Here is a 918,535-nt window from a genome sequence, read left to right as displayed (position 1 = left end):
CGTGGGCGAGCAGGCGCTGCCAGTCCCCGCCGAGCTCGGCCGACTCCTTCAGGGCCCGGTCCGACCAGGCCTCGCCGGGGTTGACGGCGGGAGTGGTGAGCCGGTCGGCGAGCGGGCCCAGCCTGCCGGCGCCGTTCCACAGCACCAGCCGCGAGCGGCGGATCACAGCGACGAAGTCGCCCGGGAGCTCGTGTCCGTCGGCGAGTTCGAGTTCCGCCAGCCGGACCAGTTGCTCGGTGTTGTGCTGCACGTCCTGCTCGGCGGCCAGGAGGATCAGCTCGGACCGGGTGTCGCGCGGCTGCCCTTCGGCCAACTCCTCGCCCCGGAACCAGCCGAGCAACCGCACGATGCGACGCCGGGTGGCCGTGCCCGGCTCCAACTCGTGGTACCGGGCACTGAGGTGGTGCACGACGGCTGCCCGGAACGGGGCGTCCGCGTCACGCAGCGCGTCGACGACGCGGCGGCCCTCCCAGTCCCAGTGGTCGTCGACCATCTCGGCGAACGCGAGGAGCTTGGGGACGAGTTCGTCGGCGACAAGTTCTTGGGCATCGTCGGCGGCGATCAGAGCGAGGAGGTCACGCACCAGCTGTGCGTACTCGGAAGGTGACGTGATCATCAGCCACCCACCAGCGCGACAAGCTTCAGAAACGTGACCTCGGTCCCCAGCACCAGCTCGATCTCCTCATCGAGCTCGGTCACTTGCCGATCCCCGACAAGCACAAGGAACCCATTACCGGCAAAAGCTTTGAGCGCCAGCTCGGTCTGGACCTCCGGATCTATCCGCCGCGGCGTCCGCAACGCGTACCCGTTCAGCACGCGCTCGGCGTCCCTGGGCTGCACGAGTCCCTGGAACACCCCCGGCGTACGCGCGTTGTACTCGGCGACCTCCTGGAAGACCCGCCGCCGGATCAACTCGCGCAACGCGAGCCGCTCCTCGGCGATCTCGATCCCCCAGCCCGCGCCCCGGTCCCCACTGGTCGTCTCGTCGACGAACGTCACCATTCCCATGCCGACGACAGTACGAGCCGCCACTGACAATCAGTCACCGCGCCCGGATCCGCCCTCCCGCCTTATCGTTCGGGCATGAGCAACTCCCGTGCGGCGGCGATCCTCACCACCCCCGACCTCACCGAAGCGCTGCGCGCCGTGGGCACCCTGCTGGACATCGCCGACCTCCATCACGCGGAGGTCGACTTCGAGGCCGTGATCCACTCGCCGGAGGTCCTGACGCGGGTACGTCACGTACTCCCCGACCTCGAATGGTGGGCGTCGGCCGGAAAGGAACACGGCTCGTCGGAGGCGGGCGACGACCCGGCGGACTGTCTGCCCATCAAGGTCTACGACTGGTGCAACCCCCTGGACGTGGCCGAACCCTTCATCGCGGCGTTGGGCCCGAGCCCCGCAGCCGTCCGCTGGGACCTGAACGCCTGGCCCGAAGTCCCCGAAGCCGGCCTGGAGTACATCTCCCAGAAGTACGCCTACCTGACCCTCGCGCTGAACTCCCGGGACATCTACCAGGGCGAGCCGTCCAGCGACCACACGGTCTACGTCCACGTACCGAGCGAGGACCACACGGCTCGCATCGAGTGGCTCGCGGCGCAGGTGGGCGGCCGCTTCACGGGCAGGATCGAGATCTCCTCTCTCTGACCCCGCTCACCCGCACGGCGCCCGCCACTCCGCCCACACCTCCTTCCCGCCGCTCATGCGACGTCCGTTGAGCATCCGGTAGTGGCCCCAGTCATCGGCATACTCCCGCAGCAGCCAGAGCCCACGTCCGCTCTCGGCGTCCAGGTCCGCCACCACCCCCGGGCTCTCCCGCGGCGGAAACGGATTGCTGTCCCACACGCTGAGCCGTAACCGTCCGCCCGCACGCCCGAGCCGCACTCCCACCGGATCCCACGTACAGGCAAGAGAGTTGGTGACCAGCTCGGATGCGACGAGTTCGACGTTGTCCAGGACGACCTCGGGTACGCGGTACCGGCCGAGTACGGCACGCACGTGGGCACGGACGATGCCGGGCCCGAGGGGCGAGTGGGGAATCCGGAGGGCGTACTCCCAGGCGACATCGGGAGGGTCGAGCGGGAAGTCGGCGAGAGTCCTCGGGGCGATTTCGGGCATGACCGTAACTCCTCGTTGAGGTACGGGGGTTGGATGGGTGAGTTGGGTGACACGGGCGGTGGCTCTGTCGCACTGTGGCCGGCCGCCCCCGCGACGGCTCCTAGGCCGGCTCCGAACCGCCTCGCCGCCGATTGATGGCCGTCAGGTCGATCTCGATCTCGAAGGGGGCGGTGACCTTGAGCCGGTCGTGGAAGATGCCCGTGAGGCCGTACGACTTGGTTGCGGGGTCGAGTTCGTAGACCTAGACGACGGGCAGGCCCTTGTCGTCGTCCTTCTCGACCCGCCAGAAGTGGGGGACCCCGGCCTGGGCGTACTTGCGGGGCTTCACCTCGCGGTCACGCTCGCGGGAGTCGGGGGAGACGACTTCGACCGCGAAAGGTACGTCATCCGGCTTGAGCCAGGTCTGGTCGGGGCCCAGGTCCGCCTCCACCGGAATCACCAGGATGTCGGGCTCGGGCCGGTTCTTCCGGTCCAGCTTGATGGTGAATTCCCTGTCGACATCCAAGTGCTCCGGCACCTGTTCCAGAAGGCTGCGCTCAAGCAGGCGCATACAGCGCATGTGGAACCGGGACTGCCGACTCCTGAAGACGAGACCCCCGTCGATCAACTCCGTGTGCGGCGGGAGGCCCGGAATCCGGTCGAGGTCGTCCGCGGTCCAGCCCTCAGGGGGGCGGGATCGGCCAGCGGTACGCCGGCTCGTCGTCGAGGCCGTTCCCGGATGCGGCGCTCGTGGTTGCTCCCATGCGGCGGAGTCTCGCCTGTCGATTCGGCGTACCCAGGAGGAATGCGAGGCGCTTCACCTCAACGGGTGATCACATGTTCGGCCCGCGGTCAGTCCCTCCTCATCTCCTTCCGGTCCGCAGCTAACCTGACGACATGTCAGATGACGTGTCATACGAGCTGCTCGGGTTCGACAACGTGCTCCTGCCCGTCGGGGATCTCAACGAGGGCGTGGCTTTCTACGAGCGGGCCGGCTTCCCCGTGGCGTTCCGGCTCGACGAGGCCGGGATCGCCCTGTTGAAGGTGGGCAAGGAGACGCCCGGCGTGCTGCTGCGGCTGGACGATGAGTTGAGTCACCGGCCGCCGCCGTGGGCCTCGCCGCGGGTGTGGCTGGAGGTGCGGGACGCGCGGGCCGCGGCGGACGCCCTCGCCGCGGTGGGCGTTCAGCCTCTCGACGCACCCTTCCCCGTCGCCACCGGGTGGACGGTCGAGATCGCCGACCCCTGGGGCAACGTCATCGGCCTCACCGACTACAGCAAGCGGCCCGAACTGGCCCGCGCCGCAAGGGCGTAGGCGTGACCCACGGCGTGGCCCAAGACATAACCCAAGGCATAACCCAAGACTCGCCCACGGCGTGATCCAGGACACCCACCCCCGACTTGAACGTGTTCAAACACAGGTCTACATTCCTTCCTGACAGCGTTTTGAACGCGTTCAAGAAGGGGTGGGGACATGGACCTCACAGTCGTCGCGTACGTCATCTATCTGCTGGTCAGCATCGCGCTGACCATCTGGGTGGCGCGCACGCTGAGCCACAACGGGCGGATCTTCCTGGCCGATGTGCTGCACGGCAACGAGAAGCTCGCCGACGCCGTCAACCACCTGCTGGTGGTGGGCTTCTACCTCGTCAACCTGGGCTTCGTCGCGCTCTATCTGCACCAGGACGACGAGATCGGCAACGCCCGCGAGATCTTCGAGGCCCTGTCGACCAAGCTCGGGGTGGTGCTGCTCGTCCTCGGGGTCATGCACCTGGGGAACGTGTACGTCCTCAACAAGATCCGGCGGCGGGGAGTGATGGAGCGGGAGCAGCAGCCGCCCGTCGCGCCGACCGACTGGATCGCACCCGCGGCCGGGGCGTGAGTCCGATGGCCGGCGCCTCAGCCACCCGGGACCGGGACGCCGCGCGCGTCCCGGTCCTCGGGCTCACCGTGCTCTACGACGCCCAGTGCTCACTGTGCACCTTCCTGCGGGGCTGGCTCGCCAAGCAGCCGCAACTGGTGCCGCTCCGGCTGGTACCCGCCGGGTCCAGCGAGGCGCGGGCGCTCTTTCCCTCGCTCGATCATGGGGCCACCCTTGAGGACATCACCGTCGTGGGGGACGGAGGCCAGGTCTACCGCGGGGCCGCCGCCTGGGTCGTCACCCTCTGGGCGTTGCGCGAACACCGGCCTCTCGCCCATCGGCTGAGCACCCCGGCCGGCGCACGTCTCGCGAAGGGTGCGATGCTCACCGCCGCCAAGTGGCGCGAGACCCAGTCCCGCGAGGGGTGGGGCGGGGGCGTCTATCAGCGGGGCGACGGCTGGGTGTACGACCCGAGCTCGGGATGGACGTACCAACCTCCTGCCTGCGACAGCGGCACCTGCGCCACTCGTTAGGCTCGTCCCCGTGCCAGCACCGAAAGACAGTCCCGCTCACCACAGCCGCGCTCAGGACGGTCCCGCCCCGGACGGTCCCGGCCAGGACACCCCAGGCCAGGCCAGTTCCGCCTCGGCCCCCGCCAAGAGCCCGGCCAAGAGCGAGCAGACCCGTGCCCTGATCCTGGAGACGGCTCTGCGGCTGTTCCAGGAGCGGGGATACGACAAGACGACCATGCGGGCCATCGCCCAGGAGGCCGGGGTCTCCGTCGGCAACGCGTACTACTACTTCGCCGGCAAGGAGCACCTGATCCAGGGCTTCTACGACCGGCTCGCCACCGAGCACCAGGTGGCGATCCGGGAGGTACTGGACCGCGAGACGGACCTGGAGGCCCGGCTGGGCGGGGTGCTGAAGGTGTGGCTGGACATCGCCACGCCGTACCACGAGTTCGCGGTGCAGTTCTTCAAGAATGCCGCCGACCCGGACAGCCCGCTCAGCCCCTTCTCCGCCGAGTCGGAGCACGCGCGCGTGGAGGCCATCAGCGTCCACCGGGAGGTGCTGGCCGGGGCGAAGACCAAGGTGCCCGAGGAACTCCGGGACACGCTGCCCGAGTTGATGTGGCTCTCGCAGATGGGCCTCGTCCTGTACTGGATCTTCGACCGGACCGAGGGGCGCGAGCGCAGCTACCGGCTCGCCGAGCGCGGCGCACGCCTCACCGCGCGCGGCGTATCCCTCGCCCGCTTCCGTGTCCTGCGGCCCCTGGTCCACGAGGTGCACGAGCTGTTCACGGACTTCCTGCCGGGGATGACGAACGCTCTGCCCGACCCTGCGAAGAAGGCCAAGACGGCCAAGACCGCGAAGACGGCCAAGGCAGCCAGAGCGGCCAAGCCGGCCAAGCCTGCCAAGAAGGAGGCTTAGGGCGCCCGCCCGGCGGACGCCCCTCACCTGCCCGGCCCCAGTTGACCTGCCCGGCCTCAGTCGCCCTGGCCGGCCTCAGTCGACCTGGCGGGCCTCAATTGCCCGGTCCCCGGCCTCAGTTGACCGCGTCCACCTCCCCCTCCGCCAACTCCACGTCGTACACCAGTGGTTCATCGGTCACCACCACATGCCGGGCCCGGGCCCCAAACGTGTCAGCCGTCGCCGCCAGCAAATACGTCCCCGGCCCCGGCACCGAGACGATGTACGAGCCGTCGGCCAGCGACGTCACCCGGTCCAGCTGGCGGCCGCCGCCGGAGAGCAGGGTGAGGACCGCGCCGTCGACCGGCGCGCCCTCCGGGTCGCGGACGAAGCCGTGCACCACCGTCGCGCCGCCCGCGGGGGCAGCCTCCTCGGACACCGATTCGCGCGCCTCCACCGCCAGATGCGGCAACCGCTTCTCCAGCCCGGCCGGCAGCCACCAGTTGGACTTGCCGAGAAGATGCATCGCGGCCGGCACCAGGGCCGTACGGAGAATGAACGCGTCCAGGGCGACCGCGGCCGCCAGGCCGACGCCCGCCATCGCGGCGCCCGAGTCGCCGCTCAGGACGAAGGCCAGGAAGACACAGACCATGATCAGGGCGGCGGAGTTGATGACGCGGCTGGTCTCCGCGAGGCCGACGCGGACGGCGCGCGCGTTGTCCTTGGTGTGCACCCACTCCTCGTGCATCCGGCTCACCAGGAACACCTGGTAGTCCATCGAGAGGCCGAAGAGGAGGGACAGCATGATGACGGGCAGGAAGGAGTTGATCGGCCCCTCCTTGCCGAGGCCGAGCAGGTCCAGGCCCCAGCCCCACTGGAAGATCGCGACGAGTACGCCGAACGACGCGGCTGCCGCGATCAGGTTCATCAGCGCGGCCGTCAGCGGCACCACGAGGGAGCGGAAGGCGACCATCAGGAGCAGGAAGCCCAGGCCGATGATCGTGCCGACGAAGTAGGGCAGCCGGTCACCGGTGATGGACGAGAAGTCCTTGGAGACGGCCGTCACGCCACCGACGTGGGCCTGCGCCCCCGCGTCCGGGATCACCCGGTCCCGCAGCCTGTCGATGAGCTGGTCGGTCTTCTCCGACTGCGGCGAGGTCGTCGGCACCACCTGGATCACCGTCACGCCCCGCGCGGGCGGCAGCGCGGCGACCCGGGCCACTCCGGCCGTGTCGCCGATGCCCTTCACCAGCGCGTCGGTGTCGCCGCCGGACGTGACCACCTGCAGGGGGCCGTTGAAACCGGGCCCGAAGCCCTCGGCGAGCAGGTCGTACGCCTTTCTGGTCGTCGTCGAGGCGTCGTCGTTGCCCTGGTCGGTGGCGCCCAGCCGCAGCCCGAGGACGGGCAGCGCGAGGACCGCCATGACGGCCAGGGCGAGGATCGCGATCGTCCGCGGACGCCGCTGGACGCTCGCCGACCACCGTGCCGCGGCGCCGCTCGTCCGCTCCTTCTCCGGCCCGTTGGCGGCCAGTCTGCGCCGCTGGCGGCGGCTGAGCACCCGGGTGCCGAGGAGTCCGAGGAGCGCCGGCAGCAGGGTGATCGCCGCGAGCACGCTGAAGATGACGGTGAGCGAGGTGCCGATGACCACGCCGTCCAGGAAGCGCAGGTTCGTCACGAGCATCCCGGCGAGCGCGATGCACACCGTGCCGCCCGCGAACAGCACGGCCCGCCCAGAGGTGTCGAGGGCGACGACCGCCGACTCCTCCGGCGCCATGCCGCGCAGGATGCCGCGCCGGTGCCGGGTGACGATGAACAGCGCGTAGTCGATGCCGACGCCGAGGCCGATCAGCGTGGCCAGCAGCGGCGCCAGGTCGGGCACGGACGTGACATGGCTGATCAGCTGCGTGGAGAACAGACCGGTGCCGACGCCGAAGATGGCGATGCCGATCGGGAGCAGCATCGCGAAGAGGGATCCGAAGGCGAGGAACAGGACGACCGCCGCGGCCAGGATGCCGATCATCTCGGCGAGGCCGGTGGGCGGTTCCTGCACCTTCTGGATCGCCTGGCCGCCCAACTCGACCTGGAGGCCGGTGCGTTCGGCGTTCTGCGCGGTGTCGACGACGTTCTGCACCAGGTCCTTGGGAACGGTGTTGGCCTGGTCGGCGAAGGTGATCTGGGCGTACGCGATCTTCCCGTCGGAGCTGATCTGCGCCGCGCCCTGCTCACCCGAGTACGGGCTGGTGACGCCGCCGACGCCCGTCATCTTCCCGATCTCATCGAGCGCGGGCTGGATCCGGGACCGTACGGACTGGTCGCGGACCGTTCCCCCGTCGACCTTCCACACCACCGTGTCGGTGTCCCCCGCTCTCTCCGGGAACGCCTTCTCCATCAGGTCGTACGCGCGCTTGGAGTCCGTGTTCGGCAGAGAGAAGTCGGTCGCGTAGTCCGTGCCCGCGGTGGATGCCGCGAAGCCCAGTCCGAACAGCGCCCCCACCCACAGCAACAGGACCACCAGCCGGTGCCGATAGCACCACCGTGCCAATGTCGCCACGCTCAACGCTCCTTCAGTCGATCGGTTGGTCCCCCAGGTCCTGGAGCAACCATCGACCGAGCACCGTGCGCGGTGACACGGCCCGCCCATGACTCTCAAGGAACTCCCAAGCGAGAGCGCCCCATGTCGGGGCAGGTGTACGGATACTGGGGACATGACCGCTCACGAGGGGGCCACCGTCCTCGTCGTCGAGGACGAGCCGAGCATCGCGGACGTCCTCGCCATCGCCCTGCGCTACCACCGTTTCGAGGTGATGACCGCGGGCACCGTCCGCCAGGCGCTCACGCTCGCCGAGCGCACCCGCCCCGACGCGGCGCTGCTCGACGTGATGCTGCCGGACGGCGACGGCCGGGCGCTCGGCCATGAACTGCGGCAGCGCCAGCCGGACTTGGCGATCGTCTTCCTCACCGCGCGGGACGCGCCCGCCGAGATCGTGGGCGCGCTCGGCTTCGGCGACGACTACATCACCAAGCCGTTCAACATCGACGAGGTCGTCGCCCGGATCACGGCCGTCCTGCGCCGCACCCGCCCCGACGACGTCCTGCCGCAGCGCCCGCCCCTGCGCTACGGCGACCTGGAGCTGGACGAGACGACGTACTGCGTCCACCGCGCGGGCCGCACGGTCGAGCTCACCCCCACCGAGTACGCCCTGCTGCGCTTCCTGGTCCGCAACGGCGGACGGATCGTGCCCAAGGAGCAACTCCTGCGCCATGTATGGCAGTACGAGCACCCGGCCGAGTCGACCGTCGTGGAGACGTACATCAGCTATCTGAGGCGCAAGCTCGAACCGCTGGGACCGCCGGTGATACAGACCCGGCGGGGCGTCGGATACGGGCTCACATGAGGATTTCGGTGGTGCGCACGGACAGCGCGGCCCGCGACGCCTTCCCGGCGGCGGCGGGTACGAAGACCGGGGCCCGCCGGAGGCCGCGGCTCCGGCTCCCTCGCTTCCGGCACGGCATCCACTCGCTGCGCGGCGGCCTGACGCTCGCGAACGTGGGGCTGCTGGCCCTGGGCATCGTCATGGCGACCGCGGTGAGCCTGATGGGCATGCGGCACTATCTGGTCGACCAAGTCGACACGGAACTGATCAAGACGCGGGACTCGCTGGGCAGTTCACGGCTCACCATGCGGGAGATCGACTCGCTGAGCGCGGTGGCGTTCGTACGCGACCGGCTCATTGCCTCCGCGGACGAGTCACCGAGGCCGGACTCGATCTTCGCGGCGGTCGACCGGAACGGGAAGGCCCTCACCATCGGCGGCTTCAGCGGCTTCAAGCCGACCGGCAGCCAGCTCGCCCTGGCGGAGGCGGTGCACGATCCGCACGCGCTCGTCGCCGACCGCGACCCGCACGACGTGACGGTGCACGGCGCCTCCTACCGGGCGACCGGAGCACGCTTCGCCGACGGAACGTACGTCCTGCTCGCCACCTCGACCGACGGGCTGCACAAGGGCATCGCGAAGGCGCTCAAGCTCGATCTGGCCTTCGGCACCCTACTGTTGGCGCTGCTGGCCTGCCTGACAATGTTCAGTGTGCGCCGCCGGATGCGGCCGCTGGAGGCCATGGTGGAGACCTCGTCGGCGATCGCCGAGGGCGATCTGACCCGGCGCGTGCCCTCCAGCCACCATCCGACCCAGGAGGTCGAACAGCTGCGGCTCGCCCTCAACTCCATGCTCCACCAGGTCGAGTCGGCGTACCGGACGCGCGAGCGCAGCGCGGCCCAGCTGCGCCGGTTCGTCGGCGACGCCTCGCACGAGCTGCGCACACCGCTGTCGGCGATACGCGGCTATCTCCAGTTGTACGAGAAGGGCATGCTGACCGATCCCGCCGAGCGCACGCGGGCCTGGGACCGGATGAACGCGGAGGCCGACCGCATGGGCCGGCTCGTGGACGAGCTGCTCACCCTGGCCCGGCTCGACCAGCGCCCCGAACTCCGCTTCAGGAACGTCGACTTGAGCCGACTGGTACGGGACGCGGCCGCGGACCTGCGGGCCCAGCAGCCGGGGCGCCCGGTGACCGTGGGCGCCGAAGGCACGCTGTTGCTGCACGCCGACGAGTCGGGGCTGCGGCAGGTGCTCGGCAACCTCGTGGGCAACGTACGCACCCACACGCCCGCCGAAGTGCCGGTGCGGCTCGGTCTGGAGCGCGAGGACGGCGTCGTACGGCTGTGTGTCGCGGACGAGGGTCCCGGGCTCGCGGAGGACGACGCGGCGCGCATCTTCGACCGGTTCTTCCGGGCGGGCGGCGGCGCGGGCAGCGGGCTCGGCATGGCGATCGTGCAGGGCGTGGTGACGGCGCACGGGGGCAAGGTGGCGGTGCGGACTGCGCCGGGCGAGGGGCTGGCGGTCACGGTGACGCTCCCGGCGCGCTGACGCCCCCTTTCCGGCGCCGTGACCTGCTAGAACGGACTTGGGACGGACTTGGGCATAAGCAGACCCGGAGGATTGAACACGGGCCGCCACGGCGCCGTACAGCACAAGTGAAGGCGGCCCCGACCTCCCCAGCCTGGTCCGCCGTGCCACCACCGGGCTTCGCACGGAAGGACCGCCGGGTTGTCGTTCAACACGAGCTCTCGACAGCTGCCGAACACGGACGAGAAGCCTCCGGAGGAGGGTCCCGGGCCGGAGCCCTCGCCGGAGCCACTGCCGGAGGCCACCGCGGAGAGGCCCACCTCGGGCGCCAGCACGGCGGCCCCGACCGAACCCCTCCCAGGTGACGACGGGACCCCGGCCGAGGCCGCCTCGGCTGACGGCGAGACCCCGGCCGAGACTGCCTCGGGTGACAGTGAGACCCCGGTCGAGGCCACCGCCACCGCCGCCGAAGCTGAAGCCCCAGCCGAAGCCACCACCGCCGAAGCCGAAGCCCCCGCCGCACCCGCCTCCGCCTCCGCCTCCGCCGAAACCGAAGCCCCGGCCGCCGCCTCGGATGACAGCGAAGCCCCCGCCGAAGTCACCGAAGCCCCGGCCGCAGTCACCCCGGCCCCCACGTCGGCCCCCGCCCCCACCCGAGGTCGACGGCGCTGGCGTGGCTGGCGCGAAAGGTACCCGGTCGCGGCCCGCACCCTGGCGTGGACCACCACCGTGCTGGCCGCCGCGCTCGTGCTGTTCGCGCTGCTCATGCCGAGCAAGATCGACACCTTCCGTCCCGCCGAGTTCTTCCGTGTCCCGGTGGAGGCGATCTTCGGCGCGGCCGTGATGATCGTCCTGCCGCGCAAGCCGCGGATCGCCGTGGCGGCGCTCGCCGGGCTGTGTCTCGGCGCGCTGACGGTCCTGAACTTCCTCGACATCGGCTTCAACGAATACCTCGGGCGCGGATTCAACGTCGTCCTCGACTGGACGCTGTTCAGCGACGCGCAGGCGTACCTCCAGGACACGATGGGCAAGAAGGGCGCGCTCGGCATCGTGGTGCTGGTCGTGGTCCTCGTGATCGCGGTGCTCGTCCTCATGACGCTGTCGGTCGTCCGGCTGGGCAACCTGGTGGCCCGGAACACCGACCTGGCGACGCGTACGACGCTGGTGATGGCCATCGTCTGGGTCACCTGCGCGGCGCTCGGCGTGCAGTTCTCCGGCGTACCGATCGCCTCCGAGCACACGACGCTGGTCGTCCAGGACCGTGCTGTGCGGGTGCGGAACACCCTTCGCGACGAGGCGGCGTTCGCGAAGGTCGCCAAGAAGGACGCGTTCGCCAACACCCCGCCGGACCAGCTGCTGACGGGGCTGCGCGGCAAGGACATGATGATCACGTTCATCGAGAGCTACGGCCGCAGCGCGATCGAGGACGCGGTCATGGCGCCGGGCGTCGACGCGACCCTCACCTCCGAGAACGAGAAGCTGACCAAGGCCGGGTTCGCGGCGAAGAGCGGATGGCTGACCTCGGCGACGTACGGCGGAAGCAGCTGGCTCGGTCACTCCACGTTCCTGTCGGGCCTGTGGGTCAACAACCAGCAGCGCTACCGCACCGTGACCGCGGGCGACCACCTGACCCTCCCCGGCGCCTTCAAGAAGACGGGCGCCTGGGACACGGTCGGCATCATGCCGGGTGTGCAGAAGGCCTGGCCGGAGTCGAAGTTCTACGGCATCGACAAGGTCTACGACTCCCGCGATCTCGGCTACAAGGGACCGAAGTTCAGCTGGTCGACCATGCCCGACCAGTACGCGCTGACCGCGTTCGAGCGTCTGGAGCACAGCAAGAAGCACGACAAGCCGCTGATGTCGACGATCATCCTGACCTCCAGCCACCAGCCCTGGGCACCGATCCCCAAGACGGTCCCCCAGGACCAGGTCGGCGACGGCTCGGTCTACGACGCCATCGAGAAGGCCGGCAAGAAGCCCGCGGACATCGTCACCGACTCCACCAAGTCCAAGGAGGAGTACGGCAAGTCCATCCAGTACTCGGTGACCAGCCTCATCGACTACCTGGTGAAGTACGGCAACAAGAACACCGTGCTGATCTTCCTCGGCGACCACCAGCCGATGGCCCGGGTCAGCGGCAACAACGCCAGCCGTGACGTGCCGGTGTCGATCGTCGCCAAGGACCCGAAGGTCCTCGACAAGATCGCCGACTGGAACTGGACGGACGGCCTGCAGCCCGAGCACAACGCCCCGGTCTGGAAGATGAGCGCGTTCCGCGACCGCTTCCTGACGGCGTACGGCTCCACACCGCACCCGTAACAGCCGCTTAGGAGGACCCGGTGGCGGCCACCAGCGCCCACACCGTCTTCCCGTACCGCCCCCGGCCCCACACCCCCCACGCCACGGCGATGTTCTCCACGAGATGGAGCCCGCGGCCGGTCTCCTCCCAGTCGGCGACCGGCCGCACCCGGGGCTCGGCCACACCCCCGTCGGAGACCTCGATGAAGCATGAGCCGTCGGCGAGGGCGGTCACCGCGACCTCGAACTCCCGCTCAAAAAGGGGTCCGTGGCGCACGGCATTGGTCGCCAGCTCGGAGACGAGAAGCACGACATCCGCAAGGGCCGGATCGTCGGCGCTGTGACCCCAGTCGGCCAGATGGTCCCGTACCCGGCGCCGGGCGAGACCGACGGACGCCGGATGCCTGGGCAGCCGGAATGAGTTGCGTCTCACCACGTCTGCTCCTCACCCCGCACACACCTCCGACACATGGTGCTGCGTTGGGCGAGAGCGCGATGTCACTGGGGTGGATGTCCGCCCCGCGGGATCACGTCAGTTGTCATATCCAGCTCAGCCGCCAGAGGCGGAAGACACCGGTCCCGTCCGACAGGTACTGACCGCCCCCGACGTCCTCACTGCTGAGTACATACTCCTTGCGCTGCCACAGGGGAATCAGCGGAACATCCTGAGCCACGACTTCCTGCAACTGCCGGAAGGAGTCGGTCGCGAGGCTGCGGTCCTCATCCTGCTGAGTGTCCAGAATCAGCCGGTCGACGGCCTTGCTGCTGTAGCCGTTCTTCATGCTGTTGCCGGTGCCGACGAGCGGGGCGCTGAAGGTGTCCGGGTCGGGATAGTCGGCGACCCAGCCGACGGCCCACGCGTCCAGCCTGCCCTCGGCGTACTGCTTCTGGAAGGCGGTCCACTCGTAGCCCTTGGTCGCCACCTTGAACAGCCCGCTCGCCTCCAACTGCCGCTTGAGCTCGGCGGCCTCCTGCGCCGCGGCGCCCCGACCTTCCGCGTACCCGTAGGTGAACCGCACCGGAAGCGACACCCCGGCCTCGGTCAGCAGCGCCCGCGCCTTCTTGGCGTCCGGCTTGGGGTAGTCGTCGAAGAACGACGTCGCGTGCCCCGTGATGCCCGCCGGAATCAGCCCGTACAACGGATCGGTCGTCCCCTTGTACGTCTGGCTGACCAGTTCCTCGCGGTTGATGAGCGCGGCGATGGCCTGCCGCACCCGCCGGTCGTGCAGCGGCGCGTTCGCCCGCACGTTGAGGACGAGGTTGCGGGTCTCGGCGCTGTCGACCTCCGTGACCCGCTGATTCGGGTCGCTCGGCGAGAGTCCGGCGAGCAGCGCGGGAGGCAGCTGACGGGCGGCGACATCGAACTTCTTCGCCTTCCAGCCGGCTTCCAGCGCCTGCGAGTCGGCGTAGTAGCGCAGCACGATGGGCCGGCCGGTCTCCTTGACGGCGCCTACGTAGTGCGGGTTGGGCGCGAGGACGGCCCGCTTGTTCTTCGTATACGTCTTCAGTACGTACAGTCCGGTGCCGTCGGCGCCGGTGTCGGTGCGCACGGCGCGCTTGGGGTAACGGGTGTGGTCGACGATCGAACCGGCGCCGGTGGCCACCTTGAACGGGAAGGTGGCGTCGGGCGAGGACAGATGGAAGGTGACCGTGAGGCCCTTAGCGTCGACCGAGCCGAGCGTGGCGAGGAGGGGCGCGGGTCCCACCTCGTCGTTGATGCGCTTCACCCGCTCGAAGGAGAACTTCACGTCCTCGGCGGTCATCTTGCGCCCACTCGGAAACGTGAGGTCGTCCCGCAACGTACAGCGATAAGTGCGCAGCCCGGTGCCCACGAAGCCGCAGCTCTTCGCCGCGTCCGGCACGGGGACCGCGCCGCCCGGCTCGAACGTCAGCAGCGACTGGAACACATTGCTGAACAGCGCCCATGATCCGGCGTCGTACGCGCCTGCCGGGTCGAGCGACGTGACGGCGTCCGTCGTACCGACCGTGATCGTCTTGCCGCTGTTCTCCTGCGTGGGCAGCAACTGCCAGCCGCCCACACCCACGCCCGCCAGCACAAGCAGCGTCGCGAGAATCCGTATGCGAACCGATCGCATCGGTGCCCCTCCCCAGGCCCACCGCACGTCACTCCCCTAGTGACGCGGATCACCTAACCACAGGAGTTTCAGGTGAGGGAAGAGCTTCCGGAAGAGTGGTCCGAGGTGATCGAAACGATCATTTCCAGCCTGTTTCACAGCTACCTCTCAGGCTTCTCCGGAGGCCGTCTCCCCAACCCTCACCAGCCGTCGGGCCTCTGTCGCAACCATCAGGCAGGATGGGCGTCATGACCGAGATCCACACCCCCCGTCTCCTCCTCCGCCGCTGGTACGACGACGACCTCGCCCCCATGGCGGACATCAACGCGGACCCCCAGGTCATGCGCTGGATCGACGACGGCTCGCTCCGCGACCTGGACCAGACGGCGGAGGACATCGAGCGCTGGGAAGAGGAATGGGACGAGGAGGGCTTCGGCCTCTTCGCCGTGGAACTGCTGGCCTCCGGCGAGCTGGCCGGCGTCGTGGGCCTGTCCGTGCCCGAGTTCCTGCCGGAGGTACTGCCCGCCGTGGCGATCAGCTGGCGGCTCGGCTCACCGTTCTGGGGCCAGGGCTACGCGTCCGAAGCCGCCCAGGCCACGCTGGAGTTCGCGCTCCAGGACCGTGGCCTCGACCGCGTCATCAGCATCAGCCGGATGGGCGACGACGCCTCCGAGAACATCATCCGCAAACTCGGCATGAAACCGGAACGCGAGACGGCACACCCGGTGTACGGCTTTCCGCTGCACGTCCACTCCATCGATCTCACCGAGTACGAGGCGTGACCCCGGCCCAGTCCCCCACGCTCAAGCTTCCCTGGAGGCCAGCTCCACGACGGTGATGTCCGAGGGGGCACCCACCCGCGTCGGCGGCCCCCAGGCCCCCGCACCCCGGGAGACGTACAACTGGGTGTCCCCGTACCGCTCCAGCCCCGCGAGCGTCGGATTGGCGGCCTCGGCGATGAAATTCCCCGGCCACAGCTGCCCACCATGGGTGTGCCCCGACAGCTGAAGATCGACCCCGTACCTCACGGCCTCATGAATCTGCACCGGCTGATGCGCGAGAAGCACGCACGCGCGTGAGGCATCGCGATCCCCCAGGGCTTTCCCGAAGTCGGGCCCCTGCCCCTCACTCTCTCCTTGTACGTCATTCACGCCGGCGAGATCGAATCCGGCCACCTCGGTACGCGCGTTCTCCAGAGGATGGATCCCCAGCTCCCGCACTTCCCGGACCCATTGCTCGGCCCCGGAGAAATACTCGTGATTACCGGTCACGAAGAACGCCCCGTGCCGCGCCCGAAGACGGGCAAGAGGCGCGGCCGCCGGCCCCAGATCCTTCACGCTGCCGTCGACCAGATCCCCGACCACGGCAATGAGATCGGGCTGCGTCGAGTTAATGGTGTCGACGACCTTCTGCGCGAAGCCACGCCCGAGCACAGGCCCCAGATGAATGTCACTGACCACAGCGATCCGGTACCCATGCGCAGAGCGCGGCAACTTGGCCAGCGGCACGGTGACCCGCTTCACCCGAGGCCCCCGCAGCACCCCGTACGTCCCGTACCCCACAGTCCCCACAGCGGCAGCCGCAGCGGCCCCACCCACCACCCGGGAGACGAAGAGCCGCCGGGAGGACCCCTCCGCCGATGAGAGAGGCCGGGCGGACCCCTCCGCCGATGGGAGAGGCCGGGCGGACTGCTCCACCGATGGGAGACGGCCCGCACCCGCCGATTCAACAGAAGGGGCCGTGCCGGGGTGTCCGCCCGCAGCGGATGGCGCGTCAACGCCGGCTCCTTGAATGCCGACCGATTCCGCGCCGGACCGAGGACGGATACCCCGGCGCGGCCCCGCCCCCACGACAACGGCGGGCGCGGAACCCCCACTCACCGCACGCCGCCCGGCAACCCGCCGCACCACCGGCCGTACGAGCTCCCCCACCACCAGCGCCAGCACCAGATAGATCGCCAGCGCCATCCACAGAAACCCGGGCCAGGCCAGCACCCGCTGAACCCAGAAAGGCGCCCCACCGCGCTCACTCGCGACAGCGCCGAACATCAACAGCGGCCCGGCGACAAAAACCACCGTACCCACGCGCCGGACCACCCCCGGCCCGGCCGTCGTGTCCCGCACCAGCCGCCGCCAGGCATACCAGTGCAGCCCCCCGAGCACGGCCAGCGCGGCCACGCCCACCAGCACGAAAACGATGACCATGGCGCCGTATCCCCCGTTATGACGTCTGGCGCAAAGCGCGCACCCCGCGCAACCCGATCCACCCGACGACCGTCCCCAAGACAAAGGAGACGACGGCGAGTGTCAGATGCACCCAGAGGTACGCCGTCGGATCGCCCGCGTCGTCGAACGCGAGCCCGCTGCCGTCCTTGAACAAATTCTTGATGAAAGTGACCCAAATGACCCAGCTCCACACCCCGAAGGCGAGCAGGAACCAGGACACGGGGCGGCTGAGCTTCATGGGTTCAGTATCGCCGTCGCCGGCCGGGACCCGGCGCGGGGGTGTGGAGGGCGAGGAGACTCCCCTCAAGGCTGATGGGACTTCCCGACCCGATGCCTGTACTTTCTCGACCGTGCCCGCCACCAAAAAGACCGTCAAGCGATCCTTGCTGGTCACTTCCGCCACCCTGTTGGCCCTTTCGCTCACCGCGCCCGTACCCGCGTTCGCGGACGCGAGCCCCACAGCGACAGCGACCCCGACCCCGTCGGCCACACCCCCGGCGAACATGTCGACCGTCGGCGGCGAACGGCTGGGCGAGGCCGGAACCCAGGTGAGCCTCGGCGCCGGCGCCCCCGTACTGCCCAAGGACCTCACCGCACGCTCCTGGATCGTCTCGGACGCGGAGTCCGGCGACATCCTGGCCGCCCACAACGCGCACTGGCGGCTGCCCCCGGCGAGCACCCTGAAGATGCTGTTCGCCGACACCCTGCTGCCGAAGTTCCCGGCGAGCACCGAGCACAAGGTGGCCTCCTCCGACCTGGCGGGCATCGGCGCGGGCTCCAGCATGGTGGGGATAAAGGAGGACGAGACCTACACGGTCCACGACCTGTGGCTCGGCGTCTTCCTGCGCTCCGGCAACGACGCCGTGCACGTGCTGTCCGCGATGAACGAGGGCGTCGACCAGACGGTCAAGGACATGCAGGCGCACGCCGAGGAGCTCCAGGCCCTCGACACGCACGTGGTCAGCCCGGACGGCTACGACGCGAAGGGCCAGGTGTCGTCGGCGTACGACCTGACGCTGTTCGCCCGCTCCGGGCTGCAGAAGAAGGACTTCCGGGAGTACTGCTCGACGGTGCGGGCGAAGTTCCCGGGCGAGACCACGAAGAACAAGAAGGGCAAGAAGACCCGGGAGTCCTTCGAGATCCAGAACACCAACCGCCTGCTGACGGGCGACAGCGACGTCTCCACCTACCAGGGCATCGCGGGCGTCAAGAACGGCAACACCACCAACGCGGGCGCCACCTTCACCGGCGTCGCCGAACGCGACGGCAAGGTGCTGCTCGTCACGGTGATGAACCCGGAGAAGAACGAGCACAACGAGGTCTACAAGGAGACCGCGCGGCTCTTCGACTGGGGCTTCAAGGCCGCGGGCAAGGTCGAGCCGGTGGGTGAGCTGGTGCCGCCGAAGGGCGTGGAGACGAGCGCGCAGCCGGGCACGAAGCCGTCGGGCGGTTCGGGCAAGGACAACGCGTCCACGAAGCCGGTGGCCGCCGCCTCCGACGCGCAGGGCGGTTCGAGCGGCATCGGCATCGCGCTGGCCATCACCGGCGGCATCCTCGTGCTGCTGGCGGCCGGCGCCTTCCTGATCAACCGCCGGTGGCCGCTGCCGGACCTGATGCGCCGCCGCCGCTGACAGCAGAGCCCTTCGACTCCTCCGGCCCTTCCGGCTCCTTCGACTGCTCCGACTCCTCCGACTCTTCCAAGTGCTCCAAGTCCTCCGGATCCCCCGGTGTCTCCGGTGTCTCCGAGGGATCCGCGGATTCATCGCCCCCCGTCGCCGTCCAGGCGGCGCAGTAGAGCAGCAGCTTCGCGGTGAAGTTGATCCACAGCAGCAGTGCGATCGGCACCCCGAAGGCGCCGTACATGCTCTTCGACGCGACGCCCCTCATATAGCCGCTGAGCAGCAGCTTGAGCAGCTCGAACCCGGCGGCGCCGATCAGCGCGGCGACGATCAGCCGACGCCGCGTCGGCTGGACGCCGGGCAGCAGGGTGAGGACGTACAGCAGGAGCAGGAAGTCGGCGAGTACGGCGACGGTGAACGCGGCGGCCTGGAGCAGCACACTTCCCCAGCCGTTCTCGTCGATGCCGAGATGCCGGGCCGTCCAGCCGACCGTCGTGGACGCGAGGGTGGAGACCGCGATGGTGAGGAGCACGGCGCCGCCGAGTCCGACGAGTACGCCGGCGTCCTTGACCTTGCGCAGGAGGGCGTTCTCCTCGCTGTCGGGCAGCTCCCAGACCGCGCGCAGACACTCCCGCATCGAGCCGACCCAGCCGATGCCGGTGACCAGCAGGACGGCACCCGCGATGACACCGATCGTGCCGGCGTTCTGGACGAGGCCGTTGATGTCCAGCTGGTCGGAGATGCCCGGCACCTGTTCGGCGAGCTTGTCCTGGAGGTCCTGCTGCTGGCTGGTGCTCAGCGTGGCGGCCGCGATCGCGGCGGCGACGGTCAGAAGCGGGAAGAGCGCCACGAAGCTGATGAAGGTCATCGCCGCCGCGAGCCGGGTCCACTTCACCCGGTCCAGACGCTCGTACGACTGCCACGCGTGCGTGGCCATCAGGCGGGTGACCAGGGGGCCCACGCCGGGAAGCCTTTTCAGCCAGTCCATGACCCGACTCTGCCCTCGCCCCGACCACCTCGAACGCCTCGGAACACCAATGTCCGGGTACCCCAAAAACGCAGGACAGTGGCGAGCGCCATTCCGATTCCGGCGCCCGAGACCGTGTCCGCGCGCTGCGAGGTGAACCCGAGGCCGTAGTGGCTGAGGACGATGCACAGCAGCTGGACGAGGGCGCCCGCGATGTTCACCGCGAAGAAGATCACGTACTGGCGCGGGCCGCGTGTGGTCGTGTGCCGGTAGGTGCCGAGCGCGTTGCCCGCGTATGCCACCGAACACCCCGCCACGAAGCTCAGCGCCTTCGCGGTGAGCGGGTCGAGGCCCACTGGGCCGCGCAGCCACACGAAGAGGCCGAGGTCGGCGGCGTAGGCGAGGATTCCGGCGGTGGCGAAGCCGAGGAGTTCCTGGGCAAGCGGACTCCGGGCGAACCGGCTGTGGGCGAGCGGGCTCCGGGCGAACGGGCTGCGAGCGAGCGGGATTCGGGCGAACCGGCTGCGCGAAACCGGTTGCCGGGCAACCGGTTCCTGGGCAACCGCCCCTGGGGCAACCGGTTCCTGGGCGACGCTCACCAGTTCGCCACCGCGAGGCCGTACATCGCCAGCCACACCAGCCCGATGAGCGCGAGCGCGCGGTCGCGCAGGACCACGTCCTCGGGCTCGCCCGCGGTGCCGCGGTCGGCGAAGACGGCGTACCGCAGGATGGCCAGGATGAAGGCGATCATCGACAACTGCCGCCAGGGCAGCACGCCGGTGCTGGGCACGCCGCCCTCCTCCAGGGCCCACAGGCAGTAGCCGAGGACGGAGACCCCGGCGGCGAGCTGCCAGACGAAACGCAGATAGCCGGTGGTGTATTCGGTGAGCAACGCGCGCGTGGCGCCCGCCTTCCCGGCCATCTGCACGGCCTCGGAGTAACGCTTCGCCGAGACCATGAACAGCGCCCCGAAGCCAGTGGTGATCAGGAACCAGCGCGAGAGCGGGATGCCGAGGGCGAGACCGCCGATCATCGCGCGCATCAGGAACCCGGTCGTGACGACGACGAGGTCGACGACCAGGACGTGCTTCAGGCTGACGCAGTACGCCAGTTGCATGCCGACGTACGCGGTGAGCAGCGCGGCGACGGCCGGCGAGCAGAACCAGGCGGCGGCGGTGGGCGCGAGGAGCGCGAGGGCGCCCCCGACGGCGTACGCGACCGGGACGGGCACCTGGCCGGCGGCGACCGGGCGGTGGCGCTTGACCGGATGGGCGCGGTCGGCGGCGGCGTCCCGGGCGTCGTTGATCAGGTACACGGCGGAGGCGCAGGCCGTGAACAGCGCGAAGACGAGTGCCAGTTGGGTGAGCGCGTTCCGGGCGAAGAGCTGGCCCGCGGCGGCGGGAGCGGCCACGACCAGCACGTTCTTCACCCACTGGCGGGGGCGCGCGGTCCTGACCAGGCCACGGACCAGGCCGGTGAGGCTCACCGCGGGCGCGGGAGCGGCCGGTGTGCGCTCCAGGAGCGCCGTGCGCTCAGTCATGTCCGACCCCCATCCAGCGGGCGCCCAGACGGGCCGTGAGGGCGCCCAGGGCGGCACCCGCGGCGACGTCCGAGGGGTAGTGGACGCCGACGACCATCCGCGAGACGCACATCGCGACGGCGAGCGGGGGGACGACGCGCACGCCGAGCGCGCCGTACGCGACCGCGGCAGCCGCCGCCGAGGTGGCGTGCGAGCTCGGGAAGGAGTGCCGTCCGGCCGTGCGCACCAGCGGCACGACGTGCGCGGGGCGCGGACGGCGCACGATCCGTTTCACCGCCATGCTCGTGAGGTGCGCGGTGGTGGTGAGCGCCGTCGCGCGCACCCACGCGCCGCGCCGCTCACGGTCGACGGCCGCCCCGGCGAGCCCCGCCGCGAGCCACAGCGCGCCGTGCTCCCCGCTCCAGGACAGGGCGCGCGCGACAGCCGCGACGCGCGGATCCGTGCCCCACTCGTGGAGGGCCGACAGCAGTCGGCGATCCATGTCGTCAAGTTGGCGGTCCATGCCATCAAGTCGGTGGCCGACGTCGTCAAGCCGTCGGTCCATGCGGTCATGGTCGTCAATGTCGTCCATGTGATCTCACTCTTCTAGGGAGTGGTCGCAGAATTACGGCAATCTATGACGACATCCCATTAATCACCCATTTCGGTGAGGACCCGTGAGGGCTGGGTAGATTGCGACGTTATGCACCCTTACCGGCGCTACGGTCACGGTCATGCCTGCCGACGCCGTCTCCGTCACCGGTTGGGGCCGCACCGCCCCGACCACCGCCCGTCTGGTCCGCCCGCGCACCTACGAGGAGGCGGTGGCCGCCGTCCGGGAGTGCGGGACGCGTGGAGGCATCCCCCGGGGGCTCGGGCGGGCCTACGGGGACGCCGCGCAGAACGCGGGCGGGGCCGTGCTCGACATGACGGGCCTCGACCGGATCCACGCGATCGACGCGGACGGCGGAACCGTGCTGTGCGACGCGGGCGTCTCACTGCACCGGCTGATGGAAGTGCTGCTGCCGCTGGGCTGGTTCGTGCCGGTCACCCCCGGGACCCGCTATGTGACTGTCGGCGGCGCGATCGGCGCGGACATCCACGGCAAGAACCACCATGTGTCGGGCTCGTTCGCCCGGCACGTCCTCTCCTTCGAGCTGCTGACGGCGGACGGCGGGATCCGCACGGTGGGCCGCGGCACGCCCCTGTTCGACGCCACGGCGGGCGGCATGGGCCTGACCGGCGTGATCCTCACGGCGACCGTCCGGCTCCAGCCCGTCGAGACCTCCCTGATGTCCGTCGACACCGAACGCGCGGCGGACCTGGACGACTTGATGGCCCGCCTCACCGCCACGGACCACCACTACCGGTACTCGGTCGCCTGGATCGACCTGCTCGCGCGCGGAGCGTCGATGGGGCGCTCGGTGCTGACCCGCGGGGAGCACGCCTCTTTGGACGCGCTGCCGCCACGCGCGCGTAGACACCCCTTGGCGTTCCGCCCCGCGCAGTTCCCGTCCGCGCCCGCCTTCGTGCCGGAGGGGCTCCTGGGGCGTACGACCGTGGGCCTCTTCAATGAGCTCTGGTACCGAAAGGCACCACGCGCGCGTGCCGGTGAACTGCAGAAGATCTCCACCTTCTTCCACCCCCTCGACGGGGTGCCGCACTGGAACCGGATCTACGGGCGGGGCGGCTTCGTCCAATACCAGTTCGTCGTCGGCTACGGGCAGGAAGAGGCGCTCAGGCGGATCGTCGGGAAGATCTCGCAGCACCGCTGCCCGTCCTTCCTCGCCGTCCTGAAGCGCTTCGGAGAGGGCGATCCGGGCTGGCTGTCCTTCCCGATGCCCGGCTGGACCCTCGCCCTGGACATCCCCGCGAACCTGCCGGGCCTCGGCGCCTTCCTCGACGAGCTGGACGCGGAGGTGGCGGGGGCCGACGGCCGGGTGTACCTCGCCAAGGACGCGCGGCTGCGGCCCGAGCTGCTGGCCGAGATGTATCCGCGGCTCGGTGAATTCCGTTCCCTGCGGCAGGAGTTGGACCCCCGGGGAGTCTTCACCTCGGACCTGTCCCGCCGCCTCGGTCTCTAGTCGGCTCCATGAGCTGTCGTGAAGTCGGCTCCAGGAGCCCTTATGAAGGAGGAGCTGTCATGAAGGACGCCTTCGGTATGCCCCAGTCCCTGCTGATCCTCGGCGGCACGTCCGAGATCGCGCTGGCCACGGCGCGCCGCCTGATCGTCCGGCGCACCCGCACGGTGTGGCTCGCGGGACGCCCGTCGCCCGCCCTGGAGCGTGCCGCCGAGCAGTTGCGCGAGATGGGCGCGGACGCCCGTACCGTCCCCTTCGACGCCCTCGACTCCGAGTCCCACGAGACCGTGCTCGGCAAGGTCTTCGCCGAGGGCGACATCGACATGGTGCTGCTGGCGTTCGGGGTGCTCGGCAACCAGGCGCAGGACGAGAAGGAGCCCCTGAAGGCCGTACGGGTCGCGCAGACCAACTACACGGGCGCGGTGTCGGCCGGCCTGGTGTGCGCGCGGGCGCTCCAGACGCAGGGCCACGGCTCCCTGGTGGTGCTCTCGTCGGTCGCCGGCGAGCGCGCCCGCCGCTCCAACTTCATCTACGGCTCCAGCAAGGCGGGCCTGGACGCCTTCGCACAGGGCCTCGGCGACGCGCTGCACGGCACGGGCGTGCACGTGATGGTCGTACGCCCCGGATTCGTCCGTACGAAGATGACCGCGGGCCTGCCGCAGGCACCGCTGGCCACCACCCCGGAGGCGGTCGCGACGGCCGTGGAGACGGGGCTGCGGCGCCGGTCGGAAACGGTGTGGGCGCCGGGTTCACTGCGGCTGGTGATGTCGGCGCTGCGGCACGTACCGCGACCGGTGTTCCGCCGGCTGCCGATCTGACGTACCGCGGACGGGGTCGTGCGGAAGGGTCGAGTCGGCGGTCGTACGAACAGCCGCGTAGACGGTCGTACGCAGAGGCCGCGCGGACGGTCGTACTAGCGAGCCGGCAGTGTGGTGTCCCGCTCGGGCGCGCCCGCCTGTGGGGGCACCACCGCGCCACCGAAGGCGAACTCGAGAAGCTTGCGCCAGACCCCGTCCGCGCCCTGCTCGTAGAGCGCGAATCCGGTGCAGGGCCACTCGGCCTCGTACGCGGACAGCTCCTCGTAGGCGCGGTCCATCGCCTCGTCGTCGATGCCGTGCGCCACCGTGACGTGCGGGTGGTACGGGAAGTGCAGGTCGCGCGCGACGGGCCCGGACGCGTCCCGGACCTGCTTCTGCAGCCAGGTGCAGGCCTCGGCGCCCTCGACGACCTGGACGAACACGACGGGCGACAGCGGGCGGAAGGTGCCCGTGCCGGACAGCCGCATCGGGAAGGGGCGCCCGGTGGCCGCGACCTCGACGAGATGCGCCTCGATCGCGGGCAGCGCCGAGTCGTCGACCTCCGTCGGCGGCAGCAGCGTGACGTGCGTGGGGATGCCGGAAGCCGCGGGGTCGCCGAAGCCCGCGCGCCGCTCCTGGAGCAGGCTGCCGTGAGGCTCCGGGACCGCGATCGACACGCCGATCGTTACGGTCCCCACGTCGTCTCCTGTCGTTGTTCGATGGTCCGGTGGCTCGGTCTTCCGCGCGGGCAGGGGTGGCTGCCCGGTCTGTTCGGCTTTCGACTGTACGGCGATGCGGCCCGTTGTCGGCTGCCGTACGAGTGTCGCGCTCGTCTCGTACTGAATGCCGAACAGGCTGTGGTAAAAGCTGCCGTACCGCTGCCGTACGACAGCGTGTCGGCTGTCAGCACGGCAGTGGTCTCGGCGGTCAGTGCTTGGCGGGCAGGAAGCCGACCCTGTCGTACGTCTGGGAGAGCGTCTCCGCCGCGACGGCACGCGCCTTCTCGGCGCCCTTGGCCAGGATCGAGTCGAGCGTCTCCGGGTCGTCCAGATACTGCTGGGTGCGCTCCCGGAACGGCGTCACGAAGTCGACCATGACCTCGGCGAGGTCCGTCTTGAGCGCACCGTAGCCCTTGCCGGTGTACTTCTGCTCCAGTTCCGCGATACCGGTTCCGGTGAGGGTCGAGTAGATGGTCAACAGGTTGCTGATACCCGGTTTCTCCGCCGTGTCATACCTGATGACGGTGTCCGTGTCGGTGACCGCGCTCTTGACCTTCTTGGCGGTCGTCTTCGGATCGTCGAGCAGGTTGATGAGGCCCTTCGGAGTCGACGCCGACTTGCTCATCTTGATCGACGGGTCCTGGAGATCGAAGATCTTCGCCGTCTCCTTGAGGATGTACGGCTTCGGGACCGTGAACGTCTGGCCGAAGCGGCCGTTGAAGCGCTCGGCGAGATCGCGAGTCAGCTCGACGTGCTGACGCTGGTCCTCGCCGACCGGGACCTCGTTGGCCTGGTACAGCAGGATGTCCGCGACCTGCAGGATCGGGTACGTGAAGAGGCCGACGGAGGCGCGGTCGGAGCCGTGCCTGGCGGACTTGTCCTTGAACTGGGTCATGCGGCTCGCCTCGCCGAAGCCGGTGAGGCAGTTCATGACCCAGGCGAGCTGCGCGTGCTCGGGAACGTGGCTCTGCACGAACAGCGTGCAGCGCTCCGGGTCGAGACCGGCGGCGAGCAGCTGCGCGGTGGCGAGCCGGGTGTTGGCACGCAGGTCCGCGGGGTCCTGCGGAATGGTGATCGCGTGCAGGTCGACGACCATGTAAAACGCGTCGTGGGACTCCTGCAACGCCACCCACTGACGGACGGCACCGAGGTAGTTGCCGAGGTGGAACGAGCCTGCTGTGGGCTGGATTCCGGAGAGCACGCGAGGACTGTCAGAGGCCATGTTCACCATTCTCTCAGGTGCCGGGGCCCGGTCCGGAACTGGTCGGAACAGATGTGACACAGGTGGGAACCGATCGGCCGCGGGCGGTGTAGCAAGAGTGTGAGGACGCGGGAGGGGGGCCGCATCGTCGTCGACGAGGCCGTGGTGATCGCACGCGTACGCGCCGGTGAGCCGGAGGCGTACGCGGAGCTGGTCCGTGCTCACACGGGCATCGCGATCAGGGCGGCCAGGGCGCTCGGGGCAGGTGCGGACGCGGAGGACGTGGTGCAGCAGGCCTTCATCAAGGCGTACTGCTCGCTGGGGCGCTTTCGGGACGGCGCGGCGTTCAAGCCGTGGCTGCTGTCGATCGTCGCCAATGAGACGAGGAACACAGTGCGGACGGCGGTGCGCCAGCGGACGCTGGCCGGCCGGGAGGCCGCCTTCGCCGAGGCGGAGCCGCTGATACCGGAATCGGCGGACCCGGCGGTCGCGGCGCTGGAGATAGAGCGCCGCGCAGCACTGCTGGCCGCCCTGGAGCAGCTGAGCGAGGAGCACCGCCTCGTCGTCACGTACCGCTATCTCCTGGAGATGGACGAACCGGAGACGGCCCAGGCCCTGGGCTGGCCACGCGGCACGGTGAAATCCCGCCTCAACCGCGCCCTGCGCAAGCTGGGCCGCCTGCTGCCGGGCTTCGAGCCCGGTGATCATCAGGAATCCCGGGAAGGAGGTGATGAGCATGAGTGAGTCGTACGAGGGCGGGGGCACCGGAAACGCGGAGGGCACGGAGGGCACGGAGCCTTCCGGTGACCGGGGCCGGCGTGCCCGTGAGGGCGTCTCGCGGCTGCCGGAGGAGTTGCGGGCGCTCGGGCGGTCGCTGCACCAGCCCGGGGCGCTCGGGAGCGAGTCGATGGTCGAGCGGGTGCTGGAGCAGATACTCGCCGAGCGGCTCCCTGCCCCGGTGCCCGAGCCGCCGGGACCCGGCGAGCGGTTCCGGTCGGTGCGCCGCTGGGCGCGGCTGCGCTGGCGCGCGCTGGCCGCGGGCCTGTGCGGTGTGCTGACGGTCCTCGTGCTCACGCCTCCGGTGCGCGCCGCGGTCGTCGACTGGTTCGGCTTCGGCGGGGTCGAGGTGCGGTACGACCCGTCGGCGGTGCCCTCGTCCGGAGCCCGGGTGCCGGGGTGCGGCCCTTCGCTGACACTCGCGCAGGCCGGGCGGCGGGCCGGGTTCGCGCCTCTCGTGCCCGACGCCCTCGGGGTGCCGGACGCGGTGACGGTGACGCGCGAGCCGAAGGGGCGGCTCCTGATGAGCCTGTGCTGGCGCGGGGATGGGCATGGGCACGGGCACGGGCACGGGCACGGGCACACGGTCCGGCTGGACGAGTATCCGGCGAGCCTCGACGTCGGCTTCTCCAAGACGGTGCGGGAACCGCCGGAATGGGTGCCGCTGGGGGAAGCCGAGGACTACGGCAAGCAAGCGCTCTGGTTTCCGAAGCCGCATCTGCTGAGCTTCTGGCTCATCGACGCGAACGGCGACCGCTTCACCCGCTCCGAGCGGACCGCGGGGCCCACGCTGCTGTGGATGCATGGGGGTGACGTGACCCTGCGCCTTGAGGGGGTGGCGTCGAAGGCGCGGGCGGCGGAGATAGCGAAGTCGCTGAACCAAGGGAACCAACTGAACCAACAGAACCAGCGGAAATAGCAGTTGAAGAAGCAGCGGTCGCAGAAGCAGCAGAAGTCGCGGAGGTGAAGTCGCTGAACCGGCCGGAAATTTGGTCGGCAGTGAGTGGGAACCCCGGCGGGTCGAGCGGTGTACCAGAAGTGACACACGGCGTGCGGGCGGACCGCGCGTGGATCGACCGGCGGGCTGGGGGTTCGGATGCACAGGCTTCGTGAGCTGGTGGCGGTGATGGGGGCGTTGACGGTGGCCTTCGCGGCGGTGTTGCTGGGTGCACCGTCCGCGATGGCGGGCGGCCCGACGAGTGTGCTGGTGGTCTCGCCGGAGAGCGCGGAGAGCACGGCGTTGTACTACTCGGACGAGGAGTACGGGAAGTTGATGCGCCTGCTGGGCGATCCGGGCTCGGGTATACGCGAGGAGCCGCCGGGGCTGGGCGTGGGCAGCGGCCGGCAGATCAATGTCACGTGGCTGATCCACGACGTGTCGCCCTGGCGCGTCGACCGCGTCTACCCGGACACACCGGGAAGCAAGGAGGTCTGGATACACACGGCGACCCAGGTGCCGCAGTCGATGAACGGCTACTGGCACAGGGCCGGGCAACCGGCCCAGGTGCGGGCCCTGTTCAAGAAGCTCGGCGTGATGGGCAAGTCGTCGGGTGAGGGTGCAGGGGCCATTTATCCGGCGCCCTGGCAGACCACGGAGGACACCTACACCGCTCCTGCGCCCACGCCCACACCGGCCGAGCGGCTCCGCACCACGGCCGCGGCGGCGACCGATGACGGCACCGACTGGTGGTGGGCGATACCGGGGGCGGCCGCCGGAGCGGTGCTGGCCCTGCTGCTGCGGCCCCTGGTTGCCGGGGCGGCGGGGGCTCAGTTTCTGGGCCGGCGCGAGCGCGAGGCGGAGCCTCGGCAGGAGTTGCGGGACGAATGACGGGACACAGAAGGACAGAGGGCCGGGGGGCGCGGGGATGCAGCGACACGGGGATGCAGGGACACGGACGCGGGAGGGGGACGGATGGGGATCCGGGTCAGACAGGTGAAGGTTCGGCCGGCAGTGCTTACCGTGGTGGTGCTCGCCGTGCTGGTGCTGACCGCGCTCGGGGCGTCTCGCGCGCAGGCGTCGGAGCAGGACGCTCGGCGTGACATGCCGGATCTGGCCCTGGTCGTGGCCGGTAACTCGGGGCGGACGGTCGCCCTGCACTCGGGTGGCGGGGACTTCGTGCGGCTCTGGCGATTGCTGGCACCCATGTACACGGGGACGGAGAGAGTGCCCACGGCCTGGGAGGCGGGCCGCTTCCCGAAGGTTCGGGCCACGGTGGTCTGGGGGCTGACCGGTGTCGGAGGCTGGCCGCAGACGAGCAGACCGCCCGGCGGCGATGTCGCCATCGAGCGCCAGGACCAGGTTTTCCTCGCGGCGGACGGCACGCCCTGGGTGCGGTCGGATCCCTCGCCCGGCGTGGAGGACGACGACATCCGCTGGCATCGCGCGCCGCGCTCGGTGTTCGACGAGTTGGCGCAGCGCGGGGAACTGTTCGGCTCCGCGAGCGGCTCGGGGACGGCCGGGGAGCAGGGTCTGACGGACGGAGCGGGGTGGGCGTTGTCCGGGCTCGCCATGGGCCTGGTGATCGGTGCCGGCGGCACTCTTCTGATACGCCGCGCGGCGGCCCGGCATGAGACTGCCGGACCGCCGCGGGAACCACGACAGGAACTGATCGACCTGTAGGGAGCTGAGGACCCGAGCGCCTGGGAGCCCGAGGATCCAAGAAACCTCAGGACGCCCCAAGGCACCTCAGGACCCGAGGGCCTGGCGAGCGGACCCCGGTGGGGTGCGTCAGCCGAGGTCGATCTCCGGGTAGAGCGGGAAGCCGGTGAGCAGGTCGGTGGCGCGGTGGGCGATCTCGTCCGAGATCTTCGGGTCCAGGACGTGCTGGGCCTTGGACGGGCTGCCCTTGGCGGTCCTGCCGGGCTCGGCGGCGGTGAGGACGCGGTCGATCAGGCCGGCGATTTCGTCCATCTCGGTCGTGCCCAGACCACGAGTGGTCAGCGCGGGCGTGCCGATGCGGATGCCGGAGGTGTACCAGGCGCCGTTGGGGTCGGCGGGGATGGCGTTGCGGTTGGTGACGATGCCCGAGTCGAGCAGTGCGGACTCGGCCTGGCGGCCGGTGAGGCCGTAGGAGGAGGCGACGTCGATCAGGTTGAGGTGGTTGTCGGTGCCGCCGGTGACCAGGGTTGCGCCGCGGCGCATCAGGCCCTCGGCGAGGGCGCGGGAGTTGTCGACGACGGCCTGGGCGTAGTCGCGGAACTCGGGGCGGCGGGCCTCGGCGAGCGCGACGGCCTTGGCGGCCATGACATGCGGGAGGGGGCCACCGAGGACCATCGGGCAGCCGCGGTCGACCTGCTCGGCGAGGGTCTCGTCGCACAGCACCATGCCGCCGCGCGGGCCGCGGAGCGACTTGTGCGTGGTGGTGGTGACGATCTGGGCGTGCGGGACCGGGTCGAAGTCGCCGGTGAGAACCTTGCCGGCGACGAGACCGGCGAAGTGGGCCATGTCGACCATGAGGGTCGCGCCGACCTCGTCGGCGATCTCCCGCATGATGCGGAAGTTCACCAGGCGGGGGTAGGCGGAGTAGCCGGCGACGATGATCAGCGGCTTGAAATCACGGGCGGAGGTGCGCAGGGCCTCGTAGTCGATGAGGCCGGTGGTGGGGTCGGTGCCGTAGGAGCGCTGGTCGAACATCTTGCCGGAGATGTTCGGGCGGAATCCGTGGGTGAGGTGGCCGCCGGCGTCCAGGGACATGCCGAGCATGCGCTGGTTGCCGAGGTCGCTGCGGAGCTGGGCCCAGTCGGCCTCGGTGAGGTCGTTGACGTTGCGGACGCCGGCTCGCTCCAGGGCGGGGGCCTCGACGCGCTGGGCGAGGACGGCCCAGAAGGCGACCAGGTTGGCGTCGATGCCGGAGTGCGGCTGGGCGTAGGCGTGCTCGGCGCCGAAGAGTTCGCGGGCGTGCTCGGCGGCGAGGGCCTCGACGGTGTCGACGTTGCGACAGCCGGCGTAGAAGCGGCGGCCGACGGTGCCCTCGGCGTACTTGTCGCTGAACCAGTTGCCCATGGCCAGGAGGGTCGCCGGGGAGGCGTAGTTCTCGGACGCGATCAGCTTGAGCATGTCGCGCTGGTCGGCGAGTTCCTGGCCGATGGCGTCGGCGACGCGGGGCTCCACGGCCCGGATCACGTCGAGGGCGCTGCGGAAGGCGGTGGACTCGGTGGAGAGGGGCTCTGGCATGACGGCCTCCGGACGTGGCGTTCAGCGTTCACGGGTCGGCCCAGGCGCACGGCACACAGTTGCTGGGGCCGCTCCCCGATGGTCGGTCCCATCCCAGCGCGCCAGTCACGGCCCCGCCGTCAGCCTACCGGGCGCGCCGGATCGCCGGGTTCCCCAGTCCACCATGCGAGCGACGATAGGAAATAGGCCACAAACTCACCCACCACTCCCCTGGTGCCGCTCGTCAAGGAACGGAGATCCCGTGACCGCTACGGAGACGACGGAGGCGTTCATCGCCTCGGCCGAGGCGCACAGCGCGCACAACTACCACCCGCTGCCGGTCGTCGTGGCGACGGCGGACGGGGCCTGGATGACCGATGTCGAGGGGCGCCGTTTCCTCGACCTGCTGGCCGGATACTCGGCGCTTAATTTCGGACACGGCAACCGGCGGCTGATCGACGCGGCGAAAGCGCAGCTGGAGCGGGTGACGCTGACGTCGCGGGCGTTCCATCACGACCGGTTCGCGGACTTCTGCCGGGAGCTGGCGTCGCTGTGCGGCAAGGACATGGTGCTGCCGATGAACACGGGCGCGGAGGCGGTGGAGACCGCGGTGAAGACGGCCCGGAAGTGGGGGTACCGGGTCAAGGGCGTCCCGGACGGGAGGGCGAGGATCGTCGTGGCGAGCGACAACTTCCACGGCCGTACGACGACGATCATCAGCTTCTCCACGGACCCGGAGGCGCGGGCGGACTTCGGGCCGTACACACCGGGCTTCGACATCGTGCCGTACGGGGATCTGGCGGCGGTGCGGGAGGCCGTCACCGAGGAGACGGTCGCCGTGCTGTTGGAGCCGATCCAGGGCGAGGCGGGGGTGCTGGTGCCGCCGCCCGGATATCTGGCGGGGGTGCGGGAGCTGACCCGCGAGCGGAACGTCCTGTTCATCGCCGACGAGATCCAGTCGGGGCTCGGCAGGACGGGGAAGACCTTCGCGTGTGAGCACGAGGGGGTCGTGCCGGATGTGTATGTGCTGGGCAAGGCGCTGGGAGGAGGGGTCGTACCCGTGTCGGCGGTGGTGGCCGACCGCGACGTGCTCGGGGTGTTCCGGCCCGGGGAGCACGGGTCGACGTTCGGGGGGAATCCGCTGGCCTGTGCGGTGGCGCTGGAGGTGATCGCGATGCTGCGGTCGGGCGCGTACCAGCGGCGGGCCGCGGAGCTCGGCGAGCATCTGCACCACGAGCTGGGTCTGTTGGCAGCCACGGGCCATGTCACGGAGGTGCGCGGGCGCGGGCTGTGGGCGGGCGTCGACATCGCTCCGGCGTACGGCTCGGGCAGGGAGATCTCCGAGAAGCTGATGGACCGGGGCGTCCTCGTCAAGGACACCCACGGTGTCACGGTCCGGATCGCCCCGCCCCTGGTCATCAGCAAGGAGGACCTGGACTGGGGGCTGGCCCAACTCCGCGGCGTACTGGGGGCGTAGGGAATGCCGAACCCGGTGGCTAGAGGATCACGTGGGGCAGGAAGCGGGCGTACTCGTCGGTGATCAGGCCGGAGGACTCGCGGATGCCGAGGCCCGCCGACTCGTCCTCGACGACCCAGGCGCCGAGGACGACACGGTTGCCGTCGAAGGAGGGAAGGGGCGCCAGTTCCTGGTAGCAGCAGGGCTCTTCGACGGGTGCGGCAGAGGCTGCGCCCGGCTCGTGGACCGTCACCCCGGCGCCCTCGCGGCCGAGGAGTGGCTTGGAGACGTATCCCTTGGTGGAGGCCAGTTCGCGTGGGCCGTCGAGGTAGGCCGGGAGGAGGTTCGGGTGGTCCGGGTAGAGCTCCCAGAGGATGGCGAGGAGGGCCTTGTTGGAGAGGAGCATCTTCCAGGCGGGCTCGATCCACAGGGTCGTACCCGTGCCGCCGCCGTTGTCGAGGGTGTCCAGGACGTGGTCGGCGAAGCGGTCGGTGGTGAGCCACTCCCAGGGGTAGAGCTTGAAGCAGCTGCGGATGAAGCGGAGTTGGTTGTCGACGAAGCGGCCGGAGAGCGGGTCCCAGCCGATCTCCTCCATCGAGATCCAGTCGGTGTCGAGGCCGGCCTGTTCGGCGGTCTCCTTGAGATAGGCGACCGTCATCAGGTCCTCGCCGAGTTCGTCGGCGGCGGAGTGCGCGAAGTAGAGGGGGCTGCCGGGTGGCAGGAGGGCTGCCTGCTTCTTCCAGGTGGCGACGAGGCGTTCGTGGAGGGAGTTCCACTGGTCGGCGCCCGGGAAGCGGTCCTCCATCCAGAACCACTGGGGCGACGCGGCCTCGACCAGCGATGTGGGAGTGTCGGCGTTGTACTCAAGGAGTTTCGCGGGGCCCGTACCGTCGTAGCGGAGATCGAAACGGCCGTAGACGGAGGGGAGTTCGGCACGGCGGTGCCAGGCCTCGGCGACGAGTTCCGCGACGCGCGGGTCGGTGATGCCGAGGTCGGCGAAGCGGTGCGCGGTGACGATGTGCCCGGCCGCCGCCAGGCACATGCGGTGCAGTTCCTCGACGACCTCCTCCAGCGCCTCGACCTCGGGGAGCGAGAAGACGTAGTACGCGCTCTCGTCCCAGTAGGGGCGCAGGGAGTCGTCGGGGATGGGGGTCCCCCCGGTCGAGCGAAGCCGAGACTGGGGGAGGGTGAGCGGGTAGATGAGGCCCTGTTCCTCGACGGTCTGCTGCCAGCCGGGGCGGGGGGTGATGGTGCGGCGTTCCATGGCGTACGGGTCCGATCGCGTCCTGGGCCTACGGGTCCGGGGACGTCCTGGGGCTACAGATCCGGGGCGTCGTGGGGTCAGCCGCCCGAGCTGCCCTTGCCGCTGCCGAAGCCGCCGCGGTCGACGCTCTTGTGGCTGCCGCCGGAGCTGCCGGATCCCTTGCTGGGCTTGGTGAAGGAGCCGCCGTCGACCCAGCCGCTCTTCTTCTTGCCGCCGTAGTACCAGGCGCCGTTGACCGACGTCTTGGTGGACTTGCAGTTCTTGTCGGCGACGGTCCTGTAGCCCTTGGTGAGGTTGTAGCTGTCGCGGTCGACGCAGCGTTTGTCGGCGTCCGAGGAGCAGGCGGTGAGCGCCGCCGCGAGGAGTCCCATGCCGCCGAGGACGACCGTGCCCGAGCGCAGTTGCCGTCGAGTGTCCGCCATGTCCGTTCCCCCGCTGATCAGTTCAGTTCAGTTGAGATCGGTGTTGAGACCGGTGTTGAGATCGATTCAGTGCGGTTCAGCTCATGTCAGTTCATTCGCTTACCGCAGGCGATCACATTAGAGATCGCTTTCGGCAGGTGCGCAGTGACCCCCCGCGATACACCGTCCCCTACAGTCACTTCGTGCTCTTTGGAATGATGTGCGCCCTTGGTGCGTCGGTCTGTTTCGGTACGGCGACGGTGTTGCAGGCGATGGCCGCGCGCGCGGCGGCCGACAGCGGGACGGGCGGCGACGCGGCGCTGCTGCTGCGGGCACTGCGGCAGTGGCGGTATCTGGCGGGGCTCGCACTCGACGGGGTCGGGTTTCTGCTGCAGATCGCCGCGCTGCGATCCATTCCGATCTACGCGGTCGGGGCGGCGCTCGCCGCGAGTCTCGCGGTGACCGCGGTGGTTGCCTCGCGGCTGCTGAAGGTGCGGCTGAGCCGGGTCGAGTGGGGTGCGGTGGGGGTGGTGTGCGCGGGGCTCGCGATGCTGGGGCTGGCGTCCGGCACGGAAGGGGAACAGGTCGGGTCCGCTGAGTTGAAGTACGCGATGTTGGCGACCGCCGTCGCCGTGCTGCTGCTGGGTCTCGTGGGTGGGCGGTTGCCCGAGCGGGGGCGGCCGCTTGCGCTGGGGCTGGGGGCCGGGTTCGGGTTCGGGGTGGTCGAGGTGTCGGTGCGGCTCATTGACGACCTTGATCCGGGGGCGTTGCTGGGCAATCCGGCGACGTATGCGCTGCTGATCGGTGGAGGGGCGGCGTTCTTGCTGCTTACCTCGGCGTTGCAGCGGGGGTCGGTGACGACGGCTACCGCCGGGTTGGTCATCGGGGAGACCATTGGGCCTGCGGTGGTGGGGGTGGTGTGGCTGGGGGACCGTACGCGGGAGGGGCTGGAGTGGCTGGCGGTTCTTGGGTTTGTGGTGGCTGTGGTGGGGGCGTTGGCGTTGGCACGGTTCGGGGAGGCACCGGGCGAGGGGACGTGAGGTTTCTTCGCCCCCGCCGCCCCTACCCGTCCCATCCCTGGGGGCTGCTGCGCCCCAGACCCCCGCTAAAAGATTGCGCAGTTTCCCCCCGCCCCTTTCAGGGGCGCGGGGAACTGCGCGACCAGCCCCCACCCACCCGCAGCCGACGAACCCACCCACGGGGTCTGGGGCGGAGCCCCAGAAGGATGGGACGGGTAGGGGCGGCGGGGGCGAGAAACGCTCGCGGGGTCAAGGGAGTGCTCGGCACAAGGCGTCCAGGGCTCCCGACCAGGCGTGGTCCGGTGGTGTGCCGTAGCCCACGACCAGGGCGTCGAGGGAGTCGGGGACGGCGTCGGGGTGTCGGTAGCGGGACAGGCCTTGGAGGGACAGGCCCTGCCAGGCCGCCGCACGCACCACCGACTGTTCGGTGCCCGCCGGGAGTTGGAGGACCGCGTGGAGTCCGGCCGCGATACCCGTGGCGTGAACGGCGGGCGCACGCGCGGCGAGGGCGGCCACGAGGGCGTCCCGGCGACGGCGATAGCGGAGCCGGGCGGCACGGACATGGCGGTCGTATGCGCCGGACGTGATGAATTCGGCGAGGGTCAGCTGATCCATGGCCCCGGTGGACCACCCTCCCCCGCCCTTCAGCGACGTGACCTCGGCCGCGAACGACGTCGGCAGCACCAGCCAGCCCAGACGCAGCCCGGGGGCCAGGGACTTACTGGCGGTGCCCAGGTAGACCACACGGTCGGGGTCCAGGCCCTGCAGCGCTCCGACCGGCTGACGGTCGTAGCGGAACTCACCGTCGTAGTCGTCCTCCAGGATCAGCCCACCGGTACGCCGGGCCCAGTCCACGACGGCGGCCCGGCGGTCCGGATGGAGCGGCACCCCCATGGGGAACTGGTGCGCGGGGGTCAGCAGGACCGCTCGCAGGCCCGCCAAGTCGCCCGTACGCGTGCCGAGTTCATCGAAAGGGAGCGGCGTCGTACGCAACCCCGAGCGATGCAGCAGGTTCCAGTGGACGTCCAGCCCGTACGACTCCACCGCGAGGGACCGCAGCCCCCGCGCCCGCAGCACCGCGCCGAGCAGCGTCAGTCCGTCCGAGATACCGGAGCAGATCACGATGCGGTCCGGGTCGGCCCGTACGCCCCGGGCCCGGGCGAGGTAGCCCGCGAGGGCGGCGCGCAGTTCGGGGCGGCCGCGCGGATCGCCGTAGCCGAGGGCGTCGTACGGCGCGGCGGTCAGCGCGCGGCGGGCCGACTTGAGCCACGCGATGCGCGGGAAGGAGGCGAGGTCCGGGCTGCCGGGGACGAGGCTGTACGCGGGGAGCCCCTGCTCGCGTCTGCCGCGCGGCGCCGCCTCCGGGACCGGCCGCACGACCGTCCGCTCGGCCACCCTCGTGCCCGAGCCCTGGCGCGCGGTGAGCCAGCCCTCGGCGACGAGATCGGCGTACGCGTCGGCGACCGTGTTGCGGGCGATGCCCAGGTCGGCGGCGAGCGAGCGGGAGGACGGGAGGCGGGTTCCGGGGGCCAGCCGCCCGCTGCGCACCGCCTCACGGAGCGCGTCCGTCAGCCCTTTGCGGACGCCGGACCCGGTCAGCTCAAGATGGAAGTCGACCCCGTCGGCCCCCAAAGTGGCCCAAGTATCTGCCATGGAAATGGACCATACCCCTGGGCTACCCGGCTCCTAGAGTCGATCACATGACCACCCACACCGACGAGCGCACGAAGACCGACATGACCGACGAGACCACGAAGTACGCCCCCGAGCACAGCCCCCGTCTGCAATGGGCCAAGCTCGCCCCCGACGTCTACAAGGCGATGATCAAGCTCGACGCGGCGGCCCGGCGGGGCGTGGACCCCGTACTCCTGGAGCTGGTGAGGATCCGCGCCTCGCAGCTCAACCACTGCGCGTTCTGCCTCGACATGCACACCAAGGACGCGCTCGCGGCGGGCGAGAGCGTCGAGCGGATCGTGCAGCTCAGTGCGTGGGAGGAGTCGAAGCACTTCTACACGGAGAAGGAGCTCGCGGCGCTCGCGCTGACCGAGGCGGTCACGGTCCTGACGGACGGTTTCGTGCCGGACGAGGTGTACGAGCACGCCGCCGAGCACTTCGAAGAGGCCGAGCTGGCCCAGCTGATCGCCGCGATCACGGTGATCAACGCGTGGAACCGGTTCGGCGTGACCTGCCGTCTGGTGCCCGGGCACTACCGGGCCGGGCAGTACAAGTGACGGCCACCCAGGGCACGGAGCACACGAAGCGCACGACTCACCTGGACGCCGGGGTGCGGACCGCGATGCAAGGGCTCAGTGCCGCCGCGAAGAGAGGGCTCGGGGACCCGGCTCTCGCCGAGCTGGTCATGATCCGCGCCTCGCAGGTCAACCACTGCGCGTTCTGCCTCGACATGCATCTGGAGCTCGCCCGCAAGCACGGGGTCGACGAGGACCGGATCCAGCTCCTCGACGCCTGGGAGGAGGCCGAGGGCATCTACAGCGAGCGTGAGCGGGCGGCGTTCGCGCTGACCGAGGCCGTCACCGTGCTCACGGACGGCTTCGTGCCGGACGAGGTGTACGAGCACGCGGCCCAGCATTTCGACGACACCCAACTCGCCCATCTCATCGGGCTGATCACCGTCATCAACGGATGGAATCGGCTGATGGTCACCCGACGGATCGCCCCGGGAAGCACGGAATGGTGAGCACGGAATGGTGAACACGGAAGAACGCGGAATGGTGCACACGGATCGTGCCGGGACGCACGCCGCGGTAAACAAGGCCGAGACCTTCCGCGCGCTGCACCGGGGCCGCCTCCCGGGCGACCCGCTGGTCCTGCCCGGACCCTGGGACGCCGCGAGCGCACAGGTGTTCGCGGACGCCGGGTTCCCGGCGCTCGCCACGCCCAGCGCGGGGGTCGCCGCCTCGCTCGGGTACGAGGACGGGGCCACGCCCGCCGACGAGATGTTCGCGGCGGTCGCGCGGATCGTCCGGGCCGTCGACGTGCCCGTGTCCGCGGACGTTGAGGGTGGGTACGGGCTCGCCCCCAAGGAGCTGGTGGAGCGGCTCCTTGAGACCGGGGCGGTGGGCTGCAACCTTGAGGACTCCAACGGGGGTGTCCTCAAGGTTGCGGCCCAGCACGCCGACTGGCTGGCCGAGGTACGGTCCGCCGCCGGTGACCAGCTCTTCGTCAACGCCCGCATCGACGTCTTCGAGTACGGGGACTCCAACCCGGAACGGGTGATCGAGCGGGCCGCGTTGTACGTCGCCGCCGGCGCCGACTGCGTCTATCCGATCGGCGCCCCGGTCGGTGTACTCCCCCTCCTGCGGTCGGGGATCCAGGGGCCGATCAACGTGTTCGCCCGGCCCCACAGCCCCTCACCCGCCGAACAGCTCAGCGGGCAGCTCGCCGGACATCTCTCCGAGCTCGGTGAGCGAGGTGCCACGCGCATCACGTTCGGGCCGGGGTTGCAGCGCCGGGCCACGCATGCGCTGCGGGAGATCGCAGGACACCTCATGGACGCTTCCCAGTCCTTTGACTAAAGTCAAAGGAATATGGAGCCAGTGTCAGCGAACCATGTGAAGGCCCTTCGCCGGTTCAATCGCTACTTCACCCGGCGCATCGGAGTCCTCGACGACCACTACCTCGGCCAGGACCGGCCCCTCGGCGAGGCACGGCTTCTGTTCGAGATCGGGGACGACGGCGCCTCGCTGCGGGAGCTGCGGAGCCGACTCGGCCTGGACGCCGGGTACTTGAGCCGGATGATCCGGGCGCTGGAGACGCAGGGGCTCGTACGGGTGCGTGTGCATCCCACCGACAGCCGGCTGCGGATCGCGGAGCTCACACCGGCCGGGCTTGCCGAGGTCAAGGAGCAGAACCGGCGGGCCAACGCGCTGGCCGAAGGACTGCTGAGCGGTCTCGACGCGGGCCGGCGCGAGGAACTCACCGCCGCAGTGGCCGTCGCCGAGCGGCTGCTGCGGCTGGCCTCGATCACCGTCGAGCTCGTCGACGGCGCCTCCCGCCACGCGCGGGACTGCCTCGCCGCGTACGCCGCGGACATCGATGAACGGTTCCCGGAAGGCTTCGACCCCGCCGCCCTCGTACGGCCCCATGAGGTGTCGGGGGACGCGGGTGCCTTCCTGGTCGCGTACGAGGAAGGGCGCCCCGTGGGCTGCGGGGCACTGCGCCGCCTCGAACCCGGGGTGGGCGAGATCCGGCATGTGTGGGTGCACCCCGCGGCCCGGCGGCTGGGCCTCGCGCGGCGGATCCTCGACGGCCTTGAGCGACAGGCCGTCGAGCGCGGGTGCGAGGTCGTACGGCTCGACACACACGCCGCACTCACGGAGGCGCAGGCCATGTACCGGGCGGCGGGATACACCGAGATCCCGCGCTACGACGACAACGTCTACGCCGCCCACTGGTTCGAGAAGCGGCTCTTCGACGTGACGTGCTGATGCCCGGGCGGTGCAAGCCACCCGGGCATCAGGAACACGATGAGTTGGCTCAGATGAGGCCGAGGCTGCGGACCGCCTCGCGCTCCTCCTCGAGCTCCTTCACCGACGCGTCGATGCGGGCGCGGGAGAACTCGTTGATGTCCAGGCCCTGGACGATCTCGTAGACGCCGTCCTTCGTGGTGACCGGGAAGGAGGAGATCAGGCCCTCCGGGACGCCGTACGAGCCGTCCGACGGGATACCCATGGAGGTCCAGTCACCCTCGGCGGTGCCGTTGACCCAGGTGTAGACGTGGTCGATGGCGGCGTTGGCGGCCGACGCGGCGGAGGACGCGCCACGGGCCTCGATGATCGCGGCGCCGCGCTTGGCGACGGTCGGGATGAAGTCCTCGGCCAGCCACTTCTCGTCGTTCACGGTCTCGGCGGCGTTCTTGCCGGCGACCGTGGCGTGGAAGATGTCCGGGTACTGGGTGGCCGAGTGGTTGCCCCAGATCGTCAGGCGCTGGATGTCGGCGACCGTGGTGCCCGTCTTCTTCGCGAGCTGGGTCAGCGCGCGGTTGTGGTCGAGGCGGGTCATGGCGGTGAAGCGCTCGGCCGGTACGTCCGGGGCGGCGGCCTGGGCGATCAGCGCGTTGGTGTTCGCCGGGTTGCCGACGACGAGGATCTTGACGTCGTCCGCGGCGTTGTCGTTGATGGCCTTGCCCTGCGGCTTGAAGATGCCGCCGTTGGCGGACAGCAGGTCGCCGCGCTCCATGCCCTTGGTACGGGGGCGGGCGCCGACGAGGAGGCCGACGTTCGTGCCGTCGAAGGCGACGTTCGGGTCGTCGGTGATGTCGATGCCCGCGAGGAGCGGGAAGGCGCAGTCGTCGAGCTCCATCGCGGTGCCCTCGGCGGCCTTCAGCGCCGGCGTGATCTCCAGGAGGCGCAGCTTGACCGGCACGTCCGCGCCGAGCAGCTGGCCGGAGGCGATGCGGAAGAGCAGGGCGTAACCGATCTGGCCGGCCGCGCCGGTGACGGTGACGTTCACGGGAGTGCGGGTCATGGCGTTCTCCGTATGACAGCTGGCGGTGGGGCGTCCCTGCCCCGGGTGCAGGATCTTCCCCTGCGGCCGCCGCAATGATCGATCAAAGGTACCGATGATCGATCTCTCGGCGTCAAGAGAGATCCGCCGTCAGGCTATCGCGCATCCGGGACCCCAGGTGTCCGGGTCCGTGTGGCCCACCCCACAGAACCCTCCGGGAGGACCTTTTTCGCCCCCGCCGCCCCTACCCGACCCATCCCTTCCTGGGGGCTGCGCCCCCAGACCCCGCTGAAAGATTGCGCCGTTCCCCGCGCCCCTCAACTGTCGGCTGCGGGTGGGTGGGGGCTGGGCGCGCAGTTCCCCGCGCCCCTAAAAGCCCGGGGCACAACCCCATGCTTTTAGGGGCGCGGGGAACTGCGCGGGCAACCCCCACCCAGCCGCAGTCAAACGAACCAGGGCGGGCGGGGGATCGCGGGGCGAAGCCCCGCGCCGTCAGGGGCGCGGGGAACTGCGCAATCCTTGAACGCCTGCCCCCACCAACCGCTACTTCGTGCAGCCCTTCTGGCCCGACTTCAGCGTCGCGCACGCCGTTGCGTCGCCGGCGTCCTTGACCGCGACCATCGGGGTGTACGCGTCGGTGTCCGTGTCGACCGCCCCGGTCTGCTTGGCGGCGGTACCGGAGGACACTTCGACCCGGTCGCCGGGCGCGGCCTGGGTGATGCGGGCCCAGGCGGCACCGCAGGTCTTGCTGTAGCGCACTTCCACGAGGGTCGTACCGACGGTGACGCTGGTGGTGGTCTTGGCCAACTCCCCGCCGCAGCCCATGTTCTCCGGGTCCTTGCCCGTGCAGTCCGCGCCGCTGCACTTCACCCCGGCCGGCAGGTCGGGGTTGGTGCTGGCGGAGGTCGTGGGCGTTGTGGGCGTGTCGCTCGCGTTCTTCTTGTCCCCGCCGCTGGTGAGGTAGACGGCCACGGCTATCACCACGAGCGCCCCGACGATCCCCGCGAGGAACATCGTGAGCCGCCGTCCGCGCCGTGCCCCGCCCCCGGCCCCCGCACCAGCCGGCCGGGCGTCCTGCGGGGGACCCCCCGCCGGCCGGACCGGCCCGACCAGCGCCGCAGGACCGAACTGCCCGGCCCCGTCGGACGGCGGGGCGGCAGCTCCCCAACTGCCGCCCCGCCCGGCCCCACCGGACGAAGACTCGCCGGACGAAGACCCGCCGGACGAGGACCCGCCGTAACCGGAGCCGGCACCGGCACCGGCACCGCCGCGCGAGCCACCCCCGAACGGCGAAGCCCCGTATGACGACGACTCCCCCGCGTCGGGCCCGGACGGCTGCGCCGGCACGGACGGCGCCGACGGCGGGAACGTCGGGGCCACTCCGGCGGGCCCGGCGACCCCGGGCATCGCGGTCGCACTGCTGCCCTTGCGGGCGGCCTGTTGCCCGTTGCTCCCCTTCGCCGGAGTCGGCCCGAACTCCCCGAGCGCGGCGCGCGCCTGGGAGATCCGGATCGCTTCCATGGTCATGTCGTGGCGCATCTCCGAGCGGCTCCAGGCGCGCTCGGCGAGCTCCCACATCGTGGTGAGGTGGATGGGATTGGTCCCGGTCACCTCGGCCAGGGCGACGATCGCACCCTTGGGCGCGAGCAGCCGGCCGTTGAGGTAACGCTCCCAGGACGTCTTGCTGTAGCCCGTGCGGTCGGCCACGGCGGCGATGCTCAGCCCGCTCCGGTCGACGAGTCGGCGCAGCTGACTGGCGAACTCCCTGACCTGCGGATCGAGTTCATCCGGCAAGGCCCTCCAACGAGGCATTGCTTCTCCCCCCTCATTGCATTCCCCCCGTACGTGCCTGACTGTTCTCCCCGCGCGTGGCGCGCCCCTCCGCCGAGTCCCCGTTCTGGCTACCCACAGGGATGCACTCGGCCAGGATCTCAGTTCCCGGGATGGGGGCGCACGGGAGCATTCGGGCCGGGGCATGCACCGTTGCACGCCCGTTGGGCTGCGGTCCAGTGTCCCACCGGCATCGTGTACGACCGGTCGAACCTCTGACCTCGCACGGGACGTACCGGACCGTCCCGATTGCCCACGTTATCCCGGCTGTTGTGATGGATCAGTGCAAATCCTTGAACTTGTCAAGACATCGACACAACGGGAACACACGAACGACCTCAGGAACCACGAGAGTGATCAGCTCACCCGAGGGTGACGGCCCCGGCCAGGGCGACCAGGAGAAGAGCGAGCAGGAACAGAGCGGCGTAGAGGAGCAGACGCCCCGTGGCGGGCTTGGGCTCCGGCACCTCGGGCACGTCCCACCAAGGAAGCGTGGGGTCGTCCTCGTACATATCAGGGATGGGCTCGCCGAAGGAAGGACGGACGTAAGGACGGGCGGAAGGACCGGCCGACGGGTCGGCAGACGGGTCGACCGACGCGTCGGCGGACGAGCCTGCGGACGGGTCGCCCGACGGGTCACCGGACGGGCCCACGCTCACCGGCACCCGCGGCCACACCCGCACCGCCAACTCCCAGCGCACGCTGAACCGTTCGGTGTCCGCGCCCCCGAGACCCGCGACCCGGCAGAGCGCGACGACCGCCTGCCGGGGCGGCGGCTGGGTCGCGTTGAGGTAGCGCTGCCAGGAGGACTTGCTGTACGCGGTGCGCGCACCCAGGGCGACCAGGCTGAGGCCGGTGCTGTCCTTGAGCCGCCGCAACTGCTCGACGAAGTGGCTTACCTCCGTCGGAAGTTGCTCCGGCAGCGGCTGCCACGCACTCATCGATGACCTCCCTCGGCGCTCTCTCAGCGGAGGGACGACACCGAGGCGCGGACGGTTCCCCAGGGGCGATGGACTGCGTCAGGGGCGGCACGCGCCCGGTTCCCGTCGCACGGCGCGGACTCCGTAGCGGAATGGTCACTTCCGTGCCACAGCGAACTGCCAGCTGTTGAACAGCCTGTTCCTGTGCACAAGTGTTGGCCCCGGGCGGAACACCCGCCCTGTCGCGGCCCGTCCTTACTCGGGGGAGGGGACGGGCCGCATCCATGTCCGACGCAACGCGCGGCCCGCAGCGCGCGCCGCTCCGAGTTCCGGGCTGAGCGCTCAAGCGCTCAGCTCTCAAGCGCTCAGCGCACCGTGAAGTGCAGCGTGTCGTCCAGGAACGGGATCACCAGCAACGGATTGGGCTGCGCCATCAACGCGAGCAGCACGATGGCCACGCCGAGCACCCCGTACGTGAGCATGTCGGTGAAGCGGGAGCGGACCGCCAGCATGCCCACGTCGGGCAGTATCCAGCGCATCACGGCGCCGGCCAGCAGCGCGGCGCCGATCAGGATCGTGCCGTACCGGAACACGTCGAGCGCGGTCAGCAGCAGACCGAGCCCGACGGCCGACAGCACGGTGAGGATGGGCCACTGGCGCGCGGGCGCCGGGGCGTCCCCGGGCGCCGCCCGGCCGCCGCCCTCGGGCCGCGCCGTGTCCCTGGTGAACAGCGGGAAGCGTCGCGTGGTGCGCCGCGGCTTCCCCTCGGCGTCGGGCGCGCTGACCGCGTCCCGCGCGGTGGGCTCGCCGCCGGAGGCGCTCACAGCGTCCCGTACGGCCGACTCGGCATCCCGAAGGGCCGACTCGGCGTCCCGCGTCTCACCATTCTTGGAGCCGCCTTCAGCCGACACTGCGCTCCGCCGCTTCCACCACGTTGACGAGCAGCTGGGCGCGGGTCATCGGGCCGACGCCGCCGGGGTTCGGGGAGATCCACGCGGCGACCTCGGCGACGTCCGGGTGGACGTCGCCGACGATCTTGCCCTCGGCGCTGCGCGAGACACCTACGTCGAGGACGGCGGCGCCCGGCTTCACGTCCTCGGCGCGGATGAGGTGCGCGGAGCCCGCCGCGGCCACGATGATGTCGGCGCGCTTGAGGTGGGAGGAGAGGTCACGGGTGCCGGTGTGGCACTGGGTCACCGTGGCGTTCTCGCTGCGCCGGGTGAGCAGCAGCGGCATCGGGCGCCCGATGGTCACTCCACGGCCGACGACCACGACCTCGGCGCCCTTGATCTCCACGCCGTAGCGGCGCAGGAGGGTGAGGACACCGTTGGGCGTGCAGGGCAGCGGGGCCGGCTCGTTCAGCACGAGACGGCCGAGGTTCATCGGGTGCAGTCCGTCCGCGTCCTTGTCCGGGTCCATCAGCTCCAGGATGCGGTTCTCGTCGATGCCCTTGGGGAGCGGCAGCTGGACGATGTAGCCGGTGCAGGCGGGGTCCTCGTTCAGCTCACGGACCACCGCCTCGATCTCCTCCTGCGTGGCGGTCGCGGGCAGTTCACGCTGGATGGAGGCGATGCCGACCTGGGCGCAGTCGCGGTGCTTGCCGGCGACGTACTTCTGGCTGCCGGGGTCGTCACCGACCAGGACGGTCCCCAGGCCGGGCGTGACGCCCTTCTCCTTCAGGGCCGCCACGCGGGCGGTCAGATCGGACTTGATCGCGGCTGCGGTGGCCTTGCCATCGAGAATCTGGGCGGTCATGGCCCCATCCTCCCGGATGACCCGGCCCTGGTTCCAATCCGGCCCCCCTGCCACTCCCCGGCCGCCCCCCAGCCGCCGTCCGGCACCGGTTCGACGTCCTCGCCGACGACGGTTCGATGTCCTCGCGGGCACCGGTCCACCCGTATCCGGCCATGATCAGTGATGTTGCACTTGCACAACACATAAGGAATGCGGCTGGACAAGTAAGAGTCGGCTAAAGAACGATGAGTAGACAGTGCCGCGGGCAGTACCGGGGGGACGGACCGCTCTGTAGAAATTCCTCCGAACCGTGCCGCGTCGTCCCCGCACCAGGCAACGGAGGAAAACCCGCCATGAGTTTCGGCGACCCGAACAACCCTTACGGGCAGCCGCCCCAGCAGCCCCCCGCCGCTCCGCCGGCCGCTCCCGGTTACGGCTACCCCGCCGCTCCGCCCGGCGTACCCCCGCAGGGCTACGGCTACCCGCAGCAGCCGGCGTACCCCGGCTACCCCGGCGGCAACCAGATGCTTCCGCAGACGATGCCAGGACTTCTGGTCACGGCCCGCGTCTTCCTGTTCCTCATCTCCGCGGTGCAGATCCTGGCGGCTCTGGGCTGGTTCTACTTCGCCGCCATTGCCAACGACGTCTCCAACGCGGCGGACAGCTACAGCTCGTCGTCCGACGATCCGTTCGGCGCGTTCGGTGACGGTGCCGGCATCGCGTCGGGCGTCCTGGTGGTCATCGGCCTGATCGCCGCTGCCCTGGCGACCCTCTCGATCACCCTCGGCGTGAAGTTCGGCAAGGGCGGCCAGGGCGTCCGGATCACCACGGTCGTCTACGGCGCCCTCGGCGGCGTCATCGGCCTGATCTCGCTGTTCGTCGGCCTGGACTCCGGCCTCGCCACCGCGGTCATCTTCCCGCTGATCTGGGTGACGTTCGCGGCCATCATCACGGCGGCTCCGGTCGTGCCGAGCGGCACCGCCTGGTTCGCGCGCCCGCGTTACTGATCAGCCTCGCACCACCGAACAGTCCGGCGTTACTGAGCAGTTCACGCCATGCGCTCCAAGGGCCGTGTCTCACCTGTAAAGGGGGGCACGGCCCTGGTGCGTCTGCCTACGCTGAATTCCGTAGCCGCGCGTGCGCGGGGAGACCGGCCTTGTGCAGCATCGTCGTGGGCCCCCACGTACTGGATCAATGCGATCGCGAACGACGGAAGCGGCGGCCCGCCAAGCCGCCGTGGCCTCTGGCCCTCCCCCGGGGGAGGGCCAGAGGCCACGGCGATGACGCGATCGGGTGCGACCGGGTGCGATCAGTGGAAGAAGTGGCGGGTGCCCGTGAAGTACATCGTGACGCCCGCCTTCTTCGCGGCCTCCACGACCAGCTCGTCACGGACCGAACCGCCGGGCTGAACCACGGCCTTGACGCCCGCCTCGGCGAGAATCTCGAATCCGTCGGGGAACGGGAAGAACGCGTCCGAGGCGGCGTACGAGTCACGGGCGCGCTCGGCGCCCGCCCGCTCGACCGCGAGCTTCGCGGAGTCGACGCGGTTGACCTGGCCCATGCCGACGCCGACCGAGGCGCCGTCCTTGGCGAGGAGAATCGCGTTGGACTTGACGGCGCGGCAGGCCCGCCAGGCGAAGGCCAGCTCGTCGAGCTCGCCCTCGTTCAGGGCATCGCCGGTCGCGAGGGTCCAGCTGTGCGGGTTGTCGCCGTCGGCCTGGAGGCGGTCGGTGACCTGGAGCAGCGCGCCGCCGTCGATCTGCTTGACCTCGACCGGGTTCGCGGGCGCCCTGTGGGCGCGCAGCACACGGATGTTCTTCTTCTTGGTGAGGGCTTCGAGGGCGCCGTCCTCGTACTCGGGCGCGACGATGACCTCGGTGAAGATCTCGGAGACCTGCTCCGCCATCTCCCTCGTCACCGGCCGGTTGACGGCGATGACACCCCCGAACGCGGACAGCGGGTCACAGGCGTGCGCCTTGCGGTGCGCCTCGGCGACGTTCGACGCGACCGCGATCCCGCACGGGTTGGCGTGCTTGATGATCGCGACGCAGGGGTCCTCGTGGTCGTACGCGGCACGGCGCGCGGCATCCGTGTCCGTGTAGTTGTTGTACGACATCTCCTTGCCGTGCAACTGCTCGGCCTCGGCCAGGCCGCCCGTGCCGTCGACGTAGAGCGCGGCGCCCTGGTGCGGGTTCTCGCCGTAGCGCAGGGTGTTCTTGCGCTCGTAGGTGTGGCCGAGGAAGTCGGGGAAGCCGCTCTCGTCGGCGGCCGCGTAGTCGTCCGCGAACCAGGAGGCGACGGCCACGTCGTACGCGGCGGTGTGCTGGAAGGCCTCGGCGGCCAGCCGCTTGCGGGTGCGCAGGTCGAAGCCACCGGTCCTGACGGCGGCGAGGACGTCGCCGTACCGCGCCGGGCTGGTGACGACGGCCACGGACGGGTGGTTCTTGGCGGCGGCACGGACCATCGAAGGACCGCCGATGTCGATCTGCTCGACGCACTCGTCGGGCGACGCGCCCGAGGCGACGGTCTCGCGGAACGGGTAGAGGTTCACGACGACGAGGTCGAACGGCTCGACGCCGAGCTCGACGAGCTGCTGACGGTGGCTGTCGAGCCGCAGGTCGGCGAGGATGCCCGCGTGGACCTTCGGGTGCAGGGTCTTGACGCGGCCGTCCAGGCACTCGGGGAAGCCGGTCAGCTCCTCGACCTTGGTGACGGGGACCCCGGTCGCGGCGATCTTCGCGGCGGTGGACCCGGTGGAGACGAGCTCGACACCGGCGTCGTGCAGCCCGCGAGCCAGGTCCTCCAGCCCGGTCTTGTCGTAGACGCTGACGAGCGCGCGACGAATGGCCCGCTGGTTGCTCTCGGCCGTGACAGTGATGTCGGCGGTCACTGGATAACTACCTTTCGTCCCTCAATGCGATAGCCGTTGCGGGCGAGCCGCCCCACGACATCGACGAGCAGCCTTCGCTCGACTTCCTTGATGCGCTCGTGCAGAGCGCTCTCGTCGTCCTCGTCCCGGATCTCCACCACGCCCTGAGCGATGATCGGTCCGGTGTCGACGCCGTCGTCGACGAAGTGGACGGTGCATCCGGTGACCCGCGCGCCGTACGCGAGCGCGTCGCGTACGCCGTGGGCCCCCGGGAAACTGGGCAACAGGGCGGGATGTGTGTTGACGAACCGCCCCCCGAACCTGGCGAGGAATTCCTTCCCCACGATCTTCATGAACCCCGCGGAGACGACGAGGTCGGGCTCGTGGGCGGCGACGGCCTCGGTGAGCGCGCGGTCCCACTCGTCCCGGCTGTCGTAGTCCTTGACGCGTCGGACGAAGGTGGCGATCCCGGCCCGCTCGGCACGCGCGAGCCCTTCGATGCCGTCGCGATCGGCGCCCACGGCCACGATCTCGGCCCCGTAGCCCTCGGGTCCGTCCTGCGCGATGGCATCGAGCAATGCCTGCAGATTCGTACCTGATCCGGAGACCAGCACGACGAGGCGCTTGGTCTTGGCCACGGCGGGGCCCTTTCTCGGGGGAGCGTTTGTACGGTCGTACGAATGCTTCGCGCCCCGGGATACGGGGAAGTCTACGAACCGGCCGACCGTCAGCAACGATACCGGCACACCGGGCGGCCCCCACGGGACGGGGGCGTGGCCGGAAGGTAGCGTCTGGGGAGGATCCACCCGGGAACACCGTCCAGCACGGGGAACGCCCTGCGTGCGCAGGACGTTGACCAGGGACGGGTACGCACGCTTGGGGCGCGAGCCCTGGGCAGGAATCCCTGGGACGCGAGTCCGGAGCGGGGTGCTCGGGGTGCGAGCCCTGGGTACGACGCTCGGGGCGCAAGTCTCGGGGCACGTTGCTCGGGGTGCGAGCCCGGAGTATGACGCTCAGGGTGTGAGCCCGGAGTGCAGAAGCTCGGGGCGCGCGTCGCGAGCACGATGCTGTGTGGACAACGCCGCCCGCCAGAACCACCAAGGGGAAGACGCACACCTGATGCCGGACCGCAGTCTCCGACTCCCTCCGCTCCTGCTGCGCGAGCAGCGCCCTTCGCCTACCCCGCCGCGGTCGAGCGGGGACGTGCCGACGGGCGGGAACGGCTCCGCAGGCGGACGTGGCCCCGTGGGCGGACACGGCTCGGCGGGTGGAAACGGTTCATCGGGCGGGACGGGTCCCGACGCTCCCGACTCGGACGACAATCCGTTCGCGCCGCCGCCCGAGGGAACTCCCGACCGGCCGTGGCAGCCGAGGCGGCCCGCGAGCGGGCAGGGTGCGGACGAGAACGGCGGGGCCGGCCAGAACGGGCAGTCCCCATGGGGCAGCCAGTGGAGCGACCGGCAGCCCGGGCCTTCGACCGGCGGCCGTTTCGGTGACCGGCCGGGGGCTCCGCAGGGTCCGGGTGGTCCGGAAGGGTCCGGCGGTGGTCCGGGAGGGCCGGGGACCGGGATGCGCTGGGACCCGACGGACCCGGCGCAGCGGCGTGCGCGCTATGCCCTGCTCTCCGGCATGTGGGCGTTCTTCTTCGCCCTCTTCAACTGGCCGTATGTGGCGTTGCTGCTCGGTGCACTCGCTCTGTACTGGGGTGGCAGTGCGCTCCGGGCCAAGCCCCGGACTCCGGACCCGGATGCGCCGGCGCCCGATCCGAATGTGCGTCCCCAGACGACCGCCGCGGTGAGCGGGCTTGTCACCGCGTCGCTCGCCATCGTCATGGTCGCGGCGACCTTTACGGCACACCTCGTCTACAGCGACTACTACTCCTGTACGAATGACGCCCTCACGAACGCGGCGAAGCAGTCCTGCAACGACCTCCTGCCGAAGGAGCTGCGCGGCTTGCTGGGGACGCAGGGCTGATCCCGTTCCTGGGGCTCCGCCCCAGACCCCGTAGGTGCGTTCCTTGGCTGCGGGTGGGTGGGGGCTGGTCGCGCAGTTCCCCGCACCCCTGACGGCGCGGGGCTGCGCCCCGCGATCCCCCACCCACCCGCGGCCGCCCTTAAGGGGCGCGGGGAACTGCGCAATCTTTTAGCGGGGGTCTGGGGGCGCAGCCCCCAGGGACGGGACGGGCAGGGGCGGCGGGGGCGAGGAACTCACCCAGGACCGTCCTCAGGTCGGATCCGTTGGCTCCGGAGGAGTGGAGGCCTCCTTCAGGGCCGCCCAGCGGGCCTCTCGGGAGGCGTCCTCGCGCCAGGGGGAAACCGTGGGGTCGACGGGGAGGAACTCGTACGGTTCAAAGGGTTCAAGCAGGGGGTCCGGCACCTCGGCAAGCGGCTGAGGCTGAGCCTGAGGCTGCGCGGCAACCGGCGGCGGCGTTGACGGCAGACCAGCCCCGGCCCCCCGCGACCGCGACCGCGACAACCACGAGAGCCGCGACAAGGGACCCCGCGCTCCTCCACCCCGAGCTTCCCGAAGCCTCCACCCCCGCACCCCCACCGCCACAGGAATCCCCACCACCCCGGTCCACACCACCGTCGCAGCCCCCACCTGCCACCACACCGGCCCGAAATGAGCCAGCGCAGCCACCCCCAACGGCCCCCCGGCCAACGCGGCGAGCAGCGCGAGCCCGACGCCGCACAACCCGGCGGCCAGCGCGACGGCGGCAACCGTCCGCCGCCGGGACCAGGCCGCGTCCCGCCCCGCGGCCCCACCCCCGGGCACGGCCGCAGCCACCGCGAACCACGCCACCGTCACCCCCGCGGCCACCGGCACCACCCCGCTCGCCCAACTCAACGGCACCCCCACCCCCGGCACCGCCGCCAGCAGCGGAAACGCGGGCAGCAGCGGCCCCGGCGCGGACGCCGACAGTGGCCCCGCGACATGCCCCGCCCCGAGCACGACCCCGGGCCCGAGCCCGTACGCCGCTCCCCACACCGCCGCGTTCGGCACCAGGGCCAGGCAGAGCAGCAGGACGGCGAATCGCCCCGACCACACGTCGGTGAGCTGGAGGAACGAGTCGCGAGCCGTCCCCCCGTGCCACACCAGCGACACCGCCACCAGCAAAGCCCCTCCCCCGACCAGCGCCGCCGCCCCGGCCCCGGCGGCCCGCACCGCACCCCCGAGAAGCCGGGCGTCTTCGCCGGCGACGAAACGACGTACGCCGGAGAGCAGACGCAGCGGCGGGGCCTCGGCGAACCGCCGTCCCCACGCCGGCATCGGCCCCCGCGGACGCCCGTACGCCGTCCACACCCCCACCCCGGCCGCGCCCCCGGCAAGCAGCGGCAGGCATACGGCGGTCCACGCCCAGGAGGGGCGCAACCCGCCGCCCGAGGCGTACAGCGCGGCGGCCGCTCCGACGGACAGATAGCCCGCGACGACCCCGGCCCACGCGGTACGCGGCGGCGCCTCGGATTCGGCGTCGGCCGCGTCGCGCGCCGCCCGGTGCAGCAGCCACACCGGCAGCACGAGCAGGAGCAGCGGTGTCACGCCCACCGGCATGGGCAGGCCCGACAACGTATCGGTGCGGATCAGCTCCACCCCGTGGGCGAGGAGCCAGAGGGCCGCGGCCATGTGCAGCGCCCCGCCCGGTCCGCTGTCCGGGTACGGCGAGCTGATCCACAGCACCATGACGAGGACGGCGAACGAGCCGAGTCCGAGCCCCGCCGCGAGGGCGCCGCCCAGGAGACTGGCGGCCAGTCCGGGGGACCGGTCGCGCATCCGGGTGAGCAGGGGCAACAACGACAGCCTGCGGTCGGTCATTTGGGTCACGACCGTCATGTTCCCAACGACACGCACTTTCTCGTCGTAACAGGCGAACTATGGATGTGTCGCTCAATATGCAGCTATGCACTTTTTCGTACGAGGGGGCGCCCTGTGGGGTGCGACATGACGCAGGGCCCCGCCACCCCGATGCCGGCCCCCCATGAGCTCCGTCGTCTGCGCAAGGCCAAGTCGCTGACCCGGGCCGACGTCGCCGCCCGGGTGGGCGTCACCCGCGAGACGGTGCGCTCCTGGGAGACCGGCCGTACGACACCGCGCGGCAGCACACGGGAAGCGTACGCACAGCTGCTGACCGAGCCGGCCCACACCGGGGCCGAGGTGACCGATCGTCACGAGCAGGCCGTTCCCGCACTGGTGGGCGCCGACGCGACACCTCACGCCGATCACCCCGATCACCCCGAACGCACCGCGGAGCAGCCGCCCGAGGGCCTGGAACCCGCGCTCCCGGTTCCTTCATTGACGCCCACTCAGGCCTTCGACGCCCTGTACGCGTTCTGCGCCCCCGCCCTCGTACGGCAGACGTATCTGCTCACCGGGCGGCGTGAGCTGGCGCGGGAGTCCGTGGAGAAGGCGTTTGAACTGGCCTGGCACCGCTGGCCCGAGGTGGCCGTGGACCGGGATCCGGCCGGGTGGGTGCGGGCGACGGCGTACGAGTACGCGCTCTCCCCCTGGCACCGGATGCGCCTGCGGCACCGGCACCCGGAGGCGCCGCCCGCGGGCGCCGCCGACCGCGCGCTGCTCGACGTACTCCTGAAACTGCCGCCCGTGTACCGGCGCACGCTGCTGCTGTACGACGGGGTCGGGCTCGATCTGCCGGAGACCGCGGCCGAGACGGAGGCGAGCACGCCCGCGGCGGCGGGCCGGCTGCTGCACGCGCGTGAGGCCGTCGCGGCGCGTCTGCCGGAGCTGGCGGCGCCTCAGGAGCTGCACCGGCGGCTCGCCGAACTCGCGAGCATCGAGCGGCTGCGGGCGGCGAAGCCCCGCACGGTCCGCTGGGACGGCGAACGTCGCGCCCGGCACTGGACCCGCGCGGCCATCGCCTTCACGGTCCTCCTCATCGGCGCCACGACGCTGACGCTCCGAACGGCCCCGGACCACTACGAGGCGCCGCTGGCCCCGGGCGAAACGGTACAGGGCGTACCCCCTCGGGCCGCCCCGGGCACCCTGTCCCAGGCAGAGCTGAAACTCCACGCCAAGCTGAAGTCGGAGACGGTCAACGGCCCGGAAAGGCTGGTCCCGGAGATCCGCTGAGGCCGCCGAGGGCGCCGAGGCCCGTACCGATGCTTCTGTGTGCCAACGCCGGTGGGCCCGCACCCCAACAAGGGGTGCGGGCCCACCGGCGTTCAGCTAAAGCGCGCTAGGGCACTCAGCCCGCGAGAAGCTCGCGCGCCAGCTTCGCCGTCTCGGTCGGCGTCTTGCCGACCTTGACGCCGGCGGCCTCGAGGGCCTCCTTCTTCGCGGCAGCCGTGCCGGAGGAGCCGGAGACGATGGCGCCGGCGTGGCCCATGGTCTTGCCCTCGGGCGCGGTGAAGCCGGCGACGTAGCCGACGACCGGCTTCGTCACGTTCTTCGCGATGAAGTCCGCCGCACGCTCCTCGGCGTCGCCGCCGATCTCACCGATCATGACGATCAGATCGGTGTCGGGGTCGGCCTCGAACGCGGCGAGCGCGTCGATGTGCGTCGTACCGATGACCGGGTCGCCACCGATGCCGACGGCCGACGAGAAGCCGATGTCACGGAGCTCGTACATCATCTGGTACGTCAGCGTGCCGGACTTCGAGACCAGGCCGATGCGGCCCGGCTTCGTGATGTCGCCCGGGATGATGCCGGCGTTGGACTGGCCCGGGGTGATGAGACCGGGGCAGTTCGGGCCGATGATGCGGGTCTTGTTGCCCTTCGACTTCGCGTACGCCCAGAAGGCGGCGGAGTCGTGGACGGCGATGCCCTCGGTGATGACGACCGCGAGGGGGATCTCCGCGTCGATCGCCTCGACGACGGCGGCCTTCGCGAAGGCCGGCGGCACGAAGAGGACGGACACGTTGGCGCCGGTCTGCTCCATCGCCTCGGCGACCGTGCCGAAGACGGGGATCTCGGTGCCGTCGATGTCGACGGACGTGCCCGCCTTGCGCGGGTTGACACCGCCGACGATGTTCGTGCCGTCGGCCAGCATGAGCTTGGTGTGCTTCATGCCCGTGGCACCGGTCATGCCCTGGACGATGACCTTGCTGTCCTTGTTGAGGAAGATAGCCATGGCTTGGTTTTCCCTCGTCCCTTACTTGGCCGCGGCCAGCTCGGCGGCCTTGTCGGCCGCGCCGTCCATGGTGTCCACGCGCTGCACGAGCGGGTGGTTGGCGTCCGACAGGATCTTGCGACCCAGCTCGGCGTTGTTGCCGTCCAGACGCACGACCAGCGGCTTGGTGACTTCCTCGCCCTTGTCCTTGAGCAGCTGGAGCGCCTGGACGATGCCGTTGGCGACCTCGTCACAGGCGGTGATGCCACCGAAGACGTTGACGAAGACGGACTTGACGTCCGGGTCGCCGAGGATGATCTCCAGGCCGTTCGCCATGACCGCGGCGGAGGCGCCGCCGCCGATGTCGAGGAAGTTGGCCGGCTTCACGCCGCCGTGGTTCTCACCGGCGTACGCGACGACGTCGAGGGTGCTCATGACGAGACCCGCGCCGTTGCCGATGATGCCGACCTCGCCGTCGAGCTTGACGTAGTTGAGGTTCTTGGCCTTGGCCGCCGCCTCGAGCGGGTTGGCGGCGGCGTGGTCGACCAGCGCCTCGTGCTCCGGCTGACGGAACTCGGCGTTCTCGTCCAGGGACACCTTGCCGTCAAGGGCGATGACCTTGCCGGAGGCGACCTTGGCCAGCGGGTTGACCTCGACGAGGAGGGCGTCCTCCTTGATGAAGGTGTCCCACAGCGTCACCAGGATCTCGGCGACCTGCTCGGCCACCTCGGCCGGGAACTTCGCCTGGGCGACGATCTCGCGGGCCTTCTCGATCGAGACACCTTCGTTGGCGTCGACCGGGACCTTCGCGAGGGCCTCGGGGTTCTCCTCCGCTACGACCTCGATCTCCACGCCGCCCTGGACGGACGCCATGGCGAGGAAGGTGCGGTTGGTGCGGTCGAGGAGGTACGAGACGTAGTACTCCTCGACGATCTCGGGCGCGGTCTCGGCGATCATCACCTTGTGGACCGTGTGGCCCTTGATGTCCATACCGAGGATGTCCGTCGCGCGGGCGACGGCCTCGTCCGGGGTGGCGGCGAGCTTCACGCCACCGGCCTTGCCGCGGCCTCCGACCTTCACCTGGGCCTTGACGACGGACTTGCCGCCAAGACGCTCGGTCGCCTCGCGGGCTGCCTCAGGCGTGTCAATGACTTCACCGGCCAGCACCGGTACACCGTGCTTGGCGAAGAGGTCCCTCGCCTGGTACTCGAACAGGTCCACGCGCGTCCGTCCCTATCAGTGATCTCGCGGTTCGTTGGATGCGTGGGCGTGCCGCGAAGGGCAACGTGACGTCCGCTGTCACAAGGGTGGCGCACACGGTGTCCGAGCGCGCGGCATGTCCGTCTCGCAGGTTATCGCCGCTGGCCGCGCGTCCCTAAATCGCAGCTCACAGATGAGCGGTGATACCTGTCACAGAGCGGGCCTCACCAGGCTGGGGTTTGCCTGGTGAGGCCCGTCGAACGGCCCCGAAGGGGCCCAGGGCGGGCGGTCCCCACCCCAATGGGGACCACCCGGCCCTTCCGCGAGGTTTCGACCGGACGGACCGATGGGTTTCGGCCGTCCGGGTGCGTCGCCCCCCGCGGGGTCGGTCGGATGCCGTACGTCGGCTTCGCCGGTCGTCGTCGTACGTCGTCCGTCGTCGTACGGCCAGGGGGTGGGCGTCAGACGCTGTACGTGCCGTACTGGGCGCCGTGCAGGTAGCTCGGCGCGACCGAGCCGGCCACGCCCTGGACGCCGCCGACGGCGTTGCCCGCGAGGGGGCCGCCGGTCGCCTCGACGGTTCCGGTCAGGTCCTGCGTGAACGGGGAGACCTGGCCGACGACACCGTGAGCGAACGGGTCGACCTCGCCCACGACTCCGCCCGCGAACGGCTGGACGTCGCCGGCCACGCCGTACGCCAGGTTGTTGGCGCTGTGGCCGACGCCGTAGGTGACGGGCTGGACCTGGTCGACCACGGTCTGCACCACCGGCTGCACCGCGCCGGCCACGCCACCGGCGAAGGGCTGCACCTGGTCGGTCACGCCATGTGCGAAGGGGCCGACCTGGCCCGTGACTCCGTACGCGAGCGTTCCCGCGTCGCCCCCGACACCGCCCGCGAAGGGCTGGACGTCACCCGCCACGCCGTACGCCAGCGCGCCCGCGTCCCCGACGGCCTGCCCGGCGACCGGAACGACACCGTGCACGGCGGTGGCGGCGACGGGCGGCAGGACGGCGGCGGCGGTGTCGTCGGCGACCTGCCCGACGAGGCCTCCGGCGTACGGCCGCACGTCACCGACGGCGCCGTACGCCAGTGCCGTCACGTTTCCGACGGTGTGGTCCACGACCGGGGTGACGCCGTGGACGGCGGTGGCGGCGACGGGCGGCAGGACGGCGGCGGCGGTCTCGTCGACGACCGGGATCGCGAGGCCGGTGGCGGTGCCGACGGCGCCCTGGACCTGGGCGGGGGCGCCGGTGGCGGTCCCGCGGGCGCCGGTCACCGTGTCGCCCGCCGCGTTTCCTGCCGTCTTTCCTGCCGTGGCGACGGTCTGCTGGACCTTGGTCTGCGCCGCGGACGGCACGGCGGCGGCGGTGCGCTGGGCGGCCGCGAGCTTGCTCTGCGCTCCGGCGAGGGCCTCCTCCAGCTCCGGCGCGAAGGCCGCGAGGGGGCCGAACAGGTAGTCGATCTCGTCCTGCGGGGCGCTGACGTCGGCGACTGTCTCCCGGGCCTTGCCGGTGCTGTGCTCCGCGGTGGCGGCGACGGCGGCCTTGGCCTGCGAGAGAGGGGTCACGGAGGAGACCTCGGCGTCGACGTAGCGGCGGGCGTGGTCGGCGGTCTTCGTGGGAGCCGTGGCCGTCTTCTTGGCCTGGGCTCCGGCGGCGTCGGCGGTGGACTGCGCCTGCGCCTGGGCCTTGGCGGCGGTGCCGGTCACGGTCGAGGTCGCGCCGTCGACGGCCGAGCCGTCGGTGACGCCGTCAGTGACGCCATCGGTGACGCCGGAGACCGTGCTCTGCACGTCGCTCGTCGCGTTCCCGACGACGCCGTCGACGGTGCCGGTGACCGAGCCGACCGTGTCCGTGACGTCGGCGGTCACGTCGGACACGGAGAGGGAGGACGCGGGCAGCTCGTCCGCGCTGGCGACAGCCGAGCCGAGCGCCCACGCGCCGGTGACACCGGCGGCTATGACGATGGAACGGCGGATGTTCTTGTTCATGGGTACGTCAGATCCTTCGGGATTCCGAGAGTTCGGGACATTCCGGGAATTCGCGATGCTTTCCAGCGAATTCCGGGGCATCCGTCCAGGGACCGGAGAGGTGTCCGGACGGCGGGCAGACCTGTTCCGCCCCCGCGCGGCAGGTCGTTCAGCGGGGGAAGGGCTGCCCTAGCCGGGGAAAACGGGAATGTCCCGGTACCTGTCCCGGGTCTCGTCCGCGGTCATCACCGCGGAGGCACCGGGCGCGAGCCGCAGCGGCGCCCGGTGGTCAGAAGTGACGGCATGCGGATCGCCGTGCCGTGGCGCTCCGCTGTCGACCGCGGCCTGGTTGACCAGTGCGCCGGTCGGGTCGCCAGGGGGCGCCTGGCGGGCGGGGGCCTGTCCAGCCCGTACGCCGTCGTGACCGCGGCGCACGTCGACACCGGCACCGGTGTCCGTGCGGACGCCGCTCGGCCCGTACGCGGGGGCGGCCTCCATGGACGCGCGCCGCAGCGCACCGCGTTCGGCCGCCGCCGCGTGCGACTGCTCCGTCGCCCCGGCAGGCCCCTGCGGCACCGAACCGCCGACGGCGGGCGGAGCCTGCCCACCCGCGGCCGGAAGCGCGGGCAGGCCCGGCAGGCCTGACGGATCCGGGAACTCGGGCAGGGACGGAAGCATCTCGGGCGGGGTTTCCGGCAGCTCGTCGGTGACCGTCTCCACCAGATCACCGACAGGCCGTACGACATGCCGGACGGTGTCGGTGACGCGCCTGGCGGTGTCGGTGGCAGGCTCGGCGGTGTCGGTGAGTTGCTTTGAGGTGTCGGTGACGGGCGCGGCGGCGCTCAGCGCGGCAGAACCGTCCTCAGGGGCTGAAGTCCCCTTCTCGACGGAACTCGTCACCGAGCTCTGCGCCGACTGAACCACCTGCGTCGGAGTCGGCACCGCCCCGTCCGCCGCGTGCGCCTGCTCACCGCAGAGGAACCCGAGCGCGAACAACCCACCCACCAGCAGCACCACCTGCAGCGCACGCCGTCCCGCCGCCGTACGCATCACGCGCAGAGCGGCACCGGGCAGTGCGGCTGACAGGGTCAAGGGGGAGGGTCCTCCAGGGCGAAGGCGGGTGAGGGCGGGGGATGGTGCGCAACGGTGGGTGAGGGTGGCGGGTGAGGGTTGGTGGGTGAAGGCTCTGAGGCCGCGTCGATCCTCGCACGGGGCTCCCGAGGTTGCGCAAGTCCCCTGTTACCGATGGGTATTCATGTCCGGGTTTGCCATTCCCCTCACCTGGTGTCCGGTATCGGCAGCGGACGCTTCTCGATCGCCGCCGCCATCACCTCGGGAAACAGATCGGGCGTACAGGCGAACGCCGGTGCGTCCAGGGCCGCGAGCGCCGCCGCGTGCTCACGGTCGTACGCGGGCGCCCCCTCGTCGGACAGCGCGAGCAGCGTCACGAACTGCACCCCGGACGCCTTCATCGCCGCGACCCGCTTCAGCATCTCGTTCCGTATGCCCCCTTCGTAGAGATCGCTGATGAGCACGACCACCGTGTCGGCGGGCCGGGTGATCTGCGACTGGCAGTACGCCAGCGCCCTGTTGATGTCCGTGCCGCCGCCGAGCTGGGTGCCGAAGAGGACGTCGACCGGGTCGTCGAGCTGGTCGGTGAGGTCGACGACCGCCGTGTCGAAGACCACGAGCCGGGTGGAGATGGACCGCATCGACGCGAGGACGGCGCCGAACACGGAGGCGTAGACGACGGACGCCGCCATCGACCCCGACTGGTCAATGCAGAGGATGACCTCCTTCTTCACGGACTGCGAGGCGCGCCCGTACCCGATCAGCCGCTCGGGCACGATCGTGCGGTACTCGGGCAGGTAGTGCTTCAGGTTCGCCGCGATCGTGCGGTTCCAGTCGATGTCGTGGTGGCGCGGTCTGCTGATCCGGGCGCTGCGGTCCAGGGCGCCGGTGAGCGTGGCCCGGGTGCGGGTGGCGAGCCGCTTCTCCAGATCCTCGACGACCTTGCGCACGACGGCCCGCGCGGTCTCCTTCGTCGTCTCCGGCATGGCCTTGTTGAGGGAGAGGAGCGTGCCCACCAGGTGGACGTCGGCCTCCACCGCCTCCAGCATCTCGGGCTCCAGAAGGAGGGTGGACAGCCCGAGCCGGTCGATGGCGTCGCGCTGCATGACCTGGACGACGGACGACGGGAAGTACGTCCGGATGTCCCCGAGCCAGCGCGCGACCGAGGGCGCCGACGCCCCGAGCCCCGCCGAACGGTCCCGCCCCGGCTGCCCCTTGCCCCCCTTCCCGTACAGCGCGCTGAGCGCCCCGTCCATCGCGGCGTCCTGCCCGGCGAGCACGCATCCGGTGCCGTCCGCCTCGTCACCGCCGAGCACGAGCCGCCAGCGCCGGAGCCGCTCGTCGCTCACATCGGCCGCACGGGCCGTGCCCGGCGTGTCCACCGGCGCTGCGGTCATCGGGCCACCTCCACAAGGTTGTTGTCGCCGGCGTTGTTGTCGTCAGCGTTGTCCTCGTCAGCGGCGCTGTCCTCGGAGGTGCCGTCGTCGGACTCGTCCAGCCCCAGCAGCAGGCTCAGCACCGGCAGTACGGCGTCCGCGCGCTCGCGGTCGAGGTCGGGGGCGAACCCGGGTATCCCGGAGGTGGCGGCCGCGGTGCGCCCCGGCGCTCCCGGCCCACGCCGGACGAGCTCGCCCAGCGTCCTGCGCACGCCCGCCTCGTACGCCGAGAACGTCCGCCGCAGCAGCGGCAGCACATCGGTGAACGCCACCGCCGGCACCCCGGTCAGCCACGCGTCCACCAGGCCGAGCAACCGCTCGTCGTGCACCAGCAGCATCCCGCCGCCGGAGCCGCCCCCGACGAAGCCCTCGATCCACGCGGCCGCGTCCCCGGGTTCCGTCCCCGGCGACAGCACAAGCCCCATGAGCCGCGCTGCCTCGTCCTGCGCCAACTCGCCCTCGTCCAGCAGCAGTCGTACGGCCCGCCCGCGAATCACCCCCGGCACGGTGTCGCGCCCGGCCAGCACCCGGAGCACGGAGTGCCAGCGGCCGCGTATACCGCGGGACGCCGGTCCGTCGCCGGACGGCTGTACGCCACCGGGTGACGTCGTGGACGTCTCCCCCAGCAGTCCCACGGCCCCCTGCACCGCGTCCACATGGCTGCGCATGTCCTCGGCGGCCTCGGAGTCGAGGGCCGCGCAGGCCGGGGGGAGGCCGACGAAGATCCGCTCGGCGAGGCCCACCGCGACGCCGGTCAGGGCATGGGTGTCCGTGCCGCGCACATCGCCGTACCGCAGGGAGCGGACCAGGGCGGGCAGAGCCTGGGCGAGGTGGCCGACGTCCGCGTCGAGGGCGGCCCGGTCGGCGAGGACCCGCATCACGACCGGCAACGCGTCCGGGAGTTCGGCGAGCAGACAGCGCTCGGCCAGTGCCGTGACATCGGCCAGCGAGGGTGCGGCGACGGCGTCCGTCTCGGCCTTGGCCGTCGCGGCGGCGAGTACCGTCGTGCCCCACACGCCCGCCTCGGCGACCCGCACCGACAGCTCCGGCTCCCAGCGCAGCCGCCAGGTCTCCCGGAAGGTGCCGGTGCTGCTCCGCGACACGGAGGGCTCGCCCCACCCGACGCCGAGGAGCCGCAGCCGGTGCAGCAGCCTGCTGCGCTCGGCGTCGGTCTCCTTGCGCAGGTCGAGCTCCAACTCCCGCTCCAGCGCCTCCGGTTTCAGCCGCAGCCGGCGCTGAAGCCGAGCCAGGTCGCGCTGCAACGGCACCGCGGGGGCGGACTCCGGCACCTCCCCCAGCACATCGCCCACCACGAGCCGGTCCCGCACGAGCGCCAGCGGCACGTCCGAGCCCTCGCACATCACGGCCCGTACGGCATCGGTGGTCTCGGTCAGTCCCGGCAACGGGCGGCCGCGCATCGCGGCGAGCGTGTCGGCCAGCCGCACCGCCTCGATGACATGCGCGGACGACACCATCCGGTCCTCGTCGCGCAGCAGCCGGGCCACCTTGGTCATCCAGCGCTCGACGGGGCGGTCGGGGGCGGCGAACAGATGCCCGTACCAACCCGGCGAGTCGATGCCCGCGCCGTACCCGCTGATCCGGGCCAGCCGCCGGTGCGTCCAGGGCACCCACGTCATGTCGGTCTTCGCCTTGGGCAGCCCCTTGAGCAGCGCCCGGTCGGCGCCGGCCGTGGTCTTCTGCCGCAGCGCGGGCACGTGCCAGGCCCCGCACACCACGGCCACCTCGTCACCGAACTCCCGCTGCGCCGCCCGCAGCTGGAGCCGCATGTGCGCCTCCCGGACCAGGTCCCGGTCGTGTCCCCCGACCCCGTACGCCTCCCGCAGCGCCCCCATCGCCTCTTCGAGCACGGCGAACGGCGCGAACGGATCGCTCCCCGCCCCGCTTCGGTGCTCGACCACGTCCTCCCACCAGCGCTCGGGATCGTCGTAACCGGCCGTCTCGGCGAGTACACCGAGGGGGTCGATCCGCACTGCCTCGTCCGCGGACAGGTCGGGCTCGTCAGCGGACAGGTTGGGCTCGTCAGCGGGCAGGTCGGGTTCGCCAGGGGGCCGGTCGGGTTCGGGCGGCGGCTCCTCCTTGCCCCACGCCAGTGTGTGGGTCGCCGGAAGGTCGATGAAGCGAGCCGGCAGGCCGTGGTCCAGGGCCCACCGGATCGCCACCCACTCCGGTGAGAACTCGGCCAGCGGCCAGAAGGCGGAGCGGCCGGGCTCGTCCACGACATGGGCGAGGAGGGCGACCGGGGGCCGCATCTCCTTGTCGGCGGCGAGCGGGATCAGTGCGTCCGCCTCCGGGGGTCCCTCGATCAGCACGACCCGGGGAGCCGCCGCCTCCAACGCGGCCCGCACCGCCCGCGCCGACCCGGGGCCGTGATGCCGCACCCCCAGCAGCAACGGCCCTGCGGTGAAGACCGTCATGCGCTCACCTCCCGGCAGGCCCGGTAGAAGTCCTTCCAGCCGTCCCGCTCGCGGACGACCGCCTCCAGGTACTCCTGCCAGATGACGCGGTCGGCCGCCGGATCGCGGACGACGGCGCCGAGGATGCCGGCCGCGACGTCGCTCGCCCGCAGGACGCCGTCGCCGAAGTGGGCGGCCAGGGCAAGGCCGTTGGTGACGACGGAGATGGCCTCGGCGGTGGACAGGGTGCCGCTGGGCGACTTCAGCTTCGTACGCCCGTCGGCCGTGATCCCGTCCCGCAGCTCGCGGAAGACGGTGACGACGCGGCGGATCTCGTCGATGCCGTCGGGCGCGGCGGGCAGGTCGAGGGAGCGGCCGATCTGGTCGACGCGGCGCGAGACGATGTCGACCTCGGCGTCGGCGCTCTCCGGTGGCGGCAGCACCACCGTGTTGAAGCGGCGGCGCAGCGCGCTCGACAGTTCGTTGACCCCGCGGTCGCGGTCGTTGGCCGTGGCGATGAGGTTGAAGCCGCGGACGGCCTGCACTTCCGAGCCCAACTCCGGTATCGGCAGCGTCTTTTCCGACAGGATCGTGATCAGCGTGTCCTGTACGTCGGCCGGGATGCGCGTCAGCTCCTCGACGCGGGCCGTCATGCCCTCGGCCATGGCGCGCATGACGGGGCTGGGCACGAGGGCGTCCCGGCTGGGTCCGTGCGCGAGCAGCTGCGCGTAGTTCCAGCCGTACCGGATCGCCTCCTCCGGCGTGCCGGCCGTGCCCTGCACGAGCAGCGTCGAGTCGCCGCTGACCGCGGCGGCCAGGTGCTCGGACACCCAGGTCTTGGCGGTGCCTGGCACACCGAGCAGAAGCAGCGCCCGGTCGGTGGCGAGCGTGGTGACGGCGACCTCGACGATGCGGCGCGGTCCCACGTACTTGGGTGTGATCACCGTGCCGTCCGGCAAGGTGCCGCCCAGCAGATAGGTCGCGACCGCCCACGGCGACAGCCGCCAGCGGGCCGGGCGGGTCCGGTCGTCCTGCGCTGCCAGCGCGGCGAGTTCGGCGGCGAAGGCATGCTCGGCGTGCGGTCGCAGCGCCTCGCCCGGCTCGTCCGCGGTCGCTCCCGCGCGCTCTCCCGCAGGCATATCGACGGACGTCGGTTCAACGGACACGGACATGGCTCGGTCCCCCTCCAGCTCGGCCGGTTCGGATCTGGTACCACCGTGCACCACGCCACTGACAATGTGCTCTGACCTGCGCAAATGTGCTCGCGAGGGCCGATTGTCAGTGGCGGGATCTACCTTCGATGACATGACTCAGCAGGCGGTGCGCTGGACGGCGGATCAGGTGCTGGCACTGGCGCCTGACGCCGCGTCACGCAAGGCGGGGAGCAAACTCGGCGCGGCCGGACCGTGGTCCGAGGCAGGCAGTTCTGACGAGGGGACGGTGTGGGGACTGTGCAGGGGAAGTGGCAGCAAGCCGTATCAGACGGTCATCGACATCGCGGACTCCACCGGGCCCGCTTACAAGTGCAGTTGCCCCAGCCGCAAGTTCCCGTGCAAGCACGCGCTGGGGCTGCTGCTGCTCTGGGCGGGCGCGGACGGCTCGGTGCCGCCGGGGCCGGCGCCGGACTGGGCGGAGCAGTGGATAGAGGGGAGAAGGAAGCGCGCACAGGCGAGGACGACGGCGGGCGGGGCATCTGGAGCCGCGCCGTCGGGTGACCCGGAGGCGGCCCGGCGCAGGGCGGAGCGGCGGGCCGAGCGGATCACCGCGGGGGCGGCGGAGCTGGAGCAGCGGCTGGCGGATCTGCTGCGCGGCGGCCTCGCCTCGGCCGAGCGAGAGGGATACGGGCTGTGGGAGGAGACGGCGGCCCGAATGGTCGACGCGCAGGCACCCGGTCTGGCCGCGCGGGTAAGGGAGTTGGGGGCGATCCCGTCGTCCGGTCCGGGCTGGCCGGTGCGACTGCTGGAGGAGTGCGCGCTGCTCCACCTCCTCGACCAGGGCTGGCTGCGGCGCGAGCGGCTGTCGGACGACCTTGCCGCGACGGTCCGTTCACGGGTCGGGCTGTCCGGCTCGGCGGACGGCCCGCCGCTGCGGGACAGCTGGCTGGTCCTCGCCCAGTACGACACGGCGGACGCCCGTCTCACGACGCGCAGAATCTGGCTGTACGGCACACAGTCCGGCCGTACGGTCCTGCTCCTCTCCTACGGCGCGGCCGGCCGCGCACCGGAGCTGGCACTGCCCGTGGGGCTGGCCTTCGAGGCGGAGGTGTCCTCGTACCCGGGCGCCGGACAGCTGCGGGCCGCGCTGGGCAAGCAGTTCACGCCTCCCTCGCCCGTGGCGATACGGCCACCGGGTCTGACCACACCCCAGGCGGCCGCCCGCTACGGAGAGGCCCTGCGGGCCGACCCCTGGCTGGACTCCTGCCCGGTCACCCTGGACCGGGTCGTCCCCACCCCGGACGGCGACACCTGGCAACTTGCGGATGCCGAGGGCGGCTTGGCCCTCCCGCTCACGCACTCCGCGCGATCCCGCCCCGACCTGTGGCGGCTCGTCGCCCTCTCCGGCGGCGCCCCCGTCACGGTCTTCGGCGAGTGCGGCCACCGCGGCTTCACTCCACTGACGGCCTGGCCGGAGGGCGCGGGGGAAGCGGTGCCGCTGTGCTGACCACGCCGGCCGCCCCGACCACCCACACCATGTTCGTGACCACCACCTTTACGACGACTACCTCCGTGACTACTACCTCCATGACCACCATCTCCGTACGGAAAGGACGCTCATGAACACGACCTCGGCCTCCGCGGGCGCGCCCGCCGGCGGCTCCTGGGAGGAGCTCGTCACCGTGGCGTTGCTCGGGACCGAGCGGCGTACGCCTCCGGGGTGGGGGCCGGGACGGGAGGCTCCGGTGGCGTTGCTGGACGCGGCCGCAGTGGAGACGCTGCGGCGGCGGGCCGGAGTACGGCCCGCCCGGGCGGCGGCCCGTCCGGAGCCCGCGGCGCGGGATCCCCGGCCGGCCCTGCCGCCCGCGGCGGCCCGCAGGCTGGCGATGCTGCTGGCGGACCGGCCCGGCACGGGAGGCGGTGGCCGCCGGGGGACGGCGCCGGACCTCATGGAGCTGCTCCCCCAGTGGCTCACGCTCGCGAACGCGCGCGGATTCGCGCCACCCCCGCAGGCCCTGCCCGCGCTGCTCGACGCGGCCCGGGGACGTACGGATCTACGGCCGGCGGCCCTGGCCTTCGCGGGGCCACGGGCGTTCTGGCTGGCGCGGCTGAACCAGGAGTGGCGGTTCGCGCTGCGCTCCGCACCGGGCGGCGGGGCCGCGCTCCCGGGACCGGAGGAGGCCGAGCGCGTACAACAGCTTTGGCAGGAGGGGCTGTTCGCCGAGCGGGTCGCGCTGCTTTCGGCGATACGGGCCAAGGAGCCCGACGCCGCACGTGAGTTGCTCACCACGACCTGGGCGACGGAGCGGGCCGAGGACCGGCTGATGTTCCTCGACTCGCTGCGGTCGGGGCTGTGCGCGGCGGACGAGCCGTTCCTGGAACGGGCGCTGAGCGACCGGAGCCGCAATGTACGGGCGACGGCGGCGGAGTTGTTGTCCGCGCTGCCGGGTTCCGCGCTCGCCGCGCGGATGGCGGCCCGGGCCGGTTCGTGCGTGGCCGTCGACCGTATGCGGGGCACGCCCACGATCGTCGTAGAGGCACCGCACGAGTGCGACGCGGGCATGGAGCGGGACGGTGTGGCGCCGAAGCCTCCAGCGGGGCGGGGCGAACGGTCCTGGTGGCTGGGCCAGTTGGTCGAAGCGGCGCCGCTCGGGACGTGGCCGGGGCGGCTCGGGGGCCGTACGCCGGAGGAGATCGTGGCATTGCCCGTGGCGGACGACTGGCAGGGCGAGTTGCATGCCGCGTGGTGCCGGGCGGCGGTGCGGCAGCGTGATCCCGGGTGGTCCAGGGTGCTCCTCGGGGCACCCTCCGCGCCGGAGGCCGGCGGGCCGGGGGCGGTGTCCCTTGCGGAACGGTCGAAGCTGCTGTCCACGTTGAGGGCCGGGGAGCGGGCCGAGTGGGTGGCGGGGTTCATCGGGACGCATGGGTTGTCCGAGTCGTTTCAGTTGCTCGGGGTGTGCGCGGTTCCCTGGGCGGGGCCTTTGGGGCGGGCCGTGGTCGACGCGCTCGATATCGCGCGGGATGCCGGGAGTTATCCGTGGAGCTTCAGTGGGGTGATGGGGTTGGCCGAGCGGTGTCTCGATCCGGGGGAGGCTGTGCGGCTCGATGGGCTGACCTCTGTGCCCGACGAGTCGGAGAACACCGCGCCAGGAGCCGGCAGCTACTGGGCCGAGGCATTCCAACGCCTCGTCACCACACTGCGGTTGCGCGCGACCATGGCATCAGAGCTTGCGGCGCCATGAGGCGGTTTTCGCCCCCGCCGCCCCTACCCGTCCCATCCCCAGGCGCTCCGCCCCTTCGACCCCGTGGGTGGGGGTGGGTGGCGGTTGTTCGTTTGGCTGCGGGCCGGTGGGGGTTGCTCGCGCAGTTCCCCGCGCCCCTGAAGGCTCGGGGCTGCGCCCCGTCGCCCCCGTCGCCCCACCCCCGGCTCGCCCCCGGTCTTTTGTCTTTTAGGGGCGCGGGGAACTGCGCAATCTTTTAGCGGGGGTCTGGGGGCGCAGCCCCCAGGGATGGGACGGGTAGGGGCGGCGGGGGCGAAAGAATCACCCGCGCCCCCGCCGGAGGCGCTACGCGCCTGCCGGCTGCCTGACATTCGCCCGTACCCAGTCCACGATCGACACAGTCGTCGCCCCGGGCGTGAAGATCTCCGCGACGCCCTTCTCCTTGAGGGGCGCGATGTCCGCCTCAGGGATGATGCCGCCGCCGAAGACCTTGATGTCCTCCGCGTCGCGCTCCTTGAGGAGCTCGATGACGGCCGCGAAGAGCGTGTTGTGGGCGCCGGAGAGAATCGAGAGACCGATCGCGTCGGCGTCCTCCTGGATCGCGGTGTCGACGATCTGCTCGGGGGTCTGATGGAGGCCGGTGTAGATGACCTCCATGCCGGCGTCGCGCAGCGCCCGCGCGATCACCTTGGCCCCCCGATCGTGGCCGTCGAGCCCCGGCTTGGCCACCACCACGCGGATCGGACCGGCTGCCACACCCATCACTGCCTCCATGAACCGACTACATCAACCTGTACCGACTACCGACACATGGCCACTGACAACTGACTACCGACTACTTGACTACTGACCGCCAGCAACCGACTACGGTCCGCTAACCGGCGACCACGAACCGCTAACTACCGACTACTGATGGCCAACTACCAACTACCGACACATATCGCATATTCCGCTGCCCACCACACCGGATACACCAGTCAGCACAGGCATCCCGCACCCAACCCGCCGGGGAAGTGAACGAACGTTATCGCCAGCATCCCGCAACCGGCAGTTTCGCGGTGGAGACCGAGGGGGAAATCACACACTGGGACAAGTTAACCGCGCACGCTCCACATCCTGCGGCACACGTGCCGCATGGATCTGTGGCACAGGGGCCACAGTCGGAGCCTGCGCAAGGAGAGCCGCGACCAGGTGGCCGCACCACCGCACCGTCAGCGGGACACCGTGGTGGTAAGGCACATCGGCAACGGCACGACAGCGGGGAGCCACGCCGGCACGAGGACGATGGAACTTGGAACTACGGAACGACGGGAATCCGCGACGGTCGCGCCCCTCGTGCCGTCGCGCCACCCATCGCACCCCTCACACCCCCCGGCAGGGCAACCCCGTAGCGTAACCGGCACCTCACACGCCGCACACGCACCGTCGGCCACCGCCGTCACCGCCACCGTGGCTTTCCACGAGGGCACACGGGGGACAGAGCGGTCCTCCGCGTGCCGACTGGAGGTCGGCCATGAAGGTCACCAGGGCAGCGTCGCCCTTTCTCCCCCTCTGTCAGCGGCTGTTTCCGAGCAGACTGGCCGGACTGGCCGGACTCTCGGTGACCCTCCTGAAGGCGACGGCGCTGGAGCTCGCGATCCTCGCCGGGCACCTCCTCCTCTACCCCTCGGGCATCACCCCGGAGCGCCGCACCGCCCCCGCCCTCCCCTCGCCCGACGCCGCCCGGCTGCCCACCGAGGCCAAGCCCCCGGTCGTCCTGCTGCACGGCTTCATCGACAACCGCTCGGTCTTCGTCCTGCTGCGCCGCAACCTCGCCCAGCACGGCAGGCAGCACGTCGAGTCGCTCAACTACTCGCCGCTGACCTGCGACATCCGTACCGCCGCGGAACTGCTCGGCCGCCACATAGAGGAGATATGTGAGCGCACCGGTCACGACCGGGTGGACATCGTCGGACACAGCCTCGGCGGACTGATCGCGCGCTACTACGTGCAGTGCCTCGGCGGAGACCTCCATGTACGCACCCTCGTCACGCTCGGCACCCCGCACTCGGGCACCCGCGTCGCCCCGTTGATGAACGCGCACCCGATCGTCCGCCAGATGCGCCCGGGTTCCGAGGTCATCGAGGAACTGCGCCAGCCCGCGCCGGGCTGCCGTACGCACTTCGTCAGCTTCTGGAGCGATCTCGACCATCTGATGGACCCGCTGGAGACGGCCTGCGTCGACCACCCGGACCTGCTCGCACAGAACGTACGTGTGAGTGGCGTCGGCCATCTCGCCCTGCCCGTGCATCCCGCCGTAGCGGCAGGGATACGGCAGGCGCTCGACATGGAGGAGCCAGGAGTCGACTCCGGCACCCAGACCGACGGTCTGACAGTGGCGTAACAGCCGCCGTACAGCCGCCCGACACCCTCCCAGCTTCGAACACTCTTCGAACGCCAGGCCAAAGCCGTGCCTGCCCTCCCCCGAAACACGGCCGAATGCCCGTTTCCTGCGGGAGGGAAACCTGCCGAAGATTGTCCCGCCCGCGTACCGCCGGGTACAGTCACCGCACTGCTCTGCCAGCCGCACTGCTCTACCAGCCCCTGTTGTCGAGGCGAAAGAGAAGTTGGTGAACGACCGTCACCCGTCGGGGACCGCAACTCCCCCGGCTCCGGCTTCCGATGCCGCCTCAGCGCTCTACGCGTCGTACGGCGGGCAGGAAGTCCAGTACGGCGACTTCACCACGTACGACGGCTACACCACCACCGGTTTTGACACCGGCGCGGGCGCCACGGGCAGTTACGCGACCACGAGCTTCGCGACCGACCCCCTCTTCGGTGACATGACGGGCCAGGACGGCGGCACGGGTTCGTACGACGCCACGCAGTGGAGCACCGGCAGTCACCAGACGTTGAACTACGACCCGTACGCCGCGCAGCACCAGGCCGCGTACGACACCGGCAGCTACGAAACGACCACGTGGGCGCCCGGTTACCAGCAGCTCGCCCACATCCCCGCGCAGCATCCGGGCCCTGACGCCTCAGGCCAGTGGGACGCGACCGCCTGGCTCCAGCCCGATCAGCCGCTCGACCACACCCAGCAGTGGAGTGCGCCGCCCCAGGAGACGGGCGCGTACGACGCGACGCAGTGGAACACCGTCGGCGGCCACGGCACTTACGAGCCGTACGACCACCCGCAGCCCGACGCGTACGAGCACCAGCATCCGCAGGACGCGTACGAACAGCAGCATCCGCAGGCCGAGTCGTATGAGCACCAGGCCGAGCCGCTCGCGCCCGAGTCCTTCGACCAGCAGGCGACCGCCACGTTCGAGCAGCTCCCGTACGAGCAACCCGCCGCCGCGGACGACGAGTTCGAGACCTCCGCCGACGCGGACGACACCGGCGACGAGCACGAGACGCCGCTGCTCGACGACATGGAAGAGGTCATCCCGGCCCCGCGCGCCGCTTCGCGGTCCGCGTCGTCCCGCTCCCGTCGCCGTACTCCCGCGAAACGTTCCGCTCTGCTGACCGTCGCCGTGCCCTCGGTCTGCGTGATGGGCGTCGCGGGGATCGCCGCGGCCTCCGTCGGCAGCATCGGCGGGAGTGACAGCAAGGACACCTCGGCCAGCGCGGCCGACGCGACCTCGGTGAAACCGTCCGCCGCCAACAACAAGTTGGACACCCAGCTGCAGAGTCTCTCCGCGGGCGCCGACGACTTCGCCGACCGGGCCAGCCGGACGCAGGAACGTATCGACCTCAAGGCCCAGCAGGCGGCCGAGAAGCAGAAGGCGGCGGCGGAAGCCGCCCGCAAGGAGCGGCTGCGGCCGAAGTTCGCGCTGCCGGTCACGCAGAAGGGGCTCAGCGCCTACTTCGGCCAGGCGGGCATCAACTGGATGTCCGTGCACACGGGCATCGACTTCCCGGTCTCGTACGGTACGACGGTGATGGCCGCGACCGACGGGACCGTCCGCACGCAGTGGAACAGTGCGTACGGGAACATGGCGATCGTCACCGCCAAGGACGGCACGGAGACCTGGTACTGCCACCTCTCCAGCTACAAGGTCGCGTCGGGCACGACCGTCAAGGCCGGTGACCCCATCGCCTTCTCCGGGAACTCCGGCAACTCCACCGGCCCGCACCTGCACTTCGAGGTCCGCCCGGCCGGCGGCTCGGCGATCGACCCGCTGCCGTGGCTGCGCAGCCACGGCCTGGACCCGACGTAACCACCCTCGCCGTAACAACCCTCGAAGTAACAACCACCGGCATGACAACCGGGGTCATCGCCTGCGCCTGGGACCCGACGTAACAACTGCCGGGCCCCGCCCACGCCTACCGCTCTACAGCTTCTCCACCGGCGCATACCGCAGCAGCAGCCGCTTCGGCTTCGGCTCCCCGAAGTCGACCGTCGCCTCCGCGTTCGCGCCCGTCCCCTTCACGCCGACGACGGTTCCGAGGCCGAACTGGTCGTGTGTGACACGGTCCCCGACCGCCAGCGAGACCACCGGCTTCTCGGAGGCACCGCGGCGCGTCGCGAACCCGGAGGCCCCCGAGGCGGCGGACCGCGAGCGCGAGGACGACAGGGACGCCGCGATGCCCGAGGCCGGACCCGACGACACGGGAGCCATGGCACCCGTGCGCTTCCAGTCCAGGTGGGCCTCCGGGATCTCCTCCAGGAAGCGCGACGGCGGGTTGTACGAGGGCTGCCCCCACGCGCTGCGCATGGACGACCGGGTGAGATACAGCCGTTCCCGCGCGCGGGTGATGCCGACGTACGCCAGGCGCCGCTCCTCCTCCAGTTCCTTGACCTGTCCCAGCGCACGCATGTGCGGGAAGACGCCGTCCTCCATGCCGGTCAGGAAGACCACGGGGAATTCGAGGCCCTTGGCGGTGTGCAGGGTCATCAGGGTGATGACGCCGTTGCCGTCCTCCTCGTCCGGGATCTGGTCGGAGTCGGCGACGAGCGCGACCCGCTCCAGGAACGCGGAGAGCCCGCCGGACGCCGCGGCCTCGCCCGCTGCCTCGCCCTCGCCGGACTCCTGCTCGAACTCCAGGGCCACGGCGGCGAGTTCCTGGAGGTTCTCGATGCGGGTCTCGTCCTGCGGGTCGGTCGAGGCCTGCAACTCGGCGAGATAGCCGGTGCGTTCGAGGACAGCCTCCAGCACGGTGGCCGGGCCGGCGCCCGATTCCACGATCGTACGGAGGTCCTCCATGAGCGTGTTGAACCGCTTGACCGCGTTCGTCGAGCGCGCCGCCATCCCGTACGCCTCGTCGACGCGGCGCAGGGCCTGCGCGAAGCTGATCTTCTCGCGCTGCGACAGCGCGTCGATCATCGCTTCGGCGCGCTCGCCGATGCCGCGCTTGGGGACATTGAGGATGCGGCGCAGCGGGACTGAGTCCTCCGGGTTCGACAGCACGCGCAGATACGCGAGGACGTCCCGGACCTCCTTGCGCTCGTAGAAGCGGACGCCGCCGACGACCTTGTAGGGCAGGCCGACGCGGATGAAGATCTCTTCGAAGACACGGGACTGCGCGTTCGTACGGTAGAAGACGGCGACGTCGCCCGCCTTGGCCTCGCCCGCGTCGGTGAGACGGTCTATCTCGTCCGCGACGAACTGGGCCTCGTCGTGCTCGGTGTCGGCGACATAGCCCGTGATGTTCGAACCGGCGCCCGCGTTGGTCCACAGGTTCTTGGGGCGGCGGGACTCGTTGCGCTCGATGACCGCGTTGGCCGCGGACAGGATCGTCTGCGTGGAGCGGTAGTTCTGCTCCAGCAGGATCGTCGTCGCGTCCGAGTAGTCCTCCTCGAACTGGAGGATGTTGCGGATGGTCGCGCCGCGGAAGGCGTAGATCGACTGGTCGGCGTCACCCACCACGCACAGCTCGCCGGGGTCGCTGTCGGCGGGCCCCACCAGCTCCCTGACCAGGGCGTACTGCGCGTGGTTGGTGTCCTGGTACTCGTCGACCATGACGTGGCGGAAGCGGCGGCGGTAGTGCTCGGCGACGTCCGGGAAGGCGCGCAGCAGATTGACCGTCGTCATGATCAGGTCGTCGAAGTCGAGCGCGTTGGCCTCGCGCAGCCGCGACTGGTACATCGCGTAGGCCTGGGCGAGGGTCTTCTCGAAGCCGTCGGCGGCCTGGCCCGCGAAGTCCTCCTCGTCGATCAGCTCGTTCTTCAGGTTCGAGATCTTGGCGCTGAACGACTTCGGCGGGAAGCGCTTGGGGTCGAGGTCCAGGTCGCGGCAGACCAGGGCCATCAGGCGCTTGCTGTCGGCGGCGTCGTAGATCGAGAAGGAGGAGGTGAAGCCGAGCTTCTTGCTCTCGCGGCGCAGGATCCGCACACACGCGCTGTGGAAGGTCATCACCCACATCGCACCCGCGCGCGGGCCGACGAGGTGCTCGACGCGCTCCTTCATCTCGCCCGCGGCCTTGTTGGTGAAGGTGATCGCGAGGATCTGGCCGGGGTGGACATTGCGCTCGGCCAGCAGATACGCGATCCGGTGCGTGAGCACACGGGTCTTGCCGGAGCCCGCGCCGGCCACGATGAGCAGCGGGGCGCCGGAGTGCACCACGGCCGCCCGCTGGTTCTCGTTCAGCCCGTCCAGCAGCGCCGCCGCGTCCACGGCGGGCCGGGGCGCGCCGTCGCGGTAGTACGCGTCCCGGTCCGGCGGCACGTCGAACTTCCCGCCGAACAGATCGTCCGGAACGGGCTCCGGTACGTGATCGTCCTCGGGCGGCGGCGGGGGCTCTTCCTCGTGGGCCCGTGAGGGCTTGAGGTCCGCCAGGAAGCTGTCATCAAAGAGGCTGCTCATCGCTCTCCGAGTCTAGGCCGCCCCACTGACAGCCCGCCGCCACCCTGAAAACTCGACCGGAAGTGGTGACGCGGCTCAGAAGCCCAGGATCTTCCAGAGCTGTCCGCCCGGCGTCTTCTTGCCCTCCAGCACCGTTCCGTTACGGTCGGCGATCGACCAGGCCGAGACATAGACCTTGCCGTCGTACGGGTCCACGGCCACGCCCGCCGGGAACGGCACCCGCACATTCGTACGTTTCCCGTGTGCGACCTTGGTCACCAGGCTCGCGAACAGTTGGCTGACGTACAGATCGCCGCTCCGGTTGAAGGCGATGCCGGTGATCGATCCGAAGCCGCTCTTCCAGCCGAGGATCTTTCCGGTGGCCGGGTCGACCTTCCAGACGCGGGCGGTGGGCTTGGTGGCCTCGCCGTTCAGCTCGCCTGCATAGAGGCTGCCGTCGGGGCCGAGGGCCAGCGAGGTCGGGACCGACTCGTGCTTGTCGTGGTCCGGGAAGACGGTGAACGGGCGGGCCTTGCCGTCGGGCGAGACGGCCACCAGGTCGTTCCCGGCCGCGTCGGCGACGATCTTGCGGCCGTCCGCGAGCGCGAGAACGGCGTACGGGTTGGAGTCGACGGCCGTCTTGTGCGGGTTGTACCTGAGCTCGACGGCGGAGATGTCGGCGGCGATCGTCGCCTTGCCGGGGGCGACGCAGAGCAGCTTGCCGAGCTTGTTCCAGGGCGGGCCCGTGGGCACCCCGGCCTCGGGCGGGGCCCAGGTCTCGACGCCCCAGACGCTGCCGTTCAGTGCGGAGACGCCGTCCAGGCCGGTCGCGAAGCCACCGTCCTTGGCGGCGCCCGAGGGCAGCCCGTCCACCACCCGGTAGTGCTTCCAGGCGCCGCCGTCCCAGAAGACCTTGGTTACGGCGGCCGTGGTGCCGATGCAGGTCTCGTCGCTCTCAGGCCCGCCGCCGAGGCACTTCTTGCCGCCCCGGCCGGCCTCGGCGACGTACAGCTGCCCGTTGTCGTACGAGAGCTGGCGCGGATTGTCGAGGCCCGTCGCGATGACGCGGACGACGGGCTTGCCCGCGGCGTGCCCGCCGGTGGCGCTCGCGGGCGCGACGGCTCCCGTGACTGCGAGAGCGACTCCCGTGGCGACGACGAATGCCTTGCGCTTCCTCATGGCCATACCCCCCTTTACCCACCCCCACGGCATCCGACCGTGACTGGCTGGAAGGTAGCGCCCGGAACGGGGCGGACGACGCCACTCCTGACAAGTCACCACAGATCACTCCGGATTGACCGCGCGGGGTGACGCCCAGGGCAAAGGTCACGAAAATGTATCGGGCATATCGCACATCAAACTTCACACGGGCCACACGAGTTGGCTAGCGTGCCGGGCAGGCCGTTCGACCCGCACCGGCGAACATCGCCGGGCCGTGCGGCCTCCGCCGAGTTCGGCGCGCCCTCGCGGCAGCCGGAGCCGGGGACCCAACCGACCTTGGGGTGAATCGGTCCACCTGCCTTGTGGGGCAAGGACCGTAGGGCAAACCTTCCGGAACCACCCGCCCGAACCCGACAGCTAACTCGGTAGGCGGATGACGGAAGGAGTCGCCTCTCTTGGCGTCGCATCGCACACCGCGTCCTACGGGTACGCGCGTAGCAGGCATACGGACCCCCGCCGCCCTGGCGACGGCGGCGCTCACCTCGGTGGCCCTGCTCTCCCAGACGGCGAACGCCGCGCCCTCGGCCGAGCCCAGGCCGAGCCTCGAAGAAGTCGAGAAGAAGGTCAACGACCTTTACCACCAGGCCGAGTCGGCCACCGAGAAGTACAACGCGGCGAAGGAGAAGACCTCCAAGCAGCGCAAGAAGGTCGACAGGCTCCTCGACGACGTCGCCAAGCGCACCGAGAAGCTCAACACCTCGCGCGAGGAGCTGGGTTCGTTCGCGGCGGCGCAGTACCGCACCGGGGCCTCCGCCCCCGACACCGCGACCCTCCTGCTCGCCGACGACCCGCAGGACTACTTCGACCAGACCCAGCTGATGAGCCGTCTGACCACCCGCCAGAAGGCGGCCGTCGACGACTACATCACGGAGCAGGCCGCCACCACGAAGAAGCGCGCGGAGGCCTCCAAGAGCCTGCAGACGCTGACCACCTCGCAGAGCGCGCTCAAGACGTCCAAGGCAGACGTTCAGAAGAAGCTCTCCGCGGCCCGCGAACTGCTCTCGGATCTGACCGCCCAGGAGAAGGCGCGGCTCGCGGCGATCGAGAAGAAGAAGCAGGAGGAGGCCGACCGCAAAGCGGCCGAGCTGGCACAGCAGCAGGCGGCCGCGGCGAAGGCGGCGGCCGAGAAGGCGGCCCAGCAGGAGTCGTCGTCGAGCACCTCGACCGGTTCGTCGAGCTCGACCACCACCGACTCCTCGTACGCCACCAAGGCCGCCAAGGCCATCGCCTTCGCCCGCGCCCAGATCGGCAAGCCGTACGTCTGGGGCGCGACGGGCCCCGGCTCGTACGACTGCTCCGGACTCACCCAGGCCGCCTGGAAGGCCGCCGGCGTCACACTGCCGCGCGTCACAACCGACCAGGTGAACGCAGGCACGACGGTCTCCCTCTCCGACGCCCAGCCCGGCGACCTGGTCTTCTTCTACGACGACGTCAGCCATGTGGGTCTCTACATCGGCAACGGCATGATGATCCACGCGCCGAAGCCGGGTGCGTACGTCCGCGAGGAGTCGATCTACTACGGCGGGACCTCGATCATCCACAGCGTGGTGCGTCCTGCGTAACGCGTTCTTGCGGGCCACGCGCGCGTGAGGCTTGTCATCGGCCACGCGCGCGCGTGCCCCGCGGGCAACCGGCCCGAAGATCCCTAGCATCGGCCCCATGCCAGCAGCCGTCTCCCCGCTCCGCACCTGGTGGGCCCAGCGGCCGCCCGCCGCCGGTGCCGCCGTCATGGCCACCGGCATCATCTCGGTCGGGCTGCATCTGACCGGCTACGAGACCCTGTCCCGCATCGCGCTGGCCCTGACGTCCGCCGGCTGGCTCGCGCTCGCCGCGGACTTCGTCGTCCGGCTGGTGCGGGAGCGGGAGCGGTGGGTGGAGGAGGCGGGCACACCGGCCGGGCTCACCGCCGTCGCGGCGACCACCGTGCTCGGTACGGGGCTGTCAGCACTGGGGTGGCAGGGGCCGGCCGAGGCCCTGCTCGCGCTGTCGGCCGTCCTCTGGCCGGTGCTGCTCCTCAACGTCATACGGCACTGGAAGCGCCGTATGACGGGAGTCGTGTTCCTCGTGTGTGTGGCCACGCAGGGGCTCGCGGTGCTGGGCGCCACGCTCGCCGCGGCCGTGGGCCCGGAGTGGCTCGCGCATACGGCGCTGGTGCTGTTCTGGCTCGGGATCGCCCTCTACGGGGTGGCGCTCGCGCACTTCGACCTCAGGGAGGTGGCCCGGGGCGCCGGGGACCACTGGGTCGCGGGCGGCGCGCTCGCCATCTCGGCGCTGACCGGGGCCAAGCTCATCGCCGCGCGCCACGTGAACCCGTACCTGTGGAACAACGACGACCAGGGCGTCCTGCGCGCCGTGACCGTCGCGCTGCTGGTGCTCGACCTCGCCTGGTACTGCGTCCTCGCCGTCGCGGAGCTGGTGTGGCGTAGACCCCAGCACGACGTACGGCGCTGGGCGTCCGTCTTCCCGATGGGGATGACGGCGGTGGCGACCCTGTCGGTCGCGACCGCCCTCGACGTCCCCTGGCTCAAGGGGCCGGGGCAGGTGCTGCTGTGGATCGCGGTGGCGGCGTGGCTGGCCGTCGCGGCGGGAGCCGTGCGGTCGTCCGCCGTGGCCATCAGGTCCAGAGCACCGCGATGAAGATGTTCGCGGTGGTCAGCAGCCCGACGAGCCCGAAGAGGCCCTTGTCCACCTTCTCGTCGTCCCGCTTCACATAGACGAGCCCGAGGATCACGATCAGCAGGGCCAGCTTCACGCCGATCTTGATGGTGTTGACCGTGTTGTCGTCGGCCTGGTTGAGGCCGACCAGTACGACGCCCGTGACCAGCATGGTCAGCGCGCCATGCAGCATCGCGGGGACGAAGCGGGCGGTGCCCTGGCCCATCGCCTTCATCTGGGTGAGGAAGCCGCCGAGAAGCGAGGCGATGCCGATGATGTGCAGGCCGACGAAGAGATGGATGAGTACGTCCATGACGCCGGAGCCTAATCGGACGCCCGAGTCCCCCTTGTCACCGGCCCACCCCTTGTAACCCCTAGCACCCGGGCAACCCCGGTTTCCCCGGATTCGCGGCATCGGTCATCGCACTGCGTGAAGTCGGCGACGCCAGGCGGGGATCACGGTCACATACGGTCACTGGCCGATCCAGTGGCGACAGTTCCGCACATGGCGTTACCAACGCCTCACTCCCAGGTTTAGCGTCCTCCACCAGGTGACCGGCTCCCCACCGCCGCCCGGGCCAGGGGCGGCAGCCGGCCACCACCGCCGAGAAGGTCCGGCGGCGGCTCGCTCCCCCTGTGTGGGCCGCCGCCGGACGCGTCACCTAAACCGCGCTCCCCTCGCGGTCGTACCGAAGGATGTGGGCCCTCGTGGCAGCGCACCGCAAGCCCAAACCGCGCTCGCTCGGCGGAAACACGGCCCGCACAGCCGCCACGATCGCCCTCGCGGGCGCGGCGACGGCGACCGGCTTCGACGGGACCGGGCACGCCGAACCGCAGCTGTCTCCGGCACAGGTGAAGGCCAAGGTCGACAAGTTGTACGAGGAGGCGGAGGTCGCCACCGAGAAGTACAACGGCGCCAAGGAGAAGGCCGACAAGGCGGAGGAGCGGCTGAACACGCTGCGCGACGAGGCCGCACGCAAGGAGGACCGGCTCAACTCGGCGCGGGACGCACTGGGTTCGATAGCGGCGGCGCAGTACCGCAGCGGCGGCCTCGACCCCGCGCTGCAGCTCGCGCTCTCCGACGATCCCGACCAGTACCTGGACGGGGCCGCGTTCGCCGAGCGGGCGGGCAGCCGGCAGGCGGCAGCCGTGGGCCGCGTACGCAAACAGCTGCGGGAGATCGAGCAGTTGCGCGGCGCCGCGCACGTGGAACTCGCCTCGCTCAAGTCGCGGCAGGCCGAGCTGAAGCGGCACAAGAAGACGATCAACGGAAAACTCGACGCGGCACGGCTGCTGTTGTCCCAGCTCAGCCCCGACCAGCGCGCGCGGCTCGGGGAGACCGGCGGGGCCGGTGGCGGTGGGCAGCGCGCCTCGCGCTCGTCGGCCCGGGACCTGGACCCGGTGTCGTCGTCCGGTACCGTCGCGGCCCCCAACTCCCGTGCGGCAGCGGCCGTTTCCTACGCCTACGCGAAACTCGGCAGCCCCTATGTCTGGGGCGCCACGGGCCCCGACGCCTTCGACTGCTCGGGCCTCACGCAGGCCGCGTACCGCTCGGCGGGCATGTCGCTGCCCCGGACGACCTACGCCCAGATCGATGCCGGACGCCGCGTCTCGCGCTCCGAACTCCTCCCGGGCGACCTGGTGTTCTTCTACTCCGGCATCAGCCACGTCGGCATCTACGTGGGCAACGGCATGATGATCCACGCCCCGAACCCGACGGCGCCGGTGCGCGTGGCGCCGATCGACGAGATGCCGTTCGCGGGGGCCACTCGGGTGGCGTGAGCGGCTAGACGAGCCGTCGTGCCGTGGCCCAGCGGGTCAGCTCGTGCCGGTTCGAGAGCTGGAGCTTCCTGAGGACCGCCGAGACATGGGACTCCACCGTCTTGACGGAGATGAACAGCTGCTTGGCGATCTCCTTGTACGCGTACCCGCGGGCGATGAGGCGCAGGACCTCGCGCTCGCGCTGGGTGAGGCGGTCGAGGTCTTCATCGACGGGCGGGGCGTCGGTCGAGGCGAACGCGTCCAGGACGAACCCGGCGAGGCGGGGCGAGAAGACCGCGTCGCCGTCCTGGACTCGGAAGACGGAGTCCACGAGGTCCGTGCCGGTGATCGTCTTGGTGACGTACCCCCGGGCGCCGCCGCGGATCACCCCGATGACGTCCTCCGCCGCGTCCGACACGGACAGCGCGAGGAAGCGGACCGGCTGCTCGGCGTCGGCCATCAACGGGGCACAGCGGCGCAGCACTTCGACGCCGCCGCCGCCCGGCAGATGGACGTCGAGCAGGACGACCTCGGGCCGGGTGGCCGTGATGACCGTGACCGCCTGGTCGACGTCGGCTGCCTCGCCGACCACCTCGACGCCGGTCCGCTCGGTCTGCCCGATCTCGGCCCGCACGCCCGTACGGAACATTCGGTGGTCGTCGACGAGCACGACGCGCACCCGACGCCCGCCTCCGGCGCCGGCCGAATCGGCCGCGCCCGCGGCCTCTCCGGATGCGGCGGCCGAAGGGGTCTCCTCAGCAGAACTGCCGGACTCCACAGGCCCGTTCGCGTCGCTCATGACGTCTTCTCCGCCCTCTCCATCTCCAGCTCGACCTCCGTGCCGCCGTCCGGCACCGCGCGCAGTCGCGCCGTGCCGCCGTTGCGCTCCATGCGGCCGATGATCGATTCTCTAACGCCCATGCGGTCGGCGGGTATCGCGTCGAAATCGAAGCCGGGGCCGCGGTCGCGGACGGACACGAAGACCGTCCTGCCCTCGACTTCGGCGTAGACCTGTACGGCGCCGCCCTCGCCACCGTACTTGGCCGCGTTCACCATCGCTTCCCGCGCGGCCTGCATCTGTGCGGTCAGGCCCTCGTCGAGCGGGCAGTCGCCGACGATGACGACCTCCAGGGGGACACCGTGCTTGTCCTCGACCTCAGCGGCATACCGCCGGACCGCCTCGGCGAGGGTGTCGGGCTCGTCGGCCTCGTCCTTGCCCGTACCCTCCGGCTTGTAGAGCCAGGCGCGCAGGTCGCGCTCCTGGGCTCGGGCCAGCCGCCGTACCTCGTTGCCATTGTCCGCGTTGCGCTGGATCAGGGTCAGGGTGTGCAGCACGGAGTCGTGGACGTGGGCGGCGACCTCGGCCCGCTCCTGGGCGCGGATACGCATGAGGCGCTCCTCGGAGAGGTCCTGGGTCATGCGGACGAGGTAGGGGCCGGCGAGGAGCGCTATACCGACGAGCACGGCGAGCGCCGCTTGCAGGACGGAGCCGAGGTGGGCGGCGGAGCCCTGGAGGACGAATATCCCGGAGACGCCCGCGGTGACCAGCAGCACGCCCGCGGCGGAACGCAGCAGCGTGATCGTACGGCGGCGGCGGCCGACCTCCACCCAGCGGGCCCGCCGCGCGTTGTCCGCCTGGCGCCAGACCAGGGCGACGCCCGCGCCGACGAGGACCGTCGGCCACAGATACGCCTTGGCTCCCCCGCCGAGGTTCACATTGCCGACGAAGACCATGGCCACGACGACCATGAGCAGCAGCGCGACGATCTGGCCCTTGTCCGGCTTGCGGGCCACGAGTCTGCGGCGGCCGTCCGGAGCGGTCTCCGTGGTGAAGGCCGGCGTACGCCCGGAGCCGACGCCGCCGACGCCGAGCGGCACGAAGAACCAGAACGCGGCATACAGCAGCGCCCCCAGCCCGTCCGCCATGAACAGTCCGACGAACACGAGCCGCACCCAGATCACCGGCAGCCCGAGATGCCCGGCGAGCCCTCGCGCCACGCCCCCGAGCCAGCGTCCGTCGCTGCTGCGGTAGAGCTTGCGCGGGGGCCGCGGGTCGTCGAGGGGCATGACTGCGGCTTCCGGCATGCCATCGATGTTCACACGCCTGGCGGGCCCGGGCATCAGGGTCGACCCCCGAGACGCCCCTGATCTTCGAAATTCCGGCGAGGGATCCGCGGGAAGCCGACGATCGACAGTTCCCCTCCCCGTCTCCATCCCCCCTCCACCCCCATCAGGGCCGATATCAGGGTTCGGCCAGGGTCATCCCGACTGCCGTCACGCCTTCCCGCCCGTCACCATGGACGCATGACAGATCAGCAGCACGCGGCAGCGGAGCCGGACCCCGGCCCCGGCCCGGGCGCCCCACCACCGGGCACCGGGCCGCGGGACGCCGTGCCGCCCGCACCGGGCCCTGCCGAGGGTGCCAAAGGTGAGGAGCCGCGCGCGCACGAGGACCCGGCCGAGCCCACCGCCCCGCTCCAGCCCGACGTCCCGCGCAAGTTCCGGCGCGACCCTCGGCAGAAGATCCTGGGCGGGGTGTGCGCCGGTCTCGGCCGGCAGTGCGACATGGACCCGGTGATCTTCCGGATCGTCCTCGCGGTGCTCGCCGCGACCGGCGGCATCGGCCTCATCTTCTACGGCTTCGTGTGGCTGTTCGTCCCGTACGACGACGAGGAGGAGAACCAGGTACGCAAGCTGCTCACCGGCCGCGTGGACGGCCAGGCACTGACGGCCGTTCTCTTCGCGCTCGTCGGCTGCGGAGTGTTCCTCTCCATGCTCAAGAACGGAGGGGTGCTGACCTTCGCCGTCGTCCTCTCCCTCCTCCTGGCGGGCGCGGGGTACTGGTCGCAGCAGCGCGGCACCCCCGACCCCGACCCCCTCGCCGCCCAGGCCGTCGCCGACGCCCCGCCCGAGGCGCAGGCGCCGCCCGTGCCCGCCTCCTACCCCTCCTGGTGGCGCGACCCGATCGTCAAGGACGGATCGCATGTGGGCGGCACCGGCTATCTGTGGGGCCCGCAGGACGCGCGGGACCGGGATGTCGCGGCAGCGGTCAACATCGCCCGCGGCACGTCCCGCCCGGACATACGCACCACGCGCGAGCCGAAGCCGCGCGGCCCCCGCTGGATCGGCGGCCGGGTCTTCCTGTTCGCGCTCCTCGCGGGCGGCCTCGGCACCGGTCTCACCTGGAACGACCACGCGCTCGGCACCAGCCTGCAGACCGGCCTGGCCTGCGCGCTGATCGTGTTCGGCCTGGGCATAGCGATCAGCTCGTTCCTGGGACGCACGGGCGCGGGCTTGATCTTCCTCGCCGTACTCACGGCGGCCCTGCTCGCCGCCTCCGCGGCCCTCCCGAAGGACATCAGCACCCACTGGATACGGACGGATTGGACGCCCACGGCCACGGCCGACGTACAGAAGAGCTACGACCTCGGCACGGGCGTCGGCACTCTGGACCTCACCCACCTGAACCTCACCAAGGGCCAGACGGTGAAGACGAACGCGGAGGTGGGTGCGGGCCAGCTGAAGGTGATCATCCCCAACGACGCGACCGTGAAGCTGAACATCGAGGTGGGCGTCGGAGACATCCAGCTGCCGGGCGACGGCAAGAAGGACGTGGACGTGGAACCGGGCAAGCACAAGCAGGTGACCCTGTCGCCCACGACAGGCGACAAGAACGGCGGCACCCTCGAGCTCGACCTCCAGGTCGGCGTGGGACAGGCGGAGGTGACCCGTGCTACGTCATGAGTTCCAGCCGGGAAAGCTGGTCGCGGGCTTCTTCCTCACCCTCACGGGCGTCATCTACGCCGGTGACGCGGGGGACGCCTGGGACACCCCGTGGTTCGTGGTGATCCCCGTCGTCACGGGCGGCCTCTGTCTGGCAGGCGCGGTGGCACTCGTCACCCACGCCGTCCGCAGACGCCGCGCCGAACCCAGCCGACCCGACGTCAGCGTCTAGGGCCTGTCCGGCGGATCAGGTCGCAGGAGAGCAGCGGCGCCTCATAAGCCCAGGCGTCTGCGGCATGATCCGCCGGACAGGCCCTAGCGATAGCCCCCGGCGCGCTGGCCGCGCCGGGCGCGCAGGGCCGCGTCCAGGGAGAAGACCGAGGCACCCGCGAGGACGAGAGGAAGCCATGCCATCAGATAGGCGAGGTCATTGCCGTAGTAGTACGGGTCGGAGGCCCAACTCACCGTCAGCCACAGGCTGAGGGAGATGAGTGCTCCGCCCAGTGCGGCGAGGCGGGCCAGCAGGCCGAGCAGGGTGCCGATGCCGACGGCCAGTTCGCCGAGGGCGATGGCGTAGCCGAAGCCGACGGGGTTCTTCAGGGCCAGGTCGACCAGTGCCGGGATCGCCGAGGAGTTGCGCACGCTGCGCATCAGGTCCCCGATCGAGCCCGATCCTGAGTCGTGCATGAAGGCGCTGTTGGTGAGTTTGTCCAGGCCGGCGTAGATGAAGGTGACGCCGAGGAAGACGCGGAGGGGTAGCAGGGCGTAGCGGGTGGCGGTGTCCCGCCAGTCGCCCCCCTCGTCGAGGTAGGGGGAGTGAGTGTCCGTCCGCATACCGTGAGTCATCGCTCTCCGCCGCCTCTCACCCGCGTGCCGTTGACCCCTCAAACAGACCATACGTACGACAGCCGACCTCCGCTCAATCCTCGGAGCCCGTTTTTTCCTGGCTTCGGCCCAACCACCCCAAAGACGTTCTTCGCCCCCGCCGCCCCTACCCGTCCCATCCCTTCCCGGGGGCTCCGCCCCCAGACCCCCAAAAGATTGCGCAGTTCCCCGCGCCCCTGAAAAGACCGGGGTTGTTCGTCGTCTGCGGGGCAGTGGGGGCTGGTCGCGCAGTTCCCCGCGCCCCTAAAAGCAAAAGCAGGCGGCACCGCCCAGCCACCAAGCGAGCCCGAAGGATCACGGGCAACTTCGCGAGCCACCCCCTGCCGACACGGCAACGCACGGGGCCCCACCCACCCCCAACCGAGACGGCGGCGCACCCGGCAACGCACGACGCCCCCTCACCCGGGACGGCGGCGCAGCCGACGCACAGCCCCCACCCACCCCCAACCGACAGGCACTCGCAGTCGGCGACTCACCGAAGGGGCCGTGCCGGTACGTCCAGCCCGTCGCTTACGGGGTTATGGACAAGTTCATGCCATGGCAGCAGGCAGTAATGCCCACCGGCGACGGGCTGGACGTACCGGTACGGCCCCGCCCCACAACGCACCCGCACCCGCCCCCACACCCACACCCGGCACGTCAGTCCGTCACATCGATCACGCACCGGTTCGTCTCGACCCCGGCCGCCGTGACCACCTGCACCTCCACCCGCCCCGGCTCCACATCCACCGGCACAGGCACCGTCAGCACCGCATCCGTAGGGTTGCTGAACCCCCCGGCCACCGGCACCAACGGCACATGCACGTGCACCGCCCCGATCCGGACGACCATCCGTGACAACCGGTCGGCCGTCGTCGCGCCGGGCGGCACGAACCCGGCGCCCCGGATCTCGATGTCGTCGCCGGTGCGGATCGGCGCGTCCAGGTCCCCCGCCTCGCGGGAGCGGACGACGGAGAGGATCACAGGACGCCCGCCCTCGGCGTACTTCCCGGCGAGGTACGTCGCGGCCGACACCAGTACCAGCAGCGCCAGCCCCCACGGCAGATCCGGCAGCTGCGAGGGCCGCCGAGCCAGCCGTACCGCCGCGAAGACAAGGGCGACGGCGCAGATCACGACGTACTGGATGTCGGCGAAGCTGCCCCGCCCGGAGTCGTCGGTCAGCAGATCGGCGGCGCGCGGCCGGTCCGCGCGTACCTTCTGCAGGCGCTGCCCCAGCACCCGCAGCCCCACCACCCTCCGCACCAGCACCGCAATCCCGCACACCACGGCGACGACGGTCACCACACCGGCACCCCGGGCAAGTTCGAGCCCCGCGATCAGCTCGTCGCGCGAGCGATGCGCGGAGGCCGCCGCGAGCTGCCCGACCAGCACGAGCACCGCGTACACCACGAACAGGACCCAGCCGGCGGCCACCGCACGGGAGGTGGAGAGCCGGTTGTCCTCGCCGATGACCGGGGCGAGGGCCCCACCACGGGCCCGGTGCAGCCAGGCCGCCCCGGTCAGCAGTCCGGCCAGGACCAGCGCGGCGAGCAGCCCGGCCGTCCGCGCGGCCGTCCACCCCGCCCCGATCGCGGTGAGCGCCTGCACCAGCAGCAGGGTCACAGCGCCGCCCCAGACGGCGCACGCGGTGTACCGCCAGAGCCGCCCCAGCCACGCCTCGCCGTCGACCCGCCCGCGCTCGGCGACAAGGTCCGCGGACTGTGTCAGCTCGTCGGAGACCCACTGCCGGGACGCGGACGCCGAGTGTGCGACGCCGGCGGGCAGCCCCTGTCCGGACGCCAACTCGTCGCGTTTCGCGAGGAATTCGGCGACCGCACGCCGGTGCCCCGCACGTGCCCCGTGCGGGCAGTCCCCGCACGTGCAGCCACCCTCGTGCGCACCCTGGCCCCTACCCGGCCCCGCGCCCTGCCCGGCACCGCGCCCCTCGCCGTGTCTCGCCTCCTGCACCGCCACGCCCGCTGCCGCCTTCCCCGCGCCAGAAAACACCGTGCGGCCAGACGTTCCGTACGCCTGACTGCCGTACAACTGCCTTACAACTGCCTCGCGATGACAGCGAATTGTGCCGTACGAATCACCGCCCGCATCCGCCAGGTCTGGTCAGGCGGGTGAAGTGCGCTTACCCCGTGTTGACCCGGCTGCGAGAATTTCCCTATGGCCGAGATCATCCAGCGCGACGGGACCTGGGCCTTCGACGGCAGCACGGTCAGGATCACGCCGGGACTCCACCGCTCCGTGCCGCTGTTCCGGCAGACGTACGGAGAGATCGCCATCCCCCTGGAGGCGGTTTCAGGCATCGTCTACGAACCCGAACGCAAGCGCGGCCGTCTGCGCCTCAGGCTCCGCGAGGGCGCCGACCCGCTGTTGCAGGCGACCGGCGGCCGGCTGCCCGAGTCGGCGGACCCCTACAAACTCCACGTCGACATCGACCGTTCCGGGGTCGCGGAGTACGTCGCCGAGGAGATCCGCCGCGCGCTGCTCCTGGACCAGATTCCCAAGGAACCCGCGAAGACCTACCTCCTCGCCGGGCCGCCCGTCCCCGTGTCGGTCCGTTCCAGCGACGGCACGGTCTCGTTCGACGGTACACAGGTGCGGATCGACTGGGCGGACACCTCCGACCGGGTCAAGCGGGCGACGGGGCCGCGGATCATCGCCGTGGGCGACCTCGTACAGGTCGAGTGGCTGCCCAACTCCGGTTACGAGGACGGCTTTCTGCGCTTTGTGACGCGCGAGACGGTGTTCTCCAAACTGCCGCCCGAGAAGGACCCGTACGCCCTCGACCTGTGGGGCAGCGCCCGCCGCGATCTCCTCACGGCGCTGGTCGCCGCCGCGGTGACCGCGCGCCTGCCGCATCCGTCCATCCGCACCGGCGAGTACGTGGACCGCCCCCAGCTCGCGTCCGCCGTGCCACCGCAGTCCGACCATCACGACGTACTCCTGCGCCGTCTGCGGGAGTTGGGCGAACTGCACCGCGACGGCGTACTGACGGACGAGGAGTTCGCGGCGACGAAGGCGGCGGTACTGCGCGGCTTCTAGCCCTCAGGACAGCCCCTCAGGACAGCAGATCCGGTTCGCTGCGGCTGATGTCCTGCCACAGCGGCTGGTAGTTGATCCACGCCACCAGGTCGCCGCCGAGCTGTTCGCGGGTCGCGACCGCCTGCTTGTGGTCGATGAGGATCGGTCGCCCGGCGGCCTTCGCGGTGAGCTGGACCTGGCTCGACCGCTCCATGGACAGGAACCACCAGGCGGCGGCGTCCACGGAGTCGCCGACCGTCAGCAGCCCATGGTTGCGCAGCACCAGCGCCTTGCGGGTGTCGAGCGCGGTGGCGATCCGGCGGCCCTCCTCGGCGTCGACGGCGACGCCGCTGTACACGTCGTACAGCGCGTGGTCCTCGTAGAAGGCGCAGCTCTCCTGGGTGATCGGGTCGAGCAGGTCGCCGAGCGCGGACAGGGCGCGGCCGTGCACGGAGTGGCAGTGGACGACGGCGACGACATCGGGGCGGGCGGCGTGCACCTGGGCGTGCACGGTGAACGCCGCCTGGTTCACGTGGTAGCGGCCCTCGATCACCTGCCCGTCCTCGTTGGCCATGACCAGGTCGCTCACGGTGACGTGCTTGAACGGCATCCCGAAGGGGTTCACCCAGAAGCAGTCGCTGTATTCGGGGTCGCGCGCCGTGATGTGCCCGGAGACCCCGTCCTCGAATCCGAGCCGCCCGAAGAGCCGCAGCGCTCCGGCCAGCCGTTCCTTGCGATGCCGCCGCTCGTCCTCCGGCGACTCGTGCATCGGCGGCATGGCGAACCGCAGCTGGTCGGTGGGCAGGGGCAGCGGCGGGGTGGGCCCGTGCATGTGTCCTCCAGCACTGGCGGATTCGGTACGGAGCGGAAGTTACCCCCGGTCAGCGCAGGAGAACAGAGCAGTTCGGTGAAGAGATGAGCACAACCGTGGCCAGGGGTCACTTGTCTGCCTGGATGAGTCGATGCCTGCGACGACCCGGTGAAACCCAGGAGGCACGCATGAACCGCGCAGAGCGGCGGATCCTCGCCCTGCTCCGGCAGCTCGCGGAGCGGGACTTCGTCGTCCTCAGCGATGTCGGCGGCTCCCCGCGCCGGCTCGCCGTGCTCGCGTACGTCGCCGAGCAGCACGGATTCCGGTACGCGGAGGCGCACGGGGTGGGCCGGGCGCTACAGATCCACCTCGTACGCACCGAGCACGCCGACACGCGACCGCCCGACTCCGCCTCGGTCCCCGGACTGCGCCCCGGCACCCTCAGACCGCTGCCGGAGGCGGCACCGGCGGTCCGGTTGCTCAGGGATCGGATCGAGCTCGACGCCCTCGCCGAGGATCTGAGCGTGCGAGCCCGGTTGGTGATCATGACTGCCTGCGCCCTCTTCGCGGGTCTGTTCCTTCTCGTCTCCAGTTGGCGGGCGGCGCTCGCCGGCTTCGCCGCCTTGGAAGCCATGTTCGTGGGCTTCCTGTATCTGGAGGTCGTCCGCCGCCGGAGACTCGCCCGCCGTGTCCACGCGGCAGTCTGAACCGAGGTGACCGCGGCCCAGGAAACCAGACAGTAGGTGTCGGGTATCCACGCCACACTTCCCGTATGACGTCGAACTGGGCAGCCTTCACCACCGCCGAACCGGACCTCGCCAAGAAGGTCGAGGACCGCTTCGGAACCTTCACCCACCATGTCCTCGCGACCCTCCGCAAGGACGGTTCACCGCGGACCACCGGCCTCGAAGTCCGTTTCCTGCACGGCGAGCTCTGGCTCGGCATGATGCCGAACTCTCTCAAGGCGCTCGACCTGCGCCGCGACCCGCGCTTCGCGCTCCAGGCCAACCCAGGGCCGGGCACGGAGATGGCGGGAGGCGATGTCCGGATCAGCGGGCGGGCCATCGAGGTCGAGGACTCAGCCACGAAGGCCGCGTACGTGAAAGAGGTGGAACCGCCGGAGCCGTTCCACCTCTTCCGCACCGAGCTGACGGAGGTCGTACGGACCTACGTCGAGGACGACACGTATCTGGTCGTCGAGATCTGGCAGCCCGGAGAGCCGGTGCGGACTCTCAGGCGGACCTGAAGCGTGGGGACTACTCCCACTCGATGGTGCCCGGCGGCTTCGACGTCACGTCGAGGACAACCCGGTTGACGTCCGCGACCTCGTTCGTGATGCGGGTCGAGATCTTGGCGAGCACCTCGTACGGCAGCCGCGACCAGTCGGCCGTCATGGCGTCCTCGCTCGACACCGGACGGAGCACGATCGGGTGGCCGTACGTCCGGCCGTCGCCCTGGACGCCCACGCTGCGGACGTCCGCGAGCAGGACCACCGGGCACTGCCAGATGTCACGGTCGAGACCGGCGGCCGTCAGCTCCTCGCGGGCGATGGCGTCGGCGTCGCGGAGCAGGTCGAGCCGCTCCTTGGTCACTTCACCGACGATGCGGATGCCGAGGCCGGGGCCCGGGAAAGGCTGGCGCTGGACGATCTCGTCCGGCAGGCCGAGCTCCTGGCCGACCATCCGGACCTCGTCCTTGAACAGCTTGCGCAGCGGCTCGACGAGCTCGAACTCGAGGTCCTCGGGGAGGCCGCCCACGTTGTGGTGGGACTTGATGTTGGCGGTGCCGGTGCCGCCACCGGACTCGACCACGTCCGGGTAGAGGGTGCCCTGGACGAGGAAGGCGACGTCCTCGCCCTCCGCGGCCTCGGCGATGATCTCCGCCTGCGCCTGCTCGAAGACCCGGATGAACTCCCGGCCGATGATCTTCCGCTTCTCCTCGGGGTCGGAGACCCCGGCCAGCGCGGTGAGGAAGCGCTCCTCCGCGTCCACGACCTTCAGCTGTACGCCGGTCGCGGCCACGAAGTCCTTCTCGACCTGCTCGCTCTCGCCCTTGCGCATCAGACCGTGGTCGACGTACACGCAGGTGAGCTGGGAGCCGATGGCCTTGGCGACAAGGGCGGCGGCGACAGCGGAGTCCACGCCGCCGGAGAGGCCGCAGATGGCGCGCTTGGTGCCGACCTGCTCGCGGATGAGGGCGACCTGCTCGTCGATGACGTTGCCGGTGGTCCAGTTGGGCTTGAGGCCCGCGCCCCGGTACAGGAAGTGCTCCAGCACCTGCTGGCCGTGCGTGGAGTGCATGACCTCGGGGTGGTACTGGACCCCGTACAGCTTCTTCTCGTCGTTCTCGAAGGCCGCGACCGGGACGACGTCCGTGGAGGCCGTGACGGTGAAGCCCTCGGGGGCGGCGGAGCAGGCGTCGCCGTGGGACATCCACACCGACTGCTCGTCCGGGGTGCCCTCGAAGAGGGTGGAGGACGACCTGGAGACATGCAGCGGCGTACGGCCGTACTCGCGGGCGCCCGTGTTGTCGACGGTGCCGCCGAGGGTCGTCGCCATCAGCTGGAAGCCGTAGCACATGCCGAAGACGGGGACGCCGGACTCGAAGAGCTCGCGGTCGAGGCGGGGGGCGCTCTCCGCGTACACCGACGAGGGGCCGCCGGAGAGGATGATCGCCGCCGGGTTCTTGGCGAGCATCTCCGCGACCGGCATGGTGCTCGGCACGATCTCGCTGTACACCCGGGCCTCGCGGACTCGGCGGGCGATGAGCTGGGCGTACTGCGCACCGAAGTCGACGACCAGGACGGTGTCGGGGGTGGCGGCAGCGGGGGTCGCTGATGACACGGGTTGCCTTCCGGCGGTGAGCGAGGGGTCTGTGTTGCCGATTCTACCGGGGGCTGGCACGGACGTGCCTACGCCGAGGTTTTTCGCCCCCGCCGCCCCTACCCGTCCCATCCCGTACCTGGGGGCTGCGCCCCCAGGCCCCCCTGCGTAGTTCGTCGGCTGCGGGCCGGTGGGGGTTGCTCGCGCAGTTCCCCGCGCCCCTGAGGCGCGGGGCTTCGCCCCGCGATCCCCCGCCCGCCCCCGCCTTTAAGGGGCGCGGGGAACTGCGCAATCTTTTGGACCAGCCCCCACCCACCCGCACCCGACCCACAACCCATCCCGGGGTCGAAGGGGCGGAGAAACGCATGGCTGGGCACCCGAGTCTCACCATCCGAACCAACCTGGTCCCGGCACGCCCACCCGGGCATACTGCCCCCATGCTCACGCACACGACCTTCCTGTTTACCTATGGCAACCGGCCCACCGGCTGCCATGGTCGTGCTGCTTGAGCAACTGACAAGCGACTTCCCAGGCGCCCCGGGCCGACAAGGCCCGGGGCGTCTGCCGTTTCCGGGCCCTGCCGCTCCGGGGCACCCCTTCCGAGAAACCAGAGGAGCCCCACCATGGCCGACGTACTCGACAAGACCGGCGCCCGCACCGACGAGGCCGCCGACGTGATCACCGGCGCCCGCGAACGCATCGACGCCCTCGACGACCGCATCATCGGCCTCGTACAGGAACGGATGGCCGTCTCGGCGGTGATCCAGAAGGCCCGGATCGAGTCCGGTGGCCGTCGCGTGAACCTGTCCCGCGAGATGGAGGTCCTCGGCCACTTCAGCGACGCGCTGGGCAAGCCGGGCACCGCGCTGGCCATGACGCTGCTGGAGCTGTGCCGCGGCCGCATCTGAACCCCGTGCGGAACGTGCATGGCGTACGCACGTACGCATCCCGTCTCACCCGTACGGCGCGTGACCGGGCCCCCGCGGGCTTCGTTGGTCCCGGTGTCCGTGTCAGCCAGGGGCGGGCCCGAAAGAACCACGCGTGGCTGGCTCCGCTGGAGCGATGAGACGTACAGATCGTGCTGTGCGTCGTGGGACCTCGCTCCAGGGTGTGACCGGACGGCAGGGGACAGCAGCCCGGTCACTCAAGAGAACGGCCGGCTCCGGGGACGCCCGGGGCCGACCGGCGGAATCTGTTCAGAGGTGGTCGCGACGGTTGCGGAGGCCGTCGCCCATCCAGCACGATGCGAGAACAGCCCAAGTTCACTGCCAATGGTCGACACCACGTGCGCGCCCCTGTGCGCCGGGGCGCACGACCGGAGGCCACCCGAACCAGCGGCGCAACCCCCCGGCGCCGCCCCCAGGCACCGGCGCTGCCCTGACGTCGGTGCTGACGAAAGAAGGGCCCCGCAGATCCGTCCTGCGGGGCCCTTCGTCATGCCCTCGCTCGCTCTCGCTCCTCGCCGAACGATTCAGGTGCGGGACACCGTGCCGCAGGTCCCGGAATGCTGGATGTCGCGGCTCCGGTCGTACGGGTCGGTGGTCGGACCGGTCGGGGCCGCTCCGGTGGGGGCGGCCGAGGGGAACTGCGGGTGCAGGAAGCCGTCGTAGACGGCGCAGGCCGAGTTGGCGAGATCCTCGTCGTACCGGACGACCGACAACTTGCCGGGGGTGACCCGGTACTTCGTCGGGTCGGAGACCTCCAGGTCGAGGACGCGGCGCACGATGGTGCGGGTCACCTCGGTCGAACCGCCGTCAGAGCCCTGGTCCGAGCTCTGGTCCGAGCCCTGGTCGGCGGGGGCCACCGGATAGACGAAGGTGTAGTCGACGTGGATGGCGACGGACGCGTGCTCGCCCGCCTTGAACGTCATACGGCCGCGGGTCTTGACCACATCGCCGACCAGCCGCGTCTCCTCGGGATCGAACCGGCTGAACAGCGACAGCGGATCATGCCCCTTGCCGGGCTCGCGCAGCCAGCTCCGCGCATCGTCGAGCATCTTGGGCTGCTTCGGGTCGAGCGTGCCGAGTGCGGCCTCGGGGCGTTCGCCGCGCAGGGTCGTGGGGTTGAGGTTCGCGTCGACGAGAAGGGTCTTCGTCTGCCGCAGGGCGGTGGCCACCTGGGCCCGCGTGAGTGAACCGACCGGCGTGACCTCGGGTACGACGATGCCGGCCGCGCCGTCGGCCCAGCGCTCGGCGGGCGATCCGGCGAACGGCCTGTCCAGGGTGGGTGTGTCGGGCGCCACGGAGGAGGGCGCAGCGGTCGGGGGTGCGGTTTCGGCGGGCAGCGTGGCGGCGGCCGTGGGCCCGTCGGACGACGTGCCGAAGGGATCGCCGGGCAGCAGCGACGGCTTCATCGCCACCACCGCGACGGCTGCCGCGAGCGGTACGCCGATGATCGCCCACAGGCGGCGGCGCCGAGCCGCGCGACCGTTCATTTCGCGCCATGCGGGGGCCGCCCGCCAGCTCTCCGGCTGAGCGCCCCGCGCTTCCTCCTGCCGCAGCCGCTCGGTCACCATGCGCGCCCGCGCGGACGGCTCCTTCGGCGCCGACGTACGGATGTCGCGTTCGGTGTCGCGCGCGAAGCGCTCCCACACGTCGTCAGGGACAGAGGGCGGCTCGGGTTCCCCCGGCCCTTCGGACTGCTCGGGCTGCTCGGGCTGCTTGTCAGACACGAGGGACATTTCTAAGTGGATCGAAAGCCCTTGCACAAGCAGCACCTGGGTGTGACTCAGCCCACATAAAAATTCTGTGAGAGGACGGACAACCATTCACAGCATCCATGGGTCACACCTGCTGAACCACCGGCCACACCCGCGCCCCACACGCGGAGGCCTCACAACACACTCGAGCGCCGCGATGCCGCGGCGCACCTGGACTTCCGAGGTCTTCATGAAGCTTCGCCGTGCCATGGCCGTCGCGGCCGCGACGGCTGCCATAGCCCCGCTGGCGCTGCTGTCGGCGCCGGCCGCGTTCGCCGACGAGACGGCCACCCCGGTCGCGAGTGCGTCCGCGCCCGAATCCGAGTCTCCGAGCGAGTCGGCGACGCCGACCGCGCCCGAGACCACCCCCGAGGCGACCGCCTCCGCGTCCGTGTCCGAGTCCGCGAGCGAGACCGCTCCGGCCCCGAGCGACTCCGCGAGCGCGTCCGCCTCCGCCTCCACCCCGGCGCCGAGCACCTCCGCGCCCGAGGAGTCCGAGTCTCCGGACCCGGAGCCCTCCGCGTGCGAGGACACCAAGGTCGACGTGTCCATCACGGGTCTGCCCGGCAAGATCGCGGCGGGCAGCGGCTGGCACAAGTTCTCCCTGAACGTGCTCAACAACTCCGACTCCAACCTGAGCGACCTCGGCTTCTTCGCCGGCGCGTCCTCCGACCAGGCGGGTGAGGACCTCTTCCAGAGCAAGAAGGTCCAGCTCCAGGCCTACAACCCGGACGACAAGGTCTGGGAGGACGTCGACTCCGAGGGTTACGCGGTCGGCTTCGTCGGCTACACCGACGAGCTCAAGCCCGACTACGAGGTCGACATCCCGCTCCGTATCAACGTGAAGTCCAGCGCCCCGGTCGGCGCCGGCTTCTCCCTCGGCGCCAGCATCTACGGCGACGCCGACGCGGAGTGCACGGGCATCGGCGAGGTCGCGTACAAGTTCCAGATCGTCGCCGCCGGCACGGACACCGACGGCACCAAGCCGCAGGAAGGCGGCGAGGCTCCGGTCTCGGACAAGCCCGCCGACAAGGGCAACACGCCGGAGGTCGACGGCAGCCTCGCCGAGACCGGCTCCAGCTCCGCCCTGCCGCTGATCGGCCTCACCGGCGGTCTCGCCGTCGTCGCCGGTGCCGGTGCGGTGTTCGTCGTTCGTCGCCGCAAGTCGGGTGACGCGACCGCGTAAGGCGGCCGGAGACAGTCCACGTAGGCATCACGCCTCGTAAGAGAAGAAGGACCTGCGCTCGGAGGGGGGCGCAGGTCCTTCTTTCTCTGTCTGTACGGGGGGTTACTTTCTTTGTCCGTACGGGGATTAACAGGTGCCGCGGGGTGACGACTTCGGCGGCCGGGTTACGACTACGACTTCGGCGGCACCGTCGGCATCCCCAGGAACGGCAGCTTCAGCGCACCGAAGGCGTCCGCGGGGACGGCCGGGTGCTGCGGCTCGACCGGCGCGAGGCGCTCGTACGCCGCGCCCGGCGCCGGGCGCGGGTCGGCCTCGCCCTTGTTGGGCCAGTACGACATCGCGCGCTCCGCCTGGGCGGTGATGGTGAGCGACGGGTTGACGCCGAGGTTGGCGGAGACCGCGGCGCCGTCGACGACGGAGATGCCCGGGTGGCCGTACAGCCGGTGGTACGGGTCGATGACCCCGTCCTCGGCACTGGCGCCGATGGGGCAGCCGCCCAGGAAGTGCGCGGTCAGCGGCGTACCCATCAGCTCACCGACGTTGCTCCCAGCGAAGCCGTTGATCTCGGCGGCGATCGCGGAGGCGGCCTCCGAAGCGGCCCTGATCTGCTTGGGGTTGGGGGAACCGTGACCCTGACGTGCCGTCAGCAGCCCTTTCCCCGCGCCCTTCGGCTTCAGATGGGTCGTCAGTGAGTTGTCGAGGGACTGCATCACCAATCCGATGATGGTCCGCTCGGACCACTTGCGGTTGGAGAGTGAGCGGAGCACCAGCAGCGGATGCCTCGCGGCGTTGGCCAGCCAGCCCACCACCCTCGACGAGCCCTCCGCGTACGGGACTTGGAGGATGGACAGGCCGCCCATCGAGTTGGATCCCTTGCCGTAGCGGACCGGCTCGATGTGGGTGTTCTCGTCGGGGTGGATCGAGGACGTGATGGCGACTCCGCGCGTGAAGTCGACCTTCGGCTCACCGGTGGCCCTGCGGTAGCGGCGGTTGTCGGTCTGCGCGCCCACGAGGGCCTCGGAGTTGGTGCGGGTGAGCTCGCCCAACTTGGGTGAGATGTACGGGAGTTGACCGCCTGCCTTCATGCGGTGCAGGAGCGTCTGGGTGCCGTACGTTCCGGCGGCGATGACGACCCTCCGAGCCTTGAACGTCCGCCCGGCGGCCTTGCGCTTCTCGTCCGTGGGGAGGGTCTGGACCGCGTACCCGCCCTGCGAGTCGTCGGTGACGGACACGACGGTCGTCATGGGGTGGACGACGGCGCCCGCCTTCTCGGCGAGGTGGAGATAGTTCTCGTTGAGGGTGTTCTTCGCGCCGTGGCGGCAGCCGGTCATGCACTCGCCGCACTCGGTGCAGGCCTTGCGGGCGGGACCGGCGCCACCGAAGTACGGGTCGGCGACCTCCTCGCCGGCCTTGGCCTTCGCGCTTCCGTCGGCGTCCTCCCCGTCCCCGAAGAAGACGCCCACCGGCGCCATGTGGAAGGTGTCGCCGACGCCCATCCGCTCGGCGGCCGCCTTGAGATGGACGTCCGACGGCGTCATGGTCGGGTTGAGCCGCACGCCCAGCATGCGCCGGGCCTGGTCGTAGTACGGCTTCAACTCCCCTTCCCAGTCGGTGATGTCCTTCCACTGCGGGTCCTCGAAGAAGGGCTTCGGCGGTACGTAGAGGGTGTTGGCGTAGTTCAGGGAACCGCCGCCGACGCCGGCGCCCGCCAGCACCATCACATTGCCCAGCAGATGGATGCGCTGGATGCCGTACATGCCGAGCTTCGGGGCCCAGAGGTAGTTCTTGATGTCCCAGGAGTTCTTGGGCAGCGCGTCACGGGTGAAGCGGCGGCCCGCTTCGAGGACGCCGACGCGGTAGCCCTTCTCCGTCAGCCGCAGGGCGGTGACGGAGCCGCCGAAGCCGGAGCCGACGACGATGACGTCATAGTCGTAGGCCGCTTCGGGAGCTGCTTCAGGGGCTGCTTCAGGGGCTGCTTCAGGGGCTGCCTCGTGCGCCGCTTCGCGCGGCCCTTCGTCCGGCTGGTTCTGGACGGAGTTCTCCTGTGACACGTGCTGCTCTCCTCGTTGAGAACGGGGTTGAGACCTAGCGGAGGCGCAACGCCTTCATGACCTTGAGGCTCCGGCTCATGAAGGCCGCGTACCCCTCGTCGTCCATGCCGAGCGACGGCGCCATCGGCAGCAGCCGCTGCTGGGCGACGGTCTGCGCCTCGGTGTACTTGAGGATGCCCTCGGAGCCGTGCCGGCGGCCGAGGCCGGAGTCCTTCATGCCGCCCATGGGCGACTGGACGCTGCCGTACGCGGGCGCGTACCCCTCGTTGACGTTCACCGTCCCGGTGCGCAGCCGGGCCGCGACGGCGCGCCCCCTCCGCCCGTCCTTGGTCCAGACGGACGAATTGAGGCCGTACGGCGTGGAGTTGGCGAGTTCGACCACCTCGTCCTCGGTCTTGAACCGGTAGAGGGAGACGACGGGCCCGAAGGTCTCCTCGGCGCAGACGGCCATGGGGGCTTCGACGCCGTCGAGGATGGTGGGCTCGAAGAAGTAGGGCCCGATGTCCGGGCGAGCCACACCACCCGCGACCACCTTGGCCCCCTTCGCCACGGCCTCCTCCACATGCCGCGTCACGGTCTCCAGCTGCCGCTCCCCGACGAGCGAGCCCATGTCGGCGCCGTACGCGAGCGACGTGCCGAGCCGCATGGCCTTGGTACGGGCGGCGAACCGCTCCGCGAACGCGTCGGCGATCGACTCGTGGACGTACAACCGCTCGATGGAGATGCAGAGTTGACCGGCGGAGGAGAAACACGCGCGGACGGCGCCCGCGGCGGCCTTGTCGATGTCGGCGTCCTCAAGGACCACCATGGCGTTCTTGCCGCCGAGTTCGAGGGAGACACCGACGAGCCGGGCGGCGGCGCCCTGCGCGACCTCACGCCCGGTCCGGGTGGAGCCGGTGAAGGAGACGTAGTCGGCGTGCTTGACGACCTCGGGGCCGACAACAGGCCCGTCCCCGATGACGACTTGGAACACCTCGGCGGGCAGCCCGGCCTCGACGAGCAGGTCACGCGCCCAGAGGGCGGTGAGGCAGGTCTCGGTGTCGGGCTTCATGACGACGGCGTTGCCGGCGACGAAGGCGGGCAGCGCGTCGCCGACGGACAGTTCGAGGGGGTAGTTCCAGGGCGCGATCTGGCCGACGACCCCGCGCGGGTGGCGCAGCTCGGTGACCTTGGTGAGGGTCGGGACGGCGCCGGTGTGCCGCTTGGGACGGAGGTACGAGGGTGCCTTGCGCCCGTAGTGCCGCGCGGCGACGACCACGGCCTGCACTTCCTCGTGCGCGTGCAGCCGGGCCTTGCCGGTCTCCAGCTGGATGAGGTCGAGCACCTCGGCCTGGCGGGCGAGCACGAGGTCGTGGAAGCGGAGGAGTACGGCGGCGCGCTGCCGCACCGGGGTGGCACCCCAGGCGACCTGGGCGGCGCGGGCCCGCTCGAAGGCCTTGGCCACGTCCTCGGGGGTGGACTCGGGCAGATCGGCCAGCTTCTCGCCGGTGAACGGCGTGTGATTGGCGGTCCGCCCGGAACCGACCACACCCTTGGTGAGCTGCGCGACCAGCTCGGGGGTGACCACGTCGACGGCGGTCCGGGCCCCTGCGGGGGCGGGGGCCAGGGGGTTGGTACCGACCTTGGCGGCAGCGCCGGTGGTGTCGCCCGTGGCGTCCGTGACATCCGTGACATCCGTGGCGTCCGTGCCGGGGGCGTCCGTACCGGCGTCTTCCTTGGCCTGCTCCGCGGCCTGCGAGTCCGTCATGAGCCGCAGGGTATGCCCGACCGGCGGCTTTGGGTACCCGTCGGTAATCGGCTTTCACCGACCGCACACACGGCGCCAGTGATCGCTGGCAACGAATGCGCTGATCAGGGCGTTGTTCGCCCGACGATCACGGGTTGATCACTCCTGGACATCCTTCTCGGCGTTCTTCTTGGCGTCCTGCTGGGCCTCACCGTCCGGGCGGGCGGCGAACCCGGAGGTGTCGAGCTCGAAGTCGAAGGGTGCGGGTACGTGGAGGGGCTTCCCGAAGGGGACGGTGGTCCGCGACCGGTATCCCTTCCCCGACGGGTCCCAGAACGCGGTGATCTCCTCCACCTGCATGTCGAGCATGAGGTAGACGGGCACGACGCGCCCATAGGTGTCCACCTTGTCGAGCCAGTCGGCGTCCTTGGTGGACGCGGAGGTCAACTCAGCGACCAGGGAGAGTGCCGCTCCGTCGGCGTGCCGACCTTCGGCGTCGAAAGCGGCTTCGTCCGCTACGTGGAGGTCGGGGCCGAATCCCCGCTCCGCCCCCGGAAAGGTGAAGAGAAAAGGCGCCACGTCAACGTCGTGCCCCACCGGCGCGTGAGGCTCAAGCTGCAGGCGCAGCGACTTCATCACCCTCTTGTAGCGCAGCTTCGACCACGGCGACACGACGATCTTCCCCCGGATGAGTTCGGCCTTGTAGCCGTCAGGTGTGTCCAGCTCCTCGACAATCCGGAGCATGTCCTCAAAGGCTCCGGTTGGAGGAGCGTCTATGGCCGCCGGGCGCTCGCTCATGATGGTCACCGCGGTCCTCCACCGATTACAGGGCGTGTCGCTGCCTCCACGGTAGCGCCATGAAGATTCCGCCGCCCGCTGCTCGGCGGCCCTCACTCCGCAGCCATACGGTCGGCAGCCGGCGCCTCGACCTCGCACCACAACAGCTTCCCGCCCCGCCCGAAGAGGTCGTCGCCAAGCGGGTAGCCGCCCCATGCGTCCGCGTAGTGACATACGAGGAACAGTCCACGTCCGCCGTCCGCCTCGGCCGGGACGGGGTGGAGCGGGCCCGGGCGCTTGTCGAAAGGGGGCGGGATGTGCGGGTTGGCATCCCAGACGCTCAGCCTCAGGCGGACGCCGCCGAGGGCGCGGAGGCGGAGGGTCGCGGGGCCGGTGGAGTGCCGGTAGGCGTTCGTGACGAGTTCGGAGGTCAACAGTTCGGCGGTGTCGGTGAGTTGGGTCAGGCCATGTCCGGCGAGGACGGCTCGGAGGGTGACTCGGGCGATGCGCGGGGCGAGTCGGTCGTGCGGCAACTGGAGGGCGTACGCCCACGATGCGGACGCATCGGACTTCGGCGGGGATACGGTGACCATGAACGCCTCCTGCGGTGGGGGGATTTGGGTTCGCCCTACAGGGCCCGACTGGGCGGTGGCATGCCGCGAGCTTGCTTGTTGGCGGGCAGCGCGGTGCGCTTCCGGCTTACCGGTGGGGCCAGTTGGGCGGCTTGGGACTCACCGTAGACTGCGGATGCTGAAGGTTTTGCATAGAAGGGCAAAACCTTCAGGCATTTACCTCGTGTGAGTGACCACCACGCCAGGTGTACGGAACGGAGCTAGGACATGGCACCGAGGAGCGCACCGTCAGCGCGCCGCCTCCGCATCGGCGTCGAGCTGCGCCGGCTGCGCGAACGTGCGGGCATGACTGCGGCAGAGGCGGCTCGCGCCCTGGGCACGACTCAAGGCCAGATGAGCAACATCGAGGCCAACCGATTCGGCGTGAGCGCCGACCGCGTGCGCACCCTCGCCCACATCTACGACTGCACCGACCAGCCACTGGTCGACGCCCTCGCGGACATGGCCGCCGACCGCACGCGCGGCTGGTGGGAGGAGTACCGCGACACCCTGCCCTCGCCCCACCTGGACGTGGCCGAGATGGAACACCACGCCACCGCGCTGCGCGTCGCCCAGGTCATCAACATTCCCGGCCTGCTCCAGACACCCGACCACGCCCGTGCCCTCTTCGGCGAAGCCGTCCCGGCGCTACGCCCTCACGAGATCGAACACCGCGTCTCGCACCGCATCAAACGCCAGGTCATCCTCTTCCGAGACCATCCGGTGCAGTACACCGCGATCATCCACGTGGCCGCCCTGCGCATGCAGTTCGGTGGCCGCGAGGTGACCCGGGGCCAGCTCCGCCACCTCATCGAGATCAGCGAACAACCGCACGTCACCCTTCGCGTCATCCCCTTCGACGGAACCTCGTTCCCGACCGCAGGTCACGGGCTCGACTACGCGCACGGCCCGGTAACCGCCCTTGACACCGCGCAGTTGGATACGAGCCACGGCAGCGAACTCATCGACGCCGCCGGGAAGTTGGAGACGTACCGACTGGTCTTGGACCGCATGGAGCGGGCGACCCTCAAACCCACAGCATCCCGAGACCTCATCCACCGCATCGCCAAGGACACCTGAGGACCGACACTCCATGACCAAACTCAACTGGCAGAAGTCCACCTACAGCGAGTCGGGGGCCTCCTGCGTCTACCTCGCCACCACCCCCGCCGGAACGATCCTCCTCCGCGAAAGCGACGAACCGGAGGTCGTCCTCACCACCGGCCGACGCCAGATCGACGCCCTGATAACCACCTTGCGGGATTCGGATCAGGGCCTTTCCTGACGTCACATGCGATGGCCTTGAGCGACACAGGACTCTTCATAGTCCCAGAGTTCGCTATTCAGTCCCGCCTCAACGATGGTCATCACCGAACGGTATTCGTCGAAGAAGATGATGCGCAATGTCGAATGACCCCGGACAGACAGGAGTTCTTCGAACTCGAACTCGCCGGCGCCTCCCGCGGAGTAGGAGACCAGGTCCCCTTTACTCACCCCCTCGACAAAGAACGGAATGCTGACGAGCTCACACACCGAATCCGACATCCGCTTCGCTCAAAGCCTGACCCCACTTTCCTGAACTACTCGCTCAACCGCGGCGCAGAAGCAGACCCCACTGACCGATGGAAAAGCACCCGCACCGACCGCCCCCTTTCGCACCCACCCCCCGCCCCCTACCATCGACGCTCGCGCGTCAGTGTTCTCCCCAGGGGGCAGGAGAGGCATGGACAACGAACCTCAGCGGCGGGTGCTTCGGAACACGGCGCTTTTCAAGGTTCCGGTCATCCTTCTCGGTCTGGCCGCGTTGGTGCTCGTGTGGAGCGTCGTGCGGGTCAACGTACCGGCTTCGGCCCGGGACTCCTGGCCCTGGAAGCTCGAACTGCTCGATGTCCAGTCCGCCACCACCGCCACCACCGTCACCGCCGGGCTCATCTTCGCGCGGGCCCAATACGCCTCTGCCGTAAGGCCGATGATCGGCTGGGTGGGATACGTCGTTGCGGTGTCCGAGCTCACCGAACCGCTCGCCTGGATGGTCCGGCTGGTCAACGGGACGGGGGCGGCGGCGCAGTTTCACGATCCGAAGTACCGGGTCGTCCTCCGGGGCGACCCGCAGCCCGGTGCCCGGGTGGCCGCGTCGGCCTGGATGTCCCGGGACGACGCCGTCTCCGTACTGGGCGAGGCGGGGCTGGTGCACGGGGAGGACTACTCGCTGCGTGCGCTCGGGCCGTCCTTTCCGCTGTCCAACTCCAGTCAGAAGGCAGGGATACTCGCCCTCTTCACCCGTCGGGCCATGGCCGAGATCGAGGAGCTCCTGATCCAGGTGGATGCCACGGACCAGGTCGGGGACACACATCGGCGGGTCGTTCACTGCCTTCAGGCCGCCGTCCGGGTTCCCGCGTCCCCGACTCTGGATTGATCAGCCAGACGGAATCGGCGCGACCGTCACCTGGCCGTCCATCAGGCACTCGATGAGGACCGGGCCGCCCAGCGGGTAGATCCAGAAGTGGGGCTCCATGCTCAGGAGTTTCCGTGCGTGGCGTACCGCAGTCTCGGCCGGAATGGTCACCGTCGGGACTCTGAGGTCTCCCCAGAAGACGGCGACGCGCCTGCCTTCCGACACGTAGGGAGTGAGCAGATCCGCCGCGATCTTCGCCCAGTCGTCCTCGTCGCCCCAGCTTCGCCGCTCGTCGTACACGGCCGAGTCCCAGTCGAGGCCGGCGCTCACGGTGGGCGGAAACCTGTTCAGGCTCAGGGCCTCCAGCTCACGGCTCTCGGCGTGGTCCAGTTTCACGACCTGGCTGCCGTCATCGTCGTTCGGGTCGTTCATGAAGCCCGGGAGGTTGCCCGGGCGGCTTCCGTAGGTCATACGACGCCATCCCTCCTACTGGTGGCCTACTGGGCCACTGACACCGTCACGTACGTACCGGACGACTCGACATCCACGTCCGGCCGCACGAGCCGGGAGGCGAACTCCCCCGGCGGGACATCGCGGCACACGAAGACGAAGTGCTGGGCGATCGCCGGTCTGTCGTCCCGGGAGTCGCCGTCGGCGTCCACAGAGGAGTTGGCGCGGGCGGCGGCCTGGCAGAGCACGGAGACGAAGAGCGGCAGGTGGTCGACGTCGAGCAGGAGGTCGGCATCGTCGACGACGACCGCGAGGTCACGGTTCCCGTGCCAGGAGCCGTGCAGGTCGTCCAGGCAGTCGACCAGGGCGTCCCAGTTGTGGCCGAAGTAGCCGGGGAACTCGAGCGAGCGGGCGAAGGCCAGGAACAGGCTCTCGGGGGTGGTCAGTTCCTCTGCCGGCAGGTGAACGACCAGACCTCCCCGCCGCTGCTCCAGTACAGCCAACTGCCGCGCAAGCACCGCGTCACCCTCCGGGGCGAAGACGACCCACGGCTCCTCACGACGAGTGAGCTCGAACGGACTCCGGCCAGGATCGTCCAGGCGCGCCACAGGGCCCTCCTCTATGCCGAGTTGGCGAGAGCTGGACCTTAACAACCGCTGCCAGCTCGGCCGTTCGTCGCCCGTGAGCTCACAGCTCATCCACAGGCCATGTGCCGCGGATCCGGTCAAGCCGGGCGTCAGGATTTTAAGAACTTGACGTTCCCTTGACCTGAGCCTCATAGTCCCTTCACCTCACGAGCATCGAAGGAACCTCCTTAAAAATGAAGAGATTCGCGCTGTCGCGCACCGGCATCGCAGTGGCCGCCTCGGCCCTCTCGCTCGCCCTGGCCACCGGCTGCTCCGACAGCGGATCCGACTCGGGCGACAGCGACAAGGCCGCCGGCTCCGACAAGTCGACGGCCGCCGCGAAGGCCCTGAGCGCCACCGAGTTGAAGAGCCGGATCATCGCGACGGGTGACGTCGACGGGTACAAGGTCGGAGCGGCGGACCAGACCGCCGGGTTCGCGTCCTCCAAGGACGACGTCACGGTCGTTGACGAGAAGTGCGAGCCGCTCGCGTACGTCCTCACCGGGTTCGCGCCCGGCGACTCGGCCGCGTTCGTCAACCGTATGGTCTCGGAGCAGGCCGCCTCGCCCAGCGCGTCCTCCACCAAGAGCTTGGAGGACATGACGGACAAGGAGTTCGAGGAGGCGATGAAGAACATCACCGGCGCCCTCGGGCAGACGGTGACGATCGTCTCGCTCTCGTCGTACGAGGGTGAGGGCGCCCAGAAGACCATGTCCTCGGTCTCCGACGCGATCAAGGGGTGCGCGAGCGGGTTCACGGCCACGCCGAAGGGCGGGGCGAAGGACGACACCGAGAAGTTCACCAAGGTCGAGGCCGAGAAGGCGTCCGGGACCGGCGACGAGTCACTGGCGTTCGCGGTGACCGGTGACGCGGACGGTGACGACGTCGTCGTGCACTGCGAAGTCGTACGCCATGGCAGCACGGTCGCCACGTACTACGCCTTCAGCCTGGCAGCCTTCTCGGGCGAGGGCGGCGCCGGCGACTACGAAATCCCCGCCGACATCATCAAGGCCCAGGCCGCCAAGCTCGCCTGAGGCCGAACCTGAGCCCGGACTTGAGCCCGTACCTGAGCCCGGACCTGAGCCCGGACCTGACCTGGACCTGAGCCCGGAGGCTCGCCTCACAGCTTGTCGATGTCCAGGTTCGCGATCGCCGTCCTGGCGACTTCACGGCCCCGTGCCGTGAAGTCGCCCTGGCCCGGGTAGCTGATCGTGAGCTTGTACATGTCGCCCGCCTTGGACTCGTAGTAGAAGATCTTCAGCTCGCGGAGGCGGGGGTTCTGGCTGTCGGTGGTCGTGTAGGTCACTGTGTTCTCGGCGGACTTGTTGCCCTTGTACGTCGTGTTGTCGTCCGGCGTCGTCTTCGGATTCTCGGGCATGCCGAGGTCGTACTCGCCGTCAGCCTTGAACTTGTCGTTGTCGGCGTACATTTCGGCCGCCGCGGAGTCCTTGATGGTCTTGCTGGTGTCCTCGGACTTCTTGGCGCGGGTCAGGCCGATCCAGATGCTGCCGCTCGGGTCGGTGTATGTGACCCAGTGACCCTTGTCCGTCGACCGGTCCGGCGTGGAGGGCTTGTAGGACGCGGGCGCCGCCAGCGTCGCGGCGACATCCTGCACGTGGTGCTTCTTCCAGCCGTCCGGCAGCGGGCCCGCGAACGGGTCCGCGATCACCAGGTACGCCGCCACCGCCGCCGCGACAACCGCTGCGCCGAGCCCGAACAGGGCCTTACGACCGACACGGAGGCCCTTGCCGCCCGGCCCCTCGATCCGCACGACCTGCGTAGGCGCCGGGGCGGGCGGCTTCGCGGCGTCCTCCAGGAGGCTGCGGACCTGGCCCGCGCCGGGGCGGCGGGAGGGGTCCTTGTCCAGGAGGCCGTTGATGGCCTCGGCGAGCGGGCCGCCGGCCGAACCGGGCGGCGCGGGCGTGGAGTTGAGGACCGACTGGAGGGTGGCGGGCGTGTTGCTGCGGCGGAAGGGGGAGACGCCTTCGGTGGCCGTGTAGAGCACCACGCCGAGCGACCAGAGGTCGGACGCCGGGCCGGGGCGCTGGCCCAACACTCTCTCGGGAGCGATGTATTCGGGTGAGCCGACGAAGCCGCCGGTGTCCGTCAGGTTCGTCTCGCCCTCGATCTGGGCGATGCCGAAGTCGGTGAGGACGACGCGGTCGTAGCGGCCGAGCAGGACGTTGTCGGGCTTGACGTCACGGTGCAGGATGCCCGCCGCGTGCGCGGCCTCCAGGGCGCCGAGCACCTCCAGACCGACACGCGCGGCCTCGCGTACGCCGAGCGTGCCCTCCTGGAGGGCGTCGCCGAGCGAGCGGCCCTGCACCAGCTCCATGACGATCCAGGGCTGTCCGTCCACGACGGCGACATCGTGGACGTTCACGACCGCCGGGTGGTCGAGCCGCGCCGCCGCCCGTGCCTCGCGACGCATTCGCTCGAAGGCGTTGGCGCGTTCGCGATCGGGAAGATGGTCCGGAACGCGCGGCTCCTTGACGGCGACCTCGCGGTCCACCGTCTCATCCTTGGCCCGCCAGACCGTGCCCATGCCGCCGTGGCCGAGCTTGGAGAGAAGCCGGTAGCGCCCGGCGATCAACCGCCCGGCGCCCGGCTCCTGAGCGTCCACCTGGGCATCCGTCAGCGCCTGCTGCTGCGGTACGACCTGAGTGGGCGCGGCGTACGGATTCCCCGGGTACGGGACCGCGGGAGGCTGTCCGGGACCACCCGGCTGCTGCCCCGGCACCGCCGGACGCGGCGGTTGCAGACCAAAACTCGTTGGCTCGTCGGATCCGTAAGGGACTCCCCCGTTGTTGCTCATAAGTCCATCTCTATCGCGGCAGGCGCTCCGTCATCCAGCCCCATTCCTTCGTGGTCACACACCCGTGACGCACCTCGCCGCTTATGGGGGTTTTATATACGTACGAATTTTATGTGCGTACGAAGGTATCCACCGCCACGTCGAAGTACTCCTTCGCCTCCGTCACCTTCCCGACGGGCGCCGACACCCACACGTCGTACATCCGGCCGCCCTCCTCCCAGCAGAGGTCGTACGTGTGCCGCGCGCCCTCCGCCTTGGTGAAGCCGTTCCAGGTGAACTCCCAGAGCGCGGCGGTCTGTCCGTTGTGCGCGGTCTGCGTGACCGTGCCGTCGCGGTAACCCGGGTTCGTGGACGGGCCCTTGGCGTCCGCCCGCTGCATCACCCCGAGCGGGCCGCCCGTCTCGGGATCGGTCACCTTGATGCCGAGGCGGAAGGTCTCCCCCGGTGACATGTAGAAGACCCGCTCGCCTTGCGGATCCCGCGTGAAGTCGCGGGGCACGGCGAGCGAGAACCCGTACGGGTCGTCGGCGACGCGGTAACCGGAGGGCGCCGTACGCGCGGTGGCGGTCGGAGTCTGCTGCCGGGTCACGGTGACGGTGGGCCCGGGGCTCGCGGACGTCGAGGAGGACCCCGACGCACCTCCCGCCGTAGCCCTGGATGTCGACGTAGACGTAGACCTGGACGAAGACGTGCTCGACGAGGACGGCGTACCGCCCCCGCCCCCACCGTCGTTCATCAGCAGCGCCGCGGCCGACACGCCCGCCCCGGCCATCGCGGCGACCAGCGCGGCGGTGACGAGGATGCCGCGCGTGGAGTGCTTCGCGGATCGTTCCTCCACCGTGGAGGGCGCGGACGAGGTCGAGGCCGAGGACGACGGCGGAGGCGGTGCGGGCTTCCGCTTCGGTACGTCCCGCTGCGTGGGCGTGTACGGGGTCAGCAGCCGTGGCGTACGGCCCGTGTCCCGGAAGGCGCGCAGCATGCGCTCCGCCTCCGCCGCGTCGAGCCGCCGTTCGGGGTCGCGCTCCAACAGCCCCCGTACGACGGGCAGCAGCGGCGTGGCCTGGGCGGGTGGACGAATCTCGTCGACGACGACGGCGTGCAGGATGCCGCCCAACGAGTCGCGGCGGAACGGTGATTCACCGCTCAGCACGGTGCACAGCAGCGCGCCGAGCGACCACAGGTCGGACTCGGGGCCCGTCCTGACCCCGGACATCCGCTCGGGTGCGGTGTACTCGGGCGAGCCGACGAACGCCCCGCTCTCGGTGAGCGTCGTCGCGCCCGCGACCTGGGCGATGCCGAAGTCGGTGAGGACCACGCGGTCGGTGCCCGCCTCCATCAGGACGTTGGCGGGTTTGAGGTCCCGGTGCAGGACGCCCGCGTCGTGCGCGCGGCGCAGCGCGCCGAGGAGGCCGATGCCGATACGGGCGGCCTCACGCGCGTCGACCGGGCCGTCGGCGGAGATCCGCTCGGCGAGCGAGCCGCCGTCGATCAACTCCATCACGATGTACGGGCGGTCGTCGTCCACGACCACGTCGTGCACGACGATGATGTGCGGATGCCGCAGCTGCGCGACGGCGCGGGCCTCCCGCAGGGTGCGGTCCCGTTGCAGCCGGGCCTCGTCCTCCGAGAGCGAGTCGTCGACCGCGAGTTCCTTCACCGCGACCCGGCGGCCGAGCAGTTGGTCGGCGGCGCGCCATACGACGCCCATGCCGCCCCGCCCGATCCTGGCCTCCAGCCGGTACCGGCCCGCGATCACACGGACGTTCTCCCCCTCGGTCCCCATGGGCCCCATCATGCCGCACCGGACGAGGACCCTCCGGGCGGCAACCGGCCTAGTTGGGGGCTTCGGGCGACAGGGCTGCCAGGAGGCCGGGCTGCTAGGAGGCCGGGGGGCGCCAGCCGCGCAGTATCGCGTCGAACTGCTGACGCGCGGTGTCCCAGTCCGCCGCCGGCGCCGACATGTAGATCGCGTACTCGACGCCGTCCCGCGCGAGATACGTCTGCTCGATGGCCCGGCGCGGCCCCGGGAACGGCGTCTGCTTCGGCAGCGCTGTCCAGGTGAAGTCCCACAGCGAACCGTGGCAGTCCCGGAAGGTGTTGGCCTGGAGGCTCACCCGCTGGTACTCGCTCAGCTTCGTCAACTGCTGCTCCAGGTCCAGCTGGTGCATGTACGGGTTGTCGAAGTCGGGCGAGTCGTCCACGGCGATGCGGACGAAGTGCTCGCCGCCGTCGGGTGTGTAGTCGACCTGGGTGCCGTTGGCCTGCCGCTCCCAGCCCTTGGGCAGAGCGAGGCTGAAGCCCTCGACGTCGTCGACCCGGTGCCAGTTGTCGGGGACGGCACCGGCGGGCGTCTGCGTCGCGCTCTTCCCACCCGTCCCGCTCGTCCCACCCGAGCTGCCCTTTCCGCCCACGGTGCCGGTCGACGCGGTGGTGTCCTTGCGCCAGCCGTCCGCGTACCGCATGGCCGCGGCGCTGCCACCGCCGACGAGCGCAGCCATGACAATCACGAGGACGGCCCTGCGGCCCCGACCCCGCTTCCTGGGCGCGGCGGAGGCGGGCGCGGGCAGCGGCTGGTGCAGGGTCACGACCGGGGTCTGGGGCGGGCGTACGGAGGTGGTCGCCGCGTCGCCTCCACCGCCCTCCATGTGCTCCGTCGGCACATACGCCTGCGCGGCCTTCGGGCGTCGCCCCTCCGCCGCCTCGGCGAGCATCTGCTCGGCCTCCGACGCGCTGGGGCGCTGGGCGGGATCCTTGCGCAGCAGCGCGGTGATGACGGGCTCCAGCGGGCCGGCCTGTCGCGGCGGCGCGGGCTCCTCGTCGACCACGGCCTGCATGGTGGTCAGCGGCGAGGTGCGCCGGAACGGCGACCGCCCCTCCACCGCCGTGTACAGCGTGGCGCCGAGGGCCCACAGGTCGGAGGCGGGCCCGGGGTCGTGGCCGCGCACCCGCTCGGGCGCCAGATAGTCGACCGAGCCGACGATCTCGCCGGTGCGCGTGATCGTCGTATCGCCCTCGACCTGCGCGATCCCGAAGTCGGTGAGCAGCACGCGCCGGTCGGCGGAGAGAAGTACGTTCCCGGGCTTCACGTCCCGGTGCAGGACCCCGGCGGCGTGCGCGGCCCGCAGCGCGCGCAGCACCCACAGCCCGATCCGCGCCGCCTCGACCGGTTCAAGACGCTCCCGCTCCTTGACCTCGTCGGCCAGCGAGTTGCCCTCGACCAGCTCCATGACGATCCACGGCCGGTTGTCGTGCTCCAGGACATCGTGCACGGTGACGACGGCCGAGTGGTTGATCCGGGCGGCGGCCCGCGCCTCGGCGTGGGTACGCGCGAGCAGCCGGGCCAGGTCGCTCTCGGCGACGTACAGCGCGGCGGTCAGCTCCTTGACCGCGACCGCGCGGTGCAGCACCTCGTCGTGCGCGCGCCACACCCGGCCCATGCCACCACTGCCGATGATGTCGACAAGCCGGTAGCGGCCCGCGAGGAGCAGGCCCTGCATCTGATTCACGTTTCCCCGCAATGTTCTTGACAGGGGTCAGACTAAGGAGCGGCCCCCCGCACAGGGAACCGGCGCGGTCGTACGGAGACCGCACTGTGACGGTTATCCCTTCCGGGTACGGAAGGGAACCGTTCGGCGTTCAGGGCCACATGGGCCGGGTGAGGGGCTGAGGCCCGGTCAGCCGGTGACCTGATACGTCGCCGACGCCTGCTCGTACAGCCGTGTCACCTCGTCCCGTTCGGCCTCCGGGCCGCGCACCTGCACCACGTGGTAGCGCCCGCCGACGACGATCGCGAGGTTGCGCACATAGAGCGAGCGTCCCGCGGAGTCCTGCCAGGTGAACTGCCCCTCGGCCATGGTCCGTCCGCCCACCTCGATCCGCCGCATCCCACTGGACGTGGCCCAGGTCGAGTCCCGGAACGGCTGCAGTTCCTTCTCGCTCTCCCGTTGGTACGTCATCGGATCGCTGCCGTACGTCGACGTGCTGTCCCGGCCGGGTACGACGATGAGCTCGAAGTCCCCGTGGGAGTACACGACCTGGCCTCTGCCGTTCTTCGGCGTACGGTCCCAGCCGTCGGCCACCGCGACGCTGAAGCCCTCGGCGTCCTTGCGGAGCTTGAACCCCTGGGCGACATCGGGGTCGCCGGTCTGCGACTTCGTCGAACTGGACGAACCCGAGGGGCTCTTGTCCGCGCCGGGCGAGGTCTGGTCCGGCCGCGGCTCACTGCTCGCCTTGCCGTCCCCGCTGGTGTCGGGGGCGGGGCTGACACCTCCGGCGGCGCCCGTCCGCTCGCCGTCCGTACCGCTGCCATTGCCGCTGCTCGACTCGGCCTTCGGCATGAAGACCATGGCGTACGTGATCGCCGCGGCCAGCAGGAGCAGGACCAGCAGGAGCAGATTCCGGCCCAGGCGGCGGGGCTTGGCCGATCTCGCCGGCCTTGCCTGCCTGGCCGGCTTGTCCTGCTTGGCACGCTTGTGGCGGGCGTGCGGGCTGGTCGCGGGCAGCCCGGCGCGGCGCCTGCGGACGAGCTCGCCCCGGCGCCGTACGATCGGCAGCCGGCTCGGGTCGACGGGGGGCGCGGCGACGACATGCGCGCCCGCCTCGGGCTCCGGCGCGGACCGCACGAGGGAACGCAGCCAGCCGCGCAACTCCTCGAAGTCGAGCCGCTCGGTGGGGTCCTGGCGCAGCAGCGACTCCACGACGGGCCGCAGCGGCCCGCACTCCTCGGCGAACGCGGGCGGCTCCGCGCACACCAACTGCACCAGCTCGGCGGTGTTCTCCTCCGGATAGGGCGCGTGCCCCTGCACGGCCCGGAAGAGCAGCGCCCCCAATGCCCACAGGTCGGTCTGGGGCCCGATCGGCGCCGCCAGCTGCCAGTTCTCGTGCACCGGCCCGGCCTGCTCCGGCGCCCACCGCTCGGTCACCGGCCCCACCACAGCCATCCGCGCCTGCCGGGCCCGCTCCGCGGCGAGCGCCGTGCTGGGCCCCCGGCGCGGCGGCGCACCGGCGACGAGCTCGTCCCAACGACCGCCCTGGCCCTGGGCATTGGTGGCGGTATGAGGGGTTTGATGGGTTTGATGGGTTTGATGAGTCTGGTCGTGGCCAGGAGCTCGGATGTGGTCAGGCGTGCGGGCAGAAACCTGGGAGCCGGGTCCGCCACCACGCCCGGCAGGGAAGAACTGCTGCCCGGGCGCGAGCGCGGGAGTGCCGTACCCCGCGGCCGCCGCGCCGTTCGCGCCCCCGGGAAGCGCCGCGCGCCCCTGGCCGGTGCCACCGCCGACGGTGCCGGTACGCGGCTGGGCGCCGTGCCAGGTCGCGCCGCCCCCCACTCCGTACGGGTCGGCTATCTGGCCGGGGGGTGCCGGGGTGGCGGACTGTCCGGCCGTCCCGGCCTGTTCGGACGGTGTCGAGGGCCGGGGCGCGGGCAGCGCGACCTGGTTGCCCCGTTGTTCTTCCTGTACGCGGGCAGCGGCACGCGCCCCGGCGCGATACGCGGCGATGGCGCCGGCGCGCGCCGCGCGAATGTCGGCCTCCGCACCCCCCGCGCCCCCTGCCCCGCCCGCTTCGAGCGCACGCGGTCCTGCGCCGGGCGCACCGCCGGCGGGCGTCCCCGATACGGGCGTCCCCTGCTCCGCCCGAGCCTCGATCGCGGCCCGCCGCGCGGCTTCGGGGTCGGCTCCGGGCGCGGTGGCCGCCACGGCCACGCCGGGCGAACCGCCGCCGAACCCGACCCCACCCGGACCACGCACACCGGAACCGCTGGACCCGCCGGGCGTACCAGGCACAGCCCCACCGGTGACGGCGCCGGCGCCGCGCGGGGCACCGCCCCCACCGGTGACGGCGCCGGCGCCGCGCGGGGCACCGCCCGCACCGGGTGAACCGCCGTGCCCCGCCCGCCCGGTGTGTCCACCGGAACCGGAACCGGCCCCGGCTCCGGCCCCGGGCTCAGCCTCCATGTCCTCCCGGACCGGCACCGGGTCGTACCCGCACAGCGCCTCTTCCGCGGCCCCCGCCGCCAGGCCGGTCAGCATGACGCGGCCGTCGTCGCAGACGAGCACGGTGCGCGCGGTGATGTTCCGGTGCACCCAGCCGTGTGCGTGCAGCACGCGCAGCGCGGTGAGGACGTCGGAGGCGACCTCGGCGGCCCGATAGGGGCTCAGCGGCTTCTCGGCGAGCAGCGCGGCCAGCGGCCTCGCGGGCACCAACTCGCTCACTATCCACAGCGACCCGCCCTCGGCGAACACGTCGAAGACCTGGTCGAGCCGGGGATGGTCGGGGATCTGCGCGGCGGCCTGAGCGGCCTCGATCGCCCGCCGCACGGCCGGCTCGGTGGGCCGTCGCGTGGTCCGCGCGGACGCCCGCCGCACCCCGCCGTCCCGTGCCACGAACCCTTCGGGCAGCCCGTCCGCGTCGAGCACCTCGGCCTCGACGACCTCCGGCAACGGCACCTGCCGTACCAGGACTTCCTGCCCGCTGTAGGTGTCGAAGGCCCGGGTCTCGGCGAGTTCGTACTCGTCGGACGGCGGCAGCGGCAGGCGGTAGCGGTCGGCGAGTACTCGTCCCGCATAGTCGTCCACGATGCCTCCCCCGGCCGACGGGTTGGTCAATTCCGTTCGCCTTGCGTCCCGTTACGGCTTCGTACGGTCCGCAACCACTCACGATACGTGCCGGAGGCAATCCACAAAGTGGGGATGCGAGATCTCAGGGCCCCCATGCGTGGCGGAACGTCACATCGGCGAGCGGTACGTCACGACTTCGGCTGGAACGTCGTGGTCAGTGTCTTCCATGTGTCCTTGCGCAGCTCACTGTCCCACTTGGCCGCTTTCGCGGTGTACATCAGCGCGTATCCCTGGTGGGAGTTGACGACGAACCCGCGGTCGATCGACCGGTACTTCGTGCCGCTCTCCGTGTAGGTGAACTCCCAGTCGGCCGTGTTCCAGCCGCGATAGTCCACCTTCTCTATGCGCACCCGCTTGTACTGCGAGCGCGTCATGTACCGCTCCTGGTTCTCCCAGTCCGCGACGGGGTCGTCCTTGGGCGTCGTCGTCCAGCCGACCAGAAGCCTCTGCCCGTCGGGGCCGGTGAACCGGGCTCCCGCGCTGTCCGTGGACTGGTACTCCCACCCCTTCGGCAGCCCGATCGAGAATCCCTGACCGCCCTTGTACGTCGACACCGCGGTGGAGCCCGACGAGCCCGACTCCTTGCCGCCGCTGTCCGTCCCGCTCGACGCGCTCGCACTGGCGCTCGCGCCCGACGTGGCGTTCGCTGTCTCCCCCAGGTCGGAACCCGCGGTGGAGCCCGTCTTGGCACCGCTGTCCGTGTGGTCGCCGTCGCTGCCGCTGTCCTTGCCGCCGCTTCCCGTGGTAGCCCCACTGGAGGCGGCCGCCTTGGTGCCGCCGCTCTTGCTGCCCTTCGACCCGTTGTCGTCGTCCCCGCCACCGAGCGTGAGCGCCAGCACGGTCCCGAGCACGGCCAGCACCACGACCAGCGCGATGATCACCAGCGTCCGCTTCGGCACCACATCCGTCAACGGCGCCCGGGGCGCCGGCCGCGGCGGCCGCTCCGGAGCCACCGGCCACCCGGATCCCGCGGCTCGCCCGCCCGCCCCACCAGCACCCACGGAACCCGCGGCACCAGAAGCTCCAGAAGCAGCACCCGCCGAACTGGAGTTCACCGACGTACTGTCACGAACCTCCGCCTTCCCGGAGGAAGCCGCACCCGCGCCGGCACCCGTCCCGGCGGCAGCCACACCAGCACCGGCAGCCTTCCGCAACCCGGGCGACACAGGCGGCGCGGACGGCGAGGGAGGCACCGGCGCCGAAGGCGACGCAGCTTTGGGCACACCGGCCACACCGGAACCCGCACCCGCACCCGCACCCGCGGAAGCCGCCCCGTCGCCCGCCGCCGACCCGGAACCCTCCGTGCCGACAGCTTTCGCGCGCGCCGTGGCCGCCGCGGTGGCCGCCGCCGTGGCAGCCCCAGCCACCGAGGCGGCCTTCCGCACGGAACGCAGCGCCCCGCGAAGACGATCCGCCGCCTCCTCGCCCCGCTTGGCCCCGGAGCCGCCCGAACTCCCCTTGCCCGGGCCCTCGTCGGGCACCGGCGGCAACGCCACGACCTTGGTCGCGTCCGCCGGCTCCGGCACCGTCTCCCGGGGCTCGGGTGTGTGCAGCACCTTGTTGAGCATCGCCCGGGCGCCCGCGTCGTCGAGCCGCTGCTCGGGGTCCTTGGCGAGCAGCCCGTAAATCACGTTCTCCAGCGGCCCCGCGTTCTTCGGCTGCTCCACCGGCTCGGTCATCACCGCGGTGAGCGTCGCGATCGCGGAACCCTTGTCGTACGGAGGCACGCCCTCCACCGACGCGTACAGCAGCCCGCCCAGCGACCACAGGTCGGCCGCGGGACCGGGCTTGTGCCCGCGCGCCCGCTCCGGCGAGATGTACGAGGGCGCGCCGACGAGCATGCCGGTCGACGTGATGGACGGGTCGCCCTCGACCTGCGCGATACCGAAGTCGGTCAGCACCACCCGGCCGTCGTCGGACATCAGCACGTTGGACGGCTTCACGTCCCGGTGCAGGATGCCCTCACGGTGCGCCGAACGCAGCACGTCGAGTATCGCCAGGCCGACCTCGGCGGCGCGCTTCGGCGTGAGCAGGCCGTCCTCGCGGATGACCTCGGCGAGCGACTTGCCCTCGACGAGCTCCATCACGATCCACGGCCGGTTGTCCTCGTCGACCACGTCGAAGACCGTCACCGCGCCGTTGTTGCGGACCCGCGCGATCGCCTTGGCCTCCCGCAGCGTGCGCGTGATCAGCCGCCGCTTCTCGTCCTCGTCGATGCTCGACGGGAACCGCAGCTCCTTCACGGCGACCGTGCGGCCAAGGGTTTCGTCCTTGGCCCGCCACACCGTGCCCATGCCGCCGCGGCCGAGAACATCCCCCAGCCGGTATCGCCCGGCGAGGAGACGTTCGCTCTTGTCCTGACGGGATGCTCCCGCCCGCTCCGCCTCCGACATGCGTCCCCTCATGCAACCCGCCCTGACAGAGCCTCCATTGTCCCTCACCCGACAAGTACTCCACGCCCAGGGGGCCCTTCCGGCCGGTACTGGCCGCTGCCCGCACAGCTCCGTCCCCCATGATGGGCCGCGACAAGGAAGGACCCGCCATGCCTCCGCCCAGGACACCTCGGACACTTCTGGCCATACCAGTGTCTCTGGCGCTGCTCGGCCTGGCCCCGAGCGGCTTGTTGGCCCCGGCCCCGTCCTCCGTCCCCTCTCCCGTCTCCGCGACCCCAACGGCCTCACAGGCCCTCACATCGCCGTCCACGGACGCCGCCCTCACCCGCCTCGTCACCCGCGGCAAGGCTCCGGCCGCGGCCATGCTGGCGCGTGACGACTCCGGCTCACGCTTCGCCCGCGCCGGATCCGGAATCGCCCGCTCCGACCACTTCCGCGCGGGCAGCATCACCAAGACGTTCATCGCGACGGTGGTCCTGCAACTCGCCGCCGAACACTGGCTGTCCCTCTCCGACTCCGTGGACGATCACCTCCCCGGCCTGGTGCGCGGCGCGGGCAACGACGGCCGCCGGCTGACGCTGCGCGCCCTGCTCAGCCACACCAGCGGCCTGTACGACTTCACCGCGGACACCAAGGGCCTGGTCCCCGTCACCCCGCTTCAGGCCATACGCATCGCACTCACCCACCCCCCGGCCGACCGCGGCCGCTTCGCCTACTCCAACACCAACTACGTATTGCTCGGCATGGTCGTCGAGCAGGTCACCGGCCACTCGTACGCCACCGAGGCCGAGCGCCGGATCATCGCTCCTCTCCGTCTGACCGGCACCTCCTTCCCGGGCGCCCGCACCTCGCTGCCCTCGCCGCACGGCCGCTCGTACACCGCCGACGGCTCGGACGTCACCGAACTCGACCCGCGCGTGGCCGGCGCGGCGGGTGAGCTGGTCAGCACGCTCGCCGACCTCAACCGCTTCTACTCCGCCCTGCTGGGCGGCGACCTGCTGCCCTCGCACTGGCTGCGCGAGATGCTCAACACCCGTACCGCACAGGGCGAGTACGGCATGGGGCTGTTCCCTGTGAAGCTGCCGTGCGGCACCACGGTGTGGGGGCACAACGGCCGGATCTCCGGCAGCTACGTGCGCACCGCGGCCACCGTCGACGGTCGTCGTGTCCTCACCTTCCGGGTGAACACGGATGCGATGGCAGACCCCGACCTCGAACCCGCGCTGCTCGCTGCCGAGTTCTGCCCCCGCACCACGTAGAACGTGCGGGTTCCGAACGAAGATCCCGGAACGCGACACTCGTTCGGGTGACATCCCGCCGGGCGGCCCGGCGGGATGTGCCGAGCGGGTCCTGTCGGCGCACCCGTCGACAGGAGCCATCGACAGGATCTGTCGACAGGGCCCATGACAGGGCCCGTGGAGCACCTCGCCGGCGCACGCCGTCCAGCCCGTGGCACCTGGCACCGCACCCCACGGATCTACAGCGGCACGATGTCCGGCGCTCCCAGCCGCGCCGCGTCCGCAGTCAGGTCGTCCGGCTGGCGCTGGGACTCCCGCTCGGCCTCGACCCGCTTCTCGTAGTGCTCCACCTCGCGCTCGATCTGGTCCTTGTCCCAGCCGAGGACCGGTGCCATCAGCTCGGCGGCGTCGCGGGCGCTGCGCGTGCCCCGGTCGAAGGTCTCGATCGAGATGCGGGTGCGCCGGGTCAGTACGTCGTCCAGGTGGCGGGCGCCCTCGTGCGAGGCGGCGTAGACGATCTCGGCCTTGAGATAGTCATCGGCGGCCGGCAGGGGCTCGCCCAGTGACGCGTTCTCGGTGATGAGGTCGAAGAGCTCCTCGGCCAGCGCCCCGTACCGGTTCAACAGGTGCTCCACGCGCACCACATGGATCCCGGTGCGCTGCGCGATCCGCGCTCGCGCGTTCCACAGCGCCCGGTATCCCTCGGCACCCAGGAGCGGTATGTCCTCGGTGACGCACTCGGCGACCCGCTGGTCGAGGCCGTGCACCGCCTCGTCCACCGCGTCCTTGGCCATCACCCGGTACGTCGTGTACTTGCCGCCCGCCACGACCACGAGCCCCGGCACCGGATGGGCCACGGTGTGCTCGCGCGACAGCTTGCTGGTGGCGTCCGACTCGCCGGCGAGCAGCGGGCGCAGCCCCGCGTACACGCCCTGGACGTCGTCGCGGGTGAGCGGCACCGAGAGCACCGAGTTCACATGCTCCAGCAGATAGTCGATGTCCGCGCTGGACGCCGCAGGGTGGGCCTTGTCGAGGTCCCAGTCGGTGTCGGTGGTGCCGATGATCCAGTGGCGCCCCCACGGGATCACGAACAGCACGGACTTCTCGGTGCGCAGGATCAGACCTGTGGAGGAGTGGATCCGGTCCTTCGGTACGACCAGGTGGATGCCCTTGGACGCCCGTACGTGGAACTGCCCGCGCTCCCCCACCATCCCTTGGGTGTCGTCGGTCCACACGCCGGTGGCGTTGACGACCTGCTTGGCGCGGATCTCGTACTCCCCGCCGCCTTCGACATCCTGCACCCTGGCACCGACAACGCGTTCGCCCTCGCGCAGGAATCCGGTCACGCGCGCGCGGTTGGCGACCTTCGCGCCGTACGCGGCCGCCGTACGCACCAAGGTCGCCACATAACGGGCGTCGTCCATCTGCGCGTCGTAGTACTGCAAGGCGCCGACCAGCGCGTCCTTCTTCAACGCGGGGGCGACGCGCAGGGCGTGGCCGCGGGTCAGGTGACGGTGTGTGGGCAGTCCGCGGCCGTGGCCGCTCGAAATCGACATGGCGTCGTAGAGGGCGACGCCCGAGCCCGCGTACAGCCGCTCCCAGCCCTTGTGCTGGAGCGGGTAGAGGAAGGGGACGGGCTTCACCAGGTGCGGTGCGAGCCGTTCGAGGAGCAGACCGCGTTCCTTCAGGGCCTCGCGCACCAGCGCGAAGTCGAGCATCTCCAGATAGCGCAGTCCTCCGTGGATCAGCTTGCTGGACCTGCTCGAAGTGCCCGACGCCCAGTCACGCGCCTCGACCAGACCCGTGGACAGACCGCGTGTCACGGCGTCGAGTGCGGTACCCGCGCCGACCACGCCCGCGCCGACGACCAGCACATCCAGCTCGTGCTCGGCCATTCCCGCCAGTGACTCGGCGCGCTCCGCCGGCCCCAGTGTCGCTGTCCTCACCGCTGCCTCCCGCTATATGTCGCGCTGGCCGCACCTGTCGGGCGACGCCCGGCTCACATCCCCCATGCCCAAAGTCTGACCTCCTAGCCCGACATCGGCCACCGCCCGCCCGCAGCCTGTGGACAACTCTCGGCGACGCGCAAGGAATCACGGCCGAACAATCCCGCAAATCGGTCATATTTACTCCTAGTCTGACATTGCGCTCGCCCATCCTGTCCACAGGGCTTGCGCACCTGTCCCGCTTCGGTTATTGGGAAGGACGGCCCACGCCATGCCCGCAGATCTCGCCGTCATCGGACTCGGTCATCTCGGCCTGCCGCTGGCCCAGGCCGCCGTCGCCGCAGGCATCCCCACGCTCGGCTACAAAACAGGGCCGGAAGGCGGCTCCCTCACCCCCGCCGAACTGCGCCGGATGCTCTCGGGGGGCTTCCGGCCCGCCGGCAACCCGGCCGAGCTCGGCCGCGTACGCACCGCGGTCATCTGCGCACCGACCCCACGGGGCGCCGACGGCGGCCTCGACCTCAGCCAAGTGGAGGCCGCCGCCCGCACCCTGGCCGCGCAGCTGCGTCCGCACACCACGGTGATCCTGGAATCACCCGTGCACCCCGGCACCACGGAGGAGTTCCTCCGCCCGCTCCTCGAAGAGGGCTCCGGGCTGCGAGCGGGGCGCGATTTCCACCTCGCGTACTCACCCAGTCGGGTAGATCCCGGCAACCGCGACTTCGGTCCCGCCAACACTCCGAAGGTCATCGGCGGTCTGACCCCCGCGTGCACCGAGTCGGCCGCCGCCTTCTACGGGCGCCTCACCGACAAGGTGGTACGCGCGCGTGGACCACGCGAAGCGGAAACAGTGCAGCTCCTGGAGACCAACTACCGGCACGTCAACATCGCCCTCGTCAACGAGATGGCAGTGCTCTGCCACGACCTGGGCGTCGACCTGTGGGACGTCATCCGCTGCGCCGAGACCAAGCCGTTCGGCTTCCAGACGTTCCGGCCGGGCCCCGGTGTGGGCGGCCACGGCATCCCCCAGGACCTGACCGGCCACACGACCCGCTCACTCCGGATGGTCGAACTGGCCCAGCAGGTCAACAGCCACATGCCGCGGTACGTCATCCAGCGCGCCGCCACGCTCCTCAACGAGCACGGGAAATCGGCCCGCGCCGCGCGCGTGCTCCTCCTCGGCGTCACCTACAAGCCCGATCTCGCCGACCAACAGGGCACCCCCGCCCACGAGATCGCGCTGCGCCTGATGGAACTCGGCGCGTCCGTCAGCTATCACGACCCGCACATCCCGGCCTGGAGCGTCCTCGGGCGCCCCGTCCCGCGCGCGGATTCCCTCTACGAGGCCGCGGCCGACGCCGACCTCACGATCCTGCTCCAGCAGCACCGCACGTACGACCTGCAAGGACTGTCCGTGAAGGCCCAGCTGCTGCTGGACACCCGGGGGGCGACCCCGACCGGGGCGGCGCACCGGCTCTGACCTCCCCGAAATCTCCTCACGGGCTGTCACTCCGGCCTGCTAATGTGCGGCAGCTCTCGCACACAAGTGCGCCCGCGTCCCGGGCGCCCTCAGATGTGCGCTCACGTCCCTGGCGCACATCACAAGTGCGCACACATTCCCTGGGGGGAACCACATGAGTCAGTCGACTCCGCCGCCGTCCGGTCCACCGGTCGACAACCCGTACGCGGGCCAGAACCCGTACGCCGGCCAGCCCGGCCAGCCGCCCGCCCCGGGGCAGGGTGCCGACCAGGCCGGCTTCCCGCAGCAGGGCGCCCCGCTGGGCGCGCCCCAGCCCGGCTTCCCGATGGCCCCCGTCGCCCCGGCCGCTCCGGTGCGCAACAACCTCGGGCTCGGCCTCGCCGCCGCCGTCGGTGCCGCCCTGGTCGCGGCGGGCGTCTACGGCGCCATCATCGGCCTCACCAAGCACGAGATCGGCTGGGCCGCCGTCGGCGTCGGCTTCCTGATCGGCCTCGCCGCGGGCCGCTTCGGCGGCCGCAACCCGATCCTGCCGATCGTCAGCGTGGTGCTGTCCGCCGGCTCGGTCTACCTCGGCCAGCTGATCGGCGAGGCCATGATCGGCTCCAAGGAGGTCGGCATCGGCTTCAACGAGCTGTTCTTCGACCACTTCGACGTGGTCCAGGAAGCCTGGAAGGCCGAGGCCGACCCGCTGACGTTCGTCTTCTTCGCGATCGCCGCGTACGTGGCGTTCTCGAGCGCCCGGAAGGCCGGTCAGTAGCCGGAAACGGCATGAGAAAGGGCCCGCCCACCCATGTGGTGGACGGGCCCTTCGTGCGCTACGAACTTTCGCGCCTACGAACTGCCGTACGAGCTAGCGCTTGTGCTGGGAGTCCGCGACCGTCACCTCGACGCGCTGGAACTCCTTGAGCTCGCTGTAGCCGGTCGTGGCCATGGCGCGGCGGAGGGCGCCGAAGATGTTCATCGAGCCGTCCGGGATGTGCGACGGGCCGGTGAGGATCTCCTCGATGGTGCCGACGGTGCCGAGGTCGACCTTCTTGCCGCGCGGCAGCTCCTCGTTGACCGCCTCCATGCCCCAGTGGTGGCCCTTGCCGGGCGCGTCCGTGGCACGGGCCAGCGGGGAGCCCATCATCACGGAGTCGGCGCCGCAGGCGATGGCCTTGGGGAGGTCGCCGGACCAGCCGACGCCGCCGTCGGCGATCACGTGCACGTACCGGCCGCCGGACTCGTCCATGTAGTCGCGGCGGGCCGCGGCCACGTCCGCGACGGCGGTGGCCATCGGGACCTGGATCCCCAGCACGTTGCGCGTGGTGTGCGCGGCGCCGCCGCCGAAGCCGACGAGGACACCGGCCGCGCCGGTGCGCATCAGGTGCAGGGCCGCGGTGTACGTGGCGCAGCCGCCGACGATCACCGGGACGTCCAGCTCGTAGATGAACTGCTTCAGGTTCAGCGGCTCGGAGGCGCCCGAGACATGCTCCGCGGACACCGTCGTACCGCGGATGACGAAGATGTCCACGCCCGCGTCCACGACGGCCTTGGAGAACTGCGCCGTGCGCTGCGGGGACAGGGCCGCGGCGGTGACGACGCCGGAGTCGCGCACCTCCTTGATGCGCTGCCCGATCAGCTCCTCCTTGATGGGAGCCGCGTAGATCTCCTGGAGGCGGCGGGTCGCGGCGTCCACATCCAGCTCGGCGATCTCGTCGAGCAGCGGCTGCGGGTCCTCGTACCTCGTCCACAGGCCTTCGAGGTTGAGGACGCCCAGGCCGCCCAGCTCGCCGATGCGGATCGCGGTGGCCGGTGAGACGACCGAGTCCATCGGGGCGGCCAGGAACGGCAGCTCGAAGCGGTAGGCGTCGATCTGCCAGGCGATCGAGACCTCCTTCGGGTCTCGCGTACGGCGGCTCGGAACGACGGCGATGTCGTCGAAGGCATACGCCCGGCGGCCGCGCTTGCCGCGCCCGATCTCGATCTCAGTCACGTGTGTGGCCTTTCCCTCTTCGCTTCTGCGCCTCCCAGTATCCCCGACGCCTACGACAAGGGCGGCCCCGGAGCCTCCGGGACCGCCCTTGGACGTGCTCCACGCACGCGTGGAGCACGATGACGACTACTTGTTGCGGCTGTAGTTCGGCGCCTCGACCGTCATCTGGATGTCGTGCGGGTGGCTCTCCTTGAGGCCCGCCGAGGTGATCCGGACGAACCGGCCGTTCTCCTGGAGCTCGGGAACGGTGCGGCCGCCGACGTAGAACATCGACTGGCGCAGACCGCCGACCAGCTGGTGGACGACCGCGGAGAGCGGACCGCGGTAGGGGACCTGGCCCTCGATGCCCTCGGGGACGAGCTTCTCGTCGGACGCGACGCCCTCCTGGAAGTAGCGGTCCTTGGAGAAGGAGCGCTGCTCGCCACGGGACTGCATGGCGCCCAGGGAGCCCATGCCGCGGTACGACTTGAACTGCTTGCCGTTGATGAACATCAGCTCGCCCGGGGACTCCTCGCAGCCCGCGAGCAGCGAACCGAGCATCACCGTGTCGGCGCCCGCGACGAGCGCCTTGGCGATGTCGCCGGAGTACTGGAGGCCACCGTCGCCGATGACCGGGACACCGGCCGCCTTGGCGGCGAGCGACGCTTCGTAGATGGCCGTTACCTGCGGTACGCCGATGCCGGCGACCACGCGGGTCGTACAGATGGAGCCGGGGCCGACGCCGACCTTGATGCCGTCGACGCCCGCGTCGATGAGCGCCTGGGCGCCGTCACGGGTGGCGATGTTGCCGCCGATGACGTCGACGCCGGAGGAGTTCGACTTGATCTTGGCGACCATGTCGCCGACCAGGCGGGAGTGGCCGTGCGCGGTGTCGACGACGATGAAGTCGACGCCCGCCTCGATGAGGGCCTGGGCGCGCTCGAAGGCGTCACCGGCGACACCGACCGCCGCGCCGACGAGGAGGCGGCCCTCGGCGTCCTTGGCGGCGTTCGGGTACTTCTCGGCCTTCACGAAGTCCTTGACCGTGATGAGGCCCTTGAGGACACCCGCGTCGTCGACCAGCGGAAGCTTCTCGATCTTGTGGCGGCGCAGCAGCTGCATGGCGTCCGTGCCGGAGATGCCGACCTTGCCGGTGACCAGCGGCATCGGCGTCATGACCTCGCGGACCTGGCGCGAGCGGTCGGTCTCGAAGGCCATGTCACGGTTGGTGACGATGCCGAGCAGCTTGTGGTTGCCGTCCGTCACCGGGACACCGGAGATGCGGAACTTGGCGCAGATCGCGTCGGCCTCGGCGAGCGTGGCGTCCGGGTGCACGGTGATCGGGTCCGTCACCATGCCGGACTCGGAGCGCTTCACCAGGTCGACCTGGTTGGCCTGGTCCTCGATGGACAGGTTGCGGTGCAGTACGCCGACGCCGCCCTGGCGGGCCATCGCGATCGCCATGCGGGACTCGGTGACCTTGTCCATGGCGGCGGACAGCAGCGGGATGTTCACCCGTACGTGCTTCGAGATGTACGAGGCGGTGTCGATCTGGTCGGGCGCCATGTCCGACGCGCCCGGCAGCAGCAGCACGTCGTCGTAGGTCAGCCCGAGTGTCGCGAATTTGGCGGGCACTCCGTCGACGTTGGCAGTCATGACACCTTCCCCAAATGGCCTTGATCGGTGCGGATGTCCATGCTAACGGGAAGCATGGCTCTCTCATTCCACGGTTGAGGGTGCGGTTGGGCTTCGTATGTTCGTACGGGGCTGGATTCGCCCCTGTTCAGCGCTCGCCGTTGAGGCTTCCAGATTGCCGGGAAACCCAGTCCCTGGCGGGGCGACGGGGCTCGCAGCGCGGCCCTGCGGCCGCCCGGCTTTACCTCTGCCGCGACGGAGAAGAGCGGAGAAGCAGGGAGAAGCACGGGGAAGAAAAGCCGTCCCGGCCGAGCTGAGCTCGGCACCGCCGCAATGCGCCGTCTCGCCTCCCGCCGTCACGGCGGGAAGGAAACTCGCCTCGCGGCGACGGGCGAGAATCCCGCGCCGCGGGGGGAGAAACCCGGCCTCGGAAGGTGGAGAGAAGCCCGCCTCGCGGCGTAGGGAAACCCGGCCCCTGGTGGAGGGAAAACCCGCCTTGCGACGGCGACGGAGCCGGCCACAACGGACCGGAAACCCAGCTTGCGGCCAAGACGGACCCGCCCACGACGGACGGGAACCCAGCCGACGGCCGAAACAGAGCCACCCACAGCGGACGGGAACCCAGCCGGCGGCGGAAGAGACGCCCCGCCCCCGCGAAAGAGGCAGCCGCCCCCGGAGAGGCGCAAACATCCGACCGAGCGACACCGCCGCCCCTGGCGGGAGAGAAAGCCACCCCACCGAGCGACACCGTGGCCCCGGTTGAGCGACACAGTCACCCCCGGCGGGGCGAACCCCTACTGCTCCGCCAGTGCCCGCAAGCGGCTCAGTGCCCTGTGTTGTGCCACCCGTACGGCCCCTGGTGACATTCCCAACATCTGGCCCGTCTCCTCGGCCGTGAGGCCCACCGCGATGCGTAGCAACAGCAGCTCGCGCTGGTTGTCGGGGAGGTTGGCCAGGAGCTTCTTGGCCCATTCGGCGTCGCTGCTGAGGAGGGCACGCTCCTCGGGGCCGAGTGAGTCGTCCGGGCGCTCGGGCATCTCGTCCGAGGGGACGGCCGTCGAGCCCGGGTGGCGCATCGCGGCGCGCTGCAGGTCGGCGACCTTGTGCGCGGCGATGGCGAAGACGAACGCCTCGAAGGGACGCCCGGTGTCCTTGTAGCGCGGCAGCGCCAGGAGCACCGCGACGCAGACCTCCTGCGCCAGGTCCTCCACGAAGTGCCGCGCGTCACCCGGAAGTCGGGACAGACGGGTGCGGCAGTAGCGCAAAGCCAGCGGATGTACATGGGCGAGCAGGTCGTGTGTGGCCTGCTCGTCGCCGTCGACCGCGCGATGGACGAGCGCACCGATCACCGTCGTCCCGTCGTCGCGCATCGGTCCATGGTGCCTTGGCGTCGTCCGATCCGTGGCACCGCGTCCGTAGTTGTGCACCGAAGCGTTATGAGCAGGTGCGCCGGAACTCATCTCCTGCGCCCTCCCCTTCCGCTCGACCGACTCGTCCCCGAGAGACTCCACACCTCAAGGATGCGGCATCCGCCGGGAAACGGGGATCGGGCACCGAAGAGGATCGCCCTGAGGGCCCGGCCCCACCCGCCATGAGGCGGGCAGGGGCTACTTCCGTCATACCCTCGAGGCGGCTCACCTAGCGAACCAGACCCCACCGGAAACCGAGCGCCACGGCGTGCGCGCGGTCCGAGGCGCCGAGCTTCTTGAACAGCCGCCGGGCGTGGGTCTTGACGGTGTCCTCGGAGAGGAACAGCTCACGGCCGATCTCCGCGTTGGAGCGGCCGTGACTCATGCCTTCCAGCACCTGGATCTCACGCGCTGTGAGCGTGGGCGCGGCGCCCATCTCGGCCGAGCGCAGTCTGCGCGGCGCGAGCCGCCAGGTGGGGTCGGCGAGCGCCTGTGTGACGGTCGCCCGCAGCTCCGCGCGGGAGGCGTCCTTGTGCAGATAGCCGCGGGCACCGGCGGCGACGGCAAGCGCCACGCCGTCCAGGTCCTCGGCGACGGTGAGCATGATGATGCGCGCACCGGGGTCGGCGGACAGCAGCCGCCTGACTGTCTCCACGCCGCCCAGTCCGGGCATGCGTACGTCCATCAGAATCAGGTCCGAACGGTCGGCACCCCAGCGGCGGAGGACTTCCTCGCCGTTGGCCGCCGTCGTCACACGCTCGACGCCGGGCACGGTCGCGACCGCGCGGCGGAGCGCCTCTCGGGCAAGCGGGGAGTCGTCGCAGACGAGGACGGATGTCATGGCCGCCCTCCGCAGCTGATGCGCGTCACCTTGAGCCTCCAGGCTGGGTACGAATCGTCACCTGTGCGGTTGACACTCGCCGACGGATACTGCCGCCTGCCCGAGCGCTTGTTCCTTCAACCGCCTCCGCACTCTCAACGATGGTCACTCGAAAGAGTTACGGGGCAGTCGGTCATCTTCGGCACTCTACGTGAGGGTGCGGACACGGTGCAGACATGCACAACGGACCCTCAACGTTTCATCACAACCTATGCCCCATTTAGCCCGATTTCTTCCCCTTTGCTGGTGTCTGCGGCTAGATTCGCAATGAGTCATATTTTCATCTCCTTAGATCGTAGATGTACGGTCGGTGGGCACAGAGCATCCCAGAACGGTAACAAGGGGACACGCAATGGCAGATTTCTCCCGCCTTCCCGGTCCGAACGCGGACCTCTGGGACTGGCAGCTCCTCGCGGCCTGCCGCGGGGTCGACAGCTCGCTCTTCTTCCACCCGGAGGGCGAGCGCGGTGCGGCACGGAGCGCTCGTGAGAACTCGGCCAAAGAGGTCTGCATGAGATGCCCGGTACGCGCGGAGTGCGCGGCGCACGCACTGGCGGTGCGTGAGCCGTACGGCGTGTGGGGCGGGCTGACCGAGGACGAGCGCGAAGAACTCATGGGCCGGGCGCGCAACCGGCTGGTCTCGGCGGCGGCCACCGGAAGCGGTCACGCTTCGAACAACTGAAGGAACGTTTCTGCACGATGGGCACGCGCGCGCGTGCCGCTACTTTCCCCGCTGCCGCCTTTCCCGCCTTCCCCGCTGCCGCCTTTTCCCGGCTACCGCGCCGCGGCCCGGGCCAGCCGGTCCAGCGTTGCCGCCACTGCCGGCACCTGGGCCAGATCAGGCAGCGTGAGCGCGACGATCTCCCGTCGCACCGAGGGCTCCACCGTCACCGTGCGTGCCCCCTTGGGACGTACGGACTCGATGGCGAGCTCCGGCAGGACGGCCACCCCCAGCCCCGCGCCGACGAGGCCGACCACGGCCGGGTAGTCGTCGGTGGCGAAGTCGATACGAGGCTCGAAGCCCGCGCTCCGGCAGACCTCGATCAGCTGTCCGCGGCAGCGCGGGCACCCGGCGATCCACGGCTCTCCGGCGAACTCGCCGATCGCGACCGACCCCGCCCGGGCGAGACGGTGCCCCTCGGGCACGAGCCCGACGAGCCGGTCCGTCAGCAGCGGCCGTACGACCAGGTCGTCCCACTCCTCGGCGCCCGCCGCTCCCTCGTACCGGAAGGCGAGCGCGATGTCGCAGTCGCCGGCCCGGAGCTTCTCGACGGACTCGGGCGGTTCGGCCTCCTCCAGGGAGACACGGGTGCCGGGGTGCGCGGCGCGCAGCGCGGCGAGGGCTGTCGGGACGAGCGTGGAGCTGCCGCTGGGGAAGGAGACGAGCCGGACCCGGCCCGCGCGCAGGCCCGCGATCGCGGCGACCTCCTCCTCGGCGGCCGTGAGCCCGGAGAGGATGCCCGCCGCATGCCGGACCAGTGCCTCACCCGCCTGGGTCAGGCGCATCTCGCGCCCTGTGCGGATCAGCAGCGGGGTGCCGACGGACGACTCCAGTGCCTTCATCTGCTGGCTGACGGCGGGCTGGGTGCAGCCCAGCTCGCGCCCCGCCGCCGAGAAGGAGCCGGTGGCGGCGACGGCGCGCAGAACGCGGAGATGACGGGCCTCGATCATATGCCGAGCATAAGCGAGTCTTGGGGGTGGCGCCGGATATTGCGTCGACGCTTTGACCGCCGTCGCCTAGCGTTGTTGTCATGAAGCTTCTGTCGCTGAATCTGGGCCATGCGCGGGCCGTCGAGTACACGGACCAGCCGGAGGGCGTGACCGGCATCGACAAGCAGCCGGTGGACGGCCCCGTCCGGGTGACCGCGCCCGGGCCCAAGGGGGTCGGCGCGAGCGGCCTCGCCGGGGACGCGGTGTGCGACATGCGGCATCACGGCGGGGACCACCAGGCCGTGTACGCGGTGGCGCGCGAGGACCTCGACGACTGGGAGCGCGAGCTCGGCCGCACGCTGCCGAACGGCGTGTTCGGCGAGAACCTCACGACGCAGGGGCTCGATGTGTCCGGCGCGCGGATCGGCGAGCGCTGGCGCGTCGGCTCCGAGGTTGTCCTGGAGGTCACCTGCGGGCGCATCCCCTGTCAGACCTTCCAGGGGCACGTCGGGGAGAAGGGCTGGGTGAAGCGCTTCACCCAGAAGGGCGCGCCCGGCGCGTATCTGCGGGTGATCGAGCCCGGCGAGATCCGCTCCGGCGACCCGATCGAGATCGTGCACCGGCCCGGCCACGACGTCACGGTCGCCCTCCAGTTCCGCGCCGTCACGACCGAACGGGAGCTGCTGCCAAGGCTGTTGGCGGCGGGCGAGGCGCTGCATCCGGAGTCGCTGGCCACGGCGGAGAAGTACGTGGCGAAGTACGCCGGCTAGGCCCCTGAAAACCACGGTGCGCGGAACTCGTGGAGCTTGGCCGGGCGTTGGATGGCGGGGGGCGCCGGACGCCTGGCCAGGTCACTAACCTTGCGCCATGACAACGGCTCTGATTACGGGATCGACCGCGGGCATCGGCGCGGCCTTCGCGCGGCGTCTGGCGGCTGATGGGCACAACCTCGTTCTGGTGGCGCGCGATACGAAGCGGCTGCGCGAGCAGGCCACCGAACTGCACGACCGGCACGGCATCGAGGCGGAGGTGCTGACGGCGGATCTGGCGACCGACGACGGCATCGAAGCGGTGGCCGGGCGACTGGGCGACCGCAAGAACCCCGTCGACCTGCTGGTCAACAACGCGGGCTTCGGCAACAAGGGCCGCTACCTCGACGTATCGATGGCCGACGAGCTGAAGATGCTCAAGGTGCACTGCGAGGCGGTGCTCCGGCTGACGTCGGCGGCGACCGAATCGATGCGGGAGCGCGGCCGGGGCGGGGTCGTCAATGTCGCGTCGGTGGCCGCGTTCGTGCCGCGGGGTACGTACGGGGCGTCCAAGGCGTGGGTCGTGCAGTTCACGCAGGGCGCGGCCAGGGATCTGGCGGGCAGCGGCGTACGGCTGATGGCGCTGGCCCCCGGTTTCGTGCGCACCGAGTTCCACCAGCGGGCCGGAATGGGCACGGACAACATCCCGAACTGGATGTGGCTCGACGCGGACAAGCTGGTCGCGGCGGCGCTCGCGGATCTGGCCCGCGGCAAGTCGCTGTCGATCCCCGACCCGCGCTACAAGGCGCTGATGGGTGTGGTGAAGCTGGCCCCGCGGTCGCTGCTGGGCGGGATCACGTCGAAGACGGGGCGGAAGTACGGCCCTCAGTGACGGTGGACGTACGGCTCTCGACAAGGGCCGCCGTTCAATAGGTGGTGTCGTCCCTCCGGTGGGAAAATGAGGGTGTTCAACCGGACCCAGGGGGCCGGAGGCGGCGCCATGACATTCGTACAGCTCATCGACTGCAAGACCAGCCGGTTCGACGAGATGAACCAGCTGATGGACACATGGGTCGAACAGACCAAGGGCAAGCGGACCGCGACGCACAATGTGATCGGCAAGGACCGGTCCGACGCGACCCACTACATAGAGATCGTGGAGTTCCCGTCGTACGAAGACGCGATGCTGAACTCGAACCTTCCCGAGACGGACAGGATCTTCCAGGATTTGGTGGCTCTCTGCGACGAGATCCCGACGTTCACGGACCTGGACGTGGTCCGGGACGAGCAGTTGTACTCGGCCAACATCCGCAAGTTCTTCGAGACGATAGCCGCCAAGGGTGAGCTGTCACCGCTCAACAACCTGATCGCGGAGAACTACCACGACCACGATCCCGCCAACGAGCAGGACACCATCGGGCTCGACGCGATACGGCGCGAGATCGGGATGTGGCGTGGCGCGTTCGACTTCGCCTTCACCGTCGACGACCAGCTCACCGAGGCCGATCGCGTCTGCACGCGCTGGACCTGGAACGCCACCCACACGGGCGACTTCCGCGGGATCGCGGCGACCGGCAAGCAGGTCACCATGACCGGCACGACCGTCTTCCGGTGCCAGGACGACGGCAAGATCGCCGAGGGCTGGTGGCAGTACGACCAGCTGGGGCTGATGAGCCAGCTCGGCGTTCTGGACCAGCTTGAACTCTGACGGACTCCGGCAACTCCGCAGCACGAAGGCCCGGCTCCCCCACCAGGGGGACCGGGCCTTCGGTGTCAGCTACGAACTTCAGTGGGAGTGGCCGTGACCGTGGCCGTGACCGGCCTCGGCCTCTTCCTCGGCCGGCTTCTCGACGACCAGGGTCTCGGTCGTGAGGAGCAGGGAGGCGATGGAGGCGGCGTTCTCCAGGGCGGAGCGGGTGACCTTGACCGGGTCGATGACGCCGGCCTTCACCAGGTCGCCGTACTCGCCGGTGGCGGCGTTGAAGCCCTGGCCCTTGTCGAGCTCGGCGACCTTGGAGGTGATGACGTAACCCTCCAGGCCGGCGTTCTCGGCGATCCAGCGCAGCGGCTCGACGGCGGCCTTGCGGACGACCGCGACACCCGTGGCCTCGTCGCCGGTCTTGCCGAGGTTGCCCTCGAGGACCTTGACGGCGTGGACGAGCGCGGAGCCACCACCGGAGACGATGCCCTCCTCGACCGCGGCGCGGGTCGCGGAGATGGCGTCCTCCAGACGGTGCTTCTTCTCCTTGAGCTCCACCTCGGTGGCGGCGCCGACCTTGATCACGCACACGCCGCCGGCCAGCTTCGCGAGGCGCTCCTGGAGCTTCTCGCGGTCCCAGTCGGAGTCGGTGTTCTCGATCTCGGCCTTGATCTGGTTCACGCGGCCCAGCACGGCCTCGTGGTCGCCGCCACCGTCGACGACCGTGGTGTCGTCCTTGGTGACGGTCACGCGGCGGGCGGTGCCCAGCACGTCCAGGCCGACCTGGTCGAGCTTGAGGCCGACCTCCTCGGCGATGACCTGACCGCCGGTGAGGGTGGCGAGGTCGCCCAGCATCGCCTTGCGGCGGTCACCGAAGCCGGGGGCCTTCACGGCGACGGCGTTGAACGTGCCGCGGATCTTGTTCACGACCAGGGTCGACAGGGCCTCGCCCTCGACGTCCTCGGCGATGATCAGCAGCGGCTTGGAGGCGTTGGACTGGATGACCTTCTCCAGCAGCGGCAGCAGGTCCTGGATGGAGCTGATCTTGCCCTGGTGGATGAGGATGTACGGGTCGTCGAGGACGGCCTCCATACGCTCCTGGTCGGAGACCATGTACGGCGACAGGTAGCCCTTGTCGAAGGCCATGCCCTCGGTGAAGTCCAGCTCCAGACCGAAGGTGTTGGACTCCTCGACGGTGATGACACCGTCCTTGCCGACCTTGTCCATCGCCTCGGCGATGAGCTCGCCGACCTGCGGGTCCTGGGCGGACAGACCGGCGACGGCCGCGATGTCGGACTTCTCGTCGATCGGGCGCGCGGTGGCGAGGAGCTCGTCCGACACGGCCTTGACGGCGGCGTCGATGCCCTTCTTCAGGGCGGCCGGGGAGGCACCCGCGGCAACGTTCCGCAGGCCCTCGCGCACCAGCGCCTGGGCGAGCACGGTGGCGGTGGTCGTACCGTCACCCGCGATGTCGTTGGTCTTGGTCGCCACCTCCTTCACCAGCTGGGCGCCGAGGTTCTCGTACGGGTCGTCGAGCTCGACCTCGCGGGCGATGGTGACGCCGTCGTTGGTGATGGTGGGGGCGCCGAACTTCTTGTCGATGACGACGTTGCGGCCCTTGGGGCCGATCGTCACCTTGACCGTGTCGGCAAGCTTGTTGACGCCGCGCTCAAGGGCGCGACGGGCGTCCTCGTCGAACTTCAGGATCTTCGCCATGGGAGCGATTCAGCCCTCTCGGAAATCTTTGGGAGAACGAACTGCGCCCCCAGCACCCGGCTTGTTGAAGGTCGCGGGGGCCAGGGGCGCAGCTCACTGCAAAACTGAGGAGAATTACTTCTCGATGATCGCGAGCACGTCGCGAGCCGAGAGGACGAGGTACTCCTCGCCGTTGTACTTCACCTCGGTGCCGCCGTACTTGCTGTACAGCACGATGTCGCCGACGGTGACGTCGAGCGGAAGACGGTTACCGTCCTCGAAACGGCCCGGACCCACGGCAAGGACGACGCCCTCCTGGGGCTTCTCCTTCGCGGTGTCCGGAATGACCAGGCCAGAGGCCGTGGTCTGCTCGGCGTCGAGCGGCTGGACCACAATGCGGTCCTCGAGCGGCTTGATGGCAACCTTGGAGCTGGCGGTCGTCACGATCCGACCTCCCCCTTCGGAGATCTCACGGGGTTAACTGTCTGAGGTGGCGACCAGGTCGATCCGTCGTCGCGGGTGCCGGACCTGCCCGTCGCTATTGGCACTCTCCAGGGGGGAGTGCCAGACCTGAGACTATGACTGCGATTAGCACTCGGTCAAGCGGAGTGCCAAAGGCCTGCGGCGTGGCGTGGGATTCCGGGAGCCGTGCGTGGGTGTGGGCGTGCCCTGGGGGCTGCGCCCCCCGACCCCCCTTATCGGCCTGAACGGCCTTGCCCTCAAACACCGGACGGGCTGATTGATGCCGGCCCGCACCGAGTACCTGTCGAGTGGCTACAGGTAGCTCTCCAGGCGCGCCGGCGTGAAGCCCTCCGCCTGGATGCGCTTGAGGAGTCTGAGTGTCGCGTCCGTGAGGTTGGGTTCCCTGAACCCGGAGAGGATGTCGCCGGGCCGCAGCGGGTGGGCGTCGGCCGGGCGGCCGAGGACGACCGCCGCGACCCCGCAGTCGGCGGCGGCGCGCAGGGTGGTGGAGTCGTAGGCGCCGTACGGGGGGCGCAGCAGCCGGGGCCGGATGCCGAAGCGCTGTTTGAGCTTGTCCCGCTGGCCGCAGATCTCGGCGCGCTGGCCGGCGTAGGGCAGGCCGCGCAGGGAGGCGTGGTCGAGGGTGTGATTCTGGACGCTGGCGCCGACCTCGCCCAGCTGCGCGAAGTGCCCGTACCCCGGCCCGACGACACTGTTCGTGAGAAACATGCTGACCGGCAGCCGCAGTTCACGGACCATGTCGACGAACCGGGGATCGCGTTCGGCACCGTCGTCGTACGTCAGGAAGACCACCTTGTCGCGGGTGCGGACATGGTCCACGACGGGCGGCAGCCCCGGGCCCGCGGTGCGCGCGGTGGTCCTGGCGGGTGGTCTCGGCGGCCGCGCGAGCGGGGCGGCGAGCCCCCAGCGGCGGTACGCCGACTCGTGCGGCCGTACCTTCTGCGCCGCCTTCTTGCCCAGCCGTTCGATCGGGTCGACGGACTGGGCACAGCCGGTGAGCAGCGCGGCCGCGAGCAGCCCGGCGGCCAGGGCGCGCACCCGGTGCCTCACAGGTAGTCCTCCAGGCGGGCCACCGCGTACCCCTCGGCCGTCACTTTCTTCATGAAGCGGCGGACCATGTCGGGCATGGTGCCCTTCCAGTCGTTCCGGCCCCGGAAGTGGCTGAGGACGATGTCGCCGGGGTGCAGGTCGCGGTCCCACTCGCGGTACTCCCAGTGGTCGACGAAGACTTCCTCGTCCCAGATTGGCGCGTACTTGATGCCGCAGGCCTTCGCGGCGCGCAGGGTGTCCTTGTTGTAGTTGCCGTACGGGGGCCGGAAGACCGTCGGACGCCTGCCGAACTGCTTCCTCATCACACGCTGCATGCCACAGATCTCGTCCTTCTGCTCCGCGTAGGAGAGTCCGGGCAGGTAGGGGTGGGTCAGCGTGTGGTTGTTGAGGGTGATGCCCCGGTCGCGCATCTTGCGGAAGTACCGGTAGTTGTCCTTGACCAGGTAGTTGCTGAGGAACGCGGTGTACGGGATCTTCAGTTCGCTCATCATCCGCAGGAACCGCGGGTCCTTCTCCGCGCCGTCGTCGATGGTGAGGAAGACGACCCTGTTCTTGGTGGGGATGGTCGTGAAGACCGGGGGCAGCCCCAGTTCCTCCTGACCGTCGACCTCGAACCCCTTGCGTGCCTTGATCACCGGCTTCCTGGCGGGTGCGGGCGGGGCCGTCAGCGGCGTCTCGGCCAGCCCCCAGCGCTTGGCCGCGGCGACCCGCTGGGCCTGCGCGAGGCGGAGCTTGGAGGCGTACGCGTCGAGGGCACGGGCGGGGGGCGCCTTCAGCGGCTGCTGACCATGGGCCGGCCACACACCGCCGGAGCCGTCGTCCGCACAGCCGGAGACGACGGCGGTGAGGGCGAGCAGGGCGATTCCGCCGCGAAGACCCATCCCCTTCGCCCCATTTTTGTAATTTTGTCGTACTTGTCGCATGGTGTCGGATCCTCCCAGGCCCTGGCCCCTGTGGGGCCCCGACACCGCGGCCGGAAGCGCACGGTCCACCGACTGGCCCACAATGGCCCGGTGAACGACGTCTCCTTCGCCTCCCTCCTCACGCCCGAGGGCCACGCCCTGCTCGACGAGGTGCGCGGCACCGAACCGGCACAGGAGCTGGCCGTCGCCACCCGGCTGCGCCGCGAGCACCCGGCCGAGCTGGTCTCGGCGGCGCTCGGACAGGCGCGGCTGCGGCAGCGGGCGGTGGCGAAGTTCGGGGCCGAGGACGCGGAGCGGATGTTCTTCACCCCGAACGGGGTCGAGCAGTCGACCCGTACGACCGTCGCGACGCACCGCGCGCAGCGGCTCCAGGAGAGGGGCGTCCGCTCGGTCGCCGACCTCTGCTGCGGCATCGGCGGCGACGCGATCGCGCTGGCCCGCGCCGGGATCCGCGTCCTCGCCGTCGACCGCGACCCGCTGACCGTGGCGGTCGCCCGCGCGAACGCCGACGCCCTCGGTCTCGCCGACCTCATCGAGGTGCGCGAGGCGGATGTCACCGAGGTGGACACGGCGACGTACGACGCGGTCTTCGTGGACCCCGCGCGGCGCGGCGGACGTGGCCGGATCTTCGACCCCGAGGCGTACTCGCCGCCACTGTCCTGGGCGATCGGAACAGCGCTCGCGGCACCCCTGGCCGCCCTGAAGATCGCCCCCGGCATCCCCCACGAGGCGATCCCCGCCGAGGCGGAGGCCGAGTGGATCTCCGACGGCGGCGACGTGAAGGAAGCCGTGCTGTGGTTCGGCACGGAGCCCGGCCTGGTGCGGGCCACACTGCTGCCGGGCCCGCGGGTGCTGCGCGGGCGGGGGCTGCCGGATCCCGCCGTGCGACCGGTCGGGCGTTATCTGTACGAGCCCGACGGCGCCGTCATTCGCGCGCATCTGGTCGCGGAGGTGGCCGAGGAGCTGGGGGGCGGGCTGGTCGACGAGACCATCGCGTACATCACCGCGGACGAACTGCGGCCGACGCCGTATGCCACCGCGTACGAGATCACCGACCAACTTCCCTTCGGCGTGAAGAAGTTGAAGGCGCTGCTGCGGGAGCGAGGGGTCGGCGTGCTGACGGTGAAGAAGCGGGGGTCGGCCGTCGAGCCGGAGGAGCTGCGGCGGAAGGTGAAGCCCCAGGGGCCGCATGCGGCGACCGTGTTCCTGACGCGGGTGGCGGGTGCCCCGACCATGCTGGTGGGGCACCCGCGACCGGTCTGACCGTGGGCTACCGCCTGGCCTCGGTGCCCAGCTGGGCGAGGTTCGGCTCGACGGTGGGCCGGAGTGCGGCGCCCGTGCGGGCCGGCTGCGAGACCGCGCACGGACCGGTCGAGGAGAACGAACTCGTGGCCGCCGGGACTCCGTTGTAGTCCGGCCAGTACGTCCACTCGGCGCTGCTCGCGCTGACCGCCGCGCCCGCGGAGTTCAGCGCCGTCGTCGACACCGAGCCGGTGCCGCCGAAGACCGCCACGCCGTTGATGCTCGCGGCGCCCCTGACCAGGTAGGACTTGGTCTCGGTGGAGAGCGTGCCGAGGTCGGTCCACAACAGCGGGCCGAACACGTTCATCGCGGAGGCGGCGCTGGTGCCACCGCGCCAGCTGTCCGTGTAGGCGAGCGCCACGCTGCTCGGCGAGTACCACCACATCTTGGCGAGCGCCGCCGCGGTGCCCTCATTGGTGGAGGCCGTCACCGGGTAATAGGTGTACGTCGAGGGCCAGTTGGAGAACGCCGTGTGCGTCAGCGCGTACTTCGCCGAGGCGCCGACCGGGATCATGTAGGTGGTGTCCGGGTCGAGGCCGTTCAGGTACGACTTCACCGACGAGGTCAGCGAGTTCCCGTCGTTCAGGACGACGACGGCCTTGCCGCCGGTCCCGAGGGAGCCCGCGGCGGACGCGGACGCGAGCGCCGAGTGGTAGTCCGTGCCGGTGGCGAGGAACACGTACTGCGGCGCGCTGGTGATGGACTTGGCGACGGCGACCGAGGTCGAGTAGCGCGAGGTGCCGGCCAGCCGCTTCGGGGTGAAGCCGAGCGAGGTGACCTTGGAGGCGACGGCGCTGCTGAGGATCGACGTGCCGCCGACGAGGTAGACCGTCGCGCCGGGCTTGAGGACGCGCTTCAGCTCCGCCTGCACGGCCGAGGAGACCGAGGTCGCCGGCGTCAGCAGGACCGGACCGTGCTTCTTGCCCGCGAGCGCGGGGGCCGTCAGCGCGTACGCCTGGCTGTCCTTGGAGACCAGCACGGCGGACGAGGCGTTCATCAGGCCGCCCTCGCTCTGGCCGACCGTGTTCCAGGTCCAGCGGGACGCGGCGATGTTGGACCCGTAGACGTCGGCGCCCCAGACCCGGACGACGGTGTTCTTGCGCAGCGGCTGCCAGGCGGGCGAGCGGCCGCCCCACGGGAAGGGCTCGCCCTCCGTCACCGCGTCCGCGGTGATCGTCATGACGACGTTGCTCTCCTGACGGCCGCCGCTGGTGGGCCGATTGAAGTGCACGACGAGCCGGTTGCTCGCGGGCGCCCAGGAGGGGGTGTCGTAGTCGCCGGTGTCGTTGGTCAGGCGGCGCTCCCCTGTGCCGTCGGTGTTGACCGAGAACAGTTGGCCGTGCCCGTCGACGGAGCGGATGAACGCGACCTTGGTGCCGTCGGGCGAGAGGGCGGGCGAGCCGCCGCCCGCGGCGAGCGTGGTCTGCGTCTTGGTGGTGGCGTTGTAGAGCACGGCCGACGGCGTGGCCGTGGTGCACCCGGCGCCGTTGCGCTGGAAGACCAAGAGCTTGCCGGTCGCGTCGCCGCTCGGCAGGGAGTCGCAGCCGCCGCTGGACAACAGCCGGACCGGGGTGCCGCCATCGGCCGGGACGGAGTAGAGCTTCTTGGCCGCGGAGTAGACGATCTCGCGGCCGTAGGTCCAGTACGTCGGGTGCGAGGGCGAGGCGCCGCTGTAGGTCCCGTCGTACACCGTCGTCCTGGTGGTGCCGTTGACACTGATGGTCTGCACTGCTCCGGCCGACTCGAAGACCACGCGGCTGCCGTCGGGCGACCACGCGGGTGACTCGTCGTCGGAGCCGCCCGAGACACGCTTCTCGTCGTTGCCCGTGACGTCCATCGACATGATGCCGTCATTGACCACGGCGATCCTGCCGTCGGTCGCCGGCCACCCGACGACATCGGCCGCCGCGCCCGGCGCCAGCGCCGTCGCGGTACCGGCGGCGAGGGCCGTGACGGCGGTGAGCGCGACGAGTCTGCGGCGCGCGGACGAACCCCTGAAAACACGCATGGATGTACCCCCCACAGGTAGCGATGAGCTGTCGGACCGTGTCCCCCGGCGGTCTTCGGTGCGAACGGAAGGCGTCGCACCCGTTACGGCAGCTGCGCCACTGTAAACCCCGCCCGCTCAGCAAGGGAACAGAGTTGTTGGCGTGACCACGGATCCCGGATGCCGCGTGCGGTCAGGACGCGTCCAGGTCACGGACCCGCGCCCGCAGCAGCTCCTTCTCCGGCTCGTTGCGGGTCAGCGCGGCCGCCCGCTCGAACTCCGCGCGCGCCTCCGCCGTACGCCCCAGCCGGGCCAGCAGGTCCCCGCGGACGCTGGGCAGCAAGTGATAGTCGCGCAGGGCGGGTTCGGTGGCGAGGGTGTCGACGAGGGCGAGGGCGGGTTCCGGGCCCTCGGCCATCGAGACGGCGACGGCGCGGTTCAGCTCGACGACCGGGGAAGGGGAGCGGGCCGCCAGCAGCCCGTACAGGGTGGCGATCTGCGCCCAGTCCGTGTCCTCGTACGCGTAGGCCTGCGCGTGGCACGCGGCGATGGCGGCCTGGAGGGCGTACGGGCCGGGGCCCGCCGTGGCGACGGCGTTGGAGCGGCCCAGCGCGGCGAAGCCCCGGCGGATGAGCAGGCGGTTCCAGCGGCGGCGGTTCTGGTCCTTGAGCAGCACCGGTTCGCCGGAGGGGCCGGTGCGGGCTGCCGCGCGGGACTCCTGGAGCTCCAACAGGGCGGCCAGCCCGTGTACTTCGGGCTCCTTGGGCATCAACTCGGCGAGCACCCGGGCCAGTCGGAGCGCGTCCTCGCACAGGGCGGGGCGCAGCAGGTCGTCGCCCGCGGTGGCGGCGTAACCCTCGTTGAAGATCAGGTAGATGACTTCGAGGACCGACCCGAGCCGGGCTTCACGCTCCGGGCCGGACGGGACCTCGAAGGCGACCCCCTTCGTCGCCAGCGTCCGCTTGGCGCGCACGATGCGCTGGGCGATCGTCGCCTCGGGGGCGAGGAAGGTGCGGGCGATCTCGGGGGTGGTCAGGCCGCCCAGCAGCCGCAGGGTGAGCGCGATGCGGGCCTCGGCGGACAGGACGGGGTGGCAGGCGGTGAAGACGAGCCGCAGCAGGTCGTCGTCGATGTCGTCCGGGTCGGCGGGCTCCTCGAGCGGGGTGGTCGTGTCGAGGTCCCGCCCGATCTCCTCCAGCTTGCGCGCGTACCGCTCCCGGCGGCGTACGAGATCGATCGCGCGATGCTTGGCCGTGGCCGTCAGCCAGGCGCCCGGATTGTCCGGCACACCATCACGCGGCCACTGCTCAAGGGCCGCGACCAGGGCGTCCTGCGCGAGCTCCTCGGCGATACCGACGTCACGGACGATCCGGGCCACGCCGGCGATGATGCGGGGCGACTCGATGCGGAAGATCGTCTCGACGACGTCGCCGGAGGCGGTGGCATCGGCCGCGGTGGCATCGGCTGGGGTGACGGTGGGCTGTGGTTCCACAACCCACCATCAGACACCCACGGCGGCCCTAGGCCAAGGAACCGCTCAGCCCTCCGCGATCTCCCGCACCTCGCAGGTCACCGTCCAGTGCTCCTCGTGCACCTTCAGGAACCGCTTGGTCCACTCGATGGCCTCGGCCATGTCCTTGCACTGCATGAGGGCGTAGCCGCCGACGACCTCCTTGGACTCGGTGAAGGGCCCGTCGGTGACGGACAGCTGCCCGCCCTCCCAGTGCACCCGCTTGCCCTGGGCGGACGGCGTCAGCCCGTCGGTGGCGAGCATGACGCCCGCCTTGGTGATCTCCTCCAGCAGCTCGCCCATCCGCTGCATCAGCTCGGGGCTGGGGCCCTCGGCGGGGGCGGTGGCCTCGTCGATCTGGATCAGCGACAGGTAGCGCGGCATGGTGACTCCTCGTGTTTCGTGTGTCTCGTGTGTCCCGGAGGCGGGGCTTCTCCCTGCCTCTCACCCATGCGTCGATCGGGAGACGCCTGAATCGACACCGTCTCCGGATTTCTTGGAATTTTCTTCCGCGAGGTTCGTTTCCGCAGGTCGCAGTGGCAACCCAGACGACCTCTACCGCCTCCACGGCCGCCCCCGGAACGAGAACGGCCGCCCCTCCGACCCCCCGTTCTCGTCATCGGCGCCGGGCAGCACCGCCCAGCTGACCGACGTGACCGCGGAGTCGAGGGACAGGGTGCTGACGGCCTCTTCGAGGAGGCCGTCGTTGCGCCGTTCCGCTGTCAGGAGGGCGGAGACCGTCACCTTGGGGCCCTCCTCCGCGTCCTGGCTGTGCACGGAGTGGTCGGCGGCGGTGGCGGCCGCCGCACCGTCGGCCGTGCCCAACGAGATCCCGTTACGGCGACATGATCACCGCACGAGACCCCCCGGCTCAGGGTTTGGCTGTACGGTCGCCCACTTCACGCACGCTCACTTCAGCGAGGCCCACAACTCGCTCGCCTCCGGCTCGTTCGCCACCACCCGGTTGGGGTCCGAGGGAGCCGTCACCACCGGCATCATGACCGTCTTGACCTCGTCGGACGACAGCCCCTTCAGGCTCTGCCCCAACTTCATCAGCTCACCGAGCGAGTCGAGACCCGTGTCCGTCGTCAGACTGCCGGTCACGGCGTCCGCGACGCCGTACAGCTTGGTGGGACTGGTCAGCAGGTCGGTCGACGAGATCTGCTTCAACAGCGCTTTGACCAGCTTCTGTTGGAGACCTATGCGCCCCAGGTCACTGCCGTCGCCTATGCCGTGGCGGGTGCGGGCCAGCGCCAGCGCCTTGGTGCCGCCCAGGTGGTGTTTCCCGGCCTTCAGGTGCAGATGGCTCTTGTCGTCGTCGATGTCCTCGTCCGTGGTGACGGTGACGCCGCCGAGCGCGTCCACGAGCTTCGCGAAACCGGAGAAGTCGATCTCGATGTAGTGGTCCATGCGCACGTTGGTCATCGACTCGACCGTCTTCACCGCGCAGACCGGACCGCCCACCGAATAGGCGCTGTTGAACATCGCGTTGTACGCCACCGATGTCGTGCCGCCCGACGACGTGGGGCACGACGGGCGGGTCACCAGGGTGTCCCGGGGAATGCTCACCACGGTCGCCTTGGTGCGGCCCTCGTCGATGTGGACGACCATCGCCGTGTCCGAACGGGCGCCGGAGCTGTTGCCGCCGCCGAGCTTGGCGTTCGCCTTGCCGCTGCGGGAGTCGGAGCCGAGGACGAGGATGTTCACGGCGCCGCTCGGCAGCGGAGCGACGGAGGCCGAGGCGGACGCGGACGCGGTCGGCGTCGTCACCGCCTTCGCCGGACGGTCGTCGCCGAGCGCGCTGTTGATGTCGACGCTCTTGATGTTGTGGTTCAGATGCCAGTACGCCCAGCCCGCCCCCGCGGCGGAGAGCACGAGGGCGCCGGCGAGCACGACGCCGGCGGCCTTCAGCAGGCTGTGCCGGCGGCCGCCGCGTCTCGCGGCGCCCTCTTCGTCATCCCTGTGCTCGTCTTCAGAAGTCACGCGGAGGAACGTAAGTCCGAATTATTACGAGCAGGAACCACTTCTCGGGTTTCCTTCGGAAAATCTCACACTTCTCAGGCGGGCCTCAGCCCAGCGTCACTGTCGGCACCGGATTGCTGCCGCTCCATGACGCGTTGAACCCGAACGTCACCGAGCCGCCGTCCGCGACCGTCCCGTTGTAGGAGGCGTTGACGCAGCTCACGGCCGCACCCGATTGTGTACAGGTCGCGTTCCAGGCCTGCGTGATCTGCTGGCCCGCGCCGTAGGTCCAGCTCGCCTTCCACGACGACAGCGCGGCCCCGGAACAGGCGATCTTCACCTGACCCGTGAACCCTGTGTTCCACTGGTTCGTGACGCTGTACGTCGCCGTGCACGCGCCCGTCGTCGGAGGTGTGGTCGTCCCGCCGAGCGAGGTCGCGATCGCGTAGTACGCCGGTTTCGGCGCGTAGTTCTCGTCGTACGGTGTCGCCGCGCCGTATCCCGAGAAGACGTCCGGGATCCAGGAGTCGGAGTCCGTGAAGCCCCAGACGGTGACGCCGTAGCAGCGGGACACGGCCACGCACGCGTCGAACACGGCCTTGTAGTCGGCGGCCTGCTGCGCCAGCTTGGTGCTGTCGGACGGGAGTTGCATCCGGATGTCCAGCTCGGTGATCGCGACGTCGACGCCGAGGTCGGCGAAGCGCTGGATGTTCTGCTGGAGCGTGGACGGCACCTGGCCGAGGATGAGGTGGGCCTGGAGGCCGACCCCGTCGATGGGGACGCCGCGGTCCTTCAGCGACTTGACCAGGTTGTAGAGGGCGGTGCTCTTCGCGTTGACGCCCTCGACGTTGTAGTCGTTGATGTAGAGCTTGGCGCTCGGGTCGGCCGCGTGGGCCCAGGTCAGGGCGTTGGCGATGTAGTCGGCGCCGAGGCCGTTGTACCAGAGGGTCGAGCGGTAGGTGCCGTCCTCGTTGAAGGGCTCGTTGACCACGTCCCAGGCGGCCAGCTTGCCTTTGTAGCGGGTGACTTCGGTGGTGATGTGGTCCTGGAGCAGGGTGCTCAGCTCGGCAGACGTCCAGGTGCCGTTCGTCAGCCAGCTCGGGTTCTGGCTGTGCCAGACCAGGGTGTGGCCGCGCACCTGCTGGTTGTGGGCCTGCGCGAAGGCGACGATCTGGTCGGCCTCGGTCCAGTTGTAGGTGCCCCTGGTGGGCTCGACGGAGCCCCACTTCATGGCGTTGCCCGGGGTCAGCGAGTTGAACTGGGCCCCGGCGATGTCGCCGTACGTCCCGGTGAGTTTGGAGCCGGTGACGGCGGTGCCGATGACCTTGCCCTTGGCGGCGGCGAGGTCGCGGAGCGGGGTGTCCGCGGCGTGCGCCGTCGTACCGGCCGCGAGCAGGGCGCCCACGGCCGCGGCGCCCGTGAGCAGGGCGGTGAGGCGCGAGCGTAACGAGGCTCTGGGGGTTCGCGGGCGTAACGAGGTTCTGGAGGTTCTCATTGCGGGTGCCTCCGAAAGTTTCGGTCGTGCAACCGATTGACTTCGGAGCAGTGTGGGACCGCTCCCACCCCTCGTCAAGACATCCGTCACGGCCGTATCGCCGTGCCCCTACGCCGGGGGCGCGCCGGTGCTGCTGCGCACCACGAGGCTTGTGGCCAGTTCCACTCTTGTCGCCGCCGACGCCCCCTGCTCACGCCCCAGTTCGAGCACCAGCCGCGCCGCCGCCTCCGCCATCTCCGTCAGCGGCTGCCGTACGGTCGTCAGCGGCGGCCCGACCCAGCGCGCCACCGGCAGATCGTCGAACCCGACGACGCTCAGGTCCTCGGGAACGCGCAGCCCCAGCTCTCGCGCGGCCTCGTACAGGCCGAGCGCCTGGAGGTCGTTGCCCGCGAAGACGGCGGTGGGCCGGTCCGGCGAGCGCAGCAGTTCGAGCCCCGCCCGGTACCCGCTCTCGTGGTGGAAGTTGCCCGGCCGGATCAGCGCCGGGTCGACCGGCAGCCCCGCCGTCTCCAGCGCGGCGCGATAGCCGTCGACCCGGGCGCGGCTGCACATCATCCGCGAAGGCCCGCTGATCGCGCCGATCCGGGTGTGCCCCAGCTCGACGAGATGGCGGGTCGCGGCCAGCCCTCCGTGCCAGTTGGTGGCGCCGATCGACGGCACGTCGTCGCCCGGGTCGCCTGCCGGGTCCATCACCACGAACGGGATGGACCTGCTGGTCAGCAGCGCCCGTCCGGACTCGTCGAGCCCGGACAGCACGAGGATCACCCCGTACGGGCGGCGCGCGGCGACCTGGTCGGCCCAGGTGCGGCCGGGGGTCAGCCGCCCCGCGCTCTCGGAGAGGACCACGCTCAGCCCCTCGTCCCGGGCGACGTTCTCGACGCCCCGGATCACCTCCATCGCCCAGGCGCTCTCCAGCTCGTGGAAGACCAGGTCGATGAGGGGTGACCGGGTCGCCTCGGCCCTGCGCCGCCGGTAGCCGTACGAGCGCAGCAGCTCCTCGACGCGAGTGCGGGTCGCCGGGGCCACGTCGGCGCGGCCGTTGAGTACCTTCGAAACAGTCGGAGCCGACACGCCGGCCTCGCGGGCGATCTCGGCGAGCGTCGCGGTCTGCGTCGACCGCGCGCTCAGCGGCTTCACGGGGTTCATGGGCGCGATCGTAGCCTCGCGCAGCGGCACGCCGAACCCCCAATTGACGCCATACACCTCCCGGAAAATTCGGCATGCGCCGCGAAAGATTCGCACATCACTTGACCCGCACCTCGCATCGCATCCGCCGGCCCGGCCCCGTCACCCGCTCGGGCCCGGTCAGCGTCACCGGCACCGCGTAGCGCACATCGCCCTCGGCACTGGACACCCCCAACCGCAGCTCCAGCGCCCCCGGTTCGACGATCCGGTCGCCGTCGGGTCCGGTGTACGCCGCCAGGTCCGCCGGGACCGTGAAGTGCACCTCCGCCGACGCCCCCGCCTCCAGCGGCACCCGCGCGTAGCCGATCAGCCGGGCCACCGGTCGCGCCACCTTGCCGACCGGGTCGTGCAGATAGAGCTGGACGACCTCCGTACCGGCCCGCTCCCCCGTGTTGCGGACGGTCAGCCGCAGCGTCGTCTCGCCGTCCGTCGCGAACGCGGCGTCGTCGACCGTCGGCGCCTGCCAGGCGTACGACGTGTAGGACAGCCCGTGCCCGAACGGGAACAGCGGCGTCGGGTCGAGGTTGCTCGCCCCGCTGATCTGCCCGAGCGGCGGGGCGAGATAGGTGTACGGCTGTCCGGCCGGGTCGCGCGGCACGCTCACCGGGAGCCGCCCCGACGGGTTGACCCGCCCGGACAGGATGCCCGCGACCGCGGCGGCGCCGTCCTGGCCGGGGAAGAAGGCCTGCACCACCGCGGCGGCCCGGTCGGCCCAGCGCCCCAGCGCGTACGGCCGCCCGGAGAACACCACGAGCACGACGGGCGTCCCGGCGGCCAGCGCCTTGTCCACCAACTCGCCCTGCCCCTCGGGCAGTTCGAGGTCGGCCGCGTCGCACCCCTCCCCCGAGGTGCCGCGCCCGAACAACCCGGACCGGTCGCCGACCGCGACCACACACACGTCGGCCGCCGCCGGGTCCTCTCCGAACTCGGCGTCCGGCAGCTCGGCGCGCAGTGCGTCGAGCAGCGTCGGTACGGCGACGCCCATCGGGACGTCGGGGTGGTCGAGGAGGACATGGCGGGGGAAGGTGTAGCAGCCGAGCATGGCCGCCGGGTCGTCGGCGAGCGGGCCGAGGACGGCGATCCGCCGCACCTCGGGCGCGAGGGGCAGCGCGCCGTCACCGTTGGCCAGCAGGACCACCGACTCCTCCGCCAACTGCCGTGCGATCTCCCGCATATGAGGCGGATCGAAGTCGACTGTCCCCTCGGCGGCCGGGGACTCCCAGTCGGGGTCCAGCAGTCCCAGTTCGCACTTCTGCGTCAGGACGCGCAGCGCGGCCCGGTCCACCAGATCCTCGTCGAGCGGCCCGGACCCGTAGCACCGTACGGCCGGCAGCTCCACGTCCACGCCTGCCGCGAGCGCGAGCGCCGCCGCTCCCGCCGGGGAGTCGGCGAGCCCGTGCGCCGACTCCAGGAGGGACACGGCGAAGTAGTCGGCGACGACCGTGCCGGTGAACTTCCACTGCCCACGCAGGAGTTGGCTGAGCAGTCCGCGATGCGCGTGCGCGGGCAGTCCGTCGACGTCGTTGTACGCCGCCATCACCGACCGCGCACCGCCCTCCCGCAGGGCCATCTCGAACGGAGGCAGGATGACGTCCGCCAGTTCGCGCGGGCCGATCGACACGGGCGCGTGGTTGCGGGCGCCGCGCGAGGCCGAGTACGCGGCGAAGTGCTTGAGCGTGGCGACGACGCCCGCGGACTCCAGCCCCTGGACGTAGGCGGTGCCGATGGTCGCCACGAGGTAGGGGTCCTCGCCGATCGACTCCTCCGTACGACCCCAGCGTGCGTCCCGTACGACGTCCAGGACGGGGGCCAGGCCCTGGTGGATGCCGACGGACCGCATGGTGACGCCGATCGACGACGCCATCTCCTTCACCAGGGCGGGATCGAAACTCGCGCCCCAGGCGAGCGGGGTCGGGAAGATCGTCGCCTGCCAGGCGGTGAGGCCGGTGAGGCACTCCTCGTGGGCGACGGCGGGCAGCCGGAAGCGGTTCGCGGCGCGGATGTGCTCCTGGAACTTCGCCAGCCGGGCGGCGCCCTCGGCGGGCTCGACGGGCGCGGTGCCGAACGGCCGGGTGAGCTGGCCGAGGCCGTGCGGAAGCAGTTCGGCGAGGTCCAGGTCCTCCGACAGGGCGTGCTGGTGCGGGGCCATGTCCCCGCCCGGGGTCTCGTTCGAGCCGGGCCAGACGCTGTAGAGCTGGGCGATCTTCTCCTGTGGGGTCATACGGGCGAGCAGGTCGGCGGCGCGGACGGCTGCGGGCAGAGCGGGGTCCTGCCAGGGGTCGGTCATGTAACTCCTCACGTGGATAGGGGGATTGGGCCCCTGAGACGGGTCAGCCCTTGGTCGCGCCGAGCGTGATGCCGCCGATCAGCTGCCGCTCGGCGACCGCGTAGAAGGCGAGGGCGGGCACCATGGCGAGCACCAGGTAGGCGAAGATGCGGGCCACATCGGCGGCGTACTGGCCCTGGAACTGCTGGATGCCGACCGGGATCGTCCACCAGGTGGGCTCACTGAAGACCAGCAGCGGCAGCAGGAACTGGTTCCAGCTGCTCACGATGGCGAGGACGGAGACCGTGCCGAGCGCGGGCCGGGCCAGCGGCAGCAGGATGCGCCAGAAGAAGTCGAAGCGGGTGCAGCCGTCGAGCGTCGCCGCCTCCTCCAACTCCCCCGGGATCTCGCGGAAGAAGCCGCGCAGGATGATGATCGTCACCGGCAGTCCGAAGGCCGCCTCGGGCAGGATCACGCCCCATGGGTTGTCGAGCAGCCCGAAGGTGCGCAGCAGGATGAACAGCGGCAGGATCGCCACCGCGAACGGGAACATCAGCCCCATCGTGAACAGGGTGAACATGAACTCCCGCCCACGGAAGGCGAATCGGGCCAGCGCGAAGGCGGCCAGGGCCGCCACCGACACCGTGAGCAGGGCGGCGCCCACCGCGATCACCGTGCTGCTGCCGATGGACTTCCAGAACGAGCCCGAGCCGAGCAGCGAGGTGTAGTTCGAGGTCACCCACGGCGAGGGCAGCCCGAACGGGTTGGAGGAGAGCTGGTCGGTGGACTTGAAGCCGGAGATCAGGGCGTAGAGGAGAGGGGTGACCATGAAGACGCCGACCACCCAGAGGATCACGTACATGGGAAGGGTGCGCAGCCGCCGGCGCCGCAGCACCTCCTTCGGTGTCCCCGTCGTGGCGCTCACCGGCGTCCCCGTCGCAGCGCTCATCGGTTTCCTCGCATGGTGGTGATGGCTCCTTCGGTGTCCCGGCGCAGTACGAAGCGCTGGTAGGCGAGGGCGAAGACCAGGCTGATCAGGAACATCACGACGCTGATGGCGCTGGCGTAGCCCATCTGATAGCGCTTGAAGCCGTACTGGACCATGCTGATCGCCATGGTCTCGGAGGCGTGGTCGGGGCCGCCGGTGGTGATGACCCAGACCAGGTCGAAGAGCTGGATGGAGTAGACGACGGAGAGGAACGCGCTGATCCGGAGGGTCGGCGCGAGCAGCGGCAGCGTGATGTGCCGGAAGCGCTGCCAGGTGCCGGCGCCGTCGATGCGCGCCGCCTCGTGCAACTCGGCCGGAATGCCCTGGAGTCCGGCCAGGTAGAGCATCATGTGGAAGCCGAAGTACTTCCACGTCATGACGAGGAAGAGGGTCGGCAGAACGGAGCTCTGCCCGGCGAACCAGTCCCCGCCCAGGCCCTCCAGGCCCACCTTGTCGAGGACCTTGTCGGCGAGCCCCTCCCCCGGCGCGAAGATCATGCTGAACAGCACGCCGGTGATGACCTCGGACAGGATGTACGGGGCGAAGAACAGCATCCGGTACACGGCCCGGCCGCGCAGCTTCTGGTTCAGCAGCACGGCCATGGCGAGCGCGAACGGCAGCTGCACGAGGATGGAGAATCCGATGAGCAGCGCGCCGCGCCCCAAGTCCCCTATGAACACGGGGTCCTTGAAGAGCCGGGTGTAGTTGTCGAAGCCGATGCTGTCCGAAGGCGAGCCGAATCCGCCCCAGTTGAAGAAGCTGACGTAGATCGCGTAGCCCATCGGCACCAGTACGAGCATGCCGAACAGGGCAAGGGCGGGGACCGTGAACACGACGGCCGACAGCCAGTCACGCACCCGGCGCAGCGGCGACCTGCGCCGCCGTGGACCAAAAGCGGCCGGGTCCTGGTCGTCGTACTTGCCGACGTCGCTCACGTACGGCGCCGAACCCGCAGAGTGGGTCGCGGAGGTCGAAGTCGAGTGGGTCATCGGCGGCGCTAGCTCTTCTCGCTCTTGGCGACCTGGGTGACCGAACGCGTCACCTGCTCGGGCGACTTGGAGCCCGCGATGAGCGCGGCGACGCTGTCGTTGATCTCCTGGCCGACGGCGGGGGCGTACGCCTGGTCGAGGTAGAGCTGGAAGCCGGTGGCCTTGGTCAGCATCTGGGAGACGGCGGTGAGGTTGGGGTCGGTGAGCGCACCGGTCAGGTCCTTGGAGACCGGTATCAGGCCGGTCTCCTTGATGAGCTTCTCGGCGAACTCCTTCTCCGCAAAGAACTTCAGGAAGTCCAGCGCCTCCTGCGGCGCGCCCTTGCGCAGCGCGTGACCGCCGCCTCCGCCGAACACCTCGGTGAGTGCGCCCTTTCCGCCCTCGACCGCGGGGAAGGAGAAGAAGCCGAGGTCCTTGCCGATGCCCTTGCCGGAGTCGGCCTCGACGATCGGCGCCCACTGGCCCATCAGCTCCATGGCCGCCTTGCCGTTGCCCATCAGGGCCGCCTCGCCATTGGGGTCGGAGTAGGCCCCGCCGAGGAACCCCTTCTGGAAGGGCTGGAGCGCGACGAGGTCCTTGAGGTGCTGGCCGGCCTTGACGAAGTCGTCGCCGGTGAAGTCGGCGTCGTCGGAGGCCTTCTGCATCGCCTCTAGACCGGCGACGCGCATCGAGAGGTACGCCCAGTAGTACATGCCGGGCCACTTCTCCTTGCCGGCCAGGGCGATGGGCGTGATGCCCTTGGCCTTCAGGGCGCGGATGGCGTCGAGGTAGCCCGACCAGGTGGTGGGCGGGGTGGTGATACCGGCCTTCTTGAAGAGCGCCTTGTTGTACCAGAAGCCGACGGCGCCGATGTCGAAGGGGACGGCGTACAGCTTGTCGTCGAACTTGTAGGCCGCCATCGAGGCGGGTACGTAGTTGCCGGTCCACGAGGCGACCTTGTCCGTCAGGTCCTCGACCAGTCCCGCGTCGAGCTGCTGCTTGAGGACGCCGCCGCCCCAGGTGTGGAAGATGTCCGGCAGCTTGCCCGAGGCGATCTGCGCGGTCATCTTCGACTTGTACGCCTCGTTCTCCAGCGTCACGACCTTGATCTTGACGTCCGGGTGCGCGGCCTCGAACTCCTTGGCGCGCTGGGCCCACAGCTTCTTCGCGGGCTGGGTCGTGGTGATGTTCCACCACTCGATCGTCTTCTTACCCGAACCGCCGTCGCTGTCCGAGGAGCCGCACGCGCTCAGGGCGGCCGCGCCCAGGCCGGCCGCCGCGGACGCCGCCAGGAACCTCCGGCGGTTGAGGGGGGTGTAGGTGTTGCCCAACGCTCGCATCGCGCACCTTCCGGAAGAGGGCCGAAAATTATCGGTGGAGTGCGCTCGGAAATTACGGGTGTGCGTCAGGTATGTCAACGCTCCTGACAAATATCGGGTGGTTCGTTGGCTGCGGGACGGTGGGGGCTGGTCGCGCAGTTCCCCGCGCCCCTAAATAAAAGCCAAAAGACGGGGGCTGGCCGGGGGCGACGGGGCGCAGCCCCGAGCCTTCAGGGGCGCGGGGAACTGCGCGAGCAACCCCCACCGGCCCGCAGCCAAACGAACAAGCCGCCACCGCCCCGTCTTTCAGGGGCGCGGGGCTGTGACATTTGCGGCTCCGCCGCGGGGCGCGACCAGCCCCCACCGGCCCGCAGCCGAAGAACAAGCCTCAGCCGCCCCGACTCAACCCCGGGGTGCCGTACTCGCCCGCACAACCAACTCGGTCGCCAGCTCAACCCGAGGAGACGCCGGCTCCTCCCCCAACGCCAGCCGCAGAACCGTTCGCGTCGCCAGCTTCCCCATGTCCGCCAGCGGCTGCCGCACGGTCGTGAGCGGCGGTGCCGACCACCGGACCTCGGGGAGGTCGTCGAACCCCACCACGCTCATGTCCTCCGGCACACGCAACCCCCGCCGCCGCAACGCCTCGATCGCCCCCAACGCCATCTGGTCACTCGAGGCGAACACCGCGGTGGGCGGCTCCCCCAGGTCGAGCAGGGTGTTGCAGCCGTCGAACCCCGCCTGGTGATAGAAGTCGCCCGGCACGATCAGCGCGTCGTCGACGTCGACACCGGCCCCCTCCAGCGCCGCCCGGTACCCATCGAGCCGCGCCCGCGAGCACAGCAACCGCACCGGCCCGGCGATGAAGCCGATCCGGCGGTGGCCGAGGCCGAGCAGATGCTCCGTCGCGGCCATGCCGCCGGCCCAGTTGGTGGCGCCGACGGTGGGCGCGTCCAGGGACGGCGACCCCGCCGGGTCGATGACGACGAGCGGTACTCCGAGGCGCCGCAGCTCCTCGTGCAGCCGGGGTTCGAGGACGGAGGTCACCAGGATCACGCCGTCCGAGGCGCGGGCGCGCAGATTGGTCATCCACTGCCGGGCCGAGCCCGAGGCGCCGTGGATCGCGGAGACCACCGTGCCCACACCCGACGCGTGCGCGACCTCCTCGACGCCCCGGATGATCTCCACGGCCCAGGGGCTGTCCAGATCGTTGAAAACAAGGTCGATGAGGGCGGCCCGGTCCCCAGGCGCGGACGATTTGCGCTGGTAGCCGTGGTACCGCAGCAGGTCCTCGACCCGGGCCCGGGTCTCCGGCGACACATCGGAGCGGCCATTGACGACACGCGACACGGTGGGCACCGAGACCCCGGCCTGCCGGGCGATCTCGGTGATCGTCACCTTGTTCTTGATGCTCTCCCGGGCCACTGCGCCCACCTCCGTCGACATGTCCAAGACTCCCCCTACCGTGCCGGCCGCACCAGCGAAACTTTGCAGGAGTCTTCCGGAAAAGCGAGCTCGGCGTGAAGCCCGGCCGGGAACGACGGCGTCAGGAGACCGACTCGAACCGCCACCGATGGACCGCACGGGTCACCAACTCCGCGGCCGGCTCGGGAAGTTCGGGCAGCTCGGCGTCGTACGCCGCGTCCCACCAGGTGATGACGAGCACGCGGTCCTGAGGAGCCCTGAAGAGCTCCCGGCGCAGCGGCGGGACCGCGAGCTCCTGCTCCTGCGCCCGCGCCCAGGCGAGCAGTTCCTCGCCCCGCCCGGGAACGGCCCGCGCCTCCCACATGAGGGCGACGGTCATTGCCTCAACCTCTTTCGTGATTCTGCGACGCGAGCATCCCTGGCGCGCTAGGTTCTAGCCAACCGGGCTGGTCTCAACCCGGCTGGTGCTGATCGCAGAAGACCTGACGGGCCGCTGTGCTCGTGAGGCGGCGTGAGCCAGGAATCCCCTGTCTTCGGATAGGGGAGGGGTCAAGAGTACAGGTTCTCCTTGCTGACCTCGTGTACGTGGTCGTGGCTATGCCCGTGACCGGGGACGTGAGTCTCCGTCACGGGCAGCGACGAGTCCGCCGACAGATCCCAGTCGGAGGCGGCCCGGTTCCGCGCCACCATCTCCGCGCCGAGGGCCGCGACCATCGCACCGTTGTCCGTGCACAGCTTCGGCCGCGGCACCCGCAGCCGGATCCCGGCGGCCTCGCAGCGCTCCTGGGCGAGCACGCGCAGCCTGGAGTTGGCGGCCACGCCGCCGCCGATCATGAGGTGGTCGACGCCCTGGTCCTTGCAGGCCCGTACGGCCTTGCGGGTGAGCACGTCCACCACGGCCTCCTGGAAGGACGCGGCCACATCGCGCACCGGCACCTCCTCCCCCGCCGCCCGCTTGGCCTCGATCCAGCGGGCCACGGCGGTCTTCAGACCGGAGAAGGAGAAGTCGTACGCCGCGTCGCGCGGCCCGGTGAGCCCGCGCGGGAACGCGATCGCCTTCGGGTCGCCCTCCTTCGCGTACCGGTCGATGACCGGGCCGCCCGGGAAGCCCAGGTTCAGCACGCGGGCGATCTTGTCGAAGGCCTCGCCCGCCGCGTCGTCGATGGTCGCGCCCATCGGCCGTACGTCGGAGGTGATGTCCGTGGACAGGAGCAGCGAGGAGTGCCCGCCCGACACGAGGAGGGCCATCGTCGGCTCCGGCAGCGCCCCGTGTTCCAGCTGGTCCACGCAGATGTGGGAGGCGAGGTGGTTGACCCCGTACAGCGGCTTGCCCAGCGCGTACGCGTACGCCTTCGCCGCGGAGACCCCGACGAGCAGCGCACCGGCGAGCCCGGGCCCGGCGGTGACCGCGACCCCGTCCAGGTCCTTCGCGCTCACCCCCGCCTCCTTCAGCGCCCGGTCGATGGTCGGCACCATCGCTTCCAGGTGGGCGCGGGAGGCGACCTCGGGCACGACCCCGCCGAAACGCGCGTGCTCGTCGACGCTGGAGGCGATCGCGTCCGCGAGCAGGGTGTGGCCGCGGACGATGCCGACGCCGGTCTCGTCGCAGGAGGTCTCGATGCCGAGGACGAGCGGTTCGTCAGCCATTGCTCTCTGTGCTCTCTGTTCCTTGTACTGAACTCGATGGGTCGGTCAGGCGCATCACCAGGGCATCGATGTTCCCCGGCTGGTAGTAGCCGCGCCGGAAGCCGATGGGCTCGAAGCCGAAGCGCTCGTACAGCTTCTGCGCGCGGACGTTGTCCACCCGGCATTCGAGCATCACCTCGGCGCACTCGAACGCGGTCGCCGCCCGCAGCAGCTCGGTGAGCAGCCGGGCGCCGAGCCCCGTGCCCCACTGCTCGCGGCGCACGGCGATGGTCTGTACGTCGCCCAGGTCCCCGGCGGCGGCGAGTCCGGCGTACCCGACGAGCCGCTCCCCCTCCATGGCCACGACATAGCGCCGTGTCGCCTCCGGCCCGCGCGCGTGGGCCAGCTCGGACCAGAACATCCCCCGCGACCAGGCGTCCTCGGGAAAGAGGTCCTTCTCCAGCACCAGTACGGGATCGATGTCCCACCAGCGCATCTCGCGCAGTTCGACGGTCACTTGGGGGTGACCACCTTGTAGTTCTTGGGCACCTGGGCGTCCGGGCGGCGCAGATAGAGCGGCCGGGGGGCCTCCAGCTCCTCGCCCGCGGCGAGCTTCTCCGCGGCGAGGCAGGCGAGCGCGGCCGCCGCGACGTGCTCGGGCGCGCGGGCGTCCGGGAAGGTGTCGGGGTAGAGCAGCGCGCCCGCGCCGACGGCCGGCAGTCCCGCCACGGCGTCGGCGATCTCGGCGGGCCGGTCCACGGCGGCCTCCGACACGCGCGTACGGCAGTCGGCGTACCGCGCCCAGTAGACCTCCTTGCGCCGTGCGTCCGTGGCGACGACGAAGGGGCCCTCGACCTCGGCGGCGTAGGCGAGCCCGTCGAGGGTGCACAGGCCGTGCACGGGCACCCCGAGCACGAGCCCGAAGGTGTCGGCGGTCATGAGGCCGACACGCAGCCCCGTGTACGGGCCGGGGCCGACGCCCACGACGATGCCGGTGACGGCGTCCAGCTTGAGGCCTGCCTCGGCGAGCACCCGGTCCACGGCCGGCAGCAGCAGCTCTCCGTGCCGGCGCGCGTCCACCTGGATCGACGAGGCGATGACGGACGTGCCGTCGTGCAGGGCGACGGTCACTGCGGGGGTGGCGGTATCCAGAGCGAGCAAGAGCACGCAAACAGCCTACGGCGCCCGAGCCGGACGTACGGCCGCCCGGGAGTGCTGCTCCCCGGCTGCTACCGTCAACAGCAAAGACGTACGCAGTACGAGAGGTGGGCACACAAGGTGGCTAGGAGCAGCTCGGGATTCGTGGCCGGGCTCACCGTGGCGGCGATCGCCGCAGTCAGCTTCCTCGCCTACCAGGCGTCCGCGAGCGTGCCGGACACCCTGGGCAAGCCGCACGCGAGCGCCTCGCCCAAGGCATCCGTCTCGAAGGCCCCCCGTGACAAGAAGAACCCGGCGGCACTGCCCAGCCAGTCCGGCACGGGCGAGCGGGTCGTCTACTCCACCGACGACGACCGCGTATGGCTGGTCGGCGCGGACAACAAGGTCCAGCACACCTTCAAGGTCACCCCGGGCACGATCGACCCTGCCGTCGGCACCTACGCCGTCACCACCCGCTCCAGCGCGGTCACCGGATCGGATGGCATGCAGATCGAGCACGTCGTACGGTTCACGCTGGTCGACGGCGTAGCGATCGGCTTCAGCGCGGCGATGAACGGCTCCACGGCCTCCCCCGACTCCACCAAGAAACTCGGCGGCATCCGCGAGTCCCGCAAGGACGGCACCGCGATGTGGGAGTTCGCAACAATCGGCGTAAAGGTCGAGGTCATCCAGTAGCGGGACTTGGAAGCGGGCCTTCAGGACCGTGCCCCTTTAGGGGCGCGGGGAACGGCGCAATCTTTATAGGCGCGCGATGCTGTGTCGATATGCGGCTCCGCCGAGTGGGCGCGCCCAGCCCCCACCGAACCCGCAGACGAAAACGAACCCCCCAGCGGAGCGCTCACGCAGCCTTGCGGGGCTCCTCGACTACCGCCACCTCCGCCGGAGGCACCCGCGGCGGCAAAGACACCGCGTCGGCGGCCGCACACGCCGCCAGCAGCTCCCGCATCGACACCCCGGCCACCCCACCCGGAACCGGCGGCGCCACCGGCACGTCACGACGTTCTGAAGCCGACATGGACGCCTCCTGGGTCTTCGGGGGCAAGCGTGGTTAGGTAGACCTAACTACGGACTGGTGTCCATGTGAACACGGCCGGGACGCCGAACGCAATATCTTGCCGACGTCTTGTCGGAACGTTAAGCAAATCTACGAACGACGGGCGCGCCGACACGATCAAAACGGTGCCGGTCAGGCCGAGAGCACGCTCAGGTCCACCGTCACCCAGCGCTCCCCCAGGCCGGTGACCGTCACATGCCGTACCTCGTCCGTGGTGTCCCCGACGGCCCGGTGGATGACCACGTGCAGTCGGTCGTCGGTCAGCTCCTCGACCTTGCCCTCGCCCCACTCCACGACGATCACCGAGTCGGAGAGCGAGACGTCGAGGTCGAGGTCCTCCATTTCGTCGAGCCCCCCGCCGAGGCGGTACGCGTCCACGTGGACGAGCGGCGGACCGTCCCCGAGGGAGGGGTGCACGCGGGCGATGACGAAGGTCGGGGAGGTGACCGCGCCGCGCACGCCGAGCCCCTCGCCGAGCCCGCGGGTCAGCGTGGTCTTGCCCGCGCCGAGCTCTCCGTTCAGCATCACGAGGTCGCCCGCGCGCAGCAGCTTGGCGAGCCGGCGGCCCAACTCCCGCATCTGTTCGGGGGAGTTGACGGTGATCTGCGCGCTGACCCCGTTCTGCGCGGGCTCAGCCTGGTTGTGCGGTGCTGCTGGTGCTTCCATAGCCACCCACGGTAGCTCCTGCCGGGACGGCTCCCGCGCGCATGAGGAGGTCGGCGAGACGGTCTATGACGACCTCGGGGTGCTCCAGCATGACGAGGTGCCCGGCGTCGGCGACGAGCACCAGCTCGGCGTCCGGCAGCAGGTCGGCGATGGCCTCGCTGTGCTCGCTCGGGGTCACCAGGTCCTTGACCCCGGCGAGGACGAGGACGGGCAGGTCGGTGAAGTGGGTGAGCGCCGCGGTCTTGTCGTGCTCGGTGAACGCCGGGTAGAACTCGGCGACGACATCGATCGGGGTGCCCTCGATCATCCGCTCGGCGAACCGCTCGACCGCCGGGTCGACGTCCCGGGTGGCGAACGAGTACCGCTTGATGACCCCGGCGAACAGGTCGGCGGTGGCCCGCCGCCCCCGCTCCACCAGGGCGGCCTGCTGCCCGAGCGCCCGCAGTACGCCGGGGAGCACGCGCCGCACCGCGTTGACGCCCGCGACGGGCAGCCCGAAGTTGACCTCGCCGAGCCGCCCCGACGACGTACCGACGAGGGCGATGGCGACGACCCGGTCGCGGATCAGCTCGGGGTACTGGTCGGCGAGGGCCATGACGGTCATCCCGCCCATCGAATGGCCCACCAGCACGATGGGGCCCTCGGGCACGGCCGCGTCGATGACGGCCTTCAGGTCGCGGCCGAGCTCGTCGATGGCGACCGGCGTCCCGTCCTTGAGCTGGGCGACGCCCCGCCCGGACCGCCCGTGGCTGCGCTGGTCCCAGTGGACGGTGCGCACGACACCGCGCAGCGCGGCGCGCTGGAAGTGCCAGGAGTCCTGGTTGAGGCAGTAGCCGTGGCTGAAGACGACGGTGACGGGGGCCGGCGCCTTGCGGCCGAAGAGCCGGCGACGGCGCGGGGCGAGGGGGGCCTCCGGCTCGGCGTCGTCGACCTCGTAGTACAGCTCGGTGCCGTCGTCGGCGTACGCCTTGCCGGGGGTGCCGCGCAGCGAGCCGTAGGGGCCCGTGGAGTCGAGCGCGAGGCGGGCCTTCCTGCGCATGCCGCGGCCGACCGTGAGGCGCTCTATGGCGACTCCGGCGGCGGCGCCCGCTGCCACGACGCCTATCGCGGCGCCGGCGACACCGGCCCTGCGCCAGTTCCCGGCGGAGGCGGCGGCCGCCGAGGCCGCACTCGCGACGGCCTCCGCGCTGCTCTCGCTCACGTCCCGCTCCTCTTCGCTTCGCTGTCAGCTCTTCGCCGGGTCCTGCTCGGTTATTCGGTACTACCCGTCTTGTTCCTCGTTCACATTCACGTAGACGCGGGGAACGCGGGTTCCGATCCGGGTGACGATTTCGTACGCGATCGTGCCCGCCGCCCGGCCCCAGTCCTCGGCGGTCGGCTCGCCGCGGTCGCCCGGTCCGAACAGGACCGCCTCCGTCCCGGCCGGGGGCTCGTCCCCGCCCAGATCGACGACGAACTGGTCCATCGCGACCCGGCCCGCGACCGTACGCCACTTGCCGCCGACCAGGACGGGTCCGGTGCCGGAGGCGTGGCGCGGGATGCCGTCCGCGTAGCCGACGGGCACGAGGCCGAGGGTGGTGGCGCCGGGCGTGGTGTAGTGATGCCCGTAGCTGACGCCGTGGCCGCCCGGGACGTGCTTCACCAGCGCGAGCGACGCGGTCAGCGTCATCACCGGGCGCAGTCCGAAGTCGGCCGGGGTGCCGAGCTCGGGGCTGGGCGAGATGCCGTAGACCGCGATGCCGGTGCGTACGAGGTCGAAGTGGCTCTCGGGGAGGGTCAGCGTGGCGGGCGAGTTGGCGATGTGCCGCACCTCGGGGCGGACGCCCTGCTCCTCGGCGTACGCCACCATCTCGCGGAAGCGGGTGAGTTGGGCCTGGATCGAGGGGTGACCGGGCTCGTCGGCGCAGGCGAAGTGCGACCAGAGGCCGGTGACGGTGATGAGCCCGCGGGCCTCGGCGCTCAGGGCCTCCCCGACGAGCTCCGGCCAGTCGTCGGGCCGGCAGCCGTTGCGCCCGAGGCCCGTGTCGGCCTTGAGCTGGACGCGGGCGGGCGCGCCGACCGCCTGAGCGGCTGCCACGACCTCCCGCAGTGCCCACATCCCGCTGACCGAGACGTCGAGGTCGGCCTCGATGGCCTGTGCCCACGGCCCGCCCGGTGTCCAGAGCCAGCACATGATCCGCCCCGGCAGTCCGGCCGCCCGCAGCGCGAGGGCCTCCTCGGGGGTGGCGGTGCCGAGCCAGGTGGCGCCGGCCTCGCGCGCCGCTCGGGCACACGGCACCGCCCCGTGGCCGTACGCGTCGGACTTGACCACGGCCATCAGGGCCGCGGACGGCGCGTGGGCGCGCAGGGTCCGCACGTTGGCCCGCAGGGCTGCCAGGTCGATCTCGGCGCGGGCGCGCAGGGGTGCTGTCTCGTTCATCGCGCCCCCAGTGTCTCAGAGGGGCCTGACAGCACCCCGGCGCCGGTACCGCTAGGACCCCGCAGGACCCCGCAGGACCTCATCCGACCGTCCGGCATCAGGTGCCGGCTCTACGGCCCCACACGTAGACGTGGTCGCCCGTCTTGAGGACGCTCCACAGCGTGCGGGCGTCGGCGAGCCGCAGATTGACGCAGCCCCACGAGCCGTTGGGGTTGTAGATGCTGCCGTAGATGGCATGGAAGGCCTGTCCGCCGCTGAAGAACTGGCTGTACGGCATGGGGCTGTTGTAGAGGGTCGACCAGTGGTTCTTGTGCTTCCAGTAGATCTTGAACCAGCCGGTACGGGTCCGGTACCCGGCCCGCCCGCTGCGCATGGGCACCGGCCCCCACACCACCTTCTTCCCCTTCTGCACCCAGGTGAGCTGTCGTTTCAGGTCCACGCAGGCGATCCGGTACGACCGGACGGGACACTTCCCGGCGGCGTTCGGGTTCTTCATCGCGGAGAGCAGCTGCATGCGGGCCCAGGTGACGGGTCCGGCGAAGCCGATGTTCGGCTTGATCTTGTACCGCGTCTGGAACGTACGGATGGCAAGACAATCGGCAGCGGACTGTTTCCCGTCCACCTTCAGCTTCAGCCACTGCTCGACCTGCCGCTGATACGGTCCCGTCCGCTTGCTGCATGTCACCGCCGTGCCTGCGGCGGCGTCGCTGAGCGGTACGTACTCGATGAGCGCGTCCGTGCCGGCGGGGGCGCTGGGCGGCTCGACGGCATCCTCTTCAGCGGTGGGTGTGTACACCCTGGGCGCGAGCATCTGGTCCGGGGTATCGATCTGCCACGGCTGATGCGGACCCGGCGCCACGCCCGGCACCAGTTCGCTCCCCGGTCCGGGGGCGGGCGGCCCACCCACGGCCAAGGCGCTCTCCCCGGGCAACACCGCCAGCAGCGCGAGCACCACCGCCGCACTCCGGCCCCACCACACCATTCGTCTGATCATCATGCGACCAGCCAACGCAACCCGCCCCCGCCCCCGAGTGAGCCGCGCGGAAGGGGTCCCCCATTCGCCCGGACCGTTCTCTCGCCCCCGCCGCCCCTACCCGTCCCATCCTTCTGGGGCTCCGCCCCAGACCCCGTGGGTTGTTTGTCGGCTGCGGGCCGGTGGGGGCCGTTCGCGCAGTTCCCCGCGCCCCTTAAGGGGCGCGGGGAACTGCGCAATCTTTTGGGGGTCTGGGGCGGAGCCCCAGGGATGGGACGGGTAGGGGCGGCGGGGGCGAGAAACGCTGGTGGGCCTCAGTCGCGGATGTCCCGCCACGCGTCCGGGATCGCCGAAGCCACGTCATGGGCCCCCGCAGGCGCCCCGTCGGCCGCGAACCGCCCGGCAAGACCGTGAACGTACGCAGCAACACTCCCCGCATCCACCGCGGACAACCCGGCCGCCAACAACGACCCGGCAAGCCCCGACAGCACGTCCCCACTCCCCGCGGTCGCCAGCCAAGCCGTCCCCGTCGAATTCACCCGCACCACCCCACCCCCCGCATCAGCCACCAGCGTCGTCGCCCCCTTGAGCAACACCGTCGCCCCGTACAGCCCCGCAAGCTCCCGCACAGAGGCAAGCCGAGCCCCCTCCACCACCGCTCGCGAAACCCCGAGCAACGCCGCCGCCTCCCCGGCATGCGGAGTCATCAGCGTGGGCGCACTCCGCGCCCGCACGGCCCCCCGCTCCGCGAGCCGCAACCCGTCCGCGTCCACCAGCACCGGCACCTCCGCGGCCAGCACCTCGTCGACCGCCGACGCGTCGTCCCCGGCCCCGGGCCCGACGACCCACGCCTGGACCCGCCCCGCCTTCCCAGGCCCCTTGTCGGACACCAACGTCTCGGGGAAGGCGGCGATCACCGCGTCCCCGGCGGGCCCCACGTACCGCACGGCCCCCGCCCCACCCCGCAGCGCACCGGACACGGCGAGCACCGCCGCCCCGGGATAGCGCGCGGACCCGGCGGCGATCCCGACGACACCGCGCCGGTACTTGTCGCTCGCCGCCCCCGGCACCGGCAGCCGCGCCGCGACATCCGCGTGCTGGAGCGCCTCCAGTTCGGCCTGGTCCGGCAGTTCGAGACCGATGTCGACGAGGCGTACGGAACCGGCGTACTCACGCGCCGGATCGATGAGCAGTCCCGGCTTGTGCGTGCCGAAGGTGACGGTCAGGTCGGCGCGGACCGCCGCGCCGAGGACCTCCCCGGTGTCCGCCTCAATGCCACTCGGCAGGTCGACGGCGACGACGGCCGCACGCGACTGCTCGGCCCAGGCGGCCAGCGCCGCGGCGTCCGGCCGCAGCCCGCCCTTGCCGCCGATCCCGACGATGCCGTCGACGACGAGGTCGGCACGGCGGACGATCTGCTCGGCGGCACTAGGGGTGACCAGGCTGCCGCCCGCCCGCCGCAGCGCGGCCAGCCCCCCGGCATGCGTCCGTTCGGGGGCGAGCAGTACGGCGGTGACACCGGCCCCGCGCCGGGCCAGCCGGGCCCCCGCGTACAGCGCGTCGCCCCCGTTGTCGCCGCTGCCGATCAGCAGCACGATCCGGCTGCCGTACACCCGCCCCAGCACATCGGCGCAGGCCGCGGCCAGTCCGGCGGCGGCGCGCTGCATCAACGCCCCTTCGGGGAGCCGCGCCATCAGCTCCCGCTCGGCCGCCCTTACCGTCTCCACGCTGTAGGCAGTACGCATAGGCCCGAGTCTCGCATCAGCGCCCCGCAAGCGGCGCGGGGAACTGCGCGAGCAACCACAGACATCCCGCGGCCGACGAACCACCCGCGACGAGCGATTCCCCCGACGCGGCGGCTACCCCTCCGCCACCACCACGGCCGAAGCCACCCCCGCGTCATGGCTCAGCGACACATGCCACGACCGCACGCCCAGTTCGGCCGCCCGGGCCGCCACCGTGCCCTTCACCCGCAGCCGCGGCTGCCCGCTGTCCTCGACATAGACCTCGGCGTCGGTCCAGTGCAGACCGGCCGGGGCGCCGAGCGCCTTGGCGAGCGCCTCCTTCGCGGCGAACCGGGCGGCCAGCGACGCGATGCCTCTGCGCTCCCCGCTCGGCAGATGCAACTCCTGCTCCACAAAGACCCGTTCGGCCAGTCCGGGTGTGCGCTCCAGCGACGCCCGGAACCGGTCGATCTCGGCCACGTCGATACCGACCCCGATGATGCTCATGCCTCGCAGCCTATGGGGCGCGGCACGGGCCCCGGTCCAGCCACCGGGAATGTCTCACCCCCCTGTTAGCCTGCGGCGACTTCACATCGAGCGCACAGGCACGGGGGGCCTGCCGGTGCGCGACACTTCCAAGTACGCCATGGGGGCGGAGGCATGACCAGCACAACCGGCGGCGTGAGCGGAGCACCAGGCATATCCGCGCCGCCTCGTTTCGACCCGTTCGACACCCTGCCCGAACTCGTCCCGCTACGCACCGCGGCGGCGCACGGCGACTGGCCCGCCACGGCGGCGTTCTTCGCGGGCCTCGGCACGGAGGCGCAGCGTTCCTTCGCGTCGGGCCTGCTGGCCGGCATCGACGGAGTGGAGCGGTATCTGGAGCAGGCCGTGGCCGCCCTGCCCGGCGACCCGCTGCCCCGTACGCTGCTCGCCGACCGGTATCTCCACATCGGCTGGGACATCCGCAGCGGCGCCCGAGCCCAGCATGTCTCGCGGGACCAGTTCGACCGCTTCCACGAATGGCTGCGGCGGGCCGAGCAGCTGCTGATCGAGGTGTGCGCGGAGCACCCCTCGTACGCGCACGCCTGGACGGTGCGTGTGACCACCGCGCGCGGTCTGGAGCTCGGGCAGGCCGAGGCCCGGCGCCGCTACGACCGGCTGGCCGCCCACCACCCGCACCACTACCCGGCGCAGATGCAGCTGCTGCAGAACCTGTGCCCCAAGTGGAGCGGCTCCTGGGAGGCGGCGCACGGCTTCGCCCGCGAGTGTGCGGCAGCGGCCCCGGACGGCTCGCACTCCGGTGCCCTGGTGGCCATCGCGCATCTGGAGCACTGGCTGGAGCTCCTGGGTGACGGAGGCATGGAGGCCACCGCGTACATGCGGGGTGTGCCCGTCCGTGACGATCTGCGGTTCGCGGCCCAGGTGTCCGTGCTGCACAAAGACTACCGGCCCGGCTTCCACGGCATCGGCGCGCACAGCGCGTTCGCCCTCGCCTTCTCGCTCGGCGGCCACCACCAGGACGCGATCCCGCACTTCCTCGAACTCGAGGACCGGGCCGCCGAGTTCCCGTGGCAGTACACGCCCGACCCGGCGGCCGCCTTCGTCAAGTACCGCAAGGCCGCACTGTCGGCAGCCTGGGGGGAGTCGCGATGACCACCGAAATCACCAACCCCGTAGCCAAGTTGGCGGGGCTCGTCGGCCACACCACCACCCAGGGCATCCCCACCCTTTACACACCCAAGCAGGGCGAGATCACCGCCGGGCTCTTCTTCCGCGTGGGCCGCGCCGACGAGACCCTGGCCACCGCCGGCATCACCCACCTCGTCGAGCACCTCGCGCTGCACCGGCTGGGCCTGTCCGACCTGCACTACAACGGCGCGACGGCGAACGCGTACACCCTCTTCCACGTCACGGGCAGCGAGGACGAGGTGGTCGCCTACCTCAACAGCGTCTGCGCGGCCCTGCGCGACCTGCCGCTGGACCGGCTGGAGACCGAGAAGGAGATCCTGCGGACGGAGGCGGCCGGCCGCAGTGGCGGGCCCAACCACCAGATGCCGCTGTGGCGTTACGGCGCCCAGGGCTACGGCCTGTCCAGCTACAGCGAGCTGGGCACCTGGCGGCTGACCCCGGACGAGGTGCGGCACTGGGCCCAGACGCGCTTCACCCGGGACAACGCGGTGCTGTGGATCACCAGCGACTCCGTGCCTGAGGGACTCGATCTGACGCTGCCGGCCGGTACACGCATCCCGGCGCCCGCCGCCTCGAACGCGCTGCCGGTCACCCCCGCCTACATCCACGGCGACGACGGCCACGTCGTCTTCAACGCGGTGCTGCGCCGCTCCACCGCGGGCGCCGTCTTCGCCGACGTCCTGGGCCGCGCCCTCTTCCAGGACCTGCGCCAGGAGGGCGGCTACTCGTACTCGGCCGAGGCCGACTACACCCCGCGCGACGCCGACTTCGCCACCCTCACGGCGTACGCCGACGCGCTGCCCAAGAAGCAGGACGCGGTGGTCGGCGGTTTCGTCGACGTCCTCGCCCGGCTGCGCGCGGGCCGCATCGAGCAGGCCGAGCTCGATTCGGCGCGCACCAAGGCCCTGAAGATGTACGACACCCCGGAACTCGCCGCCGTGTCACTGCCCTCGTACGCCCTCAGCCTGCTCCTGGGCCATCCCATCCTCAGCCCGGACGAGCACCGGGCCGAGCTGCGCGCGCTGACCGTCGAGGATCTGCGCGAGGTCGCCCGCGAGATGTGGTCGACCGGGCTGCTCCAGGTACCGGGCCGGGGCGCCGACTGGGCGGGTTTCTTCCTCGCCCCGCAGTACTCGACGCACGCGCTGACGGGGACCCGGCACCGTTCGCTGGAGGACGAGCGCGTCACACTGACGATCGGGGCGGAGGGGGTGTCCCTGACGACGCCGCGCGGCCCGGTCACCGTCCGGTACGACGCCTGCGCGGCGATGACCGCCCGCCCGGACGGAGCCCGCACGCTGACCGGGTACGACGGCTTCTCGGTCACCATCGAGCCGACCCTCTACAAGAGCGTGACGCCCGAGCGGATCGCGGCGGTGGACGCTGCCGTGCCGCCCGCGGCGGTGGTGCGGATGCCGCAGCGGGACCCGTCCCGCATCCCGCGGCCGGAGGCACCCACGTCCGCTCCGCGCTCCCAGGGCAAGGCGCACTGGGGCTGGACCCTCGCGCTCTGGCTCGTCGGCTCGGTGGCCGCGGTATGGGGCCTGCTCAGCGTGCTCGTCACCCTCGACGAGGCCGGTGCGGCACACCCTGACTCCGCGGCCGTCATCGGCCTGTGGGTGATGGAGCTGCCGTGCCTCTTCCTGACGTGGCGGCTGTACCGCCGCCGCAGGCGCGGCTGATTCCGCCCTGGCTACTGGACGTCGACAAAGTCACCGGTCGCCTTCACAGAGCCTGTGGTGGTGGTGCCGGCGAAGCTGAAGCGGTAGTAGCCGTCGACGCCGGCCGTGGTGGTGGTCTTCAGGGTGCCGGTGCTGCTGGACGTGACCGTCTTGAGGGTGGTGTACGTGTCGCTTCCCTTCTTGCGGAACTGCAGCAGCACCGGCTGGGTCGCGTAGCCCGCGTACCGGCCCGTGGTCCAGTTGGCGCGGCTCAGCTTGCCGGTGACCGTGATGGTCTTGCCCTTCTTCACCGGCTCCGGGGAGGCGTCGACGGTCAGCGTGGCGGCGCGCTTGAGCTTGGTGGTGGTGACGTCGTCGTTGTAGCTGGCGTTCGCGTAGAGGTCCCAGGCGCCGAGGAACAGTTTCCAGGTGCCCGCGACGCCGTTGCCGTCCGCGAAGTCGTGCGCGGGGTCGATGTTGAAGACGGCCTTGCAGCTGTAGACGCCCTGCTGGGTCGTCGATTCCGTGCAGGTGGCGTCGTCGTCCGTCCCCAGGGAGCCGGTGATGTCGTCCACGTTCGAGCTGTCGGTGCCCTGCCACAGGAAGGCCTCGGTGAGGGCGATGCCGCTGTCGTTGGAGGCGGTGTACGTGACGGTGACGGACTTCTTGGCGGTCACGCCGAGGACGATGTCCTTGCCGCCGTTGATGACCGCGTCCGAGAACTTGGTGGCACCCAGCGAGTCCTTCGGCGACACGGTCTTCGAGGCGAAGGATCTGAGCTTCGTCGCCCCGTCCGCACGCTCCGACGCCTGGGCGACGGCCGGAAGGGCGAGCGCGGAAAGCACGACGGCGCTGGAAAGAACGACGGCAGCGGCGCGTATACGCATGGAATCCCCCACAGTGAAAAGGTCGAGAGGCCCGGCCGAACTCTCCCCCCGGCCAGGCCTGTTGAGGCCTCGCATCGTACAGACACAGCGCCGCCCCGCACCCGCACTCGGCCTGTGACCCGAATCATGGAGGCAGCGGGGATTGGCAGATGTGTGCCATGCATGACCTCGGAAAGGCCTGGTCGCGACTGCCGGGGCCGGCACGGAACCGCCAATCACTCACCCTCTACGCCGCGGGCGGCTCGCAGCCCTGAAAACTCACTCCACCGTCACCGACTTCGCCAGGTTCCGAGGCTGATCCACCTCGTTCCCCCGAGCCGTAGCCAGTTCACAAGCGAACACCTGCAACGGAACGGTCGCCACCAGCGGCTGGAGCAGCGTCGGCGTGGCCGGGATCCGGATCAGATGGTCGGCGTAGGGAACGACCGCCTCGTCGCCCTCCTCCGCGATGACGATCGTGCGCGCACCCCGCGCCCGGATCTCCTGGATGTTGGACACGATCTTGTCGTGGAGGACGGACCGCCCCCGAGGCGAAGGAACGACGACGACCACCGGCAGGTCGTCCTCGATCAGCGCGATCGGCCCGTGCTTCAGCTCGCCCGCCGCGAAGCCCTCGGCGTGCATGTACGCCAGCTCCTTGAGCTTCAGGGCGCCTTCGAGCGCGACGGGATAGCCGACGTGCCGGCCCAGGAACAGCACGGTCTTTTTGTCGGCGAGGGAGCGCGCCAGCTCCCGTACCGGCTCCATGGTCTCCAGGACCCGCTCAACCTCGCCGGAGATGTGGGACAGGTCCCGGATCACGGCCAGGATCTCGTCGCCCCACTTGGTGCCGCGCACCTGGCCCAGGTACAGGGCGACCAGATAGCAGGCGACCAGCTGCGTCAGGAACGCCTTCGTCGAGGCGACGGCGACCTCGGGGCCCGCGTGGGTGTACAGCACCGCGTCCGACTCGCGAGGGATGGTCGAGCCGTTCGTGTTGCAGATCGCCAGCACCTTGGAGCCCTGCTCGCGGGCGTGCCGCAGCGCCATCAGCGTGTCCATGGTCTCGCCGGACTGCGAGATGGCGATCACCAGCGACCGGGTGTCGAGAATCGGGTCCCGGTAGCGGAACTCGCTCGCCAGCTCCACCTCGCACGGGATCCGCGTCCAGTGCTCGATGGCGTACTTGGCGATCAGCCCGGCGTGGAAGGCGGTCCCGCAGGCCACGATGACGACCTTGTCGATCTCGCGCAGCTCATGGACCGGGATCCGTACCTCGTCCAGCGTCAGCAGGCCGGACGCGTCGATGCGCCCCAGCAGCGTATCGGCGACCGCCTTGGGCTGCTCGGCGATCTCCTTGAGCATGAAGTAGTCATAGCCGGCCTTTTCGGCCGCCGAGACGTCCCAGTCCACGTGGTACGAGCGCACGTCGGCGGGCCGGCCGTCGAAGCCGGTGACCGTCACGCCGTCCCGGCGCAGCTCCACCACCTGGTCCTGGCCCAGCTCGATCGCGGAGCGCGTGTGGGCGATGAACGCGGCGACGTCCGAGGCGAGAAAGGCCTCGCCGTCTCCGACGCCGACCACGAGCGGCGAGTTCCGGCGCGCCCCGACCACCACGTCCGGATCGTCGGCATGCACCGCGACCAGCGTGAACGCGCCCTCCAGCCGCCGGCACACCAGCCGCATCGCCTCCGCCAGGTCCGCGCACGAGGAGAACTCCTCGGCGAGCAGATGCGCGACCACCTCGGTGTCCGTCTCGGAGGCCAGCTCGTGCCCGCGCTCGGCCAACTCGGCGCGCAGCAGGGCGAAGTTCTCGATGATGCCGTTGTGGACGACGGCGACCCGGCCCGCGTTGTCCAGATGCGGATGCGCGTTCGCATCGGTGGGGCCCCCGTGGGTGGCCCAGCGGGTGTGTCCGATGCCCGTCGTCCCGGTCGGCAGCGGCCGGTCGACGAGCTCCTTCTCCAGGTTGACGAGCTTGCCGGCCTTCTTCGCGGCGGCGAGCCCCCCGTCCGCCGGCACGGCGACGCCCGCCGAGTCGTATCCCCGGTACTCCAGCCGCTTCAGTCCGGCCATCACCACGTCAAGCGCCGACTGCGACCCCACGTATCCCACGATTCCGCACATGGGCCGCAGCCTACGGTCCGAGGCCCGCCCGAACCCGGCACCGCGTGCCCGATATCGGAAATTCCAGCCACCCTCGGCGGAGGTCACCGAGTACCCCGCGTGACGGACCCCACGCCCCATCCCGTCCATACTCCCGTAACAATGGACTGTGATCTCTCCGGTCTCCCCGTTGCAGCGGAGCGCCCACCGGCCCAAGCCGGAGGCGACTCCCTACGTCGACCTCACCCGTGCCGAGTGGAGCGCGCTGCGCGAAAAGACGCCGCTCCCGCTGAACGCCGAGGAGGTCGAGAAGCTGCGCGGTCTGGGCGATGTCATCGACCTCGACGAGGTGCGGGACATCTATCTGCCGCTGTCCAGACTGCTCAATCTGTACGTCGGTGCCACCGACGGACTCAGAGGCGCCCTCAACACCTTTCTCGGCGAGAAGGGCTCCCAGGCCGGCACCCCGTTCGTCATAGGGGTCGCCGGGTCCGTGGCCGTCGGCAAGTCCACCGTCGCCCGCCTCCTCCAGGCCCTGCTCTCGCGCTGGCCCGAGCACCCGCGCGTCGAGCGGGTCACCACGGACGGTTTCCTGCTCCCCACCAAGGAGCTGGAGGCGCGCGGCCTGATGTCGCGCAAGGGTTTCCCCGAGTCGTACGACCGCCGCGCCCTGACCCGGTTCGTCGCCGACATCAAGGCGGGCAAGGACGAGGTGACGGCCCCCGTCTACTCGCACCTCATCTACGACATCGTGCCTGACCAGAAGCTCACGGTCCGTCGCCCCGACATCCTCATCGTCGAGGGCCTGAACGTGCTGCAGCCCGCCCTGCCCGGCAAGGACGGCCGCACCCGCGTCGGCCTCGCGGACTACTTCGACTTCAGCGTGTACGTCGACGCCCGCGCCGAGGACATCGAGGCCTGGTACCTCAACCGTTTCCGCAAGCTGCGCGCGACGGCCTTCCAGAAGCCCGACTCGTACTTCCGCAGGTACACCCAGGTCTCCGAGGAGGAGGCGCTCGACTACGCCCGCACGACCTGGCGGACCATCAACAAGCCGAACCTGCTGGAGAACGTGGCCCCGACCCGCGGCCGGGCGACCCTCGTCGTGCGCAAGGGCCCGGACCACAAGGTGCAGCGGCTGAGCCTGCGCAAGCTGTAATCCCGTACGACTATTCTGCGCCCATGCTGCACCTGCGCCTGATCACGCCCGCCGACCGCACCGATGACGTCGTACGCCTCATCGAGAAGACGGTCGGCACCACCCACCTCGTGGTCCTGCCGGGCGCCGCCCGCAACCCCGCGGGGGACGTCGTGATGTGCGACGTCGCGCGCGAGGCGGGCGACGAACTCATCGGCGGTCTCAGGGAGTTGGAGCTCGACAAGACCGGTTCGATCGCCGTCGAGGACATCGACCTGTCGCTGTCGAAGCGCGCCGACAAGGCGGAGGCCGAGGCGCCGGGCGAGGGCGCGGACGCGGTGCTGTGGGAGCACCTGGCGGACGCCTCGCACGAGGAGTCGACGCTCAGTGTCACCTATGTGGCACTGCTGGCGGTCGCGACGATGCTCGCGGCCTGCGGTGTGATGCTCGACAACGCGATCCTGATCGTCGGCGCGATGGCCGTGGGCCCGGAGTTCGGCCCGCTCGCGGGGATCTCCACGGCGCTGGTGCGGCGGGCCCCGCACCTGGTGTGGCGCTCACTGTGGGCGCTGCTCGCCGGTTTCGCGGTGGCGATGGTGCTGACGGCGGGCTTCAGTTGGCTGCTGGACCAGTTCGGGCTGTTCGAGCAGTCGATGGTGGAGGCGGCCCGGCCGAACACGGCCTTCATCTGGAACCCCGACTGGATGTCGTTCGTCGTGGCCTTCCTGGCGGGCATCGCCGGCACCCTGTCCCTCACGTCCGCGAAGTCGGGCGCGCTGATCGGCGTGGCGATCTCGGTGACAACCGTCCCGGCCGCCGCGAACGCCGCCGTGGCCTTCAGCTACAAGGACTACTCCCAGATGTGGGGCTCCACTTGGCAGCTCCTGGCCAACCTGGGCGGCATCATCCTGGCGGGCACCCTCACCCTGCTGCTCCAGAAGTGGTTCTGGGCCAGACAACGGACAAGCGTGCCCGTTTAGGGGCGCGGGGAACGGCGCAGTCTTTAGGGGCGCGGGGAACGCCGCAATCTTTTAGGGGCGCGGGGAACGCCGCAATCTTTTAGGGGCGCGGGGAACGGCGCAATCTTTTAGGGGCGCGGGGAACTGCGCGACAAGCCACGACGCTCCCGCAGCCCGCAACACACAGAACCCCCACCCCTACCCGGCGGCCCCGGCACTACCCCAGCGCAGACTTCACCGCATCAGCCAACCGCCCCGCCACCGACCGCGCATGGTCAATATCCGCAGCCTCGACCATGACCCGAACCAGCGGCTCCGTCCCGGAAGACCGCAGCAACACCCGCCCCGTAGACCCAAGTTCCCGCTCGGCGTCAGCCACCGCCGCAGCCAGCTCCGCAGACGTCCCCACCCGCGACTTGTCGACGTCGGGCACATTGATCAGCACCTGCGGCAGCCGCTCCATGACGGACGCGAGGTCCTGGAGCGTACGCCCGGTCTGGGCGACCCGGGCCGCCAGCAGCAGGCCCGTCAGCGTGCCGTCGCCGGTGGTGGCGTGGTCGAGAATGATCACGTGCCCGGACTGCTCGCCGCCGAGCGCGTAGCCGTGCTCCTTCATCTCCTCCAGGACGTAACGGTCACCGACCGCGGTCTGGATGACGGAGACTCCCTCGCGCTCCATGGCCAGCTTGAAGCCCAGATTGGACATGACAGTCGCGACAACGGTGTCGGAGCGCAGTGCGGAACGCTCCCGCATCGCCAGCGCGAGTACGGCCATGATCTGGTCGCCGTCGATCTCGGCGCCCGTGTGGTCCACGGCGAGGCAGCGGTCGGCGTCGCCGTCGTGCGCGATGCCGAGGTCGGCGCCGTGTTCGAGGACGGCGGCCCTCAGGAGGCCGAGGTGGGTGGAGCCGCAGCCGTCGTTGATGTTCAGGCCGTCGGGCTCCGCGCCGATCGTGATGATCTCGGCACCGGCGCGCGAGAAGGCCTCGGGCGACACCCGGGCGGCGGCGCCGTGCGCCTCGTCGAGGACGATCTTCAGACCGTCTAGACGGTTCGGGAGCACGCCGATGAGGTGGGCGACGTACTGGTCGAACCCTTCGGTGTAGGAGCGCACGCGCCCGACTCCCGAGCCGGTGGGGCGGTCCCAGGGAGCGCCGGTGCGGTGCTCGTCGTAGACGGCCTCGATCCGCTCCTCCAGCTCGTCGTCGAGCTTGTGCCCGCCGCGTGCGAGGAACTTGACGCCGTTGTCCGGCATGGCGTTGTGGCTGGCCGAGAGCATCACGCCGAGGTCGGCGCCGAGCACGCCGGTGAGATACGCCACCGCCGGGGTGGGCAGCACACCGACCCGCAGGACGTCCACGCCCGCGCTGGCCAGGCCCGCGACCACGGCGGCCTCCAGGAACTCCCCGGACGCGCGCGGGTCCCGTCCGACCACCGCGACCGGCCGGTGGCCCTCGAACGAGCCCGCCTCGGCCAGTACGTGCGCCGCCGCCACGGAGAGCCCGAGCGCGAGCTCGGCCGTCAGATCCGCGTTGGCGACACCGCGCACGCCGTCCGTGCCGAAGAGTCGTCCCACTTGTCCTCCTGAGGAAGCTTCAGAGTTCGGAAGTCATCCGATCACACGAGCCTTTGAGCACCTTGTGCCGTTATACGCCCATGTCTGTGATAAACGAACGCCCCGGCGGCACTGTGGCGTGCCGCCGGGGCGATCGGACGTACTACGCGTACTGCGACGCGTACGAGCAGGCAGCGAAGATTAACGCTTGCTGTACTGCGGGGCCTTGCGGGCCTTCTTGAGACCGGCCTTCTTGCGCTCGACCGCACGGTCGTCGCGCTTGAGGAAGCCGGCCTTCTTGAGGGCGCCGCGGTTGTTGTCCACGTCGGCCTCGTTCAGGGCGCGGGCCACGCCGAGGCGCAGGGCACCGGCCTGACCGGAGACGCCGCCACCCGAGATGCGGGCGATGACGTCGTAGCGGCCGTCGAGCTCGAGCACCTTGAAGGGCTCGTTGACTTCCTGCTGGTGCACCTTGTTGGGGAAGTAGTCCTCAAGGGTGCGACCGTTGATCTTCCACTTGCCGGTGCCCGGGACGATCCGGACGCGGGCGATGGCGTTCTTGCGACGGCCCAGGCCGGCGGCCGGCTGCGGGTCACCGAAGCGGCCCGCGAGCGACTCAGAGGTGTACTCGCCCTCGACGGGCACCTCGGACTCGCTGGTGTAGCTCTCGATGTCGACAAGCTCGGTCTCAGTCTCTTCGACCGGCTGCTCAACGGTGGTCTCGGCCACGATTCTCCTCAGATTCTTTTTCGTCTTAGGGGGTGGCCGGAACTACTGCGCGACCTGGGTGATCTCGAACGGCACCGGCTGCTGGGCAGCGTGGGGGTGCTGGTCGCCCGAGTAGACCTTCAGCTTCGAGAGCACCTGACGGCCCAGGGTGTTCTTGGGGATCATGCCCTTGATGGCCTTCTCGACGGCCTTCTCGGGGTTCTTGGCCAGCAGCTCGTCGTAACGGACGGAGCGCAGACCACCCGGGTAGCCGGAGTGGCGGTAAGCCATCTTCTGGGTCTTCTTGTTGCCGGACAGGTGCACCTTGTCCGCGTTGATGATGATGACGAAGTCACCAGCGTCGACGTGGGGGGCAAAAATCGGCTTGTGCTTGCCCCGCAGGATGTTCGCGGCAGTGGTCGCGAGACGACCCAGGACGACATCCTGGGCGTCGATGACGTACCACTGGCGAGTGATGTCGCCGGGCTTGGGGCTGAACGTACGCACGGTCGTAGCCTTCGCTTCTTCAGTGAGTGGGTCCTGACATGGCCACCACGGACGATCACGACAGCCCTGACCGCATGGCGGTGACGCATACCGCACGCTGGTCGCTGGTCATCGGCCCCGGTGGACCGGTGTAAGGGCCCCTCACGTGAGAATGAGCAAGCCAATACACATAACGAACTGCGAGCTTACCCGCGCTTCCCCGTACGGGTCAAAACGCGGGCCTCGCGGTCCGTGACTGGCTGGGGTGCCGGTGCGGGTCCGTCCGGCGCCGGGCGCCGGGCTGTCGCCACCGCGGCGGCCAGTACACAAAGAGTAAGGCAGTCCCGGAAGGCCCGGCGCGTCACCGGCTCCAGCCAGGGCCAGCTGAAACCCGGCACCTGCGGCAGCAGGGCGAGCCAGAACCAGGGGCCGCGGGCCACGGAACCCGGGTGCGGCACACCCGCGAGCAGCAGGGGCAGGACGACGAGCAGATAGTGGTCGTACGAGGGCCGGGACACCAGGAACGCCGAGAGCATCAGCGTCGCGGCGGTCTCGGCGAGCCGCAGCGGCCCGGGATCGGTACGGCTCCAGCGCCGGTACGCGCACCAGACCCCCGCGCCGGCGGCCGCGAAGGCGATCGAGGCCGCCGCCCCCTGCGGCACCCCGAGCCGGGCCAGCACCGCCCCCGGCGATGCCTCGTACATCCGTACGAAATTGTCGTGCCCCCGCAGCAGGAACGGCAGCGTCCGTGTGACGAATCCCGCAGGGTCGGGCATCAGCAGGGCCGCCCCGCCGGAGGCCACCGCGGGGACCAGCACCAGGGCGGCCAGCCCCCGCCACCGCCGGGCGAGGACGAAGAGCAGCGCCACCGGCGCGAGCAGCGGCTTCAGGACGATCGCTGCACCGATCACCGCCCCCGCCAGGACCCAGCGCCCGCGCACCGCGCACAGCAGCCCCAGCGGCAGCGCGGCCGCCGCCGTCACCGTCCAGTTGCCGAGCGTCACCAGGTGGCCGAAGGGTGCGAAGCCCAGCGCGAGCCCGGTCAGGCCGAGCACGGCGAAGCGGCTGCGGCAGGAGATCTCATGGACCCGGAGCGCACAGGCCCAGCCCGCCGCCAGCAGCCCGGTCACCGTCAGCGGGACCAGCACCCGCAGTACGGACAGCGGCAGCAGCGCCTGCGGGACGGCCGCGAGCACCGCGCCCGGCAGATAGAGGAAGTGCGGGTCGGCGTAGGGCGAGCCCCCGTCCAGCCAGGTCCGGGCCGCCCGGACGACGATCGCGTTGTCCATCCCGCCGTCCGAGCCGGCGCGCGCGACGTTCACCACCGGCACGTACAGCACCACGGCCAGCACCGCCCACGCATGCCAGGACGCCTGCCGCACGAACCACCCACAGATGTCACTTTTGCCCTCGTTCATGCAGGTCACGCTAGGGGCTCAAGTGCACGGTGAAGCGGAACGGCACCCCCCGACGCCCGTCTAAGATGCGGCGCATGAGTTATGGGCAGGGTGGGCAGGGGCAGCCCCCGTGGGATCCCTGGAAGCCGGGTTCTCAGCAGCCTCAGTGGGGCAGCCAGAACACCGATCGGACTCCCGACTGGGCGGCACTCGCCGAGGCGTCCGAGTCACGCAACAAGCGCCGCAGAGTGCTGTTCATAGGCGGCGGAGCGCTGGCCACGGTCGCGGTCGGCGCGGCCGTCGCCGTGGCCGTCGTGTCCGCGAACGGGGACAGCCAGGCCTCGAACCAGCCCTCCAACCTGCCGGCGACCGCGAACATCCCGAGCGAGACCACCGCTCCGGCCCCGTCGTTCGCGCCGACCTCGGCCCCTCCGCCGCTGGACCCCAAGGACTTCATATCCAGCGCGGAGAAGGACACGGCGGCGCTCAGCCCGGACATCCTCTTCCCCGGTACGCAGCTCACGATGGGTGACCGCGTCTACCGCAAGGGTCCGACGGCCGACACGAAGAGCTGCACCTCGGCCGCGAAGGGCACCCTGCCCCGGGTCCTCACCAAGAACGACTGCACGCGCGTCCTGCGTGTCACCTACACCAGGGACGGCGTCGCGGTGACGGTCGGCGTGGCCGTCTTCGACACCGAGGCCCAGGCGACCAGGGCCAAGGGCGACGCGGACAAGAAGAGCATCATCAGCTCGCTGTCCGGCAACAACGTCAAGTCCTTCTGCGACGCGGCGGTCTGCCGCTCGACCACCAACTCCTACGGCCGTTACGCCTACTTCACGCTCGCCGGTTTCACCAACGGCAAGGACGTGACGACCAAGGACACCAAGGTCTTCACGACCGGCGACGACCTCGCCGAGTTCGCCTTCCGGCAGATCCGCCGGCGGGGCGAGGCCCAGGCGTCGGCGGCGGCCAACGAGTAGCCGGGCCACCGCCGACGCGGGAGCCCGCTACTTGTGCTTCAGCCGCAGCCGGATCGGCACGACCGCCGACTCCAGCTGCGTACGCAGTGTCATCTTGGAGACCCCCTCGGTCCGCTCCTCGAAGCGGATCGGGATCTCCACCGCGCTGTGTCCGGCGCGTACGGCCTTGTACTTGAGTTCGACCTGGAAGCTGTAGCCCGCGCTGTCCAGCGTGGCCAGGTCGACATCGCGCAGGGTCGAAGCCGACCACAGGTTGAACCCGGCGGTGATGTCCCGGATCTTGGTGCCGAGCACGGCGCGCGCGTACCCGTTCGCGAAGCGCGAGAGCAGCACCCGGTGCGCGCCCCAGTCCTCGTCGAGCGAGCCGCCCTCGACGTACCGGCTGCCGATGACGAGCCCCACGCCGGTGGCCACGGCCGTGCCGAGCATCCGGGGGACGGCGTCCACGGGGTGGCTGCCGTCGGCGTCCATCTGCACGACGTACTCGGCGCCCTCGTCGAGCGCGGCGCTCATCCCGGCCGTGTACGCCCGCCCCAGACCGTCCTTCTCGGTCCGGTGCAGCACGCTCATCCGGCGCTGTCCGTCGGCGTTGTACTTCTCGGCGAGCTCCTCGGCGATCCGCCCGGTGCCGTCCGGACTGGAGTCGTCCACGATCTTCAAGTGGAGCCCGGCGAGCGGCAGTTGAAGGACCGCCTCAGCCATCCGGGGCAGATTCGCGGCCTCGTTGTACGTCGGCATCACCACGGTGACCGGCACCCCGGCGTAGCTCTCGTCCGTCATCTCTGTGTTCCCTCCCCAAAAGAGCCCTCCCCAAAGGGCCCCTCCCCTGCGGGCGCGGGCTTTCCCAGCGCCCGGAACTGCCAGCCCGCCGCGGTCCAGCGGTCCGCGTCGAGCACGCCTCTGCCGTCCACGATCCGCGGACGGGAGACCAACGAGGCGAGCCGCCCGGGGTCCAGCGCACGGAACTGCGGCCACTCGGTCAGATGCAGCACGAGGTCGGCCCCGCGCAGCGCCTCCTCGGCCGAGACCGCGTACCCGAGGAGCGGAAACGCCTTGCGGGCGTTATCCATCGCCTCGGGGTCGTAGACCGTGACGTCGGCACCGTCGAGTTTCAGCCGTGCGGCCACGTTCAGCGCGGGCGAGTCGCGGATGTCGTCCGAGTCCGGCTTGAACGCGGCGCCCAGGACGGCGATCCGCGCGCCCAGCACCCCGCCTCCGCACAGCTCGCGCGCCAGGGCGACCACCTTGTCCCGGCGCCGCATGTTGATCGCGTCGACCTCGCGCAGGAAGCCGAGCGAGACGCCCAGTTCGCCGGCGCGGTGGGCGAAGGCGCGGATGTCCTTGGGCAGACAGCCGCCGCCGAAGCCGACACCGGCACGCAGGAACTTGCCGCCGATCCGCTCGTCGTGCCCCAGGGCCTCCGCCAGTACGGAGACATCACCGCCCGCCGCCTCGCACACCTCCGCCATCGCGTTGATGAACGAGATCTTCGTGGCGAGGAAGGCGTTGGCCGCCGTCTTGACCAGTTCGGCGGTCGGGAAGTCGGCGGTGACGAGCGGGGTCCCGGCGGCGAGGACGGGGGCGTACACCTCTCGGAGGATCGCTTCCGCCCGCTCCGACTCGACCCCGAACACCAGCCGGTCCGGCCGCAGCGTGTCCTGGACGGCGAAGCCCTCGCGCAGGAACTCCGGGTTCCAGGCGACCTCCACGGCGTGCGCGTCCGCGAGCCGCCGGGCGGTCCCCACGGGCACGGTGGACTTCCCGACGAGCAGTGCGCCCTGAGACGCGTGCTCGGCGATCGCCGCGAACGCCGCGTCCACGTACGTGAGGTCGGCACCCTCGGAGTCCTTGCGCTGCGGGGTCCCGACACACACGAAGTGCACCTGGCCGAAAGCCGCCGCCTCCTCACAGGAGGTGGTGAAGCGCAGCCGCCCCGAGGCGAGATGCTTCCGCACGAGCTCGCCGAGCCCGGGCTCGTGGAACGGCACCCGCCCGGCGGCCAGCGCGGCCACCTTGTCGGGGTCGACGTCGACGCCGAGCACGTTGTGGCCGAGCTCCGCCATACAGGCGGCGTGGGTGGCACCGAGATAGCCGGTGCCTATGACTGTGAGCCGCATGAGCACGGCCTTTCCTACGGGAATCAGCAACGAAAAGGTGAGAGGTGAGCGGCGCTCAGGACGTCTTCGTCCAGATCTTGTACGTGCCCTTGCCGCCCGAGCTGAGCTTGAACGGGATCTCGCCGACCAGGCGGTAGTGCCCGCTCGCGCGCACCTGTCGCTCCAGGTACTTGTCGAACTCCGGGGTGGCGATGCCGTCCAGGACGACGAGGTCGAAGTAGCCGTCCTTCAGCGCGAGTCGGTAACCCTCGTTGCCGTGGTGGACGACGCCCTTCTTGTCCGCGTACCCGATGCCGTACGTCGAGGTCCACTGCGAGTGCTCCGTCTTGTCCCGCAGGTAGTAGACGGGAACCTCGTACGTGGCGCCCAGATACTTGCCCTTGGGCTTCATGTACGGCTCGATCGCCTTGACGAGCGGCGCCGAGTCCGGCCACAGGCCGAAGCGCCACTCCGACTGCGAGACGCCGAGGCACAGCGCGCTGACCCAGATCAGGATGCCCAGCTGGGGGTAGCGGAAGTGTTTGCCGACCAGGCGGATGACGCCGATCCCCGCCATCGGAGCGGCGAAGAGCAGACCGAAGTCCAGGTGCTTGTAGAGCGAGACGGAGGTCTGCAGATGGACCTGGTACACCGGGGCCAGCAACGCCGTACCGGTCAGCAGCAGCCCGAGCAGCGTGCGCCAGCGCCATCCCGGCCCGTGCAGCCCGTACGAGCGCGGGGACTCGTTCATCCGGCCCCGCCGCGCGTAGAAGTACGCTCCCGCGCAGGCCGTGGCGAACATCAGCCCGCCCCACTCCCCCGACTTCTCCAGGAGATCCCTGGCGGCCTCGGTGCCGTGCGCGCGGTTGGTGGTGGTCTGCTTCACGCCCGCCAGGACGTTGGTGTACATCAGACCGACGCCGGCGAGCACACCGGTGCCCACGGTCAGCAGGGCCGCCCGCAGCAGGGAGCGCCAGCCGCGGTGGTGCCAGGCCGTCAGCGCGGCGAGCACGATCAGCGTGGGCACGTACAGCGCGGACGCGTACTTCACCGCGACGGCGAGGACCATCACGGGTGCCGCGAGCAGCACGGCGACCGCGGGCGCCCGGTTGGTGCGTACGACGATCCAGGCGGCCAGCGCGAGAAGGAAGATCGCGGGCGCGTCGTAGGTGGCGAACCAGCCCAGCACGATCGTCGGCTGGGTGACCGCGAACAGGGCGGCGGCCACCAGCGCGACGCGCTCGTTGAACATGCGCCGGGTGAAGGAGTACAGCAGGCTGGTGGCGCCCAGCATGCACAGCAGGCTGAGCAGCCGCGCCCCGGACAGCCCGAAGTATCCGTCGACGCCCGCGGCCGCCACCGGGTACAGCATCGGCGAGCCAGAGAAGTACGACGCGTAATCGCTGTGCAGCGGTGCGCCGTTCATCAGGTGGTCGATGATGTTGTGCCCGGCCGCCAGGTACAGGGCCTCGTCCTGGAAGGCGGAGTTGGACAGCCGCAGCGACAGCACGGCCTGGATCGCCAGGACGAACAGCAGCACCCCGCGGCTCACCCAGGAGCGCCGCCGGCTGGGAGTGTCGTCCCACCCGGCGTCCGGCGTCTCGGGAATCGTGTAGGCGGGTTCGACGGGCACCTGCTCGACGGTGCGCAGCGCGTACGTGGGCTGGTCACTGTGCCGCTGCTCGGGGATGCCCGGGGTGTACTGCTGCTGTCCCTGGTACTGCTGCTGTTCCTGATACTGCCCTTGGTGCTGCCCCTGGTACTGCTGCTGGTACGCGGCCGGCTGCCCCTCGGAGTTGAACCACGAGCCGTCCTCGTCGTCCGCGCCGTACGGGTCGTAGGGCTGCGGCGTGTAGTGGTTCTGTCCGGCGTTCATCGCGACTTCCGTACGTCGAAACCGAAGAGGTCGTTCGCGGCGAGGCGCTTGAACTCCTCAAGGGCCAGCGGGCTCGCCTCCAGCCGCCAGTCGGCACGCTTGCGGTGGTTGAACCAGATGAAACCGATCATGTTGTCGTCGGCCTCCACACCCGCGAAGAGGTTGCGGATGTCGGCGCGGCGCCGCTCGCCGGGCATGGACCCGGTCTCCAGGAGCAGCATGGGCTTCTTGGTGAAGGTGCGGATCTGGTCCCGGGACGGACCGAAGACACTCTCGAAGGCGTTGTCCTCGCCGATCGTGAAGTAGCCGACGAGGCCGACCCAGTCGACATAGCTGTCGCCCGGGTAGTACGGCTTCAGCTTGACGCTCTTGACCGGGTTGATGATGTTGGGCGCCCAGGCCCAGATCACATTCGAGGCCCCGGCGTCGAGGAACACGTCGTGGATGTGCCGCCAGGCGGCCACGTACTGCTGGGGCGTGACGTTCTGGGTGCCCCACTTCTCCCAGTGGCCGTTCATCTCGTCGGCGAAGTCGATCACGACGGGCAGGTTCAGCTTCCGGACCGCCGTCGCGTACTTCTTGATGTACGCGTCCGACTTGCCGGCCGCGATGTCGGTGAACGAGACGTCGAAGGGCTCCCAGGACATCAGCGTCAGGGCGCCCTCGCCCCAGGCCTTGCGGACCCCGCTGGCGTCGAAGCCGTCGCCCCACCCGGCGTAGTACTCGATCAGGTTCGGCTGCTTGCCGGTCATCTTCTTGTACGCGTCGACGTTCTTCATCGAGGTGGGGGCGCCCGCGACGGCCGCCCCGTAGTACTTCTTCGCCGGCTTGAGCAGCGGGACGACGTCGTAGGGAACGTCCGACTCGGCGCTCGCCGAGGGCTTCGACTTCGCGCCCCCGGAAGAGGCCGACGCGTCGGCGTCGTCGCCGAGCAGCGAGCAGCCGCTGAGCATGAGCAGCGCGGAGAGCGCGAGCACGGCGGACCGTGCACGGGTGAACAGCATCAGGCGGCCGCCTCGGCTCGGGGCTGGACCAGAACCCGGCCCACGACGAGGGCGTAGAAGAGTCCGGAGGACAGGATCAGGGCGAAGTCGGGGGCGTTCATGGTGAACATCCGCCACGCCCCGGCGCCCACCCAGATCAGGGCGGTGCCGCCACTCCACACCCACATGCCGATCCAGAAGCGCCGGGTCTTGTTCTTCTTGGCGCCGGAGGAGCCGGTCGGCTGCCAGCCCATGCGGTTCTTGCGGAGGATGTCCCAGATCGCGAAGACATGGGCCCAGCCGTACATCATGCGGGCCGCCCAGGCCTCCAGCCGGTAGGGGGCCCGGTGCCACATCGGGAAGATGATCGTGGTGTAGACGATGCTGGGTATCACCAGGAGCAGATGCTCGACCTTGAGCTTCTCCGGCATCATCAGCAGCAGCACGATCGGGATCACCGGCGCCGCGAAGGTGAACAGCGCCGTGTGGATGTAGTAGAAGAAGCCCGACATGTAGCAGAGGCGGCTGGACAGCTTGATCTTCCGCTGCCAGAACTTCTTGCTGCCGAGCAGGCTCATCGAGCCCGAGCACCAGCGGTACTGCTGGTTGAAGAAGGCGCCCGCGCTGTCCGGGCACACCCCGGTGGACACGGCGACCGGCACATACCGCAGGTCCCAGCCCAGGCCGCGCAGATCGAAGCCCGTGTGGACATCCTCGGAGTGCTCGATCAGCGTCGTACCGCCGTTGGTGTCCAGGGCGGCCCGCCGGTAGATGGCACAGGAGCCGACGCATATCGCGCCGTCGCTGCCCTGCCGGGACACCTGGACGGAACGGTAGAACAGCTCCTGCACGGCGCCCGCACCGCGCTCGATCCAGTTCTGCGAGTCCAGGACGCGGAAGTACTGCGGCGACTGGACGATCCCGACGCGCGGGTCCTCGGCCATGTACGGCAGCAGCTCTTCGAGCAGGTCGGCGCGCGGCGTGAAGTCGGCGTCGAGGATGAGGCAGAACTCCCCGTCCGACTGGCCGAAGCCGAAGTGCAGATTGCCCGCCTTCTTGAACCAGCCGCGGTTCTCCCGGGTGCCGTAACGGAACCCGAAGTCATGGGCCATCGCCTCCAGCTCGGAGCTGGCCCCGTCGTCGAGCACGAACGGCACACAGACACCCGGATACCGGTCGGCCATCGCCCGCACATGCGTCCAGGTGTTGTGCAGCACCTCGATGGGCTCACCGCACACCGGCAGGAAGACGTCGACCGAGGGATAGACCTCGGGCCGCCAGTTCGCCACCAGACGCCGGTGGTGCTTGATGTCGAAGTCCCGCGTGAAGCCGTTCACCCGCAGCGAGATCAGGTAATAGATCACCGTGAAGACGAGCAGCGGCGTGTAGATCCACAGCACCGGCGTCGACTGGGCCAGCTTGAACTGACTCACGATCAGACACAGGAAGCTGACCAGCGAACTGATCGTCAGAATCCACAGATGCCGCTTGGCGTACGAGTACTTCTCAGCCTCGCTGGGCGGCAGCGGCAGCAATCCCAGGGAAACCTGTCCGCCGCGCCCAGCTCTTCGCCTGCCGCTCTGCCGCGTAGTGCGGCGCCCACCCGTGCGGACAGGCCCAACTGAACTCATGCAAAACCTACCCCCGGGCCGGAAGTGACCCGATGACCCCCACCTGACCCAGCCACCCCATATCGAACTATTGGCCGGGAGACGAAATGCTATCCGAGGGGTAAGAATGATGTAAGAGTCAACTAGCGACTTACGCCCGGTAAGTCCCGACATGTGACTCATCTGCGTGGAAATTACAGGTAACTAATAGGTTTCACACTTGGTACACCGGTTGCGCACGGGTCAGCGACTGCGGCTCTCCAGGAGCTCGACCGTCAGATGGTGCAGCCGCTCGGTGCGCACGACCCTGAACTGCTGGGCCAGCGCCGCGGCCGTGCGCGCTCTCATCACGGAGTGCGCACCGCCCGTCGGGGTCGACACCCGCCAGAGGCGCCGATAGCCGGCCAGGCAGTCCGCGGGCACATCGCACTCGGCCGCCGAGTACCAGCCGATCTCCTGAGGCGTCAGCCTCATCAGGACATCCTTGGGACGGGCACCCCCGCGCAGCTCGTACGCCATGGCCTTGCGCTCGCTGAACTCGCCGTCGTAGACAATTCCGTCACCGGGGCGCTCTCCAGCCCTCACGATGCGTCCCGCGCCCGCGTAGTCGGGCTCTCCCGGGAGGTCCTGACGGGCCGTCGCGACCGCGGGGAACACCTGGAACGCGAATCCGGCCACGGCTCCGGTCACCAGCACCCAGCCCGCCGCCCGCCCCCGGCGCCCCGTCCACCCCAGGCGGATCAGCCCCTCCGCACATCGGTCGGCACCGGCCGCCGCGAGCAGCAGCCAGGCCGGGATGGTGAACAGCAGATACCTGGGCAGGAAAAGATGGAGCCGGTCGGACGTGAGGAAGGTCAAAGCCGGCGGCAGCGCCGCCCAGACCGCCGGCATCAGCGCCTTGTGACCGGCCATCAGCAGCCCGACGACGCCGAGCGCCATCACCACCACGCCGGCGAACCAGGACCCGAACAAATCCCTCGGGTACGTGGCCACGTCCAGAAGGCTCGCTTCGTTCCATGCGATCTGGCCGGCCTGCCCCGAGCCCTTGGCGACCATCGGGAGGAGCATCGACGTGCCCATCACCACCGCGCAGCCGAACGCCCAGTGCGCGAAGTGGTGACCACCGCGTCTGGCCCTCAGGACCGCCACGCCATGGGCCGCCACCACGCTGAGAGCCACCAGGTGGCTGAGCCCGGTCAGGGCGACCGCCAGCGTGTAGAGCGTCCAGATCCTGAGCGTCGGCCGCTCCAGAGCACGCAGCAGCAGAAGCGTCGCGAGCAGGGAGAAGAACACCGCGAAGGCGTAGGGGCGCGCCTCCTGCCCGTACCGCGTGACCGTCGGGACCAGGGCGAACAGCAGGCCCGCCAGCAGCCCCGCGCGGCGCGTGAACAGCTGCCGCCCGATGAGTCCCAGCAGCCCCGCCGACGCCGCCATGGCGAGCCCCTCGGGCAGTCGCAGGGCGGTCGGCGAGGTGCCGACGAGTGCGATCCAGACGTGCATGGAGGCGTAGAAGGGCGTGAAGACCACGTCGATGTGCTCGATCAGAAAGCCCAGGTCCGGGTACCCGATCGAGGACGCCCACCAGGTGCAGTGTTCGTCGCGCCACAGCTGGCGATGGCCGATGCTGGGCAGGACCCAGGCCATCGCGACGGCCATGGGCAGCAGGAAGACGAGGAGCGCGGCCCACCGTTCCCGTGCCGGCCGGTCGGCGGCTGCTGTCCCGGCGGCACACGGCGGGCGGACGGCGAGATCCGCGGTGGAGGAGGTCATCGCTTCACCCACACCCGGAAGCTGTCATCGTTGTCGCCGTACGGCACGGCCGCCAGCAGGCGGTACTTGCCACTGCTTCGCACGGCCTCGGTGATGACGGGGTTCATCCGCCGCATGGCGACCCCATCGAGCACGACCAGATCGAACCAGCCGTCGGCGAGCGCCTTGCGATAGCCGTCCACGCCTTGGTGCATGGTTCCATGGGCGTCCTTGTAGTCGATGTAGTAGAGCGACGACCACCGGGTCGCGTCGGTGATGTCGTGCATGTAGTACACGGGCACCTCCGGCGTCTCGGCGAGGTAGTGACCCGCGCCCGGGGTGACGTGTTCCCTGAGCACCGCGTTGAGCCGGCTCATATCGGGCCTTGAGCCGAACCACTCGGTCGACTTGGTCAGCCCCACACAGAGCGTGGCGACCCACAGGACACAGGCGAGTTGGGGAAACCGGAAGTGCGCGCCCACGAGCCGGGTCAGTCCGACACCGGCCATGGGCGCGGCGAACAGCAGGCCGAATCCCACGTGCTTGTTGAGCGAGATGGTGGCGGCCAGGTGGATCTGGTAGGCCGGGGCCAGCAGCGCTGTGCCACAGAGCAGCAGACCCAGCAGGACACGCCAGCGTCTGCCCGGGTCGCCGAGTCGCTCTGCCTGCGGCGATTCGTTCATCCGGCCCCGGCGGGCGTACGCGACGGCGCCGAAGCACGCGGTCAGGAACATCAGACCGCCCCAGACAGCGCTCAGCCACAGCAGGGCCCCCGGCCCGTCGGTGCCGTGCACCCGTGCGGTGGTGGTCTTGCGCACACCTTCGAGTACGTCGCTGTAGTAGAGCCCGGCGACGACCGGAACGGCCACACCGATCACGAGCAGCACGGCACGTACGAGGCTCGACCTGCCGCGGTGCGGCCAGGCGACGACTGCGGCGAGCACGACCAGCGTCGGCAGAAAGAGCCCGGCGGCGTACTTGGTGGCGACCGCGAGGACCGCGACCGGTGCGGCCGGGAGCACGGCCGCGAGAGGTGCCCGGTCGGTCCGTACGATGATCCAGGCCGCCAGGGCGAGCAGGAAGATCGCCGCCGCGTCGTAGGTGGCGAAATAGCCGAGCATGATCGTGGACGGGATCACCGCGTAGAGCGCGGACGCGGCGAGCGCCGGCCGCTCGCTGAACAGCCGCCGGGTCATGGCATATACGAACGTGTTGGCGCCGAGCATGAAGAACAGGCTCAGCAGGCGGGCGCCTTCCAGTCCGAACTTGGCGTCGACCACCGCGGCCACCACCGGATACAGCAGTGGAGAGCCCGAGAAGAACTGCCCGTAGTTCATCGGCATCGGTGTGCCGTGCAGCAGATGGGCGATCTGCGCATGACCGGAGCTGAGGTACAGCGCCTCGTCCTGGAACGCGGTGTTGTGCAGCCGCAGCGACAGCGTCGCCTGAAAAGCCAGGATGCACAGCAGGATCGCCCGGCTGATCCAGGTGCGCCGGCTGCAGCCCGCCATGCTCCAGGCCGCCTCGGGGACCACCGGGACGCGATACGGGACCGTCCGTTCACCGGATTGCGGTCCTGCCGGGTGGACCACATGGGCCCGCTCGGTGGACGTCATCGAACCCCCCGCACGTCGAAGCCGTAGAGACGGTCCGCGGCGAGGCGCCTGAACTCGGCGAGGCCGTCCGGATTCACCGACAGCCGCCAGTCGGAGCGCTTGTTGTAGTCGAACCAGGCGAATCCGATGATGTCGGGGGCGGCCGAGACGCCGTCGAACAGGGCACGCACATGGCTGGCCCTGCGCTGGCCGGGCATGGCGCCCGTCTCCAGGACGATCATCGGCTTCTTGCTGTACCTGCGCACCTCTGTGGTGGTCGGCCCGAACAGGCCATCGAACGTGTGCGGGTCCCAGTCGGTGAAGTATCCGATCAGGCCGACCCAGTCGACGTAGTTGTCGCCCGGGTAGAAGGGGCTCAGGTCCGTGTGGCTGCCCGGTTCGATGATGTTCGGCGACCAGGCCCAGATCACGTTGGTCGCGCCGACGTCCTCGAAGATGTCGTGGATGTGCCGCCACGCCCTGACGTACTCCCGTGGCGTGGTCTCGGTGATCCCCCACTTCTCCCAGTCGCCGTTCATCTCGTCCGCGAAGCTGATCACGGTCGGAAGGTTCAGGCGGCGCGTCGCCTTCGCGTACTTCTCGATGTAGTCGTCGGACTTGCCGTCGGCGATTTTGGTGAGGGAAAGACTCTGCGGCTCCCAGGACACGACGGACAGCGCGCCGGAGTTCCAGGCGTTGCGCACGCCCGTGGCGTCGAATCCGTCGCCCCAGGCGGCGTAGTACGCGATGAGGTTCGGCCTTTTGCCGACCATCTTGGCGTAGTCGTCCACCGGCTTCATGGAGTGCGGGGCTTCGGCCCGGGAGACCCCGAAGTACTTCTTCGCCGGCTTGAGCAACGGGCGTACGTCGTACGTCAGCTCCTGGGGCGCGGCCGCCGCCGAGGCGTCGGCCCTGTGGGCGGTGGAGCCCGGGGCGCAGGCCGTCACCGCGAGCGTGGCGGCGGTGAGGGGCACGAGCATGGCGGCGGTGGCACGGGCGAGGCGCATCAGTTGGCTCCGATCGAACGAGGCTGCAGCAGGACCCGCCCGACGATCAGGGCGTAGAAGAGTCCCGAGGACAGAAGGAGGCCGAAATCGGGAGCGGAGAGCGTGAGCATGCGCCAGGCCGCGGCGCCCACCCACAGCAGTGAAGTTCCGCCGCCCCACAGCCACAGGCCGATCCAGCGCCTTCGGGCCCGGCTCTTCTTGGTGGCCGAGGCGCCGGTGGCCTGCCAGCTCATGCGCTGGCCGCGCAGGATGTCCCAGATCGCGAAGACGTGCGCCCAGCCGTACATCATGCGGGCCGCCCACGCCTCCAGGCGGTAGGGAACCCGGTGCCACAACGGGAACACGATCGTGGTGTAGAGGACGCTGGGCAGCACCAGCCAGAGGGTCTCGACACTGGGCTTGTCCGGGAACGCCAGCAGCAGCACGATCGGGACCACCGGCGCCGCGAAGGTGAACAGCGCCGTGTGGATGTAGTAGAAGAAGCCCGACAGATAGCAGAGCCTGCTGGACAACCTGAGCCTGGTCTGCCAGAACTTCGCGCTGCCCAGCAGGCTCATCGAGCCGGCGCACCAGCGGTACTGCTGGTTGAAGAAGGCATCGGCGTTGTCCGGGCACACCCCGGCCGACAGCGCGACCGGCACATAGCGCAGGTCCCAGCCGAGGCGGCGCAGGTCGAAGCCGGTGTGCACATCCTCCGAGTGCTCGATCAGAGTGGTGCCGCCGTTCTCCTCCAGCGCCGCACGCCGGTAGACGGCACAGCTGCCGACGCAGATCGCCCCGTCGCGGTCCTGCCGGGAGACCTGAACGGCCCGGTAGAACAGCTCCTGGACCGCACCCGCCCCGCGCTCGATCCAGTTCTGCGCGTCGAGTACCCGGAAGTACTGCGGGGACTGGACGATCGCGAGCCGCTCGTCCGCCTCCATGTACGGGAGCAGTTCCTCCAGCAGATCCGCGCGGGGCGCGAAGTCGGCGTCGAGGATGAGGATGTACGCGCCGTCCGTGCAGCTGAATCCGAAGTGCAGATTCCCGGCCTTCTTGAACCAGCCGCGGTTGGTACGGGTGTCATAGCGGAAGCCGAAGTCGGCGGCCATGGCGCGCAGTTCGGGGCTGGCCGAATCGTCCAGGACGAACGGCTTGCAGACGCCCGGATAGCGGTCCGCGAGCGCCCGCACATGCGTCCAGGTGTTGTGCAGCACCTCGATCGGCTCACCGCACACCGGCAGGAAGACATCGACCGCGGGATAGGCCGCCGGGCGCCAGCCGCGGACGAGCCGCCCATGCTGCGCGAGGTCGAAATCGCGAGTGAACAGGTTCACCCGGAGCGAGATCACGTAGTAGAGCAGCGTGAACGTCAGCAACGGGGTGAACATCCACAACAGGGGGGTGGAGGAGGCCAGTCTGAACTGACTCAGCATCAGACAGCCGATGCTGACCAGCGAACTGACGGCCAGCACCGGCAAGCGGCGCTTGGCGTAGGCGTATTTTTCGACGTCCGACGGGGGCGCGGGCAGCAGACCCGGCGACGTCGGCGCGCTCGCCGTGGGCCGCAGGGTTGGCTGCCGTCTTGTCCCGGGGCCCACCACACGGGCGGCCTCGACTGAACTCATACGGATCTCCACAGACCGCCCGCCTCGCACCGGACGAGGCGACGCTCGGGGAAATCTAGGTCGGGCTTCCACGGCCGCCGCGGTGACGCGGCCGTAAAGATCCACACTTAACCCGAACTACTGGAACGCTTACCCGAAGTGCCGTATAAGTACGGAAATACCCTAAATCATCCCGCACTCAGCAGCAGCCCGCCCCCGGCAGCGTCCGCTTGTTCCGCGCTTCCTTGTTCCGCGCGGCCAGCAACTCGTCGGCCGGGTAGCCGACTTCCTCCAGCGTCAGCCCGTGCGGCCGTACGACATGAACAGCCGAATCCCGTATGCCGGCGCCCAGCACCTTCCCGGGCCAGTCCGGCCCGCGGTGCCCGTCCCCCACGAACAACAGCGCCCCGATCAGCGACCGCACCATGTTGTGGCAGAAGGCATCGGCGCGAACGGTCGCGGTGATGATCCCGTCCTCATCCCGCACCAGGCTCAGCTCCTGGAGCGTACGAATGGTCGTGGCGCCCTCGCGCCTCTTGCAGTAGGCGGCGAAGTCGTGGTGTCCGACGAGCCGTTGGGCGGCCTCGTTCATGGCGTCGACGTCAAGTGGCCAGTCGTGCCAGAGGATGTGATTGCGCAGCAGCGGATCCACTCCCCCGGCGTTGTCCGTCACCCGGTACGCATACCGCCGCCAGACCGCGGAGAACCGCGCGTTGAACCCGCTGGGGGCTTCCCTCAGCGACCAGATCCGCACGTCCTTCGGCAGCCGTCCGGCCATCCGCTTGAGCAGCTTCTCCTCGTGCTCGGCCCACAGCTCCTCGGGCAGATCGACATGCGCCACCTGCCCGCGCGCGTGCACACCGGCGTCGGTGCGCCCGGCGACGGTCAGCTCGTACGTGGTGTCCTTCGACCGGGTGACCGTCCGCAGCGCGTCCTCGATCTCCCCCTGTACGGTCCTGCGCCCGCTGGCCTGCTTGGCCCACCCGGAGAACGCGGTCCCGTCGTACGACAGATCCATCCGCACCCGCACGAAACCGGGCTGTGCTTCGTCACTCACACCTAGATCCTCTCAGCACCGCAACCACTTCGAATACGCGAAAGCGGGCCCGCCCCCGAAGGGACGGACCCGCTCACAGCAAGGCAGTGCCTCAGGCGTCCTTCGACTCCTCGGCGGGAGCCTCAGCGGCGTCCTCGACCTTGGCGTCCTCGACGACCTCGGCCGGAGCCTCAGCCTTGACCTCGGCGTCCTTGGCGGCACGCTTGGTGGCCGCCTCGGCCTCACCGGTGGCCTGCTGGGCCACGGTCAGGGCCTCCACCAGCTCGATGACAGCCATGGGCGCGTTGTCGCCACGACGGTTACCGATCTTGGTGATACGGGTGTAGCCACCCGGGCGGTTCTCGTAGCGGGGGCCGATCTCGGTGAAGAGCGTGTGCACGATGCTCTTGTCCGTGATCACCGCGAGCACCTGACGGCGGTTGTGAAGGTCACCCTTCTTCGCCTTGGTGACCAGACGCTCCGCGTACGGGCGCAGGCGACGGGCCTTCGCCTCGGTGGTGGTGATGCGGCCGTGCTCGAAGAGCGACTTCGCGAGGTTCGCGAGGAGCAGCTTCTCGTGCGCGGCGCTGCCGCCCATACGGGCACCCTTGGTGGGCTTCGGCATGGTGTTTCTCCTAGGTGTCTGCCCCGGCCGTATCAGGTACCGAGGTCAGTGTCCGAGCGGGCGATCACCCGTCGGAGACCCGCGCCCCGTAAGGGGCGCGGGGCGGTGTCGATATGCGACTCCGTCGCGTGGGCGCGACCAGCCACAACGGTCCCGCAGCCAAAAACCGGCAGTCGGTCCCGAGCTCTTAGTACTGCTCGGTCTCGACGAACCCGGCGTCCGCGTCGTCGTCGGCACCAAAGGCGTCGGCGGCAGCGGTCGGGTCGAATCCGGGCGGGGAGTCCTTGAGCGCAAGGCCCATCCCGGCGAGCTTGGCCTTGACCTCGTCGATCGACTTCGCACCGAAGTTGCGGATGTCGAGCAGGTCAGCCTCGGAGCGGGCAACGAGCTCACCCACGGAGTGGATGCCCTCACGCTTGAGGCAGTTGTACGACCGAACGGTGAGCTCGAGCTCCTCGATCGGCAGGGCGAGATCAGCGGCGAGGGCGGCGTCCGTGGGGGACGGGCCCATGTCGATGCCCTCGGCGTCGATGTTGAGCTCGCGGGCGAGTCCGAAGAGCTCGACCAGCGTCTTGCCCGCGGAAGCCATGGCGTCACGCGGACGCATGGCCTGCTTGGTCTCGACGTCGACGATCAGCTTGTCGAAGTCGGTGCGCTGCTCGACACGGGTCGCCTCGACCTTGTACGTGACCTTCAGAACGGGCGAGTAGATGGAGTCGACCGGGATACGGCCGATCTCCTGGCCCACCTGCTTGTTCTGAACGGCGGAGACGTAACCGCGACCGCGCTCGACGGTCAGCTCCATCTCCAGCTTGCCCTTGCCGTTGAGCGTGGCGAGGACGAGGTCGGGGTTGTGCACCTCGACACCGGCCGGGGGCGCGATGTCGGCGGCGGTGACCAGACCCGGACCCTGCTTGCGCAGGTACATCACGACCGGCTCGTCGTGCTCCGAGGAGACGACGAGCTGCTTGATGTTGAGGATCAGGTCGGTGACGTCCTCCTTGACGCCCGGCACGGTGGTGAACTCGTGCAGAACGCCGTCGATCCGGATGCTGGTGACAGCCGCACCGGGGATCGAGGAGAGGAGCGTGCGACGCAGGGAGTTGCCGAGGGTGTAGCCGAAGCCCGGCTCCAGCGGCTCGATCACGAACCGGGAGCGGAATTCGTCGACGACCTCTTCGGTCAACGAGGGACGCTGAGCGATCAGCATGAAGTGAATCCTTCAGTCATGGACACCCACTATTTGATGTCCTTGAGTACTGCAAGGGTACGGGCGATACGGCCCTTTTGCGGAGCCGTACCGCCCGAAAACCTCAAACCACCAGCCCGTGGCCGTGCGTCAGACGCGACGGCGCTTGGGCGGACGGCAGCCGTTGTGCGGCGTGGGGGTGACGTCCTGGATCGAACCGACCTCGAGGCCCGTGGCCTGGAGGGAACGGATCGCGGTCTCACGGCCGGAGCCGGGACCCTTGACGAAGACGTCAACCTTGCGCATGCCGTGCTCCTGCGCGCGGCGGGCGGCCGACTCGGCGGCCATCTGCGCGGCGAAGGGGGTGGACTTGCGCGAGCCCTTGAAGCCGACGTGGCCGGCGGAGGCCCAGGAGATCACGTTGCCCGAGGGGTCCGTGATCGAGACGATCGTGTTGTTGAACGTGCTCTTGATGTGAGCGTGCCCGTGAGCGACGTTCTTCTTTTCCTTGCGGCGCACCTTCTTGGCGGCGCCCTGACGACCCTTGGGGGGCATCTATTACTCCTACGGGGAGGTGGTCGGTCCTACAGCGAAGACCGCTGGTGAAGCGTTGTCCGCTGAGGACTACTTCTTGCCCGGCTTCTTCTTGCCGGCGATGGCGCGACGCGGGCCCTTGCGGGTACGAGCGTTCGTGCTGGTGCGCTGACCGTGGACGGGCAGGCCACGACGGTGGCGCAGACCCTGGTAGCAGCCGATCTCAACCTTGCGGCGGATGTCGGCCTGAATCTCGCGACGGAGGTCACCCTCGGTCTTCAGGTTGGCGTCCACGTACTCGCGGATCTTGACCAGCTCCTCCTCGGAGAGGTCGCGAACGCGGGTGTTCGGGTTCACACCGGTCTCGGCCAGCGTCTGCTGGGAAAGGGTCCGGCCGATGCCGAACACGTAGGTGAGGGCGACCTCCACACGCTTTTCACGCGGGATGTCAACACCGGAAACGCGTGCCATTCAATGGCTCCAGTTGTCGTTCGGAGGTCTTCCGCAGAACCGAATCCCGCCCGCCGTCGTCTCCTCTTCGGAAGATTCGGTACGAACCGGGTCCCCGGCCTCCGACCGGGGGTGTCAGGGCTAATGAGATTCAGCCCTGGATTCTGCGTATGAACATGTACTGCTTGCGTCGCGCGAAGTATCTGCGGGTGCAGAAGGTGCGGTCGTGCGTCAGCCCTGGCGCTGCTTGTGGCGCGGGTTTTCGCAAATGACCATGACCCGGCCGTGACGGCGGATCACCCTGCACTTGTCGCAGATCTTCTTGACGCTCGGCTTGACCTTCATTAGGTGAGGTTCTCCGGGTCAGTGCCACCCCCCGCGTCCCGGAACCGGGAACACGGAGTAAAGGCAAGATCTACTTGTACCGGTAGACGATCCGGCCACGCGTCAGGTCGTACGGAGACAGCTCCACCACGACCCGGTCGTCAGGGAGGATGCGGATGTAGTGCATACGCATCTTGCCGCTGATGTGTGCCAGGACCTGGTGGCCGTTCTGGAGCTCAACCTTGAACATGGCGTTCGGCAGAGACTCGACGACAGTGCCCTCGATCTCGATGGCACCTTGCTTCTTGGCCACGCTTCGCCCTTCGAATCGACTACCTTGATCGACTTCGCACGCTTGCATGCAGACATGCGGGTGCACGAGAGCCGACGAGTCAGTCTACGTCAGGGCCCTCGGAAAGACGAATCGAGAAAGAATGCCCTGCAATGGAGATCCTTAAGCCAGAGGGTCCGGCGCCGCGGTGATTGCGTACTCCGCCGGCTTGGCCTTGCCGCCATCAGGCGCCGTCAGAACCAGCGGGCCCTCCGCCGTCAGGGCGACCGAGTGCTCCCAGTGCGAGGACCAGGTGCCGTCGGTCGTGATGACTGTCCAGTCGACCGATTCCCCACGCCCCTCTCTCCGACCGGCGGTCGCGGCGAGGGCTGTCTTCACGCGAGCGGATCGGGGGCGGCAGTGATTCCGTACTCCGCCAGCTTGGCCTTGCCACCATCAGGCGCCGTCAGAACCAGCGGGCCCTCCGCCGTCAGGGCGACCGAGTGCTCCCAGTGCGAGGACCAGGTGCCGTCGGTCGTGATGACTGTCCAGTCGTCCTCAAGCACATCGGTCTTCGGGGTGCCCAGGGACACCATCGGCTCGATGGCGAGGCAGAAGCCGGGGACCAGCTTCGGGCCCTTGCCGCGCTTGCGCTCGACGTAGTTCAGGAGGTGCGGGTCCATGTGCATCTCGGTGCCGATGCCGTGGCCGCCGTAGTCCTCGATGATCCCGTACTTGCCGCCGCCGGGCTTCGGCTGCCGACGGATGTACGTCTCGATGGCGCGGGAGACGTCGACCAGGCGGTTGCCGAGCTTCATGGCCGCGATGCCGGCCCACATCGATTCCTCGGTCACCCGGGAGAGCTCGATCAGCTCCGGAGCGTGACCGGAGCCGACGAACGCGGTGTAAGCGGCATCACCGTGCCAGCCGTCCACGATCGCGCCGGCGTCGATGGAGATGATGTCGCCGTCCTTCAGAACGGTCTTCTCGTCCGGGATGCCATGGACGACGACCTCATTGGCCGACGTGCAGATGGTGGCGGGAAACCCGCCGTACCCCAGGAAGTTCGACTTCGCCCCGTGCTCGGCGAGCACCTTCCGGGCGACATCGTCCAGGTCCTTCGTCGTCGCCCCCGGCACGGCCGCCTCACGCGTGGCCGCATGGATGGCCGCGACGACCAGCCCCGCCTCACGCATCTTGGCGATCTGCTCGGGGGTCTTGATCTGCACCATCAGCTCTGCCTTCTCACGGGTGCGAGTCCGGTTTTGTACACCACAACAGTACGGCCCCGGCGGAGTGCAGCACGAGGTCACCCCGGACGCGGCCGCACCCCGGTCAGCGCCGGGTGAGTACCGGGGAACCAGCGACCCTCGTCGGTCAGCTTCGCCGTCCGGAAGCCGGACAGCCGAGTGGTCCTGCCGTCCAGGCCGACCAGGAGCAGCTGCTTGCGGAACTCACCCTTGCCGGGGGCGCAGCGCTCAGGATCGCACCGCCAAGCGATGAGGTGACTGTTGTCGGCCCACGCGAGCAACTGCTGTCCGGGGACTACCGCGGCCCGCTTGCCGGTCTTCACATTGCGTATTTCGGAGACGATCTTATCGCCCTCCCCCACGAAGGCGCCGGCCACCAGGTTTCCGTCGGGGGACCGGATCGCCTCCGGGTAGGACGGACTCGCCTCCTGATCCGGCGCCGGCATCTTCTTGCCGGTCACGTCGTAGAAGATCCTGCCCGCCTTGGTGTTCGCGGCTCCCCACACCAGCTCCCCGTCACGGCTCCAATAGAAGTCCTGACGCCCGTCGGCGGGGGCCTGCTGCCCGCCCTTCTCAGCCGGCAACTTGGCGAAGTCCACCTTGCCGGAGGCGACATCGATCACGTAGAAGCCGGTGCGGCTAGTCGGTCTTCTCGCATCGCTCGGTGGCCGTGTTGAGCAACCGCCACTCGTAGGTGCCGATCGCGTTCCCGTTCGGCTGCTTCACGAGCTTCATCGCGTAATACGCCGAGACGGCAACCTTCCCCGCCGCGATCAGCTCGCGAGGCGGCGACTGATCCGGATGCGCCGCCACGCCCGTGGCATCTGCCACCAGACCTCCATCTGGTAGCTGGAGAGTTGGCCGATGTTCTCGCCCTTCTTGTCACAGCCGGAGTCGCCACCGTCGTCGATGGTCCACAGCCGCGACGTAATGCCGGCGCTGTTGCTGCCCCACAGAGAACCGGACACCCCGTACCCGTCGGCCGACGTGTCACACACCGAGAACACGTCGCCGTCGTCGTGGAAGAGGCGGCTGGAGTCATTCCGTGGTCGCGCGCATGGCGGCGACGACCGGCACCGACGTCTCCGTCGGCCGGTCCCCTGCACAGTTGGTTACGTACAAAACACTTCGGCCGCGGTGCCCGTGAGGGGCACCGCGGCCGAACCGTCATGACGACTACTTGCTACTTGCCGTCGTCCTCGCGCTTGAGCGCCTCCATCGCACGCCCCGTGACCTCGTCCACCTTGCCGAGGGCCGAGATCGTGACCACCAGGCCCTGGGCCTTGTAGTAGTCGATGATCGGCTCGGTCTGCGTGTGGTAGACCTCAAGGCGCGTGCGGACGGTTTCCTCGGAGTCGTCGTCCCGCTGGTACAGCTCGCCGCCGCAGACGTCGCAGACGCCTTCGGTCTTGGCCGGCTTGTACGTCACGTGGAAGACGTGCGCCGAGTCGTTGCGGCAGATGCGGCGGCCGGCGATACGCCTGACCACCTCGTCCTCGGGGACCTCCAGGTCCAGAACCCCGTCCAGCTTCATGGCCTCGGCACTGAGCATCTCGTCCAGCGCCTCGGCCTGCGAGACGTTGCGCGGAAAGCCGTCGAGCAGGAAGCCGTGCTCCGCGTCGGGCTGCTCCATGCGGTCCTTGGCCATCGCGATGGTGACCTCGTCCGGGACCAGCTCGCCCTTGTCCATGTAGGACTTCGCCAGTTTGCCGAGTTCCGTCTGCTGGCTGATGTTGGCGCGGAACAGGTCGCCCGTGGAGATGTGCGGGATCGACAGGTTCTTGGCGAGGAACGCGGCCTGCGTTCCCTTGCCGGCACCGGGCGGCCCGACGAGGACGATTCGCATCAGCGGAGGAACCCTTCGTAATTGCGCTGCTGAAGCTGGCTCTCGATCTGCTTCACCGTCTCCAGACCGACACCCACGATGATCAGGATGCTGGTACCACCGAACGGGAAGTTCTGGCTTGCCCCGAAGCCAACCAACGCCATCGTCGGTACGAGAGCGATCAGACCCAGATACAGCGACCCCGGCCAGGTGATCCTGTTGAGTACGTAGCTGAGGTACTCAGCGGTCGGTCGGCCAGCCCGGATGCCCGGGATGAAGCCACCATACTTCTTCATGTTGTCGGCGACTTCCTCGGGGTTGAAGGAGATCGCCACATAGAAGAACGCGAAGAACACGATCAGCAAAAAGTACAAGCTGAGGTAAATCGGGTGGTTGCTCTTGGTCAGATTCTGCTCAACCCAGGTTTTCCAACCGGAAGTGTCCTTGGAGAACTGGGCGATCAGCGCCGGAATGTAGAGCAGCGATGACGCGAAGATGACGGGAATCACACCCGCCTGATTCACCTTCAACGGGATGTAGGTGGACGTACCGCCGTAAGACCGGCGGCCGATCATGCGCTTCGCGTACTGGACGGGGATGCGGCGCTGAGCCTGCTCGACGAAGACCACCAGGCCGACCATGACGAAACCGACGGCGATGGTCGCGCCGAACTCGATCCAGCCGCCGGCCAGCGAACCCTGCTCCTTGATGGCCCACAGCGCGGACGGGAACGTCGCGGCGATCGAGATGAACATCAGGATCGACATGCCGTTGCCGATGCCGCGGTCGGTGATGAGCTCGCCGAGCCACATGACGACACACGTACCGGCGGTCATGGTGACGACCATGGTGACGGTCTGGAAGATCGACTGGTCGGGGACGATCTGGTTGCCCACGGGGCAGCTGCTGAAGAGCGCGCCGCTGCGCGCGGTCGCGACCAGGCCCGTGCCCTGGAGGATGGCCAGCGCCACCGTCAGATAACGCGTGTACTGCGTGATCTTCGCGGTGCCGGCCTGGCCCTCCTTCTTGAGGGCTTCGAGGCGTGGGATCACCACGGTCAGCAGCTGCAGAATGATGCTCGCCGTGATGTACGGCATGATGCCGAGCGCGAAGATCGTGATCTGCAGCAGCGCGCCACCACTGAACATGTTGACCAGACCGAACAGACCCTGGTTGCCCTTCGACGCCGCGTCGATACAGGTCTGGACGTTCTTGTAGTCGACGCCAGGGATCGGAATGTGGGTACCGACCCGGTACACCACGATGATGGCGAGCGTGAAGAGCAGCTTCTTGCGCAGGTCGGGCGTCCTGAACGCCCGGGCGAACGCGGTGAGCACGGTGCCTCCTGCGACCCCCGCGCTACTGCGTCAGAGGTGACGGTCTTGAGGTTCGACGGATAAGGGACAGCTAACCAACAGTCAAAGGCCGCCCGGAGTTCCCTTGGGCCACCCTGGACGAAAATTTGCAGTGCAGGCCACCTTACCGGCGACACTGCCCCCCTTGGAACGACCAACCGGGGATGCCCCTTTTGTGGGGCATCCCCGGTCGGGATCGCTCATGTCATCGAGACGTCTGAATTCAGACGAGCTCGGTGACGGTACCGCCGGCGGCGGTGATCTTCTCCTTGGCGGAGCCGGAGACGGCGTCGACCGTCACCTGCAGCGCCACGGAGATCTCGCCCTGGCCGAGGACCTTGACGAGGCTGTTCTTGCGAACGGCACCCTTGGCGACCAGGCCCTCAACGGTGACCTCGCCACCCTCGGGGTACAGCGAGGCGAGCTTGTCCAGGTTCACGACCTGGAACTCGACCTTGAAGGGGTTCTTGAAGCCCTTGAGCTTCGGGAGACGCATGTGGAGGGGCATCTGGCCACCCTCGAAGCGCTCCGGAACCTGGTAACGAGCCTTCGTGCCCTTGGTACCACGACCGGCCGTCTTACCCTTCGACGCCTCACCGCGACCCACACGGGTCTTCGCGGTCTTGGCGCCCGGGGCGGGACGGAGGTTGTGGATCTTGAGCGGGTTGTTCTCCGCCATGATCAGTCGACCTCCTCAACCGTCACGAGGTGGCGGACGGTGTGCACCATTCCGCGGAACTCGGGGCGGTCCTCCTTGACGACCACGTCGTTCAGGCGCTTGAGCCCGAGCGAACGCAGGGTGTCGCGGTGGTTCTGCTTGCTGCCGATGTACGACTTCGTCTGCGTGATCTTGAGCTGAGCCATGATTACGCACCCGCTCCCGCACGCGCACGCAGCAGAGCCGCGGGGGCGACGTCCTCGAGGGGCAGACCACGGCGAGCCGCGATCTCCTCGGGACGCTGCAGGCCCTTGAGGGCCGCCACGGTCGCGTGCACGATGTTGATCGCGTTGGACGAGCCGAGCGACTTCGACAGGATGTCGTGAACGCCGGCGCACTCGAGCACCGCACGCACCGGGCCACCGGCGATAACGCCGGTACCGGGGGAAGCAGGCTTGAGCAGGACGACGCCCGCGGCCTTCTCGCCCGTGATCGGGTGCGGGATGGTGCCCTGGATACGGGGGACCTTGAAGAAGTGCTTCTTGGCCTCCTCAACACCCTTGGCGATGGCGGCCGGCACCTCCTTGGCCTTGCCGTAACCGACACCCACGGTGCCGTCACCGTCGCCCACCACGACCAGCGCGGTGAAGCTGAAGCGACGACCACCCTTTACAACCTTGGCGACGCGGTTGATCGCGACAACGCGCTCAACGTACGCGGTCTTCTCGGCGGCAGCAGCGCCGCCGTCACGGCCCTTCCGGTCCCGCCGCTCGCCGCCACCGGCACCGCTTCCACGGCGCTGGGGTCCAGCCATTGGATTACCTCTCTCTGTTTCCGCTAGCTACGGAAGCGGCTCAGAACTTGAGTCCGGCTTCGCGGGCGGCGTCCGCCAGGGCGGCGATGCGCCCGGCGTACTGGTTGCCACCACGGTCGAATACGACAGCCTCGACACCGGCGGCCTTGGCGCGCTCGGCGACCAGGGCGCCGACCGACTTGGCCTGCGCGGACTTGTCGCCCTCGCTACCGCGGACCGTCGTGTCCAGGGTCGACGCCGACGCCAGGGTGTGACCCTTAACGTCGTCGATGACCTGGGCCACGATGTGGCGGTTCGAGCGCGTCACGACCAGGCGCGGACGCTCAGCCGTACCCGAGATGTGCTTACGGATCCGGATGTGACGACGCTTGATGGCAGCACGCTTGTAAGCGTCGCCCTTAGCAATCTTGACACCGTATGCCATGGCTTACTTACCCGCCTTTCCGACCTTGCGGCGGATGACTTCGCCTTCGTACTTGACGCCCTTGGCCTTGTACGGGTCGGGCTTGCGCAGCTTGCGGATGTTGGCCGCAACCTCTCCGACCTTCTGCTTGTCGATGCCCTCGACCGAGAACCGCGTCGGGTTCTCGACCTTGAAGGAGATCCCCTCGGGGGCCTCGACAGTGATCGAGTGGCTGTAGCCGAGCGAGAACTCCAGGTTGGAGCCCTTCGCCAGGACGCGGTAACCGACACCGCTGATCTCGAGCTTCTTCACGTAACCCTGGGTCACGCCGGTGATCATGTTCGCCACCAGCGTGCGGGACAGGCCGTGCAGGGCCTTGTTCTGACGCTCGTCGTTCGGGCGGGTGACGTTCAGAACGCCGTCCTCACCCTTGGCGACCTCGATCGGCGCCGCGACGGTGTGGGAGAGGGTGCCCTTGGGGCCCTTCACCGAGACCGTACGGCCGTCGATGGTGACGTCCACGCCGGCGGGAACCGTGATGGGGAGCTTGCCAATACGCGACATAGCTGTTTCCTCCGTTCCCTTCCGCTACCAGACGTAGGCGAGAACTTCTCCGCCTACGCCCTTCTTGCCGGCCTGCTTGTCGGTGAGGAGACCGTGCGACGTGGAGATGATCGCCACGCCGAGGCCGCCCAGCACCTTGGGCAGGGAGGTGGACTTCGCGTAAACCCGGAGACCGGGCTTGGAGATCCGCTTGATGCCCGCGATGGAGCGCTCACGGTTCGGGCCGAACTTCAGCTCGAGGACGAGGTTCTTGCCGACCTCGGCGTCCTCGACCTTCCAGCCCGTGATGAAGCCCTCCTGCTGGAGGATCTCCGCGATGTGCGACTTGATCTTGCTGTGCGGCATTCCCACGGTGTCGTGGTACGCCGAGTTCGCGTTACGCAGACGCGTAAGCATGTCTGCGATCGGATCAGTCATGGTCATGAATTGGCCTTCGGCCTCTCTCGCCGGGGTTTCCTGTATGCGCCATCCCTCTCCCCACTCAGTGGCGGGACGGGTGCGGTGCGGGGACCTACGGCGTAGTAAGTCGATTGGGGCGGCAGGCGCCCAACCCTCCTAGCCTAAGCCATGGAGAGCAGGGCACCTGACCGAACCCTTTGCTTACCGAGAGCCCTGGAATCCCTGAAAGCGGGGACTACCAGGAGCTCTTGGTCACGCCCGGCAGCTCGCCACGGTGAGCCATCTCACGAAGGCAGACGCGGCACAGGCCGAACTTGCGGTACACGGAGTGCGGACGACCGCAGCGCTGGCAGCGCGTGTAGCCACGAACGCCGAACTTGGGCTTACGAGCAGCCTTGGCAATCAGAGCCTTCTTCGCCATCTCGCTTACGCCTCCTTGAAGGGGAAGCCGAGGTGACGGAGAAGGGCGCGGCCCTCAGCGTCGTTGGTCGCCGTGGTCACCACGGTGATGTCCATGCCCCGGGTACGGTCGATCTTGTCCTGGTCGATCTCGTGGAACATGACCTGCTCCGTGAGACCGAAGGTGTAGTTGCCACGGCCGTCGAACTGCTTGGGGGACAGACCACGGAAGTCGCGGATGCGCGGAAGCGCGAGCGACAGGGTGCGGTCCAGGAACTCCCACATGCGGTCGCCACGGAGCGTGACGTGGGCACCGATCGGCTGACCCTCACGCAGCTTGAACTGCGCGATGGACTTGCGGGCCTTGGTGACGGCCGGCTTCTGACCGGTGATCGTGGTCAGGTCACGGACGGCACCGTCCATGAGCTTCGAGTCACGGGCGGCGTCGCCGACACCCATGTTGACCACGATCTTGACGAGACCGGGAACCTGCATGACGTTCTCGTACGAGAACTCCTCAAGCAGCTTGCCCGCGATCTCCTCGCGGTACTTCGTCTTGAGACGCGGAGTGGTGGTGGTAGCCATCAGATGTCCTCACCCGTCCGCTTGGCAACGCGGATCTTGTTGCCCTCGTCGTCGAAGCGGTAACCGACACGCGTGACGACCTTGTTGCCGTCCTTCTCCACGACGAGCTGAACGTTGCTCACGTGAATCGGGGCCTCGGTCGTGACGATGCCACCGGCCTGCGAACCCTTGGCGGTCGGGCCGGCCTTGGTGTGCTTCTTGACCCGGTTGACACCCTCGACCAGGACGCGCTCGTCGCGCGGGTAAGCGGCAATGACCTTGCCCTGCTTGCCCTTGTCCTTGCCGGTGATGACCTGAACCGTGTCACCCTTCTTGATCTTCATGCTTACAGCACCTCCGGCGCGAGCGAGATGATCTTCATGAACTTCTTCTCGCGCAGCTCACGGCCGACAGGGCCGAAGATACGGGTGCCACGAGGGTCGCCGTCGTTCTTGAGAATGACAGCGGCGTTCTCGTCGAAGCGGATGTACGAGCCGTCCGGACGGCGGCGCTCCTTGACGGTGCGAACGATGACCGCCTTGATGACGTCACCCTTCTTCACGTTGCCGCCGGGGATCGCGTCCTTGACGGTGGCGACGATGACGTCACCGATGCCCGCGTAGCGGCGACCGGAGCCACCGAGCACACGGATGCAAAGGATTTCCTTCGCACCAGTGTTGTCGGCGACACGCAGTCGCGACTCCTGCTGGATCACGTCTATCTCCTGATTGTCTGCCGGTTCCCGGGGCGGGGTGCCTTACGGCGCCCCGCCCCGAGCCTGGCGGAACGAACCTGAGGGATACCCCTCAGGTAATTACTTGGCCTTCTCGAGGATCTCGACGATGCGCCAGCGCTTCGTCGAGGACAGCGGACGCGTCTCCATGAGGAGGACGCGGTCGCCGACGCCGGCGGCGTTCTGCTCGTCGTGGGCCTTGAGCTTGCTGGTACGGCGGATGACCTTGCCGTACAGCGCGTGCTTCACGCGGTCCTCGACGGCGACGACGACGGTCTTGTCCATCTTGTCGCTGACGACGAGACCCTCACGGGTCTTGCGGAAGCCACGGGCCTCAGCGGTCTCAGTCACGTTGCTCTCACTCATCAGGCGCTCTCCACCGTTTCGATGCCCAGCTCGCGCTCACGCATCAGGGTGTAGATCCGCGCGATGTCCTTGCGGACGGCCTTGAGCCGACCGTGGTTCTCGAGCTGACCGGTCGCCGCCTGGAAGCGGAGGTTGAACAGCTCTTCCTTGGCTTCGCGGAGCTTCGCAAGAAGCTCCTCGTCACCCAGTTCGCGCAGCTCGGACGCCTTGGTACCGGCCGACATCACGCTTCACCTGCCTCGCGCTTGACGATCCGGCACTTCATCGGCAGCTTGTGGGCTGCGCGAGTGAGGGCCTCACGGGCGATCTTCTCGTTGGGGTAGGACAGTTCGAACATGACCCGGCCCGGGTGCACGTTCGCGATCCACCACTCGGGAGAACCCTTACCGGAACCCATGCGGGTCTCGGCAGGCTTCTTCGTGAGCGGGCGGTCCGGATAGATGTTGATCCAGACCTTGCCGCCACGCTTGATGTGGCGGGTCATCGCGATACGGGCGGCCTCGATCTGACGGTTCGTCACGTACGCCGGCGTGAGGGCCTGAATGCCGTACTCGCCGAACGAAACCTGCGTACCGCCCTTGGCCTGACCACGGCGCTTGGGGTGGTGCTGCTTGCGGTGCTTGACCCTACGGGGGATCAGCATGTCGGTCAGGCCTCCGTTCCGGTGCTCTCAGCCGGAGCGGCAGCCGCCGGAGCCTCGGCCTTGGGGGCCTCGGCAGCGGGAGCCTGCTGCGGCTTACGACCGCGACCGCCACGCTCGCCACCACGGCCACCACGGCCGGCCGGGCGGTCAGCGCCGCCACGGGCCGGGCGGTTGCCGGCGCGGGCAGCAGCGTTCTCGGCGCGGACCTCGGCGATGTTCTTGACGTCGCCCTTGTAGATCCAGACCTTCACACCGATACGGCCGAAGGTCGTCTTGGCCTCGAAGAAGCCGTAGTCGACGTTCGCGCGGAGCGTGTGCAGGGGCACACGGCCCTCGCGGTAGAACTCCGAGCGGGACATCTCGGCGCCGCCGAGACGGCCACCACACTGGATCTTGATGCCCTTGGCGCCCGCCTTCATCGCCGACTGCATGCTCTTGCGCATGGCACGGCGGAAGGAGACGCGGGAGGACAGCTGCTCGGCAACGGCCTGAGCAACCAGCTGAGCGTCGGTCTCGGGGTTCTTGACCTCGAGGATGTTCAGCTGGACCTGCTTGCCCGTGAGCTTCTCGAGGTCACCGCGGATGCGGTCGGCCTCGGCGCCACGGCGGCCGATGACGATGCCGGGACGCGCGGTGTGGATGTCCACACGCACACGGTCACGGGTGCGCTCGATCTCAACCTTCGAGATGCCGGCGCGCTCCATGCCGGACGTCATCATCCGACGGATGGCGACGTCTTCCTTGACGTAGTCCTTGTACAGCTTGTCGGCGTACCAACGCGACTTGAAGTCGGTCGTGACACCGAGCCGGAACCCATGCGGGTTAACCTTCTGGCCCATTACCGGGTTCCTTCCTTGCTGCTGACGACCACGGTGATGTGGCTGGTCCGCTTGCGGATCCGGTAGGCACGGCCCTGGGCGCGCGGCCGGAACCGCTTCAGGGTCGGACCCTCGTCGACGTACGCCTCGGAGATGAAGAGGCTGTCGGCGTCGGTGTGGTCGTAGTTGTGCGCGGCGTTGGCAATGGCGCTGTCAAGCACCTTGCCGACCGGCACGCTCGCGGCCTGCGGGGCGAAACGCAGGACCGCCTGAGCCTCCGTGGCATCCATGCCACGGATAAGGTCCACCACGCGGCGGGCCTTCATGGGCGTAACGCGGATGTACCGCGCCTGGGCCCTGGCTTCCATGGTTGTCCTTCCAGTGTCTGTCATGGTCATTCCACCCCGCGTTAGCGGCGCTTCGACTTCCGGTCGTCCTTGACGTGACCCCGGAAGGTGCGCGTCGGCGAGAACTCGCCGAGCTTGTGGCCGACCATCGACTCGGTGACAAACACCGGAATGTGGGTCTTGCCGTTGTGCACCGCGATCGTGTGGCCGAGCATGGCCGGGATGATCATCGAGCGACGGGACCAGGTCTTGATGACGTTCTTGGTGCCGGCTTCGTTCTGTACGTCCACCTTCTTGATGAGGTGGTCGTCGACGAAGGGCCCCTTCTTGAGACTGCGCGGCATCTAAACCCGCTCCTAGCGCTTCTTGTTCGTCTTGCGGCGGCGGACGATGTACTTGTTCGAAGCCTTCTTCGGCGAACGAGTACGACCTTCCTTCTGACCCCACGGGGAGACCGGGTGGCGACCACCGGAGGTCTTGCCCTCACCACCACCGTGCGGGTGGTCAACCGGGTTCATCGCCACACCGCGGACGGTCGGGCGAACGCCCAGCCAGCGCTTGCGGCCGGCCTTACCCCAGTTGATGTTGCTCTGCTCGGCGTTGCCGACCTCGCCGACCGTGGCGCGGCAGCGCTGGTCGACCAGGCGGATCTCACCGGAAGGCATGCGGAGGTGGGCCATGGTGCCCTCCTTCGCGAGCAGCTGCACCGAGGCACCGGCGGAGCGGGCGAACTTGGCGCCGCCACCGGGACGGATCTCGATCGCGTGGATCGTGGTACCGACCGGGATGTTGCGGAGCGCCAGGTTGTTGCCCGGCTTGATGTCGGCCCCAGGACCGTTCTCGACGCGGTCACCCTGCGACAGGTTGCGGGGGGCGAGGATGTAGCGCTTCTCGCCGTCCGCGTAGTGCAGCAGCGCGATGCGCGCGGTGCGGTTGGGGTCGTACTCGATGTGCGCGACCTTCGCCGGCACGCCGTCCTTGTCGTGACGACGGAAGTCGATCACTCGGTAGGCGCGCTTGTGTCCGCCACCCTGGTGGCGAACGGTCACACGACCGGCGTTGTTACGGCCGCCCTTGCTGTGCAGCGGGCGGACCAGCGACTTCTCCGGCGTGGACCGCGTGACCTCGACGAAGTCGGCGACGCTGGAGCCACGACGGCCCGGCGTAGTCGGCTTGTACTTGCGGATTCCCATTTCTCAGTCCTCGTCCGATATTCGGACCAGGGCGCTCCGTTAGGAGGCCTGGCCGAAGATGTCGATACGGTCGCCCTCAGCGAGGGTCACGATCGCGCGCTTGCTGTCAGCACGCTTGCCGAAGCCCGTCTTGGTCCGCTTGCGCTTGCCCTGACGGTTGATCGTGTTCACTCCGGTGACCTTGACCGAGAAGACCGCCTGGACGGCCTGCTTGATCTGGGTCTTGTTGGCCCGCGGGTCCACGACGAAGGTGTACTTGCCCTCGTCGAGAAGCGCGTAGCTCTTCTCGGAGACGACCGGCTTGAGGAGGACGTCACGGGGATCCGTGAAGCTCTTGCTCAGCGGCGTCTCTACGGTGTTCTTGCCTTCGGCCTCGTGGCGCTTCGCCTTGGCGACGCGCGCGACCTTCTTGGCCTTGGCGGCCTTCGAGGCGATGCTCGGGTGACGCGTAGCCATCAGGCTTCGCTCCCTTCGGTGTCAGCGGCCTTGGGGCCAGACACGAAGGACTCGAAAGCGGCCTGGGTGAAGACCACGTCGTCCGAGACGAGAACGTCGTACGTGTTCAGCTGGCCCGGCTCCAGGATGTGGACCTGGGGCAGGTTGCGCGCGGAAAGCAGCGCGGCCTCGTCGGAGCGCTCGATGACCAGGAGCACGTTCTTGCGCTCGCTGACCTTGCCGAGGAAGCTCTTCGCGGCCTTGGTGGAGGGGGTCTCGCCCTCGATCACGCCGGTGATGACGTGGATGCGAGCGTTGCGGGCCCGGTCGGTGAGGGCGTGGCGCAGGGCCGCGGCCTTCATCTTCTTCGGGGTCCGCTGCGAGTAGTCACGCGGCGTGGGGCCGTGGACGACGCCACCGCCGGCGAACTGCGGCGCACGGGTCGAACCCTGGCGCGCGCGGCCGGTGCCCTTCTGGCGGTAAGGCTTCTTACCGCCACCGCGGACCTCGCCACGACGCTTGACCTTGTGCGTGCCCTGACGGGCAGCGGCCAGCTGCGCAACGACGACCTGGTGAAGCAGCGGGATGCTGATCTTCTCTACATCGAAGATCTCGGCCGGGAGCTCAACGGTCCCAGCGGTGTCGCCGGAGGGCGACAGAATGTCAATGGTGCTCATAGTCCTTAGGCCCCCTTGACCGCGGTGCGGACCAGGACGAGGCCGCCGTTCGGACCAGGAACCGCGCCCTTGATAAGGAGCAGGCCCTTCTCCGCGTCAACGGCGTGAACGGTCAGGTTCTGGGTGGTGACCCGCTCGTTGCCCATGCGACCCGCCATGCGGAGGCCCTTGAACACGCGGCCCGGGGTGGCGCAGCCACCGATGGAGCCGGGAGAGCGGTGCTTGCGCTGGGTGCCGTGACCGGCGCCGAGGCCCTTGAAGTTGTGACGCTTCATGACACCGGCGAAGCCCTTGCCCTTGCTCTTGCCGGTCACGTCCACCTTGACGCCGGCCTCGAAGGTCTCGGCGGTGATCTCCTGGCCGAGGGTGTACTCGCTGGCGTCAGCGGTACGGATCTCGACGAGGTGACGACGGGGGGTGACATCGGCCTTGGCGAAGTGGCCCTTGAGGGGCTTGTTCACCTTGCGAGGGTCGATCTCGCCGAAGGCGATCTGGACCGACTCGTAGCCGTCGGTGTCGTTCGTACGGACCTGGGTGACGACGTTGGGTCCGGCCTTGACGACGGTGACGGGAACAACACGGTTGTTCTCGTCCCACACCTGCGTCATGCCGAGCTTCTCGCCCAGGATGCCCTTGATCTGCTTAGCCATTCTCAGATCACCGATCCCTAGAGCTTGATCTCGATGTCGACACCGGCCGGGAGGTCGAGTCGCATCAAAGAGTCAACGGTCTTGGGCGTCGGGTCGAGAATGTCGATCAGGCGCTTGTGCGTGCGCATCTCGAAGTGCTCGCGCGAGTCCTTGTACTTGTGCGGCGACTTGATGACGCAGTACACGTTCTTCTCAGTGGGCAGCGGCACCGGGCCTGCGACCGACGCACCAGTGCGGGTCACCGTCTCGACGATCTTCTTCGCCGAGGAGTCGATGACCTCGTGGTCGTAGGCCTTGAGCCGGATGCGGATCTTCTGTCCCGCCATGGCTACTCAGTAGTCCTTTGTCTCGTGAAAACGCTCTGGAACCCGGGGGTTCGCGTCCTGGTCTCCGACCCACGCGGTCGGGTGTGTCGCGCTCCTGCCGCACAGATATCCGTAACGGATTTCCCTACGAGGGACGCGGCTCGCCCGAAAGCAACCGCTGGACCGGGGGCTGGAACACCCACCGGGCGCCTGGCCTGCACCCCGCTGACACTTCCCGGAAGATTCCCGTACGTCCGCCCCAGCGCTGCCTTACGGCAGTTGAGGCGACGAGTACTGTGGGACTCGCTTCCGGTCCCCCCGACGGGAGGCGCGCAGCATCGGCACTCGACCGAGCAACTCCGACAGTCTGCCATATGCGACAGGGGCCTGGCCAATCGAGCCGAGGATCGTACCCCGAAGGTGACGCACGTCAAACCCTGTCCGCCGCGCGTCGGCACGGGGTGCTCAGCGCAGCGAGGGGTGCAGCTCCTCGCGCACGGCCCATACGTCCGGCCCGCCGTCCGTGCCGCTGCCCGACAGGATCGCGGCGCCGAAGAAGGTCAGGAAGCCCGACAGCGCGGCCGGCCCCGCCGCGGCGAGCACCGGCACCAGGCCGAGCAGGTGCGGAACGGTGGCGAGCAGCGCGGCCAGGAGGACCAGCAGGAACCCACGGTACGCGGCCGTGACCCGGGAGGGCCGCGGCGCGGGCACGGCCGCGCGGCCCGGCTCGGTGGTGTGTACGGCGGCGAGACCCGGCTCGGTGTCGCCCGCGCCAGCGGCTTCGCCGCGCAGCCAGGGCCGCCAGTCCTCCTCGTACATGCACCCCCACACCACATGCCCGCTGTCGGTGACGAACGCGGCGGGGACGATCACCCGCCGGTCGGTGGCCGCGATCTCCTTCCACCGGGTGGGCCAGCACAGCCAGCCCTCGTGCCCGGCCAGCTGGGAGGCGGCCTGGGAGAGATGCCTCTCCCCCGTGGCGATCTTGAAGTTGACGCCCTCCATCGCCCTCAGCCGCACCGGCCGGACAGCGCCCGCGCCGTCCGCCTCCAGTTCCAGCCAGCGCGAGACGGAGATGTCGGTCTTGCCGACGCCGGTGCGGGCGGGGCTGCGGTAGTTCTCCTGGACGGCGCAGGCGTTCCGTACCCGTACGACGTGGACGCGCCCCGCGGCGGCGTCCTCCCGCAACAGTCGCTGGGCAGCGCCGAGTTGCCTGCCGAGCAGGCCGATGCCGTACAGGGAGCCGACGACGGCGTAGAGCAGGGTGAGGGCACACAGGGCGCTCGCGGCAAGCGAACCGCTCTTGCCGTAGTCGGTGCCGTACGCGACCCGCGCGGCGGCGTACGGCGCCCACATCAGGAGATAGGCCCCGGCGACGTATCCCCAGTCACGCCGGATGGGCCCGAGAGCGGCGGGCACCCCGGCCAGCGCCCCCGCCGCCACCAGCACCTCCATCGGCGGAGCCACGCGCACGGCGAGCACCCAGCCACCGGCGAGGACAGCGGCCAGGGCGAGCGGGATCAGGGCGTCCAGCCGCGGCGTCCCGGCCCCGTACCGCGCGATCCCGAGCACCATCCCGACCGCGGCACACAGCAGCGCGGCGCCCCCGAGGGCCTGGGCGAACGGAGTGGATCTACGCATACGGGCTCCCCCTGGCCGTGGCGTGAACATGCCGTGGGGCATTCAGAGGGTGAGGGTACGACCGGAGGCTGTGCTTCCGCGGGGGTGATGATCACGGCATGGCAACGGTGCGGGGGCGGTGACGGCGGGTGGTCACGGCGGGTGGCAGTCCGGCCTGGCGTCAAAGGGGCCGGCGCGGGCGACCGGCTCGGGAGCGGCGGCGCAGGGCCTGCCAGGCGTCACTGACCGCGTACGAGGACTCCAGCCGCCAGGTCTCCAGCTTGTCCTGCACCTTCGACACGACCTTCCAGCACTTGAGCCACAGCGGCAGCTGCCGGAACGGCACGTAGTCGAGGGTGTCGTCGATGGCGTTCACGGCGATGCTCATGCGACCGGGGCCCTCCGCCCGCAGCGCGGCGTACAGCTCCGGCGTCAGCTCACCGTTGAGCCGCGCCGCGATGCCCGCCGCGGTGAACGCGAAGCCACGCTGAGCGACGTCCGGCAATTGCATCGCCCGGACAATCCGCGGCGAGGCCTCGGCCAGAGGGCAGTTGAAGGCCAGCCCGATCGCGGCGGAGCCCAGTGGGCCCTCGCCGCGTTCGTACGCCGCGTCCCACTCGACGGGGTCGTCGAAGCGCAGCAAGCTCTCGTCGCCGTCCCAGTTCCACCCGGACACCATGTTCGCCTCTCCCGATGTCAGCTACGTCGGCGCAGGGCCCGCCAGGCGTCTTCGACCGTTTCCCCAGACCGCAGCCACCAGCTCTCCAGCTTGTTGCGCACAGTCACAAGCACCCACCGCCGCTTGAACCACGGCGGCAGCTTCCGAAACGGTACGAACCCCAGCGTGTCTCTGATGGGGTGCTCGGCGACACCGCCGGGCCCCTCGGCTCGCAGGGCCGCGAACAGTTCCGGGGTCAACTCCCCATTGAGCCGGGCCGCGTGCCCTGCTGCGGTGAACGCGAACCCCCGCTGACCGGCGTCCGGCAGATGCATCGCCCTGACAATCCGGGGCGAAGCGTCCTCCAGCGAACAGTTGAAGGCCAACCCGATCACCGCCGTACCGAGACGCTGCTCGCCACGCTCGAACGCGGCGTCCCAATCGGCGGGGTCGTCGATGCCCAGCAGACCCTCGCCGCTTTCCCAGTTGTATGCGGACGTCATAGCGGACTCCCACTTTGCAGATCAGCGGCCATACGGCACACCGGCCCTCACCGCTCAGTCCCAGGGCTCGCGCACCGGCTTGCGCTTCCACCACTCCCCGAGCTCGGCCTCGGGCTTGTCCTTCGTCGGACGTACCCAGGGGCGCAGCGAGCGTTCCGGGTCAGGGGTGCTCGCTGCGCGAAAGCGCGCGTCCAGCCGTGCCAGCAGTCGTCCCAGGGCACCTTCGCGCAGCGCCGCGGGGAGAGCCCGCATCAACTCCTCCAGCGTGTCCCGGGAGTCGAGGTCGTTGTCGTAGGCGCTGATGGGATAGAAGTCCTCGCTCGACCAGCCCGGTTCCATCCGGCACACCACGCGTTCCCAGGAGGCGAAGCGGTCCGCCACCGAGTACACGGGAGCCGTCATCGTCGCCCGTAGCTGCGGCGCGACCCGCGACCGCTCCAACTCCAGCCGCTCCGCGTCCCGTTCGGCGATCGCCTCAAGGGCCCGCTCGGGCAACTCGGCCCACACGGCCCTGGTTTCCGGCGCTGCCCAGAAGACGTCGTACGGTGCACGCTTCCTGCCGCGCCGTGCCCGGCCGCGCTCCGCTTCGCCCGCCAACCCATTCACTCCTTCAGCTGTTTCAGGAAGTACTCGTAGCCGTCATCGGGCTGCATGAAGGTTCCATTGTCCCCTTCGCGGATCAGCATCGTCCCGGTCGCGTCGTCCCACCAGGCGAAACGGGCGTTGCCCGACGTGGTACTCCGCATACGGATTCCCGGCGTGTTGGTCATCAGGTCCTCCAAGTGCTCCGGGACGTCCAGGTCGTCGACGCCAGGAATCCCTCGATTCTTGATGTCACCGTGCGCGGCGATCTTGTCGGCGAGCATCGGCAGATTGCCCGCCTGGCTCGCGGCGTCCGGTTTCCCGATCTCATAGAGGCCAAGCAGGTCGGCCGCAAGCAGCGGGTCGAGGACGTAGAGGAAGGGGTTGGGGGAAGGGCCCAGTCCCAGCGGGTCGGGAGTGGCGTAGCGAGCCGTCTCGGGGTCGTAGTAGCGGTGAACGTTGTAGTGCAGACCCGTCTCCGGGTCGTAGTACTGCCCCGGGAAACGCAGTGGCGTATAGGCGCTGCTCCCGCTGTTCCAGGCGGTCACACCCCACAGGGTGCTGCGCGCCTGCCAGGCGATACTGCCGTCCTCGCCGACCAGTTCGGTTGGAGCACCCGCAAGATCGGTGGCGATGGCGAAGAACCGCGCGTTGATCTCCTCACGCGAGGCGGTGAGGAGCCTTTCGGTCTGGGCTATGGGCCGGTGCCCGTCGTGGTCCCAGGACAGCGCCACGGCGTGCGGGTGTGCGGAGTCGGTGGTGAGCTGCTCGCAGAGGGTGGTGCCGTCCCAGGTGAAATCAGTCTGCTCCACCACGGTGGTGCCGTCCGCGCCGATCCGCTGTTTGGCGATGCGGCGCCCCATCGGGTCGTACCGGTAGCGCCACAGTGTGCCGTCGGGGGTGCGGACGGAAACGAGCCGGTCCTCCGCGTCCCAGGTGTACGTCCAGGTCTCGGGCTTACGCGAGAGGCGGGTGCGGTGGCGGCGTACCGCCCGCCCCTGGTCGTCGTAGGAGTAGCGGGTGTCGCCGGCCCGGAGCAGCCGGGCACCCTCGGTGTGGCGTTGGCCCACAGCGGCCTGGCCGGGGTGTCGGCCCGGCCAGGCGGCGGTCGTCTGACCACCGTCTTCGTCGTAGGCGTAGGACTCTGTCCATCCCTCTGCCCGGACGGCCGTGGTACGACCGGCCGCGTCCAGGTCGAAGCTCCGGCTCTCACCGTTCGGGCCGACGATGCCGATGAGGTGTCCGTCCGCGCGGTAGCGGTAGGAGCGGTCGCGGAGCGTGCGGCCCTCGCCGGTGGTGACCGCCTGCGCGACGACTCTCCCGAGGCCGTCGTACGCACGCGTCAGCGACAGAGCGTCGTCCACGTCGAGTGACAGGAGACGCCCCGCCGCGTCATAACCGAAGTCGAGGGTGCGGCCCGCGGTGTGCAGCCGGGCAAGGTCACCACGACCGTCGTAGCCCCATGTGCTCGTCGCACCGGTGGGGGTGGTGCGGCTCAGCGGCCGCCCTGCGGCATCGTGAGTGAAGCTGATGGTCCGGCCGTTGACGGTCTCGGAGACCAGACGCCCGTGCAGATCCCGCCGCAGCGTCACGGTCGCGTCCGGTCCCTCGGCCGCGCAGAGCCGGTCATCCAGGTCATAGGTGTACGTGCTGACCGCGCCGTCGGCGTCCTTGCCGATCATGCGCCCGAACACGTCCCTCGTGATGCGGACCGTCTGACCAAGGGCGTTGACGCGCAGGACGACCTGGCTCTTGGCGTCATGGCCGTAGGTCTGCGTGCGGCCGTCGAAATCGGTCTCCGATACGAGCCGCCCCGCGTCGTCGTACCGATAGCTCCAGCGCTTCCCGTCCGGGCGGCTCACGCCGAGCAGACGCAGCGAGGGGTCGTACTCGAAGGAGTGGCGGACATCGTCGGGTCCGGTCCGCGCCGCGAGCAGGTTGAAATGGGTGTACTCGAACCGCGTCACGGCCCCCATGGCATCGGTGTGGCTGGTCCGGTTGCCCTCGGCGTCATACGTCCAGACCTCCGCCTCCCCGTCCGGGCCGGTGCGCCGCAGCAATTCGCCGTCCGCGCCCCATTCCATACGGGTCGTGTTGCCCAGGGGATCGGTGACCCCTGCCACCCTGCCGAAGGCGTCGAGGGTGTAGCGCGTGACACCGCCCAGGGGGTCCGTGACGTACTCGGCCAGACCGGCCGGGTCGCATCGCACGCGGGTGACGTATCCCGTGGGGTCGGTGACCGAGGACAGATGACCGGCGTCGTCGTAGGTGTAACGAGTCGTGGCGCCACCGGGCTTGACGATCGTGACGCAGTTGCCGCGAGCGTCGTACTCCCGGCGTTGGACGTGCCCGTCCGGGCGGGTGATGGCGACCGGGCTGCCCTGGGCGTCATACGTGAGACGGACCGTCGCGCCGTCCGGACGTGTGACCTCCAGCAGACGGCCGAAGGCATCGTAGGACTTGCCCGTGGTGTGGCCCAGTTGGTCCGTCCAGGACGTCAGATGGTGGTGTTCGTCCCAGGTGGTGCGGGTAGTGCCACCGAGCGGGTCGATTTCCGCGACGACCTGGCAGCTGTCGTTGACGACGAACTTGCTGACGGCGCCCTCGGCAGTGGTGACGGTGGTGATCCGGGCACCGGGCCAGGCCGGGTCGGTGCCGTCGTAGTCCAGGGTGAGGCTGATGTGCCCGGCCTCGCCACCCTCCGCCACGCAGCGGTCCGCCGTGTCGTACGCGTAGGAGTAGCTGCGGCCGTTGCGGTCGGTCCAGGACGTGATGCGGTATCGCTCGTCGTAGGTGAACCGCATGGCATGACCTGTGGTGTTGAAGACCGTGGTGAGACAGTCGTCGGAGTACTCGTACCGGCGCAGTGCCAGGTCCGATCCCTCCACTCCCGCCCCAGCCAGGTGGAGGGCCGTGACACGGCCGTCGGCAACAGTCAGCTTGAGCTGGTAACCGCCGGAATGCCGGATGGTGAGCGGGGTCCCGTCAGAGGCGTAGGCGAAGTCGATCGTGTCGCCGTTGCGGTCGGATATCCGCTCCAGCAGGGCGAGGCCGTCGACGGGGGCCCCGAAGCGTCGGGTGACCCCGGTGAAGGGATCGTCGACGAGGTAGCCGCCGTTGTCGAGTCGGATCAGCCCGTGGCGGGGGCCGGCCTCCGGAAGAACCCGGTGCTGCGTGTCGGTGGGGTGGGCGTAAGCGAGGAGCAGCCCGTCCTCGGTGACGAACACGACGCCGTCCTCGTCGATTTCGAGGCGCTGGTCGACGGTGGAGGCCCAGGTGGGGCCGAACCACCAGCCGGTGCGGTAGTCGGAGGCTGCCCGTCGAGTGAAGGCCAGCGGCAGGCTTGCGGGCAGCGAGACATCGGTCTCCGGCAGGAACATCGCGCCGGTGGCCATGTCCACCGGGTCACTGCCCTTGGAACGGACCACGTTCTTGGCCCGGTTGTAGGCGCCCTTCAGCCCGTCGGCAATCGAGCCCTTGCCGTTCTTCGCAAGTCCGCGAAGCGCCAGGCCCAAGCCCTTCAGGCCGCCCTTGAGGCCCTTCATCGCGGCCAAGCCGCCCTTAAGGCCCTTGGCCAGGCCGCCCAGGGTGGTCAGGCCCTTCATACCGGGTATGCAGTCGAGCGCGGCGAAGCCGACATCCCATAGGGAGGCTTGGCCCTTGGAGTATTTGTATAGCGTGTCGGCGAGGACGACGAGCGCGGCGACCAGCACGATCGCGCCGAGGATCGGCCCTCCGATGATCATCGCGATGATCCCGACGACCGCGACGACGACCTTGCACACGGCGACGATGGTGTCCCAGTTGTCGGAGAACCAGTCCCCGACCTCCTCCCACCACTTCCGATTGTGGATCCCGGCATCGGACGCTTCATCGATCTTCGTCTTCGCGGTGCCGGCCGCCTCCTCCCGCATCTTGCGGGCGTCCTCGGCCATCTTCTTCGCCGCGTCCAGCGCGCTGTTCGCGGACGTCACATCCGACTGGGCGGACGTCTGGGCCGACTTGGCGTGCTGCGCATCCCGCGTGGCGGCACGCACCTTCGCCTCGTCCGGCTTCTCCGTGTCCTTGCTGCCGGTCGGATCGTCCTTGTACTTGTCCGCTTCCTTGTTGGCCTTCGTCACCCACGAATCGGCCGACGACAGACGGGACTTGGCGGAGGAGAGATCCGACTGCGCCTCCCGCCCCTTCGCGAGCGCCTTGTCCGCCAGGGCCTGGGCACGCTCCAGCTTCGGCCAGTAGTCGGCGAGCGCGTCCCCCGCCATCTCATACGACTTCTTCAGCTTCTTCAGCTGCTTGGGCACACCGGAGAACTCGTCCTGGAACGCCTTCGCCGACTTCCCCGCCCACTTCAGGACCGTGTCCTCGTCCGCCATCCCCTTGATCAGGCGAAGGGCATCCGAGACATCGTCGGCGAAGTCATGCAGGTTCTTGGCCAGATGCCGCACCCGGTCCGGGTCGCCTGGGGTGGGGTCCTTGTCCAGATCCAGGACATGCCAGTCCCCCGGCCGATTCCCCGCCATGCCGCAACCCCCGTCACGCCTGCATCACCAACTGTCGTACGCATCAGCGAATTTACAGGAGGGGCAGGGGACCGCAGTTAGTTCGTGGAGGCGTACGGCAGGAAGGCCGCCCATGTGGTGGGGGTGACTGTGAGGCAGGGGCCTTGGGGGTTCTTGGAGTCGCGGAGGTGGATGGTGGTGGGGGTGGGGGCTATCTCGACGCAGTCGCCGGCTTCGCTGCTGTCGCTGTAGCTGCTCCTGAGCCACCCCAGCGCCACTTCGACACAGTCGCTGGGGTTGCTGCTGTCGCTATAGCTGCTCTTGAACCACACCAGCTCGGAAGCCTCCCCGACAGGGGTCTCGCGGGTCATGCGTCTCCCAGCTTTCGCTCAATGAAGGCCAGAGACTCCCCTGGCGAGAGAGCCTGGACCCGGATGATGCCATACCGCAGTTCGAGGATCCGGAGCTGCCTCGGGTCGGAAACCGGGCGACCGCCAAACTCGTCGTCGGTCCGTCCCACGCCCGTCCCGTCTCCGAACTTCAGCACCTGGATCCGCCCTCCTGTTCCCGGGTGATCCGCACGCGCCGTCGGCATCACCTGGAATTCGACGTTCGGCAACTGAGCCACTTCCAGCAGGCGTTCAAGCTGTCGGCGCAGGATCATTGTCCCTCCGACGGGGCGTTCGAGCGTCACCTCTTCCTGAACGAAGCTGAGTTCAGGGGCGGGCTCACGCTCGAAGATGGACCGGCGCGCCGTACGAGCAGCCACCGCGCGCTCCAGCTCGTCCAGCGACAGCTTGGGCCGCCACGTCCCGAGCAGAGCCCGCGCGTACTCGGGCGTCTGGAGCAGACCGTGCAGGTTGTGGTTGCTGTACAGCTGAAGCTCAACCGCCCGCTCCTCCAACATCTTCAGCTCGCGCACCTTCTTCGGATACCGAGCCTTCTCCATGTCCTCCTTGAAGGCCTTGAGATGCCCGCCCGCGTTCAGCACCTCATCCGCCCGCTCCAGAAAGTCCGCCCGAGGAATCCGCGCCCCTCGCTCCACCTTCCGGACCTGATCCTCCCCGTACCCGATGGCCCGCCCGAAGTCGGCGACCCGCATCCCCGCCGCCTCCCGCCAGAGCCTCACCTGGCGCCCGGTCGACTCCACCACCGGAGCGATTTCGTCCTCCGGACTGACATCCCACCCTGGCTCGTCCGCGCCCTCGCTGCTCATCACCACCCACCTCCAACGCGCACCCGTACCCGTACGACCCCCAGGACAGCCAAGACAGAACCGGACAACGGCAGGACAGTCACCGTACGCACAGGCATCATCACTGCTCAGCGTAGGCAGCTTCGGCCACGCTGAGTCACATGAACGCCGAAACCACCGTCGCCGCACGTGAGTTCACCGTCCAACTCTCCGCCACTGCGCGCGGGGCCCGGCTGGCTCGGCTGTTGGCGACCGAGCAACTCCGGGCATGGAGGCTGCCGTTCGAGGACGCGGCGCACGTCGTCGCGGAGCTGGCGGCCAATGCGGCGACGCATGGGCGCGTATCGGGAAGGGACTTCCACCTCAGCCTTACGGCGACGGAGAGCACCCTCCGCGTCGAGGTGACCGACACGCGGGGTGACCAACTCCCCGAGGTTCAACGGGCTTTCCCCGAGGGCGAGTCCGGGCGCGGGCTTGTGCTGGTCGAGGCGCTGGCGGATCACTGGGGCGTGACGTCCGGCCCGGCGCCCCGCAAGACGGTCTGGGCGGAGCTGCTCCTCGTACCGGAAGTTCCGGAAGCACCGGAAGGGGCTCTCACCGGAACGCGGTCCACCACGTCCCGGTGAGCCGCGAAGCGGCCGGTCGCGACATCCCTCTGACGGTTCTGTCAGCGGTCTTGCACCACAGCGACCTGAAGGAACGCGACGAGAACAGCGCGGACATCTTCATCGAACTCATCGCACAGGGCCTGGGAAAAGCTCCGGGCGCAGATCTGTGGAGGCATCTCATGGCCGTCGACCTCTCCTTCTTCCAGTCCCCTCTGGCCGAGGAAATCCGGGATGAAGGCAGAGCCGAAGGAAGGGCCGAAGGAAAGGCCGGAGCCATACTGCGAGTCCTGGACCGCCGTGGGATCGACGTCTCGGACGAGGACCGTGAGCGCATCGCGTCCTGCGACGACCTCGACATGCTGGACCTCTGGCTGGATCGGGCCATCACCGCCGCATCCGCGTCCGAGGTCTTCGTGGAGGACTGAGCCCCGACCTCGGTCTGGAGCGCTCGCTCACCGCGGGGCGCGGGCCCGGGACTCTTGCCGCTTTCTGCGAGCCGGCTCCGCGAGCCCGGACGCTTCGACGATCGCTCTGAGTACCGAGACGGCTACGGAGATCTCGAAGAAATCGCCGACCATGTAGTGGAAGTCGCGGAACTCCACCGCGCAGACCGCACCGAGCGCACCGCAGTAGAGCGCGGCCCAGAATCCTCGCCATCTGCGCATCGGGTAGATGACCAACGGTACGAACGGCCATACGTACGAAGTGGCCATGAGTGCCACTGCCAGTGCGACGACTATGACAGTCACGCGTCTTCGGCCTTTCGCATCACAGGGCTCCGGTCCCCACGAGGATCCAGCCCGTGACCAGCACGGCGGGGAGGAATATCAGGCCGCTCGCGAATACGAGTCCCATTTTCCACGAGTTCCTGTCGGCGATTTTCACGCACAGCAGGGTCATGGGGGTCAGGTACAGGAACAGCGGGACGAATATGAACAGGAATCCCGCTCCCACGACGCACCTTTCTGTCTCACCGAGGCATTGCCCGGAACGGACACAGGGGGCCGGGCCTGTGGCCCGGCCCCCTGTCATTCAATCATCCTTGGTCACTGCGTCAGGTTGGTCGTGAACTTGACGCTCGAATCGTCACAGTGGACGACGCTCGACGGCCGGTTTCCGGGACCGTCGCCGAAGACCGGGACAGGTGCGTCCACGCTCCACGGGTTACCGCCGCTTCCTCTGTGGAAGGCATCGCAGCTGGCGAACCCGTTGCCGTTGGGAGCGCTGGCGGGGAAGTTGGAGAAGTTCTTCCAGTCCCCCACGTGCACCCGGCCGCTGGCCGGACGGCCGAGGTCGTCCGTCATCTTTCCGTCGATGTAGACGTAGAGATCGGGCATGTAGCTCTGCCACACGAGGCCATTGCTCGGATCCGCGTCATTGTTCGCCTGCAGGTGCGTCGGCTTCACGGAGCCGTCCGCGCAGAACGCGGCGGCGATGTCGTGCCAGATCGGCGGCGCGTTGCCGATCATGCTGCCCCACATGTTGTTGTTCCACTCGCCGGAGTTCTTGAAGAACATCGAGTAGATGTCCCCCGCCGCCCGGCGCACCGAGAAGTTGGTGTCAGGGCTGGCGTTGACCTTGTCGAGCCAGGCCTTGACGTTGTCGTTGATGGACTTGTGGCCGACCATGGCGCGGTATCCGTGGACGCCTCCACCCACGGCACGGAAGTCCACGCAGGTGTTGTCCGAGTTCAGACGCGCGCCCCTGAAGTGCGGGAAGTACGCCTGCCCCGGCGTGTCCCCGTCCACGAGCGGATCCGCGGTGTAGGTACGCCCGTACTCCAGGGCGTCGGGGGTCGTGTAGGTCAGGTCGGGGGCAGGGATGTTGTAGTCCGCCGAGATCCCCTTGATGAGCTGGGTGACGAAGACGGGCAGGTGGGCGTTGCCGACCCGGGCGTCGTAGCTCGCGCTCTCGCTGCCCGGGATGATGTGTCCCGTGTCGTCCTTCACGAACGTCACGTCGACATCGCTCTTGATCTTGTAGCTGTTCGCGTCCTGGTACGCCTGGTCAGGAGAGGCCGACGGGTTCGGACGGGTGTTGGACATGCCCATCCACATCGGAATGGACATCGACGGCACCGATCCGTCGGCGTTCGGCGTGTACCCGCCGGCCTTGACGTCCTGGTACCACTGTTTGCCCGCGTCATAGGTCTTGGGACCCACGCACTCGTCCTTGTTCACTTCGTCTGTGCACCGGGGCCACCCCGTCAGCCCCTCCGACGACACGGAGTTGCTGGCGGCGCCATCCCACAGCGGGCCGCCGTCCGTCCCGTGGGAGAGCTCGGTCGCCCAGTCGTAGAGCGACTTCTCCGACCGGATGGGCGTGTTGAGTTCGGTGACCGGCCAGTTGGAGTTGAGCTCCTGGTTGGGGTCGAAGACCGAGGCCGCCGTCAGGGTGCGGTGGACGAACGTGCCCTTCACCGGCTGGAAGGCGATGGCGCCGTAGGCGACGTCCTTGTCCGCGGTCCCGGTGGGCGAGTAGTTGGACAGGGACACGCTCGGGGTGCTGTTGAACTTGAAGGCGCCCAGCGAGACCCACTTGTTGTTGTTGCCGTCCTGGTTGACATACCGGTCGTAGGGACCGCCGACGGCACCGCTGATCTCGTAGTGGGCGCGCTTCTCCTGCGCTCCGGTGTCGGGGACGTGCACCCAGACCTGGGCGAGGTCGAAGCTGCCGTTCGGGATCCACGTGCCGCGGACCGTCAGCGGGCCGGAGGTGGTGCCGCCCAGATGGTCGGTGTCGCGGCTGTGCGTGTACCAGAAGTGACCGCCGTAGCCGCCGCCTATCTGGTGCAGGTCGGCCTTGGCCTCGTACTGTCCCTGGACGTCCGCGTAGAACGTGAAGCGGAAGGTGCCGTCGGATTTGACCGCGCCGCAGTCGCTCCAGGTCGGGGTGCCGTTCGGTACGGAGGCGACGACCGTGGCGCCCGACGGGGCCCCGCTGCACACCGGGGTGCCGTTCTTCAGCCGGTAGCCGCGGCCCGGCTCTGCCACGAGTGACTGGTACTTGATGTTCTCGTTGCCGCAGGTACTGGAGCAGTCGTCCTTCCACGTCGCGTTCGACTGGTTCCACCAGTACTTCTTGTAGCAGTCGGCGTCCGGGCAGTCCGGGGGACTGCTCGGGTCACAGTTGTTGTTGCTGTTGCAGAAGGTGCTCTTCGGCGGGGAGACCCAGGAACGCTGGATGTTGTTGATCCACCAGGCGGGGCGGAAGCCCACCGAGGAGAACCCGGACTCGCCCGCCCAGTCCTGGCGCCCGGAGGTGGCGTAGGAGAATCCGGTGTCCGTGGACCAGGCGGCCCAGCCCATCACCTTCTCCTCGTACGGCCAGTCCTGCGGGTGTGCCGCGTCGTGGTTGGCGTTGGAATCGACGGTGGTGTCCATGAACGGGTTGTCGTTCTTGTACACGGGGTTGGCCGGGTTGTTGTACCAGCCCAGGCCCCACGAGGCGCCGTTGGCACCGGGGGGGTTGAAACCGAGGTTGTAGTTCCAGACGGCGGTGAACCAGTTCTCCACCTTCGACGGGTCGTCGTTGTTGACGGTGATCGTCTGCCCGGCCTTGTGCACCTCGTTCCACTTGTCGGCGAGGATCTTCATCGACGCGGCGATGTTGCTCGCGTAGTCGACAGCGACGATCTTCTGCTTCGCCGGGGAGAGCGCCGTCTCGTGGTCCTTCTCGTGGCCTGCCATGCGCATGCCGTCGGTGACCTGGCCCACGCCGTAGCCGCAGTCGGACTTGTCCCAGTGGATGTTCCAGAAGTCGGCGACCGTGCCGCCGGTCTTGTGGCCGTAGTAGCCGTCCACCGCGGCGAGCGGGCTGCCCATCTGGCCCGGGACCGCGCCGGACTCGGCCTGCCACAGGTTCGATTCCTGGGACAGGATGCCGAGCAGCACGTTGACCGGGATCTGGGCGCCGGTTTTGCCGTCCAGCGTCGGCCGGGGGAAGAAGCCCTGCGGGTCGACGGTTCCGAGACCGGCCTGGTCCCGGTAGCCGCCCTGTCGGATCCACCCGGAGGTGAGGTTGCCGCGTACGGCCATGTCGGCGGCCCACTCGACCTGGTTCGAGGTCGGCTGGAGCGCCTGCGCGCCGACGTCGTTGCGGGAGATCGAGCACCAGCGGTCCGGGTCGGTCGGCTCGTGCGCCGGGTCCGAGGCCGTGGCGGTGGTGAGGGCTGTGCGTTCCATCTGGGTGTCCAGCCCACCCGGCGCGGTCTCCGTGACCGGCTTGGTGCTGCCGCCCAGGGCGGGCGAGGACTCCTCGGTACCCGCCGCCGCCTGCGGCGCCACCTGCTGGGTCACCTCGGTGCCCGTGGTGGTGGCGGTGGAGGTGATGGTGGTCGGCGCCGTCTTCGCCAACGTCTTGGGCGGCACGGCGGACTCGGCCGCCGCCTTGCCGTGCTTGGTCTGCGAGGCCTTGGTGAAGCCGCGGCCGGCGTTTGCGATGCGCTCCAGGCCTGCCCTCATCCCGGGCATGAGCACAGGGTCGACGGCGAGCCGGCCCTGCGTGGAGACATCGGAGTCGGCGGGCGCGTCGAGCGGGGTGATGCCCGTGCCCTTCGTGTGCACGACACCGGTCGTCTTCCCGATCAGATACGCCTTGCCGGGAGCGCCGGGGGCGAGGTCGAGCGCGCCGGGAGCGCCGGAGGCGACCGTGGCCGGCCTGCCGTGACCGCGCCAGATCTTCGCCGTGTGCTTCTTGTTGCCGCGCTCGACGAAGGCGATTTCCTTGCCACGGGCGTCGAGCGGCCGGATGTCGAAAGCGACCGCGTCGACGGACGTCACCTTGCTGGTCTTCCCGGTCCTGCTCTTGCCGGTGTCGCCGAGTCGCACCAGATCGCGGCCGATCGCGCCGACGGCACCGCCGGTGACCGGCGCGGCCGAGGTGACCTCGCCGTGCACCGATGCCTGGGTCAGCTGTTTGCCCGCCGTGTTCACGGTGACCACACGGGTCTTCACCGCGGCCGGGTCGTTCATGTCCCGGTACGCGGTGAAGGCGGCCGTGTGGGCGGAGGTGTTACAGGTCGGGTCGAAGTACGCCAGCGAGGCGGTGAACCCGAGCTTGGTGACCGCTCCCGTGCTGGTGTTGACGATCGCCGTGAATGCCCCGCCCTGGAACAGGTCGGGCTTGTTCGTGAACGTACGCGGCGCGTAGACGACGGCCGCGTGATCCCGGTCCATCAGGCACTGGTTGCCGATCCAGGAATCGGCCGGCATCCCGGGCTCGGCAAGGATCGCGGCGGTCTTCCACGCGTACGCTTCCTTCGAGTCCGCCACGAGAATGTGCAGGCCGTCGGCGTCGGCGGCGGCCGTGACGGCCCGGTCGGGTGAGGACTTCCACCCGGTGCCGAGCTTCTTGCCCGGATCCTTGACCCGGCCGGATCCTGACGGACCCGGTGCTGCGGCGGCCGAGCCGGGTTGCGTGTTGTGGCCGGACGTGGGTTTCGAGTCGGTTCCGGCGTCCGGCGCACCGAACGCCGGAACGGCACTCAGCAGGCCACCGCTCAACGCGGTGCACGCCGCTATGACGACCAAAGGTCTGTGAAGTTTTCGCCTGGGTCTCAAGGCTGAAGTTCCCCGATTTACTTGAGAGTTCGGATCCGCGATACCGAGCGCCGGGTCAGCTGGTCAGGTGACTCGGCGCAGGGGGGCAGCTGGTCAGGCGCAGTCGGACGAGCTGTTGTCGACGGCGAAGACGTAGCCGCCCTTCCAGTTGACGAGGTTGGAGGTGCCCGCCTCGTTCTTCATCAGCGCGGAGATGCCGACGCAGCGGCCTCCGGTCGCGAGGGTGCTGCTGTACACCGGGCCCGCGTACTCCGAGAAGTTGCCGTGGTCGCGGTCACCGGCCGCCTTGTTGTCACCCGGCCACATCTGCAGGTCCATGTAGTTGGCGGAGCCCCCCGTGTTGTTGTCGAGGATCGCGCAGGCGCTGTTGCCCTTCATGTAGAAGAAGAGCGTCGCGTAGCGCGTGGTGGCGTTGGGCAGCGCCTTGGCGTCGGTGAACTCGTACCCCGTGCCGCAGACCGTCGCGGAAGCGGCGGCTGCCGGGGTGCTCGGCACGGCAACTCCCATCGCGGCAACGGCTGAGGCGGCTACGGCGAGGCGAGTCAGGTTCCTGCCGAATGCAGACATAATTCCCCCTGGAATTGGTCGTGTTACGCAGCGTCTCCACGGCGGGACGAGGACTGGCCTCCCCGTTCAAAACCCCGTTCGAATGAAGACGTCGGGACTGTAGCCACCCAGGCTCTTCACAGGCAACGCATAAAATCCTGCGCGCCGGACAGGGGCAACGCCTGAAAGTAGCCAACTCGTTGTGGCCATCGTCGAATTTCACTCAAAACTTCGACATGCGCCCCGTTTGGGTGGCCACTCTCCGCGACCTTTACATGTGCAGTGACGTGCGCCACAACAACGATTCCAACTCCGCACCGAACAAAGAGAGACCCCGCCCATGGCATCAACCACAGGCGAGGCAAGTTCAGTTGACGAGGAGTCAGGCCTCGAAGGCGTACGTGACGAAGGCGAGGCGGGGGCCCTGGGGGTTCTTGGAGTCGCGGAGGTGGATGGAGGTGGGGGGGCTATTTCGACGCAGTCGTTGCCGTTGCTGCTGTCGCTGTAGCTGCTCTTGAACCACACCAGCTCGGAAGCCTCCCCGACAGGGGTCTTGCGGGTCGCAGTTCGAGGATCCGGAGCTGCCTCGGGTCGGAAACCGGGCGACCGCCAAACTCGTCGTCGGTCCGTCCCATGCCCGTCTCGTCTCCGAACTTCAGCACCTGGATCCGCCCTCCTGTTCCCGGTTGATCCGCACGCGCCGTCGGCATCACGTGGAATTCGACGTTCGGCAACTGAGCCACTTCCAGAAGGCGTTCAAGCTGTCGGCGCAGAATCCAGTCGCTGCCCGCCGAGGCCCGCGTGGACATCAAGACGCTCGCCGCCCGTTTCCCCGAGGGCGAGACGAGGATCGCGGTGGCCCTGCGGGAGCTGGAGGCGCACGGCTATCTGTCCCGCACGCGGGAGCGGCTGCCGATCCGATCTCCTGGAGGCCGCCTGACATGAGCGTTCACCACCGGCACCGGGCTGTGCCGCCATGGCCCGATACCCTGATCGGGGCCCCTTGAGGACACCATGCGCACACGGTCCGACCATGGCCACGAGCTGATTCCCCGCCCCGAGCAGACGCCCGACGCCCTGCGCGCGGCCCTCGCCGTGGTCGCCCCCAGTCGCTTGGACGAGATGCAAACCGAGAAGGACGAAGCCTTCGCCAAGGCGGTCGATCGGCAGTCCCTGAGTCCTGTGCAGAGCTGGGTCCTGATCTGGGCCAGGGAGATCGGGATCGCCCGCCGCCCTGATCTGTCCGCCCGCTACACCAGCGCGAAGGGCAACCTGGAGCACGAAGACCCGGCTGTTGCACGCGAAGCCCTGCGAGAGTTGAGCGCCGTCCTGGACGAATCCATGCGGGCGGTCCGCACGTGAGCCGAAAGTGGGAGTACGCCTTCGGCGCGGAAGAAACCGGCCCGCACGGCTCCTGCTGACTTCCTCGCCAAGGTGGAACGAAAAGCCGACGAGCTGGTCAGAGCCGCCGAGGCTGTCCACGTCCACGGCCGGGCCCACGAGGGCTTCGACCCGAAAGGCGGCAACATCATCGTCCCTGGCGGCATGTTCGCGTATCAGGTCGTCGTACGCAGCGAACGTGTCTACGTCGTCCAGATCACCTGTCTGGGGTTCTGAACTCCCACTGCGTCACCCTGATGTGATGGTCATCGCGTGGGCCGACTTGAACGTCGAGGGCTCCATCGATCCCCGTACGCTCATCGCCGCCATCGAAGTGGTCTCCCGGTCCAACCCCGAGAACGACTGGGTGGGCAAGATGCGCGACTATCCGCTGCTCGGTGTCCCGACCTACGCCATCTGCGACCCACGCACCGCCACGGGTGCCGTCCTCACCGACATCCTTTCCACTCCTGACGGCCCTCGCTACGCCACCCGCAAGGACTTCGTGTACGGCGAAGACGTCACCATCGCCGACTGGACGATCTCGACCTCAGACCTGCCGCACTACCCCGAGGGCTGAGCCCCGACCTCCGTCTGGAGCACTCCCCCGCGACAGCTCACGCCCCGCGCCCGATGGTGGACCCATGGCAGAAGAGACCACCACCCTGGCCGAGCCGCCCCTTCCGCCCGTTCATGACTGGCCCGCCGGGCAGCTGCGCGGGACCGAGTTCGAACCGGTGCTCGCGGAGCTGATGAAGGAAGGGCCGCTGACCCGGATCCGGCTTCCGCACGGGGACGAGAGCTGGGCGTGGCTGGCGACGCGGTACGACGACGTGAAGATGATCACGAACGATCCGCGGTTCAGCCGGAAGGAGGCGTCCGTCCGGCAGTTCACCCGGCTGGCGCCGCACTTCGCGCCGCGGCCCGGGGCGCTGGCGTGGGCCGACCAGCCCGACCACAACCGGCTGCGCCGTGCCGCCTCGACCGCGTACACCGTGGGCGCGGTGAAGCGGCTGCGCTCCCGCGCCCAGGAGATCCTCGACGAGCTGGTCGACGCAATGGTGCAGGACGGGCCGCCCGCCGATCTGGTGGAGCGGGTCCTCGAACCGTTCCCGATCTCCGTCGTCTGCGAGGTCATGGGCGTACCCGCCGACGAGCGGCAGAAGGTGCACACCTGGACGCGGGAGATCATCTCCACCGCGGGCGGCGCCGAGGCCTCCGAGCGCGCAAAGAAGAACCTGTTCGGGTGGATCGGACAGGCCATCCGCGACCGGCAGGACGGCGACGGGGACGACGTCCTGTCGTTGCTCGGCGGCGCGGTGAAGAGCGGTGAGCTCAAGGAGGAGGAGGCGGTCAGCGTCGCCGGCCCGCTCCAGATCGGCGGCGAGGCGCTCACCAACAACAGCGGCCAGATGTTCTACCTCCTGCTGACCCGTCCCGACCTGATGGAACGCATGCGCAACGACCCCGCAGCGCGCCCCGCCGCCATCGACGAACTCCTTCGCTACATCCCCCACCGCGCCGCCGTCGGCCTGCCCCGCGTCGCCCTGGAGGACGTCGTGATCCAGGGCATCCGCATCCGCGCGGGCGACCCGGTCTACGTCTCCTACCTGGCCGCCAATCGCGATCCGGACGTCTTCCCCGACCCCGACCTCATCGACTTCGACCGGGACGCCGGCGCCCATGTGGCGTTCGGCAACGGGCCGCACTACTGCACGGGCGCCGTCCTGTGCCGTATGCAGATCGAGATGCTGTTCGACACCCTGTTGGCGCGCTGCCCGGACCTCCGCCTCGCCGTACCCGCCGACGAGGTCCCCTTCCGGCAGCGCACGATGATCCGCGGCCCCCTCTCCCTGCCGATCGCCTGGTGACCGGTCACCGTCCGGACGCCAGGCCCTCCCGCACCGCCGCGTACGCCGGCTTCGTCACGAAGTCCTCGTCCATCAGGGTCGCCGCGCCCTGCCCCGTGAAGACGCCCGGCACCCACGAGTACTTGTCGGTGTAGCCCCAGACGGTGAAGGACGTGCAGCTGCGCGAGCCGAGGCAGGCGTCCAGGAGACCGCGGAAGTACGTCGCCTGGGTCGCCAGCTTCTCGGCGTCCACGGGCAGGACCATCCGCACGTCCACCTCCGTGAAGGCCGTCTGCACGCCCAGGCCGGCGAAGCGGGCGAGGTTGTCGGAGACATCGCCCGGGAAGCCGTACTGAATGCCCAAGTGGCCCTGGATGCCGAACCCTTGCACCGGTACGCCCTCGGCGCGCAGCCGGCTCGCCAGGTCGTAGTACGCCGTCGACTTCGCGTTGATCCCCTCGACGTTGTAGTCGTTCAGGAAGAGCTTCGCCTTCGGGTCGGCCGCGTGGGCCCAGCGGAAGGCGTCGGCTATGTATGACGGGCCGAGCTGCTGGAGCCAGATCGAGTTCCGCAGGGTGCCGTCGTCGTTGAAGACCTCGTTCACCACGTCCCACTGGTAGATCTTGCCTTTGAAGTGCTTCACCTCGGTGGTGATGTGGTCGTGCAGAATCCCTTTCAGTTCCGCCGCGTCGATCGACCCGTCCGCGACGCCCGCCGTCAGCCAGCCCGGCAGCTGGTTGTGCCAGAGCAGGGTGTGCCCGCGTACGGCCTGACCGTGGTCCCGCGCGAAGCGCACCAGCGCGTCCGCCTCCGACCAGTCGTACGTCCCGCGCTGGGGTTCGACCGACTCCCATTTCATGACGTTCTCGGCCGTCACCGAGCTGAACTCGCGGGCGGTCGTACGGCGGTACGTGGTGTCGTCGGCCAGCGCCGTCATGTTCACGGCGGTGCCGATCCGGACGTCCGCCCGGTCGGCGAGTGCCCGGAGCGGGGCGGGCTGCGACGCGTGCGCCGACGCCGGCTGCGCGACGCCCGTGACCAGCAGAGCGGCGCCCATCAGGGCGACTGCGGGCAGGCGGAGGTTCTTCATGTGCGGTCCTCTCGTAGAAGTGCGCGAAGGGCGTGGGGGTCTCAGCTGACGCGGTGGCTCTCCGGCGGGCCCAGGTACGTCGGTGTCAGTCCGCCGGTGTCGATCACCAGGCGCTGGAGCACCACGGTCGGGTCGACCGTCCAGAACGTCAGGCGGTGCACGCCGGGCGCCGCGATCGTGTGCCTCGTCGACGTCACGTTCACGTTGTCCGAGGTGTGGCGCGCCCACTGCTTGTTCATCAGGCCGTCGTCCGCGCCGGTGGCCGCGTGGATGTCGACCGTCTGCGGCTCGGCGTCGTCGAAGGAGAGCGCGTAGCGCAGGCCACCGGTCGCGAGCGCCGGGTTGCGCGGGGACACGTACGCCCAGACGGTCACCGCACCCGGCGTCAGCACGCTCACCTCGTACTCCAGGCGGGGCGAGGCCGCACGCCCCGGCGTCTGACGGGCCGCCGTGACCGGGAACGGTGTCATCCCCGCCCCCGTACGGCCGATCCGTTCGATCCGCTGCCAGGTGCCCACGGCCCGCTCGTAATGGTCCGCGTCCACCGCGACGTACCCGCCCGCCTCCACGAATCCCCGCAGGCCACGCGGCGACGGATGCTCGGCGATCACCGGTACGGCCACGGCGGCACCGGCGCCGCGCACGGTGATCTCCGCCTCCGTACGGCCCAGGGGCGCCCGCGACCAGTCCGCTTTCACCACGGCGCGTACCTGGTCCGAGACCCTCCCCCGCGGGCGGTCCACGGTGATCCACGGCACCGACACCTCGATCCGGTAGTCGAAGGCGTCGCGGCCCCGGTTGAACACCTCGATGTACGGCGCCGATCCCGTCCGGTAGGGGTTCAGCACGACCGTCTCGTCCAGGGAGCCGTCGACGGCCACCCCCAGCCCGGCCGCGTCCGGAAGCGAGATGCGCCGCACGGCGGGGAACAGCACATCGGGCAGTGCCACGTTGTTCAGCTCCGGCTGCTGCCACCCCGCGTTCGCCCCGTACCGCTCCACATCCCCGTAGTCGATGTGCGGCTGCGTCTGGAAGCCGCGCCATTTCCCGCCCGCCACCTGGGAGTTGAAGCGCTCGGCAAGGGCCAGGTCCTTCTCCAGGCCGGCCTCCGCCGCTGCCGCCAGGTCGTTCGTCGCCGCCCGGCCCTGCTCGGCGTACCGCAGGTTCGTGAACTCCGCCTCCCGCAGCTCGTACAGATTCGCCGTCGCCAGCACCTCGTACCCGACGAGCTCGAACCACGCGTCCTGCGCCGACTCCGGCAACCGCCGCGCGATCCGCCCGGCCCGCGCCGCGAGCTCCCGCCACTCGTCCGTCACCCGCTCCAGCTCGCGGCCGTAGAAGGGGGTGGCCTGGTCGTCGTACACGATGTCCGAACCGCTCCCCGTGATACGGCGGTTGAGCAGCTCGGGCTTCCGTCGCGACTGGAGTTGCCCGTATGTCGCCAGTACGTCCGCGATCTCCGAGGCCTGCGCCGGGCCGAAGTTCTGCCGGGCGTACCGGCGTTCCCACTCGCCGAGCGACGACAGGCCCCAACGGTCCGGATTCCAGGCGTAGTCGAGAAAGAACTCGGTGGGCAGCTCATTGCCCTTGAGGTCTCCCACATTCGTGACCCACAGCCCGTGGTTCCCGTATGCGACGGCCTGGTGGAGCTGGTCCCACAGGTTCGGGAGGGAGGTCGTGTCCACCCACTTGTAGTTGCGGCCGGCCCCGACGTAGTCGAAGTGGTAGTACAGGCCGTAGCCGCCGGTCCGCGCGGGCTCGGCAGGGTCGGGATGCTTGCGGATGTTGCCCCAGTTGTCGTCGGTGAGGACGACCGTGACGTCCTCCGGCGCCCGAAGCCCCCGGTCCCAGTACCGCTGGACCTCCTTGTAGAGCGTCCACACCTGCGGGACCGAGGCCGGATCACGGCCGGTGACCTCGGCGATGATCTCCCGCTGCGCGTCGATGATCTCCCGCATCAGCTCGACGCCGTCGCCGTCCGGCAGGCTCGTGTCGCCGTTGCCGCGCATCCCCAGCGTGACGACGCCCTCGAAGTCCTGGTCGGCCATCCGCCTGATGCCCTCGCGCCAGTACGCCTTGATCGCGTCGGCGTTGCGGCGGAACGACCACTCCCCCGTACCGCCGTACGGGTCGTGTCCCGGCGTCACGACGGCTCCCCCGCTGTCGCGCACGGCGGGTACCGCGTGCCGGTTCCACTCCTCGATGCCCCGCATCATGGGCGCCTCGTGAGACGTGCCCATGACAATTCCATACTCCTTGGCACGAACGTGGTTCTCGGGGTCGTCCTCGGCGAAGGCACGGCCCCACACCGCCGGCCACAGATAGTTCGCCTTCAGACGCAGCAGCACCTCGAAGACCTTGGCGTAGAAGTCCGCGGTGAAACCGCCGTCGTGGCCGGGGGCCTTGCCGGGGCCGAAGTACGCGGGCGCCCAGGTGCCCAGCGCCGGGTTCTCGTCGTTGATGAAGATCCCGCGGTACTTCACCGCCGGCGTGCCCTGGGTGTGCCGCCCCGGCAGCACGTAGAGCGCGTCGCGGTGGACCGGGCGCACGTCGTCCCACCAGTACCAGGGCGAGACCCCGATGCCGTACGAGACGTCGTACGCCCCGAAGATCGTGCCGCGCGGGTCGCTGCCCGCGACGACGAAGGCCCGCTCGACCCCGGGGATCGGCCGCTCCACGACGGTCTGCAGCGAGGTCTCCCACTTCCCGCGCACCCCTGCGACGTCCAGCTTCCCGGAGGCGACGAGCCCGTCGATCAGCGCGCTGCGCCCGATCGTCCCGACCAGGACGACCTCCCGCGCCATCGCGTCACCGGGCCGCACGCCCGTCACCCGCTCGATGTCGTCCCGGAGATCCCCTGCCACCCGTACGACTCCGGGGTGATCCTCCGGGGAGACCACCACCGGGGCGCCCACGAGCGAGAAGGCCCCACCGGTGAAGGAGATGTACGCGCCGGGGTCGGTGGCACGCGGCCCCGAATCCGCCGCCCACGCCACCCCCGACAACACCGGCAGCGCCGCGATCCCGGCACCGAGAACGGTTCTGCGGCTGACGTCTCCAGACATGCCTCACCCCTCGCCCCGACGGCGTACGAATTTGCTCAGCGGCATGACAAATAGTGGAGGGAGGGACACGTGGGGGGAATGGGTCGTCGGCGTCGAATAGTTTCGGAGGTACCGCCGGGCGGGGGCCTCGCGGCTCCGGGCATGGCAAAGGGGCCCGTACGACCGAAGTCGTACGGGCCCCTTCAGGAGCTCTATGGAGCTACCAGGCTGTCAAGCCAACAAGAACTACTTGTTGATCTTGGTGACCTGGCCGGCGCCCACGGTCCGGCCACCCTCACGGATGGCGAACTTCAGGCCCTCTTCCATGGCGACGGGCTGGATGAGCGAAACGGTCATCTCAGTGTTGTCGCCCGGCATGACCATCTCCGTGCCCTCGGGGAGGGTCACAACACCGGTCACGTCAGTCGTACGGAAGTAGAACTGCGGACGGTAGTTGTTGAAGAACGGCGTGTGGCGGCCACCCTCGTCCTTGGACAGGATGTAGGCCTGGGCCTCGAACTCGGTGTGCGGCGTGACCGAACCGGGCTTGATGATGACCTGGCCGCGCTCGACGTCCTCGCGCTTGATGCCACGGAGGAGCAGACCGACGTTCTCACCGGCCTGGCCCTCGTCGAGCAGCTTGCGGAACATCTCGATGCCGGTGACCGTGGTGGTGGTCTTCTCCTGCTTGATGCCGATGATGTCAACGGTCTCGTTGACCTTCAGGACACCACGCTCGATACGGCCGGTGACGACCGTACCGCGACCGGTGATCGTGAAGACGTCCTCGACGGGCATGAGGAACGGCTTGTCGACGTCACGCGCCGGGGTGGGGATCGCCTCGTCGACGGCGGCCATCAGGTCCAGGACCGACTGGCCCCACTCCTTGTCGCCCTCGAGCGCCTTGAGCGCCGAGACCTTGACGACCGGCAGGTCGTCGCCCGGGAACTCGTACTCGGAGAGGAGCTCACGGACCTCGAGCTCGACGAGCTCCAGGATCTCCTCGTCGTCCACCATGTCGGCCTTGTTCAGGGCGACAACGATGTAGGGAACGCCGACCTGGCGGGCCAGGAGCACGTGCTCCTTGGTCTGCGGCATCGGGCCGTCGGTGGCGGCAACCACGAGGATGGCGCCGTCCATCTGCGCCGCACCCGTGATCATGTTCTTGATGTAGTCCGCGTGACCGGGGCAGTCGACGTGGGCGTAGTGACGCGTCTCGGTCTGGTACTCGACGTGCGCGATCGAGATCGTGATACCGCGCTGGCGCTCCTCAGGAGCCTTGTCGATCTGGTCGAAGGCCGAGGCCTCGTTCAGGTCCGGGTACGCGTCGTGCAGCACCTTGGTAATGGCGGCCGTGAGGGTCGTCTTACCGTGGTCGATGTGACCGATGGTGCCGATGTTGACGTGCGGCTTAGTCCGCTCGAACTTCGCCTTCGCCACTGGGTCCTCCTGTGGAGTGGTTCTGGTACGCCTTACTCATCGGCGCCAGGTGATCTTTGCTGGGATGCCGCCCGCCGGGGTTTTCCCTCCCGGGTCATCCCCGGCGGTCGGTGTCAAGCCTAAAGCGTGTAAACGGGGTGTGTTACTCGCCCTTGGCCTTCGCGATGATCTCCTCGGCGACGTTCCGGGGAACCTCGGCGTAGGAGTCGAACTGCATCGAGTAGCTTGCGCGACCCGAGGTCTTGCTGCGGAGGTCGCCGACGTAGCCGAACATCTCCGAGAGCGGCACCAGACCCTTGACGATCCGGGCACCCATCCGCTCCTCCATGGCCTGGATCTGGCCACGGCGGGAGTTGATGTCGCCGATGACCTCACCCATGTAGTCCTCGGGCGTGGTGACCTCGACGGCCATCATCGGCTCAAGAAGCACGGGAGAAGCCTTGCGCGCGGCCTCCTTGAAGGCCTGCGAACCGGCGATCTTGAACGCGAGCTCGGAGGAGTCGACCTCGTGGTAGCCACCGTCGAGAAGAATGACGCGAACGCCCGTCATCTCGTAGCCCGCCAGGATGCCGAACTGCATGGCCTCCTGCGCACCCGCGTCGACCGAAGGGATGTACTCCCTCGGGATACGGCCACCGGTGACCTTGTTCACGAACTCGTACGCCGGACCGTCGGTCTCGGTGATCGGCTCGATCGCGATCTGCACCTTGGCGAACTGACCGGTACCACCGGTCTGCTTCTTGTGCGTGTAGTCGTGACGCTCGACGGCCTTGCGGATCGTCTCGCGGTACGCGACCTGCGGCTTGCCGACGTTGGCCTCGACCTTGAACTCACGGCGCATACGGTCGACCAGCACCTCAAGGTGCAGTTCGCCCATACCACCGATGATGGTCTGGCCGGTCTCCTCGTCCGAGTGAACCTGGAAGGAGGGGTCCTCCTCCGCGAGACGCTGGATGGCTACACCCAGCTTCTCCTGGTCACCCTTGGACTTGGGCTCGATGGCGACCTGAATGACCGGCGCCGGGAAGTCCATGGACTCCAGGATGACCGGGTTCTTGTCGTCCGAAAGCGTCTCACCGGTGGTGGTCTGCTTCAGGCCCATCACGGCGACGATGTCGCCGGCGCCCACCGCCTCGATCTCCTCACGCTTGTTCGCGTGCATGCGGTAGATCTTGCCGATGCGCTCCTTCTTGCCCTTGACGGAGTTCAGCACGGCAGTGCCGGACTCCAGGCGGCCCGAGTAGACCCGGACGAAGGTGAGCTTGCCCAGGTGCGGGTCGCTCATGATCTTGAACGCGAGCGCGGACAGCGGCTCGTCCACGGACGGCTTGCGCTTGACCACGACCTCGGGGTCCTTCACGTCGTGGCCCTCGATGGCCTCGACGTCAAGCGGGGTCGGGAGGTAGCGCACGACCGCGTCGAGCAGGGGCTGAACGCCCTTGTTCTTGAACGCGGTGCCACAGAACACCGGGGTGACCGTGGTGTCGGTGGACTTGCCGGACGCGATGGTGATGCGACGGATCGCGGCGTACAGCTGCTCCTCGGTGGGCTCCTGGCCCTCCAGGTACAGCTCCATGATCTCTTCGTCGTTCTCGGCGACGCCCTCGATCAGCTTGCCGCGGTACTCCTCGGCAGCCTCCGTGTGCGTGGCCGGGATGTCGACGACGTCGTACATCTCGCCCTTGGCGGCCTCGGCGGACCACACGAGCGCCTTCATGCGGACCAGGTCCACAACGCCCTTGAAGTCCATCTCGGCGCCGATCGGCAGCTGCATGACGAGCGGCTGCGCACCGAGGCGGTCCTTGATCATGTCGACGCAGCGGTGGAACTCCGCGCCGGTACGGTCAAGCTTGTTCACGAAGCAGATGCGCGGCACGCCGTAACGGTCGGCCTGACGCCACACCGTCTCGGACTGCGGCTCGACACCGGCGACACCGTCGAACACCGTGACGGCACCGTCGAGGACGCGGAGCGAACGCTCCACCTCGACCGTGAAGTCGACGTGCCCGGGGGTGTCGATGATGTTGATCGTGTAGTCGTTGTCCTCAAGCGGCCAGTGACAGGTGGTGGCAGCAGAGGTGATCGTGATGCCACGCTCCTGCTCCTGCTCCATCCAGTCCATGGTGGCGGCGCCGTCGTGGACCTCACCGATCTTGTAGCTGACGCCGGTGTAGAAGAGGATCCGCTCGGTGGTGGTCGTCTTGCCCGCGTCGATGTGGGCCATGATCCCGATGTTGCGGACCTTGGCCAGGTCAAGTGAAGTGGTAGCCATAAGGCTTCGGTCTTCTCTCGGTCTCGATGGGGGTAGCGACTACCAGCGGTAGTGCGCGAAGGCCTTGTTGGACTCGGCCATCTTGTGGGTGTCCTCGCGCTTCTTCACAGCGGCACCGAGGCCGTTGGAGGCGTCGAGAAGCTCGTTGAGCAGACGCTCGGTCATGGTCTTCTCGCGACGGGCGCGGGAGTAACCGACGAGCCAGCGCAGCGCGAGCGTGTTGGCGCGACCGGGCTTGACCTCGATCGGAACCTGGTACGTCGCACCGCCGACGCGGCGGGACTTGACCTCGAGGGTCGGCTTGATGTTCTCCAGAGCGCGCTTGAGCGTGATGACCGGGTCGTTGCCGGTCTTCTCGCGCAGGCCCTCCATGGCGCCGTAGACGATGCGCTCGGCGGTGGAGCGCTTGCCGTTCAGCAGCACCTTGTTGATCAGGGAGGTCACCAGAGGGGAACCGTAGACCGGGTCGATGATGACCGGGCGCTTCGGGGCGGGGCCCTTACGAGGCATTTCTACTTCTCCTTCTTGGCGCCGTAGCGGCTGCGGGCCTGCTTGCGGTTCTTGACACCCTGCGTGTCAAGCGAACCTCGGATGATCTTGTAGCGAACACCCGGCAGGTCCTTCACACGGCCACCACGCACGAGCACGATGGAGTGCTCCTGCAGGTTGTGTCCCTCACCCGGAATGTAAGCGGTGACTTCGATCCCGCTGGTCAGACGCACACGCGCGACCTTACGCAGGGCCGAGTTCGGCTTCTTCGGGGTGGTCGTGAACACACGCGTGCAGACGCCGCGACGCTGAGGGGAACCCTCGAGTGCGGGCGTCTTGTTCTTCTCGACCTTGTCCTGCCGGCCCTTCCGGACCAGCTGCTGGATCGTAGGCACTACTTCTCCGGTTTCTGTGTGCCGATGGTGAAGCTAACCTGGAACGTCGCCGACCCACGCGGTCGGGTGTGTCGAAGCTGCAGACTCCCGCCGCGAGGCGGAAAGAGCGCAGAATACGGTGGCCGCCTACGGCTCCCCCTGTGCGGTTGAAGGCACGCACGGGAGCCAGGGCACACCCCAGGCACAAGGTCTGAGCGTACCTACCTCAACGACTTCGGTCAAAACAAATGCCGTGGGGCCCGACACGCCGGACTTGTCACGCTTCTCTTCGGCCGCTCCAGCCGGTCACTCTGTGAATATGTGCGGTTTCGCGGCGCTGGCCATGATCCGTTCAGTACGTTGTTCGGTCGCGGTGCCGATCGGAGGGCCTCGGGCCCGTCGGGAGGGTCGCCGAATCATCGGGCTACGGGCGATGAGCGACTAGCCCCGGGGCACGGGGTACGGGGGACGGGGGACTTCATGACGGCCGCACACTTACCTGGGGACGAGGGCCTGGACGACCGGGTGCCGTTCCTGGCCCGCCTGGAGAGCGAGGACCGCTCCGCGCTCCTCTCCCTCGGCCACGAGCTCTCCTTCGCCCCCCGGATGGTGCTCCTGCACCAGAGCGAGCCGTCCTCGCACGTGCTGATCGTCACGCACGGCTGGACGAAGGTGACCGCGGCGGCCGCCAACGGTTACGAGGCGCTGCTCGCGCTGCGCGGACCGGGCGACATCATCGGCGAGTCGGCGGCACTGACGGGCCGCCCCCGCTCGGCCACGGTCACCGCGCTGGAACCCGTCCGCACTGTCGCAGTCGTCCGCGAACACTTCACGGCCTTCCTCGCCCGCTCCCCCGGCGTCTCCTTCGCCCTCCTCGGCCTCACCTCCGACCGGACGCGCGCCGCCGACCGCCGCCGCCTGGAATTCGCCTCCATGAGCGTCCGCGAACGCTTCGCCGCCCTCCTCCTCGACCTCGCCCGCACCAACGGCCGCCGCACCGCCGAGGGCATCGAACTCTCCGTCCCCCTGAGCAAGCAGGAGCTGGCGGGGTCGGTGGGGGCGTCGCGGGAGATGGTCCAACGGTTGCTGAAGGAGCTGCGGGAGCGGGGGGCGGTCGTGACGGGGCGGCGGGCGATGGTGATCGTACGGATGGATGTACTACGCCAGATCGCCCGAGGCTGAGCTCCGCCTCTTCGACCCCGTTCGGTTGTGTGTCGGGTGCGGGTGGGTGGGGGTGCCCCTAAAAGATTGCGCAGTTCCCCGCGCCCCTTAAGGGGCGCGGGGAACTGCGCAAACGGCCCCCACCGGCCCGCAGCCGACGAACCACCCCGGGGGTCTGGGGGCGGAGCCCCTGGGGATGGGACGGGTAGGGGCGGCGGGGGCGAAACCCGTGGCCCAAGTGACCCCCGCAGAGTTCTGTGCACCCCGTCACACTTCAAGTGGGACATCCGCCCTCACACATCGCCCCCCGTGGCCGCCACCCTGCTTGCCAGGCGCAAGGCCCCCACCGAAAGGCGACCATGACCGACCCCGTGAGCCGGACCATCCTTCTGCTCGACATCGAGAAGTACAGCGACCGGGACGACGTCGAACAGGCCTATCTGCGGCGGATGTTGTACGACATCACCGACCGCACCCTGGAAAGCGCCGGCATCGACGAACGCCTGAGGCTCCGCGCCGACCGCGGCGACTCCGTCATGGAACTGATCGACGCCAACGCCTCGGTCACCGCCCTCCTCCGCGCCCTCCTCACCGAGGTCCCCGTCCAGCTGCGCGCGGTCAACCGCATGGCATCCAGCTCCGCCCAGATCCGCCTGCGCGGCGTCGTCGCCACGGGCTACGTCGCCATCGACGACCACGACGGCTGGGTCGGCTCCGACCTGAACCACGCCTGCCGCCTCCTCGACGCCCAGCTGCTGCGCGCGGCCCTGCGCGAGCGGGCGAACGACTTCGCCCTGTGCGTCTCGGAGGGCGTGCACACGGGGATCGTGCGCCACGGCCACCCCGGCATCCCGGCGGAGGACTTCCACCCGGTGACGGTGGACAGCAAGAACGGAGCGCTGCGGGCCTGGCTGCACGGCCCGGTACCGCACGGCACCGACGACCACAGTGAAAAGGGGGGAGCCCCGGCGCCGGGTGACTCGGGGGAGAGCCCGGCGCCGGGCGCGGAACCGCCCGCTTCCCCCGGACCTGCCGGCCCTGCCAGTGCCGCCAGTCCCGCCGCCCCTCCCGGCGGCGTCGTCTTCCAGTTCAACGGCGGCTCCCCCACCTTCGGCGGCAGCCTCGTCGGCGGCGACCAGCACGGCGTCTCCGGCGGCCAGGTCACCGGAGACGTCCACCTGGGCGGGTCCGGGGGTGAGTCGGCGTGACGGTGCCCCCGCCCGCGGCGCCGGCCCCCGACGACGTACCACCGGCAGAGCCGAGGGAGCCGCACCGGACCGCCGAACCGCGCCACGCCGACGGCGGCGAGCACGGCAACGACCACGGCGACGAACCCGTGGAGCGGACCCAGGAGGCCCGGGCCGCGCAGCGCGAACTCGTCGCGCACACCCCGGGATTCATTCTCGGCGAGGCCGCGTCCTTCGGCGGCAGCCTGGTCGGAGGCGCCCAGCACGGCGTCTCCGGCGGTGTCGCCCGTGATGTGTTCATGGGCGGCAAGACGGAGATCCACCACCACGGCCCGGCGGCCTCGGCGGCCTACGCCTCCGGAGAGATCCCCGGGCAGCAGCTCGACACGCTGGCCGCGGTCTTCGTCGAGACCCCGGTGTTCACGGCCGCCCTGGCCCGGCTGCGCGAGGAACGCGTCCTCGTCCTCGCGGGCCCCCACTCCAGCGGCCGGTACGCGGCCGCCCGCATGCTGCTGCGCCGCCTGGGCGTCCCCGCCGTGCACGCCCTCTCCTCGGAGACGAGCCCCGCGGCCCTGGGCGCGCAGCTCACCGCCCCGGGCGGTCACGTCCTGCGCGACCTGTCGCTGAGCCGCAACCGGCCGCTGCGGGACACCCATCTGAACGTGGCCCGCGACCAGCTCAAGAAGGTCGACGGGTATCTGGTGGTGACCGTCGAGAACACCCCGTTCCTGCTGGGAGTCACTCCGTCCCGCTGGGAGGCACCGGAGGCGGCGGCCGTGCTGCGCGCACACCTGACCGGCCGCCGGGACATCGACGGTCTCCTCGCCCTCTCCCCCGTACGCGACTTCCTCTCCCGTGGCGCCCACCGTCCCGTCGAGGCCGCCAAGTTCGCGGCGGAGGTGGCCGGTTACGACGGCAGCGAGGAAGCGGCGGCACGGCTCGCGGACTTCGGGCAGGCCGCGGTCGAGCAGCAGTGCCAGGAGTGGCTGAGCGACCCCGAAGCCACCCTGCGGGACAAGGCGTTCCTCATCTCGCTCGCCGTCTTCGACCAGGCGCCCTACGTCCTCGCCGCCGAGCTCGCGGACCAGCTGTTCGTGCACTTCCAGCGACTCCAGCACCCCGAACAGCCGCCGGAGATCCCGGTGTTCGGGCTCGCCGCCGAGACCCGCCTGGAGCGGGCGCGGGCCGTGGGGGAAGTGCGGGACGAGGCGACCGAATGGGGCTCGGTGCCGCAGTTCACGGCGTACTTCCGCAAGGAGACCACCCCGCGCGTCCTGCTCACCGAGGTGTGGACGGGCCATCCGTCGGCCCGGCCCGCGCTGGTCGCCTGGCTGAAGGAGCTGGCCCGCGACGGCCGCCCGGTCGTCCGGACCCGGGCCGCCGCGGCCACCGCGCTGCTCGCCACCGCCGACCTGCCCTCGGCGGTGGCGCTGCTGATCGACGGCTGGGCCGTCTCGAAGGCCTTCGGCCCCCGCGTCACCGCGGCGAACACCCTCACACTCGCCCAGCTCCTCGACGCGCCCGTCGTGCTGCGCCTGCTCACCCAGTGGTGCACGGACTCCCACTGGGCCCGCCGCTGGACCGCGATCCGCGCCTTCGGACTGCTCACACCGCTCCGCCCCGACCTCGCGGGGCCCGCGCTGAGCGCGCTCGCCGCCCGGGCCCGCGCCGGGGGCAGCAGCCAGGCCGAGGCGGACAACCTGATCGATTCGACGGCCCTGCTGCTCTCCGTGGGCGTCCGGCGCGGCGAGATGCTCTCCGAGCTGGTGCGGCTGCTCCAGCACGACACGGCCTCGGTCCACGCGCTCGCACTCGCCGCGTTCGTCCGTGCCTGCGACAACGACGAGGAGGACGCGCTCGTCGAGTGGTACGCCACCACGGGCATGTACGAGGCGGACTCGGCCCGCGACCTCGCCACCCTCTGGCGCACCGCGCTCGGCGACCGCACGCACACCCGCGGGGCCCTGTTCGCCCTGCACACCTGGGTGTACGTCGCCGAGCGCCGGGCGGACGCGGCCTACGCCCTGGAGTTCCTGCTGCCCGCGCTGGTCGTGACGGCGGACGACCACAAGCGCCTCAGCCACGAACTGCTCAATCTGCGCGCCCCGGACGGCGGCCCGCGCCCACCGATCGCCGACCGGCTGCTCGGCGTACTGATCCCCTCCACCACAGATCCAGATCCATCGAGGAGTTGAACCATGGCGGAGTTCCGCCGTCAGCCGGAGTGGCAGCAGGACGCCAACCGGCACAGCACGCTGAGAGACCCCGTGCTGACCGTGAAGCCCATCTCGCGCTTCGACTACACCGCCCGGCGTCAGATGACCGCGATCGACCACGCGCTCGTCTTCGTCACCGCCAAGGGCTCGTACGACGTCTACATCCCGCCGCACCGGCCGAGCCGTTCGGACGCGGCGACCCGCCGCTACACCTCGGTGTACGAGGTGGACATGGGCAGCCACCCGGTGCAGCTGGACCTGGAACTGCCCAGCGACGACGACGCGTTCTCGTTCGGCGCCACGGCTGATCTGACCTGGCGGGTGGCGGATCCGATCGCGTACGTGGCGAGCGGTGAGCGCGATGTGCCCACGCGGCTGACCCGTGAACTCCACCAGTTCGCACGGCCGGTCAGCCGCCGCTTCCCCATCGAGGACAGCCCGTCCGCCGAGCGCGCGGTCCAACAGGCCGTCGAGACAGGCGGTTTCGCGGCAGGCATCGGCCTTGCCGTGACGTGCGTCGTACGCCTTCGCCTGGACGACGAGGCGATCGCGCACCGCAAGCGGCAGCGGAGTCTGCGCTACGAGTCCGAAATGCTCGACCCCGAGCACGAGTTCCGGCTGCGTCAGGCCCGGCAGCAGCACGAGCTGGAGTTCCTGCGCCAGCAGCAGAACCATCAGCTGATCACCGAGAAGATCAACTTCTACCAGTACCACCTCCAGCACGGCGGCGTCGGCGCCTGGGCCCTGCACCTCGCCCAGCACCCCGAGGACACCCAGCTGGTCGTCGGCTCCATCCAGAGGGACCAACTGTCCATCATCAAGACCCAGTTGGAACTGATCGCCGGGGACACCCTGGAGGACTTCCAGAAAGCCGAGTCCGCCCGCTCGACCCTGCGCGCCGTCAACGACCTGATCCAGCAGCAGTCATCGCCCGCGCCGGACGGCGGCCAGGCGGCGCTGCCCCCGGGGGCGACGCCCGGACAGCCGTACGTACCGCCGCAGCCGCCGTATCCGGGCCAGCCGTCCCAGCCCGGCCAGTCGCCACAGCCCGGCGCACAGCCGTACGCGCCTCAGCCTCCGTACGCCGGTCAGGCCCCGTACGCCGAGCAGCCCCCGTACTCCGGTCAGGCCCCGTACGCCGGTCAGGCCGCGCCGCCTCCCGCCCCTCCGCAGCAGCCGTACAGCCCGGCACCGCAGGACCGGCCACCGGCGCCGCCGTACGCCCAGCAGCAGCCGCCAGGCGCCCCGTACGGCCCGCCGCAGCCGCCCAGCACCCCCTACGCACCGCCACCGCCGTACGCCGCCGCGGGCCCCGCCCCCGTCGTGCCCCCGGCTCCCGGCACGGGCGAGCCCGCCGCCTCCGACGTACCGCCGCAGGGCTCCCCCAAAACGGGGTCCGCGTGACCACCCCCGGCACCCTGCCCGCGACCGGTGGCGCCCGCACCGCCGAGCGGCTGCTCACCGAGTTGCGCGGCGAGATCGCCCGGGCCGACAGCAAGGCGTCCGTGCTGGTGGCGGCGCTCGGGATGACGGCGGGAGTGTTCAGCGGGCTGCTGGCCGGGCGGAACTGGACGCCGAGGGAGCTGACCTGGGCCGGGACCGCCCTGTGGTGGGCCGGGGCCGCCGCCCTGGCGCTCTCGCTGTTCGCGCTGCTCCTCGCCGTACTCCCCCGCTACCGCCGCGGCTCCTGGGCGCCCGGCCAGCCGCTGTGCTACTTCGGCGACATCCAACAGGCCGTACAAGAAGGCCAGTTGGCCGCCGCGCTCGCCGACACCGACCGCGACCCCGCCGCCGGACTCACGGCGGCGCTCACCGAGACCAGCCGTATCGCCGCCCGCAAGCACCAGTGGATCCGCACCGGCCTGATCGCCTTCTGCGCCGGCACGGCCCTGCTGCCCACCGCCCTGCTCATCGGCTGACGTCCCCAGACAGGAAGACCCGAAGGAGTCCCATGCCCCAGCCACCAGAACCGGCGTCCCCGGAGCCTCAGTACCCAGGCACGGCCACCCCGCCGCCCGAGTACCCGGGCGCCTCCGCTCCCCCGCCCCCATACCCGGGGGCGGACACTCCCCCACCCCAGTACCCCGGCGCCTCCGCTTCCCCGCCCCAGTACCCCGGCGCCTCCGCTTCCCCGCCCCAGTACCCGGGAGCCGGCACTCCCCCGCCCTCATACCCGGGAGCCGCGACCCCGCCGCAATATCCCGGCGCCGCGACCCCGCCCCCGTACCCAGGTGCCCCGGCCGCTCCCCCGCCCTACCCGCAGGCCACCCCCGCGCCGCCGCAGTACCCAGCGGCCTCACCCGCGTACCCCGGCGCGCCCCCGCAGCACCCGCAGCACCCGGGAGCCGCGGCTCCGTACCCCGGCCCCGGCCCGCAGTACCCCGCCCAGCAGTACCCCGCCCAGCCCCCGCAGCCGGCCCCCTTCGTGCCGCGGCCGGCCGTCGCGCCCGACGACCTCGACTACCGCCACGAGGGCTCCCGCGTCCACGTGGCGGCTCATCAGCGGGGTGCCGACGCCACGGCGATAGGGCAGCTGGCGACGCAGATCCCGGGTTTCCTGGTGAGCTTCGCCGTGGTCGCGGCGGTCGCGGTGCCGCTGTTCGGCTCGGTGGTGGGATGGCTGGTCGTGCTGGCCTGGCTGGCTTCCGGGGCCCTCGTCTTCCACCGGCCCACCGAGCTGCTGTTCGCCCGGCGCGTGGTCAAGCTGCGGGCGCCGCTGGCGGAGGAGCGGGCGCGCCTGGAGCCGATCTGGCGCGAGGTCACCGCCCGCGCGGGCATCGAGGCGGACACCTACGAACTGATGGTGGAGAACAGCGACGACCTCAACGCGTCCGCGGTCGCCGGCCATGTCGTCAGCGTCACCACCTACTCGCTGAACCGGATCCCGAGCAGCAACCTCGCCGCCGTGCTCGCCCATGAACTCGGTCACCACACCGGCGGTCACGCCTGGGCCGGGCTGCTCGGCTACTGGTACTCGCTGCCCGGCCGGATCGCCTGGGCCCTGACCCGGGGGCTCGCCCGGATCGCGCTCGCCGTCGCCAGTGTCTTCTCGCTGGCCGCGACCGGGATCCTGGTCCTCTTCATGGGGATGTTCGTGGTCGCGGGGTTCATCGTCGCCTGGTACATCACCATCCCCCTCGTCATCGCGCCCTACCTGCTCGCCTACGCCGGCCGCCTCGGCGAGCTGCGCGCCGACCAGCAGGCCGCGGCGCTCGGTTTCGCGACCGAGATGGCCCAGGTCCTGCACCACTTCCAGGCCGAGGAGGACGCGGCGAAGGCGTACGCCGCCGCGCAGGGCAAGAAGCTCAAGGAGCCGGGCGGACTGGCCAAGCTCCTGACCAGCCACCCGGACAACTACACCCGGCTGCGCGCCCTGGAGCCGTACCTGCAACTGCCGCGCTGAGGCCCGCGAACGCCGAAGGGCGGCCACCCCGGCTGGGGTGACCGCCCTTCGTACTACCTACTGCCTACCGCTCACTGGTTGTACGGACCGTAGTCGTAGTCCTCCAGCGGGACGGCCTGGCCGGAGCCCGTGCCGAACGGCGAGTAGTCGATGTCGTCGTAGCCGACGGCCGAGTACATCGCGGCCTTGGCTTCCTCGGTCGGCTCGACCCGGATGTTGCGGTAGCGGGACAGACCCGTACCGGCCGGGATGAGCTTACCGATGATGACGTTCTCCTTGAGGCCGATCAGGGAGTCGGACTTGGCGTTGATCGCCGCGTCCGTCAGAACCCTGGTCGTCTCCTGGAAGGACGCCGCCGACAGCCACGACTCGGTCGCCAGCGAGGCCTTGGTGATACCCATCAGCTGCGGACGGCCGGAGGCCGGGTGGCCGCCTTCCTGGACCACACGACGGTTCTCGGTCTCGAACTTCGAACGCTCGACCAGCTCGCCGGGCAGCAGCTCCGCGTCGCCCGACTCGATGATCGTCACACGGCGCAGCATCTGCCGGATGATGATCTCGATGTGCTTGTCGTGGATCGACACACCCTGCGAGTTGTAGACCTTCTGGACTTCGCCGACCAGGTGGACCTGGACCGCGCGCTGACCGAGGATCCGCAGCACGTCGTGCGGGTTGGTCGCACCGAAGGTGAGCTTCTGGCCCACCTCGACGTGGTCGCCCTCGTGCACCATGACCTTGGCACGCTTCGAGATCGGGAACGCCGTCTCGTCGCTGCCGTCGTCCGGGGTGACGACGATCTTCTTGGTCTTCTCGGTCTCCTCGATACGGACGCGGCCGGCCGCCTCCGAGATCGGGGCGACACCCTTGGGCGTACGAGCCTCGAAGAGCTCGACGACACGGGGCAGACCCTGGGTGATGTCGTCACCGGCCACACCACCGGTGTGGAAGGTACGCATCGTCAGCTGCGTGCCGGGCTCACCGATGGACTGGGCGGCGATGATGCCGACCGCCTCACCGATGTCGACCAGCTTGCCGGTGGCCAGCGAACGGCCGTAGCACATGGCGCAGGTGCCGACGGCGGACTCGCAGGTCAGGACCGAGCGGGTCTTGACCTCCTCGATGCCGTGCTTGACGAGCTCGTCGATGAGGACGTCGCCGAGGTCGGTGTTGGCCGGGGCCAGCACCTTGCCGTCGACGGTGATGTCCTCGGCCAGCGCACGTGCGTACACGCTGGTCTCGACGTTCTCCGCCTTGCGCAGGACACCGTCCGCGCCGCGCTCCGCGATGTGCAGCTTGAGGCCACGGTCGGTGCCGCAGTCCTCCTCGCGGATGATGACGTCCTGGGAGACGTCGACCAGACGACGGGTGAGGTAACCCGAGTCGGCGGTACGGAGGGCCGTGTCCGCCAGACCCTTACGAGCACCGTGCGTCGAGATGAAGTACTCCAGCACCGACAGGCCCTCACGGAAGGAGGCCTTGATCGGACGCGGGATCGTCTCGTTCTTGGCGTTCGACACCAGACCACGCATACCGGCGATCTGACGCATCTGCATCATGTTTCCTCGGGCACCCGAGTCAACCATCATGAAGATGGGGTTCGTCTTCGGGAAGTTCGCGTTCATCGCCTCGGCAACCTCGTTGGTCGCCTTGGTCCAGATCGCGATGAGCTCCTGCGTGCGCTCGTCCTTGGTGATCAGACCGCGCTCGTACTGCTTCTGGACCTTCTCGTCCTGCGCCTCGTAGCCCTTGACGATCTCCTTCTTCGCGTCGGGGACGACGATGTCGGAGATGGCCACGGTGACGCCGGAGCGGGTGCCCCAGTAGAAGCCCGCCGCCTTCAGGTTGTCGAGCGTCGCCGCCACGATGACCTTGGGGTAGCGCTCGGCCAGGTCGTTGACGATCTCGCCGAGCTGCTTCTTGCCCACCGAGTAGTCGACGAACGGGTAGTCCTCGGGCAGCAGCTCGTTGAAGAGCGCACGGCCCAGCGTCGTACGGAGGCGGAAGGTGTCACCCTGCTGCCACTCCGGCTCGCCCTCTTCGCGGGCCGGCGGGGTCCAGCCGCGCGGCGGGATGGTACCCACCGGGAAGCGGATGTCGACGGCCGACTGGAGCGCGAGCTCCCCGGCGTCGAACGCCATCGTCGCCTCGGCGGTGGAGCCGAACGCACGGCCCTCGCCCTTGACGTCGCGGAGTTCGCCGTCGGTGGTGAGGAAGAACAGACCAAGAACCATGTCCTGGGTCGGCATGGTGACGGGGCGACCGTCAGCCGGCTTCAGGATGTTGTTCGAGGACAGCATCAGGATGCGGGCCTCGGCCTGCGCCTCCGCGGAGAGCGGCAGGTGCACGGCCATCTGGTCACCGTCGAAGTCCGCGTTGAACGCGGTGCAGACGAGCGGGTGGATCTGGATGGCCTTGCCCTCGACCAGCTGCGGCTCGAAGGCCTGGATGCCGAGGCGGTGCAGCGTGGGCGCACGGTTCAGCAGAACCGGGTGCTCGGCGATGACCTCTTCGAGGACGTCGTAGACGACCGTGCGGCCGCGCTCGACCATCCGCTTGGCGCTCTTGATGTTCTGCGCGTGGTTCAGGTCGACCAGGCGCTTCATCACGAACGGCTTGAAGAGCTCCAGCGCCATGGCCTTGGGCAGACCACACTGGTGCAGCTTCAGCTGCGGACCGACGACGATCACGGAACGCGCGGAGTAGTCCACACGCTTGCCGAGCAGGTTCTGACGGAATCGACCCTGCTTGCCCTTGAGCATGTCGGACAGCGACTTCAGCGGACGGTTGCCGGGGCCCGTGACCGGGCGACCACGACGGCCGTTGTCGAAGAGCGCGTCGACGGCCTCCTGAAGCATGCGCTTCTCGTTGTTCACGATGATCTCGGGGGCACCGAGGTCAAGGAGTCGCTTGAGGCGGTTGTTGCGGTTGATCACACGGCGGTACAGGTCGTTCAGGTCGGAGGTCGCGAAGCGGCCACCGTCCAGCTGCACCATCGGGCGAAGGTCCGGCGGGATGACCGGGACGCAGTCGAGGACCATGCCCTTGGGGCTGTTGGAGGTCTGCAGGAAGGCAGACACGACCTTCAGCCGCTTCAGCGCACGGGTCTTCTTCTGGCCCTTGCCGGTACGGATGATCTCGCGGAGGCGCTCGGCCTCCTCGTCCAGGTCGAAGGACTCCAGGCGCTTCTGCAGCGCCGCGGCACCCATCGAACCGTCGAAGTACGTGCCGAAGCGGTCACGCAGCTCGCGGTAGAGGAGCTCGTCGCCCTCCAGGTCCTGGACCTTGAGGTTCTTGAAGCGGGTCCACACCTCGTCGAGACGGTCGATCTCGCGCTGCGCACGGTCACGCAGCTGCTTCATCTCACGCTCGGCACCTTCGCGCACCTTGCGGCGTACGTCGGCCTTGGCGCCCTCGGCCTCAAGCTCGGCCAGGTCGGTCTCGAGCTTCTTGGCGCGGGCTTCGAGGTCGGAGTCGCGACGGTTCTCGATCTGCTGACGCTCGACGGAGACGTGCGCCTCCAGCGAGGGCAGGTCACGGGTGCGGCGCTCGTCGTCGACGTACGTGATCATGTACGCCGCGAAGTAGATGACCTTCTCGAGGTCCTTCGGGGCGAGGTCGAGCAGGTAGCCCAGCCGCGACGGAACGCCCTTGAAGTACCAGATGTGGGTGACAGGAGCGGCCAGCTCAATGTGGCCCATCCGCTCACGACGCACCTTGGCGCGAGTGACCTCGACGCCACAGCGCTCACAGATGATGCCCTTGAAGCGGACGCGCTTGTACTTGCCGCAGTAGCACTCCCAGTCCCGGGTCGGACCGAAGATCTTCTCGCAGAAGAGTCCGTCCTTCTCGGGCTTGAGGGTGCGGTAGTTGATGGTCTCGGGCTTCTTGACCTCGCCGTGGCTCCACTGACGGATGTCGTCAGCGGTGGCCAGACCGATCCGGAGCTCATCGAAGAAGTTGACGTCGAGCACTATGCGTCAATCCCTCTCAGGGTTGTAAGTCTTAGGGGTCTGATACGGGGGTCCTGGGGCCGCCGGGCCTTCGTCACCTTTTCCACAGGTGTTCGAAGGCCCGTCGGACTCCCGTCAGACCTCTTCGACGCTGCTCGGCTCGCGCCGGGACAGGTCGATGCCGAGCTCCTCCGCCGCGCGGAAGACGTCCTCGTCGGTGTCACGCATTTCGATGGACATACCGTCGCTGGACAGCACCTCCACGTTGAGGCAGAGAGACTGCATCTCCTTGATGAGCACCTTGAAGGACTCGGGGATGCCGGGCTCGGGGATGTTCTCGCCCTTGACGATGGCCTCGTAGACCTTCACGCGGCCGGTGACGTCGTCGGACTTGATGGTCAGCAGCTCCTGGAGGGCGTACGCGGCGCCATAAGCCTCCAGCGCCCACACCTCCATCTCACCGAAGCGCTGGCCACCGAACTGGGCCTTACCACCCAGCGGCTGCTGGGTGATCATCGAGTACGGACCGGTCGACCGGGCGTGCAGCTTGTCGTCGACCAGGTGGTGGAGCTTGAGGATGTACATGTAGCCGACCGAGACCGGCTCCGGGAACGGCTCGCCGGAGCGGCCGTCGAACAGCGGCGCCTTGCCGGTCGGGAGGACCATGCGCGAGCCGTCGCGGTTCGGGATGGTGTGCTGCAGCAGACCCGCGAGCTCGTCCTCACGCGCACCGTCGAAGACGGGGGTGGCGACGTTGGTGCCCGGGGCGACCTGGTCGGCCTCGATGGCCTGCAGGCGCTGCGCCCAGTCGTCGGCGAGACCGGAGACGTCCCAGCCGCGGCTGGCGAGCCAGCCGAGGTGGATCTCCAGAACCTGTCCCGGGTTCATTCGGGACGGGACACCGAGCGGGTTGAGGATGATGTCGACCGGAGTTCCGTCCTCGAGGAACGGCATGTCCTCGATAGGAAGGATCTTCGAAATAACACCCTTGTTGCCGTGGCGGCCGGCGAGCTTGTCACCGTCCGTGATCTTGCGCTTCTGCGCCACGTAGACACGAACCAGCTGGTTCACGCCCGGCGGCAGCTCGTCGCCCTCTTCACGGTCGAAGACGCGGACGCCGATGACCTTGCCGATCTCGCCGTGCGGCACCTTCAGCGAGGTGTCACGGACCTCACGGGCCTTCTCACCGAAGATCGCACGGAGCAGGCGCTCCTCCGGGGTCAGCTCGGTCTCACCCTTGGGCGTGACCTTGCCGACCAGGATGTCGCCGGCGACGACCTCGGCACCGATGCGGATGATGCCGCGCTCGTCGAGGTCGGCGAGGACCTCCTCGGAGACGTTCGGGATGTCCCGGGTGATCTCCTCGGGGCCGAGCTTGGTGTCACGGGCGTCGACCTCGTGCTCCTCGATGTGGATCGAGGAGAGGACGTCGTCCTGCACGAGGCGCTGCGACAGGATGATCGCGTCCTCGTAGTTGTGACCCTCCCACGGCATGAACGCCACGAGCAGGTTCTTGCCGAGCGCCATCTCGCCGTTCTCGGTCGCCGGACCGTCGGCCAGAACCTGGCCGGCGACGATCCGGGCGCCCTCGTCCACGACAACCTTCTGGTTGACGGAGGTGCCCTGGTTCGAGCGGGAGAACTTGTGCAGGCGGTACGTGGTGTACGTGCCGTCGTCGTTGGCGGTGGTGACGTAGTCCGCGGAGACCTCCTGGACCACACCGTCCTTCTCCGACTTGAGTACGTCGCCGGCGTCGACGGCGCAGCGGTACTCCATGCCGGTGCCGACGAGCGGCGCCTCGGACTTAATCAGCGGCACGGCCTGACGCATCATGTTCGCGCCCATGAGGGCACGGTTGGCGTCGTCGTGCTCGAGGAACGGGATCATGGCGGTCGCGACCGACACCATCTGGCGCGGGGAGACGTCCATGTAGTCGACGTCGTCACCGGGGACGTAGTCGACCTCTCCGCCACGACGGCGGACCAGGACGCGGGACTCCTCGAAGCGGAGCTCGTCCGTCAGCGGCGCGTTGGCCTGCGCGATGACGAATCGGTCCTCTTCGTCGGCCGTCAGGTAGTCGACCTCGTCGGTGACGACACCACCGGTGACCTTGCGGTACGGGGTCTCGACGAAACCGAACGCGTTGACCCGGCCGTAGGAGGCGAGCGAGCCGATCAGACCGATGTTCGGGCCTTCAGGGGTCTCGATCGGGCACATGCGGCCGTAGTGCGACGGGTGCACGTCACGGACCTCGAAGCCGGCCCGCTCACGGGAGAGACCACCCGGGCCAAGAGCCGACAGACGGCGCTTGTGGGTGAGACCCGACAGCGGGTTGTTCTGGTCCATGAACTGCGACAGCTGGCTGGTGCCGAAGAACTCCTTGATGGAGGCGACGACCGGCCGGATGTTGATCAGGGTCTGCGGCGTGATCGCCTCGACGTCCTGAGTCGTCATGCGCTCACGGACGACGCGCTCCATACGAGCCAGACCCGTGCGGACCTGGTTCTGGATGAGCTCGCCGACGTTGCGCAGACGACGGTTGCCGAAGTGGTCGATGTCGTCGGTCTCGACGACGATCGAGGCGCCGTTGTCACCAACGGTCTCGGTCTCACCGGCGTGCAGCTTCACCAGGTACTTGATCGACGAGATGATGTCCTCGACGGTCAGGATCCCGGCGTCCAGCGGCGCTTCGCTGCCGAGCTTCTTGTTCACCTTGTAGCGGCCGACCTTCGCGAGGTCGTAGCGCTTGGGGTTGAAGTAGAGGTTCTCGAGCAGCGTCTGCGCGGCCTCACGCGTCGGGGGCTCGCCCGGACGCAGCTTGCGGTAGATGTCGAGCAGCGCGTCGTCCTGGCCCTGGGTGTGGTCCTTCTCCAGGGTGGCGCGCATGGACTCGTACTCGCCGAACTCCTCGAGGATCTGCTCGGTCGTCCAGCCGAGAGCCTTGAGCAGGACGGTGACGGACTGCTTGCGCTTGCGGTCGATGCGGACACCGACCATGTCGCGCTTGTCGATCTCCATCTCCAGCCAGGCACCCCGGGACGGGATGACCTTCGTGGAGAAGATGTCCTTGTCGGACGTCTTGTCGATGGAGGAGTCGAAGTAGACGCCCGGCGAGCGGACGAGCTGCGACACCACGACACGCTCGGTGCCGTTGATGACGAAGGTGCCCTTGTTGGTCATGAGCGGGAAGTCGCCCATGAAGACCGTCTGGGACTTGATCTCGCCGGTCTCGTTGTTGGTGAACTCAGCCGTGACGAAGAGCGGGGCCGCGTACGTGAAGTCGCGGTCCTTGCACTCGTCGATGGAGTTCTTGGGAGGCTCGAAGCGGTGGTCGCGGAAAGTGAGCGACATCGACCCGGAGAAGTCCTCGATCGGAGAGATCTCCTCGAAGATCTCCTCCAGACCGGACTTCGTGGGGACGTCCTGTCCACTGTCCAGAGCCGCCTCGACACGAGCCTTCCACGCGTCGTTGCCGAGCAGCCAGTCGAAGCTCTCGGTTTGCAGCGCAAGAAGGTTCGGAACCTCGAGGGGCTCCTTGATCTTTGCAAAGGAGATGCGCAGCGGGGCGGTGCTGGCGCCGTTGTTCGTATTCGCGGTCGAGGCAGTGCGCGAGGCGGCCAAGAGGGGGTCCTTCCGAGGGCTCGGACTCACTACGCGCGTACCGGCCCCCCACTGGGACACAGAGACAGGCCGTTCCTGATTCAGCCGGATAAGGCCAGGTCAGGGATGATCAAGTCATCGGTGCTCAAGCGAGGGCATGCCCCTGGTGACGGGCAGGAGGCAGCTAACAGGCAGCGCAAAGGGTCAGTGTAGCCACAAGGCCCACTGATGTCCAGTCCCGGTTTTTTGAGACCCTCGTTGTTCTCAACACCTGCGGCAAGCCACGCCCTCAATGCACATCGATACTGCCCTCTTCGCCGTCGATCCATGCCTCGGATCCGGATCGTTGTGACGACGCGTCCTGAGAATTGCGCGCTGCGTGCGGTTCGTCAAGGCCCCCCATGCCCTGAGCAAGTGCTGCGATCGTCACGTGCCGCCCGTCTTGCAACCCGTCCTGTAGCCCGTCACGGGGTGGCTGGAGGCACAACGAAGATCACCATACTCGTCGCGACCGACAGCGCAAGGCAGCCGCTACGGGGACCCCTGGAACGCCGAAGAGCGACCACCCAGATGGGTGATCGCTCTTCAGTGCGTCAGCGTTACAGCGCTACTTGAGCGGCTGCGTCAGCTCGTCGCAGGAGTCCTGGCGGACTCGTCGGGTCACTTGACCTCGACGGAGGCGCCGGCGCCCTTGAGGGACTCGGCAGCCTTCTCAGCGGCCTCCTTGGCGACCTTCTCGAGGACCGGCTTCGGAGCGCCGTCGACGAGGTCCTTGGCCTCCTTCAGACCCAGCGAGGTCAGCTCACGCACGACCTTGATGACCTGGATCTTCTTCTCGCCGGCACCCGTGAGGATGACGTCGAACTCGTCCTGCTCCTCAGCGGCCTCGGCGGGCGCACCGGCGACGGCGGGACCGGCAACGGCGACCGCGGCGGCGGCGGTGACGTCGAACTTCTCCTCGAAGGCCTTCACGAACTCGGCGAGCTCGATGAGGGTGAGGTTCTCGAACTGCTCGAGCAGCTCTTCCTGGGACAGCTTCGCCATGATGGCGTCCTTCCACTAATTCGGCAGGTGCCGGATGTACTGGTGAGGCGGGCGTACGTTCGGCCCGCTACGACCGTCGCCTCAGGCGGCGGCGGTCAATGCGCGAGCCGAATTACTCGGCACCGCCCTGCTCGGCCTGCTTGGCACGAAGCGCCTCCGCGGTGCGGACGAACTTCGAGGGGAGCGCCTGGAAGAGCGAGGCAGCCTGGGACTGCTTGCCCTTGAACGCACCAGCCAGCTTGCTGAGCAGAACCTCGCGGGACTCAAGGTCCGCAAGCTTCTTGATCTCGTCGGCGGACAGCGCCTTGCCGTCAAGGACACCGCCCTTGATGACGAGGTTCGGGTTGTCCTTGGCGAAGTCACGAAGACCCTTCGCCGACGTCACCGGGTCACCGGTGATGAAGGCGACCGCCGTCGGACCGTTGAACAGGTCGTCGAGCGTAGAGATCCCGGCCTCGTTGGCCGCAATCTTGGTCAGCGTGTTCTTCACCACGGCGTACTGGGCGTCTTCACCGAGCGAACGACGCAGCGTCTTGAGCTGCGCCACGGTGAGACCCCGGTACTCGGTCAGCACGGCGGCGTTCGAGCTGCGGAACGCATCCGCGAGCTCGGCTACCGCGGCAGCCTTGTCGGGCCTTGCCATAGAGCGTCGGCCTCCTTCCGGGTGATGAGGACCGCTCAGAAGGGGCTGACAAAACGAAACGCCCCGGCGCAGGCGCACGGGGCGTAGCTCGACCGGTACGTCCGCAAGCTGGGCTTACGAACTCCGGGAGCACATCCACAGTCACCTACGCGGGTCGTCCGCAGTTTCAGCGGATCCTTCGGTCACCCCGCCCTCTTACGAGCGCAAGGCAACGACCAGCGGTCTTTGGCTTCGGGAGGAGAGTACGTGAAGGCGTCGACGTCAGGCAAATCCGGTCGTACGAGGCCATGGTTCCGGTCGCACGACGTCGTGGTTCCGGTCTTACGTCGTCGTGGTTCCGGGCGTACGACGTTGTGGTTCCGGTCGGCTCAGCCCTTCTGGGCGTCCTTCATGGCCTTGGCGAGGTCGACCGTGTCCTTGGCGGCCGGGGCCTTGATGGTCACCGGCTTGTTGTAGTCGAGGAAGGTCATGGTGACGTCGAACGGGCCCTTGTCGGCGGCGGCGCGCACCCGGAATTGCTTGGTGTGGTCGTCCGGACCGATCCACAGGTCCATCGTGAGCTTGTCGGCGCCCATCTCTTCGTACTGCTTGAGGTTCTTCTCGCGCCGCTCCCGCACCGCCTTGTCCTTGGTCTTCAGGTCCGCGCGGATGGCGTCGAGGGTCACGGTCCCCTTGTAGTGGGTGGTCCGGACGCCGTCGACCTTCTCGGTGCCGACCTTCTTCACGTCCTTGGAGCCGGCCAGGAAGCCGGCCTCCTGGGCCGGATTCTTGCCGGTCTCGTCCCGCCACTTGGTGGTGTCGAACGTCATCCCGCCGGACGTGCGGCTGTGCCCGGACAGGTCGAACTTCATCCAGTGCTTGCCGTCCGTCCCCCCGACGGGTTCGGCGCCTCCGCCCATGTACAGCACCCCGTCGACCAGCCGCATCTCGACGCTCTTCCCCTTGTCGGGCCCGTCCAGCGCGGCCGTCCTCAGGCTCATGACCGGCGGTTTCAGGCTCAGCGCCCCCTCGCCCCCGACCCGGCCCTCCTCCGGGACGCGGCCCGACATGCGGTAGTGGAGGGAGGTGATGTCATCCGCGTTCTTCGCCGCCCTGGCGACGGCCGCCGCGGGCGACATCTTGGGCGACTCCCCCGCGCCGCTCTTCGTACAAGCGACGCCGCCCCCGCCGAGGACCAGGACGGCGAGCGTCGCGCCCGCCGCTCGGCGCCGCACGGCCGCATCCACGGAAAACCCCATGATTCCCCCCAGGAAACAAATGGTCGATTCACAGACAGTCGGCCGTGAGCGTAACCCAGGGGGTTCAGGCGGTCTTCTGAGTTTTGTGGGGTTCAGGAGGTTTGATCCGGAGGTGCGATCAGGAGGTGGTGCCGCCCGTGCTCTGCGCCTTCAGCAGGTCCTTGAAGTCGGCGGTGTCGCTCGCCGGGGGTTCCGTGGCGGAGACCTTCACGCCGTAGTCGCTGTAGTACGCCGTGGAGGACATCGTGCCGCTGGACAGCTCGCCCTTCTCGACCTTCTTGACCAGCAGGTCGTCGCCGTTGACCCAGATGTCGACCTTCTCGGTGCTGACGCCGGCCGCCGTGAGCTGCTTCTTCAGGTCGGCCAGCTGGCTCGCGCTGAGGTTGGAGCTCTTGGTCGCCAGGTCCGCGACGTTCACCGTGCCCGAGTAGTGCGTGGTCTGCTCGCCGCGCACCCTGTCCTCGCCGACCTTCTTGACGTCGCCGGAGGCCAGCAGGAGCTTCACCGACTGGTTCGGCGTGGTGTTCTGCATCTGGTCCTTGAGGTACGCACCCGAGCTGCCGCCGAGCTTGGCCAGATCGTCGTACCCGTACCTGATCCAGTGCTTGCCGCCGGTCTGCTCGGCGAACTTGTCGCTCATCTTCGCGAAGTAGGCGTCCGGCAGATAGCGGGCCTGCATGGACGTGCTGCCCGTCTGACGCATCGTGTCGGCCATCGTGCCGCCGGTGTACGTGATCGTCATGGTTCCGGTCAGACCGTCGGCCCAGCCCATGGTGCCGTTCGCCGTCATGGACATCATCGTGCCCATGGTGGTCGAGGACTCGACCTTGGCGGAGTCGGCGCCGTCAGTGGACTTCTCGGCGGAGCGCAGGGCGGCTATGGGGCTGACGTGCGTCGTGCCCTTGTGCACCGCCTTGTCGTCCTTGCCGGAGCTCCCCGAGCCGCCGGAGGAACCACAGGCGGCCACCCCCGCCAGAGCGGTCGTCAGCGCGATCGAAAGGGTCACGCGGCGCACGGTCGTGCTCTTCATTGGTCCCCACCCCTATGCGAATCCTGTGCTCTGCACGCTAGCGCAGCGCACTGACACCCGTATCCGGAATATCGTCCCGGGGTTCGCCCCGGGAACGTCTCCGGAAAAGGAGACGGGCCCCGCACCTCGAAAGGTTGCGGGGCCCGTGTCAAGAACGCGTACGCGACGCGGTCACCGGGGTGAGCGGGAGGCTCAGACGGCGGCCGGGTCCTCCTCGACGAGGAGGTTGCGGGTGCGGTTCGAGTCGAGCTGAATGCCGGGGCCGATCGTGGTGCTGATCGTGGCCTTCTTGATGTAGCGACCCTTGGCGGCCGACGGCTTCAGACGAAGGATCTCGTCCAGCGCGGCGCCGTAGTTCTCCACCAGCTTGGTCTCGTCGAACGAGGTCTTGCCGATGATGAAGTGCAGGTTCGAGTGCTTGTCGACGCGGAACTCGATCTTGCCGCCCTTGATCTCGGTCACAGCCTTGGCGGTGTCCGGGGTCACGGTGCCGGTCTTCGGGTTCGGCATCAGGCCACGGGGACCGAGCACGCGGCCCAGGCGGCCGACCTTGCCCATGAGGTCCGGGGTGGCGACGACGGCGTCGAAGTCCAGACGGCCCTTCGCGACCTCGTCGATGAGCTCGTCGGAGCCGACGATGTCGGCACCCGCGGCGAGTGCGGCCTCGGCACGGTCACCGGTCGCGAAGACCAGGACCCGGGCGGTCTTACCGGTGCCGTGCGGGAGGTTCACGGTGCCACGGACCATCTGGTCGGCCTTGCGCGGGTCGACACCCAGGCGGAAGGCGACCTCGACGGTGCCGTCGAACTTCGAGGTGGAGGTCTCCTTGGCGAGACGGACGGCCTCGAGCGGGGCGTAAAGCTTCTCCCGGTCGATCTTGGCGTCCGCAGCGCGGAGAGACTTGCTGCGCTTGCTCACTGCTGCTCCTGATGTGTTCTGAGGAGTCGTGGTGCGGACCGAGCAGGCCCTGCCACGTGCGGCCGAGGCCGCATGGTTCCTACGAAGGTGGGTGTCAGCCCTCGACCGTGATGCCCATGGAACGGGCGGTGCCGGCGATGATCTTCGACGCGGCGTCCAGGTCGTTGGCGTTGAGGTCGGGCATCTTGGTGGTGGCGATCTCGCGGACCTGCGCCTCGGTGATCTTGGCGACCTTGGTCTTGTGCGGCTCGCCGGAGCCCTTCTCGACACCCGCGGCCTTGAGGATCATCTTGGCGGCCGGCGGAGTCTTGGTGACGAAGGTGAAGGAGCGGTCTTCGTAGACCGTGATCTCCACCGGGATCACCCAGCCACGCTGCGACTCGGTCGCGGCGTTGTAGGCCTTGCAGAACTCCATGATGTTGACGCCGTGCTGGCCGAGCGCGGGGCCGACCGGCGGGGCCGGGTTCGCCGCACCGGCGTTGATCTGGAGCTTGATAAGCCCCGTGACCTTCTTCTTCTTGGGAGGCATTCCGGGTCCTCTTTCGTTTTCGCCTTCCTACGTCCGAGTCGCCCCGGACGGCTGCCTTCAACCGAGGTGATGATCCGGATGGAGGCATACCGCACAACGATAACGGGTATCTGTGCGCGGCTAAAAACCGAGCAGGTCAGACCGGCTGTGACAGCCCGTCTGACCTGTTCGGAAGACGTACGTCCAGAAGGAGCTAGTTCTTCTGGATCTGGTCGAAGGAGAGCTCGACCGGGGTCTCGCGGCCGAAGATCTCGACGAGGCCCTTGACCTTCTTCGAGTCGGCGTTGATCTCGTTGATCGTGGCCTGCAGCGTGGCGAACGGGCCGTCCGTGACGGTGACCGAGTCGCCGACCTCGAAGTCCAGCACCTGGACCTCGAGCTTGCGCTGCGGGACGGGCTTGCCCTCGGCCTCGGCGGCCTCGCGGGCGGCCTTCTCCTCGGCCTCCGGGGCGAGCATCTTGACGATCTCGTCCAGGGTCAGCGGGTACGGGTCGTAGGCGTTGCCCACGAAGCCGGTGACGCCGGGGGTGTTGCGGACGACGCCCCAGGACTCGTTCGTCAGGTCCATGCGGACCAGGACGTAGCCCGGGAGCTTGTTCTGCTTGATCGTCTTGCGCTCGCCGTTCTTGATCTGCGCGACTTCTTCCTGCGGCACCTCGGCCTGGAAGATGAAGTCCTCGACGTTCAGCGAGACGGCGCGCTGCTCGAGGTTGGTCTTCACGCGGTTCTCGTAACCGGCGTACGTGTGGATGACGTACCACTCGCCGGGGAGCGTGCGCAGCTCCTCGCGCAGGGCGGTGACGGGGTCGACGGGCTCGGCCTCTTCTTCGGCCTCTTCCTCGTCGGCGTCCTCGGCGTCGACGGCGAGGTCCTCCTCGGAGACGTCCTCGTCCTCGACGTCCTCACCGGACTCGTCCTCGACGTGCAGGGCCGCTTCCTCGGCGGGCTCGCCGGCGGCAGCGTCGGCAGCCTCGACCTCGTCGTCCTCGACGTCCGCGCCCTCGACGATGTCGAGTTCGTCGTCTACGGACTCGACCGACTCGATGGCGTCGTTCAGGTTCGGGTCAGACACGGTGGCTGCTTCTTCCTGGATACATGGGGGTGGAACACGCGAAAGGGGCGCCGGTGACGGCGCCCTTCGCTCTCGGCTCAGCCGAAGACGTACTTGGCGGCGTGGTTGAGCCCATAGTCAATCACGGTCACCAGGCCGATCATGATGACGACGAACACAATCACCACTGTGGTGTACGTCGTCAGCTGATTGCGAGTCGGCCAGACGACCTTGCGGAGTTCCGCGACGATCTGGCGGTAGAAGGTGGCGAGGCGCTTCAGCGGGCCCTTCTTGGCACGCTTGCCGCCCTTGCGAGCCTTCTTCTGGGACTCGGGCGCCTCGGCATCAGGCATGTCGATGGAGCCCACGGCGTCCGTCACTCGTCCTCACCTGATTCCGGGTCGTGGCCGTGCCGCGCCCGGTTGAGCCGCACGGCGGTGCATTGCAGTACGTACATGCGCACACATCCTGGCGAAGGAGTGTGTAGCAGGGCCGGAGGGACTTGAACCCCCAACCGCTGGTTTTGGAGACCAGTGCTCTACCAATTGAGCTACGACCCTTTGATTTCCCCCAACGTACCGCATCCGCCCGAGTGCTCGGTGTGCACCAGGTGAGTGCGGCCCGTGAAGGCCAACGAGGTGAGAGTGTACGTGGTCCGGAGCCGGTCGTCGAACAGAAAGTGTCCGTACGGGCATTGTCCGCCGAAGATCGACTGGTGAGCCGTCCGGATCCGGATGAATGTTCTGCCGATGTTCAGTCTGTGAAACCCGCGTGCCGGGGGCGTTTCCGGTCTGAAACGATGGGGCCCATGAGCGCTGCAACCCCTCCCACCGAGCGCCGGGTCTCCGCCCGAGTCGGCGCGATCTCCGAGTCCGCCACTCTCGCCGTGGACGCCAAGGCCAAGGCCCTGAAGGCCGCCGGGCGTCCGGTGATCGGCTTCGGCGCGGGTGAACCGGACTTCCCGACCCCGGACTACATCGTCCAGGCCGCCATCGAGGCCTGCTCGAACCCGAAGTACCACCGCTACACGCCGGCCGGCGGCCTGCCCGAGCTGAAGGCCGCGATCGCCGCGAAGACCCTGCGCGACTCCGGCTACGAGGTGGAGGCCGCCGAGGTCCTCGTCACCAACGGCGGCAAGCAGGCGATCTACGAGGCCTTCGCCGCGATCCTCGACCCGGGCGACGAGGTCATCGTCCCGGCGCCGTACTGGACGACGTACCCGGAGTCGATCCGTCTCGCCGGCGGTGTCCCCGTGGACGTGGTCGCCGACGAGACCACCGGCTACCGCGTCTCGGTCGAGCAGTTGGAGGCCGCCCGCACCGAGAACACCAAGGTGCTGCTCTTCGTCTCCCCGTCCAACCCGACGGGCGCGGTCTACACCCGTGAGCAGATCGAGGAGATCGGCCGCTGGGCCGCCGAGAAGGGCCTGTGGGTCCTGACCGACGAGATCTACGAGCACCTGGTCTACGGGGACGCCGAGTTCCACTCGCTGCCCGTGGTGGTGCCCGAGCTGCGCGACAAGTGCATCGTCGTCAACGGCGTCGCGAAGACCTATGCGATGACCGGCTGGCGTGTGGGCTGGGTCATCGGCCCGAAGGACGTCATCAAGGCCGCGACCAACCTCCAGTCGCACGCCACCTCGAACGTGTCGAACGTGGCCCAGGTCGCCGCTCTCGCCGCCGTCTCGGGCGACCTCGAGGCCGTGGCCATGATGCGCGAGGCCTTCGACCGCCGCCGCAAGACCATCGTGCGCATGCTGAACGAGATCGACGGCGTGCTCTGCCCGGAGCCCGAGGGCGCCTTCTACGCCTACCCCTCGGTGAAGGCCCTCCTCGGCAAGGAGATCCGCGGCAAGCGCCCCCAGGACACGGTCGAGCTGGCCGCGCTCATCCTGGAGGAGTCCGAGGTCGCGGTCGTCCCGGGCGAGGCCTTCGGCACGCCGGGCTACCTGCGTCTGTCGTACGCCCTGGGTGACGAGGACCTCGTCGAGGGCGTCTCCCGGATCCAGAAGCTGCTGGCCGAGGCGCGGGACTGACGTTTTCGCGCTCCACGCGTGCGTGTGCGGGCCGTTTCCCTTCGGGGAGGCGGCCCGCTTCTTCGTTCGGGCAAGCCCCCGATCAGGGAAAGCGCTACCGGCACGCCATCGACGTACGGCAAGATCCGGGGATGGAGCGTGTACGTGATGTCTCTGAACTGCCGAAAGCCCATCTGCACCTGCACTTCACCGGTTCGATGCGGCACACCACCCTGCTGGAACTGGCCGACAAGCACGGGATCCATCTGCCCGACGCGCTGACCAGCGGGGAGCCGCCCAAGCTGCGGGCGACGGACGAGCGCGGCTGGTTCCGGTTCCAGCGGCTGTACGACGCCGCGCGGTCGTGCCTGAGGGACCCCGAGGACATTCGGCGCCTGGTGCGCGAGGCCGCCGAGGAGGACCTCAAGGACGGCTCGGGGTGGCTGGAGATCCAGGTCGATCCGACGTCGTACGCACCTCGCCTGGGCGGTCTGATCCCGGCCCTGGAGATCATCCTGGACGCGGTGGACACGACGGTGCGCGAGACCGGGCTCGGGATGCGCGTCCTGGTGGCCGCGAACCGGATGAAGCACCCGCTGGACGCCCGTACGCTGGCCCGCCTGGCCGTACGGTACGCGGACCAGGGCATCGTCGGTTTCGGGCTCTCCAACGACGAACGGCGGGGCATGGCGCGGGACTTCGACCGGGCCTTCGCGATCGCGCGGGAGGGCGGACTGTTGTCCGCTCCGCACGGCGGCGAGCTGACCGGGCCGGCCTCCGTCCGCGACTGCCTGGACGACCTGGGCGCCTCGCGGATCGGCCACGGGGTGCGGGCGGCCGAGGACCCGCGGCTGCTGAAGCGGCTCGCGGACCGCGGGGTGACCTGCGAGGTCTGTCCGGCCTCGAACGTCGCTCTGGGGGTCTACGAGAAGCCGGAGGACGTCCCCCTGCGCACGCTCTTCGAGGCAGGCGTCCCGATGGCTCTCGGCGCCGACGACCCGCTGCTCTTCGGCTCCCGGCTGGCCGCGCAGTACGAGATCGCCCGCCGCCACCACGGCTTCACGGACGCGGAACTGGCCGAGCTGGCCCGGCAGTCCATCCGCGCCTCGGCCGCCCCGGCGGATGTACGGGCGAAGCTGCTGGCCGGGGTGGACGACTGGCTGAGCGGCCCGGCCGCGCCTCGCGGACGCCGATGAGGTGGTGGGGCGGGGCCGACTGCGGGTGCGTCGCCGCACCTACCGGGTGAGGGTGGGTGGGGCCGTCGTGCGTCGCCGGGTGCGGGTGCGGGTCCGTGTGGCGAACGGTTCCTGGGGGATCGCGGGGCGCAGCCCCGCGCCTTTGCCTTCAGGGGCGCGGGGAACTGCGCGACCAGCCCCCACCGTCCCGCAGCCGACGAACAAGCCACGGGGTCACACAGCGAGGTGTGGCGCGGCTCAGTAGGGGCCCTCGGCAACGGAGATACCCCGCAGCAGCGTGCGCGCCAGGGCTGGGGCGAAGGTGTCCAGGGGCGGCGGCTCGCCCTCTTCCGTCGAGTCGTACGCGAAGGCCCGCTGGGCGCAGGCGCCGAGGAGCAGTGATGCGGCCGCGTAGGTGTCGGCGTAGGGGTGGATGCGCCCGGCCCGCTGTTCCGCGCGCAGATACGCGTCGACGCCCCTGATGGGCATGTGCGGGCCCGCGCCCATGGCCCGCATGGCCGCGTCGTGGCGGCGCTTGAGCTGCGTTTCCGCGTACAAGGAGGCGGCGATCGGAAAGCTCTGCTCATAGAAGAGGGCCGCTTGGCGGGCGACCTCCGTGAGGTTCTCCTCGACGGTGTGCTCCCCCGGCTCCGCCGTGAGCCTGCCCAGGAGGGGGCCCAGTGTGGGCAGTCGCTCCTCAAGGACGCGGATGAACAGCTCTTCCTTGCTCGCGAAGTACTTGTAGAGCGCCGCTTCGGAGCAGCCCGCCGCCTTGGCGATCTCCTTGGTGGTCGCGCGGGCGAGTCCGACGGTGAGCATGAGCTGGTGCGCCGCGTCGAGGATGCGGATCCTGGCCGGCTTCTGCGGCGCGGGCTCCGCGGCGGATTTCTGCTGCATGGGGCCCAAGGATTCCATGGCGCAACCAATCAAGCTTGACGGGTGGGTGAGTACTTACTCACTCTAGGAGGATGAGTGGTGAGTGAATACTCACCCACCACTCATCCATCCACGGGGAGCGGAAGGGGAGCAGGCCATGAAACTCACCGTTTTCGGTGCCACAGGCGGCATCGGCCAGGAGATCGTCCGGCAGGCCCTGGAAACGGGGCACCAGGTCACGGCCGTCGTACGGGACCCCGCGCGGCTGACGGTCACGGGCGCGGGCCTGGAGGTGTTCCGCGCCGACCTCACGGACCCGGAGGCGCTGCGCCCCGCAGTGGCGGGAAGGGACGCGGTCCTCTCCGGACTCGGCGCCCGTAGCCGCAAGGACGCCGGGGTCGCGGCCCGGCTGACCCGTACGGTGCTGGGCGCCATGGAGGCGGAGGGCGCGCGACGGCTGCTGGTGGTGAGCGCGAGTCCGGTCGGCCCCGACCCGGAGGGCTCCGCACTCGTCGACCGCGCCATGCGGGGCGTGATCTCCGGGATCCTGAAGGACGTCTACGCCGACCTGAAGGAGATGGAGGACGAGCTGGCCCACAGCGCGACCGACTGGACGGTCGTCCGCCCGCCACGCCTCCAGAACAAGCCGGTGACCGGCACATACCGCACGGTTGTCGGAAGCTTCCCCCTCAAGGGCAGGTTCATCGGCCGCGCCGATGTGGCCCACGCGATGCTGGCGATGATCGGCGACGCGGGGACGGTGAAGCAGGGGGTGGGCGTGGCCTACTAGAGCTCGGCTCCGACGGTCACCGGCTCGTTGACCAGCGTGATCCCGAAGGCGTCGCGGACGCCGACGACGACCTCGCGGGCCAGCGCCAGAAGGTCCTCGGTGGTGGCCTCGCCCCGGTTGGTGAGGGCGAGCGTGTGCTTGGTGGAGATCCGGGCGGGCCCGCTGCCGTAGCCCTTGGTGAAGCCCGACTTGTCGATCAGCCAGGCCGCGGAGGTCTTGGTGTGGCCGTCGCCCGCCGGGTACGCGGGCGGCACGGCGTCCGCGCCGAGCCGGTCCTTCACGCGCGCGTGGAACGCGGCGAACTCCTCGTCGGTGAGGATCGGGTTGGTGAAGAACGACCCGGCGGACCAGGTGTCGTGGTCCTCGGGGTCGAGCACCATGCCCTTGCCGGCGCGCAGCTTCAGGACGGTCTCTCGGGCGGCGGCGAGCGGCACCCGGTCCCCGGCCTCCACGCCCAGCGCGCGAGCCGTCTCCGCGTACTTGATCGGCGCCGACAGGCCCTCCGCGTCCTCCAGCTCGAAGCGGACGCGCAACACGACATGGCGCTCGGGGTCGGCCTTGAAGCGGCTGTGACGGTACGAGAACGCACAGTCGGCGTTCGTCAGCGTGACCGACTGGCGCGTCTTCCTGTCGTACGCGATCACCTCGGTGATGGTCGACGACACTTCCTGACCGTACGCGCCCACGTTCTGGATCGGCGTCGCGCCCGCGGAGCCGGGGATGCCGGCGAGGCACTCGATGCCCGCGAGCCCGGCCTCGACGGTGCGGGCGACCGCGTCGGTCCACACCTCGCCCGCCGCCAGCTCCAGCCTCGTACCGTCGAGGGCGAAGCCGCTCGTCGCGATGCACAGGGCGGTCCCGGCGAAGCCCTTGTCACCGATGACCAGGTTCGATCCACCGCCGATGACCAGCAGCGGCGTACCGGAGTCGTCGGCCTCGCGCACGGCGGCGATCACCTCGGCGTCGGTCGTGGCGGTGATCAGCCGGGTCGCGGGACCCCCCAGCCGGAAGGTGGTCAGCGGGGCGAGCGGGGCATCGTGGAGTTCCTGCACGGGCCCAAGAGTACGAGAAGGCGGGGGATCACCTGGCCACCCGGGGGCGCGAGGCAGGGGATCGCACCACCCGCGCACCAGGCGTGCACTCGCGCCCCTCATCCGAGGCCCGCGCTCACGCCCCTCTCGCGAGACACGCGGTTCACGTCCGGCACGCGCACCCCAGGGGCTCACGTCCGGCGCGCGCAACCGGGGGCTCACGCTCATGGCGTGCGGCATGGGGTCGCACCCCTCGCGCATGGCCACACGCTCACGCCCCGCGTGCAAGGCATGCGCTCAAGCCCCGCGCGCAAGACACAAGCCCACACCCCCTCCCCCGCGCGCGAACCCAGGCTCCACACCCCCGGCGCGCGGTGCGCGGTGCGCGGTGCGCGAGTTCACGCCCCCGGCGCGCACCGCACGCGAACGGCCCCGCCCGTCAGGGCAGGGCCGTTCGCGCTCATCCGCGGCTCAGTCGAAGCGCCGCAGCACCTGCGCCCAGTCAAGGGGCAGTTCGTCGGCGGACGCTGTCCACGTGAGGAAGGTCGCGTCCTTCATCTGGGTCCGGAGGCCGCCCGCGGACGGGGCGTGCGCGCCGGAGCGTGCGAACTGCTTGAGCGCCGCGGGCGACTCCCAGGCGGACAGGGTCCAGAAGGTCCGCCGCAGGGGCGCCGCCTTCAGGGAGGCGCCGTACGCGCCGGGCGCCTTGCCGACCTGGCGCCACACGCCCGGCGTCCGTACGAGGAACCGGAGCGCTCCCCAGAAGGTGCGGGTCTCGAACCGGGAGGCCATGACGTGCACCTCGGCGTGGAGCGGCGGCGTGTTCGGCACTGTCCAGGGCAGAGTAGGCATCGCGAGGCTCCTTCCGGGGTTTCAGTGGGAGACGGTTTCGAGAGCGGGCGCCGAGGCCGAGGCCGAGGCAGCCGCGGGCGCCTCGGTCACCGGCTGCCGCCGGGGCAGCAGCGCCGCGGCCACCGCTCCCACGCCGACCAGCGCCGCACCCACCCACAGTGCCGGCGAGAGCCCGTCCACGAAGCGCTGTGCGGACTCGTAGCCGCCCTGGGCCGAGAAGACCGAGGCCAGGATCGCGATGCCGAGGGCGCCGCCGACCTCGCGGAGGGCGTTGTTGGCGCCTGAGGCGATGCCCTGCTCGGACGGGCGGACGCTGGACATCACGAGGTTCGCGGCCGGGGCGAAGTACAGCGCCATGCCGATCCCGCTGATGATCAGGGCGGGGAGCTGGGCGGCGTACGACACGTCGGGCGACACGATCATGGCGAACCAGCCGAGCCCGACGGCCTGCAGGGCGAGGCCGACGGTGACGACCGGGCGTCCGCCGATCCGGTCCGAGAGGTATCCGGCGATGGGGGCGACGATCATCGGCATCCCGGTCCAGGGAAGCATCCGCAGACCCGCCTCGGTGGGCGAGTAGCCGACGACGCCCTGGAGGAACTGGCTGAGCAGGAAGATCGATCCGAACATCCCGACGAACATCAGCAGGCTCGCGGCGTTGATCGCGGAAAAGGCGCGGCTGCGGAAGAGACGCATCGGCAGCATCGGGTTCTTGCTGTGGATGCCGTGGTAGACGAAGCCGGCGAGGAGCGCACCGCCCGCGATCAGGCCGGTGAGCACGGGGCCGCTGGTCCAGCCGTCGATGTTGCCGCGGATCAGGGCGTAGACGATGCCGAAGAGACCGCCGCTGGCGAGCAGGGTGCCGGGGATGTCCAGCGGTGCGCCGGTGCCGTGCGACTCGGCGAGCCGCAGCCGGGCGAGCGGCAGCACGGCCAGGCCCAGCGGGACGTTCAGCCAGAAGATCCACTGCCAGGACACATGCTCGGTGAGGCTGCCGCCGATGAGGGGTCCGGAGGCGACCGCGAGTCCGTTCACGGCGCCCCATATCCCGTATGCCATCCCGCGCTTGGCGACCGGGACCGCGGCTGTCAGCAGGGTCAGGGTGAGCGGCATCATGATGGCCGCGCCGACGCCCTGGACCGCACGGGCCGCGATCAGGGAGTTGATGCCCGGCGCCAGGGCCGCGGCGGCGGACGCGCCGGTGAAGATGGTGAGTCCGGTCATGAAGAGCCGACGGCGGCCGAACCGGTCGCCGAGGGCCGCGCCGAACATCAGCAGCACGGCGAAGGTGAGCGTGTAGGCGCTCACGGTCCATTCCAGGTCGCCCAGTGCTCCCCCGAGGTCCTTGCGGATGGAGGGCAGTGCGGTGGTGACGACGAGGTTGTCGAGAGCCGCCATGAATCCGGCGACGCTGGTGATGACGAGGGCCCAGACGGCTCCCCCGCGACGTGCGGTCTGTGCGGTTTGCTGTGACATCGCTCCCCCAGAGCGTGATTACTGCCAACGGTTAGTTATTGATGACTAACTTTTACGCCCATGAACGTGCCCACGAAAGGCGCCGATCTCCGCCACGCCTTCCCTGCCCTGCTTCCGCTCTACTTCCGCCCTACTTCTCCAGCCGGCCCGTGACGCGCGCCGACGGGTAGAGCCCTTCCCAGACCCGGTGCTCGGGCGGAAACCCCATGGACACCAGGCAATTGATGAGCATTCCGTACGCCATGAACGTCGCGGTTTCGTCCACATCGGCCCCGAGCGGCACATGAACGGCGTCCCACAGCCGCATCCAGCCGGCCCGCACCGCCTCGCCGAGTTCGTGGTCGCCGGCCTCCTCGGCCGCCGACACCGCCACGTACATCTGCATCTGCATGAGCAGCCGCTCGGGCTGCTCCGCGATGACCTTCACGTACGCGTTCGCCATGGCGTGCAGGGCCTCCTCGCCCTCCAACCCCTTGGAGGCCTCCTCGAAGGTGCGCTGCGTGAGCTCCATACAGCGCTCCGCCGCCGCGAGGAAGATCGCCTTCTTGCCCGGGAAGAGCCGGAAGAGATACGGCTGCGAGACACCCACACGCTTGGCGATCGCCTCCGTGGACGTGCCGTAGTAGCCGCCTCGGGCGAACTCGCTCATCGCCGCGCGAATGACGCTCTCGCGCCTCTCTTCTGCGCTCATCCTGACCATGCGACTAAGTTAGTACTCAATCACTAACTAAGTCAAGGGGGGTTCCGGGACGTCGGCCGGCTGGGCCGAGGGGGCGCCCGGCAGAGACGCCCGGCAGAGAGTCCTTCGCCGGCATCCCCGACGACTGATTCTCTGCCGACGGACTCTCTGCCGGTGCTGGCCGGGCGAGCCGGGCTGGCCGATCCGGTGATCCGCGGATCGGCGTCCAGGATCCCCAAGTCGCCTACTTGGTACGTTGCTTGGCGTGATGTTCACTGCCGTGCCGGCCGGCTGCCGATGAGTGTGCATGGACTGCCCCTCACCCAGGGACTGCCCGTCGCGATCGTGGACGCCTGTCTGCGCAACGGCGGCGGCGGGAGCCCTACGGCGGTGCTGGACGAGACGCCGCTCAGCGATGAGCAGCGTCGTCGCGTGCCAGTACTGGCCGGGACATCGCATGCGGTCTTCGTCTCCCCGTCCGGCGCCCAGCACAGCGGTGCGGCGGCTTCCCTGCGCTTCTTCACCTCCGAGGGAGAGCTGCCGGCCTGCGGCCATGGAACGGTCGCCGCCCTGGCTTTCCTCGCCGCACGAGCGGGAGGCGAGGAGTACCGGACCCTTCTGCACGCCTCGGGACGCGCCTTCGAGGGCTGGTCCCTGCGCGACGGGACACGCGGCGAGACGCCCGAGGGGACGTCTGCGGGGACATCGGTGAACGCGGCCTTCGAACCGGGCCCCGTGGATCTGCGGGAGCCCACGGAGACCGAGTGCGGGGCCGTCCTCGCCGCTCTCGGTATCACCCGGGACACTCTGGCGCCCGGTGCCGCCGTCGCCTCGGTGGGGCGGCCGCGTCTGCTGGTGCCCCTGACCACCCGGTCCGCCCTCGCCGCGCTCACCCCGGACTCCGGTGCTCTCCGCGCCGCCTGTGACCGGCTCGGCCTCCTCGGCTGCTACGTCTACTCCGTGCCGGAGCCCACGGGCCGCGCGGCCGCCCGTATGTTCGCCCCGTCGATCGGCGTCCCCGAGGACATCGCCAACGCCAACAGCACCGCCTGCCTCGCCGCCCACCTGGCCGGCCGGGGCATCACCCGTATCGCCGTGGACATGGGCGACTCCCTGGGCAGCCCGGCCACGATCACCGCCACGGCACAGCCCGGCCCAGCGGGGCCGGTGATCCACCTGGGCGGCGCCGCAAGACTCACCCGCATGGTCCGGCTGAATGATCAGTAAGGGGCGCCCGCAATGGCGAGCGCCCCTTACTTCACGTACTTCACGCACGACCACGGCCGACGCCATGCGTTACCTCGCACGACTACCGCCGGGGCTGTGCGCCACTTCACACACGGCAACAGCCCGCGCTACGCATTACTTCACGCACAGCTACTGCCCGCGCTACGCGTTCACGCCAGTCGCACGACCGCGCGCGACATGCCCAGGACCTTCTGACCCGCGCTGGTCGCGGTGAGGTCGACGCGAACGGTGTTGTCGTCGAGCTTGGCACCGACCTTGGCGCTGACCTCGACGGTCGCGCCCTTGTCGTCGTTCGGGACGACGACGGGCTTGGTGAAGCGGACGCCGTACTCGACAACCGCGCCCGGGTCGCCGACCCAGTCGGTGACGACGCGGATCGCCTCGGCCATGGTGAACATGCCGTGCGCGATGACGTCGGGCAGACCGACCTCGACCGCGAACTTCTCGTTCCAGTGGATCGGGTTGAAGTCCCCGGAGGCACCGGCGTACTGCACGAGCGTGGCACGAGTCACGGAAAACGTCTGGGCCGGCAGCTCGGTGCCGACCTCGACGTCCGCGTAAGAGATCTTCGCGGTCATGTCAGCCCACCTCCGCCGCGCGCGCAACGAGCTTGGTGACGGCCGTCACGACATGCTCGCCCGCCTCGTCGTGAACCTCGCCACGGATGTCCAGGATGTCGTTGCCCGCCAGCGACTTGATCGACTCGATGGTCGAGGTGACCGTGAGCCGGTCGCCCGCGCGCACCGGGCGGGTGTAGGCGAACTTCTGGTCGCCGTGCACCACGCGGTTGTAGTCGAGGCCCAGTTGCGGGTCCTGGACGACCTGGCCCGCGGCCTTGAACGTGATCGCGAACACAAAAGTCGGCGGGGCGATCACATCGGGGTGGCCGAGCGCCTTGGCGGCCTCAGGGTCCGTGTACGCAGGGTTACTGTCCCCGACGGCCTCCGCGAACTCGCGGATCTTCTCCCGGCCGACCTCATAGGGGTCGGTGGGCGGGTAGGACCGCCCCACGAAGGACTGGTCGAGCGCCATGGGCTCGGCACCTCCTGGTTGTCTTCGCTGAACTGGTGGTCGTCGCTGAGCTGGAGGTCACAGCTGGACTGGATGCCACAGCTGGACCGGATGCCACGACTGGACTGGCCGTTTGGGCCGGACGGACCGTCTTGGCTCCATACGGAGGCTCCACACGGACTGTCTTAGCTCTATAACGACGCGAGGCCGCCCCCCGTGAAGGGGACGGCCTCGTGTACGAGCCTGATTTATCGCGTTTCGCGGTGCGCGGTGTGCGCATTGCAACGCGGGCAGTGCTTCTTCATCTCCAGTCGGTCCGGGTCGTTACGCCGGTTCTTCTTGGTGATGTAGTTCCGCTCCTTGCACTCCACGCAGGCCAGCGTGATCTTCGGGCGGACGTCGGTGGCAGCCACAGGAGTGCTCCTTGACGAACGGATGGGACGATTAACGCATAGAAGAGTAGCCGATCGAAGGACCGACCCCACAATCGGCTACTGTCAGTAGCGGTGACCGGACTTGAACCGGTGACACAGCGATTATGAGCCGCTTGCTCTACCGACTGAGCTACACCGCTGAGATGCGATCGGACCCCGCCTTGCGGCGGGAACCTCTCACACCAGAGCCCCAATACGGAATCGAACCGTAGACCTTCTCCTTACCATGGAGACGCTCTGCCGACTGAGCTATTGGGGCGAGCGATGAAGACATTACACGGTCGGCCGCCGATCGCCCAAATCCGTTTCGCGGCACCCGCCCCGGCCTGTTCCCGGCCGTTTCCCCAGGCGTTCCCGCAGCCGCTCACTAGCCCCTCACGCACCACGGATCACCGTCGATCACAGGTGCGTTCCCGCCCATGCCGGAGGCCCGCCCTCGCCCGGGCGGCCACACGGGTACGAGCCGCAGGACCACGCGGATACGAGCCGGGGAACACCACGGGTACGAGCCGGGGAACACCACGGATACGGGCCGCGGGACCACGCCGATACGGCTACGGACCACACCGGTACGACTATTGCGCTCCTCCCCGACGCGGACGGATCGCCGCCCTAGGCTCGACTCACGCTGCGTGATCTTGTGTCCTCACGCTCCGCAGTCGCCCCTCCCGCAGCCGCCCCCGAGCCCCAGGAGCGCGATGCCCGACAGTCAGCCGCAGCCACCTCACTCCCGGTCGGGACAGACCGACACGGCCACGCTCCTGTTGTGCGGGGCGCGGCTCACCGACGGCCGGACCGTGGACGTGCGGCTGGACGGCAGACGGATCGAGGCGGTCGGCACCGCCGGGAGCCTGACGAGAGGCGCCCCCGGGGTCCTCGCGGCGAAGATGGACCTCGACGGCTACCTCCTCCTGCCGGCCCCTGCCGAGCCGCACGCCCACAGCGACACGGCCCTGACGGCCGAGGACGACGGCCCCCTCACGTACGACGCCCAGGAAGTCCAGCGCCGGGCCACCGAGGCCGCGCTGCTGCAACTCGGGCACGGCGCGACGGCGCTGCGCTCTCACGTGCACGTCGGCGACGTACAGGGGCTCGACGCGCTGGCGGCGGTGCTCCAGGCGCGCCGTTCGCTGCGCGGGTTCGCCGAGTTGACGGCGGTGGCGATGCCGCGGGTGCTGACCGGGGCGGCCGGGGCCGACGGACTGGCCATGCTGCGGGACGCCGTGAAGATGGGCGCCTCCGTGGTGGGCGGCTGCCCGGACGCCGACCCCGATCCCACGGGGTACGTGGAGGCGATCCTGGAGCTCGCCTCCGAGCACGGCTGCCCGGTCGACCTGCACACGGACGGCGCGGACCCCGCCCGGCTCGCCCGGCTCGCGGCGATGGCCGGCGGGCTGCGCCCCGGGGTGACGCTCGGCCCGTGCGGCGGGCTCGGCCGCCTGCCCTCCGAGACGGCCTCCCGGGCAGCCGACCAGCTCGCTGCGGCGGGCGTGACCGTGGTGTGCCTGCCGCAGGGCGGCTGCGGGGCCGTGGAACGGCGCGGGACCGCTCCCGTACGGCTGTTGCGGGCGGCCGGGGTACGGGTCGCGGCGGGCAGCGGCGCCCTGCGCGACGCATCGAACCCGGTGGGGCGCGGCGACCCGCTGGAGGCCGCGTATCTGCTGGCCTCGCGGTACGGGCTACGGCCCGAGGACGCCTACGACACGGTGAGTTGTGCCGCCCGGGCCGCGCTCGGACTGCCCGAGGTGCGCGTGGAGGCTGGATTTCCGGCCGAGTTGCTCGCCGTGCGCGGGGACCGGCTCGCGGGGGCGCTGTCGTTGGTGTACAGCCGGATCGTGGTGCATCGGGGGCGTGTGGTGGCGCGGACCAGCGCGGTGCGGGAGTACTGCAACTCGGCGGCCGCGGCGGGGATGGAGTTGCCTCGGCAGGGGCGGGGAGAGCCGTCGTAGGAGAGCGGTTACGGGAAGCGGCTTTAACGGCCCTCCACGCGCGCGTGGAGGGCCGTTAAGGCGTCACGCGCGCATGGGTGGCGCGTTGGCGCCTTGAAGGCCGTCACGCGGGCGTGGGTGTCTTTGAAGGCCGTCACGCGCGCGTGCTCGGTGACGGCCCGCCGGTGCCACCGGCGGGCCGGGGCCTCAGAGTTCGCTGCCGCCCAACAGCCCACCGCCGAGGGGGCTGCCCCCGGGCATCTTGTCCGCGGGAATCTCCGTGGCCCCCGACGGCGCGCTGATGTCGCCCGCCTTGGAGAACTTCAGGACCAGCGGCAGCTTGGTGGCCTTCGGGTCGTCGGCGAGGACGCCGAGGTCGACCTTGACCTGGGTGAGGTCGCCGTTCTTCAGCGTGAAGTCGACGGCGACCTTCTTGTTCGGGGCGTCCTTGAGGTCCTTGTCCGAGGGGAGGTCCGCGCCCACCGGAAGGTCGCCCTGCAGGGGCCGGAGCTTGTCGAAGACGCCCTTGATCAGGGTACGGAAGTTGCCGCTGGCGATGACGTGTTCGGTGCCGTCACTGCCGTCCTTGGCGCGGAAGGTGACGTCGTGGGCGATGACACCGCGTACGGCCTTGACGATCTTCCGCTGAGTCTTGGCGTCGATGTCGGCGGCGCTGTCCGCTCCCTTCGCGGAGCTCTGCGAGGACTTCTGGGCCTTCTCCAGGTCGTGGGTGTTCATCTTCACCCAGTCGCCTTCGAGGACGTGCTTGAACTCCTTCTCGCTGTCCGGGAGTTCGTCGGCCGTCGGCATGGGAATGCCCATCGCCTTGCCGACGGCCTTCATGTTGATGCGGTAGTAAGTGAAGTCGCCGACGATCCGGTACTCGACCAGGACGCCGTCGGCCCCCGTGATCTTCATGCTCGTACCGATGAGGTCCTTCTGGCCCGAATCGGCCAGCGCCTTCTTCGACTTGACGGCGACGTCGACGCGCAGCCCGCTGAGGAACTTCGCGGCCTCCGGCGGGATGGCATCGTCCGAGCCGGAGTCGCCCGCCAGCGCGGTGAGCGCGTCGGAGTCCGCGTCGAGATCCAACTGGAAGGCGAGCGACTTCTGTTCGCCGAGCCGGTCGACGGCGTGGTCAACCTTCTGCCCGGCGGTGAGGTTCTGGACCGTGCCGCAGGCGGCCGCCGTGGCGAGCAGGACGGCGGCGCAGCCGGCCGCGGTGACGGTCTTGCGTATGGCGGTGATGATGGTCTCCTCTGCGATGCCGCGCGGGTTCGCACGACATCCCCTCGTTCGCTCATTCGATTGATCACACATGTGACACACGAGTTGTCCACAGGGTTGTGCGGCGAACGCGCCCGTCCGGGCGTACGGTCGGAAACATGCGCATTGTCATCGCTGGAGGTCATGGTCAGATCGCGCTGCGGCTGGAGCGGCTGCTCGCCGCGCGCGGCGACGAGGTCGCGGGGATCATCCGCCGCGCCGAACAGGGCGACGATCTGCGGGCGGCCGGTGCCGAGCCGGTCCTGTGCGATCTGGAGTCGGCCTCGGTGGAGGAGGTCGCCGCGCATCTGCAGGGCGCGGACGCGGCCGTCTTCGCGGCGGGCGCGGGCCCGGGCAGCGGCGTGGCCCGCAAGAGCACGGTGGACCGGGGCGCCGCCGTCCTGTTCGCGGAAGCGGCGGAACGCGCGGGCGTACGCCGTCACGTGGTCGTCTCCTCGATGGGCGCGGACCCGGCGCACCCGGGCGACGACGTCTTCGACGCGTATCTGCGTGCCAAGGGCGAGGCCGACGAATACGTTCGCGGTCGTACGGGCCTGGACTGGACGATCCTGCGCCCCGGCAGCCTGATCGACGACGCCGGCACCGGCCTCGTACGCCTGGAGGCCTCCACGGGCCGCGGCTCCATCCCCCGCGACGACGTCGCCGCGGCCCTCGCCGAACTGGTGGACACCCCGGCGACAGCCGGCCTGACCCTGGAACTGATCAGCGGCTCGACACCGATCTCGGTGGCGGTCAAGGCGGTGGCGGGGAACTAGGCGGCGAGGAGCCAGGGGGAAGCCAAGGGGCGAGGAGCGGGCGCGGATTTCGGCATGCCGTACCAGGGGGGTGCCTGGCCGGGTGCCCGGTCGGCTGCCCGGTCGGCTGCCTGGTCGGTCAGAACAGCGGAAGCTGCCCGGGGAACTCCGCAACGGCGTACCCGTCCAGCGTCGGCTGAGCCGCCCCGAGCTGCGCCTGCCGACGCGACCCCGGGCACGAGACCAGCTCCCCGCTCCCCCGCGCACCCGGCGGATCATGCCGAGCGAACCGCCCCGCGACGACGGCGATCTCCCGACGGCACTCGGGGCAGTTCCTGCGACGCGATGGCATGGGATCAGTGTGCCCCGTGGGCGGCGGGTCGTATCGGCGCTGCCCCTGGGCACGAAAGTCGCGTGCCCCGACACCCCCAAGTAATACGGAAGTTGTCCTATTTTGAGGCGCCCTGCACGCGCGGGGTGTCCCTGCCCACTCCGCAACACGAGGAGACCCCTCCGACCTGCGTTCTCGCAGATCAGAGAGGGTCTCCCTCGGACGGTCAGGGCGGAGATCAGGAGGCCCCGCACTTACTACGGCGTGAAGACCTGCTCCAGGCGGTGGATGGCGCCGTCCTCGCCGGTCTCGTACTTGAACACCAGGCCGGAGTCGGGGTGCGCATTGATCCAGTCGATCAGCTCTTGCACGCCGATCCGCTGGTTCTCGCTGCTGTCAGTGATGGGGTTCGTGGCCGTGACGTACGCGGCCTGGTCGAGAGCCCAGCGACTGTCCTCGCCCGTGACGACGAAGGGCGCGCCGTCGGTGTCCTTCCCGGGGCATCCCCAGGCCCCGTGCTGGATGACGAGGTTCACCTTGCCGGTACTGCCGTCGAGTTCCTCAATGCGGTAGACGGCAATCTCGTCGGGATCGACGTCGTCCGGGCTCGGCGGCTCGCTGGCACAGTCGGCGGCGGGGGTGGCGGCCGCAGCTGATGCGGTGGGCTTGGCTTCGTACTTCCCGGCAGGCGTGGCACCACCGGCCGCGCCGGGCGACGAGGTGGCCGTGGCCCCCACGCTCGGCGTCGCAGTGGGCTTCCCGGCGGACGTGCCCGACGATGAGGTAGCCGTGGCGCCCGCACTCGGCGTCGCGTCGGCCCCGGCGGCTGAGCTGCCCTTCTGGCACCCGGTGAGCACGGCGCTCAGCGCGACGGCCGCGAGCGCGAGCACTGCGGGTCTGAGGCGGTTGGCATTCATCTAGGACGTCCCCCTGTTAACAGGCGGCCCAACCGGCCACCCCCCGGACCGGGACGGTAGCAACGGCACCGTCGCACGGCAGCGCGGGAACCCCCTGTGTCACAGAGCCGGGACAAGGCCGTCACGGGGCACGGACGGTGTGACTCGATCACTCCAGACGCGACGAAACAGCGACCCCGAGACCACGCTCGCCCTCAGTCCAAAATGCCGCGCACTCAGGACGCGAGGCAGCACCAGGCACGAGCTGCCGGGAAGCCTGTCGGCCACGGCTCGCGCCCGCCACCTCGCCTTCACACGGGGCGGCTGACTTCCGTTTCCGTCAAAGGTTCTGCAGAGCGGGGATCGGTCTGCTCACCCCGATCCAGCCCCAAACCGATGTCCGTATAAGTCGTCAGCGCCCGGACGGCCACGTCCGCCTTGACCCCGTGGAGCAGAGCGCCTTCCCTCTCGCGCAGCCCACGCAGGTGGAACCGGGGGATTCCCCCGCAGAGCGGCGTGCGGCCGGCGGGGCCCGCGGAACTGTCCCCACGCTCGGCTCTCGGCTCAGCGTCTCCTGGATGGCCATGACGCTGTCTCCGCCGGCTGCGCGCACGGCCCACGCCACGTCCCTCTGAACGCCGACCGGCCCGCTGGCCGCCGCCCACATGCAGCACACGGCGACCCTGTTGAACGACGCCCGGTCTTGGCCCGGCTAGGACTGCGTGGCTGACGCGGCAAGGATCCCGTCCACGCATCCCGAGATACGGCGTTCGAACACGAGACAGTGTGAGACAGCGCGCTAATTGTCAGTGGGCATGACGAAGGGCCCGTGACCTGCTTAAACAGCAGGTCACGGGCCCTTCGTTCCCGTGTGGCGGCGCCAGGATTCGAACCTGGGAAGGCTGAGCCGGCAGATTTACAGTCTGCTCCCTTTGGCCGCTCGGGCACACCGCCGGGGTTGCTGCCGTGAGACCCGCTTTTCGGCGGTGCTCCGTGGCAACGACGTAAACGATACCTGATGCTCGGGGGTGCTTCGCCACCCAATTGATCGACGCTTGGAGGGAGGGGGGTGGCTAGGCTTATGCGGATGCGGCCGGGGGCCTACGCCGGGCTCGACGGCCGCCCCTACGCACCCCGATACAAGGAGCCACAGGACATGGCCGACTCCAGTTTCGACATCGTCTCGAAGGTCGAGCGGCAGGAGGTCGACAACGCCCTCAACCAGGCCGCCAAGGAGATCTCGCAGCGCTACGACTTCAAGAACGTCGGCGCCTCCATCTCCTGGTCAGGCGAGAAGATCCTGATGGAAGCGAACTCCGAGGAGCGGGTGAAGGCCATCCTCGATGTGTTCGAGACCAAGCTGATCAAGCGCGGCATCTCGCTGAAGGCGCTGGACGCCGGTGAGCCCCAGCTCTCCGGCAAGGAGTACAAGATCTTCGCGTCGATCGAGGAGGGCATCTCCCAGGAGAACGCGAAGAAGGTGGCGAAGATCATTCGCGACGAGGGCCCGAAGGGCGTGAAGGCACAGGTGCAGGGCGACGAGCTGCGCGTCAGCTCGAAGAGCCGTGACGACCTGCAGGCCGTGCAGGCCCTGCTCAAGGGCAAGGACTTCGACTTCGCGCTGCAGTTCGTGAACTACCGGTAGAACGACCGCCGGCGGTGATTCGTCAACCGGCCCCCGCGGTCGGTTCGTTGCGCGTACGAGGAAGGGTGGGCACCGGAGTGCCCACCCTTCTCGCCTGCTGGCTGCGGCCTCAGGGGTATGCGCTCAGCGGCGCGAGTCGCCGAACAGGATGCGGTAGATGACCAGCAGGACGAGCGAACCGCCGACCGCGGCGGCCCAGGTGGCTCCGTCATAGAACTGCTTGGTGATGGGGTGGTCCAGCCAGCGGGCTGATATCCAGCCGCCTATGAACGCGCCGGCGACGCCGATGAGGGTCGTTCCGATGAAGCCGCCCGGGTCGCGTCCCGGCAGCAGGAATTTGGCGATGGCGCCGGCCAGCAGCCCCAGAATGATCCAGCTGATGATGCCCATGCCCTCAACCTGCCCTTCCGCGCTGTGCCCATGCTGTCCCGGCGCTGTGACGTCGGTCCGGCCGGGCTGTGAATCCGCGTGCGCCTGCGCGGGTGTTGCCTGCCGCGGGTCGCACGTGTGTTGGTGCCGTGTCGAAGAGCAGGACGCCTCCTCGTCGCCTGTCGGTTGCACTGATCAGTAGGGTGCGGCCCATGACACAGTCCGAGTCCGAGTTGCGTCGCACCCTGGGCGTCGGGGACGCCGTGGTCATCGGGCTCGGTTCGATGATCGGTGCCGGGATCTTCGCGGCGCTGGGCCCCGCGGCGCGGGCGGCCGGATCCGGGCTGCTGCTCGGCCTCGCGGTCGCCGCCGTGGTCGCCTACTGCAACGCGATGGCCTCGGCGCGGCTGGCGGCCCTGTATCCCGCCTCCGGTGGCACGTATGTGTACGGGCGGGAGCGACTCGGGGCCTTCTGGGGGTATCTGGCGGGCTGGTCGTTCGTCGTCGGCAAGACAGCCTCCTGTGCGGCGATGGCGCTCACCGTGGGCGCGTACGTCTGGCCGGGGCAGGCGCACGCGGTGGCGGTCGCGGCCGTGGTGGCCCTGACCGCCGTGAACTACGGCGGCGTGCAGAAGTCGGCCTGGCTGACGCGGGCGATCGTGGCGGTGGTCCTGGCGGTCCTCGCTTCCGTGGTGGTCGTGTGCCTCGGCTCGGACGCCTCCGACGCCGGGCGGCTGGACATCGGGCTCTCCGCCGGCGCGGGCGGGGTGCTTCAGGCTGCGGGGCTGCTGTTCTTCGCGTTCGCCGGGTACGCGCGGATCGCGACGCTCGGTGAGGAGGTACGGGATCCGGCGCGCACCATCCCGCGCGCGATCCCCTTGGCTCTGGGCCTCGCGCTCGTGGTGTACGCGGCGGTCGCGGTGGCTGTCCTTTCCGTGCTCGGGTCGGGTGGGCTCGGGCAGGCCTCGGCGCCGCTGGCCGACGCGGTGCGGGCGGCCGGTGCGCCGGGGCTCGTGCCGGTGGTGCGGGTGGGGGCCGCCGTGGCCGCGCTCGGCTCACTGCTCGCCCTGATCCTGGGCGTCTCGCGGACGACGCTGGCCATGGCCCGTGACCATCATCTGCCGGGCGCCCTGGCCGCCGTACATCTGCGCTTCCAAGTGCCGCACCGGGCAGAACTGGCCGTGGGCGCGGTGGTCGCCGCGCTGGCCGCGACGGTGGATGTGCGGGGCGCGATCGGGTTCTCCTCCTTCGGTGTGCTGGCTTACTACGCGGTGGCCAACGCGTCCGCCTGGACGCTGAGTTCGGCTCCGGCTGCGCGGGTGGTGCCGGTGGTCGGACTCGTCGGGTGTGTGACGCTGGCGTTCGCGCTGCCGGTGGATTCCGTGGTCGTGGGCACGGCGGTGCTGGCGGTCGGGGCTGCGGCGTACGGCGTACGACGGTGGGCGGCTTCGCGGTAGCCACAACGGGTCGCGGGCACGCCACCGCCGGTCTCGACGAGGGAGTCGCGGGCGCGTCACCCTCTGCGCCCACGACGGGTCGCGGTACGCCACCGTCGGCGCCGACGGTGTGGCCCGCTTCCGCGCCCCCGCGTCGCCCCTAGGCAGGACGGTGGGCTAGGAGGCCTGTGCCGCCGCCGTGCGTATGCGGAAGTCGGGCCAAGGGTCCATGTCCATACCGTCGTTGGACTCCTCGTACCAGCCCGTGCCGTCGAGCCAGGTGTGCAGCCAGGTCGACAGATCGGGTGCGTCCACGTACCAGGCGTCGTCGGCCTCGTCGGCGTTCGGCTCGAAGAGCAGGACCCGACCCTCGGGGCTCTGACAGTCCACGCACGCGTACATTCCGCAGCCCCAGTGGGATATCGGCAGGACGCCCTCGGGCCACGGCCAGTCGGGGTCCTTGCGGCCGCTCTCGCGGTTGGCGAGGTACTGCGGAACGACCGCCGGCTCGCCCGACGGAGGGCTGTCCAGCAGGGGCAAAAGGCCGTATTCCGGACCGAATCCGCCGTCCCCTATACGCAGGTAGAGCGCGGCGAGCAGGGGAGGCAGGGCGAAGCCGAGGGCGGCCTCGGCGCGGGAGAGCGCGGCCTCGTCCACGGGCTCGGGGAGCGAAGGCCAGCCCCACGGGCGGGTGTTACGGGCCTCCGAAGCGACCCGTGCCAGCAACTGCTCGACTTCGGTCATGGGTTCATGATGCAGCGCGCCACTGACAATCGGGCAGCCTGTGGATAACCCTCAATCGAGACGGACGTCGACGCGCTTTTCGGCGAGGAAGACGAGCAGTTCTTCGAAGGTCAGCGGGCGGTAGCCGGTGTGCGGGGTGACGCCGAGGCAGCTGCGGGCGACGTCCGCGTCATGCCAGACGAGCGTGAACGGCGGCTCGGCACCCCAGCGGCCGCCCAGGCAGTCCTTGAGGGCATCGAGGCCCCAGCCGAAGTACCCGCCGGGGCCGTTCACCGCTTCGCCGAGTGCGCAGAAGAAGCCGCGCTCGTCGATGATGTGGCGGCCATCGAGGTGGTAGGTGACGCCGGGGGGATCGTCCGGCTCTCCGCGTACGCGGTTGTCCCGGGCAGTGCCGAGCCAGAAGTCGCGGCCCTCGGGGCTGCATCGGGCCCAGAGGCTGGGCTCGGACGGGCGGCCCTGCCACCACAGGTCCCAGACCTCGGAGGCCGCGTTCGGCGGGCGCTCCGACCACGGTTCGAGGGTGAGGTCGATCAGGCCGCGGCCGCGCGCTGACGGCATCCACGCGGTGAGTTCGCCCTCTACGGCCGGCTGGACGGTGCGGCCGTGCGCGTCGAGGCGGAGCACCTTCGCGTGCCCCAGGTCCTCCTCGCCAGCGTTCAGTGCCGTCTGGAGGGCTCCGCGAGGGGAGCAGCCGAGCAGCCGCAGCGGCGGTTCTGTCAGTTCGGCTTCGTATCGGACGTGTGCCAGATCCTTGCAGGTGCCCCACGGGGCTTCCTCGGCGCTGAGGATCCGGTAGCCCGGGGAGAGCGGCGGGCACTGCGGATAGTCGGACGCGTTGTCCTCGGACTCGGACGCCTCGACCGTGATGTCGCGCAGCGACAGGTCACGCGCGCACGGGCGGTCGCCGAGGAGGCGTACGTCGTCCAGCTGCCACAGCCACACGCCCACGCGCTCGCCCTTCTTGTCGAGGGCTTCCAGGGCGAGGGTGCCGAGCGGCGCGGAACCCTCGGCACGCGCGCGTGCGAGGGCGGTGCTCAACTCGCCCTCGGGTGAGCATCCGAGCAGTTCGTACGTTCCGCGCGCGGGAGGGGGCGGATCGCCGAAGAGGCCCTCGGCGTCGGCGCACATGGCCCACGTCTCCTCGTACCCGTCCTCGCCGTTGAACTCGGCTTCGGCGTCGTACGAAAGCAGCACGTACCTGGGCGGCTCCACCCCCGCACTCAACCGCTAGCGCGTCGCGAACGGCTGGTCCGTGCGCACGATTTCGCGCCCCAGGGGGAGCAGCGAGACCGGGATGAGCTTGAAGTTGGCGATGCCGAACGGGATGCCGATGATCGTGATGCACAGGGCGATGCCCGTGACGATGTGGGCGAGGGCGAGCCACCATCCCGCGAGGACCAACCACAGGACGTTGCCGATGCAGGACGGCGCGCCCGCGTCACGGCGCTCCACCGTCGTATAGCCGAACGGCCACAGGGCGTAGACACCGATACGGAACGCGGCGATGCCGAAGGGAATGCCGATGATGGTGATGCACAGCAGCACACCGGCGGCCAAGTACCCGAGGAACAGCCAGAAGCCGCTCAGGACGAGCCAAATGACGTTCAGAATTGTCTTCACTTGTGACGACCTGCCATCTGCTCGAGCCGGGCGATGCGCTCCGCCATCGGCGGATGCGTAGAGAACATCTTCGACATTCCCTGTCCCGGGCGGAAGGGGTTCGCGATCATCATGTGACTTGCGGTCTCGATGCGCGGCTCCGGGGGCAGCGGCAGCTGCTTGGTGCCCGCGTCGAGCTTGCGCAGCGCGCTCGCGAGGGCGAGGGGGTCACCGGTGAGCTGGGCGCCGGACGCGTCCGCCTCGTACTCCCTGGAACGGCTGATGGCGAGCTGGATGACGGATGCGGCGAGCGGGCCCAGGATCATGATCAGCAGCATGCCGAGGATGCCGGGACCCTCGTCGTCGTTCGACCGGCCGACCGGGATCAGCCAGGCGAAGTTGACCAGGAACATGATCACGGAGGCCAGGGCTCCCGCGACCGAGGAGATCAGAATGTCGCGGTTGTAGACGTGGCTGAGCTCGTGGCCGATGACACCGCGCAGCTCACGCTCGTCCAGCAGGCGCAGGATGCCGTCGGTGCAGCACACGGCCGCGTTGCGCGGGTTGCGGCCTGTCGCGAAGGCGTTCGGCGCTTCCGTCGGCGAGATGTACAGACGTGGCATGGGCTGACGGGCCTGGGTGGAGAGCTCGCGGACCATGCGGTACAGGGCCGGGGCCTCGAATTCGCTCACCGGGCGCGCGCGCATCGCGCGTAGAGCCAGCTTGTCGCTGTTCCAGTACGCGTACGCGTTCGTCCCGATGGCGATGAACAGCGCGATGATGAGGCCGGTACGCCCGAAGAAACTGCCGATGACGATGATGAGTGCGGACAGTCCCCCGAGGAGTACGGCGGTCCTGAGCCCGTTGTGCCGGCGGTGCACGGTACGCCCTCCAAGTGGTGCGGCAGGGGAACCCTTTGCTTGCTGATGCTCTGCTTCCACTCTCCAGTGGACCCTCCCGTACTGGTCAACGCCAGACGGGGAGCACTAGTTCCCTTGTGCGCGCACCGGCGCGCGTAGGCCGTCCGGGTGGCAGCGGACGACGGCCACGCGCGCGTGCGGGGTGTTTTGCGAGGTGTTCCTTCGGGGCCGGTCCTGCGGAACGATCAGAAGAGGCTGGTCGCCGAGAAGCGCAGGACCAGCTGGGGTGCCCCGGAGAGGACGACCCCCAGGACGGCTGTCAGGGCGATCGCGGCCGTCAGCGGGGCCGGGACGCGGTGCTCCGCGGGTTCGCCCTCGGGGGCGCGGAAGAGGAGTGTCGTCCACTGGAGGTAGTAGAAGAGCGCGATCACGACGTTGACGGCCATGACCACGGCCAGCCAGCCGAGACCCGCGTCGACGGCCGCCGAGAACACGGTGACCTTGGCGAAGAGGCCGATGATGCCCGGCGGCAGGCCCGCGAGGCAGAGCAGGAAGAAGCCGAGGACCAGCGCCGAGAGGGGGCTCGCGGCGTAGAGGCCCCGGTAGTCGCTGATGCGGTTCAGGGGCCTCGTACGGCCGACGAGGGCCGCCACGGCGAAGGCGCCCAGGTTCACAACGGCGTACATCAGGGCGTACGCCACGGTGGAGCCGATGGCCTTCTCGGCGTCCTTGGAGTAGGCGGCGGCCGCGATCGGCACCAGGAGATAGCCGGCCTGGCCGATGGAGGACCAGGCGAGCAGGCGTACCGCGCTGTACGCGCGGGTGGCCTGCTGTCGCAGGGCACCCACGTTGCCCACCGTCATGGTGAGGGCGGCCAGCGCGGCGAGCGCCGGACCCCAGACGTCCGCGTACGACGGGAAGGCGACGACGGTCACGAGGATCAGCCCGGAGAAGCCGACCGCCTTGCCGATGACGGACAAGTAGGCGGCGATCGGCAAAGGCGCCCCTACGTAGGTGTCGGGCACCCAGAAGTGGAAGGGCACGGCGGCCGTCTTGAAGGCGAAGCCGATGAGGGTGAGGACGACGCCCGCCTGGGCGAGCGTGTGGAACTGTCCGTCGACGTGCTGGATCTTGTCCGCGATCTGGGTGAGGTACAGGGTGCCGGTGGTCGCGTAGACGAAGCTGACGCCCATCAGGCTCACGGCGGTCGCGGTGACGGAGGACAGGAAGAACTTCAGGGCCGCTTCGGAGGACTTCTTGTCGCCGCGCTTGATGCCGACGAGCGCGAAGGCGGGCAGGGAGGCGACTTCCAGGGCGACGATGAGGGTCGCGAGGTCGCGGGAGGCGGGCAGCAGGGCGGCGCCCGCGGCCGAGGAGAGCAGCAGGAACCAGAACTCCCCTTCGGGGAGTTCCCTGTTGGCGTCCTTCAGGGCGGTGACCGACAGCAGGGCCGTCAGGAGGGCGCCGCCGAGAACCAGGAACTGGATGACGAGCGTGAACCGGTCCGCCGTATAGCTGCAGGCGCTCGTGTCGCCCGTCAGACAGAAGGTGGCGCGGTCGCCGTCCAGGATGGGCAGCAGCATCAGCGCGGACACGGCGAGTCCGGCCACCGACACCCAGCCCAGCACCGCCTTCTTCGTGTCGCCGATGAAGAGGTCGGCGACGAGCACGACGAGTCCGACGACCGCGGTGATGGTGGGCGGCGCGATGGCGAGCCAGTCGACGGACTGGACCAGGGAGCTCATCGGGTGCCTCCTGCGAGGAGCTGCTGAACGGCCGGATCGGTCAGGCCGAGGAGGGCCTTCGGCCAGAGGCCGGCGACGACGGTGAGGGCGACGAGCGGCGTCCAGGCCGCGAACTCGTAGCTCTGGACGTCGGCGAGCTGCGGACTCCCCTGCTGCGGGGTGGCGCCCATGCAGACACGGCGTACGACGGCGAGCATGTACGCGGCGGTGAGCAGTGTGCCGAAGGCGGCGATCGCCATGAAGGTGAGGAACGCGGGGCGGCTGAGGTCGTCGGCGGGCTCGAACGCGCCGAACAGCGCCAGCATTTCGCCCCAGAACCCGGCGAGACCCGGCAGCCCGAGCGAAGCGACGGCGCCGAAGGCGAGCAGGCCGCCGAGGCGCGGGGTCCTGGCGTACAGCGCGGCGCCGGTCTCCTCGGCGAGGGTGTCGAGGTCGGTCGTGCCCGTGCGGTCCTTGAGCGCGCCGACGAGGAAGAAGAGGAGGCCGGTGATGAGGCCGTGGGCGATGTTGGCGAACAGCGCGCCGTTCACGCCGGTCGGGGTCATGGTCGCGATGCCGAGCAGCACGAAGCCCATGTGACCGACGGACGAGTAGGCGATGAGCCGCTTGAGATCACCCTTCGCGCCTTGCTTGGCGAGGGCCAGGCAGGCCAGGGATCCGTAGATGATCCCGACCACGGCGAAGGCGGCGAGGTACGGCGCGAAGGTCCGCATCCCGTCGGGCGCGATCGGCAGCAGAATCCGGACGAACCCGTACGTCCCCATCTTCAGCAGCACGCCGGCCAGCAGGACCGAGCCGACGGTGGGCGCGGCCGTGTGGGCGTCCGGCAGCCAGCTGTGCAGCGGCCACATCGGCGTCTTGACCGCCAGCCCGATCCCGATCGCCAAAACGGCGATGACCTGCACGGATGTGGTCAGCGACCGGCCGTTGTCAGTGGCGAGTGCCACCATGTCGAATGTGCCCGCGTTGATTCCGATCAGGAGCAGGCCCAGCAGCATGACGACCGAACCGAGCAGGGTGAAGAGGATGAACTTCCAGGCCGCGGCCTGCCGTTGCGCACCGCCCCAGCGGGCGATGAGGAAGTACATCGGGATGAGCACCATCTCGAACGCGAGGAAGAACAGCAGCAGATCGAGGACGGCGAAGGTCGCGAGGGTGCCGGACTCGAGCACGAGGACGAGCGCGACGAACGCCTTCGGGGTCGGGCCCGCGGGCATCTTGAAGTAGGAGTACAGCGCGCAGAGGAAGGTCAGCAGCGCGGTCAGGACCAGAAGGGGGAGGGAAATGCCGTCGACGCCGAGGTGGATCCGCACGTCGAGTGCGGGGATCCAGCTGATGTCCGTCGTGGCCTGCATCTTCGACGGATGGTCGTGGTCGAAGCCGAGCGCGAGGACGATCGCCGCGATGAGCACGGCGCCGGTCACGGTCACACCGTGCCGCAGCACGGCCTGCTCGGGCGACTTCCCCTTCAGCCCGGGCGGGGCCGGCAGTAGAGCCGCGGCGGCGCCGATGAGCGGGCCGACGACGATGAATGCCAGAAGGATCTGCATCACGGATTCACTGATATCGATCACGCCTGCTCACGCTCCCGTGGCGACGAGGAGGGCGGCGACCACCAGGACGACGGTGCCGGCGAGCAGCGCGCTCACATAGGTCTGCACATTGCCGGTCTGGGCACGCCGTACGGCGGCGCCCAGCCAGCGGGGTAGGGCGCCCGCACCGCGTACGTAGGTGTCGACGACCTCGCGGTCGAGGAACCGGACGAGTACGGCTCCGGCCTGGACCGGGCGGACGAACAGTGCCGTGTACACGGCGTCGAGGTGGAAGCCGACAGCCGCGTGGCGGTGCAGCGGGCCGAGCAGCAGCCGGCCCGGGTCCGCGGGGTCGGCGGCGTAGGCCACGTCTCCGAACGCCTGCTCGTGGAGCGCGATGGCCTCGGCCTCGACCGCTCCGGCGTCGGCGTCGGGGTGGGCCACGATCGCACCCATCGGCACGCGGGCTGCCATCGCGCTGGTGTGCCGCCAGGCGCCGTATGTGACGAGTCCGCCGACCAGGGCGAGCCCCGTGCCGAGGACGGAGGTGGTGAGGACCGGTGTCAGGTCGCGGCCGTCGAACCATTCGGGCAGCGGGCCGTACGCCAGACCGAAGGCGAGCGACGGGACGGCGAGGACCCACAGCACGACTGTCATGGTGAGCGGCTGCCTGCCATGGTCAGGGGCCTCGGCGCCCCGGCCGCGGAAGGCGAGCAGCCACAGGCGAGTGGCGTACGCGGCGGTGAGCACGGCGGTGATCAGGCCGGCGACGAGGACGATCCAGCCCGCGGCGCCGGGGGCGTACTCGGTGTGGCCGGTGGCGACGTGCTCGGCGGCGCCGAGGACGGCCTCCTTGGAGAAGAAGCCGCTGAACGGCGGGATCGCGGCGAGCGCGAGCAGCGCCACGGTCATCGTCCAGTAGGCGTCGGGGACGCGGGCGCGCAGGTCCTTCATACGGGACATGACGGCCAGCGAGTTGGTGCCGGAGGCGTGGATGATCACGCCCGCGGCGAGGAACAGCAGCGCCTTGAAGGCGCCGTGGGCGAGGAGGTGGAAGACGGCGGCACCACGGTCGCCGACGGCGAGGGCGCCTGCCATGTAGCCGAGCTGGCCGATCGTCGAGTACGCGAGGACGCGCTTGATGTCGTCCTGGGCGAGCGCGGCGAGCCCCGAACCCGCCATCGTGACGGCGGCCATGACGGCGAGGACGACCATCGCGGCCGAGGATGCCTGGAAGACGGGGAGGAGCCGGGCGACGAAGTAGATACCGGCGGCGACCATCGTCGCGGCGTGGATCAGCGCGGAGACGGGTGTGGGGCCCGCCATCGCGTCGGGCAGCCAGGTGTGCAGCGGGAACAGTGCCGACTTGCCCGCCACACCGGCCAGGAGCAGCAGGGCGATCAGCGTCGGGTGGTGCAGTCCGCCGCTCGCGACGGTGCCGAGAACCGTGGTGATCTGGAAGGACCCGGCGTCCGTGGCAAGAGCGAACAGACCGATGAGGAAGGGGACATCGCCGAGCTTGGTGACCAGGAAGGCCTTGATCGAGGCGGCGCGGGCCTCGGGGGTCTCCCAGTAGTGGCCGACCAGGAAGTACGAGCAGATGCCCATGACTTCCCAGCCGACCAGCAGCACGATCAGGTCGCCGGAGTAGACGACGAGCAGCATCGCGGAGGTGAAGAGGGAGACGAGAGCGGCGTACGAGGGGTAGCGCGGGTCGTCGCGCAGATAGCCCGTCGAGTAGATCTGCACGCAGGTGGCCACGACGCCGACGAGTACGGCGACGAGGGCGGCGAAGCCGTCGATGTGCAGGGCGAGTTCGATGGGGATCGAGCCGGTCGGGGTCAGCTCGGTGGAGGCGTCGATGGCCTGGCCGCCGCCCTGGCGTACCGCGACCAGCACGGCGAGGACGAGCGAGGTGAGGGGCGGCAGAACGGCGAGGGGGCGTACGAAGCCGGGGGCCGTGCGGCCGAGGAGGAGTCCGGCCGCGGCGCCCAGGAACGGAAGGAGGGGGACGAGTACGGCGAGGGTGGTCGTGGTCACGCGGTGGCCTCAGCCTTCTCGTCTGCCGTGGCGGTGGCTCCTTCGGGGCCGTGCGGCTCGGCGCTGTCGCGGAGCTTGTCGATGTCCGAGGTGCCGCGGCCCCGGTACACGGAGAGCACGATCGCCAGGCCGATGCCGATCTCGGCGGCGGCGATGGCGATGGTGAACAGGGTCAGTGCCTGGCCGGAGTGGAGCGTGTCGCGGGCGGTCTTGGACAGCCAGACGTCGAAGGCGACGAGGTTCAGGTTGACGGCGTTGAGCATCAGCTCGACGGACATCAGGACCAGGATCGCGTTGCGGCGCGCGAGGACTCCGTACAGGCCCGTGCAGAACAGGAGGGCGGAGAGCACGGCGGGATAGGCGAGGTGCATCAGCGGGTCCCTTCCTTGGCCGGGGGCTGCTCGCCGGGGGCCGTCGCGCCGCCGGCGGTGCGGCTCGGGGGCAGGGTGCCCGACGGCGTGCCCGGCGTCGGGAGGGCCGGTGTGGCCTTGTCCGCGGCGGCCTTGCGGGAGAGGACGATCGCGCCGACCAGGGCGGCGAGGAGGAGGACGGAGAGCGCTTCGAAGGGGAGGACCCAGCTCTGGAAGAGGCTCGCTCCGGTCACCTCGGTGGAACCGGCGGCGGCGCCGCCCAGGTCGACCCAGGTCGTGCGAAAGGCGTCGACGACGACCCAGACGAGGGCTGCGGCCGAGGCGACGGCCACGGTCAGGGCGGCCCAGCGGTTGCCGGAGTCGGCGTCCGGCGAGCGGCCGATGGGGGCCTTGGTGAGCATCAGACCGAACAGGAGGAGTACGACGACGGAGCCGACGTAGATGAGGACCTGCACCCAGGCGATGAACTCGGCCGTGAGTAGGAGGTACTCGACGGCGAGACCGCCGAGCGTCACCACCAGCCACAGGGCGGCGTGCACCAGCTGCTTGGTGGTGACGGTGACGATCGCGGCGCCGAAGGTGACCAGGCCGACGAGGAGGAAGGCGATCTCGACGCCGGTCGGGGAGAGGAAGCCGTGGCTTTCCGCGGCGGTGGTCGTGGCCCGTGCCGCGGCGGCCGTTGCTGCTGCGAGGCTCACGACTCACCGTCCTGTGGGTCGGAGGGCTTGGCGGGCTCGGAAGGCTTGGCCGACTCGGAGGGCTTGGCCGACTCGGAGGGCCTGGCGGGCTCCGAAGGCTTGGCCGACTCGGAAGGCTTGGCTGGCTCGGACGTGCCCGTGGCCGGGGGCTCGGCCTGGGCGGGAGCCTGGGCCTGGGCTGGGGGCTGGGTCTGGGCCGGCTGTTCGGCCGGCTCGGTTGCCTCCGCTGACGCGGTCGCCTCGGCGGCGAGCTTTTCGGCGGTTTTGCGGGCGGCGGCCAGTTCCTTCGGTTCCTCGGCGCCTGGGTCGAGGGCCGGCGGGGCCGGGACGGTCCACATCCACTCGCGGAGCTTGTCGCGTTCGTGGGTGAGTTCGTGGATGTCGGTCTCGGCGTACTCGAACTCCGGGGACCAGAACAGGGCGTCGAAGGGGCAGACCTCGATGCAGATACCGCAGTACATGCAGAGGGAGAAGTCGATGGCGAAGCGGTCGAGGACGTTGCGGCTGCGCTCACGGCCACCTGGGGCGGCGGGCGGGACCGTCTCCTTGTGGGAGTCGATGTAGATGCACCAGTCCGGGCACTCGCGGGCGCACAGCATGCAGACCGTGCAGTTCTCCTCGAAGAGGCCGATGACACCGCGGGTGCGGGGCGGGAGTTCGGGCTGGGCGTCCGGGTACTGCGCGGTGACGGTCTTCTTCGTCATCGTGCGGAGGGTGACGGCCAGGCCCTTGGCGAGGCCGGAGCCAGGGATGGGGGCCATTAGGAGATCACCACCTTGACGATGCCGGTGAGGGCGATCTGGGCGAGGGAGAGGGGGACGAGGAGGGTCCAGGAGAGTTTCTGGAGCTGGTCCTCGCGGAGGCGGGGATAGGTGACGCGCAGCCAGATGACGATGAAGGCGAGCACGGCCGACTTCAGCAGGGTCCAGACCCAGCCGAGGCCGTCGGCGCCCCACGGGCCGTGCCAGCCGCCCAGGAAGAGGACGGTGGTCAGACCGCTCAGGACGACGATTCCGGCGTACTCGGCGAGGAGGAAGAGTGCGAAACGCAGGCCCGTGTACTCGGTGTACGCGCCGAAGATGATCTCCGAGTCGGCGACGGGCATGTCGAAGGGCGGGCGTTGGAGTTCGGCGAGGCCTGCCACGAAGAAGACGATCCCGCCGACGATCTGCCAGGGCAGCCACCACCACTCGAAGGCGTCGACGATGCCCGGGAGGGAGACGGTGCCGGCCGCCATCGCGACGGAGGCGGCGGTCAGCAGCATCGGGAGTTCGTACGCGAGGAGCTGGGCGGCGGTGCGCAGGCCGCCGAGGAGGGAGAACTTGTTGGCCGAGGCCCAGCCCGCCATGAGCGAGCCGAGGACGCCTACACCCATGACGGCCAGGACGAAGAAGATGCCCGCGTCGACGACCTCACCGACCGCGCCCTCGCCCGGGCCGATCGGGATGGCGAGGAGGACGAGGAGGTACGGAAGGAGGGCTACGGCGGGGGCGAGTTGGAAGATACGCCGGTCCGCGCCGGTCGGGACGACGTCTTCCTTCTGCGCGAACTTCACGCCGTCCGCGACGAGCTGGGCCCAGCCGTGGAAGCCGCCCGCGTACATCGGGCCGAGGCGGCCCTGCATGTGGGCCATCACCTTGTGCTCGGTCTGACCGACGATCAGAGGGAACGTCAGGAACACGACGAAGACGAGGAGGAGGCGTAGGGCGACGTCGAGAGCGTCGTTCACGGCGTGCCTCCGGTGGGGTCTTCGGGGTCGGGTGTCTTGGCGTCGGCAGTTTTGGGGGCCGGAGTCTTGGGGCCGGGGTCCGCGGCGCCGTCGGGTGCGGCGTCGGGTGAGGCATCGGGTGCGGCTGGGGGTTTCGGGGCGGCTCCCGGTTCTGGGGTCGCCTCCGGCGCCGGGTTCGCCCCGGGCGCCGGGTTCGCCCCGGCGTCAGATTCTGAGGTGGCCTCGGGCTTCGGGGCAGTCTCAGGCTCGGAGGCGGCGTCGGACTCCGGGGTGACCGCAGCGCGTTGCTCCGGCTCCGGGTTCGATTCCGGCTCCGGGTTCGATTCCCGCTCCGACTCGGGCTCCGGCTTCGACTCCCACTCGGGCTTCGACTCGGGCTCCGGCTCGTCGAAAGCGGGGCGGGCGTGGTGCCACGGGGCGTCCGAGCTGCGGGGTGCGGCGGGCTTGGACGGGGTGGCGGGAGCCGTTGCCGTTTCAGGAGCTGTTGCGGGGGCGGGTGGCGTTGGTTCGGTGGGTGCCGGGGCCGAGGCGGGCGCCTGCTGGTCCGAGGCCGGGGCCTGGGCCTGCTGGCTGGCCGAGCCCTGGCTGGCGCTGCGGGCGCGGCGGGGGCCGGCGGGGGCCGGCGGCTCGGCGGCCTGCGGGGCTGTCGGGCCCGGGGGCGTCGTCCGCTGGTCGGGGGCCGGAGCCCCGGTCTGCTGGCTGGCCGAACCCTGGCTCGCGCTGCGGGCGCGGCGGGGTGGTGCCGGGGTCTCCGGAGCGGCACTGGCGGCTGCGCTCGTGCCGGGACCCGGTTCAGCTCCAGCGCCTACCGGACCCGTACCGGTAGCCGTACTGCCAGCCTCACCCCCAGTGCCGACACCAGGAGTCTGGCTCGCTGAGCCCTCTCCCGCTGTGCGGGCCCGGCGGACGGGGCGGTCGCCGGTTGCGCGGGCGGCGCCGCGGGCGGGGCGGGCCGGGGCCGGGGGGAGCTGGCCCTTGAGGGGGCCCCATTCGTTGGGGTCGGGGACGCCCGGGGGAAGCATCTGGCGGCGCTTCGGGCCGCCGTGTTCGGACTCGCCGGGCTCCTTCGCGCCGGGCCAGGCCTTGGCGACTCGGGCGGCCAGGACGAAGTCCTTGCGGAGGGGGTGGCCTTCGAAGCTCTCGGGCAGCAACAGGGGTGCCAGCCCCGGGTGGCCCTCGAAGATCACGCCGAACATCTCGTGGGTCTCGCGCTCGTGCCAGCCGGCGCCCGCGTACACGGAGACCGCCGACGCGAGTACGGGGGACTCGTGCGGGACAGTCGTACGGACGAGGAGGCGGCGTACGGGAGAGAGCGCCACGACGTGCGCCGAGACGCGGAAGCCGGTGCCCGGTTCGTCGACGGCGCTCAGCCAGTCGAAGTATGTGCAGGTCAGCGTAGTCCGGGCCGTCTCCAGGGTCTCGATCCAGGACGTCGGCGGGACATCGACCGTCAGGACCCCGTACGACTCCTCGGCCGTGGCCTCTGGGCCGAAGAGTTCCTCGACGGGTGCGGGGAGCCAGCCGATGCTCATCGGTCCTCCCCCACGACACCCGCGGCACCCGCGGCACCCGCGACGGGCGGCTTCACCAGGCCGCTCTGGAGCGCGGCCGTGGACGGGCGGTCCGAACCTGAGCCGTAGCGCTCGCCCAGGGACTCCCGGGCGATCTTCTCCTGGAGCTTGAGGATGCCCTGGAGCAGTGCCTCGGGGCGGGGCGGACAGCCGGGGACGTACACGTCGACGGGGATGATCTGGTCGACGCCCTTGGTGACGGAGTACGAGTCCCAGTACGGGCCACCGCAGTTGGAGCAGGCGCCGAAGGAGATGACGTATTTCGGCTCGGGCATCTGCTCGTAGAGGCGCTTCACGGCCGGGGCCATCTTGTCCGTGACCGTGCCGGAGACCACCATCAGGTCGGCCTGGCGCGGGCCGGGCGCGAAGGGGATCACGCCGAGGCGGATGAAGTCGTGGCGGGCCATGGACGCGGCGATGAACTCGATCGCGCAGCAGGCGAGCCCGAAGTTGAAAACCCAGAGCGAGTAGCGGCGGCCCCAGTTCAGGACCACCTTCATCGGCTCGGGGGCCAGCCGGGAGAGCGCGCCGAGCCGCTTCGGTTCCGGGAGGAGCACCGGTTCCGGCTGACCAGGGGTCTCAGGGGTCACGTCCATGTCAGGACGCCCTTCTTGTATGCGTACAGCAGGCCGACGGCGAGGAAGCCGAGGAAGATGAACATCTCCACGAGCGTCGCGGCGCCGTAGCCGGGCGCGGCGAAGACCGTCGCCCAAGGGAAGAGGAAGATCGAGTCGACGGCGAAGATCACGTAGAGGAACGCGTAGACGTAGTAGCGGACCTGGGTGTGGGCCCAGCCCTCGCCGACGGGGTCGACGCCGCACTCGTAGGTCAGGAGTTTCTCGGGCGTGGGGACCACGGGACGCAGCAGGCGGCCGGCCCCGAAGGCGACGGCGACGAAGAGCACGCCCATGACGGCGAGCAGTCCGACGACCGAGTAGGACTGGAAGTAGCCCGCCGCGACGACGGTCCCGGTTGCCGTGACAACGGTCGGTTCCGGCACGTCAGCCCCTCGCTCCCTGACCTCGTTTGCGCCCCGGAGTACGCCGTCGCGCACTCTGTGATGCGCCGTGTTCGACGATCTGTACGGACGGGAGTCTAGGGCCTGCTAAAGAGACCGTAAGCAGCCTGTCACGCCTCGATCAACGGGAATGCGCCTCGGATCCGTCCTGCTCATGCGCCGCAGGGTTCCCTTCTTCACCTCAAGGCGGTCCTCATGGCGGTCGTCGGGGTTTCCCTGTGCAGCCTGTCCGTACCTCGCGAGGGTGGGGTTTTCCCCAGTGGATCGTGGCGGTCCACCTCATGGCGCGGCGGCTCGCCGCCGGGCAGGCTAGCGAATATGACCGAACGCATCACGCTCACCGGTCCGTCGGACGAGACGTCCGACGGCGACCGGCTGCCTCCCGCGCGCTTCGCCTTCGACGGGCAGACGTGGAAGGAGATCGCTCATCTGCTGGCCAATCTGCCGGTCTCCATCTTCGGCTTCGTGTACGTCGTGACCCTGGTGTTCACAGGCGCGGGGCTCGCGGTGACGGTCGTCGGGCTGCCGCTGCTCGCGGGCGGGCTGGCGGGCGCACGTCTGCTGGGCAAGGCCGAGCGGGCGCGGGCGCGGGCGCTGCTGGGTGTGCGGATCGACGAGCCGAGCCCGATGCCGGCGAGCGGGACCGGCTTCTTCGGCTGGCTGTGGACGAGCCTGAAGGACCCGGTGGCCTGGCGGACGGTGCTGTACGACTTCATCCGCCTGCCTTGGGGCATCGTCACTTTCACGGTCATGTCCGTGTCGCTGTTCGTGCTGTGGCCGGTGCTGCCGTTCATCGCGCGGGGGCTGACGAACGTGGACCGCGCCATGGTGCGCGGGCTGCTGTCGCCCTCCGACGAGCTGGAGCGGCGGATCGCCGAACTGGAGTCCGACCGGGGGGTCGTGGTCGACCACGCCGCCGCCGATCTGCGCCGCATCGAACGCGATCTGCACGACGGGGCGCAGGCCCGCCTGGTCAACCTCGCGATGGGGCTCGGCCTGGCCAAGGAGAAGCTTCTGGAGGACCCCGACGCGGCGGCGGCGATGGTCGACGAGGCGCACGGCGAGGTGAAGCTCGCGTTGCAGGAGCTGCGCGATCTGGCCCGCGGCATCCACCCGGCGGTGCTCACCGACCGGGGTCTGAACGCGGCGCTGTCGTCGGTGGCCTCGCGCTGCACGGTGCCGGTGAAGGTGTCGGCCGCGCTGGAGACGAGACCGGCCGCGGCCATCGAGGGCATCGCCTACTTCACCGTCTCCGAGCTGCTGCAGAACGTGAGCAAGCACAGCGGGGCGCGGGGCGCGTCCGTCGATGTGTGGCGGGCGGACCAGCGGCTGCTCATACAGGTGTGGGACGACGGGCGCGGCGGGGCCGACCTCGACGGCGGTACGGGGATGGCGGGGCTCGCGGACCGGCTCGGTGCGGTCGACGGGCTCTTCGTCATCGAGTCGCCGGCCGGCGGTCCGACCGTCATCACGGCGGAGCTGCCGTGGCGGGACCGGCAGGACTGGCCGAGCCCGCCTGCGCGGTGACGGGGACGGGGACGGGCATGGACACGGGTACGGAGACGGAGACGGTCCATACGACCCTGCCGGCGCGGCAGGTCCGTACGACTCCGCCCGCGCGGTAACGGCCCGTACGACTCCGGCTCGCCGCTCGGGTTCCGGTGCGGCTCCGGCCCGCTCCCCGAGGTAGGGAAAACCCCCGCTCCAAGACGCCGACCCGCTCCATGGCCGATGGGCGCCCTGGACAGCAGGGTGGAGGTACGAGTCGGCGAGCAGGACGAGTAGAACGGACGGGACCGATGGCCACGGAGTACGGACAGGGATACGGGCACCGGAACGGGCCCGGATTCCGCGGGGCGGGCGCCGATGAGCGGCGGCACCGTCTCCCGGCCCCGCTGCGGGCGCCGATCGAGGCCCGCAGCTGGCGTGAGTTCGGCTATGTGATGCTGAGCCTGCCGCTCGGGATCATCATGTTCACGTTCGCCGTCACGATGTTCTCGCTCGGCGCCGGCCTGCTGATCACCTTCCTGGGGATACCGGTACTCGCCGCCGCCCTCGCCGGCTGCCGCGGCTTCGGCGCGCTGGAACGGGCGCGGGCGCGCGGGCTGCTCGGCTTCGAGGTGGCCGAGCCGGAGCCGCTGCGTATGAAGAAGCACGGGGCGATGGCGTGGATGGGCGCGGTCCTCAAGAGCGGTGCGTCGTGGCGGCATCTGCTGTACGCGGTGCTCCAGTTCCCGTGGTCGGTGTTCTCCTTCGTGGTGGCGCTGAACTTCTGGGCGTACGGGTGGGCGCTGCTGACGTATCCGCTGTGGTTCTGGCTCTTCCCGATGTACGGCGGGCAGGGCGGGCTTCAGTTGTACGGCGACGGCACGCACTCCATCTACCTCGACAACCCGTTCGAGATCACGGTGGCCGCGCTGGTGGGGCTGCTCTTCACGATGGCCACGCCGTGGATCGTGCGGGCGTTGACGACCGTGGACCGACTGATGGTGCACGGGCTGCTCGGTCCGTCGCGGCTGGCGAAGCGGGTGGTGGAGCTGGAGTCCGACCGGGGGGTCGTGGTCGACCACGCCGCGGCTGACCTGCGGCGCATCGAGCGCGATCTGCACGACGGGGCGCAGGCCCGGCTGGTCGCGCTGGCGATGGACCTGGGGCTGGCGAAGGAGAAGCTGACCGAGGACCCGCAGGCCGCGGCGCGGATGGTGGACGAGGCGCACGGTGAGGTGAAGACGGCCTTGCAGGAGCTGCGGGATCTGGCCCGTGGGATCCATCCGGCGGTGCTGACCGACCGTGGGCTGGATGCCGCGCTGTCGGCGGTGGCCTCGCGGTGCACGGTGCCGGTGCGGGTCGAGGTGGATCTGGCGTCGCGGCCGGCGCCCGCGATCGAGGGGATCGCGTATTTCACGGTGTCCGAGCTGTTGCAGAACATCAGCAAGCATGCGCGGGCGGGCAGCGCGAGCGTGGATGTGTGGCGGGTCGAGAACCGGCTGATGATCCAGGTCTGCGACGACGGTGCGGGTGGGGCCGATGTCTCCGGGGGGTCGGGGCTGGCTGGGCTGGCGGAGCGGCTGGATGCGGTGGACGGGATTCTGGTGGTGGATTCGCCGGTGGGTGGGCCTACTCGGGTTACCGCGGAGCTGCCGTGGCGGGGGTGAGCCGGTACGGCGGGTCGGGGTAGGAGGGTTTTCGCCCCCGCCGCCCCTGCCCGTCCCATCCGTTCCTGGGGGCTGCGCCCCCAGACCCCCCTAAAAGATTGCGCCGTTCCCCGCGCCCCTTAATTGTCGGCTGCGGGACGGTGGGGGTTGCTCGCGCCCCGCGGCGGAGCCGCAAATGTCACAGCCCCGCGCCCCTGAATACTTGAAGACACCTCAGCGCCGTCTTTCTCCTGTTCGCGTCCGTCTATTCCCGCTGCCCGGGCACAGGCCGGTGCGAATGCTGGAATGCTGGGGGCTTGACGTACGAGCGGGGACGGGCTCTGGGGGGCCGAGAATCGTGGAGGACAGGGTGCGGGTGGTCATCGCCGAGGATTCAGTGCTGCTCAGGGAGGGCCTGACCCGGTTGCTGACCGACCGTGGGCATGACGTCGTGGCCGGTGTCGGTGACGGCGAGGCGCTGATCAAGACCATTACCGAGTTCGCGGCGCAGGACGCGCTGCCGGACGTCGTCGTCGCCGATGTGCGGATGCCGCCGACGCACACCGACGAGGGGGTCAGGGCCGCGGTGCAGCTGCGCAAGGCGCATCCCGGACTCGGTGTGCTCGTGCTGTCACAGTACGTGGAGGAGCAGTACGCCACCGAACTGCTGGCCGGTTCGAGCCGCGGCGTCGGCTATCTGCTCAAGGACCGGGTGGCCGAGGTGCGGGAGTTCGTGGACGCGGTGGTGCGGGTGGCCCAGGGGGGTACCGCGCTCGACCCGGAGGTCGTGGCGCAGCTGCTCGGCCGCAGCCGCAAGCAGGACGTGCTCGCGGGGCTCACCCCGCGGGAGAGGGAGGTCCTGGGACTGATGGCCGAGGGGCGGACGAACTCGGCCGTCGCACGGCAGCTCGTGGTCAGCGACGGCGCGGTCGAGAAGCACGTCAGCAACATCTTCCTGAAGCTGGGCCTGTCTCCGAGTGACGGGGATCACCGGCGTGTTCTGGCGGTACTCACCTACCTGAACTCATGACCACCTGACACTGTGTCAGTTGTTGAGTGCGACTCGATGTGCCACGAGGAGCCTGGAATCAGCTAGAGCCATCCAGGGCCCACCTAGAACCAAAGGATGAGCGGGGAGCGTCTTCCAAGGAAGGACCGGGGGCGGGTAAATCATGACAAGTCAGGGCGTCCGGCCGTCTCAAAATGGTGTCCATCATGCGAATGGCCGCAGGAAGGCGACCCTTACCGACGTAGGGTTGAAAAGGGAAGGGCCTGCGGGAAGGCCGCTCCCAGACAGCCGCCTCGAGGGAGGTCCAGTTCAGTGACGAGCCAGGTCAGTAGCCCAGCGGAGCACGCCGATGGAGCCGTCGTAGGAGAACAGCGCAAACCGGCGGGGGCGAAAGACGTCCGCCGGCTCGACCGGGTGATCATCCGGTTCGCGGGTGACTCGGGTGACGGTATGCAGCTCACCGGTGATCGTTTCACCTCCGAGACAGCTTCCTTCGGAAACGACCTCTCGACCCTTCCGAACTTCCCCGCCGAGATCCGAGCGCCCGCAGGCACACTGCCGGGCGTTTCGTCGTTCCAGCTGCATTTCGCGGACCACGACATCCTCACGCCCGGTGACGCGCCGAATGTCCTGGTGGCGATGAACCCCGCCGCCTTGAAGGCGAACATCGGGGATGTGCCGCGCGGCGCGGAGATCATCGTCAACACGGACGAGTTCACCAAACGGGCGATGTCGAAGGTCGGTTACGCCGCCAGTCCGCTGGAGGACGGATCGCTCGACGGCTACAGCGTCCATCCCGTCCCCCTCACGACGATGACGGTCGAGGCGCTGAAGGAGTTCTCGCTCTCCCGCAAGGAGGCCGAGCGCAGCAAGAACATGTTCGCGCTGGGGCTGCTGAGCTGGATGTACCACCGCCCGACCGAGGGCACCGAGAAGTTCCTTCAGACCAAGTTCGCCAGGAAGCCCGACATCGCGGCAGCGAACATCGCCGCGTTCCGGGCGGGCTGGAACTTCGGTGAGACCACCGAGGACTTCGCCGTCTCCTACGAGGTCGCTCCGGCCGCCCACACCTTCCCGACCGGCACCTACCGCAACATCTCCGGGAACCTGGCGCTGTCGTACGGCCTGATCGCGGCCTCCCGGCAGGCGGACCTGCCGCTCTACCTGGGCTCGTACCCGATCACGCCGGCCTCCGACATCCTGCACGAGCTCAGCAAGCACAAGAACTTCGGCGTACGCACCTTCCAGGCCGAGGACGAGATCGCGGGCATCGGCGCCGCCCTGGGCGCGGCCTTCGGCGGCTCGCTGGGCGTCACCACCACCTCCGGCCCCGGCGTGGCGCTGAAGTCGGAGACCGTCGGGCTCGCCGTCTCGCTGGAACTGCCGCTGCTCGTCATCGACATCCAGCGCGGCGGTCCCTCGACCGGTCTGCCGACCAAGACGGAGCAGGCCGACCTGCTCCAGGCGATGTACGGCCGCAACGGCGAGGCCCCGGTCCCGGTCGTCGCGCCCCGTACCCCGGCCGACTGCTTCGACGCCGCCATCGAGGCCGCCCGGATCGCGCTGATGTACCGCACGCCCGTCCTGCTGCTCTCGGACGGCTACCTCGCCAACGGCAGCGAGCCCTGGCGCATCCCCGACACCGACGAACTCCCGGACCTGCGCGTGCAGTTCGCCCAGGGACCCAACCACACCCTGGACGACGGCACCGAGGTGTTCTGGCCCTACAAGCGCGACCCGCAGACCCTCGCCCGCCCCTGGGCCATCCCGGGCACGCCCGGCCTGGAGCACCGCATCGGCGGCATCGAGAAGCAGGACGGCTCCGGCAACATCTCCTACGACCCCGCCAACCACGACTTCATGGTCCGCACCCGCCAGGCGAAGATCGACGGCATCGACGTCCCCGACATCGAGGTCGACGACCCCTCCGGCGAGGCCACCACCCTCGTCCTGGGCTGGGGCTCCACCTACGGACCCATCACGGCCGCCGTACGCCGGCTGCGCACCGCCGGGGAGAACATCGCGCAGGCCCATCTGCGCCACCTCAACCCCTTCCCGCGGAATCTGGGCACGGTGCTGAAGCGTTACGACAAGGTGGTGATCCCCGAGATGAACCTCGGCCAGCTCGCCACCCTCATCCGGGCGAAGTACCTGGTGGACGCGCACTCGTACAACCAGGTCAACGGCATGCCGTTCAAGGCCGAACAACTCGCCACGGCTCTCAAGGAGGCCATCGATGGCTGAGACGTCCACGGAAGGCACGGGCACGATCGAGGCGCTTTCTCTCGTTCCCAAGGCCGAGGCCAGGCAGTCCATGAAGGACTTCAAGTCCGATCAGGAAGTGCGCTGGTGCCCCGGCTGCGGTGACTACGCGATCCTCGCGGCGGTCCAGGGCTTCATGCCTGAGCTGGGTCTGGCCAAGGAGAACATCGTCTTCGTCTCGGGCATCGGCTGCTCGTCGCGCTTCCCGTACTACATGAACACCTATGGCATGCACTCCATCCATGGCCGTGCGCCCGCCATCGCGACCGGACTGGCCTCCAGCCGCCGGGACTTGAGCGTGTGGGTCGTCACGGGTGACGGCGACGCGCTGTCCATCGGCGGCAACCACCTCATCCACGCCCTGCGCCGCAACGTCAACCTGAAGATCCTGCTCTTCAACAACCGGATCTACGGCCTCACCAAGGGCCAGTACTCCCCCACCTCCGAGGTCGGCAAGATCACCAAGTCGACGCCGATGGGTTCGCTGGACGCGCCCTTCAACCCGGTGTCCCTGGCGATCGGCGCGGAGGCGTCCTTCGTCGCCCGGACGATCGACTCCGACCGCCAGCACCTCACCGGGGTACTGCGCGAGGCCGCCGCCCACCCCGGCACGGCGCTGGTGGAGATCTACCAGAACTGCAACATCTTCAACGACGGCGCCTTCGAGGCCCTCAAGGACAAGCAGCAGGCCGAGGAAGCCGTCATCCGCCTCCACCACGGACAGCCCATCCGCTTCGGGCCGGACGGCGCGCGTGGTGTCGTACGGGATCAGCGCACCGGCGATCTGAAGGTCGTCACCGTCACCCCGGACAACGAGTCCCAGATCCTGGTCCACGACGCCCACTCCGCGTCCCCGACCACCGCCTTCGCGCTCAGCAGGCTCGCCGACCCCCACACCCTGCACCACACACCGATCGGCGTGTTCCGCTCCGTGGACCGGCCGGTCTACGACACGCAGATGGCCGACCAGCTGGACACGGCCATCGAGCAGAACGGCAAGGGCGACCTGGCCGCGCTGCTCGCCGGCGGCGACACCTGGACGGTCGTCGGCTGAGTACGGCTGTCGCGGTTCACGAGGCCCGGGTCTGAAGCGCCCGGGCCTCGTCGTATGCCTGGCGGGCCTTCTCCACGTCGGCCATGCGCTCACCGGTCCACAGGGCCAGCGCGCGGACCTGTTCGGCGGCCTCGCGGCCCAGGTCGGTGAGGGAGTAGTCGACGCGTGGCGGGATCACGGGCTTGGCGTCACGATGGACGAGACCGTCGCGCTCCAGGGTCTGGAGGGTCTGGGTGAGCATCTTCTCGCTGACGCGGCCGATGGCGCGGCGCAGCTCGCTGAAGCGGTAGGGGCGGTCGAGGAGCTCGATCAGGACGAGGACGCCCCAGCGGCTGGTGAGGTGCTCCAGAACCAGGCGGTACGGGCACATCGCCTCGCCGGTGTCGTACTTGCTCGACGTGCTCGACGTGCCTGACTTGCTCGCGGCTGAGGTGTCGGCTGCTGCTGCGGTACTTACGGCCATGCCAGTACCTTACTTCAAAGTGGGTACTTTCGTAGAGTTAGCGCACCTCCTATGGTTAGTGGCAGACCCACCCCACAAGGAGTTCACTCATGAGCATCGTCGTCACCGGAGCCACCGGACACCTCGGTCGTCACGTCGTCGAGCAGCTGCTGGAGAAGGTTCCGGCCGACCAGATCACCGCCGTCGTCCGTGACAAGGCGAAGGCCGCCGACTTCGCGGCCCGCGGTGTGAAGCTCGCCGTCGCCGACTACAACACCCCCGAGACGTTCGACGGCCTCTTCGCCGCCGGCGACAAGGTGCTGCTGATCTCCGGCAACGAGTTCGACAAGGGCCGCGTGGGCCAGCACCAGGTCGTCCTCGACGCCGCCAAGGCCGCCGGGGTCGCGCTCTTCGCGTACACCAGCGCCCCGGGCAGCCTGACGGCCGCCCTCGCCGACGACCACCGGGGCACCGAGCAGGCGATCGTCGAGTCCGGTGTGCCCTACGCCCTGCTCCGCAACGGCTGGTACAACGAGAACTACACCGAGAACCTCGCCCCCGTCCTCGAGTACGGCGCCGTCACGCAGGCCGCCGGCGAGGGCAAGGTCGCTTCCGCCGCGCGCGCCGACTACGCGGCCGCCGCCGTCGCCGTACTCACCGGCGAGGGCCACGAGAACAAGACGTACGAGCTGAGCGGCGACACCGCGTGGAGCTTCGCCGAGTACGCCGCCGCGGTGGCCGAGTACTCCGGCAAGGAGATCGCCTACAACGCCGTCCCCGCCGAGGTCTACACCGGCATCCTGACCGGCGCCGGGCTGCCCGGGCCGTTCGCCGCGATTCTCGCGGGCGTGGACGTGTCCATCGAGAACGGCGAGCTGGCCGGCACCCCCGGCGACCTGTCCCGGCTGACCGGCCGTCCGACCACGCCGATCACCGAGTCGATCGCGGCGGCGCTGAAGGGCTGACTCCCCCTCGCGCCCTGGGCGCCGTCTTCCCCACCCCTGCCTGTCATGACCGTATGGCGATACGGGCATGACAGGCAGGGGTGCTCGGCGCTACCTTCTTCCGTGCCGCTCCGCACCATGGGAGCGGCCGTGTGACGAGAGGGAGGCGCCAGTGGCCGGGAAGCCGAAGGGCGAGCAGCACATAGGTCTGCTGAACGGCTTCGCCGCATACGGCATGTGGGGGCTCGTCCCTCTCTTCTGGCCCCTGATGAAGCCCTCCGGCGCGGTCGAGATCCTCGCCCACCGGATGGTGTGGTCCCTCGTCGTCGTCGGCGCCGTGCTGCTGGTGATGCGGCGCTGGGCCTGGGCGGGCGAGCTGGTGCGTCAGCCGCGCAAGCTCGGCCTCGTGGCGATCGCGGCGACGGTCATCACCGTCAACTGGGGCGTCTACATCTGGTCCGTGAACAGCGGACACGTGGTCGAGGCGTCCCTCGGCTACTTCATCAATCCGCTCGTCACCATCGCGCTGGGTGTGCTGCTTCTGAAGGAACGGCTGCGGCCGGTGCAGTGGGCGGCGGTCGGTGTCTGTTTCGCCGCGGTCGGCGTTCTGACGATCGGATACGGCCGTCCGCCGTGGATCTCTCTCTGCCTCGCCTTCTCCTTCGGCACCTACGGGCTGGTGAAGAAGAAGGTCAACCTCGGCGGTATCGAGTCGCTCGCCGCCGAGACCGCGATTCAGTTCCTGCCCGCGTTGGCCTATCTGCTGTGGCTGGGGGCGAAGGGGGAGGCGACCTTCGCTACGGAGGGTGTGGGGCATGCGGCGCTGCTCGCGGCGACGGGGGTGGTGACCGCGCTTCCGCTGGTCTGCTTCGGTGCGGCGGCGATCAGAGTGCCGTTGTCCACGCTGGGGCTCCTCCAATACCTCGCCCCCGTCTTCCAGTTCCTTCTCGGCATCCTCTATTTCCATGAGGCCATGCCGCCCGAGCGCTGGGCCGGGTTCGCGCTGGTCTGGGTTGCGTTGTCGCTGCTCACGTTTGACGCGTTGCGGAGCGCGCGGCGGGGGGCGCGGGCGCTGCGCGCCTCGGCCAACGCCAACGCCAACGCCTCCGGCGCCGGCGACACGGTGAGCCCGGCGCGGGAGCCCGCGTAGGGTTTTCGCCCCCGCCGCCCCTACCCGTCCCATCCCCCAGGGGCTCCGCCCCTTCGACCCCGTTCGGTTGTGCGTCGGGTGCGGGTGGGTGGGGGCTGGTCCAAAGGATTGCGCAGTTCCCCGCGCCCCTTTTAGGGGGCGGGGAACTGCGCAATCTTTTAGGGGGGTCTGGGGGCGCAGCCCTCAGGGATGGGACGGGTAGGGGCGGCGGGGGCGAGAAACGTGCGGTCGGTCTGCGGGGCAACTCCCTTGCCGCGGAGGAGCGTTCCGCTGTGAGGGCGTGTGCGGCCGCCGGGGTGGAGCCCGAGCGCAGGCGGGCCGCCACGGACGTCGGCATGCGCGCGCCGGCGGCGACGTCGGCCGCGACGTGGGAGCGCAGGGCGCCGACACGGGCCAGGTGATGCTGCAACTGGTCCGCGGTGAGCGCCTCGACCGGGACGCTCACCGCGGACCGTACGGCGGCGGGGTGTGTGGGGAGGGGAGCCGCACCCTGGGCGGTGACGCGGGCGCGCGGGCGGCCGTCGCGGTCGGTTCCGCCGGCCCGGACCGTGCGCCAGCTCATCGTGCCGGTCAGCTCGTTGACGTACACCTCGGTGCGCGGGCCCGGTGCACCTGTTCGCGGTGAGCGGCGGCGCGCGGCGGCGGCCCGGTCGCGGTCGTCACTGGCCATGGGCGCGCGGGCTCTGGGTGTAGGGGTTGTCCGCCAGGACGCGGGCGCGTTCGGCGAGGCGGACCATGCGGGTGCGGGCCGATTCGAGCTGCTCGATGTCGTCGGCGGCGGGGCCTCCGTCGGCCGTGAGCTCGGTCCACACTCCGATCAGGTCGCGTCCGAGGTGCAGACCCTGCAAGGGGTCGCGGACGGCGCGCCAGGCCGCGGCCGCGCTCTGTACGTTGCCGTACGCGGCGCGCGGGTCACGGTGGCGACGGCGGACCCTGGCGAGGTCGAGCGACAGGTGGAACGACCTGAGCGCGTCACCGGCCAAGTAGGCGATGTACGCGGTCAGTTCGCGCAGCTTCAGCACCTCCTGGTGCTCCTCGCCCAGCGCCTGCGCCGCCTCCGCGACGGCCCGCTCCGCCATCCCCGCGGCCGCTTCGATCCGGCCCATCTTCACGGCCTCGTTGATCCGCGCCACGGGCTCCACGAGGAACGCCGCCGCACCCTCGCCCTCACCCTCCGGGGCCGGACTCGGCGCCAGCACCGCCTCGGCGACGGCGTCGAAGCCCCGCACCGGAGCGGGCTTCGGCTCCGGCTCGGGCTCCATCAAGGACATGGCCTCCATCGCGGGGACCGGCTTCCGCACGGGAGCGGGCTCGGCCACCGGAGCCGGCCCGAACTCCCCCGTCGGCGCCGCCACGACCCCGGCCGCCGACTCCGGCACCGCCCGCAGCACATGCGTCGCCGCGGCCCCGGGCAACGGCTTGGGCTCCGGCACCGCCCGGAGGACGAAGGTCGACGGGGTGGGGGTGGAAGGCGGCGCGGGGGTGGGCGTGCTGGGCGCGGGGGAACGCACGGGTTCGGGTGCCGGAACGGCTGACGCCGCGGGCCTCGCCGGCTCCGGCATCGGCGTCGGCGTCGGCGTGGGCGTGGGCGTCTGCACCGGCTCGGGCTCCGGCGTCGGCGCAGGTGCGGGCGCGACCGCCGGCTCCGGTGTCGGCTCCGGTACCGCTCGCAGCACGTACGTCGCCTTGTCCCGACGCGGAACCGGCGGAGTTTCGGGCACCGGCTCCTCCTGCGCCCGCGCACCGGACACGGGAGCCGGCGGAACCGGTGCGGTCGGCGGCGCCGGCGGCTGCGGCTGCTGGGCCTGGCGGCGCGGCTGCGGCTGCCCCTCCCCCGCACTCCCCACGGTCGAAGTGCCCGTCCCCGTCCCCGCCCCCACCCGCACCGGCTCCCCGGCGTACCGGCTGGAGCCGTCGACGTACACCTGGAGCGGTACGACGAAGCCGATGCGTTCGTCGTGGATGGTGGCGAGGACGGGGTGGCCGGTGGCGAGGGCGAGGCGGTGGAGGTAGTTCAGGACGGCGGCCTGGACGGTCTCGCCGGGGGCGGCGACGACCGGCATCCCGCCGACCGTGGCACCCCCCGCCGCCCCGGCTGTGGGCGCCGGCACATGCACCTCGATCGGTGTCACCCCGGCGGCCTGTTGCCCCCCGGGCACGGCACCGGCCGAGCGCTGCCGCTTGAGTTCCCGCTTCTGTTCGCGGCTGAGTCGAGACATCGGTTCCCTCACTCGGGGTGATCAGGGGAGGAAGGGGTGGACGGAGAGGAGGTGGAAGAGGAAGACGGGGACGGCGGGACCGCGGCCTCCACCGCCGTCGCCTCCGCCACGTGCCACTGCTCGCCGCGGCCCGTTCGCGTCAGCTTGAGGAAGACGTTGGCGCGCGGACCCGTGCCCGTCCAGCCGTCGCGGCCGTGGGCCGAGCCCTCGACGAAGAGGGCGCGGTAGGCCAGGACGGCCGTGTCGGTGAGGCCGTCGCCGTCGTCGTCCGAGGTCACGTCCACCGTGGTCCACGCCTTGTGGCCGGCCCAGGTGTTCCACTCGTCGCCCGCCCCGCTCGCGGGCCGGTACGACCGCTCGGCGGCGGCCTTCTTCGCCGTGAACCAGCGCGCCGAGCGCAGCACGGCGTCGTGCGGACCTGAGTCGTACTTCGTGTCGTAGCCGTACGCCACTTCCGCCCACGCCTCCGACACCTCCGTCGCATCCGTCCCGTCGACACCCGACGGGCTCGGCACCTGTGCGTCCGCGCCCAGCGGCTTCCCCGAGGGGAGCGGTGCCTTGGGCGCGACCGACGGCGCCGCGGAGGGCGACGAACCGGCGGCGCCCACGGACTCACCCTGGTCCCGCAGACCACAGCCCGTCAACGCCAGCAGCCCCGTGACGGACACGACCACGGCGATGATCGTCCTCGTACGCATCCTCGCCTCCCTCCTCACTTCAGCCCCAGCCAGGGTGCCGGATCGACGTACTTGCCGTTCTGCATGACCTCGAAGTGCGCGTGCGGTCCGGTCGAGTAGCCGGTGGAGCCCACCGCGCCGACCCGCTGTCCGACTGTCACCTTCTGTCCGACACTGACGTCAATGGCGGACATGTGGTTGTACGTCGTCGAGATCTGGTCGCCATTGATGGTTCCGTGGGAGATGACCACCCGGTTGCCGTAGCCGTTGGACCAGCCGGCCGAGGTGACCGTGCCGTCCCGGGCCGCCTTGAACGGCGTACCGGCCGCGGCGCCGAAGTCGATGCCGGTGTGCAGCTTGTAGACGTGCAGGATCGGGTGCATGCGCATGCCGTACGGCGAGGTGACGGGCGGGTTGCCGCCGATCGGCATCGCCATCTGCTGTCCGGCCGGGATCTTGCCCGGCGCGTCGTCGATCGACTCGTACTTGGATATCAGCGACTTGATGCGGGCGACGTAGTTCTGGGTCTCGGTGTACGGCGGCATGCCGTGGTACTGGTGCACCGCGCCGGGTCCCGCGTTGTACGCCGCGAGCGCGAGGTCGAGGGTCTCGCCCGACGCCTCGCCGCGGTTCTTGTAGCCCTCGACCTGCTTGGCGAGCGCGCAGTCGTAACGGCCCTGGGCCATGATCGCGTCCCCCGGGTCGTACGGGGATATTCGGCCGTTACCGTCGTCGTCCCGGCCCCAGGTCGTCCAGGTGCCGGGCATGAACTGCGACAACCCCTCGGCGCCCACCGGCGACTGGGCGTTGGGGTTCCAGCCCGACTCCGCCTCGATCTGCGCGGCGATGACCGCGGGCTTGATGACGTCGCACAGCGCGCCCGCCTTCAGGACCCAGGGCACGTACTGCTGCGGGACGGTGCCGTCCTTCAGTCCGCCGCCCGTGCCCGACCCCGTATCCGCCTCGCTCGGCGATCCGCTCACCGCCACCATCATGACCAGCGGCATGATCACCGCGGCGAGACAGCCGCCGACCACCCAGGTCATGGTGCTTCCGCCCCCGTTGGACATCGGCTCCCCTCAGCCTCAAGATCCGGTCGTGTACATGCAGTTGAGTCTCTCGGCTCCCACCCGTTTCCTGCGTCACCACGGCGTCACAGGCTCGTCCCAGGAACTCACGCCCCGTTACCTAACCTGTTCGGGCGCCGTGAAGATCGGTGAGCCCAAGGTCCGACGACGGAGACAGAGGAGAGTGGCGATGCAGGGGGTGGCGATGCAGGGGGTGGCAATGCAAGGGGTCGAGCGGCAGGGGCCCGACGGGCCCGAGGTCTGGATTCGCGGACCGGTCGGCGCGGCGGAACCGCAGCAGCGGGACAAGCCCGCCGAACTCGCCGTGAGCGCACGGCGGTTCGCCTGGGTGGCCACACACGGCGGGGCCGGCGCCTCGACGCTCTCCGCCGTCTTCGGCGGCCATGACGCGGGCCGCAACTGGCCGCGCCCCGACCAGGGTGAACCGGGGTCGGTGCTGCTCGTCGGGCGTACGCACGCGGCCGGTCTGGACGCCGTCTCGCACACCCTCGACATCTTCCGGCGCGGCGACGCGCCCCCCGGGCTCGACCTCGATGCCATCGTGCTGGTCGCGGACGCGCCCGGACGGCTGCCCCGTCAACTCACCCAGCGCATCAAGGTGATCAGCTCCGTCATCGATGTCTACCGGGTGCCGTGGATGCCCGCGTGGCGCACCGGCGAGCTCACCGTGCCGCTGCCGCGCGAGACGGCGGCGCTGGCCCGGCTGACCGCGGCCGCACCGCCCTCTGCTCCGAGGTGAACTCCATGAACTCCCCGAACTCCGCGATTTCCCCAAGGAGAACGCAGTGAATGCTGTCCATACGGTGAGCGGAGCCCTGCTCGCCGATGCCTATGTGCCCGGCGGCGCTGTCACCGGCCCGCTCAACGAAGTCCTCGGCTACATGGCCTGGTTCGTCACCGTCGCGGCGGTGGCCGGGCTGCTCATCATCGGTACGCGCATGGCGATCTCCCTGCGCAGCGGCGAGGGCCAGGAGCATCTGACCCAGTTCGCCGTCGTCATGGGCGCCTGTGTCATCGGCGCCACGGCCGGGCCGATCGTGTCCTTCGTCTACGCCTGATCAGACCCTTTCCCGACGAACCCCCGTCCATTGGGCGGGGGTTCAGCGCGTCCGGGCTCCCGCCTTCGGGCTCCCGCCTCCGATGTCCCGTCGGCACCCCGGTCATGACGATCTCTTCCCGTCTGTCACGGACACGTCACCGACAGGTGCTGGATCACTACATCGCTTGGCCGGAACCCACAGCAGTCGCCAAGCTCACTGTGCAACCGGGAACTCGGGCGTCACAAAAGCCCTCACGCATCCCTCAAGCACTCTCAAGCACTCAGCAGCACGCTGACGGACCGTCAAGCACCGCTTACATCAGGCACGTTGTCGGCCGGCAGCCGACCACATCGGGGAGAAGCCATGTTCAAGGCAATAGCCGCCAAGGCCCACGAGTACGTCTACCTCGCGGACGGCACCGTCCCCAACCCCAACCGCGACGCGCCGGGCGCGCTGACCGGCAAGGTCGACACCGTCCTCGGCATCCTCGCCTGGGCCGGTACCGCGGCGGGCGTCGCGGGTGTGCTCATCACCGGCGCGATGATGGCGATCTCGATGCGCCGCGGCGAGGGCTCGGAACACATGGGCCGCCTCGGCATGGTTCTCGGCGGCTGTGTCCTGGTCGCCACCGCGGGTCCCGTCGTCACCTTCGTCTTCGCCTGATCCACGTCCGGTCAGAACCTGATTCGAAGGGAGCGCGACCATGCTGAATTCCGGCCGGTCCCGTGGGGGCAGCGGGGAGTGGGAGCAGCCGTTCTGGCAGCAGCGAGGCTGGGTCCTGTCGGCCGGGTTCCTGCTGGTGCTGCTCGTCCTCGCCGTCTTCACGATGGTGAGCAGCGGTGACGAGAACCCGGCGGGCGCGTCGGCCGACCCGAGCCCGACGCCGAGCGCCACCCGGAACAGCGACGGCGGCGGCAGCAGCGCATCGAACGCCCGGCCCGCCGGCTGCCGCACCGACGACAGCGACCAGGCCAAGCCGGGCAAGGCGCCCGCGGACTTCCGCTGGAAGGCGGACGGCACCGGCCTGGTGCCGGTCTCCAAGACCGTGGGCCCGCTCAAGTACGACGGGCCGGTCTGGTCCTGCTACGCGCACACGCCGATGGGGGCGGTCCTCGCCGCCCACGCCATCACCGACCACCTCAGCTACCCCGGCTGGCGCGAGGTCGTCGAGCGGCAGGTCGTCCCCGGCGCGGGCCGGGACGCGCTGATCGCCAGCCGTTCCCAGGAGGACGACAAGCCCACCTCGGGCAAGGCCGACGCCGGCGGTTACGCCGGGTTCTCGGTCCTCTCGTACAACAAGGAGGAGGCGACCCTGATGTTCCTGCTCCGCAGCCCCAACGCCGGTACCTACGGCTCCGCGTCGGTGACCGTGCACTGGCAGGACGGCGACTGGAAGCTCGCGCCCGACCCGGACGGCACGGTCTACTCGGGGATGGCGCAGGTCAACGGCACCACCGGCTTCGTCACCTGGGAGGCCTGAGATGGCCTGCACCTTCAAGGTCTACGACTGCCTGGGCGACGGCCTGAAGTGGGGCCTCGGGCAGACCGGTGAGGCACTCGCCAACGGCGCCGTCGAGACCTTCGCCAAGGCGATCGGCGAGGGCGCCTCCGAGGTCCTGAAAGCGCTCAACGGCGTCTGGATGGGCATCAAGATGAACGACGCCGGGGGCCCGGCCACGACCATCATGAACGAGACGAGCTGGCTCGTCGGCTATGTCGCCGTCGCCTCCATCCTGTTCGCCGCGATGCGCACGGCGATCGACCGCAAGGGCCAGCCCATGAAGCAGGCGTTCATGGGCATGTGGAAGGTCATCCTGGTCAGCGGGATCGCCGTGTCGGTCGTGCAGTCCCTCAATGTGGCGTCGGACGCGTACGCCGCGGAGGTCTACGGCAAGTCCCATCTCGGCGACAAGGCGGCCGAGATGCTCGGGGTGATGGTGCTGGAACAGCCCGGCCTCGTCCTCATCTTCGGGCTGCTGGTCATGCTGTCGAGCTTCGTGCAGATCTGTCTGATGTACATCCGCATCGGCGTGCTGATCATGCTGATCGGCACCCTTCCGCTCGCCGCCGCCTCCTCGATGACCGGGTGGGGGGAGGGCTGGTGGAAGAAGCACATCGGCTGGCTCGCGGCCTGGCTGCTCTACAAGCCGGCCGCCGCCCTCATCATCTACTCGGCGACGACGATGACCAGCACCAAGAACGCGAACGGCGACGCGGACCTCAACGCGACCATCGCGGGCATGGGCATGCTGATCCTCTCGGTCTTCGCACTGCCCGCGCTGCTCAAGCTGATCGTTCCGGCGACGGCGGCGCTCGGCGGCACGTCGGGTGGCACGATCGCCCTCGGCGCGACGAACAACATCGCCAGCGGCGCCGTCAGCATCGCCGCGGGCAGCGCTGGAGGCGGCGGGGGCGGCGGCGGTGGCTCGGCCGGCCCGCAGGGCTCCCCGTCCTCGGGCGCCGGCAGCTCTGCCGGTGGCGCCTCGGCCGGTGGCGCGGGTGGCGCCGCCGGTGGCGCGGGTATGGCCGCCGCGGGTGCGGCCACGGGTGGCGCGGCCCTCGCGGTGCAGGCCGCCGCGGTCGTCGTACAGACCGGTGTCCAGGCGGCGTCGCAGGTCGCGGGCTCCCTCGACGACAACGACGGGATGAAGGGCCACAACCAGTAGGCCCGACAGATGCCGGGTTCGGGGCGCCGACCGCCCCGAACCCCCACTCCGTACTCCCGAACTCCCGTACACATCAAGCGTTCCGAGCCGGAAGAAGGAACCCCATGTCCACCGACGCCATGACGCGTCCCACGTACGGGAACTGGCGCAGGCCCCGCCGTCCCGGACTCGGCCCCCTGGGTCTGCTCGGCACCGTCGTCGCGTTCGGCGGACTGCTGGTGGCGCTGCTGGCGTCGCTGGTCTCGCTGGCGGCCGCGATCGTCGTGCTGGTGCCGGTCGGGCTCTTCCTCGCCCCGCTGGCGCTGCGCACGGTCGACGGCCGCAACGTCTACCAGGTCCTCGCGCTCCGAATCGGCTGGATGAAGCGGAAGTCGAGCGGCTCGCACACCTACGTCTCCGGGCCGCTGTCCAAGCGCCCCGGTGGCCGCTTCCAGCCGCCAGGACTGCTCGCGCGCACCAAGATGTACGAGGGCCGCGACGCCTACAACCGCACCTTCGGCGTACTGCACCACCCGGGCCGCGGCCTGTACACGGTGGTCCTGGCCTGCGAGCCGGACGGCGGTTCGCTGGTCGACCCCGAGCAGGTCGACATCTGGGTGGCGTCCTGGGGCGACTGGCTCGCGCGCCTCTCGCACGAACCGGGCCTGCGCGGCGCCCAGGTGGTCGTCGAGACCGCCCCGGACACGGGTACGCGGCTGGCGTCCGAGGTACTTCCGCGCATCACCCCGGACGCCCCGGCCGCGGCCCGCGCCGTGATGGAGGAGGTCGTCGCGCGCTATCCGTCGGCGTCCTCGGAGATGCACACGTACATCGCGTTGACCTACGGCCCGACGGGCGGCCCCAAGCGCGACGTCGACGACATCATCACCGACCTGTCGATGCGGCTGCCGGGCCTGCTGTCCGGGCTGGTCGCGGCGGGCGGCGGCTCCGCCTATCCGCTGGCGGCCGAGCGGCTCGCCGAGATCGTCCGGGTGGCGTACGACCCGGCCATCGCGCCGGATGTGCTCAGCGCCCGCGCCGAACACGCCACCACCGGCCTGGAGTGGGGCGACGCCGGCCCGGCGGCCGCCGTCGAGACCGTCACCTCGTACAAGCACGACTCGGGTGTCTCGCGCACCTGGATGCTGACGCTCGCGCCGCGCGGCACGGTCCGCTCCAGCGTTCTGCGCGGCCTGCTCGAACCCGCGTCGGGCACCCGGCGCAAGCGGGTCTCCCTCATCTACCGCCCGATCGACCCGGCGACCTCCGCCCGCATCGTGGAGTCCGACCGCCGTACCGCGCACTTCATGGCGGGCTCGCGGCGCGGTCTCGTCCAGGCGCGGGCCAGTTCGGAGATGCAGGCCGCCGAGCAGACGGCGGCCGAGGAGGCGGCGGGCGCGGGCCTCGTGGAGTTCTCCCTGATGGTGACGGTCACCGTCGACGACGAGGAGCAGTTGCAGGACGCGGGCATCGCGGTGCGCAACCTCCAGGCGTCGTCCCGGATCCTGATGCGCCCCGCGGACCGTATGCAGGCCTCGGCCTTCACCTGCACGCTGCCGGTCGGCCTGCTGCCGTGGGAGCACACCCTCGTTCCGTACCAGATCAGGGAGGCGCTGTGAGCGCGTCGAAGTCCGCGATGTCCGTGCCGCCCATGCCGTCCGTGCCGCCGCGCGGCTGGTACGGGCCCGGCGGCGGCCAGGTCGGGCATGTGGACCCGCCCTCGATGTGGCGCGCGACCACGGTCCAGGCGTGCGGCCTCTGGCCCTTCGCGGCGGGCTCCGGCGCGCCCATGACCGGGGTCCCGCTCGGCCAGCATCTGCACACCGGAGCGACGGTCTGCGGCGACCCCATCTCCTGGTTCACCCGCGCCCGTTACATCTCCAACCCGTCCCTGTTCATGCTCGGCATGCCGGGCCTGGGCAAGTCGACGCTGGTCAACCGCATGCTGATCGGCATGGCGGCGACGGGCATCACCCCGCTGGTGCTCGGCGACCTCAAGCCCGACTACGCCGACACCGTACGGGCGTTGGGCGGCCAGGTGATCTCGATCGGCCGCGGCGTCGGAGGCATCAACGTCCTCGACCCGGGCGCGATGGGCGAGGCGGCAGTACGGATCGGGGGCGAGCGGGGCCGAGTCCTCGCGGCGGAGGCGCACGGCCGTGTGCTGAACATGGTCGCGGCGCTCATCACCATCGTCCGCGGCCGCCCGATGGACGACCACGAACAGTCCGTCCTCTCCGCCTGCCTCCACCACCTCGCGGAGCGTACGAAGGCCGGGCGGGCGCCGCTGCTGCCGGATCTGCTGAAGGTGCTGGACGAGGGTCCGGACCGGGTCCGGGCGGTGACGCTGGACCGGGGGAACGTGGCCCGGTACCAGGAGGCGGTGGATCCGCTGCACCGGTCGCTGTTGGGTGTGCTGGACGGCCCCTTGGGCGACACGTTCGCATCCGAGACATCGACCCGTATCGACCCTGCCTCGCCCGCCGTCTGCGTCGACATCTCCCGGATCGGCGAGGCGGACACCCAGCTGACCGCTGCCGCGATGCTCGCCGCGTGGTCGGACGGGCTCGGCACGGTGGCCGCCGCGCACGCGCTCGCGGATGCCGGGCTCGCTCCGCAGCGGTGGTTCTTCACCGTCCTGGACGAGCTGTGGCGTCCCCTTCGGGCCGCCTCCGGCATCGTCGAGCGGATCGACGCGCTGACCCGGCTGAACCGGTCGCTGGGGCTGGGCGACGCGAAGATCACGCACACGCTCAAGGACGCCGAGGCGCTCGGGAGCGAGGCGGACCGGGCCAAGGCGCGCGGGTTCGTGGAGCGGGCGGGGATGGTCGTCTGCGCCGGGCTTCCCCGTACGGAGATGAAGGAACTCGGCGAGATCGTAGGCATGTCCGAGCGGGAGATCGAGCTGGTGTCGTCCTGGTCGTCGCCGCCGGGGTGGGCGAGCACGGGCGGGAACGAGGAACCGCCGGGGCGCGGGCGCTTCCTGATCAAGGTGGGCGGGCGTCCCGGGATTCCGATCAAGGTGGCCATCACCGATACGGAGCGGGCGTTGCACAACACGAACACCCGATGGTCGGAGGCGGGGAAGCCGTCGCTCTCCAAGCGGGAGGGTGGGGTGCGGTGACGTGGCCCGGGGTTGTGTGTCGGCTGCGGGTGGGTGGGGGCTGGGCCAAAAGATTGCGCAGTTCCCCGCGCCCCTGAAAGACCCCGGGGCGGGCGGGGGATCGCGGGGCGAAGACCCGCGCCTTCAGGGGCGCGGGTCTGTGACATTTGCGGCTCCGCCGCGGGGCGCGGGCCACCCCCACCGGCCCGCAGACGACACACAACCCAGGGGGTCTGGGGGCGGAGCCCCCAGGGATGGGACGGGTAGGGGCGGCGGGGGCGATCAACATCGGACGGGGGAACGGGAATGAGTGGCACGCGTAAGAGTTCGCACAGTGGGGAGGACCTGCTGCCCTGGATCGTGCCGGGGGCAGCCTTCCTCATCGGCACCCTGTTCTTCGGGGCGTGGCTGGGCGGAACCGTCGGCGCGGCGGTGAGCGGCGCGGGATGGGACCCGCCGCCGTTCGGACTGTCGACCCTGTCCACGCTGGTCAAGGAGGGGCCGAGCGCGGTGTGGCCGGCGGCGTCGGCGGAGGCGGTCGAGGCCGGCATGGCAGCCGTGTTCGGCACCGTCGTGGCCGTCATCGTCGTACTGGCCGCCCTCGTACGGCGCCGGATGACCAGGCCCACCGGCCTCGCGGGCCGCAAGGAACTGGCCGGCCTCCTCCCCAAGGGCGCCGCGCAGCGGGCCCGCCAACTCAGGCCGTCGCTCGCCAAGTTGGGCAAGGTCACCGCGGACGACACCGGGAACCTGCTCGGCAACCTGGAGCCCAACGGCCCGGAGCTGCGGTCCAGTTACGAGGACGTCGAGCTGGACCTCATGGCGCCCCGCGCGGGCAAGTCCACGAGCATCGCCGTACCGCGCGTACTGCGGGCACGGGGCAGCGTGCTGCTGACGTCGAACAAGGCGGACGTGTACGCGGTGACGCGCGCGGAGCGCGAACGCGTCGGGCGGGTCTGGACGTTCGACCCCCAGGGCATCGCCCACACGCCCCGCGCCCTGTGGTGGGACATGCTCGCCGACGCCGCCACGATCGAGGGCGCCCGACGCCTGGCGGGCCACTTCGTCGGCGCGGTGAACGACGACGCGTCGAAGCGCGACTTCTGGATCTCGGCCGCGCAGAACACCCTCACGGCGCTCTTCCACGCGGCGTACCGCGGCAAGCAGCAGATCGGCGAGGTGCTCGCATGGCTGGCCGACCCGGCCGACCGCACCCCCGTCGACCTGCTGCGGGACGCCGGAATGGCGGCCCTCGCGGACCAGCTCCAGGGCACCATGCAGGGCGCCGTGGAGACCCGCGACGGGATCTACGAGACGGCCCGCCAGTGCGTGGCCTGTCTGCTCGACCCCGCCATCGCGGCCTGGGTGACCCCGGACCCGGACCTGCCGCAGTTCTTCCCGGAGCGGCACGTGCTGTCCACCGACACGCTGTACCTCCTCTCCAAGGACGGCGGCGGCTCGGCGGCCGGTGTCATCGCGGCGGCCGCGGACTCCGTACTGCGTGCGGGAGTCGTCGCCGCCGAGCGGATGGGCGGGCGGCTCGATCCGCCGATGACGGCGGTGCTCGACGAAGCCGCCAACGTCTGCCGGATCTCCGATCTCCCCGACCTGTACTCGCACTTCGGCTCGCGCGGCATCAACATCGTGACCCTGCTCCAGAGTTACCGGCAGGGTGCGCGGGTGTGGGGCGAGGCCGGCATGGACGCCCTGTGGGGAGCCGCCACCATCAAGCTGCTCGGCGCGGGCCTGGACGACGCGGACTTCGTGGAGAAGATCTCCCGGCTGGTCGGCGAGCACGACGTGTCGACGGTGAGCTGGTCCAAGAGCAAGGACGGGCGGTCCCGTTCGACCTCGTACCGCCTGGAGCGCATCCTGCCCGCCGACCGCATCCGCGCCCTGCCCAAGGGCACCGCGCTGCTTCTCGCCACCGGCATCAAACCCGCGCTGGTCAGGCTGCGCCCCTGGTACGCCGAACCCGGCGCCGACCGGATCGCGACCGCGGCGCAGACCGAGGTCAAGGCCATCACCGCCCGCGCCGTCGAAGGGATCACCCGATGACCACCGCCACCGAGCCCGAGCAGGTCCAGCGGGAGGCGCCCGCCGCCCCGCCGTTCATCCTCTACCTCGACGGCCAGGAGTACGCCGAGGAGATGAGCGGCCTGGCCGTCTGGGTGTCCGACCTGCTCCTGCCCGTCTACGGCCGTGAGGTCACCTCCCAGCAGCCGTGGTGTCCGCGCTGGTGGGAACACCTGGAGGCGGTCGCCCGGCTGCACGGCCTGTGGCTGGCCTGGCAGGAGCTCACGGACCCGGCGGCGGGCGCGTCCGGCCCCGCCGTCTGGCATCGCGACCACGTCGGGCCCGTGCTCGCGGAACTCCGGTCGCCCAGCGGGCCGTTCGCGGGCTGCAAGGCGGGCAGCCACCGGGCGAAGGCGACACCGACGGCCGAACCGTACGACACCGGGCGCGCCGTCCAGCCCTACGGCGAGTCCCCTTCCCACGAGGCCGCGCTCCGGTGACCGCCGGCTGTCCCGCGCCTCTCTCCACCCCTCGGCCCGTCCATATCCGTAACCCCTCCACCCCTCCACCCAACAAGGAGGAACGACCTCTCATGACCGACATCCCCCGCGTCGCCCCCACCGGCGACGCGACCACCACCCCCTCCCTCCGCGCCTACTTAGGGCTCTACGCCACCGGACTGGTCGCGCGCGAGCAGATGATCGCCACCGTGGCTTCCTGGCCCTTCGAGGCCGAGGAGGAGGTGGACGAGGGGCATACGGAGCCGAGCCACCAGGACAACACGATGCTGGTGGTGGCCTCGGCCCGCCTGCTCGGACAGCTGACGCGCGAGGACGTGGAGGAGATCCAGCGCCGCATCGACCGGGCGGACCGGACCGGCCGGAAGGGGCGGCGGTCATGACACCCGACCACGGGCCGGAGACCGGACTCGCACCCGAATACCGCACCCTGTACCGGGAGTTGCAGGGCCGCATCTCCTTCGGCGGCGATCTGGGACCCAGTGACCGGGACACCTTCGGGCAGTTCCGGGAAGGAGTGCTCTGGACCCCCGAGCGCGAACGCATGCACGCCGCGATCCTCGACGACTTCAAGTCCCGCTGCGAGGGGCTGCCCCGCGACGGCCACGCGGCCCTGTTCACCGCGGGCGCACCCGGCTCGGGCAAGGGCGGCGCACTGCGCGGGCTGGCCGAATGGCAGGGCCAGGACAGCGAGTTGGGGCGCGCGCTGGCCGAGGTGCACGGTGTCGACGTACGCGATTACGTGGTCCTCGATCCCGATGAGCTCAAGGTGGCCATCTTCGAGCACGGGGGTGCTCCTCAGCTGGATCCGCAGACCCGCGAGCTGCCGGACGGCCGACAGGTCTCACCGGCCGAGATGGCCTCGCTCACCCACCGGGAATCGGCGTACCTCCTGGGCGTCGTCGAGCAGTGGGCCAGGTCCGAGGGCCACAACCTCCTCTACGACACCCTGCTGCGTGACGGGGACCGGACCGGGAAGCTCCTCGAAGACCTGCGCCAGGACGGCTACGACAAGCGTGTCCTGATGTCGGTCGAGGTGCCTGTCGAGCAGTGCCTGGCCCAGAACGCGAACCGCTGGCAGCAGGGGCGCGCCGAGTTCGACGCGGGCCGCGACTGGTACGGCGGGCGCATGGCTCCCGAAGGCATGATCAAGGACATCTACGCGCAGAGCGGTTCGGGGCGCGGCTTCTCCATCGGGCGGGAGAACGCGGAAAAACTGGTGGAGAGCAAACTCGCGACGGGGCTGATCACGTCCGAGCGGGGGAACTTCGGCGTACCGACGGCGACGGGGGCGCCCACCACCGGTCAGGGTGCCCCCACCACCGGTCAGGGGCCGGCCGTCCGCACGGGCGGCCCCGTCGAGGCGTCACCGGCCTTCCAGCAGAACGACGCCACCATCCGTACGGCCGCCGCGAGCAGGATCCGCTCCGGCTCGGGCACGGCCGCCGTCCCGGGCGCCGCCACCAACAACGCGGCATCCGCGGCGGCATCGCGCGTTCCCCGGCCGGCTCAAGCTCCGGGCGGGGGCGGCGGACCCGCGAGGTGAGCGGTCGGCCGGTCGGCCCGATCGGCGCCGTCGTGGCCGACCGGCCCGATCGGCGTCATCGTGGCCGGGTGCGGCGCCCGTACAGGAATTTCGAGAAGTGAGCGGAGGCAGGACCGACATGCGGTGGACCGTCCACGGCGAGCACACACTTCAGGACACGCCATGGGTGCGGCTGCGCTCACTGGACGTCGAACGGCCCGACGGCACCCGCGGCGACTACCACGTCGTACGCCTGCGGGACCTCGCCGTGACGGCGGCCGTCGACGACCGCCGGCGGGTCCTGATGATGTGGCGCCACCGCTTCGTCACGGACACCTGGGCCTGGGAGCTGCCCATGGGGCTGGTCGAGGACGGCGAGCAGCCCGTCGAGGCCGCCGCACGGGAACTGGAGGAGGAGACGGGATGGCGCCCGGAATCGATGCGGGAGCTGATGTACGCGCAGCCAGCGAACGGGATCACCGACTCCCAGCACTTCGTGTTCCGCGCGGACGGGGCGACACGGATCGGCGAGCCCACCGAGCGCAACGAGTCCGACCGGCTGGAGTGGATCCCGCTGGCCGCGATTCCCGGGATGATCGCCCGCCGGGAGATCGTGAGCAGCGCGACGCTGGTCGGGGTCATGGCCCTGCTGCTGGAGCAGGGTGCGTGGGCGACGCTGCCGGGTGCCTGAGCGGTGGCCCCGCGAGCGCCGCTCAGCCCTGCGGCGGGCTGAACCGGTCGATGTCCGCGAGGATCTTCCGCTTCAGCTCCAGCGCCGCGTCGATCTCCTTGCGCGTGAACCGCGTCGGGTCCTTGGCGTACACCTCGCGCCCGCGCTCGGAGGTGAACCGCTCCTCGGGGATGCGGCCGGCGCCTTCCGGAAGGAACTTGGCGACCTCTTCGAACGCGGCGATCGCGTACGCGGTGGCCGGACGGATCGCGCGGTGCTCGGCGAGGGGTGTGTTCAGCAGCCGCAGCCCCGACTCGGTCGACACCCGGTCGCCGATCCACAGGAACTCGCCCGGGTCGATGATCCGCGAGGGCTCCGGGCCGCCGAACACCGGGGGCGCGGGCGGCTGTTCGCCGGCGAGCGCGAACTCGAACGAGCGCGTACGACCGCACTGCGGGCACACGCCCTCGTACACGGTGACCAGGACCCCGTCCCGGTCCTCCAGGCGGTGCTGCCGATCGAACTCCTCCGCGCCGCACACACAGGCGTGGAGGTCCATGTAGAGGTGCGCTTCCTGCAGGGAACGAGCGATCAACATGTCATGATCCTACGGGAATCAAGACGCTGGACGGGGGAACGTCAGTGAACGTGAGCACCGACGAAAGACGGCTGCTCGCCGAGGCCGAGGCGGCGCTGCCCGTCGTGCTGCGGGACCTGTACGCCGACCGGCTGCGCGGCGCAAACCTCGTCGAAGAGGACGGGCGGCGCTTCTTCGCGCTGAGCGACAGCGCGGGCAAGCGGCTGGAGCTGCGCCTGGACACGGCCCCGCTGCCCGAGGGGAGCCCGTCGCGGACCTTCACCAACACCACGTACGACCGCTATGTGGTGCAGCTCTCCGACCGGCTGCCGCCCGAGCGGCTCGGCCAGGTGCTGAGCCGCGAGGTCGGCGAACTGCTCGCCGTACGCGACCGGGCCGCCGTGAACGGCACGGCGCCGCGGGAGAACCTGCTGGCCGGCGGCGCCACGCTGCCCGCGCATCCGCGGCTGTCCGAGGAGGACCTGGGCCGGGTCGGCGAGTTCAACTACCTGGCGACGCGCATGAACGACGCGTCGGTCGGCGCCCCCGAGCGCCGGGAGGCCCACGACCGGTTCTCCGCACTGATCGACGACTCGGGTCTGCGGCCCGTCTCCCCGGCCCACGACACCGCCGCGCACTCCGTCGAGCAGTACGCGGCGAACGTACGACTGGACATCGCGCGCCCCCATCTGCGCGAGCCGGCGCGTGACGCGATGGCCGAACTCGCCGTGCCCATCGAGCGGTTGGGGGCCGAGGACGCCCGGGCGCTGGGCGAAGCGCGTGCGCAGGCACAGGCACAGGCACAGACGCGGGACACGCAGGCGTCCGCGCTGGGCGCGAACCCGTCGTTCCCCATGCCCGGTCTGCGCGCCGACGGGACGCCGATCCCCCGCGAGGAGCTGGCGCGGGCCGCCGCCGAGGTGGCCGAGCAGCGCACCGCGCTCAGCGGCCGGACGCTGGACGCGCTGCGCGCGGAGCAGGCCACCCTGCCCGAGGGCCGGTATCCGCAGCGCCAGATCATGATCGGCGGCGGTGCCGCGCTCGCCGGGCGCGATCCCGACGTCCTGCTGGTGGACGCGCGGGGGCGGTGGCACGTGGACCCCATCGAGGCGATCGTGCAGTCCGCCGACCAGGTGCGGCATCTGCGGCAGAGCGGCATGGGCGACCCGTACCAGTTCGCCGACCCCCAGCAGCGGGTGCCGTTGCCGGCGTTGCAGCTCTGGGAGGACACCGCGGCGGCCCGCGGCCCTCTCGTGGACGGGCGCGCCGGGCTCGGTATCGGCGCGGAGGGCCGGCTGATCGCCGAGATCACCCCGGCCGACGGCTCGTCCCCGGTCAAGGTCGAGGTGCAGGGGTCCCCGCTCGTCGCCACCGGCATTCCGCCCGAGATCATCCCCGGGGCCAACCGCCAGGTGCCGACCGTGCCGGAGGCCACCGGCGTCCTCGCGGAGCACCTCACCGCGGCGGGTACGCCGGAGGCGCTGCGGGCCCGCGACCAGTTGCTCTCGCTGCCCGCGGGCGAGGGCCGCGCCGCGGCATCGCTCGACGCGCTCGCCGACCCCCGGGTCGCCGACGCCCTCCGCTCCGCCGGCGACCCGCGGGTGGCCGGGGCCGCCGAGACCCTCCGGGCGACCGCGGCCTGGGAACGGGCCGTCGCCGCCGCGCCGGGCCGCGTACTGATGGGCGACGAGGTCGGCGACGGTGACTACAACCCGCGGGCGGCGAACGACTGGGTGATCGCCGGGGTCGGCGGCGCGGCCATCGCCAACGCGGAGATCATCCTCCAGGCCAACCCGGACGCGAAGGTGTCCATGGTCGGCAAGGACGCGCCGTTCGTGCTCAAGAACGACGCCCAGTACACGGCGCTGCGGCGCGCGCACGACGCCGAGTACGGCGGTGACGGGCGCCTGGTGACCTACTCCGACCGGCGCCTCGGCGAGGTCGGTATGGTGACGGCGCCCGACGGCAAGGTGCGTGTCGCGGCCCTCGACGACCAGGGCCGCTCGCTCGGCATCGAAGGGGACGCGTACGTCGCCTGCCTCGGCCGCGTCTCCCGGCTCCCGCACGCCCTCGACTCCGTCGAGTCCTGGGCGCGCGAGTCGGGCGGCCAGGTCCGCGGCGAGCTTCTCTTCGACAAGGACCGCCAATACCTGGGCTACCGCCTGGAGTTCGAGGCGGCCGGCCAGAAGCAGACGGTCGACGTGACCGGCGCGGCCTCCCGCATGCTCCCCGGCAACGTCTTCTCCCAGGACGACATGGCCCGTCTGGCCGCCCTCGACCCCAAGACGGCCCCGGCGGAGAGCGGCAACGTCTCGGCCGGCTTCATGGCGACCGCGCTGCAGGGCTCCCACCTGGCCAGGCACCGCGCGGCGGAGGGCGGCCCGGGGGGCCCGAGCACCACACCGACCTCACCGAACCCGACGCCTACGGGGCCCGCAGCGACGGGTCCGGCTTCGGCTGGTCCGACTTCGACTGCTCCGACCGCGGCTGCTCCGACTTCGACCGCTCCGACCGCGACGCCCGGCCCCGGCAACCCCATCGCAAGCGCCGCCCGCCGCCAGTCCGTCCGGGGTTCGGCCGCCCCCGGCGGCCCGGTCTCCGGCTCGGCTCCCGGACCCGCCACGCCCGGGCAGCCCCCGCGTATCGCTCGGCCCCCGCAGCCGGGCGGCGGGGGTGGCGCGCCCGGGCGGTGACCCCGCACATGCGCCGCGAGGTGACCCTCTGGACGACTACATGCGTACGCATATATTGTTTGCGCATGTAGTCGCCGTACGCCGCACATTCAAGGGGGACTGACCCATGACCCGCCACTTCCTGTTCGTACTCGGCAGCAGCCGCTCCGACGGAAACTCCGAACTGCTGGCCCGCAAGGCCGCAGAACAGCTACCCGCAGACGTCGAGCAGCACTGGCTGAGCCTCGCCGCGCACCCGTTGCCCGACTTCGAGGACCTGCGCCACGACAGCGACCACGCCCGTCCGACCGAGGGCAACGAGGGGCTGCTGCTGGACGCGACGCTCGCCGCGACGGACATCGTCATCGCGTCGCCGTTGTACTGGTACTCGGTGTCCGCCCACACCAAGCGCTACCTCGACTACTGGTCGGGCTGGCTGCGCACCCCCGGCGTCGACTTCAAGGCCACGCTGGCAGGCCGCACCCTCTGGGGCGTCACCGCGATGGCGGACGAGGAGCCGGTGGTCGCCGACCCGCTGATCGGCACCCTCAACCACTCGGCCGCCTACATGGGCATGCGCTTCGGCGGGGTCCTGCTCGGCAACGGCAGCAAGCCCGGCGACGTACTGAACGACACCGAGGCGCTGGCGCGCGCGAAGACCTTCTTCGCACAGGAGCCGCCGCTCGCCCGCTTCCCGCACTGAGCCACCCAGGGCACGCCTACGCAGTGATGTCCTTCGTCGTGAAGCGCGCCCACGCCGCCGAACCGAACACCGCGGCGTAGAGCCCCTGCAGGCCGAGGTTGCGCACCAGCTCGTCCCAGTACACCGGGTCGCGCATGAGGTCGGCGAAGGACAGCCAGTAGTGGGAGAAGAAGTACGGCTGGACGGCGTGCAGTTGGGGGATCTGGTCGAGGATCTGGACGGTGATGAGGAGCCCGACCGTCGTCGCCATCGCCGCGATGCCGCTGCTCGTCAGCGTGGAGATGAACAGGCCGAGCGCGGCGACGCCGATCAGTGACGCGGCGACGACCAGCGCGATGAGCAGGGCGCGTCCGAGTCCCTCGGTGAAGCTGATCCGGGTTCCGGAGATCGTCGTCAGCTCGCCCAGCGGGAACAGCAGCGCACCCACCGCGAGCGCCGACGTCGCCACCACGAGGGTCGCGACCAGGCAGAACGTCATCGTGGTCGCGTACTTGGTGAGGAGAAGGCGGGTGCGGCCCGCGGGGGCGACCAGCAGATAGCGGAGCGTTCCGGCGTTCGCCTCGCCCGCGATGGCGTCGCCCGCGATGACGCCGATCGCCATCGGCAGGAAGAAGGGGAGCGTCGCGGCCAGCGCCGTGAACACCAGGAACAGGCCGTTGTTGGTGATCTGCGAGATGAACGCCGGACCTTCGCCGCCGCCACCGCCCGCCGTCGAGCCGTCGCTCGTCTCGATCTTGATGGCGACACCGATGAGGATCGGTACGGCCGCGAGCACGCCCAGCAGCGCGATCGTCCGCCAGCGCCGGAAGGTGGTGACGAGCTCGCTGCGGAAGAGCCCGAACGTCCACAGCGGGCTGGGCGCGCGCTTGCCCCCGGCATCCGGGAGGACCTCAAGGACCTCAGCCCGCGACATCGAACCCCTCCCCCGTCAACGCCACGAACGCGTCCTCCAGCGAGGCCCGTTCGACCCCGAAGCCGCGGACGCGGACCCCGGCCGCCACCAACGCCGCGTTCACCTCGGCCAGTTCACGGTCCGGGGGTTCACCGGTCACCCGCTCCTCCGCCACGACCACATCGGCCACGCCCTGTTCCTTCAGGACGCGGGCCGCGTCCGCCGGGTCGGGCGTGGTCACCACGAGGCGGCCGCGCGCACCCGCCGCGAGGTCGGCCACCGGACCCTGCGTGATGAGCCGCCCCTGCGCCATCACGGCCGCGTGCGTGCACACCTGCTCGATCTCGTCGAGCAGGTGCGAGGAGAGGAAGACGGTCGTGCCGTCGGAGGCCAACTCACGTACCAGGGAACGGATTTCCCGCATCCCCTGGGGGTCCAGGCCGTTCGTCGGCTCGTCCAGGACAAGCAGCCGGCGGGGCTGGAGCAGCGCGGCGGCCAGCCCCAGCCGCTGCTTCATGCCCAGCGAGTACGCCTTCGCCTTCTTGCCGGCCGCGGCGGTGAGGCCGACCCGGTCGAGGGCGGCCGCGACGCGCGTACGCCGGGTGCGCGGGTCGGCGGTCGGGTCGGCGGAGTCGTACCGGATGAGGTTGTCGCGCCCGGAGAGGAAGCCGTACAGCGCGGGGCCCTCGATCAGGGCGCCCACGTGCGGGAGCACGGCGCGGGTGGCCCGGGGCATGGGCTGCCCCAGCACGCGCGCCGTGCCCGAGGTCGGCTCGATCAGGCCCATCAGCATGCGGATGGTGGTGGTCTTGCCCGAGCCGTTCGGCCCGAGGAAGCCGAAGACGCTGCCCGCCGGGACGGTCAGGTCCAGGCCGTCGACGGCGAGCTGTCCGCCGCGGTAGCGCTTGGTGAGCGCACGGGTGGCGATCACGGTCTCCTCGGCCGGCACGGACTCGTCGACCGGCACCGTCTCCTCGACGGACACCGTGCCGGCGCCTCCCGTGCCTCCCGTGCCTCCCGTGTCGTCCCCCGAGTCGGACTCGGCGGCGGACAGCTCCTCCATGGGCTCCCTCGGTTCGGTCTGCCGGTACGGGACTTACTGGGCCGCGTTGGCCGCCTTGACCAGCGCGTCCTTGGTGACGGCACCGGCGTACACCTTGCCGTCGTCCGTGATCAGCGCGTTGACCAGGCGGGTCGAGTAGACCGTGCCCGAGCCGAACTTGCCGGTGACGTGGTCGCCGAGGGAGTCGAGGAAGCCGGAGACGTCGCTGTTGCCGGACGACGAGCCCGACGGTACGCCCTGGCTGCCCGTGTCGAACTCGGCGATGGAGTTCCAGCCCTTGCCGAGGGTCTTGAGACCGTCGAGGCCGCCCTTGGTGAAGTCCTCGCCGGGCTTAGGCGCGGACTCCGACGCCTTCTCGCCGCTGTCCCCCTCCGTGACCTTCGCGCCCTTCGGCGGTGTGAAGTCGAACGTCGACGCGGCCGGCTCGGCGAAGTCGACCTTGGTGAAGCCCGCGTCCACGACGGCCGCGCCGCCGCTCGACGGGGTCAGCGTGAACTTCAGCGGCATCCCCGTCTTCGCGTCCACCGCGACGGTGATCGCGCCGATCGTGGAGCCGGACTGCTTCGGCTTGATGAGCAGCTTGTACGCGTCACGGCCCGCGACCTGCGCGGTTCCGTCGACGGTCACTGAGGTCGTGTCGTCGACCGACTTCAGGGCCTCGTCGGCGAATTCCTTGGGCGTGGCCGGAACGTCCTCGGGCGCCTTCTCCTTCGTACCCTCGGACTTGGGGGCCGTTGAGTGGTACACCTCGTTCGACTTGCTGTCGTACGCCCATACGTCGCTGCCGTTGTGGATGAGGCTGTACTCGGCGGCGCTGTCCAGGAGGGAGATCTTGGTCTTGTCCTGGCCGTCGGCGGCGACGCGCAGCGTGTGCGTGCCGGAGGCCAGTTCGAGGAGCTTGGACTGCGGGTCGGCGGAGGAGCCGCCGTCGCCCTGGGCCGCGCCGGACAGGAGGCCGCTCTCCAGGCCGCCCAGGCTGGGCAGTCCGAGATCGGTGCTGATCTTGACCGTGCCGGACAGCTGCTGGACGTCCGACTTGGCGATCTTCTCGATGAGTTGCTGCGCGGTGATCTTCGGCAGGTCGGGGTCACCGGAGTCGGCGAGCGCCGGGACGAGCCCGATGGTCGCCGCCGCCACCCCCACCACCGCGACCGGGACGACGTAACGCGCGGCCTTGCGTCGGCCGGCGCGCACGTCCTCGGCCTCGTCGGCCTTCGTGCTGTCGTCGGATGCGTACGGTGCCATGTGTGCCTTACCTCCGTCGTCGGCGGCGGCCTACCGTCCCTGCACATTCCACCCTGAGCCGCCATTCTCACCCGAACCGGTGAGGAGTGGTGCTCCCAATCTGACCAAATCGGCCCCTGAGAAGCGTCAGACCCCGGACTCAACTCCACGTACTCCTGCGGTATGACGTGAGAGGGCGGCGCCTCCCCCGACCCGTAAGGGTCGTTGTACGGGGAAGGCGCCGCCCCTGGCCGAGCCGTGGCTCAGCGCTGCACGAACACGTAGTCCGCCTGGTACGGCACGCCCACGATCGCGCCCGGCGAGCAGGACCCGGCCGGGGCGACGCCGCCCACGGTGTTGAGGCGCAGGATCTCCTGCGTCCCGGCCAGCAGGCCGCGGTGCTTGCCGGACTGGGCGGCCTGGAGGTCGAGCTCGGGGATGTTCGTGGCGCCGTTCGGGGTCTTGGAGATCAGCGCGCCGGTGACCGCGCTGCGGTCGGGCGCGACCCACTGCGGTGTACCGGAGTTGGGCTTCACGAACGAGTGTGCGATGTGGCCGCCGAGCAGGGCCTCGACGTCGCGCTGCGCGAAGGCGTAGCCGCCGCCCTCGACCGCCTTGCACTCGTAGATCTGCCGGCCCTTGACGACCGACGCCTGGAAGTTGTTCAGAGCGTGCCGGAAGTCGAAGGTGCCGGTGACCTTGTGGAGCTGGCCGCGGACGGCACCGCCCGGGAACTCGGTGGTGTGCAGGTTGGCGTAGAAGGAACCGGGGTCGGTCTTCAGCGCGTCGAGCAGCGCCGCGTCCTCGACCTTGACGGTGCCGACGACGCTGTGACCCTTGATCTTGTCGAGCAGCTTGGTGAAGTCGATCTTGACGCCGCCGTTGGTGCCCTTGGCGCCCTGGTGGATGTGGAGCAGGGTCGGCCTGCCGGTGCCGCGCCAGGTCACGGCGACGGACACCTTGCCGCCTTTGACCTTGATGAACTCCAGCGCCGCGCCGTCCTTGTCGCCGACGGCGGGGCCGCCCTGGACGGGCACCTCATTGGCGCCGTTGAGGCTGGTGGCGAGGATGGTGCCGCCACTGCCGCCCATGACGCCGCTCTGCGTGACGATGGTCTGGTCGTCGTGCGCGGAGTGGCTCATGCCGGCCATGCCATTGCTCTTGCCGTGGCTGCCGCCGGCGGCGACCGCCGGGATGACGGCGGCGGCGACACCGGCCGCGGCGGCTACCGCGACGCCGGTCAGGATCAGGCTCTTGCGACGCGTGCTGAACGTGGCGTTCGATCCCATGATTCTGTTTTCTCCCCGTATCTCAGCCGACACCCCCTGCGTCAGCTTCTGGGCATGAGTACGGAACGGATCTCATCCTGGACTCAATCCAAGTGTGTGACCCGGGTCACACAAGGTCGCCGTGCTCGCCATCGGGCACACCACCGGTTACCGCCCGGGGAACTAACCCGCCCGGTGCACCACAGCGTCCACCAGCTCCATCAGCGAGACCTTCGCATCGCACTCCGGCAGCGGAACCAGCGCCGCACGCGCCTCCTCCGCGTACCGCACGGTGTCCCGGCGGGCCTGTTCGAGGGCAGGGTGGACCCGCAGCCGGGAGAGCGCCTCGGCGTGCCGGGCGTCGTCCGTCAGGTCGGAGTCGAGCAGCTCGCACAGCGCGATGTCCTCGGCGAGCCCGAGCCGCTCCACGCGCTCACGAAGACGGAGTACCGGCAGCGTGGGAATGCCCTCGCGCAGATCCGTGCCCGGCGTCTTCCCGGACTCATGCGAGTCGGAGGCGATGTCCAGCACGTCGTCCGCGAGCTGGAAGGCGACGCCCAGCCGCTCCCCGTACTGCGTCAGCACGTCCACGACCGTCTCGTCGGCGCCCGACATCATCGCGCCGAACCGACACGCGACGGCGACCAGCGAGCCGGTCTTGCCGCTCAGCACATCGAGGTAGTGGTCGACCGGGTCGCGCCCGTCGCGCGGACCGGCCGTCTCCAGGATCTGACCCGTCACCAGCCGTTCGAACGCCTCGGCCTGGATCCGGACGGCCTCGGGCCCGAGGTCGGCCAGGATGTACGAGGCGCGCGCGAAGAGGAAGTCTCCGGTGAGGACGGCCACCGAGTTGCCCCAGCGGACGTTCGCGCTGGGCACCCCGCGCCGCACCTCGGCCTCGTCCATCACGTCGTCGTGGTACAGCGTGGCGAGATGGGTCAGCTCGACGACCACCGCCGAGGGCACGACACCCGGCGCGTAGGGATCACCGAACTGCGCGGCGAGCATCAAGAGCAGCGGCCTGAACCGCTTCCCGCCTGCCCGCACGAGGTGTTGGGCGGCTTCCGTGATGAAGGGGACCTCGCTCTTGGTGGCTTCGAGCAAACCCTCCTCGACAGCCGCCAATCCGGCCTGGACATCGGCTTCGAGAGCCTGGTCCCGCACGCTCAGCCCGAACGGCCCGACGACGGTCACGAGAGGTTCTCCTGTCTGCTGACGATCACATGGCGAACTCGGTCGATCATTCGGTCGATGACACGGTTTGTCGATGTGTCGCTGCCATCACTCAAGTCAGCGTATCCGGTCACGTTTCGATCACCACGAGCGCCCACCGTCCCTCGCGCGACTTCGCTCCAGGGGGAGGTACCCCCTACGCCCGGGCGGTATCGGATCACGGGCGGTATGTTCTTGATCAGTTGATACGACATGACATGTACCGACTTGCGAAGAGGCAGGCGCCCGTGGCCCGAAGCACCGTCGAAGCCGAGCCCGGCAGCCGGCCGCCACCGGGTGACGACCACGCCTTCTTCGGCCAGCCCAGGGGCCTGCTGACCCTCTCCGGCCTGGAGGTCTGGGAACGCTTCTCGTTCCTCGGCATGCAGGCCATCCTGGTCCTCTATTTCGCCGACACCGTCGCCCACGGCGGCATGGGCATGTCCGCGGGCACCGCCGCATCCGTGTCGGCGGCGTACGGAACGCTCGTCTACCTGGTCTCCGTCGCCGGCGGCTGGCTCGCCGACCGCATGCTCGGCTCGTACCGCGCGGTCCTGTGGGGCGGCATCCTGATCGCCTGCGGCCATTACTCCATGGCGGTTCCCACGGCCACGATGACCTGGGTGGGCCTCGGCCTGATCAGCGCGGGCACCGGCCTGCTCAAGCCCAACGTCGCCACGATGGTCGGCAAGCTCTACCGCACCGACGACGACCGTCGTGACGCCGGCTTCGCCCTCTACTACATGGCGATCAACATCGGCGCCTTCGCGGGCCCCCTGATCACCGGCTGGCTCGGCGACCACAAGGGCTGGCACTGGGGTTTCTCGGCGGCAGCGGTCGGCATGACGTTCGGCCTGATCCAGTATGTGATGGGCCGCCGTCACCTGGCGGGACGCAGACGCGCGGCGGAATTCGCCCTCACGCCGGAAGGGATGCGCCGCGCCGTCCGGCTGATCGTCGCGGGCCTGCTGACGGTCGCCGTGCTCGCGGTGCTCCTCGGGGCCGGCGGCTCGCTGACGATGGGCCGTTTCGTCGATCTCCTCACCCTCGTCTCGGTGATCGCGCCGGTCGTCTACTTCGCGGTGATGTTCTCCAGCCCCCGGGTGACCCCCGAGGAGCGCGGCCGGCTGCGCCCGTACGTGGTCCTCTTCCTCGCCTCGACCGTCTTCAACTTCATCCTCTTCCAGGCGTACTCGACGATGATGCTGCTCGCCGCGTCGAACGCCGAGACGACGATCCTCGGCTTCGACTTCCCGGCGAGCTGGTACGCCTCCGCGCTCGGCGCCTTCGAGGTCGGCCTCGCCCCGGTCGTGGCCGCCCTCTGGGTCCGGATGGGCCACAGCCAGCCGCACGCCTCGAACAAGATCGCGATCGGCGTCGTACTCGGCGGTCTGTCGTTCCTCCTGATGGTGCTGCCGACCAGCGGCCACTCGAGCGACGACTACCTGATGTCGGCCTGGTGGATCGTCGGCTCGTACCTGCTCCTCGGCCTCGGTGACGTCCTCCTCGAAACCTCCGGCATGTCCGCCACCACCAAGCTCGCCCCCGTCGCCTTCGCCAGCCAGACGATGTCTCTCTGGTTCCTGTCCCTCGCGCTCGCCAACGGCATCCAGGCCCAGACGGTGAAGCTGTACGACGACGTCTCCAAGCCGGCGTACTTCGGCGTCAACGGGGCGATCGCGGTGGCGGCCGGCCTCGCCGTGATGGCGCTCGCCCCTTGGCTGCGCCGCACGATGCACCCCGTCCACTGAGGTGACACTCATGCACATCCGTACGTCCTTCCCCTACGAGACGACTCACGAGGACGTCCTCATCCCCCTTCCGGACGGCACCCGTCTGTACGCCCGGATCTGGCGCCCGCTGACCGACGAGCCCGTACCCGCCCTCCTCGAATACCTCCCGTACCGCCTCACGGACTGGACCGCGCCCCGCGACTGGCAACGCCATCCCTGGTACGCGGGCCACGGCTACGCCTCCGTCCGCGTGGACGTCCGCGGTCACGGCAACTCGGAGGGCATGCCGACGGACGAGTACTCGCAGGTGGAGCTGGCCGACGGGGTGGAGGTCGTCGACTGGCTGGCCGCCCAGCCCTGGTGCAGCGGCAAGGTCGGCATGTTCGGGATCTCCTGGGGCGGCTTCAACTCCCTCCAGATCGCGGCCCTCGCGCCCGAGCCGCTCAAGGCGATCGTCACGGTCTGCTCGACGGACGACCGCTATGACAACGACGTGCACTACATGGGAGGTTCCGTCCTCGCCGTCGACATGCACGCCTGGGCGGCCACGATGCTCGCCTTCGTCTCCCGCCCACCCGACCCGGTGCACGTGGGCGAGGTGATGTGGCGGGACATGTGGGTGAAGCGCCTGGAGGCGGTCGACCCGTTCGTCCACACCTGGCTGTCCCACCAGACCCGGGACGCGTACTGGCGCCACGGCAGCGCCTGCGAGGACTACGGCGCCATCCGCGCGGCGGTCCTGGCGGTCGGCGGCTGGCACGACCCGTACCGCGACACGGTGCTGCGCCTGGTCGAGAACCTGCCGCCCGACCGCGTACGAGGCCTGATCGGCCCCTGGTCGCACCAGTACCCGGACCGGGGCCTGCCACCGGGCCCGGCGATCGGCTTCCTCCAGGAGACCCTGCGCTGGTGGGACCACTGGCTCCGGGACAAGGACACCGGCGCCATGTCCACTCCCGTGCTCCGCTCGTACGTGATGGACGCGCACCCCCCGGCGACGACGTACCCGTCCCTGCCCGGCCGCTGGGTGGGTGACCCCGCCTGGCCCTCCCCCTCGGTGACCCCGGTCTCGTACGCGCTCCAGGGGGCGCCGGTCCTGGTCCGTTCCCCCCAGCACACGGGGGTGGACGCGGGCCGCTTCTTCCCCTTCGGGAACGACGCGGATCTGCCGCCGGACCAGCGGGAGGAGGACGCCAGATCGGCGTGCTTCGAGTTCGAAGTGCCGGAGGACACCTGGGTGTTGGGCCGTCCGGTGGTCCGGCTGCGGCTGACGTCCTCGACCCCCCGGGGTCAGGTGATCGCCCGCCTCTGCGACGTGGCCCCCGACGGAGCCTCGACACTCGTCACCCGAGGTGTGCTGAACCTGTCAGCGCGCTATGGCCGTGACCAGGCGGTTTCCTGGAAACCGGGCGCTACGGAGGACGTGGTTTTCGACCTGAACAGCATCGGTTACGCGTTCCCGGCGGGCCACCGCATCCGCCTCTCCGTCTCCTCGGCGTACTGGCCCTGGATCTGGCCCCAGCCGGGCTCGGAGGCCGGCTTCACCCTGGACCCGGCGGGCAGCACGCTGGAACTCCCGCTGCGGGCAAAGGAGTCGACGCCCTCCCTCACGTTCGAGGAACCGGAGCAGTCCGAGCCCCTGGGAGTCGTCGTCCCCGCGACGCTGGACGAACCCCGTCCGGAACGCCTGGTCGTCCATGACGTGGCCGCCGGCACCTGGCGTCTGGAGGTGGACCCGCGCTACGGCGGCACGCGCGTGTACCCCGACGGCCTCGAATTCACCGAGGACGCGCTGGAGACGTACACGATCGACGCCTCCGACCCCCTGTCGGCCCGCGCCCGCTCGACCTGGTCGGTCCGCCTCCACCGCCCGGACCTGCCCTGGGACGCGCGGGTGTCCACGACGTCCGACATCACCTGTGACGCCGAGGACTTCATCACCTCCAACGAGGTGATCTGCAAGGACGGCGACGAGGTGGTCTTCCACCGGACGTGGGAGAAGAGGATTCCCAGAACGGCGGGCTAGAGGCCCAGGGGCGCCATGGGGAACGATCGCACCATGGCGCGATCGCGGACCGGGGAATTCCTGATGGACCTCGACGAGGGCATGCTCGCGTACTTCCGTGAGATGGCCCAGGAGATGGTCACGCGCTTCGGGATCTCGCGGGCGGAGGCCGTGGCGAGGATCAACAGGGCATACGAGGGGCAGAAGTTCGAGCCGTATCCCGACCTGATGTGCCACGAGCTTCCCGAATACTGGGGCTACGGCCTCTACTTCAAGCCCAACGCGGGCCGCCTCCCCGACGACGACCCCGACACGGATCTCTCCGTGTGGGAGGTCCGCCCGGCTCCGCCGAGGCACTCCCCCGCCTGGACGCTCGAACCGTAATGACCGAGTTGCCCGTCTTGCCGCTTTAATTCCGCCCAGTCGCGTGAATTGGGTCACGCCCGGCCGGATCCCGCGCCAGAGCCCCCTCGGTGACTTCCCCCTTTGCAAAAGGCAAGTTGAGGATCGAATTCCGGATCAATCGGACGTTTCACCCTCGCCATATCCGGGCTAAAGCGATCTTCACTGCGACATCAGGTCTTGTTCCCGACATGTGCTCTCGCATACGTTCACGTCGATCCGAGCGGATCGCCGAATCCTGCCGCCGCCCGGAAACCCCACCCACCCACGCACGCACGGCAGGAGCGGGGGACCCAGGTAAGCCGCCGAACCGGAACCCCGGAACGGCTAGGGGTGAAGCCGCGTCCACAGCGCGGCCGGGCATCTCCCGCCCGAACCCGACAGCTCACCTCGCAGGCACCGGAGAGGAAAAGCGCCATGCCCGTACGAGGCAAGCACCGCCGCCCCAAGACCAGCACCCTCACCCGCGGCATGATCGCCGTCGGCACGAGCGGAGCCGCGCTCGCGCTCCCCCTCGTGAGCGCGACCGGCGCGCACGCGGCCACACCGACCCAGGTGGCACAGGTGGCACAGGTCGCGAAGACCGCCGCGGTCACGACTCCGGAGGTCCAGCTCCTCACCTACAAGGTGGCCGCCGGCGACACCCTCTCCACGATCGCGCAGAAGAACCCCACGAGCGGCGGCTGGAAGAAGCTGTACGAGGCGAACAGAGCGGTCATCGGTGCGAACCCGGCCCTGATCCGCCCGGGCCTGACGCTGACGGTGGGCACGAAGACCGTGAAGTCGACCACGTCGAGCTCGACGGCGAAGGCAATCACGACCACCCCCGCCTCCGCCACGACGTACACCAACAACCTCGACGGCTGGATCAAGCAGTCCCTGGACATCATGGCCAAGTCGGGCATTCCGGGCACCTATAACGGCATCTACCGCAACGTGATGCGCGAGTCCTCGGGCAACCCCCTGGCCATCAACAACTGGGACTCCAACGCTGTCGCCGGCACCCCCTCCAAGGGCCTCCTCCAGGTCATCGACCCGACCTTCAACGCCTACCACGTCGCCGGCACGTCGACGAACCCCTACGACCCGGTCGCGAACATCACGGCGGCCTGCAACTACGCGGCGGCGGTGTACGGCTCGATCGACAACGTCAACGGGGCCTACTGACCAGCCCTCCCCCTACCCGTCCACCAGGTACCGGTAGACCGTCGACTGCCGGGCCTGGAAACCAAGACGTTCATACAGCCGGTTCGCGGCCGGCCGATCCGGCCGGGAGGTCAGATCGACGGTCCGGGCGCCCGCTTCCCGGGCCATCCGCAGAGCTTCCTGAGTCAGCAGCGCCGCGATGCCCCGGCCGCGCGCCGCAACGTCCACAACCACGTCCTCGATGCGACCGCGCAGCCCGGACGGCACGGGAAGCAGTACCAGGGTCAGCGTGCCGACGATCTCGCCCGCCGCCCGGGCGACCAGCACCGTGTTCGCATCGCAGGACACCATCCGCTCGACCGCCTCGCGGTCGAGTGGCTTGGCGGTCGAGGACAGCTGCGGCAGCAACCGGCCGAAGGCGTCGACAAGTTCTTGACTCGCTTCCCGGATGATCTCCACCTGAACGCTCATGCGCCGGAGCGTATCGGCCGCCTCCCGGACCGCAGGGTCGCGACAGCGGGACAGAAGCGGGACGGAGGTGTCGGCGCGGCCGGGCCTAACGGCCCTCGAACAGCCGCTCCAGCACCACGGCGATCCCGTCGTCCTCGTTCGACAAGGTCACCTCGTCGGCCACCGCCTTGAGTTCCGGGTGGGCGTTGGCCATGGCGACACCGTGGGCGGCCCAGTCGAACATCGGGATGTCATTGGGCATGTCGCCGAAGGCGAGGGTGGTGGCGGGGCCGAGCCCGAGGTGTTCGGCGGCGAGGGCGAGCCCCGTCGCCTTGGTCACGCCACATGGCTGAAGTTCGACGGTGCCCGGCCCCGACATGGTGACCGTCGCCAGGGAACCCACCACTCCGCGCGCCGCCGACGCCAACTCGTCGTCGGACAAGGAGGGGTGACGGAGCAACACCTTGCTGATCGGCTCCGTCCACAGGTCGTCGCGCCGCCGCACCCGCACCGCCGGCAGCGTCGGATGCGGCATCACATACCCCGGCTCGATCAGCGTCAGTCCGTCCACGCCGTCCTGGTCCACCGCCGCGTAGAGCAGCCCGACCTCCGCCTCGATCTTGCCCAGCGCGGTCTCCGCCAGCTCCCTGTCCAGGGTCACCGACCACAGCAGACGGTCCGCCCCGGCGTCGTACAACTGCGCCCCCTGCCCGCACACCGCCAGCCCCTCGCCGCCGAGTTCGTCGAGGAGCGGTCGGACCCTCGGCGCCGGCCGTCCCGTCACCACCAGATGCCGGGCCCCCTCAGCCGTGGCTCTCGCCAACGCGGCCCGCGACCGGTCGGAGAGTGTGTCGTCGCCGCGCAGCAGCGTTCCGTCCAGGTCAGTGGCGATGAGTGAATATGCAGTCGGAGCGGCCATGATCCGAAGAATACGGATCGAACGACACATCGGCCCGGCGTGAACCGGACGACGTCCGGTATCCCGTCCGCAACGCCGTTCACCGCACGGGCGGCACGGACAGCGCGGCCGGTTCGGGCAGCACGGCCGGTTCGGGCAGCAGGATCGGTACGGGCAGTGCAAGCGGTTCGGGTTGTGCGAGCGGTGCGGGTTGCGCGGGGGAGGACGGTGAAGTGGTCGGTGGTGGCGTGGAGTTGGCGGGGTGGAATGATCCGGGCGCAGGCCCTGACGACCCAAGGGCCGCCGGCCTTCATCGAGAGAGTGCGGGGAGACACATGAACCTCAAGCCCGACGAGTGGACCAAGAGCGGCGACAGCGGCTCGGCCGGCCCCCAACTCAGCGTCACCCAGGCTGCCTTCCTCCTGGACTCCACACGGTGACCCCCTTCCGGCAACACCTCCGAACCGCCGCCGAAGACGTCGTCCGGCGCTTCCCGGAAGCCCTCAAGCCCGAGATCTACGCCCTCTCCTTCCGTATCTGGCGAATCGACGGCGACGATCGGCACCCGTACGTGGCCATCGGGTACAACACCGAGACCCAGTACGAGCAGCAGACCTACCCGGAGGACCCGGGAGAGGCCCGCTGGAACTACGCCTGCTGGCTGCTCGACGGCTTCGAGATGCTCGGCAACGTGCCCGAGGACCCCACCGGAAGCCCCCTGTACGTGGACGAGGTCAAGCGGCTGGGGATCTGGTTCGACGGCGAGTACGACTTCCTCACCATGGATCTGCCCGAGGAAGAGGAGGACGAGCTGGACGCCAGGTCCGACCTGCTCCGGCTCCACTTCTACGACGCCTGCATCGACCTCGCACGCCACCTGCGCGCGAGCGGTCTGATCGAGAAGGTCTTAGGCCGCCCGCTCCCCGTCGTGGTCTTCGACATGGACTGCCCCGGCTGGGAGATCGAGGCGACCGAAGCCGCCAACCCACCGGAGCTCATCACCGACTACCTGGCCTGGCAGAAGTCGGCGTGACGCCGGGGGCGGCGGCCAACGGGCGCGAGGGGCGCGGCCGACGGGCGGCGCCCCTCAGCCGTACGACCTCAGCCCGTACGACCACAGCCATGCGACCTCAGCCATACGACCTCAGCCCGTACGGCCTCACCCGTACGGCCTCACCCGTGCGCGGCCACCAGATGCTTCGCCAACCGCGGTGAAGCGAACTCCGTCCCGCACACGAACCGCATCACCGGCCCGTACGAAGCCGCCGCCGGCAACCCAGTGAAGTACAGCCCGGGCACGGAGGACCGATACCCGGCGCCCAGCTTGGGCGTGCCCCGGCTCACCCCCAGCTCCGTACGCAACTCGTGCCCGAGGAAGTCCATCGCGGCGATGTCGACGCGGTAGCCGGTCGCGGCTATGACGTGGTCGGCGGAGAGTTCCTCGACCCGGCCGCCGTGGGTCTGGACGGAGAGCACGGGGCTGCCGTCGGTGGCCCCGGCGCCGACGATCCGGGAGACCTCGCGGACGCCGACCTTGCCCTCGAAACGGTCCCGGAGCCACCAGGCACCGAGCGGCCCGAGCACCCGGCGGACCAGGAAGTGCCGGGCCTGGGCGGGCAGGTAGCGATAGGGCTGCGGGTAGTAGCTCAGCGCCCACAGGGACCAGGCACGGCCGAACGGCGACTCGGGGCGCAGCTTCGGCTGCTCCCACGGCGGCGCGCCGAAGTCGACGGCGCCCTTGCCGCGGGCCACCAGCCGCACCTGCGCACCCGCCTCCGCCGCGAGCGCCGCCGTCTCCAGGGCGGACTGGCCCGCGCCGACGACGATGAGCTCCTTGCCGGAGAACCGCTTCAGGTCGTGGTGCTGGGAGCTGTGGGAGACCGGGCCCGTAGGCGTGGGCCCGTCCGCCGCCGCACCCGCGAGTTCGGCGGGCAGATGGGCGAGCCCGGACAGCCCGGTGGCCACCACGACCGCCCGCGCGGTGAACAACTCCCCCGAGTCCAGCTTGAGTTCAAAGCCCCCGGAACCCCCCGAGCCCCCGGAGCCGTCGCGGCCGCCTTTGCGGTCGACCGAGACGACCCGCACCCGCTCCAGCTCGGGCACGAGCTTCTGCTGGAACCACTCCCCGTACGCGATGAACGTCTCGACCGGGATGATGTCCTCGTCCGTGACCAGTCGCGGTATCCCCGCCGCGTTGCAGTAGTCGAGAAGCGTGTGCCCGTGCTGCGGGGCATCGATGCTGGACGCGGCCGGGGTCGACTTGAGCAGCATTCCCTCGGGCATGTGATCGCGCCAGCTCACCATGGGCTCGCCGAACACACGCACCGGAACACCACGCGCCCGCAGATGGGCGGCGGTGGACAGGCCGAATGGCCCGGCACCGATGACTGCTACCGGATGAATCACGAAGTCCCCTCCCCAGGACGTACTACGTCTACTTCGTGGTGGAACTGTTGGTGCTGCCGCGGCGGTTGGTCCGCCACAGCTGATACAGATGCTTCGCGCCCGGCCGCACGAAGCGCGCGAGCATCGTGAAGAACGGCCGCAGGTCGTCACCCGCGAGCCATGCCAGCTCCGTACCACTCGCGCGAGCCGGCGCGTGCGGTGTCGTATAGCCGCTGCGCCGGTAGGCGAGCAGGGCCGGCAGGTCGATGTTCTCCACGATGTACCGGTGACCGGCGCGTTGTTCCCCCTCAGGAACGCTCCGTCCGGTCAGATCCAGATGCATGGCACGGACGACGTCGATCCCCGACTCGTTCTCGAAGAGCCGGAATTGCGCGCCCATCCGTGGGTTGAAGTCAAGGAGCTTGTACTGTCCGTCGCGCCGGTCGAAGCGCAGGTCCAGGTCGATGACGCCGCTGAAGCCGATCTGTTTGATGAAACGCGCGGCGAGGTCCGCGAGTTCCGGATTGTCGACGACGTACGCATTCGCCGTCATTCCCGCGTGCGGCGGCCAGGAGCGGACCTTCACGCCCGTGAACATCGCGAGCGGCGTCGAGTCCGCGTCGAAGTACGCGTGCACGATCCAGTCCTCTGCCTCCTCTCTCGGCAGGTACTCCTGGAGGATCACTCCGGGTTGCGCACCCCAGTCCCGGGCGAGCGTGAGCAGCCCCTCGCGGGTCGCGATCTTCGTCGTCCCGTTCACCGCCGGCCGGCTGCGGCGCACGAACGCCTCGCGGTTCTTGGCGACGAGCGGGAAGCGGGCGCTCTCGGCGAACGCCACGATCTCCTCGTACGACTGCGGAAAGGCCGCCGCGGGGCTCGGAATGCCATGCTCCATACAGAGTTCGTGCAGCCCCTGCTTGCTGGCGAGGCGACGCGGCAGCTTGGCGTCGATGCGCGGAAAGAGGAAGCGGTCCCCCAGCTCGTCCTGGTGTTCGGCGATCAGTACGGCGGCCTCTTCGTCCGTCGGGACGAGGACGGTCGGCCTGCCGATGCGACGGCCGATGCGCAGTAACCCTTCGACGAGCCGCTCCGGCTCCTCCGTCCCGGTGGTCGGCCAGACGAAGGCGCGGCGCAGATAGCGTGAAGCCGCGGCCGGTGTGTAACGGTCCTCCGTGATCGCATACATCGGTATGCCGAGTCGGCCCAGGCTTCGGATGGCGCCCACCCCGCCGTGGTGCAGTGGATAGTCGCCGAACTTCACGATGAGCCCAGGGACGTCCCGGTCGGCGTCGACCGGCACGCTGCTGGAGCTCCTGGCCACGGGTCCCCCCACGCGTCCCCCCTACGGACCGGACCCACCCCGTCCGTGTCCCCCAAAGGACGCTAAGCCGGAATTGACTCGTCCGACAAGGCCTATTCGGACATTGCGAACTCTTTAGGCACTGCCACAGCATGGTCACTCCCCCGTAACGTGTGCCGCGACCACATGGAACGCGTGGAACACATGGATCACATGGCGAGTACGAATCCGAAAGCGAGGCACCAACCGATGCCCCCCTTCGATGTCCCCGAGGGCGATCCCTTCGGCCCGCACAACCTTCCGTACGGCGTGTTCTCCCCGAACGACGCGGCCGGCTCCTCGGAACGAACCGTCGGCGTCCGCCTCGGCGACCACGTACTCGACGCGGGCGCGGCGGCCCGGGCACTCGGCTCCCCGTACGCCGAGCTGCTGGGCCGGCCGACCCTGAACCCGCTGCTCGCGGCGGGCCGTACGGCCTGGTCCGACGTACGGCGCGCGCTCACGGCCTGGGTGACGGTCCCGTCCCACCGGGAGACCCTCGCACCCCATCTCCACCCTCTCTCCGAGGTGACCCTGCACCTCCCCTTCGACGTGGCGGACTACGTCGACTTCTACGCCTCCGAGAACCACGCCCGGAACGTCGGCCAGATCTTCCGCCCCGACGCCGCCGACTCCCTCACCCCCAACTGGAAGCACCTGCCGATCGGTTACCACGGCCGTTCGGGCACGGTGGTGGTGTCGGGGACGGAGGTGATCCGCCCCTCGGGCCAGCGGAAGGCGCCTGCCGACGCCGCTCCCGTCTTCGGCCCCTCCATCCGCCTGGACATCGAGGCGGAGGTCGGCTTCGTGGTCGGCGCCCCGTCGGCCATGGGCTCGTCCGTCCCCCTCTCCTCCTTCCGCGACCACGTCTTCGGCCTCTGCCTCCTCAACGACTGGTCGGCGCGCGACATCCAGGCCTGGGAGTACGTCCCCCTCGGCCCCTTCCTCGGCAAGTCCTTCGCCACGTCGGTGTCGGCATGGATCACCCCGCTCGACGCCCTGGAGGACGCCCGCGTCGCGCCCCCCACCCGCACGCACCCCCTTCTCCCCTACCTCGACGACTCCTCCGAGGACCCCGGCGGCTACGACCTCCGTATCTCCGTCGCCCTCAACGGCCACGTCGTCTCCGAGCCCCCCTTCTCCACCATGTACTGGACGGCCGCCCAGCAGCTGGCCCATATGACGGTCAACGGCGCCTCCCTGCGCACCGGCGACCTGTACGGCTCGGGCACCGTCAGCGGCCCCTCCGAAGCCGAACGCGGCTCCCTCCTCGAACTCACCTGGAACGGCCGCGACACCCTCGACCTCCCCGACGGCAAGCGCACGTTCCTGGAGGACGGCGACGAGGTGACACTGACGGCGTGGGCTCCGGGGCCGGGTGGCACGCGGGTGGGCCTGGGCGAGGTGAGGGGACGGATCAGTCCGTCCGGCGTCTGAGGACGAGCGCGAAGCGCGATACGGAGGCCTGGGGGCCGAGCCCCCAGGCACCGGCCCCCCGGCGGTGGCAGATCTTCCGCAGGACACGGGCAAACCCCAGGTCAGCACAGTCCCCACCCCACCCCCAGGTGGCGCAACGCTCCAGCAACGCCCCCCCCCACGCCCCGTCGGTATGGTCCGTCGCATGCCCTCCGAACGCATCCGAGACCACGCCGGCCAAGGCGCGACCACCGTTGCCGCCCGCAGGCGCCGGCTGCGCGCCGACCGGGCCCGGCAACTCGCCGACCTGCTCCGCCACCAGGTGCTGACCGGCGGCTTCCCGGACGACACACTGCCGCACGAGGTCGCCATCGGCACCGACTACCGCGCCTCGCGCAACACCGTCCGCCAAGCCCTCGACCTGCTCCGCGCGGAGGGCCTGGTGGAGCGCCTCCGCGGGGGTCGACGAGGACGCCCGTGCCGCCCTCGCCACGGCTGTGTCGGACCCGGACGCGGACGTCAGGGCGTATGCGTCATGGGCGCTGTGACCTCCCGGTCGGCACCGCCGGCGGCACACAGGCCCACAGCGGGGGGCGGTCAGGGCGCCCCGCCCGTACCCCTATATCCAGTCCTCCGGCGCCGGTTCCTCGTACATCTCCGGCCAGTCCGGGTCCGGCGCCTCAGCGATCACCCGCGCCGGAGCCGCCTTGGGAGCGGCTGCAGAAGCGGCTACAGGAGCGGCTCCAGGAGCCCCTCCCAGTGACGCGAGGACCGCCACCACGCCTTCGCCATACGTCGCCAACTTCTTCTCGCCGACCCCGCTGATGCCGCCCAGGCCGCTCACCGAGGTGGGCCACGCTGTGGCGATCTCCCGCAGTGTCGCGTCGTGGAAGATGACGTACGCCGGGACGCCCTGTTCGCGGGCCTGTTCGGCGCGCCAGGTGCGCAGGGCCTCGAAGGCGGGGATCAGCTCCGGGGGCAGCTCGGCGACGGCGGCCTTGGCCTTGCGCTCGCCGCGGCCCGAGCCGGAACCGGACCCCGACCGGGAGGTCACCGGCTTCGGCGGCTCCTTGCGCAACGGCACCTCGCGCTCGCGCCGCAGCACCGTCCCACTGTCCTCGGTCAGCACCAGCGTCCCGTACTCGCCCTCGACCGCGAGCAGCCCCTGGGCCAGCAACTGCCTGACGACACCCCGCCATTCGGACTCGGAGAGTTCCTCGCCGATACCGAAGACGGACAGCTGGTCGTGGTCGAACTGGATCACCTTGGCGGTCCGGCGCCCCAGCAGGATGTCGACGATCTGGAGCGCGCCGAACTTCTGCCCCCGCTCGCGCTGCAAGCGCACCACCGTGGACAGCAGCTTCTGCGCCGCGACCGTGCCGTCCCAGGTCTCGGGCGGCGTCAGACACGTGTCGCAGTTGCCGCACGCGGGGGTGTTCGGGTCCTGGCCGAAGTAGGCCAGGAGCTGGGAGCGCCGGCACTGCGCCGTCTCGCACAGGGCCAGCATCGAGTCCAGGTGGGCGGCCGCCCGGCGGCGGAACGCCTCGTCGCCCTCCGAGCTCTGGATCATCTTGCGCTGCTGGACCACGTCCTGGAGGCCGTAGGCCATCCAAGCCGTGGACGGCAGTCCGTCGCGGCCCGCGCGGCCCGTCTCCTGGTAGTAGCCCTCGACGGACTTCGGCAGGTCGAGGTGGGCGACGAACCGTACGTCCGGCTTGTCGATGCCCATGCCGAAGGCGATGGTGGCGACCACGATCAGGCCCTCTTCGCGCAGGAAGCGCGACTGGTGGGTGGCGCGGGTGCCCGCGTCCAGGCCCGCGTGGTACGGCACCGCCTCGATGCCGTTGCGGGAGAGGAACTCGGCGGTCTTCTCCACCGAGTTGCGCGAGAGGCAGTACACGATGCCCGCGTCGCCCGTGTGCTCCTCGCGCAGGAAGGACAGCAGTTGCTTCCTGGGGTCGGCCTTCGGAACTATCCGGTACTGGATGTTGGGGCGGTCGAAGCTCGCCTCGAAGTGACGGGCGCTCGGCATGCCCAGGCGCTGGGTGATCTCCTTGTGCGTCGCGCGGGTGGCCGTGGCCGTCAGCGCGATCCGCGGGACGTCGGGCCAGCGCTCGCCCAGCAGCGACAGCGCCAGGTAGTCGGGACGGAAGTCGTGACCCCACTGGGCCACACAGTGCGCCTCGTCGATCGCGAAGACCGAGATCTTCGCGCGCGACAGCAGGTCGAGGGTGGTGTCCAGCCGCAGCCGCTCCGGGGCCAGGTAGAGCACGTCCAGCTCCCCGGCCAGGAACTCCGCCTCGACCACCCGCCGCTCGTCGAAGTCCTGCGTCGAGTTCATGAACCCGGCACGCACGCCCAGCGCGCGCAGCGCGTCCACCTGGTCCTGCATCAGCGCGATGAGAGGGGAGACCACGACGCCCGTACCGGGTCTGACCAGTGCCGGAATCTGGTAGCAGAGCGACTTGCCGCCACCCGTCGGCATCAGGACGACGGCATCACCGCCCGCCACCACATGCTCGATGATCGCTTCCTGCTCGCCGCGGAAGGCGTCGTACCCGAAGACCCGGTGGAGCGTGGCCAGTGCCTCGCTGTCACTCCGTGTCTCCGTCGCGTCCGCTTCGGTCATCACACCCGTCCCGCCCATCGCCCGTCCCCCGTCCGTCGTGCTTCGCCCACGACAGCCACCATAGGGCTCCGGACCGACAGCCTCAGAGTTATCCACAGGCTGCGACCGGCCGACTCCCGTCCGCACCGGTTCCCGGCTCACCGCGCTCCCCGGGCGGCGCACCCGCCGGCGTTCAGCCCGTTGGCCCCCTACGCATGGCGACGCCCCACGACCACGGGACATGCTGCTCGGGCGGGGGAGGGAGCCCGCGCCCGACGGGCCGGCGCCGTCCCGTACGCCTCTCGTGCCTCTCGTGCCTCTCGTGCCTCTAGGAGTCATCGCATGTCCCAGCGTCCGCTCAGGACCGCCATCGCCCTCACGACAGCCGCCGCGGCGTCCTTCGCTCTGGCCACCGTCCCCGCCCATGCCACCGCGGACGACCCCGACGACCCGAAGGTCCAGGAGGAGCTGGCCACGGCGTATGTCGCGACCGCGAAGTACCTCGACGAGTCGGCCGCCATCGCCGATGGATACGTCCCCAATCGGTGCTCCGAGGACCCCGCGGGTCACGGCAGCATGGGCTACCACTACTTCAAGGAGTCCCTCTACGGCTCGGTCGACCCGGCGAAACCCGCGTCTCTCCTCTATGAGGACGGGATGGACGGGAAGCGCCGACTCGCTGGGGTGGAGTGGATCGTTCCGGACGCCGACCACAACCTGAAGACGAGCAACGACAGGCCCTCGATGTTCGGCGGTCAGAAGTTCGACGGCCCGATGCCCGGCCACAACGCCACCATGCCGATCCACTACGACCTGCACGTCTGGATCTGGAAGGACAACCCCAACGGCTTGTTCAACCGATGGAATCCCACGGTGAAGTGCCCGGCCCGCCCGGGCCACACAGCCCACGCATCTCCCACGGCTCCCACGGGCCAAACAACCGACATGGCCAACATGGCCCACTGAACATGGCTCGGGCCCCGCTCCCTCCCGAGGAGGAAGCGGGGCCCGGCACTAGCTTGGTTCACCGGCACCTGCCTGGTTCACCGACACCTGTTTGGCTCAGCGGACGAAGACCCCCGCCTGCCCTGCCAGATCCAGGAAGTACTGCGGCGCCACACCCAGTACCAGCGTGACCGCCACGCCCACCCCGATCGCCGTCATGGTCAGCGGCGACGGCACAGCGACCGTCGGGCCCTCCGGCCGCGGCTCACTGAAGAACATGAGCACGATCACCCGGATGTAGAAGAACGCCGCGATCGCCGAGGAGATCACACCGACCACGACCAGCGGGGCCGCGCCACCCTCCGCCGCCGCCTTGAACACGGCGAACTTTCCGGCGAAACCGGAGGTCAGCGGGATGCCCGCGAAGGACAGCAGGAAGACCGCGAACACGGCCGCCACCAGCGGGGACCTGCGCCCGAGACCGGCCCACTTGGACAGGTGTGTGGCCTCGCCGCCCGCGTCCCGTACGAGCGTCACAACGGCGAAGGCGCCGATCGTGACGAACGAGTACGCGGCCAGATAGAAGAGCACCGACGAGACACCGTCCGGCGAGGTCGCGATGACACCCGCGAGGATGAAGCCCGCGTGCGCGATCGACGAGTACGCCAGGAGCCGCTTGATGTCGGTCTGGGTGATCGCCACGATCGCGCCGCCCAGCATGGTGACGATCGCGACGGCCCACATGACCGGCCGCCAGTCCCAGCGCAGGCCAGGCAGGACGACGTACAGCAGACGCAGCAGCGCGCCGAAGGCGGCCACCTTCGTCGCCGCCGCCATGAAGCCGGTGACCGGTGTCGGCGCGCCCTGGTAGACGTCCGGCGTCCACATGTGGAACGGCACCGCGCCGACCTTGAAGAGCAGGCCCATGACGACCATGGCGGCGCCGATGAGCAGCAGCACGTCGTTGCCCATGGTGCCGGCGAGCGCCGGGTCGACGTTCTGGATGGTGCCGTCGACGACCTGCGCGATCGTCGCGTACGACACCGAGCCCGCGTACCCGTACAGCAGGGCGATGCCGAAGAGCGTGAACGCGGAGGCGAAGGCGCCGAGCAGGAAGTACTTCACCGCGGCCTCCTGCGACATGAGCCGCTTGCGGCGGGCCACGGCGCACAGGAGGTAGAGCGGGAGGGAGAAGACCTCCAGCGCGATGAACAGCGTCAACAGGTCGTTGGCCGACGGGAAGACCAGCATGCCGCTGATCGCGAAGAGCAGGAGCGGGAACACCTCGGTGGTGGTGAACCCGGCCTTCACGGCGGCCTTCTCGCTGTCGCTGCCGGGCACGGACGCGGCCTGTGCGGCGAACGAGTCGACCCGGTTTCCGTGCGCCTCCGGGTCGAGGCGCCGCTCGGCGAAGGTGAACACACCGAGCAGTCCGGCCAGGAGGATCGTGCCCTGGAGGAACAGGGCCGGTCCGTCGACGGCGATCGCGCCCATCGCCGCGATGTGCGCCTTTGTCGTGCCGTATCCGCCCGCCGCGAGGGCGACGACCGCGGCGAACGCGGCGGCGAGTGCGACGACGGCGACGAACACCTGGGCGTAGTAGCGCGACTTGCGCGGCACGAACGCCTCGATCAACACCCCGACGATCGCCGCACCAATGACGATCAAGGTGGGCGACAATTGCCCGTATTCGATCTTCGGCGCGTCGATCTTGGAGATCGGATCGGCCGCGGTTGTCCACAGGCTGTGGACGGCTGCTGCGCTCACTTGGCCGCCTCCACCTCGGGCTTGGGGTCCGTCTTGTGTACGTCTGACATGGTTTGCTGGACCGCCGGGTTGACGATGTCGGTGACCGGCTTCGGGTAGACGCCCAGGAAGATCAGCAGTGCGATCAGCGGAGCGACCACCAGGAGCTCGCGCACCCTGAGGTCGGGCATCTCGGCGACCTCCGCCTTCACCGGGCCCGTCATCGTCCGCTGGTAGAGGACGAGCGTGTAGAGCGCGGCGAGGACGATGCCGAAGGTGGCGATGATGCCGACGGCCGGGTAGCGCGTGAACGTGCCGACCAGGACGAGGAATTCACTCACGAAGGGCGCGAGCCCGGGGAGCGAGAGGGTCGCGAGGCCGCCGATCAGGAAGGTGCCGGCGAGCACCGGGGCGACCTTCTGCACCCCTCCGTAGTCGGCGATCAGACGCGAGCCGCGCCGCGAGATCAGGAAGCCCGCCACCAGCATCAGGGCGGCGGTCGAGATCCCGTGGTTGACCATGTAGAGCGTCGCGCCCGACTGGCCCTGGGTGGTCATCGCGAAGATGCCCAGGATGATGAACCCGAAGTGCGAGATCGACGCGTACGCGACCAGCCGCTTGATGTCCCGCTGGCCGACCGCGAGCAGCGCCCCGTAGACGATGCTGATCAGGGCGAGTACGAGGATGACCGGCGTCGCCCACTTGCTGGCCTCCGGGAAGAGCCCGAGGCAGAAGCGGAGCATCGCGAAGGTGCCGACCTTGTCGACCACCGCCGTGATCAGTACGGCGACCGGGGCGGTGGCCTCACCCATGGCGTTGGGCAGCCAGGTGTGCAGCGGCCACAGGGGCGCCTTCACCGCGAACGCGAAGAAGAAGCCGAGGAACAGCCACCGCTCCGTGCTGGTCGCCATGTGCAGCGAGCCGTTGGCGCGGGCCTGCACGATCTCCGGGAGCGAGAAGTTCCCGGCGACTACGTAGAGGCCGATGACGGCGGCCAGCATGATCAGGCCGCCGACCAGGTTGTAGAGGAGGAACTTCACCGCGGCGTACGACCGTTGCGTGGCCGCCACTTCGTCGCCGTGTTCGTGGGCCTTGTCTCCGAAGCCGCCGATGAGGAAGTACATCGGGATCAGCATGGCTTCGAAGAAGATGTAGAAGAGGAAGACGTCGGTGGCCTCGAAGGAGATGATCACCATCGCCTCGACGGCCAGGATCAGAGCGAAGAAGCCCTGCGTCGGCCGCCACCTCTTGTTGCCGGTCTCGTGCGGGTCCGCGTCGTGCCAGCCCGCCAGGATGATGAACGGGATCAGCAGGGCGGTCAGCGCGACGAGCGCCACCCCGATGCCGTCCACCCCCAACTGGTACCGCACCCCGAAGGCCTTGATCCAGGAGTGGGATTCGGTGAGCTGGTAGCGGTCGCCGCCGGGATCGAAGCGCACCAGGGTCACGGCGGCGAGCACCAGGGTGCCGAGCGAGACGCACAGCGCCAGCCACTTGGCGGCGACGCGCTGCGCGGCCGGCACGGCGGCCGTGGCGATCGCCCCGAGGGCCGGGAGCGCCGCCGTCGCTGTCAGCAGTGGAAAGGACATCGGTATCAGACCGCCCTCATCAGCAGGGTCGCGGCGATGAGGATCGCCGCACCGCCGAACATCGAGACCGCGTAACTGCGCGCATAGCCGTTCTGCAGCTTGCGCAGCCGCCCGGAGAGGCCGCCCATCGAGGCCGCCGTACCGTTGACGACCCCGTCGACCAGGGTGTGGTCGACGTACACCAGGGAGCGCGTGAGGTGCTCACCGCCGCGCACCAGCACGACGTGGTTGAAGTCGTCCTGCAACAGGTCGCGCCGGGCGGCCCGGGTGAGCAGGGAGCCGCGCGGGGCGACGACCGGGACGGGACTGCGCCCGTACTGGGCGTACGCGATGCCGGCGCCGACGACGAGCAGTGCCATGGTGGCCAGCGTGACCGTGAGGGCGCTGACGGGCGAGTTGCCCTCCGAGTGCCCGGTGACCGGCTCCAGCCAGTTCAGGAAGCGGTCGCCGATGCTGAAGAAACCGCCCGCGAAGACCGATCCGAAGGCCAGCACGATCATGGGGATCGTCATGGACCTCGGGGACTCGTGCGGGTGCGGCGCGTGGCCTTCCGCATCCGGCTGCCAGCGCTTCTCGCCGAAGAAGGTCATGATCATCACGCGCGTCATGTAGTACGCCGTGATGGCCGCGCCCAGCAGAGCCGCGCCGCCGAGGATCCAGCCCTCGGTGCCGCCCTTGGCGAAGGCCGCTTCGATGATCTTGTCCTTGGAGAAGAAGCCGGACAAGTACGGGAAGCCGATGATGGCGAGGTAGCCGAGGCCGAAGGTGACGAAGGTGATCGGCATGTACTTCCGAAGGCCGCCGAACTTCCGCATGTCGACTTCGTCGTTCATGCCGTGCATGACCGAACCGGCGCCGAGGAAGAGCCCGGCCTTGAAGAAACCGTGCGTCACCAGGTGCATGATCGCCCAGACGTAGCCGATGGGGCCGAGGCCCGCGGCCAGCACCATGTAGCCGATCTGCGACATGGTCGAGCCGGCGAGCGCCTTCTTGATGTCGTCCTTCGCGCAACCGACGATCGCACCGAAGAGGAGCGTGACGGCGCCGACCACGGTGACGACGAGCTGTGCGTCGGGCGCCGCGTTGAAGATCGCGCCCGAGCGGACGATCAGGTACACACCCGCGGTCACCATGGTCGCGGCGTGGATGAGGGCCGAGACCGGGGTCGGGCCCTCCATCGCGTCCCCGAGCCAGGACTGCAGCGGCACCTGGGCGGACTTGCCGCAGGCGGCGAGCAGCAGCATCAGGCCGACGGCGGTCAGCTTGCCCTCGGTGGCGTCTCCGACCAGCCCCGGGTGCTCCTCGGTGCCGAGCACCGGCCCGAAGGCGAAGGTCCCGAAGGTCGTGAACATCAGCATGATGGCGATGGACAGGCCCATGTCGCCGACGCGGTTGACCAGGAAGGCCTTCTTCGCGGCGGTGGCGGCGCTGGGCTTGTGCTGCCAGAAGCCGATGAGCAGGTACGAGGCGAGGCCCACGCCCTCCCATCCGACGTACAGCAGCAGGTAGTTGTCGGCGAGGACGAGAAGCAGCATCGCCGCGAGGAACAGGTTCAGATAGCCGAAGAAGCGGCGCTTGCGCTCGTCGTGCTCCATGTACCCGACCGAGTACAGGTGGATCAGCGAGCCGACGCCGGTGATCAGCAGGACGAAGGTCATCGACAGCTGGTCGAGCTGGAAGCCGACGTCCGCCTGGAAGTTTCCGACGGCGATCCAGCTGTACAGGTGCTGCGTCAGGGTCCGATCCCCGGCGCTCTTCCCCAGCATGTCGGTGAAGAGCACGACGCCGATCACGAAGGAGGTGGCCGCGAGCGCGGTACCGATCCAGTGGCCGACGGCATCAAGCCGCCTTCCGCCGCACAGCAGTACGGCCGCTCCGAGCAGAGGCGCCGCTACGAGCAGCGCAATCAGGTTCTCCACGATTCAGCGACCCCTTACAGCTTCATCAGGCTGGCGTCGTCGACCGAGGCCGAGTGGCGGGAACGGAACAGCGACACGATGATCGCGAGCCCGACCACGACCTCCGCGGCGGCGACGACCATCGTGAAGAAGGCGATGATCTGGCCGTCGAGATTGCCGTGCATACGGGAGAAGACCACGAACGCGAGGTTGCAGGCGTTGAGCATGAGCTCGACGCACATGAACACCACGATCGCGTTCCGCCTGATCAGTACGCCGGTGGCGCCGATCGTGAACAACAGGGCGGCGAGATAGAGGTAGTTGACCGGGTTCACTTGGACGCCTCCTCCGTCTTCGTGCGCTCCAGACGCTCCTCGGCGCGCTGCTCCAGGGCCTTCAGATCGCTCAGCGCCTCGGAGGACACATCCCGGATCTGGCCGCGCTCCCGCAGCGTCTTGTTGACGGTCAGCTCGGACGGGGTGCCGTCCGGGAGGAGGCCCGCGATGTCCACCGCGTTGTGCCGGGCGTAGACGCCGGGCGCCGGGAGCGGCGGTACGTGCTTGCCCTCCCGTACGCGCTGCTCGGACAGCTCGCGCTGGGTCTTGGCGCGCTCGGTGCGCTCGCGGTGCGTGAGCACCATGGCGCCGACGGCGGCCGTGATGAGGAGAGCGCCGGTGATTTCGAAGGCGAACACGTACTTCGTGAAGATGAGGGCGGCGAGGCCCTCCACATTGCCGTTCGCGTTCGCCTTGCCCAGGCCGTTGAAGTCCTTGATGGACGCGTTGCCGATGCCGGCGATCAGCAGGACGCCGAAACCGAGGCCGCACGCCAGGGCCAGCCAGCGCTGGCCCTTGATGGTCTCCTTCAGGGAGTCCGCCGCGGTGACGCCGACGAGCATGACCACGAACAGGAACAGCATCATGATCGCGCCGGTGTAGACGATGATCTGCACGACGCCCAGGAAGTACGCCCCGTTGGCGAGGTAGAACACCGCCAGGACGATCATGGTCCCGGCGAGACTGAGCGCGCTGTGCACGGTCTTCTTCATGAAGACGGTGCACAGGGCGCCGATCACGGCGACGGTGCCGAGGACCCAGAACTGGAAGGCCTCTCCGGTGGAGGTGGAGTAGGCGGCCAGATTGCTCATGCCTCCACCTCCTCTCCAGCGGGCTGCTCGCCCTTGGAGACAGCGACTTGGCGCACCGTGCCGGGCGCCGCCTCGGTCACCAGGCCCCGGTAGTAGTCCTGCTCGTCCGTGCCGGGGAAGATCGAGTGCGGTGTGTCGACCATGCCCTCTTCGAGACCGGCGAGCAGCTGCTCCTTGGTGTAGATGAGGTTGGCGCGGCTCGAGTCGGCCAGCTCGAACTCGTTCGTCATCGTCAACGCGCGCGTGGGGCACGCCTCGATGCACAGGCCGCACAGAATGCAGCGGGCGTAGTTGATCTGGTAGACGCGGCCGTACCGCTCGCCCGGCGAGTAGCGCTCCTCGTCGGTGTTGTCCGCGCCCTCCACATAGATGGCGTCCGCCGGACAGGCCCAGGCACACAGCTCGCAGCCGACGCACTTCTCCAGACCGTCCGGGTGGCGGTTGAGCTGGTGCCGGCCGTGGAACCGCGGGGCCGTGGTCTTCTGCTGCTCCGGGTACTGCTCGGTCAGCCGCTTCTTGAACATGGCCTTGAAGGTCACGCCGAAGCCGGCGACGGGGTTCTGGAAGCCAGGCTTCGTCTGCCCGGTCTCCTTCGGCTCCTCAGCCATCGGACCCCTCCTTTCCGTCACGAGATCCGCCAATTGATCCGTCACTCGCAGTATCGGACCCACCACTGACAATCAGCTCCCGCTCGCGGCGCGGGCGGCGCCGAGGCACCGGCGGCAGCTCCTGTCCCGGCAGCGGCGGTACCGGGAATCCACCGGCCATCGGGTCGAAGGCGGCGGGTTCGGCGGGCGCCTCCTGAGCGCCCTGCTTGTCGCGGAAGATGTCCGCCGCGAACGAGAGCAGCAGCAGGACGAGGACGCCTCCACCGACGTACAGGGCGATGTCCGCGAAGTCGTAGTTCTCGTTCCGCAGCGTCCGTACGGTCGCGACGAGCATCAGCCAGACCACGGAGACCGGGATGAGGACCTTCCAGCCGAGCTTCATCAGCTGGTCGTAGCGGACGCGCGGGAGTGTGCCGCGCAGCCAGATGAAGAAGAACAGCAGCAGCTGCACCTTCACCACGAACCAGAGCATCGGCCACCAGCCGTGGTTGGCGCCCTCCCAGAAGGTGCTGATCGGCCAGGGGGCCCGCCAGCCGCCCAGGAAGAGCGTGGTCGACACGGCCGAGACCGTCACCATGTTCACGTACTCGGCGAGCATGAACAGCGCGAACTTGATGGACGAGTACTCGGTGTTGAAGCCGCCGACCAGGTCGCCCTCGGACTCCGGCATGTCGAAGGGGGCGCGGTTGGTCTCACCGACCATCGTGATGATGTAGATCACGAAGGAGACCGGCAGCAGGATGATGTACCAGCGGTCGTGCTGCTGCTCGACGATCGTCGAGGTCGACATCGACCCGGAGTAGAGGAACACCGAGGCGAAGGCGGCGCCCATGGCGATCTCGTACGAGATCATCTGCGCGCAGGACCGCAGGCCGCCCAGCAGCGGATAGGTGGATCCAGAACTCCAGCCCGCCAGCACGATCCCGTAGATGCCCACCGAGGCGACCGCGAGGATGTAGAGCATCGCGATCGGCAGGTCGGTGAGCTGCATCGTGGTGCGCTGCCCGAAGATCGAGATCTCGTTGTCGGCGGGCCCGAAGGGGATCACCGCGATCGCCATGAAGGCCGGGATGGCCGCGACGATCGGCGCGAGGACGTAGACCACCTTGTCCGCGCGTTTGACGATGACGTCTTCCTTGAGCATCAGTTTGACGCCGTCGGCGAGCGACTGGAGCATCCCCCAGGGGCCGTGCCGGTTGGGGCCGATGCGCAGCTGCATCCAGGCGACGACCTTGCGCTCCCACACGATGGAGAAGAGCACGGTCACCATCAGGAAGGCGAAGCAGAAGACCGCCTTGATGACGACCAGCCACCAGGGGTCGCTGCCGAACATGGAGAGGTCCTCAGCGGCGAGGTACGGGCTCATGCCTCCACCTCCTTGGGGGCCTCGGCGGCGAGGGTCGCCGGGCCGATGCGGACGAGTGCGCCGGGCAGCGCCCCGGTGTCGGAGGCGACGCCCCCTCCGGTGGAGTTCAGCGGGAGCCAGACCACGCGGTCGGGCATCTCGGTGATCTCCAGCGGGAGTTCGACCACTCCGGAGGGGCCGGTCACGGCGAGGACGTCGCCGTTCTTGACGCCGGCCTCGGCGGCCGTGGCGGCCGACACACGCGCGCGTGCGGCGTGCCGGGTCCCGGCGAGCGCGTCGTCGCCCTCCTGGAGGCGGCCCTGGTCGAGCAGCATCCGGTGGCCTGCCAGTACGGCCTCTCCGGCGGCCGGACGCGGCAACTGGGCCGCCACCTCCAGGGGTTCGGTGGCCCGCGGGCCGTCCCAGGCGCCGAGCCGGTCCAGCTCCCCGCGCGCGGTGCGCAGATCCGGCAGACCCAGGTGTACGTCCATGGCGTCGGCCAGCATCTGCAGGACGCGCGCGTCGGTGGGCGCCAGGCGACGGGTCATCTGGTCCGGCTTGAGCGCCGCCTCGAAGAGGCGGACCCGGCCTTCCCAGTTGAGGAAGGTGCCCGGCTTCTCGGCGACCGCGGCGACCGGAAGGACGACGTCGGCGTGCTCGGTGACCTCGCCGGGGCGCAGTTCCAGCGACACCAGGAAGCCCACTTCGGACAGTGCCGTACGCGCGCGTGCCGGGTCGGGAAGGTCGGCGATCTCCACACCGGCGACCAGCAGGGCCCGCAGTTCGCCCCCGGCGGCGGCCTCGACGATCTGGCCGGTGTCGCGTCCGTAGCGGTGCGGGAGTTCGGAGACGCCCCAGGCGGCCGCGACCTCGTCCCGCGCGCGCGGGTCGGTGGCCGGACGTCCGCCCGGCAGCAGCGACGGCAGCGCGCCCGCCTCGATCGCGCCGCGCTCCCCGGCCCGGCGCGGAATCCACACCAGCTGGGCGCCGGTCGCGGACGCCGCCCGTACGGCGGCGGTGAGCCCGCCCGCCACTGCGGCCAGGCGCTCGCCCACGACGATCACGGCGCCTTCGGCGCGCAGGGCCTCTGAGGCTTCGGCGCCGTCGCCCTCCAGACCGACGCCGCTCGCGAGGGCGTCCAGCCACTCGGTCTCGGTGCCGGGCGCGGCGGGCAGCAGCGTGCCGCCCGCCTTCTCCAGGCCGCGCGTCGCGTACGTGGCGAGCGAGTAGGTCCTCTGCCCGTGCCCCCGCCACGCCTTGCGCAGCCGCAGGAAGACGCCGGGGGCCTCCTCCTCGGACTCGAACCCGACGAGCAGAACGGCGGGTGCCTTCTCCAGAGAGGTGTACGTGACGCCCGTACCGTCGAGGTCCCGACCGCGTCCGGCGACCCGGGCGGCCAGGAAGTCGGCCTCCTCGGCGCTGTGCACGCGCGCGCGGAAGTCGATGTCGTTCGTGTCGAGGGCCACGCGCGCGAACTTGCTGTAGGCGTAGGCGTCTTCGACGGTGAGCCGGCCACCGGTCAGGACGCCGGTCCTGCCGCGAGCCGCCAGCAGCCCTTCGGCCGCCGCTTCGAGCGCCTCCGGCCAGGAGGCGGGTTCAAGGACACCGTCGGCGTTGCGGACGAGAGGCGTGTCCAGGCGGTCCCGCTGCTGCGCGTAGCGGAACCCGAACCGCCCCTTGTCGCAGAGCCACTCCTCGTTGACCTCCGGGTCGGGAGCCGCGAGGCGGCGCATGACCTTGCCGCGCCGGTGGTCGGTGCGGGTGGCGCAGCCGCCGGAGCAGTGTTCGCACACGGAGTGCGAGGAGATGAGGTCGAAGGGGCGTGAGCGGAAGCGATACGCCGCCGAGGTCAGCGCACCCACCGGGCAGATCTGAATGGTGTTCCCGGAGAAGTACGACTCGAAGGGGTCGCCCTCACCGGTGCCGACCTGCTGGAGCGCGCCCCGCTCGATCAGCTCGATCATGGGGTCGCCGGCGATCTGGTTGGAGAACCGGGTGCAGCGGGCGCACAGCACGCACCGCTCGCGGTCGAGCAGTACCTGGGTGGAGATCGGGACCGGCTTCTCGTACGTCCGCTTCCTGCCCTCGAAGCGGGACTCGGCATGGCCGTGCGACATGGCCTGGTTCTGCAGCGGGCACTCGCCGCCCTTGTCGCAGACCGGGCAGTCCAGCGGGTGGTTGATGAGCAGGAGCTCCATCACACCCTTCTGGGCTTTTTCGGCGGCGGGCGAGGTGAGGTGGGTCTTGACGACCATCCCGTCCGTACAGGTGATCGTGCAGGACGCCATGGGCTTGCGCTGGCCCTCGACCTCGACGATGCACTGGCGGCAGGCGCCGGCCGGGTCGAGCAGGGGATGGTCGCAGAACCGGGGGATCTCGATGCCGAGTTGTTCGGCGGCCCGGATGACCAGGGTGCCCTTGGGCACGCTGATCTCCACGCCGTCGATCGTCAGCGAGACGAGATCTTCCCGCGGGACCGCCGCCTCCCCGCCTCCGGAGGGAGCGCTGGTGGTCACTGTCATGCGTTCACCTCCGTGCGATCGGCCCAAGCCGTGGACTTGGCCGGGTCAAAGGGGCAGCCGCGGCCCGTGATGTGCTGCTCGTACTCCTCGCGGAAGTACTTGAGCGAGGAGAAGATCGGCGAGGCGGCGCCGTCGCCGAGGGCGCAGAACGACTTGCCGTTGATGTTGTCGGCGATGTCGTTCAGCTTGTCGAGGTCGGACATGACGCCCTTGCCGGCCTCGATGTCGCGCAGCAACTGCACGAGCCAGTACGTTCCTTCGCGGCACGGCGTGCACTTGCCGCAGGACTCGTGGGCGTAGAACTCGGTCCAGCGGGTGACGGCGCGGACGACGCATGTCGTCTCGTCGAAGCACTGGAGCGCTTTGGTGCCGAGCATGGAACCCGCGGCGCCCACTCCTTCGTAATCAAGAGGGACGTCGAGGTGCTCGTCGGTGAACATCGGGGTCGAGGAGCCGCCCGGCGTCCAGAACTTCAGCCGGTGGCCGGGCCTCATCCCGCCGCTCATGTCGAGGAGCTGACGGAGGGTGATGCCGAGCGGAGCTTCGTACTGGCCGGGGTTGGCGACGTGGCCGCTGAGCGAGTAGAGCGTGAAGCCGGGAGACTTCTCGCTCCCCATCGACCTGAACCATTCCTTGCCTTTGTGGAGAATTGCGGGAACTGACGCGATCGATTCGACGTTATTCACCACAGTCGGGCACGCGTAGAGGCCCGCGACGGCAGGGAAAGGGGGACGAAGCCGCGGTTGACCACGGCGGCCTTCGAGCGAGTCGAGCAGTGCGGTCTCCTCACCGCAGATGTACGCGCCGGCGCCCGCGTGCACGGTGAGTTGGAGGTCGAGTCCGCTGCCCAGGATGTTCTCGCCGAGGTAGCCCGCCGCGTAGGCCTCACGCACGGCCTCGTGCAACCGCCGCAATACGGGGACCACTTCACCGCGCAGATAGATGAAGGCATGCGAAGACCGGATGGCATAACACGCGATCACAATGCCCTCGATGAGGCTATGCGGGTTCGCGAAGAGGAGCGGGATGTCCTTGCAGGTTCCCGGCTCCGATTCGTCGGCGTTGACAACTAGATAGTGAGGTTTGCCATCACCCTGAGGAATGAACTGCCACTTCATTCCGGTGGGGAATCCCGCACCACCTCGGCCGCGCAGCCCGGAGTCCTTGACGTACGCGATCACGTCGTCGGGTGACATCGCGAGCGCCTTGCGCAGACCCTCGTACCCCTCGTGCCTTCGGTAGACGTCGAGCGTCCAGGACTTCTCCTCGTCCCAGAAGGCCGACAGCACGGGTGCGAGCAGCTTCTCGGGGCTGGTCTCTCCCCCACGCTCGAATTCGCTCACGCGGGCGGTGCCCCCATTCTCGGGTGCCAAGGTCATCACTCCCCCTCCTCTGCGGTCGGGCCGGCAGGCCGATCGTCCTGAGGACCCTCACCACGCGGATGTACTACGCGCGCAGGCTGCGTCTCGCCCTTGGCCAGGCGCAGCCCGATCAGTGATGCCGGGCCCGCGCTGCCGCCGGCTTCCACGGCGCCCTCGCGCTCGTCGGGGAAGCCCGCCAGGATCCGGGCGGTGTCCTTGAAGGTGCACATGGGGGCGCCGCGGGTGGGTTCGACCTGGGCTCCCGCGCGCAGCTCGTCGACGAGGCGCTTGGCGGAGTCCACGGTCTGGTTGTCGAAGAACTCCCAGTTGACCATCACGACCGGCGCGAAGTCGCAGGCCGCGTTGCACTCGATGTGCTCCAGGGTGACCTTGCCGTCGCCGGTGGTCTCGCCGTTCCCGACGCCCAGGTGGTCCTGGAGGGCCTCGAAGATCGCGTCGCCGCCCATGACCGCGCACAGGGTGTTGGTGCAGACACCCACCTGGTAGTCACCGCTCGGCTTGCGCCGGTACATCGAGTAGAAGGTCGCGACCGCGGTGACCTCGGCCGTGGTCAGACGCAGCACGTCCGCGCAGAACCGCATGCCCGTGCGCGTGACGTGGCCCTCCTCCGACTGCACGAGATGCAGCAACGGAAGGAGCGCCGAGCGGGAGTCCGGGTAGCGGGCGATGATCTCGCGCGCGTCCGCTTCGAGCCGGGCTCGAACGTCGTCCGGGTAGTCGGGCGCGGGCAGTTGGGGCATGCCCAGGCTGACGCCCTCGGGGGTGGTGGTCACCGGTCGACGCCTCCCATCACAGGGTCGATGGACGCGACGGCGACGATGACGTCGGCGACCTGGCCGCCCTCGCACATCGCCGCCATGGCCTGCAGGTTGGTGAAGGACGGGTCGCGGAAGTGGACCCGGTAGGGGCGGGTGCCTCCGTCGGAAACGGCGTGCACCCCGAGTTCGCCCTTGGGCGACTCGACCGCCGCGTACGCCTGTCCCGGCGGGACGCGGAAGCCCTCGGTCACCAGCTTGAAGTGGTGGATCAGGGCCTCCATGGAGGTGCCCATGATCTTCTTGATGTGGTCGAGGGAGTTGCCGAGACCGTCGGGGCCGAGCGCGAGCTGGGCGGGCCAGGCGATCTTCTTGTCGGCGACCATGACCGGGCCGGGCTGCAGCCGGTCCAGGCACTGCTCGACGATCCGCAGCGACTGGCGCATCTCCTCCAGCCGGATCAGGAAGCGCCCGTAGGAGTCGCAGGTGTCGGCGGTCGGGACGTCGAAGTCGTACGTCTCGTAGCCGCAGTACGGCTGCGACTTGCGCAGGTCGTGCGGCAGGCCGGCCGAGCGGAGGATCGGGCCGGTGGCGCCGAGGGCCATGCAGCCGGCCAGGTCCAGGTAGCCGACGTCCTGCATACGGGCCTTGAAGATGGGGTTCCCGGTGGCGAGCTTGTCGTACTCGGGAAGGTTCTTGTTCATCTTTTTCACGAACTCACGGATCTGGTCCACCGCGCCCGGGGGCAGGTCCTGGGCGAGTCCGCCTGGGCGGATGAACGCGTGGTTCATCCGCAGGCCGGTGATCAGCTCGTAGATGTCGAGAATGAGTTCACGATCACGGAAGCCGTAGATCATGATCGTGGTGGCGCCCAGCTCCATGCCGCCGGTGGCGATGCACACCAGGTGGGAGGAGAGCCGGTTCAGCTCCATCAGGAGCACGCGGATGATCGTGGCGCGGTCGGGGATCTGGTCCGTGATGCCGAGGAGTTTCTCGACGGCGAGGCAGTACGCCGTCTCGTTGAAGAACGGCGTCAGGTAGTCCATGCGCGTCACGTACGTGGTGCCCTGGGTCCACGTGCGGTATTCGAGGTTCTTCTCGATGCCGGTGTGGAGGTAGCCGATGCCACAGCGGGCCTCGGTGACCGTCTCGCCGTCGATCTCCAGGATGAGCCGGAGCACGCCGTGCGTGGACGGATGCTGCGGCCCCATGTTGACGATGATGCGCTCGTCGTCGGACTTCGCCGCGGACTGGGCGATCTCGTCCCAGTCGCCGCCGGTGACCGTATATACGGTGCCCTCGGTCGTCTCGCGGCCCGAAGCGGGTGACGCCGCGGAAGAAGGGGTCTGCGTGCTCATGAGTACGACCTCCGCTGGTCCGGAGCCGGGATCTGGGCGCCCTTGTACTCGATGGGAATGCCACCGAGGGGGTAGTCCTTGCGCTGCGGGAAGCCCTGCCAGTCGTCCGGCATCATGATCCGCGTCAGCGCCGGGTGACCGTCGAAGATCAGCCCGAAGAAGTCGTACGTCTCGCGCTCGTGCCAGTCGTTCGTGGGATAGACGGAGACGAGCGAGGGGATGTGCGGGTCGGCGTCGGGGGCGCTGACCTCCAGGCGGATCAGCCGGTTGTGGGTGATCGAGCGCAGGTGGTAGACGGCGTGCAGCTCGCGGCCCTTGTCGCTGAGGTAGTGCACTCCGCTCACGCCCGTGCACAGTTCGAAGCGGAGGGCCGGGTCGTCGCGCAGGGTCTGCGCGACGCGGACCAGGTACTCGCGTTCGATGTGGAAGGTGAGCTCGTCGCGGTCGACGATCGTCTTCTCGATGGCGTTCTCGGGGACGAGTCCCTGTTCCTCCAGGGCACCTTCCAGCTCGTCGGCGACCTCGTCGAACCAGCCGCCGTAGGGGCGGGTGGCCGGGCCGGGGAGCCGGACGGAGCGGACCAGGCCGCCATAGCCGGAGGTGTCGCCGCCGTTGTTGGCGCCGAACATGCCGCGCTGGACGCGGATCTCCTCGCCGCCGTCGCCGCGCTGGCCGGGGAGGTTCGAGGCGCCCAGGTCCTTCTCGGGGTTGACCCCGTTGCTGTTCGCGTCGCTCACCGCAGCAGGCCCTTCATCTCGATGGTGGGAAGCGCCTTGAGCGCCGCTTCCTCCGCCTCGCGGGCCGCCTCCTCGGCATTCACGCCGAGCTTGGAGGTCTGGATCTTCTGGTGGAGCTTGAGGATCGCGTCGATCAGCATCTCGGGCCGCGGCGGACAGCCGGGCAAATAGATGTCGACCGGGACGATGTGGTCGACTCCCTGCACAATGGCGTAGTTGTTGAACATTCCACCTGATGAGGCGCAAACCCCCATGGAGATCACCCACTTGGGGTTGGGCATCTGGTCATAGACCTGCCGCAGCACCGGCGCCATCTTCTGGCTGACCCGGCCGGCCACGATCATCAGGTCCGCCTGGCGCGGCGATCCGCGGAAGACCTCCATACCGAAGCGCGCCAGGTCGTAGCGCCCCGCGCCGGTCGTCATCATCTCGATGGCGCAGCAGGCGAGTCCGAACGTGGCGGGGAAGACGGACGCCTTACGCACCCAGCCCGCGGCCTGCTCGACGGTGGTCAGCAGGAATCCGCTCGGCAGCTTTTCTTCGAGTCCCATGTCTTAAAGGCCCCTCAGTCCCATTCCAGGCCGCCGCGCCGCCATACGTACGCGTACGCGACGAAGACGGTGAGCACGAAGAGCAACATCTCCACGAGCCCGAAAACACCCAGGGCGTCGAAGGTGACGGCCCAGGGGTAGAGGAAGACGATCTCGATGTCGAAGACGATGAAGAGCATCGCCGTCAGGTAGTACTTGATGGGGAACCGCCCGCCGCCGGCCGGCGTCGGGGTCGGCTCGATACCGCACTCGTACGCTTCGAGCTTGGCGCGGTTGTACCGCTTCGGACCGATCAGCGTGGCCATGACCACGGAGAAGATCGCAAAGCCTGCCCCGAGGGCTCCCAGTACGAGGATCGGCGCATACGCGTTCACGCTCCTCGCTCCTCTCAGTCGGCACTGACTGGTGGCGGTTCGGCGGGCATGCACTTCTGCCTCACCAGCCCCACGAACCACACCCGTCCCGGCGAAGATCGCGAACATGTGAAGCAGGTCACAAGCCCAACTGCCTCGCATCTTATGCCCGGCGGTCTGTGATCTGCGACACGGGGTATTGCACAAGCTTTGTGATCTCCACCACCTGACGAACGATCATGAAGTCGGATGAGCAGTGATCTTCATACGCGAAGCGTCCGGGTGATCACCAGAGGTGACATTTCCGCTCGTCACCGCAGGTCCAGGGCGGCGTCTCCATATCAAGAGAGTTCCCCTGCATGCAAATTGGTGATGGACGCGGAGCCTTGATAGAGGAGCGCGTTCACACTTCGGAGGGAGTCGCGCGGTCAGGTGTGGACGCGTGCACGCGTTCACGAGCGGAGGCGGCCGGGACCCCCGCGCGAGACGCCACCGCCGCGGTGACCGTTCCGTGACCTGCGCCACATCTCCCTATGAGTCAGATAAGCCGGGCTTGGCCATCCGCTTCAACCAGTGGTAGGCGACGGGCAATTCGGACGTAATACGGAAAGGCCTTGATCACGGGCTCGATGGGCCGTGTCCGCAATGCCCGTTACGGCGTCAATAAAGGGTGACGCGCGATGAATTCGGCCGTGGATTGAACAAGTGTGGCGCAGCACACGTTTCTTGAAGGTATGGAGGACCCCCTGGTACCGCTTGTACTCATGTCCCACACCGCTCACATACGCAGCCACCGGAAGCCCCGCCGCAACGCGTCGTCGCTCGCGATGCGCGCCGGAGTTGCCGGTGGCGTTCTCAGCACCCTGGCAGTGGCTGGTGCGTCCGGTTCGGCGAACGCTGCCGAGTCCACGACGCAGACCCTCGAACTGCCCGCCCTGACGGCCGACCTGGCCGCCCAGGTCGCACAGTCCGCGGACGCCACCCAGCAGGCCGCGGCGAACTACGAGCTGCAGGCGGAGCGTGACGCGGCCGCCGCGAAGGCCGCCAAGCAGGCCAAGGCCGACCTCGCGGACGCCAAGGAGAAGGCGGAGGCCAAGAAGAAGGCGGCCGAGGCCGCGCGCAAGGCCGCCGCCGCCGAGGCTGTCTCGCGTTCCTCCGCGCGGACCACTCTGTCCGCCTCCGCGTCCACGAGCGTCTCGGCCCCCGCCAGCGGCAGTGTCGCGACCGTCATCGCCTTCCTCAAGGCGCAGGTCGGCGACGCCTACGTCATGGGCGGCACCGGCCCCAACGCGTGGGACTGCTCCGGTCTCGTGCAGGCCGCGTTCAAGCAGGTCGGCGTCGACCTGCCGCGCGTCTCGCAGGACCAGTCGACGTCCGGTACGCCGGTCTCGCTGTCCAACATCCAGGTCGGCGACATCCTGTACTGGGGTTCGGCCGGCTCGGCGTACCACGTGGGTGTGTACATCGGCAACGGCCAGTACCTGGACGCCGCCAACCCCTCCAAGGGTGTGGTGATTCAGGACCTTTCGGGCTATCCGGCCACGGGCGCGGTGCGCGTTCTCTGACGCGCGGGTGTCTTCCGAAGGGCCGCTCCCCCATCGGGCAGCGGCCCTTTCGGGCTACCCCATTCGCCCCATCTCGTTCACCTTTTCCGATTCGCCCTATCCGAGGTCGAATGTGTTGGGCAGGCCCAGTTTGTAACGGAGTTCGTCCACGCGCTTCAGCGGCTCCATCTCCGGCGGCCGGTACAGCTCCCGGATCTCACAGCGCTCGGCGCCCGAATGGTCCGCGTCCAGCAGCGCGTTGACCGCCCGGCGCGCGGACTCGTTGGCGCCCTCCATGGTCGCCAGATCCACGTCGGTGCGTACGTAGTCGCCGGCGAGGAAGAAGTTCGGCACCGCGGTCCGGGCGGAGGGACGGTTGTAGAGGGTTCCCGTCGGATGGATGAGGAGCGGCTCGCGGTTCTGCGGGTCCGGGCCGCCGAGTCCCGTCACCGCCGGGTCCATGAACCAGCCGAGCCGGTCGGCGTCCGTGAGCGTGGTCTTCCCGGAGTCGTTGAGGCCGTCCTTGAGCTGCGCCCAGGCCTCGGCGACGATCTCCTCCTTGGTGCACTCACGGGCCGTCTTGCCGTACAGGATCCCGGGCTTGTCCCACTCCGAGACGATCACGGAGAGGCAGTCGTGGACGGTGCCGTCTCCGTAGTCGGCCGAAAAGTCGCGTACGTCCCAGAACTGGGCCTGTCCGATGCCCGTCACCGACCACGGTGAGTCGAGGCAGTTGATGTGTCCGTGCACCACTGGCGTCGGCGTGCGCAGATAGAACTGGATGCCCACCATCCAGTCCGTCTTCAGGGCGTCGCACTTGGCGAGCTGCGGGTCGGCGGCGCGCAGGGCCGGGCCCCAGGTGCCGCGGGCGTGCTCGACGGGGAGCGCGGAGACGTAGTGGTCGGCGGTGACCGTACGTTCCTGGCTGCCGTCGGGGGCCGATACGCGTACGCCGGTGACACGCCCGCCCGCGTACAGGACCTCGCGCACCTGCGTACCCGTCACGAACTCGACGCCCAGGGAGCGTAGATACGTCTCCCAGGGGGCGATCCAGGCCTCACTCGTCGGGGCGTTGAGCACGCGGTCGATGTCGGCGTCGCCGTCCATGCCGCGGCCGAGGAGGCCCCACAGCAGCAGGGCCTCGATGATGACGCGGCCGACGGTCCGGGTGGAGGCCACCTCGGCGCGGGTGGCGACGAGGTTGCGGGTCTGGCCGATGCCGAGGAGCGTCCGGTACTCCTCGCTCATGTCCTCGGCGCGGATGAAGTCCCACCAGGAGGTCTTCTCCCACTGGTCCTCGCGGCGGGCGTCGCAGCTGGTGAGGTGGACGAGGAGACGGTCGGCGAAGTACGCGGCCTCGTGGGCGGGCAGCCGGGTGCCCAGGTCGAGGACGGACAGGAGCTGGTCGCGGATCCAGGACGGGGTGAGGTCGCCGGGGGCGGGCGGGGTCGTCACCCGCCGCAGGGGGAAGTGCAGATCGGGGCGGCCGCCCGAGCGGGCGAACAGGGCCTCGGTACCGCCGCGGAGGTTGTCGTGGACGCCGTTCGCGTTGCCGGGGAAGGGAATCCGGCGCATCGTGTCCGGGAGGTTTCGGTAGAAACCGGGGAAGAAGCGGAAGCCGTGTTCGCCGGGGAGGGGTTTGCGTCCGCCGCCCGCCGTCCCCGGCGCGTCCATCGAGCGGGCCTTGCCGCCGAGGACGTCGTAGTACTCGTAGACGGTCACCGCGTAGCCCCGCTCGGCGAGTTCATGGGCGGCGCTGAGACCGGAGACGCCGCCGCCCAGCACGGCGACGCGCTTGCCGGAGGCGGCGCTCGCGCTGCCGGGCCATAACGCGACGGCACCGACCGCTCCTCCGGCCCCCGCCAGGAAGCGTCTGCGGGTGTGGCCGGTCTGCTCCTGAGGCTGTTGCGCATGTTCTGTTGTCATGAGTACGGGAGGGTAGGGAGCGGCGCCGGAGGCCGGAAGACCGCAACCCGGCCACCCACAGCATCCTCACACCCGAAGGAGACAGCGATGCCCCGTGTGTTCGTTCAGGGAAGGCCCGTCGACGCGTATCCGCGACTCGCACCGGAGGCCCGGCGCGGATCGGTGCGGCGGATCACCGAGGTGGGCGAGGAGGTCCTGCACCGGCCGTGCCGGGACGTGACCGAGTTCGGTCCCGATCTCGCCGCGCTCATCGCCGACATGTTCCTGACCATGCATGTCGCCGACGGCGCGGGGCTCGCCGCGAACCAGGTCGGTGTCGATCTGAGGCTCTTCGTGTACGACTGCCCGGACGACGACGGTGTCCGGCACGTCGGCCACATCGCCAACCCGGTACTGGACCCGCTCGACCCGGCCGGCCGGCGCCTCCTCGACGAGGGCGAGGGGTGCCTTTCCGTACCGGGCGCCGTCATGGACGTACTCCGGCCCGACCGCGCCGTCGTACGCGGCTTCGACCAGGACGGGAACGCCCTGGTCATCGAGGGGACGGGGTACTTCGCCCGCTGCCTCCAGCACGAGACCGACCACGTCGACGGCCAGATCTACCTGGACCGGCTCTCCCAGCGCGAACGGCGGGACGCGCTGCGGCAGATGGAGGACCGGCGCGAGCGGGTGTTCGCCCGCCGCGCCGACAAAGAGGCGGAGCTCAGCCGGTAGACCGCGCGGGGCTCACGCCTTCGGGGCCACCTTCGACAGGCCGTTGATGATGCGGTCCATCGCGTCGCCGCCCGTCGGGTCCGTCAGGTTCGCGAGCATCTTCAGCGTGAACTTCATCAACAGGGGGTGCGTCAGGCCGCGCTGAGTGGCGATCTTCATGACCTTCGGGTTGCCGATGAGCTTCACGAAGGCGCGGCCGAGGGTGTAGTAGCCGCCGAAGGTGTCCTTGAGGACCTGCGGGTAGCGCTGCAACGCCAGCTCCCGCTGGCCGGGGGTGGCGCGCGCGTGGGCCTGGACGATGACGTCGGCGGCGATCTGGCCGGACTCCATGGCGTAGGCGATGCCCTCGCCGTTGAAGGGGTTCACCAGGCCGCCCGCGTCGCCGACCAGCAACAGGCCCTTGGTGTAGTGCGGTTGGCGGTTGAAGGCCATGGGGAGGGCGGCGCCGCGGATCGGGCCGGTCATGTTCTCGGGGGTGTAGCCCCAGTCCTCCGGCATCGAGGCGCACCACGCCTTCAGCACCTCGCGCCAGTCCAGTTCCTTGAAGGAGTCGGAGGTGTTGAGGACACCGAGGCCGACGTTCGAGGTGCCGTCGCCCATGCCGAAGATCCAGCCGTAGCCGGGGAGGAGGCGGTCCTCGCCCGGCCCCCGCTTGTCCCACAGCTCCAGCCACGACTCCAGGTAGTCGTCCTCGTGGCGCGGGGAGGTGAAGTACGTACGGACTGCGACGCCCATCGGGCGGTCCTCGCGGCGGTGCAGGCCCATCGCCAGGGAGAGGCGGGTGGAGTTGCCGTCGGCGGCGACGACCAGCGGCGCGTGGAAGGTGACCTCGCGCTTCTCCTTGGAGTCCGCGTCACCGAGCTTGGCGTGCACGCCGGTGATCCGGCCCGTGCGGTCGTCGATGATCGGAGCGCCCACGTTGCAGCGCTCGTACAGCCGCGCGCCCGCCTTCTGCGCCTGCCGCGCCAGCTGCTCGTCGAAGTCGTCCCGCTTGCGTACGAGGCCGTAGTCGGGGAAGGAGGCGAGATCCGGCCAGTCCAGCTGGAGTCGGACGCCGCCGCCGATGATGCGCAGGCCCTTGTTCCGGAGCCAGCCGGCCTCCTCCGAGATGTCGATGCCCATCGACACGAGCTGCTTGGTGGCGCGCGGGGTCAGGCCGTCACCGCACACCTTCTCGCGCGGGAACGCGGTCTTCTCCAGGAGCAGGACGTCCAGTCCGGCCTTCGCCAGGTAGTACGCGGTGGTGGAACCGGCTGGCCCGGCCCCGACGACGATGACATCGGCGGTGTTCTCGGAGAGGGGCTGGGGCTCGGTCACGGCGGGTTCTCCCCAAGATTCGGAATCAACGTGCCGACGGGCACTGGACATGGGCAGTCTATGCAGCAGTACTGATCACCTGGCTGAAGGGCTGCCCCGTGAACCGAGCTCTCCCCGACGTACAGCTCCGAGTCCCCACCGACGAGGACGCCTTCGCCTGGCACCGGATCTTCGCCGACCCGGAAGTCATGGAGTTCCACGGGGGCAGGGCGGCCGAGTTGTCCGTGTACGAGGAGCTCACCGCACGGCAGCGGCGGCACGACGCCGAGTACGGGTTCTGTCTGTGGACGATGGTCGACTCGGAGGGTGACGTGCTCGGCTTCACCGGCGCCCAGCCGTGGCCGCACGCCTGGGGGCCGACGGGGCAGATCGAGATCGGCTGGCGGCTGGGGCGGGCGCACTGGGGCAAGGGGTATGTCACGGCGGCCGCCCGCACCACCCTGGAGCGGGTCCGCGCGGCGGGCGTCGGCCACGTCGTCGCCATGGTCAACGCCCGCAACGAACGCTCCATCGCGGTGACGCGGCGGCTCGGCATGGAGCTCGCCGAGCGGTTCACCCTGCCGGCGTCAGGGCTGGAGGGGCACCGCTACCAGCTGGCCCTCTGACGGAGCCGGGCACGTCTCCTTACGGCTTCCGGAAGGGCACGGGCGAGGCTTACCCTTCCGGTACCGCTGGGGGTGACGTCTGTGCGCATAACACCCAAGACACCCGAAGTGCGCGTACCGCGGCTCGTGGGCCTGATGGCCGTGGACGCGCGCGAGACGGCCGAGGCGCGAGGGGTGCTGCTCGCCGCGCCCGACCGGCCCGACTTCCATCTCACGGTCGTCGATTACGTCGTACGCCAATATCCCCCGCCGGGCGCCGAGATCCCGCGCGGTGCCGTGGTCACCGTATGGTTCGACCTCGGTGACGCAGAGGGCGGCACGGGGGTGCGCGAGCCGCGGCTGCCACGTCCGCCGTCGGGCGGGATGCGTCGCGAGCTCGACGAGCCGGGCGACCCGTTCGAGGTCCTCAGGTGACCCGGCCGGCCGTCAGGTGACCCGGCCAGGCAGGAAAGGCGCGCTCAGGCCTGCTTGAAGCCCCGGTGCAGCGCCACGACGCCGCCCGTCAGGTTCCGCCAGGCCACCTTTGACCAGCCGGCCTTGCGCAGCCGCTCGGCCAGTTCGGGCTGGTTCGGCCAGGCGCGGATGGACTCGGCGAGGTAGACGTACGCGTCGGGGTTGGAGGAGACCGCGCGGGCGACCGGCGGCAGCGCACGCATCAGGTACTCGGTGTACACCGTGCGGAACGGCGCCCATGTGGGGTGCGAGAACTCGCAGATCACGACACGGCCGCCGGGCTTGGTCACCCGGTACAGCTCGCTCAGCGCGGCGTCGGTGTTCTGCACGTTGCGCAGTCCGAAGGAGATCGTGACCGCGTCGAAGGTGTCGTCCTTGAAGGGCAGCTTCGTCGCGTCGCCCGCCGTGAGCGGCAGCCAGGGGTGGTTCCTCTTGCCGACCCGGAGCATGCCGAGGGAGAAGTCGCAGGGCACGACGTACGCGCCGGTGCGGGCGAAGGGGAGGGACGAGGTCGCCGTACCGGCCGCCAGGTCCAGGATCTTCTGCGCGGGCCGGGCATCGACGGCCTTCGCGACCTCCCGGCGCCACACCCGGTCCTGCCCGAGCGACAGCAGGTCGTTCGTCAGGTCGTACCGTTCCGCCACGTCGTCGAACATCGAGGCGACTTCGTGCGGCTGCTTGTCCAGGGATGCGCGGGTCACGGTCCCATTGTGGCAGTACGAGCCGGGCGACTCTCCAGCGCCCGGCCCGTACGCCGGTCTTGCGCGACCCCTTTGGCGCCCCTCTCGGGGAGCCCTAGGAGGCCACCCCCGGGGAACCCCGCGGAGGCCACTCCCAGGGAACCTCGCAGGGGCCGTCCTCAGGGCAGCAGCTTCGGCTTCTTCTTCGCGGCCACGTCCTCGACCCAGCCGAACAGCGGGATCGCGACCCAGATCAGCACCCAGCCGATGCCGAACATGAACCACTGGCTCTCCAGCGGCAGCCACTTCTCGAAGGCGGGCACCTTCCAGAACTGGTCGATCAGCGGGACCGCGAGGATGAGGGCGATCTCGTGCCAGAGGTAGATCGTCACCGCGCGCCCGTTGAAGATCGTCACGATCCGGTCGAGCCGTTTGAAGCGGGCGAGCCATGCGAAGTCGACGTTGTAGTACGCCTTGAAGTACATCAGCAGCGTGACGAAGCCGGCCGACCAGAAGGCCTGGGCGATCGGGATCTCGTCCAGGTCGTAGGTGCCGAACTCCCCTTGGTGGCCGAAGGCGAACCAGCCGCCGTACACAAGCGCGGCCAGCGACGCCAGCACCACCAGGGCGGGCTTCAGCCGCTGGAGCACGCCCTCGCGGTGCGCGAAGCCGACGAGCCAGCAGAACAGATAGGTGGCCAGGTCGGTGATGGCGCTGCCGAAGCGGTCCCACGGCGGCGTCCAGCCGTACTGGAAGACCACGATCGGCACGAGGGAGAGGAGCAGGACCGGGATGGGGGCCTTGCGGAAGATCCACAGGAGCAGCGGGGAGAGCAGCACGAACCAGAGGTAGGTGCGCAGGTACCAGAGGATCTCCCAGGCCTGGATGCCCCAGTGGTTGCCCGGCGGGTCGCCGACCGGAACGACCCAGAAGACGATCTGCCAGCCCGGCATCCAGTCATGGATCATCATCGCGACCACGACGAAGAAGCCCCAGAACCAGAAGGGCGGCAGCAGCCGCCTCATCCGGCTTTTGACCACCTTGAACGCGGGGCGCTCCAGGGACTTGGCCATCAGGGTGCCGGCGAGCGCGAACATCACGCCCATGGAGGGGAAGACCATGCCGGCCCAGGCCCACCCGAAGGTGTGGTACGTGACGACGCGGACCAGGGCGAAGGCGCGCAGGGCGTCGAAGTAGCGGTCACGGCCGCCGGCTTTCGCCTTCGGCTTCGGCTCCTCCGGTTCCGTGGGCGGCGGCTCCTCCGCCGCAGCGGGAGCGGCGGTCTGAGCGGGGGGCTCGGACGGAACGGGGTCCAGCTGAGCGGTGGTGGAGGCCGCTTCCGGTTCCTCGGGCGCGTACGACCACGGCTGCTCGTACTGCGTGGGCTGTACGGGCTGCGCGTACGGCTGCTGCTGCACGGGCTGGGCGTACGGCTGGGGCTGGGCATAGCCCTGGCCGTACCCCTGGTCGTACCCCTGGTCGTACTGCGGGTATCCCTGCCCGTACTGCTGGGGCGGGGCCTGCTGCCCCCCGTACCCGCCGTAGCCGTAACCCTGCTGGCCCTGCGGCCCTTGCTGGCCCTGCTGTCCCTGTTGTTCCGAGCCCCAGCTCATCTAGCTCACTCCTGCCGGAGTCCCGACCTCACCCGTGCGCTTGAGCTTCTGCCAGCGCAGACGTCCGCCGGTCAGGGCCGTGACGCAGGAGTGGATCAGAACGAGGTACATCATCTGGCGGTACGCGAGTTGCTGCAGCGGCAGCATCGCGAGGTAGCGGTACTTCTCCCGGTCGAGTCGGAACGCGTAGGCCGCGCAGACCAGTTGGACGGCGAGGACGGCCAGCCAGGCGAGCAGCGCGGCCTGGAAGTCCACGAAGATCATCGAGTAGACGGTGAACACGTCGATGAGCGGCGCGAAGACCGGCGTGACGATCTGGAAGAGCACGACCAGGGGCATGCCCACGCGGCCGAAGCGGCCCGAAGGCCCCTTGTCCGTCAGGGACTTGCGGTGCTTCCACAGCGCCTGCATGGTGCCGTACGACCAGCGGTAGCGCTGCGACCACAGCTGCTTCAGCGAGCCGGGCGCCTCCGTCCAGGCCTTGGCGTGCTCCTGGTAGACGACCCGCCAGCCCGCGCGGTGCATGGCGATGGTGATGTCCGTGTCCTCGGCGAGCGTGTCCTCGCTCATCCCGCCGACCTCGAGGACCGCGTCCCGGCGGAACGCGCCGATGGCGCCCGGGATGGTGGGCATGCAGCGCAGCAGGTCGTACATACGGCGGTCGAGGTTGAAGCCCATCACGTACTCGATGTGCTGCCAGGCGCCGATCACGGTGTTGCGGTTGCCGACCTTGGCGTTGCCCGCGACCGCGCCGATCTCCGGGTCCGCGAAGGGCTGCACGAGCTGGTGCACGGCGTCCGGCTCGAAGACCGTGTCACCGTCCATCATCACGACGATGTCGTAACTCGCGTTGCGGACGCCGTTGTTGAGGGCGGCCGGCTTGCCCGCGTTCTCCTGCCGGATGACGCGGACGTTCGGCATGCCGAGCGACTCGGCGATCTCGGACGTGTTGTCCTCGGAACCGTCGTCGACGACGATGATCTCGATCGGATGGGTGCTCTTCGCCAGCGACTTGAGGGTGTTGGCGATGCACTCCTTCTCGTTGTACGCGGGCACGATCACGGTCACCGGCCGGGTGACCGTCGGGCCCCAGCTGAACTTCCCGCCCCTGCCGCGCTTCCTGTTGCGCTGTCTGTAGTGGCGGCGGGCGAGGATCAGCATCATCCCGAACCGGCCCATCACGGCGACGCCGACGACGACCAGGAACCAGGACAGCGCCGGTACGACCCATTCGGCGACCGCGACCGCCCAGATGAGGGCCTTGCCCTCGTAGAGCGTGGTGCCGGTGGCCGTACGGTGGGCGGCCTGCGCGCTGTTGATCTTGACAGCCGTGCCCGAACCCGAGGCCGTGCCCGAACCCGAGGTCCCGCCCGTGGCACCGGGCGGCTGCTGGCCGGCCCGCTGACCGGCCCCGGCGGCCTGCCCCGCGCCGCTGCTCGCCCGCGCGGCCTGGTTCAGCTTGGCCTGGGCGCCGCTGACCGTGGTGAAGGTGTAGCCCTTCGCCTTCATCTTCTTGATGTACGTGTCGAGCGCCTTGACCGTCTGCGAACGGTCACCGCCCGCGTCGTGCATGAGGACGATGGCGCCCTTGTTCTTCTTCGGCGTGGCCCACTGGACGATCTTCGAGACGCCCGGCTTCTTCCAGTCGTCGCTGTCGGTGTTGACGAAGACGCTGGTGTAGCCCAGGCCGCCGATCTCCTGGTAGACCGGCCAGCTGTAGTTGTCGACGGCGTTGATCTCCGACGAGTACGGGGCACGGAACAGCGTAGTGGTGACGCCCGCCGCGCCCGCGAGGGCCAGCTGGGTCTGCAGCAGCTCGCGCTTGAGGCGCGCCGTGCTCTGGTACGAGAGGTCGACGTGCGTGAAGGTGTGGATGCCGACCTCGTTGCCCTGGTCCACCAGATTCTTCACCACGCTCGGGTAGCGCGAGACCATCGAGCCCACCATGAAGAAGGTGGCCTCGATGTCGTTCTCCTCAAGGACCTTGAGGACCTGTGGGGTCCACTCCCCGGTCGGCCCGTCGTCGAAGGTGAGCACGATGGTCTTCTTGGGCACGGACTGGGTCTTCGCCGTGCCGTTGTTGAAGGTCAGGATGGGGCCGCCGTCAAGGATCTTCTCGGGGACCTTGTCGTAGGCCGCGCCGTCGCGTACCCGCGAGTCGTTGCCGATCTCGGAGCGCAGGTAGCCGTCGAGCAGCATCACGCTGGTGAGTCCGAGCAGGAGCAGCAGGGCGAGGATGACACGCGGCTTCTGCAGCGCCGCGGCCTTGCCGGCCGCCCGCTCCATCTTGGAGGGGGCGCGCCGACGGCCGCGCGAGGGCGTCGTCGTAGTCATGAGAGTGGGTGCGTCCCGGTCACTTGGCGCCTGTGGAGGCGGACACGGAGGGAGCGGAGGAGGGCGGGGTGCCGGTGGGAACGCCGCTGGGGGCGATGCCGCCCTGCGGCTGCAAGTTGCCGCCCGGAGCGGAACCGGACTGGCCGCCGCCGAAGGGGAACAGCGAGGACGGCGTCAGCGAGGTACCCCAGCCCATGAAGGCCATGCCGAGCACGGCCGCGTAGCCGAGACATACGACGCCGATGAGGATGCCGACTCTGCGCAGCAGGCGGGCTCTGCGCCCAGAGTTGTCCACGAACACGGGACCTTCCAGGGCCCCGCTGCCGCGTTTGCGGCGGCGTCCGCGCACTTCGGCGCGGTTTTCGATGACTGACTCGGATTGCATTCCCCGGATATTAGGAGGCCTTTATGTGGCCAATTCCAAGGTTCTCATGTGAGAGACCCATGAGACTTGGCCCAACCTGTTCATTCCCTGAGAGAATCCATGAACATCTGCGCAGCTCAGGCCCGACACATACAGACCTTATGCCCCACTTTTCACGCCCGACTCATCCCCTTTGAACCCACTTCCCTATGCACTTTCTATGCACATTCCGCGTTCTTGGATCTCCACCGGATGTGCCACCTTTGAACTCCGGAATCGCACTTTGTTTCCGTCCTGAGACAGAAATCACGAGAGCGGGTGCATGTGCAATGAGGAGTTTCCTGAAGCCGGCCGCCGGGCTCGTCTGCCTGGTGGCTCTGGCCTGTGCGGGGTGCTCCTCGGGCGGTGACGACACGTCGGACGCCGCGCCCTCGCAGACCCCGCCGACCAGTGCGGCGCCCTCCGAGAGCGAGTCGTCGTCGTCCTCGTCCTCCACCTCGTACGCCCCGTACGTGAGCGCCACCACCGCGTCCGACACGGACTCGACCGGGTCACCGACGACGTACAACCTGGCCTTCGTGATCTCGGACGGCAGCGACTGTGCGGCGAAGTGGAACGGGACGTACGCCATCGGCAACGCGGCCGTGAAGTCCCGGATCTCGGCGCTCAAGGAGTCCGGCGCGAGCGTGCGCGTCTCCTTCGGCGGGGCGTCCGGGAAGGAGCTGGCGTCCACCTGCGACAACGTGACCGAGCTGGCAGCTGCCTACGGGGCGGCGCTGGACGCCGCCGGGTCGACGCAGGCGGACTTCGACATCGAGGGCGACCAGCTGACCGACTCCGCCTCGGTCAAGATGCGCTCGGCGGCGATCGCGGTGCTCCAGAAGGAGCGCCCCGATCTGAAGGTCTCCTTCACGCTGCCGGTCATGCCCTCCGGCCTCGACTCCGACAGCCTGGCGCTGCTGGAGTCCGCCAACGACTCCTCCGTGAAGGTCTCCACCGTCAACATCATGACGATGAACTACGGCACGTCGTACAGCGGTGACATGGGCGACTACGCCATCACGTCCGCCAAGGCGGCCCACGATCAGCTGGAGGACGTCTTCGGGCTGTCCAGCGCGGGGGCGTGGCAGGGGCTCGCGCTCACGTCGATGATCGGGGACAACGACGTCTCGGGCGAGACGTTCAGCCTCTCGGACGCGGCGCAGGTGCGGGCGTTCGCTGAGGAGAAGGAGGTGGCGTGGGTGTCCATGTGGTCGACGTTCCGGGATCAGCAGTGCGAGGACGATGACTCTGCGTCTGATGATGCGGCTACCGATTGCAGCGGGGTTGAGCAGGACTCGGGGGCGTTTGCTGAGGCGTTGTCTGGGTGAGTTTGCGGGTGCGGGTTGTGTGTGGCTGGGCGCGCAGTTCCCCGCGCCCCTTAAGGGGCGCTGCCGAATCCCTTGGCTGGAAAGTTCAGCGGCGCCTGTGTACCAAGCGGCCCGCGCACACCGTTGCGATGCACGCGCCGGTCTCGTCGAACACGGCGAGGTCGGCGCGGGCGGTCTGGATGATCGCAGGTCGTCGCTCCGCGCCCGGGAGGATCACGACGTCGTTCCGCTCCGCGGCGGCCCGCAGTTCAGGCGAGTCGACGTACTGGCCCAAGACCGCCACCGCGCCCAGTTTCAACACCGCGTGAATGCGTTCACGCGGTGTCGGCGCGTCCGGGAGTGGTCCCTCGTGGATGCGGGCGGGGCCGAGGACGCCGGGCCAGCGGCGTACACGGGCGCCCGGGTACCGCTCCTGGAGCTCGCTCAGCGGCCCCGTGGCGGCGACCCTCGCGCCCTCCACCACGACGGCACCGCCCTTGACGGGCGCGGAGTCGTCCCACCCGAACCGCAGCTCGTCGGCGGCGTGAATCGTCAGCATGCTCAGGTCAGTTGGACGCGAGCAGCTTCAGCTCGGGATGTGCCGTGCCGCCCTCGATCGCGGTCGAGGAGATGTGGGACATGACCCGCTCGTCGACCGGGTCGTTCGCCGGGTCGTCGTGGATGACGATGTGCTCGTACGTCGTGGTCCGCTGCGCCGGGACACGGCCCGCCTTGCGGATCAGGTCGATGATCTCCATGCGGTTGGAGCGGTGCTTGGCGCCCGCCGAGGAGACGACGTTCTCCTCCAGCATGATCGAGCCGAGGTCGTCCGCGCCGTAGTGCAGGGAGAGCTGGCCGACCTCCTTGCCGGTCGTCAGCCAGGAGCCCTGGATGTGGGCGATGTTGTCCATGAACAGCCGCGCGATGGCGATCATCCGCAGGTACTCGAAGAGCGTGGCCTGGGTGCGGCCCTTGAGGTGGTTGTTCTCGGGCTGGTACGTGTACGGGATGAAGGCGCGGAAGCCGCCCGTCCGGTCCTGTACGTCACGGATCATCCGCAGGTGCTCGATGCGCTCGGCGTTGGTCTCGCCGGTGCCCATGAGCATGGTGGACGTCGACTCGACACCCAGCCCGTGCGCGGTCTCCATGATCTCCAGCCAGCGCTCGCCGGACTCCTTGAGGGGCGCGATCGCCTTGCGGGGGCGCGCGGGGAGGAGTTCCGCGCCGGCGCCGGCGAAGGAGTCCAAGCCGGCCGCGTGGATGCGCTGGATGGCCTCCTCGACGCTCACCTTGGAGATACGGGCCATGTGCTCGACCTCGGACGCGCCGAGGGAGTGGATGACCAGCTGCGGATACGCGGCCTTGATCGCGGCGAAGTGCTTCTCGTAGTACTCGACGCCGTAGTCCGGGTGGTGCCCGCCCTGGAACATGATCTGCGTACCGCCGAGCTCGACGGTCTCCGCGCAGCGGCGCAGGATGTCGTCGAGGTCGCGCGTCCACCCCTTGTCGGTGTCCTTCGGGGCCGCGTAGAAGGCGCAGAACTTGCACGCCGTGACGCACACGTTCGTGTAGTTGATGTTGCGCTCGATGATGTACGTCGCGATGTGCTCGGTACCGGCGTACCTGCGACGGCGTACGGCGTCGGCGGCGGCGCCCAGCGCGTGCAGCGGGGCGTCGCGGTAGAGGTCGAGCGCCTCTTCCGGGGTGATCCTCCCACCCTCGGCGGCACGGTCGAGGACGGACTGAAGGTCGGCCTTCTCGGTCACCGGGGCGTCCCTTTCGTAAGGGTTGTGGACGGACCGAACCAGCCTACGCCAGCCCCCTCGATCGCCCGACGTCAGGCCGCGTACGCCCCGATCAGGAGCCCCGCGTATGCCCCCGCGATCAGGAACGGGCCGAAGGGGATGGATGTCTTCCGCCCGGCGCGCCGCACCACGACGAGCCCCATCCCGTACAGCCCGCCGAACAGGAAGCCGGCGAAGGTCCCCAGGAACACCACGCTCCAGCCGTACCAGCCGAGCACGGCACCGAGGCCCAGCGCGAGCTTCACGTCCCCGAACCCCATGCCGTTCGGGTTGATGAGGAAGAGAAGGAAGTACGCGCCCCCGAGCGCGAGCGCCCCGAACAGCGCCGTCAGCCAGTTCCCCGCGTGCTCGGGCACCACCGCGACCGCCCCGAGCAGCGCGAGCGCGGCACCCGCGAGCGGCAGCGTGAGCGCATCGGGCAACCGCTGCACACGGAAGTCCACAACGGCGAGCAGCACACCGAGGGGTGCGAGCAGCAGCCAGACCGCGAGTTCGGGCCGCGTACCGGTGGCGAGCGCGAGCCCGGCGCAGACCAGCGCGGTGGCGAGGGAAAGGAGGGGGGTGCTCGGCCCGTACCGGGTGCCGTCCGCGCACCGGGCGAGCCCGACCCAGCCGCGTGCGACCCCGGTGATCAGGTGCCCCTCGGGGCACCGGTCGCGCCACGGCTGATCCGGCTCGACGGAGAAGCGGTACGCGGCCCGGGGCACCAGCAGCCCGGCCGCGGCGCCCCAGAGGGCGGCGACGAGGGTCAGCCAGAGGTCGAGATCCACGTGTTCCCCCAGGAAGAGTCCGTTACGGCTGGGCCGAGCCCCGGCGCTCGGCGCCAGGTCACCCGGCCGCGGCCACGCCACTCCGCCAGGTCGGCAGCAACTCGTCCAGCAACGCCTCGGTCCGAGGCGGCAGCCCCCGAGCCCCACTACGAGACACCAGGTCGGCGGCCAGAGCCTTCAACCGCTCACTGTCACCCGTCGCATGCGTGGCCCGCAGCAACTCGTTCCACAACCGCTCATCTCCCGGCGCCGAGTTCAGCGAAGCGTTCAGCGCCTCGATGGCCTGCCCCGCGCGGTCCTTCTCCAGGTGGAACGCGGAGAGCGCGAGCCCGATGTCCGCCACGAGCAGCGGGAGTTGGGCGTCGATGATCTCGTGGGTGAGCCAGCCGTAGCGCCCCTGGACGCGGTCGGCGAGCAGCGGCCCGCGGACGAGGACGAGCGCGTCGGTGAGCAGACGCCCGCGTACGGCACGGCTGTTGACGCCCTTGCCCTGCGTCGCCTCGTGGTAGAGGGAGCGCAGTACGTCCAGGTCGGAGACGACCGACTTGGCGAGCGTGAGGCGCCCGGTCGCGTCGGTGCCGAGGCGAGGCGTGCCGTCGGGGTCGTGGCCGAGCCAGCCGCGCAGCCGCTCGACGAGCGCGTCGCGTACGTCCTCGGTGACACCGCGCGGCCAGAGGGCCGAGGACAGCACCCGGGGGTGCACACCCTCACGGTGCAGGAGCAGCAGCGCCAGCGCCTCGTGCATCAGCGGGCTGCGCTCGCCGTCGGGCGTCTCCAGGCCGATGATCTCGTACGGGCCCACGAGCCGCGCGTACACCGCCGGCCGCCCCTGCTCGCTGATGTCGACGAGGAACGGCGGCGCCGACGCGTTCGCGTCCTCCCGCTCGGGGTCCGCCTCGACGAACAGCTCGACGACCGCCCGCTGCTGCTCCACCGGCAGCAGCTGCGCGTCGAGTTCGAGCCCGAGGAGCGGCGCGAGCAGCTTGCCCTGGCTGGTGATCTCCATCTCCCAGGCGGCACCCGGCAGATCGCCGCTCTCGGTGCCGACGAGGTAGCCGATGCCCAGCCGGCTCGCGTCGGCGGCGAGTTCGGCGAGCTTGACGGCGTCCTCGGCGGACGGTTCGGCGGCGAGCAGCACGAGGTGCGGGGCCCAACGGGTGTGCTGGGCGGGCCCGGTGCGGCCGGTGAGCACGGAGTCGTGCCCGGCGGCCCCCAGCGCACCGCGGCGCTGCCGCGTCTCCGCCTCCATGGTCTCCACCAGCGCCTCGACGTCGTCGAGGTGGCGCAGCCGGCTGGGCGCGAGCGGGGTCAGATCCTGCCCGAAACCGACGAGCGTGATCGTCATGCGGTCGGACCACCCGTTGGTCGCCAACTCGGCGGCGACGGAGGCGAAGACGCCCGCGCGGTCGCTCGCGCTGCCGCTGAGGGAGACGATGCCGGGGACGGACTCGAGGTTGAGGAGCAGCCGGGAGTCGTCCATGGTCCCGAGGCTCACCAGGCCCGGGTAGGGAGCGGCGGTGTCGACGTCCTCGTACCGCTCCGCGTCCGTCCGCGCCAGCATCCAGAACGTCTGGTCCTGACCGAGCTGCCATGGCGCGGGCGGCTTGCCTGCCGGCTGGGCGAGCTGCAGATGCAGATCGCCGTTGCCGCTGAGCCAGGCCGCGTAGACGGTCGGCAGCGGGCGCGACTCCGCCGCGAGCGCCGCCGCGAGTCCGCGCAACGACAGGTCGAGCAGTCGTACGCCCTCGGGGTCGGCGCCCACGAGCAGCGCGTCCTGGGCGTCCGCGGCGGACCCGGTCGGGATCGGCGGCTCCATGCCGCGCCGCCCGCCGACGGCACCGAGCGCCGACTGCCACAGCGCCTGACGGCGGCGGCGGCCGAGGGCGCCGAGGAGGCCGGCGGCGAGGAGGGGGGCGCCGACGAGGGCTTCGGGAAGCCCGAAGGAGAACCCACGCCCTTCCTCCGACCCGGCCTGCTCGCGCTGTTGCTGCTGATTCTGGTTCTGGTTCTGTTGCTGCTGGTGACCGCTTCCCTGGTCACCGCCGGACCGCTGATGAGGCAGCTGGATGTGCGCGGTGTCCCGGTCACCGCCCTGGGCCTGCTGCTTCTGGCCGCCGCCCTGCGCGTGATCCCCGGTCTGGGAGTAGTCGTGGATCTGCTGCTGGACCTGCTCGGAGACCTTGGGCGCCTCGTCGGGCATCTGGACGAGTTCGCCGCCGTGGGCGTCGCCGGGCATTTCGAGGATCCAGCCGGGCCGAATGAGACTGGCTTCCGACAGCTTGGAGCCGTCGGGCTGCGTGCGGTCCTTGTTGAGCTGGTAGATCTCCTTGTACCGGCGCCCGTCGCCGAGATGCCGCTCGGCGATCTCCCAGAGGGAGTCGTGGTGGCGTCCCTCGGGCGGCTGGATCCGGTAGTACTTGGTGTCGCCTTCCTTGGCGGCGTGAGCGCCCCCGCTGTCGGCATGTGCCGCCGCGTTGGCGGCCTGCTCGGCGATCGCGGCGGCCGCACTGGAGGCAGCCTGCTCCTGCTGCTGCCCGAACAGTCCGCCCGGCGTCTGCTGCGCCACGGCGACACTCCCGCGCTGGTTGCCCTCCAGGCTCTGCCCGAGCTGCGAGAGCCCCGGGGTGAGGCTGGCCGCGGTGGCACCGACGAGCAGCAGTGCGGCGACGAGCTGCCGCGCGAGCAACTGGCTGCCCCCCGCGCCCGGTACGCGGTTCGGCAGCCCTACGCCCGACAGCGCGGCCTTCATCTCGACGAGCACGCAGGCGGTGAACTGGGCCCAGGCGAACCACACGATGACGGTCAGCACATGGATGAACGTGCCGACGGTGATTTCCTGCTGCAACCACGCCAGCTCGGGCGTCCCGTGCGGCAACGGCCACCCGACGCTGACGACCAGCGCCCCCGGCACCCCGACAAGCAGCACGACCAGGGCGACAAACGCCCCGAAGGCCTTCACGAAGTCCCCGAACGTCCGACGACGCCGGGGCAGGGGCTGCGGCGTCCGGTTCCTCGGACCCGGCGAGCTGCCCGTCGAGCTGGAAGTGGTGCGTCGCGCCATGGCGGGTGTCCTGGGGTCGTGTGGGGAGGGAGTGAGGGCGGGGGTGTACTGAGCCTACCGAGATCTTAGAGAGGGAGTCGAAGGCCAGACAGGGGCCAAGGGCCCACCGCACGCCCGATTACTCACCGCCCGCCCGCTACGCCCGAGTTGCACCACGCGCTTCGCGACCGCCACGGCACAGCCCTCACGGTCTCCACACAATCCCCCGCTCGCGCGGCGATGACCCAGAGGCAGACCAGGGCGTAACCGAGGAGCTCAAATGATTCGACCCCTGGGATTCTTCTCCGAACTCTCGCCTGGCTGGGGACTCCCCCTCGACGGCTCCATCAAGGATTTCGTGAATCCAACAGGGGAGCCGGACGAGGCTGAAATCATTGCGTATCTCAGGAATGGCGCAGGAATCTGGAGTGAGATGAGCGCGGGTCCAGATGTCCTGGACCCCGAAGATCCGGGGCTCTGCGGCATCGGATCGCTCTACACGGACGGGACTTGGCTGTGGCGCGAAGATCTCCCGCATTATCTTGGAAAGTATCACCTGTCCCTGCCCGCGGAGTTCGTCACACATGTCAGGGCTTCACGCTACGAGGCTCCGGAAGTGACGGATAGCAGGCTGATGGAAATCCTGACACAGGATCTCGGGATGGATATGAACTAGGCGAGCTACGACGCATGGGACAGAGCAGCCGCACGAACCGGCCTGGAAGGGAACTGGCGGCGTCGGCGGCACCGTGCGCGTCATCCCCTTCGACCTTGAGGTGTTCGCCGGCGCCGCGAGCGCCATGGTGTACGCGGGAGGCCCCGTGCCAAAGCTGGACACCGTCGTACGCGATGCACCCCAGGGCGCAACCTTCATCGACTCCGAAGCCCAACTCGGCGCCTTTCGAACGCTCTTCCGTAAAGTGGAGGCCGTGTCGCTCGACGCCGAACGGTCCCGCGACTTCATCCACCGGTTGGCGAAGGAGCTGTGAGGCACCCCATGGACACCCCAGGCAACTGGCGGAAGTCGTCCTATTCAGGCCCTGGCGACGGCGACTCCTGCGTCGAACTCGCCTCTACCCCCACCACCCTCCGCCTCCGCGAATCCGACGACCCCGCCACCATCCTCACCACCACCCCCACCCCCCTCGCCCAGCTCCTCCAAGCCATACGCACCGGAGCGGTCACCGCACGCCGGACGTAACAACTCTTCGACGAAGCCCCAGGCGGCGTTCCACCAGCAACGACCCGCGCGATACGTTCACACGTACGTTCTGTTTCATAGGTTGCAGGTGTTACGGGGGAACACGTGTCGCTCAGGCCGACGGACTGGCACATACTCGACCTGGATCACGACCCGACACCGGGCGACCCCCAGCGCGTCCGCAAACTCTCCGGCTCCCTCCACGACTTCGCCGACGACGTCTCCCACGTCCTCCGCGACATCAAGGGCATGGCGAACGAGGACGCGGTCCTCAAGTGGGCCGGAAAGACCGCGGACGCGTTCACGGCGGAGTTCGAGGACGTCCCCGGCAAGCTGAAGAAGCTCAAGAAGTCCTACAACATCGCGGGCGACGCACTCGCCTCCTACTGGCCCGACCTGGAAGACGCCCAGGAAAAGGCGGACAAGGCACTGCGCGACGGCCGCAAGGCCCGCGGTGAACTGTCCACCGCGCAGACCGCGTTGACCGGGGCGAACGACTGGGTGCGTACCGCCACCGAGAAGGCCGACTCGTACGATCCGGACAAGAACAAGGGCAAGGACGTCCCCAAGCCCGACGAGGCCGAGGTCCGCCGCGCCACCCGCAACGCCCAGCACGCCAAAGAACAGCAGACCGCCGCTCAGAAGAACGTCGACGACGCCCAGGACATGCTGGACGCGGCAAAGAAACTCGCCGCTCACGCCAGGGGCCTGCGCGAGGACGCCGCCCGCCGGACAGTGAAGAAGCTCCACGAGGCCTCGGACGCCGGCATCCACAACCGGCACTGGTGGGAAGAGGCCGTCGACTGGGTCACCGACCACTGGGACGAGATCGTCACGGTCTGCAAATGGGTCGTGACCATCGTCGGCATCATCGTGATGATCGTGGGCGGCCCCTTGGGGTGGCTGGTGTTCGCCGCAGCCCTCGTCGTCCTCGCCGACACCATAAGAAAGATGGCCAACGGCCAAGCAGGCTGGGGAGATCTGCTCTTCGCAGTCCTGGACTGCATACCCGCCACCAAAGGCTTCACCAGCCTCGCCAAAATCGGCAAACTGTGGAAAGCGGGCGGCCTGCGCGCCCTAGGCGGGGGTCTCCTGGGCGGCATCGGCGGTGGTTTGAAGAACCTCGCCAACACGGCCCGCGGAATGCGCGACGGCCTACGAGGCCTCCGGCAAGTCGACCGTGTGCTCCAGACCGGAGGATCTCTGCGCCGGGCACGCAGCGACCTGGACTTCGTGACCGATTGGGCAGACGAGGCATACGACACCATCCGGTCCACGGATGACATCGACAATGTGGCAGCAACAGCGGCAGAGCACGGCTTTTCGCGGTCGGACGTCGAGCAGATCAAGAATCACCTTTTCCACGAGGAGCATCTGCTGGACAGCTACGGGGATGCCTACATGGCACGATTCGACGCGAATCCCCGAATCGCAGAGGCCTGGCAACGCCTGAACAACGGAAACCCACATTCTGCGGACCTCGACCTACTCCGGCATGAACTGTACGAGTCGAACCACATGAAAACGACCGGCAGCCAGAGTTACAGCGCGGCGCATCAAGCTACAATTGACGCCGGACACACGTGGGATCAAGCTGCTGCAGCCCGTGACGGGCATGGGCGTCCCGTTAGCGCAGAGGAATGATGATGGCTCACTCATTCATGCTCAAGTTGATGACATCCGAGGCATCTTCGCACCTCTACCGAGCCACGGTGGACGGAACGCGCGAAACCTTCCTGATCCTCGACGAGGAGTCCGGAGCAGTGCGGCTGACAGACCCTCAGGGGAATCCGACCGGCACCATGCGAATGAACCTGTCCGACGGGAAGGTCGATTCGACAGTCGAAAAGACACCGGAGAGTCAGTCGGAAGTCGATGACTTCTCGCTGATGGCGGCGCATCTGGCCGCACAGTGGAAAAGACAGGGACGTGCGCCTGAAGAGATCAGGAAATTCTTCGCCTGAACTCCTTGTCTTTGCACCTTCCATCAACTGACAGCGGCAGCACGTGCTCAGCATTGGACGTTCCATGAAGACGGAGTCCCCGGTCGGCATCTCCCTGTCCGTCCCCGAGTCCTGGTGGGAGTTCGACATACGCCCCGAGGGCCGTGACGCGACCATCCGCACCCTCATCGACGAGCGGACCCGCAAAATCCCCGAACTCGCCCCTTACCGGGCCGACTTGACCAACATGCTCCGCAAGATGGCCAAGGACGCGCACGACTCCGGTGCCGTCTACATGGGCTGCATGGCGGAGAACTTCGACGGGATACCGCTGTCCGCGACCGTCACGGTGTCCGTGCTCGGGGCGAAGGACAAGCAGGGGGTCGCCCTGTCCACCGATCCCCACGCCATCGCCGAGACTCTGCGGACGATCACGCCTCGCCGGGACGGCGACGCCTGGCGGACCGTGACGACCGTCGACATTCCTGAAGTGGGGGTGGCTGCCCGGACGTTCGGCGTCGAGGACGTCCCCGTCGCGCAGGGCGACACGCGTACCCTTCGTATGGTGCTGACCCAGACGTACATTCCCGTCCCGGGAACCACCGACCAGGTCGTACTCGTCTCCGGGGCCAGCCCGGTGCTGGACCTGGCGGAGGCGTTCCACGACATCTTCGACGCGGTGACCGGCACCTTCCGCTTCGTCTGATCAATCGAGTACCGATCGAGCCTGGGGGACTTGAGACATGGGCAACGGCAAGAGCGACCTCGCGCTCCCGCTCAGCGAGCTGGAGGACTACGGCGGGCGGCTGCGTGACATCAAGACCCGGCTGAACCGCACCAAGAAGCTCTTCGAGTCCTACAGGGACGACCTCGGCGACCACACCGTGTACGACGCCCTCGACGACTTCGAGTCCGGCTGGGAGGACGGCCGCGAGGACATCTCCCAGGCCCTCGACGCCCTCGCCGACATGTCCGACGCTGTCGTCCGCGAGTTCAAGAAGCTCGACGACAAGCTCGCCAAGGACGTCAAGGACGGGGTGAAGCAGGAGGGCGGCAAGGGCGGGAAGGGTGGTAACGGGGGCAAATGAAGGTGTAGATGGACCTCGCCCCCTTACCCCTCCCCCACCACCTGCTTCGCACCACACGCCGCCTCCGCGACATGGCCGGACGACCGATATATGCGGTGACGGCGGCGCAGTGGAAGCCCGAGTGAACCCTCACGCCCCAGAAACGTCCGATGCCGCCGAGCGCGGATCGGGTACGTGGACCCCCGCGCGTCGGGCACGTTCGAGGGCGTCCGGGCCGGCCCCACGGGCATCGGCGGAAACGGCCCTGTTGTAGTTGGGGCGCTGGTGGATCACGTAGAGGCGACGGGGGCCCGGGACGGCGATGACTGCGGCGAAGCGGGGGTCACCGGCGAACCAAATCTCTTGGACCTGGACCTTGCGCTCGGGCTTGGCGCGCTTTCCCAGGCGCCCACCCCACCAATCGGACCCCACGTGGGAGTGCATGACCATCGTCACCAGTTGGTCCGGCGCCTCGGGATCGGGGAATTTCAGCCATACGTAGCCGGCCCGGACACCCGGGATGTTCCCGATGCCGCTCTCCGGGGTCTCGTAAATCTGCCACCGATATTGACGCAGCAGGCGGCGCGCCCGGAAGGCGCCGATGAAGTACCTGGGCTGGAGGAAGGAGCGATAGAACGTGTAGGCCATCGGAATGAAGAAGAGCCACAGTGTCCACGTGATCGACATGATCACGTACCACGCCAGAAGGCCCACCCATGCCGCCGGCCACAGAATCTGACAGACAGTTGCGCTACTGATCAACTTCGTCCAGGCCCGACGCGTTGCCGGGTCGTCCCAGGCGGTGGGGTGGTGCGTGGGGTGCATGTCATTCCTCATCGGGTACGTCCGGGAGTGGGCTGTCGAAACTGACCATATGGGCGGTGTCCCAGAGCAGGCTGCGGTAGTGCTCTGCCCGCTCGACCGCGGTGGTGGCCAACGTGAGGATCGCCATCCGCCCACCGTCGGGACACGGAACGTAGGCGGAGACCTGGAGCAACCGTCGCTGTCGTGACCGCACTGTTCGCCGTGGTCAGGGTGCGCTCCCCGCGGGATTCGTCCCACTCCCGCTGCTGGAACTGCTGGAGGCGTGGAACGGCCCGGAGGATGTGGGCTCGGGGGATGCACTGCGTCCGCTGCTGGAGGCGCTACCCGACGCCGAGGCCCGGCAGCAGTTGCTGACCGCTCTCGCACCGGTCCGCCGGATGGCCCAGGTACTAGATGTGGTGGACGTGGTGGATGTGGCTGAGAGTGGATGTGGCTGAGGGTGGATGTGGCTGAGAGCGGCTCGCCCCCGTCACGCCTCCCTCAACACCGCCAGCGCGAACGCCAGTCGGTGGTCCAGCCAGCTCGCCACGGGCACGTAGGTCCTGACTCCCTCCACGTGCCCGGAGGTCAGGACCACGGTCTCCTCCTCACCCTCCGCCCGCCAGGTCACCGGCTTGTGCGTGCGGGACGGGCTCGCCTGGTCGCCGCCCTCCGCGCCGAAGCTGAGGACGGAGTCGACGACCCCCTCGACAAGGGCGCCCGCGCCGCGGACCGCCGTCTCCTTGCCCCGCGTGGCGATGTCCTTCGCGCTGCCCTTGGCCCAGTGGTAGCGGGCGACTATGTCCGGACGCCCGGGCTGCTGAAGCCACCAGCCGTGCTGAATCGTGCGCTTGGGGGCGGGAGTGCGGCGGAGGAGGCCGAGTTCCTCGCCCTGTGCGTCCGTCACCCGATAGCGGGCGCCGCCCTTCTCCGGTGAGAGCGCGCACAGCAGAGCGTCGGGCTCAGTGGCGTCGTACAGCTCGTACGAGGCGGACTCCTCGTCGGCCCCGGGCACCTGGGTCACCAGCGCCACCGGGGCGTAGTAGCGCACGCCCTCCTGGGTGTCCGGCATGCGCACCGCCCGCGGGCCGGTCAGCGCCTTGCGGCGGAATGCCGCCGGTCGTGCCACATCGCCGACCATGAACCAGTGGCCGCCGGTCCACGGGACCGGCTGGACCACCGGCTCGTCCTTCTTCTTTCCGAACATCGCCATCGTCGGTCAGCCGACCTCGTTCTCCGCAACCGCCTGGCCGTGCACGACCACGTCGCCGCCGTAGAACATGCCGGTGAAGACCGGGGAGTACGTGAGCTGGACCTCGACCTCGACCTGGTCGGCGTTGGCGGCGACGCAGTGCGTCGCCGCGATGTCCGCGCCGGACATACCCATCTCGCGGGCGAAGGCCTTCACCCGGGCGCCGCAGTTCTGGAAGTTGATCGGGGCGGAGCCGTTCTGATTCTCGTAGAGGGAATCCAGGTCTATGTCCTCGGCGGCGTACCGGGCGGCCTGTTCGGCGATGTCGGCGGCGCGCTCCCGCTTGGAGATGGACATGCCGCCGTCGATCACGAAGGCCGAGAGGGAGAGGAAGACGAGCGCGAAGATGATGACCGCGCCGGCGCCCGAGCCTCGGTCGTCGAGACGGGCTCGGCGCGCGTGCACCCAGGAACCCACGGCGCCCACGGCACCTACGGCTCTTACGGCTCTTACGGCTCTTACGGCGGTCCTTCTCATCTCCCCCATCACGCCTTCCTCTTGAAGGGATCCAGCGGCGAAGTGAAGGTCGACGTCAGCCGTGTCGGAACGTCCAGGCCCAGCATCGCCAGGCCCCGCACCTGGCAGCTCACCTCGACCGAGAAGAGTTCGGCGTTCGCCCAGCCGGTGCTGGTCTTGGTGACGGTCACCGGACCGGAGCAGACGTCCGACAGGTCGGCCTCGGCCGCCTTGCGGGCCTCCGACATCGCGGTGCCCTCTTCCTTCTGGATCGACCCGGCGCGCGCGGCATCACGGGCGGCGCCGTCCAACGCCCCGCGCCCGTCGACCAGTTGCCCGAAGGCCACCAGCACGAGGATGAAGAGGATCATCACCGGGGCGAGGATCACCACCTCGATCGTGGAGAGCCCCCGGTCGCGGTCGCGGTTGCGGGACACCCGGTTCCGTACGAAGGAGATGACGAAGGAGAGCGGCGGCACCATCAGTTCCCCTCGTCCTTCACGAACCTCTCCACCGGCCCGGACGACTGCGCATGCACCGTCAGGTCGAGCCCCGGGAAGACGCTGGGCACCTTGGCCGTGATCTCCACGCCCACCGTGTTCTGCTCCGGCTGGAGCATCGTCACGTCGGGGGACAGCACCAACTGCGGGCCGAGCTGGCTGATGTAGCTGTCGACGACATCACGTGCCTCGCCGCGCCAGGCTCCGGGCCGTTCGTCAGCCGTGGCGCGGGCCTTGCGGGCGCCCGCCTGCGCCGCCGCCTGGGCCACGTGATCCGCGAAGAAGTACAGCGCGAACTGCACCGTCGCGAAGATCATGAAGAAGAGCACCGGCGTGAGCAGCACGAACTCGATCGCGGTCATGCCGGAGTCGCCGCGGGCGGAGGCGGCCTCCACCCGGCGGCGTACCCAGCGACGTACGCGCACCAGTAACCCCGTAGATGTAGAAGGAGAAGTCAGCGGACGGGCGTCAGCAGGTCTTGTCCGCGCTCGCACCCTGGATGCAGTTGCCGACCTTGTCCGCGCCGCCCTTCAGCGCGGCGTTGATGATCGCGGCGACCACGCCGACGATCGCGACGACGACGGCGGAGATGATGACCCACTCCACCGCGGACGCACCCCGGTCGAGCTCGCCGGAGCGGGCGCGCTGCACCCGGCCCTGGAGGAAGGTGATCAGGAAGTCCACCCCCGGGATCCCGGTGCTGAAGTTCCGTCCGTTCATGGTGAGTTGTCCTCTCGAAATTCGGGATGAAGTAGTGGCGGGGAGCGTCAGACCTGGAACACGCGCATCGCCGCCGGGAAGATCAGGAAGACCAGGAAGCCCGCGCACAGCAGCAGTTGAGCGACCAGCATCGACTGCGACTTCTCGCCCGCGCTTCCCTCGATCTCGGAGAGTTCGCGGTGCCGCATGGTCTCGGCGCGCGAGGCGAGCGACTCGCGCACCTTCGCGCCGTCGTCCGCGACCAGCGCCAGCGAGGCGGACAGGTCCTTGAGTTCCTCGACGCCCAGCTCCTCGCCGAGTGAACCGAGCGCCTGCCACTGGCTGATGCCGGTGATCCGGGCGTCGTTGAGGGCGTTGCGGATGCGCTGCGTGGCCCAGCCGTCGGAGACCTCGGCGGCGGCCATCAGGGCCTCCGGGAGGCCGCGTCCGCCGGCCAGGCTCATCGACACCAGGTCCAGATACGCGCCGATCACGCGCCGCAGGTCACGCCGCTTGTCCGCCGCGTCCCGCCGTACCTCCATGTCCGGCAGGAAGAAGAAGACCAGCGCGAAGAGCAGCGCCAGCCAGACCGGGATGATCGGGCTGCTGCCGAAGCCGAGCGTCCAGACGACGGCGAAGAGGAGCGGACCGAAGAAGACACCGGCCGCGGCCAGCAGGACCTTCGTCGCGAGGAACTTCTCCCAACTTCGGTCCAGCACCGCCAGGTCGGCGCGGAGCGAACGCTGCTCCCAGCCCTGCTGCATATAGAACTCTGCGACACGCGCGCCCACTTGGGCCCGTGCGCTGCCGAGCCGCCCGGCGTCCTTGTCCTGCCGGTGGTGCGCGGACTCGTACGCCGCTCCCCGCGCCCGCATCGCGTCGATGCGGGCGACCTGCGCGACCGCACTGCGCTTGGACGGCATGAGGGCGCGTACGAGGGCGTAGATGCCCAGGCCCAGAATGGCGCCGATCGTGATCGGCATGGTCAGGTTCATCGGCGTACCCCCTCATCCGGCACGGACTGGGCAGGCGTACCAGGCGTACCAGGCGTACGGGGACGTACGAACTGGACCGAGGACTCGTCCCGCACCAGAAAACGCTCGGGTGTCTCGATCGTCGACAGCTTGCGCAGCCACAGGAAGCCGAGCGCGAACAGGCCGCAGACACAGGCGAGTACGAGCTGTCCGACCGGCGTGCCGTACGGCTTGACGAATTCGCGGTTGAAGATCGCCAGGCCGAGGACGAAGGCGATGGTCACCGCGACGACGATCTGGACCGAGCGGCGGGTCGAGGCGCGCTGCGCCATGACCCGCTGCCGCATGTCGACCTCCTCGCGCGCCGACTTGGCCAGCGCGCCCAGAACCTGCCGCAGACCGGGGCCGCGCAGCCGCGCGTTGAGGATGAGCGCGGCCACGATGATGTCGGCGGAGGCGTCGTTGATCTCGTCGGCGAGGTACTGCAAGGCCTCGGGCAGCGGCGTACGCGAACGGAGCCGGTCGACCAACGCGTCGAGATGCGGCCGCAGTACGGGGGCGGAGGCGCGCGCTGAGGCCGGGATCGCCTGCTCCAGGCCGACCGCGCCCGCGATCGTGTCGCGCAGCGACTCGGTCCAGGACGCCAGTGCCTCCACGCGACGCATGGCGGCCCGTTCCTCCGAGGCGCCGCCGAAGAGCTTGTCCCAGAAGAAGACGAGGATGCCGGCCGCGATACCGGCGACCGCCCAGCGGGTGAGGAGGAGGACGACGAGACCGGCGATCGCGGCGATCGAACCGCGCTGACCGGCGAACCGGATCAGTTCATTGGCCCGTTCGCTGGCCTTCTGCTTCTCGTGCTCGGGCTTGGCGGGCAGTCCCCGCACGGCGACGGCGAACAGCGCGAGACCGCCGCCGACGGCGATACCGCACGCGAGCGCGTACAGGACGGTCGTGGAGAACAGGCCGCCCATCGAGCCGAGCGAGTCGAGTGCGGCAAGAGAGGTCGTAGGAGCCGCAGAGGTCGTAGAAGTCGTAGGAGTCATGTGCTGGTCACCCCCAATTCCCGCTGCCGGGCAGCCGGTAGCCCTGCGCGGCGAGTTCGTCGAGGCAGGAGATGGGCGCGTGCGGGACGATGCGGCCGTCCGGGGTCTCGGCGAACACCTCGCTGGACAGCACGCGTCCGTCGACGCCGTTGACCTCGCGCACGGAGGTGACCATGCGCTGCAGCCGGCCCCCCGACTCGTAGTTGTTGCGCCGCTGGATGAAGACGACGAAGTTCACCGCGCCCGCGATGAGCATCTGGCTGGCCTCGATGGGCAGCCGCTCGGTCGCCTGGAGCGCGTACGTGGAAATACGGTTGAAGACCTCGCTGGAGCTGTTCGCGTGGATCGTGGACAGCGAACCGTCGTTGCCCTGCGACATCGCGTTGAGCATCGTCACGATCTCGTCGCCGAGGACCTCACCGACGATGACGCGGGAGGGGTTCATACGCAGCGACCGACGGACCAACTCGGCCATGGTGATGGCGCCTTGGCCCTCGGAGTTGGGCAGCCGCTCCTCGAAGGCCACCACGTTCGGGTGGAGGTCGGCGAAGGTGTCGAGCCCGAGTTCCAGGGCCCGCTCGACGGTGATGAGACGCTCGTGCGGCGGGATCTCGTTCGCGAGGGCGCGCAGCAGTGTCGTCTTACCGGCGTTGGTGGCGCCCGCGATCATGATGTTCTTACGGGCCCGTACGGCGCAGGCGAGGAAGTGCGCGACCTCGGGGCTGATCGTCCCATTGCCCACCAGGTCGGAGACGAAGACCTTGCCCATGCGCGCACGGCGGATGGAGAGCGCGGGGCGGCGCGTCACGTCCATGACGGCGGAGAGCCGGGAGCCGTCCGGGAGCCGCAGGTCGAGCTGCGGGTTGGCGGAGTCGAAGGGCCGGGAGGACAGGCCCGAGTAGGCACCGAGGACCTGGATCAGCTCGATGAGTTCCTCGTCGTTCTCGGCGACGGGGTCCCCCGTCGCCTCCCGGCCGTCCGCGTAGCCGATGAAGACCTGGTCGTGCCCGTTGATGTCGATGTTCTCGACGTCCGGGTTGTCGAGCAGCGGCTGGAGGCGGCCGACGCCGAAGAGGGCGGCGTGCACGGCGGCCGCGTACTGCTCCTCGGTCTCGGCGTCGAGGGGGGTGCGGCCGAGGTTGATCTCGGTGCGCGCGTAGTCCTCGAGTATCTGCGCGATCACCGCCCGCGCGTAGTGCCGTTCGTCCTCGTTGGACATCGGCGTGACGTTGCGGACCTGGTCCTCGCGGCGCTGCTCGGCGATACGGTCACCGGCGTCCTGCCGGAACCGCTTGACCAGCTGATGGTCGACGGCGGTCATCGACCGGCTCCGGCGGCGGGCTGACCATGCGGTCCATTGGCCGGTACCGCCCAGGCGGCGCCGTACTGCTGATACAGATCCGCGGTGACCTTGCGGGCCGAGCGGATGAGCAGCGACTTGTCGAGGCGCCCGCGCTTGCGGCCGGCCAACTGGTCGGCGCCGGCGGGGTCGTCGGCGAGCGTGCCCACGACACGGGCGCCCGTCTGGGCAGCGACCAGCATGTCGTTGACCTGGTGGACGAGCTTGGCGGAGTCGCCCGGGTCGGCGATGAGGATGACGCCGATGAGGGGGGTGGCGAGGGTGGCCGCCCCGCGGGGGCCGCCGTGCAGCTTGGCGCTGAGGGCGGCGGCGCGATCGCGTACGCGGGCGATGGCCTCCGGCTCGGTGCGCGAGATGAGGAGCACGAGGGCGGCCTGGGAGAACATCTCGACGGCCGGCGTGTCTCCGCTGATGCGCCCGCAGTCGGCGATGACGTCGGCGGGGGCGTGCGGGGAGTCGGCGAGCTGGGCGAAGGCACGGCCGAGGGTGGGCCAGAGCCCGGCGAGCCCGGCGGCCTGTTCGGCGACACCGAGGCCGACGAGGACTTCGAGTCCGCCGCTCAACGGCTGGACGTGGTCCCAGAGTTGATCGGGCACGAGGCCTCGACGTGCGGTCGCAGCTATCGACAGCATGCCGGTGTTGGGGTTCAGCGGGCCACCGTGGGCCGCCGCGCTCCGGTACACGAGGTCGCCGCCGGCGGGGTCCGTCTCGGCGAGCAGGACCCTGCGGGGCCAGACCGCGGACAGGGCCACCGCGGCGGTGGTGACGCCGGGGGAACCCTTGTCTGCGGCGAGGGCGATGAGCGCCATTTCTGTTTACTCACTCGCCTTTAGTTGCCGGGGACGAGAACGACGGAGACCTCGCCCGCGGCGGCTGCCGCGGTGAGGGCGGGAACGTCGCTCTGGTCGACGAGCAGGGTGATGGAGAGGTTGCCGGTGCTCACGGTGGCGTCACTGCTGTCGCTCTTGGTGTTGACCCGCGCGTTGGCCACGATCAGCGAGTTGCCGCTGCTCGACGAACCGGACGAGCCGGACGAGCCGGTCTTGTCGGAGGTGGTGGTGTCGCTGCCGACGCGGTAGGCGGACACGATGTCGCCGGCCTTGATGTCGGCCGGGTACTGGCCCTCCTTGAGGGCGAGACCCACGGAGGCCTTGCCGGCGGGGAGGGTGCTGCCGCCCGCGAACATGTCGCCGATGACGACGGTCCCCGCGTAGATCGTGGACTTCGCCTTGAGCTTCTCGAGTGCCCCGAGCTGGCTCCACTTGACGTAGTGGATCGAGGCGTCGTCCGCGACCATCACCGAGGTCGTGTTGCCGCTGTTGACGGATTCCCCGGCCTGGATGGTCTTGGTCACCTGGACGACCTCGACCCGGTCCCCGGCGCGCAGCACGAGCATGGTCGCGCCCAGCGCGCCCACGAGGATCAGGAGCACCGCGAGAGCGGCGAGCGCGGGTTTGCGCTCGCGAGGCGGCGTGGGAAGACGCTCACCCATCGCCGGCTGGGCCGACGCAGCGGAACGGTGGTTGCCCGCCCCCGTACGCTCTTGGATCTTCACGCAACCGCTCCCCGTACACCCAAGAAGATTTCTGCCAATTCACATGCCAATTGGGACACTTCACCCCGGTCCGCCCGAGCCGGACGTACCGCCCGACCTGGCCAAATAGCCAGCGCTGAAGCAAGTGTCAAGCCATGGCACCGTATCAGCCGCACATAAGCCCCTCAAGGCGCGTTATGACGCGCGAACCTCGGGGGACTCGGTGTTCTCCACGCGCAACGGGGGGTGTGCGGTTCCCTGTTGGGGCGGGGATCCGGGGGGAGGGTGCGCTGTGCGGGCGCGAATCCGTTGCCGGGCCGCCCTCGGGGTTCGTCACGGGGTGTGCACGAGGCCTGCACTAGGTGCTCACCCAGGGGCGGCTGGGGATGGTGATCTTTCAGTCACATGGGTGACGAGGCCTCTTCTTCGCGGCTGAGGCGTCTCGGGTCGCGTCAGTCCCGCAGCCGAGCGGTGGCGAAGTCGAGGAACTCGGCGAGCCCGATCGCACGGGGTGTGCCGTCCTGGGCCCCCTCTTCGACTTCGGCAAGGAACCAGCCGTCACCCCACTCCACGCGCCACACGCGACCCTGCCGGTTTTCGAATGCGCGAACTCCAGGGAGGGCTCCGACGAAGTCGACGCCTGGGGCGGGCGACCAGTGCCAGGCGTCGGTCAGGCCGGGAAGAGGTACCGCGCCTGGCATGGCCGTTACCGCTGCCCGGATGTCCCTGGACATGAGGATCTGCCCCGTCACTTCTTCTTGGCATACGCCCCATGGACCGGACGACCCACCAGAGCTTCGCCCAGTTCGTACTGGAAGTGCTCGAAGTTGGTCAGAGCGAACCAACCGCACGGTTCGACGCGTTCGGGGATTTCGTTGTCGTTCTCGTCCACATAGCCCTCGATGCTGGCGTCGTAGAAGCAGTGCCGCTTCAACAGGTGTGCGGCTTCCAGGTCCTCATGGGCCACAGTCCGGAAGTACCCCTTCTGCCAAACCCAGTTCATCGTGAAGAAGGGGGGCAGCAGCAGCCGGTCCGGTGTCAGCAAAGCGAGGTCCGGCTCTGGGGCGCTGGAAGCGACATCGTAGATATACGCCAGGATCCCTCCCGGGAACCGCCCCTGTGGTCCACTCTCTCCCATTTTGACGACACGGCCAAATCGATAGCTTGAGTCATCCAACTGGAGGGTGAAAATGTCACCCACTTCATGCTGGCGACGCTGCCCCTTCATCTTCTTCAACGGCATAATGGGAGCCATCCTTTCTTTGATTTCAACCAGGTTATGCCAGGAATATCCGGCCGTACCGCAATGCCGTTCCATATATGGAGCGTTTGGGGGATATGGAGTTGATCTGGGGGATGGAGACACCGTTCTTCAACCTACTGAATCCCGATGCCCTAACATCCTCGATCAGACCCTGCTCGATCGCGCGCGCCTGCCACTTCTTGAGGCCAGTAGCTCCCCGCACCTCCTGAAGTCGCACAATCCCATAGTTCTTCGCGATGTGCTGCCGCTCGCGTCGGGCCAATTTATTGGTTATGCCAGCATAGATCTTGTTTCCCTGAGCATCGAGCCCGTGATAGACGGAGTAGCCCCCCTGGCTGTTCCGGCCCCTCCACAGTCTGAGGGCGATGGCCTTGGCGCACGGTGCCAGACCCAGCGCGTCGAGCCACGACAGTGGGTTGCGCACGTAGCCGTGTTGATTGTCCTCCGGCAGAAGCCCCAGCGGATCCGGGGAGGTGTACTGAGCCGTCTCCGGATCGTAGTAGCGGTAGAAGTTGTAGTGCCAGCCGCTCTCGGTGTCGAAGTACTGGCCAGGAAAACGCAAAGGACAATCTGTCTCACCGACGGTCGTCCCTGCATCCTTTCCCCAGAGGGTGGTTCTGCTCTGCCACGAAACCTCCCCCTCTTCGGAAATCAACTCCGTCGGGGTACCCACCATGTTGGTGACGATGGCATAGAAACGCTGGTCGTAGCCGACCCCTTCGGGAGTACGGTTGACCTGGACGACTGGACTATGCGTCCCGGGTTCATATTCCCAGGTCCGCACCGCACCGGAGTCGGTCATCTCCTCCGTCAGCGTCTCGCCGTCCCAGTCGAAGAGAGTGAATTCTCCGACTGTTCCGTCACCGTCCACGCGCTTCTTCGATATCCGTCGACCGAGCGGATCATAGCTGTAGCGCCAGTGCACCCCGTCGGGTGTGACAAGTTCGGCGAGCCGGCCCTCCGGGCTCCACGCATACGTCCACATCTTCCGGATCCCGGATAGTGTCCGCTTGATACGGCGAACGACACGGCCCTGACGGTCATGTTCGTAACGGGAGTTCCCGGCCCGACGAACCAGCGTTCCGACGGTCTCCCGCTCGTCGGCAAGGAGGCCGCCCGGGCCCGATATAGCGGCACTCGAGACATTCCCCGCCGTGTCGTAGGCATATCGCTCCTGCCACTGTGCGCCAACGACGGACGTCACCCGGCCGACGGCATCCAGCTGGAACCGGCGTATGCCAGTTCCGAGTTCGTCGATGGCCGAGACGTGACCGCCGGATGCGTAGGAGAAACGGCGCCGCAGGGGAGAGGTACCTGCCGAACTCGCCGCGACGATCTCCTGATCCCGAACATGGTCACCTGGGTGCCAGGACTGGGAGATGCCGACCCGCCGCCCCAGCCGCCGTCGCACCTCGCGTCCCCCCAGGTCGTACTCGAACCCGAGGGAGTGCCCCTGCACCGTGAGACTGGTAGGACGGTCTTCCGCGTCGTATGTCCATCGGGACACCGCCCCCGACGGGGTCACCCGTTCGGTGCGACGGCCCAGCGGGTCGTACACGGAAGTGATGTGGCGCCCGTTGACGGACTCGTGGACGATTCGCCCCATCGCATCTCGTCGCAGCTCGACCTCGGCATCAGCGTTGCGCGCCCAAACGAGCTGCCCGGCGGAATCGTGTCGGAAGGTGGAGACGCTGCCGTCGGAGGAGCGCTGTTCGGTCGTGTTCCCCAGCGCGTCGTAGGAGAAGTCGACTGCCTCACCGCTCTCGTTCACCCGGCGTGTGAGCTGACCGGCAGGGTCATAGAAGTAGGCCTGGTCGGCGCCGTTGAAGTCCCGCTCCGCGATCAGCCGTCCCGCGGGGTCGAAGTCATAGCTCCATGTCCGGCCTTGCGGATTCGTCACGCCACGCAGTTGCTGCTCGGCGTCGTAGGCGAACGTGTAGGTATTTCCATCGGGGTTGATGCGCTTGAGTGGTAGATCGAACGGCCCGATCTCATGGAGCGTCGTACCACCGGAAGGCTCGCGGTGAGCAATCTCGTTTCCTTCGGCGTCGTACTCCCATCGCTCCAGGGAACCGTCCGGACTCTCCCTGAGAGTCAGCCGTCCTTCGATGGTCCATTCCATGCGGGTGATCTGCCCCACTGGATCCTGGATCTCGACGACTCGCCCGAAGGCGTCGCGACCGCACCGTGTGGTACCACCCAGCGCATCCGTCAGCTCCAGCGGGAGGCCGGCCGCGTCCGTGGAGAGCGTGCGAGTGTGTCCAAGCGGGTCGGTGTGTGTACTGAGCCGGCCCCCCGGTGCATAGGCGTATCGGGTGATCGCGCCGGTCGGGTCCACGGCCTCAACAAGGTTGCCGTGAAGGTCGTAACTCTGCCGCCAGGTCGCACCGTCGGGTTCCACCACTCGGACCGGCAGCCCGAGTTCACCAAATTCGGTCGTGGTAACAGAACCGTCCGGCAGTTGCATACGGGTGAGGCGTCCGGCTTCGTCATAGTCGAACTCCGTAACGCGGCCGATCGGATCGGTGAGCGCGAGCAGACTGTCGTAGCGGTCCCAGGTGCGCAGTGTCGTGTGGCCCAAAGGGTCGGTCTCGAAGGCGAGCTGGTACGAGTCGTTGAACTGATAGTGGCTCGTGTGCCCCAACGAATTGGTAGCCGCCGTGGTGCGGGCTTCGTCGTCGTACGCGTAGGTGTAATCGAGAATCCCGTCAATGCCGTGCGACGCAACGCACCTGTCTGTGCTGTCGTATGAGTATCGGTACCAGGTACCGATCCGGTCTTCCCAGCCAGTGACGCGACGGCGCTCGTCATAGGTGAACTTCAGCGGAACACCGGAGGAGTTGTAGATGTCGGTGAGATTGCCCTGGCTGTCGTAGCCGTAACGCACCAACGTTGGCTCGTCGGGGTCGCTGCGAAGGCTCAGCGCCGTGATGCGCCCGAACTCACACGTCACCCCGATGCGGTAGCCGCCGTGATGGGCGACCTCGGTCGGCGTCCCGTCGCCGGAGTAGGTGATCGCGATGTTGTTGCCGTTGCGATCGCTGATACCCGCTATCAAAAGCTCTGCGGGTGTTCCACCAGGCAGCGGCGCGAACCGAAGTGTCTGGCCGGTCTCAGGCCGGTACACGGTGATCCGCCCGCTGCGGGTGCCGTCCCATTCCATCGGCCATCGTGGTCCCTCGACGGGAAGCACCGGCACGTCAGGCTCGGGAACCGGATAGAAGAGCACCATTCCGTCGTCATTGACGAACCGAACTCCCGTCGCATCAAGCAACAGACGCTGGTCCAAGGTTGAAGACCAACTCACCCCGAAGAAGCGGCCGGATCGCAGCCCGGTTCGATGGTGTCTCTCAAGGACCAGGGGCAGAACACCCGGGAAGGTGACATCCGTTTCAGACATGACCATCTGACCGGTGCTGATGTCGATCGGGTCGCCGCAGGTGAAGAGCTTCTTCATCTGGCGACCAAGAGAGCGGCTGCTCTTGCCAAGGCCCTTCATGCCGAGGGCCATGCCCTTGAGGCCGGTCTTGCCCAAACCTTTGAGGCCTTTGAGTCCTTTGCCGAGTTTGCCGAGGCTGGTGAGGCCCTTGCCGCCCGGTATGCAGTCCAACGCGGCGAACGCCACATCCCATAGGGATGCCTGGCCCTTCGCGTATTTGTTAAGCGTGTCGGCGAGAACGACGAGCGCGGCGACCAGCACGATCGCGCCGAGAATCGGCCCGCCGATGATCATCGCGATGATCCCGACGACCGCGACGACGACCTTGCACACGGCGACGATGGTGTCCCAGTTGTCGGAGAACCAGTCCCCGACCTCCTCCCACCACTTCCGATTGTGGATGCCCGCGTCGGAGGCTTCGTCGATCTTCGTCTTGGCGGTGTGAGCGGCCTCCTCCCGCATCTTGCGGGCGTCCTCGGCCATCTTCTTCGCCGCGTCCAGCGCGTTGCTCGCGGACGTCACATCCGACTGGGCACTGGTCTGCGCCGACTTGGCGTGCTGCGCATCCCGCGTGGCGGCACGCACCTTCGCCTCGTCCGGCTTCTCCGTGTCCTTGCTGCCGGTCGGATCGTCCTTGTACTTGTCCGCTTCCTTGTTGGCCTTCGTCACCCACGAATCGGCCGACGACAGACGGGACTTGGCGGAGGAGAGATCGGACTGGGCCTCCCGCCCCTTCGCGAGCGCCTTGTCCGCCAGGGCCTGCGCGCGCTCCAGCTTCGGCCAGTAGTCGGCGAGCGCGTCCCCCGCCATCTCATACGACTTCTTCAGCTTCTTCAGCTGCTTCGGCACACCCGAGAACTCGTCCTGGAACGCCTTCGCCGACTTGCCCGCCCACTTCAGGACCGTGTCCTCGTCCGCCATCCCCTTGATCAGGCGAAGGGCATCCGAGACATCGTCGGCGAAGTCGTGCAGGTTCTTGGCCAGATGCCGCACCCGGTCCGGGTCGCCTGGGGTGGGGTCCTTGTCCAAGTCCAGGACATGCCAGTCCCCCGGCCGATTACCCGCCATGCCGCAACCCCCGTGACAGCAATCCCAACAGCAACACTCGTACGCACGAGCGAAGTTACTGGATTTGCGCGAGCCACGGAAAGGTCGGCGGCACTACTCCGCGAAGCGGAACGTAGACGTGATCGCGTCGAAGATGTCGAAGAACGAGTCGGCGAGGTCGAGGACTTGGCTGCTTCCGGCCACCAGGGCGACCTTGCCCTTCTGCCCCGGTACGGGGATGAACGTCTGCATGAGTACGGCGCGGATGGTCCGCTTGAGGGTGTCGTCGGGTACGACGATGTCCTCGATGCCGTACGTGCGCGCGGCGGGACCGACGCCGGGAATGTCGACGGTGGTCACCTTGCGCCAGGAGTCGCCCTCCTTCTTCGCCTCACGCACCGCGAGTTGGCCCGCCATGGTCTGGGGGTCGGTGGAGAGAGGCTCGCCGGTCTTCTCCGAGCGACCGCCGACGATCGAGACGGTGACCGACCCGGTGATCGGGGTGTCTCCGCCGAAGGCCTCCGCCATGCAGCCGCAGTACAGGGCGCCGGACTTCCAGGCGTCGGCGGCGGCCTTCTGCAGGAAGGTGGTGTACGTGTCGCGATAGTCGGCCAACTCCGGGTGCTGTCGCACCCGTTCGTTCACCATCCGCCGGATGGAGTCGTCGCGCGACTCGGGGCGTACGTCGAACTCCCACCACGACTCCGGCACCTTGATACGGAAGCCGCCGCGCTCGATGGTGAGCGTTTCCATGTAGCGGGCCATGGTGTGTCCCCGTTCGGTTTCTCTGTTCGGTCCTCTGTTCGGCTCGGGTCAGCCTACGAGGTGGACGGGCGGGCGGGGCGCCGGGCGTCCTCGTGGTCCGACGGGCTATCGTCCTTTGCTTCCGCCACCCCACCGGCATCCTGCGTACCGCACACTCCGACCCCACCGAGGAGCTCCCCCCACATGAAGCGCATGACCCTGGCCGCCGTGTCCGCCCTGTGCCTCGCCGCCGCCCTCACAGCCTGTGGAAGCTCGGACAAGGACACCGACAGCAAGAGCGAGCCCACGAAGGCGACGGCCTCGCCCAGCAAGACGCTCAGTCCGGCGGAACAGGTCGCGCAGCTCATGGTCACCCAGGCAGAGTCCGGCGGCTACTCGGTCAAGAAGCCCGCCGACGGCGACGCACTCGCCAAGTCCCAGGCCGAGATGAGCGTCGACAAGGCCGCATGCGCCCCGTTGGCGTACGCGATGAACGAACTCCCTGTCGGCACCCCGGAGGCCACGCTCACTCACTTCGCCAACAAGTCCACCGGCATGCTCACGTACATCACCCTCTCCACCTACGCGGACGGCAAAGCGGCGGCCGCCATGAAGAGCCTCTCCACGGCGGCCGGCTCCTGCGGCAGCGGTTTCACGGCGAAGTCGGACAGCGGCAGCACCACGTACGACTCCGTGACCGTGGAGACCGCCCCCTCGGGCGGCGACGAGTCCGGGGCCACCGCCGCCACCTTCAAGTTCCAGGGCTTCACCCAGACGATCCGGACCCAGACGTTCCGCTTCGGCAACACCATCGCCAACTACTTCACTCTGGACAGCAGCGCATTCATGAACGCCCACGCCGGCACGGCCAAGATCCCGGCCGACCTCGTCACGGTGCAGAACGCGAAGCTCGGGTAAGGCAGGGAAGGTCGCTGCTGGCCATCCCCGCACCGGGCTTGGGTGCGCGGGGCCGACCCGCGCACTAGGTCTCGGGTTCCGCCGGAATCGGCCGCTCAGCGATTCAGGTCCATGACCCCGACTCCAAGCCCCTCGTAGGACTCCGGCGCGACGGTGGCGACGAGCGCTCCTTCGGGAAGCATCTGGTTCGGCCGCGCGGCGTGCACGGCGGCGCCCACACCGAAGGAGACGCCACCGCGGCACAGTTCTGCAATGGTCACCGCCATCGCGTAGTCATCGTCGATCAGGTGAAGTACGTCGACCAGCACACCGACATGGCCAACAATCCCCGCCCGCTGGCGCTCCGCTTCCAGCAGGCACAGGACGGGCACCCACAGGCGCACATCACCGCTGGCCGCTGCGGCATGGATGAGACCGGAGACCTGCTTGTTGCCCCCCATCGCCAGGAGGGTCGGGGTGTCTAAGACGTAGTGCTCGGTCTCGTTCAACGGGAGGACTCCGTCTCGGCGAGGGCGGCACGGTGTGCGACGGTGGCCTCACGCATCTTGCGGCGCATCTCGGCGGACTCCTCGTCCGTCACGTAGTGCCCGAACCGCTCGGCGAGAAGGCTGCGCGTGCGATCGGCTCGTTCCCTGATCTGATCCGGGGTGAGCGTCTGAGCGGCTATCTCCTGCATGAGGGCACGAAGGCTGGTGCCACGGGCTTCCGCTACTGCGGCGAGCTGGTCACGGACCTCGGCGGGGACTCGGATCATGACGTCGGCCATACATTGAGTATACGTGGCGTATACGCACCCCGCCACGCTTTCGACCCCACCCCACCCTCAACGAATACGGCGATCGCGCGACGCACGGTGGTACACGTCAGCCCGTACTGATCAATTCCAGCACGAGGCTGGAAGTTAATGATCACGAAGCTGCACCCTGCAGGAAGCAAACTCTGGAAGCCGGCCCCTACCGCACAGCCGGCGTTCGGGGCCGTTGTGCAACTGGACACGATCGACCCACAGGTCCAGCCAACCGGCCCCCATTCCTCCCCTTCTGCCCAGTCGTGCAAGAAAGTTCGCTGTGGCGAAACCGATCGCTACACGGATACCGTCATTGCTCGTGACTGCACTTCTGTCTCACGGGGAGTCAACTGTGAAGCGCCGCTCTTTGCCCGTTGCTGCCGCGTTCGCCGCGACCGCAGCCTTGCTGCTGACGGCATGCGGCAGCGGGGACGACAAGTCCAGCGACAACGACAAGATCGCGGGGGCCGACACCGGCGACTCGACCGAGTCGGCTTCGCCGAGCGCGAGCACCGACTCCGGGCAACGCCCGAAGGTCACGTTGCCGAGCGATGTCACGAACGTCTTCGACAGCTGGAAGACGGGTGACACGACGAAGGACGCCGTCCTGGCGGACGTCTCCGGACGCATCAACGCCACGGACGCGGCCATTGCCAGCGGCGACAGTGAGAGCTCGGCAATTCCCTTTTACTACAAGGGAGACGCACTGCTGGGTGCAGCTGATTGGATCGCGAGCTTCAAGAAGGAGGGTCTGACCATCAACGGCAAGACCCGCTACTTCGAGCCCACGATCACGATGTTCGACAAGACGTCCGCGAGCGTCAGGTACTGCTCGGACGAAAGTAAGGCGTACAACAAGAACCGCAAGACCGGAAAGATCGACAAAACGCCGGCCACGGATAATTCGTACGTGCTCTACAACACGCGTGTGGACAAGAACAAGCAAGGGGTTTGGCAGACCACGCAGTTGGTCTCGAAGAGGGGGGTCGAACCGTGCACGCCGTGAAGACGCACAGGTGGCTGACGCTGGCGACCGTCTCTGCGACCCTCACCCTCGCTCCGGCCGGAGTCGCCGTCGCGGACAAAGGAACCGGCCAAGGAGGAACCCAGCAGGGCTCCGGCGTGCAGACCGAGCACAAGCGGGACGGTCAGACTCTCGAGTCTCGGATCACCTTCAGCGGCTCCATCAAAGGCAGCGGCGGCAAGTCGTCCGGCGGGCTCACCGCGGTGGGCAACTGGACACCGCCGGCCTGTTGGTACGAGCCCATGTCCGCCGAGGAATTCAAGAAACAGACCGAAGCAAGCTACGACCTTGTCGTCAACGACCCCGACCAGCCCAACTACGCGAAGACCGCGACGGGTCAGTTCCGGGATATCTACAAGGACGGCAAGTACAAGAACTACAACCTCGACGAGGCCGACGAAGGCAATTGGTTCGTCGCCGTCCAGGATGAGAGTCGCCTCGACGATCCAGATGCTTTCACGTGCAGCGAGCTCCCGTTCTGGGTCAAGAACGGCGATACCCCGAACGTGAAGAATGCCGTCACGCCCGAAGTCCTCGCCGAACTCGCCTACAACCGCGTCCAGGTCCCGGACACGAAGGTCACCCTCGCGCCCGAAGACATCACCAAGGTGAACCTGCCCACCTGGGCCTGGCTGGACAAGGCCACGTTCAAGGAGGTCTCGGTCACCGCAGCCCTCAACGTCAACGGCCTCAACATCCAGGCCACCACGACGGCGAAGCCTGTGTCGTTGAAGCTCGAACCGGGCACGGAAGACGCAGAGACCTACCCCGCCTCCGGCGTGTGCAAGATCAACGACGACGACTCGGTCGGTGAGGCGTACGCCAAGGGCAAGGCGGACGAGACGCCGCCGTGCGGCATCAAGTACCTGCGCTCGTCGGGCGACGGAACGTACAAGCTGCGGGCGACCATCACCTGGCAGATCACCTGGACCGGCACCGGCAACCCGGACCCGAAGAACCTGCCGAACGGCACCTTCGGCAACACCCAGGACATCACCGTTCAGGAGATCCAGTCCGTCAACCGCTGACAGCGTCGACCTGGGGCGCGCGGCCGGCGTCGGCTGCGCACCCCACGCGTCTCCCCTTGACGATCCGGCATCACGAGAACATCACTGCCCGCCCAAGTCCCGGCAAACGCAACCCCATAGACCCCTCAAACAACACCGTTCCCGCTCCCCCGCCCAATCCGTTGCCCCCGTCCACTACATAGGATTGCTCGGGCAACCGCCGCAGCTGCGGGCGCCGGGGGACCCCGTGCGGCCCCTCCCGGCGGTCCCTTCACGGAGGCAACGGGGAACACATCGTGAGTGATCTACGGCTTGACGGCACGATCTTCGAGGACTTGAGGAAGACCTTCTCCACCGTCACCGACCGGATGGACGCCGCCCGCCGCACCCTGCGCGGCACCGACGGCTCGGTCGTGGGGGACAAGGATCTCGTGGACGACGTGCACGACTTCGCCGACGACTGGGGCTACGGCATCAAGCAGCTCGGCAAGCACACCCAGGGCGCGATCAAGATGATCGACAACATCGGGAAGTCCTTCGAGAAGCTGGACCTGGATCTGGCCGAGTCCCTCAAGTCCCCCAAGAAGAAGGGGAACTGATCGCGTCATGGGACGCCCGTCTTTCCCCCACATAGGTTGGGACCCCACACCCGGCGACGTCGAGGACACCCGGGAGCTTGCCAAGAAGCTCGGCGGGCTGGCCACCGAACTGGGCACCGCCCTGCGGGAACTGCAGCAGATCGAGTGCGGGGCTTGGAAGGGCAAGACCGCGCTCGCCTTCAGCGAGCACATCTCCACCGATGTCACGCCCCTCATCAAGAAGAGCCACGACTCCTTCGACAAGGCGTCGCGCGCCCTGCACCACTGGGCCGGACAGCTCTCCGACTTCCAGGACGAGGCCGGCCGGCTGGAGAAGGAAGCCGGAGAGAAGCTCGACGCCAAGGCCGAGGCCCAGCAGAAGGCCGACCAGAAGGGCGACGGCAAGGGCAGCGAGGAACTCGGCAAAGCGTCCGGCGCGGTCGACGAGGTCACCAGCAAGGTCCACGACCTCGAAGACCGCTACAAGAAGGCCGCCCACCTCATCAGCAAGGACCTCGACAAGGCGGCGGACATCGCGCCCGACGAGCCCGGGTTCTGGGACAAGCTCGTGCACGGCGTCGAGGACGCCTGGAACGCCACCGGCGACTGGATCAAAGATCACGCGGATGTCATCAAGGCCATCGGTGACGTGCTCAGCCTGGTGAGCGGCGCCTTGGGTGTCCTGGCCATCATCACCGCTCCCTTCGAACCGGTGGGAGCGATCTTCGCGGCTGCCGCGATGATCACGAGTGGAGCGGCTCTGCTCACCCATCTGGTCGCCAAAGCGGCTGGCGCGGACGTCAGTTGGGTCGACATCGGGTTCGATGCTCTAGGAATCATCCCCGGCGTCAAAGGCCTCACCGGAAGTGCCGAGCTCGCCAAAGGCACCAACGCAGCCGTTCGTGCCGCTGAGCTCGGCGAGGGTTACCGTGGCGTCACCAGTATCGGGAAGACGTTCATTCTCTTCGGCCCGCTGAAAGCCGCTCCCGCCGTGCGACTCGGAGAGGGAGGCAGCCGCTTGGCATTGGCTGCCGAGAGCGGAATGCAGAATTTCCGCAACGGGCAGTGGCTCGGCACCCAGGGGATCAATCTGGTCGCGTCGAAGCTGCCGTTCATCAAGAGCGCCGAGGCCATCGCCCCCATGGGCAAGGCCGGCCGCACCCTCGACGCCGCGATCAAGTCCGGTTTCACGGCGAACAAGGCAAACACCATCGCAGACAACGACTTCGGGCACTGAGGGTGTTCTGCAAGCGGCATGGCCACGCACAAGAAAGCGCATCGGAGCACTCCTGATGGACAGCACTGACACACTCCAGGTCCTGGGCGTACAGGGCGTCACATTGCCGCCGATGGCCTTCCGCCTCCCCGAAGGCATGCACGCGGTCGAGGTGTCTCTCGACGCGAACGAACGGGCCCAAGCCATCAGCCGGCTGGTCCGGGACATCTATCCCCGCGGCGAAGAACCCTTGTGGGACGCCATGGGCTCTCTGTACAGCGCGATGACAGAAGAGATGCTGGCAAGCGGTATCTCGTTCTTCGGAATCGGGCTCTACGACATCGGCGACGGCGGTGTGGCGCACTGCTCTCTGACCATCGCCGTCTTCGAGTCCGACCAGACCGACCAGGACGTCGCCGCCCAAGGCATTCAGGCTGTTCTTCGCCGCGACCCGCTGTGTGAGGTCGGCTGGCTGGATCTGCCCTGTGGCCCGGCCGTGTCGGCGATCACATTCCGGAACCTGTTGATCGACGGCCAGTACACGAAGTCAGGCCGGGACGAAGAGCTCAACATGGGGCAAATTCAGATACACATCCCCTTTTCCACAGGTCCCTATACCGCGGTGATCACCTTGGACACGGCTTCCGTGGAACAGTGGGAGGAGTTCTCGCACGCGATTGCGGGAATTGTGGGTTCGGTGGAATTCGGAGTGGCAACCGACGGGGGCAACCGACCCAGCTGACCGGATCAGTTCCTCCGTAGAGATCTGCAGAGAGATGACGCACTGATGGATTGGTACCCCAGCCCCGACGAGGACCTTCTCCTTCGAACATCGGCCAAATTCGCCACGGGCATCGCGCCCGCCGTCGCGGGATCCCGGTGGTTCAGGGACCTCGAACGAAGCGACATCCAGGGCGAGTTGTCGGGTTGGCCCGCGGGCCCCACCTACACCCTGCGCACGACCGGCGATCGAGCGGCCCGGCGCACGGGCCGGGCTCTCCTGGTCGGAATCCCGTTGATCGCGAACATCATCGCGAACATCGGCGGGGCCTCGGGGTCGCCTTTCGGTGACGTACCTGTCCGAGGAAACCCCGAAGAGCCGGAGAACGAGGTCCAGGACTTCCCCGTCATGTGGGCCGCCCCCGGCACCCTCGCCCGGACGGTCCCCTGGCAGCTCGACCCGGCACGCCGCCCGGAGGGTTACGCCACCGATCTCGTCCTGACCGATCGGCGCCTGCTCTTCCTCGGTACTCGCAGCGGCACCCTGGCCAAGGCCGACGTGCTCGGTGAGTTCACTCGGGACTCCATCGCCGAGGCCAGGCAGATGAAGTACAGCGAGATCAGCGCGGACGTACGCCTCACGTTCGCCGATCAGTCCTGGATCCGCCTGTTCACCGGCAATCCGGACAGCGCCGAGCGTCTCTGCGAACTGCTCAACGGGACGGTCCAAGCCGTGCCGGAGAGTGAACTGTCGAGCGGACAGCGCGATCGGCTGGCCCGCCTCCTCTCCGAACTCCCGGACACCGCACAGCCTCCGCTGATCACTCGGTTGCCGAGCGGCATCGTCATGGTCGAGGTCCGCGTCCCGGCCAAGGCCGGCAAGGATCTCTACGAGACGCACTCGATCCTGATGGACGCCTCCGGGGGTCCGGCGAAACCGCATCCCGGCGATCTCTAGGCATGTCGATTCCATCGGCGGGAAGCGCGGGCGCTTTCCCGAAAGGCAGGACGAAATGGCCGAACGCTGGCAGCCCGACCCCGGCGAGCACCTGCTGGCCCGGGTTCCGGTCTCTTTCGCGACCGGTGCCGCCACCCCGGTCTCCGGACGGCGCTGGTTCCGTGACGCCGACCGACGCGATATCCAGGCCAAGTTGCCCGGTTGGCCCACGGGTCCGACGTACCGCGTGCGTTCGAAGACACATCGCATCGCCCGGGGCATCGGGCGAACGGCCCTCGCACTGGTGGTCATCGCGATCGCCGGCGCGCTTGGAGGCACCGGTGTGGGCAGCGTGGACGTGCTCGGCCGTTCCGACGATCCGGAGGACGAGGTCGAGGACTTTCCGGTGATGTGGGCGGCTCCGGGCACCCTCGCCCGCACTCTGCCCTGGCAGCTCGATCCCGCACGGAGGCCCGCCACCGACCGCACCCACGCCGTCGTGACCGACCGTCGCCTCGTCATCCTGGGCATGCTCGACGATGACGAGGATCCTTGGGAGGAAGTCCTCTGGGAGGCGAAGCGGGCGGAGATCGCGGCAGTCGAGCACAGGACGTTCGGCCACGGCGAGCCCGACGTTCGGCTCCTCTTCGTGGACGGCTCCTGGTGCCGGCTCGCGCCGCGTAGCAGCAGTGCGTTGGTGCGCCACTTCTCCGTAGCGTACGAGCCAATCGATCCCGAGGCCCTGACTCCTGGCCAGCGGAAGGCAGTCGACGCATTCAGGGAAAGGACGGGAACCGTTGGCGCGGTCACGGTCACCTGTCGTCCCGGCGGTAGCTATCTGATCGAGGCCGTCCCATCCCCAGAAGCCAGCGCACGACATGGAGTCCTCACCGACTGGCAACTCATTGGCCCGGAAGGCGAGGAGGTGGCTCACGAGGAGGCTCGCGTCTGAGCTGTGGCCGCGGCGGCCGTTACCTTCTGCCACCATCGTCCACCCTCGCCAGGGGGCCCTGAGGGCGACGACGGCGCGCCCGAGTCTCCCTGACGATCCCGACCGCTTGCTTCAGCCCGTCACGCCCAGTGCAAAGTCCCAGCAACCGTGTCGAACAGCTCCACCATCCGATCGGCCAGCGGATCGACCGGAGTGGAGAAGTTGAGCATCAGCCACTGCTTCGTCGCCGGGACCGGCACGTAGTAGGTGACGTTCGTGGTGGGGAGCGTGTTGCCCATCTGGGCCTCCGGGTCGGGGGCTTCACGATGGCGGTGGCGTACGGCTCGTCCTGCCGCCTCCAGTTTCACTACACCGAGTTCGCCGTTCTCACCGATGTCCCCGCCGGCCAGATGCTCGGCCATTTCGTCGGCGTCCGAGCACTCGGGCCACTCACCGGGCGCGGGGAGGCTGATGAGCAGCGAGGACGCCAGGGGTACGGGGCCGATGGTGAGCGTGGACAGGTAGAGCTCGATGCCGCCGACCGTGTAGGCATCCTTCGCCTTGCGCTGAAGGTCCCGCATGAACTGGTCCCTGAGATGGGGAGCGTTGTCCACTCCTCGGAACGTGCGCTCGGCGAGGGCGATGATGCCTCGGTCGCGGTCGTCCGGGTCGAGCGGGAGCTGGAACCAGCCGTCCGGAACAATGACGTTGTAGTCCGTCGGTGGTGAGGTGAACTGGTCGGCCGTCTTCATGCGGTGCCTCCGTCGGCGGGGGCCTCGGCGCCTCCCGCAGCAAGCGGGCTGATGCGCAGGGTCCGAACCGCCTCGTCCGCCAGCTCCGTGATCTGCTCGGTGAGGGCGATCTTCTCCCACTCCACCGTGACGACGATGAGGCTCTGCATGTCGGGCGGGAAGACCGCGTACTTGATGAATTCGGTCAGTTTCCGGCCGAGTCCGAACATGCGCTTCACCTTGAGCATGGCCTGGACGCGCACGGCGGGTCCGGCCGCCAGTTCGAGGTGGGTGATCTCGGGGTCGCCCGTGACCTCGGCGTTGTCCCACTCCAGAATCATCGGGATGACCTCCTCGACGCCGGGACGTGGCACGCCTTCGTCGCCGTACCCGTCGACCATGAGGTTGGCCAGGGCTTCCCCCGCCTCGGAGTAGTAGGCCGCCGCGAGCGTAGGGGCGTCCGCGTTGAGGTCGAGGGCCCGCTCGACCATGTCATCGAAGACCGCGCTGTTCTGGATTTGCAGGGCGAGTGGGTTGAGGCGGTTCACGACCTCGGTGGCCAGCGCCTTTGCCTCGGCCTTCGTACCCTCACGGAGCGTCAGGTCGACCCAGCCGGGCTGGAAGTCGAAGCTGCACTCATAGGGCTCGACCAAAGGGGGGTGGTCATCCGGTGTGGTCATGCTCGTTCCTTTCGCGCGGGCGCAGTCGTCGGCTCAGCCGAGAAGGGGGTTGAGGTTTCCGTCCAGGCCCAGCCCGCCCAGCGTAATCCCGGCCCCGACGACGGACATGCGGCTGGCCGTCTTGGAGATCTTGTTGAGGGCGCCGGCGTCGAATTGACCGCCCAGGGCTGCCGTTCCCAATTTGATCGACTTCAGATCGGAGGCAACCCCGGGGTCGGCCATGGAGAACGACTTGGGAATGCCCTTGAAAAGATTCCCTCCGCCACGCGTACGGAGCTCGCCCCAGGCTTTGTTGTAGTTTCCGCTGCCGGGTTTGAGGGCCTTGAGATTGTCACTCCAAGCGCTCTTCGAGAACGGCTCCGTGAACGGCTCCTTGATCGATTTCCAGACGTCACCCTTGCCCAGGGTGGACCGCTTGCCAGCCGCCCTCCGAAGGTTCTTGTTCGCGCGGCCGACCTGTCGCCCTGTCCGCGCCAGGCCGGCCCTCCCCAGCTTGCCGAGCGCACCCTTCGCGAACTTCCCCGCGATCTTGGAGAAGCCCTTGCCGACGCCCATCATGACGAAGCCGAGCGCGGCGAGCCCCAAGTCCATCCATTCCGCGTTTCCCTGGAGAACCTGCACGAAGGTCGCCACGAAATTGATCAATGTCGCGACCATGGCGATGGCCCCCAGGACTCCCGCCAACGCCTGCCCGATCACCGGAATCCAGCCGACGACGAGTGAGAGGATTCCGCACCAAGTGGCGATGAAGGACGTGACATCGGCGATCGCCTTGACCAGGGTGTCCCAGAAGCCGTCCTTCAGGGAGTCGTGGTTGATGACCGCGTCGATGGAGTCGCGGGCCCGCTTGGCCGCGTCGTCCCGGATCTTCTTGGCTTCGTTGATCTTTTCGCGCGCCGCGTCGATCTCGTCGCCTGCGGCATCGCACTGGTCCTCAAGGTCCTTGCGGTCCTTGCGGTCCTGGTCGGGGTCTTCCTTCTTCTTGTCCTTGCCCGACAGCCCGTCCAGGTTCTTCTGGGCCGCCCCTTTGCGCTCGTCGGCGTCCTTGGCGTCCTTGAGGGCCGCGTCGGCGATCTCCTGGGCTCGGTTCAGATCCGAGGCATAGTTCCGGGGACGGGCATGCAGCTTGTCCTGGTAGCCACCGCCCACTTCGACCACTTCGGAACCGATGGCGGTGGCAGCCGTGTCGTATCGCTTGAATGCCGCTTCGAGCTTCTTGACGTTGCCCTTGGCCTTCTCACGGAATTCCTTGCCGGACTTGTTGTCCCAGGCGTCGACGTCGACGACCGCCTTGAGATTGCGGATCTGCCGGTCGAGTTCCTCGGCAGTTCTGCGCAGTTGTTTACCGAGAGCCGCCATACGGTCCGGATCACCGGGGATGGGATCGTTGTCAGCGACCGGATGCCAGTCGTGCGGCCGTCCCGCCATGACTAGTCCCCCTTCTTCTTGGGGTCCTGGGCACCACGAATCGCCTCGGCCAGCTGATGGTCGATGTCCTCGTACGCCTTCGCCGCAGCCTTGGCGATCTGCGCGAGTGCGTCAATCTCACCAGTCAGCTTTTCGCGGCTGATCTCCCAATTGCTCGCGAAATCACCGAACTTGTCGGAGAGATCGCCGTCGCCGAAGTCGTCCTCATACTTGTCACTCAGTTTTTCCAGGCCGTCGAATGCCTTCTTGACATTGGCGAGCCCCGTCCCCATCTCCTTGATCACGTCAAGGTCGAGCCGAGTGTGATCGCTCTCGCCACCCATGGCGCCCCCGTTATGCCGTACTAGCGACTTGCCGTAAATCAACCAACTTTGGAGGAAACACGCCGGTGCGACGGGGCGCCGGAACACCCCATCGCACCGTGGCACCGCCACAACGACGAGCTACTAGCCCTTAACGCCCTTGGCCAGCTGGTCATCAAGGTCCTCGTACGCCTTCGCCGCGTCGTCGAGGAACTTGGCCATGCCCTTCAGGCCCTCAAGGGTGTCCTTCATGCCCTTGGTGAACTCCTTGAAGGAGTCGTCGAAGGCCTGGGAACCCTTCGAGGTCGTGTAACCGTCCGCGACCAGGCCGTCGATGTAGCTGTCGAGCCCGTGGAGCTTGTCCTCCATCTTCTCCTTCTCGTGCCCGAGCTTCTTCGCAGCGTGCCGCATCTTCTCGTATGTGATATCTGCGTCTTTGCCGCCGGCCATGTGGCGTCCTCCATACTCCAACTCGCCGCAGGGCCAACCCCCGTGGCTCCTGATGCGGATGATGCGATCGTCCGCATTGAGCCAGCAGCTTACTTACGACGCTTGCAGGAGCACACCCCGGTTCTGTCACCGTCCCGCACCAGAGGCCGGATCCGCCGCGCCGCATCGCCCGCCGCATCGCCCGCCGCGTCGCCCCTCCCCGAATCACCCGCCGCAACGCCCCCCGAATCACCCGTCGAACCGCCCGCCGAATCCGCCCCGCGCCTCCAACGACCTCTCACACGGGCCGTTGCCTGCGGGAAGGGGGGAGCGGCTATCGTCGATGTCACTGTGGCCCGCGTTCCGGAAGCGGCCTCAGGTGCCTGGGGAGGACGAGCGTGCGCCTGACTCTGACCGTCGTCGACCCGCTCGGCGGCGCCACCGCCGACGTGGTTCTTGATGCGGATCCTGAGTCCTCGGTGGGGGACATCGCCAAGGAACTGGCGGGGCACGTCGGGTACAGCGGCGGTGCGCAGATCATTCCGATCGGGCAGCATCAGGCCGCGGCGAGCGGTGCGCCTGTCGCGTACGTCGACGGGTATCCCGTCGATCCCACCGCCACCATCGGGACCTCGCCGCTGCGCGAGGGTGCGGTCGTCAGTCTGCATGATCCCGCGGGGTGCCTTCCCGGTGAGCCGACCGGGCTCGTCGAACTGCGGGTCGCCGGCGGTCCGGCCGCCGGTGCCGTGCACCGGCTGGGGATCGGGCGGTACGACATCGGCGGCGGGGCTTCGTCGTACATCCGTATCGACGATCCCGAACTTCCGCAAAGAGCACTGACGTTGTCAGTTGCAACGGACGGGACCTGCCGGGTCGCCGTGCACGGGGACAAAGAGGGTGTCACGCTCGACGGCGAGGCCATCGACGCGCGCGACGGTGACGAGTGGCCCCTCGGGAGTCAGGTCGCCGTCGGCAATACGCTCCTTGAGCTCGACCGGTACTCGCCGCCCAACGCCGCCCTCAAGTGGTCCGACGACGGCGCCGGGCTCGACTACAACCGGCCGCCGCGGCTGCATCCGCCGGAGCGTGAGACGAAGTTCCGGCTGCCCAATCCGATCCGTGACTACGAGGCCCGGCCGCTGCCCTGGCTGATGGCCGTGACGCCGCTGGTCGGTGCCGTCGTATCCGTGATGATCTTCGGGCGCTGGTACTACCTGATCATGGCGCTGCTGAGCCCGCTCATCATGTTCGGCAACTTCTTCATGGACAAGAAGCAGGGGCGCAAGTCCCATGCGAAGCAGGTCAAGGAGTACAAGGAGCACAAGGAGCGGATCGAGAAGGACGCCCAGGAGGCCCTGGTCGCCGAGCGGCTCGACCGGCGTCAGGCGATACCCGATCCGGCCACCGTTCTGTCGCTGAGCACCGGGCCGCGTACGCGGCTGTGGGAGCGGCGGCGGACCGACGCGGACCATCTGCTGCTGCGGGTCGGGACCGGGCAACTGCCCTCCGAGGTCGTGCTCGACGACCCGGAGCAGGACGACCACAAGCGCGAGGTCACCTGGACCATCGAGGACGCACCGGTCGCGCTCCCGCTGTGTGAGCGCGGGGTCATCGGCATCGCGGGGCCCGGCGATTCGGCGCAGGCGCTGGGGCGTTGGATCGTCGCCCAGGCCGCCGTGCTGCACAGCCCGCTCGACGTCCAGTTCTACGTACTGACCGAGAACAGCGGCCGGGAGAGCTGGGACTGGACGCGGTGGCTGCCGCACAGCCGCCCCGGCGGCGCCCAGGACGCCAATGTGCTGATCGGTACCGACGCCGAGACCGTCGGCGCCCGCATCGGTGAACTGACCCAACTCCTCGACGCCCGCCAGAAGGCCGCCAAGCAGAACGGCAACAAGGCCTCCTTCAGCGATCCCGACATCATCGTGGTGTGGGACGGTTCGCGGCGGCTTCGCTCCATGCCCGGTGTGGTGCGGCTGCTGCGCGAGGGGCCGGCCATGTCGATGTACGCGATCTGCCTCGACGCCGAGGAGCGCTTCCTGCCCGGTGAGTGCCAGGCCATCGTCATCGCGGAGCCCAAGCCCGAGGAGCACGCGACCCCGCAGCAGCGCATCGCGCAGGGTGCCCCCGCGGCTCCCGGCGGCTTCCCCTCCTTCCACGCCTGGCACGCCGCCGAGGCAGACGACTCCCCCTCCGGAACGCAGAAGCCGCTCGAACTGCGGCTGCGCGTCCAGCAGACGGGCATCGCGCGGGTAAGGAACGTACGGCCCGACTTCGTCTCCGCCGCATGGTGCGGACGCCTGTCGCGGGCCCTGTCTCCGCTGCGTGACATCAGCGGCGAGACCGAGGACTCGGCCCTGCCCGGGGCCAGCCGGCTGCTCGACGTCCTGCAGTTGGAGCCGCCGACCCGCGACGCGATCACCGCGCGCTGGCGCATGGGCGGGCAGTCGACGATGGCCGTCATCGGTGAGTCGTACGACGGGCCGTTCGGCATCGACATGCGCAAGGACGGGCCGCACGGCCTCATCGCCGGTACGACGGGTTCCGGTAAGTCCGAGCTGCTTCAGACCATTGTCGCGTCGCTGGCCGTGGCCAACACTCCCGAGAACATGACGTTCGTCCTCGTCGACTACAAGGGCGGCTCCGCCTTCAAGGACTGCGTCAAACTCCCGCACACCGTCGGCATGGTCACCGACCTCGACGCCCATCTCGTCGAGCGTGCCCTGGAGTCGCTGGGCGCGGAGCTCAAGCGGCGTGAGCACATCCTCGCCGCCGCCGACGCCAAGGACATCGAGGACTACCAGGACCTGGTGCGCCGCGACCCCTCGCACGCGCCCGTGCCCCGACTCCTCATCGTCATCGACGAGTTCGCCTCGATGGTGCGCGACCTGCCCGACTTCGTGACGGGTCTGGTCAACATCGCCCAGCGAGGCCGTTCACTCGGCATCCACCTGCTGCTGGCCACCCAGCGCCCGAGCGGTGTCGTGTCCCCCGAGATCCGCGCCAACACCAACCTCCGTATCGCCCTGCGCGTCACCGACGGCGGCGAGTCCAGCGACGTCATCGACTCCCCCGAGGCCGGGCACATCTCCAAGAGCACACCGGGCCGGGCGTACGTCCGTCTCGGGCACGCCTCGCTCGTGCCGTTCCAGTCCGGCCGTGTCGGCGGACGCCGTCCCGGTGCCGCCGACCCCACGGCGCTCGCCCCCTGGGCCGGCCCCCTCGGCTGGGAGGACCTGGGACGGGCCACGCTGGTGAAGCCGAAGGCCGAGGCGCGCGAGGAAGAGGAGATCACCGACCTCAAGGTGCTGGTGGACGCGGTCCGCGAGGCCAACCAGGTCCTCGGCATTCCGGCCCAGCACAGTCCCTGGCTGCCCGCGCTCTCCGAGACGCTGCTGCTCGACGAGATCCAGCTGCCCGCCTTCGCGGGCGGACCGGGCAAGCTGCCGCCCGCCCCGTACGGTGTCGAGGACCTGCCCGCCGACCAGGCCCGCCGCCCCGTCGTCGTGGACTTCGCCTCCTTCGGGCACCTCCTCATCGGCGGTGCGCCGCGCAGTGGCCGTTCGCAGATCCTGCGGACCATCGCGGCCTCGCTCGCCCGGACGCACTCCGCGGCGGACGTACACCTCTACGGCATCGACTGCGGCAACGGCGCGCTCAACGCACTCACGCGGCTGCCGCACTGCGGTGCCGTGGTCAGCCGCAACCAGACCGAGCGCGTGGTGCGCCTCATGGCCCGGCTGAAGGGCGAACTCACCCGCCGCCAGGACCTGTTGGCCGACAAGGGCTTCGCCGACATCGGCGAGCAGCGGGCCGCGGCGGCCGAGGAGGAGCGGCTCCCGCACATCGTCGTGCTGCTCGACCGGTGGGAGGGCTGGCTGCCGACGCTCGGCGAGTACGACCACGGTGATCTGACGGACCAGGTGACCGCGATGATGCGGGAAGGCGCGAGCGTCGGCCTCCACCTGGTGATGACGGGTGACCGCCAGATCCTCTCGTCCCGGATCGGCTCCCTCACCGAGGACAAGTACGCACTGCGGCTCGCGGACCGCTCCGACTTCTCGCTGATCGGCGTCAACGCGCGCAAGGTCCCCGAGGAGATCCCGCCGGGCCGCGGCTACCGCAACGAGCACGGCACCGAGACGCAGTTCGCCCTGCTCGCCGAGGACGCCACGGGTCAGGGGCAGGCCGCGGCGATCACGGCGATCGGCGAGGCCGCGGCGGTTCGCGACGCCGAACTCCCGCGCGGCCGACGCCCGTTCCGCGTCGACGTCCTGCCCACCCGGATCAACTTCACGGACGCCTGGGAGATGCGCGACCCGGACGCCTCGCGCTCCAAGCTGTGGGCTCTGGCGGGCATCGGCGGCGACGACATCATGGGCTTCGGCCCCGACCTCGCGCAGGGCGTCCCGACGTTCGTCATCGCGGGACCGGCCAAGTCGGGCCGCAGTACGACGCTGATGAACATGGCGCGTTCGTATCTGACGCAGGGCGTACGGATCGTCGTCGCCGCGCCGCGCCCCTCGCCGCTTCGCGAACTGGACGGCCAGGAAGGCGTACTGAAGGTCTTCGACGAGGACGACATCGAGAGCGACGACCTGAGCGAAGCCATCGAGTCGGCCACGCCCGAGGAGCCGATCGTCGTCCTGGTCGACGACGGCGAGGTACTGGAGGACTGTGACGCCGAGACCGTCTTCAAGCGGATCGTCCAGCGCGGCGGCGAGCGCGGTCTCGCCCTGGTCATCGCCGGTGACGAGGAAGACGTGTGCAGCGGCTTCTCCGGCTGGCAGGTCGAGATGAAGAAGGGGCGCCGTGGCATCCTGCTCTCCCCGCAGGACTCCTCCGCGGGCGAGCTGATCGGCATCCGTACCAACCGCAGCATGGTCGGCGGACCGGTCGCACCGGGCAAGGGCCTGCTGCACCTCGGGGACGGGGAACCGCTCACCGTCACGACGCCGATGTAGTACGAGAGGCCGAAGCGCTACGTACGTGGGGCGGGTCCCGGTAACTCCGGGCCCCGCCCCTCGCGTTCACACCGCCGGGAGCGCGTAGATCTCGAATCCGTGCGTCGCCAGCAGCCGGTTGCCGGAGATCGCGACCTGCCAGGGTTCGCCCCCGCCCTTGTTGTCGTTGTAGACCCAGCGGGACTTTCCGGTCTTGGCGTCCATGGCGAAGATGCCGCCCTCGTCCCAGTAGGACGCGCCGTACAGGGTCGCCCCCGCACGCAGGAAGTTCACCGGTGCCCGTACGGCCCCGGGGTCCTCGCAGAGCCAGATCTTCTTGCCGGTCTTCACATGGACGGCCCACACACCATGGTCGAAGTCGGCGGCGTACAGGACGTCGTCGATGACCACGGGGTTGTCGAAGCCGCGGCGGCCGTTGGGCGACAGGGTCCAGCGGGTCTTGCCGGTGTCCGCGTCGAGGGCCGTCAGCTTCTCTCCCGGCAGGAAGACGAGGCCCGCGGCGACGGTGGGCGTCCAGCTCCAGTCGTCACCGACCTTCTTGGTCCACAGCTGCTTGCCGGTCGCGGTGTCGCGCACGGTGAGGTTGTACTTGGAGTCGGCGTAGACCAGGTACTTTCCACTGACCGTGGCCTCGACGTCCCAGTTGTCGGTCCCCCAGTCGCGCATCTGCACCCACACCTGCTTGCGCGTGGTGTGGTTGACCGCCGCGATGCCCCTGCGGTAATTGGTGCCGCTCTTCGCGTCGTTGAGGTCGGTCACCGTGACATAGACGTTCTCGGCGTCGATGGCGATGGGCTCGTCGAGGTCCAGTTTCTTGCTGACGCGGGTACGCCAGGCCTCCTTGCCCGTGCTCATGTCCAGGGCCACGAGCGCACCGTCGTAGTCGCTGTCGCCCAGGAACAGTTTGGCGCCGGCGACGAGCGGCAGGGCGCCGGGCCGGGTCACGCCCTTGCGGGTCCAGCGCGCCTTCCCCGTCTTCACGTCGTACGCCACCAGCGGGTCACCGCTGATCAGCAGGGTCCCGTCGTGGATCATCAGCGGCAGTTCGTCGTTGGTGCTGTCCTCCGCCACCGACTTGTGCCACAGCGGCTGCGGGGCCACGCCCGCCGGAGGCGTCGTGAAGGTCTCCGCGGCGGGCTCGGTCGAGCCGCCCTTGCCGTTCGCTCCCGTGGACTCCGCGCCGGCGTTCCCACCCCGGGACAGCCACCAGGCGCCCCCGCCGCCCACGACCGCCGCCCCCGCGACACCTGCGGTCAGACCGAGGAAGCGGCGGCGGGAAGGGGCCTGTGCGGAGGTGGATGCGGAGGCGGGCCTGCCGAGGTGGACCGTGCCGTCGGGGAGAGGGGAACCGTGACCGGGCGTGCCGTACCCGGGTGCCGGAGTGCCCCCGGGCGGCGTCCCGTAGCCGGGCGCGGGCGGATAGCCGTACCCCTGCGGCTGCGGTGCGGGCGTGGGCGTGCCCGTCGAGGAGGCCGTGCCGTCGGCCATCACCGGCGGCGGCCCGAAAGAAGGGGTCTTCGGCATTTCCGGGATGTCGGGGGCCTCCGGGATGTCGGGGGCCTCCAGATCCAAGATCCCCGCCGCATGCGTAGCGATCGTCGAAGCCACAGCCGACGGAAGCCAGTCGTTCAGTACGGTCGCGGTGCCGCCCGGTGCCAGGGCCGTCACGAGCTCCGCAGGGGCGGGCCGCTGGGCCGGATCCTTCAGCAGGCAGGCGCGGATGAGGCCCAGCAGGGACTGGGGTACGCCCGTGAGGTCGGGTTCGCCGTGGACGATCTGGTAGAGCATGGCCGCGTGGGAGGCGGCGTCGTCGCCGAACGCGTTGTGGCCGGTGGCCGCGAAGGTCAGGACGGCACCGAGGGAGAAGACATCGCCCGGGGTGCCGACATCGCGGCCGAGGGCCTGTTCCGGGGGCATGTAGCCGGGTGAGCCGACCACAACTCCCGTCTGGGTCATACGGTTTCCGTCCACCGCCCGCGCGATGCCGAAGTCGATGACACGGGGGCCGTCGGCGGCCAGCAGGACGTTGGACGGCTTGAGGTCGCGGTGGATCAGGCCCGCCGCGTGGATCTCCTGGAGCGCGGCGGCCAGCCCGGCGCCCAGCGCGCGGACCGTGCGTTCGGGGAGGGCGCCGTGGGCCTCCACCACGTCGGTGAGGTCCGGGCCGAGCACGTACGACGTGGCCAGCCACGGCAGCGCCGCGCCCGGGTCGGCGTCGACGACCGGGGCGGTGTAGCGGCCCGAGACCGCCCGGGCTGTCTCGACCTCGTGCTCGAAGCGGCGGCGGAAGTCGGCGTCGGCGGCGAGGTCCTGGCGTACGACCTTCACCGCGACGGTGCGTCCGCCGGGCGAACGGGCCAGATACACGCGGCCCATGCCGCCCGCACCGAGTCTTCGCAGCAACCGGTAGGGCCCCAACTCCCTTGGATCGTCCGGCTGCAGTGTCTCCATGGCTGGGCCCTTCCCCGTTGTCGCCGTCCGGGCGCCCGCTCTTCTGCTGCGCGCGGCGAGTCGGATGGTGTTCGCTATCGCAGACACAGTAGTGAGCAGCCACACAACAGTGACGGGTGGGGCGGACGAGGAAAGCGGACGCACTGGAAGAAGAGCAGGGCCCGCTACTTGACCTTCGTCATCCGGGCCACCGGATCACCGGCATCCGCGTTGTCCGTCTCGTACTTGAGGTCGCTCCCGACGGGAGTGAGCCGCACCTCGTGCCTGCCCTTGGTGCACACGTCGCGGTTGGAGTCCTTGGCGACGCTCGTGACGACGAGCCGGGTCTTCGTGACCTTCTTCAGGATGAGTACGTCGTCACAGATGCCGCCGATCTGGTCGGTCTGCCGGAAGGTGCCCAACTCCTGGCCCACGGCGGCCTGGTGGACGGTGACACGGAAAGTGCCCATGGGGAGTGCGCCGTTGAGGGCCAGGCCGTCGCCCTCCCAGGTGCCCAGATAGGAGGCCGGGATCGTGGACGGCTGCTCCTCGGGGCCCGGGGCACTCGCGCTCACCGTGGCCGAGGGATGTGCGCCGCCCGCCGAGCTGTCCGCGCCGTTCTTGCCGCCACCGTCCGGCAGCAGGTCGAACAGGAACGTGGACCCCACCGTCACCGCCGCCAGCGCTCCCGCAACGGCGAGGGCGACGGTGCAACTCATCCTGCGACCCCGGCCGTTCGCCCCGGGGACGGAGGTCGCGGCCACGCTGACGGAGACCCTGCCCGGGCGGTCGGCGGGCGATGGGATCGCATCCTGCGGCTCAGGCACCCGCAGCACCTCGCGCTGCCCCGGTACGCCCGGTCCGCCCGGTACACCCGGTCCGTACGTAGGCATCACGGGCGGCGGCCCGAACACCCCACCGGAAACCGGCCCCTCTACCCCTACCTCTCCCCCTGCCCCTGAACTCGCCCCCACCGAAGGACTGCTGAACCCCACCGGCCCCGAAGGCGTCGCCTCCGCGGCGTCAAGGTTCAGCAGCTGTACGGCGCTCCGGCTCACCTGTTCCACCAGGGCTCCCGGCAGCCACCCCGCCGTCACCAGCCGGGCCGCGCCCTGCGGAGCGAGCCGGACCGCCACCTCGTCCGGAGTCGGGCGGGCGGCCGGGTCCTTGGTCAGGCATGCGGCGACCAGCTCCCGCAGCTCCCCCTCCATGGCCCCTAACTGGGGCTCCTCGTGCACCACCTTGTAGAGGAGGGATGCGGAGGAGTCGCCGGGGAAGGGCGGCTCGCCCGTCGCGGCGTACGCGAGTACCGCGCCGAGGGAGAAGACGTCCGCCGCTCCCGCGACGCCTTTGCCGAGGATCTGCTCGGGGGACATGTAGCCGGGGGAGCCGACCGAGACGCCCGTCGACGTCAGGGACGCCGTGCCGTCGGTGGCGCGGGCGATGCCGAAGTCGATGAGGAGGGGGCCGTCGAGGGTGAGCAGGACGTTGGAGGGCTTCACGTCGCGGTGGACGAGGCCCAGCGCGTGGACCGCCGAGAGCGCCTCGGCCAGGCCCGCGCCCAGCACCCGTACCGAATGCGCCGGAAGCGGACCGCCGCCGTCCGCGACGGCGGCGGCGAGCGACGGGCCGGCCGCGTAGCCCGTGGCGACCCACGGGACCGGCGCCTCAGGGTCCGCGTCCAGGACCGGTGCCGTCCACGCGCCGCCCACCCGCCGCGCGGCCTCGACCTCGCGGCGGAAGCGGGCGCGGAACTCCTCGTCGAGCGCGAAGTGCGGGTGCACGATCTTGACGGCGACCGTACGGCCGCCCGCGCTGCGGCCCAGATACACCCGCCCCATGCCGCCGGAGCCCAGCCGGCCGAGCAGCCGGTAGGGCCCCACGACCGTGGGTTCGTCGACTCCGAGCGGCTGCATGACGCTCACACCTCCCCCGTACGCACGGACGCACTGCCCAGCAGGGTAGTTCCGTACGCCCCCGCGAACCCGCTCAGGGCGTCAGCAGCTCCACCCGTACGTCCGCCGGGAACCCGGTGGTCGAGCCGACCCGCCGGGCGAACTCCCGTACGGCCTCCAACTGCGGGGCGCCGAAACGGAAGTCGAGCGTGGTGAAGTACTGCTCCAGGACCTGCTCGTCGAACTCCTCCCAGCGGGCCGCCTGTTCGGCGACCTTGGAGACCTCGTCCAGCGAAAGGTCCCTGGACGCCAGGAACGCCTCGTGCACCTTGCGGGTGACGGCGGGCTCGCGCTCCAGGTAGTCGCGGCGGGCCGCCCACACGGCGAAGACGAACGGCAGGCCCGTCCACTCCTTCCAGAGGGTGCCCAGGTCGTGCACCTCCAGGCCGAACTTCGGACCGTCGAGGAGGTTGGCGCGCAGTGCCGCGTCACCGATGAGTACGGCGGCGTCGGCCTCCTGCATCATCAGGCTGAGGTCGGGCGGGCACGTGTAGTACGACGGCTGAACGCCCACGCTCTCCGCCAGCAGCAGCTGCGCAAGTCGAACAGACGTACGAGAGGTGGAGCCGAGGGCGACGCGGGCGCCGTCCAGTTGGTCCAGCGGGACCTGCGAGACGATCACGCAGGACATCACCGGACCGTCGCAGCCGACCGCGATGTCGGGGAAGGCGACCAGCTCATCGGCGTGCTTGAGGAACTCGACGAGCGTGATAGGCCCGATGTCGAGGTCGCCCTGCACCAGCTTCTCGCTGAGCTTCTCGGGGGTGTCCTTGGTGAGCTCGAAGTCGAGGAGCGTGCCTGTTCTCGCGAGCCCCCAGTACAGGGGCAGGCAGTTCAGGAACTGGATGTGGCCGACGCGCGGCCGGTTGCGAGGATTGTCCACATCGCGAGGCTAGACCCCATGAGGTACGGTGCAGTCTCCAGGGTCCGGTGTGGTTTCAGAAACCCTCCCACCCCCTCGTGTCAACCCCTGCGACAGGGATTCGACACCCTTGACGTCAACCCAGATCCGACCGAGGTCAAACATCCGGGTGACGTGATCTTGCCCTCTATTGCTTTCGGCTGCCCGAGTGCTAAGCTCGCCGCAAGTTGCAGTTTGGTTTCCCTTGCAGTACAGAGCCTGCGGAGCATGTGACCGCGGGCTCTCGTCGTTTTCAGACGTATGCAGTTGTTTTTACAATCGCAGGTTCTGGAGCAGGGCAACCCTTTGGGCCCAAGGAGGGCTTATGGCTACCGGAACCGTGAAGTGGTTCAACGCCGAAAAGGGCTTTGGTTTCATCGCCCAGGAAGGCGGCGGCCCGGACGTCTTCGTCCACTACTCCGCGATCAACGCGAGCGGATTCCGCTCTCTCGAAGAGAACCAGTCGGTTTCCTTCGACGTCACGCAGGGTCCGAAGGGCCCGCAGGCGGAGAACGTCACCCCGATCTAAGCCTGCGGCTCCATGAGCCCAATGGTTTGATCCGGAACGGATAGCAGTACCCAAGGAGCCCCGCGCCAGCCGGTCGCGGGGCTCCTGCCTTTGTGCTCACACGCCCACGGCCCCGGCGCCAGGCCCTGTCGTCAGGCCGCTGAGCAGACGCTCGGCCGTGCCGAAGGCGATCGCGGCGTCGAGCGGATTGGCGTAGGTGCGGTACCAGCTGATCAGGCCGTCGCGGACCCGGGCGAACGCCACGATGTCGAAGGCGAATCGCTTCCCACCGGCCAGGACCCGGCCGTGCAGCCGGTACTCGGCGACGATCACCTCCGGGTCGCCGGTGTCGTGGATCCGGACGTTGTCCACGCCGTCGAACTTCTGTATCCCGGCCCCCTCGCGCAGATGCGTGCGGAACGCCTCGCGGCCCGGCTTCTGCGCGGGCACACCCGGCGGCAGGAAGGGCATCTCGAAGACGGCGTCCGGGGCGAAGACCTCGGCCATCGCCTCGCTGGGACCCTCGGCGGTGAGGCGGAGCAGGTGCTCGACGACTTCGTGCGGTGCGGCAGTGCTCATGAGAGACTCCTCCCGAAGCAAGCGGGGCGATGGCCCCGTTTCGTGTGGCCAATATGCGGGGCGCGCGCCCCGCTTGTCAACGGGGCGACTCCGTTGCGGAGGAGGACGGTTGAGTTGAGCACCGAACGAGCGGAGCGGCCGCTCCGAGCCGACGCGCGGCGGAACCGGGAGCGCATCCTGCGGACGGCACGCGAGGCCTTCGCCACCGAGGGCATCGGGGTGCCGCTCGACGAGATCGCCCGCCGCGCCGGGGTCGGGGCGGGCACGGTCCACCGCCACTTCCCCACCAAGGAGTCACTGTTCGAGGCCGTCGTCGTGGAGCACCTGGGGCAGCTGACGCGTGACGCGCGAGCGGCCCTTGAGGACGATGACGCGGGGTCGGCGTTCTTCTCCTTCGTCCTGCGCATGACCGAGGAGGCCGACGCCAAGCAGGACCTCGCCGAAGCCGTCGCGGGGGCCGGTAGCCGTATGGGCGCGGCGGCCGAGCAGCTGGCGGCGGATCTGCGGGAGGCGTTCGCCGAACTGCTGGCGCGAGCGCAGGAGGCCGGGGCGGTACGGACCGACGTGGACGCCGCCGATGCGCAGGCGATCGTCGTCGGCGCGCTCTCCGCGCAACGCCGGCGGGCGGACGCGGCGCACCCCGGACGCGTGGCCGCCCTCGTCCTCGACTGCCTGCTGCCGCGCGGCTCCGGGACCGGCCGGCGTTCCCCTTGAGAGGCCCCCTACTTCGCGTACAGGCCCTCCACCTCCCGCTCGAAGTCCCGCATGACCGCCTCCCGTCGTAGTTTCATCGACGGGGTCAGATGGCCGGCCTCCTCGGTGAAATCCACGGGCAGGATGGCGAAGCGGCGGATGGACTCCGGACGGGAGACCAGATTGTTGGCCTCGTCCACGGCCCGTTGCAGGATCGCCCGCAACTCGTGGTCGTCCACGAGGAGTTCGGCGGGAACCGCGTGCTTGCCGTTCATCTGGCGCCAGTGGGCGGTGCCGTCGAGGTCCAGGGTGATCAGGGCGGTGACGTAGGGGCGGTCGTCGCCGAGGAGCATGCACTGGGAGATCAGGGGGTGGGAGCGCAGCCAGTTCTCCATGGGGGCCGGTGCCACGCTCTTGCCACCCGAGGTGATCAGGAGTTCCTTCTTGCGGCCGGTGATGGTCAGGTAGCCGTCGTCGTCGAGGGCGCCGATGTCGCCGGTGGCGAGCCAGCCGTCGGGGGCGGCCGGGACCACGCCGCCCGCCTGGGGGTCCCAGTAGCCGCGCAGGATCTGGTCGCCGGCCAGCAGGATCTCGCCGTCCGCCGCGATACGGACCCTGGTGCCGGGCATCGGCCAGCCGACCGTGCCGAGGCGGGGTTTGAGCGGGGGCGTCACGGTCGCCGCGCCCGTGGTCTCCGTGAGGCCGTAGCCCTCGTAGATCTCGATACCCGCGCCGGCGTAGAACGCGGCGAGGCGGCGGCCGAGCGGGGAGCCCCCGCAGATCACGTTGCGCACCCGGCCGCCCATGGCGTTGCGGATGCGGCGGTAGACGAGGGGGTCGTAGAAGGCGCGGGCCGTCTTCAGCGCGCGGCCCGGTCCGGGACCGGTGCCGGTCTGCCGGGCCTCCATGGCCTCTCCGTACCGGATGGCCACACCCGCCGCGCGGTCGAAGGACGCGGCCCGGCCGCCCGACTCGGCGCGGGCGCGGGCGGTGTTGAAGATCTTCTCCAGCATGTACGGGATGGCCAGCAGACACGTCGGTCTGAAGCTCGCCAGGTCCGGGAGCAGATCGTCCGCCTTGAGGCTCGGCGCGTGACCGAGACGTACCCGCGCGCGGACGCAGGCGATGGCGACCATCCGGCCGAAGACATGCGACATCGGCAGGAAGAGCAGGACGGACACGTCGTCGCCGGAATCCGCCTTGAAGACCGGGTGGAGGAGTTCGATCGCGTTGTCGACCTCGGCGAAGAAGTTGCCGTGGGTGAGCGCGCAGCCCTTGGGGCGGCCCGTGGTGCCCGAGGTGTAGATCAGGGTGGCCAGTGTGTCCGGGAGCAGCATGCCCCGGCGAATCTCCACTTCCTGATCCGGGACCTGCTCACCCAGCTCCGCCAGACGCTCCACGTGCCCCTTCTCGATGACCCACATGTGCCGCAGATCGGGCAGCCGTTCGCGTTCCGGGCCGAGAGCCGACGCCTGGGCGACGGTCTCGGTGACCAGGGCCACCGCGCCCGAGTCCTGGAGGATCCAGCGGACCTGGAAGACGGAGGACGTGGGGTAGACGGGGACCGTCACCAGGCCCGCCGCCCAGGCGGCGAAGTCCAGGAGCGTCCACTCGTACGTCGTACGCGCCATGACGGCGATCCGGTCGCCCGGCGCCAGCCCCTCGGCGATCAGCCCCTTCGCCACGGACAGCACCTGGGCGGCGAACTCGGCGGCGGTCACGTCCGTCCAGCGGCCGCCGTCCTGCGTCCTACGGCTGAGCACCACGGCGCCCGGAGCCGCGCTCGCGTTGTCGAAGGGCACGTCGGCGAGCGAACCGTGCGTCACCGGAGGGGCGAACGGCGGCATGGACACCTCCCGTACCGACCCGTCCAGCCGACGTGTCTCGGGCTCCACGAGGACGGGTGTGCCGTCGTAGTCGGTGGAGTGGACATAAGGAGTGGACACGGGCGGCTCCTGGGGCGTGCAGCGGCGAAACTGCCTTGCTGCATGACGTACGTGCCTCGCGTACCGAGGCGTTCACCGACGAGCACCCACAGAAAAGGGTTACCGGCGGTAGGTAGGGGATCGTACGGGGCCCACGTGAGGGGGCTGTGCGGGTTCGGGGATGGTCCGGAGCCGGGCCTGTGCAACCTCGGAGGTTACGTGAGGGTGCGTCACGTTCACCCCCGGACGGCCGGCGGCGCGGACGCTCCGGAACCGACGCCGGGCACAGTCCGTCGGGGCCCATCTCGACCCGTTCCCCACCTTTCACGTACCCTTACCCTGGGTAACCTTACTCCAGAGTAAATATACGTCCGAGCCGGGAGTTGGACAATGGCCGACCGCCATCTGCGCTTCACCGGCACCGAACGTCCCGCGGCCGTCGTCGAGTTCGGGGTTATTTCGCCCCCGCCGCCCCTACCCGTCCCATCCCGTTCCTGGGGGCTGCGCCCCCAGACCCCCCTAAAGATTGCGCAGTTCCCCGCGCCCCTTTTAGGGGCGCGGGGAACTGCGCGAGCAACCCCCACCCACCCGCAGTCAAAGAACCGGCCTATGGGGTCTGGGGCGAGCCCCAGAAGGATGGGACGGGTAGGGGCGGCGGGGGCGAAAGAGAACCACTCACGGGAAACCTCAACCCACCCCCCTGGAGCCCCCCATGCACACCCTCACCCTCACCGCACCCCCCTCCCTCACCCCCTCCTCGCCCGCGGAGCCCTCCTCTCCCCCCTCAAGCACCCCCACCCCAACGCCACCCTCCCGCCCACCCGACTCGTCCTCCCCGACACCCGCGTCGACCTCGCCCGCCTCGCCGCCTACGAACGAGTCTGCGGATTCGCCACAGGAGCGGACGCACTGCCCGTCACATACCCCCACATCCTCGGATTCCCGCTGGCCATGCGGATCATGGCCAGCCGCAGGTTCCCGCTCCCGCTGCTCGGCCTGGTGCACACCTCCATCGAGATCACGCAGCGCAGAGAGCTGGCAGCCACAGCGGCCTACGAACTCACCGTGTACACAGAGGGGTTGACGCCCCACCGACGCGGCACCGAGGCGACCGTCGCGACCGAGGCGAGGGTGGACGGCAGCCTCGTATGGGAGTCGAGGAGTACGTACCTCGCACGGCACAGCCAGAAGCACCGCGACAAAGCGACCGAAGCGCCCGCCACCCCGGACGAGACCCCGCACGAACTCCCGGACACCAGCCCCCTCCCCGTCCTCCCAACCGTCACCGAATGGCGCCTCGCCGGCGACGTCGGCCGTCGCTACGCCGCCGCCTCCGGAGACCGCAACCCCATCCACCTGCACCCCCTCACCGCCCGCCTCTTCGGCTTCCCCCGCGCCATCGCCCACGGCATGTGGACCGTCGCCCGCTGCCTCGCCGAGTACGGGCCGAAGGACGCGGTGACCGTGCGGGCCGCGTTCAAGGCGCCGGTGCTGCTGCCGGGAACCGTCGCGTACGCCGCCGAGGGGCCCGCTTTCGAGCTCCGTGGCGGTGAGCGCGTGCATGTCACCGGCGAAGTACGGCCCCTGCCCGTGGAAAGCGGATGAACAGCGCGCCAAAAGCGGGCGAACAGTGTGCGGGGCGGGCAACCGCGCCGGCCGGAACGTCATCGTCAATCCGCAGGTCAGCGGCAGGGGTTGAAGAATTCCTCACAGGCCGCCCCTAGCTAGCCAAGGTTCCTTCAAGCAGGTCCTCATCCCACGCTCAGACACCGTTCCTAGCCTCGGCTCACTTCGCCGCACCCACGCCAGGAAGGGCTCCTGAGCCATGCCCCCCAGACGTATCGCCGTACTCGCCGACTCGGACACCCGCTGGAAGTGGGGCGCGTCGGTCGCACGGCAGATCGCGCCCGAGCACGCGCTCGACGCCCTCTTCCTGCGCACCCGGGCCACCCCGACGGAACGCCAGCTCGCGGAGATCGGGATCGTGCCCGACACCCGGCGCGAGGTCGCGGCGGCCGAACTGGTGGACGACGAGGAGCTGGCCGGGGCGGATGTCGTCGTCCTGGCCACCGCCGGTGGCACGACGCTGGCGCTCACCCACAGCCTGGGGATCGCCTGGGCGGCGCGCGAGCGGCGGCCCATCACCGTCACCGGGTACGTCGGAGTCGTCTACGAGAAGATGGTCGACGGGCTCCTCACCCGCGCCGGCACCGATGTCGTCCTCGCCAACAGCGCGTACGACGCGGACCGGTTCCGCGAAGCCTTCGCGAGCGTCGGAGTCGATCCGGACTCGGTGGTGGAGTGCGCGCTGCCGTTCCTCGGCGGTGATCCGTACACGCCCTCCCTCGACCGGCCCTTCACGCTCACCTTCGCCGTCCAGCCCTCCGTGCCCAAGGGCCGCGAGTCCCGGCTGAAGCTGCTGGAACGCGCGGCCGCACACGCCCGGCGCCATCCCGACCGGCTCGTCCTGATGAAGCTGCGCAGCCTCCCCGGCGAGCACACGACCCATGTCGAGGCCAACCCGTACCAGGTGCTCATCGAGGAGCTGGCCGAGCCCGCGCCGCCCAACCTCCAGCTCGTCTACGGCCACATGGGCGAAGTCCTCGACCGCACCGACCTGTTGGTGACCGTGAGCTCGACGGCCGCGCTGGAGTCGATGCACCGGGACATACCGACCGCGATACTCACCGACTTCGGTGTCCGCGAGGCGCACGGCAACCACTACTTCGTGCACTCCGGCTGCCTGGCCTCCTGGGACGACCTCGACGCGGGCGCGCGGCCCCTACCCGACCCGGCGTGGGCGGCACGTCAGGGCATCGGCAAGACCGACCCGTACGCCACCGCCCGCGCCCGCCTCGCCGCGCTGCGCGCCGCCGGCCCACTGCCGCTGCTGCGGCCGTACTACTCACCGCAGCGCGCCGGCGTCTACCTCGGCGGGGTTCTGGAACGCAACGGCTTCGACGAGAAGGGCAGGCCGCTGCCGGTCCCCCTGGCCATGGCCGGTGCCGGCCCGGTCAAGGCGGTCGTCCGCCGGGTCGCGCGCAGCGGCGCCAAGTCCCTCTACCGCGTGGGCCGCGAGAAGGTCGCCCCCACCCTCCGCCGCTGGGGACAGGGATGACAGCCCGCCCCGTCGCCCTCGCCCTTGTCGAGAGCCCCGCCCAGCTCCTCAACTTCCTGGAGTGGGCGCTCGGCGAGCGCGACGGAGCCCCGGAGCCCGTGCGGTGCGAGGCCGCCGTACTCCTTCCCCTCGACCCGGCCACCCGGCACCAGCTGCGGGTGATGGCGGACGTGGCCCGCGCCGAGGGCATCGACGTCGGCCTGTACGACATCCGCAAGGTGCCGGTCGGCTTCGCGCACGCCCTGGCCTCGCTCGTACGGAAGCTCACCACCGCCGACCGGCTCGTCATCGGCGACCCCTTCTCGGGGATCATCCAGCGGCTGCTGCCCCTCGCCCGTACCCGGGACTTCGTCCTGGTCGACGACGGCACGGCCACCCTGGAGCTCTCCCGCCAACTGCTCGCCGGCCACCCCCTCGTCCGCTGGCACCACTCGGGATCCACGCCCGGCGCGGCGGTCCGCGCCGCCCGCCGGATATCTCCCGGAGAAGGAAGGCGACTTGAGGTCTTCTCCTGTCTGACATCGGCGGGCCTGCGGCTGCCATCCGGCGCGGTCGCCTCGTTCAACGGCTACAGCTGGGCCCGGCAGCGCTACGGACTCCCCCAGGTCCGTCCCGGCACCGACATGATCGGCACCTCGCTCGCCGAGACCGGCCTGATCGACCCGGACCGGTACGTCCACGAAGTGGTCATGCTCGCCCACCAGTTGAACGCCGAACGCTACTTCGCGCACCGCCGCGAGGACCCGGACAAACTGCGGCTGCTCGCCGAGTACGGCGAGCTGGAGATCGTACGTCCCGAACTCCCTCTGGAACTGGAGCTGTTGACCGGTCCGGTCGCAGACACGCTGGTATGTCTGCCCTCCACGGTCCTGTACACCCTGCCCCTGGTCCTCGCCGGGAGCGGCGTGGAGATCACCGCCTGCGCCGACGTCGCCGGCTGGCTGGAGCCGGACACCTCCGAGCGGGCGGCCGCCTTCCTGGAAGAGGTAATCGGAGCATGACCTGGAACGCCACCCTCAAGCTGACCGCGAAGTCCGCCTTCGAGAGCTGTACCGGCCTGCGCGTGACCAGGGCGCGCGGGGCCCACCCCCGGGCCGAGGCCCCCGGCAAGGTCGAAGCCCCCGGCAAGGTCGCGGCGAGCGCCCGGCCGCCCGCCCGGCCGGAGGCCGACCGGCTGCTGAGCGCGCCGGTGTTCGTGCTCTCCCCGCCGCGCTCGGGCTCGACTCTGCTGCGCGTGCTGCTGAACAGCCACTCGCGGCTGCACTCCCCGCACGAGACGCACTTCCGTCGCATCACCGTCCGCTTCACCACCGAGCCGGCCGCTCAGGCGATGGAGGCGGCGGGCCACAACCTCGCCGATGTCGAACATCTGCTCTGGGACCGGCTGCTGCACCGCGAACTCGCCCTCAGCGGCAAGGAGTTCCTCGTCGAGAAGACGCCGAGCAACGTCTTCGTCTGGGAGCGGCTCGCCACCTGCTGGCCGGACGCGCGCTTTGTCTTCCTGATCCGGCACCCGTACGCCATCGCCCGCTCCTGGCACGAGGGCTCGCCCGAGGAGCGGCCCATGGAGGAGGCGGTGCGCCACACCCACGAGTACATGCGGACCCTGGAGGAGGCGCGGCAGCATCTGCCCGGCCACACGGTCCGCTACGAGGAGCTGACCGCCGGCCCGGAGGCCGCGACCCGCGCCCTCTGCGCCCATCTCGGCATCCCCTGGGAGCCGACCATGACGGAGTACGGGCGGCACGACCACGGCGACTTCACCAAGGGCATCGGCGACTGGACGGACAAGATCAAGAGCGGCAGCGTGCAGCCGGGCCGCCCGTTGCCGCGCCCCGACGAAGTCCCGGAGGCGCTGCGCCCGATGGCGCGGGCGTGGGGCTACCTGGACTCGCCTTCGGCGACGGGCGGGAACTGACCCACCGCGACCGCCACGGACTACCCCTGCGCGACAGCCGGGGACGGAGTCTCCACCACAGCCGGGGACGGAGTCTCCGCCACAGCAGAGGACGGAATCTGCGCGGCGGCCGGAGACCAGGGCCGCCCCTCCATGAGGTCGCCCAGGCCCGCCCAGGCGAAGTTCATCAGGGTCGCGGCGGCCTGCTTGGCGGAGACGCCCGGGGTCGCGTTGGCCCAGGCCGCGAGGGACTCGGCGGCGCCGACCAGCGCCTCCGCGAGCCCGGCGACCTCGCGCTCGGGCAGGGTCGGGTCACGGTGTGCCTCGCGAGCCCCGACCACGATCAACTGCGTGACGAACGCGACGAGTTCCTCGCGCATCGCGGAGACCTCGGCGGCGAACGGCTCGCCGTGCGTACGGGCCTGGAGGTGCAGGACCGCCCAGCCGTCGGGGTTCTCGGCGGTGTGCGTGAAGAACGCCCGCAGCCCTTCCCAGAGTTGACGATCGGCGGCCAGACCAGGCTGTACGCCCGCGCGGACGGCGTCGGTGAGCGCCTTGGCCTCGCGCCGGATGCACGCGGTGAAGAGGTCTTCCTTCGAGTTCAGGTACAGATACACCAACGGCTTGGACACGCCCGCCAGTTCGGCGATCTCGTCCATCGACGCGGCCCGGTACCCCCGCTGCCCGAAGGTCCGTACGGCCGCGTCCAGCATCTGCTGTTCACGTACCGCACGCGGCATGCGCTTGCTCTTCACAGCACCCATGCGGGCAAGCGTACGATCGGCCGCCGCCTACCGTGCACAGGGAAGGTTCAGGAGGTCTGACCCTGCGCGCCGTGGCGGGCGGCGTCGTCCGCGGTCTCGTCCTCCTGGCTGCGGTTGCTCTCCAGGTTGGCCTTCATGCGGTCGACACGCGCGACGACCTGGGCCGAGGCGCGGTCGCGCTCCTTGCGCAGCACGACGAAGCTGATCGGGGCGGAGATCAGCAGGGAGAGCAGGACGACCCACATGTAGTTGGAGTCGCCGAGTCCGCGCGGGGCGATGCCGGAGTAGACGAGGCCCCAGACGACCACGAGGCAGCCCGCGAAGATCCCAAGGCGCATCAGCGTGTAGCGGCCCATGTCAATCCACTCTTCCGTTCCGAATCCGTTTCGAACGTTCCCAAAGGGCACCGTCCAGTGAAGCACGCCCGGGCGGCGATCTTGCACGGGGGCCGCGACAGCAGCGGCGGCAGCGGTGGGTGTCGGCGGCGGATCAGTGCAGCGGGAGCCACATCATGATGTCGTCGCGGTAGTCGTCGGCCGACACCCGCAGTCCCCCGGGCACCCGGCCCACCTCCTTGTAGCCGCAGGAGGCGTAGAAGTGCTCCAGGCCGAGGCCGCCGCGGCAGGTCAGTTTCAGGGCCTCCAGGCCCAGCGCCCGGGCGTGCTCCTCGGCGGCGTCGAGCAGGGCCCGGCCGTGGCCGCCGCGCTGGAGCGACGGGTCGATCATGACCGTGGTCAGCCAGGCCCAGTGGCCCTGGAGCCGGTGCGTGTTGAAGCCGAGGAAGGCGGTGGCGCGCAGCCGTCCGGCGGAGTCGAGCCCGGCGAGCAGCCGGTGGCGGCCGGCGGCCAGCGACTGCGCGTACCGGTCGGTTTCGGGACGTACCTCCTCGTACGTCACCGTGCCGGCGAAGCCGATCGCACCGCCCGCGTTGCTGACGTCCGCCCACAGCCGGGTCAGCTCGTCCAGGAACGCGGGCGTGAGCTCGGGGTCAAGCCGGAAGGTCAGCCTCTCGTGCCTCTCCTGGCTCTCCTGGGATATCCGCTCCATGGTCAGCGAGCCTAAGCTCCGCCACCCGATCCGCCGTGACCGGGTCGAACGCCTTCACGTACGCCAGCTGCGCCCGCCCCACGCACCCGCGCGACAGCTTCACGTTCCCCGAGCCGGTGCCGTAGTGGATCGCCGTCACGCCCTCGGCGACGGCGAGCTGGAGCAGCTCGTAATAGAGGAGGCCGAAGTAGAGGGGGACCTCGCCCTTGACCGTGTAGTCGTAGCCGGTCTGGCGTGCGTACATCTCGCCGCGATGGGTGAAGAAGAGCACGAAGCCCGCGAGCTTCCCGTCCAGCTCGGCGGTGAGCACGCGGACGGTGTCGCCGGTGTGCGTCGCGATGCTGTGCAGGACGCGGCGGAAGGCGTCCGCGTCGGCGGGGGTGCCGTACTTGGCGTACAGGTTGAGTTCGAGCGGGGCGATCCGGTCGATGAGGTCGCCGGTCAGGCCCTCCAGGCGGTACGTCACGCCCGCCGCGTCCAGGGCGCGCAGATCGCGGCGGATGCGGCGCCGTGTCTCCCGCCCGAAGCGGGCCCGGTACGCGTCGAAGCCGCCCTCGGCCGCGGACGGCACGGCGAGCGAGTAGGCCGTCTCGAACGGCAGGTCCGTGTACCCGGCCGCGGACAGCGCCTCCCGCAACGCCTCGTCGTCCTGGTCGACGTACAGGAAGCACACTGACCGCATGCCGTCCTCGCGCGCCCGCTCCTCGGCGGCCTCCAGCACGGCCCGCAGCGCGCCCGCGTCCCGGGCGGCCGCCTTCCCGTGCGAGGGGTTGCGGCCGCCGAGCGCGAGCGCGGGCATCAGCTCCCCGGCCCAGGGCGCGTCGTGGCTGCGCCCGAGCACGAAGTCGGGGCGGCAGAAGACGTACGGCACGTCGGCTTCGAGGGGGTGGGCGGGGAGCGCGGCGAGGAGGTCGTCGTCCTCGTGGCCCATGAAGTAGTACGGGGCGGTCGCCGCCGTCGCGTACGCGTGCTTCAGCCAGGGGGTCGCGGAGAAGAAGGACCGCGCCCCGAAGGCCGTGTCCCAGGCGGCGTCCAGGCCGTGGGGACTGCGCTGGATCCGTACCTTCACGCGATGCCCTCCGCCTCGGCGACGACGACCGGGGTCAGCTGGCCGACGGCCGCGTCCGCGCAGCGCAGGGCGTCGCCCGCGGTGTCGGCGGTGGCGACGACCGTGCCGAGGTAGTCGAGGTTGCTCTGGGCGGGCTTCACCGGCTTGCCGTTCTTGGGGTGCAGGACGACCGCGACGACTCCGGGGACACGGCGGGCCAGGTCGGCGCCCTCGACGCCGGCCAGCACACCGGCCGTCGACGCGGTGAGGTAGCGGGAGACGGCGGCGCGGTCCTGGGTCGGGGTGAGGTCGGCGGGGCGGCCCGCGTGCAGGAGGGTGACCTCGCGCTGCATGTGGATGCCGGTGGACTCCAGGATCAGCCGGGGGATCTCGGCGCCGGCCATCCGCCCGTTGATCTCGACGATGTACGGGCCGTCCTGGGTGACCTTGACCTCGACGTGCGCGGCGCCGAAGTCATGGCCGACGGCGCGCAGGGCGCTGATCACGAGGTCCGCACAGGCCGTCCGCACCGGCTCCGACAGCACGGAGGGGAAGATCTCACCGAGCTCGGCGAAGTAGGGGTGCGGGCCGAGCGCCTTGTCGGTCAGCCCGATCACCCGGTGCTCCGTGCCGTCGTGGACGATCTCGGCGCTCAGCTCGTAGCCGATCAGGTACTCCTCGACGAGTGCGCCGGGGCGGCGGGGCTGGCCGCGGAAGTTCAGCGGGACGGAGGCGATGGCGTGGTGCGCGGCGGCGACCTCCTCGGGGGTGCGGCACAGACTGACGCCGATGCTCGCCGACTCGGTCATCGGCTTGACGACGACAGGCAGCCCGAACTCCTCGGCCGCCGCGAGCGCGTCCTCCTGGGTCACCGCCTGCGTGAAGCGCGGTACGGCGACGCCGGCGGCCCGCATCATCTCGCGCTGGACGAGCTTGTCGCGGCAGGCGGCGGCCGCGTCCACGTCCATGCCGGGCAGCCCGAAGTGGGCGGCGATCCGGGCGACGATCGGGATGTTGTAGTCCGTCACCGTCATCACCCCGCGCAGCACACCCTCGGTGTGGAAGGGGGTGAGCGCCTCGATCACGGCCTCGGCCGAGTTGGTGTCGGCGGTGAGGATGCCGTCGATGTACTTGGCGTACACCTCGTCGGCGGTGGAGACGGCCCGGTAGCGGTCGGGGTCGTTGCTCACCAGGACGGCGCGGTAGCCGAGTTCGTGGGCGGCGCGCAGCGGGGTGAGCCCGAAGTCGGAGAGCTGGCTCTCGATGACGGCGATCACGGGAGTCGGGGTGGCGCTGGTCATGCGGGGTTCCTTTCCAACGGGCCGAGGGGGGTGGTGGCCGCCGCGATGGGGCGCCGCGCGGCGCAGACGAGGACGAGGGCGAGCGCCGTGCACGCGGCGGGCATCAGCAGTGCGGGCGAGGCCCCGAGGTGCTGCGCGACGACGCCCGCCGCCGCGGACCCGGCGGCGCTGCCGGCCTGGATGAAGCTGCCGACGCCCGCGAAGGCCTGGGTCATCCGGCCGTCCTCGGTCATGTCGCCGATGAGCTGGAACTCCTCGGCTCCGGCGGGCGCGATGGGCGTACCGCTGCCGATCAGCAGCACGGCGAGCACGACGACGGCGACGGTGCCGTGCGCGAGCGCCGCCAGGGGCAGCAGGGCGAGGCCGAGGGTGAGCACGACGAGCAGCCGTATGTAGCGGGCGTACGTGGTGCCCGACCGGTGCCGCGATCCGTACACCAGGCCGCCCACCACGCTGCCGGCCGACTGTGAGGCGAGCAGTACCCCGGCGAGCGCGGTCGTCGAGCCGATGTCGTCGAGCAGGGCGGCGACCGCGACGGCGAGCGCGCTGGAGAGGGCGGCGGTCAGGCCGATGGCGGTGAGGACGGTGAGCGCGGCGACCGGGCGCCGCCCTCGGTGTGCGGTGGGGGCGCTCACGGCGTGCGCCGGGCGCAGATCCCTCACGACGCGCGCCCGCGCGTACCCCCACGTGCCGGAGGCCATCACCACGGCCGCCACCAGGAGCGCCTGGAACGCGCCGATCGTCGCCGCGAGCAGCGTGATCAGCGAGGGCCCCGCGATGTACAGGAACTCGGTCAGCGTGGCCTCGAAGGAGTACGCCCGCTGCCGCAGGGTCTCGTCGTCGGTGAGTCTCGGCCACAGCGCGCGCACGGAGGCGCCGACGGGGGGCGCGAGGGCGCCCGCGAGGAGCGCGCAGCCGAACAGTGCGGCGACCGGGGCGTGCCGGGCGGCGCCCGCCGTGCCGAGCAGTGCCACGAACACGGCCGTCCCCAGGACGCGCAGCACGATCGAGGCGCGCGCCCGGTCCATGATGCGCCCCGCCACCGGCTGCCCGCAGGCACTGCCGACGGCGTACGCCCCCGCCGCCCCGCCCGCGACTCCGAACGAGCGCCCCGCCTCCACGACGGTGAGCAGCAGCGCGACGGGGATCATGGTCACGGCGAGCCGTGCGCAGGCGGCGTACACGACGGCGTCGCGGGCGCCGGGGAGGCGCAGCAGTTCGCCGTAGCGCGCGACGAGCCCCTTCATGAGGGCGCCACCGCGAACCGGAACACGTCCTCGTCCGTCTCGGCCCGCCACACCACGTCCGCCCGCTCCCCCTCGATGGCGACGACACCGGCGCGCATGCGGATGAAGTTGTTGCTGCGCCCGAGCGCGTACGCGCCCGAGTCGTGCATCACCAGCAGATCGCCCACGTCCAGGTCGGCCGGCAGCTCGGAGTCCGGGGCGTGGATGTCCGCCTCGTAGCAGAGCGGGCCCGCCAGGGACCAGGGGACGAGGTCCGGCGAGAAGTCACGGCCGACCGGCTGGAAGCGGTGGACCTCGCCCGTGCCCGTCCAGGGGGCGATGTGGTGCCCCGCGTCGAGGATCAGCCAGCGGGAGTCCGGGAGTTCCTTGCGGGACATGACCCGGGTGAGCAGGCACATCGCGTCGGAGACGAGCAGCCGCCCCGGTTCGCACGCCAATACCGCGTCCGCGAGGCCGAGTTCGGCCAGCCGCTTGTCGACCGAGGTGAGAAAGGCGGCCGGGTCGAGCCCGGGCCCCGGTGAGCGGTCGGAGCCGCGCGGCCGCAGAATCCCCGGCACGCCGAAGCCGCCGCCGATGTTGACCTCCCGCACCCCGAGCCGCGCCGCCTCGGCGAGCACCGGGTCGAGCGCGGCGAGAAGCAGCTCGGGGAAGACGATCTGGCTGCCGAGGTGCGCGTGGACGGCGGTCAGCCGCAGATGCGGAGCCGCCCGTATCGCGCCGATGACCCGCTCCAGCTCCCGCGAGCCGGTCGGCCAGCCGAACCTCCCCCGCACGGCGGTCCGTTCGGCCGCCGCCACGAACGCGGGGTCGCTGGACGTGGCGACGGGCATGCCCGGAAACAGCCGCAGCCCCACCTCCGCCGTCACCCCGGCCGACGCCGCCGCCCGCTCCAGGGCGGCGATCTCGTGCTCGCCGTCGATGTTGACGCGCACCAACTCCCGTACCGCCAGGGCGAGTTCGTCCTCGGTCTTCACCGGCCCGTTGAAGACGATGTCCCCCGGCGCGAACCCGGCGCGCAGCGCGGCCCGCAGCTCATAGCCGGACACCACGTCCGCGCCGAGCCCGCGCCCCGCGAACCGCTCCAGCAGGTAGGGCAGATAGTTGGTCTTGACCGAGTAGTACGCCCGCCCCGGCCGCCCGAGCCCGCCGAGCGCGGCCAGCAGGTCGTCCGCCGCGCGCTCGGCCCGCGCGATGTCGAGGACGTGGACGGGGGTGCCGTACCGCCCCGCGATCTCCGCGAGCCGTTCGCCGTCCCAGCCCCGCGTGTCCCCGCCGGGGGTGTCCCCGCCCCGCGTGCCGTCCGTCATCCGCCGCTCCCCCCTGTGATCAGCCGGAACCCGGCGTCGATACGGTCCCGCTCCAGCAGCCCGGCATGCCGCCGCGCCCACGCCCCGGACTCCAGGTCGGCGCGCAGCCGCCCGATGCCCCGCTCCACCGCGCCCGGGTCGGTCAGCGCGAACGCCGAACAGGACCGGCGGCGAGCCGGGTCCAGATAGGCGTCGGGCCGCCGCCAGAAGGCGGTCATGAAACCGTCGGTGAAGTCGTGCCACACGGGAAGCGCCCGCACGTCCGGCACCTCCGGGGCATCCGTACCCAGGAGTTCCGTCAGATACGGCAGCGACGGCACCCGGGACTCCTCCGCCGCCGCGATCTCCGGCAGATACTCCCGGGTCAGCCAGAACTCCCGCTGCACCGCCATGTCGTACGTGACGACCACGAACCGCCGTGCCACGCGCCGCAGTTCGGCGATCCCGGCCGCGAGGTCCGACCAGTGGTGCACGGTGAGCACGGCGAGCGCCACGTCGAACTGCCCGGTGTCGAAGGGCAGTTCCTCGGCCCGTCCGATCAGACAGGGGGCGGCGCCGGCCGGGCGCTGGGCGCGCATCGCGGCCGACGGTTCGACCGCGAGCAGCGGCACGTCCGCCGGCTCGTAGGAACCCGCGCCAGCGCCGATGTTGATGACGTTGCGCGCGTCCCCGACGGCCTCCCGGATCGCGGCGGCCCAGCGCGGATCGGGCCTGCGCACCCCCGCGTAGCCGATGCCGATCCGGTCGTAGAGCGCCGCCTGCTCCAACAGTGCTTCTGTCGTCATCGCGGCTACGCCCGCTGTCCCTGGAGGACCTTCGCCTCCCACTCCTCCCCGTACCGCCGCTCGTCCCACGGGTTCACGGCCATCAGCCACACATCGCGCAGCCCGCCGCTCTCGTCGAGGTGCTCGATGTCGGTGGCGTGGTGGAACATCTCGCGGTCGTTGAGCGCGATGGCCTGCCCCGGCTGCAGCACCGTACGGAAGAACGGTTCGCCGCCACCGGACGGCATGAGCTGGGTCTCGCCGCCGCTGATGTTGTGCCGGCGGCTGACCGCGGTGACGGTGTAGTGGTGGCCGTCGCGGTGCGGGCCCTCCGGTACGGCGACGCCCTGGACGCCGGGGGCGGAGACGATGCGCACCTGGTGCAGATTGATCTGCCAGGCCGCGTCCCGGTCGAGCCCGAGGGCCTCGGCGGCTGCGGAGATCAGCGCCGCCGGCACGACGGTGAGCGGCTCGAAGCCGCGCGCCTGGCCGCCCACGAGCGGGTTGTACTCCTTCGACTGCGCGAACTCCCGGTGCGGCAGCAGCTCGGCCGTCCAGCTTTCCTCGTGCGTCAGCCGGAACTGCGAGTAGCGGCGGTAGCGCTGCCGCGACCCCGTGTACTTGTCGAGCGGAAGCTTCGCGAACTCCGCCAGCGCCTCCTCGTCCAGCGCCGGTATGTCGAAGATCGTGAAGCCTTGTGCGTTGAGCCCCATTCCCTGTCCAACTCCCCTTCAGCTTCAGCTGGTTGACGAGGGATCAAGACTGTAGTCAGCAGAGTCAACACGCGTAGATGTCTGCGTGTTAAATCGATGTTTCCAGGAGCTTTGCCGTGGCTGTGAAAACGCGACAAGCCCCGGCGGGGCCGGGGCTTGTCGGGGGGCGAGGGGTTCAGACCCGCATCGGCTGCGGCGACTCCCGGCGCTCCGGGTCGGCACCCTCGTACTCGCGGATGATCTCGTACCGCGTGTTCCGCTCCACCGGCCGGAACCCGGCGTCGCGGATCAGGTCGAGCAGGTCGTCGCGGGTCAGCTTGTTCGGCGTGCCGTAGTTGTCCGCGTCGTGCGTGATCTTGTACTCGACGACCGAGCCGTCCATGTCGTCGGCGCCGTGCTGGAGGGCGAGTTGGGCGGTCTGGACGCCGTGCATGACCCAGAAGACCTTGACGTGCGGCACGTTGTCGAAGAGGAGACGCGAGACCGCGAAGGTCTTCAGGGCCTCGGCGCCGGTGGCCATCTGCGTACGCGCCTGAAGGCGGTTACGCACCTTGCCGTCCTTCATGTCCACGAAGTCGTGCTGGTAGCGCAGCGGAATGAAGACCTGGAAGCCGCCGGTCTCGTCCTGGAGTTCCCGCAGCCGCAGCACGTGGTCGACGCGGTGGCGGGGCTCCTCGATGTGCCCGTACAGCATCGTGCACGGGGTCTTGAGACCCTTCTCGTGCGCGAGCCGGTGGATGCGCGACCAGTCTTCCCAGTGCGTCCGGTGGTCGACGATGTGCTGCCGGACCTCCCAGTCGAAGATCTCGGCGCCGCCGCCCGTGAGGGATTCGAGCCCCGCGTCGATGAGCTCGTCGAGGATCTCGGAGGCGGACAGCCCGGAGATGGTCTCGAAGTGGTGGATCTCCGTCGCCGTGAAGGCCTTCAGCGAGACGTTCGGGAGGGCCTTCTTCAGCTCGCTCAGCGACCGCGGGTAGTAGCGCCACGGCAGGTTCGGGTGCAGGCCGTTGACGATGTGCAGCTCGGTGAGGTTCTCGCCCTCCATCGCCTTGGCGAGGCGGACGGCCTCCTCGATGCGCATCGTGTACGCGTCCTTCTCGCCCGGCTTGCGCTGGAACGAGCAGTAGGCGCAGGACGCGGTGCACACGTTCGTCATGTTGAGGTGACGGTTGACGTTGAAGTGGACGACGTCGCCGTTCTTCCGCGTCCGCACTTCGTGGGCGAGCCCGCCCAGCCAGGCCAGGTCGTCCGACTCGTACAGCGCGATGCCGTCCTCACGGGTCAGCCGCTCACCGGCCCGGACCTTGTCCTCCAGCTCGCGCTTGAGCCCGACATCCATGCGTTTACCTCTCCTCGTGACGAACGATCCAACCGTACGCCTACCGCCCTACTCCTCTTCGGGCAGCTCTCCGACCCGGTTCTCCCACTTCGTGGAGAGCACGATGGTCGTACGGGTCCGGGAGACGCCCTTCGTTCCCGACAGCCGCCGGATGGTCTTCTCCAGGCCGTCCACGTCGTTCGACCGCACCTTGAGCATGAACGAGTCGTCGCCCGCGATGAACCAGCAGTCCTCGATCTCGCTGAGGTCCCGCAGCCGCCGGGCCACGTCCTCGTGGTCGGCCGCGTCGGAGAGCGAGATGCCGATCAGGGCGGTGACGCCGAGGCCGAGCGAGGCCGAGTCGACCGTCGCGCGGTAGCCGGTGATGACGCCCGCCGCCTCCAGCCGGTTGATGCGGTCGGTGACGCTGGGTCCCGACAGACCGACGAGGCGCCCCAGCTCCGCGTAGGAGGCCCGGCCGTTCTCCCTCAGGGCCTGGATGAGCTGCCTGTCCACCGCGTCCATGCGATCGAAGCCTTCCACTGAAAAGGTCTGGAGAGTGTTCCTGAAAGTAAGTGCTGAGTGCTGAGTGCTGAGCGGGTAGTGCGACGTGCTCAGGTGCCGTTCAAGTGCTGTGCAGGTGCTGCTCAGGTGGTGCCGGACCGGGACCCGCCGCCCAGTTCGCCCTCCCACCGCCGGTACAGGCCGTGCTCGACGCCCGCCGCGTCGAGGACCCGTCCGGCGACGAAGTCCACCAGATCCTGGATGTGCGTGGCCCCCGCGTAGAACGCCGGCGAGGCGGGCAGCACGGTCGCGCCCGCGTCGTCCAGGGAGACCAGGTGCCGCAGCGTCTGCCCGTTCAACGGAGTCTCGCGGACCGCGACGACGAGCCCCCGCCCCTCCTTGAGGGTCACGCTCGCCGCACGCTGCAACAGGTCCTTCGACAGCCCGAGGGCGACGCCGGCCACGCAGGCGGTGGAGGCGGGCACGATGAGCATGCCCTTCGTGGGGTACGAGCCCGAGGACGGCCCCGCCGCCAGGTCACCGGCACTCCAATGACGGACGTCATCGATGTCCACGTCAAAGGTGCCGGGCTTGCCGTCGGCGCCGCGCGCCAGCCATTCCCGCAGGTCGTTCTGCCAGTGGGCGTCGCGGAAGGGCAGGCCGGTCTCGTCGAGCAGAGTGAGCCGGGAAGCGCGCGAGACCACCAGGTCGACACTCTCCCCCGCCTCCAGAAGCGCACGCAGCACAGCGGCGGCGTACGGCGTACCGGAGGCGCCCGACACCCCCACGATCCAAGGCCGGCGCTGCGTCTGTCCTGGCTTCATGGTGTCGAGCCTATCCGGCCACCGCCGAGATTCAGACCGTGAGCCCGCGCACCAGCAGATCGAGCAGGGCGCACGCGAAGAGAGCGATGCCGATGAATCCGTTGACGCTGAAGAACGCGCGGTTCAGGCGGGACAGGTCGTTCGGCTTGACGATGGAGTGCTCGTAGAGGAATGCGCCCGCGACGATCAGCAGGCCGAACCAGAAGAAGGCACCGGCCCCGGTGGCGAGGGCGTACCAGACGAGCAGGGCCGTGGTGACGGCGTGACAGACACGTGCACCCCAGATCGCGGCCGGGATCCCGAAGCGCGCGGGGACGGACATGACGCCGACCTCACGATCGGTCTCGACGTCCTGGCAGGCGTAGATGAGGTCGAAACCGCCGATCCAGACGCCGACCGCGAGACCGAGGACGACGGCGTCCCAGGACCACTCGCCGGTGATGGCGATCCAGGCGCCGACCGGGCCCATCGCCTGGGCGATACCCAGGATGGCCTGCGGGAAGTTCGTGAACCGCTTGCCGTACGGGTACACGACCATCGGGATCACGGCGATCGGCGCGAGGGCGAGGCAGAGGGGGTTGAGCAGCGCCGCGGCCCCCAGAAAGAAGACGAGCGCCACCAACGCACCCGTCCATGCGTGCCTCACGCTCATCGCGCCGGTGACCAGCTCACGATGGGCCGTACGCGGGTTACGGGCGTCGATCTCGCGGTCGATGATCCGGTTCGCGGCCATGGCGAAGGTGCGCAGCCCGACCATCGCGATCGTGACGAGCAGCAGCCGCCCCCAGTGGATGTTCTTGTCCCACTGGAACATCGCGGTGAGCGCGGCGATGTACGCGAACGGCAGCGCGAACACCGAGTGCTCGATCATGACGAGGCGCAGGAACGCCTTGGTGCGGCCCGGCTGCGGGAGCGCCGCGGAAGCTGAACTCACAGGCCGTACTCCTTCCAACGGCGGTCGACCTTCGCCGCCGTCTCCGGGTCGGACAGCACCATCTCGGGCCAGCCGCCGTCCCGGGCGTAGCCCTCCTCGGGCCACTTCTTCGTCGCGTCGATGCCCGCCTTGCCGCCCCAGAACTGCTGGTAGGAGGCGTGGTCGAGGTGGTCGACCGGCCCTTCGACGACCGTGAGATCGCGGCCGTAGTCGGTGTTCCCCAGCGCCCGCCACGCGACCTCGTGCAGATCGTGGACGTCGCAGTCCGAGTCGACGACCACGATGAGCTTCGTCAGGGACATCATGTGCGCACCCCAAATGGCGTGCATCACCTTTTGTGCATGCTTGGGGTACTTCTTGTCGATCGCGACGATCGCGCAGTTGTGGAAGCCGCCGGCCTCGGGGAGGTGGTAGTCCACGATGTCCGGCACGATGATCTTGAGAAGCGGAAGGAAGAACCGCTCGGTGGCCCGCCCGAGCGGGCCGTCCTCGGTCGGAGGCCGCCCGACGACGATCGACTGGATCAGCGGCCGCCTGCGCATGGTGACGCAGTCGATGGTGAGCGCCGGGAACGGCTCCTGCGGCGTGTAGAACCCGGTGTGGTCGCCGAACGGCCCTTCCGGGAGCATCTCCCCGGGCTCCAGCCACCCTTCGAGTACGACCTCCGCGTTCGCGGGGACCTGAAGCGGAACGGTCTTGCAGTCCACCATCTCGATCCGCTTGCCCTGGATGAACCCGGCGAAGAGGTACTCGTCGATGTCGCCGGGGAGGGGAGCGGTGGAGGCGTACGTCACGGCGGGCGGGCACCCGAAGGCGATGGCGACGGGCAGCCGCTCACCGCGCCGGGCCGCCACCTGGTAGTGATTCCGGCTGTCCTTGTGGATCTGCCAGTGCATGCCGATGGTGCGCTTGTCGTGCCGCTGGAGCCGATAGAGCCCAAGATTGCGGATCCCGCTCTCCGGGTCCTTGGTGTGCGTGAGCCCGAGGTTGAAGAAAGACCCGCCGTCCTGGGGCCATGTGAACAGCGCGGGCAGCTGGTCCAGGTCGACCTCGTCACCGTGCAGGACGACCTCCTGCACGGGCGCGTTGTCGGACTTCACCTTCTTCGGCGGTACGTGGGCCATGGCGCCGAGCTTGCCGAAGGCCTCGCGGACGCCGACGAACCCGTGCGGGAGCTCGGGCCTGAGCAGCCCGCCGATCTTGTCGCTGATCTCGCCGTACGACTTCAGCCCCAGGGCTTTCAGCAGCCGCCGATCAGTCCCGAACACATTCATGGCGAGCGGCATGGCGGACCCGCGCACGTTCTCGAAGAGCAGCGCGGGCCCACCACTCTTCTGTACCCGGTCGACGATCTCCCCGACCTCCAGGTACGGGTCCACCTCGGCCTTGATGCGCTTGAGGTCGCCCTCGCGCTCCAGTGCCCTCAGCAGGGAGCGAAGATCGTCGTAAGCCATGCGTTCCAGTATCGCCGAGCCCCACCCCACGCCTGCGCGCGCCCCACCGTCACGGTCCGACAGGGCGGTTTTTCGCCCCCGCCGCCCCTACCCGTCCCATCCCTGGGGGCTGCGCCCCCAGACCCCCCTAAAAGATTGCGCAGTTCCCCGCGCCCCTAAAAGACCCCGGGGCGGGCGGGGGATTGCGGGGCGAAGCCCCGCTTTCAGGGGCGCGGGGAACTGCGCGAGCAACCCCCACCGCCCCGCAGCCGACACACAACCCAGCGGGGTCTGGGGGCGCAGCCCCCAGGAACGGGATGGGACGGGTAGGGGCGGCGGGGGCGAGGAAACCCGCCCCACCCCACCGGAGGGCACCCGCTACCCTGTGCGCGTCACCGGGGCCCCACACCGCCCCGAACAACCAACGCTCACTGGGGGATCGTTCGGCCATGTTCAGGTATCTGCCCTTCCTGCTGGTCCTGGCGCTGTGGATCTACGCGTTCATCGACTGCCTGAACACACCCGAGGAGCAGGTACGAGGCCTGCCGAAGGTGGTGTGGGTGATCATCATCCTGCTCTTCGGCGAGGTCCTGGTCGGCCCGATCGCCTGGCTGGTGGCGGGCAAGACGCGCCAGGCCCCGGCAAACGGCGCCACCCCCTCCGAGTGGCACCGCAACCAGCGCACCCAGTTCGTCGCCCCGGACGACAACCCCGAGTTCCTGAACTCCCTCAAGGCCGAGAACAAGAAGGACGAGGCACTCCTGAAGGACTGGGAGGCCGACCTCCGGCGCCGCGAGGAGGAGCTGCGGCGGCGCGAGCGGAACGAGGACGGCAAGGAGTAGAAGAAGGAGCAGGAGAAGGGGCAGGAGAAGGGGCAGGAGCGGTGTGATGGAGCTGCGGCCGCTGGTCGCACGGCGATGCGTGCAGGTTGTACGCCGACGAGCCTCCCGAAGCGGACAATGCGCCCCTGGGCCGGACCCCGCCCGAGCCGGACACTTACCTCGCATGACGACTGCTCCCGCCAGCTCACCCACCACGATCGCCCCCGAGTACGGCGACCGGGTCATCGCCGTCGAGACGGCGGGCTCGGAACCCATCCCCGACGCCGAACGGCACGGCAGCCCCTTGCAGCTGCTGTGGACGTGGGCGTCGCCGAACATCGAGTTCGCGACCGTCTACATCGGCGTGATCTCGGTCCTCTTCTTCGGCCTCAGCTTCTGGCAGGCCGCCGCCGCCATCCTCCTCGGCACCGCGATCGGCGCCCTCACCCAGGGCGTGCTGTCCCTGGACGGGCCGCGGTTCGGCGTGCCGCAGATGGTGATCGGCCGGTTCTCCTTCGGGCACAAGGGCAACCTCCTGCCGTCCGGCGTGAACGCGGTGGTCGCGGGCGTCGGCTGGTTCGCGGTGAACAGCCTGAGCGCGGCCTTCGCGCTGAACACGCTGACCGGCCTGCGGCCGCTGCCCTCCCTGCTGCTCGTGGTGGTGGCGGAGATCCTGATCGGCTTCATCGGCCACAACTTCGTGCACGTCTTCGAGAAGTACGCGTTCCCGGCGCTCGCGGTGGTCTTCCTGCTGGCCGGCGTGTGGACGTTCAAGGACGCGCACCTCGGCGGAGGCGGCGGGGGCGGGGGCCTCGGCGGCTTCCTGCTGGCGTTCAGCACGGCGTGGGGCTACGCGGCCGGCTGGAACCCGTACGCCACGGACTACTCGCGCTATCTCCCCCGTACGGCGAACAAGTTCAAGACGGTCCTCTACCCGGCGGTCGGACTGTTCGTGTCGGTCGCGATCGTGGCGATCATCGGCGCGGCCTCGGCGACGATCGTGGCCCCGAAGGACGCCTCCCCGACGGCGGCCTTCACCGGCCATCTGCCCGGCTGGCTCGGCAACCTGGTGCTGCTCGCCATCATCCTCGGCGCGGTCTCCGCGAACGCCCTGAACATCTACTCCTCCGCGATCTCCATCACCTCGCTGGGCCTGAAGCTCCCCGCCTGGCTGGGCCGCAGCGTGCTGGTCGTGCTGTCCGGGGTCGTCGGCACGGCGGCGGCGTGGGCGTCCCTGTCGGACGCGGGATCGGCGTACGAGGCGTTCCTGCTGATCATCGCGTACTGGGTGGGCCCGTGGCTGGGCGTCGTACTGACCGAGCGGTGGCTCCAGTCCCGCACGGCCACGGACGAGGAACTGTCCCGCCGCCTCGGCGACGCTTCCTACACCAACTGGCCCGGTCTGGCGGCCCTGTTGATCGGCGTCGCGGTGTCGGTGCCGCTCTTCTCCAACCAGGAGAAATACGTCGGGTGGGTGCCGGAGCACTGGGCGTCGTTCGGTGACATCACCTGCCTGGTCGGGTTCGCGGTGAGCGCGGGGCTGTACGCGGTGCTGCGCGGACGTTTCGCCGCCAAGGCCTGAGAGACACCAGCTGTCGCTCCCCCCTTCGGCCAGGGCAACTGGCCGAAGGGGGGAGATCATGTCCTCGTCCAGCGCTGCGATGCCGTTCCGGACACGCAGGTCGAGGTGACCGGCCAGCCGGCGGACTCGTCGAGGCACCGGCTGTTGTACATGTTCTGCAGGGTGCCGCCGGAGCCTGTGCGCCAGGACAGCTGGGTGCTCTGGTCGCAATCGGCCGTCACGATGTTGTAGGCGCTCACGCTCAGACACTTGCCGGTGTGCTCATTGACCACGTGGAATGCGCCGCCCGACACGCTCTTGTAAGCCCATGAGGCCGCCGAGCTGTCCGGGGTCGGGGACGTGGATCTGGAGGAAGCGGTACGGGTGCTGCCGGACAGGATCTGGCGGTCGGTCAGCGGAGAGCGGACGTGAACGCCGACCAGGCGGAGTGAGTGATCAGCAGGACCGGGCCGCTGGGGGTCTTGCTGTCACGGACGGGGACGAAGTTGCGGAAACCGGGGACGATTTCGACGCAGTTGCCGCCGTTCTCGCCGCTGTAGCTGCTCTTGATCCAAGTCGCCGCGCTGAGTTCGTGCCTGTCCATCGTGCCCGTACCCCTCCATCACGTCGCTGATCAGAGCGGCGGATTCGCGGGCTGACAGGACGTCCGCCCTGAGCACATCATAGGCATGGCTGTGGCGCGCATAGACGGTCGGATCGTCGTTGAAATGGCCACGGTCCAGCGACTCCGAATACACCCACCGGTGCCCGCCGGGCAGCTCGATCAACGACATGGAAACGTTGGGGCGCAGAAGCTCGGGGTAGCTCGCCGGGGCCACCTGGATACGGATGTTGGGGCGCTGCCCCACACTCAACAGATGGGCGCATTGGTCACGCATGACTTCCGCGCCCCCCACCGCGTTGCGCAGACAACTCTCGTCCAGGAGGGCGACGTACAGCGGACCATCATCGTCGAAGAACCGCGGTTGGCGACTGAGCCTGGCCCGGACTCGCTCCTCCACCTCATCACCGCTCGCGATGCGGGAGAACAGCGCGTGTGCGTAGCCCGGTGTCTGCAACATGCCCGGCATGACCCGCTCTTGATACTCCCGCAGCGCCACCGCCTTCGCATCCATCTCGGCCCTGCGCTCGAACCAGTCCGGATGCTGCACCTCCGGGTACCAGTCGATCCGCTCCCACAACCGCACCAACACCCCACCCGTACCGAGCAGTTCGTCGCATGTCTTGGCAAAGGTGTCCTGCGGAACCCTCGCACCCGCCTCCACCCGGGCCACATGGGAGCGGTCGCACGGGATCCGGCGCGCCAGGCCCTCCTGCGTCAGACCCTCCGCCTCGCGGTAGTGCTTCAGCAGCTCCCCGAAAACGGCAGCGGTCGTAGCGGCCGCTCCTCCGTCGGCGTTACGTCGGCTCACCACACCCCCTTCGTGACAGTGCACCACTGTCACGCGTCGGCCGTTGATACCGACCGTTCCCCTGAGCCACGCTCGGTACACCCAGAGTGAACAGGCATGTACGGAGTGAGGACATGGTGGAACAAGTCGAGCCGGGGACCCTCGTCCACGACCCCCAGGCGCGCAAGGTGGGCGAGTACCGAGGCAAGGCGGGCCCCTACGCGATGCTGCGCCCGCTCGGCGGCGGCCGGGAGTGGCAGGCGGACCCGGCACTGATCCGCGCGGCGACACCGGAGGAACGGCTCAGCGCCGAAGTGAAGGCGGTCAACTACCGTTCAGGGAACGCCACCGCGGCAGGGCATCAGGGTGACGAGGTGAGCCGCCCGCCCGTACCCGTCCCCGATTGCGCGACATGCGGGGACCTCGCCGTACGACGCGACGACGCCCGCACCCGCTGCGACGGCACCGACGAGACCGACGCGAACGTACTGCTGCGCCGACACCTGAGAGCGGCACACGGGGGCACCCCGACCCGCCGCCGGATCTTCCGCTACGTGCCGTACACGATCATGCAGGACGCGACGGCGGAACCGGAGTACGAGGCGAGGTGCGTCTCGGGGGCCGAGGCCGACTGCGGCGCCGGTTCCGGCCCGCGCAGCGATCCGGCGGACGTCGAGGAGTGGCAGCGCAGGCACACCCAGGAGACCCGGCACACGCGTTACCGCCGCAACTTCGCGGACTACGCGGGGATGGAGCCCCCATGCTGACCGTTCCCAGTACTCACCGTCAGTCCTCGCGGAGTACGAGCGCGAGCAGCCCCGGGAAGCGGGCGTCGAACTCCTCGCGGCGGAGCCGGTTGACGCGCTTGGGCCCTTCGTCCCGCTGTTCCACAAGCCCCGCCCCGCGCAGCACAGCGAAGTGGTGACTGAGGGCCGCCTTGCCGACCGGCACATCGAAGCTGCCGCAGCTGCGCGTCCAGATGGGGGATCCCGCCAGCTCCCGTACGAGCGTGATGCGTACGGGATCGGCGAGGGCGGCGAGCGCGGTCGGCACGGGGACGTCGTCGGGGTGGGTGTGCTCGGGTGCCGCCCGATGACTGGTGCGCTCCGCCATGCCCGCCTCCTTGGGTCCTTCGCGTCGGCCGTATCCGCGCCGTGTCCACTTGCAGAGTGTTCGATGAAAACCATACACTCCCGAGTGTTCGCTTTCCATTGAACAGTCGAGCACTCGGTAGGGGTGTGCCATGCGCGCGGTGGAGTTCCTGGAGTACGGCGGTCCCAAGGTCCTCAAGGTCGTGGAGGCGGAGGCCCCCGAGCCCGGCCCGGGGCAGGTGAGCATCGACGTGGCCTACGTCGGCGTGAACTTCGCGGACCTGAAGGCGCGCTCGGAGGGCTATCGCGTACCAAGCCTTCCGTTCCGTCCGGGACTTGAGGTCTCGGGCCGGATCCGGGCCGTCGGAGCGGACGTCGAAGGGCTGGCGGTCGGCCAGGAGGTCGCCGCCCTGACGGAGGGCGGCGCGTACGCGGAGGTGACGGTGGCCGACGCGGTGACCGTCTTCCCGCTGCCGGAGGGCGTGGACCTGCGCACGGGCGCGACCCTGCCGACGGTGCTTCCGACGGCGTACGCCCTCATCCACACGGTGGGCCGGCTGCAACCCGGCGAGACGGTTCTCGTGCAGGGCGCGGCGGGCGGAATCGGCACGGTGGCCGGGCAGTTGGCGAAGGCGGCCGGCGCCGGGGCGGTGTACGGCGTCGTGTCGGCCGAGCCGAAGGCCAAGTACGCCCTCGACCACGGCTACGACGAGGTCTTCGTCGGCTCCTTCACACAGGAAGTGCGAGCCGCGACGAACGGCCGGGGCGTCGAGCTGGCTCTGGACCCGGTCGGCGGCGAGACATTCCGGGGCAGCCTCGCCTCTCTCGCCCCCTTTGGCCGCCTGGTCTCCTTCGGCAACGCCAGTTCAGCCGAGCCGTGGAAGGTGGGACAGCCGGAGCTCTATCCGACGGGGCTGTCGGTCGCCGGGTTCTCCATCCTCGGGCTGGCCCAGACGGCACCGGGTGAGCTGCGCGCGATCGCCGAGAAGGCGTTCCGGACCGTGGTCGAGGGGGTCGTCTCCCTGCCGGTGACTGCGGAGTTCGCTCTGGAGGACGCGGCTGAGGCCCACCGGTTGATGGGGACACGGAGCAGCACCGGGAAGCTGTTGCTGCGGGCGGGGGGAGACTCGCCGCGCAGTTCCTCGCGCCCCTGAAGGACCGGCTTGTTCGTCGGGTTCGGGTGAGCGGGGGTTGCTCGCGCAGTTCCCCGCGCCCCTGAAAACCGGCCTCGCTGCACTGTCGTACCCCCCGACTACTCTTCACCGCCATGACGACCACCCGCCGCACGCACACGACCCGGGCGTCCTACGACACCGTCGCCGCCGACTACGCCGAGCTGCTGAGGAACGAGCTGGCGAACAAGCCGCTCGACCGGGCCATGCTCGCGGCGTTCGCGGAGCACGTGCGGGCGGGCGGGGACGGGCCGGTCGCCGACCTCGGGTGCGGACCGGGCCGGGTGACGGTCCACCTGGAGGGCCTCGGCCTCGACGCGTACGGAATCGATCTCTCACCGGAGATGGTGGCGACGGCCCGGCTCGCCCATCCCCATCTACGCTTCGAGGTGGGCACGATGACCGCCCTCGACATCGAGGACGAGGCGCTCGCCGGGGCCCTGGTCTGGTACTCCACGGTGCACACGCCCCTGGATGAACTCCCCGTGATGTTCGCGGAGTTCCACCGTGTCCTCGCCCCAGGAGGCCATCTCCTCATCGCCTTCAAGGTGGGCGACGAACGGGTCCATCTCGACCACGCGTACGGCCATGACCTCGACCTCGACGTCTACCGCTTCCCACCCCAGCTCATCGCCGAACTCCTCGGTCACGCCGGCCTGGCCGAAGTCGCCCGCCTGGTCCGCGAGGCCGACGCGCGGGAGAAAACCCCGCAGGCCTTCATCCTCGCCCGGAAGCCGGAGCGCGAATGACGCCGAGACCCTTTCCGATGGTCTCTTACTTGGGGCAGTACTGAGGGGCTTCGTCCAGGTTGTCCTTGGTGATCAGGGTCAGCGGAATCCTGGCGATCTTGTCGGCCGTGTTCTTGTCGGCCGTGTTCTTGTCGCCGATCCGGACGACCGTGTTCTTCACCGCCGCCTCGCCGATCACCTTCGGGGAGTTGGCGACGGTGGCGGAGAACCGTCCGTCCTTGACGGCGGCCAGCCCCTTGTCCGTGCCGTTCTCGGTGACGATCTTGACGCCCTTCGCGCCCGCAGCGTCGAAAACCTTGCGGACGGCGAAGGCCATCTCCTCGTTGGCCACGAAGGCGTAGTCGAGGTCGGGATGGGCCTCGATCATGTTCTCGGCGACGTCCTGCGCCTTGACGGGGTTGAACATGCCGGGCTGGTTCGCCACCACCTTCGCGTTGCCGGGCAGGGCCTGGGTGAAGCCGGAGACCATCAGGTCGGAGGCGGCTCCGGGGGACCCCGCGATGATGCCCACCTTCGCTTGCTTGCCGGCGGCGTCCTTGGCGATCCAACCGGCGTCCAGGGCGCCGAGCTTCTTCAGATCGACGACGGCGGCGCCGAGGATGCCGGTCACGTCGTCGGTGGCGACCGACGTCAGATAGATGGGCACGTTGGCGGCCTTGGCTCTGGTGATGTCGCCTTCGAGTGAGTCGATGTTGACGGTCTGCACGACCAGCGCGTCGACGTTGCGGCTGATCATGTCTTCGATGTTGTTCAGCTCTTTACCGGCGTCCATCTGCGAGTTGGCCGTGTTGAGCGAGACCCCTTGTGCTTTCGCCTCCTGCTCGACGGCCGTCTGCAGACAGTGGGCGAACTCGCTGGTGTCGCCGTTGACGAAGCCGAGGGTGAGGGAGCCGCTGCTGCCGCTGGTGGTGGCGCCGTTGCCGCAGCCGCTCAGTACGGCGGTGCTGCCGACGGCCACGGCCATGGCCACCAGCCGTCTGAGTGTGTTGGCGGGGAAGGTCATCGTGGAGTGCCTTTCGCTGGAAGGAATGGCCGTCGGAACAGCGGCCCGCGCGCGGGTCGCTGTCGCCGGAGGGCATCGAACCCCGTGTCAGTCGGAGGGCAACGAACCCCCGGTCAGATGGGCTGGATCATCGTTTCCAGCACGTGCTGGGTGAGGCCCGCGTGGTCGAAGTCCGGGTGCGCGGCGGGGTCCATCTCGTACTCGCCGATCGCGACCGACGACTCCACGATGAGCTTGCAGCGCTCGTGACGGCGCTCGCTGTACGCCATGAACGCCTCCTCATGGCTGCTGTGGGAGGACAGGCATTCGGCGAGGACGACACCGTCCTCGATCGCCTGGGCCGCTCCCTGGCCCAGGTGCGGGGTCACGGCGTGGACGGCGTCGCCGATCAGCACGATCCGCCCGTTGTGCCACGGCGCCGGAGCGATCAGCCACTCCTCGGGCCGGAACACGATCTGGGCGGGGTCGTTGACGTACTTGTCGCGGACCCGCCCGGCCAGGCCTCCGAACGGGGCGAGCCGCTCGCGCAGTTCCACCGCCATCTTGTCCTGGTCCAGCCGGCGGCCCTCCTCCCAGGTGGTGTTGTAGAAGAGGTAGGCCAGGTCGGGGCCGATCGGCACGAAGCCCGCCAGGCCTTCCGGGCCGTGCTGAAGGATGATCCGGTCGATCTCCGGCTCCCGGGGGATGTTGAGCCGGAACGCGGACTGGCCGAGGCAGACCGGCTTCAACTCCTCGCGCAGCACGTACGGGCGGACCGTGGAGTAGACGCCGCCGGCGCCGACGACGTAGTCGAAGATGTTCGCCGAGCCGTCGGTGTAGACGACACCGACACCCGCCGGTCCCTCGGTGAGCGTGGTGAACGTCTTGTTGTACTCGATGGCGACACCGACCTCGCAGGCCTTGTCGGTGAGGATCTTGTGCAGCTGCGGCCGGGTGAGGCCGTTCATCGGCGGCAGGTCGGAGTCGGGGATCCGGGATCCGGGCATCTCGCGGATCAGCTTGCCGTCCACGTCGAGCATCTGGCCCCAGGCGGTGGTGGAGTAGCCGACGGCCAGGCACGCCTCGGCACAGCCGATCGCGTCCAGCGCCCGCAGCGCGTTCACCGGCTGGATGATTCCCACGCCGTAGACCGACGAGTGGAGGTCCGCCTGGAGCTCCACGACGTTGACGTCGTACCCGACACCGCGCAGCGCGATGGCGGTGGACAGTCCACCGATCCCGCCTCCGACGATGAGAACACTGCCTCGGCTCATTTCAACCACCTAGCGTCGTTCGTCCGGCCCGGTGCAGAAGCGCACGGGGCCAATGAGTGGCGAACGTAACGGCCTTTTTGCGCAGACGGAAGCAGACGGAAACGCACGGTTAACTTGCGAATCCAAAGCCTTGCCTAATCCATCGAAATACTCTCCCATCGGGCTGACCTGCCCGAATCGATCAGATCCTCCGAGTGGGCGCGGAGAAAATGGCAGATGCGGGAAGAAATCTCTGCGGATTGGATTCCGTCACTCTTCATATGCCATCTGACCTGCTGCTTTTAGACACACAAAGCATGGCGCCACTTGCCGGGTGAAGGAAATCATGGATTTTCCGTTCCCGGATGTCGGATTCCCAAAGCACACGGGGGATTTCCTTTGACGCTCGTCGCTCTGCCCGTACGATGACCGCCCGGCCGCGCCACCCCAGCGCACGACCGGGAGCCCTTCGGTCCACGCGGGAGAACTCAGTGACGCCCTCGACCCTCGACACGCTCGATCTGAAACTGCTGCAAGCCCTCGAACTCGACGGGCGGGCGCCCTTCAGCCGTATCGCCCAGGTCCTGGGAGCGTCCGATCAGACCATCGCGCGACGGTTCAAGCGCCTGCGCACCACCGCGCACCTGAGAATCACCGGCGTGATCGACGACAGCCGCCTGGGCCGTTCCACCTGGATCGTCCGGCTCGGCTGCGCCCAGAACACGGCCGCGCAACTGGCCGCCACCTTCGCCGGACGGCCCGACACCCACTACGTCGACCTGGCCGCCGGCGGCACCGAAGTCATCTGCGCGGTCACACCACGCAGCAGCCGCGAACGCGACGACCTCCTCCTCGAACAACTCCAGCGCACCCCCCACGTCAGCTCCGTCAGCGCCCACTGCGTCCTGCACGCCTACTACGGCAACTCCCTGCGCTGGCTGCGCAAGATCAGCGCACTCGGACCGGACGAGGAGACCGCGCTTCGCGCCCCCGCCCCCGAGGTCGTCCGGGCGCCGGTCGCCCTCGACGCCACCGACCACACCCTGCTGGAGGCGCTGCGTCGCGACGGCCGCGCCACCCTCACGGACCTCCAGGGAGCGACCGGCCTGTCCGAGACCGCCGTGAAGAAGCGCCTGGACCGGCTGCGCGCCACAGGAGTGCTCTACCTCGCCGTCGAATACGACCACGAGCCGCTCGGGCAGGGCGTCGAGGCACTGGTCTGGCTGACCGTCACGCCCCACGCCCTCGCCGGGACGGGACGGGCCGTCGCCGCCCACCCGGAAGTACGTTTCGCCGCCGCCGTCACCGGGCGGACCAACCTCGCGATCTCACTGCTGTGCCGCACCACCGACGACCTCTACACATTCCTCAGCGAGAAGATCGGCGCCCTGACCGGCGTCCACACAGCGGAGACCGTCCTCACCCTGCGACGGGTCAAAGCCCTCACGACCCCTTGACGGCGCCGGTCACGACCTCTGGGCGTACGACCTGCTGAGGATGTTCGCCCGCGAGGGGCACCCCACACCGTCTTACGGCTTGTCGGCTTCGTCTTCGGCCCCCAGGCGGACGACGCGTCCGTCGTTCCTGGCGTGCGTCCCCCGCTCCATCGCCTCACGGGCGGCGGCGGGCAGGTCGATCTCGTTGACTACGATGCGGTTGACCCGGATGCCCCACTTGCCGGTGGCTTCGTCGAGGATGCCGCGCAGGGCCGCGCTGATCTCCTCGCGGGAGCTCAGGATGCGTTCCAGGTCCAAGCAGCCGCAGATGTCGCGCAAGGAGATGACCGTGAGCTGCTCGATGGCCCGCAGGTAGCTGGTGACTTCGTAAGTTGCGGCCCGGGCGTCGATCACCTGGTAGTAGATGACGGTGTCGACCTTGATGACCAGGCCGTCCCCGGTGAGGACTTCCTGCGGAGGGAACGGCACGACCTGCTCACGGAGGTCGATCCGGTTCCGTATGGCGTCGGCGAACGGCACCACGATGTTGAGGCCGGCGTTGAGCGTCCGCGTGTAGCGGCCGAAGCGCTCGACAACGACGGCGTTGGCCTGTGGAAGGCGCCGGATGAACGTCCCCAGGACAAGGGGGACAGCTCCCCCGGCGATCAGGAACCCATAGCGCGTCTTCATCGCGACTCCCCCCGTCCCCCGGGCCACCGTGTCGTGCCCCCCGGATGCCGCTGTCCGGAGTGTCCCAGACCTCCCGGTCTCAGGCCACCGTGCGAAGCCCCCGTACCGAAGCCTCTCCCATCCCCCGCACCACCCGATGCGCACAAGCCGCCGCGAGCAACTCCCCCAGCAGATCGGGGTCGTCGATCTCCAGGCCCAGCAGGGTCTCGATGCGTTCGAGGCGCTGGTAGAGGGACTGGCGGCCGATGTGCAGGAGCGCGGCCGTGCGGGTGGGTGAGCAGCCGTGGCGGAGGTGGACCTCCAGGGTGCGGACGAGGTCGCTGGGGTGGGCCGCCTCCCAGGCCAGCAGGGGGCCCAGGGTGTGCTGGACGAGACGGGCGAGGCGGTCGCGGTTGGCGTCCACACCGCCGCGGGTGAGCTCGCGTTCAAGTGTGAACGCACGCGAGGAGGTCACGACCGGGCCCCCGGACAGACCGGGTTCGGCCGACGGCACGGTGAGGGCCAGCTCCAGCGTCGTACGCGCCGCCCGCAGCGTCTCGCTCCAGCGCAGCCAGCCGCCGCCCGCGACGACCGCGTGCCCGACCGCCACGGTCACTCCGGCCTCGGCGACCGCCCGGAAGGCCTCCTGCACAGCCCGTACGACATCCCGCGCACCCGCCCCGGCGTCCCCGGACATCGCCACCAGCGCCAGTACGTCCCCCGGGAACGCCGCCCGCAGCACCGCGACCCCGCCCAGGGAACGCGCGGCACGGTCGACCACGCCCAGATCCGCCCGCGCCCCGTGCGCCGACACCCCGACCAGCCGCGCCGCCGACCCCGGATGGAACCCGGCGAGCGCCGCCCGCGCCTCCACCTCGGGCTGGTTGAGCGGCTGCCCGTCGGCGAGGTCGGCCAGCAGGGCGGCGGTGTGGTCGCCGCCCCAGAGACGCCCGGCCGAACGCCCCGACAGGCCGCGCGCCACGATCGCCCGGTTCGCCGCCTCGGTGATGCGGACGAAGGGGACCACACGGTGCAGGGCCAGCAGGGGCAGCCCCAGCCGCCGGGCCTCGTCGACCACTTCCTCGGGCATCCGCACCAGCGAGCGCCCGACCTCCACGGCCAGCCCCGCCGCACCGCGCGCGGCCAGCTCACGGACGTACTGCCGCCGCGTCGCCTCGTCGGCGTCGGTGAGCCCGAAGCCGTTGGTGAGGAGCAGTTCGCCGCCGTCGAGGAAGTTCGCGCCCTCGTACACCTCGCTGGAGTGCACCCACCGGACGGGCCGGTCCAGGGCGCCCTCGCCCGCGAGGAGTTCGGGCTCGGTGCCGCGGACGGGGTCGAGGGCCAGGATGTCTCGGAGGGTGAGTGCGGGCACGGGAACCTCCAGAGGCGCTGACAGTCCGTCCGGGTGCGGGCTGACCGGAGAGTACTTTCCGCACGTTGCCCTCGTGTTTCGGCCACAGCAGAGTGGAGTCATGGAGCGCATCGATCAACCAGTCGATCAGGCACAGGCACGCGCATGGCTCGCCACCGCCGTCGCGGAGGCCCGCGCCGGGCTCGCCGAGGGCGGCATCCCCATCGGGGCGGCGCTGTACGGCGCGGACGGCACCCTCCTCGGCAGCGGCCACAACCGCCGCGTCCAGGACGACGACCCCTCGATGCACGCGGAGACGGCGGCCTTCCGCAACGCCGGACGGCAACGGACGTATCGCGGTACGACGATGGTGACGACCCTCTCGCCGTGCTGGTACTGCAGCGGTCTGGTCCGCCAGTTCGGTATCTCCCGGGTGGTGATCGGCGAGGCCGAGACCTTCCACGGCGGCCACGACTGGCTGGCGGAGCACGGCGTGGACATCGTGGTGCTGGACGACCCCGAGTGCACCTCCCTGATGCGCGACTTCATCAAGAACAACCCGGCACTGTGGAACGAGGACATCGGTGAGTGACGCCCTTACCCCCCGCGCCCCGCGCATCCCGACCATCGACCTGGGCCCCTGGCTCTCGGGGGACCCGGAGTCCCGGGCGGACACCGCCCGCACCGTCGACGAAGCCCTCCAGACGGCCGGCTTCCTCCTGGTGACCGGCCACGGCGTGGACCCCACCCTCCGCACCCGCATCCGCGAGGCCGCCCGCGCCTTCTTCACCCTCCCCACCGGGACGAAGCAGCCGTACGCCGCCCAGGTCGGCGGCCGCGGCTGGCTCGGCCCGGGCGCCGAGGCGAACGGGTACTCGGAGGGCACGGAGACCCCGCCGGACCTCAAGGAGTCGCTGACCTTCGCGACGCACGAGCCGTTCGAGGACCCGGAGACCAACGCGGAGTGGTACGCGCCGAACGTGTGGCCCGCCGAGACCCCGGAACTCCAGAAGCTGTGCGAGGAGTACCTGACGAGGATGGGCGAACTGGAGAACCACCTCCTCGCCCTCCTCGGCGAGGCCCTCGGCCTGGACCCCGACTTCTTCACGAAGCACATGGACCACCCGACGTACGGCTTCAACATCAACTGGTACCCGGGCACGGAGGTCATCGGCGCCCCCCAGCCCGGCCAGTTCCGCATCGGCCCCCACACCGACTTCGGCACCGTCACCATCCTCGACCGCCAGGCCGGCAAGGGCGGACTCCAGGTCTACACGGACGAGGGCGGCTGGGAGGACGCCCCCTTCGACCCGGACGCCTTCACCATCAACATCGGTGACCTCATGGCCCGTTGGACCGGCGACCGCTGGCGCTCCGGCCGCCACCGCGTCCTGCCGCCGCCCGCCGACGCGCCCGCCGAGGAGCTGATGTCGCTGGTCTACTTCGGCGAGTGCACACCGGGGACGACCGTGGAGTCCGTACCCGCGCCGGTGGGCCGGGTCGCGTACGGACCCGTCGACTCTCATGTTTATCTACGCGAGAAGCTGGACTCGATCACCGTCGGATAAGTGGCGGATGGTTTTCGTAACCCAACGGACACCAGGCGCCCTATCCCGAACCAACTCCCCCTTTTTAAACTGTTGTTGCTACACCTCAAAGCAGCCATGACGACAGGAACAGCAGCAGGATCAGCAGCAGGCGGGGCTCGGACCGCAACAGGGGGAGATGCGGTGCACAGAGGGCTGCACGGCCGGGGAGGGCTGTTCGACACCGATCCGCCCGGGCTTGCGTCACGGCTTGTCGGGCTGCGGCCGTATCAGCTTCGGGCGACACCGTACGAGCACGCTGACGAGCTGCCGTTCGTGGTGTTCGCGGGCGGGCGGGGGCTCGGGAAGAGTGCCGTGCTGGGCGAGCTGCGCGATGCCTATCGCGGGCACACCCCGGTCGCGCTGATCGACGGTGAGGAGCGGCAGTTCGGTGGTCCTCCTGCCGAGCGCCCGGTGGAGTCGTGGTCGCCGGTGGGGCAGGCGCTGACCACGGTCGCGGAGCAACTGGCCGAGCCGGTGACGGGCGCCGGGCGGATCGGTTTTCCCCGGCTGGCGGCGGGGCTGCTCGCTGTCGCGGCGGGCGGCTGGAGCAACCGTGACGTGCCGCGCATCCGGCAGGAGGCCGAGCGGATCCTGCTGCTGAACGAGACCGGCGGCGGCCGGCTGTCGGGGTTCGCGGGCCGCTGGGTGAGCAAGGTGATCTCCAAGGTCATCGCCTCGCTGAGCGGTACGGGTCCGGTGATCGCGCCGATCATCGAAGCCACCCTGGAGGCGTTCGCCGAGGGCATCGGCCCCGCCCCCCGCCGGCTGCGCAGGGCCGCCGCCTGGTACCGCGACTATCCGAACGCGGGCGGCAGCCCCAAGCTCGCGCTGATCCTCCTGTCCCGGCACTTCAGGGCCGGCGGCGACTCCCGCAGACACGCCGAGCGCTATCTCGTACGGGCCCTGCTGGCCGACCTCGACGACGCGTACGCGGGGGTCATGCAGCGCTCGCACCGCCGGGGGCGCCCCCTCGTACTGATCGACAACGTCCAGGAACCCGCGGGCCTCGGCATCCTGGAGCCGGTGCTGCGCGACCGCGCCGACGGCATCGCCGATCAGGTCGTGTTCTTCACGGCGCTCCGCGGGTACGCGCACCCGGCACTGCGCAACGCCGGTCGCCGTACGCTCCCCGAGACCGCCCGGGAGACCGGCTGGACGCCGGGCACGTCGCCGTCCTCGCGGGCGCTGCTCGTGTCGCTGCCGCCGCTGACGCCCGACGACACGCTGCACATCGTGGACACCGCCTCCGACCGGCTGGGCGCCGCCTCCGGCGGAACGGTCGTGCCGCCACAACTCCCGCACGCCACTCACCGGTTGACCGGCGGCAGCCCGCTCGGCATCACCCTGCTCGCCGACTCGGCCCGGCAGAACCTGCCCCAAGGGGCGGCGTCACTCGGCGCGTTGCTCACCGCGGACGTCGCCGTGCACGAGGACCACGACGGCCGCCCCACCTACCAGGAACTCCTCGACCGGCTCGTGCCCGGCGGCCGCCTGGACGAGCTGACGGTGCTCGCCGCGGCCCACGACCGCGACTCGGCGTGCGCGCTCGCCCAGGCCCAACTCCCGGACGACTTCGGCGCATCGGGCGTCCTCGACCTGGAGGAGCGACTCTCGGCGGAGGGCTGGCCGACGACGGCCGGGCAGTTCGTCGGCGACCCGTTCCTGCGCGCCCTGCTCCTGCTGCGGCTGCACCACGGCGACCGGAACCACGAACGGTGGCGGGCCGTGCACCGCACCCTCATCGACCACTACGACGACGAGGACCCGCACGTCAACGCCCACTACCGGTTGCACCACGAACTCGCCCTGGGCAAAGCGGACTTCGCGGTGGCGCACCTGCGCGACACCTTCCCGCGCACCGACACCCGGGCCTGGCTGTCGTCCCTGGTCTTCATCGCGTCCGCGCCCTACTACCACGCACACGACCCGGACGGCCGGGACTTCGACGGCCACGACCACCGGGCCTCCGTCGCGCTCGGGCACACGGACGCGGCCCAGCAGCCGCCGGACAGCGTGGACGCCGTACTGCATCTGCGTGTACGACGGCTGCTGCACGCCGTGTGGCAGCTGACCGATCCGCTGGTGCTGCCGGACCCGAAGGTGACCGAGCGGCTGCGGTTCGAGTTGGAGCAGCTGTCGAATCTGCGGCCCGCGGGCAACGCCCTGCTGTGGCGGGCCTCGCGGGACTGGCCGTCGGACGCCCTGGCCGGCCGCCCCTTCCGCATCCCGGGCGACGACGACGAGAACGGGGACGGGGGCCGGTGATGGCACGTGTGTGGACCTGGCTGCGCGAGGACGTCTGGGAGATTCGTTTCCGCAGGTATGTCGCACTGACACTCGTGGCCGCCCTCGCGGCCCTCGGCGTATGGGGCGGCATGACAGCCACGAAGGAGGACCGGTCCTGCGCCCCGGGAGTCGTCCAGCCCAAGGGCAGTGACGAATGCGTGGGCGTCTCATCGACGACGTACGCCTTCGGACGGCCCCAGTTCGCCGAGACCGTCCAGGCGATCAACCGCGAGAACCACCGCCTCAAGCCCGGAAGTTACGTCACCGTCGCCCTGCTCGAACCCTTCACCGCGACCGACGCCGACAACCTGGGCGATGTGCTGCACGAGCTCCAGGGCGCCTATCTGGCCCAGTACCAGGCCAACCATGTCACCACCGGGCTGAAGCCGAAGATCCGGCTGGTGCTCGCCAACCCCGGTTCCACCGGCGCGTATTGGCAGCACACGGTCGACCAGCTGGAAGGCATGACCAAGGGCCGCGACCGGCTGCGCGCGGTGACCGGGGTGGGCCTGAGCACCGAGAACAACAAGAAGGCCGTGCAGGAGCTGACCCGCCTCGGCATCCCGGTGATAGGGAGTTCGATCACCGCCGACAACCTCGCCAACGGACAGAACGGCAAGGACCCCTTCCCCGGGCTCGCCCGCGTCTCCCCCACCAACACCGACGAGGCGCGCGCCCTCGCCTCCTTCGCCCAGGTCTCGGCCGCCAACGCGTTCCTGGTGTACGACCGCACGGGCGACCCGTACACGCGCACACTCCAGAAGTCGTTCGAGAAGATGCTCAAGGGCGCGCGCTACGAAGCCCAGCCGTTCACGCCGCCCGCCGACCGCAGCAAGGAGGGCAGCACCGCCAACGTCTTCGCGCAGATCGCCAACATCCTGTGCAACACGCCGAAGAGCACGGACACCATCCTCTTCGCGGGCCGGCACACCCAACTGCGCCAGTTCATCAACGCGTTGGGCGCCCGCGGCTGCTCCGACCGCCGCTTCACCGTGCTCACCGGCGACGAGGGCTCGTATCTCGCCGGGGACAAGGACCTCGACCCGGCCGCCCTCAAGGACCCGCGGCTGACCGTGCGGTACACCGCCCTCGCCCACCCGGACGCCTGGCTGAAGGACACTGCGAAGACGGGCGGCAGCGCGGCCGACGCCAAGGTGCTCCAGCAGTTGCTCGACAGCGCCGGGCGGGAACCGGTCGGCCCGGTCGGCAAGGTCGCCCTGGACGACGGCCAGCTGATCATCGCGTACGACGCGATGCGACTCGCCGTGCACGGCATCCGCGGGGCGTCGCCCACCGGGAAGATCCCGGCCCTCGCGGACGTCGGCCTCCAGTGGCCGCAGGTCAAGGGCAAGCAGCTGCGGGTCAACGGGGCGAGCGGGTGGATCTGCCTCGACGCCCACGGCAATCCGTACGACAAGGCCGTACCGATCGTGGAACTGACCCCCGACAGCCACTCCCGCTTCGTGAAGATCGCCTGGCCGGAGGGGAAGCCTCCGGCGCAGGAGTGCCTGCCGCCGTCCTAGGCGTCGAGTGCCTGGAAGAGCCGCTCGAAACGGGCCCGCCACGGAGGCTCCCGCTCCTCCTCCAGCTCATGGGTGAAGCGGACCGTGGTACCGGTGCCGTCCGGCGCCCCGCGCTCCAGATGGAACCGGACCCGCCCGCGCCCCTCCACGGTGTACTCGGCGACGCGCTCCACGTCCCAGGCGGTGATCCGCCCGCTGCCCAGCCCGTGCAGGGTGACGGCCCCGCCGAGCCGCGGCTCGAAGACCTCGGCGGCGGCCAGCCACCCCCGCAGGCCTTCGGGGGTGGCCAGCGCCGTCCAGACCTTCTCCACAGGCTGGGGAAAGCGCAGCAGGTAGTGCAGGACCCGCGCGTTCCCCCGGGTCTCGGTGGCGCCCTCTTCGATGGGTGGTCGGTCGATGGGTCGGGTCATGACTCCAGCGTGGCGCGTGGCGGCACGTTCCGCACCCGATAAGGCCGCTGACCTGCTCCTTTACAAGTGGAGGAGCGGGCAGCTCAGGGCCGCCGCCCCGCCTTGTCGACGATCTCCCGCTTCAGGATGGCGCTGGACCCGGTGGTCTGTCCGTTCTTGAAGCCGGAGGGCTGGTCCTCGACGGCGACATCCCGCTCGCCGAGGTATTCCTTCGTCTTCTTGTCGAAGATCAGCTCCTCGCGCTCCCCGTCGTCCACCCGCGCGACGGCCACGCCGTGCCGACCCGCCGCGTCCACGGAGTCCGGGACCACGACGACCCCGGGGATCTTCGCGGCCGCCCGGAAGAGGGCCGCGGCGACGTCCGGCGGCAGCAGCGACTCGCCCACCAGGTCGCCGACGAGCACGAAGGTGTTCTGGTCCTCGCTCTTGCCGCCGTCGCTGTTCTTGTGCAGCCACTCCAGCATCTTGTCGGGGTCGGTCGGCAGGGTCTGGAGGTTGCGGTAGTCGGTGTTGCTGGGGACGCCCGGCTTGGCTGGCTCCAGCCTGACGTGGCTGAGTCCGTCGCGGCCCTCTTCCAGCAGGGCCCAGCGCGTGCCGTCCACCGACAGCCAGATCTCCCGCTGGTGGACGGGGTCGAGCCGGGCCGGCTTGCCCTCCTCCTGCGTCGAGTAGCCGACCTTGCTCTCGATGTAGACGAACTGGTCGTCGCGGATGGTGTCGGGCACCTTCTGGTGCTCCGCCGCGAGCGCGATGTCACCCAGGAGGGCCACGGCCTCCTGGGAGGCGCTGCCGCTCCGCCCGCCCGACGACGGCAGCGCGACGACGACCGTCGCGGCCACGGCGGCGACGGCGGCCGCGGCGATGGCGGGCCGCAGCCACGTGGCGCGCGTACGGACAGGAGTCCCGCCCGCGCGCTGCTGCCCCTCTTGCTCCCGCTCTTGCTGCCCCTCGTGCTGCCGAATCTCGGACATCAGATGCTCCTTGAGGAGTCGGTGACGGCCCGGCGGAAGGTCTCGCTCAGGAAATTCGGGAAGTTGGTTCATCGGTTTCCCTCCCTCGTGGGCCCGACCGCGGTGGTGCGGTCACCTCTCATCTGTCCGCGCCCTGAGGGCAGTTCCGCAGTTTTCAGCTGTTTCGCGAGCTTTGTTCTCGCGCGGGAGAGCCGCGACCGTACGGTGCCGACGGGCACCCCGAGCGCCTCGGCCGCCGCCGCGTAGTCGAGCCCCGACCAGACGCAGAGGGCCAGCACCTCCCGCTCGGCCCGCCGCAGTGTCCGCAGAGCCATGCGTACGAGGGCCAGCTGGGCAGCGTCGTCCAGGCGCCCGGCGACCTCGTCGGCGAAGTCGCGCACGGTCTCGTCGCGGGGCAGCCGGGCAACGGCCGCCGCGTGTCTTCGGGCCGCCCGCCGAAGGCGTCGTGGTCCCCCGCGCGGATGCGTTTCCTCAAAGTGCCCGGAGTGCACGGAGTGCTCGGAGTCGTATCCACACCTTCCCCCTGTCCGTACGACGAAGGCCGGTTCCTGTGACTCACGTCACAGGAACCGGCCCCGGCCGAGAAGGACTTACCGGCTAGACACCCGCGTACGAGTGCTTGCCGCTCACGAAGATGTTGACCCCGTAGTAGTTGAAGAGGAAGCAGGCAAAGGCGATCAGCGCGATGTACGCCGCCTTGCGGCCCTTCCAGCCGGCCGTCGCGCGGGCGTGCAGATAGCAGGCGTAGGCGACCCACGTGATGAACGCCCAGGTCTCCTTGGGGTCCCAGCCCCAGTAGCGGCCCCAGGCGTCGCCCGCCCAGATCGCGCCCGCGATGATCGTGAAGGTCCACAGCGGGAAGACGGCGGCGTTCACGCGGTACGAGAACTTGTCGAGCGAGGCCGCCGAGGGCAGTCGCTCCATGACGGAGGTCGCGAAGCGGCCGGGCTGGCCGCCGTTCACGAGCTTGTTCTCGTACGAGTCCTTGAAGAGGTACATCAGGGTGCCGACCGCGCCCACGTAGAAGACCGCGCCGCAGATGATCGCCGTCGAGACGTGGATGTACAGCCAGTACGAGTGGAGCGCGGGAACCAATTGGTCGCTCGCGGTGTACAAGACAGTGACGGCGAGACCGAGATCGAGGAGGACCGTGGTGACCAGGGGGAGGCCGATCCAGCGGACGTTCTTCTTCAGCGCGAGCAGCACGATGTACACGGCGACGGCGACGGTGGAGAAGGTGATGTTGAACTCGTACATATTGCCCCACGGGGCACGCCGCACCGACGTGGCGCGGGCCACCACACCCGCAGCCTCGACGGCCCACGCGAGCACGGTGAGGGACACGGCGATACGGCCGTAGAGGTCGCCCTGCTCGTCCCCGCCGTGCGCACCGGGCCCGTCGGGCACGTCACGGGCGCCGACCGCGGACCGGGTGACGACCTGCGGCCGCTCCAGGACGGTGGTGCCGCCCGCCTTCTTCACCGTGACAGCGGGAGCCGCCTTGGCCTTCGCGCTCTTGTCGTTCTGCGCGGTGAGCGCGTTGGCCGTGCGGGCGACCTTGCTGCGGCTGCCGAAGAGCCACTCGGCGATGTACGCGAAGAACGCCAGGGTGTAGACGGCCATCGCGGAGTAGATCAGCGTGTTGCTGATATTGGCGAGGTGTTCGTTGGTGGCCGTGGCCAGTTCGGTTGCGGTGGCGAGAGTCACTTCTCAGCCCCTTCGGCAGGTACGGGGGGTTCGGCGTCGGGGTGCGGTTCGTCTTCGTCTGTTGCGTCTACGGCTGCGGCTGTTGCGGCATCTGCGGCTTCGTCTTCGTCGGACTTGGTCGGCGCCTGCTCGTGCACCAGCGCGGCCAGGTCGCCGAGTTCCTCGGGCAGCTTCGCGGACTCGCTGCGGCCCAGGCCCGCCATCTCGACGACGGTGACACCGTCGGCGCCGGTGGTGGCCCGCACCCAGACGCGGCGGCGCTGGATGAAGAGCGACCCGGCGAGACCGAAGATCGCGGTGAAGGCCCCGGCCAGCGCCCAGTCACTGCCGGGCTGCTGAGTGACCTGGAAGCCGGCCCACTCCTTGATGTCCTTCTCGAAGGTGATCGAGCCGGCGCCGTTCGGCAGCTTCATGGTCTCGCCGGGCAGCAGCCTCTTCTTGAGGATGTCGCCCTTCGAGTCCTTGAACTGCTTCATGTTGGAGGTGTCGAGTTGGTACACGTTCTGCGGGATGCCCGAGTTGACCCCCAGGCTGCCGTGGAAGCCGGACAGCGCGAGCACGGGGAAGTCGAGCGCGGGGAACTGGGAGAACATCGTGCCCTTGCCCGCACCCGCGAAGGTCGGCACGAAGAAGGCGGAGAAGCCGAGCTGTTCGCTGCGCCCCTGCCCGTTCTTGTAGCCGTCCATGACCTTGATGGCGCCCTGCGAGGTGACGTTCGCGTCGAGCGGCAGCATGGGCACGGCCTGGTGGAAGACGACGTTGCCCTTGCCGTCCCGGACGGTGACGACGGGCGCGTAGCCGTGGCTGACGAGGTAGACCTTCGAGTCGCCGATCTTCAGCGGCTCGTTGACCTTGACGGTGGTCTTCTTCTCCTTGCCGTAGGCGCCCACGCTGTAGGTGATGTCCGCCTGGAAGGTGCGTGGGGTGCCCTTGTTGGGGCCGGTCCGCTCGTAGGTGCCGGTGAACTTCTTGAGGTCGAAGCTGAACGGCGTGAGGTCGTCGTTGCTGAAGAGGTTGCCCGACTTGAAGTCGTCGTACTGCGACAGCGTGTTGGAGAAGCCGTCGCCCTCGACGATCAGCTTGTTGCCCTCGGACTTGAAGAGCTGGCCCCAGGCGAAGGCGACGAGCATCACGATCAGCGCGATGTGGAAGAGCAGGTTGCCGGTCTCGCGCAGGTAGCCCTTCTCGGCGGCGACGGCGTCCCCGGCGACATGCGCCCGGAAGCGGCGCTGCTTGAGCACCTTGAGGGCGGCCTCACGGACCTGCTCGGGCTCGGCGTCGGTGCGCCAGGTCGCGTACGCGGGCAGCCGGGTCAGGCGCTTCGGGGCGCCCGGCGGACGGCCGCGCAGCTGCCCCACGAACTGCCAGGTGCGGGGCACGATGCAGCCGATGAGCGAGACGAAGAGAAGGATGTAGATCGCCGAGAACCACACCGAGCTGTAGACGTGGAACAGCCCGAGCTTGTCGTAGACCGGCCCCAGCAGGCTGTGCGCGTCCTTGAAGTCCGCCACCTTCTGGGCGTCGGTCCCGGACTGCGGGATCAGCGAGCCGGGGATCGCGCCGAGCGACAGCAGGAAGAGCAGGATCAGCGCGACCCGCATGGAGGTGAGCTGCCGCCAGAACCAGCGGGCCCAGCCGATGACCTCACGCCCGGCCCAGGCGATCCATCCCTTGGCACCGGGGGCCCGGGCACCGCCGAAGGATCCGGGCATCGCGGTGTCCACCGGCGCGGTGGAGAGCTGCGAACCGGCTTCGCCGAGCTCGCCGTCGGCGCTCACGCCGATGTGCCGCTTGGGGGCCGCCGCCGGTTCCGTCGCCTGGCCGGTGTCGTCCGCCGTCTCGCCGGTGCCGTCCGTCGTCCGGCCGGTGTCAGTCGTGCTCATGGATCAGATCCCTACCGTGAAGCCGTCGGACCAGGTCTGCATCTCCTGCACGATGCTGTCCCACGCACCGGTCAGCAGCAGCAGGCCGGTCGCGATCATCATGCCGCCGCCGATCCGCATCACCCACGTGTAGTGGCGCTTGACCCAGCCGAAGGCGCCGAGCGCCTTGCGGAAGGCGACCGCGGCGAGGACGAAGGGGATGCCGAGACCGAGGCAGTACGCGACGGTCAGTATGGCCCCTCGCCCGGCGCCCGCCTGGGTCATCGCGAGACCCTGCACGGAGGCGAGGGTCGGGCCGATGCAGGGGGTCCAGCCGATCCCGAAGAGCGCGCCGAGTATCGGAGCGCCCGCAAGGCCGGCCACCGGCCGCTTGTGGAAGCGGAATTCGCGCTGGGTGAGCCAGGGCATCAGCCCCATGAAGAAGACGCCCATGAGGATCATGAGCCCGCCGAGCACCTTGGACAGCGTCTCCTGGTGCTCGTGCAGGGTCGAGCCGAAGTACCCGAAGAGCGCCCCGCCGGAGACGAACACGACGGTGAAGCCGAGCACGAACAGGCTGGCGCCCGCCGCCATCCGCCCCCGTCTGGCCTCGGCCAGATCGGTGCCGCTGACCCCGGTGACGTACGAGAGGTAACCGGGTACCAGCGGCAGCACACACGGCGAGAAGAAGGAGACGAGTCCGCCGAGCATCGCGATCGGCAGGGCGATCAGCAGCGCGCCGCTGTAGACCGTCTCGTTCCTGCCGGTGGACTCGGCCAGGGTCATGGCGAGAAGGGACACGTCAGGTCACTTCTCCGCGAGGACGGGGTTGAGCATCTTGCGCAGGGTCTCCTCGCTGAGCGCCTGCAGCGTCCGGGCGGCGACCTTGCCGTTCCGGTCGATGACGAGCGTGGAAGGGATCAGCTGCGGGTTCAGCGTGCCCTTCTTGAAGCGGAGCATCAGCTTGCCCGTCGGGTCGTACAGGCTCGGGTAGGTGACCCCGAATTCCTTCTCGAACGCCACAGCCGGACTGGTGCTGGAGTCGCGGGTGTTGATGCCGACGAACTGCACGCCCTGGTCCTTGGTGTCCTGGTAGACCCTCTCGAGGTTCTTGGCCTCGGCGCGGCACGGCCCGCACCAGGAGCCCCAGACGTTGACGACGACGACCTTGCCCTTGTAGTCGGCGACATCGAGCTGCTTGCCGTCGATGGTCTTGCCGGAGAGGTCGGGGACGGCGTCCCGGTCCCCCTTGGCGGCGGTGTCGATGCCGTTCTTGCCGGCGATGAAGTTGGTGTTGCCCGCTCCTCCGGAGGTTCCCCCGGAACCACACGCGGACAGGACGAGCGCCGCGACGGCGGCCCCGGCGGTGAGCAGGGCGGCGCGGCTACGACTGGTGCGGTTCGGGCGCTGGTCGGCGCGGCAGGCGGCACTCATGTGAAAAGTTTCGCATGCCCGTTTCGGGGATCTTCCGCACCCCCCTTGCGGGCGGAAACCCGCATATCAGGCGGCCTTCCCACCGGGGGCTCAAGCGGCCTGTCCGCCCAGGTAGGACTTCCAGCCGCCGGCCGGTTCCTGCCCCACGTCCATCGACTGAAGCCTGGTCAGCACCTCGGGCTTCTGCACATCCAGCCAGTCCACGAACTGCCGGAAGGAGACAAGGCGTACGTCGCCGCCCTTCTCCTTCTCGCGCGCGATGTACTTGAACGCTCCCTCGACGGCGTCCATGTAGATGCCGCCGTTCCACTGCTCGAAGTGGTTGCCGATGAAGAAGGGTGCGCGATTTGTCTCGTATGCCCGCTTGAACCCGGCGATGTAGGACTGGGTCGCCTGGGTGCGCCAGGCCGGGTAGTTGTACGAGGGTGCCCTGGTCGTGTTGATCGACTGGTTGGCGAGGATGTTGTAGTCCATCGAGAGCACCTCGAAGGAGTGCCCGGGGAACGGCATCGCCTGGAGCGGCAGGTCCCACACGCCCTGGTTCTTCTGCGGCCAGCGCTGGCGGCCGCCGGGCGAGGAGGCGTCGTAGCGCCAGCCGAGTTCCTTGGCGGTGGGCAGCAGGTTGTTCTGGCCGAGCAGACACGGGGTGCGGCCGCCGATGAGCTCCTTCTCGTAGTCGAAGGGCAGCGCTGGCATGTCGGTCCAGCCCGTGTTGGTGCGCCACTCCTTCACGAAGGACTTCGCCTGGTCGATCTCGCTGCGCCATTGCGCGGGCGTCCAGTTGGCGACCGTGCCGGAGCCGGAGCAGAAGTGGCCGTTGAAGTGCGTGCCGATCTCGTGGCCGTCGAGCCAGGCCTGGCGGACGCCCTTCAGCGTCGCCTTGATGTGCTCGTCGGTGAGATAACCGATGTCCGAGGCGCCCTTGGGGTTATTGGGCGGCAAGTACATGCGCTTTTTCGACTCGGGCAGCAGATAGAGCCCGGAGAGAAAGAACGTCATGTGGGCTTCGTGGTCTTTGGCGAGTTCGAGAAAGCGGTCGAAGAGACCGGTCCCGACCTCTCCGGCGCCGTCCCAGGAGAAGATCACGAACTGCGGAGGGGTCTCGCCGGGCTCCAGCGGTTCGGGCCGCTTCGGCTGATAGGGCTGCTTGCCGGTGTAGGAGGTGGAGCCGTCACCGAGGGGGCGCGCGGGGTGCTTCGGGGCGCCGGGCCGGCCGCTGCCGGAACCGCGAGTCCGGCTCGGACCGTCTAGCTGAGCGGTACCGCACGCGGCAAGTCCCAGCGTGGCCGCGGCACCTGCCCCGAGGCCGATCATTCCCCTCCGGCTGATGTCCCGCATGCGGTCCCCATTTCATCGCGCCCTCTCAGCTGGCTCCCAGCTGGTACCCAATGAGAGGGCGCGACGAAGACGGGGGTTCCGTCAAACTCGCGCAGATTTATATGATTTTACGAAGATACGCTCGGATGGCGTGACTGCATACGCTTTGTGACGAGGCGTACGCCGGTCAGCACGCCCGTCAGTACGCCGGCCAGAAAGCGGCCAATTCAGGCCCCGAACGCCTTGCCCTTCCCCTTCACCGGCTTGGCGCCCGCGAGGAGATGGGCCGGGACGAGATCGCGGGCGGGCTCGGTGTAGCCCACGGAAACGATCTTGTCGCCGCGGTAGGTGAAGGTCGTCAGGGACGCCAGCGTGCACTGCCGCTTGCGCGGGTCGTGCCACAGCCGCCGCTTCTCCACGAAGGACCGCACGATCCAGATCGGCAGCTGATGGCTGACCAGCACCGCTTCATGTCCGCGGGCGGCGTCCTTGGCCGCGTCGAGCGCCCCCATCATCCGTACGACCTGATCGACGTACGGCTCGCCCCACGACGGCTTGAACGGGTTGACGAGGTGCTTCCAGTTCTCGGGCCGCCGCAGCGCGCCGTCGCCCACCCCGAAGGTCTTGCCCTGGAAGACGTTGTCGGCCTCGATGAGGCGGCCGTCCGTCGCGAGGTCGAGACCGTGCGCCTTGGCGATCGGGGTGGCCGTCTCCTGCGCCCGCTCCAGCGGCGAGGCGACGACATGCGTGACGTCGCGCGACGCGAGGTGCTCGGCGACCCGGTCGGCCATCTGCCGCCCCAGCTCGGACAGGTGATACCCGGGCAACCGCCCGTACAGCACCCCTTCCGGGTTGGCGACCTCGCCGTGCCGCATCACATGGACGACGGTGATGGCGCTGTTGTTGATGTGCTCACTCATGCCGTGGCCTCCGCCGCTGCCCGTGCCGCCGCCGGAAGGGCGTCGGCGATCCGCTGAACCGCCTGCTCGTCGTGTGCCGTCGACACGAACCACGACTCGAACGAGGACGGCGGCAGATACACACCCTGCGCCAGCATCGAGTGGAAGAACGCGGTGTACCGGAACGACTCCTGCCCCTTCGCGTCCTCGTAGTCGCGCACCTGACGCCCGGTGAAGAAGACCGAGAACATGTTGGAGGCGTTCTGCAGCCGGTGCGCCACGCCCTCCTTGGTGAGCGCCTCGGTCACCAGCGTCCGGATCCGCTCCGACACCGCGTCGACCTTTGCGTACGCGGCGTCGTCGAGCAGCCGCAGCTGGGCGAGCCCGGCGGCGGTGGCGACGGGGTTACCCGACAGCGTGCCCGCCTGGTACACCGGCCCCGCCGGAGCCAGGTGGGCCATGACGTCCTTGCGGCCACCGAAGGCGGCGGCGGGGAAGCCACCGCCCATGACCTTGCCGAAGGTCATGAGATCAGGACGTACCCCGTCAATGCCGTACCAACCGGCCTTGCTGGTGCGGAAGCCCGTCATGACCTCGTCGGAGATGAAGAGGGCGCCGTTCTTCGAGCAGGCGTCCTTGAGCCCCTGGTTGAACCCGGGCGCGGGAGGCACCACACCCATGTTGCCGGGCGAGGCCTCGGTGATCACACAGGCGATCTCACCGGGGTGCGCGTGGAAGGCGGCGTGCACGGCTTCGAGATCGTTGTAGGGGAGGACGATGGTGTCGCCGGCCTGGGCTCCGGTGACACCGGGGGTGTCGGGAAGGGCGAACGTGGCCAGGCCGCTGCCCGCCGCGGCGAGCAGCGAGTCGACATGCCCGTGGTAGCAGCCGGCGAACTTGATCACCTTCGCCCGCTGGGTGAACCCGCGGGCGAGCCGGATCGCGGACATGGTCGCCTCGGTGCCGCTGGAGACGAGCCGGACCTGCTCGACGGGCTCGACGCGCGCGACGATCTCCTCGGCGAGGGCGACCTCACCCTCGCCGGGCGTACCGAAGGACGTACCGCGGGAGACGGCGTCCTGGACGGCGGCGATGACCTCGGGGTGGGAGTGCCCGAGGATCATGGGCCCCCAGGAACAGACGAGGTCCACGTACTCACGGCCGTCGGCGTCGGTCAGGTACGGACCGGTACCGGACACCATGAACCGGGGCGTACCGCCCACGGCGCGGAAGGCGCGTACGGGAGAGTTCACGCCGCCGGGTGTGACGGCCGCCGCACGGTCGAACAGCGACTGCGAGGCTGGGGCTTCGTAGGGATAAGGCAGTTCTGTCATGACCTGCGACGTCTCCGACTCCGGGGGGCTAGTGACCTCCTCAGGGTAGGCCAGCGGCTCCCGGCGGCCGTGAGCGGAAGAGTGCGGCATCATGACCGGAAGCATCCGCCGCCGTGACCGGAAGAGCACGGGACCGTGAACGGACGATCCCGGCGCGACGTACGGCTCCTCGTACGGAAGATCCCGGCCATCGCGGGGGCCGGTGGACCGATGCCCGGTACGACAACCGGGCGCGGTTCCCCGGCCATCTGCGAAACTGGGACCGCGTACGGACAGCTCACATGAATCATGGGTGTTCAGAGGCCGCGAAGATCCTGCGGACAGGTGTTTCAGCGCACGTTTCGGCGTGCGGCCGTGGGGGAGGTCACTGTCACGATGATCGGGTTGCGTGGCGGGGGTCGCGCGCCTTAGAAAAGCAGTCGGGTGGAGATATGCATCGCGGTGGCGGACTGGGCGAGGGGACCGATGGCCTCGGTCCTCGGCGTGCCCGGCGGGGCAAGCACCGGCGCGAGGCGGAGGAAGCGGCCGAGACCCGGGCCGGACAGACACAAGGATCGCAGGGTGGTGACGCCGAGCGGCTCGACCGCACGGTCGACCGGCTGCGGGCGGGGAGCGGGAATGGTGGCCGGGTGGGGGTGACGTACAAATACTTCGGCGCGCCGGACGGAGCGACGGCGGCCCGTGTCCCGATCTCCATGCGCCCCGAGGAACTCGGCGGCGACGAGCTCGGCATGAACGGTATGTTCACCAAGATCAAGCCGGAGACGATGGCCGCGATGGTCCTCACCGGCATAGAAGGCGTCCCCCTCCACAAGGTGCCCCCGCTCGAACTGGTCGTCCTCCACCCCGACTACGCCGTGGTCAAGCTCCCCATGACCGTCGTGGACCCCCTGCGCGGCATCGGCGAGGAGGCCGTCGGCGCGGCCGCCTTCATCTGGTCCACCGTGCCGGACCGGGGCGGCCCCCGGGACGCCTTCAACGTCTACCAGCTCCTCCACGAGTGGCAGGATTTCAGCCATCGTCTGCATGAGGCGGGGCATCAGCCGTACTGCCTGGTCTGGCCCTGATCCCGACACGAGTCCAGGACGGAGCCAGGCACCATGACCTCTCCCCGCGGTGACGGCAGTGACGGCAGCGGCGGCAGTGACGCCCGGCCATTGGCGATCGACACGAGCAAACCCCACCCGGCCCGGATGTACGACTACTTCCTCGGCGGGAAGGACAACTACGAGGTCGACCGGGAAGCCGCCGAGCAGTTCATCAAGGTGGCACCGGAGGTCCGGGACGGCGTCCGCGCCAACCGCCGCTTCATGCACCGCGCCGTCCGGCACGTCGTCGCGGAGGGCGGCATCCGGCAGATCCTCGACGTGGGCACGGGCCTGCCCACCGAGCCCAACGTGCACCAGATCGCGCACGCCATCGCTCCCGGGACCCGCGTCGTCTACGTCGACAACGACCCGATCGTCAGCGCCCACGCGGCGGCTCTCATGGACAGCGCCGACGGCACCGACAGCGCCCACACCTCCGTCGTCCTGGCCGATCTGCGCGATCCCCGCGCCCTCCTCGACCACCCCGAGGTGCGCAAGGCCATCGACTTCGACCGGCCGGTGGCGCTGCTGCTGGTGGCCGTCGTGCACTTCCTCTCCGACGCGGAGGACCCGGACGCCATCGTCGCCACCCTCCGCGACGCGCTGCCCACCGGCTCCTACCTCGTCCTGTCGCACGCGACGGGCGACATCCACGAGGACCGTCGCGAGGACGCGGCGTCCGTCTACAACAAGGCCACCGCCACCCTGAACCTCCGTCCCCACGATCGGGTCCTGGACTTCTTCGGCGACTTCACCCTCGTCGCCCCGGGCCTGGTCCCGGTCCCGGACTGGCGCCCCGACGAGCCCCCGGAGCGCGACGCCCCGCCGATCGGTATCTACGGCGGAGTGGCCCGCAAGAACGGCTGACCGGCCCACAGGACCGCCGGCCCGGTCTCGATCCCGGTCCCGGTCCCGGTCCCGATCCCGCTCAACGCTCGCTCTCGTCGCCGTAGAAGCGGCCCTCGTCGCACAGGGCGTCGATCTCCGCGTTCTCTTCCTCGCTCAGCTGCGCGTCCAGCGCGACGCTGATGAAGCGCCGGGCGCGGGACAGCCGCCGGGCGACATCCCAGTCGAGGACGAAGGTGCCGACGGTGTGCTCGTCGGCGGTTCCGGACGCCATGCGGGATCCGAGCCGGTCGAGGGAGACGACGAACTCGTTCAGGTCCTGGAGGACCGTGACGGCCTCGTCGAGGGGGATGCGGATCTCTCGGGAGGTCACAGCCAGCCGTTCCTCTTGAACCCTCGGTGGATGACGAAGGAGGCCGTCGCGATGACCGCGAGGGCGAGCGGGTAGCCGTAGCGCCAGTGGAGTTCGGGCATGTGGTCGAAGTTCATGCCGTAGAGGCCGCAGACCATGGTCGGTACGGCGATGATCGCGGCCCACGCGGTGATCTTCCGCATGTCCTCGTTCTGGGCGACGCTCACCTGGGCGAGGTGAGCCTGGAGGATGGAGTCGAGCAGGGCGTCGAAGGCGCCCAGCTGCTCGGTGACGCGGGCCAGGTTGCCTGCGACGTCGCGGAAGTACGCCTGTATCTCGGGGGCGATCGCGCGCGGCGGCTCGGTGGCCAGCAGCTGGAGAGGGCGGGCCAGGGGTGCCACCGCCCGCTTGAGTTCCAGGAGTTCGCGCTTGAGCTGGTAGATGCGGCCTGCGTCCGCGCTGCGGGGGCTGCGGGGTGAGAAGACGTCCGTCTCCACCTGCTCCAGGTCGTTCTGGACGGCGTCGGTGACGGTCAGGTACTCGTCGACGACATGGTCGGCGATGGCGTGCAGCACCGCGACCGGGCCCCTGGCCAGCTGACTCGGATCGGCTTCGAGGCCCTCCCGCAGCGGGCCGAGGGAACCGTGCCGTCCGTGCCGTACGGTCACCACGAAGTCGGGGCCCGCGAAGACCATGATCTCGCCGGTGTCGACGACCTCGCTGGTCTCGGTGAGTTCGGCGTGTTCGACGTAGGTCACCGACTTGAAGACGGCGAACAGGACGTCGCCGTACTGCTCGACCTTCGGCCGCTGGTGGGCGTGGACCGCGTCCTCGACGGCGATCGGGTGCAGCCCGAACAGTTCGGCGACCCGCGCGAACTCCGTCTCGGTGGGTTCGTGCAGCCCCAGCCAGACGAAGCCGTGACCGCCGCGTCCGCGGACCCGGGCGACGGACTCCTCGATGCTGGGCTCGGCCTCCTGGCGCTTGCCGTCGCGGTAGATGACGCAGTTGACTACCGTGGAGCCGAGCGGGGAGCGGGCTGGGTGGCTGAGGTCCACCCGGCGTCCCCGCCCCCGTGCCAGACGGGCGACTTTGCGCAGGTTGTCGACCATCGACATGCGGTACTCCTTGAGCGGGGTGCGGCCAGCCAGTGTGCCAGGAAGGCGTAAGGGCGACGTCAACGCCCGTGTCCCGGCGTCAGGGGAACGTCATGAACCGGCTCCGCGCCGTCAGACGAACGTCAGCACCACGGCCCGCCGCCCCCTCGGCCGCTTCCATGGGAGGCGGACATCGTCAGGGGCGTACGACAAGGGGTGGGCACGCGATGGGCGAGGGTGAGCGGCGGCGTGTCGTGGCCGGGGTGAGCGGTTCGCTGGAGAGCCTCGCGGCGCTGCACCGGGGCGCGTACGAGGCCCGGCGCGGCGGTGCCGAGCTGCTGGCCGTGCTCGCCTGGCAGCCGCCCGGCGGTGAACTCGCCCACCGGCGCGCGATGTACGCGTCCCCGGTCGTCGACTTCCGGCGCGAGGCCGGCGAGCGGCTGCGCACCGCGCTGCGTGCGGCGTTCGGCGAGTCGGGGCCCGGGGTTCCCTTCCAGGGCCTGGTCGTCCGGGGTTCGCCCGGGCGGGCGCTGGTGGTGACCGCCGACCGGGCCGACGACCTCCTGGTGGTCGGCGCTGGGTGCCGCGGCCGGATGCGCCGCGCCCTGTTCCCCTCCGTCGCCCGGTACTGCGTCGCGCACGCCGGCTGCCCCGTCCTGGCCGTTCCGCCCTCGCCCCTGCGGAGCGAACTCGTCACCGTGCACCGCCGCATCGGCCTGCGGCTGCCGCTCGACGCCCGGGAGCTGACGAACGGCAGCCCGCGACCCACGTCCTGACCGCCTCCGGCGCCCGCCGTCGGCGTCGCGTTCGGAGAGGTTCGGGGAAGGGCGCGACTCCCCTTACTCCAGACGGACCTGACGCTCCCTCGTGCGGCAGTCGTGTCGCGACCGATCGGGTTGCGCCCACGGCGTGGCGCAGGCCCGGGAAGCGACTGCTGAGCTATGGCGAAACACCAGGTCAGAAGGGATCTGACGGCCCCCGGGCGGGCGAGGGACGGCCGAGTGAGTGTGACGTCAGTGGTGCACCAGGTGCGCGGCTCGAGTGGTGCGCGGGGCGGGACGGGCTGACGGTGGATCACGTCGGGGTCGGGTTCTCTTGAGCTGATGCGGTATCAGCAGCCCGGCTGCGACGGAAGGACTCCGACGATGCGATCTGCCCGCATGCTCCTCGCCACCGCGACGGCTACGGCCGCCCTCGCGATCGCCGCTCCCGGCGCCTACGCCGCGACGGCGGGCGACAGGGGCGGTGACGATGACTCTTCCTACAGCAAGGGGTACGACAAGGACAGCGACCACGGCAAGGACAGCGACCAAGGCAAGCCGAACGGCGGTATGCACACGGGTGGCGGCGCGCTGACCGCCATCAAGGGCGACGACTGGACCAAGGGGGACGACGACTCCGGCAAGGGCGACGACTCCGACCACGGCAAGGGCGACGACGACTCGGGCTCCGATCACGGCAAGGGCAAGGGCGACGACTCCGACCATGGCAAGGGCAAGGGCGACGACTCCGACCACGGCAAGGGCAAGGGCGACGACTCCGACCATGGCAAGGGCAAGGGCGACTCGAACTCCGGCTACAGCAAGCCCAGCGGCGGCATGCACACCGGCGGCGGCGCGCTCACGTTCGTGAACGGCGACGACTGGACCAAGGGCGACGACGACTCCGGCAAGGGCGACGACTCCGGCAAGGGCGACGACTCCGGCCGCGGCAAGGGAGACGACTCCGACCACGGCAAGGGCGACGACGACTCGGGCTCCGATCACGGCAAGGGCAAGGGCGACGACTCCGACCACGGCAAGGGCAAGGGCGACTCGAACTCCGGCTACGGCAAGCCCAGCGGTGGCATGCACACGGGTGGCGGCGCGCTGACCGCCATCAAGGGCGACGACTGGTCCAAGGACGACGGCGGCGACAAGAAGTTCGACCCGGAGACCTACAGGGACTCTTCGGACTCCGACCGCGGCAAGGGCAAGGGCGACGACTCGGACTCCGGCTACAGCAAGGGCGGCAAGGACGACTCCGACTACGGCAGGCCCAGCGGCGGCATGCACACAGGTGGCGGCGGGCTCGCCTCGCCGGGTGTCACGGCCGGTGGGCTGGCGGTCCTGGCGCTCGGTGCGGCCGGCGCGTACGCGGTGCGTCGCAGGAACGCGGAGGGCGGAGTGTCCTGACCCATGCCTGACGACATAGCAGCCCGGGCCGCCGCCCGCGCCCCGCGCGGCGGCCCGGCCGGCACTCGTCCTGCTTGTTCTCTCCCTGCTGCGTTGTCTTCCTGTTTTCCGATGTGCCTGTTTCCCGCTGTGCCTTTTCCCCGCTGTGCCTGATTCCCGCTGTGCCCGCTCTGCTCCCCCGTCCTAGTGAGGTGGTGCCCGATGGCAGCCCGGTTGCCCTCCCCCGCAGAAACCAAGTCCGTGCCTCCGGGGCAGGGCTCTCGCCCCCGCGTGCCGTTGATGGTGTGGTGCGCCGGAATCCTGATCCTGGCGATGAGCCTGTTCGGTGGCCAGGACGAGACGTCCGACTCCTACGCCAAGCCCCATGCCGCAACAGCGCCCGCGCCGTCGTCGTCGGCCGAGCGAGCCGCCGGTAGGACCGGTATGAGGGGAAAGCCTCTGCCGCGGTCCAAGCCGACGCGGCTGCTCATCCCGAAGATCTCGGTGGACGCCCCGTTCACCGACCTCGCCATCAACTCGGCGGGCAAGCTCCAACCGCCGCCCGCCGGCGACACGAACCTGGTCGGCTGGTACGCCAAGGGCGTGTCCCCGGGCGAGGCGGGCACCTCGATCATCGCCGGCCACGTCGACACGACGACGTCCCCGGCCGTGTTCGCCGAACTCAGCGACCTGGACAAGGGCGACAAGTTCACCGTCAAGAGGGCCGACGGGCGCAAGGCCACGTTCGTGGTCGACAGTGCCGAGACGTTCGAGAAGGACGACTTCCCCGACGAGCGGGTGTACGCCGACACCTCCGACGCCGAGGTCCGGCTGATCACCTGCGCCGGTGAGTACGACCATGCCGCGAAGGACTACACCGAGAACCTGGTCGTCTTCGCCCACCTCGTCTGAACCACGGAGGCACGGACGCCCGGGATGCCGTGATCGCGCAGCGGGCCGATCCCCCAGCCCTGGGTCTCGCAGGTGTCGAGGATGCGGGGCAGGGCGGCGAGGGTGGTCCGCCAGGAGCCGGGGGCGGAGGTGCAGTCGGAGTCGTGGAGCAGGATGGTGCCGCCGCCGGACAGGTCGCGGGTGACGGTGCGGTGGACCGACTCCGGCGTGGCCCGTCCGCGCCAGTCCTCGCCCCAGGCGGTCCACAGCACGGGGGCCAGGCCGAGGCGGCGGCAGGCGAGATGGGCGGCGGTGTTCATCACCCCGTACGGGGGCCGGAACAGCGTGGGCGGCCGGCCGGTGACGTCGGCGACGGCGTCATGGGCGCGGGCGATGTCGTCGTACGTGGCACCGGGGCCGCGCAGCAACAGGGGCCGGTGGTGCCAGCCGTGGATGCCGATCTCGTGGCCCTCGGCGGACAGTTCCCTGGCCAGGCCCGGTGCGCGGTGGAGCATGGAGCCGAGGAGGAAGAAGGTCGCGCGGACACCGCGGGCGTCCAGCAGTCGCAGGAAGTGCGGGGTGGACAGCGGGTCGGGACCGTCGTCGAAGGTGAGGGCGACGTGGTCGGCGCGGCCGCGTCCGGCGAGCCGGGGCATGGCCCGGTTGCGCAGCGGGCCGAAGGTGGAGATCACCGGCGCGGCGTGCACGGCGGCGAGCACGGGCAGGGCCACCGCCCCGGCCCACCGCGCGGCGCGGGCGAGCCGGTCCGCCGCCCCTATCACTTCCGCCCCCATCTCGTCCGCCCTCATCGGTCGTCGTCCTCCAAGTAGTGGGTGAGTGCCCCGAGGCGGTGGCCGGGGGCTTCGCCGTAGGCGTCGGCGAGCGGGGCGCCGATGCCCAGCGAGACGGTGGCGGCCACGGCGACGGCCATCAGGATCATCCGCCGCCGGTTCTGCCGGGGTGCCGTCACCGCGGACCGTACGACGGCGGGGCGACCCGGCGCCGCGGCCCGTACCGCGCCGGGGAGCACCGATGCCGCGGACCGCACGGCGGCCGGAAGCCCCGGTATCGCACGCCGCACGGCGGACGGCCGGCGCGACGGCCCGGGCAACCCGGCGAGCGGGAGGCCCGGCGCCTCGGACGGTACGGCGGCGGCCAGGAGATCCAGCGCCTCGGACGGCACCGCGACCGTACGCCCCCGCACCCCCGGCCGTACGACGGACAGCGGGCGTACGACGGACAGCGGGCGCACGACGGGCAGCGGCCGTCGGGCCAGCGCCGCGACGGTCTGGGCGGGGCCGGACGCGGCGGAGGTGTACAGGGCGAGACCGGCCGCGCGCTGGGCCTGGCGGTGTGGGCCGTGCAGGAGTTGGGTCAGTGTCGGCGCCAGTCGGCCGGGTTCGCGGATCCAGGGGGCGAGGCCCGCCTCCTCCAGCGCGGCGGCGTTGGTCTGGCCGTGGCCGGGGATGCAGCGGTAGCTGACGACCGGGAGGCCGCTGGCGAGCGCCTCCAGGGAGGTGAGGCCGCCCGCGTTCTGAACGAGGACGTCGCAGGCGTGCATGAGGCCGGGCATGTCGTCGACCCACTCGTGGACATGGGTGACGCCGTCCGCGCGGAGCCGTTCGGCGAGGACGTGGTTGCGTCCGCACACCACGACGGGCAGCGCGGCCCCGGTGTCGCGGATCTCGGCGGCGGCCTCCCGCACCGGGCCGACGCCCCACGAACCGGCGACGAGCAGGGCCAGCGGCGCGTCCTCGGGCAGGCCGAAGCGGGCGCGGGCGGCGCGCCGGTCGTCCTCGGTGGCGGGGGTGAAGCGCGGGTCGGTCAGGGGCCCGGTCACGGTGACGCCCGCGGCGCCCTGCTCGTGCGCCTGGGCGGCGGGTATCGCGTGTGCGGCGAGGTGCGCGTCGATGCCGGGCGCCACCCACAGGGAGTGGACGGAGAAGTCGGTGAGGTAGGTCAGGGCCGGTATCCCGAGCCCGCCGCGCAGCCGCAGCGCGCCGAGGACCTGGCTGGCTCCGGGGTACGTCGACACGACCGCGCGGGTCTCGGGGGTGACGGTGGCCAGGGTGCGGCGGCGCGCACCGCGCAGCAGGACCCGTACGGCCGGGCCCGGTCTCCGGTCGTGCTCGGTGGCGACGTAGATGCGCTGGTAGCCGGTGGGGGCCCAGGTCAGCAACCGGAGGTAGGCGCCGCAGAGCAGCTTCCCGATCCCGGCGGGCAGCAGATCGAGGAAGTCGTGCCGGTCGACGAGGAAGCCCAACGCCGTGAGGTGGCGGGTGAGTTCGGTCGCGGCGCCGTCGTGCCCGGCTCCCATGCTCGCGGAGATGACGGTGATCCGCCGGGGGCCCGGGCCGCCCAGATCCACCGCGGACGGCGCGCCCGGCTGTCCGTCCGCCGGGTTGTCGAGGTACGGCACAGCAGATCAGCCTCCGAAGTGATGCGGGCGCGGCGGGGCGTAGTAAGCGGAGCGGGCGGTCGGCAGGAGCGTGGCGGGGCGGGGTGAACGGGAGCGGTCGGCCGGCGAGGACGCGGCGGCGCGTGGTGGAACGTGCGGTCGCGGCAGGGGTGCGGGGTCGCCGCAGTTCCTGTGGGCCGCCCGGGAGTACGGGGTTGATCCCGGCGCCCGTCCGGGAGGGGGGCGGAGCTTTCCCCCGGGCACGCGCGCATGGCAGACTCGGACCACGGCAGCATTTACACCGCCGTAGAAGTTCTACACGACTGTAGAAGATGGGCGAGGGAACGACAAACCCCATGAGCGGCGATGCACAGGCGCGGGGCCCGAAGCGGGCCAACGGCGAGCGGGAGACCGAGATCCTCGGGCTGCTCCAGGGGGCCGAGGACGCGCTGACCCCGGGCGAGGTCGCCGAACTCCTCGGCGGCGAGCTGACGTACAGCAGTGTGGTCACGATCCTCACCCGCATGCACACCAAGCAGCTGCTCCACCGCACCCGGCGCGGGCGGGCCTACGCCTACAAGCCCGTCACCGACGACCCCGGGTTCGCCGCCCGCCGGATGCGCACCGTCCTGGAGGAGCGCTCCGACCGCGAGGCGGTGCTGGCGCGGTTCGCCGACAGCCTGTCCGACACGGACGCGGACCTGCTGCGCCAGCTGCTGGGGCCCGACGCGGACAACGACCGGTAGAGGGGCCCGCCCGGATGCGCATCGCCGTCTATCTCCCGCTGCTGCTGTCCGTGCTCGTCCCGTTCGGCGCGCGCCCGCTCTCCGAACGCTGCGACCCCCGCCTGGCCACCTGGCTGCTCACCGCCTGCGCGCTGATACTCGGCACGGCGACCACCATCTCCCTGGGACTGCTGGCGATCACCGGCCTGACCGGCGTCCCGCTCCTCGCCGCTCTCGGCCACTGGTCGGCCCGCACCGCGCAGATCAACGACCCCGCCGAACCGCCCGTCGCGCTCCTCGCCGGACTGCTGCTCGGCGGCGCGCTGTTCACCGCGGGCCGTATGCTCTGGCGCCGCGCGAGGTCCCTCGCCTCCGCCTTCTGGGACGCCGCGTGCATGCCCACGCACGACGGCCTGGTCATCGTCGAGGACGAGACGCCGGACGCGTACGCGCTGCCCGGACTGCCCGGCCGCGTCGTCGTCTCCACCGGCATGCTGCGCACCCTGGACACGTCGGAGCACGACATCCTGCTGGCCCACGAGCGCGCCCATCTCGCCGCCCACCACTACGCCTTCGTCGCCCTCGCCGGCCTGGGCGCCGCCGCCAACCCCCTGCTCCGCCCCCTCGCCACCGCCGTCACCTACACCGTGGAACGCTGGGCCGACGAACAGGCCGTCCGCGCCACCGGCGACCGCAGGCGGGTGGCCCGCGCGGTGGGCAAGGCGGCCTTGGCCGCGCATGGTTCGCTGTCACCCCTGCGCCCCGCCACCCTCGGCTTCCGCGGCTTCCTCGGCCGCCGCAACCCGCTCGCCGGCGCGGGCCCGGTCCCCCGCCGCGTCGCCGCCCTCCTCGCCCCACCGCTCGCCCGCCGCCCCGGACTCGTCCTCGCCACCACGGCGGTCCTCGGCCTCACAGTGCTGTCCACCGTCGCGGCCACCCAAGACCTGCACGCGTTCCTGGAACTGGTGGGCATCGCGCACCACGGCCCCCATCACGCCGGCATGGACGGCCCGGACCACACGGCTGTACTCACCACCGTCAAGCGAGGCTGATCCAGTAGCGGTCCTCGCCGTGGGCCCGGCCGTCGGGGACGCCACCGTTGGACTGGATGACCCGGCGTGACGGTTCGTTGCCGGCGTCGCAGGTCAGCAGGACGCGGTCGAGGCCCAGCCGGCGGCACTCGACGAGCCCGGCCGCGAGCATCCTCGTCGCGTGGCCCTGCCGGCGCCACGGCCTGACGACGTGGTAGCCGACATGGCCGCCGGCCTCGGCCAGCTCCGGTGTCAGGCTGTGCCGGACGACCAGCGTGCCGAGGTAGTGCGCACCGGAGACGTACCAGAACACGGAGGAAGGGACGCCCCAACGGACCCGCACGCCGCGTCTCTCCTCCGCGAAGGCCTCGAAGTCGTCGCCCGCCGGGCCGAGCCACTCCGTACTCCGTCCCTCCGCCACACAATCGGCCCGCTCACCGGCCAGATACGAGTCCCGCACCGCCGCCGTCGGCAGGACGAGACCCGGCGGTTCCCTGAGATCGATGAGATCGGTCATGCCGTTCAGTGTTCATTCAGTGCCGCCCGGCGCGCGAAGAGTTTTTCCGCCGCCGACTGCGCACGCACGCGCACGTACTCACTGTCCACGCTCAACACTTCGCCGCCCGAGACCAGTTGGTCCCAGCGCCGATCCACATGGATCTCCCAGCATTCTTCCCGGGGTCTCCCACGGGCCGCCCCTAATCTGCGGGGCACCTCGTGGAGCCAGGTCAGAGCCAGGTCTCAGTCATACACGGGGCGGCCCCGGGCTCCCACAGTGGAGGAGCCCGGGGCCTTCACATGGGCCGCTCTCAGAAAACCCCCAGGTTTCTCCCAGCCGCTCCTCATGTGCGCGGGAGAGAGTCTGCGCCATGGCCGAGCACTCCACGCCCCCGCACAAGCTCCTCATCGTGGAGGACGAGGCGAGCATCCGCGCCCTGCTGGAGTCGACGCTGCGGCTCACCGGGTACGACGTGAGCAGCGCGGACTCCGGGGCGGCCGCCCTGCGGGAGATGGAGCGGTTCGGCCCCGATCTGGTGCTCCTCGACGTGATGCTGCCCGACCTGGACGGCTTCGAGGTGACCCGGGCGATGCGGGCGGCCGGCAAGGACACCCCCGTACTGTTCCTGACCGCGCGCACCGATCTGTCCGACCGCATCGCCGGGCTGCGGTCCGGCGGCGACGACTACGTCACCAAGCCCTTCAGCCTCGAAGAGGTGCTGCTGCGGATCCAGGCGATCCTGCGCCGCACCGGCGTGGAGGAGCAGCCGTCCGGCGATCCGGACGACAACCGCATCCTGCTCTTCGCCGACCTCCGGTTCGACGAGGTCGCGCACGAGGTGCACCGCGCGGACCGGTACGTTCCGCTCTCCCCCACCGAGTTCCAGCTGCTCGGCTACCTCATGACCAACGCCAACCGGGTGCTGAGCCGGACCCAGATCGTGCAGCATGTGTGGGGCTACGACTTCGCCGGTGACGCCCGCATAGTCGAGACGTATGTGAAGTACCTGCGCAAGAAGATCGACTGCGTCGAGCCGCCGCTGATCCACACGGTCCGCGGGATCGGCTACTGCCTGCGGCTGCCGCGCGTCCCCGGCCAGGACCGGGCCGCCGACCGGTGAAACGGCGTCCGTTCGCACGGCTCTTCGGGCGGCGCCGTACTCGTCCGGCGGGCCTGCGGCGCCGGCTCGTCCTCGGCATCACCGTCGTCGCCACCACCGCGGTGCTGGCCGCCGAGGTCGTCGGCTTCGTCGTGCTGCGGTCCTGGCTGATGGACAGCCTCGACGACCAGCTCACCCACTTCCAGACGCACCGCAAGGCGTACTCGGACGCGGTGAGCGAGGCGGGGTTCCCCAGCAGGTTCACCACGCCCGGGGCGCTGCCCTCCGCCTTCCGGATCTTCTTCTACGACGCCGACGGCCACCTCCTGAGCGCCTCGCTCGGCGACCCGCAGCGGTCGGAACCCGAACTGGCGTCCTCGGCCGGCGACCTCGCTCTGACGGCGGGACGGCCCACGACCGTGCCCGCCACCACGGGCGACGGCCACTGGCGGGTCGTCCTGCGGGACGGCCCCGACGGCATGAAGTCGGTCGTCGCGCTGCCCATGTACACCGTGGACGGCGCCACCTCCAAGATCCTCCTGGTGGACGGCGTCCTGCTCGCCCTCACCATCGCCTGTGTCGTCCTGCTCGGCCGCTGGGTCGTCCGGCTGGGGCTCCTCCCACTGACCCGGATGGAGCGCACCGCCGAGGACATCACCGACGGCAACCTCGACCTGCGGCTGCCCGACACCGACGGGCGCACCGAGACCGGGCGGCTCGGCCGGGTCCTGAACACCATGCTCGAACAGCTCCAGGGCGCCCTGCGCGAACGCGAGACCTCCGAAGCCAGACTGCGCCGGTTCGTCGCGGACGCCGGCCATGAACTGCGTACGCCGCTGACCACGATCCAGGGCTTCGCCGAACTGGCGCTGCGCCACGAGCAGCAGTCCACCGAGGGCCGACGCGAGGCGAACCGGCTGATCGCCCAGAACGCCGAACGCATGAGCCTGCTCGTCGACGACCTCCAACTGCTCGCCCAACTCGACCAGGAACCCTCCTACCGCCGGGACCCGGTCGACCTCCTGTCCCTGGCCGCCGACGCCGTGAGCGCCGCCGCCCTGGGCGCCCCCGACCGCGCGATCACCCTCGATCCCCTTTCTCCAGAGGTGGCGGAAGCGGAACTGGAACTGGTGGAGACCGCCGGCGATCCGCACCGGCTGCGGCAGGTCGTCGAGAACCTGATCTCCAACGCACGGACCCACACTCCCCCGGGCACCCCCGTCCACGTACGCGTGGGAACGGGCCTGGCGGGTCCTGCCACGGGCGGTGTGGACACCCCCGGCCTCACCAGCGCTTCCCCGCCCCTCCTGTACGGCACCCCCGTCGCGGTACTGGAGATCGCCGACGAAGGCCCTGGCCTGGCCCCCGAGGACGCCCAGCGCGTCTTCGAACGCTTCTACCGCGTCGACCCGGCCCGTTCCCGCAGCCAGGGCGGCAGCGGCCTCGGCCTCGCCATCGCCGCCGCGATCGCCCAGGGCCACGCCGGCCGCCTGGAACTGGACACCGCCCCGGGCAAGGGCTGCACGTTCCGGCTCGTCCTGCCGCAGACCTGAACGCCCCCGCCGCCCTTGTCCCGGGCAGGACGAAAAATAATTCCGGTCGTGCTGTCACAACGACCGCTCAGCCGGTGTCTTGAGGCCGAACGCCTTGAAACGAAGGAGACACCGTGACTCAGAACACCGATGTGGTCGTCATCGGCGGCGGATACGCCGGCGTCATGGCCGCCAATCGCCTGACGCAGCGCGACGACGTGACCGTGACGCTGATCAACCCGCGCCCGGCCTTCGTCGAGCGGATCCGCCTGCACCAACTGGTGGGCGGGTCCCACGACGCGGTCGTCGACTACCGGGAGGTCCTGGCCGAGAGCGTCCGGTTGGTGGTCGACACCGTGACACGGATCGACGTGGCCGAGCGCGGCGTGACACTCGCGACCGGCGGCACGGTCGGCTACGACTACCTGATCTACGCGGTGGGCAGTGGCAGCGCCGACCCGCGCGTGCCCGGAGCGGCCGAGTTCGCTTACCCGATCGCCGGCCTGGAGGAGGCGCGGCGGCTGCGGCCCGTCCTCGACGCCGCGCCCGCCACGGCCGCGGTGACGGTTGTCGGAGCCGGTCCGACCGGCATCGAGACCGCCGCCGAGCTGGCGGAAGGGGGCCGCCGCGTGACCCTGGTCTGCGGCGGGGTACTCGGCCCGTACCTGCACCCGCGGGGCCGACGCTCGGTGGCCAAGCGGCTCGCCGGACTCGGTGTGACCGTGCTCCAAGGTCCCGGCGCGAAGGTGACGGCGGTGACCCGCGATGCCGTACGGCTCGATGACGGCCGCGAGCTGCCGAGCGAGGTGACCATCTGGACCGCCGGGTTCAGCGTGCCGGACCTGGCCGCGCGCAGCGGGCTGAGCACCGACGCCATGGGCCGCCTGCTCACGGACGAGACCTTGACGAGCGTGGACGACGTACGCGTCGTCGCAGCCGGGGACTCGGCGGCACCGTCGGACCTGCCGTTCCGGATGAGCTGCCAGGCCGCGGGCCCGCTGGGCGGGCACGCCGCCGACACGGTGCTCAACCGGATCGCGGGTGAGCAGCCCGCGCCCATCGCCCTGGGGTTCGTCGGCCAGTGCATCAGCCTGGGCCGTCGGGCCGGCATCTTCCAGTTCGCCCACAGGAACGACACCGCGATGGGGCTCCACGTCGGCGGTCGCCCTGGTGCGAAGCTCAAGCAGCTCGTTTGCTGGGGCACGGTCAAGCAGCTGGCCGACGAGGCGAGCAAGCCCGGTTCGTTCAACTGGGCCTGGGCCAAGGACGACAAGCGCCAGCAGCAGCTGCGGGCGGCCGAGCGCGGCGAGGCCGCTGTCCACCGCTGAACCGGCGTCGGACAGGATCATCGGCTACCAACGAAAAGGACCTTGCTGTGGGGGGACGCGTGAAGACCGTAGGCAACCAGGGCAGGTCACGAAGGAGAGGGGTCGAGAAATGAGCGACCACCCCACCGACCCGGCGACTGAGACGTTCGTCGCCCACCGCAACCTGCTCTTCACCGTCGCCTACGAGATGCTCGGATCGGCGGTCGACGCCGAAGACGTCCTCCAGGAGACCTGGCTGCGGTGGGTCAAGGTCGACTTGGCCCAGGTGCAGGACCAGCGCGCCTACCTGGTCCGGATCACGACCCGGCAGTCGCTCAACCGGCTGCGCTCCATGACGCGCCGCAAGGAGGCGTATGTCGGCCCCTGGCTGCCCGAGCCGATGCTCACGGCGCCGGACGTGGCCGAGGACGTCGAGCTCGCCGAGAGTGTGTCGATGGCGCTCATGCTCGTCCTGGAGACGCTGTCGCCGACCGAGCGCGCGGTCTTCGTGCTCCGCGAGGCCTTCGACGTCAGCTACGACGAGATCGCGGCCGCCGTCGACAAGAGCCCGGCGGCCGTCCGCCAGATCGCCCACCGCGCCCGCCGGCACGTCGATGCCCGCCGCCCCCGCGAGGCGGTCTCCCCCGGCGAGACCCGGGCGGCACTGGAGTCCTTCCGGCGCGTACTCGACACCGGGGACCTACAGGGCCTCCTTGACGTGCTCGCCCCCGAGGTCGTCCTGATGGGCGACGGCGGCGGCATCAAGCGGGCCGCGCTGCGGCCGATCAGCGGCGCCGAGAACGTGGCCCGCTTCATGATCGGTGGCATCGGCAAGAACAAACTCCCGATGACCGTCACTCCCACCATGGTCAACGGCACCCCCGCACTCCTCGTACACCTGGACGGGGAGGTCGACGGCGTCATGGCGATCCGCGTCGAGGACGGCCGCATCACCGGCCTCTACTACGTCCGCAACCCCGAGAAACTGACCCACATCGAATCCGAAACCCCGCTCACCTTGCGATGACCCCCGTACGGCTGGTTTCTTCGCCCCCGCCGCCCCTACCCGTCCCATCCCTGGGGGCTGCGCCCCCAGGCCCCCCTAAAAGATTGCGCAGTTCCCCGCGCCCCTAAAAGAACCCGGGGCGGGCGGGGGATTGCGGGGCGCAGCCCCGCTTCTAGGGGCGCGGGGAACTGCGCGAACGGCCCCCACCGGCCCGCAGCCGACAAACGACCCACGGGGTCTGGGGCGGAGCCCCAGGAACGGGATGGGACGGGTAGGGGCGGCGGGGGCGAGAACACCTCTCGGCCACGCCCGCCCTAGTTGACGGACCTCGCCGGAAGGTCCGTACGGTCCGGCGGCCGGAGGACCGGTGCCGCCCGCAGGGTGAGGACCATGGTGAGCCCGCCGCCGGGGGTGTCCTCGACGTTGAGCGTGCCGCCCATCGCCTCGGCGAACCCGCGGGCGACCGCGAGGCCGAGGCCGACGCCCGCGCCGCGCGGGGAGTCCCCGTAGCGCTGGAAGGGCGCGAAGATACGGTCAGTACGCCTTCGGTCCGGGCGTCGGCGCGACGGTCGCCCGGGAGTCGGGTCCCGACCTGGACGTCCGCCTGATCACCCACGACGAGGCGGGCAAGGGACGCGGTCTGTCCACCGTCCCGCGCTCCCAACTCGGCCGCCATGCGCGGCAGCTGCTCAAGGCCGTGCAGCATCACCTCGGTGCGCGGCCGGTGGTGGTGCTCGACGAAGGCGACCACGCAGTCGGTGCCCCGCTCGACGCGGCGGTGTGCCTCGGAGAGCATCGCGTATGTCTTGCCGACGCCCGGTGCCGCACCGAGGTAGATCCGGAGTTTGCCGCGTCCCATGGTGTCTCTCAGACCCTCACGCCTCGAAGCGGTAGCCCATGCCGGGCTCGGTGATCAGATAACGGGGGTGGGAGGGATCCGCCTCCAGTTTGCGCCTGAGCTGGGCCATGTAAACGCGCAGATAGTTGGTCTTGTTTCCGTAGGAGACGCCCCACACCTCCTGGAGGAGCTGGCGCTGTGTGATGAGCCGGCCCGGGTTGCAGACCAGGATCTCCAGCAGATGCCACTCGGTCGGGGTGAGGCGGACGTCGCGCCCGTCGCGGGTGGCCTTCTTTGCGGCCAGGTCGACGGTGAAGCCGTCCGTGGTGACGATGACGGTCTCGGGGGCGAGCGTCACCGCCTCCGTACGGCGGACGGCGGCGCGCAGCCGGGCCAGCAGCTCGTTCATGCTGAACGGCTTGGTGATGTAGTCGTCGGCGCCCGCGTCGAGCGCGGCGACCTTCTCGTCGGAGGCCCGGCGCGCGGACAGCACCAGGATCGGTACGCGGGTCCAGCCGCGCAGGGCCTTGATGACGTCCGTGCCGTCCATGTCGGGCAGCCCCAGGTCCAGTACGACCACGTCGGGCCGGCGCGCGGCGGCGAGCCGGAGCGCGGTGGCCCCGTCGGGGGCGGCGTCGACTCCGTACCCCCGCGCCTGCATGTTGATCACGAGCGCCCGTACGAGCTGTGGGTCGTCCTCCACCACCAGCACCCGGGTCATCGGTGTGGGCCTTTCCTGTCGCAGAGAGGGTTGCACGGAGGGCCGGTGCCGATGAGCGGGCAACCGGCGTCATGGCTGCGGGAGTTGACGATTCCGGGATCGCTCCCGGGCCGCCAACTCCCGCGTGGTGCGCGTAAGCCCATCAGCTCTTCGCCACGAGTTCCTTGAGCGCGATGTTGAGTTCGAGGACGTTGACGCGGGGCTCACCGATGAAGCCGAGGGTGCGGCCGTCGGTGTGCTCGTCGACCAGCTTCTGCACCTGGGCGACGGACAGGTTGTTCTTCTCCGCGATCCGGTGGACCTGGATGTCCGCGTAGTCCGGGGAGATGTCCGGGTCCAGGCCGGAGCCGGAGGACGTCACCGCCTCGGCGGGCACGTCGGAGGCCTTGACCTTGTAGTCCGGGGTCGAGTTGTCCTTGATGACCGCGGCCTTGGCGTCCTTGACCCACTTGATCAGGTCGGTGTTGTCACCGGAACGGTTGGTGGCACCGGACAGGATCAGCTTGTACTGCGTGTTGACGCCGTTGGTGCCGAGGCCGTTCTGCGGACGGCCCTGGAACCACTTCAGGTCGGGCTCCGGAATCTCCTGACCCTTCTTCAGCGGCAGGTTGTAGGCCTGACCGATGAGAGAGGAGCCGACGACCTTGCCGTTGGACTTGATCTCCGAGCCGTTCGCCTTGTCGGAGAAGAGGCCCTGGGCGATGCCCGTGACGACCAGCGGGTAGATGACGCCCGTGACCAGGGTCAGCACGAGCAGGGCGCGCAGGCCGGCCCAGAGCAACCGGGCGGTGTTCGTAACCGAGTTGTTCATGGGATCAGCCGATTCCGGGGATGAGGGAGATGATCAGGTCGATGATCTTGATGCCGATGAAGGGCGCGATCAGTCCGCCGATGCCGTAGATCCCGAGGTTGCGGCGGAGCATCTTGTCGGCGCTCATCGGCCGGTACTGCACACCCCGCAGGGCGAGCGGCACCAGCGCGATGATGATCAGCGCGTTGAAGATGACCGCGGACAGGATCGCGGAGTCGGGCGAGGACAGGTGCATGATGTTCAGCTTGTCCAGGCCCGGGTAGACCACCGCGAACAGCGCCGGGATGATCGCGAAGTACTTCGCGACGTCGTTGGCGATCGAGAAGGTCGTGAGCGCACCACGGGTGATCAGCAACTGCTTGCCGATCTCCACGATCTCGATGAGCTTGGTCGGGTTGGAGTCCAGGTCCACCATGTTCCCGGCCTCCTTGGCGGCCGAGGTACCGGTGTTCATGGCCACACCCACGTCCGCCTGGGCCAGCGCGGGAGCGTCGTTCGTGCCGTCACCGGTCATCGCGACGAGCTTGCCGCCCGCCTGCTCACGCTTGATGAGCGCCATCTTGTCCTCGGGAGTCGCCTCCGCGAGGAAGTCGTCGACGCCGGCCTCGTCCGCGATCGCCTTGGCCGTCAGCGGGTTGTCACCCGTGATCATGACGGTCTTGATGCCCATGCGGCGCAGCTCGTCGAACCGCTCGCGCATGCCTTCCTTGACGACGTCCTTGAGGTGGATGACGCCCAGGACGCGGGCGCCCTTGTCGTCCTCGACGGCCACGAGGAGCGGGGTGCCGCCCGCCTCGGAGATCCGGTTGGCGAGGGTGTCGGCGTCCTCGGAGACCGTGCCGCCCTGCTCCTTGACCCAGGTGATGACCGAACCGGCCGCACCCTTGCGGATCTTGCGCCCGTCGACGTCCACACCCGACATACGGGTCTGCGCGGTGAAGGCGATCCACTCGGCGTGCGCCAGCTCGCCCTGGTGCCGCTCACGCAGCCCGTACTTCTCCTTCGCCAGGACGACGATGGAGCGGCCCTCGGGCGTCTCGTCGGCCAGCGAGGAGAGCTGGGCGGCGTCGGCGACCTCGGCCTCGGTGGTGCCGGTCACCGGCACGAACTCGGAGGCCTGGCGGTTGCCGAGGGTGATGGTGCCGGTCTTGTCGAGGAGGAGGGTCGATACGTCGCCCGCCGCCTCAACTGCCCTGCCGGACATGGCGAGTACGTTCCGCTGCACCAGCCGGTCCATGCCCGCGATACCGATCGCGGAGAGCAGCGCGCCGATGGTGGTCGGGATCAGGCAGACGAGCAACGCCACCAGCACGACCATCGTCAGATGCGTACCCGCGTAGTCCGCGAACGGCGGCAGGGTGGCGACGGCGAGCAGGAAGACGATCGTGAGGGACGCGAGGAGAATGTTCAGCGCGATCTCGTTGGGCGTCTTCTGCCGGGCCGCGCCCTCGACCAGGGCGATCATCCGGTCGATGAAGGTCTCGCCCGGCTTCGTCGTGATCTTGATGACGATGCGGTCGGAGAGGACCTTCGTACCGCCGGTGACGGCCGAGCGGTCGCCGCCGGACTCGCGGATGACCGGAGCCGACTCACCCGTGATGGCCGACTCGTCCACGGACGCCACGCCCTCGACGACGTCACCGTCGCCGGGGATGATGTCGCCCGCCTCGCAGACGACCAGGTCGCCGACGCGCAGCTCGGTGCCGGGCACCTGCTCCTCGGTCTTGCCGTCCGAGGCGAGGCGACGGGCCACCGTGTCGGTCTTGGCCTTGCGCAGGGTGTCCGCCTGCGCCTTGCCGCGGCCCTCGGCCACCGCCTCCGCCAGGTTGGCGAAGATCACGGTCAGCCACAGCCAGGCACTGATCGCCCAGCCGAACCAGTCGCTCGGGTCCTTGAAGGAGAAGATCGTCGTCAGCACGGAGCCGACGAGGACCACGAACATCACGGGGGACTTGACCATCACCCGCGGATCGAGCTTGCGGAAGGCGTCCGGCAGCGACTTGAGCAGCTGCTTCGGGTCGAACAGACCGGCGCCGACCTTGCTTTCGTCCTTGTGGCCGGTCGGCACATCGCTGTGCGGCGCCCGGGTCGGAGTGGCTGTGGACATCTCGTCCTCTTGCTTCTCTGTACGAGTGGTCATGACGCCAGCCCCTCGGCCAGCGGACCCAGCGCCAGGGCCGGGAAGTAGGTCAGACCGGTGATGATCAGGATCGCGCCCACGAGGAGGCCGGTGAACAGCGGCTTCTCGGTGCGCAGGGTGCCCGCGGTCGCCGGGACCGGCTTCTGCTCGGCGAGCGAGCCGGCCAGGGCCAGCACGAACACCATCGGCAGGAAGCGGCCGAGCAGCATCGCGATACCGATGGTGCTGTTGAACCACTGCGTGTCCGCGTTCAGACCCGCGAAGGCCGAGCCGTTGTTGTTGGCGCCCGAGGTGTAGGCGTAAAGGATCTCGGAGAAGCCGTGCGCCCCGCTGTTGGTCATCGAGTGGCCCGGGGTGGGCAGGGCCATCGCCGCGGCGGTGAAGATGAGCACCAGCGCCGGGGTGATGAGGATGTAGCAGGCCGCGAACTTGATCTCGCGGGTGCCGATCTTCTTGCCCAGGTACTCGGGGGTGCGGCCGACCATCAGACCGGCGATGAACACCGCGATGATCGCCATGATCAGCATGCCGTAGAGGCCGGATCCGGTACCACCGGGCGCGATCTCACCGAGCTGCATGCCCAGCATGGTGATGCCGCCGCCGAGTCCGGTGAACGAGGAGTGGAAGGAGTCCACCGCGCCGGTCGAGGTGAGCGTCGTGGAGACCGCGAAGATCGACGAGGCGCCGACACCGAAGCGGGTCTCCTTGCCCTCCAGCGCCCCGCCGGCGATGTCGAACGCCGGGCCGTGGTGGTTGAACTCGGTCCACATCATCAGGGCGATGAATCCGACCCAGATGGTCGCCATCGTCGCGAGGATCGCGTAGCCCTGCTTGAGGCTGCCGACCATGCGGCCGAAGGTGCGGGTCAGCGAGAACGGGATGACCAGCAGCAGGAAGATCTCGAAGAGGTTCGTGAACGGGGTGGGGTTCTCGAAGGGGTGGGCACTGTTGGCGTTGAAGTAACCGCCACCGTTGGTGCCGACCTCCTTGATGGCCTCCTGCGAGGCGACCGCGCCGCCGTTCCACTGCTGCGAGTCGCCGAAGAACTGGCCGACCGAGTGGATGCCGGAGAAGTTCTGGATCGCGCCGCACGCGACGAGCACGATCGCGGCGATCACCGAGATGGGGAGCAGGATGCGGATCGTGCCACGCACCAGGTCGGCCCAGAAGTTGCCGAGCTCACCGGTGCGGGAGCGGGAGAAGCCGCGCACCAGCGCGACGGCCACCGCGATGCCGACGGCCGCGGAGACGAAGTTCTGGACGGCCAGACCGGCGGTCTGCACGACGTGGCCCATGGCCTGCTCGCCGTAGTACGACTGCCAGTTGGTGTTCGTCACGAAGGACGCGGCGGTGTTGAACGCCTGGTCCGGGTCGATCGAGGAGAAGCCGAGCGAGCCGGGCAGGCTGCCCTGGATGCGCTGCAGCAAGTAGAGGAAGAGGACGCTGACCGCCGAGAAGGCGAGGACGCCGCGCAGGTAGGCGGGCCAGCGCATCTCCGTGTTCGGGTTGGCGCCGATGCCCTTGTAGATCCACTTCTCGACGCGCAGGTGCTTGTCGGAGGAGTAGACCTTGGCCATGTAGTCGCCGAGGGGACGGTAGGCGAGTGCCAGTGCCGCTATGAGAGCGAGCAGCTGGAGCACGCCGGCGAGGACGGGGCTCATATCGGTGCTCAGAACCTCTCCGGGAAAACGAGGGCGAGGATGAGATAGCCCAGCAGGGCGACGGCCACGACAAGGCCGACGATGTTCTCGGCGGTCACAGCGACACCCCCTGGCGCCCGGAGGCGAGGACGAGAGGGCCCGGCAGGGCGGCGGACACCACGAAGCCGACGCCGCCGATGAATACAGCCTCGGCGGTCACAGCTTCGTCACCCCCTTGGCGACGAGGGCCACCAGCGCGAACACCGCGATCGTGGTGACGACGAAGGCCACGTCGGCCATCGTGAGCTCCTAGATGAGGTTCGGATTGAACGGTCGGTTAGAAGGAAAGCGCCTCTGTGGCCGGATTCGGCCGCCGTTGACGGCACCCTTACGGGGCGCAGTACGCCTTTGACGCATCCCTTACGGATGCCTTCGGAACCTCGGGTCCCGGGGCCTGCGGAACCCCTGCTTCAGGACAGCCGGAACCGCAGCCGGCAGATCACCGCGCCCGTGTCCTTGCGCACGGCGTGGGCGACGACCGCGCCCCGCTGGTTTGCAGCAGCCTCCCCCACGCTCGGCTTCGCTCGCGCGGGGGCACCCCCAGCCACAGCCGGTCGGGCTCGACCTCGGGGATCAGCACGGTGACGCGGGTGCCGGGCTCGTCGGCGGCGATGGCACGTACGTACGACGCTATGGGGCGGCCAAGCGCCCGGCGTTCGGAGGCGAGCCGAACAAGTGGGACGCCGGGGTTCCACTGCTCCCAGGCGCTCTCCAGGGCGGCGGCGTGGGCGCGGTCCTCGGCGTCGGGGTGGCACACGGTGACGGCGCGCACCTCGTCGCCGAGGGAGGTGGCGGCGTTGATCGCCTCGCAGGTGAGCCGGGACAGGTTCGACACGGGCATGATCACCAGGGAGCGGTCGCGGTGCGGCGGCTCGGGAACGCGCCCGAGGCCGAGCCGCTCCCCGATCCGGGTGTACGCCCGGTGCACCGTCTCGAACGCGGCCACCAGCAGCGGCAGAGCGATCCCTATCAGCCAGGCGCCGTCCTCGAACTTGGTCGCCGTCACCACGACCGCGGAGACGCCGGTCAGTACGGCGCCGAAACCATTCAGCAGAGCCTTGCCCCGCCAGCCCCTCCCCCGCCCCTCGCGCCAGTGCCGGACCATGCCGATCTGGGCGATCGTGAAGCCGATGAAGACGCCGATGGCGAAGAGCGGCACGAGGGTGTTGGTGTCGCCGCCGGAGAAGACGAGCAGGCCCGCCGACACAAGGGCCAGGGCGAGCACGCCGTGGCGGTGGACCTGGCGGTCGGCCTTCAGGGCGAAGACGTGCGGGAGGTAGTTGTCGCGGGCCAGCAGCTTCAGCAGGACGGGGAGGCCGCCGAAGGAGGTGTTCGCGGAGAGGGCGAGCAGGATCATCGTCGCGAACTGGATGACGTAGAAAGCCCAGTTGTGGCCGAGCGAGGCGTCCGCGAGCTGGGCGAGGACGGTGACGCCCGCGACCGGCTGGAGGTGGAAGCGCGAGATCAGCACCGACAGGCCGATCAGCATCACACCGAGTACGGCGCCGAGGGCGACCTCCGCGCGCTGGGCGCGCTTCACCCGCGGGACGCGGAAGGACGGCACGGCGTTGGCGAGGGCCTCGACGCCGGTGAGCGCGCTGCACCCGGAGGCGAAAGCTTTCAGCAGAAGCAGGGCGCCGACGGTGGTGGCGTTGTCGGCGAGGACGGAGGCGTGCCCGGCGGCCGCCGGGGTGCTGACGGGCGCGGACCGGAAGAGGCCGACGACGATGAGCACGAGGATCGAAACGACGAAGACGGCCGTCGGCACGATGAAGGCGCGCGCCGACTCGACGATCCCGCGCAGGTTCACGCCCGTGATCAGCACGAGCACGGCCAGGCATATCCACAGCCGCTCGTCGTAGAGCGACGGGAAGGCCGAGGTCAGAGCGGCGACACCGGCCGTGACGGCGACGGCGACGTTGAGCACGTAGTCCAGAACGAGCGAGGCGGCCGCGACCAGGCTCGTCCGCGCGCCCAGGTGCGTCCTGGCGACGGCGTACGAGCCGCCGCCGTCCGGGAACGCCGCGATCACCTGGCGGTAGGAGGCCACCAGCACCGCGAGCAGACCGGCGATGGCGAGCGTGACCGGCAGTGTGAAGCCGAGGCCGTGCGCGCCGGCGGCGGCCAGCACGAGGACGATCGCCTCGGGGCCATACGCCACCGACGCCATCGCGTCCAGCGAAAGGGCGGCGAGACCCGTGACGGCGGTGAGGCGGTGGCGCTCGCCGGTATCCGGAGGTTCCTCATCGGCGGGGGTGGCGCCGGGCGCGGCGGTCAGGACGGACATGGGGCACGTGCTCCTTCACTCACTTCACGAAAGGAGCCGCGCACGCGGGGAGGCGGTGCGCGGCTCAGCCCAGGTTCGGCCCGCCTCCGGCCGCATACGAGCACCCCTTGCGCGTTCTTCGCGCCGAAGACCCGGTCCTTGTCGAATCCTTGACGCGGAAGCGCATCAGGGACCCGTCAAGGTGTGGTGCCTCCGGCCTTCCGGGTCTTTACCGTCGGTTGTATGGAACGCCGCAACGACGCGCGCAACGCGGTCGACGCACACCTCGGGTCACCAGCGGAAGTGGCGCACGACCGCCACTGGGCCTCGGACCTGCGCAGCTCGATCCGCTGCGCGGCCGTACTCCTCGCCCTTCTGCTGCTGATCGACTGGGCCGCCGGCACCCTCACGGCGCTGCGCGCCACGCTGTGGGTCACGCTGGCGGTGCTGCTGTTCCTGGTCCTGTATCCCGCCCGGGTGTCCGCCGGTGAGGGCTGGCTGGTCTCGCGCGGGCTGCGGGGCGCGCGGCGGGTGCGGACCGATCACCTGGTGTCGGTGCGCTGCCTGGACGGTGTCGGCCAGCGGCTCGTCCTGCGGGACACGTTCGGCGCGCGCGTCGAGATCGACCCCCGTGTCCTGATCACCAACCCCCCGCTGTGGCACCGCCTGGACGAGGACGCGCGCGTCTCCGCCCTCCGCGGCTCACTGACGTGCGGGGCGACCGCGCTGCGCCGCGTCGCGGAGCGGATCGACCGCGAGACGGCGATGACCGTGTTCAAGGTGTCGGGGATGAAATAGCCCGGTCATGGCGGTTTGCGCCAAATGTACGTATCTTTCGAAATCCTAACGGTCCCTTAACGCCCTCCGGGCCGGTCGCCCTCCCCCTCCGTCCCCGTCGCCCGGCCTACCCTCACGCCGTGTTCAACGTGACGGGAATGCTCAAGCGGTTGGTGATCGGGCGGGCGATGCGCAGCGAGGAGCTGCACGAGACGCTGCTGCCCAAGCGGCTCGCCCTGCCGATCTTCGCGTCCGACCCCCTCTCGTCGGTGGCGTACGCGACCCAGGAGATCCTGCTGGTCCTCACCCTCGGCGGGCTCGCCTACCTGCACTTCACACCGTGGATCGCCGCGGCCGTCGTGGCACTGATGACGGTCGTGGTGCTCTCGTACCGCCAGGTCGTGCACGCGTACCCGAGCGGGGGCGGCTCGTACGAAGTCGTCTCCACGAACCTCGGCCCCTCGGCCGGACTGGTCGTCGCCGCCTCACTCCTCGTCGACTACGTCATGACGGTGGCCGTCTCGGTCGCGTCCGGCGTCGACAACATCATCTCGGCCGTCCCCGAACTGGCCGACGCCCGCGTCCTGATGGCCGTCGGCTTCGTCGCGATCCTGGCCGCGATGAATCTGCGGGGCGTACGCGAGTCGGGCCGGGCCTTCGCCGCCCCCACTTACCTCTTCATCGGCGGCGTGCTCATCATGGTGATCACGGGCCTGATCCGTTACGTCCTCGGGGACGCGCCGGTCGCCGAGAGCGCCAAGTACGGCGTCACGGCCAACCCTTCGGACGCGCACCTCGCGGGCCTGGCCCTGCTGATGCTGGTGCTGCGCGCGTTCTCCTCCGGCTGTACGGCGCTGACGGGTGTGGAGGCGATCTCCAACGGCGTACCGGCGTTCCGCAAACCCAAGTCGAAGAACGCGGCCTCGACGATGGCGGCGATGGGCAGCACCGCGATCGTCATGTTCGTCGGCGTCACCGCGCTCGCCCTGATCACCAAGGTGCACATCACGGACGACGCGTGCCGGCTGACGGGCCTCGACGGCAACTGCGCGACGTACACGCAGCGCACGGTCATCGCCCAGATCGCGGCGGCGGTCTTCGGCGGCGAGAACAGCGTCGGCTTCTACTTCATCCAGGCCGCGACAGCACTGGTCCTGATCCTGGCCGCGAACACGGCCTTCAACGGCTTCCCGCTCCTGGCCTCGATCCTCGCCCAACACCGCTACCTGCCACGCCAGTTGCACAACCGCGGCGACCGCCTCGCCTTCTCCAACGGCATCCTGGCCCTGGCGATCGTGGCCGCGCTCCTGCTGTGGGGCTTCCAGGCGAACGTCACCAACCTCATCCACCTCTACATCCTGGGCGTGTTCACCTCCTTCACGCTCTCCCAGCTCGGCATGGTCCGGCACTGGAACCGGGAGCTGCGCACCGAACTCGACCCCGGCGCACGCCGCCGCCATCACTCGTCCCGCGTGATCAACGGGCTCGGCGCGGTCGTCACCGGCCTGGTCCTGGTGATCGTGCTGGCCACCAAGTTCACCCAGGGCGCGTGGCTTGCCGTACTCGCGGCGATCGTGCTGTGGGTGATGATGCGCGGGATCAGGCGGCACTACGACGCCACGTCGGCGGAGCTGGCGGTGATCGACCCGAAGAGTGAACTGACCCTTCCCTCCCGCGTGTTGGGCATCGTGCTGGTGTCCACCCTCCACAAACCGACCCTGCGCGCCCTCGCCTACGCGCGCGCCTTCCGCCCCGACCGGCTGGAGGCCCTGACGGTCTCGGTCGACCGCGACGAGGCTGCCGCCCTGCGCGCACGCTGGGAGGAGTACGGCATCGGCGTCCCGCTGAAGATCATCGACTCCCCGTACCGCGAGGTGACCCGACCGGTCGTGGAGTACGTCCGCTCCATCCGCCGCGAGAGTCCGCGTGACATCGTCGCCGTTTTCATCCCCGAGTACGTCGTCGGCCACTGGTGGGAGAACCTGCTCCACAACCAGTCCGCCCTGTGGCTCAAGAGCCGTCTGCTCTTCACCCCCGGCGTCATGGTCACCAGCGTCCCGTGGCAGCTGAGCTCCTCGGCCCACGCGGACCGCCCGGCGGCGCGGGCGCCGGGTTCCTTCCGCCGCGGCGAGCCCCAGCACCACCAGCGGTGAATTCGCCCCCGAGCCCGTGGGGTTGTGTGTCGGCTGCGGGTGGGTGGGGGCTGGTCGCGCAGTTCCCCGCGCCCCTGAGGCGCGGGGCTGCGCCCCGCGATCCCCCGCCCGCCCTGGTTCGTTCGGCTGCGGGACGGTGGGGGCCGTTCGCGCAGTTCCCCGCGCCCCTAAAAGGGGCGCGGGGAACTGCGCAATCTTTTAGGGGGTCTGGGGGGCGCAGCCCCCAGGAACGGGATGGGACGGGTAGGGGCGGCGGGGGCGAGAAACGGGTTAGCGCCGGCCCGCCTTGCGGCCGTGGTTGGCCTTCTTCTTGCGGCGGGCCTTCTTCTTGCGGGCGCGCTTCGACATGGGCATCAACTCCGCTGGATGTGAGGGAAGTTCAGGCGGCACGGCCGACAAGGAGGTCGGCGAGCCTGGTGAGGCGCATGACGGTGCGGTCCTCGGTGGCGGCGGGGGCCGGCGCGACGCGCTCGGCGCGGTCGTAGTACGCGCCGTTGACGATCTCGACGGACGGGTCGCAGAGGCGGACCACGTGCGCGGCCCCCTGGGCGGGTGTGACTCCCTCGTGGGCGTAGAGGGGGAGCAGCGCGGTGTCGCAGACGCCCGGGTGGACGGAGACCGCGGTGACGCGCGGGTCCGCCGCGAAGACCGTCAGAGCCAGCTGCGACTGGGCGTAGGCCGCGAGCCGGGAGTAGCGGCGGGCGCGGTTCGGGTCGCTCCACTGGATGGAGCCGGTGCGGTGCAGGGACGACGAGACGTTGACGACGCGGCCGCCCGGGTCGCTCGTGAGCGCCGGCTCCAGCAGACACGTCAGCAGGTAGTGGGCGAGGAAGTTGACCTGGAAGGCGATCTCGTTGCGGTCCGCGGTGACCGTGTGCCGCTCGGGGGCGGCCATGCCGGCGTTGTTCACCAGGACGTCCAGGTGCGGGTGCTCGGCGACGACACGGGCCGCCATGGTCTCGACCTCGTCGAGGCGCGTGAAGTCGGCGGCGAGGGTGCACAGGCGGGCGGCGTCGATGCCCGCCGTGGCGACGAGGCGGTCGGCGGCCGCGCGCGCCTCCTCGGCGGTGCGGCCGTGCATCAGCACGGTGGCACCGCGCTCGGCGAGCTGCCGGGCGGTCTCCAGGCCGATGCCGGAGGTGGCTCCGGTGACGAGGACAGTACGGGACGAAAGGGCGGAGTCAGACATGGTCCATCCGGGAGAGGAGATGAGGAGATGCGGGTGTGCGTACGTCTGGGCGTACAGGCATGGAAAGGGGCGCCGGACGTGGGTCACGGCGCCCCTGGGTTACGGAAAGCGCGTCAGCGGACGGCGGACGCGGGCGCTTCCGTGCAGCGAGGCGCACGCCGGGACGCCTGATGAGGCGGCCGGTCGATGAGGAGCCACTCGCTGTTCACACTGTCCATGGAATCCGGCGGAGCCGTCCCGGGCAAGCCCGACTCGCCTTCCCTTACGCCCCTCTGACGTGCCCGGGCGTCTTCTTGACGGGGTGCCTCACGCCAGCCCCGGCACCCCCGAGATCAGCAGATCGATCAGCTTGATGCCCACGAAGGGGAGCACCAGTTCGCCGAGTCCGTACAGCATGAGGTTGCGGCGCAGCGCCGACGACGGCGTGTAGCGCACACCGCGCAGCGCGAGCGGGATCAGCGCGACGATGATCAGCGCGTTGAAGATGATCGCCGAAGTGATCGCGGACGTCGGGCTGTGCAGGCCCATGATGTCGAGGGACTCCAGGCCCGGGTAGGCGCCCGCGAACATCGCCGGGATGATCGCGAAGTACTTCGCCACACTGACGTCCGCGGCCTCTCCGGCGGCCGAGGGGAAATCCAGCCCGGACGGACGCCCTGACTGCCCCGTCCGGTGCGGTATTTGCGGCTCCCTTACGGCCGGTCGGACTGTCGCGTCAAGGCGCCGTCAAGGTCACCTGAGAAGGCGTCAGGGGCGCGTCAAGGGATGACATCCGTGGCCGAAACCGGTCGCAGACTGAACGGCACGGGGGACACGGGCGACCGTCCGTGGCGTGACGTTGGAGGGCTCGTGACCATCACGGCCGGTACCTCTCGCAGTGCTGAGGCGGGGGCCAGGACTGTCGCACGGCCACAGCACGGACCGGTCGCCCCGCCCGGGGGCGAGTCCGGTCCGCGGCCACGAGGGGGGTCGCGGCCGGGCGGACCGGGGCGTCGCCTCCGTCGCGGGGCCGTGGCCGCGCGGGCCGCTCTGCGCCGCCGCTACTGGGCCACCGTGCCCGCGCGGCTGCGTCTGTTGCGCGCGGCCACGCTCTCGCTCGCCGTCGCCCTCGCCGCGCTGCTCCTGCTCGCCGGGCTCGCCGCCTCCGGCACCTGGAACGCCGTCGCGAACCGCGACGCACCCCGCACCACCAGCGCCGCCGACCTCAACCTCGCCCTCAACGACATGGACGCGCAGGCCGCCAACCTCCTGCTGTCCAGCGGCAACGCGGGCAAAGGGCGCCTGGAGACGCCGTACGAGAAGGCGTTCGGCTTCTACGGCGACGCCCGCCGCGAGATCGGCCACGACCTGCGCACGCTCGCCGTCGCCGCCCAGGGCGACCGGGCCGACGAGCGCACGGTGGAGTCCCTCACGGACAACTTCGCCGAGTACCAGGAACGGATAGGGCGCGCCCTGGAGAACGATGCCCGTGCGGGCGGCAAGGCGGCCGCGCTCAGCGACTACCGCACGGCGACCGATCTGCTCCAGGGCCAACTCCTGCCGGAGGCCCGCACGTTGGTGGACTCCAACGACCAGGCCTTCGGCGCCGAGTACGACCGGGCGCGGTCGACCCTCTTCGCCCAGCTCGCCGCCGTCCTGAATCTCGGCGTACTGCTGCTGGTCACGCTCGGTGTCCTCCAGTGGTACCTGGCCCGCCGCTTCCACCGGATCCTCAACCCCGGCGTGCTGGCCGCCACGGTCTGCGCCCTGCTCGCCGTGCTCCTCGGCACCCAGGCGCTCGCCGCCTCCGCCACCCACCTGCGCGTCGCCCGGCACGACGCCTTCGACTCCGTCGTCGCCCTCTCCCGCGCCCGCGCGATCGCGTACGACGCGAACGCCGACGAGAGCCGCTGGCTGCTCGATCCCGGGCGCCGCGAGCAGTACGGGCCCTCCTTCCTCGCCAAGTCGCAGAAGCTGTACGGGCTTTCGGACGCGACCCTGTCCGACTACGACACCGAGCTGGCCCGGACCTGGCAGATGTACGAGACCGATCACGACGACCTGGAATTCACCGGCGAGTTCCGGCGCGAGCTCGACAACATCACCTTCAGCGGTGAGCGGGCCGCCGCCGAGAAGACGGTGCAGGCGTACGCCGTCTACCAGCGTGACGACCGGAAGATCCGTGCCCTGGTCGCGCAGGGCAAGGAGCACGAGGCGGTCGAGTTCTGCATGGACTGGCAACCGGGGACGTCCAACGCGCACTTCGGGGCGTACATGGCCGCGCTCGGCAAGGTGACCGACATCAATCGGCGGCACTTCACCGCTTCCGTGAGCGCGGGGCGCTCGGAGGCGACGGGGGTGCTGCCCTGGGCGTGCGGGCTGCTGCTCGTGGCGGGGGCACTGACCCTGCTGGGGCTGCGGCCGCGGCTCGCCGAGTTCCGCTGAGGACGGGGTTCTTCGCCCCCGCCGCCCCTACCCGTCCCATCCCGTTCCTGGGGGCTGCGCCCCCAGACCCCCCTGAAAGACTGCGCAGTTCCCCGCGCCCCTGGAACGCTCACGCGTCCGTCAGCCTCGCCTCCTCCAGGTCGAGTGACCGTTGCAAGCGTCGGCGGGTCGTATCGCTGATGCGGTGTTCGTCGTACAGGTGCTGGAGTTCGGCGGCCTCGACGGCGATCAGGTCGCGGCGCAGCTGGCGGTAGACGAGGTCGGCGGACTCGATGCCGACGCCGGTGCCGTTGGATTCGGCGAGGCGGTCGCGGGCGTCGTCGAGGCGGGCGGTCAGGCCGCGGCGGAGGCGGTCGAGGACGACGTCCGGGACGGCCTCCAGCTCTGATATCTCGTCCAGGCGGCCGAGGCCCGCGTGGGCCAGACTGCAGCGGGCCGACGCCTCCTCGCGTTCGGTGTGGTCGGGTTCCAGGGCTATCCCGGAGCGGCGCACGACCGTGGCGAGGGAGAAACCCTGGACGACGAGGGTCGCCACCACGACCGACGTGGTCAGGACCAGGACGAGCGGGCGCTCGGCGAGCGGGGAGTCGGGGTTCGTCGCCACCGGGATCGAGAGGGCGGCGGCCAACGGGACCACGCCCCGGGTGCCCGCCCAGGTCAGCACCACCGGCACCCGCCAGTTCATGCGGGTGATGCCGCCCTTGCGCTGCACCACCGCCGACAGCGGCGCCAGCCACAACAGGCGTACGGCGATGAGCGTGGCGGCGACGGCGAGCGCGTACAGGGGCCAGGCCCGGTCGCCGTCGGACAGGGCCTGCACCTGGGCGGGCAGGGCGAGCCCGATCAGGCTGAACACCACGCTCTCCAGCAGGAACACCACCGTGCCGTAGACCGCGTGCAGCTGGAGGCGGATGCGGGCGTTGGTGAGGCGGTCGCCGCGGCCGCCCAGGACGACTCCGGCCACCACGACCGACGTGACGCCGGAGGTGTGCGCGGCCTCGGCCAGGACGTAGGCCGCGTACGGGGTGACCAGGGCGATCACCGTCTCCAGGACCGGGTCCTCGGTGCGCCGCCGTATCAGCGCGACGACGCCGGCGACCGCCGCGCCGATGACCGTGCCGCCGCCCGCAAGGAGCAGGAACTCCCCGCCCGCCGACCCCCAGCTCGCGGCGGCCGAGGCCACGGCCACGCTCACCGCGACCCGGAACAGGACCAGCGACGTCGCGTCGTTGAAGAGGCTCTCGGCCTGGACCAGTACCTGCACCTTCGGCGGCAGTGCGAGCCGTCTGCCCAGCGCGGTGACGGCCACCGGGTCGGTGCTGGCGAGCACCGAGCCCAGCACGAACGCCATCTGCCACGACAGGGGCGAGACGAAAGAGGCCACGGCGGCCACCGCGGCGGCCGAGGCCAGCACCAGACCGATCGACAGCACCCCGACCGGCTTCCACACCGCGCGCAGCTCACGCCAGGACAGTTCCTCGGCGCTCGCGTACAGCAGCGGGGGCAGCACGACGAGCCCGATGATCTCGGGGCTGATCTCGATCTCCGGGGTGCCCGGCAGCATCGCGACGGCGAGGCCCGCGACGACGAGCAGGGAGGGTGCGGGGATACGCCAGCGGCGCGCGAAGGTCGCCACCAGGGTGGCGAGTACGACGAGAGCCAGGACCGTCCCTACGCTGCGCATGCCGTCCCCTTGGCCATGAGAAGGAGACCTTGTGGCCCCCTGCCGACCAGACTTCCCGGCACACCGCCTTCACCCTATCGGGCCAGGGCCCGTCAAGGCAGTGTCAACGTCCACGTGAGCGGCGCCAGGGAGTCGTCAAGATCCGTGCCGGGACGGTGTGCCGAGGAGTTGGCTGAGGGGGATGAATGACGTACGGCCGGGACGGCTGAAGGTCTACCTCGGGGCCGCCCCGGGAGTCGGCAAGACCTATCGCATGCTCGACGAGGGGCGTCGCAGGGCGGCACGCGGCGCCGATGTGGTGGTGGGGTTCGTGGAGTGCCACGACCGGCCGCGCACCGAGGCGATGCTCGACGGCCTGGAGAGCGTGGAGCGCCTTCAATGCGCCTATCGCGGCGGCGAGTTCACGGAAATGGACCTCGCCGCGGTCCTCGCGCGCCGCCCGCAGGTCGCGCTCGTGGACGAGTTCGCCCACAGCAATGTGCCGGGCACAGGCCGCAACGCGAAGCGCTGGCAGGACATCGAGACCCTGCTCGCCGCCGGCATCGACGTCATCACGGCGCTCAACATCCAGCACCTGGAGTCCCTCAACGACGTCGTCGAGAAGATCACGCGGGTGCCGCAGCGCGAGACGGTGCCCGATGAAGTCGTACGACGGGCACAGCAGATCGAGCTGGTGGACATCCCGCCCGAGGGGCTGCGCCGCCGCATGGCGCACGGCAACATCTACGCCCCCGAGAAGGTCGACGCGGCCCTCGCCAACTACTTCCGGCCCGGCAATCTGACCGCCCTGCGCCAGCTCGCCCTGCTGTGGGTGGCCGACCGCGTCGACGAGGCGCTGCAGTCCTACCGCTCCGAGCACGGCATCGGCGGAGTGTGGGAGACCCGGGAACGGGTCGTGGTCGCGCTCACCGGCGGACCGGAGGGCGACACCCTCATCCGGCGGGCCGCCCGCATCGCGGACCGGTCGGCGGGCGGCGACCTGCTCGCCGTGCACGTGACCCGAAGCGACGGTCTCGCCGCGGGCGCCTCGCATGCCTCCCTCGCCCGGCAGCGGCGGCTCATCGAGGACCTCGGCGGCAGCTACCACTCGGTCGTCGGCGACGACGTGGCGACCGCCCTGGTGGAGTTCGCCCGCGCCGAGAACGCCACCCAGCTCGTCCTCGGCACCAGCCGCCGCGGCCGTATCGAGCGCTTCGTCACCGGGCGCGGCACGGGCGAGACGGTGGTCGAGCTGTCCGCCGACATCGACGTCCACATGGTCACGCACGAGCGGGCGGGGCGCGGCACGCTGCTGCCGTCACGGCGTCGTACGCTGCCCACCGCGCGGTTGGTCGCCGGGCCCGTGGCCGGCCTCGTCCTGCCGGTGCTGCTCACTCTTGTCCTGGACCGGGTGCGCGGCACCGTCAATCTCACCAGCGAGGCGCTGCTGTTTCTGCTCGCCGTGGTGGGCGTGGCCTGCATCGGCGGTGTCGCCTCGGCCGTGGTCGCCTCCGTCACGGCGTCGTTGCTGCTCAACTACTGGTTCATTCCGCCCATGGGCCGGTTCACCCTCAACGATCCGAACGCGCTGCTGGCCCTGGCGATCTTCGCGGTGGTGGCCGCCACGGTCGCGGCCGTCGTGGACCGGTCGCTGAGGCTGTCCAGACGCTCCGCCCGCGCCACCGCAGAGGCGGAGACCATGTCGTCCCTCGCGGGCACCATCGTGCGCGGCGGCGCGACGATCCCGGCGCTGCTGGAACGTACGCGGGAGACGTTCGGCATGGACTCGGCGGAGCTGGTGGAGGAGCCGCCCGACTCCGGCGCGGCCTCGGCGCCCGTCGGCTCCGGCTCCTGGCTCGTGCTGCACGGCCGCGTTCTGCCCTCCTCCGAGCGGCGCGTTCTAGCCGCCTTCGCCGCGCACGTCGGCGCCGCCGTCGAACGGGCCCGGCTCGCCGAGGCCGCCGCCGAGATCGAGCCGGTCAAGGCGGCCGACCGCATGCGCACGGCTCTCCTGCGAGCGGTCGGCCACGACCTGCGCACCCCGCTCGCCGCCGGATGGGCCGCCGTCTCCTCGCTGCGCAGCCGTGACGTGGAATTCTCCGCCGAGGACCGGGACGAACTCCTCGCCACCGCCGACGAGTCGATGGCCAAGCTGAACCGGCTGGTGGAGAACCTGCTCGACCTCAGCCGCCTCCAGGCCGGCGTCTTTACCCTCAGCCTGCGCGCCACCGCCCTGGAGGAGGTCCTCCCGGCGGCCCTCGCGGACACCCCCGAGGTCGAGGTGGGGGACCTGGAGGAGATCCCCGTCGTACTCGCCGACCCGCCGCTCCTCGAACGCGTGATCGCCAACCTGGTCGGCAACGCGGCCCGCCACAGCCCGGCCGGGCGCAAGGTGCTGCTCGCCGCCAGCGCCCACGCGGGCCGTGTAGAACTGCGCGTCGTCGACCGTGGTCCCGGCCTGCCGGCCAACGACCGCGACCGGCTCTTCGAGCCGTTCCAGCGGCTGGGCGACACCGACAACACGGCCGGGCTCGGCCTGGGCCTGGCCCTCTCCCGGGGCCTGACCGAGGCGATGGACGGCACCCTCGTCCCGGAGGACACCCCGGGCGGCGGTCTGACGATGGTGCTGTCGCTGCCGTTCGCCGAGCAGGCGGAGCTCCCCCGGGGCCCGCAGAGCGTAGGAGGTGGCACATGAACAGCAGTCCGGTACCGATGAGAACCCCTTCGGCAGCGAACGGAGGTCCGGTGCGGGACCGGCTCGCCCTGGCGGCCGCTCTCGCGGGACCGATTCCGGTGGCGCTGGCGCTCGTGCCGTTCCGTACGGATCTGTCGCGCACGAACGCGGCGCTGATCCTGGTCGTGGTGGTCGTCGCGGTCGCCGCGATCGGCAGCCGCGCGGCGGGCGCGCTCGCGGCGCTGTCGGCGGCGGCCTGGTTCGACTTCTTCCAGCGTCCCCGCATCAGCGGCGCGTAGCCGTGGGAGGCGTCGTCGACCTGGGCGTGGGTCAGTTCGAGCGGGGCGGCGGTGGGCTGGGGCATGTCGGTACGCCACTTCGGTTCGGTGCGCCTGCTGTGCGCTGCTCCGTAGGGTGCGGGGAGGCCGGATCAGCACGGTTTCACGGCGGTTTCACGGCCCGGGAGACCGCCGTGAGGAGCGTGGCCCCACGGATAGCCCGACCGGCCGGTCTTAACGCACTCTTGACGCGTTCGGCCCAGCTATCCCTGGGCCCTTGAATCACTCTCTGCATACGCTGGTGCTTGCCGTGTCCTTGATGGCCGGAACCTTTCGAAGAGCCGTACGTCAGGAGCACCCCGATGGCCACCGTCGACCACGACGCCCGCACGAGCCGCCTGCGTGCGTGGATGCTGGAGGGGCTGTCCGACATGGGCAAGGGCCGCCAGGTGCCCCAGGCCGCCGAGCCGGTGCCCGAGCCCGTGCACAAGGGGCAGCGGTGGTGGCGGGTGATGTGCCTGACCGGCGTCGACTACTTCTCCACCCTCGGCTACCAGCCGGGCATCGCCGCCCTTGCCGCCGGGTTGCTGTCGCCGATCGCCACCATCGTGCTCGTCATCGTCACTCTGGCGGGCGCACTGCCCGTGTACCGGCGAGTGGCCGAGGAGAGCCCCCGCGGCGAGGGCTCGATCGCGATGCTGGAGCGGCTGCTGACGTTCTGGAAGGGCAAGCTCTTCGTCCTGACCCTGCTCGGCTTCGCCGCCACCGACTTCCTGATCACCATCACCCTGTCGGCGGCGGACGCCTCCACCCACCTGGTGGAGAACCCCCACCTCACCAGCGTGCTGCACGACAAGCAGATGCTGATCACCCTCATCCTTGTGGCCCTGCTCGGCGCTGTGTTCCTCAAGGGCTTCCTGGAGGCGATCGGGGTCGCGGTCGTCCTGGTGGGGATCTACCTGGCGCTCAACGCCGTAGTCGTGGTGGTGGGGTTCTGGCATGTGCTGACGGAACCGCACGTCGTCACCGACTGGACCACCGGCCTCACCGCCGAACACGGAAACGTTTTTGCCATGATCGGCGTCTCCCTGCTGGTCTTCCCGAAGCTGGCCCTCGGCCTCTCCGGCTTCGAGACCGGCGTGGCGGTCATGCCGCACGTCGAGGGCGACCCGGAGGACACCGAGGAGAAGCCGGCGGGCCGTATCCGGGGCACGAAGAAGCTGCTGACCACGGCCGCCGTGATCATGAGCGTCTACCTGATCGCCACCAGCTTCATCACCACGCTCCTCATCCCGGAGAAGGAGTTCGAGTCCGGCGGCCAGGCCAACGGCCGCGCACTCGCGTACCTGGCGCACGAATACCTCGGCAACGCCTTCGGCACCGTCTACGACGTCTCCACCATCGCCATCCTGTGGTTCGCGGGAGCCTCGGCCATGGCCGGACTCCTGAACCTCATGCCCCGCTACCTGCCCCGCTACGGCATGGCCCCGCAATGGGCCCGCGCCGTCCGCCCCATGGTGATCGTCTTCACCCTGGTCGCGTTCCTGGTCACCTGGATCTTCGATGCCGACGTCGACGCACAGGGCGGCGCCTACGCCACCGGTGTCCTGGTCCTGATGTCCTCCGCCGCGATCGCGGTGACCATCGCCGCCCGCCGCGCCCAGCAGCACAACTGGACGATCGGCTTCGCCATCGTCTCCGCGGTGCTCCTCTACGTCACCGTCGTGAACGTCATCGAGCGCCCCGACGGCGTCAAGATCGGCGCCTGCTTCATCGCGGGCATCATCCTCGTCTCGCTCCTGTCCCGGCTCGCCCGCGCCTTCGAGCTGCGCGTCACCAGCGTGACCCTGGACGACATGTCCGGACGTTTCATCAGGGACATGGCCAGCCGCCGGATCCGGTTCATCGCCAATGAGCCCGACAAGCGCGACAAGACCGAGTACCGGGAGAAGATCGAGCAGATCCGGGCCGACAACGACCTGCCGACCCAGGAGGACTTCGTCTTCGTCGAGGTCACCGTCCTCGACCCTTCGGAATTCGAGGCGGGCCTGAACGTACGCGGCGAGGTCCTGCACGGCCGCTACCGCGTCCTCACCCTGGAGTCCTCCTCCATCCCCAACGCCCTCGCCGCCCTCCTCCTCCACGTCCGCGACAGCACCGGCTGCACCCCCCACATCTACTTCGAGTGGACCGAGGGCAACCCCTTCGCCAACTTCCTCCGCTTCTTCCTCTTCGGCCAGGGCGAGGTCGCCCCCGTCACCCGAGAAGTCCTCCGCGAGGCAGAACCCAACCGCTCACGACGCCCACGCATCCACGTCGGCTAGAACGGTTTTCGCCCCCGCCGCCCCTACCCGTCCCATCCCGTACCTGGGGGCGATTGCGCAGTTCCCCGCGCCCCTGACAGGCGGGGTTGTTCGTCGGCTGCGGGTGGGTGGGGGCTGGTCGCGCAGTTCCCCGCGCCCCTAAAAGACAAAAGACAACAGCACCCGGGGCGGGCCGGGGCGACGGGGCGCAGCCCCGAGCCGTTAGGGGCGCGGGGAACTGCGCGAGCAACCCCCACCCACCCGCAGCCAAAGAACCGGCCTACGGGGTCTGGGGCGGAGCCCCAGGAACGGGATGGGACGGGTAGGGGCGGCGGGGGCGAAAGACCCCTCCCTCAGCCCTCGTTCGCCGGACCGTCCCCGTCCACCGTGAACCCGATCACCGTGCCACCCCCATCCCGCCGAAAGGCGAACGGCGTGCCGCCATGCCCCGTGGCCACCTCCCGGACGATGGACAGCCCAAGCCCGGAACCGGGCAGGCTCCGGGCATCGGCGGCACGGTAGAACCGGTCGAAGATACGGACCAGGTCACCATCCGCGATACCAGGACCACGGTCGAGAACCTCGACGCGAACCGGCCCGGGACGACCGACGCCGGGCACGTCACCGCCGGAATCAAAGGCAACCCCACGACCGGCACCCGATCCCGAACCCGAACCCGTGCCCAGCCCCACACCCCCTCGACCCCCCATCCCCGTAACCGCGATCTCGATCGGCGCCCTCCCGTCCCGATCGAACTTGGCCGCGTTCTCCACAAGGTTGGAAATCGCCCGCTGAAGAGCGGTAGGCCGCCCATCGACCTCCGTGTCCCCGCTCACCCGCACGGTGATGTCCCGCCCAGTCCGCCGCCGGGCAACGATCGCGACATCCTCGGCAAGGTCCGCGAGATCGAGCCGCCGCACGGGCTCGGTGTCGGACTGCCCTGCCGCGAGGGCGACCAGCTCGTTCACGAGGTCGGTCAGTTCGCGCGACTCCAGGGCGAGGTCGGCGACGAGTTCCTCCCGGGCCGCGGGCGGCAGCTCGTCGATGCGTCGGAGCATGGAGATGTTCGTACGCAGCGAGGTCAACGGCGTACGAAGCTCATGCCCCGCGTCCTGGACCAGCCGCCGCTGGTCCTCCTCGGACTGGGCGAGCCGGCCCAGCATCCGGTCGAAGGACCGGCCGAGCCGCGCCACCTCGTCGTACCCGGTGACCGGCACCTGGATACCGAGCCGCCCGGTGCGCGCGACGTCCTCGGCGGCCCCCGCGAGCCGCACCAGACGCCGGGTGATCCGCCGGGCCAGCCACCACCCGAACAGCCCCGCCGCGATCACGACCGCCCCGACGAGCAGCACGGTCCGCTGCTGCAGCTCCCGCAGCAGATCCTCCGTATCGCTGAACTGCTGCGCCACCTGCACCGCACCCCGCCCGCCGCCGAGCGCGACGGTCGCCACCCGGTAGCGGTCGCCGCCGACGTCGACCTCCTTGTGCTCCTCCATCTTTCCCGCCGTGCCGTCGTCCGAGATCGCCCGGTCGTGGCTGCCCACGGGCAGCTGCGGGTTGCCGCGGTCGACGATCGCCCCGCCGGGCCCGAGCACCTGAACGTCCGTACGGCTGGGCCGGATGATGTCGTCGAGCGGCCCGTCGTGGTCGGGGTCGGACGACGCGAAGTCGCCCGGCTGCAGCGGATGCTCGCGCACCTGGTCACGCAGGTCCTGCACGACCTCGGCGAAGACGGTCTGCTGGTCCACACGCACCAGCCGGGCGGCGGCGTCGTAACTCAGGAACCCGACGAGAACCGTGACGGCGGCGGCGACGGCCGCGAAGGACACCGTGAAGGTGGCCCGCAGAGAGGACACGCGCCGAAGCCGCAGCCGGGAAACCCGTCGAAGCCAACCGGATCTACCAGGCGTCCCAGGTGTGCCAGATGCGCCAGGCGTGCGGGACCGGGAAGACTTGGTTGAGCTGGGGGGCACTCAGTCCTCCCTCAATACGTACCCCACGCCCCGCACGGTGTGGATCAGTGCCGGTGCCCCCGGCTCGTCGAGCTTGCGCCGCAGATAGCCCACGTACACGGCGAGATTCTTCGATCCCGGGCCGAAGTCGTAGCCCCAGATCCGGTCGTAGATCGTGGCGTGGTCGAGGACGATGCCGGCGTTGCGGACGAGCAGTTCGAGGAGTTCGAACTCGGTCCGGGTCAGCTCCAGCTCCCGCTGCCCGCGCCACGCGCGCCGCGCCTGGATGTCCATGCGCAGCTCAGCCGCCGTGAGCTGCCCGTTCGACGCCTGGGCCTCCTTGGACACGGATGCCTGTACGTCGTCGAAGGCGCCGTTCCCGTTGCCGGTGCGGCGCAGCAGGGCGCGCAGCCGGGCGAAGACCTCCTCGACGTCGAACGGCTTGACCACGTAGTCGTCGGCGCCGGCGTCCAGGCCCGCGATGCGGTCCGCGGTCTCGACGAGCGCGGTGAGCATCAGGATGGGGATGCGGTTGCCCTCCGCGCGCAGCACGCGGCACACCTGGAGGCCGTCGATGCCGGGCATCATCACGTCCAGGACGAGGACGTCCGGTGGGGTGCGGTGGGTCTGGGCCAGCGCCTCCACCCCGTCGGCGACGGCCGTCACCTCATAGCCCTCCAGTGTCAGCGCCCTTTCCAGGGCGTGACGGATGGCACGGTCGTCCTCGGCGAGCAGCACGTTCTGGGGCACCCCACCAGTCTGCCAAGCCCCTGGCCGAGTACCACCTGATGAGCGGACCTATCCCCGCCCTTCTTACCCGCCTCTCACCCCTGCCTGGCGCGTCGCCTTACCTCCCCGGGTCACTGTGTCCCGTATGTCAGGACGGGCGAGCCCTGACAGTCCCTCCGCCCGGCCGCCCCGGGGACACCCCCGGCTCGGGGGCGGCCGGAGCGGCAGGGTCTGCGCCGGTTTCTTTCGCCCCCGCCGCCCCTACCCGTCCCATCCCTGGGGGCTGCGCCCCCAGACCCCCCTAAAAGACTGCGCAGTTCCCCGCGCCCCTAAAAGGGGCGCGGGGAACTGCGCAATCGTTTGGACCAGCCCCCACCCACCGGCAGCCAACACACAAACCGAACGGGGTCGAAGGGGCGGAGCCCCTGGGGGATGGGACGGGTAGGGGCGGCGGGGGCGAAGAAGGTCCCGGCGCCCTACGGCCGCAGCGCCGCAAGCTGCTGCTCGAAGGGGGTCACCTCGAAACGCCCCCCAGCCACAGCCACAGCCGCAGCCCCAGCCCCACTCCCCCGCACCCCTGTCGCCAACCCCACCATCAACCCGGCCAACTCCCCCGCCGCCCTCTCAATCCGCTCCGCCAGCCCCTCGGCCCCCCAGTCCTCCGAAGCCGCATACACCCCGGTCGGCACGACCACAGCCCGCAGATACGCGAACAACGGCCGCAGCGCGTGCTCAAGAACCAGCGAGTGCCGCCCCGAACCACCGGTCGCCGCGATCAGCACCGGCTTCCCGGCCAGCACATCCTTGTCCCCACCGGACATCACGTCGAAGAAGGACTTGAACAGCCCGCTGTAGGAGGCGGAGAAGACCGGCGTGACGACAATGAGCCCGTCCGCGGACGTCACCGCGTCGATCGCGGCGGCCAGCTCCCGCCCGGGGAACCCGTTCGTGAAGTTGTGAGCGATCTCGACGGCCAGATCACGCAGCTCGACGACTTCGACATCAACCTCGACATCGGCATCGAGGCCCGCACTACGAACCGTCGCGGCAGCCAGCCGGTCCCCCAGCAACCGCGTGGACGACGGAACACTCAACCCCGCAGAAACGACGACGAGCTTCATACGACGGTCACCTCCTGGGAATCCGTACCGAGGGACTGGCCAAGGGACTGAACAAGAGACGCGTGGGTCGGCGCATCCGGCACCCCGGCCGGCCGCCCCTTGGCGAACTCCTCGCGCAACACCGGCACGACCTCCTCGCCCAGCAGATCGAGCTGCTCAAGGACGGTCTTCAGCGGCAGCCCCGCGTGGTCCATCAGGAACAGCTGGCGCTGGTAGTCACCGGCGTACTCCCGGAAGGCCAGCGTCTTCTCGATCACCTGCTGCGGCGAGCCGACGGTCAGCGGGGTCTGCTCGGTGAAGTCCTCCAGCGACGGCCCGTTCCCGTACACCGGCGCGTTGTCGAAGTACGGCCGGAACTCCTTCACGGCATCCTGCGAGTTGCGCCGCATGAACACCTGGCCGCCCAGCCCCACGATCGCCTGCTCGGCCGTGCCGTGCCCGTAGTGCGCATACCGCTCGCGGTAGAGCTCGACCATCCGCTTGGTGTGGTCGGCCGGCCAGAAGATGTTGTTGTGGAAGAAACCGTCGCCGTAGTACGCGGCCTGCTCGGCTATCTCCGGCGAGCGGATGGAGCCGTGCCAGACGAACGGCGGTACCCCGTCCAACGGCCGCGGCGTCGAGGTGAACGACTGCAGCGGCGTACGGAACTTGCCCTCCCACGTCACCACGTCCTCGCGCCACAGCCGGTGCAGCAGCGCGTAGTTCTCGATGGCGAGGTTGATGCCCTGACGGATGTCCTTTCCGAACCAGGGATAGACCGGGCCGGTGTTGCCGCGCCCCATCATCACGTCCACTCGCCCGTCCGCCAGATGCTGGAGCATCGCGAAGTCCTCGGCGATCTTCACCGGGTCGTTGGTGGTGATGAGGGTCGTGGACGTGGAGAGGACGAGCTTCTCGGTGCGCGCGGCGATATAGCCGAGCATGGTGGTCGGCGACGACGGCACGAACGGCGGGTTGTGGTGCTCGCCGGTCGCGAAGACGTCGAGCCCGACCTCCTCGGCCTTCTGCGCGATGGCGACCATGGCCTTGATGCGCTCGTGCTCGCTCGGCGTCCGGCCCGTGGTCGGGTCCGGTGTGACATCACCGACGCTGAAGATCCCGAACTGCATGGTCGCTCACCCTCCAGGTTGTTGAGTATTCAACTATACCCTCGAACCATCCCCCCTCCACAGATATTCCGGCAGCCCGAGAGCCCGGCAGTCCGGCACTCTCCGGCACTCCGGCAGCCCGGGCGTTGTCAGTGCCCCGCCCTACGATCCCCTCATGGCCTCCCCACGCCGTGACACCCGAGGCATCGTCGACGCCGCGGAACTGTTCGCGCGCGTGAACTTCCGACGCCCCGAACCCCCCGAACCCCTCCGCCCTTACGTGGAGCACTACTGGCTGATCGACTGGGACCTCCCCGAGCCGTATGTCTCCCATGTGGTCCCGCACCCCTCGGTCCACATCGTGTTCCAGCAGTACGAGGGCCAGGAGCCCTCCGTCGAGGTGGCGGGAGTCCAGTTCGGCCTGTTCACCCAGAAACTGGAGGGGCGGGGACGGGTGTGCGGCGTCAAGTTCAGGCCCGGCGCCTTCCGCCCCTTCGCCCCGCAGTGCCCGGTGTCGGAGTGGACAGGCCGACGGGCATGGTGGCCCGAGGTCTACCCGGACACGGACCCCGCCGCGATCCTCGCCCCCGACGAGGAGGCCGCCCGCATCGCCGCCCTCGACACCTTCGTCCATACCCTCGGCCCCCACCCCGACCCCCAGGCCGATCTGGCGACGGCCCTGGTCGACCGCATCCGCACCGACCGCACGATCCGCCGCGTCGGCGACTTCGCCCGCGCCGAAGGCATGTCCGTACGACTGCTGCAGCGCCTGTTCGCCGGATACGTCGGCGTGGGCCCCAAGTGGGTCATCCTCCGCTACCGCATCCACGAGGCCCTGGAACGAGCCGAGACCTCCCAGCCGGTGGACTGGGCAGGCCTGGCCGCCGACCTCGGCTACGCCGATCAGGCCCACCTGGTACGGGACTTCACGGCGACGGTAGGCGTCCCGCCGACGGCATACGCGAGCGCCCGCCGGCCCACCTGACCCCATCCGCCGCCCCCGCCACCCCGCGACCCCCCGCAATCCCCGCCATCGCCGAGTAATGACTTGACCTCCCCCTCCCCCATGCCGCACATTTATCTGCGTGACGCAGACACTGCACAACGCAAAAGAATCCAACGGCGAATCCGCGCCCCCATCACCGCGCACCCGCTGGACGATCCTCGGAGTCGTCCTGGCCGCCGACGTCCTGGACCTCCTCGACAGCACCATCACCAACATCGCCGCCCCGACCATCGCCAAGGACCTCGGCGGCGGCACCACCCTCATCCAGTGGCTCGGCGCCTCCTACGCCCTCGCCCTCGGCGTGCTGCTGGTCCTCGGCGGACGACTGGGCGACAAGTACGGCCGCCGCACCCTCTTTCTCACCGGCCTCGCCGGCTTCACCGCGGCCTCGGTCGCCTGCGGTCTCGCGCCGAGCCCGGGGACACTCGTCGCCGCCCGCCTCGCACAGGGCGCCTTCGGCGCGCTCGTCATCCCGCAGGGCTTCGGCATCCTCGGCGCCACCTGGCCCCGGGACCAGATCGGCAAGGCGTACAGCCTCTTCGGCCCGGTAATGGGCCTCTCGGCCGTCGGCGGCCCGATCCTCGCCGGCTTCCTCATCGACACGAACATCGGCGGCCTCGGCTGGCGCGCGATGTTCCTCATCAACATCGTCCTCGGCGGCGCCGCACTCCTCGCCGCCGCCCGCCTGCTCCCCCGCGACACCGGCGACCGCACGGTCACCGTCGACGGCCCCGGCTCAGCCCTCCTGGCCGCCACGATGCTCACCCTGCTCTCGGCCCTGATCGAAAGCTCGGCACACGGCTGGACGACCACGAACATCCTGCTCCTCGCCGCGGGAGCAGCCCTCTTCGCCGCTTTCTGCCACCGCCAGCGCACCGCGGCCAACCCCTTGATCCAGCCCTCTCTCCTGCACAACCGGGGCTTCACCTCAGGACTCGTCCTCGGCATCGTCTTCTTCGCCGCGGTCGCCGGACTCCTCTACGTCGTCTCGCTCTTCTTCCAGCAGGCCCTCGGCCGCTCCCCCGCGGGCGCCGCACTCGGCCTGATGCCCCTGTCCGCCGGCATCGTCATCGCCGCGATCGCCTGCTACCGCCTGATCGGCACACTGGGCCGCCGCCTCGTCCTCCTCGGCCTGCTCATCACCCTCGCCGGAACGGGCTACCTGCTCGCCCTCGTTGCCATCTCCGGTACGGACACCGGCAGTTGGGCCCTGGTCCCGCCCCTGCTCGTCATCGGCCTCGGCATGGGCACCTGCTTCGGCTCGATCTACGACGTCACCATCGGCGACATCGCGCAGAGCGAGGCGGGCAGCGCGGGCGGCTCGCTCGGCGCGGTCCAGCAACTCGCCAACGCGATCGGCGCCGCGGCCGTCACCACCGTCTACTTCAGGGCACTCAAGCCGACCGGCGGCGGCGAGGCCCACGCCACCACCATGAGCCTCATCGCCGTCGCCGCGGTCACCCTCCTGTGCTGCCCCCTCGTACGCCTCCTGCCGCTCAAGGCACCGGAGGACCAACACCACTGAGGAAATACGAGCCGGAGGAAGTACGAGCCCGAGGAAGTACGAGCCTGGGGCTGGAGCACGAGCCTAGGGCTGGAGCACGAGCCGCCCCCGCAGCCCGCCCTCCGCCAGCCGCGCGTGTGCCTTGGCCGCCTCGTCCAGGGCGTACGTCTCGGCGACCCGGAGCGTCAGCACCTCCTCGTCGACGAGCGCCGCCAGCTCCGCGAGCCGCGCCCCGTCGGGGGCGACCTCCACCGCGCCGGTCCGCACCCCCCGCACGGACGCGGGGTGGGCCCCCGGAATGACCCCCACGAACGCGCCGCCGTCCCGCACCCACTCCAGGGCGGCCTCACCGAGCAGCGCCGCGTCCAGCACCCCGTCCACGCTCCCCGCCGCCACGGCCCCCGACACGAACCGGGCCGACCCCAGCGACCGTACGAGCTCCTCGTCGCCCTCCCGGGCCAGCGCGGTCACCGACAGCCCACGATGGACGGCGAGCTGCACGGCATAACCACCGACCGCACCCGCGGCCCCCGTGACCACCAGGCTCTGCCCCGCCTCCAGTCCCAGCGCGTCCAGGGCCTGCGCGGCGGTCAGGGCGTTCAGCGGCAGGGTCGCCGCGTGCACCACGTCGACCGAAGCGGGCGCCTTGGCCACGGCATCGGCGTCGACAACGACGTAATCGGCATGCGTGCCAAGGGACTTGGCGGTCCCGTAAGCCAGCGCCACCACTTCATCGCCGACACTCCACCCCGTGGCCACGCCCGGCGCGTCGACGGTCCCGGCCACATCCCACCCCAGCCCCAGCCTCTTCCCCGCGCCCCCGAACACGCCCGCACGCACCCCCGCGTCGACCGGATTCAACGCGGCGGCCGCGACCTTGATCCGCACCTGCCGAGCCCCCGGCTCGGGCACCGCCACCTCGACGATCTCCACGGCATCCGGACCACCAAAACCCGTCACAACAGCTGCACGCACGTCAACTCTCCTCACTCCAAGGCGATTTACCGGGTATCTCTCCCGCTGCAACAACCCTAGGAAGAGTTACTATCCTTTGGTAAGTAGGCACCTGAAGGTGCGTACGTCACCCGGAGGTGAGCCATGGCGACCACGACGGCGGCCCAGCAACGCAAGCAGGCACGCATCGAGTACGACGCGTTCATCAGGAGCTGCCCCACCAACCAGCTCCTCGACCGCATCAGCGACAAGTGGGTCAGCCTGGTCGTCAGCGCACTGGCCGAAGGGTCCATGCGCTACAGCGACCTGGGCCGCAAGATCGCGGGCGTAAGCCCCAAGATGCTGACGCAGACCCTGCGTTCACTGGAACGCGACGGCATCGTCGCCCGCACCGTCACCCCCTCCGTACCGGTCCGGGTCGACTACGAACTGACCCCCCTCGGCACCAGCCTCAGCTGCCTGCTCTCCGCCGTGAAGGACTGGGCGGAACTACACATCGAGGAGGTCAACGAAGCGCGCGAGCACTACGACACCTCCTCCGAGGCATCCTGAAACTCCCCGCCCCGCAGCCGCGCGATCTGCTCCGCACTGAAATCGACCGTGCGCCTCATATGCCCGATGATCAGGGCGAGTTCATCATCCTCAAGCCCGTCGAAGAGGGCATACCAGCCACCCCCCAGCCGGTCCCACATCCGCCCGAACTCGACGATCTTCTCCGGCACGGTCGCCACAAGCACCCGCCGCCGGTCGACCACGTCCCGCTCCCGCACGACGTACCCGGCCTTCTCCAGCCGGTCCACCAGCCGCGTGGCCGACCCGGTCGTCAGCCCGGTCAGCTCGGCAATCCGCCCGGTCGTCACCGCCCCGTCCTCCAGGCTGAGCAGATTCAGACACTGCAGATCCGTCGGATGCAGCCCCAGATGATCGGCAACGGCCTGGTTGAACAGCGCGTACGACGCCATGTACCGACGCGACACCACAGACAACTCGCCAAGCAACCGCTCCCGCCCAGCCATGCCCCACCTTTCCTCTGCACGAAACAGAAATCGTACGACGCAGACACCCACCCACACCGGACCGACCCGATCACCCACCCCCACCCGGGACGACGACGCACCCGCAGTCGGCAACGCACAGAAGGGGCCGTGCCGGTACGTCCAGCCCGTCGCTTACGTGGTTATGGCCAAGTTCATGCCATGGCAGCAAACAGCAATGCCCACCGGCGACGGGCTGGACGTACCGGCACGGCCCCGACCCCCAACGACGAACCGCACCGCACGCGCACGCGCACCCGCACCCGGCCCCCTCAGAACACGTACGAATCCCCGGTGTCCAGCGCCAACACCCGCTGCCGATCATTCGCATGGTTCCGATCCACGGCCCCACCACTCCACACCGTGTCCACCTCCATCGTGACCTCCGACGGCACCCCCCGAAGCCACACCGTCAGCCGAATCTCCTCCCCCAGCCCATCCGCCGCCAACGCCCCCGTCCGGCACACCACAGCCCGCGCCTCCGACCGAATACACCCCTCCGGCAGCCGCTGCACATCCGCCAGCGCCGCCGACCACCGCAGCCGCACCGTCGCGTCGGCAACAGCGTTCGGCCCATGGTTCTGCGGCGTCAGCCGGACATCGACGCTGCCCGCGGCCATGGACACGTACCCGTGGTAGGCGAGATCGGCCTCAGGAGCGAGGGCAACCACAGGCGAGCCCGCACCCACCACAAGAAGAGCCCCCGCACCCACCCCACACAGCATCCGCATCCGCATGACGTCATTTCCTTCGCTCGAAGCACAGGGTCACCCGATGTATCCCACCCCTGACCGCCGACAGGCGCCGTCCATCAGGTGACGCAATCCCTGTCGCACCCCCATGCGAAGGTGAACGCATGCTGATCGTCCGCTCCGCCGCCCTCTTCGTCCTCGCCGCGCTCTTCGAGATCGGCGGCGCCTGGCTGGTCTGGCAGGGCGTACGCGAACACCGCGGCTGGCTCTGGATCGGCGCGGGCGTCATGGCACTCGGCGTGTACGGCTTCGTCGCCACCCTCCAGCCGAACGCCGACTTCGGCCGCATCCTCGCCGCGTACGGCGGAGTCTTCGTGGCCGGCTCCCTCGCCTGGGGCATGGTCGCGGACGGCTACCGCCCCGACCGCTGGGACATCACCGGCGCGCTGATCTGCCTCGCGGGAATGGCCGTCATCATGTACGCGCCACGCGGCAACTGAGCCCACAGGACCCGACCGCGGAGCTCACCGGACCCGGAACCCGGACAGCTCGACGCCACCGCCCGCCACCTGCCTATCCTGGCGAAGACCGCCGCACACCCAAGAACACGAGCGCACCGCCCAAGAAGACGAGCGCACCGCCCAAGGAGCACACATGACCGCGCCCTCCGCCCCTTCCCGCATCGCCGTCGTCACCGGCGCGAGCAGCGGTATCGGCGCGGCGACGGCCCGGCAACTCGCCGCGGCCGGCTACCGCGTCGTGCTGACCGCCCGCCGCAAGGACCGCATCGAGGCGCTGGCGGAAGAGATCAACGCGGCGGGCCACGAGGCGGCCGCGTACGCGCTGGACGTCACGGACCGCGCGGCGGTCGACGAGTTCGCGACGGCGTTCAAGACGATCGGCGTCCTGGTCAACAACGCGGGCGGCGCGCTGGGCGCCGACCCGATCGCGACGGGCGACCCGGCCGACTGGCGCCAGATGTACGAGACGAACGTCATCGGCACGCTCAACATCACCCAGGCCCTCCTCCCCGCCCTCACCGCGAGCGGCGACGGCACGGTCGTGGTGCTCTCCTCCACCGCGGGCCACGGCACGTACGAGGGCGGCGGCGGCTACGTGGCCGCCAAGCACGCCGAGCACGTCCTCGCCGAGACGCTGCGCCTGGAGATCGTCGGCACGCCCGTCCGTGTCATCGAGGTCGCACCCGGCATGGTCAGGACGGACGAGTTCGCGCTGACCCGCTTCGGCGGCGACACGGACAAGGCGGCGAAGGTCTACGAGGGCGTGGCGGCCCCCCTGACCGCCGACGACGTCGCGGACACCATCACCTGGGCGATCACCCGCCCCAGCCACGTCAACATCGACCTGCTGGTCGTCCGCCCGCGCGCCCAGGCGTCGAACACAAAGGTCCACCGGGAACTGTGATGACGGAGCAGCCGGAAACACCGCAGACGCCGGAGGACTCCCTCGAGAAGCACCGCCTGGCCGAGGAGACGAGGAACGAACGCAAGGTCTGGTACTTCTTGGCCTACTTCCTCTTCGGCATCCACATCGTGGCGTTCGTCATGATCTACGCGGTGACGCACGCGAAGTGATCGCGACGGGCGTACGGCCCACGTACGCTCCCGCGATGTGAACAGACACATACCTTTCAACCGTCTGCACAACTTCCGCGACCTGGGCGGATACACAACGGAGGACGGCAGAACGGTCCGCTGGGGCCGAGTGTTCCGCGCGGACGCCCTGAGCAAACTCAAGGCCACGACCGAGGCCGATGCCGAGGACTGGAACCGCTTCCTGGCCCTCGGCATCCGTACGGTGATCGACCTCCGCTACCCCTGGGAGATCGAGGCGAAGGGCCGGGTCCCCGAACACCCGACCCTCACGTACCACAACCAGAGCATCGAGCACCGCCCGTACGACCAGCCGTCGCTGGGCCCCTCGGTCGCCCCCGGCCCGTACCTGGCCGCCCGCTACCTGGAGGTGGCGGAGGACGGCGTCAAAGAGATCCGCGAAACCCTGGAGCTGATCGCGACGGCGGACGAGGGACCGGTCGTCTTCCACTGCGCCTCCGGCAAGGACCGCACGGGCCTGGTGGCGGCCCTGGTCCTGACCCTCCTGGGAGTCCCGGAGAAAACGATCGTCGAGGACTTCACCCTCACCGAACGGGCAACGGCCCGCCTCCTGGCGGACTGGCACGCGACAAACCCGGACCGCCCCCAGATCTGGCCGGCCTACGGCAAGGCCCCCGCCGAGGTGATGACGGAGTTCCTCTCCGCCCTGAAGACCCGCCACGGCTCGATCCAGGCCTACGTCACCGACACCCTCGGCCTGGACACCACCTTCACGGAGTCCCTCCGAACGGCCCTCCTCGACCCCCCGCTGACCTTCCGCAGAGCCACCGAGAACGACCTCCCCACCCTGGTCCGCCTGCGCGACGAAGCAGCCCGCTGGCAGCTGGCCCACGGCATCGACCAGTGGAAGCCGGGCCAACTGGGCGAGCCCCACTTCCGCACCCGCCTGGCCGAGGGCGAGGTCTGGCTCGCGCTCCAGGGCGACCAGATCGCGGGCGCCTGGGAACTCTGGTGGGATGACCCGGCGGCCTGGGGCCCCCAACCCCCCACCGCCGCCTACATCCACCGCCTGATGACCGACCGCCGTGTGGCTCCACCCGGCACGGGCCGCCTGATGCTGACGGAGGCAGAACGCCGCATCGCAGCCTCCGGCCGCACCCTCTCCCGCCTGGACTGCCTCTCCAGCAACCCACGCCTACGGGAGTACTACCAGGCCGCGGGCTACACAGTCGTCGGCGAACAGTCCGCCAAGGACGGCGGCCTCGGCAGCCCGTACGCGGTGACACTCCTGGAGAGGCGACTCCACTAACTCACAAGGGTGAACCACATAGATCACCCATACGACCCCAGGACTCCCGATCTAGGCTCGCGCCACAACATCAAAACGACGGCCCTCGGCGGGGATAGCCGTCCCAGCCGAGGGCCTGACCATCAAGGAAGGCAGACTTCCCTGTGGCTGAACGCGAGCCTAACGCGCACCAATTCACACTGGACGATGCCCTGGGCGTCGACACGACGGGGTTCATGGACCTCGAAGACCCCAACTACGCCTACATGTTCGGCTTCTTGCAGGCGGACGGGCACCTCTCCCAGCAGTCCAGGCAGCGAGGACGTCTGACGGTGGAGATCAACGCGCGAGACATCGAGCTACTGCGCGAGTTCCAGCGGCTGACGCCGTACAACAGCAGCATCACCGAACGCACCCGATCCACGAACTTCGCCGAGACCCACCATTCGGCAACCTGGTCCGTGTGCTCCCTCGAAGCCAGGACCAAGCTCAACGAACTCGGCCTGCCCTACGGTCGCAAGTCGAAGAAGATCACCCCACCGCGCGTCGAGTTCTCGCGCCGCGACTACCTCCGGGGCGTGATTGACGCCGACGGTTCAGTGGGCTGCACAGGCAAGGGCTTCCCCTTCGTCTCCCTCACCACGGCCAGTACCGCCATCGCCGCCTACCTGTGCTTCTACGCCAAGAAGATCACGGGAGCCGAGCGCTTCATCAAGCGCAACGCTCGCGACGGGATCTACAACATCCTCTACACGAAGGAGGCAGCCCAGGAATTGGGCAGTCACCTCTACTACCGAGGCTGCCTTTCGCTGGAGCGGAAGCAGACAGCCGCCGAATCACTCGCCGACTGGCTGCGCCCAGCGGACATGAGGGTCGCACCCGACCGCCGACGCTGGAAGGAGTCGGAGGACCGAGTGCTGCTGAGGCTGAACAACGATGCATTGGCAGCCCGGGAACTCGGCCGCTCCGAGAAGAGCTGCACCATCCGACTCTGGCGTCTACGCACCGGGAAAGTTCCCCTGCCGCCAAGTGATCAGTGACCAACTGACGGATGGCCCCCGAGCTTGCTCCAGCTCGGGGGCCATCGCGCGTCGACTCATCCCTTCACACAGATGAACTGCTTCAGCTTCGCCACGACCTCAACAAGGTCGCGCTGCTGCTCCATCACCTGCTCGATCGGCTTGTACGCACCGGGAATCTCATCCACGACGCCGGAGTCCTTGCGGCACTCCACGCCTCGCGTCTGCTCCTCCAGGTCCTTCGTCGTGAAACGGCGCTTCGCAGCGTTCCGGCTCATACGGCGACCCGCCCCGTGCGAAGCCGAATTGAATGCCTTCTCGTTTCCGAGCCCCTTCACGATGTACGAGCTGGTTCCCATCGAGCCCGGGATGATCCCGTACTCCCCGGAGCCCGCACGGATCGCGCCCTTGCGGGTGACAAGCAGGTCCATGCCCTCATACCGCTCCTCCGCCACATAGTTGTGGTGGCAGGAGATCTCCTGCTCGAAGGTCGGCTTCGCCTTCTTGAACTCCTTGCGGATCACGTCCTTGAGGAGCGCCATCATGATTGCGCGGTTGTACTTCGCGTACTCCTGTGCCCAGAAGAGGTCGTTACGGTATGCGACCATCTGCGGGGTATCCGCGACGAAGACCGCGAGGTCACGGTCAACCAGGCCCTGGTTGTGCGGCAGCTTCTGAGCCACACCGATGTGGTACTCGGCCAGTTCCTTGCCGATATTTCGAGACCCGGAATGAAGCGTGAGCCATACCGAACCCTCGGAATCGAACAAAAGTTCGACATAGTGATTGCCCCCGCCGAGCGTTCCCATCTGCAAAGTGGCCCGCCCCTGCCGGAACTTCACCGCCTCCGCAACCCCATCGAACCGCCCCCAAAACTCATCCCACCCCGCCGTAGCGAGCCCATGGAACCGCCCCGGCTCAACGGGCGACTCATGCATCCCCCGCCCCACCGGAATCGCCTCCTCGATCTTCGACCGAAGCCGCGAAAGATCCCCCGGCAGATCATTGGCGGTGAGCGACGTCTTGACGGCAGACATCCCGCACCCGATGTCGACCCCCACCGCCGCAGGACACACCGCATCCCGCATGGCGATGACGGACCCGACGGTCGCGCCCTTCCCGTAATGCACATCCGGCATCACGGCGAGCCCCTTGATCCACGGCAGGGTCGCCACGTTCTGGAGCTGGCGCAGGGCCACGTCCTCGACCGACGCCGGGTCGGCCCACATGCGGATGGGGACCTTCGCCCCCGGAATCTCTACGTACGACATATCGTCCTCATTCCCCCTGAAACCACCACAAGTCATAAAACGCAAAACCGGCGCCAAGGTCGACGTATAGGACAACGGACCGGCGTCCACGGCAGTGCGTGCGATACACATTGTCTCCAGGGGCCGCCCCCACGCGGCAACCGAATAACCACAGGACACCCGGGCCGCAGCGCCGTCGGGAACCGTCGAGAGGAGCCTGACCGTGCAGCGGAAGGCGTACGTACCCGGCGTCGCCGTACTCCTCGCGGCCTTGCTGGCGGGCTGTACGGGCGGTTCGGGAAGCGGCGGTCCGGAAGAGGACTCCAAGGGGAGCGACTCCACCGCCACGGCGACGGCGGCTCAGCCGGGCAAGTACCGCACGCTCCCGGAGGCCTGCGGCTCGGCCGCCCATGACACCCTCGACTCACTCCTTCCCGGGATCAAGCAGATCGCGGACGAGGAGCAGCGCGAGAAGGCGTACGAGGGCGAGGCCACGCTCACGTACGACACGGACCGGCGCGACGGCTGCCGCTGGAAGGTGGAGTCCACGTCCGCCACCGATCACCTCCTCATCGACTTCGAGCGCGTGGTCTCGTACGACAACACGGTGAGCGACGACAGCAAGGCCGAGGAGATCTACGGGCGCAAGGAAACGGCGGCCGACCTTCCCGAGCCGACCGACACCGGCTCCGGTTCCGGCTCCAGTGCCGATTCCGGCGTCTCGGACACGGCCACTCCCTCCTCGTCCCCGTCCACGTCCTCCTCCTCGCCCTCCTCCACGTCCCCCTCCTCGTCCGCGTCTCCGTCCGAGACCCCCGTCGATCTCCAGCCCCGTACGCTCGACGGTCTCGGCGACGAGGCGTTCCTGAACGACAAGCTGAGTTCGGCGTCCTCGACGGCTCAGCAGCGCACGGTGACTGTGGTGTTCCGCACGTCGAATGTGATCGTGACGATCGAGTACGCGGAGCAGCCGACCGCGTCCACCGAGGCTCCGGACAGCAAGGAAATGCAGGACAGCGCGCGGAAACTGGCGCAGAAGCTGGTGGAGACGCTCAACGCGTAGCGGGTCAGCGGTGCCTGTCGGTGGCCTCTTCCAAACCCCTCGAACAGGAAACGCTCAGGCGCCTCACCGCGTACCGTGGCCCCTCGGACCCGACCGGCCGCACGTTCCATGTGCGGCCGTACCACGAGCGCCACGAGTGAAGGAACCATGCACCGACCAGTACAGCGAGTAGGCCGAGCACCGCGACTCACCCGCATCCTTGTCAGCGCAGCAGCCGTCCCGGTGATGTTCGTCGCCGCGGGCTGTTCTTCGGACTCCGGCTCCGGTGACGACGCGAAGGCGAGCGCCGGTTCGAGCCCTGACGCGAAGGCGTCCGCGAGCGCTTCGGCCAATGCCGTGAAGCCGGCCGCGTACGCGACGCTTCCCGAGCCGTGCGCGGTGCTGTCGAAGAAGACGCTGGGCGAACTGGTCCCGAAGGGCGCCAAGTCCGGCAAGGAGGGCAAGTCGGACGATGTCGCGACGCGCGGCAACTGCTATTGGAGCAGCCTCGACAACAACGGTGTGAAGGGCTCGCAGTTCCGCTGGCTGAACGTGGCGCTGCTGCGTTTCGACTCGGACTCGCGCGGCGAGGGCGACCAGCTCGCGCACACGTACTTCGAGAAGCAGGTCACGAACGCGCAGGCGGTGACGGGCGCGAAGAACACCAAGTCGGAACCGGTGGCCGGGACGGGCGACGAGGCGACGGCGGTGACCTACGACCTGAAGAAGAAGGAAGGCTCCTTCAAGCAGCAGACGATCGTGGCCCGCGTCGAGAACGTCGTCGTCACCCTCGACTACAACGGTGCCGGTCTCGCGGGCGAGAAGACCCCGAGCGCCGCCGGCCTGCTGAAGGCGGCCGAGAAGGCTGCGAAGGAGGCGGTGGCCGCGGTGTCCGCCGCGAACCAGGACGGGGGCGCCCAGGCGAGCGCCTCCCCCTCGAAGTCGGCCACCCCGTCGAAGTCGGCCACGGCCTCGAAGTCGGCTTCCCCGTCGAAATCGGCGTCCAAGAGCGCCTCGCCGTCCAAGTCGGCGACCAAGAAGAGCTGAGGTCCTTGGAAAGCGGTCTGCGGCTCAACTCGTAGCCCCACCAGGACAGTTGATGGAGCCCGGGCCCCACGGGGACCGGGCTCCTGCCGTACCGCCCGACCGTCCGCCGCACACATGTGCCACCCTGTTGCCCGCAACAACGTGCAATGGGAGGGGAGTACGGGTGTCCGCGCCCATTCAGCTCACACGGATGCACCGCGTTCTCATCGGCGTGGTCGTCGCCGGTGCGCTCGTCATCGCGGGGATCGGTTTCGCCGGTTCGTACGCCGCCGTCCGTGAGCTCGCCATCAAGAAGGGCTTCGGGAACTTCTCGTACGTGTTCCCGATCGGTATCGACGCGGGCATCTGCGTCCTGCTGGCCCTGGATCTGCTCCTCACCTGGATCCGCATCCCCTTCCCGCTGCTGCGCCAGACGGCGTGGCTGCTGACGGTCGCGACGATCGCGTTCAACGGCGCGGCGGCCTGGCCGGACCCGCTGGGCGTGGGCATGCACGCCGTCATCCCGGTTCTGTTCGTGGTCTCGGTCGAGGCGGCCCGCCATGCGATCGGCCGCATCGCGGACATCACCGCGGACAAGCACATGGAGGGCGTCCGCCTCACCCGCTGGCTGCTCTCCCCCGTCCCCACCTTCCTCCTCTGGCGCCGCATGAAGCTCTGGGAGCTGCGCTCCTACGAGCAGGTCATCAAGCTGGAGCAGGACCGTCTCGTCTACCAGGCCCGCCTCCACTCCCGCTTCGGCCGCGCCTGGCGCCGCAAGGCCCCCGTGGAGTCGCTGATGCCGTTGAGGCTGGCAAGGTACGGCGTCCCCTTGGCGGAGACGGCCCCCTCGGGCTTGGCGGCGGCGGGCATCGAGCCGGTGCTGCTGCCCCCGGTGCCGCAGTTGGAGGTGGCGCGCGAGCCGGAACCGACGGCACCCGTCGTAGAGAGCAACGCGGCGCCTGTCCGGGAACAGCTTCCCGCCGCCGAGGCGAACGAGCCCCCCGAGCAGCCGGAGGACTACGCCGAGCCGCAGAGTCAGTGGCTTCAGGCGCGGGACCCCCAGTCCGTCGCGTATCAGGGCGGCTACGACCCGACGTACGACCCGGATGCCGCGTACCGGCAGTGGTACGAGGAGCAGCAGCAGGCCGAGCAGTTCGAGGAGCAGCAGCGGTTCCGGGCTCGGCAGCAGTTCGAGGAACAGCAGCGGTTCGAGCAGCAGACGTTCCCGCAGCAGCGGTACGAGGAGCAGCCTGCCCCCGCCCCGGAGCCCTCTCCGGAGGACACCGGTACCTTCCCGATCCCGTCCGGCCCGGGCCGTACCCGTGAGCTGGGTGGGGGCGGCGGCTCGGAGCCGACCGAGCCGACCGAGGAGGACTACTACCAGGTCTTCAAGAAGTCGATAGACGGCAGCTATCCGACCTCGGGCCAGTTCAGGGGCGACGTGGAGGCGACGTACGGCACCACGCTCCCGCAGCGCGAGGCCGACCGTATGGTCAACCGCTTCACCAACCGCCACACGGCGGAACTCCAGGACGACCACATCGCGTAGGCACGTCAGCGTGTACGAGGAAGGGGGCGCCCGGTGATCACCGGGCGCCCCCTTCCTCGTACAGCCGAAGGCCTTATGCGCCGAGCAGCTTGCGCACCCGGTCCTGTCCGACCGCCAGCAGCAGCGTGGGCAGCCGCGGTCCGGTGTCCCGTCCGACCAGCAGGTGGTACAGCCGCGCGAAGAACGTGCGCTGGGCGACCTTGATCTCCGGCGGCAGTTCCTTGGCGGTGGCGTCGGCGGAGAAGCCGGCCTGGATCTTGGGGACGCCGTAGACGAGGTGGGTGAGCCCGTCCAGGGACCAGTTCGCCTCCAGCCCCTCCGACAGCAGCCGCAGCGATTCGCGCCCCTGGTCGTCGAGGGACTTCAGCAGCTCGACGTCGGGCTCGTCGCGGACGACCGTCCGCTCCTCGGCGGGAACCTGCGTGTTGATCCAGGTCTCGGCCTTGTCGAGCCGGGGCCGGACCTCGTCGAGCGAGGTGAGCGGGTTCTCGGGGTCGAGTTCGCTCAGGATCCGCAGGGCCTGGTCCTGGTGGCCGGCGGTGATGTCGGCGACGGAGGCGAGGGTGCGGTACGGCATCGGGCGGGGCGTCGGGGTCAGTTCCCCGGCGGCGGTGCCGACGGCACGGGCGTACGCGGCGGCGTCGGCCGGAAGGACCGACCCGTCGGCGACCTTGCCGGCGAGCTTGTCCCACTCGTCGTACAGCCGCTGGATCTCCTGGTCGAAGGCGATCTTGAACGACTGGTTGGGACGGCGGCGGGCGTACAGCCAGCGCAGCAGCTGCGGCTCCATGATCTGGAGGGCGTCGGCCGGGGTGGGGACCCCGCCCTTGCTGCTGGACATCTTGGCCATGCCGCTGATGCCGACGAAGGCGTACATGGGCCCGATCGGCTGCTTGCCGCCGAAGATGCCCACGATCTGGCCGCCGACCTGGAAGGAGGACCCCGGAGACGAGTGGTCGACGCCGCTCGGCTCGAAGACGACACCCTCGTAGGCCCAGCGCATGGGCCAGTCGACCTTCCAGACCAGCTTGCCGCGGTTGAACTCGCTCAGCCTGACGGTCTCGGAGAAACCGCAGGCGGTGCAGGTGTACGTCAGCTCGGTGGTGTCGTCGTCGTACGCCGTGACGGTGGTGAGGTCCTTGTCGCACTGCCCGCAGTAGGGCTTGTACGGGTAGTACCCGGCGGCCGAGCTGCCGTCGTCCTCGGCGGCGGCGCCGGAGCCTTCGGCGGCTTCGAGTTCGGCCTCGTCGACGGGCTTCTGGCCCTGCTGCTTCTTGGCGGGGGCCTTCTTGGTCCGGTACTGGTCGAGGATCGCGTCGATGTCACCGCGGTGCTTCATCGCGAACAGGACCTGCTCGCGGTAGACACCGGAGGTGTACTGCGCGGTCTGGCTGATCCCGTCGTACTCGACGCCGAGCTCGGCCAGCGCCTCGACCATCGCGGCCTTGAAGTGCTCGGCCCAGTTCGGGTGCTCCGAGCCCTTCGGGGCCGGTACGGAGGTCAGCGGCTTGCCGATGTGCTCGTGCCACGAGTCGTCGATGCCGGGGATGCCGACCGGGACCTTGCGGTAGCGGTCGTAGTCGTCCCAGGAGAGCAGATGGCGCACGGTGTGCCCGCGGCGGCGGATCTCGTCGGCGACGAGGTGCGGGGTCATGACCTCGCGGAGGTTGCCGAGGTGGATCGGGCCGGAGGGGGAGAGTCCGGACGCGACGACGACGGGTTTGCCCGGGGCACGGCGCTCCGACTCCTCGATGACCTCATCCGCGTAACGGGAGACCCAGTCGGTGGTCTCGGTGCTCTGAGCCACGATCGGCACGTCCTTCTTTCTCATACGCAGTACGGCTGACGCGACCATTCTCCCAGCTCGGGCGGGAACCGCGAAAACGGCTTTTCAGTGCATGGGATACTGGGGTTTCCTGGCTGTCACGGTCAGTGAATTTCCGGAACCCGAGCAGAACGGCAGCCACTCCATGGCCTCGGTCACGTCCCTCACCGCTTCCGTCCATCAGCGCCTCGCGGACGCCCTCTCGGCAGCCCTGCCGGAGGCCGGTTCCGCTGACCCGCTGCTGCGACGAAGCGACCGGGCCGACTTCCAGGCCAACGGGATCCTGGCCCTCGCGAAGAAGGCGAAGGCGAACCCGAGAGAGCTGGCGACGCAGGTCGTGGCGCGGGTGGAGTCGGGTGACGTGATCAAGGACATCGAGGTCTCCGGCCCCGGCTTCCTGAACATCACCATCACCGACCGGGCGATCACCGAGAACCTGGCGGAGCGGTACGCGGACGGCGAGCGCCTCGGCGTGCCGCTCGCGGAGAACCCGGGCACGACGGTGATCGACTACGCGCAGCCGAACGTGGCGAAGGAGATGCACGTAGGTCATCTGCGGTCGGCGGTGATCGGCGACGCGGTGGTGCAGATCCTGGAGTTCACGGGCGAGAACGTCGTCCGTCGCCATCACATCGGCGACTGGGGCACCCAGTTCGGCATGCTCATCCAGTACCTGATCGAGCACCCGCACGAGCTGGACCACAAGGGCGGCGAGGTCTCCGGCGAGGAGGCCATGTCGAACCTGAACCGCCTGTACAAGGCCGCGCGGGTGTTCTTCGACTCCGACGAGGAGTTCAAGACCCGGGCACGGCGCCGGGTGGTGGACCTCCAGGCGGGCGACGCCGAGACGCTCGCGCTCTGGCAGGTGTTCGTGGACGAGTCGAAGATCTACTTCTACTCGGTCTTCGACAAGCTGGACATGGAGATCCGCGACCCGGACGTGGTCGGCGAGTCGGGCTACAACGACATGCTCGACGAGACGTGCCGCCTCCTGGAGGAGTCGGGCGTCGCGGTCCGCTCCGAGGGCGCGCTGTGCGTCTTCTTCGACGACGTCAAGGGCCCGGACGGCAACCCGGTCCCGCTGATCGTGAAGAAGTCGGACGGCGGCTACGGCTATGCGGCGACGGACCTGTCCGCCATCCGCGATCGTGTCTTCAACCTGAAGGCGAACAGCCTGATCTACGTCGTGGACGCCCGTCAGTCCCTGCACTTCAAGATGGTCTTCGAGACCGCGCGCAGGGCCGGCTGGCTGAGCGACGACGTGAAGGCCCACCAGCTCGCGTTCGGCACGGTCCTGGGCAAGGACGGCAAGCCGTTCAAGACGCGTGAGGGCGAGACGATCCGGCTGGTGGATCTGCTGGACGAGGCGATCGACCGTGCCACGAATGTCGTGCGGGAGAAGGCCGAGAAGGTGGGCCTGAGCGAGCAGGAGATCGTCGAGAACGGCCGGTACGTCGGCATCGGCGCCGTGAAGTACGCGGACCTCTCCACGTCTGCCGTCCGGGACTACAAGTTCGACCTGGACCAGATGGTCTCGCTGAACGGTGACACGTCCGTGTACCTCCAGTACGCGTACGCCCGTATCAAGTCGATCCTGCGCAAGGCGGGCGACGCGCGTCCGGCCGCCCACCCGGAGCTGGAACTGGTCCCGGCGGAGCGGGAGTTGGGCCTGCACCTGGACCGCTTCGGTGAGACGCTCGCCGAGGTGGCCGCGGGGTACGAGCCGCACAAGCTGGCGGCGTACCTGTACCAGCTGGCGTCGCTGCTGACCACGTTCTACGACAAGTGCCAGGTCCTGAGCGACGACAACCCGACGGAGGTCGTCGAGAACCGCCTGTTCCTCGTCGACCTGACGGCCCGCACGCTCCAGCAGGGCATGGCGCTGCTGGGGATCAGGACGCCTGAGCGGCTCTGAGGCTCTCCAGGATCCCTTCGAGCAGGATGACGCGGGTCAGCGCGGAGTCACGGACGACCACGAGCTTCGAAATGTGGTCGTCCACCTGCTCGCGGTCGTAGCCCCGCCTGACCAGCTCGAAGCCGTAGGGCGGGTAAGAGTCGCCCTGTTGGGGCTGGAGGGGGCGGGGCGCCGTGCGCTCGACGTACGCGTAGACGTCGTCGAGGAACTGCTTGACCTGATCCTGCGTGAGGGCAAGTGACTTGGACTGGTCTTCGGACAGAAGTCTGACTTCGTCGTCAATCCGCTCTTCCAGATCGGCGACATTGAACAGGGCGAGGTTCTGGTCGGCGGTGAGCTTGGCGATGCGGTCGTCCACCTGCGCGCGGTGGTAACCCCGCCTCACCAGGTCGAAGCTGACGGGCGCCGGGGGTACGGGCTTCGTGCCGTGCCTGGCTTGGCTGATGCCGGCCATGCGCAGATCCCTGAGTTCGCTGCGGATTCTGTCGAACCCGGCATCGGTGGAAGCCGAGTTGTCCTCGGTCTGGGGCCGCGCGGTTTCCGCGAGCTGGTGCCACCAGTTGTGCTCGTCCTGCGGCCGCACGGTCTGCTGGGCAAGAGGTTCGGGGACGTTGGGGATGTTCGCCTTGAGCCTGACCAGCTCCTCGGCGGCACTGGCCGCCCCTGCGGACTGGCGCTCGCCCCCGGTCCGGGTGGCGTGCAACCGCTCTGCCTCGGCGCGCAGCCGACGCGACTGCTCCAGCCCCGCCTCCGCCAGCCGCTCCACCGTCCTGGCGCGATTGCTCTGGGTGTCTCCCTGGGCGTCCTGCCTCGCTCTGTCCATGAGCTGCTCCGCGCTGTCCCGCGCCTCGGCACGCAGCCGCTCCGCCTCGGCCACGGCCTCGGCCCGCAGCCGCTCGGTCTCCTTCGTGGAGGCGGTGACCAACATGGCGGCCTCCTTCCTCGCCGCCGTGACGACCTGGTGCGCCTCGGTCCGGGCGGTGCCGAGCAGCTGTTCGGCTTCCGTGCGCGTCCGTTCCAGAAATCCCTCGGCCTCTGCGCGGGTCTGTGCGAGCAGGGCGTACGCCTCTTCTCGGCTGGCCGTGCTGTGGGCCTCCACGCGCTGCCACAGCCGCCACGCCTTCGTCAGGAAACGTCCGGCGACCCCGTCGGGGTGCCCCAGTTGAGCGACCTCGAGGATGCTTGCGCCGGACGGCGTGACGATCTGGTCGACCAGCACCGTGCTGAGGGCGTCGTGCACGGCGGCGGCGTTCGCCGGCCGGTGTTCCGGGCGCTTGGCGAGAAGGTTCAGGATGAGGTCGTTCAAGGAGGCGGGGAGCCCCTCGACGAGGGCGCCCGGCGGTGTCGGGGTGTCCTCCATCTGCATACGGAGCACGGCCAGCGGGGTGGTGCTGGTGAAGGGGGGCCGGCCGGTCACCGCGTGGTAGAGGAGGCAGCCCAGGGAGTAGAGGTCGCTGCGGTGGTCGATCTCCCGGGCGCCTTCGGCCTGTTCGGGAGACATGTACGGCGGGGAGCCGAGCAGGGCGCCGGTGACGGTGAGTTCGTGGACGCTCATGGTGTCGCCCATGAACTTCGCGACGCCGAAGTCGAGGACTTTGGCGGTGCCTTCGGGGGTGAGGAGGACGTTGGCGGGCTTGATGTCCCGGTGGATGACGCCTTGCCGGTGCGCGGCGTCCAGTGCCCGGGCGATCTGTGCGGCCCATCCGACGGCGAGCGGCCAGGCAGGCGTGGCTTCTTTGAGCCGTTGGCGCAGGGAGACGCCGGGGACGAGTTCCATGACGAGGTAGAGGATCGGGCGCCCGCCGACGGGCACCTCACCCCAGTCGTGAACGGTCACGATGTTCTGGTGGGAGAGCCGCCCCGCCAGCTGCACCTCGCGCTGGAACCGGGCTCGTGTCTCCGGCTCGTCCATGCCGAACAGGGCGTGGACGAGTTTGACCGCCACGTCCCGCCGCATCCGCTCGTCCTGCGCGGACCAGACTTCTCCCATGCCTCCCGCGCCGAGCCGGTCCCTGATCCGAAACCGCTCAGCGAGCAGTACGCCCTGCACCCCCGGTTCCCTCCCCCGTCGGCCGTTCGCCGCCGCCGTAGGACGGCCTGGCCCCGAACCCCTTCGCTTCCTTCAACTCCTCCACGAGTATCACCTGTTATCACTCCTCACGAGCGGTTCAGGTTCCCGAGGAGTTGCCCGAACCTCCGTAGGAACCGCCCGCGAGGCGCCGCAGCCGCCGGGCCTCCTCCTCGATGCGGTGGGCGACGCCTCCGGCGCCCGAGGTGTCGTCCAGGCCGCTGGCGAGAACCTGTGCGGCGAGGGTGGTGAAGTAGTGGGCGGTGACGAGGAGATGGTCGTCCACGTCGACGGAACTGGTGTCCGTGGCAAGACGGTTGGCGTCGTCGAGTACACGGGTGATCTGCTGGAAGATCTCGTCCCGGACCTCGTACGACAGCGGCCCCACCGCCCGGCCGACCTGGGAGAAGACGGAGTGGCAGGAGCGGATGAGTTCCCGTACCAGCCGGTCGTCGCGGTTGAGGGCGGTGGTCGCCGAGGCCGCGGGGCCGAAGCTGCCGGAGGCGATACGGGCGCCCGCCACGAGCGGCTCGTAGCGGCGGATGTCGATCGCGGTGGTGGCACCGAGCGCCTCACGGAAGCAGCGGTGGACGTGCAACTCCGTCTCGTGGGGCTGCACCGGCAGGTCGTCGTCGCCCGCGAACACCACGTCGCTGCCGCGCCGCACCCCGAGGAAGCCCACCGCGTAGAGGATGTCGATGACCCCGGCGAGCGTCAGGGCGTCGGCGTACGCGGGGAACAGCCGGTGGAGGGTACCGGCCGCCTCCTCGAAGCGGCTGCCGAGCGCGGCACGCGTGACCACGTATCCGGTGTTCTGGAAGAGCGGGAAGAGGTGTTTGAGGAAGGGGTGCGCGACCAAGTACTCCAGGGTCAGGTCCTTCAGCTTCCACGAGGAGAACTGCCGGCTCGCCTGGAGGACGTCCGCCTCCGTGATCCGCTCCCGGCCGTGGATCAGCCAGGCCGTCTCCTGGCAGAGGTTGAGGAACTGGATGGCGTCCCGTGGCCGCGGCAGACAGCGGCCGAAGAGGAACGTCGCGGTCTCCTCGCCCCCTACGGTCTCCGGGAAGAAGTCCCGCCACAGCTGTTCCGCGGTCAGTCCGGCTCCGGCGGAGGCCCGGGCACGGGCCAGGGCGAGGTCCCGCAGGGCCTGCTCCGTCCAGACGATCCGCAGTTCGTCGCCGCGGAACTTGTCGCCCTCTCCGAAGGACAGCGAGTCGTAGATGTCGGCGCGCAGGAACAGCAGCAACCGAATGGACCGCCCGTACAGGCTCGCCGCGTGCTTCGCGGCCAGCAGCAGCCCGATCACCATCGAGTTGCTGTCCGGCTCCGCGGACCACACCTGCTCCAGCTGGTCGACCATGAGCAGCAGCGGCGCGTGTACGGTGTCGCAGCGCAGGTCGGCGAAGGCCTGCGCCACGCCATGCTCGACGACGTCCAGCTGCCGGGTGGCCTGCGCGCCTTCGGAGGGCGACTGCCCCAGATCGACGCTCGCCTTGACGCCGAACGCCTCCAGGGACAGGGAGGTCTGTAACCCTCTGGCTCCCTGGGCCAGGCGGTCCCCCAGTCCCGCGCCGTCGGCCGATTCGCCGTTCTGCTTCAGGAAACGCCCCAGCGTCTTCACACTGTCGGGCCGCCGGCCGTGCGCGTTCCTGGCGTGCGTCACCAGATGGCGGGCCGCGTGTACGGCGAACACGTACCGCCAGATCAGCGCCTTGGCCGAGTCTCCGGGCAGGCCCTGCAACTCGAAGCGCCGGATCTCCTCACCCGCCGCCTCGTCGGGACTGACCAGGGCCTTCGCTCCGTTGTGGCCGCCGGCCGCCATCAGCTGCATGCAGATGGCGCTCTTGCCGGAGCCCTTGCGGCCGATGATCAGCATCTTGCGTCCGCTCACCGACGCGCGGAACGCGGCGTTGGGCAGGAACCCGCCGCGCAGCAACAGCCCGTCCTTCACGTCCCGTTCGGCATCCTCGCGCCCGAAGTGCAGGTCAGCGAGTACCGGCCCGTCGGCCATCCCGTCCCCCTTGTGTCACCACACGGTCCTTCACCCAAGGTAACCGCGCACACCGACACCGGGGCCGAGAATGCCCACCCGTTCACCGGGTCCGCTCGCAGACCCCACGCGCACCACACTGTCCGTGCCGCCCCTTACAGTCACGTCCATGGCGACACTTCCGAACCCGCTGCCGAAGCTGGCGGCCGACCCGAGCGGGCGTTCCCTCGGGCTTCAGCTCCCGCCCGGGAGGCTGATCGACACGACAGAAGACGGGGCGTGGCACGAGCCGTTGCTCTGGCACGCCGAGCGGTCCGCCGCCCCCGGCAACTGGACGGCGCTGGGCGCACCCGCCGGGCGTGCGGGGCTGCTCCCGGTGCTCATCGACCTGGGCGACGGCCAAGGCGGGCCGGAGGAGTGGGAGTTGATGCCCGCGGAGATGTCGTACGCGGGGGATCACGACGCCGAGGAGGTGCTCGCGGAGTTCTGGGAGGAGTGCGCGGCTGACGGCGAGGAGTGGCCGGGACTGGCCGCCGGCCCCGTCCTTGCCGCCGACGCGGACGTGCGCGCCGCGGAGGTCGCCGACTCCCTGACAGGCGGGGGCCGTTCCCGGTTCAAGGATCCTCACCTCGCCCTGGTGCCCGCACGCCGCAGCGCGGATGTCCCCGCCGCGATCGGCTGGCCGGGCCCGGCGAACCACGAGAACGACACCGCGCGCCTCTGCGCGGTCCTGCGCTCCTGGGAGGACCGCTTCGGCATACGGGTCGTGGCGCTCGGCTTCGACGTCCTCGTCGTGTCCGTGGCCGCCCCGCCCACCACCCTCGCCGAGGCCGAGGCCATCGCCGCCGAGCACTTCGCGTTCTGCCCGGACAACGTCCTGCAAGGCCCGGGAACCCTGGACGCGTACGCCGCGCAGCTCATCGGTGAGCGGGTCTGGTCGTTCTGGTGGGACTGAGCCCCGCTCAGCCCCGCAGCCCCCTCCCCAGCCGTCGCAGCCCCTCCCCGATCTCCTCCGGCGTCTGTGTGACGAAGCAGAGCCGCAGGGTCGCCGGGTCGGGCTCGCCGGCGTAGAAGGGCGCCCCGGGGACGTACGCCACGTCCTGTTCCACCACGCGCGGGAGCAGAGCCGCGGTGTTGTACGAGTCCGGGAGGCGCGCCCAGAGGAACATGCCGCCCTCCGGCCGGGTCCAGGTCGATCCGGCCGGCAGGGCGTCGCCGATCCCCGCGAGCATCGCGTCACGCCGCTCGCGGTACACGCCGGCGACCCGGGCGACATGGGCGTCCAGGTCCCGGTCGGCCAAGTACCGTGCTGCGGCGAGCTGGTTGACGGTCGGGGTGTGCAGGTCGGCGGCCTGCTTGGCGACCGCGCACGCCCGCCGCAGCGCCGCGGGCGCCCGCAGCCAGCCCAGCCGCAAGCCGGGCGCCATCACCTTGGAGAACGAGCCGAGCAGCACGGTCCGGTCGCCGGCGCCGTCGTACGAGGCGATCCACGGCACCCGCTCCCCTTCGAAGCGCAGCTCTCCGTACGGGTCGTCCTCGACGATCCACAGCCCGCGCCGGGCGGCGACACGGGCGACCGCGGCGCGCCGCTCACCCGTCAAGGTCCGGCCCGTCGGGTTCTGGAAGGTGGGCACGGTGTAGAGCAGCTTGGGCCGTTCGCGTATCACCAGCGCGTCTAGGGCGTCCGGGTCGATCCCGTCGTCGTCGCCGGGCACGGCCACCACCCGCGCCCCCGCGAACGCGAAGGCCTGAAGTGCCGCCAGATAGCAGGGACTTTCGACGAGCACGGTGTCGCCGGGCTCCAGCAGGGCCGTGGCAAGGAGCGACAGCGCCTGCTGCGAGCCGGTGGTGACGAGGAGGTCGTCGGCCGCGGTGACCAGCCCGCGCACGCTGGTGCGCTCCGCGAGCGCGGCCCGCAGCCTCGGCTCCCCCTCGGTCGTCGAGTACTGCAAGGCCCGCTGGGGCTCCTCCGCGAGCACGTCCCCGAACGCGGCGGCTATCCCCTCCACGTCGAAGAGTTCCGGCGCGGGCAGCCCACCCGCGAAGTTGATCACCTCGGGCCGCGCGGTCACCGCGAGGATCTCCCGTACCGCCGAACCGCCGATCGCGGTGGTCCGCGCGGCGAGCGGGGGCACAGGGGCGGTCGCGGGTGCGGAATCGGTGACAGTCATGGTGACGGCTCCTTGTCCATGCGGCGTCCGTACGGCGTCCGTACCGCGTCCGTACGGCGGCTTGTGCCGCACCCTAGGCGCATAGGTGCCGCCTACACCCGTAATTCCGCGATACGGACGCCGCGTGCACGCCCCTGACCTCCTGGCCCCCTCGGTCAGCGCTTGACGGCCGTCGCCGCATACACGTTGATGTCCGCGTCCGTGACGTCGTTGATGTCGCGGTAGCGGACCTTCTCGATGTCGTCGAGGGTGGCGAGGTAGGCGGGGTCGGCGGCCTCGGGGGCGGGGGCGTTGCCGTCGGGGCGCCAGCGGTGGGCGGGGACGACGCCCGGGTCGTCCAGCTCCAGGCCGTTGTCGGTGAAGAAGCGCTCGACCTCGGCCTTGGAGCGCAGCACGAAGGTGAAGCCGCGTTCGGTGTACGTCCGCTGGACCGCGCGCACGTTCTCGGGGTTGAGGTCCTCGGTGAGGTGGCTGAGCACGAGCCGGCTCCCGGACGGCAGCGCGTCGACGAGCTCGCGCACGATCGGGTACGCCTCCTCGTCCTCGACGAAGTGCAGGATCGCCACCAGCACGAGCGCGACCGGCTGGTCGAAGTCGAGGGTCTTGACGGCCTGTTCGAGGATCTGGGCGGGCTGCTTGAAGTCCGCGTCGATGTAGTCCGTACGGCCCTCGGGCCCGCTGGTGAGCAGAGCGCGCGCGTGGGCGAGGACCACCGGGTCGTTGTCGACGTACACGACCCGCGAGTCCGGAGCGATGCGCTGCGCGATCTGGTGGACGTTCTCCTGCGTCGGCAGACCGGTGCCGACGTCCAGGAACTGGCGGATGCCGTCCTCCGCCGTCAGCGTGGTCACGGCGCGGCGCAGGAAGTCGCGGTTGTGCCGGACGTCGAGGTAGCCCCGCGGATTGGCGGCGAGCGCCGCGGCGGCCGCGTCCCGGTCGACGGGGTAGTTGTCCTTGCCGCCGAGGAAGACGTCGTAGACGCGCGCCGGGTGCGCCTTGGTGGTGTCGATCCTCCTTCTCAGCTCGGCGGGGTCCTGGCTGAGAGCATCACCGGGCATAAAGCGTCTCCCTGGAGAGTGAGGTCATTCAACGAGCAACAACCTAACTCTTCAAGGGAGTTGATAGTGCCCCGGTCGGCGCTTCCCGTCCCGGACCGCGTTCCAGAGGGACGCCATACCCCCAGGTCAGATCCCATACGTACGTTCCGGCGTCCCGAATCCCCCGGCAACCGTGGCGTCGGGGACGGTTCACCGCACAAGCTGAGGTCATCCAGGCGCACCGCACCAACCACTCACACCACACGACACCACACAGGAGGATCACCCATGTCCGCACGCACCGCCCGCATACGTCTCCTCGCCGCCACGGCGGTCGCGGTCGCCGCGCTCGCCCTCACGGCGTGCGACGACGGAGAGGGCGTGCGGGACGAGGGGCCGTCCTCCGCGTCGAAGTCCTCGGCGGGACCGACCCGGTCGACGTCCGACGGCAGGCTGGTGGAACGGGAACTACTGAAGGCGTAGCTTCTGGGCGACCTCGGTGGCCCAGTAGGTGAGGATGTTCTGCGCTCCGGCCCGCTTGATGCCGGTCAGGGCCTCCAGGATGGCCTTGTCGCGGTCGATCCAGCCCTTCTCCGCCGCCGCCTCGATCATCGAGTACTCGCCGGAGATCTGGTACGCGGCAACGGGCACGTCGACCGCGTCCGCGACCTTCGCCAAGACGTCGAGGTAGGGCCCCGCCGGCTTGACCATCACCATGTCGGCCCCCTCCTCCAGATCGAGGGCCAACTCCCGCATGGACTCCCGTACGTTGGCGGGGTCCTGCTGGTACGTCTTCCGGTCGCCCTTCAGCGAGGAGCCGACGGCCTCCCGGAAGGGACCGTAGAACGCGGACGAGTACTTGACGGTGTAGGCGAGGATCGCCACGTCCTCGCGCCCGATCTGGTCCAGGGCATCGCGGACGACCCCGATCTGCCCGTCCATCATCCCGCTGGGCCCCACGACATGGGCGCCGGCGTCGGCCTGGACCTGAGCCATCTCGGCGTACCGCTCAAGGGTGGCGTCGTTGTCGACACGCCCTTCGGCATCCAGCACCCCGCAATGCCCATGATCGGTCGTCTCGTCGAGACACAGATCGGACATCACCAGCAGCTCGTCGCCGACCTCGGCGCGCACATCGCGCAGGGCGACCTGGAGAATCCCGTCCGGATCCGTCCCCGGCGTCCCGTAGGCGTCCTTCTTCTCGTCCTCCGGCACGCCGAACAGCATGATCCCGGAGACCCCGGCCTCCAGCGCCTCCACGGCAGCCTTCTTGAGACTGTCCCGGGTGTGCTGCACGACACCGGGCATCGCCGCGATCGGTACCGGCTCGCTGACGCCCTCCCGCACGAACGCGGGGAGGATGAAGTCGGCGGGGTGCAGGCGGGTCTCGGCGACCATGCGCCGCATCACCGGCGTCGTACGCAGCCGCCGCGGCCGCGTACCGGGGAAGGATCCGTACTTCGTCATGCCCCCTACGCTACGCCCGCCCCACAGCCACCCATACCGACGCCCTGTCGGCAGAAACGGGTCCGGTTGAGTGTCGGCTGCGGGTGGGTGGGGGCTGGTCGCGCAGTTCCCCGCGCCCCTGAAGACCGGCCTGTTCGTCGGCTGCGGGTGGGTGGGGGTTGCTCGCGCAGTTCCCCGCGCCCCTGACGGCGCGGGGCTTCGCCCCGCGATCCCCCGCCCGCCCTGGTTCGTTCGGCCGCGGGCCGGTGGGGGCTGGTCGCGCAGTTCCCCGCGCCCCTTAAGGGGCGCGGGGAACTGCGCAATCTTTTCAGCGGGGGTCTGGGGGCGCAGCCCCCAGGAAGGGATGGGACGGGTAGGGGCGGCGGGGGCGAGGAAACCCACCCCAGCCCCCACCGGCGTCAGGTGGTCCGGCGCCTCCGTGAACCCGGACGTCGCTCGCTCGGCCGAGTCACAGGATCCCCCGCCTCCACGGCGGCAGCCCTCCGCTGGAGACCGAAGTCCGCCAACGCCTCAGCCAGCTTGTGCACAGACGGCTCCGGAGCCATGACATCGACCCGCAGCCCATGCTCCTCGGCAGTCTTCGCCGTGGCAGGACCAATACACGCGATCACCGTCACGTTGTGCGGCTTACCGGCGATACCCACCAGGTTCCGCACGGTCGACGACGACGTGAAGAGCACGGCATCGAACCCGCCCCCCTTGATCGCCTCACGGGTGTCCGCCGGCGGCGGCGAGGCCCGCACAGTGCGGTACGCCGTGACGTCGTCGACCTCCCAGCCCAGCTCGATGAGCCCGGCCACCAGCGTCTCCGTGGCGATGTCGGCCCGCGGCAGGAACACCCGGTCGATCGGATCGAAGACGGGGTCGTACGGCGGCCAGTCCTCCAGCAGACCCGCGGCCGACTGCTCACCGCTCGGCACCAGGTCCGGCTTCACACCGAAGGCGACGAGCGCCTTCGCCGTCTGCTCCCCCACCGCGGCCACCTTGATGCCCGCGAAGGCCCGGGCATCGAGCCCGTACTCCTCGAACTTCTCCCGCACGGCCTTCACCGCGTTGACGGACGTGAACGCGATCCACTCGTACCGGCCCGTCACCAGGCCCTTGACCGCGCGCTCCATCTGCTGGGGCGTGCGCGGCGGTTCGACGGCGATCGTCGGCACCTCGTGCGGCACGGCCCCGTACGACCGCAGTTGGTCGGAGAGCGACACCGCCTGCTCCTTCGTACGCGGCACGAGCACCTTCCAGCCGAACAGCGGCTTGGACTCGAACCACGACAGCTGGTCGCGCTGGGCGGCTGCGGAACGCTCACCGACCACGGCTATCACGGGCCGGCCGCCGTCCGGGGACGGCAGCACCTTCGCCTGCTTCAGCGTCTGGGCAATCGTCCCCAGGGTCGCCGACCAGGTGCGCTGACGTGTCGTCGTACCGGCGATCGTCACCGCCATCGGGGTGTCGGGCTTGCGCCCTGCCGCGACCAGCTCACCCGCGGCCGCTGCCACGGAATCAAGCGTCGCCGAAACGACCACCGTGCCATCGGACGCCCCGACCTCGGTCCAGCACCGGTCGGAGGCCGTCCGCGCGTCGACGAACCGTACGTCCGCGCCGTGCGCGTCGCGCAGCGGCACACCCGCGTACGCGGGCACACCGACGGCGGCCGCGATACCGGGCACCACCTCGAACGGAACACCGGCGGCGGCGCAGGCGAGCATTTCCTCGGCGGCGTACGTATCTAGTCCGGGGTCCCCGGACACCGCACGTACGACCCGCTTGCCGCCCCGCGCGGCCTCCATGACAAGATTGGCAGCGTCCCTCGACGCGGGGTCACCAACGGTTGTTGACGCGCTGTCAACAACCGTTAGCTGAGGCGCGCCTGTGCCCAAGTACGGGTCCGAAGAAGTGTCCGGATCCGTGTTCAGGACGGCGACGCCTTGTCTGGCATGCACGCGGACCACGTCGAGCACCTCGTGCTCGGCGACGAGGACATCCGCGTTCGCCAGCGCCTCCACGGCGCGCAGTGTCAGCAGTCCTGGATCTCCGGGTCCGGCACCCAGGAAGGTGACGTGCCCGTGTTCCGGACCGGCGGGAAAGTTGGTGGGGCTCAAAGTGCTCGCTCCCCCATCAGACCGGCCGCGCCCTTGGCAAGCATCTCGGCGGCGAGTTCACGGCCGAGCGCCATTGCTTGGTCATGTGTCTCGGGCACGGGACCGGTGGTGGACAGCTGCACCAGCGTCGAGCCGTCGGTTGTGCCGACGACGCCGCGCAGGCGCATCTCCTTGACAATCTGCCCGTCGGCCAGAAGGTCGGCGAACGCACCCACGGGTGCGCTGCAGCCGGCCTCCAGGGCGGCGAGCAGGGACCGCTCGGCGGTCACGGCGGCCCGGGTGAACGGGTCGTCGAGCTCTCCGAGCGCGGCGATGAGGTCCGCGTTGTCCGCGGCACACTCGATCGCCAGGGCCCCCTGGCCGGGGGCGGGCAAAACGGTGTCGACCGACAGGAAGTCGGTGACCTCGTCGCTTCGGCCGATCCGGTTGAGTCCGGCGGCGGCGAGCACGACGGCGTCGAGCTCCCCGTTGCGGACGTACCCGATGCGGGTGTCGACGTTCCCACGGATGGCGACCGTCTCGATCGTCATGCCGTGGCTGCGCGCGTACGCGTTCAGCTGGGCCATGCGGCGCGGCGAACCTGTGCCGATGCGTGCCCCGTTGGGCAGCTCGGCGAAGGCGAGTCCGTCGCGGGCGACGAGCACGTCGCGCGGGTCCTCGCGCACCGGCACGGCGGCCAGCACCAGGTCGTCGGGCTGCGTGGTCGGCAGATCCTTCAGGGAGTGCACGGCGAAGTCGACCTCGCCGCGCAGCAGCGCCTCACGCAGCGCGGCGACGAAGACGCCCGTGCCGCCGATCTGTGCGAGGTTCTCGCGGGAGGTGTCGCCGTACGTCGTGATCTCAACGAGCTCGACGGGCCGTCCGGTCACCTGGCTCACGGCATCCGCCACCTGCCCGGACTGGGCCATGGCTAGTTTGCTGCGCCTGGTCCCCAGCCTCAGTGCCTGCTCATTCATGCTCGCCCTCGGTTCTTGGCGTTCTCGTTGTTGTTCTCGGCCCGCGACACGGAGGCGACCGTCTCGGGGTCCAGGTCGAACAGGGTCCGCAGCGCGTCCGCGTACCCGGCACCGCCGGGTTCGGCGGCCAGTTGCTTGACCCGTACGGTCGGCGCGTGCAGCAGCTTGTCCACTACGCGCCGCACGGTCTGGGTGATCTCGCCCCGCTGCTTGTCATCGAGGTCGGGCAGCCGCCCGTCGAGCCGTGCGATCTCGTTCGCGACGAGGTCGGCGGCCATGGTGCGCAGCGCGACCACGGTGGGGGTGATGTGCGCGGCCCGCAGGGCGGCGCTGAATGCGGCGACCTCGTCGGAGACGATCCTGCGCACCTGGTCCACGTCGGCGGCCATCGGCGCGTCGGCGGAGGCTTCGGCGAGCGACTCGATGTCGACGAGCCGCACCCCGAGCAGCCGGTGCACGGCCGCGTCGATGTCACGCGGCATCGCGAGGTCCAGCAGCGCGAGCACGGGCGCGGGCCGGGGGGCCTCGACGACCGGCTCGGGCCGGCGACGCTCGGGGACCCGGCCGACGGTGGCGGCGGTCGCGGCCAGCGCGGTGATCAGCTCGGCGTCGGCGTCGGGCGTACGACGGCTGTCGCGGCGCTCGACGGTTCCGGTGCCCTTGTCCACCCAGGCCGCGTGCTGCTCCAGGGTGGCCGCGTCCATGCCGGCCACGGCGGCCTCGCCCATCACGGAGAAGCCGGTGGCGGCCTGCACGGCGGACAGGTCGAGCGGGCAGCCGTCCTCGGTGCCGACGCCGGCCGGAGCGAGCTGGCCCGCCGGACCGGCCGGGCTGTCCCGTACGACCACGGGTGTGCCCGTACGTCCTTCCACGGCGGCCGCGACGGACTCGGCCGTCAGGACCAGGCCCGTGGCGCCGGTGCAGGAGACGGCGATGTCGGCACGTGTCAGCTCGACCGGCACCGAGTCCATCGGTACCGCGCGGGCCAGCACGTCCGTGTCGTCGCCCTCGGTGAGGATCTGTGCGAGGCGCTCCGCGCGGTCGAGCGTGCGGTTGGCGATGACGATCTCGGCGATCCCGGCGCGCGCGAGCGTCGCGGCGGCCAGGGAGGACATCGAGCCCGCGCCGATGACCAGGGCCTTCTTGCCCTTGATCCAGGTGTCGACGGGGGCGCCGGACGACAGCTGCTCCAGGCCGAAGGTGACCAGGGACTGTCCGGCGCGGTCGATGCCGGTCTCGGAGTGGGCGCGCTTGCCGACCCGCAGCGCCTGCTGGAACAGGTCGTTCAGCAGCCGGCCCGCGGTGTGCAGCTCCTGCGCGGTGGCGAGCGCGTCCTTCATCTGGCCGAGGATCTGGCCCTCGCCCACGACCATCGAGTCCAGGCCGCAGGCCACCGAGAAGAGGTGGTGGACCGCCCGGTCCTCGTAGTGCACGTAAAGGTAGGGGGTGAGCTCTTCGAGCCCGACCCCGCTGTGCTGGGCGAGCAGCGTGGACAGCTCGGCGACGCCCGCGTGGAACTTGTCCACGTCGGCGTACAGCTCGATGCGGTTGCAGGTGGCGAGCACCGAGGCCTCGGTGGCCGGCTCGGCGGCGAGGGTGTCCTGGAGCAGCTTGACCTGGGCGTCCGCGGACAGCGCGGCCCGCTCCAGGACGCTGACCGGAGCGCTGCGGTGGCTCAGCCCGACGACGAGGAGACTCATGCCGGCATCACGGCGGGGACGTCCCCGTCAGGCCCTTTGCCATTGCTGTCCTGAGCGGCCTGGGCCACGGCGGCGGCACCGGCCTGGGCCTCGGCCTCCTCGCCGGCCTTGCGCTGCTCGTGGAAGGCGAGGATCTGCAGCTCGATGGAGAGATCGACCTTGCGTACGTCGACGCCGTCCGGGACGGACAGGACGGTCGGCGCGAAGTTGAGGATGGAGGTGACGCCGGCGGCGACGAGCCGGTCGCAGACTGCCTGGGCGACGCCCGGCGGGGTGGTGATGACCCCGATGGAGACGCCGTTCTCGTCGATGATCTTCTCCAGGCCGTCGCTGTGCTGCACGGCGATCCCGGCGACCTGCTTTCCGGCCATCTCCGGATCGGCGTCGATCAGCGCGGCGACCCGGAAACCACGGGACGCGAACCCTCCGTAATTGGCCAGCGCGGCGCCGAGGTTACCGATACCGACGATCACTACCGGCCAGTCCTGGGTCAGGCCCAGTTCGCGGGAGATCTGGTACACGAGATACTCGACGTCGTACCCCACACCGCGCGTCCCGTAGGAGCCGAGGTAGGAGAAATCCTTGCGCAGCTTCGCGGAGTTGACCCCCGCCGCGGCCGCGAGCTCCTCGGAGGAGACCGTGGGTACCGAGCGCTCCGACAGTGCGGTCAGCGCTCGGAGGTACAGCGGAAGACGGGCGACGGTGGCCTCGGGAATCCCTCGGCTGCGGGTCGCCGGTCGGTGAGTTCGGCCAGTTGCCACGGTGCTCCTGCGGGTAGAGCGGGGCTGTAGGCGGTCACACGTACCCAGACCGCCCCGTCGAAAGCAGGCTATGTCTTTGTGAACGCGTGCACAAAGATGGTGTCCGATTTGCCCGGCCAACGTGACCGGGGTCACGCGGGCCCGGCGCGCCCGTATGGAACCGGCGCGCGGACAGCTTCGTTCCGCACCTGAAGGGGGCAAAGCCGCACACACTCCTCAACGAATCCCGCCCCCGAGACCAATCGCCGTCGATCCTAGGCGACTTTCCGGGCTTCCTTTGCGCCTGAACCGGCGCCGCTCTCGCGGAGCTGGTGGCTCATCATCGTGGTTTCTCGATTGATGGTTGCGGTGATCAAGGGGGAAAGGCATGGTCACGACAGGTCACTCGGTGAGCGCACGGCGAAGGCGTTGCTCGTCCACCCGCCAGAACGTGTGCTGGGCGCCGTCGACCAGCACGACCGGGATCTGCTCCCAGTACTCGCGGTGCAGTTCCTCGTCCTCGGTGATGTCCTTCCGCTCCCAGGGGACACCGAGATCGGCACACACCTTCTCGATCACTTCCTGTGCGTCATCACACAGATGACAGCCCGGCTTTCTGATCAGCGTGACCAGCCGCTCGGCAGGGTCCTGCTTCTCCGCACGATCCTTACGATCTTTACGACGCCCGTCGCGCCGGAACATGGGACTCATACCGGCCATTCTCGCGCCCCGGACGCCCCCTGGAACCCCCTTGGCCCACTCCGGCACCGGCCCGACGCGCCGTTGGGATCGCTTCTTTAACGGCTCGGTCGCGGAGAGTTCACAGCGCCGAATCCTCTCGACTCCGGAAGCACCGAACAAACTGGCTATGCTCACGCCATGGCCGCTCTCGGATGGCTCACTCCCCGTAGGCGCTCCGCCACCGCGCGGAGCGTGTTGGCAGGCGAGGCCTCGGCGGAGGCAGCGCGCAAGTCCTCCCAGGAGTTGGAGGACCTCTCAGAACTCGCGGAACTTGCGGAGCTCGCGCCGGATGTCTCCGCCGAGGAACCGGAGTTCCCGGTGCTCGGCGACGACAAGGCCGCCGCGTTCTTCGACCTCGACAACACCGTGATGCAGGGCGCCGCCCTGTTCCACTTCGGCCGGGGCCTGTACAAGCGCAAGTTCTTCGAGACGCGCGATCTCGCCCGATTCGCCTGGCAGCAGGCGTGGTTCAGGCTGGCCGGCGTCGAGGATCCGGAACACATGCAGGAGGCCCGCGACTCGGCGTTGTCGATCGTCAAGGGCCACCGCGTCTCGGAGCTGATGTCCATCGGCGAGGAGATCTACGACGAGTACATGGCCGAGCGCATCTGGCCCGGTACGCGCGCCCTCGCCCAGGCGCACCTGGACGCGGGCCAGAAGGTGTGGCTGGTCACGGCGGCCCCCGTCGAGATCGCCACGGTGATCGCGCGGCGACTGGGCCTGACGGGCGCGCTCGGCACCGTCGCGGAGTCGGTGGACGGCGTCTACACGGGCAAGCTGGTCGGTGAACCGCTGCACGGCCCGGCGAAGGCGGAGGCGGTTCGCGCGCTGGCGTCGGCGGAGTGCCTGGACCTCGCGCGCTGCGCGGCGTACAGCGACTCCCACAACGACATCCCCATGCTCTCGCTGGTCGGCCACCCCTACGCCATCAACCCCGACACCAAGCTCCGCAAGCACGCCCGCAACTGCGACTGGCGCCTGCGCGACTACCGCACCGCCCGCAAGGCAGCGAAGGTCGGCATCCCGGCAGCCGCCGGCGTCGGCGCGGTGGCAGGCGGCACGGCCGCCGCGATCGCCCTGCACCGCCGCCGCCGCTGACCTCTACGGCTCGTCGTTTGCGGGTCGGGGCCGTGCCGGTACGTCCAGCCCGTCGCCGGTGGGCATTACTGCCTGCTGCCACAGCATGAACTTGCCCATAACCCCGTAAGCGACGGGCTGGACGTACCGGCACGGCCCCTTCTGTGCGACGACGGGTGCACCGCCGTACCGGGGGGTGAGGGTGGGTGGGGCCGCCGTGCGTCGCCAGCTGGGGATGGGTGGAGCTCCGTGCGCTGTCGGCTGGGCTGTGCGTCGCTGGTTGCGGATGGGTCCGCGTGACGAACGGTTCCTGGGCCTATCGCGGGGCGCAGCCCCGGCCTTTGCTTTTAGGGGCGCGGGGAACTGCGCGACCAGCCCCCACCCACCGCACCCGACACACAACCGAACGGGGTCGAAGGGGCGGAGCCCCTGGGGATGGGACGGGTAGGGGCGGCGGGGGCGAAGAACCAATCCCGCCCTCCTACCCGCACAACGCCCCCGCCAGTCCCGTTCACCGCAGACGACCACAACACGCCCCGCACTCAAACGGAACGCGGACTAATCCGATCAACAATCGGTCACTGTGCGGTACTTGAACAGGCGTCGATCAGTAACAGAAGCGACGTAATCGATGATTTGAGCAACTGGGTGTAGCGCTGCCTGTACGAAGCGTTATTCTCCTCAGACGCAAACCGGCACCCCTCCGTCGCTACGACGGGTGAACGGTTCCGCACTGAACGTGATGGAAGCTCTGCCTCTGGGAGTCCCGTGTACTCACACGTCGGGGTTGACGCCTCGGGCCTGGCTACGCTGCGCGCAACGGTCCTGGACCGCCTGCGCGGCTTCGTCCCCACCGCGTACGCCGTCCCCGCCTTCGCCGTCCCCGCACCCGTCGGCCCCTGCTACGCCCTGGCCGACGGCAACGCAGCGGTCGGCAGACGGGGCCGCTCGGGCTCGGCCACCACCGCACGCCGCCCGGCCGCAGACAGTGACAGCGCCCGGATGATGGACCTCGTGGAGCGCGCCCAGGCCGGCGAGGCCGACGCCTTCGGACGTCTCTACGACCAGTACAGCGACACCGTGTACCGCTACATCTACTACCGGGTGGGAGGTAAAGCGACCGCGGAGGACCTCACCAGTGAGACGTTCCTGCGCGCCCTGCGCCGCATCGGAACCTTCACCTGGCAGGGCCGCGACTTCGGCGCCTGGCTCGTCACCATCGCCCGCAATCTCGTCGCGGACCACTTCAAGTCCAGCCGCTTCCGGCTGGAGGTGACGACCGGGGAGATGCTCGACGCCAACGAGGTCGAGCGCTCCCCCGAGGACTCCGTCCTGGAGTCCCTGTCGAACGCGGCACTGCTGGATGCCGTACGGCGGCTCAATCCCCAGCAGCAGGAGTGCGTGACGCTCCGCTTCCTCCAAGGGCTCTCCGTCGCCGAGACCGCCCGGGTGATGGGCAAGAACGAGGGTGCCATCAAGACCCTCCAGTACCGGGCCGTGCGCACCCTCGCCCGGCTCCTCCCGGACGACGCCCGCTGAACCCCCGCTGAGAAACGTCCATACCGCGCACGGTCCCCGCACGACTCCATACGCTCAGCGACGTTCAACTCACCTTCCGTAAAAGTCCGTTGACTTCGCGGTCCGATCATCCGTCGTCCGTAACCCAAGTGCCGCGACGCTCGTTGTGCGGGATACAGGCTCCCTGTGGTCACACCCTGGCCATCGCCGATCACTCGATCGTGTGGTTGTGGTCAGGGCGTGCAACCCTCAGGACCCCCTGGGGAGTCGACCGTCATGACGAGAGGAGGTGCCGCCAGTGATCGCGAACGTATCGGCACACCGGCGGGCGAACGCCTTCGCCCTGGCCCTGGAGGAGCAGTCCGACCAGGGCACGGCGGCCGAGCAGCCCGATGGATCGGCACCGTCCCAGGCTGCGTCGGAACAGACCGAGCAGGGCCTGCTATTGGCCCTCGCCACCGGTCTCGGCGAGCTGCCCAAACCGGAGCTGGACCCCGAGGTCAAAGTCGTGCAGCGAGCCCAGCTCGTCGCCGCGATGGAGGCCATGCTGCTGGAGGGCACCGCCGCCGGAGGCGAGGGTTCGGACCGTTCGGTGCCCGAGCAACGGTCCCATCGGGCCAAGGGCGCGCACCGGGCGAGCGGGCTGGGGAAGCTGCGACCACGGTCGCGGCTGTCGAAGGGCCTCGCCGCGGGCGGGCTCACCGTCGGCGTGGCCGCGGGAGCCTTCGGCGGCGTGGCCGCCGCCAGCTCCGACGCCCTGCCCGGTGACTCGCTCTACGGGCTCAAGCGAGGCATGGAGGACATCAAGCTGGGCCTGGCCCACGGCGACAGCGACAGGGGTGAGCTCTATCTCGACCAGGCGTCCACACGGCTGAGCGAGGCACGCCGGCTGATGGAGCGCGGCCGTTCGGGCCACCTCGACCACGAGTCGGTGGGCGAGATCCGCCGCGCCCTGTCAGGCATGCAGCACGACGCCTCGGAAGGCCACCGCCTGCTGCACGAGGCGTATGAGCGGGACGGCTCGCTGGGCCCCATCCAGGCCCTGTCCGCCTTCTCCCAGTCGCACCGCGAGGCCTGGGGCGCGCTGCGCGACAGGCTGCCGGTGCAGCTCGGCGACGTCAGTGACCAGGTCTCGTCCGTCTTCGACGCCATAGACGACGAGGTCGGCCCGCTGCAGTCGCTGCTCCCGCAGCCGCCCTCCCAGCAGGGCACCGGCCGACACCGGGGCGCCAGCGCGGAGTCCACCGGCTCGTCCGGCACGGACAGTCCGGTACCGAGCGCCACCAGCGGCTCCTCCAACGGAAGCCACAGCAGCGGCAACCCCAAGCCCTCCAGCTCGGGCAGCAGCAGCGACGGCCTGCTCGGCGGCAACACGGGCGGTCTCCTCGACCCGCCCGACGACAGCGCCAGCACGTCCCCGTCCAGCAGCAAGACCAGCGCGACCAGCGAACCGGACGTCACGCTGCCGCCCCTCCTGCCCGGCCTCCTGCCCGGCCTGGGCATCGACAGCGAGGACACCAAGTAGAGGACAGCGAGGACAGCGAGTAAGAGACCCGCATACGCGTCTGGGGGCGCCCTTCTCAGAAAGGGCGCCCCCAGACGCGTACCGGCATGAGACTCATACACGCTGCCGGAGAACACCGACCCGCCTAGAAGAACACCGACCTGCGCTGCACCAGCAGCTTGTACAGCGTGTGCTGGATCTGTTCCCTGACCTGGTCCGTCAGGTTGAACATCAGCATCGGGTCCTCGGCCGCCTCCGGCGGATAGCCGTCCGTGCGGATCGGCTCGCCGAACTGGATCGTCCACTTGGTGGGGAGCGGGATCGCGCCCAGCGGGCCCAGCCACGGGAAGGTCGGCGTGATCGGGAAGTACGGGAAGCCCAGCAGCCGTGCGAAGGTCTTCGCGTTGCCGATCATCGGATAGATCTCCTCCGCGCCGACGATCGAGCACGGAATGATCGGGGTCCCCTGGCGCAGGGCCGTCGAGACGAAACCGCCGCGGCCGAAGCGCTGGAGCTTGTAGCGCTCGCTGAACGGCTTGCCGATGCCCTTGAAGCCCTCCGGCATCACGCCGACCAGCTCGCCGCGCTCCAGAAGCCGTTCGGCGTCCTCGGCGCAGGCGAGGGTGTGACCGGCCTTGCGGGCCAGCTCGTTGACGACCGGCAGCATGAAGACCAGGTCGGCCGCGAGGAGGCGCAGATGGCGGTTCGCGGGGTGGTTGTCGTGCACGGCGACCTGCATCATCAGGCCGTCCAGCGGGAGGGTGCCCGAGTGGTTGGCGACGATCAGGGCGCCGCCCTCCGACGGGATGTTCTCGATGCCCTTCACCTCGACCCGGAAGTACTTCTCGTACAGCGGGCGGATCAGGGACATCAGGACCTGGTCGGTGAGCTCGGCGTCGTACCCGAAGTCGTCGATCTCGTAGTCGCCCGTGAGCCGGCGGCGCAGGAAGGCCAGGCCGCCGGCGATGCGCCGTTCCAGGCCGCTGCCCTCCTGCGGCTGCCGGGGCAGCTGTTCCTCACGTGTCACAGGAACATCATCCTGCGCCTGGAGCCGCCCGGGCAGGGGCTGTACCTCACGTACCACGACGGGCTCGCCCTTGCGCCGGCTCCCCGCGCTCCGGCGCCGCGGCGGCCGTTGTACGGCGCTTCCGCGGGACCGGTCGTCGTCGAACGGAATGACCTTGGCATCCGCCATCGTTGATGCGCTCCTCAGTTGGCGCTCTGCGTCGGGGGGTGGCCGCCGCCCAGTAGGGGCAGCGCGGCGATCCGGTCGACGGCCCCCGCAAGGGCCTCCGGGGGCAGGAGTCCGGGGCCCCGGCTTCGGGCGAAGTCCGCGAAGGTCTCCGCCGTCGTGTACTTGGGCTTGTAGCCCAGTGTTTCGCGCATCTGGTTCGTCGATACGACCCTGCCGTGCGTGAGCAGCCGCAGCTGCTCCGGCGAGAAGTCCGTGACGCCCAGCGTACGCACCGCCGTGCCCGCCCAGGTGAGCGCGGGCAGCAGCAGCGGCACCGTGGGGCGGCCGAGGCGCCGCGCGCACTGGGAGAGCAGCAGGACGCCGTCTCCGGCGATGTTGAACGTGCCGCTGTTGAGCGTCCCGCGCTCCGGGTCGTGCGAGGCGAGCCGCAGCACCTCGATGACGTCGTCCTCGTGCGCGAACTGCAGCCGCGGGTCGTAGCCGAACACAGTGGGCAGCATGGGCAGCGAGAAGTACGAGGCGAGCGGCGAGTCCGCGCTCGGGCCGAGGATGTTCGCGAACCGCAGCACACACACGGCGACATCGGGCCGCCGGCGCGCGAACCCTCGCACATACCCCTCGACCTCGACCGTGTCCTTCGCGAAGCCGCCGCTGGGCAGCGATTTGGGCGGGGTGGTCTCGGTGAAGACGGCGGGGTCGCGGGGCGCGGACCCGTAGACGTTCGTACTGGACTTCACGACGAGCCGCTTGACGGTCGGGGACTTCTGGCAGGCACCCAGGAGCTGCATGGTGCCGATGACGTTGGTCTCCTTGACCATGGTCCGGCTGCCGCTGCCCAGGGCGGTGCCCGTCACGTCCATGTGCACGACCGTGTCGACGGAGTGCTCGGCGAGCACCCGCGCGATGGTGGGCTGCCGGATGTCGGCCTGCACGAAGTCGGCGCCGCCCAGATGGTGCTCGGGCGGAACCGCGTCCACGGCGACCACCCGGTCCACTTGCGGGTCACGCTGGATCCGTCGTACGAACCGGCCCCCCAGCTGTCGGGCCACTCCGGTCACGAGCACGACCTTCCCCAAGATCAGCGCCTTCCTTCCAGAAATGGACGTAGCTCTGCTCGTACCCTGCCGCGTTCCCCGTGTGCCGCCCAACTTAGCGGGTTGATGTTGCGCTGTGATGACCTCCCGATGCACGAAGTGACGACAGCCACAGACGTACGATCAGACCAAGCCATTCGGCCTACAGGCGTACGCACAACCTTTGCGTGGCCGGATATGACTGTGGCCCCCCACCAGCCGGTGGGGGGCCACAGTACGCGCAGTTGCGGCGCCGCTTACTTCTTGTTGCGACGCTGAACGCGAGTGCGCTTGAGCAGCTTGCGGTGCTTCTTCTTCGCCATCCGCTTGCGCCGCTTCTTGATAACAGAGCCCACGACTACCCTCGCTCACTTCTCTTTACTCGGTGCTGGGCTGCATGGGCCCACACGACCTATGAGGGGCCAGCCTACCCGTCCGAGCGCCGAGGTCGTAATCGAGGGGCAATCGTGTAGTTCTGGGAGATCTTGGACGGTAGTTCCGGAGATGTTGGACGGGAGTTCCGGGAGATCTTGGACGGTCTCCCGGAACACCGTCAGGCTGTCTCCACCCCCACATAGCTCTCGCGGAGGTACTCGTGAACCGCTTGCTCCGGCACCCGGAAGGACCTCCCCACCCGGATCGCCGGCAGATGACCGCTGTGCACCAAGCGGTACACGGTCATCTTCGACACTCGCATCACCGAGGCGACTTCCGCCACGGTAAGGAACTGAACCTCGTTCAGAGGCCTCTCGCCAGCTGCAGCCATGACACACCTGAACCTTCCGCACTCGACGGCCACCGGCTTCCCCTTCCGGTGACTCTTCGTCGTTGCGTGCTCACTCCCCAATGTAGGGGCGGGTGATGCGAGTGGGGAAGAGGGGATGGCATCGGCCGCCTACTGTGACAGACACGCTCGATTGAGTACATAGCGAGTAAGCGGTCGGTAGTAATCAGACCGCACAGCGTCATCAAGCGGAACGACGACGGACACCCGCCCCTCTGCCTCTCCGACGAAGAGCGCAGGATCGTCCGTATCGGCCAGCCCCATCGCCTCGAACCCCAGCTGACCTGCTCCGCAGACCCATCCGTGGTCTCCGATGACAAGCTCCGGGAGCGGTCCGCCGGACTCCGCGGCGGCGGCCAGAGCGGTCCGAACCGGGAGGGGTGAGTGGGTGTGTGCGCCGGTCGCACTACCGGTGGGCTGCACGCCGGGTTCGCGCACCAGCGCGACACCTTGTACGTAGTCAAGGTTGTACGTGCGTAGACCGAACCGGGTCGTTATGTCGACACAGCTACCCCTCGCGGGGGTGAGGACGGTACACCCCGCCGCCGACAGGGCGTCCGCGAGGGCGGCGTAGAAACCGATCAGTCGGTGCGGGTGGCCGGTGCCGAGGAGCACAGAGTCACGGTTGCGGGCCGCCGCCCCGATCCGTTCCGCGAAGGCGTCGAGAGCCGCCAGGGTCCGCTCAGGGTCGATCACATCATGCCCACTCGTGTGCATCGGATCGGCCGAAACCCCGCACTTGTCCGCCATCAACTCGATCAAGTCCCGCTGCTGCCAAGTCCATTCGGGATCGAGCCCGAGCAGCACACGCGGATCGCGGGCGGCGAACAGCCGATAACTGCGCAGACTCTCCTCGCGCGAGGTGGCCACGGGCCCGGCCAACCGGGCGGCCAACAGGTGTGCACGCAATGCTCCGGTGCTCAACACGTCAGCGATGCTGACGCATTTGCCGGGTGTTCACCCTGAAAATCCCGAAAAGGCCGCACAGTTGGCGTAGTGGGTGCGGGGGGGGTCGGCGTTGGGGGTCGGGGCCGCGCCGGGTGCACCGCCGTACCGGGTGCGGGGTCGTGCTTTTAGGGGCGCGGGGAACTGCGCGCCCAGCCCCCACCGTCCCGCAGTCGACCGTTTAAGGGGCGCGGGGAACGGCGCAATCTTTTAGGGGGGTCTGGGGGCGCAGCCCCCAGGAACGGGATGGGACGGGTAGGGGCGGCGGGGGCGAAGAACCCCTACGCCAACAGCCCCCGCAGTGGAAACACGGCCCGCCGCGTAGCCAACACCGCCTGGTCGATCCGGTCCGCAGGGTCGTACCCGGACTCCCACCCCTTCCAGGACACAGGCCACCGCCCATCAGTCATCCGCACCGGCGCCAACTGCCGCGTACGAGCAAACACATCCTGCCGCCAGCTCTCAGGAATCACCGTCTCGGGCTCAATGGGCCGCCCCGCCGCAATGGCCACGAGATGCGTCCACGACCGCGGCACGACGTCCACCACCGCGTACCCACCCCCGCCCAGCGCGACCCACCGCCCGTCGGCGTACTCGTGCGCCAGGTCGTGACAAGCGACCTGCACAGCCCGCTGCGCGTCGAGCGACACGGCGAGATGCGCCAGTGGATCCTCGAAATGGGTGTCGGCCCCGTGCTGGGTGACCAGCACCTGCGGCCGGAAGTCGGCGATGAGCTCGGGCACCACGGAGTGGAAGGCCCGCAGCCACCCCGCGTCCCCCGTCCCCGCCGGCAGGGCGACATTGACGGCGGAGCCCTCGGCCGAGTCGGCGCCCGTCTCCTCCGGCCACCCCGTCTGCGGGAACAGCGTCCGCGGATGCTCGTGCAGCGAGATCGTCAGGACCCGCGGATCCTCCCAGAACGCCGCCTGGACCCCGTCCCCGTGGTGGACGTCCACATCCACATACGCGACCCGCTCGGCCCCCAGCTCCAGCAGCCGCGCAATCGCCAGCGAGGCATCGTTGTAGATGCAGAACCCGGAGGCCCCGCCCGGCATCGCGTGGTGCAGCCCGCCCGCGAAGTTCACGGCGTGCAGCGCGTCCCCGCGCCACACCGCCTCGGCGGCGCCCACCGACTGCCCGGCGATCATCGCGGACACCTCGTGCATCCCGGCGAAGGCGGGATCGTCCATGGTCCCGAGCCCGTACGAGGTGTCGGCAGCGTCAGGATCCACGGAGGCGGCCTTGACCGCCTCGACATAGTCCTCGCGGTGCACGAGCCGAAGCGTCGACTCCCCGGCGGGCTTCGCCGAGACCACGTCGACCTCACGGTCGAGCCCGAAGGCGTCGACGAGCTTCCTCGTCAACGCCAGCCGGACCGGATCCATCGGGTGATCCGGACCGAAGTCATAGCCCGTTACTGCCTCGTCCCACATCAGCTGTGCGCGGCCGCTCATGCCCGTCACCGTATCGGTCCGGTTCAGGAGCGAACGACCGGGCATACCCCAAGGTCACCAGGACCAGAACCATCGGTACGAGCATGGCGCCGCGGTAGCTCCAGGCATCCCCCAGCGCCCCCACCAGCGGCGAACCGATCAAGAACCCGACGTAGTTGAAGATGTTGAGCCGCGCGATCGCCGTGTCGGACGAACCCGGGAAGAGCCGCCCCGCCGCCGCGAAAGTCTGCGGCACGATCACACACAGGCCGAGGCCCAGCAGCGTGAACCCGAGCATCCCCACCCACGCCCCGGGCGCCACCGCCACCACCGCGAACCCGAGCGCCGCGACGACCGCCCCCAGCCGTACGACGGCCACCGCCCCGAACCGCCGCACCCCGAAGTCTCCGGCAGCCCGCCCCACCAGGGTCATCACCATGTAGACGTTGTACGGAACGGTCGCCAGCTGCTCCGAACTGCCCAGCACGTCCTGCAGATACTTCGCGCTCCAGTTGGAGACGGTCGAGTCCCCGATGTACGCGAACGTCATCACCAGACAGAGCGGCAGCAGCAGCTTGAAGACAAGAGGCCCGGCCTCGGCCGCATCGCGCTGCTCGTCGGGGGTGCCCCCGTCGACGTACCACCGACTCCCGACGAACGCCGCCGGCAGCAGCACCAGCACGACCGGCAGATACGACCCGAGGAGCGAGAGATGCCAGTGCGCCCCCGCCCACGCGAGGGAGGCGCCCACGATCCCGCCGAGGCTGTACGCCGCGTGGAAGCCGAGCATGATGCTGCGCCCGTACGTCCGTTGCAGGCTCACTCCGAGCATGTTCATCGAGGCGTCGAGCGCGCCGACCGCGAGCCCGAAGGCGCCGAGGGCGACGGCCAGTTCGACCAGTTGGTCCCCCGCCCCGACCCCGAGCAGCGCCAGGAGCACAACGGGCTGGGACCAGCGCAGCAACACGCTGGGCCGTATTCGCTTGACCAGGTGCTCGGTCGTCACGCTCCCGACCCCGGCGAGGATCGGCACGGCGGCCAGGAAGGCGGGCAGCAGCCCGTCCGAGACCCCGTACCGGTCCTGGATGGCCGGAATGCGCGTCACGAGCAGCGCGAAGGTGGCGCCCTGAGCAAAGAAGCTGAACGCCAAAGAGGCCCTACCGCGCCGCAGCACATCTGTCATGGCGGCGAGCGTAGGGCCCCGGCTTACCCGTGGGTAGATCAAGCCGAAGATGAATTTCTCTCAGCTCTGCGGTTGATCGGTGTGGCTGGACTGCGGATTGGCTACGGAGGGGCCGCGGTTGGACTTCGGAGGTACTTCGGAAGTACTTCGGAGGGACTGTGGGCGGCTCAGTGGCTGAGCCCTTACCGGGCCTGTTCGGCGGCCTGCTCGGCGAGTTCGGCCTCCAGCATCTTCTCCATCGGGACGACGGCCAGCCGCCCGCTGACCAGCATGGCCAGCACGATCGCAGCGACCATGACGACCGTGCCGAGCCAGACCATGGTGTCGATCGGCAGCGTGTACGCGCCCACCGCACGCAGGACGCACTCGCCGAGCAGCGCCACACCCCAGACGAGGGAGAAGGTCCGCTCGGCCTTCCGGAACCGCGGGGAGGCGGCGACCAGCCGGTCCCACGCGACGCTCTTGGCAGCGTCACCCTTGATGAGGAACGGCTTCATACCCGCCGTCATCATCGGCCGCCCGAGCCGGACCGACACCAGGATGCCGATGCCGATCGCGCTGCTGACCCCGCTGTCCTTGGCCAGCATCAGCCGCGGGTCTCCGGCGACGAGGCTGAGGGCCAGCCCCACGATGTTGACGAAGAGGATGAGCCCGGCCAGCCCGTTGGCCTTGCGCTCCTTCACCAGGCTCCACACGGTCCGCACGGCCGGCACCACACTGCTCCAGCCGAGCGCCGCCATGGTGCTCATGCCGAACCCGCTCTTCAGGAGGTAGTACGACCCGACGGGCACCGCCACGTCGAGGATCAGCGGCAGGAAGCTGGGCCGGGCGGCGACGTCCGCGGCGCTTGCGGCAACGGTCGACTCGATCGTGGTCGACTCGACCATGGTCGGCCCGGCGGTGATCGCTTCGGTGCTGGTCTCGATGGCCGCGATGCTCATGATCGGGTCCCTCCGTCGTCGCTGTGTACGTCCCGTTTCGATGTACTCAGCTTCACGGTCGGACCCCACCCGCCAACAGAAACGATCGTCCGGAGCTCGGCATGACAAATGTCAGTGCCGGGCCATGGGCCCCGTCATACGAGCAGGTCAGCCAACTCCCCCATGTCGGAGAAGAGTTGAGTGGCACTGGCGAGCTTGGCGGCGGGCGTCATGGCCGTGAACCCGTAGACGTCCATCCCGGCGGAGTTCGCCGCCTGTACCCCCAGCGGACTGTCCTCCACAACGACACACTTCTCCGGCGGTACGCCCATCCGCTCGGCCGCGTGCAGAAACAGATCCGGCGCCGGCTTGCCCCGCCCCACGTCCTGCGAACTGAAGACGCGCCCCTCGTCGAACCACCGGTCGAGCCCGGTCTTCCGGTGCCCCACCCGGATCCGCTCATGACTCCCGGAGGAGGCCACGCAGTACGGCACCCCGTCCGCAGCCAGCTTCTCAAGGACCTGCACGGCATCGGGAACGGGCTCCAACTCCCGCTCGAAGGCGGCGAAGACCCGCCCATGGAACGTGTCGTCGAAGTCGTCCGGCAGCCGCCTGCCGCTGCGCTCCTCGACGAGTTCGTGGATACGGTGCATGGCGGACCCCATGTAGTCCCTGATGGACTCCTCGTACGAGGTCGGGTGCCCGAGTTCGGTCAGATAGGCAGCCAGGATGGTGTTGGAGATCGGCTCGCTGTCCACAAGGACGCCGTCATTGTCGAAGATCACCAGGTCGTATCGCATGCTGCAACTTTAAAAGGCAGTGACCCTAAACGCAGAAAACCCCCGTACCGTTTTCCCGGTACGGGGGTTTTCTCTAAAATTTGTTCGGCGGCGTCCTACTCTCCCACAGGGTCCCCCCTGCAGTACCATCGGCGCTGTGAGGCTTAGCTTCCGGGTTCGGAATGTAACCGGGCGTTTCCCTCACGCTATGACCACCGAAACACTATGAAACTGTCAACCGGAGCCGTGGCATAGCTACGACGGTTGTTCGTGGTTTCAGAACCAACACAGTGGACGCGAGCAACTGAGGACAAGCCCTCGGCCTATTAGTACCAGTCACCTCCACCCGTTACCGGGCTTCCAGATCTGGCCTATCAACCCAGTCGTCTACTGGGAGCCTTACCCTCTCAAGGAGGTGGGAATACTCATCTCGAAGCAGGCTTCCCGCTTAGATGCTTTCAGCGGTTATCCCTCCCGAACGTAGCCAACCAGCCATGCCCTTGGCAGGACAACTGGCACACCAGAGGTTCGTCCGTCCCGGTCCTCTCGTACTAGGGACAGCCCTTCTCAATATTCCTACGCGCACAGCGGATAGGGACCGAACTGTCTCACGACGTTCTAAACCCAGCTCGCGTACCGCTTTAATGGGCGAACAGCCCAACCCTTGGGACCGACTCCAGCCCCAGGATGCGACGAGCCGACATCGAGGTGCCAAACCATCCCGTCGATATGGACTCTTGGGGAAGATCAGCCTGTTATCCCCGGGGTACCTTTTATCCGTTGAGCGACGGCGCTTCCACAAGCCACCGCCGGATCACTAGTCCCGACTTTCGTCCCTGCTCGACCCGTCGGTCTCACAGTCAAGCTCCCTTGTGCACTTACACTCAACACCTGATTACCAACCAGGCTGAGGGAACCTTTGGGCGCCTCCGTTACTCTTTAGGAGGCAACCGCCCCAGTTAAACTACCCATCAGACACTGTCCCTGATCCGGATCACGGACCCAGGTTAGACATCCAGCACGACCAGACTGGTATTTCAACGACGACTCCACAAACACTGGCGTGCCTGCTTCAAAGTCTCCCAGCTATCCTACACAAGCCGAACCGAACACCAATATCAAACTGTAGTAAAGGTCCCGGGGTCTTTCCGTCCTGCTGCGCGAAACGAGCATCTTTACTCGTAGTGCAATTTCACCGGGCCTATGGTTGAGACAGTCGAGAAGTCGTTACGCCATTCGTGCAGGTCGGAACTTACCCGACAAGGAATTTCGCTACCTTAGGATGGTTATAGTTACCACCGCCGTTTACTGGCGCTTAAGTTCTCAGCTTCGCCACCCCGAAGAGTGACTAACCGGTCCCCTTAACGTTCCAGCACCGGGCAGGCGTCAGTCCGTATACATCGCCTTACGGCTTCGCACGGACCTGTGTTTTTAGTAAACAGTCGCTTCTCGCTGGTCTCTGCGGCCACCCCCAGCTCAAGGAGCAAGTCCTCTCACCGGTGATGGCCCCCCTTCTCCCGAAGTTACGGGGGCATTTTGCCGAGTTCCTTAACCATAGTTCACCCGAACGCCTCGGTATTCTCTACCTGACCACCTGAGTCGGTTTAGGGTACGGGCCGCCATGAAACTCGCTAGAGGCTTTTCTCGACAGCATAGGATCATCCACTTCACCACAATCGGCTCGGCATCAGGTCTCAGCCTCATGTGCGACGGATTTGCCTATCGCACGGCCTACACCCTTACCCCGGGACAACCACCGCCCGGGATGGACTACCTTCCTGCGTCACCCCATCACTCACCTACTGCAGGTCTGGTCCGTCGGCTCCACCACTCCCCTTTGCCCGAAGGCTCCGGGGCGGCTTCACGGACTTAGCATCGCCTGGTTCAATGTTTGACGCTTCACAGCGGGTACCGGAATATCAACCGGTTATCCATCGACTACGCCTGTCGGCCTCGCCTTAGGTCCCGACTTACCCTGGGCAGATCAGCTTGACCCAGGAACCCTTAGTCAATCGGCGCACACGTTTCTCACGTGTGTATCGCTACTCATGCCTGCATTCTCACTCGTGAACCGTCCACCACTGCCTTCCGGCGCGGCTTCACCCCGCACACGACGCTCCCCTACCCATCACAGCGGGCGTTGGCCCTATTGCTGCAATGACACGACTTCGGCGGTACGCTTGAGCCCCGCTACATTGTCGGCGCGGAATCACTAGACCAGTGAGCTATTACGCACTCTTTCAAGGGTGGCTGCTTCTAAGCCAACCTCCTGGTTGTCTGTGCGACTCCACATCCTTTCCCACTTAGCGTACGCTTAGGGGCCTTAGTCGATGCTCTGGGCTGTTTCCCTCTCGACCATGGAGCTTATCCCCCACAGTCTCACTGCCGCGCTCTCACTTACCGGCATTCGGAGTTTGGCTAAGGTCAGTAACCCGGTAGGGCCCATCGCCTATCCAGTGCTCTACCTCCGGCAAGAAACACACGACGCTGCACCTAAATGCATTTCGGGGAGAACCAGCTATCACGGAGTTTGATTGGCCTTTCACCCCTAACCACAGGTCATCCCCCAGGTTTTCAACCCTGGTGGGTTCGGTCCTCCACGACCTCTTACAGCCGCTTCAACCTGCCCATGGCTAGATCACTCCGCTTCGGGTCTTGAGCGCGCTACTGAATCGCCCTATTCGGACTCGCTTTCGCTACGGCTTCCCCACACGGGTTAACCTCGCAACGCACCGCAAACTCGCAGGCTCATTCTTCAAAAGGCACGCAGTCACGAGATATGTGCAAGCACATATCCGACGCTCCCACGGCTTGTAGGCACACGGTTTCAGGTACTATTTCACTCCGCTCCCGCGGTACTTTTCACCATTCCCTCACGGTACTATCCGCTATCGGTCACCAGGGAATATTTAGGCTTAGCGGGTGGTCCCGCCAGATTCACACGGGATTTCTCGGGCCCCGTGCTACTTGGGTGTCTCTCAAACGAGCCGTTGATGTTTCGACTACGGGGGTCTTACCCTCTACGCCGGACCTTTCGCATGTCCTTCGCCTACATCAACGGTTTCTGACTCGCCTCACAGCCGGCAGACTGTGAAAGAGAGATCCCACAACCCCACATGCGCAACCCCTGCCGGGTCTCACACGCATATGGTTTGGCCTCATCCAGTTTCGCTCGCCACTACTCCCGGAATCACGGTTGTTTTCTCTTCCTGCGGGTACTGAGATGTTTCACTTCCCCGCGTTCCCTCCACATACCCTATGTGTTCAGGTATGGGTGACAGCCCATGACGACTGCCGGGTTTCCCCATTCGGAAACCCCCGGATCAAAGCCTGGTTGACGGCTCCCCGGGGACTATCGTGGCCTCCCACGTCCTTCATCGGTTCCTGGTGCCAAGGCATCCACCGTGCGCCCTTAAAAACTTGGCCACAGATGCTCGCGTCCACTGTGCAGTTCTCAAACAACGACCAACCACCCATCACCCCCGGTTACCACCGGAGTTCACTGGGGCCGGCACTGAAGGCAGCCGTATCGGCCGTACCTTCAGACACCCAACAGCGTGCCCGACACCCTCGCCACTCATGATCAGCTTTCCACGCCCCGAAGGACAGTACTCACAGCCCGAGATGACTGACGGTGCCGAATAATCAACGTTCCACCCATGAGCAACCACCGTCGGACGTGTGCCGACGTAATGGCCCTGGACCACCAAGCAAGCTTGGCGGCCTAGATGCTCCTTAGAAAGGAGGTGATCCAGCCGCACCTTCCGGTACGGCTACCTTGTTACGACTTCGTCCCAATCGCCAGTCCCACCTTCGACAGCTCCCTCCCACAAGGGGTTGGGCCACCGGCTTCGGGTGTTACCGACTTTCGTGACGTGACGGGCGGTGTGTACAAGGCCCGGGAACGTATTCACCGCAGCAATGCTGATCTGCGATTACTAGCAACTCCGACTTCATGGGGTCGAGTTGCAGACCCCAATCCGAACTGAGACAGGCTTTTTGAGATTCGCTCCGCCTCGCGGCTTCGCAGCTCTTTGTACCTGCCATTGTAGCACGTGTGCAGCCCAAGACATAAGGGGCATGATGACTTGACGTCGTCCCCACCTTCCTCCGAGTTGACCCCGGCAGTCTCCTGTGAGTCCCCATCACCCCGAAGGGCATGCTGGCAACACAGAACAAGGGTTGCGCTCGTTGCGGGACTTAACCCAACATCTCACGACACGAGCTGACGACAGCCATGCACCACCTGTACACCGACCACAAGGGGGCGACCATCTCTGGCCGTTTCCGGTGTATGTCAAGCCTTGGTAAGGTTCTTCGCGTTGCGTCGAATTAAGCCACATGCTCCGCTGCTTGTGCGGGCCCCCGTCAATTCCTTTGAGTTTTAGCCTTGCGGCCGTACTCCCCAGGCGGGGAACTTAATGCGTTAGCTGCGGCACCGACGACGTGGAATGTCGCCAACACCTAGTTCCCACCGTTTACGGCGTGGACTACCAGGGTATCTAATCCTGTTCGCTCCCCACGCTTTCGCTCCTCAGCGTCAGTAATGGCCCAGAGATCCGCCTTCGCCACCGGTGTTCCTCCTGATATCTGCGCATTTCACCGCTACACCAGGAATTCCGATCTCCCCTACCACACTCTAGCTAGCCCGTATCGAATGCAGACCCGGGGTTAAGCCCCGGGCTTTCACACCCGACGTGACAAGCCGCCTACGAGCTCTTTACGCCCAATAATTCCGGACAACGCTTGCGCCCTACGTATTACCGCGGCTGCTGGCACGTAGTTAGCCGGCGCTTCTTCTGCAGGTACCGTCACTCTCGCTTCTTCCCTGCTGAAAGAGGTTTACAACCCGAAGGCCGTCATCCCTCACGCGGCGTCGCTGCATCAGGCTTTCGCCCATTGTGCAATATTCCCCACTGCTGCCTCCCGTAGGAGTCTGGGCCGTGTCTCAGTCCCAGTGTGGCCGGTCGCCCTCTCAGGCCGGCTACCCGTCGTCGCCTTGGTGAGCCACTACCTCACCAACAAGCTGATAGGCCGCGGGCTCATCCTTCACCGCCGGAGCTTTTAACCCCCACCCATGCGGGCAGGAGTGTTATCCGGTATTAGACCCCGTTTCCAGGGCTTGTCCCAGAGTGAAGGGCAGATTGCCCACGTGTTACTCACCCGTTCGCCACTAATCCACCCCGAAGGGCTTCATCGTTCGACTTGCATGTGTTAAGCACGCCGCCAGCGTTCGTCCTGAGCCAGGATCAAACTCTCCGTGAATGTTTACCCGTAATCGGGTGGACACCACGAGAGCGGAACCTCCCGAGGAATAATCGGAAGGTTCACAGCGTCCTCGCTGTGCGCCTACCAGGCAGTGCCCGGCAGGACTTTTTCAAAGGAACCTCGTCCCAGCCGATCGGCCGGAGACGGGGTATCAACATATCTGGCGTTGATTTTTGGCACGCTGTTGAGTTCTCAAGGAACGGACGCTTCCTTTGTACTCACCCTCTCGGGCTTTCCTCCGGGCGCTTCCCTTCGGTCTTGCTTTGTTTTTGTTTCGTTCTTGCGTTTCCGACTCTATCAGATCCTTTCGGGCCTGATTCCCAGTCAGCGGGGCTTGTCTTCGCGGCTGTTGGGCCGTTCCGACGAGTGAGACTTTAGCGGATTCCTGGCTCCCGAGCTAATCGGGGTGGCGCCCTTTCGAACGCGGATTCCTCATTCCGCAAACACGCATGAATAACGAGCCGACGACGAGTCGCCGTTCGTTGAGTGCTTGTTGCGGAGTGGCTGTCCGGGGACCGACCGGGGTCGGCGCTCACGTCGGACAACTCGGAGAACACTACGTACGGGGTAGGGGCGTGTCAACTCCGCTCCAGGGTGCCCCCTGGAGGCGTACCCTCGGGGCCGTGACTACGCATACGTGCACCCAGCAGTGGTGGGCCGCCTGACGGCGGCCGTACTCACGTATGTACTCAACGGCCGCCGCCTCGGCGGCCGTTTTTGTGTCTCCCTCCTGGAGGACCGGCCGGCGGGCGCGGCGGCCTCGACCAAGAGGTGGAGAGATGACGCGGATCTTCAGTGGGGTCAAGCCGACCGGGCATCTGACGCTGGGGAACTACTTGGGGGCCGTACGGCAGTGGGCCGTCGTCGATCAGCACCGGGCCGACGCCCTGTTCTGCGTCGTGGACCTGCACGCGCTGACCGTTGACCACGATCCGGGGCGGGTGCGCAGGCTCAGTAGGCAGGCGGCGACGCTGTTGCTGGCGTCCGGGCTCGATCCTGAGCTGTGCACCGTGTTCGTACAGAGTCATGTGGACGAGCACGCGCGGCTGTCGTATCTGCTGGAGTGCGTCGCGACCGACGGGGAGATGCGGCGGATGATCCAGTACAAGGAGAAGGCCACGCGCGAGCGGGAGCGGGGCGGGAGTGTTCGGCTGTCTCTGCTGACGTATCCCGTGCTGATGGCGGCGGACATCCTGGCGTACGGGACCGATGAGGTGCCGGTGGGTGATGACCAGACGCAGCATGTCGAGCTGACCCGGGATCTGGCGGTGCGGTTCAACCAGCGGTACGGGCACACGTTCGTGGTGCCGCGGGCCGTCCGTCCGGAGGTTGGGGCGCGGGTCATGAATCTTCAGGAGCCGACGTCGAAGATGGGGAAGAGCGATGACGTCGGGCCGGGGGTCGTCTATCTGCTCGACGAGCCGGATGCCGTGCGGAAGAAGATCATGCGGGCCGTGACGGACAGCGGTAGCGGGCAGGACGTCGTGTACGACCGGGAGGCTCGGCCCGGGGTCTCCAATCTGCTGGAGATTCTCGCGGCGTGTGAGGGTGGGAACCCCGAAGCCTTGAGCGGTGTATATGAGTCGTACGGCGCTTTGAAGAAGGACACCGCCGAGGCCGTGGTCGAGCTCCTCAGGCCCGTACAGGAGAGGCACAAGCAGTTGTGCGCGGATCCTGCGTATGTGGAGGGGGTGCTGCGAGACGGTGCGGAGAAGGCCAGAGGAATGGCCAGGCCGAGGGTGGACGCGGCGTATCGGGCGATCGGGTTGCTGGCGGCGGGTTGAAGGAACAGTGGGCTGAAGGACGGTGGGGCCGGGAGCCGGCCCGGTTCCACGTCGTTCAGTTCCAGCTGTTGGCTCAGGCCGGCGTTTGCTAGCTGTTGCCGGAGGCGAGTTCGCGGCTGCGGTCGCGGGCTGCCTCCAGTGCGGCGATGAGCGCTGCGCGGACGCCGTGGTTCTCGAGTTCGCGGATCGCGTTGATCGTGGTGCCCGCGGGGGACGTGACGTTCTCGCGGAGCTTCACGGGGTGCTCCCCGCTGTCGCGGAGCATCACGGCGGCGCCGATCGCGGACTGGACGATCAGGTCGTGGGCCTTGTCGCGGGGCAGGCCGAGCAGAATGCCCGCGTCCGTCATGGCCTCGACCAGGTAGAAGAAGTACGCCGGTCCCGAGCCGGAGAGGGCTGTGCAGGCGTCCTGCTGGGACTCGGGGACGCGGAGGGTCTTGCCGACGGCGCCGAAGATCTCCTCGGCGTGCGCGAGGTGCGCTTCGGTGGCGTGGCTGCCGGCGGAGATGACGGACATGGCCTCGTCGACGAGGGCGGGGGTGTTCGTCATGACACGGACGACCGGGGTGCCTGTGGCCAGGCGCTCCTCGAAGAAGGAGGTGGGAATGCCTGCCGCGCCGCTGATGACCAGGCGGTCGGCGGGGATGTGCGGGGCGAGTTCGTCGAGGAGGGTGCCCATGTCCTGCGGCTTGACCGTGAGGATCAGGGTGTCGGCGCTCTTGGCTGCCTCCGGGTTGGTGACCGCGGTGACTCCGTAGCGTTCCTGGAGTTCCTTGGCTCGCTCCGGGCGGCGGGCGGTGACCAGGAGGTCGGTGGGGGTCCAGCCGGCTCGGATCATTCCGCTGAGCAGAGCTTCGCCGATCTTGCCGGTGCCGAGGACTGCGACTTTCTGGGTCATGGTGCGGGTGCCCTCCGGGGGTGCGTCGTCCTGGGGTCATCCTCGCACTCGGGGTGCGGGCTGGGTTGGGTTGTCCGTTGGGCGGACGCCGGGTGCTTGGTTGCCTGGCGTTGGTGCCGGTGCTGGTGCCGGTGCTGGTGCTGGGCGTGGGGGCCACGCAACCCGGCGCTGACCGGCTGCGACCGGCCGGTGCCACGCCCTGTCGGCACGACCGCCGACTACAGCTACGGCGGTCCTATGCCGTCCGCCTCCGCAGCGTTGCCGCGCCCAGGGTCAGGACCAGGAGTGCGCAGCCCGCCACGATCAGGACGTCGCGGATGAAGGTGGCGGTCATGTCGGTGTGTTTGAGGACTTCGTTCATGCCGTCGACGGCATAGGACATGGGGAGGACGTCGGAGATGGCTTCGAGGACGGGGTGCATGTTGGAGCGGGGGGTGAACAGGCCGCAGAGGAGGAGTTGGGGGAAGATCACGGCCGGCATGAACTGGACGGCCTGGAATTCCGAGGAGGCGAAGGCCGAGACGAAGAGGCCGAGGGCTGTGCCGAGCAGTGCGTCGAGGAGGGCGACCAGCAGGAGCAGCCAGGGGGAGCCGATGACGTCCAGGCCCAGGAACCAGACGGCCAGACCCGTGGCCAGGACCGACTGGACGATGGCCAGGGCGCCGAAGGCCAGGGCGTAGCCGGCGATCAGGTCGCCCTTGCCGAGGGGCATGGCGAGCAGGCGTTCGAGGGTGCCGGAGGTGCGCTCGCGGAGGGTGGCGATCGAGGTCACCAGGAACATCGTGATGAGCGGGAAGATCCCGAGGAGGGAGGCGCCGATGGAGTCGAAGGTGCGCGGGCTGCCGTCGAAGACATAGCGGAGCAGGAACAGCATCACGCACGGGATCAGGATCATCATCGCGATCGTGCGCGGGTCATGGCGGAGCTGGCGCAGTACTCGGGTCGCGGTGGCGGTGGTGCGGGAGAGGTTGAGCGCGCTGGGGCGTGCTGTCGCGCCGGTGCTGAGGCCCGCGCCCGTACCCGTACCCGTGCCGGGGCTTGTGCCTGGGCTCGTGGCCGAGGTGGTGGTCATCGGTGGGTCTCCTTGCGCGCGGCGCCGGACGGGGAGTCGGTGTTGGTCGTGTCGCCCGCCGCGGACTGGTTGCCCGCCGCGATCGCCTCGTCGACCAGGTGGAGGAAGGCGGCTTCGACGGTGTCGGAGTCGGTGCGTTCGCGCAGGGCGTCGGGGGTGTCGTCGGCGAGGATCTGGCCCTCGCGCATCAGGAGGAGGCGGTGGCAGCGCTCGGCCTCGTCCATGACGTGGGAGGAGATCAGGAGGGTCGCTTTCCGTTCGGCGGCGATGGTGTGGAAGAGGTTCCACAGGTCGCGGCGCAGGACGGGGTCGAGGCCGACGGTGGGTTCGTCGAGGACCAGGAGTTCCGGGGTGCCCAGCAGGGCGACCGCGAGGGAGACGCGGCTGCGCTGGCCGCCGGAGAGGTTGCCGGCGAGGGAGTCTGCGTGGGAGGTGAGGTCGACGTCGGTGATGGCCTGGGTGACGCCCGCGTGGCGGCGTTCGGCGGCGGCGCGGCCTGGGTCGAGGATCGCGGCGAAGTACTCGAGGTTCTGGCGGACGGTCAGGTCGTCGTAGACGGAGGGGGCTTGGGTGACATAGCCGATGCGGGAGCGGAGTGCGGGGTCGCCGGCGGGGCGGCCGAGGACTTCGAGGGTGCCGGTGACTTTTGCCTGGGTGCCGACCGTCGAGCGCATCAGGGTCGATTTGCCGCAGCCGGAGGGGCCGAGCAGGCCGGTGATCTGGCCGCGCGGTACGGCGAAGTCGAGTCCGCGCAGGACGGTGCGGGTGCCGCGTACGACGGTGAGGTTTTCGGCGCGGACGGCGGGTGGGGAGGAGGAGTCGGGTGGCCCTGCGGGGTCGGGTGGACGGGACTCAATAATCATCATGTGATGAATATCCCTCCTGTGGTGCGTGCCGGTCAAGCCCCGGAGCGTCCGGCGGCGCAGGCGCGCGTCGGCGTGATCGGAAGGGGGCGCTCCGGCGCACGGCGGGGTGGTGCGCTTCCGCGTTCACGGGGCGGTTACACGGAAGGGGTGCGCGATCAACTCCCGTACCTGACAATGGATTTCAGTGCGCGGTCATATGCCGGGGCGCCGGGTGCCCATCGGTCCGTGCCGCGCCGTACGTCCGCCGCACCCTCCCCCTGTGCGGCGCCCACGCATCTCCCGCTTCTCTACCGGAGGTGCAGTTGCCATGCGCAAAGCCGATCTATTCGCGTCTCTCGTCGTGTTTCTCGTGGCGCTGCCCCTGTGCGTGGGGGTCGCCATAGCCTCAGGTGTGCCGGCCGAGCTGGGGCTGGTGACCGGGATCGTCGGCGGTCTGGTGGCCGGAGTGATGCCCGGCAGCAGCCTGCAGGTCAGTGGGCCCGCGGCCGGGCTCACCGTGCTCGTGTACGAGGCGGTGCAGTCGTACGGCGTCCAGGCACTGGGTGTGCTGGTGCTCGGAGCCGGGCTGGTGCAGCTCGGGCTCGGGGTGCTGCGGCTCGGGCGCTGGTTCCGGGCCGTGTCCGTGGCCGTGGTGCAGGGGATGCTCGCCGGGATCGGGCTCGTGCTGATCGCGGGCCAGGTGTACGCGATGGGTGATGCCTCCGCGCCCGCGAGTGGGCTCGGGAAGATCGCCGGGCTGGTCGCGCTGGTCGGTGCCGCGGATCCGGTGGCGTTGGCGATCGGCGGCGCCACCGTCGTCGTACTCCTGCTGTGGCCGCGGTGGCGGCGGGGGGCGCGGGTGGTGCCCGCGCCGCTGCTGGCGGTGGCGCTCGCGTCGGTCGTGACCGGAGGGTTCGACCTGTCCGTGCGGCGGGTCGAGGTGCGTGGGCTGCTGGATGCCGTACGGCCGCCGGGCCTCGCGGATGTGGGGCGGCTTACGGAAGTGGGCGTGATCGGGACGGTGCTGGCGTTCGCGCTGATCGCTTCGGCCGAGTCCTTGTTCAGCGCGGCGGCGGTGGACCGGCTGCATCGGGGGCCGCGGACCGACTACGACCGGGAGCTCATCGCGCAGGGCGCGGGGAACGCCGTGTGCGGGGTGCTCGGGGCGCTGCCGATGACCGCGGTGATCGTACGGAGTGCGGCGAATGTGCAGGCCGGGGCGCGGACGAAGGTGTCTCGGGTGCTGCACGGGGTGTGGTTGCTGCTCTTCACGGCTGTGGTGCCCGGGGTGCTCGGGGTGATTCCGGTGGCGGCGCTGGCGGGGCTGCTCGTGCACGCGGGCTGCAAGCTCGTGCCCGTACGGGAGGTGAGGGTGTTGTGGCGCGGGCATCGCGGGGAGGTGGTGGTGCTGAGCGTGACCGCGGTGGCGATCGTCGTCGGGAATCTGTTCGAGGGCGTGCTCGTCGGGCTCGCGCTCGCCGTGGCCAAGACAGCGTGGGACATCAGTCATGTGCATGTGGAGACCGAGGACCGGGGGGCCTCGGGGATGGTCGTACGGGTCGTCGGCAACGCCACGTTCCTCCGGCTGCCCAAGCTGTTGGACGCCTTGGAGGCGTTGCCGCACGACCGGGACGTACGGCTGGAGTTGGGCGGGTTGCGGCATGTCGACCACGCGTGTGCGGCGGCCCTGGAGGGGTGGGCCGCCGGGCGGGATCACGAACGGGTCGCCACCAGCAGGTCCACGACGTAGGTCTCCTCCACGATTCCGTCCGGGAAGGTCGGCAGGAGATGGCGTCGCTCCTCGGCGAGGAACGCGGCGGTGCGTTCCTCGCCGAGGACCAGGAACGCCGAGTGGCTGCCGATGTTGGCGAGGTGCGTGTCGAGGGGAACGCGGCGGCTCCAGCGGACCTGGCGGCGGGCGAAGGTGAGCCGGCCGCTCGGGTCGGCGGCGAGGGTGGCGGCGGCTCTTGCGCCGCTGCCGCTCGTTTCGACCACCTGGTCGATGCCGAGGTAGCGCTCGGCGCGGGTGGCTGCCGCCGCGATCCACGGGACGTCCAGGGCGTCGGTGTTCCACCAGAGGGCCAGGGCGCCGCCGGGGCGCAGGACGCGGAGGGCCTCCGGGACGGAGTGGGTCGGGTCGGTCCAGTGCCAGGACTGGGCGTAAGTGAGGAAGTCGGCGGAGGCGGTGGCCAGGGGGAGGGCGTTGCCGTTGCCTCGGACGATCGGGATGTGGGGGTGGGCGCGGCGGAATTCGGCGGTCATGCCGTCGCCGGGTTCCACGGCGAGGACGTGGGCGCCTCGCTGGTGGAGGAGGGTGGTTGCTATGCCGGTGCCGGCGCCGATGTCCATGACCCGTGAGCCTGTGAGCGGGCGCTCGGCGAGGTTTTCGATGGCTTCGAAGAGGGTGGGTGGGTAGGAGGGGCGGTTGGCGGCGTATTGGGCTGCCGCCGAGTTGAAGGAGTGGGCTCGGGTGGGGTGGGAGGACGGGTGGGTGGGGTCATGGGTTCATGGTGGATGGTGGGGGGAGTTGGGGTGGGTGGTTTTCGCCCCCGCCGCCCCTACCCGTCCCATCCCTTCCTGGGGGCTGCCGCCCCAGACCCCCCTAAAAGATTGCGCAGTTCCCCGCGCCCCTTTTAGGGGCGCGGGGAACTGCGCGAACGGCCCCCACCTGCTCAGCGGTGGTTGCGCTTTCGGGATGGGTTGCCGGTGCGGCGGGTGGTGCGGCGGGTGTACTGGTCGCGGGCCGCCTCGTACTCCTCGCGGTGGAGTTTTTCGCCGGGGGCCTCGGTGAGGGAGCGGAAGGAGTAGGCGAGGAGGGAGCCGATGAAGCCGATGGCCAGGAGGCCGCGGAGGGAGGCCTGGCGGTCGGGGTCGGGGCGCTTGGTGAACGCGTCCCAGGTGTGGCGGAACGCGAGGGCGCTGCACACCGCGAACATCACCACGACCATGAGGGTCACGGGTGTTCCCACGTCCGCGATGGCCAGGCCCTGGTAGGCGAAGCGGAGGACGAAGCAGGCGGCCACCGCGGTGGCGAGGGAGCCTGCGGCCACGCCGATCCGGCGGCCGGTGTAGCCGCCGTCGTGGTCGACCCACGTCGTGCCGAAGAAGCGCAGGGGCTCGGGCTGGGGCCCCGCGGGGGTGCCGGTTCCGGTGTTGGTCTCGTCGCTCACGTGACGATTATTGCTCCGGGGGCGCCGCGGGGCCCGAGCTCAGTCGTCAGGAACAGCGCGGGGCTACGTAGCCGTCGCTGCCCGTCTTGACGTAAGCGTCGGATACGAACTGACCGTTGGCGATGTTGTCCCAGATGGTCGATGTCCCGTACGGACCGGTGACGGACTCTCCCGGGCACTGGCAGCGGATCGGGATGCTCGAGCCCGCCGGAATGGTGCGGACGACGGGGTAGTGCGTGCCCGGGCCGCTGCGGACGTTGACGTCGTAGCCGGGCGCGAGCGGATAGGTCACGGTGGCTGCCGCCGCCTGAGATCCCGTCCCCGCCACCGCCAGGAGCGTGGCAGCAAGCCCTCCGACCAGCATTCCCCGTCTGCCGGACACGAATTTCACGCCCGTTCCCCTTCCGTTGCCGTCGTCGTCAAGAGCAGTGCGGAGCGACGTAGCCGTCGCTGCCCGTGTTCACGTACGCGTCCGACACGAACTGGCCGTTGGAGATGTTGTCCCAGACCTTGGTCGTCCCGTACGGGCCGCTGACGGACTCTCCCGGGCACTGGCAGTAGATCGGGACGCGCGAGCCCGCCGGCAGGGTGCGGACGATGGTGAAATGGGTCCCGGGGCCGCTGCGGACGTTGACGTTGTAGCCCGGTGCGAGCGGATACGTGCGGAGCGTCTCGGCGCTCAACGGCTCCGCTGCCGCCGTCTCCCCCGCGCCCGTGATCTCTATGTCTTCCGTGGCCATTCCGGCCTCCCCCGTTGATTGGTTCACGCCAAATTCATGCTGTGCGCCGAGGCTAGCAAGCCGATAAGGATTCGCACGAAGCATCGACTAGGCTCTGCGCGTCGCGCATGCGGTCGGACACACGGGGGTGAGTGATGCCGCCACAGCGCAGTACGGGTACGGATCCGGAAGCGGAACATCCGCGCTATGCCGGGCAGTACCTGCTGGAGGCGGAACTCGGCTCCGGTGGCATGGGAATCGTGCATCTGGCGCGGTCCGCCTCCGGGTTGCGGCTCGCCGTCAAAGTCGTACACGCCGAGTTTGCCCAAGACCCCGAGTTCCGGGGGCGGTTCAAGCAGGAGGTCGCGGCCGCCCGGCGGGTGAGCGGTGCCTTCACCGCGCCCGTCGTGGACGCCGACCCCGAGGCCGAACACCCGTGGATGGCAACCCTGTTCATCCCCGGGCCGACCCTCGCCGAGCATGTGAAGCGGAATGGAGCGCTGCCCCCGGCCCGGCTGCGTCATCTCATGGCCGGTCTCGCCGAGGCCTTGCGTGACATTCATCGGGCGGGCGTTGTCCACCGCGACCTCAAGCCCAGCAACGTACTCCTGGCCGATGACGGACCGAAGGTCATCGACTTCGGTATCTCGCGGCCTTCTGACAGTGAACTGCGTACGGAGACAGGGAAGTTGATCGGCACCCCGCCGTTCATGGCCCCTGAACAATTCCGCAGGCCACGGCAGGTCGGGCCGGCCGCCGACATCTTCGCGCTGGGATCGGTGATCGTTCACGCGGCCACCGGTAGTGGGCCCTTCGACTCCGACAGCCCGTATCTCGTGGCATATCAAGTCGTCCATGACGAGCCGGACTTGACAGGCGTACCGGACGATCTGCTCGACCTTGTCGCCCGCTGTCTCGCCAAGGAACCCGAGGACCGGCCCACACCGGACGACCTGATGACCGCGCTGCGGTCGGTTTCGGCCTCGTACGACACTCAGGCGTTCATTCCCGAACAGCGCACCGGGAATGAACGGGAGTCGGCGCCGTCCGTGAAGGGACGCTCTCCGGAGCAGCCGAAAGGCGAGCGCCCGGAGCGGACCGACGACCGTACCCACTCAGCCGCCGTGAAGAGGTCCGGGCGGCGTTGGCGGCTTCCCGCTGCCATCGCCGCCGTCGCCGTACTCGCCGCCGCCTTCGGCGCCTTTGCTCTCCTCGGCGGCTCGGACACCCCGGCCCCGGAGAATCCTGATGAGACGCAGACGAAGAGCAGCTTCCAGCCGTGGGACGTCGACCTGAGCGCCCCGGGCGCCAAAGCCGACGGCCTGCCGCAATGCACGTACACACCTCGGACGTTGTACTGCGTCCGGCCCGGTGTCCTGGCCGCCGCACTCGATCCGGCCGACGGCAAAGTGCTGTGGTCACGGAGCGACACGGGGCACGCGAGTACCTACTCCACTCCGGTGCCGGTGCTGTCCGGCGGGCTCCTGCAGGTCGCCAGCCGGAACGGGAAGCGCCTGACGGCGCTCGATCCCGCGACCGGTACGACTCGTTGGAGTCGTGACATCGCGCGCTATGACGGCCGCGTCGCCCACATCGGCGGCGTCGTGCTGCTCACCGGGCGCGACTCCAAAATCATCGCGCTGGACGCCGCGACGGGTAAGGAGAAGTGGCGCCACACGATCCCGGGACTGCACCTGCCCCAATTCCAGACATACGGCGACGGGGTCGCCTATGCCTTGACCGTGGACGTGAACGAGACCCGGGTGGCCGCGGTGGACCCCGAGACCGGTGCCATGAGCTGGCAGCGGCACATGGACGGGGCGATGAGCCTCGTGGGCGCCCATGACGGAACGATCTGGTTCACCTCGACCACCATCGACCAGTACACGGCTTCCGTCGTGCGGTACGACGTCGCGAACCGCACGACTCACCGCGTCGCGCTGCCTCTCCCCCAGCCGCAGACGCAGGCCGTCGTACGAGGGGACACGGTGTATCTGCTGGGCAGCGACGGCTCGCTGGTGGCCGTGGACACCAAGGCGTCGCACCAGTTGTGGCGGACGGAGACTTCGGTCAGCAAGGCCTCGGCGCCCGTCGTGGCCGGACAACGGCTCTACTTCACCGGTGTGGACGGGCGGCTCCTCGCCGTCGACACCTCGCGGGGCACCCTGCTCGGACAGACGAAGGCACGGCTCGGCAATGACCGAGGCTCGCTCGTCAGCGCGCTCCCAGCCCCCCTCGCCGCCGACAACAAGGTCTACTCCACCGCCCCCGACGGCTCCCTCTTCGCGGTCGACGCACGCGATCCCTCGGCCTGGTGACACGGAAGGTGACATGGAAAGGGGCCGCCCCCGAAGGAGCGGCCCCACAGACCAAGCGTCGGCCGGGGTCGAAGACCTGTCAGCCCAGCTTCGAGACGTCCCGCACCGCGCCCCTGTCCGCGCTCGTCGCCATCGCGGCGTAGGCGCGGAGGGCGGCCGAGACCTTGCGGTCGCGGTTCGCCGGGGCGTAGACGCCGTTGAGGGCGGCGCGGCGCGTGTCCAGCTCCTCGTCCGACACGAGCAGTTCGATCGAACGGTTCGGGATGTCGATGCGGATGCGGTCGCCGTCCTGGACCAGGGCGATCGTGCCGCCGGAGGCGGCCTCCGGGGAGGCGTGGCCGATGGACAGGCCGGACGTGCCGCCGGAGAAGCGGCCGTCGGTGATCAGGGCGCAGGTCTTGCCGAGGCCGCGGCCCTTGAGGAAGGACGTCGGGTAGAGCATCTCCTGCATACCCGGGCCGCCCTTGGGGCCCTCGTAGCGGATGACGACGACGTCGCCGTGTGTGATCTCCTTCTTGAGGATCTTGTCGACGGCCTCGTCCTGCGACTCGCAGACGACCGCCGGGCCCTCGAAGGTCCAGATCGACTCGTCGACGCCCGCCGTCTTCACGACGCAGCCGTCGACCGCCAGGTTGCCCTTGAGGACCGCCAGGCCGCCGTCCTTGGAGTACGCGTGCTCGGCGGAGCGGATGCAGCCGCCCTCTGCGTCCTCGTCGAGAGCCTCCCAGCGCTCGGACTGGGAGAAGGCCTCGGAGGAGCGGACGCAGCCGGGGGCCGCGTGCCACAGCTCGATCGCCTCGGCGGACGGGGAGCCGGCGCGCACGTCCCACGTCTTCATCCAGTCCGAGAGGGACGGGCTGTGGACCGAGTGGACGTCCTCGTTCAGCAGGCCGGCGCGGTGCAGCTCGCCCAGCAGGGCCGGGATGCCGCCCGCGCGGTGCACGTCCTCCATGTAGTACGTGCGGTCCTTCGCCACGTTCGGGGCGACCTTGGCGAGGCACGGCACACGGCGCGAGACCTCGTTGATCTCGTCCAGGCCGAAGGGGACGCCCGCCTCCTGGGCGGCCGCCAGCAGGTGCAGGATCGTGTTGGTGGAGCCGCCCATGGCGATGTCGAGGGCCATGGCGTTCTCGAACGCGGCGTGCGTGGCGATGTTGCGGGGCAGCACCGACTCGTCGTCACCGTCGTAGTAGCGCTTGGTGATCTCGACGACCGTGCGGGCCGCGTCCTCGTACAGGCCCTTGCGGGCGGTGTGCGTGGCGAGCACCGAGCCGTTGCCGGGGAGGGACAGGCCGATGGCCTCGGTCAGGCAGTTCATCGAGTTGGCGGTGAACATGCCGGAGCAGGAGCCACAGGTCGGACAGGCGTTCTCCTCGATGCGGAGGATGTCCTCGTCCGAGATCTTGTCGTTCACGGCGTCGGAGATCGCGTCGACCAGGTCGAGCGTACGGACCGTGCCGTCGACCAGGGTGGCGCGGCCGGACTCCATGGGGCCGCCGGAGACGAAGACCGTCGGGATGTTCAGGCGCAGGGCCGCCATCAGCATGCCGGGCGTGATCTTGTCGCAGTTCGAGATGCAGATCAGGGCGTCGGCGCAGTGGGCCTCGACCATGTACTCGACCGAGTCCGCGATCAGGTCGCGGGACGGGAGGGAGTACAGCATGCCGCCGTGGCCCATCGCGATGCCGTCGTCGACCGCGATCGTGTTGAACTCGCGCGCGATGCCTCCGGCGGCGGTGATGGCCTCGCTGACGATGCGGCCGACCGGCTGGAGGTGGGTGTGCCCCGGCACGAACTCCGTGAAGGAGTTGGCGACCGCGATGATCGGCTTCCGTCCGATGTCCGCACCCGGTACACCGGAGGCGCGCATAAGGGCTCGTGCGCCCGCCATGTTGCGTCCGTGGGTGACTGTGCGGGACCTCAGCTCGGGCATCGTCGCTCGCTCCTTCGGAGATGTGTGACTGCTGTCGAGCGTACGCCGGTGCGCCACGATACGGACAGGGTGTCCGAAATGCGGGATGCCTGTCTCGGCTTCCGGCTGCGGGTCGTACGTGGCCGGGCGCGTCCTCGTCCCGGTTCAGGGGGCCGTCAGGTGGCCCTGCACCACCGGCGCCACCCTTGCCACGATCTGTTCCGGGTCCGCCGACGCCAGGGGCTCGACCTTGATCACGTATCGCAGCATCGCGATCCCGACGAGCTGCGCCGCCGCCAGCTCGGCGCGCAGTTCCGCGTCGGGGGCGTCCAGCTGCCCGGCGATGCGGCGCAGCAGCTGGGTGGCGACCAAGCGGCGGAAGACGGCGGCCGCGGTCTCGTTGTTCACGGCGGAGCGGAGGATCGCGAGCAGCGGTGTGCGGGTCGCCGGGTTCTCCCAGATGCCGAAAATGAAGCGGGTCAGGCGCTCGCCCACGGCGTCGAGGGGGCCGTCCTCGACCGCGTCCGGGGCGCCGAGGGCGGGTGCGAAGGCGACCTCGATGGCCGCCTCGAAGACCTGTTCCTTCGTGCCGAAATAGTGGTGCACGAGCGCGGAGTCCACCCCGGCCGCCTTGGCGATGCCGCGGACCGACGTCTTCTCGTAGCCCCGCTCGGAGAACTCCTCGCGGGCCGCCTCCAGGATGCGGTCGCGGGTGGCGGGGGCCGCCTCCGTCTGCGTACGAGTGGGGCGTCCCCGGCCGCGGCGGGGGGCGGCGTCCGTCACCGGCGGGGCACCTTCACCGCGGAGGCGAGGTGGAGCCGGGTGAAGGCCAGGGCCTCCGCCAGGTCCGCCTCGCGTTCGACGCTGGACATCGCGCGACGGGTGTTGACCTCGATGACGACATGGCCGTCGAATCCGGAGAGCGCGAGGCGTTCGAGCAGCTCGGCGCAGGGCTGGATGCCGCGGCCCGGGACGAGGTGCTCGTCCTTGTTGGAGCCGTTGCCGTCGGCGAGGTGGACGTGGCCGAGGCGGTCGGCCATGCGGTCGATCATCTGCAGGGCGTCGGTACGGGCGGTCGCCGTGTGGCTGAGGTCGATCGTGAAGTGACGGTAGTCGTCCTTCGTCACGTCCCAGTCGGGGGCGTACGCCAGCATCTCGCGGTCGCGGTAACGCCAGGGGTACATGTTTTCGACGGCGAACCGTACGTCCGTCTCGTTCGCCATCCGCCAGATCCCGCTGACGAAGTCACGTGCGTACTGGCGCTGCCAGCGGAACGGGGGGTGTACGACGACGGTGCTCGCGCCGAGCTTCTCGGCCGCCGCCTGGGCGCGCTGGAGCTTGATCCACGGGTCGGTGGACCACACCCGCTGGGTGATCAGCAGGCAGGGGGCGTGCACGGCGAGGATCGGGATCTGGTGGTAGTCGCTGAGGCGGCGGAGGGCTTCGATGTCCTGGCTGACCGGGTCGGTCCAGACCATGACCTCCACGCCGTCGTAGCCGAGGCGCGCGGCGATCTCGAAGGCCGTCGCCGTCGACTCCGGATACACGGACGCCGTGGACAGCGCGACCTTCGCATCCGGGATGCGTACGACTGGTTCTGCCACGAGGGACAGAGTACGGGGTGCCTCCGGCGGTTCGGCGGGGGTGGTTCGCTTCGGCCGGGGGTTCTTGTGGCTGCTGGCCGGGGTGGGGGTTGGCCTGCGGCCGGGCGCCTTTCGCCGTTGCGGGGGCTGTCGTGTGCGGCTGCGGGTTGTGTGTGGCTGGGCGCGCAGTTCCCCGCGCCCCTGTGGTGGGGGCTCGTCGTGGGCCCGTGCGGGTTGTCGGTTGCGGCTGGGCGCGCACCCGCGGCGGAGCCGCACAAAAGTCACAGCCCCGCGCCCCCTTCAGGGCGCGGGGATCATGCTCGTGCGGGTTGTCGGTTGCGGCTGGGCGCGCACCCGCGGCGGAGCCGCACAAAGTCACAGCCCCGCGCCCCCTTCAGGGCGCGGGGATCATGCTCGTGCGGGTTGTCGGTTGCGGCTGGGCGCGCACCCGCGGCGGAGCCGCACAAAGTCACAGCCCCGCGCCCCCTTCAGGGCGCGGGGATCATGCTCGTGCGGGTTGTCGGTTGCGGCTGGGCGCGCACCCGCGGCGGAGCCGCACAAAGTCACAGCCCCGCGCCCCCTTCAGGGCGCGGGGATCATGCTCGTGCGGGTTGTCGGTTGTGGCTGGGCGCGCACCCGCGGCGGAGCCGCACAAAGTCACAGCCCCGCGCCCCCTTCAGGGCGCGGGGATCATGCTCGTGCGGGTTGTCGGTTGTGGCTGGGCGCGCACCCGCGGCGGAGCCGCACAAAGTCACAGCCCCGCGCCCCCTTCAGGGCGCGGGGATCATGCTCGTGCGGGTTGTCGGTTGTGGCTGGGCGCGCACCCGCGGCGGAGCCGCACAAAGTCACAGCCCCGCGCCCCCTTCGGGGCGCGGGGATCATGCTCGTGGAGCCGCCTGCTTCTGCGTGTTCTACGTGTCTACTCCGAGGCCATGTGGTCGAGGCGGCGGAGGATGACGCCCTCGCGTAGGGCCCAGGGGCAGATCTCCAGGGTTTCCACGCCGAAGAGGTCCATGGCGCCCTCGGCCACCAGGGCTCCGGCGAGGAGTTGGCCGGAGCGGCCCGGGGAGACGCCGGGGAGTTCGGCGCGTTCCTCGGCGGTCATGGAGGCGAGGCGGGGAACCCAGTCCTCGAGGGTGCGGCGCTTGAGTTCGCGCTGGACGTAGAGGCCCTCGGTGGAGCGGGCGGCGCCGGCCAGGCGGGCGAGCTGCTTGAAGGTCTTGGAGGTGGCGACCACGTGGTCGGGGGCGCCGAAGCGGCTGAACTCGCCGACCGTACGGGCGATCTGGGCCCGCACATGGCGGCGCAGCGCCTTCACGTCGGCGGGGTCGGCCGGGTCGGTGGGCAGCCAGCCCGCGGTCAGCCGCCCGGCGCCGAGCGGCAGCGACACGGCCGCGTCCGGCTCCTCGTCGATGCCGTACGCGATCTCCAGGGAGCCGCCGCCGATGTCGAGGACGAGCAGCTTGCCCGCAGACCAGCCGAACCAGCGGCGGGCGGCCAGGAAGGTCAGCCGGGCCTCTTCCGCCCCGGTCAGGACCTGGAGCTCGACGCCCGTCTCGGCCTGCACCCGGGCCAGCACATCGTCGGCGTTGCTGGCCTCGCGTACGGCGGAGGTCGCGAACGGCAGCATGGCCTCGACGCCCTTGTCCTCGGCCGCCTCCAGCGCGTCCTGGACCGTCTCGATCAGTTTTTCGACGCCTTCGGGGCCGATCGCCCCGCTCTCGTCGAGCAGTTGGGCAAGCCGCAATTCGGCCTTGTGCGAATGCGCGGGCAGCGGGCGCGCGCCGGGGTGGGCGTCCACCACCAGCAGATGCACCGTGTTCGAACCCACGTCGAGGACACCGAGTCTCATGTACGGAACGCTACTGCGCCTACTGCCGTCGACCGTCGCCGGAGCGGGCAGAAGCGACTTACCCTGGACGGGTGCCAAAGACGAAAAAGGCGAAGCCCGACAAATCCCCCAAGGGTTCGTCGAAGAGTTCTTCGCAGGCGAAGCCGTCCACGTCCAAGAAGTCCACGAAGAAGGCCGCTGTGTCCGACGAGAAGGGCCTCGACTTCGCTCGCGCATGGGTGGAGTTTCCGGATCCCACCGACGACGAGCAGGTCTTCCGGTGCGATCTGACATGGCTGACCTCTCGCTGGAACTGCATCTTCGGAAGCGGCTGCCAGGGCATCCAGGCGGGCCGCGCCGACGACGGCTGCTGCACTCTGGGCGCCCACTTCTCCGACGAGGACGACGAGAAGCGGGTGGCCGAGCATGTGGCGAGGCTCACGCCGGACATCTGGCAGCACCATGACGTGGGCGTGGCCACCGGCTGGGTCTCGGAGGACGAGGACGGCGACCGGCAGACCCGGCCGTACCAGGGGTCCTGCATCTTCCAGAACCGGCCCGGGTTCGCCGGCGGCGCGGGCTGCTCGCTGCACATCCTGGCGATCAAGGAGGGCCGCGAGCCGCTGGAGACCAAGCCGGACGTCTGCTGGCAGCTGCCCGTGCGCCGGACGTACGAGTGGATCGACCGGCCCGACGACACCCGGGTGCTCCAGGTCTCCATCGGCGAGTACGACCGCCGCGGCTGGGGTCCCGGCGGCCACGACCTGCACTGGTGGTGCACCTCGGCGACCTCGGCGCACGGCGCGGGCGACCCGGTGTACGTCTCCTACCGCCCGGAGCTGATCGAGCTGATGGGCAAGGAGGGGTACGGCCGCCTGGTCGAGCTCTGCGAGGCACGGCTGGCCTCGCAGCTGCCGCTGCTGGCACCGCATCCGGCCGACCCGGTGGGCTGAGTCCCGGCCGGCCCGGTGGGGCAAGTCCCGGCCGCCGGCCCGGTGGGAGTCCCGGTCGACCCGGTGTGCCGCGTCCTACCAGCCACACCGGTCCCACGCATCCCACTATTCCCACCAGGCTTACGAGGACGGGCTCGGGTCGCCGCTGTCGCTGGGCGGTGGCGTCGAGCCCCCGGGGTCGGAGGGGGTCGAGTCCGTGGGGGTCGGCTGGGGGTCGGACGGCGTCGGATCGCTGGGCGTCGGGGTCGGGGTCGGGTCGCTCGGGGCGGGGTCGGAGGGGGTCGGGTCGCTGGGCGTCGGGCCGGGGCCCGGGCCGCCGGGGTCGGACGGGCCCGCGTTCCCGTATCCGTCGATCGTGACCACGGCGCCCGCCGGTGCGATCGACACCCGCGCGCTCCAGGGGCCCACCGGCTCGCGAAGATGATCGACGTACACCTTGATCGTCAACGATTCGCCCGGTTCGAGGGTTCCCGACGAATGGCTCAGGTAGAGCCAGGACGCCCCGGTGTGCGCGGACCAGTGCACCGGTGAACTCCCGGACGCGGTCAGCGTGAGGAGGGTCGTGTCACCGCTGCTGTCGGCCGCCACGGAGAGGTGTCCGGCGTTCTGGCCCGGGGTGCTTCCCGGGGTGCTGATGACCTCCACGGAGACGTCGGGCGAGCGGCTGCCCTTGGTGAAGCGGGCGTCGGGTTTGGTGCTGGCGTTGCCCGCGTTCTCGTAGCCGCCCGCCTCTTCGCCGTTGATGCCGTCGGGGCTGTGCGCCTCGCTCGCGGTGACGGAGCGGCCGTCGGCGCCCTCGCCGGTGAGGGGCGCGCCGCGGTAGGCCGCCCAGAGGGCGAGGACGGGCGCGGCCACCACCGTGGCGACGACTGTGGTTGTGACGGCACGCGCGCGTAGACGGTCCCTTCGCGCGGCGTGATCCTTGGGGTCCATCGGAAAACCGCGCCGGTCGAAGCGCGGAGCGCTGCCCCGCGCGCGGGGGGCGTGCGCCATCGCGACGTGCAGGGCGGCGCGCGGCGCCTCCAGGACCGGGAGCGCGGCGGGCGTGACGCTGGTGCCGGGCCAGGCGCCGGGGACCGCGCGCTCGGCGGTGCGGCGGCAGCGCGGGCAGTCGTCGACGTGCCGGACGAGTTCGCGGCGCAGGGTGGCGCTCAGGACGAGCTGGTTGTCGCCGGTGAGACGGGCGACGCTCGGGCAGGTGCCGGTCTCCACCACGGCGAGGGCCGCGCGGGTGCGCTCGACCTCGCAGGCGGCGCAGGCGAGCAGCTCACCCGCCTTGGCGAGGTCCATGCCGAGGACGGCGGCGACCTCGTGGGCGGCGAGCTGGTGGCGCACGGCGAGTTCGAGCGCCTCGCGCTGCTCGGGGGTCGTGCCGGCGGCCTCCGGCCAGGCGAGCAGGGCGAGTTCGCGCTGGCGCTGCGCCTGGGCCTCTTCGGACACGGGGGCGCTCAGCGCCTCGGCCGCGCGCCGGTCGGCCGCGCCCTTGGCGTGCCGGCTTGAGGTGTCCTTGTGGGGCGCGCGGCGCCCTGAGGCGTGCGCCGCCTGGCGCCTGCGCCGGGCCTCGGTCAGTTTGCGCAGACAGGACCAGCGCGCGAGCGCGTACAGCCACGCCCTGCGGTCGTCCGCGGACTCCGGGCCGCGCGGGCTCCGGCGCTCGGCCAGTGCGAGGACGTCCCCGAGGGCGGCGGTGGCCGCGTCGTGGTCGCAGAGCACGGACAGGCAGTACGTGAACAGGCCGTCCAGATAGGGCTCGTAGCGCGCGGGAGGGCGCTGAGCCATGGTGCGGGTGCTCGCGCCACGGGGCGTGCTCACCCGCTTGCGCGCGTCTCCGTGCGCCCGGTGTGCGCCGGTGGTGTGCGTGGAGGTCTCCGGACTGCTGCTCATCACCCGTGCGACCGTAGGCGCCCTGGGGTGGCCCCTTCTTCCCCCTTGAGTACATTTAATCCGTACGGGTGAAACGATCCCTCAAAAGGGGACACGAACCTCCGATTCCGTGGCCTGGGCCTTCACAGGCGGCGATGGCAGGCCATGGCATATGACATGCGAGGCCGGACTGTCAGTGGGCTCGGCTACGGTTCCGTGCATGGCTGCCCGTACGAAAACCGCGAAGGACCGGCCGTCCTACCGCTGCACCGAGTGCGGCTGGCAGACGGCCAAGTGGCTCGGCCGCTGCCCCGAGTGCCAGGCGTGGGGGACGGTCGAGGAGTACGGCGCGCCCGCGGTCCGGACGACGACTCCGGGCCGCGTCACCACCTCCGCGGTGCCCATCGGGCAGGTCGACGGCCGGCAGGCCACCGCCCGCTCCACCGGCGTGCCCGAGCTGGACCGCGTCCTCGGCGGCGGTCTCGTGCCCGGCGCGGTCGTCCTGGTCGCGGGCGAGCCGGGGGTCGGCAAGTCCACGCTCCTCCTCGACGTGGCGGCCAAGTCGGCCAGCGACGAGCACCGCACGCTGTATGTCACGGGTGAGGAGTCGGCGAGCCAGGTGCGCCTCCGCGCCGACCGCATCAAGGCGATCGACGACCACCTCTACCTGGCCGCCGAAACCGACCTGGCCGCCGTCCTCGGCCACCTGGACGCGGTGAAGCCGTCCCTGCTCATCCTGGACTCCGTGCAGACGGTCGCCTCCCCGGAGATCGACGGAGCGCCCGGCGGCATGGCCCAGGTGCGGGAGGTCGCCGGAGCCCTCATCCGCGCCTCCAAGGACCGTGGCATGTCCACCCTCCTCGTGGGCCACGTCACCAAGGACGGCGCGATCGCGGGCCCCCGCCTGCTCGAACATCTCGTGGACGTCGTCCTGAGCTTCGAGGGCGACCGGCACGCGCGCCTCAGGCTGGTCCGAGGGGTCAAGAACCGTTACGGGACGACGGACGAGGTCGGCTGCTTCGAGCTGCACGACGAGGGCATCACGGGCCTCGCCGACCCGAGCGGCCTGTTCCTGACCCGCCGCGCCGAGCCGGTCCCGGGCACCTGCCTGACCGTCACCCTGGAGGGCCGCCGCCCCCTGGTCGCCGAGGTCCAGGCGCTCACGGTCGACTCACAGATCCCCTCCCCCCGTCGTACGACGTCCGGTCTGGAGACCTCCCGCGTCTCGATGATGCTGGCCGTTCTGGAGCAGCGCGGCCGGATCACCGCCCTCGGGAAGCGGGACATCTACTCGGCGACGGTCGGCGGCGTGAAGCTCTCCGAGCCCGCAGCGGACCTCGCGATCGCACTCGCCCTCGCCTCCGCGGCGAGCGACACCCCGCTCCCCAAAAACCTCGTGGCGATCGGCGAAGTGGGGCTCGCGGGCGAGGTCAGACGGGTCACGGGAGTCCAGCGCCGGCTCGCCGAAGCCCACCGCCTGGGCTTCACGCACGCCCTCGTACCGACCGACCCGGGCAAGATCCCTCCCGGTATGAAGGTCCTGGAAGTCGCCGACATGGGCGACGCTCTGCGGGTCCTCCCGCGCTCCCGTCGTCGAGAGGCCCCACGGGAGGAGGAAGAGCGCCGGTAGACTTTGCCCTGGTCTCGCCCGTCCGTACGAACAGAGGGCGACCGGAAACCTGCGACCGGAGGAGTGCAGTGGCAGCCAACGACCGGGCAGCAGCTCCCGGAAAATCCGGTGGGAGCTCCGGTGCCGATGGCCTGATGCGCGCCTCACTGAGCGCCGTGGCACCCGGCACAGCCCTGCGCGACGGGCTCGAGCGGATTCTCCGTGGCAACACGGGCGGACTCATCGTGCTCGGCTGGGACAAGACCGTCGAGTCGATGTGCACCGGCGGTTTCGTGCTGGACGTCGAGTTCACCGCGACCCGCCTGCGCGAGCTGTGCAAGCTCGACGGCGGCATCGTCATCGACAAGGACATCACCAAGATTCTGCGGGCGGGCGTGCAGCTCGTGCCCGACCCGAAGATCCCCACGGAGGAGACTGGCACGCGGCACCGCACCGCGGACCGGGTCTCCAAGCAGGTCGACTTCCCCGTCGTCTCGGTCTCCCAGTCGATGCGCCTGATCGCGCTGTACGTCGACGGTCAGCGCCGCGTCCTGGAGGACTCGGCGGCGATCCTCTCCCGCGCCAACCAGGCCCTCGCGACCCTGGAGCGCTACAAACTCCGCCTCGACGAGGTCGCGGGAACGTTGTCAGCGCTGGAGATCGAGGACCTCGTCACCGTCCGCGACGTGTCGGCTGTCGCCCAGCGCCTGGAGATGGTGCGGCGCATCGCCACCGAGATCGCCGAGTACGTAGTCGAACTGGGCACCGACGGGCGTCTTCTCGCCCTCCAGCTGGACGAGTTGATCGCCGGGGTCGAGCCCGAGCGCGAACTCGTCGTACGGGACTACGTGCCCGAGCCCACCGCCAAGCGCTCCCGCACGGTCGATGAGGCTCTCTCCGAACTGGACGCGCTCAGCCACGCGGAGCTCCTCGAACTCTCCACCGTGGCACGGGCGCTGGGCTACACCGGCTCCCCCGAGGCGCTGGATTCCGCCGTCTCCCCGCGCGGCTTCCGCCTCCTCGCCAAGGTGCCGCGCCTGCCCGGCGCGATCATCGACCGCCTTGTGGAGCACTTCGGCGGACTGCAGAAGCTGCTCGCCGCCAGCGTGGACGACCTGCAGACGGTCGACGGGGTGGGCGAGGCGCGAGCGCGCAGTGTCCGCGAGGGGCTGTCGCGGCTGGCGGAGTCGTCGATTCTGGAACGGTACGTCTAGCCGACGGCTGGACGAATAGAACGACGGGGCGGGTAGAGGGGCTGGGCGGGTAGAGGGGCGAAGAGCAGCGGGGCGGGGAACGGGCGAACCGGGGCGCGAGTCCCGCGCCCTCGCTTTACCCTCGCCCTCGCCCTCGCCCTCGCCCTCGCCCCGACCAGTGCTTCAGTCCTGGTCCTGTTGTTCCAGTGCCTCAGTCCTTGGAGAGCACGAACGACGTCTGGGCCTTCGCCAGCCCCGGTGCGGTCGCCTCCACCAAGTACGTACCCGCGGACGCCGAACCCGCCGGAGGCGTGGCGCACTCGGGGGCGCTGGCCTTGCGGTCCCACTCCACCGTGTAGGTCACCTGTCCGCCGGCCGGCACCCGGAAGAGGAGGCCGGCGGCGCTCTTCGGGCAGTCGTCCGACGCCCAGAATCCGGTGTCGCTCTCCGCCTGAGTGATCGTCAGCACGGCGCTCTTCGGGCCGAGATCGACCTTGCAGTCGCCGGAGGAGGAGTTCTTGGCGATGAGCTCGAACGTGGGTGTCTCGCCGGGGGCGTACGTGTTGTGCACGCTGCGCAGGGTCAACTTCACGCCGCCGGCGGTGCAGTTGGGGAGACCGGACCCGGCGGGAAGCTGCTCGCCCGAGCCGCCGCCGCCCTTGGATCCGTCGTCGGACCCACCGGTGGAGGAGCTACCGCTGCCGCTGGAGTCGCCGGAACCGGACCCCGATCCGTCGCCGGACCCGCTTCCGCCGCTGCCGGCGCTGCCGCTCGACTCGTCGCGGCCGCCCGGGTGTTGGCTGATCGCGGGACCGGAACCGGAGGGGCCGGGCGTGATGGTCGAGGGCGCGGGATTCTTGCCGTTGGACTCACCGGCGTTGTTCTTGTCGCCTCCGCCGCCGGAACCGACCACCCACACGATGAGCAGCGCCAACAGGGCGACCAGGGACAGCAGAACGGCCCTCCGACGCCAGTAGATGGTGGAGGGAAGCGGCCCGACCGGATTGCGCAGAGATCCCACGGCGCAAACTGTACGAGAGATCCGCCCCGCCGCTCGCCCCACCCGCCGCCCCGACATCAACTTTTCCGGATCATCATCCCGGCCACAGCCCGTTGTTCGCCCCCGCCGCCCCTACCCGTCCCATCCCCCAGGGGCCTGTTCGTCGGCCGCGCGCCGGTGGGGGTTGCTCGCGCAGTTCCCCGCGCCCCTGAAGGCGCGGGGTTCTTTTAGGGGCGCGGGGAACTGCGCAATCTTTTGGACCAGCCCCCACCCACCCGCGGCCAAGGAACCGGCCCCCGGGGTCTGGGGCGGAGCCCCAGGAACGGGATGGGACGGGCAGGGGCGGCGGGGGCGAAAGAAAAACCCACCCCCCACGTGGCAGGATCGACCCCGATGACTGCACCCACCGAGTCCACCCAAACCACCCCCGGCGAGACCCTGCACACCCCCGTCATCGCCTGGTTCGACGCACACGCCCGCGACCTCCCCTGGCGCCACCCGGAGGCCGGCCCCTGGGGAGTGATGGTCAGCGAGTTCATGCTCCAGCAGACCCCGGTGAACCGCGTACTCCCCGTGTACGAGCACTGGCTGACCCGCTGGCCCCGCCCCGCCGACCTGGCGAAGGAGGCCCCGGGCGAAGCCGTCCGCGCCTGGGGAAGGCTCGGCTACCCCAGGCGCGCCCTGCGCCTGCACGGCGCCGCGGTGGCCATAACGGAACGGCACGGCGGCGACGTACCGTCGGAGCACGCACAACTGCTCGCGCTGCCCGGCATCGGGGAGTACACGGCGGCCGCGGTCGCGTCGTTCGCGTACGGGCAGCGGCACGCGGTGCTCGACACGAATGTCCGGCGCGTCTTCGCCCGGGCCGTCACCGGGGTGCGGTACCCGCCGAACGCCACCACCGCCGCCGAGCGCAAGCTCGCCCGCGCCCTGCTCCCCGAGAGCGAGCGCACGGCCTCCCGCTGGGCCGCCGCCTCGATGGAGCTCGGCGCGCTCGTCTGCACGGCGAAGAACGAGACCTGCCACAGCTGCCCGATCGCCGGGCAGTGCGCGTGGCGGCTGGCGGGCAAGCCGGAGCACGAGGGCCCGCCGCGGCGCGGACAGACGTACGCCGGTACGGACCGCCAGGTCCGCGGCAAGCTCCTCGCCGTACTCAGGGAGTCGGTCACCGCGGTCCCGCAGACGGCGCTGGACCGCGTATGGGACGAACCGGTACAGCGTGCCCGCGCGCTCGACGGTCTCGTCGCCGACGGACTCGTGGAACCGCTCCCGGGCGGTCTGTACCGCCTGCCGCTGACACAGCCGCCGGCATAGCTGTCACACAGCAGTTGGCGCGGCATGTGACACAACAGGCCTAGCAAAACAGGGTTAAACGGGACGTACCACCCCCTCGCCTTACCCCGAACGTACATCCGTTACACAACCGACGGACAGCCGAGTGCTCGTCGCAGGCTGTCTCGGACAACCCCGTGACAACGCCTCCGTAGCTTCATTTGCGTACCGCAGACAACGCGGCGCAGAGGTAACGGACAACCGGCAGCAGGCAGGTCGGAAACGGGGATGGAGGCGGTTGATCATGGCGCACGGCGAGGTGCTCGAATTCGAGGAGTACGTCCGCACCCGGCAGGACGCGCTGCTGCGCAGTGCCCGCCGCCTGGTCCCCGACCCTGTCGATGCCCAGGACCTGCTGCAGACCGCGCTCGTACGGACGTACGGCCGCTGGGACGGCATCGCGGACAAGCGGCTGGCCGACGCGTATCTGCGCCGCGTGATGATCAATACGCGTACCGAGTGGTGGCGGGCCCGGAAGCTGGAGGAGGTTCCGACCGAGCAGCTGCCGGACGCGTCCGTCGACGACTCCACCGAGCAGCACGCGGACCGGGCGCTCCTTATGGACATCATGAAGGTTCTCGCTCCCAAGCAGCGCAGTGTCGTGGTCCTGCGACACTGGGAGCAGATGTCCACCGAGGAGACGGCCGCCGCGCTTGGCATGTCGGCCGGAACGGTCAAGAGCACGCTGCACCGGGCGCTGGCCCGGCTCCGCGAGGAGCTGGAGAGCCGGGACTACGACGAGCGCGGCGCCCGCGCGCTCGAACCGGGTGAGGAGCGGGAGCGTTGCGCGGCCTAGGAATTCGGGCCAGAGGGGTCCTGAAGGCGGGGAGTACGGCAGCGGCCGTGCTCGCCGCCCTCGGCCTTTTCGTGACCGCCTGTGCCACGGGCGGTACGGGTGCCCGCGACGAGGGTCCGGCGGGCAGTGAGGCGGTGGCCAAGGGCGCCGCCACGCCCACCGCCTCCGCCTCGCCCAGCAGGACACCCCAGCGGGTGGACGCGGTCCAGCTCGTCAAGGACGACCCGGAGGTCAGCGCGTCGGTCAAGCGCGATCTGAAGCCGTGTGTCGCCGACGAGTACCCGGTCGACGTGTCGTACGGGGATCTGACCGGGGGGTCGGCGGACGACATCGTGGTCAACGTGATGACCTGCGGCGACGCCGTCGGCGTCGGTTCGTACGTGTACCGCGAGCAGGACGGCAGGTACCAGAACGTCTTCAAGGCCGAGGAGCCTCCGGTCTACGCCGAGATCGACCGGGGCGACCTGGTGGTCACCCAGCAGCTGTACAAGAAGGGCGACCCGGTGTCGTATCCCTCCAGCGAAGAAGTGATCACCTACGGCTGGTCCGCGACCCGTTTCACCGAGGACTCGCGGATCCACAACGAGTACAGCAACGCGGTGGGCGGCGCCGACACGCCCGCCCCCTCGAACTGAGAGCAGACGGAGCAGCCGCATGGCAGAGCAGACCCACGTCCTGTTCGTCGAGGACGACGACGTCATCCGCGAGGCCACGCAACTCGCCCTGGAGCGCGACGGTTTCGCGGTCACCGCCATGCCCGACGGACTGTCCGGCCTGGAGGCGTTCCGCGCGGACCGCCCCGACATCGCCCTGCTGGATGTCATGGTGCCCGGCCTCGACGGTGTCTCCCTGTGCCGCCGCATCCGTGACGAGTCGACCGTCCCCGTGATCATGCTGTCGGCCCGCGCCGACTCGATCGACGTCGTGCTCGGCCTGGAGGCGGGCGCCGACGACTATGTGACCAAGCCCTTCGACGGTGCCGTCCTGGTCGCCCGCATCCGTGCGGTGCTGCGCCGCTTCGGGCACGCGAACGGCGGCCAGGGCGCTGCGGCCGACGGCCCCGCCTCGATGGGCGGCGGCGTGCTCGCCTTCGGCGACCTGGAGATCGACACCGAGGGCATGGAGGTCCTCAAGGGCGGTACGCCGGTGGCGCTGACGCCCACCGAGATGCGGCTGCTCCTCGAGTTCTCCTCCGCGCCGGGTACGGTGCTGAGCCGCGACAAGCTGCTCGAACGCGTGTGGGACTACGGCTGGGGCGGGGACACCCGCGTCGTCGACGTGCATGTGCAGCGGCTGCGTACGAAGATCGGCCAGGACCGGATCGAGACGGTCCGCGGCTTCGGCTACAAGTTGAAGGCCTGAGCAGGGGTATGCGGGGGATTTTTCAGCGTCTGGGTTCGGTGGGTCCGGACGGCGGCAGGAGACGGGGCCGCGGTACGGGTCCGGGCGGCGGCACGCGACCGGGCCTGGGCGGCGGCAGCGGCGCGGCCGGTGGCACGTTCGGAGCTGGGGGCATCCGTACGGGCATCAGGTGGAAGCTCAGCGCCGCGATCGCGCTGGTCGGCGCGCTCGTGGCGGTCGCGCTGAGCCTGGTCGTGCACAACGCGGCCCGTGTCTCGATGCTCGACAACTCGCGCGATCTGGCGGACGAGCGCATCCAGCTCGCGGAACGGATGTACGGGCCCGGTCGGCCGCCCCCCTTCGGGGCCAAGATCGACGACCCGGCCATCCCGGCCGACCTGTTGGCGAAGGTCTCGGAGGGACGGCGGGCCACCTATGTGTCCGACGGCTCGAACGGGGTGCCCGACATCTGGGCCGCCGTGCCGCTCAGGGACGGCCGGGTGCTGTCCTGGCACGAGCGGTTCACGGACCGCAACGCCGACGTCATGAAGGACCTCGACCAGGCCCTCGTCATCGGCTCCATCGCCGTCGTCTTCGGCGGCAGCGCGCTCGGCGTGCTCATCGGCGGCCAGCTGTCGCGCCGGCTGCGCAAGGCCGCCTCCGCCGCGAACCAGGTCGCCAAGGGCGAGACCGACGTACGGGTACGGGACGCGATCGGCGGTGTCGTACGCGACGAGACCGACGACCTCGCGCGTGCCGTGGACGCCATGGCGGACGCGCTCCAGCAGCGCATCGAGGCCGAGCGCCGGGTGACGGCGGACATCGCGCACGAGCTGCGTACGCCGGTGACCGGGTTGCTGACTGCGGCGGAACTGCTGCCGCCCGGCCGCCCCACCGAACTCGTCCGGGACCGCGCGCAGGCCATGCGCACCCTCGTCGAGGACGTCCTGGAGGTCGCCCGGCTCGACGGCGCGTCCGAGCGGGCAGAGTTGCAGGACATCATGCTCGGCGAGTTCGTGTCGCGGCGGGTGGCCGCCAAGGACCCGGACGTCGAGGTGCGCGTGGTGCACGAGTCGGAGGTCACGACGGACCCGCGCCGTCTGGAGCGCGTCCTGTTCAACCTCCTCGCGAACGCCTCCCGGCACGGCAAACCGCCCATCGAGGTCACCGTCGAGGGCCGCGTCATCCGCGTCCGCGACCACGGTCCCGGCTTCCCGGAGGCGCTGCTCGCCGAGGGCCCGAGCCGCTTCCGCACCGGCAGCACCGACCGCGCTGGCCGCGGCCACGGCCTGGGCCTCACCATCGCCGCGGGCCAGGCCCGGGTGATGGGCGCCCGGCTGACCTTCCGCAACGTACGGCCCGCGGGCGCACCGGACGGCGTACCCGCCGAGGGCGCGGTGGCGGTGCTGTGGCTGCCGGAGCACGCGCCGACGAACACGGGAAGCTATCCGATGCTGCACTAGTCCCCGCAGTCCCCTCAGTCCCCTGAATCCCCTTCGGGTTCCAGCTGTCGGGTGCTAGCCGTCGAAGTCCTTCGAGAAGTCGAGTTCGTCGCTGCGCTCGGTGAGTGAGTACCAGTTGCCGTTGTCGTCGCGGAAGATCGCCTCGACGCCGTACGGCCGTTCCTTGGGTTCCTGGAGGAACTCCACGCCGCGCGCCTTGAACGTCTCATAGTCCGCGCGGCAGTTGTCCGTACGGAACGCGCCGGCGCCCAGCGCACCCTTGCTGACCAGCTTCTTGAGCGCCTCCGCGGACTCGAGGTCGAGCCCGGGCCCGTCCAGGCTCATCAGCGCCAGTTCCACATCCGGCTGGTCCTTGGCGCCCACGGTGATCCACCGCATGTCGCCCATGGCCAGGTCGTCGTGCACCTCGAAGTCGAGCTTCTCGGTGAAGAAGGCTTTGGTCCGCTCCTGGTCGAACGTCCAGACGGTGGTGATGCCCAGGCCCTTGATCATGGCTCTGCTCTCCTGTGCGGGGTGGGAGGCCCGGCCCCCTGCCCCACGTGCTTGGCCCGGTACGCGCTCGGCGTCAGTCCTGTCCACGTCTTGAAGCTCGCCGAGAACGTGCCGAGGCTGCTGAACCCGACCAGGTTGCAGATCTCCGTCACCGACAGATTCGCGCTGCGCAGCATCTCCTCCGCCCGCTCGATACGACGGTGCGTCAGATACTGCCCGGGCGTCTCACCGTACGCAGCCTTGAAAGCCCGGATGAAGTGATACCGCGAGTACCCGGCATGCGCCGCCACCACATCAAGATCCAGTCCGGGCTCGGCCCAGTCCCGATCCATCGCATCCTTGGCAAGCCGCAACTGCCGCATCTTGTCCACGCTTCGATGCTGCCACGTGGAGGCCCCAGGGGCTCCGCCCCTTCGACCCCGGGGGTTGTGTTTCGGGTGCGGGTGGGTGGGGGCTGGTCGCGCAGTTCCCCGCACCCCTTAAAAGAACCCCGGGCGGGCCGGCAGTTGTTTAGGGGCGCGGGGAACTGCGCGCCCAGCCCCCACCGTCCCGCAGCCGACTCTCTTCTCTTCAGGGGCGCGCGGAACGGCGCAATCTTTCAGGGGGTCCGGGGGCGCAGCCCCCAGGGATGGGACGGGTAGGGGCGGCGGGGGCGAAAACCCTCGGCCCACCCCAGCCCCGTACAACAGGAGAAGGCCCCCGGGGCGGACGACGCCGGGGGCCTTCAGACCAGGAGGGTCAGAGGTCAGAGGACAGAGGTCAGACCGTCTCAACCACGGTCGCCGTGGCCGCAGAGTCCCGCACCGCACCCTCGCCAGGCTCAGCCGCAGCCGCCCCCGCTCCCTTCAGCGGAACCTCCTTCACGAACACCGCAGCGACCAGCGCGACCACAGCCACGACAGACCCCAGCAGGAACGCGGAGTGCGTACCGGAGGACACCGCGAACTGGTAGGCCTCCCGAGCCGGAGCCGGCAGCTTCGCCAGACTCGCCGCGTCGAGCTGCGCGGACTGCTCGGTGATCTTGGAGCCGAGCGCCCCGGCCCGCTCGGCCATGACGTCCTGCACCCGGTGGTTGAACAGCGCGCCCATGATGGCGACACCGAAGGAGGAGCCCAGGGTCCGGAAGAGCGTGGTCGACGAGGACGCGACGCCCATGTCCTTCATCTCGACGCTGTTCTGCGCGACCAGCATGGTGATCTGCATCAGGCAGCCCATGCCGGCGCCGAGTACGGCCATGTACAGCCCGGACGTGAGACGGGTGGTCCCGGTGTCCATCTGCGCGAGCAGGAACAGGCCGACGATCATCAGCACGCTGCCGGCGAGCGGAAAGACCTTGTAGCGACCGCTGTTGGTGGTGACCCGGCCCGCGACCATCGAGACGGCGAGCATCGCGCCGAGCATCGGCAGGAGCAGCAGCCCGGAGTTGGTGGCGGACGCGCCCTGCACGGACTGCTGGTAGAGCGGCAGGAAGAGCACGGCGCCGAACATCACGAAGCCGGTGATGAAGCCGATGACCGACATCAGCGTGAAGTTGCGGCTGCGGAAGATGTGCAGCGGCATGATCGGCGCGGCGGCCTTGGTCTGCCAGAAGACGAAGCCCACGAGCGAGGCGACGCCGATCCCGATCAGCTCCATGATCCGGGCGGAGCCCCAGGCGTACTCGGTGCCGCCCCAGGTGGTGACCAGCACGATCGAGGAGATGCCGAGGGTCAGCAGACCGGCGCCCAGATAGTCGATCGTGCCCTGCTTCCGCTTCTTCGGCAGGTGCAGTACGGCACTGACGGCGAGCAACGCGACGACGCCGAGCGGCAGGTTGATGTAGAAGGACCAGCGCCAGCCCCAGTGGTCGGTGATGGTGCCGCCGACCAGCGGTCCGAGGATCATGGCGAACGCCATCACGCCGGCCATCATGCCCTGGTACTTGCCGCGCTCGCGGGGCGGAATGAGGTCACCGATGATCGCCATGACGCCGACCATCAGACCACCGGCGCCGAGGCCCTGGATGGCGCGGAAGCCGATGAGCTGGCCCATGTCCTGGGCCATGCCGCTGAGCGCGGAGCCGATCAGGAAGAGCACGATCGAGGTCATGAAGGCGCCCTTGCGCCCGTACATGTCGCCGAGCTTGCCCCAGATGGGGGTGGAGGCGGCGGTGGCGAGCGTGTACCCGGTGACGACCCACGACAGGTGTTCGAGGCCGCCCAGTTCGCCGACGATCGTCGGCATCGCCGTACCCACGATCATGTTGTCGAGCATCGCCAGCAGCATCGCGATCATGAGCGCGAGCAGCACGACCCGTACGCTGCGCGGCTGCTTCTCGTCCGGTTGCCCGCTCTGGTCTCCGGCCTGTTTTCCGGCCTGTATGACCGCTTCGGTGCTGTCCGCCATCGTTCCCACTCCCCTAGGTGCCGCTCTGGTACAGCTGTCGCCGTCCGGCTACTTACTTGCCGCCCGGCAAGTTGACTACACTCAGGGAAAGTAGACCCGCAACTAGCCGGGCGTCAAGTAAGTTTAAGTAGTTTTACTAGCCGGGCGACAGGTAAGTTTTCAGGGAGCGCAAGGAGTACGAGGATGGGCGGCACCATGGACGGCACCAAGCGACAGCGCCGCGGGGACACCCGCCAGCGCATCCAGGACGTGGCCCTCGAACTCTTCTCCGAGCAGGGCTACGAGAAGACCTCGCTGCGCGAGATCGCCGAGCACCTCGACGTCACGAAGGCGGCGCTCTACTACCACTTCAAGACCAAGGAAGACATCCTGATCAGCCTCTTCCAGGACCTGTCCAGGCCCATGGACGAGCTGATCGAGTGGGGCAGGCAGCAGCCGCGCACGCTGGCGACGAAGCAGGAGATCCTGCACCGCTACAGCGAGGCCCTCGCCGACGCGGCCCCGCTCTTCCGCTTCATGCAGGAGAACCAGGCGACCGTACGCGAGCTGCGCACCGGCGAGGACTTCAAGGACCGCATGATCCGGATGATCGACCTGCTCAAGGAGCCGGACGCCGATCTGAAGGACCAGGTCCGCTGCATCAGCGCGCTCTTCTCGATGCACGCCGGGATGTTCGTCCTCAAGGACGTCGAAGGCGACCCCGAGGACAAGCGCAAGGCGGTCCTGGAGGTCGCGATCGACTTGGTGACGCAGGCGCACGGCGGCGCCACCGCGCCCTGAGCGGAGCCGGGCGGGGCGGGGCGGAGCGGTTAGACCGTCACGCCCTTGGTGCGCAGGAAGGCGACGGGGTCGATGGCGGACCCGTAGTTCGCGGTCGTACGGATCTCGAAGTGCAGGTGCGGCCCGCTGGAGTTGCCGGTGTTGCCGGAGCGCGCGATGTGCTGGCCGGTGGCGACGATCTGGCCGACCTTCACGTCGATGCGCGACAGGTGGGCGTACTGCGAGTAGGTCCCGTTGCCGTGCCTGATGACGATGGCGTTGCCGTACGCGGGACCGTCACCGGCGCCGTTGCCGCCGGTCTTGACGACGGTACCGCCGTGCGCGGCGACGACCTCGGTGCCGCTGGCCACGGCGAAGTCCTGCCCGGAGTGGGTGGACTGCCACATGCTGCCGGCCTGGTTGAAGCTGGCGGACAGGGTGTACTTCTTCACCGGGTCGACCCAGGAGACGGCCTTCGCGGCGGCGGCCTTCGCGGCGGCCTTCTTCGCGGCGGCGGCCTTCGCGGCGGCCTTCTTCGCGGCAGCGACCTTGGCGGCGGCCGCGGCCTTCGCTGCGGCGGCGGCCTTGGCCTGAGCGGCGGCCTGCGTCTGCACGGCGTTCGCCGCCGCGACGGTTCCGGAGCTGACGAGGCTGGTCTCGGCGGCGCCCGCGACCCCGGCGCCCAGCACGACCGAGGCGCCCAGCCCGACGGCCAGGACGGCCGCCCCTGTGCGGATACGGGACGTACGGGAGTGACGGGACGTGACGCGCTTCGACATGGGGACCTCGTGGAGCCGGGGACAAGGACACAAACACCACCCGGCGCACAACCTGCCACCGGATGGGGTCCCTCTTGGTAACCCGCGACCCCACAGACCCCCAAACCACCCATCTACGGCCTTTAGTAGTACTTAACCCCCACAACTTCACGATCCTTGACAGCATCGACATCCCGTAGGGGCCTTCCGGATTTCTCCCGGCAAATGATGTTTAACCCCACTTAGAGGCGTCGCACCCCACCGAAAAACCCCCTGTCCCCCAGGGCGCACCCTGACGGGGAACCCGCCCTCCGGGTTCCAGGCCAAAGGTCCCTTTTGTCCATTCTTGTCTTTCCACTATTCGCCCTAGTAGGGGACAAATCGCCTGTGCGTCATGTCACCGGGCGGCAAGATCCAGGGTCCCGGGAATGTGACGGCGGCTACTCCACACCGCGCACCCCCGGCCCCGTGAACCGCACCCCGGCCGACTGTCTCAACACCGTTCGCGGGTGCCCCAACACCCCGTAAAATCCAGCTACTTGAACGGCATTTTGAGGGATACCGGGGGATCATGACCGCCACTTCGCCGCGCGCAACCGACCTGGACGGCATCGAACTCTCCGACGCCATCGCCTCGGTCCGCGACCAACTCATCGAGGCTGCGACACGGGCATCGGGTCAGCCCGTGTCGTTCGAAGTCGGTGCCATCGAGATGGAATTCACGCTTGAGCTGCGCAAGGAGGTGAAGGGAGGCGGCAAGGTCAAGGCCTGGGTCGTCGAGGCGGGAGCCGACGCCTCGCGCGAGACGGGCCGGACACACCGCGTCGCCTTCACCCTCACCCCGCGGGACGCGCGGACCAACGCCCCGTGGCAGGTCGGCAACGAGCGGCAGGGCAGCACCTCGGCCTTCGGCCAGGTACCCAACCCGCCCGCGGCGCGATGACCCCGGCCGCCGGTCCGGCCGACCGCGCGGTGGTCGTACTGGGTCAGGCACAGGGCAGCGGAGTCGCCCTCAACAGCCGCCTCGTCCTCACCTGCGCCCACGTCATCGGCGCCGGCCCGGCACCGGAGATCGCCCATCCCGGCCGCGCGGAGCCGATCACCGCCGAGGTCATATGGCAGGACGCCGGACTGGACGCGGCCCTGCTGCTCACGAACGCCGACCTCCCCTGCTCCTCCCACGTCCGCATCGGCCACCTGGACACCACCCAGCCGCTCCCGCACTGCGAGACCATCGGCTACCCGGACGTCCAGCGCCGGGGCCCGGAAGGTCACCTCGCCTCCGACCAGTACCCGGGCACGGTCCTGCCGGCCGCGGCCCGCCCCCACTCCGTCCTCACGTTCGCCTTCGACCAGCCGCCCGCCGTCGAACTCCCCGACGGCCCCTCCCCGTTGGCCGGCCTGTCCGGCGCCCCCGTCTTCGCGGGCGACGTCCTGCTCGGCATCGTCGGCGCCATCCCCCGCGGGCGCGGCCACCTCCGCGCCGAGGGCACCTTGATCAGTGACCTGACGGGGATGCCGTACGACCTGCCGCTCAGCGAACCGATCAGCCACCACCACCCGCTGGACCGCCACTACGAGGCGGAGTACGCCCAGGCCGTCGGCGCCGCCTATCGCAAGACCAAGATCTTCGGCCTGGACGATCTCAGCCGCCGCGAAGCCGAATGGGACCTGGACACCGCGTATCTGAGCCTGGAGGCGGCGACCCGCATCTCGGAGGCCGACGCGCGCAACCTGGACACCACGACGACGCGGCAGAGGTCGTCCCGGACGGACCGCACCCCCCAGCGCGTCGACACGCTCCTGTCCACCCGCCCCCGCGTCCTGCTGCGCGGTGACGCGGGCGCCGGCAAGACGACGCTGGCATGGTGGCTGGCAGCCCACTCCGCCTCGGGCACCCACGGCCCCAGCCTGGCCGGGCTCAACGGCCTCGTCCCCTTCGTCGTCCCGCTGCGGACCCTGCGCACCCATCGGGTGGACTTCCCGTCCCCGTCCCAGCTCCCGCACGCGGCGAAACTGGGGATGGACGAGCCGCCCGAGGGCTGGGTGGGCCGGGTCCTGCGCGCCGGACGCGCCCTCCTGCTCGTCGACGGCCTGGACGAGGTCCCGCAGACCGACCGCGAGGAAGCACACCACTGGCTGTCCGCCCTGCTGCGGCGTTACCCGGGCACGCGCTGCGTCGCCACCGTACGTCCCCTCGCCGTCGAGCCCGACTGGCTCGAGTCGGAGCAATTCGAGGAGTTACGGCTCCTGCCGATGCGCGACGACGACATCCAGACGTTCATCAAGGCCTGGCATCGCGCCGCCCGCCTGGACGACGACGACCACGATCTGCTGCGCGAACTGGAAAGGGACCTGTCCCAGCAGTTCCGCCACAATCCCGCTCTCAGCGACCTGGCCCGCACTCCGCTCCTGTGCGCGGTGATCTGCGCACTCCACCGCCGCCTCCAGGGATTTCTTCCGGAAACCCGCTTCAAGCTGTACCAGTCGGCACTGGAGATGCTCCTCGGCAACCGCGACAAGCGCCGCCGAGTCGACGCTCCCGACGGCATCACCATGTCCGTCGAGGAACATCACCAGATCCTCCAGCGCATCGCGGTCTGGCTGGTCCGCTGCGGCCAGTCCGAATTCACCCGCGCCCAGGCCCGTCCCCAACTCGAAGCCGCCCTGGCGGGCATGGAACGCGTACGGGGCCAAGGCACGACCGAAGACGTCCTGACGCACCTCCTCAACCGATCGGGCCTGCTCCAGGAACGCGCCGAGGATTCCTACCAGTTCATCCACCGCACGTTCCAGGATTTCCTCGCCGCGAAGGAACTCGTCGAAAGCGGCTCCCTGAAGGAACTCGTCCGCAATGCCGACGACGAACTGTGGCACGACGTCATCCTGCTGGCGTCGGGCCATTGCCGCCGGGAAATCAGGGAGTTGCTGACCGGACTCCTCGCCAAGGCGGAGGCCCGGGACACTCCGGAGCCCCTGCGCACCCAACTCCTCGTCCTGTCCGCCCTCTGCTCCGAGCACGCGGCATGGCTGGAGAAAGACCTGCGCGACCGTATCCGCGACCACATCAGCGGCCTCGTCTCCTCTGTCACCGCGGCACAGGCCGTCCAATTGGCGCGGCTGGGGCCCTACGCCCTGCCGTTCCTACCGGCACCCGCCGGCCTGGCGCACGCGCAGCAGTACCGGGTCGCAATCCTCGTCACCAGAATCGGAGGGGCCGAGGCCATTCCCTATGCACGTCGCCTCGTCTCTTCTCCTGGCACGTGGCCCCCGGCCACTTCTCGGCTCGTCAGTGCGTGGGACAACTTTCCCGCCGAGGAGTACGCCCTTGAAGTCCTCGGACACGTGGACGACCTGGCCAACCATCCTCTGCCGGTGACCACCAAGGAGCAACTGTCGCTGCTGCGGCTGCTTCCCGGCGCCAAAAACCTCACGCTCGCCGGGCCCTTCTCGTCGAAGGAACTCCAGGAAGCTCCACTCCCGAACGTCAGGACACTGTTCCTGCGCAGAATGCCGGTCCTGGAGGACCTGGCCTTTCTGAGCACTCAGGAAGAGTGCCTGAGCCGACTGAGCCTGTCTTCCTGCCCGTCACTCACGGACGTCTCACCCCTGGCTCGGATGTCTTCCCTGAGCTACATCAGCCTTCATCTCCAGCCCCTCCCCGCTGACGCGCTGGAGTACGTACGAGCCGTTCCCCGGCTCCAGTCACTGACGCTCAACACTCCCCATCTGACCGCAGTGGCATCCATCCCCGCCCACCCGGCCGTCACTCGTCTCGAGCTCCCCATGTCGCGACTGCTGGACACCACGGGCCTTGAGGCATGGGAGTCACTGACCGACCTCACCCTGCCGTGCCCGCTGTCCCCCACCAGGTTCTGGGACTGCGTACGTGCGACGGACCGGATCAACCGCGTCGACACCATGGTCCGTTCCCTCTCCGAACTGCGGGGCATGCGCCCGCTGCCTCGCGTCACGGATCTGCGGCTGTCCGGGATCGTCGACTGGAGTGATGTGGCCGTCCTGCCCTCGACCTTCCCCGCACTTTCCCGCGTATCGCTCAGACTTCATACGGGGGGCCGCGCCGAAGACCTGGATCTACGCCCACTGCACGCGCTGCCAGATCTCCAATTGACCCTGTCACGTGATGGCTCTGTCCGGGTCATCGGCGGCAAACGCTTCGGCATCCAGGACGGCCGCGCGAAGCGCTGACACACCAAAAGGGGCTGCCCCAGGACCGAAGTCCCGGGGCAGCCCCCTTTGTTCAACGAACCCGGAGGTTACGCGTCCTTGCTCAGGTTGGGACCAGCCCCACCCGCGGCCTGCTCGATCGGCGGGACGTCGGGCAGTGCCGACTTCTCCTCACCGCGGAAGGTGAAGGCCTTGGCGTCGCCCTCGCCCTCCGTGTCGACGACCACGATGTGGCCGGGACGCAGCTCGCCGAAGAGGATCTTCTCGGAGAGGATGTCCTCGATCTCGCGCTGGATGGTCCGGCGCAGCGGCCGGGCACCCATGACGGGGTCGTAACCCTTCTTCGCGAGGAGCGACTTGGCGGTCGGGCTGAGCTCGATGCCCATGTCCCTGTCCTTCAGCCGCTCGTCCACCTTGGCGATCATGAGGTCGACGATCTGGATGATGTCTTCCTCGGTGAGCTGGTGGAAGACCACCGTGTCGTCGACACGGTTCAGGAACTCCGGGCGGAAGTGCTGCTTCAGCTCGTCGTTGACCTTGGTCTTCATGCGCTCGTAGTTGGTCTTCGTGTCACCAGAGGCCGCGAAGCCGAGGTTGAAGCCCTTGGAGATGTCCCGGGTGCCGAGGTTGGTCGTCATGATGATGACCGTGTTCTTGAAGTCCACGACCCGGCCCTGGGAGTCGGTCAGGCGACCGTCCTCCAGGATCTGCAGCAGCGAGTTGAAGATGTCCGGGTGGGCCTTCTCCACCTCGTCGAAGAGGACGACGGAGAACGGCTTGCGGCGGACCTTCTCGGTCAGCTGGCCGCCCTCTTCGTAGCCCACGTATCCGGGGGGCGAACCGAAGAGACGCGACACCGTGTGCTTCTCGCTGAACTCCGACATGTCGAGGGAGATCAGCGCGTCCTCGTCACCGAAGAGGAACTCGGCGAGGGTCTTCGAGAGCTCGGTCTTACCGACACCCGAGGGGCCGGCGAAGATGAACGAACCACCGGGACGCTTCGGGTCCTTCAGACCCGCTCGCGTACGACGGATCGCCTGCGAGAGCGCCTTGATGGCGTCCTTCTGGCCGATGACCCGCTTGTGGAGCTCGTCCTCCATGCGCAGCAGACGCGAGGACTCCTCCTCGGTCAGCTTGAAGACCGGGATGCCCGTGGCCGTGGCGAGGACCTCGGCGATCAGCTCGCCGTCGACCTCGGCGACGACGTCCATGTCGCCGGCCTTCCACTCCTTCTCCCGCTTGGCCTTCGCGGCCAGGAGCTGCTTCTCCTTGTCGCGGAGGGAGGCGGCCTTCTCGAAGTCCTGCGAGTCGATCGCGGACTCCTTGTCGCGGCGCACGCCCGCGATCTTCTCGTCGAACTCGCGGAGGTCCGGCGGAGCGGTCATCCGGCGGATGCGCATCCGGGAGCCCGCCTCGTCGATCAGGTCGATCGCCTTGTCGGGCAGGAACCGGTCCGAGATGTAGCGGTCCGCGAGCGTCGCGGCCTGGACCAGTGCCTCGTCCGTGATGGAGACGCGGTGGTGAGCCTCGTAGCGGTCGCGCAGGCCCTTGAGGATCTCGATCGTGTGGGGGAGGGAAGGCTCCGCCACCTGGATCGGCTGGAAGCGGCGCTCGAGGGCCGCGTCCTTCTCGAGGTGCTTGCGGTACTCGTCGAGCGTCGTCGCACCGATGGTCTGCAGCTCGCCACGGGCCAGCATGGGCTTCAGGATCGAAGCCGCGTCGATGGCGCCCTCGGCGGCACCCGCACCGACCAGCGTGTGGAGCTCGTCGATGAACAGGATGATGTCGCCGCGGGTGCGGATCTCCTTGAGCACCTTCTTCAGGCGCTCCTCGAAGTCACCGCGGTAGCGGGAGCCGGCGACCAGCGCGCCGAGGTCCAGGGTGTAGAGGTGCTTGTCCTTGAGGGTCTCGGGCACCTCGCCCTTGACGATGGCCTGAGCGAGGCCCTCGACGACGGCGGTCTTGCCGACGCCGGGCTCACCGATCAGGACCGGGTTGTTCTTCGTACGGCGGGACAGCACCTGCATGACCCGCTCGATCTCCTTCTCGCGCCCGATGACCGGGTCGAGCTTGGACTCACGAGCGGCCTGGGTGAGGTTCCGGCCGAACTGATCGAGGACCAGGGACGTGGAGGGGGTGCCCTCGGCAGGACCACCGGCGGTGGCGGTCTCCTTGCCCTGGTATCCGGAGAGCAGCTGGATCACCTGCTGCCGCACCCGGTTGAGGTCTGCGCCCAGCTTGACCAGGACCTGGGCGGCGACGCCCTCGCCCTCACGGATCAGGCCGAGCAGGATGTGCTCCGTGCCGATGTAGTTGTGGCCCAGCTGAAGGGCCTCGCGGAGCGACAGCTCCAGGACCTTCTTGGCACGAGGGGTGAAGGGAATGTGGCCCGAGGGCGCCTGCTGGCCCTGGCCGATGATCTCCTCCACCTGCTGGCGGACCGCCTCGAGCGAAATCCCGAGGCTCTCCAGGGCCTTAGCGGCGACACCCTCACCCTCGTGGATCAGGCCCAGGAGGATGTGCTCGGTGCCGATGTAGTTGTGGTTGAGCATCCGGGCTTCTTCCTGAGCCAGGACGACAACCCGCCGCGCGCGGTCGGTGAACCTCTCGAACATCGTTAATCGCTCCTCAGAGCGGTCAGGCAGTAAGGGGACGCTCCCCTCCCTGTCCTTCCGCAGCTTAGTCCCGCAAGCGGGGACCGCTCATTCCAACTGCCGACACCGTCCTTGGCCTCCTGACCCCGAACGCCGACATATGCTCCAACCTGATGGTGCGAGACGATGTTCCCGCAGGCCAGGCAGATACCCTCACCATCTGTACGCCGATGGCGAACGTGAGATGCCCGATCCACGCGTGTCGCCCCTCCCACTAGGGATGTCTTACCCGTACGCACTGACACTCCATGCGGCGCGCACCGGTTCCCTCCGCTATGGGCGAACATCCTTGCGCCGCCGAACACTCCCGAGCGCCCCCATTTCCGGCACTCTGCGCATTCACCGGAACACTCAGCGTAACTCCGGGGCCCTTCCGGCGGTTGCTCCTGGCATGGTTCCCACGGTTCCCCTCCCGCGTCGGCCGCTCGGCCCGGTCGATCCGGTGCAGCGGTGGTACGAGAACGAACTGGGCTGGGCGACAGTGCCCGGGTCGCCGGTACGGCTGATCACGGGCCTGCGCTTCGACGTCCTGGAGGTGCCGGCGGAGGCGGGATTCGCGGCGCTGCGGCATCTGGGGCCCGCCTCTCCGGTGGCGCTGCACGGAGAGCGGATGCGGCTTCTCGTGGCCGCGGGCAGCGCGGACGAGCTGCCGGGGCTGCTCGACTGGCTGGAGTGGGGCGCGCTCTCGCTGGACCTCACGGCGATCGGCGCGGGCGGGAGCATCGAGGCTCCACCGCCACCCGGAATCGAGGCTCCACTGCCCCAGGGAATCGAGGCTTCACTGCCGCCCGGCAGGGAACTTCCACCGGGAAGGGAAACACCGGTGGAAACACAGACGGGCTCGCGAGGGGCCGCCGTCTGGCTGCGGCCCCCGGAGCCTGGCTGCGAGGTCGAGCCGACACTGCCGACGCTGTCGGCGCTGGGCGGCGGAGCGGTCGGAGGGGGCGGTGGGGGCGCCCCCGATCTCGTACGACTCGTGGAAACGATGGCAACGCAGTGCCATCGGGTAAGGCTGCGGCGCGTGTGCGCTCAGCCGTTGGCCTTCTCGTAGGCCTCACGAATGGTCGCGGGAACTCGGCCACGGTCATTGACCTCGAAGCCGTTCTCCTTCGCCCAAGCGCGGATCTGCGCGGTGTCCTGGCTGCCACCGGAAGCGACGCGCGCCTTTCCGCGTCCGCCCGAAGCACGGCCTCCGGTACGACGACCACCCTTGACGTAGGCCTCGAGAAGGCCACGGAGCTTGTCCGCATTGGCGGTCGTGAGATCGATTTCGTACGTCTTGCCGTCCAGCGCGAACGTCACGGTCTCGTCCGCCTCGCCACCGTCGAGGTCGTCGACAAGAAGGACCTGAACCTTCTGTGCCACCGGATTTCCTTTCATCGATAACTTCAGGGCCGGGGGCCTGCGGCGTCCGCCGTTTCGCCGTCCCCTGTTATATGCAGTACTGCAGTACGTCGGAAAGCAAACCGCTTTTGCTGGAAAAACACAAACCCCTGGGGGAGACTCACAGGGCACTGGCAGACCGGAAACATGCGCGTTTCGGACATAGAGACCCTGGGCAAGGCAGTCCGCCGGAATAGTTGTCGGCGATCACAGATGCAGAAGCATCCGACTGTTGCCCAAGGTGTTCGGTTTCACTCGTTCGAGACCGAGGAACTCTGCCACGCCCTCGTCATAGGAACGCAGGAGCTCCGCGTAGACATCGGTGTCGACGGGTGTCTCGCCGATCTCCACGAAGCCGTGCTTCGCGAAGAAGTCCACTTCGAAGGTCAGACAGAAAACTCGTCGAACGCCGAGCCAGCGGGCGGTCTGCAGCAACTTCTCCAGCAACTGATGACCGACACCGAGGCCCTTGACCGCGGGGTTCACCGCGAGAGTGCGGACTTCCGCGAGGTCTTCCCACATCACGTGCAGCGCACCACAGCCGACCACCTCGGCGTTGTCGTCGCGTTCGGCGACCCAGAACTCCTGGATGTCCTCGTAAAGCGTCACCGTCGCTTTGTCGAGCAGGATGCGGCGCCGCACGTTCGCGTCAAGGAGGCGGCGTACGGCCGCGACATCGCTGGTCCTGGCCCGCCGGACGGTGATGGCTTTTGCGGCGGCTTCGGGATGCTGTGCCGGAAGCTCTGCTGGAAGCTCCGCGGGATGCTCTGCTGGCATGAGCGGACGCTATCGCCCGCCGTCGCCCTCAGTGGCGGCGGGGTTCTCGTCCGCCGGGTTCCGGGCCGGGTTCTCCGCCGGGTTCTCGGGCGCGGGGGTTTCCGGTCCCGCGACCATACGCACGGCATCGCGCAGGGCTTCGCGCTGTTCCGGGGACATCATGCCGAAGAAGGCGACGAGAGCGGCGGCGGGGTTGTCACTCTGTGACCAGGCATCGTTCATCAGTGCGGCTGCGTAGGCGGCGCGTGTGGAGACCGCCTCATATCGATAGGCCCGGCCTTCCGCTTCACGGCGTACCCAGCCCTTCTGATGGAGATTGTCCAAAACGGTCATCACCGTGGTGTAGGCGATGGACCGTTCCTGCTGAAGATCTTCCAGGACTTCTCGAACGGTCACCGGGCGGTTCCACTTCCACACCCGCGTCATGACCGCGTCTTCGAGTTCTCCCAATGGGCGAGGCACAGTTCAGAACAATAGTGGGAGATCGGCAACAAAAAGGGCGTACGACTCGAAAAACGTATGAGTCGTACGCCGGTGAGCTTCCGTGCGGTGCGGGAATCAGCCCTTGGTGTGCTGGTCCCGGGGGGTCTGGCGGGCGCTCTCCGCGCGCGCGAGGGCCGCGTCGACGAACGCGTCCTCCTTGGCCTTGTTGGCCCCGCCCTGGGTCTTCACGATCGTCACGATCAGCCCGATGAAGAACACGGCCATCACTACGGGGGGCACGAGCGCGGAGACATAGTCCATGCGTCCAGGGTAACTACCCCGCCGCGAGCTGTTGAGGGGGGTTCGCCGGAGGCGGTGCGGGCTTGCGCTTCGGCGGGAAGACCTCGCCCGGCGTGGGGATGGGCCGGTCCGGGCGCGGGGTCTTCACCGGGGACTGCGGCTGCGGCTTCGGTCCCGTCGCGGGCCTGTCCACGGGCTTCCTGGCGGGTTCCTCGGAGGCCCGGCCTCCGGGGATGGCCAGCAGCCGCGTGCGGGACTGCGAGACCACGGAGGCCGCACGGCCCGCCAGGCGGGTGCGTACGTCCTGCTCGGCGAGGGTCCGGCAGCGGTCCAGGAGGGCTGCCGCGGCGGGATTGCCGCGCAGGGCGCGGAGTGCGGCGAGGTCGTCGGGGTCCGGCCGGTAGCCGGCGCCCAGCGCCTCCTCCAGGAGGACCAGGTAGCCGCCGGCGGTGCCCGGCAGCGCGGCTCGGTAGCGGGCGAGGTCGGCCAGCAGGAAGGCCCGGAGCCTGGCTCCCTCCCGGGTCGCCTCGTCGACGGACTCGGCGAGACGGAGGCAGTCCTGGACGTCCTCTGCGCGGGCGGGGCGGGGGTGCAGGGCGAGGGCGAGAGCGCGGCGGAGCACACGCAGCTCCTCCGCACCGAACGCCATGCCGCCGCGGGATCCGTATGGCGTGGGCATGCGCCGACGATACGCGCTAATCAGACAAAATCCGTCATACCGGGTGGGTGTGGCGTGGTGCGCCCCCCGCGCCCCTAAAAGGGGCGCGGGGAACGGCGCGAGCAACCCCCACCGTCCCGCAGCCGCATTCAGGGGCGCGGGGAACGGCGCAATCTTTTAAGCGGGGGTCTGGGGGCGCAGCCCCCAGGGATGGGACGGGTAGGGGCGGCGGGGGCGAGCATCCCTACGTACGGGACACGTTGCGCTCGTACACCAGCCGGAGGCCGATCAACGTGAGCCATGGCTCGTGTTCGTCGATTTCGGACGCCTCGCCGAGAACCATGGGAGCCAAGCCCCCCGTGGCGATGACGGTGACGTCGTCGGGGTCGTCGGCGAGTTCGCGCGCCATCCGGCTGACGACTCCGTCGACCTGCCCTGCGAAGCCGTACACGATGCCGGCCTGCATGGCCTCGACGGTGTTCTTGCCGATCACCGCCCGCGGCCGCGCCAACTCGATCTTGCGCAGCTGGGCACCCCGCACACCGAGTGCCTCCACGGAGATCTCGATACCCGGAGCGATGACACCACCCGTGTACTCGCCCCGCGCCGACACCGCGTCGAACGTCGTCGCCGTACCGAAGTCGACGACGATGGCCGGCCCCCCGTAGAGCTCGACGGCGGCCACCGCGTTGATGATCCGGTCGGCGCCGACCTCCTTGGGGTTGTCCATCAGGATCGGTACGCCGGTCTTGATGCCGGGTTCGACCAGTACGGCGGGGACATCGCCGTAGTACCGCCGAGTGACCTCGCGCAGCTCGTGCAGGACGGACGGAACCGTCGAGCAGATGGCGATGCCGTCGATGCCGTCGCCGAGTTCCTCACCGAGCAGCGGGTGCATGCCCATGAGGCCCTGGAGGAGCACGGCGAGCTCGTCGGCGGTGCGACGGGCGTCCGTGGAGATGCGCCAGTGCTCGACGATCTCCTCGCCGTCGAAGAGGCCGAGGACGGTGTGCGTGTTGCCGACGTCGATCGTGAGGAGCATCTGCCCTACTCCGCCTCGTCCGTCGACGCCTCGCGCAGGTCGAGGCCGATGTCCAGGATCGGCGAGGAGTGCGTGAGGGCGCCCACCGCCAGGTAGTCGACGCCCGTCCTGGCGTACGCCTCGGCGTTGGCGAGGGTGAGGCGGCCCGAGGCCTCCAGGAGGGCGCGGCCGGCGACGAGGGCGACGGCCTCCTCGCACTCGACGGGCGTGAAGTTGTCCAGAAGGATCAGGTCGGCGCCCGCGTCCACGACCTCGCGCAGCTGGTGCAGGGTGTCGACCTCGACCTCGATCGGGACCTCCGGGAAGGCCTCCCGTACGGCCTTGAAGGCCTGCGCCACGCCGCCCGCGGCGACCACGTGGTTGTCCTTCACCAGAGCCGCGTCCGAGAGCGACATGCGGTGGTTGACGCCGCCGCCGCAGCGCACCGCGAACTTCTCCAGGGCGCGCAGACCCGGCGTCGTCTTGCGGGTGTCGCGCACGCGGGCCTTGGTGCCCTCCAGGGCGTCCGCCCACGCGCGCGTGGCGGTCGCGATGCCGGACAGGCGGCACAGGAGGTTCAGCGCGCTGCGTTCGGCCGTCAGGAGGTCGCGGGTGCGGGTCGTGACGCTGAGGAGCTTCTGGCCCTCCTCGACGCGGTCGCCGTCTTCGACGTGCCGCTCCACGGCGAACTCGTCGGTGCAGACCACGGAGATGACCGCCTCGGCGACCCGCAGACCCGCGACGACGCCGGCGTCCCGGGCGGTGAAGTCGGCGGTGGAGACGGCGTCCTCGGGGATGGTCGCGACGGTTGTCACGTCCACGCCGTGGTCGAGGTCCTCCTGGATGGCCACGTTCGCGATGTCCTCGACCTCAAGGGGGTCGAGACCGGCGTCGGCGAGGAGCTGGGCGAGCGCGGGGTCGAGGCCGCACTCCAGGTACGCCTCGTCCATGTCGGCGCCGCAGCCGCAGCCGTCGCCGCAGCCGCCGCTCTGGGCGAGGGGAAGGTCGGGGGTGCTCACTGCTGTCACTGCTCCTGAGGAAGGGGCGCCGGCTGGGGCATGGGGGTCCCCCCTGCTCGATCGAAGTCGAGCGCCTGGGGGAGGGTCGGGGGGAAGTCTGCGGTGTCCGTGGTGTGTACGGCCAGCGTCCGGTCGGGATTCAGCCGTACGACGATGTGGCGGCGCCAGTCCGTGTCGTCCCGGTCGGCGTGGTCCTCGCGCCAGTGGCAGCCGCGGGTCTCCTCGCGCAGCCGGGCGGCGGCGACCAGGACGCGGGCCACGCACAGGAGGTTGGTGGCCTCCCAGGTGTCGACTCCGGGTTCGGAGGTCTTGCCGTTCTCGTCGAGGGCGTCGCGGGCGTCCGCGTGGAGCTGCTGGAGGCGGTCGGCGGCCTGGGTGAGGGAATCGGCCGAGCGCAGGACGCCCGCGCCGTCCGTCATGATCCGCTGGATCGCGAACCGGGCTTCCGGGGCGAGCAGCGGGTGTGCGGGCTTCTCGGGGTGCGGGACCGGTTCCGGCACGCGCGCGTGGAGGCCGTTTTCCGAGCGGCTGTCCGCGATGTCGGCCGCGATGCGCTCGGCGTAGACCAGGCCCTCCAGGAGGGAGTTCGAGGCGAGCCGGTTGGCGCCGTGGACGCCGGTGCAGGCGACCTCGCCGCACGCGTACAGGCCCGGCACCGTGGTGCGGCCCCGCGCGTCCGTACGGACGCCTCCGGAGGCGTAGTGGGCGGCCGGGGCGACCGGGACGGGCTCGGTGACCGGGTCGATGCCGTGCGTGCGGCAGGCGGCCAGGATCGTCGGGAAGCGGTGCTCCCACATGTCGGCGCCGAAGTGCCGGGCGTCGAGGAACATGTGCTCCGCGTCCTGCTCCTGCATGCGGCGCATGATGCCCTTGGCGACGATGTCCCGGGGCGCCAGCTCGGCCAGCTCGTGCTGCCCGGTCATGAAGCGCACGCCGTCCGCGTCGACCAGGTGGGCGCCCTCGCCGCGTACCGCCTCGGAGACCAGCGGCTGCTGGCCCTCCGCGTCCGGGCCGAGGAACAGCACGGTCGGATGGAACTGCACGAATTCGAGGTCACTGATCTCGGCCCCGGCGCGCAGGGCGAGCGCCACTCCGTCGCCGGTGGAGACCGACGGATTGGTGGTGGCGGAGAAGACCTGGCCCATGCCGCCGGTCGCGAGGACCACGGCGGGGGCGTGCACGGCTCCCACGCCGTCGTGCTGGCCCTCTCCCATGACGTGCAGGGTCACACCCGCCGTACGGCCGTCGGCGTCCGTGAGAAGGTCCAGGACGAGCGCGTTCTCGACCGTACGCAGCCCACGCGCGCGTACCGCCTCGACAAGCGCCCGGGAGATCTCCGCGCCGGTCGCGTCGCCGCCCGCGTGCGCGATGCGCCGGCGGTGGTGGCCGCCCTCGCGGGTCAGTTCCAGGTCGCCCTCGGCCGACTCGTCGAAGTGCGCGCCGGTCTCGATGAGACGGCGTACGGCGTCGGGGCCCTCGGTGACCAGGATGCGTACGGCGTCCTCGTCGCACAGGCCCGCGCCCGCCACGAGGGTGTCGTCGAGGTGCTGTTCGGGGGTGTCGCCCTCGCCGAGGGCCGCGGCGATGCCGCCCTGCGCCCAGCGCGTGGAGCCGTCGTCGAGGCGGGCCTTGGTGACCACGACGGTCTTCAGGCCGGCGGCCTCGCAGCGCAGGGCCGCGGTGAGTCCGGCGACTCCGGAGCCGACGACCACGACGTCGGCGGTGAGGGCCCAGCCTGGGGCGGGCGCGTGCAGTCGTATGCCGGTACCAGTACCTGTACCTGGACCTGTGCCTTTGCCGGTCACGAGGCGGCTCCGAAGGTGAGGGGGATGTTGTCGATCAGCCGGGTCGTCCCGACCCGGGCGGCGACGGCGAGGACCGCCTCGCCGGTGAAGTCGTCCGCGATCTCGGTGAAGTCGGACGGATCGACCAGCGCCAGGTAGTCCAGGACCAGCGGCGGCTGGAGGCGGGCGGCCTCGTCCAGGACGAGACGTGCGGCGGCGCGGACGCCGGAGTGTTCGCCGGGGACGGCCTTGGCGACGGCGTGCGCGTCGGCCGCCGCGCGGGACTCGCCGATCGCGCTGAGCGCCTCGGCACGCGCACGCGTGGCGGGCACTTCGCGGGCACGCGCGCGCAGGGCCTCCTGGGCGGCGTGCCGGTCGCGGCCCGCGAACAGGGCCTGCGAGAGGGCGAGCGCGGTGCGCCGCTCCTCGGGCGAGAGGTAGCGGTTGCGGCTGGAGAGGGCGAGCCCGTCCTCCTCGCGCACGGTGGGCACGCCGACGATCTCCACGCCGAAGTTCAGGTCGCGCACCATGCGGCGGATCAGGGCGAGCTGCTGGGCGTCCTTCTGCCCGTACAGCGCCACGTCGGGCCGGGTGAGGTGCAGCAGCTTGGCGACGACGGTGAGCATCCCGTCGAAGTGGCCGGGGCGCACGGCACCCTCCAGACGCTCGCCCATGGGGCCCGCACTGATGCGGACCTGGGGCTCGCCGCCGGGGTAGACCTCGTCCACTGCGGGGGCGAACACGACGTCCGCGCCCGCCAGTTCGGCGATCTTGAGGTCGGCGTCGAGGGTGCGCGGGTAGCGGTCGAGGTCCTCGCCCTTGCCGAACTGGAGCGGGTTCACGAAGACGGTGACGACCACTTCGCCCTGGTCTCCGGCGATCTCGCGGGCGGCGCGGACCAGCGTGGCGTGGCCCTCGTGGAGGGCTCCCATGGTCATCACGACGGCTCGGCGGCCCGCGCGGGCGCGCGCGTGCAGCTCGTCGGCGGTGCGCAGCAGGGCGGTGGTCATCGGTCGCTCCCGTCGTCCGGCAGGGCCGCGCCGTTGGCGAGTACCCCGAGAAGGTCCTCGGCGAGTTCCGGCTTGAGCAGTCCGTGGGCGAGCGCGCGGTCGGCGGTGGCGCGGGCCATCGCGAGATAGCCCGCGACGGTCTGCGGGGCGTGCTTGCGCAGCTCGGCGACGTGCGCGGCGACCGTGCCCGCGTCCCCGCGCGCGACGGGCCCGGTGAGGGCCGCGTCGCCCGACCTGAGGGCGTTGTCCAGGGCGGCGCCGAGCAGCGGGCCCAGCATCCGGTCGGGGGCCTCCACGCCCGCGGCGCGCAGCAGCTCCATGGACTCGGCGACCAGGGTCACCAGGTGGTTGGCGCCGAGCGCGAGGGCCGCGTGGTAGAGCGGCCGGCTCTCCTCGGCGATCCACTCGGGCTCGCCGCCCATCTCGATCACCAGGGCCTCGGCGGCCAGCCGCAGCTCCTCGGGCGCGGTGACCCCGAAGGAGCATCCGGCCAGCCGCTGGACGTCCACAGGGGTGCCGGTGAACGTCATCGCGGGGTGCAGCGCGAGGGGCAGTGCGCCCGCCCGGAGCGCCGGGTCGAGCACCCGCGCGCCGTACCGCCCGGAGGTGTGCACGAGCAGTTGTCCCGGCCGTACGGCGCCCGTCTCGGCCAGTCCCTCGACGAGCCCGGGCAGGGCGTCGTCCGGGACGGTCAGCAGCACCAGCTCCGCGCGCTCCAGGACCTGCGCCGGGGACATCAGCGGCACGTCGGGCAGCAGCTGGGCGGCCCGCCGCTTAGACGCGTCGGAGACCCCGGAGACGGCCACCGGGCGGTGCCCGGCGAGCTGGAGGGCCGCGGCGAGCGCGGGGCCGACACGGCCGGCGCCGACAACGCCGACGGCGAGCCGCGCGGGGCGGTCCTTGGGGTCTGGCTGTGGGAATGTACTCACTCGACGGCGGCCTTCCGTTCCAGTCCGCTCGGGGTACCGGACGATTTCTCGTCATGTTAACGCGATCGGTTCGAGGGCCGTTTCGTTGTCCACAGGCTGTGGGTTTCCACGGGCCGCGGGGGGCACGGAAATGCGGGTGCCCGAGCAGCCCGGCTCAAGGGATGATCCCGGGATGAGCGATACGGCGGAGCAGCACGAAGAGCGGACCGGGGCACCCTCGGCGGATCAGGGCCAAGGGCCGGGCGATGGGCTGGGTGAAGGGCCGGGCGAGGCGCCCTCGGCCGAGCAGCGGCGGGAGCGGCGGACGGCCGCCTACCGGGGAGCTGAGCGCCTCCTGTCGCGCCCCGGGCACAGGGCCACGCTCCGTGAGCGGCTGGCGGACCTGGACGCGGCGGGAGACCTGTACGACCTGGACGAACCCGTGGACATCTACGGGAACCGGATAGTCGAAGCCCTGGAGGAGCGGGTCGCCGGACTGCTGGGCATGGAGGCCGCCGCCTTCTTCCCCACCGGCACGATGGCCCAGCAGGTGGCGCTGCGCTGCTGGGCGGGCCGCACCGGCAACACGACCGTCGCCCTGCACGGGCTGAGCCACCCCGAGGTGCACGAACGCAACGCTCTCAGCACGGTCAGCGGGCTGCGCCCGGTCCGTGTGACGAATGAGCCCCGGCTGCCGACCGCCGACGAGGTCCGGGACTTCGAAGAGCCCTTCGGGGCGCTGATGCTCGAACTGCCCCTGAGGGACGCCGGTTTCGTGCTGCCCTCCTGGGAGGAGCTCTCCGAGGTCGTGGCAGCCGCCCGGGAACGCGACGCGGTGGTCCACTTCGACGGGGCACGCCTGTGGGACTGCACCCCGCACTTCGGCCGTCCCCTGGACGAGATCGCCGGACTCGCGGACAGCGTCTACGTGTCGTTCTACAAGTCGCTCAACGGGTACAGCGGCGCGGCACTCGCCGGCCCCAGGACGCTCATCGACGAGGCCAAGACCTGGCGCCACCGGTACGGCGGCATGGTCGCCCACCAGTTCCCGGCGGTGCTGTCGGCGCTGGCCGGACTGGAGCGTGAGCTGCCCCGGCTGCCCGAGTACGTGGCCCACGCGCGCGTGGTCGCCACAGCCCTGCGCGAGGGGTTCGCCGCGGCCGGGGTGCCCTGGGCCCGCGTACACCCCGAGGAGCCGCACACCCACGAGTTCCAGGTCTGGCTTCCGTACGACGCCGCCGTGCTGGAGGAAGCGGCGACGGCGCAGGCCGAGGAGACCAAGACCTTCCTGTTCGCCAACCCCTGGGGCAGCCCCGGGCCGGGCCTGGCGTTCACCGAGGTCTCCGTACGCTCCGCCGGGCTGGAGTGGACGGCCCACGACGTCAGGGCGGCCGTCGCGGACTTCGTGGCACGGCTGCCGCACTGACGGCTCCGCCCCGCAAGGCCCGGCCCGGGTCGGCCCGCGTCGGATTGACCCGGCCCGGCTCGGGTCGGGTCGGCAGCCCGCGGCGCCGCTCAGCAGCTCGCGTGGCGCCGCCCGTGCAGCCACCGGCCCAGGGCCTCCCGTATCCGCCCGTGGGCCGGGCGCCCCGCCACGACCGCACGGAACTGCCGGTAGTCGCGCAGCTCGCGCGCGACCTGCCAGTCGTGGCTGCCGGGTGCCGGAGGCGCGGGCTCGCCGTGCTGCCGGGCCCGGTAGCTGTCGAGGAGGTACTGCTGGGTGATGCTCATGGCGGATCGCCTCCAGGGACGAGGGATGGGATCCGAAGGCGACGCTGTGGACGTGGAGGGTGCCCCGGCCGTTGGTCATCCCAGATTGCGCCTGCTCACGGCGCTTGTCGCCCCGATTGACGGCCGATGTCAATCGGCGGCGGCGTTGTCAGTGGCGGGGTGCACCATGGGGTCATGAGCGTGCACATCGACATCAACGGCCTGCGACGGGAGCGCATCGCCGTCGTGCCGTCGCCGCTGGCCGAGCTCGGAATGGCACTGCACGCTCTGGCCGAGCCCGGGCACCACCCCGGACTGCAGGGCTGGGCGACCGGAGTGACCGCCCGGCTCGACCCGCATCTCGCGGACCGGATGTGCGAGGCGGACTTCTTGTGGCGTACGACGTTCTCGGACCTGTTTCTGGCCTGCGCGGGCATCCCGGGCGGGACCACACTGCCGGGCGCGACACTCGCCGAGGACCTGGATCTGCTGGACAAGCTCACCGACGAGCAGTTCGTGGACGCGGCCCTGGAGTTCACGTGCGCGCTGGCGTACGGCTCGCACGAACCCGGTGCGCTCTCCGACCCCGAGGTGCGCCGGCGTGCCGTGGACCTGGCCGCCTCCCGCGGGCCGCAGCAGACGCGGTTCACCGAGCGGCTGCTGGAGGATCCGCCGAGCGTGCGGGCCTGGCTGCGGCAGTTCCTGGAGGACTGCGACGAGGCCTTCTTCGCCGAGACCTGGTCCCGTCTGCGCCACCAGCTCGCCGCGGAGGCCCGCCACAAGACGGATCTGCTCCGGCACAAGAGCCTGACCGAGGCACTGACCTCCGTGTCCGCCGCGGTGTCGCTGGACGAGACTGCCGGGCGGCTCACGATCGACAAGCTCACCGACGGCCACACCTTCACGGCGGACGGCGGCCTGCTCCTCGTCCCCACCAGCCTCGGCTGGCCGCACCTGATGGTGCTGCACCGGCCCGGCTGGCAGCCGGTGCTGCACTACCCCATCGGCTCCCCCGAGCTCGCCGCCCCGCCCTCCGTCGAGCAGCTCACCCTGCGGATGGCCGCGCTGTCCCACCCGGTCCGGATGCGCATCTGCCGTCATCTGGCCCGCAGCGCGTACACCACGGGTGAGCTGGCGCAGATGCACGGGATGACGGCTCCTGAGATATCCCGGCATCTGAGCGTGCTCAAGAAGGCGGGCCTGATCACCACCAGGCGCCGCGGGCGGTATGTGCTGCACCAGCTGGACGTCACTGTGGTGGCCCGGCTGGGCAGCGACTTCCTTGAGGGCATCCTGCGCTAGGTCCTGTCGGCCCAGCGCCTCTCCGCGCGCCCGTCAGTCGAACCGGATGTGCCGTGCGCTCGTCCACGCCCTCCGCAGCCGCCCTCGCACCAGCCCGTCCCGGTTCGGCGTGAGCGTCAGCCCCGCCAGTACGGCGATCCGGTCCGCGGTCTTGGCGACCGTCGCGTGGTCGGTCCACAGGTGCTCGGCGAACTCCGGCTCGCGCAGCCGCTCCAGGCAGTGGTCGAGTTGCTGCACCGCCCAGCTCTCGCGCCGCAGCGGGGCGTCCTTGCCGGCGACGTACTGCATGAGGTGTCCGAAGCCACGCTCACGCAGCCGCTTCAGTACGGTCTCGCGTTCGGCGAGGAGTGCGAAGTGCCGTACGTCGTGGCCCAGTTCGCTCAGCCGCCCGACGGTCTCCTCGAAGTAGCGGGGATTGGTGACCGTCATGGGGGCGATGACCACGCCGTCGTGCTTGCTGAGGGCGAGGTCGAGCACCTCGACCACGCCCTGCCGCCAGGACGTCAAGTCCTGGAAGTCTCCGCGCAGTTCGGGCGGCAGCATGCGGCGCAGGCCGAAGCCGGCGTGTTCCGGGTCGCAGACGACGCTGCCGGGCAGCCGTCGCTGGATCTCGTGTGCGGTCTGTGTCTTGCCACCCCCGAAGGGGCCGTTGATCCACAGGAGCATGCGCAGACCCTAGTGGGCGCTGGTTACGCCACGGTCACGCCCCCGCACAACGCTGCACGCCCCGCGCAACTTCACGCGCCCCTAAGCAACTTCATGCGCCTTGTGCGCCCGCGCGCCGCCCACGCGCCCGCGCCCGCTTCCGCTCCCACGCTTGGTCAGCCGTGCCCGCCCGCGCGGACCAGCCCGGTCTCGTACGCGAGCACGACCACCTGCACCCGGTCCCGCAGTCCCAGCTTGGTCAGGATGCGCCCGACGTGGGTCTTCACGGTCGCCTCGGACAGGACGAGGCGCGCCGCGATCTCCCCGTTCGACAGCCCCTGCGCGACCAGCACCATGACCTCGCGCTCACGGTCGGTGAGCCGCTCCAGCCCCTGATGCCGGGGCTCCTTGCCGGCATTGGGCAGCATCGGCGCGAAGCGGTCCAGCAGGCGCCGGGTGGTGGAGGGTGCGACCACGGCGTCACCGCTGTGCACGGAGCGGATGGCGGCGAGCAGCTCGCCGGGCGGCACGTCCTTGAGCATGAAGCCGGAGGCGCCCGCCTTCAGCCCGGAGAAGGCGTACTCGTCGAGGTCGAAGGTGGTCAGGATCAGCACCTTCGGGGGGTTCGGTTCCGAGCAGATGCGGCGCGTGGTCTCCACGCCGTCCAGCTTCGGCATGCGTACGTCCATCAGCACCACGTCGACCGCGGTGGCGCGCAGCACCTGGAGGGCCTCGACGCCGTCGCCCGCCTCGGCCACGACCTCCATGTCCGGCTGGGCGTCGAGCACCATCCGGAAACCGGTGCGCAGCAGCACCTGGTCGTCGACCAGCATGACTCGGATCGCCATCGGGGTCCTCTTCCGTCTCTCTCAAAGTCAAAAGGCGTTAAAAGTAATCAAAAGGTGTCGTTACAGGTGTCAGTGGGCGGGCTTGAGCGGGAGCAGGGCGCTGATGCGGAAGCCTCCACCGGGCCGCGGCCCCGCGTCCAGGGTGCCGCCGACCATGCCGACGCGCTCCCGCATGCCGATCAGGCCGTGGCCCTGCCCGTCGGCGCCCCCCTCCTCGTACAGCTCGTGGGGCGCGCCCTTGCCGTCGTCCTCGACCAGCAGTCCGAGGCCGTCGTCGAAGTAGACCAGGCGCACGCTCGCGCCGGCGTTCGCTCCCCCGTGCTTGCGCGTGTTGGTGAGCGCTTCCTGCACGATCCGGTACGCCGTGAGTTCTACGCCACTGGGGAGGGGGCGCGGGGTGCCCTCCACCTTGAAGTCGACGGGAAGGCCCGAGGTGCGGCACTGCTCGATGAGGTCGTCGAGCTGCTCGACGTCGGGCTGCGGCACGTACTCGCCGCTCTCCTGGTGCTCGCCGGTGCGCAGGACGCCGAGCAGGCGGCGCATCTCGGCGAGGGCCTGGCGACCGGTTCCGGAGATGGTCTCCAGGGCCTTCTTGGCCTGGTCGGGGGCGGCGTCCATGACGTAGGCGGCGCCGTCGGCCTGGACCACCATCACCGAGACGTTGTGCGCGACGACGTCGTGCAGCTCGCGCGCGATCCGGGCGCGCTCGGCGGCGACCGCGACCTTGGCCTGCGCCTCGCGCTCCTTCTCCAGACGGGCGGCGCGCTCCTCCAGCTGGGCGAGGTAGGCACGGCGGGTGCGGATGGAGTCGCCGAGCACCCAGGCGAGCGCGAAGGGCACCGTCTGGAAGACCACTATCAGGACGGCGCCGAGCGGGCCCTGATCCCTCACGGGCCAGCGGAGCTGCCCGACGGTCGCCGCGCAGAGGCCGCCGATCAGCCCCAGGCGCGATGCCCAGCGGTCGCCGTCCGCGGCGACGGTGTAGATGATCACCAACATCGCGAAGTCCGCGGGCGCCGTCGGGACATCCAGGACCACCTGCGCGAAGCCTGCCGCTGCGGCCAGGACCAGCATCTTCTCGGGCATGAGGCGGCGCAGCGCGACGACCGCACTCAGCACGACGGCGATCGGAAGCGCCGCGGCAAGCGACGCTTGCTGGTCCGCGGCGCCGTTGACATTGGTGAGGCTCACGCCGGAGATCCCGAGCAGGACGACGGCCCAGAAGCTGTCGACCCACGTCGGGTGCCTGCGGAGAAAGTCGTAGAGGCGCTGCACGTAACCCAGAGTAGGGAAGCGTCCAGTGTGCAGGGGTCAACCGGAGGATCGATCCGCGACCGGCGCTCGTACTCCCCAAGGTGGAGGGCCCCCTCTCCCTGACGCTTAGCCTGGCCCGGTGAGACGTGAGGCGACGGATGAGTGGCGGGGCTGGCGCGAGGCGACCGAAGAGGCGCTGTACGGGCCCTCCGGCTTCTACCGCAGGCCCGAGGGGCCCGCGGGCCACTTCCGGACCTCGGTGCACGCCTCGCCCCTCTTCGCGCAGGCCGTGGCCCGGCTGCTGTGCCGCGTCGACGAGGCGCTCGGCCACCCCGCCTCGCTCGCCTTCGTCGACATGGCGGCGGGCCGCGGCGAGCTGGTGACCGGCGTCCTCACCGCGCTTCCCGCCGAAGTGGGCTCCCGCGCGCGCGGGTACGCCGTCGAACGCGCCGACCGCCCCGCCGGCCTTGATCACCGGATCGAGTGGCTCGCCGAGCCTCCTGAGGGGATCACCGGGCTGCTGTTCGCCAACGAGTGGCTGGACAACGTGCCGGTGGATGTCGCCGAGGTGGACGCGGACGGGGTGGTACGGCTGGTTCTCGTACGGGCGGAGGACGGGACCGAACGCCTCGGGGATCCCATCGAGGGGGCGGACGCCGAGTGGCTGCGGCGCTGGTGGCCGCTGGCCGGTGCGCCGTCCGCGGGCGCGCTGCCGCAAGGAGCGCGCCCGCCGTCCGAAGAGGCGCGCGCTCTCCCCGAAGGCGCCCGCACGTTGCGCGAGGGAGGCCGCGCGTTGTACGAGGGAGGCCGCGCGCCCTCCGATGAAGCGGCCACGCTCCCCGAAGAAGTGCACGCGCCGCCCTCCGCGGGAGCCCGCGCCGAGATCGGGCACCCCCGGGACGCCGCCTGGGCCTCCGCCGCGTCCACCCTCGACCGGGGTCTCGCCGTCGCCGTCGACTACGCGCACTTCGCCGCCGGCCGACCCCCCTTCGGCACGCTCACCGGCTTCCGGGAGGGGCGGGAGACGATGCCGGTGCCGGACGGGTCGTGCGACATCACCGCGCACGTCGCACTGGACGCGTGCAGGCTGCCCGGGGGGCGCGTGATGACGCAGCGCGCCGCGTTGCGCGCGCTGGGCGTGAGCGGTGCACGCCCCCCGCTCGCGCTCGCCTCGACAGACCCCACCGCCTACGTGCGCGCCCTCGCGAGCGCCGGCGCCGCCGCCGAGCTCACCGCGCCCGGTGGCCTCGGCGACTTCGGCTGGCTGCTCCAGCCCGTTGGATTTCCGGACCCGCTCCACGACGGCCCGGCCGACGAAAGCGCCCCTCTACGGAGAGCGCTACTTGTCGATGTCGCCGACCACGAAGAACAGTGATCCCAGGATCGCCACCATGTCCGCGACCAGTGTGCCCGGCAGCAGTTCGGTGAGCGCCTGGATGTTGTTGAACGAGGCCGAGCGCAGCTTCAGCCGGTACGGGGTCTTCTCGCCCTTGCTGACCAGGTAGTAGCCATTGATGCCGAGAGGGTTCTCGGTCCAGGCGTACGTGTGACCCTCGGGCGCCTTCAGGACCTTGGGGAGGCGCTGGTTGATCGGCCCGGGCGGCAGCTCGGCGAGCCGGTCGAGGCAGGCGTCCGCGAGGTCGAGCGAGTTGTGGGTCTGCTCCAGGAGGCACTCGAAGCGGGCCAGGCAGTCACCCTCCTGCCGGGTGACGACCTTGAGGGTGTCCTGAAGCTCCCCGTAGGCGAGGTACGGCTCGTCGCGGCGCAGGTCGAAGTCGACACCGGAGGCGCGCGCGATCGGCCCGCTCACGCCGTAGGCGTGCACGGTCTCCGGCGCGAGCGCCCCCACGCCCCGCGTGCGCCCCCTGAAGATCTCGTTGCCGAGCACCAGGTCGTCGTACACGCCCAGCCGCGAGCGCAGGGCCGCGACGGAGGCACGCGCGCGTGAGGTCCATCCGGCGGGAAGGTCCTCCTTGAGGCCGCCGACCCGGTTGAACATGTAGTGCATGCGCCCGCCGGAGATCTCCTCCATGACGTGCTGGAGTTCCTCGCGCTCCGTGAAGGCGTAGAAGATCGGGGTGATCCCGCCCAGCTCCAGGGGGTACGAGCCCAGGAACATCAGGTGGTTCAGAACGCGGTTGAGCTCCGCGAGCAGCGTGCGCATCCACACCGCGCGCTCGGGGACCTCCATGCCGAGCATCCGCTCCACGGCGAGGACCACGCCCAGCTCGTTCGAGAAGGCCGACAGCCAGTCATGGCGGTTGGCGAGCATGATGATCTGGCGGTAGTCGCGCGCCTCGAAGAGCTTCTCCGCGCCGCGGTGCATATAGCCGATGACCGGCTCCGCGTGCTGGATCCGCTCGCCGTCGAGCACGAGCCGCAGCCGCAGCACGCCGTGCGTGGACGGGTGCTGGGGCCCGATGTTGAGCACCATGTCGGTGCTCTCCGCGGCGCCGCCGATACCGACCATGGTCTCCGTCGTAGGAGTCATGGGGACAGTGTCTCGTACGTACGCTTGCCACATGGAGACGGGGAGCATGGAAAGTACCGGAAACACGGCGGCGGAGCCGGTCTGGACCGGACTGCCCCCGGGGCTGCTGCGGATGCGGCGGCTGTTGCTGGTGGTGTGGCTGGGGCTGCTGACGCTCGTCGTGGGGCTGCTGCTCGGGCTGCTCGCGGGCCCTGCCTGGGCGGCCTTCGCCCTGCTGCCGCTCGCCCTGATGGTCTGGGGCCTGCACCTGCTGGGGCGCAACTGGCGCTCCTGGCGGTACGCCGAGCGCGCGGACGACCTGCTGATCAGCCGGGGTGTGCTGTGGCGCGAGGAGACCGTGGTGCCGTACGGGCGGATGCAGCTGGTCGAGGTGACCTCCGGGCCCGTCGAGCGGCACTTCGGGCTCGCGAGCGTGCAGCTGCACACGGCGGCCGCGGCGACCGACGCGTGCATCCCGGGCCTCGACCCGGCCGAGGCCGAGCGGCTGCGGGACCGGCTGACCGAGCTGGGCGAGGCACGATCGGCGGGGCTGTGAGCACGGCTCCCCCGGGCTCTTCGGGTACGCCCGTGCCGCGCGGTTCGTCCGGCACGACGGCCGCACCGGGCGCCGCGGCCGCGGAGGACGCCGAGGCCGCCGTACGGGAGGGGAAAGCCCTGGTCGAACGGCGGCTGCACCCCGTGACCCCGTTCCGGCGCGCCTGGGCGCCCGTCGCCGTGATCGCCGGATGGGCCGTGCACGACCCCACCCAGGCGCAGGAGCAGCTGACCAGGCTCACGACTACCGCGCTGCTCATCGGGCTCGCCGTGTTCCTCCCTGGTGCCGCCCTCTACGGCTTTCTGAGCTGGTGGTTCACGCACTTCGCGGTGACCGACACCGAACTGCGCATCCGCACCGGCCTGTTCTTCCGCCGCACCGCGCACATCCGGCTCGACCGGCTCCAGGCCGTCGACGTCACCCAGCCGCTGCTGGCCCGCGTCGCGGGCGTCACCAAGCTGAAACTCGACGTCATCGGGACGGACAAGAAGGACGAACTGGCGTACTTGGGTGAGGGTGAGGCCCGCGCGCTGCGCGCCGAACTCCTGGCCCGCGCGGCCGGTTTCGCACCGGAGACGGCGCACGAGGTCGGCGAGGCGCCGGTACGGCAGCTGCTGCACGTCCCCGCGCGCATGCTGGCCGTTTCCCTGGTGCTCACCGGCGCCACCTGGAGCTCGCTGGCCGCCGCGCTCGTCGTACCGCCGCTGCTGTGGTTCGCCACCCACAGCGTGTGGACGGTCCTCGCGTCCGGCGTGCCGCTGCTCGGCGCGGCGGGTGCGAGCAGTGTGGGGCCGTTCGTCAGCGAGTACGACTGGACGGTGGGCGAATCGCCGGACGGGCTCCGCATCGACCACGGGCTCCTCGACCGTACGCATGAGACGGTGCCGCCCGGGCGCGTGCAGACCGTACGGATCGTCGAACCGCTGCTGTGGCGGCGGCGCGGATGGGTGCGCGTCGAGCTGGACGTGGCCGGGTCGTCGAACTCCGTGCTCGTACCCGTCGCTCCGCGCGAGGCCGCCGAGTCGGTGATCGCCGGGGTGCTGCCAGGGGTGACGGTGCCGTCGCCGTCGTCCTTGAACCGGCCGCCTCGACGGGCCGGCTGGTGCATGCCGTTCCGGTGGCGGGGGTACGGGCTCGCCGTCACCGACACCGTCTTCGCGGCGCGCCACGGACTGCTGCGCCGCAGCCTCTCACTCGTGCCGCACGCGAAGGTCCAGAGCGTACGGCTGACGCAGGGGCCGTGGGAACGCTTCAAGGGGGTTGCCGACGTCCACGTCGACACGGGGGCCAACAAGACGGTGACGGCGCGACTGCGGGATGCCGAAGAGGCGGCGGCGCTTCTTCAGGCACAGGCCGACCGGTCGCGTACCGGGCGGCGGGAGGCTCCGCCGGATCGATGGATGGCGTGAGGGCGCGCACAGGGGGCGTGCGGGCGTGCAATAGGGCGTACGAAGCATGAGAGCGCGCGCGGGGTGTGCAGGCACATCCAGGGGCGCGAGAGCGCGGGCAGGAGCGCGAGAGCGCCGATAACGGCGTGAGGGCAGTGGCACGGCGCGCGCCGTGCCACTGCCCTCACGCATGTACGCGACGCGCGACGTATGTACACGACGCATGCACGCATATGCGCGCGTATGCAGGAAACGCGCGGTTTCAGGAAGCGGCGCTCCGCAGTCCCGCCATGTCGATCTGTTCCGTCTCGTCGTGCGCCGTCAGATCGATGACCTGGCCGACGCCGCGGGACCCCTCGTCCACGGGCTTGAACCCGGCCTCGGCCTCGGCCTTGTGCAGGGCGAGCGCCTCCTGGCCGACGACGTCCGCGAGGTCCTCGTTCTGTACGGCCTCCAGCGCGGCGGCGGACGACTCCTTCTGCGTACCGAAGAAGTCGAACCCGCCCTCGACCGAGGGCCGCCGCGCAGGCGTGGCCGGTACGACAGCCACGGCGGTCGGCACGGTGAAGTGCCCGGAGGGCTTGGCGGGCTTCGCGGCCTGGAGCGCCTTCGAGGACTGGGACGGCAGGGAGGGCTGGGACAGCTTCGGCTCGGCGGCCGCGCGCTCATGCCCGTCGACCGCCTCGGGCTTCCCCTGCGCCTCACCCTCCTCCGCGACGGCATCCGAGGACGGACCCGTCTCGGACGAACCGGCCTTCGGAGGCTCTACGTTCACGGACTCGCCCCTCGCGGGCTCATCCCTCACCGAGTCGGACTTCAACGACTCGGACCTCACCAACTCGGTCGGTGCGGAGCCCCCCGCATCTTCCGCGCCCTCAGCGCCCTCCGTGCCCTGCGCCGCCGGACCACTGCTCGCGATCCGGTTCAGCGCCGCGTTGGCCCGCAGGAAGAGCGAGGACCCGGCCGGGGAGAAGACCTCAGCGGACACCGGAGCTTCGGTCGCCACGGACGACTCAGAGGCCGTGGCGGACTCGGAGGCCGTGGCGGACTCGGAGGACTCGGAGGCCGTGGAAACCTCGGCCACCTCGGCCACCTCGACCACCTCTGCCGCCTCCGGAGCAGCCACCGCCTCCGGAGTCTCCGGCTCCGTGGGCGCCGTCCGCGCGGCGGGCAGCGCAGGGGGCGTGGACGAGGCCTCTATCGCGAGCCGCCGGCGCACCTCCAGGGCGCTCGCCCGCTCCGTCTCCGCCGTGGCGTACCGCCGAAGCAGCGCCGCGTGTTCGTTGCGCAGGCCCGCCAGCTCCGCACGCTTCGCGCGCAGCTTGTGCTCCAGCTTGACGCGCAGCTCGCGCGACTCGTCGAGGTCGGTCTCCAACTCGGCGACGCGCTCCTCGTGACGCCACTCGTCGCTCGCCCGCGCGCGCGTGAGGTCGGCGACGCGTTTACCCGCCGCCGTGTCCCAGCGGCGCATGACGACCGCACCGACGACCGCCGTCACCGCGGCACCCGCGGCCAGCGCACGGAGTACCAGCGGCTCAGTGAACAGCCAGGGCCCCACGGCGCAGACGAGCGAGACGCCTGCGATCGCCGAAGGAGGCAGCAGCCTGTGCAAGGGCGGGGAATGGCGGTGACGTCCACGTGGCATGGCCAGAAACTTACCGCGCGTAGGCGAATCTTGGTGCCCCGCCCGGTAAAAACACAGCCACCCCGCAGCCTTCACACGGCCCCACGCCCTCATGAGCCACACCGCCCGATCAAAATGCCCTACTTGATCAAGCCCTTCGACCGCGGATAGTCCCTCACGACATCCGCCCCTTCTGACACTCGGCGTCGACCTTCCGATTGAGTTCCGCAAGATCATCCGCGCTGAGCGCGCCGATGGGCTTCGCCCTTGTCGCCCCGGCCCTCCCCCCTCTCCTCCCCCTGCCTCCCCTGTCGCCTTCAGGAGAACGAGGTCGAAGTTCTTCAGCGTCGCGTCCGTGGTGGACCCACGTTCTTGGGGCCGATGGTCGATTCCGGAGGTGTCGATTCCATACGTCTTCTTCAGACCGGGCGCAAAGAAGGGCCGCGTCTCGCATTCGGCACCCGCCACGATCTTGACCTTGAGGCCCGAATTGCGGAGATCGGAAAGGGTCTTCAGGTTGTGCTTCTCGGCAATACGCGGCGACGGCGGCGTCGGCATCGCCGGCGGCGACCGCCTTCGCGTTCGCACCGTCGTCCTTCGCAATGAGGAATTCCGCGAGCGTCGCCGCGTATTCGGGGACGACATCGATGGCCCCCTTCTCCTCTCCAGCCGGGGTTCGCAGATCTCGCGGTTCTCGACGGTCTTGACCGTCACGCGCGGCAACCGGCGTCGCTCAGCACCTTCCTGTAGAGCTCGCCCGGCATCTTCGCCTCGGTGAATCCGGCGGCACCCAGAGGGAAACTGACGGCCGCGCCCCTTGAACAGCAGGTCATTGGTCGCTCAGCCGTCCGCTCATCCACTGCAGCGTCGCCGGGATCTCCCGTCGCCATGTGTTGAAGTTGTGGCCGCCGCTGTCGAGGATGATCGACGAGATCCGGGTGAGCTGCTTGGACTTCACGAGGTCTATGAAGCCGAGCGTGGCCTTGTAGTTGGCTTCGCCGATCTTGCTGCTGCTGACGAGCAGTGAGGTGTCGGGCGCGGGCTTGTTCTTGAGGTACCAGCGCAGGTCGGCGCTGTCCTGCAGCCGCTTGTCCCCCTGGAAGAGGTCGCCCGTCGTGGGGTCGATCGGTGCCTTGTAGTACGGCGACAGGCCCGCACCGGCGGCGTACACCTCGGGGTGGTGGATGGCGAGCTTCAGCGCGCAGTAGCCGCCCGTGGAGTCGCCGATGATGCCCCAGCTGCCGGGCTTTTTGCCCACCCTGTAGTGGGCCGATACGGCGTCGGGGAGGTCCTTGGCGAAGAACGACTCGGTCTGCGGGCCGCCGGGGATGTCCACGCACTCGGTGTCCCGCGGGGGTGCGACGGTCGGCCGCAGCATGACGAGGATCATCGGCTGCATCTTGCCGTTCTTGGCCATCTCGTGGGCCGTCTGGGGGTAGTGCAGCCCCTTGATGAGCGCCTGGGCGGTGCCCGGGTAGCCGGTCAGGACGGTGGCGGCCGGGAAGGTGCGAGTGCGGTAGCGCGACTGGAAGTACTCCGGGGGCAGATAGACGTACGCCGGGGTGGCGATGTGCGTCGTACGGCCGACGATGTCGACCTTCTGGATCTGACCGCCGACCTGCGGCCGGGAACCGCCCGAGACGTTCACCCCCTGGGTGTCGACCACTTGGAGGGGGCCTCCGGCCGAGCCGCCCGTGCCGTTGTGGTCGACGACGACGCCCTGGCCGCTCTCCTGGCCGAAGAGGTCCGCCCAGCTGGCGTAGAAACCGAATGCCTGGTTGGCGGAGAGCCCGATCGAGGTGAAGACCGCCACCTGGGTGGCCAGCAACAGGCCGATCCGTCCGCTGACGGCCCGCCAGTTGCGCCGTGCCAGCCGTGGCCACCACCACACCGTGCCGACGAACAGCAGCACGGCGAGTAAGACCGCCAGCACCATCACCTTGTTGCTCGTGAGACCCATGGGCTGTTCCTGCCTGCGCTTCCTGTCCCCGGCCGCGCCGCTCCTTCGCGAGCGCTTGCCCCGGACTTTCCTTGCCTTTTGAAACGGCTTTCCTGTGAGGAGTGAACCTGTCTCCCCAAGACACCGTCCTAGAGGGCGCAATGTCGCCGGATGCCGGAATGGCACCGGATTCAAGGTCTCTCGCAGAACTACGGGATGCGATGTCTGTCAGGATAGATGGGGAAATGTCGGGCGAGGTTCCGAGTCGATCAGGCCGGTCGCGGCAGATACTCCGCGGTCCGCGCCCCGAGGCCGTCCCCGCCCTGGTCGCCAGGGCCTGCACGCTCGTAGGAGTCCTGGACATCGCCGCCGGCGTCTTCCCGCGCTTCCGGCGCAGCCGCATGCACGCCATCGCCGAGGTACTGCCCGGCGCGCTCGGACCGTTCGCCGCCGCGCTGTCGCTCAGTGCCGGCGTGCTACTGCTGCTCCTGGCTCACGGGCTGCGCCGCCGCAAGCGACGGGCGTGGCGGGCAGCCGTCGTCCTGCTGCCGGCCGGCGCGGTCGCGCAGTTCGCGTACCGGCACTCGGTTATCGGTGTCATCATCTCCGCGGCGCTGCTCGCACCACTGCTGCGCCACCGCGAGGAATTCACGGCCCTGCCCGATCCGCGCAGCCGCTGGCGCGCGCTCGCCAACTTCGTGCTCATGGGCGCCGGTTCCCTCGCTCTCGGACTCATCATCGTCAGCGTCCACGAGAACCGCATGGTCGGCGACCCGAGCCTGGCCGACCGCATTACCCACGTCCTGTACGGCCTGTTCGGCTTCGAGGGGCCGGTGGACTATGCGGGACCCACGTCCTGGACGGTCGCCTTCTCGCTCGGCGCGCTCGGCTGGCTGACCGCCGTCACCACGATCTACCTGGCCTTCCGCCCCGAACACCCGGCCGCCCGCCTCACGGAGGACGACGAGACCCGGCTGCGGGCTCTCCTGGAGAAGCACGGCGGCCGCGACTCGCTCGGCCACTTCGCGCTCCGCCGCGACAAGGCCGTCGTCTTCTCGCCGAGCGGCAAGGCGGCCGTCACCTACCGCGTCGTCTCCGGGGTGATGCTCGCCAGCGGCGACCCCATCGGCGACGTCGAGGCCTGGCCCGGCGCGATCGAGCGCTTCATGGACGAGGCCAAGGCGCACTCCTGGACGCCCGCCGTCATGGGCTGCTCCGAGACCGGCGGTGAGGTGTGGACCCGCGAAACGGGCCTGGACGCCCTCGAACTGGGCGACGAGGCGGTGGTGGATGTCGCGGATTTCTCCCTGGCCGGGCGCGCGATGCGAAATGTGCGCCAGATGGTGAAACGCATCGAAAGGGCTGGTTACGAGACGCGCGTACGGCGCGTCCGCGACCTCAGTGAGGGGGAGCTGGACCGCATACGGCGCGCCGCGGAGGACTGGCGCGGCACGGACACCGAGCGCGGCTTCTCCATGGCGCTCGGCCGCATCGGCGACCCGTCCGACGGGGACTGTCTGATCGCCACCGCCCACAAGGCGGACGACCAGCCCGGCCCGTACGGCGACCTCAAGGCCGTTCTGCACTTCGTCCCGTGGGGCACGGACGGCGTGTCGCTCGACCTCATGCGCCGCGACCGGTCGGCCGACCCCGGCATGAACGAACTCCTCATCGTGGCGGCACTCCAGGCATCCCCCCGCCTCGGCATCAAGCAGATCTCGCTCAACTTCGCGATGTTCCGCTCGGCGCTCGCCCGTGGCGAGAAGATCGGCGCGGGGCCCGTACTGCGCGCCTGGCGGGGCCTGCTGGTCTTCCTGTCCCGCTGGTTCCAGATCGAGTCCCTGTACAAGTTCAACGCCAAGTTCCGCCCGCGCTGGGAGCCCCGCTTCGTCGTCTACGGCTCCTCCCGCGACCTCCCGCGCATCGGCTTCGCCGCCATGCAGGCAGAGGGCTTCGTCAACCTCGCCCTGCCCCGCCTGCTGCGCCGCCGCCAACCGACTCCACGCGTGTGCGCGCACACGATGTCGGAGCACGGCATACGGGCGGCTTAGCGGTTGGGCAAGCGGCCGCCGCTTACAGGGGGGCGGGCGAGCGGCCGCCGCTTACAGGGGGGCGGGCGAGCGGCCGGGTCTTACGGAGGGGTCGTGGCGAGCGGCCTCTTCATACGGGGGTCGCGCCGAGCAGCCTCTCCCTGTGGCGGTCGCGCCGAGCAGCCCCTTCCTACGACGGTCGTGGCGAGCGGTGGGCGTGCCTTTCGAGGGGGCCGCTCGACCGACCGATTCGGGTGGGTGGGTGGGCAAACAGGCCGCGAAGCGGCCAAAGGACCCCAGCCAGAGACAACCCGCAGGCGATTCGGCCCCCCGCCGGAGGCCTAGGCTGGACGTATGAGCAACGAGCGCGGGCGCGGCCGAGTCGCGGGACTGCCGACATGGGACCGCTGCGCGGTCATGGGGGTCGTCAACGTAACCCCCGATTCCTTCTCCGACGGCGGCCGCTGGTTCGACACGACCGCCGCGGTCAAGCACGGCCTGGGCCTGGTCACCGAGGGCGCCGACCTCGTGGACGTCGGCGGCGAATCCACCCGCCCCGGCGCCACCCGCGTCGACGAGGCCGAAGAACTCAAGCGCGTCATCCCGGTCGTCCGCGGCCTCGCCTCCGAGGGCGTCACCGTCTCCGTGGACACCATGCGCGCCTCCGTCGCCGAGCAGTCCCTCGCCGCCGGCGCCGCCCTCGTCAACGACGTCAGCGGCGGCCTCGCCGACCCCGCGATGATCCCCGCCGTCGCGGCGGCCGGCGCCCCCTTCGTGGTCATGCACTGGCGCGGCTTCCTGCAGGGCGGCAACGTGAAGGGGACGTACGAGAACGTCGTCTCCGAAGTCCTCAACGAGCTGCACGCACGCGTGGAGGCCGTACTGGCGGGCGGCATCGCCCCCGACCGCATCGTCGTCGACCCGGGGCTCGGCTTCTCCAAGGACCCCGAGCACGACCTGGCACTCCTCGCCCACCTCGACCGCCTGGGCGAACTCGGTTACCCCCTGCTCGTCGCCGCATCCCGCAAGCGGTTCCTGGGCCGTGTCCTGGCCGGCCCGGAGGGCGCCCCGCCGCCCGCGCGCGAGCGGGACGCCGCCACCGCCGCCGTCTCCGCGCTCGCCGCCCACCAGGGCGCGTGGGCCGTCCGCGTCCACGAGGTACGGGCCACCGCCGACGCCGTACGGGTCGCCCGGGCTGTCGAGAGCGCCCACAGCACCGCAGCGCCGGCCGCAGAGGGAGCCCGGTGAGCACCCCCCGTACCGACGTCGAACAGGTCGAGCTCGCCAACACCTCCTTCTACGAGGCGATGGAACGGGGCGACTTCGAAGAGCTGTCCTCGCTGTGGCTCGCCCCGCTGGACACGGCCGACGACGACATCGAGGGCGAGGGCGCGGTGATCTCCTGCGTCCACCCCGGCTGGCCCGTCCTCAACGGCCGCGGCGAGGTGCTGCGCTCGTACGCGCTGATCATGGCGAACACCGAGTACATCCAGTTCTTCCTCACCGACGTGCATGTCTCCGTCACCGGTGACACCGCGCTGGTGACCTGCACCGAGAACATCCTCAGCGGCGGTCCCGCCCCCGACGACAGCGACGAGCTCGGCCCGCTCGTCGGCCAGCTGGTCGTCGCCACGAATGTGTTCCGCCGCACAGCCGACGGCTGGAAGCTCTGGTCGCACCACGCCTCCCCCGTGCTCGCCGAATCCGGCGAGGAAGAGGACGACGACACCGCCGGTTGAGTGGGCGGGCGACTCACAGGAACCAAGAAGTGGTTGGAATCACGAATCCCGGGGTAGGCGCGGCTACCAACCCGTGAGCCGCCGTGTTCCCCAGGGGAAACGCCCGGTGAAGCCTCATGACCTTCGCCCGGGCACACGCCCCCGTGGGCGAGCGCTGTCAGTGCCCGCAGGTAGATTCGTTTGAGGCTGGTGAGCCGACCGCACTCGGTTCATGACGGCCCATACCGACGATTGCAGGAGTGATTCGCGTGGATCGTGTCGCGCTGCGCGGCCTCAAGGCCCGCGGGCACCACGGTGTCTTCCAGAAGGAACGCGAGGAGGGCCAGACCTTCATCGTGGACCTGACGCTGGGCCTGGACACCCGACCGGCCGCGGCCGACGACGACCTGGCGAAGACCGTGCACTACGGCGTCGTGGCGGAGGAGGTCGTGGCCGTCGTCGAGGGCGAGCCCGTCGACCTCATCGAGACGCTCGCCGAGCGCATCGCCCAGGCGTGTCTGAAGCACGACGGGGTCCAGGAGGTCGAGGTCTGCGTCCACAAACCGGACGCGCCGATCACGGTCCCCTTCGACGACGTGACCGTCACGATCACCCGGAGCCGAGTATGACCGCCTTCTCCACCAAGGGTCACAGCGACCCGACCGTACAGCCGGTGCCCGCCTCCGTGACGGAGCAGGTGGACGCCGCCGACACGACCCTGCAGAACCCGAAGCGCGCGGTGATCTCCCTCGGCTCGAACCTGGGCAACCGCCTGGAGACCCTCCAGGGCGCCATCGACGCCCTGGAGGACACCCCCGGAGTCCGCGTCAAAGCGGTCTCCCCCGTCTACGAGACGGAGCCCTGGGGCGTCGAACCGGGCAGCCAGCCCACGTACTTCAACGCGGTCGTGGTCCTCAAGACCACCCTCCCCCCGTCCTCGCTCCTGGAGCGGGCGCACGCGATCGAGGAGGCCTTCCACCGGGTGCGGGACGAACGCTGGGGCCCGCGCACGATCGACGTGGACATCGTGGCGTACGCCGATGCCGTCTCCGACGACCCGGTGCTGACCCTCCCTCACCCGCGCGCCCACGAACGGGCCTTCGTCCTCGCCCCCTGGCACGACGTGGATCCCGAGGCCCAGCTCCCCGGCCGGGGCCCCGTGGCCCAGCTCCTCGCGGCGCTCACCCGAGACGGTGTCACGTCCCGCGCCGATCTGGAACTCCGGCTGCCCGAGTAGTCGTTAAGGTCAAGACGACCAGACTGGCTTACCAATAAGGGGCAGAGGGGCAAAGTGAAAGAGCTGCGCATCAGGACGCTGGCCGCCGTGTTCGTCGTGGCCGGTGTGCTGTCCTGGGCGGGCGCCCGTCTGTGGAACGCGGTGGGCACGCTCCCCCGGGTCCCCCTCGCCGCCCCCATCGTCCTGGCCCTGATCGCCGTCGTCCTCCTCGCGACGGCGCTCTCGCTGCGCGCCCGTCTCAAGGCCCAGCGCGAGCGCCGCCCCGGCGCCAAGGGCGTCGACCCCCTGATGGCGGCCCGCGCGGTCGTCTTCGGCCAGGCGAGCGCCCTCGTGGCGGCCCTGGTGGCCGGTATGTACGGCGGCACGGGCGCGTTCCTGCTGGAATCCCTCGACATCCCCGCCCGCCGCGACCAGGCCATCTACGCCGGCCTCTCCGTCCTCGCCGGCATCGGCGTCATAGCGGCCGCCTTCTTCCTGGAGCGCGTCTGCAAGCTCCCCGAGGACGACGACAACAACGAGGGAACCGCCCCGGTGGCATAACCCCGGAGCGGCCGGCGGGAGGCGGACGGAGGCCTGCGGGAGGCTAGTGCGCCATGATGAGGCTCATCGCCTCGTTGCGCGTCGCCGCGTCCCGCAGCTGGCCGCGCACCGCCGACGTGATGGTCTTCGCGCCGGGCTTGCGGATGCCGCGCATGGACATGCACATGTGCTCGCACTCCACGACCACGATCACGCCGCGCGGCTCCAGGATCTCCATCAGGGAGTCGGCGATCTGAGTCGTCAGCCGCTCCTGCACCTGCGGGCGGCGGGCATAGACGTCGACCAGCCGGGCCAGCTTGGACAGACCGGTGATCTTGCCACTGGTGGCCGGGATGTAGCCGACGTGCGCGACCCCGCGGAACGGCACCAGATGATGTTCACAGGTCGAGAAGACTTCGATGTCCTTCACCAGGACCATCTCGTCGTGCCCCAGGTCGAACGTCGTCGTCAGGACGTCCTCCGGCTGCTGCCACAGCCCCGCGAATATCTCCCTGTACGCCCGCGCCACGCGCCCCGGCGTCTCCCTGAGGCCCTCGCGGTCCGGGTCCTCGCCGACCGCGATCAGAAGCTCTCGTACGGCGTTCTCGGCGCGCTTCTCGTCGAACTCGCCGATCAGGCCGTCGCCGTCCAGCGTCACGGGGTCGGTCATCTGGTCCTCGTTCCTGTGGATCTTGCGCGTGCCGGTCGACGCGTCCCAAACATACGGGCAGACGAAATGCCGCACCCCCCAGGCTAAAACCTGGGGGGTGCGGCATTCATTCCGGGCCTGGTGGGGCCGCCGGGAGCCTGGGTCAGCTCTCGGTGCGGTCCTCCGAGGCCGCCTCCGTCGCCGGGACGGACTCCGTCGCGGTGGCGATGGCCGGCACCGAGCCGTTCGCCCCGTTCGTCAGTGACAGCTCCTTGGGGGAGAGCACCGGCGGGCGGGTGGACGGCGTGCGCCGGGAGGAGCCGGTCCACGCGGGGCGGGCCGGGCGCTTGACGATGGGAGCGAAGACCTCGGCGATCTGCTCCTTGTTCAGCGTCTCCTTCTCCAGCAGCTGGAGCACCAGCGCGTCGAGGACGTCGCGGTTCTCGACCAGGATCTCCCAGGCCTCGTTATGCGCGTTCTCGATGAGCTTCTTGACCTCTTCGTCGACGAGCGCGGCGACCTCTTCCGAGTAGTCACGCGGGTGCGACATCTCCCGGCCCAGGAAGGGCTCGGTGTTGTCGCCGCCGAACTTGATCGCGCCGAGACGCTCGGTCATGCCGTACTGCGTGACCATCGCGCGGGCCGTTGCGGTGGCCTTCTCGATGTCGTTCGCAGCGCCGGTGGTCGGGTCGTGGAAGACGAGCTCCTCGGCCGCGCGCCCGCCCAGCATGTATGCCAGCTGGTCGAGCATCTCGTTGCGGGTCGTGGAGTACTTGTCCTCGTCCGGCAGGACCATCGTGTAGCCGAGGGCACGGCCGCGCGACAGGATCGTGATCTTGTGGACCGGGTCGGAGTTCGGAGACGCCGCCGCGACCAGGGCGTGACCGCCCTCGTGGTACGCGGTGATCTTCTTCTCCTTGTCCGACATGATCCGGGTCCGCTTCTGCGGGCCCGCGACCACACGGTCGATCGCCTCGTCCAGCATGCGGTTGTCGACGAGCTTCCCGTTGCTGCGCGCGGTGAGCAGCGCCGCCTCGTTCAGCACGTTCGCCAGGTCCGCGCCCGTGAAGCCCGGCGTGCGCCGCGCGACCGCCGACAGGTCGACGTCCGGAGCGACCGGCTTGCCCTTCTGGTGGACCTTGAGGATCTCCAGACGGCCCTGCATGTCCGGGCGATCGACCGCGATCTGGCGGTCGAAGCGGCCGGGGCGCAGGAGGGCCGGGTCGAGGATGTCGGGCCGGTTCGTGGCGGCGATCAGGATGACGCCGCCCTTCACGTCGAAGCCGTCCATCTCGACGAGCAGCTGGTTGAGCGTCTGCTCGCGCTCGTCGTGACCGCCGCCGAGGCCGGCGCCGCGGTGGCGGCCGACCGCGTCGATCTCGTCGACGAAGACGATCGCCGGAGCGTTCGCCTTGGCCTGCTCGAACAGGTCACGGACTCGGGAGGCACCGACACCGACGAACATCTCGACGAAGTCGGAACCGGAGATCGAGTAGAAGGGGACGCCGGCCTCGCCCGCGACAGCGCGCGCGAGCAGCGTCTTACCGGTACCAGGAGGCCCGTACAGGAGCACGCCCTTGGGGATCTTCGCCCCGACGGCCTGGAACTTCGCCGGCTCCTGGAGGAACTCCTTGATCTCCTGGAGCTCCTCGACCGCCTCGTCCGAGCCCGCGACGTCCGAGAACGTCGTCTTCGGGGTGTCCTTGGTGATGAGCTTCGCCTTGGACTTCCCGAAGTTCATGACTCGGGAGCCGCCGCCCTGCATCTGGTTCATCAGGAACAGGAAGACGACGACGATGAGGACGAAGGGAAGCAGGGACAGCAGGATCCCGACGAAGGCGTTCTGCTTCGTCGGAGAGACCGTGTAGCCGTCCGGGATCTGCTTGTTCTCGTACTTGTTCTGCAGTGTGTTGGCCAGGGTCACGCCCTGGTCGCCGATGTAGCTCGCCTGGATCTTTGAGCTGCCGTCGACCTTCTCGCCGTCCTTGAGCTGGACCTTGATGGTCTGCTCGTCGCCGGTGGTGATCTTGGCCTGCTCGACCTTGTTGTCATTGATCGCCTGGACGACCTGGCCGGTGTCCACCGTCTTGTAGCCGCCGGACGAACCGACGACCTGCATCAACACGACCACGGCAAGGACGGCCAGCACGATCCACATGACCGGCCCACGGAAGTATCGCTTCACGTCCATCCATACGGAGCGGTGCCGCCCCGTCCCTCCTGCCATAGTGAGTTTGATAAAGACTTATAAAGGCTGTTCTTCAGGCTGTTCTTCGGACGGTACCCCAGCATTGTCACCCGAAGCCGCAGGGGACTGCTGGCAATCCGGCCTACGCATGCTCCAACGGCGCGAAACCCGCTGGGGTTCCCGAACGTCTTAGTGGGACTGAGCCGCCCTCGAAAGGGCGGGGGTTCAGCCGCCGTAGACGTGAGGCGCGAGCGTACCGACGAACGGGAGGTTGCGGTACTTCTCCGCGTAGTCGAGGCCGTAGCCGATGACGAACTCGTTCGGGATGTCGAAGCCGACCCACTCCACGTCGATCGCGACCTTGGCCGCCTCGGGCTTGCGCAGCAGCGTGCACACCTTGAGGGAGGCCGGCTCGCGGGAGCCGAGGTTGGAAATCAGCCAGGACAGGGTCAGCCCGGAGTCGATGATGTCCTCGACGATGAGGACGTGCTTGCCCTTGATGTCGGTGTCGAGGTCCTTGAGGATCCGCACCACACCCGAGGACTGCGTGCCCGCGCCGTACGAGGACACGGCCATCCAGTCCATGGTGACGGGGGTGGACAGCGCACGCGCCAGGTCCGCCATGACCATCACGGCGCCCTTGAGGACACCGACGATCAGCAGGTCCTTGCCCGCGTACTCCGCGTCGATCTTCGCGGCCAGCTCAACCAGCTTCGCGTCGATCTCTTCCTTGGTGATGAGCACCGACTTGAGGTCGGTGCCCATGTCTTTCGCGTCCACCCGCATCACTTTCGGTCGTCCGTCCCACCGGCCGCCCGAACCGCCCACGACCCGGGTCAGGGGTCCTGAGGAGCCGCGTGAGCGTCCCGGTGGAGGGTCCGGATTCAGCCTTGCCGAATCACCAGTCTGCCACCCTGGCGCTGAGCGACGACTTTGCCCGGGAGATTGATGGCCCCCTGGCCGCGCCATCCGGTGATCAGCCGGTCGACTTCTTCGATGTGGCGGGCGAACAGCGAACCGGCCGGAGCGCCCGCCTCGATGGCGGCGCGGCGCAGAATTCGGCGGCGTACGGCGGGCGGCAGGGCGTAGAGCTTCGCGCACTCCAGGAGGCCGGCGGCGTCGCGTACGGAGGCCTCGGCCTGGCTGGCCCAGGCGTCGAGGGCGTCGGCGTCGTCACGGGACAGCTGGGCCGTACGGGCGAGTGCCTCGACGACACCCTTGCCGAGCGCCTTCTCCAGGGCGGGCAGGCCCTCGTGGCGCAGCCGGGAGCGGGTGTAGGCCGGGTCGGCGTTGTGCGGGTCGTCCCAGACGGGCAGCGACTGGGCCATGCAGGCCTTGCGGGCGGTCTGCCGGTCCAGGTGCAGGAACGGGCGGCGGTAACGGCCGTCGGCCCCCGAGACCGCGGCCATTCCGGACAGGGAGCGGATGCCGGAGCCGCGGGCGAGGCCCAGCAGGACGGTTTCGGCTTGGTCGTCGCGGGTGTGGCCGAGCAGGATCGCGGTGGCGCCGAGGCGCTCGGCGGCGGCGTCCAGGGCGGCGTACCGGGCGTCGCGGGCGGCGGCCTCGGGCCCGCCGTCGCGGCCGACGGTGACGGCGATGGACTCGGCCGGGGTCAGCCCCAGCTCGGTGAGGCGCAGCACGACTTCGTCGGCGCGCAGGTCGGAGCCGGGCTGCAGACCGTGGTCGACGGTGATGCCACCGGCGCGGATGCCGAGTTTGGGGGCTTCGAAGGCGAGGGCGGAGGCGAGCGCCACGGAGTCGGCGCCGCCGGAGCATGCGACGAGCACGAGCGGTGTCGGCCGTTGCCCGTGCGGGCGCTGGGCAGGGGTGGGTGTCGGTGTGCGACGCGTACCGGGCGCGGGCACGCGCTCCGCGTCGGGGGCGGACGGGCGCGCGGCACCGATGCCGGGCGCGCGCCGGGTGTCGGGGACGGGCGTGTGCTCGGTGAGGATGTCGTGGAGTACGCGGCGAACCGCCAGGCGTATCGCCGCGACCGCAGGATGGGGACCCATGTCCGGTTCCCTTCATGAAGTTTTCGGGGGGTGAGCCCTGGGTCGGTCACTCAGAGTGTGTAGATGGTGACAGAACCGGGCCGTTCCCCGAGCATTGCACGCCTACCCATGCCCCACGGTCCCTCGGACGGGTGATTGGAGGGGCGTTTGCCTGCCGTCGGCCGGATTCGTTTCACGACCTTCCCGTAGGGTTCACGACTCTGCCTTGCGGTGCACCCGCGCGACCCAGTCCGCCGGTTTGGCGATCTCCGTCTTGGTCGGGAGGGTGTTCGGAGAGGTCCACACACGGTTGAACCCGTCCATGCCGACCTGATCGACGACCGCCCGCACGAACCGCTCGCCGTCCCTGTACTGCCTCAGTTTGGCGTCCAGACCGAGGAGCTTGCGCAGCGCCAGGTCGAGGCGGGAGGCCCCCTTGGCGCGGCGTTGCTGGAATTTCTCGCGGATCTCGCCCACGGACGGGACCACGGCGGGGCCCACTCCGTCCATGACGAAGTCCGCGTGGCCCTCCAGGAGGGACATCACGGCGGTCAGCCGGGCGAGGATCTCGCGCTGGGCGGGCGTCTGCACGATTTCCACGAGGGAACGGCCGCCGTCGTCCTCCTCGGTGTCCGGGCGCCCGCCCGCGAGCGACTGGGCGGCCTCCCTGATGCGCTCCAGAACGGTCATGGGGTCGACCTCGGTCTCCCCCAAGAAAGACTGGATTTCGCCCTCCAGGTGGTCGCGCAGCCAGGGCACGGCCGTGAACTGGGTGCGGTGGGTCTCCTCGTGCAGACACACCCACAGGCGGAAGTCGTGGGGCTCTACGTCGAGTTCGCGCTCCACGTGCACGATGTTCGGCGCGACCAGCAGGAGCCTGCCTCCGCCACTCGGTGAATCGGAGGTGCCCCCTGCGGGCAGGTCGCGGCCGGCGGGGGCGAAGGTCTCGTACTGCCCGAGGACCCTGGACGACAGGAACGACAGCAGCATGCCCAGCTCCACGCCCGTGACCTTGCCGCCGACGGCGCCCAGGACGGCTCCGCCCGGGGTACTCCCGCGCCTCTCCTGCATCTTGTCCAGGAGGGGCTTGAGGATCTCCCGGAACCCGGCGACGTTGGCCCGTACCCACCCTGGCCGGTCGACGACGAGTACGGGGGTGTCGCGCACGATGTCGTCGCCCATACGGGTAAAGCCCCGGACGTGCTCCTCCGAGGCCTTCGCGTGCCGGCGCAGTTCCGCGACGACGGACCTGGCCTCGTCACGGCTCACCTCGGGGCCCGGCCGCACAAGTCGGGTCGCGGTCGCCACCGCGAGATTCCAGTCGACCATCCCAGTAGATGCAGCACCACCGATGCTCGTCATGCGTCAACCGTACGTGAGCGTGTCCGACTGCGGTTAGGGGTACGGGGTCCAGGTCGCCCGCTGGTGTGGGGCTGACGGTGTCTCTGATGCCCTCTGGGTCGGCTGGGGCCGGGGCTTGGTCGCATCGGTGCCCGGCGGGACGTAGTTGCCTATCGGCAGCCGCACGTCGCCAGTGCCGTGGCCGTGTGGTCCAGGGCCGCCCGGGCCTCCAGGGCGTTGGGCGGGTGGGCCTCGTCCGAGGTGAGGAAGGCGAAGGCGAGGAGGCGGCCATCGGTGTCCACGACGGTGCCGGCGAGGGTGTTCACGCCGGTCAGGGTGCCGGTCTTGGCGCGGACGACACCGGTGGCGGTGGGGTCGTCGGTGTAGCGGGTGCTGAGGGTGCCGGTGAAGCCCGCGATGGGCAGGCCGGTCAGGACCGTACGGAGTTCGGGATGGGCCGGGTCGCCGGCCTTGGCCAGCAGCGCGGTGAGCAGGTCGGCCGAGAGCCGGTCGGCGCGGTTCAGGCCGCTGCCGTCCGCGAAGTCGGCGCCGGACAGCGGGAGTCCGAGCTTCTTCAGCTGCGCGCGGATCGCCTTCGCGTCGCCCTCGAAGCTGGGCTGCTCGTCCGAGGCGAGGGCGACCTGGCGGGCCAGGGCCTCCGCGATGTCGTTGTCGCTGTTGGTCAGCATCCGCTCGACCAGGGCGGACAGCGGTGGCGAGGAGACCGAGGCGAGGGCCTGGGAACGGCTCGTCGCCTTCGAGGGGCCGGGGGACGTCGTCTTGATGCCCTTGTCGTGCAGCAGGTCGGCGAACTTCCGGGCGGCGTCCGCCGCCGGGTCCAGGGCGCGCCCGGCCGTTCCGCTGGTCGAGTCGTCCACCCGGGCCTCGTCGACCATCAGGGCGGTGACCTGCGCGATGTTCTCGTTGACGCCGATGGGGTGCAGCGCGGGACCGGCGTACAGCGAGGTGTCGTACGAGAGCGTCACCTGGTCCAGATGACGGGCCTTCAGGGCGGTGGCCGTCTCGTCGGCGAGGGTGCGCAGGCTCGCCCAGCCCTCCGCGTCCTTGCGGGCGGTCAGCGTCGGGTCACCGCCACCGACGAGGACGACTTCCTTGGTGTCGGGCTCCAGGACCGTACGCGTCTGAAGGCGGTGGTCGGGACCCGGCGCCGTCAGCGCGGCGACGGCGGTGGCGATCTTCGTGGTGGAGGCCGGGATCTGGACCTCATCGGCGTTCCTGCTGTACAGCTGCTTGCCGGTCGCGACGTCGACGACGACGGCAGTGCGCGTCGCGCCCAGGACGGCGTTGTCCAGGAGCGGGTCGAGGACGTCCGCGAGGGCTTTCTCGGCGGGCGCGGGCACCGTGCTCGTGGAACCGCCGAGTCCGGCCAGTACGGAGGCGGCGCTGGGCGCGGGCTGGGGCGACTTCCGGGACGTAGCGGACGTATGGCCGTGATCTGCGACACCCTCGCCCTCCCGCGATGCGGCCCAGTCGCGCTCGGCCGTACGCTGACCGGTGGAGTCCCAGGGACCGGCCGCGGCCACCGCCCCGGCCGCGAGTGCCAGGCCCACGGTGGCGGCGACGGCTGTGAGCTGCGGGGTCGTGAACTGCACAGGACGCGGCCGCACGGCTTGGGTGACCCGCGCCAGATGCGGTTTCACCGTCCGCGCGACCCGCACCACATGCGGTCTCGCGGCCCGCCAAGCCCTCAGCTCTGGCACGACCACCAGCCCCTTTCGCGATCACACACCTGCGTGAGGGACACTTAACCACCAGAACTATGTGCTGATCATGGAGGAGCCACCGGTGGAGTTCGACGTCACGATCGAGATTCCGAAGGGTTCGCGGAACAAGTACGAGGTGGACCACGAGACCGGTCGGATCCGCCTGGACCGTCGACTCTTCACCTCGACCAGCTACCCGGCCGACTACGGCTTCGTCGAGAACACCCTCGGCGAGGACGGCGACCCGCTGGACGCCCTGGTCATTCTGGACGAGCCGACCTTCCCCGGCTGTCTCATCCAGTGCCGCGCGATCGGCATGTTCCGTATGACGGACGAGGCCGGCGGCGACGACAAGCTGCTGTGCGTCCCGGCGCACGACCCGCGTGTGGAGCACCTGCGCGACATCCACCACGTGTCGGAGTTCGACCGCCTGGAGATCCAGCACTTCTTCGAGGTCTACAAGGACCTGGAGCCCGGCAAGTCCGTCGAGGGCGCCAACTGGGTGGGCCGCGCGGAGGCCGAGGCCGAGATCGAGCGTTCCTACAAGCGTCTCAAGGACCAGGGCGGTCACTGACCCCTTCTGTGCCCCGCGGGCCGCGTCATCCCTTATGGGGTGGCGCGGCCCGTTCGTTTGCCAGTGCGCATACTGAGGCGTACTGGAGTGCGTAGTCGGGAGCGATGGGTGACGGAGGCGGAGGACCGCAAGCCGCAGTCGGACGAGGCGAAGAGCGCCTTCGTGCCGCCGGACGGCATGGAACCCGCGGTCGAGGACGAGTCGCAGACCACGTCCGAGTTCGCGCTCCCCGCGGGACTGGACGTGCCGCCGCCCGCCGAGGCGGAGGGTTCGGCGTTCAGCACCCCGCGCGCGTACAGCGCCCAGGACGCCCCGCCCGCCTTCACACCGGCGTCCGGCATCCCCACGGTCAGCCTGTCCAAGGACGCGCCCTGGCAGGACCGCATGCGCACGATGCTGCGCATGCCGGTGACCGAGCGGCCCGCGCCCGAACCCGTGCACAAGGAGGACGAGTCGGGTCCCGCCGTCCCGCGCGTGCTCGACCTGACGCTGCGTATCGGCGAACTGCTGCTCGCGGGCGGTGAGGGCGCCGAGGACGTGGAGGCGGCGATGTTCGCCGTCTGCCGTTCCTACGGACTGGACCGCTGCGAGCCGACGGTCACCTTCACCCAGCTGTCGATCTCGCACCAGCCGTCACTGGTGGACGACCCCGTCACGGCGTCCCGGACGGTACGCCGCCGCGGCACCGACTACACGCGCCTCGGGGCCGTCTACCGGCTCGTCGCCGACCTCAGCGACCCGGAGACCGCGAACTCTCCGGAGGACGCCTACCGGCGGCTCGCGGAGATCCGGCGCAACCGGCACCCGTACCCCGGCTGGGGGCTGACCGCCGCCGCTGGACTCCTCGCGGGCGCGGCCTCGGTCCTAGTCGGCGGTGACGCGCTCGTGTTCGTCGCCGCGGCGCTCGGCGCGATGCTGGGCGACCGGCTCGCGTGGCTGTGCGCCGGGCGCGGGCTGCCGGAGTTCTACCAGTTCACGGTGGCCGCGATGCCGCCGGCCGCGATCGGTGTCGCGCTCACGGTGGCGCACGTCGACGTGAACGCGTCCGCGGTGATCACCGGTGGGCTGTTCGCGCTGCTGCCCGGGCGGGCGCTCGTCGCCGGCGTGCAGGACGGGCTGACCGGCTTCTACATCACCGCGGCCGCGCGCCTGCTCGAAGTCATGTACTTCTTTGTCGGCATCGTTGTCGGTGTCCTACTAGTGCTCTATTTCGGCGTGAAGCTGGGCGCCCAGCTTCACGCCGACGCGGCACTGAACATCTCCGAGCGGCCCCTGCTCCAGATCGCCGCGTCCATGCTGCTGTCGCTCACCTTCGCGATCCTGCTCCAGCAGGAACGGTCCACCGTGCTCGCGGTGACCCTCAACGGGGGTGTGGCCTGGTCGGTGTACGGGGCGATGCACTTCGCGGGCGGGATCTCGCCCGTCGCCTCGACCGCCGTCGCGGCGGGGCTGGTGGGGCTGTTCGGGCAGCTGTTGTCGCGGTATCGGTTCGCTTCGGCGCTGCCGTACACCACCGCGGCGATCGGGCCCCTGTTGCCAGGTTCGGCGACCTATTTCGGGCTGTTGTCGATCGCGCAGAACGAGGTGGACAAGGGGTTGGTGTCGCTCACCAAGGCTGCCGCGCTCGCCATGGCCATCGCCATTGGGGTGAACCTGGGGTCGGAGATTTCGCGGCTGTTCTTGCGGGTGCCGGTCGGCTCCGCCGGGGGGCGCAGGGCTGCGAAGCGGACGCGAGGGTATTGAGCCGTCGGGCGCCGGAGAGCTCGGTGCCTGGTGTGGGACGGCGACTGCGGGTTGTTCGTGGCTGATCGCGCCCACGCGGCGGAGCCGCACAATGTCACAGCCCCGCGCCCCTTACGGGGCACGGATGCTCAGCCCTGGTTCTGGGGGTAGCCCTCGTTGTAGTAGCCCTGGTCCGAGCCGTACTGCTGCTGCGGGTAGCCCTGGGGGTACTGCTGGGGCGGGTAGGCCTGGCCCTGGTCGTAGCCCTGGTCGTACTGCTGCTGGTACGGGTCCTGGTACGGGTCCTGGTATTGCTGCTGGTACGGCTGCTGGGGGTAGGCCTGGGCCTGGTCGTAGCCGTACTGCTGCTGGTTCTGGTCCTGGGCCTGGTGGATCGGGGGCACCCGGAGCGGCCTCGTGGCGTCGTCCATGACCGGCGGGGCGGGCTGGGTGTGGACCGGGGGCTGGACCTGGGCGGGCTCCTGGGGCGGGTTCTTCTTGGCCTTGGAGCGGGCGCGCAGGAACTCGATGGCGATGGGGACCACGGAGACGAGGACGATCAGGATCAGGATCGCCTCGATGTTCTTGTTGACGAAGTCGATGCCGCCGAGCCAGGAGCCGAGCAGCGTGACGCCCGCGCCCCACAGGACGCCACCGATGATGTTGAACGTGATGAACGAGCGGTACTTCATGCCGCTGACGCCCGCGATGATCGGCGTGAACGTGCGCACGATGGGCACGAAGCGGGCCAGGACCAGGGACTTGGGCCCGTACTTCTCGAAGAACTCGTGGGCCTTGACCACGTTCTCCTGCTTGAACAGGCGGGAGTTCGGGCGGGTGAAGAGCGAGGGGCCGACCTTCTTGCCGAAGAGATAGCCCGCCTGGTCGCCGAGGATCGCGGCGAGGCAGATGAGCAGGACGGCCGCCCACAGGGGGAAGTCCATCGTGCCCGCGGTGATCAGCAGGCCGCAGGTGAACAGCAGCGAGTCGCCCGGCAGGAAGAAACCGATGAGCAGGCCGGACTCGGCGAAGACGACGAGCAGCAGGCCCCAGATGCCGTAGCTGTCCAGGAGCGTGTTCGGATCCAGCCAGCTTGGACCAAGGGCAAGCGTCGTCACGGTTCCGGGCTCCTGAGGGGTGAAGGAAGGTACGGCACTCCTGGTACGGCCGACCAAAGCTATCAACGCAATGTGTCCTCGCCAGGTTCCACCGGTGTCTCCAGGATGCACTGTGCGCCCCCTGGCACAAAGCTGTGAGCCATGGGCATCGATGAATACGGAGGCGGCCAGGGTCCCCAGTCGGACGTGCTGGTCGTGACGACGAACGACGCACCCGGTTACCGCGTCCAGCAGGTCATCGGCGAGGTCTTCGGCCTCACCGTGCGCTCCCGGCATCTGGGCAGCCAGATCGGCGCCGGTCTGAAGTCGATGATCGGCGGTGAGCTCAAGGGGCTCACCAAGACGCTCGTGGAGACCCGCAACCAGGCCATGGAGCGGCTGATCGAGCAGGCACGCGCGCGTGGAGCGAACGGTGTGCTGATGTTCCGCTTCGACGTGACGGAGGCGGCGGACGTGGGCACGGAGGTGTGCGCGTACGGGACGGCGGTCGTCCTGGTGAAGGAATAGCGCACGCCCGGTCCGCACACCCGGCCTGCACGCCCGGTCCGAGGAACAGCGCATCCGCGTAAGGGGCACCCGCAAGGGCGGGCGCCCCTTACCGGCAGCTCTCATGACGCATGCCGCCCGCCGTCAGGCCCCCTGGGAGTGCCTCTCGGCGTTCGCCGTGATCGCGTCCCTCAGGTGCTCGGCGACGCCGGGCCCGATGGCCTCGTAGAACGCCTTGAAGCGCTCGTCGGACACGTACATGTCGCCGAGCCCTTCGTGGATCTTGTACGGGCAGTCGAAGAACCACTTGGTGATGTGCTGCCGGTGCTGCTCCGCGAGGTCCATCGCCCGCTCGTCGACGGCCGGTACGCCCTGCGCCACGAGTGCGCCGTACCGCTCGCTCCAGGCGGTGGTCTCCTCCTTGATGCGCAGCCAGTCGTCCTTCGTGTAGCGGGCGACCCGCTTCTGCGACTGCTCGTACGTCCAGGTGCCGCCCCAGCGCTGCTCGGCCTCCTCGTTGTACTTCTCCGGATCGTCGTCCCCGAAGACCTCGAACTTCTCCTCGGGCGTGAGGTTGATGCCCATCTTCCGTGCCTCCATGGCGTGCTCCACGGCCGCGGCCATCCTCTGCAGCTTCTCGATCCGGGCGGTCAGCAGCTCGTGCTGCCGGCGCAGATGCGCGCGCGGGTTCGCTTCCGGGTCGTCGAGCAGGGCGGCGACCTCGTCGAGCGGGAAGCCGAGCTCCCGGTAGAACAGGATCTGCTGCAGCCGGTCGAGGTCCGCGTCGCCGTAGCGCCGGTGGCCCGCCTGGCTGCGCTCGCCGGGCGCGAGCAGGCCGATCTCGTCGTAGTGGTGCAGCGTGCGCACCGTGACCCCGGCGAAACCGGCGACCTGGCCCACTGAGTAACTCACTTCCGCTCCCTTCTCGGTACGCGCTTCACGATGAGCCCTCACGTGACGTGAGGTGCAAGCCCGATGCCCCCGGAGCCGGGGCGAACCTCTGCTGGGCCGGAGCGAATTTTCGGGATGTTATGTCCGCTTGATCCGCTTAGTGTGGGCGCGTGACCCACGACGTGGCCCCACCGGCACCCGCTCCGGCGACGCCCGCCCGGACGCTGCTGGCACTGCTTCTCCCGGCTGTCGTCGTGGGCGCGGGCGCGAGTCTGCTCTACGTGGGCGTCAGCAAGCTCGCCGAGCAGCTCCAGGACGTGCTGTGGACAACCCTGCCGGACGCGCTGGGCATCGGCGGGTACTCCTCGCTCTGGATGATCGTCATGCTCACCGCGACGGGTGTGGCTGTCGGACTCGTGGTGTGGAAGGCGCCGGGGCACGCGGGCCCCGACCCGGCCACCCTGGGGCTCAACGCGTCCCCCATGCCGCTCATGGTGCTGCCGGGTCTGCTGGTGGCGACGGCGCTGATGCTGGCAGGCGGTCCGAGCCTGGGCCCCGAGAACCCGATCATCGCCGTCAACGTGGCGCTCGCGTTCTGGCTGGGCCGCAGGTTCCTGCCCGTCCAGCCCGGCGCCCTGTGGGTGACGCTGGCCGAGGCGGCGACGATCGGTGCGCTGTTCGGTACACCGGTCGCGGCGGCGCTGGTCATCTCGGAGGCGTTGGCCGGGAAGAAGATGAGGGGTCAGTTGTGGGACAACCTCTTCGCACCGCTGACGGCGGCCGCGGTGGGCGCGATGACCACCAGTCTGGTGAACCATCCGTCGTTCGACCTCCATCTGCCCCCGCTCGGCCGGCCCGGCTGGGGCGACCTGCTGGCCGCGCTGGTGATCGCGTCCGCGGCCGCGGTGTTCGGCATGCTCGCGGTCTACGCCTTCCCCTGCGTCCACACCGCCTTCTCGCGCCTCGGGCACCCCATGGTGGCGCTCCCGGTCGGCGGAGTCGTCCTGGGCCTCCTGGGGTGCCTGGGCGGGCATCTGACGCTCTTCAAGGGCCTGTCCGAGATCGATGAGCTGGCCCGGACCCCGGACGGCTGGTCCGCGGGTCAGTTCGCGCTGATGTCCGGGGTGAAACTGGCCGCCCTGCTCGTCGCGGCGTCCTGCGGATTCCGGGGCGGCCGTATCTTCCCCGCCGTCTTCGTCGGCACCGCCTTCGGCCTGTGCGCCCATGCGCTCGTGTCTTCGGTCCCGCCCGCGCTCGGCGTGTCCATGGGAGTGCTGGGCATGCTCCTTGCCATCACCCGGCAGGGCTGGGTGAGCCTGTTCACGGCCGCCGCCCTCGTGGCCTCCCCCTCGATCATCGCCCTGCTGTGCATCGCGTCCCTGCCGGCCTGGCTGCTGGTGACCGGAAGACCGCAGATGCAGCTTCACGACGACGGAACCCCGATTCGCTAGGAGAGTGACATGCCGCTCCACCAAGGCCACGACAAGCCCGACGAGCGCCCGATGTCCGTCAACCCGTTCTTCGGCGAGACGAATCCGGTCAGCGGAATGGTCGAGGCCCCGCCCAAACACCGGCTCCCGGCGGGGCCGCTGGCGCCCATGACCGCGTACCAGATCGTCCACGACGAGCTCATGCTGGACGGCAACTCGCGGCTGAACCTCGCCACCTTCGTCACCACCTGGATGGAGCCTCAGGCCGGGGTGCTGATGGCGGAGTGCCGGGACAAGAACATGATCGACAAGGACGAGTACCCGCGCACGGCCGAGCTGGAGCGGCGCTGCGTGGCGATGCTCGCCGATCTGTGGAACGCGCCGGATCCGGCGGCCGCGGTGGGCTGTTCGACCACCGGTTCGAGCGAGGCGTGCATGCTGGCCGGGATGGCCCTCAAACGCCGCTGGACCCAGCGGAACGCCGACCGCTACCCCGCAGCCCGGCCGAACCTCGTGATGGGGGTCAACGTCCAGGTCTGCTGGGACAAGTTCTGCAACTTCTGGGAGGTCGAGCCACGTCTGGTCCCCATGGAGGGCGACCGTTTCCACCTCGACCCGAAGGCGGCGGCCGAGCTGTGCGACGAGAACACCATCGGGGTCGTCGGCATCCTCGGGTCCACCTTCGACGGGTCGTACGAGCCGATCGCCGAGCTGTGCGCGGCGCTCGACGAGCTCCAGGAGCGTACGGGTCTGGACATCCCCGTCCATGTCGACGGCGCCTCCGGAGCGATGATCGCGCCCTTCCTCGACGAGGACCTGGTCTGGGACTTCCGGCTGCCGAGGGTGTCGTCGATCAACACCTCGGGGCACAAGTTCGGCCTGGTCTACCCGGGTGTCGGCTGGGCGCTGTGGCGGTCCGAGGCCGAGCTGCCCGAGGAACTCGTCTTCCGGGTCAACTACTTGGGCGGCAACATGCCGACCTTCGCGCTCAACTTCTCCCGGCCGGGCGCGCAGGTCGTGGCGCAGTACTACACGTTCCTGCGCCTCGGCCGTGAGGGCTACCGGGCGGTGCAGCAGACCACCCGCGACGTGGCCCGCGGGCTCGCCGACCGCATCGAGGCGCTGGGCGACTTCACCCTCCTCACCCGGGGCGACGAGCTGCCCGTCTTCGCCTTCACGACGGCGCCCGAAGTGACCGCGTACGACGTCTTCGACGTGTCCCGGCGCATGCGTGAACGCGGCTGGCTGCTGCCCGCGTACACCTTCCCGGAGAATCGCGAGGACCTGTCCGTCCTGCGCGTGGTGTGCCGCAACGGCTTCTCCACCGACCTCGCCGAACTTTTCATGGAGGACCTGAGCAGTCTTCTGCCCGAACTGCGGCAGCAGTCGGGCCCGTTGACGCGCGACAAGAGCGGGGCGACCAGCTTCCACCACTAGAGCCCGCCGGAGGGCTTCGGCGGAGAGCGTCAGTGGAGCAGCGGGCGCCAGCGGTCGGGCACCTTGTCGCCGTACTCGATGCCGGTCGCGCCCACGAGGGCCGCCAGGTCGGCGAGTTGAGCGGTGACCGCCCGGCACAGCGCGGCCGTCGGCTTGGTGTCGGGCTCCAGGTAGAGGCCCTCGACCAGCAGGACTCCCCGGCTCTTGTCGAAGCGCGGCGAGGTCCGGCCGACGAGACGGTCGCCGTGCAGGACGGGAAGGAGGTAGTAGCCGTACTCGCGTTTGGCCTTCGGGACGTACATCTCGTTGCGGAAGGCGAAGCCCCACAGGCGTTCGGTGAGGCGGCGGTCGTTGATGAGGTTGTCGAAGGGCGAGAGCAGCGCGGTGCGGCCCTCCCAGTCGCCGGCGCGGATCGCCTCCAGTTCGGCGAGGGCATCGGTGTGCACGTACCAGGTCTCGGAGGCGGTGGGCGCGTCCTCGACCTTCACCGGGACGACGCGGCCCTCGCCGGTGAGGGTGCGCAGCACCTCGGGCAGGCCGTCGTACTTGCCGCGCACGAAGTACTGCTTGATGTCCAGGGGGCGGGCGACGCCGAGGGCGCGCAGGGTGTGCTCCGTGGCCGTGGTGACCATCTCCCGGGGCGACACCGCCACCCGGTCGGCGTCGGCCGGGAGACAGGCGTCAGGCAGGCCCCAGAGTCGCTGTCCCGCCGCACGGCCCGCCACCATGATCCTGCCCTGGAGCCAGAGGAAGGTCAGCATCCGCTCGACGTTGCGGCCCGCGGTCCAGCCGGAGGAGGGCCAGTCCATCACCGAGCGGTCCTCGAAGGCGTCGGTGGGCAGGGGGGTGCCTTCGGCGAGGCGGTGCAGTATGTGCTCGCTCAGTTGGCCGTTGGCCGCCATCCAGGTGCTGGTGAACGAGAGGTTCTTGGGGGGATAGCCGTCCATCGACACCCGGTGGACGGGGTAGTCCTCGGTGAGGACGAGGGCCGCCGCGTGCGCCCAGTACTCGAAGAGCCACCGCTCCTGCCACCAGAGAGTGGGGAGTCGGTCGCCGGCCCGGGGGCCGAGGCGGCTCCAGAGGACCAGTTCATGGCTCGGGGCCACGACGCTGACGGGGTCCAGCTGGAGATAACGCAGCGACCTCAGGACCGTGCGCAGGCCGGTCGCGTCCGCCGGGGGGCGGGCGGCGGACAGGTGCTGCCGCGAGAGGGCCAGCCTGCGCGCGTCCGACCGGCTGAGCGTCAGAAGTCGCGGGGGTGTGGGCATTGCGGCGCTCCTCATTCCGAAGTCCGGTCCGAGCCTGGTGGCTGTGGTTGATGATGCCCGTGGTCCGCGGGGAACAGGAGTGGGTCGAAGCTGTCGTTGTGGCCGGGAGAGGCGGGAAACGTCTGTACGATGCGTGCGCCCATGGCCCTTGCCGGGAGGAATCCCGCGCGGGCCTTACTCCTTCACCGTGGGGATGCACATGCGCATACGCGCTACCGTCGCCGCTCTGCCCGGCGCCCTGGTTCTCTCAGCTCTGACCCTTCCGGCAGCCGCACCGGCGGACGCGCGGCCGATGGACAGTGACGACACGACGATCACGAAGGTCGTCGTCAACGGCGGCAAGGACCTCGTCTTCGGCACCACCACCAAGAAGAGCTTCACCGCCACGGTGACCGCGACCGACCCGGACGGCATCACCGGCGGCTGGGTCGCCCTGTGGCACGGAACCACCTTCGACGACGCCGGCCGGGACGGCGCGCTCCTGCCGGCCGAGGAGGGCTCGGGCTCCTGCGTGGCGGCCGACGCCCAGACCTCGACCTGCACGGTCCACTTCACGGTGGACGTGACGACCGACCTGAAGGACAACGCCTACGCCGGCACGTGGCACGCGTACGCCATCGCGTACGGCCGCCCGAGCGGATCCACCAACGACGGCTTCGCCGGCAGCGTGAAGATCAAGCGCAACACCACTCTGACCTCCGACGCCTCCCCCGAGCCGGTGACGAAGGGCAGGACCATCACGGTCAAGGGCGCCCTCACCCGCGCCGATTGGGAGACCGGCAAGTACGCGGGCCTGAGCGGCCGGTCGGTCAAGCTCCAGTTCCGCAAGGCGGACAGCGACACGTACACCACCCTCAAGACGGTCACCAGCGGCACCGGCGGAGTCCTGAAGGCCACCACCACGGCGACGACCGACGGTTTCTACCGGTTCGCGTACGCGGGCACCACGGCCACCAGTGCCAAGAATTCGAGCGGCGACTTCGTCAACGTCCAGTAGAACCCGCTAGAACCGCCTGAAACCCTCCAGAACCCTCAGCGGGCGTCCCCGGGGTGCGGCGTCCCCGTCGCGTACGGGTTCTCCTCGCCGTCCCCGAGCACGCCCACGAACGGCTCGCCCTCCCCTGCGAACGTGTACGCCCCGCCCTCGATCCGCGCGATCAAACCCAGGGTCCACTCGGCCTCGGCGTCGGCCGTGTGGATCCAGAGGTTCATGATCTCGCCGATGTGGCCGAGCTGCCCGGGGCCGTTCTCAGGTACGTAGTGCTCGGTGACGGCGGCCCGCCACTCCTCGATGCGGCGGGTCCGTTCCTTCAGCAGGGCCACCGCCTCGGCCCTCGGCAGGTCGACGATGAAGCCGATCGCCGCCGACTTGACGTCCGTCTTCTGGTCGTACGAGGTCAGCGCGGCGCGCAGCAGCGAGAAGTACTCCTCGATGCCCTGGTCCGTGATCTCGTACTCGGTACGGGGCGGTCCGCCGGCCGTGGACGGCGCGATCTCGTGGGCCAGCAGCAGCCCTTGCTTCGCCATCTGCTTGAGCGCGTGATAGATCGAGCCGGGCTTGGCGTTGGACCACTCGTGCGCGCCCCAGTACTCCAGGTCGTTGCGCACCTGGTAGCCGTGGGCCCGCCCGTGCTGGCGGACGGCGCCGAGCACGAGGAGACGGATCGCTGACATGGGCTCCAGGTTAGGGCGCCCGGGGTCAGGACCAGGAGGTGCCCTGCTCGCCCTGCTCCTTGGCCACCAGCTCGAAGGCGGTCGCGCCGTCCAGGGACTCGCGGATGATGTCGGCGTGGCCGGAGTGGCGGGCCATCTCCGAGATCAGGCGCAGCAGCACCCAGCGCATCGAGACGCGCCCCTCCGGCGGGAACCAGGGGTCGTTCGGAAGCGCGAAGGTCTCGTCGAGGCTGGGCACCGAGCGGATGAACGCGTCCGTCTCGGCGGCGACCTTCTCCCAGTACGCGAGCTGCGACTCGACGGTCTCGCCGTCGGCGAGGACGAAACACTCGTGCCAGTTCGACTCGTCCCGCTTGACGGCCGGCTGCTCGCCCCGGGCGCGGGCCATCCAGCCCTGCTCGACCTCCGCGGCATGCTTGAGCAGTCCCGACAGCGACAGTTCGCTCGCGCTCGGCCGGCTCGCGGCTTGCTCCGCCGTCAGGCCGATCAGGGCCCGCCGGATTCCGCCCCGCTCCGCCTCCAGGAACGAGAGCAGCGCTCCCCGCTCGTCGCCGTGAGCCTCCGCCGCAACGTGAGTCACCATGACCGGCCGCCTTTCGTCGGGTCCGCCTGCCGGGCACCTTCTGCCCGACACCGACGAAGCTACGGGCCCTTGCGGTCAGCTTCTGTCCGCAAGGGCCCGGCGACGCGAGGAATTCCTAGAACGGGAAGAAGCTCCGCCCGTGCTGCACCGAGATCCACTTCAGGGTGGTGAACGCGTCGACGGTCGTCTCGCCGTTCAGGCGGCCGATGCCGGAGTGCTTCTCGCCGCCGAAGGGGACGAGGGGCTCGTCGTGCACGGTGCCGTCGTTGACGTGGAACATGCCGGTGTCGATCTGCTTGGCGAAGTTCACGCCGCGCTCGATGTCGCCGGTGTGGACGGCGCCGGACAGGCCGTACGGGGTGTCGTTGACGAGGCGGACCGCCTCCTCCTCGCCGTCGAAGGGGACGAGGAAGACGACCGGGCCGAAGATCTCCTGCTGGAGGAGGGACGAGCCGGCGGGGACGCCCGTCAGGACGGAGGGCTCGACGAGGTTGTCGGTCGTCGTGCCGTGTACGAGGGCGGTGGCGCCCTCCGCGATGGCCTGCTCGACGGTGCCCGAAATCGCGTCCGCCTGCGAGGAGTTGATGACCGGGCCGATGATCGTCTGGGGGTCGGCCGGGTCGCCGACCTTCAGGGTCTTGACCTTGGCGACGAACTTCTCGGTGAACTCGGCCTCGATCGCGCGGTCCACGAGGACGCGGTTCGCGGCCATGCAGACCTGGCCCTGGTGGACGTACCGGCTGAAGACCGCCGCGTCGACCGCGTAGTCGATGTCCGCGTCGTCCAGGACCACCAGCGCGCTGTTGCCGCCCAGTTCGAGGATCGCGCTCTTGAAGTGCGAGGCGCAGACAGTGGCCACATGGCGGCCGACCTTGTCCGAGCCGGTGAAGGAGATGACCTTCGGGACCGGGTGCTCGATGAAGGCGTCGCCGATCTCGGCGATGTCGGTGATGACGACGTTGAGGAGGCCGCCGGGGAGGCCCGCGTCCTCGAAGATCTTCGCGACCAGGGAGCCGCCGACGATCGGGGTGTTCTGGTGCGGCTTGAGGACCACGCCATTGCCGAGCGCCAGCGCCGGGGCGACCGACTTCAGCGAGAGGAGGAAGGGGAAGTTGAAGGGGCTGATGACGCCGACGACGCCCACCGGGACGCGGTAGACGCGGTTCTCCTTGCCGTCGATCGGCGAGGGGATGATCTTGCCCTCGGGGCGCAGCGCCAGCTGGATCGACTCGCGCAGGAACTCCTTGGCGAGGTGCAGCTCGAAGCCCGCCTTGAGGCGGGTGCCGCCGAGCTCGGCGATGATCACCTCGGATATCTCGGCCTCGCGCTCCTCGATGAGGCGCAGGGCCTTCTCGAACACCGCGCGACGGGCGTACGCGTTGGTCGCGCCCCATGCCTTCTGGGCGCGCTCGGCCGCGCGGTACGCCTGATCGACCTCGTCCGTCGTGGCTATGGTGATCGAGGCCAGCTTCTCGCCGTCGTACGGGTTGAAGTCGATGATGTCCCAGGATCCGGTGCCTGGACGCCACTCGCCGTCGATGTACTGCTGGGCCAGGTCGGTGAAGTAGGACGACATGTGATCCCTCAATCCCTCAATCCCTGCGCTGCCGAAGCAGACATCCGATCACGGTCTGATCACGCGTCATCGTACTTGTGTTTCAAGGGAGTTGGAGAACACCTCCGCAGAGTCCTGGAAGACTCGTCGCGGAGTCTCAGGAGAGCTGGAGCAGCCCCCGGAGCAGATCGCGGCTCTCGGAAGGGCCGGGGCTGTCCTGTTGCAGCTGCTTGAGCGCGCCCTCGTACTGGGTGACGTCCTCGCGCTTGTCCAAATAGAGCGCGCTGGTGAGCTGTTCGAGATAGACGACGTCCGACAGGTCGGACTCCGGGAAGCTCAGGATGGTGAAGGAACCGCTCTCACCGGAGTGCCCGCCGAAGCTGAACGGCATGACCTGAAGTCGTACGTTGGGGCGCTCCGAGAAGTCGATCAGATGCTGGAGCTGTCCGCGCATCACCTCGCGGTCGCCGTACGGGCGGCGCAGCGCGGCCTCGTCGAGGACGATGTGGAACTCCGGTGCGTTCTCGGAGATGAGGTACTTCTGGCGCTCCAGGCGCAGCGCGACGCGCCGGTCGATGTCGGCGGCGCTCGCACCCTTCATCCCGCGCTCGACGACGGCGTGCGCATACGCCTCGGTCTGCAACAGGCCGTGCACGAACTGCACTTCGTACGAGCGGATCAGATGGGCCGCGCCTTCGAGGCCGACGTAGGTGGGGAACCAGCTGGGCAGGACGTCGGAGTAACTGTGCCACCAGCCCGCGACGTTGGCCTCTTTGGCGAGCGAGACCAGGGAGGTGCGCTCGGCCTCGTCGTTGATGCCGTACAGCGTCAGCAGGTCCTCGACGTCGCGCGTCTTGAAGCTCACCCGTCCCAACTCCATGCGGCTGATCTTCGATTCGGAGGCACGGATCGAGTAACCGGCCGCTTCCCGGGTGATGCCGCGTGCTTCCCGCAGGCGCCGGAGATGTGACCCCAGCAGCATGCGCCGCACCACCGAGCCGCTCGACTCACCAGCGCTCACGTTCGTCCGCCTCCCCAACCGTCTTCAAGGGCCGAAGTCTGCCACTAAAACACTTCAAGCAGTACTCGTTCGATTACGGAAACGGAAAGTAGCCAAAGGAGTCACACAGAAAAAGATCAGGAGAGGGGCAACAGGAGGGAAGAAGGTGACAGAAGAAATGAGCAAGAAGCGGTAGAGGAAGGTCCAATTCGGGCGCGTGCACGTGCATCTGCCCTTGCATCTGCTGTACGCATTCGGAACCATGGTCCTCGCGCCACCGCTGCATCGCAACGACCGCGAACACCCGGGAGTGCCTCGCATGGGGACGAATGGATCGACCATGCTCGAGCCCTTACGGCAGGGACTTCCGCCGCTCGACCCCGCGGCCGTGTCCAACGCCGCTTCCTGCGCCCTGCCCGCCCGCTATGAAGCGGTGCGTGAAGCGCGGCAGTTCACCCGCAGAACGCTGGACCAGTGGGATATCGGCGATCGCTTCGACGACGTCTGTCTGGTGGTCTCCGAGCTCGTCACCAACGCTCTGCGGCACGCACTGCCCTCGGACACGCCCCGCCCGGACGACCAAGGGCCGCCCGTGCGGCTGCACTTGATGCGGTGGACCTCACGTCTGGTGTGCGCGGTGCGCGACCCCAGTCACGACAGCCCGGTCGCGGGCGACTCGGACGACTTCTCGGCGGAGTCGGGCCGCGGCCTGTTCCTGGTCGACTCGTTCGCCGACAGCTGGGGCTGGCACCCGCTCGCGGGAACCCTCAGCGGCAAGGTCGTGTGGGCGCTGTTCCGGCTGCCACCGCCGGGGACTGCGGCGATCCCCGCCGAATGACGAACCGCGGCGCCTTTTGGCGCCGCGGTTCTACGCGCGTTACACACCGTTGAACGGTCATCGCGCTAGGTTGCACCCTCAGGGGTCGGCCGGGGACCCGGCATCAGCCCGCGATCAGGTGATCGAACTCGCCGTCCTTGATGCCCAGGAGCATCGCTTCGATCTCGGCACGCGTGTAGACGAGCGCGGGCCCTTCGGGGAACCGCGAGTTCCGCACGGCCACGTCGCCGCCGGGCAGCCGCGCGAACTCCACGCAGGATCCCTGCGAGTTGCTGTGCCGGCTCTTCTGCCAGGCCACCCCGTTCAGCTCGGTCGCGGCCATGCCGTTGTACACGTCGTCAGCCATGCCGTTGTACACGTCATCCACGTCGTACACGTCGTGGTCCACAGGTTGCTCCCCGGTCGTGCAGTGGCTGAAGTGGCCATAGATGCAGTGGTCAACTGACCCGGATCATAGCTCTGTTCATGTGCAGATGCATGGGCAGATGCACGTGCACGCGGGGTGGTCCTGCGGTTACAGCTTTTACCGGCGCTTGACTACCGGCTGTCGCTCACTTGACTACGGCCTGCTGCTCGACGGCCCGCAAAAGGACTACAGCCGGTCCAGCGCATTCCCCAGAGCTCGCATCACATGCGACCTCCAGCCCCCGTCCATGATCTTCCGCGCCATCATCTGTGCGGGATCGTCCGGATCGAATCCCTCGTGTACTAGGAACAGACGCGTACCGCGGCCTTCGTGTTCCAGTGTCCAAGTAATGGTCCAATCCGTGGGATTGGCGGGATCCGCGTCCGCCCACCGGACGCGCAGCATCCGCTCCGGCTCGTACGCGAGAACACGCACGTCAACGGTGCCGGAGAACTTCGAGTTGGGGCGCGGGACGGATGTCAGCGTGTACTGGTGGCCGACTTCGAGCCGGAAGTCCTCCGACCCCTGCATCTGCCACTGCACGAGCAGCTCGGGCTCGGTGAGGGCGCGCCAGACCTTGGCGGGCGGGTGCGGGAGGAACTGGTCGACGCGGATGGTCGTCAGATCATCCGCCGGCTCGGACTGCGGAACGGGGCTCATGTCTCGTCATCGTCGGGCATGCGGTCCAGGAGATCGCCGAGGCCCTTGAGCCTGTCGCGCCAGAACCGCTCGTACGGGTGGAGCCAGTCCTGCACGTCGGCGAGCGGCGCGGCCTCCAGGCGGTAGATCCGCTGCCGTCCCGCGCGCTCCTCCGACACCAGCCCGGCCTCCCGGAGCACCTTGAGGTGTTCCGAGAGACTCGGGCGGCGCATGTCGAAGTGGTCGGCGAGCGCCTGGACGGGCTGGGGCCCGTCGTCGCGCAGCAGCCGCAGCACCTCTCGGCGGGTGGCGTTGGCGAGCGCGGCGAAAAGGCGGTCCTCATGGGCCCCGATGGTCGTCATGGCGCGATCAGAAGCCTTCCTTCTCCGTGATCAGCATCAGACCGTTGCCGTCCGGGTCGCGGAACGAGGCCATGCGGCCCCAGGGGAGGTCGTCGGGACCCTCCACCGCGACGCCCGCGGCGGCGAGCCGCGCGCAGTCGGCGTCGACATCGGTCGTGACCAACATGATCCCCCGGGTCTCGCCGGGCACGAAACCGCCCATCCCCGGACCCGAGAGCGTGAAGACGGTCTGCGCCCCCTTGGGCGCGACCTGGAGCCACCGCCCGGGAGGCATGTCCCGGTCCGCGGTGACCTCGAAGCCGAGTACGTCCGTGTAGAAGCGCAGGGCGCGGTCCTGGTCGGCGACCGGGAGGGTGACGAAGGAGGCGTGGGTGATGTTCGTGGGTTCCATGGATACGACAATAGGTAGGAGATTCCCTACGAGTCAACCGTAGGGAATCTCCTACCTATGTGTGCCCGGTCGGGCCTACCGGGACGAGTACGGCAGCAGCGCCATCTCCCGCGCGTTCTTGATCGCGCGGGCCAGCATCCGCTGCTGCTGCGCCGTCACGCGCGTGACGCGACGGCTGCGGATCTTGCCGCGGTCGGAGACGAACTTCCGCAGCAGATCGGTGTCCTTGTAGTCGATGTACGTGATCCCGTCGCGGTCCAGCGGATTGGGGCGGGACTTGGCGGGCTTACGTTCGGTCTTGCGGGGCATCAGGCTTCTCAGACTTCCAGGAGGGTGTCGAAGGCGGGCGGGAGCCGCTTCCAGGCGCTGCGCCCGGCGGCGTACTCGGTGTCGGTCAACAGGCAGGACTCCAGGAGGAGTTCGAGTCCGTCGCGGTCGAGGCCGGGGGAGGTGAACACCAGGTGCTGGCAGCAGTCGCCGTGCTCCGGGTGCCAGTCGAGCGCGGCGGCGGCGCGGCGCACCGGCGGGACCATGTCCCACGCCGCGTCCGGCAGCGATGCGAGCCACGGGCCCACGTTCTCCACGCAGAGCGCTCCCCCGGCGGCGTCCCAGTGCAGCAGCGTGTCGGGCCGGTCGGCGAGCCAGAACCGCCCCCGGCTGCGCGCGGCAGCGCAGGTCAGGTCCTCCAGGGCCGCGTACAGCCGCTCCGGGTGGAAGGGGCGACGGCGGTGCCATACGAGGGTGGCGACACCGTGCGCGTCGGCGTCGGCCGGGAGCAGTGCGCAGGCCGGATGCTGGGCCGCGGCCGCCGCCTCGACGTCGAACCCGGCGAGGGCGGCCTCGGCCAGCGGGGAGCGCGCCAAGCCCCCGTAGCGGAGGGGCACTTGGCGGGCCGTCGGGTGCAACTGCGCCAGCAGCGCCCGGTCCTCGTCGTCGGCCTCCTCCGAGTCGGCCACGGCGAGGACGGGGGCGTACTCCAGCTGGCGGGCGAAGGTGTCGGCCACCGTGCGCCGGTCGGTGGCGGCCGCGGCGAGGCCGCCGTCGGCGAGGTCGTCGCCGTTGCCGAGGTACGGGAGCAGCAGCGCCGGGTCGACGGCCGTGATCACCCCGGTGAGCCGCAGGCCGCTCGCCGCCACGACCTCCGCCATGGCCTTGGGCTCCACGGACTCCCACAGTTCGACCACGGCCAGCCGCGTGAGGCCGGCGTCCGCGAGCCGCTCCAGCTCGGGCACCAGGTCCTCGCGCAGAGCGCAGCACGCGCAGTCGTTGACCAGGGGCGCCTCGCCGGTGGAGAGGATGCCGGTGCGGTCACGGATCGTACGGACGACCGTGCCCGCCGCGGCGGTCGCGAGGTCGTGGTGGAGCGCGACGCTGCCCGGGACGGCCGTCAGCAGATGCTGGACGGCCGCCCTGCGGGCATCGGCGTGCAGTCCGCCGACGATCGCGACGGAGAGCTCGGGCACGTTCAGCTCCGCTTTCCGTAACGGCGCTCGAAGCGCTCCACACGCCCGGCCGTGTCCAGGACGCGCGCGTTGCCCGTGTAGAAGGGGTGGCTGACGTTCGAGATCTCGACGTCGACCACCGGATAGGTGGTGCCGTCCTCCCACTCGACCGTCTTCTCACTGGTCAGGGTCGAGCGGGTGAGGAAGGCGTGGTTCGCGGCGCGGTCCCGGAAGACGACCGGGCCGTACGCCGGGTGGATTCCTTCGCGCATGGCGGTCAGCGCTCCTCTCGGAAGTCGACGTGGCGGCCCGCGGCCGGGTCGTACTTGCGCAGGGTCATCCGGTCCGGGTCGTTCCGGCGGTTCTTGCGGGTGACGTACGTGAAGCCGGTCCCGGCCGTGGACCGGAGCTTGATGACGGGACGGAGTTCGTTGCGTGCCATGGCTGGTATGTTACTGAAAATGAATCCCATTTCCAATACGTCTCCGAGAGAGGTGCGTCACCCTTGTCCGCGCACTGCATGCTGACCGGCGCCCGGCCGGGCTTCGGCAACCAGATCTCCCACTCCCACCGCCGCACATCCCGCCGCTTCGACCCGAACATCCAGCGCAAGCGCTACTGGCTGCCGGGCGAGGGCCGCTTCGTACGGCTGCGGCTGAGCGCGAAGGGCATCAAGACGGTCGACACGATCGGCGTCGAGGCGGCCGTGGCGCGGATTCGCGCCCGAGGAGTGAAGGTCTGATGGCGAAGAAGAGCAAGATCGCGAAGAACGAGAAGCGCCAGGAGACCGTCGCGCGGTACGCCGTCCGGCGGGCCGAGCTGAAGGAGATCATCCGCCGGCCGGCGTCGAGCGACGCCGAACGGCTCGCCGCACAGGAGGAACTGCGCAGGCAGCCGCGTGACGCCAGCGCCACCCGCGTACGCAACCGGGACAGTGTGGACGGCCGTCCGCGCGGTTATCTGCGGACCTTCGGCCTCTCCCGGGTGAATCTGCGTGAGCAAGCGCACGCCGGATTCCTTCCCGGGGTGCGCAAGTCGTCCTGGTAGCTTGCTGCGGTCGTGCAGGCGAGCCTGGCGACTCCGGCATCATCACCCACCCTTGGGGGCTTCAGTGACTTCGGCGACCTTTCCGCGCAAGCAGGCGCGTATCGCGGTCGCGGCCGCTGGTCTGGCGGCCGCGCTCGCGCTGACCGGTTGCAGCAGCGGCGACGGCGGCTCCGGCGACAAGTCCACGAGCCCCAGCGCGTCCGCGACGGAGACGGCCACCACGGGCGGCGGCTCGGGCGACACCTCCACCGCCACGGGCAAGCTGGAGGGCAGCTGGCTGGCCACCACGGACGGCAAGGCCGTGGCACTGGTGATCACCGGCAAGCAGGCCGCGCTCTTCGCCACGGGGGGCTCCGTGTGCAGCGGTACCGCCGGCAAGGAGGCGGGTATGCAGATGATCCACCTCACCTGCACGGACGGGAACAAGGACCGCGCCTCCGGCATGGTCTCCAGCGTCAACTCCACCTCCATGCGGGTCAAGTGGGAAGGCTTCGGGCAGGAGATCTACACGAAGTCCGAGGGCGGGACCCTGCCCACGGGGCTGCCCACGGCGAGCCTGGGCTCCTGAGCGTCCGACCGTTACGGGCCGCGGAATCCGTCACTGGCGGGTTCCGCGGCCCGTTCGTGTGACCGGGGGGGCCACGCGACAACCGCGGATCGAAATGCGTGATGATCCATGCACCACGTCACCACCTCCGGGGGAACCCCATGCGCGCCCTTCCCATCGCCGTCACCGTCCTCGCGGCCGCCCTCGCCCTGACCTCCTGCGACGACAGCGGCGACAACAGCAGCAGCAGCAAGACCAGCGAGACCGGCAAGACCAGCACGAACGCCGCCGCCGACTGCAAGATCGACTCCGTCGGCATCCAGGTCGGCCCCGCCAACGTCGCACCCGCCGCCGGGGACACCGGCAACATCCCGGTCACGATCACCAACCGCGACTCCCAGTGCACCCTGAAGGGCTTCCCCGGCCTCGAAGTCCACGCCGGGAGTACCTCCACGGACATCGTCGCGGACAAGGCCGCGACGCCGGAGAAGCTGACCCTGGCAAAGAACGACACCGCGTCCTTCACCATCACCTACGTACGGGGCACGGCGGGCGACGCGAACACCCTCGACCTGAAGACGCTGAAGATCAGTCTGCCCGGGGCCACCGCCACGCAGGACTTCAAGTGGTCGTACGGCCCCGTCGCGGGCAAGGGCGCGGCGGGCGAGCTGGACGCCTCCGTGACCCCGTTCACGCACGCGGGCGACTGAGCCCCACGGGCGGTCCCGTTACGGGATCGGGCGCCGGCCCTTGACCTGTGCCCGGTCCGCCGCCGCGGCGCCCTCGTGCCATCCGGCCGCGTCGGTGACCCCGCGCAGCCGGGTGGTCACCGTCTCCGGGAACATACGGTCCATGTGGTCCGCGACCGCCACGTCGCGGGCCGCGAGGACCGGCAGCAATTCCCCCTCCGTGGCCGTCACCTGGCCTTCGGCGGCGGACGCGAGGCGGTCGCCGATCCGGTGCGCGTACGCGGCGAGGAAGGACTGCCGGAAGGTCTTCGTACGCTTCCGGCCGCCCGCCCGCTGGGCGGCCTCCGCCTTCGTCATCGCCGCCGTGGCCTGCACCAGCAGCGAGGTGTAGAGGAGCTCGACCGCCTCCAGATCGGGTTCGAAGCCGACGACCGTCGAGAAGGCGAGTGCCTCGTTCCACACGGCCCGGCAGCGGTTCGCCCCGGCCACCGCGTCCAGGAGCACCGCCTTGGCCGTCTCGTACGGCGGCTCCACACCGATGCGGCAGGCGCCGGGCGCGTCCTTCGCGTGCGTACGCGCCGCCAGCAGCGCCTCGTCGATGCTGTGCCGCGCCATCAGCTCCTGCGCCTTGGCACTCAGCGCCTCCGCCTCCTCCGGAAACCCGGTCGCCTCGGCCTTCGCGAGCAGGGCGCGGATACGGGTGAGCATGCGGGTGTCCTGGGGAACGGCCGTGGCCGGGCCCGTCCGGGGTATGTCCAGGGGCTCGATGGCGGGGAGGCGGAGGAGCAGGCGGTAGAGCTCCAGGACGGTGGTGGCGTACGAGAAGCGGTCGGTGCGGGGTGCCCGGGGCTCCGCCTCCAGTTCTTCGAGCTGGACGGCCCAGCGGGGGCCTCGGGGCTGCCGGTGGTCCCCGCTCTGGCTCTGGCTCTCGCTGAGGATCAGTGCTGACACCAGCTGTACGTGTACGTCGTCCAGGTCGCGGCGCACGATCCGTACGACGTCGGCGGGCTGCCAGCCGCGCCGCCAGGCCCCGGCTGCGAACTCCTCGCCGCGCCGGGTGAGTTCGGCGTCGGAGGCGGGGTCGGCGGCGAGCAGCGAGGCGCCCGTGTCGAGGGCCGCGTCGGAGTCCGCGTAGAGGGCGGCCTCGAAGGCGCGCTCCACGGTGCCGGTGCTGGACGTACTGCTGCTCATGCATCGATCGTGCCATGGGCCACCGACATCGCCACGGGGACGGGGGTGGGTATGGCCTGCCCTACCCCCGGGACGCCCTCTGGTGGTCGTGTGCGCGGGCGTCCGGGACGGTTCGCTGGAGGGCATGACCACCACTGCCGTACGTATCCGATCTCTGCGCCGTGATTACGGCGCCGTCGCCGCGCTGGACGGGGTCGATCTCGACCTCGCCGCCGGAACCTTCACCGCCGTGATGGGGCCGTCGGGGTCGGGGAAGTCGACCCTGTTGCAGTGCGCGGCCGGGCTGGACCGGCCGACTTCCGGGACGGTCGCCGTCGACGGGGTCGAGCTGGCCGGGCTGAGCGAACGCCGGCTGACGCTGCTGCGACGGGAGCGGATCGGGTTCGTGTTCCAGTCCTTCAATCTGCTGCCGTCCCTGACCGCCGCGCAGAACGTCGCCCTGCCTCTGCGGCTGGCCCGGCGGCGGCCCGCGCGCGGGGCCGTGCGCGCGGCGCTGGCCCGGGTGGGGCTCGGCAACCGTGCCGGGCACCGGCCGTCACAGCTGTCGGGCGGGCAGCAGCAGCGGGTCGCTCTCGCGCGGGCGCTGATCACGCGTCCCGCGGTGCTGTTCGGTGACGAGCCGACGGGGGCGCTGGACACCACGACCAGTCGTGAAGTGCTGTCGCTGCTGCGGGAGTTGGTGGACAGGGAGGGGCAGACGACGGTCATGGTCACGCATGACCCGGTGGCGGCGTCGTATGCGGACCGGGTGGTGTTTCTGGTCGACGGGCGGGTGAGCGGGGAGCTGGCGGGACCCTCGGCGGAGGCGGTCGCGGCGCGGATGGCGGGGCTGGAGCGTGTGACGTGCTGAGCCTTTCCTCGTTGCGTACACGCTGGGCGTCCCTTCTCGGCTCCTTCGTCGCCGTCGCGCTCGGGGTCGCCGTGATGACGGCGATGGGGCTCGGCCTCGCCGCCGCGCTCGATCCGCCCGCGCGCCCGCCGACGCGGTTCGCGTCCTCGCCCGTCGTGGTGATGGGCCGGGACACGCTCACGGTGGAGGTGCGGCGGGGGGCGGGGACCGCGCTCGTGTCGAAGCCGCTGGCTCATCCACACCCTGTGGACAGTGAATTGGTCCGCGAGTTGCGGGAGTTGGGCACCGTCCGGATGGACGGCGCGGCTCGGGATGCCGTCGGTGTCGACGCAACCGCCTCGGCCGTACGTCGAGTGGTCGGCGACCGCGGTCGCGTGCTGACCGGCGACGACCGCCACCAGGCCGACCCGTCCGCCGCGCGCGACGCCGGGGCGCTGGTCGGGGTCGACGCCCTGCTGGGCACGGCGGCCGGGGTGACGGCCTTCGTCTCGGTCTTCGTGACGGCGTCGACGTTCGCGTTCGTCGTGGCCTTGCGGCGGCGGGAGTTCGGGCTGCTGCGGATGGCCGGGGCGACGCCCGGGCAGGTGCGGCGGATGGTGCTCGGGGAGGCCGTCGCGGTGGGGTTCGTCGCGTCGGCGGTGGGGTGCGCGCTGGGGGCGTGGGGAGCGCCTCGGCTGGTGCGGGCGCTGGTGGACGGCGGGGTGGCGCCGTCCTGGTTCGCGCTGCGGGGGTGGGTGGACTGGCCTTGCCAAGTCGCCTTCTGCACTGGGGTGCTGGTGGCCCTTGGGGGTGCGTGGGCGGCTGCGCGGCGAGCCGGGCGGGTCGGGCCCGTGGAGGCGTTGCGGGAGGCTTCCGTCGATACGGGGGTGATGCCGTGGTCGCGGCGCGTCGTCGGGTACGGGCTGCTGGTCTGCGGGCTCGGGCTGCTGGGGTGGCTGCTGTGGACGGACCCTGCCGAGCTGCTGAAGCGGAAGACGTACGCGACGCAGCCGATGCTGCTGGTCACGGCGGTGGCGGTGCTCGCTCCCGTGCTGGTCCGTCCCGTCGTACGGCTGCTGCCCCTTGGCCGGCTGCCCGGTGCCGTGGGGTTGCTGATCCGTGAGAACGCGGGCGCTTCGCTGCGGCGTACGGCTGCCGTGGCGGCTCCCGTCCTGGTGACGGTCGCGCTGGCCGGGTCGCTGCTGGGGGCGGCGGCGACCGTGACGAAGGCGAAGGCCACGGAGGCGCGGGAGCAGACGCGGGCTCAATTCGTTGTCACCGGTGGGGGTGTGAGGGGGTTGCGGGAGGTCCGGGTGGCCGGGGCGACGGTTTCAGGGTCCGCGTCCACTGCCGTGTTCGTACGGGAGGAGGGGACCGCTCTCGTGCGGTCGGACGCGCGGGCGGTGAGTGATGTGGCGGCGTTCGCGTCGGTGGCGCGGCTGCCGGTGGTGGCGGGGGACGTACGGGATCTCGATGACCGTTCGATCGTGGTGAACGAGGAGTGGGAACGGCACGAGGTGGGCTCCTGGGTGCGTGTGTGGCTCGGGGACGGGCGGGCGGCACGGCTGCGGATCGTGGCGGTGCTGGCGCGGGGGACGGGTGACAACGGGGCGTATGTGACCTCGGCGAACGCGGCCGGGGCCGTGGTCGACCGGCTCGATGTGCGGGTGGGGCGGGGGGTGGACCGGGCGGCCGTCGTGGCGGCGCTGCGGTCCTCCGGAGGCACGGTGCGGTCCACATCGGCATGGCTGGCCGCGACGCACCCGCGCACCGGGCCGCAGACTCGGCTGGGGCTGCTGGTGGTTCTGGGCATCGCCCTTGTCTACGCGGGGATTTCGCTCGCGGCGACGCTGCTGATGGCCGGCTCGGCGCGGGGGGCGGAGTTGCGGTCGCTGCGGTTGACGGGGGCTACGCGGGGACAGGCGGTGCGGATGGTCGTGGGTGAGGCTGTGGTGGGGGTCTGGGTGGGGGCGGTTCTCGCGGTGCGGTGGCGGGGGTGAACCTCGTGGGGGTGGCGGCGGCGTTGGGGCGGTTGTCGGCGCCGGTGGGGGTTGTGGTGCCGTGGGGGCTGGTTGGGGGGTGCGTGGGGGGCGTGTTGGGTGGTCGCCTGCTGTGCGTCGTCGTTGGGGGTCGGGGCCGTGGGTCGACGGGTGCGGGTGGGTGGGGGCATGCGTTCAAGATTGCGCAGTTCCCCGCGCCCCTGAAAACACGCCGGTCCGCCCCGGGTTCTTTTGAGGGGCGCGGGGAACTGCGCGAGCAACCCCCACCCACCCGCAGACTGAAGACAACCCACGGGGTCGAAGGGGCGGAGCCCCTGGAGGATGGGACGGGTAGGGGCGGCGGGGGCGAAAGCCATTGTCAGACCCTGGTGCAAGACTCGGAAGCATGACCGAGCGCTGGGCTCTCTCGCCGGCCGAGGACGGTGGCGCGGAGGTCGCCGTCCTCGGTGCCGACGGGCTGCCCGCGGGGCCGGTGCGCAGGGAGCCGGATCTCGCGGAGGCCGTACGGTCCCGGCCGGAGGTGGTCCGGTGGGTCTGGCGGGCCACAGCCGATGTGTATCCGCGGCTGCTCGCAGCGGGGGCGCGGGTCGAGCGGTGTTATGACATGGAGGCCGCCGAGACGCTGCTGCTCGGGCACGAGGGGCGGCTCGGCGAGCCCCGGTCGGCGGCCGCCGCGCTGGCGAGGCTGCGCGGCGGCCCCGTACCGGCTGATCCGCCGCAGCGTTCCGCCGAGCCCGGTTCGCAGTCCTCGCTCTTTGAGCCGCGTCCGGTCCACCTGCCCTTGGGCGATCTCCTGGAGGTGTACGCCGACCAGCAGCGCCGGCATGACGCCACCGCGCATCCGGAGCGGATGCGGCTGCTGACGGCCGCCGAGTCGGCGGGGATGCTGGTGGCCGCCGAGATGAACGAGGCGGGGCTGCCGTGGAGCGCGGACGTGCACCGGGACGTGCTGCACGAGCTGCTCGGGGAGCGGTACGCGGGCGGGGGCGAGCCCCGGCGTCTTGCCGAGCTGGCGGATGAGGTGTCGGCCGCTTTCGGGAGACGGGTCAGGCCCGATCTGCCCGCCGATGTCGTCAAGGCCTTCGCGCAGGCCGGGATCAAGGTCAAGTCCACCCGGCGGTGGGAGATCGAGTCGATCGACCACCCTGCCGTGAAGCCGCTCGTCGAGTACAAGAAGCTGTACCGGATCTGGGTCGCTCATGGCTGGTCCTGGCTTCAGGACTGGGTCCGCGACGGGCGGTTCAGACCTGAGTACCTGCCTGGTGGGACGGTCACGGGACGGTGGGTGACCAACGGCGGGGGCGCCCTCCAGATCCCCAAGGTGATCCGGCGTGCCGTCGTCGCCGATCCCGGGTGGCGGCTCGTCGTGGCCGACGCCGATCAGATGGAGCCCCGGGTCCTGGCGGCCATCTCCCGCGATCCCGGGCTGATGGAGGTCGCGGGGCGTCCGACCGACCTGTACCAGTCGGTCTCCGACCGGGCGTTCGCCGGTGACCGGGCGCAGGCCAAGCTCGCGGTGCTGGGAGCGGTGTACGGGCAGACGTCCGGTGACGGGCTGAAGAACCTCGCCCTGCTGCGCCGGCGCTTTCCCAAGGCCGTGGCGTACGTCGACGACGCGGCGCGCGCAGGCGAGGAAGGACGGCTCGTGCGGACCTGGCTGGGGCGGACCTGTCCTCCTGCGGTGGGGGCGGCGGAGGAGAACAGCGGGGAGGAGGCTGGTCTCCCCCAGGAACGCCCCGAGGGCGACGACGCCGAGACCGGCGCCGATCAAGGGTGGGTTCCCGGCTACGCCTCCTCCAACTCCCGCGCCCGCGGCCGGTTCGCGCGCAACTTCGTCGTGCAGGGCAGCGCCGCCGACTGGATGCTGCTGGTGCTCGCCGCGCTCCGGCGCACCTGCACGGACCTCGCCGCCGAGCTGGTCTTCTTCCAGCACGACGAGGTGATCGTGCACTGTCCGGCGGAGGAGGCGGACGCCGTGGTGATCGCGATCCGCGAGGCCGCCGACCTCGCGGGGCGCCTCACCTTCGGGGAGACACCCGTCCGGTTTCCGTTCACGACGGCTGTGGTGGAGTGCTACGCCGATGCCAAGTGAGCAGCAGATCCCGGCTGCTTCGGCGACTTCCGCAATTGCCGTACCTGGCCTGACTGCTCCTCGTACCTACCCGCGTTCCTACTCCGCCAGCAGCTTCCGCAACTCCCCCACCACCGGGCTGTCCGTCTCCTCCAGCGCCTCCAGCGCCGACTTCCACTGCTCGTACGCCGCTTCGGTATCACCGCGCAGGTGCAGGAGCAGCCCCCGCTGGTGGCGGGCCAGGCCTCCGGTGTACCGGTCGGCTCGGCGGTCGGCGCGGCACAGCAGGAGGTCGCACTCGCTCGTCGCCCGTTCCGAGTGCCCCACCCCGCGCAGGGCGCGCACCAGCCCGAGCCGGGTCTGTGACTCGCCGTGCCAGTCGCCGTGGCCGCCGAGGATGCGCAGGCTCTCCTCGAAGTGCGGTACGGCGGCGGCCGGTTCGCCGAGGGTGAGGTGGGCGTAGCCGATGTTGCAGTGCGCGGAGTGCCGGAGGATGACGTCCCCCATCGCGTCGCCGATCGCCAGGCTGCGCTTGTGGTGGTCGATGGCGGCCCGGGGGTCCGTGTGCTCGTACAGGTTGCCGAGGTGGCTGTAGGTGATGGCCTCCATGTGCGGGTCGCCCAACTCGCGGGAGAATTCGAGGCTTTGGAGCAGGGCCTCGCCGGACTCGGCGTAGCGGCCGAGCCCTTCGAGGAGCATGCCGCGGTTGTTCAGGCCCCGTCGCACCCAGGACAGGACGCCGAGGCGGCGCCAGATCGCCAGTGCCTCGTCGTTCAGGGCGAGGGCGTCGCTCGCGCGGCCCGTCATGAAGTGCAGCCCCGCCAGGTCTCCGAGCGCGTATGCCTCGGCGGCCTCGTCGCCGAGCCTGCGCGCCGCTCCGAGCGCGGCCCGCTGGAGGATCTCCACCTCGGCGACGCGGCCGCTGCGCTGGACGTACGGGTTGAGCATGCGGACCAGGACGGGGACGTACGGGGAGGTCTCCGCATAGCGCTCCACCAGCGCCACCACGTTCTCCAGCTCCAGGTCGCCCCAGGCGAAGGCCTCCTGCGAGGTGCAGAACGGTGGTGTCGCCGCGACGTCCACCGTGTGCGGGGGCGGTTGGGAGGCGGTCGGGCGGCTGCGGTCCTCGCGGTCGAGCCCGGGTTCGAGGATGGCTTCGAGGGAGCGGGCGGCGACACCGGCGTACCAGCGCAGGGCGAGCTCGGCGACGGCCGCGTCCTGGGCGCCGGGGTCAGGCGTTCCCGGGCCGGCGAAGCCGTCGACCGTCGTCGCGGTGCTCTCCGGCTCCCCCATTGCCTCCGTCGCCCCCGCGATCTCCCGGGCGAAGTCCCGCACCAGGTCGTGGGGTGCGTAGCGGCCGTACGCCGTCTCCTCCAGGAGGGCGACGTCGACGAGGCGGTCGAGGGCGGCCTCGGCGCGACGCGGGTCGATGCCGGAGAGGCGGGCGAGGAGGGGCGCCCCGTACGCGGGGAGGTCGAGGGCGCCGATACGGCACAGGGCGAGCGCCGCGTCCCGGTCGGCCTCGCGCTCCGAGGCGCGCAGCGCGTCGTGCGCGACGGCCAGGGACCGGCGGACGCTCAGGTCGTCGTACTCCAGGTGGTGCAACCGGCCTTCCGTGGCGGCCAGTTGACCGGCGAGCGCGTCCGGTGTGAGCGCGCGGCGGGCGGCGAGGCGGGCCGCGACGACGCGGAGGGCGAGCGGGAGTCCGCCGGTGAGTTCGACGAGGGCGTGGTCGCCGTCGAGGCCGTCCCGGCGGCCGGAGACCGCACGGAGCAGCGTCGCGCTGTCCTCGTCCGACAGCGGTGCGAGCGGGAAGCGGTGTGCGCCGTCCAGCGCGGTGAGCGGAGACCGGCTCGTCACGATCACCGCGCAGCCCGCCCCCGCCGGCAGCAGCGGCCGCACCTGCGCGGCGTGTACGGCGTCGTCGAGCACCATCAGGGTGCGGGTGGGCGCGAGCATCGACCGGAGCAACGCGGCTTTCGCGTCCGGGTGTTCGGGGATCCGGCGCGGCTCGGCGCCGAGGTCGCGGAGCAGCGCGGCGAGCGCCTGGCCGGAGGTGAGCGGGGTCATACCGGGCGTGGCGCCGTGCAGGTTGACGTACAGCTGGCCGTCGGGGAAACGGTCCCGCAGCCCGTGTGCCGCATGCAGTGCGAGCGCGCTCTTGCCGACGCCGGCCATGCCGCTGAGCACGGCGACACAGGGCATCCCCTCGGCCGCGCCCGCGGCGCCGGGTCCGGTGGTCCGGCGATCCGGGTCGAGGGCCAGCCGCAGCTCCTCACGGATGTCGCCGCGGCCGGTGAAGTACGCGGGCGGTGGCGGAAGTTGGGCGGGGCGCGGCGGGCCGCCCGCATCTGCCGGGACGGCCGTGGTCTCCGGCTCTCCCCGTTCTGAGCCGTCGGCGGCCTCCGGCGCCCCCTCGGGACCGCGCTGCTCCCGGAGGATCTCCAGATGGGCCTCGCGCACCGCGGGACCCGGTTCGACGCCGAGCTCCTCCACCAGGCGGGCCCGCAGGTCACGGTGGACGGCGAGGGCTTCGGCCTGCCGCCCGGTGCGGTGCAGCACAAGCATCAGCAGCCGGTGGAAGGCCTCGCGGAGCGGGTGTTCGGCGGTGAGGGCGGCCAGTTCCGGGGCCAGCCGGTCGAGTCGGGCGGCCGTGGGAGCGAGCCGCAGCTCGGCTTCGTACCGCCATTCCAGGACCAGCAGCCGGGCCTCCTCCAGGCGCTGGACGAAGGCGTGTCCGCCGGTCTCGGGCGGCAGGCCGCTGAGCGGGGTGCCGCGCCACAGCGCGAGCGCCGCCGTGGACTCGCGCAGCGCCCCTTCCCAGTCCCGCCGGGCGTGTGCGGCGCGCGCGGCCGTGGCGTGGTCCTCGAAGACGCGGACGTCCAACTCGCCCTCGCGGACCCGCAGGACGTATCCCGGCGGGACGGCACGCAGCCGCTCCGGATCGTCGAGGAGGCGCCGCAGCCGCGTCACATGGTTCTGCAGGGAGGCCTGCGCGGACGCCGGTGGTGCCCCGCCCCACAGCGCGTCCTTGAGTACGTCGACCGAGACGACCCGGCCCGGTTCCAGGAGCAGCGCCGCCAGCAGGGCACGCATCTTCCCGCTGCCGATCGGCCTGAACTCGCCGTCGGCGCCGTACAGGACCGGCGGCCCCAGCAGCCCGTACCGCAGACCGAACCGCAGCCCGTCCCGCATCACGCCGCCCCACTGCCTTCCCGCGTGGCCGCTCAGGCCACGCCCCGGCGACTTCGCGCCTTCTTACGGCGACATCCCGCCGACCGACTCACGGCCCCCAATGGATCCGTTGGCCACATGTTAGCGATCCGTTGGCGTGGCCTGATGTGATCACTTCATCGGATCTGGCCCGACGGTGCGCGCGTACAACGCGTAACTCGGGGGAGTGTCGCCGCCGCGGCCGGATCCGGGGACGCGAGAGGCCCCGGTCGTCGGAGGTGAGCGACCGGGGCCTCCGTCTGTCTTCCAGACGTCGCGAGCCTGAGCGAGACAAGCGAGACCGCTCGGATGACCGGTCTCACGGGCCTCAGATGACGGGCGGCCGGCCGAGCCGGGTGAGCCGCCACACCGTCCGCCAGCGCATCGGCCGCCGCTCCCCGCCGGACTTCCGCAGCCCCTCCGCGAACCCGCCGAACCAGGCCTTCAGCCCGCCGACGGACCGGGTCCGTGCCAGCGTGAGCAGCATCCAGATCCCCAGGTGCACGGGGATCAGCGGAAGCGGCAGCCGGCGGCGGGTGAGCCAGACCCGGTTGCGGGCGGTCACCCGGTAGTAGATGGCGTGCCGGGCGGGCGAGGTCTTCGGGTGCTGGAGCAGCAGCCCGGGCTCGTACAGCACGGTCCACCCGGCGTCGATGGCACGCCAGGCCATGTCGGTCTCCTCGTGCGCGAAGAAGAACTCGGCGGGCCAGTCACCGATCTCCGCGAGCATGGGCATGGAGAGGGCGTGCCCGCCGCCGAGGAACCCGGTGACCGGGCCGCCGCGCATCGGGTCCTTGGCCCCGACCCGCGGCACGTGCCGGCGCTGGGTCTCCCCGTTCTCGTCGGCGATGCGGAAGCCGACGATGCCGAGCCGCGGATCGGCCGCGTACAGGTCCCGTACCTTGCGCAGCACATCCGCGTCGACGAGCAGCCCGTCGTCGTCGAGCTCGACGACGACATCGACGTCCCCGAACTCACTCAGGCGCTGGAGTCCTACATTGCGGCCGCCGGGGCACCCGAGGTTCTCGTCGACCTCGATGGTGGTCACTTCCCCGGGCAGCCCGAGGCGCTGCGCGAACTCCGGCAGCGGGCAGCCGTTGCCCACGATCACGATCCGCGCGGGGGCGACGTCCTGCTTCGCCACGGAGGTGAGCAGGGCGTCGACCTCGGTGGGCCGGTTCCCCATGGTCACCACGGCAACGGCGATCCGCGGCCCCTCCTCCGCCTGTGACACGACACCCACCCCATCCCGGCCGACAACTGTGCCGCGATGCTAGCCGTTCACCGGAATTCCCCCTCACGTACGCCCCGGTGTACGTCCGGATGTACGTACGGACGTAGGCACTCAAACCCGCCGGTTCTCCCTCTGCCCGTTCTCCCTCTGCCGGTTCTCCCTGCGCCGTACGAACTTCAGCCCCGACCAGTCGTCGCCCAGCGCGGCCACCTTCACGTCGACGACTCCGAGCGGCAGGAAGATCTCCCGCAGATCGTTCTCGGTGATGTCGCTCCGGTGCCCGGCCGCGCGCCGGGGCCGGGCGATCCAGAGCATCGCGTCGTCGGACAGGTCCCGGACCAGCCCGGATGCCTCCGCGGCCAGGTCCGCGAGGGCCCGGAAGAAGGCGACGGTCACGGCCGCCCCCTTCGGGCCCCCGGCGGCGACCTCGCAGCCCTCGGGCAGCCCGGGAATGGCCCAGTCCGCCGGCGCGTGCGTCAGCCGCACCCGTTGACCTGCCTTGACACCGATCTTCTTGGCGAGCGGGGTACCGGAGTACCCGCCGCCGCCCGCCGAACCCGTCGTACCCGTCGAACCCGCCGTACCTTCAGCGCCGGAGACATCCATGCGTGGAGCATGGCACCGCGGGTGCGTCGCTCAGGCCGCGTACGCGCCCCTGATCTCGAACCGCTCGGCCGACGGCGGGCCGGCCAGCCAGTCCTTCAGGCCCGCCTGGAACTCGCGGAACTCCGCGATCGCGGGCAGCGGGTTCTCGACGCCGTCCGCGAGCTCCAGCTGCGCGACGTACGTGACTCCGTCGGGCAGCCGGTACGAGGCGTAGCGCACGCCCGCGGGCCGCTCGCGCTCGATGGCGGCGAACATCTTCTTCAGGGCCTCTTCGAGCTCGCCGACGGACTCGGGCTTCGCGGTGGAACGCACCATCAGAACGGTCATGTCGTCATCTCCCTGTATCCCTCTCAGCGGGCCACGTCGTCGCGGCGCCGTCGTCTCCCTGACGCGCGGGAGGGCGGATGTGTGACAGGGGACCAATTCCGTATCGCGCAGTCGCGTATCGCGGCGTGCGGGATCAGTGGGCGACCGGAGGTGCGATGCAGGCCGTCTCCGGATAGGGGCCGGTGACCTCGGTCCACACCCTGTCCGCCCTCACCGTGCCGGAGATGCAGGCCGTCTTGCCGACCCAGATGCCGTACGCCGTGCCCGGCACCTTCTCCGCGTGGTCCACGTTCCACTTCGACCACGGGTCCTGGACCCGCATGTCCGTGGCGCGGAACCCGAGGGAGAGAAGCACGGGCCGTACGTCCTTGGGGCTGATGCGCCCCTGCCGGCGCAGCTTCTCCAGTGCCGGCCCGACCTTCTTCGCCCGCTCCTTGGCGGCCGCCTCGTCCGCCGGGCTCATGTCCCCCGGGCGGCGGCCGACGCTGTTCTCGGCGTTGTGCGGCGCGCTGTCGCCCCGGTCCGGCTCGGCCTGCGGGCTCGCGGGCGGCGAGGAGGAGTCGGCGGCGGGGGTGCGGGACGGCTGCGCGCCGGGCGTCTGGGTTCCGCACGCGGCGAGCGACACGGCGGCGGTCACGGCCAAGAGGGCGGCGCCGATGGCGCTCTGACGGCTCCGACGACTCTCACCGCTCGCATGGGAAGACATGCCGCCAGGTTGGCAGAGGGAGCCGCCCGGCCGCTTGAGTACGGACACTCATTTCAGCCGGAAAGAGCCTGCGAAGAGCCCGCGAAGAGCGACCAACAGCCTTACCCCACCGGGGAGTTGAAGGGGATCGCCAGAAGAGGGCCCGCTGTCACCATGCTCCCGCCGGCCACAGGAGTGACATCGAGCCGGCGCCCCCACATCTCCGCCCCCTGAGGGCTTGCCTTCTCTGTCTGTCGGCGCCGGTCCCCGGGTGCGGTTGCACGCCCTGATCTGGGCGTGAATCCCAGGAGAAAGACAGGAAGTTGAGACGCAGCACAGTGAGATATGCGCGTGTCCCGGTGATCATGGCCGTCGCGATCGCGGTGGCCAGTGGTACCGGTACGACGCAGGCCTACGCGGACGCAGTCCCGCCCGGAGCGGCCAACGGATGGTCCTCCTCGAAGACCGCCACCAAAGACAAGGCGGAGACCGAGCCCAGCGCCGTTCCCGCCGAGAAGCGTGCCGCGCTGCTCGGCAAGAGCTACAAGTCGTCCTCGGACCGGGCGTTCACGACGTCCGGCGACGGCACGGGTTTCCATGTGATGGTGGCCGACGAGAAGAACGGCTACGCGTGGAAGACCGCCGCCTCGCTGTCCGAGCCGGGTTTCGAAACGGACACCTGGATCGGCAACGCCTGTGTGACCGGGTCCGGCACGTACGCCGCCGTGGCGTACGCGCCGCGCACCTTCACCAACAAGCCCGAGCTGATGAGCCGCGGCGCCTTCACCGCGATCGTGAACCTGGACAGCGGCGCCGTACGAAAGCTGCCGTTCCAGGCCACGCTCGGCTACTTCTCGCCGGGCTGCGGCACCGGTGACGACGCCGTGTTCTCCCAGTTCACCGACGAGAACACATCCAAGACGAACGAGACCCGGCTGGTCACGGTCGCCGCCGCCACGGGGAAGACCGCGAAGACGAAGGTGGCCGGTCAGGTCACCTCGGCGGTGCCGGCCGACGGCGGGATCGTCGCCGCGCGCGGCGCTCAGGTCGTACGGATCGACGGCTCCACGGTGAAGACGGTGGCCCGCACCCACGCCGTACCGTTCCAGCTGGCGCCGGACGCCGACGGCGGTGTCACCTTCATCGACCGGCTGCCCGGCGGAAAGAAGAAGTCCTCGGCCGATGACCAGGCCGCCGTCTCCCGTGTCACCGCGGGGGCGCTGCGGGCGGCGAACGGCAAGGCGAAGGCCGCGCAGCTGGCGCAGGGCTCGCTGACCAAGTTCGACCTCACGCGCACGCCCGCGGGAACGGTGTACGTCACCGGCAAGGCCCGCACCGGCGGCTCGCTGCCGGGTGCGGTCCGCAACCCGGGGGGCCTCGACAAGGACGCCCGGATCTCCAGCCGGGGCGCCGCCGCCGTGACCACGGCGTGGGCCGACGGCAAGGACTCCAGGATCACGCAGCAGGACTCCTTCTCGGCGCGCGCCGCGAGGATCACCCTGAAGGCCCTGGACACCGGCAGGACGACCGTCCTGGACGCGATGCCGGGCAACCGGATCGGCAGCGCGGCCGCCCAGCGCTCGGCGACCGCGACGAGCCCGGCCCTGGCCGCGCCCGCCAAGGCCGGCGGGATCTCGACCCTGTCGACGCCGGTCGACACGGACCGCACGTGTGCGGTCCCGCGCAACGACCCGAAGAAGCAGGCGTTCCAGCCGACTCCGCGGCAGATCGAGTGGGCCGTGGACCAGGCCGTCGTCGGCACGCTCAACAAGGGCGCGACCCGGGCGGCGAACTGGAAGAACACGGGGATGGCCGCGTACGCGCCGCAGACCCTGTTCCCGCTCAATTCGCTGAGCGGCGGCAGCGGCACGGACTGGCACGTCCCGGCGACGGTGATGCTCGGCGTCACCGCGCAGGAGTCGAACATGTGGCAGGCGACCCGCTACGCCGTACCGGGCGTCACGGCGAACCCGCTGGTCGGCAACTTCTACGGCACCGTCTACTCCTCCGACGGCACGCAGACCGACCCGTGGGCCATCGACTGGACCAAGTCGGACTGCGGCTACGGCGTCACCCAGGTCACCGACGGCATGCGGCTTCCGGGCCATGGCCAGGACACGTTGACGACGACGCAGCAGGAGGCCGTCGCGCTCGACTACGCGGCCAACATCGCGGACGGCGTGAACATCCTGGTCGAGAAGTGGAACCAGACCCGCGCCGACGGAATCGTCATCAACGACGGCAGCCCGAAGTACATCGAGAACTGGTTCGCCGCCCTGTGGTCGTACAACACGGGCTACCACCTCCGGTCGGACTCGGGCCTCAACTCCGGCAAGTGGGGCCTCGGCTGGACCAACAACCCGGCCAACCCGCTGTGGAAGGAGAACCGTACGCCGTTCCTGGAGGACGCGGCCGGCGCCGACGACTACAGCCACGCCGCGCACCCGCAGGACTGGCCGTACGAGGAGAAGGTCATCGGCTGGGCGGCCCGGCCGATCTCGGCGATGTTCGCGCCCGGTGACTTCCAGGCCGGTTACCGCGCCGCGTGGTGGAACAGCAACGCCTACCGCACGGCGGCCAAGCCCCCGATCTCGCTGTTCTGCGACAGCAGCAACGACTGCGACGCGTCGAAGATCAGCACGGATGCCACGAACGACACCGGTGGCGGCCCCTGCCTGCTTCCCGGCGACCCGAGCACGACGGACCCGCTGTACCTGAAGTGCTGGTTCACCAAGTCCGCGACCTGGAAGAACTGCACGACCAGCGCCCAGTGCGGCAACCCGATCCACCGGTTCGACGACACCTATCCCGAGCAGGCGGACGCGAACTCGTATCCGCCGGAGTGCTCGGCCAACCTGCCCTCCGGGACGTACATCGTCGACGACCTCGCCGACGGGATCGTCCCAGCCGGTTCCAGCACCCGATCGTGCGGAACGGTGTCGTCCGCGGGCTCGTTCGACATGGACTTCGGGAGCGCCTCGTCCCGGATCGACCTGCACCAGATCGGTGCGGCCTACGGCAACCACTTCTGGTTCTCGCACACCAACAAGAGCGGGACGACCGACGCGGCCCGGCTACGGACCACCGGCACCTGGACGCTGAACAAGTCGGACCGCGGCTGGATGCGCGTCTGGGTGCACCTGCCCGACCACGGCGCGCACACCCGCCAGGCCATGTACAAGGTGGGCGGCACGGACTCCACCAGCCCGAACCGCGCGCTGCCGCAGCGGGTGATGAAGAACGAGTGGGTGCCGCTCGGCGTCTTCAACTTCACCGGAGCGCCCACGGTGGCCCTGTCCAACGTGACACAGGACGGCAAGGGCACGGAGGACGTCGCCTGGGACTCGGTCGGCTTCCAGCCGCTGAGCAGCAAGGCGACGAACATGGTCGTGGCCATGGGCGACTCCTACTCCTCGGGTGAGGGCGCCTCGGCGAACGGCGGCGACGACTACTACCCGGAGTCCGACTACTACGACCCGCTGCAGCCGGACACCGAGGACAAGTGCCACCGGTCGAAGTACTCCTGGTCGCGGCAGGCCACGCTGCCCGGCTACTCGAAGTCGATCGGGGCGATGGCCGACGACCGCGACTCGGACATGGACTACCACTTCATCGCCTGCTCCGGCGCCCGCCACTACAACATCCTGCGCCAGGGCCAGAGCAGTGAGCTGCCACAGATCGACCAGGGCTATCTCGACCAGAACACCACGCTCGTCACCCTGAACGTCGGCGGCAACGACGCCCGGTTCGCCGACATCGTCCAGGAGTGCATCACGGCCCTGACCGTGTGCAACGACAACTCCATCGACGCCGTCGACCCGGACACCGGGCAGAAGAACGGCGAGTCGACCGGCTCACTGGAGGACTGGGCGCCGACATGGCTCCACGAGCAGATCCGGCCGCGGCTGGCCGGCACGCTCAACGCGATCCATCTGAAGGCGCCGAACGCGAAGATCGTCCTCATGGGCTACCCGAAGCTCCTGGAGAACGACGGCAGTTGCATCCCCGGCATCGGCACCGAGGAAGCTCCGTGGCTGAACGGCATGGCGGACACACTGGCCACCGAGATGCAGGGCGCGGTCGACGACGCCAACAGCCAGTACGGCGCGAACGCGGTCTTCTCCGACCCGCGTGACGAGTTCGCCGGCAAGGCGATCTGCGGTGACCCGGAGGACGTGAACGGCATCGTCCTGTCCGGCCACTCGAAGGCGGACAACCGGGACTGGAACTGGCTGCCGGGCAATGTGGCGCCGTCCATGAAGTCCTTCCACCCGAAGATCGCGGGTGCGCGGTTGTACGCCGACAGTCTGCAGAACTCGCTGTAGGCAGTCTCTGCAGAAGAAGCACCGCAGAAGAGGCTCCGTAGAGGCGACGGGGGCCTGAGTACTCGTACTCAGGCCCCCGTTGCCGTGCGATGGAAGGCTGGCGTCATGACGAACCGCAGGACCGCCCGTTGGGTGAAGGGCGCTGCCGTGTCGGCGGTGTCCGCCGTCGTCTGCTACTGGATCTGGACGTCCTGCAGGGAGTGGGCGTCAGGTGTGCGGGAGGCCGACCAGGACGCGTTCCTCGCCGGGTCCCTGGAGTCGCTGCTGGCGGGGATCGCCGGGGTGGCGTCGATGCCGCTGCTGCTGTGGGCGGGGATGCGGGTACTGAAGGAGCGCGGCAATCACCTGCTCGTGCTGGTCGGCGCGATGGCGTGGATCTTCCTCGGGGGCCATGTGGTCGAGGACGAGGTCAGCGCCGGCGCGACCGTCGGGTTCCTGGCCCTGTTCGCGGCGCTCGGGGGTCTGCTGGCCGGGGTCCGGACGCGCGGCGAGTAGCCGGAAACGCCGAGACGTTCCTATGCGCCTCGCCGACCGCCTATGCGTGTGACCACCCGATTCATGGCCTCCGCCGGGCGCGGCGCGCTGAACTGGCCCTCAACGCCAGTCGACTGCACCGTCACCGACCTGATCGGCGGCGGGACCATGGAGGCGGTCCCATGACAACACCCCTGGCCGACTATGCGAAGTTCGCCGGCAGGCGCATCGCGATCGTCGAGCACATGCAGAACCACCCGTTCGTCCTCGGCCTCCACCAGGCCCGCGAGCACGGTCTGGAGGTGTGGCTGCTCACCGGTGACCGGTCCTGGTACACCCACGGCCACGACTGGGACTCCCACCCGCTCGCCGCGGCCGTCGACCGTGTGATCGACGTCGACACCACCGACCTCGAAGCGGTGGTGTCCGTGGTGACCGGCGACGACGGCGCTGCCCTCGTGGACGGTCTGACGTCGTTCTCCGACTACCACACGGTGCTCGCCGCGCAGGCGGCCCGGCGGCTCCGTCTGCCGGGTCCCGATCCCGCGGCCGTGGAGACCGCCAACGTCAAGGACCGATTGCGCGTCGCGCTCGGCGACGTACCGTTCAACATCCCGCACATGCTGGTGAGCGGAGAAGAACAGCTCGACGAGGCGGCGCGGCGGCTGGGCTTCCCGATGATCGCCAAACCGCCCGCGGAGGCCATCAGTTACGGAGTCCGCCGCGTCGACGACATGGCCCAGCTCGTCGAGGCGTGGCAGGAGCTGTCCGGGATACGGCACAGCCTGCGCGGGCAACCGCGCTCCGGGGACGTGCTGTTGGAGACCTACGTCGAAGGTGTCGAGGTCAGCGTCGAGACGATGACGGTGGACGGGTACACGCACGTCTTCGGCGTCACCTCGAAGGACCTGTTCGGTGACCCGGCCTACATCGAGTGCGGGCACACCTTCCCCGTGCCGCTGTCCGACGACGAGCGCGACGCGCTCTACTCCGTGGTCCGCGACACCCTGAAGGCGATCGGCTACGACCGCGGGCCGTGCCACACCGAGGTCCGGCGCACCGTGTCCGGCTGGCGCGTCATCGAGGCCAATCCGCGTACGCCGTCGAGCTGCATGACGATGCTCGTCACGGACGTCACCGGGCGCAGCCCCATCCTGGACGCCTGGCTGCTCGCGATCGGCGAGGTCCCGCCGATCGAGCCCGTCACGCACTCCGGGGGCGCCGCCGTCCGCATGATCTACCCACAGCGGCGCGGCACCCTCAAGCGGGTCGACGGTGTACGGGCCGCCTCCGCGGTGCCGGGTGTCCAGGTGCTGCTGCACGTGGAGAAGGGCGACCACCTGTTGCAGCGCATGGACAACTCCTCCTGCGTCGGGTTCACCTACTGCAACGGACCCGACCGCCTGGAGGCCCAGGCCCTCGCCGACAAGGCGGCCGCCTACCTCGACTTCGTGGTCGAGGAGGACGAGGCGGCGGAGCTGTGAGCGGCGCCGCGCACTATCCGGGCAGCCGGGCGGACGTGCGGCCGGTGGCCGATGCCGCCGGGCTGCCCGCCGCCGGCTGGGACGGTCTGCTCGGCGCGGAGGACTTCTTCCAGACGTCCCGCTGGCTGGCGGTGCAGGAGCGCAACTCCGGCACCACGATGGACTTTCTCGTCCAGCACCGGGAGGAGAAGCCCGTCGCGGCCCTGGTCACCGCGTGGGCCGACGACTCCGTGCCCTGGCTGCTCGCCCGGCCGGACGCGATGCTCTCCCGGGCCCTGGAGGACGGCGGCCCGCCGGAGGCCGCCGCCGTCCTCGCCGAGGTGGCCCAGGGCGACCCGGCGTCGCTGCTGCCGTCCCTGGTGTGCGGCGGCCGGCACCTGGGCCGTACCCGGACGCTGGCGGGACCGGACGCGCTGCCCGCGGACGTCGAGACGCTGGTGGTGCGGGCCGAGCAACTCGCCTCCGAGCGCGGGGCGGCGTCCGTCTGCTTCCCCCATGTGGATGTGCGGGACGCCGAGTTGGTGGACCTGCTGCGCGCCCGCGGCTACCGCTCGCACCTCGCGGCGCACTACGCCTGGCTGCCCATTCCGCCCGGCGGCTGGGACCAGTTCCTCGCCGAGATGAGCAAGCACCGGCGCCGCCGGGTACGCCTGGAGCGCCGGGCGCTGGCCGAGGCCAAGGTCGAGGTCCACCTCGAACCGCTGACCAAGGCGCTGGCCCCGCGCCTGGGCGAGCTCGACTGCAACCTGCTGCGGAAGTACGGCAATCCGGCCAGCCCGGAGCACTCGGCCGGGCTGCTGAGCTGGATCTCCGAGGTCATGGGCGACGACGCCATGGTCTCGGTGGCGCGCAAGGACGGCGCCGTCATCGGCTTCGGCATGGTGCTGCGCTCCCGGGCCCGCGGCGAGGAGCAGTGGTTCGGCCACCGTGCCGGATTCGACTACGACGCCCAGGGCAAACTGCCGCTCTACTACGACGTCCTGTACTACCGCGTCCTCGAAGCCGCCGCGCGCGAGGGCGTGTCCGTCCTGCACGCCGGGATCGGCAGCGTCGAGGCGAAGCTCGCCCGCGGCTGCCTGGCGAGCGAGGAGCACTCGTTCCTGCTGCGGCTGCCGCGCACGGGCTCCGGGAAGGAGACGACCACACGATGAGTATGAGCAAGGGAGCGGAACCACGCATCACCGCGGGTGCGGGCCTGGGGCCGGGCTGGAACGCCGCCGTCGGTTCGACGGTGAACCCCTCGGACGCACGCGGCGGAACCCTGCGTCTGGTCTCCTCGGCCGACGTGGACTCCCTCGACCCGGCCCGCACCTACTACGTGTGGGTGTGGCTGCTGCAGAGGATGCTCAACCGCACCCTCATGGCCTACCCCACGGACCCGGGCCCCGCCGGGCTCGTGCCCGTCCCGGACCTGGCCGAGGGCCCCGGGCGGGTGAGCGACGGCGGCCGCACCTGGACCTACCGGCTGCGCACCGGCGTGCGCTACGACGACGGCACGCCGATCACCTCGGACGACGTACGCCACGCCGTACAGCGGGTGTTCGCGCAGGACGTGCTGCCCGGCGGCCCGACCTACCTCGTACCGCTGCTGGACGATCCCGGGCGGCCGTACCCCGGCCCGTACCGGACCGACGAGCCGCTCGGGTCGGTGCGGACGCCGGACGAGCGCACGATCGTCTTCCAGCTGCGCCGCCCGTTCTCCGACTTCGACCATCTGATGGCGCAGCCCTGCACGGCCCCGGTGCCCCGGCGCGCCGACACGGGGGCGGACTACGGGGAGAACCCGCGCTCCAGCGGCCCGTACCGCGTGGCCCTCCACCGGCCGGGCAGGTTCCTGCACCTGGAGCGGAACCCGTACTGGGACCGCGCGACGGACCCGGTCCGGCCCGCGCTGCCCGACCGGGTGGAGCTGACCATCGGCGTGGACGTCGACGAGCTCGACGAACGGCTGATCGCCGGGGAGTTCGACATCAACCTCGAAGGCCGGGGGCTCCAGCACGCCGCCCAGGACCGGGTCACGGCCGACGGCGTCCTGCGCTCCCGTACGGACAATCCGCGCACGAGCTTCCTGCACTTCGTGTCCCTCCAGCCGCACATCCCGCCGTTCGGCGACGTGCACGCGCGCCGTGCCGTGCACTACGCGGCGGACAAGATCCTTCTCCAGCAGGCGCGCGGCGGCCCGGTCACCGGTGGCGACCTCACCACGGCGCTGTTCCCGCCGCGGCTGCCCGCGCACCAGCCGGGCCTGGACCGCTACCCGACGGGTCCGGACCTGCGGGGCGACCTCGACGCGGCGCGCGCCGAACTCGCCGCCGCCGGGCTGCCGGACGGCTTCGACGCGGTGATCGGCACCCAGCGCGGCAAGTTCCGGCTGGTCGCCGACGCGGTCGCCGAGTCGGTGGCCAGGGTCGGCATCCGGCTGACCGTGAAGGAGCTGGACGTCGCGAGCTACTTCAGCCTGGGCGCCGGACATCCGGAGACGATCCGCGAGCACGGGCTCGGGCTCGTCGTCACCGACTGGGGCGCCGACTTCCCCACCGAGTACGGCTTCCTCGCGCCGCTCGTGGACGGCCGCCAGATCAAACGCAACGGCGGCAACTGGAACATCTCCGAGCTCGACGACCCGCGCGTCAACGACCTCATCGACCAGAGCCTGCACACCACCGACCCCGCCGAACGGGCCCGCCAGTGGGGTGCCGTCGAACGCCTGGTGATGGAACACGCCGTGATCCTTCCCCTGGTCCACGACAAGACCCTGCACTTCCGCAACCCATGGGTCACCAATGTGTACGTCCATCCGGCCTTCGGGCTGTACGACATCCAGGCGATGGGCGTCGCCGCCCCCGTACCCGACCGGGAGAACACCCCATGAACGACGACCGCACCCACGGCCTCCGCTTCAGCCCGCTGGCCGCCGACGACGAGACCACGGTCGTCCAGTGGCTACGGCTCCTCGACGACTCCGCCGGTGACGTGCCGGGAGCCGCACCGCCCTGCGCCGTGGACATGCGCGGCTCCCTGCGCTTCCCGCCGCCCGCCACCAAGCTGGAGGACTGGGTCGTACGCCATGACGGGTCCGACGGGCAGGACGGGCGGGTCGTCGGTGCGCTGCGGCTGGCGCTGCCCGACGGCGCAGATGTGGCGCGGGTGGATCAGCTGCTGGTCGCCCCTGGGCTGCGGCGCCGGGGCATCGGGCGGGCGCTGTACGAGCGGGCGGCCGGCATCGCCGCGGGGCACGGCCGTTCGGCGCTGGCCGCGACCGTGGTGGAGGCGTTGCCCGGGGGGCCGGCGCGGGACGCGGGACCGGCGGTCTTCGCAGCGGCGGTGGGCGCGTCGCGGGCGTCGGGGCCGGCGGGGGTGCACCAGTGGCTCGACCTGGGTGCGCACGATCCGCTGGCCGCCGGGGTCCCCGAGGTGCCGGAGGGGTACTCCCTCGTCACATGGGGGACCATCACGCCGGACGAGTACGCGGTGCGGGTGTCGGTGCTCGAACAGTCCCTGGGGGATAAGGCGTTCGACGAAGAGCAGGAGGTCGGGACCAGTTACGCGCGGGAGTTCGAGACGATGCGGGTCGGCCGGGGGCGGCGGGCGTACCACACGGGGGTCGTCCACGGGGCGAGCGGGCGGCTGGCCGGGTACACCAGTGTCTCGAAGACCACGGGGAATCCTGAGTACGCGCTTCAGGGGATGACGGTGGTGCATCGGGCGCATCGGGGGCATCGGTTGGGGCGGCTGCTGAAGCTGGCGAACCTGGAGTATGTGCTGCGGCACGAGCCGGGGGTTCGGCTGGTGGAGACCGCCAACGCCGAGGACAACTCCGCGATGATCGCGGTCAATGCGGCCATGGGGTTCGTGCCTTATGAGCGGTGGGTGTCCTGGACGGGGCTCGTTGGTTCGGGGGGCTGACTCTCGGTTTGGAGGCTGCGGGTAATTCGTGGCCGGCCGCGCCCACGCGGCGGAGCCGCAGATGTCACAGCCCCGCGCCCCTTACGGGGCGCGGGGGTCCAGCCCGTTCCCAGCAGTACCCCCGCGATCACCGCCAGGCCACCCGCCAGCAACCAACCCGTGAGCTCCTCCCCCAGCACCGCCCACGCCGCCGCGACCCCCACCACCGGGACCAGCATGGAGAACGGGGCCACGGTTCCCGCCTCGTAGCGCTTCAGCAGGGTTGTCCAGATGCCGGAGCCGACGACGGAGCCGGCCAGCGCGGTGTAGACCAGGGCTGCCAGGCCGGGCCAGCCGTCGGTGCTGAAGGAGTCGCCGAGGGCGTGCCAGCCGGTGGTCGGGCCCTCCATGGCGGCCGAGAGGGCGAGCAGCGGCAGGGGTGGTACGACGGACATCCACAGGGCGAAGCGGAGTGGATGGTCGGGGCGGGCCTGTCGGCTGGCGATGTTGCCGAACGCCCAGCCGAGTGCCGCGAGCAGGGTCAGCAGCAGCGGGAGCAGGGCGGCGCTGCGGGCGCGTTCCACCGCGATCACGGCCATGCCGAGCACGGCGAGGGCGACCCCGGCCAGCTGCCGCCGGGAGACCCGCTCGCCCAGCAGCAGCGCGCCGAGCAGCATGGTGAACGGTGCCGACGCCTGCACCACGACCGAGGCCTGACCGGACGGCATGCCCTGGTCGATGGCGAGGAAGAGCAGCCCGAACTGGAGGACTCCGAAGCCGAGTCCGTAGACCAGCAGCCAGCGCACCGGTGCCTTCGGCCGGGGCACGAAAAGGATCACCGGCACGGCCAGGACGACGAAACGCAGCGCGGAGAGGAAGAACGGCGGGTAGTGGTCGAGCCCGATCCGCACGGCGAGGAAGTTCAGCCCCCACAGCACGGCGACGAGGACGGCGAGGAGACGGTCCCTGACGCTCACCGGGCGGCTTCCAGGAGGCCGGACTCGACGACCCGCCCGCCGAGCCAGCGCAGGAACTGTCCGTCGCCGATCAACTTCTGCTCGTCAGCGGCCTGTTGCAGCACCAGCACGTGCCGTACGCCGGCCCGGTTCTCCAGCAGCCAGCAGAACATCATCACGCCGGGGCAGGAACCGGCCTTGAAGAACACCCGGGGCCATTTCTCGCGGTCGATGACGAGACCGGGGTACGCGGTGAGGATGTCCTCGACGGTGCCGGTCGTGTCGCGCTCGCCGTCGTCGGCGAGTCCGCGCAACACCTCCAGCACGTCGTAGGCGCTCATGTGCCAGTCCAGGCCCAGCTGGTGCACCGTCTCGCCCAGGTCGCCGATGCTCACGGTCAGCGGCCTCGCGAGCCGCGGAAGCAGTTCCCGCCGGCCCGCCTCGTCGCGCTCGGTCCATGCCGCGCGCAGCTCCGGCGCCCCCCAGCCGATCTCGAACAGCTCGCGGCTGTAGAGGAACGGCCGCAGCAGGGCGGGGTCGTGGTGTCCGGAGTCCGCGACGGCCCGCTCCACGGCGGCACGGCCGAGGCGCTCCGCGATCAGGTCGGCGCCCGTGTTGTCGCTGAACGCGATCATCTTGTACGCCGTCTCGCGCACCGTGACGCGCGTGCCGTCGGGCAGTTCCTGCATGTCACCGGTGGGCAGGCTGCGCAGGTCGGGCCGTACGGTCACCTCGTCGTCCCAGGACAGCTCACCGTTCTCGACGGCGCGCACGAGGGCGCGCATGACGTAGAGCTTGTACGACGAGCCGGCGGGCATCGGCCGGTCGGCGTCCGTCTCGTGCAGGACCACGGTCCGCCCCGGCTCCAGGCGGGCGGCCAGCACGGAGTGGGCGACGCCCGGTATCCGTACGACGTCCTCCAGCTGGTCCCAGTCGCGCACTTCGGGGACCACGATCTCGGGCTGGAAGTTCAGGCCGCGGACCAGCCCGTTGGAGTCGATGGTCACCGCGAGGGTGTGGCACGCGCCGTCCGCCCCGGCGAGGTCCGTCCAGCTCTTGTGCGCGACGGAACGGTAGGACCGGACCGTGAACGGGCCCTTCGTACGCCACTCCCGCAGCGTCGCCGAGAAGCCCCCGAGGTACCTGCCGGGGAACACGGACACCACACGCCCATTCATGCACGCGTCCGAGGCGAGCCCGGCCGCCGTCAACAGCCCCACCGCCCACCGGGAGGCGTCCCCCACCAGGGAGCCGTCCGCCGCGAGCGCCTCATCGGCGGCGGACGGGGCGGACGCGGCGGGCCCGTCTGATGAGGCAGACGGGGCGGATTCGGGGACTTCGATCATGATCGCTCCTTGTCGGCCGCTGGGCGCGGGCGTTCAGTGCTCGGTGACCGTGATGGCGCCGCAGGGGCACAGGTCGGCGCAGAGGCGGGCCGAGGCGTGCAGTTCGGGCGAGGAGGGGGTGGGGTCGAGGAGGACCACGGTTCCGGTGGCGGGGTCCTGGTCGAAGAGGTCCGGTTCGGTCGCCGCGCACCGGCCCATGGCGCAGCACGCGTCCCTGTCGACGGTGATGGTGATGGTGGTGGTGATGATCGGACGGCGTACGCCACTCGTGTCCGCTCCCCCGGTATCGCTCACGTCCGCGTCGCTCACGTCCGCGTCGCTCACCAGGTCACCGGGAGCGCACCGAGCCCGTAACTGGACACCTCGTGGCGGAAGTCCAGCTCCTCGAACGGCACGGCCAGCCGGACACCGGGCATCCAGCGCAGTACGGCGGCCAGCATCTCCTCGATCTCGACCTTGGCGAGCCACTGCCCCAGGCACTGGTGGATGCCGTGGCCGAAGGCGAGATGGCGGCGGGCGTCGCGGTGCGGGTCGAGGGTGTCGGGGGACGGGAAGACGCGCTCGTCGCGGTTGCCCGCCGAGAGCGAGAGGACGACTCCCTCGCCGGCCCTGATGGTCACGTCGTCGAGCTGTACGTCCTCGGTCGCGGCCCGGGCCAGGCCGTTCTGCACGATGGAGTGGAAGCGCAGCAACTCCTCCACCGCCTTGGGCAGCAGGCCCTCGTCCTTGGTCAGGGCGTCCGCCAGGCCGGGGTCGGTGGCCAGGCTGAGCAGGCTGAGGCTGGCCTGGCTGGTGGTCGTGCCGTGTCCGGCCACCAGCAGCAGCCGGCACATCGGGACGAGTTCGTCGACGCTCAGCGTGCCCGGCCGTACCTGGTCGATCACCAGACGGCTGACCAGATCGGTGCCGGGATCGGCGACCCGCGACTCGACGAGCTCGCGCAGGAACCCGTCCAACTCGTCGCGTGCGGCGGCCACTTGGTCGGGCGTGTAGCCGCGGTCGATGAGGATCGCGCTGCGGCTCTCGATGAAGTCCCGGCGGTCCTCGGACACCCCGAACAGCAGGGTGATGACCCGGGACGGCACGGGCGTCGTCAGACCGGCGACGAGATCCACGGGCCGCTCACCGGCCACCAGCTCGGCCAGCATCCCGTCCAGGAACTCCCGCAGCACCGGGCGCATTTCCTCCGCCTTGCGGGCCAGGAAGTCGCGGGTGAGCATCGAGCGCAGCCGGGAGTGGTCCGGGTCGTCCATGCGGATGAACGAGGCCGTGTGGGGCGCCGCGCGCACCAGCTTCGAGGTGGGGGTCAGCATCGGAAATCCGGGGGCGGACGTGACCGCGGTGAACCGACGGTCGCCCAGCACGGCCCGGGCACCGGCGTGCGAGGTCACCAGCCACACCTCGCTGCCGTCCCACAGCGTCACCCGGCTCGCGGCGCGTCCGGCCCGGAGGGCGGCGAGCTGCGGCGGCGGGTCCACGGGGCAGACGCGGGGCATCGGGTACGACGGTGCCGCCGCCTTCTCTTCCTGGAGCGCTGCGTCGTTCTGCATCATCCACCGCCTATCGCTCTGTCGCTGCGCAGGTCGCCGCACAGGGGTCGCGCCGACGTGCTGTCGCCGTCCCAATCTGCCGTGCCCGCGGGGAGGCGTCCTGGCCTGCGGCCCGGCGCGCATAACCGGCCGGAAACAGTCATAACTTGCGGCGCCGGGAGGCATTCACCGCGCAATGGCATTCCTGCTAACGTCCTGACGGAATTCTCAAGAACGCACGGAACATTCGCGCGCAATGCCGCCAGCCCACCGCACCGGGGGAAATGATGACTTCAGCACTGCAGGGGAAAGTCGCGCTCATCACGGGTGCGAGTTCGGGAATCGGCGAGGCCACGGCACGGGTGCTGGCCGCCGAGGGTGCCGCCGTCGCCGTCGCGGCCCGCCGCGTCGACCGGCTGCACGCCCTGAGGGACGAACTGGAAGCCACCGGCGCCACCGTCCACGTACTCGAACTCGACGTCACCGACGAGCGGGCGGTCCAGGACGCCGTGCGCTCGACCGTGGAGACGCTGGGGCGGCTGGACGTCCTGGTGAACAACGCCGGGGTGATGCTGCTGGGTCCCGTCGAGGGGGCCGACACCACGGACTGGACCCGCATGATCAACACCAATGTCCTGGGCCTGATGTACATGACCCACGCGGCGCTGCCGCACCTGCTCAAGAGCCAGGGAGCGGTCGTGCAGATCTCGTCGATCGCCGGGCGCGTGGCGGGCCGTGGCGCCGCCGGCTACAACGCCAGCAAGTTCGCCGTGAACGGATTCAGCGAGGGGCTGCGCCAGGAGGTCACCGAACGCGGGTTGCGCGTGGTGGTCATCGAGCCGGGCACCGTCGAGACCGAGCTGCGCGAGCACATCACCCACGCGCCGACCAAGGCCGCCATCGAGGAACGGGTCGCCAAGATCCGGCAGTTGCAGAGCACCGACATCGCCGAAGCGGTGCGCTACGCCGTGACGGCGCCCTCGCACATGACGGTCAACGAGATCTTCATCCGCCCGACCGACCAGGCCTGACCCATGACCTGACGGTCTCCGGCTCCGGGCACGAGGAGAGCCCGGAGAGAGGACGCGCCTAAGATCGCCGCAGAAGCCACAAAGAATGCATGTGAACCACTGCGGACAATCAAGCGGCACAGTCCTTCACCAAAAGGAAACCGACATTGTCTTCCGGGTCAGAAATAAAGCCTGCGTATCTTCTTCCCTTTCCCTTCACCCGCCCCGATCTGTCGTTGCTCGACGCGGTCGGGCAGTGCGGGGATCTCGCGGAAGTGGCCCGGCGCACCGGGTCGCGGCACGGCGCCGTCGAGCGTCAACTCGACCGGCTGGACAAGACCGTCGGCCTTCCGCTGACCCTGCGCAGCCGCCACACCGCGCGGCTGACCTCGGCGGGCTCGCGCCTGCTGGTGGCCGGGCGCCGGTTCTTCCGCCAGGTCGATCTCGCCGTCCAGACGAACATCTTCGGGCGCGGCTCCGAGGCGGTGGACGCGCCCGCCGTCCTGGCCATCGCCTCCGCGGAACCCCTCCTGGAGGACGTGGTCGAGGACGCCGCGGCCTCGCTGGACATCCTTCTGTCGGTCCATCACGACACGCCCCAGCAGGTCATGCGCAGGCTGGCCGGCTATCACGTCGACGCCGCGCACACCTGGAGCCTCGACGCCCCGGGCAACTCGGCCGAGCGGGCGGTGCGCACGTACGGCGTCCTCGACGATCCGCTGTGGGTCACGCTGCCGTCCGGTCATCCGCTGGCCGGCCGGGACGCGGTCTCGCTGGCCGATCTGCGGGACGAGCACTGGGTGTCCGAGGTCGGCCCCGACTCGGAGATCCTGGTGGCCCGGGTCTTCCAGGCCGCCGGTCTGCCCGCACCCGCCGCACTGCACGTCACCGGCGCCTCGGTGGCCCGCGGAATGCTGCGCCGCGGCGACGCCATCGGGCTCGGCTCCCCCACGCATCCGGCCGTGCTCGCGCCCTCCGTGGTGCACCGCCCGGTCGTGCAGCGCCCGCACCGCTCCACCAGCCTTCTCGTCGATCCGACCGTCGTACCCCGGGCGCTGGCCGAGCAGTTGGCCGCGCTGCTCGCGGACCGCTATCTGCAACGGTTCGCCGAGCACCACCAGGACCTGCTGCGCGACCCGTGGTGGACACGCTGGCACCGCGACCAGACAGCCAGGTTCACCCGGCCCGTGCGCCCCGCGCAGGAGTCGACGGCGCCGGCCGCGACGCCCGCCACCCGCAAGTTCGACGTCGAGGACCTGCACCTCCTGCGGGCGGTGGCACGGCACGGCAGCATCAACCGGGCGGCCACCGTGCTGTCCATCAGCCAGTCCGCGCTGACCCGCCGTATCCACCGGCTGGAACTCGGCCTGGGCGCCCGGCTGTTGCTGCGCAGCGCTCGCGGCACGGACCTGACGACGCCGACCCGGCGGTTCCTGCACCAACTCGGCCGTTTCGAGGCCGAGTTCCATGACGCGGCGGCGTCCTGCCGGAGCATCGCCCTGCCGGCGGGCCAGAGCCACCGGCAGGACAACGCCCCGCGGGCTCAACTCGCGCCGAGCGCCACGTAGTCGTACATGCCGAACGACCCGGTGACGTACACATTGCGGGCGTCCGGGTGCCGGTACAGGAGCGAGCGCGGGTACAGGTACGGCACGATCACCGCGTGTTCCATGGTGAGCCGGTCGATGCGGTGCCAGATCTCCGCACGCTCGGCCGGATCGCCGGACGTCGCCCCGCGGTCGAGGAGCCCGTTGATCTCCGGGTCGTCGAGCTCGCCCATGTTCTGGTTGCCGCGCTCCTTGATCGCCCGCCCGTCGACGATCTGCTGCAAGAACCCGTACCCGTCAGGGAAATCGGCCCCCCACCCGAACATGATGATCCCGATCCCGTGCTCGCGCAGATAGGCCGGGCACCCTCCGTAGATGTCGAAGTAGTCACCGGAAGGAAAGTCCAGGACCTCGGCCTCGATCCCGACCCGGGCGAGCCCGGCGGCCAGCGCCTCGGCGGCCCGGTACTCCTTGAGCCGGTCCTTGCGGGCGGCGATCTTCGTACGGAACCCGTCCGGCATCCCGGCGGCGACGAGCTCGGCGCGGGCGGCGTCGAGGTCTCCGGTCCCGTCAGTGCCCACCGGATAGCGGTCGAAGTCCTGGTACCCGTCGATGGTCGGCGGCAGGATGGTGGTGGCGATGTCCCCGCCCACCGAACCGCCGTACGCCGCCTGCATGGCGGCCTTGTCCGTGGCGAACTGCACGGCCCGGCGGGCGTGGACGTTGTCGAACGGCGCGATCCTGCTCGACAGGCAGTAGATCCAGGTGAACCCGGTCAGCGGGTTGTCGGCGTCGGCCCGCAGCGCCGGGTCCGCCAGAATCCGCTCCTGCGTCGAGGGCTGCACCCCGAACCCGGCGAGGTCGATGTGCGCCTCCCCGGCCAGCAACATGCGGTCCACCTCGTGCGGGTCCTTGCCGAGGTGCACCTCGATGCGCCCGGCCCGCTGCCCGCGGACCGGGTCGGTCGCCGGGTCCCAGTGCGGATTGGGTTCGAGTACGGCCAGTTCGCCCCGGGTGTACGAGACGACGCGGTACGGGCCCGTCGCGACCGGGCGCAGACGGTACTCGGCGCCGGTGTCCAGGTGGCGCGGTACGGGGGTGGTGCTGGGCATGGTCGCCAGCAGGTCGAGTCCCGCGAACGGTTTCTCCAGGCGGAAGACCAGGGTGCGGTCGTCGGGGGTCTCCAGCGTGACGGGGCCGTCGGCGTCGGGCTCGCGCCAGGGGCCGCCGTAGTCCGTCCCCAGCAGATGCCGGAAGTAGGTCGGCCCCGCGCCCAGTACATCGGTCCCGTAATTGCTCCTGGCGATGGCGTACTTGACGTCCCTCGACGTCACCGGGCTGCCGTCCTCGTACCGCAGCCCGGGCCTGAGCCGGTACGTCCACACCCGGCCGCCCTCGGACGGCTCCCCCAGCGACTCGGCGAGGTCCGGAACCAGGTGTTGGCCCGCCTTGCCCGGCGCCGTGTCGAAGGTGACCAGGGTTCGGCCGATGAGGCGGAGGAAGTTCCAGGTGTAGGCGTAGTACGTGTTTCCGGGGTCCAGTGAGTCGAAGTCGTCCGTGCGTACGAGGCGGAGCGTGCCACCGCCGGCCATGGTCCCGGCCGGCCGGACCACCCCCCTCACTCCCGCATCGAACCCGCTTCCCTCAGTTCCCTCAGTCGTCGGCCTCGCACTCTCCATGTCCCTGCAGCCCTCCTCGCGATGCGCTTTCCCTCATCTTGTGGGGGGTGGGGGGGGGGAGGGGGGCCTCGGGCGGGGGCACGCATAGCCTTTGGCGGGTCGGTATAGCCGGGGCGCGGGCAGGGATTTTTACGGTCTGACCATCCCCAGGGTTTCTCCCGGTCTCCTTGTTCTCGTGGGCAGGGGCTCAGGGCCGGGCGTCGCCGTCGTCGCCGAAGCCGGGGATGCCGGCGGACAGCAGGTGCTCGGCGCCGCCTTCGAGGATCTTGGCCGTCTCGGTGGATCGGGGCAGCATGGTCTTCTCGTAGGTGCGGATGGCGTCTTCGACGGTGGCGGAGTCGGCGAGGGCGAGGGCGAGTTCGCCGGCATCGAGCATGGCGAGGTTGACGCCGACGCCGAGCGGGGGCATGAGGTGGGCGGCGTCGCCGAGCAGGGTCACGGTCGGGTTGTGCTCCCAGGTGTGCGGGACGGGGAGGGCGAAGATCGGGCGGTCGACGTAGGGACCGTCGTTGTCGGTGATCATCTGGCGCATGCGGGGCGACCAGTGGGCGTACTCGTCGAGGAGCAGGGCGCGGATGCCATCGGTGTCCTCGGCGGTCAGGCCGCTCTGAGTGATCCAGTCGACCGGGACTCGCTGGATGATGTAGACGCGGATGTGGTCTCCGCTGTTGCGCTGGGCGAACAGACCGCGGTCGCCGTCGGCTGCATGGGCGCCGCCCGGGCCGACCAGCTCGGCAATGTCGGGGTGGCGGTTCTCGACGTCGGAGAACCATGCCTCCAGGAAGCTCACCCCGGTGTACTCGGGGACGGCGGGGGACACGGCCGGGCGCACCCGGGAGAAGGCGCCGTCGGCGCCGATGACCAGATCGGTCTCGATGGTCGTGCCGTCGGCGAAGTGCAGCTGCCGCGGCCCGTCGGCGGGCCCGCTGATCGTGTCGAGGGCTTGTCCCCAGTGCACGGTTCCCGGTTGCAGGGAGTCGAGCAGCAGGTCGCGCAGCTGGCCGCGGTCGATTTCAGGCTTGAAGATCTCGTCGGCCTCCGGGACCTTGTGGGACGTCATCGTGCCGGTCGGGTCCATCTGCCGCATCTCCTGCCCTTCGGGGCGGGCCAGCTTGAAGAACTCCTCAAGCAGACCGGCTTCGCGCAGGGCGATCTGGCCGTTGTCGGCGTGCAGGTCCAGGGTGCCGCCCTGGTTGCGCGCGTCGGCACTCGGTGCGCGGTCGTGGACGGTGACCGCGATGCCGCGCCGCTGGAGGATGCGGGCGCAGGTCAGCCCGCCGGGTCCGGCGCCGATGATGCTGATCCTGGCCTGGGCAGGTGCTACGGAGTTCATGGTGTTCCCTTCGCCGGCGCCGGATCACGGCCGCGGCCCTGTGCCGCGGACTCGTCAGGCAGCGCACATTTCTGTAACAGCTACAAACATACAACCGTTCCAAGTTTGCCGTAAGCCCGGTAGGGTTGAAGGCATGGCAGAGACGATCGACCCCGCAGAAACGGGCGGGCGGCGCGAGCGCAAGAAGGCCGCCACCCGCCAGGCGATCGCCGACACCGCGCTGCGGCTGTTCCTGGAACGCGGCTACGAGCAGGTGGGCGTCCGCGAGATCGCCGAGGGCGCCGACGTGTCGGTGTCGACCCTGTTCAACCACTTCCCCCGGGGCAAAGAGGCGCTGGTCTTCGACGAGGACGCCCGCAACGAGGCGGCCCTGGTCCGCGCGGTCACCGACCGGCCGCCGGGCCAGACGGTCCCCCACGCTCTGCGCGCCTACCTCACGGGCTTCGTCGACTCGGCCCACACCCGAGACCCCCGCTTCGCCGACTTCCAGCGGCTCGTCCAGGAGACCCCGGCCCTGCGCGAGTACTCCCGCGCGATGTGGCTGCGCCACGAACACGCTCTGGCCCGCGCTCTCGCCGACCAGACCGGCCGGCCGCACGACGACCTCATCTGCGCCGCCTACGCCAGGTTCACCCTGGAAATCCTCGCGTTCGCCGGCTCCCGCCCCGACCCCGCCGCCGCCATCGACCAGGCATGTCTCCTGCTCGACCAGGGCTGGACGACCACGGTCGCCCCATATGACCCCGAATCCGGCAGACCCGCCACTGCCCCCTCCCCAACCGCATAGGGCTGCCGAATGGCTGCAGGTCGATTTCGAGGACGACCTATGGGCGTTCTACTTCGACGCCTGCGGGTTCAAGCCGACGAACGCACCCTGCAGCGGATCACGCTCGGCCCAGCCAGGCTTCTCAGCAGACAGCGGCTCGATCGAGCCGCTGTCTGGTCGAACAGGGTTCCTGATCCGATGATCGCGTGGGGGCGGGGCCTGAAGGACTTCGCGCCGTCACGCACCCAGCGTGCGTACCGCACCGCACCGGGCGCAGCTCCCGGGGATGGGACGGGCTGGGGCGGCGGGGGCAAGGCCCCCGCCGCCCCAGCCGTCAGGTCGTGTACTCCGAGTTGAGGCGGACGTAGCCCTCGGTGAGGTCGCAGCCGTAGACGGTGAACGCCCCGTTCGCGATGCCGAGGTCGATGCCGATGATGACCTCGTCGCCCTGAAGGTGCTCGGCGACGGCGGCGCGCAGGGCGTCCTCGTCGCGGTCGGCGTTCGCGCGGGGCGGGTACACCTCCACCTCCCCGAAGCGGATCGTCACCGCGTCCTGGTCGATGTCGGTGTCGTCGGAGCACTTGCCGATGGCCATAGAGACCCGGCCCCAGTTGGGGTCACTGCCGTGCACCGCGGTCTTCACGAGCGGCGAGTTGACGACGGTCTTCCCGACCCGCTTGGCCTGCGCAGCGTCACGTGCGCCCGTGACCTGGACCTCGATGAGCTTGCTCGCCCCCTCCCCGTCGCTCGCGATGTCCTTGACGAGGGCGAGGGCGGCTTCGTACAGGACCGACTCGAACGCGACGGGATCGACCTCGCCGGCCAGCCCGTTGGCGAACAGCACCGCCGTGTCGCTGGTCGACGTGTCCGTGTCGATGCTCACCGCGTTGAACGTCCGGTCCATCACCCGCCGGAAGATCCGGTCCTGCTCGGCCGCGTCGAGCCGGGCATCGGTGGCGAAGAACGTCAGCAGCGTCGCCATGTCCGGCTCGATCATGCCGACGCCCTTGGCGATACCGACGAGCGTCGCGTCGCCGCACCGCAGCCGGACCTCCTTGGGCCGGGTGTCGGTCGTCATGATGGCGCGGGCGGCACGGTCGAAACCGCCCTCGGGGAAGGGCCAGGACAGCGACTTGAGGTGCTCCCGGATCTGCGGCATCGGGTACTGACGGCCGATCACCCCGGTGGAGGCGATGAGAAGTTCACCCTCAGGCACCCCGAGGGTGCGCGCCACGGACTCACGCACCTCGCGCGCGTTGGCCTCGCCCTCCCGCCCGGTGGCGACGTTCGCGTTGCGGGCCAGCACCACCACGCCCCACGCCCGCCCGTCGGCGACCGCGTCCCGGCTCAGCAGGACACTCGGCCCGGCGAACCGGGAGCGGGTGAACACCGCGCTCACCTGGGCCGGGACCGTGGAGGCCAGCACGGTGAAGTCGTCCCGGCCGTCGTCGGCGAGACCGACCGGCGCGGTGTGCACGACGAAGCCCTGGGGCGTCTTCTTGTCTTCGGAGTTCTCTTCGGAGTCGGACATGGTCATCGTCTCCCGTCTGCATTACTTCCAGTAGGTCAGCATATTCATGCATCGCGATCGGAGCGACACGAACGATCCGAACGCGCCGCACCCCCTCCCGGACACGGAGAGGGGGTGCGGTCGACCGTACGGACGGTGCCGTGGTTACCGGCGCGGCGCGAACGTGACCACGTCGCCCGCCCGCTCGCCGCCCGACAACTGCCCGTTCCGGTCCGTCCGGATGTACACCCGGTGCAGCCAGCGGTCCTTCCCGTCCCAGCGCGGGCTGAACGGCGTACGGGCGTGTGTGGTGCGGAAGTTGTCGATGATCAGCAGGTCGCCGGGGGTGAGCTTCACGGACTCCGTGACGTCGTCCAGGGCCTTGGAGAGGGCGGCGACCGCCTCCTTGTCCGCCGGCTCCACCGGGGCCAGCAGCTCGCGGTCGTAGCCGAGGTACGGGTCCTTCTCGTCCCCGTACAGCGGCTTGACGTCGGCGATGGCTCCCGGGTCCTCGACGCCGCCGCGGAAGGCGACGTCCACGCAGCAGGGGAGCTTGCGGTCGAACAGCCGGGCCTTCGTCCCGTCGTCGAGGAGTGCCAGCGCCTTGCGCACCGAACCGACGAGCGTCTCGGCCCGGCGCTCGTGGTCCGCGCGGGAGCAGGCGAGCATGACGTAGTTCGGCTGGAGGACGTGGTACGCCATCTCCGTGTGGAACTCCAGGAGGGTCTCGGAGGTCTCCGAGGAGAGGTAGTGGGCGCCCGGCGACGGATATACGTCGTGGTAGACCGTGCCCGAGCGCAACTCCGCGTAGCCGGTGTGGAGTCCGAGCCTGCGGCCGGTCACGGCAAGCATCGCCTCCATGACCAGCCGCCCGCGGTCCAGCGGCGCCGGGGTGGAGGTGGGCGTGACGGGCAGCTCGTCGTCCGCCTCCAACGGCAGCCCGCGCAGCAGCAGATAGCCGTCCTCGGTGCCCTCGGCGTGGAACTTGTCGAGCGCCGCGGCCAGTTCGTGCGGGAGCCGCGCGGACAGCTCCTTCGCCTTCTCCAGGAAGCCGTACAGGTCCGCGCGCGGCACCTCGGGAAGTTCGGCCGCGAGAGCGCGCAGCTGCTCCCGGTGCGCGGTGCAGTCAATGATCGGAGAAGCCATGGGTGCGATATCTCCTTTGCAGCGGTGGGCTACGTGGATGAGCTACATCGGGGGGCGATGGGCTCGGGCGTACTGATAGAGCAGCTCCGCGCCGATCTCCGTCGCCAGGACGGAGGTGATTCCGGCGTGGTCGTAGAGGGGCGAGACCTCCATCACGTCGAAGCCGACCGGCTTGAGGTCACCGACGCAGCGCAGCAGGCCGAGGACCTCCCGCGAACTGAGCCCGCCCGGTGCGGGGGTGCCCGTCCCGGGGGCGAACGCGGGGTCGCAGACGTCGATGTCGACCGACACGTACACGGGTCGCTGGCCGACCCGCTCCCGGATGAGGGCCGCGGTGCCGGCGACTCCCCGGTCACCGAACTCGTCGGCGGTCACGACGCGTACGCCGTGGCCGCGGGCGTAGTCGAGCGAGTCCGGCTTGGGGTTGTGGCCGCGGATGCCGATCTGCACCATCGCGGCCGGGTCGATGAGCTTCTCGTCGATGCCGTGCCGGAAGGGCGTGCCGTGGTGGTACTGGCCGCCGTAGAAGGCCGGGTTGGTGTCGGAGTGGGCGTCCAGGTGGACGACGGCGACCGGGCCGTGCTGTTCGGCGACGGCGCGCAGGGCCGCCACGGTCAGCGAGTGGTCGCCGCCGAGCATCATGAAGGCGGCGTTGTGCTTCAGCAGCTCCGCCAGGTGCCGCTGTGCCGTCTCGATGGCGATGTTCATGTCGAACGGGGTCAGATCGATGTCGCCGCCGTCGACGCAGTTGATGAGGTCGAAGGTGCCGGGGCCGCGGTCGATGCCGACACCGTGGATGAGCCCGGACTCGTTGCGGATGGCGCGCGGCCCGAACCGGGCGCCGGGCCGGTAGCTGGTCCCGCCGTCGTAGGGGGCGCCGATGACCACGACGTCGTAGCCGCGTGGCTCCTGTTCGAGCGGCAGGCGCATGAAGGTGGGGATCTGGGCGTAGCGGGGTGAGACGTGCGAGTCGATGCGTTCCACGGCTCAGTCGCCCTCCGGGGTCTCTACAGCGGTGGTCAGGAACAGGGACAGGAACCTGAAGGGGGCGTACGGACTCATGCCGCCCCTCGTTCCAGCCGGTCGGCCACCGACCGCACCACTTCGGCGGTGCTCACCTCGCCCGGGTCCTGGCCGGCCACCACGGTGCGGTCGAACAGCTCTCGCACCACCTGCTGTTTCGCCGCGTCGACCGATCGCTCCGGGACGCCCTCCTCCAGAAGCAGCAGGGAGAAGGAGGAGGTGGTGCCCGACCCCTCGTGGACGCCCAGCTTGGGGCGCGTGACGGTCTGTTCGGGCAGCAGTTCGGCCATCGCGGCGCGCAGCACCCACTTGTCCCGCCCGTAGCGGCGCTTGAGCCCCGCCTCCAGCGAGACGAGCAGGTCGAGCACGTCGCGGTCCCAGTAGGGGTGGGTGGACCAGTGGCCGGACAGGGTGGACAGCACCGGCGACATCTCGTTGAGGCCGTCGTAGGTCGCCATGTCATACGCCACGGCCGTGTCCAGGTTCGGCAGCCGGTCCTCGCGGTGCATGCCCGCGAGCGGGATGTCGGCGCCGTACCCGGTCAGGACCCGGCGCGCGGGGCCGTCGAGGGCACGGTAGAGCGCGACGAGCGGCAGCAGGTACTCGATGATGTGCGGGTCCTCGGACTCCGCCGCCCATACCGTGTACGGGAGTTGGCGCAGCAGGTCGGCGGTGGGGACGGTGATCTCCCGGTGCCGGGTGCCGAGGTGGTCGGCGACCGCCCGGGCCTGGACGAACTCGTCGGACACGTCGGTGCCCATCGACAGCGAGTCGATCGAACCAGCCGCCCGGTGCGCGAGGGCGGCGACCCCGGAGGAGTCGATGCCGCCGGACAGCACCACCAGCGGCGTACCCCCCGGTGCGATGCGCGCGCCCACGGCCCGGTCGAGGGCCGTGCGTACGGCTGCCACGGCGTCGTCCTCGTCCATGATCCGGCGGGCCAGGGGCGGGGCCCAGGTGCGGTGGGTCTCGGCCGTGCCGGAGTCGAGGCCGATGTCCATCACGGCGCCGGCGGGCACCTGGTAGACCCCGGGCAGGCCTCGTACCCGGCGGGCGTCGGCGAACGGGAAGCCCCGTGGACCGCCGTGCCCGGCCAGGGTCTTGGCCTCGGTGGACGCGGTGACCTCGCCGGGGCCCGCGCATACGTACAGCGGGACGGATCCGGCGTGGTCGGTGGCCAGCAGGACCCGCCGGCCGGTGCTGACGACGGCCGCGAACCGCCCGTTGACGAGGCGGAAGGCGTGCGGGCCGTAGCGGCGCAGCAGGTCCAGGAGGAGCTGGGCGTCGCCGCCCGGCTGCCCGGCCTTGGGGCCCAGTACGGAGTACAGGTCGTCGCGGTTGTAGATCTCGCCGGCGATCAGCACGGCGGTGTCCGTGTCGCGCGCCTGGGCGGAGTCGGGTGGGAGCCCGGGGGCGTGCACCAGGGTCGCGCCGAGGGTCTGCTCGCGCAGGCTCAGTTCGACGCCGGTGTGGGTGCCCCGGGTGGCGAAGACGGCCGGGGGGATCCGGCCCCCGCTCGGACGAGCGGAGGCCAGGAAACCGAAGGCCGCGGGAAGGTCCTGGGACGGGGAGGCCATGATCAGATGCTCAGCGCTCCGAAACCGCCGGGCTGGAAGTCGTAGTTGATGGGGACCTCGATCAGGAAGGGGCGACCCAGCTCGGCGCCCTTGCGCAGCGCGGCGAGCAGCTCCTGGCGGTCGGTCGCCTTGGTGGCCTCCACGCCGTTGGCCTCGGCGAGGGCGACGAAGTCGACGCCGTTGAACTTCACCGCGGGGTCGTGGCTGCGGTGGTGGCCGATGTTCTGGTAGAGCTCGATCAGTCCGTTGGTGTCGTTGTTCACGACCACCGTCACGATCGGCAGGTTGAGGCGGGCGATGGTCTCCAGGTCCGCGCTGTTGGAGTGGAAGCCGCCGTCGCCGGCGATGAGGAAGGTGGGCTGGCCCGGGCGGGCGAGCTGGGCGCCCATGGCGGCGGGGATGCCGTAGCCGAAGCTGGAGCAGCCTGCCGAGGTGAGGAAGCCGAAGGGCTGGTCGGCGCGGGCGAACAGGACGCCGTAGTGCCGGAAGAAGCCGATGTCGGAGACGATCGTGCCCTCGCCCGCCCCGGCGACCTCCTCCATCACGGTGTTCATGGAGTCCATGACCTGGTGGACGCGCATGCCGTCCTCGTAGGCCGTCGGGTCCGCGAGGAACTCCGCGACGCGGGCGCGCAGCGGGGCGATGTCGTGCCGCTCCTTGGCCGCGAGCGAGGCCGTCGCCGCGTCGAGGTGCTCGACGAACGCGAGGACGTCGGTGACGACGTCGACGGTGGGCCGGTAGACGCGCGGGATCGGGTTGGCGGTGGGCGAGACGCGGACGGTCTTCTTCTCGGCGCCCTTCTGCCACATGGAGGGCCGCAGGTCCTCGGCGTAGTCGTAGCCGACGGTGAGGATGAGGTCCACGGGGGCGAACAGCGTTTCCAGGGCCGGGAAGTTCAGGATGCCGTCCATGTAGCCGGTGACGGCGCCGTAGTTCAGTTCGTGGCCGTGCGGCAGGACGCCCTTGGCGATGTACGTCGTGATGACGGGCACGTTGAGCCGCTCGGCGAGGGCGCGCAGCGCGGGGACCGCGCCGGAGCGGATCGCGGCGGCGCCGACGACGAGCACCGGGTGCTGGGCGTCCTTCAGGAGCTCGGCGGCCTCGTCGGCGGCCTTCTGCCAGCCGTCCGCGACCGCGCCGATCGGCTTGGCCGGGGTGTTCGCCGGCGGGTGCTGCACGGAGGCGTCGATGCCCTCGGAGGAGCCGAGCAGGTCGACCGGCAGGGAGATGAACGCCGGGCCGACGGGCTCGGTCATGGCCGCGGTCACGGCGGAGTCCACCAGGTCGGTGATCTCGTGCGGACGCTCCAGCTCCACCGCGTACTTGGACATCGGCGCGATGATCGACACGGAGTCCAGGCACTGGTGGGTGTCGTTGGGGAAGATGTCGTGCGACTCGGACTGGGCGGCGAGGGCGATCACCGGCGAGCGGTCCAGGACCGAGGTGGCGATGCCGGTGGAGAGGTTGGTCATGCCGGGGCCCAGGGTGGCCCAGCACGCCTGCGGGCGCCCGGTGATGCGTGCGAGGACGTCGGCGGCGACACCGGCGGTGAACTCGTGCCGGGTGAGGACGAAGTCGATGCCCTCGACCTCGTCGAAGAGGATCGACGCGGCCTCCCGGCCGACTACCCCGAACACCTTCTCCACACCATGGTCACGCAGTCGCGCCAGGAGGGCGTGCGCGGCGGTCGGCTTGTTGCTGGGGCCGGTCGATACACGGGACATGGATGGTCTCCAGACTCGGTCAGCGGTGGACACTTCGCGCCAACCCTGACCAGGACCGCTCTTCACTCCCTCTCCCCGGGATATCGGGGAGCGCGCGGAGAGAAACAGAAGACCGATGGAGCCGAGGACTCCGTTTCGGCTCCCATTAATTCGGACACCCTGCGTCCGATTTCACTTATCGAGGAACCACGAATCTGATGAGTTCCGGCCACTGTTGGTCGGGCCGCGAGTCGTTTCGGGGACATTTCCTTCGGAGGTCTAGACCACATAAACCTGGTCGTCGAACATTCTCGGCCAGCTCGCCCGCCCGTATGTGGCCGAGATCGCTCGACCGACAAGCGGAGGGAGCCACCACCTGCGAGTCTCCGCCACCCCTTACCGTCTCCTTTACCTTGTCTTGAACTATGTGTTCGAGGAGAGACCGGAGAGAGAGGGGCGATTAATCTGCGCCATATGAATCGTTCCGATGGCTACGTTGACTACCCGCGGTACGACAGGCGCAGGTCCCGTCGTCGCGCGGTTGTATCAACGTTTGTGGCACTTGCGGCGACCGCGGGAATCGGCTACTGGGCCTACAACGCCCTGGTCGGAGACGACGGAGACGACGGAAACGACCCACAGGTAGCCGCGGCCACCGGACGGCTGAACACGTTCCTGGACGCATGGGAGGCGGGCGACGCCAAGAAGGCGGGCGGGCTGACGGACACGCCGGACAACGCCGAGTCGTTGATCAAGTCCGTCATGACGAACCTGAAGCCGTCGAAGACGGAGATCACCGCCGGCACCGGGAAGCGGGAAGCGGAAGGGGAAGTAGAGATTCCGTTCACCGTGAAGATGTCCCTTTCCGGGGCGGGCGATTACCAGTGGGATTCGAAGGCGAAGCTCGTCAAGAAGAGCGGACGATGGACCGTTGAATTCCATACACCGCTGATTCACCCGGCGATGGTTCCGGGACAGACCCTCGCCCTGGAGTCGCGGGAGCGAGCCGCCGTCCTCGACAAGAATGGCGACGAACTCCGGTCCGCTTCTCTTGTGGGCGCCGTGGACCCCGAGACCGGCAAAGGGATCTCCGGCCTCCAGGCCCGCTACGACAAGCAGCTCACCGGCGGCGGAGGCAAAGCCCAGTCGGTCGTGATCCTGGAACGCCAGAGCGGCCGCGTCGTCAAACAGCTCACCGGCTCGGGAAGCAGCACGGGCAAGCCGGTGAAGACCACGATCGACCCGAAGGTGCAGGAAGCCGCCGCCGACGCACTCGACGGAGTGAAGAAGAACGCGGCCATCGTCGCCATCGACCCGAGCAACGGTCACATCCTGGCCGCGGCCAACATGCCCTCCGGCATGAACCGCGCCCTGGAGGGCCGTTACCCGCCCGGCTCCACCTTCAAGGTCGTCACCTCCGCCGCCCTGCTGAAGCAGGGGATGCGTCCCACCGACCGGGCGGACTGCCCCAAGTTCGCCTACGTCAACGGCCAGCGCTTCGAGAACCAGAACCAGTTCGTGCTGCCGTCGGGATCGACCTTCAGGGACGCTTTCGCCAAGTCCTGCAACACGTTCTTCGTCGGCGCCCGCGGGAAGCTGTCGAACACCGCCCTGCACGACACGGCGGAGGCCTTCGGGATCGGCGGCTCCTGGGACGCGGGCACCACGACGTACGACGGAAGCATCCCGGTCACGGAAAGCGACAACGACAAGGCCGCCTCCACCATCGGACAGGCCAGGCTCCAGGCGTCGCCGCTGGTCATGGCCTCGATCGCGGCCACGGTGAAGGAGGGCGAGTTCAAGCAGCCCGTGCTGGTGCCCGACGCCGTGAAGAAGAAGTACGAGGCCCCCGCACGACTCGACGCGAACGTAGTCGCCAGCCTGCGCGAGATGATGCGCGCGACCGTCACCTACGGCGCCGGCTGGGCCCTCAAGGACCTGCCCGGCGAACCCCACGCCAAGACCGGCACCGCCGAGTTCGGCAAGGAGACCCCGCCGCGCACCCACGCCTGGATGATCGGCTACCAGGGCGACCGTGAGATCGCCTGGTCGGTCCTCCTGGAGGACGGCGGGTCGGGCGGATCCGACGCGGGCCCCATCGCGGCGAAGTTCCTCAAGAACCTCAACTAGACCCAGGGCTGCCATCAGCTGACCCAGGGCTGTCACCAGCCATCAGGATCCATCAGGAGCCATCAGGAGATCGACCCATCCGCGACCGGAGCAGCGGTCACGGAGCATTTGTGAACCGACGGTACGGGGGACAGCAGCCGCACGATTCGACGAAGCGTCACCGGGAGCGGCCCAGCCGCGCCGCGGGTGGCGGTTCCCCTCCGTTCCCGTCAACACCTCAACGCCGGTTGGGCGACGGCTTGATGCACACATACAAGGGGGAACCGTCTTGAACAGCAGGACCAGCCTGACGATCCAGCTTCTTGGCCCCGTGACCCTGTTGAGAGACGACGTTCCGATACCCGTCCGGGGTCAGCGGCAGCGACGTTTCCTCGCTTCCTTGGCGCTGAAGCCCGGACAGGTCACCACCAAGGAAGCGATCATCGAGGACTCGTGGGACGGCGAGCCGCCGCTGACCGTCTCCGGCCAGCTGCAGACCTCGGCCTGGATGATCCGTACGGCCCTGGCCGAAGCGGGGCTCACCCGCGACGCGCTCGGCTCGCACGCCCTCGGCTACGAGCTCCGGGTCCCCGCCGACCGTATCGACGTGTTCGTCTTCCGCGACGCGGTACGGCACGTCCGCGAGCTGCACGCCCGCGGCCAGTTCCAGCTCGCCTCCGAGCGCCTCGACGGCGCGCTGGCCATGTGGCGGGGCTCGGCCCTCACCGACGTCACCTCGGCCCGGCTGCGGATGAAGGGGGAAGGGCTGGACCGCGAGCGCACGGCGGCCGCCGAGCTACGCGCGCTGATCGACGTCGGCCTCGGGCACTACGGCGAGGCGATCTCCCAGCTGTCGGAGCTCGTCGACCACGACCCGCTGCGCGAGGACCTGTACGCCGGGCTGATGAAGGCCTACTACGGCGAGGGCCGCCAGGCCGACGCGATCCGGGTCTTCCACCGGGCGAAGGAGATCCTGCGCGAGCAGATCGGCATCAACCCGGGAGCGCGGCTGAGGGAACTGATGCAGGCCATCCTCCAGCAGGACGAGCAGCTTCTGAGGGCGACCGGGGTTCCGCTGTCGGGCGACCGGGTGTGCTGAGCCGATCAGGAGTCCACCGCCCCTGATGCCGCCACACCCGTGGCGCAGGCCCCAATGACCGAAAATCACCCCATACGTCATCACCTGCCGTAGCGTTCCTCGCACTCAAAGTCGTCACAGGGAGCGTGGCAGCACATGGCCGGGCGACGTACGGTCCTCAAGGGAGTCCTGGCGGCATCGGGTGCGGCGGCGTCCGCGACCGGACTGGTCGGAGCGGCACCGACCAGCCGGCGGGGGGCGCCCTACGCCACCCCGGTACAGATGCGCTGGCTGGGCGTCTCCGGCTGGGAGATCGTCATCGACGGCCGCCGCCGCATCCTCTTCGACCCGTATCTGAGCCGTATGCCCTACCGGAACGCGGAGGGCGCCCTCGACCCCCGGCTGCCCCTGCGGCTCGACCGGGCGGCGGTGGAACGGGTGGCCGCCGGGCACCTCACCGGGCCACCCGAGCTGATCCTGGTCAGCCACGGCCACTTCGATCACGTGGCGGACGTCCCGCAGCTCCTGGCACGCCCCGCCTGGGAGAAGCACCGTGTCCGGGCGATGTGCGACGAGACCGTACGTCATCTGCTGAGCGCCATGGACACACCCCGCACCCGCCTGGACGATGTGATTCAGGTCAAGGGCGGCGAGTACCTCCAGTTCGACGGATACACCGTGGAGGTCTTCCGCAGCCTGCACAGCCAGCAGCCCGACCACGGCTACTTCGCCCCGGGCCACAAGACCGCCCCGCCCCGGCGCCCCACCGTCCTGGGCGACCTGGTCGAGGGCGACACGCTCGCGTATCAGCTGACCGTGGACGGCGGCCCGAGCATCCTGCTCATGGGCGCGAGCAACTTCGCCGAGCGGGAACTGTCCGGCATCCGCCCCGACATCGCGGCGATCGCGATGACCTCCCACTCGGCGCTCCACCGCTATGTCGAGCGCCTCCTCGCCGCCATCGGCAACCCGTCCCTCCTCATCCCCACCCACCACGACGACATGACCACCCCGCTCACCGACGCCCCGTCCCTCCTGGCGGCGGCCACCCCCAGCACGGCGGCCAAGGAACTCGACGCCGCCTCCGCCCCCGCCTCCCGCGTCCTCAGCCCCCAGCATCTGAGGACCGTGGACGTCACGGCGGCGCTGGCCTAGGGCCCGTCGTCCCGACGGCTCCGAACTTTCGGTTGCCGGTGAGCAGGTTCATGCTGGGAACAGCAGCTCCGCGTTGCCTCGACCTTCGGCCGGAGCGCGCCACACCCTTTCCGGAGGGCGCCATGAGCCTGCCTTCTGTTCCGCCCGCAACGCACCCCTCACCGGGCCCGGGAGCGACGGACAAAGGGCTCAAGGGCGGCGCGCTGGGGCTGTTCTCCAGCACGGTCATCGGCCTGGCCTCCACGGCCCCCGCCTACAGCCTCGCGGCGACCCTCGGGGTCATCGTCGGAATCGTGGGCTTCCAGTCGCCGATCGTGGTCGTCCTCGCCTTCGTGCCGATGTTCCTGATCGCCTACGGCTACAAGGAGCTCAACCGGGCGGACCCCGACTGCGGCACCACCTTCACCTGGGCCTCCAGGGCGTTCGGCCCCCGTACCGGCTGGCTGGGCGGATGGGGCATCGTCGCGGCCGACATCATCGTGATGGCCAATCTGGCCCAGATCGCCGGGGCGTACGGCTTCCAGCTGGTGGGCGCGGACGGACTGGCGCAGGACACCTTCTGGGTCACCGTGGTCGGCGTGGTGTGGATCGCCGTGATGACGCTGATCTGCTACATCGGCATCGAGATCTCGGCGAACCTGCAGAAGGTGCTGCTCACCATCGAGATCGTGGTGCTCTTCCTGCTGGCGGTCACCGCACTGGTCAAGGTGTACGGGGGAACGGGGCCCAGCGTCTCGTCGGAGCTCTCGTGGTCGTGGTTCAACCCCGCCCGGATCGACTCGCTCGACGACCTCACCAAGAGCGTGCTCGCCGGTGTGTTCATCTACTGGGGCTGGGACACCGCCGTATCCGTCAACGAGGAGACCGTCGACCGCGACCGCACCCCGGGCCGCGCCGCCGTCATGTCCACCGTCATCCTGCTGCTCGTCTACCTGATGGTCACCACGTCCGCTCAGGCCTTCGCCGGAGTCGGAGAGCACGGCATCGGCCTCGCCAACCCGGACAACTCCGGAGACGTCCTGTCCAGTCTCGGCGCCGAGGTCTTCGGCACCGGGGGCTGGGGCGAGACCGCCACCAAACTGCTGATCCTGATGGTGCTCACCTCGGCCGCCGCGTCCACCCAGACCACCATCCTGCCGACGGCACGCACCACGCTCTCCATGGCCGCCTTCAAGGCCGTCCCGGACCGCTTCGCCCGTATCCACCCGCGCTTCCTCACCCCGACGTGGTCCACGGTGGGCATGGGCCTGGCCTCCATCGCCTTCTACGTCATGCTGACCCGGGTGAGCGAGAACGTCCTGGCCGACTCGATCGGCTCGGTCGGCCTGATGATCGCCTTCTACTACGGACTCACCGGGTTCGCCTGCGTCTGGTACTACCGCAAGGTCCTCACCCGCAGCGCCCGCGACCTGTGGACGAAGGGCATCATGCCCGGGCTCGGCGGCGTCCTGCTGCTCTACTTCTTCGTCAACGCCTGCGTCGTGTACTCCGCCGCGGACTACGGCAGCACCTCATGGACGCTCCCCTTCCCGCCGCACTGGCAGCTCGGCGGCGTCTTCGTCACCGGTATCGGCGCACTGCTCCTGGGCGCCGTCCTGATGGTGGCGTACCGCGTGATCCGTCCCGGCTTCTTCCGCCAGGAGACCATCCCCGTCTCGGCACACGAACCGGACGGGCCGTGAGGCCTCAGCCCTTCGGTGCCGGGCCCGTGCTGTCGCGGACGATGAGTTCCACGGCGACGACGGGCTCGGGCGACGGCTCGGCCGGGCCGTCGATCTGGGCCAGCAGCAGCCGCAGGGAACGGGTGCCGATCTCGGCGAAGTCGGTGCGTACGGTGGTCAGCGGGGGGAGCAGATGGGCGGCCTCGGGGATGTCGTCGTACCCGACGACGCTGACGTCCTCGGGGACACGGCGTCCCGCTTCGTGGAAGGCGCGGAGCGCGCCGAGCGCCATCTGGTCGTTGGAGACGAACACCGCGGTGACGTCCGGGCGCCCCGCCAGCCGGCGGCCCAGCGCGTATCCGGAGTCGGCGCTCCAGTCGCCGATGAGGGGTTCCGGGACCTCCGCGCCGGCCTCGTCCAGGGTTTCCCGCCAGCTCGCGATGCGGCGGTCCGCGGAGGTCCAGCCGGTCGGTCCCGCGATGTGCCAGACGGTGGCGTGGCCGAGGCGCAGGAGGTGTTCGACGGCCGCGCGCGCTCCGGTCCGGGAGTCCGCGGTGACCAGCGGAGTGCCGTCCCCGAGGTCGTTCTCCAAAACCACCAGCGGGATGTCGAGACGGGCCTCCGCCAGGGCCTTGCCCACCCGGAGCTGCGGGGCGATGGCGATCACGCCGTCCGCGCCCTCGGCCGACAGCCGGTCCACGGCGCGCACCACGGTGTCCCGGTCGGCCGTGTCGAGCGCGATGGAGCTCACCAGGTAACCGGCGTCCTGGGCCGCGGTGTTGATGGCGGTCAGGATGGAGGCGGGACCGTAGCGTGCCGCGTCGAAGGTGATGACGCCGAGCATCCTGGTTCTGCCGCTGGCCAGGGACCGTGCGCTGCGGCTCGGGCGGTAGCCGAGCGTGCGCATGGCGTCCGCCACCGCCTCCCGGGTTTCGGGACGGACGGCCGGATGGTCGTTGAGCACCCGGGAGACGGTCTGCTTCGAGACACCGGCCAGCCGGGCCACGTCGTCCATCACCGGGCGCGATCCCGCGAAGTTGCGCCGGCTGCGTCCCTTGGGAACAGCGCCGTCAGAGGCACTTCGGGTCATGGGGGATGCTTCCTTCAACCTCGTCCCGGCGTTCGTGTCCGCCCGGCAGGCCCACAGGATAGGCCGGGCGGGTCACGACGGCCCCCGAGGGCCCCGGACCCGGGCGGACGGCATGTGCCCTCCGCCCGGCGGCCAGGACCTCAGTCCATTCGGGCCGCCCACGAGCGCGTGGTGACCCACTCGGCGTGCGCGACCGCCGCCGTTTCCCCGGCGCCTGCCGCCTCCGCCGGCACGTAGACCGGGGCGTCGGCGGACAGGGGCAGCACCCTCAGCCGCAGACCGCCGGCGCGCAGGGCCTCGGCGGGGAGCCGGTCGAGGCCGATCTCCCAGACGCGGCCCGAGAAGAACTGGTCGGCGACGAGGGTGTCCCCCACGTACGCGCGCGCCACGTCACCGGTCCAGTGGATGCGCAGGAGCGTTCCCGTGCGCGGGAGTTCGTCCGGCACGTCGACGCGGTACTCGGCGGCGACGGTGTCGAAGTACGGGTCGGCGGGGACACTCGCCCGGCCCAGCACGCCCGTCGCGGTCGCGGGCGCCGGGCCGGCGGTCCGCACCTCGGTGACAGGCAGCGCGGTGTCCCGGCTGCCGCCGCCGGGCACGGCGTCGGCCAGGATGGTGTAGCGGGTGAGTACGCCGTCCGCCGTCTCCTTCACCGTCGCTCCGGCCACGACCGGGGCCCGTCCGGGAGCGGGCAGCACGGCGAACGAGGGTTCCCCGGCCGGGCTGTGCACCCGTACCTCGTCCCGGTCGAAGACGACCCCGGCGGCGCTGAGCACCAGCCGCTCGGCGCCCCAGGCGACACCCCGGTAGGCGGTGCGCGCGGTCGCCGCGTCCAGGACCAGCAGCGCGACCCGTCCGCCGTCCGCCGTGTCCACCTCGACCAGGGCGTCGGTGCCCGGTCGCAGTCCGGTGACCAGAACGCGGCCGTCGACGGAGGTGACATCCCCGGAGGGCGCGCTGACGGACGTCACCGTGTCGGCGGCGAGGGCGAGTTCGGGGGTGATCCCCTCGGTCGCGGCCAGCACCAGGACCGTACGGCCGTGGTCGTCGACCGTGCACACCGGCTGGGTGGTGGCCCAGTCGATCCGCAGCCCGGCGACGTCCAGGCGGAGCGGCCAGCAGAAGTAGGCGCCGGACGGGACCGTGACGGGCGTGCTGGGGAACGACAGGTCGGGCGCGTCCGGGAACCCGACCGTGAACGCCGTGTCCGGGTGGTCCGGCAGCGGCTCGTGCGGCTGGTGGTTGTTGACGAAGAGGAAGCCCGAGCGCCCGTCACCGCGGACCGCCCACCTGAGCGTGTCCCGGTCGTTCTGCCCTGCCGGCTGCCGCTCCGGAAGGACGGACTCCATGGGCGCGATCCGGTGCCCGAAGTCCGCCAGCAGCAGGTGCTGGAGCCGGAGTTCGTGGTACGAGGGCCGGTACTGGCCGTACTCGCCGAGCGGTGCCTGGAAGTCGTACGTCAGGAGGGGGAGGTCATTGGGATAGTCGGTGACGTGGGACTCCTGGAGCGTCGTGAGCTCCCCGACCGGGTTCGTACCGCCGTGGAACATGTAGTAGCCCTGCCACACCGAGCCGCAGCCGATCTTGGCGAGCCCGAGCGCGCCCACGTCGGCGGCCTCGACGCGCGGCCGGCGGTGATAGGCCACGGCCATCCCGCCGCCCAGCTCGCAGGTGGCCCAGGGGAATCGGTCGGTGGGCGCCGGATCGCCGCCGCGCACGGTCGTCGGGCGCAGGTCGGCGCCGATGCCCTCGTCGTCGCGCTGGTGGGTGAAGAAGAAGTGCTTGCGGCAGGTGTCGGGCCAGCCTCCGTCCCACTCCGTCCAGAAGGTCTCGGTGTAACCGCCGAACAGCGGAAGCAGCTCGTCCGGCGGGAGTTGGACCCCGCCCCACGCGGTCGACGTCCACAGCGGGGCGCTCAGCCCGGCGTCCTGCGCCATCCGCTTCAAGGTGAGCAGATGGCCGGGCTGGTCGTACAGCTCGTTCTCGATCTGGAGGGCGACGATCGGCCCGCCGTGGGCGCGGTCCAGCCCTTGCAGCTGCTCCGCGATCGCCGCGAACCAGGTGCGTACGGGTTCCAGGTACGCGGGGTCGTCCGTACGCGGGGCGCGGGTGCGGGCCAGCAGCCAGTCGGGCAGGCCGCCGTTGCGTACCTCCGCGTGCGACCAGGGGCCGATGCGGGGGATGAAGTCCAGGCCGTGGCGGGCGCACAGTTCGGCGAAGCGGCGCAGGTCGCGGTCGCCGTCGAAGCGGATACGGCCCTCGGTCTCCTCGTGGTGGATCCAGATGACATAGCTGGCGACGGCGGTCACCCCGCCCGCCTTCATCTTCAGCAGCTCCTCCTCCCACTCCCCGGCCGGGTAGCGGGTGTAGTGGAACTCGCCGGAGACCGGGAACCAGGGCCGGCCGCCGCGCGTGAACCAGCGGCTGGTCACCTCGATCGGATCCGGCACGCCCGGCGCGTCGGTGAAGGGCAGGTGGCCGGTCAGCGGGGGTGCGGCAGGCGCGGGGACGCGCAGGTGGTGCTGGTGTGTCATCAGGACTTCTCCGGTCCGAGGTCGGGCGTGGCGACGAGCAGCGCGCGGGTGGCGGTGGTGGCGTGCAGCTCCAGCAGGACGAGGTCGTTGCCGCCGGGGCGCAGGACGGGCGCGGGAACGTACAAGGTGCGTTGCGGGCCCCGGTTCCAGTAGCGGCCGAGGTGGAAGCCGTTGACCCAGGCCTGGCCCTTGGTCCAGCCGGGCAGCGACAGGAAGGTGTCGGCGGGGGTGCCCACCTGGAACGTGCCGTGGTGGAAGGCGGGCCCAGCGTCCGTGGTCGCGTCCACGGGCGCGAACGGCACCGGGTCCAGGTCGGCGAGGGGCAGGGCGTGGCAGTCCCAGCCGCGCAGGGCGGTGCCGTTGAAGGTGACCGGGCCGAGGAGGCCCTTGGGGGAGCCGATGCGGGGGCCGTAGTTGACGCCGCCCATGTTCTCGACGAGCACGTCCAGCGTGGCGCCGGCGTGCGGGATCCGGACGGGCAGGGTCTCCTCGTGGCGTTCGCGCTCGAGTACGCCGACGGGGGCGCCGTCGACGAACACCTGGGCCCGGTCGCCGACACCGCCCGCGAAGTGCAGCAGTCCGTCGGCCTTCACCGGAACCGTGGTGCGGTAGAGCACGTATCCGGCCCGCTGCTCCAGCTCGTCCAGGGTCACCGGGTCGTCGGTGCGCACGGGCTTCGCCAGGGCGCTCGCATGCGCCAGCAGCGGGGCCGTGCGCACCAACTCGACGGTGGTGGGCGGGAGTTTGGCGCCCGGCGCGGGGGCCGGTTCCTCGGGGACCGGTGCGTGGCGGGCGATGACCTCGCGGAAGGCGTGGTACTTGGGGCCGGGGTCGCCGCACTCGGTGAGCGGGGCGTCGTAGTCGTAGGAGGTGACGATCGGCGCGTAGGCGTGGTCGTGGTTGGCGCCGTTGGTGAAGGCGAAGTTGGTGCCGCCGTGGAACATGTAGATGTTGACGGACGCGCCCGCCGTCAGCAGCCGGTCGAGGTCGGCGGCGGCGTCGGCCGCGTCGCGCACATGGTGCGGTTCGCCCCAGTGGTCGAACCAGCCGATCCAGAACTCCGCGCACATCAGGGGCCCTTCGGGCTGATGGGCCCGCAACTGCTCCAGCGAGTCCGCGACTTTGCCGCCGAAGGTCCCGGTGGTGAGGATGCCGGGCAGGCTCCCGGCCGCCAGGTGCCCGGAGTTGGCCTGGTCGCAGGTGAAGAGCAGCTCCTCGACACCGCGCGAGCGCAGGGACCGGGCGAGGTGCTCCAGGTAGGCGGTGTCGTCGCCGTACGCCCCGTACTCGTTCTCCACCTGTACGGCGATGACGGGACCGCCCGACGCGGCCAGGTACGGCAGCAGCGGAGGCAGCAGCAGGTCGAGGTAGCCGTCGAGGGCGTCCGTGAACCGGGGGTCGCTGGTGCGCAGCCGGATGTCCGGGTCCGCGGTGAGCCAGGAGGGCAGTCCGCCGCCGTCCCACTCGGCGCAGATGTACGGGCCGGGGCGCAGCAGAACGTGCAGTCCCTCGGCCTGTGCCAGCCGCAGATAGCGCGGCAGGTCGAAGAGGCCGTCGAGGACGAGGGTGCCGGGCTCGGGCTGGTGGAGGTTCCACGGCACGTACGTCTCGACGGTGTTGAGGCCCATCAGCCGGGCCTTGCGCAGCCGGTCGGCCCACTGGTCGGGGTGGATCCGGAAGTAGTGCATGGCGCCGGAGATGATCCTCAGCGGCTTCTCGTGCAGCAGGAAACCGTCGGACGACGTTGTCAGAGCGGGCATGCGGAGCTTCCCTTCGGCTCAGAGGTACGGGGTGTTCGTCAGCGGGCGCGGGTGGCGCGGATCAGCCAGCCGGTGGCCGCCAGGCACAGCGCGGAGATCGCACACAGCAGCAGCGGAACCGCGCGGATCCCGGACCACTCGATCGCCTTGCCGAGCACGGGCCCCGCCGCGACTCCGCCGACCATGGACGCGGCGATGACCACGGCTCCCGCCCTGCGGGCTTGCGGGGCGGCCTTGTTGAGCCAGGGCAGCCCGGTGGGGAAGATCGGCGCGATGAACAGACCGACACCGGCGTACGCGTACGGCGCCAGCCCCGGCACCGCGGCCAGCAGCAGGCAGACCGTCATGCCCGCGCACGAGACGGTGATGATGGACTGGGCCGAGTAGCGCAGGGCGATCGGCGCGACGAGAAAACGGCCCACGGTCATCATCAGCCAGTAGACGGAGGTGGCGGTGGCCGCGACCCCCGCGCCGTAACCGACCGTCTCCAGATGCGTGGGCTCCCAGCCGCCGACACCCGCCTCGATGCCGACGTGCAGGACGTAGAGGGTGACGAAGACGGCGAGCACGGAGCCCAGGCTGCGGCCGAGGACCTGCCCGCCGCCGGCGCCCGCTTCCCCCGCGGGCTGGGGCGCCCGGTCGCGTACGCCCTTCAGGCACAGCAGCAGCGGCAGATTGGCGGCCGCGAAGGCGAGGAAGACCGCCGGATAGTGCTCCGAGCCCACCACGCCGATCAGCGCCGGGCCGAGGATCGCGCCCACCCCGAAGTGGGCGTTGAGAATGTTGAGCATGGCGGTCGAACGGCGGCCGAAGCCGACGGCGAACAGCTGGTTGAGGCCGTAGTCGATCCCGCCGAAGCCGAGCCCGGCGAACAGGGCCGCCGCCAGGCCGACGGGCCAGTTCGGCGCCAGCGCGAAGCCCGCCGCGCCGACGGCCATCAGCAGATACGAGGCGCCGAGGATCTGCCGGTTGCCGAGCCGGCCGTACAGCCGGTCGAAGAGCAGCACACCGGCGACACCACCGACGAAGTGGGCGCTCAGCCCCAGCCCGGCGGCCGAGGGCGAGAGCCCGAACTCCCGCCGGAAGGCCGGGATCGACGGCCCGTACAGCGCCTGGAGCGCGCCGATGAGGACGAAGCCCACGCAGGACGCGACGATGGCGGCGGTGCTGAACACGGGGGCGTCCGGGGGTGCTTGGGCGCTCGTGACCTGTGGTGCGGTCGTGGGCTCGGTCACGCGGACTCCAGATGACGGCGACGGACTGGCGATGTTACCGGTAACAAAACCGCCGTCAAGATCTCTCGCAGAACTCCGCGCCCCTGCCCGGACCGAAGGTGCCGCCGCAACTGCCGATCGCCGGGGCGCTCCGCTCGTACCGTCAAATCCCGTAGCTGTAGGACGACTTCAGGAGGGACAGGTATGAACAACAGCCTTCGTACGGCGGCCGCGGCCGCCGCGCTCGTCACCGGGCTCGTGGCGGCCGGCAGCACCACCGCCGCCGCTGCCTCGCGGCCGGAGCGCATCACCTCGCAGGCGCAGCTCGCAGCGAGCATCCAGAAGGCGGTCGCCGCCGAGCAGAGCAACGGGGCCGTCTCCACCAACGGCGTCATCGCGGGCCTTGTCAGCTCCTCGACCGCCTCCGTGGGCGTCGACAAGGCTTCCTGCTGACGGGATGGAGGTGAGCACCGTGGACAGCACCGTGGACAGCTCTCTGGACATCTCTGTGGACAGCTCTGTGGATCACGTGGATCACGCCCAGGACCGGCGGGAGCCTCCCGTCACCTGGTGTCCGAGCGGTGAAGCACACCGTCCGGAGTCCGTCGTGCTCGGTGTCAGGTCCGGGGAGAACAACCAGGTCGTCTACCTGGCCGACCCGGTCCCGGCCGCCGATGTGCTCGGTGCCATCCCGGAGGGCATCGCACCCAACCGTGTCCTGCGCTTCGCCTCGCACTGCGTGTCGGACTGTGCGAACCGGATCGGCGAGGCCTGCGGGCTGATCGAGCGCATCCGGGTCGTACCGTCCGAGACCACCGCGAGCGCCGTCCCACGGTGCCACCTCCGTCCGCACTGCAAGTGGTGGAACCAGGCCGGCGTCGAGGCCTGCCACCGCTGCCCCGCCGTCAGCACCCTGAACTCCCGCGACGACGAGCTCGTCGCGCTCGTCGCGGACCCCTCCACCACCCGGGAACAACTGGACGGCTGGATCGCCGCGGCCGAGTGAGTGTGGGGGTGATTGGCAGATCTGTTCCGCTGGAGAATCCGAAAGTGGCAGGTGGACGGGGCTGGGCATGGAACAGATCTGCCAATCAGTGATGCTTGTGGGCCGAGTTCGACAGAGGCAGAGTTCGACAGAGCACGAGAGAAGGGCTGTTGTGGACAACTGGATACGCCGCTTCCACCCCGCACCCGGCGCCCCGATGCGGCTGCTGTGCTTCCCGCACGCGGGCGGCACGGCCGGCTCGTACCACGCGCTGTCGGCTTCGGTCAGGGGCGCCGTCGAGCCGCTGATCGTGCAGTACCCGGGGCGGCTCGACCGCTTCGCCGAGCCGTTCGCCGAGCGGCTCGACGACGTGGTGGACGCCGTGCTGGACGAACTCGAACCGGACGACCGGCCACTGGCGCTGTTCGGCCACAGCATGGGCGCGCTCCTGGCGTTCGCGACCGCGCGGCGGCTGGAAGCCGAGGGGCAGGCGCCCGCCGTCCTGCTCGTGTCGGGGCGGGAGGGGCCGTCGCTGCCGGTCAGGACCCGGCTGCCGCAGAGCCCCTCGGACGACGAACTCCTCGCGGAACTGCGACTGTTGTCCGGCACCGCCGCCGAACTGCTGGACAGCCCCGAGTTCCTCCAGCTCGCGCTGCCACCACTGCGCGCCGACTACCGGATGCTCGCCGCGTACTCCTGCCCGCCGGGCCCTCCGCTGGGCTGCCCGGTCGTGGCGCTGACCGGGGACAGGGACCCCCGGGTCTCGGTCGAGGGCGTGGGGGCGTGGGAACGCGAGACCGACGGGCCGTTCACGCGCCATGTGCTGTCGGGCGGGCACTTCTTTCTCGACGATCACCGGGCGTACGTCGCCGATGTGATCTCGTCGGCATGTGTGTCGGCCGTGTCGGCCGTCTAAGCGCTCATCTCACCATCGCCCCGGCCAGAGCAACCACGGTGCCTATCCGACGCTGCGGCGATGCCATCGTCTGTACCACAGGGCCCCCACCTGCTGAAGTGTCGTGGAACCCCACTGCGCTGTGAGGGCTCGGCTGCGATCACCCGAACGTACGTCGCCGACGTGATCACGTCGGCAGTCCTGTCGGCACGCGGTGACAGCCGACGACTCCCGCGTGCTGGTGACGACCGGCACCGGCTACGGCACAGCGCTGCTGCGAGCGCCCGCCTCCCTTGGGACCCACCCGGGTCGTCCGGGTGTGGCATGCCGCTCCTGGAGTAATGGCCGTTTGGCCTGACGGGCCGTGTCACGCTGTGGTCTCGATTGATCAGGGCGGTGTCAGGAGGCCGGAATGTACCGCTCGCGTGAGGAGCGGTGCCGGCGGCGCAGGACCGCCGTGGTGGCCGCCAACGCCCCGTTCGCCCTGATCGGCATCGATCGCCGGCGGCTGAAGGTGGCCGAGACCGCACTTCAGGTCGGCGGGCGCTCGTCATGACAGGAGAGGACGAAGGGCAGCAACCGGGGCAGCCACACCTTCCCGATCTGCACGTGCGGCTGCGTGCCGAGTTGGGCCGGATCGACGACCAACTGCGCGGCCTGCTGGACACCATGGACCGACTGCAGGGCCTGCTCGATGCGGTGGTGGCCATCAGCCGGGAGGTGGAGCTGCCTGCCGTGCTGCACCGCATCGTGACCACCGCCATGGAGCTGGTCGGCAGCCGCTACGGGGCACTGGCCGTACTCAGCGAGTCCGGAGAGCAGCTGGAGCAGTTCATCGCCGTCGGCCTGTCCGAACAGGAACGCGCTGATCTGGCCGAGACCGGCTTGCCCCGCGGTCTGGGCGTCCTGGGGCACCTGATCCGCCACCCCGAACCCCTGCGGGTCGACAGCATCTCCACTCATCCGTCATCCGTCGGTTTCCCGCCCGGCCACCCGTACCTGCGTACCTTGCTCGGCGTCGCCATCAGCGTCCGCGGCGAGATCTACGGTGACCTCTACCTGTCCGAGCGGCGTGACGGACAGCCCTTCGACGTCCTCGACGAGAACGTCGTCGTCGCCCTGGCCAGCGCCGCCGGCATCGCGATCGAGAACGTCCGCCTGTTCGAACGGGTGCGCATCGGAGCCGAGCAGTTCCAACGGCTTCTGTTGCCGACGCTGCCCGACCTGCGTCCGTTCGCCGCCGCTGCCGTCTATCAGCCCGCTGCCGAGCCCAGTCAACTCGGCGGGGACTGGTACGACGCCATCCCGCTGCCCGGCAACGTCGTGGCGGTCGTCATCGGTGACGTGGTCGGCCACGATCTGCAGGCCGCGGCCGCCATGGCCTCCACCCGTAACATGCTGCGCTCGTTGCTGTTCGACCGTGGCAATCCGCCCGGCGCGGTCCTCACCCAGCTCGACCGCACCCTGCAGGCCATCACGGACAATCCCGTCACCACGACTGCCCTGGCGCGTTTCGAACCGGAGGGCGGCGGATGGCGCCTTCACTGGAGCACCGCGGGCCATGTCCCACCCCTGCTGATCACTCCTGAGCACCGAACGGAATACCTGTTGGGCGAACCCGGGCTGCCGCTCGGGGTCGACCCCGAGCAGCCCCGCCCCGATCACTCGCGCTTCCTGCCCCCGGACACCACCGTGGTCTTCTTCACCGACGGGCTGATCGAACATCCCGACCACTCGATCGACGAGAGCATGGATCAGCTCGCCGGTCTCGCCGTCGCGTATGCCGACCTGCCCCTGCAAGAGTTCGTTCAGGCACTGGCCGATCACCACCCCAGCGACGGTCACGACGACATGGCCATCCTCGCCCTGCGCACCCCGCACGGCTGATCCCCCGCCGCCAGGCCGGCCCGAGCGCGCGGCGGTAACAGCGGCGCGTGACAACACCTCGCTCTGTGACCGAGGACCGAACGTTCAGTTCAACGGCGCCGTGGAGGATCCGGGGGATCCGACGGATGATGGACATCGGGGCGATGTCGATGCGGAGGTCGCCCGATGACTGGCGCACGGCGTGAGTGGATCCGGCGCGGTGGCTCGGCCGCCCTGGAGATCTGCGTCGTTGCCGCGCTGTATTACGGCTCCGCCAAGCTCGGGCTGCTCCAGCAGCTGGTGCGCGGCCAGGTCACTCCCCTCTGGCCACCCACCGGCATCGCCCTGGCGAGCCTGCTCCTCCGCGGCCCGCGAGTATGGCCCGGAATCGCACTCGGCGCCCTCCTGGTCAACGCCCCGCTCGGGCCATCGGTGCCGGCCGTGCTCGCGATCGTCGCGGGAAACACCCTCGCGCCCCTCTGCTCGTACGGACTGCTCCGCCGCACGGGGTTCCACAACGCACTGGACCGCTTGCGGGACGCGCTGGCACTGATCTTTCTCGGTGCGTTCACCGGCATGCTGATCAGCGCGACGACGGGCAGCGGGACACTGCTTCTCGCCGGTGTGCTGAGCGCCGACGACTTCTGGCCGACGTGGTCGGTCTGGTGGACCGGCGACGCGATGGGTGTCCTGGTGGTCACGCCGGTCCTGCTCGTGCTCCGCTCGGCACGCCGGCCGAAGGACGCTCCGCCGTCCCGTTGGGTGGAGGGACTGCTGCTTCTGGCAGCCACTGTCTGCGTCGGTTTCGTCGAGACCGAGAGCACATCCCTCTTGTTCCTCGGCTTCCCGCTGCTGATCTGGGCGGCCTTCCGCTTCCAGCTGGCCGGTGCCGCGCCCTGCGCCTTGGCCGTGTCGACCTTTGCGATCATCGCCGCTGCCCAGGAATCAGGCGCGTTCGCCGGTCACGACCTGCTCACCAACATGATCACCCTGCAGGCGTTCAACGGTTCCGCCTCGCTGACCGCGCTCCTGCTCGCGGCAGCCGTCAGCGAGCGCAACCAGACCCAGATGGAGATCGCGCGAGCCTGCCGGCAGCTCGCCGAGATGGCGGCCAAGATCGCCGCCGGTGGCCACCACCGCCCGCCGCTCCCCGACAGCGACAGCGACAGCGACAGCGACAGCGACAGCGACAGCCAACGGGCCCAGAAGCCGGATTTGATCACGACTGAAGACCGGCCTTAGGTCGCGTCAGCCATCTCGGCCGTCTCGGCCGTCCCGATGCCGACGCCCCGCTGGCCGACACCCACGCCGAGGGCCGGTGCCGGGTTCGGGCACCGGCCCTCGGCGTTCTACGGTGTTCCGCTCACTCCCCCTCGAACTCCGCCAGCAGCGCGTCCAGGGAGTCCTCCGCGTTCTCCGAGGCCTTGACCGCGACGATCTGGCGGGCCATCTCGTGGAGGGTCAGCTGCTCCAGGAACAGGGTGATCGGGACGTCGATGCCGAAGTCGTCGCGGAGGCAGCCGACGAGGTGGACGGCGGTGAGGGAGTCGCCGCCGGCCGCGAAGTAGGTCATCTCCGGGTCGTCCGGGGAGTCCAGGTCCAGGGCCTCGGCCAGCAGGGCGCGGACGGCCGTCTCCAGGTCGTCGGCCCGCTCCTCGGCCGGCTCCTCGACGGGCTGGGCGCGGGAGGAGAGGTCGAGGGCGCCGAAGCTGTCCCCCGCGAACGGGTACGTCGGGAGGCTCACCCGTCGGCCCTCACCCGCCCACGGCACCTGCTCGCCCTTCAGCCACGCCTCGCCGAGCGCACGCAGTTCACCGTCAGCGGCGTTCGCGAGCCCCGACCCCGCCGTGGCCCGGCCCTCCGCCAGTTCGAGGAGTTGCGCGGCGGCGTCCGTCCGGTCCGAGGCCACGACATAGGCGCGTACGGCCATGGGGGCGCGCCCCAGCCGCAGCGTGTGGGCGGTGTCGGCGAGGGACGGGGCTGCCGCCGGATCCCGCAGGGCCGACGCCAGCCGGCCCGCGAGTGCCGTGAGTGCCTCCCGGGTGCGGGCGGAGAGCAGCAGGAGCTCGGGGCCCGCCTGCGGCTGGTCGGCTGGGGCGCCCTGCGGTGCCCGCGGTGCCTCTTCCAGGACCGCGTGGACGTTCGTGCCGCCGATGCCGACCGAGCTCACCCCGGCGCGGCGCGGCCCGCGGTCGGGGCTCGCCCAGGGGGTGGTCCGGTCGACCACGTGGAACGGGGAGTCGTCGAGGACGAGGTCGGGGTGCGGGCGGGTGGCGCCTGCGGTGGGCACCAGGGTCCGGTGCTCCAGCATCAGGACCGCCTTGATGAGCGCGGCCACACCCGCCGCGGCGTCCAGGTGACCGAGGTTGGACTTCACGGAGCCGATGCCGATGGACCCGGTGCCCATGGCGCCCTTGAACGCGGCGGTCGCGGCGGCCATTTCGATGCGGTCACCGAGCTGGGTGGCCGTGCCGTGCGTCTCGACGTACTGGGCGTCCGCCGGGTCGAGCCCCGCCGCCGCCCAGGCCTCGACGATCGCGGCCGTCTGCTGGTCGACACCGGGCGCGGTGAACCCGACCTTGGTGGCACCGTCGTTGGTGACGGCGGTGGCGCGGATGACCGCGCGGATCTGGTCGCCGTCGGCGAGCGCGTCGGACAGCCGGCGGAGCACCACCAGGCCGACTCCGTTGCCGGGAACCGTGCCGCCGGCCTGCTCGTCGAAGGGCCGGCACCGGCCGTCGGGGGAGAAGATCCCGCCCTGGTAGTGGACGTAACCGCGCTTGCGTACGGTGTCCACGGCGACGCCGCCGGCCAGCGCGGTGTCGCACTCGCCGAGGAGCAGGGCCTGCGTCGCCAGGTGCACCGCCGTCAGGGAGGTCGAGCAGGCCGTCTGCACGGTGAGGCTGGGGCCGTCGAGGCCGAGCCGGTAGGAGACCCAGGGGGCGAGGAACTCGCGGTCGGTGAGGATCCGCACCTGGAGCGCGCCGATGGACGCGGCGAGCTTGCGGTCGGTCTGCGCGGCCAGCATGTGCTCGGTGACACCACCGCCGACGTACACACCCGTGCGGGGCGGCCCGTCGAGGGGGTTGTAGCCCGCGTCCTCCAGGGCGGCCCAGGCCGTCTGCAGGAGCAGCCGGTGCTGCGGGTCGAGGGCGGCGGCCTCGGTGCGGTTGAAGCCGAACAGCTCGGCCTCGAACCGGTCCGCGTCCGGGAGGTAGCCCTTGGTGGGCACGTAGTCGCGGCCGCGGATCTCCTGCGGGTCGGCGCCGTCGGCGAGGAGCTCGTCCTCGGTGAAGTCGGTGAGGGAGCAGACGCCGCCGACGAGGTTGTTCCAGTACGTGTCCAGGTCGGGGGCGCCGGGGAAGCGTCCGCTCATCCCGACGACCGCGATCGCGGAGTCGAGGGATTCGGTGGTGGCGTTGGTGTCGGTCATCGTGTCAGCCCTTCCGGGAGGTCAGTCGTCGGGCGGCGGCGGTCCGCCGTGCGTGCCGGTCGCCGCCGCGCGCGGCGGCCGGCGTGCCGGTAGCGGGTTCGGCGGGGGCGGTGTTCGGGGTGCGGGCGCCGTCGAGGTGGGCGGCGAGCGCGGAGACGGTGGGGTGGCGGAACAGGTCGACGAGGGCGATCCCGCCGTCCAGGCCCTGTTCGCGCAGGGCGGTCAGCGCTTTCAGCAGCCGTATCGAATTGCCGCCCAGGTCGAAGAAGTTGTCGTGGACGCCGACCCGGTCGCGGGTGAGGACCTTCGCCCAGATCTCCGCGATCCGCTGCTCGGTCCCGGTGCCCGCGACGGCGTACGAGGTGTCCGGTGTGTGCCGCACGGTGGCCGGTTCGGGGAGGCTGCCGCGGACGATCTTGCCGTTGGCGCTGAGCGGCATCTCGTCCAGGTGGACGAAGAGCTCCGGCACCATGAAGCCGGGCAGCCGCCGGGCGAGATGGGCGCGCAGCTCCTCCTCGGCGGGGGCGGTGCCGTCCCGGCTCACGAAGTACGCCACGAGCCGCTGTTCGGCGCCGCTGCCGCGCACGGTGGCCGCCGCGAGCGCGATGTCCGGGTGAGCGGCCAACAGGGTCTCGATCTCGCCGAGTTCGAGGCGTACGCCGCGCAGCTTGACCTGGAGGTCGCTGCGCCCGAGGTAGTGGATGAGGCCGCGCGCGTCGATCTTGCCGAGGTCTCCGCTGCGGTACATGCGGGTGCCGGGCGCGCCGTGCGGGTCGGCGACGAACCGCTCGGCGGTCAGGCCGGGCCGGCCGATGTAGCCGCGGCCCAGGGAGGCTCCGGCGACGTAGATCTCGCCGGTGACGCCGGTGGGGACGGGCCGCAGCCGCTCGTCCAGGACGTAGACGCGGGCTCCGGCCACCGTGCCGCCGAGCACGACGGGCTCGCCGGGTTCCAGGTCGCCGGTGGTCGCGTAGACGGTGACCTCGCTCGGTCCGTACGCGTTGACGATCCGCCGCCCCGGCTCGGCCAGCCGCTCGACGAGTTCGGGCGGGCAGGCCTCGCCGCCGACCGCGATCGTCCTCAGCTCGGGCAGCAGGCCCCGCACGTCCGGCAGCAGCATGGCGGCGGACGGCGGCAGGAACACGTACGTGATGCGGGAGTCCCGCAGCCGGTGCAGGAGCGCCTCGCCGATCCGCTCGTCCTCGGTCGGGATGTGCAGCTCGGCGCCCGCGACCCAGGGGAAGAACAGGTCGGACACGGCGACGTCGAAGCCGAACGACACGAACTGGAGGACTCGGTCGTCGGGGTCGACCGGGAAGGAGTGGCGCACCGCCCGCGTCAGGTTCACCAGGGCCCGGTGCTCGACGGCGACGCCCTTGGGGACACCGGTGGAGCCGGAGGTGAACAGGACGTAGGCGAGGTCTTCCGGACGGGGTGCGCGGGCTTCACCGTTGGTGGCCGTGACGTCGGCGCTCATGACGGTCGTGGCGGCGGCGGTCACGGCGGACGGCCGGTCGAGGCGGAGGCACGGTATGCCGAGCGCCTCCCCCTTCTCCGCGGTCGCGGCCGCTGTCAGGAGCAGCTCGGTGCCCGAGATGTCGACCATGTAGCGGAGGCGGTCGTGCGGGTGGGCCTGGTCCAGCGGGACATAGGCACCGCCCGCACGCAGCACCGCGAGCGCGGCGATGCCCTGGTGGGCCGAGCGGGGCAGCAGCAGGCCGACCCGGGAGCCGAGCCGCACCCCGGCGGCGCGCAGTCGGCCGGCCAACTCGTCGGCCTGTTCGAGGAGTTCGCGGTAGCTGAGCCGCAGGTCGCCGTGGACCAGGGCGGTGGCGTCCGGGCGTTCGGCGGCGACGTCGGCGATCAGGTCGGGCACCAGGCGGTCGAGCGGCGCGGCCTCGGCGATGCGGTCGGCGCCGGCGATGGTCCGGCGGCGCTCGTCGGCCGGGACGGGGTCGACGGCGGACAGGGGCGTGTGCGGGTCGGCGAGGATTCCGGCGAGGAACGTCTCGAAGTTGCCCGCCCAGCGGCGTACCGTCTCGGCCTCGAACAGGTCGCTGCGGTAGATGAACTGGGCGGCCAGGTCCTCCCCCCAGCGTTCCACGAAGAGGTGGAAGTCGAACTTGGCGGTGTCCAGGGCAAGTTCGAGCCGCTCGGTGGCGGCGCCCGCGAGGGGCAGGGACAGGGCGGCCTCGTCGTCGTAGGTGAGGGCGACCTGGACCAGCGGGTCGTGGCCGGTCTCGCGGACCGGGGCGAGCCGGTCCACCACAGCCTCGAACGGCGCGTCCTGGTACGGCTGGGCGGCCAGCAGCGTGGCGCGGATCCGGCCGGTCAGCTCGTCGAGGGACGGGTCGCCGGAGAGGTCGACGCGCAGCGCCAGGGTGTTGGTCAGCATGCCGACCATCTCGTGGAGTTCGGGCCGCTCGCGCCCGGACGCCGGGAAGCCGATGACGAGGTCGTCACGGCCGCACAGCCGCCCGAGGAAGGCCGCGTACCCGGCGAACATCGTCATGAACGGCGTGGCCCCGCGCACCCCGGCCACCTCGGCGAGGCGCTCGCGGACCGCGGACCCGAGCCGGAACGGCACGCTGCCGCCGGCCGCCGAACGCACCGGCGGGCGCGGCCGGTCCAGGGGCAGTTCCATGGCGGCGGGCGCGCCGCGCAGCCGCTCCGCCCAGTGCGCGACGGACCCCTCGTACGCGCCCTCGGCCGCCCGTTCCCGCTGCCAGGCCGCGTAGTCCGGGAACTGCAAAGGGAGTTCGTCCGCCTGGTGGGTCAGATCACGGACCTCGTCCCGGTAGGCGGCGGACAGACCGTCGAGCATGATGCCCAGCGACCAGCCGTCGCAGACCAGGTGATGGGCGACGAGGAGCACCCGGTGGCTGCCGTCGTCGACGCCGTACACGGTGCAGCGCAGCAGCGGTCCGGCGCCGGTGTCGAAGGGGCGGGCGGCCTCGGCCCGCAGCAGGGCGTCCACCTCGCCCTCCGGCAGGTCGTCCACGACGGTGTACGCGGCGCGGCCGGTGGCCCGGACGAGCTGGGTCTGGGTGCCGTCCGCGGCGGTGCGGAAGACGGTCCGCAGCGACTCGTGGCGGTCGACCAGCGCGTCCAGGGCGCGGCCGAACGCGGCGGTGTCGAAGGGGCCGCGCACGGCGAAGGCGGCGGGCACGTTGTACTGGCAGGTGCCCGGGTTCAGCTGTTCGAGGACCAGCAGGCGGCCCTGGGCGTCGGAGACGGGGAACTCGTACTCCTCGTCCTGTCCGGCGAGCGGGTCGGCGTGCTCAACAGGCTCAGCAGGATCGGCGTGCTCAACAAGGTCGGTGAACATGGGTCAGTCCCCCCGGAGGGCGGTTTCGAGGACCGCGGCGATCTGGGCCGCCGGGTCCGGGGTGAGTACGTCGCTGTGGGTGCAGTCCAGTTCGTGCACCTCGACCACGGCGGTGCCGCGCCGCCAGCCCGCCGTCTTCTCGGCCGTGGTGGGCTCGGCGTCGCGGGTGGCGGAGAAGAGGGTCACCGGCCCGTCGTACGGGGACGGCTGCCACTCCCGTGCCAGGCGTACGTGGTGGGCGCCGGCGTCCACCATCGCGTGCAGCCGTGCCTCGTCCAGCGCCTCGGGGGCGTCCCCGCTGCGGCGGACCGTCGCGAACGCCTTCGCGCGGGAGAGCGGGCCCGGCGGCACGGGCAGGCCGCGGGCGTGGGAGCGCAGCAGCATGTGCAGCACCTCGTCCTCGATCACGGCCGGGTCCAGCGGGGTGCGGGAGACCTCCGGCGGCTGGGGCATGGAGTCCAGCGCGGCGAGCAGGCGGATCTCCTCGCCCGCGCGGCGCAGGCGCACCGCGATCTCGTAGGCGAGCGCGCCGCCGAAGGACCGCCCGGCCAGCGCATACGGGCCGTGCGGCCGGAGGGCGCGGATGCGTGCGGTGTATGCGTCCGCCATCTCGTCCATGGTGCGGGGCAGTTGGTCCGCGCCCGTCAGCAGCGCCGGGCTCTGCAGGGCGTGCACCGGCCGGGCCGGGTCGAGGTGGCGCAGCAGCGAGGCGAACGACCAGCCGAGGCCGAGCCCCGGGTGCACACAGAACAGCGGGGTGCGCTCGCCGCCCGCGCGCAGGGTGAGCAGCGGGGCCAGGCTGTCGTCGGCCGGCATCCGGTCCGGCCGGGCGGCGGAGGTCCTCCGCCCGGGCCGGGCGGCCGGTGCGGCCGGGGGCGCGGTGTCGAGCCGGGCGGCCAGCGCGGCGGGGGTCGGCGCGTCGAAGAGCGTGGCCAGCGGGACCCGTACGTCCAGGGCCGCCTCGACCTTCGAGGTCAGCCGCATCGCGGTCAGGGAGTGGCCACCGGAGGCGAAGAAGTCGGTGTCCGGTGCCACCTCCGGCATCCCGAGCACCTCGGCGAACAGCGCGCACAGCTTCCGCTCCCGCACGCTGCCCGGCGCCCGTGCCCCGGCGACGGCCTCGCTGGTCCCGGGCCCGGGCTCGGGCAGCGCGGCCCGGTCGACCTTGCCGTGCCGGGTGAGCGGAACCCGGTCGATGGGGGCCCACACGGACGGCACGAGATGGGCGGGCAGATGGCGTGCGGCGTGCCGGCGTACCCGGGCGAGGGTGTCGGGCCAGGGTTCCGTCGGCTCCTCCGGCACCAGCCACGCCGCCAGCCGTTTGCCGCCCGCCGCGTCCCTGCGGGCGGCGACCACCGCGCGGGTCACGCCGGGGCAGCCGGCCAGGGCGGCCTCGACCTCGGCCGGTTCGACACGGAAGCCGCGGACCTTGATCTGGTCGTCGGCGCGTCCGGCGAACTCCAGGACACCGTCGGGAGACCAGCGGGCCAGGTCACCGGTGCGGTACATGCGGGTGCCCGGCGGACCGTACGGGTCGGCGACGAACCGTTCGGCGGTCAGGCCCGGCTGCCCGAGGTAGCCGCGGGCGAGTCCGGCACCGGCGAGATAGAGCTCGCCCACGCTCCCGGCCGGCGTCGGGCGCAGCCGGTCGTCGAGGACATAGCCGCGGGTGTTGTCCAGCGGACGGCCGATGGGGACGGCGGCCGAGCCGGCCGGGGCGGTGTGCGCGGTGGCGAACACCGTGGTCTCGGTGGGCCCGTAGCCGTTGACGACGGTCGTGCCGGGGCAGTGCTCGCGGATACGGCGCACGGTCCCGGGCGCCAGGACGTCGCCGCCCGCCCAGACCTCGCGCAGTCCGGCGAGCGATCCGGGCGCGATCTCGGCGACGGTGCGCAGCAGTTCGGGGGTGAGGAGCAGCGCGGTGATCCGCTGTTCGGGCACCATCCGTCCGAGCAGTTCGGGTGTGGTGGTCCCGGCGGGGGCGACGACCGCGGTCCCGCCGTTCAGCAGCGGGATCCACACCTCGTACGTCGTGGAGTCGAAGGTGTACGGGCTGTGCAGCAGCACCCGCTGGTGGGCGCCGCCCTGGAAGCGGCTGTCGGCGGCGAGTTCGACGATGCCCCGCTGGGGGACGATCACGCCCTTGGGCTCTCCGGTGGAACCGGAGGTGAAGAGCACGCAGGCGGTGGAGTCCGGGTGGGCCACGGGGCCGTGGAACACTCCGCCGTCGCCCCGCTCGCGGGCGTCCAGCAGGGCGATGTGCGCGGGCAGTTCGGCCCCCGGCTCCCCCGCGGTCAGCGCCACCCGCACCGCCGCGGCCGCCGCGAGCCTGGCCAGTCGCTCCGGCGGCTGCCTGGCGTCGAGCGGGAGCCAGCCGGCGCCTGCCTTGAGGACCGCGAGCTGGGCGACGACCTGGTCCGGTGAGCGGGGCAGCAGCAGGGCGACGATGTCACCGGGGGCCACTCCGGCGCCGGCCAGCCGGGCGGCGAGCCGGTCCGACTCGGCGTCGAGGCGGGCGTACGTCAGGACGCCGTCGGCCCACTCCACGGCGGGCGCGTCCGGGGTGCGGGCCGCCTGCTCGGCGAACCGCCCGACCACGGTGGCCGGACCGGCCACCGTGCGGACCGGGCCCGCGGCCAGGGCGAGCAGCGCGCCGCGCTCGTCGTCCGGCAGGACGTCGAGCCGGTCGGCGGGCCGCCCGGGGTCGCCGGAGAGTTCCTCGAAGACGCGGACCATACGGCCGGCGACCGCGTCCGCCGAGACGCCCCGGCGGCAGCTCACCGACAGCAGCATCCGCTCGGCGACGGCGACCGCGAGGGTCACCGGGTAGTGCGTCGCGTCGTTCACCCCGAGCAGGCATGCCTCCTCGGGCCCGTCCTGGCCCTCGGACCGCTGCGGGAAGTTCTCGAACGCGAGGACCGTGTCGAAGAGTTGACCGGCGCCCACCGCGTGCTGCACCTCGGCGAGGCGTGCGTGCTGGTGGCTCAGCAGCCGGGACTGCTCGTCCTGGACACGGGAGAGGAGCTCGCCGACGCTCTCGCCGTCGCGCAGCCGTATCCGTACCGGCAGGGTGTTGATGAACAGGCCCGCCATGCTCTCGACGCCGGGCAGATCGTGCGGGCGGCCCGAGACGACCGCGCCGAAGACCAGGTCCCGTGCGCCGGTCATCCGGGCGAGCACCAGGGACCACGCGGTCTGCACCAGGGTGTTGAGGGTGACGCCCGCCTCGGCGGCGCGCCGGGTCAGGGCCGCTGTGAGCGCGGCCGGCAGCAGCACCCGGGCCCGGCCCGACTCCTCGTCGGGTGCCGTCGGCGCGAGCAGGGCGGGCCGTTCGAGGCCCTCCAGCGCCTCGCACCAGGCGGTCTCGGCCTTCTGCTGGTCCTGTCCGCTCAGCCACACCAGGTACTGCCGGTAGGGCGCGGCGGGCGGCAGCGGCCGGCCCGCGATCAGCTCGTTCAGGTCCCGCTCCAGGATCGGCAGGGACCAGCCGTCGATGAGGATGTGGTGGACCGACAGGACCAGTTCGGTCCCCGTGTCCTGCCGTACGAGCAAGGCGCGGACCAGCGGCGGACGCGCCAGATCGAAACGGCGCTCCGCGTCCTCGCTCAGCAGCACGGCCCTACGGTCGTCCGCCTCGGCGGGTTCCAGACCCGTCAGGTCCGCCTCCGCCCAGGGCACCTGGGCCTTCTGCGGGACGATCTGCACGGGCCGGTCGAGGCGCTTGTGCCGGAAGCAGGCGCGCAGGTTGGGGTGCCGCTCCAGGAGCGCGTTCACGGCGGCCCGCACGGCGGCCCCGTCGACGGACGGGCCGATCCGGAAGCGGGCCTGGACGAGATAGGGGTCGGGTCCCGCGCTGCCCCGTACGGCGTGGAAGAGCAGGCCCTCCTGGACCGGGGAGAGCGGGAGTACGTCCGCGATGCGCCCGCTCATCGGACGACCTCCTCGTCGAGGTCGTCGAACTCGTAGGAGACGTAGGAGCCGTCGGAGTCCGCAGAGTTGCCGAGTTCGTCGGATCCGTCGGAGTCCGCAGAGTTGCCGAGTTCGTCGGAGCCGTCGAACTCGTCGGAGTCTTCGAAGTCACCGAAGTCCATGCCGCCCTCCAGCAGCGCGAGTTGGTCGGTCGTCAGGTCGACCAGGGGGAAGTCGGACGGGGTGTGGACGGCGTCGCCGCCCGGCGCGGCCCGGTCCGCGAGCTCGGTGAGCGCCTCGGACCAGCGGCGGGCCAGGTCCCGTATCCCGTCCTCGGTGAACACCCCGGCCGCGTACGAGAAGGTGGCTTCGAGACGCAGTTCGCCCGCCACCTCGTGGGCCAGCGCGTCCACTTCGAGGGCATGGTCGAGCGGCAGCGCGTCAGGGCCGATGTCAAGCAGCCGCCCGCCCGCCGCGTCGCCGCCGCTGAACCGGCCCAGATAGTTGAAGCGCACGTCGGGCGCGGGCAGTGCGGCGAGTGCGGGGCCCGCCTCGGGGCTGAGATAGCGCAGGACTCCCCAGCCGAGACCGCCGGACGGGACCGCCCGCAGCTGTTCCTTCACGCGTTTCAGGGCCTCCCCCGCCCGCCCGTCGGCCACGTCGCCGATGTCGAGGCGGACCGGGTACTGGGTGGTGAACCAGCCGACGGTGCTGGACACGTCCACGGGAGCCGAGAGCGGCTCGCGGCCATGGCCCTCGATGTGGACCAGCAGGGCCGTGCCGGTGCCACGGTGCCGCACGGCGGCCGTCGTCAGGGCGGTGAGGAGGACGGCGTCGGGGCCGCAGTTGAAGGCTCCCGGCAGCGTGACGAGCGCGCTCCTGGTGAGCTCCGCGTCCAGCTCGACGGTGACGGTCGCCCGGCGGTCGCCCGCCCCGCGGCCCCCGGCGATCCGGACGTCCGGCCCCGTCAACTGCCGTGTCCACCACGGCACTTCGGCGCTCAACTGGTCGGCCTCGCGTGACAGCAGCCGGGCCCAGCGGGCGAACGAGGTGCCCTTCGGGAGGCCGGCGCCACCCCCGGGCCCCGTGTGACCCGCGCTGCCCGCGGACCCCTCCGCCAGCGCTTCGGCCAGCTCGGGACCGAGGACCCGCCAGGAGACCCCGTCGACGGCCAGATGGTGCACGGTCAGCAGGAGGAGCCCCTGGCGGTGCGGTCCGGCGTCGAGCCATACGGCCCGCAGCATCTCGCCGGCCTCCGGGCGCAGGACCGTGGTGCGCGCCAACTCCGCCGCGATGTCAGCGGGTTCGGCGGTCTCCGGAACGTCCAGACGGACGGTCTGCCCGGCGTCCGGGCCGGTGTCGGCGTCCGGGCCGGTGTCGGCGGGCACCTCCAGTTCCCAGTCGGCGGTGTCGTGGCGCAGCAGCCGCATCCGCAGTACGGGGTGCCGCTCGGCGAGGCCCCGGACGGCCGAGCCGATCCGCTCCAGGTCCAGGTCCGTGCCGGGCGGCAGCGGGAACACCATGGACTGGGTGAACTTCCCTGTGTCCGAGGCCTGTTGGCGCCACCAGTGCATCACCGGGGTGAGCGGGAAACGGCCGTCCCCGGTGTCCTGTTCCTCGTCGGGCGAGGCCTCGGCGGGCGTCCGCGCGAGGGTGGCGAGCCGGGCGGGCGTCCGTACGGTGAACACGTCCCGTGGGCTCAGGGCGAGACCGGCCGCCGAGGCACGGGCGGCCAGCTGGATGGCCATGATGCTGTCGCCGCCGAGCCGGAAGAAGTCGCCGTCCACGGAGACCTGTCCGGCGCCCAGGACCTCCGCGAACAGCCGGCACAGGGTCCGCTCGCGGTCTGTCGCGGGGGCCCGGCCCTCGTCCGCGGCGCGTTCGGCGGGGGCGGGCAGCGCGGCCCGGTCGATCTTGCCGCTGGTGGTCAGCGGCAGCGTGTCGAGGACCAGCACATCGGCCGGGACCATACCGGCAGGCAGCCGTGCGGCGGCGTGTGCGAGCAGCGCGTCCGGGTCGAGGGCGTGTCCGGGGGCCGGCACGGCATAGGCGACCAGGCGCGGACCGCCGCCGCGGCCCTCGCGTACGACGACCACCGCCCGGTCCACGGCGGGGTGTTCGGCGAGTACGGCCGCGATCTCGCCCGGTTCGATCCGCAGGCCGCGCACCTTCACCTGCTCGTCGCCGCGGCCCAGGAAGTGGAGGGTGCCGTCGTCGTCGCGGTACGCCAGGTCGCCGGTGCGGTACATCCGGCCGCCGGGCGGCCCGTACGGGTCGGCGACGAACCGCTCGGCGGTCAGGCCCGGCTGCCCGAGGTAGCCGCGGGCGAGCGCGGCCCCCGACAGATACAGCTCGCCGCACACCCCGGCGGGCACCGGGCGCAGCAGCTCGTCGAGGAGGTGGACGCCGGTGCCGGCCAGCGGGGTGCCGATGGGCGGGGCGGTGCCGTCGGCGGACAGCGGCCCGGAGACGGTCACGAGGACGGTGGCCTCGGTGGGGCCGTACGCGTTGTGGAAGCGGCGCCCGTCGACGGCCCAGCGGGCCACCAGGTCAGGCGGGCAGGCCTCCGCGCCGACGACGATCGTGCGCAGCCCGGGGAAGGGCCCTTCGGGCACGGTCGCCAGGACGGACGGCGGTACGAACGCGCAGGAGATCCGCCGCCCGGTCAGCACCGCCCCGAGGTCGTCGCCGACCAGCGGCCCGGCGGGCGGCACGACCAGGGCGCCGCCGGAGCCGAAGGCCAGGCACATCTCGCCGATGGAGATGTCGAAGGACGGCGACCCGAGCTGGAGCACCCGGCTGCCGCCGTCCAGCGCGAGCCGCTCCACCAGGGTGCGCACCATCGCGGCCACACCCGCGTGGGTGACGACCACGCCCTTGGGGGCGCCGGTGGAACCGGAGGTGTGGATGACGTAGGCGGGCCGGTCGGGGTCCAGGGGGGTGGCGGGCAGTGACTCACCCGCGTACACCTCGCCGTCCACCGCTTCGTACGCCTCTTCGTACGCCCGCTCGTCCAGGACCAGGCGCGGTACGTCCGTCTCCACCGGCAGGCCCTCGGGGCCGGTGACGAGGAGGTCGGGGGCGGCGGCGGTGAGGGTGCGCACGAGGCGCTCGGCGGGGTGGTCGGGGTCGAGCGGGAGATGGGCGGCACCCGCCCGCTGGACGGCCAGTGCGGCCACCGGCCAGTCGGTGCCGCGGCCCAGGGCCAGCGCCACGATCCGCCCGGGGCCTGCCCCGTGCCGTATCAGGTGTGCGGCCAACCGGTCGACACGGTCGGTGAGTTGGGCGTACGTCAGGGTCCGCTCGGCCGATTCCAGGGCCACCGCGTCCGGGGTGCGGGCGGCCTGCCGGGCCACCAGGTCCGGCAGCGACACGGGCTCGGGGGCGGCGGGTCCGGCCGAGGCCGCGAGCAGCCGCTGCCGCATGCCGCCGGGCACCAAGTCCATGTCCCCGACGAGCGCGTCGGGGTCGGCGGTGATCCGGTGCAGGAGCTCGATGTAGCACTCGGTCCAGCGGGCGACGGTCTCGGTGGAGAACACGTCGGTACGGATACCGAAGAGGCCCTCCATGCCGTCGTCGCAGTCCTTCACGACGCCGACGAGGTCGTGTTCGCCGCCGGTGTGGATGCGCTCCGGCTCGGCGAACTCCTTCATCACCGTGACGCTCGGCTGCTGCGTCAGATGCATGAACACCCACTGGTAGAGCGGGGCGCGGCCGGCGCTGCGCTCGGGCGCGACGGCCGAGACGATCCGGCCGACCGGCACGTCCGCGCCCGCCATCAGGTCCGGGAAGTCGGTGGCGAACGCGGCCAGCACGTCGGCGAAGGAGCGGTCGGGCCGCACCTGCCAGCGGGTCGGCACGGCGTTCATGACGTACCCGATGACCTGGTCCAGGCCCTTGGCGGAACGGTTGGCGATGGGGGTGCCGAGGACCAGGTCGTCGGCGCCGCTCACCCGGTGCGCGAGGACGGCGAAGGCGGCCATCAGGACGACGTAGACGGAGGCTCCGCGCTGCCTGGCCAGGGCGCGCACGGCCGCGGCGGTCGGCGCGTCGATGTGGAAGGGGACCTGCGCGATGCCGTCGCCCTCGGTGACGGGGGTGCCACCGCCGCCCCGCACGGTGAGCGGGCCGGGCGGGTCGGCCAGGTAGCGGCGCCAGAAGTCGAGCCGTTTGGCGAAGACCCCGGACTCCTCCAACTCCTCCTGCCAGCAGGCGAAGTCGGCGTACTGGATGGCCGGCCGGGTCAGCTTCGGCTCCTGGCCGTCGCGCAGGGCGACGTACGCCTGGGCGAACTCGCCCTGCAGCACATCGAACGACCACCAGTCGCTGATGGTGTGGTGCAGGCTCAGCATCAGCGTCGAGCGCCGCTCGTCGACCCGGACGAACCTCGCCCGGATCAGCTTGTCCCTGCTGAGGTAGAAGGGGCGGCCACGGAAGGCGTCGAAGGCCTCCGCGATGGTCGTGCCGGTGCCCCGCAGGTCCTCGCGCTCCAGAACGAAGGGGCCGTCGTCGGGGAAGTGGACGCGCGGCTCCCCCGTCTCGCCCGCCACGATGCGGGTGCGCAGGATGTCGTGGTGGGCCTGGATCAGCGTCAGCGCCCGCTCCAGATGGGCCGGGTCCACGGGCTGGTCGAAGTGGTAGGCGGAGCACAGGTTCAGCGCGGGGGTGCCGGGATACAGCTCCTCGTACACCCACAGGTCCCGCTGGGCGGAACTCAGCGGCACCGGCCGCGCCGGGTCGCGCGGCGGGACGACGGCGGGCACCTCCCGGTCCCGCCCTGCTTCCACCATGCGCCGCATCAGCCGCACCCGCTGCTCGCCGCCGAGCGCGCTGAAGCGGTCGGCAAGGGAAGGGGAAGAAGAAGGGGCGGGGGAAGAAGGGGAGACGGCGGTGGCTACGGCGGCAGTCTCGGAAACGGTGGGGGCGGTCATCGGACGGCCTCTTTCAGTTCGGCCAGGCGGTGCAGGCCCGCGAGTACGTCGTCGAGGCCGAGGCCGAAGTCGATGAAGCAGGCGATCTCGTCGACACCGAGTTCCGCCAGGTCGGCGAGCATCTTGGCGCAGTGGCCGGGCGAGCCGAGGAGACTGCCCCAGCTCAGATAGCGCTCGAAGGCGAAGTCGGCGAGCATCGCGGTCTGTTCGTCGGTCAGGCGCGCGGTCCCGGGGTCGGCCGAGCGGTTGGCGGCGGTCTGCCGGACGTAGGAGGCGAGGTATGTCTTGAGCGGGGCGCCCGCGAGGCGGCGTACCTCCGCGTCGTCCACGCCGACGTAGGTGTGGGCCATCAGCGTCACCCGGCCGTGCGCGCCGGTGCCCCTCTGGTCGGGGGCGGCGGCGCAGGCGGCCCGGTAGCGGGCGATCTTCTCGGCGAGTTCGTCCCGGCTCTGTCCGACGGTCGCCCCGAGCACTCCGGTGCGCAGCCGTCCGGCCGCCTCCCAGGTCTCCGGGTTGCCGGACGTGGTGACCCACAGGGGCAGGGTCTCCTGCACGGGCCTGGGCTGCGGCAGTACGGAGACGGGTGCGCCGGTGCCGTCGGGGTACTCGGCGCTCTCCCCCGCCCACAGCGACCGCAGCACCGGGATGGTGTCCAGGGTGCGTTCCCGGCGGTCGGCGTAGTGCCCCGGGGCGAGGGTGAAGTCGGCGGAGTGCCAGCCGGTGGCCACGGACAGGCCGACCCTGCCGTGCGAGAGGTTGTCCACGACCGCCCAGTCCTCGGCGACGCGCAGCGGGTGGTGCAGCGGCAGGACGACGCTGCCCGCGCGGATGCCGATCCGCTCGGTGGCGACCGCGAGCGCCGCGCTGAGCACCGGCGGGCTGGGGAAGACCTGCCCGACCTGTTGGAAGTGGCGTTCAGGGGTCCAGATGGCATGAAAGCCGAGCCGGTCCGCGGTCTTCGCGACGGTGAGGATGTCCTCGTACGTCTGCGCGTGCCGCGTCTCGCCGGCGGTGCTGTCCGCACCGAAGAACATCACGCTGAGGTCCATTGCCTCTCCTTCTGCTTCGGGCTGCCGTGGGGCTGCGATTCCGGCCGGCGCGGCACGCGCGGGCGGCGGGTGATGGGGGCCGCGGCGGGCGCGGGACCGGCTTCGGCCCGCTCCAGCTCGGCGGCGAGCAGGGCGACCGTGGGAGCGGCGAAGAGCTGGGCGCCGGTCACCGGCCGTTCGTCGGTACTGAGGCGGGCCGCGACGCGCACAGCGCGCAGTGAGTTGCCGCCGAGTGCGAAGAAGTCGTCGTGCAGGCCGATGTCCGGCCGGCCGAGGACGTCACTCCAGACGGCGGCGGTTCTGCGCTCCAGCGCGGTCCAGGGGCGCGCCGTGTTCTGCGGGGTGCGGGCCGAGGCCGCGAGCTGGTCGCTCTCGTCGGCGCGGCGGGGCGGTTCGGCGAGGCCTAGCCGCGAGATACGGGTCCCGGGGGCGGCCGCCGCCGTCTCAAGGGCGTGCACGAGCGCGTCCGCGAGCCAGTCGACGAACTCCCGCTCCAGGGAGTCGGTGCGGTACTCGAAGGTCAGGGTCAGGCCGTCCGGGGCGCCGCCGGGGCCGGTCTCGTCGGTGACGTCGACCAGCAGCTCGAACCGGGCGGCCCCGGTGCGCACCACCTCGACTCCGGTGTCGGCGCCGGGCAGGTCGACCTCGGCACGGGCGTTGTTCTGGAGCGCGAGCACCACGTCCGTGAACGGCTGCCGCCCGGGGGTGCGCGCCGGGTTGAGCGCGCCGACCACGTGCTCGAACGGCACGTCCTGGTGGGTGAAGGCGGCCAGGTCGGTGTCCCGGACCCGGCCCAGCAGCTCGCCCGCGGTGGGGTCGCCGGACACGTCGGTGCGCAGCACCAGCATGTTGACGAAGAACCCGACGACGTCCTCGACGCTGCCGTCACCGGCGCGCGCGGCGACCGGCGCGCCGACCGCCGTGTCCTCGTCGGAGCCCGCCCGCACCAGTGCGGTGATCAGGGCGGCGTGCAGCGCCATGAAGAGGGTGGCGCCCTGGTCGCGGGCGGAGTCGACGAGGCGGGCATGGGCCGCGGCGTCCAGTCGGCGTACGACGACGCCGGCGGCCTGTCCCGGTACGGCGGGCCGGTCCCGGCGCCGGGGCAGCAGCGGACCGTCGACCGGCAGTCCGGACAGTTCCTTGCGCCAGTAGGTGAGTTGGCGTACCTCAAGGGAGTGCGGGTCCGCCGGGGAGCCGAGCCGTTCGAGCAGGCGGCGGGCATGTTCGGCGTACGGCACGGCGAGCGGGCGCGGGGCGGCGCCGTCGTCGCCCCGCACCCGGGCCCGGTAGGCGCGCGACAGGTCACGGAACAGCGGGCGCAGCGACCAGCCGTCGCCGGCGATGTGGTGGATGAGCACCAGCAGCGCGTGCTCGTCCGGACGTTCCCGTGTCGTGAACAGGGTGGCGCGCAGGGGGAGTTCGGTCCGCAGGTCGAAGAGGTGCCGGGCCTCCTCGGCGATGCGGCCGGCCAGCTCGCTCTCCGGAACGTGCGCATGGGTGAGCGGCGGCCGTGCCTCCTCCCCCGTCAGCACCCGCCGCACGGGGGCGCCGTCCTCCTCGTCGAAGACGGTGCGGAGCACGTCGTGGCGGTCGGCGACGAGGTTCAGGGCGTCACCGAGCGCGGCCACGTCGATGTCGCCGCGCAGCCGCAGCAGCATCGGCAGGTTGTACGCGTTCCCGGCGCCGATCCGGTCGAGGAACCACAGGCGGTGCTGGGCGTGGGAGACGGGGAGGGCGCCGGTGGAGGTCCCGGGGACGGGAGCCGTCACCGCCCTGGGGGCGGCCACCGGGGTGCTCAGACGATCCGCCTCCACGTGCGGTGCCAGCCGTGCCGGGGTGCGTGCCTTGAAGAGCGTGACGATGTCCGTCTCGGCGCCGAGCACCGCGTGGACGCGGCCCAGCAGCCGGGCGGCCAGCAGGGAGTGGCCGCCGAGCGCGAAGAAGTCGTCGTCGGGGCCGACCGCGTCCACCCGCAGGATCTGGGCGAAGAGTGCGCACAGGGTCCGTACGGTCTCGTCCGCCGCGGTGGGTCCGGCGCCGGAGGCGGGCGCAACGTCCGTACCCGGCCCGCCGGCAGCGGGCGCGGGGGCCGGCAGGGACGCCCGGTCCAGTTTTCCGCTGGGGGTCAGGGGAAGCGCGTCCAGCGGGACGAACGCGGCGGGGACCAGGTACTCGGCCAGGACCGTTCCGGCGAAGGCACGCAACTTGCCTTCGTCCAGGGCTTGTTCACGACCCTGGCGCGGTACGACGTAGGCGGTCAGCTGCCGGTCGCCGGCCGGGTGCTCGTGGGCGACGACGGCCGCCCGCTCGATGTCCGGGTGCCGGACCAGCACGCTCTCGATCTCACCCGGCTCGACCCGGAAGCCGCGTATCTTCAGCTGGCTGTCGGCCCGGCCCAGGTATTCCAGTACCCCGTCCGGGCGGCGCCGCACGAGGTCGCCGGTGCGGTACACGCGCTCGCCGTCGGGGGCGGCGACGAAGCGTTCGGCGGTCAGCCCGGGCTGTCCGCGGTAGTCACGGGCGACGCCCGCTCCGGCGGCGTACAGCTCGCCCGTCGTGCCGTCCGGGACCGGGGCGAGCCGCTCGTCGAGGACGTACAGCCGTTTGCCGGCCAGCGGGCGGCCGATGGGCACGGGGCCGCCGTCCGCCACGTCCTCGGGGGTGACGGGGTGGACGGTGAGGAAGACCATGCACTCGACGGGTCCGTAGCCGTTGCTCAGCCGCAGCGCGGGACGGCGTTCCAGGGCGCGGGCCACATGCGGGGCCGAGAGGGCCTCGCCGCCGACGACGAGTTCGCGCAGGCCCTCGATCGCCTTCGGGTACTCGTCGACGATCACATTGAAGAGGGACGCGGACAGATACATGGAGGTGATGCCGTGCTCGGCGACGAGCCGTGCCATCACGAAGGGTTCGGGCCGGCGCCCCAGGTGCAGGACGCACGTACCGCCGTTCATCAGCGGACCCCACAGCTCCAGGGCGAACGCGTCCCAGGACAGCGGCGCGCACTGGAGCCAGACGGCTCCGGGGCCGAAGGAGGCGAAGTCCTGCCCGGTCAGGGTGGACGTCACGGCGTGATGCGGTGCGGCGATGCCCTTGGGCCGGCCGGTCGAACCGGAGGTGAACATCACGCAGGCGATGTCGTCCGGCCCCACGGAAACCGTTCCGCGTGCCAACGGGCCTGCCTGTAGGGCGTCTTCGACGTGCACGGGCCGGGCGCCGGAGCCCGCCGGCGGGGCGGCCGCGGGGTCCGTGTCCCGGGACGCGACCACCACCACGGCGCCCGCGTCCGCCGCCATCGCGCGCAGCCGCTCGTCCGGGAAGTCCGGGTCGAGCATCACGTATCCGGCGCCGGCCTTGAGGATACCGAGCACCGCCACGACCAGTTCGGCCGAGCGCTCCAGATACACGCCGACCGTGTCGCCGCGCCGCACTCCGTGTCCGGCGAGCAGGCCCGCCATCCGGTCGGCCCGCGCGTCGAGTTCGGCGTAGCTCAGCCGCTCGTCGCCATGGATCAGCGCGGTGGCCTCCGGGGCCCGCTCCGCCTGTTCCTCGAACAGCTCATGTACGCACTTCATGGCGCTCACCTCGCTTTTCCCGGCTCTCGGTGGTCTCAGTGGCCGGTACGCCGGTCCGGTCGGCCGAGGTGTCGGTCTCACCGGCCGGTACGTCGGTGTCGTCGGCCGGTACGTCGATGTCGGGAAGGAGTACGTCGATGTTCCTGATCGAGCGGCTGGCCAGGCCCCACAGCGAGACGACGGTCCCGGCGACGCCGGCGAGGAGCAGCATGGCCGCCATGCCGGTGCCGGGGGCGTCGCCCAGCAGGGGGCCCAGGACCGTGAAGAGGCCGGAGCCCGAGGCGGCCTGCGGCTCGAAGAAGTGGTCGGCGAGCGGACCGGAGAGCGCCATGGCCAGCGGGACGGAGATCTGCGAAAGGAACATCACCGCGCCGAAGACCCGGCCCTGCCATTCCTGGGGGACCTTGCTCTGCACGATGGCCTGCATCGAGGAGTTGACGGTCGTCATGAGCAGCGCGCCGACCAGGATGGCCAGGCTCCAGCCGACGACGCCGTCCACGAGCGCCATCACCACCAGGGCGGACAGACACATGCCGACGACGCCGAGCATCATGCCCCGGCCCCGGTTCTTCGGTCCGCCCCAGGCGGCCATCAGCAGACCGCCGAGGACTCCGCCGACGCCGGTCGCGCTGTTCACGACGGCGAGCGCGTCGTTGCCCGCCCGCAACAGGACCATGGGCTGGATCACCGCGAAGCCGAAGACCATCACCAGGTTGACGACACAGAAGTTGGCGATCAGGGCGCGCAGGCTGGGTACCCGGAACAGGTAGCGCAGCCCGGCGACGGCCTCGGCCGTGATCCTGGGGCGCGCTCCGACGGTCTTCTCCGCGGCCTGGGCGGCCTGGGCGGCTGTGTCTGCTTTGGGTTCACGTAGCCGCACAATGCGCACGCCGACCAGCGCGAAGGCGTAACTCGCCAGGTCGATGAGGAGGGTGGGGCCCATTCCGAAAAGGGCGATCAGGACACCGCCCAGGGCCGGTCCGCCGATCCCGGCGGCGCTCTTGGCGCCCGCCAGCAGCCCGTTGGCACGGCCGAACTGGTCCTTGCGGACGAGGAGCGGGACTGCGGAGGACAGCGCCGGGAACTGGAAGGACGCGCAGATCCCGAGCAGCAGGGTGGCGGGATAGACCTGCCAGTACTGCAGCTCCCCGAGGTAGTGGAGGAGGGCGAGTACACCGACGACCAGCAGTCCGCCCGTGTCCGCTATTTGCAGTGCGGCCCGTTTGGTGATCCGGTCGACGATTGCACCCGCAATGGGGCTGAATACTGCTTGTGGCAGCATCGCGCAGAGTGAGAGAGCGGTGACCGCAGTGGCATGTCCACCGGCGGACCAGACCTCGATGATGAACGCGAACCTGACCGCCGCGCTTCCCAGGAGGGAGACCGTCTGGCCTGACCAGACGAGCATGAGCGGCCCCATCCCCGTGAAACGTCCGGGAATGTCCGCTGTTTTCCGGGCGCCCATGTCAGGAGCCGTGCCCGTTGCACAGAAGCGACGGGCGCGATGGCGGATACGCCGGCCTGTCTTCGAGCGGAGTGCTTACCACGCCTCAATCCCCCAGGAATTCGGATTCCCCTGCGGATCACCATGGATCGCGCCTGAATTGAACAGCCCACAGCATGGGGGCGGCGATTACCTATGCGTTCCCATCGCGAACATCGGAGCGGGAATCGGAAGGGAACAGTCCGGGAGAGAATCGGGATCCGCTCGGGCGAGGGTCCGGCTGAAGCTGTCTGCAGAAGGAGTACTCCAGTGAAGGACCCCCGGGATCGTTCGCCGGACGGGGCGGAGCTGCGGCACGCCCTCCAGGACCTGTCCACCGTGGAGCGCTGGGCGGAGCGTGTGTCGGCCGGCGGCCGTCCCGAGCCGTACACCTCTCCGGAGACTCTGGAGGGACCCGAGTTCAGCGTCGACACCGAGACGGTGGAGGGCATGCACAGCGTGGCCGCCATCACCGACTGGCCGCCGCACGGGAACTCGGCCCCCGCGGAGCTCGACGACGCCTCGCGCGCCGCGCTGCGCTCTCTGGTCAGGTCCCTGCTCGACCTGGCGGGCCACGAGTCGGGACCGGCCCGTACCCATGTGGTGCTGGCCCCCGGCGGACCACGCGTCGTGGCCTGCCTGCTCGGTGAAGAAGCCCTGGTCACGAACCGTTCCCGCGACGGTTCCCCGGGGCGGTAACGGACCGGGAACGGACCGGGAACGCCCCCCAGGAAAGTCAGTGATGTCGGGAAGCGGAAACCACCGCAAAACCCGCAGACATCACAAAGGGGCGAGAAAATGGGACGCAAGCTTGCTGGAATCTTCGGGATCCTCGCGGCGACGCTGGCCTTCGGCATCGGTGCCACGGTCGAGGCGGGTCACTCGCAGGGTCAGCAGGGTTCGCAGCACGTGCTTGCGGAGAGCACCGGCCCGACGGGCACCGGTTCCTGACCAGCCCCTACGACTGTGCCCCGCACCGGAGTTCCGGTGCGGGGCACAGTTGTGTCCGGAGTGTCAGCGGCGGCGGTCCGCGGGTACCCCCATCTCGGCGAAGAGGGACTCGGCCGCCGCCCGGTGCGCGGCGGCGTCCCCGGCATCACCGAGGGCATCGGCCATGCCCACCAGCGCGTACGCCTGCTCGACGCGGTAGTTGGTGTTCGTCGCGATCTGGTACGCATGCGTGTGCAGGGCGAGTGCGGTCTCCGTGTCCCCCTGCCGGTACCGCAGCCTGCCCACGGTGTTCTCCACCTTGGCGCGGCGCACCGGCAGTACGTTCGCCCGCACGAGATCGAGTGCACTCTCCGCGAAGTCCGGGGTGCCCACGGGCCGGCCGAGCCGCTCATCGACATCGGCCGACACGGCCAGGACCAGAGCGACGTCCCCCGGGTCGCCGAAATCGGCGCACAGCTCGCGCGCCTTTTCCAGAAGGCGGGCCGCCTCCTCGTACTCGCGGAGGCCGACATGCGCCATGGCCAGATCGGTGATCGCTCCGAACTGGTGCTCGTGCTGCCCCAGTTCGTCCCTGAGGTCGACCGCCCGCCGGGCCGCGTCCCGGGCTTCCTCGTACCGGCCCCATTGCTCGTAGAGCGTGCTGAGGACGGTCAGTGTCTCGGCCTCCGCCCGCGGGATGTTCAGTTCCCGCTCCTGGGCGATCGAGTTCTCCAGGTGGACCAGGGCCTCGGAAAAGCGGCCGAGCAGGCTGCTGAGCTGCCCGAGCGTGGTCTCGCTGTGGGCCTCGGTGTGCCGGTCCCCGAGGCGGACCGCGACGTCCCGCCCCTCCCTGGCCGCCTCCAGGCCCTCGGCGAAACGGCCGAGCCGCCAGCAGGCGACGCCCAGGTTGGACAGGCTCACCCCCAGCAGCCCCAGGTCGCCGAGCCGGCGGGCCGCGGCCACCGCGACGCGGCCCAGATCGCCGAACTCCTCCATCTGTCCACGCGCGTTGAGCTGGAAGACCAGGTTGCGGACCAGGCAGACCGCGTACCGGTCGTGCCCGCGCCGTTCGGCCAGCGTGACGGCGGAGATCAGCGCGGTCTGCTCGCGGGTGAACCACTCCTGCGCCCGGTCCGCGTCCCCGAGGTCCGGCAGCTTCGCCGGGGCCGGCGGGATTCCGGTGGGACGTTTCTTCCGGCCGGGGTAGAGGACGTCGCACGCCTCCTCGGTGGCCGTCAGGTAGTAGCTGAGCAGCCGCTCCACCGCCACCGCGTCCTCACCCTCGGTCGACTCGCCGAGCAGGCTCTGCGCGAAGCTCCGTACCAGGTCGTGGAAGGTGTAGAGGCCGATCTCCGGCTGCTGTACGAGATGCACGTCGAGCAGCATTTCCAGGAGGTCCTCCGCCTCCCAGATGCCCGTGCCGAGCAGCGCGCCCGCCGCGTGGACGTTGATGTCCCCGCCCGGATGCAGCGCCAGGATCCGGAACGCGGTGCGGCACTCCTCGTCCAGGGCCTGGTAGGACAGTCGGAGGGTGGCGGAGACGCTGCGGGCACCCGCGCTGAGCTCGTCGAGCCGCCGCGTTTCGTCGCTCAGACGCTCAGCCAGGTAACGCAGGGTCCAGCGCGGGCGATTGCGCAGCCGGGCGGTGGCGATCCGCAGGGCGAGCGGGAGGTGGCCGCACAACTGGGCCAGTTCCGCGGCTGCTTCGGGTTCGGCGGCGACACGCTGCGCGCCGAGGGTCTCGGCCATCAGGGTCGTGCTCTCCTCGGCCGACATCACCCCGATGGAGATCCACTGCGCGCCGTCGAGGTCCACCAGCCGGGCCCGGCTGGTGACCAGCACCAGGCAGCCGGCGGAGGCGGGCAGCAGCGGGCCGATACCGGCGGCGTCGGCGGCGTTGTCGAGGAGGATGAGCAATCGTTTCCCCACGAGCGTGGCGCGCCAGAGAGCGGTGCGGCCCAGCACGTCGTCGGGTATTCGGTCACCCGGTATGCCCAGCGCCCGCAGCAGACTGTCGAGTGCGGTGCCCGCGGTCACGGGCTGGTCCCCGGGGGTGTGGCCGCGCAGGTCCAGATGGAGCTGGCCGTCGGGGTAGGCCTTCGCGAGCCGGTGCGCGGCCCGTACCGCCAGCGAGGTCTTGCCGCAGCCGCCCATGCCGTCGAGGGCCACGATCTGCGGCCCCTGCTCGCCGCTCTCCTCGGCGCAGCGCAGGAGTTCGGCCAGTTCCCGGTCCCGCCCGGTGAAATCCGCCAAGTCGTTCGGGAGAGTGCAGGGCGGTTCCGCCGGCAGCGCGACGGCGGCGGCCGGCGGTGCCGGCGGCGGAGGTCCGGCCAGCTCCGGGCTCTCCCGCAGGATGCCCTCATAGATCTTGGTGAGCTGCGAGCCGGGATCGATACCGAGCTCCTCGACGAGGAGTTCACGGACCCGGCCGTACTCCTCCAGCGCCTCCGCCTGGCGTCCCGAGCGGTACAGGGCCAGCATCAGCTGCCCGCGCAGCGTCTCGCGCAGCGGATGCTGGTTGGTCAGTTCCCTGAGGTCCACGACGAGTTCGGACGCCTCGCCCAGCGCGAGCCGCAGGTCGAAGAGCTGCTCCGACGCGGTCAGCCGGCGTTCCTCGATGGCGGTCGCCGCGGCCTCGATCACCGGACCGCCGGTTCCGGCGAGGACGGAACCGCGCCACAGTGCGAGCGCTCCGCGCAGTGTCTCGGCGGCTTCGGCGGGACGGCCGGCGGCCGCCGCGGTCTTCGCCTCACGTGCCAAGAGACCGAATTCAGCCAAATCGATTTGGATTTCATCTATCGCGACGCGATAGCCGGGGCCATCGGTGAGGAGCACTTCCGCGCCACTCGGGATACGTCGCCGCAGGTCCGCAATGGCCTTGCGTACTTGGTGGGATGCCGTCGGCGGCGGATCTTCGTCCCAGGCCGCCTCGACGAGACGGGATACCGGGAGAACCCTTCCGGCCTCCAGCAGCAACGTAGCCAGTACTCGTTCTTGAATCACTCCGCCCAACCGGAGCCGCGTCCCGTTCGCCCACCCCTCGATCGGGCCAAGAATATTGAACCGCAGCTGTTCCCCTGCCGCTGCCGTCACGGACTGTCCCTCCCCCTCGGTCCTGAGACCCCCCAGTCGTGCCTGGTCGCAGGTGATGGTAGCCGTCGCCGGAAACGGGCGGTACTGCACCGGGAAGGGTTCGGGAATGGCGCACCGGATGCTGTTCATCATCGGCGGACCAACAAGGCCGCCAAGGAGAACAGAGCGTGAGCAGACCGGAGAAACCCCAGTCCGGACGTACGCGTTCCGGACAATCCTGGGAGATCGGGGAACCGGGCCACACCATTGCCACCGCATTTGGGGACCAAGGAGACAATGATGAATTCCCAGGCGCCGACGCCCGGGCTGGACGCCCTGCTGCAGAATGCCCGCAGGCGGTCCGGACTGACTCAGGAACAACTCGCCGGACTTTCCACTGTCAGCGTGCGAGCCATCCGCGACCTCGAACAGGGGCGCGTGCAACATCCCCGTAAAGAAACTCTGCGGCTGTTGGCCGGCGCCATGCGGCTGAGCGACGCACGGCGCATCGAACTCGAACTGGCTGTCGACGCCCACTCGGTGGGCCGTGTCTTCCAGGACAGTTACGGCGCCGAGCTCGCCGCCCCGCCCACCCCGCTGCGTCCGCTGGTCGGCCGGGTGCCCGAACTGGAGGCGCTGACCTTCCGGTTGAGCACCGAGCACGAGCGGCTGCTGACCCTGGTCGGCCTGCCCGGCGTGGGCAAGTCCCGGCTCGCCCAGGAGGCCACGCTGCGGATCCACGCCCGGGACCAGGTGCCGGTGCTGTGGGTGCCCATGGACCGTCCGGCCGAGAGCGAGGACACGGCGGCCCGCAGTCCGCAGTCGACCATGGTCGGCTGGGTACGGTCGCTGGTGCGCGACGGCGAGAAGTACGACGAACTGGCCGCGGTCATAGGGTCCAAGCCCACCCTGATCGTGCTGGACGGTCACGACGCGTCACCGGTCGTCAGCCCGCCCGTGCTGAACCTGCTGCGTTCCTGCGAACGCCTCAAGATCCTCATCACCAGCCGCCGCCCTGTGCAGCCGCCCGGGGGACGGCTGCTGCCGCTCGCCCCGCTTCCCGTCCCGGTCCCCGCCGTCCCGGCCGGCGCACTGCCGGGCGACTCCCTCGTCACGGACCGGCCCGCGGTCGAACTCATGCTGTCGTACGTCAGCCACATGCGCCCCGACGTCCTGCCCACGGACGCCCTCACCAGCACCATGGCCGACATCTGCCATGCCCTGGACGGCATACCGCAGGCGCTGGAGGCCGCCGCGTCCTGGCTGCTGCTGTACTCGCCCGAGCAGCTCCTCGACGTCGCCCGGACGACTCCGCTGGTCCTCGTCGACGGAGTCACCCCCGCCGACTCCGCGAGCGGTGCCACCCTCGGCGACCAGCTGAGCGCCGTCGTCACCGGCCTCAACCCGCACGCGACCGCACTCCTCGACACGCTGGCCGCGCTGCCCGAGCCCTGGACGGTGGACGACGCCGCCCGCGCCGCGGGCACCGCGCTCGCCGAGACGGCCCGGGACGTGCACGCCCTGCTGCTGCGCGGCCTGATCCGCCAGCACCCGTCCGAGCCCGGCGGACCCGTCGGCTTCACCGTGCTCAACCTGGTGCGGGAGCTGCTGGGGGCGCGGCGCATCGGGGCCGACGAGATCAACGAGGGCAACGACATCAACGAGGCCGTGGAGGCCCTGGCCTTCTAGTTCGCCCCTCACTCCTCACCTGTTCACCCCGTAACTCGTCATCAGGCACCCGCCATCCGTCACCCGTCACTTGTCATCCGCCAGAAAGGCACCGCATCCATGCGCAACCTGATCTCCCTCGCCGACCTCACCCCCGCCGAGCTCGCCCACATCGTCGGACGGGCCGTCGAATTCGGCCGCGGCGGCGCGGACCGCAGGTCGCTCACCGGCCGGCAGGTCGGCATCTACTTCCGCAAGTCCTCGACCCGTACCCGTACGTCGTTCTGGAGCGGCGCCACTCGCCTGGGCGCCGACGTCATCACGTTCGGGCCGAACGAACTCCAGCTCACGACCGGGGAGACGGTCGAGGACACCGCCCGGGTGCTCGGGCAGTATCTCGACGCGCTCGTCGTACGCACCAACGGGGACGTGGACGAGATACGGAGGCTGGGCAGCAGCCCGGACCTGGCCGTCGTCAACGCCCTGAGCCTGGACGAGCACCCCACCCAGGCGATCGCCGACCTGGCCACGCTCACCGAGCACTTCGGTTCCCTGGACGGCCTGCATCTGCTGGCCGTGGGCGAGGGCAACAGCTCCGGCGCCGCGCTCGCGCTGGCCGCGGCGCTCACGCCCGGACTGCGGGTGACCCTGCTGTGCCCGAGCGGGTACGAGGTGCCCAAGGACACCCTGGACCTGGTGGCCGAACTCAGCGGCGGCAAGGCCCTGGTGAGCCAGATCGTGTCCCCGGACGAGGTCGAGGGGCCGGTCGACGCCATCTACACCAGCCGGTGGCAGACGATGGGCGTGCCCAAGGCGAACCCGGACTGGCTCAGCGACTTCGACGGCTTCCAGATCAACGGCGCGTTCCTCGACCGCTTCGGCGGCCCTCGTACCGTCTTCCTCCACGACCTGCCCGCCGTGCGCGGCCAGGAGGTCACGGACGAGGTGCTGGACGGGGAGCGGAGCGTGGCATGGCGGCAGGCCCACCACAAGATGACGGCCGCCATGGCGGTACTGGAGTGGTGTGTCGTGGGCTCCGCCCAGAGCTGACCGAGGTGTGGCCGTCCCGGGGTTCCCGCCCCGGGACTCCCGTTTGTGGGCCAGGAAATCCAGCGCGCAGCCGGAACAGCGCGAAAACAACAAAGCGAAAACCCGGTTCCGCCGGATCATTCCGGCGGCACCGGGTTTTTCGCTTCGAAAGAGGGCCGACCCGAGTCAGCCGGCCATCGCGGCGACCACGGAACGCGGGCGCATGTCCGTCCAGTTCGCCTCGATGAATTCGATGCATTCCTGCTTGCTGCCCTCGCCCTTCAGCAGTTCCCAGCCCGCCGGCTGCTGAATACGGGACGGCCAGAGCGAGTGCTGGCCCTCTTCGTTGGCCAGCACGACATAGCGGCCCTCGGAATCCTCGAACGGGTTGGTTGCCATGATCTCCACCTCGGTTTGACGAGAAGGTAAGCGGTGAACTCCTGCCGTCGACGCTAGAACTCCGGGGCCGCCGAGCGGGGCAGAACCTCCGGCAGACCGGCGGCATCCGGGCAGGCCGGATCAGGAGAGCCGGCGCGACGTCTGGTGTGCGTAGGTGAGGGCGACGCCGGTCGCCACGGTGGCCGCGCGCACCGCTCCGAGCGCCTCACGCAGCAGCTCTGTACGCTCCAGGGGCAGCTGGGCGAGTTGGGGCCGGCCCGCCCGTACGATGTTCACCGCGGCCTCCAGGACCGCGACTTGGGCCTCGCCGAGCGCCTCGCGCCGGTCGACCCGCCGCAGTGCCGTGGCCAGGACGTCCTCAAGCGCGTCCGCCTCAAGGACGCTTTCGCCGGTGTGTGTCATGTCATGACTCCTCGGTCGGGGCGCGATGTCCGCTGTGTGCGGTCCGCCCAGTGTCGCGCCCCGAATGGCCCCCGGAACACGGCAGTTGGGCAACTGCTCCTTTCCTGCCGCCCGGTTGCCGCCGGGGACGCCGTAATTGACTCCGGCGCGAATCTACGGTGGTGGCCGAAAGGAAGTTCCGGCAAGCCAGGACCCTCCTTCTCCCCTGCCATCCAATGATGTGGACGAAGCGAACAATGAAGCCTGCGGAATGGGCGGCTCGTCATCGATCCGGGCCGCTGGATGTCGTCGTCACCGGACTCCCCTCCGACGCGCACACCTGGAATCTCGTATTCATCCAACTGTTGCTCGAAGACCTCGGCCACAAGGTGGTGAACCTGGGTCCCTGTGTTCCCGAGGACGAGATCGTCGAGTCCTGCTGCAAGTTCCAGCCCGACCTGCTGGTCGTCAGCAGCGTCAACGGGCACGGCTTCAACGATGCCCGGCCGCTGATCGGAGCGATCCGGTCGCGCTGGGAGCTGGCGGGGCTGCCTGCCGTCATCGGCGGAAAGCTCGGTGTCGGCGGCGATGACCAGGCCGAGCAGGCGGGCGAGCTGATGGCGGCCGGCTTCGACGCGGTCTTCCAGGAGGGCGTCGGCCTCGCGGTCTTCGAGTCCTTCGTCGGCTCGCTGACCGGTGCTGCATCTCCCGCCCTCGCGGATCCCGCCCCCGCGGACTCCGCCCTCGCGAGTGCCGGGCCCGCGCCCCGGCGCACGTCCCGCGCCGGGGCCCTGACCGGAAAGGCGAAACGGTGACCGCCCTGCATCAACGCCCCTTGCCCTTCGGCCGTTTCGTCGCCGACGCGCAGGCCCGTGGCGCCCTCGTGGTCCAGCCGCGGATGGGTTTCTCCGACCCCGCGCTGATGCGGGCGGGCCTGCTGGCCACCAAGACCGCGGCGGACCCGGTCGTCGGCACCGTCACCATCGACAGCTACACCCGGGTCAGCGACGAGCCGTCGGCCGTGCGGGCGCTGAACAACGGGGTCCCGCTGAACGGGTTCCCGATCACCTCCTACAGCCCGCACACCTCGCGCTGGATCCTGGACGGCGTACGCGACGCCGGCTTCCCGGTCCAGATCCGGCACGGATCGGCGCGTCCCCAGGGCATCGTCGCGGCCCTGGCCCTGCTCGGCCTGGACGCCACGGAGGGCGGCCCGGTGTCGTACTGCCTGCCGTACGGGCGCACCCCGCTGCTCGACTCCGTGCGCAACTGGCAGGAGAGCTGCGACTTCCTGGCCGGGCTGCGCGCCACCGGCACGGAACCGCACCTGGAGACCTTCGGCGGCTGCATGCTCGGCCAGCTGTGCCCGCCCGGGCTGCTGGTGGCGATCAGCGCGCTGGAGGCCCTCTTCTTCCACCGGGCGGGACTGCGCAGCATCTCGCTCAGCTACGCCCAGCAGACCAACGCGGCGCAGGACCGGGAGGCGGTGCACGCACTGCGGCGGCTGGCCGGCGAACTGCTGCCGGACACCGACTGGCACATCGTCCTCTACACGTACATGGGCCTGTACCCGCGGACCCGGCGCGGCTCGCTGGACCTCCTGGAGCATTCGGCGGAGCTGGCGGTGGAGACGGGGGCGGCCCGGCTGATCGTGAAGACGACGGCCGAGTCGCACCGCATCCCCACCATCGCGGAGAACGTCGAGGCCCTGCGGGTGGCCTCCAGCGCCGCCGCCCGGCACCGGGCGCGGCTCACCCCGCGAACCGAGCACACCGACCTCGCCGAGCACACCGACTTCGCCGACAACCCCGTCTACGCCGAGGCCCGCGCCCTCGTCGACGCCGTACTCAACCTGGACGACGACCTGGGCCAGGCGCTCCTGAAGGCCTTCGCCCGCGGATACCTCGACGTCCCCTACTGCCTGCACCCCGACAACGCGGGCCGGACCCGCAGTCACATCGACCGGTCCGGCCGGCTCACCTGGTCCGAGATCGGGGCGATGCCCATCGGCCATGTCTCCGAGAAGGGCCGGCGGCTGACGGCGGCGGGGCTCTACGACGCCCTGTCGTTCGTGCAGCGCCGGCACGACCGCACCGCTTTCCCGACCGTTCCCCGGACCTCTCTTCCCTCGGCGGCCCGTCGCCCTTCGGTCCATCGGCAGCACACCCAGGAGGTAGCACCATGACCAGCACGTCCGCCGAGCTCGACGTCCGCATCCCGCCCGCGTTCCCGTCCTCGCCCGACCAGCACCTGATGGCCGAGAGCACCCGGGCCACCCTGCGTGTGCAGAGCCGCATGCTCGCCGCGACCCGCGCGTTCCTGACCGGGCAGGGCTTCCAGGAGCTGCTGCCGCCGGTCATCGGGCCGGTCACCGATCCGGGCATCCGCGGCTCCAAGCAGGTCGACGTCGACTTCTACGGCCACAAGTACAAGCTGATGACCAGCGCGATCCTCTACAAGCAGGCCTCCCTGCTGGCCTTCGACAAGATCTTCTACATCGCGCCCAATGTGCGCCTGGAGCCGCTGGAGACGGCCGTCACGCACCGCCATCTCGCCGAGTTCCACCAGATCGACGTGGAGATCCGCGACGCCCGGCGCGAGGACGCGATGGAGCTCGCCGAGCGCCTGGTGGCGTACGTGGTCGACGCGGTGGTCCGTGAGCTGCCCGCCGACCTGGAGCTGCTCGGCCGGGACAAGGACGCCTTCCGTGAGGTGGTGACCGGGGCGTTCGCCCGGACCACCCACAAGGAGGCGACCGCGGACCTGATCGCGCTCGGGCATCCGCAGGACCCGGGCGCCGAGATCGACTGGGAGGGCGAGGAGATCCTCTCCGCCAAGACCAGCCGCCCCTTCTTCGTCGCCGATTACCCCAAGGGTTCGCGTGGCTTCTACGACCGCGAGGACCCCGAGCAGCCGGGCGTCCTGCGCAACTTCGACCTGATCGCCCCGGAGGGCTACGGCGAACTGGCCAGCGGCAGCGAGCGGGAGCACGACTACGCGGCCCTGGTCACGCGGATGCGGGAGACCGGAGAGAACCCCGCCAAGTACGGCTGGTACCTGGACCTGGCCCGTCGGGGCATCCCCGCCAGCTCCGGTTTCGGTATCGGCCTGGAGCGCTTCACCCGGTACGTCACCGGCCGCACCGCCGTCTGGGAGGCCAGCGCCTACCCCAAGCTTCCGGGAGTGGTCTCGGCATGAGCGCCGTACTGACAGCCGCCGGTTTCCCCGAGGAACAGGTGCGCCACCGGGCCCGGCACGGCGCCGCGAGCGTCTTCCCCGCCCTCGACGCGTACGGCAGCAGCCTGCTGGGCGCGATGCCGGCCGGCGCCGACTCCGGTGACCTGCTGGAGCGGGCCCGGATCGTGCCTCCGGTGTTCATGCCCGAGCGGCTGAAGAAGCTCATCGACCTGGCGCGTGAACCGCTGTACACGGATGTCGAACTCGACACCGTGGTGGGCGGGTTCACCTCCCGGCTGCCGCTGTACGTGTCGGCGTTCGGCTCCACCCAGGTCGCCAGCCACGACCTCGGCGAGGCCGCCGGACGGCAGGCCGCCCGGCTCGGCATCCCGATGGTGATCGGCGAGAACGTGGTGCCCGTCAACGGCTACCGCTCTGCGTCCGACGCCGAGGCGTCCCCGCTGATCGGCCGGATCGCCGCCTACGCCGACGCGGCCGACGACGAGCACGGCGGTGTGGTCGTCCAGCAGTCCACCGAGGACGCGGACGCCGAGGTGTGGAACCTCGTCTACAGCGACCCGGCGTCCGAGCCGCTGCTCGCCACCGGCCGGCTCGCCTTCGAGCTGAAGGTCGGCCAGGGCGCCAAGCCGGGCCTCGGCGGCCTCACCGTCCTGGGCCGCGAGGCCGCGGGGCGGGTCGCCGAACAGTACGCCACCGACCAGGTGTTCGGCGCCGACAGCGACTCCGTCCTGCGGATCAGCAGCCCGGGCACGTTCACCGAGGAGATCCTGCGCCAGCAGATCCGGCTGATGCGCAACAACTTCCCCCGCGTGAAGGTGTGGGTGAAGCTCCACCCGGGCCGGGACATCGCGCTCGCGGCGGCCACCGCCTGGGCGGCCGGCGCGGACTCCGTCACCGTGGACGGCGCGGAGGGCGGCACCGCCTGGGCCCCGAACGCCTTCCTCGGCCAGGTGGGTCTGCCGCTCGGCGACTGCCTGACCCGCATCGGCCGCACCGACCACTGTCTGCTCGCCAGCGGACGCATCTGGGAGGGCAGCCGGGCCGTCAAAGCCCTCGCGCTCGGCGCACGCGCCGTCGGGCTCGGCCGGGCCGCTCTGCTGGCCGTCGACGAGGACACCGACCACGGTCTGGTGCGCCTCGTGGAAAGCATCGCCCTGGAACTACGGCTGCTGATCAGCTCCGTCGGCAAGTACCACGTGAACGCCCTCGCGGACGAGGACGTGTTGCTGCCCACCAGCCATTAGCTCCCTACGACTTCGCACCACCCGCGCGTTTCCCCGTCGTGGCTCCGTCGGTCTCCCGGCACGCCGCGAGACCACCAGAACCGAGCTTCCAAGAAGGTGTCGAGATGTCCCAGCCGCAAGCCGATCCCCTGCTCCCCCTCGGCGTCGGCGTGCCCGATGGCGTCGCCGCGTACAACGACACGACGGTGGAACTGCCCGAGGGCGCGCTGCACGAGCTCTTCGCCGCGCAGGCCGCCCGCACCCCGGACGCCGTCGCCCTGGTCCGCGAGGACCGCCGGCTCACCTACCGGGAGCTCGACGGGGCGGCCAACGCCCTCGCGCACCGGCTGATCGCCGCCGGTGTACAGCCGGGCGACTCGGTCGGGCTCCTCTTCGACCGGTCGCTCGCCTATGTGATCACCGTGCTCGCCGTCCTCAAGAGCGGCGGTGTGTACGTCCCCCTCGACCCGCGCCAGCCCGCCGAGCGCCTCGGCTGGATCCTCGGCAACACCGAGGCCGTCCTGCTGGTCACGGACCGCGCGACCGAGGAGGAGACCGCCTTCGCGGGTGAGCTGCCCGCCCTGCGGCTGACCGAGGACACCGTGACGGCGCAGGAGCCGGCCGGTGCCCCCGAGGTGGCCGTCCATCCGGACCAGCCGCTGTACGTGATGTTCACCTCCGGCTCCAGCGGCACCCCCAAGGGCGTCGTCAACACCCACCGCAATGTGGTGGAACTGGCCCTGGACCCCGGCTTCGGCACCGAGGCGCACCAGCGGGTCCTCGCCTACTCGCCGCTGCCCTTCGACTCCTCGACGTACGAGCTGTGGGTGCCGCTGCTGCGCGGCGGTCTGGCCGTGGTGCTGCCCGCGCCGAAGATCGACATCGGTGAGCTGGGCGAGGCCATCGCGCGCTACGACGCGACTGCCGCGTACTTCACGACCGCGCTGTTCGACGCGATGGCCAGCGAGACGATCGAGAGCCTGGCCCGGCTGAAGGAGATCTGGACCGGCGGCGACGTACTGTCCGCCACCGCCTTGCAGCGGGTGCTCGACCACTGCCCCGACACCACGGTCGTGCACGTCTACGGCCCCACCGAGGCCACCGTCTTCTGCAGCTACCAGGCGTTCACGCCGGACATCCGCACGCTGGAGCGGCTCCACCTGGGCATCCCGATGGCGAACACCGCGATGTACGTCCTCGATACCGAGCTGCGCCACACCGCCCCCGGCGAGACCGGTGAACTCTATGTGGCGGGGCCTCACTTGGCGCAGGGTTACGCCCGGCTGCCCGCCCTGTCCGCCGAGCGTTTCACCGCCGACCCGTACGGCCCCGCCGGTACCCGCATGTACCGCACCGGCGACCTCGCCGCCTGGAACGAGCACGGCGAGATCGTGTTCCTGGGCCGCGCCGACCAGCAGGTCAAACTGCGCGGCAACCGCATCGAGCTCGGCGAGATCGAGACCGTCCTGGTCCGCCACCCGTCCGTGGCCCAGGCCGCGGTGATCGTCCGCGAGGACCGGCCCGGCGACAAGCGCCTGGTGGCCTACGTGGTGCCCGCCGTGGAAGGGGTCCTCGACGGCGCGGAGCTGCTCCGGTACGCCGGCGAGGAACTGGTCGAGTACATGGTCCCCTCGGCGGTCGTCCCGCTGGGCTCGCTGCCGCTGACCGCGAACGGCAAGCTGGACCGCCGCGCGCTGCCCGCCCCCAAGCTCGGCGGCACCGCGAACGGCCGGGCCCCCCGCAACCCCGTCGAGGAGGTCCTGGCCGGGCTGTTCGCCTACGCGCTGGGGCTGCCGTCCGTCGGGATCGACGACGACTTCTTCACCATCGGCGGCCACTCGCTGCTCGCCACCCGCCTGGTCAGCCGGATCCGCACCACCCTGGACGTCCAGCTGACGCTGCGGGAGTTCTTCACCTGCCCGACGGTGGCACTCCTCGCCGAATACATCGCCGCGGACGGCGGCGAGTCCGCCCGCCCGGCGCTGACGGCGGCCGAGGAGCGGCCCGAGCTGCTCCCGCTGTCGTCGGCCCAGCAGCGGCTGTGGTTCCTCGACCAGATGGAGGGCCCGTCAGCCACGTACAACATCCCGCTCGCCGTCCGGGTGCGCGGCGAACTGAACGTCGCGGCACTGGAGTCGGCGTTCACCGATGTGCTGGGCCGGCACGAGAGCCTGCGCACGGTCTTCGGCACGGCCGAGGGGCGGACCTACCAGCGGGTGCTGCCCGCGGACGACGTACGGATCGAGCTGCCGGTCACGCCGGCGGACGAATCCACGCTCGCCGGGCTGCTGGCCGAGGAGTCCGAGCGGGCCTTCGACCTCGCGGCCGATCTGCCCGTACGGGCCCGGCTGCTGAGGACCGGCGAGCGGGACCACGTGCTGCTGGTGGTGATGCACCACATCGTGTCGGACGGCTGGTCGTACCAGCCGCTCATGCGCGACCTGAGCACCGCCTACGCGACCCGCTCGCGCGGACAGCGCCCGGCCTGGGAGCCACTGCCCGTCCAGTACGCCGACTACGCCCTGTGGCACCGCGCGCTGCTCGGCGACCCGGCGGACACGGAGAGCGTCGAGTCCCTCCAACTGTCCTACTGGCGAGACGCGTTGGCGGACCTCCCCGAGGAGGTCACCCTCCCCGCCGACCGGCAGCGCCCGGCCGTCTCCTCCTACCGGGGCGCCACCCGCACCGTGCACTGCCCGCCGGCGGTGCACGCGGCCCTCGCGGCGCTGGCCCGTGAGTCGGGGGCGTCGGTGTTCATGGTGGCCCAGGCGGCGGTGTCGACGCTGCTCGCCCGTTCCGGCGCGGGCCACGACATCCCGCTCGGTTCGCCGATCGCGGGCCGCACCGACCAGGCGCTCGACGACCTGGTGGGCTTCTTCGTCAACACCCTCGTCCTGCGCACGGACCTGTCGGGCAACCCGAGTTTCCGTGAGCTCCTCACCCGCGTCCGGGAGACCGACCTGGCGGCCTGGGGCCACCAGGACCTCCCCTTCGACCGGCTCGTCGAGGCCGTCAACCCGGACCGTTCGGCGGCCCGGCACCCGCTCTTCCAGGTCATGCTGACGCTGACGGACGCGGCCACGCCGACGCTCGTCGCCGAGGGTCTGGAGACGGAGTCGGAGTTCACCTGGCTGCGGGCCGCCAAGTTCGACCTGACGTTCTCCTTCGCCGAGCACCGCACGGCGGACGGGGAGCCCGGCGGCCTCGACATCACCGTCGAGTACGCCACCGACCTGTACGACGCCCGCACCGTCGAGGCGGCCGCCGGGCGCCTGGTCCGGCTGCTGTCGGAGGCGGCGACCCACCCCGAACTGCCCGTCGGTGACCTGGAGTTGCTCTCCGGCCAGGAGCGCGGACTGCTCCTGGAGGAGTGGAGCGGGGAGGTCACCGCGGCCCCGGAGGCCGGTCTCGGCGCCCTGTTCGCCGCGCAGGTGGCCCGCACCCCGGACGCGGTCGCCCTGATCGACTCGGCAAGCGACCTGACCTACGCCGAGCTGGACGAGCGCGCCAACCGCCTCGCCCACCACCTGATCGCCGAAGGAGTGCGGCCCGGCAGCCGGGTGGCGCTCTTCCAGGAGCGCTCGCTGAACGCCGTGATCGCCACCCTGGCCGTGGTCAAAGCGGGAGCCGTCTACGTCCCGCTCGACACCCGCTACCCGATGGAGCGCGTCCAGCTCATCGTCGAGCAGTCGGCCGTCGAAATCCTCCTCACCGACCGCGACGCCGGGGAGCTCCAACTCCCCGCCGGAGCCAGGGCCCTTTCCGTAGAGGCCCCGGCCGAGGGCGACGCGAGCGACCCGCACGTTCCGGTCCACCCCGACCAGGCCGTCTACGCCATGTTCACCTCGGGCTCGACCGGAGTCCCGAAGGGCGTCGCGGTCACCCACCGCAACGTGGCCGACCTCGCCGCCCAGACCATGTACGCCAACGGCAACCACAGCCGGGTCCTCTTCCACTCCCCGATGGCCTTCGACGCCTCCACCTACGAGATGTGGGTGCCGTGGCTGAACGGCGGCACCCTCGTCGTCGCGCCCGCCGGCCACCTCGACACCGCCGCCTACCAACAGCTCCTGACCGAGCACCGCATCACCAGCCTGTGGATGACGGCTGGCCTGTTCCGCCTCATCGCCGAAGAAGCCCCGGCCGCGTTCACCGGCGTACGCGAAGTCTGGGCCGGTGGCGACGTCGTCCCGCCCGAGGCCGTACGCCGCGTCATGGACCACAACCCGCAGATCACCGTCGTCAACGGATACGGACCCACCGAGACCACCACCTTCGCCGCCACCCACCACATCCGCCGCCCCTACGACTACCCCGGCACCATCCCGATCGGCGAACCCCTCGACAACCACCGCCTCTACGTCCTCGACGAACACCTCGGCCTGGTGGCGCCGGGCACCCCGGGCGAGCTCTACGTCGCGGGCGCGGGTCTGGCCCAGGGTTACCTGGACCGGCCGGGCATGACGGCCGAGCGGTTCGTCGCCGACCCGTACGGTCCCGCAGGCACCCGGATGTACCGCACCGGTGACCTGGTCCGCTGGAACCAGGAAGGCTCACTCGACTACCTCGGACGGGCCGACCAGCAGGTCAAGCTGCGCGGCTTCCGTATCGAACTCGGCGAGATCGAGACCGTGTTGGCGGCCCAGGACGCCATCGCGCAGGCGACGGTCATCGTTCGCGAGGACCGGCCCGGCGACAAGCGCCTGGTCGCCTACCTCGTCGCCGCCGAGGGCCGGAAGGCCGACGCGAAGGCGATTCACCGGGAGATCTCCGGTTCGCTGCCCGAGTACATGGTCCCGTCGGCGTTCGTGACGCTGGACGCGATCCCGCTGACCGTGAACGGCAAGGTGGACCGCAAGGCCCTGCCCGCGCCGCAGGTCACCCACGACACCGGCGGGCGTGCCGCGCGTAACCCGGTCGAGGAAGTCCTCTGCGGGCTGTTCGCGGAGATCCTCGGGCTGCCGTCGGTGACCATCGACGACCACTTCTTCCACCGGGGCGGGCATTCCCTGCTCGCCACCCGGCTGATCAGCCGCATGCGGCAGGCGTTCGGGGTCCAGATCACCGTCAAGGACCTCTTCCAGGGGCCGACACCGGCGGCGCTCGCGGAGTTCGTCGACGCCGGCGGGGACGGTGTGCGGCGGCCCGCCCTGCGGGAGATGACCCGTCCGGAGCGGGTGCCGCTGTCGTCGGCCCAGCAACGGCTGTGGTTCCTCGACCAGTTGGAGGGCCCGTCCTCGACGTACAACATCCCGCTCGCGCTGCGCCTCAAGGGCGAACTGGACCGGGAGGCGCTGCGCCTCGCGCTGACCGACCTGGTGGTCCGGCACGAGAGCCTGCGCACGATGTTCGCGGTGGCCGACGGCGACTTCCACCAGCAGGTGCTGCCCGCGGACGGGGTCCGGGTCGAGCTGCCGGTCACGCCGGCGGACGAGGACTCCCTGGCGGAGCTGCTCGGCGCCGAGGCCGCGCGCACCTTCGACCTGGCGGCCGGACTCCCGCTCCGCGCCGCCCTGTTCGACCTGGGCGAGCGGGACCAGGTGCTCATGGTGGTCATCCACCACATCGCCTCCGACGGCTGGTCCACCACCCCGCTGCTGCGTGACCTCGCCGCCGCCTACGAGGCCCGTGTGCTGGGCGAGGCCCCCGGCTGGGAGCCCCTGCCGGTGCAGTACGCCGACTACACGCTGTGGCAGCAGGAGCTGCTCGCGGCGGACGGCGAGCGCCAGGCGGAGTTCTGGAGCCACACGCTGGACGGGTTGCCGGACGAGGCCACCCTGCCGGCCGACCGGCCGCGCCCGGCCGCCGCCACCTACCGGGGGCGGACCCACGGCGTCCACTGCCCGCCCGAGCTGCACCAGGCGCTGACCCGGCTGGCCCGGGAGACCGGCACCACGATGTTCATGGTCGCCCAGGCCGCGGTCGCCACCGCCCTGTCCCGCTCGGGGGCGGGCACGGACATCCCGATCGGCGCCCCGATCGCGGGCCGTACGGACGAGGCGCTCGACGGGTTGGTCGGCTTCTTCGTCAACACCCTGGTGCTCCGTACGGACGTGGAGGGCGACCCGGGCTTCCGGGAGCTGCTCGGCCGGGTCCGGGACACCGATCTGGCCGCCTGGTCCCACCAGGACCTGCCTTTCGACCGGCTGGTCGAGCTGCTCAACCCGGCCCGCTCCACCTCCCGCCACCCGCTGTTCCAGGTGGCCCTGACCCTTCAGGAAGCGGTCACGCCGTCGCTGGAACTCCCAGGCGTGGAGACCGAGTCGGGCTTCACCCCGTTGGAGATCGCCAAGTTCGACCTGACCTTCTCCTTCCACGAGCACCGGACGGCGGACGGGCAGCCGGGCGGTCTGGACATCAGGGTCGAGTACGCCACCGACCTGTACGACGCCCGTACCGTCGAGGGGCTCGCGGATCGGCTCGTGCGACTGCTGGAATCGGCAGTCGCCGCGCCGGAACTGCCCGTCGGGGAGCTGGAGTTCACCGGCCCCGAGGAGCGGGAGCGGCTGCTGGCGCTGGGCGCGGGTCCGGTCACCGAGGGCGGCTTCCCGGACGCGGGTCTCGCGGAGCTGTTCGCCGCGCAGGTGGCCCGTACGCCGGACGCGGTCGCGGTGGCGTCCGAGGAGCGCTCCTTCACCTACGCCGAACTCGACGCCGAGTCCGACCGGTTCGCGCAGCGGATCATCGGGCTCGGGGTCGGCCCCGAATCCGTCGTCGCCCTGATGATGGAGCGCTCGGCCGACCTCCTGGTCGCCATGCTCGCGGTCGTGAAGGCCGGCGGCGCCTACGCGCCCCTCAACCCGGCCGACCCGGACACCCGCCACACCCAGATCCTCGATGAACTCGACGCGCCGGTCCTGATCACCGACCGGGCGCTGGCCGACCATCCGCTGGTCACCCGGGCGCAGGCCCGGGACCTCGTCGTCGAGGCCAAGGACCTCGACGGCCGACCCGCGACGAGGACCACCGCCCCGACCCACCCCGACCAGTGGCTGTACGTCATGTTCACCTCGGGCTCGACCGGCGTCCCGAAGGGTGTCGCCGTCACCCACCGCAACGTGGCCGACCTGGCCCGCCAGCGGATGTACGAGGGCGGCGCCCACCAGCGGGTCCTCTTCCACTCCCCGCACACCTTCGACGCCTCCACCTACGAGATCTGGGTGCCGTGGCTGACCGGCGGCACGGTCGTCGTGGCGCCCCGGGGCCACCTGGAGACCGGCACGCTGAGCGAGCTGATCGCCGAGTACTCGATCACGAGTCTGTGGCTGACGGCGGGGCTGTTCCGGGTGATGGCCGAGGAGGCGCCGGAGGCCTTCGTGGGGCTCCGGGAGGTGTGGGCGGGCGGGGACGTCGTCCCGCCGGAGGCCGTGCGCCGGATCCACGAGAACTGCCCGGACACCACCGTCGTCAACGGCTACGGGCCGACCGAGACCACCACCTTCGCCACCACCCACCGCATCCACCGTCCGCTCGACTACCCGGGCACCGTCCCGATCGGCGAACCCCTCGACAACCACCGCCTCTACGTCCTCGACTCCGCGCTCCGGCTCGTTCCGGCCGGTGCGCCCGGCGAGCTGTACATCGCCGGGGCCGGTCTGGCGCGCGGCTATGTGGGCCGCCCGTCGCTCACCGCCGAGCGGTTCGTCGCCGACCCGTACGCCGATGAACCGGGCGCCCGGATGTACCGCACCGGGGACCTGGTGCGCTGGAACCACGAGGGCTCGCTGGAGTACCTCGGCCGGGCCGACCAGCAGGTCAAGCTGCGTGGCTTCCGCATCGAACTCGGCGAGATCGAGACGGTGCTGACGGGCCATGAAAGCATCGTCCAGGCCACGGTGATCGTCCGCGAGGACCGGCCCGGAGACAAGCGGCTCGTCGCCTACCTCGTGACCGCCGAGGGCGGCGTCGACCTGAACGACCTGCGCCGGCACGCCACTTCGGCACTCCCCGAGTACATGGTCCCGTCGGCCTTCATGCTCCTCGACGCGATCCCGCTGACCGCCAACGGCAAGATCGACCGGCGCGCGCTGCCCACCCCGCAGGTCACCCACGATGTCACCGGACGTGCCCCGCGCACCCCCCAGGAAGAGGTCCTGTGCGGCCTGTTCGCGGCGGTCCTCGGGCTCCCGTCGGCCACCATCGACGACAACTTCTTCCACCGGGGCGGCCACTCCCTGCTCGCCACCCGCCTCATCAGCCGCATCCGCCAGGCCTTCGGCGTCCAGCTCGGCGTCCGGGACCTGTTCCGGTCCCCGACCGTGGTCGCGCTGTCCGAGCGGGTCACGGAGGGCAGCGGTGAACTTCCCCGGGCCGCACTGACCCGCGCGCAGGAGCGCCCCGAGCGCGTGCCGCTGTCCTCCGCCCAGCAACGGCTCTGGTTCCTGGACCAGATGGAGGGCCCGTCGGCGACGTACAACATCCCGATGGCGCTGCGCCTCACCGGCGCGGTGGACGTCGAGGCCCTGCGGCAGGCCCTCACCGACCTGGTCACCCGCCACGAGAGCCTGCGCACCGTCTACCCCACCCACGAGGGCAAGGCCTACCAGTCGGTGCGGGCCCCCGAGCCGGTCGAGCTGCCCGTCGTCCCGGTCACGGACGACACGCTCGCCGCCCGCCTCGCCGGCCTCTCCGCCATCCCCTTCGACCTGGCCTCCGGCATCCCGCTCCGCGCCCACCTGCTGGCCCTCGGCGACCAGGAGCACGTCCTGCTCCTGGTGATCCACCACATCGCCTCCGACGGCTGGTCCAACGCCCCCCTCTTCCGCGACCTGGCCGCCGCCTACGCGGCCCGCACCGAGGGGCAGGCACCGGAGTGGGAGCCGCTGCCCGTCCAGTACGCCGACTACGCGCTGTGGCAGCAGCAGCTGATGGAGGAGGACGAGGAGCGCCAACTCGGCTTCTGGCGGCAGGCATTGGCCGACCTGCCGGAGGAGGCCACCCTCCCGGCCGACCGGGCCCGCCCGGCAACCGCCTCCTACCGGGGCAGCACGCACACCGTCCACTGCCCCGCCGAGCTGCACGGCTCGCTGACCTCGCTGGCCCAGGACACCGGCACCACCTTCTTCATGGTCGCCCAGGCGGCCGTGTCCACCCTCCTCGCCCGCTCCGGCGCCGGGTCAGACATCCCGCTCGGCTCCCCCGTCGCCGGCCGCACCGACCAGCAACTCGACGACCTGGTCGGGTTCTTCGTCAACACCCTGGTCCTTCGCACCGACCTGACCGGCACCCCGAGCTTCCGCGACCTGCTGCACCGGGTCCGCGAGACCGACCTGGCCGCCTGGAACCACCAGGACCTGCCCTTCGACCGGATCGTGGAGATCCTCAACCCCGAGCGCACACCGGCCCGCCACCCGCTCTTCCAGGTCATGCTCACCCTGGGCGACACGTCGGCCGAGGCGCCCGAACTGCCCGGCCTGGACACGGCGTACGAGTTCTCGCAGGTGGAGATCGCCAAGTTCGACCTCACCTTCGGCTTCGCGGAGCACCGGGGGCCGGACGGAGAGCCCGGCGGTCTGGACATCACCGTCGAGTACGCGACCGATCTGTATGACGCGAGCACCATCGAGAGCGTCGCGGTCCGTCTCGTACGACTGCTGGAGGCGGCCGTCGCTGCTCCTGAACTTCCGGTCGGCGAGCTGGAGTTGCTGTCTCCCGGGGAGCGGGCTCTGCTGCTGGAGTCGCGGGCCGGGTCCGTCACCGGAAGCGCCGACGCCGGGCTCGGGGAGCTGTTCGCCGCGCAGGTGGCCCGCACCCCGGACGCGGTGGCCGTCGTCCACGCCACCCAGGAACTGACGTACCGCGAACTGGACGAGCGCGCCAACCGCCTCGCCCACCACCTGATATCGGAAGGTGTGGAGCCCGGCAGCCGGGTGGCGCTCTTCCAGGAGCGCTCACTCGACGCCGTCATCGCCACGCTCGCCGTGGTCAAGGCCGGAGCGGTCTACGTCCCGCTCGACACCCGCTACCCGATGGAGCGCGTCCAGCTCATCGTCGAGCAGTCGGCGGTCAAGGTCTTCCTCACCGACCGCGGCCCCGAAAGCCTCCAACTCCCGGCCGGCGCACGGGCGATCTCCGTGGCAGCCCCGGCCGAGGGCGACGCGAGCGACCCGCACGTTCCGGTCCACCCCGACCAGGCCGTGTACGCCATGTTCACCTCCGGCTCGACCGGAGTGCCGAAGGGCGTGGCGGTCACCCACCGCAATGTGGCCGACCTGGCCGCCCAGACCATGTACGCCAACGGCAACCACAGCCGGGTCCTCTTCCACTCGCCGATGGCCTTCGACGCCTCGACGTACGAGATGTGGGTGCCCTGGCTCAACGGAGCGACGCTGGTCGTCGCCCCGGCCGGCCACCTCGACACCGCCGCCTACCAGCAGCTCCTGTCCGAGCACCGCATCACCAGCCTGTGGATGACAGCGGGCCTGTTCCGCCTCATCGCCGAAGAAGCCCCGGCCGCGTTCACCGGCGTACGCGAAGTCTGGGCCGGCGGCGACGTCGTCCCGCCCGAGGCCGTACGCCGCGTCATGGACCACAACCCGCAGATCACCGTCGTCAACGGCTACGGCCCGACCGAGACCACCACCTTCGCCGCCACCCACCACATCCGCCGCCCCTACGACTACCCAGGCACCGTCCCCATCGGCGAACCCCTCGACAACCACCGCCTCTACGTCCTCGACGAACACCTCGGCCTGGTCGCACCCGGCACCCCCGGCGAGCTCTACATCGCCGGAACCGGACTCGCGCAGGGCTACCTGGACCGCCCGGGACAGACCGCCGACCGTTTCGTCGCCGACCCGTACGGCCCCGCCGGCACCCGGATGTACCGCACCGGTGACCTCGTCCGCTGGAACCAGGAAGGCTCGCTCGACTACCTCGGACGGGCCGACGAACAGGTCAAGCTGCGCGGCTTCCGTATCGAACTCGGCGAGATCGAGACCGTGTTGGCGGCCCAGGACGCCATCGCTCAGGCGACGGTCATCGTCCGCGAGGACCGGCCCGGCGACAAGCGTCTCGTGGCCTATCTGACCGCGCAGGACGGGGCGCGGATCGACGACGAGGACGTGCGGCGGCGGATGTCGGGGCTGCTGCCCGAGTACATGGTTCCGTCGGCGTTCGTGACGCTGGACGCGATCCCCTTGACCGTGAACGGCAAGGTGGACCGCAAGGCCCTGCCCGAGCCGCAGGTCACGCACGACACCGCGGGGCGCGCGCCCCGTACCCCCAAGGAAGAAGTCCTCTGCGGGCTGTTCGCGGAGATGCTCGGACTGCCGTCGGTCACCATCGACGACCACTTCTTCCACCTGGGCGGGCACTCCCTGCTCGCCACCCGGCTCGTGGGCCGGATCCGCACCGTACTCGGGGTCGAGCTGTCCGTGGCGACCCTCTTCGAAAACCCGATCGTGGCAACGCTCGTCGAGAAGCTCGACGGCGCCGAGGCCGCAAGGCCCAAACTGCGGCCGATGCGCCGGATGGGAGCGACCAAGTGATCCCCTTGTCCTACGCCCAGCAGCGGCTGTGGTTCATCGCCCAGATGGAAGGGCCGTCGACCACCTACAACATCCCGCTGGCAGTGCGGCTCACCGGTGAACTCGACCGTGCCGCCCTGCTGTCGGCCCTCGCCGACGTCATCGGCCGGCACGAGAGTCTGCGGACGATCTTCCCGGACCAGGACGGCACCCCGTACCAGCACATCCTCGAAGAGGAGGACGTGGAGTTCGAACTGCCCGTCGTGCCGGCCACGGCCGGGACGCTGGAGGCGGTTCTCGCCGAGGAGTCCGCGCAGGTCTTCCACCTGGCGGTGGATCTGCCGGTCCGGGCGCGGCTGATCGCGCTCGCCGAGCAGGAGCACGTCCTGCTCGTGGTGATGCACCACATCGTCTCGGACGGCGGCTCGACGGCCCCGCTGCTCCAGGACCTGGCGACCGCCTACGGCGCCCGGGTCCAGGGGCAGGCCCCCGAGTGGGAGCCGCTGCCGGTGCAGTACGGCGACTACACGCTGTGGCAGCAGGAGCTGCTCGGCGAGGCGGACGATCCGGAGAGCGCCGGGTCGCGTCAACTCGAGTTCTGGCGCGAGACGTTGGCGGAGCTGCCGGAGGAGGCCACCCTGCCGGCCGACCGGCCGCGCCCGGCCACCGCCTCGTATCACGGTGCCACCTGCGACGCGCACCTTCCCGCGGACGTCCACGCCGGACTGACGCACCTGGCGCGGGAGTCGGGGGCGACCCTGTTCATGGCGACTCAGGCGGCGGTCGCGACCGTGCTGTCCCGCTCCGGGGCGGGCCTCGACATCCCGGTCGGCTCGCCGGTCTCCGGACGTATCGACGAGGCCCTCGACGGGCTGGTCGGCTTCTTCGTCAACACGCTGGTGCTGCGGACGGATCTGACGGGCGACCCGAGCTTCCGGGAGCTGCTCGGCCGGGTCCGCAAGACGGACCTGGCGGCGTGGGGCCAGCAGGACCTGCCCTTCGACCGGCTGGTGGAGGTGCTCAACCCGGAGCGCTCCGCCTCCCGGCACCCCCTCTTCCAGGTGATGCTCACCATGGGTGAGACCGGTTCGAACGCCGTCGGCTTCCCGGGCCTCGACGCCCGGACCGAGTACAGCGCGCTGCAGATCGCCAAGTTCGACCTGACCTTCGGCTTCGCCGAGCACCGCACCCGGGACGGCCGGCCGAACGGCCTGGACATCACCATTGAGTACGCCACCGACCTGTACGACGCCCGTACGATCGACGCGCTCATGGCCCGGCTGCGGCGGCTCCTGGAAGCGGTGCTCACCTCGCCCGACACCCCGCTGTCCGTGCTGGACCTGCTCGGCGAGCACGAGCGCCGGCTGCTCCTGGAGGAGTGGAGCGGCGCGGTCACCGGGGCGCCCGAGGCGAGCCTCGCCGAACTGTTCGCGGCGCAGGCCGCCCGTACCCCGGACGCGATCGCCCTGGTCGACGACGTCCACGAGGTCACCTACGCCGAGCTCGACGAGGCCACCAACCGTGCGGCCCACCACCTCATCAACCTCGGTGTCCAGCAGCACGACGTGGTCGCCGTCCTGATGGAGCGCTCGGCCGACCTGCTCACCGCGCTGCTGTCGGTGACCAAGGCCGGAGCGGTGTACGCCCCGCTGAACACCACCGACCCGGACTCCCGCCTCACCCAGATCCTGGCCGACACCGGGGCTCCGGTCCTGCTGACCGACGCGGCCCTGTCCGACCACCCGCTCGTCGCGGAGACCACCGCCCAGGTCGTCGTCCTCGACGGCACCACCGGGCTCGACCACCTGCCCGCGACGGCTCCGGCGCGCACGATCCACCCCGACCAGCCGCTGTACGCGATGTTCACCTCGGGCTCGACCGGCGTCCCGAAGGGCGTGGCGGTCACCCACCGCAATGTGGCCGACCTGGCCGCCCAGACCATGTACGCCAACGGCAACCACAGCCGGGTCCTGTTCCACTCACCAGCCGCGTTCGACGCGTCCACCTTCGAGATATGGGTGCCCTGGCTGAACGGCGGCACCGTCGTCGTCGCACCCCCCGGCCATCTCGACCCCACGGCCTACGGGCGGCTGCTGGCCGAGCACTCGATCACCAGCCTGTGGATGACGGCGGGCCTGTTCCGGGTCATGGCCGAGGAGGCACCGGCCGCGTTCGCGGGCGTCCGCGAGGTGTGGGCCGGCGGTGACGTCGTCCCGCCGGAGGCCGTGCGCCGGATCCACGAGAACTGCCCGGACACCACCGTCGTCAACGGCTACGGGCCGACGGAGACCACGACGTTCGCCGCCACCCACCACATCCACCGTCCGCTCGACTACCCGGGCACCGTCCCGATCGGCGAACCCCTCGACAACCACCGCCTCTACGTCCTGGACCACCACCTCCAGCTCGTCCCGCCCGGCACCCCGGGCGAGCTCTACATCGCCGGAACCGGTCTCGCCCAGGGCTACCTCAACCGGCCGGGCATGACGGCCGAGCGGTTCGTCGCCGACCCGTACGGCCCGGCAGGTACCCGCATGTACCGCACCGGTGACCTCGCCGCCTGGAACCACGAAGGCTCCCTGGAGTACCTGGGCCGGGCCGACCAGCAGGTCAAGCTGCGCGGCTTCCGCATCGAACTCGGCGAGATCGAGACCGCGCTGGCGGCCTGCGACTCCGTCGCCCAGGCGACCGTGGTCATCCGTGAGGACCGGCCCGGCGACAAGCGTCTCGTCGCCTACCTCGTCGCCGCCGACGGCACACGGCTCGACACCAAGGCGGTCCAGCGCGAGGTCTCCGGCTCGCTGCCCGAGTACATGGTCCCGTCCGCCTTCGTCACCCTCGACGCGATCCCGCTGACCACCAACGGCAAGATCGACCGCCGTGCCCTGCCGGCGCCCCAGAACACCGGCGACACCGGCGGGCGCGCACCCCGCACCCCCGCCGAGGAAGTGCTCTGCGGTCTGTTCGCCGCCGTGCTCGGGCTGCCGTCGGTCACCATCGACGACCACTTCTTCCACCGCGGCGGGCACTCCCTGCTCGCCACCCGGCTCATCAGCCGCATCCGCGCCGTGTGGGACACCCAGATCACCATCCGGGACCTGTTCCAGTACGCGACGGTCGCGCTGCTCTCCGAGCGGCTCACGGCCGAGAGCAGCGGGGAACAGCGTCCGGCGCTGCTGCCCGAGGACCGTCCGGAGCGGGTGCCGCTGTCGTCCGCCCAGCAACGGCTCTGGTTCCTCGACCAGATGGAAGGCCCGTCCGCCACCTACAACATCCCGATGGCCCTGCGCCTCAAGGGAACCCTCGACCCCGACGCACTCCAGCTGGCCCTCACCGACCTGGTCACCCGCCACGAGAGCCTGCGAACGGTCTACCCGACCCACGAGAACAAGGCCTACCAGGCCGTCCTTCCCGCGGCCACCACCGCGCTGGCCATCATCCCCGCGACCGAGGACACCCTCGACGGGCTGCTGGGCGCCGAGGCCGGACACGCCTTCGACCTGGCGGGCGAACGCCCCTTCCGCGCAAGCCTGTTCCGGCTCGGCGCCGAGGACCACGTCCTGATGCTGGTCGTCCACCACATCGCCTCCGACGGCTGGTCCAACGGCCCGCTCTTCCGCGATCTGGCCGCCGCCTACGAGGCCCGCGTCCAGGGCGAGACCCCGGAGTGGGAGCCGCTGCCGGTCCAGTACGCCGACTACGCCCTGTGGCAGCAGAGGCTGCTTCAGGACAGCGAGGACCGCCAACTCGACTACTGGCGCGAGGCTCTGGCCGAACTCCCGGAGGAAGCGACCCTTCCCACCGACCGTGCCCGCCCCGCCACCGCCTCCAACCAGGGCACCACCCACACCGTCCACTGCCCCGCCGAACTGCACACCTCGCTGACCTCGCTGGCCCAGGACACCGGCACCACCTTCTTCATGGTCGCCCAGGCGGCCGTGTCCACCCTCCTCGCCCGCTCCGGCGCCGGGTCCGACATCCCGCTCGGCTCCCCCGTCGCCGGCCGCACCGACCAGAAGCTCGACGACCTCATCGGCTTCTTCGTCAACACCCTTGTCCTGCGCACGGATCTGTCGGGCAACCCGACCTTCCGCGACCTGCTCACCCGCGTCCGGGAGACCGACCTCTCCGCCTGGGCCCACGAGGATCTGCCCTTCGACCGGCTCGTCGAAGCCCTCAACCCCGAGCGCACCACCGCCCGGCACCCCCTCTTCCAGGTCATGCTCACCGTCGGCGACACCAGCACCAGGGCGCCCGAACTCCCGGGCCTGGAGAGCGAGTTCGCCTTCCCCTCCGCCTCCATCGCCAAGTTCGACCTGACCTTCGCGTTCGCGGAGCACCGGACGGCGGACGGACAGCCGGGCGGCCTCGACATCACCATCGAGTACGCCACCGACCTCTACGACGCCCGCACCATCCAGGCCACCGCCGACCGCCTCGTCCGCCTCCTCACCACCGCCGTCAACCAGCCCGAACTCCCCGTCGGCGACATCGAGCTGCTCTCCGACGACGAGCGCGTACGGGTACGGGACTGGAGCGGTCCCCAGGCGCCGGCGCCGGTCCTCGGTCTGGACGGGCTGTTCACCGGGCAGGCGGCGCGCACACCGGACTCGGTGGCGCTGGTCTTCGAGGACCAGCAGGTGACGTACGCCGAGCTGGACGTCTGGTCCAACCGGCTGGCCCGGCACCTGACCTCGCGGGGCGTCGAGCCCGGCAGCATCGTGGCCATCCACCTGGAGCGCTCGCCGCATCTGATCGCCTCCCTGCTCGCGGCGCTGAAGGCCGGCGCCGGATACACGCTGCTGGACCCGCAGTTCCCGGCCGACCGGCTGACCACCGTCCTCGGGCAGACCAACCCGTCGGCGCTGGTCACCCAGAGCCACCTCACGGCCCTGCCGACCTCGGCCACCCTGGTCGACCTGACCGTCGACACCCCCGCGATCAGCACTCTCTCGGGGGCGCCGGTGGAGACGGGCGGGCACCCGGAGACGACGGCGTGCGTGATGTTCACCTCCGGCTCGACCGGAGTGCCCAAGGGCGTCGCGGCCTCGCACCGGGCGCTGGCGGCCACCTTCATCGGCCCGGACTATCTGCACTTCGGGCCGGAGCAGACCTATCTGCAGAGCTCGCCCGTGTCGTGGGACGCCTTCGCCCTGGAGGTCTTCGGGCCGCTGCTGCACGGCGGGATCTGCGTCCTTCAGCCCGGCCAGCACACCGACCCGCACCAGATCGCGGAGCTGGTGGAGCGGCACGGGATCACCACGCTGCAGATGTCGGCGAGCCTGTTCAACCACATGCTCGACGAGCACCCGGCGGTCTTCTCCCGGCTCCGGGAGGCCATGACGGCCGGTGAGGCGGCCTCGCCCGCGCACGCCGCCAAGGCGCTGGCCGACCACCCCCACCTGCACCTGGTCAACGGCTACGGTCCCGCGGAGAGCATGGGGTTCACCACCGCCCACACCATCAGCGCGCCCGCGCCGGCCATCCCCATCGGCCGGCCCATCACCGGCAAGCACGCCTACGTCCTCGACGAGAACCTGCGTCTGCTGCCGCCGGGCGTCCCCGGCGAGCTGTACGTCGCCGGGCACGGGCTCGCGCACGGCTACATCGGGCAGCCCGGGCTCAGTGCCGAGCGGTTCGTCGCCGACCCGCACGGGGCGCCCGGCTCGCGGATGTACCGGACCGGCGACCTGGCCCGCTGGAGCCAGGACGGAGCGCTGGAGTACTTCGGGCGGGCCGACCAGCAGATCAAGTTGCGGGGCTTTCGCATAGAGCCGGGTGAGATCGAGTCGGCGATGCTGCGGCACGCCTCCGTCGCCCAGGCCGCCGTGATGATCCGTGAGGACCGGCCCGGCGACAAGCGCCTGGTGGCGTACGTGGTGACCGTGGACGGCGGTGTGCCGGACATCCCGGAGCTGCGCCGGCACGCGGTGGCGGCGCTGCCCGAGTACATGGTGCCCGCCGCCATCGTGCCGCTGGACGCGCTGCCGCTGACGGTGAACGGCAAGCTCGACCGGCGGGCGCTGCCCGAGCCGCCGCAGGCCGGCCGGACCGGCGGGCGCGCACCGCGCACCCCGGCCGAGGAGGTCCTGTGCGGGCTGTTCGCGGCGACGCTCGGACTGCCGTCGGTCACCATCGACGACCACTTCTTCCACCTGGGCGGGCACTCCCTGCTCGCCACCCGGCTCATCGGCCGCATCCGTGCCGTCTGGGACACCCCGGTCACCATCCGGGACCTGTTCCAGTACCCGACACCCGCGCTGCTGGGCGAGCACATCGCCGCCGGCACGGGCGGGAACCCGCTGGAGACCCTGCTGCCGATCCGCTCCGCGAGCGAGGGCGGTCAAGCCCCGCTGTTCTGCGTGCACCCCATCTCGGGGATGAGCTGGTCCTACGCCGGGCTGCTGCGGCACATCGGCGACCAGCGGCCGCTGATCGGCCTCCAGGCACGGGAGTTGACGGACCCCTCGGGGCGGCCCGCCTCCATGGAGGAGATGGCCGACACGTACGTGGCCGAAATCCGCTCCGTCCAGCCGCACGGCCCGTACCACCTGCTGGGCTGGTCGTTCGGCGGTCTGATCGCCCACGCCGTCGCCGCCCGCCTGGAGGAGCTGGGCGAGCAAGTGGCCCTGCTCGGGCTGCTCGACTCCTATCCGCTGCCCGACGGCTTCGAGGCGCCCGCCATCACCGGGCGCGAGGTCCTGACCGCGCTGCTCGGCACCCGCGGCGCCGAACTGGCCGTGGCGTGCGCGGACGGTGTGCCGGACGCCGCCGAACTGGCGGAGGTGCTGCGCGCCGAGGACCCGATCCTGGGTGCGCTGGAGCCGGCCCAGGCCGCCGCGGTCGTCGAGGCCACCGCGGGGAACCTGGAGATGCGCTACCGGTACGTTCCCGGGCGGCAGTTCAGCGGCGACATGGTGTTCTTCAACGCGCGCCGCACGCCCGCCGCCATGACCGGCGCCGAGTCCTGGGCACCGTATGTTCTCGGCCATGTCGAGGAGCACGACATCGACTGCGAGCACTGGGACATGACCGGCGCCGAGCCCCTGAGGGAGATCGGCAAGGTCGTGTCCGAGCACCTGCGGGCGGTACACCACTGACGTCTGGCACCACCGGGCCACCTCGGCGCCCGGGTCCACCTCACAAGGGTGGGCCCGGGCGCTTCGACGTGTGCCCCGCCGGTCCGCCTGGGCAATTGCCCGCAGCCTGCCGCTCTTGCCGCCGGGCTGCGGGTTCCGGCCTGCATAGCGTGATGTTGTCCGCAGGTCACGGCTTCACCGGCAACAGAAGGTCAAGGACATGATGGTGGATCATTCCGACTGGCGTGTCGGGGTCGCTTCGGCCCCCGTCCATCACGGCGAGATTCTGCAAGGCGTGTTCACCGGTGAGGGAGGACTCACCAGGGGTCTCGTCACCCTTCCCTGCACCATCCACACGACCAGAGCCACCTTCATCCCCGCCCCCGGTCCCGAGGTCACCGTCTCACCCGAGTGGAAGGGCAAGGCGCGGCGCGCGGCGGAACTCGCCGTCCGGGCCGTGACGCCGCCGGACGCCGGGCCGTGGGGCGGTCATCTGGAACTGACCGGGGATGTGCCGCTGTGCCGCGGGTTCGGCTCGTCGACGAGCGATGTGCTGGCCGCCATCTGGGCGGTGAAGGACGCGTTCGTCAGCCCGTTGCCGCCGCAGGAGGTGGCCCGGCTGGCCGTGCGCGCCGAAACCGCCTCCGACTCCCTGATGTTCGAGGAGTCCACCGTGCTGTTCGCCCAGCGCGAGGGCGCGGTGATCGAGGACTTCGGCTACCGGATGCCGCCGGTCCGGGTGCTGGGCTTCGGCTCCCGCCCCGAGGGCGGCGGGCGGGGCGTGGACACGCTGGCGTTCGCGCCGGCGAGCTACGGCCAGGAGGAGATCGACCTCTTCGCCCGGCTGCGGGACATGCTCCGGGAGGCCATCCAGATGAAGGACGTCGCGCTGCTGGGTTCGGTGGCGACGGCGAGTACGGAGATCAATCAGCGCCATCTGCCGATACCCGGGCTCGACCGGATCCGGGACATCGCCCGGACCTCCGGCGCGCTGGGCGTGCAGGCGGCGCACAGCGGAGACATCGCGGGCCTCCTCTTCGACCGGGACGACCCGGACGTCGACGCCCGCGCCGCGCTGGCCCAGCGCCTCCTGCAAGAGATCGGTATCGACGAGCAGTGGAACTACACGACCGGTGACTGACGGGTGACTGACATGACGACGACGACTCTGCCGAAGGCTCACTCCTCGATCGTGGAGGCCACCGAGCTCCCACGCATCATCAAGGTGAGCGACAACCTCTACGCGGCGGCCTTCAGCCTGATGAAGCTGCTGCCCGCCCGCCACATCATCGACCGCGCCGAGGCCGCCGGGCTGCTCTCCCCGGGCACCCCGGTCATCGAGACTTCCTCCGGGACGTTCGCCCTGGGCCTGGCCATGGTCTGCGGGCTGCGCGGCTACCCGCTGACCATCGTCGGCGACTCGGCCATCGACCGGGATCTGCGCACCCGCCTCGAAATGCTCGGCACGACGGTGGAGATCGTCGAGCACACCGGCCAGCCCGGCGGCATCCAGGGCGCACGCCTGGCCCGGGTGGAGGAGCTGCGCCGGCTCCAGCCCGACGCCTTCGTCCCCGGCCAGTACGACAACCCCGACAACCCGGGCGCGTACAGCATCGTCGCCGACCTGATCGGCGACACCGTCGGCTCCGTCGACTGCCTGGTGGGCCCGGTGGGTTCGGGCGGTTCGACGGGCGGGCTCGCCGCGTCGCTGCGGCCCGGCAACCCGGCGCTGCACCTGGTCGGCGTGGACACGCACGGCAGCATCATCTTCGGCACCCCCGACGGGCCCCGGACGCTGCGCGGGCTCGGCAGCAGCATCCACCCGGGCAACGTCAAGCACGCGGCGTACGACGAGGTCCACTGGGTGACGGCCCCCGAGGCGTTCCACGCGACGCACGACCTCTACCGCGCGCACGGCCTGTTCATGGGACCGACCAGCGGAGCCTCCTTCCAGGTGGCGTCCTGGTGGGCGGAGCACAACCCGGGGAGCACCGTGGTGATGGTGCTGCCGGACGAGGGCTACCGCTACCAGTCCACGGTCTACAACGACGCCTGGCTGAGCGCCCAGGGCATCGTCCCGGCGCCCGCCCCGGGCGGCCCGGTCACCGTCGAGCACCCGCTGGACGCGACCGCCGCCTGGTCCCGGCTGCTGTGGGCGCGCCGCGGCTTCGACGACGTGGTCATGCCGGAGGTCGACTCATGAGCGGGCGGCTACTGCTCCTGATCGAGAGCAACACCACCGGAACGGGGCGGCTGTTCGCGCGCCGCGCGGCCCAGCGCGGAGTGGAGCCGGTCCTGCTGTGCGCGGACCCGGGCCGCTATCCGTACGTCGCCGAGGACGGGCTGCGGACCGTCACCGTGGACACCGCGAACGAGGCCGCGCTGTGGGCGGCGGTCTCCGAACTGGCCGGCGAGGCACCGATCGCCGGTGTGCTGACCAGCTCCGAGTACTACGTCCCCACCGCGGCCGCGGTCGCCGCGCGGCTCGGTCTGCCGGGCCCTGACGCCGAGGCCGTACGGGCCTGCCGCGACAAGGCCGAGCAGCGGCGGATCCTCGCCGGGGCGGGCGTCGGGGTGCCGGGCTTCGCGGTCGTCGACGAGGTCGCCGGCGCTGTCGTCGCCGCGGCGGAGTTCGGGCTTCCGGTGGTGGTGAAGCCGGTGCAGGGCTCCGGGAGCCTCGGCGTGCGGCTGTGCGCGGACGCCGGCGAGGTGGCCGAGCACGCCCGGACGCTGCTGGCGGCCACCGTCAACGAGCGGGGGGTCGCGGCACCGCGCCGGATCCTGGTCGAGGAGTACCTGAGCGGACCGGAGTTCTCCGTCGAGGTGTTCGGCACGGAGGCGGTGGTGACGGTCGCCAAGCACGTCGGTCCGCTCCCCGTGTTCGTGGAGGTCGGCCACGACGTCCCGGCGTCGCTGCCGGCCGGGTCGGAACGCGCGCTGCGGGAGACCGCGGTGCGCGCCGTGGAGGCGCTCGGGCTCGGCTGGGGCGCGGCCCATGTGGAGCTGCGCCTGGAGAGCACCGGCGCCAAGGTCATCGAGGTCAACCCGCGGCTCGCCGGCGGCATGATCCCCGAACTCGTGCGCAGGGCCTGCGGTATCGACCTGGTCCTCGCCCAGGTCCTGTCCGCGCTCGGCGAGATTCCCGAACTGGAGCGCGGCGTCTACGCCCGCGCCTCGATCCGCTTCCTGACCGCCGAGCGCGACGGCATCCTCACCCACGCCGGCGCGCTCGACGAGGCCGTCACCCGCGCCCGCGCCGTCCCGAACGTCGTGGAAGCTGCCGTCTACCGCGTCCCGGGCGAACCCGTGGGCCCCGCCGAGGACTTCCGCGGCCGCATCGGCCACACCATCGCCGTCGCCGACCACCCCGCCCCGGCCGCCGAGGCCGCCGACCGGGGAGCCGCCCTGCTCGCCGAGGCCGTGTCGTACACACACCTGACCGCGACGGAGGCCCTCGCATGACAACCGCGACAGCATCCGGTGTCGACACCGGGCGGCTCAAGGCAGCCCTCGACGCCGAGGCGCACCGCATCGTCTACGCCTCGTACCTGCCGGACGACGCGGCGGACGACGGGCTCGGTGCGGAGCTGCGGTGCATCAGCGAGGTGGACCGGGCGCATCTGGTCATGCTGACCGAGCGCGGCATCGTGGACGCCGCTCGTGCCGGGCAACTGCTGCGGGCCATCGAGGAGTTGCGCGAGCAGAACTTCGGTCCGGTGCGCGGCAGGCCGATGCCGCGCGGCGTGTACCTGGCGTACGAGGGCCATCTCATCGAGCAGCTGGGCGACGAGACCGGCGGCATCCTGCACACCGGCCGCTCCCGCAACGACCTCAACGCCACCACCACCCGGCTGAAGGTCCGCACCCCCTATCTGGCGCTGCTGGACGCGGTGGACACCCTCGCCGCGGTGCTCCTGGCGAAGGCCGAGGAGTACGCGGGCGTGACGATGCCGGCGTACACGCACGGCCAGCCCGCCGTGCCGATCACCTACGGGCACTACCTGGCGGGTGTCGCCGGCGCCGTGCTGCGCGCGTACGGCGGGCTCCTCGACGCGGGCCGGCAGATCGACGTCAACCCGCTCGGCGCGGGCGCCATCGGTGGCACCTCCGTGCCGATCGACCCGGCCCGCACGGCGGAACTCCTCGGCTTCACCTCGGCCGCGCCCAACTCGGTCGACGCCGTGGCCTCCCGGGACTTCGTCCTCCAGCTGCTGTCCGCGTCCGCCGTGCTCGGCGTCGCGCTGGCCCGCATCGCGCGCGATCTGAGCACCTGGACGTCGGAGGAGTCCGGGCTGCTGCGGGTGGGCGACACGCTGGTGGGTTCGAGCTCGATGATGCCGCAGAAGCGCAACCCGTTCCTGCTGGAGCACATCCAGGGCAGGTCCACCGCGAGCCTGGGCGCGTTCATGAGCGCGGCCTCCGCGATGACCACCGGCGGCTACACCAACGCCATCGCCGTGGGCACCGAGGCCGTACGCCACCTCTGGCCGGGCCTGAGCGACACCACCGACGCGGTCACGCTGCTGCGCCTGGTCGTGGCGGGCACGGAACCGGAGCGGGAGCGGATGGAGCAGCGGGCCGTCGACGGGTTCACCTCGGCGACGTACCTGGCGGAACGCCTGGTCCTGGAGGGCACGCCGTTCCGGGCGGCGCACCACCAGGTGGGCGAGACCGTCCTGGCGGCACTGGACTCCGGCCGGTCGCTCGCGGACACCTCCGACTTCGCGGGCGATCTCGCCCCGGACCGGGTCGCCCGGGACTGCGCCCACGGTGGCGGACCGGGCAGCGATGGACTACCGCCCCTCACCACGCAACTCGGTGTGCTTCACACTGAGTTGGTCGCCCGGCGGATCCGCTGGTCGGGCGCCGAATCGCTTCTCACCGAAGCCGTTCAGAAGGCGGTACTTACATGACTGCCCCGACGCTCGAACCACCCCCGGAGATCACCGTGAAACCCAAACGCGGCGGCCTGCTGCACCAGCGCGACTTCCGCCTGCTGTGGCTAGGCGAGACAACCAACCGTGTCGGCATCAACATCACCACCGTCGCGATGCCGCTGGTGGCGGTGGTGACGCTCAACGCCAGCACGTTCGCCGTGAGTGTGCTGGCCGCCGCGCCCTGGCTGCCCTGGCTGCTGATCGGCCTGCCGGCCGGCGCCTGGGTGGACCGCATGCGGCGCAGACCCCTCATGCTGGCCTGCAACGTGGGCTCGCTGCTCCTCCTGGCCAGCGTGCCCATAGCCGCCTGGCTCGACGTCCTCACCATGACCCAGATGCTGATCGTCGCCCTGCTCAACGGCCTGGCGGCGGTGTTCTTCGGCATCTCCTACAAGGTGTACGTGCCCTCCATAGTCGAGCGGAAGGACCTCCAAGAGGCCAACGCCAAGCTTCAGGGCAGTGAGTCGGTGGCGCAGGTCGCGGGTCTGGGCGGCGGCGGCCTCCTCGCCGGGGCGTTCGGCGCGGCCTCAGGACTGCTGGTCAACGCGCTGACGTTCCTCTTCTCGGCCCTGTGCCTGTCCCGCATCCGCGCCGAGGAACCCCGCCCCGAGCAGCCCAAGGAGCGCGCCCCGCTGCGCCAGGACATCAAGGAGGGCCTCCAGTACACGGTGAAGGACCCCTACCTGCGCATCCTGACGGGGTACGGCACCGTCACCAACCTGCTCCTGACGGCGTACCAGGCCATCCTGCCGGTTTTCATGATCCGGCAGCTGATGGTGGCGGAAGGCGCGGTCGGCTGGCTGCTGGCCTCCAGCAGCATCGGCGGACTCCTGGGCGCCACCCTCGCCAAACGCATCGCCGACCGGCACGGAACCGCGCGCGGACTGCAGCTCGCCACACTGTTCACCGCTCCCTTCGGCCTGCTCATTCCGATGGCGGGGGAGGGCTGGCAGCTGGTGACCCTGGCGATCGGCAGCGCACTCCTCGCCCTGGGCGTGGTGCTGGCCAACGTGATCCAGGGAGCCTTCCGGCAGCGCTACTGCCCGCCGCAGCTCCTCGGCCGCGTCACTTCCTGCATCTCGGTGGCCAACTTCGGTGCCATCCCCTTCGGTTCACTGCTCGGCGGCGCACTCGGCACCGCGCTCGGCCTGCGGCCGACGCTGTGGATGCTGACCGCCGGCCTGGCGGTGACCCCCCTGATTCTCCTGATCGGGCCGATGCGCGGCAGGCGCGACCTGCCTTCCGCACCCGACCCGTCGGGCGGACGCGACCTGACGGTCGAGCCCCGCACAGCATGAGGCCCGACCGGCTTGTCACCTGAGTAAGAACAGGAGAGACCCCGTGGAAACAACCCTGCCGTGGGTCGTTCGTGAGCTGCCACCCCCTGGCTCACTGGACCTCTGGCTCCTGAGGGTCTCGGATGTCCCCGCCGGCATCCTGGACGAGGCGGTGCTCGACGCGACCGAGCGTCAGCGCGCCGCCGCCCTCATGCACGCGGCCGACCGAACCCGGTTCACGGCCGCGCATGTCGCACTACGCCGGCTGCTCGGAACGTATTTGAGTCTGCGTCCCGAGGAGATCCACTTCGGCCGGGACACCTGTCCCTGCTGCGGCGGACCGCACGGCCGCCCGACCGTTCTCGGTGCGGGCCGCGAGTTGTTCTTCTCGCTGTCCCACCGGGGCGACCTGGCGCTCGTCGGTACGGCCGTCGCTCCGATCGGAGTCGACGTGGACCTGGTGTCGGACCAGACGGCCACCGCCGAACTGGCCTCGATGCTGCACGTGGATGAACAGGCGGAACTGGACGCGCTGGCACCGGAATTGCGCCCGCGTGCACTGGCCCGCCTGTGGACCCGCAAAGAGGCTTACCTCAAGGGCCTCGGCTCGGGTCTGGGCCGCGACCCCTCGCTCGACTATGTCGGCTCGGGGGGCCCGCAGGGCCCGTATCCGCCTTCCGGCTGGACCCTGCTGGACGTTCCGGTGGACCGGGGCTACGCGGCGGCGGTGGCGGTGCGCGGTGAACTGAACGTCACCGCTCCCACCATCAGCAGGCTCTCCGTCCTGGACGTCGTGCAGTACACGACCGAACTCTCCGGTCTGGAACTGCCCTCCGGTCCGGACGTCGTACGAACGCCGCACGACGCCCTCCAGACGGCAAGGACCCCGCCCTGATCCGCCCCGGGGCCGACCGGGTGCACCGACTTGGTGATCACCCGGCCGGCCGAGGGCACGCGCCACTAGGCCGCCGCCGCGCGGCCACTGATCACGAGGACGATTCCCCGAAAACCCCAACTCCCCTACATCCCTTGGGAACTGACGATGTCAAACGCTGTGCAAGAGGCCCCCGCGGCCCGCCTCCCGCAGGTGCGGACCCGCACCACCGAGCGTTCCTCCGTCGCCGTCGAGCACGTCACGGGCGCGCAGTCCCTCGTCCGCTCGCTCGAAGAGGTGGGCGCGGACACCGTGTTCGGCATTCCCGGCGGTTGCATCCTGCCGGCGTACGACCCGCTGATGGACTCCGAGCGGGTACGGCATGTGCTCGTCCGGCACGAGCAGGGCGCGGGTCACGCGGCCACCGGTTACGCGCAGGCCACCGGCAAGGTCGGCGTCTGCATGGCGACCTCGGGACCGGGCGCCACCAACCTGGTGACGCCGATCGCCGACGCCCACATGGACTCGGTGCCGCTCGTGGCGATCACCGGGCAGGTTCCCTCCAAGTCGATCGGCACGGACGCCTTCCAGGAGGCGGACATCGTCGGCATCACCATGCCGATCACCAAGCACAACTTCCTGATCACCAGGGCCGCGGACATCCCGAAGACGATCGCGGAGGCCTTCCACATCGCCGCCACCGGCCGCCCCGGCCCGGTCCTGGTCGACATCACCAAGGACGCCCTCCAGGAACAGACCACCTTCAGCTGGCCGCCCCGCGCGGACCTGCCCGGCTACCGCCCGGTGACCCGGCCGCACCCCCGCCGGATCGCCGAGGCGGCCAAGCTGCTGAACCAGTCCGAGCGCCCCGTGCTCTACGTCGGCGGCGGCGTCCTCAAGGCCAAGGCCACCGACGAGCTGCGGATCCTCGCCGAGCTGACCGGCGCTCCCGTGGTCACCACCCTGATGGCACTCGGCGCGTTCCCCGGCAGCCACCCGCAGCACGTGGGCATGCCGGGCATGCACGGCGACGTGGCCGCCGTCACCGCACTGCAGAAGGCCGATCTGATCGTCGCCCTCGGCGCCCGCTTCGACGACCGTGTCACCGGCAAGCTGGACACCTTCGCCCCGTACGCCAAGGTCGTGCACGCCGACATCGACCCGGCCGAGATCGGCAAGAACCGGTTCGCGAACGTGCCGATCGTCGGGGACGCGCGCGAGGTCATCGCCGCGCTGACGGCAGCGGTGCACGCGGAGCACGAGGACGGCCACCGGGGTGACTACGCGAACTGGTGGCGGGACCTCAACCGCTGGCGCACCACCTACCCGCGCGGCTACGACCTGCCCGCGGACGGCACCCTCTCCCCGCAGCTGGTCATCGAGCGCATCGGCCAACTCGCTCCCGAGGGCACGCTGTTCGCGTCCGGCGTCGGCCAGCACCAGATGTGGGCGGCGCAGTTCCTCCCGCACGAGGAGCCGGGCACCTGGTTCAACTCGGGCGGCGCCGGAACGATGGGCTACGCGGTCCCGGCCGCGATGGGCGCCAAGGCCGGCCGGCCGGACCGGACCGTCTGGGCGATCGACGGCGACGGCTGCTTCCAGATGACCAACCAGGAACTCACCACCTGCGCCCTGAACAACATCCCGATCAAGGTCGCCATCATCAACAACGGCGCCCTCGGCATGGTCCGCCAGTGGCAGAACCTCTTCTACGGCGCCCGGTTCTCCAACACCGTGCTGCACGACGGCGCGACGAACGCCGAGACCGGTTCGACGCGGGGCCTGGGCTCCGCCGCCAACCGCGGCACCCGCGTCCCGGACTTCGTCCTGCTCTCCGAGGCGATGGGCTGCGTGGGCCTGCGCTGCGAGACCCCGGAGGAACTGGACGCGGTCATCGACAAGGCCAACTCGATCACCGACCGCCCTGTGGTGGTGGACTTCATCGTCCACGAGGACGCGATGGTGTGGCCGATGGTCCCTGCCGGCACTTCCAACGACGACATCATGGCCGCCCGCGACGTCCGCCCCGACTTCGGCGACTCCGCGGACGACTGAGAGGACCCACTGACATGTCCCAGCACACACTCTCCGTCCTGGTCGAGAACACCCCCGGCATCCTCGCCCGGATCGCCGCCCTGTTCTCGCGCCGCGGCTTCAACATCGACTCGCTCGCCGTCGGCACCACCGAGCACCCCGACCTCTCCCGCGTCACCATCGTGGTCAGGGTCGACGACGCGCTGTCCCTGGAGCAGGTGACCAAGCAGCTCAACAAGCTCATCAACGTCCTCAAGGTCGTCGAGCTGGAGGCGGACGCGGCGGTACAGCGCGAACTGGTCCTGGTGAAGGTCCGCGCCGGCAACGAGACCCGCTCCCAGATCGTCCAGATCGCCGAGCTGTTCCGCGCGAAGACGGTCGACGTCTCCCCCGAGGCCGTCACCCTGGAAGCCACCGGCGCCGCCGACAAACTCGACGCGATGCTCCGGATGCTGGCCCCCTTCGGCATCAAGGAACTCGTCCAGTCCGGCGCGATAGCCATCGGCCGCGGCTCCCGCTCCCTGGCCGAACGCGGCGTACGGGACACCCGCCCGTTCCGCCTGACGGCGACGGCGAACGCGTCCGCGGCGCAGGCGCAGAGCGCGTAACGCGAGCTCCCTCAGAAGTCACCAGCCCTCAATAACAGCAGCTACCAGCAACCCAGTTACCGATTACAAGGAGAAACCCTCATGCCCGCCGAGCTGTTCTACGACGCCGACGCCGACCTGTCCATCATCCAGGGCCGCAAGGTCGCGGTCATCGGCTACGGCAGCCAGGGCCACGCCCACGCGCTGTCGCTGCGCGACTCGGGTGCCGACGTCCGCGTCGGTCTGCACGAGGGCTCCAAGTCCAAGGCGAAAGCCGAGGAACAGGGCCTGCGCGTGGTGACACCGTCGGAGGCCGCCGCCGAGGCCGACGTCATCATGATCCTCGTTCCGGACCCGATCCAGGCCCAGGTCTACGAGGAGCACATCGCCCCGCACCTCAACGACGGCGACGCGCTGTTCTTCGGCCACGGCCTGAACATCCGCTTCGGCTTCATCAAGCCCCCGGCCGGTGTCGACGTCGCCATGGTCGCCCCGAAGGGCCCGGGCCACCTCGTCCGCCGCCAGTACGAGGAGGGCCGCGGCGTTCCGTGCATCGCGGCCGTCGAGCAGGACGCGACGGGCAACGCCTTCGCGCTGGCGCTGTCGTACGCCAAGGGCATCGGCGGCACCCGCGCCGGCGTCATCAAGACGACCTTCACCGAGGAGACCGAGACCGACCTGTTCGGTGAGCAGGCCATCCTCTGTGGTGGTACGGCCGCGCTGGTCAAGGCGGGCTTCGAGACACTGACCGAGGCGGGTTACCAGCCGGAGATCGCGTACTTCGAGTGCCTGCACGAGCTGAAGCTCATCGTCGACCTCATGTACGAGGGCGGCCTGGAGAAGATGCGCTGGTCGGTCTCCGAGACCGCCGAGTGGGGCGACTACGTCACCGGTCCCCGCATCATCACGGACGCCACCAAGGCCGAGATGAAGAAGGTCCTCGCCGAGATCCAGGACGGGACGTTCGCCCGTGAGTGGATGGCCGAGTACCACGGCGGTCTGAAGAAGTACAACGAGTACAAGAGCCAGGACGAGAAGAGCCTCCTGGAGACCACCGGCAAGGAGCTCCGCAAGCTCATGTCGTGGGTGAACGACGAGGCGTGACCTCCGGGCAGGACCATGCCGTCCGCACGCCCACGGGAACCAGCCACCAAGAACACCGAGAACCCCAGGTCAGCCAATCCTGACCTGGGGTTCCCCGTAGCACGACGCAACCGGGCTCCCCCTCCGGCCGGGGCGTGTCGTGCGGGTCAGGCGGCCGGCCGGGTGGCAACCACACGACGTGAGCACCACCCGGGGCGTGTTGTGGTCAGTGCCTGAAGGCACCCTTGACCTTGTCGCCGGCCTGCTTCAGGTTTCCGGAGACCCGGTCGGTCCTGCCTTGCCGCTGCAATCGCCTGTTGCGGGTGGTCCGGCCTACGCGTTCGGTGACCAGGCCCTTGAGTGCCTGCGTCTTGTGCTTGATCGTCTGTCCGACGCTCATGGCCGGCCTCCTACTTGTCTGCTGAGCGGGCTCCCGCGCGTGGTCGCCGTTCCCGCGGGCGGGATCGGGGCCGGTGTGAACTGCCTGCGGCTGATCAGCAGAAGGAGAAGAATCCAGAGCACGGCCGGGCCTCCACACGGTCGCAGGGACAGTGCCTGCGTTCCGCGGGGTCCGGGCGAAGCGGAAGGTGGAGGCCTCGCCCGGAGATTCCCGGAGCGGTACGGCCCCACGCCTGCGGCCAGTCAACGCCCGGCAACCGCTTGTGTCAACGCATACGAGCCGCTGTCGCCCGGTATCCGCAACCTCTGGGTAGGGCTACGCTGTTGAGTGAGGCCCCAGTCCCCGGTATCGATGCTGTGTCCAGCTCCCGGGGAGGCCCGCGGTGTTCGCCCTGCTTCTCATCCTCGTCTTGGTCCTGTTCGGTGTCGGCTTCCTCAACCCCATCTGGTGGGTGGTCGCGGCCGTGCTGGTCTTCGGCACCACGCGGTACGGCCGCGGTGGTGGCGGGGGCCGGGGCCGCAGCTCCGATCTGGGGCAGTACCGGGACTACCAGGAGCGCCGGGACCGTCAGGAACGCTGGGACCGTCGCTACAACCGCCAGCACCGGGCACGCTGGCGGCGCGAGGACCGGCGGGACCGCGAACACGGCAGGTGAGGCGAAGACCGGGGGTGTGGCTCACACGCGCCGGATGGCGTCCGGAAGGGGAAGGTCATGATTCACGCTGCCGATCTCAGGGAGTGGCGCGAACGCGACGTCGTCGATGCCGAGTCGCACAAGATCGGTGTGCTGGAGGCGGTCTATGTGGACACCACCACCGATGAGCCGGCCATGGCCACCGTTCGGACCGGGCTGCCCACGCGGCACCGGCTGGTCTTCGTCCCCCTGGACGACGTGATCGCCGGGCCGGACTGTCTCAAGGTCCGCTACGCCAAAGCGCTGGTGAAACAGGCCCCTTCGATCGGCACCGACGACGTGCTGCCCGCCGACCGGGAAGAAGCGATCTTCAGGCACTACGGCCTGCCCTACAAGCCCGGTACAGCCGGTGAGAGGCAACTGGCCCGCCGCTGACCGCTCATGGACACAACGGCAGCATCGTGAGGACTACGGCATGAGGACCGCGTCATGAGGTACGCACCATGCACCGACTGACCACAACCCGTGAAGAGCGGCCGCTGTTGACGGCTGTGCCCTCGGCCGGCCATACCGCTCTGCTGGCCGAGGTCGTCGAACTGCGCGCCGTGAACAAGCAGTTGGAGCGGGCGCTGACGAGCCGCGCGGTGATCGACCAGGCGCGTGGCATGGTGATGGTCCTGGCGCCGTGTTCCAGCGAGGGGGCGTGGGATCTGCTGGTGGGTGTGTCGCAGCACTGCAATATCAAGCTCCGGGACGTGGCTGCGGCCCTGGTCGCCACGACGAAGGACGAGACGCTCCCGGAACCGATACAGCGGGAACTGCGCCGGGCACTGCGGCGCCTTCACGCTGCGGACCGGGGATGACGGAGCGCGCGCCCCTCGGACGGCACCGGGAGCTGTGAGCTCAACCCTCCGGTGCCTTCGTCCAGGACGGCCGTCGGACGCCTTTGCTGTGTAGCCCGCCTCGTGGAACCTAAACACCCGCCCTCGCCTCTTCGCCCGTTCGGCCAGGTCACGTGCTGTCGGGGGGTGGGAAGGGCAGGCTGGTGTGCGCGGTGCCCGAGGCGCCGGAGGGTGCCGTGGCGGGTGTCGCCGAGGTCGCGCTGAGTGCGAGGAGCGCGACGTCGTCGGCGGGTCCTGCGGGAAAGGTGTCCAGCAGCGAGGTGAGGTCGCCGATGATCGCGGCGGCCCCGAGGGCCCGGCCGGTGGCGGCATGGTGGGTGAGATGGGCGGCCAGTCCGCTCTCGCCGAACCGGGCGCCTTGGGAGGTACGGGCCTCGGTGAGTCCGTTGCTGTAGAGGAAGAGCGCCTCGCCGGGCAGGAGTTGAACGGTCCGGGAGACGAAGTCCGCGTGGTGCAGGGCGCCGACGAGCATTCCTCCGGCGAGGCTCACCGGCTCGGTCCGGGCGGCCGCCCGGTCGGGCCCGTCGCGGCGGGCGGGTCGCAGATGGTGGGCCGGGAGATGGCCGCCTCCGGCCAGGGTGAGGGCGAAACCGCCCGCGGGCTCGGGGGCGAGGGTGCCGAAGACCAGGGTGCAGAAGCCGCTGCCGTCGGACGATGCCGACAGCAGAGCGGAGTTCAGCGCCCGCAGTACGGCACACGGGTCGCGCTCCAGCAGGGCGGTGGAGCGCAAGGTGTAGCGGATCAGCGAGGTGAGAGCGGCGGCGGGTGCGCCCCGGCCGCTGACGTCGCCGAGAAAGAACGCCCACCGCCCGGCGCCGAGCGGGAAGACGTCGTAGAAGTCGCCGCCGACGTCGTGGACCGAAGCGGTGGTGTAGTGGCAGGCGGCCTCCAGGCCGGGCACTTCCGGCAGTGCCGGGGGCAGCAGGGTGCGCTGCAGGGTGGAGGCGTACGCGGCGATCTCCGACCGGTCCCGCTCGGCGCGCTCCCGTGCCGCGTGCTCGACCTCCACCAGTTCCCGTTCCACACGGAGCATGCGCAGGGCGGACAGCCGCAGTTCGAGTTCGTCCATCACGAGCGCGGCCAGATCGGTCAGGGCGGTGGCCTGGTCCGGTGTGATCCGGCGCGGCTTGGTGTCCAGGACGTCCACGGTGCCCAGGCGGTGACCGTCGCCGGTGGTGATCGGGGCGGCGGCGTAGAAGCGCACCCGAGCCGGACCGGTCACCAGGGAGTGGTCGCGGGCGACCGGGTCGTCGAGGGTGTCGGTGACGACCAGAGGACTGCCGGTGAGGATCGCCGAGGTGCACAGCCCCGGGTCCCGGCCGATCTGCGTGACCCCCGCCAGACCGTACGCGGCCTTGAACCAGACCCGGTCGGCGTCCACGATCGTCACCGTCGCGGCCGGCGCGTCGAACAGGCGGGCGGCCAGTGCGGCGATCCGGTCGAATGCCCCGTCGGGCGGAGTGTCCAGGATGTCGTAACGACGCACCGCCGCGATCCGCAGCGCCTCCTGCTCGGGAGACAGCTCCACCCGCTCCTCCACGCCTCCGCACGCGCCGTGTCCGGCCGGTGCGGGCGGCTGTTCGGGCCGTTGGGTCCGGTCGTTGTGGGCGGCTATTCGGGACGTTGGGTCCGGTCGTTGTGGGCAAGGCCGTCCGGATGGTCCTCCGTGCGCTCGCCCAGAGGAAGAACCAGTACGCGTAGGGCTGTTGGACCGGGCAGGCGGTGGATCTGCCCCGCCTCCTGCCAGCCCCAGCCCTTGAAGGCGGCACCGGCCGAACGGGCGGACTGATCCACCAACGTGACGCCGAGCGAGGACTGGTGGTCGGCGAGCAGACGCTCCTGGAGCCGGCGGGCGAGCCCACGGGCGTGCTGGTGCGGATGGACGACGGTTTCGAGGATCGCGAAGACATGCCCGGACGCGGTGAGTTGCTCCAGGTTCTGCGGCAGCGGTCCGTCGAATCCCTGCCACCAGGAGCCGTCGCGCGGCACGGGGAACCCTGAGACACAGCCGGTCAGAGCCTCCGCCTCGGCGACCAGCATGTCGAATCCCGGCAGCTGTACGTCGCCCGCCAGGCGCTGCAGGAACTTCTGCCGGTCGTGGAACTCCTCACCGGGCGAGGCGGCGGACGACTCCACGTACAGATCCGCCAGGTCCTCCCGCAGGCCCTCGGCCTGCCAGCGGTTCAGTCGGCGCAGGCGCACCGTGTCCAGGACGGGACGCTCCGGGTCTTCGGGTTCGTGCGGTTGCCGCGGGGTGCGCATGGGGCGCCTCGGTTCAGGAGACCGTGAGATGTACGGGAGTGCCATCGGGGCCGATGGCCGGTGCGGCGCCTGGGTCCGGGACGTCTGTACAGCAGCATAGCCCCGGATCGGCGCCGCGCCGGGGCCCGTTGGGGGCACGGGGCCACTGGGGCGAAGGCAGCCGGACGGGGGTCGCCGCTCGCGTCGCTTTACCCGTACGCCCTCCGTGGGCGGCCGCGGTTGTGTCGCGGATACCTGTTTGAAAGCGGGCTGTCCGGGAAGCCGTCCGGTGTGCTTCGGACCGGAGGCACGCCCGTGGGAGCGGTGTTCGCCGCTCCCCTGTGTGCTGCGGTCTGCCGGCTCCCACGGTGAGTGACGCCACCGATCAGGGAGACACGTGCCCATGCCTGCCGAACGCACGCAGAATCCACGAAACGCACGCCCTTACGACGACGCGCCGGACACCGATGCCGCGTTCCGCCGTATCGCCGCTCTGCCGGACGGCCCGGAGAAGTCCGCGCTGCGCCAGGAGGTGGTGTGCGCCTGGATGCCGATGGCCGTACGGCTGGCCCGGCGGTTCCGCCATCGCGGTGAGACCTTCGAGGACCTCAAGCAGGTCGCCCAACTGGGCCTGGTCAAGGCGGTGTCCCGCTTCGACCCGGGTTTCGGCACGGCCTTCCCGGCCTTTGCCATACCGACGATCCTCGGCGAGGTGAAGCGGCACTTCCGTGACGAACTCTGGGTCGTGCATGTGCCGCGGCGCGTACAGGAGCTGCGTGGCCGGGTGCGCTCCGCCGACCATGAGCTGAGTGCTTCGCTGGGCGGAGCGATACCCGCGGTCCACGAGATCGCCGCACACGCCGGGCTGACCGAGGCCGAGGTACGGCTGGGCCAAGGGGCGCTGGAGAGCTTCACCGCCCGGTCCTTGGACGCCATGCCCGGCAGCTCCGCGGACAGCTACCCCCTGACCGACACCCTCGGTGGCGTGGAGCCCGGCTTCGACCGGATCATCAACCGTGAGGCGCTCCGGCCTCTGCTGCGGGCACTGCCCGAACGCGAGCGCCAGATCCTGTACCTGAGGTTCTTCTGCGGGATGACGCAGGCCCGCATCGGCCTGCAGTTCGGTGTCTCTCAGATGCACGTCTCCCGTCTGATCACCCGCACCTGTGCCCGCCTGCGCGACCAGGTGATGTCCGACACCCGTGATCTGAGGAAGGCGTCATGATGACGCCCCGGGGGCACTCCGATCTGCGAGAGGCACGCTGCGATGAGCAAGCAGGACAACCAGGCCATGCACCATCCCGCGGTGGTTGCGCACCACCAGAGCCGTGCCGCGGACGTCCAACTGCGTATCGCCGACGCCATCACCAAGTTCGCCGGTTCGATGCCGTTCGTCTACATCCACGCGGTCTCCTTCGCGTTGTGGATGCTGTTCTTCGAGGCCGCCCCCTGGCCCACACTGACGCTGGTGGTGTCACTGGAGGCGATCTTCCTGTCGACGTTCGTCATGATCGGCCAGAATCGTCAGGCCGCCTTCCAGCAGATCAAGGCCGATCACGACTTCGTCGAGCAGGAGTTGGAACTCAAGACCAACACCGAGCTGACCCGTGCGATCCATGTCATGACCACGGAACTCCACCGTCGTCTGCTCGCGGACAGCACGGAACACCCGCGGCCGTAGACCACGGTTGAGGGGGTGCGGCCGGTGGTCAGGCGCCCAGTCCGGGGAGGGGTTCGGAGTCGTCGATGAAGGCGCGGGCCACATCGGACAGGCGCCGGTTGTGGGAGCGTGCATGGGCGCGCAGGGCGGTGAAGGCCTGTTCCATGTCGATGCCTCGGCGTTCGGCGAGTTTGCCTTTGGCCTGTTCGATCAGCACGCGGCTGTTCAACGCGGTCTGCAGTTGCTCGTTGAGGATCGTGCTGCGGTGGGTGGAGCGTTGTTGCAGGAGGCTGATGGTGGCGACGTCGGCCAGGGCCTGGGCGATGAGTGTGCCCGCCGGGTCGAAGGGGCCGGGGGCGGCGCGGAAGAGGTTCAGGGCGCCGACGACCTCGTCCCGCAGGCGCATGGGCAGCGCCTGGACCGCCCCGAACCCGCTGCGGTGGGCCGCCGTGGCGAAGCGCGGCCAGCGGCCGATCTCCCGGGTCAGGTCGGCGACGGTCACGGGTGTGCCGGTGCGGCAGCACTCCAGGCAGGGGCCTTCATCACTTTGGAGCTGGAAGAGTTCCAGCAGCCGCACCCGTTCGTCGGAGGCGGCCATCACACGGAGTTCGCCGTCCCGGTCCGCGAGCAGTACTCCGGCCGCGTCGGCGCCGAGCATCCCTACACAGCGGTCGGTAAGCAGGCGCAGGAAGTCGATCAGGTCGAAGTCGGCGACCAGGTTGTCCGCCAGCTCGACGAAGGTCTTGGCCAGGAGCTGCTGATTCATCGTGTCACCCTCGATTGAGACTATTCCCGCCGGGAGGGGGAGGGAAGTGCAGCCAGTTCGTCGGTCGGCGCCGGTGCGTCAGGTTTCCTCGTCGGTCCGTGTGGGTTCGGTGTCCGGGGAGAAGCGGAGCCGGTGGGCCACCACGTCGGCGGCCACGTCGGCGAGCCGGCGTCCCTGCGTGTAGGCGTGGGCGCGGAGCCGGACGAAGGCTTCTTCGATGCCGACACCGAGTTGGACGGTGAGGATGCCGGTGGCCTGGTCGATCTCCGCCCGGTAGGCGCCCAGGTCCTCGAAGCCGCCCTCCGGCAGCGGTCCGCCGGCCGGCGGGCCCGTTTCGTCGACCTCTGTATCGAGCAGGAGCAGCGTCGCGAGATCGGCGAACGCCAGCGCGTCGGCCAGTTCCCCGGCGTCCAGCACGGTCGGCACGTTGGCGTAGAGATCCAGGACCCCCAGGCTGATCGCCCCTATCTGCAGGGGGAGCGCGAAGACGGCGCGTGCCCCGGCTTCCAGGGCCGCATCGGCGAACACGGCCCAGTGGTCCTGCAGTTCACCGGTCAGCAGATCGGGTGTCAGGACGGCCGAGCCGTGCAGGAAGGCGTCCACGCAGGGCCCCTCGCCCAGGGTGAGCTGCAGCTCCTCCAACTGCCCGCTGATGTCGTCGGTGCTGCACAGCGGATGGCTCGCCGCGGCCTTGGACATCGCGGACAGCCCGGCCCCGCCGACCGGGAGCGCGGCCACGGCCGCGGTGCACACGTCCAGCACGCCGACCCGGCCACCGCGCCGGACCGCCTGCTCGGCGGCCAGCACCCGGACACGGGCCGACCGGCCGTTGGACCTCACCCGGGCCACCGCGTCATCGTGGCGCCGAGGGGCACACGGTGGTCGGTCAACAGCCGTTCTCGCGACGGGCGGGCGCCGCGCACCGGGTATCCGAAGGCGCCGCCCGTCAGGTTGGCAGCGGCGTCCGTCTCCGACATCACCATGGCGAACCCCGGCCGACGAATGCCGGAAGCTGGACGGTTCGGAAGGTGCCGGCGGCCGGAACGGAGGAGGTATGCCCCCCGGGGTGGCATATCGCGTGACTCCACCACGTACAGATCCGCCGGCTCCCCTCCCAGACCGTGCGCCAGGCGGCGGCACATCCGAACCGACCGCCCGGGACCGGGCGGGGATCAGCCGCCGTCATGTGACGCGCCGAAGTCGGAATCCGCCCGTGCCGGCCAGTTGTCCCGCCGTTCCCGCGCCACCGCCGTACGACTGCCGATCCGCTCTCCGCCGGAGCCGACCCGTTCTCCGCTCAGAGAGAAGGCGGGCGCGGTGGGCGGCGCAGGGATGGTCAGTTCGGGGAGTTCGGGGAGCGCGGGGCGCGGGCTGCTCCGGCGCGCGGACTCGCCATCGGTTTCCCGGCTCTGGTGCTCGAAGAAGCGGAGCATCTCCACCGGGAACGGCATGACCAGGGTGCTGTTCTTCTCCGCGGAGACGTCCACCACGGTCTGCAGCAGCCGCAGTTGGAGGGCGCCCGGAGTATCGGCCATGGTCGCCGCGGCGTCACTCAGCCGCTGGGACGCCTGGAACTCACCGTCGGCGGCGATGACCCGGGCACGGCGCTCACGCTCGGCCTCGGCCTGCTTGGACATGGAGCGCATCATCGACTCCGGAAGGGCGATGTCCTTGATCTCCACGCGTTCTATGCGCAGTCCCCAGGGTTCCTCGGTGGGGGCGTCCATCACCTTCTTGAGCTCCGCGTTGATGTGGTCGCGGTCGGAGAGAAGCGTGTCCAGGTCAGCCCTGCCGATGACCGCGCGCAGCGAGGTCTGGGCGATCTGGGAGACGGCGCTGGGGTAGTTGCGGACGTTCACCAGGGCCTTGACCGGGTCGATGACCTTGAAGTAGACGACCGCGTCGACGGTGAGCGTCACGTTGTCGGCGGTGATGGATCCCTGCGGCGGTATGCCGAGGACCTCGGTCTGGACGGACACCTTCTGCATCCGGTCCCCGATCGGCCGGATGACGCGCAGGCCGGGCCCGCGGATGTCCGGCAGCAGCCTCCCGAAGCGGAACACCACGCCCTTCTCATACTGCTGGACGTTGCGCAGGCTCATGGCGAGCAGGACCAGTCCGGCCGCGGCGCACACCACCAGCACAGTGATCAGAACACCCATGGTTCTCACATTCCTTACGTCGATGGTGTCCCCGAAACCCGAGCGGTCCGGGAAACACACGGCACGGGAGGGCCCCGGCCTGTTGTCCGTGGTGCGGCGGCCGGGGTCCTGGGCTGCGGGTTGCGCGCATCGCCAGCGGTGCGGACTGAGCGGTGCGGATGCCGCTGGTACCGCTGGCTAGTCGGGAGGGCTGGGCCGTACGTCACCGCGGCGTGCCGCCGCCTCCATCAGCCGGCTCGCGGTCGACGTGCGCTGTGGGTCGCTCACGGCGGCCATCAGCAGCGGATCGAGCACGGCTCTCAACGAGGGGAGTTCCGGCCCCAGATCACCAGTGGGAGCCGGCGACATACGGAGAGACGGAGCGGAGGGATGATTCTCAGGTGTCGGCGCGTACGAAACGGTCGCAGTCATGATGCGAGCCCTGCTCCGGACCGGTCGCAACCGGCCCGGCGTCATCAATCGCCGAAAACGACACCAGCATGGAGGCCGGTGCGCGAAATACCCTCGGTGTCCCGAGCGTACTCCTCCGACTGACGGTGCGGACTGTGTGAGCTGCCGGAGGGGTACGCCGAGGCGGTCGCCGGCCCGTGATCGGTACGACAACGGGTCCTCAGGACAACGCCGGCCGCTTACCCGGCGGGGGCAGCCGCTGAAGCAGCTCCCAGAGCGGCCGTGAGCCCGCCGCCCACTCCCCCAGCATTCCGCGGTCGACCAGATGCAGCTTCTGGGACTTCGCCAGCGGCGCACACCCCGAGGTGAAGCGTCCGTTCGTCACCAGAACCACCACGTCCCCGCCATGCAGTTGTCGGCCGGTGCCGTTGAGCACATGCAGATCCGGGGTACCCACCGGCGATCCCGAGGCGCCGTCCTGCCGGTGCTTGCACTGAATCACCCAGCGTCTGCCGAGCGGATCGGTCGCTGTCACATCCGCGCCGTTGTCTCCGGCCCCGCCCACCTGTACGGCATCCGCACAGCCGTCACGGCGCATCAGGTCCCGTACCGCGAACTCGAAGTCCTCGTGGTGGAGCCCGTCGAGCTGGGGGAGCTTGTACCGCAGCCGCCGCACGTGCACCCGGTCCCAGCGCGCGCTCACCGCCCACTGCGTGAGCCAGAGACCGCCGGCCCCGCCCACGACGGCGGCGAGCACGGCGAGCAGCCACCAGTTGTCCAGCAGCAGCCACTGCCCCGCGGCGACGCAGAGCCCGGCGCTCGCGGCAGCCGCTATGGCGAGCACCAACGGCCGGGGCCCGCTGGGCTTCGTCAAGGTCGGGACACGCTTCGGATACTTACGAGTCCGCCGCACCGGCGGCCGGCGGCTCACCACTGCCTCGGCTCGTGCCACGCTCCTGGAGCCCGGCGACCGGGCCCCCGGAGTTGTGTACCGTCGTTCCTCACGTACGGATCGGTCCAAGGCACCGTATCCCCCTCGGCGCTCCCGCCCGCGGCCACTCCGACCGCACAACAGGTATCGGCGCAGGCACCTTTGACATTAGGTCAGGTGTTCGTGCCCGATGCGAGCGAGAGCCCTTTCCGGCCACGTCTCCTCCGATCGGTCCACACGACCTCCACGGACGTCCGCCTCCTACGTCGTCCGGCGGGCAGAACAAATCTTCGACAAACATCCAGGTCAGAAGGTTGGACGACCGGCCGCGCCGAACACCAGTCGACTCCAGCGGTACGACGTGGACAAGAGCCCATGGACAGAACTTCCGCCACTCATCCCGCAGACCAAGAACGCGCGCCCGAACAGCGGCATGTCACCTCAACCGCACCCCGCCCGCCGCATGCTCCCACGACGCACACGTTTCCATCTGCTGGACCCTCGCCAGGGGCGCGCATCCGGGCGAGGCTCACATGGCGATCTAGCCTCGCCCTCAAGGAGATGCCCGAAGTCGGCCGAGAAGCGCGTGACGAGAATCAGCGGCACAGTCCCGCACGAACCCGAAGACACCAAAGGACATCATGGAGATCCTTCGGCACACCCAGATCAGCCAGACGCGACGGTAGCCGGAGCCCGCGACTGAGACCACGGACAGCCGCACGGCCCGCGCCCGGGGTCTCGTGGAGCGACCAGCCGAGATCGCTGTCGGCGACCTGCTGCTCCAAGGCGTCCGATGAACGACTTCCGTCTCGCACAGCCACAGCCCCCGGACCCCGGAGCGGCGCATGTCCCCGTATGCGGAGGTAAGTGGAAGGCTTGGGGCATGGCCCTTCGACCACGGCTGGACTTGCGGCGTTCCTGGCGGCCGGGTCACGCACCCGCGCTGGTCGTGATCCCACTGGGGCTGATCGTCACGATCTGTGTGGTCGATGTGCTGGCTCCGGCGCACATCCACCTCGGTCCGCTGCTGGTGGCGGCACCCGCGATCACGGTGGCGTTCGCCGGCGCCCGCGTGACGGCGCTGATGGGAGCTCTCGCGGTGGCGGCCCAGGTGCTGATCGGCGCGCTGAGAGGGGTCCTGCCCACGGCCAACATTCAGGCCCAGGTCGCTGCCCTGATCGTCGTCTCCATCGTCTGTGTCACCGTCTGCGTGGTGCGGGACCGGCGCGAGCGGCAGTTGCACCGGGTGCGGTCGGTGGCCGAGGCAGCGCAGAGGGTGCTCTTGCAGCCGCTGCCCAGACGCGTCGGCCCGCTGTGGATCGCCGGTCTGTACCTCCCCGCCGAGGAAGAGGCTGAGCTGGGCGGAGACCTGTACGCGGCCGCACGGACCGTCCACCACAGCACCCGGCTCCTCATCGGCGATGTGCGGGGCAATGGCCTGGCCGCGATCAACAACGCCGCCCTGCTGCTCGGTGCCTTCCGCGCAGCCGCCCATCGGCAGGCCACCCTCCCCCGCCTCGCCGTCCACCTGGACGCCGCGTTCCGCTGGGACACCAGCCAGTGGCGGCCACAGGCAGAGGAGGACACCAACGAGGACTTCGCCACCGCCATGCTGCTCGACATTCCCGACCACGATCCGGTCGTCCACCTCATCAGCTGCGGCCACCCACCCGCACTCCTCCTCCGCGGGAATCACGTCACCCCACTCATGGCCGAGGCGAGCCACCTCCCGATCGGATTCGGTGGGGTCTTCGGCGTCGCCGCCTACGACGTCCAGACGTTCCCGTTCGAGCCCGGCGACCTGCTGCTCCTCTACACAGACGGCGTCATCGAAGCACGCAACGCCGACGGACTCTTCTACCCCTTCACCGAACGGGCACCGGAGTGGACCAAGGACGACCCCGACGAACTGCTGCGACACCTCCAGGACGACCTGCTGGCCCACGTCCACGGACACCTCAACGACGACGCGGCCGTCGTCGCGATCCGCCGCCTGGCAGTCTGATCCCTGGCCGCCGGACTCCGCTCATCCTCGACCCGGCCAAGACCTGTCAGCCCCGGCGGTGATGGCATGCGTGTGAGACTCCGAGGCGACCCGAGCCCGCCGTCTCACGTGCTCAAGGTCCACCGCATCCTGTCGCGAGCCCTGAAGATTGCCCACCGCCGCCGGATGATCGTGGAGAACGTGGCCACGCTGGTGGACCCGCCATCGGTCAACGAGACCGAGGCAAACCCGTTCACGATCGACGAGGCCAAAGCCTTCCTCAAAGCCGCGGCCAAGCGCCCCACGTTCATGCGCTGGATCGTCGGCGTCGGAATGGGGTTCCGGCAGAGGGAAGCACTCGGCTTCCGGTGGCCTTATGTCGACCTCGAAGGCGAGTTGTTCCACCCGCAGTGGCAGCTTCAGCGAGCACAAGACGCAGCAGGACGAGATGCGAGCCGCCGCAGGCGACGAACGGCAAGAGCACAAGGCAGTGTTCACACGGCCGGACGGCCGACCGCTGGACCCCCGAGCCGACTGGGAAGAGTTCAAGGAGCTCCTTGCCGACGCGGGCATCAACGACCGCCGTCTCTACGACGGCAGTCGGCACACCGCAGGCACGATCCTGAACGAGCTGGGCGTGGACATGCCGACCATCATGGAGATCCTCCGGCACACCCAGATCAGTCAGACGCGTCGGTACGTGAAGGGAAGGTCTCACCTCTCGAAGGACGCTATGCGCCGCATGGGGGACGCCTTCATGCCGCAGCCTGAACCCGCAATTGAGACCACAATTGAGACCACGGACAGCAAGGCGGCACGTGCACGGCGCCGCGTCCGATAAAAGCAAAAGCCCCAGATCACGGCGAGTGAGTTCTGGGGCTTCCACAGAGCCGCCTTCGGGATTCGAACCCGAGACCTACGCATTACGAGTGCGTTGCTCTGGCCATCTGAGCTAAGGCGGCGCGCTGTCCGCACTATGGTGCGATCAGCAACGTCGGTAAGTCTACACAGTTTCCGAGGGTGCTCCGTACACCCCCCGGGCCACCGCCTCCCGAGGTGCGCGGCAGGGCTATGAGCAGCGCTTTCCCTTGGCCGGAGGGGTGCCCTGGAGGAGGTAGCGGTCGATCGTGGAGTCGATGCAATCACTGCCGCGGCCGTAGGCGGTGTGGCCGTCGCCGACGTAGGTGAGGAGGCGGGCGGAGGAGAGCTGGGAGGCGAGGGACTGGGCCCAGGGGTACGGGGTCGCCGGGTCGCGGGTGGTGCCGACCACGAGGATCGGGGCCGCGCCCTTCGCCTCGATGCGGTTGGCTTCGCCGGTGGGCCGCACGGGCCAGTACGCGCAGTTCAGGGAGGCCCAGGCGAGGCCCTCGCCGAAGACGGGGGACGCCTTCTCGAAGGCGGGGAGGGCTTTCTCCACCTGGTCGGGGGAGGAGAAGGCGGCCGGGAGGTCGAGGCAGTTCACGGCCGCGTTGGCGTACATCAGGTTCGCGTACCTGCCGTCGGCGTCACGCTCGTAGTAACTGTCGGACAGGGCGAGCAGACCCGCACCGTCCTTCTCCTTCATCGCCGAGGTGAGCGCCTCCCGCAGCTGTGGCCAGGATGCCTCGTCGTACATCGCCGCGATCACCCCCGTCGTCGCGAGCGCCTCGCCGAGCCTGCGGCCGTCCGCGTCGCCGGTCGGGATGGGCGCCCGGTCCAGCTGCTGGAAGAACGCCTTCAGGTTCTTGCCCACCTGCTCCGTGCTCGTGCCCGCGCCGCCCAGCGGGCAGTCGCTGTGGTGCACGCAGTCCTTCGCGAAGGACTGGAAGGCCGTCTCGAAGCCCGCCGTCTGATCCTCGTTCAGCTTGCGGGCGGACAGTGACGGGTCCATCGCTCCGTCCAGGACCAGGCGGCCCACCCTCTCCGGGAAGAGACCGGCGTACGTCGCCCCCAGGAACGTCCCGTACGACGCCCCGACATACGTCAGTTTCTGGTCGCCCAGCACCGCGCGCAGGATGTCCATGTCACGGGCCGCCTCCACCGTGGAGACATGCCTCAGCAGCTCGGGCGAGCGCCGGCCGCAGCCCTCGGCGAACTTCTTGTACGAGTCGACCAGTTGCCCCGTCTCCTTCGTGTCGTCCGGCGTCGTGTCCGTCTGCGTGTACATGTCCATCTGGCGGCCGGTGAGGCACTCGACCGGCTCGCTGCGGGCCACCCCGCGGGGGTCGACGGCGACCATGTCGTAGCGGGCGCGGACCTCCGCCGGGTAGCCGATGCCGGCGTACGCCTGCAGATAGCCGACCGCCGATCCGCCCGGTCCGCCCGGGTTGACCAGCAGCGAGCCCAGGCGCTTGCCCGGCCCCGTCGCCTTCTTGCGGGCGACGGCCAGCCTGACGTCGCCGGAGCCCGGCTTCGCGTAGTCGAGCGGCGCCTTCATCGTGGCGCACTCGAAGCCGGGGACCCCGCAGGAGCGCCAGTTCAGCTTCTGCCCGTAGTACGGCGACAGTGTCGACGGCGTGGAACGCGGCAGCGCGGCCAGCGCGGCGTCCGCCGTCGACGTCGTCGTTGTCGACGAACTCCCGGCGGAGCAGGCCGAGATGAGCAGCGCGGCGGTGGCCAGCAGCACGCCACTCGTACGGAGGGGCCGGGTCGGCCGGAGGGGACGCCTGATGTGCATCTCGCGAGCGTAACCTTGCGCGATCACTTGATCACCTTCAGTCGCCTACGCGCCCTCGTACGAGTGACTCGGTCAACTCCTCGCGCCCTCCGTCGCGCACCCCGTCACGTACGACGTCGACGTCACGCACGACGTCACCAATGACGTTACGCGCGCCGGGCGCCGGTCAGCCCGCCCGCAGCGCCATCGTCATCGCCTCGACCGCGAGCAGCGGCGCCACATTGCGGTCGAGGGCCTCGCGGCACGCGGCGATCGCGTCGATGCGGCGCAGGGTCGCCTCCGGCGAGCTGCCGCGGGCCAGTCGCTCCAGGATGTCCTCGGCCTCCATGTTGGCGATGGCCAGACGGGAACCGAGCTGGAGGGCGAGGACGTCGCGGTAGAACCCGGTGAGGTCGATCAGGGCCAGGTCCAGGCTGTCGCGCTGCGTACGCGTTCTTCGGCGCTTCTGGCGGTCCTCCAGCTCCTTCATGACGCCCGCGGTGCCGCGCGGCATCCGGCCGCCCTGGGCCGCGCCGAGGGCCGCCTTCAGGTCCTCGGTCTCCTTCACGTCGACTTCCTCGGCGAGCTGCTTGGCGTCCTCGGAGGCCGTGTCGATCAGCTCCTGGGCCGCCTTGAGGCAGCCGCCGATGTCGTCGACCCGCAGCGGGAGCTTGAGGACGGCGGCCCGGCGCTCACGAGCACGCGGGTCGGTGGCGAGGCGGCGGGCCCGGCCGATGTGGCCCTGCGTCGCGCGGGCGGCGGCCGCCGCGACGCCGGGCTCGATGCCGTCACGGCGTACGAGGATGTCGGCGACCGCGTCCACGGGCGGGGTGCGGAGGGTGAGGAGGCGGCAGCGGGAGCGGATCGTGGGCAGAACGTCCTCGATGGACGGGGCGCACAGGAGCCAGACCGTGCGGGGGGCCGGTTCCTCGACGGCCTTCAGCAGGACGTTGCCCGCGCCCTCTGTGAGGCGGTCGGCGTCTTCCAGGACGATGACCTGCCAGCGGCCGGTCGCCGGGGACAACTGGGCGCGGCGGACCAGGTCACGGGTCTCCTTCACGCCGATGCTGAGCAGGTCGGTGCGGACGATCTGCACATCGGCGTGGGTGCCCACCAGGCTCGTATGACAGCCGTCACAGAAGCCGCAGCCGGGGACTCCGCCCAGCGCCCGGTCGGGACTCACGCACTGGAGCGCTGCCGCGAACGCCCGCGCCGCGGTGGAACGGCCCGAGCCGGGAGGGCCCGTGAACAGCCATGCGTGCGTCATCTTGGACGCCTCGGGGAGCGGGGTGTCCGCCGCGACCGCCGTGACGAGGGCGTCGGCGTCCCGGGCAGCGGCGGCGAGCTGCTCGCTCACCTTCTCCTGGCCCACCAGGTCGTCCCACACGGGCATGGGGCACCGCCCTTTCGTCGCACTTTGCCTTGCCGCGTCCATTGTGCGGGCCGCCACTGACAATCGGCCCCGGCCGGGGTGAGCGGGGGCCGCTCACGGGCATTCCAGCCCACAGGGGACCACCGGCATTCCGACGGCGCCGCGCGCCACCGCGCCAACGCCTCCGGCCGCCGTGCCAGCGCCTTCCGCCACCGTTCCAACAGCTCCGGCCGTCGGACCCCAGCAACCGCAAACCACAGCCACAGCCACAGCCACAGCCACCAGGATCAGCCACCAGGATCAGCGACATCGCCGCCAGAATTCAGCGGCGGCGACCCCGCCCCTCGTCCCAGTCGTCGTCCTCGCGCGGGCCCAGCAGTTCGTCCGCCAGGGTCGGGAGGTCGTCCAGCGGAGTCTCCTCGGCCCAGTCGGAGCGGGGCCGACGCCGCGGGGCGCCGGTGTCGTCGACCTGGGGCAGCTCGCGCGTACGGTCGCTGGGACCGTCCTGCTGCGGCGCCGGCCGCTCGTCCCGGAAGAAGCCCGGCGGAACCCGGTCCGCCGGATCCCCGGCGGGAGCGCCCGCCGTGGGAGCACCCGCGCCCCCATCCCGTACCGGAGGAAGCACCGCCGTCTCATCGGCCGCCCCCGGAGTCACCGGCCGCAGCACAGCCGTCTCGTCCGCAGCCCCAGAAACGACCGGCGGCAGCACAGCCGTCTCGTCCGCCGCACCTCCCGGCATCGGCGGCTTCGGCAGCTTCGCCGTCTCCTCCACGTCGGTCCGGGACTCTGAACGCGAACCGGAACGGGAGCCGGGCCGAGAACCGGTAAGGCCCTCATCCGTCCGCACCGGCGGCAACACCGCCGTCTCGTCCACGGCCCGCCCACCCGACGCGTTCGACGGCGTCACAACCGGCGTAGGCACCGTCGTCTCGTTGTCGGGCACGGAAGCCCCCGCTGTCGGGGCCCCAGTCCCAGTCCCAGCCGTACTTGCCGTCGTCGCCGACGCAGTCGACACCGCGGCCTCCGCGGAAGCCACCGCAGCCGCCGACGCCGCCGCGGCCTCCGCAGCCGCCCGTCGAGCCTCCTCGGCCCGCAGCAACGCTTCCTCGGCCTTCCGCTGCTTCTCCAGGCGGCGCACCTCGGCCTCGGCACGCAGCCGCGCCTCTTCCTCGGCCTGCTTGCGCCGGCGCTCCTCCTCGGCGGCCCGCGCCTTCTCCTCGGCGAGACGCCTGACCCGCTCCTCCTCGGCACGGCGGCGGGCCTCCTCGGCGCGCTGCCGGGCCTCCTCCGCCTGGCGCTCGGCCTCGCGTCGCTGGGCCTCCTCCAGCTCGCGCTGCTTGCGCTCCTCCTCCTCGGCACGGAGCTTCGCGAGCTGCTCCTGGCGCTCGCGCTCCAGCCGCTCCTCCTCGGCCTTGCGGGCGGCCTCTTCCTCGGCCTTGCGCCGGGCCTCCTCCTCGGCCGCCTTGCGCGCCTCCTCCTGGGCCTTCACCTCGGCCTCGGAGAGGGGCAGCATCACGTCGAGCCGGTGCCGGATGACCGTGGTGACCGCCTCGGGCTCCTGCGCGGCGTCGACGACCAGGTACCGGCCCGGGTCGGCGGCGGCCAGCGTCAGGAAACCGGACCGCACGCGCGTGTGGAACTCGACGGGCTCCGACTCCAGCCGGTCGGGCGCCTCCGTGAACCGCTCACGGGCGGCCTCGGGCGACACGTCCAGCAGGACCGTCAGATGCGGTACGAGGCCGTCCGTCGCCCACCGGTTAATGCGGGCGATTTCCGTCGGGGACAGATCACGGCCCGCGCCCTGGTAGGCCACCGAGGAGTCGATGTACCGGTCGGAGATGACGACCGCACCCCGCTCCAGCGCGGGCCGCACCACCGTGTCGACGTGCTCCGCGCGGTCGGCGGCGTACAGCAGCGCCTCCGCGCGGTGCGAGAGGCCTGCCGAGGACACGTCCAGCAGGATCGACCGCAGCCGCTTGCCGACCGGCGTGGCGCCCGGCTCCCGGGTCACCACGACCTCGTGGCCCTTGCCGCGGATCCACTCGGCGAGCGCCGTCGCCTGGGTGGACTTGCCGGCCCCGTCGCCGCCCTCCAGGGCGATGAAGAAGCCGCTGGAGGCGGACGTCTGCACGGGGTCGTCGCCGCCGCGCAGCGCGTCCAGCAGGTCGTGCCGCAGCGGTACGCCGGAGCGGTCGTCGGCCTTGGCGAGCACCAGCGCGGCGACCGGCAGAAGCAGCGCGCCGACCAGCATCAGCGTGAAGGCGGCGCCTCCGTGCGCGAACACGAACTTGCCGTTCTCCAGTCGGTGCGGACCGATCGCGGCGGCCACCACCGGCGCCACCAGCGCGCCGAGCGCCACGGAGACCCGTACGACCGCGTGCAGGTGTTCGGTCGTACGCGCCCGCCGGTATTCCTCGGTCTCCTGGTCGAGCAGCGCGTGCCCGGTGTTCGCGGCGACGCCCGCGCCGATGCCCGCGAGGGTGACGATCAGCAGCACGGTGGTGACGTCCGGGACCAGCCCGGCGGCCAGCAGCGCGACCCCGGTGAAGGCGATGGCCAGCGAGAGCAGCCTGCGCCGCGACAGCGACGGCAGCACCGAGGGGGCCGTACGGATGCCGATGACGACGCCCCCGGTGAGGGCCAGCACCAGCAGCCCGTACGTCACCGGTCCGCCGCCCAGGTCCTTGGCGTGCAGCACGGAGACGGCGACGGCGGCGGAGATCGCCCCGGCGACCGCCGCGCAGGCGAGGACCAGCAGCGGAATCGCGCCGGTACGGCCCTTGTCGACGCCGGTGCCCGTCTTGGGGCGGCGCAGTCCTTCAAGGGGCGACCGCGCGCGCGGGGTGCGTGCGTCGGGCAGTTCGAGGAACGTGAGCACCGACAGCGAGGCGGCGAACAGTCCGGCCGCGACGTACGAGGCGAGCGCCGCCTGGTGCTGGTCGAACCAGTCGATCCCGGCGCCCAGCAGATTGTTGACGAGCGACACCACGACGAGCGTGGCTGCGGCGAGCGGCACCGCCATGAACGCCGTACGCAGCGACAGCCGCCGCAGCGCGTCCATGTGGTCCGGAAGCGGGCGCACCGTGGCGCCCTCCAGGGGCGGTGCGGGCAGCAGCGCGGGCGCCGCGCTCTCCCGGCACACCGTCCAGAACCGCTCGGCGACGCCGGCGACGAAGGCGGTGACCAGGAGGACGGCGAGCGCGTTGTCCGGCGTCCAGTCGATCCACAGGGGCGCGACGATGAGGAGCGCGGCCCGCAGGCCGTCGGCCCCGACCATGGTCCAGCGCCGGTCGAGCGGCCCTTCCTGGGACGTCAGCGACGTGAGCGGCCCGAGGAGTACGGCTCCGAAGAGCAGCGTCGCGAAGACGCGTGCCCCGAAGACGGTGGCCACGGCGAAGGCCACTCCTCGGTAGCCACCGCCGAAGGAACCCTCGAAGATTGCCGCCTGGAGGGCGAGGACGACCAGCACGAGCAGGGCCAGCGCGTCGGCGACACCCCCCACGAGCTGTGCGCTCCACAGCCGCTTCAATTGCGGCTGGCGCAGCAGAGCGCGGACGGCACGCTCGCGGGAATCTGCGACCAGGGCGTCGTCGGGGGCCGGGGTGTGGGCCGTTGGCTGCTCGGCTCGCGTCATCCTGCAAGCCTATCCGGACCCACTGACTCCCCGAAGGGGTGGCCGAACATACGGACGCCCCCACACCAAAAGGTGTAGGGGCGTACACGTGCCGGGCACCTCGGGCACACGGAATCCGGCCCTCGGAAGCGGCCGTCGTCCTGCGGCCTCAGCCCTCCGAAGCGGCCGTCTTCTTGGCGGCGGTCTTCTTGGCGGGTGCCTTCTTGGCGGCCGTCTTCGAAGTCGTCGTCTTCTTTGCGGCCGTTTTCTTGGCCGGGGCCTTCTTGGCGGGTGCCTTCTTGGCCACGGCCTTCTTCGCGGTCTTCTTGGCCGGTGCCTTGGCGCGCTTCTCGGCGAGCAGCTCGTAGCCGCGCTCCGGGGTGATGTCCTCGACGCTGTCGCCGGAGCGCAGGGTCGCGTTGGTCTCGCCGTCGGTCACGTACGGCCCGAAACGGCCGTCCTTGACGACGACGGGCTTCTCGCTGACCGGGTCGGTGCCCAGCTCCTTCAGCGGCGGCTTGGCGGCCGCACGGCCACGCTGCTTGGGCTGCGAGTAGATCTCCAGCGCCTCTTCGAGCGTGATGGTGAAGAGCTGGTCCTCGGCGGTGAGCGACCGCGAGTCCGTGCCCTTCTTCAGGTACGGCCCGTAGCGCCCGTTCTGCGCGGTGATCTCGACGCCCTCGGCGTCCTTGCCGACGACGCGCGGCAGGGACATCAGCTTGAGGGCGTCCTCAAGTGTCACCGTGTCGAGCGACATCGACTTGAACAGCGAGGCCGTACGCGGCTTGACGGCGTTCTTGCCCGTCTTCGGGGTGCCCTCGGGGAGCACCTCGGTGACGTAGGGGCCGTAGCGGCCGTCCCTGGCGATGATCTGGTGGCCCGTCGCCGGGTCGGCGCCGAGCTCGAAGTCACCGCTCGGCTTGGCGAGCAGTTCCTCCGCGAGGTCGACCGTCAGCTCGTCCGGGGCCAGGTCCTCGGGCACGTCGGCGCGCTGGTGGTTCTCGGCGTCCTTCTCGCCGCGCTCGACGTAGGGGCCGTAGCGGCCCACGCGGAGCACGATGTCGTTGCCGACCGGGAAGGACGACACCTCGCGGGCGTCGATGGCGCCCAGGTCGGTGACGAGCTCCTTGAGGCCGCCCAGGTGGTCGCCGTCGCCGTTGCCGGCCTCGGCGGCACCGGTCGCCTCACCCTCGCCGAAGTAGAACCGCTTCAGCCACGGCACGGCCTGCGCCTCGCCCCGCGCGATGCGGTCGAGGTCGTCCTCCATCTTGGCGGTGAAGTCGTAGTCGACGAGCCGCCCGAAGTGCTTCTCCAGGAGGTTGACCACGGCGAAGGACAGGAAGGACGGGACGAGTGCCGTGCCCTTCTTGAAGACATAGCCGCGGTCGAGGATCGTGCCGATGATCGACGCGTACGTCGACGGGCGGCCGATCTCGCGCTCTTCGAGCTCCTTGACCAGGCTGGCCTCGGTGTAGCGGGCCGGGGGCTTGGTGGCGTGCCCGTCGACCGTGATCTCCTCGGCGGACAGCGGGTCGCCCTCGCCGACCTGCGGGAGACGCCGCTCGCGGTCGTCGAGCTCCGCGTTCGGGTCGTCCGCGCCCTCGACGTACGCCTTCAGGAAGCCGTGGAAGGTGATCGTCTTGCCGGAGGCGCTGAACTCGGCGTCGCGGCCGTCGGCGGCCGCTCCGGCGATCTTCACGGTGACGGAGTTTCCGACCGCGTCCTTCATCTGGGAGGCGACGGTCCGCTTCCAGATCAGCTCGTAGAGCTTGAACTGGTCGCCGGTCAGACCCGTCTCGGCCGGGGTGCGGAAACGATCACCCGAGGGGCGGATCGCCTCGTGCGCCTCCTGCGCGTTCTTGACCTTCCCGGCGTACACGCGCGGCTTGTCCGGCAGGTAGGCGGCGCCGTACAGCTGCGTGACCTGGGCGCGGGCGGCGGTGATCGCCGTGTCCGACAGGGTCGTGGAGTCCGTACGCATGTAGGTGATGAAGCCGTTCTCGTACAGCTTCTGTGCCACCTGCATGGTCGCCTTCGCGCCGAAGCCGAGCTTGCGCGAGGCCTCCTGCTGGAGCGTCGTCGTACGGAACGGCGCGTACGGCGAGCGGCGGTACGGCTTGGACTCGACCGAGCGGACCGAGAAGTTCGTGTTCTCCAGGGCGGCGGCGAGCGCGCGGGCGTTCGCCTCGTCCAGGTGGAGCGTGTTGGCGCCCTTGATCTGGCCCAGCGAGTCGAAGTCGCGGCCCTGGGCGACGCGCTTGCCGTCGACCGCGGTGAGGCGGGCGACCAGGGAGGACGGGTCGCTGTTGTCACCGGCGCGGCCGGTGCCGAAGGTGCCGGTCAGGTCCCAGTACTCGGCGGAGCGGAAGGCGATGCGCTCGCGCTCCCGCTCGACAACGAGGCGGGTCGCCACCGACTGCACGCGGCCCGCCGACAGCCGCGGCATGACCTTCTTCCACAGGACCGGCGAGACCTCGTAGCCGTAGAGGCGGTCGAGGATGCGGCGGGTCTCCTGGGCGTCGACCATGCGCGTGTTGAGCTCGCGCGGGTTGGCGACGGCCTCGCGGATCGCTTCCTTGGTGATCTCGTGGAAGACCATCCGGTGGACGGGAACCTTGGGCTTCAGGACCTCCAGGAGGTGCCACGCGATGGCCTCGCCCTCGCGGTCCTCATCGGTGGCGAGGAAGAGTTCGTCGGAGTCCTTCAGCAGGTCCTTGAGCTTCTTGACCTGGGCCCTCTTGTCAGCGTTGACCACGTAGATCGGCTGGAAGTCGTGCTCGACGTCCACGCCGAGGCGGCGCACCTCGCCGGTGTACTTCTCGGGCACCTCCGCGGCGCCGTTGGGGAGGTCGCGGATGTGCCCGACGCTCGCTTCGACGACATAGCCGGGGCCGAGATAGCCCTTGATCGTCTTCGCCTTGGCAGGCGACTCGACGATGACGAGTCGGCGGCCGCCGTGTGCGGTGTCGCTGGTCGGGGACAACTTCGCTCTTCTCTCCGGTCGACGCGGGGATCTCCCCACAGGCCTTGGTCCCGGGGGTCGGGTCGTGCTGACGCTGCGGAGTGTGACGGTACATCCCGCCCCCGTGTCAAACGGGAAAAGCCCGCAACGGCCACTCGAACGGTAACCCGACTACCGCCATTCCTGCCGCCCGGAGTGCCCACCAGCCCTTTTTCGGGTCTATCCGGAGCGTGACCTCCCAGTTACCGGAGTACCGGCCTTCACGCGCGCGTGAAGCACCACATCCCGAGTGCCAGCGCCCCGGTTCCGGCCACGCTCGCGAGCGTCGCCGATGCGACACGGCTCACACCGTGGGCGACGGGCTCGCCCTGCCGGAGCCGCACCGCGGTCCAGGCCAGCAGTGCGCCCCCGAACAGGACGAACACCGTCCCCACAAAGATCGCCGGTCCGCTTTCCATGGGTGTGCCCTTCCGCCCCGAGTCCTCAGGGTCGGGAGGCTGGCACGCCCCGGAAGCGCACATGCGAACCTGCGGTGAACACGGGGCAACCGGCACCCCGTGGGGGCACTCAGACCGTGCCGGGCGTCGGTATCTTCCCGGTCGTTTTGCTGTTGTCGGTGTGGCCGACCGTGCACACGACTGTGGTGAATCCGTCGTTCCAGTCTTCCTTGTCGCCCAGCCAGCCGTAGGTCTTCAGCTCCGATCCGGGCGCCCAACTCGACTCGAACTTGTTGCTGCAGAGCTTTCCTCCGTTGTCGATCCCCTTCTTGTAGTCCATGTCCTTGGGCGCGGCGGCGAAGCCGATGACCTGGTCGGTGTGCGGCTTGGAGCAGTCGGTCAGCAGGGACTGGAACGAGTCGCCCCCCTTGTCGACGTACGTCCAGCAGTCACCCTCGGCCATCTGCGCGGCGTACAGGTCCATGTCCTTGTCCCGGAGCCATCCCACCTCGCCCCCGATGGGAACATGCCGTCCGAGTACGAGACATGCCGTACCGCCGTAGGCCGCGTCGTACCCCGCCTTCGTCGGGAGGAGGGCGTAGGCGCCCGCGTCGGGCAGGGCGGCGGCCATGGGCTCGGCCTGGCGCGCGCAGCGGGTCGCGCCCTGGGCGCGGGCGTCGGCGTAGTCGGTCGCCGTGTCGACCGCCACCACCTGGCCGTCCGGCCAGTCGTCGGCGCAGTCCACGACGCCGAGGTTCGGCACCGACTTGAAGGGGGTGCCCGACCAGACCGCCTTCACGCAGTCGCCCGCCTGCAACGGGTCGGTGAGGCCCGCCTGTTCGCCGTACGGGTACACGGGCCCCGTCGGTTCCGCCGCCGTCGGCGTACTCGCCGAGGCCGAAGGGGACTTCGACGCCGCGCTGTCCTTCTTGCCGCCGTCACCACCGGACAACGAGACGGCGGCCCAGGCGCCGCCGGCGATCACCAGGACGACGGCCACGACGAGGGCGATCACGGCGCCGACGGGCTTCTTGCGGCTCGGGGGCGCGGGAGGCGGTCCGGGTGGGCCGCCCGCGTACGGCCGCGGCACGGAGGGGCTGCCCACGTACGGGTGGGTCGGCAGGGGCGTACCGCCCTCGTGGGGCGGCGGCGCGCCGCTCGCCGCGTAGGGCGAGTCCGGACCGCTCGCGTAAGGGTTGCGGAAGTCGTACGCACTCTGTGGGGCCGCTGAACCCCATGGGGCGTACGGCGTCGGAGGACCGGAGGCCGGTGTGGCGGGGCCGCCCGCTGCGGGGCTGTCGGCCGCGGCGCCCATCCCCGGGGTGGCCGGACCACCCGGCGTGTGCGGGGTGTTCGGAGTGGGAGGCGCGGCAGGCGTGTGCGGGGTGTTCGGAGTGGGAGGCGCGGCAGGGGTGTGCGGAGTGTTCGGAGTGGGAGGCGCGGCAGGGGTGTGCGGGGTGCCCGGCCGCTGCGGGGTGCCCGGCGTCGATCCGCCGGCCCGGTCCGCGTACCAGCCGCCGTACGGCCCCTGCGACGGAGTCCCCGCCTGCCCCGGGGGCGGGCCCGCGACATACCCGGGAGGCGCGCCTGCCACATAGCCCGGAGGCGCCCCCGCGATCTCGTCCGAGGGCACGCTCGCGGACGGGCCGCCGGGTACGGCCCCGAAGCCCTCCGGCGCCGGACCGAATCCGTCGGGCGCCGCCCCGAACGCGCCCGGTGGCGGCCCGAATCCGCCTGGTGCCGAACCCTGCGCGGGCGAGGCCCCCCATCCCGGCGGTGGCCCGGACCCCGCGCCCGCCGCTCCCCGCACCACCCGCTCCAGCCCCCGCGCGACCGCCTCCGGCGAGAACCGGCGGACGGGGTCCTTGACGAGCAACCCGTGCAGCACGGGCGCCAGTTCACCGGCGCGGACCGGAGGTGTGGGCTCTTCGTCGAGCAGGGCCGTCAGCGTCGCGTAGCTGCCGTGGCGGTCGAAGGGACCGCGGCCCTCCACCGCGGCGTACAGCGTGGCGCCCAGGGAGAAGAGGTCGGCGGCGGGGGTGGGCGGCTCGCCGCGGGCGCGCTCGGGGGCGAGGTAGCCGGGTGTGCCGAGGATGCCGGCGGTGGCGGTGAGGCGTGGCTCGCGGGACTCGGGCTGGAGCGCGATGCCGTAGTCAGTGAGCAGCACGCGCGCGTAGGGGTCACCCGAAGCGTCCGGCGCCAGAAGGATGTTGGCCGGTTTCACATCCCTGTGGAGGATGCCGATCCGGTGTCCCGCGGTGAGCGCGTCGAGGACGGCGAGCCCGATCCGGGCGGCCCCCGTGGGCGACAGCGGCCCCGACCGCCGTACGACCGCCTGGAGGTCGACCGCGTCCGGCACATACTCCATGACGATCCACGGCAGCCCCTCGTGCACCACCACGTCGTGCACGGTGGCCACATGGGGATGTCCCCGTAAGCGCGCCGCGTGCCGGGCTTCGCTGCGTGCCCGCGCGATGCGCTGCGCCGACTCGCCGGCGTCCATAGGCATGTCCGGCAGCGCGACCTCCTTCATGGAGACTTCGCAGGCCAACTCCTCGTCGTACGCCAGCCATACGCGCCCCATGCCGCCCGCGCCGAGCGTCCGCAGCAGCCGATATCGGCCACTGATGAGCCTGCCCTCGCCCTGATCCGGCGTCTCCCCCGCCATCACGCCTCCCCCGAGACAGCGCGCCTCCCCCGAGGACGCGTGGAACTTGTCTCTTGAAGGTAGCTTCGCACCTGCCACTGACAGGAGCCCTTTTGCGGAGCAATCCTTTCCAATCCCGCCAGAACGGGCACATGCGGCTCAGCGGTACGGATACGCCCCAGGAGCTACGCCGTCAGGACGACCCCGGGGCGCTCGCACGTTCCCGGTCCTGCCGCCCCGGTCCCGCCGCCCTTCACCCCGCGGGCTCGAGGAACCCCTGCTCCACCAGCAGGCGGATCTGCGCGGGCGTCCGGTCGCGCAGCAACACCGGATCTTCGCCGACCAGTTGGGCGATGGCGTCGAGAATCCGGCCCGCGCTCAGCGTGCCGTCGCACACGCCCGCGAAGCCCGCGCCGACCGTGTCCACCTTGGTGGCCCGGCGCATTCCGCGGTGCTGGCGCAGCACCACGTGCTCCGGGTCCTCCGCGCCTGGCAGCCCGACCTGCTCCTGGACGACCTCCGCCACGAGCTTGAAGTGTCCGGCGAGCAGGGCCGCGTCGTCGTGCGCCCGCAGAAAGTCGACGCGGTCGAAGTGCGCGCTCACGGTCTCGCCGAGCGGCTGCTCAACGGGGTGCGGCCATTCCTCGACCGTGATCGAGGGCCGGTCCGCCGCCGCCTTGTGCAGGGTGATCCAGCCGAAGCCGACCGCCTTCACCTTGCGCGCCTCGAACTCGTCCAGCCACGCGTCGTACCGCGCCTGGTAGGCCGCCGGGTCGTCGCGGTGGTCGCCCGCGTCGCGCAGCCACAACTCGGCGTACTGCGTGACGTCCTGGACCTCGCGCTGCACGATCCACGCGTCGCAGCCGCGCGGCACCCAGGAGCGCAGCCGGTCCTGCCAGTCCTCGCCCTCCACGTGCTGCCAGTTGGCCAGGAACTGCGCGTATCCCCCTTCGTTCAGCCGGTCCCCCGCCTCCTGAACGAGCGTGCGGCACAGATCGTCCCCGCCCATTCCGCCGTCGCGGTAGGTGAGCCGGGCGCCGGGAGAGATCACGAAGGGCGGGTTCGAGACGATCAGGTCGTACGTCTCGTCGTCCGCGACCGGCCCGAAGAGGGAGCCCTCCCGCAGGTCGGCGGCCGGGGCGCCGGAGAGCGCGAGGGTGAGCGCGGTGATGTGCAGCGCGCGGGGGTTCACGTCGGTCGCGGTCACCCGTGTGGCGTGCTGTGCGGCGTGCAGGGCCTGGATCCCGGAGCCGGTGCCGAGGTCGAGGGCGGAGGAGACGGGCGTACGGACGGTGATGCCGGCGAGGGTCGTGGAGGCCCCGCCCACCCCGAGGACGACGCCTTCCTCCCGGCTGCCGATACCGCCCGCGCCGCCGACGGCGCACCCCAGGTCGGACACGATGAACCAGTCCTCGCCGCCGGGTCCGCCGTACGGCCGGACGTCCGCGGTCGCGGCGACCTCGTCTTCGCCCACCTGGGTCAGCCAGCCGCCCGCCAGACAGTCCTCGACCGGCAGCACGTCCGCCACGCGCGCGCGGGGCACGGGCTGCTGGAGCAGGAACAGCCGTACGAGCGTCTCCAGCGGCGTGTCCCCGCGGGTCGCCCGGAGCGCGGGCACGGTCTCACTGCGCGCCAGCGCCGCGTACGCGGGGGCGCCGAGCAGATCGAGCAGTCCGTCGGCGGTGAAGGAGGCGCCGAGCAGGGCGTCCCGCAGCCGAGCGGCGACGTCGACGCGGTCGGACGAGGGCAACGGTGACAGGCTGGTGTGACTCACGCTTCCCATTGTGTCCGCTCCCGCCGAAAGCGACGTACACCTGTGGACAAGGCCGCCACCTGTGGACAGCAGGAGCGGCGAGCCGTGCGACACGTCCGGCGCAACGCCGAGGGCCCGGCACGCGCGCGTACCGGGCCCTTTTTCGGCTGACCGAAGGATCGCTCTCCCAGGGCTCAGCCCTGGGTGGCCGACGGAGAACTGGACGTGGACTTGCAGCTCTCCTGCTGGGCCATCGCCTGGCCCACATCCCCCTCCTCAAGCTTCTTCAGGGCGTCGTTCCCGCTCTGGCTCAGCTTGTCGAGCTGGGTCGCGATGCCCTTCAAGCCGTCCGCGAACTTGGCCTGGTCCTTGGTGTCGAGCTCGTCGACCTGCTTCTTCAGGTCGGCGTACGACGCGGAGATGTCGTTGAGCTCCTTGACCGCGTTGGTCTGCTTCGTCTCGCCGTCGGTGACGTCCGGGGCGCCCGCCTTGTCGACGGCGGCGCCGATCGCCTTGTAGGCGTCGGACATGTCCTGGAAGGCCTGTGCGTCCGTCTTCTGGACGGCTTCCGGCGTGCTGTTGTCCGAGGTCTCCTTCTGGATCGCGGCATTGGCGGCCTCGATCTTCTTGGCCTGCGGCTGCACCGCGTCGCAGACCTCCTTGGCCCAGGAGTTCAGCTTGTCGTTGTTGCCGTTGTCGCTGCTGCATCCCGACAGCGCCAGTACCAGTACCGCACCGCCGGACAGTGCGGCCGCGAGCTTCTTGTTCACCGGATTGGTCCCTTCCATGGCTCTCGGCCCCGGAACATACACGCCAAGTGGGCGACATCCGTATGTCGAATGTCCACTAAGACCACTATTGAAGCCATTTGCACCAAGCGAGAGAAGGCTCACGAAGAGGGTGTGAACACACACAGGGCGGGCGCACGACGCATCAATACGCGCCGTACGCCCGCCCGTTGACCGGCACCTGGCCGGGCATGGAACCCGAGAGCTACGAAACCACCGCAGGGTCAGCCGACTTGGCCACCCTTTCCGCGTTGTCTTCGTCACCCACGGCGATCCCGCGCCGCTTGGAGATGTACACCGCGCCCACGATCACGAGGATCGCGAGGACGGCGATGACCACCCGTAGACCGACGTTCTTGTCGTCGCCGTACGAGAACTTGACGATCGCCGGCGCGATCAGCAGCGACACCAGGTTCATCACCTTCAGCAACGGGTTGATGGCGGGGCCCGCGGTGTCCTTGAACGGGTCGCCGACCGTGTCGCCGATCACCGTCGCGGCGTGGGCCTCACTGCCCTTGCCGCCGTGGTGGCCGTCCTCGACGAGTTTCTTCGCGTTGTCCCACGCGCCACCGGAGTTGGCGAGGAAGACCGCCATCAGCGTGCCGGTGCCGATCGCACCCGCGAGGAACGAGCCGAGCGCGCCGACCCCGAGCGTGAACCCGATCGCGATCGGGGTGAGGACGGCGAGCAGGCCGGGCGTGGCGAGTTCGCGCAGCGCGTCCTTGGTACAGATGTCGACGACGCGCCCGTATTCGGGCTTCTCGGTGTAGTCCATGATCCCGGGGTGCTCGCGGAACTGCCGCCGCACCTCGTAGACCACGGCCCCGGCGGACCGCGAGACCGCGTTGATCGCGAGCCCCGAGAAGAGGAAGACGACCGCGGCGCCCGCGATGAGACCCACCAGGTTGTTGGGCTGTGAGATGTCCATCATCAGGTTCATCGGCGCGCCCGCCCCGGAGAGCTTCTCGCCCACGTCGTCCGCGGCCGTGGTGATCGCGTCACGGTACGAGCCGAAGAGCGCCGAGGCCGCGAGGACGGCCGTGGCGATGGCGATGCCCTTGGTGATGGCCTTGGTGGTGTTGCCGACGGCGTCCAGGTCGGTGAGCACCTGAGCGCCCGCGCCCGTGACGTCGCCGGACATCTCGGCGATGCCCTGGGCGTTGTCGGAGACCGGACCGAAGGTGTCCATGGCGACGATGACACCGACCGTGGTGAGCAGGCCGGTACCGGCCAGGGCGACCGCGAAGAGCGCCAGCATGATCGACGTACCGCCGAGCAGAAACGCCCCGTACACGCCGAGGCCGATCAACAGGGCGGTGTAGACGGCCGATTCGAGACCCACGGAGATACCGGCGAGGACGACGGTGGCCGCACCGGTGAGCGAGGTCTTGCCGATGTCCCGTACGGGACGGCGGGTGGTCTCGGTGAAATAGCCGGTCAGCTGCTGGATCAGCGCGGCCAGCACGATGCCGATCGCGACGGCGACCAACGCGAGGATCCGCGGGTCGCCGTCCTTGGCCTTGATCGCCGCGTCCGTGACACCGTTCAGATCGGCGTACTTCGACGGGAGGTAGATGTAGACGGCCGCGGCCACCAGTGCCAGCGAGATCACCGCGGAGATGAAGAAACCGCGGTTGATCGCGGACATGCCGCTGCGGTCGGAGCGCCGGGGCGCCACCGCGAAGATGCCGACCATCGCGGTGAGTACGCCGATCGCGGGCACGATCAGCGGGAACGCGAGCCCGGAGTCGCCGAACGCCGCCTTGCCGAGGATCAGCGCGGCGACGAGCGTGACGGCGTACGACTCGAAGAGGTCGGCCGCCATGCCCGCGCAGTCGCCGACGTTGTCGCCCACATTGTCGGCGATGGTCGCGGCATTGCGCGGATCGTCCTCCGGAATGCCCTGCTCGACCTTGCCGACCAGGTCGGCGCCGACGTCGGCGGCCTTGGTGAAGATGCCGCCGCCGACACGCATGAACATGGCGATCAGCGCGGCGCCGAGACCGAAGCCCTCCAGGACCTTCGGCGCGTTGGCCGCGTACACCAGCACCACACAGGAGGCGCCCAGCAGACCGAGCCCCACCGTGAACATGCCGACGACGCCGCCCGTGCGGAAAGCGATCTTCATGGCTTTGTGCGAGACGGCGGTGAGATCCTTTTCGGGCTCACCCTCCGCCGGGGTCGCTTCCCGTGCCGCGGCGGCCACGCGGACATTGCTGCGTACGGCGAGCCACATACCGGTATAGCCGGTGGTCGCCGAGAACACCGCGCCGATCAAGAAGAAGATCGATCGGCCGGCACGCTGATTCCAGTCGTCCGCGGGGAGCAGCATGAGCAGGAAGAACACCACGGCGGCGAATGCGGCGAGCGTGCGCATCTGCCGTCCCAGGTAGGCATTCGCGCCTTCCTGGATCGCCGTCGCGATCTTCTTCATGCTGTCGGTGCCCTCGCCCGCCGCGAGGACCTGGCGCACCAGGACCCCGGCGACCACGAGCGCGGCCAGCGCGACGACTCCGATGACCATGACGATGAGACGGTTGTCGTCCGTCAGTACTGCGGCTGCGAAGGTTGTGGGTTGGTCAAACTGATGAGGGGTAGAAAGCCCCGCCATTCGTCCTCCTTGACGCCTGTGCTGAGCTCAAGATGTGGACGGATTGTAGGTACCGGAACCTGATCAAAACAGTGCGCGGTAAACGGAATTAGCCTTCACATGCTCTTCAGCAAATGATCGACGGGTATCCATGGAACCCAAAAGAGGTAATGCCCCAAAACCGTTGACGCATGATCAAATAATCGCGTGATTGATCGTGAATCAATTCACGAAAAGGCGGGCGCGTGGGCGGCGCACACAAAAAGGGCCCTGCTGAGCAGGGCCCTTCGGGTTTTTCGCGAGGATGAGGTCGGGACGCGGTCAGGGAGCGAGCGTGGCCGGCGGCGTGGTCGGCCAGCTCATCCTGATCAGTCCGCCGTTCTCCCCGGCCGTGACCTCCACGTCGTCGACGAGGCCGCTGATGACCGCGAGGCCCATCTCGTCCTCTTCGGTCTCCGCGTCCGAATCGCCTCGGGAGGAACCGGACACCGACTCGCCCGGCGCCGTTCGCGGCGCCTCGTCCCCGACCTCGATGGAGAACTGCTTCTCCTCCTCGGTCAGCGTCACCCGCACCGGCGCCGAGGTGCCGCTGCTCTGGTGAAGTCCGACGGCACGGCTGCAGGCCTCACCGACGGCGAGTCTGACCTCGTCGAGTACGGCCTCGTCCACTCCGGCCCTGCGCGCCACCGCCGCCGCCACCAGCCGGGCGGTCCTGACGTGCTCGGGCAGCGCGCTGAAGCGGAGCTCAACGGTGGCCATGCATCCCCCTCAGACTACGGGCGTGCTGTCAGGGGACCGGGCCGTGAGCCCAGTCCCCCCAACTTCTGCGAACCCGGGCCCACGGCCCGGGGAGACTGGTGGTCAGTCGGTGGCGTTGACCGCCTCCTCCACCGAGGTGTGGATCGGGAACACCTTGGTGAGACCAGTAATACGGAAGATCTTCAGAATGCGCTCCTGGTTGCACACCAGTCGCAGCGAGCCCTCATGGGCACGTACACGCTTCAGGCCGCCCACCAGTACGCCGAGCCCGGTGGAGTCGAGGAAGTCCACGCCCTCCATGTCGACGACAAGGTGGAAACTGCCGTCGTTCACCAGCTCGACCAGCTGCTCGCGCAGCTTGGGCGCGGTATATACATCGATTTCGCCGCCGACCTCGACGACCGTACGGTCGCCGTTAGGGCCAGACACATTGCGAGTCGACAGGGACAGGTCCACGGATCCTCCAGCACCTTGCTATCGAGCGGTCGCCCCATGGGACACCTCGGCAGAGCCCCCTGGACGGTTCGCCAGCCGCGATGGCATTCAATCACTTACCGGCAGGCGTGCACGACGCCTTGGGCCCATTGTCCGTCACGCCAGTGACACACTCGATGCCGATGGCCAAGAATCACCGATCCGATCGACCCTCGACGGACACCGCTTCCCGCCCCTCGCCGGGCACGGTCCTGGACCGGCTCGCCTCGGGACCGAGCCGGGCTTCGCGCATCACTCATACGGAGCACTTGCCCCCGCGAGAGGGTCGCCATGCCGTGTGGCCCGACCGGATCCGTCCGGAGGTCATCGCCGCGGTGCAGGCCGCGGGCATCGAACACCCCTGGGCCCACCAGGCACTGGCCGCCGAGCACGCCCTGGACGGCGAGTCGGTGGTCGTCGCCACGGGCACGGCCTCCGGCAAGTCCCTGGCGTACCTCGTCCCGGTCCTGACAGCCCTCCTGGACGGCTCCGAGGCCGCGAACGGCCGGGGGGCCACCGCGCTGTACCTGGCCCCCACAAAGGCCCTCGCAGCCGACCAGCGCCGCTCCGTGAAGGAACTTTCACAACCTCTGGGCAATGCCGTACGCCCAGCCGTGTACGACGGCGACACTCCCTTCGAGGAACGCGAATGGGTACGTCAGTACGCCAACTACGTCCTGACCAACCCCGACATGCTGCACCGCGGGATATTGCCCTCCCACCCCCGCTGGTCCTCCTTCCTACGCGCCCTGAAGTACGTCGTCATCGACGAGTGCCACACCTACCGCGGTGTCTTCGGCTCCCACGTCGCCCAGGTACTGCGCCGTCTGCGCCGCCTGTGCGCCCGCTACGGCGCCTCACCCGTCTTCCTGCTGGCCTCCGCGACCGCCGCCGAGCCCTCGGTCGCGGCGCGCCGGCTGACCGGTCTCCCGGTCGTCGAGGTCGCGGACGACGCCTCCCCACGCGGGGAACTGGTGTTCGCCCTCTGGGAGCCCCCGCTCACCGAGCTGCACGGCGAGAAGGGTGCACCCGTTCGGCGTACTGCCACCGCCGAGACGGCCGACCTGCTGACCGACCTGACCATCCAGGGCATGCGCTCGATCGCCTTCGTACGGTCCCGCCGCGGCGCCGAGCTCATCTCGGTGATCGCCCAGGAACGCCTCGCCGAGGTCGACCGCTCACTCGCCCGGCGCGTGGCCGCGTACCGCGGCGGCTACCTCCCCGAGGAACGCCGCGCCCTGGAACGCGCCCTGCACTCCGGTGAACTCCTCGGCCTCGCCGCCACCACCGCCCTCGAACTCGGCGTCGACATCTCCGGGCTGGACGCCGTCGTCATCGCCGGCTACCCGGGCACCCGCGCGTCCCTGTGGCAGCAGGCCGGCCGCGCGGGACGCTCCGGGCAGGGCGCGCTGGCGATCCTCGTCGCCCGCGACGACCCGCTGGACACCTTCCTCGTCCACCACCCCGAGGCCCTGTTCGACCAGCCGGTGGAATCCACCGTCCTCGACCCCGACAACCCGTACGTCCTCGCCCCACACCTGTGCGCCGCCGCCGCCGAAATCCCGCTCACGGACGACGACCTGGAGCTCTTCGGCCCGGCCACCGCCGGTCTGCTGCCGCAGCTGGAGGCCGCGAAGCTGCTGCGCCGCCGGACGAAGGCCTGGCACTGGACGCGCCGGGAGCGGGCCGCCGACCTGACCGACATCCGCGGCGAGGGCGGCAGTCCGGTGCAGATCGTCGAGGACGGGACCGGGCGGCTGCTCGGCACGGTCGACGCCGGCGCCGCGCACACGACGGTCCACGAGGGCGCGGTCCACCTGCACCAGGGCCGTACGTATCTGGTGCGGCACCTGGACCTGGAGGACTCGGTCGCGCTCGTCGAGGAGGCCAACCCGCCCTATTCGACGGTCGCCCGCGACACGACGTCCATCTCCGTCCTGGAGACCGACACCGAAGTCCCCTGGGGCGAGGGCCGGTTGTGCTACGGCTCCGTCGAAGTCACCAACCAAGTCGTCTCCTTCCTGCGTCGACGTGTCATGACCGGTGAGGTCATGGGCGAGACGAAACTCGACCTCCCTCCTCGTACGCTCCGTACGCGCGCCGTGTGGTGGACGGTCACCGAGGACCAGCTGGACGCGGCCCGGATCAACCCGGAGATCCTCGGCGGCGCCCTGCACGCCGCCGAGCACGCGTCGATCGGCATGCTGCCGCTCTTCGCCACCTGCGACCGCTGGGACATCGGCGGCGTCTCCATCCCCCTCCACCCGGACACGCTGCTGCCCACCGTCTTCGTGTACGACGGCCACCCGGGCGGCGCCGGATTCGCCGAACGCGCCTTCCACACCGCCCGCGCCTGGCTCACCGCCACCCGTCAGGCCATCGCCTCCTGCGAGTGCGACGCCGGCTGCCCGTCCTGCATCCAGTCCCCCAAGTGCGGCAACGGGAACGATCCGCTGCACAAGCGGGGAGCCGTACGGCTGCTCACGGAGCTGCTGCGGGCCGCGCCAGAGGACTGAGCGCCGGTGGAGGCTCCGGGTCCGCCCACGGTGGACCGAGCGCCAGTGCAGGCTCCGGGGCCGCCCACCGTGGGCTGAGCGCTCATGGCGGCTCAGGGTCCGCCCACGGTGGACCGGCGGGCGGGCCGGGATCGACCGGAGCCGTAAGTCCCGCCGAGCCGGCCTCAAACGGACCCGCAGGTCCCGCCGATCTGGGATCAGCCGCCCCTGCAACTCCCGCCCCGGTAACTCCCGCCCCGCCGGGTTCGACCGGTCCCGCGGGTCCCGCCCTCGACCTGACCTCCGCGGCCAACGGCCCCCTGCCCGACGCCGCCGTCACGTCGGAGATCTCGCCCTCGACCGCGCACCGCACGAGCCGCGCGTGCTGGGCCTGTGCCACCCGGTCCGCCTCGGCGCAGGCCGCGGTCGCGCCGTCCGTCCAGTGGTCCGCCGCGGCGAGTGCCGCCAAGTCGGCCGCGCCCGCCGCGCGATGGCGGACCACGACCGCCTGCCCCATGGCCAGGACCGCCCCGGACACGACGCACAGCACGGCGATCGCCCCGACGGTCCAGACGGTCGCCGAACCTCTGTCCGAGGACAGCGTCCGCCTGGTACGCCACCTGCCCCAATGGGCCCTCCGCACAAGGCGCCCGCGCCTCCAGCCCGTCATCCGCCGACCACCCCCACTGTCTCCTCCGCCAGCGCCACGGCCTCGTCGCTCAGCTCCATGGAGAGCGCGTCGGGGCCCGGCACATGCGCGGTGACCGTCACCCGGACCAGGTCGTCCTCCCGGCTCACGGTGACCCTCGCGCCGCGCGGTGCCGCCCGGCGGGTCGTCGCCAGGACCGTGTCGGGCGGATCCTGGCGTGCCGCCGCGCGGGCGCCCGCCCTTGCCGCGTCCACGCACTGGATCTGTGCGGACGCGGCGAGCAGGGCCCAGACCAGCGCCATTCCGACGAGCACCAGCGAGGGCAGCACCACGGCGGCCTCGGCGGTCACGAACCCACGGTCCCGACAGGCAGCCTCGCGCCGGGGCACCCGTTCACATCTGGACATCGAGCGCCCGCCCCACAATGCCCTGCAGCTCCTCGCCGACCTGCCCGCTCGTCACCACCTTGTAGAGCGCGGCCGCGAAGGCCACCGCCGCGAGGACCCCCACCGCGTACTCGGAGGTGACCATTCCCGCGTCCCTCCGCGCCGCCAGACCGAGCATCCACGCCCGCATCGGCGCACGCCCTCGCACCACACTTCGTACCGTCCTGCGCATTTCAACCCCCGTAAGGTTCAACCCTGTTGATCACTTGTCGTTCACCACATGCCGTCGCCGTCGCCCGTCATCCGCCTCCTCCCGCCAGCAACCCGTCCGCCAGCCCGATCACCACGGGCAGTACGCCGATCGCGATGAAGGCGGGCAGAAAACACAGCCCCACAGGCGCGGTGACCATGACGGCCGCGCGGCGTGCGCGCGCCGTCGCGGTGCGCCCCCACTCGGCGCGGGCCTCCGCGGCGAGCCGCCCGACCGGCACGGCCGCCGGAACGCCCGACTCGCCCGCCCGCTCCAGCAGCCGCGCCAACGCCCGGGCACCCGGTATCGACGCCAACCTCCGCCACGCCTCGGCCGGTTCACCGCCGAGCCGCATCTCCGCCGCGCCCCGCGCCAGCCGCTCCCCCACAGGCCCGCCCAGGGCCTCGCCCACGGCCCGGGCCGCCACCACGGGACCCGCCCCGGCCGCGATACAGGCGGCCACCAGGTCAGCGGCGAGCGGGAGTTGCCGCGCGGCCCGCGCCGTGTCGTACTCCTCCACCGGCGCGGATCGCCGCCTACGCCACAGCCAGAGCCCGAACCCGGCCGCCGCCCCCACCAGAACCCCGGCAGGACCGCCGACCAGCACCCAGCCGGCGCACACCGCACCCGCCACCGGCAGCCACCGCCGCACCACGCTCCGGACCTCGAAGCGCCGTCGTTCCGAACGCGCCGCCTCCAAGGCCAGCAGTTCCGCCAGCCTTCTGCGCGCCTGCCGCTCGCGCCGCACCGCGCCGAGCGACTGGCCCAGCCACCCGAGCGCCAGCGCCCCGCACACCACCGCCCCCAGCCTGTGGACAACCTCGGCGCTCATGCCGCCTCCGCTCCCCGCACGATGCGCAGCGCCCACCACAGCCCGATGCCCTCCAGCACCCCGCCGACCAGCAGACAGCCCAGGCCGGCGCCGGTGTGCAGCAGCACGTGCAGCGGGTCGGCGCCCAGCGCGGTGCCGAGCAGCAGCCCCAGCACCGGCAGGCCCGCGAGCATCACCGCCGTCGACCGTGATCCGGCCAACTGGGCGCGCAGATCCGCTCTTTGGTCGCGCTCCGCGCGCAATGCCCCCTCCAGCCGGTCGAGTCCCGCCGCCAGCCCGGCACCCCGGTCCACCGCCACGCGCCAGCACGCGGCGAGTCCCACCAGTCCGTCGGCCCCCGGCTGCCGTGCCGCGTCGGTGAGCGCGCCCGGCACATCGCCGCCGAACCTCGCCGCCGCGAGCACCACCGCCTGTGCCTCGCCGAGCCCGCCCGAGTCGCGCGCGGCTCTGAGCAGCGCCTCGCCGGGCTGCCGGCCGGCCCGCACCTCCCCGGCCAGCGCTCCGCACAGGGCGATCACCTCATCGCCCCGGCGTTCCCGTCCGCGCCGCGCCTCTCCGGCCCGCCGCACCCTCCCGAACAGCGGCACTCCCGCCACCCCTAGGAGCAGCGGCACCACGGACGCGCCCAGCAGCGCGATCACCAACCCGGCGACCACAGACCACCCTTCGGCCCGCAGCCGCCCGCGCACCCGCCGCCAGCCGACGAGCGCCCGCTCCCACGACGGCGGACCGTTCGCCTCCACCCGGCCGCCCGCGCACAGCAACCGCGCCCTGCGTACCCCCGAATCCCAGCCGCCCATCAACCAGGCGGCCACCCCGGCACACACCACGGCCGCCCCCACCGGCATCTGAGACATCTCACCGATCGCCATGCCACTCCCCGTTTCCATCCCGCCGTCCGATCCCCGTCACAGCGCCCGGCCACCCTCGGTCCCGTCCCGAAGCAGCCCTCGCAGCCGCTCCCACCCCCGCTCGTACGCGAAGGCCTCCGCGCCCCACCGCAGCGCCGGCACCGTGACCACGAGCCCCGACGGGTCGCGCTCCAGCACCTGCACCTCGGCGATCCGCCGCCGCCCCGCCCGGTCGCGCACGAGATGCAGGACCACGGACAACGCCGCCGCCAACTGGCTGTGCAGGGCGGCCCGGTCGAGCCCGGCGGCGGTGCCCAGGGCCTCCAGGCGGGCCGGGACCTGCGCTGCCGCGTTCGCGTGCACCGTGCCGCAGCCGCCCTCATGGCCGGTGTTCAGCGCTGCCAGCAGGGACACGACCTCCGGCCCGCGCACCTCGCCGACGACCAGCCGGTCCGGTCTCATCCGCAGGGCCTGACGGACAAGGTCCTGCAACGCGACCAGCCCGACTCCCTCCTGATTGGCCGGGCGCCCCTCCAGGCGCACCACATGGGGATGGTCCGGCCGCAGTTCCGCCGAGTCCTCGGCGAGCACGATCCGCTCCCCGGGACCGACCAGCCCCAGCAGCGCACTCAGCAGCGTCGTCTTGCCGGAGCCCGTGCCCCCGCTGATCAGGAAGGACAGCCGGGCGTCCAGCAGGGCTCGCAGCACCCGGTCCCCGCCCGGCGGCACCGTCCCCGCCGCCACCAACTCGTCGAGCGTGAACGCACGCGGCCGTACGACCCGCAGCGACAGGCAGGTGGAGCCGACGGCGACCGGGGGCAGCACCGCGTGCAGGCGTGTCCCGTCCGGAAGCCGAGCGTCCACCCAGGGGCGGGCGTCGTCGAGCCGTCGTCCGGCCACGGCGGCGAGGCGTTGCGCGAGGCGTCGTACGGCTGCCGCGTCTGGAAAGGTGACGGCCGTCAGCTCCAGGCCACCGCCCCGGTCCACCCACACCCGGTCCGGCGCGGACACCAGCACATCGGTCACGGAAGGGTCGGCGAGCAGCGGTTCCAGCGGGCCGCTGCCGACCAGCTCGGAGCGCAACCGCTCGGCCGCGCCGAGGACTTCGGCGTCCCCGAGCACGCGCCCTTGCTCGCGCAACGCCTGCGCCACGCGCGCGGGGGTCGGTTCGGAGCCGCTCTCGGCGAGCCATTGCCGTACGCCGTCCAGCAGTCCGGTCGGCTCGTCCGGCGAGTCCGCGTGCGCGTCCCACGAGCCTGTACGTCCTCCCAGCCCCGCGCCGCAGTCCGTCCCCGCAGCGGGATCCCAGCTCATACGCCCCCGCCTTCCACCGGGACCCGCTCCCAGAAGGCCGCGCTGAACCGGGCGAGCGGCCCCCGCACCGCTCCTCCGGGTGGCGGGCCACCGTCCAACGGCGGGTGTTCGGCGGGCACTTCGCCCACCAGGGGCAGCCCGAGCAGGCGGGCCACCTCGCGGTCGTCGAGTCCTGGCGCGTAGGGGCCGCGCACCGCGACCCGCAGATCGCGCAGGACCATGCCGGCCGCGGACGCCACCCGTCCGGCCGCCGCGATCGAGCGCAGGTCGGCGGGGACCACCAGAAGTCCGAGGTCGAGCTGGGCGAGGGCCTCGGCGACGCCTTCGTCAATGCGGCGGGGCAGGTCCACCACCACCGCGCCGCCGCGTCGTCTGGCGGCGGCCAGGACCGCTCGTACGGCCTGCGGAGGAATGGTGACCGAGTCACCGCGATCCCAACTCAGGACCCGCAGCGCGTGCAGTTCGGGCAGGGACTCCTCCAGGGCGCCGCCGCCGACCCGCCCGCGGGATGCGGCGAACGCCGGCCACCGCAGGCCTTCGGACGCCTCTCCGCCGAGGAGTACGTCGAGTCCGCCACCCAGCGGATCCGCGTCCACGAGCAGGGTGCGCCGTCCCTCGCGCGCCGAGGTGACGGCGAGCGCGCAGGCCAGCGTGGAGGCTCCGGCCCCGCCACGGCCACCGAGCACGCCGACGGTGAGAGCGGGCCTGCCGACTCCTTCGGCCACGTCGGCGATGCGGTCCACCAGCCATTGCTCGCCATCGGGCAGCATCAGGACATGGTCGGCGCCGATCTCGACGGCCCGCCGCCAGACACCGGAATCGTCCTGATCCCGGCCAACCAGCACCACTCCGCGTCGGCGCGCGGCTCCGCGCACACGGCGCGCGGCATCGTCGCCGACAAGTACGAGAGGCGCTGCCTCCCAGCTGCCCCTGCGCTCCGGCACCCCGTGGTGGACCTCCGGCCTGGCGCCCGCCGCCGCGCACAGGCGCAGCAGGTCGTCCAGCAGTTCGGCGTCCTCCGTGACGATCAATGGTCCGCCCTGCCGCCCCTCGGCGGCGGGCGGCCGGTCATGTGTGATGGCTCCCGCCACGATCTCCAGCCCCCTTCGCTGCTTCCTGCGCGGGGCCCGCAGGGTCCTCTGCGGACCCGCGATTCCCGCTCGTGTGAAGAACCGGCAACCGGCCTCCATATGAACGGCCGATACGAACCGGCCAAACGCGCTCGACAAACGGAACCGGCCATGAACTTGCCGCGAGGAACTCGCCGCGAGCGGAGCGCGCTGGAATCACGGTGCAGCGAACCCGGAAATCGTGTGGATCTTGGTCGATAACTGTGGACAACTCAGTGGTTGTGAATATCGCCTTCACTCATACCGGTGACCCCTGTGCGACTTCCGCAGAGCAGCCCCACGGCTACACACAGTGACGGATCATGGGCATGCGAAGAAGGCGGCCACAGCGGTGACGAGAAGGCCCCGAGGCCGCGCAGGAGAGGGAGAAAACGCATCCGGACATGCGACGACCCCCGCCGGGGGGGAGAGCGGGGGTCGTCCCCACGGTCCGACTCGGGGGGGGAGGAGCCAGACCGGGTTAGCACGGTCGCGAACGATCCGTGACTTCCATGGTGTACCCGAGAGCCCTCTCAGGCAAACCCACGCGCCCCACACTAGCCCGAATGGTGTCCGCCTATGCTCGGGCACGTGGAAAACCACTCCTTGCCTCGCACAGCAGCCTTCTTTGACCTGGACAAGACGGTCATTGCGAAGTCGAGCACGCTCACGTTCAGCAAGTCGTTCTACCAAGGCGGGCTGATCAACCGCAGGGCCGCCTTGCGTACCGCATATGCCCAGTTCGTGTTCCTGGCGGGCGGCGCCGACCACGACCAGATGGAGCGGATGCGCAAGTACCTGTCCGCGCTGTGCCGCGGCTGGAACGTCCAGCAGGTCAAGGAGATCGTCGCCGAGACGCTGCACGATCTGATCGACCCGATCATCTACGACGAGGCCGCATCCCTCATCGAGGAGCACCACACCGCCGGGCGCGACGTCGTGATCGTGTCCACGTCCGGAGCCGAGGTGGTCGAGCCGATCGGCGAACTGCTCGGCGCGGACCGCGTGGTGGCGACCCGCATGATCGTGGGCGAGGACGGCTGTTTCACGGGCGAGGTGGAGTACTACGCGTATGGGCCGACGAAAGCGGAAGCGATCAAGGAGCTGGCCGCGTCCGAGGGGTATGACCTGTCGCGCTGTTACGCCTACAGCGACTCGGCGACCGATCTGCCGATGCTGGAGTCCGTCGGATACCCCCACGCGGTGAATCCGGACCGCGCGCTGCGCCGCGAGGCAGTCGCCCGCTCGTGGCCGATTCTGGACTTCCACCGCCCGGTCCGGCTCAAGCAGCGGCTGCCCGCACTGTCGGTGCCGCCCCGTCCGGCGCTCGTCGCGGCGGCCGCGATAGGGGCGGCGGCGGCCACGGCGGGGCTCGTCTGGTACGCGAGTCGGCGGCGCGCGGCGGTGATCTGATCACGTCACACCTGTGCGGGCGGCACGCTCCCGCCCGGTTAGTGCACGTTTGAACCTAAAAGTAAAGAAGTACAGTCAGGGCTTCCGCTTCCTCCGGACCTGGAGTACAAAGAAGTTAACGGCCCGCGAGACCAAGGACATCCGAGAGGATCACCTTTAACCGCAACCAAGGCCCCACGGACCGAGCATGAACACTGGGCACCCACGCGACGTCGACCCGTCGATTACGGGCCAGCCGCACCAGGTTACGGGCAGCAGTTCCCGACCTGATGGGCAAATTTCGAGGACGCTTGGTAACGCGGTGAGCATGCCAGCGGCGGTACGAGACCTCGTACCGCCGCAACCCTGTTCAGAGAGTTTTTCGCCCTCTTAGTAGAGGGCGATTTTCTTGTGGGGGGCGAATTTCGAGCCCCGAGCCCCCTATGCCGCCCCGCGCTGAAGCGCCTCGCAGACGGCCGCCGACTCCCTGGCCCCCAGCTCAACCGCCTTGCCGCAGTGGGCGATCCAGGCCGCCATGCCCTCCGGAGTGCCGGAGGCATAGCCCTCCAGGGCAGCCACGTAGGCCGCGCGGCCGAGTTCGGCGTGACCGACCTCCGCCGGGCAGATGGACTTCGGGTCGAGTCCACTGCCGATGAGAACAATGCGCCCGGCCGCGCGCGCGACCAGGCCGTTGTGGGAGCCGAAGGGACGCAGGGCGAGCAGTTCGCCGTGGACGACGGCCGCCGTCACCAGCGCGGGGGCCGAGCCGCCCGCGATGATCAGCTGAGAGAGGCCTTCGAGACGGCCGGCCACCTCGTTCGCGTCCGGCAGCGGCAGCTCGACGAGCGGCTCGTCGACCGGTTCGCCGTTCTGCCGCGGCCGGCCGACCTCGTCGCCCTTGTCCGCGGCCGCCACCAGATGCAGCCGGGCCAGTACCCGAAGCGGCGACTGCCGCCAGATGGAGAGGAGTTGGCCCGCCTCGGCTGTCAGCCGCAGGGCCGCGCCGACCGTACGGGCCTCGTCGTCGCCGCTGAAGTCGGTGCGGCGGCGCACCTCTTCGAGGGCCCAGTCGGCACCGGAAAGCGCCGCGGAACCGCGTGCGCCGCGCAGCGCCGCCTCGGACGTGATCTCGTTGCTACGGCGCCGCATGATCCGGTGGCCGTAGACCCGGTCCACGGCCTTGCGGACGGACTCCACGGATTCGGCCACTCCGGGAAGCGAACCCAGGGCCGCGAGCGGATCGGCGGTCGCGCCTGTCGTACTCATGAGTACGACATTACGCACCCCTACGGCCCACCCCACGAAGGAGTGGTCTTCTTCACGTAAGCAGGGCACCCAGAGCAATCATCCCACTACTCTTGGTGAACATGAAAATTGCTTTCGTCGGAAAGGGCGGCAGCGGCAAGACGACCCTGTCCTCCCTCTTCATCCGCCACCTCGCCGCCTCGGGGTCGCCGGTCGTCGCGGTGGACGCCGACATCAACCAGCACCTGGGGACCGCGCTCGGCCTCGACGAGGCGGAGGCCGCCGGACTGCCCGCGATGGGCGAGCGGCTGCCGCTGATCAAGGACTACCTGCGCGGCTCCAACCCGCGCATCGCGTCCACCGAGACGATGATCAAGACAACGCCGCCCGGCGAGGGGTCACGGCTGCTGCGGGTGCGCGAGAACAATCCGGTGTACGACGCCTGCGCGCGGCCGGTGGAACTCGACGGCGGCGCCGTCCGTTTGATGGTCACCGGCCCGTTCACCGAGGCCGACCTGGGAGTGGCGTGCTACCACTCCAAGACCGGTGCTGTGGAGCTCTGCCTGAACCATCTCATCGACGGCCAGAGCGAGTACGTCGTCGTCGACATGACGGCGGGCTCCGACTCCTTCGCGTCCGGCTTGTTCACCCGCTTCGACATCACGTTCCTCGTCGCCGAGCCGACCCGGAAGGGAGTCTCCGTCTACCGGCAGTACAAGGAGTACGCCCGCGACTTCGGCGTCGTCCTGAAGGTCGTCGGCAACAAGGTGCAGGGCCAGGACGACATCGACTTCCTGCGCACCGAAGTCGGTGACGACCTCCTGGTCACCGTCGGGCACTCCGACTGGGTGCGCGCCATGGAGAAAGGCCGGCCGCCCCGGTTCGAGCTCCTCGAGCAGCCCAACCGCCGCTCCCTGCGCACCTTGCAGACCGCCGCCGACGCCACGTACGAACTGCGTGACTGGGAGCGTTACACGCGCCAGATGGTGCACTTCCACCTGAAGAACGCGAGCAGTTGGGGCAACGAGAAGACCGGGGCGGACCTGGCCGCGCAGGTCGACCCCGGCTTCGTACTCGATGAGCGCTGCGCATCAGCTGCTGCTCAGCTGACTTGAGCTCCCCGACGCAACGCGACAACCGCCGACGGACGGAGTCCGACGCAGCTCCCCGAAGCCCGCGAAGCGGTGCGAGGGGTGCGAAGAAGAGAGGTCCGGGGCGGACCTGGCCGCGCAGGTCGGCCCCGGCTTCATCCTCGGTGACGGCCTGGTGGCTACGGCTTGACGGCCGGTGCGCCGGGGACACCCTTCGGGGCAGGGGCGGGGCGGCCTGAGAGGAAGGACGCCCAGCCCTGCTTCGGGGCCTCGCCGACCTTGAGGCCGCGGAGCTTGTCGAGGGTGGCCGGGTCCTGGGCGTCGAGCCAGTCGGCGAGCTGGTGGAAGGAGACGCAGCGCACCTCGGACTTGGTGCAGACGCTCTCGACGACCTCGTCGATGGCGCGCATGTAGTTGCCGCCGTTCCAGGACTCGAAGTGGTTGCCGATGACCAGCGGCGCGCGGTTGCCGTCGTAGGCGCGGTTGAAGCCCTTGAGCAGGCCGTCACGCATCTGGTCGCCCCAGTACTCCTGCTTGTCGGGATCTCCCTGGGTCTTGGTGCCCGACTGGTTGACCATGAAGTTGTAGTCCATGGTGAGCTGCTCGTAGGAATGGCCGGGGAAGGGCACGAGCTGCATGGACAGGTCCCACAGGCCCTCCCTCTTGTCGGGCCAGAGCTGGTTGTTGACACCGCTGGTGTCGTAGCGGAAGCCCAGCTGGTGGGCCGCCTTCCTGAAGTTCTTCTGACCCTCAAGGCATGGCGTGCGGGCGCCGATGAGCTCCTTGTCGTAGTCGAAGGGGAGCGGGGACGCCTTCTTCATGCCCGTGTTGGTCTTCCAGGACTTCACGAACGACTTCGCCTGGGCGATCTCGCTCTTCCAGTCCGCGACCGACCACTGGCCGACCCCGCCATCGGTGCCGCAGAAGTGGCCGTTGAAGTGCGTGCCGATCTCATTGCCCTCCAGCCACGCGCCGCGCAGCTGCTTCACGGTGTCCTTGATGCCCTGCTCATCGTTGAAGCCGATCTCGGAGCTGCCGGGCGAGTGCTGCGGCGGCCTGTAGAGGTCGCGCTTGTCCTCCGGCAGCATGTACACGCCGCTCAGGAAGTACGTCATCGTCGCGTTGTTGGCCTTGGAGATCTTCCGGAAGTGCGAGAAGAGCTTCTGGCTGTCCTCGCCGGCGCCGTCCCACGAGAAGACCACGAACTGCGGGGGCTTCTGGCCGGGCTTCAGCCGCACGGGCCGGGGCAGATGCGGCTGCGCACCGGTGTACGCGGTGGAGCCGTCACCGATCAGGCGGACCACACTCTTGGGCGCCGGGGCCCCCGCCCCCTTCTTCGCGCCGTGCGCACCTTCCTTGGAACCGGTCGTATCGCCGGCGCAACCGGCGAGCGCCGTGGCGCAGGCCGCGGCGAGCGCTACGCCCGCGGCAATCCTCTGGGTGGCGGCCATCTTCCGCCCTCCTTCTTCCTTCGGTCAGGGCAACGCTCACTAGGGCGTTCTGTCGTCATGTGCAGCGATTTACCGACAGCGCCGCCAAGGTGGCATGGGACCGAAGCGGAATAAATACGACAAGCCGATCAAAAGCCCGGTTCACTCTGGAGAGTGATTTAATGCCCCATTTGCTCCGAAATTCCGCACAAGACCTTTACTCTGCATTACGATCCGTTTACCGAGCGTTGAAAATCCCGCCGCTGCAAGCCGTGACCCACGGCCGCGATCCGCCCCCCGCCGCTTTGGACGGGGGACCACCTGTTCCGCGACCGCGCTGCCCCGGAGGAGACGGGAACCATGTCTGCCTGCGTCCCCACCCGCGCCGCCGACTCGACTCGGCCGACGCGCATCCACCAGCCCCACAGCCCCCCACCGACCCCGCCCCGCCGATTCCGTATCGCGGGCGCCGACCTCTCGGCCTCGATCGCGGTCTTCCTGATCGCCCTGCCCCTGTCCCTCGGCATCGCCCTCGCCACCGGCGCGCCGCTCCAGGCCGGCCTCGTCGCCGCCGCCGTGGGCGGACTCCTCGCCGGCCGGCTCGGCGGCTCACCGCTCCAGGTGAGCGGGCCCGCCGCCGGGCTCACAGTCGTCACCGCCGAGCTCATCCACCACTACGGATGGCGTACGACCTGCGCCATCACCGTCCTCGCCGGAATCGCCCAACTGGGACTGGGCTGCCTGCGGGTGGCCCGGACGGCGCTCGCCGTCAGCCCCGCGATCGTGCACGGCATGCTCGCCGGCATCGGCGTGACCATCGCCGTAGCCCAACTGCACATCGTCCTGGGCGGCACCCCACAGAGCTCCGTCATCGACAACCTCCGCGCCCTGCCCCACCAACTGGCGCACGTCCACCCCGCCGCGGTGTCGATGAGCGCGCTGACGCTGGCGCTCCTGCTCATCTGGCCGCGGATTCCCGGGCAGGTCGGGCACGTGCTGCGCAAGGTCCCGGCCGCGCTCGTCGCCGTCGCCGGGGCCACCGCGACCGCCTCGCTCGCCGGGCTGACCCTGCCCAAGGCCGACCTGCCGTCCTGGAGCAGCCACGCGCTGGCCGGGCTGCCCGAGGCTCCGGTCCTCGGGATCGCCGCCGCCGTCCTCACCGTGACGCTGGTGTGCAGCGTGCAGTCGCTGCTCGGCGCCGTCGCCGTGGACAAGCTGGTGACGGGGCGGCCCGAGCTGCGGTCCCGGGTGGGCCGCTCCGACCTGGACCGGGAGCTGCTCGGACAGGGCGCCGCCAACATCGTCTCCGGCGCGCTCGGCGGGCTGCCGATCGCCGGGGTCGCCGTACGAAGTTCCGCGAATGTGCAAGCCGGCGCCGTGAGCCGGAACTCCACGATGCTGCACGGCGTTTTCGTAGTAGTTGCCGCGCTGCTGATGGTCCCGATCCTGGAGCTGATCCCCCTCGCATCGCTCGCCGCCCTGGTGATGGCCGTCGGCATCCAGATGGTGTCCCTGCACCACATTCGCACGGTCACCCGCCACCGCGAGGTGCTGGTGTACACCGTCACCACGCTCGGCGTCGTCATCCTCGGAGTTCTCGAGGGAGTGGCGCTGGGGGTCTCCGTGGCCGTCGGGGTCGCCATGCATCGCCTCGCCCGCACCCACATCACACTCGAAGAGAAGGAGGGAGTCCATTACGTACGTGTACGAGGGCAGTTGACGTTCCTCGCGGTGCCACGGCTCAGCCGCGCCCTGCATCTGGTGCCCCAAGGGGCCGACACCGTGGTGGAGTTGGACGGCTCGTTCATGGACCACGCGGCGTACGAGTCCCTGCAGGACTGGCAGAACGCCCACTTCGCGGGCGGCGGCAGGGTCGAGCTCACCGGGCGGGCCGGAACCCGGATCGCCGAGCCCGCGAGTTCCGCCCACTGCCGTTGCCGGCCCTGGACGCCATGGCGCAACCATCACTGCGAGACCTCAGCGACCCCGCAGTCCGTTCCTTCCGGTGCCCAGCCGGACAGGACAGGGGAGACGACCGACGGCTCCGCACCGAGCGGGCAGGACGGATCCCGAGGGCAGAGCGGGCACCAACTGGCGCGCGGCATCAGCGCGTTCCAGCGGAACACCGCGCCCCTGGTGCGGGGTGAGCTGGCGCGGTTGGCGCGGGAAGGGCAGCGGCCGTCCCAGCTGTTCCTGACCTGTGCCGACTCACGGCTCGTCACATCGATGATCACCTCCAGTGGTCCGGGTGACCTCTTCGTCGTACGGAATGTGGGCAACCTCGTGCCGTTGCCCGGGGAGGAGAGCGGAGACGACTCGGTGGCCGCGGCGATCGAGTACGCGGTGGATGTGCTGAAGGTGCGGTCCATCACGGTGTGCGGGCACTCGGGGTGCGGGGCGATGCAGGCCTTGTTGACGTCGGAGCCCGGAGGACCGGTCACGCCGCTCAAGCGGTGGCTGCGGCACGGGCAGCCGAGCCTGGAGCGGATGGCCGCCAAGGACCAGCCGTGTGCGCGGCTTGCCGGGAGGGCGCCCGCCGACGCGGTGGAGCAGCTGTGTCTGACCAACGTGGTGCAGCAGTTGGAGCATCTGCGGGCGCATGAGTCCGTGGCGCGGGCCCTGCGGGAGGGCGTGCTCGAACTGCACGGGATGTACTTCCACGTCGGGGAGGCCCAGGCATATCTGCTGGCCGACGGCGACGGGGGCGAGCTGTTCGATCACGTGGGGGCGACGGAGGATCTGCGCCGTCCCGCGTGACCCGGCCCTGGTGCGCGGCCCCAGTCGGCGGGGCCGCGCGCCGTGTATCGGTTGCCGGCCCGCGTACCGGCTAGCTTCCGGTGTCGGGCGAGTGGGTGGTCACGCCCTCCAGGATGGGGTTGGCGCGCTCCACCAGCACACAGGGCTTGATGGCTCCCTTGACCGCGTAGAACTTCACGGCCCGCACCATTCGGCCGGGGCGCTTGCTGTCGTGCAGCAGGTTGTTCTCGAACGCCAGGGTGTCACCGCGGTGGAGGGTGATCTTCCAGGCGTCCGCGAGGGACCTCGCCTGCGGGGGCATGTTGGAGGGCTCAGAGGCCTTGGCCCTGGGCTCGCCGCCCGACGCCGGCGTGGCGCCGCTGTTCCCTGGGATGACCTCGCCGTTCGCCCGGATGACCTCGCCGCGCGGCTGCTTGCACTGGTGGGTGGCGTCGAAGTTCTGAATGTCGACGTCGATCCCGTTCTCGCGCAGCCGCTGGGAGAGTTCGCGCTGGGCAAGTGGGTTCGGTGTCAGGTCGTTCAGCGTGAGCGTGACGCTGCCGTCGCCGTGACGCTCGACCGCGTACGCCTTCCCATCGGCCGGGGAGCCGGGGACGAGCACGACGGCGAGTGCGGCGGCGGCGCAGGCAGCGGCGGCGAGGGCGAGGCGGGGCGGGGTGACCAAGCGGCGTATTCGCGGGGGCGCTTCAGCCATCCCGGTCTCGCTCACGCCGGTCCCACTCACGCCCGTCTCGCTCACGCCGGTCCCGCTCACGCCGGTCTCGTTCGCCGTGGCCTCGCCGATTCCGGCCTGGCGCAGTTCGATCTCCCGCTGGAGGTCGCTCAGCAGGCGGTCCTCGAAGGTCGTCTTTGTGTTCATGCCTCTCCCCCGATTGCTTCGGATACCTCGGATGCGTACGTCAGTGGTGAATTGGGCGTGGGCCCAGGTGTGGCGTCGGTCTCCGTGCGCAGGGACTTGCGGGCGCGGTGGAGGCGGACGCGGGCGGTGACCTGGCGGATGCCGAGGGCGGCGGCGGCTTCCGGGAGGGTGAGTTGGTCGACGGTGATGAGTTCCAGTAGGGCGCGTTCGCCCTCGGGAAGGTGGGCGAGGGCAGCGAGGGCGCGGCGGCCCGGGCTCTCGGCGTCGAGTTTGTCCTCAAGGCGGGCGATGTCGTCGGCGCCGAGGAGACGGCGGCCGGAGATCCGCTGGTCGCGGAGGGCTTCGCGGGCGATCCGGCGGCGCTCGGAGGAGACGGCGTTGCGGGCGATGCCGTACAGCCAGGCGGTCTCGCTGCCGAGGCCGGGGCGGTAGGTGTCGGCCTAGTCCAGGACCGCGAGGAAGATCTCGGCGGTCAGGTCGGCGGCGGTGTGGGGGTCGTCGACACGCCGGGCGACGAAACGTGTCACGGCGTCGACATGGCGCCGGTAGAACTGTTCGAAGAGCTGTGGATCACGTGTCGCGGCGAGGGGCCCGCCCCGTATCCGTTCCACTCGGTGTCTCCTTCGCTTCGGGGGCACTTCGCCTGTTCTTGGGCCAAGACCCGGGAAGCGTTACCGAGTGAACCCGACCGCCGGACCGTACGTGGCTGTGTACGTGCCTCTGCCGGGTGCCGCAGCACAGGGAGAGGGACGCCACAGCACACGGATAGGTCTAAACCAATTTCGGGTCGGCCCTTGTCACCGGACCCCCCGGTCTGATGAGCTGTGGCCTGGGACACAACGGACACCCTGGGAAAGGGAGATGTCGTGAGCAACGAAAGCCTGGCCAACCTGTTGCGCGAGGAGCGCAGGTTCGCGCCGCCCGCAGACCTGGCCGCGAATGCCAATGTCACCGCGGAGGCGTATGAGCAGGCCAAGGCTGACAGGCTCGGCTTCTGGGCCGAGCAGGCCCGTCGGCTGACCTGGGCCACCGAGCCGACCGAGACGCTGGACTGGTCGAACCCGCCGTTCGCCAAGTGGTTCGCCGACGGGAAGCTGAATGTCGCGTACAACTGCGTGGACCGGCATGTCGAGGCCGGGAATGGTGACCGCGTCGCCATCCACTTCGAGGGCGAGCCGGGCGACAGCCGGGCCATCACCTACGCCGAGCTCAAGGACGAGGTCAGCAAGGCGGCCAACGCCCTGACCGAGCTGGGCGTCGGCAAGGGTGACCGGGTCGCCGTATACCTGCCGATGATTCCCGAGGCCGTCGTCGCGATGCTGGCGTGCGCACGGATCGGCGCCGCGCATTCGGTTGTTTTCGGCGGGTTCTCCGCGGACGCGATCGCCACGCGCATCCAGGACGCCAACGCCAAGCTGGTCATCACCTCCGACGGCGGCTACCGGCGCGGGAAGCCGTCCGCGCTCAAGCCGGCCGTCGACGACGCGATCGAGCGGGTGGACCAGGTCGAGCACGTCCTCGTCGTACGCCGTACCGGGCAGGACGTCGCCTGGACCGAGGGCCGCGATGTGTGGTGGCACGAGATCGTCGAACGGCAGTCCGCCGAGCACACGCCGGAGGCGTTCGAGGCCGAGCACCCGCTGTTCATCCTCTACACGTCCGGGACGACCGGGAAGCCGAAGGGCATCCTGCACACCTCGGGCGGCTACCTCACGCAGGCCTCGTACACCCACCACGCCGTCTTCGACCTCAAGCCGGAGACCGACGTGTACTGGTGCACGGCCGACATCGGCTGGGTCACCGGGCACTCGTACATCACGTACGGGCCGCTCTCGAACGGTGCGACGCAGGTCATGTACGAGGGGACGCCGGACACGCCGCATCAGGGGCGGTTCTGGGAGATCGTGCAGAAGTACGGCGTCACCATCCTGTACACCGCTCCGACCGCGATTCGTACGTTCATGAAGTGGGGCGACGACATCCCCGCGAAGTTCGATCTCAGCAGCCTGCGGGTGCTGGGGTCCGTGGGTGAGCCGATCAACCCCGAGGCGTGGATCTGGTACCGGAAGCACATCGGCGGGGACCGTACGCCGATCGTGGACACGTGGTGGCAGACGGAGACCGGCGCGATGATGATCTCGCCGCTGCCGGGGGTCACCGAGACGAAGCCGGGGTCGGCGCAGCGGCCGCTGCCGGGCATCTCGGCGACGGTCGTCGACGACGAGGCACGGGAAGTGCCGGACGGCGGCGGCGGGTACCTCGTCCTGACCGAGCCGTGGCCGTCGATGCTGCGGACCATCTGGGGTGACGACCAGCGGTTCCTCGACACGTACTGGTCGCGGTTCGAGGGGAAGTACTTCGCCGGGGACGGGGCCAAGAAGGACGAGGACGGGGACATCTGGCTCCTCGGCCGTGTCGATGACGTGATGCTCGTGTCCGGGCACAACATCTCGACGACCGAGGTCGAGTCGGCGCTCGTCTCGCATCCCTCGGTCGCCGAGGCGGCGGTCGTGGGGGCGGCGGACGAGACGACCGGGCAGTCGATTGTCGCGTTCGTGATCCTGCGGGGGACGGCTTCCGCCGAGGATGACGGGCTGGTGGCCGCCCTTCGCAATCACGTGGGGGCCACGCTCGGTCCGATTGCCAAGCCGAAGCGGGTGCTGCCGGTGGCGGAGCTGCCGAAGACGCGGTCCGGGAAGATCATGCGGCGACTGCTGCGCGATGTGGCCGAGAACCGGGAGCTCGGTGACGTGACCACGCTGACGGACTCCACGGTGATGGACCTGATCCAGGCGAAGCTGCCGGCGGCGCCCAGCGAGGACTGAGGGGTTTCCCCCACCCACCCGCCCTTTTTTGTGGGTGTGGGGGCACTGCGGGCCCCCACACCCCCTCCCATCGCGGGGCTCCGCCCCTGCACCCCCTGCACCGCTGGGGCTCCGCCCCGGACCCCGTAGGCCGGTTCTTTGGCCGCGGGTGGGTGGGGGCTTGTCGCGCAGTTCCCCGCGCCCCTGAAAGACCCGGGGTGGGCGTGCCGCGCCGCCCTGCGAGAGGTCCGGTCCCCCATCGGAAGGCCGGGCCCCCGACGCGCGCCAAGCAGCCTTTTTGTGCCTAATGTGAAGATCGCCGCATGGGCTCGGCCGCATATTAGGTAAGCTAAGGAAAGCGTCAAAAGCGCGACAAGATCGTTCATGGTGTGCCGGGAAGTCTGGTCGGCGAGTGCTCAGTCATGCCCACCCGACCGGAGGTCCCCACCGTGGCCGCGCCCCGCCCCCGTACCCCCGCCCGCAGGTTCCTCGGGCGGCTGTCGCTGCCCGAGCGGAACTTCGTCGGGGACGCGCTGCGTACCGAGACTGTGGGTGGCGTGCTGCTGCTGGTCGCCGCGGTTGCCGCGCTGATCTGGGCGAACACCCCGCTGCGGGACAGTTACGAGACCGTCAGCAACTTCCACATCGGGCCCGCCGCCCTCGGGCTCGATCTCTCCATCGAGCACTGGGCGGCCGACGGCCTGCTCGCCGTGTTCTTCTTCGTCGCGGGGATCGAGCTCAAGCGCGAACTGGTCGCCGGGGATCTGAAGGATCCGAAGGCCGCGGTGCTGCCGGTGGTCGCGGCGGTGTGCGGGATGGCCGTTCCCGCGCTCGTGTACACGCTGGTCAATGTCACCGGCGGGGGCTCGCTCAGCGGGTGGGCCGTGCCCACCGCCACCGACATCGCCTTCGCGCTCGCCGTGCTCGCCGTCATCGGGACGTCGCTGCCGTCCGCCCTGCGCGCCTTCCTGCTGACGCTCGCCGTCGTCGACGACCTGTTCGCGATTCTGATCATCGCGGTCTTCTTCACCGAGACCATCAACTTCGCCGCCCTCGGTGGAGCCGTCGTCGGACTCGCCGTCTTCTGGCTGCTGCTGCGCAAGGGCGTACGCGGGTGGTACGTGTACGTTCCGCTTGCCCTGGTCATCTGGGGGCTGATGTACAACAGCGGCATCCACGCGACCATCGCCGGTGTGGCGATGGGCCTGATGCTGCGCTGCCACCGGCACGAGGGCGAGGAGCACTCCCCCGGCGAGCACATCGAGCATCTTGTGCGGCCGCTGTCGGCCGGGCTTGCCGTGCCGCTGTTCGCCCTGTTCAGCGCCGGGGTCGTGGTCTCCGGCGGGGCACTGGGAGATGTGTTCACGCGGCCCGAGACCCTCGGTGTCGTGCTCGGGCTCGTGGTCGGCAAGGCGGTCGGGATCTTCGGCGGGACCTGGCTCGCGGCCCGGTTCACCAGGGCCTCGCTCAGTGAGGACCTGGCCTGGCCGGACGTCTTCGCCGTCGCCTCCCTCGCCGGGATCGGCTTCACCGTGTCGCTGCTCATCGGCGAACTCGCCTTCGACGGCGACCCGGTGCTCACCGACGAGGTCAAGGCCGCCGTCCTGGTCGGCTCGTTCATCGCCGCCGTGCTCGCCACGGCGCTGCTGAAGATACGCAACGCGAAGTACCGCGCGCTCTGCGAGGCGGAGGAGCTCGACGAGGACCTCGACGGCATCCCCGACATCTACGAGCAGGAGAACCCGGCGTACCACCTGCGGATGGCGGAGATATACGAGCGGAAGGCCGCCGAGCACCGCAGGCTTGCCGAAGTGGCGGGCGGGGCAAGCGAGGGGAACGACGGTCCGGCATGATCTGACCCGACGGTACAAACAGAAGCAGATGAGGGAGATCGCGATGAGCGCACCCGACGGCAGCCCGGTCGGCGCCGAACGCAGCATCGGCCAGCTGTTCGCCTCGGCGACGACCGAGATGTCCGCACTGGTGCACGACGAGATCGCGCTGGCGAAGGCCCAGCTCAAGCAGGACGTCAAGCGCGGTGCGGTCGGCGGCGGGGCGTTCGCGGCGGCCGGCGCGGTCCTGCTCTTCTCCCTGCCGATGCTGAACTTCGCCTTGGCGTACGGCATCCGGACCTGGAGCGACTGGAACCTCGCGATCTGCTTCGTACTGTCGTTCGCGGCGAATGTGCTGGTCGCCGTCGTCCTCGCGCTGATCGGCGTGATCTTCGCGAAGAAGGCCAAGAAGAGCCAGGGCCCGCAGAAGGTCGCCGCCTCGATGAAGGAGACGGCGGGCGTCCTGCAGAACGTCAAGCCGCATCCCCGCCCGGAACGGGTCGAGGACACCGTCAAGGCTGTGGCACGCTCGTCCTCATGACGGACCCCGCCACACCTTCGGCGCAACCCACCTCGGCCGTACGACTCGACGGTCCCTGGACTCATCGTGATGTCGCCGCCAACGGCGCGCGCTTCCACATCGCCGAGATGGGGGACGGGCCGCTCGTCCTGCTGCTGCACGGCTTCCCGCAGTTCTGGTGGACGTGGCGGCACCAGCTGGTGGCACTCGCCGACGCCGGGTTCCGAGCCGTGGCCATGGACCTGCGCGGGGTCGGCGGCAGCGACCGCACCCCGCGCGGCTACGACCCCGCCAACCTCGCGCTCGACATCACCGGGGTCGTACGGTCCCTCGGCGAGCCCGACGCCGCGCTGGTCGGACACGACCTGGGCGGCTATCTGGCGTGGACGGCGGCCGTCATGCGGCCCAAGCTCGTCCGCCGGCTCGCCGTGTCCTCCATGCCGCATCCCCGGCGCTGGCGCTCCGCCATGCTCTCCGACGTCAAGCAGACCGCCGCGGGCTCCTACATCTGGGGGTTCCAGCGGCCGTGGATCCCGGAGCGTCAACTCGTCGCGGACGACGGCGCCCTGGTGGGTCGTCTGGTACGGGACTGGTCGGGGCCTCAGCTGCCGGACGACGACGCCGTGGAGACGTACCGCCGCGCCATGTGCATCCCGTCGACGGCGCATTGCTCGATCGAGCCGTACCGGTGGATGGTGCGGTCCATGGCGCGCCCGGACGGCATCCAGTTCAACCGGAGGATGAAGCGGCCGGTCCGCGTCCCGACGCTGCATCTGCACGGCTCGCTCGACCCGGTGATGCGGACGCGGAGCGCGGCCGGATCCGGGGAGTATGTCGAAGCGCCGTACCGCTGGCGACTGTTCGACGGTCTCGGGCACTTCCCGCACGAGGAGGACCCGGTGGCGTTTTCGACCGAATTGGTCAACTGGCTGAAGGATCCCGAGCCCGATCGGTGACCCGTCGGCGACCGTCTGAGAACACCTGTCCTACGAACAGCCAATTGCCCGGCGCATAGGCCAATTGGGGGCCCGGGGCGCGGTTATCGACCTTGGGGCAGGGGCAGACGTCGGGGTATGGGCTGGACGCACGACTACAGTGACGCAGCACGCACACGCCGCTCGGCCTCGGGCCTGAGCTCCCATCAGAGGGGCACCCCGCAGCTGCCGGGCACGGACCCCCAAGTGGGGATTCCGCGCATTCTGCGCCGCCGGGCCCGCTGGGTCTCGGTCCGGCTGCGCCACCCACGCGGCTAGGGTCTGCCGACCCGCCGGACTACAGCGCGCAGCTGTCGCTGTCCACCTGCTGGTTCGCGGTACGCCCCTTGGCGACGTCCTCCTGGACCTCGTCCGCGGTGAGTGCGTAACCGGTGTCGGCGTTGTCGAGCGACTTCGCGAAGACCACGCCGTACACCTTGCCTTCGGGTGTCAGCAGCGGGCCGCCGGAGTTGCCCTGGCGCACAGTCGCGTAGAGCGAGTAGACGTCGCGGCGCACCGTCTTACGGTGGTAGATGTCCGGGCCGTTGGCCGTGATGCGGCCGCGCACGCGCGCAGGCTGGACGTTGTACGACCCGTTCTGCGGGAAGCCGGCGACGATCGCGCTGTTGCCGCTGCTCGCGTCCTGGGTGGTGAACTGCAGCGCCGGCGCGTTCAGGTTCGGTACGTCGAGTACGGCGATGTCGCGCTCCCAGTCGTACAGGACGACCGTGGCGTCGTACTTCTTGCCCTCGCCGCCTATCTGGACGGTGGGCTCGTCGACTCCGCCGACCACGTGCGCGTTGGTCATCACGCGACGGTCGCCGAAGACGAAGCCGGAGCCTTCGAGGACCTTGCCGCAACTCTGCGCGGTGCCCATGATCTTGACGATGGACTTCTGGGCGCGGGCGGCTACGGCGCTGTTCGCAAGGGCCGGGTCGGGGGGCTGGACCTCGGTGATGGGCTCGTTGGCGAACGGGCTGAAGACCTGTGGGAAGCCGTTCTGCGCGAGGACCGAGGAGAAGTCGGCGAACCAGGTGTTGGCCTGGGCGGGCAGGGCGCGGGACACGCCGAGCAGCACCTTGGAGTTACGGACCTCCTTGCCGAGCGTCGGCAGCGTCGTACCGGCGAGGGCCGAGCCGATCAGCCAGGCGACGAGCAGCATCGCCACGACGTTGACGAGGGCGCCGCCCGTCGCGTCCAGGGCGCGGGCCGGGGACCACGTGATGTACCGGCGCAGCTTGTTGCCGAGGTGGGTGGTGAGGGCCTGGCCGACGGAGGCGCAGACGATCACGACGACCACCGCGACGACGGCGGCGGTCGTACTCACCTTGGTGTCGTCGGTCGCCCAGCCCCAGATGACGGGGAGGACGTAGACGGCGACGAGGCCACCGCCCAGGAAGCCGATCACCGACAGGATGCCGACGACGAAGCCCTGGCGATAGCCCACGATCGCGAACCACACGGCGGCGACCAGCAGCAGGATGTCCAGCACATTCACGGAGGTCACCTTGTCATGCGCGCCAGTCGAGCGGGACCTGGTTCTCCCGGTCCCACGGGCGCTCCCAGCCCGCGTAGTGCAGCAGCTTGTCGATCACGCCGGCCGTGAAACCCCAGACCAGGGCGGATTCGACCAGAAATGCCGGACCTCGGTGGCCGCTGGGGTGCACGGTGGTGGCGCGGTTGGCGGGGTCCGTGAGATCCGCCACGGGGACCGTGAAGACGCGGGCCGTCTCCGCGGGGTCGACGACACCGACCGGGGTGGGGCGGCGCCACCAGCCCAGGACCGGGGTGACCACGAAGCTGCTCACCGGGATGTACAGCTTCGGCAGCACGGCGAAGAGCTGGACGCCGCTCGGGTCGAGGCCGGTCTCCTCCTCGGCCTCGCGGAGAGCCGCCCGCAGCGGTCCGTCGGTCTTCGGGTCGCCGTCCTCAGGGTCGAGGGCGCCGCCGGGGAACGAGGGCTGTCCGGCGTGCGATCTCAGGGAGCCCGCGCGCTCCATGAGCAGCAGCTCGGGGCCGCGGTCGCCCTCGCCGAACAGGATGAGGACGGCGGACTGCCGCCCCGCGCCGTTCACCGGGGGCAGGAAGCGGCTCAGCTGGAGCGGCTCGACCGTCTCGGCGGCGCGCACCACCGGGGCCAGCCAGTCGGGCAGGCCCTCCTTGCTGAGCGCCACCGGACCGCCCTGCGAGCCATCCGTGTCATGCGTGCCGTGCGTGGCCTGCCCCTCGTGCCTGCTGTGCGTGTTGCTCGCGTGCGTCATCGCCACCCCCGTTCTGCTGTTCCCAACGCCTGCCGGTGCCGTGTTCGTTCCGTCATCCGGCGCCCAGTGGGGGTGCGGGGATGCCGCCCGCGTCCAGGTAGGACTGCGGGGGCTTGAGGCGCTGGCCGGGGAAGCCGCCCTTCTCGTACTTGAGGAGCTTCTTCGCCTTCTCGGGGTCGGTCTCGCCCTCCCCGTACGCCGGGCAGAGCGGGGCGATGGGGCAGGCGCCGCAGGCGGGCTTGCGGGCGTGGCAGATACGGCGGCCGTGGAAGATCACGTGGTGCGAGAGCATCGTCCACTCGCTCTTCGGGAAGAGCTCGCCGACGGCCGCCTCGATCTTGTCCGGGTCGGTCTCGTCGGTCCACTGCCAACGGCGGACGAGCCGCTGGAAGTGGGTGTCCACGGTGATTCCAGGGCGCCCGAACGCGTTGCCGAGGACGACGAAGGCGGTCTTGCGGCCCACACCGGGGAGTTTGACGAGGTCTTCGAGGCGGCCGGGGACCTCGCCCCCGAAGTCGTCCCTCAACGCCTTGGAGAGCCCTATCACCGACCTGGTCTTGGCCCGGAAGAACCCGGTCGGCCGGAGGATCTCCTCGACCTCCTCCGGGTTGGCCTCGGCCAGGTCCTCGGGGGTCGGGTACTTGGCGAAGAGCGCCGGCGTCGTCTGGTTCACCCGCAGGTCGGTGGTCTGGGCGGACAGGACCGTGGCGACGATCAGCTGGAAGGGGTTCTCGAAGTCCAGCTCCGGGTGGGCGTACGGATACACCTCGGCGAGCTCGCGGTTGATGCGCCGGGCCCGGCGGACGAGGGCGGTGGGCGACTCGGTCCTGGGGGGCTTGGCGGCGGGCACGGTTTTCGTGGCCTTCGTGGCCTTCGCCTGCTTCGCGGTCTTGGCGGTCTTGGCGGTCTTGGCGGGGGCCGCGCTCTTCGCGGCCTTCGCCGGCGCCGCGGTCTTCACGGCGGCCTTCGCGACCTTCGGCGTCGCCTTCTTGGTGGTCACTTTTGCGGGTGCCGCCTTCTTTGCGGTGGCTTTCGCCTTTTTGGCGGGCTTCTTGGCAGCGTTCTTCGCCGCCGCGCTGACCGGGGTCTTCACAGGCGTCTCCACCGGCGTCGCCGCAGGCACCTTCACCTGCGTCGACTTTGTCGCTATTGTCGGTTTCCTGGTTCCGTCCGGGCCCTGTTCGCCCACAGCGGAATCGCGACGTACAACCACCCGCCCAGCCCCCTTGGCCTGTGCTCTCACCGGCGATTTGGACACCCGGCCAGCCTAAAGCCCGGCACTGACATCCGCCCCGGACCCAGGAGATCGGCCCCCAATTGGCCCCCTGCCGCACTGCCCGGGACGCCAGTGCGGCAGACTTGTGACTGATCACACTGTTTGGACCGTCCGGCAAGATGGGGAACACGGTCCCCTGGTACCAAGGGGGAGCAACATCCCCTGAGCAGGTCGACAAGGAGAGAACTCGTGGACGACGTTCTGCGGCGCGCCCCGCTCTTCGCGGCGCTGGATGACGAGCAGGCCGCGGAGCTCCGCGCCTCCATGAGTGAGGTGACCCTCGCACGCGGTGACGCTCTCTTCCATGAGGGCGACCCCGGGGACCGCCTCTACGTGGTCACCGAGGGCAAGGTGAAGCTCCACCGCACCTCCCCCGACGGCCGCGAGAACATGCTCGCTGTCCTCGGCCCCGGTGAGCTGATCGGCGAGCTGTCGCTGTTCGACCCGGGCCCGCGCACGGCGACCGCCACCGCGCTGACCGAGGTCAAGCTGCTGGGCCTCGGCCACGGCGACCTCCAGCCCTGGCTGAACGCGCGGCCCGAGGTGGCCGCCGCGCTGCTGCGCGCCGTCGCCCGGCGCCTGCGCAAGACCAACGACCAGATGTCCGACCTGGTCTTCTCGGACGTCCCGGGCCGCGTCGCCCGCGCGCTCCTGGACCTCTCGCGCCGCTTCGGCGTGCAGTCCGAAGAGGGCATCCACGTCGTGCACGACCTCACGCAGGAGGAGCTGGCCCAGCTGGTCGGCGCGTCCCGCGAGACGGTCAACAAGGCGCTCGCCGACTTCGCGGGCCGCGGCTGGCTCCGCCTGGAGGCCCGCGCGGTGATCCTGCTGGACGTGGAGCGCCTCGCGAAGCGCTCGCGCTAGTCCCGGACTCGCTGAATAGCCGAATAGCTGAACAGCCGAGAACGCATGTGAAGGGCCCTGCCGTACGGTGGGGCCCTTCTCGTGTCACCGGGGCGGGGTCCAAGGGGTGGGGATGGACGAGGACAGAGTGCCGGAGCCGGTCTAAGGCGGAACGTCGGCGCGCCCTTGGTGGCGGCGGGGGCCGGCCTCGGCGCCACGGCTGTGGAGGATCGGCCGGGAGCAGGGGGACCCCGGCGCACTGCTCGGCGCCTGGGCCGTGGCCGGAACCCTCGCCCTGGCCCGCTTCGACCGGGTGCAGGCGTACGGCCTGACCACCGGTGAACCCCTGTGGACCTGGCGGCCGCCCGGCGACGAGATGATCGCCCACGTCTCGCAGGACGCGCCGGACGGGGTGGGCGTCGTCCTGCACATACCGCGCCACGACGGCGGGGACAGCCACGCGGAGCATGTCCGCCTCACCGGGCTGGACCTCGGCACGGGCAAGGTGGTCTGGTCACGCCGGCAGCGCGCCGACGGGCTGGGATCCGTCGGCGGGCACGCGCGCGAGGTGGCCCTCGGCGGTGGCCGGATCGCGACCGTCCGTACACCCGCCCCCGCCCCCGCCGCAGACACGGAGCCCACGATCCGGGTGCTCGACGCGCGCACCGACACCCTCCAGTGGGAGCGACCGCTCCCCGGGGACTGGGGCGACGTCTCCGTCCTGGCGGCCCGCCCCGTCGTCGTGTCCGCCGTCGGCCGCGAAGAGGGTGCTCCCCACCGGCTCCACGTGATGGGCGAGGACGCGGAACAGACGATCGAACTGGCCATGTCGCACGAGGGGTTCGGGCCGCACACGGCGGTCGTCGGCGACACGCTCGCCGTCGAACTCGTACCGCCCCACTACGACGACCAGGAGGACGAGGGAAGCGAGCTTCGCGTGTTCTCCGGCACCACGGGCGGCTCCCTCTGGAGGTGGCACAGCACATACGGCCGCACGGTCTTCCCGCTGGCCCACCGGGGCTGCCTCGTGGTCCTGAACGGCTACGGAGACCGGGCGACCGTGCTCGATCCCGCCGACGGCCGCGTCGTGGCCGAGCGCGCCCTGCCCGGCTACAGCCATCGGGCGCTCCTGGCCGCCTCCGGGGACTGCCTCGCCGTGATCTGCACGGCGGCACGCCCCAACCATCGGGTGCGCGTGTTCCGCTGGAGGTGACGCAGCGGATGGCACAGGAAATGGTCCGCCGGAAATGACATGACCCCACGGCTCCGCCGGTGCACAGTGGCCCCATGAACGACAAGGGGCTCGACGAGCAGGGCTGCATCGCGCGCGAGGGCTCCCTCGGGCGGATCCCGCGGGAGTTCCGGCCCGTGGTGGCCGCGGCCCGCGACCGGCTGACGGACGTCTTCGGGGCGCGGATGACGAGCGCGTACCTCTACGGCTCGATTCCGCGCGGCACCGCGCGCGTGGGGCGCTCCGACCTCGATCTGCTCCTCGTCCTGCGCGAGGAGCCCACCGAGGCGGACCGCACCGACGCCCGCACGCTGGACGAGGCGCTCGACAAGGAGTTCGCGCAGATCGACGGCGGCGGGACGCTGCTGGTCAGCCGTGCGCAGCTGCTGAGCGACCTGGAGAGGTACGACCTCGGCTGGTTCGTCGCCTGCCTCTGTACGCCGCTCCTGGGCGAGGATCTGGCCGAGTATCTGCCGCGCTACCGCCCCGACTCGCTCCTGGCCCGCGAGACGAACGGCGACCTCGCGCTGCTGCTGCCGCGCTGGCGCGAGCGGATCGCCGGGGCCGCGGACACCGAAGAGGCCCGGCGCCCGCTCGTCCGCTTCATGTCACGCCGTCTCGTGCGCACCGGCTTCACGCTCGTCATGCCCCGCTGGAACGGCTGGACCAGCGACCTGAGGGAGATGGCCGAGGCGTTCGGCGCGTACTACCCGGAGCGGGCCGCGCAGATGCGGGAGGCGGCCGTCCTGGGGTACGAGCCGGTCGGCGACCTCGCCGTCCTGCGCTCGTACGTCGACGGCCTCGGGCCGTGGCTCGCCGAGGAGTACGCGCGCGTGCATGGCGTTAAGGCGCCACGCCCCTGAGCTCCTCCCTCGGAGCCCCAAAAACGCCTGCGTGCCCAGTGCCTAGATGAGGCCGTGCTCGCGCAGGTAGTCCATCTGCGCCAGCACGGACAGCTCCGCCGCGGGCCACAGGGAACGGTCCACATCCCCGTACACATGCGCGACGACCTCGCCCGACGACCGGTAGCCGTTCTCGACCGCCGTCTCGACCTGGGCGAGTCGGTGGGCGCGATGGGCGAGGTAGAACTCGACGACGCCCTGGGCGTCCTCCAGGACGGGCCCGTGGCCGGGCAGGACGGTGTGGACGCCGTCGTCGACCGTCAGGGAGCGGAGCCGGCGCAGGGAGTCGAGATAGTCGCCCAGACGGCCGTCGGGGTGGGCCACCACGGTCGTACCGCGGCCGAGGATGGTGTCGCCGGTCAGGACCGCCCGGTCGGCCGGGAGATGGAAGCACAGCGAGTCGGCGGTGTGCCCCGGGGTCGGCACGACGCGCAGCTCAAGGCCGCCGACACTGATCACATCCCCCGCGGACAGCCCCTCGTCCCCGAGCCGCAGCGCCGGGTCCAGCGCCCGCACCGTCGTCCCGGTCAGCTCGGCGAACCGCGCCGCGCCCTCGGCGTGATCCGGGTGCCCGTGCGTCAGCAGCGTCAGCGCGACCCGTTTCCCGGCCTTCTCCGCCGTATCCACGACATTCCGCAGATGTACGTCGTCCAGGGGCCCCGGGTCGATCACCACCGCGAGCTCGGAGTCCGGCTCGGCGACGATCCAGGTGTTGGTGCCGTCCAGGGTCATCGCGGAGGCGTTGGGGGCGAGGACGTTGACGGCGCGCGTGGTGGCGGGGCCGGAGAGGACTCCGCCTCTCGGCTGGCCGGGGAGGGCGGCTGCGTCGGTCATGCGGGGGCTCCACCGGTCGGGATGTGCTTGGTGAACTCGTCGTGTCCGGGCCAGGCGAGGATCAGCTCGCCGTTCTCCATACGCGCCTTGGCCAGGACGGGGGTCAGATCGCGGGTGGGTGCGGCGGCGAGGGCGTCGGCGGCACTGTCGTACGGGATGAGCTGACGCAGGGTCGCGACGGTGGGCGGCATCATCAGAAGCTCGCCCTTGTCGTACGAGGCTGCCGCGTCCGCCGGGCGGATCCATACCGTGCGGTCGGCCTCCGTGGAGGCGTTGCGGGTGCGCTGGCCCTCCGGGAGGGCGGCCACGAAGAACCACGTGTCGTAGCGGCGGGACTCGAACTCGGGGGTGATCCAGCGGGTCCAGGCGCCCAGGAGGTCCGACCTGAGGACCAGGCCCCTGCGGTCGAGGAACTCGGCGAAGGAGAGCTCGCGGGCGACCAGGGCCGCGCGGTCCGCTTCCCACTCCTCGCCCGTGGTGTCGCCGACCACGGTGTCCGGGGTCGGGCCGGCGAGCAGGACGCCCGCCTCCTCGTACGTCTCCCGTACCGCCGCGCAGACGATCGCCTGGGCGGAGGTCTCGTCCACGCCCAGCCTGTTCGCCCACCACGCGCGCGTGGGGCCCGCCCAGCGGATGTGGTGCTCGTCGTCGCGCGGGTCCACGCCGCCGCCCGGATACGCGTACGCGCCTGCGGCGAAGGCCATGGAGGCGCGTCTGCGGAGCATGTGCACGACGGGGGTGGACTGGGTGTCCTTCAGGAGCATGACCGTGGCCGCGCGCTTGGGGGTGACCGGGGTCAGCGTGCCCTCCGCGAGCGCGCGGATCCGCTCTGGCCACTCCGGTGGGTACCACTGCCCATTCGCCATGGGCGGAGGCTATCCCGAGCCGGGCGGATGTTCGAGAGGCGTCAGGGGATCTCCGGGCCGACGTCGAGGCCGGGTTTTGCGCCCCCGCCGCCCCTACCCGTCCCATCCCCCAGGGGCTCCGCCCCTTCGACCCCGGGGGGTTGTGTGCCGGGTGCGGGTGGGTGGGGGCTGGGTTAAAAGATTGCGCAGTTCCCCGCGCCCCTTAAGGGGCGCGGGGAACTGGACGGGCTGCCGTGGTCGCCTACGGGGCCGTCAGCTCCACCTGGATCTCGACCTCTACCGGGGCGTCCAGCGGGAGTACCGCCACGCCGACCGCGCTGCGGGCGTGGACGCCCTTGTCGCCGAGGACCGCGCCCAGGAGTTCACTCGCGCCGTTCAGGACACCCGGCTGGCCGGTGAAGTCCGAGGCGGAGGCGACGAAGCCGACGACCTTCACGACGCGCGCGACGCGGTCCAGGTCACCCGCGACCGACTTGACCGCGGCGAGGGCGTTCAGCGCACAGATGCGGGCCAGGTCCTTGGCCTCCTCGGCCGTGACCTCGGCGCCCACCTTGCCGGTGACCGGAAGCTTGCCGTCCACCATCGGAAGCTGGCCCGCGGTGTAGACGTACACACCGGACTGCACGGCCGGCTGGTAGGCGGCCAGCGGCGGCACGACGTCCGGCAGGCTCAGCCCGAGTTCCGCCAGCTTCGCTTCGACGGCGCCGCTCATGCCGACCTCTCCCGCTTCAGATAGGCCACCAGCTGCTCGGGGTTGTTCGGCCCGGGCACGACCTGGACGAGCTCCCAGCCGTCCTCGCCCCAGGTGTCCAGAATCTGCTTCGTGGCATGGACGAGCAGCGGCACGGTTGCGTATTCCCACTTGGTCATGTGGCCGACTGTAGCCGTTGCCGACCAGCCCTTCCCGCCCGCGTCGGCCACCGCCTCACACACACGTTGTCCACAGCCTCCTGCGTAGTCCGGCGGCGGACTGGTTAGGCTCGAATACGTGAGCAGGCTCCAGGTCGTCAGCGGCAAGGGCGGTACCGGCAAGACCACGGTGGCCGCGGCCCTCGCGCTCGCCCTCGCGACCGAGGGCAAGCGCGTCCTCCTCGTCGAGGTCGAGGGCAGACAGGGCATCGCGCAGCTCTTCGAGACAGAAGCGCTGCCCTACGAGGAGCGGAAGATCGCCGTCGCTCCGGGGGGCGGGGAGGTGTACGCCCTCGCCATCGACCCCGAACTGGCCCTTCTGGACTACCTCCAGATGTTCTACAAACTGGGCAGTGCGGGCCGCGCCCTGAAAAAGCTCGGCGCCATCGACTTCGCGACCACCGTCGCGCCGGGCGTCAGAGACGTACTCCTCACCGGGAAGGCGTGTGAGGCCGTACGCCGGAAGGACAAGAGCGGGCGGTTCGCGTACGACTACGTCGTCATGGACGCGCCGCCCACCGGGCGGATCACCCGCTTCCTGAACGTCAACGACGAGGTGGCGGGCCTCGCCAAGATCGGCCCGATACACAATCAGGCACAGGCCGTCATGCGCGTCCTCAAGTCCCCCGAGACGGCGGTCCACCTGGTGACGCTGCTGGAGGAGATGCCCGTCCAGGAGACCGCGGACGGCATCGCCGAGCTGCGGGCCGCGAAGCTGCCGGTGGGCCGGATCATCGTGAACATGGTGCGGCCCGCGCTCCTCGACGAAACCGACCTGGAGCTCACGGCCGCCGCTCCCCGTACGGCCATCGCCAAGTCGCTCTCCGCGGCCGGACTCGGCGGCGCCCGCCGCGGCGGACTCGCCGAGCGGCTGGTGGAGCCGCTGCTCCAGCAGGCCGAGGAGTACGCCGAGCGGTACGCCCTTGAGCGCGAGCAGCGCGCCGTGCTCACGGAGCAGGACCTGCCGCTGCACGAACTCCCGCTGCTCGCCGAGGGAATGGACCTGGCGGGCCTGTACAAGCTCGCCACGGAACTGCGCACGCAAGGGATCTCATGAGCCTGAACCCGGCCCGCGTACTCGACCTCGACCCGCTGCTCGACGACCCGGAGACCCGCATCGTGGTGTGCTGCGGCTCGGGCGGCGTCGGCAAGACGACCACGGCGGCGGCCCTGGGGCTGCGCGCCGCCGAGCGTGGCCGCAAGGTGGTCGTGCTCACCATCGACCCGGCGCGCAGGCTCGCCCAGTCGATGGGCATCGACTCGCTGGACAACACCCCGAGGCGTGTGAAGGGCGTCGAGGGGGACGGCGAGCTGCACGCCATGATGCTCGACATGAAGCGCACGTTCGACGAGATCGTCGAGGCGCACGCAAACGGCAAGCAAGCGGCCGCGATCCTCAACAACCCCTTCTACCAGTCACTTTCGGCGGGCTTCGCGGGCACGCAGGAGTACATGGCGATGGAGAAGCTGGGGCAGCTGAGGGCGCGCGACGAGTGGGACCTGATCGTCGTCGACACTCCGCCGTCCCGCTCGGCGCTCGACTTCCTGGACGCTCCGAAGCGGCTCGGCTCGTTCCTCGACGGACGGCTGATCCGGCTGCTGACGGCGCCGGCGAAGCTGGGCGGGCGCGCGGGGATGAAGTTCCTGAACGTCGGGATGTCGATGATGACCGGCACCCTGGGGAAACTGCTGGGCGGCCAGCTCCTGAAGGACGTCCAGACGTTCGTGGCCGCGATGGACACGACGTTCGGGGGGTTCCGTACGCGCGCGGACGCCACGTACAAGCTGCTCCAGGCGCCCGGCACCGCGTTCCTGGTGGTGGCGGCCCCGGAGCGGGACGCGCTGCGCGAGGCCGCGTACTTCGTGGAGCGGCTGGCGGCCGAGGACATGCCGTTCGCCGGTCTGGTGCTCAACCGGGTGCACGGCAGCGGTGCCGCTCAGCTGTCCGCCGAGCGGGCGCTCGCCGCCGCGGAAGATCTTGATTCCGCGGCTGACTCCGCAACTGATTCCGCAGCTGATGCTGCGGCTGATTCCGAGGCTGCAGAAAATCTTGACAAGGCCCGCATTGTCGATCAGGGGGGCGGGAAAGCTGGACTTCGTAACTCTCCCGACACGTACGACAGTTCAGAATCTCCCGCTTCCGAAACATCAGCTCCTGACGGTTCCGAGGAAGGCTCCCCCGCCGCCACGGATACCGAACGAACCGTCGAACAGCTCACCGCAGGCCTGCTGAGGCTGCATGCCGAGCGCATGCAGCTGCTCTCCCGCGAGCAGCGCACGCGTGACCGCTTCGCCGCGCTCCACCCCGAGGTGGCCGTGGCCGAAGTGGCCGCGCTGCCGGGCGACGTGCATGACCTCGCGGGGCTGCGGAACATCGGGGACCGGCTCGCGGCCAATCGGCCGGAGCTGCCCGAAACCTGAGAATCCGGAGTGGTCCGAGGGAAGCCCGAAGGGGACACCCTCAGCCCACCGCCGCGTAGCGCTCGTACACCTCTTCCTCGTCGAGGGGCAGCAGGCCCGCGCCGCGCTCGTACTCCGTGCGCGCGGTCTCCAGCAGGCGACGCCACGAGGTGACGGTCGGCCGCCGACGCAGCAGTGCGCGGCGCTCCCGCTCGGTCATGCCACCCCACACGCCGAATTCGACGCGGTTGTCGAGCGCATCGGCGAGGCACTCCGTGCGTACCGGACATCCGGTGCACACTGCCTTCGCCCTGTTCTGCGCTGCTCCTTGAACGAACAGTTCATCTGGATCGGTAGTGCGGCAGGCCGCCTGCGCACTCCAGTCGGTTACCCAGCCCATACCGGCGCCGTCCTCTCCCGAATCGAGGCTCCCCCACGGCGGCAGCGGCATATTCACCGCCGCCAGTTGAGGACGTTACGGAAGGTGGGCACAGCGCAACACCCCCTTCGGGCCCAATCTTGAATGGCCCGAACGGACTATGCGTAAGCGGCAGATCACCCGGGGGAGTGAGCTGAGGACATGCGTGAGGATCCCGGCAAACCCGGACAGTTCAGTTGAGTCACAACGGACGCCTGGTGACACATGAGGCTGATTCGGGCACGTCCTCAATGAGCCCTCAACAAAAAGTTGGGGAACCTCCGGAACGATTCGGGGTCGCCGGACGTATTGATACGTGGCCGCACTGCTGTGACAGTTGAGAGCAGCTTAGGCCAAGGCCTATACGCGTGTCCGGCGAATGAGAACGTAGGCTGCCCTCATGCCAAAGAAGCGCTCGGGCGGCGGTCTGTCGGCAACGCAGCAGGCCGCCAAGTTCCTCGGTGTCAGCGTGCTCGCAGGTGCCGTCATGGCCGGAATCGCGCTGCCCGCCGTGGGCGCGTTCGGCCTGGCAGCCAAGGGGTCCGTCCAGGGGTTCGACGAGATTCCCGACAACCTGAAGAGTCCGGCGCTGAGCCAGCGGACCACGATCCTGGACAGCCAGGGCGATCAGATCGCGACGGTCTACTCGCGCGACCGCACGGTGGTCGACCTCAAGGACATCTCGCCGTACATGCAGAAGGCGATCGTCGCGATCGAGGACTCCCGCTTCTACCAGCACGGCGCGATCGACCTGAAGGGCGTCCTGCGCGCCGTGAACCAGAACGCGCAGAACGGCGGAGTGGCCCAGGGCGCCTCCACGCTCACCCAGCAACTGGTGAAGAACTACTTCGTCGAAGAGGCCGGCGACGATCCGACGAAGGTCGCCCAGGCCACCCAGCAGACCCTCGGCCGCAAGATCCGCGAGCTCAAGTACGCGATCCAGCTCGAGGAGAAGCTCGGCAAGAAGAAGATCCTCGAGAACTACCTGAACATCACGTTCTTCGGTGAGCAGGCCTACGGCATCGAGGCCGCCGCCCAGCGCTACTTCTCCAAGCCCGCCAAGGACCTGGACCTCCAGCAGTCGGCGCTGCTCGCGGGCATCGTCCAGTCGCCCAGCCGGTACGACCCGGTGAACGACGAGGCGGAGGCCACCAAGCGCCGCAACACCGTCCTGCAGCGCATGGCCGAGGTGCACGACATCTCCCAGCAGGAGGCCGACGCGGCCAAGAAGAAGAAGCTCGGCCTGCACGTCAGCCAGCCCAAGAACGGCTGCATCACGGCCGTCAAGGGCGCCAGCTTCTTCTGCAAGTACGTGGAGCACGTCTTCCTGAGCGACCCGGTCTTCGGCAAGACCAAGGAGGAGCGGGCGAAGATCTGGAACCAGGGCGGCCTGACGATCCGTACGACGCTGGACCCGCAGTCCCAGGAGTCGATCCAGGCGTCGCTCAAGTCCCACGTCAACAAGTCCGACAAGGTCGCGGCGGCAGCCACCCTCGTCCAGCCAGGCACCGGCAAGATTCTCGGCATGGGCCAGTCGAAGCCCTACGGCTACGGGAAGAACGAGACCGAGTACAACTACTCGGTCAACTACGACATGGGCGGCTCGAACTACGGCTTCCCGACCGGTTCGACCTTCAAGCCCTTCGTGGCCGCGGCCGCGCTGGAGCAGGGCCTGCCGGCGACACAGGAGTACTCGTCGCCGAACAAGATGCCCTACCCCAGCCCCGTACAGACCTGCGGCAGCAAGCCCTGGACCAACCAGGCCAACGAGCAGGTGCCGAACGAGAGCGCGTCCGAGGTCGGTCCGTACCGGCTGAAGGAGGCGATGGCCAAGTCGGTCAACACCTACTTCGTGCAGATGATCTCGGACATCGGCCTCTGCCCGGTGATGAACCAGATCGACAAGCTCGGCGTGGTCCAGGGCAACGGCGACAAGCTCCCCCAGGTGCCCTCCATCGCCCTCGGCGCCAAGGGCATCTCCCCGCTGACGATGGCCACCGCGTACGCCGCCTTCGCCTCCCGCGGCATGTACTGCACCCCGGTCGCCATCGAGTCGATCACGCAGAAGATCAACGGCAAGCAGAAGTCCCTTGAGGTGCCGAAGTCGACCTGCCAGCGGGCGATGTCCGAGAAGACCGCGGACACCATCAACACCCTGCTGAGCGGCGTGATCGACTCCGGTACAGGCCAGCAGGCCGGTCTCACCGACCGCGCCAACGCCGGTAAGACCGGTACGACGGACGAGCGCAAGAACGCCTGGTTCGTCGGCTACACGCCGAACCTGTCCGGCGCGGTCTGGGTCGGCAGCGCCACCCAGAAGGTCAAGATGGTCAACATCAAGATCGGCGGCGTCTACCGCTACAAGGTCTACGGCGGTCAGGTCCCCGGCCCCATCTGGCGGGACTTGATGACCGGCGCCCTCACGGGCAAGGAGGCCCCCTCCTTCAACCTCGTCGACATTCCCGACGCCGACAAGAACAAGGGCCACGACGACGGGAACAACGGCGACGGCAACAACAACGGCAATGGAAACGGCAACGGGAACGGAAACGGGAACAGCACCAACGGCACCACCACCAGCGGCCAGACCGACGGCGGTGTAGTGATCCCGACGCCTTCCTTCTCCATTCCCGAGGGATTGATTCAGGGAAACGGAAACGGCGGGCAGCGCGGCTGACCGTACCCCCGTGAGCTGCGATTGAAGCGTCCGGCGTAATTGCGTCAGCTTCACAGTAAGGGCACCTTCTCGGCGGAGGGCGTGACATATTCGCGTCCGGACCTGCCTTGAGGGTGCCCTTGCTGTTGCCGTCTCACATGGAGGGGACATGAAACTCAGATCCCGACTCGGTTTCACACTCGGAGCCTTGCTCAGTTCCCTGACCCTGGCCCTGGCCGTGCCCACTTCGGCACAGGCCGCCTCCTGCGACAACTTCGGCTGCGACGGCCACGACCCGAACGTCCAGACCTGGCAGACCGGACCGGTCAGCCCCTACGGCCCGTATGACCTCGGCGGCTCATTCGAGTATGAAATGCGCTGGGGAAAGACGGACGGAGACCAGTACAGCTGGGGCCGTCTCTGGTACATCAGCGGCTCGGACGAGCAGAAGTGGACGGTCTACGTCCAGCGCTGTACCAAGAGCCACTCGACCTGTTACTGGCGTCTGGGCGAGAAGAAGGGCGGGGCCTCGGGCTGGACCTCGAAGGTCCCTGGCGGAACGAACTACTACTTCACACGCACGCCGATGTACTACAACCCTTCGGGTTACGAAATGCGGGCCTGTGCGGAGGACCCCTCGGGCAACGAATCGTGCACGCCTTGGTACTGAGCGTGCCCGTACTCCACGTACGCATGGCCTGAAAGTACAAATGGCCTGAACGCGAGCGGGGCTGGCGTAATTGCGTCACCCCGCTCGCCCCGTTAACAGTCATTGGTGAGATTTATTCTGCTGTCCGGACTCACAGGCGCTTCCTAGACTGGCATCCCGAGAGGCAGTGATCGGGCTGCTTCATGGGGGAGGCGACTTTGACCGTGACGCCGGAATGCGACACCACCAATCCAGGAATCGATGCCAACGACCAGAAGATCCTGAATCTGTTGTACGAGGGGCTGAACGACGCGTCGATTGCCCGGCACTTGGGGGTCGGACACCGCACGGTGCAACGCAAGGTGCAGCGACTCATGGAACTGCTCGAAGCCAACGGGCGGGTGGCCCTGGGGGCACGCGCCCAGGAACTCGGACTCCTCGGGAACACCGACACCGATCACTGACGACCCGCACGAACCGATACAGACCAATACAGGGCAATACAGGCCGATGCAGACCGACAGAGGCACCTGGGTGACCGCCGGGGCCTCGTTCACCTGGCCTGCGCCTTGGTTGCACGCGGGGCGCACAGGCGCCTGAGGCCACAACCGCTTGACGGGCGGCCGCCGCCTGGACGACGACAGCGCCTGAGGCGACACGTCCGAATCGTGGGCCAGGACGAACTCCTGGCCCACGAGGACCTTCTGGCGTTGCCTCAGCCGGCGAGCAGCTTCTTCACCACGGCGGCGACGCGGCCACCCTCGGCCAAGCCGGCCACCTTGGGGTTCACGATCTTCATGACCTGCCCCATGGCGCGCGGTCCCTCGGCACCCGCCGCCTTCGCCTCCTCTACGGCCTGGGCGACGATCTGCTGAAGCTCGTCGTCGGACAGCTGCTTGGGCAGGTACGCGGCGAGGACTTCGCCTTCCGCCTTCTCCCGCTCGGCCGACTCGGGACGCCCGCCCTGCGCGAAGGCGTCCGCGGCCTCGCGGCGCTTCTTCGCCTCGCGGGTGATCACCTTCTGCACTTCGTCGTCGGAGAGTTCGCGCTTGGTCTTGCCCGCGACCTCCTCCTTGGTGATGGCGGTGAGGGTCAGCCGGAGCGTCGAGGAGCGGAGCTCGTCGCGCCCCTTGATCGCGGCGTTGAGGTCTTCCTGAAGCTTCGACTTGAGCGTGGTCATGTCGCTGATTGTCGCAGGTGTGGTCAGCCGGTTGCCTGTTGATTTCGGGGCGCGCTCCCTGTGCCCTCCGGGCGAGTGCGGGGTTGTCCACAGGCGGTCAAGCGGGTTCGCCGTGGTCTGACACGATGGACGTATGCGCGCGCGATACGGAGTACCCCTGGGAATCACGGCGGTGGGCGCCGCCGGTCTGTTGTATGCGGCGGGTTTCGAGGCCCGTTCCTTCCGCCTTCGGCGGGTGACGGTCCCGGTCCTGCCACCGGGGATGCGACCACTGCGCGTCCTTCAGGTCTCCGACATCCATATGGTGAGCGGTCAGCGCAAGAAGCAGCGCTGGCTACGCTCCCTGGCCGGCCTGCGCCCCGACTTCGTGATCAACACCGGGGACAACCTCTCCGACCCCGAGGGCGTGCCGGAAGTCCTGGACGCGCTGGGCCCCCTGATGGAGTTCCCGGGGGCTTACGTCTTCGGTTCGAACGACTACTACGGCCCCAAACCCCGCAACCCCGCCCGCTACTTGACCGAGAAGATCCAGGGCCGCCACGGCCTGAACGGCAACCCACCCGTGGTGGGCGCCATCCACAACCCGTGGGAGGACCTGCGCGACGGCTTCGACACGGCGGGCTGGCTGAACCTGACGAACACGCGGGGGACGCTGAAGGTCGAGGGCGCGGAGATCGAACTGACCGGCCTCGACGACCCGCACATCAAGCGGGACCGCTACGCGCGCGTGGCCGGTGGCCCCTCGGAGTCCGCCGACTTCTCGATGGGCGTGGTCCACGCCCCGTACCTGCGCACCCTGGACCCCTTCACGGCCGACGGCTACCCGCTGATCCTGGCCGGCCACACCCACGGCGGCCAGGTCTGCCTCCCCTTCTACGGCGCCTTCGTCACCAACTGCGACCTGGACACGGACCGCGTGAAGGGCCTGTCCACGCATACGTCGGAGGGCCGGACGGCGTACCTGCACGTCTCAGCGGGCTGCGGGACGAACCGCTACACGCCGGTACGGTTCGCCTGCCCGCCGGAGGCTTCGCTGCTGACGTTGGTGGAGCGGAGGTAAGGGGGGCGGAGAGCAGGGGGCGGACGCGGGGCGCCGACGGGGGGCGCCGCTGACGAAGCGGGCCGGGAACGGCGCACGCCACCGATACGGACGGCCTCGGGGCACAGACCCGGACGGCACGGACGGCTGCGCCCCGCCGACACCCACGACCCGGACGGCCCGGGCTGTGCGGGCTGTGCGGACCGTGCGGACCGTGCGGACCGTGCCGTCCGTGCGGGCGTAACCCACCCAGGCGACCCGTATCGCCCGATTCGTCCACTCCCCTTAGCGTGGGGCCATGATCGCCCCCATCCCCAAGGACATACCCGACCTCCCCGCGATACCGGGTATCCCCCCGCCGCCCCTCTCCGTCGTCCCCGCGACGGCGGTGGTGGCCCCCGCGCGCCGCCCGGTGGCGGCGGCCTTCCGACTCCTCGTAGCCCTCGCGGCGGCGACGGGCGTGACCATCGACCTGATCCTGGGCAGCCCGCTCCGCGTCCTCAGCTACTTCACGATCCAGAGCAACGTGCTCGTGGCAGTGGTCTTCGCCGCCTCGGCCTGGCGCGGGTGGACGGCCCGCCGCCCGCTGCCCGGCGTAGTGACCGGCGGCACACTGCTCTACATCGCGATCACGGGCCTCGTCTACCACCTGATCCTGGCGAACCAGTCCAGCGGCTTCTCGATGACCGGGGAGATCGACACCCTCACGGGCTGGCACGCGGTGGCCAACCAGCTGCTGCACACCGCGATGCCGATCGCGGTGCTGGCCGACTGGCTCCTGCTGACCCGCCCGACCCCACCGCTGTCCGTCCGAAACGCCGCCACCTGGCTCCTCTACCCCCTCGCCTACCTGGGCTTTTCCCTGGCCCGCGGCGCGACGATGTCCCCCGGCGCCCCGACGCGCTACCTGTACTCCTTCGTGGACGTCGACCAGCACGGCTACGTCGGCGTCCTCGGCAACACGGCGATCCTCGGCGTCGCCTTCTACGCCCTCGCCCTTCTCACCGTCGCCCTCGACCACGTCCGCCCCGACCCGGTCCACCACCGCGTCCGACGCCCCGAAAACCGGATTTCGTCTCCGGCCACCAGTGGGCTAAAGTAAACGACGTCGCCGCGACAAGCAGCGACGATCGGGGTGTAGCGCAGCTTGGCAGCGCGCTTCGTTCGGGACGAAGAGGTCGTGGGTTCAAATCCCGCCACCCCGACAGCTGAAACACCAGGTCAGGCCCGGTACTGAGAGATCAGTACCGGGCCTGATCTGCTTTGTGGGGCCATTTCGGGAGCCATTTGCGAGCCGCCTTCGGAATCCGGCTCGCCGGGGAGCTTCCCCGAGTCAGGTTCGGCTGCCCCGCCGCTCGGGTCTCGACCGCGTCAGCGGAGGCGGTGGCGGCGGCCAGTGCGGAAGCTCTTCTTGCGAGGTGCTTGAAGCCGCCGGACTCGACGATCTCGGAGTTGGTGGGCGGTGGGCGGAGCTACTCATGCCTGCAGACCGGCGCTGTTTGACACTGTCGTTCCCCCCTCCTCTCGTCCACCGTCCCCGCCAGTAGCCTCCATGATCGCCACCGCCGTCCTGACGGTGGGGCTGCTGGCCTCCGGCGGCGGGACCGCTTCCGCCGCCGCCCCCGCAGGGGCCTTCCCCCTCGGGCAGCAGGGCAACATCCGCCATCACCGCCTGGAACCCCGACGAGGTCATCGAGGGGTCCGCGCGGGACGCACAGCGTGTGAGGCCGACGACGACAACCTGATCGGCACGGCCGAGGAGCTGCGGCCCCGGCTCGCGGCCATCCGCCGCGACCGGTGCGCGGTGTTCTCCCGCCCCCAAGGACGTGCTGGCCAGGCGGTTGCGCAGACACCAACGGGCCAGGCAGCGAACGCTGCTCTGGCCCGTTGCACGTCCATCGCCCTTACCCGCGCAGAGCAAGCCGTGCCCGCAGGAGCTGGATCCTGTGATCTCAAATTTCGTGTCGGAATCTCATGGCTGGTGCCGGATGGAAGTCGGATCCGACGTGGCGCTGAGACGTGCAGGTCGCGCCGTACCTCGTTTACCTCGTTCGCGTTGAACGCCGACGCCGGGACGGCCAAGCGGCCGCGCCGGGAACAGTCAGTCCCGTCGGCACGGTTGCATCGACCGAGGGACCGGCGCCGCGCGGGCGAACACGGAGACCACAAGGTCGTCCGCCCCAGCAGGATCCGGGCCCCAGTATCGCGGTACGCCCGCCGCGCACTCGGACCAAGACGTATTTCTGCAGGAGGACTGTTTCATGGCTGACCGGCCCTTGACGCTCATGGCAGTACACGCCCACCCCGACGACGAGGCCACCGGGACCGGAGGGGTTCTCGCGCGGTACGCGGCGGAAGGCATCCGCACGGTTCTCGTGACGTGTACCGACGGCGGTTGCGGTGACGGACCGGAGGGTGTCAAGCCGGGCGATCCCGGGCATGATCCCGCGGCCATCGCCTTGATGCGCCGTCAAGAACTCGAGGCCAGCTGCGAAGTCCTGAAGGTCAGCGATCTGGAGATGCTGGACTATGCCGACTCCGGAATGATGGGCTGGACGAGCAATGACGCCCCCGGATCCTTCTGGCAGACCCCCGTGGAGGAAGGCGCCGCCCGACTTGCGGAACTCATGCGGCACTACCGACCCGATGTGGTCGTCACCTACGACGAGAACGGCTTCTACGGCCACCCCGACCACATCCAGGCCCACCGCATCACGATGGCGGCGCTGGAGATGACCGCGCTGACACCGAAGGTGTACTGGACGACGATGCCCCGCTCGATGATGCAGCGGTTCGGCGAGATCATGCGCGAGTTTCATGAGGACATGCCGGAGCCGGATCCTGCCGAGGCCGCCGCGATGGCCGAGATCGGCCTCCCCGACGATGAGATCACCACGTGGGTGGACACCACCGCATTCAGCGGTCAGAAGTTCGATGCGCTGGCCGCGCACGGCAGTCAGGGCGAGAACATCTTCTTCCTCAAGATGGGCAAGGAGAGGTTCGGCGAGTTGATGGGCATGGAGACCTTCGTACGGGTCAAGGACGCCACCGGCGCGGCCGTACCCGAGAACGATCTCTTCGCCGGACTGCGCTGATCCGCCCGTCCGACCGGGGCGGCGGCGTCGACGCGTGCCCGCACTGCCGACCCGACACCGCGCTCGTCCCCAAACCACCTGGCAACCGCACAGGTGGGAGACCTGCGGGCTGTTGACTCAGAGGGTGCGCGACAGCCCAGGTCACAAGCCCGGCGGTCTGCTCCGGTCAAGAGAGACCGCCGACGTCGTCTCAACCACCGGCTCATTCGGCCCGGCACGCACTCCTGAGGGAGCGTGTGCCGGGTCTGTTCGTGGAGTCCTCTGATACCGCCTGACAGCTGTTGGCGACCGCTGTCAGCGGGCTGGCCACGGACTGTCAGCGGGGCCCGGCATCGTCATGGTCATCGAGAACGACGAGGACCTGACGAGGAGTTGTTGAACATGGCGTACGCGATCCGGGCCGAGGGACTGGTCAAGAAGTACGGGGACTTCACCGCCCTGGACGGCGTCGACCTGGAGGTCCCGGCCGGCAAGGTCGTCGGCGTTCTGGGCCCCAACGGTGCCGGCAAGACCACCACCGTGCGCATCCTGGCCACGCTGATGCGCCCCGACGGCGGACACGCCACCATCGGCGGCCACGACATCGTCAAGGACCCGGTCAAGGTCCGGCAGCTGATCGGGCTGACCGGTCAGTACGCCTCCGTGGACGAGACCCTGTCCGGCGCCGAGAACCTGGTGCTCATCGGGCGGCTGCTCGGCCTGTCCCGGCGCGATGCCAAGGCGCGGGCCGCCGAGCTGCTGGAGAACTTCTCCCTCTCCGAGGCGGCCCGCAAGCCGATCGCCACCTTCTCCGGCGGTATGCGACGGCGGCTGGACCTGGCCGCCTCCCTGGTCGGCCGGCCCCAGGTGCTCTTCCTGGACGAGCCCACCACCGGCCTGGACCCGCACGCCCGGCAGGAAGTCTGGGATGTCGTACGGCAGTTGGTCGCCGACGGCTCCACGGTGCTGCTCACCACCCAGTACCTGGACGAGGCCGACCAGTTCGCCGACTCCATCACCGTCTTCGACAAGGGCCGCAAGGTCGCCGAAGGCCGGCCCGGTGAGCTCAAGCGCCGCGTCGGCGGCCAGATCCTCCAGGTCCGGCCCACCGTGGCCGCCGATGTGCCGCGGGTCACGCAGGTGCTCGCCGAGTTGTCCGGCCACTCCCCCGCTCAGGACTCCGGCGTGCTGACCGTCCCGGCCGACGACCCGCTGATCGTCGCCGCGGTCGCCCGCCGCCTGGACGGCGCCGGCATCACCGCCGACGAACTCGGTCTGCGGCTGCCCAGCCTGGACGAGGTCTTCCTCGCACTGACCAGACACGCGCCCGCCACTGCCGACGAGCAGCCCGTCGCCGTCTGAGCGCCCGGCTCCCCGTTCCGCGAAGTACGCGAAGAGTTTTCCCGAGACCCGAGAAACCCGAGAGGACCCCGTCATGAGCACCCAGACCCTCAGCGCCCGCGCCGAGCTCACCAGCCGTATCAGCCTCGCGCAGACCGCCCGGCACAGCCTCGCCCTCGCCGGCCGCGGCGTCACCAAGTTCATGAAGTCGCCGATCCAGCTGGTCGATGTGATCCTGACCCCGATCATCAGCCTGCTGATGTTCATCTACCTCTTCGGGGACGCCATGTCCGGCGGCGACACCGACGGCTATCTGCGGCTCGTCACCCCCGGCGTCATGGTCATGGCCGTCTTCCAGGCCAGCATCGGCATCGGCGCCTCGCTCTGCGCGGACGCCAGTACCGGGATCTTCGACCGGTTCCGCAGCTTGCCGATCGCCCGCTCCAGCCCTCTGATCGGCGCCGTCCTCGCCGACATCGTCCGCTATGTCGTCTGTCTGGGCACCCTGGTCGTCCTCGCGCTGGTCATGGGCTACCGCGTCGAGACCGGCCCGGTCGCCGCGCTCGCCGCGCTCGCCCTGCTCGTCGGCTTCGCCCTCAGCTTCTCCTGGATCTCGATCTACCTCGGCATGCTGATCAAGAACCCCGCCTCCGTGCAGGGCCTGATGACCATCCTGATCCTGCCGCTCACCTTCGCCAGCAACGTCTTCATCCCCAGGGACGGCATGGCCGGCTGGCTCCAGGCCTGGTCCGACGTCAACCCCGTCTCCCTGGTGGCCGACGCGGTCCGCGGCCTGCTCAACGGCGGCCCGGTCGCCGGTTCCCTGGCCGGCACCTTCGCCTGGATGGCCGGCGTGATCGTGGTCTTCTTCCCGCTGGCCATGCGCGCCTACCGCAAGAACGCCGGCTGATCCTCCGGTGACAAGCCCGGCTGCCTGTCCGCATGACCGCGCGCCGTCGTCAGAACCGCGGCACCGCCCGCAGGGTCTCCGCCTCCAGCCAGCGCAGCGCGTCCTCACGGGAGTACGCGGCCCCCTCCTCGTACGCCTTCTTGAAGCCCTCCTCGCCCAGCGTCGCCACGATGCGGTCGACCAGCTCGCACCACTCCGGCTCGCCCCAGTCGAAGGCACCACGCATCACCTGGCTCATGCCGAGCGACCTGGCGCCGTCTTCGGGAGCGCCCTCCAATGTCCGTAGTCCGCCGAGCAGTTCGGCCACCCACGCGAGCGCGGCGCCCGCTCCCTGGCCGAACAGGGCGCCGGCCGCCTCGGGCAGCAGGGCCCTGGCCCGCACGGCGTCCCCCTCGGCGAGACGGTTCTCGATGCGGGTGCTGACGACCAGGTCGCGGGCCAGTTCTCTGAGGGAGGGGCGCCGGGCGCTCAGCGCCTCAAGACGGTCGAGGGTCGCGTCGGACTGCGCCAGGTCACCGGCCCTGCGGTGCACATTGGCCAGGCCCACGAGGATGTTGGCCTCCAGGCGCAACTGTCCGCGCTCGCGGGCCTGCCGGTGTGCGGCGTGCAGATCGCGGAAGGCGCCCGCCAGGTCGCCGCTGCGCCGGCGTTCGCGGGCGAGTCGGGCCTTGCTGAGGTAGAGGTAGTCCTCGGTGCCGAGTTCGGAGCTGAGTGCCACGGTCCGCTCGAAGGTGGCGATGGCCTGGGGATACTCGCCGCGCAGCGAGTGGTCACGGCCGATCGGGAACAGGCTCATCACGAGCCCCCAGCGGTCGCCCACCTCCTCGAAGCCGCGCAGGGCCTCCATCCGGGACTCGGCGCCGGTGACCAGGTCGCCCTGTTCGGTGAGGGCGAAGTCCCGTGCCAGGTGGGCACTGGCCCGCACCCAGGGGTCGGGCGAGTCGAGGGGGTCCAGGTCCCCCTGGTCCGCGGTTCCGCCCGGTCCTGAGGGGCTTGCGGGGAACGAGACTTGGGACATCCGCAGGAGCAGTGTGGCCGGGTGGAACTCACGTGCCGTCGCCGACTCGCCCTCGGCAGCCGGACGTTCGCCGCCCCCTGGCCGTACGGCATAGGTGTCGAGCTGGGTGCTCATCCCCCTGATCCCCCAGTACCAGAACATCGCCCTGGCGAAGCGTGCGGCCAGGTTCCCGTCCCGGGTGTCGACGACAGAGCGCAGTGCGAGGACGAGGTTGTCGTGCTCGGCGTCGAAGACCTCGATCGCCCGTAGCTGTTCGCCGGTACGCAGGCGGGGTTCGTGTTCTTCCGCGAGGGCCAGGAAGTACGCGGTGTAGCGCCTGGTGACGGCGTCCCCGGACTCGGACTCGGCGTCGGCGAGTCGCCGCGCCGCGTACGCGCGTACCGTCTCCAGCATCCGGTAGCGCGGCTCGCCCGCCCCTTCGTCGACGGTGTGGACCAGCGATTTCTCGACCAGAGCGTCCAGCAGGTACGGGATGTCGGCGGCCGGGAGCGACGGGTCCGCGCAGACCGCTTCGAGTGCGGAGACGGTCGCGCCGCCCGGGAACACCGACAGTCTGCGGGCGAGGATCCGCTCGGGCTCGTCGAGCAGGTCCCAGCTCCACTCGACGAGCGCGAGCAGGGTGCGCTGGCGGGGCAGGGCGGTGCGGCTGCCCGAGGCGAGGAGGCGGAAGCGGTCGTCGAGGCGGCGCGCGATCTGCTCGACGCTCATCGAGCGGAGCTTCGCCGCGGCCAGTTCGAGGGCGAGCGGCATCCCGTCGAGCCGTCGGCAGACCTCGACCACGGCGTCGAGGGTCACGTCGTCGAGCGTGAAGTCCGGCCGGACTCCGGTGGCCCGGTCGACGAAGAGGCGGACGGCGGGCGACTGCGCGGCCTCGGCGGGCTCCGGTGATCCCATCGGTACGTCGAGGGGGCCGAGGTGACACAGGGACTCACCGGTGATGGCGAGGGCCTCGCGACTGGTGGCGAGGATCCGCAACTCCGGGAGCTGGTCGAGGAGTTCGGCGGTGAGTTCGGCGGCCGCCTCGACGAGGTGCTCGCAGTTGTCGAGCAGGAGCAGGGCGTCGCCGCTGCCGAAGAGCCCGGCCATGCGCTCGACCGGGGTGGCCCGCTGCCCCTGGCCCGCGTCGTAGAGGCGGCCGTCGGTGGAGCTGAGGGCGCCGAGTACCGCGTCGGCCAGCTGGTCCGGTGCGCTCACACCGGCGAGCGGCACGAACCAGACCCGGCCGCGCGCGTGGGCGCGGTCACGGGTGGCCGCTTCGAAGGAGAGCCGGGTCTTGCCCGCGCCACCGGGGCCGACGATGGTGACGAGCCGGCTGTGGGCCAACTGCCCGGCGAGCCTGCTCAGTTCACCATCACGGCCGACGAAGCTCGTGAGCCGGGCCGGGAGGCGGCTCGGGGCGGCCTCGGCCCGCGCGGTGGGCGTCTCCAACTCACCTCGCAGCAGGGCCAGATGGATCTCCCGCAGCTCGGCCGACGGATCGACGCCGAGTTCGTCGCCGAGCCGCTCCCGTATCGCCTCGTACACCGCGAGGGCGTCGGACTGCCGTCCGGCCGCGGACAGCGCCCGCATCCGCAGCCCGGCGACCCGCTCGCTCAACGGCCGCTCGGCACCGGCCGTTTCGAGGTCGGCCAGCACCTCTCCGTACCGTCCGAGCCGCAGCTCGGCATCGCAGCGGTCCTCGGCCGCCGCGGCCCGCAGATCGTCCAGCCGGGTCGCGACGGGCCCGGCGAAGGGGGCGTCGAGGACATCGGCGAGCGCCGCGCCCCGCCACAGCCCGAGCGCCGCTGTGAGCAGCGAGGCCGCCTCGCCGGCCCGCCCGGCCGCCAGTTCCCGCCTGCCCCGGGCGGTCAGCTCCTCGAAGCGGTGAACGTCCACGTCCTCGGCCCGCACCGAGAGCCGGTAGCCGCCGGACGCGGACTCCACCGCCGCGGAGCCGCGCAGCGCCCTGCGCAGCCGGGACACCAGTGCCTGCAGCGCGTTGGCCGCGTCGGCGGGCGGCTCCTCTCCCCACAGGCCGTCGACGAGCGAGTCGACGGGCACCGTCCGGCCCTCTTCGAGGGCGAGCCTGGCGAGGAGCATCCGCAGCCGGACGCCACCGACTTCGACCGGCGTCGCGTCATCGGCGTACACCTGAATCGGTCCGAGCAGCTCTACGCGCACCACGGCGGCCTCTCCCTCCCGACCGACCGGCCCCTACCGTGTCGATCACCCTCCAACGCCGGGTCAGCATCACCCACTTGACGGCCCCGGTAAAGGGCCTCCGGCACCGGACGGCATCTGGGTGTGCGGTGCAGGTCAGGCCCGGTGCTGAGAGATCAGCACCGGGCCTGACCTGTTGCGCGGCTCCGTCGTGGGAACCGACGGGCGCCATCGCGCAGCCGGCATTCTCGGCTGCCAGGGGCGAGGGTCTCCTCGGCCACGCCCCATTCGGTTCCGCGCGCTCAGTACGTGATGCACGCAGTGCGCCACTCCGTGTAGAAGTCCCAGACCTGTGGCGAGCATTCGGCCGGGCCGTACTGGGACTCCTTCGCACCCAGGTGGGGCATGTGCGGGTACGCCCCCACGCCCGGGCGGTTGACGTGCAGCATGCCTGCGTCGATGCGGTCCAGGGCCTCGAAGGCGAGCGAGGTGTCCTCCGTGAAGACGGCCGCCGCCATGCCGTAGCGCACGGAGTTGACGATGCGCAGGCCGTCGTCGAGGCCATCGCATTCGATCACCGAGAGCACCGGACCGAAGATCTCCTCCTGGGCGATGTAACTGTCCGGTCGCACCCCGTCCAGCACCGTCGGAGACATGAAGTAGCCGTCCGGGACGCCCTCGGTCAGGCGCTCGCCACCGGTCACCGCGACGGCGCCCTCCTCGATCGCGTGCCGGACGCCGTCCAGGCAGGCCCGGAGCCGGTCCGCGCTGACCACCGGCCCCAGTTGGGAGCCGGCGTCCAGGCCGCCACCGACGCGCAGCGCGGCCGCGCGGTCGGCCAGGCGGCGTACCAGATCGTCGTGGACCGCGCGGTCCACGACGACCCGGCTGGTCGCGGAACAGCGCTGCCCCGCCTGTCCGAATGCTCCGGCCACGATCGCGTCGGCCGCCTGGTCGAGGTCGGCGTCCGCGAGCACCAGGGCGGCGTTCTTGCCGCCCATCTCCAGCTGGGTGCGCAGAAACCGGGGCGCACCGGCGGTGTGAATGGCCCGGCCCACCTCCACCGAGCCGGTGAACGAGATGCCGGCCACGGCCGGGTCCTTGACCAGCGCCTCCCCCACTTCCTGCCCGCCGTGCACGAGGTTCAGCACACCGCCCGCAGCCCCGGCGGCCACGAAGCACTCCACCAGCAGTGCCGCCGTGAGCGGGGTGAGCGGGGAGGGTTTGAGGACGGCGGTGCAGCCCGCGAGCAGGGCCGGAGCGACCTTCCACGCGGGAATCGCCAGGGGGAAGTTCCACGGTGTGACCAGCCCGACGACACCGATGGGTTCCCGGCGGGTCAGGGCCAGGGTGCGCGGGTCGTCGGCGGGGAGGGTGGCACCGCCCAGCCGCCGCCCCTCCCCCGCCGTGTACTCAAGGAGCGCGACGGTACGGTCCACCTCTCCGCGCGCCTCCCGCAGCAGCTTGCCCTGCTCACGGGTGATCGCCTCGGCGAACTCCTCACGGCGTTCACCGATGAGGCGGGCCGCGCGCATGACGATCTCGCCGCGCCGGACCGGACCGAGCGCCCGCCATGCCGGAAGCGCGCCCTCGGCGGCCGAGACCGCCGCCTGCGCGTCGGCCGAGCCGGAATCGGGACTCCGGCTGACAACCTCCGTGAGATCGCCGGGGTTTCGGCTCTCCTGGGCGCGGCCCGACGCTGCGTCGCACCACCCGTCCGCGATGAAATTGCGTACCTCGGCGACCACTCGGCCGCCGGCGGTTCGGCGAGGCTCCATCGTGATCCCTTCTGTGGGTCGAGTCGGGTCGGGTCCGGTTCAGGCGATGGCGGAGTACGTGGCGGTCAGCTCGTCATGGCGCTCCTGGCGGGTGAGCAGCTCGTCCACGTTCTGCAGGGCGAACACGTCCTTCAGCGTGGCGATGGCCCCCTCCACCGCGAAGGTCGAACCGTCGCCGCCGATCTGGGCGAGGACATCGCGCATCGCGCTGATCGACGCCCGCAGCCCCTGGTTGGCGTAGATCACTCCGCCGAAGCCGTGCTCGGTCAGCTCGGTGGCGGTCACCTGCGGGTAGGTGGTGGGAACGACAATGACGGGCAGCGCCCCCTGGTACGCGTCGCGGAAGGCATAGACCTCCTCGGCGGTGGCGCGCTTGGAGTGGATCAGCAGCGCGTCGGCACCGGCCGCCTCGTAGACCGCGGCACGACGCAGCGCCTCTTCCAGGCCCGCACCGGCGATGAAGGCCTCGATCCGCGCCACCACGACGAAGTCCTCGTCGCTGCGCGCCTCCTTCGCGGCGGTGATCTTCGCGGCGAAGTCACCGATCGGGGCCAGGTCCTGGTTGCCCTCGACGAAGCTGTTCATCTTGGGGAACTGCTTGTCCTCGATGCAGACACCGGCCAGACCACGGGACTCGTACGAGCGGATCATGTGGACGACGTTGCCCACGCCGCCGAAGCCCGAGTCGCAGTCCGCCAGCACCGGGATGTCCACCGCACCGGCGATCTCGGCCGCGGCCTCCAGGCACTCCGCCATGGACAGGATGTTCGCGTCCGGCAGCGCGCGGGCCGCCGAGATCTCCAGACCGCTGGCCCAGATCGCGTTGAATCCGGCTTCCTCGGCGAGCTTGGCGCTCAGCGCGCTGTGGGCGCCCATGATGCGGGTGATCGCGGAACCGTTGAGGGCGTCGCGCAGGGTACGGGACTTCGACATGGGAATTCTCCTCAGAAGAAAGATTCAGAAAGCTGCGGACAGCTGCAGATGGATACAGACAGCTGCAGGAAGGTCGGGAAGATCGTGAAGTGGGCGGGAAGCGCCGGGAGTTACCGGGCAGGGCGGTTCGCGGCCCCGTGGACTCGCTCGACGATCTCCCGCGGCGTGTGCGTCACGCGGCGGCCCGGTCCGTCCGTACGAGGTCCGGTGAGCGCGTGCAACAGGGCGGGGCCGGCGGTGAGTTCGGCCGCGCGCAGCTCCGCCGAGTTCTCGACGCGGACTGCGCTGCGGTAGCCCGCCGCCAGCGCCAGTGCGACGAAGTCGGAGCGCTGCACGGTGGCCTGGCCGCCCGTGCTCTCGTGCATGCCGTTGTCGACCACCACGTGCAGCAGTTCCGTACCGGAAGAGGCCACCAGCGGAAGCACACTGAGGTTCATCAGCAGCGAACCGTCGCCGTCGAGGGCGATCACGGTGCGGCCGGGGCGGGCCAGGGCGAGGCCGAGCGCGACGGGCGCCGACATGCCCATCGAACCGACCAGGTAGAAGTTCTCCGGCCGGTCCGCCGCGTTGAACAGCTCACGGCTGGTGAACCCGCAGGTGGAGACGATCAGGGCGTCCGGATGGCGGACGAGCAGTTCCCGGACGACCTCGGTGAGGCTCAGCGTCGGGGCGGGGGCGAGCAGCGGTGCGGGCATCAGATGCCTTCCCGGACAATGAGCACGCCGCAGCGCTGCTCCTTGTCCATCTGGTCGATCGCGGTGGAGACGGAGCCGGCCGGGTCCTCGGGGTCCAGGACGGTGTGGGGCAGCCGGAAAAGGTCGAGCAGCCGCAGGAGTTCGGCGCCGATCACGTCGTGTTCGACGGCGTCGTTGCCGTCGTGGCCGCGCCAGCTGACGATCAGCAGCACCGGCACGTCGTAGATCAGGTTGAACGAGGTGATGACGTTGAGGCAGTAGCCGAGCCCGGAGTTCTGCATGAGGACCACGGCGCGCTCGCCGGCCACGACCGCCCCGGAGGCGATGCCGATGGCGCTGTCCTCACGCGGCGCGGGTACATAGCGCAGACCGGCGAGCCGGGCGTCGTCGCCCGGCTCCTCCAGCAGCCGGAACGCGCCGTTCAGCAGACTGCAGGGCACACCCGTCGCAAGGGTGTAGCCATGGTCCACCAGGCTGTGCAGCAGATCGCGGGCGGTCGTCGAACCCGCGGTGGTGGTGTGCATGTTGGCCTTCCGTCTGACGGTGTCAGTGAGTCGAAGTGGAGAAGGGGACGGGGCTGCCGTCGGCGAGCGAGACGAACTCGGCCTCGTACGCGGCCGTCACGCGCTCCGCGGTGGCCAGGCAGGACGTCACGTCGTCGCCGGTCACCAGGAAGGTCAGGACGTTGTACGGCCGTTCCGGGTGCAGTTCGGCGCCGGGAGCGAAGCGGGTCTTGCAGAACACCAGCTCCGGGAAGCCCGCGAGCAGTTCCTCGCGGGGGGTCTGCCGGACCAGGGTCACGGCCTGCGCGGGCGGCGGCACCGAGCGGTACAGCGCGTACCGGACGCCCTGGTAGTCGCCCTCCGCGGGCCGGCCGAGCGCGAGGCGCATGATGTCCGCCTCGATGTCCGCCCCACTGCTGGCCCGGAGCAGATGACCCATCGGACCGCCCAGCCGGGCATTGAGCTCGATGCAGGCCGGGCCGTCCTGGGTGAGCTTCAGCTCCAGGTGGGTGGCGCCCCAGCGGACACCCATGGCCTCGATGATGCGTCCGGCATGGTCGAGCACCTGCCGGTGCCGGTCGGCGGGGAGCGAGGTGGGAACCACGTCGCCGGTCTCCACGAACCCCTGCAACGGGAGCTTGTCGGTGACCCCCACATGCGTGATGCGGCCGTCCTCGACCAGCGACTCCACGCTGACGTAGTCGCCGAACCCGGCCTCCTCGTACCACTGATCGCCCACCAGCAGCTGCTCCAGGACGAACAGCGGCTCGGGGTCGAAGAGCGGGGACTCCCGGTAGGCCACGAGCGCTTCGCGCAGCCGGTCCCGCAGTTCGTCCTCGTCCCCGACCTTGCTCACCAGGAAGCTGGCGGCGCCGTGCACCGGCTTCAGTACGGCGGGGAAACCCACCTCGGCGGCGGCCGCCGGAACATCCGCCTCGTCCGCGATCTCGTAAAAGCGGATCTTCTCTACGCCCGCCGCACGGAGCCGGCGGCGCTGCGCCAGCTTCGACTGGGCGGCACGGACCGTCTCCGGCGGGTTGCCGGGCAGGCCCAGCCGCTGCTGGGCCTCCGCCTGCACCAGGATCAACGGCTCGCCGAAGGTGACCACGCCATGGACGGGCCTGCGCTCGTGGAGGTCCACCAGCAGGTCGGGGATGCGCAGATGGTCGTCGACCGCCAGCCACTCGCCGTCGAACGAGCCGCTCCACTGCTGTCGGAGCCGCTCGACCGCGGCGGCCGGGGCGCCCCCCTCGTACCAGACCACGCTCACGTCGGAGGTGACCTTCCCGGCCGCCGTCAGGGCGGCGTCCGGGGAGATTCCCCCGGCGCCCAGCAGGAGGACCAGATGGGAGGCGACGGCGGCGTTCATCGGGCACCCGCCGCGACCGGGGCGGGCGTCGCGACCTCCGCGACCTCAGCGACCTCAGCGACCGGGGCGGGCGTCGGCGCGGTGCCGGACGGCGTGGGCAGCGTGGGCAGCAGCACCTCGGTGACCAGCCGCTCCATGTCCTGCTCGTTGTGCGGGTCGACCAGCTGGACGCCCATGCCACGACCCACCCGCTCCCGGGCGGCCATCACGTTGCGGTGCGGCACTCCGTGTACGGGCGGGATGGTGATGTCGTTCTGGGCCAGCCAGGTGTCCGCGCCGAGCGAGGCCATCGTGTCCGAGGGCACCAGGACCAGGGCACGGGCCGAGGCCACCAGGCCGGGGTCGCGCAGGATGTCCGGGATGCCCGCTCCCCACAGGTCGCCGCCGAGCTCGGCGACGATGATCTCGGCGCCCTCCTCGGTCAGCCGGCCCACAAGGTGACGGGCGGCGCCGACCACGGCCTCGGCCGAGTGGCCGTACGTGGTCGCCAGGCCCGCGTCGACGAAGTCGGCCGCACAGTGCGCGCCCGCGTCCGCGAGGGTGAGCAGGTCGCGCAGCCGGCCGGTGCCGGCCAGCTTGGTGACGCCCACCCGCAGCCCGTGCCGGGCGGCCAGATGGTTGACCAGGGCCGCGGCGAACGTGGTCTTGCCGACCTCGGCGGCGGTGCCGCCGATGAACACCACGGGGGTGCCGGTGGCGACGGGCGCGGCCTGCGGCTCAAGGCGTACGACTCTGCCGTCGGCGTCGGCGGCCAGGCCGACGAGTTCCAGGGCGGTCGCGGTGCCGAGCGAGGCCGGGGAGGAGGCGGCGACACCGATGACACCGCCGACCGCCATCAGGTCGGCGGGGGTGCCGGCCTTGACGGCCAGGCCGCCCTCGGGCAGCCCGCCGTAGATCGAGGTGGTGGAGTGGCGGTCGCCCAGCACGCCGACGATCTCGTCGCCGACGCGGATCCGGACGTCCCGGCCGTGGAGGTTCTCGACCTGCCGGTAGGCGCCGACCTTCACGACGCGGGCGATCACCAGATCGCCCGCCCGCCCGATGCCTTCGACGGCGGTCAGCCGCTCGGGGAGCGTCTGCGCTCCCCGCGTACAACTCGCGATGACTTTGCTCATGACCCGTTCCAGATAAGGGAGTTGATGTGTTGACGAGAGCGGTCGCGGCTACTGGATGTTGACGCTCCAGATGGTGCGCGGATTCACCGACTGAGCTCCGCCGGCATCCGTGCGCGCGGCCACCACTTCCTGCCGGCCGTGGCCGTAGCGGTCGTTGTCGATCACGACGACATCGCCGGCGGCCATCACGTACACGTGCTGCACGGCCGGGTCGTTGGCCGTCTCCTTGAGGCGGGTGACCGCCTCGAACCAGCGCTCGCCGCCCTTGACGGACTCGGCGGCCTTCCGCAGCCGGCCGATGTCCTGCGGGAGGCGGGCGGCGTAGTCGTCCAGGACGGGGGTGCGCCGGGCGGTGCCGGGGACGTACAGGAGGGGCAGTTCGGACGCGTCCTCGTCCAGATGCGAGGCGGGGAAGCTCATCGCGTAGCCGGTGAGCAGGCGCAGGTCCTCGGCCCAGCGCTCGGGGTGACGGTCCCTCATCTCGGCCAGCACGTCGCCCCAACGCACGATCAGGGACTCGCCGTTGTGGCCGGGCTCGAAGTCCTGCCAGCCCGGGTCGGCCATCAGCATGGCCAGGTGCAGCGGGCGGCGCCGGGCGAAGGAGCGGCCGGAGTGGATCGGCAGCGAGCCGGCCTTCTCCTGGACCCGCTCGGCGCCCGCCGACTGCGGGGCCCGGCACCGTACGGTGTTGATCGCCGGGTGCAGCGCGTACGCCGCCTTCTTCGACCCGGCCGCGTAGTTGGGGCACAGCTCGCCGAGCTGTGCCAGCAGACCGATGTACTGGTCGACGTCGAGCGGGAAGTTACGCAGGTAGGCGAGCCGGTGCTCGGCCACCGAGGCGATGGTGGCCTTTTCGATCTCCGTCGGCGAGAGACCGGCGCAGTCGATGGCGAAATGATCGAACATGGTGACAACTCCCAGAAGGAACAGGAAATGCGGAGACCGGGCGGCGGTCTGTCAGTCGGCCCTGCCTGTCAGCCGGTTCGGACTGTCAGCCGGCCCGGACCAGGCCGTGCCCGGCCAGCAGGGTGAGGAGTGCCTCGACGGACGGCGCGGGGTCCGCGAGCGGCTCCAGGAAGGCGGTGCCCGCGCGCCGGTGGCGGTCGCGGACCGTGTCCAGGTCCGCCGCCTGCCCGGTGGCGGACACCACGACGGCGAGGATTCCGTTGCGGGCGAGGATCTCGGCGACCAGTCCGATCCGTTCGGCGGCGGCTCGCGGGCTCTCGTCGGCGCCGCCCGGCGGATCGGCGTCGAGCACCTCCGCCCGGCGGTGGTGGCCGGTGCGCAGCCGCTCGGCGAGCTGCCCGGCAACGGCGTGCCGGGCGGGACCGCCGAGCCAGAGGGTGGCTCCTGGCATGCAGGTGCAGGCGCTCATGAAGCCTGCCCGGCACCCGCCCCGGCCGGTTCGGGACGCCTCTCGGACCTCTCGGACCCCTCAGCCCCCTCGGCAACGGGCGGCAGAGAGGCGTCCGTACGCGGCAGCAGACCACGGCTGATCGCGCGCTCCAGCCAGCTGCCGGCCATCAGCGAGGTGATGACGGCCGTGAGGACCAGGGTGGTGAAGAGGGTCGCGTTGATGATGCCCGCGTCGTACGAGAGCGTCGCCAGCACGATCCCGGGCCCGCCGCGTGCGTTCATCGCGACGGCCAGGTTCACCGAGTCGGCGGGCGGGCGCCCCGCCCAGCGCGCTCCCGCGTACACACTGGCGGCCTTGACCACGCAGGCGAAGGCGATGAACAGCAGGGTGAACAGGGGCGCGAAGGAGTGGACGAGGTCCAGCTTCAGGCCGACGACGGCGAAGTACACCGGAATGAAGAACCCGGTCGCGAAACCGTGGACGGCCTTCGCCGGCTCGCTCCCGGCGGTCTCCTGCGAGCGTCCCCAGCCCGCCACCAGGCCGACGACGAACGCCCCGTACATCGGGGTGATGCCGAGGAAGAGGCAACCGCCCGCCGCCGCCAGGACCAGCGAGAGCTGGACCGCGACCCGGCTGTGGGAAAGGTCGCGCGCACCGCCCCGCAGGCCGGCACCGTTCTTCGGGCCGCCGCCGAGGAGCCGCCGTGCGACGACGCTCACCACGGCCATCAGGCCGAAGAAGCCGACCGAGACCAGCGCGTGGTAGGCGACGGAGCCGTATCCGGAGCCGACGCCGAGCAGGGCGGCGGCGCCGAACGTGTCGTGCTTGCCGCTGTCGACCATCCCGAGCGCGATCGCGATCACCACGTTGAGGACGATGTCCTCCAGTACGGCGACCGAGAGCACCACCCGGGCGAAGGCCGTGCCGGCGATGCCGAGGTCGAGCATGATCCGTGAGATCACCGGGATGCTGGTGATCGCCACGGCACAGGCGATGACCAGGGTCAGCGCCGTCTTGTCGGCCGCCTTGCCCATGACGTCGGACAGGTCGACGACCTGGACCAGGAGCAGACCGAAGGCGAACGGGACCACCATGCCGACGACCGCGATGATCCCCACGACGCGACTGTCCTGCCGGGCGAAGACCGCCCGCATCTGGATGCCCGCGAGGAACATCAGGAGCAGGATGCCCAGTTGGTAGATCAGCGCCAGCCCGGACGCGGCCGGTCCGGTCTTGGGGAAGAGCCAGGCCTGCGCGTCCGGGGCGATCAGTCCGAACAGCGAGGGCCCGAAGAAGAGGCCGCCGAGGATCTCGCCGATGACCGGGGGCTGGCGAAGCCGGGTGAACAGTCTGCCCATCAGGTGCGCGGCGAGCAGCAGCGTCATGAGCGAGGCGAAGAGCCTGAAGAGATCGGTATCAGACATCACGCGTCCAGCCCGCCTCGGTGGATCCGGCCATGCCGGCCGTCCGCGTGGTGCCGTCCACCGGGTCGATCAGCAGGAAGGAGCCCGTACGGCGGTTGTCGCGGTAGTCGTCGAGAGCCAGCGGCTCGGCGGTGCGCAGCACCACACGGCCGATGTCGTTGACGGCGAGTCCGTCGCCGCCGGGGCGCTGTTCCAGCGTGTCGATGTCGATCCGGTGGGAGATCTCCCGGACCACCGCGCGCACCGTGCGCGTGGTGTGCTTGACCAGCACCTTGTCGCCCGCCCGCAGGGGGCGTTCATGGAGGTGGCACACCGTCGCCTCGACGTCCCGGGTGAGCCGGGGCACCGGTCCGGCCGCTATGAGGTCACCGCGCGAGATGTCGAGGTTCTCGGCGAGTCGCACGCTGACCGACTGGGCGGCCGTCGCGGCATCCGCGGCGGTGCCCAGGATGTCGATGCCGGCGATGGTGCCGGTCCGGCCGGACGGCAGCACCGTGACGGTGTCGCCCTCGCGCAGCGTTCCGGAGGCCAACTGGCCCGCGTAGCCGCGGTAGTCGTGGAACTCCGCGCGCTGCGGACGGATCACGTACTGCACCGGGAAGCGGGCGGGCAGACCGGCCGGGTCCGTGTCGACCCGTACGGTCTCCAGGTGTTCGAGCAGGGTCGGTCCCGCGTACCAGTCCATGTGCGCGGACGGCTCCACGACGTTGTCGCCGGCCAGCGCGGACATCGGCACCGCGACGACGTCACGGATCCCGAGCTGTGCCGCGTACGCGGTGAACTCCGCGGCGATCGTGGCGAAGACGGGCTCGGCGTAGCCGACAAGGTCCATCTTGTTGACGGCGAGGACGACGTGCGGAACGCGCAGCAGCGCGGCGACGGCGGCGTGGCGGCGGGTCTGCTCGACCACGCCGTTGCGGGCGTCGACCAGGACCACGGCCAGGTCGGCGGTGGAGGCGCCGGTGACCATGTTGCGGGTGTACTGCACATGGCCCGGGGTGTCGGCGAGGATGAACCGGCGGCGGGGCGTGGCGAAGTAGCGGTAGGCGACGTCGATGGTGATGCCCTGCTCGCGCTCGGCGCGCAGGCCGTCGGTGAGCAGGGCCAGGTCCGGGCTGTCCTGCCCGCGTCGCCGGGACGCCTGCTCGACGGCCTCCAGCTGGTCGGCGAGGACCGACTTGGAGTCGTGCAGCAGCCGCCCCACGAGGGTGGACTTGCCGTCGTCGACGGAACCGGCGGTGGCGAACCGCAGCGTGCCGACGGTGGTGTCGGTCAGGGTGGTGCTGGTCATGACTAGAAGTACCCCTCGCGCTTACGGTCTTCCATGGCGGCCTCGGAGAGCTTGTCGTCGGCTCGGGTGGCGCCACGCTCGGTGAGGCGGCTGGCGGCGATCTCGGCGATCACCTCGGCGACGGTGGCCGCGTCGGAGTCGACGGCTCCCGTGCAGGACATGTCGCCGACCGTGCGGTAGCGGACCAGCCGGCGCTCGACGGGCTCGGTCTCCTTGGGGCCGCCCCAGTCACCGGCGGTCAGCCACATGCCGCCCCGGGCGAACACCTCGCGCTCGTGGGCGAAGTAGATTTCCGGGAGTTCGGTCTTCTCCCGCTCGATGTACTGCCAGACGTCGAGCTCGGTCCAGTTGGACAGCGGGAAGACCCGGACGTGTTCTCCCGCCAGGTGGCGGCCGTTGTAGAGGTTCCACAGCTCCGGGCGCTGGCGCCTGGGGTCCCAGGCGCCGAACTCGTCGCGCAGCGAGAAGACCCGCTCCTTCGCCCGGGCCTTCTCCTCGTCGCGCCGCCCGCCGCCGAAGACGGCGTCGAAGCGGTGGCGCTCGATGGCGTCGAGGAGCGGCACGGTCTGCAGCGGATTACGGGTCCCGTCGGGGCGCTCGGTCAGCCGTCCGTCGTCGATGAACTCCTGTACGTGCGCCACGTGCAGGGTCAGTCCGTGCTCGGCGGTCACCCGGTCGCGGTAGTCGATGACCTCGGGGAAGTTGTGCCCGGTGTCGACGTGCAGCAGGGCGAACGGCACCGGCGCCGGCCAGAAGGCCTTCAGCGCCAGGTGGAGCATCACGATGGAGTCCTTGCCCCCCGAGAAGAGGATGACCGGGCGTTCGAACTCGCCCGCCACTTCACGGAAGATGTGCACCGACTCCGCCTCCAGGGCGTCCAGATGCGTCGGCTGGAACACGGGGGCACGCGTAACGGTGGTCACGCCAATCCCTTCTCGATGAGCAGTGCGTGCATGCGGGCGGCCGATTCGGCCACCGTCCGGCCCTGGGTCTCAAGGCGCATGTCCGGTGCGGCGGGAATCTCGTACGGGTCGTCCACACCGGTCAGATGCGCGATCTCACCCGCCGCCTGCCGGGCGTACAGACCCTTCACATCCCGTACGGCGCAGACCTCGACCGGCGTCGCGACGTGCACCTCCACGAACGGCGTGCCCGTGGCGGTGTGCTGCTCGCGTACGGCGGCCCGCGCGTCGGCGTACGGGGCGATGACCGGCACCAGGACCTTGACCCCGTGCCCGGCGAGTTTCTGGGCCACGAAGCCGATCCGGGTCACGTTGGTGTGCCGGTCCTCCTTGCTGAACCCCAGGCCCTTGGAGAGGAAGGCGCGGATCTCGTCGCCGTCCAGCACCTCGGTGCGGTGGCCGTCGGCGCGCAGCCGTTCGGCCAGGGCCAGGGCCAGCGTGGTCTTGCCCGCGCTGGGCAGGCCGGTGAGCCAGATCGTGGCGCCCCGCTCGGCGGCGGTGGACTCGGCTGTGCCTGCCGTCGGCCCGGTGTGGGCTCTCACGCCGCCCATCACCGCTGCTCCCGCGTCACCCACGCGTCGCGTGTCGCGAGCCGGATCGCCTCCAGCAGGGCCGGGGCGTCGGAGCGGTGGCAGACCAGCAGGTCGGGCAGGTACGGGTCGGCCTGGTTGTAGCGCGGCCGGGAGCCGTCCAGCCGGGAGACGTGCAGCCCGGCGGCGAGCGCCACCGCGGCCGGCGCCGCCGAGTCCCACTCGTACTGGCCGCCGGCGTGGAGGTACGCCCGAGCCCGGCCCTGGATCACCGCGGCGGTCTTGGCGCCCGCCGAGCCCATCCCGACGAGTTCCGCGCCGACCTGTTCGGCGACCCTGGGGAGGAAGGCCGCGGGCCGGGAGCGGCTGGCGAGGATGCCGAGTTCACGGGCCGCGGCGGGCGGGACGGCGGGGACGCCGGCGGTGGAGAGCGTGACGCCCTGGGCGGGGAGCGCCACGGCTCCCGCCACCAGGCGTCCCTCCGCCCACAGCGCCACATGGACGGCCCAGTCCTCGCGGCCGGCCTCGGCGAACTCGCGGGTCCCGTCCAGCGGGTCCACGATCCACACACGGCCCGCGGCCAGCCGGGCCGGATCGGCGGCACCCTCCTCGGAGAGCACCGCGTCCAGCGGCCGGTGCCGGGCGAGTTCGGCCATCAGGAACTCGTGTGCGCGCGCGTCGCCGAGGTCCTTGAGGGCCTTGGGATCGCCGAAGGCGGGCTCGGCACGCAGCCCGAGGAGCAGCGTGCCCGCTTCCTCGGCGAGCCGGTGGGCCAGCTCGTGGTCGTCGGGCGCACAGCCCGTGCCGTCGTACGCGTCCGTGGGGGCGGGGCGGCGCGCGGTGACGGTGGTGGTCTCGAACAGCCGGCGGATCCAGCGCTCCACCTCCGCCGGGTCGGCGCCCGCCACCACTCCGGACAGCGGAAGGTGCTCCGGGCGGTACGAGTGCTTGCGTGGCGTGGGGGTGCCGGGTGCCACCATCCGGTGGCTCAGCACCATGGGGTGGTCGAGCAGCCCGTCGGCCACCTCGACGGTGACCTCGGCGCCGCCGTGCACATGGCCGGGGAAGAGGAAGAAGCCGTGGCTGAGTTCGGCGCGGGCCGGGCCGATGAACCGGGTGGCCAGCGCGGACTCGATGTCCGACGCCATGTCGAGCGTGTGCAGGTGGGCGCCGGTGCGGAGTTCGGTGGCGCGGACGATGTAGCCGCCACCGCAGCGCGCGGCCACCTCCATGAAGACCGGACCGTCCTCGGTCATGATCGCTTCCAGATGGAAGGTGAGCGTCTCGCCGCCGAGGGCCCGCACGCACCGTACGGCCCACTCCGCCAGCTCCGGGGCGTCGATCTGGACCGAACCCACCGGCTCGCCGTTCTCGAAGCGCAGGGGCGTCCCGACGTACCGGGAGGGCTGGACCACGACGACCTCGCCCTCGAAGAGGAAGCCGTCGATGTGCCAGATCGGGCCCTCGACGTACTCCTCCAGCTCGTAGCCGGCCGTGAACGCGTCGCCCCCGGCCGCCTGCCGGCTCTGGTCGCGGACGAACCCGGCGGCGTCCTCGAAGGTCTCGAAGAGCCGCACGCCCTGGCTGCCGCCCTCGTCGCGCGGCTTGACGATGGTCCGGCCCCGCCAGGGAGCCGCGGCAGCGCCGGCCGTGTCGAGGGAGGCGGCCGCCAGATAACGCGGCACCCGGAACCCGGCCGCGGCCAGCGTGCGCTTCATGGCGACCTTGTCGCGGAAGTTGCGCGCGGCCTCGGGCCGCATGCCCGGGATGCCGAACTCGGCCCGCAGCTCGGCGGCCGGCGTGATCAGCAGCTCGTGCCGGGCGATGATCCGGTCGTACGGGGGCTGCTGGGCCAGCCACGGACGCAGCTGGTCCGCGACGGGCAGAGCCGGATCCCAGGCGAACTTCTCGCACCGGATGTGGCCGGGGATGTTGTCGAGGTATTCACGGGCACCGGCGTAACTGACCTCGTGCACCGTGTGGTCGATGGCCCGCTCGTAGCCGAGCCGTTCAAACAGGTTCTGGTGAAGGACCAGTATCCGCACCGGAGTTCTCCCTGAGGGTGAAGAGAATGACGGCCCAGGCGGCCACGCCGCAGAGGCCCATGAAGACGAAGAGCAGTCCGCGGTCGAACGAGGCCAGCACCAGGCCTCCCGCCGCCGGGCCCGCCCCGAGACCGAGATTGCGCAGGGTGGCCGCGCCGAAGTACGTACCGCGCATGCTGGGTGGCGCCAGCTCGTCGGCCACCACGCTGACGGTGGGGACCACCAGCACCTCGGCCATGCTGACCAGCACGACGAGTGCGACGAGGCCGGTCTTGCCGAACTCCGCGACGGGGAACAGCAGGCAGACGACCGCGAACAGGGCGTTGCCGAGCAGGATCGTCCGGCGGGGGCTGAGCCGCCGCGAGATCATGGTGGCCGGCGGCTGCAGGACGATGACCGCCACCGCGTTCACGGTGAGCAGGATGGAGAAGAACCGCACTCCGTCGGCGAAGCCGCCGCTGACGATCGCGGAGAGGTTCGTCTCGATCTGGCAGTACGCCAGGGTGAACAGGATCATCGAGAGCGTCAGGCCGCGGAACACCCGGTCGGCACCGAGCACTTTGAGCGCCCCGCCGAAGCTGCGCCGCTGCGACGCTTCACCGGAGCTGTCGGAAACCTCGGAGACCTCTGAGACACCGAAGCCGGTGCCGCGGGTGAGCCGCCAGAAAGCCACGGCGAACACGAGATACGAGCAGCCCGAGATGACGAAGGCCGCCCGGGCGGAGGCGATTCCGAGGAAGGCACCTACCGGCGGGCCGATGCCCACCGCGAAGTTGGTCAGCACATAGCGGTGCCGGAACACCGCGGGGCGGCGCTCCTTGGGCAGGCTGTCGGCCATCAGCACCTGGGTGACCGGCCAGAAGAAGGCCGACATGACACCGGAACAGGCGTTCAGCAGGCCGAACACCACGGGGAAGGCCGAAGACCCCTTGAGGAAGGTCGCCGTCAGGAAGAACAGCAGGAAGACCAGGGCGCTGCCGAACAGCCCCACCAGCAGCACCAGCCGCTTGCCGACCCGGTCGGCGAGCACCCCGCTGAAGAAGCCCGCGGTGAGCGAACCGATCTGGCTGAGCCCGACGATGACACCGATGACGTACGGCGGAGCATCGACGTTCTTGCTCAGGTAAATCGTCATGAACGGAATGCAGAGAAAGGAGACCAGCTTAAGAAAGAAGGTGCTCGCCATCGTGACGGAAACAAGTGGATTCCGGTACACGGAGAAATCCCCGGCAGGGTCCGCAGGGTCTTCTACTTTTGTCTCAACGCTCATTCCGTTCCTCGCGGGATACGGAGAACGCCGAAGCGGGCCGGTGGTGACCGGCCCGCTTCGGCGTTCTCGGGGGGGTGCTTTGTGTGCTGTGAAGGTCAGGAAGCGACGTTCTTGTAGAACGGGGCGTCGTCCGGGCCGGTGTAGTCGGGGCGGTACCAGGCCGCCGGGCGCAGGGAGTCGGGAACCGCGTCGGCCACGCCGAGCACCGAGGAGAACAGGGCCATCCGCATCGGGATTCCGGCGTCGGTCTGCCGGAAGACCGCGAGGCGGGGGTCGCCGTTGAGGTCCGTCGCCAGGTCGTTGGAGCCCGGGCGGCCGTCCCGCGGCAGCGGGTGCATGATCACCGCGTCCTCCCGGCACACCCTGCTGACCAGCGCCTTGTCGATACGGAAGGCGTCGCTGTACGGCATCGGCTGGTCCGCGAAGCGTTCGGTCTGCAGCCGGGTCGCGTACACCAGGTCGGCGTCCTTGAGGCCGACCTCCGGCTGGTCGCTCAACTCGACCTTGTGGCCCCGGCTCTCGGCCAGCTCCAGCAGGTGGACCGGCATCCCGAGGGGCTCGGGGGCGACACAGACGATGGTGAGGTCCTCGTACAGGGTGACCAGCTGCATCAGCGAGTGCACCGTACGGCCGTACAGCAGGTCACCGACCAGGGCGATCCGGCGGCCGTCCAGGGTGCCCCCGGTCCGGGTGAACTCCCGGTGCAGGGCGAACATGTCGAGCAGGGCCTGCGTCGGGTGTTCTCCGGCGCCGTTGCCACCGTTGATCACCGGTATGTTCGTGGCCGCCGCGAACTCGTGAACAGCGGACTCCTCGGGGTGCCGCATCACGATGAGATCGCAGTATCCGCTGACCACACGGCTGGTGTCGGCCAGCGACTCGCCCTTGGCGATGGACATGATCTCGGCGCCGGTCGTGGTGATCACCCCGCCGCCCAGGCGCATGAACGCGGCCTCGCAGCTCAGCCTGGTACGGGTGCTCGCCTCGAAGAAGAGACTGGCCATCACCGCGCCCTCGAGGATCCGGGTGACCTGCCGACCCCGGGCCACCGGCGTCAGTATGTCCGCCAGTTCGAAGAGCCGCTCCAGTTCATCCCTGTCGAAGAGATCGCTGGAGAGGATGTGCTTTCCGGTGAGTGACATGACGGATCTGGCTTCCTCTGGGTGTTCAGCAGTGACCGGCCTCCGCATTCGGGGCGCCGACAGTGTACGGGGCATGCGCTTTACCGGAGATATCGGGTTCCGCCCCGCTGCGGGAAACAACGGGGCGGAAATTCGGTGGAATCGCGTCGGATTCAGCGGTCGGCGAGCGCCACCAGCTGCACCGACGAGACGTTCCGCTGTTCCACCTCCTTGAGGGAGGCCACGGCGGTGTCCAGCGACTGGGCGGCGGCGCTGCTGCCCGGCCCGCCGGTCAAGGCATCCAGCTCGCCCTGGAGTTCGGCGCAGACCGCGTCCAGATCGGCCTGCTCGTCAGGCGTTCCCTTGGAGCTGCTCATGGGGTCAATCTCCTTGTTCCTCAGTGGACTTCCTCACGGAAACCCTCGGTGGACTTCCTCGCGGAAACCTCAGTGGACCGTGACGCTCCACAGCTCACGGTTGTTCGTCCGCGCCTCACCGTCGACGGTGTACTCCCCGACGATCTTCAGACGGCCGTGCGCGAAGCGGTGGTTGTCGATCAGCAGCAGATCGCCGCCGTCCATCGGGAAGCAGGCGAAGAACTGCTCGTCGGCGCTCGCGTCCAGCAGGTAGTGCAGGGACTTCTGGTACGCCTCGAACTCCGGGATCTGCTCCTGGATACCGAGGATCTTGTCGCGCAGGTCCTGCTTGAGCCGGACGCCGACGTCGTAGGGGCCACGGGCGTCTGCGAGCGGGTAGAGCAGCGGCAGGTCGCTGAGCTCCTCCCGGACGTTGTTCGCCTCGAACGTGAGGGGCGTGGTGGACAGCCGGGCGAAGTGCTCCTCGAACACCTCGCCGTCGCGCTCCGCGAGCCGGTTGAAGAGGTCGTACCAGCTGACGACGATGGACTCGCCGCGCTCGCCGGCGGGCACCTCGCGCCAGCCCGGCTCGACCATCAGCATCGCGAAGTGCGAGGGCCGCGGGGAGCGCCAGGAACGCGCCGAGTGGGGCCTCAGCCCGCCCGCGACGTAGTGCACCGACTGGGCGCCGCCGGCCTTCTTCTTGTACTTGACCCGGTTGATCTGCGGGTGCGGGTCGGTCTTCTCCAGTTCGCTGAGCGAGGAGTAGTTCATCAGCGGCTCGCCGAAGTGTCCGAGGAAGTCGAGGTAGCGGTCGGGGTCGAGGGGGAAGTCGCGGACCAGGCAGATCCGGTTCTTCTCCATCACCTCGCGCGCCTCGGCCGCGATCTCCTCGACCGACTTTCCGGCACCGGCCACGTGTTCGTCCTGAATGACCTGGGCCAGCGGATTGTCCGCGTACATGCTTGTCGCCTCCTGGGCGATGATCGGGGGTGGGACGGCCGGCAGCCGGCCCGCCGGTGTCTGTCCCGGTTCCGAGTTCTCCACGAGCGGCAAGAACTCGGAACCGGCTCATCAGGCGGCGTTCGCCGCCGCGTTCGCTGCCGGTTCCGCCGTGGCGTTCGCCGCCGCGTCCGCCGCACGGCGCTGGAATCCGCGAGCCTCCGCGAGGCGGCCCGAGCGGGCCAGCAGCGAGGCGTGTGTGAGCAGCGTCAGGCGGTCGGCGTCCTGGCTCTCGGCCTCCGGGCCGAGCAGGGCCAGCGCTTCCTCGGCCCTTCCCTGTCCGGCAAGGAAGTTGGCGAACTCGGCACGCAGCTCGTGCTGGCTCGCGTTGGCGGCCAGGCTCTGCCGGTAGAGGACCTCCGCCAGCGCCGGGTCGCCCAGCCGCTCGGCGGTCAGCCAGGCCAGTTTGCCCAGCGTGTAGGGGTGGTTGGGGCGGCCGGCCAGCGCCCGCAGCATCAACTCCCGAGCCTGCGCGGTGTCGTCCTCGTGCCGTGCCACGAAGAGCGCGTAGTTGCACAGGGTGCGGGGGTGCACCGGGTCCAGCCGCAGCGCCTCGCGGTAGCGCTCACCGGCGTACTGCGGGTCCTGCTTCTTGTGCTCGGCGTACAGCGCGAAGTTGCTGTTCACGCGGGCGTACCGGGTCTCCGCGCGGACCGGGCGGCCGGCCTCCCGCTTCCTGTCGTCCGGCGTCCAGTGGATCTTCTCGGTCCACAGCGAGAGCAGCCGCAGGTCGTGCGCGTCCCTGGGATAGCGGGCCTGCATCTCGGCCAGGGCGATCGGGTCGGGCCGGTCGGCGAGGTAGCCGAAGCGGCCCATGGTCTCCCACTCGGAGAGGGTGATCAGCTCCTTGAGCTCTTCCGGGTAGTCCGGGCGGATCTTCGTCGCGTTGATCCGGCTGCCCTCGGCGAGCACCGCACGGTCGAACTCCTCGCCGGCCAGCTCCAGGAAGCGGGCGAAGTCCTCCTGGAGGTTCTCCTGCCGGCCGATGAAGTCGATCTCCTCGCCGGGGGCACCGACGTAGGAGGTGTAGATGTTGCCCAGCGCACCCGGCAGGATCGTCACCGCACGACGTACGAAGGTCTCGAAGTCGTCGCTCTCGCAGTGTTCGTCCAGCGGATACTGGGGCCGCCAGCCCTTCTCCATCCGGTAGGACCAGTACGAGCGGTACCACTCCAGCGGATCGCGTACGAAGGCACCGACGATGCTGTATCGCGAGCGGTCGAAGTCGGCCAGCAGGTCGTGCTCGCGCATCGCCGGATCGCCGACGTCCTCGAAGGCGATACCGAGTTCCCTGATCTTCTTGCGGATCCAGGTGCTGCCCGTCTTCGGGGTCAGCAGCAACAGCGCGTTACTGCGCGTCAGATGAATGGCCATGCTCTGCTCCAGGATTCGGCGCCTTCGCCGCCTTCCGGCGGACGGCGCGGGGTGAGTCGAAAAGCTTCAGGGTGGTGTCGTCCGGCGGTCCGGCAGCATCCCTCCCCGGTACCGCGTCCCCGGGCTGTCCCAGCCAGGTGTGCAGGTACTGGGCCAGCAGCGTGTTCAGCGCGCGCCGGTTGCCGGTGGTCACCACCTCGTGGCCCTCGCCAAGGAAGAGGGCGAGGGTCGCGTCCTGGCCGGTCTGGGCCAGGGCCATGAACATCCGTGTCGCCATCTCGGCCGGTACCCGGCTGTCGTTGGCGCCGTGGACGAGCAGCACCGGGCACCGGAAACCCTCGGGCCGGTTCACCGGCGAGGCGGCCGCCAGGGCCGCCCGCTGCTCCGGTGCCGCCGGATCGCCTATCCGCCGCCGGAGCATCGGGAGCGCGGACCGCCAGAAGGCCGGCGGCTCCTCCACGAACCGCACCAGGTCGGTCAGCGGCGAGGTCGCCACCGCACAGCGCAGCGTCCGCCGGGTGGTCGCGGCCATCTGGAGCACGGCATACCCGCCGTAGCTCCCGCCGAGGAGGGCGATCCGGTCCGGGTCGGCGAGCCCCTCGGCCACCGCCCAGTCCAGGGCGTCCTCCAGGTCGTCCTGCATGGCGGCGCCCCACTGCCGGTCGGCCGCGTTGATCCAGGCCGAGCCGAAGCCGGTGGAGCCACGGAAGTTGGGCTCGATCACGGTGTAGCCGCGGGCGGCCAGCCAGGCCCGCCGCTCGGCGTACTCCCAGCGGCTGCGCCGCCACGGACCACCGTGCACCAGCAGAACGGCAGGTCCGGGCCCGCCCTCCCGCCACGCCCGGTCGGCACGGGTCACATACGTGACGGCTTGGCCGCCGTCACGCAACGGCACCCGGACCGGCCTGCACTCGACCGGCAACGGATCCTGGCCCGGCTGCGCCCGGCTGAGCGGCCAGACCTCACCCAGCGCCGTGTCCTGGACGACGTACCGTGCGTCCTGCTCCGGGCGGTGCGCGGCGACCAGCCATCGGCCGCCCCGGCGCTCCAGCACCACGGGTTCGGCGCCGAGTCCGGCGCGCAGCCGCTCGATCCGCGGCGCCGCCTCCTCGTCCAGCGCGACACAGGCCGGCCGCGCCCGCTCTACGTGGACGAGGTCGGGGCGGCCGGTGTCCTCGGCGAACAGGATCCCGGCGAAGTCCCCGCCCTGGACCCGGTGCACGGTTCGCGGGGTACCGGCCGGTGCTCCGGGCCGGCAGTCCAGCTCGGCCAGCCGTACGCCGTCGGGCCCGTCCGGCAGCACCAGGTACAGGCTGTCGCCGTCGTCGCCGAACCGCAGCAGCCGTACGGTGAGGGCGTCCTCGTGCGCGATGTGCAGGTAGAGAGCGCCACGGTCATCGCCCGGCGCCGGCATGTGCCGCAACTCCCGGGAGCCGTCCGGCAGTACGGCCTCGGTCAGCCGCGGGCGCAGAGCACGGTCGAAATACACGGCGGAGTGGCGGGACCCTCGCAGCACCGGGGTCGTCTCGCCGGTGTGCAGCGAGACCCGCAGGTAGTCCCGGCTGCCCGGATCACGGCCGTCGGCCGAGAGGACGACCTCTGCGGGCCGCTGCTCGGAGAGTCCGGCGATCTGCGTCCGAGCCGCCGTTCCGTCACCGACCGGTGCCCACTCGCCCGTTTCGACCCGGACCCGGAAGAGGGTCCAGTTCTCGGCCCCGTCCGCGTCCGCCGTGGCCAGGCCGATGCCGGGCAGATGGGTCCAGGTGAAGCCCCGGCAGCGGGCCGCCCCGACGCCCGAGCGGGTCAGTTCGCGGCGCGCCTCCACGTCGTACAGCACCAGGTGCGGGGCCGAGGAGCCGCTGGACAGCCAGCCGGCGAACCGGCCGTCGGCGCTGAGCGACGGCGGCCCGTTGACCTCGCCGGGCTCGCTCACGTCGGCCTCGCCGGGCTCGCTCACGGGGTCACCGGGCCCGCTCACGGGGTCGCCGGGGTCCGGCCGCCCGCAGCCGCGTGGACGCGGGCGACGCAGTCCACGACAGCGTCGATGTCGGGCTCCTGGGGGACGGTGATCCGCACCCCGAGAGGCCATTCCTCGGGATAGCCCTTGAGGTCGTGCAGCAGCCTGGTGCGGTAGCCGGCGGCGAGCAGCTCCGCGACGATCTCCGCCGCGTGGGGGCTTTCCAGGCAGATGTAGTTGGCGTCCGAGGCCCAGACGCGCAGCCCTTCGATCTTCTCCAGGCCCGCCACCAGGATCTCCCGGCACGCGAGCGCCCGCTCGATGCTCTCGCGTACCGCGTCGGGCCGGGTCAGCAGCCGCACGGCGGTGCGCTGGGCGACCCCCGAGACGCTGTTGGGCATCAGCCAGAACGGGAAGTCCTCCCGGGCGAAGACCTGCGAGACCGCGAAGCCGATGCGCAGGCTCGCCAGGCCCCATGCCTTGGAGAAGGTCCGCATCACCACGAGGTTCGGGTACCGCGACACCAGGCGCAGGGCCGAGTCCGGGGCGAAGTCCGCGTACACCTCGTCCAGGATCACCAGACCCTGTGCGCGGTCCAGGAGCGTGCCGATGTCCTTCAAGTCGAATTGGTAGCCGAGCGGATTGCGCGGCGAACACAGCACGATGACGGCGTCGGGCCGGTCCAGATAGGGGTCGAGGGCCGGGAGGAGTTCACCGGGCTCGCGCACCGGGACGCTCTGGTAATTCCAGCCCTGCTGCCGGGAAACAGTGGCGGTGAGATGGAAGTTCGGGGTGACGTCGACCACGAGGCCCTGATAGGCGCTGCGCAGCAGGGTGTCGATGAGCTGCGTGGCGCCGGCACCGACGCGCACGAACTCCTCGGATACGCCGAAATGGGCGGCCGCGGCCACGGCCACGCTCTTGCTCCAGACATCGTCCTTGTTGGTGATGTCGATGGATTCGGTGGCAGACATCATCTGGTCGGCCTGCTCACGCGGGTCCAGGAATTGGTTGCCGGTCCAGGTCAGATCTAGCGTCATCGGAAGTTCCGCCAAGGTAGGGATGGCTCAAGGTGGTTGGGGGCAGGGCTTTGGAGATCAGAACTCCGGGGCTCAGAGCTTTGGAGGTCGGAGCTCTGGAAGTCGGAGCTCTGGAAGTCAGAGCAGGAAGCGCCGCTTCTTCCCGCCCAGCGGGGTGATGCGTGCGCAGTGCTCCAGTTCCGGGTCCTCCCCGGGAAGCAGGTCGGCCACGGCCTCGCGCAGTGCGGTCGCCAGGGCGCCGGGGTCGGCGCAGGAAGCCTCCGAGGACCAGCGCAGCAGGGCGCGGTCCCGCTCGCCCAGCACGAACTGGAAGTCGGCGAGGCCCGGGAGGAAGCCGATGGCCCGCGTCATCGCGTCGGCGGGCACCTCCGCGGTACGGAAGCGGACCGTCTCCGGCTCACGGCCACGCAGCCGCAGCAGCCGCTGGGAGCCGTCCGCGGCGGTCTCCAGGTCGCCCAGGTCGCCGGTGCGGTACCGGGCGAAGACCGTGCTCCGGTTGACCAGGTTGGTGAGCAGCAGCTCGCCCCTGCCGGAGGGCGCGGGCCGCCCGCTCTCGTCGAGCACTTCGAGCCGTACGTTCTCGCCCAGCACGCGGTACGTCGTCCCGTCCGGCCCGGTCGCGGCGATCAGGCCGCCTTCCGTGGAGGCCAGCGCGTCCACCACGGGCGCCCCGAAGTAGCCGGTCAACCGCTCACGGTCGTCCGGGTGCAGGGGCTCTCCGCTGACCAGGAGCAGCTTCGGCCGCCAGGGCGCCCGCTCGGCACCCTGCCCCAGAAGGGCCGCCCGCAGATCCAGCAGATAGGTCGGTTTGCCGTACAGCACGGGAGCCTGGAACTTCTCGTAGAGCGCGAGGGTTTTCTGTCCTGACTCGGGCAACTGCAGGCGCAGGTAGAGCGCGTTGTCCAGCGACGGCAGGGGTCGTACGAAACTGGGCCGGCCCGGCTTGTTGCTGACGAACACGACACCGGGTGCACCGCGCCGGAAGGTGTCACGGGGAAGCCCGGCGAGGTCCCGGATCTGCTCGAAGAAGTGGTAGTTGACGGCGTACCAGGCGGAGTCGTCGAGGGTGACCTCAAGGGGTCTGCCGGTGGTGCCGCTGGAGGAGAGGCGGTGGTCCTGGCCGTCGCCCGTCCGCACCCGGAACCGCTCGCCGTCGGCCTGGTGGTCGGCGCGGTCCACCACGGGCAGCTCGGCCGCCGCGTCCAGATCCCGGTAGTAGGGAACGCTCCGGCGCAGGTATGTCAGGAAGTCCTCGTACGCGGTAGTCATAAACCTTGCCCAATCGGCGGGTTGACGGGAATCAATGCCGGGCAGCACAAGGTGACTTCAAAGAAAGGGGTCAGAGAATCGACTGCATACACCCGGGAACGGAAGGCAATAGCCACTGCCTCAATTAGGTGGGCTGCCGGAAATTCCGACACTTCTTCCGCCACCAAGAGCGTGACACCTTCGCACTCTCTTGTCAAACATCCGGGAAACAAAATTCCAGGGACCCGAAAAGGAACGCCCAAAGGGCCTTGCACGACATCAAAAGAATGTCATGCAAGGCCTTTTAGGGCACGGTATTTTTGCGGCTCAGCCAGCCGCGAGCGCCGCCAATTCGGCTACGTCATATTCGGCACGTGAAGGACTGCCGTGGCGCGTCAGCTTTCCGCGGCTAGCCCATTTGCGGACGGTCGCCTCGGGCACTCCCGCGGCCTGGGCCGCCAGCCGGGTCGGCAGGGTCCGCCCCTCGAACGCCGGGGCCGCTCCGTTCGCGGCCAGCGACCGCCGCAGCGCCAGCCACTCCCGGGCCGGCCAGGTGTGCCCGGATCCGCAGCGCACGTCACCGCCACCGTCACCGTCACCGCCACCGGAGCGATCCCCGCCCCCGTCGCCCACCCGCGACTCCACCACGCTTCCGCAACCGGGACGTGGACAGCGGCCGATCGTGATCCGGCTGCGCTCTCCGGGGGGTCGGGTGACGCGCCGGGCGTCCGCGACCAGCCGGTCGAGCTCCTCGGCCAGGTCGGCGACGGCCGGATGATCGACCAGCACATCCAGGTGCCGGAGCAGGAAGGCGGCCAGCGGTCCGACGGCACGCTCCGGCGGGGCTGTCTCCACGAGTCGGGTGACCGCACCGGCCCAGGAGGCCAGCACACCGACCATCGCCGTGCGGACGGCCGAGGCCTTCTCGTTGAACGCGAGCCCGAAGTTCTTGCTGCCGCTCACCCGTTCACCGCGGCTGGTCACGACGGGAACCAGGACGTACTCGATCTCACGGTGCAGCCTGGGAAGTTCCGCGAGGGCGGCCGCGAGGGCGGCCTTCGGCGTACGACATCCGGCGCCATCGACGGTGTGGTGCATAGGGGGATTCCTCAGGTACGGAGTCGATCAGGACCAGGAAGGACGGGGCTCGTCTCCTAGTCCCAGCCCCAGCTGAAGGTGGTCACCTGGGACGACGAGTCCGCACGGACCTCGGGTGCGGTGGTCCGCTGTGCCGATGCGGTCAGCAGTACGGCGGCGGCCAGCGCGGCCACGGAGCAGGCGATTGCGGTCAGGAAGCGCTTAGGCATGGAGGTCCTCTTCAGCAGTACGCAATTCGTTGTGTCATGCGTGCGTCTCGAGTCGGCGACTCCGCGGGAAATCATGTTTCCCGCGAATTCATCCGTCCGTTTGCGCAACCAAGGTGACACACGCTCGCAGCGCGATTCCAGAGACTTCGCTGGCCATAAGTTGCCCCGGCCACAAGGTGCCATTCAGAACGGGTCGCCGGCACTTCCCGGCACCGGCTCGGGCGTCAGCAGGACCGTCGCATCGCACATGCCCGCGGACCGTGGATCGGCAGAAGTCACGAGATCAGCGCCCATATGGAGATCTGCCAGGGCCCTTCGGACCGCCGCCAGGACAGCGGCTCCCACGGCTTCCCTCGACGCTCCGTTCACGTACAGAACGGCGCTATGTCCATATTCGCGAGTTCTAGGCGCGTAGATATGCTCGACAATGCAGTCCGGAACGCCTGACAATTCCATGGCGACGTCATTGATGTCCAGCCGACGTCGACTCAGCTCCGGAAATCTTTGCCGGATGTGGATTGCGTACATGGGCTCATGGTGGCACCGCGAAGCCGCGGAACATTGGGCCGGCGGCGGCCGCTAACTGCCATGGCACGAGACGGCCATGGCTCCCGGCCTACAACCAGCCGGCCCTGATGACCTGTACTCCGGCCTCGAACCGGCTGCGCGAGCCCAGCCTGCCCATGATGTCGGCCATCATCCGCCGCACCGTGCGCAGCGAGACACCGAGTTTGCGTGCGGCCACCTCGTCCGTACTGCCCATCTCCAGCAGCTTCAGCAGCTCCATCTCCTGTGCCGTGAGCTCGCCCGGCCCGGAGGGCTTGACTCCGTCCAGAGGGTGTCCCTGCTGCCAGGCCGTCTCGAAGAGGTGCACCAGCGCGGCCAGCACCCCCGGCGCCTTCACCACGACGGCCCCGTCCCGGCTGTTCTCCGGATCGGTGGGCAACAGCGCCACGGACCGGTCCACGACGAGCATCCGGACCGGAAGAGAGGGAATCGTCCGGATCTCGCCGCCCAGTCCCGCCAGCCAGCGGGCGTATTCGGTGGTGGCCCGGTCGTTGCGGACACTGTCGAGGTACAGCGTCCGGATCCGGACCCCCGCGGCCAGGGTCTTCTCGTCCAGCGGCCGACTGGCTTCCAGGGCCTCCTGGCTCTGCGCCCCGCCCGGCATGAAGGAGAGCAGTTCGTACCGCGCCTGCCCGGCGAGCTCGGCCAGCCGCGCCCGCACCGTGGCGACCTCGTCGAGCTGCTCAAGCCCCACGTTGCCCCGGTTCCCCTGATGCGCGGAGTAGACGGCGGCGAGCTCGGCGGCCTGCATACGGGCCGCCGCGAGCTGCGCCTGCTGGTTCTGGATCTCGGTCTCACGCCGGTTCAGCAGGACGCCCAGGCCGATCTCCGGGTTCAACGCCACCGGCGCCGTCGAATATTTGGCCGGATAGAGCATGGACAGCTCGGCCAACTCATCCAGACAGTCGCGCACTTGGGTCTCGGTCATCTCCAGCTGCCGGGCGATCTCGGCAACCCCCCAGCCGGGACGTCCGACCACCGTCCGATAGACGTCCAAGAGCCGGTCACTCAGCCCGAACAGCGCTGACAGCGGGGCTCGGCCCGCCTCTCGCTCCGCGTCGTCACCGACCACCGAAACGGCCATCGGTGCTCCCCCTCTCGACAACATCACCATCCAACCGCCCCCCGGCGCCGAGCAGATAGTAGACGCCAATGCTTAAAGATCAAGCCATGTGGAGCACGAATAGTGAGGCAAAGCACAACTCTCTGGTCGGGGCCAGGACATGCAGGTCAGGGCCGGTGCGGCGGGCGCACTGACATCCGCCCCGGCAACCTGGCGGCCACCGTTGCCGGGTCCGTACCGAGCACGGATCCTGTGTTCAGGAGGTCGCCGGTACCCCGTCCACGAGCTCCGCGGGACCGGTCCCGGCGGCCGCCAGCACGGCAAGCGACTGCCGCAGTTGCCCCCACGACGCGGGACGGAGCAGCGCCTCGGCCTCTTCCGGCGAGCACATCCGCCACTCCGCCAACTCCACCTCATCGAGCCGGATCCCCGTCAGGTCCCCGTCCTCCAGCGGCCCGCCGTCGAAGACATGCACCATCCGGGGCCGATCGTCCGTGCGGTTCACCCAGTCCACGCTGAGCAGCCGTCCGGGAGTACACCGCAGGCCGGTCTCCTCCCGGATCTCGCGGACAGCCGCCTGGCGGGGTGTCTCCGTCCCGGCCTCGACGGTGCCGCCGGGCAGCCCCCAGTGCCGTTCGTCGTGCCTCGGCTGAAGCCGCACCAGCAGGATCCGCCCACGGCTGTCGGTGAAGAGCACCCGGGCCTTGGCCACCGCCCCGGGCAGCCCGCCTCCCGCAGCCGCGGATCCGGCCGGCGCGGGCGGCGTCGGGACCAGCCGGAACTCGTTGCCCTCAGGGTCCCGCACGAGCTGGAACGAGCCCTGCTCATCAGCGTCCGGCAGGAGCAGGGTGGTGGCGCCGAGCTCACCGGCCCGAGCGCGGGTGGCCCCGATGTCCGCCACCCCGATCTCGAAGGGCAGGCGGTTCCTGCCCGCCCCGGCCTCCGGTGCCGGCTGGAAGGCGAGTGGGGGAAAGCCCGGCGCTGCGACGCGGAACGATCCACGAGCCCGCTCGACCGGCGTGCCGCCCAGCAGGGACGCCCAAAAACGGGCCAGGGCCTCCGGGTCACGGGCGTCGACGACTATCTGGTGCAGGTACATGCGGGGAGCGTAGCCATGGGCGCTCCAGGGGTGCGAAGCCGCTCGCGTGAGGTGATCCGCGACCCGCGACCTCTTTCCCGACGACCGGCCGCGCCACCACGAACGGAGCAAGCCCGACCGCTACGGCTGGTTCACCGGCGTCACCCGCGAGGCCGTCAAGAGCCTCCGCTCCACCACGTCACATCGACCGTGCGGCCTCGGTCGCCTGCTGGGTCTCGTACGGAGACCGACCGGATCCCCGGCCGTATCCTGGCGGGCATGAGGCGGACCTCCTTCGCGAACTGGCCCTGTTCCATCGCCCGCACCATGGATCTGCTCGGGGACTGGTGGACGCCGCTCGTGCTCCGGGAGGCGTTCTACGGAGTACGGCGCTTCGACGCGTTCCAGCAGTCGTTGGGCATCGCGCGGAACACGCTGGCGGAGCGGTTGCGGCGGCTGGTGGACGAGGGGCTGCTGGAGAAGCAGCCGTATCAGAGCGAGCCGGTGCGGCACGAGTATCTGCTCACCGCGAAGGGGCGGGACTTCTTCGGAGTCCTCATGGCCATGAACGCCTGGGGAGACCGCTGGCTCGCCGGGGAGGAGGGCGTGCCGATCGTCTTCCGGCACGAACGGTGCGGGCACCAGGGGCATGCCGAGGTGGTGTGCTCCTCGTGCGGCGAGGCGATGACCGCGGAGGACACCCGGCCGCGGCTCGGGCCCGGCTATCCGGCGCGGCTGGCCGAACGGGCCCAGGTGCGGGAGCGGTTCGGGGAGTAGGGGCATTCCTGGGGGCCCGGCGCCCGGCGATTCGTCTCCTTACATGGGCACTTGGCACTGACCGGCCCGTCCCTGTGGAACCACCCGTCCCCGTAGGGCAGTCTTCTCTCCCGTGGGGAACCCGGGGAACCTTCCGTCTCAGAGCGCGTCCGCCGACGCCGCCGCGCACATGGTGGTGGCCGGGGACGACGCCCTGGCGCACCGGCTGGCCGCCGAACTGCGCGGAGTGTACGGCGAGCAGGTCACCCTCGTCGTGCCGCCCGCCCAGCGGAGGGTGCGGCCACCGGTGGTGGGGCGGGCGCGGGCCACGGCCTTGTTCGACCGGGTGTCCGCGGCGGTGAACCGGGCTTCCGGGAACGGCGACTCGGGAGTCGCCCGGACCGAACCCCCGCGCTCCGACCGCGTGTTGGAGGCCGCCGACCTCACCGAGGCCGTGTTCGCCGACGCGGGCGTCGAGCGGGCCGCCGCGCTGGCGCTCATGTACGACGACGACGAGACCAACATCCGCGCCGCCCTCACCGCCCGGCGGCTCAACCCCCGGATCCGGCTGGTCCTGCGGCTCTACAACCGGCGCCTCGGGCAGCACATCGAGGCGCTCCTCGACCAGGCCTCGGCGCTGGCCGCGGCGGGTGCCGGTGCCGCGGGAGCCGGCGGTGAGGGTGACGGCGAGGCGTTCGACGCGTCCACCACCGTGCTGTCCGACGCCGACACCGCCGCGCCCGCGCTGGCCGCGACCGCCGTGGCCGGCACCAGCAAGGTCGTCCAGACGGACGGGCTGATGCTGCGCGCGGTGGAGCGGCCGCCGCCCGGCCCCGGGGAGGTCGCCGATCCGGGGCTGTGCACGCTGGCGCTGCTGTCCGCCACGACCAGCGATCCCGCCGGCGCCGACGGGTCCGAGAGCAGTGGGGCACACGGTCCCCAACTCCTGCCCGACGAAAGGGCGGTGGCCGCCGCCACCGGGCGCGGGACCGTCGTACTGGAGAACGTCTCGTACTCAGGACCCGCGCTGTCCGCCGGGCGCAGCATCATGCCGTTCGGGTCGTTGCTGTCCCGGCGGCTGCGGTGGTCGTTCGCCGGCCTTGTGGGGTGTGTGGTCGGCCTCGCCGTCGCGTCGATGCTGGTCACCGGGGAACATCCGCTGCAAGCGACCTATCTGACGCTGCTCGATCTCTTCGCCATCAACGACCCCGCCATCGGGAAGCCCCTCGGGCGGCAGATCCTCCAGCTTTTCTCCGGGCTCGTCGGGTTGCTGCTGCTGCCCGTGCTGCTGGCCGCCGTGCTGGAGGCGCTCGGTACGTTCCGCAGCGGGTCCGCGTTGCGGAAGCCGCCGCGTGGGCTGTCCGGGCATGTGGTGCTGCTCGGGGTCGGCAAGATCGGCACGCGGGTGCTGGCGCGGCTGCGGGAGCTGCAGATTCCCGTGGTGTGCGTCGAGGCCGATCCGGAGGCGCGGGGGCTGGCGCTGGCGCGGCGGCTTCGGGTGCCGGTGGTGCTGGGGGATGTGACGCAGGAGGGCGTGCTGGAGGCCGCCAAGATTCATCGGGCGCATGCGCTGCTGGCGTTGACCAGCGCGGACACCATGAATCTGGAGGCCGCGTTGTACGCGCGGACCGTGCGGCCCGATCTGCGGGTGGTGCTGCGGCTGTACGACGACGACTTCGCGACCGCCGTGTACCGCACCCTGCGTGCCGCGTATCCCGATGCGCTCACCCGGAGCCGGAGCGTGTCGCATCTGGCCGCGCCCGCGTTTGCCGGAGCCATGATGGGGCGGCAGATTCTCGGGGCGATTCCTGTGGAGCGGCGGGTGCTGCTCTTCGCTGCCGTGGATGTGGGTGGGCATGCGCAGTTGGAGGGGCGCACGGTGGGTGAGGCGTTCCGGGCGGGGGCGTGGCGGGTGCTCGCCCTCGACACACAACGCCAGGCCTCCGGCCCGGTGTCCGCCGAGCGGGCCTCGGGGCTGGTGTGGTCCCTTCCCTCCACGTATGTGCTTCGCGCCGAGGACCGGGTGGTGCTGGCGGCGACTCGGCGGGGGCTGGCGGAACTGTTGGGACGACGGCCTCGGGAGCGGGCCGGAACGTAGGGTGCGGGTGGGCGGTTTTCGCCCCCGCCGCCCCTACCCGTCCCATCCCTGGGGGCTGCGCCCCCAGCCCCCCCTAAAAGATTGCGCAGTTCCCCGCGCCCCTAAAAGGGGACCTGGTCACAGCTGTAGGTGCCTGTTGGCGAAGTCGAGTTCCAGGCGGACCTGCTTGATGCGTTCGTCGACGACGAGGGAACCGTGGCCCGCGTCGTAGCGATAGACCTCGTGGACGGCGTCGCGGGCGGTGAGGCGGTCGACGTAGTTGTCGATCTGGCGGATGGGGCAACGGGGGTCGTTGACACCCGCCGAGATGTAGACGGGAGACTTGACCGCGTCGACGTAGGTGAGAGGGGACGACGCCGAGAAGCGCTCGGGGACCTCCTCCGGGGTGCCGCCGAGGAGCGTACGGTCCATCGCCTTCAGGGCCTCCATCTCGTCGTGGTACGCCGTGACGTAGTCGGCGACCGGAACGGCGGCGATACCGAGGGTCCACGCGTCGGGCTGCGTACCCAGGCCGAGAAGCGTGAGGTAACCGCCCCAGGAGCCGCCGGTGAGGATCAGCCGGTCGGGGTCGGCCAGCCCGGACGTCACCGCCCATTCACGGACCGCCGCGATGTCCTCCAGCTCGATCAGGCCGACGCGGTGCTTGAGCGCGTCCGTCCACTCACGGCCGTACCCCGTCGAGCCCCGGTAGTTGACCCGGACCACCGCGTAGCCGTGGTCGACCCAGGCCGCCGGGCCCGCCGCGAACGAGTCGCTGTCGTGCCAGGTCGGGCCGCCGTGGATGTCGAAGACCGTGGGGAGGGGCGTCGTCGCGCCGGCCGGCTTCTGGACCAGGGCGTGGATGCGGCCGCCCGGGCCCTCGACCCAGACGTCCTCCACGGGAACCGAGCCCGGGGACTTCAGGCCGGGGGGATCGAGGACGACCTCGCCGGTCGTCGAGCGGACGGCGGACGGCTCGGCGGCCGACGACCACAGGTACTCCACCGTGCCGTCCGGGCGGGCCGTCGCCCCGGACACCGTGCCGGGCGGTGTCTCCACCTTGACCAGCTCGCGGGACGCGATGTCGTAGCGCCACAGGTCGCTGCGTGCCTCGAAGCTGTGGGCGATGAGGAGAGCCGAACCGTCGGGATACCACTCGGCCGCCACGTCGCCCGGCAGGTCCAGCGCCAGGTCCGTCTCCTCGCCCGACACGACATCCCACACCAGCGGCTCCCAGCGGCCGCGTCGCTGGTGACCGATGAGCAGCCGGCTGTCCCCGTCGACCGGGGCGAAGCCCAGCACCTCCAGGCCCAGCTCGACCGTGCCGCCCTTGGAGTCGTCGAGCTCCGCGACCGTCGAACCGTCCAGGCGCAGCACCCGCAGCGCCGAGTGCATCGCGTCGCCGTGCTCGGTGTGCTCGATCGCGATCAGCGAGCCGTCGTGCGAGAGGTCGCCGACCCCGGCCGACTCCCGGTGCCGGTAGATCTCCACGTGGGCCTCGCCGGTCCGAGCCACATGGATCGTCGAGCCGTCGTCGTCCGTCGAGCGGCCCACCACCGCCGTACGCCCGTCACGGCCGATGGCGAGCCCGGAGGGATAGGAGGGTTCGAGACCGGGGACCGCCGGCTCGTCGGCGCTGTCCGCGTCCCCCTTCCTCTCCGCCTCCCCGGAGAATCGCTGGCGGCGCCAGATGCCGAACTCGTCGCCGTCCTTGTCGTCGAACCACCAGATCCACTCGCCGTCGGGCGAGAGCACCCCGTCCGTCGTCCCGTTCGCCCGATGCGTGACCTGGCGCTGCTCCCCCGTCGCGCGGTCCCACGCGTACAGCTCGTACGTCCCCGTCGCGTTCGAGACGAACAGGGAGCGGTGCGGGGCGTCCTCCGCCCAGTCCGGCAGCGACACCCGCGGCGCGCGGAAGCGCTTCTCCCAGTCGGGCATGGCCGCCTGCTGCTGCTCGATGGACCTGCTGCTCTCAGTCATGGCCCCATAGTGCCTGGCTCGCCCGACAATTCGCTGGCGAGGTCCCCAGCCTGTGGATAACTTCGCGGCCATGTACTCACCGACACCCGCCGACTGGCACGAGGCCAACCGCGCCCACTGGGACGAACGTGTGCCGCTGCACGTCGCCAGCGACTTCTACGACCTCGACGCCTTCCGCGCGGGCAAGGACGCGCTGCGCGACTTCGAACGCGCGGAGGTCGGGGACGTGACCGGACGGTCCCTTCTCCATCTGCAGTGCCATATAGGCGTCGACACCCTGTCGTGGGCACGGCACGGAGCCTCCCGCGTCGTCGGCCTCGACTTCTCCGAACCGGCCGTCGAGGTGGCCCGCGATCTCGCCGCCGAGCTGGGCTTCACCGCCGACCGCGCGGCGTTCGTCGCGTCCGACGTGTACGCCGCGAGGAAAGCCGTGCCGGATACGTCGTACGACATCGTCTATACGGGCGTGGGCGCGCTGTGCTGGCTGCCCGACATCCGGCGCTGGGCCGAGACCGTCACCGCGCTCCTCTCCCCCGGCGGCTTCCTCTATCTCGCCGAGTTCCATCCGCTCACCGACATCCTCGACGACGAGACCGGCTCGCGGGTCATCAACGACTACTTCACCCGGGACGCCTGGATCAACGAGCTGTCCGGCACGTACGCCGACCTGGAGGCCGCCACCGCCAACGACCGCAGCGTGCAGTGGCAGCACCCGCTCGGCGAGGTCGTCTCCGCGCTCGCCGCCGCGGGCCTGCGCATCGAGTTCCTGCACGAGCACGACGTCTCGCTGTTCCAGCGGTTCGACTCGTTCGAGGTACGTGACGGATACCACCGCTTCCCGGCGGACCGGCCGCGCATCCCGCTCATGTACTCGCTGAAGGCGAGTGCGGCGGGCAAGGCGAGTACGGCCTGACGCGGCGCATCTTGGATGTTTGTGCAGGTCAGAGGTGATTGTCAGTGGTCGGGTGCAGACTTTTCCGCATGACCGATCTGCGCAAGACAGTCGAGAGCTACTGGGCCACCGCCGACGCCCGGGACTGGACCGCGTTCGCGGACACACTGGCCGACGACGTCGTCTACACCCTGCCGCAGACGCGTGAGCGCATCAGCGGCAGGGAGAGGTACGTCGAGTTCAACCGCGAGTATCCGGGCGACTGGCGCGTCAGGATCGAGCGGGTCATAGCCGAGCCCGGTCAGGCCGTCACCTGGACCCACTTCACCGTGGGCCTGGAGGAGATGCACGCGATCACGTTCTTCACGGCGGACGAACAGGGGCGCATCGCCACGGTGACGGACTTCTGGCCGGAGCCGTACGAGCCCCCGGCGGGCCGGGATCACCTGACCGAGCGGTACTGACCCCGCGGCCCGGCCGCGTGCACGGGCCCCGTACCTTGGAAGGCGTGTACCGGTTCCTGCTGACGCCCCGCTGGTGGGGGATCAACGTCTTCGTGCTGTTGGCCATCCCTTTCTGCATCTTCATGGGGTCATGGCAGCTGGGGCGGTTCGAGGACCGGGTGCAGGACCACCGGGCGGCGGACAAGCAGGCCGCGGCGGCCAAGACGGAGGCGGCCCGTCCGCTCGCCGAGCTGCTGCCCGTGGACACGAACACCTCCGGCAAGCAGGCCACCGCCACCGGCCGGTACGGCAAGCAACTGCTTGTGCCCGACCGCGAGCTGGACGGCAAGCGCGGCTTCTATGTACTGACGCTGCTGCGGGTCGACGGCGGCCAGGCGCTGCCCGTCGTCCGGGGCTGGCTGCCCGGTGACGCGGACTCGGCGAAGGCGCCGGCCGCGCCCACCGGCGAGGTCACGGTGACGGGTGCGCTCCAGGCATCCGAGAGCCCGGGGGCGAACGGCGTCAGTGCGGCCGGCGGTCTTCCCGAGGGGCAGACCGGCGCGATCAGCTCGGCCTCGCTGGTGAACCTCGTGCCGTACAAGCCGTACGACGCGTGGATCACCCTCGAAAAGGCCGACAGCGGGATGAAGGCCGTGCCCGCGACCGCCGCGCAGAACACCGGCCTGGACCTGAAGGCGTTCCAGAACCTCGGCTACACCGGCGAGTGGTTCGTCTTCGCGGGCTTCGTCGTCTTCATGTGGTTCCGGCTGCTGCGCCGCGAGGTGGAGTTCGCACGGGACGCGGCGCTAGGCCTGGCCCCGGCCGAGTCCGAGGAGCCGACCGACTCCAAGGAGCGGGCGGAGCGGCAGACCGCGGGCGAGAACGCCCCCGCGTAATCGTCGCCCACGACCTAGACGCATCACCGTCGCCCACCGCCCAGCCGACACGCACCCGCAGCCGACGACGCACGACGACGGCCCCACCCACCCCCACCCGGTACGACGGCGGCGCAGTCGGCGACGCACCGAAGGGGCCGTGCCGGTACGTCCAGCCCGTCGCTTACGTGGTTATGGCCAAGTTCATGCCATGGCAGCAAACAGCAATGCCCACCGGCGACGGGCTGGACGTACCGGCGCGGCCCCGACCCACAACACCACCGAACCCCACCGCCCCACCAGCGGAGCGCCTACGCTCAGGACGACGCCAGGATCCCCGTGCGATACACCGTGCCCGCGCACGCGTTGGACACGGTCTGTGTCGCCGTGGCCGCACCCGTCACCGCCGTGCTGGAGACGACGACGCTGCCGTCGGCCACGCCGTCCTCCGTGACGAGCTGGGCCGAGGTGCCGCTGCTGCCTGCGGTGTCGGTGGTGGTGCCGGTGTCCGTGGTCTCCGTCGGGGACGGGTCCGGTGAGGGCTCCGAGGTGGTCGGACAGGTCTCCGAGGGAACCCAGGCGAACTTCACCACGTACGAGGCGCCCGGCTGGAGCACCAGGGAAGTGACCTCCGTGGAGGGGTCCGGCAGCCCGGTGGCCGCGTCGCCCGACACATGGGTCGCCACACCGATCTTTGCGGCGTCCGCGGCGCCCTGCGCGGTCGCGGTCACGGTGCCCGCGCCGGTGACCGTACAGGCGGCCGTGGACACGTTCGAGACGGTGAAGGAGCCGTAGACCGCGCCGGTGGAGTCCGGGGCGGCGACGGTGCCGGTGGCCCCGCCGAGCTGCGTCGCCGTACAGGCCGTCGCGGTCACGGACGAGGCCGTCGGATCGACTCCGCCCGTGGTGGCCCCGGCGCCGGTGCTCTTGCCCTTGTCCGGCGTGCCCTTCTGACCGTCCTTGCCCTTGCCCTGGGACGTGCCGGAGGAGCCGCCCGCGACCTTCCCGTCGCCGCCGTCCGTGCCCTTGTTCGAGCCCGCGCCGCCCTGCGCCTGCGAGCTGTTGGCGGCGATGGACGGGTCGGCGTTCGAACCGGTGGAGTTCGAGACGTGCACCAGGGCCGGGACGGCCGTGCCGATGAAGAGCGCGGCGGCGGCCATGCCGACCACGGCCTGGCGCTTGCGGGCTCGTCTGGCCGGAACCGCGCGGCGCAGGTGCTCCAGGGTGCCGTCGGTGGGTTCGATCTCGTCGACGGCCTGGTGCAGCAGCCGTCGCAGCGCCAGCTCGTCCGAGCCGAGGCCTTCGGGGCCCAGTGCGTCCGGGCCCGGGGCGTGGGGGCCGTGTCCGTCGGGGCCGTGGTTCACAGTTCCGTTCCCAGCATGCTGCTCTTGCTCGTCGTCATGGGGCGCGCGCCGGTGCATCGGCTCGTGCCACTCATAGGGCTCGTGTCGGTCGTGAGTGCCACGTCGCTCGCTCATGCCGGGGCCTCCATGGCGATACGGAGCGCCGCGATGCCGCGCGAGCCGTACGCCTTCACCGATCCCAGCGAGATGCCGAGCGTCTCGGCGACCTGGGCCTCGGTCATGTCCGCGAAGTAGCGCAGGACCAGGACCTCGCGCTGGCGGCGCTGGAGTCCCTTCATGGCCTTGATCAGCGCGTCGCGCTCCAACTGGTCGTACGCGCCTTCCTCGGCGCTCGCCATGTCGGGCATCGGCTTCGAGAGGAGCTTGAGGCCGAGGATGCGCCGGCGCAGGGCGGAGCGCGAGAGGTTGACGACGGTCTGGCGCAGATACGCCAGCGTCTTCTCGGGGTCGCGGACGCGTTTGCGCGCCGAGTGCACCCGGATGAAGGCCTCCTGGACGACGTCCTCGCAGGAGGCGGTGTCGTCGAGCAGGAGCGCCGCGAGACCCAGGAGCGACCGGTAGTGGGCGCGGTAGGTCTCGGTCAGATGGTCGACGGTGGTACCCGCCGCCAGGCTGTCCTCAGCGCCGTCGCGCTGGTTCGGTATGCGGGCCGGCCGCGCTGCGGGCATCGGCGCGATCACCGGCATGCCGCCGGGCGCGCCGGGGCTGCGGAGTCGGCGGGGTGGACGCAGGGCTGTGCCCCTCGTCTGGACCGCGGTGAATTCGAGTACCTCTGCCACGCCTGTTGGACACGCGTCCCCCCGGGAGGGTTGTACGCATCAGGCATCGCTTTTGCGTCAGGCACCCCGTTTGACTGTGCGTCAAATGCCCTCATGCGTACCAGCTCATCCCCTATGACCCATATGCCATACCGCTCGGACGCCCCTGAATGGCGACCGCAAAGACGCTCCCCGCCCTCCGCACGGTTGCGGAGGACGGGGAGGGAAATCTTCGAACGTTGAGCGGGTTCGTTTCAAGTGGTCCGGACCATTACTCCGGCCACAGAAGTCACACAGATCCTACAAACGAATCCCCCGACGGCCACCGAGATTCCGGCTGCCGGACATCCGCAGCGCAGAACCTGCGGAACGCTCGTACGTTCAGAACGCCGAACTTACGCCCCGATGATCTCCGCCGCCACCAACTCGGCGATCTGAGCGGTGTTCAATGCAGCACCCTTGCGCAGGTTGTCGCCGCACACAAACAGTTCGAGAGCGGTCGAATCGTCCAGGGCCCGGCGCACCCGGCCCACCCAGGTCGGGTCGGTGCCCACCACGTCGGCGGGTGTGGGGAATTCACCGGCGGCGGGGTTGTCGAACAGCACGACCCCGGGGGCGGTGGCGAGGATCTCCCGCGCCTTGGCGACGGTGACCTCGTCCTGGAAGCGGGCGTGGACGGTCAGGGAGTGCGTGGTGACGACGGGGACGCGTACGCACGTCACGGCGACCTTCAGGTTCGGCAGCCCGAGGATCTTGCGGGACTCGTTGCGTACCTTCATCTCCTCCGAGGACCAGCCGTCCTCGGCGAGGGACCCGGCCCACGGCACCACGTTCAGCGCCACCGGCTCCGGGAACGGCCCCGTCTGGTCACCCACGGCCCGTCGTACGTCACCGGGGCTGGACCCCAGTTCCGTACCGGCGACGAGCGACATCTGGCGGCGCAGGGTGTCGACGCCCGCGCGGCCCGCGCCGCTGACCGCCTGGTAGCTGGACACGACCAGCTCGCGCAGCCCGAACTCGGCGTGCAGCGCGCCCAGAGCCACGATCATGGAGAGGGTCGTGCAGTTCGGGTTGGCGATGATCCCGCGCGGGCGTACGCGCGCGGCGTGCGGATTGACCTCGGGGACGACCAGGGGCACGTCCGGGTCCATCCGGAAGGCGCCGGAGTTGTCGACGACGACCGCGCCCTTGGCGGCGGCGATGGGCGCCCACTGCACGGACACGTCGTCCGGTACGTCGAACATCGCGACATGGACCCCGTCGAAGGCCTCCTCCGACAGGGCCACCACCTCGACCTCCTCGCCGCGCACGGCCAGCTTGCGGCCGGCCGAGCGCGGGGAGGCGATCAGACGGATCTCGCCCCAGATGTCCGCGTGCTGGGACAGGATCTGAAGCATGACCGTGCCGACGGCCCCGGTCGCTCCCACGACCGCGAGCGTCGGGCGCCCGGTCCGAGACCCGGTGGGAGCCATCAGCGGCCCGTGCCTCCGTAGACGACGGCTTCGTCGCTGTCGGAGTCGAGACCGAAGGCGGTGTGCACGGCGCGCACGGCCTCGTTCACGTCGTCGGCGCGGGTGACGACCGAAATACGGATCTCGGACGTCGAGATCAGCTCGATGTTCACGCCCGCGTCGGACAGCGCCTCGAAGAACCCGGCCGTGACACCCGGGTTCGTCTTCATGCCGGCGCCGACGAGGGAGATCTTGCCGATCTGGTCGTCGTAGCGCAGCGATTCGAAGCCGATGCCGGCCTTCGCCTTCTCCAGGGCGTCGATGGCCTTGCGGCCCTCGGTCTTGGGGAGGGTGAAGGAGATGTCCGTCAGACCGGTGGAGGCGGCGGACACGTTCTGCACGATCATGTCGATGTTGATCTCGGCGTCGGCGACGGCGCGGAAGATGACAGCGGCCTCGCCCGGCTTGTCCGGGACGCCGACGACCGTGATCTTGGCCTCGGAGGTGTCGTGAGCGACACCGGAGATGATGGCCTGCTCCACCTTCTGGTCCCCTTGCTGCTGTGTCTTTTGAACGGGTGGTTCGCTGCTGACCCAGGTGCCCTGCAGTCCGGAGAAGGACGAGCGCACATGGATCGGGATGTTGTAGCGGCGGGCGTACTCCACACAGCGGTGGAGCAGCACCTTGGAGCCGGACGCGGCGAGCTCCAGCATGTCCTCGAAGGCGATCCAGTCGATCTTCTTCGCCTTCTTCACCACCCGCGGGTCAGCGGTGAACACGCCGTCCACATCGGTGTAGATCTCGCACACCTCGGCGTCCAGCGCCGCGGCGAGCGCGACGGCGGTGGTGTCCGAGCCGCCGCGGCCGAGGGTGGTGATGTCCTTCTTGTCCTGGCTGACGCCCTGGAACCCGGCGACGATGGCGATGTTGCCCTCGTCCAGCGCGGTGCGGATACGGCCCGGGGTGACGTCGATGATCCGGGCTTTGTTGTGGACCGAGTCGGTGATGACGCCTGCCTGGCTGCCGGTGAACGACTGGGCGCTGTGGCCCAGGTTTTTGATCGCCATGGCCAGCAGTGCCATGGAGATCCGCTCTCCGGCGGTCAGCAGCATGTCGAATTCCCGCCCGGAAGGCATCGGAGACACCTTCTCGGCGAGATCGATCAGCTCGTCCGTCGTGTCGCCCATCGCGGAAACGACCACGACCACCTGGTGGCCGTTCTTCTTCGCTTCCACGATCCGCTTGGCGACGCGCTTGATGCCCTCGGCATCGGCTACGGAGGAACCTCCGTACTTCTGCACGACAAGGCCCACGTGCGCTCCTCGCTCAGTCCGTCTCTGCACCGCACAACTGCGGTCGGCTCAGTCTAACGAGCGGCCGGAATTCCCCTTCGAGGTATCGCATCGTGAGATGTCCCGCTCACGAGGTGATCACTCGGGATGTCAGGCCAACCGGGTCCTCCGGCCGCTCCGGGACGGCACCTGCCCGGCGCACACCCCGCCACTCCGGAAAGTGCCCTGTGTCACACGAGGTCACTGTGGCTTAAGTTTCAAGCACTAAGGTTCGTCTGTGCGCGTACTCCTGGTGGAAGACGACGAGCCGGTCGCCGAATCGCTCCGGCGCGGACTGCTGCGCTACGGCTTCGAGGTCGAGTGGGTGACCACGGGCGGCGCGGCGCTGGCGCACGAGGGCCCGTACGACGTCGTCCTGCTCGACCTCGGCCTGCCCGACACCGACGGCCTCGACGTCTGCAAGGCTCTGCGGGCGCGCGGCGGGATCCCGATCATCGTGATCAGCGCGCGCAGCGACGAGACGGACCGGGTGGTCGGCCTGGAGATCGGCGCGGACGACTACGTCTCCAAGCCCTTCGGCGTACGCGAGGTCATCGCACGGATAAGAGCGGTGATGCGCCGCGTACAGCCGCCCACTCCCGCGACCGCCGGCCCCGACCGCTACGGCTCCCGCCTCACCATCGACCGCAAGGCCGCCCGCGTACGACTGGACGGCGAGGAGGTGGCCCTCGCGCCCAAGGAGTACGACCTGCTCGCGTTCCTCACCGAGGAGCCGGGCGCGCTGATGTCGCGCGAGCAGATCATGGAAGCGGTCTGGGACGCGAACTGGTTCGGGCCGACGAAGACGCTGGACGTCCATGTGGCGGCGCTGCGGCGGAAGCTGGCGGGGGCGGTCACCATCGAGGCGGTACGGGGAGTCGGCTTCCGCCTGGAGATCGACGAGCCGGGCGGCGGGTCCTCGGGATGATCCGGCAACTGATCGTCAGTTACGTCCTTCTCGTCGCCGTCGCGCTGACCGCCTTCACGGTGCCGGTGGCCTTCACCCTGACCTCTCAGCTGCGCGGGGACACCGAGGAGTCCGTACGGCGGGAGGCCCGGACCATGGCGCTGCTGCTGGCGGACGGGGACGCGGCGTCCCGGGCGGCGCTGACGCGGATGTCCGCGGCGTACGCGGCCGAGACCCCCGGCGCGGTGCACGTGCTCCCGGCCTCCGAAGCGCCGGCGGACGGGCGGACCACGGCGCACTGGGGCGGCGGCGAGCTGAAGGTGACGGCTCCGGCGAAGCGGGACGGCCGGACGGTGGGGGCGGTACAAGTCACCTACCCCACCTCGGACTTGACGTCACGGCTCTGGCGGATCTGGGGTTTCCGCGCGGTGCTGGCCGTGGGCGTACTCGCTGTGGCGGCGGGCCTCGGCGCGCTCGTGGCACGCCGGCTCACCCGCCCCCTGCGCCAGTTGAACGACATGGCGACCCGCTTCGGCGACGGCGACCTCACCGCCCGCTCACCCGTCACCGGCCCCCAGGAGACCCAGCAACTGGCCCGCACCCTCAACTCCGGCGCGGAACGCCTCGACATCCTCGTCGCCTCCCAGCGGATCTTCGTCGCCGACGCCTCGCACCAGCTCCGTACACCTCTCACGGCGTTGCGGCTGTCGCTGGACAACATCGCGGACGGCGTCGAGGACGACTTCGTACGCGAGGACGTCGAGCAGGCGACGGCCGAAGTGGTCCGGATGAGCCGGCTGGTGAACGGCCTGCTGGTCCTTGCGCGGGCCGAGGCGAAGGTGTCCGCCACGGAGGCGCTGCCGCTGCGGGAGCTGGTGGAGGACCGGCTGGCGGTGTGGAGACCGGCCGCCGAGGAGCGCGGTGTCACCATCGCGCGGGAGGGGGAACCCGGCGACCGGTCGCTCGTGCTGGCCAGCCCCGGTCACCTCGACCAGGTGCTGGACAACGTCCTGTCGAACGCCCTGGAGGTCTCCCCGGACGGTTCGACGATCACCGTGCGGGTGCTGGCCCGCTCCGACGAGGTCGTGCTGTCCGTCCTTGACCAGGGCCCCGGCATGTCGGACGCGGAGAAGTCCCGCGCCTTCGACCGCTTCTGGCGCGGTCAGGGCCTGACCGGGCGCTCCGGGTCCGGGCTCGGCCTCGCCATCGTCAAGCAGCTGGTGACCGACGACGGCGGAACCGTGGCCCTCAAGGACGCGCCCGGGGGCGGGCTGTGCGTGGCGATCAGCCTTCGGGCATCACCGAGGAGTGGTGGTTGACGATCAGCCACTCGCCGCCGCGCTTCTCGTACTCGTACGTGTAGCGGGCCTCGACGACGCGCTGGGCGCCGGTGTCCGGGTCGGTGAGCGTGAACTCGTACAGGCCGGTGTCGATGGCGGAGTTCTTGTCGAGGACGTTGACGATCGTCTCGATCTTCTTGCCGACCGGCTTGTTCTCCAGGAAGTGCTCGAAGTAGTCGACGATCTCCGCGTGGTCGGTCCGGATCCGGTTCGACACGGTGGGCAGAAGCACGGCGTCGGAGGCATAGCGGTCGGCCACCTTCTCCGGGTCGCCGGTCCGCAGCGCGTCGTTCCAGCCGTCGAAGAGCGCGGCGATCCGCGCCTTGGTGGGCGGCGCGTCCCGGTGCTCCGGGCCGGCCTGGCTGACCCCGACGCCCACGCTGGTGACGACGAGGGCGGAGGCGGCGACGATCACGGCACGCTTGCGTATCTGGGGCTTCACGAAGTCTCCAGTGCGAGTGGGGGCTGCTCCTCTGCGGTGGGAGCGACTCCAGCCTCGCGACGCGCGGGTTAGGGGGTGCCCAGGGGACGTGCAGGGCTGATCCAACTCCCGTCCAACTCACGGGGAGTGATACGGGAGTTACGCTCAGGGATGCATCGGCCGTGCATCGCGCGTGAGGGGATCTACGGGGCAACAGCTCTCCGTGACAGGTGAGTTGATGCTGTGCGGCATCGTGCTGGCCGGGCATTCAACGGCTGCTGTTCTTCTGTGCATTGCCGCGCACGGACGTGTATGCGTGCGTGAGTGTGGCCTGCTTGGTTGCGGCAGGCGGATCGCTGAGATGTTCGTGGTGGGAACGGGTGACCTTTCCGGGTGTGGTTCGTTGGCCTGTGTGACAAGCGGATCAGCGGGTGGGGCGGGGGTGGTGTGGTGCGCGGGGTGGAGCGGTCGGTTTCGGGTCTGCGGGTGGTGGCCGCGCCGTTCGTCGCCGCGGGGCCGTCCGGGGTAGCGGTGCGCGACCGGCTGAGGCACCTCACGGCCCAGGACGAGCGTGTGCTGCGGCTGATCGGCGCGCACCTGGGCTCGCTCGCGTCGCGGGATCTCAAGGCACGGTGTGCGGATGGTCTGGGGCATTCCGCCAACACATGGGCGGCGCGGAAGCGGACGCTGACCCCGTTGTCGTCGTCCCGCTGGGCCGGGGCTCTCACCAAGGCGTCGCATGATCAGTGGGCGCTGTCGCGGCGATGCCAGGCGGCGCACATCCGCAGCCTTGAGGCCGGGATCCGCACGATCCGGCACCGCCTGTCGCTGCCCCTGAGGGAGAAGGGCTCCAAGGGTGTTGCGGGCGGCTACCGGTCCGCGCCGGAGTGGCAGGCGAAATCGCGTCGGCTGGCCGTGCTGGAGGCCCGGCATGCGGCGGCCGTTGAAGACTGGCAGGCCGGACGGGTGCACGCGGTGCGCGGCGGAAAGCGTCTGGCGAACACCCGGCACCATCTCGCCGAGGCCCGGCTCACCGAGGCGCAGTGGCGCGAGCGGTGGGAGGCGGAGCGCTGGTTCCTGGCTGCGGACGGGGAGTCGGGCAAGCGGTACGGCAACGAGACCATCCGCGTCACCCCGGACGGCGAGATCAGCATCAAGCTCCCCGCCCCGCTGTCCGGTCTGGCCAACGCCCCACACGGCCGCTACGTCCTCGCTGCCCGCGTCACTTTCCCGCACCGGGGCCCGGAGTGGGCCGACCGGGTTGAGGCCAACCGGGCCGTCGCCTACCGCATCCACTACGACGTCACACGGGGCCGCTGGTACCTAACCGCCTCCTGGCAGTACGCGCCCGCCCCGGCGCTCCCGCTGGACGCGGCCCTCGCGCACGGCGTGATCGGGGTGGACACCAACGCCGACCACCTCGCCGCCTGGCGCCTCGACCCGCACGGCAACCCGATCGGCAGCCCGCGCCGCTTCTTCTACGACCTGACCGGCACCGCCGACCACCGGGACGCCCAGGTCCGCCATGCCCTGTCCCGCCTGCTGAACTGGGCCAGGACCTGCGGCGTGAAGGCCATCGCCGTCGAGGACCTGGACTTCACCGCCGAGAAGACCCGCGAGAAACACGGCCGCAAGAAGCGGTTCAGGCAGCTGATCTCCGGCATGCCCACCGGCAAACTCCGCGCCCGCCTCACCTCCATGGCCGACGCCACCGGCATCGCGGTCATCGCCGTCGATGCCGCCTACACCTCCAAGTGGGGCGCCCAGCACTGGCAGCGCCCCACCACCAGCACCAACCGCAAGACCAGCCGACACGATGCCGCCAGCATCGCGATCGGCAGGCGCGCCCAAGGGCATCCGATCCGGCGACGGACGGCACCGCCCCCACACGACCAGAGCGATCGTGCGGGGCATCGGACCGTCCAGGCCCGACCGAATCTCCTCGGGCGTGAGGGACCCCGCCCCCGTACTCCTGGACCGCACACACGATGCGCGCCGCCCGGACACGGAGCGAACGCGGGAGACCAGCGTGCCCAACACCGTTCGGGACACGCGGCTGAGCATGAGACCTGGCAACAGGACTCACTCCCGCTCAGTCATTAGGAACGGTCCTGTGTGCAGTGGCTCACCGGGATGGGGTTCGCGCTCGTCCGAGCCCGCGCTCCTGGTGTTCATGGGCGCCCTGGTGACCGTCGCCGTGGCCCTGGTCATGCGCGGCGCACGGGTACCGGCCCTGCGCGGGACCAAGGGCGCGGTGGCCGCGGGGGCGGCGGGCGGGTTCATGAACTCCGCTGCCGGGGTGGGCGGACCGCCGGTGTCCTTGTACGCGCTCAACGCCGGCTGGACGGTTCGGGAGTTCGTGCCGAACGCGCAGTTCTACGGGGTCGTGGTGAACGCGTTCTCGGTGGCCGCGAACGGGGTGCCGCACCTCGGCACTTCGCGCTGGGCCCTCGTAGTGACGGGGATGGCGGTGGGCGCCGGGATCGGCAGGGTGCTGGCGGGGCGGGTGCCGGAGAAACAGGCTCGGCTGCTGGTGCTGTTGCTGGCGCTGACGGGAGGGCTGACGGCTTTGGGGAAGGGGTTGTGGGGGCTGTAGAGGCTGTAGGGGCTGTAGGGGCTGTAACCACCCCGCCCCCTCACCAGCCCCTGGCCCCTGCCGTGAGGACCGGGGAGGGCGTCGATTACGGTGCCGCCGCGGGGCCGACGCGAACGCAACGGACCTGAGGAAGGAATTCCGGTGGAGAGTCGTCCGGTAGAGAGCGTGCTGAGCCGGTGGTGGCCGACGGCGGCCGCGGTCACGGTGGCGCTGTTCGGCGTTCTGCTGCTGACGATCCAGATTCGCCACCTCCAGGACGGCTACCAGGAGTTGGCGAATCTGCGCGAGCACGGGCGGCACACGACGGCTCACGCCACCGTTTCCACCACCTGCTCCTCCGGAGTACGCGACACGACCTGCGACACGTCCTCGGTATGGCTCGACTTCAACGACACCTCCGGCGACCCCGTCGACGAGCCGGAAGAGACGATCGACGGCTCCCTCTACGTCCCCGACGGCCACCGCGACGCCGAGGGCCGGGTGGCGACGACGGTCGTCTACGACCCCGCACACCCGGATCTGGCCCAGGCCGAAGGCGCCCTGGACCAGGGGGTCCTCGACCTGGCGACCCACCACTGGATCCCGCTGACCATCGGGCTCGCCGCGCTCGGCGCGGGGATCAGCGGTGGGGTCGCGGCGTGGCCGCAGCGGCGGGCTGGGCGATGAAGGCAGCCCAGGCGGGGGCCGTGATGTGGAGTTCGGGGCCGGTGGGGAGTTTGGTGTCGCGTATGTGGGTGGTGGTGGGGGTGATGGCGACCGAGACGCAGTTGTCACCCTCGGCGTCGCTGTAGCTGGACTTGAACCACGTCAGCTGCTCACTCATAGCGCGTTCACCATCCGCTCGATGAAACTGGCTGACTCGGCAGGGCCGAGCGCCACGGTGCGGATCATGCTAAGCCGCTCGATGTGCGCGCTGACCACCGCCGGGTCAGAGGTGAACTGGCTCACCGACTGGCCTGTCGAGTAGGCGAAGCGCTCGTGGTCTCGCGTCTCCAGCATCACCATTGGGCCGCCGAGCGCGGCGGGGATCGCCCGGTCGAACGGGAGCACCTGGATCGTGATGTTGTTGCGCTTTCCCAGTTCCAGCAGGTGGAGCAGCTGTTCCCGGTCCACCTGACAGCCGCGTAGTACCGCCTCGTGCAGCACATAACTGCACGCCACCGGAGGCTTCCGGGTGAGCAGTTCCTGGCGCTCCATCCGCGCGGCGACCCGCTCCTCGACCGTCTCTTCATCCAGCGGCGGACTGAAGTTGCCGATCAGCGCGGTTGCGTACGCCTTCGTCTGCAACAGGCCAGGGACCAGCAACGTTTCGTACGACCAGATGCTGACCGCTTCCCGCTCGTAGAGCATGAAGTCCTGCGCCCGAGCAGGAAACGGCTCTCGCTTCACATAGTCCTTGGCCGCGCTCAGCAACCCCTCCGCGTGGCACAACTCATCCGCCGCGTCCAACACGCGTGGCGTCGGCATCCGTACGCCCTGCTCCATGGACTTGATGGTGTCCGGCGAGTAGTTGGAGGCGGCGGCCAGCTCCTCGCGGGTCACGTTCGCCTTGGTGCGCCAGCGTTTCAACTGGTTGCCGCTGTACCGCCAGTTGATCGGCGACGGTGAAGAGGCGTTGTACTGGACTGACACTGCGGCCACCTCCGACTGATACACCTCGGCGTGCATCCCCTCGGTCACTACCGAGCGTAGCCGGGCTAGCGGCACCGTGTGAGCATGACCAACGCAATCCCCCACCACCGCCCCGACTGGGTCCCCCTGGCCGGCCACCAACTCTGCGTGTCCGGCGTCAACTTCGACGCGCTCCGTATCCAGGGGGTGCGCGGGGAACAGGTCGCCGCCGCCCTCATCGACGCGGCGGACGGCGACGCCGGGCCCGTGGTCTGTGAGGCGGTCGGGTTCCGGTGGATGTACTTCCTGCTGGCGCCGGGGGCGGCGAGGGAGTGCGAGTGGCCGTTGGGGGTGCAGCGGTTCGGCGGGGCCGCGGGGCGTCGTACGGTCGCGTACATCGGGATTCCGGCGCTGGACGGGAACACGTGGCCGTTGCGGTGGTACAGCGAGCCTACGGTTACGGCGCCGTTTGTGGAGGCGGGGCGGTTGCGGGCGGTGTTGGGGCCGGTGGGGTTGTAGGTCAGGGTTCTTGGGCACGTGCGGCGGACAGATTCGTGCGGACCCCCTTTGTCGTCGGGTGGTCCTCGCCCAGTACCCGAAGGCAGTCGGCCAGCGCCCGCTCGTGGAGGAACTGCCCTGCCCGAGTGAGGATCAGGTCAATCTCAGCCGTGTCCTCACCCGGATCGCACGCATCGAGAATCGCTTCGACGTGTGGGAGTAAGACTCTCCACGGATCTCCCGCATGTCGACCGCCACGGGGAGGGCTGGTGGCACCCATCTGCCAATTACTCCGTCGGCCTGGCCCGCCCATCCCCGGCTTTCCGCGGGTCGCGGCGGCTCAAGGCCCCCAGGGAGCCTCGATTGGCAGATTTGTGCCACCCACGAACCAGCCGTGCGCCTACGTGACCTTCCGCAACCCCAGCGGCCCCGCGATCTCCTCCGCCATGACCTTGCCCGCCTCCTCCGCGAGAGCGTCCTCGCCGAGGTCCTGGTCGGTGTCCAGGCCGTTCAGCTCCTCCAGGGGCTGGTTCAGGCGGACGTGGGCCACGATCGACTGGAGGGCGCGGAGGGCGGCCGATGCCGTGGAGCCCCAGTTGGAGAAGTACGAGAACTGCCACCACCACAGCGCTTCGGTGGTGCGGCCCGCGCGGTAGTGGGCCATGCCGTGGCGGAGGTCGGTGATGACGTCGGCCAGGTCGTCGGAGATACGGGCGGGGACCGGGGCCTTACGGGGCTCGTAGGGGTCGAAGACCTCCGAGTACACGTCCACCGGCTCCAGCATCGCCGCCAGGCGCTCGCGGAGTTCGTCGACGTCCGGCTCCGGGCCCAGATCCGGCTCGTAGCGCTCGTCGGGGACGATGTCCTCGTGCGCGCCGAGTCGGCCGCCGGCCAGGAGGAGCTGGGAGACCTCAAGGAGGAGGAAGGGGACCGCCGAGTCGGGCTCGTCGCCCTTCGCGACCTCCGTGACGGCTACCAGGAAGCTCTCTACCTGGTCCGCGATCTGGACCACGAAGTCGTCGGGATCCTGGCTTGTCGCGTGCAGCGTGGCGTCAGACATCTAGGAGTCGTCTCCCCTCGAAGGCGCGGCCGAGCGTGACCTCGTCCGCGTATTCCAGGTCGCCACCCACAGGGAGGCCGCTGGCCAGGCGGGTGACCTTGAGGCCCATGGGCTTGATCATGCGGGCGAGGTACGTGGCCGTGGCCTCGCCTTCCAGGTTCGGGTCCGTGGCGAGGATCAGTTCGGTGACCGCGCCGTCGGCGAGGCGGGCGAGGAGTTCCCTTATCCGCAGGTCGTCGGGGCCGACACCCTCGATCGGGCTGATCGCGCCGCCGAGGACGTGGTACTTGCCCCGGAACTCGCGCGTGCGCTCGACCGCGACGACGTCCTTCGGCTCCTCGACCACGCAGATCACCGACAGGTCGCGGCGCGGGTCGCGGCAGATGTTGCACAGCTCCTCCTGCGCGACATTGCCGCAGGTCGCGCAGAAGCGGACCTTCGCCTTGACCTCCATCAGGCACTGCGCGAGACGGCGGACGTCCGTCGGCTCGGCCTGAAGGATGTGGAAGGCGATCCGCTGCGCGCTCTTGGGACCGACGCCGGGGAGCCGCCCCAGTTCGTCGATGAGGTCCTGGACCACGCCTTCGTACAACGGATTGCCTTCCTGAGTTCCTGAGTTCCTGGGTTCCCTGGTTTCTGAGTTCCCGCGTTCCTGAATCCTGCTCGTCCTGATGCGTACGGTAGTTGGCGTCCGCCTGTCTTAGAAAGGCAGGCCCGGGATGCCGCTGCCGCCGCCGAGGCCCTGGGTGAGCGGGCCGAGCTTCTGCTGCTGGAGCGTCTGCGCGTTCTCGTTCGCCGCCTGGACGGCCGCGACGATCAGGTCGGCGAGGGTTTCCGTGTCCTCGGGGTCGACCGCCTTCGGGTCGATCACCAGGGCGCGGAGCTCGCCGGAGCCCGTCACGGTAGCCCTGACCAGACCGCCGCCCGCCTGGCCGTCCACCTCCGTCCGCGCCAGCTCCTCCTGCGCGTTCGCCAGGTCCTGCTGCATCTTCTGGGCCTGCTGGAGCAGCTGCTGCATATTGGGCTGGCCACCACCGGGAATCACGATCAGCTCCTGGTTTCGTACGGCTGTGTATACGGCTGTCTGGACCGTTTTTCCTGTCCAGCATGAGCCTACGTGGTCTACGGGCCCGTCGCCCAAGCACTCTTTCGAGTGAGTCGATCCCTTGGCCTATACCTGATCAAGACCCCCTTCCGGGCGGAAAAGCGAAGAAACCCGGTCCATCGCCACCCATTGGGCGGTAGGAAGGGGGCGGCGCTTTTGCACCACGCGTCACGTGATGTCACACACCGTTATCGCCTGTTGCTTGTTGCTTGCCGCTCACTGCCTGTTGCTTGCTGCTTGCTGCTTGTCGCTTACTGCTTATCGCTTATCGCTGTCGCCGTCGTCAGTAGGGAGTGCCGGGTGAGTCAACCGGAGATGCAGCCCGAGGGGCCGCCCCAGGACGGGCGGGGCGACGGGGCGGCGGCGCTGCGGCCGAGTGACCTGACCGGCCGGCCGTTTCCGCTCGGGGACTGGGGGGAGCCCGCCGAGCGGCTCCACGAGCTGTACCAGTGGGTGGAGCGGGGCGCGCTCGACACGGCTTCCTGGTATCTCACGGACCGGGTGTGGAAGCGGTGGGGGGCGCGGGCGCTGCGGGGTGGGGCCGCGGTGGGGGCCGTGGCCGGGGCCGCGCTTCCCCTTCTGGACCTCACCGGGGTGGTGGGCGGGGTTGCCGCCTGGGGGTATCTGGCGCTGCTGCTCGGGGTCGCCTGTGTCGCGGGGGACCGGTTCTTCGGGGTGACCTCCGGGTGGATAAGGGACGTGGCCACGGCTCAGGCTGTGCAGCGGCGGCTTCAGGTGTTGCAGTTCGACTGGGCGTCGGAGAGTGTGCGGGAGGTTCTGGGGCCTACGGAGGGGACGGCGAGTGAGGCTGCGGAGCGGTGTCTTGGTGTGCTGCGGCGGTTCTCCGAGGACGTGACGGAACTGGTCCGCGCCGAGACCGCGGACTGGATGGTGGAGTTTCGGACCGGGCCCGCGCCGTTGGGGCTCCAGTCGTCGTTGGCCGGGGCGCCTCGGGTGGAGGGGTCCGTGAACGGGCGGGTGCCGTTGCCGCCCAGCACCCGGCCGAACATGCCCCGCCAGCGTCCGCCCGAGCCTCGGTAGGGGGTTTCGCCCCCGCCGCCCCTACCCGTCCCATCCCGTTCCTGGGGGCTGCGCCCCCCAGACCCCCCTAAAAGATTGCGCCGTTCCCCGCGCCCCTTAAACGGTCGACTGCGGGTGGGTGGGGGCTGGGCGCGCAGTTCCCCGCGCCCCTAAAGACAAAAGACCGGGGCGGGCCGGGGCGATGGGGCGCAGCCCCGAGCCTTCAGGGGCGCGGGGAACTGCGCGGCCAGCCCCCACCGGCCCGCAGGCAAAAGCACATGCGTGAAGGAAACGGAAGCGCTTGCGGCAACCCGCTGCGACGGGAGCTATTCGGCCAGTAATCTCTCAACTTCCTTGCGAACACATGCAGTTGACCAGTGGGGGAGCTCTGCGTGGCAGCGACTCAAGGCGGCGGGCCCGAAGGGCTCCCGGACGACCGGGCCATGGACTTCGTCCTCGGCTTCCCTACCGCCGTTGCGCCCGAGTACCGGAACCGGTCGAACCTGGCGACCAGCCCGCCGCTGTTCGTGCTGCGGGTGCCGGCGGCGTCGTACGAGAGCGTCGTGGACCGTGTCGTCGGGGCGCTGCGTGCCTCGCTGTACGACAACGGCAAGCTCGTGCCGTATGCCCATCTTCCCGCCGAGGACGACTCCGCGCTGCTGTCGGAGAGCGCCGGGATCCAGGTGGGGACCGGGGCGCCGGAGCACATGACGCCCGACCGGTACCCGCACTTTCTGGTGATGCGGGACCTCGTCTCCTACATCCGCACGAATCCGGCCGCCTGGCGTGAGGGCTCGCAGGCGCGGAATCTGCGTATCCACGCCAGTGAGCAACGGGCCAGGCGCGGCGGCGTGTTGGGCTTCACCAGGATGGAGGGGCCGGACCTCGGCGGACTCCCTGGATTCCTGGTCGGCATCAGCTGGCTGTCGTTCGTGCAGCGGATGCCCAAGTGGCTGTGGGCCCGCTGGACGTCCCGCAAGGTGGTGCGGGGCTGGCTGGGCGCGGAACCGGTGGCCGGGGGCGGCAAGAAGCTGTTCCGGGTGATGGACAACGCGGGCGCCGTGTGGGGGGCGCAGCTGAAGAACGACCCGAACCACGAGGAAGCGCTTCAGGAACTCGACCGGCTTCTGCTGCGGGCGTTGCTCGAAGATCTGCGGTCGCCCGCCGTCGGGCGGATCCTGCCGGGGAGGAGACGCAGGACCGCGCGGCCCGTCCTGCTCGTGGAAGTGCCTCCGCCGGGTGCGCCCGGAGCCCTGGCCGCCGAGCGTTTTCTGCGCTCGCTGCACCGGGCGCGCGCCACCGCCCGGCCGCCGGGACCCCTCGTCGTGGCCGTGGGCCGGCCGTCCGAGGCGCTGCTGGAAGAGCTCGGCAACCCCGCCGACTCCACCTTCGCGCAGGCCAGCCTGCGGCTCGGCCAGAACGACGCCGCCCCGGTCCTGGTGACCTTCAGCGACGAGGCAGTGGCCGCGCCGGGGCTCGACCTCCGCAAGGTCGATCCGCGCACGTTCAAGGTCAACCGGATGGTCCCCACCGGGATCGTGGCCTGCGTGACCGTTCTCGCGCTGGCCGCCGCGGGCCTGGTCATCCGCCAGATCACCGCCCCCGCCGAGGACCACACCTGCGTCGGTGGCACCGAGTCCGTCGCCGAGTCCGCCCGCGACACACCCATCCCGGTGGACTCCAAGGGCTGGTACGACGCGGCGGTCAAGGAGATCGGCGAGCAGAACGTGCGGGCCGAGCGGGCCGCCGCCCAGGGCAGGACCGTACGGACCGTGGTGGCGTTCGTCTCCAGCGTGCCCACTGACGAGAACGAGACGCGCTTCGACGGCACCATCCCCGAACTGCGCGGCATAGCGATGTGGCAGCGCAAGCTGCTCGACGACGCGGTGTCCAACGACTCGGCCGTACGGCTGCGGGTGGAGGTCCGCCCCACCGGACGGGCGTTCAAGAACGCCGTACCGGAAGCCAGGAAGCTGGTCACCGAAGTGCGGGGCGAGAGCCACCAGAAGGCGTACGAGAAGATCGTCGGCGTTCTCGCGTACGCGCAGAGCCGGGACGAGACCCGGGCCGCGCTCCAGGTGCTCGGCGCCGCGAAGATCCCCACGATCGGCACCACGGCGACCGCCGACGAGATGCTGGCCGGCTCCGCGAGCCTCAGCTACTGGCCCTTCACCCCGGCCAACTCGACCGAGGCACGGATCGAGGCGGACTTCGCGAGCCAGGAGAACATCGTGGCCGAGCCCGGCTCCGAGGCGAGCTGCTCCGCCGCCCGCCGCGCCCTCGTCATCGAGAGCTCCGCGGACCTCTACAGCCGCAGCCTCGCGGACAAGTTCCGCGCCGACTTCCCGGGCACCTCCCAAGTGTTCAACTTCAACCAGGTCGGCGACTTCGAGCCCGCGCCGCCGACCGGCGCGACCAGCGTGTCCAGCGCGGACGAACTGGCCCGCCAGCTGTGCAAGGCGCTCAAGGCGGAGCCTGAATCCGTCGTCTACTGGTCGGCGCGGGCCCGTGACTTCACCGCGTTCATCGAGGCCATGGACACCCGGGGCACCTGTATCAGCGACGACATCACCGTCCTCGGCGGCAACGAACTCACCAACGTCGCCCAGACCGGCGCCTTCAACAACAAGGACTGGCTGCGCCTCTACTACTCCGCGCACCGGCTGCCCGCCACGGACCCGCGCGTCAGCGACAAGACCCGCCAGTTCGTGGACGCCTACAACGCGTTCGTGCAGCGCACCACCGAGGGCGCCGACCCCTGGATCCAGGACGGCCACTCCGCCGTCTCGTACGACGCCTTCCACGTCCTGTCCCAGGCCGTCGACCAGGCCCGGCTGCGCGACGAGTCCGTCTCCCGCGAGTCCGTCCTCGTCGCCCTCGGCGGCGGTGTCACCTTCAACGGCGCCACCGGATACGTCTCCTACGACCAGGGCAACAACGCCCCGCCCGGCGACAAGACCCTCGTCCTGCTACGGCAGTTGGCGGACCGGCCGGAGGCGGTCGTGGTGTGCGGGGCGTACAAGCAGGGGGCGTCGAGCAAGGCGGAGGGCCCGCCATGTGCCCCATGAGCGGCACGGAGGTACTGCTGCGCAAGCTCCGAGGTCACCCGTCGCCGCAGATCCTCAGCCCCACCGGCGTCCCGCACGGCAGATGCCCATGCGTACGGATCACGTCCTGGCCGCTGCCCCGGCTGATGTAGGAGAGGAAACTGGAGGCGAGGGAGTCGGCGGGCGGCTGGCCGTAGGTGTAGGCGTACTCGATCTCCCGGTACGGGTAGTCGGAGGTGCCGTGTTCCAGGTCCTCGACGGACGGGGTGTGGCCGTCGAGGCTGAGCTTGTGCAGGCCGGTGAAGCCGGTGGCGCTGTTGAGTTCGCTGTAGCCGATCGCGCCGGGGAGTTTGGCCACCGTGCTCAACACCTGGTCGGTGGAGTCGAGTTCGCAGCGCACGACGGGGGCCGTCGGGTCGTCCTTGTGGACGCAGTCGAGGGAGGAGTTCGCGATCTCGCCGCGCCCCAGCACCCGGCGCTGGAACACCTGCCGGGTACCGGAGTTGGCGTCACGGCTGACCAGCAGGACGGGCCGGTCGGGGCCGCCGAGCTGCTTCCAGTTCCTGATCTCGCCACGATAGAGACGGCGTACGTCCGTGAGCGAGAGGTTCCTGACGGGGATGTCGTCGTTGACGACCAGCGCGAACACCGACACCGCGACGCGGTTCTCGCGCAGCTGCGGGAGGCCGCTCGGTTTCGGGCCGTCCGAGAGGGCGACGACGGGTGGGGAGCCGGCCTTGGACTTCGCCCCGACGGCGGCGAGTTCCCGTACACCCGCCGTGCTGCCGTGCGGATCGACCACGATGGTGGAGCCCTCGCAGTCCTCCTGGTACTTCTCGGCAAGCTCGCGCATCACGGGTTCGAAGGCGGTCGAGCCGGTGACCGTCAGCGTGCCCGTCTCACAGCCGACCGGGCGCGGGGTGTCGTCCCGCAGCACGACGATCAGCGCGAGCGTGACGACGCACACGGTCAGCAGCACGGTGATCAGCCGGGCGGCGCGGCTGAACAGCGGCGGCTGATCGTCCGGTGTCGTACTGCGGTTGGGGCTGACCTCACCGTCCCGCAGCCCGCCGATCAGCCGTATCTCCCGGCCCACGTCGCCGCCCGACAGCAGCACGAGCAGCTTGAAGTGCTCGCCCCGGTTCAGCGGGACGCGCGGGATGCGCAGGACGCCGTCCTCGTAGCTGAGGCCCGCGGCCGGAGTGAAGTGGTCCATGAGGTGGTCGGTGCCGGGCGGCTGGGTGACGGACACGCCCCGGATGGTGCGGTCGGTGAACACCGCGGTCAGACCGTGCCGTTCGCGGCTCGTGTAGTCGTCCCCGGCGATGCTCTGCGAGCCGTCGTTCTCGATCCGCAGCAGCACGAGGGTGGCGTCCGTCATGCCCGGCGTCTCGTCGAACAGCCCGAGCCGTACGTTTGCCCGCCCCGAACGCACGTCGTCGCCGATCGGGTTGTCCATCTGGACCCGGTACCCGATCCTCTTGCGCCGCGGCACCCGGCGCTCGTACCAGACCATCACGGCGGAGGCGACGACACCGATCACGGCGGTGCCCACGGCCACGACGTTCTCTGCGCTCAGCCACTCCATGTGAGCCACTCCCCCGAGCCCTGCGGTGCGGACACGGTACGGCGCGGGCAGGGAACGCCCGGGAGACGTCAGGTGAACTTCAACTATCGTTCAACAGACACTGCCTGATCCTCCGTCAGCCACCCTTCGTGTACGTCAGCGCCTCGCCCGAGTCCTTGTTCACGCGGCGCAGGCTGCCGTCGGACAGGAGGGTGACCTCGGAGGCGGCACCCGGGGAGCAGGAGGAGGCCGGTTCGCCGACGGTGACCTCGGACGGGCCGATCTCCAGGGGGCCGTCGGCGGCCGGGGCCTCGGTCAGCGTGGCCTGGAAGACGCAGTGGTAGGTGCCGCTGCCGGCCGGTCCGTCCGCGGTGAGCGACAGGACGGTGTCGCCCACCTCGCCCTGCTGGATGGTCAGTTGACGGGTGTTGTGGCCCGTCTTGTTGTCGATGCTCGTGTTCCAGGTGCCGAGGAACCCCTCCGGGATCGTGCCGCCCTGGGACGCCGACGCGCTGGGCGACTCGGACGACGGGGACGACGGGGACGGCTCCGACGTGCTCGGGCCCGGCGTCGTGGGCGCGCTGGACGCGGGCGACGCCGCGGAGCCGTTGTTCTTGTCGTCGCTCCCGCCGCCCTTCATCAGCGCGTACACACTGCCGCCCGCACCGAGCGCGACGACCACGGCCACGACGATCAGGAGGGCGGTGGAGCGGCCGTTCCTGCGCGCGGGTTCGGGCTGCTGGGGCACGACTCCGGGTCCGTACGGCGGAGTCGCACCACCCGGGCCGTACGGGGAGGGGGCGACGCCCGGCCCGTACGGGGGCGTCGAGCCGTACGGGCCCGGCTGCTGGCCCCAGCCGCTCTGGGGATAGCCGTACGCGGGATGGGGCGTGCCCGGGCCGGCGGGCTGGGGGTGCTGCTGGGGGTAGCCGTACGCGGGGTGCGGGGTGACGGGCGGAACGGCCGGAGGAGGTGTCTGGCCCGTGCCCGCGACCATTGTGGGGAGGTGGTTGAAGGGGGCTGGCTGTCCCGGCGCGGGCGGGGTGGCACCCTCCTCGGCCGGGGTGGGGGCGTGCTCCGGGGAGGCCTCGGGCGGGGCGGACGGGGGCGCGGACTGCGGCACGGGCGGGAGCGCGGACGGGAGCGCGGACGGGGGCACTGTCGGCGGCTTGGAGAAGTCCGGGACCGGGGCCGGGGCCGAGGCCGGAGCCTGCCCCGGAGCCGGGGGTGTCCCTGGCACGGCGGCGGGGGCACTCGGCACGCCGCCCGCACCCGCCGCCTGACCGTGCGCCTGCGCCGGCCCCTGCCCGTATCCCTGGACCTGTCCCTGCCCCTGGCCCTCGTCGGGGTTCTCCGTGTCCAGCAACTGCACGGCGTGCCGCCCGAGTTGTGCCACCAGGGCACTCGGCAGCCACGGGTCGCGCGTACGCCCGTCCGAGACGGTGTCCTCGGCGCCGGTGCGCTCCAGGATCTGGTCGAGGGTGGGCCGGGCGGCCGGGTCCTTGCGCAGACAGTCGCGTACGAGGTCCGCGAGGCCCTCGGGCAGGCCCTCCAGGTCGGGCTCCTCCTGGGCGATGCGGAACATCATCGCGTGCACACCGCTGTTGGTCGACCCGAAGGGAAGGGCGCCGCTGGCGGCGTACGCGAGGACCGAGCCGAGGCAGAAGACGTCGCACGCGGGGGTGATGCGGTCACCGCGGACCTGCTCGGGGGCCATGAAGCCGGGCGAGCCGACGAGCGCGCCGGTGCGGGTGAGGCCGCCGTCGGTCACGGTCTCCAGGGCGCGGGCGATCCCGAAGTCGATGACGCGGGGGCCGTCGATGGTGACGAGCACGTTCGAGGGCTTGAGGTCGCGGTGGATGAGCCCCGCGGTGTGGATGTCCTGGAGCGCGTGCGCGAGGCCGGCGGCGAGGATGCGGACGGAGCGCTCGGGGAGTGCGCCGTGGTCGTGGCCGACGACGGTCTGGAGGCTGGGCCCGGCGACGTAACCGGTGGCCAGCCACGGGATCTCGGCCTCCGTGTCCGCGTCGAGGACGGGCGCCGTCCAGTACCCGCCGACCCGCCGCGCGGCCTGCACCTCCTGCCGGAAGCGCGCCCGGAACTCCTCCTGCTCGGCGAGTTCCTCGCGCACCAGTTTGACGGCGACGGTACGGCCCCGGTCCGACCGGGCGAGGTACACGTGCCCCATCCCGCCGGCGCCGAGGCGTGCCAGCAACCGATACGCCCCGATCCGCTGCGGATCCCCAGGCCCCAGCTTCTCCATGGCTGCGCCCACCCTCCCCCGTATGTGTGCGACAGACCGAGGATACGGCGGCCGTACGGGGAGATGGATGGGGCGGTGTCTACGGTTCCGTAACAGCGGATGCCGTTTCTGTCACCGGTGCCGCGAGGCCGTCGAGCACCGCGGACAGTCGCTCCAGCACGCGTACGGTCTCGGCGAGCCCGGCCTCGCCGAGGGCCTGGGCGAGACGGTCGGCGAAGGCCGCGTGGCCGGGCCCGATCCGGGCGATCGCGGCGCGGCCCTCATCCGTCGGAGAGAGCAGCTTGGCGCGGCGGTGGGCGGGGTTGGGGAGGTACTCCGCGAGGCCCTTCTCCACCAGCAGGTCCGCGATGCGCTGCACGCTCTGCCGGGTGATGCCCATGACGCGGGCGATCCCGGACACGGGCAGGGGCTCGCCGAGCACCGCGCCGAGCACCTGCCACCAGGCGGCGGTCAGTCCGGCGGGCTTGGCCAACTCCTCGGCGACGGACAGGAACTGCCCGTTGAGCCGGAAGGCCGCGAGGGCGCTGCGGCTGAACAGGTCCTGGCGCTCCCGGCTCACCGCGCGGCCTTTTCGAGTACGGCGTAGGCCTCCGCGTCGGAGTCGTGGAACAGCCGGTACCAGGCGTCCAGCACCTCGCCCTCGTACACCCCGAGGAGCCGGAACACCTCGCGGGCGAAGGCGACGGGTTCGGTGGGACCGGCGGTGACGAGCCTGCCGTCGGTGACGGCGTCGGCGTCGACGTACCGCTCGCCGCCGCTGTAGCCGGTGGCGGCGAGGTAGAAGGACACGGCGCTGGTGTGATCCCGGTCGTCGAGCAGCCCTTCGCGGGCGAGCCCGGCGGTGGCTCCGCAGATGGCGGCGACGGGGACACCGGCGTCGAGGAACGCGCGGGCCTTGCGGGCGAACGGGGCGAGGTCGTCGCTAGAGTCCCACAGGTCGGCGCCGGTGAGGATCAGCAGGGAGCTGTCCTCGGGGCGGAGCTCGTCGAGCGCGAGGTCGGGCTGGATGCGCACTCCGCCGATGGTGGTGACCGTCTCCCGGCCGGGGCCGACCGTGCGGATCTCGTACCCGGCGCGGGCGAGATAGGCGGTCGTGTGTCCGGTCTCCCAGTCGGCGAAGGTGTCGTAGACGGCGAGGTGGACGGGCTTGCGGCTCATGACTTCTCCAAGGGGGTCCTCAAGCGCGCCGAAGCATATGTAAGCATGCTGTCAAATAGGCAGCATGCTGTCAATCGGTCGATCTGCTGCCACCCGACCACCCCCACCGCACGGCACGCACCGCACCGCACCGCATACGCGACAACCTGTCGCGGAAACCCCCGGACCACAGACAAGACGCCGATGTCGCGTCCATACCGTGGACATCTACGCTCGCCGCATGACCCCTCAGCCCAACCCCCAGGTCGGTGCCGCCGTGAAGGCCGCGGACCGTGCGCACGTGTTCCACTCCTGGTCCGCGCAGGAGCTCATCGACCCGCTCGCCGTCGCCGGCGCGGAGGGGTCGTACTTCTGGGACTACGACGGCAAGCGGTATCTGGACTTCACCAGCGGGCTCGTCTTCACCAACATCGGGTACCAGCACCCGAAGGTCGTCGCCGCGATCCAGGAACAGGCCGCAACCCTGTCCACGTTCGCGCCCGCCTTCGCCATCGAGGCCCGTTCGGAGGCGGCCCGGCTGATCGCCGAGCGCACCCCGGGCGACCTGGACAAGATCTTCTTCACCAACGGTGGCGCGGAAGCCGTCGAGAACGCCACGCGCATGGCCCGGCTGCACACCGGACGCCAGAAGGTGCTCTCCGCGTACCGCTCGTACCACGGTGCCACCTCCACCGCGATCAACCTCACCGGTGACCCGCGGCGCTGGCCGAACGACATCGGCGCGGCCGGTGTCGTCCACTTCTGGGCGCCGTTCCTGTACCGCAGCCCCTTCCACTCGGACAGCGAGCAGCAGGAGTGCGAGCGGGCGCTGCAGCACCTCGAGGACACCATCGCCTTCGAGGGTCCCGGCACCATCGCGGCGATCATCCTGGAGACCATCCCGGGTACGGCGGGGATCATGACGCCGCCGGCCGGATACCTCCCCGGAGTGCGGGAGATCTGCGACCGCTACGGCATCGTCTTCATCCTGGACGAGGTCATGGCCGGGTTCGGGCGTACGGGCAAGTGGTTCGCGGCGGACCACTTCGACGTGACGCCGGACCTGATGACCTTCGCCAAGGGTGTGAACTCCGGGTACGTGCCGCTGGGCGGTGTGGCGATCTCCTCGGCCATCGCGGAGACCTTCGCCAAGCGGCCCTACCCCGGGGGGCTCACGTACTCCGGGCATCCGCTGGCGTGTGCCGCCGCCGTCGCCACGATCAACGTCATGGAGGAGGAGGGGATCGTCGAGCAGGCCGCGCGGATCGGTGAGACGGTTCTCGGTCCCGGGCTGCGGGAGCTTGCCGAGCGGCACCCGAGTGTGGGTGAGGTGCGCGGTACCGGTGTCTTCTGGGCGCTGGAGCTGGTGAAGGACCGGGCTACTCGGGAGCCGTTGGTTCCGTACAACGCGGCCGGTGCGGCGAATGCTCCCATGGCCGCGTTCGGTGCCGCCGCGAAGGCGAATGGCCTCTGGCCTTTCATCAACATGAACCGCACCCATGTCGTGCCGCCGTGCAACGTCACGGAGGCCGAGGCCAAGGAGGGGCTGGCCGCGCTGGACGACGCCCTGTCGGTGGCCGACGAGCACACGACGACTCCGTAGGCCGGTTCTTCGGCCGCGGGTGCGTAGGGGCTGGTCGCGCAGTTCCCCGCGCCCCTGACGGCACGGGGCTCCGCCCCGCGATACCCCGCCCGCCCCGGTTCTTCGGCCGCGGGTGCGTAGCGGCTGGTCGCGCAGTTCCCCGCGCCCCTGACGGCGCGGGGCTTCGCCCCGCGATCCCCCGCCCGCCCTGATTCGTTTGGCTGCGGGTGGGTGGGGGCTTGTCGCGCAGTTCCCCGCGCCCCTAAAAGGGGCGCGGGGAACTGCGCAATCTTTTGAGCGGGGGTCTGGGGGCGCAGCCCCCAGGAAGGGATGGGACGGGTAGGGGCGGCGGGGGCGAAAAACTCCTTCGCGCGCCCCACGGCGTATGGTGGCCTGCTCGGAGAGATACGCGAGTAGATCAGGGGAGCGAGACACCATGCCCGGCAGCGGCGGCAATGGGGCCGTAACCCGCAGCACCCTGCGGCAGCAGATCGCGGACGCGCTGCGCGACGAGGTACTCGCGGGCCGTCTCCAGCCGGGCCAGGAGTTCACGGTGAAGGAGATCGCCGAACAGTACGGCGTCTCCGCGACCCCCGTCCGCGAGGCCTTGGTCGACCTGTCGGCCCAGGGCCTCCTCGAAGCGGACCAGCACCGCGGCTTCCGCGTCCACGAGTACTCCGCGGCCGACTACCGCGGCATGATCGAGGCACGGAGCCTGGTCACCGACGGCATGTTCACCAGCCTCTCCAAGGGAGGCATGCGCCAGATCGACGACCCCCGCGCCGTCGCCGCCCTCGCCGCCGTCCGCCGCCGCGGCGAGGAGGCCCAGCGCGCCGCCGCCGCAGGCGACCTGAACATCCTCATCGGCTACGACCTCCGCTTCTGGCGCGAGCTCAGCGGCCTCTTCGGCAACCCCTACCTCGCCGACTTCCTGCACCGGCTGCGCGTCCAGTCGTGGGTGTGCGCGGTCCAGCACCTGCGCCGGGTGGACGACCTGAAGGGCCACCTGTGGTCCGCCCACACGGAGCTCGTGGACGCGCTGGCCCGGCGCGACCCGGCCGCCGCGCACGCGATCGTCACGGAGTACAACGCCCACTCCCTCGCCCTCATCGAGCGCCTGGCCGCCAGGTGATCGCTTCAGCCCGGCCGGCACCAACCAGCCCGTCCGGCGTTTGAGGACGAGCCTTCCGGGCGATCGGGGGTTTGGGGGCACTGCACCGATCAGCGGCTCCGCCGCGTGCCCCCACCACCGGCCCGCCCACCACGGACTTGTGCACCGGGACTTCCCAGAACCGCCGCGCGCATTACGCTGCCCTGACCACCCTGCACCCCAAGGAGCAAGAGGAGCCGTCTGTTGGCCTGTGACCTGTGGTTGGTCCCGCTCGTCGACGTGCTGTGCCACACCCCCGACAACCCCTTCGCCGAGGAGCTCGCGCTCTACGACAAGGTGCTGGCCGAGGCCGGACTCCCGCCGGTCCCGGTGTACGCGTACATGCCCGGGCTGTCGGGTGACGTGGCCCCGGTCGCCGGGTTCGACTACGACGCGCTGCACTTCCTGCGCCGCGCGTATCTCCTCCAGATGTGCGGGCTCGCGGTGACCCCGGTGGACGAACTGGGCGGCGACTACGAGCAGTTGCTGGAGATGTTCGAGACGAACGCCCAGCAGTCCCACCTGGTCTGGCACTACGACCACGCGGGGGCGTACGTCCCCGTCGACTTCCCGCACCCGCTCGCCAACGACGAACTCCTCGCGGGCGGCGGCCCCTTGGGCTCCTCCCAGACCCTGCTGCGCGAACTCGAGTTCGTCGCCCCGTCGATCGGTATCGACCCGGCGAACCCTCCGGCGGCTCCCGAACCTCCCATGGCCCCCACGGAGCTGGAGGAGCCCGCCGCCCCCGCCCCCTACGACGCCAGCCCCTTCGCCCGCGAACGGCACGTCTGGCTGGGCCTGCACGCGGCCGCGACCCGGAGCCTCGCCCAGGGCTCGATGATCATCTTCAGCTGAGGGGAGCCGTACACGGGGTACGCGGAGTACGCGGCGGCTTTGGGGTACGCCGGAGTCACGCCCGGCAAGGCTCCAGGCCGGACGCGGGGGCGGTCTCGGGCTCAGCGACCCAGCTGGGACAGACCCTTCTGGAGGTCGTCCATGTTCATGATCGGGGTGTGATCGATCTTGGCGCCGAAGTTCGCTTCGTTCGACTTCTCTCCGGCCGGCGTCTCTTCAGGATCATCCGTTCGTTGGTCTGGTCGTGGGCATCGAGGGATGCCGCGATCGGAGAGCCCTGTGCGTATGACCGACCTCCAGCGCTGCGAGATGCGGCCCGGACGTCTCGTCGAGTGGACGTTGCATCCGGCGGCCGTCGAAGCCTCGGCGAGACTGCCGGACGACGAGCGGCCACCGGCGTACGTGCAGGAATCCCACGTCCGGACGGCGCGCTCGGTGCACGAGGACGGCCTGTTCGTGCCGACGTGGCTGGGGGCGACGTTCGACATCCCGGGGAGGCTCGATCTCGACGTACTGCAAGGCGCGTTGCGGGCATGGACACTGCGGCACGAGACGCTGCGCAGTGGCTTCCGGTGGGCCGGAGACGAGATGCGCCGCTTCACGCTGGACGCCGAAGACGTCTTACTGCACCGCGAGGACAAGGGCGACTTCGCCGAGGCATCCTGGCTCACCCGCTACTTGCAGGACCGTTTCGACGTCGTGGCGAACGCGCTGACCTGGCCGAACTTCATCTACACCGCGGTCGTCAGGGAGGACGGCGCGAGTGTCCGCATGGCGTTCGACCACAGCAACGTGGACGCCTACTCGATCTACCGCATCCCCGCCGAGATCCACGAGCTCTATGCGGCCGGACTCGAAGGCCGCGCCATGGACAGGGCGCCGGTGGCCAGTTACGTCGACTTCTGCGCGAGCGAGCGCACGAACGCCGACCGGATCGACGACACGCACGCGATCGTGGCCCGCTGGCGGGAGTTCATCGGCCGCTGCGACGGGAAGCTGCCGAACTTCCCCGTCGACCTCGGGCTCGACCCCGAAGGGCCGCTGCCCGGGCAGAAGTTGATGCACGAGATGCTCGTGGACGACGCGGACGCGGAGGCCTTCGAGGCGCGCTGCCGCCCGTACGGCGGAAGCCTCGTCGGCATCCTCGCGGCCACCGCCCTGGCCGTCCGCGAGATCGGCGGGCAGGAGGTGTACCGCACTGTCGTGCCGTTCCACACCCGGGCGAAGTCCCAGTGGTCGGACTCGGTGGGCTGGTACGTGGGCGGCGCGCCGATCGAGGTGCCCGTGGCGCGGGCGACGGACTTCGACAGCGCGCTGGAGATGGTGCGGGCCGCGCTGCGGGAGAGCCGCCCGCTCGCCCGGATGCCCATCGCGCGCGTGCTCCGACTGCTGGGCGCCGACTTCCGGCCCACGTCCCCGGACCTCTACTCGATCGTCTCGTTCGTCGACGCGCGCGGCGTGGTGGGATCGGAGCGGTGGCGGGACCTGAAGGCGTACGGGCTGATCCGGGTGTCGTCGGGCGACCAGGTGTGCGCGTGGACGACCCGGCTCCACGAGGGCGTGCAGTTCGCCTGCCGCTACCCGGACACCGACGTGGCGTACAAGAACATGTGCCTGTACGTCGACCGGCTGCGGGAACTCATCGTCACGGCGGCGCGGCACCCGGCCGGACAGGCCGTACGCGTCTGAGAACCCCGGTGGCCCGACCCTCGGAGAGAGCCGGGCCACCGCGTCCGACACCCTCCGGAGGGAGGACGTCGGCCGCGGTGGCGTGTCAGGCGGTGTGGCAGGTGGCGTCGGTGCGCGCGGGTCAGAACACCGGCGTCCCGTCCTGCGTCAGCTTCCAGTTGCTGACCGCGAAGTCGGCCGGGTTCAGGGTGACCTTGGCCGTGAAGTAGTCGATCATCAGCTGCCGGACCTCGTTGGTGGAGCTGTAGGCGATGTCGGCGGCGGCGATGTGCGGGTAGCCGGAGCCGCCGTTGGCGCGGTAGTTGTTGACGGCGACGACGAAGACCTGGTCGTCGGCGACCGCGGTGCCGTTGTAGGTGAGGTTCTTGATCCTGGAGCCCTCGGCCTGCGCGATGTCGATCTCGTACGACACTCCCGCGGCCATGTCGTACATGTAGTCCCAGAAGCTGTTGGCGTTCGTCACCGTGGCGGTGTCGACGGCCGTGCCGCTCGGCACCTGGTGGTAGTACTTCGCCGCGTACTCCAGGTAGTCCTTGAGCTGGGCACCGGTGAGCTTCTTGCCGTACAGGGTGTTGTCGTAGATGTAGAGACCCGCGACGTCGCGGATCGTGACGTCGCCCTTGGGGATGTCGGCGGTACGGCTGAAGCACGCGGCGACCGAGATCAGCGGGAGCGCGGCGTCCGCCGTCGACAGGCCCGACTTGACCGACTCCATCTGGACCTGGTGGATGAAGTCCATGGCGGCGGTGTCCTTCCAGCACGCCTCGGCCGCCGACAGGTCCTCGGTACAGGTGCCGACGGCCGTGTTGACGTACTTCACCACCAAGTCGTGGTCGGCCTTGAGGAGGGCGGTGATCTCCGCGTCCTCCTCGACCGTGTTGGAGTTGAGGGTCTGCGCCTTGGTGCTGGTGACCTTCCACTGGCCGTGGACGAGTTCGAGCTCGAAGTCGAAGACGGTCAGGCGCATGCCCCAGCAGTACGGCTCGGAGAGGACGACGTCCTTGCCGGTCTCGGTGTTGGTGACCGTGTACGACGAGACCTCGGTGTGCGTGTGGCCGACGAGGATCGCGTCGATGCCCGGGACCTGCTCGGCGACGAGGTTCGACGCGTTCTCGACGTACGGGAGTTCGGTGCCGTACGACGAACTGCCGTCCAGACCCGAGTGGTCGGTGAGGAAGACGACGTCGCAGCCGAGGGCGCGCATGCGGGGCACGTACTTCTTCGCCTGCTCGACGAGGCCGGTGAAGGCCATCTTGCCCGAGACGTTGTCCTTGTCCCACAGGGCGATTCCGGGGTTCGTGAGCCCCAGGATGCCGACCTTGATGTCGGGGGCGCCGGGAACGCGAATGCACTTCACGGTGAACGGCTGGAAGGCGGGCTTGAGCGTCTTCGCGTCGAGGGCGTTGGCGCCCAGCAGCGGGAAGTGGCACTGCTTCTCGAACTTGCGCAGCAGGTCGATGCCGTAGTTGAACTCGTGGTTGCCGAGCGCGGCGGCGTCGTACTTCAGGGCGTTCATGGCGACGGCCATCGGGTGCTTCGGCCCGTTGGTGCCGGTGATCGAGTCGACGCGCGCGTAGTAGTACGCCAGCGAGGTCCCCTGGATGATGTCGCCCGCGTCGACGAGGAGGACATGGTCCTCACCCTTGGCGGCGCGCTGCTGCTTGATGAGGGTGGCGACGCGGGCGACACCGGTCTTGTTGCCCTTGCTGTCCTTGTACGCCGCGTCCTTGTAGTAGTCCCAGTCGAAGACGTGGCTGTGCAGGTCGGTGGTGCCGAGGATGGAGAACGACCAGGTCTTGGGCGCCTTTGGGGGCTTCGCGTCGGAAGCCGCCTGGGCGGGCGTCGCGGCAGCGGTCCCCGCGACGGCCACGGCCGCACCGGTGACGGCCGACTTCTTCACGAACTCCCGGCGGTTCAGGGGGTTGACGGGCATACGGGGCTCCTGGGAGTGGGGTGGCGAGGGCAGGGGAACGGGCCGTGCGAGCCGTGCGGGGGCCTGTGGGGACTACACGCGTAGATCGTGGTCGCCGACGTACCCCTTCCGAAACCAGGAAAACCCCATCTCCCGGTCAAGTAACGGAAATTGCCTGCCGTCGCCCGGTACCGTCCCGGGCGATCGGGCCAAAGTGCCCCAACTCCCCTATTGCTGTGCAAAGATCCGCGCAGAGGATCTGAGTGAGGATCCGGGCTCCGACGAATCACCTGGTCTCATCCAGCGGTTGACAGGAGTGCGGCATGGACCCCCTTGGCCCCGAGGATCCGCCCCGTATAGGCCCGTACCGTCTGATCGGCAGGCTCGGCGCGGGCGGAATGGGCCGGGTCTACCTCGCCCGTTCCGAGGGCGGGCGGACCGTGGCCGTCAAGCTCGTCCAGACCGAACTGGCCCAGGAGCCGGAATTCCGGCGGCGGTTCGCACAGGAGGTGGCAGCCGCGCGCCGCGTCGGCGGAGCGTGGACCGCGCCCGTACTGGACGCGGACACGGAGGCGACGACGCCCTGGGTCGCCACCGGGTACATTCCCGGGCCCTCCCTCCAGACGGTCGTGGACAAGGAGTACGGGCCGCTCCCCCTGGCCTCCGTCCGCGTCCTGGCGAACCGGCTCGCCCTCTCCCTCCAGGCAATCCATGCCGCCGGTCTGGTCCACCGCGACCTGAAGCCGTCCAACATCCTCCTGACCGTCGACGCGCCCCGCGTCATCGACTTCGGGATCGCCCGGGCCCTGGACACCGTCCTGGACGACTTCAGAACCCGTACCGGCATGATGATCGGCTCGCCCGGTTTCATGTCGCCCGAGCAGGTGCGCGGCCTGCGCACCTCCCCGGCCTCGGACGTCTTCTGCCTCGGCTCGGTACTCGCCTTCGCGGCGACGGGCCGCCCGCCCTTCGGCACGGCGAGCAGCGGCCTGCACGCCCTGCTGTTCCGCGTCGCGGAGGAGGAACCGGACCTGGCCGGGCTGCCACCGGGCATCGACACCCTCGTACGCGACTGCCTCCGCAAGGACCCGGCCCTCCGGCCCACACCGGCCGAGGTCGCGGCCCGCACGGAGGGCGGTGCCGGGAACGAGCCCTGGCTGCCGGGGGCGTTGCTGGCGGGGCTGGGGCGACGGGCGGCGGAGCTGCTGGACGCGGACGGGCCTCCTACGGAGGTTGCGATACCTCCGACGGAGGTCTCAGCGCCTCCGGCAGAGGTCGCGGCACCTCCGACAGCGGATGCGGTGACCCGGGACTTCGGGGCGGCGCCCGGCGAGGTGCCCGTGGACCCCGGGCCGCCCGAACCGGCCGAGCGACCCCGCCGACGCCGGCGCAGGACCCGGCTCATCGTCGTCGCTGCCGCAGCTGCGATCGTCGCGGGGATCGTGGTCCTCTCCCAACTGCCCGACGACGGCGGCGACAACGGCAACAAGGGCGGCGGTGGCAGCGCGAGCAGCAGCAGCTCAGGCAGCGGCGGTGACCCGTTCGCCGGGGCCTGGGAGGGCAACCTCACCGACAGCAGCGACCCGAACCACGAGCAGTTCATCCGGATCGAGACCATCAGCGGCGC

The 918,535-nt window shown here is 70.1% G+C and carries 791 protein-coding genes, 6 tRNA genes, 3 rRNA genes, 18 pseudogenes and 3 riboswitches (2 of these 821 running past the window's edge); of the genes and pseudogenes, 304 read left to right on the top strand and 514 right to left on the bottom strand.

The genetic code is table 11. The features are described from left to right. On the bottom strand, positions 1–616 hold the start of the coding sequence (locus AB5J50_RS31175; RefSeq protein WP_369261457.1) for a DUF4132 domain-containing protein. It extends 1,883 nt beyond the left edge of the window; only the first 616 of its 2,499 coding nucleotides appear in the window; it begins with the start codon at positions 614–616; the stop codon falls past the left edge of the window. After that, positions 616–1,008, bottom strand: a complete 393-nt coding sequence (locus AB5J50_RS31170; RefSeq protein WP_330306853.1) for a hypothetical protein — start codon at positions 1,006–1,008, stop codon at positions 616–618. Before AB5J50_RS31170 ends, AB5J50_RS31175 begins: the two co-directional genes overlap by 1 nt. Positions 1,009–1,083: 75 nt before the next feature. Between AB5J50_RS31170 and AB5J50_RS31165 the strand changes: the two genes are divergently transcribed. Continuing rightward, positions 1,084–1,647, top strand: a complete 564-nt coding sequence (locus AB5J50_RS31165) for a hypothetical protein (protein WP_369261456.1) — start codon at positions 1,084–1,086, stop codon at positions 1,645–1,647. 6 nt (positions 1,648–1,653) lie between these two features. Here the strand turns inward: AB5J50_RS31165 and AB5J50_RS31160 are convergent, their stop codons facing one another. Both AB5J50_RS31160 and AB5J50_RS31155 read right to left on the bottom strand, forming a co-directional pair. After that, complete coding sequence (locus AB5J50_RS31160) at positions 1,654–2,118, bottom strand: ATP-binding protein (RefSeq protein ID WP_369261455.1); 465 nt, start codon at positions 2,116–2,118, stop codon at positions 1,654–1,656. Positions 2,119–2,218: 100 nt separating this feature from the next. Next, positions 2,219–2,861: pseudogene (locus AB5J50_RS31155) on the bottom strand (Uma2 family endonuclease). A gap of 133 nt (positions 2,862–2,994) precedes the next feature. Here AB5J50_RS31155 and AB5J50_RS31150 point away from each other — a divergent pair. The 4 genes from AB5J50_RS31150 (at position 2,995) to AB5J50_RS31135 (ending at position 5,388) form a co-directional block, all read left to right on the top strand. Further along, entirely contained in the window at positions 2,995–3,411 is a 417-nt protein-coding gene (locus AB5J50_RS31150; protein WP_369261454.1) for a VOC family protein, read from the top strand. A gap of 159 nt (positions 3,412–3,570) precedes the next feature. Further along, positions 3,571–3,978, top strand: coding sequence for a hypothetical protein (locus AB5J50_RS31145; RefSeq protein WP_327431149.1), 408 nt, complete (start codon positions 3,571–3,573; stop codon positions 3,976–3,978). 5 nt (positions 3,979–3,983) lie between these two features. Beyond that, positions 3,984–4,490 carry a thiol-disulfide oxidoreductase DCC family protein gene (locus AB5J50_RS31140; protein ID WP_369261453.1) on the top strand — a complete coding sequence of 169 codons (507 nt, stop codon included), beginning with the start codon at positions 3,984–3,986 and terminating at the stop codon, positions 4,488–4,490. 157 nt (positions 4,491–4,647) lie between these two features. Next, positions 4,648–5,388 (top strand): TetR family transcriptional regulator, encoded by a 741-nt coding sequence (locus AB5J50_RS31135; RefSeq protein WP_369265564.1) that lies wholly within the window; start codon positions 4,648–4,650, stop codon positions 5,386–5,388. Between the two features lie 115 nt (positions 5,389–5,503). Here AB5J50_RS31135 and AB5J50_RS31130 read toward each other — a convergent pair whose 3' ends face one another. Beyond that, entirely contained in the window at positions 5,504–7,909 is a 2,406-nt protein-coding gene (locus AB5J50_RS31130; RefSeq protein WP_369265563.1) for an MMPL family transporter, read from the bottom strand. A gap of 163 nt (positions 7,910–8,072) precedes the next feature. Between AB5J50_RS31130 and AB5J50_RS31125 the strand changes: the two genes are divergently transcribed. The 3 genes from AB5J50_RS31125 (at position 8,073) to AB5J50_RS31115 (ending at position 12,589) form a co-directional block, all read left to right on the top strand. Continuing rightward, a complete protein-coding gene (locus AB5J50_RS31125) occupies positions 8,073–8,762 on the top strand; it encodes a response regulator transcription factor (protein WP_369261452.1) in 690 nt (229 codons plus the stop codon). A 116-nt stretch (positions 8,763–8,878) separates the two neighbouring features. After that, complete coding sequence (locus tag AB5J50_RS31120; RefSeq protein ID WP_369265562.1) at positions 8,879–10,291, top strand: ATP-binding protein; 1,413 nt, start codon at positions 8,879–8,881, stop codon at positions 10,289–10,291. Between the two features lie 180 nt (positions 10,292–10,471). Beyond that, positions 10,472–12,589, top strand: coding sequence for a sulfatase-like hydrolase/transferase (locus AB5J50_RS31115; protein ID WP_369261451.1), 2,118 nt, complete (start codon positions 10,472–10,474; stop codon positions 12,587–12,589). A 7-nt stretch (positions 12,590–12,596) separates the two neighbouring features. On the opposite strand, the gene AB5J50_RS31110 is transcribed toward AB5J50_RS31115, so the two are convergent. Beyond that, positions 12,597–13,004 carry an ATP-binding protein gene (locus AB5J50_RS31110; RefSeq protein WP_369261450.1) on the bottom strand — a complete coding sequence of 136 codons (408 nt, stop codon included), beginning with the start codon at positions 13,002–13,004 and terminating at the stop codon, positions 12,597–12,599. A 103-nt stretch (positions 13,005–13,107) separates the two neighbouring features. Then, positions 13,108–14,664, bottom strand: a complete 1,557-nt coding sequence (locus tag AB5J50_RS31105; protein WP_369261449.1) for an ABC transporter substrate-binding protein — start codon at positions 14,662–14,664, stop codon at positions 13,108–13,110. Positions 14,665–14,891: 227 nt separating this feature from the next. Here AB5J50_RS31105 and AB5J50_RS31100 point away from each other — a divergent pair, with 227 nt between their 5' ends. Continuing rightward, complete coding sequence (locus AB5J50_RS31100; RefSeq protein ID WP_327431143.1) at positions 14,892–15,425, top strand: GNAT family N-acetyltransferase; 534 nt, start codon at positions 14,892–14,894, stop codon at positions 15,423–15,425. 21 nt (positions 15,426–15,446) lie between these two features. Here the strand turns inward: AB5J50_RS31100 and AB5J50_RS31095 are convergent, their stop codons facing one another. Beyond that, complete coding sequence (locus AB5J50_RS31095) at positions 15,447–16,847, bottom strand: metallophosphoesterase (protein WP_369261448.1); 1,401 nt, start codon at positions 16,845–16,847, stop codon at positions 15,447–15,449. Positions 16,848–16,863: 16 nt separating this feature from the next. Then, on the bottom strand, positions 16,864–17,106 hold the full coding sequence (locus AB5J50_RS31090) for an SCO4848 family membrane protein (protein ID WP_327431141.1): 243 nt from the start codon (positions 17,104–17,106) through the stop codon (positions 16,864–16,866). Between the two features lie 112 nt (positions 17,107–17,218). On the opposite strand from AB5J50_RS31090, the gene AB5J50_RS31085 reads away from it, so the two are divergent. Next, positions 17,219–18,499 (top strand): D-alanyl-D-alanine carboxypeptidase family protein, encoded by a 1,281-nt coding sequence (locus tag AB5J50_RS31085; protein WP_369261447.1) that lies wholly within the window; start codon positions 17,219–17,221, stop codon positions 18,497–18,499. On the opposite strand, the gene AB5J50_RS31080 is transcribed toward AB5J50_RS31085, so the two are convergent. From AB5J50_RS31080 to AB5J50_RS31065, 4 genes are all read right to left on the bottom strand, one after another. After that, positions 18,453–19,475 (bottom strand): YihY/virulence factor BrkB family protein, encoded by a 1,023-nt coding sequence (locus AB5J50_RS31080; RefSeq protein WP_369261446.1) that lies wholly within the window; start codon positions 19,473–19,475, stop codon positions 18,453–18,455. The two genes, AB5J50_RS31085 and AB5J50_RS31080, sit on opposite strands and share 47 nt — an antisense overlap. Further along, entirely contained in the window at positions 19,463–19,963 is a 501-nt protein-coding gene (locus tag AB5J50_RS31075; protein ID WP_369265561.1) for a GtrA family protein, read from the bottom strand. The genes AB5J50_RS31080 and AB5J50_RS31075 overlap by 13 nt, the downstream gene beginning before the upstream one ends. Before the next feature lie 86 nt (positions 19,964–20,049). Beyond that, a complete protein-coding gene (locus tag AB5J50_RS31070; RefSeq protein WP_369261445.1) occupies positions 20,050–20,994 on the bottom strand; it encodes a decaprenyl-phosphate phosphoribosyltransferase in 945 nt (314 codons plus the stop codon). After that, complete coding sequence (locus AB5J50_RS31065; protein WP_369265560.1) at positions 20,987–21,496, bottom strand: phosphatase PAP2 family protein; 510 nt, start codon at positions 21,494–21,496, stop codon at positions 20,987–20,989. Before AB5J50_RS31065 ends, AB5J50_RS31070 begins: the two co-directional genes overlap by 8 nt. A 211-nt stretch (positions 21,497–21,707) precedes the next feature. Here AB5J50_RS31065 and AB5J50_RS31060 point away from each other — a divergent pair, with 211 nt between their 5' ends. Beyond that, positions 21,708–23,057, top strand: a complete 1,350-nt coding sequence (locus AB5J50_RS31060; RefSeq protein ID WP_369261444.1) for an FAD-binding protein — start codon at positions 21,708–21,710, stop codon at positions 23,055–23,057. Between the two features lie 59 nt (positions 23,058–23,116). Beyond that, on the top strand, positions 23,117–23,872 hold the full coding sequence (locus AB5J50_RS31055) for a decaprenylphospho-beta-D-erythro-pentofuranosid-2-ulose 2-reductase (protein WP_327431136.1): 756 nt from the start codon (positions 23,117–23,119) through the stop codon (positions 23,870–23,872). A gap of 95 nt (positions 23,873–23,967) precedes the next feature. Here the strand turns inward: AB5J50_RS31055 and AB5J50_RS31050 are convergent, their stop codons facing one another. Together AB5J50_RS31050 and trpS (AB5J50_RS31045) are read right to left on the bottom strand one after the other, a co-directional pair. Further along, the gene (locus AB5J50_RS31050; protein ID WP_369261443.1) at positions 23,968–24,549 is read right to left on the bottom strand and encodes a 2'-5' RNA ligase family protein; all 582 of its coding nucleotides are present in this window, start codon (positions 24,547–24,549) and stop codon (positions 23,968–23,970) included. 229 nt (positions 24,550–24,778) lie between these two features. Further along, the gene (gene trpS, locus AB5J50_RS31045) at positions 24,779–25,792 is read right to left on the bottom strand and encodes a tryptophan--tRNA ligase (protein ID WP_327431134.1); all 1,014 of its coding nucleotides are present in this window, start codon (positions 25,790–25,792) and stop codon (positions 24,779–24,781) included. Between the two features lie 99 nt (positions 25,793–25,891). Here trpS (AB5J50_RS31045) and AB5J50_RS31040 point away from each other — a divergent pair, with 99 nt between their 5' ends. The 4 genes from AB5J50_RS31040 (at position 25,892) to AB5J50_RS31025 (ending at position 29,168) form a co-directional block, all read left to right on the top strand. Beyond that, positions 25,892–26,515 carry an RNA polymerase sigma factor gene (locus AB5J50_RS31040; RefSeq protein ID WP_369261442.1) on the top strand — a complete coding sequence of 208 codons (624 nt, stop codon included), beginning with the start codon at positions 25,892–25,894 and terminating at the stop codon, positions 26,513–26,515. Beyond that, entirely contained in the window at positions 26,508–27,467 is a 960-nt protein-coding gene (locus AB5J50_RS31035) for a hypothetical protein (RefSeq protein WP_369261441.1), read from the top strand. The genes AB5J50_RS31040 and AB5J50_RS31035 overlap by 8 nt, the downstream gene beginning before the upstream one ends. A gap of 177 nt (positions 27,468–27,644) precedes the next feature. Beyond that, positions 27,645–28,376, top strand: a complete 732-nt coding sequence (locus AB5J50_RS31030) for a hypothetical protein (protein ID WP_369261440.1) — start codon at positions 27,645–27,647, stop codon at positions 28,374–28,376. A gap of 123 nt (positions 28,377–28,499) precedes the next feature. Then, on the top strand, positions 28,500–29,168 hold the full coding sequence (locus AB5J50_RS31025) for a hypothetical protein (protein WP_369261439.1): 669 nt from the start codon (positions 28,500–28,502) through the stop codon (positions 29,166–29,168). A 108-nt stretch (positions 29,169–29,276) separates the two neighbouring features. Here AB5J50_RS31025 and AB5J50_RS31020 read toward each other — a convergent pair whose 3' ends face one another. Further along, positions 29,277–30,722: a glycine hydroxymethyltransferase gene (locus AB5J50_RS31020; RefSeq protein WP_369261438.1), complete on the bottom strand. Its 1,446-nt coding sequence runs from the start codon at positions 30,720–30,722 to the stop codon at positions 29,277–29,279. A 31-nt stretch (positions 30,723–30,753) separates the two neighbouring features. After that, positions 30,754–30,841: riboswitch (ZMP/ZTP riboswitch) on the bottom strand. A 122-nt stretch (positions 30,842–30,963) separates the two neighbouring features. Here AB5J50_RS31020 and rocD point away from each other — a divergent pair. After that, positions 30,964–32,178: an ornithine--oxo-acid transaminase gene (gene rocD / locus AB5J50_RS31015; protein ID WP_327431129.1), complete on the top strand. Its 1,215-nt coding sequence runs from the start codon at positions 30,964–30,966 to the stop codon at positions 32,176–32,178. A gap of 19 nt (positions 32,179–32,197) precedes the next feature. Here rocD and AB5J50_RS31010 read toward each other — a convergent pair whose 3' ends face one another. Together AB5J50_RS31010 and AB5J50_RS31005 are read right to left on the bottom strand one after the other, a co-directional pair. Then, positions 32,198–33,421, bottom strand: coding sequence for a glutathionylspermidine synthase family protein (locus AB5J50_RS31010; protein ID WP_369261437.1), 1,224 nt, complete (start codon positions 33,419–33,421; stop codon positions 32,198–32,200). Positions 33,422–33,498: 77 nt separating this feature from the next. Continuing rightward, positions 33,499–33,843 (bottom strand): hypothetical protein, encoded by a 345-nt coding sequence (locus AB5J50_RS31005; protein ID WP_369261436.1) that lies wholly within the window; start codon positions 33,841–33,843, stop codon positions 33,499–33,501. 194 nt (positions 33,844–34,037) lie between these two features. Between AB5J50_RS31005 and AB5J50_RS31000 the strand changes: the two genes are divergently transcribed. Then, positions 34,038–34,862, top strand: a complete 825-nt coding sequence (locus AB5J50_RS31000; RefSeq protein ID WP_369265559.1) for a DMT family transporter — start codon at positions 34,038–34,040, stop codon at positions 34,860–34,862. A gap of 228 nt (positions 34,863–35,090) precedes the next feature. Here AB5J50_RS31000 and AB5J50_RS30995 read toward each other — a convergent pair whose 3' ends face one another. Next, positions 35,091–36,494, bottom strand: a complete 1,404-nt coding sequence (locus AB5J50_RS30995; protein WP_369261435.1) for a PLP-dependent aminotransferase family protein — start codon at positions 36,492–36,494, stop codon at positions 35,091–35,093. A gap of 47 nt (positions 36,495–36,541) precedes the next feature. Between AB5J50_RS30995 and AB5J50_RS30990 the strand changes: the two genes are divergently transcribed. From AB5J50_RS30990 to AB5J50_RS30975, 4 genes are all read left to right on the top strand, one after another. Then, positions 36,542–37,072, top strand: a complete 531-nt coding sequence (locus AB5J50_RS30990) for a carboxymuconolactone decarboxylase family protein (protein ID WP_327431125.1) — start codon at positions 36,542–36,544, stop codon at positions 37,070–37,072. A gap of 65 nt (positions 37,073–37,137) precedes the next feature. Then, positions 37,138–37,539, top strand: a complete 402-nt coding sequence (locus AB5J50_RS30985; protein ID WP_369265558.1) for a carboxymuconolactone decarboxylase family protein — start codon at positions 37,138–37,140, stop codon at positions 37,537–37,539. A gap of 31 nt (positions 37,540–37,570) precedes the next feature. After that, complete coding sequence (locus AB5J50_RS30980; protein WP_369265557.1) at positions 37,571–38,377, top strand: isocitrate lyase/phosphoenolpyruvate mutase family protein; 807 nt, start codon at positions 37,571–37,573, stop codon at positions 38,375–38,377. Positions 38,378–38,389: 12 nt separating this feature from the next. Beyond that, on the top strand, positions 38,390–39,289 hold the full coding sequence (locus AB5J50_RS30975; RefSeq protein WP_369261434.1) for a GNAT family N-acetyltransferase: 900 nt from the start codon (positions 38,390–38,392) through the stop codon (positions 39,287–39,289). A gap of 49 nt (positions 39,290–39,338) precedes the next feature. Here the strand turns inward: AB5J50_RS30975 and AB5J50_RS30970 are convergent, their stop codons facing one another. From AB5J50_RS30970 to AB5J50_RS30950, 5 genes are all read right to left on the bottom strand, one after another. Further along, a complete protein-coding gene (locus AB5J50_RS30970) occupies positions 39,339–40,328 on the bottom strand; it encodes a malate dehydrogenase (protein ID WP_369261433.1) in 990 nt (329 codons plus the stop codon). Between the two features lie 522 nt (positions 40,329–40,850). Then, positions 40,851–42,119 carry a DUF2690 domain-containing protein gene (locus AB5J50_RS30965; RefSeq protein ID WP_369261432.1) on the bottom strand — a complete coding sequence of 423 codons (1,269 nt, stop codon included), beginning with the start codon at positions 42,117–42,119 and terminating at the stop codon, positions 40,851–40,853. A 380-nt stretch (positions 42,120–42,499) separates the two neighbouring features. Beyond that, a complete protein-coding gene (locus AB5J50_RS30960) occupies positions 42,500–43,078 on the bottom strand; it encodes a helix-turn-helix domain-containing protein (RefSeq protein WP_369261431.1) in 579 nt (192 codons plus the stop codon). 344 nt (positions 43,079–43,422) lie between these two features. Then, positions 43,423–43,881, bottom strand: coding sequence for a DUF3017 domain-containing protein (locus tag AB5J50_RS30955; RefSeq protein WP_369265556.1), 459 nt, complete (start codon positions 43,879–43,881; stop codon positions 43,423–43,425). A 76-nt stretch (positions 43,882–43,957) separates the two neighbouring features. Continuing rightward, positions 43,958–44,812: a bifunctional methylenetetrahydrofolate dehydrogenase/methenyltetrahydrofolate cyclohydrolase gene (locus AB5J50_RS30950; RefSeq protein WP_369261430.1), complete on the bottom strand. Its 855-nt coding sequence runs from the start codon at positions 44,810–44,812 to the stop codon at positions 43,958–43,960. A gap of 332 nt (positions 44,813–45,144) precedes the next feature. Here AB5J50_RS30950 and AB5J50_RS30945 point away from each other — a divergent pair, with 332 nt between their 5' ends. Beyond that, the gene (locus AB5J50_RS30945; protein ID WP_369261429.1) at positions 45,145–45,798 is read left to right on the top strand and encodes a hypothetical protein; all 654 of its coding nucleotides are present in this window, start codon (positions 45,145–45,147) and stop codon (positions 45,796–45,798) included. A 302-nt stretch (positions 45,799–46,100) separates the two neighbouring features. Here AB5J50_RS30945 and purH read toward each other — a convergent pair whose 3' ends face one another. Both purH and purN read right to left on the bottom strand, forming a co-directional pair. After that, complete coding sequence (gene purH / locus AB5J50_RS30940) at positions 46,101–47,681, bottom strand: bifunctional phosphoribosylaminoimidazolecarboxamide formyltransferase/IMP cyclohydrolase (protein ID WP_369261428.1); 1,581 nt, start codon at positions 47,679–47,681, stop codon at positions 46,101–46,103. After that, the gene (gene purN, locus AB5J50_RS30935; RefSeq protein ID WP_369261427.1) at positions 47,678–48,298 is read right to left on the bottom strand and encodes a phosphoribosylglycinamide formyltransferase; all 621 of its coding nucleotides are present in this window, start codon (positions 48,296–48,298) and stop codon (positions 47,678–47,680) included. Before purN ends, purH begins: the two co-directional genes overlap by 4 nt. A 481-nt stretch (positions 48,299–48,779) precedes the next feature. Here purN and AB5J50_RS30930 point away from each other — a divergent pair, with 481 nt between their 5' ends. Then, the gene (locus AB5J50_RS30930) at positions 48,780–49,634 is read left to right on the top strand and encodes a hypothetical protein (protein ID WP_369261426.1); all 855 of its coding nucleotides are present in this window, start codon (positions 48,780–48,782) and stop codon (positions 49,632–49,634) included. 249 nt (positions 49,635–49,883) lie between these two features. Here the strand turns inward: AB5J50_RS30930 and AB5J50_RS30925 are convergent, their stop codons facing one another. Further along, positions 49,884–51,491 carry a DUF6350 family protein gene (locus AB5J50_RS30925; RefSeq protein WP_369261425.1) on the bottom strand — a complete coding sequence of 536 codons (1,608 nt, stop codon included), beginning with the start codon at positions 51,489–51,491 and terminating at the stop codon, positions 49,884–49,886. 108 nt (positions 51,492–51,599) lie between these two features. Between AB5J50_RS30925 and AB5J50_RS30920 the strand changes: the two genes are divergently transcribed. Continuing rightward, positions 51,600–52,745, top strand: coding sequence for a helix-turn-helix domain-containing protein (locus tag AB5J50_RS30920; RefSeq protein WP_369261424.1), 1,146 nt, complete (start codon positions 51,600–51,602; stop codon positions 52,743–52,745). 115 nt (positions 52,746–52,860) lie between these two features. Here the strand turns inward: AB5J50_RS30920 and sucD are convergent, their stop codons facing one another. The 7 genes from sucD to AB5J50_RS30885 all read right to left on the bottom strand — a co-directional run bounded on the left by sucD (position 52,861) and on the right by AB5J50_RS30885 (position 62,987). Beyond that, the gene (gene sucD, locus AB5J50_RS30915; protein ID WP_369261423.1) at positions 52,861–53,745 is read right to left on the bottom strand and encodes a succinate--CoA ligase subunit alpha; all 885 of its coding nucleotides are present in this window, start codon (positions 53,743–53,745) and stop codon (positions 52,861–52,863) included. Positions 53,746–53,766: 21 nt separating this feature from the next. Beyond that, entirely contained in the window at positions 53,767–54,945 is a 1,179-nt protein-coding gene (sucC, locus tag AB5J50_RS30910) for an ADP-forming succinate--CoA ligase subunit beta (protein WP_369261422.1), read from the bottom strand. Positions 54,946–55,385: 440 nt separating this feature from the next. Continuing rightward, entirely contained in the window at positions 55,386–56,915 is a 1,530-nt protein-coding gene (locus tag AB5J50_RS30905) for a hypothetical protein (protein ID WP_369261421.1), read from the bottom strand. 168 nt (positions 56,916–57,083) lie between these two features. Beyond that, complete coding sequence (locus AB5J50_RS30900) at positions 57,084–57,986, bottom strand: hypothetical protein (protein ID WP_369261420.1); 903 nt, start codon at positions 57,984–57,986, stop codon at positions 57,084–57,086. A gap of 185 nt (positions 57,987–58,171) precedes the next feature. Further along, on the bottom strand, positions 58,172–59,362 hold the full coding sequence (locus AB5J50_RS30895; RefSeq protein ID WP_327431108.1) for a VWA domain-containing protein: 1,191 nt from the start codon (positions 59,360–59,362) through the stop codon (positions 58,172–58,174). Beyond that, on the bottom strand, positions 59,359–61,836 hold the full coding sequence (locus AB5J50_RS30890) for a DUF5682 family protein (RefSeq protein ID WP_369261419.1): 2,478 nt from the start codon (positions 61,834–61,836) through the stop codon (positions 59,359–59,361). The genes AB5J50_RS30895 and AB5J50_RS30890 overlap by 4 nt, the downstream gene beginning before the upstream one ends. Further along, positions 61,833–62,987, bottom strand: coding sequence for an AAA family ATPase (locus tag AB5J50_RS30885; protein WP_369261418.1), 1,155 nt, complete (start codon positions 62,985–62,987; stop codon positions 61,833–61,835). Before AB5J50_RS30885 ends, AB5J50_RS30890 begins: the two co-directional genes overlap by 4 nt. Positions 62,988–63,120: 133 nt before the next feature. Between AB5J50_RS30885 and AB5J50_RS30880 the strand changes: the two genes are divergently transcribed. Together AB5J50_RS30880 and AB5J50_RS30875 are read left to right on the top strand one after the other, a co-directional pair. After that, positions 63,121–64,476 (top strand): SWIM zinc finger family protein, encoded by a 1,356-nt coding sequence (locus AB5J50_RS30880; RefSeq protein WP_369261417.1) that lies wholly within the window; start codon positions 63,121–63,123, stop codon positions 64,474–64,476. A 112-nt stretch (positions 64,477–64,588) separates the two neighbouring features. Further along, positions 64,589–66,211 carry a DUF5691 domain-containing protein gene (locus AB5J50_RS30875; protein WP_369261416.1) on the top strand — a complete coding sequence of 541 codons (1,623 nt, stop codon included), beginning with the start codon at positions 64,589–64,591 and terminating at the stop codon, positions 66,209–66,211. 324 nt (positions 66,212–66,535) lie between these two features. On the opposite strand, the gene AB5J50_RS30870 is transcribed toward AB5J50_RS30875, so the two are convergent. Further along, entirely contained in the window at positions 66,536–66,952 is a 417-nt protein-coding gene (locus AB5J50_RS30870; protein WP_327431103.1) for a cobalamin B12-binding domain-containing protein, read from the bottom strand. A 751-nt stretch (positions 66,953–67,703) separates the two neighbouring features. Between AB5J50_RS30870 and AB5J50_RS30865 the strand changes: the two genes are divergently transcribed. Further along, entirely contained in the window at positions 67,704–68,573 is an 870-nt protein-coding gene (locus AB5J50_RS30865; protein WP_369261415.1) for a lipase family alpha/beta hydrolase, read from the top strand. A 226-nt stretch (positions 68,574–68,799) separates the two neighbouring features. Next, positions 68,800–70,392: a peptidoglycan DD-metalloendopeptidase family protein gene (locus AB5J50_RS30860; protein WP_369261414.1), complete on the top strand. Its 1,593-nt coding sequence runs from the start codon at positions 68,800–68,802 to the stop codon at positions 70,390–70,392. A 114-nt stretch (positions 70,393–70,506) separates the two neighbouring features. Here AB5J50_RS30860 and pcrA read toward each other — a convergent pair whose 3' ends face one another. Continuing rightward, positions 70,507–72,978: a DNA helicase PcrA gene (pcrA, locus tag AB5J50_RS30855; protein WP_369261413.1), complete on the bottom strand. Its 2,472-nt coding sequence runs from the start codon at positions 72,976–72,978 to the stop codon at positions 70,507–70,509. A 75-nt stretch (positions 72,979–73,053) separates the two neighbouring features. Continuing rightward, positions 73,054–74,136: a ScyD/ScyE family protein gene (locus AB5J50_RS30850; RefSeq protein WP_369261412.1), complete on the bottom strand. Its 1,083-nt coding sequence runs from the start codon at positions 74,134–74,136 to the stop codon at positions 73,054–73,056. Between the two features lie 256 nt (positions 74,137–74,392). Next, positions 74,393–74,566, top strand: a riboswitch (cyclic di-AMP (ydaO/yuaA leader). 7 nt (positions 74,567–74,573) lie between these two features. Here AB5J50_RS30850 and AB5J50_RS30845 point away from each other — a divergent pair. Beyond that, complete coding sequence (locus tag AB5J50_RS30845; RefSeq protein WP_369261411.1) at positions 74,574–75,740, top strand: NlpC/P60 family protein; 1,167 nt, start codon at positions 74,574–74,576, stop codon at positions 75,738–75,740. 97 nt (positions 75,741–75,837) lie between these two features. Then, positions 75,838–76,815 (top strand): tellurite resistance/C4-dicarboxylate transporter family protein, encoded by a 978-nt coding sequence (locus AB5J50_RS30840; protein ID WP_369261410.1) that lies wholly within the window; start codon positions 75,838–75,840, stop codon positions 76,813–76,815. On the opposite strand, the gene AB5J50_RS30835 is transcribed toward AB5J50_RS30840, so the two are convergent. Continuing rightward, the gene (locus AB5J50_RS30835) at positions 76,793–77,146 is read right to left on the bottom strand and encodes a hypothetical protein (protein ID WP_330306794.1); all 354 of its coding nucleotides are present in this window, start codon (positions 77,144–77,146) and stop codon (positions 76,793–76,795) included. The two genes, AB5J50_RS30840 and AB5J50_RS30835, sit on opposite strands and share 23 nt — an antisense overlap. A gap of 395 nt (positions 77,147–77,541) precedes the next feature. On the opposite strand from AB5J50_RS30835, the gene AB5J50_RS30830 reads away from it, so the two are divergent. Continuing rightward, positions 77,542–78,615: an NlpC/P60 family protein gene (locus AB5J50_RS30830; RefSeq protein ID WP_369261409.1), complete on the top strand. Its 1,074-nt coding sequence runs from the start codon at positions 77,542–77,544 to the stop codon at positions 78,613–78,615. Positions 78,616–78,619: 4 nt separating this feature from the next. Here AB5J50_RS30830 and AB5J50_RS30825 read toward each other — a convergent pair whose 3' ends face one another. Next, on the bottom strand, positions 78,620–79,393 hold the full coding sequence (locus AB5J50_RS30825; protein WP_327431094.1) for a response regulator transcription factor: 774 nt from the start codon (positions 79,391–79,393) through the stop codon (positions 78,620–78,622). Then, entirely contained in the window at positions 79,390–80,715 is a 1,326-nt protein-coding gene (locus AB5J50_RS30820; protein WP_369261408.1) for a PspC domain-containing protein, read from the bottom strand. Before AB5J50_RS30820 ends, AB5J50_RS30825 begins: the two co-directional genes overlap by 4 nt. Before the next feature lie 183 nt (positions 80,716–80,898). On the opposite strand from AB5J50_RS30820, the gene AB5J50_RS30815 reads away from it, so the two are divergent. After that, complete coding sequence (locus tag AB5J50_RS30815) at positions 80,899–82,338, top strand: PspC domain-containing protein (protein WP_369261407.1); 1,440 nt, start codon at positions 80,899–80,901, stop codon at positions 82,336–82,338. Continuing rightward, the gene (locus tag AB5J50_RS30810; protein WP_369261406.1) at positions 82,325–82,549 is read left to right on the top strand and encodes a hypothetical protein; all 225 of its coding nucleotides are present in this window, start codon (positions 82,325–82,327) and stop codon (positions 82,547–82,549) included. The genes AB5J50_RS30815 and AB5J50_RS30810 overlap by 14 nt, the downstream gene beginning before the upstream one ends. 83 nt (positions 82,550–82,632) lie before the next feature. On the opposite strand, the gene AB5J50_RS30805 is transcribed toward AB5J50_RS30810, so the two are convergent. Next, the gene (locus AB5J50_RS30805; protein WP_369261405.1) at positions 82,633–83,163 is read right to left on the bottom strand and encodes a DoxX family membrane protein; all 531 of its coding nucleotides are present in this window, start codon (positions 83,161–83,163) and stop codon (positions 82,633–82,635) included. A gap of 678 nt (positions 83,164–83,841) precedes the next feature. Further along, entirely contained in the window at positions 83,842–85,155 is a 1,314-nt protein-coding gene (locus tag AB5J50_RS30800; protein WP_369261404.1) for a hypothetical protein, read from the bottom strand. Between the two features lie 198 nt (positions 85,156–85,353). Between AB5J50_RS30800 and AB5J50_RS30795 the strand changes: the two genes are divergently transcribed. After that, positions 85,354–86,235, top strand: coding sequence for a DUF4429 domain-containing protein (locus tag AB5J50_RS30795; protein WP_369261403.1), 882 nt, complete (start codon positions 85,354–85,356; stop codon positions 86,233–86,235). A 16-nt stretch (positions 86,236–86,251) separates the two neighbouring features. On the opposite strand, the gene AB5J50_RS30790 is transcribed toward AB5J50_RS30795, so the two are convergent. Further along, on the bottom strand, positions 86,252–87,046 hold the full coding sequence (locus AB5J50_RS30790) for a class II aldolase/adducin family protein (RefSeq protein ID WP_369261402.1): 795 nt from the start codon (positions 87,044–87,046) through the stop codon (positions 86,252–86,254). 167 nt (positions 87,047–87,213) lie between these two features. Here AB5J50_RS30790 and AB5J50_RS30785 point away from each other — a divergent pair, with 167 nt between their 5' ends. Further along, positions 87,214–87,732 carry a hypothetical protein gene (locus AB5J50_RS30785; RefSeq protein ID WP_369261401.1) on the top strand — a complete coding sequence of 173 codons (519 nt, stop codon included), beginning with the start codon at positions 87,214–87,216 and terminating at the stop codon, positions 87,730–87,732. A gap of 65 nt (positions 87,733–87,797) precedes the next feature. Continuing rightward, complete coding sequence (locus AB5J50_RS30780; protein ID WP_369261400.1) at positions 87,798–88,271, top strand: pyridoxamine 5'-phosphate oxidase family protein; 474 nt, start codon at positions 87,798–87,800, stop codon at positions 88,269–88,271. A 10-nt stretch (positions 88,272–88,281) separates the two neighbouring features. Here the strand turns inward: AB5J50_RS30780 and guaA are convergent, their stop codons facing one another. Further along, entirely contained in the window at positions 88,282–89,868 is a 1,587-nt protein-coding gene (guaA, locus tag AB5J50_RS30775) for a glutamine-hydrolyzing GMP synthase (RefSeq protein ID WP_369261399.1), read from the bottom strand. 602 nt (positions 89,869–90,470) lie between these two features. On the opposite strand from guaA, the gene AB5J50_RS30770 reads away from it, so the two are divergent. Then, complete coding sequence (locus AB5J50_RS30770; protein ID WP_327431083.1) at positions 90,471–90,755, top strand: chorismate mutase; 285 nt, start codon at positions 90,471–90,473, stop codon at positions 90,753–90,755. A gap of 563 nt (positions 90,756–91,318) precedes the next feature. Here the strand turns inward: AB5J50_RS30770 and AB5J50_RS30765 are convergent. Beyond that, a complete protein-coding gene (locus tag AB5J50_RS30765) occupies positions 91,319–92,527 on the bottom strand; it encodes a hypothetical protein (RefSeq protein ID WP_369261398.1) in 1,209 nt (402 codons plus the stop codon). Positions 92,528–92,735: 208 nt separating this feature from the next. On the opposite strand from AB5J50_RS30765, the gene AB5J50_RS30760 reads away from it, so the two are divergent. After that, positions 92,736–93,731 carry an LAETG motif-containing sortase-dependent surface protein gene (locus AB5J50_RS30760; protein WP_369261397.1) on the top strand — a complete coding sequence of 332 codons (996 nt, stop codon included), beginning with the start codon at positions 92,736–92,738 and terminating at the stop codon, positions 93,729–93,731. 170 nt (positions 93,732–93,901) lie between these two features. Here AB5J50_RS30760 and AB5J50_RS30755 read toward each other — a convergent pair whose 3' ends face one another. From AB5J50_RS30755 to AB5J50_RS30740, 4 genes are all read right to left on the bottom strand, one after another. Beyond that, positions 93,902–95,650 (bottom strand): GMC oxidoreductase, encoded by a 1,749-nt coding sequence (locus AB5J50_RS30755; protein ID WP_369265555.1) that lies wholly within the window; start codon positions 95,648–95,650, stop codon positions 93,902–93,904. 166 nt (positions 95,651–95,816) lie between these two features. Continuing rightward, positions 95,817–97,529, bottom strand: a complete 1,713-nt coding sequence (locus tag AB5J50_RS30750) for a succinic semialdehyde dehydrogenase (RefSeq protein ID WP_369261396.1) — start codon at positions 97,527–97,529, stop codon at positions 95,817–95,819. 138 nt (positions 97,530–97,667) lie between these two features. Further along, positions 97,668–98,402: a Uma2 family endonuclease gene (locus tag AB5J50_RS30745; RefSeq protein ID WP_369261395.1), complete on the bottom strand. Its 735-nt coding sequence runs from the start codon at positions 98,400–98,402 to the stop codon at positions 97,668–97,670. Next, positions 98,399–98,878 (bottom strand): ATP-binding protein, encoded by a 480-nt coding sequence (locus AB5J50_RS30740; protein ID WP_369261394.1) that lies wholly within the window; start codon positions 98,876–98,878, stop codon positions 98,399–98,401. Before AB5J50_RS30740 ends, AB5J50_RS30745 begins: the two co-directional genes overlap by 4 nt. Positions 98,879–99,124: 246 nt before the next feature. Between AB5J50_RS30740 and AB5J50_RS30735 the strand changes: the two genes are divergently transcribed. Together AB5J50_RS30735 and AB5J50_RS30730 are read left to right on the top strand one after the other, a co-directional pair. Then, positions 99,125–99,976 (top strand): helix-turn-helix domain-containing protein, encoded by an 852-nt coding sequence (locus AB5J50_RS30735; RefSeq protein WP_369261393.1) that lies wholly within the window; start codon positions 99,125–99,127, stop codon positions 99,974–99,976. Positions 99,977–99,989: 13 nt separating this feature from the next. After that, positions 99,990–100,181 carry a DUF397 domain-containing protein gene (locus AB5J50_RS30730; protein ID WP_369261392.1) on the top strand — a complete coding sequence of 64 codons (192 nt, stop codon included), beginning with the start codon at positions 99,990–99,992 and terminating at the stop codon, positions 100,179–100,181. 2 nt (positions 100,182–100,183) lie between these two features. On the opposite strand, the gene AB5J50_RS30725 is transcribed toward AB5J50_RS30730, so the two are convergent. Continuing rightward, a complete protein-coding gene (locus AB5J50_RS30725; protein WP_369261391.1) occupies positions 100,184–100,441 on the bottom strand; it encodes a DUF4265 domain-containing protein in 258 nt (85 codons plus the stop codon). A gap of 178 nt (positions 100,442–100,619) precedes the next feature. Here AB5J50_RS30725 and AB5J50_RS30720 point away from each other — a divergent pair, with 178 nt between their 5' ends. After that, positions 100,620–101,312: a hypothetical protein gene (locus tag AB5J50_RS30720; RefSeq protein WP_369261390.1), complete on the top strand. Its 693-nt coding sequence runs from the start codon at positions 100,620–100,622 to the stop codon at positions 101,310–101,312. Here the strand turns inward: AB5J50_RS30720 and AB5J50_RS30715 are convergent, their stop codons facing one another. Both AB5J50_RS30715 and AB5J50_RS30710 read right to left on the bottom strand, forming a co-directional pair. Then, positions 101,313–101,762, bottom strand: a complete 450-nt coding sequence (locus AB5J50_RS30715) for a hypothetical protein (protein WP_369261389.1) — start codon at positions 101,760–101,762, stop codon at positions 101,313–101,315. Positions 101,763–101,788: 26 nt separating this feature from the next. Further along, a complete protein-coding gene (locus tag AB5J50_RS30710) occupies positions 101,789–102,349 on the bottom strand; it encodes a barstar family protein (RefSeq protein WP_369261388.1) in 561 nt (186 codons plus the stop codon). A 212-nt stretch (positions 102,350–102,561) separates the two neighbouring features. Between AB5J50_RS30710 and AB5J50_RS30705 the strand changes: the two genes are divergently transcribed. Next, entirely contained in the window at positions 102,562–103,401 is an 840-nt protein-coding gene (locus AB5J50_RS30705) for a hypothetical protein (RefSeq protein WP_369261387.1), read from the top strand. Between the two features lie 86 nt (positions 103,402–103,487). Here the strand turns inward: AB5J50_RS30705 and AB5J50_RS30700 are convergent, their stop codons facing one another. The 5 genes from AB5J50_RS30700 to AB5J50_RS30680 all read right to left on the bottom strand — a co-directional run bounded on the left by AB5J50_RS30700 (position 103,488) and on the right by AB5J50_RS30680 (position 114,192). Next, positions 103,488–105,182 carry a serine/threonine-protein kinase gene (locus AB5J50_RS30700; protein WP_369261386.1) on the bottom strand — a complete coding sequence of 565 codons (1,695 nt, stop codon included), beginning with the start codon at positions 105,180–105,182 and terminating at the stop codon, positions 103,488–103,490. Positions 105,183–105,291: 109 nt separating this feature from the next. Further along, complete coding sequence (locus AB5J50_RS30695) at positions 105,292–106,965, bottom strand: serine/threonine-protein kinase (RefSeq protein WP_369261385.1); 1,674 nt, start codon at positions 106,963–106,965, stop codon at positions 105,292–105,294. Positions 106,966–107,059: 94 nt separating this feature from the next. After that, complete coding sequence (locus AB5J50_RS30690) at positions 107,060–108,679, bottom strand: serine/threonine-protein kinase (protein WP_369265554.1); 1,620 nt, start codon at positions 108,677–108,679, stop codon at positions 107,060–107,062. A gap of 177 nt (positions 108,680–108,856) precedes the next feature. Next, positions 108,857–111,757 (bottom strand): protein kinase, encoded by a 2,901-nt coding sequence (locus AB5J50_RS30685; RefSeq protein WP_369261384.1) that lies wholly within the window; start codon positions 111,755–111,757, stop codon positions 108,857–108,859. A 170-nt stretch (positions 111,758–111,927) separates the two neighbouring features. Then, the gene (locus tag AB5J50_RS30680; protein ID WP_369261383.1) at positions 111,928–114,192 is read right to left on the bottom strand and encodes a serine/threonine-protein kinase; all 2,265 of its coding nucleotides are present in this window, start codon (positions 114,190–114,192) and stop codon (positions 111,928–111,930) included. A 149-nt stretch (positions 114,193–114,341) separates the two neighbouring features. Between AB5J50_RS30680 and AB5J50_RS30675 the strand changes: the two genes are divergently transcribed. Then, positions 114,342–115,451, top strand: coding sequence for a serine hydrolase domain-containing protein (locus tag AB5J50_RS30675; RefSeq protein WP_369261382.1), 1,110 nt, complete (start codon positions 114,342–114,344; stop codon positions 115,449–115,451). Between the two features lie 218 nt (positions 115,452–115,669). Here AB5J50_RS30675 and AB5J50_RS30670 read toward each other — a convergent pair whose 3' ends face one another. After that, complete coding sequence (locus AB5J50_RS30670) at positions 115,670–117,376, bottom strand: glycerol-3-phosphate dehydrogenase/oxidase (RefSeq protein WP_369261381.1); 1,707 nt, start codon at positions 117,374–117,376, stop codon at positions 115,670–115,672. A gap of 271 nt (positions 117,377–117,647) precedes the next feature. On the opposite strand from AB5J50_RS30670, the gene AB5J50_RS30665 reads away from it, so the two are divergent. Further along, positions 117,648–118,856 (top strand): nucleotide sugar dehydrogenase, encoded by a 1,209-nt coding sequence (locus tag AB5J50_RS30665; RefSeq protein ID WP_369261380.1) that lies wholly within the window; start codon positions 117,648–117,650, stop codon positions 118,854–118,856. Between the two features lie 154 nt (positions 118,857–119,010). Continuing rightward, positions 119,011–119,613 carry a hypothetical protein gene (locus AB5J50_RS30660; protein ID WP_369261379.1) on the top strand — a complete coding sequence of 201 codons (603 nt, stop codon included), beginning with the start codon at positions 119,011–119,013 and terminating at the stop codon, positions 119,611–119,613. Positions 119,614–119,706: 93 nt separating this feature from the next. Here the strand turns inward: AB5J50_RS30660 and AB5J50_RS30655 are convergent, their stop codons facing one another. The 4 genes from AB5J50_RS30655 to AB5J50_RS30640 all read right to left on the bottom strand — a co-directional run bounded on the left by AB5J50_RS30655 (position 119,707) and on the right by AB5J50_RS30640 (position 124,695). Further along, positions 119,707–120,831, bottom strand: a complete 1,125-nt coding sequence (locus tag AB5J50_RS30655; protein WP_327431063.1) for a GuaB3 family IMP dehydrogenase-related protein — start codon at positions 120,829–120,831, stop codon at positions 119,707–119,709. 126 nt (positions 120,832–120,957) lie between these two features. Then, positions 120,958–122,466 (bottom strand): IMP dehydrogenase, encoded by a 1,509-nt coding sequence (guaB, locus tag AB5J50_RS30650; protein ID WP_327431062.1) that lies wholly within the window; start codon positions 122,464–122,466, stop codon positions 120,958–120,960. A 773-nt stretch (positions 122,467–123,239) separates the two neighbouring features. Beyond that, positions 123,240–123,815 carry a sigma-70 family RNA polymerase sigma factor gene (locus AB5J50_RS30645; protein WP_327431061.1) on the bottom strand — a complete coding sequence of 192 codons (576 nt, stop codon included), beginning with the start codon at positions 123,813–123,815 and terminating at the stop codon, positions 123,240–123,242. A 268-nt stretch (positions 123,816–124,083) separates the two neighbouring features. Then, entirely contained in the window at positions 124,084–124,695 is a 612-nt protein-coding gene (locus AB5J50_RS30640; protein ID WP_003948568.1) for a response regulator transcription factor, read from the bottom strand. A gap of 391 nt (positions 124,696–125,086) precedes the next feature. Here AB5J50_RS30640 and AB5J50_RS30635 point away from each other — a divergent pair, with 391 nt between their 5' ends. After that, the gene (locus AB5J50_RS30635; protein WP_327431060.1) at positions 125,087–125,416 is read left to right on the top strand and encodes a WhiB family transcriptional regulator; all 330 of its coding nucleotides are present in this window, start codon (positions 125,087–125,089) and stop codon (positions 125,414–125,416) included. A gap of 92 nt (positions 125,417–125,508) precedes the next feature. On the opposite strand, the gene AB5J50_RS30630 is transcribed toward AB5J50_RS30635, so the two are convergent. Then, the gene (locus AB5J50_RS30630; RefSeq protein WP_369261378.1) at positions 125,509–126,405 is read right to left on the bottom strand and encodes a LysR family transcriptional regulator; all 897 of its coding nucleotides are present in this window, start codon (positions 126,403–126,405) and stop codon (positions 125,509–125,511) included. An 80-nt stretch (positions 126,406–126,485) separates the two neighbouring features. Between AB5J50_RS30630 and AB5J50_RS30625 the strand changes: the two genes are divergently transcribed. From AB5J50_RS30625 to AB5J50_RS30615, 3 genes are all read left to right on the top strand, one after another. Continuing rightward, positions 126,486–127,154: an MOSC domain-containing protein gene (locus AB5J50_RS30625; protein WP_369261377.1), complete on the top strand. Its 669-nt coding sequence runs from the start codon at positions 126,486–126,488 to the stop codon at positions 127,152–127,154. 97 nt (positions 127,155–127,251) lie between these two features. Beyond that, on the top strand, positions 127,252–128,025 hold the full coding sequence (locus AB5J50_RS30620) for an SDR family oxidoreductase (protein WP_327431057.1): 774 nt from the start codon (positions 127,252–127,254) through the stop codon (positions 128,023–128,025). A gap of 108 nt (positions 128,026–128,133) precedes the next feature. Further along, entirely contained in the window at positions 128,134–128,841 is a 708-nt protein-coding gene (locus tag AB5J50_RS30615; RefSeq protein ID WP_369261376.1) for an ester cyclase, read from the top strand. A gap of 78 nt (positions 128,842–128,919) precedes the next feature. Here AB5J50_RS30615 and groL read toward each other — a convergent pair whose 3' ends face one another. From groL to AB5J50_RS30595, 4 genes are all read right to left on the bottom strand, one after another. After that, positions 128,920–130,548, bottom strand: a complete 1,629-nt coding sequence (gene groL, locus AB5J50_RS30610; protein WP_327431055.1) for a chaperonin GroEL — start codon at positions 130,546–130,548, stop codon at positions 128,920–128,922. Between the two features lie 114 nt (positions 130,549–130,662). Beyond that, positions 130,663–130,971 carry a co-chaperone GroES gene (gene groES / locus AB5J50_RS30605; protein WP_369261375.1) on the bottom strand — a complete coding sequence of 103 codons (309 nt, stop codon included), beginning with the start codon at positions 130,969–130,971 and terminating at the stop codon, positions 130,663–130,665. A 330-nt stretch (positions 130,972–131,301) separates the two neighbouring features. Then, positions 131,302–132,060, bottom strand: coding sequence for a polysaccharide deacetylase family protein (locus AB5J50_RS30600; protein WP_369261374.1), 759 nt, complete (start codon positions 132,058–132,060; stop codon positions 131,302–131,304). Beyond that, entirely contained in the window at positions 132,057–132,941 is an 885-nt protein-coding gene (locus AB5J50_RS30595; RefSeq protein ID WP_369261373.1) for a polysaccharide deacetylase family protein, read from the bottom strand. The genes AB5J50_RS30600 and AB5J50_RS30595 overlap by 4 nt, the downstream gene beginning before the upstream one ends. Before the next feature lie 132 nt (positions 132,942–133,073). Between AB5J50_RS30595 and AB5J50_RS30590 the strand changes: the two genes are divergently transcribed. Continuing rightward, positions 133,074–134,246 (top strand): methyltransferase domain-containing protein, encoded by a 1,173-nt coding sequence (locus AB5J50_RS30590; protein WP_327431051.1) that lies wholly within the window; start codon positions 133,074–133,076, stop codon positions 134,244–134,246. A 7-nt stretch (positions 134,247–134,253) separates the two neighbouring features. On the opposite strand, the gene AB5J50_RS30585 is transcribed toward AB5J50_RS30590, so the two are convergent. The 16 genes from AB5J50_RS30585 to tsaB all read right to left on the bottom strand — a co-directional run bounded on the left by AB5J50_RS30585 (position 134,254) and on the right by tsaB (position 152,180). After that, a complete protein-coding gene (locus AB5J50_RS30585) occupies positions 134,254–136,293 on the bottom strand; it encodes a cell wall-binding repeat-containing protein (protein WP_369261372.1) in 2,040 nt (679 codons plus the stop codon). Positions 136,294–136,465: 172 nt separating this feature from the next. Next, positions 136,466–137,686 (bottom strand): RNA polymerase sigma factor, encoded by a 1,221-nt coding sequence (locus tag AB5J50_RS30580; protein WP_369265553.1) that lies wholly within the window; start codon positions 137,684–137,686, stop codon positions 136,466–136,468. Positions 137,687–137,809: 123 nt separating this feature from the next. Further along, on the bottom strand, positions 137,810–138,166 hold the full coding sequence (locus AB5J50_RS30575) for a YciI family protein (RefSeq protein ID WP_369261371.1): 357 nt from the start codon (positions 138,164–138,166) through the stop codon (positions 137,810–137,812). A gap of 171 nt (positions 138,167–138,337) precedes the next feature. Further along, a complete protein-coding gene (locus AB5J50_RS30570; RefSeq protein WP_369261370.1) occupies positions 138,338–138,607 on the bottom strand; it encodes a hypothetical protein in 270 nt (89 codons plus the stop codon). An 84-nt stretch (positions 138,608–138,691) separates the two neighbouring features. After that, entirely contained in the window at positions 138,692–139,696 is a 1,005-nt protein-coding gene (locus AB5J50_RS30565) for an LCP family protein (protein ID WP_369265552.1), read from the bottom strand. 154 nt (positions 139,697–139,850) lie between these two features. Further along, a complete protein-coding gene (locus AB5J50_RS30560) occupies positions 139,851–141,239 on the bottom strand; it encodes an endo-1,4-beta-xylanase (RefSeq protein WP_369261369.1) in 1,389 nt (462 codons plus the stop codon). A 108-nt stretch (positions 141,240–141,347) separates the two neighbouring features. Beyond that, positions 141,348–142,385 (bottom strand): LacI family DNA-binding transcriptional regulator, encoded by a 1,038-nt coding sequence (locus AB5J50_RS30555; RefSeq protein WP_369261368.1) that lies wholly within the window; start codon positions 142,383–142,385, stop codon positions 141,348–141,350. 97 nt (positions 142,386–142,482) lie between these two features. Next, positions 142,483–144,711: a glycoside hydrolase family 3 N-terminal domain-containing protein gene (locus AB5J50_RS30550; RefSeq protein ID WP_369261367.1), complete on the bottom strand. Its 2,229-nt coding sequence runs from the start codon at positions 144,709–144,711 to the stop codon at positions 142,483–142,485. Between the two features lie 43 nt (positions 144,712–144,754). Continuing rightward, positions 144,755–145,552, bottom strand: coding sequence for a carbohydrate ABC transporter permease (locus tag AB5J50_RS30545; protein WP_369265551.1), 798 nt, complete (start codon positions 145,550–145,552; stop codon positions 144,755–144,757). 83 nt (positions 145,553–145,635) lie between these two features. Beyond that, the gene (locus tag AB5J50_RS30540) at positions 145,636–146,667 is read right to left on the bottom strand and encodes a carbohydrate ABC transporter permease (protein ID WP_369261366.1); all 1,032 of its coding nucleotides are present in this window, start codon (positions 146,665–146,667) and stop codon (positions 145,636–145,638) included. An 8-nt stretch (positions 146,668–146,675) separates the two neighbouring features. Next, complete coding sequence (locus AB5J50_RS30535; protein ID WP_369261365.1) at positions 146,676–147,986, bottom strand: extracellular solute-binding protein; 1,311 nt, start codon at positions 147,984–147,986, stop codon at positions 146,676–146,678. A 381-nt stretch (positions 147,987–148,367) separates the two neighbouring features. After that, complete coding sequence (locus AB5J50_RS30530) at positions 148,368–149,408, bottom strand: LacI family DNA-binding transcriptional regulator (RefSeq protein ID WP_369261364.1); 1,041 nt, start codon at positions 149,406–149,408, stop codon at positions 148,368–148,370. Between the two features lie 100 nt (positions 149,409–149,508). Next, positions 149,509–149,766 carry a hypothetical protein gene (locus AB5J50_RS30525; RefSeq protein ID WP_369261363.1) on the bottom strand — a complete coding sequence of 86 codons (258 nt, stop codon included), beginning with the start codon at positions 149,764–149,766 and terminating at the stop codon, positions 149,509–149,511. A gap of 170 nt (positions 149,767–149,936) precedes the next feature. Then, on the bottom strand, positions 149,937–151,034 hold the full coding sequence (gene tsaD, locus AB5J50_RS30520) for a tRNA (adenosine(37)-N6)-threonylcarbamoyltransferase complex transferase subunit TsaD (RefSeq protein ID WP_369261362.1): 1,098 nt from the start codon (positions 151,032–151,034) through the stop codon (positions 149,937–149,939). Continuing rightward, positions 151,027–151,509 (bottom strand): ribosomal protein S18-alanine N-acetyltransferase, encoded by a 483-nt coding sequence (rimI, locus tag AB5J50_RS30515; RefSeq protein WP_369265550.1) that lies wholly within the window; start codon positions 151,507–151,509, stop codon positions 151,027–151,029. The genes tsaD and rimI overlap by 8 nt, the downstream gene beginning before the upstream one ends. A gap of 17 nt (positions 151,510–151,526) precedes the next feature. Then, positions 151,527–152,180 carry a tRNA (adenosine(37)-N6)-threonylcarbamoyltransferase complex dimerization subunit type 1 TsaB gene (gene tsaB, locus AB5J50_RS30510; protein WP_369261361.1) on the bottom strand — a complete coding sequence of 218 codons (654 nt, stop codon included), beginning with the start codon at positions 152,178–152,180 and terminating at the stop codon, positions 151,527–151,529. A gap of 111 nt (positions 152,181–152,291) precedes the next feature. Between tsaB and AB5J50_RS30505 the strand changes: the two genes are divergently transcribed. Next, positions 152,292–152,846 carry a hypothetical protein gene (locus AB5J50_RS30505; protein WP_369261360.1) on the top strand — a complete coding sequence of 185 codons (555 nt, stop codon included), beginning with the start codon at positions 152,292–152,294 and terminating at the stop codon, positions 152,844–152,846. A 163-nt stretch (positions 152,847–153,009) separates the two neighbouring features. Here AB5J50_RS30505 and AB5J50_RS30500 read toward each other — a convergent pair whose 3' ends face one another. The 7 genes from AB5J50_RS30500 to AB5J50_RS30470 form a co-directional block, all read right to left on the bottom strand. Continuing rightward, positions 153,010–153,186: a hypothetical protein gene (locus AB5J50_RS30500; RefSeq protein WP_369261359.1), complete on the bottom strand. Its 177-nt coding sequence runs from the start codon at positions 153,184–153,186 to the stop codon at positions 153,010–153,012. A 171-nt stretch (positions 153,187–153,357) separates the two neighbouring features. Then, a complete protein-coding gene (gene tsaE / locus AB5J50_RS30495) occupies positions 153,358–153,891 on the bottom strand; it encodes a tRNA (adenosine(37)-N6)-threonylcarbamoyltransferase complex ATPase subunit type 1 TsaE (RefSeq protein ID WP_369261358.1) in 534 nt (177 codons plus the stop codon). Next, complete coding sequence (locus AB5J50_RS30490) at positions 153,857–155,092, bottom strand: alpha/beta fold hydrolase (RefSeq protein WP_369261357.1); 1,236 nt, start codon at positions 155,090–155,092, stop codon at positions 153,857–153,859. The genes tsaE and AB5J50_RS30490 overlap by 35 nt, the downstream gene beginning before the upstream one ends. Before the next feature lie 60 nt (positions 155,093–155,152). After that, a complete protein-coding gene (gene alr, locus AB5J50_RS30485) occupies positions 155,153–156,310 on the bottom strand; it encodes an alanine racemase (RefSeq protein WP_369261356.1) in 1,158 nt (385 codons plus the stop codon). A 97-nt stretch (positions 156,311–156,407) separates the two neighbouring features. Further along, positions 156,408–157,307 (bottom strand): L,D-transpeptidase family protein, encoded by a 900-nt coding sequence (locus tag AB5J50_RS30480; protein ID WP_369261355.1) that lies wholly within the window; start codon positions 157,305–157,307, stop codon positions 156,408–156,410. Positions 157,308–157,597: 290 nt separating this feature from the next. After that, positions 157,598–159,028, bottom strand: a complete 1,431-nt coding sequence (locus tag AB5J50_RS30475; protein WP_369261354.1) for an NAD(P)H-hydrate dehydratase — start codon at positions 159,026–159,028, stop codon at positions 157,598–157,600. A gap of 114 nt (positions 159,029–159,142) precedes the next feature. Further along, the gene (locus AB5J50_RS30470; protein ID WP_327431026.1) at positions 159,143–159,514 is read right to left on the bottom strand and encodes a holo-ACP synthase; all 372 of its coding nucleotides are present in this window, start codon (positions 159,512–159,514) and stop codon (positions 159,143–159,145) included. Positions 159,515–159,667: 153 nt separating this feature from the next. Here AB5J50_RS30470 and AB5J50_RS30465 point away from each other — a divergent pair, with 153 nt between their 5' ends. Both AB5J50_RS30465 and AB5J50_RS30460 read left to right on the top strand, forming a co-directional pair. Further along, entirely contained in the window at positions 159,668–160,663 is a 996-nt protein-coding gene (locus AB5J50_RS30465) for a hypothetical protein (RefSeq protein ID WP_369261353.1), read from the top strand. Then, the gene (locus AB5J50_RS30460; RefSeq protein ID WP_369261352.1) at positions 160,660–162,381 is read left to right on the top strand and encodes a M16 family metallopeptidase; all 1,722 of its coding nucleotides are present in this window, start codon (positions 160,660–160,662) and stop codon (positions 162,379–162,381) included. Before AB5J50_RS30465 ends, AB5J50_RS30460 begins: the two co-directional genes overlap by 4 nt. An 11-nt stretch (positions 162,382–162,392) precedes the next feature. Here the strand turns inward: AB5J50_RS30460 and AB5J50_RS30455 are convergent, their stop codons facing one another. Together AB5J50_RS30455 and glmS are read right to left on the bottom strand one after the other, a co-directional pair. Beyond that, complete coding sequence (locus AB5J50_RS30455) at positions 162,393–163,247, bottom strand: hypothetical protein (RefSeq protein WP_369261351.1); 855 nt, start codon at positions 163,245–163,247, stop codon at positions 162,393–162,395. 258 nt (positions 163,248–163,505) lie between these two features. After that, the gene (gene glmS, locus AB5J50_RS30450) at positions 163,506–165,353 is read right to left on the bottom strand and encodes a glutamine--fructose-6-phosphate transaminase (isomerizing) (protein ID WP_369261350.1); all 1,848 of its coding nucleotides are present in this window, start codon (positions 165,351–165,353) and stop codon (positions 163,506–163,508) included. 148 nt (positions 165,354–165,501) lie between these two features. Here glmS and coaA point away from each other — a divergent pair, with 148 nt between their 5' ends. Both coaA and AB5J50_RS30440 read left to right on the top strand, forming a co-directional pair. Beyond that, positions 165,502–166,491 carry a type I pantothenate kinase gene (gene coaA, locus AB5J50_RS30445; protein ID WP_327431021.1) on the top strand — a complete coding sequence of 330 codons (990 nt, stop codon included), beginning with the start codon at positions 165,502–165,504 and terminating at the stop codon, positions 166,489–166,491. A gap of 23 nt (positions 166,492–166,514) precedes the next feature. Further along, on the top strand, positions 166,515–167,450 hold the full coding sequence (locus AB5J50_RS30440; RefSeq protein WP_327431020.1) for a DUF389 domain-containing protein: 936 nt from the start codon (positions 166,515–166,517) through the stop codon (positions 167,448–167,450). 196 nt (positions 167,451–167,646) lie between these two features. Here AB5J50_RS30440 and glmM read toward each other — a convergent pair whose 3' ends face one another. From glmM to AB5J50_RS30420, 4 genes are all read right to left on the bottom strand, one after another. Beyond that, positions 167,647–169,005 carry a phosphoglucosamine mutase gene (gene glmM / locus AB5J50_RS30435; protein ID WP_369261349.1) on the bottom strand — a complete coding sequence of 453 codons (1,359 nt, stop codon included), beginning with the start codon at positions 169,003–169,005 and terminating at the stop codon, positions 167,647–167,649. Positions 169,006–169,185: 180 nt separating this feature from the next. Further along, positions 169,186–169,713: a 30S ribosomal protein S9 gene (gene rpsI, locus AB5J50_RS30430; protein WP_327431018.1), complete on the bottom strand. Its 528-nt coding sequence runs from the start codon at positions 169,711–169,713 to the stop codon at positions 169,186–169,188. A gap of 42 nt (positions 169,714–169,755) precedes the next feature. Continuing rightward, the gene (gene rplM / locus AB5J50_RS30425; protein WP_319206688.1) at positions 169,756–170,199 is read right to left on the bottom strand and encodes a 50S ribosomal protein L13; all 444 of its coding nucleotides are present in this window, start codon (positions 170,197–170,199) and stop codon (positions 169,756–169,758) included. A 185-nt stretch (positions 170,200–170,384) separates the two neighbouring features. Further along, positions 170,385–171,596, bottom strand: coding sequence for a glycosyltransferase family 87 protein (locus tag AB5J50_RS30420; RefSeq protein WP_369261348.1), 1,212 nt, complete (start codon positions 171,594–171,596; stop codon positions 170,385–170,387). Positions 171,597–171,670: 74 nt separating this feature from the next. On the opposite strand from AB5J50_RS30420, the gene AB5J50_RS30415 reads away from it, so the two are divergent. After that, positions 171,671–172,558 carry a hypothetical protein gene (locus tag AB5J50_RS30415; protein WP_369261347.1) on the top strand — a complete coding sequence of 296 codons (888 nt, stop codon included), beginning with the start codon at positions 171,671–171,673 and terminating at the stop codon, positions 172,556–172,558. A gap of 27 nt (positions 172,559–172,585) precedes the next feature. On the opposite strand, the gene AB5J50_RS30410 is transcribed toward AB5J50_RS30415, so the two are convergent. The 50 genes and pseudogenes from AB5J50_RS30410 to AB5J50_RS30165 form a co-directional block, all read right to left on the bottom strand. Continuing rightward, on the bottom strand, positions 172,586–173,338 hold the full coding sequence (locus AB5J50_RS30410) for a polyprenol monophosphomannose synthase (protein ID WP_369261346.1): 753 nt from the start codon (positions 173,336–173,338) through the stop codon (positions 172,586–172,588). Beyond that, positions 173,335–174,675, bottom strand: coding sequence for a UDP-glucose/GDP-mannose dehydrogenase family protein (locus tag AB5J50_RS30405; RefSeq protein WP_369261345.1), 1,341 nt, complete (start codon positions 174,673–174,675; stop codon positions 173,335–173,337). The genes AB5J50_RS30410 and AB5J50_RS30405 overlap by 4 nt, the downstream gene beginning before the upstream one ends. A 55-nt stretch (positions 174,676–174,730) precedes the next feature. After that, entirely contained in the window at positions 174,731–176,530 is a 1,800-nt protein-coding gene (locus AB5J50_RS30400; protein ID WP_369261344.1) for an ArnT family glycosyltransferase, read from the bottom strand. Continuing rightward, entirely contained in the window at positions 176,527–177,534 is a 1,008-nt protein-coding gene (locus AB5J50_RS30395; RefSeq protein WP_369261343.1) for a glycoside hydrolase family 26 protein, read from the bottom strand. Before AB5J50_RS30395 ends, AB5J50_RS30400 begins: the two co-directional genes overlap by 4 nt. Further along, entirely contained in the window at positions 177,534–178,949 is a 1,416-nt protein-coding gene (locus AB5J50_RS30390) for a glycosyltransferase family 2 protein (protein WP_369265549.1), read from the bottom strand. The genes AB5J50_RS30395 and AB5J50_RS30390 overlap by 1 nt, the downstream gene beginning before the upstream one ends. 417 nt (positions 178,950–179,366) lie before the next feature. Then, positions 179,367–180,893, bottom strand: a complete 1,527-nt coding sequence (locus AB5J50_RS30385) for a glycosyltransferase family 39 protein (RefSeq protein WP_369261342.1) — start codon at positions 180,891–180,893, stop codon at positions 179,367–179,369. Then, positions 180,890–182,488, bottom strand: a complete 1,599-nt coding sequence (locus AB5J50_RS30380; RefSeq protein ID WP_369261341.1) for an ArnT family glycosyltransferase — start codon at positions 182,486–182,488, stop codon at positions 180,890–180,892. Before AB5J50_RS30380 ends, AB5J50_RS30385 begins: the two co-directional genes overlap by 4 nt. Continuing rightward, the gene (locus AB5J50_RS30375) at positions 182,485–183,474 is read right to left on the bottom strand and encodes a glycoside hydrolase family 26 protein (RefSeq protein ID WP_369261340.1); all 990 of its coding nucleotides are present in this window, start codon (positions 183,472–183,474) and stop codon (positions 182,485–182,487) included. The genes AB5J50_RS30380 and AB5J50_RS30375 overlap by 4 nt, the downstream gene beginning before the upstream one ends. Next, complete coding sequence (locus AB5J50_RS30370; protein ID WP_369265548.1) at positions 183,474–184,889, bottom strand: glycosyltransferase family 2 protein; 1,416 nt, start codon at positions 184,887–184,889, stop codon at positions 183,474–183,476. The genes AB5J50_RS30375 and AB5J50_RS30370 overlap by 1 nt, the downstream gene beginning before the upstream one ends. Positions 184,890–185,259: 370 nt before the next feature. Continuing rightward, positions 185,260–186,117, bottom strand: a complete 858-nt coding sequence (gene truA, locus AB5J50_RS30365; RefSeq protein WP_369261339.1) for a tRNA pseudouridine(38-40) synthase TruA — start codon at positions 186,115–186,117, stop codon at positions 185,260–185,262. A gap of 91 nt (positions 186,118–186,208) precedes the next feature. After that, the gene (gene rplQ / locus AB5J50_RS30360) at positions 186,209–186,721 is read right to left on the bottom strand and encodes a 50S ribosomal protein L17 (RefSeq protein ID WP_327431007.1); all 513 of its coding nucleotides are present in this window, start codon (positions 186,719–186,721) and stop codon (positions 186,209–186,211) included. Positions 186,722–186,908: 187 nt separating this feature from the next. Then, positions 186,909–187,931 carry a DNA-directed RNA polymerase subunit alpha gene (locus tag AB5J50_RS30355; protein WP_003966937.1) on the bottom strand — a complete coding sequence of 341 codons (1,023 nt, stop codon included), beginning with the start codon at positions 187,929–187,931 and terminating at the stop codon, positions 186,909–186,911. Between the two features lie 129 nt (positions 187,932–188,060). After that, positions 188,061–188,465, bottom strand: coding sequence for a 30S ribosomal protein S11 (gene rpsK, locus AB5J50_RS30350; protein ID WP_003956432.1), 405 nt, complete (start codon positions 188,463–188,465; stop codon positions 188,061–188,063). Between the two features lie 69 nt (positions 188,466–188,534). After that, entirely contained in the window at positions 188,535–188,915 is a 381-nt protein-coding gene (gene rpsM / locus AB5J50_RS30345; RefSeq protein ID WP_148010033.1) for a 30S ribosomal protein S13, read from the bottom strand. Between the two features lie 210 nt (positions 188,916–189,125). Continuing rightward, complete coding sequence (gene rpmJ / locus AB5J50_RS30340; protein ID WP_003998809.1) at positions 189,126–189,239, bottom strand: 50S ribosomal protein L36; 114 nt, start codon at positions 189,237–189,239, stop codon at positions 189,126–189,128. Between the two features lie 70 nt (positions 189,240–189,309). Then, on the bottom strand, positions 189,310–189,531 hold the full coding sequence (gene infA, locus AB5J50_RS30335; RefSeq protein WP_003948620.1) for a translation initiation factor IF-1: 222 nt from the start codon (positions 189,529–189,531) through the stop codon (positions 189,310–189,312). Positions 189,532–189,672: 141 nt separating this feature from the next. Continuing rightward, positions 189,673–189,831 (bottom strand): annotated as a pseudogene (locus AB5J50_RS30330) (type I methionyl aminopeptidase); the annotation flags it as partial. A 53-nt stretch (positions 189,832–189,884) separates the two neighbouring features. Continuing rightward, entirely contained in the window at positions 189,885–190,721 is an 837-nt protein-coding gene (map, locus tag AB5J50_RS30325; protein WP_369261338.1) for a type I methionyl aminopeptidase, read from the bottom strand. A 77-nt stretch (positions 190,722–190,798) separates the two neighbouring features. Further along, entirely contained in the window at positions 190,799–191,362 is a 564-nt protein-coding gene (locus AB5J50_RS30320; protein ID WP_369261337.1) for a hypothetical protein, read from the bottom strand. Positions 191,363–191,512: 150 nt separating this feature from the next. Next, positions 191,513–191,746: a hypothetical protein gene (locus AB5J50_RS30315; RefSeq protein ID WP_369261336.1), complete on the bottom strand. Its 234-nt coding sequence runs from the start codon at positions 191,744–191,746 to the stop codon at positions 191,513–191,515. Positions 191,747–191,922: 176 nt separating this feature from the next. Further along, a complete protein-coding gene (locus tag AB5J50_RS30310; RefSeq protein WP_369261335.1) occupies positions 191,923–192,585 on the bottom strand; it encodes an adenylate kinase in 663 nt (220 codons plus the stop codon). After that, on the bottom strand, positions 192,585–193,901 hold the full coding sequence (gene secY, locus AB5J50_RS30305; RefSeq protein ID WP_327431004.1) for a preprotein translocase subunit SecY: 1,317 nt from the start codon (positions 193,899–193,901) through the stop codon (positions 192,585–192,587). Before secY ends, AB5J50_RS30310 begins: the two co-directional genes overlap by 1 nt. A 241-nt stretch (positions 193,902–194,142) precedes the next feature. Beyond that, the gene (rplO, locus tag AB5J50_RS30300; RefSeq protein WP_266519687.1) at positions 194,143–194,598 is read right to left on the bottom strand and encodes a 50S ribosomal protein L15; all 456 of its coding nucleotides are present in this window, start codon (positions 194,596–194,598) and stop codon (positions 194,143–194,145) included. Between the two features lie 2 nt (positions 194,599–194,600). Further along, positions 194,601–194,783, bottom strand: coding sequence for a 50S ribosomal protein L30 (rpmD, locus tag AB5J50_RS30295; protein ID WP_030788246.1), 183 nt, complete (start codon positions 194,781–194,783; stop codon positions 194,601–194,603). 2 nt (positions 194,784–194,785) lie between these two features. Further along, complete coding sequence (rpsE, locus tag AB5J50_RS30290) at positions 194,786–195,391, bottom strand: 30S ribosomal protein S5 (protein WP_006376045.1); 606 nt, start codon at positions 195,389–195,391, stop codon at positions 194,786–194,788. A 40-nt stretch (positions 195,392–195,431) separates the two neighbouring features. After that, a complete protein-coding gene (gene rplR / locus AB5J50_RS30285; RefSeq protein ID WP_327431003.1) occupies positions 195,432–195,815 on the bottom strand; it encodes a 50S ribosomal protein L18 in 384 nt (127 codons plus the stop codon). Between the two features lie 3 nt (positions 195,816–195,818). Beyond that, the gene (rplF, locus tag AB5J50_RS30280) at positions 195,819–196,358 is read right to left on the bottom strand and encodes a 50S ribosomal protein L6 (protein WP_327431002.1); all 540 of its coding nucleotides are present in this window, start codon (positions 196,356–196,358) and stop codon (positions 195,819–195,821) included. Between the two features lie 24 nt (positions 196,359–196,382). After that, on the bottom strand, positions 196,383–196,781 hold the full coding sequence (gene rpsH, locus AB5J50_RS30275) for a 30S ribosomal protein S8 (RefSeq protein ID WP_190037509.1): 399 nt from the start codon (positions 196,779–196,781) through the stop codon (positions 196,383–196,385). Positions 196,782–196,992: 211 nt separating this feature from the next. After that, entirely contained in the window at positions 196,993–197,178 is a 186-nt protein-coding gene (locus tag AB5J50_RS30270) for a type Z 30S ribosomal protein S14 (RefSeq protein ID WP_003948630.1), read from the bottom strand. Between the two features lie 5 nt (positions 197,179–197,183). Further along, a complete protein-coding gene (gene rplE / locus AB5J50_RS30265) occupies positions 197,184–197,741 on the bottom strand; it encodes a 50S ribosomal protein L5 (protein ID WP_067367099.1) in 558 nt (185 codons plus the stop codon). Beyond that, a complete protein-coding gene (gene rplX, locus AB5J50_RS30260) occupies positions 197,741–198,064 on the bottom strand; it encodes a 50S ribosomal protein L24 (protein ID WP_327431001.1) in 324 nt (107 codons plus the stop codon). The genes rplE and rplX overlap by 1 nt, the downstream gene beginning before the upstream one ends. Before the next feature lie 2 nt (positions 198,065–198,066). After that, the gene (rplN, locus tag AB5J50_RS30255; RefSeq protein ID WP_003992364.1) at positions 198,067–198,435 is read right to left on the bottom strand and encodes a 50S ribosomal protein L14; all 369 of its coding nucleotides are present in this window, start codon (positions 198,433–198,435) and stop codon (positions 198,067–198,069) included. A 99-nt stretch (positions 198,436–198,534) separates the two neighbouring features. Then, positions 198,535–198,819 carry a 30S ribosomal protein S17 gene (gene rpsQ / locus AB5J50_RS30250; protein WP_327431000.1) on the bottom strand — a complete coding sequence of 95 codons (285 nt, stop codon included), beginning with the start codon at positions 198,817–198,819 and terminating at the stop codon, positions 198,535–198,537. Then, positions 198,819–199,043, bottom strand: a complete 225-nt coding sequence (gene rpmC, locus AB5J50_RS30245) for a 50S ribosomal protein L29 (protein ID WP_003998824.1) — start codon at positions 199,041–199,043, stop codon at positions 198,819–198,821. Before rpmC ends, rpsQ begins: the two co-directional genes overlap by 1 nt. Next, positions 199,043–199,462: a 50S ribosomal protein L16 gene (rplP, locus tag AB5J50_RS30240; RefSeq protein ID WP_010986348.1), complete on the bottom strand. Its 420-nt coding sequence runs from the start codon at positions 199,460–199,462 to the stop codon at positions 199,043–199,045. The genes rpmC and rplP overlap by 1 nt, the downstream gene beginning before the upstream one ends. Before the next feature lie 5 nt (positions 199,463–199,467). Further along, complete coding sequence (rpsC, locus tag AB5J50_RS30235) at positions 199,468–200,301, bottom strand: 30S ribosomal protein S3 (protein ID WP_369261334.1); 834 nt, start codon at positions 200,299–200,301, stop codon at positions 199,468–199,470. After that, positions 200,301–200,648: a 50S ribosomal protein L22 gene (rplV, locus tag AB5J50_RS30230; protein ID WP_003974262.1), complete on the bottom strand. Its 348-nt coding sequence runs from the start codon at positions 200,646–200,648 to the stop codon at positions 200,301–200,303. The genes rpsC and rplV overlap by 1 nt, the downstream gene beginning before the upstream one ends. Before the next feature lie 41 nt (positions 200,649–200,689). Further along, positions 200,690–200,971 carry a 30S ribosomal protein S19 gene (rpsS, locus tag AB5J50_RS30225; RefSeq protein WP_005481224.1) on the bottom strand — a complete coding sequence of 94 codons (282 nt, stop codon included), beginning with the start codon at positions 200,969–200,971 and terminating at the stop codon, positions 200,690–200,692. 12 nt (positions 200,972–200,983) lie between these two features. Beyond that, the gene (rplB, locus tag AB5J50_RS30220; protein ID WP_020132633.1) at positions 200,984–201,820 is read right to left on the bottom strand and encodes a 50S ribosomal protein L2; all 837 of its coding nucleotides are present in this window, start codon (positions 201,818–201,820) and stop codon (positions 200,984–200,986) included. A 39-nt stretch (positions 201,821–201,859) separates the two neighbouring features. Further along, positions 201,860–202,276 (bottom strand): 50S ribosomal protein L23, encoded by a 417-nt coding sequence (gene rplW / locus AB5J50_RS30215; RefSeq protein ID WP_189190335.1) that lies wholly within the window; start codon positions 202,274–202,276, stop codon positions 201,860–201,862. Further along, positions 202,276–202,932: a 50S ribosomal protein L4 gene (rplD, locus tag AB5J50_RS30210; RefSeq protein ID WP_060900353.1), complete on the bottom strand. Its 657-nt coding sequence runs from the start codon at positions 202,930–202,932 to the stop codon at positions 202,276–202,278. The genes rplW and rplD overlap by 1 nt, the downstream gene beginning before the upstream one ends. 5 nt (positions 202,933–202,937) lie before the next feature. Then, positions 202,938–203,582 carry a 50S ribosomal protein L3 gene (rplC, locus tag AB5J50_RS30205; RefSeq protein WP_369261333.1) on the bottom strand — a complete coding sequence of 215 codons (645 nt, stop codon included), beginning with the start codon at positions 203,580–203,582 and terminating at the stop codon, positions 202,938–202,940. 17 nt (positions 203,583–203,599) lie between these two features. Then, on the bottom strand, positions 203,600–203,908 hold the full coding sequence (rpsJ, locus tag AB5J50_RS30200) for a 30S ribosomal protein S10 (protein ID WP_003948644.1): 309 nt from the start codon (positions 203,906–203,908) through the stop codon (positions 203,600–203,602). Positions 203,909–204,352: 444 nt separating this feature from the next. Further along, entirely contained in the window at positions 204,353–205,528 is a 1,176-nt protein-coding gene (locus AB5J50_RS30195) for a hypothetical protein (RefSeq protein WP_369261332.1), read from the bottom strand. Positions 205,529–205,688: 160 nt separating this feature from the next. Further along, positions 205,689–206,186: a hypothetical protein gene (locus AB5J50_RS30190; protein ID WP_369261331.1), complete on the bottom strand. Its 498-nt coding sequence runs from the start codon at positions 206,184–206,186 to the stop codon at positions 205,689–205,691. 17 nt (positions 206,187–206,203) lie between these two features. Continuing rightward, positions 206,204–206,668 carry a hypothetical protein gene (locus tag AB5J50_RS30185; RefSeq protein ID WP_369261330.1) on the bottom strand — a complete coding sequence of 155 codons (465 nt, stop codon included), beginning with the start codon at positions 206,666–206,668 and terminating at the stop codon, positions 206,204–206,206. 54 nt (positions 206,669–206,722) lie between these two features. Beyond that, positions 206,723–207,265: a hypothetical protein gene (locus AB5J50_RS30180; protein WP_369261329.1), complete on the bottom strand. Its 543-nt coding sequence runs from the start codon at positions 207,263–207,265 to the stop codon at positions 206,723–206,725. A gap of 5 nt (positions 207,266–207,270) precedes the next feature. Next, positions 207,271–211,770 (bottom strand): DUF6531 domain-containing protein, encoded by a 4,500-nt coding sequence (locus tag AB5J50_RS30175; RefSeq protein WP_369261328.1) that lies wholly within the window; start codon positions 211,768–211,770, stop codon positions 207,271–207,273. 77 nt (positions 211,771–211,847) lie between these two features. Continuing rightward, positions 211,848–212,120 (bottom strand): DUF397 domain-containing protein, encoded by a 273-nt coding sequence (locus AB5J50_RS30170; protein WP_369261327.1) that lies wholly within the window; start codon positions 212,118–212,120, stop codon positions 211,848–211,850. After that, the gene (locus AB5J50_RS30165) at positions 212,117–212,965 is read right to left on the bottom strand and encodes a helix-turn-helix domain-containing protein (protein ID WP_369261326.1); all 849 of its coding nucleotides are present in this window, start codon (positions 212,963–212,965) and stop codon (positions 212,117–212,119) included. Before AB5J50_RS30165 ends, AB5J50_RS30170 begins: the two co-directional genes overlap by 4 nt. 140 nt (positions 212,966–213,105) lie before the next feature. Between AB5J50_RS30165 and AB5J50_RS30160 the strand changes: the two genes are divergently transcribed. After that, positions 213,106–213,570 carry an ATP-binding protein gene (locus tag AB5J50_RS30160; protein WP_369261325.1) on the top strand — a complete coding sequence of 155 codons (465 nt, stop codon included), beginning with the start codon at positions 213,106–213,108 and terminating at the stop codon, positions 213,568–213,570. Between the two features lie 50 nt (positions 213,571–213,620). Then, complete coding sequence (locus AB5J50_RS30155) at positions 213,621–213,977, top strand: hypothetical protein (protein ID WP_369261324.1); 357 nt, start codon at positions 213,621–213,623, stop codon at positions 213,975–213,977. A 27-nt stretch (positions 213,978–214,004) separates the two neighbouring features. Here the strand turns inward: AB5J50_RS30155 and AB5J50_RS30150 are convergent, their stop codons facing one another. The 6 genes and pseudogenes from AB5J50_RS30150 to AB5J50_RS30125 all read right to left on the bottom strand — a co-directional run. Further along, complete coding sequence (locus tag AB5J50_RS30150; protein WP_369261323.1) at positions 214,005–214,301, bottom strand: hypothetical protein; 297 nt, start codon at positions 214,299–214,301, stop codon at positions 214,005–214,007. Positions 214,302–214,320: 19 nt separating this feature from the next. Further along, on the bottom strand, positions 214,321–214,506 hold the full coding sequence (locus tag AB5J50_RS30145; protein WP_369261322.1) for a hypothetical protein: 186 nt from the start codon (positions 214,504–214,506) through the stop codon (positions 214,321–214,323). Between the two features lie 92 nt (positions 214,507–214,598). After that, entirely contained in the window at positions 214,599–219,083 is a 4,485-nt protein-coding gene (locus tag AB5J50_RS30140) for a hypothetical protein (protein ID WP_369261321.1), read from the bottom strand. A gap of 123 nt (positions 219,084–219,206) precedes the next feature. Then, entirely contained in the window at positions 219,207–219,608 is a 402-nt protein-coding gene (locus AB5J50_RS30135) for a hypothetical protein (RefSeq protein ID WP_369261320.1), read from the bottom strand. 433 nt (positions 219,609–220,041) lie between these two features. Beyond that, positions 220,042–220,187, bottom strand: a pseudogene (locus AB5J50_RS30130) (DUF397 domain-containing protein). Between the two features lie 32 nt (positions 220,188–220,219). Then, positions 220,220–220,435 (bottom strand): annotated as a pseudogene (locus tag AB5J50_RS30125) (Scr1 family TA system antitoxin-like transcriptional regulator); the annotation flags it as partial. Here AB5J50_RS30125 and AB5J50_RS30120 point away from each other — a divergent pair. From AB5J50_RS30120 to AB5J50_RS30100, 5 genes and pseudogenes are all read left to right on the top strand, one after another. Beyond that, positions 220,434–220,574: pseudogene (locus AB5J50_RS30120) on the top strand (helix-turn-helix domain-containing protein); the annotation flags it as partial. The pseudogenes AB5J50_RS30125 and AB5J50_RS30120 sit on opposite strands and share 2 nt — an antisense overlap. 99 nt (positions 220,575–220,673) lie before the next feature. After that, positions 220,674–221,021, top strand: coding sequence for a hypothetical protein (locus AB5J50_RS30115; protein ID WP_369261319.1), 348 nt, complete (start codon positions 220,674–220,676; stop codon positions 221,019–221,021). A gap of 72 nt (positions 221,022–221,093) precedes the next feature. Continuing rightward, a complete protein-coding gene (locus AB5J50_RS30110) occupies positions 221,094–221,276 on the top strand; it encodes a hypothetical protein (RefSeq protein WP_369261318.1) in 183 nt (60 codons plus the stop codon). 7 nt (positions 221,277–221,283) lie between these two features. Then, positions 221,284–221,619, top strand: a pseudogene (locus AB5J50_RS30105) (Uma2 family endonuclease); the annotation flags it as partial. A 64-nt stretch (positions 221,620–221,683) separates the two neighbouring features. After that, positions 221,684–222,910 carry a cytochrome P450 gene (locus tag AB5J50_RS30100; RefSeq protein ID WP_369261317.1) on the top strand — a complete coding sequence of 409 codons (1,227 nt, stop codon included), beginning with the start codon at positions 221,684–221,686 and terminating at the stop codon, positions 222,908–222,910. A gap of 4 nt (positions 222,911–222,914) precedes the next feature. Here AB5J50_RS30100 and AB5J50_RS30095 read toward each other — a convergent pair whose 3' ends face one another. From AB5J50_RS30095 to rpsL, 6 genes are all read right to left on the bottom strand, one after another. Continuing rightward, entirely contained in the window at positions 222,915–223,979 is a 1,065-nt protein-coding gene (locus AB5J50_RS30095; RefSeq protein ID WP_369261316.1) for an endo-1,4-beta-xylanase, read from the bottom strand. A gap of 41 nt (positions 223,980–224,020) precedes the next feature. After that, a complete protein-coding gene (locus tag AB5J50_RS30090) occupies positions 224,021–227,044 on the bottom strand; it encodes a glycosyl hydrolase 115 family protein (RefSeq protein WP_369261315.1) in 3,024 nt (1,007 codons plus the stop codon). A 225-nt stretch (positions 227,045–227,269) separates the two neighbouring features. After that, positions 227,270–228,463, bottom strand: a complete 1,194-nt coding sequence (gene tuf / locus AB5J50_RS30085; RefSeq protein WP_330306701.1) for an elongation factor Tu — start codon at positions 228,461–228,463, stop codon at positions 227,270–227,272. Between the two features lie 142 nt (positions 228,464–228,605). Beyond that, on the bottom strand, positions 228,606–230,735 hold the full coding sequence (fusA, locus tag AB5J50_RS30080; RefSeq protein ID WP_369261314.1) for an elongation factor G: 2,130 nt from the start codon (positions 230,733–230,735) through the stop codon (positions 228,606–228,608). Positions 230,736–230,774: 39 nt separating this feature from the next. Next, positions 230,775–231,245 (bottom strand): 30S ribosomal protein S7, encoded by a 471-nt coding sequence (gene rpsG, locus AB5J50_RS30075; RefSeq protein ID WP_003974303.1) that lies wholly within the window; start codon positions 231,243–231,245, stop codon positions 230,775–230,777. 2 nt (positions 231,246–231,247) lie between these two features. Then, positions 231,248–231,619: a 30S ribosomal protein S12 gene (gene rpsL, locus AB5J50_RS30070; protein WP_003948652.1), complete on the bottom strand. Its 372-nt coding sequence runs from the start codon at positions 231,617–231,619 to the stop codon at positions 231,248–231,250. Between the two features lie 459 nt (positions 231,620–232,078). Here rpsL and AB5J50_RS30065 point away from each other — a divergent pair, with 459 nt between their 5' ends. From AB5J50_RS30065 to AB5J50_RS30045, 5 genes are all read left to right on the top strand, one after another. Continuing rightward, the gene (locus tag AB5J50_RS30065; protein ID WP_369261313.1) at positions 232,079–232,780 is read left to right on the top strand and encodes a Crp/Fnr family transcriptional regulator; all 702 of its coding nucleotides are present in this window, start codon (positions 232,079–232,081) and stop codon (positions 232,778–232,780) included. 338 nt (positions 232,781–233,118) lie between these two features. Further along, positions 233,119–233,967 carry a hypothetical protein gene (locus AB5J50_RS30060; RefSeq protein WP_369261312.1) on the top strand — a complete coding sequence of 283 codons (849 nt, stop codon included), beginning with the start codon at positions 233,119–233,121 and terminating at the stop codon, positions 233,965–233,967. Next, entirely contained in the window at positions 233,964–236,141 is a 2,178-nt protein-coding gene (locus AB5J50_RS30055) for a hypothetical protein (protein WP_369261311.1), read from the top strand. Before AB5J50_RS30060 ends, AB5J50_RS30055 begins: the two co-directional genes overlap by 4 nt. A 3-nt stretch (positions 236,142–236,144) precedes the next feature. Further along, the gene (locus AB5J50_RS30050) at positions 236,145–237,566 is read left to right on the top strand and encodes a PE-PGRS family protein (protein ID WP_369261310.1); all 1,422 of its coding nucleotides are present in this window, start codon (positions 236,145–236,147) and stop codon (positions 237,564–237,566) included. Next, a complete protein-coding gene (locus AB5J50_RS30045) occupies positions 237,563–238,081 on the top strand; it encodes a Pycsar system effector family protein (RefSeq protein WP_369261309.1) in 519 nt (172 codons plus the stop codon). The genes AB5J50_RS30050 and AB5J50_RS30045 overlap by 4 nt, the downstream gene beginning before the upstream one ends. 377 nt (positions 238,082–238,458) lie before the next feature. Here AB5J50_RS30045 and AB5J50_RS30040 read toward each other — a convergent pair whose 3' ends face one another. Beyond that, a complete protein-coding gene (locus tag AB5J50_RS30040) occupies positions 238,459–238,632 on the bottom strand; it encodes a hypothetical protein (RefSeq protein WP_369261308.1) in 174 nt (57 codons plus the stop codon). Positions 238,633–238,650: 18 nt separating this feature from the next. Between AB5J50_RS30040 and AB5J50_RS30035 the strand changes: the two genes are divergently transcribed. Beyond that, entirely contained in the window at positions 238,651–239,565 is a 915-nt protein-coding gene (locus tag AB5J50_RS30035; protein ID WP_369261307.1) for a M48 family metalloprotease, read from the top strand. A gap of 71 nt (positions 239,566–239,636) precedes the next feature. On the opposite strand, the gene AB5J50_RS30030 is transcribed toward AB5J50_RS30035, so the two are convergent. The 11 genes from AB5J50_RS30030 to AB5J50_RS29980 all read right to left on the bottom strand — a co-directional run bounded on the left by AB5J50_RS30030 (position 239,637) and on the right by AB5J50_RS29980 (position 254,128). Further along, positions 239,637–243,536 carry a DNA-directed RNA polymerase subunit beta' gene (locus AB5J50_RS30030; RefSeq protein WP_369261306.1) on the bottom strand — a complete coding sequence of 1,300 codons (3,900 nt, stop codon included), beginning with the start codon at positions 243,534–243,536 and terminating at the stop codon, positions 239,637–239,639. 114 nt (positions 243,537–243,650) lie between these two features. Continuing rightward, positions 243,651–247,136, bottom strand: coding sequence for a DNA-directed RNA polymerase subunit beta (gene rpoB / locus AB5J50_RS30025; protein WP_369261305.1), 3,486 nt, complete (start codon positions 247,134–247,136; stop codon positions 243,651–243,653). A 639-nt stretch (positions 247,137–247,775) separates the two neighbouring features. Continuing rightward, positions 247,776–248,159, bottom strand: a complete 384-nt coding sequence (gene rplL, locus AB5J50_RS30020; RefSeq protein ID WP_361676750.1) for a 50S ribosomal protein L7/L12 — start codon at positions 248,157–248,159, stop codon at positions 247,776–247,778. 112 nt (positions 248,160–248,271) lie between these two features. Continuing rightward, positions 248,272–248,802, bottom strand: a complete 531-nt coding sequence (rplJ, locus tag AB5J50_RS30015) for a 50S ribosomal protein L10 (protein ID WP_327430965.1) — start codon at positions 248,800–248,802, stop codon at positions 248,272–248,274. A gap of 368 nt (positions 248,803–249,170) precedes the next feature. Then, positions 249,171–250,040 (bottom strand): DUF1396 domain-containing protein, encoded by an 870-nt coding sequence (locus AB5J50_RS30010; protein WP_369261304.1) that lies wholly within the window; start codon positions 250,038–250,040, stop codon positions 249,171–249,173. Between the two features lie 118 nt (positions 250,041–250,158). Beyond that, positions 250,159–251,070: a hypothetical protein gene (locus AB5J50_RS30005; RefSeq protein ID WP_369261303.1), complete on the bottom strand. Its 912-nt coding sequence runs from the start codon at positions 251,068–251,070 to the stop codon at positions 250,159–250,161. Positions 251,071–251,262: 192 nt separating this feature from the next. Next, positions 251,263–251,988 (bottom strand): 50S ribosomal protein L1, encoded by a 726-nt coding sequence (gene rplA, locus AB5J50_RS30000; RefSeq protein WP_330306688.1) that lies wholly within the window; start codon positions 251,986–251,988, stop codon positions 251,263–251,265. 94 nt (positions 251,989–252,082) lie between these two features. Next, positions 252,083–252,517, bottom strand: coding sequence for a 50S ribosomal protein L11 (rplK, locus tag AB5J50_RS29995; protein ID WP_018543896.1), 435 nt, complete (start codon positions 252,515–252,517; stop codon positions 252,083–252,085). 193 nt (positions 252,518–252,710) lie between these two features. After that, positions 252,711–253,589, bottom strand: coding sequence for a transcription termination/antitermination protein NusG (gene nusG / locus AB5J50_RS29990; RefSeq protein WP_327430960.1), 879 nt, complete (start codon positions 253,587–253,589; stop codon positions 252,711–252,713). Between the two features lie 77 nt (positions 253,590–253,666). Next, the gene (gene secE / locus AB5J50_RS29985; protein ID WP_067367170.1) at positions 253,667–253,948 is read right to left on the bottom strand and encodes a preprotein translocase subunit SecE; all 282 of its coding nucleotides are present in this window, start codon (positions 253,946–253,948) and stop codon (positions 253,667–253,669) included. A gap of 107 nt (positions 253,949–254,055) precedes the next feature. Further along, positions 254,056–254,128: transfer RNA gene (locus AB5J50_RS29980), tRNA-Trp, on the bottom strand. A gap of 248 nt (positions 254,129–254,376) precedes the next feature. On the opposite strand from AB5J50_RS29980, the gene AB5J50_RS29975 reads away from it, so the two are divergent. Both AB5J50_RS29975 and AB5J50_RS29970 read left to right on the top strand, forming a co-directional pair. Then, positions 254,377–255,603, top strand: coding sequence for a pyridoxal phosphate-dependent aminotransferase (locus AB5J50_RS29975; RefSeq protein WP_327430959.1), 1,227 nt, complete (start codon positions 254,377–254,379; stop codon positions 255,601–255,603). A gap of 131 nt (positions 255,604–255,734) precedes the next feature. Continuing rightward, positions 255,735–256,778, top strand: a complete 1,044-nt coding sequence (locus tag AB5J50_RS29970; protein WP_369261302.1) for an adenosine deaminase — start codon at positions 255,735–255,737, stop codon at positions 256,776–256,778. 237 nt (positions 256,779–257,015) lie between these two features. Here AB5J50_RS29970 and AB5J50_RS29965 read toward each other — a convergent pair whose 3' ends face one another. Next, positions 257,016–257,654: a TetR/AcrR family transcriptional regulator gene (locus tag AB5J50_RS29965; RefSeq protein ID WP_369261301.1), complete on the bottom strand. Its 639-nt coding sequence runs from the start codon at positions 257,652–257,654 to the stop codon at positions 257,016–257,018. Between the two features lie 136 nt (positions 257,655–257,790). On the opposite strand from AB5J50_RS29965, the gene AB5J50_RS29960 reads away from it, so the two are divergent. Continuing rightward, positions 257,791–258,423: an NAD(P)-dependent oxidoreductase gene (locus AB5J50_RS29960; protein WP_369261300.1), complete on the top strand. Its 633-nt coding sequence runs from the start codon at positions 257,791–257,793 to the stop codon at positions 258,421–258,423. On the opposite strand, the gene AB5J50_RS29955 is transcribed toward AB5J50_RS29960, so the two are convergent. The 4 genes from AB5J50_RS29955 to AB5J50_RS29940 form a co-directional block, all read right to left on the bottom strand. Continuing rightward, on the bottom strand, positions 258,420–259,475 hold the full coding sequence (locus tag AB5J50_RS29955) for a UDP-N-acetylmuramate dehydrogenase (protein WP_369261299.1): 1,056 nt from the start codon (positions 259,473–259,475) through the stop codon (positions 258,420–258,422). The two genes, AB5J50_RS29960 and AB5J50_RS29955, sit on opposite strands and share 4 nt — an antisense overlap. Positions 259,476–259,925: 450 nt before the next feature. Continuing rightward, positions 259,926–260,306 (bottom strand): DUF3291 domain-containing protein, encoded by a 381-nt coding sequence (locus AB5J50_RS29950; RefSeq protein ID WP_327430954.1) that lies wholly within the window; start codon positions 260,304–260,306, stop codon positions 259,926–259,928. Between the two features lie 21 nt (positions 260,307–260,327). Beyond that, positions 260,328–261,782: a DHA2 family efflux MFS transporter permease subunit gene (locus AB5J50_RS29945; protein ID WP_369261298.1), complete on the bottom strand. Its 1,455-nt coding sequence runs from the start codon at positions 261,780–261,782 to the stop codon at positions 260,328–260,330. A gap of 130 nt (positions 261,783–261,912) precedes the next feature. Then, a complete protein-coding gene (locus AB5J50_RS29940; protein ID WP_369261297.1) occupies positions 261,913–262,482 on the bottom strand; it encodes a TetR/AcrR family transcriptional regulator in 570 nt (189 codons plus the stop codon). 276 nt (positions 262,483–262,758) lie between these two features. Here AB5J50_RS29940 and AB5J50_RS29935 point away from each other — a divergent pair, with 276 nt between their 5' ends. Then, positions 262,759–263,688, top strand: coding sequence for a PhzF family phenazine biosynthesis protein (locus AB5J50_RS29935; RefSeq protein WP_369261296.1), 930 nt, complete (start codon positions 262,759–262,761; stop codon positions 263,686–263,688). Between the two features lie 170 nt (positions 263,689–263,858). Here the strand turns inward: AB5J50_RS29935 and AB5J50_RS29930 are convergent, their stop codons facing one another. From AB5J50_RS29930 to AB5J50_RS29910, 5 genes are all read right to left on the bottom strand, one after another. Beyond that, complete coding sequence (locus AB5J50_RS29930) at positions 263,859–264,287, bottom strand: MaoC family dehydratase (RefSeq protein WP_369261295.1); 429 nt, start codon at positions 264,285–264,287, stop codon at positions 263,859–263,861. Between the two features lies 1 nt (position 264,288). After that, positions 264,289–264,741 carry a MaoC family dehydratase N-terminal domain-containing protein gene (locus AB5J50_RS29925; RefSeq protein WP_327430949.1) on the bottom strand — a complete coding sequence of 151 codons (453 nt, stop codon included), beginning with the start codon at positions 264,739–264,741 and terminating at the stop codon, positions 264,289–264,291. A gap of 227 nt (positions 264,742–264,968) precedes the next feature. Then, a complete protein-coding gene (rpmG, locus tag AB5J50_RS29920; protein WP_004571794.1) occupies positions 264,969–265,133 on the bottom strand; it encodes a 50S ribosomal protein L33 in 165 nt (54 codons plus the stop codon). Positions 265,134–265,221: 88 nt separating this feature from the next. Then, positions 265,222–265,294 (bottom strand) — tRNA-Met (locus AB5J50_RS29915). Positions 265,295–265,340: 46 nt separating this feature from the next. Beyond that, a tRNA-Thr gene (locus AB5J50_RS29910) sits at positions 265,341–265,413 on the bottom strand. A gap of 439 nt (positions 265,414–265,852) precedes the next feature. On the opposite strand from AB5J50_RS29910, the gene AB5J50_RS29905 reads away from it, so the two are divergent. Next, positions 265,853–267,103 (top strand): amidohydrolase family protein, encoded by a 1,251-nt coding sequence (locus AB5J50_RS29905; RefSeq protein ID WP_369261294.1) that lies wholly within the window; start codon positions 265,853–265,855, stop codon positions 267,101–267,103. Between the two features lie 186 nt (positions 267,104–267,289). Here AB5J50_RS29905 and AB5J50_RS29900 read toward each other — a convergent pair whose 3' ends face one another. Further along, positions 267,290–268,402, bottom strand: a complete 1,113-nt coding sequence (locus AB5J50_RS29900; protein ID WP_369261293.1) for a hypothetical protein — start codon at positions 268,400–268,402, stop codon at positions 267,290–267,292. Positions 268,403–268,467: 65 nt separating this feature from the next. On the opposite strand from AB5J50_RS29900, the gene AB5J50_RS29895 reads away from it, so the two are divergent. After that, positions 268,468–269,124, top strand: a complete 657-nt coding sequence (locus AB5J50_RS29895; protein ID WP_327430946.1) for an SDR family oxidoreductase — start codon at positions 268,468–268,470, stop codon at positions 269,122–269,124. Positions 269,125–269,242: 118 nt separating this feature from the next. On the opposite strand, the gene AB5J50_RS29890 is transcribed toward AB5J50_RS29895, so the two are convergent. From AB5J50_RS29890 to AB5J50_RS29880, 3 genes are all read right to left on the bottom strand, one after another. Continuing rightward, positions 269,243–269,455 carry a hypothetical protein gene (locus AB5J50_RS29890; protein WP_369261292.1) on the bottom strand — a complete coding sequence of 71 codons (213 nt, stop codon included), beginning with the start codon at positions 269,453–269,455 and terminating at the stop codon, positions 269,243–269,245. A gap of 236 nt (positions 269,456–269,691) precedes the next feature. Further along, on the bottom strand, positions 269,692–270,351 hold the full coding sequence (locus AB5J50_RS29885; RefSeq protein ID WP_369261291.1) for a hypothetical protein: 660 nt from the start codon (positions 270,349–270,351) through the stop codon (positions 269,692–269,694). An 851-nt stretch (positions 270,352–271,202) separates the two neighbouring features. After that, positions 271,203–271,284: transfer RNA gene (locus AB5J50_RS29880), tRNA-Tyr, on the bottom strand. Between the two features lie 202 nt (positions 271,285–271,486). Between AB5J50_RS29880 and AB5J50_RS29875 the strand changes: the two genes are divergently transcribed. After that, entirely contained in the window at positions 271,487–271,975 is a 489-nt protein-coding gene (locus tag AB5J50_RS29875; protein ID WP_028805132.1) for a YajQ family cyclic di-GMP-binding protein, read from the top strand. Positions 271,976–272,098: 123 nt separating this feature from the next. Here the strand turns inward: AB5J50_RS29875 and AB5J50_RS29870 are convergent, their stop codons facing one another. After that, positions 272,099–272,365, bottom strand: a complete 267-nt coding sequence (locus AB5J50_RS29870; RefSeq protein WP_327430917.1) for a GlsB/YeaQ/YmgE family stress response membrane protein — start codon at positions 272,363–272,365, stop codon at positions 272,099–272,101. Positions 272,366–272,556: 191 nt separating this feature from the next. Here AB5J50_RS29870 and AB5J50_RS29865 point away from each other — a divergent pair, with 191 nt between their 5' ends. Then, entirely contained in the window at positions 272,557–273,801 is a 1,245-nt protein-coding gene (locus AB5J50_RS29865; protein ID WP_369261290.1) for an APC family permease, read from the top strand. 156 nt (positions 273,802–273,957) lie between these two features. Here the strand turns inward: AB5J50_RS29865 and AB5J50_RS29860 are convergent, their stop codons facing one another. The 14 genes from AB5J50_RS29860 to AB5J50_RS29795 form a co-directional block, all read right to left on the bottom strand. Beyond that, positions 273,958–274,524 carry an SMI1/KNR4 family protein gene (locus AB5J50_RS29860; RefSeq protein ID WP_369261289.1) on the bottom strand — a complete coding sequence of 189 codons (567 nt, stop codon included), beginning with the start codon at positions 274,522–274,524 and terminating at the stop codon, positions 273,958–273,960. Between the two features lie 51 nt (positions 274,525–274,575). Next, positions 274,576–275,718: a barstar family protein gene (locus AB5J50_RS29855; RefSeq protein ID WP_369261288.1), complete on the bottom strand. Its 1,143-nt coding sequence runs from the start codon at positions 275,716–275,718 to the stop codon at positions 274,576–274,578. 33 nt (positions 275,719–275,751) lie between these two features. Further along, positions 275,752–276,144 carry a YccF domain-containing protein gene (locus AB5J50_RS29850; RefSeq protein ID WP_327430913.1) on the bottom strand — a complete coding sequence of 131 codons (393 nt, stop codon included), beginning with the start codon at positions 276,142–276,144 and terminating at the stop codon, positions 275,752–275,754. Next, positions 276,141–277,004 (bottom strand): zinc metalloprotease HtpX, encoded by an 864-nt coding sequence (htpX, locus tag AB5J50_RS29845; protein ID WP_369261287.1) that lies wholly within the window; start codon positions 277,002–277,004, stop codon positions 276,141–276,143. Before htpX ends, AB5J50_RS29850 begins: the two co-directional genes overlap by 4 nt. A gap of 224 nt (positions 277,005–277,228) precedes the next feature. Continuing rightward, a complete protein-coding gene (locus tag AB5J50_RS29840; protein WP_369261286.1) occupies positions 277,229–278,728 on the bottom strand; it encodes an NADH-quinone oxidoreductase subunit N in 1,500 nt (499 codons plus the stop codon). Next, positions 278,725–280,302, bottom strand: a complete 1,578-nt coding sequence (locus AB5J50_RS29835; RefSeq protein ID WP_369261285.1) for an NADH-quinone oxidoreductase subunit M — start codon at positions 280,300–280,302, stop codon at positions 278,725–278,727. The genes AB5J50_RS29840 and AB5J50_RS29835 overlap by 4 nt, the downstream gene beginning before the upstream one ends. 6 nt (positions 280,303–280,308) lie before the next feature. Beyond that, complete coding sequence (locus tag AB5J50_RS29830) at positions 280,309–282,300, bottom strand: NADH-quinone oxidoreductase subunit L (RefSeq protein ID WP_369261284.1); 1,992 nt, start codon at positions 282,298–282,300, stop codon at positions 280,309–280,311. After that, a complete protein-coding gene (gene nuoK / locus AB5J50_RS29825) occupies positions 282,297–282,671 on the bottom strand; it encodes an NADH-quinone oxidoreductase subunit NuoK (protein ID WP_327430908.1) in 375 nt (124 codons plus the stop codon). Before nuoK (AB5J50_RS29825) ends, AB5J50_RS29830 begins: the two co-directional genes overlap by 4 nt. Next, positions 282,671–283,369 (bottom strand): NADH-quinone oxidoreductase subunit J, encoded by a 699-nt coding sequence (locus tag AB5J50_RS29820; protein WP_369261283.1) that lies wholly within the window; start codon positions 283,367–283,369, stop codon positions 282,671–282,673. The genes nuoK (AB5J50_RS29825) and AB5J50_RS29820 overlap by 1 nt, the downstream gene beginning before the upstream one ends. Beyond that, positions 283,366–284,130, bottom strand: coding sequence for an NADH-quinone oxidoreductase subunit I (locus tag AB5J50_RS29815; RefSeq protein WP_369261282.1), 765 nt, complete (start codon positions 284,128–284,130; stop codon positions 283,366–283,368). Before AB5J50_RS29815 ends, AB5J50_RS29820 begins: the two co-directional genes overlap by 4 nt. Then, a complete protein-coding gene (locus AB5J50_RS29810) occupies positions 284,130–285,098 on the bottom strand; it encodes an NADH-quinone oxidoreductase subunit H (protein WP_369261281.1) in 969 nt (322 codons plus the stop codon). Before AB5J50_RS29810 ends, AB5J50_RS29815 begins: the two co-directional genes overlap by 1 nt. Continuing rightward, complete coding sequence (locus AB5J50_RS29805; protein WP_369261280.1) at positions 285,095–286,630, bottom strand: NADH-quinone oxidoreductase subunit C; 1,536 nt, start codon at positions 286,628–286,630, stop codon at positions 285,095–285,097. Before AB5J50_RS29805 ends, AB5J50_RS29810 begins: the two co-directional genes overlap by 4 nt. Beyond that, the gene (locus tag AB5J50_RS29800) at positions 286,627–287,265 is read right to left on the bottom strand and encodes an NADH-quinone oxidoreductase subunit B (RefSeq protein ID WP_369261279.1); all 639 of its coding nucleotides are present in this window, start codon (positions 287,263–287,265) and stop codon (positions 286,627–286,629) included. Before AB5J50_RS29800 ends, AB5J50_RS29805 begins: the two co-directional genes overlap by 4 nt. Further along, positions 287,256–287,669, bottom strand: a complete 414-nt coding sequence (locus tag AB5J50_RS29795) for an NADH-quinone oxidoreductase subunit A (protein ID WP_369261278.1) — start codon at positions 287,667–287,669, stop codon at positions 287,256–287,258. Before AB5J50_RS29795 ends, AB5J50_RS29800 begins: the two co-directional genes overlap by 10 nt. A 336-nt stretch (positions 287,670–288,005) precedes the next feature. Here AB5J50_RS29795 and AB5J50_RS29790 point away from each other — a divergent pair, with 336 nt between their 5' ends. From AB5J50_RS29790 to AB5J50_RS29770, 5 genes are all read left to right on the top strand, one after another. Then, positions 288,006–289,214 carry a sensor histidine kinase gene (locus AB5J50_RS29790; protein ID WP_369261277.1) on the top strand — a complete coding sequence of 403 codons (1,209 nt, stop codon included), beginning with the start codon at positions 288,006–288,008 and terminating at the stop codon, positions 289,212–289,214. 272 nt (positions 289,215–289,486) lie between these two features. After that, positions 289,487–290,842 carry a sensor histidine kinase gene (locus AB5J50_RS29785; RefSeq protein WP_369261276.1) on the top strand — a complete coding sequence of 452 codons (1,356 nt, stop codon included), beginning with the start codon at positions 289,487–289,489 and terminating at the stop codon, positions 290,840–290,842. Positions 290,843–291,191: 349 nt separating this feature from the next. Next, positions 291,192–291,851, top strand: coding sequence for a response regulator transcription factor (locus tag AB5J50_RS29780; protein WP_362019020.1), 660 nt, complete (start codon positions 291,192–291,194; stop codon positions 291,849–291,851). A gap of 291 nt (positions 291,852–292,142) precedes the next feature. Next, positions 292,143–294,074 (top strand): 2-oxoacid:acceptor oxidoreductase subunit alpha, encoded by a 1,932-nt coding sequence (locus AB5J50_RS29775; RefSeq protein ID WP_369261275.1) that lies wholly within the window; start codon positions 292,143–292,145, stop codon positions 294,072–294,074. After that, entirely contained in the window at positions 294,067–295,146 is a 1,080-nt protein-coding gene (locus tag AB5J50_RS29770) for a 2-oxoacid:ferredoxin oxidoreductase subunit beta (protein WP_369261274.1), read from the top strand. The genes AB5J50_RS29775 and AB5J50_RS29770 overlap by 8 nt, the downstream gene beginning before the upstream one ends. A 16-nt stretch (positions 295,147–295,162) precedes the next feature. On the opposite strand, the gene AB5J50_RS29765 is transcribed toward AB5J50_RS29770, so the two are convergent. Next, the gene (locus tag AB5J50_RS29765; protein ID WP_369265547.1) at positions 295,163–295,516 is read right to left on the bottom strand and encodes a winged helix-turn-helix transcriptional regulator; all 354 of its coding nucleotides are present in this window, start codon (positions 295,514–295,516) and stop codon (positions 295,163–295,165) included. A gap of 182 nt (positions 295,517–295,698) precedes the next feature. On the opposite strand from AB5J50_RS29765, the gene AB5J50_RS29760 reads away from it, so the two are divergent. Beyond that, positions 295,699–296,553: an NAD(P)H-binding protein gene (locus AB5J50_RS29760; protein WP_369261273.1), complete on the top strand. Its 855-nt coding sequence runs from the start codon at positions 295,699–295,701 to the stop codon at positions 296,551–296,553. Positions 296,554–296,704: 151 nt separating this feature from the next. Then, positions 296,705–297,682, top strand: coding sequence for an EamA family transporter RarD (rarD, locus tag AB5J50_RS29755; protein WP_369261272.1), 978 nt, complete (start codon positions 296,705–296,707; stop codon positions 297,680–297,682). A 659-nt stretch (positions 297,683–298,341) separates the two neighbouring features. Here the strand turns inward: rarD and AB5J50_RS29750 are convergent. The 3 genes from AB5J50_RS29750 to AB5J50_RS29740 are packed head-to-tail and all read right to left on the bottom strand — an operon-like array spanning position 298,342 to position 301,648. After that, complete coding sequence (locus AB5J50_RS29750) at positions 298,342–299,901, bottom strand: hypothetical protein (protein ID WP_369261271.1); 1,560 nt, start codon at positions 299,899–299,901, stop codon at positions 298,342–298,344. A gap of 8 nt (positions 299,902–299,909) precedes the next feature. Continuing rightward, complete coding sequence (locus AB5J50_RS29745; RefSeq protein WP_369261270.1) at positions 299,910–300,599, bottom strand: hypothetical protein; 690 nt, start codon at positions 300,597–300,599, stop codon at positions 299,910–299,912. Between the two features lie 14 nt (positions 300,600–300,613). Next, complete coding sequence (locus AB5J50_RS29740) at positions 300,614–301,648, bottom strand: peptidoglycan DD-metalloendopeptidase family protein (protein WP_327430892.1); 1,035 nt, start codon at positions 301,646–301,648, stop codon at positions 300,614–300,616. A gap of 202 nt (positions 301,649–301,850) precedes the next feature. Between AB5J50_RS29740 and AB5J50_RS29735 the strand changes: the two genes are divergently transcribed. From AB5J50_RS29735 to AB5J50_RS29680, 12 genes are all read left to right on the top strand, one after another. Further along, entirely contained in the window at positions 301,851–302,405 is a 555-nt protein-coding gene (locus tag AB5J50_RS29735) for a DUF6668 family protein (protein ID WP_369261269.1), read from the top strand. A gap of 46 nt (positions 302,406–302,451) precedes the next feature. After that, on the top strand, positions 302,452–302,724 hold the full coding sequence (locus AB5J50_RS29730; RefSeq protein WP_327430890.1) for a hypothetical protein: 273 nt from the start codon (positions 302,452–302,454) through the stop codon (positions 302,722–302,724). A gap of 345 nt (positions 302,725–303,069) precedes the next feature. Further along, positions 303,070–303,369 (top strand): hypothetical protein, encoded by a 300-nt coding sequence (locus AB5J50_RS29725; protein ID WP_369261268.1) that lies wholly within the window; start codon positions 303,070–303,072, stop codon positions 303,367–303,369. Positions 303,370–303,409: 40 nt separating this feature from the next. Beyond that, positions 303,410–304,186, top strand: coding sequence for a hypothetical protein (locus AB5J50_RS29720; protein ID WP_369261267.1), 777 nt, complete (start codon positions 303,410–303,412; stop codon positions 304,184–304,186). A 1-nt stretch (position 304,187) separates the two neighbouring features. Then, on the top strand, positions 304,188–305,372 hold the full coding sequence (locus AB5J50_RS29715; RefSeq protein WP_369261266.1) for a hypothetical protein: 1,185 nt from the start codon (positions 304,188–304,190) through the stop codon (positions 305,370–305,372). A gap of 104 nt (positions 305,373–305,476) precedes the next feature. Further along, the gene (locus tag AB5J50_RS29710) at positions 305,477–306,970 is read left to right on the top strand and encodes an SCO6880 family protein (RefSeq protein WP_327430886.1); all 1,494 of its coding nucleotides are present in this window, start codon (positions 305,477–305,479) and stop codon (positions 306,968–306,970) included. A gap of 17 nt (positions 306,971–306,987) precedes the next feature. Beyond that, complete coding sequence (locus AB5J50_RS29705; protein ID WP_369265546.1) at positions 306,988–308,475, top strand: ATP/GTP-binding protein; 1,488 nt, start codon at positions 306,988–306,990, stop codon at positions 308,473–308,475. Positions 308,476–308,760: 285 nt separating this feature from the next. After that, complete coding sequence (locus AB5J50_RS29700; protein WP_369261265.1) at positions 308,761–310,512, top strand: TraM recognition domain-containing protein; 1,752 nt, start codon at positions 308,761–308,763, stop codon at positions 310,510–310,512. Then, on the top strand, positions 310,509–310,970 hold the full coding sequence (locus AB5J50_RS29695; RefSeq protein ID WP_369261264.1) for a DUF4913 domain-containing protein: 462 nt from the start codon (positions 310,509–310,511) through the stop codon (positions 310,968–310,970). Before AB5J50_RS29700 ends, AB5J50_RS29695 begins: the two co-directional genes overlap by 4 nt. Before the next feature lie 92 nt (positions 310,971–311,062). Then, the gene (locus AB5J50_RS29690; protein ID WP_369261263.1) at positions 311,063–311,371 is read left to right on the top strand and encodes a hypothetical protein; all 309 of its coding nucleotides are present in this window, start codon (positions 311,063–311,065) and stop codon (positions 311,369–311,371) included. Next, positions 311,368–312,534: a zeta toxin family protein gene (locus tag AB5J50_RS29685; RefSeq protein WP_369261262.1), complete on the top strand. Its 1,167-nt coding sequence runs from the start codon at positions 311,368–311,370 to the stop codon at positions 312,532–312,534. Before AB5J50_RS29690 ends, AB5J50_RS29685 begins: the two co-directional genes overlap by 4 nt. A 118-nt stretch (positions 312,535–312,652) precedes the next feature. Then, a complete protein-coding gene (locus AB5J50_RS29680) occupies positions 312,653–313,204 on the top strand; it encodes an NUDIX domain-containing protein (protein ID WP_369265545.1) in 552 nt (183 codons plus the stop codon). Between the two features lie 22 nt (positions 313,205–313,226). Here the strand turns inward: AB5J50_RS29680 and AB5J50_RS29675 are convergent, their stop codons facing one another. Further along, positions 313,227–313,781 carry a hypothetical protein gene (locus AB5J50_RS29675; protein ID WP_369261261.1) on the bottom strand — a complete coding sequence of 185 codons (555 nt, stop codon included), beginning with the start codon at positions 313,779–313,781 and terminating at the stop codon, positions 313,227–313,229. A gap of 50 nt (positions 313,782–313,831) precedes the next feature. Here AB5J50_RS29675 and AB5J50_RS29670 point away from each other — a divergent pair, with 50 nt between their 5' ends. Beyond that, a complete protein-coding gene (locus AB5J50_RS29670; RefSeq protein ID WP_369261260.1) occupies positions 313,832–316,453 on the top strand; it encodes a hypothetical protein in 2,622 nt (873 codons plus the stop codon). Between the two features lie 106 nt (positions 316,454–316,559). Beyond that, positions 316,560–317,135 carry a flavodoxin family protein gene (locus AB5J50_RS29665; RefSeq protein WP_369261259.1) on the top strand — a complete coding sequence of 192 codons (576 nt, stop codon included), beginning with the start codon at positions 316,560–316,562 and terminating at the stop codon, positions 317,133–317,135. A gap of 16 nt (positions 317,136–317,151) precedes the next feature. Here the strand turns inward: AB5J50_RS29665 and AB5J50_RS29660 are convergent, their stop codons facing one another. The 5 genes from AB5J50_RS29660 to AB5J50_RS29640 all read right to left on the bottom strand — a co-directional run bounded on the left by AB5J50_RS29660 (position 317,152) and on the right by AB5J50_RS29640 (position 322,776). Beyond that, complete coding sequence (locus tag AB5J50_RS29660; protein ID WP_369261258.1) at positions 317,152–318,048, bottom strand: ABC transporter permease; 897 nt, start codon at positions 318,046–318,048, stop codon at positions 317,152–317,154. Further along, the gene (locus AB5J50_RS29655) at positions 318,035–319,090 is read right to left on the bottom strand and encodes an ABC transporter ATP-binding protein (RefSeq protein ID WP_369261257.1); all 1,056 of its coding nucleotides are present in this window, start codon (positions 319,088–319,090) and stop codon (positions 318,035–318,037) included. The genes AB5J50_RS29660 and AB5J50_RS29655 overlap by 14 nt, the downstream gene beginning before the upstream one ends. 33 nt (positions 319,091–319,123) lie before the next feature. Beyond that, positions 319,124–320,335: an outer membrane lipoprotein carrier protein LolA gene (locus AB5J50_RS29650; protein WP_369261256.1), complete on the bottom strand. Its 1,212-nt coding sequence runs from the start codon at positions 320,333–320,335 to the stop codon at positions 319,124–319,126. Positions 320,336–320,577: 242 nt separating this feature from the next. Beyond that, the gene (locus AB5J50_RS29645; protein ID WP_369261255.1) at positions 320,578–321,603 is read right to left on the bottom strand and encodes a CHRD domain-containing protein; all 1,026 of its coding nucleotides are present in this window, start codon (positions 321,601–321,603) and stop codon (positions 320,578–320,580) included. 162 nt (positions 321,604–321,765) lie between these two features. Continuing rightward, on the bottom strand, positions 321,766–322,776 hold the full coding sequence (locus AB5J50_RS29640; protein WP_369261254.1) for a polyprenyl synthetase family protein: 1,011 nt from the start codon (positions 322,774–322,776) through the stop codon (positions 321,766–321,768). Positions 322,777–323,042: 266 nt separating this feature from the next. On the opposite strand from AB5J50_RS29640, the gene AB5J50_RS29635 reads away from it, so the two are divergent. The 4 genes from AB5J50_RS29635 (at position 323,043) to AB5J50_RS29620 (ending at position 328,101) form a co-directional block, all read left to right on the top strand. Further along, positions 323,043–324,545, top strand: a complete 1,503-nt coding sequence (locus AB5J50_RS29635) for a peptide MFS transporter (protein ID WP_369261253.1) — start codon at positions 323,043–323,045, stop codon at positions 324,543–324,545. 10 nt (positions 324,546–324,555) lie between these two features. Then, positions 324,556–326,553 (top strand): CocE/NonD family hydrolase, encoded by a 1,998-nt coding sequence (locus AB5J50_RS29630; protein WP_369261252.1) that lies wholly within the window; start codon positions 324,556–324,558, stop codon positions 326,551–326,553. 33 nt (positions 326,554–326,586) lie between these two features. Beyond that, positions 326,587–326,916 (top strand): hypothetical protein, encoded by a 330-nt coding sequence (locus tag AB5J50_RS29625; RefSeq protein WP_369261251.1) that lies wholly within the window; start codon positions 326,587–326,589, stop codon positions 326,914–326,916. A gap of 270 nt (positions 326,917–327,186) precedes the next feature. Next, positions 327,187–327,346, top strand: a riboswitch (cyclic di-AMP (ydaO/yuaA leader). A 5-nt stretch (positions 327,347–327,351) separates the two neighbouring features. Beyond that, complete coding sequence (locus tag AB5J50_RS29620; protein WP_369261250.1) at positions 327,352–328,101, top strand: transglycosylase SLT domain-containing protein; 750 nt, start codon at positions 327,352–327,354, stop codon at positions 328,099–328,101. A gap of 12 nt (positions 328,102–328,113) precedes the next feature. On the opposite strand, the gene AB5J50_RS29615 is transcribed toward AB5J50_RS29620, so the two are convergent. Next, positions 328,114–328,551 (bottom strand): GNAT family N-acetyltransferase, encoded by a 438-nt coding sequence (locus AB5J50_RS29615; RefSeq protein WP_369261249.1) that lies wholly within the window; start codon positions 328,549–328,551, stop codon positions 328,114–328,116. A gap of 85 nt (positions 328,552–328,636) precedes the next feature. Then, positions 328,637–329,449, bottom strand: coding sequence for an HAD family hydrolase (locus tag AB5J50_RS29610; RefSeq protein WP_369261248.1), 813 nt, complete (start codon positions 329,447–329,449; stop codon positions 328,637–328,639). Positions 329,450–329,864: 415 nt separating this feature from the next. On the opposite strand from AB5J50_RS29610, the gene AB5J50_RS29605 reads away from it, so the two are divergent. Continuing rightward, positions 329,865–330,461, top strand: coding sequence for a hypothetical protein (locus tag AB5J50_RS29605; protein WP_369261247.1), 597 nt, complete (start codon positions 329,865–329,867; stop codon positions 330,459–330,461). Between the two features lie 140 nt (positions 330,462–330,601). Here AB5J50_RS29605 and AB5J50_RS29600 read toward each other — a convergent pair whose 3' ends face one another. Continuing rightward, positions 330,602–331,834, bottom strand: coding sequence for an FAD-dependent oxidoreductase (locus AB5J50_RS29600; protein ID WP_369261246.1), 1,233 nt, complete (start codon positions 331,832–331,834; stop codon positions 330,602–330,604). Between the two features lie 28 nt (positions 331,835–331,862). Next, on the bottom strand, positions 331,863–333,134 hold the full coding sequence (locus tag AB5J50_RS29595; RefSeq protein ID WP_327430861.1) for an ATP-grasp domain-containing protein: 1,272 nt from the start codon (positions 333,132–333,134) through the stop codon (positions 331,863–331,865). A gap of 228 nt (positions 333,135–333,362) precedes the next feature. Here AB5J50_RS29595 and fahA point away from each other — a divergent pair, with 228 nt between their 5' ends. Continuing rightward, positions 333,363–334,589 (top strand): fumarylacetoacetase, encoded by a 1,227-nt coding sequence (fahA, locus tag AB5J50_RS29590; RefSeq protein ID WP_369261245.1) that lies wholly within the window; start codon positions 333,363–333,365, stop codon positions 334,587–334,589. A 184-nt stretch (positions 334,590–334,773) separates the two neighbouring features. After that, a pseudogene (locus AB5J50_RS29585) lies at positions 334,774–335,022 on the top strand (GntR family transcriptional regulator); the annotation flags it as partial. Between the two features lie 165 nt (positions 335,023–335,187). Here the strand turns inward: AB5J50_RS29585 and recQ are convergent. After that, positions 335,188–337,215 (bottom strand): DNA helicase RecQ, encoded by a 2,028-nt coding sequence (recQ, locus tag AB5J50_RS29580; RefSeq protein WP_369261244.1) that lies wholly within the window; start codon positions 337,213–337,215, stop codon positions 335,188–335,190. A 303-nt stretch (positions 337,216–337,518) separates the two neighbouring features. Between recQ and AB5J50_RS29575 the strand changes: the two genes are divergently transcribed. Continuing rightward, positions 337,519–338,142: a hypothetical protein gene (locus AB5J50_RS29575; protein ID WP_369261243.1), complete on the top strand. Its 624-nt coding sequence runs from the start codon at positions 337,519–337,521 to the stop codon at positions 338,140–338,142. A 96-nt stretch (positions 338,143–338,238) separates the two neighbouring features. Here the strand turns inward: AB5J50_RS29575 and nuoN are convergent, their stop codons facing one another. Genes nuoN through AB5J50_RS29505 form a run of 14 tightly spaced genes read right to left on the bottom strand, consistent with a single transcriptional unit; the run spans position 338,239 to position 354,133 of the window. Further along, positions 338,239–339,888 carry an NADH-quinone oxidoreductase subunit NuoN gene (gene nuoN, locus AB5J50_RS29570; protein WP_327430857.1) on the bottom strand — a complete coding sequence of 550 codons (1,650 nt, stop codon included), beginning with the start codon at positions 339,886–339,888 and terminating at the stop codon, positions 338,239–338,241. Beyond that, positions 339,885–341,456 carry an NADH-quinone oxidoreductase subunit M gene (locus AB5J50_RS29565; RefSeq protein ID WP_369261242.1) on the bottom strand — a complete coding sequence of 524 codons (1,572 nt, stop codon included), beginning with the start codon at positions 341,454–341,456 and terminating at the stop codon, positions 339,885–339,887. The genes nuoN and AB5J50_RS29565 overlap by 4 nt, the downstream gene beginning before the upstream one ends. Positions 341,457–341,461: 5 nt before the next feature. Continuing rightward, positions 341,462–343,375 carry an NADH-quinone oxidoreductase subunit L gene (gene nuoL / locus AB5J50_RS29560; protein ID WP_369261241.1) on the bottom strand — a complete coding sequence of 638 codons (1,914 nt, stop codon included), beginning with the start codon at positions 343,373–343,375 and terminating at the stop codon, positions 341,462–341,464. 14 nt (positions 343,376–343,389) lie between these two features. Next, positions 343,390–343,689, bottom strand: coding sequence for an NADH-quinone oxidoreductase subunit NuoK (gene nuoK / locus AB5J50_RS29555; protein ID WP_018568277.1), 300 nt, complete (start codon positions 343,687–343,689; stop codon positions 343,390–343,392). Then, a complete protein-coding gene (locus tag AB5J50_RS29550; RefSeq protein WP_369261240.1) occupies positions 343,686–344,501 on the bottom strand; it encodes an NADH-quinone oxidoreductase subunit J in 816 nt (271 codons plus the stop codon). The genes nuoK (AB5J50_RS29555) and AB5J50_RS29550 overlap by 4 nt, the downstream gene beginning before the upstream one ends. Then, positions 344,498–345,109 carry an NADH-quinone oxidoreductase subunit NuoI gene (nuoI, locus tag AB5J50_RS29545; RefSeq protein ID WP_327430853.1) on the bottom strand — a complete coding sequence of 204 codons (612 nt, stop codon included), beginning with the start codon at positions 345,107–345,109 and terminating at the stop codon, positions 344,498–344,500. The genes AB5J50_RS29550 and nuoI overlap by 4 nt, the downstream gene beginning before the upstream one ends. Next, positions 345,102–346,475 (bottom strand): NADH-quinone oxidoreductase subunit NuoH, encoded by a 1,374-nt coding sequence (nuoH, locus tag AB5J50_RS29540; protein WP_369261239.1) that lies wholly within the window; start codon positions 346,473–346,475, stop codon positions 345,102–345,104. Before nuoH ends, nuoI begins: the two co-directional genes overlap by 8 nt. After that, complete coding sequence (locus AB5J50_RS29535; protein ID WP_369261238.1) at positions 346,472–348,976, bottom strand: NADH-quinone oxidoreductase subunit G; 2,505 nt, start codon at positions 348,974–348,976, stop codon at positions 346,472–346,474. Before AB5J50_RS29535 ends, nuoH begins: the two co-directional genes overlap by 4 nt. Continuing rightward, a complete protein-coding gene (gene nuoF / locus AB5J50_RS29530; protein WP_327430850.1) occupies positions 348,973–350,355 on the bottom strand; it encodes an NADH-quinone oxidoreductase subunit NuoF in 1,383 nt (460 codons plus the stop codon). The genes AB5J50_RS29535 and nuoF overlap by 4 nt, the downstream gene beginning before the upstream one ends. Next, entirely contained in the window at positions 350,355–351,098 is a 744-nt protein-coding gene (nuoE, locus tag AB5J50_RS29525; protein WP_369265544.1) for an NADH-quinone oxidoreductase subunit NuoE, read from the bottom strand. Before nuoE ends, nuoF begins: the two co-directional genes overlap by 1 nt. 29 nt (positions 351,099–351,127) lie before the next feature. After that, positions 351,128–352,471 (bottom strand): NADH-quinone oxidoreductase subunit D, encoded by a 1,344-nt coding sequence (locus AB5J50_RS29520; protein WP_369261237.1) that lies wholly within the window; start codon positions 352,469–352,471, stop codon positions 351,128–351,130. Beyond that, the gene (locus tag AB5J50_RS29515; RefSeq protein WP_327430848.1) at positions 352,468–353,208 is read right to left on the bottom strand and encodes an NADH-quinone oxidoreductase subunit C; all 741 of its coding nucleotides are present in this window, start codon (positions 353,206–353,208) and stop codon (positions 352,468–352,470) included. Before AB5J50_RS29515 ends, AB5J50_RS29520 begins: the two co-directional genes overlap by 4 nt. Continuing rightward, positions 353,205–353,759 carry an NADH-quinone oxidoreductase subunit B family protein gene (locus AB5J50_RS29510; protein ID WP_053743379.1) on the bottom strand — a complete coding sequence of 185 codons (555 nt, stop codon included), beginning with the start codon at positions 353,757–353,759 and terminating at the stop codon, positions 353,205–353,207. The genes AB5J50_RS29515 and AB5J50_RS29510 overlap by 4 nt, the downstream gene beginning before the upstream one ends. A 14-nt stretch (positions 353,760–353,773) precedes the next feature. Then, entirely contained in the window at positions 353,774–354,133 is a 360-nt protein-coding gene (locus AB5J50_RS29505; RefSeq protein ID WP_007383963.1) for an NADH-quinone oxidoreductase subunit A, read from the bottom strand. A gap of 713 nt (positions 354,134–354,846) precedes the next feature. Between AB5J50_RS29505 and AB5J50_RS29500 the strand changes: the two genes are divergently transcribed. Then, positions 354,847–355,677, top strand: coding sequence for a C40 family peptidase (locus AB5J50_RS29500; RefSeq protein WP_327430847.1), 831 nt, complete (start codon positions 354,847–354,849; stop codon positions 355,675–355,677). Between the two features lie 96 nt (positions 355,678–355,773). Here AB5J50_RS29500 and AB5J50_RS29495 read toward each other — a convergent pair whose 3' ends face one another. Continuing rightward, complete coding sequence (locus tag AB5J50_RS29495; RefSeq protein WP_369261236.1) at positions 355,774–357,582, bottom strand: FAD-dependent oxidoreductase; 1,809 nt, start codon at positions 357,580–357,582, stop codon at positions 355,774–355,776. Between the two features lie 87 nt (positions 357,583–357,669). Here AB5J50_RS29495 and def point away from each other — a divergent pair, with 87 nt between their 5' ends. Further along, positions 357,670–358,296 carry a peptide deformylase gene (gene def, locus AB5J50_RS29490; protein ID WP_327430845.1) on the top strand — a complete coding sequence of 209 codons (627 nt, stop codon included), beginning with the start codon at positions 357,670–357,672 and terminating at the stop codon, positions 358,294–358,296. Between the two features lie 12 nt (positions 358,297–358,308). Here the strand turns inward: def and AB5J50_RS29485 are convergent, their stop codons facing one another. Further along, positions 358,309–359,613, bottom strand: a complete 1,305-nt coding sequence (locus AB5J50_RS29485) for a geranylgeranyl reductase family protein (protein WP_369261235.1) — start codon at positions 359,611–359,613, stop codon at positions 358,309–358,311. Positions 359,614–359,711: 98 nt separating this feature from the next. Between AB5J50_RS29485 and AB5J50_RS29480 the strand changes: the two genes are divergently transcribed. Beyond that, a complete protein-coding gene (locus AB5J50_RS29480; protein ID WP_369261234.1) occupies positions 359,712–360,218 on the top strand; it encodes a GNAT family N-acetyltransferase in 507 nt (168 codons plus the stop codon). Positions 360,219–360,299: 81 nt separating this feature from the next. Next, entirely contained in the window at positions 360,300–360,632 is a 333-nt protein-coding gene (locus AB5J50_RS29475; RefSeq protein ID WP_369261233.1) for a PASTA domain-containing protein, read from the top strand. A 44-nt stretch (positions 360,633–360,676) separates the two neighbouring features. Here AB5J50_RS29475 and AB5J50_RS29470 read toward each other — a convergent pair whose 3' ends face one another. From AB5J50_RS29470 to AB5J50_RS29455, 4 genes are all read right to left on the bottom strand, one after another. Next, entirely contained in the window at positions 360,677–361,372 is a 696-nt protein-coding gene (locus tag AB5J50_RS29470; protein ID WP_369261232.1) for a demethylmenaquinone methyltransferase, read from the bottom strand. Between the two features lie 158 nt (positions 361,373–361,530). Then, complete coding sequence (locus tag AB5J50_RS29465) at positions 361,531–362,964, bottom strand: acyltransferase family protein (protein ID WP_369261231.1); 1,434 nt, start codon at positions 362,962–362,964, stop codon at positions 361,531–361,533. Beyond that, positions 362,965–365,298: a bifunctional polysaccharide deacetylase/glycosyltransferase family 2 protein gene (locus AB5J50_RS29460; RefSeq protein ID WP_369261230.1), complete on the bottom strand. Its 2,334-nt coding sequence runs from the start codon at positions 365,296–365,298 to the stop codon at positions 362,965–362,967. Between the two features lie 19 nt (positions 365,299–365,317). Beyond that, positions 365,318–365,683, bottom strand: coding sequence for a hypothetical protein (locus tag AB5J50_RS29455; RefSeq protein ID WP_369261229.1), 366 nt, complete (start codon positions 365,681–365,683; stop codon positions 365,318–365,320). A gap of 308 nt (positions 365,684–365,991) precedes the next feature. On the opposite strand from AB5J50_RS29455, the gene AB5J50_RS29450 reads away from it, so the two are divergent. Beyond that, complete coding sequence (locus AB5J50_RS29450; RefSeq protein ID WP_369261228.1) at positions 365,992–367,032, top strand: chitinase; 1,041 nt, start codon at positions 365,992–365,994, stop codon at positions 367,030–367,032. 85 nt (positions 367,033–367,117) lie between these two features. Here AB5J50_RS29450 and AB5J50_RS29445 read toward each other — a convergent pair whose 3' ends face one another. The 4 genes from AB5J50_RS29445 to AB5J50_RS29430 form a co-directional block, all read right to left on the bottom strand. Beyond that, positions 367,118–367,570, bottom strand: coding sequence for a hypothetical protein (locus AB5J50_RS29445; protein ID WP_369261227.1), 453 nt, complete (start codon positions 367,568–367,570; stop codon positions 367,118–367,120). A 7-nt stretch (positions 367,571–367,577) separates the two neighbouring features. Beyond that, positions 367,578–368,777: a cyclic dehypoxanthinyl futalosine synthase gene (gene mqnC, locus AB5J50_RS29440; protein WP_369261226.1), complete on the bottom strand. Its 1,200-nt coding sequence runs from the start codon at positions 368,775–368,777 to the stop codon at positions 367,578–367,580. Between the two features lie 71 nt (positions 368,778–368,848). After that, the gene (locus AB5J50_RS29435; RefSeq protein WP_369261225.1) at positions 368,849–369,586 is read right to left on the bottom strand and encodes an A24 family peptidase; all 738 of its coding nucleotides are present in this window, start codon (positions 369,584–369,586) and stop codon (positions 368,849–368,851) included. Positions 369,587–369,644: 58 nt separating this feature from the next. Next, positions 369,645–372,647, bottom strand: a complete 3,003-nt coding sequence (locus tag AB5J50_RS29430) for a BTAD domain-containing putative transcriptional regulator (RefSeq protein ID WP_369261224.1) — start codon at positions 372,645–372,647, stop codon at positions 369,645–369,647. A gap of 259 nt (positions 372,648–372,906) precedes the next feature. Here AB5J50_RS29430 and AB5J50_RS29425 point away from each other — a divergent pair, with 259 nt between their 5' ends. The 7 genes and pseudogenes from AB5J50_RS29425 to AB5J50_RS29395 all read left to right on the top strand — a co-directional run bounded on the left by AB5J50_RS29425 (position 372,907) and on the right by AB5J50_RS29395 (position 376,858). Then, the gene (locus AB5J50_RS29425) at positions 372,907–373,302 is read left to right on the top strand and encodes a hypothetical protein (RefSeq protein ID WP_369261223.1); all 396 of its coding nucleotides are present in this window, start codon (positions 372,907–372,909) and stop codon (positions 373,300–373,302) included. A 70-nt stretch (positions 373,303–373,372) separates the two neighbouring features. Next, positions 373,373–373,615 (top strand): annotated as a pseudogene (locus AB5J50_RS29420) (Scr1 family TA system antitoxin-like transcriptional regulator); the annotation flags it as partial. Positions 373,616–373,623: 8 nt separating this feature from the next. Beyond that, positions 373,624–373,827 carry a DUF397 domain-containing protein gene (locus AB5J50_RS29415; RefSeq protein WP_369261222.1) on the top strand — a complete coding sequence of 68 codons (204 nt, stop codon included), beginning with the start codon at positions 373,624–373,626 and terminating at the stop codon, positions 373,825–373,827. Positions 373,828–373,932: 105 nt separating this feature from the next. Continuing rightward, positions 373,933–375,471, top strand: coding sequence for a putative T7SS-secreted protein (locus AB5J50_RS29410; RefSeq protein WP_369261221.1), 1,539 nt, complete (start codon positions 373,933–373,935; stop codon positions 375,469–375,471). 29 nt (positions 375,472–375,500) lie between these two features. After that, a complete protein-coding gene (locus tag AB5J50_RS29405) occupies positions 375,501–375,791 on the top strand; it encodes a hypothetical protein (protein WP_369261220.1) in 291 nt (96 codons plus the stop codon). A gap of 64 nt (positions 375,792–375,855) precedes the next feature. Next, positions 375,856–376,476, top strand: coding sequence for a hypothetical protein (locus AB5J50_RS29400; RefSeq protein WP_369261219.1), 621 nt, complete (start codon positions 375,856–375,858; stop codon positions 376,474–376,476). A 37-nt stretch (positions 376,477–376,513) separates the two neighbouring features. After that, on the top strand, positions 376,514–376,858 hold the full coding sequence (locus AB5J50_RS29395) for a hypothetical protein (protein ID WP_369261218.1): 345 nt from the start codon (positions 376,514–376,516) through the stop codon (positions 376,856–376,858). A 129-nt stretch (positions 376,859–376,987) separates the two neighbouring features. Here AB5J50_RS29395 and AB5J50_RS29390 read toward each other — a convergent pair whose 3' ends face one another. The 15 genes from AB5J50_RS29390 to AB5J50_RS29320 form a co-directional block, all read right to left on the bottom strand. Continuing rightward, a complete protein-coding gene (locus AB5J50_RS29390) occupies positions 376,988–377,524 on the bottom strand; it encodes a hypothetical protein (RefSeq protein WP_369261217.1) in 537 nt (178 codons plus the stop codon). A 139-nt stretch (positions 377,525–377,663) separates the two neighbouring features. Continuing rightward, complete coding sequence (locus AB5J50_RS29385; protein WP_369261216.1) at positions 377,664–377,789, bottom strand: hypothetical protein; 126 nt, start codon at positions 377,787–377,789, stop codon at positions 377,664–377,666. Positions 377,790–378,131: 342 nt separating this feature from the next. Further along, positions 378,132–378,854: a hypothetical protein gene (locus AB5J50_RS29380; protein ID WP_369261215.1), complete on the bottom strand. Its 723-nt coding sequence runs from the start codon at positions 378,852–378,854 to the stop codon at positions 378,132–378,134. Between the two features lie 6 nt (positions 378,855–378,860). Then, the gene (locus AB5J50_RS29375) at positions 378,861–379,310 is read right to left on the bottom strand and encodes a TadE/TadG family type IV pilus assembly protein (RefSeq protein WP_369261214.1); all 450 of its coding nucleotides are present in this window, start codon (positions 379,308–379,310) and stop codon (positions 378,861–378,863) included. Between the two features lie 68 nt (positions 379,311–379,378). Next, the gene (locus AB5J50_RS29370) at positions 379,379–379,831 is read right to left on the bottom strand and encodes a TadE/TadG family type IV pilus assembly protein (RefSeq protein WP_369261213.1); all 453 of its coding nucleotides are present in this window, start codon (positions 379,829–379,831) and stop codon (positions 379,379–379,381) included. Next, the gene (locus AB5J50_RS29365; protein ID WP_327435153.1) at positions 379,831–380,211 is read right to left on the bottom strand and encodes a TadE family protein; all 381 of its coding nucleotides are present in this window, start codon (positions 380,209–380,211) and stop codon (positions 379,831–379,833) included. Before AB5J50_RS29365 ends, AB5J50_RS29370 begins: the two co-directional genes overlap by 1 nt. A 106-nt stretch (positions 380,212–380,317) precedes the next feature. Beyond that, positions 380,318–380,569 carry a hypothetical protein gene (locus AB5J50_RS29360; protein WP_327430818.1) on the bottom strand — a complete coding sequence of 84 codons (252 nt, stop codon included), beginning with the start codon at positions 380,567–380,569 and terminating at the stop codon, positions 380,318–380,320. A 47-nt stretch (positions 380,570–380,616) separates the two neighbouring features. Then, the gene (locus AB5J50_RS29355; protein ID WP_369261212.1) at positions 380,617–381,543 is read right to left on the bottom strand and encodes a type II secretion system F family protein; all 927 of its coding nucleotides are present in this window, start codon (positions 381,541–381,543) and stop codon (positions 380,617–380,619) included. Beyond that, on the bottom strand, positions 381,540–382,493 hold the full coding sequence (locus AB5J50_RS29350; RefSeq protein WP_369265543.1) for a type II secretion system F family protein: 954 nt from the start codon (positions 382,491–382,493) through the stop codon (positions 381,540–381,542). The genes AB5J50_RS29355 and AB5J50_RS29350 overlap by 4 nt, the downstream gene beginning before the upstream one ends. Before the next feature lie 79 nt (positions 382,494–382,572). After that, positions 382,573–383,886, bottom strand: a complete 1,314-nt coding sequence (locus AB5J50_RS29345; protein WP_369261211.1) for a CpaF family protein — start codon at positions 383,884–383,886, stop codon at positions 382,573–382,575. Then, positions 383,883–384,734, bottom strand: coding sequence for a hypothetical protein (locus AB5J50_RS29340; RefSeq protein WP_327430814.1), 852 nt, complete (start codon positions 384,732–384,734; stop codon positions 383,883–383,885). Before AB5J50_RS29340 ends, AB5J50_RS29345 begins: the two co-directional genes overlap by 4 nt. 20 nt (positions 384,735–384,754) lie before the next feature. Then, on the bottom strand, positions 384,755–385,480 hold the full coding sequence (locus AB5J50_RS29335; protein ID WP_369261210.1) for a hypothetical protein: 726 nt from the start codon (positions 385,478–385,480) through the stop codon (positions 384,755–384,757). Between the two features lie 727 nt (positions 385,481–386,207). Continuing rightward, positions 386,208–386,687, bottom strand: coding sequence for an immunity 26/phosphotriesterase HocA family protein (locus tag AB5J50_RS29330; protein ID WP_369265542.1), 480 nt, complete (start codon positions 386,685–386,687; stop codon positions 386,208–386,210). Positions 386,688–386,736: 49 nt separating this feature from the next. Continuing rightward, on the bottom strand, positions 386,737–391,191 hold the full coding sequence (locus tag AB5J50_RS29325; RefSeq protein ID WP_369261209.1) for a DUF6531 domain-containing protein: 4,455 nt from the start codon (positions 391,189–391,191) through the stop codon (positions 386,737–386,739). 132 nt (positions 391,192–391,323) lie between these two features. After that, positions 391,324–391,974 carry a hypothetical protein gene (locus AB5J50_RS29320; protein ID WP_369261208.1) on the bottom strand — a complete coding sequence of 217 codons (651 nt, stop codon included), beginning with the start codon at positions 391,972–391,974 and terminating at the stop codon, positions 391,324–391,326. Between the two features lie 183 nt (positions 391,975–392,157). On the opposite strand from AB5J50_RS29320, the gene AB5J50_RS29315 reads away from it, so the two are divergent. Continuing rightward, positions 392,158–392,871 (top strand): hypothetical protein, encoded by a 714-nt coding sequence (locus AB5J50_RS29315; RefSeq protein WP_369261207.1) that lies wholly within the window; start codon positions 392,158–392,160, stop codon positions 392,869–392,871. Between the two features lie 95 nt (positions 392,872–392,966). Here AB5J50_RS29315 and AB5J50_RS29310 read toward each other — a convergent pair whose 3' ends face one another. Next, positions 392,967–393,359 carry a hypothetical protein gene (locus AB5J50_RS29310; protein ID WP_369261206.1) on the bottom strand — a complete coding sequence of 131 codons (393 nt, stop codon included), beginning with the start codon at positions 393,357–393,359 and terminating at the stop codon, positions 392,967–392,969. After that, a complete protein-coding gene (locus AB5J50_RS29305) occupies positions 393,356–393,637 on the bottom strand; it encodes an Arc family DNA-binding protein (RefSeq protein WP_369261205.1) in 282 nt (93 codons plus the stop codon). The genes AB5J50_RS29310 and AB5J50_RS29305 overlap by 4 nt, the downstream gene beginning before the upstream one ends. 373 nt (positions 393,638–394,010) lie before the next feature. Here AB5J50_RS29305 and AB5J50_RS29300 point away from each other — a divergent pair, with 373 nt between their 5' ends. From AB5J50_RS29300 to AB5J50_RS29270, 7 genes are all read left to right on the top strand, one after another. Further along, complete coding sequence (locus AB5J50_RS29300) at positions 394,011–394,664, top strand: hypothetical protein (protein WP_369261204.1); 654 nt, start codon at positions 394,011–394,013, stop codon at positions 394,662–394,664. Further along, complete coding sequence (locus AB5J50_RS29295) at positions 394,661–395,710, top strand: hypothetical protein (protein ID WP_369261203.1); 1,050 nt, start codon at positions 394,661–394,663, stop codon at positions 395,708–395,710. The genes AB5J50_RS29300 and AB5J50_RS29295 overlap by 4 nt, the downstream gene beginning before the upstream one ends. Before the next feature lie 275 nt (positions 395,711–395,985). After that, positions 395,986–396,288 (top strand): hypothetical protein, encoded by a 303-nt coding sequence (locus AB5J50_RS29290; protein ID WP_369261202.1) that lies wholly within the window; start codon positions 395,986–395,988, stop codon positions 396,286–396,288. Between the two features lie 7 nt (positions 396,289–396,295). Next, complete coding sequence (locus tag AB5J50_RS29285) at positions 396,296–397,504, top strand: enoyl-CoA hydratase/isomerase family protein (protein WP_369261201.1); 1,209 nt, start codon at positions 396,296–396,298, stop codon at positions 397,502–397,504. A gap of 55 nt (positions 397,505–397,559) precedes the next feature. After that, complete coding sequence (locus AB5J50_RS29280) at positions 397,560–398,225, top strand: hypothetical protein (RefSeq protein WP_369261200.1); 666 nt, start codon at positions 397,560–397,562, stop codon at positions 398,223–398,225. Between the two features lie 45 nt (positions 398,226–398,270). After that, positions 398,271–399,161: a hypothetical protein gene (locus tag AB5J50_RS29275; protein WP_369261199.1), complete on the top strand. Its 891-nt coding sequence runs from the start codon at positions 398,271–398,273 to the stop codon at positions 399,159–399,161. A gap of 55 nt (positions 399,162–399,216) precedes the next feature. Next, positions 399,217–400,092, top strand: coding sequence for a hypothetical protein (locus AB5J50_RS29270; RefSeq protein ID WP_369261198.1), 876 nt, complete (start codon positions 399,217–399,219; stop codon positions 400,090–400,092). A 119-nt stretch (positions 400,093–400,211) separates the two neighbouring features. On the opposite strand, the gene AB5J50_RS29265 is transcribed toward AB5J50_RS29270, so the two are convergent. The 5 genes from AB5J50_RS29265 to AB5J50_RS29245 form a co-directional block, all read right to left on the bottom strand. Then, on the bottom strand, positions 400,212–400,823 hold the full coding sequence (locus AB5J50_RS29265; RefSeq protein ID WP_369261197.1) for a hypothetical protein: 612 nt from the start codon (positions 400,821–400,823) through the stop codon (positions 400,212–400,214). Then, positions 400,820–401,482, bottom strand: a complete 663-nt coding sequence (locus AB5J50_RS29260; RefSeq protein WP_369261196.1) for a hypothetical protein — start codon at positions 401,480–401,482, stop codon at positions 400,820–400,822. Before AB5J50_RS29260 ends, AB5J50_RS29265 begins: the two co-directional genes overlap by 4 nt. 33 nt (positions 401,483–401,515) lie before the next feature. Beyond that, entirely contained in the window at positions 401,516–402,910 is a 1,395-nt protein-coding gene (locus AB5J50_RS29255) for a hypothetical protein (RefSeq protein ID WP_369261195.1), read from the bottom strand. Between the two features lie 2 nt (positions 402,911–402,912). Beyond that, on the bottom strand, positions 402,913–403,233 hold the full coding sequence (locus AB5J50_RS29250; RefSeq protein ID WP_369261194.1) for a hypothetical protein: 321 nt from the start codon (positions 403,231–403,233) through the stop codon (positions 402,913–402,915). Positions 403,234–403,356: 123 nt separating this feature from the next. After that, positions 403,357–403,662 carry a WXG100 family type VII secretion target gene (locus AB5J50_RS29245; RefSeq protein WP_330306562.1) on the bottom strand — a complete coding sequence of 102 codons (306 nt, stop codon included), beginning with the start codon at positions 403,660–403,662 and terminating at the stop codon, positions 403,357–403,359. A gap of 377 nt (positions 403,663–404,039) precedes the next feature. Here AB5J50_RS29245 and AB5J50_RS29240 point away from each other — a divergent pair, with 377 nt between their 5' ends. Continuing rightward, positions 404,040–408,605, top strand: a complete 4,566-nt coding sequence (locus AB5J50_RS29240; RefSeq protein WP_369261193.1) for an FtsK/SpoIIIE domain-containing protein — start codon at positions 404,040–404,042, stop codon at positions 408,603–408,605. A 66-nt stretch (positions 408,606–408,671) separates the two neighbouring features. Here the strand turns inward: AB5J50_RS29240 and AB5J50_RS29235 are convergent, their stop codons facing one another. From AB5J50_RS29235 to AB5J50_RS29225, 3 genes are all read right to left on the bottom strand, one after another. Continuing rightward, positions 408,672–411,056 carry a PQQ-binding-like beta-propeller repeat protein gene (locus AB5J50_RS29235; RefSeq protein WP_369261192.1) on the bottom strand — a complete coding sequence of 795 codons (2,385 nt, stop codon included), beginning with the start codon at positions 411,054–411,056 and terminating at the stop codon, positions 408,672–408,674. Positions 411,057–411,220: 164 nt separating this feature from the next. Further along, complete coding sequence (locus tag AB5J50_RS29230) at positions 411,221–412,951, bottom strand: serine/threonine-protein kinase (protein ID WP_369261191.1); 1,731 nt, start codon at positions 412,949–412,951, stop codon at positions 411,221–411,223. Between the two features lie 73 nt (positions 412,952–413,024). Next, the gene (locus tag AB5J50_RS29225; protein ID WP_369261190.1) at positions 413,025–413,873 is read right to left on the bottom strand and encodes a menaquinone biosynthetic enzyme MqnA/MqnD family protein; all 849 of its coding nucleotides are present in this window, start codon (positions 413,871–413,873) and stop codon (positions 413,025–413,027) included. A gap of 343 nt (positions 413,874–414,216) precedes the next feature. Here AB5J50_RS29225 and AB5J50_RS29220 point away from each other — a divergent pair, with 343 nt between their 5' ends. Continuing rightward, on the top strand, positions 414,217–414,420 hold the full coding sequence (locus AB5J50_RS29220; protein WP_028805073.1) for a cold-shock protein: 204 nt from the start codon (positions 414,217–414,219) through the stop codon (positions 414,418–414,420). A gap of 96 nt (positions 414,421–414,516) precedes the next feature. Here AB5J50_RS29220 and AB5J50_RS29215 read toward each other — a convergent pair whose 3' ends face one another. Beyond that, positions 414,517–414,978, bottom strand: coding sequence for a nuclear transport factor 2 family protein (locus AB5J50_RS29215; RefSeq protein ID WP_369261189.1), 462 nt, complete (start codon positions 414,976–414,978; stop codon positions 414,517–414,519). Positions 414,979–415,092: 114 nt separating this feature from the next. Here AB5J50_RS29215 and AB5J50_RS29210 point away from each other — a divergent pair, with 114 nt between their 5' ends. After that, entirely contained in the window at positions 415,093–415,692 is a 600-nt protein-coding gene (locus AB5J50_RS29210) for a TetR/AcrR family transcriptional regulator (protein ID WP_369261188.1), read from the top strand. Positions 415,693–415,700: 8 nt separating this feature from the next. Here the strand turns inward: AB5J50_RS29210 and AB5J50_RS29205 are convergent, their stop codons facing one another. After that, complete coding sequence (locus AB5J50_RS29205; RefSeq protein ID WP_369261187.1) at positions 415,701–417,617, bottom strand: long-chain fatty acid--CoA ligase; 1,917 nt, start codon at positions 417,615–417,617, stop codon at positions 415,701–415,703. Positions 417,618–418,308: 691 nt separating this feature from the next. On the opposite strand from AB5J50_RS29205, the pseudogene AB5J50_RS29200 reads away from it, so the two are divergent. The 4 genes and pseudogenes from AB5J50_RS29200 to AB5J50_RS29185 all read left to right on the top strand — a co-directional run bounded on the left by AB5J50_RS29200 (position 418,309) and on the right by AB5J50_RS29185 (position 422,632). After that, positions 418,309–419,201 (top strand): annotated as a pseudogene (locus tag AB5J50_RS29200) (MaoC/PaaZ C-terminal domain-containing protein). 220 nt (positions 419,202–419,421) lie between these two features. After that, positions 419,422–420,714 (top strand): DUF6716 putative glycosyltransferase, encoded by a 1,293-nt coding sequence (locus AB5J50_RS29195; protein WP_369261186.1) that lies wholly within the window; start codon positions 419,422–419,424, stop codon positions 420,712–420,714. Next, positions 420,711–421,715, top strand: a complete 1,005-nt coding sequence (locus AB5J50_RS29190; RefSeq protein ID WP_369261185.1) for a hypothetical protein — start codon at positions 420,711–420,713, stop codon at positions 421,713–421,715. The genes AB5J50_RS29195 and AB5J50_RS29190 overlap by 4 nt, the downstream gene beginning before the upstream one ends. Next, entirely contained in the window at positions 421,712–422,632 is a 921-nt protein-coding gene (locus AB5J50_RS29185; protein ID WP_369261184.1) for a sulfotransferase, read from the top strand. Before AB5J50_RS29190 ends, AB5J50_RS29185 begins: the two co-directional genes overlap by 4 nt. 20 nt (positions 422,633–422,652) lie before the next feature. On the opposite strand, the gene AB5J50_RS29180 is transcribed toward AB5J50_RS29185, so the two are convergent. From AB5J50_RS29180 to AB5J50_RS29115, 14 genes are all read right to left on the bottom strand, one after another. Continuing rightward, positions 422,653–423,375: a TetR/AcrR family transcriptional regulator gene (locus AB5J50_RS29180; RefSeq protein ID WP_369261183.1), complete on the bottom strand. Its 723-nt coding sequence runs from the start codon at positions 423,373–423,375 to the stop codon at positions 422,653–422,655. Positions 423,376–423,422: 47 nt separating this feature from the next. Further along, a complete protein-coding gene (locus AB5J50_RS29175) occupies positions 423,423–423,731 on the bottom strand; it encodes a DUF4229 domain-containing protein (RefSeq protein ID WP_369261182.1) in 309 nt (102 codons plus the stop codon). Positions 423,732–423,864: 133 nt separating this feature from the next. Then, positions 423,865–424,422 (bottom strand): N-acetyltransferase family protein, encoded by a 558-nt coding sequence (locus tag AB5J50_RS29170; RefSeq protein WP_369261181.1) that lies wholly within the window; start codon positions 424,420–424,422, stop codon positions 423,865–423,867. Then, positions 424,364–425,491, bottom strand: coding sequence for a GNAT family N-acetyltransferase (locus AB5J50_RS29165; protein WP_369261180.1), 1,128 nt, complete (start codon positions 425,489–425,491; stop codon positions 424,364–424,366). Before AB5J50_RS29165 ends, AB5J50_RS29170 begins: the two co-directional genes overlap by 59 nt. After that, the gene (locus AB5J50_RS29160; protein ID WP_369261179.1) at positions 425,488–426,771 is read right to left on the bottom strand and encodes an ATP-grasp domain-containing protein; all 1,284 of its coding nucleotides are present in this window, start codon (positions 426,769–426,771) and stop codon (positions 425,488–425,490) included. The genes AB5J50_RS29165 and AB5J50_RS29160 overlap by 4 nt, the downstream gene beginning before the upstream one ends. Beyond that, positions 426,768–428,018, bottom strand: a complete 1,251-nt coding sequence (locus AB5J50_RS29155; RefSeq protein WP_369261178.1) for an MFS transporter — start codon at positions 428,016–428,018, stop codon at positions 426,768–426,770. The genes AB5J50_RS29160 and AB5J50_RS29155 overlap by 4 nt, the downstream gene beginning before the upstream one ends. Further along, positions 428,015–429,325: a hypothetical protein gene (locus AB5J50_RS29150; protein WP_369261177.1), complete on the bottom strand. Its 1,311-nt coding sequence runs from the start codon at positions 429,323–429,325 to the stop codon at positions 428,015–428,017. Before AB5J50_RS29150 ends, AB5J50_RS29155 begins: the two co-directional genes overlap by 4 nt. Beyond that, a complete protein-coding gene (locus AB5J50_RS29145; RefSeq protein WP_327430772.1) occupies positions 429,322–430,110 on the bottom strand; it encodes a methyltransferase domain-containing protein in 789 nt (262 codons plus the stop codon). The genes AB5J50_RS29150 and AB5J50_RS29145 overlap by 4 nt, the downstream gene beginning before the upstream one ends. 5 nt (positions 430,111–430,115) lie before the next feature. Further along, complete coding sequence (locus AB5J50_RS29140) at positions 430,116–430,802, bottom strand: 2OG-Fe dioxygenase family protein (protein WP_369261176.1); 687 nt, start codon at positions 430,800–430,802, stop codon at positions 430,116–430,118. Between the two features lie 175 nt (positions 430,803–430,977). Next, the gene (mqnE, locus tag AB5J50_RS29135; protein WP_330306542.1) at positions 430,978–432,141 is read right to left on the bottom strand and encodes an aminofutalosine synthase MqnE; all 1,164 of its coding nucleotides are present in this window, start codon (positions 432,139–432,141) and stop codon (positions 430,978–430,980) included. Between the two features lie 48 nt (positions 432,142–432,189). Continuing rightward, complete coding sequence (locus AB5J50_RS29130) at positions 432,190–432,645, bottom strand: Lrp/AsnC family transcriptional regulator (RefSeq protein WP_327430769.1); 456 nt, start codon at positions 432,643–432,645, stop codon at positions 432,190–432,192. 122 nt (positions 432,646–432,767) lie between these two features. After that, positions 432,768–433,448, bottom strand: coding sequence for a UbiX family flavin prenyltransferase (locus tag AB5J50_RS29125; RefSeq protein ID WP_330306541.1), 681 nt, complete (start codon positions 433,446–433,448; stop codon positions 432,768–432,770). 31 nt (positions 433,449–433,479) lie between these two features. Continuing rightward, positions 433,480–434,382: a menaquinone biosynthesis prenyltransferase MqnP gene (gene mqnP, locus AB5J50_RS29120; RefSeq protein ID WP_369261175.1), complete on the bottom strand. Its 903-nt coding sequence runs from the start codon at positions 434,380–434,382 to the stop codon at positions 433,480–433,482. Next, positions 434,379–435,836, bottom strand: coding sequence for a menaquinone biosynthesis decarboxylase (locus tag AB5J50_RS29115; RefSeq protein ID WP_369261174.1), 1,458 nt, complete (start codon positions 435,834–435,836; stop codon positions 434,379–434,381). Before AB5J50_RS29115 ends, mqnP begins: the two co-directional genes overlap by 4 nt. Before the next feature lie 428 nt (positions 435,837–436,264). Between AB5J50_RS29115 and AB5J50_RS29110 the strand changes: the two genes are divergently transcribed. Further along, positions 436,265–436,657, top strand: coding sequence for a PLD nuclease N-terminal domain-containing protein (locus AB5J50_RS29110; protein ID WP_369261173.1), 393 nt, complete (start codon positions 436,265–436,267; stop codon positions 436,655–436,657). 163 nt (positions 436,658–436,820) lie between these two features. After that, the gene (locus tag AB5J50_RS29105) at positions 436,821–438,218 is read left to right on the top strand and encodes a cytosine permease (RefSeq protein WP_369261172.1); all 1,398 of its coding nucleotides are present in this window, start codon (positions 436,821–436,823) and stop codon (positions 438,216–438,218) included. A gap of 56 nt (positions 438,219–438,274) precedes the next feature. On the opposite strand, the gene AB5J50_RS29100 is transcribed toward AB5J50_RS29105, so the two are convergent. From AB5J50_RS29100 to AB5J50_RS29090, 3 genes are all read right to left on the bottom strand, one after another. Next, positions 438,275–438,490 (bottom strand): ricin-type beta-trefoil lectin domain protein, encoded by a 216-nt coding sequence (locus AB5J50_RS29100; protein WP_369265541.1) that lies wholly within the window; start codon positions 438,488–438,490, stop codon positions 438,275–438,277. Between the two features lie 119 nt (positions 438,491–438,609). Then, positions 438,610–438,723: a DUF397 domain-containing protein gene (locus tag AB5J50_RS29095; RefSeq protein ID WP_369265540.1), complete on the bottom strand. Its 114-nt coding sequence runs from the start codon at positions 438,721–438,723 to the stop codon at positions 438,610–438,612. Beyond that, on the bottom strand, positions 438,686–439,630 hold the full coding sequence (locus tag AB5J50_RS29090; RefSeq protein WP_369261171.1) for a Scr1 family TA system antitoxin-like transcriptional regulator: 945 nt from the start codon (positions 439,628–439,630) through the stop codon (positions 438,686–438,688). Before AB5J50_RS29090 ends, AB5J50_RS29095 begins: the two co-directional genes overlap by 38 nt. 113 nt (positions 439,631–439,743) lie before the next feature. Between AB5J50_RS29090 and AB5J50_RS29085 the strand changes: the two genes are divergently transcribed. Then, positions 439,744–440,376 carry a hypothetical protein gene (locus AB5J50_RS29085; RefSeq protein WP_369261170.1) on the top strand — a complete coding sequence of 211 codons (633 nt, stop codon included), beginning with the start codon at positions 439,744–439,746 and terminating at the stop codon, positions 440,374–440,376. 19 nt (positions 440,377–440,395) lie between these two features. On the opposite strand, the gene AB5J50_RS29080 is transcribed toward AB5J50_RS29085, so the two are convergent. Continuing rightward, positions 440,396–440,722, bottom strand: a complete 327-nt coding sequence (locus AB5J50_RS29080; protein WP_369261169.1) for an ArsR/SmtB family transcription factor — start codon at positions 440,720–440,722, stop codon at positions 440,396–440,398. A gap of 130 nt (positions 440,723–440,852) precedes the next feature. On the opposite strand from AB5J50_RS29080, the gene AB5J50_RS29075 reads away from it, so the two are divergent. Together AB5J50_RS29075 and AB5J50_RS29070 are read left to right on the top strand one after the other, a co-directional pair. Continuing rightward, a complete protein-coding gene (locus AB5J50_RS29075) occupies positions 440,853–441,854 on the top strand; it encodes a zinc-binding alcohol dehydrogenase family protein (RefSeq protein ID WP_369261168.1) in 1,002 nt (333 codons plus the stop codon). A gap of 113 nt (positions 441,855–441,967) precedes the next feature. Further along, on the top strand, positions 441,968–442,621 hold the full coding sequence (locus tag AB5J50_RS29070; RefSeq protein WP_369261167.1) for a methyltransferase domain-containing protein: 654 nt from the start codon (positions 441,968–441,970) through the stop codon (positions 442,619–442,621). Between the two features lie 25 nt (positions 442,622–442,646). Here the strand turns inward: AB5J50_RS29070 and AB5J50_RS29065 are convergent, their stop codons facing one another. Together AB5J50_RS29065 and AB5J50_RS29060 are read right to left on the bottom strand one after the other, a co-directional pair. Continuing rightward, on the bottom strand, positions 442,647–443,624 hold the full coding sequence (locus AB5J50_RS29065) for a sugar ABC transporter substrate-binding protein (protein ID WP_369261166.1): 978 nt from the start codon (positions 443,622–443,624) through the stop codon (positions 442,647–442,649). Between the two features lie 113 nt (positions 443,625–443,737). Beyond that, positions 443,738–444,877, bottom strand: coding sequence for an FAD-dependent monooxygenase (locus AB5J50_RS29060; protein ID WP_369261165.1), 1,140 nt, complete (start codon positions 444,875–444,877; stop codon positions 443,738–443,740). Between the two features lie 470 nt (positions 444,878–445,347). On the opposite strand from AB5J50_RS29060, the gene AB5J50_RS29055 reads away from it, so the two are divergent. After that, a complete protein-coding gene (locus tag AB5J50_RS29055) occupies positions 445,348–446,313 on the top strand; it encodes an Lrp/AsnC family transcriptional regulator (RefSeq protein ID WP_369261164.1) in 966 nt (321 codons plus the stop codon). 72 nt (positions 446,314–446,385) lie between these two features. Here AB5J50_RS29055 and AB5J50_RS29050 read toward each other — a convergent pair whose 3' ends face one another. Beyond that, entirely contained in the window at positions 446,386–446,982 is a 597-nt protein-coding gene (locus AB5J50_RS29050; RefSeq protein ID WP_369261163.1) for an SPFH domain-containing protein, read from the bottom strand. Between the two features lie 79 nt (positions 446,983–447,061). Beyond that, positions 447,062–448,333 (bottom strand): PucR family transcriptional regulator, encoded by a 1,272-nt coding sequence (locus AB5J50_RS29045; RefSeq protein WP_369261162.1) that lies wholly within the window; start codon positions 448,331–448,333, stop codon positions 447,062–447,064. Positions 448,334–448,433: 100 nt separating this feature from the next. Between AB5J50_RS29045 and AB5J50_RS29040 the strand changes: the two genes are divergently transcribed. The 4 genes from AB5J50_RS29040 to AB5J50_RS29025 all read left to right on the top strand — a co-directional run bounded on the left by AB5J50_RS29040 (position 448,434) and on the right by AB5J50_RS29025 (position 453,710). Continuing rightward, positions 448,434–448,904 (top strand): nucleoside deaminase, encoded by a 471-nt coding sequence (locus tag AB5J50_RS29040; protein ID WP_330306526.1) that lies wholly within the window; start codon positions 448,434–448,436, stop codon positions 448,902–448,904. Further along, entirely contained in the window at positions 448,897–449,880 is a 984-nt protein-coding gene (locus AB5J50_RS29035) for an isopenicillin N synthase family dioxygenase (protein WP_369261161.1), read from the top strand. Before AB5J50_RS29040 ends, AB5J50_RS29035 begins: the two co-directional genes overlap by 8 nt. A 162-nt stretch (positions 449,881–450,042) precedes the next feature. Then, the gene (locus AB5J50_RS29030) at positions 450,043–452,166 is read left to right on the top strand and encodes a hypothetical protein (RefSeq protein ID WP_369261160.1); all 2,124 of its coding nucleotides are present in this window, start codon (positions 450,043–450,045) and stop codon (positions 452,164–452,166) included. Continuing rightward, the gene (locus tag AB5J50_RS29025; RefSeq protein WP_369261159.1) at positions 452,166–453,710 is read left to right on the top strand and encodes an ABC transporter substrate-binding protein; all 1,545 of its coding nucleotides are present in this window, start codon (positions 452,166–452,168) and stop codon (positions 453,708–453,710) included. Before AB5J50_RS29030 ends, AB5J50_RS29025 begins: the two co-directional genes overlap by 1 nt. Here AB5J50_RS29025 and AB5J50_RS29020 read toward each other — a convergent pair. From AB5J50_RS29020 to hemL, 10 genes and pseudogenes are all read right to left on the bottom strand, one after another. Beyond that, positions 453,707–454,120: an SRPBCC domain-containing protein gene (locus AB5J50_RS29020; protein WP_369261158.1), complete on the bottom strand. Its 414-nt coding sequence runs from the start codon at positions 454,118–454,120 to the stop codon at positions 453,707–453,709. The two genes, AB5J50_RS29025 and AB5J50_RS29020, sit on opposite strands and share 4 nt — an antisense overlap. Positions 454,121–454,203: 83 nt before the next feature. Further along, positions 454,204–455,163, bottom strand: coding sequence for a CU044_5270 family protein (locus AB5J50_RS29015; RefSeq protein WP_369261157.1), 960 nt, complete (start codon positions 455,161–455,163; stop codon positions 454,204–454,206). Next, a pseudogene (locus AB5J50_RS29010) lies at positions 455,160–455,528 on the bottom strand (RNA polymerase sigma factor); the annotation flags it as partial. The pseudogene AB5J50_RS29010 and the gene AB5J50_RS29015, both read right to left, overlap by 4 nt. A gap of 160 nt (positions 455,529–455,688) precedes the next feature. Further along, entirely contained in the window at positions 455,689–456,798 is a 1,110-nt protein-coding gene (gene ccsB, locus AB5J50_RS29005; protein WP_369261156.1) for a c-type cytochrome biogenesis protein CcsB, read from the bottom strand. Then, on the bottom strand, positions 456,795–458,681 hold the full coding sequence (locus AB5J50_RS29000) for a cytochrome c biogenesis protein ResB (RefSeq protein ID WP_369261155.1): 1,887 nt from the start codon (positions 458,679–458,681) through the stop codon (positions 456,795–456,797). The genes ccsB and AB5J50_RS29000 overlap by 4 nt, the downstream gene beginning before the upstream one ends. 3 nt (positions 458,682–458,684) lie before the next feature. After that, complete coding sequence (locus AB5J50_RS28995) at positions 458,685–459,446, bottom strand: cytochrome c biogenesis protein CcdA (RefSeq protein WP_327435150.1); 762 nt, start codon at positions 459,444–459,446, stop codon at positions 458,685–458,687. A 21-nt stretch (positions 459,447–459,467) separates the two neighbouring features. Further along, positions 459,468–460,094: a TlpA family protein disulfide reductase gene (locus AB5J50_RS28990; protein WP_369261154.1), complete on the bottom strand. Its 627-nt coding sequence runs from the start codon at positions 460,092–460,094 to the stop codon at positions 459,468–459,470. 90 nt (positions 460,095–460,184) lie between these two features. Then, positions 460,185–461,432 carry a hypothetical protein gene (locus AB5J50_RS28985; protein WP_369261153.1) on the bottom strand — a complete coding sequence of 416 codons (1,248 nt, stop codon included), beginning with the start codon at positions 461,430–461,432 and terminating at the stop codon, positions 460,185–460,187. A 206-nt stretch (positions 461,433–461,638) separates the two neighbouring features. Further along, positions 461,639–462,331: a histidine phosphatase family protein gene (locus AB5J50_RS28980; protein WP_369261152.1), complete on the bottom strand. Its 693-nt coding sequence runs from the start codon at positions 462,329–462,331 to the stop codon at positions 461,639–461,641. Beyond that, positions 462,328–463,644 carry a glutamate-1-semialdehyde 2,1-aminomutase gene (hemL, locus tag AB5J50_RS28975; RefSeq protein WP_369261151.1) on the bottom strand — a complete coding sequence of 439 codons (1,317 nt, stop codon included), beginning with the start codon at positions 463,642–463,644 and terminating at the stop codon, positions 462,328–462,330. The genes AB5J50_RS28980 and hemL overlap by 4 nt, the downstream gene beginning before the upstream one ends. Before the next feature lie 431 nt (positions 463,645–464,075). On the opposite strand from hemL, the gene AB5J50_RS28970 reads away from it, so the two are divergent. Next, the gene (locus AB5J50_RS28970) at positions 464,076–464,711 is read left to right on the top strand and encodes a hypothetical protein (RefSeq protein WP_327430728.1); all 636 of its coding nucleotides are present in this window, start codon (positions 464,076–464,078) and stop codon (positions 464,709–464,711) included. A 33-nt stretch (positions 464,712–464,744) separates the two neighbouring features. Further along, positions 464,745–465,599, top strand: coding sequence for an SAM-dependent methyltransferase (locus tag AB5J50_RS28965; RefSeq protein WP_369261150.1), 855 nt, complete (start codon positions 464,745–464,747; stop codon positions 465,597–465,599). Positions 465,600–465,660: 61 nt separating this feature from the next. Here AB5J50_RS28965 and AB5J50_RS28960 read toward each other — a convergent pair whose 3' ends face one another. Together AB5J50_RS28960 and AB5J50_RS28955 are read right to left on the bottom strand one after the other, a co-directional pair. Next, positions 465,661–465,951, bottom strand: a complete 291-nt coding sequence (locus tag AB5J50_RS28960) for a hypothetical protein (protein ID WP_369261149.1) — start codon at positions 465,949–465,951, stop codon at positions 465,661–465,663. Then, on the bottom strand, positions 465,948–467,048 hold the full coding sequence (locus tag AB5J50_RS28955; protein WP_369261148.1) for a magnesium and cobalt transport protein CorA: 1,101 nt from the start codon (positions 467,046–467,048) through the stop codon (positions 465,948–465,950). The genes AB5J50_RS28960 and AB5J50_RS28955 overlap by 4 nt, the downstream gene beginning before the upstream one ends. Positions 467,049–467,254: 206 nt before the next feature. Between AB5J50_RS28955 and AB5J50_RS28950 the strand changes: the two genes are divergently transcribed. The 3 genes from AB5J50_RS28950 to AB5J50_RS28940 all read left to right on the top strand — a co-directional run bounded on the left by AB5J50_RS28950 (position 467,255) and on the right by AB5J50_RS28940 (position 470,092). Beyond that, positions 467,255–467,803 (top strand): universal stress protein, encoded by a 549-nt coding sequence (locus AB5J50_RS28950; RefSeq protein WP_369261147.1) that lies wholly within the window; start codon positions 467,255–467,257, stop codon positions 467,801–467,803. Positions 467,804–468,172: 369 nt separating this feature from the next. After that, positions 468,173–469,201, top strand: coding sequence for a hypothetical protein (locus AB5J50_RS28945; protein ID WP_369261146.1), 1,029 nt, complete (start codon positions 468,173–468,175; stop codon positions 469,199–469,201). Between the two features lie 201 nt (positions 469,202–469,402). Then, positions 469,403–470,092 carry a class F sortase gene (locus tag AB5J50_RS28940; RefSeq protein ID WP_369261145.1) on the top strand — a complete coding sequence of 230 codons (690 nt, stop codon included), beginning with the start codon at positions 469,403–469,405 and terminating at the stop codon, positions 470,090–470,092. Here the strand turns inward: AB5J50_RS28940 and AB5J50_RS28935 are convergent. Beyond that, positions 470,053–470,880 carry a polysaccharide deacetylase family protein gene (locus AB5J50_RS28935; RefSeq protein ID WP_369261144.1) on the bottom strand — a complete coding sequence of 276 codons (828 nt, stop codon included), beginning with the start codon at positions 470,878–470,880 and terminating at the stop codon, positions 470,053–470,055. The genes AB5J50_RS28940 and AB5J50_RS28935 overlap by 40 nt on opposite strands. Next, positions 470,877–472,490, bottom strand: a complete 1,614-nt coding sequence (locus AB5J50_RS28930; RefSeq protein WP_369261143.1) for a glycosyltransferase — start codon at positions 472,488–472,490, stop codon at positions 470,877–470,879. The genes AB5J50_RS28935 and AB5J50_RS28930 overlap by 4 nt, the downstream gene beginning before the upstream one ends. A gap of 335 nt (positions 472,491–472,825) precedes the next feature. Here AB5J50_RS28930 and AB5J50_RS28925 point away from each other — a divergent pair, with 335 nt between their 5' ends. Both AB5J50_RS28925 and AB5J50_RS28920 read left to right on the top strand, forming a co-directional pair. After that, on the top strand, positions 472,826–473,215 hold the full coding sequence (locus AB5J50_RS28925) for a BlaI/MecI/CopY family transcriptional regulator (RefSeq protein WP_327430720.1): 390 nt from the start codon (positions 472,826–472,828) through the stop codon (positions 473,213–473,215). 14 nt (positions 473,216–473,229) lie between these two features. After that, complete coding sequence (locus AB5J50_RS28920) at positions 473,230–474,246, top strand: M56 family metallopeptidase (protein WP_369261142.1); 1,017 nt, start codon at positions 473,230–473,232, stop codon at positions 474,244–474,246. Here AB5J50_RS28920 and AB5J50_RS28915 read toward each other — a convergent pair. Continuing rightward, on the bottom strand, positions 474,233–474,742 hold the full coding sequence (locus tag AB5J50_RS28915) for a GNAT family N-acetyltransferase (RefSeq protein WP_369261141.1): 510 nt from the start codon (positions 474,740–474,742) through the stop codon (positions 474,233–474,235). The two genes, AB5J50_RS28920 and AB5J50_RS28915, sit on opposite strands and share 14 nt — an antisense overlap. Positions 474,743–474,747: 5 nt before the next feature. Continuing rightward, a complete protein-coding gene (locus tag AB5J50_RS28910; RefSeq protein ID WP_369261140.1) occupies positions 474,748–474,879 on the bottom strand; it encodes a hypothetical protein in 132 nt (43 codons plus the stop codon). A gap of 215 nt (positions 474,880–475,094) precedes the next feature. Between AB5J50_RS28910 and AB5J50_RS28905 the strand changes: the two genes are divergently transcribed. The 4 genes from AB5J50_RS28905 to AB5J50_RS28890 all read left to right on the top strand — a co-directional run bounded on the left by AB5J50_RS28905 (position 475,095) and on the right by AB5J50_RS28890 (position 479,689). Continuing rightward, positions 475,095–475,844 (top strand): response regulator transcription factor, encoded by a 750-nt coding sequence (locus tag AB5J50_RS28905; RefSeq protein ID WP_369261139.1) that lies wholly within the window; start codon positions 475,095–475,097, stop codon positions 475,842–475,844. Then, positions 475,841–477,376: a sensor histidine kinase gene (locus AB5J50_RS28900; protein WP_369261138.1), complete on the top strand. Its 1,536-nt coding sequence runs from the start codon at positions 475,841–475,843 to the stop codon at positions 477,374–477,376. Before AB5J50_RS28905 ends, AB5J50_RS28900 begins: the two co-directional genes overlap by 4 nt. A gap of 113 nt (positions 477,377–477,489) precedes the next feature. Further along, positions 477,490–478,683 (top strand): NAD(P)/FAD-dependent oxidoreductase, encoded by a 1,194-nt coding sequence (locus AB5J50_RS28895; RefSeq protein ID WP_369261137.1) that lies wholly within the window; start codon positions 477,490–477,492, stop codon positions 478,681–478,683. Positions 478,684–478,792: 109 nt separating this feature from the next. Next, on the top strand, positions 478,793–479,689 hold the full coding sequence (locus AB5J50_RS28890; protein ID WP_369261136.1) for an RNA polymerase sigma-70 factor: 897 nt from the start codon (positions 478,793–478,795) through the stop codon (positions 479,687–479,689). A 293-nt stretch (positions 479,690–479,982) separates the two neighbouring features. Here the strand turns inward: AB5J50_RS28890 and AB5J50_RS28885 are convergent. The 8 genes and pseudogenes from AB5J50_RS28885 to AB5J50_RS28850 all read right to left on the bottom strand — a co-directional run. Next, positions 479,983–480,204: pseudogene (locus AB5J50_RS28885) on the bottom strand (sensor histidine kinase); the annotation flags it as partial. A gap of 140 nt (positions 480,205–480,344) precedes the next feature. Further along, positions 480,345–480,527 (bottom strand): annotated as a pseudogene (locus AB5J50_RS28880) (sensor histidine kinase KdpD); the annotation flags it as partial. A 16-nt stretch (positions 480,528–480,543) separates the two neighbouring features. Further along, entirely contained in the window at positions 480,544–481,227 is a 684-nt protein-coding gene (locus AB5J50_RS28875; RefSeq protein WP_369261135.1) for a response regulator, read from the bottom strand. Positions 481,228–481,369: 142 nt separating this feature from the next. Next, positions 481,370–482,038: a potassium-transporting ATPase subunit C gene (locus tag AB5J50_RS28870; RefSeq protein ID WP_369261134.1), complete on the bottom strand. Its 669-nt coding sequence runs from the start codon at positions 482,036–482,038 to the stop codon at positions 481,370–481,372. Between the two features lie 4 nt (positions 482,039–482,042). Further along, positions 482,043–484,178, bottom strand: a complete 2,136-nt coding sequence (gene kdpB / locus AB5J50_RS28865; RefSeq protein WP_369261133.1) for a potassium-transporting ATPase subunit KdpB — start codon at positions 484,176–484,178, stop codon at positions 482,043–482,045. Continuing rightward, on the bottom strand, positions 484,175–485,839 hold the full coding sequence (gene kdpA, locus AB5J50_RS28860; protein WP_369261132.1) for a potassium-transporting ATPase subunit KdpA: 1,665 nt from the start codon (positions 485,837–485,839) through the stop codon (positions 484,175–484,177). The genes kdpB and kdpA overlap by 4 nt, the downstream gene beginning before the upstream one ends. Positions 485,840–485,847: 8 nt before the next feature. Continuing rightward, entirely contained in the window at positions 485,848–485,937 is a 90-nt protein-coding gene (kdpF, locus tag AB5J50_RS28855; RefSeq protein ID WP_043188605.1) for a K(+)-transporting ATPase subunit F, read from the bottom strand. A 351-nt stretch (positions 485,938–486,288) separates the two neighbouring features. Continuing rightward, a pseudogene (locus AB5J50_RS28850) lies at positions 486,289–488,165 on the bottom strand (APC family permease). A gap of 222 nt (positions 488,166–488,387) precedes the next feature. On the opposite strand from AB5J50_RS28850, the gene AB5J50_RS28845 reads away from it, so the two are divergent. Next, positions 488,388–488,942: a hypothetical protein gene (locus tag AB5J50_RS28845; protein ID WP_369261131.1), complete on the top strand. Its 555-nt coding sequence runs from the start codon at positions 488,388–488,390 to the stop codon at positions 488,940–488,942. Positions 488,943–489,061: 119 nt separating this feature from the next. Further along, a complete protein-coding gene (locus tag AB5J50_RS28840; RefSeq protein WP_369261130.1) occupies positions 489,062–491,074 on the top strand; it encodes an APC family permease in 2,013 nt (670 codons plus the stop codon). Positions 491,075–491,453: 379 nt separating this feature from the next. On the opposite strand, the gene AB5J50_RS28835 is transcribed toward AB5J50_RS28840, so the two are convergent. After that, positions 491,454–492,263, bottom strand: a complete 810-nt coding sequence (locus AB5J50_RS28835; protein WP_369261129.1) for an SDR family NAD(P)-dependent oxidoreductase — start codon at positions 492,261–492,263, stop codon at positions 491,454–491,456. Positions 492,264–492,569: 306 nt separating this feature from the next. Beyond that, a pseudogene (locus AB5J50_RS28830) lies at positions 492,570–492,863 on the bottom strand (potassium-transporting ATPase subunit B); the annotation flags it as partial. A gap of 411 nt (positions 492,864–493,274) precedes the next feature. Between AB5J50_RS28830 and AB5J50_RS28825 the strand changes: the two are divergent. Beyond that, positions 493,275–494,687, top strand: coding sequence for a hypothetical protein (locus AB5J50_RS28825; RefSeq protein ID WP_369261128.1), 1,413 nt, complete (start codon positions 493,275–493,277; stop codon positions 494,685–494,687). A gap of 109 nt (positions 494,688–494,796) precedes the next feature. On the opposite strand, the gene AB5J50_RS28820 is transcribed toward AB5J50_RS28825, so the two are convergent. Continuing rightward, positions 494,797–496,371, bottom strand: a complete 1,575-nt coding sequence (locus AB5J50_RS28820; RefSeq protein WP_369261127.1) for a Na+/H+ antiporter — start codon at positions 496,369–496,371, stop codon at positions 494,797–494,799. A 181-nt stretch (positions 496,372–496,552) separates the two neighbouring features. On the opposite strand from AB5J50_RS28820, the gene AB5J50_RS28815 reads away from it, so the two are divergent. The 3 genes from AB5J50_RS28815 to AB5J50_RS28805 all read left to right on the top strand — a co-directional run bounded on the left by AB5J50_RS28815 (position 496,553) and on the right by AB5J50_RS28805 (position 501,626). Beyond that, complete coding sequence (locus AB5J50_RS28815) at positions 496,553–499,045, top strand: ATP-binding protein (RefSeq protein ID WP_369261126.1); 2,493 nt, start codon at positions 496,553–496,555, stop codon at positions 499,043–499,045. Then, positions 499,042–499,323 (top strand): DUF4118 domain-containing protein, encoded by a 282-nt coding sequence (locus AB5J50_RS28810; protein WP_369261125.1) that lies wholly within the window; start codon positions 499,042–499,044, stop codon positions 499,321–499,323. Before AB5J50_RS28815 ends, AB5J50_RS28810 begins: the two co-directional genes overlap by 4 nt. Before the next feature lie 341 nt (positions 499,324–499,664). Further along, on the top strand, positions 499,665–501,626 hold the full coding sequence (locus tag AB5J50_RS28805) for an amino acid transporter (protein ID WP_369261124.1): 1,962 nt from the start codon (positions 499,665–499,667) through the stop codon (positions 501,624–501,626). Between the two features lie 332 nt (positions 501,627–501,958). Here AB5J50_RS28805 and AB5J50_RS28800 read toward each other — a convergent pair whose 3' ends face one another. From AB5J50_RS28800 to AB5J50_RS28785, 4 genes are all read right to left on the bottom strand, one after another. Beyond that, positions 501,959–503,461, bottom strand: a complete 1,503-nt coding sequence (locus tag AB5J50_RS28800; protein WP_369261123.1) for an ATP-binding protein — start codon at positions 503,459–503,461, stop codon at positions 501,959–501,961. 117 nt (positions 503,462–503,578) lie between these two features. Beyond that, positions 503,579–504,307, bottom strand: a complete 729-nt coding sequence (locus AB5J50_RS28795) for a response regulator transcription factor (protein ID WP_327430702.1) — start codon at positions 504,305–504,307, stop codon at positions 503,579–503,581. A 455-nt stretch (positions 504,308–504,762) separates the two neighbouring features. Next, complete coding sequence (locus AB5J50_RS28790) at positions 504,763–505,407, bottom strand: CE1759 family FMN reductase (RefSeq protein ID WP_369261122.1); 645 nt, start codon at positions 505,405–505,407, stop codon at positions 504,763–504,765. After that, positions 505,404–506,516, bottom strand: coding sequence for an LLM class flavin-dependent oxidoreductase (locus tag AB5J50_RS28785; protein ID WP_369261121.1), 1,113 nt, complete (start codon positions 506,514–506,516; stop codon positions 505,404–505,406). The genes AB5J50_RS28790 and AB5J50_RS28785 overlap by 4 nt, the downstream gene beginning before the upstream one ends. Positions 506,517–506,670: 154 nt before the next feature. Here AB5J50_RS28785 and AB5J50_RS28780 point away from each other — a divergent pair, with 154 nt between their 5' ends. Beyond that, positions 506,671–507,480, top strand: coding sequence for a DUF6597 domain-containing transcriptional factor (locus AB5J50_RS28780; RefSeq protein ID WP_369261120.1), 810 nt, complete (start codon positions 506,671–506,673; stop codon positions 507,478–507,480). A gap of 100 nt (positions 507,481–507,580) precedes the next feature. Beyond that, the gene (locus AB5J50_RS28775; RefSeq protein WP_369261119.1) at positions 507,581–509,026 is read left to right on the top strand and encodes an MFS transporter; all 1,446 of its coding nucleotides are present in this window, start codon (positions 507,581–507,583) and stop codon (positions 509,024–509,026) included. A 63-nt stretch (positions 509,027–509,089) separates the two neighbouring features. Here AB5J50_RS28775 and AB5J50_RS28770 read toward each other — a convergent pair whose 3' ends face one another. Beyond that, positions 509,090–509,980 (bottom strand): NADP-dependent oxidoreductase, encoded by an 891-nt coding sequence (locus tag AB5J50_RS28770; protein WP_369261118.1) that lies wholly within the window; start codon positions 509,978–509,980, stop codon positions 509,090–509,092. A gap of 123 nt (positions 509,981–510,103) precedes the next feature. On the opposite strand from AB5J50_RS28770, the gene AB5J50_RS28765 reads away from it, so the two are divergent. Then, the gene (locus AB5J50_RS28765; RefSeq protein ID WP_327430696.1) at positions 510,104–510,511 is read left to right on the top strand and encodes a helix-turn-helix domain-containing protein; all 408 of its coding nucleotides are present in this window, start codon (positions 510,104–510,106) and stop codon (positions 510,509–510,511) included. Here the strand turns inward: AB5J50_RS28765 and AB5J50_RS28760 are convergent. Together AB5J50_RS28760 and AB5J50_RS28755 are read right to left on the bottom strand one after the other, a co-directional pair. Beyond that, on the bottom strand, positions 510,484–510,975 hold the full coding sequence (locus AB5J50_RS28760; protein ID WP_369261117.1) for a MarR family winged helix-turn-helix transcriptional regulator: 492 nt from the start codon (positions 510,973–510,975) through the stop codon (positions 510,484–510,486). The two genes, AB5J50_RS28765 and AB5J50_RS28760, sit on opposite strands and share 28 nt — an antisense overlap. 290 nt (positions 510,976–511,265) lie before the next feature. After that, positions 511,266–511,724 (bottom strand): hypothetical protein, encoded by a 459-nt coding sequence (locus tag AB5J50_RS28755; RefSeq protein ID WP_369265539.1) that lies wholly within the window; start codon positions 511,722–511,724, stop codon positions 511,266–511,268. Positions 511,725–511,849: 125 nt separating this feature from the next. Here AB5J50_RS28755 and AB5J50_RS28750 point away from each other — a divergent pair, with 125 nt between their 5' ends. From AB5J50_RS28750 to AB5J50_RS28730, 5 genes are all read left to right on the top strand, one after another. Continuing rightward, positions 511,850–512,185 carry a YnfA family protein gene (locus AB5J50_RS28750; protein WP_327430693.1) on the top strand — a complete coding sequence of 112 codons (336 nt, stop codon included), beginning with the start codon at positions 511,850–511,852 and terminating at the stop codon, positions 512,183–512,185. A gap of 154 nt (positions 512,186–512,339) precedes the next feature. Further along, positions 512,340–513,110 (top strand): SDR family NAD(P)-dependent oxidoreductase, encoded by a 771-nt coding sequence (locus AB5J50_RS28745; protein WP_369261116.1) that lies wholly within the window; start codon positions 512,340–512,342, stop codon positions 513,108–513,110. Next, positions 513,110–513,280, top strand: coding sequence for a hypothetical protein (locus AB5J50_RS28740; protein WP_369261115.1), 171 nt, complete (start codon positions 513,110–513,112; stop codon positions 513,278–513,280). Before AB5J50_RS28745 ends, AB5J50_RS28740 begins: the two co-directional genes overlap by 1 nt. A gap of 37 nt (positions 513,281–513,317) precedes the next feature. Next, complete coding sequence (locus AB5J50_RS28735) at positions 513,318–514,568, top strand: GNAT family N-acetyltransferase (protein WP_369261114.1); 1,251 nt, start codon at positions 513,318–513,320, stop codon at positions 514,566–514,568. Positions 514,569–514,783: 215 nt separating this feature from the next. Continuing rightward, positions 514,784–515,587, top strand: coding sequence for an LAGLIDADG family homing endonuclease (locus AB5J50_RS28730; RefSeq protein ID WP_369261113.1), 804 nt, complete (start codon positions 514,784–514,786; stop codon positions 515,585–515,587). Positions 515,588–515,643: 56 nt separating this feature from the next. Here the strand turns inward: AB5J50_RS28730 and AB5J50_RS28725 are convergent, their stop codons facing one another. Beyond that, the gene (locus AB5J50_RS28725; protein WP_369261112.1) at positions 515,644–516,837 is read right to left on the bottom strand and encodes an RtcB family protein; all 1,194 of its coding nucleotides are present in this window, start codon (positions 516,835–516,837) and stop codon (positions 515,644–515,646) included. Between the two features lie 202 nt (positions 516,838–517,039). On the opposite strand from AB5J50_RS28725, the gene AB5J50_RS28720 reads away from it, so the two are divergent. The 3 genes from AB5J50_RS28720 (at position 517,040) to AB5J50_RS28710 (ending at position 520,433) form a co-directional block, all read left to right on the top strand. After that, positions 517,040–517,879 (top strand): DUF3558 domain-containing protein, encoded by an 840-nt coding sequence (locus tag AB5J50_RS28720; protein ID WP_369261111.1) that lies wholly within the window; start codon positions 517,040–517,042, stop codon positions 517,877–517,879. A gap of 147 nt (positions 517,880–518,026) precedes the next feature. Beyond that, positions 518,027–518,905 carry a DUF3558 domain-containing protein gene (locus AB5J50_RS28715; protein WP_327430687.1) on the top strand — a complete coding sequence of 293 codons (879 nt, stop codon included), beginning with the start codon at positions 518,027–518,029 and terminating at the stop codon, positions 518,903–518,905. A 190-nt stretch (positions 518,906–519,095) separates the two neighbouring features. Further along, on the top strand, positions 519,096–520,433 hold the full coding sequence (locus AB5J50_RS28710) for a DUF2637 domain-containing protein (protein WP_369265538.1): 1,338 nt from the start codon (positions 519,096–519,098) through the stop codon (positions 520,431–520,433). A 73-nt stretch (positions 520,434–520,506) separates the two neighbouring features. On the opposite strand, the gene lysS is transcribed toward AB5J50_RS28710, so the two are convergent. Then, positions 520,507–522,249, bottom strand: a complete 1,743-nt coding sequence (gene lysS, locus AB5J50_RS28705) for a lysine--tRNA ligase (protein ID WP_369265537.1) — start codon at positions 522,247–522,249, stop codon at positions 520,507–520,509. A gap of 154 nt (positions 522,250–522,403) precedes the next feature. Between lysS and argS the strand changes: the two genes are divergently transcribed. Then, positions 522,404–524,173, top strand: a complete 1,770-nt coding sequence (gene argS / locus AB5J50_RS28700; protein WP_369265536.1) for an arginine--tRNA ligase — start codon at positions 522,404–522,406, stop codon at positions 524,171–524,173. Here argS and AB5J50_RS28695 read toward each other — a convergent pair. Both AB5J50_RS28695 and AB5J50_RS28690 read right to left on the bottom strand, forming a co-directional pair. Next, positions 524,151–526,223, bottom strand: coding sequence for a protein kinase (locus tag AB5J50_RS28695; RefSeq protein ID WP_369261110.1), 2,073 nt, complete (start codon positions 526,221–526,223; stop codon positions 524,151–524,153). The two genes, argS and AB5J50_RS28695, sit on opposite strands and share 23 nt — an antisense overlap. A gap of 118 nt (positions 526,224–526,341) precedes the next feature. Then, positions 526,342–528,252 (bottom strand): hypothetical protein, encoded by a 1,911-nt coding sequence (locus tag AB5J50_RS28690; protein WP_369261109.1) that lies wholly within the window; start codon positions 528,250–528,252, stop codon positions 526,342–526,344. A 148-nt stretch (positions 528,253–528,400) separates the two neighbouring features. Here AB5J50_RS28690 and AB5J50_RS28685 point away from each other — a divergent pair, with 148 nt between their 5' ends. Then, positions 528,401–529,186 carry a DUF4253 domain-containing protein gene (locus AB5J50_RS28685; protein WP_369261108.1) on the top strand — a complete coding sequence of 262 codons (786 nt, stop codon included), beginning with the start codon at positions 528,401–528,403 and terminating at the stop codon, positions 529,184–529,186. Positions 529,187–529,193: 7 nt separating this feature from the next. On the opposite strand, the gene AB5J50_RS28680 is transcribed toward AB5J50_RS28685, so the two are convergent. Then, positions 529,194–530,402: a PLP-dependent aminotransferase family protein gene (locus AB5J50_RS28680; protein ID WP_369261107.1), complete on the bottom strand. Its 1,209-nt coding sequence runs from the start codon at positions 530,400–530,402 to the stop codon at positions 529,194–529,196. A gap of 155 nt (positions 530,403–530,557) precedes the next feature. Beyond that, a complete protein-coding gene (locus AB5J50_RS28675; RefSeq protein WP_369261106.1) occupies positions 530,558–531,460 on the bottom strand; it encodes an SAM-dependent methyltransferase in 903 nt (300 codons plus the stop codon). A 267-nt stretch (positions 531,461–531,727) separates the two neighbouring features. On the opposite strand from AB5J50_RS28675, the gene AB5J50_RS28670 reads away from it, so the two are divergent. Next, entirely contained in the window at positions 531,728–531,922 is a 195-nt protein-coding gene (locus AB5J50_RS28670; RefSeq protein ID WP_369261105.1) for a hypothetical protein, read from the top strand. On the opposite strand, the gene hemB is transcribed toward AB5J50_RS28670, so the two are convergent. The 6 genes from hemB to AB5J50_RS28640 form a co-directional block, all read right to left on the bottom strand. Then, a complete protein-coding gene (gene hemB / locus AB5J50_RS28665; RefSeq protein ID WP_327430680.1) occupies positions 531,908–532,906 on the bottom strand; it encodes a porphobilinogen synthase in 999 nt (332 codons plus the stop codon). The two genes, AB5J50_RS28670 and hemB, sit on opposite strands and share 15 nt — an antisense overlap. A gap of 398 nt (positions 532,907–533,304) precedes the next feature. Further along, entirely contained in the window at positions 533,305–535,008 is a 1,704-nt protein-coding gene (locus AB5J50_RS28660) for a uroporphyrinogen-III synthase (protein WP_369261104.1), read from the bottom strand. Further along, a complete protein-coding gene (hemC, locus tag AB5J50_RS28655; RefSeq protein ID WP_369261103.1) occupies positions 535,005–535,964 on the bottom strand; it encodes a hydroxymethylbilane synthase in 960 nt (319 codons plus the stop codon). The genes AB5J50_RS28660 and hemC overlap by 4 nt, the downstream gene beginning before the upstream one ends. Continuing rightward, positions 535,961–537,664, bottom strand: coding sequence for a glutamyl-tRNA reductase (locus tag AB5J50_RS28650; protein WP_369261102.1), 1,704 nt, complete (start codon positions 537,662–537,664; stop codon positions 535,961–535,963). The genes hemC and AB5J50_RS28650 overlap by 4 nt, the downstream gene beginning before the upstream one ends. Next, entirely contained in the window at positions 537,661–538,425 is a 765-nt protein-coding gene (locus AB5J50_RS28645) for a redox-sensing transcriptional repressor Rex (RefSeq protein ID WP_369261101.1), read from the bottom strand. Before AB5J50_RS28645 ends, AB5J50_RS28650 begins: the two co-directional genes overlap by 4 nt. 381 nt (positions 538,426–538,806) lie before the next feature. Further along, positions 538,807–539,115, bottom strand: a complete 309-nt coding sequence (locus AB5J50_RS28640) for a glutaredoxin family protein (RefSeq protein ID WP_369261100.1) — start codon at positions 539,113–539,115, stop codon at positions 538,807–538,809. A 168-nt stretch (positions 539,116–539,283) separates the two neighbouring features. Between AB5J50_RS28640 and AB5J50_RS28635 the strand changes: the two genes are divergently transcribed. From AB5J50_RS28635 to AB5J50_RS28625, 3 genes are all read left to right on the top strand, one after another. Beyond that, complete coding sequence (locus AB5J50_RS28635) at positions 539,284–540,243, top strand: HAD family hydrolase (RefSeq protein ID WP_369261099.1); 960 nt, start codon at positions 539,284–539,286, stop codon at positions 540,241–540,243. A 747-nt stretch (positions 540,244–540,990) separates the two neighbouring features. Next, positions 540,991–541,761 carry an ECF subfamily RNA polymerase sigma factor, BldN family gene (locus AB5J50_RS28630; protein WP_327430673.1) on the top strand — a complete coding sequence of 257 codons (771 nt, stop codon included), beginning with the start codon at positions 540,991–540,993 and terminating at the stop codon, positions 541,759–541,761. Positions 541,762–542,038: 277 nt separating this feature from the next. Next, a complete protein-coding gene (locus AB5J50_RS28625; RefSeq protein WP_369261098.1) occupies positions 542,039–543,265 on the top strand; it encodes a DUF5667 domain-containing protein in 1,227 nt (408 codons plus the stop codon). 124 nt (positions 543,266–543,389) lie between these two features. Here the strand turns inward: AB5J50_RS28625 and AB5J50_RS28620 are convergent, their stop codons facing one another. The 12 genes from AB5J50_RS28620 to AB5J50_RS28565 form a co-directional block, all read right to left on the bottom strand. Further along, complete coding sequence (locus tag AB5J50_RS28620) at positions 543,390–544,439, bottom strand: lysophospholipid acyltransferase family protein (protein ID WP_327430671.1); 1,050 nt, start codon at positions 544,437–544,439, stop codon at positions 543,390–543,392. 14 nt (positions 544,440–544,453) lie between these two features. Then, positions 544,454–545,515 (bottom strand): NAD-dependent epimerase/dehydratase family protein, encoded by a 1,062-nt coding sequence (locus AB5J50_RS28615; protein WP_369261097.1) that lies wholly within the window; start codon positions 545,513–545,515, stop codon positions 544,454–544,456. Positions 545,516–545,769: 254 nt separating this feature from the next. Beyond that, positions 545,770–545,868, bottom strand: a complete 99-nt coding sequence (locus tag AB5J50_RS28610; RefSeq protein WP_003948845.1) for an AURKAIP1/COX24 domain-containing protein — start codon at positions 545,866–545,868, stop codon at positions 545,770–545,772. A 197-nt stretch (positions 545,869–546,065) separates the two neighbouring features. After that, on the bottom strand, positions 546,066–546,278 hold the full coding sequence (locus AB5J50_RS28605) for a helix-turn-helix domain-containing protein (protein WP_004984898.1): 213 nt from the start codon (positions 546,276–546,278) through the stop codon (positions 546,066–546,068). A 129-nt stretch (positions 546,279–546,407) separates the two neighbouring features. Beyond that, a complete protein-coding gene (locus AB5J50_RS28600) occupies positions 546,408–547,223 on the bottom strand; it encodes a phosphatase (protein WP_327430669.1) in 816 nt (271 codons plus the stop codon). Positions 547,224–547,522: 299 nt separating this feature from the next. After that, complete coding sequence (locus AB5J50_RS28595; protein WP_369261096.1) at positions 547,523–548,695, bottom strand: acetoin utilization protein AcuC; 1,173 nt, start codon at positions 548,693–548,695, stop codon at positions 547,523–547,525. Continuing rightward, on the bottom strand, positions 548,646–549,857 hold the full coding sequence (locus AB5J50_RS28590) for an MFS transporter (protein ID WP_369261095.1): 1,212 nt from the start codon (positions 549,855–549,857) through the stop codon (positions 548,646–548,648). The genes AB5J50_RS28595 and AB5J50_RS28590 overlap by 50 nt, the downstream gene beginning before the upstream one ends. A 182-nt stretch (positions 549,858–550,039) precedes the next feature. Next, positions 550,040–550,798, bottom strand: coding sequence for a VC0807 family protein (locus tag AB5J50_RS28585; protein ID WP_369261094.1), 759 nt, complete (start codon positions 550,796–550,798; stop codon positions 550,040–550,042). 134 nt (positions 550,799–550,932) lie between these two features. Next, positions 550,933–551,577, bottom strand: a complete 645-nt coding sequence (locus AB5J50_RS28580; RefSeq protein ID WP_369261093.1) for an HAD family hydrolase — start codon at positions 551,575–551,577, stop codon at positions 550,933–550,935. 82 nt (positions 551,578–551,659) lie between these two features. Continuing rightward, positions 551,660–551,776: ribosomal RNA gene (gene rrf / locus AB5J50_RS28575) — 5S ribosomal RNA — on the bottom strand. An 86-nt stretch (positions 551,777–551,862) separates the two neighbouring features. Then, a 23S ribosomal RNA gene (locus AB5J50_RS28570) occupies positions 551,863–554,982 on the bottom strand. Positions 554,983–555,295: 313 nt separating this feature from the next. Beyond that, a 16S ribosomal RNA gene (locus tag AB5J50_RS28565) occupies positions 555,296–556,821 on the bottom strand. Together the 16S, 23S and 5S rRNA genes form the textbook arrangement of a ribosomal RNA operon. 782 nt (positions 556,822–557,603) lie before the next feature. Here AB5J50_RS28565 and trpS (AB5J50_RS28560) point away from each other — a divergent pair. After that, complete coding sequence (gene trpS, locus AB5J50_RS28560; RefSeq protein WP_369261092.1) at positions 557,604–558,608, top strand: tryptophan--tRNA ligase; 1,005 nt, start codon at positions 557,604–557,606, stop codon at positions 558,606–558,608. 88 nt (positions 558,609–558,696) lie between these two features. Here trpS (AB5J50_RS28560) and proC read toward each other — a convergent pair whose 3' ends face one another. The 3 genes from proC to AB5J50_RS28545 form a co-directional block, all read right to left on the bottom strand. Further along, positions 558,697–559,506 carry a pyrroline-5-carboxylate reductase gene (proC, locus tag AB5J50_RS28555; RefSeq protein ID WP_327430663.1) on the bottom strand — a complete coding sequence of 270 codons (810 nt, stop codon included), beginning with the start codon at positions 559,504–559,506 and terminating at the stop codon, positions 558,697–558,699. A 235-nt stretch (positions 559,507–559,741) separates the two neighbouring features. Then, positions 559,742–560,578, bottom strand: a complete 837-nt coding sequence (locus AB5J50_RS28550) for an ABC transporter permease (RefSeq protein WP_369261091.1) — start codon at positions 560,576–560,578, stop codon at positions 559,742–559,744. Continuing rightward, positions 560,575–561,444 carry an ABC transporter ATP-binding protein gene (locus AB5J50_RS28545; protein WP_369261090.1) on the bottom strand — a complete coding sequence of 290 codons (870 nt, stop codon included), beginning with the start codon at positions 561,442–561,444 and terminating at the stop codon, positions 560,575–560,577. The genes AB5J50_RS28550 and AB5J50_RS28545 overlap by 4 nt, the downstream gene beginning before the upstream one ends. 307 nt (positions 561,445–561,751) lie before the next feature. Here AB5J50_RS28545 and AB5J50_RS28540 point away from each other — a divergent pair, with 307 nt between their 5' ends. Beyond that, a complete protein-coding gene (locus AB5J50_RS28540) occupies positions 561,752–563,173 on the top strand; it encodes a SulP family inorganic anion transporter (RefSeq protein WP_369261089.1) in 1,422 nt (473 codons plus the stop codon). On the opposite strand, the gene AB5J50_RS28535 is transcribed toward AB5J50_RS28540, so the two are convergent. The 4 genes from AB5J50_RS28535 to AB5J50_RS28520 all read right to left on the bottom strand — a co-directional run bounded on the left by AB5J50_RS28535 (position 563,137) and on the right by AB5J50_RS28520 (position 565,333). After that, positions 563,137–563,772, bottom strand: coding sequence for a class I SAM-dependent methyltransferase (locus AB5J50_RS28535; RefSeq protein ID WP_369261088.1), 636 nt, complete (start codon positions 563,770–563,772; stop codon positions 563,137–563,139). The genes AB5J50_RS28540 and AB5J50_RS28535 overlap by 37 nt on opposite strands. Positions 563,773–564,095: 323 nt before the next feature. Beyond that, positions 564,096–564,593 (bottom strand): EamA/RhaT family transporter, encoded by a 498-nt coding sequence (locus AB5J50_RS28530; RefSeq protein WP_327430658.1) that lies wholly within the window; start codon positions 564,591–564,593, stop codon positions 564,096–564,098. Positions 564,594–564,639: 46 nt separating this feature from the next. Next, the gene (locus AB5J50_RS28525; protein ID WP_369265535.1) at positions 564,640–564,957 is read right to left on the bottom strand and encodes a hypothetical protein; all 318 of its coding nucleotides are present in this window, start codon (positions 564,955–564,957) and stop codon (positions 564,640–564,642) included. Between the two features lie 55 nt (positions 564,958–565,012). Beyond that, positions 565,013–565,333, bottom strand: coding sequence for a peptidase (locus AB5J50_RS28520; RefSeq protein WP_369261087.1), 321 nt, complete (start codon positions 565,331–565,333; stop codon positions 565,013–565,015). A gap of 134 nt (positions 565,334–565,467) precedes the next feature. On the opposite strand from AB5J50_RS28520, the gene AB5J50_RS28515 reads away from it, so the two are divergent. Further along, positions 565,468–567,630 carry a PQQ-binding-like beta-propeller repeat protein gene (locus AB5J50_RS28515; RefSeq protein ID WP_369261086.1) on the top strand — a complete coding sequence of 721 codons (2,163 nt, stop codon included), beginning with the start codon at positions 565,468–565,470 and terminating at the stop codon, positions 567,628–567,630. A 79-nt stretch (positions 567,631–567,709) separates the two neighbouring features. On the opposite strand, the gene ilvD is transcribed toward AB5J50_RS28515, so the two are convergent. The 4 genes from ilvD to AB5J50_RS28495 all read right to left on the bottom strand — a co-directional run bounded on the left by ilvD (position 567,710) and on the right by AB5J50_RS28495 (position 572,977). After that, positions 567,710–569,563 carry a dihydroxy-acid dehydratase gene (gene ilvD, locus AB5J50_RS28510; protein ID WP_327430655.1) on the bottom strand — a complete coding sequence of 618 codons (1,854 nt, stop codon included), beginning with the start codon at positions 569,561–569,563 and terminating at the stop codon, positions 567,710–567,712. 144 nt (positions 569,564–569,707) lie between these two features. Next, positions 569,708–570,325 carry a TetR family transcriptional regulator gene (locus tag AB5J50_RS28505; RefSeq protein WP_369261085.1) on the bottom strand — a complete coding sequence of 206 codons (618 nt, stop codon included), beginning with the start codon at positions 570,323–570,325 and terminating at the stop codon, positions 569,708–569,710. After that, a complete protein-coding gene (locus AB5J50_RS28500) occupies positions 570,322–571,146 on the bottom strand; it encodes a sugar phosphate isomerase/epimerase family protein (protein ID WP_369261084.1) in 825 nt (274 codons plus the stop codon). The genes AB5J50_RS28505 and AB5J50_RS28500 overlap by 4 nt, the downstream gene beginning before the upstream one ends. An 898-nt stretch (positions 571,147–572,044) precedes the next feature. Further along, on the bottom strand, positions 572,045–572,977 hold the full coding sequence (locus AB5J50_RS28495; RefSeq protein ID WP_327430652.1) for a Ppx/GppA phosphatase family protein: 933 nt from the start codon (positions 572,975–572,977) through the stop codon (positions 572,045–572,047). 71 nt (positions 572,978–573,048) lie between these two features. Between AB5J50_RS28495 and AB5J50_RS28490 the strand changes: the two genes are divergently transcribed. Further along, positions 573,049–573,909, top strand: a complete 861-nt coding sequence (locus AB5J50_RS28490; protein WP_327430651.1) for a hypothetical protein — start codon at positions 573,049–573,051, stop codon at positions 573,907–573,909. Positions 573,910–574,029: 120 nt separating this feature from the next. On the opposite strand, the gene AB5J50_RS28485 is transcribed toward AB5J50_RS28490, so the two are convergent. Then, positions 574,030–575,796 (bottom strand): hypothetical protein, encoded by a 1,767-nt coding sequence (locus tag AB5J50_RS28485; RefSeq protein WP_369261083.1) that lies wholly within the window; start codon positions 575,794–575,796, stop codon positions 574,030–574,032. 196 nt (positions 575,797–575,992) lie between these two features. Between AB5J50_RS28485 and radA the strand changes: the two genes are divergently transcribed. Together radA and disA are read left to right on the top strand one after the other, a co-directional pair. Continuing rightward, positions 575,993–577,402, top strand: coding sequence for a DNA repair protein RadA (gene radA, locus AB5J50_RS28480; protein ID WP_327430649.1), 1,410 nt, complete (start codon positions 575,993–575,995; stop codon positions 577,400–577,402). A 68-nt stretch (positions 577,403–577,470) separates the two neighbouring features. Beyond that, a complete protein-coding gene (gene disA, locus AB5J50_RS28475) occupies positions 577,471–578,595 on the top strand; it encodes a DNA integrity scanning diadenylate cyclase DisA (RefSeq protein ID WP_369261082.1) in 1,125 nt (374 codons plus the stop codon). Between the two features lie 190 nt (positions 578,596–578,785). Here disA and AB5J50_RS28470 read toward each other — a convergent pair whose 3' ends face one another. Continuing rightward, entirely contained in the window at positions 578,786–579,595 is an 810-nt protein-coding gene (locus AB5J50_RS28470; RefSeq protein WP_369261081.1) for a hypothetical protein, read from the bottom strand. A 372-nt stretch (positions 579,596–579,967) separates the two neighbouring features. On the opposite strand from AB5J50_RS28470, the gene AB5J50_RS28465 reads away from it, so the two are divergent. The 5 genes from AB5J50_RS28465 to cseC all read left to right on the top strand — a co-directional run bounded on the left by AB5J50_RS28465 (position 579,968) and on the right by cseC (position 584,506). After that, positions 579,968–580,888, top strand: coding sequence for an A/G-specific adenine glycosylase (locus tag AB5J50_RS28465; protein ID WP_369261080.1), 921 nt, complete (start codon positions 579,968–579,970; stop codon positions 580,886–580,888). A gap of 262 nt (positions 580,889–581,150) precedes the next feature. Continuing rightward, positions 581,151–581,702 carry a SigE family RNA polymerase sigma factor gene (locus tag AB5J50_RS28460; protein WP_327430645.1) on the top strand — a complete coding sequence of 184 codons (552 nt, stop codon included), beginning with the start codon at positions 581,151–581,153 and terminating at the stop codon, positions 581,700–581,702. Next, positions 581,690–582,337 (top strand): hypothetical protein, encoded by a 648-nt coding sequence (locus tag AB5J50_RS28455; RefSeq protein ID WP_327430644.1) that lies wholly within the window; start codon positions 581,690–581,692, stop codon positions 582,335–582,337. Before AB5J50_RS28460 ends, AB5J50_RS28455 begins: the two co-directional genes overlap by 13 nt. A gap of 19 nt (positions 582,338–582,356) precedes the next feature. Further along, positions 582,357–583,064: a two-component system response regulator CseB gene (cseB, locus tag AB5J50_RS28450; RefSeq protein WP_369261079.1), complete on the top strand. Its 708-nt coding sequence runs from the start codon at positions 582,357–582,359 to the stop codon at positions 583,062–583,064. 8 nt (positions 583,065–583,072) lie between these two features. Continuing rightward, complete coding sequence (gene cseC, locus AB5J50_RS28445) at positions 583,073–584,506, top strand: two-component system sensor histidine kinase CseC (protein WP_369261078.1); 1,434 nt, start codon at positions 583,073–583,075, stop codon at positions 584,504–584,506. A 54-nt stretch (positions 584,507–584,560) separates the two neighbouring features. Here cseC and AB5J50_RS28440 read toward each other — a convergent pair whose 3' ends face one another. The 3 genes and pseudogenes from AB5J50_RS28440 to AB5J50_RS28430 all read right to left on the bottom strand — a co-directional run bounded on the left by AB5J50_RS28440 (position 584,561) and on the right by AB5J50_RS28430 (position 587,383). Next, on the bottom strand, positions 584,561–584,998 hold the full coding sequence (locus AB5J50_RS28440) for a VOC family protein (RefSeq protein ID WP_369261077.1): 438 nt from the start codon (positions 584,996–584,998) through the stop codon (positions 584,561–584,563). Between the two features lie 32 nt (positions 584,999–585,030). Then, a pseudogene (locus AB5J50_RS28435) lies at positions 585,031–585,360 on the bottom strand (helix-turn-helix transcriptional regulator); the annotation flags it as partial. A 397-nt stretch (positions 585,361–585,757) separates the two neighbouring features. Beyond that, positions 585,758–587,383 carry an MDR family MFS transporter gene (locus AB5J50_RS28430; RefSeq protein WP_369261076.1) on the bottom strand — a complete coding sequence of 542 codons (1,626 nt, stop codon included), beginning with the start codon at positions 587,381–587,383 and terminating at the stop codon, positions 585,758–585,760. Between the two features lie 183 nt (positions 587,384–587,566). On the opposite strand from AB5J50_RS28430, the gene AB5J50_RS28425 reads away from it, so the two are divergent. Further along, positions 587,567–588,163 carry a helix-turn-helix domain-containing protein gene (locus AB5J50_RS28425; protein ID WP_330306431.1) on the top strand — a complete coding sequence of 199 codons (597 nt, stop codon included), beginning with the start codon at positions 587,567–587,569 and terminating at the stop codon, positions 588,161–588,163. 29 nt (positions 588,164–588,192) lie between these two features. On the opposite strand, the gene AB5J50_RS28420 is transcribed toward AB5J50_RS28425, so the two are convergent. Continuing rightward, the gene (locus AB5J50_RS28420) at positions 588,193–588,921 is read right to left on the bottom strand and encodes a M23 family metallopeptidase (protein ID WP_369261075.1); all 729 of its coding nucleotides are present in this window, start codon (positions 588,919–588,921) and stop codon (positions 588,193–588,195) included. A 550-nt stretch (positions 588,922–589,471) separates the two neighbouring features. On the opposite strand from AB5J50_RS28420, the gene AB5J50_RS28415 reads away from it, so the two are divergent. Further along, entirely contained in the window at positions 589,472–589,843 is a 372-nt protein-coding gene (locus tag AB5J50_RS28415; protein WP_327430637.1) for a trypco2 family protein, read from the top strand. Next, a complete protein-coding gene (locus AB5J50_RS28410) occupies positions 589,840–593,109 on the top strand; it encodes an NACHT domain-containing protein (protein ID WP_369261074.1) in 3,270 nt (1,089 codons plus the stop codon). Before AB5J50_RS28415 ends, AB5J50_RS28410 begins: the two co-directional genes overlap by 4 nt. A 68-nt stretch (positions 593,110–593,177) precedes the next feature. Here AB5J50_RS28410 and AB5J50_RS28405 read toward each other — a convergent pair whose 3' ends face one another. Further along, a complete protein-coding gene (locus tag AB5J50_RS28405; RefSeq protein WP_369261073.1) occupies positions 593,178–595,703 on the bottom strand; it encodes an ATP-dependent Clp protease ATP-binding subunit in 2,526 nt (841 codons plus the stop codon). 430 nt (positions 595,704–596,133) lie between these two features. Between AB5J50_RS28405 and AB5J50_RS28400 the strand changes: the two genes are divergently transcribed. Further along, positions 596,134–596,793, top strand: a complete 660-nt coding sequence (locus AB5J50_RS28400; protein WP_369261072.1) for an SCO3374 family protein — start codon at positions 596,134–596,136, stop codon at positions 596,791–596,793. Here AB5J50_RS28400 and AB5J50_RS28395 read toward each other — a convergent pair. The 10 genes from AB5J50_RS28395 to AB5J50_RS28350 form a co-directional block, all read right to left on the bottom strand. Beyond that, positions 596,772–597,107: an Lsr2 family protein gene (locus AB5J50_RS28395; protein ID WP_327430632.1), complete on the bottom strand. Its 336-nt coding sequence runs from the start codon at positions 597,105–597,107 to the stop codon at positions 596,772–596,774. The two genes, AB5J50_RS28400 and AB5J50_RS28395, sit on opposite strands and share 22 nt — an antisense overlap. Before the next feature lie 225 nt (positions 597,108–597,332). Next, positions 597,333–597,902, bottom strand: coding sequence for an amino-acid N-acetyltransferase (locus tag AB5J50_RS28390; RefSeq protein ID WP_327430631.1), 570 nt, complete (start codon positions 597,900–597,902; stop codon positions 597,333–597,335). A gap of 9 nt (positions 597,903–597,911) precedes the next feature. After that, positions 597,912–598,364: a BlaI/MecI/CopY family transcriptional regulator gene (locus AB5J50_RS28385; protein WP_327430630.1), complete on the bottom strand. Its 453-nt coding sequence runs from the start codon at positions 598,362–598,364 to the stop codon at positions 597,912–597,914. Positions 598,365–598,460: 96 nt separating this feature from the next. Then, positions 598,461–598,646 (bottom strand): hypothetical protein, encoded by a 186-nt coding sequence (locus AB5J50_RS28380; protein WP_327430629.1) that lies wholly within the window; start codon positions 598,644–598,646, stop codon positions 598,461–598,463. A 13-nt stretch (positions 598,647–598,659) separates the two neighbouring features. Beyond that, entirely contained in the window at positions 598,660–599,274 is a 615-nt protein-coding gene (locus AB5J50_RS28375) for a hypothetical protein (RefSeq protein ID WP_369265534.1), read from the bottom strand. 253 nt (positions 599,275–599,527) lie between these two features. Further along, complete coding sequence (locus AB5J50_RS28370) at positions 599,528–600,325, bottom strand: type III pantothenate kinase (RefSeq protein ID WP_327430628.1); 798 nt, start codon at positions 600,323–600,325, stop codon at positions 599,528–599,530. A 5-nt stretch (positions 600,326–600,330) separates the two neighbouring features. Further along, positions 600,331–601,323: a carboxylating nicotinate-nucleotide diphosphorylase gene (nadC, locus tag AB5J50_RS28365; protein WP_369261071.1), complete on the bottom strand. Its 993-nt coding sequence runs from the start codon at positions 601,321–601,323 to the stop codon at positions 600,331–600,333. A 5-nt stretch (positions 601,324–601,328) separates the two neighbouring features. Beyond that, positions 601,329–603,128, bottom strand: coding sequence for an L-aspartate oxidase (locus AB5J50_RS28360; protein WP_369261070.1), 1,800 nt, complete (start codon positions 603,126–603,128; stop codon positions 601,329–601,331). Next, on the bottom strand, positions 603,125–604,117 hold the full coding sequence (gene panC / locus AB5J50_RS28355) for a pantoate--beta-alanine ligase (RefSeq protein ID WP_369261069.1): 993 nt from the start codon (positions 604,115–604,117) through the stop codon (positions 603,125–603,127). Before panC ends, AB5J50_RS28360 begins: the two co-directional genes overlap by 4 nt. Beyond that, positions 604,114–605,046, bottom strand: coding sequence for a Rossmann-like and DUF2520 domain-containing protein (locus AB5J50_RS28350; RefSeq protein ID WP_369261068.1), 933 nt, complete (start codon positions 605,044–605,046; stop codon positions 604,114–604,116). Before AB5J50_RS28350 ends, panC begins: the two co-directional genes overlap by 4 nt. A gap of 172 nt (positions 605,047–605,218) precedes the next feature. On the opposite strand from AB5J50_RS28350, the gene AB5J50_RS28345 reads away from it, so the two are divergent. Continuing rightward, a complete protein-coding gene (locus AB5J50_RS28345) occupies positions 605,219–606,451 on the top strand; it encodes a low specificity L-threonine aldolase (RefSeq protein WP_369261067.1) in 1,233 nt (410 codons plus the stop codon). An 89-nt stretch (positions 606,452–606,540) separates the two neighbouring features. On the opposite strand, the gene AB5J50_RS28340 is transcribed toward AB5J50_RS28345, so the two are convergent. Beyond that, positions 606,541–606,756 (bottom strand): hypothetical protein, encoded by a 216-nt coding sequence (locus tag AB5J50_RS28340; RefSeq protein WP_369261066.1) that lies wholly within the window; start codon positions 606,754–606,756, stop codon positions 606,541–606,543. A 174-nt stretch (positions 606,757–606,930) separates the two neighbouring features. On the opposite strand from AB5J50_RS28340, the gene AB5J50_RS28335 reads away from it, so the two are divergent. Continuing rightward, positions 606,931–608,037, top strand: a complete 1,107-nt coding sequence (locus AB5J50_RS28335; RefSeq protein ID WP_369261065.1) for a DUF5937 family protein — start codon at positions 606,931–606,933, stop codon at positions 608,035–608,037. Positions 608,038–608,070: 33 nt separating this feature from the next. Here the strand turns inward: AB5J50_RS28335 and AB5J50_RS28330 are convergent, their stop codons facing one another. From AB5J50_RS28330 to AB5J50_RS28320, 3 genes are all read right to left on the bottom strand, one after another. After that, the gene (locus AB5J50_RS28330; RefSeq protein ID WP_327430620.1) at positions 608,071–608,703 is read right to left on the bottom strand and encodes an AAA family ATPase; all 633 of its coding nucleotides are present in this window, start codon (positions 608,701–608,703) and stop codon (positions 608,071–608,073) included. A gap of 155 nt (positions 608,704–608,858) precedes the next feature. Next, complete coding sequence (locus AB5J50_RS28325) at positions 608,859–609,530, bottom strand: response regulator transcription factor (RefSeq protein ID WP_327430619.1); 672 nt, start codon at positions 609,528–609,530, stop codon at positions 608,859–608,861. A 69-nt stretch (positions 609,531–609,599) separates the two neighbouring features. Further along, positions 609,600–610,805 carry a histidine kinase gene (locus AB5J50_RS28320; protein WP_369261064.1) on the bottom strand — a complete coding sequence of 402 codons (1,206 nt, stop codon included), beginning with the start codon at positions 610,803–610,805 and terminating at the stop codon, positions 609,600–609,602. Between the two features lie 118 nt (positions 610,806–610,923). Here AB5J50_RS28320 and AB5J50_RS28315 point away from each other — a divergent pair, with 118 nt between their 5' ends. Beyond that, on the top strand, positions 610,924–612,159 hold the full coding sequence (locus tag AB5J50_RS28315) for an SAM-dependent methyltransferase (RefSeq protein WP_369261063.1): 1,236 nt from the start codon (positions 610,924–610,926) through the stop codon (positions 612,157–612,159). Here AB5J50_RS28315 and AB5J50_RS28310 read toward each other — a convergent pair. Then, complete coding sequence (locus AB5J50_RS28310; RefSeq protein ID WP_327430615.1) at positions 612,124–613,275, bottom strand: NADH-quinone oxidoreductase subunit D; 1,152 nt, start codon at positions 613,273–613,275, stop codon at positions 612,124–612,126. The genes AB5J50_RS28315 and AB5J50_RS28310 overlap by 36 nt on opposite strands. Before the next feature lie 31 nt (positions 613,276–613,306). Here AB5J50_RS28310 and AB5J50_RS28305 point away from each other — a divergent pair, with 31 nt between their 5' ends. Next, entirely contained in the window at positions 613,307–613,810 is a 504-nt protein-coding gene (locus AB5J50_RS28305) for a PH domain-containing protein (RefSeq protein WP_369261062.1), read from the top strand. A gap of 119 nt (positions 613,811–613,929) precedes the next feature. Then, positions 613,930–615,219 carry a PH domain-containing protein gene (locus AB5J50_RS28300; RefSeq protein ID WP_369265533.1) on the top strand — a complete coding sequence of 430 codons (1,290 nt, stop codon included), beginning with the start codon at positions 613,930–613,932 and terminating at the stop codon, positions 615,217–615,219. Positions 615,220–615,460: 241 nt separating this feature from the next. Here the strand turns inward: AB5J50_RS28300 and AB5J50_RS28295 are convergent, their stop codons facing one another. Beyond that, entirely contained in the window at positions 615,461–616,843 is a 1,383-nt protein-coding gene (locus tag AB5J50_RS28295; protein WP_369261061.1) for a hypothetical protein, read from the bottom strand. Between the two features lie 808 nt (positions 616,844–617,651). Then, positions 617,652–618,782 carry an alpha/beta hydrolase gene (locus AB5J50_RS28290; RefSeq protein ID WP_369261060.1) on the bottom strand — a complete coding sequence of 377 codons (1,131 nt, stop codon included), beginning with the start codon at positions 618,780–618,782 and terminating at the stop codon, positions 617,652–617,654. Positions 618,783–619,006: 224 nt separating this feature from the next. Here AB5J50_RS28290 and AB5J50_RS28285 point away from each other — a divergent pair, with 224 nt between their 5' ends. The 6 genes from AB5J50_RS28285 (at position 619,007) to AB5J50_RS28260 (ending at position 624,286) form a co-directional block, all read left to right on the top strand. After that, positions 619,007–620,812, top strand: a complete 1,806-nt coding sequence (locus AB5J50_RS28285; RefSeq protein ID WP_369261059.1) for a phosphatidylglycerol lysyltransferase domain-containing protein — start codon at positions 619,007–619,009, stop codon at positions 620,810–620,812. Between the two features lie 333 nt (positions 620,813–621,145). After that, a complete protein-coding gene (gene folP / locus AB5J50_RS28280) occupies positions 621,146–622,039 on the top strand; it encodes a dihydropteroate synthase (RefSeq protein ID WP_369261058.1) in 894 nt (297 codons plus the stop codon). Then, the gene (locus AB5J50_RS28275) at positions 622,036–622,530 is read left to right on the top strand and encodes a nuclear transport factor 2 family protein (protein ID WP_327430608.1); all 495 of its coding nucleotides are present in this window, start codon (positions 622,036–622,038) and stop codon (positions 622,528–622,530) included. The genes folP and AB5J50_RS28275 overlap by 4 nt, the downstream gene beginning before the upstream one ends. Positions 622,531–622,778: 248 nt before the next feature. Next, a complete protein-coding gene (gene folB, locus AB5J50_RS28270) occupies positions 622,779–623,138 on the top strand; it encodes a dihydroneopterin aldolase (RefSeq protein WP_189188543.1) in 360 nt (119 codons plus the stop codon). After that, the gene (gene folK / locus AB5J50_RS28265; RefSeq protein ID WP_369261057.1) at positions 623,135–623,746 is read left to right on the top strand and encodes a 2-amino-4-hydroxy-6-hydroxymethyldihydropteridine diphosphokinase; all 612 of its coding nucleotides are present in this window, start codon (positions 623,135–623,137) and stop codon (positions 623,744–623,746) included. Before folB ends, folK begins: the two co-directional genes overlap by 4 nt. Positions 623,747–623,800: 54 nt before the next feature. Continuing rightward, positions 623,801–624,286: a DUF3180 domain-containing protein gene (locus tag AB5J50_RS28260; RefSeq protein WP_327430606.1), complete on the top strand. Its 486-nt coding sequence runs from the start codon at positions 623,801–623,803 to the stop codon at positions 624,284–624,286. A gap of 43 nt (positions 624,287–624,329) precedes the next feature. Here AB5J50_RS28260 and folE read toward each other — a convergent pair whose 3' ends face one another. The 6 genes from folE to dacB all read right to left on the bottom strand — a co-directional run bounded on the left by folE (position 624,330) and on the right by dacB (position 632,161). After that, on the bottom strand, positions 624,330–624,935 hold the full coding sequence (gene folE / locus AB5J50_RS28255; RefSeq protein ID WP_327430605.1) for a GTP cyclohydrolase I FolE: 606 nt from the start codon (positions 624,933–624,935) through the stop codon (positions 624,330–624,332). Between the two features lie 142 nt (positions 624,936–625,077). Next, entirely contained in the window at positions 625,078–627,105 is a 2,028-nt protein-coding gene (ftsH, locus tag AB5J50_RS28250; RefSeq protein ID WP_369265532.1) for an ATP-dependent zinc metalloprotease FtsH, read from the bottom strand. A 222-nt stretch (positions 627,106–627,327) separates the two neighbouring features. After that, positions 627,328–627,888, bottom strand: a complete 561-nt coding sequence (hpt, locus tag AB5J50_RS28245) for a hypoxanthine phosphoribosyltransferase (protein ID WP_327430604.1) — start codon at positions 627,886–627,888, stop codon at positions 627,328–627,330. A gap of 98 nt (positions 627,889–627,986) precedes the next feature. After that, positions 627,987–629,114: a tRNA lysidine(34) synthetase TilS gene (tilS, locus tag AB5J50_RS28240; RefSeq protein WP_369261056.1), complete on the bottom strand. Its 1,128-nt coding sequence runs from the start codon at positions 629,112–629,114 to the stop codon at positions 627,987–627,989. A 192-nt stretch (positions 629,115–629,306) separates the two neighbouring features. Then, positions 629,307–630,455 (bottom strand): zinc-dependent metalloprotease, encoded by a 1,149-nt coding sequence (locus AB5J50_RS28235; RefSeq protein ID WP_369261055.1) that lies wholly within the window; start codon positions 630,453–630,455, stop codon positions 629,307–629,309. Positions 630,456–630,604: 149 nt separating this feature from the next. Then, positions 630,605–632,161: a D-alanyl-D-alanine carboxypeptidase/D-alanyl-D-alanine-endopeptidase gene (gene dacB / locus AB5J50_RS28230; RefSeq protein WP_369261054.1), complete on the bottom strand. Its 1,557-nt coding sequence runs from the start codon at positions 632,159–632,161 to the stop codon at positions 630,605–630,607. 79 nt (positions 632,162–632,240) lie between these two features. Between dacB and AB5J50_RS28225 the strand changes: the two genes are divergently transcribed. Together AB5J50_RS28225 and AB5J50_RS28220 are read left to right on the top strand one after the other, a co-directional pair. Beyond that, positions 632,241–632,732: an inorganic diphosphatase gene (locus AB5J50_RS28225; RefSeq protein WP_327430599.1), complete on the top strand. Its 492-nt coding sequence runs from the start codon at positions 632,241–632,243 to the stop codon at positions 632,730–632,732. Between the two features lie 108 nt (positions 632,733–632,840). Then, positions 632,841–634,475 carry a threonine/serine exporter ThrE family protein gene (locus AB5J50_RS28220; protein ID WP_369261053.1) on the top strand — a complete coding sequence of 545 codons (1,635 nt, stop codon included), beginning with the start codon at positions 632,841–632,843 and terminating at the stop codon, positions 634,473–634,475. Between the two features lie 128 nt (positions 634,476–634,603). Here AB5J50_RS28220 and AB5J50_RS28215 read toward each other — a convergent pair whose 3' ends face one another. Further along, positions 634,604–635,572, bottom strand: coding sequence for a DedA family protein (locus AB5J50_RS28215; protein ID WP_369261052.1), 969 nt, complete (start codon positions 635,570–635,572; stop codon positions 634,604–634,606). A 141-nt stretch (positions 635,573–635,713) separates the two neighbouring features. On the opposite strand from AB5J50_RS28215, the gene AB5J50_RS28210 reads away from it, so the two are divergent. Then, positions 635,714–636,079, top strand: coding sequence for a YbjQ family protein (locus AB5J50_RS28210; RefSeq protein WP_369261051.1), 366 nt, complete (start codon positions 635,714–635,716; stop codon positions 636,077–636,079). Positions 636,080–636,202: 123 nt separating this feature from the next. Here the strand turns inward: AB5J50_RS28210 and AB5J50_RS28205 are convergent, their stop codons facing one another. After that, positions 636,203–636,970 carry a MerR family transcriptional regulator gene (locus tag AB5J50_RS28205; protein ID WP_369261050.1) on the bottom strand — a complete coding sequence of 256 codons (768 nt, stop codon included), beginning with the start codon at positions 636,968–636,970 and terminating at the stop codon, positions 636,203–636,205. 149 nt (positions 636,971–637,119) lie between these two features. On the opposite strand from AB5J50_RS28205, the gene AB5J50_RS28200 reads away from it, so the two are divergent. Both AB5J50_RS28200 and AB5J50_RS28195 read left to right on the top strand, forming a co-directional pair. Beyond that, on the top strand, positions 637,120–638,400 hold the full coding sequence (locus tag AB5J50_RS28200) for an ion channel protein (protein ID WP_369261049.1): 1,281 nt from the start codon (positions 637,120–637,122) through the stop codon (positions 638,398–638,400). Between the two features lie 9 nt (positions 638,401–638,409). Next, positions 638,410–639,816, top strand: coding sequence for a glutamate decarboxylase (locus AB5J50_RS28195; RefSeq protein WP_369261048.1), 1,407 nt, complete (start codon positions 638,410–638,412; stop codon positions 639,814–639,816). Positions 639,817–639,845: 29 nt separating this feature from the next. Here AB5J50_RS28195 and AB5J50_RS28190 read toward each other — a convergent pair whose 3' ends face one another. Then, the gene (locus AB5J50_RS28190; RefSeq protein WP_369261047.1) at positions 639,846–641,084 is read right to left on the bottom strand and encodes a winged helix-turn-helix domain-containing protein; all 1,239 of its coding nucleotides are present in this window, start codon (positions 641,082–641,084) and stop codon (positions 639,846–639,848) included. Between the two features lie 199 nt (positions 641,085–641,283). On the opposite strand from AB5J50_RS28190, the gene AB5J50_RS28185 reads away from it, so the two are divergent. Further along, positions 641,284–642,081: a hypothetical protein gene (locus tag AB5J50_RS28185; protein ID WP_369261046.1), complete on the top strand. Its 798-nt coding sequence runs from the start codon at positions 641,284–641,286 to the stop codon at positions 642,079–642,081. A gap of 35 nt (positions 642,082–642,116) precedes the next feature. Here the strand turns inward: AB5J50_RS28185 and AB5J50_RS28180 are convergent, their stop codons facing one another. From AB5J50_RS28180 to AB5J50_RS28165, 4 genes are all read right to left on the bottom strand, one after another. Next, a complete protein-coding gene (locus tag AB5J50_RS28180; protein WP_369261045.1) occupies positions 642,117–642,758 on the bottom strand; it encodes a PadR family transcriptional regulator in 642 nt (213 codons plus the stop codon). 25 nt (positions 642,759–642,783) lie between these two features. Then, complete coding sequence (locus AB5J50_RS28175) at positions 642,784–643,341, bottom strand: DinB family protein (RefSeq protein ID WP_369261044.1); 558 nt, start codon at positions 643,339–643,341, stop codon at positions 642,784–642,786. A 115-nt stretch (positions 643,342–643,456) separates the two neighbouring features. After that, positions 643,457–644,917, bottom strand: coding sequence for an aldehyde dehydrogenase family protein (locus AB5J50_RS28170; RefSeq protein WP_369261043.1), 1,461 nt, complete (start codon positions 644,915–644,917; stop codon positions 643,457–643,459). A gap of 136 nt (positions 644,918–645,053) precedes the next feature. After that, the gene (locus AB5J50_RS28165) at positions 645,054–645,878 is read right to left on the bottom strand and encodes a helix-turn-helix domain-containing protein (protein ID WP_369265531.1); all 825 of its coding nucleotides are present in this window, start codon (positions 645,876–645,878) and stop codon (positions 645,054–645,056) included. 337 nt (positions 645,879–646,215) lie between these two features. Between AB5J50_RS28165 and AB5J50_RS28160 the strand changes: the two genes are divergently transcribed. Further along, complete coding sequence (locus tag AB5J50_RS28160; protein ID WP_369261042.1) at positions 646,216–646,734, top strand: ATP-binding protein; 519 nt, start codon at positions 646,216–646,218, stop codon at positions 646,732–646,734. A gap of 103 nt (positions 646,735–646,837) precedes the next feature. Here AB5J50_RS28160 and AB5J50_RS28155 read toward each other — a convergent pair whose 3' ends face one another. From AB5J50_RS28155 to rpmG (AB5J50_RS28120), 8 genes are all read right to left on the bottom strand, one after another. After that, positions 646,838–647,122, bottom strand: coding sequence for a DUF397 domain-containing protein (locus AB5J50_RS28155; RefSeq protein ID WP_099504922.1), 285 nt, complete (start codon positions 647,120–647,122; stop codon positions 646,838–646,840). 204 nt (positions 647,123–647,326) lie between these two features. Next, the gene (locus AB5J50_RS28150) at positions 647,327–647,800 is read right to left on the bottom strand and encodes an SRPBCC domain-containing protein (RefSeq protein WP_369261041.1); all 474 of its coding nucleotides are present in this window, start codon (positions 647,798–647,800) and stop codon (positions 647,327–647,329) included. Then, on the bottom strand, positions 647,797–648,141 hold the full coding sequence (locus tag AB5J50_RS28145) for an ArsR/SmtB family transcription factor (RefSeq protein WP_369261040.1): 345 nt from the start codon (positions 648,139–648,141) through the stop codon (positions 647,797–647,799). The genes AB5J50_RS28150 and AB5J50_RS28145 overlap by 4 nt, the downstream gene beginning before the upstream one ends. Positions 648,142–648,148: 7 nt before the next feature. After that, the gene (locus AB5J50_RS28140; protein WP_327430584.1) at positions 648,149–648,532 is read right to left on the bottom strand and encodes a VOC family protein; all 384 of its coding nucleotides are present in this window, start codon (positions 648,530–648,532) and stop codon (positions 648,149–648,151) included. Between the two features lie 75 nt (positions 648,533–648,607). After that, complete coding sequence (gene rpsR / locus AB5J50_RS28135; protein ID WP_369261039.1) at positions 648,608–648,841, bottom strand: 30S ribosomal protein S18; 234 nt, start codon at positions 648,839–648,841, stop codon at positions 648,608–648,610. Positions 648,842–648,849: 8 nt separating this feature from the next. Next, on the bottom strand, positions 648,850–649,995 hold the full coding sequence (locus tag AB5J50_RS28130; RefSeq protein WP_369261038.1) for a GTP-binding protein: 1,146 nt from the start codon (positions 649,993–649,995) through the stop codon (positions 648,850–648,852). A gap of 2 nt (positions 649,996–649,997) precedes the next feature. Then, entirely contained in the window at positions 649,998–650,246 is a 249-nt protein-coding gene (locus AB5J50_RS28125; protein ID WP_369261037.1) for a type B 50S ribosomal protein L31, read from the bottom strand. Positions 650,247–650,251: 5 nt separating this feature from the next. Continuing rightward, on the bottom strand, positions 650,252–650,416 hold the full coding sequence (gene rpmG, locus AB5J50_RS28120) for a 50S ribosomal protein L33 (RefSeq protein WP_327430580.1): 165 nt from the start codon (positions 650,414–650,416) through the stop codon (positions 650,252–650,254). Positions 650,417–650,479: 63 nt separating this feature from the next. Between rpmG (AB5J50_RS28120) and rpmB the strand changes: the two genes are divergently transcribed. The 4 genes from rpmB (at position 650,480) to AB5J50_RS28100 (ending at position 652,278) form a co-directional block, all read left to right on the top strand. After that, a complete protein-coding gene (gene rpmB / locus AB5J50_RS28115; protein ID WP_369261036.1) occupies positions 650,480–650,716 on the top strand; it encodes a 50S ribosomal protein L28 in 237 nt (78 codons plus the stop codon). After that, a complete protein-coding gene (rpsN, locus tag AB5J50_RS28110) occupies positions 650,716–651,021 on the top strand; it encodes a 30S ribosomal protein S14 (RefSeq protein ID WP_369261035.1) in 306 nt (101 codons plus the stop codon). The genes rpmB and rpsN overlap by 1 nt, the downstream gene beginning before the upstream one ends. Positions 651,022–651,085: 64 nt before the next feature. After that, positions 651,086–651,589: a hypothetical protein gene (locus AB5J50_RS28105; protein WP_327430577.1), complete on the top strand. Its 504-nt coding sequence runs from the start codon at positions 651,086–651,088 to the stop codon at positions 651,587–651,589. Between the two features lie 140 nt (positions 651,590–651,729). Next, positions 651,730–652,278, top strand: coding sequence for a DUF4232 domain-containing protein (locus AB5J50_RS28100; RefSeq protein WP_369261034.1), 549 nt, complete (start codon positions 651,730–651,732; stop codon positions 652,276–652,278). A gap of 18 nt (positions 652,279–652,296) precedes the next feature. Here the strand turns inward: AB5J50_RS28100 and AB5J50_RS28095 are convergent, their stop codons facing one another. Further along, positions 652,297–653,448 (bottom strand): DUF2786 domain-containing protein, encoded by a 1,152-nt coding sequence (locus AB5J50_RS28095; protein WP_369261033.1) that lies wholly within the window; start codon positions 653,446–653,448, stop codon positions 652,297–652,299. Positions 653,449–653,572: 124 nt separating this feature from the next. Here AB5J50_RS28095 and AB5J50_RS28090 point away from each other — a divergent pair, with 124 nt between their 5' ends. The 3 genes from AB5J50_RS28090 to AB5J50_RS28080 all read left to right on the top strand — a co-directional run bounded on the left by AB5J50_RS28090 (position 653,573) and on the right by AB5J50_RS28080 (position 658,369). Further along, entirely contained in the window at positions 653,573–654,298 is a 726-nt protein-coding gene (locus AB5J50_RS28090; RefSeq protein ID WP_369261032.1) for an ABC transporter ATP-binding protein, read from the top strand. Between the two features lie 11 nt (positions 654,299–654,309). Continuing rightward, entirely contained in the window at positions 654,310–656,277 is a 1,968-nt protein-coding gene (locus tag AB5J50_RS28085; RefSeq protein WP_369261031.1) for an FtsX-like permease family protein, read from the top strand. A gap of 385 nt (positions 656,278–656,662) precedes the next feature. After that, positions 656,663–658,369: a bifunctional 3'-5' exonuclease/DNA polymerase gene (locus tag AB5J50_RS28080; protein WP_369261030.1), complete on the top strand. Its 1,707-nt coding sequence runs from the start codon at positions 656,663–656,665 to the stop codon at positions 658,367–658,369. A gap of 78 nt (positions 658,370–658,447) precedes the next feature. On the opposite strand, the gene AB5J50_RS28075 is transcribed toward AB5J50_RS28080, so the two are convergent. The 5 genes from AB5J50_RS28075 to AB5J50_RS28055 all read right to left on the bottom strand — a co-directional run bounded on the left by AB5J50_RS28075 (position 658,448) and on the right by AB5J50_RS28055 (position 664,434). Then, positions 658,448–661,543, bottom strand: coding sequence for a BTAD domain-containing putative transcriptional regulator (locus AB5J50_RS28075; RefSeq protein ID WP_369261029.1), 3,096 nt, complete (start codon positions 661,541–661,543; stop codon positions 658,448–658,450). A 346-nt stretch (positions 661,544–661,889) separates the two neighbouring features. After that, positions 661,890–662,804 carry a glycosyltransferase family 2 protein gene (locus tag AB5J50_RS28070; protein ID WP_369261028.1) on the bottom strand — a complete coding sequence of 305 codons (915 nt, stop codon included), beginning with the start codon at positions 662,802–662,804 and terminating at the stop codon, positions 661,890–661,892. Positions 662,805–662,906: 102 nt separating this feature from the next. Further along, positions 662,907–663,401, bottom strand: coding sequence for a DUF3052 domain-containing protein (locus tag AB5J50_RS28065; RefSeq protein WP_369261027.1), 495 nt, complete (start codon positions 663,399–663,401; stop codon positions 662,907–662,909). A gap of 30 nt (positions 663,402–663,431) precedes the next feature. Beyond that, positions 663,432–663,728: a hypothetical protein gene (locus tag AB5J50_RS28060; protein WP_369261026.1), complete on the bottom strand. Its 297-nt coding sequence runs from the start codon at positions 663,726–663,728 to the stop codon at positions 663,432–663,434. Between the two features lie 133 nt (positions 663,729–663,861). Beyond that, positions 663,862–664,434 (bottom strand): hypothetical protein, encoded by a 573-nt coding sequence (locus AB5J50_RS28055; RefSeq protein ID WP_369261025.1) that lies wholly within the window; start codon positions 664,432–664,434, stop codon positions 663,862–663,864. 344 nt (positions 664,435–664,778) lie between these two features. Between AB5J50_RS28055 and AB5J50_RS28050 the strand changes: the two genes are divergently transcribed. The 6 genes from AB5J50_RS28050 to AB5J50_RS28025 all read left to right on the top strand — a co-directional run bounded on the left by AB5J50_RS28050 (position 664,779) and on the right by AB5J50_RS28025 (position 674,602). Continuing rightward, a complete protein-coding gene (locus AB5J50_RS28050; protein ID WP_369261024.1) occupies positions 664,779–668,738 on the top strand; it encodes an SGNH/GDSL hydrolase family protein in 3,960 nt (1,319 codons plus the stop codon). A gap of 105 nt (positions 668,739–668,843) precedes the next feature. After that, positions 668,844–669,233, top strand: a complete 390-nt coding sequence (locus tag AB5J50_RS28045; RefSeq protein ID WP_369261023.1) for a hypothetical protein — start codon at positions 668,844–668,846, stop codon at positions 669,231–669,233. A gap of 161 nt (positions 669,234–669,394) precedes the next feature. Further along, positions 669,395–670,696, top strand: a complete 1,302-nt coding sequence (locus tag AB5J50_RS28040) for an ATP-grasp domain-containing protein (protein ID WP_369261022.1) — start codon at positions 669,395–669,397, stop codon at positions 670,694–670,696. Next, positions 670,693–671,847 carry a GNAT family N-acetyltransferase gene (locus tag AB5J50_RS28035; protein ID WP_369261021.1) on the top strand — a complete coding sequence of 385 codons (1,155 nt, stop codon included), beginning with the start codon at positions 670,693–670,695 and terminating at the stop codon, positions 671,845–671,847. Before AB5J50_RS28040 ends, AB5J50_RS28035 begins: the two co-directional genes overlap by 4 nt. Continuing rightward, positions 671,844–673,568 carry an ABC transporter substrate-binding protein gene (locus AB5J50_RS28030; RefSeq protein ID WP_369261020.1) on the top strand — a complete coding sequence of 575 codons (1,725 nt, stop codon included), beginning with the start codon at positions 671,844–671,846 and terminating at the stop codon, positions 673,566–673,568. The genes AB5J50_RS28035 and AB5J50_RS28030 overlap by 4 nt, the downstream gene beginning before the upstream one ends. Continuing rightward, on the top strand, positions 673,565–674,602 hold the full coding sequence (locus tag AB5J50_RS28025; RefSeq protein ID WP_369261019.1) for a GNAT family N-acetyltransferase: 1,038 nt from the start codon (positions 673,565–673,567) through the stop codon (positions 674,600–674,602). Before AB5J50_RS28030 ends, AB5J50_RS28025 begins: the two co-directional genes overlap by 4 nt. On the opposite strand, the gene AB5J50_RS28020 is transcribed toward AB5J50_RS28025, so the two are convergent. The 4 genes from AB5J50_RS28020 to AB5J50_RS28005 are packed head-to-tail and all read right to left on the bottom strand — an operon-like array spanning position 674,554 to position 678,433. After that, on the bottom strand, positions 674,554–675,558 hold the full coding sequence (locus AB5J50_RS28020; protein WP_369261018.1) for an EamA family transporter: 1,005 nt from the start codon (positions 675,556–675,558) through the stop codon (positions 674,554–674,556). The genes AB5J50_RS28025 and AB5J50_RS28020 overlap by 49 nt on opposite strands. Next, complete coding sequence (locus AB5J50_RS28015) at positions 675,555–676,883, bottom strand: serine hydrolase (RefSeq protein WP_369261017.1); 1,329 nt, start codon at positions 676,881–676,883, stop codon at positions 675,555–675,557. Before AB5J50_RS28015 ends, AB5J50_RS28020 begins: the two co-directional genes overlap by 4 nt. Before the next feature lie 33 nt (positions 676,884–676,916). Continuing rightward, positions 676,917–677,207, bottom strand: a complete 291-nt coding sequence (locus AB5J50_RS28010; protein ID WP_369261016.1) for a ferredoxin — start codon at positions 677,205–677,207, stop codon at positions 676,917–676,919. Further along, entirely contained in the window at positions 677,204–678,433 is a 1,230-nt protein-coding gene (locus AB5J50_RS28005; RefSeq protein WP_369261015.1) for a cytochrome P450, read from the bottom strand. Before AB5J50_RS28005 ends, AB5J50_RS28010 begins: the two co-directional genes overlap by 4 nt. 266 nt (positions 678,434–678,699) lie before the next feature. On the opposite strand from AB5J50_RS28005, the gene AB5J50_RS28000 reads away from it, so the two are divergent. After that, the gene (locus AB5J50_RS28000) at positions 678,700–679,443 is read left to right on the top strand and encodes an SDR family oxidoreductase (RefSeq protein WP_369261014.1); all 744 of its coding nucleotides are present in this window, start codon (positions 678,700–678,702) and stop codon (positions 679,441–679,443) included. Between the two features lie 215 nt (positions 679,444–679,658). Then, entirely contained in the window at positions 679,659–680,990 is a 1,332-nt protein-coding gene (locus AB5J50_RS27995) for a LysR family transcriptional regulator (RefSeq protein WP_369261013.1), read from the top strand. Here AB5J50_RS27995 and AB5J50_RS27990 read toward each other — a convergent pair. Further along, positions 680,966–682,648, bottom strand: a complete 1,683-nt coding sequence (locus AB5J50_RS27990) for an ABC transporter substrate-binding protein (RefSeq protein ID WP_369261012.1) — start codon at positions 682,646–682,648, stop codon at positions 680,966–680,968. The genes AB5J50_RS27995 and AB5J50_RS27990 overlap by 25 nt on opposite strands. A gap of 187 nt (positions 682,649–682,835) precedes the next feature. Beyond that, positions 682,836–683,981 carry an FAD-dependent oxidoreductase gene (locus AB5J50_RS27985; protein WP_369261011.1) on the bottom strand — a complete coding sequence of 382 codons (1,146 nt, stop codon included), beginning with the start codon at positions 683,979–683,981 and terminating at the stop codon, positions 682,836–682,838. Between the two features lie 133 nt (positions 683,982–684,114). Here AB5J50_RS27985 and AB5J50_RS27980 point away from each other — a divergent pair, with 133 nt between their 5' ends. Then, a complete protein-coding gene (locus tag AB5J50_RS27980; RefSeq protein ID WP_369261010.1) occupies positions 684,115–684,768 on the top strand; it encodes a TetR/AcrR family transcriptional regulator in 654 nt (217 codons plus the stop codon). A gap of 313 nt (positions 684,769–685,081) precedes the next feature. On the opposite strand, the gene argJ is transcribed toward AB5J50_RS27980, so the two are convergent. From argJ to AB5J50_RS27955, 5 genes are all read right to left on the bottom strand, one after another. After that, on the bottom strand, positions 685,082–686,278 hold the full coding sequence (gene argJ / locus AB5J50_RS27975; RefSeq protein WP_369261009.1) for a bifunctional glutamate N-acetyltransferase/amino-acid acetyltransferase ArgJ: 1,197 nt from the start codon (positions 686,276–686,278) through the stop codon (positions 685,082–685,084). A gap of 144 nt (positions 686,279–686,422) precedes the next feature. Then, the gene (cs1, locus tag AB5J50_RS27970) at positions 686,423–687,403 is read right to left on the bottom strand and encodes a clavaminate synthase Cs1 (RefSeq protein ID WP_369261008.1); all 981 of its coding nucleotides are present in this window, start codon (positions 687,401–687,403) and stop codon (positions 686,423–686,425) included. Between the two features lie 42 nt (positions 687,404–687,445). Beyond that, positions 687,446–688,387: an agmatinase gene (gene speB, locus AB5J50_RS27965; RefSeq protein ID WP_369261007.1), complete on the bottom strand. Its 942-nt coding sequence runs from the start codon at positions 688,385–688,387 to the stop codon at positions 687,446–687,448. A gap of 74 nt (positions 688,388–688,461) precedes the next feature. Next, on the bottom strand, positions 688,462–690,003 hold the full coding sequence (locus tag AB5J50_RS27960; RefSeq protein ID WP_369261006.1) for an asparagine synthase-related protein: 1,542 nt from the start codon (positions 690,001–690,003) through the stop codon (positions 688,462–688,464). Positions 690,004–690,005: 2 nt separating this feature from the next. Next, positions 690,006–691,727 carry a thiamine pyrophosphate-binding protein gene (locus tag AB5J50_RS27955; RefSeq protein WP_369261005.1) on the bottom strand — a complete coding sequence of 574 codons (1,722 nt, stop codon included), beginning with the start codon at positions 691,725–691,727 and terminating at the stop codon, positions 690,006–690,008. 453 nt (positions 691,728–692,180) lie between these two features. Here AB5J50_RS27955 and AB5J50_RS27950 point away from each other — a divergent pair, with 453 nt between their 5' ends. The 4 genes from AB5J50_RS27950 to AB5J50_RS27935 all read left to right on the top strand — a co-directional run bounded on the left by AB5J50_RS27950 (position 692,181) and on the right by AB5J50_RS27935 (position 697,730). Beyond that, positions 692,181–693,836, top strand: a complete 1,656-nt coding sequence (locus AB5J50_RS27950; RefSeq protein WP_369261004.1) for a penicillin-binding transpeptidase domain-containing protein — start codon at positions 692,181–692,183, stop codon at positions 693,834–693,836. A 379-nt stretch (positions 693,837–694,215) separates the two neighbouring features. Then, entirely contained in the window at positions 694,216–694,914 is a 699-nt protein-coding gene (locus AB5J50_RS27945) for a BTAD domain-containing putative transcriptional regulator (protein WP_369261003.1), read from the top strand. Between the two features lie 135 nt (positions 694,915–695,049). After that, the gene (locus AB5J50_RS27940) at positions 695,050–696,048 is read left to right on the top strand and encodes an MBL fold metallo-hydrolase (RefSeq protein ID WP_369261002.1); all 999 of its coding nucleotides are present in this window, start codon (positions 695,050–695,052) and stop codon (positions 696,046–696,048) included. A 122-nt stretch (positions 696,049–696,170) separates the two neighbouring features. Then, positions 696,171–697,730: an APC family permease gene (locus AB5J50_RS27935; protein WP_327430565.1), complete on the top strand. Its 1,560-nt coding sequence runs from the start codon at positions 696,171–696,173 to the stop codon at positions 697,728–697,730. Between the two features lie 4 nt (positions 697,731–697,734). Here AB5J50_RS27935 and AB5J50_RS27930 read toward each other — a convergent pair whose 3' ends face one another. The 4 genes from AB5J50_RS27930 to AB5J50_RS27915 form a co-directional block, all read right to left on the bottom strand. After that, on the bottom strand, positions 697,735–698,799 hold the full coding sequence (locus AB5J50_RS27930) for a LacI family DNA-binding transcriptional regulator (protein WP_369261001.1): 1,065 nt from the start codon (positions 698,797–698,799) through the stop codon (positions 697,735–697,737). 140 nt (positions 698,800–698,939) lie between these two features. Continuing rightward, on the bottom strand, positions 698,940–701,333 hold the full coding sequence (locus AB5J50_RS27925) for a beta-galactosidase (RefSeq protein WP_369261000.1): 2,394 nt from the start codon (positions 701,331–701,333) through the stop codon (positions 698,940–698,942). Beyond that, the gene (locus AB5J50_RS27920; protein ID WP_369260999.1) at positions 701,333–703,093 is read right to left on the bottom strand and encodes a beta-galactosidase; all 1,761 of its coding nucleotides are present in this window, start codon (positions 703,091–703,093) and stop codon (positions 701,333–701,335) included. The genes AB5J50_RS27925 and AB5J50_RS27920 overlap by 1 nt, the downstream gene beginning before the upstream one ends. A gap of 38 nt (positions 703,094–703,131) precedes the next feature. Continuing rightward, the gene (locus tag AB5J50_RS27915; protein ID WP_369260998.1) at positions 703,132–704,328 is read right to left on the bottom strand and encodes a sugar MFS transporter; all 1,197 of its coding nucleotides are present in this window, start codon (positions 704,326–704,328) and stop codon (positions 703,132–703,134) included. Positions 704,329–704,511: 183 nt separating this feature from the next. Here AB5J50_RS27915 and AB5J50_RS27910 point away from each other — a divergent pair, with 183 nt between their 5' ends. The 6 genes from AB5J50_RS27910 to AB5J50_RS27885 all read left to right on the top strand — a co-directional run bounded on the left by AB5J50_RS27910 (position 704,512) and on the right by AB5J50_RS27885 (position 709,295). After that, positions 704,512–704,760: a hypothetical protein gene (locus tag AB5J50_RS27910; protein ID WP_369260997.1), complete on the top strand. Its 249-nt coding sequence runs from the start codon at positions 704,512–704,514 to the stop codon at positions 704,758–704,760. Between the two features lie 19 nt (positions 704,761–704,779). Next, entirely contained in the window at positions 704,780–705,313 is a 534-nt protein-coding gene (locus AB5J50_RS27905; protein WP_369260996.1) for a hypothetical protein, read from the top strand. A 151-nt stretch (positions 705,314–705,464) separates the two neighbouring features. After that, on the top strand, positions 705,465–706,208 hold the full coding sequence (locus AB5J50_RS27900; protein WP_369260995.1) for a thioesterase II family protein: 744 nt from the start codon (positions 705,465–705,467) through the stop codon (positions 706,206–706,208). Between the two features lie 391 nt (positions 706,209–706,599). Next, on the top strand, positions 706,600–706,743 hold the full coding sequence (locus tag AB5J50_RS27895; RefSeq protein WP_369260994.1) for a hypothetical protein: 144 nt from the start codon (positions 706,600–706,602) through the stop codon (positions 706,741–706,743). After that, positions 706,740–708,074 (top strand): PP2C family protein-serine/threonine phosphatase, encoded by a 1,335-nt coding sequence (locus AB5J50_RS27890; protein ID WP_369260993.1) that lies wholly within the window; start codon positions 706,740–706,742, stop codon positions 708,072–708,074. Before AB5J50_RS27895 ends, AB5J50_RS27890 begins: the two co-directional genes overlap by 4 nt. 165 nt (positions 708,075–708,239) lie before the next feature. Then, entirely contained in the window at positions 708,240–709,295 is a 1,056-nt protein-coding gene (locus AB5J50_RS27885; RefSeq protein WP_369260992.1) for an MASE1 domain-containing protein, read from the top strand. Between the two features lie 121 nt (positions 709,296–709,416). Here the strand turns inward: AB5J50_RS27885 and AB5J50_RS27880 are convergent, their stop codons facing one another. Genes AB5J50_RS27880 through AB5J50_RS27850 form a run of 7 tightly spaced genes read right to left on the bottom strand, consistent with a single transcriptional unit; the run spans position 709,417 to position 729,686 of the window. Then, the gene (locus AB5J50_RS27880; RefSeq protein WP_369260991.1) at positions 709,417–711,486 is read right to left on the bottom strand and encodes a beta-ketoacyl synthase N-terminal-like domain-containing protein; all 2,070 of its coding nucleotides are present in this window, start codon (positions 711,484–711,486) and stop codon (positions 709,417–709,419) included. Positions 711,487–711,490: 4 nt separating this feature from the next. After that, positions 711,491–714,814, bottom strand: coding sequence for an amino acid adenylation domain-containing protein (locus AB5J50_RS27875; RefSeq protein ID WP_369260990.1), 3,324 nt, complete (start codon positions 714,812–714,814; stop codon positions 711,491–711,493). Between the two features lie 3 nt (positions 714,815–714,817). Next, positions 714,818–718,744 (bottom strand): amino acid adenylation domain-containing protein, encoded by a 3,927-nt coding sequence (locus AB5J50_RS27870; RefSeq protein WP_369260989.1) that lies wholly within the window; start codon positions 718,742–718,744, stop codon positions 714,818–714,820. After that, positions 718,741–723,654 (bottom strand): amino acid adenylation domain-containing protein, encoded by a 4,914-nt coding sequence (locus AB5J50_RS27865; protein ID WP_369260988.1) that lies wholly within the window; start codon positions 723,652–723,654, stop codon positions 718,741–718,743. Before AB5J50_RS27865 ends, AB5J50_RS27870 begins: the two co-directional genes overlap by 4 nt. Continuing rightward, entirely contained in the window at positions 723,651–724,703 is a 1,053-nt protein-coding gene (locus AB5J50_RS27860; protein WP_369260987.1) for a MupA/Atu3671 family FMN-dependent luciferase-like monooxygenase, read from the bottom strand. Before AB5J50_RS27860 ends, AB5J50_RS27865 begins: the two co-directional genes overlap by 4 nt. After that, positions 724,688–728,278 (bottom strand): amino acid adenylation domain-containing protein, encoded by a 3,591-nt coding sequence (locus tag AB5J50_RS27855; protein ID WP_369260986.1) that lies wholly within the window; start codon positions 728,276–728,278, stop codon positions 724,688–724,690. Before AB5J50_RS27855 ends, AB5J50_RS27860 begins: the two co-directional genes overlap by 16 nt. Then, on the bottom strand, positions 728,262–729,686 hold the full coding sequence (locus AB5J50_RS27850) for an MFS transporter (protein WP_369260985.1): 1,425 nt from the start codon (positions 729,684–729,686) through the stop codon (positions 728,262–728,264). The genes AB5J50_RS27855 and AB5J50_RS27850 overlap by 17 nt, the downstream gene beginning before the upstream one ends. A gap of 345 nt (positions 729,687–730,031) precedes the next feature. Between AB5J50_RS27850 and AB5J50_RS27845 the strand changes: the two genes are divergently transcribed. Then, positions 730,032–730,460, top strand: coding sequence for a hypothetical protein (locus AB5J50_RS27845; RefSeq protein WP_327430545.1), 429 nt, complete (start codon positions 730,032–730,034; stop codon positions 730,458–730,460). Positions 730,461–730,559: 99 nt separating this feature from the next. Continuing rightward, on the top strand, positions 730,560–730,712 hold the full coding sequence (locus tag AB5J50_RS27840; protein WP_327430544.1) for a hypothetical protein: 153 nt from the start codon (positions 730,560–730,562) through the stop codon (positions 730,710–730,712). A gap of 63 nt (positions 730,713–730,775) precedes the next feature. On the opposite strand, the gene AB5J50_RS27835 is transcribed toward AB5J50_RS27840, so the two are convergent. After that, positions 730,776–733,784, bottom strand: coding sequence for a BTAD domain-containing putative transcriptional regulator (locus AB5J50_RS27835; RefSeq protein WP_369260984.1), 3,009 nt, complete (start codon positions 733,782–733,784; stop codon positions 730,776–730,778). Positions 733,785–734,063: 279 nt separating this feature from the next. Here AB5J50_RS27835 and AB5J50_RS27830 point away from each other — a divergent pair, with 279 nt between their 5' ends. Then, on the top strand, positions 734,064–735,452 hold the full coding sequence (locus AB5J50_RS27830; RefSeq protein ID WP_369260983.1) for a helix-turn-helix domain-containing protein: 1,389 nt from the start codon (positions 734,064–734,066) through the stop codon (positions 735,450–735,452). A 99-nt stretch (positions 735,453–735,551) separates the two neighbouring features. Continuing rightward, the gene (locus AB5J50_RS27825; RefSeq protein WP_369260982.1) at positions 735,552–736,481 is read left to right on the top strand and encodes an ornithine carbamoyltransferase; all 930 of its coding nucleotides are present in this window, start codon (positions 735,552–735,554) and stop codon (positions 736,479–736,481) included. A gap of 165 nt (positions 736,482–736,646) precedes the next feature. Here the strand turns inward: AB5J50_RS27825 and AB5J50_RS27820 are convergent, their stop codons facing one another. Together AB5J50_RS27820 and AB5J50_RS27815 are read right to left on the bottom strand one after the other, a co-directional pair. Next, positions 736,647–736,859 carry an MbtH family protein gene (locus AB5J50_RS27820; RefSeq protein ID WP_327430540.1) on the bottom strand — a complete coding sequence of 71 codons (213 nt, stop codon included), beginning with the start codon at positions 736,857–736,859 and terminating at the stop codon, positions 736,647–736,649. A 120-nt stretch (positions 736,860–736,979) separates the two neighbouring features. Then, complete coding sequence (locus AB5J50_RS27815) at positions 736,980–737,261, bottom strand: hypothetical protein (RefSeq protein WP_327430539.1); 282 nt, start codon at positions 737,259–737,261, stop codon at positions 736,980–736,982. 236 nt (positions 737,262–737,497) lie between these two features. Between AB5J50_RS27815 and AB5J50_RS27810 the strand changes: the two genes are divergently transcribed. From AB5J50_RS27810 to ilvC, 15 genes are all read left to right on the top strand, one after another. Beyond that, positions 737,498–738,055 carry a cobalamin B12-binding domain-containing protein gene (locus AB5J50_RS27810; protein WP_369260981.1) on the top strand — a complete coding sequence of 186 codons (558 nt, stop codon included), beginning with the start codon at positions 737,498–737,500 and terminating at the stop codon, positions 738,053–738,055. Positions 738,056–738,060: 5 nt separating this feature from the next. Then, a complete protein-coding gene (locus AB5J50_RS27805) occupies positions 738,061–739,425 on the top strand; it encodes a methylaspartate mutase (protein WP_369265530.1) in 1,365 nt (454 codons plus the stop codon). After that, positions 739,422–740,438 (top strand): asparagine synthetase A, encoded by a 1,017-nt coding sequence (locus AB5J50_RS27800; protein WP_369260980.1) that lies wholly within the window; start codon positions 739,422–739,424, stop codon positions 740,436–740,438. Before AB5J50_RS27805 ends, AB5J50_RS27800 begins: the two co-directional genes overlap by 4 nt. Next, the gene (locus AB5J50_RS27795; protein WP_369260979.1) at positions 740,435–741,682 is read left to right on the top strand and encodes a glutamate synthase-related protein; all 1,248 of its coding nucleotides are present in this window, start codon (positions 740,435–740,437) and stop codon (positions 741,680–741,682) included. The genes AB5J50_RS27800 and AB5J50_RS27795 overlap by 4 nt, the downstream gene beginning before the upstream one ends. Positions 741,683–741,786: 104 nt before the next feature. Continuing rightward, a complete protein-coding gene (locus AB5J50_RS27790) occupies positions 741,787–753,150 on the top strand; it encodes an amino acid adenylation domain-containing protein (RefSeq protein WP_369260978.1) in 11,364 nt (3,787 codons plus the stop codon). Further along, positions 753,147–760,229: an amino acid adenylation domain-containing protein gene (locus tag AB5J50_RS27785; protein ID WP_369260977.1), complete on the top strand. Its 7,083-nt coding sequence runs from the start codon at positions 753,147–753,149 to the stop codon at positions 760,227–760,229. Before AB5J50_RS27790 ends, AB5J50_RS27785 begins: the two co-directional genes overlap by 4 nt. A 274-nt stretch (positions 760,230–760,503) precedes the next feature. Continuing rightward, positions 760,504–761,349 carry a kinase gene (locus AB5J50_RS27780; RefSeq protein ID WP_369260976.1) on the top strand — a complete coding sequence of 282 codons (846 nt, stop codon included), beginning with the start codon at positions 760,504–760,506 and terminating at the stop codon, positions 761,347–761,349. A gap of 12 nt (positions 761,350–761,361) precedes the next feature. Next, the gene (locus tag AB5J50_RS27775) at positions 761,362–762,411 is read left to right on the top strand and encodes a cysteine synthase family protein (protein ID WP_327430532.1); all 1,050 of its coding nucleotides are present in this window, start codon (positions 761,362–761,364) and stop codon (positions 762,409–762,411) included. After that, on the top strand, positions 762,408–763,670 hold the full coding sequence (locus AB5J50_RS27770; RefSeq protein ID WP_369260975.1) for an ATP-grasp domain-containing protein: 1,263 nt from the start codon (positions 762,408–762,410) through the stop codon (positions 763,668–763,670). The genes AB5J50_RS27775 and AB5J50_RS27770 overlap by 4 nt, the downstream gene beginning before the upstream one ends. Then, entirely contained in the window at positions 763,667–765,121 is a 1,455-nt protein-coding gene (gene argH, locus AB5J50_RS27765) for an argininosuccinate lyase (RefSeq protein ID WP_369260974.1), read from the top strand. Before AB5J50_RS27770 ends, argH begins: the two co-directional genes overlap by 4 nt. Next, positions 765,118–766,443 carry an MFS transporter gene (locus AB5J50_RS27760; RefSeq protein WP_369260973.1) on the top strand — a complete coding sequence of 442 codons (1,326 nt, stop codon included), beginning with the start codon at positions 765,118–765,120 and terminating at the stop codon, positions 766,441–766,443. Before argH ends, AB5J50_RS27760 begins: the two co-directional genes overlap by 4 nt. 43 nt (positions 766,444–766,486) lie before the next feature. Further along, the gene (locus AB5J50_RS27755; RefSeq protein WP_369260972.1) at positions 766,487–767,317 is read left to right on the top strand and encodes a 4'-phosphopantetheinyl transferase superfamily protein; all 831 of its coding nucleotides are present in this window, start codon (positions 766,487–766,489) and stop codon (positions 767,315–767,317) included. Between the two features lie 147 nt (positions 767,318–767,464). After that, positions 767,465–769,351 (top strand): acetolactate synthase large subunit, encoded by a 1,887-nt coding sequence (locus tag AB5J50_RS27750; protein WP_369260971.1) that lies wholly within the window; start codon positions 767,465–767,467, stop codon positions 769,349–769,351. Between the two features lie 14 nt (positions 769,352–769,365). Beyond that, the gene (gene ilvN, locus AB5J50_RS27745) at positions 769,366–769,938 is read left to right on the top strand and encodes an acetolactate synthase small subunit (protein WP_327430526.1); all 573 of its coding nucleotides are present in this window, start codon (positions 769,366–769,368) and stop codon (positions 769,936–769,938) included. Between the two features lie 81 nt (positions 769,939–770,019). After that, entirely contained in the window at positions 770,020–771,021 is a 1,002-nt protein-coding gene (ilvC, locus tag AB5J50_RS27740; protein ID WP_369260970.1) for a ketol-acid reductoisomerase, read from the top strand. Positions 771,022–771,226: 205 nt separating this feature from the next. Here ilvC and AB5J50_RS27735 read toward each other — a convergent pair whose 3' ends face one another. Further along, positions 771,227–771,400: a CsbD family protein gene (locus AB5J50_RS27735; protein ID WP_369260969.1), complete on the bottom strand. Its 174-nt coding sequence runs from the start codon at positions 771,398–771,400 to the stop codon at positions 771,227–771,229. 382 nt (positions 771,401–771,782) lie between these two features. Here AB5J50_RS27735 and AB5J50_RS27730 point away from each other — a divergent pair, with 382 nt between their 5' ends. The 3 genes from AB5J50_RS27730 (at position 771,783) to AB5J50_RS27720 (ending at position 772,897) form a co-directional block, all read left to right on the top strand. Then, positions 771,783–772,055, top strand: coding sequence for a hypothetical protein (locus tag AB5J50_RS27730; protein WP_369260968.1), 273 nt, complete (start codon positions 771,783–771,785; stop codon positions 772,053–772,055). 57 nt (positions 772,056–772,112) lie between these two features. After that, positions 772,113–772,469, top strand: coding sequence for a PRC-barrel domain-containing protein (locus AB5J50_RS27725; protein WP_369260967.1), 357 nt, complete (start codon positions 772,113–772,115; stop codon positions 772,467–772,469). A gap of 68 nt (positions 772,470–772,537) precedes the next feature. Beyond that, positions 772,538–772,897, top strand: a complete 360-nt coding sequence (locus AB5J50_RS27720) for an ANTAR domain-containing protein (protein ID WP_369260966.1) — start codon at positions 772,538–772,540, stop codon at positions 772,895–772,897. Between the two features lie 148 nt (positions 772,898–773,045). Here AB5J50_RS27720 and AB5J50_RS27715 read toward each other — a convergent pair whose 3' ends face one another. Both AB5J50_RS27715 and AB5J50_RS27710 read right to left on the bottom strand, forming a co-directional pair. Continuing rightward, positions 773,046–774,464 (bottom strand): PP2C family protein-serine/threonine phosphatase, encoded by a 1,419-nt coding sequence (locus AB5J50_RS27715; RefSeq protein WP_369260965.1) that lies wholly within the window; start codon positions 774,462–774,464, stop codon positions 773,046–773,048. A gap of 83 nt (positions 774,465–774,547) precedes the next feature. After that, positions 774,548–775,198 (bottom strand): hypothetical protein, encoded by a 651-nt coding sequence (locus AB5J50_RS27710; protein WP_369260964.1) that lies wholly within the window; start codon positions 775,196–775,198, stop codon positions 774,548–774,550. Positions 775,199–775,580: 382 nt separating this feature from the next. Between AB5J50_RS27710 and AB5J50_RS27705 the strand changes: the two genes are divergently transcribed. Together AB5J50_RS27705 and AB5J50_RS27700 are read left to right on the top strand one after the other, a co-directional pair. After that, complete coding sequence (locus AB5J50_RS27705; protein WP_369260963.1) at positions 775,581–776,402, top strand: SigB/SigF/SigG family RNA polymerase sigma factor; 822 nt, start codon at positions 775,581–775,583, stop codon at positions 776,400–776,402. Between the two features lie 42 nt (positions 776,403–776,444). Further along, on the top strand, positions 776,445–776,858 hold the full coding sequence (locus tag AB5J50_RS27700; RefSeq protein ID WP_369260962.1) for a DUF1003 domain-containing protein: 414 nt from the start codon (positions 776,445–776,447) through the stop codon (positions 776,856–776,858). A 28-nt stretch (positions 776,859–776,886) separates the two neighbouring features. On the opposite strand, the gene AB5J50_RS27695 is transcribed toward AB5J50_RS27700, so the two are convergent. The 4 genes from AB5J50_RS27695 to AB5J50_RS27680 form a co-directional block, all read right to left on the bottom strand. After that, positions 776,887–777,603 carry a GAF and ANTAR domain-containing protein gene (locus AB5J50_RS27695; RefSeq protein WP_369260961.1) on the bottom strand — a complete coding sequence of 239 codons (717 nt, stop codon included), beginning with the start codon at positions 777,601–777,603 and terminating at the stop codon, positions 776,887–776,889. Between the two features lie 78 nt (positions 777,604–777,681). Further along, on the bottom strand, positions 777,682–778,452 hold the full coding sequence (locus tag AB5J50_RS27690; RefSeq protein WP_369260960.1) for a GAF and ANTAR domain-containing protein: 771 nt from the start codon (positions 778,450–778,452) through the stop codon (positions 777,682–777,684). Positions 778,453–778,775: 323 nt separating this feature from the next. Next, the gene (locus AB5J50_RS27685) at positions 778,776–779,765 is read right to left on the bottom strand and encodes an SPFH domain-containing protein (protein WP_369260959.1); all 990 of its coding nucleotides are present in this window, start codon (positions 779,763–779,765) and stop codon (positions 778,776–778,778) included. A gap of 610 nt (positions 779,766–780,375) precedes the next feature. After that, entirely contained in the window at positions 780,376–781,029 is a 654-nt protein-coding gene (locus AB5J50_RS27680; protein ID WP_369260958.1) for a restriction endonuclease, read from the bottom strand. Between the two features lie 940 nt (positions 781,030–781,969). Between AB5J50_RS27680 and AB5J50_RS27675 the strand changes: the two genes are divergently transcribed. Both AB5J50_RS27675 and AB5J50_RS27670 read left to right on the top strand, forming a co-directional pair. Further along, positions 781,970–783,091 carry a PP2C family protein-serine/threonine phosphatase gene (locus tag AB5J50_RS27675; protein WP_369260957.1) on the top strand — a complete coding sequence of 374 codons (1,122 nt, stop codon included), beginning with the start codon at positions 781,970–781,972 and terminating at the stop codon, positions 783,089–783,091. Between the two features lie 99 nt (positions 783,092–783,190). After that, positions 783,191–783,911, top strand: a pseudogene (locus AB5J50_RS27670) (tyrosine-type recombinase/integrase); the annotation flags it as partial. Positions 783,912–783,958: 47 nt separating this feature from the next. Here the strand turns inward: AB5J50_RS27670 and AB5J50_RS27665 are convergent. The 12 genes from AB5J50_RS27665 to bldG form a co-directional block, all read right to left on the bottom strand. Beyond that, positions 783,959–784,032, bottom strand: a tRNA-Thr gene (locus tag AB5J50_RS27665). Between the two features lie 107 nt (positions 784,033–784,139). Continuing rightward, positions 784,140–785,726 carry an alpha/beta hydrolase gene (locus tag AB5J50_RS27660; protein WP_369260956.1) on the bottom strand — a complete coding sequence of 529 codons (1,587 nt, stop codon included), beginning with the start codon at positions 785,724–785,726 and terminating at the stop codon, positions 784,140–784,142. Positions 785,727–785,892: 166 nt separating this feature from the next. Further along, the gene (locus tag AB5J50_RS27655; RefSeq protein WP_369260955.1) at positions 785,893–787,098 is read right to left on the bottom strand and encodes a DNA polymerase III subunit delta'; all 1,206 of its coding nucleotides are present in this window, start codon (positions 787,096–787,098) and stop codon (positions 785,893–785,895) included. 301 nt (positions 787,099–787,399) lie between these two features. Continuing rightward, positions 787,400–790,711 (bottom strand): dTMP kinase, encoded by a 3,312-nt coding sequence (gene tmk, locus AB5J50_RS27650; protein WP_369260954.1) that lies wholly within the window; start codon positions 790,709–790,711, stop codon positions 787,400–787,402. A 148-nt stretch (positions 790,712–790,859) separates the two neighbouring features. Beyond that, entirely contained in the window at positions 790,860–793,673 is a 2,814-nt protein-coding gene (gene topA, locus AB5J50_RS27645; RefSeq protein WP_369260953.1) for a type I DNA topoisomerase, read from the bottom strand. A gap of 239 nt (positions 793,674–793,912) precedes the next feature. Further along, the gene (locus AB5J50_RS27640; RefSeq protein WP_369260952.1) at positions 793,913–794,110 is read right to left on the bottom strand and encodes a hypothetical protein; all 198 of its coding nucleotides are present in this window, start codon (positions 794,108–794,110) and stop codon (positions 793,913–793,915) included. Between the two features lie 109 nt (positions 794,111–794,219). Next, complete coding sequence (locus AB5J50_RS27635; protein WP_369260951.1) at positions 794,220–796,757, bottom strand: protein kinase; 2,538 nt, start codon at positions 796,755–796,757, stop codon at positions 794,220–794,222. Between the two features lie 232 nt (positions 796,758–796,989). Then, positions 796,990–798,510 (bottom strand): methyltransferase, encoded by a 1,521-nt coding sequence (locus AB5J50_RS27630; RefSeq protein WP_369260950.1) that lies wholly within the window; start codon positions 798,508–798,510, stop codon positions 796,990–796,992. Positions 798,511–798,683: 173 nt separating this feature from the next. Next, positions 798,684–799,277, bottom strand: coding sequence for a small secreted protein (locus AB5J50_RS27625; RefSeq protein ID WP_369260949.1), 594 nt, complete (start codon positions 799,275–799,277; stop codon positions 798,684–798,686). 205 nt (positions 799,278–799,482) lie between these two features. Beyond that, complete coding sequence (locus tag AB5J50_RS27620) at positions 799,483–801,888, bottom strand: sodium-translocating pyrophosphatase (RefSeq protein WP_369260948.1); 2,406 nt, start codon at positions 801,886–801,888, stop codon at positions 799,483–799,485. A gap of 300 nt (positions 801,889–802,188) precedes the next feature. Next, the gene (locus tag AB5J50_RS27615; protein ID WP_327430466.1) at positions 802,189–802,626 is read right to left on the bottom strand and encodes an ATP-binding protein; all 438 of its coding nucleotides are present in this window, start codon (positions 802,624–802,626) and stop codon (positions 802,189–802,191) included. A 102-nt stretch (positions 802,627–802,728) separates the two neighbouring features. Then, entirely contained in the window at positions 802,729–803,082 is a 354-nt protein-coding gene (gene bldG / locus AB5J50_RS27610; RefSeq protein WP_028799135.1) for an anti-sigma factor antagonist BldG, read from the bottom strand. An 80-nt stretch (positions 803,083–803,162) separates the two neighbouring features. Between bldG and AB5J50_RS27605 the strand changes: the two genes are divergently transcribed. Next, positions 803,163–805,616, top strand: coding sequence for a DEAD/DEAH box helicase (locus AB5J50_RS27605; protein ID WP_369260947.1), 2,454 nt, complete (start codon positions 803,163–803,165; stop codon positions 805,614–805,616). Positions 805,617–805,698: 82 nt separating this feature from the next. On the opposite strand, the gene AB5J50_RS27600 is transcribed toward AB5J50_RS27605, so the two are convergent. From AB5J50_RS27600 to ssd, 7 genes are all read right to left on the bottom strand, one after another. Next, a complete protein-coding gene (locus tag AB5J50_RS27600; RefSeq protein WP_369260946.1) occupies positions 805,699–806,265 on the bottom strand; it encodes an Rv3654c family TadE-like protein in 567 nt (188 codons plus the stop codon). Continuing rightward, a complete protein-coding gene (locus tag AB5J50_RS27595; protein ID WP_327430463.1) occupies positions 806,262–806,651 on the bottom strand; it encodes a TadE family type IV pilus minor pilin in 390 nt (129 codons plus the stop codon). The genes AB5J50_RS27600 and AB5J50_RS27595 overlap by 4 nt, the downstream gene beginning before the upstream one ends. After that, complete coding sequence (locus AB5J50_RS27590) at positions 806,638–806,820, bottom strand: DUF4244 domain-containing protein (protein WP_330310221.1); 183 nt, start codon at positions 806,818–806,820, stop codon at positions 806,638–806,640. Before AB5J50_RS27590 ends, AB5J50_RS27595 begins: the two co-directional genes overlap by 14 nt. A gap of 109 nt (positions 806,821–806,929) precedes the next feature. Further along, on the bottom strand, positions 806,930–807,712 hold the full coding sequence (locus tag AB5J50_RS27585) for a type II secretion system F family protein (protein ID WP_369260945.1): 783 nt from the start codon (positions 807,710–807,712) through the stop codon (positions 806,930–806,932). After that, complete coding sequence (locus AB5J50_RS27580; RefSeq protein WP_369260944.1) at positions 807,709–808,584, bottom strand: type II secretion system F family protein; 876 nt, start codon at positions 808,582–808,584, stop codon at positions 807,709–807,711. Before AB5J50_RS27580 ends, AB5J50_RS27585 begins: the two co-directional genes overlap by 4 nt. A 36-nt stretch (positions 808,585–808,620) precedes the next feature. Further along, the gene (locus AB5J50_RS27575; protein WP_369260943.1) at positions 808,621–809,877 is read right to left on the bottom strand and encodes a TadA family conjugal transfer-associated ATPase; all 1,257 of its coding nucleotides are present in this window, start codon (positions 809,875–809,877) and stop codon (positions 808,621–808,623) included. Further along, positions 809,874–810,968, bottom strand: coding sequence for a septum site-determining protein Ssd (gene ssd / locus AB5J50_RS27570; protein ID WP_369260942.1), 1,095 nt, complete (start codon positions 810,966–810,968; stop codon positions 809,874–809,876). Before ssd ends, AB5J50_RS27575 begins: the two co-directional genes overlap by 4 nt. A 597-nt stretch (positions 810,969–811,565) precedes the next feature. On the opposite strand from ssd, the gene AB5J50_RS27565 reads away from it, so the two are divergent. Next, positions 811,566–812,399, top strand: coding sequence for an HAD-IB family hydrolase (locus tag AB5J50_RS27565; protein ID WP_327430458.1), 834 nt, complete (start codon positions 811,566–811,568; stop codon positions 812,397–812,399). 420 nt (positions 812,400–812,819) lie between these two features. Here the strand turns inward: AB5J50_RS27565 and AB5J50_RS27560 are convergent, their stop codons facing one another. Continuing rightward, positions 812,820–813,644: an oxidoreductase gene (locus AB5J50_RS27560; RefSeq protein ID WP_327430457.1), complete on the bottom strand. Its 825-nt coding sequence runs from the start codon at positions 813,642–813,644 to the stop codon at positions 812,820–812,822. 101 nt (positions 813,645–813,745) lie between these two features. On the opposite strand from AB5J50_RS27560, the gene AB5J50_RS27555 reads away from it, so the two are divergent. Then, entirely contained in the window at positions 813,746–814,738 is a 993-nt protein-coding gene (locus AB5J50_RS27555; protein WP_369260941.1) for an ATP-binding protein, read from the top strand. 155 nt (positions 814,739–814,893) lie between these two features. Here the strand turns inward: AB5J50_RS27555 and AB5J50_RS27550 are convergent, their stop codons facing one another. After that, positions 814,894–816,165: a hypothetical protein gene (locus AB5J50_RS27550; RefSeq protein WP_369260940.1), complete on the bottom strand. Its 1,272-nt coding sequence runs from the start codon at positions 816,163–816,165 to the stop codon at positions 814,894–814,896. 339 nt (positions 816,166–816,504) lie between these two features. Here AB5J50_RS27550 and AB5J50_RS27545 point away from each other — a divergent pair, with 339 nt between their 5' ends. Continuing rightward, positions 816,505–818,901: a SulP family inorganic anion transporter gene (locus AB5J50_RS27545; protein ID WP_369260939.1), complete on the top strand. Its 2,397-nt coding sequence runs from the start codon at positions 816,505–816,507 to the stop codon at positions 818,899–818,901. A 70-nt stretch (positions 818,902–818,971) separates the two neighbouring features. On the opposite strand, the gene AB5J50_RS27540 is transcribed toward AB5J50_RS27545, so the two are convergent. Further along, positions 818,972–819,760: a hypothetical protein gene (locus tag AB5J50_RS27540; RefSeq protein ID WP_369260938.1), complete on the bottom strand. Its 789-nt coding sequence runs from the start codon at positions 819,758–819,760 to the stop codon at positions 818,972–818,974. Continuing rightward, positions 819,757–820,371 (bottom strand): annotated as a pseudogene (locus AB5J50_RS27535) (RNA polymerase sigma factor). The gene AB5J50_RS27540 and the pseudogene AB5J50_RS27535 overlap by 4 nt, the downstream one beginning before the upstream one ends. A gap of 213 nt (positions 820,372–820,584) precedes the next feature. Between AB5J50_RS27535 and acs the strand changes: the two are divergent. From acs to AB5J50_RS27510, 5 genes are all read left to right on the top strand, one after another. After that, positions 820,585–822,585: an acetate--CoA ligase gene (acs, locus tag AB5J50_RS27530; RefSeq protein ID WP_369260937.1), complete on the top strand. Its 2,001-nt coding sequence runs from the start codon at positions 820,585–820,587 to the stop codon at positions 822,583–822,585. Between the two features lie 401 nt (positions 822,586–822,986). Further along, complete coding sequence (nhaA, locus tag AB5J50_RS27525; protein ID WP_369260936.1) at positions 822,987–824,417, top strand: Na+/H+ antiporter NhaA; 1,431 nt, start codon at positions 822,987–822,989, stop codon at positions 824,415–824,417. A gap of 43 nt (positions 824,418–824,460) precedes the next feature. Further along, the gene (locus AB5J50_RS27520; RefSeq protein ID WP_327430449.1) at positions 824,461–824,937 is read left to right on the top strand and encodes a phage holin family protein; all 477 of its coding nucleotides are present in this window, start codon (positions 824,461–824,463) and stop codon (positions 824,935–824,937) included. Beyond that, positions 824,934–825,872, top strand: a complete 939-nt coding sequence (locus AB5J50_RS27515; protein WP_327430448.1) for an alpha/beta hydrolase — start codon at positions 824,934–824,936, stop codon at positions 825,870–825,872. The genes AB5J50_RS27520 and AB5J50_RS27515 overlap by 4 nt, the downstream gene beginning before the upstream one ends. A gap of 117 nt (positions 825,873–825,989) precedes the next feature. Beyond that, positions 825,990–826,169, top strand: a complete 180-nt coding sequence (locus tag AB5J50_RS27510) for a hypothetical protein (protein ID WP_327430447.1) — start codon at positions 825,990–825,992, stop codon at positions 826,167–826,169. Between the two features lie 19 nt (positions 826,170–826,188). On the opposite strand, the gene AB5J50_RS27505 is transcribed toward AB5J50_RS27510, so the two are convergent. Genes AB5J50_RS27505 through nth form a run of 3 tightly spaced genes read right to left on the bottom strand, consistent with a single transcriptional unit; the run spans position 826,189 to position 829,244 of the window. Continuing rightward, positions 826,189–827,388, bottom strand: a complete 1,200-nt coding sequence (locus tag AB5J50_RS27505) for a MarP family serine protease (RefSeq protein WP_369260935.1) — start codon at positions 827,386–827,388, stop codon at positions 826,189–826,191. Between the two features lie 13 nt (positions 827,389–827,401). Further along, positions 827,402–828,151, bottom strand: coding sequence for a CoA pyrophosphatase (locus tag AB5J50_RS27500; protein ID WP_327430445.1), 750 nt, complete (start codon positions 828,149–828,151; stop codon positions 827,402–827,404). Positions 828,152–828,203: 52 nt separating this feature from the next. Continuing rightward, positions 828,204–829,244, bottom strand: coding sequence for an endonuclease III (nth, locus tag AB5J50_RS27495; protein ID WP_369260934.1), 1,041 nt, complete (start codon positions 829,242–829,244; stop codon positions 828,204–828,206). 372 nt (positions 829,245–829,616) lie between these two features. Between nth and AB5J50_RS27490 the strand changes: the two genes are divergently transcribed. The 3 genes from AB5J50_RS27490 (at position 829,617) to AB5J50_RS27480 (ending at position 832,364) form a co-directional block, all read left to right on the top strand. After that, on the top strand, positions 829,617–830,291 hold the full coding sequence (locus tag AB5J50_RS27490; protein ID WP_006382668.1) for a Crp/Fnr family transcriptional regulator: 675 nt from the start codon (positions 829,617–829,619) through the stop codon (positions 830,289–830,291). 199 nt (positions 830,292–830,490) lie between these two features. After that, positions 830,491–831,483: a PQQ-binding-like beta-propeller repeat protein gene (locus AB5J50_RS27485; RefSeq protein WP_369265529.1), complete on the top strand. Its 993-nt coding sequence runs from the start codon at positions 830,491–830,493 to the stop codon at positions 831,481–831,483. A 74-nt stretch (positions 831,484–831,557) separates the two neighbouring features. Then, positions 831,558–832,364, top strand: a complete 807-nt coding sequence (locus AB5J50_RS27480; protein WP_369260933.1) for a nucleotidyltransferase domain-containing protein — start codon at positions 831,558–831,560, stop codon at positions 832,362–832,364. Positions 832,365–832,406: 42 nt separating this feature from the next. Here the strand turns inward: AB5J50_RS27480 and AB5J50_RS27475 are convergent, their stop codons facing one another. The 4 genes from AB5J50_RS27475 to AB5J50_RS27460 all read right to left on the bottom strand — a co-directional run bounded on the left by AB5J50_RS27475 (position 832,407) and on the right by AB5J50_RS27460 (position 834,973). Beyond that, positions 832,407–833,237: an MBL fold metallo-hydrolase gene (locus tag AB5J50_RS27475; RefSeq protein ID WP_369260932.1), complete on the bottom strand. Its 831-nt coding sequence runs from the start codon at positions 833,235–833,237 to the stop codon at positions 832,407–832,409. Further along, entirely contained in the window at positions 833,234–834,103 is an 870-nt protein-coding gene (locus AB5J50_RS27470) for an NUDIX hydrolase (RefSeq protein WP_369260931.1), read from the bottom strand. The genes AB5J50_RS27475 and AB5J50_RS27470 overlap by 4 nt, the downstream gene beginning before the upstream one ends. A gap of 241 nt (positions 834,104–834,344) precedes the next feature. Continuing rightward, positions 834,345–834,815: a RidA family protein gene (locus AB5J50_RS27465; RefSeq protein WP_327430439.1), complete on the bottom strand. Its 471-nt coding sequence runs from the start codon at positions 834,813–834,815 to the stop codon at positions 834,345–834,347. After that, on the bottom strand, positions 834,812–834,973 hold the full coding sequence (locus AB5J50_RS27460; protein ID WP_143608830.1) for a DUF4177 domain-containing protein: 162 nt from the start codon (positions 834,971–834,973) through the stop codon (positions 834,812–834,814). Before AB5J50_RS27460 ends, AB5J50_RS27465 begins: the two co-directional genes overlap by 4 nt. 118 nt (positions 834,974–835,091) lie before the next feature. Between AB5J50_RS27460 and AB5J50_RS27455 the strand changes: the two genes are divergently transcribed. Beyond that, positions 835,092–836,069 (top strand): ArsA family ATPase, encoded by a 978-nt coding sequence (locus AB5J50_RS27455; protein ID WP_369260930.1) that lies wholly within the window; start codon positions 835,092–835,094, stop codon positions 836,067–836,069. Beyond that, complete coding sequence (locus tag AB5J50_RS27450) at positions 836,066–837,433, top strand: ArsA family ATPase (RefSeq protein ID WP_369260929.1); 1,368 nt, start codon at positions 836,066–836,068, stop codon at positions 837,431–837,433. Before AB5J50_RS27455 ends, AB5J50_RS27450 begins: the two co-directional genes overlap by 4 nt. A gap of 40 nt (positions 837,434–837,473) precedes the next feature. Here the strand turns inward: AB5J50_RS27450 and wblA are convergent, their stop codons facing one another. Then, the gene (gene wblA / locus AB5J50_RS27445) at positions 837,474–837,812 is read right to left on the bottom strand and encodes a transcriptional regulator WblA (RefSeq protein WP_028799159.1); all 339 of its coding nucleotides are present in this window, start codon (positions 837,810–837,812) and stop codon (positions 837,474–837,476) included. Positions 837,813–838,230: 418 nt separating this feature from the next. Here wblA and AB5J50_RS27440 point away from each other — a divergent pair, with 418 nt between their 5' ends. The 3 genes from AB5J50_RS27440 to AB5J50_RS27430 all read left to right on the top strand — a co-directional run bounded on the left by AB5J50_RS27440 (position 838,231) and on the right by AB5J50_RS27430 (position 841,599). Then, positions 838,231–840,507 carry a transglycosylase domain-containing protein gene (locus tag AB5J50_RS27440; protein ID WP_369260928.1) on the top strand — a complete coding sequence of 759 codons (2,277 nt, stop codon included), beginning with the start codon at positions 838,231–838,233 and terminating at the stop codon, positions 840,505–840,507. Positions 840,508–840,694: 187 nt separating this feature from the next. Then, positions 840,695–841,156, top strand: a complete 462-nt coding sequence (locus tag AB5J50_RS27435; protein WP_369260927.1) for a hypothetical protein — start codon at positions 840,695–840,697, stop codon at positions 841,154–841,156. Between the two features lie 203 nt (positions 841,157–841,359). Further along, positions 841,360–841,599, top strand: coding sequence for a LuxR C-terminal-related transcriptional regulator (locus tag AB5J50_RS27430; RefSeq protein ID WP_369265528.1), 240 nt, complete (start codon positions 841,360–841,362; stop codon positions 841,597–841,599). Positions 841,600–841,850: 251 nt separating this feature from the next. Here the strand turns inward: AB5J50_RS27430 and AB5J50_RS27425 are convergent, their stop codons facing one another. Then, complete coding sequence (locus AB5J50_RS27425; protein ID WP_327430434.1) at positions 841,851–842,315, bottom strand: GatB/YqeY domain-containing protein; 465 nt, start codon at positions 842,313–842,315, stop codon at positions 841,851–841,853. 133 nt (positions 842,316–842,448) lie between these two features. Between AB5J50_RS27425 and AB5J50_RS27420 the strand changes: the two genes are divergently transcribed. From AB5J50_RS27420 to AB5J50_RS27395, 6 genes are all read left to right on the top strand, one after another. Beyond that, positions 842,449–843,375 carry a metallophosphoesterase gene (locus tag AB5J50_RS27420; RefSeq protein WP_369260926.1) on the top strand — a complete coding sequence of 309 codons (927 nt, stop codon included), beginning with the start codon at positions 842,449–842,451 and terminating at the stop codon, positions 843,373–843,375. Between the two features lie 277 nt (positions 843,376–843,652). Then, complete coding sequence (locus AB5J50_RS27415) at positions 843,653–844,456, top strand: Pr6Pr family membrane protein (protein WP_369260925.1); 804 nt, start codon at positions 843,653–843,655, stop codon at positions 844,454–844,456. Between the two features lie 29 nt (positions 844,457–844,485). Continuing rightward, positions 844,486–844,559, top strand: a tRNA-Pro gene (locus AB5J50_RS27410). Between the two features lie 1,056 nt (positions 844,560–845,615). After that, positions 845,616–846,449, top strand: a complete 834-nt coding sequence (locus AB5J50_RS27405; protein ID WP_369260924.1) for a PIG-L family deacetylase — start codon at positions 845,616–845,618, stop codon at positions 846,447–846,449. 381 nt (positions 846,450–846,830) lie between these two features. Continuing rightward, positions 846,831–847,790 (top strand): ATP-binding cassette domain-containing protein, encoded by a 960-nt coding sequence (locus tag AB5J50_RS27400; protein WP_369260923.1) that lies wholly within the window; start codon positions 846,831–846,833, stop codon positions 847,788–847,790. Positions 847,791–847,863: 73 nt separating this feature from the next. Further along, a complete protein-coding gene (locus AB5J50_RS27395; RefSeq protein ID WP_369260922.1) occupies positions 847,864–848,679 on the top strand; it encodes an ABC transporter permease in 816 nt (271 codons plus the stop codon). Between the two features lie 49 nt (positions 848,680–848,728). On the opposite strand, the gene AB5J50_RS27390 is transcribed toward AB5J50_RS27395, so the two are convergent. The 27 genes from AB5J50_RS27390 to AB5J50_RS27260 form a co-directional block, all read right to left on the bottom strand. After that, complete coding sequence (locus AB5J50_RS27390) at positions 848,729–851,860, bottom strand: BTAD domain-containing putative transcriptional regulator (RefSeq protein ID WP_369260921.1); 3,132 nt, start codon at positions 851,858–851,860, stop codon at positions 848,729–848,731. A gap of 278 nt (positions 851,861–852,138) precedes the next feature. After that, positions 852,139–853,614 (bottom strand): aldehyde dehydrogenase, encoded by a 1,476-nt coding sequence (locus tag AB5J50_RS27385; protein WP_369260920.1) that lies wholly within the window; start codon positions 853,612–853,614, stop codon positions 852,139–852,141. Between the two features lie 39 nt (positions 853,615–853,653). Further along, positions 853,654–854,547: an isocitrate lyase/phosphoenolpyruvate mutase family protein gene (locus AB5J50_RS27380; RefSeq protein WP_369260919.1), complete on the bottom strand. Its 894-nt coding sequence runs from the start codon at positions 854,545–854,547 to the stop codon at positions 853,654–853,656. A gap of 110 nt (positions 854,548–854,657) precedes the next feature. Then, positions 854,658–855,242 carry a thiamine pyrophosphate-dependent enzyme gene (locus AB5J50_RS27375; protein WP_369260918.1) on the bottom strand — a complete coding sequence of 195 codons (585 nt, stop codon included), beginning with the start codon at positions 855,240–855,242 and terminating at the stop codon, positions 854,658–854,660. Further along, positions 855,242–855,766: a thiamine pyrophosphate-binding protein gene (locus AB5J50_RS27370; RefSeq protein WP_369260917.1), complete on the bottom strand. Its 525-nt coding sequence runs from the start codon at positions 855,764–855,766 to the stop codon at positions 855,242–855,244. The genes AB5J50_RS27375 and AB5J50_RS27370 overlap by 1 nt, the downstream gene beginning before the upstream one ends. A gap of 22 nt (positions 855,767–855,788) precedes the next feature. Next, entirely contained in the window at positions 855,789–857,114 is a 1,326-nt protein-coding gene (locus AB5J50_RS27365) for an acetyl-CoA carboxylase biotin carboxylase subunit family protein (RefSeq protein ID WP_369260916.1), read from the bottom strand. Continuing rightward, positions 857,111–858,229, bottom strand: a complete 1,119-nt coding sequence (locus tag AB5J50_RS27360) for a hypothetical protein (RefSeq protein ID WP_369260915.1) — start codon at positions 858,227–858,229, stop codon at positions 857,111–857,113. The genes AB5J50_RS27365 and AB5J50_RS27360 overlap by 4 nt, the downstream gene beginning before the upstream one ends. 48 nt (positions 858,230–858,277) lie before the next feature. After that, entirely contained in the window at positions 858,278–859,135 is an 858-nt protein-coding gene (locus AB5J50_RS27355) for a TauD/TfdA family dioxygenase (RefSeq protein WP_369260914.1), read from the bottom strand. 85 nt (positions 859,136–859,220) lie between these two features. Beyond that, positions 859,221–859,604 (bottom strand): hypothetical protein, encoded by a 384-nt coding sequence (locus tag AB5J50_RS27350; RefSeq protein WP_369260913.1) that lies wholly within the window; start codon positions 859,602–859,604, stop codon positions 859,221–859,223. Next, entirely contained in the window at positions 859,601–861,010 is a 1,410-nt protein-coding gene (locus tag AB5J50_RS27345; RefSeq protein WP_369260912.1) for a cation:proton antiporter, read from the bottom strand. The genes AB5J50_RS27350 and AB5J50_RS27345 overlap by 4 nt, the downstream gene beginning before the upstream one ends. After that, the gene (locus AB5J50_RS27340) at positions 861,003–862,301 is read right to left on the bottom strand and encodes a sulfate adenylyltransferase subunit 1 (protein ID WP_369260911.1); all 1,299 of its coding nucleotides are present in this window, start codon (positions 862,299–862,301) and stop codon (positions 861,003–861,005) included. Before AB5J50_RS27340 ends, AB5J50_RS27345 begins: the two co-directional genes overlap by 8 nt. 2 nt (positions 862,302–862,303) lie before the next feature. Continuing rightward, positions 862,304–863,224: a sulfate adenylyltransferase subunit CysD gene (gene cysD, locus AB5J50_RS27335; RefSeq protein ID WP_369260910.1), complete on the bottom strand. Its 921-nt coding sequence runs from the start codon at positions 863,222–863,224 to the stop codon at positions 862,304–862,306. Next, complete coding sequence (gene cysC / locus AB5J50_RS27330) at positions 863,221–863,814, bottom strand: adenylyl-sulfate kinase (protein WP_369260909.1); 594 nt, start codon at positions 863,812–863,814, stop codon at positions 863,221–863,223. Before cysC ends, cysD begins: the two co-directional genes overlap by 4 nt. After that, positions 863,814–865,838 (bottom strand): inositol monophosphatase family protein, encoded by a 2,025-nt coding sequence (locus tag AB5J50_RS27325; RefSeq protein ID WP_369260908.1) that lies wholly within the window; start codon positions 865,836–865,838, stop codon positions 863,814–863,816. Before AB5J50_RS27325 ends, cysC begins: the two co-directional genes overlap by 1 nt. Next, entirely contained in the window at positions 865,804–867,108 is a 1,305-nt protein-coding gene (locus AB5J50_RS27320) for an MFS transporter (protein ID WP_369260907.1), read from the bottom strand. The genes AB5J50_RS27325 and AB5J50_RS27320 overlap by 35 nt, the downstream gene beginning before the upstream one ends. Positions 867,109–867,203: 95 nt before the next feature. Continuing rightward, positions 867,204–868,250, bottom strand: a complete 1,047-nt coding sequence (gene pyrB, locus AB5J50_RS27315) for an aspartate carbamoyltransferase (RefSeq protein WP_369260906.1) — start codon at positions 868,248–868,250, stop codon at positions 867,204–867,206. A gap of 152 nt (positions 868,251–868,402) precedes the next feature. Next, complete coding sequence (locus AB5J50_RS27310) at positions 868,403–868,606, bottom strand: hypothetical protein (protein ID WP_369260905.1); 204 nt, start codon at positions 868,604–868,606, stop codon at positions 868,403–868,405. Positions 868,607–868,675: 69 nt separating this feature from the next. Further along, positions 868,676–869,548, bottom strand: a complete 873-nt coding sequence (locus AB5J50_RS27305) for a TauD/TfdA family dioxygenase (protein WP_369260904.1) — start codon at positions 869,546–869,548, stop codon at positions 868,676–868,678. Positions 869,549–869,659: 111 nt separating this feature from the next. After that, complete coding sequence (locus AB5J50_RS27300) at positions 869,660–870,961, bottom strand: hypothetical protein (RefSeq protein ID WP_369260903.1); 1,302 nt, start codon at positions 870,959–870,961, stop codon at positions 869,660–869,662. Next, positions 870,936–872,918, bottom strand: coding sequence for an alpha/beta hydrolase family protein (locus tag AB5J50_RS27295; protein ID WP_369260902.1), 1,983 nt, complete (start codon positions 872,916–872,918; stop codon positions 870,936–870,938). The genes AB5J50_RS27300 and AB5J50_RS27295 overlap by 26 nt, the downstream gene beginning before the upstream one ends. A gap of 17 nt (positions 872,919–872,935) precedes the next feature. Next, positions 872,936–873,958 (bottom strand): histidinol-phosphate transaminase, encoded by a 1,023-nt coding sequence (locus AB5J50_RS27290; RefSeq protein ID WP_369260901.1) that lies wholly within the window; start codon positions 873,956–873,958, stop codon positions 872,936–872,938. Positions 873,959–874,075: 117 nt separating this feature from the next. Next, positions 874,076–875,227 (bottom strand): hypothetical protein, encoded by a 1,152-nt coding sequence (locus tag AB5J50_RS27285; RefSeq protein WP_369260900.1) that lies wholly within the window; start codon positions 875,225–875,227, stop codon positions 874,076–874,078. Next, positions 875,224–875,391 (bottom strand): hypothetical protein, encoded by a 168-nt coding sequence (locus tag AB5J50_RS27280; protein ID WP_369260899.1) that lies wholly within the window; start codon positions 875,389–875,391, stop codon positions 875,224–875,226. Before AB5J50_RS27280 ends, AB5J50_RS27285 begins: the two co-directional genes overlap by 4 nt. Positions 875,392–875,533: 142 nt before the next feature. After that, positions 875,534–876,304, bottom strand: coding sequence for a hypothetical protein (locus AB5J50_RS27275; RefSeq protein ID WP_369260898.1), 771 nt, complete (start codon positions 876,302–876,304; stop codon positions 875,534–875,536). Positions 876,305–876,360: 56 nt separating this feature from the next. Next, positions 876,361–876,513, bottom strand: a complete 153-nt coding sequence (locus AB5J50_RS27270; protein ID WP_369260897.1) for a hypothetical protein — start codon at positions 876,511–876,513, stop codon at positions 876,361–876,363. Between the two features lie 616 nt (positions 876,514–877,129). After that, positions 877,130–878,164: a LuxR C-terminal-related transcriptional regulator gene (locus AB5J50_RS27265; protein ID WP_369260896.1), complete on the bottom strand. Its 1,035-nt coding sequence runs from the start codon at positions 878,162–878,164 to the stop codon at positions 877,130–877,132. Between the two features lie 235 nt (positions 878,165–878,399). Next, the gene (locus tag AB5J50_RS27260; RefSeq protein ID WP_369260895.1) at positions 878,400–879,242 is read right to left on the bottom strand and encodes a VOC family protein; all 843 of its coding nucleotides are present in this window, start codon (positions 879,240–879,242) and stop codon (positions 878,400–878,402) included. A 258-nt stretch (positions 879,243–879,500) separates the two neighbouring features. On the opposite strand from AB5J50_RS27260, the gene AB5J50_RS27255 reads away from it, so the two are divergent. Further along, positions 879,501–879,998 (top strand): winged helix-turn-helix transcriptional regulator, encoded by a 498-nt coding sequence (locus AB5J50_RS27255; protein ID WP_369260894.1) that lies wholly within the window; start codon positions 879,501–879,503, stop codon positions 879,996–879,998. 169 nt (positions 879,999–880,167) lie between these two features. Then, a complete protein-coding gene (locus AB5J50_RS27250; protein ID WP_369265527.1) occupies positions 880,168–882,075 on the top strand; it encodes an NAD-binding protein in 1,908 nt (635 codons plus the stop codon). Positions 882,076–882,192: 117 nt separating this feature from the next. Here the strand turns inward: AB5J50_RS27250 and AB5J50_RS27245 are convergent, their stop codons facing one another. Next, positions 882,193–884,034, bottom strand: a complete 1,842-nt coding sequence (locus tag AB5J50_RS27245; protein WP_369260893.1) for a prolyl oligopeptidase family serine peptidase — start codon at positions 884,032–884,034, stop codon at positions 882,193–882,195. A gap of 70 nt (positions 884,035–884,104) precedes the next feature. On the opposite strand from AB5J50_RS27245, the gene AB5J50_RS27240 reads away from it, so the two are divergent. The 3 genes from AB5J50_RS27240 (at position 884,105) to AB5J50_RS27230 (ending at position 886,265) form a co-directional block, all read left to right on the top strand. Further along, positions 884,105–884,947, top strand: coding sequence for a class I SAM-dependent methyltransferase (locus AB5J50_RS27240; protein ID WP_369260892.1), 843 nt, complete (start codon positions 884,105–884,107; stop codon positions 884,945–884,947). 68 nt (positions 884,948–885,015) lie between these two features. After that, positions 885,016–885,390: a nuclear transport factor 2 family protein gene (locus tag AB5J50_RS27235; RefSeq protein WP_369260891.1), complete on the top strand. Its 375-nt coding sequence runs from the start codon at positions 885,016–885,018 to the stop codon at positions 885,388–885,390. 44 nt (positions 885,391–885,434) lie between these two features. Beyond that, the gene (locus AB5J50_RS27230) at positions 885,435–886,265 is read left to right on the top strand and encodes an SURF1 family protein (RefSeq protein ID WP_369260890.1); all 831 of its coding nucleotides are present in this window, start codon (positions 885,435–885,437) and stop codon (positions 886,263–886,265) included. A gap of 296 nt (positions 886,266–886,561) precedes the next feature. Here the strand turns inward: AB5J50_RS27230 and AB5J50_RS27225 are convergent, their stop codons facing one another. The 4 genes from AB5J50_RS27225 to AB5J50_RS27210 all read right to left on the bottom strand — a co-directional run bounded on the left by AB5J50_RS27225 (position 886,562) and on the right by AB5J50_RS27210 (position 891,130). Next, a complete protein-coding gene (locus AB5J50_RS27225; protein ID WP_369260889.1) occupies positions 886,562–887,722 on the bottom strand; it encodes a hypothetical protein in 1,161 nt (386 codons plus the stop codon). Next, positions 887,719–888,294 carry a SigE family RNA polymerase sigma factor gene (locus AB5J50_RS27220; RefSeq protein ID WP_189188804.1) on the bottom strand — a complete coding sequence of 192 codons (576 nt, stop codon included), beginning with the start codon at positions 888,292–888,294 and terminating at the stop codon, positions 887,719–887,721. The genes AB5J50_RS27225 and AB5J50_RS27220 overlap by 4 nt, the downstream gene beginning before the upstream one ends. A 467-nt stretch (positions 888,295–888,761) precedes the next feature. After that, the gene (locus tag AB5J50_RS27215) at positions 888,762–889,838 is read right to left on the bottom strand and encodes an aspartate-semialdehyde dehydrogenase (RefSeq protein ID WP_369260888.1); all 1,077 of its coding nucleotides are present in this window, start codon (positions 889,836–889,838) and stop codon (positions 888,762–888,764) included. After that, positions 889,838–891,130, bottom strand: coding sequence for an aspartate kinase (locus tag AB5J50_RS27210; RefSeq protein ID WP_369260887.1), 1,293 nt, complete (start codon positions 891,128–891,130; stop codon positions 889,838–889,840). The genes AB5J50_RS27215 and AB5J50_RS27210 overlap by 1 nt, the downstream gene beginning before the upstream one ends. A gap of 256 nt (positions 891,131–891,386) precedes the next feature. On the opposite strand from AB5J50_RS27210, the gene AB5J50_RS27205 reads away from it, so the two are divergent. Next, entirely contained in the window at positions 891,387–892,076 is a 690-nt protein-coding gene (locus AB5J50_RS27205; RefSeq protein WP_369260886.1) for a response regulator transcription factor, read from the top strand. Then, positions 892,073–893,374: a sensor histidine kinase gene (locus tag AB5J50_RS27200; RefSeq protein WP_369260885.1), complete on the top strand. Its 1,302-nt coding sequence runs from the start codon at positions 892,073–892,075 to the stop codon at positions 893,372–893,374. The genes AB5J50_RS27205 and AB5J50_RS27200 overlap by 4 nt, the downstream gene beginning before the upstream one ends. On the opposite strand, the gene AB5J50_RS27195 is transcribed toward AB5J50_RS27200, so the two are convergent. Further along, complete coding sequence (locus tag AB5J50_RS27195) at positions 893,340–893,837, bottom strand: SgcJ/EcaC family oxidoreductase (protein WP_369260884.1); 498 nt, start codon at positions 893,835–893,837, stop codon at positions 893,340–893,342. The two genes, AB5J50_RS27200 and AB5J50_RS27195, sit on opposite strands and share 35 nt — an antisense overlap. Before the next feature lie 438 nt (positions 893,838–894,275). On the opposite strand from AB5J50_RS27195, the gene AB5J50_RS27190 reads away from it, so the two are divergent. The 3 genes and pseudogenes from AB5J50_RS27190 (at position 894,276) to AB5J50_RS27180 (ending at position 897,078) form a co-directional block, all read left to right on the top strand. Further along, complete coding sequence (locus tag AB5J50_RS27190) at positions 894,276–895,919, top strand: IS200/IS605 family accessory protein TnpB-related protein (protein WP_369260883.1); 1,644 nt, start codon at positions 894,276–894,278, stop codon at positions 895,917–895,919. A 49-nt stretch (positions 895,920–895,968) separates the two neighbouring features. After that, positions 895,969–896,412, top strand: a pseudogene (locus AB5J50_RS27185) (TSUP family transporter); the annotation flags it as partial. A gap of 141 nt (positions 896,413–896,553) precedes the next feature. Continuing rightward, positions 896,554–897,078 (top strand): DUF3592 domain-containing protein, encoded by a 525-nt coding sequence (locus AB5J50_RS27180; protein WP_369260882.1) that lies wholly within the window; start codon positions 896,554–896,556, stop codon positions 897,076–897,078. Here AB5J50_RS27180 and AB5J50_RS27175 read toward each other — a convergent pair. Both AB5J50_RS27175 and AB5J50_RS27170 read right to left on the bottom strand, forming a co-directional pair. After that, positions 897,032–897,235: a DUF397 domain-containing protein gene (locus AB5J50_RS27175; protein WP_369260881.1), complete on the bottom strand. Its 204-nt coding sequence runs from the start codon at positions 897,233–897,235 to the stop codon at positions 897,032–897,034. The two genes, AB5J50_RS27180 and AB5J50_RS27175, sit on opposite strands and share 47 nt — an antisense overlap. Further along, complete coding sequence (locus tag AB5J50_RS27170; RefSeq protein WP_369260880.1) at positions 897,232–898,092, bottom strand: helix-turn-helix domain-containing protein; 861 nt, start codon at positions 898,090–898,092, stop codon at positions 897,232–897,234. Before AB5J50_RS27170 ends, AB5J50_RS27175 begins: the two co-directional genes overlap by 4 nt. Positions 898,093–898,128: 36 nt before the next feature. Between AB5J50_RS27170 and AB5J50_RS27165 the strand changes: the two genes are divergently transcribed. Next, positions 898,129–898,542 carry a hypothetical protein gene (locus AB5J50_RS27165; RefSeq protein WP_369260879.1) on the top strand — a complete coding sequence of 138 codons (414 nt, stop codon included), beginning with the start codon at positions 898,129–898,131 and terminating at the stop codon, positions 898,540–898,542. A gap of 379 nt (positions 898,543–898,921) precedes the next feature. Here the strand turns inward: AB5J50_RS27165 and AB5J50_RS27160 are convergent, their stop codons facing one another. The 3 genes from AB5J50_RS27160 to AB5J50_RS27150 form a co-directional block, all read right to left on the bottom strand. Beyond that, complete coding sequence (locus AB5J50_RS27160; RefSeq protein ID WP_369260878.1) at positions 898,922–899,581, bottom strand: DUF5063 domain-containing protein; 660 nt, start codon at positions 899,579–899,581, stop codon at positions 898,922–898,924. After that, positions 899,574–900,173, bottom strand: a complete 600-nt coding sequence (gene recR, locus AB5J50_RS27155) for a recombination mediator RecR (protein WP_107018120.1) — start codon at positions 900,171–900,173, stop codon at positions 899,574–899,576. Before recR ends, AB5J50_RS27160 begins: the two co-directional genes overlap by 8 nt. Positions 900,174–900,281: 108 nt before the next feature. Next, positions 900,282–900,626 (bottom strand): YbaB/EbfC family nucleoid-associated protein, encoded by a 345-nt coding sequence (locus tag AB5J50_RS27150; RefSeq protein WP_369260877.1) that lies wholly within the window; start codon positions 900,624–900,626, stop codon positions 900,282–900,284. Positions 900,627–900,986: 360 nt separating this feature from the next. Here AB5J50_RS27150 and AB5J50_RS27145 point away from each other — a divergent pair, with 360 nt between their 5' ends. Then, positions 900,987–901,727 carry an SLATT domain-containing protein gene (locus AB5J50_RS27145; RefSeq protein ID WP_369260876.1) on the top strand — a complete coding sequence of 247 codons (741 nt, stop codon included), beginning with the start codon at positions 900,987–900,989 and terminating at the stop codon, positions 901,725–901,727. Between the two features lie 371 nt (positions 901,728–902,098). Next, on the top strand, positions 902,099–904,774 hold the full coding sequence (locus AB5J50_RS27140; protein WP_369260875.1) for an ABC transporter substrate-binding protein: 2,676 nt from the start codon (positions 902,099–902,101) through the stop codon (positions 904,772–904,774). A 34-nt stretch (positions 904,775–904,808) separates the two neighbouring features. Here AB5J50_RS27140 and AB5J50_RS27135 read toward each other — a convergent pair whose 3' ends face one another. The 4 genes from AB5J50_RS27135 to AB5J50_RS27120 all read right to left on the bottom strand — a co-directional run bounded on the left by AB5J50_RS27135 (position 904,809) and on the right by AB5J50_RS27120 (position 909,741). Beyond that, positions 904,809–906,341 carry a substrate-binding domain-containing protein gene (locus tag AB5J50_RS27135; protein ID WP_369260874.1) on the bottom strand — a complete coding sequence of 511 codons (1,533 nt, stop codon included), beginning with the start codon at positions 906,339–906,341 and terminating at the stop codon, positions 904,809–904,811. A 115-nt stretch (positions 906,342–906,456) separates the two neighbouring features. Further along, a complete protein-coding gene (locus AB5J50_RS27130) occupies positions 906,457–908,583 on the bottom strand; it encodes a protein kinase (protein ID WP_369260873.1) in 2,127 nt (708 codons plus the stop codon). Between the two features lie 79 nt (positions 908,584–908,662). After that, positions 908,663–909,142: a MarR family winged helix-turn-helix transcriptional regulator gene (locus AB5J50_RS27125; RefSeq protein WP_369260872.1), complete on the bottom strand. Its 480-nt coding sequence runs from the start codon at positions 909,140–909,142 to the stop codon at positions 908,663–908,665. Then, entirely contained in the window at positions 909,139–909,741 is a 603-nt protein-coding gene (locus AB5J50_RS27120; protein WP_369260871.1) for a type 1 glutamine amidotransferase family protein, read from the bottom strand. Before AB5J50_RS27120 ends, AB5J50_RS27125 begins: the two co-directional genes overlap by 4 nt. 220 nt (positions 909,742–909,961) lie before the next feature. Here AB5J50_RS27120 and AB5J50_RS27115 point away from each other — a divergent pair, with 220 nt between their 5' ends. The 4 genes from AB5J50_RS27115 to AB5J50_RS27100 all read left to right on the top strand — a co-directional run bounded on the left by AB5J50_RS27115 (position 909,962) and on the right by AB5J50_RS27100 (position 914,996). After that, positions 909,962–911,323, top strand: coding sequence for an aspartate aminotransferase family protein (locus AB5J50_RS27115; protein ID WP_327430392.1), 1,362 nt, complete (start codon positions 909,962–909,964; stop codon positions 911,321–911,323). A gap of 415 nt (positions 911,324–911,738) precedes the next feature. Continuing rightward, positions 911,739–912,434: a GntR family transcriptional regulator gene (locus AB5J50_RS27110; RefSeq protein ID WP_369260870.1), complete on the top strand. Its 696-nt coding sequence runs from the start codon at positions 911,739–911,741 to the stop codon at positions 912,432–912,434. Positions 912,435–912,656: 222 nt separating this feature from the next. Beyond that, positions 912,657–913,307: a hypothetical protein gene (locus AB5J50_RS27105; protein WP_327430390.1), complete on the top strand. Its 651-nt coding sequence runs from the start codon at positions 912,657–912,659 to the stop codon at positions 913,305–913,307. Between the two features lie 285 nt (positions 913,308–913,592). Further along, positions 913,593–914,996: a condensation domain-containing protein gene (locus tag AB5J50_RS27100; RefSeq protein WP_369260869.1), complete on the top strand. Its 1,404-nt coding sequence runs from the start codon at positions 913,593–913,595 to the stop codon at positions 914,994–914,996. Between the two features lie 121 nt (positions 914,997–915,117). Here AB5J50_RS27100 and AB5J50_RS27095 read toward each other — a convergent pair whose 3' ends face one another. Continuing rightward, positions 915,118–916,929 (bottom strand): bifunctional UDP-sugar hydrolase/5'-nucleotidase, encoded by a 1,812-nt coding sequence (locus AB5J50_RS27095; RefSeq protein ID WP_369260868.1) that lies wholly within the window; start codon positions 916,927–916,929, stop codon positions 915,118–915,120. 302 nt (positions 916,930–917,231) lie between these two features. Between AB5J50_RS27095 and AB5J50_RS27090 the strand changes: the two genes are divergently transcribed. Continuing rightward, on the top strand, positions 917,232–918,535 hold the 5' portion of the coding sequence (locus tag AB5J50_RS27090; protein WP_369260867.1) for a serine/threonine-protein kinase. 580 nt of this gene lie beyond the right edge of the window; 1,304 of the gene's 1,884 nt are visible here — the first part of the coding sequence; its start codon is at positions 917,232–917,234; its stop codon lies beyond the right edge, outside the window.

Source organism: Streptomyces sp. R35, assembly GCF_041053035.1.
Classification (GTDB): domain Bacteria; phylum Actinomycetota; class Actinomycetes; order Streptomycetales; family Streptomycetaceae; genus Streptomyces; species Streptomyces lutosisoli.
Note: the sequence above shows the minus strand (reverse complement) of the source record. Positions and strands in the feature narration are given on the sequence as shown.

What these genes read in the sequence shown, in the direction of transcription:
- AB5J50_RS29890 (WP_369261292.1), bottom strand. Translation starts at nt 269,455, where the DNA reads ATGCCATCGCGTCGCAGGAACTGCCCCGAGTGCCGTCGGGAGATCGCC.
- AB5J50_RS28675 (WP_369261106.1), bottom strand. Translation starts at nt 531,460, where the DNA reads ATGCCCGGTGATGCTCTCAGCCAGGACCCCGCCGAGCTGAGAAGGAGG.
- hpt (WP_327430604.1), bottom strand. Translation starts at nt 627,888, where the DNA reads ATGCGGGTGGACGCGAAAGACATGGGCACCGACCTCAAGTCGGTGCTC.
- AB5J50_RS28015 (WP_369261017.1), bottom strand. Translation starts at nt 676,883, where the DNA reads ATGATCGAAGTCCCCGAATCCGCCCCGTCTGCCTCATCAGACGGGCCC.
- AB5J50_RS27735 (WP_369260969.1), bottom strand. Translation starts at nt 771,400, where the DNA reads ATGAGCGTCGGACAGACGATCAAGCACAAGACGCAGGCACTCAAGGGC.
- AB5J50_RS28285 (WP_369261059.1), top strand. Translation starts at nt 619,007, where the DNA reads ATGTCGGGCGAGGTTCCGAGTCGATCAGGCCGGTCGCGGCAGATACTC.
- AB5J50_RS27310 (WP_369260905.1), bottom strand. Translation starts at nt 868,606, where the DNA reads ATGAGCAGCTCCAAGGGAACGCCTGACGAGCAGGCCGATCTGGACGCG.
- AB5J50_RS27875 (WP_369260990.1), bottom strand. Translation starts at nt 714,814, where the DNA reads ATGTTCACCGACCTTGTTGAGCACGCCGATCCTGCTGAGCCTGTTGAG.
- AB5J50_RS27655 (WP_369260955.1), bottom strand. Translation starts at nt 787,098, where the DNA reads ATGCCCGTGTGGGACGACCTGGTGGGCCAGGAGAAGGTGAGCGAGCAG.
- AB5J50_RS27345 (WP_369260912.1), bottom strand. Translation starts at nt 861,010, where the DNA reads ATGTCTGATACCGATCTCTTCAGGCTCTTCGCCTCGCTCATGACGCTG.
- def (WP_327430845.1), top strand. Translation starts at nt 357,670, where the DNA reads ATGCCCCGTGTGTTCGTTCAGGGAAGGCCCGTCGACGCGTATCCGCGA.
- AB5J50_RS31140 (WP_369261453.1), top strand. Translation starts at nt 3,984, where the DNA reads ATGGCCGGCGCCTCAGCCACCCGGGACCGGGACGCCGCGCGCGTCCCG.
- AB5J50_RS29800 (WP_369261279.1), bottom strand. Translation starts at nt 287,265, where the DNA reads ATGGACGTGACCCCTGAGACCCCTGGTCAGCCGGAACCGGTGCTCCTC.
- AB5J50_RS30720 (WP_369261390.1), top strand. Translation starts at nt 100,620, where the DNA reads ATGGACAACGAACCTCAGCGGCGGGTGCTTCGGAACACGGCGCTTTTC.
- rimI (WP_369265550.1), bottom strand. Translation starts at nt 151,509, where the DNA reads ATGCGCTGGTGGGACATCGATCCCGTACTGGTGCTGGAGAAGGACCTC.
- AB5J50_RS30620 (WP_327431057.1), top strand. Translation starts at nt 127,252, where the DNA reads ATGACAACGGCTCTGATTACGGGATCGACCGCGGGCATCGGCGCGGCC.
- AB5J50_RS28125 (WP_369261037.1), bottom strand. Translation starts at nt 650,246, where the DNA reads ATGCGCGAAGGAATCCACCCGGCGTACGGCCCGGTCGTCTTCCGGGAC.
- AB5J50_RS27100 (WP_369260869.1), top strand. Translation starts at nt 913,593, where the DNA reads ATGACCGACCTCCAGCGCTGCGAGATGCGGCCCGGACGTCTCGTCGAG.
- AB5J50_RS30750 (WP_369261396.1), bottom strand. Translation starts at nt 97,529, where the DNA reads ATGACGGACTCGCAGGCCGCGGAGCAGGCCAAGGAAGACGCCGGTACG.
- AB5J50_RS27985 (WP_369261011.1), bottom strand. Translation starts at nt 683,981, where the DNA reads ATGAACTCCGTAGCACCTGCCCAGGCCAGGATCAGCATCATCGGCGCC.
- AB5J50_RS29110 (WP_369261173.1), top strand. Translation starts at nt 436,265, where the DNA reads ATGTTCAGGTATCTGCCCTTCCTGCTGGTCCTGGCGCTGTGGATCTAC.
- AB5J50_RS29550 (WP_369261240.1), bottom strand. Translation starts at nt 344,501, where the DNA reads ATGAGCAATCTGGCCGCCTACTCCACCTCCACCGGAGAGGCCTTCCAG.
- AB5J50_RS27260 (WP_369260895.1), bottom strand. Translation starts at nt 879,242, where the DNA reads ATGTACCTGCACCAGATAGTCGTCGACGCCCGTGACCCGGAGGCCCTG.
- AB5J50_RS30385 (WP_369261342.1), bottom strand. Translation starts at nt 180,893, where the DNA reads ATGACCTCCTCCACCGCGGATCTCGCCGTCCGCCCGCCGTGTGCCGCC.
- AB5J50_RS28150 (WP_369261041.1), bottom strand. Translation starts at nt 647,800, where the DNA reads ATGAGCCCCGTTCCGCAGTCCGAGCCGGCGGATGATCTGACGACCATC.
- AB5J50_RS28985 (WP_369261153.1), bottom strand. Translation starts at nt 461,432, where the DNA reads ATGCGGGACATCAGCCGGAGGGGAATGATCGGCCTCGGGGCAGGTGCC.
- rplE (WP_067367099.1), bottom strand. Translation starts at nt 197,741, where the DNA reads ATGGCTACCACCACCACTCCGCGTCTCAAGACGAAGTACCGCGAGGAG.
- AB5J50_RS29145 (WP_327430772.1), bottom strand. Translation starts at nt 430,110, where the DNA reads ATGACGACAGAAGCACTGTTGGAGCAGGCGGCGCTCTACGACCGGATC.
- AB5J50_RS29075 (WP_369261168.1), top strand. Translation starts at nt 440,853, where the DNA reads ATGCGCGCGGTGGAGTTCCTGGAGTACGGCGGTCCCAAGGTCCTCAAG.
- AB5J50_RS29390 (WP_369261217.1), bottom strand. Translation starts at nt 377,524, where the DNA reads ATGTCGATCACGTGGACACTGTGGCTCTTCTTCATTCCGATGGCCTAC.
- AB5J50_RS27425 (WP_327430434.1), bottom strand. Translation starts at nt 842,315, where the DNA reads ATGACCACGCTCAAGTCGAAGCTTCAGGAAGACCTCAACGCCGCGATC.
- AB5J50_RS31030 (WP_369261440.1), top strand. Translation starts at nt 27,645, where the DNA reads ATGCACAGGCTTCGTGAGCTGGTGGCGGTGATGGGGGCGTTGACGGTG.
- AB5J50_RS30555 (WP_369261368.1), bottom strand. Translation starts at nt 142,385, where the DNA reads ATGAACCCCGTGAAGCCGCTGAGCGCGCGGTCGACGCAGACCGCGACG.
- AB5J50_RS28405 (WP_369261073.1), bottom strand. Translation starts at nt 595,703, where the DNA reads ATGTTCGAGAGGTTCACCGACCGCGCGCGGCGGGTTGTCGTCCTGGCT.
- AB5J50_RS28550 (WP_369261091.1), bottom strand. Translation starts at nt 560,578, where the DNA reads ATGACCACCACCTCGGCCACGAGCCCAGGCACAAGCCCCGGCACGGGT.
- AB5J50_RS27580 (WP_369260944.1), bottom strand. Translation starts at nt 808,584, where the DNA reads ATGGCGATCGGTGAGATGTCTCAGATGCCGGTGGGGGCGGCCGTGGTG.
- AB5J50_RS28935 (WP_369261144.1), bottom strand. Translation starts at nt 470,880, where the DNA reads ATGAGGGCGGACGAGATGGGGGCGGAAGTGATAGGGGCGGCGGACCGG.
- AB5J50_RS28580 (WP_369261093.1), bottom strand. Translation starts at nt 551,577, where the DNA reads ATGCGATACGACCTGGTGATCTTCGACAATGACGGCGTCCTTGTGGAC.
- AB5J50_RS29270 (WP_369261198.1), top strand. Translation starts at nt 399,217, where the DNA reads ATGGCCGAACGCTGGCAGCCCGACCCCGGCGAGCACCTGCTGGCCCGG.
- AB5J50_RS30095 (WP_369261316.1), bottom strand. Translation starts at nt 223,979, where the DNA reads ATGAAGAACCTCCGCCTGCCCGCAGTCGCCCTGATGGGCGCCGCTCTG.
- AB5J50_RS29535 (WP_369261238.1), bottom strand. Translation starts at nt 348,976, where the DNA reads ATGACAGTGACCACCAGCGCTCCCTCCGGAGGCGGGGAGGCGGCGGTC.
- AB5J50_RS28425 (WP_330306431.1), top strand. Translation starts at nt 587,567, where the DNA reads ATGGGCGGCACCATGGACGGCACCAAGCGACAGCGCCGCGGGGACACC.
- AB5J50_RS27920 (WP_369260999.1), bottom strand. Translation starts at nt 703,093, where the DNA reads ATGCCCGCTCTGACAACGTCGTCCGACGGTTTCCTGCTGCACGAGAAG.
- AB5J50_RS27555 (WP_369260941.1), top strand. Translation starts at nt 813,746, where the DNA reads ATGAAAATTGCTTTCGTCGGAAAGGGCGGCAGCGGCAAGACGACCCTG.
- AB5J50_RS27850 (WP_369260985.1), bottom strand. Translation starts at nt 729,686, where the DNA reads ATGCTCGTCTGGTCAGGCCAGACGGTCTCCCTCCTGGGAAGCGCGGCG.
- AB5J50_RS29680 (WP_369265545.1), top strand. Translation starts at nt 312,653, where the DNA reads ATGCGGTGGACCGTCCACGGCGAGCACACACTTCAGGACACGCCATGG.
- AB5J50_RS27480 (WP_369260933.1), top strand. Translation starts at nt 831,558, where the DNA reads ATGAACGACAAGGGGCTCGACGAGCAGGGCTGCATCGCGCGCGAGGGC.
- AB5J50_RS29060 (WP_369261165.1), bottom strand. Translation starts at nt 444,877, where the DNA reads ATGAGCCGAGGCAGTGTTCTCATCGTCGGAGGCGGGATCGGTGGACTG.
- AB5J50_RS30060 (WP_369261312.1), top strand. Translation starts at nt 233,119, where the DNA reads ATGACCGACCCCGTGAGCCGGACCATCCTTCTGCTCGACATCGAGAAG.
- AB5J50_RS30785 (WP_369261401.1), top strand. Translation starts at nt 87,214, where the DNA reads ATGAACCGCGCAGAGCGGCGGATCCTCGCCCTGCTCCGGCAGCTCGCG.
- AB5J50_RS28685 (WP_369261108.1), top strand. Translation starts at nt 528,401, where the DNA reads ATGGCGACACTTCCGAACCCGCTGCCGAAGCTGGCGGCCGACCCGAGC.
- AB5J50_RS28815 (WP_369261126.1), top strand. Translation starts at nt 496,553, where the DNA reads ATGAATGACGTACGGCCGGGACGGCTGAAGGTCTACCTCGGGGCCGCC.
- AB5J50_RS27820 (WP_327430540.1), bottom strand. Translation starts at nt 736,859, where the DNA reads ATGGCAACCAACCCGTTCGAGGATTCCGAGGGCCGCTATGTCGTGCTG.
- rplD (WP_060900353.1), bottom strand. Translation starts at nt 202,932, where the DNA reads ATGAGCACCATTGACATTCTGTCGCCCTCCGGCGACACCGCTGGGACC.
- AB5J50_RS27575 (WP_369260943.1), bottom strand. Translation starts at nt 809,877, where the DNA reads ATGAGCTGGGATCCCGCTGCGGGGACGGACTGCGGCGCGGGGCTGGGA.
- AB5J50_RS30375 (WP_369261340.1), bottom strand. Translation starts at nt 183,474, where the DNA reads ATGCGCCTCGCCCGTGCCACCGCCGCCATGCTCGTGCCCCTCACCGCC.
- AB5J50_RS30480 (WP_369261355.1), bottom strand. Translation starts at nt 157,307, where the DNA reads ATGATGATCAGACGAATGGTGTGGTGGGGCCGGAGTGCGGCGGTGGTG.
- AB5J50_RS29255 (WP_369261195.1), bottom strand. Translation starts at nt 402,910, where the DNA reads ATGGCGGGACGGCCGCACGACTGGCATCCGGTCGCTGACAACGATCCC.
- AB5J50_RS28040 (WP_369261022.1), top strand. Translation starts at nt 669,395, where the DNA reads ATGACAACACCCCTGGCCGACTATGCGAAGTTCGCCGGCAGGCGCATC.
- AB5J50_RS29175 (WP_369261182.1), bottom strand. Translation starts at nt 423,731, where the DNA reads ATGGGCCGCTACACGCTGATGCGCCTTGGGATCTTCGCGGGCTGCCTC.
- AB5J50_RS27360 (WP_369260915.1), bottom strand. Translation starts at nt 858,229, where the DNA reads ATGAGCAAAGTCATCGCGAGTTGTACGCGGGGAGCGCAGACGCTCCCC.
- AB5J50_RS28640 (WP_369261100.1), bottom strand. Translation starts at nt 539,115, where the DNA reads ATGAGTCCCATGTTCCGGCGCGACGGGCGTCGTAAAGATCGTAAGGAT.
- AB5J50_RS28950 (WP_369261147.1), top strand. Translation starts at nt 467,255, where the DNA reads ATGGGCGAGGGTGAGCGGCGGCGTGTCGTGGCCGGGGTGAGCGGTTCG.
- AB5J50_RS30880 (WP_369261417.1), top strand. Translation starts at nt 63,121, where the DNA reads ATGACTCAGCAGGCGGTGCGCTGGACGGCGGATCAGGTGCTGGCACTG.
- AB5J50_RS27935 (WP_327430565.1), top strand. Translation starts at nt 696,171, where the DNA reads ATGAGCCTGCCTTCTGTTCCGCCCGCAACGCACCCCTCACCGGGCCCG.
- AB5J50_RS31005 (WP_369261436.1), bottom strand. Translation starts at nt 33,843, where the DNA reads ATGGCGGACACTCGACGGCAACTGCGCTCGGGCACGGTCGTCCTCGGC.
- AB5J50_RS28465 (WP_369261080.1), top strand. Translation starts at nt 579,968, where the DNA reads ATGACTGCACCCACCGAGTCCACCCAAACCACCCCCGGCGAGACCCTG.
- AB5J50_RS27870 (WP_369260989.1), bottom strand. Translation starts at nt 718,744, where the DNA reads ATGAGCGGGCGCATCGCGGACGTACTCCCGCTCTCCCCGGTCCAGGAG.
- AB5J50_RS30715 (WP_369261389.1), bottom strand. Translation starts at nt 101,762, where the DNA reads ATGACCTACGGAAGCCGCCCGGGCAACCTCCCGGGCTTCATGAACGAC.
- AB5J50_RS28195 (WP_369261048.1), top strand. Translation starts at nt 638,410, where the DNA reads ATGCCGCTCCACCAAGGCCACGACAAGCCCGACGAGCGCCCGATGTCC.
- AB5J50_RS31105 (WP_369261449.1), bottom strand. Translation starts at nt 14,664, where the DNA reads ATGCGATCGGTTCGCATACGGATTCTCGCGACGCTGCTTGTGCTGGCG.
- AB5J50_RS28925 (WP_327430720.1), top strand. Translation starts at nt 472,826, where the DNA reads ATGAGCGGCGATGCACAGGCGCGGGGCCCGAAGCGGGCCAACGGCGAG.
- AB5J50_RS27955 (WP_369261005.1), bottom strand. Translation starts at nt 691,727, where the DNA reads ATGTCCCGTGTATCGACCGGCCCCAGCAACAAGCCGACCGCCGCGCAC.
- AB5J50_RS28810 (WP_369261125.1), top strand. Translation starts at nt 499,042, where the DNA reads ATGAACAGCAGTCCGGTACCGATGAGAACCCCTTCGGCAGCGAACGGA.
- AB5J50_RS29925 (WP_327430949.1), bottom strand. Translation starts at nt 264,741, where the DNA reads ATGGCGCTCGACCAGTCCTTCGTGGGGCGGTCCTACCCGCCCACCGAC.
- AB5J50_RS28725 (WP_369261112.1), bottom strand. Translation starts at nt 516,837, where the DNA reads ATGTCGTACGTAGAGATTCCGGGGGCGAAGGTCCCCATCCGCATGTGG.
- AB5J50_RS29965 (WP_369261301.1), bottom strand. Translation starts at nt 257,654, where the DNA reads ATGCAGCAGAAATCCGCCGCGGAGCCCGCGCCGCAGAAGCCGGCCAGG.
- AB5J50_RS30705 (WP_369261387.1), top strand. Translation starts at nt 102,562, where the DNA reads ATGAAGAGATTCGCGCTGTCGCGCACCGGCATCGCAGTGGCCGCCTCG.
- AB5J50_RS29260 (WP_369261196.1), bottom strand. Translation starts at nt 401,482, where the DNA reads ATGACCACACCGGATGACCACCCCCCTTTGGTCGAGCCCTATGAGTGC.
- AB5J50_RS28290 (WP_369261060.1), bottom strand. Translation starts at nt 618,782, where the DNA reads ATGGGTCTCACGAGCAACAAGGTGATGGTGCTGGCGGTCTTACTCGCC.
- AB5J50_RS27130 (WP_369260873.1), bottom strand. Translation starts at nt 908,583, where the DNA reads ATGGAGAAGCTGGGGCCTGGGGATCCGCAGCGGATCGGGGCGTATCGG.
- AB5J50_RS28870 (WP_369261134.1), bottom strand. Translation starts at nt 482,038, where the DNA reads ATGAACAACTCGGTTACGAACACCGCCCGGTTGCTCTGGGCCGGCCTG.
- cs1 (WP_369261008.1), bottom strand. Translation starts at nt 687,403, where the DNA reads ATGGCTTCTCCGATCATTGACTGCACCGCGCACCGGGAGCAGCTGCGC.
- AB5J50_RS29265 (WP_369261197.1), bottom strand. Translation starts at nt 400,823, where the DNA reads ATGAAGACGGCCGACCAGTTCACCTCACCACCGACGGACTACAACGTC.
- AB5J50_RS29370 (WP_369261213.1), bottom strand. Translation starts at nt 379,831, where the DNA reads ATGGTGCCGCCGCTCTCCTTCGTCATCTCCTTCGTACGGAACCGGGTG.
- pcrA (WP_369261413.1), bottom strand. Translation starts at nt 72,978, where the DNA reads ATGAGCAGCCTCTTTGATGACAGCTTCCTGGCGGACCTCAAGCCCTCA.
- rplJ (WP_327430965.1), bottom strand. Translation starts at nt 248,802, where the DNA reads ATGGCAAGGCCCGACAAGGCTGCCGCGGTAGCCGAGCTCGCGGATGCG.
- AB5J50_RS28585 (WP_369261094.1), bottom strand. Translation starts at nt 550,798, where the DNA reads ATGAGCATCGCGGCCATCGAGACCAGCACCGAAGCGATCACCGCCGGG.
- AB5J50_RS28845 (WP_369261131.1), top strand. Translation starts at nt 488,388, where the DNA reads ATGGAACGCCGCAACGACGCGCGCAACGCGGTCGACGCACACCTCGGG.
- AB5J50_RS30945 (WP_369261429.1), top strand. Translation starts at nt 45,145, where the DNA reads ATGAGTTTCGGCGACCCGAACAACCCTTACGGGCAGCCGCCCCAGCAG.
- AB5J50_RS29460 (WP_369261230.1), bottom strand. Translation starts at nt 365,298, where the DNA reads ATGACTACGACGACGCCCTCGCGCGGCCGTCGGCGCGCCCCCTCCAAG.
- AB5J50_RS27930 (WP_369261001.1), bottom strand. Translation starts at nt 698,799, where the DNA reads ATGACCCGAAGTGCCTCTGACGGCGCTGTTCCCAAGGGACGCAGCCGG.
- AB5J50_RS29170 (WP_369261181.1), bottom strand. Translation starts at nt 424,422, where the DNA reads ATGGAGCGGATATCCCAGGAGAGCCAGGAGAGGCACGAGAGGCTGACC.
- AB5J50_RS28730 (WP_369261113.1), top strand. Translation starts at nt 514,784, where the DNA reads ATGGACCTCGAAGACCCCAACTACGCCTACATGTTCGGCTTCTTGCAG.
- sucD (WP_369261423.1), bottom strand. Translation starts at nt 53,745, where the DNA reads ATGGCTATCTTCCTCAACAAGGACAGCAAGGTCATCGTCCAGGGCATG.
- AB5J50_RS30065 (WP_369261313.1), top strand. Translation starts at nt 232,079, where the DNA reads ATGACGGCCGCACACTTACCTGGGGACGAGGGCCTGGACGACCGGGTG.
- AB5J50_RS30780 (WP_369261400.1), top strand. Translation starts at nt 87,798, where the DNA reads ATGACGTCGAACTGGGCAGCCTTCACCACCGCCGAACCGGACCTCGCC.
- AB5J50_RS30850 (WP_369261412.1), bottom strand. Translation starts at nt 74,136, where the DNA reads ATGAGGAAGCGCAAGGCATTCGTCGTCGCCACGGGAGTCGCTCTCGCA.
- AB5J50_RS27710 (WP_369260964.1), bottom strand. Translation starts at nt 775,198, where the DNA reads ATGCGCACCCCGCGGCAACCGCACGAACCCGAAGACCCGGAGCGTCCC.
- AB5J50_RS28030 (WP_369261020.1), top strand. Translation starts at nt 671,844, where the DNA reads ATGAGTATGAGCAAGGGAGCGGAACCACGCATCACCGCGGGTGCGGGC.
- AB5J50_RS30470 (WP_327431026.1), bottom strand. Translation starts at nt 159,514, where the DNA reads ATGAGCATCATCGGGGTCGGTATCGACGTGGCCGAGATCGACCGGTTC.
- AB5J50_RS27865 (WP_369260988.1), bottom strand. Translation starts at nt 723,654, where the DNA reads ATGACCGCCCCCACCGTTTCCGAGACTGCCGCCGTAGCCACCGCCGTC.
- AB5J50_RS27290 (WP_369260901.1), bottom strand. Translation starts at nt 873,958, where the DNA reads ATGACGCTAGATCTGACCTGGACCGGCAACCAATTCCTGGACCCGCGT.
- AB5J50_RS28170 (WP_369261043.1), bottom strand. Translation starts at nt 644,917, where the DNA reads ATGTCGTCCTACTTCACCGACCTGGCCCAGCAGTACATCGACGGCGAG.
- AB5J50_RS28515 (WP_369261086.1), top strand. Translation starts at nt 565,468, where the DNA reads ATGCCGCCACAGCGCAGTACGGGTACGGATCCGGAAGCGGAACATCCG.
- AB5J50_RS31090 (WP_327431141.1), bottom strand. Translation starts at nt 17,106, where the DNA reads ATGAAGCTCAGCCGCCCCGTGTCCTGGTTCCTGCTCGCCTTCGGGGTG.
- AB5J50_RS30195 (WP_369261332.1), bottom strand. Translation starts at nt 205,528, where the DNA reads ATGCGTAGATCCACTCCGTTCGCCCAGGCCCTCGGGGGCGCCGCGCTG.
- AB5J50_RS30820 (WP_369261408.1), bottom strand. Translation starts at nt 80,715, where the DNA reads ATGCCCGGGCCCGCCAGGCGTGTGAACATCGATGGCATGCCGGAAGCC.
- AB5J50_RS28670 (WP_369261105.1), top strand. Translation starts at nt 531,728, where the DNA reads ATGTCCGCACGCACCGCCCGCATACGTCTCCTCGCCGCCACGGCGGTC.
- AB5J50_RS27520 (WP_327430449.1), top strand. Translation starts at nt 824,461, where the DNA reads ATGAGCGCACCCGACGGCAGCCCGGTCGGCGCCGAACGCAGCATCGGC.
- AB5J50_RS27200 (WP_369260885.1), top strand. Translation starts at nt 892,073, where the DNA reads ATGATCCGGCAACTGATCGTCAGTTACGTCCTTCTCGTCGCCGTCGCG.
- AB5J50_RS31000 (WP_369265559.1), top strand. Translation starts at nt 34,038, where the DNA reads ATGATGTGCGCCCTTGGTGCGTCGGTCTGTTTCGGTACGGCGACGGTG.
- AB5J50_RS28680 (WP_369261107.1), bottom strand. Translation starts at nt 530,402, where the DNA reads ATGACTGTCACCGATTCCGCACCCGCGACCGCCCCTGTGCCCCCGCTC.
- AB5J50_RS27460 (WP_143608830.1), bottom strand. Translation starts at nt 834,973, where the DNA reads ATGACCAAGTGGGAATACGCAACCGTGCCGCTGCTCGTCCATGCCACG.
- AB5J50_RS30885 (WP_369261418.1), bottom strand. Translation starts at nt 62,987, where the DNA reads ATGTCCGTGTCCGTTGAACCGACGTCCGTCGATATGCCTGCGGGAGAG.
- AB5J50_RS29735 (WP_369261269.1), top strand. Translation starts at nt 301,851, where the DNA reads ATGCAGGGGGTGGCAATGCAAGGGGTCGAGCGGCAGGGGCCCGACGGG.
- rplC (WP_369261333.1), bottom strand. Translation starts at nt 203,582, where the DNA reads ATGGCTAAGCAGATCAAGGGCATCCTGGGCGAGAAGCTCGGCATGACG.
- rpmG (WP_327430580.1), bottom strand. Translation starts at nt 650,416, where the DNA reads ATGGCACGCAACGAACTCCGTCCCGTCATCAAGCTCCGGTCCACGGCC.
- AB5J50_RS30980 (WP_369265557.1), top strand. Translation starts at nt 37,571, where the DNA reads ATGGTGCACACGGATCGTGCCGGGACGCACGCCGCGGTAAACAAGGCC.
- AB5J50_RS27990 (WP_369261012.1), bottom strand. Translation starts at nt 682,648, where the DNA reads ATGGAGAGTGCGAGGCCGACGACTGAGGGAACTGAGGGAAGCGGGTTC.
- fusA (WP_369261314.1), bottom strand. Translation starts at nt 230,735, where the DNA reads ATGGCTACCACTTCACTTGACCTGGCCAAGGTCCGCAACATCGGGATC.
- AB5J50_RS27395 (WP_369260922.1), top strand. Translation starts at nt 847,864, where the DNA reads ATGAGCACCCAGACCCTCAGCGCCCGCGCCGAGCTCACCAGCCGTATC.
- AB5J50_RS27370 (WP_369260917.1), bottom strand. Translation starts at nt 855,766, where the DNA reads ATGCACACCACCACCGCGGGTTCGACGACCGCCCGCGATCTGCTGCAC.
- argS (WP_369265536.1), top strand. Translation starts at nt 522,404, where the DNA reads ATGGCCTCGGTCACGTCCCTCACCGCTTCCGTCCATCAGCGCCTCGCG.
- AB5J50_RS29320 (WP_369261208.1), bottom strand. Translation starts at nt 391,974, where the DNA reads ATGGCCCGCTACATGGAAACGCTCACCATCGAGCGCGGCGGCTTCCGT.
- AB5J50_RS31170 (WP_330306853.1), bottom strand. Translation starts at nt 1,008, where the DNA reads ATGGGAATGGTGACGTTCGTCGACGAGACGACCAGTGGGGACCGGGGC.
- rplP (WP_010986348.1), bottom strand. Translation starts at nt 199,462, where the DNA reads ATGCTGATCCCCCGTAGGGTCAAGCACCGCAAGCAGCACCACCCCAAG.
- AB5J50_RS28050 (WP_369261024.1), top strand. Translation starts at nt 664,779, where the DNA reads ATGGCCGTCGCGATCGCGGTGGCCAGTGGTACCGGTACGACGCAGGCC.
- AB5J50_RS27585 (WP_369260945.1), bottom strand. Translation starts at nt 807,712, where the DNA reads ATGAGCGCCGAGGTTGTCCACAGGCTGGGGGCGGTGGTGTGCGGGGCG.
- AB5J50_RS29345 (WP_369261211.1), bottom strand. Translation starts at nt 383,886, where the DNA reads ATGACCGCCGTCGACCATCAGCTGGTCAAGCGGTTCCGGCAGGACGCC.
- AB5J50_RS30875 (WP_369261416.1), top strand. Translation starts at nt 64,589, where the DNA reads ATGAACACGACCTCGGCCTCCGCGGGCGCGCCCGCCGGCGGCTCCTGG.
- AB5J50_RS27590 (WP_330310221.1), bottom strand. Translation starts at nt 806,820, where the DNA reads ATGCGGGCGTGGATGCTCGGTCTGGCGGCGCGGAGGGACGCGGGAATG.
- AB5J50_RS27265 (WP_369260896.1), bottom strand. Translation starts at nt 878,164, where the DNA reads ATGGCCGTTTCGGTGGTCGGTGACGACGCGGAGCGAGAGGCGGGCCGA.
- AB5J50_RS27960 (WP_369261006.1), bottom strand. Translation starts at nt 690,003, where the DNA reads ATGGCCTCCCCGTCCCAGGACCTTCCCGCGGCCTTCGGTTTCCTGGCC.
- nuoF (WP_327430850.1), bottom strand. Translation starts at nt 350,355, where the DNA reads ATGACCTTGGCACCCGAGAATGGGGGCACCGCCCGCGTGAGCGAATTC.
- AB5J50_RS29785 (WP_369261276.1), top strand. Translation starts at nt 289,487, where the DNA reads ATGGCCACGGAGTACGGACAGGGATACGGGCACCGGAACGGGCCCGGA.
- AB5J50_RS29445 (WP_369261227.1), bottom strand. Translation starts at nt 367,570, where the DNA reads ATGCTGACGATTCACGCCGCCGACGAGCTGCGGTTCGGGTGGGACGAC.
- AB5J50_RS27165 (WP_369260879.1), top strand. Translation starts at nt 898,129, where the DNA reads ATGACCAACGCAATCCCCCACCACCGCCCCGACTGGGTCCCCCTGGCC.
- AB5J50_RS30475 (WP_369261354.1), bottom strand. Translation starts at nt 159,028, where the DNA reads ATGCGTACTGCCTACAGCGTGGAGACGGTAAGGGCGGCCGAGCGGGAG.
- AB5J50_RS27270 (WP_369260897.1), bottom strand. Translation starts at nt 876,513, where the DNA reads ATGCCTAAGCGCTTCCTGACCGCAATCGCCTGCTCCGTGGCCGCGCTG.
- AB5J50_RS27275 (WP_369260898.1), bottom strand. Translation starts at nt 876,304, where the DNA reads ATGCACCACACCGTCGATGGCGCCGGATGTCGTACGCCGAAGGCCGCC.
- rpsM (WP_148010033.1), bottom strand. Translation starts at nt 188,915, where the DNA reads ATGGCACGCGTTTCCGGTGTTGACATCCCGCGTGAAAAGCGTGTGGAG.
- AB5J50_RS27110 (WP_369260870.1), top strand. Translation starts at nt 911,739, where the DNA reads ATGCCCGGCAGCGGCGGCAATGGGGCCGTAACCCGCAGCACCCTGCGG.
- AB5J50_RS30690 (WP_369265554.1), bottom strand. Translation starts at nt 108,679, where the DNA reads ATGCAGGGCCTGCTCCTCGCGGGCCGCTACCGGCTTGTCGACATCATC.
- AB5J50_RS30595 (WP_369261373.1), bottom strand. Translation starts at nt 132,941, where the DNA reads ATGGGTCTTCGCGGCGGAATCGCCCTGCTCGCCCTCACCGCCGTCGTC.
- AB5J50_RS29215 (WP_369261189.1), bottom strand. Translation starts at nt 414,978, where the DNA reads ATGAGCACTGCCGCACCGCACGAAGTCGTCGAGCACCTGCTCCGCCTC.
- AB5J50_RS29950 (WP_327430954.1), bottom strand. Translation starts at nt 260,306, where the DNA reads ATGCCTACTCTGCCCTGGACAGTGCCGAACACGCCGCCGCTCCACGCC.
- rpsJ (WP_003948644.1), bottom strand. Translation starts at nt 203,908, where the DNA reads ATGGCGGGACAGAAGATCCGCATCCGGCTCAAGGCCTACGACCACGAG.
- AB5J50_RS29945 (WP_369261298.1), bottom strand. Translation starts at nt 261,782, where the DNA reads ATGTCACAGCAAACCGCACAGACCGCACGTCGCGGGGGAGCCGTCTGG.
- rpsK (WP_003956432.1), bottom strand. Translation starts at nt 188,465, where the DNA reads ATGCCCCCCAAGGGTCGTCAGGGCGCCGCCAAGAAGGTGCGCCGCAAG.
- AB5J50_RS31060 (WP_369261444.1), top strand. Translation starts at nt 21,708, where the DNA reads ATGCCTGCCGACGCCGTCTCCGTCACCGGTTGGGGCCGCACCGCCCCG.
- AB5J50_RS31010 (WP_369261437.1), bottom strand. Translation starts at nt 33,421, where the DNA reads ATGGAACGCCGCACCATCACCCCCCGCCCCGGCTGGCAGCAGACCGTC.
- hemC (WP_369261103.1), bottom strand. Translation starts at nt 535,964, where the DNA reads ATGAATGAGCAGGCACTGAGGCTGGGGACCAGGCGCAGCAAACTAGCC.
- AB5J50_RS29280 (WP_369261200.1), top strand. Translation starts at nt 397,560, where the DNA reads ATGGACAGCACTGACACACTCCAGGTCCTGGGCGTACAGGGCGTCACA.
- groL (WP_327431055.1), bottom strand. Translation starts at nt 130,548, where the DNA reads ATGGCGAAGATCCTGAAGTTCGACGAGGACGCCCGTCGCGCCCTTGAG.
- tsaE (WP_369261358.1), bottom strand. Translation starts at nt 153,891, where the DNA reads ATGGAAGCACCAGCAGCACCGCACAACCAGGCTGAGCCCGCGCAGAAC.
- AB5J50_RS27510 (WP_327430447.1), top strand. Translation starts at nt 825,990, where the DNA reads ATGGGCTGGACGCACGACTACAGTGACGCAGCACGCACACGCCGCTCG.
- AB5J50_RS29430 (WP_369261224.1), bottom strand. Translation starts at nt 372,647, where the DNA reads ATGGCGCGACGCACCACTTCCAGCTCGACGGGCAGCTCGCCGGGTCCG.
- AB5J50_RS29415 (WP_369261222.1), top strand. Translation starts at nt 373,624, where the DNA reads ATGGACACCCCAGGCAACTGGCGGAAGTCGTCCTATTCAGGCCCTGGC.
- AB5J50_RS28055 (WP_369261025.1), bottom strand. Translation starts at nt 664,434, where the DNA reads ATGTCTTCCCATGCGAGCGGTGAGAGTCGTCGGAGCCGTCAGAGCGCC.
- AB5J50_RS29655 (WP_369261257.1), bottom strand. Translation starts at nt 319,090, where the DNA reads ATGGAGGAGCTGTCCGCCGCCGAGTCCGACTCGGGGGACGACACGGGA.
- AB5J50_RS30825 (WP_327431094.1), bottom strand. Translation starts at nt 79,393, where the DNA reads ATGAGCGACGCGAACGGGCCTGTGGAGTCCGGCAGTTCTGCTGAGGAG.
- AB5J50_RS31020 (WP_369261438.1), bottom strand. Translation starts at nt 30,722, where the DNA reads ATGCCAGAGCCCCTCTCCACCGAGTCCACCGCCTTCCGCAGCGCCCTC.
- AB5J50_RS29365 (WP_327435153.1), bottom strand. Translation starts at nt 380,211, where the DNA reads ATGACCGCGATCGAGTTCGTGCTGCTCACGCCGGTGCTCTTCTTCATG.
- AB5J50_RS27615 (WP_327430466.1), bottom strand. Translation starts at nt 802,626, where the DNA reads ATGGCCACCGTTGAGCTCCGCTTCAGCGCGCTGCCCGAGCACGTCAGG.
- AB5J50_RS28545 (WP_369261090.1), bottom strand. Translation starts at nt 561,444, where the DNA reads ATGATGATTATTGAGTCCCGTCCACCCGACCCCGCAGGGCCACCCGAC.
- rplV (WP_003974262.1), bottom strand. Translation starts at nt 200,648, where the DNA reads ATGGAAGCCAGGGCCCAGGCGCGGTACATCCGCGTTACGCCCATGAAG.
- AB5J50_RS30415 (WP_369261347.1), top strand. Translation starts at nt 171,671, where the DNA reads ATGAGTTATGGGCAGGGTGGGCAGGGGCAGCCCCCGTGGGATCCCTGG.
- AB5J50_RS28330 (WP_327430620.1), bottom strand. Translation starts at nt 608,703, where the DNA reads ATGCTCCTGTGGATCAACGGCCCCTTCGGGGGTGGCAAGACACAGACC.
- AB5J50_RS27470 (WP_369260931.1), bottom strand. Translation starts at nt 834,103, where the DNA reads ATGGCGAATGGGCAGTGGTACCCACCGGAGTGGCCAGAGCGGATCCGC.
- AB5J50_RS29625 (WP_369261251.1), top strand. Translation starts at nt 326,587, where the DNA reads ATGGCGCGATCGCGGACCGGGGAATTCCTGATGGACCTCGACGAGGGC.
- AB5J50_RS30765 (WP_369261398.1), bottom strand. Translation starts at nt 92,527, where the DNA reads ATGTCCCTCGTGTCTGACAAGCAGCCCGAGCAGCCCGAGCAGTCCGAA.
- AB5J50_RS30575 (WP_369261371.1), bottom strand. Translation starts at nt 138,166, where the DNA reads ATGCCGCGCTACCTGTCGCTGATCCAGATCGACGAGGCCACCGCCCCC.
- AB5J50_RS31145 (WP_327431149.1), top strand. Translation starts at nt 3,571, where the DNA reads ATGGACCTCACAGTCGTCGCGTACGTCATCTATCTGCTGGTCAGCATC.
- AB5J50_RS27285 (WP_369260900.1), bottom strand. Translation starts at nt 875,227, where the DNA reads ATGACTACCGCGTACGAGGACTTCCTGACATACCTGCGCCGGAGCGTT.
- AB5J50_RS30970 (WP_369261433.1), bottom strand. Translation starts at nt 40,328, where the DNA reads ATGACCCGCACTCCCGTGAACGTCACCGTCACCGGCGCGGCCGGCCAG.
- AB5J50_RS27700 (WP_369260962.1), top strand. Translation starts at nt 776,445, where the DNA reads ATGAGCAAGCAGGACAACCAGGCCATGCACCATCCCGCGGTGGTTGCG.
- map (WP_369261338.1), bottom strand. Translation starts at nt 190,721, where the DNA reads ATGGTGCAGATCAAGACCCCCGAGCAGATCGCCAAGATGCGTGAGGCG.
- AB5J50_RS29355 (WP_369261212.1), bottom strand. Translation starts at nt 381,543, where the DNA reads ATGAACCTGACCATGCCGATCACGATCGGCGCCATTCTGGGCCTGGGC.
- AB5J50_RS30115 (WP_369261319.1), top strand. Translation starts at nt 220,674, where the DNA reads ATGCGCACACGGTCCGACCATGGCCACGAGCTGATTCCCCGCCCCGAG.
- AB5J50_RS30165 (WP_369261326.1), bottom strand. Translation starts at nt 212,965, where the DNA reads ATGAGCAGCGAGGGCGCGGACGAGCCAGGGTGGGATGTCAGTCCGGAG.
- AB5J50_RS28140 (WP_327430584.1), bottom strand. Translation starts at nt 648,532, where the DNA reads ATGGAACCCACGAACATCACCCACGCCTCCTTCGTCACCCTCCCGGTC.
- AB5J50_RS30615 (WP_369261376.1), top strand. Translation starts at nt 128,134, where the DNA reads ATGACATTCGTACAGCTCATCGACTGCAAGACCAGCCGGTTCGACGAG.
- AB5J50_RS28415 (WP_327430637.1), top strand. Translation starts at nt 589,472, where the DNA reads ATGACCGCCACTTCGCCGCGCGCAACCGACCTGGACGGCATCGAACTC.
- AB5J50_RS27350 (WP_369260913.1), bottom strand. Translation starts at nt 859,604, where the DNA reads ATGAGCGCCTGCACCTGCATGCCAGGAGCCACCCTCTGGCTCGGCGGT.
- AB5J50_RS27685 (WP_369260959.1), bottom strand. Translation starts at nt 779,765, where the DNA reads ATGGGTGTTCTGATCACTGTGCTGGTGGTGTGCGCCGCGGCCGGACTG.
- AB5J50_RS28175 (WP_369261044.1), bottom strand. Translation starts at nt 643,341, where the DNA reads ATGGTGACTCACGTTGCGGCGGAGGCTCACGGCGACGAGCGGGGAGCG.
- AB5J50_RS29235 (WP_369261192.1), bottom strand. Translation starts at nt 411,056, where the DNA reads ATGGAGACACTGCAGCCGGACGATCCAAGGGAGTTGGGGCCCTACCGG.
- AB5J50_RS29285 (WP_369261201.1), top strand. Translation starts at nt 396,296, where the DNA reads ATGGGACGCCCGTCTTTCCCCCACATAGGTTGGGACCCCACACCCGGC.
- AB5J50_RS29195 (WP_369261186.1), top strand. Translation starts at nt 419,422, where the DNA reads ATGCCCCCCAGACGTATCGCCGTACTCGCCGACTCGGACACCCGCTGG.
- AB5J50_RS30535 (WP_369261365.1), bottom strand. Translation starts at nt 147,986, where the DNA reads ATGCGAGCGTTGGGCAACACCTACACCCCCCTCAACCGCCGGAGGTTC.
- AB5J50_RS28740 (WP_369261115.1), top strand. Translation starts at nt 513,110, where the DNA reads ATGACGGAGCAGCCGGAAACACCGCAGACGCCGGAGGACTCCCTCGAG.
- AB5J50_RS29930 (WP_369261295.1), bottom strand. Translation starts at nt 264,287, where the DNA reads ATGACCGCGAAGATCTCTTACGCGGACGTCGAGGTCGGCACCGAGCTG.
- AB5J50_RS27825 (WP_369260982.1), top strand. Translation starts at nt 735,552, where the DNA reads ATGCGCAACCTGATCTCCCTCGCCGACCTCACCCCCGCCGAGCTCGCC.
- AB5J50_RS29630 (WP_369261252.1), top strand. Translation starts at nt 324,556, where the DNA reads ATGCACATCCGTACGTCCTTCCCCTACGAGACGACTCACGAGGACGTC.
- AB5J50_RS30550 (WP_369261367.1), bottom strand. Translation starts at nt 144,711, where the DNA reads ATGACCGACCCCTGGCAGGACCCCGCTCTGCCCGCAGCCGTCCGCGCC.
- AB5J50_RS30870 (WP_327431103.1), bottom strand. Translation starts at nt 66,952, where the DNA reads ATGGGTGTGGCAGCCGGTCCGATCCGCGTGGTGGTGGCCAAGCCGGGG.
- AB5J50_RS27175 (WP_369260881.1), bottom strand. Translation starts at nt 897,235, where the DNA reads ATGAGTGAGCAGCTGACGTGGTTCAAGTCCAGCTACAGCGACGCCGAG.
- AB5J50_RS30355 (WP_003966937.1), bottom strand. Translation starts at nt 187,931, where the DNA reads ATGCTGATCGCTCAGCGTCCCTCGTTGACCGAAGAGGTCGTCGACGAA.
- AB5J50_RS28400 (WP_369261072.1), top strand. Translation starts at nt 596,134, where the DNA reads ATGGTTCCCACGGTTCCCCTCCCGCGTCGGCCGCTCGGCCCGGTCGAT.
- AB5J50_RS30370 (WP_369265548.1), bottom strand. Translation starts at nt 184,889, where the DNA reads ATGCTGAGTCAGTTCAGACTGGCCTCCTCCACCCCCCTGTTGTGGATG.
- ftsH (WP_369265532.1), bottom strand. Translation starts at nt 627,105, where the DNA reads ATGGACGTGAAGCGATACTTCCGTGGGCCGGTCATGTGGATCGTGCTG.
- AB5J50_RS29080 (WP_369261169.1), bottom strand. Translation starts at nt 440,722, where the DNA reads ATGGCGGAGCGCACCAGTCATCGGGCGGCACCCGAGCACACCCACCCC.
- AB5J50_RS29180 (WP_369261183.1), bottom strand. Translation starts at nt 423,375, where the DNA reads ATGGGTGCTGTGAAGAGCAAGCGCATGCCGCGTGCGGTACGTGAACAG.
- trpS (WP_369261092.1), top strand. Translation starts at nt 557,604, where the DNA reads ATGACGCGGATCTTCAGTGGGGTCAAGCCGACCGGGCATCTGACGCTG.
- AB5J50_RS27880 (WP_369260991.1), bottom strand. Translation starts at nt 711,486, where the DNA reads ATGACCGACACCAACGCCACCACCGAATCCCTCGACTCCGCGATCGCG.
- AB5J50_RS29610 (WP_369261248.1), bottom strand. Translation starts at nt 329,449, where the DNA reads ATGGCCGCTCCGACTGCATATTCACTCATCGCCACTGACCTGGACGGA.
- AB5J50_RS29230 (WP_369261191.1), bottom strand. Translation starts at nt 412,951, where the DNA reads ATGCAGCCGCTCGGAGTCGACGAACCCACGGTCGTGGGGCCCTACCGG.
- AB5J50_RS28190 (WP_369261047.1), bottom strand. Translation starts at nt 641,084, where the DNA reads ATGCCCACACCCCCGCGACTTCTGACGCTCAGCCGGTCGGACGCGCGC.
- AB5J50_RS29025 (WP_369261159.1), top strand. Translation starts at nt 452,166, where the DNA reads ATGGCACGTGTGTGGACCTGGCTGCGCGAGGACGTCTGGGAGATTCGT.
- AB5J50_RS30625 (WP_369261377.1), top strand. Translation starts at nt 126,486, where the DNA reads ATGAAGCTTCTGTCGCTGAATCTGGGCCATGCGCGGGCCGTCGAGTAC.
- AB5J50_RS30410 (WP_369261346.1), bottom strand. Translation starts at nt 173,338, where the DNA reads ATGACGGACGAGAGCTACGCCGGGGTGCCGGTCACCGTGGTGATGCCG.
- AB5J50_RS30530 (WP_369261364.1), bottom strand. Translation starts at nt 149,408, where the DNA reads ATGTCGACGGAGGTGGGCGCAGTGGCCCGGGAGAGCATCAAGAACAAG.
- AB5J50_RS28460 (WP_327430645.1), top strand. Translation starts at nt 581,151, where the DNA reads ATGGCGCACGGCGAGGTGCTCGAATTCGAGGAGTACGTCCGCACCCGG.
- AB5J50_RS28180 (WP_369261045.1), bottom strand. Translation starts at nt 642,758, where the DNA reads ATGTCAGCGATCCGTCTCCTCGTGCTCGGCGCCGTCCGCCAGCACGGG.
- AB5J50_RS28145 (WP_369261040.1), bottom strand. Translation starts at nt 648,141, where the DNA reads ATGACGACCATCGGGGCCCATGAGGACCGCCTTTTCGCCGCGCTCGCC.
- AB5J50_RS30890 (WP_369261419.1), bottom strand. Translation starts at nt 61,836, where the DNA reads ATGACGGTCTTCACCGCAGGGCCGTTGCTGCTGGGGGTGCGGCATCAC.
- AB5J50_RS28635 (WP_369261099.1), top strand. Translation starts at nt 539,284, where the DNA reads ATGGCCGCTCTCGGATGGCTCACTCCCCGTAGGCGCTCCGCCACCGCG.
- AB5J50_RS27885 (WP_369260992.1), top strand. Translation starts at nt 708,240, where the DNA reads ATGACTGGCGCACGGCGTGAGTGGATCCGGCGCGGTGGCTCGGCCGCC.
- AB5J50_RS27440 (WP_369260928.1), top strand. Translation starts at nt 838,231, where the DNA reads ATGCCAAAGAAGCGCTCGGGCGGCGGTCTGTCGGCAACGCAGCAGGCC.
- hemB (WP_327430680.1), bottom strand. Translation starts at nt 532,906, where the DNA reads ATGACGAAGTACGGATCCTTCCCCGGTACGCGGCCGCGGCGGCTGCGT.
- AB5J50_RS27320 (WP_369260907.1), bottom strand. Translation starts at nt 867,108, where the DNA reads ATGAGCGTTGAGACAAAAGTAGAAGACCCTGCGGACCCTGCCGGGGAT.
- AB5J50_RS29070 (WP_369261167.1), top strand. Translation starts at nt 441,968, where the DNA reads ATGACGACCACCCGCCGCACGCACACGACCCGGGCGTCCTACGACACC.
- AB5J50_RS29465 (WP_369261231.1), bottom strand. Translation starts at nt 362,964, where the DNA reads ATGAGCTGGGGCTCGGAACAACAGGGACAGCAGGGCCAGCAAGGGCCG.
- AB5J50_RS28915 (WP_369261141.1), bottom strand. Translation starts at nt 474,742, where the DNA reads ATGACCGATCTCATCGATCTCAGGGAACCGCCGGGTCTCGTCCTGCCG.
- recQ (WP_369261244.1), bottom strand. Translation starts at nt 337,215, where the DNA reads ATGGGCGGGACGGGTGTGATGACCGAAGCGGACGCGACGGAGACACGG.
- AB5J50_RS30695 (WP_369261385.1), bottom strand. Translation starts at nt 106,965, where the DNA reads ATGGGGACCGAGGGGGAGAACGTCCGTGTGATCGCGGGCCGGTACCGG.
- AB5J50_RS29705 (WP_369265546.1), top strand. Translation starts at nt 306,988, where the DNA reads ATGTCCGTGCCGCCCATGCCGTCCGTGCCGCCGCGCGGCTGGTACGGG.
- AB5J50_RS27365 (WP_369260916.1), bottom strand. Translation starts at nt 857,114, where the DNA reads ATGAACGCCGCCGTCGCCTCCCATCTGGTCCTCCTGCTGGGCGCCGGG.
- AB5J50_RS27160 (WP_369260878.1), bottom strand. Translation starts at nt 899,581, where the DNA reads ATGTCTGACGCCACGCTGCACGCGACAAGCCAGGATCCCGACGACTTC.
- AB5J50_RS30790 (WP_369261402.1), bottom strand. Translation starts at nt 87,046, where the DNA reads ATGCACGGGCCCACCCCGCCGCTGCCCCTGCCCACCGACCAGCTGCGG.
- tmk (WP_369260954.1), bottom strand. Translation starts at nt 790,711, where the DNA reads ATGACGCGAGCCGAGCAGCCAACGGCCCACACCCCGGCCCCCGACGAC.
- AB5J50_RS30975 (WP_369261434.1), top strand. Translation starts at nt 38,390, where the DNA reads ATGGAGCCAGTGTCAGCGAACCATGTGAAGGCCCTTCGCCGGTTCAAT.
- AB5J50_RS27860 (WP_369260987.1), bottom strand. Translation starts at nt 724,703, where the DNA reads ATGGACCTCAGCGTGATGTTCTTCGGTGCGGACAGCACCGCCGGCGAG.
- AB5J50_RS31080 (WP_369261446.1), bottom strand. Translation starts at nt 19,475, where the DNA reads ATGGACTGGCTGAAAAGGCTTCCCGGCGTGGGCCCCCTGGTCACCCGC.
- AB5J50_RS29970 (WP_369261302.1), top strand. Translation starts at nt 255,735, where the DNA reads ATGGAGCGTGTACGTGATGTCTCTGAACTGCCGAAAGCCCATCTGCAC.
- AB5J50_RS28590 (WP_369261095.1), bottom strand. Translation starts at nt 549,857, where the DNA reads ATGACAGATGTGCTGCGGCGCGGTAGGGCCTCTTTGGCGTTCAGCTTC.
- AB5J50_RS28045 (WP_369261023.1), top strand. Translation starts at nt 668,844, where the DNA reads ATGACGAACCGCAGGACCGCCCGTTGGGTGAAGGGCGCTGCCGTGTCG.
- AB5J50_RS29050 (WP_369261163.1), bottom strand. Translation starts at nt 446,982, where the DNA reads ATGAAGACGCGCTATGGGTTCCTGATCGCCGGGGGAGCTGTCCCCCTT.
- AB5J50_RS27695 (WP_369260961.1), bottom strand. Translation starts at nt 777,603, where the DNA reads ATGAATCAGCAGCTCCTGGCCAAGACCTTCGTCGAGCTGGCGGACAAC.
- AB5J50_RS28780 (WP_369261120.1), top strand. Translation starts at nt 506,671, where the DNA reads ATGGCCTCCCCACGCCGTGACACCCGAGGCATCGTCGACGCCGCGGAA.
- AB5J50_RS27560 (WP_327430457.1), bottom strand. Translation starts at nt 813,644, where the DNA reads ATGAGTACGACAGGCGCGACCGCCGATCCGCTCGCGGCCCTGGGTTCG.
- AB5J50_RS28995 (WP_327435150.1), bottom strand. Translation starts at nt 459,446, where the DNA reads ATGACCCTGGCCGAGTCCACCGGCAGGAACGAGACGGTCTACAGCGGC.
- AB5J50_RS30395 (WP_369261343.1), bottom strand. Translation starts at nt 177,534, where the DNA reads ATGCTGTTCACCCGTGCACGGTCCGCCGTGCTCGCGCTCTCCGCGCTG.
- AB5J50_RS30640 (WP_003948568.1), bottom strand. Translation starts at nt 124,695, where the DNA reads ATGACATCCGTCCTCGTCTGCGACGACTCCCCGCTTGCCCGAGAGGCG.
- AB5J50_RS29380 (WP_369261215.1), bottom strand. Translation starts at nt 378,854, where the DNA reads ATGGCGATGTTCGGAAAGAAGAAGGACGAGCCGGTGGTCCAGCCGGTC.
- AB5J50_RS30675 (WP_369261382.1), top strand. Translation starts at nt 114,342, where the DNA reads ATGCCTCCGCCCAGGACACCTCGGACACTTCTGGCCATACCAGTGTCT.
- AB5J50_RS29740 (WP_327430892.1), bottom strand. Translation starts at nt 301,648, where the DNA reads ATGTCCAACGGGGGCGGAAGCACCATGACCTGGGTGGTCGGCGGCTGT.
- AB5J50_RS29675 (WP_369261261.1), bottom strand. Translation starts at nt 313,781, where the DNA reads ATGTTGATCGCTCGTTCCCTGCAGGAAGCGCACCTCTACATGGACCTC.
- AB5J50_RS29805 (WP_369261280.1), bottom strand. Translation starts at nt 286,630, where the DNA reads ATGAGCATCGGCTGGCTCCCCGCACCCGTCGAGGAACTCTTCGGCCCA.
- AB5J50_RS29115 (WP_369261174.1), bottom strand. Translation starts at nt 435,836, where the DNA reads ATGGCTTACGACGATCTTCGCTCCCTGCTGAGGGCACTGGAGCGCGAG.
- nuoE (WP_369265544.1), bottom strand. Translation starts at nt 351,098, where the DNA reads ATGCCCCAACTGCCCGCGCCCGACTACCCGGACGACGTTCGAGCCCGG.
- AB5J50_RS30760 (WP_369261397.1), top strand. Translation starts at nt 92,736, where the DNA reads ATGAAGCTTCGCCGTGCCATGGCCGTCGCGGCCGCGACGGCTGCCATA.
- AB5J50_RS28965 (WP_369261150.1), top strand. Translation starts at nt 464,745, where the DNA reads ATGACCTCTCCCCGCGGTGACGGCAGTGACGGCAGCGGCGGCAGTGAC.
- AB5J50_RS30405 (WP_369261345.1), bottom strand. Translation starts at nt 174,675, where the DNA reads ATGCGGCTCACAGTCATAGGCACCGGCTATCTCGGTGCCACCCACGCC.
- AB5J50_RS30740 (WP_369261394.1), bottom strand. Translation starts at nt 98,878, where the DNA reads ATGGTCACCGTATCCCCGCCGAAGTCCGATGCGTCCGCATCGTGGGCG.
- AB5J50_RS29665 (WP_369261259.1), top strand. Translation starts at nt 316,560, where the DNA reads ATGACCCGCCACTTCCTGTTCGTACTCGGCAGCAGCCGCTCCGACGGA.
- AB5J50_RS28185 (WP_369261046.1), top strand. Translation starts at nt 641,284, where the DNA reads ATGCGCATACGCGCTACCGTCGCCGCTCTGCCCGGCGCCCTGGTTCTC.
- AB5J50_RS30680 (WP_369261383.1), bottom strand. Translation starts at nt 114,192, where the DNA reads ATGTCGGAGGCGGAGCGGGCGGGAGCATCCCGTCAGGACAAGAGCGAA.
- rplW (WP_189190335.1), bottom strand. Translation starts at nt 202,276, where the DNA reads ATGGCTACGCGTCACCCGAGCATCGCCTCGAAGGCCGCCAAGGCCAAG.
- AB5J50_RS28100 (WP_369261034.1), top strand. Translation starts at nt 651,730, where the DNA reads ATGCGCGCCCTTCCCATCGCCGTCACCGTCCTCGCGGCCGCCCTCGCC.
- AB5J50_RS28380 (WP_327430629.1), bottom strand. Translation starts at nt 598,646, where the DNA reads ATGGACTATGTCTCCGCGCTCGTGCCCCCCGTAGTGATGGCCGTGTTC.
- AB5J50_RS28095 (WP_369261033.1), bottom strand. Translation starts at nt 653,448, where the DNA reads ATGAGCAGCAGTACGTCCAGCACCGGCACCGTGGAGCGCGCCTTCGAG.
- ilvN (WP_327430526.1), top strand. Translation starts at nt 769,366, where the DNA reads ATGTCCCAGCACACACTCTCCGTCCTGGTCGAGAACACCCCCGGCATC.
- AB5J50_RS29935 (WP_369261296.1), top strand. Translation starts at nt 262,759, where the DNA reads ATGAGTGTGCATGGACTGCCCCTCACCCAGGGACTGCCCGTCGCGATC.
- AB5J50_RS30010 (WP_369261304.1), bottom strand. Translation starts at nt 250,040, where the DNA reads ATGGGGTTTTCCGTGGATGCGGCCGTGCGGCGCCGAGCGGCGGGCGCG.
- AB5J50_RS28980 (WP_369261152.1), bottom strand. Translation starts at nt 462,331, where the DNA reads ATGAGTGAGCACATCAACAACAGCGCCATCACCGTCGTCCATGTGATG.
- AB5J50_RS27305 (WP_369260904.1), bottom strand. Translation starts at nt 869,548, where the DNA reads ATGTACGCGGACAATCCGCTGGCCCAGGTCATTCAGGACGAACACGTG.
- AB5J50_RS29690 (WP_369261263.1), top strand. Translation starts at nt 311,063, where the DNA reads ATGACCGACATCCCCCGCGTCGCCCCCACCGGCGACGCGACCACCACC.
- AB5J50_RS29575 (WP_369261243.1), top strand. Translation starts at nt 337,519, where the DNA reads ATGTCCCAGCGTCCGCTCAGGACCGCCATCGCCCTCACGACAGCCGCC.
- AB5J50_RS27810 (WP_369260981.1), top strand. Translation starts at nt 737,498, where the DNA reads ATGAAGCCTGCGGAATGGGCGGCTCGTCATCGATCCGGGCCGCTGGAT.
- AB5J50_RS30965 (WP_369261432.1), bottom strand. Translation starts at nt 42,119, where the DNA reads ATGCCTCGTTGGAGGGCCTTGCCGGATGAACTCGATCCGCAGGTCAGG.
- rpsC (WP_369261334.1), bottom strand. Translation starts at nt 200,301, where the DNA reads ATGGGCCAGAAGGTTAACCCGCATGGGTTCCGGCTCGGTGTCACGACC.
- AB5J50_RS27895 (WP_369260994.1), top strand. Translation starts at nt 706,600, where the DNA reads ATGTACCGCTCGCGTGAGGAGCGGTGCCGGCGGCGCAGGACCGCCGTG.
- AB5J50_RS27135 (WP_369260874.1), bottom strand. Translation starts at nt 906,341, where the DNA reads ATGGAGTGGCTGAGCGCAGAGAACGTCGTGGCCGTGGGCACCGCCGTG.
- AB5J50_RS27095 (WP_369260868.1), bottom strand. Translation starts at nt 916,929, where the DNA reads ATGCCCGTCAACCCCCTGAACCGCCGGGAGTTCGTGAAGAAGTCGGCC.
- AB5J50_RS30645 (WP_327431061.1), bottom strand. Translation starts at nt 123,815, where the DNA reads ATGCGCGACGACGGGACGACGGTGATCGGTGCGCTCGTCCATCGCGCG.
- nuoI (WP_327430853.1), bottom strand. Translation starts at nt 345,109, where the DNA reads ATGGCTGAGGAGCCGAAGGAGACCGGGCAGACGAAGCCTGGCTTCCAG.
- rpsR (WP_369261039.1), bottom strand. Translation starts at nt 648,841, where the DNA reads ATGCCCCGCAAGACCGAACGTAAGCCCGCCAAGTCCCGCCCCAATCCG.
- AB5J50_RS27120 (WP_369260871.1), bottom strand. Translation starts at nt 909,741, where the DNA reads ATGAGCCGCAAGCCCGTCCACCTCGCCGTCTACGACACCTTCGCCGAC.
- AB5J50_RS27605 (WP_369260947.1), top strand. Translation starts at nt 803,163, where the DNA reads ATGGCATTCAATCACTTACCGGCAGGCGTGCACGACGCCTTGGGCCCA.
- AB5J50_RS28000 (WP_369261014.1), top strand. Translation starts at nt 678,700, where the DNA reads ATGACTTCAGCACTGCAGGGGAAAGTCGCGCTCATCACGGGTGCGAGT.
- AB5J50_RS27465 (WP_327430439.1), bottom strand. Translation starts at nt 834,815, where the DNA reads ATGAGCGGCGCCGTCGAAGCGAAGCTGGCGGAACTCGGGCTGAGCCTG.
- AB5J50_RS30815 (WP_369261407.1), top strand. Translation starts at nt 80,899, where the DNA reads ATGACAGATCAGCAGCACGCGGCAGCGGAGCCGGACCCCGGCCCCGGC.
- AB5J50_RS30795 (WP_369261403.1), top strand. Translation starts at nt 85,354, where the DNA reads ATGGCCGAGATCATCCAGCGCGACGGGACCTGGGCCTTCGACGGCAGC.
- AB5J50_RS28440 (WP_369261077.1), bottom strand. Translation starts at nt 584,998, where the DNA reads ATGATCAAGGGCCTGGGCATCACCACCGTCTGGACGTTCGACCAGGAG.
- AB5J50_RS29860 (WP_369261289.1), bottom strand. Translation starts at nt 274,524, where the DNA reads ATGACCGAAGTCGAGCAGTTGCTGGCACGGGTCGCTTCGGAGGCCCGT.
- radA (WP_327430649.1), top strand. Translation starts at nt 575,993, where the DNA reads ATGGCTGCCCGTACGAAAACCGCGAAGGACCGGCCGTCCTACCGCTGC.
- AB5J50_RS29900 (WP_369261293.1), bottom strand. Translation starts at nt 268,402, where the DNA reads ATGTGTGATCAATCGAATGAGCGAACGAGGGGATGTCGTGCGAACCCG.
- AB5J50_RS29340 (WP_327430814.1), bottom strand. Translation starts at nt 384,734, where the DNA reads ATGGCGCTCATCGCCCTCGCCGCAGACAAGGGTTCCCCCGGCGTCACC.
- rplO (WP_266519687.1), bottom strand. Translation starts at nt 194,598, where the DNA reads ATGGCGGAGAACAACCCGCTCAAGATCCACAACCTCCGTCCCGCCCCG.
- rplL (WP_361676750.1), bottom strand. Translation starts at nt 248,159, where the DNA reads ATGGCGAAGCTGTCCCAGGAAGAGCTGCTCGAGCAGTTCGAGAACCTC.
- AB5J50_RS29750 (WP_369261271.1), bottom strand. Translation starts at nt 299,901, where the DNA reads ATGTCTCGACTCAGCCGCGAACAGAAGCGGGAACTCAAGCGGCAGCGC.
- AB5J50_RS29645 (WP_369261255.1), bottom strand. Translation starts at nt 321,603, where the DNA reads ATGGGATCGAACGCCACGTTCAGCACGCGTCGCAAGAGCCTGATCCTG.
- AB5J50_RS28340 (WP_369261066.1), bottom strand. Translation starts at nt 606,756, where the DNA reads ATGAGCATCACCCAGCAGTACCTCCTCGACAGCTACCGGGCCCGGCAG.
- AB5J50_RS27515 (WP_327430448.1), top strand. Translation starts at nt 824,934, where the DNA reads ATGACGGACCCCGCCACACCTTCGGCGCAACCCACCTCGGCCGTACGA.
- AB5J50_RS27760 (WP_369260973.1), top strand. Translation starts at nt 765,118, where the DNA reads ATGACTGCCCCGACGCTCGAACCACCCCCGGAGATCACCGTGAAACCC.
- AB5J50_RS28025 (WP_369261019.1), top strand. Translation starts at nt 673,565, where the DNA reads ATGAACGACGACCGCACCCACGGCCTCCGCTTCAGCCCGCTGGCCGCC.
- AB5J50_RS30995 (WP_369261435.1), bottom strand. Translation starts at nt 36,494, where the DNA reads ATGGCAGATACTTGGGCCACTTTGGGGGCCGACGGGGTCGACTTCCAT.
- AB5J50_RS28160 (WP_369261042.1), top strand. Translation starts at nt 646,216, where the DNA reads ATGGGGACGAATGGATCGACCATGCTCGAGCCCTTACGGCAGGGACTT.
- AB5J50_RS30190 (WP_369261331.1), bottom strand. Translation starts at nt 206,186, where the DNA reads ATGGTGTCCGGGTGGAACTGGGACGGCGACGAGAGCTTGCTGCGCTTC.
- AB5J50_RS28235 (WP_369261055.1), bottom strand. Translation starts at nt 630,455, where the DNA reads ATGACGAGCATCGGTGGTGCTGCATCTACTGGGATGGTCGACTGGAAT.
- AB5J50_RS27925 (WP_369261000.1), bottom strand. Translation starts at nt 701,333, where the DNA reads ATGACACACCAGCACCACCTGCGCGTCCCCGCGCCTGCCGCACCCCCG.
- AB5J50_RS27705 (WP_369260963.1), top strand. Translation starts at nt 775,581, where the DNA reads ATGCCTGCCGAACGCACGCAGAATCCACGAAACGCACGCCCTTACGAC.
- AB5J50_RS29940 (WP_369261297.1), bottom strand. Translation starts at nt 262,482, where the DNA reads ATGGTCAGGATGAGCGCAGAAGAGAGGCGCGAGAGCGTCATTCGCGCG.
- AB5J50_RS31150 (WP_369261454.1), top strand. Translation starts at nt 2,995, where the DNA reads ATGTCAGATGACGTGTCATACGAGCTGCTCGGGTTCGACAACGTGCTC.
- AB5J50_RS27385 (WP_369260920.1), bottom strand. Translation starts at nt 853,614, where the DNA reads ATGGAGCCTCGCCGAACCGCCGGCGGCCGAGTGGTCGCCGAGGTACGC.
- AB5J50_RS31100 (WP_327431143.1), top strand. Translation starts at nt 14,892, where the DNA reads ATGACCGAGATCCACACCCCCCGTCTCCTCCTCCGCCGCTGGTACGAC.
- trpS (WP_327431134.1), bottom strand. Translation starts at nt 25,792, where the DNA reads ATGGCCTCTGACAGTCCTCGCGTGCTCTCCGGAATCCAGCCCACAGCA.
- AB5J50_RS29405 (WP_369261220.1), top strand. Translation starts at nt 375,501, where the DNA reads ATGACATCCGAGGCATCTTCGCACCTCTACCGAGCCACGGTGGACGGA.
- AB5J50_RS29220 (WP_028805073.1), top strand. Translation starts at nt 414,217, where the DNA reads ATGGCTACCGGAACCGTGAAGTGGTTCAACGCCGAAAAGGGCTTTGGT.
- argH (WP_369260974.1), top strand. Translation starts at nt 763,667, where the DNA reads ATGACAACCGCGACAGCATCCGGTGTCGACACCGGGCGGCTCAAGGCA.
- AB5J50_RS27420 (WP_369260926.1), top strand. Translation starts at nt 842,449, where the DNA reads ATGCGCGCGCGATACGGAGTACCCCTGGGAATCACGGCGGTGGGCGCC.
- AB5J50_RS30100 (WP_369261317.1), top strand. Translation starts at nt 221,684, where the DNA reads ATGGCAGAAGAGACCACCACCCTGGCCGAGCCGCCCCTTCCGCCCGTT.
- AB5J50_RS29315 (WP_369261207.1), top strand. Translation starts at nt 392,158, where the DNA reads ATGAAGCGCATGACCCTGGCCGCCGTGTCCGCCCTGTGCCTCGCCGCC.
- AB5J50_RS30455 (WP_369261351.1), bottom strand. Translation starts at nt 163,247, where the DNA reads ATGCGTATACGCGCCGCTGCCGTCGTTCTTTCCAGCGCCGTCGTGCTT.
- AB5J50_RS29895 (WP_327430946.1), top strand. Translation starts at nt 268,468, where the DNA reads ATGCGCATTGTCATCGCTGGAGGTCATGGTCAGATCGCGCTGCGGCTG.
- AB5J50_RS28940 (WP_369261145.1), top strand. Translation starts at nt 469,403, where the DNA reads ATGGCAGCCCGGTTGCCCTCCCCCGCAGAAACCAAGTCCGTGCCTCCG.
- AB5J50_RS28765 (WP_327430696.1), top strand. Translation starts at nt 510,104, where the DNA reads ATGGCGACCACGACGGCGGCCCAGCAACGCAAGCAGGCACGCATCGAG.
- AB5J50_RS28790 (WP_369261122.1), bottom strand. Translation starts at nt 505,407, where the DNA reads ATGAAGCTCGTCGTCGTTTCTGCGGGGTTGAGTGTTCCGTCGTCCACG.
- AB5J50_RS28750 (WP_327430693.1), top strand. Translation starts at nt 511,850, where the DNA reads ATGCTGATCGTCCGCTCCGCCGCCCTCTTCGTCCTCGCCGCGCTCTTC.
- AB5J50_RS30660 (WP_369261379.1), top strand. Translation starts at nt 119,011, where the DNA reads ATGAGTCAGTCGACTCCGCCGCCGTCCGGTCCACCGGTCGACAACCCG.
- AB5J50_RS30700 (WP_369261386.1), bottom strand. Translation starts at nt 105,182, where the DNA reads ATGAGCAACAACGGGGGAGTCCCTTACGGATCCGACGAGCCAACGAGT.
- AB5J50_RS30905 (WP_369261421.1), bottom strand. Translation starts at nt 56,915, where the DNA reads ATGAACAAGAACATCCGCCGTTCCATCGTCATAGCCGCCGGTGTCACC.
- AB5J50_RS30400 (WP_369261344.1), bottom strand. Translation starts at nt 176,530, where the DNA reads ATGAACGCCGGACAGAACCACTACACGCCGCAGCCCTACGACCCGTAC.
- AB5J50_RS28605 (WP_004984898.1), bottom strand. Translation starts at nt 546,278, where the DNA reads ATGGCTGCAGCTGGCGAGAGGCCTCTGAACGAGGTTCAGTTCCTTACC.
- AB5J50_RS27660 (WP_369260956.1), bottom strand. Translation starts at nt 785,726, where the DNA reads ATGCACATCAGGCGTCCCCTCCGGCCGACCCGGCCCCTCCGTACGAGT.
- AB5J50_RS29330 (WP_369265542.1), bottom strand. Translation starts at nt 386,687, where the DNA reads ATGAAGGGGCAGCGTCGCCAGCATGAAGTGGGTGACATTTTCACCCTC.
- nuoK (WP_327430908.1), bottom strand. Translation starts at nt 282,671, where the DNA reads ATGCACCTCGCCTATCCCGCCGTGCTCTCCGCCCTCCTGTTCTGCACG.
- AB5J50_RS28785 (WP_369261121.1), bottom strand. Translation starts at nt 506,516, where the DNA reads ATGCAGTTCGGGATCTTCAGCGTCGGTGATGTCACACCGGACCCGACC.
- AB5J50_RS29015 (WP_369261157.1), bottom strand. Translation starts at nt 455,163, where the DNA reads ATGAACCAACTTCCCGAATTTCCTGAGCGAGACCTTCCGCCGGGCCGT.
- cseB (WP_369261079.1), top strand. Translation starts at nt 582,357, where the DNA reads ATGGCAGAGCAGACCCACGTCCTGTTCGTCGAGGACGACGACGTCATC.
- AB5J50_RS27245 (WP_369260893.1), bottom strand. Translation starts at nt 884,034, where the DNA reads ATGACTGAGAGCAGCAGGTCCATCGAGCAGCAGCAGGCGGCCATGCCC.
- AB5J50_RS27855 (WP_369260986.1), bottom strand. Translation starts at nt 728,278, where the DNA reads ATGAAGTGCGTACATGAGCTGTTCGAGGAACAGGCGGAGCGGGCCCCG.
- AB5J50_RS28210 (WP_369261051.1), top strand. Translation starts at nt 635,714, where the DNA reads ATGGGCATCGATGAATACGGAGGCGGCCAGGGTCCCCAGTCGGACGTG.
- AB5J50_RS30050 (WP_369261310.1), top strand. Translation starts at nt 236,145, where the DNA reads ATGGCGGAGTTCCGCCGTCAGCCGGAGTGGCAGCAGGACGCCAACCGG.
- cysC (WP_369260909.1), bottom strand. Translation starts at nt 863,814, where the DNA reads ATGGGCGGCGTGAGAGCCCACACCGGGCCGACGGCAGGCACAGCCGAG.
- AB5J50_RS30270 (WP_003948630.1), bottom strand. Translation starts at nt 197,178, where the DNA reads ATGGCGAAGAAGGCTCTGATTGCCAAGGCTGCTCGTAAGCCCAAGTTC.
- AB5J50_RS29695 (WP_369261264.1), top strand. Translation starts at nt 310,509, where the DNA reads ATGACCACCGCCACCGAGCCCGAGCAGGTCCAGCGGGAGGCGCCCGCC.
- AB5J50_RS28430 (WP_369261076.1), bottom strand. Translation starts at nt 587,383, where the DNA reads ATGGCGGACAGCACCGAAGCGGTCATACAGGCCGGAAAACAGGCCGGA.
- AB5J50_RS28955 (WP_369261148.1), bottom strand. Translation starts at nt 467,048, where the DNA reads ATGTCGATGGTCGACAACCTGCGCAAAGTCGCCCGTCTGGCACGGGGG.
- AB5J50_RS27405 (WP_369260924.1), top strand. Translation starts at nt 845,616, where the DNA reads ATGGCTGACCGGCCCTTGACGCTCATGGCAGTACACGCCCACCCCGAC.
- nhaA (WP_369260936.1), top strand. Translation starts at nt 822,987, where the DNA reads ATGCCCACCCGACCGGAGGTCCCCACCGTGGCCGCGCCCCGCCCCCGT.
- AB5J50_RS29500 (WP_327430847.1), top strand. Translation starts at nt 354,847, where the DNA reads ATGGAGGACCCCCTGGTACCGCTTGTACTCATGTCCCACACCGCTCAC.
- AB5J50_RS27720 (WP_369260966.1), top strand. Translation starts at nt 772,538, where the DNA reads ATGCACCGACTGACCACAACCCGTGAAGAGCGGCCGCTGTTGACGGCT.
- AB5J50_RS29975 (WP_327430959.1), top strand. Translation starts at nt 254,377, where the DNA reads ATGAGCGCTGCAACCCCTCCCACCGAGCGCCGGGTCTCCGCCCGAGTC.
- ilvD (WP_327430655.1), bottom strand. Translation starts at nt 569,563, where the DNA reads ATGCCCGAGCTGAGGTCCCGCACAGTCACCCACGGACGCAACATGGCG.
- AB5J50_RS30990 (WP_327431125.1), top strand. Translation starts at nt 36,542, where the DNA reads ATGACCACCCACACCGACGAGCGCACGAAGACCGACATGACCGACGAG.
- AB5J50_RS27625 (WP_369260949.1), bottom strand. Translation starts at nt 799,277, where the DNA reads ATGGAAGGGACCAATCCGGTGAACAAGAAGCTCGCGGCCGCACTGTCC.
- AB5J50_RS28005 (WP_369261015.1), bottom strand. Translation starts at nt 678,433, where the DNA reads ATGCAGAACGACGCAGCGCTCCAGGAAGAGAAGGCGGCGGCACCGTCG.
- AB5J50_RS29450 (WP_369261228.1), top strand. Translation starts at nt 365,992, where the DNA reads ATGAGGAGTTTCCTGAAGCCGGCCGCCGGGCTCGTCTGCCTGGTGGCT.
- AB5J50_RS29155 (WP_369261178.1), bottom strand. Translation starts at nt 428,018, where the DNA reads ATGAAGGGGCTCGTCGCGCGCTACGGCGAACTGCTGCGCCTCCCCGGC.
- AB5J50_RS28650 (WP_369261102.1), bottom strand. Translation starts at nt 537,664, where the DNA reads ATGAGTCTCCTCGTCGTCGGGCTGAGCCACCGCAGCGCTCCGGTCAGC.
- AB5J50_RS29305 (WP_369261205.1), bottom strand. Translation starts at nt 393,637, where the DNA reads ATGGCCGACGTCATGATCCGAGTCCCCGCCGAGGTCCGTGACCAGCTC.
- AB5J50_RS27910 (WP_369260997.1), top strand. Translation starts at nt 704,512, where the DNA reads ATGAACAACAGCCTTCGTACGGCGGCCGCGGCCGCCGCGCTCGTCACC.
- AB5J50_RS29395 (WP_369261218.1), top strand. Translation starts at nt 376,514, where the DNA reads ATGGGCAACGGCAAGAGCGACCTCGCGCTCCCGCTCAGCGAGCTGGAG.
- ilvC (WP_369260970.1), top strand. Translation starts at nt 770,020, where the DNA reads ATGCCCGCCGAGCTGTTCTACGACGCCGACGCCGACCTGTCCATCATC.
- AB5J50_RS27800 (WP_369260980.1), top strand. Translation starts at nt 739,422, where the DNA reads ATGACCAGCACGTCCGCCGAGCTCGACGTCCGCATCCCGCCCGCGTTC.
- AB5J50_RS28710 (WP_369265538.1), top strand. Translation starts at nt 519,096, where the DNA reads ATGCACCGCGTTCTCATCGGCGTGGTCGTCGCCGGTGCGCTCGTCATC.
- rpsN (WP_369261035.1), top strand. Translation starts at nt 650,716, where the DNA reads ATGGCGAAGAAGAGCAAGATCGCGAAGAACGAGAAGCGCCAGGAGACC.
- cseC (WP_369261078.1), top strand. Translation starts at nt 583,073, where the DNA reads ATGCGGGGGATTTTTCAGCGTCTGGGTTCGGTGGGTCCGGACGGCGGC.
- AB5J50_RS27750 (WP_369260971.1), top strand. Translation starts at nt 767,465, where the DNA reads ATGTCAAACGCTGTGCAAGAGGCCCCCGCGGCCCGCCTCCCGCAGGTG.
- AB5J50_RS28295 (WP_369261061.1), bottom strand. Translation starts at nt 616,843, where the DNA reads ATGCCACGTGGACGTCACCGCCATTCCCCGCCCTTGCACAGGCTGCTG.
- AB5J50_RS31035 (WP_369261441.1), top strand. Translation starts at nt 26,508, where the DNA reads ATGAGTGAGTCGTACGAGGGCGGGGGCACCGGAAACGCGGAGGGCACG.
- AB5J50_RS28875 (WP_369261135.1), bottom strand. Translation starts at nt 481,227, where the DNA reads ATGACCCGGGTGCTGGTGGTGGAGGACGACCCACAGCTCGTACGGGCG.
- folK (WP_369261057.1), top strand. Translation starts at nt 623,135, where the DNA reads ATGACCGCCTTCTCCACCAAGGGTCACAGCGACCCGACCGTACAGCCG.
- AB5J50_RS28520 (WP_369261087.1), bottom strand. Translation starts at nt 565,333, where the DNA reads ATGGCCACGGAAGACATAGAGATCACGGGCGCGGGGGAGACGGCGGCA.
- AB5J50_RS28595 (WP_369261096.1), bottom strand. Translation starts at nt 548,695, where the DNA reads ATGAGCGGCCGCGCACAGCTGATGTGGGACGAGGCAGTAACGGGCTAT.
- rpsH (WP_190037509.1), bottom strand. Translation starts at nt 196,781, where the DNA reads ATGACCATGACTGATCCGATCGCAGACATGCTTACGCGTCTGCGTAAC.
- AB5J50_RS30835 (WP_330306794.1), bottom strand. Translation starts at nt 77,146, where the DNA reads ATGGACGTACTCATCCATCTCTTCGTCGGCCTGCACATCATCGGCATC.
- AB5J50_RS30175 (WP_369261328.1), bottom strand. Translation starts at nt 211,770, where the DNA reads ATGGCGGGGAATCGGCCGGGGGACTGGCATGTCCTGGATCTGGACAAG.
- AB5J50_RS29425 (WP_369261223.1), top strand. Translation starts at nt 372,907, where the DNA reads ATGATTCGACCCCTGGGATTCTTCTCCGAACTCTCGCCTGGCTGGGGA.
- AB5J50_RS27475 (WP_369260932.1), bottom strand. Translation starts at nt 833,237, where the DNA reads ATGACCGACGCAGCCGCCCTCCCCGGCCAGCCGAGAGGCGGAGTCCTC.
- AB5J50_RS30920 (WP_369261424.1), top strand. Translation starts at nt 51,600, where the DNA reads ATGACGCAGGGCCCCGCCACCCCGATGCCGGCCCCCCATGAGCTCCGT.
- AB5J50_RS30770 (WP_327431083.1), top strand. Translation starts at nt 90,471, where the DNA reads ATGGCCGACGTACTCGACAAGACCGGCGCCCGCACCGACGAGGCCGCC.
- AB5J50_RS30985 (WP_369265558.1), top strand. Translation starts at nt 37,138, where the DNA reads ATGCAAGGGCTCAGTGCCGCCGCGAAGAGAGGGCTCGGGGACCCGGCT.
- AB5J50_RS29905 (WP_369261294.1), top strand. Translation starts at nt 265,853, where the DNA reads ATGCCCGACAGTCAGCCGCAGCCACCTCACTCCCGGTCGGGACAGACC.
- AB5J50_RS28905 (WP_369261139.1), top strand. Translation starts at nt 475,095, where the DNA reads ATGGCCGAGCACTCCACGCCCCCGCACAAGCTCCTCATCGTGGAGGAC.
- AB5J50_RS30525 (WP_369261363.1), bottom strand. Translation starts at nt 149,766, where the DNA reads ATGACCGTCGCCCTCATGTGGGAGGCGCGGGCCGTTCCCGGGCGGGGC.
- AB5J50_RS29760 (WP_369261273.1), top strand. Translation starts at nt 295,699, where the DNA reads ATGAGCATCGTCGTCACCGGAGCCACCGGACACCTCGGTCGTCACGTC.
- rpmJ (WP_003998809.1), bottom strand. Translation starts at nt 189,239, where the DNA reads ATGAAGGTCAAGCCGAGCGTCAAGAAGATCTGCGACAAGTGCAGGGTG.
- AB5J50_RS29020 (WP_369261158.1), bottom strand. Translation starts at nt 454,120, where the DNA reads ATGACCCGACCCATCGACCGACCACCCATCGAAGAGGGCGCCACCGAG.
- AB5J50_RS28820 (WP_369261127.1), bottom strand. Translation starts at nt 496,371, where the DNA reads ATGCGCAGCGTAGGGACGGTCCTGGCTCTCGTCGTACTCGCCACCCTG.
- AB5J50_RS27540 (WP_369260938.1), bottom strand. Translation starts at nt 819,760, where the DNA reads ATGAACACAAAGACGACCTTCGAGGACCGCCTGCTGAGCGACCTCCAG.
- AB5J50_RS28075 (WP_369261029.1), bottom strand. Translation starts at nt 661,543, where the DNA reads ATGCGGGACGGGCTGCGGTTCGGTCTGCGGTACGGGCTGCTGGGGCCG.
- AB5J50_RS30160 (WP_369261325.1), top strand. Translation starts at nt 213,106, where the DNA reads ATGAACGCCGAAACCACCGTCGCCGCACGTGAGTTCACCGTCCAACTC.
- rpmC (WP_003998824.1), bottom strand. Translation starts at nt 199,043, where the DNA reads ATGTCGGCCGGTACCAAGGCGTCCGAGCTGCGCGAACTGGGTGACGAG.
- glmS (WP_369261350.1), bottom strand. Translation starts at nt 165,353, where the DNA reads ATGTGCGGAATCGTGGGATACGTGGGGTCGCAGTCGGCGCTTGACGTG.
- rplF (WP_327431002.1), bottom strand. Translation starts at nt 196,358, where the DNA reads ATGTCGCGTATTGGCAAGCTCCCCATCACGGTTCCCGCCGGCGTGGAC.
- AB5J50_RS29615 (WP_369261249.1), bottom strand. Translation starts at nt 328,551, where the DNA reads ATGAGCGTTCAGGTGGAGATCATCCGGGAAGCGAGTCAAGAACTTGTC.
- AB5J50_RS28835 (WP_369261129.1), bottom strand. Translation starts at nt 492,263, where the DNA reads ATGTCTGACTCCGCCCTTTCGTCCCGTACTGTCCTCGTCACCGGAGCC.
- rpsG (WP_003974303.1), bottom strand. Translation starts at nt 231,245, where the DNA reads ATGCCTCGTAAGGGCCCCGCCCCGAAGCGCCCGGTCATCATCGACCCG.
- AB5J50_RS30635 (WP_327431060.1), top strand. Translation starts at nt 125,087, where the DNA reads ATGGCAGATTTCTCCCGCCTTCCCGGTCCGAACGCGGACCTCTGGGAC.
- AB5J50_RS27725 (WP_369260967.1), top strand. Translation starts at nt 772,113, where the DNA reads ATGATTCACGCTGCCGATCTCAGGGAGTGGCGCGAACGCGACGTCGTC.
- AB5J50_RS30960 (WP_369261431.1), bottom strand. Translation starts at nt 43,078, where the DNA reads ATGAGTGCGTGGCAGCCGCTGCCGGAGCAACTTCCGACGGAGGTAAGC.
- fahA (WP_369261245.1), top strand. Translation starts at nt 333,363, where the DNA reads ATGCCCCCCTTCGATGTCCCCGAGGGCGATCCCTTCGGCCCGCACAAC.
- AB5J50_RS28760 (WP_369261117.1), bottom strand. Translation starts at nt 510,975, where the DNA reads ATGGCTGGGCGGGAGCGGTTGCTTGGCGAGTTGTCTGTGGTGTCGCGT.
- AB5J50_RS27830 (WP_369260983.1), top strand. Translation starts at nt 734,064, where the DNA reads ATGAATTCCCAGGCGCCGACGCCCGGGCTGGACGCCCTGCTGCAGAAT.
- AB5J50_RS30630 (WP_369261378.1), bottom strand. Translation starts at nt 126,405, where the DNA reads ATGATCGAGGCCCGTCATCTCCGCGTTCTGCGCGCCGTCGCCGCCACC.
- AB5J50_RS30950 (WP_369261430.1), bottom strand. Translation starts at nt 44,812, where the DNA reads ATGACCGCCCAGATTCTCGATGGCAAGGCCACCGCAGCCGCGATCAAG.
- rplX (WP_327431001.1), bottom strand. Translation starts at nt 198,064, where the DNA reads ATGAAGATCAAGAAGGGTGACACGGTTCAGGTCATCACCGGCAAGGAC.
- AB5J50_RS28990 (WP_369261154.1), bottom strand. Translation starts at nt 460,094, where the DNA reads ATGAGTGCCGCCTGCCGCGCCGACCAGCGCCCGAACCGCACCAGTCGT.
- AB5J50_RS28410 (WP_369261074.1), top strand. Translation starts at nt 589,840, where the DNA reads ATGACCCCGGCCGCCGGTCCGGCCGACCGCGCGGTGGTCGTACTGGGT.
- AB5J50_RS31055 (WP_327431136.1), top strand. Translation starts at nt 23,117, where the DNA reads ATGAAGGACGCCTTCGGTATGCCCCAGTCCCTGCTGATCCTCGGCGGC.
- AB5J50_RS29720 (WP_369261267.1), top strand. Translation starts at nt 303,410, where the DNA reads ATGCTGAATTCCGGCCGGTCCCGTGGGGGCAGCGGGGAGTGGGAGCAG.
- AB5J50_RS27500 (WP_327430445.1), bottom strand. Translation starts at nt 828,151, where the DNA reads ATGACGCACGCGAGCAACACGCACAGCAGGCACGAGGGGCAGGCCACG.
- AB5J50_RS28420 (WP_369261075.1), bottom strand. Translation starts at nt 588,921, where the DNA reads ATGTCGAAGCGCGTCACGTCCCGTCACTCCCGTACGTCCCGTATCCGC.
- AB5J50_RS27250 (WP_369265527.1), top strand. Translation starts at nt 880,168, where the DNA reads ATGGTGGTGGCCGGGGACGACGCCCTGGCGCACCGGCTGGCCGCCGAA.
- AB5J50_RS29000 (WP_369261155.1), bottom strand. Translation starts at nt 458,681, where the DNA reads ATGAGCACGACTGACACCGGCCGGACGACGGACGGCACCGGCGAGACG.
- AB5J50_RS28165 (WP_369265531.1), bottom strand. Translation starts at nt 645,878, where the DNA reads ATGCTGCTGGGGTCACATCTCCGGCGCCTGCGGGAAGCACGCGGCATC.
- AB5J50_RS27450 (WP_369260929.1), top strand. Translation starts at nt 836,066, where the DNA reads ATGAGCCTGAACCCGGCCCGCGTACTCGACCTCGACCCGCTGCTCGAC.
- AB5J50_RS29700 (WP_369261265.1), top strand. Translation starts at nt 308,761, where the DNA reads ATGAGTGGCACGCGTAAGAGTTCGCACAGTGGGGAGGACCTGCTGCCC.
- AB5J50_RS28690 (WP_369261109.1), bottom strand. Translation starts at nt 528,252, where the DNA reads ATGGCCGACGGGCCGGTACTCGCTGACCTGCACTTCGGGCGCGAGGAT.
- AB5J50_RS30545 (WP_369265551.1), bottom strand. Translation starts at nt 145,552, where the DNA reads ATGTACGTGATCCTCTGGGTGGTCGGCGTCTTCATGGTCACCCCTCTC.
- AB5J50_RS27115 (WP_327430392.1), top strand. Translation starts at nt 909,962, where the DNA reads ATGACCCCTCAGCCCAACCCCCAGGTCGGTGCCGCCGTGAAGGCCGCG.
- AB5J50_RS29865 (WP_369261290.1), top strand. Translation starts at nt 272,557, where the DNA reads ATGACACAGTCCGAGTCCGAGTTGCGTCGCACCCTGGGCGTCGGGGAC.
- AB5J50_RS30090 (WP_369261315.1), bottom strand. Translation starts at nt 227,044, where the DNA reads ATGTCTGGAGACGTCAGCCGCAGAACCGTTCTCGGTGCCGGGATCGCG.
- AB5J50_RS27235 (WP_369260891.1), top strand. Translation starts at nt 885,016, where the DNA reads ATGACCGATCTGCGCAAGACAGTCGAGAGCTACTGGGCCACCGCCGAC.
- AB5J50_RS29185 (WP_369261184.1), top strand. Translation starts at nt 421,712, where the DNA reads ATGACCTGGAACGCCACCCTCAAGCTGACCGCGAAGTCCGCCTTCGAG.
- AB5J50_RS30465 (WP_369261353.1), top strand. Translation starts at nt 159,668, where the DNA reads ATGACCAGCACAACCGGCGGCGTGAGCGGAGCACCAGGCATATCCGCG.
- AB5J50_RS29495 (WP_369261236.1), bottom strand. Translation starts at nt 357,582, where the DNA reads ATGACAACAGAACATGCGCAACAGCCTCAGGAGCAGACCGGCCACACC.
- AB5J50_RS27840 (WP_327430544.1), top strand. Translation starts at nt 730,560, where the DNA reads ATGGGACGCAAGCTTGCTGGAATCTTCGGGATCCTCGCGGCGACGCTG.
- AB5J50_RS28890 (WP_369261136.1), top strand. Translation starts at nt 478,793, where the DNA reads ATGAGCGACCACCCCACCGACCCGGCGACTGAGACGTTCGTCGCCCAC.
- panC (WP_369261069.1), bottom strand. Translation starts at nt 604,117, where the DNA reads ATGACCACCGCCCTGCTGCGCACCGCCGACGAGCTGCACGCGCGCGCC.
- AB5J50_RS29770 (WP_369261274.1), top strand. Translation starts at nt 294,067, where the DNA reads ATGGCTGAGACGTCCACGGAAGGCACGGGCACGATCGAGGCGCTTTCT.
- AB5J50_RS27380 (WP_369260919.1), bottom strand. Translation starts at nt 854,547, where the DNA reads ATGTCGAAGTCCCGTACCCTGCGCGACGCCCTCAACGGTTCCGCGATC.
- AB5J50_RS28745 (WP_369261116.1), top strand. Translation starts at nt 512,340, where the DNA reads ATGACCGCGCCCTCCGCCCCTTCCCGCATCGCCGTCGTCACCGGCGCG.
- AB5J50_RS30560 (WP_369261369.1), bottom strand. Translation starts at nt 141,239, where the DNA reads ATGAGAACCTCCAGAACCTCGTTACGCCCGCGAACCCCCAGAGCCTCG.
- rpsS (WP_005481224.1), bottom strand. Translation starts at nt 200,971, where the DNA reads ATGCCGCGCAGTCTCAAGAAGGGGCCCTTCGTCGACGACCACCTCATC.
- rplB (WP_020132633.1), bottom strand. Translation starts at nt 201,820, where the DNA reads ATGGGAATCCGCAAGTACAAGCCGACTACGCCGGGCCGTCGTGGCTCC.
- kdpA (WP_369261132.1), bottom strand. Translation starts at nt 485,839, where the DNA reads ATGAGCCCCGTCCTCGCCGGCGTGCTCCAGCTGCTCGCTCTCATAGCG.
- AB5J50_RS28060 (WP_369261026.1), bottom strand. Translation starts at nt 663,728, where the DNA reads ATGACCGTTCTGATGGTGCGTTCCACCGCGAAGCCCGAGTCCGTCGGC.
- tsaD (WP_369261362.1), bottom strand. Translation starts at nt 151,034, where the DNA reads ATGGCTGACGAACCGCTCGTCCTCGGCATCGAGACCTCCTGCGACGAG.
- AB5J50_RS30840 (WP_369261410.1), top strand. Translation starts at nt 75,838, where the DNA reads ATGCCAGCAGCCGTCTCCCCGCTCCGCACCTGGTGGGCCCAGCGGCCG.
- AB5J50_RS28080 (WP_369261030.1), top strand. Translation starts at nt 656,663, where the DNA reads ATGACCGAGCGCTGGGCTCTCTCGCCGGCCGAGGACGGTGGCGCGGAG.
- AB5J50_RS27790 (WP_369260978.1), top strand. Translation starts at nt 741,787, where the DNA reads ATGTCCCAGCCGCAAGCCGATCCCCTGCTCCCCCTCGGCGTCGGCGTG.
- AB5J50_RS27355 (WP_369260914.1), bottom strand. Translation starts at nt 859,135, where the DNA reads ATGTTCGATCATTTCGCCATCGACTGCGCCGGTCTCTCGCCGACGGAG.
- hemL (WP_369261151.1), bottom strand. Translation starts at nt 463,644, where the DNA reads ATGACAGAACTGCCTTATCCCTACGAAGCCCCAGCCTCGCAGTCGCTG.
- nuoH (WP_369261239.1), bottom strand. Translation starts at nt 346,475, where the DNA reads ATGAGCCCGTACCTCGCCGCTGAGGACCTCTCCATGTTCGGCAGCGAC.
- AB5J50_RS29455 (WP_369261229.1), bottom strand. Translation starts at nt 365,683, where the DNA reads ATGCAATCCGAGTCAGTCATCGAAAACCGCGCCGAAGTGCGCGGACGC.
- AB5J50_RS29150 (WP_369261177.1), bottom strand. Translation starts at nt 429,325, where the DNA reads ATGACGGACGGCACGCGGGGCGGGGACACCCCCGGCGGGGACACGCGG.
- AB5J50_RS29840 (WP_369261286.1), bottom strand. Translation starts at nt 278,728, where the DNA reads ATGAGCTCCCTGGTCCAGTCCGTCGACTGGCTCGCCATCGCGCCGCCC.
- AB5J50_RS29125 (WP_330306541.1), bottom strand. Translation starts at nt 433,448, where the DNA reads ATGAAGCCAGGACAGACGCAGCGCCGGCCTTGGATCGTGGGGGTGTCG.
- AB5J50_RS30865 (WP_369261415.1), top strand. Translation starts at nt 67,704, where the DNA reads ATGAAGGTCACCAGGGCAGCGTCGCCCTTTCTCCCCCTCTGTCAGCGG.
- AB5J50_RS27770 (WP_369260975.1), top strand. Translation starts at nt 762,408, where the DNA reads ATGAGCGGGCGGCTACTGCTCCTGATCGAGAGCAACACCACCGGAACG.
- AB5J50_RS28715 (WP_327430687.1), top strand. Translation starts at nt 518,027, where the DNA reads ATGCACCGACCAGTACAGCGAGTAGGCCGAGCACCGCGACTCACCCGC.
- AB5J50_RS31165 (WP_369261456.1), top strand. Translation starts at nt 1,084, where the DNA reads ATGAGCAACTCCCGTGCGGCGGCGATCCTCACCACCCCCGACCTCACC.
- AB5J50_RS29510 (WP_053743379.1), bottom strand. Translation starts at nt 353,759, where the DNA reads ATGGGACTCGAAGAAAAGCTGCCGAGCGGATTCCTGCTGACCACCGTC.
- wblA (WP_028799159.1), bottom strand. Translation starts at nt 837,812, where the DNA reads ATGGGCTGGGTAACCGACTGGAGTGCGCAGGCGGCCTGCCGCACTACC.
- AB5J50_RS29710 (WP_327430886.1), top strand. Translation starts at nt 305,477, where the DNA reads ATGTCCACCGACGCCATGACGCGTCCCACGTACGGGAACTGGCGCAGG.
- AB5J50_RS27215 (WP_369260888.1), bottom strand. Translation starts at nt 889,838, where the DNA reads ATGGCTCCCACCGGGTCTCGGACCGGGCGCCCGACGCTCGCGGTCGTG.
- AB5J50_RS29400 (WP_369261219.1), top strand. Translation starts at nt 375,856, where the DNA reads ATGAAGACGGAGTCCCCGGTCGGCATCTCCCTGTCCGTCCCCGAGTCC.
- AB5J50_RS29085 (WP_369261170.1), top strand. Translation starts at nt 439,744, where the DNA reads ATGGTGGAACAAGTCGAGCCGGGGACCCTCGTCCACGACCCCCAGGCG.
- AB5J50_RS27340 (WP_369260911.1), bottom strand. Translation starts at nt 862,301, where the DNA reads ATGACCAGCACCACCCTGACCGACACCACCGTCGGCACGCTGCGGTTC.
- AB5J50_RS29815 (WP_369261282.1), bottom strand. Translation starts at nt 284,130, where the DNA reads ATGGCCCCCATCCCTGGCTCCGGCCTCGCCAAGGGCCTGGCCGTCACC.
- AB5J50_RS27375 (WP_369260918.1), bottom strand. Translation starts at nt 855,242, where the DNA reads ATGCCCGCACCGCTGCTCGCCCCCGCCCCGACGCTGAGCCTCACCGAG.
- AB5J50_RS27255 (WP_369260894.1), top strand. Translation starts at nt 879,501, where the DNA reads ATGAGGCGGACCTCCTTCGCGAACTGGCCCTGTTCCATCGCCCGCACC.
- AB5J50_RS30540 (WP_369261366.1), bottom strand. Translation starts at nt 146,667, where the DNA reads ATGACCCACTCGACTTCGACCTCCGCGACCCACTCTGCGGGTTCGGCG.
- AB5J50_RS28310 (WP_327430615.1), bottom strand. Translation starts at nt 613,275, where the DNA reads ATGACTCCTACGACGGAGACCATGGTCGGTATCGGCGGCGCCGCGGAG.
- AB5J50_RS30730 (WP_369261392.1), top strand. Translation starts at nt 99,990, where the DNA reads ATGACCAAACTCAACTGGCAGAAGTCCACCTACAGCGAGTCGGGGGCC.
- AB5J50_RS30735 (WP_369261393.1), top strand. Translation starts at nt 99,125, where the DNA reads ATGGCACCGAGGAGCGCACCGTCAGCGCGCCGCCTCCGCATCGGCGTC.
- AB5J50_RS30895 (WP_327431108.1), bottom strand. Translation starts at nt 59,362, where the DNA reads ATGACCGCAGCGCCGGTGGACACGCCGGGCACGGCCCGTGCGGCCGAT.
- AB5J50_RS29745 (WP_369261270.1), bottom strand. Translation starts at nt 300,599, where the DNA reads ATGCGTACGAGGACGATCATCGCCGTGGTCGTGTCCGTCACGGGGCTG.
- AB5J50_RS29875 (WP_028805132.1), top strand. Translation starts at nt 271,487, where the DNA reads ATGGCCGACTCCAGTTTCGACATCGTCTCGAAGGTCGAGCGGCAGGAG.
- AB5J50_RS29385 (WP_369261216.1), bottom strand. Translation starts at nt 377,789, where the DNA reads ATGGCGATCCTCACGTTGGCCACCACCGCGGTCGAGCGGGCAGAGCAC.
- AB5J50_RS29105 (WP_369261172.1), top strand. Translation starts at nt 436,821, where the DNA reads ATGACGACTGCTCCCGCCAGCTCACCCACCACGATCGCCCCCGAGTAC.
- AB5J50_RS29520 (WP_369261237.1), bottom strand. Translation starts at nt 352,471, where the DNA reads ATGAGCACGCAGACCCCTTCTTCCGCGGCGTCACCCGCTTCGGGCCGC.
- AB5J50_RS31160 (WP_369261455.1), bottom strand. Translation starts at nt 2,118, where the DNA reads ATGCCCGAAATCGCCCCGAGGACTCTCGCCGACTTCCCGCTCGACCCT.
- AB5J50_RS27940 (WP_369261002.1), top strand. Translation starts at nt 695,050, where the DNA reads ATGGCCGGGCGACGTACGGTCCTCAAGGGAGTCCTGGCGGCATCGGGT.
- AB5J50_RS28540 (WP_369261089.1), top strand. Translation starts at nt 561,752, where the DNA reads ATGCGCAAAGCCGATCTATTCGCGTCTCTCGTCGTGTTTCTCGTGGCG.
- AB5J50_RS29565 (WP_369261242.1), bottom strand. Translation starts at nt 341,456, where the DNA reads ATGTCCTTTCCACTGCTGACAGCGACGGCGGCGCTCCCGGCCCTCGGG.
- AB5J50_RS27950 (WP_369261004.1), top strand. Translation starts at nt 692,181, where the DNA reads ATGAATCGTTCCGATGGCTACGTTGACTACCCGCGGTACGACAGGCGC.
- AB5J50_RS29130 (WP_327430769.1), bottom strand. Translation starts at nt 432,645, where the DNA reads ATGGACGCGGTGGACAGGCAGCTCATCCAGGCCCTGAGGGAGAACGGC.
- AB5J50_RS27220 (WP_189188804.1), bottom strand. Translation starts at nt 888,294, where the DNA reads ATGCCGGTGATCGCGCCGATGCCCGCAGCGCGGCCGGCCCGCATACCG.
- pyrB (WP_369260906.1), bottom strand. Translation starts at nt 868,250, where the DNA reads ATGTCACTCACCGGAAAGCACATCCTCTCCAGCGATCTCTTCGACAGG.
- AB5J50_RS28535 (WP_369261088.1), bottom strand. Translation starts at nt 563,772, where the DNA reads ATGGACATCGGCGCCGGCACCGGCATAGCAACCACCCTCCTCCACCAG.
- AB5J50_RS28920 (WP_369261142.1), top strand. Translation starts at nt 473,230, where the DNA reads ATGCGCATCGCCGTCTATCTCCCGCTGCTGCTGTCCGTGCTCGTCCCG.
- AB5J50_RS29660 (WP_369261258.1), bottom strand. Translation starts at nt 318,048, where the DNA reads ATGTCGCGGGCTGAGGTCCTTGAGGTCCTCCCGGATGCCGGGGGCAAG.
- AB5J50_RS29650 (WP_369261256.1), bottom strand. Translation starts at nt 320,335, where the DNA reads ATGGCACCGTACGCATCCGACGACAGCACGAAGGCCGACGAGGCCGAG.
- AB5J50_RS30460 (WP_369261352.1), top strand. Translation starts at nt 160,660, where the DNA reads ATGACCACCGAAATCACCAACCCCGTAGCCAAGTTGGCGGGGCTCGTC.
- mqnE (WP_330306542.1), bottom strand. Translation starts at nt 432,141, where the DNA reads ATGGATGTCGGGCTCAAGCGCGAGCTGGAGGACAAGGTCCGGGCCGGT.
- AB5J50_RS27635 (WP_369260951.1), bottom strand. Translation starts at nt 796,757, where the DNA reads ATGGCGGGGGAGACGCCGGATCAGGGCGAGGGCAGGCTCATCAGTGGC.
- AB5J50_RS28090 (WP_369261032.1), top strand. Translation starts at nt 653,573, where the DNA reads ATGACCACCACTGCCGTACGTATCCGATCTCTGCGCCGTGATTACGGC.
- AB5J50_RS27620 (WP_369260948.1), bottom strand. Translation starts at nt 801,888, where the DNA reads ATGGCGGGGCTTTCTACCCCTCATCAGTTTGACCAACCCACAACCTTC.
- AB5J50_RS30420 (WP_369261348.1), bottom strand. Translation starts at nt 171,596, where the DNA reads ATGAACGAGGGCAAAAGTGACATCTGTGGGTGGTTCGTGCGGCAGGCG.
- AB5J50_RS28335 (WP_369261065.1), top strand. Translation starts at nt 606,931, where the DNA reads ATGAGCGTGCACATCGACATCAACGGCCTGCGACGGGAGCGCATCGCC.
- AB5J50_RS28375 (WP_369265534.1), bottom strand. Translation starts at nt 599,274, where the DNA reads ATGGCGTTCGGTGCGGAGGAGCTGCGTGTGCTCCGCCGCGCTCTCGCC.
- AB5J50_RS28495 (WP_327430652.1), bottom strand. Translation starts at nt 572,977, where the DNA reads ATGAGACTCGGTGTCCTCGACGTGGGTTCGAACACGGTGCATCTGCTG.
- kdpB (WP_369261133.1), bottom strand. Translation starts at nt 484,178, where the DNA reads ATGACCACTCGTACAGAGAAGCAAGAGGACGAGATGTCCACAGCCACT.
- AB5J50_RS29140 (WP_369261176.1), bottom strand. Translation starts at nt 430,802, where the DNA reads ATGGGGCTCAACGCACAAGGCTTCACGATCTTCGACATACCGGCGCTG.
- folP (WP_369261058.1), top strand. Translation starts at nt 621,146, where the DNA reads ATGAGCAACGAGCGCGGGCGCGGCCGAGTCGCGGGACTGCCGACATGG.
- AB5J50_RS29620 (WP_369261250.1), top strand. Translation starts at nt 327,352, where the DNA reads ATGCCCGTACGAGGCAAGCACCGCCGCCCCAAGACCAGCACCCTCACC.
- AB5J50_RS27225 (WP_369260889.1), bottom strand. Translation starts at nt 887,722, where the DNA reads ATGAGCGAGCGACGTGGCACTCACGACCGACACGAGCCCTATGAGTGG.
- AB5J50_RS30310 (WP_369261335.1), bottom strand. Translation starts at nt 192,585, where the DNA reads ATGCGAATCGTCCTCGTCGGGCCGCCCGGTGCCGGCAAGGGAACGCAG.
- AB5J50_RS30725 (WP_369261391.1), bottom strand. Translation starts at nt 100,441, where the DNA reads ATGTCGGATTCGGTGTGTGAGCTCGTCAGCATTCCGTTCTTTGTCGAG.
- alr (WP_369261356.1), bottom strand. Translation starts at nt 156,310, where the DNA reads ATGAACGAGACAGCACCCCTGCGCGCCCGCGCCGAGATCGACCTGGCA.
- tilS (WP_369261056.1), bottom strand. Translation starts at nt 629,114, where the DNA reads ATGGGTCCCCATCCTGCGGTCGCGGCGATACGCCTGGCGGTTCGCCGC.
- AB5J50_RS28345 (WP_369261067.1), top strand. Translation starts at nt 605,219, where the DNA reads ATGAGCGATACGGCGGAGCAGCACGAAGAGCGGACCGGGGCACCCTCG.
- AB5J50_RS29790 (WP_369261277.1), top strand. Translation starts at nt 288,006, where the DNA reads ATGACCGAACGCATCACGCTCACCGGTCCGTCGGACGAGACGTCCGAC.
- AB5J50_RS27550 (WP_369260940.1), bottom strand. Translation starts at nt 816,165, where the DNA reads ATGGCCGCCACCCAGAGGATTGCCGCGGGCGTAGCGCTCGCCGCGGCC.
- rpsQ (WP_327431000.1), bottom strand. Translation starts at nt 198,819, where the DNA reads ATGAGTGAGAGCAACGTGACTGAGACCGCTGAGGCCCGTGGCTTCCGC.
- rpsE (WP_006376045.1), bottom strand. Translation starts at nt 195,391, where the DNA reads ATGGCTGGACCCCAGCGCCGTGGAAGCGGTGCCGGTGGCGGCGAGCGG.
- AB5J50_RS29350 (WP_369265543.1), bottom strand. Translation starts at nt 382,493, where the DNA reads ATGGGCGGCCTGTTCTCCACGACCGTCCTGTACGCGCTCGCGTGCGGT.
- AB5J50_RS28620 (WP_327430671.1), bottom strand. Translation starts at nt 544,439, where the DNA reads ATGGCGGATGCCAAGGTCATTCCGTTCGACGACGACCGGTCCCGCGGA.
- AB5J50_RS31065 (WP_369265560.1), bottom strand. Translation starts at nt 21,496, where the DNA reads ATGGACCGCCAACTTGACGACATGGATCGCCGACTGCTGTCGGCCCTC.
- AB5J50_RS29960 (WP_369261300.1), top strand. Translation starts at nt 257,791, where the DNA reads ATGAAACTCACCGTTTTCGGTGCCACAGGCGGCATCGGCCAGGAGATC.
- AB5J50_RS29725 (WP_369261268.1), top strand. Translation starts at nt 303,070, where the DNA reads ATGTTCAAGGCAATAGCCGCCAAGGCCCACGAGTACGTCTACCTCGCG.
- AB5J50_RS30805 (WP_369261405.1), bottom strand. Translation starts at nt 83,163, where the DNA reads ATGACTCACGGTATGCGGACGGACACTCACTCCCCCTACCTCGACGAG.
- AB5J50_RS30380 (WP_369261341.1), bottom strand. Translation starts at nt 182,488, where the DNA reads ATGACGTCCACCGAGCGGGCCCATGTGGTCCACCCGGCAGGACCGCAA.
- AB5J50_RS28755 (WP_369265539.1), bottom strand. Translation starts at nt 511,724, where the DNA reads ATGCGGATGCTGTGTGGGGTGGGTGCGGGGGCTCTTCTTGTGGTGGGT.
- AB5J50_RS31070 (WP_369261445.1), bottom strand. Translation starts at nt 20,994, where the DNA reads ATGACTGAGCGCACGGCGCTCCTGGAGCGCACACCGGCCGCTCCCGCG.
- AB5J50_RS27300 (WP_369260903.1), bottom strand. Translation starts at nt 870,961, where the DNA reads ATGGCCATTCATCTGACGCGCAGTAACGCGCTGTTGCTGCTGACCCCG.
- AB5J50_RS29190 (WP_369261185.1), top strand. Translation starts at nt 420,711, where the DNA reads ATGACAGCCCGCCCCGTCGCCCTCGCCCTTGTCGAGAGCCCCGCCCAG.
- AB5J50_RS28390 (WP_327430631.1), bottom strand. Translation starts at nt 597,902, where the DNA reads ATGCCAGCAGAGCATCCCGCGGAGCTTCCAGCAGAGCTTCCGGCACAG.
- rplQ (WP_327431007.1), bottom strand. Translation starts at nt 186,721, where the DNA reads ATGCCGAAGCCCACCAAGGGTGCCCGTATGGGCGGCAGCGCCGCGCAC.
- AB5J50_RS29160 (WP_369261179.1), bottom strand. Translation starts at nt 426,771, where the DNA reads ATGACCAGCGCCACCCCGACTCCCGTGATCGCCGTCATCGAGAGCCAG.
- AB5J50_RS27775 (WP_327430532.1), top strand. Translation starts at nt 761,362, where the DNA reads ATGACGACGACGACTCTGCCGAAGGCTCACTCCTCGATCGTGGAGGCC.
- AB5J50_RS27980 (WP_369261010.1), top strand. Translation starts at nt 684,115, where the DNA reads ATGGCAGAGACGATCGACCCCGCAGAAACGGGCGGGCGGCGCGAGCGC.
- AB5J50_RS30005 (WP_369261303.1), bottom strand. Translation starts at nt 251,070, where the DNA reads ATGAAGAGCACGACCGTGCGCCGCGTGACCCTTTCGATCGCGCTGACG.
- AB5J50_RS30665 (WP_369261380.1), top strand. Translation starts at nt 117,648, where the DNA reads ATGCCCGCAGATCTCGCCGTCATCGGACTCGGTCATCTCGGCCTGCCG.
- AB5J50_RS28305 (WP_369261062.1), top strand. Translation starts at nt 613,307, where the DNA reads ATGGAGACGGGGAGCATGGAAAGTACCGGAAACACGGCGGCGGAGCCG.
- rplR (WP_327431003.1), bottom strand. Translation starts at nt 195,815, where the DNA reads ATGGCATACGGTGTCAAGATTGCTAAGGGCGACGCTTACAAGCGTGCT.
- AB5J50_RS27640 (WP_369260952.1), bottom strand. Translation starts at nt 794,110, where the DNA reads ATGGAAAGCGGACCGGCGATCTTTGTGGGGACGGTGTTCGTCCTGTTC.
- guaB (WP_327431062.1), bottom strand. Translation starts at nt 122,466, where the DNA reads ATGACTGCCAACGTCGACGGAGTGCCCGCCAAATTCGCGACACTCGGG.
- AB5J50_RS30930 (WP_369261426.1), top strand. Translation starts at nt 48,780, where the DNA reads ATGCCGGACCGCAGTCTCCGACTCCCTCCGCTCCTGCTGCGCGAGCAG.
- AB5J50_RS30185 (WP_369261330.1), bottom strand. Translation starts at nt 206,668, where the DNA reads ATGACGTCCGCATACAACTGGGAAAGCGGCGAGGGTCTGCTGGGCATC.
- AB5J50_RS27595 (WP_327430463.1), bottom strand. Translation starts at nt 806,651, where the DNA reads ATGTCCAGATGTGAACGGGTGCCCCGGCGCGAGGCTGCCTGTCGGGAC.
- argJ (WP_369261009.1), bottom strand. Translation starts at nt 686,278, where the DNA reads ATGTCCGACTCCGAAGAGAACTCCGAAGACAAGAAGACGCCCCAGGGC.
- AB5J50_RS29040 (WP_330306526.1), top strand. Translation starts at nt 448,434, where the DNA reads ATGGAGCGCATCGATCAACCAGTCGATCAGGCACAGGCACGCGCATGG.
- AB5J50_RS30440 (WP_327431020.1), top strand. Translation starts at nt 166,515, where the DNA reads ATGCTGCACCTGCGCCTGATCACGCCCGCCGACCGCACCGATGACGTC.
- folE (WP_327430605.1), bottom strand. Translation starts at nt 624,935, where the DNA reads ATGACCGACCCCGTGACGCTGGACGGCGACGGCCTGATCGGCGAGTTC.
- AB5J50_RS28525 (WP_369265535.1), bottom strand. Translation starts at nt 564,957, where the DNA reads ATGCTGGTCGGAGGGCTTGCTGCCACGCTCCTGGCGGTGGCGGGGACG.
- AB5J50_RS31095 (WP_369261448.1), bottom strand. Translation starts at nt 16,847, where the DNA reads ATGGTCATCGTTTTCGTGCTGGTGGGCGTGGCCGCGCTGGCCGTGCTC.
- AB5J50_RS27240 (WP_369260892.1), top strand. Translation starts at nt 884,105, where the DNA reads ATGTACTCACCGACACCCGCCGACTGGCACGAGGCCAACCGCGCCCAC.
- AB5J50_RS29250 (WP_369261194.1), bottom strand. Translation starts at nt 403,233, where the DNA reads ATGGGTGGCGAGAGCGATCACACTCGGCTCGACCTTGACGTGATCAAG.
- AB5J50_RS27565 (WP_327430458.1), top strand. Translation starts at nt 811,566, where the DNA reads ATGCTCGGGCACGTGGAAAACCACTCCTTGCCTCGCACAGCAGCCTTC.
- AB5J50_RS29360 (WP_327430818.1), bottom strand. Translation starts at nt 380,569, where the DNA reads ATGAACGGACGGAACTTCAGCACCGGGATCCCGGGGGTGGACTTCCTG.
- rpmD (WP_030788246.1), bottom strand. Translation starts at nt 194,783, where the DNA reads ATGGCTCAGCTCAAGATCACGCAGACGAAGTCGTACATCGGCAGCAAG.
- AB5J50_RS27675 (WP_369260957.1), top strand. Translation starts at nt 781,970, where the DNA reads ATGGCCCTTCGACCACGGCTGGACTTGCGGCGTTCCTGGCGGCCGGGT.
- AB5J50_RS29065 (WP_369261166.1), bottom strand. Translation starts at nt 443,624, where the DNA reads ATGACCTTCCCCGCCAACACACTCAGACGGCTGGTGGCCATGGCCGTG.
- AB5J50_RS28945 (WP_369261146.1), top strand. Translation starts at nt 468,173, where the DNA reads ATGCGATCTGCCCGCATGCTCCTCGCCACCGCGACGGCTACGGCCGCC.
- AB5J50_RS28325 (WP_327430619.1), bottom strand. Translation starts at nt 609,530, where the DNA reads ATGGCGATCCGAGTCATGCTGGTCGACGACCAGGTGCTGCTGCGCACC.
- AB5J50_RS29715 (WP_369261266.1), top strand. Translation starts at nt 304,188, where the DNA reads ATGGCCTGCACCTTCAAGGTCTACGACTGCCTGGGCGACGGCCTGAAG.
- AB5J50_RS31125 (WP_369261452.1), top strand. Translation starts at nt 8,073, where the DNA reads ATGACCGCTCACGAGGGGGCCACCGTCCTCGTCGTCGAGGACGAGCCG.
- AB5J50_RS30500 (WP_369261359.1), bottom strand. Translation starts at nt 153,186, where the DNA reads ATGTCGGCTTCAGAACGTCGTGACGTGCCGGTGGCGCCGCCGGTTCCG.
- AB5J50_RS27415 (WP_369260925.1), top strand. Translation starts at nt 843,653, where the DNA reads ATGATCGCCCCCATCCCCAAGGACATACCCGACCTCCCCGCGATACCG.
- rplK (WP_018543896.1), bottom strand. Translation starts at nt 252,517, where the DNA reads ATGCCTCCCAAGAAGAAGAAGGTCACGGGGCTTATCAAGCTCCAGATC.
- AB5J50_RS27545 (WP_369260939.1), top strand. Translation starts at nt 816,505, where the DNA reads ATGTCTGCCTGCGTCCCCACCCGCGCCGCCGACTCGACTCGGCCGACG.
- AB5J50_RS29765 (WP_369265547.1), bottom strand. Translation starts at nt 295,516, where the DNA reads ATGTGCCCGTACCGCCTGGTTCTGGAGCACCTCACCAGCCGCTGGGGC.
- AB5J50_RS29245 (WP_330306562.1), bottom strand. Translation starts at nt 403,662, where the DNA reads ATGGCCGGCGGCAAAGACGCAGATATCACATACGAGAAGATGCGGCAC.
- AB5J50_RS30585 (WP_369261372.1), bottom strand. Translation starts at nt 136,293, where the DNA reads ATGCGTGTTTTCAGGGGTTCGTCCGCGCGCCGCAGACTCGTCGCGCTC.
- AB5J50_RS28805 (WP_369261124.1), top strand. Translation starts at nt 499,665, where the DNA reads ATGGCCACCGTCGACCACGACGCCCGCACGAGCCGCCTGCGTGCGTGG.
- AB5J50_RS29885 (WP_369261291.1), bottom strand. Translation starts at nt 270,351, where the DNA reads ATGAATGCCAACCGCCTCAGACCCGCAGTGCTCGCGCTCGCGGCCGTC.
- AB5J50_RS30925 (WP_369261425.1), bottom strand. Translation starts at nt 51,491, where the DNA reads ATGACGGTCGTGACCCAAATGACCGACCGCAGGCTGTCGTTGTTGCCC.
- AB5J50_RS27795 (WP_369260979.1), top strand. Translation starts at nt 740,435, where the DNA reads ATGAGCGCCGTACTGACAGCCGCCGGTTTCCCCGAGGAACAGGTGCGC.
- AB5J50_RS28065 (WP_369261027.1), bottom strand. Translation starts at nt 663,401, where the DNA reads ATGGATGTCTCCGGCGCTGAAGGTACGGCGGGTTCGACGGGTACGACG.
- AB5J50_RS30170 (WP_369261327.1), bottom strand. Translation starts at nt 212,120, where the DNA reads ATGACCCGCGAGACCCCTGTCGGGGAGGCTTCCGAGCTGGTGTGGTTC.
- AB5J50_RS29870 (WP_327430917.1), bottom strand. Translation starts at nt 272,365, where the DNA reads ATGGGCATCATCAGCTGGATCATTCTGGGGCTGCTGGCCGGCGCCATC.
- AB5J50_RS27400 (WP_369260923.1), top strand. Translation starts at nt 846,831, where the DNA reads ATGGCGTACGCGATCCGGGCCGAGGGACTGGTCAAGAAGTACGGGGAC.
- AB5J50_RS29685 (WP_369261262.1), top strand. Translation starts at nt 311,368, where the DNA reads ATGACACCCGACCACGGGCCGGAGACCGGACTCGCACCCGAATACCGC.
- AB5J50_RS28370 (WP_327430628.1), bottom strand. Translation starts at nt 600,325, where the DNA reads ATGCTCCTCACGATCGACGTCGGCAACACGCACACCGTCCTCGGCCTC.
- AB5J50_RS29275 (WP_369261199.1), top strand. Translation starts at nt 398,271, where the DNA reads ATGGATTGGTACCCCAGCCCCGACGAGGACCTTCTCCTTCGAACATCG.
- proC (WP_327430663.1), bottom strand. Translation starts at nt 559,506, where the DNA reads ATGACCCAGAAAGTCGCAGTCCTCGGCACCGGCAAGATCGGCGAAGCT.
- AB5J50_RS27890 (WP_369260993.1), top strand. Translation starts at nt 706,740, where the DNA reads ATGACAGGAGAGGACGAAGGGCAGCAACCGGGGCAGCCACACCTTCCC.
- AB5J50_RS27815 (WP_327430539.1), bottom strand. Translation starts at nt 737,261, where the DNA reads ATGACACACACCGGCGAAAGCGTCCTTGAGGCGGACGCGCTTGAGGAC.
- AB5J50_RS28970 (WP_327430728.1), top strand. Translation starts at nt 464,076, where the DNA reads ATGCATCGCGGTGGCGGACTGGGCGAGGGGACCGATGGCCTCGGTCCT.
- AB5J50_RS27600 (WP_369260946.1), bottom strand. Translation starts at nt 806,265, where the DNA reads ATGACGGGCTGGAGGCGCGGGCGCCTTGTGCGGAGGGCCCATTGGGGC.